The organism is Hamadaea flava (genome assembly GCF_024172085.1).
GTDB lineage: Bacteria > Actinomycetota > Actinomycetes > Mycobacteriales > Micromonosporaceae > Hamadaea > Hamadaea flava.
In genome coordinates, this window is sequence record NZ_JAMZDZ010000001.1 from 3483897 (window position 1) to 4398137 (window position 914241).

A 914241-nucleotide genomic window follows, 5' to 3' on the forward strand; every position below is an offset into this window, starting at 1 on the left:
CGGCGGGGTTTTCGCATGTCCGGCCGGACCGCCGATAGCATTCCCCGGTGGACTCCAGTGAAGCCCTGCTCATCGCCGATCTGGCCGGTGTGACGGTCTTCGCGGTCTCCGGCGCCTCCGCGGGCGTCTACAAGCACCTCGACGCGTTCGGCGTGGTCTTCGTGGGGTTCGTCGCCGCCCTCGGCGGTGGGATCTTCCGGGACCTGGTGATCGACACCGTCCCGCCGCTGGCCTTCTCCGACTGGCGCTACTCCGCCACCGCCGTCGTGGCGGCGCTCGCGACCTTCTGGCTGCATCCGCACCTGGGCAAGATCGTGCGGACGATCCTGACGCTCGACGCCGCGGGGCTCGCCCTGTTCACCGTCACGGGCACGTTGAAGGCGCTGAACGATCCCACCCCCGTCCCGGCGGTCGGCGCGTGCTTCATCGGGATGCTCACCGGCATCGGCGGCGGCTTGGCCCGCGACCTGCTCACCGGCGAGATCCCCCTGGTTCTCCGGCGTGAGATCTACGCCGTCGCGTCGCTCGCCGGCGCGGCCGTCGTCGCGACGCTCAACTGGTTCCACGAGGACAAGATCCTCCCGCTGTTCCTGGCCGGGCTGCTGATCTTCGTGATCCGGATGATCTCGGTCAAGCGCCAGTGGTCCGCGCCCACCGCCCGCCCGGTCGTGGCCGGTCCCACCGGCTGGCCGAGTACGCCGCTGCGCCGGCCCCGCGTCGGCTCCAGGCCGGCCGGCAAGAATCGGTCCTGGTCTGCCGACGCGGAGCAGTCGTGGTCGGCCGGCGTCGACCAGTCCTGGCCGTCCGGCGAGGGGCAGTCCGGCGCGACGGGATCGGGCTGGCCCGCCGACACCCGCCGGCCCGGCGACACGCGGGGCGGACCGGAGCCGGGCCGGTCGGGCCGGGGCTCCGAAAAGGACAGCGAGCCAGGCCAGGGACCTGACGCACCCACCCGGTAAAGTTTGGCGGTGCCACTCGACATCGCTCGCCTGAACCCTGATCCGGACACCTTTCCCGCCCTACGGGCCTGGCAGCGCAAAGCTCTCGTCGAGTACCTCCGGCGGCGGTCGGCCGACTTCCTCGCGGTCGCGACGCCAGGTGCGGGAAAGACCACATTCGCGCTACGCATCGCGGCCGAACTCCTCGCCGACGGCACCGTCGAGCGGGTCACCGTGGTCGCCCCCACCGAGCACCTCAAGACCCAGTGGTCGCAGGCGGCCGCGCGGGTCGGCATCCAGCTCGACTCGGCGTTCCGCAACGCCGACGGGCACGCCTCCCGCGACTTCCATGGTGTGGTCGTGACCTACGCGCAGGTCGGCATGGCCCCGATGGTCCACCGCCGGATGACCATGACGAAGCAGACGCTGGTGATCCTCGACGAGATCCACCACGCCGGTGACTCCCGCAGCTGGGGCGACGGCGTACTGCAGGCCTTCGAGCCGGCCGAGCGGCGGCTGATGCTGACGGGCACCCCGTTCCGGTCCGACGACAATCCGATCCCGTTCGTGGAATACGTCCGCGACGGCGCGGACGGGTTGCCTCGCAGCCGGGCCGACTCCACCTACGGGTACGCCGACGCGCTGACCGACGGCGTCGTCCGCCCCGTCATCTTCCTGGCGTACTCGGGGGAGACTCGCTGGCGGACGAGTGCCGGCGACGAGCTCGCCGTCCGTCTCGGCGAACCGATGACACAGGACGTGATCGCGCAGGCCTGGCGGACCGCGCTGGACCCCGGCGGCGACTGGATGCCGCAGGTGCTGCGCGCCGCGGACGCCCGTCTTCAGGTCAAGCGGGCCGGTGGCATGCCCGACGCCGGCGGCCTCGTCATCGCCTCCGACCAGCAGACCGCTCGGGCGTACGCGAAACTGCTGGAACGGATCACCGGCGAGAAGGCCGTCGTCGTGCTTTCCGACGACGCCGGCTCCTCGAAGCGGATCGCGGACTTCGCCGCCGGTCAGGAGCGGTGGCTCGTCGCCGTCCGGATGGTCTCCGAGGGCGTCGACATCCCCCGGCTCGCCGTCGGGGTGTACGCCACCAGCGCCTCCACGCCGTTGTACTTCGCCCAGGCGATCGGCCGGTTCGTCCGGGCCCGGCAGCAGGGCGAGACCGCCAGCGTCTTCCTCCCCAGCGTCCCGCATCTGCTCGGACTGGCCTCCGAGATGGAGATGCAGCGCGACCACGTGCTCGGGGCCAAGAACAAGCGTGAGGGGTTCGACGACGAGCTGCTCGAACGGGCGCAGCAGAGCGAGGACGCCAGCGGTGAGCTGACGAAGAAGATCGAGGCGTTGTCCGCCACCGCCGAGCTGGATCAGGTGATCTTCGACGGGGCGACGTTCGGCCTCCCGGCCCAGGCCGGTACGCCGGAGGAGGAGGAGTTCTTGGGGCTCCCCGGTCTCCTCACGCCGGACCAGGTCGCTGCGCTGTTGCACAAGCGGCAGGCGGAGCAGGTGGCGGCCGCGCGACGGCGGTCGAACGCGGCGGCCACGGCCGCGGTGGCGGGCGGCGTACCGGCGCAGCCCCGGGACATGTCTGCCGCCGAGCGCCGCCTGCACCTGCGGCGGCAGCTGAACGCGTTGGTGGCGGCGCATCACCACCGGACGAACCTGCCGCACGGCAAGATCCACGCCGAGTTGCGGCGGCTCTGCGGCGGGCCGCCCAGTGCGCAGGCGACGATCGAACAGCTTGAGGAACGGATCGCCACTATCCAGACGATGGCCTGAGAACCGGACCTGAAACGAGGAAGCCCCGCTCACGCGGGGCTTTCACAGGAAAGGTCTGTCACTCCTCAAGCGACTCGTAGATCTCCTTGCACTCCGGGCAGACCGGGAAGCGGCTCGGGTCCCGAGACGGAACCCACACCTTCCCGCACAGGGCTCTGATCGGGGTGCCCTCGATCAGGGCAGCCATGATCTTGTCCTTCGGCGCATAGTGCGAGAAGCGCTCGTGGTCGCCCTCTTCGACGAGGCGATGATCAGTGTCGGTGCGCTCTTCGATGAGCGTGCCGGTCTCAGGGGTCGTACTCACCCGTCAAGTCTCTCAGAGTCTGGGCCAGTCGGCGAGTGGGATAGCCGGGAGCTGCGGCGGAGTGTCCGACCGGCCCGCTAGGTTGGTGTCGTGAGCATCAGGTTGAGTGAGGAAGTGGCGGCCGCCGTCGAGGACGGTTCGCCGGTGGTGGCGCTGGAAAGCACGATCGTCTCGCACGGGTTGCCCCGACCGGACAATCTTCGCATCGCCCGCGAAATCGAAGAAACCGTCCGAAAGAATGGCGCTATCCCGGCGACCATCGGCATGGTCGAGGGCGACCTGGTCGTCGGCCTGTCCGACGACGAGCTGACCCGCCTCGCGACCCGCGACGACGTGGTCAAACTCTCCGTCCGCGACCTCGCCACCGCAGCGGCCAAGAAGGCCGACGGGGCGACCACCGTGGCCAGTACCTCCGCCATCGCCGCAGCGGTCGGCATCGGCGTCTTCGCCACCGGCGGGCTGGGCGGCGTCCACCGGGAGGCCAACCAGACCTTCGACGAGTCCGCCGACCTGATCACGCTGGCCCAGACGCCGATCGCGGTGGTCTGCGCGGGCGTGAAGTCGATCCTCGACGTCGGCGCCACCCTGGAGCGCCTGGAGACGCTCGGCGTCGGCGTCCTCGGCTACCGCACCAGCCGCTTCCCCGGCTTCTTCATCACCGACTCGGGCTTCGACCTGGGCTGGTCGGTCGAGAGCCCGGAAGAGATCGCCTCGGTGATGAAGGCGCAGAACGACCAGGGCCTACACGAGGCCGGCCTGATCGTGGCCAACCCGCTGCCGGTGGACGAGCAGCTCGACCCGGACCTGCACGACCGGACGCTGGCCGACGGGCTGCGCCTGGTCGCCGAGCGCAAGATCACCGGCAAGGACGTGACGCCCGCCCTGCTCGCCCACTTCCACTCCGCCACCGAGGGCAAGAGCCTGGAGGTCAACGTGCGGATCATCCTGCACAACGCGGCCCTCGCGGCACAGATCGCGGCTGCCGCCAGCCGGATGTGACGCACGTGACCACCATCTGCTGCGTCGGCGACATCATCACCGACGTGCTCGCCGCCCTCCTGGCTCCGCTCGCCCCGGACTCGGACACCCCCGCGCACATCCAGGTCGCCGGGGGCGGCCAGGCAGCGAACACCGCGTCCTGGCTGGCGGCGTCCGGGGCCGACGTCGTCCTCGTCGGCGCGGTCGGCGACGACCAGGCCGGTCGCGAGCGCGTCGCCGAACTCACCGAGGCCGGCGTCCGCGTGGCCGCCCAGGTCTGCCACGGGTCGGCCACCGGCGCCATCGTCGTCCTCTCGACGCTGCACGGCCGGAGCATGATCACCGACCGGGGGGCCAATCTGCTGCTCACGCCGGAATCGGTGGACGTCGGGCTGAGCGACGCCGGCCGACTGCACCTCTCGGCGTACACGTTGCTTGATCCAGGCTCACGACGCGCGGGGCGGCACGCCCTCGAGCAGGCCATGGCCCGCGGCATTCCGGTGAGCGTCGACGCGGCCTCCGCGCACCCGCTCGAGCAAGTGGGCGCGGAGCTTTTCTTCTCATGGGTACGCGGGACGCAGGTCCTGCTCGCGAACAGTGATGAAGCACTTGTCCTGGCTGGTGAAGGTACCCCCGAAGAGCAGGCGCGTCGGCTCGCCGACGCCGTCGGCGGATCCGCGGTCGTCAAGCTTGGCGCGGGCGGCGCGGTCTGGGCGCTGCCGGACGGCGAGCTGCTCACGGCGCCCGCGACGGCAGTGCCCGCCCTAGACACCACCGGAGCCGGCGACGCCTTCGCCGCCGGCCTCATCGGGGCGCTGGCCGCCGGCGCATCGCCCGACAAGGCGCTCAGCGCGGCCACCGCGCTCGGCTCCCAAGCGGTCACGACGCTGGGCGCCAGGCCACCCGTGCCCGTTCACTCAGAAGTGGGACGATGAGGGTATGGCGCGCAACGCCCCCATCCTGATCACCGACGCTGAGCCGAGCCTCGAAAAGCAGCGGCACAGTCGGGAGATCCGCTATCTGCTCATGATGTCGCTGCGGGCGGTCTGCCTGATCCTGGGCTCCGTCCTGGCCGTCATGCAGGTTCCGCTGCTGTGGCTGTGGCTGCTGCTCTGCGGCCTGGGCATGGTCGTCCTGCCGTGGATGGCCGTCCTCATCGCCAACGACCGCCCGGTCAAGGCGGAGCACCGGTGGCGGCACAAGCCCGCCGCCGCACCGGGCACGTCCACCCACGAACTACCCACCCAGCCGACCGGAAAGACCATCGACGTAGACCCATGAGCGATCTGATCATCGGGGCCGACGGCCTCGCCCGGTGCCCCTGGGGTGCGAGCACACCCGACTACGCGGTCTACCACGACACCGAATGGGGCCGGCGGATCGAAGGCGACGACGCCCTGTTCGAACGGCTCACCCTGGAAGGGTTCCAGTCCGGCCTGTCCTGGCTGACCATCCTGCGCAAGCGGGAAAACTTCCGGACCGCGTTCGCCGGCTTCTCGATCCCGGCGGTCGCCGCCTTCGGACCCGACGACGTCGACCGGCTGATGGCCGACACAGGGATCGTCCGCAACCGGGCGAAGATCGAAGCCGCCCTGAACAACGCCCGAGTCGCCGACACGCTGGACCTCTCCGAGCTGCTGTGGTCGTACGCTCCCCCGCGACGGCCCCGCCCGGCGGCACTGGGCGAGGTCCCAGCGGTCACCCCGGAATCCACGGCGATGGCCAAGGCGCTCCGCAAACGCGGATTCCGGTTCTTCGGGCCGACCACGGCGTACGCCCTCATGCAAGCGACCGGGATGGTCGACGACCACCTCCACGGCTGCCACGTCCCCCAGTTGTCCGCGCGATCATGAACTTACGGTCGTGATCAACCGGCGTGTCGTGTCCGTAGCGCCCTGATCAACTCCTCAGCGCCCTGATCAACACGAGACGGCGCGCCGGCTGGGTGAGCCGGCGCGCCGTTGGGGTCGATATGGGGGCGGTGGGGGTCAGGCGGCGTACACGGCCAGGCGGCCGGCGCGCTCGGGCTGCCGCAGCTTCGACAGCGTGGTCTTCTCGATCTGACGGATGCGCTCGCGGGACAGGCCGAACTCCTTGCCGACCTCGTCCAGGGTGCGCTGACGGCCGTCGTCCAGGCCGAACCGCAGCCGGATCACCGCCTGCTCACGCTGGCTGAGGGTGGCGAGGACGAAGGCGACCTCGCCCCGGAGCTGGCCCAGCGCGACACTGTCCTCAGTGGCCGGAGCGGCGCAGGAGACGAAATCGCCCAGCGCGCTCTCCCCGTCGTCACCGACGGCCTGGTCCAGGCTGACCGGCTCGCGGTCGTAGGACATCAGCTCGATGACCTGGTACTCCGGGACCTCCAGCGTGGCTGCGAGCTGCGCGATCGAAGGCTCCCGGCCCAGCTGGACCGCCAGGTCGCGGCGTACGCGGACCATGCGGTTCACCTGCTCCACCATGTGCACCGGGATACGGATCGTGCGGGCCTGGTCGGCCATCGCCCGCGTGATCGCCTGCCGGATCCACCAGGTGGCGTACGTCGAGAACTTGTAACCCTTGGTGTAGTCGAACTTCTCCACCGCCCGGATCAGACCCAGGTTGCCCTCCTGGATCAGATCCAGGAACGCCATCCCCCGGCCCGTATAGCGCTTCGCGACGCTGACCACGAGCCGAAGGTTCGCCTCCAGCAGATGGTCCTTCGCGGCACGTCCCTCGGAGACCACGACGGCCAGGTCGTTCGCGACCTCGCAGGGGTGGCCCGCTTCGTGGGCCGCCTCCAGGAGGTGCTCGGCCATCAGCCCGGCTTCCACCCGGCGCGCCAACTCGACCTCCTGCTCCGCGGTGAGGAGCTTGGTCTTGCCGATCGCGTTCAGGTACGCCCGGACCAGGTCCGAGGAGACGCCGCGCTCGTCGACGGCGTCGAGGTCGTTCGTCATGACCGTTGCGGCGGTGTCGTCCATCGTCGTCTCTCCCCGTTCGCTGAACATGAGAAGAGCTTGCACTCGGGCGCGTGAAGTGACGGTGAGGTGACTCAACCCGGGGTGTGGCGTGGCTTACGCTTGCCCGCGAACGTGAAGTTCATGGGGAGGAACAAAACGTGTTGAACCGGCTGCGCCAGCTCTTCGGCGCCGGTGGACCGAGCGTCGCGACGACGTTGCAGGCCAAGCGAACCCAGCCCGGCGGCGACGTCAGCGGCGTCGTCCAAGTCGTCGGCGGTTCGCGGCCGGTCACCGTCTCGAAGGTCGTCCTCGGACTGTCTACAAAGGTATGCGTCGACGGCGACGACACCCACTTCGACGACGTCTTCTTCGCGCGCCAGGCGTTGACCGGATCGTTCGGGCTCGCCCCCGGCGAGGAGCGCGAATTCCCCTTCGAGTACCTCGTGCCCTACGAGGCTCCGCTCACGATGATCGCCGGGCAGCGGCTCGGCACGGTCGAGCTGGGACTGCGTACGGAGTTGGAGGTCGCCCGCGCGTTCGACGGCAGCGACCTCGACCCGATCGAGACGACGCCGCTGCCGGCGCAGGAGACGGTCGTCAAGGCGTTGCTGGATCTCGGCTTCCGGATCCTCCGCTCTGATGTGGAGCACGGCACCCTACGCGGCGTGGATCAGACGCTCCCGTTCTTCCAGGAGATCGAGTTCCACCCCGCCGCCAAGTACGCCACCATGCTCAACCAGCTCGAAGTCACCTTCGTCGCCGGACCGGTCTCGACCCAGGTGGTCCTCGAACTCGACCGCCGGGGCGGGCTCATCCCGAACCGCGAGGTCTTCGGCCGCTTCGTCGTCGACCACTCGGCGCTCGGCGACACCGACTGGAAGGGCACGCTGGACGACTGGATCATGGAGTCGTGCCGACGCGGCGGCCTCTTCTGACCGAAGTCGATCAGGCTCTTACGGAGTTGATCAGGGAGCTACGGACACGACACGCCGATTGATCACGACCGTTAGTTCATGATCGCGCGGACAGCCCCGCGGGAGCGGAGCGAGCGGGAGCGGAGCGAGCGGGAGCGGTCACGGGAGGAGGAGGCCGCGGGTGATCAGGTGGCGGACGATGCCCGCCAGCGACAGCGCCAGCAGGTCGAAGGGCGCTTCGTGGGCGGCGGCCAGCAACGTCACCAGTTCTCGCAGCGTGGTGTTGCCGTCGCAGCCGCCCACGAGGGAGACGATCAGCGGGTCGATCTCCTCGGCCCAGTGCATCCCGTCGGTCAGTTCGAGGATCTGCCGGTCGACTGCCCAGCCGTCTGGGCTCATCGTGGCGTCCTGCCGTAGCAGCAGCCCGGGCGCCGTACGCAGTCGCAGGTCCAGCAGCCCGTCGAGGTCCACTCCGGACAGGTGGTCCTGACGGTCGAACCAGTTGGCGACCTGCACGCCGACTGGCTGGTCGAGGCGTTGGAAGGCGTCTTCGCAGACCACGATCGGCTCGTCGGAGCCGCTGTACCGGGCGCTGATCAGCCCGAAGCCGATGGCTTCGATCTTGTTGCGGTCGAACCAGTCCAGCCAGGCGGCGGCCCGCTGCGGATCGTGGCCCTCGGCCGCGTCGTAGAGCCAGAGGCGTACGTAGTCGAGGGGTTCGGTCACTTCGCGCTGGATGACCCACAGGTCGCAGCCGGTCCCCGCGAACCAGCCGGCGACGCGCTCGGTCCAGTCCTCGCCCGCCACGTGCACCCAGTTCGCCAGGTACTGCATCGTGCCGCCGGGGTTCAGCAGCCGGGGCGCGGCCGCCGCCAGCTCCGCGCAGACGCCGTCGCCGGGCCGCCCCGAGTCACGGTAGGTGTGGGTGGTCACGCCCGGCCCCACCACGAACGGCGGGTTGCTCACCACCTGGTCGAACCGCCGTCCCGCGACCGGTGCCAGCAGGTCGCCCGCCAGCAGCTCCCAGGACAGCCCGTTGAGGTGCGCGGTCGTCGCGGCGAACCGCAACGCCCGCTCCGAGAGATCGGTCGCGGTGATCGTCGCAGCGTGCTCGGACAGATGCAGAGCTTGTACGCCGCAGCCCGTGCCCAGGTCCAGTGCGCTGCCGACGGGGCGACGGATGGTGGCGTCGGCGAGCGTCATCGAGGCCATGCCGACGCCGAGCACGTGATCGGCGGGTAGTGGACGGCCTGGCCGGGCCGCGGCCGGCAGGTCGGCGACGACCCACCAGTCCCCGTAGATGTCCAGGTCGATTCCGGCGCGCAGGCCGTCCTCGGCCCGTTCGACCAACCCGGAGGCCAGTGCCTGCGGCAGCGGCAGCCCGCCGAGCGCGGCGGCCACGGTCTCCTCGGCTTCGGTCTGCCCGGCGAGGAACACCCGCACCAGTACGCCCAAAGCGTCGTCCGCGCCGTCGGTGGCGGCCAGGGTGGCCCGGAAGTCCTCGCGCCCGGCGGCGGCCCAGGCCTCCGGCCCGATCCGGGCGGCCACGCCTGCCTGGGTGAACTCGGCGTCGACGAGCGCGTCGCGCAGTTGATCGAGGCCGCTGCGATCCAGGATGCCCTGCTGTTCGGTCACTGCCCTATCCTGCCAGCACCATGCCTTCGGACCTGATAGCGGCACTGATCCAGCGCTGGGGACTCGTTCTGGTCTCCACCGCTGGGGTCGCTGCGGTGTGCGTACTCATCGTGTGGGCGGGAGCGAGACGGGGCCGGGACTGGCGCGCGTACGCGCTGCTCGCGGGGGTGTTCGTCGGGACCTTGCCGTGGACGTGGATGGCGCTGACCCCGCTGCACGGACCCGAGCGGATCAGTCTGCGCCCCTTGGTGGACCTGGTGGCCCAGGTACGCGGGGACGGCGCGGAGGCGTTCGTGCAGATCTTCGCGAACCTGGTCTTCCTGCTGCCGCTGGGCGCGTTGGCGCCGATCCGCTGGCGGTGGCTGAGCCTGTCGCGGGTAGTCCTGCTGGCGGCCGGCTACTCCGCCGCGATCGAGACCGCCCAGTACGCCTTCCACCTGGGCCGGATCTCCAGCCTCGACGACGTCCTTCAGAACACCGCCGGGGCGGCCCTGGGCGCGTTGCTGACCCTTCGCTGGAGCCGGCGGTCAGTGGCGCCGGCGCCGCTTGGCGACCACCCGGGTCCGGCAGTAGACGGGGTCGACGCCGGCTCCCTCGACGCGGGCCTCGTGCCCGCTCAGCAGGGCTTGTTCGAGCGGGCTGCCCTCGGTGGGGGTGGTGCGGGTGACGGGGTTGGGCAGCGTCCGGGCCCGCCGCTGGACGATCTTGGTACGCCGCAGCATCGACTCGGCCCGGCGCAGCGCCCGGGTGAGGTCGGCCGGACCGGACACATCGGATACTCCGACCGTCGCGGTGATCCGGATGACCTGACCGCCGACCCAGATCGGGGTGGCGAGCAGTTCCTCTAGCCGGTCGGGGTCGGGGTCCGCACCCGATCCGCGGACGAGCGCGACGAACTCGTCTCCGCCGAGCCGCGCCACGAGCTGGCCGCCCACGTAGTCCGCGAATCGGCGGCCGAGCGCGACGAGCACCTCATCGCCGACGATCTGCCCGTACCCGTGATTGATCCGCTGAAATCCGTCGATGTCGACCAGCACCGCGGTCATCGGGAGCCGGGCCGGGTCGGCGAGCAACGCGGTGCCCAATTCGTAGAACGCGCGCCGATTGAGCAGGCCGGTCAGCGAATCCTGCCGGGCGGCGATGCGCTCGACGAGCACCTTCCGGCGCAGCTCGACGGCGGCCGCCTCGGCCTGGCGAACCCGCCGGCCCAGCCAGACCGCCACCCCCACGCCAGCCAAGCCGGTCAGGACGATCGCGACGACGGCTGGATTCACGGCTGCGCTCCCCTTTCGCGCGGGCCGACGGTATCGGCCGCCCGATTTCGCAATATGGCCGTTCGACGGAATATGTGGACTCCGGACCGCTTATCGAGGTTTTCGGCGGGCTTCGCCGTCATCCACTGAAGACAATCAGTACCAGGTCACTGGGGTTATGATGCGCTCTGCACGGTGCGGATGCAAGAGCGGATGCACGTGCAGACGACAGATGAACCGCGGGGAGGGAATCAAGTTCGTGACTGACTGGATCCAGGGCCAGCATCTGACCTGGCGCAAGAGCGGACGGAGCAACGCGAGCGGGAACTGCGTAGAGGTCGCCCGATTGCCGGAGGGCTCGGGCGTGGCGATCCGCAACTCCCGGAACCCGGACGGGCCGGCGCTCGTGTTCACGGCCGAGGAGATCGCCGCCTTCGTCGCGGGCGTACGCGACGGCGAGTTCGACGATCTGGTGGTCCCCGGCGGGCCGTGACAGCGCGGCGCCGACACGCATACCACCGGATCGGTGAACCGCCGATCAGTCCACATAAGGCATGCTTCAGATCACGATCAGGAAACTGGGAGGTGAGCGCCCGTGGTCGCCCCGTTCGAGGCCGGCAGCGGCGGCGGGCCCACCGCCTTGCGGATCATGCTTGGAGCGCACCTCCGCCGGCTGCGGGAAGCCCAAGGGATCTCCCGGGAAGACGCCGGCTGGCAGATCCGGGCGTCCGAGTCCAAGATCAGCCGGATGGAGCTGGGCCGCGTCGGGTTCAAGGAACGCGACGTGGCCGACCTGCTCACCCACTACGGGCTGGCCGAGGGCGACGAGCGCGAACGCCTGCTCACCCTGGCCCGGGAGGCGAACGCGCCCGGCTGGTGGCATCGATACAGCGACATCCTGCCCGCGTGGTTCCAGCCCTACATCGGACTGGAGTCGGCGGCGTCGCTGATCCGTAACTACGAGGTCCAGTTCGTCCCCGGCCTCCTCCAGACCGCCGACTACGCCCGGGCCGTCGTGAGCCTCGGGCACGCGCGTACGGGGGCCGAGGGGATCGACCGTCGCGTCGAACTGCGGATGACCCGCCAGCAGGTGCTGCGTAGACCGGACGCACCCCAGTTCTGGGCCGTCGTCGACGAAGGCGCGCTGCGGCGCCCGGTCGGCGGCCGAAAGGTCATGATCGCCCAGCTCGAGGCGCTCATCGAGGCGAGCGAGCTGCCCAACGTACGCATCCAGGTCGTGCCGTTCCTCATCGGCGGGCACGCGGCGCACGGCGGTGCCTTCAGCATCATGCGGTTCGCCGAGCCGGACCTGCCCGACGTCGTCTACGTGGAGCAGCTGACGAGCGCGATCTACCTCGACAAGCGCGAAGACGTCGACCAGTACCAGATCGTCATGGAGACGCTCTGCATCGAGGCCGCGCCGCCGGAACAGACGCCCGACATCCTCCGCAAAATCGCGGCAGACCTGGCTCAGTGACCTAATCTATGGATCCCCGACCCTTCATGCGAGGTGCATTGCTGTGAACGACGCACCGCAAAACTCAGAGCTGCTGTCCCGGCTGGACACTTCGGTGGCCCACTCCGCGCGGCTCTGGAACTACCTGCTCGGCGGCAAGGACAACTTCGCCGCCGACCGTGAGGCGGCCGAGCAGGTCCTGGCATTCATGCCGGAGCTGGTGCAGTCCGCCCGCTACAACCGCGAATTCCTCGGCCGCGTGGTCCGCCACCTCGCCGGACCTGCCGGAATCGACCAGTTCCTCGACATCGGCACCGGCCTGCCGACCGCGAACAACACGCACGAGGTCGCCCAGAAGACCAACCCCGCCGCGCGGATCGTCTATGTGGACAACGACCCCATGGTCCTCGTCCACGCGCGTGCTCTCCTGACGAGTACGCCCGAAGGCGCGACCGACTACATCGACGCCGATATCCGCGATCCGGAGACGATCCTGCAGAACGCCGCGCGTACGCTCGACTTCGAGCGGCCGATGGCGATCATGCTGCTCGGCATCCTGAACTTCGTCGTCGACGACGCCGAGGCCGCCGCGATCGTCGCCAAGCTGCTCGACGCCGTACCCGAAGGCAGCTACCTCGTCATGTCGCATCCCACGGCCGAGGTCCACCGGGAGGCGGTCGAGCGCGCCATGCAGATGTGGAACTCCAGCGGCTCGGCCCCCATCTGCGCGCGTACGCCCGCCGCCATCTCCGAGTACTTCGAAGGGCTGGACGTCCTCGACCCCGGCTTCGTGACCGTTTCGCACTGGCGGCCGGACGGCAACGACGAGGCCGTCGTCACCGAGTGGTGCGGCGTCGGCCACAAGCGCTGACGCTCCCCCTTTCCCGCTGGCGCTCTTGAGCGGCAGATCACGGATATGCATGCGATCTTGGACCTCGGAAGCATGCATATCCGTGATCTGCCCACTACAGGCACACCGCGGTCTGGCAAGCTGGGGCCATGTCGAAGCTCTTCCTCGCTCAGGAGCCGGCCGCCGACGAGATGCTCGCGACCGACCCGCTGGCACTGCTCATCGGGATGCTCCTCGACCAGCAGCAGCCCCTGGAGAAGGCGTTCGCGGGGCCGTTCCGGCTGGCCGAGCGGCTCGGCGTACAGCATCTCGACGCGGCGGCCATCGCCGGGCACGATCCGGAGGACTTCGCCCGGATCTACGCCGTCCCCCCGGCCATCCATCGCTATCACGGCTCGATGGCGCAGCGTACGCAGCAACTCTGCCAAGCCGTCACCGACGAGTACGACGGCGACGCCGGCCGGATCTGGGGCGAGGCGGCCGACGGCAAGGACCTCTTCAACCGGCTGACGGCACTGCCCGGCTACGGCAAGCAGAAGGCGCACATCCTCATCGCCCTGCTCGGCAAGCAGCTCGGCGTGCAGCCGGCGGGGTGGCGCGAGGCGGCCGGGGCGTACGGCGAGGAGGGGTCGTTCCGTTCGGCGGCCGACATCGTCGACGCGGCCTCCCTGACGAAGGTACGCGAGTACAAGAAGGCCGCGAAGGTTGCGGCGAAGGGTTAGGGCAGGCCGCGTAACCGGGCGAGCGCGGTCGTCAGGCTGTCCGGGGTGACCGCGAACGCCCGGCTGAGCGGGTACTCCACCTGGTAGAGGACGAAGAGCAGCAGCGCGATCATCGCACCGACGACGGCCATCATGAGCCCGTTCGGGAAGGTGCGCTCCAGCCCGAACAGGTAGAGGAACACCACGCTGACCAGCCCACCGGCGATCAGCACCGGCCAGAGCAGGCCGGGCATTCCTTCCCCGGCGGCTTGCAGGCGGCCGCTCCGAGCCCCGGCCGCCGCGCTGATCTGGGCGCTGAGCTGGGCGTACGCGTTCTGCTCCGGATCGGTCTGGGGGTGTACGGCGTCGACTCGCCGGCGCAGCTCCGTGAAGAGCAGTTCGGCCCCGTCGTCCGGTTCGTGGCGTACGCGTAACCGCGTCCACTCCGGACCGGTCGCCTCCCCGAGGTACGCCACGATCAGGTCGCGTACCTCGGTTCGGTCGGCCGGGGCGAGTTGGTCGGCCGACCAGTACGCCTCGACGAGGCTGCCGGCTTCGAGGTCGGTGCTCGACGCGGCGGCCGACCGGGGTTCCCAGATGGCGATCGCGGCGATGGCGATGAGGATGGCGTACGCCATCCCGATGGTGGCGTAGAGCGTGCTGGCGGCGTCCGTGTCGGCGACCAGCCATCGGCGCGGGACGACCTTGGAGATCAGGAGGAAGCCACCGACCGACGCGGCGGCGGCCCCGACTGTGACGAGTGTTCCGGTGAGCATGACATCCATCGGGAGCCCCCCAAGGTCATCGGCGTACGCGAGCCGCCAGGGTGATCGCGGGGACGAGCAGGCCCGCGAAGAAGGTCAGCGTGAGCGGCAGCTTCCTTTTCGGCGCGGGTGGCGCGGGCGGCCGGCGCACCGCGGCCAGCGCCACCGGAGACGAAGACTGCGAAGGCGACGGCGGTAGCGACGAAGCCACAGTGGACGGCGACGGCTGAACCGGCGGCGACGGCGGATCATGGGGAATCGGCTGGGGCCAGCGGATGCTCACGGCGTACTCCTCGACCTCGCCGCCGGAGGCCGATCCGGTCGGCTGCACGACGGCTGGGCTTCCGGCGTACAACCGCAGGAGCAGGCGCAGACTGCGGGCCGTGCGCGGCACGCTGACCCGTGGCCAGGACAGGACGGCGGATTCCGCCCCGGACGGCACCTCGGCGGTGGCGCGGGCGTCGCCGAGCCAGCCCGCGAGCAGGGCAGGTTCCGGCGTGGTGTTCCGCACCGCAACCGTCACCCGCCACGACGTCGCGTCGGCGGCGATCGTCGGGGCCGGCAGGCCGTCGTCGGCGCCCACCGAGCCGCCGAGGCTCAACACCCCCATGGTCGTGACGGTGTTGCGCGGCGCTTCGCCGTTCTCGGACGAGCCGTAGTCCCAGAGGATCGGGCACGCGGTGGCATCCGCGTGGTACGCCTGCACCCCCGCCTCGATGAAGCTCGCCTGCGACGGGTCGGTCAACGGAATCCGGTAGATCCGGCCCGACGAGTTCTCCAACGCCATCAGTACGCCGAACGCACTGATCGACACCGCCCCGAACGCGACTCCGTCCACAGTGGGAAGGGCCGCAGCGGAGACCGCGCCGGTAGCGGGATCGACGCGGACGAGCCGACTCGGCCCGGCGGCCAACCCGTAGAGCGCGCCGTCGAGCGGGTTCACCGCCCAGTCCCCCAGGTCGATCTGGTCCGACAGCTGAACCCGGCGCGCCACCGTGAGCGCCGGGAGCCGCACGTCCACCAGGGTGGACCCGTCCAGCAGCAGCCAGTCCGAACCGGCCACCGCGCCGGCATACGCACCTGGGACGACCGCCGGTCCCACCGAGTTCACGTGGCCCGATCCATCGATGGTGACCGTCTGGCCGCCGGAGATCGCGTACCCGAGATCGGCGAAGTAACCGAGCGCGTTGACCGGCTTCGGCAGCTCGGCGAGCTTCGCGTACCCGTGGGCGTTCTCGTCGAAGCGCAGCAGCGCCTTGTCTTGGGTGAGCAGAAAACCGTTGCGGCACAACGGCTCCGCCGCCGGGGTGGTCGGTCCGGCGACCACCCCGGCGGTCAGGGCCAGCGCGAGCGTCCACGCGCCGGGCACGACCCGCTACCGATCCCGCTGCGTGAGCAGCCGCGCCAGCGCGGTCAGCTCCAGCGTCCGGGCCAACGGCGGGTCGTCGTGCAACCGGTCCAGCGCCCGGCTGATCAGCTCGCTCGCCTGCGCCACGCACCACTGCCGTCCGCCGGCCGCGTCCACGGCCGCCGCGACCTCTGCCAGGTCCGCCTCCTTCAGCTCCTCCTCCGACGCGTACGCCGCAAGCAGCGGCCGGGCAGCGGGAACGCCCGAGCGCAGCGCGACGACGACGGGCAGGCTCTTCTTCCGGCTGCGCAGGTCGGAGTAGACGGGCTTGCCGGTGACCGCGGGATCGCCCCAGATGCCGAGCAGGTCGTCGGTGATCTGGAAGGCGAGCCCGAGGTCCGCCCCGAAGCCGCGAAGCCGGGCGACCTGCTCGGCGGTGCCGCCGCCGAGCAGTGCCCCGAGACCGGTGGCGCATTCGATCAGCGCCCCGGTCTTGCGCCGGGCCATGGCCAGGCACTCCGCCGTGGTGACGTCGTCGCGCGACTCGAAGGCCAGGTCTTCGCCCTGGCCGTGGAGCAGGTCGCCGACCGCCCCCGACAGCATCTTCTGGGCCAGCCGCGCCCGGGTGGGACCGGCCACCCGGGAGTCGGACGGCCCGCTGAGCGTGCCGAGGGTCTCGACGGCGAGCGTGAGCAGGGCGTCGCCGACCAGGATGGCCTGCGCGACGCCGAACTCCTTCCACACCGTCGGCCGATGTCGCCGGGTCTCGTCGCCGTCCATGACGTCGTCGTGGACCAGCGAGAAGTTGTGCACCAGCTCGACCGCGACGGCGGCGGGCAGCGCCGGGGCGGGTGCACCGCCCACGGCCTGAGCCGCCAGCAACACCAGCGCCGGGCGCAACGCCTTGCCGGTCGGGCCGTGCGCGGCCGGAATGCCGTGCCGGTCCCACCAGCCGAAGTGGTACCCCGACGCGTGTCGCAGCACGGCCGGCAACGTGTCGACGGCGGCCCGCAGCGCCGGTTCGGCCAGCGCCCGGGCCGAGTCGACGGCCTGTCTGGCGACCTGGGCAGCCGGCGTGGGCTGCGCCGGTGCCACACGTCCGGCGTTCGCGTCCACCTCAGGCGTACGCGAACGAGCCGGGGCGTCGACGGGACCCTCAGTCATGGAAGTGCCCGATCTGGACGTTCTCGAGGACACCGACCGCATCGGGGACCATGATCGCGACCGAGTAGTACGCGCTGACCAGGTAGGACATGATCGCCTGGTCGTTGATCCCCATGAAGCGGACCGACAGGCTCGGCTCGTACTCGTCCGGGAGCCCGGTCTGGTGGAGCCCGACGACGCCCTGCTCCTGTTCCCCGAGCCGCATGGCGATGACCGACGTGGTGTGGGTGTCCGTCACCGGGATCTTCGAGCACGGCAGCAGCGGCACCCCACGCCACGACGGCATGTGGTGGCCCTGGAAGTCGATCATGGCCGGATAGATGCCGCGGCGGGTGCACTCCCGCCCGAACGCGGCGATCGCCCGTGGATGCGCCAGCAACACGTGGGTGCTACGGCGGCGGCTGAGCAGTTCGTCGAAGTCGTCCGGGGTGGGCGGCCCGGTCCGCGTGTGGATGCGTTGCTTGAGATCGGCGTTGTGCAACAGACCGATCTCGCGGTTGTTGACCATCTCGAACTCCTGTCGTTCTTTAAGAGCCTCAACGGTCAATCGCAACTGCTGCTCGGTCTGATTCATCGGATGGTTGTAAAGATCGGCGACACGGCTGTGGATGCGCAGCACGGTCTGCGCGACGCTGAGTTCGTACTCCCGGGGCGACAGGTCGTAGTCGACGAAAGTGCTCGGCAGCATCGGCTCGCCGTCGTGCCCGGCGGACAGCTCGATCTCCGCCTCGCCGTGCCGGTTCTGCCGCGGCACCCGGCTGCTGCGCAATCGGCCGAGGTGCTCGGCGAGCGCCGGGGACTGCTCGGCGACCTCCTCGAAGGACCGGCGCGGGAGACTCAGCACGATGCAGGAGGTCGCTGCGCGTACCGAGTAATCCCAGGTCAGGTCAGATTCGACGAGCACCTGATCGCCGAAGTACTCGCCGTCGGCCAGCACGCCGAGCACCGCCTTGGCGCCGTACTCGCCGACGCCGACCTTGTCGGCCTTGCCGTGCGCCAGCAGGTAGAGCTGATCGGCCGCCGCGCCCGCCTCGACGATCGAGTCGCCGGCGGCGTACTCACGCTGGGCGAAGCGCCGGGACAGCGCGTCCAGCGTCGCGATGTCGTCGAAGTCCCGGAGCTGTGGGAGCTCCCGCAGCTCCGGCGGGACCACCCGGACCTGGTCGCCGATGTTGGTGAAGGTCAGCCGGCCGTCGCCGACGGCATAGGTGAGCCGCCGGTTCACCCGGTACGCCCCACCGGTGACCTGGAGCCAGGGCAGCACCCGGAGCAGCCAGCGGGAGGTGATCTCCTGCATCTGGGGGACGGACTTGGTGGTCGTCGCCAGGTTCCGCGCCGCTGCGGTACTGAGGCTCGACCGGCCGTTCGGGGAGTCGGTCCCCGCTTCGACGGGCTCGCTCGGAGCATCGAGGATCGTCATTTCGCCACCGTCCGATCTGCTTCGGGGGCACCGCCGGCGGTCCCCGGCGATGGTGGAGCTGACGCCGGGCACTCGATCCGAATGCCTTCGGCGGGCGGCGGTACGGGCCGCTTGGCGCAATGAGATCAGCGGCCTTGGCAGGACTGTCAAGCTAAATCACCATTGGAGGTGAAATCACGTGCTATGGGCGATTCGATGGGGTGGGATCAGGAGAGCACACCGGCGCCGGTCCTGCCGGCGCCGGTTCTTCCAGAAGGGTCGCTGCCCATGTCACAACCATTCCGGCTGCCCGAGTTCTACGTCCCGCACCCGGCCCGGCTGAGTCCCCACCTCGAGTACGTCCGCGTCCACAGCAAGGCCTGGGCGCGCGAGATGGAGATGATCGAGGGTTCCGGGATCTGGGACGAGCAGACGTACGACTCCCATGATTACCCGCTGCTCTGTGCGTATACGCACCCCGACGCCTCGGCGGACCGCCTGGCGCTGGTGACGGACTGGTACGTCTGGGTCTTCTTCTTCGACGACCACTTCCTGGACGTCTACAAGCGTACGCAGGACCGCGACGGAGCCAAGTCCTATCTGGACCGCCTACCCGCGTTCATGCCGATCGGCGGCGAATCGATGCCGACTCCGGCGAACGCGGTCGAGCGAGGGCTGGCCGACCTGTGGACACGAACCGTTCCGGCGATGTCGGCCGCCTGGCGGGAACGGTTCGCCGAGGCCACCCTGCATCTGCTCCAGGAATCGCTGTGGGAGCTGGGCAACATCAGCGAGAAGCGCATCCCGAACCCGGTCGAGTACGTCGAGATGCGCCGCAAGGTGGGCGGCGCGCCCTGGTCCGCCGGGCTCGTCGAGTTCGCCGTGGCGGCGGAGATCCCGGCGGCCGTCGCCCGCACCCGGCCGTTACGCGTCCTCCGGGACACCTTCTCCGACGGCGTACACCTGCGCAACGACATCTTCTCCTATCAGCGGGAGACCGAGCAGGAGGGCGAGGTCAACAACGGCGTACTGGTGGTCGAGCACTTCCTGGGCTGTTCGCCGCAGGAGGCCGCCGACACCGTCAACGACCTGCTCACCTCGCGGCTGCATCAGTTCGAGAACACCGCGCTGACCGAACTGCCCGGCCTGTTCGCCGAGCACCACCTGGACCCGGCCCGGCAGGCGGACACCCTCCGCTACATCCAGGGGCTGCAGGACTGGCAGAGCGGCGGCCACGAATGGCACCTGCGGTCGTCGCGGTACATGAACAAGCTCGCCACTGCGGCCCTCCCGGTTCCGCCGAGCGCGTTCGCCGGGCTCACCCGCAGCTTCAGTCACGTGCCGCACCAGGCGGTCGGGCACCTCCCGCTCCCGGCGATCCCCATGCCGTACGCGACCAAGCAGAGCCCGCATCTGCACGCCGCTCGGCGCAACACGATCGACTGGGCGGCCCGCATGGGCATGCTCGGTCCCACTCCCGGACTGTTCGGGAGCGGCCTGTGGACGGCGCCGCTGGTGGCCGGGTTCGACTTCGCGTACTGCGCCGCCATGGTGCACTGGCGGGCGTCGGGGCCGGAGCTGGACCTGTCCTCGCAATGGCTCGCCTGGGGCACCTACGGCGACGACTACTTCCCGCACGTCTTCGGGCGTACGCGGGACTTCGCCGGCGCGAAGGCGTTCACCCAGCGGATGCGGCTGTTCATGCCGCTGTCCGGGCCGGCCTCCGGCGTGATCCCGGCCAACCCGGTCGAGCTGGGGCTGGCCGATCTCTGGGCCCGGACCGCGATCACGATGGACGACCGCGCCCGGCACGAGTTCCGGGACGCCGTGCTGGGCATGGTCGACAGCTGGCGGTGGGAGCTGCTCCAGCAGAGCCAGAACCGGGTCGCCGACCCGGTGGACTACCTGGAGATGCGCCGGTTCACCTTCGGCTCGCAGCTCACCATGAGCCTGTGCCGGATCACCCGGTCGGACGTCGTCCCGGCCGAGGTGTATCAAAGTCGTCCACTGCGGGCACTGGACGACTCGGCGGCCGACTACGCCTGTCTCACCAACGACCTGTTCTCCTACCAGAAGGAGATCCAGTACGAAGGTGAGCTGGCCAACGGCGTACTGGTGATCCAGCGGTTCCTGAACTGCGACGCGCTCACCGCCTCGGCGATCACCGCCGACCTCATGGAGGCCCGGCTCCGGCAGTTCGAACACCTCGTCGCCGACGACCTGCCCCGGCTCTTCGCCGATCAGCGGCTGTCCACCGAGGTACGCACGGCGCTGCTGAGCTACGCCGACGAGCTACGGGACTGGATGGCCGGCATCCTGCGGTGGCATCAGGGGACCACGCGCTACGACGAGGCGTCCTTACGGGACCGGTACGCCTCGCCGAAGCCGTCGGTGCCGATGCCGACCGGGCTGGGCACTTCGGCCGCCCGGCTCCCCTCGCTCAGCTCGCCGGCCGGACCAGGCTGAGCGCGGTCTCGAACGCGGCGTCGGCGTCGACCTCGACATCGGGGGCGACGCCGACGCCTTCCCAGTTCGTGCCGGTCAACGGGTGCACCGCCCGCGCGGTGGGGATGGACGCCTCCAGGTGCGGAGTCAGGCGTACGCCGACGCGCGGATGCGCCCCTCCCCGCGTCGCCTGGCCGACCAGGGTCGCCCGGCCGGTCACCTTCAGGTCGTACGCCACCTGCTCGCCGCCCGAGAACGTCTTCGGTCCGATGAGGACGTAGACCGGCTTGCTGCCGCCGTAACGGCGACCGGGCACGGTGGCGAACGTCCACCACTGGCGCGTCGAGTCGCTGGCCCGGTCGTAGATCCCGGTCAGCGGCGTCTCCTCGTCGTCGAAGAGGTAGCTGAGCAGCAGGGCCACGATCGACGGCTCACCACCGAGGCAGCCGCGCACGTCGACGATGAGCGCGTCGGCGTCCGCCACCAGCGTCATGGCGGCCGAGATCGCCTCCGCGGTGATCACGGCAGGCAGCAGCCGCGGCTGGATGTCGAGGTAGGCGACGTTGCCGTCGAGCCGCTCGACCCGGTGCATGCCCGACGCCGTCCGCCCGGCGAAGGTGACCATCTCGGCGAGGAACGCCGCTTCCTGAGCCTCCATGCTCTCGTCGGCCGGCTCGGGCAGCTCCTCCGCGTGGTACAGCAGACGCAGGTGCTTGTCCCCGTTGATCCGCTGAGCGTCGGCGGTCACCAGCGCGGCCAGCTCGGCTTCGTCGGCCACGGCGTAGCGCCCGGAGGCGACGCCCTCGGCCAGAATCTCGTCGATCTTTTCGGCCATCTCCGGGAAGACGTAGTGCTGGCGCAGCAGGTCCCGGAACTTCTCCACGGTTGTCATGCCGGAAGTGAAGCATGGTCTTGACGAAAGCGTCAAGAGTCCTTGACACTTAACTCATGACGGAACCGGAAGAGGTTCTGGAGGTCTCCTCGGCCGCCCAGTACGCCGCCCTCGGCCACCCGACGCGCCTGCGCCTGCTGTTCGCGCTCGGCCGTCGGCAAGCCACGATCAGCCAGCTCGCCGTGGACCTCGGTACGCGCAAAGGCAACGTCGCGCACCATCTCGGCGTACTGCGCGAGGCGGGGATGGTGAAGATCGCGTACACCCGGCCCGTGCGCGGCGGCACCGAGCAGTACTACGAACGCACGGCGAAACGGCTGAACTTCACCGGCGAGCAGGCGTCCGCCCAGAAAGCTCTCACGTTGCGCGTCCTGTCCGAGGAGATCGAGGCGGCCGAACCCGATCCGTTCCTGCTCCTGCGGTACGTCCACCTCACCCGCGCCCAGGCGGCCCAGCTCGTCGCGACCCTGTCCGACCTGGTCGACGGTCTCGAAGAGGCGGACGAGGCGGAGCCTCGCTACCGGCTGCTCACCGGCCTCTTCACCCCCGCCCCCACCCCGCCTTCGCCTTAGCGGTACGCGCCGACGATCTCCTCCGGCCCGACGAGGCTTACGCCGTCGACGCTGGATCCGCTACGGGAAACCACCAGCAGCGGTGTCATGGCGTCCGCGCCCGGAAGTTTCGCCCGGTGGACCACGAGTTCGGCGAAGTCGTGCGAGTCGAAGGCTCGCCGTTCCAGCCACTTGATCGATCCGGCCATGGTGATCTTCTTCGCGATCGGACCCCGATCCGCGCCCACGAGATCGATCTGCGGATCGTTGGTACGCGTCCAGTAGCCGCCGACGACGCCGGTCTCCGCCGGTAGGACGTCGCCCGGCATGCGACCGAGCGCGTCGCGGATCACCGGTTCGACCGCCGTGCCTCGCCAATCAGTCCAGGATCGCCGGATCCGGGCCAGCGTGAGGTCGCCGCGCCCTCGGTCGATCTCGGTCAGATACGGCCCGAGAAAGGCCAGCCAGAAACGCAGATGGGGGTCGGCGATCAGATATCGGGTCTCCTTGGACGGCTGCGTCGACAGCGGCGTGACCGCCTGCACGGCCCGCTTCGCGGTGAGCAGCGTCAGGGCACGGGTCAACGACGCGTGCGGCATGCCTCCGGCCGCTCGGGCGATCAGGCTGTAGGCGCGTTCACCGCTGCCCAGGGCGGTCAGCACCAGCCGGGCTTGGGATTCCGGCGGGAACTCGGCGGCAAGCGCGCGTTCACCGCTGACCAGCAGCGCCGACGTGGGATCCGGCACCGCCTCCGCGAGGTACTCGTCCACCGACGCTCCGTGCGGCCATTCGTCGAGCACCAGCGGCAGTCCACCGGAGACCAGGTAGGCGTCGATCGCCTCCGCGGCGGGCAGATCGAGCATGCTGCCGACGTCGGCCGGACTGAGCGGTGGCACCACCATCTCCGTGGCACGCTGATGGAACGGCCGGCCGTACTCGTTGAGCGCCTCCATCATCGCCAAGTCGGATCCGATGCAGATCAGCAGCACCGGCTTGGCCGAGAGGTCGCGGTCGAAGATCTTCTGCAGCGTGCCCTCGAAGCCAGGATCCGTCGCGATGACGTAGGGCATCTCATCCAGCACGACGACACTCGGCTGATCGTCCGGAATCGCTGCGACCAGCAGGCGCAACGCCGCATCCCACGTGCTCGGTTCCTGACCGTCGAACATCGTGGCCCGCGGCAGGTCCGACTCCGCGCCGGCCTGGATGAACAGGCGCAACTCCGCTTCCGCCGACGGCTGGGCGGAAGCGGTGTAGAAGACATGCGGCACTGCGGCACGCCGGACGAACTCCTCGACCAGGCGGGATTTGCCGACCCGGCGGCGCCCACGCATGAGCACCGCACGACCAGGGCGACCCGTCCGGCCGCCGGAGCGCACGCGATCAAGAAGCTTGGTGAGCTGGGCCAACTCCGTCCGCCGGCCGACGAATCCATCCATGCTGCTCACCGCCTTCACATAATACGCTCACGCATGAGTCTTTCACGGATGATTGACTCACATCTGAGCGTATCAGGATCAGCGGGCCGGGGGGAGCAGGCGCGGGCCGGTATCCGGCCGCGGTTGCGGCTCCTCGATCACGCCCCAGGCCTGGAGCACGGCGTACCCGTCGGGGCGGGCGAGCACGGGGTTGAGGGTGAGCCGCCGGACGTGGGGCACCTCGTCGGCGAGGTGGCCGACGCGGAGCAGCAGATCCTCCAGGTCGGCGACGCGTACGGGGGCGCCGCCGGCCGCTCCGGTGAGGAGGTCGGCAGCGCGCGGTGTGCGTACCAGGTCGAAGGCGTCGCGATCGGTCAACGGCGCGGCTCGCCAGGCTCGGTCGCCGACCAGGTCGGCCACCACTCCGCCGAGGCCGAAGCCGACGACCGGCCCGAACGCGGGATCGTCGACCAGTTCGACGATGCAGGCGACGCCCGGCGCGACCATCGGCTGGACGAAGATCTCCACGCCGGCTCCGAAGAGCCCCTCCAGGTCCTGGTACGCCCGGCGCAGCTGAGCCTCGTCGTCGACGTCCAGGCGGACCGCCCCGAGGTCGATGCGGTGCGGGCGTTCCACCACCTTGAGCGCGACCGGCACCCCGCCCAGCTTGGTGAAGGCGGCGAGGACGTCGTCGATCCCCTGTGCCCGAAGGTTCGGCACCACCTCGATCCCGTACGCCGCCAGCGCCTCCTCCACAGTGGAAACGACGAGCGGTGGGGCCGGGACCGGGGACGGCGGGAGGACGCCTTCGGATTCGCGGAGCCACATGGCGCGGCGGCTCACCCGGGCGAGCGCCCGGACGGCTTCCTCAATGGACGGATAGCTCGGCACAGAGTCGGGCGCGCTTCCGTAGAGGAACGTCGTCACGAGCGGTTTCTCGCTCCCCGCCGCCGCGTCGGCGATGGCCTGCGCGTACGGCGTCGCGCCGGAGTCGGACAGCGTCATCGCCCCGGTCGGCAACGGCGGGGAGACCACGACCAGCAGGGAATCCGTCTCCTCCGCGGTGAGCGCGCGGCCGAGCGCGGCGGTGAACTCGTCCTCGCCCGCCGACGGGCCGACGGTGGCGACTGGCCCGACCGCGAGTCCGGCCGAGACGACGGCGGAGCCGGCCAGCGAGGCGAGTGGGGCGGCGTTGCCGACGATCCCGACCCGGCGGCCGGACGGCATCGGTGCGCCGGTCAGCAGCAGGCCGACGTCGACGAGTTCGGCAACCGTGTCGACCTGGATCACCCCGGAGTGCTCCCTGAGCGCCTGCATGGCCGAGGGGTCCAAGGTGGACCCCAGCCCGGTACGCCCCGACAGCACGACGATCGGCTTCTGCCGCCCCACCTCCCGGGCGATCCGGGCGAACTTGCGGGGATTGCCGAAGGTCTCCAGATACATCAGGATCACGTCGGTGTCGGGATCGCCGGCCCAGTACTGCAACAGGTCGTTGCCGGAGACGTCGCCGCGCTGGCCGACGCTGACGAAGCTCGACACGCCCAGCCCTCGGCGGTCCGCCTCCGCCATGAGCAGCAACCCGAGCGTGCCCGACTGGCAGAACAGGGCGGCCCGGCCCGGCGGTGGCAACTGCGGCGACAGGGTCGCGTTGAGTCCGTGGGCGGCCACTCCGAGGCTGCCCGGCCCGATCACCCGCATGCCGGTGGCGCGTGCCGTCCGGACGAGTTCCCGACGCTGGGTCTGATCGAGATCTGTCACCACGAGCAGTCCGGCCACCCGGCCGGCGCAGTCCTGAACGACGGCGGGAACGGCGGACGGCGGCACGGCCACCACCGCCAGGTCGACGTCTTCGTCCACAGCGGACAGTGATGCACCGGGCCGGATCAGGTGCGGGCGTTGTGCGTACGACTCGGAAATGTGCCGGACGAGCGCGGAACCGACGCCGGACCCGGAGCGGGAGGCCCCATAGACCGCGATCCCCCGTGGCCGGAGCAGCCGCGCCACAGACCTGGCCTCGGTACGCCGCTCGCGATCGGCCTGGACCTGCCGCGAGCGGTCGGTGGGCGCGATCGGGAAGGTCAGGTGGACGACGCCGTCCGCGTATTCGCGGTTGACCTGGTAGCCCGCGTCGGCGAAGACGCGCAGCATCGCGCCGTTCTCGGGGAGGACCTCGGCGACGAACCGCGTGATCCCGGCCGGCTCGGCGCTGGCAGCGAGGTGTTCGAGCAGCACGGAGCCGATGCCGCGGCCTTGGAAGGCGTCGGCGACCACGAACGCCACCTCGGCGTCGGGCGCCTGCGGGCCGAGGCGCTCGTAGCGGCCGACCGCGATGATCTCGGCGCTGCCGTCGGGCCGGCCGTGCAGCACCACGATCGCCTCGCGGTCACGATGGTCGACGTTGACGAACCGGTCGAGGTCGCGCGCCGGAATCCGCGGGTACGGCGAGAAGTAGCGCATGTATCGGGTGCGCTCGGAGAACCGGCCGTGCATCGCCACGATGGCCTCGGCATCCGACGGCTCGATCGGCCGGATCCGCACCGTCGAGCCGTCGGAGAGCAGCACATCCACCGGATCCCGCATGGCTAGTCCCGAGGGTCGTACGGGTCGAGGCCGTGCAGCGGGAAGACCGCCTTGCGCGTCGCGAGGATCGCGCGGTCGAGCGGCGTCGGCTCGGCCTCCGGCACCCACGGCACGTAACGGACGTCTCCGTCGTCGGTCATCCGCTGCGGGGCCACACGCTCCGGGCACAGGCTCTCTGCGAGGTCGATCCACTCCCGGGGGATCAGGGTCGCCGGGTCGAGCTGGTCGCCGGTGATCGTCGCGAGGAGATGGGTCCACGCCCTCGGCACCGCTTCGACCAGGGCGTACCCGCCGCCGCCGGTGGCGATCCAGCGCCCGCCGCACAGTTCCTCGGCCAGGTCCCGCAGGGCGTGGTAGGCCGCCCGCTGCCCGTCGACCGACAGCCGGAGGTCCGCCAACGGGTCGAGGCGATGCGGGTCGGCCCCACACTGTGTGAAGAGCACCTGCGGCTGGAAGGCCCGCAGCAGACCGGGGACCACCGCGTGGAACGCCCGCAGCCAGTCACGGTCGTTCGTACCGGGCGGCAGGGCCACGTTCACCGCGCTGCCCTCGGCGTTCGGGCCGCCGGTCTCCTCCGGGAACCCCGTGCCGGGGAACAGCGCGATCGGTGTCTCGTGCAGGCTGATCGTGAGCACCCGGGGATCGTCGTAAAACGCCGTCTGCACCCCGTCGCCGTGGTGCACGTCGATGTCCACATAGGCGATCCGCTCCGCGCCCTTCGCGAGCAGATCGGCGATGGCGATCGCCGGGTCGTTGTAGACACAGAATCCGGAGGCCCGCGCCGGCATCGCGTGATGCAGCCCGCCCGCGATGTTGACCGCCCGGTCCTGCTCCCCCGCCCACACCGCGCGGGCGGCGGTCAACGTCGCCCCGGCGATCAGCGCCGACGCCTCGTGCATCCCGTCGAACACCGGGTTGTCCGAGGTGTTCAGGCCGAAACCCTGGAAGAAGAAGTCGTCGGGCGCGGCCTTCACGGCCGCGATGTAGTCGGCCCGGTGAACCAGGCCCAGCTCCTCGTCGGTCGCCGCGGCCGGCTTGCGGACCGTGACACCCGGCCTTTCCAGCAAGTGGTACGCGTTGGCGAGGGCCATCGTGAGGCGTACCCGGACCGGGTCGAGCGGATGCTCGCCGAGGTCATAGGCGAGCAGCGACTCGTCCCAGACGACCAGGCTGCGCGTCATGCGCCCGGCTCTTCCCCAGTGGCGATCGGTCGACTCGGGTCGGTGATCCAGTGGCTCCACGAGCCGAGGTAGATCGCCGCGTCCGGCCGGCCCTTCGCGTGCAGCTGGAGAACCGCGCGGGCGGCGGTGATGCCGCTGCCGCAGTAAGCCCCGACCGGCTTGTCGGCCGGCAGCTCGGGAAGCTCGCCGGGAGCGTTGACGGCGCCCGGGATGTGCCCGGCGACGGCGTCGATCGGCTCCACCTCGCCGCGGAAGCGCTCTGCTGCGCGTACGTCGAGCAGCACGCCCGTCCGGGCGAAGTCGATCGCCTCGTCGGCCTCGATCGTCGGCAGGTGACCGGGCTCGACGGCGAAGTCGCCCGGCTTCGGCTCCGGTGTCTTGGTCGTGAGCTCGCCCGTCCAGGCGGGCAGCCCGCCGTCGAGCACCCGCACGTCCGAATGACCAGCCCAGCGCAACGTCCACCACGTACGCGCGGCGGCCAGCAGGTCACCGCCGTCGTAGACCACCACCGGCCGGGCAGCGCTCACCCCAGCGGCCCGCAGCTTCTCCGCCAGCTCCTCCCGATCCGGCAACGGATGCCGGCCGCCGTCGCCGGGCGGGCCGCACAGATCCTCGTCGACGTCGAGGAAGACCGCGCCAGGCAGATGGCCTTCGGCGTACGCCCCCCGCCCGGAAGGTCCGCCGAGCCGCCAGCGGACGTCGAGCAGGGTCACCTCGGGCAGCTGGGCCGCCAGCTCTTCGGAACTGATGAACGGGGTCACGCTCGCCATTCTGTCAGGCGGCCCCGGTGCCTGCCGGAGTGATCAGCGGGTCGAGACGAACACCCGCGAGGCGACCTCGCGCGGCAGGCGCACCTGCTCGCCGGAGCGGTCGATGGTGACCCCGTCGCGCTCCTGCGCCACCGTGACGGTCGCGCCCGGGTCCACCCCGGCCGCGTGCAGCTGGCGCAGCACCTCGACGTCGGTCTGCACGCTCTCGCAGATCCGCCGCACGATGACCGAGCCGGACAGCCCGGGGAACGCCAGGTTCCGCTCGGCCTCGACCTCCGTCTTGGGCTGGACGCCGTCGAAGGCGTCGAGACCCGGGATCGGGTTGCCGTAGGGCGAGCGCGTGGGCCGGTTGAGCAGCTCGTAGACCCGCTGCTCGACGGTGTCGCTCATCACGTGCTCCCAGCGGCACGCCTCGTCGTGGGCGTCCTCGTAAGGCATCCCGATGACATTGACGAGCAGCAGCTCAGCGAGCCGGTGCTTGCGCATGACGGCGACCGCGTGCGAGCGGCCGGTGTCGGTCAGCTCCAGGTGACGGTCGCTCTCGACGACCTTCAGCAGTCCGTCGCGCTCCATCCGGGCGACCGTCTGGCTGACCGTCGGACCGCTCTGGTGCAGCCGCTCGGCGATCCGCGCACGCAGCGGCGGCACACCCTCCTCCTCGAGTTCGAGGATGGTGCGCAGGTACATCTCGGTGGTGTCTACGAGGTCGTTCACGGTCTTCGGTCCTCCGGCAGCTCACGCCGTGGGAGCTTCCTACGCAGGGGCGCAAAGGCTGGCTCTGTGGCTGCCTGCGATTCTATTGGGTGATTCCAGTTAGCGGCGAATACGGCACGTCCAAGATCGCCAGGTGGACATCGCTGATCAGCCCACGGCGGCGGCGAAGGTGACCAGAACCACGAGCAGCAGCAGCCCGGCGAACAGGTAGCCGGCCGGGCTGGGCCCTTCGCCGGGTCCGTCGACGATTTCGATGACGGTCGGTTTGCCCGCTCTATACCTGATCAGCACCGGTGCCCGTCTGGGGTACGCCGAACGGCGGCGTACCGGGCCGAGAGCCAGAATCCGCTGACCGCCCTGAGTCCGGAAGGAGACCACCGGCCGATACCAGACCCGCCCGGCGAACCCGGACCGGAACTGACTCTCGACGATCGTGCCCGCGGCCTCGATCCCACTCCGGCGCAGCCGCTCCGACCACACTATCCGGCGTACGCCCGCGAGCAGGCAGAGCAGCGCGATCACCGCCCAGGCGACCGCGACCACCGCGGCGAACACGCCCATCTCAGGTCACATTCCAGTTCCAGCCCACGAGGACGAAGAACAGACCGGCGACGGCGGCCAGCAGACCACCCGCGATCATGCCCCAGGCGCCGGAGCCGCTGCCCTCGCCGGTGACGATCTCGATCTCCGTCGGCCGCTCGAGGTGATACCGCAGCGGCACCGTCGAATCCTTGACGAACGAGCGACGGCTCGCCCCCGGGCCCACCGCAGTGATCTCCCGGCCCTCCTGCGTACGGAACCGGACCACCGGGCGGAACACCATGAACCGGTTGTCCCCGGCCCCGCGGCTCTCCATCTGGCTGTCCACCACGGTTCCGGTCGTCTCCCGCCCGTCCTCCTTCAGCGAAGCCGAGCCACGCAGCCGCGCGATGCCCTTGACGAGCCCCACGATCCCGCCGACGCCGATCACCGCCGCCACGATCATGAACATCACGGGGAACGCGCCGAAGACACTCGCCATGACCGGGCAGCGTAATGCCGACCCGCAATCCCCGTAACCCCTCCCGCTAAGCGGGGAGATGCTGCGCGACGTGAGCGGGCGTACGCTCGTCGTGACTGTCCAGACCCGCGCTGAGCTGCGGATTGTCGGACAGATGACAATGCGGTATCCGGCTCTGATCGCGAAGCGGAAGGTTCTCATGACATCGCCCGAGAACGAGGAGCAGCCCATGACTGCCGTCGCGGATACCCGGCCGAGCTATCTCGACCGGACCGAGTGGACTGTGGACGACCTCCAGGACCTGCCGGAGAACCTGAACTATGAACTCGTCAACGGACGGTTGATCTTGCCGTCCCCGACCTTCACCCATCAGGAAATCGCCATCCGGGTCAAGCTCGCGCTCGACGAGCACTGCCCGCAGACGCACGTCGTCAGCACTGATCAGTCGATCGCAATCGACAACGAGAACGAACCGCGCCCCGACGTGGTTGTCATACCGGTCGAACACATCGACGTGTCACCCGTGCCGGTCGCGGGCTCGTTGCTCGCGGTCGAGATCGTCTCCGCGTCGCAGTCCTTCCGTGAGATGGCGGACAAGGCGACTGCCTACGCCATCGCGAACATTCCGCATTACTGGATCATCGATTCGCAGGAAGAACAGCTGTATCTCGCCGAGATGGCTCTCGACTCGCAGACCGGCGAATATCGGCGCATCGGTGCGACGACAGGCGTGTTCAAGACAGAGCAGCCTTACCCGGTGACGATCGACCTGCCCGCGCTGTCCACCCGGTACGCGAAGCTGCGGGCGCGGGCTGGGCGTTAGTTGCTGGACTTGTCGATCTCCTTGGCCAGCTTCACCAGCCCGGCCGTGGACGCCGCCGGATCCGCGCCCGCCGCGAGGGAGAGCCGGAGGAAGAGCAGTCTCGCGTCGCCGGTCAGCCAGCCGATCTCCACGACTGGTCCGGCTTGCCCCTTGGCCGGTGTGACCAGCTGATACGCCGCCTTGCCGACGCCGGGGACGTCGGCGGCGCCCTTCGGCTTCACGACGTCTTTGAAGACGGAGGCGTCCGCCTTGGTCTGGGTCACGGAGAGCACCACTTCCGGAAGCGGGCTCTGCTCTGTGCGTACGACACAGGTGAAGGTCTTGTCCTTCGTCGCCGCGGCCGCGATCGTGAACGACTGGCCCAGCGACCCACTGACCTTCGAGAAGTCGATGAGCTGGCACGCGCCGCCTTCGAGCGCGGCCGGGCGTTGTTGCGCGGTGGGCGCGGGTTTCGGGGTGGGCGGGGAGGCGGTGCACCCGGACAGGAGGAGCGCCGCGGTCACCGCACCGGCAAGCGCGGCACGCACGGCGGAGAAGGTAGCACTACTCCCTCCCCGGTGAGAAGGCGTCGAGGACCTCTTCCGCGATCCGCATCGAGACCTGCGGGTCGGCGTCGGGCGAGCCGATCCGGGGGTCGAAGTTGAGGTCCAGGAACAGTTCGGTCATTCCCTGCTCGGCCAGGCGTTCCAGATCGCCGCGGATCTCGGCGAGACTGCCGGTGAGCGGCGGCCGGTCGGCCTGGCCGGCCTCGCGTACGCGGATGGCGCAGCGGCAGATGAACCGCAGCGTCTCGGGATCGCGCCCCTCCTGTTCGGCCGCTTCGCGGATCAGCTGGATCATCGGCCGGACGTCCTGTCGGGTGGCGGAACTGCTGCTGATCCAGCCGTCGGCGATCCGGCCCGCTCGGCGCAACGCGGCGGGCGCGGTTCCGCCCAGCAGGACCGGGATGCGCGGCTGGACCGGCTTGGGGGCGAACTCGGCCCGGGGCACCTGATAGAACCGCCCGGCGTGCTCGGGCCACTTCTCCGTCCACAAGGTACGCACAACGGACACGTACTCGGCGACGCGGGCGCCCCGATCGTGCAGCGAAGCGCCGGTGGCGGTGAACTCCTCGGCCTGCCAGCCGGTGCCGAGCCCGGCGTCCACCCGGCCGCTGGAGAGCACGTCGAGCGTCGCGAGCTGTTTGGCGACCACGACCGGGGAGATGAACGGCAGGTTGACGACGGCGACGCCGAGCCGGATCCGCCAGGTCTGCGCGGCGACGAAGGCCAGCGGCAGCAGCGGATCGAGGACGCTGCGGTACTGGTCGGCCAGGCCCGCCGGGGCGAGCAGGCGCTGAAAGGTCCACAGGCTGTCGTAGCCGAGTTCCTCGGCCCGCGCCGCGATCGGCAGGATGCGGTCGGGCGTCGCCCACGAACCGGAGACCGGCAGTCCCACGCCAAGCTTCATAGCCCCAGCGTAGGACGGTAGCCGGGCGACCGCCTCCGAAGCGGACCCGTCAGGCGGCGGCCATCTCCCGCACGATGTGGCGGGCGATCGCGAGCGAACTCGTCGCCGCCGGTGAGGGCGCGTTGAGCACGTGCACCTGCCGGTGCGTACGCACGATGAGGAAATCGTCGACGAGGCTGCCGTCCGGGTTGATCGCCTGGGCGCGTACGCCCGAACCGGCGGGTTCGAGGTCGGCCCGGGTCAGCTCCGGCACAAGCTGTGCCACGCTCGCGGCGAACCGCCGCCGGGACAGCGACCGGGTCACCTCGCCCAGGCCGTACTTCCAGTGCCGGCGCGCCAGCCGCTGGAAGCCGCCGTAGGTCAGCGTGGCGGCCAGCTCGCCGGGCCGGATCTTGCTCCAGCGATATCCCTCGCGGGCCAGGGCGAGCACGGCGTTCGGTCCGGCGTGGACGGTCCCGTCGATCATCCTGGTCAGGTGTACGCCGAGGAACGGGAACCGCGGATCCGGCACCGGATAGATCAAGCCGCGGACGAGGTCGGTGCGGTGGGCTTTGAGCTGCGCGTACTCGCCTCGGAAGGGGATGATCCGGGCGGGCGGGGCGACTCCGGCGAGGGCGGCGATCCGGTCCGAGTAGAGGCCCGCGCAGTTGATCAAAGTGTCGTAGCGCAGCTCCCGGGCGGTCGTCACGACCGTGTCGCTCCGGATGTCGGTGACCTGTTCGCCCAACCGGACCTGGCCGCCGAGCTTCTCGATCTGCCCGGCCAGGGCCAGCGCCACCCGGCCGTAGTCGACGATGCCCGTCGACGGCACGTGCAACGCCCCCACGCAGGCCACATGCGGTTCCAGCTCGCGCGCCTCGTGCGCCGTCACCATGCGTACGGTGATGCCGTTGCCGCGCGCCCGCTCCTCCAGCGCCCGGAGCCGGCCGAGCTGACCGGCCGCGGTCGCCACGATGAGCTTGCCCGTGATCGCGTACGGGACGTCGTGCTCCTCGCAGAAGTCGATCATCTGCGCGACCCCGGCTCGGCACAGCCGGGCCTTCAGGCTGCCGGGCGGATAGTAGACGCCCGCGTGCAGAACGCCGGAGTTGTGGCCGGTCTGGTGCGCGCCGGGGCGCTCCTCCTTCTCCACCACCGTGACCTCGGCGTCCGGCTGATCCAGGAGAAGTTGACGGGCCACGGCCAGGCCGACGATGCCACCACCGATGACGACGTAGCGGGTCACCGGAGCAGCGTACGCCGATCTTCCCTGCGTACAGCCCTCGCGAAGTGTCATGAAGTTGTCAGGCTTCGTTCTACGCTGAAGGACATGACCGGACGAGTCGTCCATTTCGAAGTGCCCGCCGAGGACATGAAGCGGGCCCAGAGTTTCTACACCCAGGCGTTCGGGTGGGATCTCACGCCGATCCCGGCGATGGGGTACACGATGGTCTCGACCACGCCGAGCGGCGATCGCGGCCCGCTGACCCCGGGCGCGATCAACGGCGGTCTGCTCGACCGCAAAGCGCCGTTCGACGGCCCGGTGATCACCATCGAGGTCGCCGACATCGACGACGCCCTCGCCATGGTCGTCCGCCTCGGCGGTGAGGCGGTCATCGGCCGCCAGGCCGTCGGCGACATGGGCTTCACCGGCTACTTCCGCGACACGGAGGGCAACCTGATCGGCCTCTGGCAGAACGCGTGACGATCTTGGGCACCCGTTCGGCGGCAGATCACGGATATGCAGGCGATCATGGGCACCGCCCGGCTGCACATCCCTGATCTGCCGCTATAGGACGTAGGGGCAGTGGCGGCAGCCGCGTCCACAGCACATGCCGCGATCCGCGAGGAACTTCGCGGTGAGGACGAACAGGCCGGTCTCGGGATCGAGATAGCCGGCCTGTCCGCCCGCCATCGCGTCAGCGTGCCGACGCAGGATCTCCGCTCGCCTCGGATGCTCCGGCGACAGCCGGCTCGGGTGCGGCTCGGTCAAAGCCCGCGGCGCCAGCGGCAACTGCTGCACGGCTCCCCCTCCGCACCGGAACACTCATGGCCGCGACCGCGGCCAGCAGCATCACGGTACCGGCGACGGCCGGCAGGCCGAGCCGCTCCCCCAGCACCGCCACCGCCACCGCCAGCGCGCTGACCGGCTCGATCAGCACCAGCATCGCGGCGGTGGTCGCGGGCACGGTCTTCAAACCATTGAAGAACAACGTGTACGCCATCGCAGTGGGCACGATTCCGAGAAAGACCAGCCACCCGAACGCGACGGTCGCGTTCGACGCGGGCAGCAGCCCTTCCGCCGCGGCCAACGGCAGGAGGCACAGCGTCGCCACCACGAACGAGGCGAGCGTCTTGCCTACGTCATCCGATCCGATGCGGTCGGCGTACCGCCGGGTGAGCAGCGTGACCACCGCGTAGCCGGCTGCGGAGACGAGTGCCCAGAAGATGCCGAGCACCGGGTGTGGGCCGACCTCGCCGGGGCCGCCCACGATCATGACGAGACCCGCGATCGCGACCCCGACGGCCAGGACCGCGCGGCCGGTGAGCGGCTCACCGAGAAAGAGCCGTGCGCCGATCGCGACCAGGATCGGGCACGCGCCGAGCGTGGCCACGGTGCCGACCGCGACTCCGGCCTGGGCGATCGACAGGTAGTACGCGGACTGGTAGACGGCCAGGCCGAGCCCGATCACGATCATGACCCAGCCGCGTGGGAAGAGCGCCCGCGGTCCGACCGGCCGACGCCGGACCAGTTGCACGAGCACGAGCACGAGTACGCCGAACCCGGCCCGCCAGAACGACACCGCCAACGGCCCCATGCCGCTGATCCGATAGAGGACCGACGCGACCACACCGCCCATGCCCCAGGCGACGGCGGCGGCCGCGACGAAAAAGACGCCAGACTTCATTATCGATTTCTCCACTGAGAGTCGTCCGAACCATGACTGGCTTCTGCGGACGACGACTCATCGTCCGGGCTTCACACAGCCCGGAACAGGTGGAGATGGGCGCCGACCGCGGTCAGACGACCGGTGGCGAAATGATGGTGCGTCCCATGGCGGTCACCATATACGGCAACGGGGGAGCCGGTGGCTCCCCTCTCGTACCTCGGGACGATCAGCTGCTAGGCCCCGTCAGGCTTCTTCGGTCCAATACTCGTTGAGCCGGGCTACCGCTTCGTCCTTGGTCATCTTCGCGATGACTGCCTCATCCAGGCCGACTCGATTGATGAGCAGGTACACAAGCTCGGCGGGAAGGGCCTCCGCGGGGACCTCGGGTCGGCCCCGATCGGGCAGGACTCCCTCTTGTACGCAGCGCCAGAATTCGACATCCGTCACGACGAGTTGGTCACGCAGAATGTGACTCCAGATGCCTGGGCCGTAGGTGGTTCGATCGGCGGGATGAGAAATTCTGGTCCTCAGAACTCGACCGTCGTGCAAGCCGAGTTCATAGGTCACATGGTGAGTCCCCGTCCGTCCACGTGCGTCCCGCACCGGAACCCAGTCCTCCACCTGGCAGAACTTCTCGTGAAGCTGCCGAGTGGGCTGCGGCCAGGTCATCGGCCAGTCCCGACAAGCCATTCTCGCAACTGATCGTCACTACTGAGGCTCACCAACTGCACCAAACCCCAGTTGCCTGCATGGTTAGGTGCATCCAGCAAGCGTTCCTGCCAGTCCTCGGCGTACTCGCGGAGGACAAGAACCATCTCGTCCAGCGCTTCGTCGAACGACGCTCCGTCGGCGGCGAGAGGCAGCCCAGGAATGAAGACCGACCAGCCGCCGTCCTCGGCGACGACCTGAGCACGAGACGGGCTGACGACCGTCAAGAAGTGACGCAAGCGCTCTCGATCGACGAATGCCGTCGTCCGTGCATCACGGCGAACCGTAGCGACACGCCCTCTGTCAGCAGCGTCCAGCAGATCCTTCAAGTGCGTACGCGCGTCCGTGTAACTGTCGAAGTGAACGGCCGACATGGCACCTCCTCATCGTCCGCACCAAGCTTGCCGCCGTACGGCAAGTACGTCAAGTACTTGGCGTACTTGATCAGGTATCGGTGCCGCTGCGCGGACATCTGCCGTGACAGCAACAGAGGCTGTCTGTCGCATCCCGCGCAACAGACAGCCTCTGATGACTAGTTTCAGCTGCAACCGCTGGTGGAGCCGCAGCCCTCACAGACGTAGCAGCTCCCGGCCGGACGCATCTTCGTGCCGCAGGTGAAGCAGAGCGGCGCGTCGGCGGCCTTGCCCAGCACCGCTTCCAGCAGCTCGGTCGACGAGCCGACGGCCTTGGCCGGCGACGGCGCCTGGGAGATCTGCAGGACCGGCTTCTCCGGGGCGGCCGGCGGCACGTACTCCGTGCCCTCCTCCTCGGCGCGCAGCTGCGCGGTCCGCTCGGCGGCGGTGAAGATGCCCAGCTCGGCCCGCCGATCGTAGGACAGGAAGTCCAGCGCCAGGCGGCGGAAGATGTAGTCCATCACCGAGTTGGCGATCCGGATGTCCGGGTCGTCGGTCATGCCCGCCGGCTCGAACCGCATGTTGGTGAACTTGCCGACGTAGGTCTCCAGCGGCACGCCGTACTGCAGGCCGATGGAGATCGCGACGGAGAAGGCATCCATCACGCCCGCCAGGGTCGAGCCCTGCTTGGACATCTTCAGGAAGACCTCGCCGAGGCCGTCGTCCGGGTAGGACGAGGCGGTCAGGTAGCCCTCGGCGTCGCCGACCGTGAAGGAGACCGTCTGCGACGGGCGCTTCTTCGGCAGCCGCTTGCGGACCGGCCGGTACTCGACGACCTTCTCGACCTCGGCCGCCGCGACCGGGGCGACCTCGGTGGCCTTCTCCGCCGCCTTGGCCTTCTTGCCGCCGACCGACAGCGGCTGGCCGACCTTGCAGTTGTCGCGATAGATGGCCAGCGCCTTCAGGCCCAGCCGCCAGCCGTCGAAGTACATCCGCTCGACGTCCTCGACGGTCGCCGACTCCGGCATGTTGACGGTCTTGCTGATCGCGCCGGAGATGAACGGCTGGATCGCCGCCATCATCAGCACGTGGCCCATCGGGGAGATGGCCCGCTCGCCCATGGCGCAGTCGAAGACCGACAGGTGCTCGGACTTCAGGCCGGGGGCGTCCACGACGTGGCCGTGCTGGGCGATGTACTCGACGATCGCCTCGACCTGCTCCTCCTGGTAGCCCAGGGCGCGCAGCGCGCGCGGCACGGTCTGGTTGACGATCTGCATCGAGCCGCCGCCGACCAGCTTCTTGAACTTGACCAACGCCAGGTCCGGCTCCACGCCGGTGGTGTCGCAGTCCATCATGAAGCCGATGGTGCCGGTCGGCGCCAGGACGCTCGCCTGCGAGTTGCGCCAGCCCTGCTTCTCACCGATCTTGTTGCCGAGCTGCCACTGCTTGGCCGCCTCCTTGGTGATCGCCTTGGCGACGTCACCGATCGGCTTGATCTCGTCGGCCGCGGCCGCGTGCTTACGCATCACGCGCTGGTGCGGCGTGGCGTTGCGGGCGTAGCCGTCGTAAGGGCCGACGACGCCGGCCAGCTCGGCCGACCGCCGGTACGCCGTCCCGGTCATCAGGGCAGTGATCGCGGCGGCGACCGCCCGGCCGCCCTCCGAGTCGTAGGGCAGGCCGCTGGCCATCAGCAGGGCGCCGAGGTTGGCGTAGCCGATGCCGAGCTGCCGGTAGGCCCGGGTGTTCTCGGTGATCTTCTTCGTCGGGAAGTCGGCGAAGCAGATCGAGATGTCCATAGCGGTGATCACGAACTCGACCGACTTGACGAACTTCTCGATGCCGAAGGAGCCGTCCTCGTTCAGGAACTTCATCAGGTTGAGCGAGGCCAGGTTGCACGAGGTGTCGTCCAGGTGCATGTATTCCGAGCACGGGTTGCTGGCCGTGATCCGGCCGGTCTCGGAACAGGTGTGCCAGTCGTTGATCGTCCCGTCGTACTGGATACCGGGGTCGGCGCACTCCCACGCGGCCTGCGCCAGCTTGCGGAACAGCGACTTCGCGTCGATCGTGTCGATCACTTGGCCGTCGAGCCGCCCGATCAGGTCGAAGCCCTTGCCCTCCTCGACCGCGTGCATGAACTCGTCGGTGACGCGGACCGAGTTGTTGGCATTCTGGTACTGGACGCTGATGATGTCCTTGCCGCCGAGGTCCATGTCGAAGCCGGCGTCGCGCAGGGCCCGGATCTTGTCCTCTTCGCGCGCCTTGGTCTCGATGAACTCCTCGACGTCCGGGTGGTCGACGTCCAGGATGACCATCTTCGCCGCGCGCCGGGTGGCGCCGCCGCTCTTGATGGTCCCGGCGGACGCGTCGGCGCCGCGCATGAAGCTGACCGGGCCGGACGCCGTGCCGCCGGAGGAGAGCAGCTCCCGGCTGGCCCGGATGCGGGACAGGTTGATGCCGGAGCCGGAGCCGCCCTTGAAGATCAGCCCCTCCTCCTTGTACCAGTCCATGATCGAGTCGACCGAGTCGTCGACCGAGAGGATGAAACAGGCGCTGACCTGCTGCGGGCTGGGGGTGCCGACGTTGAACCAGACCGGCGAGTTGAAGCTGAACACCTGGTGCAGCAGCATCCAGGTCAGCTCGTGCTCGAACACCTCGGCGTCGGTGTCGGACGCGAAGTAGCCGAACTCGTCGCCGGCCTTGCGGTAGGTCTGCACGACGCGGTCGATCAGCTGGCGCAGGCTCCACTCGCGCTCAGGGGTGCCGACCGCGCCGCGGAAGTATTTCGTGGTCACGATGTTGGTGGCGTTGACGCTCCAGAGCTCGGGGAACTCGACCCCCCGCTGCTCGAAGTTGATCGAGCCGTCCCGCCAGTTGGTCATGACGACGTCGCGGCGCTCCCACGCCACCTCGTCGTAAGGGTGGACCCCTTCCGTGGTCCAGACCCGTTCGATCTTCAGGCCTGCCGCCGCTCGCGTGCGTCCCGCCATCGTGAGCCCCCTCCAGCTTTCACATCTGTATAACGCGTGCCTGTGACAATTCAGTTCGTGATGTAACGCGCCCTACCAGGGCGTTCAGACAGCTGCGGTGCTGCCGTTGCGCGTACGCAGTGCGGCGATCTCGCGCTCGAAGTCCTCCAGCGACTCGAAGTCGCGGTAGACGCTCGCGAATCGCAGGTACGCCACCTCGTCCAGCTCGCGGAGCGGCTGCAGGATGGCCAGGCCGACCTCGTGCGAGGGGACTTCGGCCGCCCCACGCGCCCGGATGGTCTCCTCGACCCGCTGCGCCAGCAGCGCGATCTTGTCCTCGTCCACCGGCCGGCCCTGGCAGGCCTTGCGTACGCCGCCGACGATCTTGCCGCGGCTGAACGGCTCGGTGACCCCGCTCCGCTTCACTACGGCGAGAACGGCCTCTTCGACCGTGGTGAACCGTTTGCCGCATTCCGGGCAGTGACGCCGCCGCCGGATGATCTGTCCGTCCTCGGCTTCCCGGGAATCGACCACCCGGGAATCGGCGTGCCGGCAGTACGGGCAGCGCATCAGGTCCCCCTCCTCCCACCCGGCCGGGTGCCACGTCCGGCGGACATGGCTGATCACGGGCCGTCCTCGAAAGGCCGACGCCGATGAGATGACGCAGATCACTGTGGCCGGTCACTCGACGCTATCTATAGATGTCGAGCGCCTCGGTCACCACAAGATGTTGGGGTTGAACTTATTCCTCGGAGGGTCGTCGCGCAAGTTCGACACGGCGTCGGATACACGTGTCGCGAATCTCAACACGCCGCGCCGCCTCGCGGTTACTGCCCGCCATGAACCTGCCCGAAAGGCAGGACTTGAAAGCGGTACCAGAACAACCGTACGATGTCGAGACCGACACGCGTCGTACAGCTGTTTGAAGGTGTCGGCGAAACACGATACGGTCATCTCAGCGAATCCGGACACAACGCCGCCAGCGGTGCCCGGACTTTCGTCGAATGATCAGCTTCCCCGGGTCAGTTCAGCAGGAGGGCAGCCAGATGGCGTCCGAGAAGAAGCCCAAGACCGCGATGCGTAGCGTGGCCTCGCTCTCCGCCACGCCGTTCGACCTGTCCGGCGGTCCCGAGCTCACCGCCCGTCAGCGGCGCATCCTGGACACCATCCGCGCCTGGATGGACCAGAAGGGCTACCCGCCCACCGTCCGCGAGATCGGCGACGCCGTGGGCCTGGTCAGCCCGTCGAGCGTCGCGTACCAGCTCAAGGAGCTGGAGCGGAAGGGCTACCTCCGCCGCGACCCGCACCGCCCGCGCGCCGTCGACGTCCGGCCCCCGGCCGACACCGACCCGGAACTGCTCGGCATGCTGCGGCCCACCCCGGCGTACGTGCCGGTCGTCGGGCGCATCGCCGCCGGCGGTCCCATCCTCGCCGAGGAATCCGTCGAGGACGTCTTCCCGCTCCCCCGTGAACTCGTCGGCGAGGGAACCCTCTTCCTGCTCCAGGTCAAGGGCGACTCGATGATCGAGGCGGCCATCTGCGACGGAGACTGGGTCGCCGTACGCCAGCAGCCGACCGCCGACTCCGGCGACATCGTCGCCGCGATGATCGAGGGGGAGGCGACGGTGAAGACCTATCGGAAGCGGAACGGGCATGTGCTTCTGATGCCCCGGAACCCCGCCTACGAGCCGATTCCTGGTGACGAGGCGACCATCCTGGGGAAGGTCGTCGCGGTGATGCGGCGCGTATAGCGTCAACGGACCCCATTTCGTCAACGGCCCCATTTCGTCTCTAGGACGAATGGGGCCGTTTCAGCAATCGGAATCCGCCACCGCCGACAACGGAATCAGTACCGGTTCGGATCCCAGGGATCCTGATTGGGACGGGGCGGGTTGCCGTACTGCGGCTGCGGGGGTCCATATCCCGGCTGCGGCCTTCCCTGCGGCGCCCCGTACACCCCGCCGCCCTGGTCTGGATATCCGCCGCGACCTCGGTCGTCGTATCCGGGCACCGGGGCCAGCACGGTCGTCTGGGCGTTGTCGGTCGGCAGGGCGAAGTCGGCGTCGCCGAATCCATCGAGTGCTTCTCGTTCGCGCTTGGCTTTCTTCTTCGCCGCCGCGGCTGCCTTCTGGCGCTTCTTCTTGCCGTTGATCATTCCGAAGACGCCCAGGCCGACGAGGATCAGGCCGGCGAAGCCCACTCCGGCGAGCAGCATGTAGACCTGGTCCAGTGAGAGGTCCTTGGCCCACTTCACGATCCAGGAGTCGCCTTCGGCCGCCTTGACGGTCGGCGGGGCGACATAGCGCTTGGTCGTCGGGGTGTAGCTGAGAAGTGCGGTGCTCTCCTTGTCCGCCGCCTTGTCGAGGCGCGGCGCGGTGATGAGCTGCGTGCCGTCGGCGGAGTAGGTGATCGCGCCGCTGTATTGCTCGGCTGGGGCGGGCAGCCCGGTCACGCGGGGTTCGGTCTTCAGTGCGGCGAGCACGTCGCCACCGGTGACATCCCACTCGTAGGCGTCGGCCTGCGTACGCAGTGCGACCCGGGTTCCGTCAGGCGACACGGCGCCACCGGTGAAGCCCTTGCGGCCGGCGCCGCCGAGGATGTTCTCCGTGACCGTGGTCAGGATCTCGATCTTGCCGGCCTGCTTCAGCGGCACGGCCCCGGTGGCGGACAACGCGGTGGTGGGCGTGTAGAGGAACGCGGTCTTGTCGTTCTCGTGCGTCACGAGGATCGGCGTGCCGTCGCCGTTGATGAGGAGCGCCTGGACCTCGTGCTTGTCCCCCTCGGGGAAGGTCAGCCGGAAGATCTGCGGCGTCGTCAGGGCGGCGGGCAGCTTCCACAACGCCACGCTCGGGCGGTCCTTCGCGTTGCCGGTGTCGGCGATCCACATCGTGCCGTCCTTGGCTCGCACGATGTCGTTCGGCGAGTTGGAGCCTCCGCCGCCGAAGGAGATCCCCTTGCCGGTCACCTTGCAGGCCGAGGTCAGCTGCCAGATCTTCTGGTGGCTCTCGGCGGCGTTGTCGACGTTGTCGGTGGTGTTGACCGCGAGGAAGCCCGATTCGGTCGCGACGATGCCGGAAAGCTCACCGACTTTCGCATCGGTGAGCTTGCAGATCTTCTTGCCCTGAGCCGCCGTGGTGGCTGCCGAAGTCGACGGGGAAGGGTCGACCGCCCAGGCTGGGGACCCGAGGAGAAGAGCGGCCCCCACCGCCATGACCGAGAACGTCACACGCCGCATTCGGCAAGTCTCGCATGCTCAGCCGAGGCGGTGGGGAATCCGGTGCTGTCGTTACCCGACAGCGCTCTAGCTCTTACTTTCCGTCACCAGATACGGGGCCAGTTCGGCGGCCAACTCCGCGTTGACGCGTACCCGCAGGAACGTGCCTTCTTCCTGATGGTCCGTTTCCTGGACCTCTCCACGCAGATGGAGCCGAGTGACCAGATCGCCCCGGTCGTAGGGCACCAGAACGGCGACCTCGACCGCGGGACGCGGCAGCCGTGCCTCGATCGCGGCCTTGAGTTCCGCGATCCCCGCGCCCGACTGGGCGGAGACGAACAGGGCGCCGGGCCATTCACGCTTCAGGCGCAGCAGCGTCTCCTCGTCGGCCGCGTCGACCTTGTTCACGACCAGCAACTCCGGCAGCTTGTCCGCGCCGACCTCGGCGAGCACCTCGCGCACCGCGCGGACCTGCTCGTCGGGGTCGGGATGCGCGCCGTCGACGACGTGCACCACGAGGTCGGAGTCGGCCACCTCCTCCAGGGTCGAGCGGAACGCCTCGACCAGGTGGTGCGGCAGATGCCGGACGAAACCGACGGTGTCCGACAGCGTGTAGACCCGGCCGTCCCCGGCGGTAGCCCGCCGGGTGGTCGTGTCCAGGGTCGCGAAGAGCGCGTCCTCGACCAGTACGCCCGCCCCGGTGATCCGGTTGAGCAGGCTGGACTTGCCCGCGTTGGTGTAACCGGCGATCGCGACCGCCGGCACCTCGTTCCGCCGCCGGGTCGCCCGCTTGGTGTCCCGGATGGTACGCATCGACGCCAGTTCCCGGCGCAGCTTGGCGATGCGGTGGTTGATCCGCCGGCGATCCGTCTCCAGCTTGGTCTCACCGGGACCACGCAGGCCGACGCCGCCGCCCGCGCCGCCGCCGCGACCGGATCCACCGGTCTGCCGGGACAGCGCCTCACCCCAACCACGGAGCCGGGGCAGCAGGTACTGCAGCTGGGCCAGCTCGACTTGGGCCTTGCCCTCCTTGCTCTTCGCGTGCTGGGCGAAGATGTCCAGGATGAGCGCGGTCCGGTCGATGACCTTGACCTTGATCTGCTGCTCCAGGGCGCGCAACTGGCCCGGCGACAGCTCGCCGTCGCAGATGACGGTGTCGGCCCCGGTCGACTCGACCACGGAGCGGACCTCGTCGACCTTGCCCCGGCCGATGAAGGTGGCCGGATCGGGCTGGCTGCGCCGCTGGATCAAGCCCTCGAGGACCTGCGAACCCGCGGTCTCGGCGAGGGCGGCCAGCTCGGTCAGGGAGTTCTCGGCGTCGACCACGGTGCCGGCGGTCCAGACCCCGACCAACACGACTCGTTCGAGCCGCAGCTGACGGTATTCAACTTCGGTGATATCGGTGAGCTCGGTGGACAGACCTGCGACGCGTCGCAGCGCGTGCCTCTCCGCGAGTTCAAGATCGCCCAGCGTCTCAGCGTCACCGGTCTCGACAAGCGGTTCAGCATGATAGTTCGTCAAAACTTGTCCTCCTCACCGTCAAGCGTGGCACGCCGGGACCCTCCCGCGCACCCCCATTTGTCCGTGTCCGTAGGTCACAAGCGGTGGCTGCGGTTCGCTGCCGTTCCGACAACGGTGAGAGAATGGCTGGGCCACGACGGAGTGTGATGAAAGGGACGAAAGTGTCGACAATGCGCCTGCCGAGTGCCGGATTCTCGATCACCATCCGGGTGGCGGTGACCGCGGACTCGTCGGCGATCGGCCGTCTCACCACCGCCGTCGGCGAAGCCGGGGCGATCGTCACGGCGCTGGACGTCGTGGACTCCGACCACGTACGCGTAGTGGCCGACCTGACGTGTGACACGGCCGACACGGCCCACGCCGATCAGGTGGTCGACGCCCTCGGAGCGCTCGACGGAGTCGAGGTACGCAAAGTCTCCGACCGGACCTTCCTGCTCCACCTCGGCGGCAAGATCGAGGTCAGCCCCAAGGTGACCCTGCGCAACCGGGACGAGCTGTCGCGGGCGTACACGCCGGGGGTGGCGCGCGTCTGCATGGCGATCGCGGAGAACCCGGCCGACGCCCGGCGGCTGACCATCAAGCGCAACACCGTCGCCGTGGTCAGCGACGGGTCGGCCGTCCTCGGGCTGGGCAACATCGGCCCGGCCGCGTCGCTGCCGGTCATGGAGGGCAAGGCGGCCCTGTTCAAGCGATTCGCCAATGTGGACGCCTGGCCGATCGTGCTCGACACCCAGGACACCGACGAGATCGTCCAGATCGTGCGCGCCATCGCGCCGGCGTACGGCGGGATCAACCTGGAGGACATCGCCGCACCGCGCTGCTTCGAGATCGAGGCCCGGCTGCGGGAACTCCTGGACATCCCGGTCTTCCACGACGACCAGCACGGCACGGCGATCTGCGTACTGGCGGCGCTGACGAACGCGCTGCGGGTGGTCGGCAAGCAGATCGAGGACGTCCGCGTCGTCGTGTCCGGCGCGGGCGCGGCCGGGACGGCCATCATGAAGCTGCTGCTGAAGCAGGGCGTCGGGGACGTGATCGCGTACGACCGGGCCGGTGCGCTGCACCGCGGCATGAACGGGCTGAACCCGACGCACCAGTGGCTGGTCGAGCACACCAACAAGACCAACTACTCCGGCGACCTGCCCGGGGCGATCAAGGGCGCCGACGTCTTCATCGGCGTCAGCGCGCCGAACCTGCTCACCGGCGAGGACATCGCGCAGATGGCCGACAAGGCGATCGTGTTCGCCCTGGCCAACCCGGATCCCGAGGTCGACCCGCGCGAGGCCCGCAAGTACGCCGCCGTCGTGGCGACCGGCCGTTCGGACCAGCCGAACCAGATCAACAACGTGCTCGCCTTCCCCGGCATCTTCCGGGGCATGCTCGACGCGCAGGCCTCCGAATACACCGAGGACATGGCGCTCGCGGCGGCCCAGGCCATCGCCGACGTCGTCGGTGAGGAGAAGGTCAACGCCAGCTACATCGTGCCGAGCGTCTTCGACCCGAAGGTCGCTCCGGCGGTGGCCGCCGCCGTCACGGCCGTCTGCCGGGCCGCCGCACTTCCCCCAGAGCCCATCGCCTGACCGCTTCGCACCCATTGGGCAGCATGCCCGTAGGCGGCAGATCAGGGATCTAGGTCGAATCTTGGCCCAAGATACGGCTCAGATCCCTGATCCAGCGCCAAAAGGCAGCCCTGGGAGCGGGCGGCGGGAGCGGGTTAGTAGCGGAGGGCGTCGGTGTCGACGAAGCCGTGCGCGAGGATCACGGCGGGCCCGGCCAGCCAGCACGTCTGATCGTCGACCGTGACGACCAGACGGCCGCCGGGAACGTCGACGGTCACGGTCCCCGTCGTACGGCCACCCGCGTGCAGGTACGCGACCGCGACCGCGCAAGTACCGGTGCCGCACGAGAGGGTTTCGCCGCTGCCGCGCTCGTACACCCGCATCCGCAGGTGATCGGGCTCCAGCTCGGTGTAGAACTCGACGTTGACGCCTTCGGGATAGAAGTCGGTGTCGAACGCGGGCGACTCCCACAGGTGGAGCGGTTCGACCGTCGGCACCGGGCACACGAGATGCGGGTTGCCCATCGAGACGCCGACGCCGTCGAACTTGGCGTCGCCGATCTGCGCCCACGAGGTCCCCAGCAGGACGGGCGCGCCCATGTCGACGCGGAACCCCGGGCCCTCGGGCAGTGCCGTACGCAGTCCGGCCCGGGTCGCGATCGGAATCGGGGCGTCCTCGGCCACCCGGCCGCTCTCCACGAGGTGCCGGGCGAAGACGCGTACGCCGTTCCCGCACATCTCCGACAGCGAGCCGTCGGAGTTCCAGTAGTCCATGAACCAGGCGGCACCCGGCGACGTGTTCGGCAACACCCGCAGTACGCCGTCCGCCCCGATGCCGAAATGCCGGTCGCACAACGCCGCCACCAGTTCCGGGGTGAGCGGGACGTCGGCGTCGAGGATCACGAAGTCGTTGCCGGTCCCGTGACCCTTCGCGTACGGAAGTCTCACGACGCCACCCCCTCGACCGCGCTGACCACTTGCAGCGCCTGTTCCACCAGATCCTCCCGCGCGCCGTCGAGCCAGGTGATCGCGGGGTCGCGCCGGAACCACGTGCGCTGCCGCCGGACGAAGCGTCGGGTGCCGGTGACGGTCGCCGCGAACGCCTCCTCCTCGGTGCAGTCGCCGTCGAGGTAGGCGAGAACCTGTTGGTAGCCCAGCGCCCGGGAGGCCGTCTTCCCGTCGCGCAGTCCTTGGGGGATCAGCCCCCGCACCTCGTCGACGAGCCCGTCCTGCCACATCTTGCGTACCCGTAGTTCGATCCGTTCGGGCAGGTCGTCGCGATCGACCGCGAGTTGCAGGCTTTCGTAGCGCGGAGTCGGCGCGGGCAGCGCGGCGGTGAACGGAAGCCCGGTGATCTCGATCACCTCGAGCGCGCGGACGATGCGCCGGCCGTTGCTCGGCAGGATCTTCGCGGCGGCCGCGGGGTCGCGGTCGGCCAGCCGCCGATGCAGCGGCAACGGACCGGTCACCGCCAGTTCGGCCTCGAGCCGCGCGCGCACGTCCGGGTCCGTGCCCGGAAACTCGAACTCCTCCAGCACCGCGCGCAGATACAGGCCCGTGCCGCCGACGAGCATAGGGGTACGCCCACGCGCGGCGACCTGCGCTATCGCGTCGCGTGCGAGGTCCTGGAAGACGGCCACGCTGGCCGTCTCGGTGACCGGCCAGATGTCCAGCAGATGATGCGGTACGCCTTCCCGCTCGTCGGGAGACAGTTTCGCGGTGCCGATGTCCATGCCACGGTAGAACTGCATGGAGTCGCAGTTGATCACCTCGGCGTCCAGGACATGGGCGAGCGCGATCGACAGAGCCGATTTTCCGGCCGCTGTCGGACCCACGATGGCGATCACCCGCATCGGACAACCGTAACCTTTTCGTGCCCCGCGACTTGCGGGTGAGAGGCTGTCAGAATCATCAAGGACACCGTATGGTCACGGTCGGCCGCAGGCGGTGGACGCACACCGGGTAAGACCTGTGACAATGCGGGAGCAACTTCTTACGCGCGCTGGCGGGCGGCTCCGGAGGACCGGACCGGCCCGGGAAGACTGAGGATGGGCACAATGAGCGACTGGACGACCTTCGGCCGGATCGACGAGGACGGCACGGTCTACGTGCGGACCGGCGAGGGAGAACGAGTCGTCGGATCCTGGCAGGCGGGCACCCCGGAAGAGGGCCTGGCCCACTTCGCCCGGCGCTACGCCGACCTGCTCACCGAGGTGGAGCTGCTGGAGACCCGGCTGGGCAACGGCTCGGCCGACCCCGGGCACACCCTGACGGCGGTGCGCAAGCTGCTCGCCGGGATGCCAGAGGCACACGTCGTCGGCGACATCCCCACGCTCACCGCTCGTCTGGAGCGCCTGGCCACCGCGGCCGAGGAGAAGGCCGGCGCGGCCAAGGCCGCCCGTGACGCCGCCCGGGTCGAGGCGGTGGCCCGCAAGACCGCCCTCGTCGAGGAGGCCGAGAAGCTGGCCGCCGAGGCGACCGGCTGGAAGGCCGCCGGCGACCGGCTCAAGGAGATCCTCGACGAGTGGAAGTTGATCCGCGGGATCGACAAGAAGACCGACGGCGAGCTGTGGAAGCGGTTCGCGGCCGCCCGCGACGGCTTCACCCGCCGCCGCGGCGCCCACTTCGCCAGCCTCGACGCCCAGCGCAAGCAGGCGCAGGGCGGCAAGGAGGAGCTCGTCGCCGAGGCCGAGAAGCTGTCGGACTCCACCGAGTGGAACGCGACGGCGGCCCGCCTCAAGGAGCTGATGAACGAGTGGAAGGCCGCTCCCCGCGCCGCCAAGGAAGCTGAGCAGAAGCTCTGGGAGAGGTTCCGCGCCGCGCAGGACGCGTTCTTCACCCGCCGCAGCGAGGTCTTCTCGGCTCGCGACGCCGAGCAGAAGGTGGCCCTGGGCAAGCGCCAGGAGCTGCTGTCGCAGGCGGAGGGGCTGGACGTGGACGCCGACCCGAAGGCCGCTCAGGCGGCGCTGCGGGACATCCAAGGCCAGTGGCACGACTCCGGCCGGGTCAGCCGGGAGGCCGCCGCCGGGCTGGAGCGCCGGCTGCGCGCGGTCGAGGACAAGGTGCGGTCGGCGATGGACTCGGCGTGGCGCCGGGTCGAGCCGTCGGCCAACCCGATGCTCGACCAGATGCGCAAGCAGGTCGCCGAGGCCGAGCAGAAGCTGGCCAAGGCGCAGGCCGCCGGCGACGCCAAGCGGATCAAGGAGGCCCAGGCCGCCCTGGACTCCAAGAAGGCGTTCCTCGCGCTCGCCGAGCAGGCGTAACCACCGACACGGCAACGGCCGCCTCCCTGCTGGGGGGCGGCCGTTCGCTTGTCTGGCTTGTCTGGCTTTGTCAGCAGGCGCAGGCGTCGACGGTCGGCGCAGCCTGCTGGGGCGCGCCGATCGTCGGCAGGCCCAGCATCACGCCCGGCGTCCGAGCCACCCGGCCGGCCTCGAAGGCGTCGCCGGCCCGCGTACGCCGATGGCTGAGCACCGCGCCGTCCGCGTTGAGGTGGTGCGGGGCGGCGTACGTGATCTCGGTGGTGATGACGTCGCCGGGGCGGATGGTCGCGGCCTCCGCCGGCGCGACGGCGAAGTGGACGAGGCGGCCGTCGCGGGCCCGCCCGGACATGCGACCGGTGACGGCGTCCTTACGGCCCTCCCCCACGGCCACGAGCACCTCGGGACGGCTGCCGATCAGCTTCTTGTTCTCGTCCCAGGTGACCTCTTCGACCACCGCGATCAGGCGCTCGTAGCGTTCCTGGACGACCTGCTTCGGCAACTGGTCCGGCATCGTCGCGGCCGGGGTGCCGGGCCGGATCGAGTACTGGAAGGTGAACGCGGAGGCGAATCGGGCCTGCCGCACCACGTCCAGGGTGGCCTGGAAGTCCTCCTCGGTCTCGCCGGGGAAGCCCACGATGATGTCGGTGGTGATCGCGGCGTCCGGCATCGACTCGCGTACCTTGTCGAGGATGCCGAGGTAGCGCTCCGACCGGTAGCTGCGCTTCATCGCCTTCAGTACGCGGTCCGACCCGGACTGAAGCGGCATGTGCAGCTGGTGGCAGACGTTCGAGGTCTCCGCCATGGCGGCGATGACGTCGTCGGTGAACGCGGCCGGATGCGGGCTGGTGAAGCGAACCCGCTCCAGCCCCTCGATCCCGCCGGTCGCCCGCAGAAGCTTGCCGAACGCGAGCCGATCGCCGAACTCGACTCCGTAGGTGTTGACGTTCTGGCCGAGCAGGGTCACCTCGAGGACGCCCTCGTCGACGAGCGCCTGCACCTCGGCGAGCACGTCGCCGGGGCGGCGGTCCTTCTCCTTGCCCCGCAGGCTCGGGACGATGCAGAAGGTGCAGGTGTTGTTGCAGCCCACCGAGATGGAGACCCAACCGGCGTAGGTGGACTCACGCCGGGTCGGCAGCGTCGACGGGAAGACTTCGAGGGACTCGAGGATCTCGACCTCGGCCTCCTCGTTGTGCCGCGCCCGCTCCAGCAGCACCGGCAGCGAGCCGATGTTGTGCGTACCGAAGACGACGTCGACCCAGGGCGCCTTCTTGACGATCTCGCCCTGGTCCTTCTGGGCCAGGCAACCGCCGACGGCGATCTGCATGCCGGGGTTCTTCACCTTCTGCGGCCGCAGATGCCCAAGGTTCCCGTAAAGCCGATTGTCGGCGTTCTCACGGACGGCGCAGGTGTTGAAGACCACGACGTCGGCGTCATCGTCCTCGGCTCGCACATAGCCGGCCGCATCCAGCAACCCGGAGATGCGTTCCGAGTCGTGCATGTTCATCTGGCAGCCGTACGTGACGACCTTGTAGCTCCGAGACACCGTAATCCTCCCTACCCGCTCCCCCAGCGTACCGACCCGGGCCGGATGGCCCGGGTCGGCCTTGCGCGGAGCCTTCAGCGTCGCGGGAGGGACGGGCCGGACCACCGCGAGGGTCCGAAATGATGGTTTCAGCGATCCTCGGCCGGAACGTAGTCGCGGCTCGAGTAGCCGACGTAGAGCTGGCGGGGGCGGCCGATCTTCGTCTCCGGGTCGTTGATCATCTCGCGCCACTGGGCGATCCAGCCGGGCATCCGGCCGAGCGCGAACAGCACCGTGAACATCTTGGGCGGGAAGCCCATCGCCTTGTAGATCAAGCCGGTGTAGAAGTCGACGTTCGGGTAGAGCTTGCGCGAGACGAAGTAGTCGTCGGCAAGCGCGATCTCCTCCAGCCGCATGGCGATGTCCAGCAGCGGGTCCGGCTTGTGCAGGCGGGCCAGGACGTCCCGGGCGGCCTTCTTCACGATGGCGGCGCGCGGGTCGTAGTTCTTGTAGACCCGGTGGCCGAAGCCCATCAGCCGGACGCCGTCCTCCTTGTTCTTGACCCGGCGGACGAACGCCTCGACGTCGCCGCCGTCGGCCTGGATGTCGCCGAGCATCTCCAGGACCGCCTCGTTGGCCCCGCCGTGCAGCGGGCCGGACAGCGCGTTCACGCCGGCCGAGATCGAGGTGAACAGGTTGGCCTGAGCCGAGCCCGCGATGCGGACCGTCGACGTGGAGCAGTTCTGCTCGTGGTCGGCGTGCAGGATGAACAGCATGTCCAGGGTCCGGGCGAGCACCGGGTCGACGTCGTACGCCGCCGCCGGCACCCCGAAGGTCATGCGGAGGAAGTTCTCGACGTATCCGAGGGAGTTGTCCGGATAGAGAAGCGGCTGTCCGATCGACTTCTTGAAGGCGTAGGACGCGATCGTCGGCACCTTGGCGAGCAGGCGGATCGTGGAGATCTCGACGTGCTCCTGGTCGAACGGGTCGAGGCTGTCCTGGTAGAAGGTCGACAGCGCGGTGACCGCCGAGGAGAGCACCGGCATCGGGTGCGCGTCGCGGGGGAAGCCGTCGAAGAAGCGCCGCAGGTCCTCGTGCAGGAGCGTGTGCAGGCGGATCTTGTCCGTGAACTCGGTGAGCTCCGCCGCGGTCGGCAGCTCGCCGTAGATCAGCAGGTACGAGACCTCCAGGAAGGAGGACTTCTCGGCCAGCTGCTCGATCGGGTAGCCGCGGTACCGCAGGATGCCGGCGTCTCCGTCGATGTAGGTGATCTTGGAGGAGCACGTGGCGGTGTTGACGAATCCGGGGTCGTAGGTCACATAGCCGGTCTGGCTGAGCAACTTGCTGACGTCCGCGCCCGCCGGCCCCTCGACCGCCTCGTGTACCGGGAGGAGGATCTGCCCGCCCGGGTGCTCAAGCTTTACGTCCGACATGGTGGTCCCTCGCACGCTTGGTGATAGTCACGGATCTCTAAGGTTTCTGGTGAATCCCTTCAGGTTTACGGTAACGGCTTGGCCACGAGGTGCGGCGAGGTCCAGCGGTGTTGTCTACGTCACGCGATCGGCGGGCCCCGCGCTAGTCCGGACGGACAGGCCGTCGTCACCAGGGTGTTATGACCCCGTGACCAAACGGGTTGCTTCCTGTCACTCAGGTCGCTCTAGACTGCCTTCGCATCAAAGCCCCTTCACGCCGGCGCCGGGCTCATGGATGCGCCTCGCCGGTCACCTCTCGGAGGACATCTGCATGACCACTGCGTCACCGGCCACGCCGCAGACCCTGATCGAGTTGGACGGTGTCAACAAGTGGTTCGGGAAGCTGCACGTCCTACGGGACGTCAACCTCTCGGTGAACCGCGGTGAGGTGGTCGTCGTCATCGGCCCCTCAGGCTCCGGAAAGTCGACTCTGTGCCGGGCGATCAACCGCCTCGAGACCATCGACTCCGGCTCGATCACCTTCGACGGCAAGCCGCTCGCGGCCGAGGGCAAGCCCTTGGCGCGCCTGCGCAGCGACGTCGGCATGGTCTTCCAGTCCTTCAATCTGTTCGCCCACAAGACGATCCTGGACAACGTCATGCTCGGGCCGGTGAAGGTGCGCAAGGAGGCCAAGGCTGCCGCACGCGAGCACGCGATGCAGCTGCTGGACCGCGTCGGCATCGCCGATCAGGCCGGCAAGCACCCGGCTCAGCTGTCCGGCGGTCAGCAGCAGCGGGCGGCCATCGCCCGCGCGCTGGCGATGCGCCCCAAGGCGATGCTCTTCGACGAGCCGACGAGCGCCCTCGACCCGGAGATGGTCGGCGAGGTGCTGGACGTCATGACCTCGCTGGCTCGTGAGGGCATGACGATGATCGTGGTCACCCACGAGATGGGCTTCGCCCGGCACGCCGCCGACCGGGTCATCTTCATGGCCGACGGCCAGATCGTCGAGCAGGCGCCGCCGGCCGAGTTCTTCGCCAACCCGCAGACGGAGCGCGCCCGGGACTTCCTGGGCAAGGTTCTGACCCACTGACCGTGCGGGGTCGCGCGACGACCAGAGTTCTCCGCTGCCGGTCCGATGCCGGTTTGCGGTGTTGAGGGAGGAGACACCATGCGTTTGACGCGCATCGCCGCGGTGGCATTGACCGCCGCGCTCGCGCTCGGCGCGGCCGCCTGTGGCGGCAGCGATGATGACACTTCGAGCAAGTTCGCCGCTGGTTCGACGATGGAGAAGCTGGCGAAGGCCGGCAAGATCAAGATCGGCACGAAGTTCGACCAGCCGCTGTTCGGCCTGAAGGGCCTGGACGGCAAGCCGGCCGGCTTCGACGTCGAGATCGGCAAGATCCTGGCCAAGGAGCTGGGGATCGACGCCGACAAGATCGAGTGGGTCGAGTCGCAGTCGAAGGTCCGCGAGGACTACATCGTGCAGGACAAGGTGGACCTGGTCGTGGCGACGTACACGATCAACGACACCCGCAAGGAGAAGGTCTCCTTCGCCGGCCCGTACTTCATCGCCGGCCAGGACATCCTCGTCCGCAAGGACGACACCTCGATCACCGGCCCGGAGTCCTTCCAGGCCGGCGACAAGAAGGTCTGCTCCGTGACCGGCTCCACCCCGGCCAAGAACATCGAGCAGTACCTCAAGGACAAGAACACCCAGCTGGTGCTGTTCGACGTCTACTCGAAGTGCCTGGACGCCCTGGCCAACAAGCAGGTCGACGCCCTGACCACGGACAACGTGATCCTGTCGGGCTACGCCAGCAAGGAGCCGGACAAGTACAAGGTGCTCGGCCAGCCGTTCACCCGCGAGCCCTACGGCATCGGCGTGAAGAAGGACGACAAGGTCTTCCGCGACTGGATCAACGACGTCCTCGAGACGGCGTTCAAGGACGGCCGTTACAAGACCGCCTGGGACGCCTCGCTCAAGGACCTCATCAAGATCCCGGACGCGCTGTCCATCCAGCGTTACTGAGTCAACCCCGTGTGGCCCGGGCTGCCTAGCCCGGGCCACACCTTGCAGAGAAGGGGCACGCCGTGGAGGTCTTCTCCGAGAAGCTCGGCGTCTTCTGGCACGGCTATCTCGGCACGCTGGAGATGTCGCTGCTCGCCGCGATCGGCGCGCTGATCCTGGGCAGCCTCGTCGCGGTGTTGCGCATCGCGCCGCTGCCCCCGTTGCGTGGTGTCGGAACCGCGTACGTGACGGTCTTCCGCAACATCCCGCTGACCGTGGTCATGTTCTTCACCGCGTTCGCCTTGCCGCTGCTCGGCAGTGACGCGGGCTTCCTGAAGGTGCCGGGGTTGAAGGAGCTGATCACCCCGCTCGGCACGGACCTGCCCTACTTCCGGTTCGCCACCATCGCGTTGACGGTCTACACCGCGGCCTTCATCTGCGAGGCGCTGCGCGCCGGCATCGGCGCCGTCCCGACCGGCCAGGCCGAGGCGGCCCGGTCGCTGGGCCTGACCTTCGGGCAGAACCTGAGCTACGTGGTGCTGCCGCAGGCGTGGAAGTACGCGGTGGTGCCGCTCGGCAGCGTCATCATCGCGATGATCAAGAACTCGGCACTGGCGGCGGCCTTCGGTGTCATCGCGACGCTGATGGGCGTCGTCGACGAACTCGTCTCCCAGGAGTACTACGACACCATCCCGGTGTTCCTCGGCGTCGTGGTCGGCTACCTCACCATGACGATTCCGCTCGGGCTGGCGCTGGACGCCGTCGAGCGCTCGCAGAAGAAGGCGGTCCGCCGATGAGCAGCGTCCTCTACGACTCGCCCGGCCCGCGTACCAAGGCGATGACGGTCATCGGCAGCATCGTCGCGGTGCCGCTCATCGCCGCCGCCGTCTACTTCTGGATCTACCGCCCGCTCGCTGACGCCGGCCAGTTCGAGGGCAAGCTGTGGGGCCCGATCGTCGACCCGAACAACCAGTACTTCTCGCTCGTCTGGGAGCGCTGGGGGGACGGCTGGCTCAACACGCTCAAGGCTGCGGTCCTGTCCATCGTCGCCTCGCTCGTGCTCGGGTCGTTGATCGCCCTGGTACGCCGGGAGCTGCGTGAACTGCGTGACCGCCGGTTCCCCGGCCTCACGCTGGCTCCAGTCCTGCGGGGCGGTGTCCTGGCGGGGCGCGGCCTGACCCGGGGCTGGGTCGAGATCGCCCGGGGTACGCCGGTCGTGACGACGTTGTTCTTCGTCTTCATGGTGCTGCCGATCTGGGGCATCGACTTCGACGACCGGATGTGGTTCCTGGTCATCGGCCTGACGATCTACAACAGCGTGGTCATCGGCGAGATCCTGCGGTCCGGCATGGACGGTCTGCCGCAGGGGCAGGACGAGGCGGCCCGCGCGGTCGGCCTCAACTCCTGGCAGTCCTCGTGGATCGTCATGTTCCCGCAGGCGTTCCGGGTCATGCTGCCGGCCCTGATCAGCCAGGTCGTCGTGATCCTCAAGGACACCTCGCTCGGTGGCGTCATCATCTCCTACGAGGAGGCGCTCGGTGTCACCAAGCAGATGGTGGAGGCGTTCCGGGGCGAGAACCTCGCGATCGGCATCCCGATGTATTTCTCCGTCGGTGTCATGTACATCGTCGTGAACTACGCGCTGTCGAAGCTCGCGGGGTACCTGCAGAAGCGGCTGTCGCGCCGGGGCTACAAGCCGGTCGACAAGCCGAGTGTGGCGATCGTGGCCGAAGCGTCTGCCGGAGCGGGCGGGGGCGCGGGCATGTCCGCCTGATTTCCCGTTACGGCGCCCGTTCGGAAGAACGGGCGCCGTTCGCATCTCTGCCGTCAGCCGAGCCCGAAGTGGGCGACAAGCTTGCCTATCTGCCCGTCGATCCCGTCGAGGCGTCCGTCGATCCCGTCGAGGCGTCCGTCGATCCCGTCGAGGCGTCCGTCGATCCCGTCGAGGCGACCCTTCATCTCTACGAGCTCATCCCGCACTTCGACAAGCTCACCCTGGATCTTGTCGACACAACGATCGAGCCCACTGATCCGGAGGGTGATCGACCCCAGACTCGACCTGGTCTCGCTCCGGAGGATGGCGAGCTTTTCCCCGACGGTCGAGACGCCCTTGTGCGTGCCTTGGATCATCCGGTAGAGGACGTCGTCCTGTTCGTCGAGTCGCTCAGCTGTCTTGATCACGTGATGGTTCTCCCGTCTGCTCGTGCTTACCGAGTTTCGGGATCGGCGCCGTCCCGCCGATGAGCCTATACCGGCGCTGAGCTGGGAATCTACGCCCATTTCTCGCGCTGAAATGCCCTACCGAAGCGCTTCTCTGTGGATCATTTGGACACTCAACAGTAGAGAGTCAGCGGGCGATCTCGGTGGTACGCGACTCGCGGACGACGGTGACGCGGATCTGACCGGGATAGGTCAGCTCCTCCTCGATCTGCTTCGCGACATCCCGGGCGAGCACGGCCGCACCGATCTCGTCGACGTCCTCCGGGCGTACCATCACTCGGATCTCCCGCCCGGCCTGCATCGCGAACACCTTGTCGACGCCGGTCTTGGAGCCCGCGATCTCCTCGATGCGCTCCAATCGCTTCACGTACGCCTCCAGGCTCTCCCGCCGTGCCCCCGGTCGTCCGCCGGAGCACGCGTCGGAGGCCTGGGTCAGGACCGCCTCGATGGTCTGCGGCGCGACCTCGTTGTGGTGCGCCTCGATGGCGTGCACGACCTCCTCGGACTCGCCGCACCGGCGGGCCAGGTCGGCGCCGATGAGGGCGTGCGAACCCTCCACCTCGTGGGTGAGCGCCTTACCGATGTCGTGCAGGAAGGCCGACCGCTTGATGAGGGCCGGATCGAGACGCAGCTCGGCGGCCATGATCCCGGCGATGTGGGCGGTCTCGACCAGATGCTTCAGGACGTTCTGCCCGTACGACGTGCGGTAGCGCAGCCGGCCCAGCATCGTCACCAGCTCCGGGTGGATCTCGGTGATGCCGACCTCGACCAGCGCGTCCTCGGCCGCCCGCAGGCACAGCCGCTCGACCTCGTCCCGCGCGGTCTCGTAGACCTCCTCGATCCGGTGCGGGTGGATCCGGCCGTCGAGGACCAGCTTCTCCAGCGTGACCCGGCCGATCTCCCGGCGTACCGGGTCGAAGCAGGACAACAGCACCGCCTCGGGCGTGTCGTCGATGATCAGGTTGACCCCGGTGACCTGTTCGAACGCCCGGATGTTCCGGCCTTCGCGGCCGATGATGCGACCCTTCATCTCGTCCGAGGGCAGATGCAGGACGCTGACGACGCTCTCGGCCGTCTGCTCGCTCGCCACGCGCTGGATGGCGTCGACGACGATGTGCCGCGCCCGGTTTTCGGCCGTGGTCCGAGCGTCGTTCTCGATGTCCCGGACCAGGAGGGCGGCCTCCCGCTTGGCCTGGCCCTCGACCGCCTCCACCAGCTCGGACTTGGCGGCGTCGGCGGTGAGTCCGGCGACCCGCTCCAGCTCCCGGCGGCGGCCCTCCTCGGCGCGGTCGAGATCCTCTGACCGCTTGTTCAGCTCCGTCTCCCAGCGGACGAGGTCGAGTTCGGCGGCGGCGATCCGCCGGTCGCGCTCGGCCAGCCGCTCGGCCTCCTCGCCGTGGAGCCGCTCCCGCTCGGCCAGCCGATCTGCCTCCTCGGCGTGTCGCCGCTCCCGCTCGTCGAGCCGCTGAGCCCGTCGTTCGGCGTCCTCAGCCTGCTCCTTCGCGGTCGCGGTGAGCAGCCCGATCTCGCGTTCGGCGCTCCGGCGGGCGGCCTGCCGGGTCTGCTCGGCGTCGATCTCAGCCTGCTTGTTTGCCCGCTCCAGGATCTGCTCGGACTCGGCGTGGGCGACGTCGATGATGCGCTGCGCCTCGGCACGGGCCGCCGTGGACTCCGCCTTCGCCGCCGCCGCGTCGGCCTTGGCCGTCGTCGCGTCCCCCCGGGCCGAGCTGGCCTCCCGCTGAGCGGTCACGGTCAAGGCCCGGGCCTGTTCCAAGGCGGCGGCCGCCTCGATGGCGGCCGCGTGAACCTGGCGGGACTCCGTGTCGTCCTGGGCGATGGGTCGCTGCCAGAACGAGTGGTCGTCCAGCGGAGCCGCCTTGGGCTTGCCGACGCCGAGGTGCTTGACGACGCGTACGCCGAGGAACAGCAGGGCGACGACACCGAGGGCGAGCAGAACGACCGCGCCTGTCAGCACTCCTTCGAGCGGACTCATGGGTCGCTCCCTTCGCCGTCACACGCAGTTGTTTCGCGATGCCCGACCACGGCGAGGGTGCACGACACCTACTCGCGCCCGGATCAACGTTCGCCCAGGTAGGCGAGCGCTGAGCCGATGCCGAGAGGCAGATCGACACTGAAACTGTTGCTCTACTGTTACGCGATCTATGTTGTGTGTGTTAACCCAAGGTGGTCGGAGGTCGCCCTCGTACCACGAGGCTAGGTTGTACGGGTCGCCCGGTCAAGAACTCATGATCAGACACGATCCGGGCGTTCCCCCTCCGAGTCCATCGCTTCGAGGGCCAACCCTTCGGCCCACTCCTGCTTAGCCTCCCAGCCCATTTCCCAGACCTTATGGCCCTCTGTGTAGTCCTCCGCCTCGTCACTGACCCGGGCGAGGACGTCCTTCACGGCGCGGAACGCGATACCGGGGGGATAGCCCTTGCGGGCGAGCATGCTGACCAGCTTGCGGAAGACCTGATCAGGTTCGCCGCGAACCGTCCGCAGCTTCCGCTCGACCAGCTCCCGGGCGGTGACCTCCTCGGTCTCCACCTCCAGGTCGGCCAGCGCCTCCTTGATGACCTCCTGATCGACGCCACGCCGGCGCAGCTCCTGGCCGAGCGCGCGGCGGGCCAGCCCCTTGCCGTGATGCCGGGAGTCGACCCACGCGCGGGCGAAAGCGGCGTCGTCGATGATGCCGACCTCGTCGTAGCGGTCGAGCACCTCCTCGACGATCTCGGCGGTGATGCCGCGCTTGGTCATCGCCGCGGCCAGCTCGGACCGGGTCCTGGGGCGTACGGAGAGCTGGTTGAGGCAGATCTCCCGGGCACGCTCCCGCTCGTCCTTGGGCGGCTCCGGCTTCTTCTCCCGGAGGCCGTCTCGCAGGCTCTGCGGCGGCGTCTCCGGGGCGACCGCGGCGGCCTCTGGATCGGGGCCCCACAGGTCCGGATCGTTCTCCGGCTCCACGTGCTTGGCGCGGGACCGGCGCGGCCGCCTCGCCGGGGCGGCGTCCCACCCCCGGCCGGAGCGTCCTCGTATCGTCATTCGGCTACCCCTTACGTCGGCTTGGCCGGCCTCCGCCGGCTGGCCAGCCTGGCCGGCCTCCGCCGGCTCTCGTCGGCTTGGCCGGCTCTCGTCGGCTTGGCCGGCTCTCGTCGGCTTGGCCGGCTCTCGTCGGCTTGGTTGGCCTTCGCCGGTCGGTTGGCCTTCGCCGGTCGGCTGGCCCAACAGTTGATCTTGGCGAGTTCGGGTCGCTATAGCGACACTTTCTCGCCTAGATCAACTGACCTCGGCGGCGGCCCGAAGCGGCCGCGTCCCGCAAAGCGAACGCGCCCCGAGCGCGAACGCGGCCCCCGAGCGCGAACGCGCCCCGGAAGAAAGCGCGCCCGAAAGCGAAAGGGCGTGGTCGCCGATGAGCAGCGTCCACGCCCTGAAGTGCGAAGAGATCAGAAGTCGACGGGCGGCAGCGCCGGGCCACCGGCCTCGTCGTTGCCCGCGTTCACGCCCACACCGAGCTTCTCGAGGATCTTCTTCTCGATCTCGGCGGCGACGTCGGGGTTCTCCTTGAGGAACTCCCGCGCCTTCTCCTTGCCCTGGCCGAGCTGGTCGCCCTCGTAGGTGTACCAGGCGCCGGCCTTACGGATGATGCTCTGCTCGACGCCGACGTCGATCAGCGAGCCCTCGCGGGAGATGCCCTTGCCGTACATGATGTCGAACTCGGCCTGCCGGAACGGGCTGGACACCTTGTTCTTGACGACCTTGACCCGGGTCCGGTTGCCGACGACCTCGGTGCCGTCCTTCAGGCTCTCGATCCGGCGGACGTCCAGGCGGACCGACGCGTAGAACTTCAGCGCCTTACCACCGGTGGTGGTCTCGGGCGAGCCGAACATGACGCCGATCTTCTCGCGCAGCTGGTTGATGAAGATCGCGGTGGTGTTCGTGTTGTTGAGCGCACCGGTCATCTTCCGCAGCGCCTGGCTCATCAGCCGGGCCTGCAGGCCGACGTGGCTGTCGCCCATCTCGCCCTCGATCTCGGCGCGCGGCACGAGCGCGGCCACCGAGTCGATCACGATGAGGTCGAGCGCGCCGGAGCGGACCAGCATGTCCGCGATCTCCAGCGCCTGCTCGCCGGTGTCGGGCTGGGAGACCAGCAGCGCGTCGGTGTCGACCCCGAGGGCACGGGCGTATTCCGGGTCGAGCGCGTGCTCGGCGTCGACGATCGCGGCGATGCCGCCGCTGCGCTGCGCGTTGGCGATCGCGTGCAGGGCCAGCGACGTCTTACCCGAGGCCTCCGGGCCGTAGATCTCCACGATCCGGCCTCGCGGCAGGCCGCCGACGCCCAGCGCCACGTCGAGGGCGATGGAGCCGGTCGGAATCACAGCCATCTGCACCTGCGGGCGCTCGCCCAGGCGCATCACGGAACCCTTGCCGTGGGCTTTTTCGATCTGGGCCAGCGCTAGATCGAGCGCCTTTGACTTGTCAGGACTTGCCACTGCCATGCCTGCCACCCCTTGTTGGCCCGCCTTCGCGGGGGCCTTCGCCGTCGAGCTCTTCGTCACGCCGGACACGTTATGCGCCGGGTCTGACAAAACCGCGCCACCCCACTGTCATCCCGACCGAGGACGATACCCGTACACCTGTACTATGCGCTACCTTGACACGCTAGCGCAGCCGAGACGGCACTCGGTCGGGGTAATTCGCCACGACAGCCCGCCAGACGACGATCGCGTCGACCCCGGAGCGCAGCGCGTCGTCGATCGTCTGACCGAGCTGCGGCAACACTTGATCGGCGGCCACCGACCGCGCGTACGCGGGGCCGAAGGACTCCCCCATCCGCCGCCAGAAGTCGCTCAGCTTCATGCTCACCGTCCGCTCATCCGTGGTGTCTCCGGTCCAGCCTGCCCGGTTCGCAGCGTCAGCGCCAGCAGCGGCACCACCGCCAGCGCGGCCAGCAGTGTGAGCATCGGGTAGGAGCCGAACTGCACGATCACTCCGGAGAGCAGGCCGGCGGCCGCGCCCGCCACCCCGGTGGCCAGGTCGGACAGGCCCTGAGCGGCCGCCTTCACCGGCAACGGGACGCTCGCGGCGAACAGCGTCGAACCGGCCACCATGGTGCACGACCACCCCTGACCCAGCAGAATCAGGCCGAGCGCCAGGCGTACCACATCATGGCCGGAGGTGCCCGCGACCGCGCACGCCGCGGTCAGCAGGACCACCCCGGCGAGGATGACCCGCCGCGGCCCGAGCCGGTCGGTGGCCCAGCCGACCAGCGGCGACAGGCCGTACATGCCCGCGATGTGCAGGCCGATCACGAACCCGACGATGGTCAGCGAGGCGCTGCCGTGATGTGTATCTCCGATGTGGATGGGCGTCATGGACATCACGCCCACCATCACCAGGTGGCCCAGGGCCGTCGCGACCAGGCCGAGCCGCGCGCCGGTGATCGACCAGACCACCGTCGCGGCCTGGCGGAAGGTGGTCGTCGCCGCTGCGGCGGCCGGCGGGGCGACCGTCGCCACCCCGCCTGAGCCGACCGGCGCGACGGGCGGAGACGGCTCCGGCGCGAGCCGTTTGGCCAGCTTGAGCGGGTCGGGCCGGAGCACGGCCATGATCCAGGCAGCGCAGGCCAGGAACGTCGCGGCCGAGGCGAGATACGGCGCGGCCAGCACCGGGATGCCCGTGCCCGCCACGAGCCGGCCGACCGGGGCGGCGAGGTTCGGCCCGGCCACCGCGCCGATGGTGGACGCCCAGATCACCCAGGAGAGCTGCCGCCCACGCTGCGCCGGCTCGGCGAGGTCGGCCGCCGCGTAGCGAGACTGGTACTTACCGGTGTTGCCCGCCCCGAACAGGAACATCCCGACGATGAGCAGCGCGACGTGCCGCCAGGCCGCGGCGGCCACCACCGTGACCGCGCCGGCCGCGCCGACCAGATAGGACAGCGCCAGGCCGGGCCGGCGGCCGTACCGGTTCATGATGCGGCTGGCGGGCAGCGCACTCAGCGCTCCGCCGACCACCGCGACGCTCTGCGCCGCGCCGGACAGCGCGGTGCCGACCATCTCCTTCGTGAGCAGCGCGCCGACCGAGATGCCGATCGCCACACCGAGGCCGCTGACGATCTCGTTCGCGACCAGGACGCGCACCGTGCGGCGCTGGACGCGCGCGACATCGACCGATGACACTTCGGATGCTCCGAGGGGTAAGGAGTGAGGGTGGATCTGTCACCCTACCCTTAACGATCATCCAGTCGTGATGCCAACTCGTTCCGGCGCAGGTCAGACGGTCCAGCGGCGACCGCTCGCGGCCGCCGCGAAGGCGTCCGCGAAGGGCTCGATGTCCGCTTGGGTCACGTTCGCGATGGTTACTCGTACGCCGGGCGGACTGGCCACTCGGTGCAAGCTGCCCGGGGCGACCGCGTAACCGGAATCGCGAAGCGCGGTGAGGACCCGGGTCTCGTCATCGACGGGAATCCAGACGTTGATGCCGGTCCGGCCGTGCGCGGTGAAGCCTCTGGCCCGCAACGCGGCGACGAGCGCGTCCCGGCGGGCGTCGTACTCCCGGGCGGCGGCCGAGGTGTCGGCGGTCTCCCACAGCCGGACGAGCGTCCGCTGCAGGACGGTGGAGACCCAGCCGGCGCTCAGCCGACGGCGTCCCTCGACGCGAGCGACCGTCGCGGGGTCGCCCGCGAGAACGGCGATCCGCAGATCCGGTCCGTACGGCTTGGAGGCGCTGCGCAGGAAGACCCAGCGCGGCGTCACCCCGGCCAGCGACGCGAGCGGGACGGCCGCCAGCTCGGCCGCGTGATCGTCCTCGATCAGCAGGACATCCCGGTCTTTCAGTTCCACGGCCAGTTGGCGGGCGCGTTGTGCCGTCACCGCCGCACCGGTCGGGTTCTGCGCCCTGGTCGTGACGATGACCGCCTTGACGCCCTTCTGGAGGGCCGCTCGGAGTCCTTGGGGAGTCGGGCCGTCGTCGTCGACCGGAATCGGCACGACCGACAACCCGTGCGCCGCCACGAGATCCAGTGAGGCGGCCCAGCCCGGGTCCTCCACGCCGACCGGGTCGCCGGGCCGCAGCATGGTGCTGAACAGCAGGTCGAGGCCGTCCAACGCGCCGCCGACGACGGTGAGCGCGGCGTCGGCGGGCAGGTCCGGCAGCCGCTCGCGGGCCCGCTCGGCCAGCTCGGGCAGCACGCCGGCGTCCCGGTAGTTCGCGGTCACCCCCTGCGCGGCGACGTGGGCCAGGACGGGCCCGAGATCGGGCAGCAGACTCGGTTCGCCGAGCGCCAGATCCAGTACGCCGTCCGGCACGACCGGCCCGCCGGTGCTGCGATCGGCCGAGATCGGCGGCTCGGGGCGTACGCGGGTGCCGTGGCGACCCTGCGTCTCGACGATGCCGCGCTGCCGGAGTTGCTGGTACGCCGCCGCCGCGGTGTTCGCCGCCACGCTCAGCTCGGCCGCGAGCGCCCGAACCGTCGGAAGCAGGTCGCCTGCTCGCAGCGCACCCGTACGCACGCCGTCCTCGACGCTGCGCACGATCTCGGCTGCGGTCTTCCCGGAGATCTGATACTGTACCGCCACAGTTTCGAGACTGTACCAGAACAAAGGGCGGACCATGTACACCAAGACCCCTCGGACCACCAGTCTCCGCGAGAAGGACCGGATGAGCTACTCCCGCGAGGAGGCGCACACCATTCTCGACGAGGCCTGGTTCTGCACGCTCTCGTTCGTCCACGACGGCGAGCCGCGCGCCCTGCCCACCCTGTTCGTACGCGTGGACGACGTGGTCTACGTGCACTTCTCGACCGGCGGCCGGGTGGCCTTGGGCGGCCGCGCCGACGACCTCCGCGTCTGCCTGAGCGTCACCCACCTCGACGGCCTGGTGCTCGCCCGGTCGCAGTTCCACCACAGCGCCAACTACCGGTCGCTGGTCGCGCACGGCGTCGCCGTCACGGTCACCGACCCGGCCGAACGCGACCTGGCGTTCACCGCGCTCACGGAGAAGGTCGGCGCCGGCCGGGCCGCCGCGACCCGCCCGCCGAACGCGAAGGAGGCCGCGCAGACCGCCGTCCTGCGACTGGCACTGGACGAGGTGAGCGTGCGGGCGCGTACCGGTGGGGTCAACGAGGAAGAGGACGACCTCGAGCTGCCGCACTGGGCCGGGGTGCTGCCGATGCGTACGGTGGTCGGCCCGGCGCGCCGGGATCAGGGTGTCACCGCTCCCCTGCCCGACTATCTGCGTACGGTCCCGAGCGCGTGGCACGAGGCGCCGACGCTCAAGGGCGAGCACGTGATCCTCGAACGCCTGGACCTGTCCCACGCGCCCGGCCTGTTCGCCGCCGTCGGCGGGGACGACGAGGTGTGGCGCTACCTGCTCAACGACACCCCGCACACGGTCGAGGAGATGGCCCAGCTCGTCGCCGACGCCGAAGACCAGCACGTACGCGGTGCTCGGGTGCCCTGGGTGCAGCGGGACGCGGCCACCGGCGAGATCGTCGGCACCACCTCGTTCTACGGAGTCGACCCGCACAACCGCTCCGTCATCATCGGCATCACCACATTGGGGCGACGGTGGTGGCGTACCGGGATCAACACGGAGTCGAAGCTGCTCCTGCTCCAGCACGCGTTCGACACCCTGGGCTGCGTACGCGTCCAGTGGGAGGCCAACTCGCTCAACACCCGGTCGCACACCGCGATCGAGCGCCTGGGCGCGACCCGGGAAGGCGTCCTGCGGCGGCACAAGAAGCTGTCCGACGGCACGTGGCGGGACACCTTCGTCTTCGGCCTGACGGCCGAGGAGTGGCCGGCGGCACAGTCTTCTTTGCGGGCGCGGCTCCGCCCTAGGCTTACCTGATGCTCGGCGTGACAGATCTGGGGACGTATGTCCTCGGCACGGTGGCGATCATCCTGCTGCCCGGCCCCAACTCGATGTACGTCCTGTCGACGGCGGCCTCGAACGGCGTACGCCGGGGGTATCAGGCCGCCTGCGGCGTGTTCCTCGGCGACACCATCCTCATGATCGCCTCGGCCGCCGGGGTCGCCTCGCTGCTGCGCGCCTTCCCGCCCGTGTTCCTGGCCCTCAAGTACGCCGGCGCGGCGTACTTGGCGTATCTCGGTCTGAAGATGTTGTTCGCTCGGCCGGCTGCCGCCCCCGCCGAGGAAGCTGAGCCTGCGGTAGATCGGCCGTTCCGGCGGGCGTTCACGATCAGCCTGATGAACCCGAAGGCGATCCTCTTCTTCATCTCCTTCTTCATCCAGTTCGTCGACCCCGCGTACGCCCACCCGGCGGTGACCTTCACCGTGCTGGGCGCGATCGTGCAGCTGTTCAGCTTCCTCTACCTGACCGCGCTCATCTTCACCGGCGACCGGCTCGCCGCGGTGTTCCGCCGTCGGCGACGGTTGGCTCGCGCGGGTGCGAGCGCTATCGGGGTGCTGTTCCTGGGCTTCAGCCTGCGCCTCGCCACCGCTTCCCTCTAACCCCTCCCCGTTGATCATGGAGTTGACTGTGGTCTCGACGGCGTGTCGACACCGGAAACTCCATGATCAACGCAGTGGGCGGATGCCACGGTCAGGTGAGGGCGAGGTCGCCTCGGCCGAGGGCGGTGACGATCTCGTTCAGCACCGGCACGTCCGCGCTGACCGGTCGCCGGGCGAAGCGCTGGTGACTGCGATGCCGCCTGACGACGACGAAGTGCACCGCTGCGCGTACCAGTGCTCGATCCGCGGCGCTGGAGCGAGTCGTCTCCGCGACCAGTCGGCGGAGGGTGACCGCGATGCGTTCGGCGAGCGGGAGGTCGTGCGGGGCGCGGACCTGGACCCAGGCCAGGTGACCGTCGAGCTGGCGGAGCAGCACGTCTGATTCGTGGGCGGCGGTGCGGCGCGGGCGGATTCGACGGTCGTCCATTGCTGGGACCCCCAGGCTGATTCGATGGACTACTCAACGTCTCTACGACGGTAACCGAGAGTCACGAAACGGGCAAGACTTGCATGGTGGACGATTTGCGCACGCCGCCGTTTGTCAGGGGTTCGGGGCAGGATGGATGACGTGACCGACGTGCTGGAGCTGTTCGGCCCGGCGACCCGGGAATGGTTCTCGACCGCCTTCGCCGCCCCCACCGCCGCCCAGGCGGGCGCGTGGCAGGCCGTGGCGGCGGGGCGGCATGCCCTGGTCGTGGCACCGACCGGGTCCGGCAAGACGCTCGCGGCGTTCCTGTGGGCGCTGGACCGGCTGGCCCACGAGCCCGTGCCGGCCGAACCCGAGAAGCGCTGCCGGGTCCTCTATGTGAGCCCGCTCAAGGCGCTCGCGGTCGACGTCGAGCGCAACCTGCGGACGCCGCTGACCGGCATCCGGCACGCCGCCGACCGGCTCGGCCTCACCGAGCCCGCGGTGACCGTGGCGATGCGGACCGGCGACACCCCCGCCGACGAGCGGCGAGTGTTCGCCAAGCGCCCGGCCGACATCCTGATCACCACGCCGGAGTCGCTGTTCCTGCTGCTCACCTCGCAGGCACGGGAGGCGCTGCGGGGCATCGAGACGGTGATCCTCGACGAGGTCCACGCGGTCGCGGGGACCAAGCGCGGCGCACACCTGGCGCTGTCGCTGGAGCGGCTGGACGCGCTGCTGGCCAAGCCCGCGCAACGGATCGGGCTGTCGGCCACCGTGCAGCCGACCGAGGTGGCCGCCCGGTTCCTCGGCGGGGCCGCGCCGGTAGAGGTCGTCCAACCGCCGACGGCCAAGACGATCGAGGTCTCGGTCGAGGTGCCGGTCGAGGACATGACCGCGCTCGACGAGGGCCGGGCCGACGACGAGGGGCCCCGGCGCGCCTCCATCTGGCCCGCCGTCGAGGAACGGGTCTACGAGCTGATCAAGGGGCACCGGTCGACGATCGTCTTCACCAACTCCCGGCGAGGCTCGGAGCGGCTGTGCGCCCGGCTGAACGAGCTGGCGGTGGAGGACCTCGATCGCGCGATCCCGATGCCGGCGCAGATCATGGCGCAGGCGGGCGCGGGTTACGGAGCGCCGGGCGTGATCGCCCGCGCCCACCACGGTTCGGTGTCCAAAGAGGAACGAAAGCACATCGAGGAGCAGCTGAAATCGGGGCAGCTGCCCGCCGTCGTCGCCACCTCCAGCCTCGAACTCGGCATCGATATGGGCTCGGTCGACCTCGTGGTGCAGGTCGGCGCGCCGCCCAGCGTCTCGGCCGGCCTCCAGCGGGTCGGCCGCGCCGGGCACCAGGTGGGCGCGATCTCCCGTGGCGTGGTCTTCCCGATGCACCGTGGCGACCTGCTCACCTCGGCCGTGGTCTCGCGGCGGATGGTCGGCGGCACCCTGGAATCGCTCGACTACCTGCACAGCCCGCTCGACGTGCTGGCCCAGCACATCGTGGCGATGACGGCGCTCGACGAGTGGACCGTCGCCGACGCCGCGACCCTCGTCCGGCGGGCCGCACCCTTCGCGGAGCTGCCCGACTCGGCCCTGCACTCGGTGCTCGACATGCTTTCCGGCCGCTACCCGTCGACCGCGTTCGCCGAGCTGCGGCCGCGCATCGTGTGGGATCGGGCCACCGACCGGATCACCGGCCGGCCCGGCAACCAGCGCCTCGCGGTCACCAGCGGCGGCACCATCCCCGATCGAGGGCTGTTCGGCGTCTTCCTCGCCGGCGCCGCGAAACCCGCCCGCGTCGGGGAACTCGACGAGGAGATGGTCTACGAGTCCCGGGTCGGCGACGTCTTCGCCCTCGGCACCAGTTCATGGCGGATCGAGGAGATCACGCCGGATCGCGTACTGGTGTCGCCGGCGCCCGGCCAACCGGCGCGGCTGCCGTTCTGGAAGGGCGATCAGGCCGGGCGACCGGTCGAGCTCGGCAAGGCCATCGGCTCCTACCTGCGTACGCCGTCTGATGTGGAGGGATTGGATCCGGCGGCCCGGGAGAACCTGTCGGCGTACCTGGCGGAGCAGCGTGAGGCCACCCGGCACCTGCCCGACGACCGGACCGTCCTCGTCGAGCGGTTCCGGGACGAACTCGGCGACTGGCGGATCGTGCTGCACTGCGTACTGGGAGCGCCGGTCAACGCGCCGTGGGCGTTGGCCATCGGGCAGCGGCTGTCCGAACGCCTCGGCGTCGACGCCCAGGTCCACGCGGCCGACGACGGCATCGTCATCCGGCTGCCTGAGGGCGCGGAGGAACCGCCGAGCGCGGCCGACCTAGTCTTCGACCCCGACGAGATCTCGATGATCGTGGCCGACGGCGTCGGCGGCTCGGCCCTGTTCGCGTCGCGGTTCCGCGAGTGCGCCGCGCGGTCGCTCCTGCTTCCCCGGCGCGACCCGGGCAAGCGGCAACCGTTGTGGCAGCAGCGTCAGCGGGCCGCCCAGTTGCTCGACGTCGCCCGGGACTTCCCCGACTTCCCGGTCACGCTGGAGGCGGCGCGCGAATGCCTGCGCGACGTCTTCGACCTGCCCGCCCTGACCGACTTGATGCGCTCGGTCGCGGCTCGACGCGTACGCCTCATCGACGTGAGCACGGCCAAGCCGTCACCGTTCGCCCGCTCGCTGCTGTTCGGCTACGTCGGCGCCTTCCTCTACGGCGAGGACGTCCCGCTGGCCGAACGCCGGGCGGCGGCGCTGTCGCTGGACCCGACCCTGCTGGCCGAGCTGCTCGGCCGGGTCGAGCTGCGGGAACTGCTCGACCCCGCCGTCATCGAGGCGGTCGCCCAGCGTCTGCGGTGGGCCGAACGGCCGCTCCGCGACGGCGAGGACGTCGTCGAAGCACTGCGTCAGCTGGGCGAACTGACTCTCGACGAGCTGACCGCGCTCGGGGCGTCGTTCGAGTGGCTGGCCCCGCTCGAACGGACCAACCGGATCGTCCGCGTCCGCGTGGCCGCCCAGGACTGCTACATCCTGGCGGAGGACGCCGGGCGCTATCGCGACGCGCTCGGGGTGGCGCTCCCGCCGGGTCTTCCGGCTGCGTTCACGGCTCCAGTGCCCGATCCGCTCGCCGACCTGATCAGCCGATACGCGCGTACGCACGGGCCGTTCCGAGCCGATGAGTGCGCGGCGCGCTTCGGGCTCGGCGTGGCCGTGGTCGACCACACGCTCCGGCGGCTCGCCGCGACCGGCCGGGTCGTGTCGGGCGAGTTCACCGCCGCGTCGGACGGCGGGCACGTCGAATGGTGCGACGCCGAAGTCCTCCGGATGCTGCGGCGACGGTCGCTGGCCGCACTGCGGAAGGAGATCGAGCCGGTGCCGCCGCGGGTGCTGGGCCGATTCCTCTCCCGCTGGCAGGGCATCGGGCGAAGCCGGAAAGGGCTGGACGGGGTCGCCGACGTCGTCGCGCAGTTGCAAGGCGTACCGGTGCCGGCGTCGGCGCTGGAGCGCCTGATCCTGCCGGCCCGGGTCGATGGCTATCGTCCGTCCGATCTGGACGAGTTGTGCGCCACCGGCGAGGTCGTCTGGTGTGGGGCGGGACCGATTCAAGGCGCCGACGGCTGGATCTCGTTGGCCTTCGCGGATTCCGCTCCTCTGCTGCTGCCACCGGCGCTCGACCAGGAGTGGCCGGCGCTCCACCAGTCCATTCTCGACGCTCTCGGCGGCGGCGCGTTGTTCTTCCGCCAGCTCCCCACGGCCGCCGACGAAAGCGAGGTCGTCGAGGCGCTGTGGGACCTCGTCTGGGGCGGGCTGGTCGGCAACGACACGCTGGCCCCAGTGCGAGCGTTGCTCTCGGGCGGCTCCGGCGCGCACAAGTCCCGGCCCGCCCCCGGACGTTCGCGCTATCAGCGCAGTGGGCGCGTCTCGCTGAGCACACTGCGGCAAGGCCCGCCGACCGTGGCTGGGCGCTGGCACCTGGTCGTCGACCGCGACCTCGACCCCACCCGGCGGGCAGCCGCGCTGGCCGACTCGCTGCTGGAGCGGCACGGCGTCGTCACCCGCGGAGCGGTAGCGGCCGAGGGTCAGCCCGGTGGCTTCGCGGCCGTCTACCCCGTCCTGTCCGGGCTGGAAGAACGCGGTGCGGCCCGCCGGGGCTACTTCGTCGAAGGGTTGGGTGCGGCGCAGTTCGCCCTGCCCGGCGCGGTTGACCGGCTCCGGTCGTACGCCGACCGCACCTTCCCAGCCGAAGTGCTCGCGGCGACCGACCCGGCCAACCCGTACGGCGCGGCGCTGGACTGGCCCCCGGCCGACGGCGGGCACCGACCCGGTCGTAAGGCGGGCGCACTCGTCGTCCTCGCCGACGGCGAACTCGCCCTCTACGTCGAGCGCGGCGGGCGTACGCTGCTCACCTTCTCGGCGGAGCGACCCGTGCTCACGGCGGCGACGAAGGCGCTGGCCGAAGCCGTCCGAGGTGGGGCACTCGGCAGCCTCAGCGTCGAACGGGCCGACGGCGAGGCGGTGCACGACAGCGTACTGGGCGAGGCGTTGGCCGCGGCCGGATTCACCGTGACGCCACGGGGACTGCGGCTTCGCGCCTGACCCCGTCCCCGATGGGCCGGAGCTGGGCCTCCGTCGGCGGACTCGGCTTCCCGGTCGGCGAGGGCCTCCGTCGGCGGGTGAGGCGCAGTGATCTTGGCGAGTTTCGGCTGCTATGGCGACATTTTCTCGCCTAGATCAACTTATCCTCATGGTGTCCGCTACCCCCTACGGGCGAGCAGCCGGACCGTCGGGCAGCAGACCGTGCGAGGCAGCCTTCTCTGGCATAGTCCTCGGGCATGAGCGCCCCCACGGCAGTCACCGAGACGACCCCGAAGGCCGGGCCGCGCGACAACTACGTGGACTTCCTCCGGGCGGCCAGCCTGATCGTCGTGGTGCTGTGGCATTGGGCCTTCACCATTCTGACCTGGGAGTCGAACGGTCCTCAGGCCGGCCCGCACGCGACCAGCCCACTCGGGTTCACGCACGGTTTCTGGCTGGCCACCTGGCTGTTCCAGGTCATGCCGTTGTTCTTCTACGTCGGCGGGTACGTCCATCTCCGTTCCTGGGAACGGGCGCGGCTCAGTGGCGTACAAATTGGAGATTTTGTTCTCCGGCGCATCCGCAAGCTGGCCGTGCCGGCCGTGGTGGTGATGCTGGTCTGGATCGCGGTGGGCTCGGCCATCGGCGGGTATTTCAAGCTGGAGGGGATCGGCCGCGCGGTCCGGCTCATCATCAGTCCGCTGTGGTTTCTCGCGATCTACCTGATGCTGATCGTGCTGCTGCCGGTGTCGCTCTGGCTGCACCGCCGCTATGGCAGCCTCGTGCTGGTCTGGCTGGGCGGCGCGGCGATGATGATTGACGTCGTCCGATTCAACTATCACCTCGAGGCGGCGGGCTGGGCCAACATGATGCTCGTCTGGGGCCTCGCCCACCAGGCGGGATTCTTCTACCAGAAGGTGGTCGACGCGCCGCGGCGCGCGGACTGGACGCTGCTCTGGGCCGGCCTGTTCGGGCTGGTCGGACTCGTCGGCTCCGGCCTCTACCCGGGCTCGATGGTCGGCGTGCCGGGCGAGCGCTTCTCCAACATGGCCCCGCCGACCTTCGTCATCGTCGCCCTGCTGCTGTTCCAGATCGGCGTGGTGGAGCTGCTCCGGCCCACCATGCAGCGCGTCCTGCTCCGGCCACGATGGGGCAAGGCGAACGACCTCATCAACCGCTTCTCACTGCCGCTCTATCTGGTCCACACCACCGGGCTCGCGATATTCCTTTTCCTCGCTTGGTTGCTGTTCGGTTACGAGTTCACGGACCGCACCGACGACCTCACCATCGATCTCCAATGGTGGCTGACCAGGCCACTCGCCGTCGTGGGCCCGCTGATCTGCACGCTTCCGGTGATCGTCCTCTTCAGCAGGATAGGGGTACGCCGAGAGCAGGGCGAGTGACGGAACGCGGTCGCACGGTAACTTCGAGACATGCCCGGTTATGACTGGATCTCGCTGACGACCGACTACGGCCTTTCCGACGGTTTCGTCGCCGCCTGCCACGGTGTCCTCGCCCGGACCTCCCCGGCCGCCCGCGTCATCGACATCTCCCACCTCGTACCGCCGGGTGACGTGGCCCGGGGCGCCGCCGTCCTCGCCCAGACGGTCACGCACCTGCCCCGCGCCGTCCACGTCGCCGTCGTCGATCCCGGCGTCGGCACCGAACGCCGGCCCATCGCCCTCATCACGCCCGGCGGGATCCTCGTCGGACCGGACAACGGACTGCTGCTCTGGGCCGCGCGCGAACTCGGCGGGATCGTCGGCGGCGTACACCTGACGAACGAGAAGTGGTTCGCCGGACGAGTCTCGCGTACGTTCCACGGCCGAGACGTCTTCGCCCCGGTCGCCGGGCGGATCGCCGCAGGCGCCTCACTGATGGACGCCGGACCCGAAATCGACCCGGCGAGCCTCACCATCCTCCCCGACCCGGTGGTCGCGATCGGCGACGGCTGGCTGGAATCCGAAGTACTCACGATCGACCGATTCGGCAACGTACAGCTCGCCGCCGACGGGTCGCTGCTGGCCGGGCTGCCCGGCCAGATCGTGGTCGGCGGCTGCCGGGCGATCAACGGCGCGACCTTCGCCGACGCGCCCCAAGGCGGAATGGTCGTGTTCCCCGACTCCGCCGAACGACTCGCGGTCGCGGTGAACGGCGGCCGGGCGGCAGTGGTCCTAGGAGTCACGGCCGGCGACGTCCTCCGCATCACCACCGACTAGCTCTCGCTCGCCCCTTGCCGCCGCTCGCCCGCTCGCCCGCCCGCTCCGCCGCCCTGACCCCGCGATCATGAACTTTCGGTCTTGATCAACCGGCGTGTCGTGTCCGGCCGACCTTGATCGTTCCCTCAAGTCAATGATCATTTCGCGTTGGCGTCGACCACGGGCGCGCGAAGTTGATCAGGGGACTGGGGAGTTGATCAGGGAGCCTGGGACGCGACACGCCGACCGATCAAGACCGAAAGTTCATGATCGCGCGGAAAGGCAGGGGGCCAGCGAGGTGGCCGAGGAAGGGGCGGAGTAGCGAAACGGCGCGCCGGCCACGAGGGGCGGGCGCGCCGTTCGGCGTGCGAAAACGCAGATCAGCCGGCGGTGCGCTCGAGCGTACGCCCGGGGCGCCGGTTGCGGGTCGCCATAAGAGTCGTCCGCAGCGGCGAATCGTGGCGTACGGTCACCGAAACCTGGCCGTCCGTGATCTTGGTATCCGGCGTCGTGACCTTGCGCGTACCCGGGATGACCTTGCGAGCCGAGCCCGCCGCGGCAGCCGCGGCCACCGGGGTCTCGACAGCACGGCCGGTCTCCAGGCCTTCGAGCTGTTCGGCGAGGGCGAGCGTGTCGCTCACCTCGCGAAGTACCTCGGACAGCTGTGCGCCCAGGGCATCGCAGATCGACGAGAGTAACTCCGACGACGCTTCCTTCTGGCCACGCTCAATCTCCGAGAGATAGCCGAGGCTGACGTTGGCGGCGGTGGAGACCTCTCGTAGGGTCCTGTGCTGGCGCTGGCGGCGCCCGCGCAGTGCATCGCCGATGACGCGTCGCAACAGCACCATGACACACCCCCTAGCGGATCTATCCGGCAGATAGTGCTTGCCGCCGGTTGTCACCGACGGCTGATAACGACCCTACCCCTTGTCGAGACCCTCAGCCAGCAGCGCGAGCGCCGCTGAGACAGCCTGTGCCCGGATCGTGGCACGATCGCCGTCGAACCGCAGTCCCCGAACCTCGCGGTGGCCCTCCGGGCCGGCCACGCCGACGAAGACTGTTCCGACGCTCACACCGTCCTGCGGATCGGGACCGGCCACCCCCGTGGTACCCACTCCCCAGTCGGCGCCGCAGGTCACGGCGGCTCCACGGGCGAGCTGGGCGGCCACCTCGGGGTCCACCGGCCCGTTCGCGGCCAGCAGATCGGCGTCGACGCCGGCCAGCTTGGCCTTGAGGTCCGTCGCATACACGACGAGACCGCCACGGAACGTGCGAGAGACTCCAGGAACCTCGACCAAGGTCGCGGCGAGCAGGCCGCCTGTCAGCGACTCGGCCACTGCGATCGTCTGGCCGCGCTTGATCAAAACGTCGACCACCTCGCGCACATTCCCCGGTTCGGCGCTCATGGAACCTCCGACGTCTGACTCGCCAACCAGGCCTCGTGATCAGCGAGAACTTTCGCCCACAGCGTATTCGGGTTGATTGCGTCCAAACGAATGCCAAACCGGGCAACTTCCGCGAGCCACTCGGCCTGTCCAGACACCTCGCGTACGCTCTTGCCCCCGGCCGCGTGCCGGATCACCTGACACCCGCGCAGAATGTCCACGCCCTCGGCATCGCGTCGCTGGATCGTCAGAACCCGGGTGAAGCCCGATTCCGGCGACGTCGACAGGTACGCGTGATTGGCGGCGAACGTCTGCACGCCGTCGGCGACGGGGCCGAAGTCCATCCCGGCGAACGAAGCGTCTGCGGCATGGGCGAAGTGCCAGCCGCCTTCGACGACCTTCGACGGTTCCAGGGCGTACTCGAACGGGCCCTGGCGGTAGATCCCGGGACGCACCGGCAACGGTTCGTAGAGGGCGTCGCCGAGCCCGGCGTCGACGAACCACACGCCGTCAGGGCACTCCGGCGAGGGGAGCCCGGAGACGGTCAGCGCCAGATGGTTGCCCGTCGCCCCGACCGGCTCCGGGGCAGTGTGCACTCCGCCGACATGCCAGGTCACGGCGTACCCGAGCTGGGTGAGCAGGGTCGCGAAGGCACCGTTGAGCTGGTAGCAGTAGCCGCCACGGCCACGGGTCATCCAGCCGAGCGACTCGGCCGGATCGATCCCCGGCGGCTGCCCGCGATAGATCTCGATGTTCTCGTACGGAACCCGCTCCACATGGGCGCGATGCAAGGCGAACAGGTCGGCGACGCTCGGCTCGGTCGGGCGTACGCCCAGCCGGTCCAGATAGGCCTCGAACATCGGATCTCCCCTCGCGGGGTCAGACCCGTTTCGCCGCCCGCATCCGCAACGCGGTCACGGCGTAATCGACCCCCGTGACGACGGTAACGATCAAGGCCGCTCCCATCAACCACGGTCCCACCCCGCTCAACGGTGCGGGGAACGGCCACAGGTACCAGGTGATGGCGGCGATCTGCAGAACCGTCTTCAGCTTGCCGCCCCGGCTGGCGGCGATGACGCCGTAGCGGATGACCCAGAACCGCAGCGCGGTCACGCCCCATTCGCGTACCAGGATGAGCAACGTGACCCACCACGGGAGCACGCCGTAGGCCGAGAGCAGGACCAGCGCGGATCCGGTCAGGGCCTTGTCCGCGATCGGATCGGCGACCTTGCCGAACGAGGTGATCAGGCCGAACCGGCGGGCGATCCAGCCATCGACGAAATCGGTGAGCGACGCGACGCCGAAGGTGATCGCGGCCGCGATCCGCCAGCTGGAGTCGGTCATCTCCGACACGATCGTCAGGGCGACGAAGACCGGGACCAGCACGATGCGCAGCGCGGTCAGCACGTTGGCCGCGTTGAGGACCGGAACCTTCCGCACTCGCTCCTGCACAGCCGACACGTTAGTGGCCCCGAGAGCTCGGCGTCCGGCGCGCGTCGATCATCGCCACCGGCGTGGCGACCAGGTCGACGCCGTCAGCGGAGACCACACGGGCCTGGACCAGGTCGCCGGGCTGAAGCGCGGCCAGATCGACGCCGTCGTCGCCGCTGACCAGGGTGGTCGAACCGTCGACCTCGGGAGCCTGATGCTCGGCGCGGCCCTCGATCTCGTCGTCGCCGACCGAGTCGATCAGCACCTCGACGAGAGTGCCGACGCGCTCCTCGGCCCGCTGGGCGCACAGTTCCTCGGCCAGCGAGAGGATCTTGTCGTAACGCCGCTGGACGGTCCGCGGCGTGACCTTGCGGTCGAATCCGGCCGCCTCGGTGCCGTCCTCGTCGGAGTAGTCGAAGACACCGATCGCGTCCAGCCGCGCCTCGGTCAGGAAGCGCTCCAGTTCACGTACGTCAGCCGGGGTCTCCCCCGGGAAGCCCACGATGAAGTTGGAGCGCGCGCCCGCGTGCGGAGCCAGTGCGCGAGCCGACGCGAGCAGCTCCAGGAACCGGTCGGTCGAGCCGAACCGCCGCATCCGCCGCAGCACCGGCTCCGAGGAGTGCTGGAACGACAGATCGAAGTACGCCGCCACGCCCGGCGTCGTCGCGATCGTCTCCACCAGGCCCGGCCGAGTCTCGGCGGGTTGCAGGTAGCTGGCCCGGACCCGGACGATCCCGTCGATCGCGGCCAGCTGCGGCAGCAGCTTCTCCAGCGCGCGGGGATCGCCGAGATCCTTGCCGTAGGACGTCGAGTTCTCGCTGACCAGGACCAGTTCGCGGACGCCCGTCCCGGCCAGCCACTCCGCCTCGGCGAGCAGCTCGTCCGGCGTACGCGAGACGAACGCCCCGCGGAAGGCCGGGATGGCGCAGAAGGAGCACCGGCGGTCGCAGCCGCTGGCGAGTTTGAGGGAGGCGACCGGCATGCTGTCGAGCCGGTGGCGCAACACCGGCCGCAGGTGGGCCGGAGTCGCCGCGTCGACGGTGGTCGCCGCGTGGCCAGGGATGATCACGTCGGCCGACCGTCGCTTCACCGGCGTCACCGGCAGCAGTTCGCGCCGGTCGCGCGGGGTATGCGCGGTGAGCTGCTCGCCGTGCCGGACTTTGTCCAGGACGGCGGCGATGCTCGGGTAGTCGTCGAAGCCGAGCACGGCGTCGGCCTCGGGCAGGCTCTCGGCCAGCTCCTTGCCGTAGCGCTCGGCCATGCAGCCGGCCGCGACGACCTTGGCGCCGGTCTGCGCCGCGGCGAGCAGGGTGTCGATCGAGTCTCGCTTCGCCTTCTCCACGAAGCCGCAGGTGTTGACGAGCACCACGTCGGCACCCTCACCGTCGGTCGTCACCTGCCAGCCGTCGTTGGCCAGCCGGGCGGCGAGCTCCTCGGAGTCGACCTCGTTACGGGCGCAGCCCAACGTGAGCAGGGCCACACGGGGCTGGGAAGTGGTGGAAGGCGGCACCCGACAAGACTACCGGGGACCTGCGACACACCCCGTTCTCGTGTCCGCATAGTTGCAGATCACGGTTACGCAGGCGATCTTGGGCACGTTTGGCATGCGTAACCGTGATCTGCCGGCTATCGGGACTGGGCGGCCCGTCGCTCGGCCAGGAGCAGCGCCGCGACCACCACGACGAGCGCGGCCAGCTGGGCGACGGCGTTCAGCCACAGTCCCAGCGGCACGGTCAGGAGCGCACCGATTCCGGCGAAGAACCGGAACCAGGGCGTACCGATCCGCAGGATGCGCCGGAAGAGCGCGTCACCCAGCAGGAAGACGGCCACGCCCCCGCTCAGCACGAGCGCCTGCGCCACCGAGATGTGGTCGGTGGCGTGCCCGATCGCTTTCTTCACCCCGGCCGCCAGCCCGATGACGCCCAGCAGCAGCGGCACGTGCGCCCAGCCGAAGGCGTGCAGCGCGGCCCGGCCGCGCCGGGCGACCGGCGTACGGTCCAGCGCCTCCTCCGCCGCGGAGTCGTCCCCGCCGAAGTAGACCCACCACAACAGGAACGACAACACCAGTCCGAGGAACGCGACGAAGATCAGGGTCGCCGTCAGCTCCAGGCCGCCGGCGCCGACGCCGATGGCGACGATCGACTCGCCCAGCGCGATGATCACGATGAGCCCGTGCCGCTCGACGAAATGCGCCGAACTGATGTTCCACTCCGTCAGCCGGTGCAGGTACGGAGACGCGGTCATCACCAGCGCGGCCGCGATCCAGAGCACAGCCCGCCACGGGTCGGGCACGAACCCGCCCACCAGCACGAGCGAGGCGCTGACCAGGTTCAGCGGGGCGAGCAGGCGCATCGCCGCCGGGGCGACCCGCAACAGCAGTCCGCTGTGGATCGCGTTGACGAGGAAGTAGCCGACGCCGAAGGCCCAGCCGGCCGCGCCGAACGCGTCCGGCAGCGCCAGCGCGATCAGCAGGAAACCCGCCATCCCGAGCAGGAGGAGCCCCCGGCGTACCGGGTCGGTGGGGGCGGCGGTGTTCGTCATCCAGGCGAACCCGTCGTACATCCACCAAATGATCAACAGCAGCAGGAGCACCTGGAGGGTGGTGCCGACGGTGAGATCGTGTGCCAGCACGGCGGTGAGCTGGGTGATGGTGAAGACGAAGACGAGGTCGAAGAAGAGTTCCAGGGTGGAGACGCGGACGACCGATTCACGGCCGGCCGGTACCTCAGGTGCTGTCACGGCGTCACGGTAACCGGTCGGTGACACGGGGGCGATCAGGTTTGCGCCGGCCGCCAAGTCGATCATTGACTCCGGGAGTTGATCAGCCCGCTCGGGACACGACACGCCGGTTGATCACGACCGTTAGTTCATGATCGCGCAGATAACCCCCGGGAATGATCGCGCAGATAACCCCCGGGAATGATCGCGCAGATAACCCCGGGAGGGGGGCGTCAAGCGTCGGCGCCGAGGGATTCGAGGACCTCGGGGAGTTCGTCGGGCTTGATGAGCACCTCGCGCGCCTTGGATCCCTCGGACGGCCCGACGATGCCGCGGGTCTCCATGAGGTCCATCAGCCGGCCGGCCTTGGCGAACCCGACGCGCAGTTTGCGCTGGAGCATGCTGGTCGAGCCGAGCTGGGAGGCGACGACCAGTTCGATCGCCTGCAACAGCAGTTGCAGGTCTTCGCCGATCTCCTCTTCCGCCTTCTTCTTGTTGTCGACCGGCGGCGGCGCGGTGACGTCCGAGCGGAACTGCGGTTCACGCTGCCGCTTGCAGAACTCGACGACATCGACGATCTCCTTCTCGTCGACCCACGCGCCCTGGATCCGGATCGGCTTCGAGGCGCCCATCGGCAGGAAGAGTCCGTCGCCCCGGCCGATCAGCTTCTCCGCGCCGGGCTGGTCCAGGATGACCCGGGAGTCGGCGAGCGAGCTGGTGGCGAAGGCGAGCCGGGACGGGACGTTGGCCTTGATCAGGCCGGTGACCACGTCGACGCTCGGGCGCTGGGTCGCCAGCACCAGGTGGATGCCGGCCGCGCGGGCCAGCTGCGTGATGCGTACGACGGAGTCTTCGACGTCGCGCGGGGCCACCATCATCAGGTCGGCCAGCTCGTCCACGATCACCAGCAGGTACGGGTAGGGCTCGATGACCCGTTCCGACCCCGGCGGGGGCTTGACCTGACCGGCCCGCACCTTGCGGTTGTACTCGTCGATGTGGCGTACGCCAGCCGCGGCGAGGTCGTCGTAGCGCATGTCCATCTCGCGAACGACCCAGTCGAGGGCGTCGGCGGCCTTCTTCGGATTGGTCACGATCGGCGTCACGAGGTGCGGAATCCCCTCGTACGCCGTCAGCTCCACCCGCTTCGGGTCGACCAGCAACAGCCGCACCTGGTCCGGAGTGGACCGGGCGAGGATCGAGACCAGCAGCGAGTTGAGGCAGCTGGACTTGCCGGCACCGGTCGCGCCCGCGATGAGGATGTGCGGCATCTTGGCCAGGTTGGCCACGACGTAGCCGCCTTCGATGTCCTTGCCGAGGCCGACGACCATCGGGTGGGTCTCCTGCTCGGCGACCCGGGACCGCAGCACGTCCCCGAGGGCCACGTCCTCCCGGTCGCTGTTGGGGACCTCGATGCCGATGGCGCTCTTGCCCGGGATCGGGCTGATGATCCGCACGTCCTGCGACTTCACGGCGTACGCGATGTTGCGGGACAGCTGGGTGACCCGTTCGACCTTGACCCCCCGGCCGAGTTCGACCTCGTAGCGGGTGACCGTCGGACCCCGGTTGAATCCGGTGACCGCGGCGTCCACGTCGAACTGCTCGAAGACGTGCCGCAGGGCCTCGATGACGTCGTCGTTGGCCTTCGACCGGGCGCGCGGCGCGGCTCCGTGGCCGAGCAAGGTCATCGGCGGCAGCACGTAGTCGCCGCCCAGTCCGGGCATCGCGAGCTGCTCCAGCTTGACCGCCTTCGGCGGCGGCGCGGTGTGCGCCGGGGGCTCCAGCTGCTTGCGCTCCTTCTTCCGCGAACGCGGAAGGACGATGGTCTCCTGCAGGTCCTCGATGACCTCGCCGTCGATGTCGCCCGGCCCGAACGGGTCCGGCAGCGGCTTGCGGCGGCGCGGCGGCAGCGTCGGGCGCTCGTCGAGGTCGGGCCCGAACTCGTCCTCGTCCTCGGTGGATCCCCGGCCGCCGAACAGCCGGTCGCTCAGCGCGGCGAGTCGTTCCGGCACCTTGTTGAGCGGCGTCGCGGTGACCACCAGGATGCCGAAGACCAAGAGCACCAGCAGTCCGGGCACCGCGACCCAGCCGCTGACCGCGTCCCGGAGCAGGCCGCCGGTGACCGCGCCGATGATGCCGCCGGCGGAGTCTCGCCCGATCTGGTCGGCCGGCGACTGGCTGATGTCGAACAGGCCGGTCAGCGCCAGCAGCAGGCTGCCCCAGCCCACGAGCCCGCTGCCCTGCCGATCCTCCGCCGACGCGTGCCGCATCATCCGGATCGAGGTGAAGCCCAGCAGCAACGGCAGTCCATTGGCGACGGAACCGAAGAAGAACCGCACCTTGTCCGCGATCCACGCGCCGACCGGCCCGCCCGCGTCGAACCACAACGCCACCACGAGCAGCAGCGCGGTCACCAGGCCGAGCAGGCCCAGACCGTCGCGCCGATGCTCCGTCTCCAGCTCACGCGCCGTCGCCGCCTGCCGCCCCACCGCCCGCGCGGCCCAGCCGGTGGCGCCCGCCAGGCCGAAGAACAGCCCGCCGGACACCTTGCCCAGCACATCCAGCGGCCCCGGGAAACTCCGGTTCCGCCGGCGTGCGGTCGTTCTAGCAGGGGTACGCCGAGAGGTGCGGGACGCGGGGGTACGTGCCACCGCAGTGGACGCCTTCGGCGGGTTCACGCGGCGGCTCGGAGTCGGGGTGGTACGGCGCGCCATGCTTGACAGCGTAGAGGAGATCATCAACGAGGTACGGCATTCGCGAAAGCGTGTCACGCCGGGGGTCTCGTTGTGGCACTACGCCTCCGGCGCTAGACCTCCAGCACTGACGGCACGATCATCGGCCGCCGCCGGTACGCCTCGTTCACCCACTTGCCCACCACTCGGCGTACGAGCTGCTGGAGCTGGTGGGGGTCGGTGATGTTGTCGGCGGCGGCCCGGTCGAGCGCCTGCGTGATGAGCGGCAGGACCGGGTCGAACGCAGTGGGGTCCTCGGAGAAGCCCTTCTGCGAGATCGTCGGGCCGCCGACCACCTTGCCGGTGACCGAGTCGACCACCACGGTGACCGCGATGAATCCGCCGTCGCCCAGGATGCGGCGCTCGGTGAGCAGGCTCTCACCGACATCGCCGATGGCCAGACCGTCCACGTAGACGTAGCGGCTCTTGACGTGGCCGACCAGCTCGGCCCGGCCGTCGACCAGGTCCACGACGTCGCCGTCCTCGCAGAGGACGATGCGGTCGGGCGCGACGCCGCTCTCGACGCCGAGCCGGGCGTGCGCGCGCAGGTGGCGCCACTCGCCGTGGACCGGCATGAGGTTGCTGGGCTTGACCACGTTCAGCAGGTAGAGCAGCTCGCCGGCCGGCGAGTGGCCGGAGACGTGCACTTTGGCGACGTCCTTGTGGACGACGGTGGCGCCCTGCCGGGCGAGCTGGTTGATCACCCGGTAGACGCTGGTCTCGTTGCCCGGCACCAGCGAGCTGGCGAGCACCACCGTGTCGCCCGAGGCGATGGTGATGTGCCGGTGGTCGCCGGTGGCCATGCGGCCCAGGGCGCTCATCGGCTCGCCCTGGGAGCCGGTGGACATGAGCACGATCTGCTCGGGCGGCAGCGTGGTCGCCTCGTCGATGCCGATCATCAGGCCCGGCGAGAGGTGCAGCAGGCCCAGGTCGCGGGCGATGCCCATGTTGCGGACCATCGAGCGGCCGATGAAGGCGACCTTGCGGCCGTGCTCCTCGGCGGCGTCGAGGACCTGCTGGACGCGGTGCACGTGGGAGGCGAACGACGCCACGATGATGCGGCCGGTGGCCTTGGCGAAGATCGAGCTGATCACCGGCCCGATCTGCCGCTCCGAGGTCACGAAGCCGGGGATCTCGGCGTTGGTGGAGTCCGAGAGCAGCAGGTCGACGCCCTCCGAGCCGAGCCGGGCGAACCCGGCCAGGTCGGTGATCCGGCCGTCGAGCGGCAGCTGGTCCATCTTGAAGTCGCCGGTGTGCAGCACCAGGCCGGCCGGCGTCCGGATGGCGACCGCCATGGCGTCCGGGATGGAGTGGTTGACCGCGAAGAACTCCGCCTCGAACGGGCCGAGCTGCTCCCGCTGTCCCTCCACGACGGTGAGCGAGTACGGCGTGATCCGGCGCTCGGCGAGCTTCGCCTCGACCAGGGCGAGGGTGAAACGGGAGCCCACGAGGGGGATGTCGGGCTTGTGCGCCAGCAGATAGGGCACCGCTCCGATGTGGTCCTCGTGGCCGTGCGTGAGGACGATCGCCTGCACGTCGTCCAGCCGGTCCAGGATGGGCTCGAAGTCGGGCAGGATCAGGTCGACGCCGGGCTGCTCGGTGTCCGGGAAGAGCACCCCGCAGTCGACGACGAGCAGCTTGCCGTCGAACTCGAAGACGGTCATGTTGCGCCCGATCGCGCCGAGCCCACCCAACGGGATGACACGGAGGCCGCCTTCCGGCAGCGGTGGTGGTGCGGGCAACTCCACGTGCGCTTCGGTCACTTCACAACTCCTGTGGTCCATGGGCGGCCGCGTGCTGCGCAGCCGCGTTTCGCGAGTCAGAGAGGCAGGCCGGCCGCGTCGCAGTCGGCCCGCAGCTGGGCGAGCTCAGCCTCGGTGGCGTCGACCAGCGGCGGGCGCATCGGCCCGGCGGGCAGGCCCTTCGCGTTCATCGCGGCCTTGACGAGGATCGCGCCCTGGGTCCGGAAGATCCCGGTGAACAGCGGCAGCAGCTGCCGGTGCAGCCGCACCGCCTCCGCCGTGTCCCCATCGTGGTACGCCGAGATGAGGCGGGTCGCCACCGCCCCGGTGAGATGCGTGGACGTGCCGACGAGACCGGTCGCGCCGATCGACAACAGCGGCAGCGTCAACGCGTCGTCGCCGCTGTAGTACGCGAGGTCGGTGTCCCGCAGCACCCAGGAGCTGGCGGTCAGGTCGCCCTTGGCGTCCTTGACCGCGACGATCCGGTCGTGCTCGGCGAGTCGCAGGAACGTGTCGGTCGCGATCGGGACACCGCTGCGGCCGGGGATGTCGTAGAGCATCATCGGCAGCCCGGTGGCGTCGGCGACCGTGCGGAAATGGGCGAGCAGCCCGGCCTGCGGCGGCTTGTTGTAGTACGGCGTGACGACGAGCAGGCCGTGCGCGCCCGCCTTCTCGGCGGACCGGGCCAGCTCGACGGTGTGGTGGGTGTTGAACGTGCCGACTCCGGCGACGACCTGGGCCCGATCGCCGACCGCCTCGACGACGGCGCGCAGGATCGTCTCCTTCTCCGCGTCGGAGGTGGTCGGGCTCTCCCCGGTGGTCCCGTTGATCACGAGCGCGTCGTTGTGCTGCTCGTCCACCAGGTACGCGGCCAGCCGGGCGGCGCCGTCCACGTCGAGCGAGCCGTCCGCCCGGAACGGGGTCACCATGGCGGTGAGCAGGCGGCCGAACGGCCGCCGTGAGTCGCGCGTCATACTTGCCAACTTATCGTCAACTGCGGTCCGGGGTGAACTGGCTGAGCAGGCTGGTCAGCCCTGCCAGAGGTACTCGCTCGCGGCGATCTCGCTGCCGTCGCTCAACGTCGTGATCTTGAAGTCGTTGAACACGTTCGGCGCGACCCGCTGCAGCTGGCGAAGGCACTCGACGGCCAGCTCACGAATCTCGACGTCAGCGTGCTCGGTGGCCCGCATGGCGACGAAGTGACGCCAGGCCCGGTAGTTGCCGGTGACCACGATGCGAGTCTCGGTCGCGTTCGGCAGGATGGCGCGGGCCGCCTGCCGGGCCTGCTTGCGCCGCAGGGTGGCGTTCGGGACGTCGGCGAACTTGGCTTCCAAGCCCTCCAGCAGCTCGTTGTACGCCCGGACGGCGGCCTCGCTCGCCTCGACGAACTTCTTGTTCAGCTCGGGGTCGGAGGCGATGGCCTCCGGGGCCACCATGGCCGCCTCGCGCTCGGGGACGTAGCGCTGGGAGAGCTGCGAGTACGAGAAGTGACGGTGGCGGATCAGCTCGTGGGTGAACGAGCGCGACACGCCGGTGAAGTAGAAGCTCACCGTGCCGTGCTCGAGCACCGAGAGGTGACCGACCTCCAGGATGTGGCGGAGATAGCCCTCGTTCGTGGCGGTGGCGGGGTTCGGCTTGCTCCAGGATTGGTAGCAGGCGCGGCCGGCGAACTCCGCGAGCGCCTGCCCGCCGTCGGCGTCGGTCGACCACGGAACGTCGTCCGGGGCCTCGAATTGCGTCCATGCGATCAACTTGACCTGGGGCTGCACGATCTCCGTCACACCCGACACTCTAGACCCACCCCCTGAGGCCGCCTTCTCTGACATCACGAAGACACTTGCGTGACGTCACGCGTGATGTCATAGTGAAGTCATGGAGCTGTCGCCGTACCTCGAAAACCTTCAGCGGGATCTGACCGCCGCCGCCGCGCCCGGTGGCGACGACATCACCCGCGCCGCCGGACTGCTCGCCGGTTCCCTGGAAGCGTCCGCCCGGCTCTGCCTCATGGAGGCGCTGTCCGACGCCGCGGCCGAGATCACCAGCAAGCTGAGCAACGCCAGCGTCGAGGTACGCCTGCGCGGACGCGACGCCGACCTGGTGGTCACCGAGGCCCTCCCCGAACCGGAGGCGCAGCCAGCCGCCGCCGCGGCCCCGCCGCCGACCGAGGGCGAGCAGGCCCGGATCACGCTCCGGCTGCCCGAGCAGCTCAAGGAGACGATCGAACGCGCCGCCGCCGCCGAGGGTGTCTCAGTGAACGCCTGGCTGGTCCGGGCGCTCTGGGGAGCCACCCAGCCGGCTCCGCCCGGACCGGGATTCCGCCCCGGCCCCGGCTTCCCGCCCGGCCCCGGCCCGGGTTTCCAGCCCGGACGCCGCATCACCGGCTACGCCCAGTCCTGATCTTCGCTCACGCCACCCCTCGCTTCACCCTTGAAGGGATTGATCATCATGTACGAGTTCCCGATCACCGGCCCGCTGTCCGCCGACGTACGCGTCAGCGCCGGACGGGTCGAGATCACCGCTCAGCCCGGCCTGACCACCGCCACCGTCGCCGTCGAGCCGCTCGACGGGTCGGACCTCTCCCGGGAGGCCGCCGCGCAGACGACGGTCGAAATGCACGGCACGAACCTGATCGTGAAGGCCCCGGAGCACAAAGGCTGGCTGAAGATGCGCAACCCGCGCCTGGCCGTCTCGATCCGGATCCCGGCCGACAGCACGCTCGACCTGCGTACGGCGTCGGCCGACGCGACCTGCTCCGGGGCGTACCGGCAGGTCTCGGTGCACAGCGCTTCCGGTGACGTCTTCGTCGAGGACGTGACCGGCGACTTCGCCATCACCACGGCCAGCGGCGACGTCCGCGCCATGCACGTCGGCGGCGAGTTCAAGGCGAACTCCGCCAGCGGCGACATCAGCGCCGACACCGTCGACGGCTCCGCCGACCTGCACTCGGCCTCCGGCGACGTCGAACTCGGCACGCTCAGCGGCGGCGTTCGCGCCACGACTGCGTCCGGCGACTTCGCACTGCGTACGCTGCGCAACGGCGTCGCCAAGGTCAACTCGGCCAGCGGCGACATCGCCATCGGCGTCGTCCCGGGCATCGGCGTCTGGATGGAGCTGACCTCGATGTCCGGCCGCGCCCGCAGCGACCTCCAGCCGTCCGGCGCCCCGGCGAGCGGGCAGCCCGACGTCGCCCTGCACCTGCGCTCGATGAGCGGCGACATCGTGGTCAGCCGCGCGGCCGGCTGACCTGGTCGGCTCCCGGTCAGCCGCTCGTCAGCCCCGGAGAAACGCTTCAGCCCTCACCGCGTACGGCGGGTGAGGGCTGGTGGCGTCAGAGTGTCAGCGGTACTGCGAGGTCAGACGTAGAGCCAGGTGAACGGGGCCCACGGCAGATTGCGCAGGATCGTGAAGACGGCCCAGATCCCGAGGAACCACGCGACCGTCTTCGGCCCGACCCGCAACTGCGGCAGCTGCTTGTTGAACACCTTCTTGCCCGCCCAAGCCACGTACGCATAGAGCAGGAACGGCACGGCGAAGACGAACAGCAGGTGGTGGCGGGCAGCGGCGGAGAGGTCGCCGTGCATGAGATACCAGGCGGCCCGCGTGCCACCGCATCCCGGGCAGTCGAACCCGGTGGTCAGCTTGAGCAGGCAGGATGGCGGATCACCGGCGGCCGCGTCGGTCGGGTTGGTGAGCTGGGTGTAGCCGAGCGCACCGGCGATGCAGACCAACGCGGCGGCAGGACCGGCCCAGACCGGCAACGCGGCGCTGCGCCGCATGAACCAGGCGGTGACCCGGTCGGGCGTGGCAACCCCGATGTGGCTGGGGGGTACGGACTCCACCTGCGTCATGTGGTTGACGGTACACCGTTGAGGAAAGGCGCGAGATCCCCTCGCCCGGCCCGATCCACGCCGCTCAGACCAAGCCAACCGGCCAGTCGTTCGAGTTCGGCGCGCAGGGCGCGGGCGGTCGGCTCCGGGTCGGCTCCGGGCTCCAGCCACACCGCCGGAATCCGCAGCACGCCGGCCTTGCGATCGGCCTTCAGGTCGACCCGAGCGGTGAACCGCTCCCCCTGCAGGAAGGGCAGGACGTAGTAGCCGTGCACGCGCTGCGGCTCGGGGACGTAGATCTCGATCCGGTAGCGCAGGCCGAACAGCCGCTCGGTCCGCCCCCGCTCCCAGATCAGCGGGTCGAACGGACTGATCAGGGAACCACCGGTGAACCGGCGGGCCGACGGCGCGTCGCGATGCAGGTACGCCTGTGGCTTCCAGCCCTTGACCTGGACCGGGACCAGGACGTCCGCCTCGACGAGGTCGGCGATCGCCCGGCGGGCACCCTCCACCGGCAGCCGGAAGTAGTCCTTCAACTCGGCCTCGGCCGCGACGCCGAGCGCCCGGGCGGCCCGCTCGACGAGCTGGCGATGGGCGTCTTCGACGGCCGGGGTCGGCGTCGCCACCACGTCGGCGGGCAGCACCCGGGAGGTCAGGTCGTAGCGGCGGGCGAACGAGGTGTTACGCCCGGCGCTGGTGACCGAGCCCTCGTAGAAGAGGAACTCCAGCGCCTTCTTCACGTCAGACCAGTTCCAGCCCCAGTTGCCGCCCTTCGGCTTGGGCACGTCGGCCTCGATCTCGGCGGCGGTCACCGGGCCCCGGTCGGCTACCTCGGCCAGCACCCACTCCACGAGTTGGGGCTGTTCCCGGGCGATGCTGCGCGGGCCGCCCCACGCCTTCTCCCGGGCGGTCGCCATCCGCCAGCGCAGCAGCGGCTGCAGCTCGACCGGGACGAGCGACGCCTCGTGCGCCCAGTATTCGAACAGCCAGCGGGGACGCCGGGAGCTGCCGCGATCGAGCAGCGCCGTGTCATAGGGGCCGATCCGGCTGTAGGCCGGCAGATAGTGCGCCCGCTGCAGGACGTTGACGGAGTCGATCTGCAGCAGGCCGGTGTTGTCCAGGACGCGGCGCAGGTGGCGGCCGGCCGCCGGCCCGACCAGGCTCCGGCCGCCGAAACCAGAGGCCGCCAGGGCGATCCGGCGGGCCTGAGTCAGGGTCAAGGTCTCCATCGCGAGCAAGGTTAACCACTGGCTACGACAGAACCGCCCGCGCTACGTTCCGACCATGGCCACCGTGCGACCGCTGCGAGACGAGGACGTGCCTGCCGTCGTGGCCAGCCACATCAACGGCTGGCGCACGGCGTACCAGGGGATCATCGCGGACGAGGTGCTCACGGGCCTGGACCAGGGCGCGTGGGCCGAGCGACGGCGCACGGAGCTGGCCAAGCGCGCGGCGGGCGAGTCGCCGTGGCAGACGCTGGTCGTGCTGGACGGCGACGGGCCGGACGGCGAGGTGGTCGGGCACGTGAGCTTCGGGCCGTACCGGACCGACGACGGCATCGACCCGGAGGTCGGCGAGATCCTCGCGATCTATGTCGATCCGCCGCTATTTGGTCGGGGCTTCGGCCGGGCGCTGCTGACCGCCGCGCTCGCCGAACTGCCGCAGCCCGAGGTCCGGCTGTGGGTGCTGGAGGAGAACCACCGGGCCAGACGGTTCTACGAGAAGGCCGGGCTACGGCCGGACGGGGTTCGCGAGTTCTGGACTCCCGCCGGGACCACGTTCCGCTACCCCGAGCTGCGCTACCACCTCGTGCGGTGACCGGATCGGGGTCGCGAACAGCAGGACCAGAGTGACGAACACGTAGGCGTTGCTCCCGAGGTAGCCCCAGAAGCTGCTGAAGTGGTTGTCGAACGGCCAGACCAGCTTGCTGCACAGGATGAGATAGCTCACCCCGGCGATGCCCCAGTGCCGCCAGCGCTGGGCGCGATCGGCGAGCCCGGCGTTCACCAGCAGGATGAGCGACGGGATCAGCCAGACCAGGTGGTGGATCCAGGTCACAGGGCTCACCAGGCCGGTGACGACACCGGTGACGGCCAGCCCGGCCGCTTCGTCGCCCGCCTGGAAGGCGCGCCGGCTGCGCAGCACCCACACCACGAGTACGCCGAGTGCCAGCACCAGCCAGGCGAGCTTCGACGGATCCTCGGGGTTCAGCCGGGCCACGAGTCCCTGGAGCGACTGGTTCGAGATGAAGGCCAGCGAGCCGATCCGGTCGGTGTCCCACAGGGCGTTCGTGAAGAATTCGCGGGCCATGTCCGGGGCGATCGCCGCGGTCGCCAATGTGGCTCCAGCAGCGGTGCCCATCGCCACGAACGCGGCGCGCCACCGCTTGGTGAGCAGCAGATAGAGGATGAACAGGCCGGGCGTCAGCTTCACCGCGGTGGCCAGGCCGATCCCGAGCCCGGCCCACTTACGGTTCTTGCCGACGCCGAAGAACAGATCCCCGGCGACCAGCGCCACGAGCAGCATGTTGACCTGCCCGAACAGGAACGTCTCCCGCATCGGCTCGTACGCGATCAGCAGCGCCATGATCAGGGCGGTCTTGTACCGCCGATCCGGTTCGGCCACGAGCCACCAGACCACCAGCCCGGTGGCGGCGATCGTCATCAGCGACGCGAGGGCGATGGCCACCCCCCACGGCACGAACGCCATAGGCAGCATCGCCACCGCCGCGAACGGCGGATAGGTGAACCCGTACGTGCTCCGAGGCTTGATGAAGTCGTACAGCTCGCCGTCGCCGTGCACCCACCAGTTGACCGCGCCGTAGTAGACCTTGAGGTCGAAGAACCCGTGCCGGGTGGCGAAAGCGGCGTCGAAGGCGAGGGCGGCCACGGCCAGCAAGGCCACGATCGCGATCCGGTGTCTCACCCGTTCCCTCTCCCCGATCCGGCACTTCGTTACGCTCTGACGTCGTGGCTCAAGGACATGTCCGCCCCGGGCGGCCCGGTGACGCCGGAGAGATCGCACGCATCCAGGTGGCGACCTGGCGTACCGCCTATCGCCGGCTCTTCCCGCGGCACGTCCTCGCCGACCTCGACGAGACGGAGTTCGCCGCGACCTGGCGCGATTCGATCATGGCCCCGCCGACCGGGCGGCACCGGGTCCTCGTGGCCGTCGAACAGTCCTCGACCTCATCGTACGTGGTGGGGTTCATCGCCTTCGGACCCAGTGATGATCTCTCCACCGCGGCCGAGATCGGCGAACTGCTGGTCGAGCCGCGCTGGGGCCGGCGCGGGCACGGCAGCCGCCTGCTCGCCGCGGCCGCCGATCACTGGCGCGACGACGGCTTCACCAGTGCCCTGGCGTGGGTCTTCGACCAGGCCCCGGCGACGCCGAAGTTCCTGGCGTCGGCCGGCTGGGCGCCGGATGGGGCGCGGCGGTCGCTCGACGTCGAGGACATGCTCGTCCCGCAGTCCCGGTACGCCACCCTGCTCTGACCGCTTTTGACCTGCAGATCACGGATATGCGGGCCAAAGGCGGGCTCGATGGCCTGCGTGACCGTGATCCGCACCAAACGCAGGCGCGCAGGAGCGGGGCTAGAGGAGGGGGTTGATGCCTACGGTCAGGCCGGGGCGGGATCCCACCGACCGGACGGCCAGCACCACGCCCGGCATGAACGACGCCCGGTCGAACGAGTCGTGCCGGATCGTCAGCGTCTCGCCGGGCGTACCGAAGAGGATCTCCTGGTGCGCGACGAGTCCACGGGAGCGCACGCTGTGCACGCGTACGCCGTCGACGGTCGCGCCGCGAGCGCCGTCGATCTCGTCCTTCGTCGCGTCCGGCATCTCGCCCAGTCCCGCCGACGCTCGGGCGGCCGCGATGAGCTGCGCCGTACGCAGCGCGGTCCCGCTCGGGGCGTCCACCTTCTGCGGATGGTGCAGCTCGATGATCTCGGCCGAGTCGAAGTACTTGGCCGCCCGCTCGGCGAACTCCATCATCAGGACCGCGCCGATCGCGAAGTTCGGCGCGACGAGCACCCCGACCTCGGGCTTGCCCGCCAGGAGCGAGCGCACCTGGGCGAGCCGCTCCTCGGTGAACCCGCTCGTCCCCACCACCACGTGGATGCCCTGGTCAACGCACCACTGCACGTTGTCCAGGACCACGTCGGGGTTGGTGAAGTCGACGACGACCTGCGCACCGGCCTCGGTCAGCGCGGTGAGCGGATCACCCTGATCGATCTGCGCGACCAGGTCCAGCCCGTCCGCGGCCGAGACCGCCCGGCAGACCTCCTGACCCATGCGCCCACGGGCGCCCAGCACTCCGACCCGAATCGTCACAGCGTCAACCTAACAGTCGAATGTCCTTGTGCCAGTTCAGGCCGTCATCCCGGCGTGCACCGCCCGCCGGATCGAGCGACCGGAACAGTCGAATGCCCTTGTGCCAGTTCCAGCCGTCCTCCCGGCTTGCACCGCCGCCGGATCGAGCGACCGGAACAGTCAGTGGGGGCCGATCATCGCCAAGTACTCCGGGCCGGTCAGCACGGCGTGGGCGACCTCCGTGACATCGGCGATCGTGACCGCCTCGATCCGCCGCAGCAGATCGTCCACATCGAGCAGATCCCCATAGAGCAGCTCGCCCTTGGCCAGCCGGGTCATCCGCGACCCGGTGTCCTCCAGGCCCAGGACCAGGGCGCCCTTGAGCATCCCCTTGCCCCGGCGCAACTCCTCCTCGGTGATCTCCTCACCGGCCGCCCGGGCCAGCTGATCCCGGACGATCTCCAGCACCTCGTCCACCTTGCCCGGCGCGCATCCGGCGTACACGCCGAAGGTGCCGGTCTCGGCGTACTGCGAGGTGTAGGAGTAGACCGAGTACGCCAGTCCGCGCTTCTCCCGGATCTCCTGGAACAGCCGACTCGACATGCCGCCGCCGAGCACGTTGTTCAACACGCCCACCGCAAAGCGCCGATCGTCCCGCCGGCCGATCCCCGGCCCGCCCAGGACGAGGTGCGCCTGTTCGGTGTCCTTCCGGCGGGTGACCGCCTTCGGCTCGGCGTACAAGACGGGCGTCTCCATGGGCCGCGGACCGACGGGCGACGCGGAACCGGTGTCCAGCGGCGTGCCCGCGAGCGCCGCGACGACCTGCTCCACGACCTGATCGTGATCGAGCCGACCGGCCGCCGCGACCACCATGACGGGGGCGGAGTACCGCGAGCGGTAGAACTCGTGGATGCCGTCCCGGCTCATCGGCGTGATCGACGCGACCGTCCCCGAGATGAGCTTGGCCAGCGGATGCTCACCGTAGATCAGTTCCGCGTGCAGGTCGTGCACCTCATCCGAGGGCTCGTCCTCGGTCATGGCGATCTCTTCGAGGATGACCCCGCGTTCGGTCTCCACATCGGGCTCGGCGAGCACCGAACTGGCGACCGCGTCGCACATGACGTCGATGGCCAGCGGCAGATCGGCGTCGAGCACCCGCGCGTAGTAGCAGGTGTATTCCTTCGTGGTGAAGGCATTGGTCTCGCCGCCGACCGCCTCGATGGCGGCCGAGATGTCCAGCGCGGTACGCCGCGCCGTGCCCTTGAAGAGCAGGTGCTCGAGGAAGTGCGAGGCGCCGCCTTCGCCCTCGGCCTCGTCCCGGGAGCCGACGTTGACCCAGATCCCGAACGACACGCTGCGCATGGCGGGCACGTCTTCGGTGAGGATGCGCAGCCCACTGGGCAGAACCGTCCTACGGACCGTGCCGTCCAGAAAAGCGCTGGACGGCACGGTTACCGGTTGCCTATTGCGGCGACTAGTGGCCGTGCCGCCCAGCAGGACGCTGGACGGCACGGTCTGACGAGATTGCGACACGGTCAGTCGCGCCGCTGCCGACGACGACGCTCGCCGTCGTCGCCGTCACGACGGGGGCCGCGGTCGCCGCGGTCCCGGTCACGCGGGCCGCGGTCCTCGCGATCCCGGCTCGCCGGACGCTCGGCCGGAGCCGGCTTCTCGACGCCCTCGGGGTAGACCTTGTCGAGGTAGATCTTGCCGCGGGAATCGACCTCGGCGATCTCGACCTCGACCTTGTCTCCGACGTTGAGGAAGTCCTCGACCTTCTCGACCCGCTTGCCGTCGCCCACCTTGGAGATGTGCAGCAGCCCGTCGCGGCCCGGCAGGAGGGAGATGAAGGCGCCGAACGCGGCCGTCTTCACCACCGTGCCGAGGAACTTGTCCCCGACCTTCGGCAGCGTCGGGTTGGCGATCTGGTTGATGCGATCCACCGCCGCCTGGGCCGACGGCCCGTTGGTCGCGCCGACGTAGATCGTGCCGTCGTCCTCGATGGAGATCTCGGCGCCGGTCTCGTCCTGGATCGCGTTGATGGTCTGCCCCTTCGGGCCGATCACCATGCCGATCTTGTCGACCGGGATCTTCACCGAGGTCACCCGCGGGGCGTACTCGCTCATCTCGCCGGGCGACTCGATGGCCTCCTGCATGACGTCGAGGATCGTCTGGCGGGCGTCGTGGGCCTGCCGCAGCGCGGCGGCGAGGACGTCCGACGGGATGCCGTCGAGCTTGGTGTCCAGCTGCAGCGCGGTGACGAAGTCCCGCGTACCGGCGACCTTGAAGTCCATGTCGCCGAAGGCGTCCTCGGCGCCGAGGATGTCGGTCAGCGTGACGTACTCCGTCTTGCCGTCGACTTCACCGGAGATGAGGCCCATGGCGATGCCGGCCACCGGCGCCTTCAGCGGCACACCCGCGGTCAGCAGCGACATCGTGGAGGCGCAGACCGACCCCATCGAGGTCGAGCCGTTCGAGCCGAGCGCCTCGGACACCTGCCGGATCGCGTACGGGAATTCCTCCCGCGCCGGCAGGACCGGGATCAGCGCCCGCTCGGCCAGCGCACCGTGGCCGATCTCGCGGCGCTTCGGGGCGCCCACGCGGCCCGTCTCACCGGTCGAGTACGGCGGGAAGTTGTAGTTGTGCATGTAGCGCTTGGTCTTCTGCGGCGACAGGGTGTCCAGCGCCTGCTCCATGCGGAGCATGTTCAGCGTGGTGACACCCAGGATCTGGGTCTCGCCCCGCTCGAACAGCGCCGAACCGTGCACCCGCGGGAGCACCTGAACCTCGGCGGTCAGCGGCCGGATGTCGGCCAGACCGCGGCCGTCGATGCGGATCTTGTCGCGGAGGACCCGGCTGCGCACCTCGGACTTGGTCACCGACCGGAAGGCGGCGGAGACCTCCTTCTCGCGCCCCTCGAACTGCGGGGCGACGGCGGCGATCACCTTCTCCTTGACCAGGTCGAGGGCTTCCTCGCGGTCGGCCTTGCCGGCGATCTTGAGCGCCTCGGCGACCTCGGCCGCACCGGCGGACTTGACGGCCTCGTAGACGTCGTCCTGGTAGTCCAGGAACACCGGGAACTCGGTGACCGGCTTGGCGGCCACCTCGGCCAGCGCGTCCTGGGCCCGGCACAGCTCGCGCAGCACCGGCTTGGCGGCCTCCAGACCGGCGGCGACGATCTCCTCCGTCGGGGCCTTGGCGCCCGCGCCGACCAGCTTCACCGTGTTCTCGGTGGCCTCGGCCTCGACCATCATGATGGCGACGTCGTCACCGACCACGCGACCGGCGACGACCATGTCGAAGACGGCCCGCTCCAGCTCCTCGAAGGTGGGGAAGGCCACCCACTGGCCGTCGATCAGGGCCACCCGGGTCGCCCCGATCGGGCCGGAGAACGGCAGGCCGGACAGCTTGGTCGACATGCTCGCGGCGTTGATCGCGACCACGTCGTAGGGGTGCGCCGGGTCGAGCGCGAGGACCGTCTCGACGACCTGGACCTCGTTGCGCAGGCCCTTGACGAACGACGGGCGCAGCGGCCGGTCGATCAGGCGGCAGGTCAGGATGGCGTCCTCGGTCGGACGACCCTCCCGCCGGAAGAACGAGCCGGGGATCCGGCCCGCCGAGTACATCCGCTCCTCGACGTCGACGGTGAGCGGGAAGAAGTCGAACTGGTCCTTCGGCGTCTTGCTGGCGGTGGTCGCGGAGAGGACCACGGTGTCGCCGAGCTGGGCGAGGACCGAACCGGCCGCCTGCCGGGCGAGCCGCCCGGTGGAGAAGGTGATCTCCCGCGTGCCGAACGCGCCGTTGTCGATCACGGCGGTGCTGTGCTGGGTGCCGAGAGTGGTCTCGGTCATGGATGAATACTCCTCTTCGATCGTCTGGCACGCGCGCGGCTGGCTGGCGGCGGACGGCCGGTCTTCGATCGAAGCTCTCGGGCTCCGCTCCCGCATTGGCGAGGCGGCTCCGGGAGCCACTACCGAGGACCGAGCGTCAACCCGCGGCCGGGTACGCGCCTCGTCTTTCTTGCATTGTCGGTCCGGCTGGACCGGCTGTCTTGCCAACAGGGGAGCGACCCGCAGGTCACTCCCCTGTCTCTAGCGTCAGCGCCGGATGCCGAGGCGCTCGATGAGCGCGCGGTATCGGGCGATGTCCGTCTTCTGGAGGTACGCCAGCAGCCGCTTGCGGCGGCCGACCAGCAGCAGCAGCCCACGGCGGCTGTGGTGGTCGTGCTTGTGCACCTTCAGGTGCTCGGTCAGGTCTTTGATCCGCTTCGTGAGGACGGCGACCTGGACCTCCGGCGAGCCGGTGTCACCCTCGGTCGTCGCGTACTCCTGCATGATCTGAGTCTTGACTGCAGCGTCGAGCGCCATTTTCTCCCATTTCACGTTGGGCCGAAGGTTCAGCCGAGGATTCGGCGAGCCGACGGCTCATGGATACTCCGGCTCCGTGCCCACGGCGTCGGGTAGGCGTACGCGGAGCCTCGTCAAGGTTACCTTACGGAGTCGATCATGCCGCCGAGTTACCGAGGCCGAGCGCGACCCGCGTCCGCGACACGTCGTCGGTGATCGCCGCGACCAGGCCCTCCAGCGTGTCGAACCGGACAGTCGGGCGCAGGTGCGCCACGAAGTCGAGCGCGACCCGCTCACCGTAGAGGTCGCCGGTGAAGTCCAGGACGAACGCCTCGACCCGGCGCTCGGTCCCGGCGAAGGTCGGGTTGGTGCCGATCGAGACGGCGGCGGGCAGCTGCTTGCCGCCGCGCAGGAGCCAAGCCGCGTACACCCCGTCGGCGGGGATGGCCGCGTGCGGGCCGCACAGCAGATTGGCGGTCGGAAAGCCGAGCTGGCGGCCGCGCTGGTCGCCCCGGACCACGACGCCCTCCAGCCGGTGCGGGCGGCCGAGCGCGGCCGTGGCCGCGGCCATGTCCCCGGCGGCGACGCAGGACCGGACATAGGTCGACGAGAACACGGTCGACTCATCCGTCAGCAGCGGCGCGGCCGTCGTGGTGAAGCCGAACCGGCGGCCGAGCTGGGTCAGCAGCGCCACGTCACCGGCCGCCTTGTGGCCGAACCGGAAGTTCTCCCCCACCACGACCTCGGCCGCGTGCAGGTGCTCCACCAGCACGTCGTGCACGAACTCCTCGGGCGGCAGCTTGGAGAACTCGCGAGTGAAGGGCTCCACGCAGAGCGCGTCGACGCCCAGCTCCTCGATCAGCTCGGCCTTACGCTCCTGGGTGGTCAGCACCGCCGGGTGCGAACCCGGTCGGACGACCTCGGACGGGTGCGGGTCGAAGGTCACGACCACGCTCGCCTCTCCCAGCTCGCGGGCCCGCTTCACCGCGTAGCCGATGGTGGCCTGATGGCCCCGGTGCACTCCGTCGAACACACCGATGGTGACGACCGAGCGCCCCCACCCTCGCGGCGCCTGCGCCGCGCCCCTCCACCGCTGCATAGGGCCAAAGCTATCAACCTTCACAGTGGTGTTCGCACGTGATCAGGCGCGCACCCCGGGCGTCCTCCTGCAGGATCGCGAGGTGCCCGTCCGGCATCGACACCGGCCACGCGCGCAGGTCACCGCCGTCGTCGGCGATCTCGTTCCAGGCCCGAGTGGTACGCCGAAGGCAGCGCTCGTCGCCGCAGGTGATGCTGATCACCCGGGCGCGGGGCGTACGCCCGACGCGGATGCGCAGTCCGGCGGGCGGCGGCGGGGTCTTCCCTGCCAGCACGGCGACCACGTGCGCGTCCCCGTCGAACCCGAGCCCGACCAGTCCCGGCCACGCGCCGTCGACGTCGACCGCGACGTCGCTGGGATCCATCGTGGTGCTCCCACACGCCTGATCAGCGCAGCGGACCAAGAACACGGTGGCCGAACCGACCGACCCGTACGCGATCACAGGCGCGCCCTCGGGACCGACGGTGACCGCGAGCGGGAAGTCCTGAGGCGGGTCGTAGTTCACGTCGGCCAGTTCGATCCGCCGCGACGACTGGCAGGAGCGGTCGGGGCAGATCCAGGCGACGAGCTTGGCGGTCCCCGACAGGGTCCCGCGTTCGACGACCGGGGCGACGACGATGAGGCCGCCGCCGGGCAGCGACCGGGCGACCCAATGCTCCCAGTAGAACCCGGGGCGGTCCAGCCTCGCCTCCGCCGGTACGCAGTCGTCTGCCTGGCAGATCGTCAGCTCGACCGGCCCGTTGCCCGGGTACGCGATGCCGACCATCGCCGTCCCACCGTCGAACAGGGCCCGGCGGGTGTCCCAGGCCAGCGGCCGACTGGATCCGCCGACCCCGATCTTGGGCTCGCCGTCGGCGGTGACGGCGTACTCGCCGAGGTTCTGGCTGGTCTTCACGGTTCCCGAGGTGGTCAGCACCGGTACGCCCAACGGGTTCACGATGACGATCCCGGTCGCCACGACGACGACCACGGTGAGTCCGCCGCACGCCACCAGCCAGTGCCCCGGGCACGGCGCGGGGGCGCTCTGCGACCGGGCGTCGTTCAGCCTGACGCGCCACCGAGCCAGCAGCGCCCCCTGTACGCCGATGGCCGCAACGGTGAGCGCGGCCACCGCCAACCGGCCGACCGCCGCGGTCACCGGTCCCGCTGTCACGTCGGGCAGCGACGCGGACAGCCACCCGGCCGGGACAGCAGCGGCGGCGAGCCCCATCAGCAGCAGGAACAGCTGACGCCGCCGGGTCCGGCCGACCTCGACGGCCCGCCCGACCGAGTCCCACGCGGGGCGTTCGTCGAGGACGGAGTAAGCCGCCGCTGCGACGATCGGCGCGCCGAAATAGCCGGCGACCGCGATGCATGCCCAGGCCAACGGGCCGAGGAAGCCGCCGATGACGACCCCGACCGCGATGCAGGCGCCCAAGCCGGTGACGGCCAACAGCAGGGTCGTCAGCAGGCCGGGAAGTCGTCGAGCCGCCTGACGCAACGCGTCGAACGCGCTCGGCGGCTCGCCGGACAGGGTTCCCCGGACGGCGATCATGACGGCGCCGACCGACCACGCCCAGGCGACCAACCAGACCAGTGCCTCGACGACATCCAGCCAGCCCGGCGTACGCAGCGTCAGCCCGTCCACGACGACGGAGGTCCCACTGGAGCCGAGGAGTTCGAGGACGGACTGCACCAAGGTCGCGACCGCGACGACCGGCGCGACGACGGCGACGAGCAGCCGCCAGTGTCGTAGAACGCTGTCGTCGGGCGTTCCGGCGGCGCCGATCGGCGTGTCCGTCATGCGCCGCAGCGTAATTCAGCCTCGCCAATCGCGCGGGGCACCACAAGATCGTGTCCCGCTCTAGGCTGACCCCCGATGCCGTTCACGCCGAGTCACATCGCCGCTGTCCTGCCAGTGCTCCGCCGACCGGTGACCGGGGTGGCGTACGTTCCGGCCGCGCTCGCGATCGGATCGATGATCCCCGACGTTCCGCTCTTCACCGATCATTGGGTTCCGTACGCGGACACCCACGCGTTCCGGGGGATCGTCACGGTGGACGTCATCGCCACCTGCGTCGCGGTCGCGGCGTACCACCTGATCTTCCGGGCGGCGCTGATCCAGCTCCTGCCGCGGGCGGTCGGCGACCGCATTCCCGCTTCCCCGGGGCTCCGGCACCCGGCGTACCTGCTGGGGGTGCCGGTCGCGGCCGCATTCGGTGCGACCACGCATGCCTTCTGGGACAGCTTCACGCACATCCGCAGCGTCGGCATCTGGGGCGCCTGGCTGGCCCATCCGATTCTGGGGCTGCCGCTCTACCAGGTGCTTCAATACACCTCGACGGTGCTCGGGCTGCTGGTGCTGGCGGGGTGGGCCGGGTGGCGGCTACGGCGTCCGGTTCCGCAGCCTGCCTCCGGCCTGCGGCTCGGACCGCGTACCCGGGTCGTGACGGGGCTGCTCCTCGTCCTGGCGATCGGCGCCGGCGCGGCCCTCCAACTGGCCACCACCCCGCACGTCGCACGGCTTGAATCTCACCTCTACTGGGCGGCGATCGGCGGGGTCACCGCCGCCGCGACGGCGGTGACGATCTATGCGTTGGTCTTCACGGCGGCTCAGGCGGCGGCGAGGACGATCTCGGGACGCGCCTTGCCGCCCCGCTCCGAGACCACCGCCAGCGGGGTCCCGTCCGGACCCAGCACGCCGTAAGAACCGTCGAGGCCGATCGCCTCCAACGGCCCGCCGTGCGAGAGGATCTTCGCGCCCGCCTCGTCGACCTCGCGGATCGGCATCGCCCGGCGCAAGGCCGCGGCCAGCGGCAACGTCACCGGATCGCCGCCGGCCTCCGCCAGCTCCGCGAGTTTCTCCAGCGTGTACGCCTCGTCGAGGGTGAATCCGCCGACCGCCGAGCGGCGAAGCGCCGTGAGATGGCCGCCGACGCCCAAGGCGACGCCGAGGTCACGCGCGATGGCGCGGATGTACGTCCCGGCCGAGCAGGCGACCTCTACGTCGACGTCGACGAAGTCCCCGTCCCGCCGCACCTCGAAGACGTCGATCCGCTCGATGGTCACCTTCCGGGCGGCCAACTCGGGCGCCTCGCCCTCCCGGACCATCTTGTACGCGCGTACGCCGTTGACCTTGATCGCGGAGACGGCGCTCGGCACCTGATCCACTTCGCCGGTCATCGTGGACAGCTCTGTGCGTACCAGTTGATCGGAAAGATGCGCGGCCGGAACCGAAGCGGTGACCTCGCCCTCCGCGTCGTCGGTGACCGTGGTCTGACCGAGCCGGATGGTGGCGCGGTAGACCTTGACCGTGCCGACCACGTAGGTGAGCAGGCGCGTGGCCTTGCCGACGCCGATCACCAGGACCCCCGTCGCCATCGGGTCGAGGGTGCCACCGTGGCCGACCTTGCGCGTGCGCGCGATCCGGCGGCAGCGGGCGACGACGTCGTGCGAGGTCATGCCCGGCGCTTTGTCGACGACGATCAGCCCGTCGGTGACCTGGTGTTCAGCCATGCCGAACAGCGTAGTTTCACGGATCGGCCAGCGGCTTGGCAGGGCAGCCGTGCTGCTTCTGCCAGGCCTGGATGGCGGCGACCGGCGACTTGGCGACGCCCTTGCGCCATGCATCCAAATAGGACCAGGGGTAGATCACGCCGCGCCGGACCCACCAGTCGCCGGTCTTCTTACATGCGGGCGAGATGCCGAAATGCAGATGGCAGGCGGTCGTGTCGCCGGTCTTGCCGACCTTGCCGATGTGCTGACCCGCCACCACGCGCGCACCCGGCTTGGTGGTCTTGTCGACCTCCGACAAGTGCGAACCGTAGTAGCGGATGCCGTCGTCGCCGAGCAGCGACCAGGACAACCCGCCGCGAGTCGCCCCCGAATTGACCTCGGAGTCCCAGGTGTCCTCCAGGCTCACCTCGAGGATCACCCCGCCGATCGGAGCCAGTACGCCACTGCCGCACTTCGCCATGATGTCGCTGGCCGGATAGTCGTGATGCGTGTGCGCGTACGACGCCGTGCCCTGCACCGGGAACTTGTAGACCAGCGGCTTCGGCGACGTCACCGCCGGGCTGGCACTCGCCGACGGACTCGGCGCCGACTTCGCCTGCGCGCGATCGTCCAAGAACGTCGGAGTGTCCTTACCGGACGCACCACCGCCCAGCACCGCGACCGCGCCGATCAGGCCAAGCCCGAGCACCACCGCCACAATCGCCAGAATCAGGGGAATCCGCCGCACCGCGCGAGTCTAGACCTTTCGCCCGTTCCCCGCAGTTCACCCCGCCCTCCCGCGGCTTCAGGCGCGGGCGGCGCCCGGAACCGCCCACGAGCCGTCGCGCAGCCGAAGCAGCAGAGCACCCAGCCGCAGCACGATGAACAGGGTTAGCCCGGCCCATACTCCGCCGATCCCGAGGTCCAGCCACAGCGCGAGCCAGATGGCGGGCAGGAAGCCGCCGAGCGCCGCGACGATCGTGAGATTACGCAGGTAGCGGGCATCACCGGCGCCGACGAGGACGCCGTCGAGGGCGAAGACCACCCCGTTGAGCGGGAGCATCCCGATGAACCAGGGCCAGACGATCGCGAGCTGGCCGAGGACGTCGGTGTCGTCGCTGAACAGGTGCGGCAGGACGGGGGCCAGGGCGAGCACGAAGATCCCGAAGATCACGCCGCAGCCGAGGCCGATCTGGCCGATCCGGATCGCCGTACGCCGAGCGGTGAGCACGTCACCGGCCCCGAGCGCGGCGCCGATCAGGGACTGCGCCGCGATGGCGATCGCGTCGAGGGCGTACGCGCAGAACATCCAGAGCTGGAGCCCGACCTGGTGGGCGGCGACCGCGGCGGCGCCGAACCGGGCGGCGACGGCGGCTGCGGAGAGGAAGCAGAGCTGGAAGGCGAGCCCCCGGACGAGCAGGTCGCGGCCGAGGACGAGCTGCTGCCGAAGCATGACGAGGCGCGGCGCGAGCGGTACGCGTTCCGCGACGAGCGCCCGGATGAACAGGGCTCCTCCGACGACCTGGGCCGCGACGTTGGCCAGGGCGGATCCGACGAGCCCGAGGCCGGCCGGATAGACCAGCAGCGGGCAGAGGATGGCGGAGAGGACGTTCGCCCCGAGCACGTAGCGCAGCGGTCGCCGGGTGTCCTGGACGCCTCGCATCCACCCGTTGCCCGCGAAGACCAGCAGGACGAACGGGATCCCCAGGGAGGCGATGCGCAGCCAGAGTTCGGCGTGCTCGGCGATCTCAGGGTCACCGCTGAGGGCACGCGTGACCGGCCCAGCGAACAGCTGGGCGCACACGACGAAGACGAGGCCGGCCGCCAGCGCGAGCCAGGAGGCCTGAACGCCTTCCTCCACCGCCGTACGCCGAGAGCCCGCGCCGAAGCTACGCGCGGCTCGACCAGTCGTGCCGTACGCGAGGACGTTGCCGAGCCAGGCGGTCACGGCGAGGATCGTCCCGCCGATCGCGAGCGCGGCCAGTGGCACGCGGCCCAGATGGCCGACCACTGCGGTGTCGACCAGAAGATAGAGGGGCTCAGCGGCGAGGACTACGAGCGCGGGTAGCGCGAGCGCCGCTATACGCCGAAGGCTGGGGGTCACCCGCCTATGGTGCCGGTCTCCTTGTAAGGAGTCAACTCGGCAGTGGTGATTACTGGCGGGTGTCCATCGAGGTTTGCAGGGCGCGGCGCATCTGCTCACGCTGCTCGTCGGCGCTGGGCTTGGGTTTGGCAGGAGCTGACTTAACGTTAGTTTGCATAGTTCGCAAAACTATCGTTCAGGTCCACATGCAGGAACACCTTTCCCAAACTCTGGACGTCCGCTGCGCGACAAAACGCCGGCCGCCAGATGCAGATCAGGGATATGCATGTGATCTTGGGTCAAGATCGCAGGCATATCCCTGATCTGCTGGGAACCAGCGGGCCGGCGGGTAGCGGGAACCAGCGGGCCAGCGGGAACCGGCGGGTTAGCGGGAACCAGCGAGTCAGCGGGAACCGGCGGGTCAGCGGGCGAGGAAGTGCCACCCCACCCACCACCAGAACCCGAAGACGGCGATCCGCCCGACCGGAATCCGCCCGACCTCGTGGGTCATCACGACGGCGGCCAGGTCGCCGAGCGTCGGGATGCGGCGCGTACGCCGGGCGGCCCATTCGACGGCGAGGACGAGTAGTCCGGCGAGGATGAAGCCGGAGATGGCGAGCAGTCTCATCGTCGTACCAGCCCCCAGAATCCGGTGAGCCATCCGAAGTAGAAGATCGCGCGGGGCAGGTAGTCGTCGAGGAGCGGGTCGGCGAGCAGTGACAGAGTCGGGTAGTTCTTGTCGTCGCCGACCGCGAAGGTGCTCAGTTCGAAGAACACGAACACCCCGACGGGCAGCAGCCACCAGGCGAGGCCGCGGGAGAGCCGGCGCGGGGTGGGTTTGCGGGGGACGCGCTGACTCAGCCCGAGGTACATCATCACGGCGCCGAGGGTGAAGACGTAGATGTTGGCTTCGAGGGAGAAGGACGGGAGCAGGCCGCCCAGGAGCGACAGGAACGCGAAGATCGGCAGCATCACTGCCGGGCGCGTCCAGGCCGGCGCGCTCGGAACGGCGAGTTCCGGGTGATCCATGACTCGATTGTGGCTGCTTCACCCGGAGCCGGGGAGGGTTTTATTCCCCTAATGCGTCCCTTATCCGACCCATGATCTCCTCGGGCGTACCGTGGCCGGTGAAGCCCGCCGCCGCCCGGTGGCCACCGCCGCCGAGCGCCACGGCGACCCGGCTGACATCGGTGCCGCCCCGAGTCCGCATCGACACCGACCACTCCGCCGGGCCGACCTGCTTGAGCAGGCAGGCCACGTCGGCCTCGGCCGCGCAGCGGATCCCGTCGATGAGCCCTTCCAGCACGTAGGGCGCCAGGTGATGCCGTTCGAGGTCGGCCAGCGAGGCGGTGCTCCACACCAGTGCGTTCTCCGGTTCGAGAACGGCCCGGCCGAGCACCTCTCCGTAGAGCTTGACCGCGCCGAACGGGCGGGTGTCGAAGACCCTGCGGGAGATCTCGCCCGGGTTGAGCCCGGTCTCCAGCAGGTCGGCCGCCAGCCGGTGCACCGCCGGCGTGGTCAGGGCGTACTTGAACGAGCCGGTGTCGGTGATGACGCCGATGTAGAGGCATTCGGCGATCCCCTGGTCCAGGGGCACGCCCAGCCGGGCGATCAGCTCGGCCGCCACCACGGCGGTGGCCGCCGCGCCGCTGTCGACCAGGTCGATGTCCCCGAAACCGGTGTAGCTGGCGTGATGGTCCAGCACGATCACCGGGACCTTCCCGAGCAGCTCGGCGTACGCGCCCAGCCGAGACTCGGCCGCCGCGTCCAAGGTCACCACGAGCGCGGGCGGCTCCGGCGCGGTGACCAGCAGGTCGAGCCCGGGCAACGCGACGAACGGCTCCGGCAGATCCTGCGGTCCCGGGAAGGTCGCCTGGAGCCGGGTCGCACCCAGCTTCCGCAACGCCTGCCCGACCGCCAGCATGCTGCCCAGCGCGTCGCCGTCCGGGTTGACGTGGCAGACGAGCAGGATCGGGTCACCGGCCGCGACGGCCGTACGCAGAGCGCCGGTCGCCGCGGCCCACTGGTCCTCGGTGATCTCCCCCATCAGCGGCGCGCCGCCGCGTCCTCAGCCTCGTCGAGGTCGACATCGAGATCGTCGGACTCCTCGTCCTCCTCGACCTTGTACGGCTGCGGCTCACCCGCGTACTCGGCGCCTTCGGCGAGCTTGTGGACCTCCTGGTCGCGCACACGCGCCTCGGCCAGCAGGTCGTCGATGTGCTTGACGTGCTGCTGGACGTCGTCGAGGACGAAGGTCAGCGACGGCGAGTGGCGCAGGCCCAGCGCGCGGCCGACGGAGCCCCGCAGCATGCCCTTGGCGCTGTCCAGGGCGGCGGCGGTGCCGGCCTTGGCCTCCGCGTCGCCGAGCACGGTGTAGAAGATCGTGGCCTCGCGCAGGTCGGCGGTCAGCCGGGCGTCGGTGATCGTGATCATGCCCAGCCGCGGGTCCTTGATCTGCGTCCGCACCGCTGACGCCACCAGTTCCCGGACTCGCTCGGCGTGCCGGCGCACCTTGGCAGGATCGGACATCTCGCCACCTCCACACGTATCGGACAGCGGAGATCGAACGAAACGGGCTTTCGCCGGATCGTCCGGAACTCCGGCCCCCAGATTACCCGGCGGGCCTGTACCCACCGGCCGCCGAGATCCACCCGGTCGCCCGGGCGCCGGCGGTCAGAAGTCGTCGTCGCCGATGACCCGCCGCTTGACCGACAGCAGCTCGATCTCAGGCCGCCCGGCGACCGCCCGCTCGCAGTGGTCCAGGACTTCGCGGACGTGCGCGGCGTCGGCCGCGACGATCGCCACCCCGAGCTGAGCGCGCCCGTGCCGGTCCTGGTCACCGACCTCGGCCGCGCTCACCTCGTACTTGCGGAGCAGGGCCAGGATCGGGCGCAGGTAGCCCCGCTTGTCCTTCAGCGAGCGCGAGTCGCCCGGCAGCAACAGGTCGAAGAGCGCAGTTCCGGTGAACACGAAGATCCATGTTACGAGCGCCGCGCCACCAACACGTCCCGAGTTATCCCCTGATCCACCCAGTGCTCCAGGCCGATCGGCGCCAGCACCGCCAGTCCGTGCCGCTCCAGCAGCTCCACGGCCTGCTCGCGCGGCGCCACGTGGGTGTTCCAGGACAGGCCCACCGCTCCCCCGGGCCGGATCAGCTCGATCCACCCGGGCAACGCGGCCGACAACAGCTCCGCGGGTCCCCGCTCCAATCCCTTGCTGGTACGCGAGCCGTGGACCACGCCGTACGGAAGATCTGCCACCAGCAGATCGGCGACCTGCCGCTTCATCAGCGCCCGGGCCTGGGTCGTGTCCGCCTCGAAGAACGTCAGGCGCCGGTCGTCCGAGGTGAACTCGACGTCGAACCGGCGGCCGAGCTTGCGCCCCTCTCGGCGTACGGGGGTGATGTCGGCGCTGTGCTTGATCCGTTTGCGCCGCAGCCAGGTCTTCAGGAACGCGGCGTACGCGTCGAGGTCCTTCCCGTCGATCTCGATGCCGATCGGGTTCCAGCCGTACATGAGGGCCTGGTTGAGCGTCGTCCCCCGCCCGGCGACCGGGTCCAGCACGGTGAAGGTCCGGGAACCGAAGTCGCCGGCCCAGGCGCTCGCCAGCGCGGTCACGTTCAGCAGGAGCTTCGTGAAGTTCTCGTTGGTCTTGCCGGAGTACTTCGGGATGGTGATCAGGTCGTCGTCGAACTTGTCCAGCGCTGAGGTGCGGATCGGCCGGAGCAGGTCGCCGGGTACCAGCTCGTAGAGGGCCAGCCCACTGCTGAGGTTGCCGAGGACGGCCAGGTCTTCCGAGGTCAGCGGATCCTCGGTGGCGAAGACGAGATAGGTCTGGCCGCCGAGATCCCGCGGCGTGGCCGGGCCGAGCCGCCCCTCCAGCGCTCCGGCGGAGAACGCGGCCAGCTCGGCCCTCGTCAGGTCGGGCGCGGACTGCGTGTAGACCCGGTTGGCGGATGGCGCGACGAGCAGCGCGTATTCAGTTCCCACGGGGTAGAGATCCTACCGGGGTGCGGACCACGGCGTGTCGTCGCCGCAGCAGCCCGGATCGAACTCACCGCTGCACGTGGTCGGTCCAGCGCCGGCCGTCCCACCAGCGCGCACGTGCCTGCCGCCACGGGTCGGGATACCAGCCCGGCAGACGCTGCTGCGGAACCGGCTGTGGGCGCGGCGGTGGCGGCGGCACCGGTGCTCGCTGCGGCGGCGGAGGCAGTGGCGGCTGCGGCGGAGACGGCGGCTGCGGCGGAGGCGGCTGTGGCGGCGGAGGCGGCTGCGGCGGAGGCGGGGACACCGGCATGGCCGGCGGCTCCCAGGGCAGCCCGGACAACTCGCACACGAGCCGATGCAGTCCTGGCGCGGTGAAGTCGCAGACGCGGTCGCCCAGATTCACCCCGCTCCCCTTGAACCGGTTGAAGACCAGCGGCGGCTCATCGCGTACCAATAGGGCCAAGACCTGCTGGCCCACGGGGCCGGACAGATGGACGGCCGTGACCTGCGACCAGCGGACTGTGCCACCCACAGCCTTGGACGTCATCACCTCGTGGGACCAGCCGAGACCACCGGTGGTGAGCAGAAGCGCAACGCCACGCATGGTGTCGGCCGGGCGTCCACAGCGGACCAAGCCGATCAGCTCGTCCTCGGCGGCGAGCCCGGCGATCAGCTGCTCCTTCTGCCCCGTATAGAGCGAGTTCTCCAGGTGCCCGGCGGCGACCGCCAACCGTTCCGACGCGTACGCCAGCCGCCCCGCCCCGACGGCCTGAGCCAACGGTGTCCACAGTGTCCGGGCGTCCCGCGCGACCGGGAAGTCCTGGCCGCAGTCGGGGCAGTTGACCAGCACGGATTCCTCACGCATGGCCCGGCAGTAGGGACAGAACGTGACCGCGTGCGAATCGAACTCGATCCCGTCACACCGTACGCACACCGGCAGGTCGGCCTGCACGTCCGCGCGGATCTGGCCCATCCCGCCGACGAAGCGGACCACGGCGAGCACCGGGTTGGCCGCGAGCATGCCGACGCTCTCGATGATCGTCTCGGCGACCTCGCCGGACTTGCTCGCCGCCTTCGTCGGCCGGGCCGGGTTCACCAGCTTCTCGCCGGCCAGCCCACAGGCCACGCAGACGGGCCGGATGCGCAGCGGCAGCGCCGCCCGGACGACGGTCTGGTTGCGTAGCAGGTCGAGGCAGTCCGCCTCGGCTTCGGTCAGCTGGATGTCCGCCTCGCCGGTGAGCGACGCGGCGAGCCGTTCGAGCGCCTCGACGTCGAGCGGCGGACCGGCGATCGTGGGCCGTCGCCGGACCAGGGTCGCCAGTTCCTGATAGGCGGCGACCTCCTCGGCCCGCAGAAACAGGGCGCGGTCGGCGCCCGCGCTGATCACGACGCCCGGCCGCTGATCCACGGCGCGATGGTAGTGCCCTGGACGCGCCGCGCCAGTCGGCTCGCTGACACCGGTGCCCCGAGTACGACGAAGGGGCGGCCACCCGAAGGTGACCGCCCCTGCCGAGCCGAGCGTCAGACGCGCGGCTTCTCGCGCATCTCGTAGCTCTCGATGATGTCGCCGATCTGCGGGCTGCCGAAGCCGCCCAGCGTCAGACCACACTCGAAGCCCTCGCGGACCTCGGTCGCGTCGTCCTTGAACCGCTTGAGCGACGTGATCGTGACGTTCTCGGCCACGACCGTGCCCTCGCGGATGACGCGCGCCTTGGCGTTGCGCCGAAGGAGCCCGTCGCGGACGATACAACCCGCGATGAGACCGATCTTGGACGAGCGGAAGACCTCGCGGATCTCCGCCGAGCCCAGCGCGGCCTCCTCGTAGACCGGCTTGAGCATGCCCTTGAGGGCCGCCTCGATCTCCTCGATGGCCTGGTAGATGACCGTGTAGTACCGGATCTCCACACCATTGCGGTCGGCCATCTCGCGCGCCGACTGCATGGGCCGGACGTTGAAGCCGATGATGATCGCCGTCGAGTCCGCCGAGGCCGACGCCAGGTTGACGTCGCTCTCGGTGATCGCGCCGACGCCCCGGTGAATGATCCGCAGCTGGATCTCGTCCGGAATCGGCAGCTTGACCAGCGCGTCTTCCAGAGCTTCCACCGAACCGGCGACATCGCCCTTGATGATGAGGTCGAGCGTGGTCCGCTCGCCTTCCTTGATCTTCTCGAGCAGCGTCTCCAGCGTCGCCCGGCCGGCCAGCCGTGCCTGCTCGGCAGCGCGCTTCCGCGCCTGCCGCTGCTCGGCGATCTGGCGTACCGTCCGGTCGTCGTCGGCGGCGAGGAACGTGTCGCCGGCGCCCGGAACCGCGGTCAGACCGAGGACCAGGACCGGGCGAGCCGGACCCGCCTCCGGCAGCGCCGTGCCGTTCTCGTCGAGCATCGCCCGAACCCGGCCGTACGCGTTGCCGGCGACGATCGAGTCACCGACCCGGAGCGTGCCCCGGTTGACCAGCACCGTGGCCACCGGGCCACGACCCTTGTCGAGGTGCGCCTCGATCGCGATGCCCTGCGCGTTGCCGTCGACCGGAGCCCGCAGGTCGAGCGAGGCGTCCGCCGTCAGCAGCACCGCTTCCAGCAGGCCGTCGATGTTGAGCCGGGCCTTGGCGGAGATGTCGACGAACATCGTGTCGCCGCCGTACTCCTCGGCCACCAGCCCGTACTCGGTGAGCTGCTGGCGCACCTTGCCCGGGTTGGCCTCCGGCTTGTCGACCTTGTTCACCGCCACCACGATCGGCACGTCGGCCGCCTTGGCGTGGTTCAACGCCTCGATGGTCTGCGGCATCACGCCGTCGTCCGCCGCGACGACCAGGACCACGATGTCGGTGGCCTGGGCGCCACGGGCACGCATGGCGGTGAACGCCTCGTGACCCGGGGTGTCGATGAAGGTGATCGCCCGGTCTTCCTCGCCGTGCTCGACGTGCACCTGGTACGCGCCGATGTGCTGGGTGATGCCGCCGGCCTCGCCCTCGACGACGTTCGCCGACCGGATCGCGTCCAGCAGCTTCGTCTTACCGTGGTCGACGTGACCCATGACGGTCACGACCGGCGGACGGACGACCAGGCGCTCCTCGTCGACCTCGGCGTCGAGGTCGATGTTGAACTGCGCGAGCAGCTGGCGGTCTTCCTCCTCCGGGCTGACGATCTGCAGGTCGAAGCCCAGGTGCTCACCGAGCAGCAGCAGCGTGTCGTCGCTGCAGGACTGCGTGGCGGTCACCATCTCGCCCAGGTTGAACATCTCCTGGACCAGCGAGCCCGGGTTCGCGTTGATGCGGTCGGCGAAGTCCGACAGCGACGCGCCCCGCGGCAGGCGGACCACCTGGCCGTTGCCCCGCGGGGCACCCGAGCTCATCGTCGGGGCGGACAGGTTGTCGAACTCTTGACGCCGCTGCTTCTTGCTCTTGCGACCACGAGACGGCCGGCCACCGGGACGCCCGAAGGCACCCGCGGCACCGCCGCCACGGCCACGGCCACCGCCGCCACCGGGACGGCCTCCGCCGCCGACCGGGGCACCGCCGCCGCCACCAGGGCCGCCACGGTATCCGGTGCCCGCACCGGCGCCGCCGGCACCGCCGCCGCCACCAGGGCCACCGCGGAAGCCACCGCCACCGCCGCCACCGGGACCGCCGCGGAAGCCACCGCCGCCGGCACCGCCGCCGCCACCAGGGCCACCGCGGAAGCCACCGCCACCGCCGCCGCCACCAGGACCGCCGCGGAAGCCACCGCCACCGCCACCGCCGCCAGGACGACCCGCGCCGCCACCGGGGCGGGTCGGGCGCTGCGACGGCATCTGGCCGGGGCTCGGCCGCGGCGGCATGGAAGCCGGGCTGGGCCGAGGCGGCATCGAGGCCGGGTTCGGACGCGGCATCGCGTTACCGGGCGTGGGACGAGCCCCACCGCCACCCGGCGTGATGCCGTAAGGGTTGTTGCCGCCGCTGCGGGCCGGCGGACGCGGAGTCCCCGGCGCGCCCGGAGCTCCCGGCGTACGCGGAGCGCGGTCGCCGGCCGGACGCTCGCCCTGGCCCGGGCCACGCTCGGGACGGCCGGCCGGCGTCGCCGGACGGGCCGCCGGCGTACCCGGCTTGGGCGGCATGAACGTGGGCTTGGGACCGTCGCCGGACGGACGGCGGGTGTCCCGCTGTTGGGCCGCCTGCTGAGCCGCCTTCACGGCGGCCTCCTGCTCGGCCTTGAGAGCCGTGGCGCGGGCTTCCGCCGCCGCGACCTCGATGTCGTGTGCGCTCTTCCCCATCGGGGTGGCCGCCGGGGTAGCCGGGGCCTTCGGCTTCGACGGAACCGCCTTCTTCATCGGCGGAGCCGGCCTCGCCGACACCCGGGAATCGCTCGCGGTCGCCGCGGCCGGTGCGCTCGGTGCGGACGGGGCGCCACTGGGCGCCGCCGAACCGGGACCGAAGACCTCCTTCAGCCGACGGGCGACGGGAGCTTCCACGGTGCTCGACGCGGACTTCACGAACTCGCCCATCTCCTTGAGCTTGGCGAGCACGATCTTGCTTTCGACGCCGAGCTCCTTGGCGAGCTCGTGTACGCGGGCCTTGCCTGCCACTGCACTCCTCACTCCGAGGCCGTGCGGGCGGCAGCCCGCAGCGACCTCACTTGTGCACTTGAAGCCTGGTCATTTCAGGGACTTCATCGTGTGCTCATGTCGGTCGTCCTACCTTGCTCTACATCCATCCGCAGGCGCGGTGCCCCGGAGGGTGCCTCATGATCCGGTCAGGCGGGCCTTCCCGCCGTGGATCGCCTCGCTGAGCGGGGTGATGTCGCAGACACCCGCGACTCTCAACGCGCGCCCGAAGGCGCGACGCTTCTCCGCCAGAGCGAGACATGCCGGGATGGGGTGCAGATGAGCTCCCCTACCCGGCGCCCTGCGAGTCGGATCGGGCACGACCCGGACCGCGCGCGATCCCCCGATGTCGGGGGATCTTGGCAAGTCAGAGTCGATCGCGATCGCGACGAACCGCAGCAACTCGGAGGCCGCCGCTCGTTGCCGACAGCCGACGCAGGTCCGCACCGGACGCGATGTACCGCGCCCTGCTCCACGTGCTGTATCACGCGCTGAACCCGCGTCGCCCGACACCGTGCGACGTTCCACCGAGAAAGTCTACCCCTAGGCCCGGCCGAAGGCTCAGGCCGGTTCGGCTTCGTGATCCAGACCGCGCGGCGGGCGCGCCGTACCCGTCTCCGGAGTGTCCGAGCGGATGTCGATCCGCCAGCCGGTGAGCCGGGCGGCCAGCCGGGCGTTCTGCCCTTCCCGCCCGATCGCCAGCGACAGCACCTCGCCAGGCACCGTCACCCGCGCAGCCCGCGCCGCGAGGTCCACGACCTCGACCTTCACCACCCGGGCCGGCGAGAGCGCGTTCCCCACGAACTCGGCCGGGTCGTCCGACCAGTCGATGATGTCGATCTTCTCGCCGTGCAGCTCGCTCATCACCGCGCGGACCCGCTGGCCCATCGGGCCGATGCAGGCGCCCTTGGCGTTGACCCCGGGGACGGTCGAGCGTACGGCGATCTTGGTGCGATGACCCGCCTCGCGGGCGATGGCGGAGATCTCCACCGTCCCGTCGGCGATCTCCGGCACCTCCAGCGCGAACAGCTTCTTGACCAGCGCCGGGTGCGACCGGGACAGGGTGACCTGCGGACCGCGCGGACCCTTGACCACGTGCACGACCACGCAGCGGATCCGCTCGCCGTGCCGGTACACCTCGCCGGGCACCTGCTCGGACTGCGGCAGCACCGCCTCCAGCTTGCCCAGGTCGACGGTGACGATGCCCTTCTCGGACCGGGTCTCGTGAGCCTGGATCACGCCGGTGACCAGGTCGCCGTCGCGGTTCACGTACTCGCCGAAGTGCACCTCGTCGGTGGCTTCGCGCAACCGCTGCAGGATGACCTGCTTGGCGGTCATGGTCGCGATGCGCCCGAAGTCGTGCGGGGTGTCGTCCCACTCCCGCAGGATCGCGCCCTCCTCGTCGACCTCCTGGGCCAGCACGGTGGCGGCCCCGGTCTTGCGGTCGATCTCCACCCGGGCGTGCGCCTCCGCGCCCTCGGTGTGCCGGTAGGCGGTGAGCAGCGCCGACTCGATCGCGGCCAGAATCGTCTCGAACGGGATCTCCCGCTCTCGCTCCAGCGCGCGAAGCGCGGCCAAATCGATGTTCACTGCTCCTCCACGTCTTCTTCGTCTACTTCTTCGTCAACCCCGTCGTCACTGTCAGCGATCTCTTCCAAGTCGTCGTCGGAGATCTCGTCAAGCCGGTTGAACTCGATCTGCACCCGCCCCGGCCCGAGCCGGTCGAGTGCGTACGCCTGGGTGGTCACCGACTTCTTCTCGGCGAGCTCCAGCGTGACGCTCGTCTCGTCCGCCGCCAAGACCCGGCCGGTCACCTGCTTATCAGTCTTATGCGCGGAATCCTTCGCCGTGGGATCGCCGTGGATCTTCACCGCCACGAGCCGGCCCACCGCCCGGCGCCAGTGCCTCGGCAGGGTCAGCGGCCGGTCGACGCCGGGCGAACTGACCTCCAGCTGGTACTCGCCGGGGACGATCTCCTCGCCGGACTCCTCCGCGGCGTCCAGCGCGTCGGCCACCGCCCGCGACAGATCCGCGATGGTGTCCAAATTCACTCCGCCGTCGCCGTCCACCGTGACCCGGAGCTGATGACGCCGGCCCACCTGGCGTACGCCCAGATCTTCGAGGTCGTAGCCGGCCTTGTTCAGCACCGGCTCGATCAGATCGCGTACGCGGTCACGAACCTCGGCCAACTGAGCCGGCGAACGACGCGGGGCAGCCGGGACGCTCGGGGGCGCGCTCCGGCGGCTACGCTGTGCCATGAGCGGACCCCTCTCCTGAAGATCTGGTGCCGACTGATCGATGATCGTCAGTCGGCCGGTACGGCGCGCGCGGAACACGGCTGCGCAGAGCGTAACGCGCTCCGACTACCGAGCGTGAATCGGCGCGCCCAGCCTGCCGGTCGCGCTTGGCGTGCTCGATCTGATCGTGTTCACTTGTCCAGATGCGCACACCGGACGGGGCTAGCGGGACGAGCCGTCGTGACCTGCTCAGAGCCCTGGCGGCGGTCGGCGCGGCCGGTGCGCTGGCGGGGTGCGACCTGCTGGCCGGGCCAGAACCCGACCCTGACCCCCTGCTCGGGCTGCTCGCCGAGACCCAGGCCTTGCTGACCGCGTACGACCAGGTGATCGCGGCGGGTTCGGCGAACGCGGCGAAGCTTCAAACGATCCGGGCGACGCACGAGGCTCATCTCACCGCGTTGACCGCGATGATCAGTCCGCCCAGCCCGACCGCGACGCCCTCGGCGGCGACCGCCGCCGACTCGGTAGCCGACCTGAAGAAGGCGGAGGCCACGGCGGCGAAGACCGCGTACGACGCCTGCGTGGCCACCATTCCAGCGCGCGCGACGTTGCTCGGCGAGATCGCGGCCGCCCGCGCGACCCACTTGGCGGTGCTCTCATGACGAGTCCTTCGGCTGCGCCGTCGGCGTCCGAGGCGCCGCTCAGCGCCGACGGGACGGCCCGCCTGGCCACCGCGCTCGACCTGGAACACCAGGCCGTGTACGCGTACGGCGTGCTCGGGCCATATCTGAGCGGCAGTCTCCGGACCTCTGCCCGGACCGCCGAGGAGACGCACCGTACTCGGCGGGACAAGATCGAAGCCCTGCTCGGGGACGCCGCGCCCACCGGCGCCGCCGGGTACGCCCTGCCGCAGCCGGTCAAGGACAAGGCGAGCGCCCTGGCGTTGGCCGCACTCGTCGAGGACGGCGTGACGACGGCGTACCGGGCGGCGTTGGCCGCGACCTCGGGCGGCAATCGGAAGATCGTGCTCGACGCCATGATCGACGCCGCGAATCGGGCGGCCGCCTGGCGACGGGCGGCCGGGACGACACCCGGCACGGTGTCGTTCCCCGGACGCCCAGCCTGATCCGCTTCGCCCGCGTGACCGCCTCGTCCGGCCCGACCCGCCGCGTCCGGCGTCAAACCGGCGGTCAGCGGCGGGTCGGTAGCCGATCAGCGATGCTCAGCGGTGGTCAGCGGCGTTCGATCGGCAGTCGCGACCGGGTGAGCAGTCCCGCCCCGACCATCGCGACCACCGGAACCAGCACGGCGATCCCGAGTTGCACCCAGGGCACCACCATCGGCAGGTCCAGCGGAATCGGCCAGACCCGCAGGCTCTGACTGCGGTTGACCCCGGCGATCAGCGCCAACGCCCCGCCGATGCCCACGGCCAGCCCGAGAACCGTGCCGACGCCGGCGATCACCCCCGACTGGCTGAGCGACATGAACCGGCGTACGCGCGGCGACGCTCCGATCGCACCGAGCGTGGCCAGGTCGGCTCGCCCGTCGGCGGCCGCCAGTCCGGTGGCGATGGCCGCCGCGGCCAGCGTCACCAGAGCCGAGGCCAGGGCGAGCACGATGAGGAGGATGTCGAGCCGGTCGTGCCCGGTCCGCTGCACCGTCGCGTACGCGAGCTGGCTGAACTCCAGCAGCGCGGAGTTGAGCTTCTCCTCCTCGGCCGAGGTCGGCATCCGGGTCGTCGCGGCGACCAGGTAGGCGGGCTGCGTACCGAGTCCCAGCTTCGCCAGGGAGTCCACGCCGATCACGAGGTCGAACCCGTGCACTCCCGACCGCAGCACGTACGCGGGCACCTCGACCGGCGTACCGCGTTGGTCGCCCTTGCTGTCCGAGATGACCGGGGCGACCTGGACCTTGCCGTCGACGACGTAGCGCGGGTCGGTCACCACGACCGCCCCGGAGCGCAGCGCCGCCGTCGCCTGGGCCAGGTCGTCCGCGGTCGCGCCGGTGACCAGCGGCAGGTGGGACCCGTCGTCGACGACCACGCCGAAGGCGGAGCCCAACATCAGGTCTTCGTGACAGCGCTGGTCGGCTCGCGCCTGCGCCTGTTCCTTCGGATTGGTGGGCGCGTTCTCGAACGGGCACTTCTCCCGGTCGGGCAGGACAAGATCCAGCGCGCAGTACTTGTCGGCGTCGGCCACCGCGCAGGACAGCCCGTTCACCACGGCCGTCTCGCGTACCGGCAGGATCTCGCGGATCCGCCCGTCGAGCCGGGCCGTCGTAGCCGCGTCCATCGACTTGGTCCCGCCGGTCGGATTCAGGTCCATGAGCCGGATGGTGGCGTACCCGTCGGGCAGCATCGGCCGCGCGTACGCCTCGCTGCGCACGGTTTCGGCGTTCATGTAGATGCCCAGCATCACGCTGCCGGTCACCACCGCCATGACCGCGGAGATGGCTGGGGCGGCCGCGGCCCGGTTGCGAGACGCGTCCCGCATCGCGATCCGCGGCGCCAGCGGCAACGCCCGGCCGAGCCGGCCGAGCAACCCGACCAGGGCCGGGGTGACCACCACGAAGCCGAGCTGGGCGAGTACGAGACCGGCCAGCAGCAGCTGCGAGTCGGCGAGCAGGGTCGCGCCGCCGCTCGCCGCGACCCCGGCCGCCATCATCGCCAGACCGACGATGATCCAGCGGCGCCGGGACCGGGTGATACCCCGCCGCCCGGACAGCGCGGTGACGACGTCCTGGCGAGCGGTCGTAACGGCGGGCACCAGTGCCGCGAGCAGCCCGGTGACCACGGCTAGGACGAGTCCCACAGCCAAGGCCGACGGGAATACGCGGAAAGCTCCGCCGCGCGCCCCGAGATACTCCTCCAGGAACGGCCGGCCCAACGCCGCCAGCAGTACGCCGAGCAGCAGGCCGGGGACGGCTCCGACGACGCCGAGCACGACTCCGTCGGCCAGCATGATCCGGCGCAGCTGTTTCGGCGTACCGCCGTTGGCGGCGACGAGGGCGAGTTCCCGGCGTCGGCGTCGGGCGCCGACGGCGAAGGCCGGAGCACACAGGAGGATGACCTCGAAGACGATCAACCCCACGACGACGGTGCCCAGCGCCAGTTCCTCGGTTCCGCCGCCCGGGGCCTGTTCCATCGGCGTACCGGACAGCTCGACGCGCGGGTCCACCCAGACGCCGACCTGGTTGAGCTGCTTCACGAGGTCTGTCGTCACCCCGCCGGGGATCTCGATCAGCCACGTTCCGCCGCGTTCGTCGTTGCGGGTGAGCGCGCTCGGGTGGAACAGGATCATCTCGCGCAGGTCGTCCGGGAACTCGACGAGGCCGACGACGCTGAGCGTGCGATCACCGTCGAGCGTACGCACACTGCCGCCGACGCTCGCGCCCAACCGGTCGGCCGCCTGCGGCGACAACGCCACCTCGCCGTCCTTGGCCGGACCGCGTCCGGAGAGGAGGGTCACCATCCCCTCGCTCAGCGGATCGGCGAGGTCGACATACCGCGCCTGCAGGCCCGCGATGCCACTCGGCGTACGCATCCGCAGCTGCGAACCGCTGTTGTCGAGGAACGAGACCTTGCTCCCCGACGGCAGCATCGACAGCAGGGTCTGGTCGTTCTTCGGTTTGGCCGGCCCGCTCGGCGGTTGCTGCGATACGGCGTTGGCGTCGCCGAACTGTTGAATCGGGGCGTCACTGGACCAGTTCACGACGGCGTCGGCGCGGCCCATCTGCCGGGTCGCCTGCTCGTCGGGGGTCAGGTCGAACGTCTTGTAGGTGACGGCGACGAAGGCCAGCGCCACCACCGGCGCGCCGATCAGGGCCGCCACCATCGCCGAGCGTCCCTTGTGCCGCCGGGCTTCCCGCCGGGCGAGCCGCAGGGAGACCCGCCACGACTTCCACCAAGTCGTCATCCGGCCGTCTCCAGCAGCGCGGCCGCGTCGGCGGCGCCCACGGAGGTGTCCACGACGACCCCGTCCCGGAGGAACACCACCCGGTCGGCCCAGGCCGCGTGGCGGGCCTCGTGGGTCACCAGCACCGCCGCCGCCCCAGAATCCACCTTGGACCGCAGCAGGCGCAGCACCGCCTCACCGGTCTGCGAGTCCAGCGCGCCGGTCGGCTCGTCGGCCAGCATCAGCCGCCGCTGCCCCACCAGGGCGCGAGCGATCGCCACGCGCTGCTGCTGACCACCCGACATCTCGTCGGGGAAGCGTTCGGCGTACCCCTCCAGACCGACCTCGGTCAGCGCGGCCTCAGCCAGCGGACGGGCCTTGCGTGGCGCGACGCCGTCGAGTTCGAGCGGGAGCGCGATGTTCTCCGCGGCCGTGAGGCTCGCGAGCAGGTTGAGATCCTGAAAGACGTAACCGAGGCGACGCCGTCGCAGCCCGGCGAGCCCGGACCGGTTGAGCGTGCCGAGATCGACGCCCTCGATGACGACCGAGCCCGTGGTGGGCGAGTCGAGCCCGCCGGCCAGGTTGAGCAGGGTCGACTTCCCGGAGCCGGACGGGCCCATGACGGCCACGAGCTCCCCCGGTGCGACCGCGAGGCTGACCCCGCGCAGGGCGTGTACCTCGGTCGCGCCCTGGCCGTGCATCCGATGCACGTCCCGCAGCTCAAGCACGCTCATGGACGGTCTCCCCCGTAGCCTGCTCGGCGGCGACCGGCGTCGCCGTGGGGACGAACCGGACCAGCGACGACTCACAATGGTCGAGCCACCGCAGCTCCGCCTCGGCCTGGAAGATCAGTGAATCGAGCACCAGCCGCCACGGCAGCTCGCCGTCGCTCTGCTTGAGCCGGGTGTACTGCTGCAACGTCCGCATGGTGGCGCTGCGCTGGGTCTGCACGACCGTCTGGACATCGACCCCCGGCGTGGTCAACGCCAGCGCCAGCTTGATCGCCAGCTCGTCCCGTGGCCGGTCGGCGTGCGCGATCGGCGTGGCGAACCACAGCGCCAACTCGGTCCGGCCCTCCGGGGTGATCTCGTACGGCCGCTGCCCCCCGTCGTGCTCCGGCAGCGCCCGCACCAGACCGTCCCGCTCCAGGCGGGTCAACGTGGTGTAGACCTGCCCGATGTTCAGCGGCCAGGTCGCGCCGGTCTCCGCCTCGAAGGCGGACCGGAGCTGGTAGCCATACATCTGCCCGCGTTCCAGTAACGCGAGCAACCCGTGTCTGATGGACATGACTACTGAGTATGCATACCGAGTATGCGACGGTCAACCTAAGCCGCCTGACCTGCTGATCAACGGTCGAGCAAGCGCTCGCACAAGGTGGCTCGCGCGGTCATCCGCTCGGCGAGCCGACCGGGCAGGCCGCTTGCCAACCCTGCGATCTCGTGCCCCTTCGCGATCCGGCTGATGACATCCGGCAACTCCTGGGCATACGCCCTCGCACGGTCGACCGTGCCGGCCGGGTCCAGACCGGCCTCAACTGCCAGACGTCGCCATCGTGTACCGGTGATTCCGTCGAGCCGGTAGTCGCCCCCGATCCGCATCGCCATGCGAAGGCGGGGCATGTACATGTCGTCATAGGGCAACGCGCTGGCCACGTCATAGAGGGGAGCCAATCGCGCGCCGGCCCCGCCTAGCAGGATCGAGTAGTTCTTGGCATGTGCGTCGGTTCCCCCGATGAGCCAGTTGAAGACAAGCGCGTCGACGAAGCGCTGAACGTCCGCATCCGCGCCCCGCGGCGTCAGTACCGCCCGACGCAACAGCCCGATCACATCCTCCGGGCCGGGGCCGCCCTCGTTCTGATACTTGGCGGTCGGCGGTCGACCCAAGGCCTGACAGACATCCTCCTGGTGGACTCGCAACCAGGCGCCGACCGCGGACCTCTGGCGGTCGTAACGCTCGACGACGATGACGCGCTCTGCCCCGAACGCCACCACCCGCGAACGGGCCGCGACGATGCCGAGCCCTCGGGCCGCCTCCAGACAGAGATGTTCGTTGAGGTCATGCTCGTCGAACCCGGAGATCGCGGGCTTCACGATGTGCGTGGTCGGCACGACACCCCAGGGATCGCCCCAACGATCGGCCGCCTCGTCGTAGTGCAGGGCGGTCTTCGCCTGGGCGCCGGCGAGACTGAACTGTCCCGACCGCGAGAGATTCCAGGCGGCGGGATCACTTCTGAGCGTACGGACACGGGCGGCGATCTCCTGAACGTCGATCCACTCGACACCGCCGTCCCCGGCCATGATCGCCTCGATTCGCTCCGGCGTGACGAACTGCGCAGCTCCGGCACAGTCCTCGCCGACATGCCGGAGCAGGGCGAACGGGTTCCGAGCGGAAACCTGGTATACCTGTGCCCACCGCTCCAGGACCGCCTCGTTGTCCGGTAGCAATCCCCAAAGGAACGCCCGCACCACCTGATCTTCGTGCTCGGCCTCCGACAGTGGCATCGACAGCGATAACGGAGTCGAGTCCTCCGCCGCACGCCATTCGCTGTCGTAGCGCAGCGCGAGCCGGCCGCGGTCGTCCTGCTTGAGCTCGCCCACTCGCCGGCCGCGCATCACGACTACGAGTTCGCTGACCACGACTACTCCTTCAAAGAATCGAGAAGAGCGTCCAGATCGACCTCATCTGGAGCAGGCTTCACCGGGCGGACTGCCATCGCCAGTCCGAGCGCATGCAGTGTCCGCATGATCATGCCGATTTCGGCGCTCGCCTTGCCCGCCTCCAGGTTCGCCAGCCAGCGCAGACTGACGTTCGCCTCGTCGGCGAGTTGGCGCTGAGTCTTGTGCAGCTCATGCCGACGCTCACGGACATAGCGGCCCAGGTCGCCGGTGGTTGTCACGCGCACTTCGACCTCCCTCGCCAGTGTGCACGTTCATGCATATCATAGCCGATACGCACGTTCGTGCATCTTCCTTTGAGCATGCATGAACGTGCACACTCCACCCCGGGCGGGAACCGCGGGCAGGGCACCAGCGTGTACAGCCGTGAGAAGCATCGCCGTCCGAACGGAGTACCGCGTGGCCGAGGCCCTCGACGCAGTCTCCTTCGAGAACTTCTACCGAGCCCAGGCCGACCGGGTCTACCGGTCGCTGGCAGTCGCCCTGGCCGACCCCCAGCTGGCCCGCGAGGCCGCCGACGAGGGCATGACCAGGGCGTACGCACGCTGGAGGAAGGTGGGCGCGCTGGACAACCCGGGCGGATGGGTCTTCCGCGTCGGGCTGAACTGGGCCACCTCCAGGTGGCGGAAACTCCGCCGCGAACGGTTCATCCCAGCGGAAGCGGTCGCCGACGCCGGGCCGTCCGCAGCCGGGGTCATCGCCGCCCAGGTCGCGCTGGCGCGGCTGTCGTTGGCGTACCGGACCGTGATCGTCTGCCGCGTTCTGCTGGATCTGTCGACCGCGGAGACCGCCGCCGTCCTCGGCCTGCCCGAGGGCACCGTGAAGAGCCGGCTCGCCCGGGGCCTGGCCGCCCTGCGGGCCGAACTGACCGAAGAGGTGCACCCGTGAACGCCATTCCCGAAGACCTCGACGGGGCCGTCCGCGCCGTCGCCGAGCACGCCCCCGGCGGGTACGCGACATTGGCCGAGATCACCGCTCGCGGTCGGCAGGCGCGCCGTCGCCGGACCGTCGCGGTCAGCTCCCTCGCGGCTTTCGCTGTCCTGGGCAGTGCGTTGGGCGTACCCCTGGTGGTGAAGAGAGCGGACGGGCGGACCGGGCCGCAGCCCGAGACGTCTGCCACCACTGCCGCGCCAACACCCACGAGCAGTCCGTCCCCGCGGATCTGGACCAGCGCGGCGCAGCGGTTGCTCCTCAACGGCAGCGGCGGCAGCGTGACGCACAGTGATGGCAGCCAGGCCGGGATCGACGGGCCGACCGGGCCGACCGAGCTGTTGCCGACCGGGAAGGTGCGCGCGTTGAGGACACCCACGTTCAACGCCGGTGTCGTGGATCTTCTCGCCAAGCCCGACGGCGGTTTGGTCATGCTGGGCATCCAGAATCTGCAGCCGGGCGTCGCCCGCACCGACGGGCCAAACGTGAGCGGTTTGGAGATCCGGCTCGTCGTGGTACGCCCGGACGGGACCACCTCGAGCAAGCGGAACATCCGCGTCCAGGGTGAGTACGTCAGCCTGCTGGCGGCCGACGAGGACACCGCGATCCTGTGGCGCAAGCATGGGGTGTTCCGGCGGACCATCGCGACCGGGCAAGAGGAGCGACTGGTCTCGGCGAGTGCGATCGCGGGTGGGAACGTCGACGACGCGCAGACCCGGATCGGCGCGGTTTCCCTGGTGGGACAGGCGATCGCAGTCGTACGCCCGATGGGACCGTGCCCGACGATTCAGATCGGATCCCTGACATCGGGCACGCATCGTCAGCTCACGTTGCGAGGGAACCCTCGGGATTGCGGGGTCGGTGACATGCGGTTCAGTCCGGATGGGACCTCGTTGGCTGTCGCCTATGGACAGCGTAGCGCCAAGGACGTACGCCTAGCCGTATTCGACACCGCCACGGGCGCGTTGGTCAGTGATTCGGCGTTGTACTCCACACCGGATCCAGTCGGACTGATGGAACCGGGGACAGCGGAGCTGCGAGGGCTCGCCTGGTTGGACGACCGCACAGTACGGGCCGCGGTCACCGCGCTGCCGCATGGCGCCACGCGGACTTACCGCTACACGGAGCTGTTGCGGATCGTCGACCTCCAGGTGCGCTGACCTCTACCCGCAGATCAGGGATACGCATGCGTCCGGGGCGACCGGAAGGATGCGTATCCCTGATCTGCAGGGAGAGTCAGTGGGTGTTCTCGTTGTTGAGCCGATGGAAGATCGCCTCGGGGTCGACCTTGGCCTGCGCGGAGAGTCCGATCAGGATCTCCTGCTCGCCGCTTTCGAGACCCGCGACTGCCTGGCGGACCAACTCCGGCACCGGCATGCCGCCTTGTGTCGAGTTCGGATCGTCGCGCAGCTCCGCCCCGATCGTGGTGTCCACCTTGGGTGGCAACACCTCGATGACGTCGATGCCCCGATCCCGCAGCTGGTAACGCATCGAGATGGACAGCGAGTGCAGCGCGGCCTTGGTCGCGCTGTAGACGCCGATCTCGACGAGCGGCGTGAACGCCAGCGCCGACGTCGTGTTCACGATCGCCGGCTTCGGGCGGGTGGCGAGGTGGTCGACGAGCAGCGAAGCCAGGTGCAGCGGCGCGAGGAGGTTGATCTCCAGCTGCTGCTGCGCCTTGACCAGGTCGATCGGCTGCGTGACGTCGAAGCGGTATTGCACCGCCGCGTTGTTGAAGATCACGTCGAGGTCGGGGTGCTCCTTCACGACCCACTCCGCGAGCTCCACCCGCTGCGCGGCGTCCTCCAGATCGCACTGTCGCGCGTGGATGCGCGGAGAGAGCGCGCTGACCTCGGCCAGCCGGGTCTCGTCCCGCCCGAGGGCGATGACGGTGTTTCCCAGCTCGGCGAAGCGCAGCGCCAGCGCGCGCCCGATGCCGTTGGACCCGCCGGTGAGCAGGATGGTCCGGTCGTTCAGAATCATCGAAGCCTCACCGTACGGGCATGCTGAGCTGGGGGTTCTCGTCCTGGATCATCTGGATCGCGTGTTCGACCGACTTGATGAGCACCTGCTTGGTGGACTCACGGTGCCGGGCGTCGCATTCCAGGATCGGCACCCGGGCGGGCACCGCCAGCGCCTCCGCGATCTCGTCGACGCCGTACCGGCGGGTGCCGTCGAAGATGTTGAGCGCGACGATGTAAGGCAGCCCGCGACTCTCGAAGAAGTCGATGGGCGCGAAGGAGTCGGCCAGCCGGCGGGTGTCCACCAGGACCACCGCGACCAGCGCACCCCGCATGAGTTCGTCCCACATGAACCAGAACCGGGTCTGCCCCGGCGTACCGAAGAGGTAGAGGATCAGGTCCGACGCGATGGTGATCCGGCCGAAGTCCATGGCCACCGTGGTGGACTCCTTGCCGGGCACCTTCGAGGCGTCGTCGATCCCGACTCCGGCGGAGGTCATGATGGCCTCGGTCGTCAGCGGGGTGATCTCGGAGACGGTGCCGACCAAAGTGGTCTTCCCTACGCCGAAACCACCCGCGATGACGATCTTCGCGGACGTGATCTGCTGCGAGGGCCCCGTGGTGTCAAAGCCTGCGTAGTCCACTTAAGACCCTTTCCAAGACGTGCAAACGATCGTTGACGCTCTGTTCCCGAGCGATCTGGTGCAGGTCGAGCAAGCCCTCGGCGACCATGTCGGCGACGAGCACCCGGGCCACACCGAACGGCATCTGAAGCAACGCGGCCACCTCGGCCAGCGAGCGGGGAGCGCCGTCACACAAGCTCGAAATCCGGTTCTTGTGCTGGCCGGCGAACCGGCCCTCTTGCCGCCCCGCGGGAGTGGTGACGAGCACCGACTCGATCGCGATGTCCTGCCGCGGTTCCGTCCGGCCGCGCGTGACGGCGTACGGACGCACCAGGGCGCCCCGCGGATCTCGGCGGAAGCCTTCCTCGTCAGGCTGAGCCACGACTCGCCACCCCCACTCTCACGACCCTCGCCAAGCCCTACGACTGCCGGGCGAACTCGCGGGTGCCCGGAGTGAGCGCGCCGCCCACCCGGTCCACCAGCAACGCCATCTCATAGCCGACCTGGCCGACGTCGGAGCTTCGCGCCGCGAGCACCGCCAGGGCCGAACCGTCGCTCACCGACATGAGGAACAGGAAACCTGCGTCCATCTCGATGATGGTCTGCCGGATCGGCCCACCGTCGAACGCGCGGGACGCGCCGTCGGTCAGGCTGATCACCCCGGCCGTGATCGCGGCGAGCTGGTCAGCCCGCTCCTCGGGCAAATCCTGCGTCGCGGCGAGCAGCAGTCCGTCGGCGGAGACCGCCACGACGTGCGCCACGCCAGGCACCTGGTAACTGAAGTTGTTCAGCAGCCAGCTGATGTTCTGCATCTTCGGGCCGGTCATCGACGTTCCTCATTCTGTGCTCTGCTTTGCTGCGGACTGGACAGGTCGTCCCGCCCGCGCTGCACCCCACGGGTGTACGCCGACAGCAGGCCCTGCACCTGTTCGGGCGTGCGCTTGACCCGGGCGGGCGCCGGTTGATCGACGCTGCCGGGGACGAGGTTCGCCTGCGGCGTACGGATCGGCAGTCCCGACTTCGTCGTGGTGGAGGTGTCTGGTGCCGCAGCCGCGGCCGCAGCGCGCCAGCCGGTGTCGGCCGTCGTCTGCCAGCTCTCCGTCGGCGGGGACTGCCAACTGTCCTGGCTGGACCCGTTCTGCCAGCTGTCCTGGCCGGACGGTTCCGGCCGGGTCGCCGACGTCCGCGGCAGGTCGTCGTGCGTGGCCCGGAACTGCGCGGGCGGCGCGCCGGCGCTGGGCCAGTCGGATCGAGCCGTCTCCTGCCGTACTGCCGCCCGGGCGGTGACCCGGGCCGGTTCCGGCCGCTGCGGCGACTGCTGCTGCGACCAGGGTTCCGACACAGTCGGCGACGTGGTGGTGGAACCGAACCAGGTCGCCTGCATCTGGCGGAAGATCGGCAGCTCGGCGGTGTCGTCCGAAGCTCGCATCGGCGGCGCGATCGGCGCCATCGGCGCGATCGGCGGGCTCTGCGTCGCCGTCGCGGTCGGAGCGGACACCGGGACCGCCGACACCGAGATCGGCATCGTGGTGTTCGGGTCGCCGGAGATCCGCTGTCCCGGTACGCGAGTCGGCAGCTCCGGCTCCCGGAAACCGACTGGCTCACGCGGCGCTTCCCGGGGGGCGGGCGGCGCCTCACGCGGCGGCGACGGCAGGGCTGCGTGCCGGCCGCTCTCCTCGATGGCCAGGTGACGCCGCTGACGCAGCGCGTTGTCCGCCGATCGCGGCAGCACCAGGATGCTGCGGGGCAGCACCAGACCGGCGGTGATCCCGCTGTCGGCGTTGCGGCGCAGCTCGGCCTTGATGCCGTAGCGGTGGGCCAGCCGGCTGACGACGCCCAGACCCATCATCCGGAACGACGAGACGTCGACCGATCCGGGCTGGTCGAGCCGCTCGTTCACCGACTGCAGCTGCTCGTCGGTCATGCCGAGACCGCGGTCCTCGACCTGGATCAGGACGTAGTCGCCGATGCGGCGGGCGTCGGCGACCACGACCGTCCCCGGCGGAGAGAATCGCGTGCCGTTGTCCATCAGCTCGGCCGTCATCCGGACGACGTCGTTGACCGCGTGCGCGGCGATCGCCGTGTCGGCGTCGACCGTGCTGAACTCCACCCGGTCGTACAGCTCGACCTCGGACTGGGCGGCGCGGAGCACGTCTTCCAGGCCGGCGTCCTCCCGGCGGGCCGGGCTCGCGTCGGCGCCCGCGAGGACCAGCAGGTTCTCGTCGTTGCGGCGCATTCGGGTCGCGAGGTGGTCCAGCCGGAACATGCGGGCCAGCCGCTTGGGGTCCTGCTCGTGCTGCTCGATCGAGTCCAGTTCGGCGATCATCCGGTCGACCAGGGTCTGCGACCGGCGGGCCAGGCTCAGGAACATCGCCGACACCGTGCCGCGCAGGACGGCCTGGTCGGCCGCGATGCGGACGGCTTCCCGGTGGACGACGTTGAACGCCTGCGCCACCTGCCCGATCTCGTCCTTGCCGCGAACCTGGATCTCGTCGCGCACTTCGGAAGCGAGTTGATCGGCGCTGCGTTCGTCGAGGCCGCGGGCGTCCCGCAGCCGCTCGACCGTCTCGGGGAGGCTGCGGTGCGCCACCACGAGCGCGCCGCCACGCAGCCGTTCCAGCGACCGCACCATCATCCGGGCCACGTACGCCGCCATCAGGATGGCGAGCAGCAGGGCCGCGATGAGCAGTGACGACTCGATGATCGCCTGCCGGGTCACTTCGGCGGACAGCGCGTTGATCGCGTCACCGAGCTGCCACTCGAGTCGCTGCTGCGCGTAGCGCATCAGGTCGACCTCAGCCCCGATGGCCCGGGACGCCTCCATCGCGGCGTCCATCCCGCGGTTGCTGCCGCCACGCGAGCGGCTCACGTCGTCGGCCGCCGCATCGGCGAGCACGATGGCGTCACCGCTGACGAACGTCCGCGCGGTGGCCCATTGCTCCGCGCTGGCCTGCCGGAGGAAGTCCTGGAAGGCCTGCTGTTGGGTGGTCAGCGTGGCGAGGAAGGTCGACTGTTGTTCCTCGCTGATCGCACTGCTCTGGGTCAGCGTCACGAACGCGACCGCCTGCTGTTCGGCCGCGGCGCCTTGGGCGGCGGCGAACGCGGCGACGGCGCGGGCGCTCCCGGTCAGGTCACTGCCGACGCCGATCTCCTCGGCGGCGTCAGTGATGTAGCCGGTCATGTCGGCGAGGATGGCGGAATACCGCAGCACGACCTGGGCCACCGTGGTGTCCTTGCGGGCCTGGGCTTCCTTGCGGATGTCGGCCAGACCGTCCAGGTGGGTGTCGATGCGGTGCAGCGGCGCCTGGAGGGAGCTCGGCGGGTCGTCGAGCGCCTTCAGCGCCTCCCGATAGGAGCCGACTTCCGCGTCGGTCTCCGCCATCGGAGCGCTCAGGCTGTTCGCGTCGGCCGTGCTGTCCGCGACGAATCGCGCGAACGCCATCCGTTCGTGGTGCAGGGCGTAGCTCAACGCGGTGACCCGCGAAGACAGTGTCGTTAGATGATTGGACAGTCGAGCGTCCGCCGCACGCTGGCCGCTGTCGACCAGTCGCGCCGCGGCCAGGCCCACGGTACTGAGTACCGGGACCAACAGCACGACCGCCAGCTTCGTCCGGATCCGCGCGTCGCGCAGGCTCACACGTGGCACGGCGCCGATTCCACCATGTCGGGTCCGATCGCGACAAGCCGAGCGGAGCAGATTCCCAGTATCATGGACCGATTTCCTCCGTCGCCCCGCGAAGATCATAAAGTGGACTGTCTGAAGTCGACAGACTAGGGCACCCCGACTTGACCCGCTATGGCAGGGCTGGCAAGGTGTGCTCGGTTGACCGAGAGGGAGTCCGATGGCACGCGTACGCGCCCGTCTATCCACAGTGATTTCGCTGGCGACGCTGCTGGCCGCGACGGCATGCAGTTCACCCCTCACACCGAGTAAGCCCGATGAATTGGTCATCGGAGCGGACCTCGAGCTGTCCGGGGCGTACGCCGAAATGGGGACCGCCTTCGAGCGTGCCCTCCGGCTGCGAGTGGAGCAGTTGAACGCGACCGGCGATCGGCCGATCCGCGTCGTCTACCGCGACAACCGCAGCGACAAGAGCCTGTCCCAGTCGAACATCGCGGCGTTGGCCGCCGACTCGGAGATCAGCGCCATCATCACCGGCGCCTGCGGCGAGTGCGCGCTGGCGTCGTCGGCGGCGGTGACGCAGAAGGGCATCCCGCTGCTGTCGCTGGCCGGCGCGAGCGAGCTGGCCGACACCGACAAGGCGGGCAAGTTCGTCTTCAAGGTCGGACCGAACGCCAAGGACGGCGCGGCCGCCCTGGTCGCGCAGCTCAGCTCGACCCGGGTCAAGAAGGTCTCGCTGATCACGACGAACGACCAGTACGGCGACGACGGCGAGGAAGCCCTCACCGACGCGCTGAAGAATGCGGGCATCGACCTGCTGACCTCCCGCGAGGTCTCGGTCACCGCCACCGAGTTCAGCCAGACGGTCTCGACGGCGCTGGACGAGCACCCGGACGCGCTGATCGCCTGGACGGGCGCCTCGGTCGCCGGGGAGATCGCGGTCGACGCGCGCGCCACCGGCTTCAAGGGCAAGCTGCTGTTCGACACCGGGGCAGGCGGCGACCTGTTCTTCAACAAGGCCACCGCGCACGCCGCCGAAGGCGCGCTGATGGCCTTCCCGCAGACGATGGTCATCGACGAGGTCATCGCGACCAACCCGGCGAAGTCCTTCCGGCAGCAGTGGTTCCGGGACTACACCGCCAGCTACGGCGGCTACAGCGGGTACGCCTCCTACGCGGCCGACGCGCTGGAGCTGCTCGTCGAGGCGGCCAACCGGTCCGGCAGCACCAGCCGGGCGAGCCTGCGGGACACGCTGGACTTCCTGCAGATCGACGGGTTCACCGGACCGTTGAGCTTCCGGCCCGACGACCACTCCGCCGTGATGCCGCAGACGCTCACGCTGCTGGTCGTCCGGGGCGGACGGTGGCGGCTCGCCTCCTGAGCCCTTCTCAGCAGCAGATCAGGGATATGCAGGCTTCCGAGGTGCTCGGAAAGATGCATATCCCTGATCTGTATGTAGGGGCGGGGTGGGTCAGGCGGTGACGCTCCGGACCCAGGGCAGCAGCAGCCACTCGATCGCCTCGACGAGCAGGTACAGCGCGACGCTCACGAGAGCGAGCATGATCAGCGCGGCGAACATCAACTCCATGTCCGTCTGTCCGCTGGCGGCGGTAATGACGTACCCCAGGCCGCTGTCACCGCCGATCAACTCGCCGATCGTCGAACCGACCGCGGCCAGCGGCATAGCCACCTTCAGGCCGGTGAACAACTGAGGCAGTGCTCCCGGCAGCCGGATCTTCACAAAAGTCTGCCAACGGGAGGCCCGGATCGCCCGGGCCAACTCGGCCAGTTCGGCGGGTGTGCTGCGCAGGCCGGCGGTCATGCCGAGCACGATCGGGAAGAAGCACAGCAGCACCACCATGGCCAGCCGGGCTTGGTAGGTCAGCCCGAGCCAGACCATCATCACCGGCGCCAGCGCGATCTTCGGAACCGCGTTGACGGCGACGAGCAGCGGCGAAAACGTCTGGTCCACCATGCGCGAGCTGAACAACACCAAGCCGATCACCATGCCACCGACGGTGGCGATGGCGAAGCCGAGCAGGATCTCCCAGGTGCTCACCCAGGCCATCTGCCAGAGATACCCGGTCTTCTGGCCGTACGCGTCAAGGACGCCACCGGGCGGCGGCAGCACGATCTTCGGCGGGTGGAACACTCGCACGCCGGCCCACCACGCGAGTACGAGCAACGCCGATCCGAGCAGCGGATAGACGACCAGCGCCAGCGAGCGGATCCTCGTCATGGGCTCTCCTTGCCATCATGCGGGGTCTCCGGCGCCCGATCGGCAGCCGGAGACCCCGTTTGCGTCAACGCCGGGCTTTCGCGGCCCCGGCGCGCTTAACCGGCCGGTCAGGCCTTCGGCGTCATGTCGAAGGACACGATCTGCTCGGGCTTGAGCGAAGTGGGAATGGTGCCCGAGCCGGAGAGGATCGCGAGCGCGCGGGCGACGCGGTCCTGCTCCAGCGCGCCGATGACCGAGGACGAACCCCGGACGAAGGACGCCATGATCTTCAGCTCGGCCGAGGCGGTCGCCGCCTTCGCCGTCGGGACCTCGCCCGCCAGGATCTGGCCGGCCTCGTCCGGGTTGTCGACCGCGTACTTGAGGCCCTTCATCAGCGCGCCGTTGAAGCGCTTGACGAGGTCGGGCTTCTCCTTGGTCATCTTCTCCGTCGCGAGGACGGTGTTGCCGTACAGGTCGGTGAGGAAGTCGCTGTACGACAGCGAGACCGCGGTCTTGCCGCCCGAGGCCGCCTCGATGGTCGGCTTACCCACGATGAACTGGCCGATCGCGTCGACGCTCTTGCTGGCGAGCGCGGCGGGCAGGTTCGGCGCGGGCAGGTTCACGAACTGCACCTTGCTCGCGTCGATCCCGGCGAGCTTGGCGTACGTCGGGAACAGCGTGCCGATGATCGAACCCGAGGGGTCGCCGATCTTCTTGCCCTCGAGGTCCTTGGGCGCGCTGATGCCGTAGCCGTCCAGCGTCATGACGCCCGCGAGCGAGCGCTGGAGGACCGCGGAGATGCCGACCAGGCCCGACGCCTGGCCCTTGCCGACCGCGATCGCGACCGCGGCGAAGTCGACGACGACGAAGTCCGCCTGGCCACCGGCCAGGAGCTTGATGTTGTCGCCACTGCCGTTGCCGGGCTTGATCGAGACGTCCAGACCGGCTTCGGTGAAGAAGCCCTTCTTCTTGGCCACATAGGCGTACGCCTCGCGACCGAACGTCCCGAACGATGTTACGTAGTTAACTTTGTCGGTGCTGCCGTTGCCGGAGGACTGAGGAGCTGGATCGTCGGAGGAAGAGTCCGAGCAAGCGGCAGTCGCCGCGGCGATACCCGCGCCGAGGGCCGCCACCAGCGCAGACCGTCGAGTCAGCGTCGTCATGAGGGGGTTCCTTCCGGTGCTTTCGGATCTTGATAGATCCCGTCCAACCGCACAGCCTAGAACTCACCATCCTCGGTGGACAGCTTTGCCCACGTCTCGGAACGGCCACGAATAATCCCAGAAATGGTGGGAGCGCTAAACTCTGCCAGTCCGTCCAGCCTCGACCGGAAGGCGTACGCCGTGATCACAGTAGAAGGAGTGTCGCAGACATTCCGTAGCGGCAAGGGCGTCGTCGAGGCGCTCGCCGACCTCAATCTCAACATCCACGATGGAGAGTGCGTCGCCGTCATCGGCCGCTCGGGCTGCGGAAAGTCCACTTTGCTGCGCCTCATCGCCGGACTCCTGCCGCCGACGACCGGCACGGTGGCCGTGGACGGGGCAGCCGTGACGAAGCCGCGAAGCGACGTCGCCATGATGTTCCAGCGCCCGGCTCTGCTGCCGTGGCGGAACGTGCTGAACAACGTCATGCTCCCCCTGGAGATCAGCAAGGAGCGCAACGACGAGGGCCGCCGTCGCGCCCGGGACCTCCTGGAGCTGGCCGGACTGGGCGGCTTCGAGAACCGGCTGCCGCACGAGCTGTCGGGCGGGATGCAGCAGCGGGTCGCGCTGTGCCGCGCCCTGGTCACCGAGCCTCGCGTACTGCTCATGGATGAACCGTTCTCGGCGCTCGACTCGCTGACCCGCATCGAACTCGGCGAAGAGCTGCAACGAGTGCACATGAGCCGCAAGACCACCATCGTCCTCGTGACGCACTCGATCGAGGAGGCCGTGCTGCTCGCCGACCGCGTCGTCGTGCTCAGCTCCCGGCCCGGCCGCGTACGCGACGTGGTCGAGGTGAAGATCCCCCGCCCGCGCGAGCTCGGCCCCAGCGCGCACCTCACCGAGGTCGCCGAGGCCAGCGCACAGCTACACGGCCTGCTCATGGCCCCCACCCCCGCAAGGAGCGCATCGTGACCGACGTCCGCGAGATCCAGCTCGGCCCGGTCGGCCAACAGGTCGTCTTCGAGAACGAGCACGTACGCGTCTGGGAGATCACCCTGGCGCCGGGCGAGTCGCAGATGTGGCACCGACACGAGAACCCCTACCTCGTCATGGCCTTGGCCGGTGCGAGCAACCGGATCGACCCGATCGACGGCGGCGAGCCCCGGCGGGTGTCGGAAGAGGCCGGCAACGTGATCTTCCGGCCGGCCGGCGAGGTGCACATGCTCACCAACGAAGGCGACACGACCTACCGCAGCCGCCTCGTGGAGCTGTTGACTACCAGCCGGTAGTCCCCGGCATACTGTCGCGATGCTCGTCAAGCTCGCGCAGCGCCTAGGCCGTCACCAGTGGTTCGCCCGGACGATGCGGGTCATCCTGCCACCCCTGGACATCCGGGTGGCCCGCCTCACCAAGGGCAAGGTCGTCGCCCTCGGCATCCTGCCGTCGCTCGTGCTCACCACGACCGGCCGCAAATCCGGCGAGCCCCGGCGCCAGCCGCTCATCTACGTCCCGGACGGCGACGGCTACGTGGTCATCGGCTCCAACTGGGGACAGCCGAACCATCCGGCCTGGTCAGGCAACCTCCTGGCCGCCCCAGCCGCGAGCGTGCTGTTGAAGGGGCAGGAGATCCCGGTACGCGCCGAGCTGGCCGAAGGCCCCGAACGGGAGCGCCTCTGGGAGCTGCTCCTGCTGACCTGGCCCGCATATTCGGCGTACGCCGAGCGCTCCGGTCGACGGCTGCGGATCTTCAAGCTGAACCCCACCCGCTGACCCCGTTACCTGGCGTCCGCCGGGCCCTCCCGTTTGGCGTTGATCATGCCCGCGGGGAGTTGATCAGGCTGCTGCGGACGCGACACGCCGGTTGATCACGACCTTTAGTTCATGATCACGCCAAAAAGGCCCGCGGAGGGTGGGGCGGCGGGAGCGTTAGAGGGCGGTGGTGGAGCCGTCGATCAGCTTGCCGATCGCGTACGTGGCCCCGGCCGCCAGCAGCCCCAGCACCAGCTGCCGTGTCCCCGACGTCCACCAGCTGCGGTGGGTGAATCGGGAGGTCAGCGCGCCTGCCACGAACAGGCCGACGCCGCCGATGGCCAGGGCCATCCAGAGCGAATCGCTGCCGAGCAGGAACGAGATCAGTGGGATCAGCGCGCCGACGGAGAAGCAGAGGAACGAGCTGATCGCGGCGGTCCACGGGCTCGGCTGCGCATCGGGGACGACGCCGAGTTCTTCCTGGGCGTGGACCCGCAGGGCTTCCTCCGGGTTGTCCTTCAGGAAGTGCGCCACCTGCCGGGCCAGATCCTCCGGCAGCCCGCGCTCCATCCAGTTCAGCGCGAGTTCTTCGGCTTCGGCGTGCGGGTTGCGTTCGAGTTCCCGCCGTTCCTTGGCGAGTTCGGCCTCCAGCTGGTCGTTGGCGGTCGTGACGCTGGTGTACTCCCCCAGCGCCATCGAGATCGCGCCGGCGACCAGGCCGGCCATGCCGGTGAGGATGATCGCGTCGCGGGACAGCCCGCCGCCGCCGACGCCGGCGATGAGGCCGATGTTGGTGACGAGCCCGTCCATCGCGCCGAAGACGGCCGCGCGCAGCCAGCCGCCGGTCACGTCCGCGTGGTGGTGCTCGTTCAGCGCCGCCGGAACCGCGTCGGCGTCCCCCCGTGAAGAGCCGCCCCCACGCGAAGAGCCGTCACGATACGGAGAGCCGCCCCCACGCGAAGAGCCGTCACGATACGGAGAGCCGCCCCCACGCGAAGAGCCGTCACCGGCCGGTGAAACGGCCGGAGGAACGTCCCCGCCAGGAGAGTCGGTCACGGCAGTGTCAGGATCTCGTGCCCGTCCTCGGTGACGAGGATGGTGTGCTCGAACTGCGCCGTCCAGCGCCGGTCCTTGGTGGTCGCGGTCCAGCCGTCCGGCCACATGTCGAAGTCGGTCGTCCCGAGCGTGATCATCGGCTCGATGGTGAAAGTCATCCCCGGCACCATCTCCTCCGTCGCGCCCGGCGAGTCGAAGTGGGGCACGAACAGCCCACTGTGGAAGGCGCGGCCGATGCCGTGGCCCCCGAAATGGCGTACCACGCCGTAGCCGAACCGCTTCGCGTACGACTCGATGACCCGGCCGATGACGTTGATCTGCCGGCCGGGCGCCACGGCCTTGACGGCCCGCATGGTCGCCTCGTGCGTGCGCTCGACGAGCAGCCGGTGCTCCTCGGAGACCTCGCCGACGCAGAACGTGGCGTCGGTGTCGCCGTGGACCCCGTGGATGAACGCGGTCACGTCGACGTTGATGATGTCGCCGTCCTCGATGACCGTGGTGTCCGGGATGCCGTGGCAGATGACCTCGTTGAGGCTGGTGCAGCAGCTCTTCGGGTAGCCCCGGTAGCCGAGGGTGGACGGGTAGGCGCCATGGTCGCAGAGGAACTCGTGGACGACCCGGTCGATCTCCTCGGTGGTGACCCCGGGCTTGCAGTGCTCCCCGGCCAGGACGGTGGCCTGCGCCGCGAGGCGGCCGGCGATGCGCATCTTCTCGATCGTCTCGGCGTCCTGAACCTCGGTGCCGAGCCGCTTCGGCTCCTTGCGGCCGACATACTCCGGCCGCGGAATTTTCGCAGGCACCTGCCGCATCGGGGACTGTTTCCCGGGCTTCAGCGGAGCGCGTACCGTCACGATCTCGACCCTACCAGCGGAGCGGCACCCCATCGATGCTGGTGGCGTTCTTGCGGGCCCGGTATTCGGCCTGCTCCTCGGGGCTGCGGCGGTCCCAGTAGCGGCTCAGCAGATCGCGGTCGCCCTGGTACTCCATCAGCGGAACCGCGAAGCCGCACGAGTCGCTCACCCGCGTGACCTCGACCACGTTGATGTTGCGCAGGCCGGGTGCCGGCTCCGGAAAATTCTCGAGCATCTGCTCGAATCCCGGGTCCTGCGGCAACAGCACTCGGCCATGGCCGTGCAGTCGGTAGATCTTCGGCGGTCCGCTGAACGCGCAGAACATCAAGGTGATGCGGCCACCGCCCGCCGGGGAGGGCTTGCCCGAGCCGCCAGAAGTGCGGTCAGTCTCGCGGTCGTCGCGCAGGTGCGAGACCGTCTCATTCCCGCTTCCGCCATATTCCAGATACGCACAACGCAGCGGCCCGAGCACGGCGAAGCTGCCGCTCATCCCCTTCGGGGACAGGTTGAGGTGGCCGGACGGATCGGCCGGGGCGGTCGCGACGAAGAACATAGGCTGCGCCAGCAGGAAGTCGCGAATGCTGTCGTCGATGTGCGGATAGACCTGGCCCATGACTGGATCATGGCAGCGCGTCACAGATTTTGGGACGCGCTTACCAAACTCTGGAACAGCGGGGTCTCCGGATCGGTCTCCGGATGCCACTGGACGGCGACGGCGTACCGGTGGATCGGGGACTCCATGGCCTCGATGACGCCGTCCTCGACGCACCAGCCGACGGGGGTGAACGCCCCTGGATCGGCGACCGCCTGGTGGTGCAGCGTACTGGTCTTCGCCACGGCGCCCATGATCCCGTGCAACCGGGACTGCGGGTCCACCTGCACCGCGTGCTCCCCGTACGCCACCTGGTCGAACGGCGGCGGCCGGTGCAGGTTGGTGCTGACGAGATCGGGCAGATGCTGGTGCAGCGAGCCGCCGGTGACCACCGCGAGCAGCTGCATCCCCCGGCACACGCCCAGCACCGGGAGGTCCCGGTCCAGGGCGCCCCGCGCCAGCAGCGACTCCGCGGAGTCCCGGTACGCCTTGGGCCGCGTCGCCGGATGCCGCTCCTGCCCGTACCGGGCGGGGTCGATGTCCGCCCCACCGGTCAGGACGAGCCCGTCGAGGACGTCGAGCACATCGGCGTCCACGTCGTCCGGCGGCAGCAGGACGGGGCGCCCGCCGGCGGCCTGGATGGCCTGGACATAGGTCACGTGCAGGAGCGCGGCCGGGGTGTCCCGGTACAGCGCCCAGCTGGCGGGCTCCTGATAGGTGGTCAGCCCGATGATCGGTCGTCTCACAGCGCCTTCAAGTGCGTCGATTCGGTTCTTCTCACAGCGGCGTCACGTACGCGCCGGTGATGCCCCCATCCACGATGAACTGCGAAGCGGTGATGAAGGATGCGTCATCGCTGGCGAGGAAGGCGACCGAGGCCGCGATCTCCTCCGGTTGGGCGAACCTGCCCATCGGGACGTGCACCAGGCGCCGGGCCGCCCGTTCGGGGTCCTTGGCGAACAGCTCCAGGAGCAGTGGGGTCGCCACCGGACCGGGACACAGGGCGTTCACACGGACGCCCTGCCGGGCGAACTGTACGCCCAGCTCCCGGGTCATCGCCAGGACGCCGCCCTTGCTCGCCGTGTACGCGATCTGGCTGGTCGCCGCGCCCATCAGCGCCACGAAGCTGGCGGTGTTGACGATCGATCCCCGGCCCTGTTCCAGCATGATCGGCAGCACATACTTGCAGCCGAGATAGACGCTGGTCGTGTTGATCCGCAGTACGCGTTCCCACGCGTCCAGCCCGGTGTCCAGAATCGAGTCGTCGTCCGGCGGGGAGATCCCGGCGTTGTGGAAGGCGACGTCCACTCGGCCATGGCGCTCCTTGACCCCGGCGTACAGGGCTTGGACGGCTGCCTCGTCGGCGATGTCGGCCATGACCGGGTCGCCGCCGATCTCGGCGGCCAGCTCGGCCGTGTCGGCGAGGTCGACGGTGACGACCGTGGCGCCCTCCGCCGCCAGGCGACGGGAGGTGGCCAGGCCGATGCCGCTGGCCGCCCCGGTGACGACCGCGACGCGGCCCTCGAACCTGTTCACACGTGCTCCATGGGGTCAGTGGGCGATGAAGACGGTTTTGGTCTCGGTGAAGGCGAGCGGGGCGTCGGGTCCGAGTTCGCGGCCGAGTCCCGACTGCTTCATTCCACCGAACGGGGTCCAGTAGCGCACGCTGGAGTGGGAGTTGACGCTCAGGTTGCCCGTCTGCACCGCGCGCGACACCCGCAGGGCCCGCCCGAGGTCCCGGGTCCAGACCGAGCCGGACAACCCGTAGTCGGTGTCGTTGGCCAGCCGGATCGCCTCCGCCTCGTCGTCGAACGGGAGCACGCTCAGCACCGGGCCGAAGACCTCTTCGCGCCAGCCGCGCGCATCGGGGCTGCCCGCGGCCAGCACGGCCGGGGCGTACCAGAAGCCGTCGCCGGCGGGGGCAGAACCCCGGAACAGCACCTCAGCTTCATCCACATAGGAGCCAACTCGGGCGCGGTGGGCCGCCGAGATCAGCGGTCCCATCTGGGTGTCCTCGCGGTTCGGGTCGCCGACCCGCCAGGCGGCGACGGCCGGTTCGAGCAACGCCAGGAAATCGTCGTAGACCTCACGCTGAACCAGCAGCCGCGACCGGGCGCAGCAGTCCTGCCCGGAGTTGTCGAAGACCGATTCGGGCGCGGTCGCGGCCGCCCGTTCGAGGTCGGCGTCGGCGAACACGATGTTGGCGGACTTCCCGCCCAGCTCCAGCGTGACGCGTTTGACCTGCTGAGCGCAGGTCGCCATGATCTGCTTGCCGACCGCCGTCGATCCGGTGAAGCCGATCTTCGCGACCTCCGGATGCTCGACCAGCCGGGCGCCGGCGACCGGACCCTCGCCGGGCAGCACCGTGAAGACGCCCTCGGGCAGCCCGGCGCGGACGGCCAGCTCGGCCAGGCGTAGCGCGGTCAGCGGGGTGGCTTCGGCCGGCTTGAGCAGCACCGCGTTGCCCGCCGCGAGCGCGGGCGCGAAACTCCACGCGGCGATCGGCATCGGATAGTTCCACGGGACGATCACGCCGACCACGCCCAGCGGCTCGTGGAACGTCACCGTGACGCCGCCCGCCACGGGGATCTGCGCGCCCAGCAACCGCTCCGGAGCGCCCGCGAAGTAGTTCAGCACGTCGCGGACGTGCTCGGCCTCCCAGCGGGCCAGCGAGATCGGGTGCCCGGCCTCGGCCACGCTCAGCTCGGCCAGCTCCGCCCGGTGCTCGTCGACCACGGTGGCGAAGCGACGCAGGAGCTTCGCGCGATCCCCCGGCGACACCGCGGCCCACCCTGGAAACACCGTCCGGGCTGCGGCGACGGCGTCGTCCACGCCCTCGACCGGCGTCGGGGTCACCTCGGCCACCGGCAGCCCGGTCGCCGGATTCAGAATCTTCACAGTCGTTCGTACCCCCGTCGCAGCTCCCAGTCGGTCACGGCCGCGTCGAACGCCTCGATCTCGACCTCCGCCGCCCGCGCGTAGTGATCAGCCACCGCCGAACCGAAGAAGCCGGGCACGAGCGCCGACTCCCGCCACGCCGACAGCGCTTCGCGCAGGGTAGCGGGGACACGCGGCGCGCTGCTGTCCGCGTACGCGTTGGTCGTGTATTCGGGCTCGAGCTCGAGTTTCGCGGACAGCCCGTGCCGCGCGGCCGCGACCAGCGCGGCGATCCCGAGATAGGGGTTCACGTCCGCGCCCGGGACGCGGTGCTCGACCCGCAGCGACGGACCGTGCCCCACCAGCCGCAACGCGCAGGTGCGGTTGTCTCGGCCCCAGCGCAGCGCGGTCGGCGCGAACGACCCGGGCTGGAATCGCTTGTAGGAGTTCACGTTCGGCGCGAGGAACAGCGACAGGTCCCGGGTCGCCGCCAGCATGCCCGCGAGCACGTGGGTTCCCAGCTGCGACAACGCGCCGTCGGATCCGCTCATCACCGGCTCTCCCCGACTTGTACGCAGAGAGAAGTGCACGTGGCATGAATTGCCCTCGCGCGCGTTCGGTTTGGCCATGAACGTGATCGAGCAGCCCTCCTGGGCGGCGATCTCCTTGGCCCCGTTCTTGTAGACGGAGTGGTTGTCCGCCGTGGTGAGCGCCTGGTCGTAGCGGAACGCGATCTCGTGCTGGCCCAGGTTGCACTCGCCCTTGGCGCTCTCGGGATAGAGCCCGGCGCCCGCCATCTCCTGACGGATGCGGCGCAGCAACGGCTCGACCCGGGCGGTGCCGAGCACGGAGTAGTCGACGTTGTAGCCGTTGACCGGGGTCAGCGTCCGGTAGTCCCGGCGCTGGGCGTCCTCATAGGACTCCTTGTGCGCCACGAATTCCAGCTCGGTCCCCACGTACGCGGTCAGCCCGTGCTCGGACTCCAGCAGGTCGAGCTGGCGGCGCAGGATCTGCCTCGGCGACTCGGCGACCGGCGTACGGTCGAGCCAGGCGAGATCGGCGAGGACGAGAGCGGTGCCCGGCTGCCACGGCAGGCGGCGCAGCGTACTCATGTCGGGGATCATCGCGAAGTCGCCGTAGCCCTGCTCCCAGCCGGAGACGGCGTACCCGGAGACGGTGTTCATCTCCACGTCGACGGCGAGCAGGTAGTTGCAGGCTTCGCTGCCGTGGGCGAGCACCTCGTCGAGGAAGAACGGCGCGTACAGCCGTTTGCCCTGCAAGCGACCCTGCATGTCGGTCAGCGCGAGGAGCACCGTATCGACCGTCTCAGCGGCGATCGCGACCCGTAACGCCTCGATGCTCATCGGTGCCTCGTTCACACGTCAGATCTACCGGTCAGCTGATCGATCGTCAACAGTCGCACCACTCGACGTCTGGCGTGTCGGCGTACGCTTTGATAGATCTCTCTGGGTGACGATCGAGACCCGTGCCGTAGTGATCGGGGGCGGCATCGTCGGCTGCTCCGTCGCGTACCACCTGGCGAGTCTGGGGTGGACGGAGATCACGCTGCTCGAACAGCACCAGCTCACCGACGGGACGACCTGGCACTCCGCCGGTTTCGTCACCCCACTTCGCGGCTCGCCCGCCACCCGCGCCCTGGTCGGATACCTGCCCGCGCTCGCCGATCGGCTGCGCGCGGAGACGGGACTCGATCCGGGTTGGCGGCCGGTCGGCGGTCTCCGGCTCGCCGGCACACCTGAGCGCGTCGAGCAGTTGCGGGCCGCCGGACTGGAGATCCGCTCGCCGGAATCGCTGCCGGCACTGCTGAACGACAAGGGCGTGCTGGCGGTCGGCTGGACTCCGGACGACGGCTTCGTCCGGCCGAAAGACCTCCCCGCCGCGCTCGCCGCCGCCGCGACCGCGCTCGGCGTGACCGTCCGCACCGGCGTACGCGTGACCGGGCTGACCGTCTCGAACAAACGCGTCTCCGGCGTACGGACGTCCGAGGGCGACCTCAAGACGGGCACGGTAGTGCTGGCCGCCGGAGCCGCGTCGGCGCATCTGGGCCATTTCGTCGGGGCGACCGTGCCCGTCGCGCCGGTCAACCACCAGTACGCCGTCACCGCCCCGTTCGATCCGCCGCTCGACCCGGACACCCTGCCGACCGTGCGGGACCCCGACCGCAACCTCTACCTGCGCGGCGCCGGCGGCGGGCTGATCCTGGGGGCGTACCCGTCGGCCCCGGTTCCGGCCTGGCCGCTCAACGGGGCTCCGCCGCTGGCCGAGTCGCGTACGCAGGCGACACCCGCGCCGATCGACGAACTGATCGCCGCCGCGTCGGGCCGGATCCGGGACCTGCCCGAGATCATCAAGGTGATCTGCGGGCCGGAGGCGTTCACGCCGGACGGCGAACCGCTCGTCGGCCAGACCGACGTGCCCGGCCTCTGGGCCGCCGCCGGGATGAGCCTGCACGGCATGGCGCTCGCGGGCGGCGTCGGCAAGGCGGTCGCCGAGCTGATCACGTCCGGTTCCGCCGAAGTGGACGTACGCTCCCTCAGCCCGCAGCGGTTCGGCCCGTTCGCGCACAACCGCCACTGGACCACCACCCGTGCCGTAGACGCCTTCGCCCGCCTCCGCTCCTGACCCCTGCTCTCCCCTGAGCTGCAGATCACGGTTACGCATGCGACCTCGCCCGCTTTGGCATGCACAACCGTGATCCGCGGCCTTCTAATGCCCGGCGCTTTCGTAGCGGCGTAATCCGCGGTTGAAGAGGTAGACGGCGAAGATCCACCAGGCCACGGCCACCACGGGGGTGAGGATGCCGAGCCAGGCGTACCCGCCGCGGTCGAGCAGCCAGGCCGCCGGGAAGAACCCGGCGAAGGCGAACGGGGCCGCCGCTCCGAGCAGGAACCGCAGGCCGAAGCCGTAGATACCGAGCGGATAGCGAGCCAGCTCGCCGACCTGCCACGCGGTCATCGCGAACATCGGCATCGGCATCCGCAGCCAGAACGAGACCGTGTTCGCCACGACGCACAGCGCCAGCCGCAACGCGATCCCGCTGAGCATCAGCACCAGCATGATCAGGATGTTCAGCGGGGTCCAGTGCACGTCGACCCGGAGCAGCGCCCAGGTCAGCATCGCCAGCGATGCGACGAGGTCGCCCACCCCGTTGAACCCCACCCAGGCGCTCATGACCTGCAGGAGCGGCGGGTACGGCCGGGTCAGCGCGTAGTCGAGCTGGCCGTTGTGGATGAAGCTGGCGAGCTGCCAGATCCCGTCCGACACGACCGGCACGATCCCGGAGCTGACCCCGGCGAGCGCGTAGATGAGCACCATCTCCGGGTAGGACCAGCCGTTGAGGTGGGGCACCCGGGCCATGACGACGCTGAGGAAGACGAGTCCCAGGGACTGGGTCACGATCCCGGCGGCGATGAGGATCCAGAAGTCGGAGACGTACTCCAGGACCGCCCGGACTACCGCGCCCAGGCTTCGGCGATAAAGCCGGGTGTTCCGGCGCAGCGATACCAGAGATTCAGCCACCATGGACGGTCACCTGCCGGGAGGCCGCGCGGAACGCCACGCGGGCGAGGAACCAGAGGGCCACCACCCAGAACGCCTGCACCCCGATCAACAGGTACGCCGTCGAGGTGGAGACCTTGCCGAGGTAGATCAGCGCCGGCGTCGAGGTGAGGCTGGCGAACGGCAGCACCCCCGCGGCCACCTGGAGCCAGCCGGGCATGAGCGACAGCGGGACGAGCGAGCCGGAGAGCACCGCTCCGATCGCGTTCCGCGCCCAGGCGACACCGTGGAAGTTCTGCGTCCAGAAGACGAGCTGCGTCGTGAGGAACCCGATGCAGAAGCGGATCGGCATCACGAACAGCAGGCTCAGCAGGAGCAGGGGGACATCGCTGGGACCCGGCATCGGCCCGGCCACCAGGACGAAGCCGGCGCCGACCGTGACAATCATGATCAGTTCCATCGGCAGCCCGCCGAGGACCTGGGCGAACATCATCTTCTGGGTCTCGATCGGCTTCACCAGGTCCAGCGCCACCTGACCGTCGCGGATGCGGTTGGCCAGCGTCCACTCCCCGATCGCGTTGCCCAGCCAGCCGGTGACATACCCGACGAGCAGGTACGCCTTCATCTCCGGCAGGGTGAAGCCGCCGATGCTGCCGCCGTTGGACAGCAGGGCGCTCCACAACGCGACGGTCGCGACGAGCTGGAAACACGCCGCCACGGCCGCCATCAGGAACGCCGTCCGGAAGGCGAAGGTGCTGCGCATCGAGTTGCGCGCCATCGTCAGGTACGCCCTCACGGCGTACTCCGGTCGGCGAGGAGCAGCTCACCGGCGTAGACCTTGCGGACCACGTCTTCGATCGCGGGTTCGTCGATCTTCACCTCGAGCACCTCGGCGATCTGAGCGACCCCGGCGAGCACCGCTCCGGCGGTCAGCTCCGCCTTGTCGAAGGCGACGGTGAACTCCCGGCGTCCCTCGGCTCCGGCGGTGACGGTCGCCTGGGGGAACCGATCGGCCAGGTCGGCGACGGTCAGCTCCGAGCCCAGTTGCAGATGAACCCGGCGCTCGCGGGCGTACTGGTCCTTCACCTCGGCCAGCGAGCCGTCGTAGATGATCCGGCCGTCGTCGATGATGACGATGCGCTCGCAGGTGTCCTCGATGTCACCGAGGTCGTGGGTGGTCAGCATGATGGTCGTGCCGTCCGCTTTGAGCTGCCGCAGGAACTCCCTGACCCGGTCCTTGACCGAGATGTCGAGGCCGATCGTCGGCTCGTCGAGGAAGACGATCCTCGGGGAGTGCAGCAGGGCGCAGGCCAGGTCGGCCCGCATCCGCTGGCCGAGCGACAGTTTGCGGGCCACCACCGGCAGCAGCTCGTCCAGGCCGAGCACTTCGTCGAAGCGCTTCAACTGAGCGCGAAAACGATCCGGCTTCATGTCGTACATGTCGCGGAGGAGCGCCAGGGATTCCCGGACGGGCAGGTCCCACCACAACTGCGTACGCTGGCCGAACAGCACGCCGATCTGGCGGGAGTTGGCCACCCGGTTGCGGTGCGGGACGAGGCCGCCGATGCGCACCTCGCCGGTGGTCGGTTCGACGATGCCGGTGAGAAGTTTGATGGTGGTGGACTTGCCGGCCCCGTTCGGGCCGACGTACGCGACAGCCTCGCCGGCCTCAATGGACAGATTGACTCCGCCCACGGCCGTTTTGGTGCTGTATCTGCGTTGGAATAAGTGCTTGACCGAACCGCGCAGACCCGGATCCTTCTCGGGCCGGCGGAAGGTCTTCGTCAGGTCATGAGCTTCGAGCAGCGCCACCCGAGGATGTTCTCACCGGGTTCCCGACCGGCCCAACCGGTTTTATGGGAGCGCTTCATCACAGCTAACCGTCGCTGGGCACGGCCTTCGGCGGCGGGGCTTTCGCGGGTTCGGCCTTCGCTGGTTCGGCGGCGGGGCCTTTGGTCGACACCGTGGTGCCGAGCTTCTCCCAGACCAGACCGATCTGCCGCGCGATGGCGCACACCACGGCCGGGACGACGGGCAGCAGCCAGTCGTAGAGCCAGCCCTCCGGGCTCAGGTTGATGACGAGGACGGCGGCCGCGGCGCTGCCGACGCCCATCACGAGACCGCGCCAGGCGGCCCGGCCGGTGTGGCCGATCGCAGCCCGGCGCGCTGCCTTGTCCGCCATGCCCAGGAAACCGGCCAACGCTTTCGAGTCACGCCGCCCGAAGTTGAAGCCGGCCATCGCCAGGGTCGCCGAGGTTCCGACCACCACGGCCGCCACGCTGTTGTGGGTCATCAGCATCAGCAGGGCTGCGACGGCGGCGCCGACCCCGACCGCTACTGCGGCGCGGATCCATTCCTGCTTCTCTCCGGGATACCAGTAGTACTTAGTGGTGCTGTCGGAGAGCTTCTTCTCGATCCGCCCCATCGGGCCCACACACCTCTGCGCCAGTAACCTGCTTGCCCCTCTATCGTTGCGCAACGTAGTCGCTCATACGCGAAAAGTAGCGAAATGCGCGAGGATCGGCGTGGCGCGATTCGATCCGGCCGTCCTCAGAAGAGGACCGTGGCCAGCTCCGCGACCTGCTGGAACCCACACGTCTGGTACGCCCGCCGGGCCGGCACGTTGTAGTCGTTGACGTAGAGGCTCACCGTCGGGGCGACCCGCCGCAGCGCGTCGTCGACCACCGCCGCCATCCCCGCCGTCGCGATGCCCTGCCCCCGCCATTGCGGGTCGACCCAGACGCCCTGCACCTGTGCCGTATGTGGAGTGATCACCGCCAGGTCGGCCTTGAACACCACCCGCCCGTCCACGACCTTCGCGTAGGCCCGGCCGGACTTGACCAGCTCGGCGACCCGGTGACGGTAGCCCCGGCCACCGTCCAACGGAGAGACCCCGACCTCCTCGGTGTACATCGCGACCGCCGCTGGAAAGAGGACGTCGATCTCGTCCGGCTGCATGAGGCGTACCCCTGGATCGGCCGGAACCGGCGCGGGACGGGAAGCGACCAGCAGTGGCTGCACCGCGCGGACGTCGCGAGCCCGCCCCCAGCGGGGCGTGAGCCGGTCCCAGAGATCGATCACCTGATCGCGCTGGCCGACGATGCTCGTGCAGGTACGCCCTAGGCGCCCGAGCACGTCGGCGAAGGCGACGATCGCGTCGCCCGTGGCTGCGACCGGCGTGAGCTGGGTACCCAGCCAGCAGATCGATTCGAGGCGACCCTGCGGACCGTAGCCGTAGATCCGGCCGTCGGAACGCCACCAGCCGAGCCCGCGCGCGGCGATCCGCTCCCATACCTGAGCGGTGACGTAGGGATCCGTGGTGAGCAGCCGCTCAATCTCCGGCCTCTCGGCTTCGCCGAGCTGCCGGACCGCCGACTTCGTGAGCACGTCTCCAGCCTGCCAGAACGTGAAGGTTCGCGCGACCACTTGCGGCCGATCAGTTTCCGATATATCGTTAACGCATCGGCGATAGAACTACGATAGGAGAACCGAGATGAGGAACCGTATCCCTCACGAGCTGCGCGACCGTCTACGCCAAGCGCACCACGACCATGAGCATCGACAGTTCGCGTTCGGCGGACGGCCGGGCTTCCCACCCATGCCGGGCTTCGGCCCCGGATTCGGGCCGGGACCACACGGACGCCGCGGCGGTGGCCGAGGCCGGGGCCGACGCGGCAACGTCCGCGCCGCGATCCTGGGCCTGCTGGCCGAGCGGCCGATGCACGGCTACGAGATGATCTCCGAGCTGGAGAGCCGCACCGGCGGCGTCTGGCGGCCGTCCCCCGGGTCGGTCTACCCGACATTGCAGCTGCTGGAGGACGAGGGCCTGATCGAGGCGACCGAGTCCACCGGCCGCAAGAGCTACGCGCTCACCGAGGCGGGCCGCACGGCGGCCGAAGCCGAGCCCAACCGCGCCCCGTGGCAGGAGTTCACGGCGGACGAGGTCAACGAGGCCCAGGACTTCCGCCAGGCCGGCTTCGGCATCATGCAGGCGCTCCACCAGGTCGGCGCGACCGGTACGCCGGAACAGCGCGCCCGCGCCCTGGAGATCCTCAACGACACGCGTCGCAAGCTCTACGCAATCCTCGCCGAGGAGTAAGCCCTGACGCAGAACGGCCCCGCTCCTGTGAGCGGGGCCGTTCTTTCATGATCAGCGGAGTTTTCGCGGCGCTATGACCCCACGATCACTCCGTTGATCATGGGACACTCAATGGACCGTTACCAGCGGGCCGGCGAGTTCGCGGAGTTCTTCGGGGAGTTCTACGCCCATTTGGACGGAGAGCTTGAGCGCCTCCTCGACCAGGGTCTCGACGATCTGCGACTCCGGCACGGTCTTGATGACCTCGCCCTTGACGAAGATCTGGCCCTTGCCGTTGCCGGACGCGACGCCGAGGTCGGCCTCCCGGGCCTCGCCCGGACCGTTCACGACGCAGCCCATGACGGCGACGCGCAGCGGCGCGGGGAAGCCTTCGAGCGCGGCGGTGACCTGCTCGGCCAACGTGTAGACGTCGACCTGAGCCCGGCCGCAGGACGGACAGGAGACGATCTCCAGGCCGCGCTCCTTCAGGCCGAGCGACTCCAGGATGGCGTGGCCGACCTTGACCTCCTCGACCGGCGGAGCCGACAGGGAGACCCGGATCGTGTCGCCGACGCCCTCGGCGAGCAGGGCGCCGAAGGCGACCGCGGACTTGATCGTGCCCTGGAACGCCGGGCCGGCTTCGGTCACGCCGAGGTGCAGCGGATAGTCGCACTGCTCGGCCAGCTGCCGGTACGCCCGGATCATGACGACCGGGTCGTTGTGCTTGACGCTGATCTTGATGTCGCGGAAGCCGTGCTCCTCGAACAGCGAGCACTCCCAGAGCGCGCTCTCCACCAGCGCCTCAGCGGTGGCCTTGCCGTATTTCTCCAGCAGCCGCTTGTCGAGGGATCCGGCGTTCACGCCGATCCGGATCGGCACGCCCGCGTCGGAGGCCGCCTTGGCGATCTCCTTCACCTTGTCGTCGAACTGCCGGATGTTGCCCGGGTTCACGCGTACGGCGGCGCAGCCCGCGTCGATCGCGGCGAACACGTATTTCGGCTGGAAGTGGATGTCGGCGATGACCGGGATCTGCGACTTCTTGGCGATCGCGGGGAGCGCCTCGACGTCGTCCTGGCTGGGCACCGCGACCCGGACGATCTGGCAGCCGCTCGCCGTCAGCTGGGCGATCTGCTGCAGGGTGGCGTTGACGTCGGCGGTCAGCGTCGTCGTCATGGACTGGACGCTGACCGGCGCGCCGCCGCCGACCGGCACCGAACCGACCATGATCTGACGGCTCTGGCGACGGGGAGCTAGGGCGGGCGGAGGAGTTGCCGGCATACCGAGGTTGATCGCGGTCACAGCTCTCTCACTTGAAGATCGTGATGGGATTGACGACGTCAGCGGTGACGGTCAGCAGGGTGAACGCACCGAACACCAAGATTACGGCGTACGTCAGGGGCATGAGCTTGTAGTAGTCCACGCGACCTGGGTCACGCTTGCCGAGCCGGGCGTAGATCCACGACCGCGCACGCTCGAACCACGCGATCGCGATGTGACCGCCGTCCAGCGGCAACAGCGGCAACAGGTTGAAGACGCCGACGAAGAAGTTCAGCCCGGCGATGATCAGCAGGGCGATCTCCCAGAAGCCCCGCTCGATCGCCTCACCGGTGAGCCGGCTGGCGCCGACCACGCTGACCGGGCTGTCGGCGTCGCGCTGACCGCCGCCGATCGCGTCGATCAGGCCGGGGATCTTGTTCGGCAGGTTCTTGATCGAGGTGACGACGCCGGTGGCGGCCGCGCCCATCTGGTCGCCGGCCACCGGCAACGCCTCGATCGCGTTGTATTCCACGGTCTTCGGCTTGCTGGGGTCGTAGCCCAGTCCGACGCCGATCGCCGCGACCTTCTTGACCTCGCCGTCGGTGTTGTCGATCGGCGGCCGCTGGGCCTCGACCGGCGTCACCGTCGCCGTGCTGGTCTGTCCGTCGCGGACGTAGGTGATGGGGGTGGACGTACCCGGGGTCAGCGCGCGGATGGCGGTGACCAGGTCGGCGTAGTTCGCCACCTGCGTCGTGCCGACCGCTGTGATGAGGTCGCCGTCCTTCAGACCCGCCGCGAGGGCCGGTCCGTCGGTGGTGGTGCAGTCGCCGGAGGTGAGGTCCTTCGGCACGCAGCTCGCGACCGTCAGGTACGCCGGAGCCTTGGAGACGTCGGTCGCGGCCGGACCCGGATTGTCCGGATTGGTGAGGGAGAAGTTGGCGGCGACGAGCCAGAAGATCAGGAAGGCCAGGATGAAGTGCACGACCGAGCCGGCGACCATGACGATGGTCCGCTTCCAGACCGGGTAGCGCCACATCGCGCGCGGGTCGTCGGCGTCCTCCTCCTGCGGAGTCATGCCGGTGATCTTGACGAATCCGCCGAGCGGGATGCCCTTGATCCCATACTCGGTCTCGCCCCTCCGGAACGACCACAGCGTCGGGCCGAAACCGATGAAGTAGCGGGTGACCTTCATCCCGAACATCTTGGCCGTCAGCATGTGCCCGGCCTCGTGCAACGAGACCGAGACCAGGATGGCCAAGGCGCCGAGGGCGATCCCCAGAATCAGCATCAAGAAACCTTCCCGACGATCAGCTCGGTCGCCCGAGACCGCGCCCACTCTTCGGCGGCGAGCACGTCCTCGACGGTACCCGGTTCGTCGAGTTCCGGGGCGTCGCTGAGGACCTGGGCGACCGTGTCCACGATCGCCAAGAATGGCAGTCGTCCCTGTGAGAAGGCTGCGACGCACTCCTCGTTGGCGGCGTTGAAGATCGCCGGCCGGCAGCGGCCGGTCCGGCCGGCCTGCTTGGCCAGCTCGATCGCGGGGAAGGCCTCGGTGTCCAGGGGCCGGAACTCCCAGTTGTGCGCCATCGTCCAGTCCACCGGGGCGGCCGCGCCGGGCACCCGGTGCGGCCAGTCGAGGGCCAGCGCGATGGGCAGGTGCATGTCGGGCGGGCTCGCCTGGGCGATCGTCGAGCCGTCGGCGTACTCGACGAGGGAGTGGATCACCGACTGCGGATGCACCGTGACGTCGATGTCGTCGTAGCTCACGTCGAACAGCTCGTGCGCCTCGATCACCTCCAGCGCCTTGTTGACCAGGGTGGCGGAGTTGATCGTGACGACCGGACCCATGTCCCAGGTCGGGTGCTTGAGCGCCTCTTCGTAAGTGACGTCCACCAGCTCGGCCCGGCGGCGGTCGCGGAAGGCTCCCCCGCTCGCGGTCAGGATCAGCTTCCGGACCTCGCCCCGGTCACCGGCCAGCAGACACTGCGCCAGCGCGGAATGCTCACTGTCCACCGGCACGATCTGCCCGGCCCGCGCGACCTTGCGCACCAGGGGCCCGCCGGCCACGAGCGACTCCTTGTTGGCCAACGCGAGTACGCGACCAGACCGCAGCGCGGCCAGCGTCGGAGCGAGTCCCAGCGAGCCGACGACTCCGTTGAGCACCACGTCGCAGGGCCATTCGGCCAGCTCGGCCATGGCCTGCGGACCGGCGAGGATCTTCGGGATCTTGAACTCGCCGGTGGCGTAGCCCCGCCGGGCCGCCTCGGCGTAGAAGGCGAGCTGCAGGTCCTGGACGGCGCTCGCGCGGGCGACCCCGACGACCTCGACCTCCAGCGACAACGCCTGCGCGGCCAGCAACTCGACGTTGCCGCCGCCGGCCCCGATCCCGGCCACCCGGAAGCGATCCGGGTTCGCCCGGACGATGTCGATCGCCTGCGTACCGATCGATCCGGTCGAGCCGAGCAGCACGATGGCGCGGGGTTCGCTCACGCGCCCAAGTCTACCTGTTCAAGATCAATTCGATCCGGCCCGCTGCCTCGGCAGAGTGACGTAACACTGCGCTTCACGGCCATACCAGCGAGTAGTCAATCCCCGGGGTGACATGCCCAGCCGGCGCATCACGGCGATCGATCGCTCGTTCGTGGGGTACGCCACCGCGTACACCTCCGCGACGCGGTACTGGTTCAGCGCCAGGTCCACTGCGCCGGTCGCCGCCTCGGTCGCGTACCCGTGGCCCCAGGAGTCCGGGTGCAGATGCCAGCCGACCTCGATCTCGCCCCGGCCCTCGGTCCCGTCGGACGGTTCGGGCAGCGGCCCGAGCAGCACCGTCCCGGCGACGACCCCGGACGCCTTGACCTCCATCGCCCAGGGGCCGTATTTGTGCTCGTTCTTCTCGTAGCGGGCCTGCCACCGAGCCATGACCGTCCGCGCCTCGTCAGGGCCCTGCAACGGCTGGTCCATCCCGATCCAGCGGGTGACCTCGGAGTGCCGGTAGATCTGGAAGACCCGGTCGAGATCGGCGGGGGTGTCGCGCCATTCCCGGACGATCAGGCGCTCGGTCTCGAAAATCACCCGGCAACGGTAACCGTCTTCGCCCGCCCCCGAGTTTGCTGCAGATCACGGTTACGCATGCCATCCCGAGCGGTTGTGGCATGCGTAACCGTGATCTGCACCTCTTTAGGCGGGGATGGTTTCCCGCGAGGGTGAGGGGTGGGGAGCTGCGGGGGCGTCGTGTTTGATGCCGAATCGGCGGTAGATCGCGCCGAGCGGACCGGGCGCCCACCAGTTCCACCGGCCGAGCAGTCGCATCGTCGCCGGAACCAGGATCATCCGGACGAGCGTCGCGTCCACGAGGATCGCGACCAGCATGCCGACGCCCATCATCTTCACGAACGCCATCTCGCCGGTGGCGAACCCGCCGACCACGATCGCCAGCAGCAACGCGGCGGCGGTGATGATCCCGCCCGTGTGCTGTACGCCCCGAGCCACGGCCCTTGTGTTGTCGCCGGTGGCGTCCCACTCCTCCCGGATGCGGGAGAGCAGGAAGACCTCGTAGTCGGTGGCCAGGCCGAACAGGATCACCAAGATGAGCACCAGGTTGGTGGGATCGAGGAAGCCGGTGCTGGTGAAGCCCATCGCTCCGGCCAGGTGCCCCTCCTGGAAGCCCCACACGATCACACCGAAGCTGGCCCCGATCGAGATCAGGTTCATCACGACCGCCTTGATCGGCAGCAGCACCGAGCCGAAGGCCAGGAACAGCAGCAGGAACGTCGCGCCGGCCATGATCAGAGCCGCCCAAGGCAGCCGTTCACCGAGGCTGTCCAGCAGGTCGAGATCCATCGCGGCCCGGCCGGCGACCTGCGTCTGCGTACCCGCGGGGGGCGGCAGGTCGCGGAGGTCGCGGACGATGGCCCGGGTGGCGGCCTCGGACGGGTCGCCGTCGTAGTCGACGCTCAGGAGAGTCACGCCGTCCTTGGTCGCGACCACGTCCGCGCCGGTCACTCCGTGGACCGCCCGAATCTGGTCCACGTAGGACGCCGGGGCGTCCCCCTTTACCAGCAGCTGGATCGGGTAGTCCGAGGTCGCCCCGGTGAAACCCGTGTCCAGCCGGTCGTTCACCGTGCGTACGGTGGAATCCGGGGGCAGCAGCCGCTCGTCGAACCCGCCGAAGCTGATCCGCAGCGCCGGCAACGCGATCGTGATCAGCACCGCGGCCACCGCGACGGCGTAGACCACCGGCCGCTTCATGACGCTGTGCGCCAGCCGGCCCCAGGTTCCCCGCTCCTCACTCGCGGATCCGGTCGCTGCTTTGCGCGTACCAAATGGGAGGCGAATGCGCCCCGCGTTGATCCGGGGACCGAGCAGGGCGAGGAACGCGGGAAGGACGGTCAGCGACGCGAGCATCGCGACGCCCACGGCCGCCATCCCGCCGAAGCCCATGGACCGCAGGAAGACCTGGGGGAACACGAGCAGCGACGAGAGTGCGAGCACGATCGTCAGGCCCGAGACCAGGACCGTGCGCCCGGCGGTCTGGAGGGTACGCGTGATCGCGGCCTGGGTGTCGAGTCCGGCCGCGAGTTCTTCGCGGAACCGGCTGACGATGAACAACGCGTAGTCGATCGCCATGCCGAGACCGAGGATGGTGATGATGTTGATCGCGAAGACCGAGACGTCGGTCGCGTAGGTGATGAGCCGTACGGCGGCGAACGCGCCGAGCGTGGCGATCACCCCGACGATCAGCGGCGTGACCGCGGCGACCAGCCCGCGGAAGATGAACAGCAGCAACAGCAACAGAATCGGCATCGAGATGGTCTCGGCGAACGCGATGTCCTCACTGGTCTGCGAGTTGACCGACTTGAGGAACGCGATCGCCCCACCGACCTCGGTCGTCACGCCGGCCACGTCGAGCGACGGGCGCAGATCGTCGTAGACCTCGCGCTTGACGTCCTGGTCGTCGCCGTGCAGGCGGATCGCGGCGTAGGTGGAGCGGCCGTCGGTCGAGGTCATCCGGTTCGGATCCCAGAGGACCTCGGACACCTCGGGGTTCGACTTCAGACTCGTCAGAGTGCTCGTGACCGCGGCGGAGTAGTCGGCGATCTGCTTGCCGTCCGGCGCGGTGTAGAGCGCGATCAGATCGATGCTCTGGTCACCGAAGACTTCCTTGATCTTCACGGTGGCCTGGTAGGACTCGCTCGCGCGGTTCTCGAAGCCGCCGCCGGTCAGCTTGCCGAAGACCCCGGTGCCCCAGACCGCGCTGACGACGACCACGCCCAACGCCACGAGCAGGACAGGCCAGCGAAACCGCTGAATCAGCCTTCCCCACATCGCGTACCTCCCCCTTCGCTCCAGCTTGCGTTAAGCTGTGAGCGCTGCTTAGTAGAGTTAACGCCGTTTACATTGCCAACGCCGTTAACTCGTGTCAAGGGGATCGGGTGTTACATGGCGACGAACCGCCGGGAACGACAACGGGAAGCCACGAAGCAGGAGATCCGCGACGCGGCGCGGGCCCAGCTCACCGAGGGTGGCCCGGGTGCGATCTCGCTGCGGGCCATCGCCCGTGACATGGGTCTCACAGCCGCCGCGCTCTACCGCTACTACGACAGCCTCGACGCGCTCGTCGAAGACCTCTGCGCGGACCGCTACGACGCGCTCACCACCGAAGTGCTGGCTGCCCGCGACAACGGGGCCACTCCCCTCGACCAGCTACGCGAGGCCTGCCGCGCCTATCGCCGCTGGGCGCTGCGCAATCCCCACGAGTACGCACTGATCTGCGGCGAGCCCGTCATCGACACGATGCACACCCACGTCGAGCCGACGCCGAAAGGCGACGCCGCGATGCGGTTCACCCTGGCCTTCCTCGAACCGTTCACCGCCATCTGGCACGCCCGGACGACGCCGCCGCAGCCCCTCGTCCCCGGCGTCGCCGAGGCGCTCAGCGGACCGAACGTCGAAGCACTGCGGCAGGCGCTGCCGATCGAAGGCGTGGCCTTCTTCCTCATCGGCTGGACCCGGCTGGCCGGTGCGATCACCATGGAGATCTTCGGCCACCTGCGCTGGGCCACCGACGACGTCGAGCCGCTCTTCGAGCAGAACCTCGAAGACATGCTCCGCCAGCTCACCATGTGAACCCGCGCCGCTCCCGGCCGGCGCTTTCGCGCTGGATCCTTTCGCGCTGGATCAGTCCGCCGGGGTGGACGCCTGGGTGGGTGCTTTGGTGGAGCGGATCTCATGCCCCACGCTGGTGAGGCATTTGCCGCTCGCGAGGTTGAACTTCCAGCCGTGGAGCTGGCACGTGAGAACCTCGCCCTCGACGATGCCGAACCGGGTGAGGTCGGCCTTGAGGTGCGGGCAGCGGCGCTGGAACTGCCAGCCGTTCATCACGATGTCCTCGGCGTCCGGCCGCTGCGACTCGTACCAGCCTTCGGCGTACTGCAGGCGCTCCTCGGAGAGGCACTTGAAGAACGCGTAGACGAACTCGTTGTACTGCCCGATCCGGGCCGCGGAGAAGCGGCAAGAGAGGAACAGCGAGTTCACCCAGTCGCCTTCGTCGAGGTACAGCAGGTGCTCGATCAGCCGCCGCTCGGTCTTGAACCGGTAGCGCACCTTCTCGTCGGCGGCCGGGCGTACCTCCTTGCCCGGGAAGTCGACGACGATCGACTCGATGACCTCGCCCATCGGATCGGTCAGGTCGAACCGCACCGGTCCGCCGACGCCCTTGGCCAGATAGACCGACTCGTCCAGGAGCGGCTCGATGCGGTCCTTCATCCCGGCGAGGACGTCGATCTCGGGGTGCGACCAGCTCGCCTTCTCCCGCTCGATGACCACCCGCTGCCGGTCCCGGTACGCCTTGAGATGCGACTCCTTCTGCTCGAAGAACTCGCCGAGGTCGTCGACGGGGTGCGTCGTCGCGCACGACTCCGTCGTGAGTTCGGAGACGGAGCCGGGGAGGAGGACGACGCCATTGGTTCCGCCCACCGCAGCGTATTCACGCATGAAGACGGACTGGTCGGGGAAGATGTTGCCCTCATCCCCGGCTGTGCTGCCTGTCCCGCCTGCGGCGGGCAAGTCGTTGAACTGCCACAGCTCGTCGTCGAGGAAGCACGGCGGGCCGGCGATCGGGAAGACCCAGTCGGCCTTGAGATCGGCGATGTAGCGCCAGGTGCGGTCGAACTGGCGGTCGCGCTTCTGCTTGCCGAACGCGGTCTTCGCCGACTGGGGCAGCTCGTAGACCATCGGGTACCAGATGGCGCCGGAGAACTGGAGCATGTGCGCGTGCACGTGGCCCAGTTCGGCGAACCGGGTGAGGTCGGTCGGGCGGGCGTCGTTCTGGTTCAGCAGCCGCACGCCGTCGTGCTCCACCCACAGCGAGGAGTCCCCGATCGGGCCGTCGGTCGGCGAGATCAGGGCCTGGATCATCACCTTGATCCCGCCGTCGAGTTCGTGCACCTCGTCGGACTTGGTCTTCAGGAAGCTGGTGAAGCCGAGGTCGCGCAGCTCGTCCTCGAGCTGGCTGGTCGGGTACTCCGGCAGCAGCACCGTCGCGGTCTTGTTCACGAACCGCTTGAGGTGCGCCGCGTCGAAGTGGTCGCGGTGCAGGTGGGAGACGTAGAGGTAGTCGCAGTCGCCCAGGGTTTCCCAGTCGAGCTGCGAGTTGTCGGGGAACGGGAACCACGACGCGAAGTACGCCGGGTTCACCCACGGATCGCACAGGATGCTGCCCGCAGGCGTGTCGATCCGCATACTCGCGTGCCCCGTGCCCGTGATCCGCACCGGTCCCGTCTCCCTCAGCTCGCATCGTCCGCGTCCCAGCCGACTGCCGGGCGTAATCCCCCGCCCCGAGGCTACCGGACGCGTGGAGCATGCCAGACTAAGCACGTCAGCTTCGCTTGGAAGGACCGAACAGTGGCTGGAACCGAACCGGTGACCTCCCCCGATCAGCACAAGCCCACGCCGGTCAAGGCCGCGCGGATCGCGGGCGTGTTCTCGATCATCGCCCTGCTGCTGATGACGCTCGGCAACCACGAAGGCCGTGTCGAGGACGTCTTCCTCGTCACGGTGGCCGGCATCATCGCGGCGCTGATCATCATCGACGCCGTGCTGCGGCGCAACGGGCTGCGCTGAGCGCTCGGCCAGCTCAAACGAAGATCGCCGCGCCCCTCCCGGGCGCGGCGATCTTGTGTGTTCCGGTCAGTGGCGGCGGACGATGTCGCGTACCTCACGCAACGCGGCGTCCACCTCGGCCTCGTAGTAGCCGCCTGGCACCAGGCTGAACTGGGCGGGATCGAGCTCGTTGTCCCCGATGGGCGCGCCCGGCTGACCCGCGAGCGCGCCGATGACGCCCTCGAAGAGCCGGTCGACCTGAGTGGGGTCGTAGCCGCTGCCGAACCGGCGCAGCTGGAAGGTCCGCCGCATCTGGTCGACCCGCTGGACGTCGGCCGCACCCGGGCCGGTCATCGCCGCCGCGGCCGGGCTGGTGAAGCCACCCTGCGGCGCGCCACCGTACGCCGGAGGCGGCGTGACCGGGCTGCCATAGGTGTTCCCGGGGGGCGGCGGGGCCGGCCGCTCGAACTCCGGACCCGGGCCGTAGCTGTCCCGCGACGGCGGCGGCGGAGCCTGGAAGCCCTGCGGCGCCTGCGGCGGCCGGTCGAACCCGCCGGGCGGGGCGGACGGCGGACGCTCGAACGCACCCGGCGGCGGGGGCGGCGGCATGCGCATCTCGGTGGTCATGTCGGCCTTGCCGTGGCGGCCAGGATCGAAGCCAGGACCCCCGCCGACGCCGACCGGACCGCCGTCGTAGCCGCCGAACGTGGGCTCGGGCTCGAAACGCTGCGGCTGCGGGACCGGACGCGACGGCAGCGGCGGCTGCTGCGGGCCGCCCACCGGGGGAACCGGGCCGGGACGCTCGGTCGCCCGCAGCGCCTCACCCCGGCCGGGGCCCTTGGAACGCTCCTCCAGCTCGGCCAGCTGCCGCTCCACCCGGTCCAGGTGCAAGTCGACCTGCCACTCGTCGTAGCCGCCGAAGCGTACGCGGAACACGACGTCGTGGACCTCCTGCGAGCTGACATGCGCGCCCGGGACACCGTTCAGCGTGGCCTCCACCCGGTCGAGGAAGGTATCCACCTCATCAACCTTGTAGCCACGGCGTACGGCCCGCCGCCTGAAACGCTGGCCACCTTGCCCGCTCATGCCGACTCCTCGCTAGCCGCCAACTGTCCACACGCTCCGTCGATCTCGCGCCCCCGCGTATCACGCACAGTAGTCGGGACTCCGGCCGCGCGCAGCCGCCGGACGAACTCCCGTTCCACGGGCTTGGGGCTCGCGTCCCATTTGCTACCCGGCGTGGGGTTGAGAGGGATCAAATTCACATGGGCCAGCCGCCCCGCCAGCAGCTTGCCCAGCAGGTCCGCGCGCCAAGGATGATCGTTGACGTCCCGGATCATCGCGTACTCGATGGAGACCCGGCGACCCGTTCGCGCTGCGTACGCCCACGCCGCATCGAGCACTTCGGCTACCTTCCAGCGCTGGTTCACCGGCACGAGTTCATCGCGAAGCTCATCATCGGGGGCGTGCAGCGACAACGCAAGAGTGACCGAGAGGTCCTCCTCGGCCAACTTCCGCATCGCGGGAACGAGGCCGACGGTCGAGACGGTGATGTGCCGCTGGGACAGGCCGAGGCCCTCCGGCGCCGGGCTCGTCAGACGGCGGACCGCCTCGATGACCCGGGGATAGTTGGCGAGCGGCTCACCCATGCCCATGAACACGACGTGACTGAGCCGGTTGGGGCTGCCGGGCACCCCGCCTGAGGCGGCGACACCGGCGAGGTAGACCACCTGATCGACGATCTCGGCGACGGACAGGTTGCGGGTGAGCCCGGCCTGGCCGGTGGCACAGAACGGGCAGGCCATGCCGCAGCCTGCCTGGCTGGAGATGCACACCGTCACCCGGTCTGGATAGCCCATCAGGACGCTCTCGACCAGGGATCCGTCGTGCAACCGCCACAGCGCTTTACGGGTGGCGCCGTCGTCGCACTGCAATTCGCGTACGGGGGTGAGCAGGGGTGGCAGCAGATCGCCCGCGAGCCGGTCGCGGGCGGTGAGCGGGATGTCGGTCATCCGGGCCGGGTCCCGCTCGAGTCTGGCGAAGTAGTGCGTCGACAGCTGGGCGGCCCGGAACTCCTTCTCGCCGAGCGCGGCGACGGCCGCCCGGCGGGCGGCCAGATCAAGGTCGGCGAGGTGGCGCGGCGGCAGCTTGGCGCGATGCCGCGCCGGGGCCGCCGGTTCGCTCGCGCCTCGCTCCAGCACGATCGGCTTGCGGTCGACGGAGAGCAGCGGCAGTTCAGTCATGGTCGTTCCAGTGTCCCACGCCGGAACCAGCGTCCGCGGCCTCGGTGGCGTCACTCACCGCAGACTCTCAGGAGGTGGGAGCGAGGATGGCGAACATCAGGTAGGCCGCCGGCAGCGCGAACAGAATCGAGTCCAGGCGGTCCATCAGGCCGCCGTGGCCCGGCAGCAGGTTGCTCATGTCCTTGATCCCGAGATCCCGCTTGAGCAGCGACTCCGCCAGGTCCCCGAGCACGCAGGCCACCGCGACGACCGCACCGAACAGCGCACCCCACCAGGGCGCCACGTCCAGGGTCAGCCAGACCAGCACCGCCGAGCCGACGGCGGCCCAGACGATCGACCCGCCGAACCCCTCCCAGCTCTTCTTCGGGCTGATGGTGGGGGCCATCGGATGCTTGCCGAACAAGACGCCACTCACGAAACCGCCCGTATCCGACAGAATCACGGCGGCGAGCGTGCACAGGATGCGCCACTGTCCGTCGTCGGCGGTGGTCATCGGGACGGCGAAGCCCAGCAGGAACGGGACGTACACCATGATCAGGGCGGAGGCCCCGATGTCGCGCTGATAGTTCGCCGGCCCGTCGGCCAGCCGCCACACGAAGACGGCGAGCACCGTGATCAGCAGGCCGAGACTCAGCGCCTCCAGCCCGCGGAACCAGGTCAGGCTCAGCATGACCGCGCCGCCCACGATCAGCGGGATCAGCGGCGGGTTCGCGCCGGTCGGGCGGATCGCCCGGACCAGCTCCCAGATCCCGATCGAGCTGGCAGCGATCAGGATCAGCAGGAACCAGGGCTGCCGGGCGTAGAAGAGCACGCCCAGCACCGTCCCGGCCAGGCCGATCCCCACCGCGATCGACACCGGCACGTTCCGGCCAGCGGACCTGCGACGGCGTCCGCGCCGGCCCGGCTTCGACTCGGGCTCGGCCTCCGCGGCGGCTACGGTCTCCGACTCACTGGTACGCACAACGTCCGGCTCGGGCGCGCGCGCCGGTTCGGCCCGGCGCGCCGCCTCGGGCGTACGCGGAGAGTCGTTCCGCGGGGATTCGTTCCGCGGGGATTCGTTCCGCGGGGATTCGTTCCGCGGGGATTCGTTCCGCGGGGATTCGTTCGTACGCGGAGACTCGTTCGTACGCATGGAGCGGCGCTCCCGCGGCGGCGGTTCGGCGGCCGCGGCCGGAGTGTCGTCGGAGCGGTCGAAGAAACCGCCCGCCGAGTCGTCCTCGCCGAGGCCACGCAGCCGGGCGTACGCGTTGGCGCCGGCGCCCCAGCCGGGGTCCGTCCCGTCCTCGCTCATACCTCGAGCAGCTCGGCTTCCTTGTGCTTGAGCAGCTCGTCGACGACCGCGGTGTACTTGTGCGTGAGGTCGTCCAGCTCCTTCTCCGCGCGTCGGCCCTCGTCCTCGCCCGCCTCGCCGTCCTTGACGATCCGGTCGAGCTCCTCCTTGGCCTTGCGGCGGATGTTGCGGACCGCGACCTTCGAGTCCTCGCCCTTGCCCCGGGCGATCTTGATCATGTCGCGGCGGCGCTCCTCGGTCATCTGGGGGACGACGATCCGCAGAAGCGTGCCCTCGTTCGAGGGGTTGACCCCGAGGTCCGAGTCGCGGATGGCCTTCTCCATCGCGGCGAGCTGCGACGAGTCGTAGGGCTTGATGATGACCATGCGCGGCTCGGGCACCGAGACCGACGCCATCTGGGGCAGCGGCGTGGGCGTGCCGTAGTAGTCGATCGAGATCTTGGAGAACATCGAGGCATTGGCGCGTCCGGTCCGGATCGCCGCGAACTCCTCCTTGGCGTGCTCGACCGCCCGGTCCATTCTCTCCTCGGCATCGAGGAGTGTGTCGTCGATCACGGGCTTCGTCGCCTCCTTAGGCTGCTGTGCTTCGCTGTCGCGCCGCGTGGCGCGGTGGCTCACGTCTGGTCGGTTCCATCATCCGCTACTCGGCGGTGATGAGCGTGCCGATCTTCTCGCCGCTGACGGCCTTCACGATGGTGTCGTCGCCTTCGGCGGCGAAGACCAGCATCGGCAGGCCGTTGTCCATGCAGAGCGAGAACGCCGCCTGGTCGGCGACCCGCAGGCCGCGCCGCAGCGCCTCGGCGAAGGTCAAGGTGTCCAGCTTGACGGCGTCCGGCTCGGTACGCGGGTCGGCGGTGTAGACGCCGTCGACGCCGTTCTTGCTCATCAGGACGATGTCGGCGTGGATCTCCAGCGCCCGCTGGGCGGAGACGGTGTCGGTCGAGAAGTACGGCATCCCCGCGCCGGCGCCGAAGATCACGACCCGGCCCTTCTCCAGATGCCGGATGGCGCGCAGCGGGATGTACTGCTCGGCGACCTGAGCCATGCTGATCGCCGTCTGCACCCGGGTCTCGATGCCTTCCTTCTCCAGGAAGTCCTGCAGGGCCAGGCAGTTCATGACCGTGCCGAGCATGCCCATATAGTCCGCGCGAGCCCGGTCCATGCCGCGCTTCTGCAGCTCGGCGCCCCGGAAGAAGTTCCCACCGCCGACGACCACGGCCACCTGGACGCCCTTGCGGACGACCGTGGCGATCTGCCGGGCGACCCCGGCCACCACGTCGGGGTCCACGCCGACGGCGCCACCGCCGAAGACTTCGCCGGACAGCTTCAGAACCACCCGGCGCGCCCGGGTCATCACCTGCTCGGTCACTGCACCACCCCTTCGTAGCTGACCCCGCCCGCCCGCGGTGAGTCCGTCAGGCGGTCCGGGAAGACGATATGCCACGGGGAGGCCGTGGCTCACACCAACGACCTCCCCGTGCGTGCCCGTCAGGCCTGGCCGACCTCGAACCGCGTGAACGCGGTCACGGTCACCCCGGCCTCGGTGAGGACCTGAGCCACCGTCTTCTTCGGGTCGGTCACCGAAGCCTGCTCGACCAGGACGAAGTCCTTGAAGAAGGAGTTCACCCGGCCCTCGATGATCTTCTGCAGGGCCGCCTCCGGCTTGCCTTCCTCGCGAGCGGTCTGCTCGGCGATGCGGCGCTCGGACTCGACGATCTCGGCCGGGACCTCGTCCCGCGAGACGTACTTGGGGCGCATCGCGGCGATCTGCATCGCCACGCCCCGGGCGTCGTCCGCGCCGGCCTCGTCGTCCTTGCCGGCGTACTGGACGGCCACGCCGACCTGCGGCGGCAGGTCCGCGCTCTTGCGGTGCATGTAGACCGCGATGTTCCCGCCGAGCACGGCGAACCGGTTCACGACCAGCTTCTCGCCGATCGCGGCCGAGGACTCCTGCAGCACGTCGGCGACGCTCTTGCCGTCGAGCTGCGAGGCGAGCAGGGCGTCGACGTCGGCCGGCTTGACCGCGTCCACGTGCTCGACCAGCTTCTGGGCCAGCGCGATGAAGTCCGCGTTCTTGGCGACGAAGTCGGTCTCGCAGTTCAGCTCGAGCAGCGCGGATCCGGCGTGGGCGACCAGGCCGTTGGCCGTGGTCCGGCCGGCCCGCTTGCCGACGTCCTTGGCGCCCTTGACGCGCAGGATCTCGACAGCCTTGTCGAAGTCGCCCTCGGACTCCTCCAGCGCCTTCTTGCAGTCCAACATGCCGGCGCCGGTGAGATCACGCAGGCGCTTGACATCCGCAGCGGTGAAAGACATCTGACTCTTCCTCAGTTCTCGGTCGGTCTTGCGACGGTCACTCGGCTGCGGGGGCGGCCGGAGCGGTCTCGCCGGCCTCGGCGGCCTTGCCCTCGGCCTCAGCGGCCTTGGCCGCGTTGCCCTCCAGCAGCTCGCGCTCCCACTCGGCCAGCGGCTCGTCGGCCGCGACGGCGCCCGCGTCCGGCTTGGCCTCGGCGCCTCGCGTCGACTTGCCCGAACGGGCGATCAGACCGTCGGCGACGGCGGCCGCGACGACCCTGGTCAGCAGCTCAGCCGAGCGGATCGCGTCGTCGTTGCCCGGGATCGGGTAGTCGACCTCGTCGGGGTCGCAGTTGGTGTCCAGCACCGCGATGACCGGGATGCCCAGCTTGCGGGCCTCGTCGACGGCGATGTGCTCCTTCTTGGTGTCGACGACCCAGATCGCCGCCGGGAGCTTCTGCATGTCCCGCAGACCGCCCAGGGTCTTGCTCAGCTTGTCCTTCTCACGCTGGAGCTGCAGGGTCTCCTTCTTGGTGTACCCCTTCTCGGCGCCGAGCTGGTCGATCGCCTCGAGCTCCTTCATGCGCTGCAGACGCTTGTAGACCGTCTGGAAGTTGGTGAGCATGCCGCCCAGCCAGCGGTGGTTCACGTAGGGCATGCCGACCCGGCTGGCCTGCTCGGCCACGGCCTCCTGGGCCTGCTTCTTGGTGCCGACGAAGAGCACCGAGCCGCCCTCGGCGACGGTGTTCTTGACGAAGTCGTACGCCTTCTCGATGTAGTCGAGCGTCTGGCGCAGGTCGATGATGTAGATGCCGTTGCGCTCGGTGAAGATGAAGCGCTTCATCTTCGGGTTCCAGCGACGCGTCTGGTGCCCGAAGTGAACGCCGCTCTCCAGCAGCTGACGCATGGTTACGACGGCCATGTGGATGGCTCCTTGCCTGTTCCCTGGTTGTCGCGCAGACCGGTCGGCCTGCGCCCTGGCGCCCACACCACGACCCGGCGGGCCCACCACGAGGGCGGGACCAGGGGGGCCGCGCGTGCCCGATTCAGCGCAGCGGAATCAGGAGTTGGGCGCGCGAAGTTGACCGCACGGGGCGGTCACCGGTTGACAAGTCTACGCCGTCGGGTTGCGGCCGCCCCAGCCAGGGTGGCGCGCGCCTCGCTGACGGCTCAGGCGGCGGCGCCGGCCGCGATCATCAGGATCAGCCCGATCGGCAGGTACGCCAACGGCGTCTTCAGGAACGCCTTCGGCCCGCCGTGGGCCGCCCCGGTGATCAGGGCGTAGAAGCCGAGGCCGAACAGCGGCAGGGCCATCATCATGAGCCCGCCGGCCACGATCCGGCCGACGTCGAACTGGAAGACGCCCCGGACGAAGACCAGGAACATGATCAGCTCGAAGACGCCCAGCGACAGCCCGATCAGCACGGCGTGCATGGGTTTACGGCTGCGGTAGACCCCGGAGTCGGCGTCCCGCTCGGCCGAGCGGGAGCGCTGCTCGGGCGCCGGGCGTACCTCGGGCGCCAGCTGCGTCGGCGGCGCGATCTGGGTCGGCGGCGCGTCCATCATCGGCGCGCGCTCCGGCGGCCGGGGGCCGAACGCCGGGCCGGGTCCGCTGACCGGCGAGCCGGGACCGGGGCCGTAGCCAGGTTCGAAGGACTGCGGCTGCGGTGATGCGGGCGGGCCGTAGCCGGGTTCGAAGGACTGCGGCTGCGGCGGTGCGGGCGGCCCGTAGCGGTTCGGTTCGCCGTAGCCCGCGTTCACGTCCGCCGTCGGGTAGCCACCGCGACCGCGATCGTCGTCGCGGTAACCGCCACGCCGCTCACGCCAGTCGCCGCCGCCGTCGTGCCCGCGGTCCTCGCCGGGCCACCGCTCCTCCGCGTATCCGCGGTCACCGTCGTATCCGCCCACGGCGCTAGACCGTAGGCGCTTTCCCGCCGGAATGCCAATCCGCACTGCCTGGCCGGTGACAAGGCATCGGCCGTACGGAGGATGTCTGGGGCAGTTTTCCCCACGGTGTCGCAATCCACAGTCGGGCGTACGCCGAGGTGGCGCCGACCCCTCCCGAGTGGGGAGGCTCCCGGCTCATGACACGAACGCGGCGCGCCTTCGGGGCGTGGGGCGAGCAGGTCGCCGAGGCGTACCTGCGGCAGCTCGGGCTGGCGGTGGTCGACCGCAACTGGCGGTGCCCCGACGGCGAACTGGACCTGGTCGCGCTGGACGGCGACGTGATCGTCTTCTGCGAGGTGAAGACCCGGCGAAGTCTGCTGTTCGGCTCCGGCGTCGAGGCGGTGCTGGGCCGCAAGGCGCACCGCGTACGCAGATTGGCCGCGATCTGGCTGGCCGAGCACGACGCCGACGGCCGGGAGCTGCGGTTCGACGTGATCGCCGTCCGTCCCGGCGAAGGGCGTACGCCCCGGATCGACCACGTGACGGGTGCGTTCTAGGTGAGCTACGCGAAGGTGCACGCGGCCGGGATCAGCGGCGTCGCCGGCGTCCTCGTCGAGGTCGAGGCGGACGTCGCGCTGGGCATGCCCCAGCTGGTCGTCTCGGGGCTGCCGGACGCCGCGCTGAACGAGGCCCGGGACCGCGTACGCGCGGCGGTGGTCAATGCCGGGGAGGAGTGGCCGCAGCGCCGGATGACGGTCAACCTGCGCCCGGCCACCGTACGCAAGCAGGGGTCCAGCTTCGACCTGGGCATCGCGGTGGCGATCCTCGGCGGAGCCGGGCGACTTCCGCTGGCCGCCCTGGATGGGGTGGCGCTGATCGGGGAGCTGGGTCTGGACGGCATGGTCAGGCCGGTACGCGGAGTGCTGCCGATGGTGATGGCCGCCGCCCGCGCCGGGCTGACCCGGGCGATCGTCCCGGAGGCGAACGCCGCCGAGGCCGCCCTGGTGCCAGGCGTACGCGTCAAGGCGGCCGCCTCACTCAACGCCGTCATGAACTACGTCCGGGACGGGGTGGAGCTGCCCGCCGCCCGCCCGGTCACCACGCTTGATCCACGACCCCGGCTCGACCTCGCGGACGTCGTGGGGCAGGAGCACGCCAAGGTCGCCTTGGAGGTCGCCGCCGCGGGCGGTCATCACCTGAGCCTGCTGGGTCCGCCCGGCGCGGGAAAGACAATGCTCGCCGCACGGCTGCCCGGACTGCTACCGACGCTGGACGACGCGGCTGCGCTGGAAGTCACCTCGCTCTACTCCATCGCCGGCCGGCTCGCCCCCGGAGCCGGGCTGCTCCGCTTTCCGCCGTTCCAGGCGCCGCACCACACGACGAGCACCGCCGCGCTGCTCGGCGGCGGGACCGGGCTGGCCCGGCCCGGGGCGATCTCGCTGGCCCATCGCGGGGTGCTGTTCCTCGACGAGCTGCCCGAGTTCAGCCGGACCTCCTTGGAGGCGATGCGCCAGCCGCTGGAGGAGGGCTCGGTTCGGATCGGCCGGTCCAAGGATCTGGTCAGCTACCCGGCCCGGGTGCAATTGGTCACTGCCGCCAACCCCTGCCCGTGCGCGAAGCCCGGCGGCGACGCCTTCTGCGAATGCTCGCCGACCGTCCGCCGCCGGTATCTGGGCCGGTTGTCCGGACCGCTGATGGACCGGATCGACCTGCATGTCCAGCTGTTCCCGGTGACCTCGGCCGGGCTGTTCGCGGTGGACGAGCCGATCGAGACCACCGACACCGTCGCGCGGCGGGTCGTCGAGGCCCGGGCCGCCGCCGCCGAGCGCTGGCGGGCGTACGGGTGGCGGATGAACGCCGAGGCGACCCGGTCCGCCCTCCGGCTGCCGCCGGTCGCGACGGCCGACCTGCGCCACCGCATCGACACCGGGCTGTTGTCGGCCCGGGGCTACCTCCGTGTGCTGCGAGTCGCCAGAACGCAAGGCTAACATATGTGGCATGAGAGACGCGCCCCTACCTGCAGTTTTGTACCTCCGAATGAGCCAGGACCGTGCCGGTGACGAGTTGGGCATCACTCGCCAGCGCGACGATGCGCGCAAGCTGGCCCAGGTACGCGGCCTGACCGTGGTCGGTGAGCACGTCGACAACGACGTGTCAGCCGCTGGCAAGGTCAAGCGGCCCGGGTTCGACGCGCTGATCAAGGATCTGGAGGCTGGGCGCGTTTCGGTCGTCATCGCCTGGGACCTGACCCGGCTTACACGCAACGCCCGCGACACCCTGCGCCTCCTGGAGGCCGGGGAGAAGGCGGGGGCCATGATCTCCTGCGTAAAGGGATCGGACCTGAACCTTGCGACGGCGGACGGGCAGATGACCGCAGGCGTTCTGGCCGCGATCGCCCAGGGGGAGATCAAGAAGAAGAGCGAAAGGCAGCGGGCTGCCAACATCCAGGCCGCCACCGATGGCAGGCGCGTGGGCGGTCGACGACCGTTCGGGTACGAACAGAACGGCGTCACCGTCCGCCGCGACGAGGCCGACGCCCTACGCCATATATATGGTGACGTCGCCCGAGGGCTCACCCTGGCCGGGGCTGCCCGCATCCTGAACGAGAGGGGGCTGCTCAGTCCCCAGCTGCGCCGCCGACCGCGTACGCCGGATGGACAGGTCGCCGAAGGCCCCCAGCAGGCCAGTCCGTGGATCGCCCAGAGCCTGCGGACAACGCTGCTCAATCCCAGGTACGCGGGCATGCGAGCGACCAAGCTGCCGGGGAAGCGTGACAAGTGGACGATCCACGGCAAGGCCGCCTGGGACGGACTGGTGCCGGAGGAGACATGGCGGGCCGTGAACGAAATCCTCCGCGACCCCGACCGGGCCACCGCCCAAGGCCATCAAGCCCTGCTGACCGGCATAGCTCGATGCGGTGCTCCCGGGTGCGGCATGACCGTACGTGCGGGCCGGAACCTCCTCGGTCAGCCGATCTACCGCTGTCCGGCCGCCAGCGCCGGGCACGTGACAAGGCGTCGTGATCCTGTGGACGACTGGATCGGCTCGCTTGTCGTCGCCCGACTGTCCCGTGAGGACGCCCGCGAGTTACTGGTCGATGACCGGCGGCCGGACGTGGCGGCACTCCGCGAGCAGGCCCGCGCCCTTGATCTGAAGCTCAAGCGGCTGGCAGTCCAGTTCGCCGATGACCTCATCACGGCACACCAGTTGGAGGCTGCGACGGCGCGAGCCCGCAAGCGGCGCGACGAGATCGAGGCGCAGATCGCCGACGCCGGGAAGCAGAGTCTCCTGGGACCGCTGATCAACGCGCGTAACCCCAAGGCCGTCTATGAGGCGCTACACGACGACCAGAAGCGGGCCGTGATCGACGCACTGATGACGGTGGAGTTGCTCCCCGTTGGCCGGGGTACTCGCACGTTCCGCACCGAAACCGTCATCGCTACACCAAGGGGGCGGCTATGACCTACCGCATCCGGCTCGTGTGCACCCATGGCCGACAGCCGGTACGGGGCGAGCCTGATAAGCGGAATCTAGGTTGGGTGCGGCTGTCCGGCACTGGCTGGGTGCACGTGACGCCAGCGGTGATCTGGTGTCCGCGCTGCGGGCGTAACCCGCAGATGAGCCAGGAGCGTTGGCAGGCCGCCATGCCCCAGCTCCGCGACACGGGCGCGACTGAGATCGACATCAGCGCGCTTCCGTTCTAAGCGGCTACGCGGCTATAGTCATAAGTCGCCGGGTTCTCCCGGTCGCCCTATGTCTGAGGCTTGGTAATCGGGCAGGTAAGGCCCGCTGGTTGGGTGGGCGTACTTCAGCACGTCTGGAGACGCCCCAATGTCCAGCACGGACTCCGTCAAGCCCTGGACCCACCATCGTGCGCGCATTGCCCGCAACGTCCAGGGCGGCAACCTCGAAGCCGCCGAACAGGCACGGCGCGACCTACGCGCCGCCAAGCTCGAAGAGCAGGCCCGCGCCATCGTGGCATCTTGGCCTGAACTCAGCCCCGCTACGAAGAACACGCTGCGCGCCATCTTCGCTCCGCCGTCCACGCAGGACGGGGGTGCGGCAACGCCATGAGCGCAAACGAAAGCCGCCCCATCACCGGGGCGACTCCCGAACTCACAGCGAGCATAACAAGACCCGCCGACGATCTGACCAGCGAAGTCCGGGCCGCTGATCGTCGACGCTGGCGCATCCGCCGTCACGCTAGCCGCCAACTCGACGCGCTGCTCGGGCGCGAAGAACGCCATGGCGACGGCGACGGCGACGGCGACCACTATCGCGAGACGTGGCTTGACCGGGGCGTGCGCGAACGTGAGGCCCGTGGTCGCGACCTAGCGGCTTCGGGGTGGCTGCCATGACTGAGGATTGGCCCGCCGTCGCGACCCCCGGCACCGTTCCCAAGGCCCGTCACGCTGACCTAGCCGAGGGCGGGGCCGGGTCACTAGATGACGAGCTGTGGACGGCCAGACCGGCGCTGACCGTCATCCGTGACTACGCCCGAGCCCGACGCGCCGCACCGTGGGCTGTGCTGGGCGTGGCACTGGCCCGACTTGGATGCGCGGTCCCGCCATTCGTGGTACTTCCCAAGCTGGTCGGCGGCCACGGCTCCTTGAACCTGTTCGTCGGCTTGATCGGCCCGCCCGGTGCGGGGAAGGGTGCCGCTCAGCGAGCCGGGGCGGACGTGCTCGACGTCGGCCACGTCGAGGCGGCTGGTGTCGGCTCAGGGGAGGGTCTCGCGCATCTGTACGCCCGGCGGACAAAGGAGGGCCTCGACCGGCACGCTACCGCGATGCTTCTCGACGTCGCCGAGGTCGACACGTTGGCGGCGGTCGCCGACCGGCGCGGCGCAACCCTGTTACCTGAGCTACGACGCGCGTGGTCCGGTGAGGCGCTCGGCTTCTCGTACGCCGACCCCAACAAGCGGCTGCCAATCGCCGCGCACTCCTACAGGCTCACCATGATCGTCGGCATCCAACCGGCCCGCGCCACGGGCCTGTTCAACGACGCGGACGGCGGCACACCGCAGCGGTTCCTATGGGTGCCAGCCACCGACCCCGACGCCCCAGAGCAGCCGCCGCCGGAGCCGAAGAGCCTGACGTGGAAGGCGCCGACGTGGCCCATGGCCGACATGGAGGGCCGCGTCGTGCTGGACGTGTGCGACGAGGCACGCCAGGCGATCGACGCCGCCCGGCTGGCCACGCTGCGCGGCAAGGGGGCGGCCTTGGACGCGCACGCCCCGCTGGCTCGGCTGAAGGTCGCCGCGGTGCTCGGCCTGCTCGACGAGCGGACCGGCGTGTCGGCCGAGGACTGGCGACTCGCCGGGATCATCGCCGCGAAGTCTGACCAGACCCGCGAGGGTGTGGTTGCCGCGATGAACCGGCAGGCCCGTGAACAGAACCGACGGCGCGGCGAACTGGACGGCGAGCGGCAGGTCGTCGCCAACGCCCGCATCGAAGAGGACGCGATCCGACGGGTCTGCCGCTTCATCAAGCGCAAGCTCACCGAGGCGGGCGGGGAGATGGAACACACGCCGCTGCGCAAAGCCTTGCCGAGCCGGGACCGGCACTACTTCGACCTGTCCGTCGTGCGGCTCTGCGACGCCGGGCAGGTCAAGGTCGACGACATCGACGGGTGTGCTCGCCGGTACCGGCTGACGGAGGTACGACCGTGACGCAAGACATCGACGAGCGAAGGGTGGACAGGTGGACGCATGTCCACCCTCGCCCCGGAAAAGTCGCCCCAAGAATGCGGAGAAGACGGACATGTATGCCCTATATAGGGGCTCGTCGGTCGGTGAGGGGTGGACATGTCCACCTGTCCACCCCTCGGAGCGCATCGGACGCAAGGAGTGATCGATAATGGTCGAGCCTGTGGATGAGCCCGTGACCGACGCCGAGCTACGCCAGCGGCAAGCCGAGGCGTTGGAACGCGTCTGCCGCCAACGTGAACAACGCGCCGAACAACGACGCCAACTCGACGACGCTCGCGAGCACGGACTGCGCGCCCGGCACGCACAACGACTCGACCACTTGCAACGTCGGCACGGAGGTCGCCGATGACAAGGGCCAGCGCCCGGCGCGTGGCACGCCGAACGGGTGCGGAATGCGCCACCACCGGGATAACCCACGTACACACCCCCACCCCACATACCCGCCCCCAGGCACCTACCCCCACGCGCCTACCCCCACCCCACAAACCGCCCCCTCGACTACCCCCACCCACCCACGCCCGCTACCACCTACACGCATAGCGCATATACCCATGCCCACCACCCGCCCCACTACCTATAAGTAAATACGTATAGGCACATAGCTATAGCCCTACACACATACGCGCTACACACCACATACTCCTACTCACCCGTACGCACCCATAGGTACACACCTATGTGCAGCACATGGCGCATGGGCCAATGCGCATAGCATCAAGGCAAAGGCAAGACAAAGAAGATGAAGACATCAATCAATGATTGATGATGATGATCGACGAATGGTCAAGTCAAGACTCGAAGACCTTGCAAGAGCAGCATGAGGAGCAAGAGCGCAAGCGCAACATCAACGACGCACACCAGCAGGCACACCAGCAAACCAACCGACACCGACACCGACACCAGCAACCGGGGTACCCGAACAACTCACCCGACCACGTCGAAGCGGAGATCGGACCGCGTACTCGACCTCGTCGAGAATCAACGCGCTCGTCGCCGCACTTCGAGCGCGAACCGCGACCGAGACCCGGCGGGACCTCCGTACTTTTGGGACTCGAAGCGCCGGGAAGGCACCGCTGTCCCAGGATTATTTTCTCCCGACGATCTTTGGTTGTAGATCTTGGCCGCAACACACAGAAAACTGGCAGTCTTCCTGGTAATTGCTCGGTTCTCGCCCGGCAAACCTGCCGAATCAGCCTCGCCAGCTCATACGTCGGCCCGCTGAGCGCCACTCTCCGCCAAGATCAGGCCCTTCCTGGGGTAGCTCTGCTACCAGATCCGGCTGTGGGGCGAGAACATCGGCTTCACGCCGCGCTTCTCGTTGCACCGCCGGTGTGCGGGCAGGCAGTTGGCCGGGTTGAGGGCCAGGCCGCCTTGGCTGATCGGCACCACGTGTTCGATCGTGAAGCTGAGCGGGTGTGGGGAGCGCAGCGCCGGGTCGATGGGTTGGCGGCAGTGCACACAGGACGCGCCCATGGCGCGCATGGTCGCGATGAGCCGCCGGTACGGGCGGCCGTTGCGGGGGTCGCCGCGCCGGTCACTCATCGTCGTGCCCGTGGTCGTTGCGGTCGGCGGCGACGTGCTCCAGCAGATGGGCCTGGAGCTGCTCGTCGGTGGCCTTGACGGTCGCGGCCAAGGCTCGCGCGTACTCCCAAGCGACGAAGTAGACGGCCTGTTTCGTCATGCCGTCCAGCATCAGCCCGAATGCTTCACCGTCCTCGCGTCGGGCGTGGACCAGTCCGGCGATGTAGGCGGTGGTGATGTCGCGGTCGTCGGGGATGTCGTCGTCCATCGTTCCAGCGTACGGGGCATTTCGTACTGGCCGGTCTGAATATTTCCGGGTACCGTTTATGCACCAGCCGCAGAGTTCGATCCATATGAACTGGAGGCTGGTATGGGAAAGTCACGCGCCGGGCGGCGTATCGAGATGGACGCCGCGCCGCAGCCGCAATCTCAGCAGGAGATCGTCGATGTCAACGCGGCGGCCGAGCGTGTGCGCCGGGAGTTCGACACCGCGATCAACGGCGTAAGCCGCAACGGGGAACGCGGGCATGTTCAGCTCCCGAGCGGCGCGGAGCCGATCCGATGACCGCCTGTGCGCATTGCGGCACCCCGCTGCCACCCCAGCTCGGCCCTGGGCGGCCGAAGGTCTACTGCAGCCCGGTGTGTCTGGAGCGAGCGCGTGCGCGCCGCGATGAGGCCCTGAAGGCTGCGGGGCGGGCCGCCGTCGAGGCATACCGCGAGGCGATCACAGACCAGGGCGGAGCGGTCCCATGGTGAATGCCCTGCACGTCACGGCACCCGTTCGCTGGGATCTGTCCAAGGCCGATGATGGGACCGGTTCGCTGACCGGCTGGGCGAGCGTCTACGGGGTCATCGACCAGCAGTCCGACGTCATCGCCGCCGGTGCCTTCGGCGAGTTCGTCAAGTCGTGGAAGGCATCGGGCAGGCCGACGATCCCGCTCGCCGTCGACCACGACCACAGCTCCGACGGCATCATCGGCTCGATTACCGACCTCACCGATTCGCCGTACGGCTTGTCATTTACGGCCGCGTTCTCGTCCGACCCCAGAGCCCAGTCGTACCGGCTCAAGGCCGCTGAGGGACATCTCACCGGGGTCTCCGTGTTCGCCGACATCCAGGCGAAGTCCATGGAGATGGTCGGCGCACGGGCGGTGCGGGTCATCACGAAGGCCGGGCCGTTGCGGGAGGTGTCGCTGACCGGTTACCCGGTCAACACGTCCGCGCGGGTCACCGTCGCCAAGGCGGCAACCATGAAGGGGACCACGATGTACACGAACATGTCAGCGGCGGAGCTGTCGGCGGTGCTCGACCGGATGGACGCCGAACTGTTCGCCTCGATGCAGGCCAGCGCGGTGAAGTCGATGACCATCGACGAGATCTTCGCCGAGGAGCGGCGTCGCGGCTACACCGGGCCGGGGCCGGGCCGCCTTCCCGGCGGCACCTACGACCGCTCCGGGCAGCTCGTGTGCGGGGAGTGCACCCCGTGCCGGGAGGGCCGGCGAGGCGATTGCATCCACAAGGGAACTCAGGCGGCGGTGAACGCGGCGATCCGGCACCGCCGGGTGCGGGAGAACCAGCAGGCTAGTGATCTGCTCGCTGAGGTGGGCCGAGCGTCCGGCTTCGCGGCGGTCGCCGACCTAAGCGAGCACACGGTCCGGGAGGCCGCGAAGGCGAACCTCCACGCGCGGATCGACGAGATGTAGGGCGGGCGTTAACGTCGCCCGGCGGCGGAGTTCTTGTCTGACTCATGGCCGCCGCCGGAACGAAGGCCGCCACCGTGGGTTCTTTCCCGACGGCCTGCGCCAAGCCACCGCCCCCCGGGCTCTGACAACGGCAGGCCGGGGGGCGGTGGCGTGTCAACGGCCTCAGCCCGCGCCATCGCCCCTGCGCTGGGCAGGGGTTGGAGGAGGCGCCTGCGTCCGGCTTTCGATCCGGAATGCGCCGTTGCCACCGGACTTCGTGGTGACCTCGGCGAAGGTAGTGGCGATCTCCTTCAAGGCGACGGCCACGTCGTTCAGGGTGCGGTGGCCGATCAGAACCCCCTCCAGCGCCTTGATGTCGATGCCGTAGACGCTGGGATCTACAGGTCCACGCGGCCCGTCTGCCTCGATCGTGATCTGTATCGGCTTGGGGTTGCGATCCAGGATCTCGTTGCCTACGCCGATTCCGCGAACGAGATGGGCTCCCGGCGGGATCGCGCCGATCTCCCAGGTCTCGATGTTCTCCGGCGCGTTGTGTAGCGCGGACACGAGCGGCGGCGACAGCGTGACCCTTACGTTCTTCGCCACGGTCGGCCCCTGGTTCCTGACCAGCAGCACGGTCAGCGCCGGTTGGTGCTCGTCAGGTCGAATGTCGACGTATACGTACGGCTGCTTCTGGTTGCGCGCGAGCTTCGCCTGAACTACGGCACTGCGGGCGATGAACCCTGAGACGATGAGAGCAGCCCAGGGGGCCAACTGCGTCATGACCTGGCCAATTGTTCCCATGCGGCGTTTCCTTCCGATGCTGCGGCGAACCAAGCCCGCGCCATCTTTCGGAAGGCGCGGGCTGGGCTGCGATGGGTGATCGTCTTAGTCGGAGTCGGAGTCCGTGTCCGTGTCCGTGTCCGTCTTCCGGTGGAGTTCGTCGCGCGTGTCCTGGTCGGCTCGCAGCTTCGACGCGGACTCCTGCCGCCGCGCGTCGATGATCATCGGCCGCACCTCGACGTCGGGATGCTTTCGCGCCACGATTTCGGCCGCCCGCGTGATCTTCTCCGTGGTCTTCGGGTCGAGGTCCTTGTCCTCGAACGCGACGGCGACGAAGTAGGCCACCCGGATTTCCTCGGCGATGAGGTACTCCTTCGTCTGCTCGAGGATGCCGTCCCAGAAGTGCGAGTTACTCATCAGCTTCATCTCGACCAGGGCGCGAGCGCTCCACGACTTCGAGAACTTGAAGTCGACCGGGCCACGTCCGGCGTTCGCCTCACCAGTCAAGTCCACATCGTTGGCCCGACAGTAGTTGATCGCCGCGCCGTGGAACATGCGCTGCACCTTGCGCTCGGTGACCGGGCGACCGCTGCTTTCCCACAGCATCTCCCACCCGTTCTGGTGCTCGATGTAGTGCGTGAACGCGTCCAGCACCGCCTTGACGAACTGGGGGAACTCCTCGGGGGATGCGGGCAGGAACGCGAGCGGAGAACGCGCCGCAATCTCGGCCCCCACGTCGTACCACCGCACCAGAAACTTCGGGTCACGGTCGACCGGGTACGGCTTGTGATCCGTCGCTTCCATCTTGCTCAGGTAATCCGCCACGATGTCGGGGTTCTGGCGGGCCAGACGCGCCATGGTCCACCGGTCGACGTTCTTGGCGATGTCGTAGTTGAAGTCACCCCGCAACGCCTCGCTGTGGTTGGCCCAGGCGTACCTCCAGAACGCCTCCGGCGTGACGATCGGCATCTCCTTCAAGAACTCCTTCGGCACCAGCAGCACGGGCCGGTTCTTGAAGTACGGGTTGGCGGGCAGCTCCACGTCCGCGTCAGCCCACCGGGCGTGCTCGGTGCTCCAGCGGGCGTTGCGGACTCGGAACTCCTGCATCGGGATGTCGTGGCGACGGCAGACGTCCTGCGTGTACTCGATGAAGCGCGACTTCAGGATGTTGCAGACTGCGTCGCTGATGCGGTCGACGCCCATGCCGCCCTGGAACAAGACCAGAGTCTCAATGTGGTCCACGTTCTCGATCCCGAGACCGAGCGCCGTCTTGACGCCGCTCAGCATGCCCTGCTGCAGCCCCGAGCCGGAGCCGGAGCCGTTCGGCGACGCCTCGGCCATGCCCAGGCAGAACTCGGCCGGTTCGGGGAACATGAGAAGCCGGGATGCCTTCTTCCAGGCCAGAGACCGCTCGTCCCCCTTGGACTCGGCCACGAGTCCGAAGACGATCTCGAAGAAGCCGAGGATCTGATCGTGGGCTCCCGACCAGAACGGGCTGACGTTGTCGTAGATCAGGAAGGGGTCGACGAAGAGCTTGGAATCCACCCGAAGGTAGACGTCGAACCAGTCGTCTTCCTGACGTCGCTCGACGTCGTAGTGCTCACTGAACTTCACTCGCGATGCTCCTCACCTGGGCAGAATTTGCCCACGGCAAAATGGAGTCGCATGCGCCCGACACTTTGCGAAATTTCACAAAGCCTTCCCGATGAAGATCGGGGCGGGGTAGGGTCTCGGCTGCGGTGTCCAATCGCTTTAGAGACCCGGCTCGGGTGCCGACCTCGGCATCTGGCCGGGTCTTTCTTGCGTCTCCGTGACTCCCTGTAACTTTAGCGGCCGGGGCGGACAAGAAGCGGTCACTCGTTGTAGGGGCCACTGAGGACAAATCTGCCCATCTGCAATTTTGCGCGCGGAAGCGAGTCGATTCACGCAGGATCTGTCACCGCATGACATCGACGATGCTGGGTTTATCCGATGTGTAGGGATAGATCAGCATTCACGTTTGTGGCGCGCATCACCCGATCTCGGGAAAAAACAAATCTGCAGCCGTCCGCTTCGGCGTGTCGCGCCGCCGAACGTTTCGCCTGGCCCATCCCCCACCAACGTCAGTCGGAAACACACCGCAGACCCGCGACGGTCCAGGGCCAGATCAGCTCCCCGTGCTTCACTGGCGCTCGTGAGGCTCCACACGCGTCTTGATCATCCGTTTCCGCTGCCCGTTGACCCTGTTCGGGACGGCTGGGATTGGCTCAGCCTGTGGGTGGGCCTCGGTTCGGCGGTCATCGGCCTATTCGTGGGCATCACCGCCATCGTCCTCGCCCGGAAGGCGAACAGGCACGCGAAGGAGGCGATGGAGATGGCCGCTGAGGCGGAGCGGCGGGCGATCGAACGGGCGACCGACGAGCGACGGCGGCTCTTTGAGCTGGAGATCCTTCGCGACATGTTGGAGCAGTGCAATCCGCATGACAACAAGATGAGGAGTCTCGCCAGGGAGTTCGGTCGCGAGTGGATGGACGTTGAATTCGGGGCGCAGCTCATGATGCTGCCCGACGACGAGCTGCCATTTTGGCGGGCATATCCGACGTTCAGCAGGGAGGCCCGATACCGGATGATGCCTCACGAAAGTGCCGAGCAGGCAATCGAACAGGCTCGATACGCCGGAACCGGGGGACAGCTCCTTTGGCAGGCTGACGCAGAATTCACCGAGGTCATGACTCGTGAGTTCCGGCAGGATCTCAAGGCGGCGATTACGCGGAGGATGCGGTAGGCCCGCTCAGCGCCAATCTCCGCCACGATCGCGTCATGCCCCGGACCCGGTATAGGCCGACGCGCCCCGGACCCGTGGGATGACCGGAGCGCGTCGCTATCCGTCCTTACTCCGCGAGCCGTCGGCCGATGATGTCCGCCAGCACGAACAGCGCGAGCCGCAGACGGCGTAGGTCGCCCGCATCGAGGTAACCGAGATCCTTTACCTCGAAGAGTTCCGTCGCGACGTCACGCAGGTCCAAGGCGATGGTTCCGGCCACGATGCGCTCGGCCTCGTCGAACTGGTCGACGTCCACCGTGATGCTGTGTTCCATGATCGCTACCCCCCGATGCGATCTTCGTTCGGCCTGATGGCCGCTCCTATGTGAGGCGCTTCACACCTCAGCTCGGTCGGCAACCGGTTCTGCGGGTCGCCTGGACCCTCAGCGATCTGGCCGGTCGCGACCGGCCGGGTCGTGAGGACGTCGCGACCGCGCTGACCTTGCGATTGGGAGACCTGAGATGAGCACCGAAGACCGCGTACGCCTGGCTCGCATCGCCCTCGGCTGTCTGGTCGAGCCCGGTCGGAAGGACGTGTTCGAGCTGGTCGCGATGGACGGGCCGGAGGCGGCGCTCAACCGCCTCTGCGCGGGCGACGCGGCCGCGTCCGAGGCGGTCCAGAGCCGCCTGGCCGGAGAGGATCCCTGGAATCTCGCCCGGCGACAGCTGGCCATCACCGAACGCGTCGGCGCTCGCGTCCTGACTCCGGAGGACGACGAGTGGCCCGGAGTCCGGCTCGACGACCTGGCCCGCATCTCCCGCCCGACGCTGTCCGGCGGGACGGCGATCGATCGCGACACCTTCCCGCCCCACTGCCTCTGGGTACGCGGAGCGCTGCCCCTCGGCACGACGGTGGCCCGGTCGGTCGCCGTCGTCGGAGCCCGTGCCAGTACGCCGTACGGCGATCACGTCGCCGCCGAGCTGAGCTACGGCCTCGCCCGCAAGGGGTACGCCGTGGTGTCCGGCGGCGCCTTCGGCATCGACGCCGCCGCGCATCGGGGCGCCCTGGCCGCGGGCGGCCCGACGATCGCCGTCTTGGCCTGCGGCGTCGACCGGGCGTACCCGTTGGGACATGCCGGGCTGCTGGAGCAGATCGCGGAAACCGGGCTGGTCCTCAGCGAGTGGCCGGCGGGCAGCGAGCCGCTGCGTTTCCGGTTCCTCATCCGCAACCGCGTGATCGCCGCGCTCACCCAAGGCACGGTGATGGTCGAGGCCGCGGCTCGCAGCGGCAGCCGCCAGACCCTGCACCGGGCGTTGCAGCTCGGCCGGGCCGCGATGGCGGTGCCCGGCCAGGTGACCTCGGCGACCTCCGTCGGCTGCCATGAGGAGCTGCGGAAACCCGAGGTGCTGCCGGTGGCGAACATCGCTCACGTGCTGGAGGAGGTGGGCCGGATCGGGGCCGACCTCGCCCCGCCGGTGCTCGGGCCGGAACGCCCGGAGGACCAGCTGGACGAGGTGGAACAGCGGTTGATGGACGCGGTGCCGGCACACCGGCCGATGCTGTGCGGCGACATCGCGCGGATCGCGGGCATCCCGGTACGGGTCGCGCTGGCGAAGCTGCCCGCGCTGGTCACGAGGGGCCTGCTCGAAGAACGAGGCGGCGCGTATCGCCTGCCCGCCGCACGGGCGGGCCGGCGATGACGATCAGATGTCGCTGGGCAGCGAGAGGTCGGGCTTCTCCAGCTCTTCGACGTTGACGTCCTTGAACGTCATGACCCGGACGTTCTTCACGAACCGGGCCGGACGGTACATGTCCCACACCCAGGCGTCGTGCATCTCGACCTCGAAGAAGACCTCGCCGTCGGAGTTGCGCACGTGCAGGTCGACCTGATTGGCGAGGTAGAACCGCCGCTCCGTCTCCACGACGTAGGAGAACTGACGGACGATGTCGCGGTACTCCTTGTAGAGCTGAAGCTCCATCTCGGTCTCGTACTTCTCGAGATCCTCAGCGCTCATCGCACGCCCTCCATGCTGACATCTTCCCCCACCCGGCGCCGGCGGCGAGCCGGGTCACCGGACGCCACGCCGACCGTACCCCGACCGTGCTCCTCGCGCCCATCGAGCGCTCGTTCCGACTCGGCCACGTTCTGATAAGAGAACCGATGCTCAGTGCAGGGCCCGTGCGCACGCAGCGCGGCCGAGTGCTCTGGGGTGGTATATCCCTTATGTAGCTCGAAGCCGTATTCAGGATACTTTTCCGCCAACTGCACCATGATCCGGTCCCGGGTGACCTTGGCCAGGACGCTCGCCGCCGCAACGCACGCCGCCACCTGGTCGCCCTTCCAGACCGCCAGGCCGGGCACACCCGCGCCGTCCACCGGGAAACCGTCGGTCAGCACGTAGTCGGGGCGCACCGTCAGGGCAGCCAGCGAGCGCCGCAGCGCCGACAGGTTGCAGAACTGCAACCCCAGCCGGTCCACCTCGGCCGCCTCGATCACCACCACGTGGTAGGCCAGCGCACGCTTGACGACCTGGTCGTAGATCCGGTCGCGCGCCAGCGCCGTGAGCAGCTTCGAATCGGTCAGTCCCGGAATCTCGCCCGCCTTGCCGTCGGGCAGCACCGCGGCCGCAGCGACCAGCGGACCCGCGCAGGCGCCGCGGCCCGCCTCGTCCGCCCCCGCGACGAACGCGAAGCCGCGCCGGCGCAGCGAACGCTCCAGCGCGTAGATCCCGCCTTCCCGGCGGGTGACCGTCTTCGGCGGCATCAGCATGCGGCCAGCGCCCTCCCCTGTGATCTGGATCTTCTTCGCACCGTTCTCCAGACTCCGACGTTACGTCACCCGGGTGACACCCGGGACGCGGGACCCGCCCGGTTGTCCACATCCGCCCGTCGTGCACAGAATCGACAAGCACCACTTCCGCGTACGCCGGACGGCGGGCCGACGATGCCGGGATGCGACTTCTCCTGACCGTCCTGCTGATCTTGTCGACGGCCGCGCCGCCCGCCGCACCAGCGCGGTTCGGCTGGCCGCTGGCCGGTACGCCGACCGTCGTACGCCGCTTCGACCCGCCGCCTGAGCCGTGGCTTCCCGGACATCGCGGGGTCGATCTGGCCGGGTCGAGCGGGGAGATCGTCCGCGCCGCCGGGGACGGTCAGGTCGTTTTCGCCGGTCCGCTCGCCGGGCGTGGCGTGATCAGCGTCGCCCACGCCGACGGCGTACGCACGACCTATGAGCCGGTGACGCCGACGACCACGGCCGGGCAGACGATCCGCCGGGGCGAGCCCATCGGCCGCCTCGGCCCGGGCCACCCCGGCTGCTCGGCCGACGAAGCGTGCCTGCATTGGGGCGCCCGCCGGGGCGAGACCTACCTCGATCCGCTGTCGCTGCTCGGGCTCGGCCGCGTCCGGCTCAAGCCGCTGCGCTCCGCAGCAGCCCCGGCAGCCCGTCCGCCAGCCGCTGCGCATCCACGCCGGTCACATAGACGTAGCCGGAGACGCGCAGCAGCCCACCGTTCTCCCACGGATTGACGTTCACCTCGACGCCCAGTTCCTCGGCGATGCGCGTACGCAGAGCCGCGCCGGACTGCTCGTCGGACACCACCGATCCGGGCAACCGCACCACCCGCATGCTCACCCCGTCGCCGGGATGCGGCCGGTCGACCCCGAGCGCCTCGGCGAGCACCGACTGGGCGTACTCCGCGACACCGACGGCGTACGCGCGGACGCGGTCCCGGCCGAGCGAGTCGAGCAGGTCCAGCCCTGCGGGAGCGGCGAGCCAGGCGGTCACATCCCTGGTGCCCTGGTGCTCGATCGACCGAGGGAATCCGTCCGGATCAGCGTGCGAGACGACCAAGGGCTCGATCCGGTCCACCCATTGCGGCGCAACGGTAAGCAGCGCGGTTCCCCGCGGCGCGAACCCCCACTTGTGGAAGTTGCCGGTCCAGAAGTCCGCCCCGATGGCTTCGACGTCGGTGTCCAGCATGCCGGGCACGTGCGCCGCATCCACCAGCAGCGGTACGCCCGCCGCCCGCATCTCGGCGGCGATCCGGGTGACCGGGAACAGTTTGGCGGTCGCGGCGGCCACATGGTCCACAATGGCCAGTTGGGTGACGCCGGGCCGGACCCCTTCCATGATCCGCTCCACGACCTCGTCGTCACCGGCGGTCAAGGGGATGTGCACCACCCGCACCCGGACGCCGGTCCGCGCCCGGAGTCGATCCAGCGCCGTCAGCACGGCGTTGTACGCGTGATCGGTCGTGAGGATCTCGTGCTCTGGGCGTACCACTGAGGAAAGCGTGTGCAGCACGGTCGCCGTCGCCGTGGTCGCGTTGACGACCAGCGCGGATCTCGCGGGGTCGGCGCCGACGTAGCGCGCCAGCCGGGCGCGGACCTCGTCCACCCGGCCGGGCAGCAGCCGCGCGAACCGCATGGGATTGCGGTCGACCTCATCGAGAAAGCCCCGGTGCGCTTCGCGCACCGGGGCCGGTACCGCGCCGAACGAGCCGTGGTTGAGATAACTCACCGACTGCTCGAAGGAGAAGAGTTCGCGGCCACCCTCGAAAATCATGGAGCAACCTTAGCCAGTGGGCGCGGGCACGCTCTCGTAGCTGTCGGGCACGCTCAGCCAACGCATCCGGTCGAAGGGCCAGAAGAGCACGAAGGCTCGCCCGACGACCGAGTCGATGGGGATCGTCGCCTGGTTGATGTCGCTGTTGTTGTGCGCCCGCCAGTTCTGGAGCGAGTCGCCGGAGGAGTACCGGTTGTCGCCCATCACCCACAGCCGGCCCTCGGGCACGACGATGTCGAAGTCCTGCGGCGCCGCGTTCTGCCCGGTGTGATCGGTGTTGGGCAGGATGTAGGGCTCGTCCAGCGGGTGCCCGTTGATCTGGATCCGACCCTGCGGATCGCAGCACGTGATGTGATCGCCCGGTACACCGATCACCCGCTTGATGAAGTCCTTCTCGTTCGGATCCGACCGCCATGACTCCGGCGAGACGAAAACGATGACCTCGCCACGGTGCGGGTCCCGGAAGTCGTAGACCAGCTTGTTGACGAGCACCCGGTCGTCGATGTTGAGCGTGTGCTCCATCGACTGCGACGGGATGAAGAACGTCTGGACCACGAACGCCCGCACCAGGAACGCGACCACGAGGGCCACGACGAGAAGAATGGGCAGTTCGCGCCAGAACGATCCGCTGCTACCGCTGCTCTTACTCTTGGTCTGCTCGTCAATCACGCACGGAGCCTACGCGACCGCGCTGTGTTCCGGCGGGCGAGCCACACCGGCGCGACGATCGCGAGCCCGGCGGGATCGACCGGCAGCACCGGCCCCACCCCGAGCCCTTGGGTCTGACCAGTGGGAACGCTCTGGAACGGGTCCGACTCGGAGATCGAATCCCACCGACTGATCGGCCACACGACAGTGCCCGCGCGCCCGATCACGTTCTCGATCGGAACGAGACCACGACAGCGCGAATCCTGAGAGACGAAACGGTTGTCCCCCATGACGAACAGCATCCCGGGCTCGACGACGACCTCGTCGAACTGGCGCGGGCCGCACTGCCCCGGCGTCTTGGGGCTGTCCTTGTTCGCGTTCTTCGTGACGTAGGGCTCGTCGATCGGCGTCCCGTTGACGAAGATCCGGCCCTTGACGTCACAGCAGGAGACCCGATCCCCCGGTACGCCGATCACCCGCTTGATGAAGTCCTTCTCCCCGGGCGTACCCAGGCCGACGAGGTCGCTGAGGCCGCTGCCGACCTTGGAGAAGAAGCTCGCGTTGGGGTCGGCGGAGAACTCCGGAGTCCAGTTCGACGGGCCCTTGAAGACCACCACGTCGCCGCGTTCCGGATCGCCGAAGTGGTAGACGACCTTGTTCACCAGTACGCGATCGCCCCGGACGAGGGTGTCCTCCATCGAGCTGGAGGGGATGTAGTACGCGCGGAACAGGAAGGTCTGCACCAGGAAGGCGACGCCGAGCGCGATCACCAGCAGGAGCGGGATCTCCTGCCACAGCTTGAGTTTGCGCCGCTGACGGCGCTGTGACCCGCCCGGCGCCGGACGGTTCGCCGGCTCCAGCGATCGCGACGCCGGGACCGCCGGCACGCCGGAACCCCACCGCTGGTCGTAACCCGACCGGTCCTCCTGCCGCGACTCGTCCCGCCGGAGGTCGTCATATCTAGGGTCGTCATAACGGGGGTCGTCATAACGGGGTTCGTCATAACGGGGTTCGTCATAACGGGGTTCGTCGTAGCGGGGCTCGTCGTAGCGGGGCTCGCCGGAACGCGGCTCGTCATAACGGGGCTCGCCGGAACGCGGCTCGCTGTAGCGGGAGTCGCTGTAACGCGGATCCTGAGAGCGGGAGTCGGACTCCCAGCGCGGATCCTGCGGGTCCGCCCACGACCGTTGCGGAGGGTATTGCTCGGCGGACTCCTCCGCCGGCCAGCGATCACGCGAGGCGTCCCTGCCGGGCTCGCGATCCTCCCACCGAGGCTGCTCCGGCCATCGGTCGTATGTGCGGTCGGTCACCGGAGGCACTCTAGATGGTGCCGGACTGTTTGGGGAGGGCCGATTATGTCCGAACGGTTAAGATCCCGGACATCGGTGCTGTCCGGAGCCTTGTCTGCCGGATAACGCGACAAGACCCCGTCCTTCCGGACGAGGTCTTGTCGTACGTTCGACCGATAGAACGGCGCTCAGACCGCCTTGGCCTCGCGCAGCTCCTTGATCTTGGCCTTCTTGCCCCGCAGATCGCGGAGGTAGTAGAGCTTGGCCCGGCGGACGTCACCGCGGGTCAAGACCTCCAGGCGGTCGACGGCCGGGCTGTGGATCGGGTAGGTGCGCTCGACGCCGACGCCGTAGCTCTCCTTGCGGACCGTGAAGGTCTCGCGCAGGCCAGAGCCCTGGCGGCGGATGACGACGCCCTGGAAGACCTGGACCCGGGACCGGTTGCCCTCGACGACTCGGGCGTGGACCTTGACGGTGTCACCCGCGCGGAAGTTCGGAGTGTCGGTACGGATGGACGCTTCGTCCAGCATGTCCAGCGTGTTCATCGCTGTTCCTCAGTGTCGCGCGCGCCGCTCCCGGCGCGCGTGCGGACATTTCTGACCCCGCTCGCAGCTGTCTCCAGCTCCTCCGACCCGCTCACGCGGGTGCGAGATCCTCGTTTCACGGGCGTACTTCAGCCCCGCGAGAACGGCAACCTCTCTACTCTGCCACATCGGGTACGCCGGGCGGAAACCGCCCCGGCCACATCACACCGGCGGCGTCGAGCGTGGCGCGGTCCTTCTTGTCCAGCGTCGCCGGATCGAGCGCGGCGACCAGGTCGGGGCGACGCGCGGCCGTACGCAGCAGAGCCTGGTCCCGACGCCAGCGGGCGATCTTGCCGTGATCCCCGGACCGCAGGATCTCCGGCACCTCCAGCTCCCGCCAGACCGCCGGTTTGGTGTACATCGGGGCTTCGAGCAGCCCGTTCGCGTGGGATTCCTCATCCAGCGAGGCCGAGTTGCCGAGGACGCCGGGCAGCAGCCTCGTGATGGCCTCCAGCATCACCAGGACGGCCACCTCCCCGCCGAACAGCACATAGTCGCCCAACGACACCTCGGTCACCGGCATCCGCCCAGCCGCATGATCGAGTACGCGTTGATCGATGCCCTCGTAGCGGCCGCACGCGAACAGCAGGTGCTCCTCGGCGGCCAGCTCGTGCGCGAGGTCCTGGGTGAACAGCCGCCCGGTCGGGGCCGGGACGACCAATCGCGTACGCCCATCGGCGAGCGCGTCCAACGCCTCGCCCCACGGCTCGGGGCGCATGACCATGCCCGCGCCGCCGCCGTAGGGCGTGTCGTCGACCGTACGGTGCACGTCGTGCGTCCACGTCCGCAGATCGTGCACGGCCAGCTCCAGCCGACTCTCCGCCCGGGCCTTGCCGAGCAGGGAGAGGCCGAGCGGGGCGAAGTATTCGGGAAAGATCGAGACGACGTCGACACGCATGCCGAGGCCCTACAGGTCCAGCAGCCCGTCGGGCGGGTCGATGACGACTCGGCCCCCGGCGACGTCGACCGTCGGGACGATGGCCCGCACGAACGGGACCAACGCCATGGTGCGGTCCTCTTTGCGGACGACCAGCATGTCGGAGGCCGGCGCGTGATCGATGCGCGCGACCACCCCGATCTTGTCCCCCGCGACCGTGATCACGTCGAGCCCGACCAGCTGGTGGTCGTGGAACTCATCCGGGTCGACCGGAGCGGCGATGTCGCCGGAGTCGACCCAGAGCAGCAGGCCGCGCAGTTCCTCGGCCACGTTGCGGTCCGGGACCTCGGCGAAGAAGATCAGCGGCCGACCTTGATGCCAGCGCACCGTCTCGATGGTGAGTTTCGCCCCCACGGGGCTGCCGAGCTTCTCCTCGGTGGGGCCGACGTCGAACGTCGACCCCACCACGAAGCGCTCCTCAGGCTCGTCCGTGCGGACCTCCACGACGAGTTCGCCGCGGATTCCGTGCGGACGGAGGATCTTGCCGACGACCAGCAGCATGACGGCCTAGTAGGCGTCGACGATGTCGACGCGCATCCCCTTGCCGCCCACCGAGCCGATCACCTGGCGCAGCGCCCGGGCCGTACGCCCGCCGCGGCCGATCACCGTACCCAGATCGTCGGGGTGCACGCGTACTTCGAGCCGCGCGCCGCGGCGCGCGTCGACGAACCGCACCCGGACCTCGTCCGGGTGCTCCACGATGCCCTTGACCAGGTGTTCGAGTGCCGGACGCAGGGTGCTGTCGGTCCGGCCCGACGAGCTGCTGCCGCGCAAGGTCAGGCCCCCTCGGCCGGAGCCTCAGCCGGCTCAGCCGGCGTCTCGGCCTTCGCTTCGGCCTTCTTCTCGGCCTTCTTCGGCTCCGCCTTCTTGGTCTCCGCGACGCCGGCGGCGGCCTGCGCCTCGGCCTCGTAGATCGCCTTGCGGTCGACCTTGGCGGCGGCGACCTTCAGCGGCTCCGTCGGGGCCGGCAGGCCCTTGAACTTCTGCCAGTCGCCGGTCTTGCTCAGGATGGCGATGACCGGCTCGCTCGGCTGCGCGCCGACCGACAGCCAGTACTGCACCCGGTCGGACTTGACCTCGATCAGCGAGGGCTCCTCCTTCGGGTGGTAAACGCCGATGAACTCGATCGCCTTGCCGTCGCGCTTGGTACGCGAGTCGGCGACGACGATGCGGTACTGCGGGTTGCGGATCTTGCCCATCCGCAGAAGCCGGATCTTGACGGCCACGTGTGTTCGCTCCTGTTGCGATAGGTTTCGAACGCTCGCCATCCCACGTGGGGTTGTGAGCGGTGCGAGCGGTCATGGACACGACCGGCGTCGGAAGTTAGAGGGCTGCCGTGCGCGAGTCGAATACCAGTCGTCAATTGTGCCAGACGCCGGTACGCACTCGGACCCACCCCGCCGGGCATACGGGACACAGATCACACGGCCCGAGGATTTCAGGGGCGACGCGGGGCGTCCCAGCCGGGCAGCGGCGTCGTCGAGACGATCGGACCCCAGTCCGGATCAGGCCGGAAACCGGTCCAGGTGCCGTCGAAGGGGAAGTCGCCCGCCTCGACCAGCTTGATCACCTCCAGTCCGGCCTGGCGTACGCGCTGCTCGTCGTCGACCCAGTAGTAGTCGGGCAGACGCAGCCGCTCGGCGAACTCCTCCTCGTCCTTCCACCGCCAGCTCCGGTCGGGCTCGATCCAGACGTCGAGATCCCAGTCGACGGTGTCCAGCCCGGCCAACTCGGCGGAGCGCCAGGGCACGGCTGGGACTTCGAGGTTGGCGTACCAGTTGAGGAAGTCGCCGGCCGGACTGAAGAAGAACCGGATGGAGTAGTCGGCGCCGGTCGGATGCCAAGACAGGACGGAGTGCCCCGCCTCGGCGTCGATCAGACGCTTGGGCCCGTCCACCCACTCGGGCAGAGGTGTCTGGCGCATCATGCGGCCGTCGGTCATGACGGTGTAGAAGTGCCGCCCGCCCGCCTGGCCCCACAGCAGCACGCCCTGATCGTCATGCTGCACGGCGCGCAGGGGGAACAGGCCGGAGACCGCGCTGTGCTGGAAGTGCCGCAAGTAGACGATCTCGCCCCGTTCGAAGACCATGACCCAAAAGTAGTCGAGGCCGCACCGGATCGTGATCCTCCGACGGGTGATGCCGACGTCGGGTCAGTACGCCCGCGGACGATCCCAGCCGGCCGCGACCGTCGACGCGCCGGTCCACATCGGATCACCAGTGAGCCCCAGCAGCGAGGTGTCGAACGGGAACTCCCCCGCCTCGATGCGCTTCACCACACGCAGGCCGACCTCGCGCACCGCGTCCCCGTCCGCCACCCAATAGTCCGACGGGTACGCCAGGCGCTCGGCGAACTCCTCCTCGTCCTTCCACGACCACGAGCGATCGGGCTCGACCCAGATGTCGAGGTCTTGATCCACGATGTCGACCCCGGCCACGGCGCCGTCGTCCCACCGGACCCCGGCCTCTTCGAGGTTGACGTACCAACCGCGAAAGCGGCCGTCCTCGGCCCGGAAAAGCCACACGGAGTAGTCCTCGCCGGGCGGCAGCACCTTGAGAATGGCCGGACCACGCCAGGTCATCTCCCAGAGCTTGGTCTCGGTGACGAGCCACTCGGCGAACGGCATCGCCCGCAGACCCCGGCCGTCGACCGCCTTCCGGTCCAGCATCGGGGCGCCCCGGGGAACCCAGAGAAGCAGACCGCGATCGTCGTCGGCCAAGACGACGGCGGTCTTCAGTAGACCCAGCCGGGAACCCTGGAAATGACGGTGCAGGACCACCCGGCCGGGTTCGAAGCGCATCACGCGGATATCACGCGGATCAGTAGGAGCGGCCGAGGATCGCCGTCAGGTTCGGCTCGTCCTGCGCCGCCGGAGCCGACCCGTCCTCGCGGAACAGGCAGCGTACGGTGATCGCGCTCTCGTTCGCCTTGGCCTCGCCGTCGACGCCGACCGCCGACCACGGCAGCTTGGCCCAGCCGGACTGCGACGCCTCGATCGCCTCGTCCAGCGTCTTGACCTCGACGGTGCTCGCCTCGCGCCGGGCGAGCGCCTCGTCGTAGAGACCCTGCTGGTCGGCGACAAGCGCCTCGGTCACCGCGGCGACCACGCCGCCGATCGGCAGCGGCGTCTTCGAGCCGTCGATCCGTCGCGCCAACGTCACGTTGCCCGCGGCCAGATCGCGCGGGCCGACCTCGATCCGCAGCGGTACGCCCTTCAGCTCGGCGTCGACCGCCCGGCGGCCGAACGGCGTGTCCACCCGGTCGTCGAGCTTGACGCGTACGCCCGCGGCGGCGAGATCGTCGACCAATCCCTTCGCGGCGGCGGTGATGGAACCGTCGGTCTCCTTCACCACCATGACCAGGGCCTGCGTCGGAGCCACCAGCGGCGGCAGGCGCAACCCGTTGTCGTCACCGTGGCACATGATCAGACCGCCCAGCATCCGCGTCGACGAACCCCACGAGGTCGTCCAGGCGTACTCGCGGACACCGGCCGCGCTGGAGTACTGGATGTCGAAGGCACGGGCGAAGTTCTGGCCCAGCTCGTGCGAGGTGCCCATCTGCAGCGCCTTGCCGTCGCCCATCATGCCCTCCAGCGTGTACGTGCTGGTGGCGCCGGCGAACCGCTCCCGGTCGGTCTTGCGACCCGGGATCACCGGGATGGCCAGGAGGTCGCGCATGTGCTTCTCGTAGACCTGGTGGTGGATGCGCAAGGTGTAATCCTTCGCGTCCTGCTCGGTGGCGTGCGCGGTGTGCCCCTCCTGCCAGAGGAACTCGCTGGTACGCAGGAAGATCCGCGGGCGCATCTCCCACCGGACCACATTGGCCCACTGGTTGAGCAGCAGCGGCAGATCCCGGTAGGAGTCCACCCACTTGGCCATGAACTCGCCGATGACCGTCTCACTGGTCGGCCGGACCACGACCGGCTCGGCAAGCTGCTTGCCACCGCCGTGGGTGACGACGGCCAGTTCCGGGGAGAACCCCTCGACGTGCTGTGCCTCCCGGTGCAGGTAGCTCTCCGGGATGAACAGCGGGAAGTACGCGTTCTCCGCCCCGGTCGCCTTGATCCGGGCGTCCATGTCGGCCTGCATGCGCTCCCAGATCGCGTACGCCGTCGGCCGGATCACCATGGTGCCCCGGACCGGGCCGTTGTCGGCCAGTTCAGCCTTCGCGATCACGTCTTGGTACCAGCGGGGGAAGTCTTCCGCCCGGGGAGTCAGCACACGCGCCATGGGCACCAATCCTACTGACCGCCCTCGCCCGGCTTCCGCTGGCACCCATCGGCGCATCCCCGCCCTCCATCGCCTTCGCTCGCCGCTCGTCGCTCGCCGCTCGTCGCACGGCGCTCGCCGCTCGTCGCACGGCGCACGGCGCTTGTTAGCACCAGATCAGGGATATGCATGCGATCTTGGGCACGGGAAGCATGCGTATCCGTGATCTTCTTGCTTCCCGTGCGGGAGCGCGAGCCAGCGAGCGAGCGGGCGCGTCGCGGCCGGCGCGGGAGCGCGAGCAGGCGCGTCGCGGCCCGGCGTGGGGGCGCGAGCGGGCGCGTCGCGGCCGGCGTGGGCGCGAGCGGGCGCGTCGCGGCCGGTGGGGGCGCGAGCGGGCGCGCGACGCGGCCACCGCAGGCGTGCAGCGTGCGTCGGGCGCGGCGTGGCGAGAGCCGCGGTCAGTGGGGCGAGACGATCCGGCCGCGCAGCACGATCAGGCTCGGCTCACGCAGCACGGTCAGGTCGTGTCGCGGATCACGCGGATAGACCACGAGGTCGGCCCAGCCGCCGTCGTCCAGCCCCCGGAAGCCGAGCCATTCGCGGGCACGCCACGATCCGGCTGCCAGCACCGCCTCGGCGGACATCCCAGCCGCGTTCAGGAGCAGCATCTCCTCTGCGGCCAGCCCGTGTGCGATCCCACCGCCGGCGTCGGAGCCGACATAGATCGGTACGCCCGCCTCGTGCGCGGCGGCGACGACGGCTGGGAAGCCGTCCCGGAGTGCGAGCATGTGCTTGGCGTACCGGGGGAACTTGGCTTCGGCGCGTTGGGCGATCGTCCCGAACGTCTCGATGTTGATCATCGTGGGCACCAGGGCGGTCCCTCGTCGGCCCATCTCGGCGACGATCTCCGTCGACAGCCCTGTGCCGTGCTCGATGCAGTCGATCCCGGCCGTGACCAGGGTCGCGACGCTCTGCTCCTCGAAGCAGTGCGCGGTGATGCGCGCGCCGGCCGCGTGGGCTGCCTCGACTGCGGCGACCAGCGTCGCATCGTCCCAGGCCGGGGCGAGGTCGCCGCGATCCCGGTCGATCCAGTCGCCGACCAGCTTCACCCAGCCTGTCCCCGCAGCGGCCTGCCGGGTGACCTCCGCGGCCACCAGCTCCGCCGGAACCTCGACCCCGATCTCGGGCAGATACCGGCGTGGGGGTGCGACATGTCGTCCCGCGCGGGCGAGCCGAGGGATGTCCGGGTCCTCGTCCAACTCGGGATACGGATAAGGCGAACCCGCGTCACGAATGGCCAGTACGCCCGCACCACGGTCGACGAGGGCGAGCTGCTTGGCCTGATCGAGGCTTCCGATCGGACGGCCACCGGGGGCGATCCCGAGGTGGCAGTGGGCGTCTACCAGTCCCGGCAGGACGAACCCACCGTCGCAGATGGTAGTGGCGCCGGGTATCGGCTCTCGCGACACCCGGTCGCCGTCAAGCCACAGATCGCCGGTCTCTTCGTCGGGAAGGAGCACACCGCGTACGTGCAACGCCATGCGCTCCACTAGACCACAAGGATGTCGAGCTTCTTCCCGAGGGCGGCGGCGATCTTTCGGAGGTCGTCCGGATCGCTGGAGACCACGGCGGCTCCCTTGGCGAGCGCGGTGACGACCACGATCGCGTCCACTACGTCGGATGTAGCCGCTCTAGCGCAGGCGACGCCGGCCTCACGGCCGATGAGTTCGTCGTCCGGAACGATCTCGCAGTCCTTGAGCACTTCGGCGATTCCGTGCTGCCCGCGACCGCGCCAGGCCTGCGCGAGGACGACCACCGGCACGGTCGGCGTCCCCCTGCGACCAGTGATGATCCCGTTGTGCAGAGTCTTGAAACGACGGTCCCGCCGCTCGGCCGCGAGAAGTGCTCCGGTGTCGTAGACGATCGGCATCATCGGCGACGGTCCTTCGGATCCATCAGACCCAAGCGGATCAGCTCGTCGTCGACCTCGCGGACGATGTCCGGGTCGTCCGGGCCGAAGAACTCGTCCAGCTCGCGCAAGCGCTGCTGGATCTTGAGGTCCGCTTCCAGGTCGGCCTGGAGCCGCTCCAGCCGCTCCTCGATGGCCTGGGAGACCCAGGCCGACATGGTGACACCCGATTCGGCTACGGCATCGCGTAGGCGTGTGTCCAACTGACTGTCCAGGGATAGCGACAACCTGACCACCTTTCCGCTGCCGGGCTTGGCGCCTGGCTCGTTCGGCTTCGTGTTGCGCGACTTCTCGCTCCCCGGCTCAGTCACAAGCCAATGTTATTACGCAGTAATACGAAGGGGCAAGGACGATTCACGATCGCCCTTGCCCCTTCGTACGGGCCCAGCGGATCAGACCTCGGCCAGGTACGCGTTCGCGAGGACGGCGTACCCGGTGACGTTGGCGTGGATGTCGGACTTCGTGCACATCCACGTCCACGCGCAGATCCGGGCGACGGCGAGCGGCACCGTGCCGACGCCGGGCAGCGGAACCTGCGTGGTCAGGTCGGTCGAGGCGAACGCGCCCGCGACGTCGGCGACGCGTACGCCGGCCGCCCGGTACAGCGTCGTGAGCAGCCCGTTGAAGGCCCCGCTGACCTGAATGGACTGCTGCGCCAGCGCCCGCCCGGCCGGGCCGGCCAGCCAGGCCGCCAGGTACGGGTTGTAGTAGGTCATCCCGACCATCGGCGTACGCGGAGCGATCGCCCGCAGCCGCGCCAGGATCTGACCGAGGTTGACGGCCAACGCGGCCAACGCGTTCTGTACGCACGCCGGGTCGATGGTGCCGCCCCGGGCACACCGGTTGAGGTCGTTGCCGCCGATGTCGATCGTGACGAGCGAGACCTTGTCCTTGTGCGCGTGCAGGAAGCGTTCGGCCGCTTCGAGCTGGGAATCGCGACCGGGGTACTCGCAGGTCCCGCCGGCCAGCAGCGAACCAGAGGTCTCGCCGTCGCAGCCCAGGTTCTCCAGGCGCAGCTTCGGCTCGGTGGCCTGCAGCTCACGGTGCAGCTGCCCGACGTAGCCCTCGGCGCGGTCCAGCGGCGTCGCCGGCTGATAGCCGGCTGCCAGCGAATCGCCAAGCGCCAGATAGTACGTGGTTGATCTGTCCGGCGAGGCCGACGCGGGGGTGCCCACGAATCCGAGGGCGAGCGCGGCCACGGCGGCGACGGAGGTGATGCGTCGCAACATGCCCGCAACGTACTCGCGAGTAGCGTCGCGCGCAGCCCCGCCGACGGCAGCGGTTGAACAGACGTGCCGGTTAGTTGTCGCGCTTGAAAAGCTTGTTGAAGTCGAGCTTCGGCGCCTTGAAGTCGTCTCCGCCGAGCTGCGACGGGTCGAGACCGGGCGGCAACTGCGGCATGCCGCCGCCGGGCAGACCGGCCGGGAAGCCGCCGCCGGACCGGCCGCCGCCCTTGGTGCCCTTGCGCTTGTTCTTCGGGCTCTTGGTCGCCTTGCGCCGGCCGCCGCCGGGCAGGCCCATCATGCCGCCCATCTGCTTCATCATCTTCTGCGCGTCGGTGAAGCGGTTGAGCAGCTGGTTCACGTCCATGACGGTGACGCCGGAGCCGGTGGCGATGCGCGCGCGGCGCGAACCGTTGATGATCTTCGGGTTGGCCCGCTCGGCCGGGGTCATCGAGCGGATGATCGCCGTCACCCGGTCGAAGTGCTTGTCGTCCAGGTCGTCGAGCTGACCCTTCATCTGGTTCATGCCCGGCATCATCTTGAGCATGTTCGCGATCGGGCCCATCCGGCGGATCGCGATCAGCTGATCGAGGAAGTCTTCGAGGGTGAACTGCTCGCCACCGAGCAGCTTCGACGTCATCTTCTCCTTCTGATCGGCGTCGAAGGCCGCCTCGGCCTGCTCGATCAGCGTGAGGACGTCGCCCATGCCGAGGATGCGGCTTGCCATCCGGTCGGGGTGGAAGACGTCGAAGTCCTCCAGCTTCTCGCCGGTGGACGCGAAGAGGATGGGCTGGCCCGTCACGTGGCGTACGCTCAGCGCCGCACCACCCCGGGCGTCACCGTCCAGCTTGGACAGCACGACGCCGGTGATGCCGACGCCGTCACGGAACGCCTCAGCGGTGGCGACCGCGTCCTGACCGACCATCGCGTCGATGACGAAGATGACCTCGTCGGGGGTGACCGCGTCGCGGATCGACGCCGCCTGCGCCATCATCTCCTGGTCGATGCCCAGCCGGCCGGCGGTGTCGACGATGACGATGTCGCGCATGTGGCGGCGGGCGTACTCGATCGACTCCTTGGCGACCGCGACCGGGTCGCCGACGCCGTTGCCGGGCTCGGGCGCGAAGACCTCGACGCCGGCCCGCCCACCGAGCACCTGGAGCTGGTTGACCGCGTTCGGGCGCTGGAGGTCGGCCGCGACCAGCATCGGCTGGTGACCCTGGCCCTTGAGCCACTTGGCCAGCTTCCCGGCCAGCGTGGTCTTACCGGAACCCTGGAGACCGGCGAGCATGATCACGGTCGGCGGCTGCTTGGCGAACTGGAGCCGCCGCGCCTCGCCGCCGAGGACGTTGATCAGCTCCTCGTGGACGATCTTGATGATCTGCTGCGCGGGGTTGAGCGCCTGGGACACCTCGGCGCCGCGCGCCCGCTCCTTGAGCGCCGCGACGAACGAGCGCACGACAGGCAGCGCGACGTCCGCCTCGAGCAGGGCGAGCCGGATCTCGCGCGCGGTGGCGTCGATGTCGGCCTCGGTGAGCCGCCCCTTGCCGCGCAGCTTCGTGAAGATCCCCGAAAGCCGGTCGCTCAGTGTGTCAAACACAGCGCAATCATCCTGTTGGTGAGGTTTGTCCGATCAAGGGCGGCTCGTCGCCGCCCCCGAAAGACTACCCGCCTCGCAAATCGAGTGCGGATCACGGATCTGCATGCCATCTCAACCCAAGATCGCATGCATATCCATGATCTGCCGCAAACAAGCGAGCCGCAAACAAGCGGGCCGCGAGCGGGGGAAGCGGGTCAGTGCAGGAGGGCGAGCAGGGCGGCCTCGATGGCGGCCCGGTCGACCGGGCCGATCAGGTAGAACGTGTCCACCACGTCCGCGCCCAGCGTCGAGACCCGGGCGGCCCGGAGGTTCACGCCCAGCTCGGCGAGCGTCGAGGCGATCCGGTACAGCAGGGCCGGCTCGTCGGTCGCGCGTACTTCGAGCAGGTCGTCGCCGGGCCAGAGCAGGCGCGGGCGCGGGCGGGCGCCGTTGGGCGTACGCGATCGGCGAGCCAGCCGAGCGGGGAGGACGAGCTGATCGAGGGCGGCTCGCCGGAGATCCGCGGCCAGCAGGTCCCGGTCCGGGGAAGCGCCGTACCGGGGTTGCACGGCGCACTGCAGGACGGCCCGGTCCTCCACCGTGATCGAGTTGACCGCCACCACTTCGAGCTGATGCATGGCCAGACATCCCGCGACCGTGGCCAGCAGGCCCCGGCGGTCCTTGGCGGCCAGCGCGACCCAGTCCGGCGCCACCTGAACGACCGGGAGATCCGCCCCGAGCAGGGTCGGGTCGGGCGCCATCGGCGCGGGCAGCGGCGCTCCGGCCAGGCTCGCCCGGACCGCCGCGACGAGCTGGTCGATCAGCCGCGACTTCCAGGTGGTCCAGGCCGCGGGCCCGGTCGCGACCGCGTCCGACCGCGCCAGCATGTGCAGCAGCTCCAGCGTCTCGGTGTCGCCCACGATCTCGGCCACCGCGGTCACCGTCACGGGGTCGCCGATGTCCCGCCGGGTGGCGATCTCCGGCAGCACCAGGTGATGCCGCACCAGACGCTCGATCATCACGACGTCCGCGTCCGCCAGCCCGATGCGACGCGCGATGTCGGCCGCGAGGGGCGCGCCGACCACGCTGTGGTCGCCGGGCAGCCCCTTGCCCACGTCGTGCACGAGCGCGCCGACCAGCAACAGGTCCGGCCGCGCGACCTCGCGTGCGTACCCGGCCGCCTCGGCCGCCGCCGACACCAGGTGACGGTCCAAAGTAAACAGATGCACCGGGTTGTGCTGCGGCGCGCCGCGCAACCTGGCCCACTCCGGCAGCCAGGCCGCGATCAGCCCGAACCGGTCGCACGCGGTCCAGGTCGGGATCAACGCCTGCCCGGACCCCAACAGACTCATCAGGGCGGTACGCGCAGCGGCGGGCCACGGATTGGGCAACGGCGGCACGTAGCGGCTCAACCACTCCAGCGTCGACCGGGCGATGGGGAGCTTCGCCGTCGCGGCCGCCGCGGCGACGCGGAGCGACAGGCTCGGGTCGGGATGCGGGGTGACCGCCGACCGGGCGAGCACCACCTCGCCGTCGCTCTCGACGACGTCGGTCGCCAACGGCAGGCGTCGCGGCCGATGCGGTACGCCGCCCCGTCGCAACGAGGCCCGCCATCGGTGGACGGAGCGCCAGGCGTCGTCCAGCGCCCATTCGACGGTGGCCGCGTCGTTGGCGACCCGGCGCAGCAGGGCGTCCCCGTCCGGCAGATCCAGTGTCTCGGCGACGGCGGCCCGCTCGTGCGCCACGAGCCGATCCAGGTTGCGTCCCGCCGACCGGTGCAGTGCGTCACGAACGTCCAGAAGGCGGGTCTGCGCTGCGCGTATCGCCGGAGGAGTGGCGTCGGCGATGCCGGCGCGACCGATCCCGCGGAGGATGCCCACGTCGCGCAAGCCGCCCGCGGACTCCTTGAGGTCGCCTTCGAGGAGGTGGGTCAGCGTGCCGTGCGTGGCGTGCCGAGCCTCGGTGAGTTCGCGGAGCCGGCTGAGCTGGCTCGGTGCCGTACGCCGCCAGAGGTCTGCCGCGCTCCGCGCGAGCCGCGCGGTGAGGTCGGGGTCGCCGGTGACGTGGCGTGCGTCGAGCAGGCCGAGGGCGACCTTGGCGTCCGCCTCGGCCGCGGCGAGCGACTCGTCCACGGTCCGGACCGAGTGGTCGAGCCCGACCCGGCTGTCCCAGATCGGATACCAGATGCGCGCCGCGAGTTCCTCGACGCCGCTGACCCCGGTGTGCAGCAGGACCAGGTCGAGGTCGCCGCGAGGGGCGCATTCGCGGCGGCCGAGCCCGCCGACCGCGACGAGGCTGACGCCCGGCGGCATCGCCGAATCGGCGGCGAGCTTCGTCAGCCAGACGTCGAACGCCGCCGCACGCTCGAAGCGTGCGGCGGCGCCGATGTTCGTACTCGGAGTCACAGTGAAATCACAGTGCGTCGAGGCCGCGTTCGCCGGTACGCACCCGGATCACCTCGGAGACCTCCGTGACCCAGACCTTCCCGTCGCCGATCTTCCCGGTCCGTGCGGCGGTGACGATGTTGTCGACCACCTTGTCCACGTCCAGTTCGTCGGTGAGCACCTCGATACGGATCTTCGGCAGGAACTCCACCGTGTACTCGGCTCCCCGGTACACCTCGGTGTGTCCCTTCTGCCGGCCGTACCCCTGGACCTCGCTGACCGTCATCCCCGCCACGCCGAGCGTCTGCAACGCCGCCTTCACGGCGTCCAGCTGGTATGGCTTGATGACCGCGGTGACCAGCTTCATGCTCAATCCCTCCATCGTTGGACCTTAACCGGCCACCTTCTCGGTGGACGGGGCCGACTCTTCGGCCTCCGCGGGCTTGCTCGCCGCCGGCGCGATGCCGGCCAGAGCGAACGCACCGGCAGCACCGCCGGTGGGAGCGAAGTCGTACGCCGACTCGGCGTGCTCAGCGACGTCGATGCCCTCGACCTCGGTCTCCGGCGACGTCCGCAGACCGATCGTCACCTTGATGGCGAGGGCGAGCAAAGCGGCCACGCCGAACGAGTAGATCGAGACGATGCCGCTGGCCAGCGCCTGCCGCCCGAGCTGGGTGACGCCGCCCCCGTAGAAGAGCCCGTTGCTGGCCCCGAGGCCGTCGGTGATCAGCGAGTTCACGTAGTCGTTGGCGAACAGGCCCAGCGACAGCGAGCCGATCCAGCCGCCGACGAAGTGGACGCCGACCACGTCGAGCGAGTCGTCGAAGCCAAGCTTGTACTTCAGGCTGACCGCGAGGGCGCAGACCGCGCCGGCCACGATGCCGAGGACGATCGCCGCCCACGGGGAGACGAAACCACAGGCCGGGGTGATGGCGACCAGACCGGCGACCGCGCCCGAGGACGCCCCGACCAGGGTCGGCTTGCCCGACTTGAGCCACTCGACGGCGATCCAGCCGAGCACCGCAGCCGCCGTGGCGACCTGGGTGTTGAGGAATGCGACCGCGGCGGTGGCGTCAGCCGTCAGCTCGGACCCGGCGTTGAAGCCGAACCAGCCGAACCACAGCAGGCCGGCGCCGAGCGCGACGAACGGGACGTTGTGCGGCTTGAATGCCTCCTTGGGCCAGCCGATCCGCTTGCCGAGCACCAGGACGACGCCCAGGGCGGCCGCACCGGCGTTGATGTGGACCGCGGTACCGCCGGCGAAGTCCAACGCGTGGATCTTCGTGGCGATGAAGCCGCCGCCCCAGATCCAGTGCGCGACCGGCACATAGACCAGGGTCATCCAGCCGAAGGCGAACACCAGCCAGCCCGCGAACTTCGTGCGGTCCGACAGCGAACCGCTGATCAGCGCGACGGTGATGACGGCGAACATCATCTGGAACGCCATGAAGACGAAGACCGGGATCCCGGTGGTGCCCCAGAGCGCGCTGAACGTGTCGCCGGTGTTGCCACCCAGGTACGCCGTGAAGCTACCGAGGTAGTCGTTCACCGTGGTGTTGTCGTTGGCGCCGAAGGCCAACGAGAACCCGTAGACGACCCACAGCACCGAGACGAGCCCGATCGTCACGAAGCTCATCATCATCATGTTCAGTACGCTCTTGGCCCGGTTCAGGCCGCCGTAGAAGAAGGCGAGACCCGGCGTCATGAGCAACACAAGTGCGCTGGAGACGAGCAACCAGGTCGTGTTCCCGGTGTCGATCGTCGGCGCGTCCTCCAGGAGCAGCACGTGCCCTCCTCAGTGAGTGGAATTCTCCCTCCCGGCTGGGGCCGCATCGCCGCTGCGCCGGTTGTTGGGGGAGCTTTCCGGGCGCGTGTTTCACGCATTCACGTTGCGCGGTTTCGTGTGTGTCACGAAGTGTTTCCGGCGTGTGAAGAAATCCTCACCGGCCCTTCGAAGCCGGGCGTTTTGCGCTGGATCAGGGTTCTCTGTCGAATCTTGCCCAAGATTCGACACGAAACCCTGATCCAGCGCAGGGGGCTGTGCTCGATCTAGCGGAGGGCGTGCTCGAGGGTGTAGCGCTCGTAGTCGAGCAGGCGCAGGTCACGCATCGGGCGGCGCAGGTGGCCCTTGTTGACGATCCGGACGAACGCGGGATCGCCCGCGGCCGCCATCCGGCGAATGCCCTCGACATGGTCCACGATGCGCTTGCGGATAGTGCGGACCAGACGGTGGCGGTCGCGTGGGATCAACCCGTAGGCGTCGGCGAACAGCCGCAGCCGGCGGGGCCGGTCGGGCCGGTGCCAGCCGAGCGTCACCGAGTCCCGGTCGCTGAACAGCGGCACCCAGGTCCAGGCCGCGTACGCGACGTCGTAGATGCGCGCGCCCGGCGAGGCCAGGTCGAAGTCGATCATCGCCAGGGTGCCGTCCGGACGCCAGATGACGTTGTGTGGCGCGGCGTCGTGGTGGCAGATCACCTCGGCGTCCGGCGGCGGCGGGCCGAACGAGCGCCACACCGCCCCCGGCGGCGGCCGGAAACCGGCCTGCGCGTCGTGGAACATGCGCAGCATGGTGGCGACCGTGACGAGCGCCTCGTCGGTCACCCAGTACGGCTTGAGCGGGTATTCGCCGCACTCGCCGGTCAGGTAGGAGAGGACCTCGCGGCCCTGCGTGTCCATGCCGAGCGCCCGGGGCGAGCCGGTGAACCCGGCGTGCTCCAGATGGCGCAGCAGAGCATGGACTGACGGGGTCCAGGGCCCGGCGTTCCGGCGTACGGTGTCTCCCACCCGCACCACGGTCGAGACGTTGCCTCCGCGCAGCGGGATCTCATAGTCCACAGTCACACGGCGTCCGGGTGCTCGGTGCCCAGCAGAGCGCTGACGAAGGCGGCGGGCTCGAACGGGGCCAGGTCGTCCGGGCCCTCGCCGAGTCCGACCAGTTTGACCGGGATCCCGAGCTTGCGCTGCACAGCGATGACGATACCGCCCTTGGCGGTTCCGTCCAGCTTCGTGAGCACGACACCCGTGACGTCGCAGACCTCCATGAAGACGCGGGCCTGCTCCAGGCCGTTCTGTCCGGTTGTGGCGTCCAGGATGAGCAGGGTCTCGTCGACCGGTCCGTGCTTCTCCACGACCCGCTTGACCTTGCCCAGCTCGTCCATGAGGCCGATCTTGTTCTGCAGTCGGCCCGCGGTGTCGATCAACACCGTGTCGACGCCCGTGTCGATGCCCTGCTTGACCGCGTCGTACGCCACGGCGGCCGGGTCGCCGCCCTCCGGTCCCCGCACGATGTCGGCGCCCACCCGGCTACCCCAGGTGGCCAGCTGGTCGGCGGCGGCGGCCCGGAACGTGTCGGCCGCGCCGAGGACGACGCTGTGGCCGTCGGCGACCAGCACTCGGGCGATCTTTCCGCAGGTCGTGGTCTTGCCCGCGCCGTTCACGCCGACGACCAGGATCACCGCCGGGCGGCCGTCCTGCGGGCTCGCCCTCAGCGACCGGTCGAGCTGAGGATCGAGCGCCTCGGTCAGCTCCTCGGCGAGCAGCATCTTGACGTCGGCGACCGAACGCGTCCCGAGCACCCGGGTACGCTCGCGCAACTTGGCGACGATCTGGCCGGTGGACTCGACGCCGACGTCCGCCGTGATCAGGCTTTCCTCGATCTCCTCCCAGGCGTCCTCGTCCAGCCGGTCCCGGGACAGCACGGCGAGCAGACCCCGGCCCAGGGCGTTCTGGCTGCGCGCCAGGCGGCTGCGCAGGCGGACGAGCCGGCCTGCGGTGGGCTCGGGAACCTCGACCTGCGGCTTCTCCGCCGGCTTCGGCGCAGGTTTCGCCTCCGGCGCCGCCTCTGGTGCCGCCTCGGGTTCCGCCGTGGGTTTCGGTTCGACGATCACGCCGGTCGGAGCCCCAGCCGGCGGTGTGACCTCGTCAGGAGTCGTGACCTCGGTAGGCGGCGCGGACGGCTGCGGCGGAACGCTGCGGCGGGAACGGCGAACCGCGAAGACGACTAGCGCGGCGCCGATCAGAACGATCAACACCACCAGAGGGATGACGAGGTTTTCCATCCGTTCATCCTCTCAGACTCACGCCGCCCGGCGTCGGCACGGCGGCGCTCGCCGCCACCCGAAATCCGTTGATCGATGCGGGGCCCTGGACCGATCATGGTCAGGTGTCTTTCCCGCACACCTTTTACCTGGATGACGCCGACTCTCCCGTCGACGTGATCGACGCCATGGCGCTCGCCGAGTTCGCGACGGGCGCTCAGCCCTTCGCGCGTACGCAGCGCCTGGAACGGGTGCGGGCGGACGCGTTGCTGCTGCCGGCCGGGGCCGAGATCCGGCGCGCCGCCCGGGACGACGGGACCAGCTCCCACCTCGCCACCGGCGACGGCTGGACACTGCGCGCCGTACGCTGGCGCGGCGGTTCGGCTGTGGTGACCGTCACGGCCGCCTCCGCCGAGCTGGCCCGGACCGTCCTGGAGGAAAGCGTCAAGGACGTCCAAGAGCCGGAGACCGCCGACGTCGAGACGGTCGAGGTCGGCTTCGCCCACTTCACCGGCCACGGCCCCCGGCGCGCCGTACGCAAGATCGCCACGACTCCGTGGACCGAGCTGCGGTCGAACTACGCGACCGCGGTCGCGGCGCAGTTCGACCGGCTGATGACGCTCACGCCGGACACGATCGACGGACGGCTGCTGCTCCTGCACGGTCCGCCCGGCACCGGCAAGACCACCGCTTTGCGTAGCCTCGCCCGCGAATGGCGTTCATGGTGCCGGATCGACGCGGTCATCGACCCCGAGACGCTCTTCGGTACGCCGTCCTACCTGATGAGCATGGCGGTCGGCGTGGACGACGACGAAGAGGGCCCGCGCTGGCGGATGCTGCTGCTGGAGGACTGCGACGAGCTGATCCGGGGCGAGGCCAAGCAGTCGACCGGGCAGGCGCTGTCCCGGCTGCTCAACCTGACCGACGGGCTGCTCGGGCAGGGACGCAACGTGCTGGTCGCGATCACGACGAACGAGGATCTCGCCCGGCTGCACCCGGCGGTCCTGCGCCCGGGACGCTGCCTGGCGCGGATCGAGGTGACCCCGCTCCCCCACGCCGAAGCCACCACCTGGCTGGGGACGCCGACGGGCATCCCGGCGACCGGCGCGACCCTGGCCGAGCTGTACGCCCTCCGCTCCGGCACACTGACCGCCCCGGTCGAAGACGAGCGCGTCGGCCAATACCTCTGACCCTCACTGCCGCCCACTTGGGCACGCCGTCCGTAGGCACACCGGCCCGCTTGGGCACGCCGCCGACGTTGGCACTAGATCATGGATATGCCTGCTAAAAGTGCCCAAGATCGCAGGCATATCCATGATCTGGTGCCAACGTCGGGTCCGAAAGCGGGCCCGAAGGCGAGCCCGGAGCGCGCCAAAAAGCGGGCCGAAGCGGGCCCGAGGGCTCAGAGGCCCAGTGCGGCCTTCAGGTAGGGAAGGTCGGAGTGCCCGCTCCACCGGAAGGCGGCAATCCCGACCCGCCGTGCGCCTTCGACGTTGCGCTGTGAGTCGTCCACGAACAGGCAGTAGCGCTGCACTGTGCGTACGGCGACACAGGCGGCTTGGAAGTATTCGGGCTGGGGTTTGGCGTACCCGAGGTCGGAGGAGTTGACGACGGCGTCGAAGTCTTCCGCGATGCCCAGTTGGACGAGGTCGTCCGCGAGGTCACGGGGTGCGTTGCTGCACAACGCGACGGGTATGCCGGCCGCGCGTACTTCCCGGACGAACTCCAGCACCTCGCGGTCGAGGTAGCCCCGGTATCGGGCCAGTTCGTCCACATCAGACTCCGTCAGGCCGAGCGCGGCGCCGACGTCGGCGAGCCATTCGGCCCGGGTCCACCCGCCGGTGACGAGGGTCCGATACCGGTCCGGCTCCATCGCCGCCTGGAAGATCGCCCCGGGTTCGAGGAAGTGCCGATCCTCGATCGCCGCGTCGATCGCGCCGTCGAAGTGGCGCACCACTCCGTCCAGGTCAATGAGCAGGGCTTTCGCAGGTTCGCGTACGCCGGTCATCAATCGTCCTCACGCGACAGTCGCTGGCTGATCACTTCGGTCACACCAGCGCGCATGGTGACGCCGTACAACGCGTCGGCGACCTCCATCGTGCGCTTCTGGTGGGTGATGATGATCAGCTGGCTCTTCTCGCGAAGCTGCTCGAAGAGGGTGATCAGGCGGCCGAGGTTGACGTCGTCGAGCGCCGCCTCCACCTCGTCCATGATGTAGAACGGACTGGGACGGGCGCGGAAGATCGCGCAGAGCAGTGCGACCGCGGTCAGCGAGCGCTCGCCGCCGGACAGCAGCGACAGCCGCTTGATCTTCTTGCCCGGGGGGCGTGCCTCGACCTCGACGCCCGTGGTCAGCATGTCCTCGGGGTCGGTGAGGATCAGCCGGCCCTCGCCACCGGGGAAGAGCACCTTGAAGACCTGCTCGAACTCCCGCGCGGTGTCGTGGAACGCGTCGGCGAAGACCTGCAGGATGCGGTCGTCGACGTCCTTGACGACGGTCAACAGGTCCTTGCGGGTCGCCTTGAGGTCTTCGAGCTGGTCGGACAGGAACTTGTAGCGCTCCTCCAGCGCTGCGAACTCCTCCAGCGCGAGCGGGTTGACCTTGCCCAGCAAGGCCAGCTCCCGTTCCGCCTTGGCCGCGCGCTTCTCCTGGATCGCCCGGTCGTAGGGAATGGTCGGCGTCTCGGCGGCCGGCTCGCCCTCGGCGGGCTCCGCGGGCGCCGACTTCGCCCCTTCCTCGGTGAGGATCGGCACCGGAACGTGCGGGCCGTACTCGCCGAGCAGGGTGTCGACGTCGATCGAGTACTCCTCGGCGGCCTTCGCCTCCAATTGCTCGATACGCAGTCGCTGCTCGGCCCGGGCCACCTCGTCGCGGTGCACCTCGCTGGTGAGCCGGTCCAGGTCGCCGCCGAGCCGCTTGGCGTCCGCGCGTACCTCGGCCAGCTCAGCCTCTCGCGCGGTCCGCGCCTCAGCCAGCTCGTCGCGGCGGCTCGCGGCCATCGTCAGGGCGCCCGACAGCTGTCCGAGGGCCAGTCGCGCGCCGCTCTCCACGGCTCGCGCGATGCCCGCGCCACGTTCCCGGGCCGCACGCCGCGCGGCGGCCCGTTCTCTCGCGGCCCGTTCGGCCTGCGCCTGGCGCAACAAGGAGTCCGCGCGGCCCGCGATGCTCGAGACGCGTTCCTCACTTGTACGCACAGCGAGGCGGACTTCCATCTCATTCTGCCGAGCCTGTGGCACCGACGCGGCGAGCTGATCACGTTCCGCCGACGAGGGATCCTCCTCGATCGGGCTGTCCTGCGCCAGTTCGAGGCGCTCCTCCAGCTCGGCGAGGCGTTCGAGGTCTTCCTCGCGGCTGGCGACCGCCTTGTCCCGGGCGACGGCGAGCCGATCCGCCTCGGCTCGGGCCGACCGGGCAGCCGCGCCGAGTTCGGCGAGCTGCCGGGCGACGGCGTTGCGCTCGCCTTCGGCCGCGCGCTTGGCCGCTGCCGCCTCGTCGACGGTCTTCTTGCGTACGGCGATGACTTCGCGGGACGCGGCGATCTCGTGGCGCAGCCGGGACAACTCCGCCTCAGCGGCGGCCCGCTTCTGGTCGGCCTCGTCGACTGCGGCCTGGGTCTCGATGTGGCTGGGTTCCTTGGCCGACCCGCCCGCGGCGGCGTACGCCCCGATGACGTCGCCCTCCGGGGTGACCGCGCGGAGCTGCGGGTACGCCGACACCAGCTCGGTCGCCCGGCGCAGATCGGGAACGACCGCGACCTCGGCGAGTGCCTTGTCCACGGCCGGGCGCAGCTCCTCGGAGCACCGCACGAGGTCGCTCGCCCACCGGGCGCCGTCGGGCAGCGCGACCGCTGGCGGCCGGCTGACTCCACGCCCGCCGACCAGCATCGATGCCCGCCCGGCGTCGGAGATCTTGAGCAGGCGCATCGCCTCGGCGGCCTCGTCGACCCCGGCGACCACGACCGCGTCCGCCAATCCACCGAGGGCCGCGGCGATCGCACCCTGATAGCCCGACTCGACGGTGAGCAGGGACGCGACGCTTCCCATCAGACCCGGTACGTCGCCGGACCGGGCGAGCAGCGCGCCCGCGCCGTCCTTGCGACGCAGTCCGAGCGACAGGGCCTCGGCCCGCGCCCGCCAGCTCGCCGCGTCCTTCTCCGTCGTGCGTTCCGCGTCGGAGAGCAGTTTCAGCTGTTCGTTGGCCTCGGTGAGGGCGGCGGTCGCCACGGCGAGCGCTTCGTCGAGGGCGACGTTGTCCCGATCGGCCTCGGTGGACTCCGCGTTGGCGACGTCCACCTCCTCCTGCGCCTGTCCGGCCCGGGCGGCGGCGTCGGCGTGCGCGGCACTGAGCCGGGAGATCTCCTCGGCTGCCGTCGTCGTCCGCGTACGCGCGCTGGCGACCTGCCCGGCGAGCTTGGCCAGCCCTTCGCGGCGGTCGGCGATCGCCTTGACCGCGGCGACGAGCGCCTTCTCGGCGGCGGCCAGTTCGTGCTCCAGCCGCTGCCGGGCGGCGACCGCCTCGCCCAGTCGGTCCTTGTCGATCTCCAGCGCCTCGCGGAGCGCGATCTCCTCGTCGCGGACCGCCTCGGCCTCCTCGACGAGCTGGTCGGGGTCGCGCCCGCGCTGCTCGTCCTCGGTCGGGGCGGACAGGTGCCGCAGACGTTCCGCCGCGAGCTGCGCGGTCGACCGGAAGCGCTCCTGCAGAGTGGACATCTGGTACCAGGTGTCCTGAGCGGCTTGCAAGGCCGGCGCATCAGCGGCGTGCGCCGTCTCCAGCTCGTGCAGCAGCCGCTGAGCCTCGGCGTGATCCGACTCGACCGTACGCCGCCGGTCCCGCAGGGCGGCCTCGTCGGCGATCTCCCGATCCAAGGTGCTGCGCAACGTGTGCAGGTCGTCGGCGAGCAGCCGGAGCCGGGCGTCCCGCAGGTCGGCCTGGATGCCGGCGGCCCGGCGGGCGATCTCTGCCTGCCGGCCGAGCGGCTTGAGCTGGCGGCGGAGTTCTGTCGTCAAGTCGTTGAGCCGGTTGAGGTTGGCCTGCATCGCGTCGAGCTTCCGCAGCGCCTTCTCCTTGCGCTTGCGGTGCTTCAGTACGCCGGCCGCCTCCTCGATGAACGCGCGGCGGTCCTCGGGCTTGGCGTGCAGGACCGCGTCGAGCTGGCCCTGGCCCACGATGACGTGCATCTCCCGGCCGATGCCGGAGTCGGAGAGCAGCTCCTGGATGTCGATCAGCCGGCACCGGTCGCCGTTGATCTCGTACTCGCTCTCGCCGGAGCGGAACATCCGCCGCGTGATCGACACTTCGGAGTAGTCGATCGGCAGCGCGCCGTCACCATTGTCGATGGTCAGCGTGACTTCGGCCCGACCCAGCGGCGGGCGGCCGGCGGTTCCGGCGAAGATGACGTCTTCCATCTTGCCGCCGCGCAGTGCCTTGGCGCCCTGCTCGCCGAGCACCCAGGAGATGGCGTCGACCACGTTCGACTTGCCGGAGCCGTTGGGCCCCACCACGCAGGTGATTCCCGGTTCCAGCTGCAGCTTGGTCGTGGAGGCGAAGGACTTGAACCCCTTCGCCGTCAGGGTCTTGAGGTGCACGGGTCTCCGCTGTCTCGTGAAGGTGCAGAGGTGGAGCCTACCCGCTGGGGGTCCGGCGTCGGCGGCGGCGCGGCGGGACGAGGTGCCGCTGCCATCTACCCACTATCCGACAGCCCCACACAAGCGCAGCTCAGCCCCGAGGTGATCACGGTCCCGCGGACACGACACACCGGTGGATCACGACGATAAGTTCATGATCGCGCAGAAGGGGGGGTTGGGGGGAGCAGCCGGTAGGCGGCGAGGCCGGGGGGTGGGGGAGCAGCCGGTAGGCGGCGAGGCCGGGGGCGGGGGGTGGGGGAGGTACAGAGATACAACAGCGCGCCGCCACGGAGGTGGCAGGCGCGCTATCAGGTTCTTCGGCCCGGGCCGATCAGGCCATAGCCGTCTCGGCGAGACGGAGGAACTCGTCGTTCTCGCTCCCGGCGACCGCAGCGGCCAGCCGATCGTTCTCCGCCCGCAGGCGAGTGTTGTCGAACTCCAGCGAGTTCACCCGGGCACGCAACTTGGTGACCTCGTCCAGAAGGCGCCGGTCTGGTGCCATCGTGACGTGGCCAAAGAGGGCCTTCGCCATTTCATCTCCTTGTTCTGCGCCACCGGTATGCCGGGACACGCGCCCATTTGTCTCGCGGCAGCCGGCCCACGGCGCATGTGGGTGGACACGGTTAGGGCGCGATACGGCGTCGGATTCCATACTCCGCCGATCGGGAGTCGGAGTCAAGCTGCGCCACCCCGTGAGACCCGTTACGCCCTCATCCCGATCTGTCGTGATCTGACACATCGTCTGGGTTGCCCCTGTCCAGCCGTCCGGATAGCTTCGGCGGGTGCACCCCTCCCCCAACAGGCCGATGCACCGGGCTCCGAGCAGGTCACCGCTGCCTTTGGTGCTCGCCTTACTGCTCGCCGCGGCCCTGATCGTCGGGCTTTTCGCCGCCGTCGCGCACTTCGCCCCCAACTTCTCGCCCTCATCGGCATCGGGCGATCCCGGCGTCAATGTCTCATCCTCCGCCTCCGGGTCCCCGGCGGCAGTCGCGACGGCCTCGGGTTCCCCCAGCCCAGTGACCCCCTCGGGGAGTACGCCCCCGGCCTCCCCCTCGCCGAAGCCGTCGCCCACCAAGGCTTCGCCGACCGCGCTGGACAAGATCACGTCGGTCGAGAACAAGGTCTTCGACCTGGTGAACGCCGAACGGGTGAAGGCGGGCTGCGGCAAGCTGCGCAACGACTCCCGCCTGCACAAAGCGGCCCGCTCCTACAGCGCGCTGATGGCGGAGAAGAACTTCTTCAGCCATACCGGCCCGGACGGATCGTCCTTCGTCGACCGGATCGCGGCGACGGGCTACCCGCGCAACGCGGCCGGCGCCGAGAATATCGCGTACGGGTATGCGGACGCGGCGGCCGTGATGAAGGGCTGGATGAACAGCGAGGGGCACCGGGCCAACATCCTCAACTGCGATCTCGAGGCGATCGGCGTCGGATTGGCATACCGGAAGTCGACACCCTACTGGACGCAGGACTTCGGACGGCAGTAGCACCGCCGGGGCCGCCGTCAACCGGCCTGTCAATTCAGCGACAGTCTCGACTCAAACGGGCAAATCGTTGACGACGGTGTGGGCAGACACCTGACGATCTACGCGCATCCGGTCGCCGGACCCGTCAACGCCGGCGTCCCGCTGGGGTACCTCGACCTCGCCTTCGGCGCGCGTCCGGTCGAGTCGGTCAAGGCCGAACTCGACGAGTGGGGCGCGCAGGCCGTCGGCGGCCTCTTCTTCGACCAAGTCCCGACCAGCCCGTTCTCGATCGGCCCGGTCGCGATGGCCGTACGCGCGGCGCGCCGGTTGGGCTTCGACACGATCCTGCTCAATCCGGGCCGCCCGACGGACAACCTCTATCGCGGGCTCGGCGCCATCATCTGCACCTTCGAAGGCGACTGGATCGATTACCAGTTGGGCACCGAGGACGGCGTACGCCCCGGTGACGGGCATGTCGTCCACGGCATCCCGGGCGAGAACATGGAGCAGTGCCTGGAGCTGATGCGGGGGCGGGGCGCGGCCTGGGGCGTCGCGACCTCGGCCGGCTGCCTCGTTCCGGCGCTGGCCACCGCGTGAGGCAGCGCAGCGGTGAAGAAGATCGTCAAGGTCCTGGCGCTGGGCTCGGCCATCGTCGTCATCTTCATGGTGATCGGCCGCGCCCGGCCTGACCTGCGCGAGTTCAACCCCGACGAGTACGCCCCGGACGAGGTCGCCGTCTTCGACGCGTTCGGGGCCAGTCCCGAAGTGGTGAAAGACGTGCTCGCCGCTGGGCGTACCCCTGTCTGTTATGTGCAGGGACCGGACATGGACCGCGCGAAGAAAGCCTGCCGGGACAAGGGTTTCGAGCTGTACGTCACCGCACAGTGACCCGCGGTTTGGGTTGGCAGCGCGGGCAGCTGAACGAGCTCCGGTTCATGAACGACTCCCGCCGGATCGCGGAGCCGCAGCGCGAGCACGGCTCCCCTTCCCGGCCGTACGCGTTGAGCGACCGGTCGAAGTAGCCGCTCTCGCCGTTGACGTTGACATAGAGGGCGTCGAAGCTCGTGCCGCCCGCGATCATGGCCTCGGCCATGACGTCCCGGCAGTGGCCGAGGAGGGTGAGCGCGACGGCCTGGCTGAGCCGGTCGGTGGGCCGCGCGCCGTGGAGCTTGGCCCGCCAGAGCGCCTCGTCGGCGTAGATGTTGCCGACGCCGGAGATCAGTGTCTGGTCGAGCAGCGCGCGCTTGACCTCGGTCTTGCGAGCCCGCAGCGCGGCGGCGACCACCGAGTCGCGGTACGTGGCGTCGAACGGGTCGAGGGCGATGTGCGCGATCTCGTCCGGCAGCTCGGCGCCGCCCCGGGACAGGGCTAGCCCGCCGAACGTCCGCTGGTCGACGAACCGCAGCTCGGACTCGCCGTCCTCGAAGCGGAACCGGATGCGCAGGTGCTTCTCGTCCTCGGCGTCCGGCGGCTGCACGAGGAGCTGGCCGGACATGCCGAGGTGGCCGACGACGGCGTCCCCGCTGTCGAGCGGCAGCCACAGATACTTGCCACGCCGCCGGGCACCGAGGATCTTGACGCCGCGCAGGGCCGCCGTGAAGTCGTCCGCGCCGGCGATGTGCCGCCGGATCGCGCGTGGATGAAGCACCTCGGCCGCGGCGACCGTCCGGCCGGTGACCCAGCGCTCGACGCCCTGGCGGACGGTCTCGACCTCAGGCAGCTCCGGCATCGGACCCCTCCGCCTCGGGATGGCTCTGGTCCACCGCGCGATTGCTCAGCACGAGGAACGCCTCCTCGGCCGAGCGCTGCTCGGCCTCCTTCTTCGTCCGGCCCCGGGAGCCGCCGAACCGCTCGCCGCCGACGACCGCCCAGGCGGTGAACGCCTTCGCGTGGTCCGGGCCCTCCTCGGTGACCTCGTACTCCGGCACGCCCCAGCCGTTCATCGCGGTCAGCTCCTGCAGGCTGGTCTTCCAGTCCAGGCCGACACCCTTGCGGGCGGACTCGCTCATCAGCGGGTCGAAGAGCTTGAGGATGACCGAGGTGGCGGTCTCGATGCCGTGCTCGATATAGATCGCGCCCAGCACTGCCTCCAGCGCGTCGGCGAGGATCGAGTCCTTGTCCCGGCCGCCGGTGCCCTCTTCGCCCTTGCCCAGCAACAGGTACGCGCCCAGGCCGTACGGGCTGAGCGTCCGGGAGACGCTGGCCAGCGCCCGCGAGTTCACGACACTGGCCCGCAGTTTGGCCAGTCGCCCTTCGGCCAGCTCCGGATGGTCGCGGAAGAGGGCGTCGGTGACGACCACGCCCAGGACGGCGTCGCCGAGGAACTCCAGCCGCTCGTTGGTGGGAATGCCGCCGTTCTCGTACGCGTACGACCGGTGGGTGAGCGCTAGCTCCAGAAGCTGTTCCTCGAGCGTGATGCCGAGGGCTTCCTCCAGATGCGACAGTGCTGGACGCTTCTTCACCGGTTGCCCTCCTGCTCCTGCTCGGCCCGGACGTCTCGCTCGGCCCGGATGCGCTGCCCCGCGCGGGTGTGCTCGGCCCGACCGGTCCGCCGGCTCCGCGCCAGACGAGCCGCCTCGGCGAGCCCGGAAGCCAGATCGCCTTCGTCCGCCGCGCCGTGGCAGACCACGACCACGCCGGGCACCCCCAGCATCACCGCCGCGCGGGCCATCCCGTGCGACGCTCCGTCCACTCCCACTGTCGCCAGACGGTACGCGCCTTCGATCCCTTTGAGCAGCACATTACCGGTGAAGCCATCGGTGACCACGACATCGGCCCGGTCGCCGAGGAGAACGTCGTCGCCTTCGACCAGGCCGACGAAGCCGTCCGTCGCCGCGAACGCCTTCTCGGCGGCGCGGCGTACGCGGTCGCCCTTGCCCGGCTCACGGCCGACGGAGAGCAGCCCGATCCGGGGATGGGCCTGTCCAGTGTGCTGCGACCAGTACGCCGTCCCGAGGCCCGCATGGGACTGGAGCACCGCGACGGTGCAGTCCATCGAGCCGCCGACGTCGAGGAGCAGTGTCTCCTGACCTGGCCGGACGGTCGGCAACCACGCCGCCAGCGGCGGTTTGCGTACGCCGGAGGACCGGCCCAGGGCCAGCACGGCGGCGGTGACCGTGGCGCCGGAGGAGCCCGCGGAGACCATGGCGTCGGCGGCTCCGACGGCCACGGCGTGCGCGGCGGCACGGATGCTCGTCTCGCGGGAAGCCGCGCGTACCGGGGGATCGGCCATGGTGACGGCACCCGAGACGGCGTGAAGTTCGACCCGCTCGCGATCGGCGGGAGACAGGGCGCGGATCACCGCGTCGGCCGCATCGGGCGGGCCGACCAGGATCAGGCGCAGACCCGGATCGACGGCCAGTGCCTGAAGAGCGCCGCCCACCACGACGGCGGGAGCATCGTCCCCGCCGAGGAGGTCGACGGCGATCTTGACAGGCCCTGACGACGCGTCACCGGCCGGCCCGTTGTCCACGGACCGACCGGCGCGAAGATCGTCTTTCCGGGTGACCTTGAGCGTCACCGGAAAGGCTGTCAGACCGAGAGGACCTGACGGCCGTTGTAGGTGCCGCAGACGGTGCAGGCACCGTGCGGGAGCTTCGGCGACTTGCACTGCGGGCAGGCGACGGTCGCGACAGCGGAGACCTTCCACTGCGCCCGGCGGTGACGGGTGTTGCTGCGCGACATCTTCCGCTTCGGGACAGCCACGGTAGTTACTCCTCAGTGCTCACGGTCAGGTTGCTCAGGGCCGCCCAGCGCGGGTCGACCTGCTCGTGGGTATGACCCTCGGGCAGTTCGTCCCAGTGCACCCCGCAGTCGGGGCACAATCCCGGGCAGTCTTGCTCGCAGAGCGGGTTGACCGGCAGTGCGAGCACCACCGCATCCCGCAGCGCCGGTTCCAGGTCGAACAGGTCGTCCTGAAGCCGGCCGATCTCGTCCTCGTCCGTCGTCTCGTCCGTCGCGGAGTCCGGGTACGCGTAAAGCTCCTGGATCCGCACGGTGATCTCGTCGGTGATCGGGCGCAGGCACCGGCCGCACTCGCCCTCCAGGGCACCGTGGGCGGTGCCGGAGACGAGCACGCCTTCGGAGACGGACTCCATCCTCAGATCGAGGGTGAGGTCGCCGCCTTCCGGCACGCCGATCAGTTCCAAGCCGAGGTCCGCCGGTGCGGGAACGACCAGTTTCAGGGCACGCATCGCCCCCGGGCGGCGCGGCAGCTCCCTCGCATCGAGGACAAGCGGCGCCCGGGCATCGAGGTGCTTCGGCTGATGATCACGCATAGTTAAGACTCCGGCCTAGGTGAGGCCGACGTAGAAGGTTACCTGGGCGGCCGGGTCGACGTCCAACTGGGGGTTGGACCTCACAGGGGTCAGAGGGACGGAAGCGGACGTTCGTCCTCACCGGGGACGAACTGCCCGATCTCGCGCAGCGCGTGCATCTTGTCCCGCCCGCGCTCGATCGACGCCAGCGCCCGGGTCAGGAACTGCTCGAAGTTGGCCAGGGCGGTGTCGACGTAGTCGTCGACCTCTTCCCGCAGGCGCTGCGCCTCGGCGCGGGCCTCGGAGATGATCCGGTTGCCCTCGTGCTCGGCCGAGACGGTGATCTCGTGCATCGCGACGAGCCGGTGATGCTCCCGCTCGCCCTCGTTGATGATCCGGTCCGCCTCGCGCTGGCCGGCGTCCAGGATGTTGTCGCGTTCCTCCAGGAGCGCCGCTGCCTTACGCAGCTCGGCGGGAAGATCCGCGCGCAGCTCGTCGAGCACGCCGATCATCTCTCCGCGGTCGACCATGCAGTTGCGCGACATGGGCACCGACCGAGCGCTCTCCACCATGGCGATGATCTCATCGATGCGGTCGAGCGGGTCCACCGAACACTCCTCGTTAGTTGCAGTCGTAGCTGATCCATCATGCGTCGTCTCCGCCATGGATGGGCCGACCGGACGTCCGGCCGCGTGTCGCACGAACGGCCGGGGCGTGTCGCGTCCCGTTTCGTCCGTGATGCACGGTTCAGCTGCTGAACCGGCCGCTACCGGGCCGGTGTTGGCCGAGGCGACCCGTCAAACCGGTCGCTGTCAAGCCGGTCGCTATTGGGCCGGTCGCAGTTTGGCGACGAGACGCTCCTCGACCGCCTTCGGGACGTATTGAGAGACGTCCCCGCCGAGCTTGCAGACCTGCTTCACCAAGCTCGACGCGATGAACGAGTAGAGCGGGTTGGTCGGCATGAACAAGGTCTCGACGCCCGAGAGCCCGATGTTCATCTGCGCCATCTGCAACTCGTAGTCGAAGTCGCTGACCGCCCGCAGTCCCTTGACCACGACCTGCGCGCCCTGCTCGTGGCAGAAGTCCACCAGCAGCCCGTGGAAGCCCACGATCCGCAGGTTGGGCGTACTCGCGGTCGCCTCCCGCAGCATCTCGATCCGCTCGTCCACGGTGAACACCGCCGACTTCGACGCGTTGATCAGCACTCCGACGATGACCTCGTCGAAGAGCCGGGCCGACCGGACGATGATGTCCAGATGGCCTTTCGTCATCGGGTCGAACGAACCGGGACAGACTGCACGCCTCATTGCGCTATTCCTTCTGCTGCCGCGTTTACCCCTCGGTCGGCGCGACCGTACCAAAGAGTCGTCTCACCGTAACGGCGTGACCGCTCTCCGGTGATGTGATGCACCCACGGCGGCTCCGGCGACCGCCGGGCGCGCTCGATGACGATCAGGGCGTCGTCGGCCAGCCAGCCCTGCCCGGCCAGCCCGTCGAGGACCGTCTTCAGCTCGTCCTCCCCGATCGCGTACGGGGGATCGGCGAAGACGACGTCGAAGGGACCGCCCGGCGGCGGCGCCGCGACGGCCGCGCTCACCTTCACCGTGAGCAGCTCGGCCGCCGACCCGACAGTCAGGGCGGTGAGGTTCGCCCGGATCACCCGGGCCGCCTTCGGATCCGACTCGACCAGCAACGCGTACGCGGCTCCGCGGGACAACGCCTCCAGGCCGATCGCGCCGGATCCGGCGTACAGGTCGGCGAACCGCAGTCCTTCCAGGTCACCGCCGTGCTCACTGGTCAGGGAGGAGAACAGCGCCTCGCGTACGCGGTCGGCGGTCGGCCGGGTGTTCGGTCCGGCCAGAGTGGTCAGCCGCCGTCCGCCATAGATCCCCGCCACGATTCTGGTCACCCTCTGACGCTACGCGATGGCCGAAAGTAGGAGATGACGTAACGGCGTGATGTCGATATTGTTGGCCGACTTTTGTCGTGGATCTCCGGCGCTGGCACCCATTCGGGGAGGCCGTGCCCAACCCCTGGAGAACGAATGACCCCCCACACCTCCGTCCGGCGTGCCCTCGTGGCCGTGGCGGGCGTGGCCTTCGCGCTGCTCGGCGCGGGCCAGGCGCTCGCCTCTGGCCCGGTGCAGACCGGCGACGACCACCACAAGAACCAATTCGTCCTCGAAGGATCCGCCGCGCAGTGCGACACCGGCACGGGCAAATGGCGGGTCACCTGGACCCTCACGAACAAGTGGAACCGGGACGCGACCATCACCGAGGTCCAGTCGGAGCCGACCGGCGACGTGACGGCCGGCGACCCCGCTGTGCCGCTCGCGGGCGCGGTCGTCCCGCAGAAGGACCGCAACGCCAACGGCCGGCTGACCGCGACGCAGCTCGTCGCCGGCGACGCGAAGTCGGCGAAGCTCTCCTTCACCGTGGTCTGGTCCAAGGAGCACGGCAAGCCGAACGACGGTGTGACTGACAAGATCGGCGAGACCGTCCGGCTGAAGGGCGAGTGCAAGCCGACCGAGCAGTGCGTCAAGGCGGACGCCGCCAAGTACACGCACACCTTCGAAGTCACCGGCTCCACCGCGAGCTCGACCATCAAGCTCGCCGGCGAGCTGCCGCTGTGCGCCGGCCAGTCGCAGTCCTTCCTGCTGGTCTCGTACTACGCCCCGTCCTCCTCGGCGACCTGGCCGCAGTACAAGTACGACTCGGTCGTGGGCGTCATCGACGCCGAGCACCCGACCGCCGACCTGAAGGTCAACGTTCCGGCCTGTTACACGCAGGTCGACCTGGTCTGGGGCGACAAGCTCATCAACCCGATGGTGGCTGACGGCGAGCGGTACAACAACCGCAAGCTCGGCTCGTCCGGCGCGCCCGGCAACCGGTCGAAGGGCCCGCAGGCCTGGTTCAACGGCGGTTCGAGGGCCTGTGTCACCCCCGAGGCGACCATGGTCTCGGCCTGTGACGGCACGGTGACCGTCCACCTCGCCAACTCCGGCAAGGACGCCAAGTACGACGCGCCGTTCAAGGTCGTCGCCGGCCTCGACGGCTCGTTCGTCAAGGAGGTCACGGTCCAGCCGGGCAAGTCCGTCGACGTCGTCGTGCCCGCGGACAAGTCCGGGAAGATCTCCGTCAGCTCCGGCAAGGACTTCGTCGCCGAGGGCATGTGGCAGCCCGGCCACTGCACCCCGCCGACCGTGTCCAGCGAGTCCACCTGCGACAAGTTCACCGTTTCGGTGAGCAACCCGGAGGGCGACCTCGCCGCCGACGCCGTCGTCACCTACGGCTCGGAGAGCAAGAAGCTCACGGTCGAGCCCGGCAAGACGGAGACGGTCACGTTCACCCCCGGTGACGCGACCGAGGCCACGGTGAGCTTCCCCGACTTCGACAAGGAAGTCACCGTCACCTACGTGAAGCCGACCGAGTGCGCCGGCGGTACGCCGTCGCCGTCCCCGTCGGCCAGCTCGCCGGGCGTACCGGGGTCGACGACCCCGTCGCCGAGCACCTCGACCTCGACCCCGGGCCTGCCGGTCACGGGTGTCCAGGTCGGCCTGATCGCCGGAGTCGCGGCGCTGCTGCTGGGCGGCGGCGCGGTGCTCCTGATGATGGCGCGCCGGCGGAAGCTGACCGAGATCGAGTAACCCGCTCTACGACTGAAGGCGCCGCGATCCCGAGGGGACGCGGCGCCTTCGGCGTATCCGAGGCTCGGCGGCTCACCCTTTTTCGAGGTACTCCGCCCGGTCGTCCGAGACAAGAGCGGCGATCGAGGCCGCCAGCTGGGGATGCTTGGCCAGCTCGGGATCGCCCGTCAGTAACTGCTCGGCCGTCGCCCGAGCGTCGCCGATCATGTCGGCGTCCCGCAACAACGACAGGACCTTCAGATGCGAACGGCGACCGGACTGGGCCGCACCCAGCACGTCGCCCTCACGCCGCTGCTCCAGGTCGATCTCGGCCAGCCGGAAACCGTCGGTGGTGGACGCCACGGCGTCGAGCCGTTCCCGCGCCGGGCTGCCCTCGATCGCCTCGGTCACCAGCAGGCACAGGCCGGGCGCCGACCCCCGGCCGACCCGGCCGCGCAGCTGATGCAGCTGGGAGACGCCGAACCGGTCGGCGTCGAGGATCACCATCATGGTGGCGTTGGGCACGTCGACGCCGACCTCGATGACGGTGGTCGCGATCAGCACGTCGAGGTCGCCCGCCGAGAACGCGCGCATCACCGCGTCCTTCTCGTCCGAGGCCAGCCGCCCGTGCAGCACACCGATCCGCAGGCCCTTCAGCGGTCCCTCGGCCAGCAGCGGAGCCACCTCGGTGACGGCGATCGGGGGGCGGCGGCCGTCGTCCTCCGCGCCCGTCGGCTCGGCGTCCTCCTCTGCGGCCGACTCCCCGATCCGCGGGCACACCACGTACGCCTGATGCCCCTTGCCGACCTCTTCGACCATCCGCCGCCAAGCCCGATCGAGGTACGCGGGCTTCTCCGCGGCGGGCACCACATGCGACGCGATCGGCGACCGGCCGCCCGGCAGCTGGGCCAGCGTCGAGACCTCCAGATCGCCGAAGACCGTCATCGCGACCGTCCGCGGAATCGGAGTGGCCGTCATGACGAGCACATGCGGCGGCTGCCCGGCCTTGGCGCGCAACGCGTCCCGCTGCTCGACGCCGAACCGGTGCTGTTCGTCGACCACGACCAGACCGAGGTCGGCGAAGTCGATGCCGTCGTAGAGCAACGCGTGCGTCCCCACGACCAGACTGGCCCGGCCGTCGGCGATCTCGGCCAGCGCCTGCCGCCGGGCGGCGGCGGGCAGCGAGCCGGTCACCAGGACGATCCGGGTCCCGTCCAGGTCGCCGTCGAGTTCCCCGGCCCGGCCCAGCGGACCGAGCAGCTTGTGCATCGACCGGTGATGCTGCGAGGCCAGCACTTCGGTCGGGGCGAGCAGGACGGCTTGGCCGCCCGCGTCGACGACCTGCAACATGGCCCGCAACGCCACCATCGTCTTGCCCGCGCCGACCTCGCCCTGCAACAGGCGGTGCATCGGATGGGCCGCCGAGATCCCTTCCGACAGCTCCTCGCCGACCGTCTGCTGCCCTTCGGTCAGGGTGAACGGCAACTGGGCGTCGAACCGCTCCAGGAGACCGCCTGACCGGGGCGGACGGGGCACTGCGGGCGACTGCTCGGCGCGTACGCGTCGTTGCACCAGCGTCAGCTGGACGGCGAACGCCTCGTCCCAAGCCAGTCGCTTCTTCGCCGTCGCCAGCGAACCCTGCGACTCGGGGCGGTGGATCTGCCGGAGCGCGGTCGGCAGGTCGACGAGTCTGCGCTCGGCCCGGATCTCGCTCGGCATCGGATCCTCGGTCAGCCGCACCGTGTCCAGCACGACGCGTACGCACTTGGCGATGACCCAGGTCGGCAACGCCTTCGCCGCCGGGTAGATCGGGATGAACGCCCCGGCGAACTCCTCCACCTCGGCCTCGGCCGCCAACGCGACCTCACCGGGATCGGCCCCGTCGTCACCGAGCAGCACGTATTCGGGATGGGCGAGCTGGCGCTCCCCCCGGAACTCACCGACCTTGCCGGCGAACAAACCCCACCGGCCTGGACGCAGATCCTTCTCCCGCCAGGCCTGGTTGAAGAAGGCCAGCTTGATCCGGCCGCCCGCGTCGTCGCCGACCACCACATCGAGGATGTTGCCCCGGCGGTCGCGCATCCGGCGCTGGTTGGTCGTCAGCACCTGGCCGAGGATGGTCACCTCCTCGCCGACCTCCAGCGATCGGATCGCGGTGTGCTCGCCGCGCTGGTCGTATCGCCGGGGCAGGTGGTAGAGCAGGTCGCCCGCGGTCTCCAGCCCGAGATGGCTGGACAGGGCCTTGGCCGTCTTCTCCCCCACCAGCTTCTTCAGGGGCGTCGCCAGCTCGGGCGCGGTCACCGTGGTCATGCGATCACCATCCTTCGGCGGGCGCACAGGTGCGGCGGGTCATTCGACGCCCACGATCAGCGGGTAGTGCGGCTGCCCGCCGGACAGGCATTGGACCTCGGCGAACGGCCAGGCCGTCGCGAGGTGGCCGACGAGCGCCGCCGCCAGCTCGTCGGGCGCGTCCGCTCCGATCAGGAGCGTGACCAGTTCGCCGCCGCCGCCCAGCAACCGGTCCAGCAGATCCCGGCAAACCTGCCCGAGATCGGTGCCGATCAGGTGCACCTCACCCTCGACGAGCGCGATCACGTCACCCGGGCGGCATGGCCCGGCCACTGTCAACGCTTCCCGCGCGGCCCGGGTGACCTGGGCGTAGCGACACTTGCCGGCGGCCTCCGCCATGGCGATGACGTCGTCCTCGAACCGGCGGCCGGAGTCGCGCACGGCCAGCGCCGCGATCGCCTGCACCGGCGACTTCGTCGGCACCACCCGGACCTTGATGCCCTCGTGGTACGCCTCCCCGGCGGCCACCGTCGCGACGGCCTGCGTATCGGGGTCGTTGGGCAGCACCACCACCCGGCCGGCCGCCGCCCGGCGGATCGCCGCCAGCAGCTCGGCCGGGGACGGCTTGGCGCCCACCGTCACCGTCTGCTCGGCCTGGAAGAGGTCCTCGAGCCCGTCGCCGGCCGCTACCACGACGACTCCGCGCGCCTCCGGGTCCAGACACTGCCGCCCGGCGACCTGCTTCGTGAGGTCGGTCACGCCGATCTGATAGGGCCGGCCCGCCCGGACGCCCGCCTCGATGGCCGCGCCGACGTCGGCCACATGCACGTGCACCCGCCAGGTGTCCGGACCGCCGACCACGACGAGGGAGTCGCCGAGCCGGTCGAGTGTGCCCCGCAACCGCTCCACCGCCGGCTCCGGCGCGTCGAGCAGGTATTGCACCTCGTAACCGAACTGGCCGACCGCTTCCTCGGTCGCGGCCGTCGCCGAGTTGATCGCCGCCGCGCCGGTGACCTCGGGCAGGTGGCTCTCCTCGCCGGTGACCTCGCCCCGCAAGGCGTCCAGGATCACGACCAGGCCGCGACCGCCCGCGTCGACCACGCCCGCCGCGGCGAGCGCGGGAAGTTGCTCGGTCGTCTGCGCCAACGCCCGGACCGCCTTGCCGAGCGCCGCGCCGACGACGTCGGCGAGCGACCCGGCCCGCAGCGCGACGTCGCGCGCCGCCTGAGCCGCCGCGTCGGCGACGCTGAGGATGGTGCCCTCCACCGGGCGGGCGACCGCGGCCCGCGCCGCCTTCGCGCCCTCACCGAGCCCGGCCGCGACCGCGCCCGGCGAACCGTCGGCGATCAGGTCGGCGATCCCTCGCAGAAGCTGCGCCAAGATGACTCCGGAGTTGCCCCGGGCTCCCATCAGCGCGCCGCGCGCCAGCAGCCCGGCGGCCTCCGACGTCGGGGCCGAAGCCGTCTCGTCGGAGTGCACCGCCAGCTCGTCCCGGGCGGCGACCATCGTCAGGTGCATGTTCGTCCCGGTGTCGCCGTCCGGCACCGGATAGACGTTGAGCTGGTCGATCTCCGCCCGATGACGGCCGAGCGCGGTCACCGCCCGCTCGGCGAAGCGCCGCACCGCCGCCGCGTCCAAAACCTCCAGCACGACGCCCAGCCTAGTCGTGACTCCCGACACCCACCCGGCTGCGCGCCCGGCGCACTACGCTAAGCTCTCCCGGTTGCCGGGCGGCCCGATTGGGTGTGTCCGGGTCCGGTCAGGTATCCTGGCCAGGTTGCCCGCTGACGCGGGTCCAGATCCGTCCCCGCTCACTGCGGGGTTTATCCACCTCAGGAGTATCCCGTGGCAAGCGTGTGCGACGTCTGTGGCAAGGGGCCGGGCTTCGGCCACAACGTGTCCCACTCGCACCGGCGGACCAACCGTCGTTGGAACCCCAACATCCAGACGGTTCGCACCCCGGCCGGTGGCGGGACGACCCGCAAGGTCAACGCGTGCACCTCGTGCATCAAGGCCGGCAAGGTCGTCCGGGGCTGATTCCAGCCTGAGCTTCGGCAAAGGCCGCTCGTCGTCGACGGGCGGCCTTTCCGCGTACCCGGGAACCGGTGGTGGTCAGAGGTCGCGGGCCATGCTGACCACGCCGGACTCGTCCTTGTAGAAGCCGTAGTGCTCGGTGTCGGCGTACCCGAGCTTGGCGTAGAGCGCGATCGCCTCGGGCTGCCGGTCGCCCGTCTCCAGGATCATCCGCTTCCGGCCATGCTCGCGGGCGTTCTCCTCGACCGCCGCCACCAGCGCGCTCGCCACGCCCCGGTTCCGCGCCGCGGGCGCGCAGTAGAGCCGCTTCAGCTCGGCGATCTCCTCGCTCTCGCCGTGACTGCGCCAGCCCGCGCACCCGACGGCCTCCCCCGACAGGTACGCGACCAGGAAACCGCCGTCGGGCGGATCGAACTCCATAGCCTCCACCGGCGCGCCGTCGCTGGAGCCGTAACGCTCCTCCTGATCGGCGTAGATCGCCTGGACGAGACGCTGGGCGACGGGCGAGCCGTAGCGAACGGGACGAATCTGAAGATCACTCACGAGCGTGAGAGTAGATCAAGAGCCGCTGCGGGTGAAGTGGTCCCAGCCCCGTGGCCCGACCCAATCCCGGCCGTCGACGCTGACCCCCTCGCCCCGGCTCACCTTGCCGACGATCAGCCAGCCCGGCGGCAGCGACGCGTGCGACGGGAACGTCGCGGCCAGGGCGTGATCCTCCCCGCCGGCCAGAATCCATTGGTACGGGTCGACGCCCAGTGCCCGGGCGGCGTCCCGCAACTGCTGAGGCAGCCCGAACGCGTCCTTCGTCACGTCGATGTGCACCTCGCTGGCCTTCGCGATGTGCCCGAGATCGGCCAGCAGCCCGTCGGAGACGTCGATCATGCTCGTCGCGCCCGCGATCGCGGCGGCCGGACCGGCCCGATAGTCGACCTCCGGTCGCCGGTACGCGTCAACGAGGATCTTCGGCGTCCGGAACCCCCGCGACAGGACCGTGTACCCGGCAGCGGCGCAGCCGACCCGCCCCGCCAAGGCCACGACGTCACCCGGGCTCGCCCCACTGCGTACCACTGGATCTCGTCCTTGGAGATCGCCGAGTGCCGTGACCACGATCGTGAGCAGCGCGGAGGAGGTCGTGTCCCCACCCACCACGCTGGCGCCGACGAGCCCGGCCTCGTCCGCGACGCCCTCGGCGAACTCCTCGGCCCACTGGACCGGCAGGTCGCCCGGCGCGCAGAGGGCCACCAGCAGTGCGGTCGGCACCGCGCCCATCGCCGCGACGTCGGCGAGATTCGCGGCGGCGGCCCGGTGCCCCACGTCGGCCGCGTCACACCAGTCCCGGCGGAAATGCCGGCCCTCGACGAGCGCGTCCGTGCAGGCCACGACGCGGCCGTCCGGCACCGCCACGATCGCGGCGTCGTCTCCCGGGCCGAGCAGACTGATCTCGCCCTGGGGCAGGCGCGCCGTCATTCGATCGATGAGACCGAACTCTCCTGTGCCGTTTAACCGGACACCGGAAGAAACACGTCTGTCACGTGCGGTAGCTTCAACGTCGTGGTCCACGCCTACATCCTGATTCAGACCGAGGTCGGTCGGGCTCGCGACGTGGCCGCCGAGATCGAGAAGATTTCGGGTGTGGTCCGCGTCGACGCGGTCACCGGTCCGTACGACGTCGTCGTGCTCACCGAAAGCCCCAACGTCGACGAACTCGGCCGGTTGATTATCAGTAAAGTGCAGGCCGTGCCCGGCATCACCCGTACCCTGACCTGCTCGGTGGTCAAGCTTTGAGCCCACGCCTCCTCGCGGCCCTCGTCGCCGTGCCGGCAGCGCTGCTGACCGGCGCGGTCGTGTTCGCCATGGGCATGCCCGGCAACACTTCCGAACAGCCCAACGCGACGGCGACCGGTCCGGTGACCGTCGCCGACCGGCAACTGGGCGAACGAGCCACCGTCGTCTGCCGCGCGCTGGTCGCCAAGCTGCCCGATCGCGTACGCACCGCCGCCCGCCGCCCCGTCACCGCCGGGTCGGAGCAGAACGCGGCGTACGGCGATCCCGCGCTCGTCGTGTCGTGCGGCGTGCCGGCGCCGAGCTTCCCCAGCACCGACGACGTCTGGCTGCTCAACGGAGTCTGCTGGCACGCCACCGAGAACTCCGGTTCGACCGTCTGGCAGACCGTCGATCGGGAGATCCCGGTGCAGGTCAGCGTCCCCGGGGCGAAGGACGGCTCGTCGCAGTGGGTGATCGGGCTGACCACCGCCATCGGGTCCACCGTACCGAGCGCCTCGACCACGCCCAGTGGGTGTACCACCGTGGCTGTGCCGACGGCGTCGATCTCGGCCGCCGCCGGGTCCTGACCGCCCGCCGCTGCTGCGGACCGCGCATTCCCTCGTTTGCGGCAGATCAGGGATATGCCTGGGATCTTGGGCCAAGATTCGCGGCATATCCGTGATCTGCCGCTGATCATGGCGTGCCCGCTGCCCAGAGTCGAGCTGATCATCCAGAGAAGAGCAGGTAGGGTCAGCGGCGTGAGTGAGACGCCCCGGAAGACCCGGGTCGCCGTGATCTTCGGCGGCCGTAGCACCGAGCACGCCATCTCCGCCGTCAGCGCGGGCAGCATCCTGGCCGCACTTGATCCGGCGGAGTACGAGGTGGTGCCGATCGGCATCACCCGCGAAGGGCGCTGGGTCCTCACCTCGGGCGACCCGTCGCAGCTGTCCATCGCGGCGGCGGACGGTCGGGCGCGGCTGCCCGAGATCACCGCCGAATCCGGCGACCAGATCATCCTGCCCGGCGACCCGACCGGCTCCGACCTCGTCATGGCCTCCCGGGGAGAACTGACCACGTTGGAGCCCAGCCACGGCTCGACCGCGCTGGCCGACATCGACGTGGTCTTCCCGGCGCTGCACGGGGCGTACGGGGAGGACGGGACGATCCAGGGCCTGCTGGAGATGGCCGGGATCCCCTACGTGGGCGCGAACGTCTTCGCGTCGGCGGCGGCGATGGACAAGGAGTTCACCAAGAAGCTCGCCCTGGTCGACGGCATCCCGGTCGGCCCGTACGCCGTCCTCCGCGCCGGTCAGTCGCTGACCGAACAGGACAAGGAACGGCTGGGACTGCCCGTCTTCGTCAAGCCGTCGCGAGCCGGGTCCAGCTTCGGCATCACCCGGGTCAACGACTGGGCCGACCTCGACGCCGCGATCGCCACCGCGCGCGCCATCGACCCCAAGGTCCTCGTCGAAGCCGCGATCTTCGGCCGCGAGATCGAATGCGGTGTGCTGGAAGGCGAGTTCGGCGGGGCGCCGGAGGCGTCGACGCTGGCCGAGGTGCACGTCAGCCAGGACCATGTCTTCTACGACTTCGAGGCGAAGTACCTCGAGGACGCGACGACCTTCGACATCCCCGCCGACCTGCCGCCGCACGTGACGGCCCGCATCCAGGACCTCGCGAGGCGCACGTTCAGCGCGCTCGACTGCGCCGGTCTGGCTCGGGTGGACTTCTTCGTGGCGAACGACGGCGAGGTCTACCTCAACGAGATCAACACCATGCCCGGGTTCACGCCGACGAGCATGTTCCCCCGGATGTGGGCGGCCAGCGGAGTGGACTACCCCAAGCTGGTCACGCGGTTGGTGCGTACCGCCCTGCGCCGGGGCACCGGCCTGCACTGAGCGGCTCGTTGATCATCGTCTCGTGGGATCGATCAGGGACTCGTGGACACGACACGCCGGTCGATCATGACCGATAGTTCATGATCACGCGCGAAGACCCCGGTCACACGCGAAGACCCCGGTCACGCGCGAAGACCCCAGTCACGCGCGAAGACCCCGGTCACGCGGACAACGCCGAGGTGAAGTCGGCCAGCAGGTCGTCGGTGTCCTCGATGCCGCAGGACAGCCGGACGAATCCGGGCGCGGTCCGGTCGCCCCACTGTTCCCGCCGGTCGGCGGTCGTGTGGAGGCCGCCGAAGCTGGTCGCGGCGGTCACCAGTGTCGACGCCCGGAGGAAGTCGGCGACGGCGGCGGCTGAGGGCAGGGTGAAGCCGATGATGCCGGGGATTCGGCGCATCTGCCGCGTCGCGACGGCGTACGAGGGGTCGGTGGGCAGGCCGGGCCAGCGCACGCCGGTCACCGCCGGATGTTCGCGGAGGAACGTCGCCAGCGCACGGGCGTTCGCGGTCTGCTGCCGCAACCGCAGGTCGAGTGTGGACAGCGAGCGCCGGGCCAGCCAGGCGTCGAACGGGCTCGGAATCGCGCCGCCGAGCGTACGCCAGGAGGCCATGGCCTCGTAGAGCGCCGCCGAGCGCGTCGAGACATAGCCCAGCAGCAGGTCGGAGTGCCCGCTGAGGGCCTTGGTCCCGGAGGCGACCGAGATGTCCGCGCCCAGGTCCAGTGGGCGCTGGCCCAATGGCGTCGCGGCGGTGTTGTCGACCGCGACGAGCGTGCCGGCCGCGTGCGCCGCCGCGCTGACCTCGGCGATGTCGACGACGTCCAGCGACGGGTTCGCGGGCGATTCCAGCAGCACGAGGCGTACGCCGTCGAAGGACGGATAGGGCCCGGCGGTGGGCGCCTCGACCACGCTGATCCCGGACGATGTGAGGAACGACGACGCGAACGTACGCACGTTGTAGTACCCGTCGGCGGGCAGCATCACGGTGTCGCCGGGACGCAGGACCGTCATGAGCACGGCTGAGACGGCTGCCTGGCCGCTGGGGAAGGCGAGGGTGTCCCCACCTTCCAGATCGGCGATCGCGGCCTCCAGTACGCGTCTGGTCGGGTTGTCGCCCCGCCCGTAGCCGTCGACGCCGGGTTCGTACCCGTCTGGGGGCAGTGCGTACGGGGCGGCGAAGACCGGCCCCGGCTGCAGCGGGTCGCCGGGCGACAGCGCCGGTACGCCGGCGTGGACGCAGCGGGTGGAGTCGCCGAGTGTGCTCATGGCGCGAGACTAACGCCCCTGACCCCGCCTGAGACCCGCCGCCAGGGTGATCTTGAACAGAAAACGTCGCCCCAGCGACGGCGACCATTCAAGGTCCCCAGGACCACGCAGAGCTACTCCGCCTTGACCTCACGAGTCATCAGCGACCGGACGGCCACCCGCGGATCGAGTCCTTCGTGGCAGACCCGCTCGACCTGTTCGGTGATCGGCATCTCGACTCCGTGAGCGCGGGCGAGGTCCCGGATGGACAGGCAGCTCTTCACGCCTTCCACGGTGTACTTGGCCGCCTCTTGGGCCTGTTCCAGGGTCATGCCCCGGCCGAGGTACTCGCCGAAGGTGTGGTTGCGCGACAACGGGGACGAACACGTCGCCACCAGGTCGCCCAGCCCGGCCAGGCCGGAGAAGGTGAGCGGGTCCGCGCCGAGCGCGACGCCGAGGCGGGCGGTCTCGGCCAGTCCCCGGGTGATGAGGGAGGCGCGGGTGTTGTCGCCCATGCCCATCGCCTGCGCCATCCCGTACGCCAATGCGATGACGTTCTTGACGGCCCCGCCGAGTTCGCAGCCGACCACGTCGTCGTTGGTGTAGGGCCGGAAGTAGGGCGTGAAGACGGCCTTCTGCACGCGGGCGGCCCGGTCGATGTCCTCGCAGGCGACGACGGTGGCGGTCGGCTGCTCGGCGGCGATCTCGGGGGCGAGGTTGGGCCCGGTGACGACCGCGACCCGGTCCGGCTTGACCCCGGTGACCTCGACGATGACCTGGCTCATCCGCAGGGTCGTGCCGAGTTCGACGCCCTTCATCAGCGAGACGACCGTCGAATCGGTGTCCAGGTGCGGCCCGACCGAGCCCAGCACCGACCGCAACGTCTGGGACGGCACCGACAGGACCACTAGCTCGGCGTCCCGCAACGCCTCGAAGACGTCGGTGGTGGCCGTTACCCGGGAGCCGATCTGGCCCTCCATGTAGCCCGGATTCATGCCGGTGGCGGCGATCGCCGAGACGACGGAGGACCGGCGGGCCCACAGGACCACGTCGTTCCCGGCGTCGTTCAGGACCTTGGCGAAGGTGGTGCCCCAGGATCCGGCACCGAGGACGGCGGCTCTCACGCCTGCCCCTTTCCAGCGCGAGAAGGGATGTAGATGGGCGGCGGCGTCTCGCCCCGCATCTCGCCGACCAGCTCGCGGATGCGGTTCATGATCTCGTCGGTCATCTCGTCCAGCACCACCCGGGTGGGTTCGGCGTCGGCCCACTCGCTCAGATCGACCGGTGGACCGGCCCAGACCGACACCGGCACGCGGCCCAGCCGGAACTTCTTCGTCCGGGGATCGAAGAGCTGCTGCGCGCCGTCCTGTGCCACCGGGATGACCGGCACGCCGGTGGCCAGCGCCAGCCGGGCCACGCCGGTCTTGCCCTTCATCGGCCAGAGGTCGGGCTCGCGGGTCGTCGTGCCCTCGGGGTAGATCACCACGCAGTCGCCCGCATGCACGGCCGAGATCGCCGCGTCGAGCGCCTTGCCGGCGTCGACCGTGCCGCGGAACACCGGGATCTGGCGGCACCAGTGGAGGATCTTGCCGGCCACCGGGATGCGGAACACGCTCTCCTTGGCGAGGAACTCCGGCCAGCGTCCGCTGTCGTAGACGTAGTGGGCGGCGGTGAACGGGTCGGCGTGCGAGACGTGGTTGAACGCGAGGATGACCCCGCCGGTCGCCGGGATGTGCTCGAACCCGCGCCAGTCTCGCCGGGTCAGCGCCGTCATGAGGGGCTTAACCAAGATCACCGCGAATCGCGGCCAGAATCCCAGTTTGCGCACGCCTCCGCCTTTCCCGCACCCGTCGAGGAGTCATCATGCCTGCCCGACCGGGGCGGCGGCCAGTCAGACTGGCAAGATGCTGCCGGTGGGATGGTCGCTGCTCGTGCCGCTCAAGGCACTGCCGCGGGCGAAGACCAGGCTGCGCGGCGCGCTCGCCGGGGTGGGTCACGAACGACTCGTCGTGGCTCTCGCTCTTTCGACGGTACGCGCAGCGCAGCGCGCTGAAGGCGTAGCGGAGGTCGTCGTGGTGACCGGGGATGAGCGGCTCCGCCGCGAGCTGACGCCGTTGGGCGTACGGTTCGCCGACGACGCCGGGTCGCTCAACGATTCCCTCGTGGCGGCGGCCGAGGCCCGAGCCGGTCTGCCCGTCGCCGCCTTGACCGGGGACGTCCCGGCGCTGCGCCCGGTCGAATTGGCGGAGGCGTTGGCGCTGGCCGAGGTCCGGTCGTTCGTCCCGGACCTGCCCGGCGACGGCACCGTCCTGCTCGCCGCCCCCGCCGGTGCGACGCTGCGCCCCTTGTTCGGCCCCGATTCGGCGGCCGCGCACGCCCGCTCCGGGGCCAACCGGCTCGACGGGCTGTGGCCGACCCTTCGCCGCGACGTGGACACCCCGGCCGATCTGGCAGATGCCGTAGACCTGGGTTGGATCCCCGATCTCTCCTAGGCTTGAGGCATGCCACGCTCGGCCGCTGCGGTCCTGCGACGGGCTGCCGACGGCTGCGCCGACCGGCTGCTCGCCGCGCAACCGGTGATCCGCGCGGACAGCCTGATGCCGGACGGCGACACCCCGGTGCATTACGCACGAGTGGCCTGCCGCCGGCTGCGTTCCGATGTGCGTACCTTCCGGAGACTGCTGGACGAGCCGTGGACCCGGCGCGTGCGGGCGAATCTGAAGTGGCTCGCGGAGCTGCTGGGGGCCGCCCGCGACGCGGAGGTCTTACGGGCTCGGCTTCGCGAGACCGCGTCGCCGGGGAGCCACTGGGGCGAGCTGCCAGGAGGGCGGCCGGCCCTGGCCGTGGGCGCGTTCGACGAGGCGCTCCGGGAGCGGGCGGTGAGCGCCCGCGCGGACCTGTTGGTGGCGTTGGACAGCGCGCGTTTCCCCCTGCTGGTGGCGATGCTGGGCGAGCCCGGGTTCCGGGGCCGCGCCCGGCGACGCGCCGCCGACGTCCTGCCCGCACTGGCGGACGTCCAGGTGCGGAAGTACGAGGACGCCGTGGCCGACCTGACCGACGAGGCGCCGGACGAGCAGTGGCACGAGGTCCGCATCCTGGCCAAGCGCGCCCGGTACGCCGTGGACCTGGCCGGTCGCCGCCGGGAGGCGAAGCAGCTGGCCAAGGTGCAGAGCCTGCTCGGCGAGCACCAGGACGCCGTGGTGGCCGCCGAGGCGTGGCGCGAGCTGAGCCCGGCCGACCCGGTGACCGCCCTGCGCCTGATCGAACGGGAACGCGCCGCCGCCGAACGGGCGCGGGCGGCCTTCCTCGCCACGCCGTCGATCCCCGGTCGGTAGGCTGACCCCATGCAGGGCACCGTTTCGGAGTTCGATCCGCAGACCCGTGCCGGAGCGGTGCTGCTCGACGACGGCACCGAGGTCCGGTTCTCACCGGCCGCGTTCGCCGCGGGCGGGCTGCGGCTGCTGCGCCTCGGGCAGCGGCTCCGGCTGGAGCGCGACGAAGTCGGCGAGGTCGTGCGCGTGACGTTACCCACGCTGCCCTGAGCCGAGTTGTGGGAAGTTCACCTTCGCGTCACCTGGGCCTGGCAAGAATGAGTAGGTGAGCTCCTCCGCACCAGTCGCCACCCCCGCCGCCGACCTGCCCGAGGATCGGTTCCTCAACCGCGAGCTGTCCTGGCTCGATTTCAACGCCCGCGTCCTCGCCCTCGGCGAGGATCCCGCCACTCCGCTGCTGGAACGGGCGAAGTTCCTCGCCATCTTCGCGACCAACCTCGACGAGTTCTTCATGGTCCGCTTCGCCGCGCTGCAACGGCGCTGGCAGACCGGCCTGCCGCTGCGGGGGGCCGACCGCAAGCCGGCCGCGCGGCAGCAGCTCGACCTGGTGACGTCGCGGGCCGCCGAGCTGGTGGCCCGGCACGCCGCGTGCTTCGAGGAACAGGTACGCCCGGAGCTGGAGAACGCCGGGATCGTGGTCGAACGGTGGAGCAAGCTGTCCGAGGAGGAGCAGGCGCGGCTCCACGAGTACTTCCTGGAGCACCTGTTCCCGGTGCTGACCCCGCTCGCGGTCGACCCGGCGCACCCGTTCCCGTACATCTCGGGGCTGTCGCTCAACCTCGCCGTGGTCATTCGCGACCCCGACGGCGGCCCCGACCTGTTCGCCCGGGTGAAGGTCCCGGCGAACGTCCCCCGCTTCACCGGGCTCGGCCACGGGCGGTACATCGCGGTCGAGGAGCTGATCGCGGTCCACCTCGACCGGCTGTTCCCGGGCATGTCCATCGTGGAGCATCACCTGTTCCGGGTGACCCGCAACGCCGAGGTCGAGATCGAGGAGGACCGGGACGAGGACCTGCTGCAGGCGCTGGAACGGGAACTGGCCCGGCGGCGCTTCGGTCCCCCGGTACGCCTGGAGGTCGCCGAGGGGATCAGCCCGGACGTCCTGGAGACCCTCGTCCGGGAACTCGACATGGACGAGCGCGACGTGTATCGCGTACCGGGGTTGCCGGATCTGTCGGCGCTGTGGCAGATCTACGAGGAAGCGGATCGACCGGAGTTGAAGGAGCCGAGCTTCGTCCCGCCGACGCATCCCCGCCTGCGCGACGGCGAACGCAGCATCTTCTCGGTCATCCGGGACGGCGACATCCTGGTGCACCACCCGTACCACTCGTTCTCGACGAGCGTGCAGCGGTTCATCGAGCAGGCCGCGGCCGACCCCCACGTGCTGGCCATCAAGCAGACCCTCTACCGGACCAGCGGCGACTCCCCCATCGTGGACGCGCTCGTGGACGCGGCCGAGGCCGGCAAGCAGGTCGTCGTGGTGGTCGAGGTGAAGGCCCGGTTCGACGAGTGGGCCAACATCGGCTGGGCCCGGACCCTGGAGCGCGCCGGCTGCCACGTGGTCTACGGGCTGGTCGGATTGAAGACACACGCGAAGATCGCCCTCGTCGTCCGGGAGGAGGGCGCGATCCTGCGCCGCTACTGCCACGTCGGGACCGGCAACTACCACCCGAAGACGGCTCGGCTCTACGAGGACTTCGGCCTCTTGACGGCCGCCCCCGAGGTGGGCGAGGACGTCACGGAGCTGTTCAACCGCCTCACCGGTTACGGGCGGCCGCCGTCGTACCGGCGGCTCCTGGTGGCGCCGGAAGGCGTCCGATCCGGTCTCCTGGAGCTGATCGAGGGCCAGGCTCGGCGTGGTCGCCGGGGACTGGTGCAGATGAAGGTGAACTCACTCGTCGACGAGGACGTCGTGGACGCCCTGTACGCCGCCTCCCGGGCCGGAACGCAGGTGGATCTGGTCGTCCGCGGCATGTGCACCTTGCGGCCCGGCGTACGCGGCCTGTCGGATCGCATCCGCGTGCGCTCGGTGCTGGGCCGGTTCCTGGAGCATTCCCGGGTCTTCCGATTCGGCCAGGGCGCGGCGGCCCAGTGGTGGCTGGGCTCCGCCGACGTCATGCGCCGCAACCTCGACCAACGGGTGGAGGCGCTCGTCCGGGTCACCGATCCGGTCTCGGTCCAGCAGCTCAGCTCGATGATGGAGCTGTACCTCACCGACGAATCCGGCGGGTTCGACCTGGCCCCGGACGGGGTGTGGCATCGGCGTACCGGGCGGGATCCGCAGCAGTTGCTGCTCACCGGGGCGACCGCGCAGAACACCTGACGGGTATGGGAACAGGCGCCCGTGGTTGCACGGGCGCCTGTCAGGTAGGGACTTGCTCAGCGTCGAGCAGCCTTCTTAGCCGGGGCCTTCTTGGCGGGCGCCTTCTTCGCCGTCGCCTTGGCAGCCGACTTCGCGGGGGCCTTCTTCGCCACAGTCGCCTTGGTCGCGGCCTTCTTGGCCGGAGCCTTCTTCGCCGCCACCGACTTCTTGGCGGGCGCCGACTTGGTCGCGGCCTTCTTCGCCGGAGCCGTCTTCTTGGCGGCGGCGGCCTTGGTCGCGGTCGCCTTCTTGGCGGGCGCCGCCTTCTTCGTAGCGGCCTTGACAGCAGTGGTCTTCTTGGCCGCCGCCGTCGCCGTGGTCTTCTTGGCGGCCGCGGTCTTCTTGGCCGCGGTGGTCGCCGTCTTCTTCGCGGCGGCGGGCTGCTTGCCGCTCGCCACCGCCTCCTTGAAGCCGGCGCCGGCGCGGAACGCCGGAACGGCCGTCTTCGGCACCTTCACCGCTTCGCCGGTGCGCGGGTTACGCGCCGTCCGGGCGGCCCGCTGCCGCTTCTCGAAGACACCGAATCCGGTCAGCGACACCTTGTCGCCCTTGGTGACAGCGGTTTCGATTTCGGCCAGAACGGCGTCCAGCGCGGCGGTTGCGGTCTTCTTATCCCCCAACCGGGCGGCCAGTGCCTCGATGAGCTCGGCCTTGTTCACGGTTCCCTCCCGAGTGTTTCCTTACTGGACTTTCAACCAGTCATTCTTCGCGCACGCTAAGCCCTGCCATACACATTTCCAAACACGTGACGGGTAAACGGCATTTGTGTCGCGCGTATGTCTCTAACTGGCAGTGTGCAACAAAAGTGAGGCCCGCGCTCGTTGAGCGCGGGCCTCAGGCATTCGTGGAGTCAGGCGACAACCGGTTGGTACACCGGGCGTGTGGCCTCGAAAGCGGTGATCGAATCGGCGTGCAGAAGGGTCAGGCCGATGTCGTCCAAGCCCTCCAGCAACCGCCAACGACTGAAGTCATCCAGCTCGAAAGCCCAGGTAGAAGCCCCGGCGCGGACTTCCCGCGCGGCGAGGTCCACAGTCACCTCCGCCGTCGGGTCGGATTCCGAACGGGCCCAAAGACTTTCGACTGCGTCGATGGGAAGCTCGACCGTCAACAGCCCTTGCTTCAACGAATTCCCCCGGAAGATGTCACCGAATCGGGGGGCGATGACGACCCGGAAGCCCCAGTCACGCAGGGCCCAGACGGCGTGTTCCCGGGAGGAGCCCGTGCCGAATTCGGGGCCGGCGACCAGAATCGTGGCGGCGGCGTACGCCGGGTCGTTGAGCACGAAGGCGGGATCCTCACGCCAGGCGCTGAACAGTCCGTCCTCGAACCCGGTGCGGGTGACCCGCTTCAGGTACACCGCCGGGATGATCTGATCCGTGTCCACGTTAGAGCGGCGCAGTGGAACCGCCGCACCGGTGTGGCTGGTGAACTTGTCCATGTCTCGTGTTCCTCGGTTCCCTCGGTCAGACCAGGTCGGCGGGCGCGGCCAGGCGGCCCGTGACGGCGGTGGCGGCGGCGACGGGCGGCGAGACGAGATGCGTACGCCCACCCTTGCCCTGCCGGCCCTCGAAGTTGCGGTTCGAGGTGGAGGCCGAGCGCTGCCCCGGCTTCAGCGTGTCCGGGTTCATCCCCAGGCACATCGAGCACCCCGCGAACCGCCATTCGGCGCCCGCCTCGGTGAACACCTGGTCCAGTCCTTCGGCCTCGGCGGCCGCCCGAACCGCGGCGGAACCGGGGACGACCAGCATGCGTACGCCCTCGGCCACCTTGCGGCCCTTCAGCACGCCCGCAGCGGCCCGCAGATCCTCCAGTCGCCCGTTCGTGCAGGAGCCGACGAAGACCACGTCGACCTCGACATCCCGCAGCTTCTGCCCCGGGGTGAGCCCCATGTACGCCAGCGCCCGCTCGGCGGCGGCCTTCTCGCCTTCGTCCACGAACGACTCGGGGTCCGGCACGGCGGCGTCCAGCGGCGCGCCCTGGCCCGGGTTGGTGCCCCAGGTGACGAACGGGGTGACCTGGCTGACGTCCAGGGTCACCTCCCGGTCGAAGACCGCCCCGTCGTCGGTGCGCAAGGTACGCCAGTGCTCCACGGCCGCGTCCCAGGCGTCGCCCTGCGGCGCGAACCGGCGGCCCTTGAGCCAGGCGAAGGTGGTCTCGTCCGGCGCGATGAGGCCCGCCTTGGCGCCCCACTCGATGGACATGTTCGAGATGGTCATCCGGCCCTCCATGGAGAGCTGCTCGATGACCGGGCCGCGGTACTCCACCACGTAGCCGCGTCCGCCGCCGGTGCCGACCTGCGTGATCAGCGCCAGGATCAGGTCCTTGGCGGTCACGCCGGGCCGCAGTTCGCCGACGAAGTTCACGGCCATCTGCTTCGGCCGCGCCTGCGGCAGCGTCTGCGTGGCGAGGACGTGCTCGACCTCACTGGTGCCGATGCCGAAGGCCAGCGCGCCGAACGCGCCGTGCGTCGAGGTGTGCGAGTCGCCGCAGACGATCGTCGTGCCGGGCTGCGTCAGGCCCTGCTGCGGCCCCATGACGTGGACCACGCCCTGCTCGGGGTCGCCCAGTGGGTGCAGCTTGACGCCGAACTCCGCGCAGTTGCGGCGCAGCGTCTCGATCTGGGTCCGGCTGACCGGATCGGCGATCGTGAGGAGGTTGTCCGTGGGGGTGTTGTGATCCTCGGTCGCGATCGTGAGATCGGGCCGCCGCACCGGGCGGCCGGCCATCCGCAGGCCGTCGAAGGCTTGCGGGCTGGTCACCTCATGGAGCAGATGCAGGTCGATGTAAAGCAGATCGGGTTCGCCGGCTGCGGATCGGACTACGTGCGCGTCCCAGACCTTCTGGGCCAACGTCTTGGGCTGGCCGAACTCCTGGCTCTTCACTCGAGAGCTCATCACTGTTACTCCCACCATATGGACATCCCAGCTTTTGGGAGGTATGTTTCGGTGTGTGGGACACAGTATGTCTGGCGTGGGCGTCCTTGACAAGGCGGTAGTGATTCTGGCCGCCTGCGTCGACGGCGCGAGCCTCGCTGAACTCGTCGATCGCACCAAGCTGCCGCGGGCAACGGCGCACCGGCTGGCGCAGGCCCTGGAGATCCATCGCATGCTGGTACGCGACACGCAGGGCCGCTGGCGCCCGGGCCCCCGGCTCGGGGAGCTCGCCAACGCCGCGCCCGACGTCCTGCTGACCGCCGCCGAGCCGCTCCTGGCCGCCTTGCGCGACAACACCGGCGAAAGCGCCCAGCTCTACCTCCGCCGAGCGGACGAGCGCATCTGCGTGGCCGCCGCCGAGCGGGCTTCGGGCTTGCGCGACACCGTGCCGGTCGGCTCGATACTGCCGATGACGGCTGGTTCGGCAGCACAGGTGCTGCTGGCCTGGGAGCCGCCCGAGGCGGTCATGCCGCTGCTGCCCCGCTGCAAGTTCACCGGAAAGACCCTCGCCGAGGTACGCCGTCGTGGCTGGGCGCAGTCGGTCGCCGAACGGGAAGCCGGTGTGGCGAGCGTCTCCGCCCCGATCCGGGACCGCACCGGGCGGGTGATCGCCGCGATCAGCGTTTCCGGCCCGATCGAGCGCCTCGGCCGCCGGCCCGGCGATCGGCACGCGATGGCGGTCGTCCGCGCCGGCCAGCGCCTGTCCGGCCTCTGACCTGCTAGCTGCAGATCACGGTTACGCATGCCAAAACCCCGTTGGGAGGCATGCGTAACCGTGATCTGCAGCTAATGGGGAGAGCAACGAAAAGCGCCGCACTCCGAAGAGTGCGGCGCTCGTCTGTAGCCCCGACCGGATTCGAACCGGCGCTACCGCCTTGAGAGGGCGGCGTCCTAGGCCGCTAGACGACGGGGCCAGAACTTTCCGTATTCACACTTTTGCCGCCTTCCGGCGGCAGCTGAACCTTACCAGATCCAGCTCCCTCGCGTGAAATCGCCTTCCACGCTTGGTTGCTGGGGTACCAGGACTCGAACCTAGACTAACTGAACCAGAATCAGTTGGGCTGCCAATTACCCCATACCCCATCGGCACCGCTAGCCCTGAGGTTTGCTGTGCCGAGGAGGAACTTTACCCGACCGGCGCGGGGCGCGCCAAACCGGTATCCCCCTGTGTTTCGTGAGGCGCACTACGCTGCGGGTGTGGTCGATGTCCTTCCCGCCTGGCTGCGCCCCACCCGGGGCGAACACCGTACGCCGGCCGCGGTCGCCGTGCTGGTGATGATCGGCTTGCAGCTCAAGGTCTCGCACGCGCTCCACATCCAACCGGGCTGGTTGGTCCCGGCGGTCGAGGGCGTACTGCTGTTGGTGTTGCTCTCGACGAACCCGGGCCGGGTGAACCGGGAGACCCGCTGGCTGCGCCTGAGCGGGCTGACTCTCGTCGCGGCGGCCAGCGTCCTCAACGCGTACGCCGCCGCCCGGCTCGTCGTCGACATCGCCACCAAGCACGCCGAGGTCAACGGGCTCACGCCGGCTGTGCTGCTGCTGACCGGGGCGGCGGTGTGGCTGAGCAACGTCATCGTCTTCGCGCTCTGGTACTGGGAACTGGACTCGGGCGGCCCCGCCGCGCGTGCGAACGCGCGCAAGGACCGCCCCGACTTCCTCTTCCCGCAGATGACCGCGCGGGATCTCGCGAAGCCGGACTGGGAGCCCGGCTTCGTCGACTACCTCTACGTCTCGTTCACCAACGCGACCGCGTTCAGCCCGACCGACACCATGCCCATGACCAAGTGGGCCAAGCTGACCATGATGTTCGAGTCGGCCGTCTCGGTCGTGGTGGTGGGGCTGGTCGTGGCCCGCGCGATCAACATCCTCTGAGGGACTGTCAGAGGTTCAGCACTGGATTCGAGAGCGTGCCGACACCCTCGATGCTCACCGAGACGACATCACCTTCGGTCAGCACGCCGACGCCGGCCGGCGTACCGGTGAGGACCACATCCCCGGGCAGCAGCGTCATCACATGCGACACATACGAGATGAGGGTCGCCACGTCGAAGACGAACTGGCTGGTACGCCCGAGCTGGCGTACGTCCGGCTCCTCGCCGGCGCGCCCCACCTCGCAGCGCACCTCCAGGTCCGAGGCGTCGATCCCGGTGGTGATCCACGGGCCGAGCGGGCAGAACGAGTCGAAGCCCTTGGCCCGGGTGAACTGGACGTCCGCCTTCTGCAGGTCGCGGGCGGTCACGTCGTTGGCGCAGGTGTAGCCGAACACGGTCTTGAGCGCGTCGGCCCGGTCGACCCGGCGGGCCCCGGTGGCGCCGATCACGACGGCCAGCTCGGCCTCGTGCTCGACCTGATGCGACTGCGGGGGCAGCCGGATCGGGTCGTTCGGGCCGATGACCGAGGTCGTCGGCTTGAGGAACAGCAGCGGCTCCTTCGGCACGGCGTTGCCGAGTTCGGCGGCGTGCTCGGCGTAGTTACGCCCGACGCAGACGACCTTGCTCGGCAGAATCGGCGAGAGCAACCGGACGTCGGCCAGCGCCCACCGGTCGCCGGTCAGCTCGATCTCGCCGAACGGGTGCCCGTTGATCGCCGCGACCGTCAGGCCTTCGGTCCCAGCTCCGGCCGCCTCGCCTTCGACGACGCCGAAGGACATCCCACCGGAATGAACAAAGCGTGCGATCCGCACCACAACCCCCAGTACCTCGCGATCTCCCGCGATCTCCAAGGCCCAATCTATCGCCGTACCCTGGGACGGTGAGCGAGAAGGTCCAGCACGCCGTCCTACCGGCCCGGCAATGGCACGAACGCCAGGCCGCGCACGAGGCCCGGGTGGACCACTGGCTGGGCCGTCACCTCGCCCGCCGTCGCGACGGCGTCAAGCATCCCGTCGAGGACTTCCTGTTCACGTACTACTCGCATCGCCCGGCTCAACTCCGCCGGTGGCACCCCGGTTTCGGCGTGGTCCTGGCCGACGGTCCGGCCCAGCCGCCGTACGTTTCGGCGCCGGGTGGCACGACCGTCGACCCGGACCTGCCGCACCGCCGCTTGGACTCGATCCGCTGGATCCGCGATCTCCTCGTGGCGACCGCGTCCCGGCCGCCCCAGCTCGGCTGTTTCGGCCTGCACGAGTGGGCCATGGTCTACCGCCAGACCCAGGACCAGGTCCGCCACAACTCCTGGCCACTGCGCCTCTCCCCGGCCGCGACCGCCCAGGTCGTCGAAGAGCGAGGGGTACGCTGCACGCACTTCGACGCGTACCGGTTCTTCACCGAACCGGCCCGTCCGCTGAACATCCTGACGCCCACCCGCGACCGGCAGGCGGAGTTGGAGCAGCCGGGCTGCCTGCACGCCACCATGGATCTCTACAAGTGGGCGTACAAGCTGTCCCCGCTCGTGCCGAGCGAACTGGTGGCGGACTGCTTCGAACTGTCCCGGGCCGTCCGCGAACTCGACATGCGGGCCAGCCCCTACGACCTCGCCGACCTCGGCTACGCACCGGTCCGGATCGAGACGCCGGAGGGGCGGGCGGCGTACGCCTTGAGCCAGAAGGACTTCGCCGAGCGCGCCGCTCCGCTGCGCGCCCGGCTCATCGAAGCCTGCGACGACCTCCTGATCGTCAGCGGGTCGGCGACGGGGACGCCGTCGCGGTAGCGGACGGGGTAGCCGTGGTCGTGGTGGCCGACGGTGTGGCGGAGGTCGTGGCGGTGGGGGCGTCGGTCGGCGATTCGCTCGGGTAGAGGCCCTGGTGGCGGCACAGCCGGGCCAGCACCGGCCAGCGCTCGTACTCCCAAGCCAGGATGGCCTCGCAGTTGTGGATCTTCGCGTCCACGTAGGACTCGGAGTCCAGGTTGATGATGGAGACCTGGGTGAGCACCTGGCCCTTCGAGTCCACCACCACGAGGTTGCCGCCACCCTGCCAGGAGGCGTCGACCCACTGGCCGGGGTACTCCTGGTAGCTGCTGTAGTCCCGGGTCGCCGCGTCGTCCACGGTGACGAGCAGGCCGATTCCGAACAGCACGAGGGCCGCCGACACCAGGCCGGCCCCGACCCGCTGCCAGCGCTTGACCCGGGTGCTCGCGGTGCGGCCCAGCCAGACGGACGCGACGATCAAGGCGGCCGTCACGATCAGTCCACCCACGACGCTGTCACCGATGCGGGGCAGCGCGCCTTGCGGACCGTTCCCGGCGGAGACGACCGAGCAGAGGATCCAGGCCGCCAGGTAGCCGCGGACGACCCACCAGGCCGGGCGCAGCAACTGGCCGAACTCGCTGAGGCTCGCGTACCCGATGATTCTGCCGATCTGGCGGTCGGTGGTCCGCAGCCGCCCTTTGGCCTCGGTCACGAGCGCGGACAGCCGGGCCCCGCGGGCGGGCGGGGCCGACGGGCCGAGAGTCGCACGCAGCTCGGCGGCGTAGGCGGCCGGTGGGCCGAGCCGATCCTCGAGCGTGCCGCCCTCCGCCTCGACTTCGGCCGCGACCTCGGAAAGGTGCGCGGGCAGGTCTTCCAGCAGCTCGGCACGGATGTCGTCGGGCAGGTCGGCGAGTGCCGCACCGACGGCGGCCGCGTAGTGCGCAATGTCGAGATTCATCGGCTCTCCAGCAGGGCGTCCATCGTGGCGGCGAACCCGCGCCAGGTCTCGCCGCCGTTTTTCAGCTGGCTGCGACCGGACGGGTTCAGCGAGTAGTACTTCCGGTGCGGTCCTTCTTCGGAGGGCACCACATAGGTCGTCAGGTAGCCGGCCGCGAAGAGGCGGCGCAGCGTGCCGTAGACCGAGGCGTCGCCGATCTCGTCCAGCCCGGCGCTCCGCAGGCGGCGCAGGATGTCGTAACCGTAGCCGTCCTCCTCCCGGAGAACCGCGAGCACGGCGAGATCGAGTACGCCCTTGAGGAGCTGGGTCGTATCCACGCACAGCACACTACTGCGCTAACCGAAGTACCGTCAACAAAAGAGAACCCCGACGGAGTGTCGGGGTTCTCGTTGTCAGAGTGCGCCGAGGTAGCGACGCCGCTCGTACGGCGTGACCTCGCGGCGGTACTCCTCCCACTCGGCTCGTTTGTTCCGCAGGAAGAAGTCGAACACGTGCTCGCCCAGGATCTCGGCGACCAGTTCGGACCCGGCCATCACGTCGATCGCCTCGGAGAGGTTCTCCGGCAGCGATTCGTAGCCCATCGCCTTGCGCTCGGAGTTCGACAGCGACCAGACGTCGTCCTCCGCGCCCGGCGGCAGTTCGTATCCGGCCTCGATGCCCTTCATCCCCGCGCCCAGGAGCACGGCGTACGCCAGATAGGGGTTGCAGGCGCTGTCGAGCGACCGCACCTCGACGCGGGCCGAGTTGGGCTTGCCGTACGCCGGCACCCGCACGAGCGCCGACCGGTTGCGGTGCCCCCAGCACACGTACGCCGGAGCCTCCGTGATGCGGTCGGGCAGTTGCTGCGGGAAGAGCCGCTTGTAGGAGTTGACCCACTGGTTCGTGACCGCCGTGAACTCCCGGGCGTGGGTGAGGATGCCGGCGATGAACGCCCGGCCCACCTCGGAGAGCTTGTACGGGTCGGCCGGGTCGTGGAAGGCGTTGCGCTCCCCCTCGAACAGCGACAGGTGCGTATGCATGCCGCTGCCGGGCTGGTCGGTGAACGGCTTCGGCATGAAGGTCGCCTGCACCCCGTGCGACAGCGCCACCTCCCGCATCACGTGCCGGAACGTCATGATGTTGTCCGCCGTGGTCAGCGCGTCGGCGTACCGGAGGTCGATCTCCTGCTGGCCGGGCGCGACCTCGTGGTGGCTGAACTCCACCGAGATGCCGATCCGTTCCAGGGCCAGCACCGCCTGACGGCGGAAGTCGCGCGCGACGGCGTGCGTGGTGTGGTCGAAGTAGCCGCCCGAGTCGACCGGCGTGGGCACGCCGCCGTCGTTCGGGCCGCCCTCCAGCAGGAAGAACTCGATCTCGGGGTGGGTGTAGAAGGTGAAGCCCTTCTCGGCCGCCCGCGACAGCGACCGGCGCAGCACGTGCCGCGGGTCCGCCCAGCTCGCGTTGCCGTCGGGCAGCAGGATGTCGCAGAACATCCGGGCGCTCTCGCCAGACGAGCCGCCCTCGAACGGGAAGACCTGGAAGGTCGTCGGGTCGGGCATGGCGACCATGTCGGACTCGTAGACCCGGGCGAAGCCCTCGATCGCCGAGCCGTCGAAGCCGATGCCCTCGTCGAAGGCGGCCTCCAGCTCGGCCGGCGCGACGCTGACCGACTTCAGGGTGCCTAGCACGTCGGTGAACCACAACCGGACAAATCGGATGTCGCGCTCTTCCAACGTCCGGAGCACGAACTCCTGCTGACGGTCCACGGCGTTACGACCCCTCTTGGCATGACTTTTTTCTGCTTTGTGCTGGCTTCGCTTGCGCTGGCGTGAGGAGGCCGCTGGCGGCCCCATCAGCGCGCGCGAGGCTGACGGTCAGTCAACACCGATCACGTTACGCGGGTGTTACCGGGGCTGCTCACGTCACGCCGGGAAAGCCCAGGCGTTGATCAGCACGTGGCCAAGCTGTACCTCTCGCCCGCTCGCCGGAACGCCGTGCTCACCGGCATCGCGGTCGGCGGCGCCGCCGTCGTCGCGCTGAGCGTGCTGGCCGTGATCGGGTTGCGGCCGCGCACACCGGTCGCGGACCCGGCCGGTCCCACGTCGGCGGCGCCCAGTCTCCAGACGGCGCTGCTGGAGGCCGGCGACCTGCCCGCCTCGTTCGAGGTGCGGCCGACGCTCACCCCGAAGGCACATCCGCCGAAGCGTACGGAGCGGTGCCAGAGTCTCGTCGCCGATCCGGCCGCGCTGCTGCGTTCCCTGCTGCCGATGCCGGGTTCCTCGCCGACGCCGGTGACGGCCCGGCACGTCGGGGCCGACTCGGGCGTACTGGATCAGGCGGTGCAGGTCTTCGGCCGGGGTCAGGGAACCGAGGCAGTGGACCTGATCCGCACGACCGCCAAGTCCTGCGGCGCCTTCACGGCTCGCCTCGACGACGGCACCAAGGCGCGCGTCAAGCTCACTTCGACCAGTGTGGAGAGTCTGCTCATCGGCGACGCCTACACGGTCAGCATGACCCTCACGACCAAGTCCGGGCAGCAGACCGGGTATCTCGCGATCAGCCGGGTCGGCGACACGGTCTCGGTGCTGCGGCGTACTGGGCCGGCCGGTGGACCGGTGCTGGACCGCCAGATCCAGGACCTCGTCGGCCGGGCGCTCGACAAGCTCGTGGTGCTGGGCGATCCCAGCTTGCTGGGGACCGCCCCGGCGCATCGCTGATCTACTATGCCGGGGGTGCCCCTCACCCCCTCCTGGACCCGCAAGCTCGCCGCCATTCTGGTCGGTTCGCTCGTCGTCCCGATCGCCGTCGAGTTCCTGCTCGCGCTGATCAAGGGCGAGTCCTACAACCTCAGCCGCGCCGCCACCGTCGTCGGCGTCGTCGGCCTGATCTCCCTGGTGCTCTACCTCAGCCGGCCGTCGGCGGTCACCTTCCGGCTCAGCATGGCGGTCTTCCTCCTGGCCGCGGGGATCATGCTCGCGCTCTACGGCTTCCTCATCGCCTCGGTCGACGGCATGTTCAACGGCCGCGTCGCCCACGCCGCGGTGGGTGCGGTCTCGGTCTGCTTCGGGCTGATCGTCGGTTCCATCGGCGTGTACGCCTTCAGCGACGCGTGGCGGCAGCAGCCCGTGACGATCCCGGGGCAGCTGGACCTGGCCCGGTCGGTCAACGTCAAGCGGTTCGCGAGCTACCGCCCGGAGGCGCATCAGAATCTGGCCGAGCTGTGCCGGAGCCGGTTGTCCGCGGGCGACCTGCACTACGTCGCGTACTACGCCGGGCACGACTGCGTCTTCCGGGTCGACATGCTCGACGACCCCGCGCTCGGTTCGTTCCACGGGCTCGTGGAGCCGCAGGCCCGGCGGGAGGCGTACGACGCGCAGGGTCCGACCGTCGAGGCGGCCCTGGAGAGCTTCAACCGCACCTTCAGCGGCCTGGACGTGGGCGTCATGATCCGGCTCGTCCTCGACGTGGAACGGGGCGCGGTCTACTACTTCGCGGTCGACCGGGACACCGGCCGGTACCTCCTGGCGGTCACGCTGGATCAGGAACAGGTCCATCGCACGGACACCAAGGTCGCCCGGCTCGTCGACGATCTCCGGCACGCACTCGGCTTCCCGCGGATGACCGAGCTGGAGCGGCACAAGTGAAACGGGCGGCGCTGCTCCTGGCCACTGCGGCGGCCGGGCTGGCGGTCGCCTGGCTCACCGGAACGCAGCCGACCGAGATCATCGCGTACGCCGCCTATCCGTACGTCACGGCGACGCTGCTGGCGGTCGGCCTCTACGGCAGCGCGTACGGGATCGACCTGACCGAGGCACGCCGGGATCGGCGGCTCATCCTGCTCGCCGTCACGGTGGGCGTACTGGTGAAGGCGACGCTGATCGGGGTCGTGCTCGCCCTCACCTGGCGAGACCCGCTCTTCCTGCTGCTCGGCATCGTCGTGGCGCAGATCGACCCCTTGTCGGTCGCGGCGGCCCTCGGCGACGGGCGGATGTCCGGCCGCGCCCGGTCGCTGCTGGCCGCGTGGGCGTCGTTCGACGATCCGCTGACCGTCGTGCTCGCCGTCTCCGCCGCGAGCGTGGTCGGCGAGCTGCGCGGGCACCCCGGCGACAGCCTGCTCGCCGGGCTCACGGCGTACGCCGTCGAACTCGGGGGCAACCTCGCCCTCGCCGCCGGCGCCTTCATCGCGTACCAGTGGGGGCCGAAGCGGAACTGGTGGCGCGTGGGCCTGCTGATCCTCGCGGCGGCCGTGGCGGTGTGGCAGTTGTGGCTCCTGGCGATCGCATTGGTCGGGTTGTTCCTGCGGCCGCGCCGGCTGGCCGCGGCCCTGCCCGCGCTGGTGAACGCCGCGCTCGCGGGCGCGGTGCTGCTGCTCGGGGCGTTGCTGATCGGCGGGGTGGACCCGCTGCGCGGGCTGACCTTGGGACTGGCCGCGTTCGCCGCGCAGTGGGTGGTGGCGGCCTGGCTGACCCGGGGGATGCCCGCGGTCGACCAGGCGCATCTCCGGCTGGCCCAGCAGAACGGGATCACCGCGATCGTGCTGGCCCTGAAGCTGGAACCGACGTTCCGAGGCGTGGTCGCGGTCGTCGCGCCGGCCATCGTGGTGACGAACGTGACGCACCTCATCGCCAACCAACGGCGGGCGGTAAAGGCACAATGAGGGCATGCCGACACTGCGCATCGCTCTGGCCCAGGTCAATTCCACCGTCGGCGACCTGACCGGCAACGCCGCCACCGTGCGCGCCTTCGCGGCGCGGGCCCACGAGGCCGGCGCCCACCTGGTCGCCTTTCCCGAGATGATGCTGACCGGCTACCCCATCGAGGACCTGACCTTCCGCGAGTCGTTCGTGCAGGCCTCGAAGGCGGCGCTGGCCAAGCTGGCCGAGGAACTGGCCGCCGACGGGCTCGGCGAGCTGGCCGTGGTGGTCGGCTATCTGGACGCCGACGGGCCGGCCCGGCTGGGCGCCGACTCGACCGTCCGGCGCGGCCCCCGCGACTCGCTCGCGCTCCTGCACCGGGGTTCCGTCGCGGCCACCTATGACAAGCACCACCTGCCCAACTACGGCGTCTTCGACGAAGACCGCTACTTCGTCCCCGGCGACACCCTCACGGTCGTGCGGGCGGTCTGGGCCGACGGAACAGCGGCCGACATCGCGCTCAGCGTCTGCGAGGACATCTGGCAGCCGGGCGGCCCGTTCACCGCCGCCGGCGCGGCCCACGCGGCCCTGGTCGTCAACATCAACGCCTCGCCCTATGAGCGCAACAAGGACGACGTACGCCTCCCGCTGGTGGCGCGGCGAGCCGTCGAGGCGGGCGCGGCGGTGGCCTACGTGAACCTGATCGGCGGGCAGGACGAGCTGACCTTCGACGGCGACTCGATCATCGTCGGCCCGGCCGGTGAGCTGGTCACCCGCTCGGGCCAGTTCACCGAGGAACTCCTCGTGCACGACCTGGACCTGCCCGCGGCCGACCCGGCGTGGACTCCGCCCGGCGCGGCAGCCGGGCTGTCGCTGCGGCTTCAGACGCTGGCGACCTCGTGGACGGAACCGGCCGGCGACCGAGCCGTGGGCGGCGTCGCCGAGCGGCTGCCGGACGAGGCCGAAGTCTGGAGCGCGCTCGTCCTCGGCCTGCGGGACTACGTCGAGAAGAACCGCTTCAAGTCGGTCGTCGTGGCGGTGTCCGGCGGCATCGACTCCGCGGTCGTCGCGGCCATCGCCGTCGACGCGCTCGGGCCGAAGCGGGTCGTCGGGGTCAGCATGCCGAGCTCGTACTCGTCGGAGCACTCGAAGAGCGACGCGGCGGACCTGGCCGAGCGCACCGGACTGGACTACCGCGTGCAGCCCATCGCGCCCATGGTGGACGCCTTCCTCGGCAGCCTGACCCTGACCGGGCTGGCGGAGGAGAACCTGCAGGCCCGCGTACGCGGAGTGGTGCTGATGGCGCTGTCCAATCAGGAGGGCCACCTCGTGCTGACCACCGGCAACAAGAGCGAGCTGGCGGTCGGCTACTCGACGCTCTACGGCGACTCCGTCGGCGGGTTCAATCCGCTCAAGGACGTGCCGAAGACGCTGGTCTGGCAGCTCGCCCGGTGGCGCAACACGGTCGAGCTGGGTGGGATCGCCGCTCCGATCCCCGAGAACTCGATCAGCAAGCCGCCGAGCGCGGAGTTGCGGCCGGGTCAGCTCGACTCGGACAGCCTGCCGGACTACGAATTGCTGGACGCCATCCTGGCCGGGTACGTCGACGGCGACCTGGGCCGGGACCAGCTGATCGCGGCCGGGCACGACGTGGCGTTGGTCGACCGGGTCATCCGGATGACGGACGGGGCCGAATACAAGCGCCGCCAGTCCGCTCCGGGAACGAAAATCAGCTTCAAGGCCTTCGGACGTGACCGTCGCCTGCCGATTACCAATCGGTGGCGCGAAGGGTCCTGAGCTGCGGGTTTACCCAGACATGCGTGGGTACAAACGTCGCGTCCGGGAGAAATAGCGCAAGATCGCCACGATAGGATGCAGGTCATGACGGGACGTAGCTCGTTCGTGGTGGTCGCCAACCGACTTCCGGTCGACGAAGTGCCCGACGAGGAACGGGCCGGCGGGCGGCGCTGGCGCCGTAGCCCCGGCGGGCTCGTGACGGCGTTGCACCCGGTCCTCGTCCAACGGGACGGCACGTGGATCGGCTGGGCCGGCTCGGCCGGGCCGGCGCCCGCGCCGTTCATGGTCGACGGCATCCGCCTGCATCCAGTGCCGCTCGACGCCGACGAGATCGCCCGCTACTACGAGGGCATGTCGAACTCGACGATCTGGCCGCTCTACCACGACGCGGTGGAGCCGCCGATCTTCCGGCGTCGCTGGGCCGCCTCCTACCGGGAGGTCAACGCCCGGTTCGCCGAGGCGGCCGCCCAGGTCGCCGCGCCGAACGCGACCGTCTGGGTCCAGGACTATCAGCTCCAACTGGTCCCGGCGATGCTCCGGCAGCAGCGGCCCGACCTGCGGATCGGGTTCTTCCTGCACATCCCGTTCCCGCCGATCGAGTTGTTCATGCAGCTCCCGCAGCGGGCCGAGATCATGCGCGGGCTGCTCGGCGCCGACCTCGTCGGCTTCCAGCAGCGGCTGGCCGCCCAGAACTTCGTCCGGCTGGCCCATCACGTGCTGGGCTGCCCGGTGTCCGGCAGCGTGATCGAGTACGAGGACCGCCGCGTCAAGGCGGCGGCGTTCCCCATCTCGATCGACGTGGGCGAGATCGACCGGCTGGCCGACAACCCGTTGATCCGTACGCGCGCCGAACAGATCCGCACCGAGCTGGGCGAACCGAAGACGATGATCCTCGGCGTGGACCGGCTCGACTACACCAAGGGCATCGAGCACCGGTTGAAGGCGTTCCGGGAGTTGCTCGCCGAGGGACGGCTGACCGTCCCCGAGACGGTGATGGTCCAGGTGGCCACGCCCAGCCGCGAAAGAGTCGAGCATTACCAAGCCCTGCGGGTGAAAGTCGAGCGTGAGGTCGGTCGGATCAACGGCGATTACGGGCGTGTCGGCGTGCCTGCTGTGCATTATCTGCACCAGTCGTACAGTCGCAGTGAACTCGCCGCGCTCTACCGCGCGGCGGACGTCATGATGGTCACTCCACTACGGGACGGCATGAACTTGGTCGCCAAGGAGTACGTCGCCGCCCGCGCGGACGCGGGCGGCGCGCTCGTCTTGAGCGAATTCGCCGGTGCCGCCTCGGAGCTTCGCCAGGCTTTCCTGTGCAACCCACATGACCTGGACGCCGTCAAGGACTCGTTGTTGCGAGCCGTACACGTTGACCCGGACGAAGCCCGCAAACGTATGTCCATCATGCAACGCCACCTACGCCGAAACGACGTGGCGCACTGGGCACGATCGTTCCTCACCGAGCTGGGCAGCCTCTAATGAACACAGCACTTTCCATCGCCGCCGCGGAGAACGTGGTCTCCGCGGACGGCTTCGCCCCCGACCTCCGCCTGGCGGTCACCCGGATCGCCCGGGTGCCGCAGCTGCTTGTCGCCTGCGACTACGACGGCACCCTCGCGCCGATCGTGGAAGACCCGACCGCGGCCAAACCCCTCCCCGAGGCGGTAGCGGCCATCCGATCCCTCGCCGCCCTCCCGCAGACCACCGTCGCGGTCGTCTCCGGCCGCGCATTGCGTGACCTCGCCGCCTTGTCGCGGCTGCCCAGTGAGGTCCATCTGGTCGGATCACACGGCTCGGAGTTCGACGTGGGCTTCGTCCAACGTCTCGCTCCCGAGCTGGTCGCATTGCGTACGCGACTCCAGGCGGAACTCGCCGCCATCTGCGCGCAGTTCCCCGGCGTACGCCTGGAGGCCAAGCCGGCGTCCATCGCCTTCCACACCCGCGGTGTCGAACCGGCGATCGCGACGGCTGCCGCCGACGCGGTCCGCAGCGGCCCGGCCTCCTGGCCGGATGTGCATGTGACGCACGGCAAGGAGGTCATCGAGCTGTCGGTGATCTCGACGCACAAGGGCACCGCGATCGACGCTCTGCGTACGCAGTTGTCGGCGAGCGCAGTGCTCTTCGTGGGCGACGACGTCACCGACGAGAACGCCTTCAAGCAGTTGCACGGGCCCGACGTCGGCATCAAGGTCGGCCCCGGTGAGACGGCGGCGCCGTATCGCGTCGCCGACCCGTTCCAGGCGGCTCGCGTACTCGGGTTGCTGCTGGAGACGCGGCGGCATTGGCTGTTCGGCGAACGGGCCGTCCCGATCGAGCGGCATTCGATGCTGGCCGACGGCAACACGGTCGCGCTCGTCACGCCGGACGCCCGGGTCTCCTGGCTCTGCCACCCGCGACCCGACTCCTCCGCGATGTTCGCCGACCTCGTCGGCGGTTCGCCCGCCGGGCACTTCACGGTCCGGCCGGAACGCGGCGGCACGCCGCTCGGGCAGCGCTACCGGCCCGGCACCATGACTGTCGAGACTCGATGGTCGGGGTTGACGGTCACGGATTGGCTGGCCGGGGACTCGCTCGTCCGGCGGATCACCGGAAACGTTCCCGCGATGCTGGAGTTCGCGCCCCGCCCCGGATTCGGCCAAGTGGCGGTGAGCCTGCAGCCCATCGGCGACGGCGGTGTCCTGGTGCTGGGCTCGAACGAGCCGGCCGCGCTCTGCAGCGCCGGCGTGGACTGGGAGATCGACACCGACCGCGGGTCCGCCCGGGCCCGCGTCGACCTCGCCGCCCTCGGCGGGGAGCTGACCCTGGACCTCAAGTTCGGCTCGCACGACGCGACACCGCACCCGATCCCGTCCATCGAACGGCTGGAGTCCGCCGAACGGCCGTGGCGGGACTGGGCGGGCACGCTGAAACTGCCGGCCAAGCACCGCGAACTGACCCTCCGCAGCGCATTGACCCTGCGCGGGCTGTGCCACCAGCCCACCGGCGGCATCCTCGCGGCGGCCACCACGTCGCTCCCCGAGGAGTTGGGCGGCGTACGCAACTGGGACTACCGCTACTGCTGGCTCCGTGACGCGGCGATGACGGCTCGCGCATTGGTGGACCTGGGTTCGCTGGACGAAGCCGAGGCCTTCCTGCGCTGGGTCGACGGCTGCGTCGAGCGTACGGGCGGGCACCCGGAACGGCTGCACCCGCTCTACGGGATCGACGGCTACCCGCTCGGCCCTGAGGCGGTCATCGACACCCTCCCCGGGTACGCCGGCTCCCGGCCGGTCCGGGTGGGCAACGCCGCCGACGCCCAGCTCCAGCTCGACGTCTTCGGCCCGATCGCCGACCTCCTCGCGGCGGTCGTCGAAAAGCGCGGCAAGGTACGCGACGAGGAATGGCGGGTCCTCGAGGCGATGGTGCAGGCGGTCGAACGCCGTTGGCACGAACCCGACCACGGCCTCTGGGAAGCCCGCATCGCGCCCCGGCACCACGTGTACTCCAAGGTCATGTGCTGGATGACGGTCGACCGGGCCATCTCGGTCGCCCGCCACCACAGCACCGCCGACCACAGCGCGTGGATCGCCCTGCGGGACAAGATCGCGGAGAACGTCCTCACCTACGGCTGGAACGAGGAAGTCCAGGCGTACTCGGTGGCGTACGGCCACCCGGAGATGGACGCGTCGTCGCTCTGGATCGGACTGTCCGGTCTGCTCGCCGACGACGATCCCCGCTTCCTGTCCACCGTGCTCGCCATCGAAGCCGACCTGCGCAGCGGCCCGGTCGTCTACCGCTACCGGTGGGACGACGGCCTGCCCGGTCGCGAAGGCGGCTTCCACATCTGCACCGCCTGGCTCATCGAGGCGTACCTGCGGACGGGACGGCGGGCCGACGCCGAGGAACTCTTCGAGCTGATGATCGACACGGCCGGGCCGACCGGGCTGCTGCCCGAACAGTACGAGCCCGACTCCGAGCGCGGGTTGGGCAACCACCCGCAGGCATACAGCCACCTCGGCCTGATCCGCTGCGCCACCCTGCTCGACTCATAAACCGCACCGCGGCGTTTGCATGCAGATCACGGTTTTGCAGGCTTCTCCGGCCGGGGAAGCCTGCAAAACCGTGATCTGCATGGTTGTGCTCGGCGGAAACCCGGTGCCACGCCAGCGAATTGCCACCCCGTAGCCACAAATCGCACATATCGTCACCAGAGTGCGTCGATACACCACTCTCCTGCTGACCTGTGCCCTAGCGCTCCCCGCGGCCTGCGCGGAGAGCCCGAGCAAGGGCACCGCCGACAACGCGGCACCGCCGGCCAGTGCCGCGAGTCCGAGCGCGAGCCCCACCAGCGGCAAACTCAACGTGTACGCCGACGCAGCGGCCAATCATCTGCGCGCGGATGTCAAGGCGGACAAGTCCTTGGTCTACGTGCCGAACACGCAGAGCGACGATGTGGACGTCATCGATCCGGTCACCTACAAAGTGGTCGACCACTTCTACGGTGGTGCGGAACCGCAGCATGTCGTGCCGTCCTACGACATGCGTACGCTCTATGTGACGTCGAGCCGGGTGCCGGGCGGGTCGGTGCTGCCGATCGATCCCCGAACGGGCAAGCCCGGGAAGATCATCCCGGTGCAGGACGTCTACAACCTCTATTTCACCCCAGGTGGCCAATACGCCTGGGTGGTGGCCGAGGCGTACCAACGGATCGACTTCTACGACCCGAAGTCGTGGAAGCTGGTGAAGTCGGCGAGTTTCCCCCAGTGCGAGGGGATCAACCACATGGACTTCACCGTGGACGGGAAGCTGGCCCTCGCGAGTTGCGAGTTCGCCAACCGCATGGTGGTCATCGACGTCGCGACCGGCAAACTGGTCCGGGACCTGCCGCTGGATGTGGTGCCAGAGGGCATGCCGCAGGACACTCGGCTGCTGCCGGACGGGTCGGCGTTCTTCACCGCCGACATGCACGCCAACGGGGTCTACGTCTTCGACGCTCAGGCGAATCGACGTACCGGTTTCATCCCCACCGGACAGGGCGCACACGGGATCTACTTCAGCCGGGACGGCAAGCGTGCCTTCGTCTCCAATCGCGACGAGGGCAGCATCTCGGTGCTCGACGTGGCGACCCGCAAGCCGATCACGAAGTGGCACATCCCCGGCGGCGGCAGCCCTGACATGGGCGGGGTCTCGGCCGACGGGAAGACGTTGTGGCTGGCCGGGCGGTACCACAGCGAGGTGTACGCGATCGACGTGAACACCGGTAAGCTCCGCGCGCGCATCCCGGTGGGATCAGGTCCGCACGGGCTGCTCATCTGGCCGCAGCCAGGTCAGTACTCCCTGGGCCACACGGGCAACATCCGCTGAGCTAGACCTGCCCCGCGTGCAGCGGCTGGCTGACGCCGTACAGCTTCGGCGGGTCGACGCCGGGCGGCAGCGCCTCCAGATGGAAGCGGGTCACCAGGTTCGGCAGCACCGAGTGCAGGGCGGTGACGGTGTTCTGCCGATTGCCACCACCGTCGTGCATCAACACGATCGAGCCCGGCCCGGTCTGGGTGATCACCGTCATCGCGATGCTGCGCGACGGTGGCTTCGCCCAGTCTCGCGGGTCCACCTGCCAGTGCAGCGGGCTCATCCCCAGGCGCGTCGCCGCCGCGACGACCGCCGGGGTCCAGGCTCCGCCCGGTTGGCGGAAGTAGGAGACCTTGGCCGCCGGGACCGCGCGGTGGATCGCCTCGTTGGTCCGCCTCAGGTCCGCGGTGATCGCGGCCTCGCTCCGCAGGCCCAGGCCCACGTCGTGCTGCCAGCTGTGATTGCACAACGTGTGGCCTTCGGCCACGATCTCCCGGACCAATTGCGGGAACTCGGCCGCCATCAGGCCGATCACACAGAAGGTCGCCTTGATGTGGTACGCGCGGAGCAGCGACAGCACCTGTGGCGTCCATTGGGGGTCGGGCCCGTCGTCGAAGGTCAACGCGATGTCGGGATAGCCGGTGGTGACCCGGCTGCCGAACGGCCCCCGGGCTTCGCGGGGCAGCGGTGGCCGGCCCGGCCCGGTGATCGGCACCCGCCGGGGTGCGGGCACCGCCGCGAGTGCCGGCCCTTGGGCGACGCCGGCTTCCGTGCCTTCTTTGCTCAGCTGCTCAGCGGGTGCTGCACTGGAGCTGGGGGCGGCGTGCGGTTTGCTGCCGGTCATCCGGCCGAGGATGTGCCCGGTGCCGAGGAGGACGACGACTATGCCCGCCAGGCCGACCCACTTGATCGCCCCAAGTTTGCCTGTAGCACTCACCCACTAGTTATATCGGCTAAATATCACCAAATGGTGTAGTTCCGGACATAGGCACGGAAACGACCTCACCGATGACGGTGATGACGGGCGTACGCAGATCGGCCGCCGCAGTGGCGATCTCGGCCAGCGGAGCGCGCACGACGACCTGCTGCGAGGTCGTGCCCTCCTGGATCGCCGCCGCCGGCGTAGCCGGATCACGCCCGGCCGCGATCAGGGTCGACGCGATCTCGGCCAGATGCCGGAGTCCCATCAGCACGACGATCGTGCCGCGCGACCGGCCCAGCTCGGTCCAGTCGACGAGCGACTGCGCCGACGACGGGGCCAGGTGTCCGGAGACGACGGTGAACTCGTGCGTGACCCCGCGATGGGTGACCGGGATCCCGGCGACGGCGGGCACCGAGATCGCGCTGCTGACCCCGGGTACGACGACGACCGGTACGCCCGCCGCCGCGCAGGCCAGCGCCTCTTCCCCACCCCGGCCGAACACGAACGGGTCGCCGCCCTTGAGGCGTACGACGAATTTGCCGGCGAGCGCGCGATCGACGAGCAGTTCGTTGATGTGCTCCTGCGCCGCCGCCGCGCCGTAGGGCAGTTTGGCGACGTCGATCACCTCGACCTCAGGGCGCAGCTCGTCCAGCAGTACGCCGGGCGCGAGCCGGTCGGCGACCACCACGTCGGCCGCGTTGAGCAGCCGCCGTCCCTTGACCGTGATCAGCTCGGCGTCGCCTGGCCCGCCGCCGACGAGGGCCACCGTCCCGGGCAGCCGATCGGTGTCCGTCGAGGACGCGAGCAGGGCCGCGATCCGGTCGCGCACGCTCATCGACAGCCGGGGCGAGCCCCCGCCGAGCACCGCCACGGTCACCGGCCCGTGCCGGGTCACCGCCGGCGTCCACGCGGTCGCCGCGTGCCGGTCGTCGGCGCGTACGCAGAACACCCGCAAGTCCTCGGCGGCCGAACTCACCTGGGCGGCGGCCACCGGATCGTCCACGGCGACGTGCACCAGCCAAGCACCGTCCAAATCGGACGGCTCGAAGGCCCGGCCGCGCCACTCGAACCGGCCCGCGTCCCGCAACCCTTGCAGGGCAGGCGTCAGCTCAGGCGCGACGACGAGCAGATCGGCGCCCGCTTCCAGCAATGCCGGGATGCGACGGGTCGCGATGGCGCCACCGCCGACGACCACTACCCGGCGGCCGTCCAGCCGCAGGCCGAGGGGATACAACGAGCTCATTTCTCCGTGACACCAGCCGAGTCGAAGGTGGCCACCTCGTGCAGTACGCGTACCGCCGAGGCGACGATGGGCAGCGCGAGCAGGGCGCCGGTCCCCTCGCCGAGCCGCAGGCCGAGATCGAGCAGCGGATCGAGATCGAGGTGCGCGAGGGCGACCGCCGCCCCCGGCTCGACCGAGAGGTGGCCGGCGATCAGCGCGCTCGCGGCGTCCGGCGCTAGCTCGACCGCCGCGACAGCCGCCGAGCAGGCGATGACACCGTCCAGAATCACCGGTACGCGACGCGCCGCCCCGCCGAGGATGAGCCCGGCGAGCGCGGCGTGTTCGAGGCCGCCCACCGCCGCCAGTACGCCGATCGGGTCGGCCGGATCCGGCCGGTGCAGGTCCAGCGCCTTGCGGATCACGGCGACCTTCTTGGTGTGGGTGTCGCTGTCGATGCCCGTCCCGAGGCCGGTCACACGGCCGGGGTCGGCGCCCGTGAACGCCGAGATCAGCGCGGCGGCCGGCGTGGTGTTCGCGATGCCCATGTCGCCGGTGACGAGCACCCGCGTCCCGCCGTCGACCAGCTGATGCGCGACGGTGATGCCGACCTCGATCGCCCGCTCGGTCTCCTCGCGGGTGAGCGCGGGCTCGACGGTGAAGTCCCGGGTGCCGGGGCGTACCTTGGCCGCCACGAGCTTGGCCTCGTCCGGCAGCGTCGCCGCGACACCGACGTCCACCACGGTGACCTGCGCGCCGGTCTGCCGGGCGAACGCGTTGACCACCGCGCCACCGGCGACGAAGTTGGCGACCATCTGGGCCGTGACCTCCTGCGGCCACGGCGTGACGCCCTGAGCGTGGACGCCGTGGTCGCCCGCGAAGATCGCGACCGTCGCGGGATCCAGCAACGGTGGCGGGCAGACCCCGGCCAGGCCGCTGAGCCGGATCGACAGCTCCTCCAGGGTGCCCAGCGACCCGGTCGGCTTGGTCAGGCGACCGTGGCGGGCCCGGGCGGCGTCCATCGCGGACACGTCGAGCGGTCCGATCGCACCGACCGTCCGAGCCAGCAACTCACCCATAGTCATTCTCCTCGATCGACTGACAGGACCGTGCGCAGTTCCTCGACGAACGCGTCGGTGGTCGCCGTGTCGCGGACGGCGACGCGTAACCAGTCCGGACCCAGCCCGGGGAAAGTATCGCCCCGCCGGACCGCCCAGCCCCGCAGGCGCAGCTGCTCGCGTACGCTCGCGGCTCCGGCGAGCCGGACGAGCACGAACGAGGCGGCCGGGTCGCCGACCACGGCTACGCCGGGCAGCGTACGCAGGGCGCTCACCAGATGGGCGCGCTCTTCCACCAAGTGGACAGCGATCTCGTCGGCCGTCTGCCGCGCCTCGTCGCTCGAACAGGCGATCGCGGCGGCCAGCGCCGGTGTGCTCACCGGCCAGAGTGGTGCGACCGCGCGCAGCGGGGCAAGCAGCTCGGGCGCGCCGAGCAGGTAGCCGATCCGCAGCCCGGCGAGCCCCCAGGTCTTCGTCAAGCTCCGCAACACGAGCAATCCGGGCAGGTCGCGCCGGTGGGCCAGGCTCTCCGGCTCGCCCGGCACGGTGTCCGCGAACGCCTCGTCGACCAGCAGCACCCGGCCCGGCCGGGCCAGTCGCTCCAGGGTTCGGGCGGGATGCAGCACGGACGTGGGATTCGTCGGGTTGCCCACCACCACCAGGTCCGCGTCGTCCGGCACGTCCGCCGGGTCCAGCACGAACGGCGGCGGCAGCACGAGCCGGCGAACCTCGTGGCCCGCGGCGCGCAGCGCCGCCTCCGGCTCGGTGAACTGTGGATGCACGACCAGCGGTGTGCGTACCCCTAGGCCATGAGCGACCAGAGTGAAAGCCTGCGCGGCGCCCGCGGTCAGGAGCACCTCGGCGCTCGCGCGGTCGTGCCGGGCCGCGACCGCCTCGCGGGCCGAGCGATCGTCCGGATACGCCGAGAGGTGCGCCAGGGATTCGGCGAGCGGCGTCGCGAGCCACCCGGGCATGGGCGCGAGCCGGACGTTGACGGCGAGGTCGATGAGGTCGCCGGAGTCCGGGCCGACCTCCACATCGCCGTGATGAAGCAGATCGGGCTCGGGCGTGTTCTCGGGGTGCGGCACGTCGTTAGGAGATCACAGGGTGTTGTCGCGAAGGCGACGGAGGGCTGCTTTTCCTCGTGCCGTTTGTCGCTTTCAATCATCTCTAAGCGGGACATGTCCTACCTTGGACTGGTGATAAAGCGCACCCTCGCCGCGACCGGCCGCATGACACCGATTCTGCGAGCCGGGCTCATCTCCGGCGTCATCGTGGCCGCGGTGACGTATCCTCTGGCCGCCGTCGGCGGGCTGGGGGTGAAGTCCGGATTCGACTGGTATCAGGCATTGCCCGCGGAGTTGACGGTGCAACCGCCCGCCCAGACCACCTACGTCTACGCCAACGATGGCAAGACGCTACTGACCACGTTCTACGAGGAACATCGCAAGTACACGCCGATCAGCGAGATGTCGGAGAACATCCAGCACGCCATCGTGGCGAGCGAGGACGCCCGCTTCTACGAGCACAACGGCGTGGACGTCAAAGGCATCGCCCGGGCGTTCGTGGCGAACCACAACTCGGGCCAGGTGACCCAGGGCGCGTCGACGCTGACCATGCAGTACGTCCGGGCGACCCTGCGCGACGGCGCGCAGACCCCGGCCGAGGTGCAGCAGGCGACCGAGCAGACCAGCGGCCGTAAGATCCGCGAGATCCGGCTGGCGATCGCGCTCGAGAAGAAGATGTCCAAGCAGGAGATCCTGGAGCGCTACCTGAACGTGGCCTACTTCGGGCACCGGGCGTACGGCGTCTTCGCGGCGTCGCAGATCTTCTTCTCGAAGACGCCGAAGACGCTGACCCCGACCGAGGCGGCGACGCTGGCCGGCCTGGTGCAGGCGCCCTCGCTCTACGATCCGGCGGCCTCCAACCAGCGGGCCGCGACCGAACGCCGCAACTACGTGCTGCAGCGGATGTCCGATCTCGGCTATCTGTCCGCGGACGAGGCGAAACAGGCGGCCAGTCAGCCGATCAAGCTGAAGATCACCAACCCGCCGAACGACTGCATCTCGATCGCGCCGAAGCTGAACAGCATGGGGTACTTCTGCGACTTCTTCAAGTCGTGGTGGATGTCGCAGCCGGCGTTCGGCAACAACCCGGCCGAACGCGAGGCCAAACTGCGTCGCGGCGGCTACCGCGTGGTGACCTCCATCGATCCCAAGGTGCAGGCGGCGGCACAGAAGAACGTGCTCGCCAACGTCAGCAAGAGCAACCCGTACGCCCACGGCGTCGTGCTCGTGCAACCGCGTACCGGCATGGTCAAGGCGATGGGCCTGAACCGCACGTACTCCTTGGACCAGAAGAACAACGGCACCAACACCGACTGGAACAAGGCGGGCAAGATCCCGGGCACCTACCCGAACACGGTGAACCCGCTCAACGGCGGCGGTTTCAACGGCGCGGGCTACCAGGCGGGTTCGACGTTCAAGATGTTCACCCTGCTGGCGGCGTTGCAGGCCGGCTTCAAGATGAACCAGTCGTACTACTCACCGCAGCGCCTGGTCTCGAAGTACTGGGCGGGCTGGGGCGAACGCGGCTCGTGCGCGGGCGGCCGGTGGTGCCCGACGAACGCCAGCGGCTCGATGACCGGTACGCAGAACATGTGGACCGGCTTCGGGAAGTCCGTGAACACGTACTTCGTGCAACTGGAGCAGGCAGTCGGCTCCGACGCGGTCGTACGCATGGCGGAAAGCCTCGGACTGTCCTGGCACAACGACATCGACGACATGATGGCGACCTACCCGCGGAGCAAGACGTGGGGCGCGTTCACCCTGGGCGTCGCCGACACCACGCCGCTGGAGATGGCCACGGCGTACGCCGCGGTCGCCGGGGACGGCCTCTATTGCGAGGCGCTTCCGGTGCAGTCGATCACCAACCCGGACGGGACAGCGACGACCTGGACCAACGAACAGGGCCAGACCGTCGAGGTCGCCGCACCGCGCTGCAAGCAGGTCGTACGCCCGGAGGTCGCCCACGCGGCCACCGACGCCGCCCGCTGCGTCACCGGATATGGGGCCTCGAAGGGCGGCTGCGGAAGCTGGAACACCACGGGCGGCAGCGTCTACAACATGATCGGCCGTCCGATCGCGGGCAAGACCGGTACCACCGACGACACCCGCGCGGCCTGGTTCGTGGGCTTCACGCCCGAGTACGCCGCGGCGAGCTTCATGGCCGACCCGGACAATCCGTTCCACGCCGTCGGCGACTGGAACTACAACATTCCACTTCAGGCGGTGGCCTGGACGCTGCGGGACGCGTTGAAGGGCCAGCCGATCCGGTACTTCACGCCGCCGCCGACATCGATCCTGGGCAAGGGGACGTACGTGGCCGCGCCACAGGACTCCGCGCCCAAGAAGAAGAACCGCCGCCGCTAGGTTTTCGACGCCTTTGGGCACTGGATCAGGGTTCTGGGTCGAATCTTGCACAAAGATTCGACCCAGAACCCTGATCTGCTCGGGAAGCCTGACTTCTCGGTACGCCTTACTTGAGGTCGGCGGCGACGAGCGACCAGACCTCGAGGTCGACCCGGCCGCTGTGCACGAACCCGGCGTTGCGCATGAGGCCCTCGTAGGTGAAGCCGGCCTTCTCCGCCACCCGGCGGGAGGCCAGGTTGCCCGGGGCTACCCGCAGCTCGACCCGCTGGAAGCCGTGTTCGAGCAGGAGCGCCAGGCTGAGCGCGTCGACGGCCTCGGGGGCGAAGCCGAATCCGCGCATGTCGGAGGCGACGGCGTAGGAGACTTCGGTCACCCGGGACGCCCAGTCGGTGCGCTTGGTCCACAGCGAGCCGACCAGTGCGCCGTCTTCGCGCCGGACGATCCCGTAGTGATCGCCCGCACCGCTGTCACGGCGTTCGGTGGCCAACTCGGTACACCAGGCCCGCCCCTCGATCTGCCCGAACTCCTTCGGGAACGGCAGCCACCGCTGAACCAGCTTGTCGGCGAAGATCTCGCCGACCGGCTTGGCGTCGTCCGCCTCGAGGGGGCGTACGTCGAGCCGGGGGGTGGCTACCGTCAGGGTGGGGAAGCGCCGCACCGCAACTTCCGACATGCTGACTCCGATCGCTCGGCGAGCCCGGGTTGCCCAGGGCCAAAGGGCACCTTACCCAATGTTCTGTCGCGATGCCGCTCTTCGTGCTGGACGCCCGCTGACAAGATGCTCCCAATCGGTGATCGCCCGCACATGGGTACGCTCACCTGGTGCGTACTGTGCTGACCGCCCGTTGGCTGGGGCTCTTCGTCGTGGCGTTGGCCCTGGCCGCGATCATGGTGTTCCTCGGCCGTTGGCAGCTCGACCGCTATGAGCTGCGGTCGGCGGTGAACGATCGCATCGCCGCGGGTGAATCCGGCGAGCCGGTCCCGGCGACCTCGATCCTGCCGCGTCCCGAAGGCGGCGCCGGCACCGTCGGCGCGCGTACGCCGGACGACGTCACCTGGCGCCGAGTGTCCGTGACGGGCGTCTACGACAGCTCCCGTGAGCTGCTGGTACGCAACCGCACCGGGCAGGGTCAGGCCGGGTTCGAGGTGGTCACGCCGCTCGTCCAGGCGGACGGGACGGCCGTGCTGATCGACCGTGGCTGGATTCCGGCCAACCCCAAGGGCCCGACCCTCGCGCCGGACATCCCCGCCGCGCCCACCGGCACCGTCACGGTGGTCGGCCGGGTGCATCCCTCCGAGAGTGGCGGGACCGACACGGTCACGGTGGACGGCAAGACGGAGATCCGCCGGATCGCCACCGGGCCGATCGCGCGCTACCTCAACCAGTACGCCGTCTACGACGCGTACGTGCTGGCGATTGACGGCACGCCCGGCGTGACGGCCGCCCCGGTCGGGGTGCCGACACAGAACGCCTGGCAGAACGCGGCGTACGTGGTGCAGTGGTGGCTGTTCGCCGGGCTGACCCTCGTCGGCTTCGTCTACCTGCTGCGCAAGGAGATCAGCCAGCCGGCGTCCGGGCCGAGCGATCGGGTGGCGGGCTCCCCGGAGGCTGCACCCGTCCCCTAACCTGGTGGCCATGACCGTCTCGGAGCCGGATCCCACCCCGGTCGACCCCTTCATGACGACGCACGCCATGCCTCCAGCGCTTCCGGCGGAACCCGCGTATCCGGCGTATCCACCTGCGGAGCCGGCGTATCACTACGCCGAGCCGGTGTCTCCGGTCGCTCCGCCGCCGATGGAAGCCGCGCCGCCGGCTGTCCCAGCGCCGCCGCTGCCGATCGTGGCCCGGGTCGGCGAGATCTCGGTCAGCTCCACGACGATCTACACGCCGACGGGCGAGATGCCGCTCCGCGGTTCGCAGTGGGTCGTGACCGACCAGTGGCAGGCGCACTCGAAGATCCCGGTCTGGGCCATCGTGCTGTGCATCCTGACGTTCTTCTGCATCCCGATCTTCAACTTCCTGTTCCTGCTGGCCAAGGAGACCTACTACACCGGCATGGTGGTGGTCAGCGTGACGAGCGCGGGGCGGCACTACGTGGCCCGCATCCCCGTGAACAGCCAGGTGCAGGTCGCCAACCTGCAGAGCCAGGTGAACTACATCCGGTCCCTGGCGGCACTCTGAGCGAGTGCGGGCGGGCCCGAAGGCCCGCCCGCGTGGCTCCAGCTCAGTAGCTCACAGCGCGGCGACGTTGCGCAGCAGCAGCGCCTCGGCCAGGCAGACCTTGGCGAACTCGCCCAGGTGGAGGCTCTCGTTCGGGCCATGCGCCTTGGCGTACGGGTCCTCGACGCCGGTGACCAGCACGGACGCTCCCGGGAACGCCTCGGTGAAGGTGGCGATGAACGGGATCGAGCCGCCGACGCCGATGTCCACCGGCTCGGTGCCGTCCCAGGCCTCCCGGAACGCGGCGCGGGCGGCGTCGTAGGCCGGGCCCGTCGCGTCGATGACGATCGGGTCGCCGTCGTGCTCGAAGGTCACGTCGACGTGGGCGCCCCACGACACGTGCTTCTCCAGGTGCGCCTTCATGATCTCGTACGCCCGTTTGCGGTCGTCGCCCGGCGCGAGCCGAATGCTGATCTTGGCCTTGGCCGTCGGGACGATGGCGTTGGGCGCCTCGCCGGTCCGTGGCGCGTCGACACCGAGGATCGCGATGGACGGCTTGGTCCACAGCCGCTCGACGATGCGCCCCGTGCCGATGAACTCGACGCCGTCGAGCAGCCCGGTCTCCTCGCGGAACCGGTCCTCCGGGTAGTCCAGCGGCGCGGCGGCGGTCGAGACGAGTCCTTCGACGGCCACGTCACCGTTGTCGTCGTGGAGCGTGGTGAGCAGCCGCGACAGCGTCATCAGCGCGTCCGGCACGGCACCGCCGGCCATGCCGGAGTGCACGGCCTGCTTCAGCACCTTGACCTCGACGAACATGTTCACGATGCCGCGCAGCGAGGTGGTCAGCGCCGGGACGCCGATGTCCCAGTTGCCCGAGTCGGCGATCACGATGACGTCGCTGCGCAACGTCTCCTTGTACGCCTCCAGCAGCGCCGGCAGCGAGGCGGAGCCGAACTCCTCCTCACCCTCGACGAAGACGACGACGCCCACCGGCAGCCGGTCGTCGGCCGTGCCGGAGCCGAACGCCCGCAGCGCCGCGACGTGGGCCAGCACACCCGCCTTGTCGTCGGCGCAGCCGCGGCCATAGAGCCGCCCGTCCCGCTCCACCGGCTCGAACGGGTCGCTCTCCCAGAGCGACAGGTCGCCGACGGGCTGGACATCGTGGTGGGCGTAGAGCAGGACGGTCGGCGCGCCGGGCGGGGCCGGCTTGACGCCGATCACGGCCGGGTGCCCGTCGCCGATCCGGGCGATCTGGGTGTCCAGGCCGCAGCCGCGCAGCAGCTCCGCAACCGCCTCGGCGGAGCGCTCGAGCGGGGTGAAGTCGAATCCGTCGAAGGCGATGCCCGGGATGCGGGCCAGCCGCTCCAGGTCCGCGCGAACACCGGGGAGCTCGCGCTCCACCGCCGCGCGCAGCTCCTCGACGCTGAGGGTGGGTGTGGTCATGGCCTTGATCCTAACGACCCGTCAGATCGTGATCAGGACATCCACCAGGTCGGCCGTCCGGTCCGCGGCGAAGTGACCGGCCTCGCGCGCCTTCCACACGCGCAGGAACGGCATCGCCTCCGCCGGATCCCGGGCTCGCAATCGCTCCCAGGCCAAATCATCTGGTACGCCGAGGAAAACCGTCAGGTCGGCGAGCTGCCGCATGGCAGCGCGCCCGGTCGAGACGCCTTCGACGAGGACGACGTCGACCGGATGCACCACGGTGACCTCGTCGACGAAGCGTTCGTCGATCCAGTCGTACCGGTGATAGCGTCCGGCCTCACCCCGACCCAGCGGCCGGAGCACCTCCCGCTCCAGCCGTTCCCAGAAGGTGAACTGGTCGTCCCACCCGTCGAGCAGGTCGTCGGTATGCACGAGGTCGACCGAGGCGCCCCGTTCGAGCAGGGCGGTACCCAGTTCCCCGGCGAACGTCGTCTTGCCCGCGCCGCTCTGCCCGTCGATCGCGACGATCCTCGTCCGCCCCGAGCGGGGTTCCTTGGCCAGGATCTCGTCGGCGACCTCAGCGGCGGTACGCCGATCGAGGCGGCGTACGTCGCTCATGGGGTGGCTCCTGATGCCGCGCCGGGGGCAATGGCCGGAAGGCCGGCGGGCGGCCCCTGCTCGATCAACTGCCAGAGCGCGTCGGTGTCGAGATGCGCCTCGACCAGGTCGCCGAGACGGTCCACAGTGGCCTGCCGGACCGCGGCGAAGTCGGTGTCCGGGGCGGGTTCGAAGCCGTCCCGGCCGGCCAGCCCGGCCGCCAGCCGCAGGAAGCGCCGGCGGAACTCGTCCGACTCGAACGCGCCGTGCCAATGCGTACCGAAGACCGGCCCGTCGCTGACCCCGTCGTCGCCGACGAACGGCGAAAGCCGCCCCATCCGGCTGATCCGGCCGTGGTGGATCTCGTAGCCGCGTACCTCGGTGTCGAGCGCCGTCCCGACCGGCCGGCCCAGCACCTTGCGGGGAGCGAACTCCACGTCGACGTCGAGCAGCCCCAGCCCGGCGACCTCCCCCGCCCGGCTCTCGACGTCGTCGCGGATGGTCCGGGCGAGCATCTGGTAGCCGCCGCAGATGCCGAGCACCGGCCGCCCGGCCGCGGCGTGTGCCAGCACCGCGTCGGCCAGCCCGGTCTCGCGAAGCCAGGCGAGATCGGCGACCGTGGACTTCGAGCCTGGCAGCACGACGAGATCAGCCGCCGCGACCTCGGCCGGTTCGGCGGTGAACCGGACGGCGACGCCCGGCTCGACGGCCAGCGCCTCGGCGTCGGTGGCGTTGGAGACCCGGGGCAGCCGCACGACCGCCACCCGCAGCCACTGCTCCCCGCGCGGCGCGGCCGGACGCCCCAGCACCCGCCCGTACGCGAGCGAGTCTTCGGCGTCCAGCCACAGGTCCAGGTCGAACGGCAGGGTGCCGAGCACCGGCCGGCCGGTGAGCTGCTCCAGCGTGCGGAGCCCCGGTGCCAGCAGATCGAGTGAGCCCCGGAACTTGTTCACGATGAAACCCGAGAGCAGCGCCTGGTCGGCCGCGTCCAACAGGGCGAGGGTGCCGTAGAACGACGCGAAGACGCCGCCGCGATCGATGTCGCCGACGACCACGACCGGCAGCCCGGCTTGCCGGGCCAGACCCATGTTCACGAAATCCGCGTCCCGCAGGTTGATCTCGGCCGGGCTGCCCGCACCTTCGCAGACCACGACCTCGTACTCCGCTCGGAGTTCGGCCAGCGTGGCGAAGGCGGTCTCGGCCAGTCTCGGCTTGAGGGACCGGAAGTTCTCAGCGGTGATGTGATCGACCGCGTCCCCGAGCAGGACCACCTGACTGGACAGGTCGCTGCCCGGCTTCAGCAGGACCGGATTGAACCGGACATCGGGTTCGAGCCCGCACGCGGCGGCCTGCAACGCCTGCGCCCGGCCGATCTCGCCGCCCGTCCCGTCGGCCCGGATGGCGATCGCCGAGTTGTTCGACATGTTCTGCGCCTTGAACGGGGCGACCTTCACGCCACGCCGGGCCAGCCAGCGGCAGATCCCGGCGGTGACCACGCTCTTGCCCGCGTCCGACGTCGTGCCGGCGACGAGCAGTCCGTAGCTCATCGCGCCCGCCGCGCGAGGCGGGTCACGACCGCCACGCCGAGCGCGGCCAGCCCCACCACCCCGCTCAGCTTCGCCGCCCGTCGCGCGTCGGCCGCCGCGGGCTTGCCACCGTCGCCGAGCGAGGGGCGTACCTCGGTCCGTCCGAAGTAGACGTTCTCACCGCCGAGTGTCACGTCGAGGGCGCCCGCGAATGCCGCTTCGCACTGGCCGGAGTTCGGCGACGGGTGCTTCCCGCCGTCCCGCTGCCAGACCTCCCACGTACGCCGGGTTCCCCCGCCGACGACGGGCGCGGCGATCGAGGTCAGCAGGGCGGTCAAGCGGGACGGAATCAGGTTCGCGGCGTCGTCGAGTTTCGCGGCGGCGGTCCCGAAGTCGGCGTACCGCTGAGATTTGTGACCCACCATGGCATCGAGCGTGTTGACGGCGCGATAGCCGACGAGGCCGGGAAGACCCGCGACCGCACCCCACACGAGTGGGGCGACCACGGCGTCGGAGGTGTTCTCGGCTACCGACTCGACGGTGGCCCGCGCCAGGTCGCTCTCGTCCAACGCGGCCGGATCGCGACCGCACAGATGGGTGATGCGATCGCGCGAGGCTCCGAGGTCGCCGGCTTCGAGCGAGTCCGCCATCGCCGCCGCCTCCCGGCGCAGCGACCGCCCGCCGAGCACCGCCCAGGTGGTCGCCGTGACGAGAGCGAACCGAGCCAGCGGCCGCTTCCGGGTCATCCGGTTCGCCACGATCGCCGCCACCACCGGTACGCCCACCGCCGCCGCCGTGAAGATCGCCCCGTCGGCGCGGCTGGGCGCGTAGAGCAGGCGCTCCAGGGTCCCGGCGGCCTTGCCGTACCCGGCCACTGGATGGAACCGGCGTGGATCGCCCACCAGAGCGTCCAACGCGTATCCGGCCGCCATCCCCGCGGCGTCCACCTCGCGCACCCGAACCTCCTGACCATGGTTTGCCACTCGTGATCAGCCTAAAGCCGCCTCCAATACGCCCAGCGCCCAGTACGCCCAGCGCTGGTTCGTCCTGGGCACTCGGCGCTCAGTAACCCGGCGCGCTCAGTACCCCAGCGCTCAGTACCCCAGCGCTCAGTCCCCCAGCGCTCAGTACCCGGCCCTAAGTAACCCCCGGCGCCCAGCGCTCAGCCTCAGCGCTCAGCCTCAGCGCTCAGCGCTCAGCGCTCAGCGCGCCCGAGCGTCCTGATCGTGAACCACGGGGTCGGCCGCGGTGCCACGACGGTCCCCCGCCGCACCCAGTCGGAGAGCATGCCCATGGTCGTCTCCGGGGCCACCGCCGAAGCCAACGGCCGCTGCCGCCTATGCCACCAGCGCGTGGGCCGCAGCGTCAGGAAGACGAAGCCGGACGGGCGCCGCAGCGCCACCAGCACCGGTGGCGTCGTGGTGGTGATGAGCCGGGACAACGCCGCCTCCGCCGGCTCCTGGCTCACCGTGACGATCACGTCGCCGCCACGCCAGCCACCCTTCCGGAGGAACCGGCGGAAGTCCTCGTCGCCGAGTCGCCGGCCGAGTTCGAGTGCCGCGTCGCGGACGGATGCGGCGATCGCCGCCTCATGCCGGGTCACCCTTCCACCTCCTCACATCGAGCTGCCACAAGCGGTTAGGCCCTACCGACGGCACGAGCCCTCGGTCGCCTCCCACGTGCGGTTGGCCTGCTGGCACGAGCCCTCGGCCGCTTCCGACGTGCGGTTGGCCGCCGGCACGGGCCCTCGGCCGCTTCGGTGTGCGGTTCGGCCTACGGGCGGCGCGTGCCCCTCAACCGCGCCGCCCGTAGGTGCGGGCCGGCTTCGACGAACCGTGTCTGGACTGCGCTCCGCCAAACGCAGCGATCCGTCGAAGCCGGCCCGGTCCCGTTCGTCGCGTCGGGGAGCCGCGCCGAACGGGGGCTCGGTCAGACGGCGGCCAGCGCCGAGCGACGGTCCGCGACGTCGCCGTCGGCCTCGTCATGGTCGGCGTCGTGGTCGGCGTCGTGATCGGCGTCGTCATCGTCGTCGGCGTCGTCTCCGTCCGCCGTGGTGGCAGGCGTGCCGAAGTCGGCGATGTCGAATGCCGGCACGGGATCGTCGTAGCCGAACCCGTACGGGCCGAAGCCGGGTTCGTCCACGGCGTTGAGCGGATCGTCGGCGGACAGGCCGACGGGCTGTTCCGGGGCGGGTTCGGTCGGCTCGCCGCCGAGGCGGACGGGCTCGGTCGGATCGGGCTCGATCTCGCTGGCGGAGACCGGCTTGTTCCGCGCGAACCGGGCTCGGCCGCGGGCGAGATTGTGGCCGACGGCCAGCGCCTCCATCTCGTAGAGGGTCCGCTTGGTGCCCTCGGTGTCCACCCAGTCCCGGGTGTAGATCTGGCCGTAGACGATGACGGGATCGCCGACCATGAGGCTGGACGCGACGCCGCTCGCCAGCTCGCGCCAGCAGGTGACCCGGACGCGCAGGCCGTTGCCGTCGACCCATTGACCGGTCGAGCGCTCCAGCCGCCGAGTGCCCGCCGCGACCTTGAAACTCGTCACCAACCGGCCCGAGTTCGAGGTACGCCGCCACTCCGGAGCGGTGAGCAGGTTTCCAACTACCGTGATATGCGTTTCGAACATGCTGAATATCGTGTGGCCTCGCCGAGCCGAATCGGCAAGTCACGATCATCAATATTGTGGACAGTGTTCGTGTGTGGATAACTCGCTAGGACCAACTCACGAGTAACTTGTAATCGTGGAGATTGACATCCTGGGTGCGCCGTACGAGCGGCACATCATCGACCTGCCGTCCGACGACGAGGGCCCGGTCGTCGCGACGCTGGTCCGGCGGCGGGCCGAGCAGCCCACCAAGCGCGCCGTCCTCTATCTGCACGGGTTCTGCGACTACTTCTTCCAGACCCACCTCGCCGACTTCTTCGCCGACCGGGGCTGGGACTTCTACGCCCTCGACCTGCGCAAGTACGGCCGTTCGCTGCTCGGCCACCAGACCCCCAACTTCGTCCGCAGCCTCACCGAGTACTTCCCGGAGATCGACGAGGCGATCCGGATCATCCGGGCCGAGGACGGTCACGACACGGTCCTGATCAACGGCCATTCCACCGGCGGCCTGATCGGCTCGCTGTGGGCGGACTCGCGCCGCAAGGCGAAGTACGTCGACGGCCTGTTCCTCAACAGCCCGTTCCTCGACTTCAACGCGCCGTGGCTGATCCGGCGTCCCCTCGCCCCCATCGTCTCCGGTCTGGCCTCGCTCGGGCACTACCGGAAAATCACCATGAACGTGTCGGGCACTTACGGCCGCAGCATCCACGCCGACCACAACGGCGAGTGGACCTATGACCTGGCCTGGAAGCCGGTCGAGAGCTTCCCCGTCCGCCTCGGCTGGCTGCGCGCGATCCGCGAAGGCCATCTACGCGTACGCCGTGGGCTGGCGGTCGACGTTCCGATCCTGGTGACGGCGTCCGACGCGTCGTTCAAGAAGCCCAGCTGGGACGAGGTCGCCCACGACATGGACGCGGTCCTCGACGTGGACCACATCGTCCGCTGGGCGCCCAACCTCGGCGACCAGGTGACGGTGGTCCGAATCCCCGGCGGCAAGCACGATCTCACCCTGTCCCGGCCGCCCGCACGCGAGCGACTGTTCACCGAGGTCGACAGTTGGCTGACGGCGAACCTCAATGCGGATGCGGCGGATAGTGCCGCCAAATCTCCCAACCGCGCCGCCACACCAGCAGATCCCGGCTGAGCAGCCCCCGGCTGCCCGCGAAGAACATCCGGTCGACCGCCCGGCGTACCTTCTCGACGCCGAGCGGCGACCCGGACCCGGTCACCATGACGACATCCCGCGCCGGTACGCCGATCACCAACTCGCCCGGCACCTGGGCCGCCATTCGCTCCCAGAACTCGTCGAGCAGCACGGCTGACGACTCCCACCCGCCGAATGACACCATCAACACCGGTGGCCGCCCGTCCACCTGAACCTCAGCCGTCCATTTGGTCAGCGATTCAAAGGCGTATCGGCGAAGATCGTGCGGATGCAGCCGGATCTGGCGCAGATCTCGCCACGTCACGAGCCCCTGATACGGCGGCCCTGAGGCATAGCCGACCGCGAGTCCGCCCAGGAACTCGTCGAGGACTATGTCCTCCTCGTCCTGGGGATCCAGCTCGTCGAGCGAGACCAGCACCGGCAGAAATGTGGTGCTCATCACGTCCACGAGCGTTAACCTACTCCCGCGTACGCACACCTCCAATAGGCCGTCCAGCGGGTGGGTTTCAACATCGCTTTAGGTACCCTGTGATCTGCACGCGCCCGTAGCTCAGCGGATAGAGCAGCTGCCTTCTAAGCAGTTGGCCGCAGGTTCGAATCCTGCCGGGCGCACCTATACGAATGCCCACGCCGGGAACTCCCACAGCCTTATCTACTGGAGAATGTTGACCGCCCGGGCGACTACCAGGCCGAGGATTGCCAGCGACGTGATCGCCTGCACCGTCATTGCGAGCTTGGCCCACAGCGCGAGCGGCATCACATCCGTGGGACTGAACGCGGTCGCGTTCGTGAACCCGAGATAGAGGTAGTCGAGGAATTTCGGCCGCCAGCCCGGCCCGGACACCTGGGAGTTCAGGTGCTGAGGAAAGGCCAGGTCCCGAAGCCGGGCGGGCGAGACCGCGCGAGCGGACGCGCCACCACCGTCGAGCACCCAGTACAGGAACGCGAACACGATCACGGTATAGATCCACACCCCGAAGCCCACGCCCAGCAGAACCCCGGGCGAGTTCGTCTCCGGGCCGCCGCTGATCAAATCGTCGATGAGGCGGAAGGTCACACCTGCCCCGTTGGCCACGAGTATGGTCGCGATCCCGATCGTCAGAATGCGCCCGAGGAGTGCGCGACGCCCGAACCGTACGTGGTCGACGATGACGTGCGCACCGGCAAGAGCCACGAGAATCGCCGGTACGATCCAATCCGGCCCGAGGCTGAATCGCGAGGGCAGGGCGAACTGCACGCCGATCGCCACGGCCAGCGTCAACATCATCGGCCACGGACTTTCCGGCCGCGCGTTCGACCACCACACCCGGATGCTGGTCTCGGCCGGCGAGCCGATTGGGCTCCCATCGGCCGGGTCGGTCCTTGCGACAAGATCGCGCGCGGCGTTCAGGGTGTCGGAGACCTGCTCCGGACGGCTTATCGCGGGCAGCCGTGCCTCGATCCACGCGCGTTCGTCATCGGTGTGCACGTCCGCCGGTACCGCTGCCGCGCGGGCCAACCTCTCGTATTGACGAGCCCACACGCCCGTGACTGGCTGGAGTAGCGGTAGCTCGACGGTCACCCACTCGCCGGTCGTATGAAGGCTGATCTCGGCGCGCGGATCGAGTGCGGCCATACCAAGATCCCCTCCGTGCACTTGGAACGCCGTCGACGACAAGAAGGCTATGGGCTGAGGTACTCGGGATTGTCCGCGAGGAAAGTGCCCAACGTGTCGTCGCGAGCGGCCTCGAACATCCGCATCGTCCCGGCCGACAACGCCTCTCCCCCGGCGGGGTCTTCGTTGAAGCTGCCGGCGTTGGTCTTCAGCGTGACGAGGTCCGCCGCGGCGAGCACCTTGAGGTTGAAGAGGAAGTCGGCCGGGTCGTAGCCGCCGGTGTCGAGCTTGAGCGAGGCGCCCGCCGCCTTGAGCAGCTCGGCGAGTTTGGCCGGGTTGGTGAGCACGCCGGCGCTGGTCGCCTTGGCTCCCATGGCCTTGATGAGTTCGCGTTGGTGCTTCTGGCGGTCGTAGTCGCCGTTCGGCAGGCCGTAGCGCTGCCGGGAGTAGTCCAGCGCCTCCCAGGCCGCCATGGTCCGGCAGCCCTTCTTGTGGATCCAGCTGTTCGGGAGTTGTTCCTGCCCGTCGTAGCTGTAGTAGACCGGTTTGCCGTTCTGCTCGATGTAGTGGCTCGACCAGGTGTCGTGCTCGACGCACAGGTAGACGCCGCCGAGTGCGGCGATGACGTTCTTGAAGCCGTTGAAGTCGATGACGGCGAGGCCGTTGAAGCTGATCCCGGTCAGCTGTTCCACGGTCTGTTTCATCAGCCCGGCTCCACCCGGCCAGCCTTGGCCTTGCTGGGATCCGAAGAAGTACGCGGCGTTGATCTTGTCGCGGCCGCCGGCGTACCCCGAGTTGGCCCAGGCAGGTATGTCCACTTTGGTGTCTCGCGGGATCGACATCAGGTACGCCTCGTCGTGGGAGGCGGACACGTGCAGCAGCATGATCGTGTCGGCGCGGGACGTGTTCTCCGCCCAGCCTTCCCGAGTGTCCAGGCCCAGCAACAGGAGGTTGATCGCCCCCGACATCGGCCGGCCGTTGGCCCCACCATGCCCGTCGACGTCGGCGACCTCGATGGAGCTGGTGAGGTCGTTCAGGAAGGACTTGGCCGCCACTATGCCGCCGAACCCCGCGAGGGCCAGCAGAACACCGAGGACGGCGACGATTCTCGCGCCTAGCGGGCTGCGCACCTTACGAGCGGCCACGTCCTCACGATAGGCCCATTGAGCTGGTCACGCACACGGTGTGGCGTTGATTGCGCAGCTCAACGGCTGTTGGCTGCCGCGGGCCTGGAAGCCGGCGACGATCTGCGTACCGGCGGCGAGGGTGCGGTTCCAGCTCTTCGGGGAGAGGGTGACCGTACGCCCGTTCTGCCGGTAGTCGGCTTCCCAGGCGGTCGAGACGTTCACGCCGTCGGGCATCGTGAGCACGATGGTCCAGTCCGCCGTCGCCCGGATCGCGGTGATCACGATCTCCGCGGAGTATCCACCCGACCAGCTCTCCTTCACCCCGTACCGGGCGGCGACGCCGGCCGTGTCCGATTCGGCGGACGGGGACGCCGACCGCGAGCGCGACGGCGTACGCAGCGCCGAAGGCGATAGGGAGACCATCGGGAAGGACAGCGAATAGGAGGAGGGCGACGGCGACGCCGGCGGAGTGCCGCCCGCGACGGCGTCGGGGTCGGGCGACAGGGGCGCGACCACCGCCAGTACGCCGAACCCGGCGGCCAGGCCTACGATCACGGCGATCACGGTGTTGCGCAGCCAACCGGGCTGCCGCGGCGTCCACCAGCGAACCGGACCCGGGACATTCACGGAAGGAACTATATGCGGAAGGTCCGCCGATAGGCACTCGGTGCGACGCCGATGGTCGCGTGCAGCCGCTGCCGGAGGGAGACCGCGGTGCCGAAGCCGGCCTGCCGGGCGACCGCGTCGATCGGCAGATCGGTCGTCTCCAAGAGCTTGCGCGCGTGCTCGACCCGTTGGCGGGCAAGCCATTCGGCCGGGCTGACCCCGGTCTCCTCCCGGAATCGGCGGGTGAACGTGCGTACGCTCATCTTCGCGTGGCGGGCCAGCGTCCGCAGGTCCAGCGGCTCGTGCAGGCTCGCCATCGCCCACGCCCGCGTGGTCGCGGTGCTCGTGTCGGTCGGCGACGGCACCGGCCGCTCGATGAACTGCGACTGGCCGCCGTCGCGCCACGGCGGGACCACACAGCGCCGGGCGGTGCGGTTGGCGACGTCGCTGCCGAAGTCCTGGCGTACCGCGTGCAGGCAGAGGTCGATGCCCGCGCCCACGCCCGCCGAGGTCAGGATGTCGCCGTCGTCGACGAACAGCACGTCCGGGCGCAGCGCGACGCTCGGGAACAACTCGCGGAACGTGTCCGCCCAGAACCAGTGGGTGGTCGCCGGGCGGCCGTCCAGCAGACCGGCGGCGGCCAGCACGAACGCTCCGGTGCAGATCGACATCAGGCGCGCTCCCGGGCGACGTGCGGCGAGCGCGGCGGTCACGGCCGCGTCGTTCACGCCCGCTGACAACGCTGCGGTTCCGTGCACCCCCGCCACCACCAAGGTGTCGGCCGTCGGGATCACTTCCGGCCCGTGGTCGGGGACGATCGCGAAGCCTAATTCGGTACGCACAGCGCCGCCGTCGGGCGTACACACCGTGACCTGGTAGAGCCGGTTTCCAGCGGAGTCCCGGGCGGCCAGGAAGATCTGCGTCGCCGTGCCGAGGTCGAACGGGACGACCCCGTCGAGGGCCAGGATGACGACGTGATGCCGATCGGTCATGGCCTGATTCTTTCACACAGTGGCTCTCGGGCCACTCCTCTCGTGTCGGCGTACGCCGGATCATGGTCACGTGACGACTTCGACCCGCTTCCACCGCGCCTGGTCCGTGGCCGCGATCGCGTTCGTGGCGATCATCGGCGCGGCCGGCTTCCGCGCCACCCCCGGCGTGATGATCACTCCGTTGCAGGAGGAGTTCGGCTGGGGCCGGGGCTTGATCTCGGCCGCCGTCTCGGTGAACCTCCTGCTGTTCGGGCTCACGGCGCCGTTCGCGGCAGCCCTCATGGAGCGGTTCGGCATCCGGCGCGTCGTCTCGGTCGCCCTGGCCGTTGTCAGCCTCGGCAGCGGACTGACCGTGTTCATGACCGCCAGCTGGCAGCTCGTCCTCTGCTGGGGCGTGCTGGTCGGGGTCGGCACCGGCTCGATGGCGCTGGCCTTCGTCGCGACGATCACCGGCCGCTGGTTCGTCAAGCATCGCGGCATCGTGACCGGGGTGCTCACCGCCGCCGGGGCGACCGGCCAGCTGATCTTCCTGCCGCTGCTGGCGAACCTCACGGCGACGCACGGTTGGCGGACCGCCGCGCTGACCGTCGCCGGGACCGCGCTCGCCGTCGTGCCGCTCGTGGTCTGGCTGCTGCGCGACCACCCGGCCGACGTCGGCACCACGGCGTACGGGGCCGATCCGGCGGAGCCGGTCGCCGCTCCCGCGAAGACGGCGAACGCCGCCGCCCGCGCGCTCGGCAGTCTGCGTACGGCAGGCAAGTCGGGCGCGTTCTGGGCGCTCGTGGTGGGCTTCGCCATCTGCGGTGCGAGCACCAACGGCCTCATCGGTACGCATTTCATCCCGGCGGCGCACGACCACGGGATGCCTGAGACGACCGCCGCCGGGCTGCTGGCCCTGATCGGGATCTTCGACATCGCCGGGACCGTCGCCTCTGGCTGGCTCACCGACCGGGTGGATCCCCGACTGCTGCTGGCGGCGTACTACGCGTTGCGCGGCTTCTCGTTGCTGCTGCTGTCGCACCTGCTGGACGCGCAGGCGCATCCGCCGATGCTGTTCTTCATCGTGTTCTACGGCCTCGACTGGGTGGCCACGGTCCCGCCGACGATCGCGTTGTGCCGTACGCACTTCGGCGCGGACGGCCCGATCGTCTTCGGCTGGGTCTTCGCCTCGCATCAGATTGGCGCCGCTGTCGCGGCGACCGGTGCCGGCGTGGTGCGGGACGCACTGGGTTCCTATTCGCTGGCCTGGTACGCCGCCGGTGCCCTGTGCTTCATCGCGGCGGCGGTCTCGGCCCGCATCGGCGTACGCCGTCTCGCCCCGGCGCCCGTCTGACGCCTACTGGTACTTCGAGGAGGCATGCTCCTGGGCGATGCGCCGCAGCGCGACCAGGATCGCCTCGCCCAGGACCGTGCCGGTGATCACCGCTTCGACGGTGCCGGCGCGGTCCGGGCGTTGCATCACGACGCCTACCTCCGCCTCGGCGAGCTGTTCCGCGGACTCGGCGTACCTGTCGAGGAGGGTGAGCAGGTCGTCCTGGCCCAGCGCGCGGATGGCGTGCACGGCGTCGGCGACCTGATCCACCTCCGGCCGATCGGGATAGACGTGCCAGCCGCGGCGGCGGATCAGATCGAGCACCTCGGCTCGGGCCTGCTCCCATTCCGGGGCGGAGCGGTCCGCCCGGGTCGGTCGGGTGAGCAGATAGTGGGCCGTGCCGCGGACTTCGTGGCCGAACTGGCGTGGGTCGTCGACCGAGCGCAGCACCTCTTTCACCGCCGTGATGCCGAGCCCGCCGACGTCGATCAGCGCCCGGATCAGCCGCAGGCGGCGCAGGTGCTCCGGCCCGTAGTCGGCCTGATTGCGCCCGGTCGGCGTACCCGCCGGAAGCAGTCCCTCACGGAGGTAGTACTTGATCGTGGGCAGCGGTACGCCACTGCGCTCCACCAGTTCGCCGACCTTCACCTGTTCCGCCTTGACTCCGCGACCGAGCTAATGGATAGTGAGGATATCCGCTATCCGAAAGGACGTCTCCATCATGGCACACGTGTTTCCGGGCCGCATGACCGCGGACATCCAGGGAGACTTCGTGGTCTTCCTCATCGGCATGCGGTTCAACAAGCCGTGGAAGATCCACAAGTGGTGGCACGCGTTCACGGCCATGCCTCGCATGCTGCGGGAACTGGCCAAGGACCCCGACGCCGGTCTGCTCGGCTACCTGCAGACCATCGGCCCGCGCGGCCCGGTGCTCATCCAGTACTGGCGGTCGGTGGAACAACTGGAGCGGTTCGCCCGCGACCCGCGATACGCCCACCGCCCAGCCTGGAAGAAGTACAACCGGCTCGTCGGCGGCAGCGGCGACGTCGGCGTCTGGCACGAGACCTACCAGGTCCAGAACCAGCGATTCGAGAGCGTGTACGCGAACATGCCCCGGTTCGGCCTCGCCAAGGCTCGCGAGGCCGAACACCTTCCGGTGGTCCGTCGCGGCAACACCGCGGCCGAGCGGCGCGGCGCGACGGCCCCGGAGGATCTGCCCGTCTCCTACTGAGCCCGGCGAGCGGCCTTCCGGCGGGCCAGCGTGATGCCGAGCGCGAGCGCGACGACGGCCAGCACCGCCAGCAGGATCCAGGCGCCGGCGCCCATCGGGGCCGAGGCCGGCGCCGCTGCCGTCGTCGCCGTGGCAGTCGCTGCGTCCTGCGTACCAGTCGATGGTGAGGCCGGGTCCGACGGCGAGGGCGAGACCAGCGCAGCCTCGGTGGGCGTCGCACCGGGAGCCGCAGCCGCGAGCTTCAGCATGGGCGCCGGGTGCTCGGGGTTGGGGTCGCTCGCGGTGGGAATCTCGATCCAGCGGTCGACATTTCCGTTGCTGTAGGTGACGAGAGTCTTGAAGGCCACGCTCTTGGCGTTGGGGAGCTGCTTGACCTTGATCTTGTACGCGGCGTCGGTCTTGACCTTCAGCGCGGTCCCGGCGACCGTGTAGCCGTCGGCGGTGGGGGTGAACTTCCAGCCGGCCGGGGCGGAGACGAGGCTGACGTCGGCGGGGGCGATGCCCTGCGGGAGCACGACGCGAACCGACGAGATCCCGGCGGAGCCGCTCTCGGCCTCGGCCGAGAAGCTGATCATCGCGTCGGTCGCGAGCGCCTGCGCGGGCTTGGCGCTGACCTCGACGTGCGCGAACGCCTGACCGGCGAGCGCGAGCGCGCCCAGCGCGACACCGGCGGCGACCGCCGCGAGCCTGCGTGTGAACACCTGATTCCCCCTCGTTGACAAGCCGTGCCGACCCTGACGTCCGGCTGACCATGACAGTGGGCTGACCCTGACGTTGGTATGTCGGCGGCTCGGCAAGATTAGTTCCCGGGTTCTCCGATCACACCGTGACCAGGCTCCAGAGCGTGATGGACACCTCACGGGCGGACGGCCGGTGGGACGGGTTCTTGTCCATGCAGGCCCGGACCAGATCGGTGATCCCGCCCGGCAGGCCGGGCACGGCGAGCACCGGCGCGGGCGCCAACGCCTTCGGCCGTACGCCCCGGCGCGGCCGCCCGATGCTGCGAGTCTGATACGGCGAACTCCCGGTGAGCATGCGATAGACCAGTACGCCCAGCGAGTAGACGTCCTCAGCCCGGCTGAGCCCGTCCTCGGTCGCCTCGGCGAGCCCGTAGTCGATGATCTTCACACCGACCGGGGTCAGCATGACGTTGTCCGGGTTGAGGTCGCGATGCGTGACACCGCGCCGATGGGCGACCGCCAGCACGTCGGCGACACTTCCGCCGATCCGGGCCACCTCCGGCCACGGCAGCAGCGTCCGGCGGTCCATCCGGGTGGACAGCGACTCGCCCTGGAGCAGCTCCAGGACCATGAAGCCGATCGTCGACCCGTCCGCGAGCGCGGCGTCGCCATAGTCGTAGAGGCGCGGGACGTTCGGATGACGCAGCCGCGTAGTGATCATGGCCTCGTTCCGGAGCAGCTCACTCGTCACGGAGTATGCCCGGCCCCGTCCGGACAGACACTTCACCGCCCGGGCTTTGCCTTCGAAGCTGTCGACGGCCCGGTAGACGTGCGAGACGCCACCCATCGCGAGGCGGCCGGTGAGGACATATCGTCCACCGAGCGCGGTGCCAACGGGGAGCCACACGAGAGAGAAGTTTTCCTCACCGTGCGTACGCGGAACAACAGTCGGCGTGTTACGAGAAACGAAACTGGCACGCGAGCGACGCTGCGGGAGATCGCCGAGGCCGCGCAGGCGACCGCCGTCGGGCTCCCGCAGACCTGATCAGCCGTCGATCACTCGGCCCGGGCCGACCGCTCGTCGAAGTCGCCGGCCGCGACTCCGGCCCGGAAGACCCGCCACTCCTCGTCGGTCAACCGGACCATCTGGGCCGGAGCCAATGAACTGCGAATCAGGACGTCGTCGCCGTCCCGTCGAACCTCCGCACAGGACGTGGACTCACAGCCGGCCGCCCGACGCCACTGTTCCCGATCGGACATCGACACCCGCCTTTCGCCGTATCCGTCGATGCCTTGAGTGTGCCACGCGTACGCGAGCCGATTTCCGGTCTGACCTGAACCTGAATCGCGAATGAATTCAGTGGAATCGCTGGGCGCCTTCAGCAATGCGCCGATACGACTCCGCCGAGCTCAGCGACACCGATTCGAGCCACCGGTACGCCTTCCAGTAGGCGCTCGCGTCGGCGCTGTCCACGATGGTGGGGAGGGTGAGCGCGCTTTCGGCGTAGACGAGATCCGCGTCGGAGGACGAGGGGAACTCCATGATGATGAACGAGCTGGTGATGGCATGAACACCGGCCGAGAACGGCAGGACCCGGATCTGGATCTTGGCGTCGCCCTCGAACCCGGCGAGGTATTCCAGCTGTTCGCGCATCACCTCCGGCGAGCCGGCGACGCGGAGCAGCACGGCCTCGTCCAGCACGATGCTGATCTGCGGCCGGGCCTGGGCTTCGACGAGGTGTTGACGGCGCAACTGACGGACCGTGGCCCGGCGCTCCTGATCCTCGCCGGACAGACCCTCCAGAGTCGCGGTACGCAGGATCGCGCGGGCGTACTCGGGGGTCTGGAGCAACCCAGGCACGGCCAACGGCTGGAAGAACGAGAGGCTGGAAGCGTCAGACTCCAGTGCCACGTACTCGGCGTACCCGGCGGGCAGCTGGTCGCGGTACTCCGCCCACCACGAGCGCTGACGCGTGGCCCGCGCGAGATCCACGAACTCCGCGATCTCCGTAGCTTCGGTGACCCCGTAGAGCTGCAACAGTGCCTTGACGTCGGTGACCGTCGGCTTGGTCTTGCCGTTCTCGATCCGAATCATCTTCGAGATCGACCAGTCGAGTGCGTCGGCCGCCTGCTCCTGAGTCCGGCCGGTATCGTCGCGCGCCGCTCGAAGCGCTTGAGACAGCCTTCGGCGCGCGATGGTCGGGCCGTGCAGGCGGCTGGTCGCGGGCTCCATGCCCTCCTCCGTGCTCGTCCGCTCCCCCGGGCTGGCAATCCGTCAGCGAGCGCTCCGCCACCTGGCTTACCGCCCACCTGGCTGACTGCCAGTAAGGACAAAGGGTATATCGTCCCTTCCGTCATTGTCACTGCGTGGATCTCCATGATGGACGGCACACCCGCAGTGACCAGCCCTGGCAATCGGGAGTGTCAGATGGTGGAACTGCGCGCCGCAGTGTGGCGGCGTAGCACCAAGTGCGAGTCCGGAAGCTGCGTCGAGGTCGCCGACCTGGACGAGAACGTCGGCCTGCGCAACTCGACTCGTCCGGAGATCGCGATCGCCTTCTCCGTCGAGACCTGGCGCGACTTCATCGCGGGAGTACGCGCTGGGGAGTTCGATCAGCCGTCCGCATGAGCAGACGGCACCCGGGCTGTCTCCCGAGTGCCGTAAGACCGACCGAGCCCGCACAGGCACCGCCCGAGTCCACAGTGAACATACCGGCGTCTCCCGCGCCGCCCGCATCAGGGCCACCAGCCGTCACCCGTTAGCGTGACAGCCGGTCGTGCCTCTTGACATGAGCCGAGTGGCCAGATCCGGGCACCGCTCAAGATCATTCAGGTTAGCCGTCTCGGCGTCCGGGTACTTCTTTCGCGCCACACCATGATCAAACGACAACCGATCATGCCCCTGAAGCGTCTCTATATCGCAAGGAGGGGGCGAAAGATGAGCGTCGGTGACCGGGATCGCAGCGTCATAGTGACCTGGATCGCTGCTCACCGGCGGTGGATCCGGTGGAATGAATAGGGCAAACGCGGCGTTGAGCTGAAGCGCGACGAGGGGGTCGCCGAAAACCGCAGCTTATCGCGCTGATCAGCGAAGTCGCATGTGCCTTTCAGGGGTTTCACAGTTAGCTGTGACACTTTCAGACCGGCGAGAAGGAATCAGCTCCGTTGGTCATCTGTTAAGCAGATGTCAGCACCGCACACCGTAGCGGTAATTACGGGGGAGGGACCCGAACGTGGAGAACATGACGATCCTGCGCACCGACCAGGTGGCCGAGGAGCGTGACCTCGTCGGCGTCTACCTGCACGAGATCTCCCGCACGCCGCTGCTCGACGCGGCCCAGGAGGTCGAACTCTCCAAGGCTATCGAAGCCGGCCTGCTCTCCGAGCACTGGCTGGACGAAGACCAGATCCCCGAGGGGGTCAGCCGGGAAGAGCTCGAGCTACTGATCTCGGAGGGCAATCGCGCCAAAGACCTGTTCATCCGGGCCAACCTGCGGCTGGTCGTGTCGATCGCCCGCCGGTACGTCCGGTCCGGCATGCCGATGCTCGACCTGATCCAGGAGGGCAACACCGGCCTGGTTCGGGCAGTCGAGAAGTTCGACTACGTCAAGGGCTACAAGTTCTCGACCTACGCCACCTGGTGGATCCGGCAGGCGATCAGCCGCGCGATCGCGCAGCAGGAGCGTACGGTCCGGCTTCCGGTGCACCTCGTCGAGGACGTCAACCGGATGCGGAACGTCGCCCGGCAGCTCACTCGCGAGCTGGGCTCCGAGCCCGAGCCGGAGCAGATCGCGGCCGCGCTCCAGGTGCCCGTCGAGCGGGTCAACGAGCTGATCCGCTGGTCGCAGGACACCGTGTCGCTCGACACCCCGGTCGGCGACGACGGCGACACCAACCTGGGTGACCTGGTGGCCGACTCCGACGCCCCGTCGCCGGAGGAGATCGTCCTCTCGGCCCTGGAGCGTCAGCGGATCGAGGGCCTGCTCAACCACCTCGACGACCGCTCGGCCGGCATCATGCGGGCGCGCTACGGCCTGGAAGACGGCCGCGAGCACTCGCTCACCGAGGTCGCGTCGCGCTTCTCGCTCTCCCGCGAGCGCATCCGGCAGCTGGAGATCCAGGCGCTGGGCCGGCTCCGCGAGCTGGCTCGGGCCGAGGGCCTGCAGACCGCCTAAGCCCCAGTTGTACGCAGAAAGCCCCGCCCGACATCGGGCGGGGCTTTCTGCTGTTACTGACTAGGACTTGACTCGGCCGTAGCCGTACGGCGTCATCATGTCGATGCTGGCGAGTTTGACCGATTCGCCGAAGGTCGGGGCGTGGATGACCTTGCCGCTGCCGACGTAGATCGCCACGTGCCCGAGATCGGAGTAGAAGACCAGATCCCCTGGTGCCAGCTGGGACCGGCTGATCCGGGCGGTCTCGTCGTACTGGGTGGCGGCGTGGTGATAGAGGCTCACCCCGGCCGCCTTCCAGGCCGCCATGGTCAGGCCGGAGCAGTCGTAGCTGCTCGGTCCGTCGGCGCCCCAGGCGTACGGCTTGCCGATCGCGTTGTACGCGTACGTCACGGCGACTCCGGCCTTTCCGGAGACCGCCGGGATCTTCCCGGTGTATCGCCCGGAGGTCTGACTGCTCGTGCCGTACAGCTGCTTCTTCTGGGCTTCCAGTTTCTTCAGATCACCCTCGATCTGCTTCTTCTGGGCGGCCAGCTTCGCCACGTCCTCCTGGGCCTTGGCCAGGGCCGTCTGCAGCGCCGACTTCTGCTCGTCGTACTTGTCCCCGGCGTCGCGGGCCGACTCGATCATCGTCGTCTGCGTGTCGGCGAGCTGCTGCAACGTGCCGAGGCGTTCGACCACGTCCGTCGGTGACGAGGTACCGAGCAAGGCGTTCCAGGTCGCCAGCTGACCGCTTCCGGCGTACGCCGACGCGGCCAGCTTCGCGACCCGCTGGCGAGCGTCGTCCCGCTGGTGCGCCAGCGGGCCGAGCGACGTCTCCAGTTGCTGGATCTGCGCCTGCACCGACTTGGCCTGCTCGGTGCTCTTGTTGAACTGCTCGACGAGCTTCTCCAGTTTGGTCGACGCCTCGGTGATCTGTTTGGAGAGCTCGGACTCGGAGGGAGCCGCGTGGGCTGCGCCGGGCGCCAGGAGCACCGCCAGCGCAGCCACGAGAGGCATGGCGAATCGCCAACCCCGTGGGAGTAGTCGCAAGGGGGTGTGAACCTTTCTTCCGCGGCCCGACCTTCTCCGCAGGTCAGGGCCGGCCGCCTACCGGGTTAGCTGCGACGTTTGGCGTCACGGGCTCGCGCTGGAAGATTCGCGCTACCACGACCGGGGGAACGGCCGCGGATTCGCCCCACTTACCTGGGTCCCCGGTTCACAATCAATCGCTGGTGACTCGACGGCACCGGCCAGGTGTCGGCCTTTTCTGGACGATCGGGGGCCTGACCAGCTCAGACACCGTAACCCGGGATTCGCGTCGTGCAAAGGGCAAGATGCACCCATCTGCCCATGATGGCCCCGGTTGGGCCGGGAAAGTTCATCAGCTCAGTCTGCGATCAGCTGGCATAAGAGGTGCCAAGGTGACAGGTGGCAGATTGAAGCACTTCCCAACGATGCCGGTCACTCCGACAATGAGCATACAAGCGTGTCACACGAGGAGGAGGCCATGCAGCCTACCCGGCGCGCACAGGAGCTGAGCCTGCCCGGCATCCGGGTCACCGACCGGTGGTTCGTGGTGGGTCAGCGCAAGTTCGACGTCACCGAACTGCAGAACCTGCGGACGGTGCGCGGATCGCATCACCCCCTGGCGGTCCGCGCCGGGATCTGCGCGCTGCTGGCCGTGGCCGGCATCGGCGTCTTCTTCGACCGGCTGGAGCCCGTCGGCTTCGTCGGCCTGACAGTCGCCGCCCTTCTGCTCGCCGCGACCGCGGTCGCCGTCGCCTGGCGCAATCCCCGTAGCTACGAGATGTGGGCCGAGTATCGCGGTCTCAGCGTTCAGCTCTACTACTGCGACAACGAACGCCGCTACAACGCCGTCTCCCGTGCGGTCATCCGCGCCCGCGAGCGCGCGTACCTGGCGGATTCTCCCGTCGCCGACCAGTATCCGGCAGCGGCCGCGCAGGCCGCATGGTTCACGCAAGCTGCCTGACTCGCACCAAGTGTGCGACATGCGACCCGGACATCTGCCGATAGTGGCAGGACAGTCATCCATCCGATGCTGTGCGGTCAAGGTCCGGGAGCACCCCCAATGCCGGAGATCCACCATTTCGCGTACGGCTGGTTCAACCCCGCGCTGGCGTACCTGCTGGCTTTCAGCGGTTGTCTGACCGGCCTGGTCTGCACCACTCGCGCCCGTGCCGCCGGCACGCCGGCCCGCCGAGCCCGCTGGCTCATCCTCGGTTCGGTCTCCATCGGCGGCGCAGGCATCTGGCTCATGCACTTCATGGCGATGATCGGCTTCGACATCCCCGCCAGCCCCATCCGCTACAACCTGACCGCGACCGTGGCCAGCCTGCTGTTCGCGGTCGTGACGGTCGGCCTGGGCCTGTTCTTCGTCGGCACCGGCCGGCGCGGGATGGGCAAGTTGCTCGTCGGCGGCGTCTTCACCGGCTCCGGCGTGGTCGCGATGCACTACACCGGCATGTACGCCATGCGCGTGTCCGGCCAGATCAGCTACGACGAGGGACTCGTCCTCGCCTCGGTGGTGATCGCGATCGTCGCGGCGACCGTCGCCCTGTGGTTCACCATCTCCGTCCAAGGTGGATGGAAATCGCTGCTGACCGCGGCCGCCGTCATGGCCTTCGCCGTCTGCGGCATGCACTACACCGCGATGGCGGCGTTGCGCGTACACCTGGAATCGACGGCGGCTCCAGCGACCGGGATCGCGCCGACGCTGCTCATCGTGCCCATCTTCGTCATCGCGGCGGCGACTCTGCTCGGCGCGTTCGTGAGCGCGTTGCAGGCCATGACGCAGGAGGAATTCGGCAGCGGGCCGATCACCCCGCCGTCCCAGGCCATCGTCCGCGTACCCCGGCCGCGCACCACCTCCGGAGTCCACAGTGCACCCGGCCGGGATTGACGGAATCTGCTAGAAACGGCGCATGCTCCGAGACTTCCGGCCGACGTTGGCGATGATGCCCCTGCACGCGATCACCGAGGTCTACGGGGAGGAGGGGCTGCGAGAGCGGTTCCTCCACGAGATCTCCCGCTTCGGCGAGGCCGACCGCGTACGCCTGGAGCAGGCCCTCGATCTGGCCGCGGACCTGCACGGCGGGCAACGTCGCGTACGCGAGCCGTATCTGAATCACCTGTTGCGCGTGACGATCCGGATCCTCCACTACTACCGGGTCGACGACGTGGACGTCCTCGTCGCCGCTCTGCTGCACGACGCGGCCGAGGATCAGGCGGACAAGCTGGTGGGAAGCGCGGACACGACGGCCGCGCTGGACCGCTTGGGTGAGTTGTTCGGGCCCCGGGTCCGCCGGCTGATCGCGGCCGTGACCAACCCGGAGTACACCCCGGACCGGCACGAACACGAGCAGTACCGCGAGCATCTCGCCGAGTCGCTGGACGCGGAGCCGTGGGCGCGGGTGATCAAGATCTCCGACTTCACCGACAACGGCGTGGGCGTCATCCACACCACCGGGCCGAAGGTCAGCAGTTCGGCGCGCAAGTACCGGCCCCTCGTGCCGCTGTTCCGGGAGTTGATCCCCCGGGCCGACACGCCGCTGAGCGACGCCGCCAAAGCGCACATCCTGGACCAGCTCGATCTCGCTGAAGAGCGTTTCGCGGCGATTCTCGACGGCAGAGTTTGACGGCCGTCAGCGCGACACGCCCGACATATGTTGGGGTTCTTTCTCGCGGCCACCACAACATGTAGGGTGATTTCACCGGCTCGCCGCTAACGGCGGGCACGGGTCCGTCCACCGCGCCCACGCGCTGCCACTGGCTTCGCGTGCGCTGCGCTGTGCCCGCGAACCGTGCCGCGCGGGCGCCCGGCCGGCTGTGGAGGCTTGCGTTCTGGAGGGGGAACTGCCCATGTCTACCGCGACATTGGGGATCGCACCGCACGAACTCGGTGAGACCCGGCACGCGCTGTTCGGCGAGGTCGAGGCGGCTGCGGCCGGGCTCGCCGAGGTGGAGCCGAATCGGGTGGCCGAGCCGGTGGTGGCCGGGGTGTGGCCCGGCGCTACCCAGGCTGACCTGCGACTTCGTGCGATCGAGACGGCGGCCGCGCTCGTCGCGCAGGAGCCGGCGTACTCGCGGCTCGCGGCGCGCCTGCTCGCCCGGCACATCCGCGAGGAGGTCGCCGGCCAGGGCGTACACCGATTCAGCGAATCGGTCGAGACGGGGCACCGCCTGGGGCTGATCGCCGACGACGTGGCCGAGTTCGTCGCGGCGCACGCCGGTGAGCTCGACGCCCTGGTCGATGACGGCGCCGACGACCGCTTCGAGTACTTCGGCCTGCGGACGGTCTACGACCGGTACGTCTACCGGCACCCGACCAACCGGCAGGTCATCGAGACCGCCCAGCACTTCCTGCTCCGGGTCGCCTGTGGACTCATGGGGCCGGTCGGGGCGGCGGGCACCATCGGCCGGGCGGTGGCCGGCGGCGTGACGGGGGTCGCCGAGTTGTACCGGCTCATGAGCCGGCTGGCGTACCTGCCCAGCTCGCCGACCCTGTTCAACGCCGGAGCGCGGCGTCCCCAGCTGTCCAGCTGCTTCCTCCTCGACTCCCCCAAGGACGAGCTGGACTCGATCTACGAGCGCTACACGCAGGCCGCCCGCCTCTCCAAGTACGCCGGCGGCATCGGCATCTCGTGGAGCCGCATCCGCTCCCGGGGTTCGCTGATCCGGGGCACGAACGGGCTGTCCAACGGCATCGTGCCGTGGCTGCGTACCTTCGACTCCAGTGTGGCCGCGGTGAACCAGGGCGGCCGCCGCAAGGGCGCCGCCTGCGTCTACCTGGAGCCGTGGCACGCCGACGTCGAGGACTTCCTCCAGCTGCGTGACTCGACCGGCGACGAGAACCGGCGTACGCACAACCTCCACCTCGCCAACTGGATCCCGGACGAGTTCATGCGCCGGGTCGAGGCCGACCAGCCGTGGTCGCTGTTCGACCCGAAGGTGGTGCCGCACCTGGTCGACCTGTGGGGCGGGGACTTCGACGTCGCGTACCGGAAGGCGGAGGCCGAGGGGCTGGCGACCAAGCAGGTCAGCGCCCGCGAGTTGTACGGCCGCATGATGCGTACCCTCGCCCAGACCGGCAACGGCTGGATGACCTTCAAGGACCAGGCCAACCGGACCAGCAACCAGACGGCCGTCCCGGAGAACGTCGTCCACCTGTCGAACCTGTGCACCGAGATCCTCGAGGTGACCTCGGACGGCGAGACGGCGGTGTGCAACCTCGGCTCGCTCAACCTGGCGGCGCACGTGCGGTTCGACGAAGCCGGCGGGGAGTTCGACTTCGCCGCCCTCAGCGAGTCGGTACGGATCGCGGTGACCGTGCTCGACCGCACGATCGACCTCTCCTACTACCCGACCGCCGAGGCGGCCAAGGCGAACCTGCGCTGGCGGCCCACCGGCCTCGGGGTGATGGGGCTCGCCGACGTCTTCTTCCAGCTGCGGCTGGACTTCGACGCGCCGGAGGCGCTCGCGCTGTCCACCCGGATCGCGGAGGAGATCGCGCTGTCGGCGTACGAGACGAGCGCGGAACTGGCCGCGACGCTCGGCCGGCACGAGACCTACGACCAGACACGGGCGGCGCAGGGCGTACTGCACGTCGACCACTTCCCCGACGCCGCGATCACCCAGGCCGCCCGGTGGGCCGCGCTGCGTACGCGGGTGGCCGAGGTCGGGCTGCGCAACTCGCTGCTGATCGCGATCGCGCCGACCGCCACGATCGCCTCGATCGCGGGCGCGGCCGAGTGCATCGAGCCGGTCGTCTCCAACCTCTTCAAGCGCGAGACGCTCTCCGGCGAGTTCCTCCAGGTCAATCGGCACCTGATCCAGGAACTCAAGGAGCACGGGCTGTGGACGGACACGCTCCGCGAGAAGATCGTCGCGACCGAGGGCTCGATCGCCGGGATCGACGAGATCCCGGCCGAGATCCGGTCCCGCTTCCGCACGGCGTGGGAGCTGCCGCAGCGGGCGCTGATCGACCTGGCCGCCGCGCGTACGCCGTTCATCGACCAGTCGCAGTCGCTGAACCTGTTCATGGCCGCGCCCAACATCGGCAAGCTCTCCTCGATGTACGCGTACGCCTGGCGCAAGGGTCTGAAGACCACCTATTACCTGCGCTCCCGGCCGGCGACCGCGATCGCCAAGACGACCCTGGCCGCCCAGCCCGGGTCGATCCGCCCGGTGTCGGCGCAGCCCGCACCGCAGCCGCGCGCGGCGATGTCCCTGATCAACCTGAACCTGGAGAACCCGGAAGTCTGCGAGGCCTGCCAGTGACGACCACCGCCCAGAAGATGCTGCTCGACCCGGGTCTCGACCTGACCCTGCGGCCGATGCGGTACCCGGACTTCTACGAGCGGTACCGGGCGGCCATCCGCAACACCTGGACGGTGGAGGAGGTCGACCTCGGCTCGGACCTGCCCGATCTGGAGACCTTCACGCCGGAGGAGCGGCACCTGATCAACCGCCTCGTGGCGTTCTTCGCCACCGGGGACACGATCGTGGCCAACAACCTGGTGCTCAACCTCTACCAGCACATCAACGCGCCGGAGGCCCGGCTCTACCTGTCCCGCCAGCTGTTCGAGGAGGCCGTGCACGTCCAGTTCTACCTGACGCTGCTCGACACGTACCTCCCGGACGAGGCCGAGCGGGCCAAGGCGTTCGCCGCGGTGGAGAACATCCCGTCGATCGCCCGCAAGGCCCAGTTCTGCTTCACCTGGATCGACTCGGTCTTCGACGTGCAGCGCCTGGAGACCGTCGAGGACCGGCGCAAGTTCCTGCTCAACCTGATCTGCTTCGCCGCCTGCATCGAGGGCCTGTTCTTCTACGGCGCCTTCGCGTACGTCTACTGGCTGCGGTCGCGCGGGTTGCTGGACGGGCTGGCCGCCGGGACGAACTGGGTGTTCCGCGACGAGTCCATGCACATGGACTTCGCGTTCGCCGTCGTCGACACGGTTCGCGCGGAGGAGCCCGGCCTCTTCGACGAGGAGCTGGGCAAGACGGTCACCCGGATGCTGGAGGACGCGGTCGACGCCGAGCTCCAGTTCGCCGACGACCTCTGCGGCGCCGGGCTGCCCGGCATGACCACCGCGGACATGCGCGAGTACCTCCAGTACGTCGCGGACCAGCGGCTGGCCCGGCTCGGCCTGCCGGCCCGGTTCGGCTCGCGCAACCCGTTCCCGTTCATGGCCCTGCAGGACGTCCAGGAACTCGCCAACTTCTTCGAGCGGCGGGTCACGGCGTACCAGGTCGCGGTGGAGGGGACCGTCTCGCTCGACGAGGACTTCTAGTCCTCGCAGACGAATGGGCGCGGGCCGGGGGTCCTCATCCCGGTCCGCGCCCTGTCTTCAGCAGCGTCAGTGGAACGCCGTCAGCCGCAGTGCTCGAAGCCGCTGGTGTAGCTCGAGCCGCCGGTGCTGCCGCCCCACTTCACGCATCCCGGGGCGGTCCGCTTCACCGGCCCGGCGTAGTAGCTGAAGTTGCCGGAGTCCGTGGTTCTCGTCGAACCCTGCGGCTCCAGGAAGGCGCTCGTCGCCGTGGCCGACCCGACGTTGGCGAACTTGAGCGTGACCACGCAGTTCTGCCCGGCCGAGCTGCTCCACAGCAGGTTGGTGGTGCCCGCGCTGCCGAGCTTCACCGAGTCGATGTTGTTGTAGCCCGCGCCGCAGACCTCGCGCGGGTCGTACGGGGTGGCGCAGTTGTTCGAGGTGACCGAGCCCCGGGTGTACGGGAAGGTCACGCCGTTGAACACGGACTTGATGATGTGCGACTGCGACCGGTCCGGGTACCGGACCTCGTAGTGCAGGTGCGGCGAGATGCCGTTGCCCGGCTTGGACGTGTTGCCGACGCCGCCGATGACCTGGCCGCGCAACACCGACTGTCCGATCACGACCGCCATCGTCGTCAGGTGGGCGTAGTACGAGTAGTAGCCGCCGCCGTGGTCGATGACGATCAGGTTGCCGTATCCGTTGATACTGCCCTGATTCGTCGCGACGTCGACGGTGCCGGCCGCCGAGGCGAGCACGGTGTCGTTCTCGTCCGCGTACGCGGTCGAGCCGCGGTTGAAGTCGATCTCCCAGGAGACGTGGGCGGAGCTGTCGTTCGAGTCGCCGGTCCAGGTCTGGCCGCAGGGGAACGGCAGCTGGAAGGACGGCGCGGCGGCGGCGGGCGACTGGATCGCCAGCACTCCGGCGGCCACGATCGCCAAGGCGACCGCGCCGCGCGCGAGCCTTGAGATTCTCACTGTGCTCAGCGTCCTTTCGGGGGTTGGGGGTAGTCCGGCCCTCCGGTTGCTGCGCGGGGGTGGCGTCAGCGTCACCCGAAGGGCTACAGGAGTTCTCCAGTTCGGCTACAGACATCACTGGAAGGTGGATCTATGTCGGCGTACAGTCAGCCGGGTCAGTTCGACGAACGGCGGTGGCCATGGGTCTCGAGTTCCGTCTTCTGGGCCCGTTCGAGGTGCGCGACGACGACCGGCCGGTGCCGATCAACGGCGTGAAACCCCGGCAGTTGCTGGCGAGCCTGCTCCTGCACCCCGACCGGCCGGTCTCGGTGGACCGCCTGATCGAGGTGCTCTGGCCGATCGACCCGCCGCGCTCGGCCGCGGCCAACATCCAGACCTACATCAGCGGGCTGCGGACCTGTCTCGGCGACGACCACGTCGTGCGCTACCCGCCCGGGTACGCCGTCGTCATCGGACCGGCCGACCTGGACGTGGCGAGCTTCCTCCGGGAGACCGATGAGGCGATCCGGTTGCGCCGCCTGGGTTATCTGGCCGACGCGCAGCGTACGCTCGAATCCGCGCTCGCCCGCTGGCGTGGTTCCCCGCTGGCCGACCTGCCGCCGAGTCCACTGTGGCAAGTCGAGCTGGACCAGCTGACCGAGCGCCGTCTCGCCGCTCTCTCCGAGCTGCTGGATCTGCGCATCCGCCTCGGCGACCCGGATCGGGCCGTCGCCGAGTTGCGGGGTCTGACCGCCGAACACCCGCTGCGGGAAGGTCTGTGGGCGCTACTCATCCGCGCGCTGGTCGCGGCCGGTCGGCGAGCCGACGCCCTCACCGTGTACGCCGAAGTCCGCCACACCCTCGCCGAGGAGCTGGGCGTCGGCCCGGGTCCGGAGTTGCAGCGCCTGCACAACGATCTGCTCGCCGCGGACGCCACTCCGATCGCGTCCCACCCGGTCGGCCAGCAGCTGCCCGCTGACGCCGCGATCGTGTTGCGCGGGCTGGCCGCGTTCGGCGACGCGACGGTTCCGGCCTGGTTCGCCGGGGCGCTGCTGGAGGACGGCGAGGAGCAGATGGACCGCCTCGTCTCTGCCCGGCTGGCGGTGGACGCCGGCGTCGACGCGCTCGGGCAACGGCGGTATCGCGTACCGGTGCTGGTCCGGATGCTCGCCGACGCCCAGTCCGGCGACTGGCCGCAGCCGGACGAGGCCGGGCTGGTCCGCGTCCTGGGCGGCCTGCTCAGCCTCGCCGAGGACGCCGGGCACGCGTTGCCGCACAGCCCGTTCGGTCCCGGCCAATCGGTCGCGCCCCGCTGGAAGCCGCCGATGACCGAAGTGGACGATCCGGTCGCGTGGTTCGTCACCGAGCAGGACATCCTGCTCACCGCCATCGAGGTCGCCGGTCGGCTCAACCGCCCGGACTTCGCCTGGGAACTGGCCCTGGCCACCGTCCCGTGGTGTGACCTGGCCGGGCATCCGGAGGTCTGGGAGACCGGGCACCAGACCGCGCTGGCCATCTGCCGTCGCCTCGACGATCAGCTCGGCGTCGCCGTCACCCTGCGCGGCCTCGGCCAGCTGCATCTCTACCGGGACGAGTACGCCCAGGCCGACGCCGCCTTCGGCCGGGCGAGACTGCTGTTCGCCCAGCTCGGGCAGCCCGCCGGGGTGGCCGCCGCGCTCTCCGGGCTCGGCGCGGTGCATCGCGTACGCGGGGAGCTGGATCTCGCGGTGGATTACTACAGCCGTGCGCTGGAGGCGTTCGTGGAATGCGCCGAACCCTCCGGCGAGGCGTACGCCCGCGGCGCGATCGGGCAGGTGTGGCTCGCCCGGGGCAACCTCGACCGGGCGCAGGAATGGCTGGAGAGCGCGCTGAACCTCGCCGAGGTGATCGGCGACCGGCATCGCACCGCGCATCTTCGCCAGGCGCTCGGTTCGGTGGCCCGCCGGGAGGGCCGCGAACAGGATGCCCGGGGACTGCTCGACCAGGCCCTCGCCGGGTTCACGACGATCGGCGACATCCACGGCGAGGCGTACGCCCTGGTGGAACTGGGCCGATTGGAGCAGACTCCGGCCGAGGCGGCCGACCGGCTGACCCGGGCGCTGCACATCTACCAGCGGCTCGGCGATCGGCGGGCGGAGGCGGACACGGCCGAACGGCTCGGTCAGCTGCACGGCGCCGCCGGTCAGCGGGAGCTGGCCGCCGCGTACCTCGACGAGGCGCGGCGGCTCCGCGCCCAGCTCTGACCCCGCTGATCTCTGCGGATCACGGTTACGCAGGGCTAAAACCGCCTCGGAAAGCATGCGTAACCGTGATCCGCCGGGAAGACGCGGCGGAAGAATCAGACTTGGGTGATGCGGATGGCGTCGGCGATCACGTAGCCCGTGCCCGAGGTCCACCGGCTCACCGCGACGACGTCCTGTGCTCCCGCCGCGAAGGCGAAGGTGCCCACGGTGTTCCACTTGCCGCCGTTGGCCTGCTGGTTCACGGTGACCGTCTGGTTGCCCGACGAGCTGAAGACGACGTACGGCGTGGTGGCGTTGTAGCCCGTGTTCGCCGGGTAGTAGGTCTCGATCTTGTAGTTGCCCGCGCTCGGCAGGGTGGCGCTGTAGTACGCCGCGTCGCTGGCCGCCACCGGGTCGGCGTACCGATAGTCGGTGCCGTACCGCTGGGTCGAGTAGGTGGAGGTGCCCCAGTTCGCCGAGGCCCGGAACGAGCTGGAGGTGTTGTCGACGGTCACGGTGAACGCCGGGGTGCTGCCGAGCGCGGCCGCGACGTCGGTCCGCAGCTGCGGGAGCATCGCGTAGAAGGCGTCACCCGGGCATTCGGTCGCGTAGTAGTCGCGGTGACCGTAGATCTTCGTCGGCGCGATGCCGTACTTGCTGCAGATGTACGCGCACAGCTGCACCAGGTTGGAGTAGAGCGCGGTGGTCGGCGTGACGCTGGTGTAGGTGCCCTCGTTCTCGATGCCGATCGCCTTGTCGTTCTGCCCCGGGCAGTGCGCGCCGACGACCATGCCGCTGCCGGAGGTCAGGTGGGACAGGCTGTAGTGCCGGCCCTCCATGATGTAGCCACCCCGGGAGACGGTGAAGTGCTGCCCGGTGTCGGACCAGCCGTTGCTGTCCATGTGGTAGTTCTGGATCGTCTTCGCCAGCGAGTACGCGTGCGCCTGCGTGTAGTCGGTCGAGTTCGCCGTCGCCGTGTGGTGGATCAGGATCTTGTCCGGGTTGGTGCTGATCTGGGTCAGCGTCGACGAGGCGGCACGGGCGCCCCAGGTGGCGCAGCTGGCGATGGTGGGCGTGGTGACGGCCAACGCCGGGGTGGCGGAGAGCAGCTCGACTCCGCCGAGAGCCGCACCGGCTCCGAGCAGGACCGCGCCGCGCATCATCGCGCGCCGGGAGACGGCCGAATCGAAGGGATTCGGTGAGGTGGGGACCGACATCGTGTTCCTCCGGGGAGGGAGATGGGATGAGGGGTCCCGCGCAGCGATGATTACTAAACACCCGGCCGGCTAGATCGTCAATCCATCCATCCCGGCCGGACCAGTCCCGCCTCGTACGCCGTCACCACGAGCTGGGCGCGATCCCGGGCGCCGAGTTTCACCATCGCCCGGCTGACGTGCGTCTTCGCGGTCAACGGGCTCACCACCAGCCGGTTCGCTATCTCCTCGTTGGACATGCCCAGCCCGACGAGGGCGACGACCTCCTTCTCCCGCTCGGTGAGCTGGTCCAGCTGCCCGGTCGGCGGGGACGGCGCGCGGGAGCGGGTGGCGTACTCGGCGATGAGCCGGCGGGTGACGCCCGGCGACAGCAGGGCCTCACCCGCGGCGACCACTCGCACCGCGCGTACGAGGTCGGCCGGTTCGGTGTCTTTCACCAGGAATCCGGCCGCCCCGTCGCGCAACGCCGTGAAGACGTACTCGTCCAGCTCGAACGTCGTCAGGATGATGACCTTCACGTCGGCCAGCACCGGGTCGCCGGCGATCCGGCGCGTCGCCGCCAGGCCGTCCAGCTCCGGCATCCGGATGTCCATCAGGACCACGTCCGGCCGCAGCTCACGGACGACGCGTACGGCCTCGGCTCCGTCGTTGGCCTCCCCCACCACCTCGACGTCCGGCTGCACGTCGAGCAGGGCGCGGAAACCCGCGCGTACCAGGGCCTGGTCGTCGGCCAGCACCACGCGAATCACCGGGGAAACACCGCCATCACCTCGAAGCCGCCCTGCCCGTCCGGCCGTGCGGTCGCCACGCCGCCCACCGAGGCGGCTCGTTCCTGGATGCCGACCAGCCCGTGCCCGCCCTCATGCCCCGCGGGCTTCGGGCTCGCCGGTCCGGGATCGGCCACGCCCACCGTCACCGCGCGAGCCGCGTACTGGATGACCAGGGTCGCGGTCCGCGCGCTGCTGTGGCGCATCACGTTGGTCAGGGCCTCTTGAATGATGCGGTACGCCGAAAGCTCCACCGTCGCGGGCAGGTCGGGCCGACGCCCGAGCGTCTCGGTCTCGACCTTCAAGCCGGCCGCTTCGGCCTGCCGAATCAGGTCGTCCACTCGCGACAGATCCGGGGTGGGTGACCGCGGCGCCCCATCGGGATGAAGGCCGGCCAGCACCGACCGCACCTCGGCCAGTCCGTCCCGGCTCGCCTGCTTGATCGCTTGCAGCGCTGGGCGTATCTCCTGGGGCTGAACCTCCATGACCTCCAGCGCGACCGACGCGCGGACGTTGATGAGCGACAAGCTGTGGGCGAGCACGTCGTGGAGTTCGCGCGCGATGCGGACGCGTTCGTCCGCGGCCTCGCGCTTCTCCTCCTCGCTGCGGCGACGCTGCTCCTCGGCCTGATACCGCCGGTACGCCTCGCGCCGCGCCCGCGCGAACGGGCTGGCGATCGCCGTGAACGTGCTCGGGATGATCGCCGGGAACGGGAAGCCCAGCAACAGGTACGCGACGTTGATCAAGCCGGTGGCCGTGCTGGCCACGACGGCCCACCGGCGCAGCAGCAGGAGCGCCAACGGCCCGGCGACCAGCAGTCCGAGCTGGACGGTCGTCACCGGGACCTGCCGGACGCCGCTGACCGCGAGGGCGATGAAGGTCTGGAGCAGGGCGAGCCCGATCGGCCAGCCTCGTGGCCGCCCGCGCCACCGCTCCGGATGCTCCATCGCCCTCATCCTGCCACTGGTCACGAAGTACGCGGCGCGTCCAGGACGGACATGCGCTCCCGATACTCCTGCTCGTTGATCTCACCCCGGGCGTAGCGCTGGGCGAGGATGACGCGCGGGTCGCTGTCGCCGCCGTAGCGCCAGTGGCCCGGGTAGCCGTGACCGTTGCGCCAGTGCCGCCGCCAGAACAGACCGCGGATGACGAAGAAGAGCAGAATCCAGAACGGGATCCAGAGCCACGGCCCGAAGAACCACCAGCCGCCCCAGTAACCGGCGTGTGCGAGAACCATTTTTCCCTCCTCATCTCGTCCTTCGAGGGTGGTTCTTCCGCGCCGGGATTACGTCGTACGCGCAGCGACACTTGCGCCTACTCCCCCGGGAGTACGCACGGCACGGCGTCTCGCGCGAGCGGCTTAGGACGCGACGGTCTGGTCGGTGGAGCGGCGCGGGCGTGGGACGGCCTTCTTCCGGCCCACCGCGCGCGGCTGCTGCAACAGCGGGGCCAGCCCGGTGATCAGCATGTCGACGACCTCGCGGGCGTACGAGCCCTCCGGGTCGTGATCGGGATCGAAGACCGTCAGCTCCATGCCGAGGCACTCGGGCGTGCCGACCAGCCCGGCGATCAGCATCTCCAGCTCCGCGAAGGCGATGCCGCCCGGGTCGGGCGCGTCGACCGCCGGCATGACCGCCGGATCGAGCACGTCCACGTCGACGTGCAGCCAGAAGCCGGCGCAGTGGGTGAGCTGCTCACGGGCCCACTGTGCGCTGCGGGCGGCGCCCGCGGAGCGCAGCGCGGTCACCGGGCGGACCGAGAAGCCCCCGGCGGCCAGGTCGAGGCGGTACTCGTCGTGCTCCCGGATACCGAGGACGACCACGTCCGTGTCCCGCACGTAGGGGCGGCGCGCCTCGATCCCGGCCAGCTCGATCTGGCCCCGGCCGGTCACCAGGGCGAGATCCTCGCCGGCGGCCGCGCCGACGTACGGCGCGTTACCGGGGTGCCGGAAGTCGGAGTGCCCGTCGACGAAGACGAGCCCGACTCGGCCGTCCACTTCGTCGCCGAGCCGGTGCATGGCCACCATCGAGCCGAGCAGCACCGAGCAGTCTCCGCCGAGGACGAGCGGAAACTCCCCGGCGTCGACGATCCCGCCGATCCGGTCGGCCAGCCGCTGGGAGTACGCCGAGATCTGCGCCGCCTGGGCCACCCCGTCACCGGGACGCCAGTCGCCTGGGTCGTACCGCGGCGGCGTGATGCAGCCCGCGTCCCGGGCGCCGAGGCGGTCGACGAGCCCGTGGTCGCGCAGCGCGCCAGGCGCCTTTCCGCAGCCCGGGACCGAGGTGGCCGTGGGCGGGCGCAGGCCGAGATTGGTCGGTGCGTCCAGCACCGCGATCCGTCTCATCCTCGCCCTCCCCCCTCGCGTCCGGCGCGTGAACCCCCTGGTTATGCGACCGATGCCTGCAGGCCGAGGATAGCGATCTATGCCAACCTAATAAAGAGCGCTGGCCAGAGCCCGCCGAGCGGTGACAACAGCCGGATCGTCCGGTCCGGCGATGGTGAACAAAGAGACGAGGTGCTGACGTACCTTCTCCCGATCGTCGCCGAACACCCGTCGGACGAGTCCGATGAGCCGGGCGTACGCGTCCTCGGCCTGGCCGCTCAACGCCTCCAGGTCGGCCGCCAGCAGTTGGGCTTCGAGGTCGTCCGGGGCGGCCTGGGCGGCGGCCAGCACCGCCTGCGGGTCGTGGCCCTGAATGCGCTTGGCCGCGCCGACCTGGGCGAGCCCGGCCTCGGCGGCGGCGTCGCGGGGCGTCTCGGACAGGATCTTCTGGTACGCCCGCTCGGCCGCGTCGAGGTCGCCCATCATGAGCATCCCGTCGGCCTCTTCGAGCCGGGGGTCCTCCGGGATCTCGACCTCGGCCCCGCTTGCCCGGAGCACGGCGTCGAGCCACTGCCGCAGCTGCGCCTCGGGAAGCTGACCGGGCAGGCCGTCGATCGGCTGCCCGTCCACGAAGGCGAAGATCGTCGGCAGCGCCTGGATGCGCAGCGCCTGAGCGAGCTGCGGATCGGTACGCACGTCGTTCCGGGCCAGCACGAAGCTGCCGTCGGCGGCGAACTGCTCCAGCGCGGGGTCGCCGGCGTACTGTCCGCCGGCCACGAACTCCAGGATGACCGGGATCGTCCGGGACTTCTCCACGACGTCCCGCTGGAACGTCTGGACGGTCACGTCGATCGGCGCGTTCGCCCCGGCGAATCGCGGAACCCCGGTATCGCCGCCATCGGGTGCGGCTCCGGCGGGCGGCGCCGTGGCGTCGGGCTGCGGGGCGGTGGACCGCAGCGCGCTGAGGTCCACCGCACCCCGGGTGAAGATCGACTGCCCGCGGCTCGGGTCTCGGGGATCCGTCATGCCCTTAGTCTAGGCAGGCTCACGACGACCCGACGACGAGCGTCACGCTGCCGTCCTCCGCGTGGTCGATCGTGAACAGCGTGCCGGGCGGGAACTCCTCCAGTACCTCCGGCGGGAGCTGGACGGTGCCGTCCCCCGCCACCACGGCGAAGTCCTGACCGTTGCGGCCCTCGGCGCCCACTCGGCCGTCCCGGATGGTGACCACCCGGCCCAGCCGTGTGCCGACCTCGGCGTCGTGTGTGACGACCACCACGGTGGTCCCCCGCTCGGCGTTGATGGTCTCCAGGGCGGAGATCACCTCGTCGCGACCGGCCGTGTCCAGCTGGCTCGTCGGCTCGTCGACCAGCAGCAGGCCGGGGGACGCGGCGATGCCGACCGCGAGCGCCGCTCGCTGCCGGGCGCCGGGCGCCAGCTCGTGCAGCCGCGTCTTGCCCTGGCCGGGCAGCCCGACCAGGTCCAGCACGCGCTCGGGGTCCTCCAAGGCGATGCCGGACGTCGCGGCGGCGCGCCGTTGCGCCAGCCACACGTTGCGGTAGAGCGAGGCGTACGGCAGCAGGTTGCGGGCCGCCCCCTGCAGAACGATGCCGACACGCGTACCGCGCAACCGGGAGATCTCCCGGTCGGTCAGCCGTCCCATGTCGTAGGTCCCGACGGTGACCCGGCCGGCCGACGGCCGCAACAGTCCGCCGAGCAGCGCGATCAGGGTCGACTTGCCGGAGCCCGAGGGACCGACGAGGGCCACCATCTCACCCGGCGAGATGGTCAGGTCCACGCCGGAGAGAGCGACAACGTCACCGCCCTCGCCCCGGTAGATCTGCACGACTCGCCGGCAGGCGACGGCTAGACCAACGTGCTCACTCACTCCAGGCTCCTCCCTCTCTCCGATCTCCCACGAATATCAGGTGTGTCCCCGCGATCAGCAAGACCGCGATCCCCACCACGGCCGCGACCAACGGCACGGGGCCGGGCCACGACGGCGGCGGCAGCCAAGGATTGCCGTCCACGATGGGCAGCACCGTCCGGGCGGCGGCCCAGGCGACGGCGGCGGCCACGACGCCGATCAGCACACCCAGCACGCTGATCATGACGTACGTGGCCCGTTTCGCGCGGCGCAGCGTCGTCGCGCGTACGCCGGCCTGGCGCAACCCGGCCAGTTCGGTGGTCCGCCGATCGCCGGACGACACCACCAGCAGTACGCCGAGGAGCAGCAGCACCCCGGCGGCAGCCGCCCAGAGCTGCATCCGCAGGGTCAGGGCGGACGGTGTCCGGTCGGCCCGCTCGACGGCGTCGGCCCGGCTCTCCGAACCCACGATCGACAGGCCCGCGTCGGTCAGCTTCTGCTCGACGTCGGCGGGGGCGTCGGCCGTCAGCCAGACCTCGATGTCGCCCGGCGTACTGGAGCCGAGCGTCGCCCGGAGCAGGGCGGGCATGTCGACCAGCATCGCCTTGTGCCCGACGCGGGGCACGATGTCGGTCGCCACGGTCGCCGCGAGCGGTGCACGCTGGCTGCCGCGCAGGCTGAAGGCGGCCGCGGTCGGTCCGCCGTCGCCCAGATCCCGGGTGTACGCCATGGGCAGGCGCGGCGCGACGTCCGGCGGCAGGAGGTACGAGGGCTGCCCCATCGACATCGCCGGGTCGACCGACCACTGACCGGCGTCGGTGCCGGGCGTGTGCCAGCCGCTCCCGTCCGAGACGGGCTTGCCGTCGACGGCGATCTGCCGGATGGCGAGGTTGCCGCGTTCGGCCCCGAAGGTCACCAGGCTCAACCCGGCCATCCGGCAGCCCTCGGCGCACGACGGTGGCAGCGAGACGGCGTACACCTGCGCCCCGGCACGGACGCCCTTGTCGAGGTCCAGCTCCTGGAATTCGCCACCCGGCAGCTCGACGACGGCGAACAGCCGCGACGCCGGCACGTACGTCCCAGGTGGCAGCGGTCCGTTGTCCACCGGGGTCACGGCAGAGTCGACGGTGACCTCCAGCTTCCCTGCGCCGACCTCGATCGGGGCGGGTCCGCCGGGCCGAAGCGACGTCGCCAGCTCGGGCGCCTGCGACCAGCGCATCACCGAGGCCCGGCTCAGGTCGACGGCCAGCACGGAGGCTCCGGAGACGCTCAGCCGGCCGGCGACGGTCGCGAAGCGGCCGTCGGGGTCGACCTGGCGTACCGCCGTCAATGCCTGGGCCGGGCTGCTCTCGATCTGAAGCACCCGATCCGCGCCGACCGTCAGGTCGATCTGGGTGTGCCGGGCCGTGCTCGACACGTCCATCGCCCCCACGACCAGCGTGAAGAGGGCGGCGGCGGCCGAGGTGAGCGCGAGCAGGTGCCGGCCGCTGGGCCGCCGGGTCAGCAGGGCGAGGGCGACGCCTCGCGCGAGCCGGCCACGCTGGATCACCCGCCGGGCGGCCGGGCGCAACAGCGTGGGCAGCAGTCGCGCGGCGACGACGGCGACCGCCACGGCGAGCAGGCTCGCGGTGAAGATGCCGAGCCCGGTGCGGTCGCCCGACTGCATCTGCGCGAAGCTCGCCCCGGCCACGGTCAGCACCGCGATCTCGGTCAGCGGAACCTTGCCGCTGGTCGGCAGCACCCGCCGGAGCAGGTCCAGCGGCCGCAGCCGCAGTACGCCGAGCGCGGTCACCCCGATGACCAGCAGTTCCACCCCGAGCACCTGGAATCCGGCGGTCATCGAGGAGCCGTCCGCGCCGGGGGTCAGCAGAGTCACGAGCAGCGCGCCGAGCGGCGTCGCGACGATCGCCAGCAGTCCGGTCGCCCCCGAGGCCAGCAGCCACCGGTACGCCAACGGCAGCCCCCGCAGTCCTTGGATGCCGACCTCGGGCCGGTCCCGCTGGAGGCGGCCGGAGATCAGCAGGAACAGGCCCCAGCAGCCGAGGACCAGCACGGGCAACACGACGGCGGGCGTCATCGTCTCGACGAACTTCCGCTTGGCGGCGATCCGGTCCATCATCCGCTGCACGTCCGGGCTGCTCTTGATGATGTTGGGGTCCAGTTTGGACCGGAGGATGGCGCCGTAGTCGCCGCTCATCAACAGGCTCCGGTTCGGGATCGCCGTCACCGTGAGGACTTCGAGGTTGTGCGGCACCGAGTTCAGCGTCTCCGGCCGGGTGAGCACCACCGACACTCCGGCGGCGTCCTCGGCCGTCCGTACGCCCCAGTAGTCCTCGCCTGGGTCGATCTGCTGGTAGACGCCGACGACGTCGACGGGAGCCTTGCCCCGGTTGGACGCCTCCCACGGCTTCTTCGGATCCGGCTTGATCGCCTCGACCAGGAGCAGCCGGCTACCCACGTCGATCTTGCGGATCTGCTGCACCGGACCGGCGGGCACGATGACCTCGCCGGCCCCCAGCGGACACCGGCCGGACAGGAGGCGTACGTGGGCGCAGGCGTTCTCGCGGTAGACCAGCGCACTGCGCTCGGGGCCGAAGCCCATGACCGAGACGCTGGCGGCGTAGACCGCTGTGTAGTCGGGCAGCCGCCGGGTCGACTCGGTCACCGCCTGCACCGTCGACGCCGCGTCGTTCCCGCCGGCCAGCGAGAACAGCCGCTCACTCGCGGGCGCCGCCCGGATCTCGTCCTCGGCGATGCTGTCGGCCACCGACCGGGGGTACGCCGCCCCCAGCGCGGCGAGCACGCCGATCGCCAGACACAGCAGCGCTATCGCGGCGTACGCGCGGCGGCGTTCCCGCAGAGCCAGCATCAGCAGCGCGATCACCGGGCGCCTCCATCGATCAGGGCCTGGCGGGCCAGGCGGCGAGCCGCGTACACGAGGACGGCGGCCAGCAGGGCGGCGGCGGCCAACGCGGTGAGGGCGAACGGGATGGTGGACAAGCCGTCCGGCGGGGCGAGCACCTTCCACCCGTCGGAGAACACTTCCGGTTTCGGCACCGGCAGCCACGCCGTCGCGGCGGCGGCGGCCAGCCCGGCCAGGACGGCGACCGCGGTGGGGACCGCGTACCCGAGCAGGCTGATCCGCCGCACCAGCCGGGCGTTCAACCCCTGGCGGCGCAACGCGGCGAGCTCGGCCGACCGCGTACGCCGTTCGACACTGGCCAGCAGCAGCAAGGCGACGGCCGAGATCAGCACGCCGAGCCCGAAGACGCCGAGCTGGAAGCGGCGTACGCCGGCCGGCCCCTGCCGGTTCAGCGCGCCCCGTTCGGCGTCCACCGTCGAGCCGCTCTGGACGTTCACGCCGCGCTGCTTCAGCGCGGCGACGAAGGCGTCGTCCCCGGCGTCGGCCAGCCAGACCTCGAGCTGCTCGTTGGCGACGGACACCCCGACGACCCGGTCGAAGTCGGCCAGGTCGACGATCGCGCCGTCCTCCGGGAAGCGCGGCAGTTTCGCCGTCGAGCCGACGATGTCGACGTCCGCCGGATCGGTCCCGGACAGTTCCAGCTGGGCCCGGTTGTTGCGCCCGTTGCGGCCGACGAGTCCGGTGGTCAACGCGGCGAGCGTCGGCTGAGCCGGGTACGCCCGCATCTCGCAGGTGCCGCGGAGGTGGTTGGGGTCGTCGCAGCCGGGCGGCGCGGTCAGCGTCAGGCCCTCGGCCGACCCGTCCAGGATCGGGCCGAGCACGCGGGTGTTGGAGCTGCCCGTCCAGTGCTGCCGGTCGCCCAGCTTCGCCGCGTCCAGCAGCTCACGACCGTCCTGCCGGACCCCGTGGAGGCTGACTCGCGTACCCCAGAGGACGGCCGCCTGAGGGGAACCTTCCCGGGCAGCGGACAGGCCGAGCCACATCAGGCGGCAGCCACCGGCGCACTCACTGACGTCGACCCGATAGTCGTGCCGCCCCTCCTGCAACGGGCCGAACCGCGCGACGACCCGGCCGCCGGTGGCGGAGACCAGCGCCGCCTGGGCATAGACGTCCCCGGTGATCTCGGTCGGCGGCGGGACCGGCAGATCGGCCGGCGGGAAGTCCGGGTTCTCCGACTTCACCGACTGCGTCCGGTCGCCGAGGGCGTACACCTTGCGGTCGAAGGACGCGGTGAGCTGGAGGGCGCCGTCGGCGACCTGAACCGCATCGTCCACAGCGGACGGTGTACGCGGCAGCGCGCCGTACTCCGGCCGCCAGTCGGCGACCTCGGCCAGCCGGGCGGTGTCCACCGCCAGCAGTTGCGGCGAGAAGCCGACCGTGCCGGGGAAGTAGCTGACGGCCATCCCGCGGGTGCCGGCCGGATCGATCTCGCGTACGGCGTCGAGCAGGTTCTTCCGGCTGACCCCGTCGACGCGCAGCACCCGGTCCGCGCCGAGCTCCTGTTCGGCTCGGGCGGTGACGGCCTGCTCACCCCGGACCATGTCGCCCATCGCGGTGGTGAGCCCGGCGACCGCGACCACGAGCAGGGTGACCACCCAGCGCAGGGTCGGCCGCCGCCGCGCGGACAGCCCGGCGACCGCAACGGTCAGCCGACCCGAACGCATCGCGGCCGAACCGGCCCGGCCGGAAAGCCACAGGACGAACCGGGCGGCCACCAGACCGACCGCGATCGCCAGCAGCGCGGGGACCATGGTCGCGGTGACCGACCCGCTCCGCAGCGACTCGACCGTGGTGAGCTGCCAGACGCCGACCGCGAACAACGTGACGATGACGAGTTCGGCCGCGTCGACCGCCCGGCCGCGTACGCGCGGCGGCACGTTGCGCAGCAACTCGACGACCGGCGACCGCAGTGACCGGAGTTCGGAGAGCCAGGCCAACGCGAGAGCGGCCAGCAGCACCCCGCCGAACAGCTCGGCGCTCTGGGTGAGCGCCAGGTCGAGGTCGTCCGGCCAGACGACCGGCCCGATGACGGCCCGCACCCAGGCGTACCCGGCGGCCGCGCCCAGCACCGCCCCGCCGAGCATCACGCCGACGGTCTGCCCCATCGTCGCGGTCCACACCCGCCAGCGGCGTACGCCCCGGAGCTTCACCAAAGCGAGGTCGGTACGCCGGGCGGCGACTGTCTGGCGTACCACGACGAGCAGGGCGAACCAGGCCAGCAGCACGAATCGGCCGGTGGCGGCGACGATGCCCGCGCTCATCTCGTTCTGCACCGTGTTGATGACGGCCGGCACCTCACCGGCCGAGGAGATCCACGAAAGCGTCCAGCTCGACTCGCCGGCGTCCAGCGCGCCCAGGCGACCGCCCAGCCCCGGGGTGTACGCCCCCAGCCCCAGTTCGATGTCGACGGTGGTCGTCGGCCGGGCGGTCGGCAGGTGGTCGAAGGTCGCCGGCGCGACCAGGAACGGGTCGATGGTCCGGGAGTCGTGGTCCCAGACGCCGGACCAGTAGCGGTCGTCGGCGCGGACGGGCCGGTAGAGGCCGACGACGGTCAGCTCGGCGACCTCGCTGGAGTCGTCGATCTTCATGGCGAACTTGTCGCCGACGGCCAGGCCCAGCGAACGGGCGACGCCGTCGCTGATGAGGATCTGGCCCGCCTCGGTCGGGCAGGCGCCCTCGACGACGGCGTGCTCGCAGGCGCCCTGTCGCGTGACGAGCGCGCCCTTGGCTCCCGCGCCCGACCGCAGGATCGGCCCGGTCAGCCGCAGGCCGGTGATGGGCGCCGTGTGATCGGTGCCGGTCGCCTTCTCGACGACCTTCATCACCTTGTCCACCGGCACCCGCCCGTTCGGCAGGTCGGAGCTACGCGGGCTCCCGCTGAGGTGCACCATGCGCTGTTCGGTCGAGGCTCCCGCGACGATGCGCGCGGCGAGCTGCTCAGCGGAGGCGAAGACGTACCACGGCGCGGCCGCGGCTGTCCCCACGGCCAACGCGGTCAGGACGCCAACGGTGAGCGCCTGCGCGCGGCGGCCCCACACCGCGTCCCAGAGGAGTCGGATCACGCGGGAAGGACAGCCTTGCCGCGCCGATCCTTTGTCAGCGCGAGGTGATCGTTACCTTTTCGTGATCCACGTTGGGTGGCCCCGTTACCTGCGGATCATGGATACGCAGGTGAAACCGTCCCACGATCGCCGGCAGATCCATGATCCGCACCCTGAACAACACCGATCAAGGCGGGTTACCGGCCAGTTCGGGACGACTTAGCGATCGTTCAGGAATGTCGCATACCATCGGGCCATGGACGCAGACGAGATCCGGGCGGGCCGCGACCGCTGGCAGGCCCGGTACGACGCCGCCAAGACCCGGCACGCCGACTTCACGACCCTCTCGGGGACCGAGGTCGAGCCGGTCTACGGCCCGCCGGCGGGCGCCACCGTGCCCGGTTTCGAGCGCATCGGCTGGCCCGGCGAGTACCCGTTCACCCGCGGCCTCTACCCCACCGGGTACCGCGGGCGGACCTGGACCATCCGCCAGTTCGCCGGGTTCGGCAACGCGGCGCAGACCAACGCGCGCTACCACCAGATCCTCAACGCGGGCGGCGGCGGCCTCTCGGTCGCGTTCGACATGCCGACCCTGATGGGCCGCGACTCCGACGACTCCCGCTCGCTGGGCGAGGTCGGCCACTGCGGCGTCGCGATCGACTCGGTCGCCGACATGGAGGTGCTCTTCTCGGGCATCGACCTGGCGGCGGTCACCACCTCGATGACCATCAGCGGACCGGCTGTCCCGATCTTCTGCATGTACCTGGTCGCGGCCGAGCGGCAGGGCATCGCCGACACCTCGGTCCTCGACGGCACGCTGCAGACCGACATCTTCAAGGAGTACATCGCCCAGAAGGAGTGGCTGTTCGCCCCCGAACCGCACCTCCGGCTCATCGGCGATCTCATGGAGTACTGCGCGCAGCGCATCCCCCGCTACAAGCCGCTGTCGGTCTCGGGCTACCACATCCGCGAGGCCGGGGCCACGGCCGCGCAGGAGCTGGCGTACACCCTCGCCGACGGCTTCGGCTACGTCGAGCTGGGCTTGGACCGCGGCCTCGACGTCAACACGTTCGCGCCCGGCCTCAGCTTCTTCTTCGACGCCCACGTCGACTTCTTCGAGGAGATCGCCAAGTTCCGGGCCGCGCGCCGGATCTGGGCCCGCTACCTCCGCGACGTCTACGGCGCCACCAGCGAGAAAGCGCAATGGCTCCGCTTCCATACCCAGACCGCGGGCGTCTCGCTCGCCGCGCAACAGCCGGTCAACAATGTGGTACGCACAGCGCTGGAAGCGTTGTCCGCCGTCCTCGGTGGGACGAACTCCTTGCACACCAACGCCCTGGACGAGACCTTGGCGTTGCCGACCGACGAGTCCGCCGAGATCGCCCTGCGGACGCAGCAGGTGATCATGCACGAGACCGGCGTCGTGAACGTGGCCGACCCGCTCGGCGGTTCGTGGTACGTCGAGGCGTTGACCGACAAGATCGAGGCCGAGGCGGAGGAGATCTTCACCCGGATCAAGGCGCTCGGAACGGACGGCACGTTCACCGCAGGCATCCTGCGCGGCATCGAGAACGGCTGGTTCACCTCGGCCATCGCCGATTCGGCGTACGCCTATCAGCGCGCGCTGGAGGGCGACGTCAAGCACATCGTCGGCGTCACCCGGAACACCGACACCCTCGCCAAGCCGCTGGAGATCCTGCGGGTCTCCCACGAGGTGGAGACCGAGCAGGTCAAGCTGCTCCAGGAACGGCGGGCCGCACGGGACCAGGCCGCGGTCGACACCGCGCTCGCGGCCCTGTCCACTGCCGCCCAGAGCACCGACAACCTGGTTCCGGTGCTGCTGGACGCCTGCCGGGCCGAGGCGACGCTCGGCGAGATCTGCGACGCCCTCCGCGACGTCTGGGGGGTCTACCGGGAGCCGGCCCGCTTCTGACGGCTGTCGGCGAAAGGGGGCGGTCCGGTCGGACCGCCCCCTTTCGCAGCAGAATCAGGCGACGTAGTCGGCCGCGCGGGCTTCGTCGTTGCCCACCGGGCCGTCGTCGTCCACGTGCACGTCGTCGACGATGACGTCGACTCCGGTGACCTCCAGGCCGAGCAGGTTCTCCACCGAGTTGATGACCTTGACCCGGACGGTGTCGGTCACCGAGTGCACCACGTAGCCGAACTCGATGACGATCGTGACGTCGATCTGCGCGTTCCGGCCTTCCAGGGTCACCTTGACGCCCTGGTCGGCGTCGGCGTCGCCGAGACCGATCCGCTCCTTCACCGCGCTGAACATGCGCGCCACGTCGCCACCGAGGTCGTAGACCCCGGGCACCTCGCGGGCGGCGATACCGGCGATCTTCTCGACGACCTCGTGGCGGATGTGCGTCTTGCCGCGGTCGGCGGCCAGCTCGGCGTTGTTCCGGATCCGACGGGCGGCGTTGTCGAAGGCGTTGCGGGTGGCGTCGACGGCCCGGTCGGCGGCGTCGCTGACCGCGTCGGCAGCCACGGCGAACTTGGTCTCGGCCTGCTCGGCGAGGTCGCTCGCGCCGGCCCGAAAGTTATCCATAGTGGACGACGGCTGGACCGGCGCGGTGGCCACCACCGGCGCCGGCGCCTCGATATTCTCGCTCATGTCCTGGTGCTCCCCTGGTCACGTCCTGCTCAACGGTCAGACGCGGGCAGCATAACCTCAGCGAACCACCGTGGCCACGCCGTCGACCAGGTGCACTTCGGCATCACAAGCCGCCGCGGCCTGCGGGTCGTGGGTCGCGAAGACGACGGCCGCGCCCCGGCGGGCCTCGGCCTGCAACAGATCGAGCACCTTCTGCCGATTGGCCGCGTCGAGCTCGCTCGTCACCTCGTCGGCGAGCAGCACGGTCCCGCGCAACGCCAGGCCCCGCGCGATCGCCGTACGCTGCTGCTGGCCACCCGACAGCTCCTCGACCAACTGGTCGGCCTGACTGGTCAAGCCCACCTGGTCGAGCGCCTCCGCAGTCCGGCGGCGCGCCTCGGCCGGAGCCGTCCCGTTGGCGATCAACGCCACCTGCACGTTCTCGCTCGCGGTCAGGATCGCGGCTAGCCCGTTCTCCTGCGGCACCAGCACGACGCCCCCGGCGACGGCCTGATCCCGGTCGCCGACCTGGCGGCCGTCCACGGTCACCGCGCCGTGCTGCGGCCGCACCAGCCCCGCCATCGCCCAGAGCAACGTGGTCTTGCCGGCGCCGGACGGACCGGTCACCGCGAGCACCCGCCCTGGCACGGCCATCGCCGACACGTCGCGCAGCGCCGGACGATCCTTGCCGTACGCCACCGTGATCCGGTCGACCTGCACCGTCGAGCCCATCAGCGATCCTCTCCGTAATAGTCCCCGGGCCTACGACCGAGGTGCACCCCGTCTCCGACGATCGGAACCGACGAGCCCACCGACCGGGTCGCCCCGTTCCACTGCGATGGAACGCTCGAGACCGGCACAGTGGTTGCCCCGTTCGACGAGTTCGCCGGAGAGACCGCCGGCACCAGCAGCGCGCTGCCGTCCGGTTGCAGCTCAACCCGCAGGTACGTGCCCGGTGGCAGGGCCTCCAGCACGTCCGGCGGCAGATGCACCGAACCGTCGCGGCCGACCACCGCGAACTCCTCGCCGGAGTGGCCCTCGCCGCCGACCCGGCCGTCGCGGATCGTCACGGTACGCGCCATCCGCGAGCCGACGTCGGGATCGTGGGTGACCACCACGACGGTCGTGCCGAAGCGGCGTACGGCTTCGAGGGCGGCCAGCACCTCGTCCCGGGCGCCCGTGTCGAGCTGGCTCGTCGGCTCGTCGGCGAGGAGCAGTCCGGGCCGGTTCGCCAGGGCGACCGCCAACGCCAGCCGTTGCCGCTCGCCCGGCGTCAACGCGCCCGGCTTCAGCCGCATCCGGCCGCGTACGGCTAGGCCGACCAGCGACAGGATCTCGCGCGGGGCGGTCGGCTTGAGCCCGTCCGGGCTGCGCCCGGCGCGCTGGGCGAACCGCACGTTCTGCTCAGCCGACAAGTACGGCAACAGGTTGCGGCGTGCGCCTTGCAGCGCCACGCCGACATCGCTTGCCCGCATCCGGGCCAGGTCCGCCTCCGACGCCTTGGCCAGGTCGACGTCGCCCACATACGCCCGACCGGCGGCCGGGCGCATGAGCCCGGCGAGCACGGACAGCAAGGTGGACTTGCCCGAACCGGACGGGCCGAGCAGCGCCACCGACTCGCCCGGCGCGATGTCGAGGTCGACGCCGGCCAGGGCGACGACGTCGTAGCCCTCCAGCCGGTAGATGGAGACCAGTCCGCGGCAGGACACCCCGATCGCGGCCATCACACATCACCTCGCAGCAGCTCGGGAGCGGCCCGGCGGACCAGCCGCACCGCGACGAAGACGGCCAGCAGCAGGGACAGCAGCCCCGCCGCGGCCGCGAAGACCAACGCGCCCACCTGCGGAGTCCAGCTCACCGAGGTGGTCTGCCCGACCGTCACCAGGGGCATGCCCGGCAGCATCAGCCAGGCGCTGAGCAAACCGACGGCGAACCCGGTCACCACGGGCAGGCCCAGCAGGGCCAGATGCTCACGGCGTACGCCCCGGCGCAGGACACGGGCCGGGACGCCGGTGACCCGCAACGCCGCCAGCTCATGACGTCGGACCGTCGCGTTCAGCCGTGCCACCAGCAGCACCAGCCCGAGGGCGAGCGCGGCGGCGACGACGCCGGCGAGCAGGTAGAGCCGCCAGGCGAGCGCCGGTGCACGGCGGCCCAACTGGTCCACCGTCGCCTCGACGGTCCGCGTCTGCAACACCGTCACTCCAGCGGCGGCCAGCCGCTTCGGCAGGTCGGCGGGCGCGCTCGCGTTCGCCCAGATCTCAGCGCTGAACCGGCTCGCGTCGGGCATGCCGGTCGTCGCCTCCGCCCGGGAGACCGCGTAGTCCAGGTCCATCAGGAAACCGCGCTCACCCACGCTCGGCAGCGCGTCGGCGCGTTCGACCACCGTGAAGGGCTGCGGCTCCTCGGCGTACGCGAGGAAGCTGAACTGGTCGCCCGACCGGTTGTCGTCCGGCGTTTCTCCCGACAACGCCACCGGCAGCGCCGCCGGCGTGTCCACATAGGTCACCAGGAGGTCGGAGTTGCCTTCCGCCTGGACGTCCACCTTCAGCGTGTCCCCGGTCGTGACGGTTACCCCGGTGACACCGCCGCGCTGCGCCCCGCTCCAGGTCTTCTCGTCGGAGAACGAGACGACCGGCGAACCGCCCGCCTTGACGTCCAGGACTTCCAGCTTGGCGGTGATGGCGCTGCTGTCGGCGGCCGGGCGGATCAGGGCCAGCCCGACGAACCGCCCGGTTGGCACCGCCGCCGAGTAGGTGCGCAACCCGGACTTGAGCGTCCCCAGCGTCACGTACCTGGGTTCGGCGCCAGCCACGGCGACCATCGCGGCCAGCTTCACTCCGGCCTTGCCGAGCTGGGTGACGTTCACCCGGACGCTCAGCTCCCCGGTGACCGGAGCCTGTGGTGCGGCCTGCGGACGCAGCTCGCCGGCCAGCCTGGTCAGGTCGGCCGTCGAGTGGCCGGGCCAGCTCGCCACCTTCGCCAGCTGCGCCGCGGGCAGTGCCACGATGTCGAGCGGCTGGCCGGCGTACCGCTCGCCGTTGCGCCGCAACACCGGCATGGCCGACCCGTCCGGCGCCGCTGTGCGTACCGCTGAGATCAAAAGCTGAGGATCCACGGAGCCGACGGAGTAGACGCGGGCCGCGCCCAGTTCGAGCTCGGCCTGGGTTTGCCGGGCCTGAGCCGCGACGTCCCAGGCGGCGGCCGAGAAGCCGAGCAGCGCGAGGGCGACCGTGACCACCGCGACCACCCGGTGGCGGCCGGGCCGCCGGGCGAGCTGCGCCGCGGCGAACATGCTCGCCACGTTCCCGGTACGCCGCGCGAGCGCGAGTCGCGCACCGGCGCCCAGGCTCAGCAGCCGGGCGACGCCGATCCCGGCGACCAGCGCGAGCAGCGGCGCGGCCAGCAGCGCGAGCGACGATGTGCGGTCCTGCCAGGCAGCCACGACGGCGGCGGCAGCGAGCGCGACGATGACGCCTTCGCCCACGCCGGCTCGCCAACCGGTGCGGTGCGGCACCCGGCGGAGCAGGCTGAGCACGCCCGACCGCACGGTACGCCGAGAGCCGACCCACGCCGCCACGAACGCCACCACCAGCGCGGCGACGGCCGCGGCGAACGGTTCCCAGCGCACCTCGACGTGTACGCCCGCAGCCAGCACGGCCCGAGCGGCGAACTCGGCGACCGCCAGCCCACCCACGAGACCGACCGGGGTGGCCAGGACGATCAGGAAGAGCACCTCGCCGAGACCGAACCGCGCGGCCTTGCCCGCCGGGTAGCCGCGCAGCTTCGCCAGGGCGATCTCCGGGCCGCGCTCCTCGGTCAGCGACGCGACCAGCAGCATCAGTACGCCGACCACGAGCAGCAGCAATGGAACGGCGACGACCGGGATGGTCTGGGCGATCGCGGTGGCGTCGTCGTGGGCGTCGGTCAGCAGGCCCGGCAGCGCCGACGACAGCGTCAGCTCCTGTTGCAGCAGACCGAGGGAGGCGCCTTCGAGGTCCTTGGCGAGCGCGTCGGCGTCGTCGAGCTTGATGTCGTCGATCCGCACCGGGTAGACCAGTTCGAGGGCGACCTGCGCGGTCGCGACGTACTTGAGGTCCTCTTCGCTGCCCGCGAAGACCGCGTCGATCGGCGTCCGGCCCTGCTCGTCCGGCGAGGCGCCTTCCCGGAAGTAGCCGTGCGCTCCCCAGGCCGGGGCGTTGGCGTCACGGGGCGTGTAGACCCCGACGATCTCGCGCTGCTGGGTCTTGCCACCGATCGTCAGGGTGATCCGGTCACCGGCATCGAGCCCGTGCGCCTTGGCCGTCCGGTCGCTGACGATGACCTGGTCGTTGTCGGTCGGGCAGTCCCCGGTGACGCTGACGAGCTTGCACAGGTCGCTGCGGAAGACGTAGCGGGCCTTCAGCTCACCGGACGGGAGGATCGCCTCGGTCTCCACGGTGGTCACCGGGCGGCCGACCAGATCGTGCAGCAGCGGCCGCGCCTTGATCGCGGCGTCCGCCTTCTGGCTGGACTCCAGGGCCGGTTCGAACGCCGCGGTGTCGCCGGTGCCGTTCACCTTGACCGTCACCGAGCTGGCGTACGCCGGAGCCTCGCGCAAGGTGTCGGTGAGCACCGATTGCTGCGCCGCCCGCGCGTACGCCGGGGTCAGCACGGCGGCGGTCACGGCGACGGCGGCGAGCAACAGCACTACCAGGGATCGCCCGGTCCGGTGCCTCACGCCGCGCAGCAGCACGGTCCAACCCGTCACGGTCTCGTCCCCTCGGTAGTTCCGCGGCCGTTGTGACGACCGCGGAACACCTTAACCAGAGCGATCGACCGGGAGAAGCCCGGCGGATCAGCCGAGACCAGACAGCAACTCTTCGGCCGCGCGGTAAGGATCGACGACCCCCTCCGCCACCTTCGCGGCCAACTCCGCGAGGCTGTGGCCGCCGCGCAACGACCCGATCCGGGCCCGCATCCGGCCGAGGACCAGCGCCTCGATCTCGGCCGCCGCCCGCTCTTCCCGGCGCTTACGCAGCTCGCCGGACTTCTCGAGGTACTCCCGGTGCTCCTCGATGGCCTTGAGGACGTCCTCGATGCCCTCGCCCCGGGCGGCGACCGCCTTGACGACGCGCGGCCGCCACTGGCCCGGACCCCGCTCGCCGAGCGCGATCATGCCGTTGATGTCGCGTACGGTGGCGTCCGCGCCGTCCCGGTCGGCCTTGTTCACCACGAAGACGTCGGCGATCTCCAGGATGCCCGCCTTGACGGCCTGGATCGCGTCGCCCATCCCCGGTGCGAGCAGCACGAGCGTGGTGTCGGCCAGGCTCGCGATCTCGACCTCGGCCTGCCCCACGCCGACCGTCTCGACCAGGACGACGTCGCAGCCCACCCCGGCCAGTACGCGTACCGCCGCGGACGTCGCGGCCGACAGTCCGCCGAGGTGGCCCCGGCTGGACATCGACCTGATGTAGACGCCGGGATCGGTGGCGTGGTCCTGCATGCGTACGCGGTCGCCGAGGATCGCGCCGCCGGTGAACGGGCTGGACGGATCGACCGCCAGGACGCCGACGCGCTTGCCGTCCCGCCGGTACGCCGCCACGAGTTCGTTCGTGGTCGTGGACTTGCCGACGCCTGGCGACCCGGTCAAGCCGACGACATGCGCCCGCTGGGCGTCCGCGCCGAAGACCGCGGCGATCTCCGCCAGCTCGGCGGCGTTGCGTTCGACCATGCTGATCAGCCGGGCGACGCTGCGCGGATCTCCGTCTCGCGCGGCGTCGACCAGCTTTCCTACGTCCTGAGTCACTGCTGGGCTGGGACCGTCTGCGCTGGGACCGTCAGGATCAGGGCGTCGCCCTGGCCGCCGCCGCCGCACAGCGCGGCCGCTCCGGTCCCGCCGCCGCGCCGCTTCAGCTCCAGGGCCAGCGTCAGGGCGAGGCGAGCGCCGGACATGCCGATCGGGTGGCCCAAGGCGATGGCCCCGCCGTTGACGTTCACGATCGACGGGTCAGCGCCCAGCTCCCGGGTCGAGGCGATGCCGACCGCGGCGAACGCCTCGTTGATCTCGATCAGGTCCAGGTCGGCGACGGTCAGCCCGGCCTTACCCAGCGCGTGCTTGATGGCGTTCGACGGCTGCGCGTGCAGCGAGCTGTCCGGCCCGGCGACGTTGCCGTGCGCGCCGATCTCGGCGAGCCAGGTCAACCCCAGCTCCTCGGCCTTCTCCTTGCTCATCACGACGACAGCGGCCGCGCCGTCGGAGATCGGCGAGCTGGACCCGGCCGTGATCGAGCCGTCCTTGGTGAACGAGGGCTTGAGCTTGGCCAGCACCTCGACCGTCGTGTCGGGGCGTACGCCCTCGTCCTCGGCCAGCACGATCGGGTCGCCCTTGCGCTGCGGGATGGTCAACGGCGCGATCTCCTCGGCGAAGACGCCGTTCTTCTGCGCCGCCGCGGCCCGCTGGTGCGACGCGGCGGAGAAGGCGTCCTGCTCCTCGCGGGAGATGCCCCACTTCCGGCCGTCGTACTCGGTGGCCTCGCCCATCGGGATGCCCTGCCAGGCGTCGGTCAGCCCGTCGAGCGCCATGTGGTCCTTCACCACGACGTCGCCGTACTTGTACCCGGCCCGCTGGCCGAGCAGCAGGTGCGGCGCGTTGGTCATCGACTCCATCCCGCCGGCCACCACGATGTCCACCTCGCCGGCCCGGATGAGCTGGTCGGCCAGGGCGATGGCGTCCAGTCCGGACAGACACACCTTGTTGATGGTCAGGGCGGGGACGGTCATCGGCACGCCCGCCTCGACGGCCGCCTGCCGAGCCGGGATCTGGCCCGCGCCGGCCTGGAGGACCTGCCCCATGATCACGTACTGCACCTGGTCCGGGGCGACTCCGGCGCGCTCCAGCGCTGCCTTGATCGCCGCACCGCCCAGCTGGGTCGCCGAGAACGACTTGAGGTTGCCGAGCAACCGTCCCATAGGCGTACGCGCACCGGCGACGATCACCGAACTCTTCATTGAGAGGCCCTCCGACTCGGCTTAGCTATCGTTCAGTCAGACTAACCGTATGTCTGAGCATCCGGAGCAGTCGGGTTTGTCACACGGTATCGGCCTCCTGCGCATCGACCACGTTGGCGTGGCCGTTGCCGACCTGGACGAGGCGATCGACTTCTACACGCGGGTATTCGGCATGACGTGCGCGCACGTCGAGACGAACGAAGAGCAGGGCGTACGCGAGGCGATGATGTCCGTCGGCCCGACTCCCGCCGGCGGCTTCGTGCAGTTGTTGGCACCCCTGTCGCCGGGCTCGACAATCGGTAAGTTTTTGGCGAAAAACGGACCTGGCGTGCAACAGGTGGCGTATACGGTCGAATCGATCGACGACGCCTGCTCAGCCCTCCGCTCGCGCGGGGTGCGACTGCTCTACGACCAGCCTCGCCGGGGCACGTCGAACTCCCGGGTGAACTTCGTCCACCCCAAGGATGCCGGCGGCGTCCTGGTCGAACTGGTCGAACCCGCCGCCTGACCCCCTCCCGCAGTCGGGGGCGATCTCCGGAACGTCACGCACCTATCCCCTCCAAGATCAGGTGCGTACGCCTCCGGAGATCACGAGGATCGGCTCACCGAAGGCCGGCACGCCGAAGACGGCTCGCCAAAGGCGGGCTCACCGAAGGCCGAGCACCGGAGCGCCCGCGCGCCGGAGGACCGCCCGGATCTTGGCGGCGGTCTGATCCGGCCGGCGCAGGACGTCGTCGGCGTGGAAGCGCAGCACGGTCCAGCCCAGGACGTGCAATTCGTTCTGCCGCTCCATGTCGAACCGGTGGGTCGTGCGATCCCGATGATGGTCGCCGTCGTACTCGATCGCGATCCGATACTCCGGATAGGCGAGGTCCACCCGGGCCACGAACCGCCCGCCATTCATGATCTTGAACTGCGCCACCGGGCGGGGCAGGCCGGCGTCCACGATGAGCAGGCGAAGCCGGGTCTCCATCGGTGACTCCGCCAGCGGCTCGGCGTACGCCAGCAGCGCCTCGGCCTGGCGACCGCCCGGCCACCGCCGCCGAGTCGGGACGTCGCCCGTAAGCCGTGACAGGGACACCTTGCGCTGATGGAGAAGCGCGTCGAGACAGACGACCGCGTCCACGCGAGGTAAGTACCGCAGCAGATCGAACGCGGTCCGCTCCGGTGTCGTCACCGGCAGGCCGAGGATCCGGGTGACATCACGGCCTGGAACTGAGCCACGCCGGACGTCGAGATGCGGCTGCGGCACGATCCGGTCGTCCTCGCCGATCAGGACGGCCACTCGCTCCGGCGGGTGGAGCGCCCGGACGCCCCAGAGGTGCAGGGCACTGAGCCCGCCGATGGCACCCCCCTTCGGCAGCAGCAACGCGGCGGCCTCACACCAGACCCGGTGGTCGAGCGGCACGTCGGCATGGACATAGACGTCCCGGTAGAGACGCGTCCACGCACGACCGGCGAGCTGACGGCGGGTCAGCGACCCGGCGGCGACCGCATCCGCACCCCGGAACGGAGCAACGGCGAGCGACGGCGGGACCTTGGCGACGGGTGGCATCCGATCACGATGCGCCGCCATGCGCTGCCGCACGAGGGGGTGTGGATAACCCACTTCCGGAAGGCGGACGACCTAACCGCACCAAGATCAGGTACCTGGGCTTCCGGAGATCACAAGCCCGCGCGAGCGAGCACCCCGCCCGGCGACGGCGCAAGCGCGAAAGAGCACACGGGAGCGTGCCACCGAGCAGGGATGAACACCGAGTGCCAAAAGCCGGTGGACTATTTCACAGAAGCGTTCCCGCCCGAAGCTACTGGGCAGTAACCTCCGCACAACACCGCCTCAACGGTCGTTCAGGGGGTGACCCACATAGATCCGGCACGGCCCACCCGGGAGCATCCCCGGTAGTCAGGCGAAGGAGCGGAATATGGACCACATCCTTGAGGCGATCGGCGCGGCCGAGGGCGCGGGCCGGATCGAGGGGTTCGGCGAGCTGCCGGTACCGGAGAGCTACCGAGGCGTGGTCGTCCGCGCCGACGAGACGGCCATGTTCGATGGGATGGCCACGAAGGACAAGGATCCGCGCAAGTCCCTGCACGTGCAGGAGGTCGCGACCCCCGACCTGGGTCCGGGCGAGGCGCTGATCGCCGTGATGGCGAGTGCGATCAACTACAACACGGTGTGGACGTCCATCTTCGAGCCGATGTCGACGTTCGGCTTCCTGCAGCGGTACGGCAAGCTGTCGCCGCTGACCAAACGGCATGATCTGCCGTATCACGTGGTCGGGTCGGACGCGGCCGGCGTGGTCCTGCGGACCGGCCCCGGAGTGACGAAGTGGCAGCCGGGCGATCAGGTCGTGGCGCACTGCCTCAGCGTCGAGCTGGAGGACGCCGCCGGGCACGACGACACCATGCTCGATCCGCAGCAGCGGATCTGGGGGTTCGAGACCAACTTCGGCGGGCTCGCCGAGCTGGCCGTGGTGAAGGCCAACCAGCTGATGCCGAAGCCGGCCCACTTGAGCTGGGAGGAGGCGGCGTCTCCGGGGCTGGTGAACTCGACGGCGTACCGGCAGCTCGTGTCGCATCACGGCGCCGACATGAAGCAGGGTGACGTGGTGCTGATCTGGGGCGCCAGCGGCGGTCTCGGCAGTTACGCCACCCAGATGGCGGTCAACGGCGGCGCCATCCCGGTCTGTGTCGTGTCCAGTCCGCAGAAGGCCGAGCTGTGCCGCCGGATGGGCGCCGAGCTGGTCATCGACCGCAGCGCCGAGGGGTACCGGTTCTGGCGGGACGAGCAGACGCCCGATCCGAACGAGTGGAAGCGATTCGGCGCGCGCATCCGGGAGCTGACCGGCGGCGACGATCCCGACATCGTCTTCGAGCACCCGGGCCGGGAGACCTTCGGCGCGAGCGTCTTCGTCGCCAAGCGCGGCGGCATGATCGTCACCTGCGCGTCGACGAGCGGCTTCGATCACCACTACGACAATCGATATCTCTGGATGCACCTCAAGCGGATCGTCGGCAGCCACTTCGCGAACTACCGCGAGGCCTGGGAGGCGAACAGGTTGATCGACCGTGGTCTCGTGCACCCGACACTGTCCAAGGTGTTCTCCCTGGAGCAGACCGGGCAGGCGACCTACGAGGTACATCGGAACGCGCACCAGGGCAAGGTGGGCGTCCTTGCCCTCGCTCCCCAAGAGGGACTCGGAATCTACGACTCGGAGAAGCGCGCCCGCCACGAGGAAGCCATCAACCGCTTCCGTGGCGTGTGAGTCACCAGCTACACCTCCTCCGAGCGGGTGACCCGGCGCAGGCGCAACGGCGCGTCTGCGCCGCCTTTCCGTCCCCTGCAAGTCACAACAAATCACAACAAAAACCGCTAGTTGGGCAAGCCCCGCAAGTTGACCATGCCTTTGTCGGCGAAACAGCCCCCATGCTCTTGCGAAACACCGGGGTACGTCTGTCAGGATGTCCCAATGCCCCAGCCGCAATCTGACGTCGCCTTCTTCGACGGCGCGAATACTCAAGCAGACTTCACGGTCGTGCTCCGCGGTTTCGACCGTGAGCAGGTCACGGCCCATCTCGGCCGCATCAATGCGCAGCTGATCCAGTCCGAGCAGGCGCGCCAAGAGGCCGAGCAGCGGATGAACGACGCGCAGCGCCGGCTCCGCCAGGCCGAGCAGCGCCTCAACTCGGTGGAGCAGAAGCTCACCGACACGAACAAGCAGCTCGAGGAGAACAGCCGGCCGACCCTGTCGGGCCTGGGCACTCGCGTCGAGCAGATCCTGCGCCTCGCCGAAGAGCAGGCCAACGACCACCGTGGCGAAGCCAAGCGGGAGTCCGAGGGCATCCTCTCCGCTGCCCGGCTCGAGGCCCGCGAGATCACCGACAAGGCTCGCGCCGAGGCCGCCGCGATGAAGGCGACCGCCGAGCGCGAGGCGGGCAACCTGCGTACCGCCGCCGAGCGGGAGGCCGCCGAGGTTCGGGTGCAGGCCCGTCGCGAGGCCGACACGCTGCGTGCCGACGCCGAGCGCGAGACCAAGGCGCTGCGTACCGCCACCGCGCACGAGGTCGCCGAGCTGAAGGCCACTGTCGAGCGCGAGGTCGCCACCCTGCGGGCCACCGCCGAGCGGGAGATCACCCAGCTGCGGGCCAAGGCTTCGCGCGAGGCCGAGGAGAAGCGCGCCGAGGCGTCCAAGATGCTGGCCGACGCGCGCGACAAGCGCGACAAGGACCTCCAGGCGCTCCAGCTCGAGCTGGCCGAGCGTCGCGAGAAGACCGAGCGCGAAGAGTCCGCGCGGCACGCCGCTCAGGTCGCCGCGACGCAGAAGATGGTCAACGAGGCCGAGGAGCGCGCTCGCGCCGCCGAGGACCGGGCCAAGGAGATCGAGCAGCGTGCGGAGACCCGCCGCATCGAGTCCGAGCGCTCCGCGACCGAGACCGTCGAGAAGGCCAAGGCGTCGGCGGAGAAGTCCGTCAGCGAGGCCAAGGCCGAGGCGCACCGCCTGGTCACCGAGGCCCGCAACGAGGCCGAGCTGACCACCACGGCGGCTCGCCGCGAGGTCGACGAGCTGACCCGCCAGAAGGATGCGGTCACCTCTCAGCTGGGCCAGATGCTCTCCGGCCTGGCGGGCATCGTGCCGGTGCAGGCGCCGGCCGACAAGGGCAAGAAGTCCGAGGAGGAGAAGGCTTCGGCCTGATCCCCTCGATCGGGGCAGATCGGGTCCGCCGGGCGACTCTCGCTCGGCGGGCCCGATGAAACATATCCACTGTGGCCCAAGGGTTTCCTGCAGATCTGCTGTGACTGCGGTGGGGCGTGGTGCGAGAGCGGACGAGACATGTGAGGATGGGGCACATGTCGCAAGGCGGAGATGTTTTCGCGCTCGGTGAGGGCGTAGCCAGCCAACCCAGCTTCGACGCGGCCCTCAGGGGGTACGACAAGAAGCAGGTCGACAACTACGTCGTGTCAGCCGAGAGCGAGATCGCGACGCTGGCTGCCGAGCGGGAGCAGGCGTACCAGCAGGTTCAGGCACTGGCCGGACAGGTTCAGCTGCTGCAGGACGACCTCGCCGACCTCCGTCGCAAGTCGCAACTTCCGACGACCGTCTCCTTCAAGCATCTCGGCGTCCGGGTGGGGCAGATCCTGGAACTCGCCGAGGAACAGGCTGAGGAGATCACCAGGTCGGCCCATCGCCAGATCTCGGACACTCAGGGCGAGGCGGAACGCGTACTGGCCGACGCCCGCGAGCGGGCCGCCGCCGCGATCCGGGACTTCGAGACCGCGTTGTCCGCGCGGCGAGCCGACGAGCAGCGCTCCGACGAGGAGCGGCGGGCCGCGTCCGCGCGGGCGCTCGCGACCGCCCAGCAGGAGGCCACCAACCTCCGGGATCGCGCCGCCAAGGAGACGTCGGAGCAGCGTACGACGGTGGAGCAGGAGCTCGCCGCGCTGCGGGCCCAGGCCGCGCAGGAGATCGCCACGCTGCGGGCTCAGGCCGCGCAGGAGATCACCGCGCTCAAGGATGCCGCCACACAGGACGTCCAGGCCGCGCGCGCCGCCGGCGAGCGCGAGGTCGCGGAGGCGAAGTCGCGCGCCGTGGCTGCCGAGCAGGAGAGGGTACGCGCAGCGCAGCTTGCCGAGGCGGAACGTCAGGCCGCCACTGCCGCGCAGGCCACGCTGGTCGAGTTGGAGCGGCAGATCGCCGCCAACCGGGCTGAGTCCGAGCACGTGACGAGCCAGCTCAGAGAGACCCAGGCCGAGCTGGACGGCGCTCGCAAGCAGCTGCACGACGCGTACCAGAACGCCAAGGCGGCCAAGCAGAACGCCGAGAACGCCGAACGGGCCACCGCCGACGCGGAGGCTCGCCTGGCCGAGGCGCAGGCCGAGGCCACCCGGGTGCACGAGACGACCGTGCAGGTCCAGGAGGCCGTCAAAGCCCAGGAGACCGTGCAGGCGCAGGAGACCGTGCAGGCGCAGGAGACCGTGCAGGTCCAGGAAGCCGCGAAGGTCCAGGAGACCGTGAAGATCGCGATGCCGGCCGCCGGGTCGGACCCGGACACCACGACCGTGCTGACCTTGCCGGCGCCGTCGGCCCCGAAGGCGGCTGGGCCGGCGGACGATTCCGAGACGACCACTGTGATCAAGCCTGCCACCACGGAAGCCGCGGCTGAGACTGAGAAGACCGTGGATCTCCGGAAGACGACGGGGAAGAAGAAGTCGACGCCGCCGCGGGCCGCCGCCGACGAGCCGGACGCGAACCAGGAGGCCGACGCGGAAGCGGAGGCCGCGGCCCCGGCACAGCGCTAGTGAACGGCAGGCTCGCCCGGCGCTCCGCGATCGTCGGGGCAGCCTGCGTCGCCGCGCTGGTCGCGGTCTATCTGATTGCACTGTGGACGCATGCCGGGCAGTCCCTGGAGGACGCCGTGCTGTCCGCGGCGGCGGCGAAGATGCCCGGCACGGATCAAGCCGCGCTGGCCATCCGGCTGCTGAGCACGGTCGGCATCAAGACGCTGGTGGCGGCCCTGGTCGGGGTGGTCGTCCTCGGCGTGGTCCGGGGGCGTACGCGGCTGGGCTGGCTGGCGGCCGCGGTGATCGCCGCGTCGGCGCTGACGACCGAGGTGCTCCAGAAAGTCGTGTCCCGGCCGGTCTTGCTGGCCGGGGGCGTACGCCGGGAGGACCAGAGCTTCCCCAGCGGGCACACCGCCACGGCGATGGCGATCCTTGCCGGGGTGGTGCTCGTCGTGCCCGCCCGACATCGGCTGCTCGCGGCGGTCGTGCTGGCGCCGTGGTCGCTCGGGATGGGCGTCGCGACCGTCACCGCCGGATGGCATCGGCCGAGCGACACCCTCGGCAGCGACCTGATCGTGCTCGCGTACGCGTGTACGGCCGTGTTCCTGCTGGCCAGGCTCGGCCGTGTACGCCAGACGGCCCGGCCGCGTGGCATACGCCTGGTGGCGATGGCCGGTGGCGTCCTGGTCGCGGCCGTCCTCGCCGGTCTGCTGATCACGGGGCTCTCGGGGTTCAGCGTCAGCCGGGCGCTCGTCTTCGCCGCCGCCGTCGGCACGGTCGCGACGCTGCTCGCCCTTATCGACGGAGTCGACCTCGACCCGAGTACGCCGTCTTCAGCGCCTGCCAGCCGCGGTAGCGCTGGAACGGGATCTCGAACACCGACGCGAAGATCCAAGCGCTCAGCACCGACAATGGAGCCGCTACCACCAGCGTGACCAGGAAGAACGGTACGCCGTCGGCGATGCGCGGGGCGACCACCTGATCGGCGACGGCCACCACGATCGGGGCGTGGATCAGGTAGAGGCTGTAGGAGAACGAGCCCAGGCCGCGTACCGGGGCGGTGTCGAGGAACCACACCAACGGTTTCGGCCGCCGGATCGCCACCGCCGCGAGCAGCATCGCGACCGCCGGGCCGAACGAGACGTCCACCCAGAAGAAGTGCTCGACAGTCCACTCCGAACCCTGCACGGCGATCATCGCGATGACAGGTAGTGCGGCCACACCGGCGAGCCAGTGCCACGGCATTCTGCGTACCTTCTCCTTGGCGGCGAGGATTCCCGCAGCCGTGACGCCGGCCGCGAACAGGATGGCGAACTGGGGTGTGAAGCGGGTGAGTTTGTCGACGAGCGGGACGCTCGGCGCGAAGATCCCCACGAGCAGGACCGGGACCGCGACCGCCGCGAGCATGGTGGCGGCCCCCGCCTTCCGGATGATCACGAGCAGGATCGGGAGCACCAGGTAGAGCTGGGCTTCGACGGCGATGGACCAGAACGCGCCGTTGGGGCTGGGCGAGCCCACGACGTCCTGGAGGAGCAGGCCGAAGACCGCGACCGACTTGCCTGTGGGCTCGCCCTCCCCCGGCTGCGGCACGATCGTCCACGCCACGATCAGGCTGAACGCGAGCGCGGCCCAGTACGGTGGCAGGATGCGCCAGGCCCGACGGAAGGCGAACCGGGCCTTGCCGCCGAGCTGCCACTCATGCCGGGCCGGGGACACTGCCAGCGAGAACCCGGACAGCACGATGAACACGACCACGGCGAAGTGGCCGTAGATGAGCCAGCCGGCCCAAGCCGGTCCGGTGATCCGGGGATAGCCGCCGAAGCTGACCAGATAACAGTGGTGCAGCACGACGAACAGCGCCGCGAGACCGCGGATGCCGTCGAGACCGGACAGCCGGTCCCGACGCGGGCGGGCGGCGGCCTCGGGCTCGGTCCCGGCGGCGGGCGCCGATCGCACGGTCTGCGCGGTCATCTCGCGATCTCCTCTGTCGACTACTGACGAGCCGGCTTGCCGAGCGGCGCCGGATCCTGACGGGCGGCTTACTGACGGGTTGCCGACGGTTTCGAGCGGCGCGGCTCGCCGGGCGCGGCCCCTATCCTCGGTGCGTGAGCGAAGCGGTTGTCAGCATCGTGATCCCGGCCCACAACGAGGCGGCCGTGATCGAGGAGAACCTGCGCGTCCTCCTCGGCGACTCGGCCCCCGGCGAGTTCGACGTCGTCGTGGTGCCGAACGCCTGCACCGACGGGACCGGCACGGCGGCCGCGCGGGTGGGCGTACGCGTCGTCGAGACGCCGGTGCCGGGGAAGGTGCACGCCCTCGCGCTCGGCGACGCCGAATGCCGGGCGTTCCCGCGGATCTACCTCGACGCCGACGTACGCCTGACCGCCGACTCCGTCCGCGCGCTGGTCGTGGCCTGCGCCGGCGACGACGTTCTCGCCTGTGCTCCGGAGCCGCAGTTCGACCTGGCCGGGACGACGTTCGTGATGCGCCGCGTGCACCGCGTGCACGACCGGCTGATGGCGCCGACCCGAGCGCTCGCCGGGGCGGGCTGCTATGTGCTGACCAAGGCGGGTCACGCCCGGGTCTTCCCGATGCCGGAGGTGCTCTCCGACGACGGCTACGTCCATAACAGCTTCACTCCCGGCGAACGCGTCGTGGTGCGGCAGGCCCGGTCATTCGTGCGCCCGGCCCGGACCGTCTCCGCGTACCTGCGCCGACGGGTCCGCGTCCGGGCCGGCAACCGGCAGCTCGCCGAGCTGGGCCGGGTCTCCGCCGAGGGACGGCTCGGTCCGCGTGCGCTGCTCTCGCTGGTCGCGCGACGCGAAGTAAGCCCGCTGGATGCCGGCTGCTACCTGGCCGTCCTGCTCCTCGACCGGGGCTGGACGGTCCTGCGCGGCCGGCGGGGCCGGACGTCGTGGGGTCTCGATGTCAGCAGTCGGGTGCCAACGGGGCCGGGGAACGGTTAGCCCCTCCACCGCCGCCTCATACGCGGCCAGCAGCGAGATCTTCGACTGGTCCCACGACAGCGGGCCGGCGACCCGGGCCCGGCCGATCTCGCCCATCCGCTGCCGGTCCTCCGGCGAGTCCAGCAGGTACGCCGTGAGCTTGGCGAACTCCGACTCGTCGTTGGCCGGGGCGTAGACAGCGGCGTCGCCGGCCGACACCCGGGCCTCGCGCAGGTCGAACGAGACGATCGGGCGGGACATCGCCATGTACTCCATGATCTTGTTCATCGTGGAGACGTCGTTCAGCGGGTTGAGCGGGTCAGGAGACAGGCACACGTCCGCGGTGGACAGATAGCGGAGCAGGTCTTCGTCGCTGATCCGGCCGGTGAACGTCACGTGGTCGGCCAGGCCCAGCTCGACGGCCAGGTCCTTCATCGCGTCGAAGGTGTCGCCCGCGCCGACGAAGGCGGCGTGCCAGTCGGTGCGGCCCTGCTCGTCCCGCAGCTTCGCCAGCGCGCGCAGCGCGTAGTCCACGCCGTCCTGCGGGCCCATCACGCCGAGGTAGCAGAGCAGATACGGCTTGCCCTTGCGCAGCTCCGGTTCGGCCGGCACCTGCCGGAAACGCTCGACCTTGGGCGCGCTGCGGACGACGAACACCTGGTCCTCGCGCTTGCCGCCGCGGGTGAGCGCCGCCTCGCGGTAGCTCTCGTTCGTGGCGATCACGATGTCGGCGGCCTGATACGTCTTGCGTTCGAGCCAGCAGACCACCCGGTAGAGGAAGTCCCGGCCCCGGCCGAACCGGGACTCGTACAGCTCCGGCACCAGGTCGTGCTGGTCGAAGACGAACCGGGCGCCCCGCCGCCGGAACCGCTTGGCGAACAGGAAGAACAGGTCCGGCGGGTTGCAGGCGTGCACCACGTCGACCGGGCCGACCTTGCGCGCCAGCCGGTAGGTGTGCCACAGCGCCGAGCCGTACTCGCGCAGGTAGCCCTGCGGCCCGCCGGTCGCCGCCTTCAACGGGTACCGGTAGATGTGGACGCCGTCCAGCTCCACGTAGGGCTCGGTGTCCCGGCCGGTGCCCATCGGGCAGATGACGTTCACGGTCCAGCCCGCGTCGCGCAGCGCGCAGGACTCCTGCCAGACGCGCCGGTCGAACGGCACGGACAGGTTCTCGACGAGGATGAGCGCTTTACCAGCCAAGGCCCACATATCCCGGGTGCGCCCGGCGCGTCTCCGCGTCGGGAAGGCGGACGAGGTCGATGATCGGGCGGTCGCCGGCCCGGTCGAGGACCGGGCTCAGCGCCGGATCGGCGAAGCCGACGACACAGACCTCGGCGAAGTCGAGGACGTCGTCGGCGGAGTCGCACAGCAACTCCCCGAGGTGCGGCAGGTGGCGGTCGATGTACTCCCGGTTGGCCCCCATCAGCCGGGACAGCGCCACGTTCGCGTCGTAGATCCGCAGCTCGTAGCCCTTGCCCACGAGCCGTTCGGCCAGCTCGACGAGCGGGCTCTCACGCAGGTCGTCGGTGCCCGGCTTGAAGGAGAGCCCGAACAGGCCGACCTTGCGCTTCCCGGTGCCGATGACCAGGTCGAGCGCGCGCTTGAGGTGCTCCTCGTTCGAGGGGAGCACGTGCGAGAGCAGCGGCACCGCGATGTCGGCGCGGCGGGCGGCGTACACCAGGCCCCGGAGGTCCTTCGGCAGGCAGGAACCGCCGAACGCGAACCCCGGGCGCAGGTAGGCCGGGCTGATGTTGAGCTTGCGGTCGGCCAGGAAGACGTCCATCATCCGGTGCGAGTCCACGCCCAGCGCGCGGCAGATCGCGCCCATCTCGTTGGCGAAGGCGATCTTCAGACCGTGGAACGAATTGTCGGCGTACTTGGCCATCTCGGCCACCGGCACCGGCACCCGGAACACCTCGCCTGGCAGACCCTCGTAGAGCGCCGCCACGACGTCCCCGCTGACCTTGTCGTACTCCCCGATCACGGTCTTCGGCGGGTCCAGGAAGTCCTTGACGCTCGAGCCCTCACGCAGGAACTCCGGGTTGTACGCGACACCGAAGTCGACCCCGGCGGAGCGGCCGGAAGCCTTCTCCAGCAACGGAACGAGCAGTGATTCGCAGGTGCCCGGCAGCATCGTGCTGCGGAACACGACAGTGTGCCACCGGTCCAACCCGGCCAGCGCCTCGCCGATCTCCGCCGACACCCGTTCGAGGTACTCCGTCGACAGGCTGCCGCTGGGCGCGGACGGCGTACCGACGCAGACCAGCGACACATCGGTCGCCCGGATCGCCGACGCGAGGTCGACCGTCGCCCGCAGCGCGCCGGACGCGACCACCTCGGCGGTCAGCTCGCCGATCCGCTCCTCGACGACGGGCGCCTGGCCGCGGCCGATGAGTTCCACCTTGACCGGGCTGACGTCGACGCCCACCACCTCGTGGCCGCGTGCGGCCAGGCAGGCGGCGGAGACGCTGCCCACGTAGCCCAGGCCGATGACGCTGATCCTCATATCACTTGCCTTCCTTGGAGACGGTCGTTCATGGCAGTTCCCGCTCCCGGCGCGTGTCCGGGGAGCCACCCTCGCCAAGGGATCGGGAACCGCCACCACGCATCGCTCGGACGGCGCGGCGCAGGCCGGGGCCGAGCGGGGACGACTTGGCGGCACCGACGACGGTTCCGTGCAGGCGGCGCAGGGCCCGACGAGCCGAACTACGAGTGACCAGACCCTGGGCGACCGACATCTCGCCGGTCTTGGCCCGGCGCTTGTACTCGTCCTCGCCCCGGCCGAGGTCGATGCGAGTGACGCCGAGGCCGGGCGCGGCCGCCACCAGTTCGCGGAGCAACATCCAGCCCGGGGCGAGCTTGGCGAACTCGGGGTCGTAGACCGGGAACCACCAGTGCAGTACGCCGCCCGACCGCAGTCCGAAGTGCGCGGCGACCAGGCGAGGCCCGGCGTGCAGAGTGGACAGGATGCCCGCGAACTCCGGATCCCGCGTACGCAGCAACGACCGCAGCAGGTGCACCCGACGCGGATCGGCGAAATAGTCGGCGGCGCCGGTGGCGGCGTACTGCCCCCGTTTCAGCTCGATGAGCTGGTCGAGGGCGGCGTCGTCGACGACGTCCACGGCGAACCGCACCGTCCCGTACGCCTTCTCCGTCTTCGCTGTGTGCCGGCGCGCCTGCCCGATGTTGCTTTTTCCGCTGCTGGACGCCCGGCCCAGGTAGCCGTCGAGGCCGCCGGTGACGTCGAGATAGGGCGACGGCCGCCGGGACTCGATCCACGGCGTGAACTCCGCTCCCGTCCCGTCTTCGTCGTCGACGAGCAGGTGGTCGAACGCGTATCCGCGTACCCCTCCGGAGAGCAGGTCCAGGGGCGCGAACCGGGAGCCGGGCGCGCGGATCGGGCCTTGGAAGTCGGCCCCGGGCCACCCGACCGGCCGCAGTTCGCCGCCGTCCTGATGGGTCGGCAGCAGGGCCTGGATCTCGCCTGCGGCGTCCGTCGCGACGGCGACCCGCACCGGTACGCCCGCCGCGTGCACCGCCGCCGCGAAGCCCGGATGGAAGTACGGGCTGTCCAACCGGGTGTTGGCCGCCCGTAGGGCATGCCAGGCGTCGAGCTGCCGGTTGGTCAGCTCGGTGAGGTCGTGATTCGTGATCGGCATTCCATCCCCCCAGATCGACAATGGCCGTCAGCTCATGTCGCGAGCGCTCGAAGTCGCCGCGACGGCCGCAGCAGCGCGACCACCGCGGCGCGCGCCCGTTGTCGGCCGAGGGCGGCGCGCAGGGTTTCGCCCGCGAGCACGATCAGGAAGTACGCCCCACCGGCGAGCGCCGAGTTGCGGCGGCGGTAGAGGGTCACCTTGTTGACCACGCTGAGCGCGTTGAGGGTCGGATTGATCTGCTGTTCGCCGCCGATGTGGGTGATCTCGGCGGCCGGCTCGTACCAGAGGGTCCAGCCGCGGTCGCCCGCGCGCAGCGCGAAGTCGGTCTCCTCGCTGTAGAGCAGGAAGCTCTCGTCCCAGGGGCCCACGTCGCGTAGGGCAGCCGCTGAGATCAGCATGGCCGCCCCGGTGGCCCACGAGTAGGCGCCGGGCAGGTCCCGCTCCCGGGGATCGGTGATCAGCTCGCCGAACCCCGGCAGCCGCCCGGCGACCCGGCCGAGGAACGCCTCGCCGAACGCGCGCCGCAACGTGGGGGCGTACCGCAGGGAGGGCTGGAACGAGCCGTCCTCGTTCAGCAGCTTCGGCACGGCGATGCCGCACGTGCTGCGCTGGAGCGTCGCGGCGAGCCGGGCGAGGGTGTCGGGACGCAGCCGGCAGTCCGGGTTCAGCACCATGACGGCGTCGTACTCGCCCGGCACGGCGGCCACGCCTGCGTTGATCCCGGCGGCGAAGCCGGCGTTGCGGCCCACCGCCAGCGGGATGACCGGCAGGTCGAATCCCTTCGCAACGGTCAGTGAGTCGTCGCGGGAGGCGTTGTCGGCGACCACGACGGCGGTCAGGCGTACGCCCCGCTGTCCTTCGAGCGACCGCAGGCAGCCCGCGAGGACGTCGGCGCTGTTGTAGGTGACGATGACGACCGCGATACGCGGTTCGGGCGTGGTCACGGCTTCCCCCGGAGTCGTTTCGCGGTTCGGGCCGCCAGGCGGCGGGCGCGCTGAGCCGGCCCGGGCCGGCCGTCCACGACGGCGGTCAGCCAGGCGGCGTCCATGTCGTGACGCAGACTGTTGCGCGGTTGCAGCCAGGCCGACGGCTTGGCCGGTCCCCCGTCGCTGCTCAACACCCGCCGTACGCCCACATGGCGCAGGCGCTTGAGCACCCGCCGGTCGTAGGAGCCGAACGGGATCGCGACGCTGTCGACCGGCCCGCCGACGAGGTCGCCCAGTACGCGATGCGCCTCCTGGAACTCCTCGCGCGCCTCGCTCTCGTCGACGCGACGCCAGTCCCGGTGCGCCCAGCCGTGTGAGCCGACCGGCATCCCCGCCTTGACCAGCTCGCGTACGCCGTCGGCGTCGAGCCGCCCGGGTTCGCCCAGCAGCCCGGCGAGCACGAAGAACTCGGCGGTCAGCCCGCGGTCGAGCAGCCGGGGCAGGGCGATCTCCAGATCGGACGCGTTCCCGTCGTCGAACGTGATGCGGACATGGTCACGCCGCGCCGCCAGATCGAGCATCTGCTCGAACTGCCCGACGCTCACCCAGGTTCGGTCCTCACCCGGCGCGAGATCGCGGTCGGTCGGCCCGATCCCGTGCACGTTTATCATGATGATCGATGCACCGAGGGCATCTGAGCTGCGCAATGAATCGCCTATCGTTCTTCGGTCAGGTCGAGCCGCGGCCGACCGGGACCGTTAGATCGTGAGGTTTCGTCGACTCAACGGGCCATCGGCGAATCGGGCGGACCGAATGTCCGCAAGCCGACACGGTCATGATTGCTTCCCCCCTGGTCGGGCCATGCCATCATGGGGCCCGCTCATCTACGATCGAGCTGCTGAAGACGTGCTCACCTCGGTCGCGACCAACATCGACAGACGCTCGCGACGACACGGCAGATATCTATGCCGACCTATGGAAGGACGACGGTGGACTTCTGGGACCTCGCCAAGGTGCTCTTCCGGAACTGGGTGGTCGCCGTCCCGATGCTGCTGCTCACCACCGGTCTGACGGTGCTGACCTTCAGCGCGATCAAGCCCGACTACGTCGCCACCGCCTTCGTCCAACTCGTACCGCCGGCGACGCCGGTGCCGGCCAAGGTCGGCGAGCCGGCGCGCGTACAGGTGAATCCCTGGCTCGGCCAGGGTTTGCAGACGCTCGGCAACGCCGCGATCGTCACCGTGCAGGAGCAGTCGGTCGTGGACGCGATGAAGGCCGCGGGCTACACCGACTCGTTCACCTTCGAGATGGGCGGCGACAGCCCGCTGGTGAAGATCGAGGCGGTCGGCAAGTCCAAGGAGCAGGCCTCGGGCACCGCCGACGAACTGGTCGCCCGATACAGCGAGAGCGTCACGACGCTGCAGAAGAACGAGCGCGTGATCGACGCCGACCTGATCGCGCCGCGCCGGCTCGACCGGGGCACCAACGTCGAGAAGTCGAACTCCAACGTCAAGCGCGCGCTGGTCGCGGTGTTCGTCGCCGGCCTGATGCTCACCGTCGCGGCGACCGTCGGCTTCGACGCGCTTCTGCGCTCCCGCGCCAAGCGCCGGGCCGGCGCGATGTCGGCCGCGGAGCTGGCGGCGGCCCGGGAACGCGCCGTCGGCATGGCTTCCGGCGTACGCCTGAGCAGCGTCGGCACGCTGTATCGCCCGCGCGCCATCACCACGGCGACCGGGGGACCGTCCGGCGGCACGCCCCCGGACGAGGCCACGGCCTGGTCCGCCGGCGACCAGACGGTCGTCTACCGGACGGTCGACGACGTGATCGAGCCGACCGACATCGCCGACCCCGACGACGAGGACAAGCCCGAGGTCGAGGACGCGACCCTGGTGCTGCCCTCGTTCACGCCCATGAACGGCGTAGAGATTCCGCGCCCGTCGGCCTGGCCGAGCAAAGAGTGACCGACGGCCTGGCCGAACGGCAGGTGGCCGACGTCGAGCGGCAGGTAGCCGACGTCGCCGGCCGCCGGGCGGATCTGGAGCCGTCGCTGGTCTCGGGCCGGACCTACGCCACCCGCCGGCGGATCGGCCGGGTGGACGCGCCGCTCGTGCTGTGCCTGATGATCGTCATGATCGGGCTCATCCCGTTCAACCTGATCGTCCCGGGCATGACCGACCTCGCCCGGCCCGGCATCATCCTGGCGCTCGGGTTGTTCGGCTGGTGGTTCATCACGCGCTTCACCACCCACCTGTCGATGCGCGGGCCGCAGCCGCTGCGCTGGGCCCTGCTGTTCTTCATGATGAGCATCCTGCTGTCGTACGCCGTCGGCTTCATCCGTGGACTGACCACGATGGAGGCCAACGGGGCGGACCGGTCGCTGCTCTTCTTCTGCGCGCTCGCCGGGATCATCCTCATGACCGCCGACGGCCTGCCGAACTGGCAGCGGCTGCGCACGGTGGTCAACGTCCTCGTCGTGGTGGCCGCGCTGATGGCCGTCATCGGCCTCATGCAGTACATGTTCTCGGTCGACCTGACGCAGTACCTGGTGATCCCGGGCTTGCAGTCCAAGTACGACGCGCTCGGCTTCATGATGCGCGGCAGCAGCTACCGGGTCGCCGGCACGACCGCGCACTACATCGAGCTGGCCACCGTGCTCGCCCTCGCCCTCCCGTACGCCGTGCACGTGGCGCGATTCGGCGAGAAGCGCTGGCAGAAGCAGCTGGCGCTGGTGTCGGCGGCGCTGATCGCGGCCGGCGTCGGCGCCACGATCTCGCGTACGGGGATTCTGGCGATCGGCGTCATGTTCGTGTGCCTGTTCCCGGTGTGGAACTGGCGGATGCGCTTCAACATCGGGGTGCTCAGCGTCCTGCTGTTGGGCGTGCTCGCCGGGGTGAGCCCGGGGCTCTACCGGACGTTGTTCTCCATCTTCTCCAACGCCTCCGACGACACCTCCGTCTCGGCCCGCTACGAGCGCTACCCCATGGTCTTCTCGTATGTCGCGCAACATCCGTGGCTCGGGCGCGGCACCGGCACCTGGATTCCGCCGCAGTACCAGATCCTCGACAACCAGTGGCTGGTCACGCTGCTCACCAACGGCGCTCTCGGGGTAATCGCCCTGGCGGCCCTGCACATCACCGGCATCGTGCTGGCGTACCGGGCGCTCAAGCGCTCGGCCAACGACGACGAGAAGCACCTCTGCGCGGTGGTCCTGTCCACTCAGGTCATGGCGCTGCTCGTAGCCGGGACGTTCGACTCGCTCAGCTTCACCACCTACGCCGTGGTCATGGCCCTCTCGCTGGGCCTCTGCGGCGCCGTCTGGCGGCTCACCCACCCGGAGCCGCAGATCAGGACCTCGACGACCCGCTGGTTCCTCGGCGGCGTCTACCGGCCGGAGGTGACGCGGTGACCCGCCCCTTCCGCTTCATCGCCCCGATGCCCCGCCTCACCGTGCCGCCACCGCGGTGGCGTGCCGAGCTGCGCCGTCTGGAGGATCTCGGCTTCCACACGGTCGCCGTCTCCGACCATTTCACCCAGGGCTGGATGATGGAGCCGATCGTCGCGATGACCGCGGCCGCCGAGGCCACGACCACGCTGCGCGTGCTCAGCCTCGTGCTCGGCAACGACTACCGGCATCCCGTCCTGCTCCACAAGGCCATGGCCACGCTCGACGTCCTGTCCGGCGGGCGGGTGGAGATCGGACTCGGCGCGGGCTGGCTGCCGGGCGACTACCACGCCGCTGGTCTCCAGCTCGATTCCCCAGGGGTACGCATAGCGCGGCTGGCCGAGTCCGTTCAGGTGGTGAAGGGGCTGTTCGCGTCCGATCCGCTGACCTTCGCAGGGCGGCATTACCGCATCACCGAGCTGGACGGGCTGCCGAAGCCGGTGCAACGGCCGCATCCGCCGATCCTCGTCGGCGGCGGAAGCCGGAAGGTGCTGGGGTTGGCCGGGCAGCTGGCCGACATCGTCGGGGTGAACCCGAGCCTGAAACCCGACGCCGCCGCCGGTTCGGCCGTGCTCGACCTGACCGAGGACCGGGTCGCCGAGAAGATCGCGTGGGCGAAGGCCGGCGCGACGGCGGCCGGCCGCGACCCGTCGGTGCTGGACTTCCAGATCAGCGTGCTGTCCCTCGACGTCACCGACGTTCCGGGCGCCCAGCGCTGGACCTCCAGCCTGGCTCAGGGCGTCGACCGGCAGGTGCTGGCGGCCAGCCCGGCGGTCCTGCACGGGCCGGCCGCGTACTGCGCGGAGCAGTTGCACAAATGGCGTGAGGTGCTGGGGCTGAACCAGTTCCACCTCGGCGGCGACCCCGTCGCGGCGGCCGCCGTCCTCGCCAAGCTCTAAGCCTTGGACAGCTTCGCGATCCGGGCGAGTCGCTTGCCGCGGTTGCCCCAGTCGCGGCGCTGCCGACCGGCGTACCAGCGGTAGACCAATGCGCGGGCCTGCCGGCGCTGCTCGGGCTCCAAGTAGTCGACGCCGTTGACCCAGCGCATCAGCTCGACGCCCTGCAACGTGGTCGCGGCATGCGCCGTCCACGCCGGTACGCCCAACCGCCGTCCCAGCACCTTGCGGCTCTCGTCGCGCCAGCCGCGCCGGCCGAGCGCCTCGGGGACGTGCCCCCAGGGTCCGGCCAGCGCCATCTTCGCGGCGAAGATCTGATCCTCCCGGAGCATGTTGCGCCGGGGAATCGGGATGATCGTCTCGCGGCGCATCAGCCCGTACAGCGGGTCGATCAACGCGTAGCTGGTGTTCAGCAGGCGCAGCATCTCGCTCAGCCGCTCGATCGGATCGTCCGAAGCCAGCGCGGTGCCATGGTAGGGCGCGGTCTCGGTGACACCGTTCTCCAGCTCGAACTGGACGCCCATCGTCACCAGGATCAGCCGCTCGTCGCGCTCGAACTCGGCCAGCGCCCGCGACAGGCAGTGCGGGGACAGCCAGTCGTCGTCGCCGACCCAGCGGAAGAAGGTCCCCCGGGCCTGTCGTCCGGCGAAGACGAAGTTGTTGAGCAGCCCCACGTTCTCCGGTTGCCGGAAGTACCGGATGCGGTCGTCGGCGGCGGCCAGCTCCCGGCACACGCCCTCGGTGTCGTCGGTCGAGGCGTTGTCGGAGATGATCAATTCCAGCTCGGCGTGTTCCTGAGCCTGGATCGACTTCACCACCGAGGTGATGCGCTCCGCGCCGTTGCGTACCGGGAGGCAGACCGAGATGAGCACGTCACTCGACGGCATGAGCTTCCTTTCGGCGTACTGATCCGAGCAGGCGACGCCGGTGTTCCGGGGCGACCCCGAGGACGGCGTACGCGGCGAGGCCGGCGACTCCGCCGACGAGGAGCACCGCGACGGCCGGGCTGCCGATGGCGTACCCGGCCAGCCAGGCGAGCACGGCGGCGACGAGGCCGCCGAGCACCGGGCGGAGCAGCTTCGGCCCGACCGGCTTCAGGCGTACGCCGATCCGGTGCAGCGCGACGACCGTCACCGGCAGCGCGACGAGCAGTCCCACCGCGGCGTGCGCGATGGCCGCCCCGGTGATGCCGCCTTGGGTGGTCGCGAGGATGAGCACCGGGATCAGCACGATCGCCCAGATCAGGTACAGCCGCAGGGCTGCTTTGGTGGCGCCGGCGCCGATCAGGATGTCCAACGCGAATCCGGTCAGTACGCGTACCACTGTGAGAAGCATGAGGTAGGGCAGCACCGGCGCGGCCGCGGACCATTTGGCCCCGTAGAGGACCGCGATGAGCGGGGTCGCAAGCGCGGCCATGAGCACCGCGATCGGCATCAGCACGGTGACGAGCGTGGGCAGCGAGGCTTGCACCCCAGCGGACAGGGTCTCGGAGTCCACTTCAGACAGACGGGAGAACCCGGCGACCGAGACGTACCGGACCGCGGTGGACAGGATGCTCAGCGCCCACGTCGAGATGTTGAAGGCCAGCAGGTAGAAGCCGAGCTGGGTGGCGCCCGCGAGGTGCCCCACGATGATGTACGCCGCGTTGATCAGGACGGCCTCGACGCCGAGGCTGGCCGCGAGCGGGATACCGAAGGCCATGAGCCGCCGGGCGACCGCCCGGTCGAAGCCGGCCCGCAGCGGGACCGCCGCCCAGAAGAAGACGAGGAGGCCGGTGACCGCCGTGCCCACGACGAGCCCGCCGGCGAAGCTGTACGCCCCCGCGCCGCCGAGCGCGAGCGGAACGGCGACCGCGGCGTTGACCGCCATGCCGATGAGGTTGGCCTGGATGAGCTTGTCCTGCCGGAAGGTACGCATCAGCGCCGCGCTGCGGACGGCCGTGGCGCCGTCGATCAGGATGACCACGGTGAGCAGCCGGATCACCCCGGTTGCCTGCGGCACCGCCGAGACCTCCGCGATGATCGGCGCGGCGATCCAGAAGCCCAGGTAGATGAGGATGCTGAAGGCCATCGCGAGCACCGTGGCGGTGGCCGAGATCTCCTCCAGAGCGCCACGCCATTGCACCGTGGCGGCGATCAGGCCGACGTCGTTGACGACCATGACGAGCTGCATCGTGGCGAACGCGACGGCGAAGACGCCGAAGTCCGCCGGCGCGAGCAGACGGGCGAGCACGAGGCCGAGCGCGAACGAGCCGGCCTTGTTCACCAGCGTCCCCGCGACGCTCCACTTCAGCCCGCGCGTCGCCTGCCGCCCGATCGACTCGGTGGCGTTGGCTTCCGGGGCGGTCTCTGCGATGGTCATAGCGAGGCAATTCTCTCGGGCCGTCCCCGGGGCCAGGCCCGACTGACGGAATTGCGACTAGTTCTCCGGCGGAACGGTCGACCCGTCATCCCACTTGTTGTTCGACCACTGGTTTCCGGTTCCGTTCTTGTTGAATCCGGTCACCGGTCCGTACGCCCCGCACTTGCGGTTGGAGCCACGCTGGAACACGTTGTTGACGACGATGACGTGGTTGGCGTGCGGGAAAGGTTTACTCGACGCGTCCCCGCCGTAGAGGCAGTAGGACATGCCGGTGCCGGCGGCCAGGAAGTTGCTGTCGATCACGACGTCCGAGATGGTCGCGAAGTCGCCGAGCAGGTTCAGGTCACCCGTGCAACCCTCCCCGACCGAGTTGGCCGGCGGGCTGCAGAAGATGTAGTTGTGGCGGATGCGGATGTTCTTCCCGCCGTTGGAGAGGAACCCGCCCAGGTGCCAGTTGGCGTCGTCCGGGATGCGCTGCCCGTGCAGGTAGGAGTCCTCGATGGTGCAGCTGATCGCGTGCTCCCCACACTGGACGCTGGTCGCGCCGCCGGTCACGTCGGTCCGGATCACCTTCATGTTGCCGTAGCTGACCGCTGGTAGCTGAACGAGCCCGGCGTTGACCTCGGAGTCCACGAGCGTGTACGACCACTTGCTCGACCCGCTGATGTCGGTGTCGAGGACCACGCGACCGTTGATCTTGCTGCGTTTGATCGTGACGTTGGCCGCCCGCACCTCCAGCGTGCAGTTGACGGTCTTCGCGTCGATGACCGTCCCCGCCGTCTTGATCTGGCACGGCCCGCTGTACGCGGACAGCTTGGTGCCGGCCGGTACGCCGGTGTTCGACGCGTTGGGCCAAGGGCCGCCGGCGGCGGACGGGAGCTTCGCCGAGGAGCTGGGTTTCGGTGTCGCGGTCGGGGAGGCCGACTTCGTGGGCGACGCTGACGGTGACCCGGCGGCGGAGGCGCTGTCCGTGACGTGAGCCGAGGCGGATGCGGAGGCTCCGGCGTCCACCCCGTCGGCGCCGTCGGTGCGTTGGACGGCGTACGCCACCCCGATGGCTCCGACGATCACCAGGACCGTGGCTCCGGCGAGCAGGGCGCGGCGATACCGGTCGTACCAGGGCATCCGGCGACGTGGTGGCGGTTGAGGCGGGCGCACGGCGGCACGGTATCCCTTCGCTCACTCGATGGCGCCGGACTGGTTGTCCGAACGACTTAGGAAACTACATCGCATGCTCCGGGGTACCCATCCAGCCGAAATCTGACAGGAAACAGCGATCATGATTGATTGCTGGTACGTTCGGCGGCGTCATGGTGACCCCTAGACCGCACTTCCCGGTGACCCCCCAGCCGCGTCGAGGCACCCGCCCCGTCCGGTGGGCCGTCGCCGCTGCGGTCGTGGGCGTACTGCTGCTCGGTGCGGGCGCGTACGCGCTGGCCAGACCGCAGTTCGGCGGGTCGGACCCCACCGACTTCCGCGGTGGCGCCACGCCGGGGTTCACCGATTCCTCGGTCCTCGGGTCGGGCTCGGCATCCGCGAGCGCCGGCCCGTCCGTCAGCCCCTCATCCGCCAAGTCGCCTACGCCGACCAAGCCGCCCGGCGTCTCCGGTCCGCCGGTCAAGGCCGCCGCCGGCAAGAGCTGGAAGCTGACCTTCGCCGAGGAGTTCTCCGGCTCGGACTACGACCACAGCAAGCTCACCCCGTGCTTCGACTGGAACAGCGGCGACTGCACGTCGACCTTCAACCAGGGCCGGGAGCACTATCAGCCCTCTCAGGTGACGGTCTCGGGCGGCACCGCCAAGCTGACGGCCGCGCCGCTGTCCCCCGCGCGTACCGACTCCGCCTGCCAGAACGGCAAATGCACCTACAAGGCGGGGCTGTTGTCCACCGCGCGACCCAAGGCGACCAGTGGCTCCAGATACCTGTACGCCTTCACCTACGGCTACGTCGAGGCGCGCATCAAGTTCCCGGCGACCCAGGGGTTCTTCACGGCGTTCTGGATGCTGCCGACGAACCCGGACTACGAGTACCAGACCGAGATCGACATCCTGGAGCTGCTCGGCGACGACCCGTCGACCATGTTCATGACCTATCACTACGCGGGCCGCGACCAGTCGTACACGCCGAACACCGGCAAGCACGACAACGGTGCCTGCGCGGTGAAGGACTACTCGAAGAACTTCGTCCGGATGGGCCTCGACTGGCAGCCCGACCACATCGCCTGGTATATCGACGGCAAGAAATGCGGGCAGTTCACGAACAAGGCGCAGATCGCCAAGGAACCGATGCAGCTGATCCTGCACATGATGGTCGACAACAACTGGCAGCGGCGGTGGAACGTCGGACTGACCGACCCCACGCTGACCCGCCGCCTGGAAGTCGACTACATCCGGGTCTTCCAGCAGAAGTGAGTCACTTCGCCGAGGCCGGTTGCGGCAAGGCCAGCAGGTTGACCAGGTACGCCACCGTCGTCGCCTCGGCGGAATGCGTACCCGCGAGCAGGCCGTCGAGCCAGTCCCGGCGCAGGACCGGCTGGTCGTAGAGGGCCGCGCAGGCCGACGGATCGGTACGCCAGTGGCTCAGCACCAGGTCGGCGAAGGAAGCCGCGCCGAACTGGGCCCGGCGCCCGTGCGCCAGCCGTTGGCGCACCTTGCGGGCGACCTGCCGGGCCGTCACCGTGGCGATCGCGACGCGCGTCGACAGATCGCGTACGCCCAGCCGGGCCGGGGTGAGCCCGGTGTCGAGCGGAATCCGGGCCAGCTCCGGGTCGAGCCGGTTCATCAATCGGCCCAGCAGCAACGACTCCCGCTTGTCGCCGGGGGCCACGGCCAGCGCCAGCTCGATGAACCGGTGGTCGAACATCGGGTTGACCGCGTCGCGCCGCACCGCGGCGACCGTGCCGTGCGCGCCGGACCACCGATGCATCCGGTGATACAGGTAGAACGCGTCCGTGGCGCGGAGCCAGTCGCCGGGCTCGAAGATCTCGGTCAGCGTGCCGAGCGTCTCGGTCAGCGCCTCGGCCCGGAAGTCCGGGTCCAGCGCAGCCTCCTCGACCGCCTCGTTGGCGAAGATCCGCCAGTGGGCGAGCCGGTCGACCAGCTTCGCCGACGTCTCCGCGCCGACGGGCTGGCCGGCGTAGTAGAAGCCGCGAGCCACCTCACCGCCGAGGCCGGACAGCCGATGTCCCTGCGCCAGCCGGGCCTCGACGCCGAGCAGCGGGCCGAGGGCCATCGGGCTGGCCTGGCATTCCAGCGCCCGGGCCGCGCGCAGCGCGAGCCGGTGCGCCTCCTCGGGCGTCGGGTCGGCGACGTCGTCCAGGTGCAGCACCTGATGCCGCAGCCCGTAGCGCTCCGACAACTTGGCCGCGATCATCACGTCGGGGCTGGTGTCCTCGCCGAGGGTGAGCGCCCGCAGGCCACGTCGCTGCTTCTCCGGGACCGCGCCGAGCAGGATGCGCGAGTCGTGTCCCCCGGTCAGCTGCAGCACCGCTTCGGGATGGGCCTCCAGGTAGACCGACAACGAGGTGCTCAGGATCGCGGCCATCTCGTCCACCGCGGCGTCCAGGCTGGGCACCGGGCGCGTCTGGTCGAACGGGTCGGCGTACCAGTCGATGCGGATCGCGCCGTCTTGGAGGGTCGCGATGGACGCGGGTGGCATCGCGCGTACGCCCGCGAACGGGGTCCGGTCGCCGATCTGCCAGCCGATCATCGCCTGCGCGCCGAGCCCGGCCCGGTCCAGGCCCGCTCCCGACAGCACGGCCAGCGCCCGCGCGCTCGTCGAGACCGCGACCACGCCGTGGCCCTGCCACCAGTAGAGCTGCCGGTAGCCCAGCCAGTCCGTGGCCACCCGGAGCACGCCGTCCTCGCTCCGGTGCGCGGCCGCGAAGGGCGGCAACAACTGCACCAGGGAACTCGGGCGGAGCATCATCGCCGCGAGATCCGATGTGGACAAGTCGGCTTCACGCGTACGCAGTAAGCGGCTGAGCCGCACGGTGAACCCGGATTCCCCGAACCGGTCGAACTCCTCGGTGCCGGCGAACGCCGTCCAGCCGGTGGCGGTCACCTCGGTCCGGTCGATCGCGACGTCCACTCCGTCGAAGCCCACGTCGAAGGTGTCCGTGAGGCAGGCCAACGCCGCCGGGGACGGCTGCCGGAATCGGTCGTTCGCGTGCGGCGCCAGCGCCACGGCGAGGAAGGCTCTCATGCGGGCCGCCGTTCAGGGTCAGGTGAGCGCATCGGCCGTCTTCTGAGTCAGGCGACCGACCCACCGCCGCAGCGTGCTGGGGCCGATCGCGACGGCGACGTACAGGATGGCCCCGGCCGCCCCGGCGGCGACCAGGTCGAAGGCGGGATGCAGGCCGGTCAGGGTGACGACGAAGTGCGCGGCGAACCCGGCGAGGATCCCGGCCAGCAGCGGCCGACCGGCCGAGCGGATCACCGGCCAGAGGTGTACGCCGGCCCTGCGCAGGGCGATCCCACACAACGGCAGGGCGACCAGGAGACTGACCACGCCGTGCGCGATCGCGGTGCCCCGCGTGCCGCCGATCTGCGTCGCGATGATCAGCGTCGGCACGAGGGCGACGGTCCAGCCCAGGTTGACCCACAGGGCCGACCGGCTGATGCCCGCCCCGGCCAGCGAGTCCAGCGCGAACGAGGTCACCAGGCGTACGCCGGTGAGGACCGTGAGGAATTGCAGCACGATGACGGCGGGCAGCCACTTCGGCCCGTACAGGACGTGCACGAGCTGCGGAGCGAGCACCGCCATCAGCACGCAGATCGGGATGACCCCGAGGATGAGCAGCTTCAACGACTTCTGTACGCCGCGCGCGAACGAGTCGTCGCCGCGCCCGGCGAGCCGGGAGAACGCCGCGATGGAGACGTAGCGGATCGCCGAGCCGACGATGCCCTGCGCCCAGCCGGAGATGTTGAAGGCCAGCAGGTAGTAGCCGAGCGCGACGCCGCCGAGGTACCGGCCGACGATGATGTAGTCGGCGTTGGTGACGACGGCTTCCACGCCCATGCTGGCGGTCAGCGGCAGACCGAACTTCATCAGGGCGCCGACGATCTTCCGGTCGAACCCGATGCTGTAGGTCACCTTCGCGTACGCCATGACCATCAGGCCCGTGACGGCCGCCCCGACGACCTGCCCGACGGCGAAGGCGTACGCCCCCGCTCCGGCCAGCGCCAGCGCGATCGACAGCACCGCGGAGGCGACGAACCCGGCGAAGTTGGCCTTGGTCAGCTTGTCCTGCTGGAATCGGCGCATCAGCGCGGCGGCCCGGACGGCGGTCAGGCCGTCGATCAGCACGGCCAGGCTGAGCAGCCGGATGAGGTTGGCGGCGTCGACGTCGCCCCCGGCCAGCGAGCCGAGGGCGGGCGCGCCGATCCATACCGCGCCGTAGATCGCGACGCTGAACAACAGCGCCAGGCTGGTCGCCGTGGGCGCGACCTGAAGCAGTTGAGAGCGCTCGTCCCGGGTGGGATCACCCTTGAGGCCCCGCCACTGAACGACACCGGCGATGATGCCCATGTCGCTGATGTGCGTGGCGAAGAACGCCACCGCCGACGCTACCGCGAACCCCCCGAAGTCGGCCGGGGTCAGCAGCCGGGCCAGGATCAGCCCCACCCCGAACGACGCGATCTTGGTGCCGACGGTGCCGAGAAGACTCCAGCTCAGCCCTCTGCCAGCCAGGCGACGCAAGCCGCCTGGCTGCTCTTCCTCGGTCACCGTGGTCGTCATGCTCGCGCAGGCTCCACTCGCTCAAGCCAGATCTCCCGCCAGTAGGCGGTGATGGCGCGGGGACAGTTGGCACTGAAGGCGCCCTCGCAGACCACGCCCTCCAGGACGATGCAAGGGCTCTTCATCCGCAGCATCTTGCCGGTGTTCTCGTCGACGATCGTGTCGATCCGGCGCAGCACCCGGGCGGTCTGGCCGCAGAACCGGGCCATCTCCGCGTCGAAGCCGAGGCCACGGTTGAGGAGATCGGCGTTCAGCGTCTTCATGATCTCCTCCTTCGACTTGACCCGGACGAGTTCACCGGGCTGCAGGTCGGTCCGGCCGGTCGGGGTCGGCCCGGCGGACCCGCGAAGGAAACCCCACGTCAGCCCGCCCCGGATGCGCAGCCATTTCGGCAGGGCGCGGGCGCTGTATTGCTGGTAACGGTTGAAGAAACCGACCAGGAACGCCCGGCTGACTGCCAAAATTCCGACATTTCCGGTACGCACGTCGTCCACGTACTGCCCGAGATCCAGCAGCGGCAGCACCTCAGGCGCGGCCCGGAGGATCTCCGTCGCTTGACAACGATAGATGTCGCTGCCGTCGGGGGCGATCGCCTGAGCGCGCTCAGTCAGTTGCACGAAGACCTTGTGATCGCTCTCGATCGGCTCGACCGGCAGTGCCGAGTCGGCTGACCCGTCCTCGACCGGTTTGATCCAATCGGTCTTCCAATAGATGAGGCAGGACGCCTGACAGCCACCGTGCACGGACCCGTCGCACCGTACGCCGAGCAGGTGGACCGCGTTGTCCATGCGACGCATCCCGCTGCGGGTCATCGTGTCGCAGACCTTGTTCGCGACCTTGCCCACCCGGAGCCGTCGGCCGCAGTACTGGAGCATCTCCGGCATGAACGGCAGGGCGTCCACATCGCCCTTGTCGTCCAGGGTAGCCATGATCTCGTCGGCGCTGAGCACCTCGACCCACTGGCCGACCCGATACTGCGCGGACTTGCCGGAGATGGTTGAGCTTGCCTGCATGGCGGCGCTCCTTGGTTGGGAAGGTCGTGACAGCGCAGGACGGCGACGGCCTACGCGGTGAGGATCTGGGCGTCCAGGCCCAGCTCGGTCAGCGATCGCGCGATCTCGTCGGTGTACGCCGGGTTGGTGATGACGACCGCACCCGGTTGGATCTCCCGCAAGGTCTCCGGCGAGTCGACCCGATGCCCGGTGACCGGCAGGAAGCGCCCCCATTTGCGCGGGTTGACGTCGACGACCGCCGACAGCTCCACCTTCGGATCGACCTGGGTCAGGAACTGCACCCCCCGCGAACCGGCGCCCCAGAGCACCGGGCGCTGCCCGGAGTCCCGCAGCGCCGCCAGGGTCGTGTGCCAGCGGTCCAGCTCCCGGCGATGCCGCTCGGCGAAACCGCGCACCGCGTTCAGCTGCCGGTCGCGCGCCGCAGTGTGGTCGGGCCAGAACAGACGGCCTGCGTCCTGCGGCCGGCCCACGTCCTCTCTGCCGGTTCGAGCGGGGCCGGACGGACGGGTCGAGAACTCGATGTAGCGGAACATGCCGCTGAACCAGGTGCCCTCGGCGATCACGTGCCAGCCCGCACGCTCGACGATCGCGGCGAGCGCGACCGAGTCGAAGTAGGACACGTGCGGGTAGATCACCTCCCAGCCCGCGGTGGCCAGGTCGTAGCCCGCGTCCGGGACCTCGATGTAGCCGCGTACCTCCCGGTCGCCGGCCCGCTCCCGCAGGGCGGTGAGGAAGGCGTACGGGTCGTCCTCGTGCTCGAACCAGTGGCGCGAGGTGACGAAGTCGAAGTCCGGGAGCTGCGCGGGCTCGGCCAGCGGCGCCCGACCGGAGACGAAGAACGCCCCCGACGAGTCCGGTCCGGGCGTCCCGGCGTACATCGGGTCGAAGCCGAACCCGGTCGCGCCGGTGTGCTCGCACAGTTCGCGGAGGAACTCCCCCTGCCCACAGCCGATGTCGAGGATGCGCCGGCCGGCCAGCTCGTGCCGCTCGGCGAGCCCTTCGACCAGGTCGGTCGAGAAGCCGCGGAACGCGGCCGAGTGGTGCAGGTTCGTGTCCATGGTCGTGTCGTAGACCATGATCTGCGGGTCGAAGCCGAGATTGCGCACGTACGCGCAGTTCTCGCAGTAGCCCAGCAGCATCCGGCCGAGCGGGGAGGCGACCGCCTCGTCCCGGGTCGCGTAGTGCACGCCGCACAGGACGGGAATCCCGCCCAGGTCGGCGAACTCGACCAGGGTGCCCGCGCCGCACGCGACGCAGTCGGTCATCAGGCGCTCCAGCGCAGTTCGCCGTCGATCCGGCCGTCGCCGGTCAACTGCTGGATGCGGCGGATGCGCTGGAACCGGCCGCGGAACGCCTCCTCGGTCAGACCGTGCCGCTGGTACGCCTCCAGCAGCTGCTCTGCGCCGGTGCGTACCGTCCACTGGGGCTTGAAGCCGGGCACCTCGGCAGCGACGAGATCGCCGCTGACCCGGTAGTCGCGCAGATCCGTCGCGGCGTTGTCGGCGAAGGTGACCCGGCTGCCCGGCACCACCTCGGCGACGAGTTCAGCGACGTCGCGGATCAGATAGTTCTCGCTGGTCTGCGCGATGTTGTACGCCTTGCCGTGCACCACCTCACGCGGCGCCTCCAGCAACGCGATGAACGCCGCGGCGATGTCCTCGACGTGGATGAGCGGACGCCAGGCGCGGCCGTCGGAGAGCAGCCGGACCTCGCCGGTCAGCAAAGCCGAGGCGGTCAGATCGTTGACGACGATGTCGCCGCGCAGCCGGGGCGAGAACCCGTACGCCGTCGCGTTGCGCAGGAACGTCGGCGAGAAGTCGTCGTCGGCGAGCGCCGTGATGTCCTGCTCGGAGAGGATCTTCGACTCGCCGTACGGCGTGACCGGGGCGAAGCCCGCGTTCTCGTCGAGGAACGGTCGGTCGGTCGGATCGTCGCCACCGAGACCGGCGCCGTACAGGGAGCACGACGACGAGAACAGGAAGCGGGTGACTCCGGCGGTCCGCGCCGCGTCGGCCAGCCGCACCGAGGCCCGGTGATTGATCTCATAGGTGAGCTGCGGGTTGAGGTTGCCGATGGGGTCGTTGCACAAGGCCGCCAGGTGCATCACCGCGTCGAAGCCGGCCAGCGGCTCCGGAGTGACGTCGCGCAGGTCGAGCCGCAGCGCCGGAATGTCCGCCGGGGCCGGGCCGAGGACGCAGTCCGCGAAGTAACCGGTGTCGAGGCCGACGACGTCGTGTCCCGCCTCGCGCAGCCGCACCGCCAGAACGGTGCCGATATAGCCCTCGTGCCCAGTGAGAAGTACGCGCATGAGTCCCTGAAGTCCCCTCGGAGTCTCGACCGACCGACATTGTTGATAACCGCTCCGACCAGGGTCCAGGCGCTTGTCAGCTTGCCGACTCCCTATCTGGGCAGTCGGTCGGCGGTGGTCGGTAGACCGGACATCGAGGGCTGACCGGACCGGTCGGCAGTACGCCGCGAACGTGGACCCAGCCACCGCATTCCGGGTAGTTCGACGCTCCGGTGGAGCAGCCGGCTGGCCACCACGGCGAGCGCCAGGCAGACCAGCACGACGAGCGCCTCCTGCCAGAGTGGACGCTCGAATCCGGTGGCCTTCAGGACGATCCGCAGCACGATCAGGTGCACGAGGTAGAACGCGAAGGAGATCTCGCCCAGCCAGACCGCCCACCGGGAGCCCCAGACGCCGGTCCGGCCCTCGGCGTCCGCCGCGCCCGCGGTCGCGATCACCGCCGCGAAGAAGATCGCCGGCCACGCCACATGCTGGAGTTCCATCGGCAGCAGGTTCGACGCGAGATACCCGAGTCCGGCGACCGCCATCACCGGGCCGACCGCGGTTGTGGGCCAGAGCTTTTCGCGTACGACGCGGGCGAGGAGCATGCCCGTGACGAACTCGGGCGTCCGCGCGACGGGGAAGAGCCAGATCACCCAGTACCTGTCGGATTCAGGCAGCAGCAACGTGATGAGGGGAACCAGCCAGACCAGGCCCAGCGACCCGGCGGCCGCCCAGCGCAGCCACCGCGCCGGTATCGCCCGGATTCCCCGGTAGAACACCGGGAACAGCAGGTAGAAGAACGCCTCGCAGGCGAGCGACCAGCTGACGGTGTTCAGCCCGAAGTAGACGTCGGGGTTCTGGAACCAGGGCTGGATCAGCAGGACGTTGGCGGCCAGTTGCAGCACGGTCACCGCTTTGCCGCTGATCATCAGCAGCGCCACGGCGACGGCCAGCATGACCACGTGGCTCGGATAGATCCGGGCGAAGCGCCGCTGCCAGAAGCGGGGCGCGGTATCGGATTCCCGCGCCGACCAGCTCAGGACGAATCCACTCAGGATGAAGAAGAAGGTGACGCCCGCCGAGCCGGGCCCGAAGACCCAGCCGAGAAGCCGGCCCGCCGATCCGGTGTCCACCAGATGCACCACATAGGCGTGAAAGCCGAAGACCAATGCCGCGGCGACGAAGCGGAGGCCGGTCAGCGACGGAAGTCGCGTCTGGCCGGGCTGGACCCGCACCCTTCCGGGTCCGGCGGCGATGTCGGCAACGGCCACGAAAGCACCGTACGGACCCCTTCTGAGCAGGGTCTAGGCGCGTGTCAGCTTGCCGACTCACGCCCCCAATGCGCCGCACCGTTGGATACAAAGTCGGGGAATTCCCAGGCACCACCACCCTTGGGGGGACGTTGAACGCGCTGAACGCGGTGGAATGTCGGCTTTGTGGGGCCGACGTCACTGAGACCTTTGTCGACCTGGGGATGTCCCCTCTGTGCGAGAGCTATGTCCCGGCGGACCGGCTCGACTCGGCGGAGACGTTCTATCCCCTGCACGTCCGGATCTGCGGGCAGTGCCTTCTGGTACAGCTTCCCGCCCATGTGGCCGGAGAGAACATCTTCTCGGACTACCTTTACTTCTCTTCGTATTCCACCTCTTGGGTGGCGCACGCGAAGCGGTACGCCGACGAGATGATCGACCGGCTGAAGCTGGGCGCGGACAGCCTCGTCACCGAGGTCGCCAGCAACGACGGCTACCTGCTCCAGCACTTCGTCGCGGCGGGGATCCCGGTGCTCGGCGTCGAGCCCGCGGCCAACATCGCCGAAGTCGCCCGCACCAAGGGCGTACGCACCGAGGTGCAGTTCCTCGGGGCCGAGACGGGCGCCGAGATCGCCGAACGCATCGGCCGGGCCGATCTGGTCGCCGGAAACAACGTGTACGCCCACGTCCCCGACATCGTCGGCTTCTCGGCCGGGCTGGCCGCGCTCGTGAAGCCGGACGGCCTGGTGACCCTGGAATTCCCGCATCTGCTGCGACTGATCGAACAGCGGCAGTACGACACGATCTACCACGAGCACTACCAGTACCTGTCGCTGCTGACCGCCGGCCGCGCCCTGGCCACCGCCGGGCTGACCGTGGTCGACGTCGAGGAGCTGAGCACGCACGGCGGTTCGCTGCGCGTACACGCGAAGCATGCCGACGCGGCCGGTGAGCCGACCGCGCGGGTCAAGGCGCTGCTGGATGTCGAGGAGGCCGCTGGGCTGCACACCCTCGAGGGCCACCGGGGGTTCGAGAGGAGCGTCTTCACGATCAAGCGCGACCTGCTCGGCTTCCTGCTCGCGGCGCGGGCCGAGGGCAAGCGGGTGGTCGGCTACGGCGCCCCCGGCAAGGGCAACACGCTGCTCAACCACTGCGGCATCCGGTCCGACCTGATCGAGTACACCGTGGACCGGTCGCCGCACAAGCAGGGCTGGTTCCTGCCCGGTACGCACATCCCCATCTTCGAGCCGGAGCGCATCGAGCGCGACCGGCCGGACTTCGTCGTGGTCCTGCCCTGGAACCTGCGGGCCGAGATCACCGCCCAGCTTTCCTACGTCCGTGACTGGGGCGGCCGCCTGGTCTTCCCCATCCCCGACCTCGAGGTGGTGTAGGGCCGTGAAGGTCGTCCTCTTCTGCGGCGGGCTCGGCATGCGCATGCGCGAAGGCGGCAGCGCGGTGCCTAAGCCGATGGCGCTGCTCGGCGAGCGCCCGCTGCTCTGGCACGTGATGCGTTACTACGCCCACTTCGGGCATACCGACTTCGTGCTGTGCCTGGGCTACGGCGCGAACGTCGTCAAGGACTACTTCCTGCACTACGACGAGACGCTGTCCAACGACTTCACGCTGTCCGGCGGGGCCGGCGACGTGCGGCTGTTCTCTTCGGACATCACCGACTGGAACATCACCTTCATCAACACCGGTCACCAGTCGACGATCGGCGAGCGGCTGATGCGCGTACGCGCACATGTCGAGAACGAGCCGATGTTCCTCTGCAACTACGCCGACACCCTGACCGACGCGCCGCTGCCGGACCTGATCGACAAGTTCGCCGAATCCGACCGAACGGTCAGCATGCTCGCGGTGCCGCCCTTCTCGACGCACCACTACTTGGACATCGACGACGACGGCCAGGTCACGGGCATCCGGGGCTTCAACGAGCTGACCCAGTGGGAGAACGGCGGCTACTTCGTCATGCGGCCGGACATCTTCGACGAGCTGCGGGAAGGCGAGGACATCGTCCCGCACGCGCTGGACCGCCTGCACCCGAAGGGCCGCCTGATGGCCCAGCGGTACAAGGGTTTCTGGCGCGCGGTGGACACGTTCAAGGACCGGGCCGAGATGGAGGAACTGGTCAACCGCGGGCTGGCGCCCTGGATGCTGTGGACCAACCCGGCGCTGGTGGGCTGATGCTCTCCCTCGCGACCAGCCAAGTACGCACCGTCGTCGCGATCGGCGCGCACCCGGACGACATCGAGATCGCCGCCGGTGGGCTGCTGCTGACCCTGGCGGCGGCCGTCCCCGGCGTACGCGTCCACTATGTGCTCTGCACGGGCTCGGCGAACCGGCAGGCGGAGGCGCGGGCCGCCGCGACCGCCTGCCTGCCGGGCGCCGAACTCAGCTTCGACCTGCACGACCTACCGGACGGCCGGCTCCCCGGGCATTGGGCGCAGACCAAGCAGATCCTGCAATCGGCGGCGGCGACCGTGACCGCCGACCTGGTCCTCGTCCCGTCGCCCGGCGACGCCCATCAGGATCACCGGCTGATCGGGGAACTCGCCCTGTCGGCGTTCCGCGACCAGCTGGTGCTGCACTACGAGATCCCCAAGTGGGACGGCGACCTCGGCCGGCCCAACCTCTACGTCCCGCTGGCCGACGAGGTGGCGCGCCGGAAGGTCGAGGTGCTGAACGACGCGTTCCCGTCGCAGAAGGCCCACGACTGGTGGGACGACGAGGTGTTCTTCGGGCTCATGCGGTTGCGCGGGATGGAGAGCCGGGCCCGGTACGCCGAGGCGTACTCGTGCTCGAAGGCGACCCTGACGTTCTAACGTTCCGCTAGATCACGGTTATGCAGGCTTCCTACGGCGTTGGAAGCCTGCATAACCGTGATCTGCACCGAGAAGTCAGGAGCGGGGGACGTCGGAGAACGCGGCGACCGTCCGATCGGCGTACGCCGAAGCGTCCCCGGACGTCATCGGCCCGTCGAACTGGTCGGGCAGCGGCACGGGCGTCTCCGGCGACACGAGCTGGACGATCTCGTCGAGGATCCGTTCGGCGTACCCGACCCAGAGGTGCTTGGCCCCGTTGACGCCGGTCACGGAGGCTTGGGGCACCACAGCGAAGCGGTCCCGTGCCTCGGCCGGGCGCAGGTAGTCGTCGAACTCCGGCACCAGGACGGTCATCGGCCGGCCGAACTCCGCCCAGCGCGCCAGGTCTTCGTCGGTGGAGAAGCGCAGCGGTGGCGAGAGCAGGATCGCCCCGGTGATCCCCGGCTCGGCACCGTATTTGAGCACGAGATCGGTGCCGAAGGACCACCCGACCACCCAGATGTTCGGCAGGTCGGCGAATTCGGCGTACTCGATGGCGGCCGCGACGTCGAACCGCTCCCCCACGCCGCCGTCGAACGCGCCCTCGCTCTTGCCGTGGACGCTCTCCGTGCCCCGGGTGTTGAACCGGAGCACCGCCATCCCGGCCAGTTCCGGCAGCCGCCAGGCCGCCTTGCGGTAGATGTGGCTGTCCATCATCCCGCCGTGGGTGGGCAGCGGGTGGAAGCAGACGATCGTGCCGACCGGATCACGCTCCAGCGGCAGCGATAGTTCGCCGATCAGCCGCAGGCCGTCGGCGGTGTGCAGCTCGATCGCCTCGCGGCGGGCCGGGAGGATGGAGTTGGCGCGAATAAGGCTCATCACATGTGCTTTCGAGTCGGCGAGCGACGGTGGCGGGCACGCCAGCACGCGGTGTGCCAGTGCCGCCGATCAGACGAGTCTCCCCGCCCGTCGGCGGGCCAGGCTACGACGTGCGCCACACCCGGCTGGATTTCGTGGTCGCAGCCGGGGCACCGGTAGGCCTTCGTCGCGGCGCCCGCCGTGACGTGGCGCACGTTCCAGTCGCCGTCGGTGCCGTTCGCGCCGTACTCCAGTTCGACGCCGCCGCGCGCGGCCGACTCGTTGACGTCTCGATGGCCCGCCTTGGCGCTCTTGCGAGGCAGGTTGCGGCGCGGGCTCATGCGTCAAGGGTAGATCAGAAGAACGCGCGTCCGGTCAGCCGGACCTGGGCGCCCGCCGGAAACGTGAGCTGCGGCTCAGGGTAGCCCCGCGGGTTCCAGACGGCGTACACGACGGGCTCGGAGATCGGGCTCGGCGAGCCGGCCTCCACGAGGCGCTGGAGGTACACCTGGTCGCCGCGGAAGCCCGCGACCAGCCAGCCCGGTTCGCTCGGCGGAACGACCTCGGCCAGCACCGAGCCGTCCTCGGCCGACGCCGCGAAGGTCTGCTCCAGCATCGAGATCAACACCTGGCGACCGTCGGCGCTCACGTCCTGGAACCACATCGGCTGGCCGCGCTCCTTGAGCCGGTCACGCAGGTCGACGTGGAACTCGCGGCGAACCTGGCCGTCGAGGGTCTCGACCCGGAAATCGGCCACTCCCGCCACGCGCGGCACGAACCGGTCCTCCATGTTCCCGCGGGGCGGCACACATAACACCAGGCCGTCGGCCAGCACCGCGCCCAGCTCCAGCCCCGCGCAAGCGGTCAGAGTGGTACGCCCACCGGTGCGGATCTCCACCGCGACGTAGTGCTCCTTGAACCCGCCGTCGGCCACGCGCACGATGAGCCGGCTGCCGTCGGCCGACCAGGCTTGTGGCAGCTCACCGGTGGCCAGCCGGAGCACGGCGGTGCCCCGGAGATCTCGGATCTCGGTCAGTCGCGGATAGACCGGGCGGGCGAGGTAGCGCCCGTCCGGCGACAGGCTCACCCCGAACATGGGATCGACCTCGTACGCGTCCGGCGGCAGCGGCTCGGCGGCGGACGCGCCCGGACTGGGGACCGGGCTCGGTGGCGCGGTGTCGCCCAAGACGGGCAGTGCGTACTGCGTACCAGTCGAAGTGAGCAGATAGACCGGGCCTTTGGTGCGCCCGGGGCGATAGACGGCGATCCCGTCGCCGGCCGCCCGATCGGACGGCAACGGGATCGCCGAGGCTGGGGGCCGGATGTCGCCGAGCCGAGGCGCGGCCGTGACGGCCATCGTGGTCTGCTCCCGCGGCGCACCCCCGCACGCCGCGGAAGCGAGTACGCCGAGCAGTCCGGCGTAGACCAGAACCGCTCTCCGAACGGCGGGCTTCCCCATGCCTACGCTGACGCGCGGGAGAGCCCTTCGGTTGCCTGCCGAACCGGCGGAGACGACCAGATCTCAGCGGTTCGTGTGGTCCCGGAATCCCCGGCCGGCCTTGCGCCCGAGGTAGCCCGCGGTGACCAGGTGCTCCATAAGCGGCGCCGGGGAGAAGCCGGGCTCCCGCAGCTCCAGGTACAGCTCCCGCTGGATGGCCAGGGCGACGTCCAGCCCGACCACGTCGAGCAGCTCGAACGGGCCCATCGGGTAGCCGCAGCCCAGCTTCATCGCGTAGTCGATGTCGTCGGCGGTGGCGTACGACGCCTCGAGCATCTTGACCGCGTCGTTCAAGTACGGGAACAGCAGCGCGTTGACGATGAAGCCGGACCGGTCCTCACAGCGTACGGCGTGCTTGCCGAGCTTGTCGCAGACCGCGAGGGCGGTCGCCTCGGTCGCCGACGAGGTCCGGATGGTGCGAACCACCTCGACGAGCTTCATCGCCGGCGCCGGGTTGAAGAAGTGCAGGCCCACCACGTCGGCCGGCCGCTGGGTGGCCATCGCGCACTCGACGACCGGCAGGCTGGAGGTCGTCGTGGCCAGGACGACGCCCGGCTTGCAGATCTCGTCGAGGCTGGCGAACAGCGCCTTCTTGACGGTCAGTTCCTCGACGACCGCCTCGACCACCATGTCCACGTCGGACAGATGCTCCAGGTTCGTGGACCAGGTGACCCGATTGAGGATGGTGTCGCGCTCCTCCTCGGTGAGCCGGCCGCGGACCACCGACTTGTTGAGGCTGACCTTGAGCGCCTCGCACAGCTTCGCCGACTTCTCCCCGCCCCGGGTCACGCTGGTGACCTCGAAACCGGCCTTCGCGAAGACCTCGATGATGCCGGTCGCCATGGTCCCGGAGCCGACGACGCCGACGGACCCCACGGCCCGCGCGCCTTCGACGGTCGTGCCCTCGGCCGGCGTCAGCTCGTCCGGCACCACGACCGGGGAACCGGCCTTCTCGTAGGTGTAGAAGCCCCGCCCGGACTTGCGGCCCAGCAGGCCCGCGGTCACCATCTGCTTGAGCAGGGGCGCGGGCGCGTGCCGGCGGTCCCGGCCGCCGCGCCGATACATCGTGTCGAGGATCTCGTACGCCGTGTCGAGGCCGATCAGGTCCATCAGCGCGAGCGGCCCCATCGGAAGCCCGCAGCCGAGCCGCATGGCCGCGTCGATGTCCTCCCGGGTCGCGTACCGGGCCTCCACCATGGCGACGGCGTGATTGAGGTAGCCGAACAGCAGGGCGTTGGCGATGAACCCGGCGCGGTCGGCGATCGTCACGTCGACCTTGCCCAGCCGGGCGCACAACGCCTCCACGTCGGTGACGACCTCGTCCGCGGTGACCACGGTCTTGATCACCTCGACCAGCTTCATCACCGGCGCGGGGTTGAAGAAGTGCACGCCGATGACCCGGTTGGGCCGATGGGTGGCGACCGAGATCTCGGTGACGCTCAACGAGCTGGTGTTGGTCGCGAGGATGGCCTCGGCCTTGCAGACCCGGTCCAGCTCGGCGAAGATCTTCTGCTTCAGGTCGAGGTGCTCGGGGACGGCCTCGATGACGAAGTCGACGTCGGCGAGCGCGCCCAGTCCGACCTGGAAGTCGACCCGGGCCAGCAGGGCGTCGCGGTCCTCCAGGGCGAGCTTGCCCTTGGCCACCGCGCGATCGGTCGAGCCGGTCAGGTTGGCCCGGCCCCGGTCGAGGGCGGCGTCGGAGATCTCCACCGCGACGACGTCCAGCCCGTTGCGGGCGAAGACCTCGACGATGCCGGCGCCCATCGTGCCCAGCCCGACCACGCCGACCGTGTTGATCCCCACCGTGACCTCCTCAACGAGCGTTCAGTGCCCTGAGTCTGCCACGGCTCGCCGGACGCCTGGAAGCGGCGTCTCGCCGGGGAGGCTCTTGGGCGAGCCGCCAGGAGTGCGGTCAGGGAGAAACATCGATCCTCAGGAGATCGGGGCGAACGTGATGCCTCGTCCGGAGGTGAGCACCGCCTCGTTGTGGCAGTACTCCAGGGCGCTCGTTCCGCTGCTGTTCTCCACGCCGACCGTGGCCGTCTGGCCGCGTTCCGCCGGGCTGGCCGGGTCGAGGTCGGCGTACGCGACGGTCAGGGTCCCGTTCGAGTTCAGGATGACCTCGAAGGTGACTCGGGCCGCGGCGTTCGAGAACAGCCGCATGTTCCGCCACTCCACGACGTACTGGGTCGAGCTGCTCTTGACCAGGATCGACGACTCGGCGTCAGCCATCAGGTCGTCCCAGAACGGATAGACGGCGTTGTTGGGCGTATTCGCGGCGGCGGCCGACGGGATGGTCCCGTGGTTCCAGGACGCGCCCTGCGGCTGCGCGCCGAAGCTCAGCACGCCGTTGGTGTCGATCCACGCCGTCGTGTACGACGATCCGTAGAACGGCATCGTGAACGGCAACGTCACCGACTGGTACGCGTCGTCACCGGTCAGCGCGAGCGCGGTCGTCCCGGGCACGAAGGTGAACGGCCCCTCGGCGCACGAGTAGCCGGCCCCGGCCGAAGTCGCCAGGGTGATGTCGGTGGTGGTGGTCTTCCCGGTGAAGATCGCCGCCGTCGCGCTGCCGGTCAGCCCGGTGCAGCGGACGTCGGCGGCGACCGCGCGGAGCGGGTAGGAGCCGGGCGCGGCCACGATGGTGTACTGGCCGGTCGCGTCGGTCGTCGCGCTGTACGCCGTGTTGGTCAGCGTCACCAGGGCGCCGGCGACCGGGTTGCCGTTGTGGCGGACGATGCCGGTGATGGTGCCCGTCGACGTCTGCGGCGGCGCGCCGGGCGGCGTGAAGGTGAGCGTACGCCCGTTGACCAGCTTCGGATTGTTCAGCGAGTACTGCAGCGCCGCCGTCCCGGCGGCGTTCTCGATGCCGATCGTCGCGGTCGAACCCTTCTCGACCGCCGCCGAGCCGATGTCGGTGTACGCGAAGGTGATCGTCCCGCTCTCCTGCAGCACCACCTTGAAGCTCACCCGGTTGGCGGCGTCGGAGTAGAACCGGACGTCGCGCCATTCCACCGTGTACTGCCGGTGCGGTGCGCTTCCGCTGGTCGAGGTGTAGACGCCGGACGACGAGTCGACGATGAGGTCGTCCCAGAGCGGATAGACCGCGGCGTTGGGAGTGTTCCAGGCCGCCGCCGACGGGATGGCTCCATGGTTCCAGGACGCGCCTTGCGGCTGCGTTCCGAAGCTCAGCACGCCGTTGGTGTCGATCCACGCCGTCGTGTAGGTCGCCCCGTAGAACGGCATCGCGAATGGCAACGTCACCGACTGGTACGCGTCGTCACCGGACAGCGGGAGTCGCCCGGAGGCGCCGCTCCAGGCGGCTGTGCCCTCGGTGCAGAAGTAGCCGAAACTGTCGGAGCAGGCGACCGGCACGCCCGTGTAGGTCGCCGTGTACGTGGTCGGCGTGCTGGGGGCCGTGATCACATGCGTCTGACTCTTGCCGTCGGACCAACTGCCGAAGGAGTAGGTGTAGCCGGCGTTGGACTGCGGCGTCGGCGCGCTGACCGTCACCGTCGACCCCTTGATCACCGTACGCGTGAACGGCGTGATCTGCGTAGCCGCGCCGACGCTGAGGTTCAGTCCGGGCGGGGAACTGGTGAACGTCAGGTCGACCGTCTGCGGGTCGAGCCGCCGTACCACGGTGTTCTTGAGGCCCTGACTGTCCGTGGCGGTGAGTTCGAGTTCCAGATAGGACGGATATTCGTGGTCGGGGGCGATGAACGAGCCGCCGGCTCCCGTCCCCGTCTGCAACGGATGGGTGTGGCAGCTGTCGATCGTCGCGCAGTGCTCCATGCGCAGCGCCCAGGTCAGCGAACTGCCGGTGAGCGTGCCGTCCTGCGGATCGGTGCCGTGTCCGGAGAAGGTGATCTGCTGTCCGGCGACCCACGTCGTTCCGGCGGCGGGAGTGTCGATGACCGCCGTCGGGGCGTCGTTGCCGACTTGGACGGTCACCGTCGTGGCGTCTGTCGCCCCGAGGGTGTCGGTCACCGTCAGCTTCGCCGTGTAGGTGCCGTTGGCGGTGTAGGTGAACGACGGCGCGGCGGCGGTCGAGTCGGTGCTGCCGTCGTTGGTGAAGTCCCACGCGTAGGTCAGCCGACCCTGGTCGGCCGGGTCGTTGTCGGTCGAGTTCGCCCCGTTGAAGGCCACCGTCAGCGGCGACTTGCCGCTGGTCGGCGTGGCCTCGACGACGGCCGCCGGCGGCTGGTTGCCCGCGTAGTACCGGATTCGGCGGACCGTGCCGGTGAGGTCGGCGTAGTACAGGTCGCCGCCCGGACCGACGGCCAGGTCGACCACGCTCGACGCGCCCTTGGCGAACAACTCGATGTTGCCGGTCGCCGGCAGTCCGCCGGTCGTGGTCGGCTTCATGGCCCAGATGCAGCCACGCGAGTTGTCGGCGAAGAACAACGCCCCGCCGTACGCCGCCGGGTAACTGCCACCGCTGGCCGGGTAGAAGGCTAGACCGGAGATCGCGTCGCCACCGGCCTTGCAGCCCTCACCCGGAACGACGTCGGCGGCATGGTTGTACGTGTAGTACGGCCCGATCTGGTTGGTCATCGCGTTGCAGACGGGCAGATTCGCGCTCACGTAGGTAGAGGTCGTCGCGCCCTCGTAACAGGGCCAGCCGAAGTTGTTCGAGGCCGCCGTGGGATTGACGATCCGATCGATCTCCTCCCAGGTCAGCCAGCCCACGTCGCCGACCCAGATCTCGTTCGTGCCCGGCCGGAAGGTGAAGCGGTACGGGTTGCGCAGCCCGCTCGCGATGATGCGCCGCAGGTTGAGGTCGGCCGAGCCGATGTTCGGGTTGCCCGCGGCGGCGGCGCCGGTGGCCGGGTCGAGCCGGAGGATCGTGCCGTCCAGCCCGGTCGGGTCGCCGGGCGTCTGGACGTCCTGTACGCGCATGGCCCCGCCCTCCAGGGCCGGGTCGCCACACGGGTTCGGGTTGGCCGTGGGCAGCTGACCGTAGTCGGCGGCGCTGAAGCTCGCGCCGTCACCGGCCGAGACGTACAGCTTGCCGTCCGGACCGAAGCGCAGGTCGCCGATGGAGTGGCTGGGGAACTGCTGGCACCAGTCGTTGATGAGCACCTGCTCCGAGCCGGTCATCACGTCGCCGCTGGCCTGCAGCCGGGAGAGCCGGGCGGAGACCACGCAGTAGCCGCCGTTCGCGCCGTTGGTCGCGCCGGTGCACAGGTCGTCCCAGGTCGTGCTGCTGCCGACCGCCTTGCCGTAGGTGTAGAGCACGTAGACGTAGGGGTTGGCCGGAAAGTCCGGCGGCAGGGCCAGGCCGAGACTTCCCCGGTCCCACTGACTGTGAACCACGCCGGACAGGTCGGCGAAGACGGTCGGGGTCGTGTCGGAGAGGTCGTCGAAGACCTTGATGACGCCCGCCTTCTCCATCACGAAGATGCGGCCGTCCGGGGCGAACTCGATGTTCGTGGGCTGATTCAGCCCGCTGAACACGATCTGCTCCTGGAAGCCGGCGGGCAACGTCGCCGCCTCCGCGGCGGACGGCCCACGCAACGGCGCGAACGCCGCCGCCACCAGCGCGGTTGCCACGACGGCACGAACGAGCCGCCGGACACGCGAAACCCGACCCATCGTCAAGACACACCCCTCCCCTGTGGAGGGACACGCTATGGATCCACCCGTCCGATGCGGCCGCACAGTCCGCTAGCTGACAGCGGTTCTGTCCAGTCGGTCACCCTGGAACTCCCCGATACCTCACCGATCAGAGCGAATCGCCTCGGCCACGACATCCGCCGGCGTCGGGCTGAGCGTGATCGTGTAGTGGTTCGAAGCCTCGACCGTCGAGGCGGTGATGCCCGGTAGCCACCTTTCGGCGTATCCCTCGGGATAGAGCGGGACCGGCCCGCCGAGCATGCCGCGTTCCGCGCGGAGGAAGACCGCGGGGACCGGCAACGCGGCCGATCGCGCGGAGCTGGTGGCGTAGATGTCCTGGGCGTCGCGGACCGCGGCCGCGAGCCGGCACTTGGCGACCAGCCCCTCGGCGGTCTCGACCGCGTCGTAGTCCGCATAGGCGGTCATGACCGGATTCCAGTCGGTCAGCGCGGGATGCGCGCGCCAGAGGTCCACGACGGCCGCGCGGTCCGGGAAGGTCTGGGTGAGGCGGGCGAAGGACGCGCCCACGGTCTGCTCGATCGCCGCCTTCAGATCCGCTTCACCCGCATCAGCTGGTACGCCGGGCGGAAGCGGCAACGGCGCGCCCCCGTCGACGAGGACGAGCCGGCTGACGAGGTCGGGATGACGGCGAGCGGTCGCCGCCGCGACGAACGCGCCCATCGAGTGCCCGGCCACCACGGCCGAACCCCCGTACGCCCGAATCACCGCGGCGATGTCGTCGGCGTGCCGGTCCATCCCGTACGGGCCGGGCAGGTCCCGACTGTCCCCGCGACCGCGCAGATCGACCGCGACGAACCGGTGATCCGCCCCGAGCCGCTCGCCGATCAGCGTCCACGCGACGTGGGACGAGGTGATCCCATGCGCCGCCACGACGAGTGGACCTTCCTCGCCCCAGCTCCCCAGGGCCAGTTCGCCGCCCTCGACCGCCACCGTCGCCCGCCGGTACGCCACCATGCGCGGGATGCTGCCACACCTGCCGCGTCCTGGCCATGTGCCGGAACCACACCGGTTTACGCTGACGCCATGCGCCATGTGGTGATCACCGGTACCAATCGGGGCCTCGGACAGGCATTCGTCGATCAGCTCGCGGCCGAGCCGGGCGTCCGGCTGCTGGCCCTCGCCCGATCGTTTCCCGCCGAGCATCTCGAACACCCGCAGATCACCACCCGGACCTGCGACCTGGCCGACCCGGCGAGCCTGCCCGACGCGGCCGAACTCGCGAAGTTCTTCGTGGGCGCGACCGAGGCCGTGCTCCTGCACAACGCGGCCGTCATCGAGCCCATCGGCGAGGTCGGCGCGCTCGACCCGGACGCGCTGATCCGGTCGGTCGCCGTCAACCTGACCGCGCCGATGCTGCTCACCAACGCGGCCGTCGCGGCCCGGCCGCACGGCGTACCGCTGCGGATCCTGTTCGTCTCCAGCGGTGCGGCGCACCACGTCATCAGCGGCTGGTCCGCGTACTCGGCGACTAAGCGGGGCGGCGAGGAGTTCTTCGCCCATGTGACGGCGGAGGGCCGGGACGACCTGGTCAGCGCGGTGAGCGTGAACCCGGGCGTGATCGACACCGGCATGCAGGCCGAGATCCGGTCCGCCGAGTTCGCCGAACGACAGCGCTTCGTCGATCGCCATCAGCGTGGCGAGCTGCGCCCGGCCGCCGTCGTCGCCGCCGAGATCCTCGCCGCCCACCTCCCTCCCACCCACTCCCGTTGATCATGGAGTAACCGTGGTCTCGACGGCGTGGCGAGGCGGTAAAGCCCATGATCAACACGCCTAGCTCACTACGAGTGAGTATCTTTCGCGTTACCGACGAGTAGGACTAGAATTCGCGCCGTGACGGCTACCAGTGAAGGCTCCGCGCTCACGCAGGTCCCCGGCGCGAGCGGCATCGTCCCCGGCGCCAGCGGGATCGTCGACGGGCACCTCGTCTCGACGAGCCCAGCGACCGGCGAGGAGGTCGCCCGGTTCCCGGTCGCCGCACCGGCGGACGTGGCGGCGGCGGTCGAGCGTGCCCGCGCGGCCGGCCTCTGGTGGGAGCAGCTCGGGTACGCCGAACGCAAACGCCGTCTGCTGCGCTTCCGGAGCCTGATGACCCAGCGCATCGGGGACTTGGCCGCCCTGATGGTGGCCGAAGGCGGCAAACCACGCATCGACGCCACGATGGAGATCTTCGTGACGGTCGAGCACATCGCGTGGGCGGCCAAGCACGCCCGCAAGGTGCTCGGCCCGCGCCGCGTCGGCGGTTCGCTGTTGCAGCCGGAGTACGCCGGTCGCCTGGAGTACCGGCCGTACGGCGTGGTCGGCGTCATCGGCCCGTGGAACTACCCGCTGTTCACCCCGATGGGCTCGATCGCGTACGCCCTCGCAGCGGGCAACGCCGTGGTGTTCAAGCCCAGCGAGTACACCCCGGCCGTCGGCCAGTGGTACGTCGACCTCTTCCAGGAGGTCGTTCCCGAGCACCCGGTCCTGCAGATCGTGCACGGACTCGGCGACGTCGGCGCGACTCTGTGCCGGTCCGGCGTCGACAAGCTGGCCTTCACCGGCTCGACCGGGACCGGCAAGAAGGTCATGGCGGCCTGTGCCGAGTCGCTGACTCCCGTCCTGGTGGAGTGCGGCGGCAAGGACGCCCTCCTGGTGGACGCCGACGCCGACGTGCGAGCCGCCGCCGACGCCGCGCTGTGGGGCGCGATGACCAACGCCGGGCAGTCCTGTGTCGGCATCGAACGCGTCTACGTGCACGAGAAGGTCTACGACCAGTTCCTCCAGATGCTCGTGGCCGACGCGGAGAAGCTGAGTTACGGCGAGGATCCGACGCAGGACATCGGCCCGATCACCATGCCGGGGCAGCGCGAGACGATTCGCCGCCACATCGACGCCGCGCTGGCCGACGGCGGCCGGGCGCTGCTCGGCGGCCCCGACTCGGTACGCGGTCCGGTGGCCCGCCCGACGATCCTCGTCGACGTGCCCGAGTCGAACCCGGCGGTGTGCGAGGAGACGTTCGGCCCGACGATGACGGTCGCGAAGGTCAAGTCCATGGACGAGGCGGTCGCCAAGGCCAACGCCGTCCCATACGGGCTCGGCGGCGCGGTCTTCGCCAAGCGGCACGGCGTGGCCCTGGCCCGTCAGCTGCGGGCCGGCATGGTCGCGGTCAACTCCACCTTCGCCTTCGCGGTGCTGCCCGCCCTGCCGTTCGGCGGCGTGGGACAGTCCGGGTTCGGCCGCATCCACGGCCAGGACGGCCTGCGCGAGTTCGCCCGCGCCTCCTCCATCGCCAAGCGCCGGCTGCCCAGCGTCATACCGCTGCTCACCTACCGGCACACGGAGAAGAGCGTGGCGCTGGCCGAGCGGATCGTGCGGCTGATGCACGGCCGCTCCCGCTGACCGCTCAGCCGCCCGGCCGTCCACTCAGGAGCGCTGGCAGAAGGCTCCGCTCACGGGCGCTGCCAGACGGTTCCGCTCAGGAGCGCTGCCAGACGGTTCCGCTCACGGGCGCCGCCAGACGGTTCTGCTCAGGAGCGCTGCCAGACGGTGTAGTGGAAGACCAGGTCGGGCGTGACGCTGTCGGGGGCCCGGAGCACCGTGAGCAGCACGGTCCGGCCCGCATCGGTGGCCACGCAGATCGACGCGCCCGGCATCAGCGCGTTCACCGGCCCGGCCTGGCTGTCCCATTGGTCCGGCGGGGACTGCGTACAGCGTTCGGCAGTCTCGGGACCGGTGCCGCCGAGGATGGACACCCCCTTCGGCGCGCTGATCTTCAGGCCCCGCTCACTCAGTCGCGCGTCCCAGCCCGGTACCTCCGGTCCGACGGTCATCGTCTCGAAGTCCATGCTCTGCTCGTCGGGCAGCGTCGCGTCGCCGGTTCGGAGCACCGTCCAGCCGCCGCCCCCACGTGTCGTCAGCGTCGTCAGCCCAGTGCCTTCGCCACTCGGCAGGTCGGTCGGCGGCCCGGTCGGCACGCCCGTCGGTTCCGGTGAGGTCGCCGACGACGCCGCCAGGTCTCGAATCGTCGTGGTGATCGCGCCCGCGACGACCAGCCCGACGATCACGACCAGCACGACCGCCAGCGCCCGCAGCGGCCAGCTCCCGGACAGGATCGCGGGCGGCACCAACGCTGCCAGCCCGCCCCTCGGTTCCGCCCGCCCCGGCGCAGCGGCGGCCGAGCCAGGCCCAGGCCGGTCAGCGGCAGGCCGGTGCGTATCGGGTGACTCGGCAGCAAGCGGTTCGGCGCCTGACGGTTCAGCCGGCAATCGCCGGTCGGCTGACGGCTTAACCGCTGAAGGCTCGACTACCGAGGGCTCAGCAACTGGGGGCCTGGTCGCTTGGCGCGCGAGCGCTGAGCGTTCGGTTGCGGCAGACACCGGCAGTTCGGCCTCGGTGGCGATCCGCCGCCACGCTGCCCGCCACCGGTCGACCTCGTCCTCCGGCAGCCCGCACGCCCGCGCCAGCGCCTCGACCACCTCCGACCGCGGCAACGTCTCCCGCGCGAGGATCGCGGTGAGCGTACTGCGGGGCAACGCGCCACCCGCGGCCTTCTCCAGTGCGCGGTAGCCCAGTCCCGACGCCCGCTTCAGACCGCGCATCGCGGCCACGAACTCCCCAGTGGTACGCGCAACGGCCGGATCCGGCCAACCGGCGTTGTCCATGCCGAGACTCTATCGACTACGGCAAATCGGTGTAGACCCGTCCAGGGAGCCTCAGAAGAGGGTCAGCTCGTCCTTGACGAAGCCCCGTAGCCGGTCGTAGTCCACGACGACGCAACGGATGCCCCGGTCCTCGGCGAGCACCCGGGCCTGGGGCTTGATCTCCTGCGCCGCGAAGATCCCGGCGACCGGGGCCAACAGCGGGTCGCGGTTCATCAGCTCGAGGTAGCGGGTGAGCTGCTCCACCCCGTCGATCTCGCCACGCCGCTTGATCTCGACTGCGACGTGCGCCCCGCCGCCGTCCCGGCAGAGCAGGTCGACCGGGCCGATCGCGGTCATGTGCTCCCGGCGGACGAGCGAGTAGCCGATCCCGAAGGTCTCGGGCTGAGCGGCGAGCAGCTGCTGGAGATGCGCCTCTACGCCGTCCTTCTGGAGACCCGGGTCGATGCCCAGCTCGTGCGAGCTGTCGCTGAAGACCTCCTCCAGGGTGATCCGCAGCTCCTCGCCCGCCTTGTTGACCACGCGCCAGACGCCGTCGTTCTCGGCGAGCTTGCAGGGCGGGCTCATCCAGTTCAGCGGCTTGTACGCGCGATCGTCGGCGTGGATGGAGACCGACCCGTCCGCCTTCACCATGATCAACCGGGTGGCACTCGGCAGATGCGCCGCGAGTCGTCCGACATAGTCCACTGAACACCGAGCAATCACCAATCGCACGATGCGAGCCTATCGTCTGTCCTGCGGGACTGGATTCGGCCTGGCATCCTGAAGTCGTGCTTGAAGCCCTCACCGGGACGGGCCTGGCCGGGGCGGCCGGGCTCAACGCCTACATCCCGCTCCTGGCGATCGGCCTGCTCGACCGGTACACCAACCTGATCACCCTGCCCGACAGCTGGAAGTGGCTGAGCAACGGCTGGGTCCTGATCATCCTGGCGGTCCTGCTCGCGGTCGAGCTGGTGGCCGACAAGGTGCCGCTGGTCGATCACGCCAACGACGTCATCCAGACGGTCGTCCGCCCCACCGCCGGCGGCCTGGCGTTCACCGCCGGCTCGACGTCGGAGACGGTGACCGTCACCGACCCGGGGAGCTTCTTCGAGTCCAAGCAATGGGTTCCGATGCTGATCGGGATCATCCTGGCCGGGACGGTGCACCTGACCAAGGCAGCAGCCCGCCCGGTGGTCAACACGCTGACCCTCGGCTTCGGGACGCCGGTCGTGTCGACCGCCGAGGACGCCACCAGCGTCACTCTCTCCGTGGTCGCGATCATCATCCCGGTCCTGGTGCTGTTGTTCATCGGCCTGTTCATCTGGCTCATGTGGTGGGTGGTCACCCGGCGACGGCGGCGGGCCCGGGCTCGAGCGGCGGCGGGGGCCACGCAGTACACGCAGTAACCGCTGTTCACGGCGGGCGTTGATCTCGATGTGCGTACCCGTTTTGCCGCGATCGTGACGATTGCCGTGGCTGTGCTGGCTCTGCCGGAAGCGGCGTACGCCGCCGCCAACGGCAGCTACGCCGAGTGGTCGCGGTCCGGCAGCAGCGGAGCCTGGCAGGCCACCGGTACGCCGGCCGCCGGCTTCCCGGTCGCCCAGGTCGCCTCGAACGCCTCCACGGTGGCCGTTCCGTCCGGCGCGAACACCTTCCTCGGCCCGCAGACGCCGCCGGGGCAGGCGTACGGCAGCTCGCAGGGACGCACGTATCTGAACGTCAGCACCGCGACGGGCTTCGACACCTCGACGACGACGGTCACCTTCGACTCGGCGACTCCAGCGAAGAACTGGGCGTTCGTGATCGGCGACCTCGACGCCGACACCCTGACGATCTCGGCCACCGACGGCGACGGCGACCCGGTCTCCCCCGCCGATCTCGGGTTCCAGGGCGCGTTCAACTATTGCGCGTACGCGCCGAAGCCGGCCGGGTGCACCGGGCCGGGACCGTTCACCGACCTGCCGACGTGGTCGGCCGACACCAGCACGCTCGTCGGCAACACCCTGGACACCTTCGGGGCGGCGGCCTGGTTCCAGCCGACGACCGCGATCAAGACGCTGACCCTCCGCTTCTCCCGGCTGATCGGGGCGCCCGTCTACCAGCTCTGGCTCGCCGCCAAGGCCGTGCCGGTCGTCGTCCCCGTCGCCGGCGTGACCGAGACGTGTCCGGCCGCCGTCAACCTGCATACGGCCGATGGCACGCCGATCGTCGGCGGCGACGGTAAGCCGATCACGACCACGACGGGCCCGGACGGGACAGCCACCTTCGACGCCGTCGCCGACGGCACCTACCAGCTGCACATGCCGAAACCGACCTGCGGCAAGACGGTCAAGGACCCGTACTACACGATCGTCGTGGACACCAGCAAGGGCCCGGTCAAGGTGCCGGCCGGAACCTTCGTGCTCGACGTGCCGGAGCTGGCGAACACCGGTCAGCACACCGCCCGGCTGCTCGTCGCCGGGGCGATCATCCTGGTCTCGGGCGCCGTGCTCGTCGTCGCCGGGCGGCGGCGTACACGCTGACGGTTCAGGCGAGTCCGTTGACGCGCAGCAGCTCGTTGCCGACCGAGCTGGCCTCGTAGTAGACCTCGCGGCCGTGGCGGGCGCGGCGGGCCAGACCGGCTTCGCGGAGCGCCGTCAGGTGCTGGGAGACCGCACCCACCGACAGCCCGGTACGCCGAGCCAGATCCGTCGTCGTGGCCGGCCCGATCAGCAGCGTGAACACTTCGGCACGGGCCGGGCCGAGCACCCGGCCGAGGGCGGCCCCGCCGACGCCGGACGCGGCCGACCACAGCGTCCCGACCGCGCGTACCGGGTAGACGCCGGCCGGCTGGGACTCGTCCCGGACGGTGCAGAGCAGCCGTCGGTCGGCGAACACGCTGGGCATCAGCGGCAGGCCCCGCCCGGCGACGGTCAGCCGCAGGTCCCACGGGTCTTCGCAGATGAGCCGATCGCCTTCCCAGCGGGTGTTCGGCGCGAGCGTCTCGAAGAGCAGCCGCAGCCCGCCCCGGGACAACTGCCGCGTGCGGTACGCGATGTCGCCGTCGAGCAGCGCCTGCATCCGGGGCCAGTGGGGGGCGATGGCGATCCGGTGCCACGCCTCGATCGCGGTGCCCAGCTTGGGCAGCACGTCCTCGGGGCGGTCCGCGGCGGCTCGGGCGGTCCCGCTGATCGGCGTCCACTTGGCGCAGGACAGGATGTCGGCTCGCACGGTCGCCGGCGACGTGGCGAGGACGCCGGCCAGCTCCTCGCGGATGTCGCCATGACGGCCGGGCGGCGGTGGCGTGAGGAAGTCGGGCATCCACGAACCGGGCCGGACGAACTCGGCCAGGTACGCCCAGTGCTCCGCCCCGGCGGCGTCCGCCGCCAGCGCTTCGCGTACCGCCCGGAACCAGGGGCTCAGCGCCGGAAACCGGCCGGGGTCGGCGTACGCCCGGACGGAGAAGACCGTCTCCCACAGCGGCGAGGTGCAGAAGCGGACGTCGGTCAGGTCGCCGACCTCGAACCGCACCTCACTCACAGCGACCACCTTTTAGCTCGGACGAAAAGGATATGCCCAGAGTAGTCGCCAGTGTTGGCTGGTGAGCATGCAGATCGTCCCCCCGCCCGGCGTCACCCGCGCCCTCACCATCCGCTCGATCGTGTACGCCACCGGCTCCGGCGTCTTCCAGGCCGGCAGCGCCGTCTTCTTCACCCGGTTCCTCGGGCTCTCCGCCACCCAGGTCGGCATCGGGCTGTCCGTCGCGGGCGCGCTGACCGTCCTCGGCTCGGTGCCGCTGGGCGCGCTCGTCGACCGGTACGGCGCCCGGCGTACCTGGATCGTGGCGGGCGTCGCCGAAGCGCTGCTCTTCCTGGCATACCCGCTGGCGGGGTCGTTCGCGGCGTTCCTCGGGGTCGCCTGCCTGCTCGCCGTGACCGATCTGCTGACCGGGACGGCCAAGCACGTCTACACCCTGCAGGCGTTGCCGCCAGAGGAGCGGGTACGCGCCCTGGCGTACCAGCGCAGCGCGCTCAACGTCGGGTTCACCGCGGGGGCCGCCCTGTCCGGGCTCGCCCTCGCCGTCGGCACCCGGTCGGCGTACCTCACCCTCGTCCTGGTCAACGGCGCGGTCCTGATGGTGACCGCGCTGCTGATCGCCCGCCTGCCGCGGGTGACCGCGATCGGGAGCGCGCCGCGGACGTCGGCCTTCGCGGTGCTGAAGGATCGGCCGTTCCTCGCGCTGAGCGGTGTGAACGGGGTGCTCCAGGCGCACCAGACGCTGTTCGGCGTCGTGCTTCCGCTGTGGACGCTGAGCCGTACGGACGCGCCGGCGGTGGTGGTGCCCGCGCTGTTCATGGTGAACACCGTGCTCGCCGTGGCCTTCCAGGTACGCGCCAGCCGAGGCAGCGAGACCCCAGCCGGTGCGGCGAAGGCCCTGCGCCGCAGCGGATTCAGCGTGGCCGCCGCGGCGCTGCTGCTCGGCACGGCCGCCCTGACCGCCGGCCCGCTGACCATCGCCGTGCTCGCGCTGGGGACGGTGATGCTCACGGTGGGCGAATTGACGCAGTCGGCCGGCGCCTGGGGCATCACGGCGAGCGTGCCGCCGGAGAACCGGCGCGGCGAGTACACCGGATTGTTCCGGCTCGGCGGCCAGGCGCAGCAGTCGCTCGCCCCCGCCGGGCTCACCGTGCTGGCGGTGAACACCGGCGGCTGGGGCTGGCTCGTCGTCGCGGCGCTGATGCTGGTCGCGGGCCACTACGCGCCGGCCGCCGTGCGGTGGGTGCTACGGACGCCAAGGCTGGGTGGTGTGACGGAAGACGACCCGGTACCAACCCTCGCCACGGTTCGTTGAGCTTCGTGAATCGGCGTGTCGCCGTTACGCAACGCTGGAGTCGCGCGGAATACTAACGGACAAATTGGTGTAAAACTGCACGTATCCACCCCCGGGAGGTGCCGTGGCGAGCGTCGCGGAGGTCAAGGCGGCCATTGACGCCGCCATGCTGCACGTGCAGGAGAGCCAAGATGCCGTTCGCGCGGCCAACGATCGGCTGGGCGAGGCACAGCTGAGCCTGGCGGTGGCGGTCGAGGGCTCCGGCCACGACAACGTCACCGCCGCTCAGGCCGCCCTGGCCCAGGCGACGAACGAGCTCGAGGAATGCCTTACCGCCACCTTGACCGCGGTCGACCAGGCCCAGACATACGTAGCGGGGTTGTGATGAGTCTCGTTCAGGATCTCGGCGACCAGCTCCGGATCGTCCGAGAAGACCTGCCCATCGCCGAGGTACGCGCGGCGGCCGAACGACTGCGGATGGCCGGCGGGCTGCTCGCCTGGGTCATGCACGCCACCGGCGACCCGCAGCGCGTACCGCAGTTGGGCGGGGCGGCCGACCGCCTCGAATCCGCCGCCGGCCTGATGCGTTCGGCGCACGACGCGCTCGACGCGTACGCGTTGGCGCTGGGTCTGGCCGCGGACTCGGTGGGGACCGCGCAGCCATGGGGCGCCGGCGCACCCTTGGTGCCGACCCAGGGCCGCTCGGCCGACGTGCCGCTGAGCGACTGGTGGGCCGAGCGCGTCCGCACGCTGGCCGCCCGGGACACGCTCGACGACCTGATCACCTCGGGCAGCACGGAGGACCGGACCGTGCCGGCGGTGCCGGATCGAGGCACCTCACTTCGTTCCGCTGACGATCCGGCGGCGACGAGCGTAGACCTCTTGCGCCGCTGCGTCTCCGCGACGCTCGACGAACGCCCGGCCAAGCTGCACCGCGAGCTGGGCTCGGCCGGCCCGGCCGTGGGTCTCGGCCTCGCCGCGGTCGCCCCGCCCCTGCTGCGGCACCTCGCGGCGGAGCTGGTCGGGCACCCGCCGCGGCTCGAAGATCTGGCGAGGGTACGCCGAGCGGCCCTGGTCCACACCGGACTGCTGCCGGAGCTGCCCGCGGAGGCGGGCGAGGAGATCGTCGCCCGGATCTGTCACGCGACCCCGCAGCGGCGGACCGAAGGCTCACCCACGCATCCGGTCGACGCCGCGGCCGCCGTGGTGCTGATCACCGCCGGATTGCTGGCCGCCACCGGCCGGGGCGCGAGCGAACTGCACGCCGTCGTCGAGGAGGAGCAGCGTCGCCGTAACGCCGCTGCCGACTCGACGATGCGCCGGGCCCTGCGCGTGGGCGACCCGACGCGTCGCCGCAGCGCGGTCGACGCGCTCGCCGACGAGACGCCGGTGGGCGGTGCCTCCTGATTTCCCGCGGGGACCACTGGTCTCCGCAGTACGCCGGGAGCTCGCCGCCGCGCGGGCTGCCGCCCGCGCGGCGCTCATGGCGGCGACCGTCGCGCACGCCGAGGCGCAGGCGCAACGGGATGCGGTAGCCGGGCGGAGCCCGGAGCGCCATCGAGCACTGGAAGGCGAACGGGACGCCCTGATCCAGGCGGCGCAGGAGAAACTGCGCCGGGAGGCGGCCACCGTCACCGAAGCACTGTCGGCACTCGCGGGCACTGCGGCACCGGGTGCGGCCGGACAGACCTGGCCTGCCTGGACGGCCACGCCCGGCGTACCGGGGCCTGGGCTGCTGCGCGCCGGCGTGATCGACCACGATCCGCCGTTGCCTGCGCTCCTGCCCGTCCTGGACGCGGCACACCTGGCCCTGGACGGACCCGATCCGTCCACCCTGGACGGCGTCATCGCCGGGCTGCTGCTTCGCATGCTCGGCTCCGTCCCGGCCGGCGGCGTACGCCTCTGGATCTACGACCCGGGTCACCTGGGCGGCGCGCTGGCCGGCTTCGCACCCCTGGCCGCCGCCGAGATCACCACCTACGTCGGTCCCGGCGGGCTGTCGGCCACCCTCGACGAACTGGCCGCCCAGATCCAGCGCATCAACGAGACGGTCCTCGCCGGGGAACACGCCAACGTGGCGGCGGCGGCTCGCGTACTGGGGCGGCGGCCGGAACCCTGGCGGGTGCTGGTGCTGCTCGCCGACTCCACCGACCTGTCGAGCGCCCAGCAGGCGCAGCTGGATCGCGTCGTCCGGGCGGGCGTCGCCGCCGGCGTCCACGTGATCAGCCGCGGGCTTCCGCTGCCCACTCGGGACGACGTCCAGACCGTCTCGGTCGTCGACGGGTGGGCCGCGCGGACCAGCCTGACCGGCGATCTGACCGTCCTGCTCGATCCGCCGCCACCGGCCGAACTGGTCACCGGCTTCGCCAAGGAGCTGGCCGCCGGGCCGCCGCCGGCCACGGTGGACGCCCTGCTCCCGGCCGAGTTCTGGACCGAGTCGTCGGCTCGGCGCCTGTGCGCGCCCATCGGCGAGGGCACCGAAGGCGACCTGGTCGAGCTGACCCTCGGCGACGATCCCCCGCACGCCCTGATCGGCGGCCCGTCCGGCTCCGGCAAGACCAACCTGCTCTACTGCTGGCTCGCCGGGCTCACCAGCCGATACTCCCCCGAGGAACTCGAACTCCATCTGCTCGACTTCAAGGAAGGCGTCTCGTTCGCGCGGTTCGCTCCCTCGCCGCGCGATCCGAGCTGGCTTCCCCAGGTACGCCTCGTCGGCGTGAACATCAACTCGGACCGTGAGTTCGGCCTGGCCCTGCTGCGTCATCTGGCCGCCGAGCTGAAGCGGCGGGCGTCGGCGGCCAAGAAGCACGAGGCCACCAAGCTGGCCGAGCTGCGCGCCGAGGACCCCGAGGGACACTGGCCCCGGATCGTGGCCGTCATCGACGAGTTCCAGGTCCTGCTGGGCGAACGGGACGCGGTCACCACCGAGGCGGTCGCCCTGCTGGAAGACCTCGCCCGCCGAGGCCGGTCCCAGGGCATCCACCTCGTCCTGGCCAGCCAGGACGTGACCGGCATCGAGGCGCTGTGGGGCCGGTCGGCGCTGGTCGCCCAGTTCACGCTGCGGATCGCGTTGCCGAAGGCCCGCCGAATCCTGGCCGAGACCAACCTCGCCGCCGAACTCATCCCGCGTCATCACGCCGTCGTGAACGCCGACTCCGGCGCGGTCGGGGCGAACCAGATCGTCAAACTGCCCGACGCCGGAGACCGTACGCGCTGGCAGGAGATCCAGACGCAGTTCTGGACGCTGACCGACGCGCTGCTCGACCCGCCCCGGCTGTTCGACGGCGAAGCCGTGCCCGCCTTCCCGGTGCTGCCCGGTACGCCGCCCGACTTCGCCAAGGACGGCGCGGTCGCCCTGCTCGGCGAGACCATCGACGTCGCCCGACGACCGGCGACGTTGCGCCTGACCCGCAGCCCTGGGCGCAATCTGGCCGTCCTCGGCACGCGTACGCCGGAAGCCTGCGCGATCCTCACCTCGGCCGGGCTGACGCTGGCCCGCCAGCACGAGCCGGGAACGGCGGACTTCGTCGTCGCCTGCCTCGACCCGGACGCCCAGCCGGCCGCGAAGGCGCTCGCGGTCGAACTGCCCGGATGCGTCTGGCACGACGAGGACAGTCTGCTGCCGATGCTGACCCAGCTGGCCCAGCTGGACACCGACCGGCCCCGCTACGTCTTCGTCTTCGCCCTCGACGCGGCCGCTCCGCAGCTCGCGGCGAAACGAGGGGTCGGCGAGCCGACCGGTCACGACCTGCTGCGCACCGTGCTGAACCGGGGCCCCGAGCGGCGTACGCACCTGCTCGGCTGGTGGCGGTCGGTGCCCCGGCTCCGCGACGACCTCGGCGGCATCGCCGCCCGGCTCGACTCCATCGGCGCGTGGATCGCGTTGGACGTGCACGGTCAGGAGCTGGCCCCGCTGTCGGCGCAGCCCGGCGGCCCCGCCTGGTATCCCCGGCCGCACCGGGGGCTGTTCTTCGACCGGGCGACCCATCGCGCGCCGGAAATCCTCATCCCTTACGAGGTCGACCTGTGAGCGCCACGGAATATCGTGCCCTGGTGGCCGAACTGGTCGCCGCGACCCGCCGCCGCGACGTCGCCGTCACGGCCGCCACACAGTCCTACCTGGACGGTGTAGCCGTCGTCGACCAGGACCTGGCCGCCGCCGGCCGGATCCACCTGGCCTGCGCCGAAGTCGTGGCGACCCGGGAGGCCACCGTCGCCGACCTCGACGGCCAAGCCGACCGGATCTGGACCGAACTACTGGTGGGCCATCGTTGGCGCGCGCGACGGGCAGGCCCGCTGCCGGCCCCCGCCGCCGGAGCGGGCACCGGCGACCCGGTCGCCCTCATCGCCTCCGCCGCCGCCCGCGTCGCCCGCGCTCGCCGTGGAGCCGAAGCACTTCCGTTGCCGCTGCTGCTCTCGCTCGCCCTCATCGGCGGCATCGGCGCGGTCGCCGTCGGCCTCCTGGCGGGCGGAGTCTCCGGTACGCCCTGGCTCAGCTGGCCGCTGTTCATGCTCGCCCCGTTCGCCGGTATCCCGTTCGCCGCCCGATGGGTGGACTACTGGGCGGCCACGCGCCTCGACACCGGCGCGATCGGGCTCACCGTGCTCGGCGGCATGCTCGCCACCTGCCTCGTCGCCGTCTTCCGCTGACGCGCTGCGTTGGCTGCGGCGTTGTGGGTGGGCGCTGCCGAAAAGCGCACCGAAGCGGAGGGGTGGCCGGCTCCGCGAGTCGACTTCAGTCGATTTCCATGATCAGCGGAAGAATCGCGGTGCCATGACACCACAATTACTCCGTTGATCACGGAAGCGGTTAAGCGGAAGCGGTTAAGCGGAAGCGGAGCGAATCACGGTGACGAGATCCGCCATGATGTCGGAGAGCGCGAAGTCCTTCGGCGTGAACACGCGAGCCGCGCCAGCGGCGAGCAGCACCGAAGCGTCCCCCGGCGGAATGATGCCGCCGACGACGACGGGCACCGACGACCCCGCCTCCCGCAGCCCTTGCAGGACAAGCGGTACGACGGAGAGGTGTGACCCCGACAGCACGGACAGCCCGACGAGGTCGACGTCTTCGGCGACGGCGGCTGCCACGATCTGCGCCGGCGTGAGCCGGATGCCTTGGTAGACCACTTCGAATCCGGCGTCGCGGGCGCGTACGGCGATCTGCTCGGCACCGTTGGAGTGGCCGTCGAGGCCCGGTTTGCCGACGAGGAACCGGGGCGGGTGGCCGAGTTCGGCGGTCAGTTCCTGGACTTGCGCCCGGACCGAGGTCGCCGAACTCGACGGGGAGACTCCGGCCAGCCCGGTCGGTGCCCGGTACTCGCCGAACACGTCGCGCAGCGCTGCGGCCCACTCTCCCGTGGTCACCCCTGTGCGTACACACTGAAGCGTCGCGGGCATGAGGTTCGCGGAGGTCGCCGCGTCCGCGCGGAGCTGGTCCAGGGCTTCGCGGACCGCGGTGGGCGAGCGCATGGCGCGCCATTCCGCGATGGCCGAGGTGGCGCGTTCCTCGACGCCGGCGTCGATCTGCTCGACGGCCTGCGCGCCGGCGGCCGTGAGCGGCGACGGCTCGGTCTCGGCGAAGCGGTTGACGCCGATCACGACGTCCTCACCGGACTCCATCCGGGCACGTTTGGCGGCGAGCGAGGCGACGAGGGCGCTCTTGAGGTAGCCGGATTCGACCGCCGCGACGACTCCGCCGAGGTCGAGGATCTGCTCCAGTTCGGCCCGCGCGCCGGTGACGATGCCGTCCACCAGCGCCTCGACCACGTGCGACCCCTCGAACAGGTCGGGGTACTCCAGCAGGTCGGACTCGAACGCCAGGACCTGCTGCATGCGCAGGCTCCACTGCTGGTCCCACGGGCGGGGCAGGCCGAGCGCCTCGTTCCACGCGGGCAGCTGCACGGCTCGCGCGCGGGCGTCGCGCGAGAGGGTCACGCCCAGCATCTCCAGCACGATGCGCTGCACGTTGTTCTCGGGCTGCGCCTCGGTCAAGCCCAGTGAATTCACTTGTACGCCGTACCGGAACCGTCGTTGGCGCGCATCGGTGACGCCGTAGCGCTCCCGGGTGATCTCGTCCCAGAGGCGGCCGAACGCCCGCATCTTCGCCATCTCCTCGACGAACCGGACGCCGGCGTTGACGAAGAACGAGATGCGCTGGACGACGTCGCCCATCCGCTCGGGCGAGACCTGGCCGCTGTCGCGGACGGCGTCGAGCACGGCGACCGCCGTGGCCATCGCGAAGCCGACCTCCTGGACGGGCGTCGCGCCCGCCTCTTGGAGGTGGTAGCTGCAGATGTTGACCGGATTCCACTGCGGGGTGTTCTGCACCGTCCACGCGATCATGTCGGTGGTCAGCCGCAGCGACGGGCCGGGCGGGAAGATGTAGGTGCCTCGGGAGAGGTACTCCTTGATGAGATCGTTCTGCGTGGTGCCGGCCAGTTTCTCGACCGGCGCCCCCTGCTCCTGTGCCACCGCGACGTACAGGGCGAGCAGCCACATCGCCGTCGCGTTGATGGTCATCGAGGTGTTCGCGCGCGCCAGGTCGATCCCGTCGAACAGCGCGCGGGCGTCGCCGAGGTGGGAGATCGGTACGCCGACCCGGCCCACCTCCCCGGCGGCCAGCTCGTGATCCGGGTCGTACCCGGTCTGGGTGGGCAGGTCGAACGCGACGCTCAGCCCGGTCTGCCCCTTGGCCAGGTTCCGCCGGAACAGCGCGTTCGTCGCCGCCGCGCTGGAGTGGCCGGCGTACGTGCGCATCACCCAGGGCCGATCCCGCTCGGGCAGCTTGCCCTCCACGCTCTCCATTCTCGGAGTCTAAGTGACCGTTAAGTAACTTGCGCCGGTGAGAAACTTCACCGGTGGCCTGTGCCGTGGCCCACTTCGCGCCGAGTTCTAGAGTGACCCCGTGACTTCCGATCTGGCGATCTCCGTCTCGGGGCTCCGCAAGTCCTACCAGGACAAGGCGGCCGTCGATGGGCTGGACCTGTCGGTCGCCCGCGGCGAGATCTTCGCGCTCCTCGGCCCGAACGGCGCGGGCAAGACGACCACGGTGGAGATCCTCGAAGGCTTCCGCAAGCGGGACGCCGGCTCGGTCGACGTGCTCGGCGTCGATCCGGGCCACGCTCCGCTGTCCTGGCGTACGCGGGTGGGCGTGGTGCTGCAAGGCACCGGCGAGTTCGACGAGCTCAAGGTCAGCGAGGTCGTCCGGCACTTCGCCCGGTTCTACCCGGACCCGACCGACCCGGACGAGGTGATCGAGCAGGTCGGGCTGGCCGAGAAGGCCGACGCGCGCACGCACACGCTGTCGGGCGGGCAGATGCGTCGCCTCGACGTCGCCCTCGGCATCGTCAACAAGCCGGAGCTGCTCTTCCTCGACGAGCCGACGACCGGCTTCGACCCGGTCGCCCGCCGGGAGTTCTGGGAGCTGATCCGGGGTCTCCGGGCCGGCGGGACGACCATCCTGCTCACCACGCACTACCTGGAAGAGGCCGAGGAACTCGCCGACCGGGTCGGGGTGATCGCCGGCGGTCGCATGCTCGAAGTCGCCACTCCGGCCTCGCTCGGTGGCCGGAACACGGGCCGGACGACGGTCAGCTGGCGTGCCTCCGACGGCTCGCTGCGCTCGGAGGAGACGGACGCGCCGACCGCGGTCGTCCAGCGGCTGTCCGCGGAGTTCGGCGGTGAGGTGCCGGAGCTGGTGGTGCACCGGCCGACCCTCGAGGACATCTACCTCAAGATGATCGGAGAGCAGTCATGACCGGGTTGGCCTTGGCTCAGGGGCGGATCGAGGTCAAGCAGTTCGCGCGTACGCGGGAATCGCTGGTCTTCACCCTCGTGTTCCCCGCGATCATCCTGCTGATCTTCGGCGCGATCTTCTCCGGCGACATCGACGGCATCTCGTTCAAGCAGTACTTCGCGGCCGGCATGATCGCCTCGGGGTTGATGTCGTCCGGCTTCCAGAACCTGGCCATCACCATCCCGATCGAGCGCGATCGCGGGGTGCTCAAGCGCTACCGCAGTACGCCCATGCCGAAGTGGGTGTTCTTCGCCGGGAAGATCATCCAGGTGGGCGTCATCGGCTTCTTCGCCACCGTGATCCTGCTCGTGATCGGCATGTTCTACGGCCTCGATCTGCCGTCCAGCCCGGAGAAGTGGTTCACCCTGCTCTGGGTGTGGCTGCTCGGGCTCACCGCCTGCACGCTGCTCGGCATCGCCTTCTCGGCGGCAGCGCGTACGGGGCGGAGCGGGCCGGCCGTGGTCACGCCGATCGCGCTGATCCTGCAGTTCATCTCCGGGGTGTTCTTCCCCTTCACCCAGCTGCCCCACTGGATGCAGCAGATCGCGGCGTTCTTCCCGCTGAAGTGGATCTGCCAGGGGATGCGCGCGGCGTTCCTGCCCGACTCGTTCGCGGCGTCGGAGCCGGCCGGCTCGTTCGAACTCGGCAAGGTCGCCTTGATCCTGGGCGCATGGTGCATCGTCGGGCTGGTGGCCAGCCTGCTGTTCTTCCGGTGGACCACCAAGCGCGACGGCTGAGTGCCGTGCCGGGCGCCCGGGGGTGAGTTCAGCCAACGAGGCGCCTGGCTCGGTCCAACGCGTCCGCGAACACCAGTACGCGTATCCGCCCGTCGACCCCGGTGGTCAGCGTCGACCGGATCCCCGCCGTGGCGAGGTGTTCCCGGACGAGGTCGGCGTCGACCTGGTCTCGGCAACTCGCGACCGGGACGAGGAGTCCGTAGTCGCCGGGGCGGGACGGCGTCGCTGGGCGCGCCGCCGCGGCCTCCTGCCGCCGTAAGGCCCGGTGCAGCAACAGGGCCAGTAACCCGGTGACCATCAGGGCGACCACCGGACCGATCACATAAGGGCCGTCCAGCGCGAGCATGGCCACAGTCTGCCACTGTCTGATAGCTCTCCGCATCAGATCGCGAGAACGGCTCTCATTAGCGGGTTTTGTCCGGTTCGCCCAGGGCACACGCCGCCCAGCCACCCCGCATTCCGAGGTACGCGGGCACCACCGTCACCCGCCGCCCGGCACCGGGCGGAAGCGCTGCTGAAGGCTCGTTAAGGTGAGGGTCATGACGAAGAAGCTGACGGTCATCGGCGCCGGGCTGATGGGCTCCGGTATCGCGCAGGTGGCAGCCCAGGCCGGCTGGGACGTGACCCTGCGAGACCTGGACACCGCCGCCACCACACGTGGCCTGGACACCATCAAGAAGTCCCTGGAGAAGTTCGCCGCCAAGGGCACGATCTCCACCGCCGACGCGGAGGCGGCGCTGGCCCGGATCACCCCGGTGACCGAGCTGGAGGCGGCGGCCGACGCCGACATCGTCGTGGAGGCCGTCTTCGAGTCGATCGAGGTCAAGCAGGAGGTGTTCCGGGCGCTCGACGGGATCTGCAAGGACACCACCGTGCTGGCGACCAACACGAGCGCCATCCCGATCACGCAGATCGCCGCGGTGACCTCGCGTCCCGAGTCCGTCGTCGGGACGCACTTCTTCTCCCCGGTCCCGATGATGAAACTCTGCGAACTCGTACGCGGCCTGAAGACCACCGACGAGACGCTGGCAGCTGCCCGGAGCTTCGCCGAAGAGGTCGGCAAGACCTGCATCGTGGTCAACCGGGACGTCGCCGGATTCGTCACCACCCGCCTCATCGCGGCGCTCGTAGTCGAGGCGGTCAAGCTCGTCGAGAACGGCGTCGTCTCCCCCGAGGACCTCGACATCGCCTGCAAGCTGGGCTTCGGCCACGCGATGGGCCCGCTGGCGACCACCGACCTGACCGGCGTCGACATCCTCGCCCACGCCGCCCGCAACATCTACACCGAGACGGCCGACCCGAAGTTCTTCCCGCCCGAGCTGTTGCAGCGCATGGTGGCCGCCGGGGACCTCGGCCGCAAGACCGGCAAGGGCTTCTACACCTACTAAGGGCTTCTACACCCACTAGTCGATCATTGGCTTACGGGCGTGATCAGGGCGGCGCGGACACGACACGCCGGTTGATCACGCCCGTTAGTTCATGATCACGCGGATGGTCACGCGGACAGACGCGCGGACAGACGCGCGGACGGACGCGCGGATGGTCACGCGGATAAGGAGGCGGGGTTGACGGTGAGGAGGCCGCCGTCCACCCGGTATTCGGAGCCGGTGACGAACGACGATCGCGGCCCAGCCAGGAACGCCACCACTTCGGCGACTTCGGCGGGTTGGGCGACACGGCCCAGCGGGTGCCGGGCGCCCCAGCCGTCGATCGTCTCTTCGACGGTGGACGTGCCTTTGTACAGGTCGGCTGCCCAGCGCAGCATCGGGGTGTCGACCGAGCCGGGGCAGACGACGTTCGCGCGTACGCCGTAGGGCGCGTAGTCCAGCGCGATCGATTTGATCAGTGCGTTGACGCCTGCTTTCGAGGTCGCGTACGCCGCGACGCGTTGCTGTGAGGCGAAGGCCTGTACGGATGAGACGGCGACGATCGCGCCGGCCCGCTTGCGCAGTTCGGGCAGAGCGGCTTGGCAGGCGTTGAACACTCCGGTCAGGTTGACCGCGAGCACCTCGTCCCACAGCTCGGCCGTGGTCTCCTCGACGGTTCCGTACCGCTGGATGCCCGCGCTCGTGACGAGGATGTCGACGCCGCCGAACCGGGACACCGCCAGCTCGACCAACGCCTGCATGTCGGCCGGCGACCGCACGTCCAGGTCACGGCCCACCACGGAGCCTGTGTCCACAGTGGCGCCGACGCCGCAGTAGACGACGGACGCACCTTCAGCGGACAGGTGCGAGACGACGGCCTCGCCGATCCCCATGGATCCCCCGGTCACGACTGCGGTCTTTCCCGCGAGTTCAGACATCAGCGCCTCCCGACGCGGCCAGCAGCTGGGCGGACCATCTCAGGTCCCGCTTGTCGAAGGGGGCCAACCGCAGCGCTGTGCCGTTGCGTACCGCCTCGGCCAGCCCGTCGGTCGGATAGCTGGAGAACGGTTCGAGCCCCAGCACGTAGGCGCGGCCCCACCAGGGATAGTCGGTCGTCGCGCCCAGTTCTTGCCACAGCCACAGGTACGGCAGCACCGCCGCGTCCCAGTCGACGCGCAGGCCGTGGCCGTCCGGCGCGGTGATCTCGTACCAGGAAGCGCCGTGCAGGTAGACGATGTCGCTCGGCCCGCCGCGCTCGGGGACGATGGACAGATCCGTCGTCCCTTCGGGAAACGCCGCTACGACCGGCCACGCGCCGCGGTCCGGACGAACCATCCGCCCCGCCGGATGGATCGCGGTCTCGTGCGGAATCACCGTCACGCCCTCGGGCAGGCGGATGCGGTGCCCCGGCGCGAGGAACGGCTCGCCGAACGTGATGTGCTGCCCCCACATCGTCTCCATCTCGACCGGCGCGAGGTTCTCCAGCTCCTCGGCGAACTCCAGCCCCGCGCCCCGCAAGCGGATCGTCTTGGTCAGCCGGAGCGGGAAACGCGCGGTCTCGACGGTGAAGATCACCCCCTCGTCAACCAACTGATACGCCCATGGCACGCCACTGACCTCACCGTGCTGGGACAGTGCCGCGCCCCGGTAGTGGCAGGGGGCGCCCCCGTTCGGGAGCACCTCCTGCCAACCCCCCGGATACGTGTCGAGGAAGGCGGCGACCGGGTCGGGCGCGCCGCCCGGCACGGCCGAGCGGCGTCCCATCGGCGACCGCCAGGCGAGGTCGATCCCGCGCGCCTTGTCGAGCAGCTCGACGAGGTCCGTCCCCTTGTCGGGCAGGAACGTCGCCCGCAGGTGCTCGTTCTCCAGCACGACGGTTCTCACGACTGCACCAGCGTTCTCACGACGGGTCGGCCCAGCGGTCGTTGGGGATCAGCGGGTACCAGTCGGGCCGCCCCGGATCGCGGTCGTACGGATACCCGCCCAGCTCTTTGTACAGCTCGGCGTACTCGGCGACCTTGGCGCGGTCCAGGGTCACGCCCAGCCCGGGGCCGTTCGGCACCGCGATGGTTCCGTCCTGGTAGGACATCAGACCGCCGGTGATGACGTCGTCGCGCAGGTGGTGATAGTGCGCGTCGGCGGCGTACGCCAGATTCGGCAGCACCGCGCCGAGATGCAGCATGGTCGCGAGCTGGATGCCCAGTTCGCCCGACGAGTGCACGGCCACCCCGAGCTGGAAGGTCTCGCACACCCCGGCCGCCTTGACGCAGGGCCGGATGCCGCCCCAGAACGTCGTGTCCAGCAGGATCACGTCGACTGCGGGGTCCCGGACGTTGGTGGCCAGCTGTTCGAGGTTGACCACGACCGTGTTCGTCGCCAGCGGGATGCCGAGGTCGCGCAACTGCCGCATCCCGTTGAGGCCCCAGGTCGGGTCCTCGAGGTAGTCGTTGGGCAGGTCGGCGATCGCCTGGCCGAAGCGCCGGGCCTGGCCGACGGAGAGCGCGGCGTTCGGGTCGTATCGGAGCCGGTCGCCGGGAACGGCGTCGGCCAGCGCCCGATAGCACTCCAGCTCGTAGTCGGGGTGGAACACCCCGCCCTTGAGTTTGTGCACGCTGAACCCGTACTGCCGCTTCAGCTCGGCCGCCTCGGCGGCCAACTGCTCCGGCGTACGCACCTCGCCCTCGCCGTCGTCGTTGGCGTACCGGAAGAAGAGATAGGAGGCGAACGGCACCTGGTCGCGCAGCTTCCCGCCGAGCAGGTCGTAGACCGGTACGCCCAAGTGCTGCCCGATCACGTCCAGGCAGGCGAACTCGATGGCGGCGTGCAGTTGGGTGCGGTTGTTGTAGAGGCTGGCCGTCGGGTTGGTGATGGCGAATCGCAGCGCCTCCAACTGGAACGGATCATGCCCCTTCAGGTACGCGTTCAGCCCACGGATGGCGGCTTCGGCGCTCTCCCCGCCGCCGCCCAGCTCGCCGAGGCCGATGAGCCCGGTGTCGGTCTCGACCTCGACGATGGTGCGGACGAACCGGCCCCAGTGGGCGCCGTTGGAATGCCGCAACGGCGCCTGGAGCGGCACCGTCACGGTGGTGGCCCGGATGTCGGCGATCCTCACAGCGCATCCTCCGTAGTGGCCGGTCCGACGGAGGTGGCCAGGTCGACGGAGAGGGCGACGAACGCGCCCGCCGGGACGGTCACCCGGATCGCCCCGTCCACCACCGGCGCTTCGACCTGATCGCGTTCGAGCGACGTGCCGAGGTAAGCCCGTTCGACGGCTTGCGGTAGGCGTACCAGTGTGGCGACGGAATCAGCCGAGACGGACCGCAGGTAGACCACGAGCGTGTGGCCGCGCAGCGAGCGGCCGAGCGACGACACGTGGAGATCGGGATGCTCGATCTCCACGAAGGACATCACGGCGGCGGTGCGGGCGTGGCCCGTGAGCGGCACGGCCAGGAACGGGTCGACGAGACCGGCGGCCGCGCGGACCCCGGCGTTCGAGTCGCTCGGGCCCGAGGTGATCGCGTAGCGGAAGGTCGTCTCGCCCTGCTGCTGCGCCGGGAAGTTGGTGTCCCAGATGTTGTTGAGCGCCCAGGAGTAGACGGTGCCGGGCTCCGCCGGATCGGGCCGGACGGTCGGCGGGAAGGGTGCGTAAGGCAGGTACAGCTCGCCGAACATGACGAGCGGCGCCTCCAGCGTGGCCCACCCGACGCTCAGCTCGCCGTCGTCGAACTCGACCCAGTGCCGGATCGGCTGCATGTGGTCGGCCGCGCCGGGGACGGTCGGCGCGGCCGGGCCGCCGAGGCCGCCGGTCAGTTCCCACGCCTTCGGCGCGCCTGTCGCGAACGGGTACGCGAAGAAGACGCTCTCCTTAGCCGGAGCGCCCCGTTTGTAGAGCGTGTTGGTGATGTCGACGCGCGGCACGCCCGCCGGGAGCGTGATCGTGGTACGCAGCCAGTCGATCCCGTCGCCGTCGAGCAGGATCTCCAGCGTCTCCCCCGCCGCGGTGCGTTCGGCGCGGCTGATCGACGGCCGGCGGCCCAGCGTACGCCCGGCCAGCAGCGCGTCGTGCTCGTGCGCCTCGATGTGCCCGCTGAGGTGGTTGATGTGCGGCGCGGTCGAGTACTTGTCGTAGACGTATTGGTTGAGCCCGGCGTACGCGTCCTTGTTGACCAGCTCGCGACCTGCTCGCTTGTCGAACACGCTGGCGATGACGCCCGCCTTGAGGTCGTACTCCACCCGGAAGTACTCGTTCTCGACGATCGAACCGATCTCGGCGACGGCGACCGGGCCGGAACCCGGGACGACATCGAACCGGACCGCCCCGAACGCCGGGACGTCGGACGCGGGGAAGATCAGGCGGCGGCCGTAGGGCCGGGTCGGCCATTCCTCGGGGCGTACCACCTCTTCGTGATGCGGGACGGCCTCGCCGGTCCGTCCATCCACAACGGACACCGCAACGTCGAGTGGGACGGTGCTGGCCGGGAGGAACGCCGTCGCGACATCGGTCCGCGCCGCCGGTCCGGGATTGTGGATGAGGAACCCGGCCTCGGCGCCCGCCGCGGTTCCGTAGCGCGCTCCGAGGCGACGAAGACCGGCGTGCCGCAGATCCTCCGCGTCGTCCGCCCCCGAGTACGCCAGCTCGCACTTGCGCGCCCACTGGAGTCCACCGGAGTCGAACCCGTCCTCGTGGTCGTGCCACGGATTGGCCGCACCCCAGGTGTGCTCGTCGAACAGGCCGAGCTTGTCGTAGACCGCGTCCACCGCCGGGCCGGCGTCTGCGCCGGCACCGGTGTCGGCCGGGTCAGCCCAGCCTGCCAGTGTGTGCAGGGTTTCCGCGTGGCGGACGGCGTGCTGGGCGCGGCGGGCGTACCCGAGCGGGCGGGCGCCCGAGCCGAGCCCGTCGGCCCACCAGTCGGTCCAGTCCCCGGTGTGCTCCGGTACGCGATCGCCGAACGACTCCTCGGCGGCGGCGAAGAACTCCGTGTTCGTGGCCATCCGCAGCCGGGGGTACTCGTAGACGGCGTTCCACTCGCGGATGATCGACGGCGGCAGGATCGACGGCCCGGCGTTGTCGGCGTTGCCGCCCTGCACCCGCAGATGCAGCAGGTCATGCGGGTACGGCTGACGCGTGATCTGCGCCTCCGGCAGCCCCGACCAGCCGAACGCCTCGGGACCGTACGGGAACGGCCGCCCGGCCAACGCGTCCAGGTAGCCGGGCAGCAGGTCGACGGCGGCGGGGAAGCTCTCGGCCAGCCCGACGACGTTGCCCTCCATGTACGCCATCCCGTGCGGGGTGTCGGTGAACCACACGAGTACCCGGTTCCCGGCGGGCGACCGCCACCAGAACGGGCGGCCCAGCTCCTGCCCGCCGCGCAGGAAGGGCACCGACCGCCCGGCCCAGTTGTGCGCGGCGCTCAGGTAGCGGACCCCCGAGGCGGCCAGCGCGTCCACGAACCCGACGACCGCGCCCGGCACGTCCGTGTGCATGGCGGAGGTGATCGGGATGCCGTGCTCCTCCCGCAACGCGTCGGTGAAACGCAGCAACCGGTGCAGTTCCTCGGTCGAGCAGGCCTCGGTGTGCAGCTGGAACGGCATCGCGGTCACCTCGACACGACCCGTCCGCGCGAGATCGACGAATCTGTCCACTGCCGACTTGGCGCGCGCTTGGAGCCAGCGGCGTACCGGGAGCGCGGACTCCACGGTCCATCGGAACCGCGCGTCGTCCGGCCAGTCGTCGGTCTGACCGGCCAGCTCGACCGCCTCGTCGAGATACTCCAGGTGGTTGCGCAGCACCACGCCCTGCCGATCGGTGTACCCGATGTCCAGGTGCGAGTGATGCACGACGTAGACCGTCCACTTGCGCTGCGCGGTCACGGTCACGCTCGTCTCGCCCAGGTCCTTTTCCTGGAGCTGGTACGCCGTGGGCCGGTCCACCTCGGGCACCCAGAAGTCGTGGCTGGCTCCGTCGGCGATGCGCTCGGTCCGCGCCGCCATCGTCGCGGTCACCGACGCGCCCCGCGCCGCCACTCGGACGGCTTGGACCAGGCCGTCGGGAGTCTTCTTGAACAGCGGCAGCGGCTGGGCGTACACCTCGACGCCCCGCCCATCGACGCCCCGTCCGGAGAGGACGGGCCGGGTGTGGGTGGCGCGGAGGGTGGCCCGCATGTCGTCGTAGGTCGGCGAACCGAGGCTCGCGCGCAACAGTCGCGTGGTCATGCTTGCCTTTCTCTCTTGTCCCGCCTCCCTCGTTGATCATGGAATTGACCGTGGTCTCGACGGTGTGTCGGGACCGGAAACTCCATGATCAACGGGGAGGCGTCAGTACTGGCCGAGCGCCAAGCCGCGGGCGAACAGCCGCTGGGTCAGCAGGAACAGCAGGATCGTGGGGAGCGAGATGAACAGGCCGGCGGCGAGCACCACCGGGATGGACTTGCCGCCGTACGCGCTCGACAGCGAGCTGACCGCGGTCATGATCGGCCGGACCGATTCGCTCTGCGACAGGGTGAGGCCGAAGAGCAGGTCGTTCCAGATGAAGGTGAACTCGAGGATGAAGACCGCCCCGAGCGCGGGCAGCGCCATCGGCAGGTAGATCCGCCAGAAGATGCGCCAGCTGGACGCCCCGTCCGTCCGCGCCGCCTCATAGATCGTGTACGCGATCCCCGTGAAGAAGTTGCGCAGCACGAACGCCGCCAGCGGTACGCACACCGCCGTGTAGATGAGGATCAGCCCGGATCGGGTGTCGTAGAGCAGATTGGTGCTGTAGCCGAGGAACAGCGGGATGACCAGCATCTGGGTCGGGAAGATCGTCCCGCCGAAGATGAGCATGAACCACCAGAACCCGGCTCGCAGCCGCAGGACGACGATGGCGTACCCGGCGAGGGCTCCGATCAGCACCCCGGCGGCGGGCGAGACGATCGCGTAGAGAGCGGTGCTCCCGATGCTCTCGCCGAGCTGCGCCGCCTCCCAGGCGATCTTGACGTTCTCGACGAAGCCGAACCCGGACGGCGTCCAGATCTTGTCCGCGTCGTACTCCGTGGCCGGTCGAGTGGCGTTGACGAGCAGCAGGTACGTCGGCAGCAGCCAGATCAGGCCGAGCACCACGAGCACTGCTCTCCGCAGAAAGCCGCTCACGCTCATGCGAGACCCTCCTTCGACGTGGACATCTGGCGGCGGAGGTAGACGAACGACACCAGGCCGGTGACGAGGCTGAGCGCGAAGGCGACCGCCGCGCCGTAGCCGTACTCGGCCGAGACGAAGGCGTCGCGATACATGGTCACGGCCAAGGTCTCGGAGTTGCGGCCCGGACCGCCCTGCGTGGTGACCCAGACGATGTCGAACGTCTTCAGACTCGCCACCAGCGACAGCCCGACCACGACCGTGGTCAGGGGCGCGAGCAGCGGCCAGGTGATGCTGCGGAACAGCCGCCAGCCGGACGCCCCGTCCAGCCGGGCCGCCTCCTGCGGCTCCTTCGGGATCGACTGCAGACCGACCAGGAACAGCAGCGCGTTCACCCCGGCCTGTTGCCAGGTCAGCGCGACGATCATGGCGATGGTGTTGGCCGGTTCCTCGACCAGGAACCGGGTGTCCGCCCCCGGCAGCCCGAGCGCGCCGAGGAAGTCGTTGGCCGCGCCGCCGGTCTGGAGGATGAAGCCCCAGATCACCGCCAATCCCGCGCCCGACAAGGCGTACGGGAGGAGGAAGGGCAGCCGGAACCAGGTGCCGCCCTTGATCCCGTAGGACAGGACCGCGATGAGCAGACCGAGCGCGACCGGCAGGACGGTCGCCCCGACCGCCCACATCAGGGTGTTGCGGACCGAGGTGGTCAGCGCCGGATCGTCGAGGAACCGGCGGAAGTTGTCCAGGCCCACGAACGACGCCGGGGTCAACCCGTCGTAGTCGGTGAAGCCCAGATAGACCGTGTAAAGGAAGGGCAGGTAGAGCAGACCGGCGACGATGAGCACGGCCGGCGACACGAAGCCGTAGCCGCCGAGGCGGCCGGTCCTGCTGGACCGGCGGCCGCTCGATCCGACGGAGGTCACCCGAACGTCGGCGTGGACCGGGGCATCGGCTACCTGGCCGCCCCGGCGGCTACGGATCGTCATCTCACTTACCGGCCTTCGCCCAGTAGTCGTCGGCCGCCTTCTGGAGCGTGGCCAGCTGCTTCTGGTAGTCCGCGGGCTTGACCGTGAACGCCCCGAAGGCGTCCAGCGCGGCGGTCAGCACCGGAGCCGGCACCAGTTCGAAGAACCGGCTGGCCAGGGCGACGTCCGAACCGCCCGCCGATTGGTTGATCGCGTTCAGCGCGGGATCCGGGATGGTGACCTTGGGGTTGGCCGACACGTCGCCGCGCGAGGTCGCCCACTTCTCCTGAGCCGCCGGCTCCAGCCACCACTGCGCGAACTTCAGGCTCGCCGCCTTGTCCGGAGCCTTGTCCAGCACGCAGAGCGGGCCGCTCTCGAACAGCAGCGTGTTCTTCGTGTTGGCCGGGTTCAGGTTCGGGATGGTGAACATGCCGTAATCGGTTCCGGGCTTGAGCCCGACCTGGGTCATGCTCGTGTTGAACCAGGTCCCGAACGGTGCCATCGCGACCTTGCCCGACTTCAGCAGCTCCTGCGGCTCCGTCTTGTCGCCCGGGTCCGACATGTACCCGGAGTCGATCAGCGACTTCCACTGCTCCATGACCTTGACGACGCCCGGGTCGGTGAACTTCGCCTTGCCGGTGCCGAGGTCGTTGTAGAGCTGCGGGTCCTGCCCGATCAGCAGCTGCTGGAACCAGACGAAGCTGAACAGCTGCGAGGTCCCGTAGAACGGGGTGACCCCCTTGGCCTTGAGCTTGACCGCCGCGTCCATCATGTCGGCCCAGGTCTTGGGCGGCTGCAGACCGGCGTCGTCGAAGACCTTCTTGTTGTAGAACATCACCCAGTACGCGACGTTCAACGGTACGCAGTACTGCTTGCCGTCGAAGGTGTAGTACTGCTTCAGCGACTCGGGCAGGTAGCCCTTGCCGACGGCATCGCTCCAGAGCGACGAGGTGTCGGCGACCTGGCCCGCCTTGACGATCTCCGCAAGCTGCGCGCCGGTGTGCCAGGTGAACAGGTCCGGCTTGACGTTGGTGCGGAAGGACGCCTTGATGAACGCGTCGTAGGTGTTCGCGTCGGTGTATCCGACCGGCTCCATCCCCAGCCCGATCTGCTGCTGGGACAGGGTGCCGATCTCCTTGAAGTAGGGCGACCAGGCGCCCTTGTCGTTGTAGAGCTTCAGCTGGGTCTTGCCTTCGGTCTTGGTGTCGCCGCCGGAACCGCAGGCCGACAAGGCCAGGGCCGCGGTGACGACGACCGCCGTGAGCAGTCGCGTACGCCGCACGGTTATCGCCTTTCTAAGGGGACGGTTCGCTCTCCCGCCGGGCATGCTTGGCTGTAACGTCGGCGCGCTCTGTGGGGACGACTTCGTCGTCTCCTCGAGCCAGCGCTACCACCGTCTTCACGTCGTCGAGATGACGGCGCATGAGATCACCGGCGAGCTGCGTGTCGCCGGCCTCGATGGCCGCCAGGACGGCGCAGTGCTCGTCGTAGTCGCGTACCCGGTCGTCGAAGAGCTGGAGGATCTCGCGTTGTTCGCCGGCATGGACGAACAGGAGGGAGTCGACGACCTCGCGCAGCACACCGTGACCGCTGGCGGCGGCCACCGCCCGGTGGAAGGCCATGTTGGCCTCGTGCAACGCTGCGTCGTCGCCGGGCGCGCCGGCCAGGTGACGTTGCGCCGTGGCGAGCAGCTCACGCAGATCGGCCAGGCGTTGGGGGTCGCGGCGGGCGGCCGCGAGTCCGGCGAGATAGGGCTCCATCAACGCCCGCGCGTCGAGCAGTTGGATCAACTGCTCGCCACGAGGCTCCGGGACGTTCGGGTTCGGCAGGACGAGGCGGTCGACCGCCTCGCTGACGTAGACGCCGGAGCCGTGCCTGATCTCGATCGCCCCGGTGGTCTGCAGGCGGCGCAGGGACTCCCGCACCGTCGGCATCGCCACCGCGAACCGTTCGGCGAGCGCCCGCGTCGAGGGCAGCCGGTTGCCCGGCTGGAGTCCCTGGTCGCGGATCAGCTCCATGATCCGTTCGGTCAGCGAGTCGGACAGGCTCTGGCGTACCAGCTCCCCCATCTCGGTCTCCTTCGTAGCTCGGTCCGCCCTAGGGCGCGAGCTGGACTTCGACGAACCGTGGTCGGTACTTGGTCACGTCTTCCAGCACATCGGTGAAGGTCAGGCTGTTGACGTTATAGGTGATGACCACTTTGTCGTCACGCCGGAGTTCGGGATGCTCGTGCGCGTTGTAGGTGATCACGTCCGGATCGCCGTAACTGCCGAACAGACCGCTCTCCGGCATCGTGTGGAGCAGCCGGCGGTCGCCGAAGGGACCGGTCGGCGTCGGGGCGGTGTAGCCCACGATCTCGTTGCTGAACAAGGTGTTCGTGTCCTGCGTGACCAGCAGCCACCGGTCCCGCCAGGGGGTCACGCTGTACTCGTTTCCGACGCCGGCCATGACGCGCGCCGAGTCCTGTTCGGAGGTCGACCACCCGTCGCCGGTGAAGTACTGCCACGGCCGCCGCAGGTCGTCGCCGGCGACCCGGGCGACGTGCATGTGCTTCGTCAGGCCGAGGTCTTCGACGCCGTGCACATAGGTGTGTCCGCCGATGCGCTGCAACCAGCTCGCCCACTGCACGTTCGCACCGGACGGCATCGGATGGAGACTCTTGACGGTCAGCGTCGCGACGTCGAACCGGGCGAGGACGTTCTCCTTCCAGGCCCAGTCCCACATCCCCGGTCCGAACCGCTCGAACCGCAGGAACATCACGTTGAGCGCGCCCGCGCCCAGGTACGCCCCGCCGAGCCAGTACCAGGAGTCGGCCTGGTCCGGCGACAGGATCGCGGCCGGTTCGGCCGCCGTTCCCCCGTGGATCGTGGTCATCGTGCGGCCACGCTGCACGACGAAGGTGTTGTTGACGATCGGGCTGTCCGCCGGCCGGGATCCGTCGGGGTCGACGGTGCCGAGGAACGTGTCGGAGAAGAGCCAGAGCTGACGGTCGCCGGGGAGCCGGACCGAATAGGTCGAGTCCGCTCCGGTCCAGCCGCGCCCGCTGTTCCCGTATGCCGTGAACGCCTCGGTGAGCCGCTCGGCTGTGCTGGTGGCGCCGGTCGCGTTTGCCTGCCCGGGGATCGCCAACGCGGCGACCGGGGCGGCGGCCAGCCCGGCGAGCAGAGTACGCCGGGCGACGGGGTGGTCCATGTGCCGCACCTCCACGTTGAGGGGGTCAAGTGACTAAGTGATCAGATCACTTGTTCACTGCGGCGACAAGAGCCCGCAACAGAGCCGTTATAGAAAGAGCGGCGCCGTTGCCGGCGCCGCTCAGTATTCGCAGGTGATCGCAGGGATGTCGCTATTCGAAGGTGTACTCCGGGTCGGGCAGCGCCTCCAGCCGCTCCGCCGTCACTCCGAGCGCACGCAGGTCGGCGACGAAATCCGGGTAGCCCCGGTCGATGTGATGCGCGTGGCGTACCGTCGTGGGCCCGTCGGTGCAGAGGCCCGCGATGGCCAGGCCCGCACCCGCGCGGATGTCGGTCGCGCGGACCTCGGCCGAGGAGAGCAGCGGCCGCCCGCGGACCACGGCGTGGTGGCCGTCGGTCTTGATCTCCGCGCCGAGCCGGACCATCTCCTGGACGAACATGAAGCGCCCGTCGAAGATGTTCTCCGTGATCATCGAGACGCCGTCGGAGACGACGGCGAGCCCGATGGCCATCGGGAGCAGGTCGGTCGCGAAGCCGGGGTACGGCAGTGTGACCACATCGACCGCACGCGGTCGCTGATCCATCTGTACGCGCAGCGCGTCGGGCCGCGTCTCGATGAGCCCGCCGGCCTGGGCGATCTTGTCGAGCGCGATGTCCAGGAAGTGCGGGTCGATGCCGGTGACGGTGACGTCCCCCTGAGTCATCGCCGCGCCGAACGCCCAGGTGCCGGCCACGATGCGGTCGCCGACGGTGGCGTGCCGGACCGGCTGAAGCGCGTCGACGCCCTCGATGGTGAGTTTGGACGTGCCCGCGCCGTCGATGCGCGCGCCCATCTCGGTGAGCATGCGGCAGATGTCGACGATCTCCGGCTCCCGGGCGGCGTTGTCGATCTCCGTGACGCCCTTGGCCAGCACCGCCGCCATCAGGAGGTTCTCGGTCGCGCCGACGCTCGGGAAGTCGAGCCAGATCTCCGCACCGCGCAGGCCGAAGGGTGCCTCGGCCAGCACGAAGCCGTGCTCGCTGCCGATCTCGGCGCCCATCCGGGCCAGCCCGCCGACGTGCATGTCCAGCCCGCGCGAGCCGATCGCGTCGCCGCCCGGATGCGCCACCCGCGCCTTGCCGGTGCGGGCCAGCAGGGGCCCGAGGACGCAGATCGACGCCCGGAGCCGCCGGACGAGGTCGTAGTCGGCCTCGTGGTGCAACGTGGCGGGTACGCCGATCTCGACCGTGCCGCTGCCGTCCAGGGCGGTGTCGAACCGCACGTCGGCCCCGAGCCGCCGGAGCACCTCGCCCATCAGGGCGATGTCGGTGATCCGGGGAACGTTGGTGACGGCGCTGCCGCCCTCCGCGAGGAGTGCGGCGGCCATGAGTTTGAGGGCCGAGTTCTTCGCGCCTACGACGCCGACCGTGCCGTTCAGGCGGGCCGGGCCGGCCACTCTGATCACGTCCACATCCGCCATCGTAGGCAGAGTGCCGCCGTTACCCCAGCCGTCGTCGGCAGGCCGCGTGAGTACGCTGCTGTGCATGGCCGTTCACCTCACCCGCATCTACACCAAGACCGGCGACGCCGGAACCACCGCGCTCGGCAATGGCGAGCGGGTGGCGAAGACCGACCCACGGATCGGCGCGTACGCCGATGTGGATGAGTGCAACGCCGCACTGGGCGTGGCGCTTGCTCTGGGCGAACTGCCTGACGACGTTCGCGCCGTGCTCACCTTAGTCCAGAACGATCTGTTCGATGTGGGCGCAGACCTGTGCAACCCGATCACCCCCGATCCGAAATACCCACCGCTTCGCGTCACCGCCGACTACGTCACCCGCCTGGAAGGCTGGTGCGACGAGTTCAACGCGCGGCTGGCGAAACTGGATTCGTTCGTCCTGCCGGGTGGTACCCCGGGCGCGTCGTTCTTGCACGTCGCGCGCACGGTCGCTCGCCGTGCGGAGCGGTCGACGTTCGCCCTGCTGGAAGCGGATTCGGAGCGGACCTCCACGCTCCCGGCCCAGTATCTCAACCGGCTCTCCGATCTGTTGTTCATCCTGTCCCGGGTGGCGAACTCGGACGGCACTGGCGATGTGAAGTGGGTCCCGGGCGGGTCCCGCTGATCGGCCGCCCTCCGCAGGGCAGCTTGATCAACTCGGCGATCCGGCCCGACGGACCATGATCGTCGCTAGGTTGAGGAAATGGCGGATGCGATCCTCGCCGAAGGCCTCGTCAAGCAGTATGGCAGCGTGACGGCCCTCAACGGGCTGGACTTGCGTGTACCCGAGGGAACCGTCCTCGGACTGCTCGGGCCGAACGGCGCCGGAAAGACCACGTCGGTGCGGATCATCACCACGTTGCTGCGGCCCGACCAGGGTCGCTGCCTCGTGAACGGCATCGACGTGTTCGAGCGCCCGCACGAGGTCCGCAAGATCATCGGGGTCAGCGGCCAGTACGCCGCGGTCGACGAGTACCTGACCGGCCGCGAGAACCTGGAGATGATCGGCCGGCTCTACCACCTGGGCAAACGGACCGCCCGGTCCCGGGCCGAGGCGCTGCTGGAGCGGTTCAACCTGACCGACGCCGCCAACCGGCCGGTCAAGACCTACTCCGGTGGGATGCGCCGCCGCCTGGACCTGGCCGGGGCGCTGGTGATCTCGCCGCCGATCATCGTCCTCGACGAGCCGACGACCGGCCTCGATCCCCGAGGGCGGATGGGCATGTGGGACGTCATCAGCGAACGCGTACGGGCGGGCTCGACCCTGCTGCTGACCACGCAGTACCTCGAAGAGGCCGACCAGCTCGCCGACGACATCGTGGTGATCGACCGGGGGCAGGCCATCGCCCACGGCACACCGGACGACCTGAAGAAGGAGGTCGGCGGGGAACGCCTCCAGGTGACCGTCGGGAACCGGGCCGAGACCCAGATCGCCAAGGACATCCTCAGCCAGGTCTGCTCCGGCCCGGCGACCGTCGTCGACCACCAGGTCACGGCGCCGATCACCAAGGGCGCGTGGACCCTGATCGAGGCCGTACGCCGCCTCGACGCGGCCGGCATCGAGCCGGTCGACATCGGCATCACCCGGGCCAGCCTCGACGACGTCTTCCTGAAGCTGACCGGCACCACAGCCGAAGCCGAGGCGGAGGAGGCGGAGCAGCGATGAGCGCCGTGGGCGGAGCGCTGGCCGACGGCTGGGTCGTCGCCAAGCGGAACCTGATCAAGATCAAGCGCATCCCCGACCTGCTGATCTTCTCGACCATCCAGCCGATCATGTTCGTGCTGCTGTTCGCGTACGTGTTCGGCGGGTCGATCATCATCCCCGGGGTCTCCTACCGGGAGTACCTCATGCCCGGCATCTTCGTGCAGACCGTGGCGTTCGGGGCCGGCATCACCGCCATCGGCCTCGCCGACGACCTGCAGAAGGGCATCGTCGACCGATTCCGCTCGCTGCCCATGTCGAGGGCGGCGGTGCTGGTCGGCCGGACGACCTCCGACCTGATCAACAACATCTTCGTCGTGGTGGTCATGTCGGTCACCGGCCTGCTCGTCGGCTGGCGCATCCACACCGGCCTGCTCGACGGGATCTACGGCTACCTGCTGCTGTTCGCCTTCGGGTACGCCATGAGCTGGATCAGCGCCGTCATCGGCCTGTCGGTGAAGTCGGTCGAGGTGGCCCAGAGCGCCGGGTTCATCTGGATGTTCCCGCTGACGTTCCTGTCCAACGCCTTCGTCTCCACAGCGACCCTGCCGGGCTGGCTGCAGCCGATCGCGGAATGGAACCCGATCTCGTCGATGGTGCTGTCCCTACGCAAGCTGTGGGGCAACCTGTCGAGCGATCCCGCGTACAACGGAAGCGGGTTCCCGGCCGAACACGCGATCCCCCTCGCGATCGGCTGGATCGCGCTCATCTTGATCATCTTCGTGCCGCTGGCGATCTCGCGCTATCGCAAGGCCGCCTCTCGCTGAGGAGCTGGCTCTCGCTGAGGAGCTACGGCTGCTCAGGTGAGGTGCGACGGGCCGGGCGGGGCCGACTCGTACCAGGAGAGGAACCCGGTCACCACGGTCGGCGACATGGCGATCTCGACGAGCTTGTCGTCCGGGGGTGGATCCGGCTGCACCGTACGCGTCGGCCGCAGCAGTCGCACGACGACCCACTCGGCCGGCACAAGGACCTGCTCGGCCGTGCTCGGCGTACGCCGTCCCACCATCGACAGATCCCGCCGGTGCAGTATCCGGCGCGGCCGCGGCGAGAAGCTGAACATGCGGTACCAGCGAAGTTCGTCGCCCGCATAACGAGCGAAGCCCGGCGCCCAGCCCCGCCCCTCGACCATCATGCCCAACCGCATGTAGATCTCGACGGTGCCGCCACGCCGGGCGAACCACTCACGACGCAGGAACAGCGTCGCCAGCAGTGCGAAAACAACTATCAGGCCGACTGCGATCGCCTTGAGGATCCCCATCGGCCGCTGCGCTCGGTTCTCAGTGCCGGTCTGCGGCCGAGGCCGGAGAGCATTCCTCGGCGAGGACTGTGACGCCTTCGCCGGTCACGGAGATGAACCCGCCCGTGACGTTCCAGACCTGCGTGTCGCCGCCCGCCAGCTTGAGGCGTACCTGACCGGGCTCGGCGAGCTGGCCGAGCATCGGGGCGTGACCGGGCAGCACACCCAGCTCGCCCTCGGTCGTGCGAGCGGTCACCAGCTCGGCGGTGCCGGTGAAGATGCGCTCCTCGACGGCGACCAGCTCGACGCGGAGTTCCTTCGCCACGTCCCCACCTTTCCTGACTGACTAGAGGCGCGGGCGACGTCGCCGTCGCCCGCGCCCTGAAGAACTACTTCGTGAGCTCGCGGTAGTTGCGCTCGAGGTCGTCGAGGCCACCGCACATGAAGAAGGCCTGCTCCGGGACGTGGTCGTAGTCGCCCTGAGCGATCTTCTTGAACGCCTCGACGGTCTCCTTGACCGGCACGTCCGAGCCGTCCACACCGGTGAACTGCTTGGCCGCGTGGGTGTTCTGCGAGAGGAACCGCTCGATCCGCCGCGCGCGGCCGACCGTGACCTTGTCCTCTTCGGAGAGCTCGTCCATACCGAGGATGGCGATGATGTCCTGCAGGTCGTTGTACTTCTGCAGAATTCGCTTCACCTCGGAGGCGACCGCGTAGTGCTCGGCGCCGACATACTCCGGTGCCAGGATTCGCGAGGACGAGGCCAGCGGGTCCACGGCGGGGTAGATGCCCTTGTCGGACACCTTCCGCTCGAGGTTGGTCGTGGCGTCGAGGTGCGCGAACGTGGTCGCCGGGGCCGGGTCGGTGTAGTCGTCGGCGGGGACGTAGATCGCCTGCAGCGAGGTGATCGCGCGACCCCGGACCGAGGTGATCCGCTCCTGCAGCTCACCCATCTCGTCGGCCAGGTTGGGCTGGTAACCCACGGCGCTCGGCATCCGGCCCAGCAGGGTGGACACCTCCGAACCGGCCTGGGTGAACCGGAAGATGTTGTCGATGAAGAGCAGCACCTCCTGGTTCGCGACGTCACGGAAGTACTCCGCCATGGTCAGCGCCGAGAGGGCCACCCGCAGACGCGTGCCCGGGGGCTCGTCCATCTGGCCGTAGACCAGCGCGGTGTCCTTGAGCACGCCCGCGTCGGTCATCTCGTGGATGAGGTCGTTGCCCTCACGCGTACGCTCGCCGACACCCGCGAAGACCGAGGTGCCACCGAAGTTACGCGCAACCCGGATGATCATCTCCTGGATGAGCACCGTCTTGCCGACGCCGGCACCGCCGAACAGACCGATCTTGCCGCCCTTGACGTACGGGGCGAGCAGGTCGATGACCTTGATGCCGGTCTCCAGCATCTCGGTCTTCGGCTCCAGCTCGGCGAAGGCCGGGGGCTTGCGGTGGATCTCCCAGCGCTCGCCGACCTCGTACTTCTCGCCGTCCTTGAGGTTCAGGACGTCGCCGATCACGTTGTAGACGTGACCCTTGGTGATGTCGCCGACCGGGACGGAGATCGCCGTACCGGTGTCGGCGACCTCCTGGCCGCGGATCAGGCCGTCGGTGGGCTGCATCGAGATGGCCCGCACGACGTTGTCGCCGAGGTGCTGCGCGACCTCCAGCGTCAGCGTCTTGGCGCCCTCAGCCAGGGTCACCTCGACCTTGAGCGCGTTGTAGATCTCGGGCATCGCGTCGCGCGGGAACTCTACGTCGACGACCGGGCCGATGACCCGGACGACCCGACCGACGCCCGTCTTGAGGTCAGTAGTCATCATTCACTCCCCGCCGCCGCGAGCGCGTTCGCGCCGCCGACGATCTCACTGATTTCCTGGGTAATCGCGGCCTGCCGCGCCGAGTTCATCTCGCGCGTCAGCACCTTGATCATTTCTTCCGCGTTGTCGGTCGCACTCTTCATCGCCCGCCGCCGCGAGGCCGACTCACTGGCCGCCGAGTCCAGCAACGCCGCGTAGATCCGCGTGTTGATGTACTTCGGCAGCAGCGCGTCGAGCAACGCGTCCGCGTCCGGCTCGAACTCGTACGCCGGCAGCAGCACGCCCGCCTCTTCGGCGGTGCGCTCCTCGACCTGCATCGGAGCCAGCTCGGTCGCGGTCGGCGTCTGCGACATCAGCGACTTGAACTGCGTGTAGACCACGTGCAACTCGTCGACTCCGCGTACGCCGTCGGCGCCGTGGTCGTCGTCGGTGTCGTCCGCGCCCGCCACGAACGCCCTGATCAGCGTCTCGCCGACCTCCCGGGCGTTCTCGAAGCGCGGCTGCTCGGAGAAGCCCGACCAGCTCGCCTCGATCTCCCGTCCCCGGAACCGGTAGTACGAGATCGCCTTGCGGCCCACCACGTAGAGGAGGACTTCCTTGCCCTCTTCCTTGAGCTTCGCGATGAGCTGCTCGGCGGTCTTGATCGCGTTGGCGTTGTAGCCACCGCACAGACCCCGGTCACTGGTCACCAGCAGCACCCCCGCCCGGCGCACGACCGGACGCGGGGTGAGCAGCGGGTGATCGATGTTGGCGTTGCTCGCGAGCGCGGTCAGGACATGGGTGATCGCCCGGGCGTACGGCAACGAAGCGGCGACCCGCTCCTGCGCCTTGGCGATGCGGCTGGTCGCGACCAGCTCCATCGCCTTGGTGATCTTCTTCATCGAGCGGGTCGTGCGGATCCGCCGACGAAGAGTCCGTACCTGTCCAGCCATGGGATTACTTCTTCTTCGGGGTGGGCACGACCCGCGTCACGGTCTCCGCGCCCTCACCCTCGAGAGCCTCGGCCGGGGCGTCGTGCACCACGACCTTGTCATCGGTGGCGAGGAACATGCCCTTGAACTTGACGACCGCGTCGTCCAGGGCGGCGACCACGTCGTCGTCCCAGGTGCCGGCGGCGATGGTGTCCAGCGTCGAGGCGTGCGAGTGCCGCAGGTACTGCAGGAACTCGGACTCGAAGCGGCGGACCTCGCCGACCGGGACGTCGTCGATCTTGCCCTCGGTGCCGGTCCAGATCGACACGGTCTGCTCGGCCGCCGGGTACGGCGAGAAGGCGGGCTGCTTGAGCAGCTCGACCAGTCGCGAACCCTTGTCCAGCTGCGCGCGGGAGGCCTTGTCCAGGTCGGAGGCGAAGGCGGCGAACGCCTCCAGCTCACGGAACTGGGCCAGGTCCAGCCGCAGGCGGCCGGCGACCTTGCGCATCGGCTTCTCCTGCGCGGCGCCACCGACTCGGGAGACCGAGGTACCGACGTTGATCGCCGGCCGGACACCCGAGTTGAACAGGCCCTCCTCGAGGAAGATCTGGCCGTCGGTGATGGAGATGACGTTGGTCGGGATGAACGCCGAGATGTCACCGGCCTTCGTCTCGATGATCGGCAGACCGGTCATCGAGCCGCCGCCCAGCTCGTCGGACAGCTTCGCGCAGCGCTCCAGCAACCGGGAGTGCAGGTAGAAGACGTCACCCGGGTACGCCTCACGGCCCGGCGGGCGACGCAGCAGCAGCGACACGGCGCGGTACGCCTCGGCCTGCTTGCTCAGGTCGTCGAAGATGATCAGGACGTGCTTGCCGGCGTACATCCAGTGCTGGCCGATGGCCGAACCGGCGTAGGGGGCCAGGTACTTGAAGCCGGCCGGGTCGGACGCGGGCGACGCGACGATGGTGGTGTACTCCATCGCGCCGTGCTGCTCGAGGGTGCCCTTGACCGACGCGATGGTGGAGGCCTTCTGGCCGATCGCGACGTAGATGCAGCGGACCTGCTTCTTCGGGTCGCCCGACTCCCAGTTCGCCCGCTGGTTGATGATCGTGTCCAGGGCGATGGTGGTCTTGCCGGTCTTGCGGTCACCGATGATCAGCTGACGCTGACCACGGCCGATGGGGGTCATCGAGTCGATGGCCTTGATGCCGGTCGCGAGCGACTCGTGCACGCTCTTGCGGACCATGACGTTGGGGGCCTGTACCTCGAGTTCGCGGCTGCCCTCGTTCTCGATCTCGCCGAGGCCGTCGATCGGCTCGCCCAGCGGGTTGACGACCCGGCCGAGGAACTTGTCGCCGACCGGGACGGAGAGCACCCGGCCGGTCCGCTTGACGGTCTGGCCTTCCTCGATGCCCTCGAACGGGCCGAGGACGACGACACCGATCTCCCGGACGTCGAGGTTCTGCGCGACACCCAGGGTGCCGTCGGCGAACTCCAGCAGCTCGTTGGCCATGGTCGAGGGCAGGCCCTCAACCTTGGCGATACCGTCACCGGCCTCGGTGACGATACCGACCTCCTCACGGGAGATCTCCGGTGTGTACGAGGAGACGAAGCGCTCCAGCGCTCCCCGGATCTCCTCGGACGAGATGGTCAGCTCGGCCATCCTCAGCTTCCTATCGGTGTCGTGGTGCTCGAAAAATCCGTCTGTGTGTCTGTGCCGATCGCAGCAGCTCAGGCTCGCGCCTCCAGCGTGCCCGGTCCGGCGCTACTTGGCCGCCAGCGCGTTGCGCACGTCACTCAGCCGACGCGACACGGTGCCGTCGTAGAGGTCGGAACCGACCAGGACGCGCGCCCCGCCCAGGACCTTCGGGTCGACGGTGACCTTGAGGGCCACCTCCCGACCGTACCGCCGGGCCAGCGCCTCGCCGAGTTTCGCCTCGTCGGCGTCGCTCATCGGCTGCGCGACGGTGACGTACGCGACGCTACGGTCCCGCTGCTCCGCCGCCAGCTCGACGAGACGGGTCAGCGCACCGGCGAACGACCGTCCACCGAAGCCCTTGACCGCCTCCTTCGCCAGCAGCACGGTCGCCGGCTTGGCTTTGCCGGTCAGCAACTGGTCGACCAGCTCGAACCGGCGCTGCACCGGAGCGGTCGAGTCACCGATCGCAGCCGCCAGCGCGGAGTCGCCGCCGGCGATCTGGCCGAACCGGAACAGTTCGTCCTCGACCTCGGCGAGTTCCCCGGCCCGGTCGGCGCCGACGACGAGCGTCTCGACGCCCAGTCGCTCAGCCCCGTCGAGCAGGTCGACCGGGCTGGACCAACGGCCCGCCACCAGCGAACCGAGCAGGTTCTGCGCGGTCGCCCCGATCTGCCCGCCGACCAGCCCGACGAGCAGCTGCGACCGCTGCTCACCCGTACGCGCCGGGTCGGAGACGGCCCGCCGCAAGCGCGGCTCGGCCCGCAGTAGCCCGGCCACGGCGAGGATCTCCTCCGCCGCCGTCGCCAACGCCGCCGCGTCGGTCAGCTGCTCCAGCTCGGCCCGGGTGGCCGCGTAGGACTCCCGGCTGGCTCCCTGCATCAGCGCGCCCCCGCCAGATCCGAGAGGAACCGGTCGACGGTGCCCTTACGGCGGGCCTCGTCCTCCAGCGACTCACCGACGATCTTGCCGGCCAGGTCGACCGCCAGGGTGCCGATCTCGCCCCGCAGCTCGTTGATGATGGACTGCCGCTCCGCGGCCAGGGCTTCCCGGCCGGTCGCGATGATCCGGTCGCGCTCCTGCTGGGCCTGTGCCTGGATGTCGGCACGGATGCCCTCGGCGTCCGCGCGCGCCTCGTCGCGGATGCGAGCAGCCTCGGTCCGCGCCTCGGCGAGCTGGGTCTTGTACTGCTCCAGCAGCGCGTTGGCCTCGGCCTGGGCCCGCTCGGCCCGCTCGATGCCGCCCTCGATCGCGTCGACTCGTGCCTTGAAGGTCTTCTCCATCTGCGGGAAGACATACTTCATCAGCACGAAGCAGAGCACGCCGAAGGCGATGGTGCCGACGACCAGTTCCTGCCAGATCGGCAGAACGGGGCTCGGCGTGTGGTCACCCTCAGCAAGAAACATGATGTACCTCCGGTCTCAGGCCGGGTCCGGGGTCAGGCGGCCGGGTTGGAGAAGACGAAGGCGAGGACCAGGCCGAACAGCGCCAGCGCCTCGGAGAGCGCGAAGCCCATGAAGAGGTACGGACGGGTCAGACCGGCCGACTCCGGCTGGCGCGCCGTCGCCTGGATGTAGGCGGCGAAGACGATACCCACACCGATGCCGGGGCCGATCGCGGCGAGGCCGTAGCCGATCGAGCTGATGTCGCCGGTGATCTCGGCAAGAGCCATTGTTCTTTCCTCCTGATATGCGCGTGACTCTCACGCGGCGCTTGTGGTGCGAACTTAAGGTGGATCTAGAAGATCAGTGCTCGTCCGCGAGCGAGGTCTGCACGTAGCTGGCGGTCAGCAGGACGAAGACGTACGCCTGCAGCAGCGCCACACCTGCCTCGAAGAGCGTCATGACGATCGACATGCCCCACGAGATCACGCCGACGGCGGCCAGACCGATGTTGCCGGTGCCCATCAGCACGAACCCGCCGAGCGTGAAGACCAGCAGGATCAGGTGGCCGGCGAAGAGGTTGGCGAAGAGTCGGACGGCCAGCGTGACCGGGCGGATGAGCAGGATCTGCGCGAGTTCGATCGGCAGCAGGATCGGCTGCACCCACCACGGCGCCGGGAGCAGGATGCTGGTCTTGACGTAGTGCCCGAAGCCGTGCTTCTTGATGCCCTGGTACCAGTAGAGGCCGAAGCTGATCAGCGCGAGGACCGCCGGGAAGGCGATGTGCGAGCTCGGCGAAATCTGGAAGCCGGGGATGACGGCGAAGATGTTGATGAAGCAGATGAAGACGAAGAGGGTCGTCAGGTACGGCGCGAAACGCGGCCCCTCGTGCCCGATGACCTCTTTGCTGATCCCGTTACGCACAAAGCTGTAGATCGACTCGCCGAGCCACTGCGCCTTGGTCGGAACGATCTTCGGGTTCCGCTGCGTGACCAGGAAGAAGACGATGATGATCGCGACTGCGATCCAGACCATGATCGAGAACTTGGTGACCCAGTTTCCGACCAGTCCCGGCGGGAAGAATTCTTCGACGCTCGGAGGCCACGGCACGCTGCTGTCTGCCAGTGGCGCAAGCTGAAGGCTCACCCGTCCATCCTTTCGATCACGTGCCCATGTTCTTGACGATCAGGTAGACCGCCCCGGCCATGCCGACCAACATGCCGATCAGGGTGCCGAAGTGCATGGGCACGTCCAGCCATTTGTCGACAAGCCACCCGATGCCGCCCCAAACGCCGATCCCGGCGATCAGGTAACCGACGGCAGTCCAGCCTGCATTAGCACCCGCTTGAGGAGTGGGGCGCTTCTGAGGGGACTGGTCACCGGCCATGACGCGCGAACCTTATCAGTCGTTACGGCGGTGTGTCGTAGCGACCCCCCTGCGCACGGTTCGCAGTGTGAGCGGGGCGGCACGTTCTGTCAGATTCATCGTTGCGCGGCAACCCTCGGACGCTGTCTCATAGACAGCAACCCCTACCCCTCCCAAGGTTGGTGCCCCGAGATGCCGAGGACCACTGTACCTGTTGTCTTGCTGGTGCTTGCCGCGCTGCTCACGGGGTGCGAGCCCACCCATGCCGGCGAGGGACCGAAGCCGGTGGACTGCACCGTCGTCGTGGACGGTCCGGAGAAGGCCGACACCACCCAGCGCATCGAAGGACGCGTACGCTTCCGGTGCGGCAAGCCGGGTGCCGAGAAGCTCACGGTGAAGATCCGGATGGAGCAGAAGTCCGGCACCAAGTGGAAGGTCGTGACCAGCAAATCCTTCACTGTGAAGGGGAAGCAGACGATCGCGGCCGAGCTGAAGTACCAGAACCGCACGGTCAGCATCGGCTGCAAGGACGGCACATTCCGTACCGTCGTCGACTGGAGCCGGACGTCGCGCGGGAACACCGAGAGCGACAACCTGATCAGCGGCTCGATGTCGAACCCGTGCAAGTCGCTGTTCGGCGACCGCTGACGAGCCGGCTGAAGACGGTCAGACCTCGAGGGTGAACTTGGCCCGCGAGGTCCACCAGATCTGGGTGCCGGTCCAGGCGAGCACGGCGACCAGCACCCCCGCGGCCAGCCACAGGGTCCCCGACCAGTCGCGCGAGGCGACCCAGCCGACGAACGCGAAGAGCACTGTGAACTTGATCGCATAGGTGCCCAGTGCCGCGACCAGCAACATGCTGCGCTTGACCTTGTCGACCCACGCGACGACACCGGTGGAGATCAGGTAGCTGAGCACGACCAGCGCCGTTCCCGCCAAGAAGCCCAGCAGGCCGGATCCCCCGTGCACCACCAGCCCCACGACGGCGCCGAGGACTCCGGCCGCCCCGGTCACGAGGAGGGCCGGGCGCAGGTATCCCGTCGCAGAGCTGGTCACGGGAGAAGGCTACCGGTTGAGCAGGGCGGCTGCGAGCGGGCGTACGGTGGCTTCGATCTCGTCGGCGACCCGGGAGAACGTCTGGTCGCCCCGGCCCCAGGGATCGTCGAGATCGTCGTCGTGCAGCGGCGCCGCCGTCCCGCGTACGCGGTTGACCGCCGCGACGAGCGCCTCGCCGCGTACCTGGATGTCCTCGGGAGTCTCGCCGACCGGCGGCAGCTCGCCGAGATCCACGCGCCCGATCAGCCGGCCGAACTCGCCCAGCACGAAGGTGCGGCTCTCCGCGTCCGGCCGCAACGCGGTCACGTACTCCGCCTGGTCGGCCGTCGCGGTCAGGATGAGATCCGCCGCGTCGATGTGGTCCGCCCGCAGTTTCCGGGCCGCGAAGTCGGCCGGGTCCGCCCCGCGCGCCTTCACCTGACGGGCCGCGGGCGGGTTCATCTCCTCGCCCTCGTGCCAGCCGCCGGTGCCCGCGCTGTGCGAGTGCACGACGTCGTCCGAGCCGCCCGCCTCGCGTACCTCGTGGGCGAGCAGCCGTTCCGCCATCGGCGACCGGCAGATGTTGCCCATGCAGACGTGCAGCACGACGAACGGGGGCAGGTGATGGGTGGACATCACGCCGCCGCCGGCTGGATGTCGGGCACGACCGAACGCAGCTGGTCGAACTCGATCGCGCCCTGGCGCAGCACGACCGGGCGCTCCTGGGTGAGGTCGACGATCGTCGACGGCACCGGAGCCGGGCAGGGCCCGGCCTCCAGGTAGACGCTCACCTTGTAGCCGAGCTGCTCACGCGCCTCGTCCGCGGTGTTCGCGGTCGGCTCGCCGGTCAGGTTGGCCGAGGACACCGCCATCGGCCCGGTCTCCCGCAGGATTTCCAGCGCCACCGGGTGCAGCGGCATCCGGACCGCCACCGTCCCGTTCGTCTCGCCGAGATCCCATTGCAGGCTGGCCGCCTGCTCGACGACGATCGTGAGCGCGCCGGGCCAGAAGGCCTCGACCAGGTCGCGGGCCCGGGACGGCATCCGGGCGACCAGCCCGTCCAGGGTGTTACGGGAGCCGACGAGGACCGGCGGCGGCATGTGCCGGCCGCGCCCCTTGGCGTTCAGCAGCGCCGTCACCGACCACGACTTGAACGCGTCCGCGCCGACACCGTAGACCGTGTCGGTGGGCAGGACGACGAGGTCGCCGCTCTTCACGGCCGAGACGGCGGCCTCGATCCCCAGGTCGCGCTCGGCGACGTTACGGCAGTCATAGAGCCTCACGAGGTGCAATCCTGCCACTTCGGCCCGGCGGTCCGCCGCACCCTCCCGCCCCCCGGAACGCGCGGGTCATTTCACGCCGGTCGTGAAGCGTGGGCGGCCCGCCAGGTCGGGCAGGCCGCGGACGTCGCGGAAGTGCCGCCCGAGGATCCGCGCGACCTCCTCCGGGTGCGACTCGTCGTGCTCGATTCCCGCCCGGCCGCCGTCGCGGAGCAGATCCGCGGCCAGCTCGGCCACCACCGGGATCAGATCCAGGCCGTCCACCCCGGCGAACACGGCCAGCGGCGGATCCGCGCGCACTTCCACGGGTACGCGTTGGGCAGCGGGCACATAAGGCGGGTTGCAGAGGACCAGATCGGCTTGGCCGCGTACCTCGGCGAGCAGGTCGGGATCGCGGACGTCACCCGGCACCACTCGCACCCGCGTCCCGAAAGCGTTGCGGCCCAGCCATTCCAGCGCTTCCGGCGACACCTCGACGGCGTACGCCTCGGCGTCCGGGCGCGCTCTGGCGACCGCCAGTGCCAAGGCGCCGCTGCCGCTGCACAGGTCGACGACGGTCGGCCGTTCCAGCCCGGCGATGTGGTCGATCCCCCACTGGGCGAGCGTCTCGGTCTCCGGACGGGGGACGAACACGCCGGGTCCCACCTGAAGATCGAGGTCGAGGAACCAAGCGCTGCCGGTGATGTGCTGGAGCGGTTCCCGGGCCGCCCGGCGCTCGACGACGGCCCGATAGCGCTCGGCCTGGACGGTGTCGATCACGTCGAGCAGGTAGAGCCGGCCGCGCTCGCACTCCAGGACATGAGCCAGCAGCAGCTCCGAGTCGGTTCGCGGGCTGCCCACCCCGGCTGCGCCCAACCGGCTGGCCGCCTCCCGAAGAAGGGACCTGACCTGCGCAGATTCACCGGCCTGCACGTCTGTCAGTTTACTGCCGGGACAGCTCGGTCTCACCCGCGAGGCGGGCGGCCCGGTCGGCGGCGGTCAGCGCGTCGAGCACGCCGTCCAGGTCTCCGGCCAGAGCCAGATCGAGGTTGTACGCCGTATAGCCGATCCGGTGGTCGGTGATCCGGTTCTGGGGGAAGTTGTAGGTCCGGATGCGCTCCGAACGGTCGACCGTCCGCACCTGCGCCTTGCGGGCGTCGGACGCGGCGGCGGCCGCCTCCTCCTCGGCGGCCTGCGCGAGCTTGGCCCGCAGCATGCGCATCGCCCGGTCCTTGTTCTGCAGCTGCGACCGCTCGTTCTGGCAGGTCACCACGATCCCGGTGGGCAGGTGCGTGATGCGTACGGCGGAGTCGGTGGTGTTGACCGACTGCCCGCCCGCGCCCTGCGACCGGTAGACGTCGATCCGCAGGTCGCTGGGATCGATGACGACCTCGGTCTCCTCGGCCTCCGGCGTCACCAGTACGCCCGCCGCCGAGGTGTGGATGCGGCCCTGCGACTCGGTCACCGGCACCCGCTGGACCCGATGTACGCCGCCCTCCCACTTCAGCCGCGACCACACGCCGTGACCGCCGTCCGGTACGCCCTTGGTCTTGATCGCGACCGCCACGTCCTTGTATCCGCCGAGGTCGGAGTCCTGCGCGTCGAGGACTTCCGTGACCCAACCGCGCCTTTCGGCGTATCGCAGGAACATCCGGAGCAGGTCACCCGCGAAAAGCGCGGATTCCTCGCCGCCTTCGCCCGCCTTGATCTCCAGGATCACGTCCTTGGCATCGTTGGGGTCGCGGGGCATGAGCAGTTCCGCGAGGCGTTCCTCCAGCTCGGGCAGGCGGGCCTCGAGCGCCTCCGCCTCCGCGGCGAAGTCGGCGTCGAGCGCGGCCAGTTCCCTGGCCGCGGCGAGGTCGGCGCGAGCCTGCGCCAGCTCACCCGCGGTCTTGTGGATCGGGGTGAGTTCGGCGAACCGGCGGCCGACCTTGCGGGCGGCGGCCTGGTCGGCGTGGATGGCCGGGTCCGCGAGCGTCTTCTCCAGCTGGTCGTACTCGGCCAGCAGTTCGGTCAGCCGATCGGTGCTCATCCGCGCCATCCCCTCCTGTCGAAACCCCGGTGTACACGCGAAGAGGGCGGCGCGCCGCGTCCTTCATGAACGCGGCGCGCCGCCCTCTGCGGCAGCTACTTGGCGGCCTTGCCGACCTTGGCGTACTTCGCCTGGAACTTGGCCACGCGGCCGGCGGTGTCCAGGACACGCTGCTTGCCGGTGTAGAACGGGTGGCACTCGTTGCACGACTCCGCGTGGATCTGACCGTTCTTCGCGGTGCTGCGGGTCGTGAAGGAGTTGCCGCAGGAGCACGTGACGGTGGTCACGTTGTACTCCGGGTGGATACCAGACTTCATGTCGCCTCAGGTCCTCTCATGGCTGTGCGCTGGGTCGCCGTCAACACATGTCGCCTGTGGCGACATGCTCGGGCGTGAACCAGCGCCCCGGGCAGTTGCCGGGCCACTCTGCTAACTACTCGGCCTACGGCCGACGGTCCATCCTGCCACGCGTCCCAATTGAGGTGCGCAGCAGGTGACGAGATCCGTAACGTGACACCCCCCTTCGCTATTCCGCCACCCCTCGAAAGGGACCGATTGTGGTCACGCTCACCGACCTCTTCCCGGCGGGCGCGCTCCAGGCTGCGCTCGACGCCGGTCATCTGCGTACGCAGACTCATCCTGAGCTGCCCTTGGTGATCTACAACTACACCGAGAAATGCGCATACGACGGCGCTTGGCGCGAAACCACGCTTATCTGCCGAGGGTTGATCGCGCATGCCCAAACCGGTGAGATCCTCGCGCGGCCCTACCGGAAGTTCTTCAACCACGGCCAGACCGGCGCGCCTACGTTCGCGCTGGACGAGGCGGTGGAGGTGACCGACAAGGCCGACGGCTCGCTGGGGATCGTCTACCCCGTCACGGGCGGCCACGCCATCGCGACGCGCGGGTCGTTCACCTCCGACCAGGCGGTCCGGGCGACCGCGCTGCTGCGTAAGCGGTACCCGGACTGGTCGCCGCCGGCCGGTCAGACGGTTCTCTTCGAGATCATCTACCCGGAGAACCGGATCGTGGTCGACTATGGGGGCATGGAGGATCTCGTCCTGCTCGGCGCGGTCGACACGATCTCCGGCCGGTCGCTCGGTCCGGCGCAGGTCGCCTGGCCCGGCCCGCGCGTCGAGACGTTCGCGTACGCCACCTTCGGCGCGGCGCTGGCCGCCCCGGCCCGGCCGAATCGGGAGGGCCTGGTCGTCCACGCCTTCGCCACCGGTGAGCGCGTGAAGATCAAGTACGAGGACTACCTGCGGCTGCACCGGATCGTGACCGGTCTCACCTCCCGGACGATCTGGGAGGCGCTGGTAGCCGGGTCGACCGTGGCCGCGATCTGCGAGCCGCTGCCCGACGAGTTCCACGTCTGGGCCCGGGAGGTGGCCGACCGGCTGCGTACCGAGGTCGACGCCGGGGTCGAGGAGGTCGAGCGGGTCTTCCGGGAGATCGTGGCCGGCCTGCCCGACGGTTACAGCCGCAAGGACTTCGCGCTCATCGCAAGCCGGCACGAGCTGCGGGGTCTGCTGTTCGCCCGGCTCGACGAGCGGGATCTTCGCCCCGCGCTCTGGCAGGCGGCCAAGCCCGAGGCCGGCGAGACGCCCCATGGACGGACCTTCGATGACGAATGACCCTGCTCCGACCCCTCCGACCGAACCGACGGGCGGCACCGGGCCGCTTCCAGCCGGCAGCACCGTACTGCTGGAGGGCGTCGTCGGGTCGACGGCGTACGGCCTGGCCGGTCCGCACTCTGATGTGGACCGGCTGGGCGTCTTCGCCGCCCCGACCGAGTCCTTCCACGGACTGCGCCCGCCCCGCGAGTCCATCGTGGAAAACGAGCCGGACCGGACGCTGCACGAAGCCGGGAAGTACTGCCGCCTCGCGCTGTCCGGCAATCCCACCGCCATCGAACTGCTGTGGCTGCCTGATGAGCTCTACGAGGTGCGTACGCCGCTGGGCGACGAACTGATCGGCCTCCGGTCGGCGTTCCTCTCGGCGCCCCGAGTGCGCGACGCCTTCCTCGGGTACGCCGCCCAGCAGTTGTCCCGGCTCGGCAGCAAACGCCGCAGCGGGAACTGGATCGACCGGCGGGCCGCCAAGCACGCCCGGCACATGCTGCGCCTGATCGACCAGGGGCTGGCCCTCTACGAGACCGGGGTGCTGCCGATCCGGCTCGCCGACCCCGAGCGATACCTCGACTTCGGCACCCATGTGGACGCCGACCCCGGCCTCGCCGGGCCGGTGCTCGAAGACGCCCGGGAGCGGTTCGCCGCCGCGCGTACCGTACTGCCGGAGCAGCCGGACGAGGCCGCGGTCGAACACTGGCTGCTACGCGTACGCGCGCACCACTTGAACGGAGACTGATGCGTACCCCCACCCTGACCATCACCCGTGGCCTGCCCGGCTCGGGCAAGACCACCTGGGCCAAGACTCAGCAGCCGAAGGCGGTCCGGGTCAATCGCGACGATCTGCGCCTGATGCTGCACGGCGGCCGGCTCGGCGAATCGTGGGCGGAGAACCAGGTGTCGATCGCCCACCGGTCCTCGATCGAAGCTCTGCTGCGCGCCGGCGTCGACGTGATCAGCGACAACACCAACCTGCGTGCGCGATACGTCCGGGAACTCGCCGAACTCGGGATGGCCTGCGGAGCCGCCGTCGTCATCGAGGACTTCACCGGCGTACCGCTGGAAGTCTGCATCGAACGGGACGCCGCGCGACCGGACCCGGTCGGTGCGGAGGTCATCCGCTCGATGCACGCCCGCTACCTGGCGGGCAAGCGCGCGCCGCTGGACCTGCCGGTCGCCCCGCCCACGGCGGTCTACGAGCCGCCCGCGGACCGGCCGAGCGCGATCCTGGTCGACCTGGACGGCACGGTGGCCCTCATGGGCGACCGGTCGCCCTACGACGTCACCCGGGTCCACCTGGACCGGCCCAACGAGCCCGTCATCGCGGCGGTACGCGCGATGCACGCCGCCGGGCACACCATCGTCTACTGCTCCGGCCGCACCGACGACGGGCGGGCGCTGACCGAGACCTGGCTGGCCGAGCACGTCGGCGTCCCACACGCCGGTCTCTACATGCGCGCCTTCGGCGACGCCCGCAAGGACTCGGTGGTGAAGCGGGAACTGTTCGAGCGGCACATCCGCACCGAGTTCCGGGTCATCGCCGTCTTCGACGACCGCAACCAGGTCGTACGCATGTGGCGAGAGGTGGGCCTGACCGTCTTCCAGGTCGCCGAAGGCAACTTCTGACCCCCCCCCCCCCCGGATTTTCCCCACGATCATGAACTAGCGGTCGTGATCGACCGGCGTGTCGTGTCCGCAGCGCCCTGATCATTCCCGCGCGGGCATGATCACCGAGTCGGCCCGCGCACGAAGAAGGGGGCTGGGTTCGCACCCAGCCCCCTTCTCTATGAAGTGCTCTTACTCGCCAGGAGTCGTCTTGGCGATCTGCATGAGGAACTCGATGTTCGTCCGCGTCTGCTTGAGCTTGTCGAGCAGCAGATCCAGCGCGGCCTGCGAGTCCAGCGAGTGCAGAACCTTGCGGAGCTTGTGGACGATCGCCAGCTCCTCCGGCGCCATAAGGATCTCTTCCTTCCGCGTACCGGACGGGTCGATGTCGATCGCCGGGAAGATGCGCTTGTCGGCGATCTTCCGGTCGAGCTTCAGCTCCGCGTTGCCGGTGCCCTTGAACTCCTCGAAGATGACCGTGTCCATCATGGAGCCCGTCTCCACCAGCGCCGTGGCGATGATGGTGAGCGAGCCGCCGTTCTCGATGTTGCGGGCGGCGCCGAGGAAGCGCTTGGGCGGGTAGAGCGCGGTCGAGTCGATACCGCCGGACAGGATGCGGCCCGACGCCGGCGCGGCCAGGTTGTACGCCCGGCCGAGGCGGGTGATCGAGTCCAGCAGGACGACCACGTCGTGACCGAGTTCCACCAGGCGCTTCGCGCGCTCGATGGCCAGCTCGGCGACGGTGGTGTGGTCCGTCGGCGGACGGTCGAAGGTGGAGGCGATGACCTCACCCTTGACCGAGCGCTGCATGTCGGTGACCTCTTCCGGCCGCTCGTCGACGAGCACGACCATCAGGTGGGTCTCCGGGTTGTTGTGGGTGATCGCGTTGGCGATCGCCTGCAGCACCATGGTCTTGCCCGCCTTCGGCGGGGACACGATCAGCGCACGCTGGCCCTTGCCGATCGGCATCACCAGGTCGATGACCCGGGTGGTGAGCACGTTCGGCTCCGTCTCCAGCCGCAGGCGGTCCTGCGGGTAGAGCGGGGTCAGCTTGTAGAACTCGGGGCGGCGCTTGGCCTCCTCGGCCTCCATGCCGTTGATCGTGTCGAGCCGGACCAGCGGGTTGTACTTGTCCCGACGGCCTTCGCCCTCACGGGCGGAGCGCACCGCTCCGGTGATCGCGTCACCGCGGCGCAGGCCGTACTTCTTGACCTGCGACATCGCGACGTAGACGTCGTTCGGTCCGGACAGGTATCCGCTGGTACGGACGAATGCGTAGTTCTCGAGCACGTCGACGATGCCGGCCACCGGGATGAGGACGTCGTCCTCGGCGACCTGCGGCTCCCGAGCGGAGGAGGACTCCCCGTCACGCTCGTTGCGGCCCCGACGGCGGTCGCGGAAGCGGCTGCGCCGTCCGCGACGGCCACCGTCCTCGTCGTCGTCGTAGTTGCGGTCGCGGTCGTTGCCACGGTCGCCACGCGGCTTGTCGTCACCGCTGTCGCCCTCGTCGGAGGGCTGATTGCGGTTGCCCCGCTCGCTGCGCTCGGCACGCTCGTTCCCGCCCCGCTCGCTGTTGCGCTCGCGGCGGTCCCGGCGCTCACGCTGGGGACGCTCGGTGCCCTCGGACCGGCTCTCCTCCTGGGAGGCCGGGGCGGCAGCGGACTCGGTCGGCTGCGCGGTCTCCCGCGACCGCTCAGCCGGCGGGCCGGCGGGACGGCTGGCCCGGCGGGAACGCTCCCGCTCGGCCGGACGCTCCGCGGGTGCTTCGGTGCTCGGCGCGGCGGCCGCGTCGCGTACCTCAGCTCGCACCTCATCGCGGGTGTTGCCGGCGGTGGCGGCCACCTCGGCGCGGGGCCGGGGCGTCCCGGCTTGACGCTCCTGAATCGCGGAGATGAGTTCGCCCTTGCGCATCCGGGCGGTGCCCGAGATGCCCAGCGAGGCGGCCATGCTCTGCAGTTCCGGGAGCAGCATCGCTGTCAGGCCGCTGCCCGACCGGCGGCGCCGGGCGGTGCCGGCGGAGGCGTCGTCAGCGACGGTGGAGACATCCGACGTGGTGTCGGTAGTGTCGCTCAATGGATTCCTTCCCTCGATGGGCCGAGCTGCCCGGATTTGCGTCTGGCGCTGAAGGCTTCAGCGCTCGGCGCGAAGAGTGGCCGGGCGGCCTGGCGATACACCCGCCCCATCAGAACCTGAGGCAGGGGTTTGTCGCGCAACCGAGCAAATCTTTGCGCAGCGCGGCTTGCGGACGGGGGTGGGCGGAGACCCGCCATTAACCGTTGGGGAAAGCCGAACCGCCGAAGAACGCTGTCTCGCGGCTGTGCTAGGTCAAAGCCTAGCTAACTCGTGAGACCTGCGGCAATAGGGTCCCGCTCGGCGTGTCCAGCTTAGCTCATGAGATGGGCTCCCCGCGAATCGAACCCCAGGTTGTGGCGGATCCAACCGATTCCCAGGTCGAAACCGGACGGTACCTCGGAAAGCGCCAGGACGGTGGGTCCCGCGCCGGAGACCACAGCCGCCACTCCAGCCTCACGAAGCCGCCGGACCACATCCGCGGTTCCGGGCATCCCACCCGCCCGGTACGCCTGGTGCAGCCGGTCCTCGGTGGCCGCGTACAGCAGGGCCGGGTCGGCGGTCAGCGCGTGCACGAGAAGGGCGGAGCGCCCCGCGTTGAAGGCGGCGTCGGCGTGCGGCACGGTGGCGGGCAGCGCCGCTCGGGCGACCGCCGTCAGCCCTTGGACGTCCGGCACGAAGACGACCGGCTGGACACTCTGGACGGGCGTCATCCTTGCGGCCCGGGCGCGGTGCTCGTCGTCGAGCCAGGCGATCGTGAACCCACCCAGTACGCACGGCGCGACGTTGTCGGGGTGTCCCTCGATGGCTCCCGCGATCTCCAACGCCAGTTCTTGGTCGGTCTTTCCGGCGAGCGCCTGCGCAAGCGTCACTCCAGCCACAATGGCCGCACTGGACGATCCGAGCCCCCGTGCCTGCGGAATCCGGTTCACGCAGCGCAACTCGACCTCCGGCGCAGTCGCCCCGAGCGCCTCGAACGCCGTACGCATCGAGCGCACGACCAGATGCGACTCGTCGGCGGGCAACTCCCCCGCGCCCTCGCCGGTGATCTCGACCCGGGTCGGCCCGTCCACGACGGTCGCCGTGACCTCGTCGTAGAGGGTCAGGGCGACGCCCAGGGCGTCGAAGCCGGGGCCGAGGTTGGCGCTGGTGGCGGGGACCCGGACGGTGACCGGGCCAGGCTGCGGGGAGATCGACACAGCGGTCATCGTAGGTGCGGAACGCCGGTACGATCCTCGCGAACCCACCCCTCGGGAGGAAACGTGTCGGATTACTTTCCGCTGAACACCTCGTTCCTGATCTCGATGATCCCGGTCCTGCTGACGCTCGTCACCTTCCTCGCCGGGTTCATAGCGGTGATGGCCAATCGGCGGAAGCTGGGCAAGGCGACCGGCCTGGCCGCGGCGGGCACCGGCGTGTTGACGTTCGGCGCGCTGCTCAACGTCGGCTGGTACATCGTCTCGTTCAACATGCCCGTGATCATGCGCGACCTCGAGGTCTCCTACAGCACGATCAGCGTCTGGTACAGCATCGCCGGCCTCTGCCTCGGCGCGGTGCACCTGCTGGGTTTCATCCTTCTGCTCCTCTCGGTGTTCGCGGGGCGCGCCGCGACTCCGGCGACTCCGGCCGGGACTCCGCCCATCGCTCCGGGCGCGCCCTACAGCCAGTACGCCCCGCCCGCCGCTCCCGGCTCACCGATCCAAGGCTGACCCAGCCCCGGGCTTTCCTGCGGATCACGGTTACGCATGCGATCTTGAGCGGTTTTGCGATGCGTAACCGTGATCCGCACGCCATGGAGCTAGGCGGTCGCGAACGAGCTAGGCGGTGGCGAGGTCGCCGCGGGCGATCCGTCGAGTGGCGAACCGCCAGCCGGCGGCGTACGCGAGAGTCGTGAGCGCGCATCCGGCGACGAGCATCCTGGTGTCCACCGAGTCGACGAGCAGCCCGGCGACGAACTGCGACGCCGTCACCGCGATCATGGCGATCATCGTGTCGGTCGCGCCGATCCGGCCGCGCAGCTCGTCCGGCACCGACCGCTGGATGGCGTACGCGCTCATGACCCAGTTGCCCCCACCGGCGGCGTGCGCCACGAAGATGCCGAGCAGCGCGAGCGGGAACCAGTCGACCGCCGCCACCCCCAGGTACGCCACTCCGTAGCAGGCCATCGAGATGGAAAGTCCTGGTAGGAGCCACTCGGTCCGGTTCAGCACCCGCCGCAGGACGAACGGGCCGAGAAGCGAGCCGAGGCCGCGGACGGCGTACATCAGGCCGACGCCCATCGCCCCGACGCCGTAGTGCAGGGCGAGCAGCGGGAAGGCCACCAGGAGCCCGTTGCCGACGCCGACCGCTGCCTTCACGGTCACGAGCGAGACGAGGCGCGGTCGGCGGCGCAGGTAGGCCATCGCCTCCCGGATCGCCGGCCAGGCGTCGGACCGGTCGGCGGTCGCCACGGCGACCTGGGTCGGCTGATGGATCCCCCAGCTCAGTGCGGCCGAGGTCGCCAACAGGATCGCGACTGCGCCGAAGCACACGTACGGCGAGACGAGGCTCGCGAGCACACCGCCCAGAGAGGACCCGACGACCGTCATCGTGCCCCAGGTCGACCCGGCGACGGCCATGGCGGCGGACAGCTCGTTCGGCTGGACCAGATTGGGCAGCGCCGAGTTCGCGGCCGGGCCGAAGAACGCCTTCGCGCTCGCGAGGACGGCGATCGCCACCGCCGCGAGCGGCCCCGCCCAGTGGCCGCGTACGAAGAACATGCCGCACACAGCGACACAGGCCGCCAGGTTGGCGACGATCATCATGCGCTTGCGGTCCACCCGGTCCGCCACGGTCCCCGCGTACGGCAGCAGCAACGCGACGACGCCGGTGTCCACGGCGAGCACGACCCCGCCCCAGAAGCCGCCGCCGGTGAGGTCGGTGAGAAGCGCCAGGACCGGGACCATGAGGAACCAGTCGGCGCCGTTGGTGATCAGCTGAGCGAGGAAAAGCCGGCGGAAGTCACGGTTTTGCGTTAGGAGCGCACGCACTCCAGCACCTTACAAGGACAGGTGCCTCAGGCAAGATCCAGGGCCTTGGCCGCCGTGAGCCCGTCCAGCGCGATCGTGGTCGGCGCGGGCGCGGTGGAGATCGCCCACTCCGGGTCCTTCAGACCGTGGCCGGTCACGGTGCACACGATGGTCGAGCCCGCGGGCAGCAGCCCCTTGTCCGCCGACTGCATCAGGCCCGCGACGCTCGCGGCGCTGCCCAGCTCGACGAACACGCCCACCTCACGCGCCAGCAGGCGGTACGCCGAAAGGATCTCCCGGTCGGTGACGCTCGAGATCAGTCCACCGGACTCGTCTCGCGCCTCGACGGCCTTGGTCCACGAGGCGGGATTGCCGATCCGGATCGCCGTCGCGATCGTCGACGGGTGCTCGACGACGTTGCCGGTGACGAGCGGGGCCGCGCCGGCGGCCTGGAAGCCGAACATCTTCGGACGGCGGGTCGTGTTGCCGGCCGCGAAGTCCTCCGAATACCCCATCCAGTACGCGCTGATGTTGCCGGCGTTGCCGACCGGCAGGCAGTGGATGTCGGGGGCATCGCCGAGCGCCTCGACGATCTCGAAGGCGGCCGTCTTCTGGCCGTGCAGGCGGTCGATGTTCACCGAGTTCACCAGCGCGACCGGGTAGTCGACGGCGAGCTTGCTGGCCAGCGCCAGGCAGTCGTCGAAGTTTCCGGTCACCTGCAGCAGCTTGGCGCCGTGCACGAGCGCCTGGGCGAGCTTGCCCAGGGCGATCTTGCCCTGCGGCACCAGGACGGCACACGTGATGCCCGCCCGAGCCGCGTACGCCGCCGCGCTGGCGCTGGTGTTGCCGGTGGAGGCGCAGATGATGGCCTTCGCGCCCTGCTCGACGGCCTTGGAGACGGCGACGGTCATGCCGCGGTCCTTGAACGAGCCGGTCGGGTTCGCGCCCTCGACCTTCAGGTAGACGTCGCATCCGGTGCGGCCGGACAACACCGGCGCGGGGACCAGCGGCGTGTTCCCCTCATGCAGAGTGATCACGGGCGTGGCCGCCGAGACAGGCAGCCGGTCCCGATAGCGATCGATCAATCCACGCCACATGCTGGTCTCCTCACACAGAGTCACAGGCTAGCCTGCCTGCTCAACGCTCGGATCACCAGTCGGTTCCACCCTCCGGGAAGAGCCCGCGCCCTTCCCGGAAGGTGCTGGTCACGCCCCGAGCGAAGTGATCTCGGCCGGATCGAACCCGGTCTGCTCGCAGAAGTCCGCGACGGTCCGGGCCGGATCGCCGGGATCACGCTGGTAGAGGGTAACGGAGTGGACCTTCGGGTCGGCCGACCCGAGGAAGGCCAGCGTCTGACCGGTACCGATCTGGAAGACCAGCACCGGCAGAGCCACGTCGCCCGTCTTCACGGTGTCGAACAGCGCCCGGAGGAAGTCGCCCAGCCGGACCGTCGACCAGTCGATCCTGGCGATCGCTCGCGCCTGGCCGAAGGTCTCCCACTGCTTGACGTCGAGCATCCGGAAGCGCGGCGCGGGCCACGGCTCCCGGGCGTCGAGCTGGCCCGCGATCTTGCCGAGGAACTCCCGTACGCGCGACTCGTCGTGCCGGGTGTCGACGGCGTCCTCGCCCAGCAGCACAGACGATCCGAGGGCCTGGCCGATCGCCTCGCGGTAGACGGCCGGGCCGCTGCGGAAGAAGTCGTATTCGATCATCCGCCCGACGATCTCGGCCGCGTCCTCGTCGGACAGGTCCGGGTAGTAGTTCGTCAGGTAGAGGATCTGGTTCAGCGTTCCACGCCAGACCTCATCGGTCATCGAGCTCACCGCCACAGGTCTTCCTTCAGGTTTTCAGGTTTGAGGCCCTGGGCGAGCAACTCGTCGCGGGCCTGGGCATGGTGGGCGACGGTCGGCTGGTAGTGCCCGCTGCTGTTGTTCATGCCGGTGACCACACCATTCTTCACGGTCAGCTCACCGGCGCTCGCCACGGGCTGGCCGCCCAGGAAGCTGGAGTGGTGGAAGTCACCGACTCCGTGGTAGTTACTCGCGAAGAGGTTGCCGTTCTCGTCCATGACGAAGACCGCCCGGCCCGCACCGTTGTGGGCCGATCCGCCGGAGGTCGAGTCGAACAGGCTGCCGTCGCTGGCCCGGCGCAGTTTGCCTTCGCTGTCGACGACGAGCCGGAACTGCTCACGCCCCGCCTCGTCGAAGTACCGCACGCCGTTGCTCGGAATCCCGAAGAGCCGCGAGGCCTCGGCGGCGTCGGTCTCGTTCGCGTACTTGCCGAGCAGGTTGCGCGGGTAGAGCGGACCGTTCGCCGGGCCGGTTCGCGGCCCTGGTATCTCGCCGGGCTTCAGCGGCGGCGGGCCGTCGGCGTTGCGGGTCAGCGGGTTGCTGCGGCCGAGCTTCTTCAACAACTCCTTGAGCTGTTCCAGGATCTCGCCGAGCTTCTTGACCATCGGGGTGAGCTTCTTGAGGCTCGACAGCAGGGCCCGGACAAACTTCTGAATCTTGTTCACCCAGGTCGTCACCAGGCTGACCACCTGGCCGATGACGACCGGTGTGGCCAGACCCAGCGTCAGGCCCGCCTCAGCCAGCCACTGCGGCAGCCGGGCGGCGAGCGTCCCGATGAACTGCGCGATCAGGTCCCGGACGATGCCCCGGACCAGGCCGACGATCAGGCCCGCGCCCATCACCGCGTAGTGAATGCCGTGGGCGGCCTTGCTGATGCCCTCCATGACGTTCAGGTGGCCGCTCGCGTGACCCCGGTACGCGTCCCCGGAGTCCCCCAGCCACTCGGCCGTCTCGATCCGCAGCGCGTCGGCGTAGTACTTCTGCGCGTCGAGGGTGTACTTGGCGACGTTCTCCCAGGTCTGGGCGTGGGCGGAGATCTCGTCGGGGTTGCCGGCGAGCCAGTCGAGCGCCTCCTTGAGCGGCTTGACGTGCTCCATCAACCAGGACACGCCCCACGCGACCAGCGACCCCAGCGGGTCGATGACCATGCCGAGGACGTCGAGCGCGCCGCCGACGGTGCCGAGCGTGCCGTCGACCCAGCTGTCGTTCTTGATGCCGTTGGAGATCTGTGCGGCGTCCTCGATCAAGCCGAGGCCGGTGTACCAGGTGGTAGACGATTGAGTCTGAGCTACGAGCGGATTTCCCGTCACAGGGCCAGCTCGATTCCGGGATGACGCGCGGTGATCGCGGTCGTCGCCTGCTCCCGGGCCAGATCGGTGGTCTGCGTGCTGGTCGCAGCGGTACGCAGCTTCTCCGCCGTCTCCTCCAGCGAGGAGACCGACTCGGCCAGCGCCGAGTTGGCGATCATGAAGATCGGGCTCAGGATGGCCGGCAGGAACTGGCAGAGCTGCCCATAAGCCTCGGTGCTCATGGTGACCTCTTGAATGGCGCCCTTCGCCGTCTCCATGGCCGAGGCGATGTTCTGCACCGTGCCGGCGTGCTGTTGGACGACGGCGATCGGGAACTGCACGACCTGTCCGTCACCGGCCATGGCGGCCACCGCCGTCCTGGCCGTCCTCGGCCGGCTGCGGGAACCTTGTGTCGAACGAGTGGATGACCGCGCGGCCGGTCTCGGTGTCCGCGCCCACGGTGGCCTGGACCTCCTCGGCGACCTGCTGCGACAGCTTCGCCTGCGCCTTGCGCATCACGCCCAGGATCTCGGCGGCCAGGTCGGCGCCGCGCAACCGCTGGACCCGATCGTCGAGTTCGAGCTTCTCCACCTGGCCCGATGCGCCTACGGTCACGCGGATCGAGCCGTCGTTGCTCTCCGCCTTGCCGGTCAGCGAAGCGACCCGCGACGAAAGCTGCGCCGCTCTCGCCGCCTGTTCGCTCACTCCCGCGGACCAGCTCTCGAGCCACTCCTCGGCTGCGTCGATGTTCTGGAACATCGCCCCAACCCCTCCCCTCGGTCGAACCAACGTCGAGAACCCTAGGCAGGCCCGATGAAGATCCGCAAACCTCATTCACCAAGCCTGTGGATAACCGGCCGAGCGGGGGATGAGTCGTTACCGAGCGTCTATTCGCCCTCGACTCTCAGGACGCTCGCGATCGACCGGACGATGTCCAGCGACCGCAGTTCCTCGACCGTCGCGGCCAGCGCCGCGTCCGGCGCGGAGTGGGTGACGATGACGAGGATCGCGTCGTTGCCCCGGCCGCTCTGGTTGACCGTGGCGATGGAGACGTCGTGCTTGGCGAACACCCCGGCGACGGCGGCGAGCACGCCTGCGCGGTCGGCCACGTCGAGGGAGATGTGGTAGCGGGTACGCACCTCGCCCATCGAGCGCACCGGCAGGTCGGCGTACGCCGATTCGCTGGCCGCCCGGGTCTTCGCGAGCCGGTTGCGCGCGACGGCCACGAGGTCGCCGAGGACCGCGCTGGCGGTCGGCGCGCCACCGGCGCCCCGGCCGTAGAACATGAGCTGACCGGCCGCCTCCGCCTCGACGAAGACGGCGTTGAACGCGTCGCCGACCCCGGCCAGCGGATGCGTCCTCGGGATCATCGCCGGATGCACCCGTACGCTCACCCCGCCGTCGCCGGTCCGGGTCGCGATGCACAGCAGCTTGATGGTGCAGCCCATCGCCTTGGCGCTCGCCACGTCGGCCGCGCTCACCTCGGTGATGCCCTCGCGATAGACGTCCGCGGCGCCGACCCGGGTGTGGAAGGCCAGCGAGGCGAGGATCGCCGCCTTGGCGGCCGCGTCGAAGCCCTCCACGTCGGCCGTCGGATCCGCTTCGGCGTACCCGAGGGTGGTGGCCTCCTCCAGCGCCTCGCCGAAGCCGGCCCCCGTGGCGTCCATGCTGGACAGGATGAAGTTGGTGGTGCCGTTGACGATGCCCGTGACCCGCGTGATGCGGTCGCCGTGCAGCGACTCGCGCAGCGGGCGGAGCAGCGGGATGGCCCCGGCGACCGCGGCCTCGTAGTAGAGGTCGGCGCTGCCGCGGGCGGCGGCGTCGTGCAGCGTGCCGCCGTCCTCCGCGAGCAGCGCCTTGTTGGCGGTGACCACGCTCTTGCCGGCGCTCAGCGCCTCGACGAGCCAGGTCCGGGCCGGCTCGATGCCGCCCACCACCTCGACGACGACGTCGACATCATCGCGCTTGACCAGGCCGAGGGCGTCTGTCGTGAAGATCGAGGAGTCGACGGGGAGCCCGCCGCGATCCCGGCCGAGACGGCGGACCGCCACGCCCACGATTTCGATCGGCGCGCCGATCCGCGCGGTGAGGTCGTCGGCCTGCTCGTGGAGCAGGCGCACCACTTCCGCGCCGACGTTGCCGCACCCCAGGAGGGCTACCTTGACAGGCTCCTTCACGACAGACCCCTTGTCGATAAAACTTGGGTTGACAGCGGCCGTCCTCCCGGCTCCTTTCGGTCGCCGGATCGAGCGATCGCTGCCAACGGTGTCAGCCGACGTCCAGCGCGAGCAGGTCGTCCTCGGTCTCCCGGCGCACGATCACCCGCGACTGCCCGTCCCGGACGGCCACCACCGGCGGTCGCGGCACGTGGTTGTAGTTGCTCGCCATGCTCCGGCAATAGGCGCCGGTGCCCGGCACGGCGAGAAGATCTCCGGGCCGGATGTCAGCGGGCAGGAATTCATCCTTCACCACCACGTCCCCGGACTCACAATGTTTTCCCACCACGCGGGCAAGCATCGGCCCGGCGTGTGACGTACGCGACGCCAGGGTGGCCGAGTAGGAGGCGTCGTAGAGGGCGGTCCGGATGTTGTCGCTCATCCCGCCGTCCACACTGACGTAGGTCCGCAGACCCTCCATCGGCTTGACCGTGCCCACCTCGTACAGCGTGAACACGGCCGGCCCGACGATCGCCCGGCCCGGCTCCACGCTCAGGTGCGGCCGGTCCAGGCCGAGGGCGGCGCACTCGTCGTCGACGATCTTGTTCATCCGGTCGGCCAGGTCGCCGGCGGGCTGCGGATCGTCCTGGCTCGTGTACGCGATGCCGAAGCCGCCGCCGAGGTCGAGTTCGGGCAGGGTGACCCCGAGTTCGTCGACGATCCGCTTGTGCAGCGAGAGGATGCGCCGCGCGCTGACCTCGAAGCCGGACGCGTCGAAGATCTGCGAGCCGATGTGCGAGTGCAGCCCGCGCAGCTCCAGTACGCCCGCGCCAAGGATCGTCCCGGCGGCGCGGAACGCCTCGCCGCCCGACAGCGAGAAGCCGAACTTCTGGTCCTCGTGCGCGGTGGCGATGAACTCATGGGTGTGCGCCTCGACACCGACCGTCACACGGATCATGACCTGCGGACGCACTCCGCGCTCGACGGCCAGCGCCGAGAGCCGCTCGATCTCGTCGAACGAGTCGACGATGATCCGGCCGACGCCGGCGTCCAGCGCCCGGCCCAGTTCGCCGACCGACTTGTTGTTCCCGTGGAACCCGATCTTGGCCGGATCCATCCCGGCCGCCAAGGCGGTGGCCAGCTCGCCGCCGGAGCAGACGTCGAGGTGCAGGCCCTCTTCGTGGACCATCCGCACGATCGCCTTGGAGAGGAACGCCTTACCGGCGTAGTAGACGTCGGCCCCGGCGAACGCGGTGCGAAAGGTCCGGCAGCGGGCCCGGAAGTCCTCCTCGTCCAGCAGGTACGCCGGGGTGCCGTGCTCGGCGGCCAGCTCGGTCACCGGCTTGCCGCCGACCCGCAGTACGCCGCCGTCGTCCTTCGTGGCCGTCTGCGGCCACAGCTCGGTCATGAGCTTGTTGACATCGGCCGGGGGCCGCAGCCACGTGGGGTGCTGACCGAAGTCCCCGTGCAGGGCTCCGGCTTCGTGTGCGCGCATTTCCTCTTACATCCGTTCCGGGGCGGAGACGCCGAGCAGGGTCAGGCCGTTGACGATGACCTGCCGCGTCGCGTCGTTCAGCCAGAGCCGCGCGACGTGCAGGGCGTTGATCGACTCGTCGGCCTGGGGCAACACCCGGCAGTTGTCGTAGAAGCGGTGGTACGCCCCGGCGAGTTCCTCGAGGTAGCGGGCCACTCGGTGGGGTTCGCGCAGTTCGGCGGCGGACTGCACGACGGCCGGGAAGTCGCCGAGCGTCTTGAGCAGCTCCAGCTCCTTCTCATGGGTCAGCAGCGCCGGGTCGAACGGCGCGGTGTCCCGGGTCAGGCCGAGCTCGGCCGCGTTCCGGCCCACGCTCGCGGTCCGGGCGGCGACGTACTGGACGTAGTACACGGGGTTGTCCCGCGTCGCCCGGGTCCAGAGCTCGATGTCGATGTCGATCGGCGAGTCCGACGAGTAGCGCGCCAGGGCGTACCGGCTCGCGTCGACGCCGATGGCGTCCACGAGGTCCTCCAGCGTCACCACCGTGCCGGCGCGCTTGCTCATCCGGACCGGCTGCCCGTCGCGTACCAGATTGACCATCTGGCCGATGAGGATCTCCAGATTGCGGTCGGGGTCGTCGCCGAAGCACGCGGACATGGCCCGCATCCGCCCGATGTAGCCGTGGTGGTCGGCACCGAGCATGATCACCACACGCTCCGCGCCCCGCTCGCGCTTGTCGAGGTAGTACGCGCAGTCGGCGGCGAAGTAGGTCCATTCGCCGTTGGACTTGCGCAGGACGCGGTCCTTGTCGTCGCCGAAGTCGGTGGTACGCAGCCACATCGCGCCGTCGGCCTCGAAGGTGTGACCCTGCGCCCGCAGCCGCTCCAGCGCGTGGTCGAGCTCGCCGCGGTCGTGCAGGTCCTTCTCGTTGAAGTAGACGTCGAAGTGCGTGCCGAACTGGGCGAGAGACTCCTTGATCTGCTCGAACATCAGCTGTACGCCCTCGACCCGGAAGATCTCCTGCGGGTCCTCGGCGTCGAGGACGTCCGGGCGCTTGGCGACCACGGTCTGCGCGATCTCGGTGATGTACGCCCCGACGTAGCCGTCCTCGGGCGCCTGCTCACCACGGGCGCTGGCCAGCAGCGACTTGGCGAACCGGTCGATCTGCGAGCCGGCGTCGTTGAAGTAGTACTCGGTCGCGACCCGCGCTCCGGCGGCCTTCAGCATCCGGGCCAGCGCGTCGCCGACCGCCGCCCAGCGCACCGCGCCGAGGTGGATCGGGCCGGTCGGATTGGCCGAGACGAATTCGAGGATCAGCGCCTCACCGCCCAGCGCCGTGCCGTCGCCGTACGCCGCACCCGCCTCCACGACCGTCCGCGCGAGCGCGCCGGCCGCGCCGGCGTCGAGCCGGATGTTGAGAAACCCCGGCCCGGCGATTTCGACGGTCTTGATTCCGTTCGTCTTCGCCAGCTCGGCGGCGATGCCCCCGGCGAGCTCCCGCGGGTTGGCCCCGGCCCGCTTGGCGACCTGCATCGCCAGGTTGGAGGCGTAGTCTCCGTGCTCCGGATTGCGCGGTCGCTCGACGGCAGTCGTGCTCGGCAGCACCGAGTGATCCAGGCCACGCTCGGTGAAGACGGCGTGAGCGGCGGTCAAGACTGCGTCGGCGAGCTTCTCAGGAGTCACTGATCCATGGTATCCGCGCTAGACTCTGGGCCTTGACGGGCGGTCACACCCCGTCAGCTTGTTGTGATCCGATCCTGGCCAGCCACGATCCCACCCCTTAGAGGCATGTGATGAGCGTCAGCACCCCCGGTGAGAACCGGCAAGTGAACGTCGTCAAGAGCGGCAAGTCGACCGCGACCGGTGGCAAGCCCCCGGCCGACGACGACAAGCCGTCCGGCTCGAAGTCGACGACCGGAACGAAGACGACGACCAGCTCCAAGCCCGGCGGCGCGGCGAAGCCCGGACAGCGGCCGGCGGGCGCCGGCGGCAAGGGCCGCCGTCCCGTGACCCCGGTCAAGGTCACCCAGCAGCGTTCGTGGGGGCCGATCGGGCTGCTCACCGCGGTGATCCTGGTGGCCGTCGCGATCGTCGGCTTCGGGGCGTACTTCATCATCAAGGACATGCGGGCCACCTCCGCCGCCGAGGCCAAGCAGAAGTCCGAGGCCGAACTGGAGAAGAAGGAGGCCTCGACGCCGTGGACGCAGCGGGCCGCCGCCATCCAGGGCATCGTGAACTACCGCGATCAGAAGCCGGCCTGGCTGACGAACAACCACAAGCAGGGCAAGCTGACCTACGCCGTGACCCCGTCGGTCGGCGGTGACCACAACCCGGTCTGGCAGAACTGCATGGGTGACGTCTACAAGGCCCCGATCGCGACCGAGCACGCCACGCACAGCCTCGAGCACGGCGCCATCTGGATCACCTACGACAGCAAGCTCGACGCCGCGCAGGTCGCGAAGCTCGCCGAGCGGGTGACCGGCAAGGAGTACATGCTCATGAGCCCGGTCGACAACCTCGGCTCGCCGATCACCCTCCAGGCCTGGGGCTACCAGCTGAAGGTCGACAACGCCGACGACTCGCGCATCGACGCGTTCGTCCGCGCGCTGCGCAAGAACGCCTCCATGGAGTCGGGCGCGTCCTGCTCCGGTGGCGTGACCCGGACCGGCACGACCCCCTACGACCTGGGTTCCTGATGCCGGCTCGCAGGTGGTTGATCGCCGGGGGCATCGCCTTCGCCATCGTCGTCGCGCTCATGGGCGGGTACGCCGTGGGCCGCGTCGTCACGCCGACGACCCCGTCGGCGACCGCGGCGACGAAGCAGACCCCGGCGGACGACTCATCTGAGGCGGGCTTCGCCCGGGACATGTCGACGCACCACGCCCAGGCGGTCGAGATGAGCATGATCGCGGCCGCCCGGGCGACCGACCCCGAGGTACGCCAGCTCGGCTACGACATCGCGCTGACCCAGGAGAACCAGATCGGCCAGATGCAGACCTGGCTCACCTTCTGGGGGCTCAACCCGACCTCGGACCAGCCCGCGATGGCCTGGATGCCGGACGGCGTGGCCTCGCTGAAGAACGGCCTGATGCCGGGCATGGCGTCGCAGGACGAGATCCAGCAGCTCCGGGACGCCAAGGGCAAGCAGGTCGACGTCCTGTTCCTGAAGCTGATCCTGACCCACCACCTCGGCGGCATCCACATGGTCGACGGCCTGCTCGCGCAGTCGAAGAACCCTGAGGTCGTCGCGCTCGCCGAGAACATGAAGGCGGGTCAGCAGAACGAGCTGACGGTCATCCAGAACCTGCAGAAGAAGATCGGCTCCTAGTCGGTTCACAACGCGAAAGAGGGGTGTCCCACCGGGACACCCCTCTTTCGTTCTCTGGACTTACTCGGCGCCTTCGTGATCAGGGTCAATTCCATGTAGCTATGCGACGCGAAAGTGACCCTGATCATGGAGCTGCCGCTCTCAGCTCGCCTCGTCGGTCAACTCCCGGCGACGGCGTACGGCCACCAGGGCGATGCCGGCCGCGATCAGGCCGACCGCCGTCAGCACCGTCGCACCCCACGCGACACCGGTCACCGGCAGCCCACCGGTCGACGAGGTGGACGGCGACGGGGTCTGTTCGCCTCCTCCGGGCTGGGTCGACTCCGACGTTCCCGGGGTCGGCGTACCGGACTCGCCCGGCTTCGGCGACTCGGAGCTCCCCGGCGTCGGCGTACCCGTCGTCGGCGTACCGGCGCAGACGTGGCTCAGGTTGAACATGTCCTGGGCGTAGGTCTTGCCGTCGGCCCGCTGGATCACCGCCGTGCCGCCCTTGAGGGTCCACCCGGAGAACGTCAGCAGGTACGCGTGCTTGTTGCTCTTGCCGCCGGCCGCGCCCAGCACACCCCAGTACGGGTCGTCATCCTCGCCACCGCCCGGGATCGCCGCGGTGACCGGGCCGTCCGGCGTCGCGAAGGTCAGGCTCAGCGAGACGAAGGCGTCCCCAGCCGAATCCGGCAGCACGAAATGCCAGCCGTCGATCGGGGAACCGGGCACGTCGATGATGCCCTTGGTCACCTTGTTGAACCGGGGGTCCTCGGGGCCGGTCACGTCGAAGAAGAAGTCGAAGATGTCATCGCAGTCATGCGACTGGAAATCCGCTGCGGTGACCCCATTGGCTCCGACGTTGCCAGGGTTGATCGGGACGGTCGCAGTGGCCGCGTGAGCAGGCGAGGCGAACGCCAGACCGGCGATAGCGGCCGTCACCGCCGCGAGAGCGACCCGCGCAAGGCGCTGGCGCATATATTCCTCCGTGAGAACGAGGGGCAGAGTGAACGACACATGGTCACCCAGCCACCGGCCCTCCCGGATCGGACGAAAAGTCGCGGCATCGATAGCCGTTCGCGACACGCATGGGCCAGATGACCGACCCAGGTCCCGATTTCGGTGTCGCCGAGGACGCCTGGTACTCTTTGTCGGTCACTGAGCCCCCGTAGCTCAGGGGATAGAGCACCGCCCTCCGGAGGCGGGGGCGCAGGTTCGAATCCTGCCGGGGGCACGTAGAACATGGGAACGGATTTGACCGGCAGGGGCGGACGCCAACGCGTCCGCCCCTGCCGCTGCGCGTTCCGGCTGCCGCTGCCTCGGAACGGTAGGGGCCTTGGCCGTGGCTTCGGCAGCAGCCCGGCTGATGACGTCGACCATCTCGGCGCGTACGGCGACGCGCAGGGTGATTCGCTGGAGGTGGCGGTCGTACCGGATCTCCAGCTGGAAGGCGTCGAACAGCTGCCTTTGCTTCTCATCGGGCAGGTCGAGCACGTTCAGGTCAACGTGTGGTAGTTGGTCCACAAGTTCGCGTGTTCCTGCCCCCTTGGGCTGTGCGGCCTTGGCCAGCTCCTGGAGTTCCGCGGCCAGTACCTGCTTCCGTTTGGCGTTGTCGGCGAACTGCTGCTGAATGCCGGTGCGCCATTGCGCGTCGATCTCGGGGTCGCCTGAACTCGTCATCTGCTGGAGTGACAAGATCAGATTTTTGTTGGCTGCGTCGAGGTCGCTGATCTGTCGGGCGTATGTGGCGGCCATGGCCTCCGTCCCGGACCGGATGGGCTCGTCTGCTGGTCCCTCCAGGTAGTCCAGCCGGTGGGCACCGAACACCCGCTCGTTGAAGAACCGTGCGACGAAGGTGTCAACGACGTCTTCGTTCACCGTGAGAGCAGGTGGATGGATCTCGTACCACATTTCGTTCTTGTGATGCTCGCGCTTGGTGACGCAGGCGTAGTACGTGTCGTCGGCGCGAGTCTTCCTCTGACGCGTCTTTCCGAACATGCGTCGCGAACAGATGTCGCACTTGATGTAGGACCTGTACCGATAGCTGCGCTTGGTCTTGGGGTGGGCGTTGTTGCTGGCCTTCGACCGCGACCCTTGCCGGTACCGCCCGACTGGACTGCCCGCATCGAAGTAGGCGCGGGTCGTCAGGGGCTCATGGGTGACGCTCGGCGACCATACCCATTCGCTGGGCGGGTTGACACGGCCCTTCACGCCTCGGTCCGGCCGCGAGCGCTTACGCCGGTTCCAGACCATGTACCCGGTGTACTTGGGGTTGTTGAGGATGTCTCGTACGGCGGTCGAGGTCCATGCACCGATGGCGGTGTTGTAGGACTCCCGCTTGACCGGTACGGGTGGCGGGTACCTGTCGAGGTCGGTGTTCAGCCGGTCGGCGATGTGCTGGTACGACAGCCGCTCCAGCGCTCGCCACGCGAAGATCTGCGTCACCACAGGCCCGCAAGCGGGGTCTCTCACCAGCCGGTGCTTCGTGATGCCCTCCTCGCGTTTAGCCTTGACCGGGTGCGGATGACGTTCCCCGATATATCCGTACGGCGGCTTGCCGATGTTCCAGCCCTGTGCCGTGTGCTGCATGAACCCTTTCCACGAGAGTTCCAACATTTGCAGGACGTACCACTCGGCAATGGCCTGCTTGACCCGCCGGGTCAGAACAGAGGTGGCGTTCTTCGGGCCACCAGTTCCGCTCGGGCGAACCGCATCGCGGTCGATGCCTTCGTCCGCAGCAAGGAGGGCGACGCCGGCCTGTTCGAGTTCGTGCTCGATCTTCGTGCCGTAGTAGGTCGTGCGAGCGATCCGCTCAATGGACTCGCAGACGACCGCGACGAACCGCCGGTCAGGCCGCTGGGCCTCCGCGAGAAGGTCAGCGATGCTGCCGTCGCGCGGCACCGGGATGTCGAAGGCTTGGTAGGCGTCGCTCTGACCGCGCAGGTCCAGGAGCGTCCGGCCAGATTCGATGTCGTAGAAGTGAGCCACGATCACGAAGCCGGGCGGCAGCTTGACGTTCACGCTGTCCAGCTGACGCGGGATCGCGAGCGTGGGATCTTGCCTGTCCTCGGTCGAAGTACGGGCAAGGAAGGCGACTGGCACGATCGTGGGGACGTCGTCGTTCGGCCGGTGTTGGTCGGCCATCTGCATGAGCCAGTCAAGGATGCCGACGTCCATGTCATCGGCTTCATCTGCGACTGCTGTCATTTTCCCTCCCCAGGGTTGTCGTCGCGGGCCTGCTGCTCGATGGCCCACAGCAGGGCGTCGCGAATGGCGCGAGCTTGTATCGCCTGTAGCTTCTCTCCTTCACGTCCCGAAATAGCGACTATTTCGAGGCGGAACGAGATGCCGCCGTTGGCTGAATTGCTGCCGTCCCGGTCGTCAATTGCATTGATTGGCGATCGTTCCGCTGCCTGTTCATCGTACATTCCATTGGATTCGTGGGCAGTGGCGTCAACCACGCTATTCCCCCTGTTTTCGCAGCGCACAGCGGTGCGCTGAATCGCGAATCAGCCATGGGGAACCCCCTTTCAATGACGAGGTAAGCGCTTCTCGTGAAGCTCGACAAAACTGCTCCAAGTCCGAGCAATGAGAAAGCCCGCAGAGCGCGTGCTCTGCGGGCTTTCTGTAAATTGGTTATTGGCGGATAAATAAAGGCCCCTGAACCGAGAACGGGGGATCTCGGCTCAGGGGCCTGTCTGCGGTCGAACGTGGTTCCGGTTAGAGGACTACCACGGCTCGTTGTTCGGTGACGGTGATGCTGACCGTCGTGGTGGTGGTGATGGCGGGTTCAGTCCCCGACAGGCCGCCGCCGCTCCACGACACGTCCCAGGTGGCCACGGCCCGGAGAGTGAACTTGCCGCCGGGGCTGCTCGCGGATGTCTTGCTGTATGTATGCCCGCACGTCGGCGACGCTGCCAGCGGGTTGGCCGAGACGGTCCACGGCGTACCCGGTCCCGTGCACACCGTGCTGGTGCCATCGCCCGCGTACCAGGTGATCTTTCGTGGTACAGCCTTGGCCTCAATGGTGAGACCACCGGCCGAGGCGCGTGCAGTCTGGGTCTGCCACCAGCCGGGCTGCACCCACCACCACACGGGCACGTGGACGAACTGTGTTGTGGTCAATGAGGGGTTGGCCGCGATGACCGGCCGAGGCATGGTCAGGTTGTCCACGGCTCGCTGCGTGATCACGCCAAGCGCGGCTGGCGGCTGGAACAGCGTGACGATGGTTAGTCCAGGGATAGGGTCGCCGGTGGCAGGATCGAGGCAGGTCTTGATCCACTGGTTGGCTGGTAGGAAGTTGCCGTCATCCTTGCCGTAGTAGCAGCCGTCCTTGCCGAGCCAGCCGTAGGCGTTGTGGCAGTCGACGACGTTGTCGCCGACCTTGCACACGACATTCCCGCCGCCTCCCCCGCCGCCGTTCCCGCCGCCGGTGTAGGTGACCGTGACCGTGCATCGTGCGTCATTGGGGGTCGCCTGGCAGTCAAGATCGCCCCATTGGTCTGCTCGTGCTGGTGCCGCGACTGCGATTGCCATCGTCAACGCTGTGGTGACGATCGCGAGTAGGCGCGGCGCTAGAGAGTGCATGACCCCACCTCCCTGATGGCTACGGATGTCACCATCCAGTTCCCGTTGATGCGCTCGACGTCGGCGAGTGTCAGGCGCAGACCGCCGGGCGTGTCCTTGTAGGGGCTGCCGTCGGCCTTGTAGCGCGATGTCCTGCTGGTGTCCATGCAGTCCTGCACAGACGCCTTGGTCGGCGCGGCCGGAGGTGACAATGACGCGATCTTTGGGTGGAAGACGGTCTGCCCTCGCCCGAGGAGGCCCTGACTCTTGGCCGACTTGAGGCCGTTGGTGTAGAGGGTCAAGGCGGCGCCGGTGCCGTACTTTGCGAGGTCTGGGTAGTTGGGGTCACCGGCGGCGCTGGCCTTCTCGAACGCGTTCTGGAAGGCCAGATAGGCGTCGATCGCGTGTTGCTTGGCCTGATCCGGCGTCTCGGCCGCCGCGGACGTCGGCGCCCAAGGGCTCGCTGACGCTGACGCCGGCGGGGCCGAGGTCGGAGTGGTGGTCGGTGTCTTGTCTTCATGTGTGCATCCGGCAAGCAGCATTCCGAATGCCACTGCCGCCGTAAGTCCTGTGTGGGTAACGGTGCGTTTCACTTGCCCTCCAACGCGAGAGGCCCCGTAAATCAGTCGTACCGCAGGGTCGGCGGGGCGCGCTACCGACAGTTGTGTACGTACATGCTGTCAGTAGCGCGTCATGCCGCGTACTTTGCACACGGTCCATCATGGACAGGACAGGTGCCGTCGCACTCGTCGCGGGCCATGTCCAGGTGCGCCAGGACGCAGGCGAGGGCCTCGTAGGTTGTGAGGTAGCTCTCGCCCTTGTCTGCCAGGGAGTAGGTCTTGATGACGCGGCTGCCGAAGTGCTTGCTGTCGGCGCGGATCGCGCCGATCTTCGTGAGGCGGTGGAGGCTGCGCGACACTGCGTTGTCGTCCACGTGCTCACCGAGGTGCGTTTCAAGCCGTGTGTGGAGCGCCCGGTACCTGTAGGGCCGTTCGGCCAACACCGCGACGACCGCTGGGTCCAAGCGGTGGCGGAACAGGTCGGCAATCCGGACTAGTGCATCGATGTCAATCTTTGTCCCCCATGCATGCAAGTTGCACGAGCTATCCAAGGTGCCACGGGAGATCAAGGGCGGCAAATGATATTGACCCGTATGCCTTGGGGGATAACGCATTCGCTCTCTTTGGCCTGGTAACGATGGGCTCTTTGAGCGATACCGAGTCCTGACATGTCACGACCTGCGCACTAGCGCCGCGCTAGTGCGCTGTCGCATACGAGTCGAACGTACACCGTGTACGTACGCGGTCTACGTACACGCATGTCCGTGGCGGCGATCCTTCGCGCTCAGGTACGACAAAGGTTCGTACTTCGCAACGGGGGTGAGTCACCATGACCGCGGTCGCCGAACGCGCCAAGGCACCGGCACGGCCGAGCATCAGCACGGCGCAGCCGAAGCGGCGCTGGTCGCTACTGGTCGGCGGTTTGCTGCTTGTTCTGTTGTCCGCAGGCGTCTTCGCCGTGATCCAGCTGGGCGGTGATGCCCGGGTCCAGGTGCTCGCGGTCGCGCGGCCGGTGGCCGCTGGGCAACCTATCAGCGCTGCTGATCTTCGTACTGTCGGGGTGGTTCCCGACCCGACCATCAAGCTCGTCCCGGCGGGGCAGGCGCAGCAGATCATCGGCCGCACGGCCGCCGTCCCGCTGGCTGAAGGTGTTCTGCTGACTGAGTCGCAGCTCGGCCCGGCCAGCTGGCCCGAGGCCGGTCAGGCGGTGGTGGCCACGGCGCTCAAGCCCGGCCAGGTCCCGGCGGGCATCGCGCCGGGAAGCCGCGTCCTTGTGGTCATGGTCGCCAAGGACACCGGCCCCGCCGACCCGGCCCTGCCGTCCGCGCCGGTGTCAGTCCCGGCCACAGTGGTCGAGGTCGTGCCGAGCGCGGATGGCGCGGACACCACCGTGGTATCGCTGCTGCTGGGCCGTGACGATGCGACCAAGGTCGCCGGGTCAGGCTCGGCGGTTTCCCTGGTCGTGGTGGGCAGCTGACGTGTTGATCGCTGTCACCTCGCTCAAGTCCGGCGGAGCCACCACCGTCGCCGCCGCGCTCGCGGCCGTCTGGCCCGAGCCCGCCTGCCTCATTGAGGCCGACCCAGCGGGTGGTGACCTCGGCGGCTGGCACCGTTTGCCGGACGCTCCCGGGCTGGCGTCGCTGGCCAATGCGTGCCGCACCGGGCAGGCCGACCTCACTGAGCACGCCACGCGGCTGCCGTTCGGCGTCGATGTGGTTCTCGCTGCTGCTGGTCGCCCTCAGGCCAGCGCCGCGATCGGGTTGCTGGCCGATACCGAGCCCGCCCGGTGGGCCAAGGAGCGCCCCATCGTCCTCGATGTCGGCCGTCTGGAGCCCGGTTCCCCGGCGCTGCCGCTGCTGGAGCTGGCCGACATGGTCCTCGTCGTGGCCGGCGGCGACGTGCTGTCCCTTCTGCGGGTCTCCCTCGCCGACATCCCGGTCCAGCGAGCTGGCCTGGTCACCGTCGGGCCGCTCGCGCACCCGCGCGAAGACCTGGCCCGGGTGCTGCCGCTGCCGCTGCTGGCCGAGATGCCGTGGGACCGCCACAGCGCCGAGGTCATCGCCGGGACCCGCAAACCCCGCCGGGCGTGGACTCGCGTCGGCCTGCCCGCCACTGCCCGCGCCCTAGCCGTATCCCTTGCCGCGCCAGCGATCCCCGCAGGAGGTGACCACCGATGACCACGCCGTCGAACCCCGCTGACACGGAAGCCGTGCTCGTCGCCGACCTGCGCGCCCAGGTCACCCAGGCCCTGGCCGGACACGCCGGGGGCGGGCCGCTGGCCGCCGCCGAGCGCCGCCGCCTGGCCGAGCAGTACACCGCCGAAGCCCTCGACGCCCACGCCCGGCAGGCTTTGGGGGCCGGGCGGGCGCCGCTGGCGGCCAACGTCGAGGCCCGCGTCGCTCGCGCCGTGATCGACCATCTGGTCGGCGCGGGCGGACTGCAGCACCTGCTCGACAACCCCGACATCGAAAACGTGCACGCCAACGGCTGCGATGAGGTGTTCATCCGCTACGCCGGGGGCAAGTCGGAGATCGGGCCGCCGATCGCTGAATCCGATGAGGCGCTGATCGAGATGATCCGGGCGCTGGCCACTGAGGCCGCGTTCGGCGACGACTTCTCCGGCCACGGCGAGGAGCGCACCTTCGACCGCACCAACCCGGTCCTGGACCTGCGGCTTCGCGACGGGTCCCGGCTCTGTGCGGTGATGTCGGTGGCTCGCCGCCCGTCGCTGTCGATCCGCCGCCCGACGATGATCAACGCCGATCTCGAAGACCTGGTGGCCAAGGGCACCCTCGACGAGGCGTTGTGCCGGGTGATCCAGGCTGCCATGCGCGCGAAGCTCAACATCATCTTCTCCGGCGGCACCAACACCGGCAAGACGACCCTGGCCAGGGCCGCCGCGCGGGCGATCGGCCCGCACGAGCGGCTGATCACCATCGAGGACAGCTACGAGCTGGAGCTGCACGACGCGGTCGCGCACCCCAACGTCACCGCGCTGCAGGCCCGCCGCCCGAACCTGGAGGGCGTCGGGGCGGTGTCGATGTCGGCGTTGGTGCGTACGGCTCTGAGGATGGACCCCGATCGCGTCATCGTCGGTGAGGCGCGGGGCGATGAGGTGATCGATCTGCTCAAGGCCATGAGCCAGGGCAACGACGGCAGCTTCGCCACCGTGCACGCGAGCTCATCGGCGCAGGCGTTCTCCCGCCTCATGATGTACGCGGTCCAGGCGCCCGAACGGCTCAGCTTCGAGGCATCAGCAATGCTGATCGCCGAGAGCCTGAACCTGGTGGTCCAGCTGTCCTGGTCACCGGACAAGACCCGCGTCGTGTCCAGCATGCGCGAGGTCGTCGGGTTCGACGGCCGCGACGTCATCAGCAACGAGGTGTGGAAGCCCGGCCCCGGGCAGCGGGCGGTACCCAACACCCCGCTGCGGGCCGACACCCTCGACCGCCTCGAAGCCGCCGGGCTCGACCCGGCCGTCATCGACCGGGTCGGGTGGTAGCCGTGACCGCACTGTCCGCCCTGCTCGGCGCGGGCTTCGGCCTCGGCCTGATCGCCATGCTCGCCGGACTACGCCGCCCCGCCGCCACCGACCGGCCGCGTACGCCCGGCGTGCGGATGACCCGCGAGCAGGTCATCCGCCTGGCTATCGCGTTGGTCGTCGCCGTCCTTGCCGGGCTGCTCACGGGCTGGCCGGTCGGAGCGATCCTGGCCGGGATCGGCGCGTACGCGCTGCCGATCGCCCTCGGTACGGACAAGCACGCCGCCCGCGCCCTGGCACGGACGGAGGCGATTGCGATGTGGGCGGAGATGCTGCGCGACAACCTGTCCGCCGCCGCCGGTCTGGAGCAGGCCATCCTCGTGACGGCTCCGTACGCGCCGGCCGCCATCCGCGACGAGATCAGCGAGCTGGCCGCCGCGGTGCGGCTCGGCCAGCGCCTTCCGGTCGCGCTGGGCGAACTGCGTACGCGTCTGGACGACCCGACCGGCCGTCTGGTGGTGCGGGCGCTGATCCAGGCGTCGACCCGCCAGTCCCGGCAGCTCGCCGAGCTGCTGTCGGAGCTGGCCAGCCGGGCACGCGCCCGAGCCACGCTGCGGTTGAAGATCGCACCGGGGCACGCGAAGATCCGCACGAACGCCAGGGTGATCACAGGTTTCACCATCACGATGGCGGTCGGCCTGATCGTGCTCAACCCGGCCTTCCTCAAGCCCTACGACAGTGTCACCGGGCAGCTGGTCCTCATCGTCGTCGGCGTCGTGTTCGCCGCCGGGTTCCTCGGCATCGCGCGGTTGGCCAAGGTCGGCGTCACAGAGGGAGGTCCCCGATGACCACCGCGATCATCCTCGGGCTCGGGACCGGCCTCGGGCTGGCGCTGCTGGCCGCATACGCCTTCCCGCCCCGCCTCACCCTGGCACAGGCGTTCGCCGCGCTGCACCCGCCCACGTCAGTCATGGCCGCGCCTACGCGCCCGGCCATCGCCGTGCAGGCGGGCGGACGGCTGGCCGGAGTGGGCAAGCCCTTCGTCCCGCTGCTGGCCCGCCTCGGCCTGCCCCGGGCCAGTGTGCGCGCCGACCTCGGCATCTGCGGCCGTGACCCATCGCGGCACCTAGCCGAGCAGGCGTCCATGGCCCTGTTCGGGTTCCTCATCCCGCCCGCGTTCGCGGCCGTGGTGACCCTGGGCGGCACGCCGATCGGCTGGCAGCTGCCGGTTTGGGCGTCGCTGATACTGGCCGGGCTCGGCGCGTTCGTACCCGATCTCGCCCTCGCGTCGGAGGCCGTCAAACGCCGCGCCGAGCTACGCAACGCCGTGTCGGCCATGTTGGACCTGGTCGTCATCTCCCTCGCGGGCGGCGCCGGGGTCGAGCAGGCGCTGCGTGACGCGACCGACGACGCCGAAGGCTGGGCTCAGGCTGCTCTGCGCCAGGCGGTGGAGGCGGCGCACCTGCGGCGCCGGCCGCCGTGGCAGACCCTCGGTGAACTCGGTGAGACCGCGGGCATGACCGCGCTGGCCGAGCTGTCGGCGGCATTGTCGATGGCAGGCAGCGAGGGCGCGCGGATCAAGGCCACCTTGTCGGCCCGGTCGGCGGCGCTGATGACCCACCAACTCGCCGAGGCCGAGGCCGCCGCCGCATCCGCCACCGAGCGCATGGTGCTGCCCCTGGTCCTGCTCTTGGGCGGCTTCATGATCTTCCTCATTTTCCCTGCCTTCGCGTCGATCCTCGGCGCGTTCTAGACCCTTGCGCCGGAACGGAAAGGCCGGTCCGGCACTACCTCACGGGAGGAAAGAAATGATCCACCAGCTGTATGCGTACGCCACGGTCGTCGGCATGGAGCTGCGCGACCGGGCGCGGCGGCGTACCCCGGACGGCGGCTACTCCACCGAGGCCATCGCCGTGACCGCGTTCCTGGTCGCGCTCGCCCTGGCGGCGCTGGCGATCCTGGGGCCGAAGGTGATGGCGAAGGTGCGGGGCATCAACCCGTGACCCGCCACCGGCGGCGTCGCCGCAGGGACAGAGGGGCGGCCAGCGTCGAGCTGGTGCTGGCCACCCCGCTCCTCCTCCTGCTGATCATGGCAGGGGTCCAGTTCGCGCTGTGGGCGCACGCCCGCCACATGGCCCAGGCTGCCGCCAACGAGGGCGTGCAGTCCGCGCGGGCCTACCGCAGCAGCGCCGCTGCCGGGAAAGCCGACACCGAGGCGCTGCTACGCGACCTGTCCGGCGGGTCGCTGACCGGGACCGCCGTGACCGCCAGCCGCAGCGCCACGGCGGCCACGATCACCGTCACCGGCGGTGCGTCGTCGGTCATCCCCGGCCTGACGTTCCCCGTCCGGGTCACCGTCACCGCGCCCGTCGAGCGAGTGCCCGGCACATAGCCATTCCCCTACAGCGCACACATCGGCCCGCATTGGCGCGGGCCGCGAGGAGGTGTCCATGTCGAGCATCAACCGTGACGGCCGCCTGCCCCGCGCAGGCGGCCTGCGCCGCCTCCGCGCGGCCAGCGACCGCGGCTCGGTCACCACCGAGATGGCGGTCCTCGTCGTGCCGTTCCTGATCGTGCTGGCCATGTTCATCGTCGTGGCCGCCCGAGTCGCCTCCGTCTCCATCGACGCGCGGGCCGTGGCCGCAGCAGCGGCTCGAGCCGCCGCCGACGCACCGACCCCCGCCGCCGCCCGCACCGCCGCCACCAACGCCGCCAACGCGATGGCCTCGGGCAGTCAGTTCCGCTGCACCGCCACCACCAACACCGGCCAGTTCCGCCGGGGCGGCGCGGTCACCGTGAACGTGGCCTGCGTGATGCGCCTGGACGACCTCGGACTGCCTGGCGTCGGCACCACAAAGACCGCACACGCCTCGGCCACCGAGCCAATCGACACGTATCGAGCTGGGACATGAAGGCCAACCGCCGCAACACTTTCCGCCGCCTTCTGCACCGCGATCAGGGCACGGTCACCGCGTTCACGATCGTCTGGGTCGCCGCCGCGCTGCTGCTGGCCGGGCTCGTCCTGGACGCCGGGCTCGCCGTGTCCACCAAGGTCAGCGCCCGGTCGACGGCCCAAGCCGCCGCCCGCGCCGGAGCCCGCGAACTCGACGTGGCAACCCTGCGCCGCACCGGCGTAGCGCGGCTGGACCCGGTCAAGGCCCGCGACGCCGCCACCGGCTGGATCGCCCGTGCCGGGCTGCGCGGCACGGTCACCGTCACCGCGACGACCGTCACCGTCGAGATCACCACTGCGCAGCCCACGCAGCTGCTCAACCTCGCGGGGATCGACAGCATCCCCGTCCACGCCACCGCGACCGCCGAAGCGGTCATCCCCACCTAGGAGGTTCGTGATGCTGTCCTGGCTGGGCCGCTGGCTGGTGCGCGCCAGCGCAGGCAGCGCCCTACTCGCTGTGCTGGGCGGAATCCCGGCCTTCCTGACCATGGCCATCGGCTGGCCGCTGCCGCACTCCGTCCCCGACCGCGAAGCGCTGACCGGATTCCTCACCGGCGGGGTCACCGACCGCATGGTCCTGAACCTGCTCGCCATCGCGATCTGGCTCGTCTGGGCGCTGTTCGCCCAAGCGGTGCTCGCCGAGCTGCGCGACATCGGTCGCGGAGTCAAAGACCTGCACCCGCGCCGCCACCGCAACCCCATGCGCACCGCCGCGTCGCTGCTGATCAGCTCCATGCTGCTCGGCAGCGTCCTGGCCGCGACCGCCGCCACCGCCACCCCGCAGCCCGCCCGCGCCGTCCCCGCGCCTCCGATCGCCGCCACCGCCCAGGCCGCCCCCATGCTCAGCCAGGCCGCCGAAGGCCCGACGATCGTGCACGTCGGCAACGAGCGCTACGTCTACACCGTCAAACGAGGCGACTACCTCTCCAAGATCGCCAAAGCGTGGCTCGGTGACGCGAACCGGTGGCCGGAGATCTGCGACATGAACTGGCACCGCCACTTCCCGAAGGTGGGCGGGACGCTGCGGGACTGCAACCTGATCTACCCCGGCTGGGACCTGCGGCTGCCCGCCGACGCCCGCCCACCGCACGGAGCCAGGCCGGTCAAGCCACCTGTCACCCAGAACCCACCGCCGGTCGTCACCACGCCGACCCCGTCGACGTCGCCGAGCAGCCCAGCCGTCACCCCGAGCCCAAGCGTCACGGCGAGTCCGGGCATCACGGCCAGCCCCGGCGTGGACAGCCCGGTCGTCGTGCCCAGCGGGGTGCCTTCCACAGTGCCCGCGTCGCCTTCGCCGAGCACATCGGCGTCCGGGTCGCCGACGCCGTCCGTGTCTTCGAGTTCGTCGGCTCCGGTGTCGCCGGCCGCCAGCGACACCGAAAGCCCGGACTCGGCCGACGAGCACGGAATTCAGGTGTCGCCGTCAAGTTGGCTGCCCTGGGGGCTCGCCCTGGCGATCAGCGCCGCCGTGGTGCTGGTGTGGATGCAGCGCCGACGCCGCTTCACCGGTCAGCCCGACGACGACCCGCCGACTATGCTGCCCGAGCCGGTTGTGCGGGTGCGCCGCGCGATAGCCCGCAACCCGGAACTGGCCCGGCCCGAAGTCACTGAGGCCGACCAGCCTGCGCTCGTGCCCGACCTCGCGCCGCTGCCACCGGGCGGGACGGGCCTTACCGGCGAGGGCGCGCACGCTGCCGCGCGGGCCATGCTCGTCGCGGTGCTCGCCTCGGGCGGCCCGCACCACCCCGACACACGCGGCGAGGTCATCATCGACGCCGCCACGTTGGCCACCCTGCTCGGCCCCGACGTCGTCACGCTCGGCACCTGGCCGCGCCTGCACGTGGCCGACAGCGTCGACGACGCCCTCACCGTCGTCGAAGGATGGCTGCTGCACCGCAGCCGCATCCTGGACGAGCACGCCCTGACCGACCTGGACGAGCTGCGTCAGCAGGTCCCCGACGAGGAGGCGCTGCCGCCGGTCATGCTCATCACCGAGACACCGCCTGCCGGCGCGCGGATGCGGGCGAAGGTCGCCCTCGGTCTCGGCGGCGGCCTGCAGGTGACTGGGTTGCTGCTGGGCGAGTGGGCGCACGGCCCGACCATCGAGACGGCTGCCGATGGGCACACCAAGCTCGTGGCCGGGCAGTCCGCCGACCCGATCCCGGCCCGCCTTCCGGTGCTCGACCCGGCCGCCGCGATCCAGATCCTGACCACCCTGCGCGAGGCCCAGACCGGCGAACCCCCGGCGATCGTGTCCCCGGCCGTGCCCGTCACCGTCGTGCCCCTGCACTCCAGCCGTGCCGTGGCGGCCGAGGACCAGCCGCAGCGGCCCGCCGAACAGCAGACGCGCATGCCCGCCGACGCCCCGGCCGCGCCGGTCGCGACGGCCGGGCCGGTGAAGGCGAAGCTGCGGGTCATCGGCCCGCCGCGTATCGACGGCATCGTCCACGACGGCCGGGCACTGCGCGCCAAAGCCAAGGAGCTGGCGGTGTTCCTCGCGGTGCACCCAGACGGCGTGGAGACCCGGACCATCGGCGACAACATCGAACTCGACGCCCGCATCAGCCAGGCCGCCCAGCGCGTCCACACCAACGCGAGCAACCTGCGGCATGTGCTCGGCCGGGCCGCGGTCCCCGACGCGCCCAACGCGTACGTCGTCAAAGGCGGCGGCGGGTACAAGCTCGACCCGGCGACCGTGGATGTGGACGTGTGGACGCTGCGCGACCTGATGCGCAAAGCCGCCATCGCCTCCGGCCCGGCTCGCCGCGAACTGCTTACCGCGGCCTGCGACCTCTACACGGCGCCCCTCGCGGAGGGTGAGGACTACGAGTGGCTGGCCCCGCACCGCGAGACAGTGCGCCGCTGGGGCACCGAAGCCCACCTGCTGCTGGCCGACGACCTGCTCGCCGACCACCACTCGCAGGAGGCATCCGACCTGCTCGACAAGGCGATCGGGTTGGACCGCTACAACGAGGCCCTGTACGTGCGGGCGATGCACGCCCGCCACGGACTCGGCGACGCCGACGGCATCCGGACCCTGCTGCGCGCCCTGACCAAGGCATTGGCCGACCTGGACGCCGAGCCGCAGGACGACACCCGAACCCTGGCGGCCAAGCTGCGCACCAGCCTGGAACAGCGATGACCACCACGATCGCGCCCCGCCGCATCGGCGTACGCACGGCGCTGCCCGCGCTGGCCGTCGTCCCGCTGCTGCGCTACGCCATCGCCGTGCACGCCGTGGCCGACGACCAGCCGTGGCGTGCCGCGTGCCCGTGCGGGAAACCGCTGTGGCCCAACGCCATCGGGCCGTCCGGCTGCTGTGCCGGATGCGGCGTGCGGGTCGGTGCACCGCCCTACGCGGTAGAAGCCGCCGCGCTTCTCGGCGCGGCCGGGCTGGCGGTCTCCGGGCTCGGCGGCTTCGCGCTGGCGGCGTACGCGTGGTGGACCGCCGCGATGATCGTGCTCGCCTTCGTGGACGCGGCGGTGATGCGGCTGCCGCACCGGATCACCGCCGCCGCCACGGCCGGGTTCCTCGGCCTGCTCGCCCTCGGCGGCCCGGCAGCGGCGTGGTGGCGGGCTGTCGCGGCTGGGCTCGTTTTGGCCGCCTTCTTCGGCGTGCTGGCCGCCGCCTCGCGCGGGCAGCTCGGCTGGGGTGACGTCAGCCTGGCCGTGCCGGTAGCCGCCGCGCTCGGTTGGCAGAACTGGACCGCTGTGTACGCGGGCGTACTGCTGGGCCTGGGGACGGCCGCGATCACCGCGATCACTCTGCGCCGCCTGGGCCGCCTGACGCCCGGGACCTCGCTACCGCTCGGCCCATTCCTGATCACGGCCGCATACACCGTCGCCGTCTGGTCGTAGCCGCACACCGCAATGAACCACGGGGAAGGGAAATCGGTCGTGAGCTTCGACGACCTCACCACGTACTACCAGGCCAACGAGACCGTAGTGACCGGCCTGGCACTGCTCACCCTTGTCGGCCTGATGCTGCTGACCGCCAACCGCATGCGCAAGATGAGCGCCCACCGCGCCACCCTGCTCGTCGCCAACCTGCTCACCGTCGTAGCGGCGGGCCTGGCCACCGCCGTCAGCGCCTCGGGCATGTGGAAGTTCTTCACCGACATCCTCGGCGACAGCCCGCTGCGGTACGCATTCTTCTGGTTCATCGAAGTCGCCCTGTTCGCATCAGCCCTGCTGGCCCGCGCCCGGCTGCTGCGCGACCCAGCCAACGCCAGCACCGGCGTAGACGGCATCGCGGTCTGGGTCTTCGCCGCCCTCACCGCCTCCCTGTCCGCCACCGACGCCGACAGCGTCCGCGAGGTCTGCCTACGCCTGGCCGCACCCCTCGTAGCTGCGTGGATGTGGGAACGCGCCCTCGCGGCCGAACGCAACGCCCGCACCGGCACCACCAACCGGCGCATCCACTGGACCCTCACCGTGGAACGGGTCTTCGTCTGGCTCCACCTGGCCGAGGCTCAGGGCCGCGACGTGACCGAGGTCGACCGCATCCGCCGGCGCGCCCGCCTCGGACGAGCCCGCCTCAACCTGTACCTGTTGCAGAACAAGAAGAACACCAGCGCGTGGCGGCTACGCCGCGCCCACACCAAAGTGGTCCGCCGCGCCATGCAGGCCGCCGAGCACACCGGCCTGGCCGCCATCCCCGACGCCGCCACCGAACGCGAAGCGATCCAGATGTATATGGCCACCATCTACGGCATCGTGGACGCCACCAGCCCGCAAGCCGTCGCACACCTCAACGCGTGGCACACCAGCCCGGCCCCAGCTGTCGCCGACGACGTCGACCTGTCGCGCGACAACGCCCCCGCGCCTGCGGCGGTGCTCGCGATCCCCGCAACCATGCTCCCGGCGAGGGTCAACGGCCACGACCTGCCGACCAGTGACGCCATCGGCTTCGAGCTCGCCGCCGACGACCCCGAAGCCGCCCAGCTCGCCGCCGAACGCGACCGCGTTCCCGCCGACGCCACGCTGCAGGGCCGCGACGATGACCCAGAAGCGCAGGCCGACGACGACACAACCGACGACGACGAAGACGAGGACGACGACGAGACCATCCTGGCTGACGACGCGAACACCTCGGCGGTCGCAGCCATGCGCCGGTTCTGGGACGCCGAAGTCAGCCAAGGCCGCGTGCCTACTGGAGCTAAACTCTCGCGAGCTGCCAGTGTGCCGCCCGCCACCGGGCTCGGACGGCGTATGCGGCGCAGGTGGATCAAGGAGTTACCTGAGCAGGCGCGCAGACCCCTCGCCCAGGCCGGTGACCACCGGTAGGCGTTCCCGGCGGGCCGCCGTCGTCTACGCATAGGTACTCCCGTGCGAGTGACTATCCAGCGGCGGTGGCACAGAAATGCCCCGCGTCGGTCCACGGGGGAAGACCGGCGCGAGGCGTGACGACAACGATAACGGGTAGCCCGGCGGCCGGTATCACCCGCGAGGAGGACCGGCCACCATCCGCGGCTACCAGAAATACGAGCGGAGTTGCTTCCGATGCAACTGCTTCGCATGGCGGGTGACGACTGGGATCAGCCGCTCGAGTGACCATGGCGCGCCGCTAGCCTGGCTCGAATGGGTCATACCGTCACTAACGACGCAATGTTGTGTTTAATGCAACCATGAAGGAGCTGGCCGCCTCGACCGTCGCCCCCAATCTGTTGCCGTCATCGGGAGTTGTCTTTCTCGATCCGACGCCGGCGGTGCTGGGGGCCATGCTGGAGGGCTGGTCACGGCAGCAGCGGGTGCGGTTTTTGAAGGCGGAGACCATCCGGCGACGCGTGGACCTGGTGAGGCGGCTGTCGCGTTTTGCCAATCAGTACCCGTGGGAGTGGAGCGCAGCAGAGGTCGAGGCGTTCGTCGATCACCTGCGGGGTGGCCCGAAGCCAATCGTGTACTCGACGGCCAGGGCGTACCTCAACGGCATCCAGTTGTTCTTGGAATACGTCACCGATCCGCGCTACGAGTGGCAGCAGCTGTGCGAGGAGCGGTTCGGGCGTGCTCCGCGGCAGGTTCTGGGCGAGTGGAACACCATCGCGCACGTCTCAGAGTACGAGGGCCGGCCGGGTCGGCGCCCGCTGACCTATGACGAGGTCCAGGCGTTGTTCGATGCCGCAGATGGGCGGGTCGAGGTGATCAGGTCCCGGGGCCGCAAAGGTGGCCTGGCTGCGCAGCGGGACTCGGCGATGCTCAAGACGGTGTATGCGTTCGGTCTTCGGCGCCGCGAGGCGTGGGGTCTGGATCTGGCCGATCTTCGTCGCAATCCGCGGGTGCCGGACTTCGGCCAGTTCGGCGCTGCGCTGGTGCGCTGGGGCAAGTCGTCGCGGGGCAGTCCGCCCAAGCGCCGCACGGTGTTGCTGGTGCCGGAGATGGACTGGATCGTCGCGGTGCTGCAGCAGTGGCTGGACGAGGTGCGGCCCAGGTTCCAGCCTGCCGGCCACGCCGCGTTGTGGGTCAACGAGCGCCATGAGCGGGTGTCGTGGCGCAGCCTCAACGACGCGTTCGTCGCCGCCCGGGAGGCGGCCGGCCTGGACCCGGCACTGGACCTGCACTGCCTGCGGCACTCCTACGTCACGCACTTGATCGAGTTCGGGTATCCCGAGCGGTTCGTGCAGGAGCAGGCCGGCCACGCCTACGCCTCCACCACCGCGTTGTACACCGGGGTGTCCGACGAGTACCGCAACCGGCTGTTGACCCGTGCTCTGCAGACACGCGGACCGAATCTGTGGGAGGCGTTGTGACCAGCGGACTTGCCATCGCATGGCATCTGCGGCTGCGGATGGCGGAGAAGGGCATGTACGCCACGACGGAGCTGGTGCCGCTGCTGGCCGAGCGCGGCGTTGACTTGTCCCGTGAGCAGGTGTTCCGGCTGGTGACCCAGCCTCCGCAGCGGCTCAGCATGGACACCCTGGCGGCGTTGTGCGACATCCTCGGCTGCACGCCCAACGACCTGATCGAAGTGCAGCCGGTGCAGGCTGCGGTGCGTAAGGCGGTGGACGAGGTCGACCGGTCCGGTCCGCCGCCAGTGCGGCGGACCGCCATTCGTCGACCGGCAGCCGAATGACCAAGGAGGCACTCGTTGGCGCGATGCGCCAGCGGGTGCTCGACCGGCTCAGTGCCTGCCTGCCCGGCCTGGCCCAGGTTGACGCCGTCCGGCTGGTCGCGGCGGCCAACGCGGACAAGCGCCGCGGTCTACGAGAGCTCGACGCGTTTCTGCAGCGCGGGCTCGACGTCCTGGTGTCGGCATCGTCGGACACGCCACCGGGCGCGTTTCGGCTTCTGGTGCTGCTGGAGGGCGAGGGCCATCCAGTACGGGTGCCGGTGTGCGCCGAGTGCGGCCTGCGGCGGACGCATCTGCCTGGGCGCGGCGGTCGTGGTCGCGTGTGCCAGAGCTGCGCGGCCAAGGCACGGGCCCGCCCGTGCGCGCGGTGCGGGCAGACCCGACCCGTAGCCGTGATCGAGCCGGAAGGTCCGCTGTGCCATCCATGCCGTGACCGGGATCCGCGTCGGCACGAGCCGTGTTCGCGATGCGGTCGAGCCCGGCGGGTCAACGGTCGACTTCCGGATGGGTCGCCGCTGTGCAGCACGTGCCATGGCAAGCCGGTCCACATCTGTGCTGAGTGTGGGCGGGTCGATAAGGTCGCACGTCGCGGGCCGGACGGGCCGTTGTGCCCGCCCTGCTACGAGCGCGGCGGGCGGCAGCCGCGCCGTTGCGGCCGCTGCGGCCGGACGGGGCGGATTTCCGTGCGCGGTCGCGACGGCGGCCCGGACCTGTGCCGGCGCTGCAACCGGCAACCCGTGGTGGAGTGTGCTGGTTGCAAGCGGCTTCGACCCTGTGCCTTCGTGGCCACGGCGCGGCCGCTATGCGTGTCGTGCCGGCCGAGACGAGCCACGCCATGTGCCCGGTGCGGCACAAGCTGCCAGCCCGCCGCCCGTTGGCCCATAGGTGGGGTCTGCCGCCACTGTTACCGCCACGCCCGCGCCAACCCGTCGCCTTGCCCTTCCTGCGGCAAAGTACGCGTGCTCGTCGCGGCCGACTTCCGAGGCCGCGACGTGTGCGGGCCGTGCGCCGGTACCACGATCGACTACACATGCCGTACCTGCGGGCAAGCCGAGGAACGATACCGGCACGGCGAATGCGTCCGGTGCGTCGCGCGATCAAAGCTGGAAGACCAGTTCCGCAGGCCCGACGGATCTGTTCCGGCGGAGCTCACGCCGCTGCTGGCGGCGCTTGCCGCAGCGCATCGGCCGCGTTCGGTGCTGGCATGGGTCGAGCGTGGTGACGGCAGTGCGGCACTGCTACGTGACCTCGTGCGATCCGGTTGCGCTATCACGCATGAGGCCCTCGATGCCGCAACGCGGCAGCAAGCCGCTGCCGCACTACGTGAGATGCTCGTCCACGCCGGTGTCCTGCCCCGCCGCGACGAGCAACTCGAGCGGCTGGCTCCCTGGCTGAGCCGGACGCTGGCCACCGCACCCGCGCATCACCGGCAGGTGTTGCGCGCCTACGGCAACTGGTCGGTACTGAGGCGTGCCAGGCTGCGCGCGGACAGGACCCGGTTCACCGCCGCCAGCGCCCGCAACGCCCGCCTCAAAGTCTCCACAGCTCTGACGTTCCTGCGTTGGCTCGACACGACCGACCTCACCCTCGAGCGGGCTCGCCAGGCACACGTCGACACATGGATAGAGGACGGCGGCCTCAATCGGCGGCTTCTCGGCGACTTCCTCACATGGGCCAGCCGGAGAGGACTGGCCCAGAAGCTGTCCGTCGCCGCGATCACCCCGTCTGGGCCCGACCTGTCCATGACCGAAGACCAGAGGTGGGCGCTGCTCGACCGCCTCCTGCACGACACGGCGATCTCCGTCGACGTCCGGACGGCCGCGTCGCTGCTGCTGATCTACGGCTTGCCGGTCACGTTCATCGCGACCCTGACCACCGACAATGTCACCACCAGCGGCGGCAAGCACTTCCTGCAGGTCAAGGAACATCGTACGCAGCTGCCGCCCGCCGTCGCCGCCCTGATCACGCAAGCCGCGTCCGCAGCGCGCACCTCGTCGCTGGTCGGGCGCGCTGTGCCCGGCACCCCGTGGCTGTTTCCCGGTCGCCTGGCGGGTCGGCCCATCTCGGCAGCCGCCCTGTGCCAAAGACTCCGCCAGCACGGAATCCGAATTCGCCGTGCGCGCAACTCCGCACTGATCAGCTTGGCTGAGGACCTGCCCGCGCCGGTATTGAGCAAGATCCTCGGGATCAGCATCACGGCTGCGATCAGATGGACCCGCTACGCCAGGCGGGACTGGCTCCCCTTCGTCGGCGAACGCGCTGCGTCGGCCGCGAGCCGGTCACAGCGATGACCACCTCCCACACAACCGGCTCGAGCCGTGGTGTGTTGACCGCTGACGACCCGCACCGGGCCGCACGGGCGTCTGCTGCAGGCCGAGGACCAGTGACCAGAGGAACGGGACAGGCGGCAGGGCGGGGCGAGCGCCCCACCCTGCCGTTGAACTTAGCCGACCTGCAGGGTCACGTCGTCCAGCACGAAGCTGGTCTGCAGGTAGGCGTCCTCGGTGCCGGTGAAGGTCAGCGTGACCGTCTGGCCGGCGTACGCGCCGAGGTTGATGGTGCGCTGGGTGTAGCCCGCCGCCGCGTTCACGTTGGACAGCGTCACCAGGGTGGTGGCGCGGGCTTTGATGGTGAACGTGTCGTAGGCGACCGCCCCGTACTCGTCGGTGTCGATGTGCAGCCAGTAGGTCAGTACCGCACTGGTGCAGCCCGACGGGATGGTGACGGTCTGGCTGATGGCCTCGGTCGCGGTGTAGCCGTATCCGCCGAGCCACGCGTACCGGGTGCCGCTGCGCGGCACCTGCCCGATAGAGGTGCCGATCGCGCCGGTGGAGCCGGTCCACGGCGAGGTGCCGCTCTCGAACCCGCCGTTGAGGATCAGCTGGGCGGCGGTGCAGCCGCCCGGCCCGCCGGGCACGGTCAGCGTGTACGTGGTGCTGTGCGACACCGCACCGGTACCCGTGATCGTGATCGTGTAGGTGCCGGCGGTCACCGACGAGCCGACCGAGATGGTGGCGGTCGAGGAGCTGCCGGAGGTCACCGACGACGGGCTGAACGAGACCGTCACGCCCGTGGGGGCGCCGGTGGCGGTCAGGTTCACCGTCTGGGCGCTGCCCGAGGTGGTGGCGGTGGCGACGGTGGTCGTGGTGCTGGACCCCGCGTTCACGGTGCCCGATGCGGGGCTGGCCGAGATCGAGAAGTCGTTGGTCGGTGTCGAGGTGCCGACCGTCTGGTTCCACAGGGTGTAGGCGATGCCGTCGGCGGCCCGGTCCAGGGCGGTGGCGTTGATGTTGCTGGTGGTGTCGCAGGAGGAGTGGTAGCAGGAGTCGTACGGCTGACCGGCGGTGCCGCCCCACTTGGACGCCTGGGCCGAGGTCTTGGTGGCGCTGGCGCCCATGGCGTAGCCGGAGGTCGGGATGCCCGCGTTCTGGAACGACGCGTCGTCGGAGCGGCCCTGGCCCTCGACGTTCTCCTCCGGCTGCAGGCTCAGGGAGTCCCAGTACGCCTTCATCGGCTGCGACGCGGTCGAGCTGATGTTGTTGATGAAGTAGCCGCCGTTCTTCGACCCGATCATGTCGAAGTTGTAGTACGCCTTGATCGCCGTCCGCTGGGCGCTGGTGAGGGAGTTGACGTAGAACTTCGAGCCGAGCAGGCCCTGCTCCTCGTCGGTCCACCAGCCGAAGCGGACCTTGTTCAGCATGGTCGGGTTCTGCGCGGCCAGCGCGAGAGCGACCTCGAGCAGCGCCGCCGAGCCGGAGCCGTTGTCGTTGATGCCGGGACCGGCCGAGACGCTGTCCAGGTGCGCGCCGAACATGTAGACATTGGCGGCGTTGCCGCCGGGCCACTCGGCGATCAGGTTCGGGCCGGCACCGCTGGTACAGCCGGAGGTGCAGGGCTGCTCGGTGACGGTGAAGCCGGCGGTCTGCAGCTTGCCCTTGACGTAGGCCACCGACTGCAGGTAGCCCTGGCCGGTCGAGCGGCGGTTGCCGCCGTTGTTGGTGGCGATGGTGTTGAGCTGGGTCAGGTGCGCCTGCACGTTGGACACGCTGATGTCCGGGGCGGTGCCGCCGGGGGTGCCGCCGTTGACCGTCAGCGTGTACTGGGCCGTGTGGGTGACCGACCCGGTGCCGGTCACGGTGATGGTGTACGTGCCCGCGGCCGCGCCGGACGTGGTCGCCACCGTCATCGTGGAGCTGCCGCCCGAGGTGACCGACGACGGGCTGAACGATACGGTGACCCCGGACGGGGCGCCGGAGGAGGTCAGCGACACGGTCTGCGCGCTGCCGGAGACGGTGGCGGTGTTGACCGTCGCGGTCACCGAGGAGCCCGCGTTGACGCCGCCCGAGGTGGGGCTGATCGACATCGAGAAGTCGGTGCTGGTCGCGGTGCAGGTCGGGTCGCCGGTCTGGGCCGGGACCGTGACCGCGTTCCACGCGTCCTTGGTCCGGTTGAACAGGACGCACGAGGAGTCCAGGTTCTTCGCGGCGGTCAGGGTCGCGGTGCGGTACTTCTTGTAGGTCATGCCGGAGGTCTTGAGCAGCATGCCGCCGTAGAAGATCTTCCCGGCGGACTGGATGCCGACGCCGGTGACCGACGACGGGCCGCCCGAGCAGATGGGGCTGTCCGGCTTGCCGCCGCCGGGCGCGCTGCCCTCGGCGAGCAGGTAGAACCAGTGGTTGAGCGGGCCCGCGGCCGCGTGCACCTCGGTGTTCGGGATCGACGAGGAGTAGCAGTTGGGGTCGCCGTTGACCAGCGACGGGTTGTACATGTTGCGGATCGGGCCGTTGCCGACGAGGTCGATCTCCTCGCCGACGAGGTAGTCCGGGTCGTCGTAGGCGCTGGACTGGTTGGCGTAGGCCTCGGTCAGCGCGCCGAAGATGTCGCCGGTGCCCTCGCCGAGTCCGGACTCGGAGCTGGTGCCGCCGGGGGTGTTCTGGTCGAGGCCGTGGCCGAACTCGTGGCCGACCACGTCCATCGACGAGATCCAGTTGCCGGCGGTGCTCTTACCGATCGTGATCGTGGAGCCGTCCCAGTAGGCGTTCTGCTCGTTCAGGCCCACCTTGATCGGCCAGCTGCCGCCGTTTCCGTTGTGGCCGTTGCGGCCCAGCCAGCTCGACAGCATGTCCCATTCCTTCTGCGCCCCGTACAGTGCGTCGACGCAGCCGGTTTCGGTGTTGGTGCCCACTCCGTTGCCCCAGCTGTCGTCCGGGCCGGAGAAGACGGTGTTGGTGCTGTAGTCCTGGCAGTTCAGGCCGGAGCGGGTGGTGTCGCGCAGGTAGTAGGTGCTGCCCGACTGCGACGTGGTGATCGGCAGCGGACTGGGCCCGTTCCACTTGCCGGTGCCGGAGCCCGCCGCGGCGTCCTCCTGCTTGGCCAGCACCTGGCCGGTGCGCGCGTCCACGAAGACGTGCAGGTGGCTGGGCGCCGAGGCGGTGCGTCCGGCGACGACGACCTCCCATGCGAGGCGGGCGGTGCTGTCCTTGACGTGCACCACCAGGGTGCGCGACTCGACCCGGTCGACCTTCGCGAGCAGGCTCTTGGCGGTCTGCTCGGCACGGTCGACGGCGACGGTCGGCACCACCGACACGTTGATCTTCGTCTTGGTGGCGGCGGAGATCGCCCGGATCGCACCCTTGCCGTCGGCGAGCACGGCGGCGTCGCCGCCGACCACCGGCAGGCCCCGGTAGGTGCGTGTGTAGGCGATGGAGAACAGCCCGTCGACCCACGGGATCACCATGCGCCGGTCGTACTGCTCGAAGGGGCCTTTGGCCAGCGCGTCGTGACCGCCGTCGGCGGCCCGGTCGGCCGCGGAGATCGCCAGCGACAACGGGCTCTGCGCCACCGCGGGCGCAGGCGGCGGGGTGGCCGCGGTCGACGGGGCGGCCACCCCGGTCACGGCGCCCATTGCAAACAGAACCACGGCAGCGGCCGCCGCAGCATTATTTCGATACATCGCAATCCTTCCGCCGGGCTGGGGTTAAGGGGGTGGCCGCAGGACCCGGGTTAGCGGGGTGTCCGGCAGCCGGTGACAGCTCGGCTTTGGCGACGACCTTAGGAAAGGCGGAGGCTGGCCGAAATCAGGGCAACCCCTTGTCCTGGCGCACAATGCACCTTGGGTGCATCATGATCCGATGGCAGACTTCCCGACGGTGACGAGTGCGTTCCAGGAGCCGCCTGGCAACCTGCTGCCAGTGATACCGGCCGAGGTGTACCGCACCCGACGGGTCGTGCTGTTCGGGCCACCCGGGATCGGCAAGACCACCGCAGCCGGTGTCCTCGGGCAGCAACTGAAGCTGCCCGTCGTGCGTCTGGCCCCAGGCCCGCAAGACAGCCGGATCCCCCACGCCGCACTGCTCGAACTCGCGCTCGCCCTGCAGCCCCAGCCTGGCGCCCAGAAGCTGGCGGCAGGGCTCGACGACGCCGCAGAGCCCGGCTCGGTCGATCACACGAAGACCGCCCTGCGGCTGCGCCGGCTGACCGCCGCACTGCTGCGCGACACACCGCCCCTGACGCTGCTGGTGGACAACGCCCAGTGGCTGGACCCGGCCAGCGCGGCCATCTTGCGCTGGGCCCTGCGCATGGCCCCGAACCTTCCCGTCATCGCGGCCGAACGCACGTGGCATCCCGGGGCCGCAGGCCACTGGTGCGGGGAGGACCCATGCACCGTGCGCATCCCCGCGATGACGGCCGAGCAGATCGCGGCCCTGCTGTCGCCGTACCGGCTGTCCGCCAACCAGGTCACCGAGGCCCACACCCGCAGCGGCGGAAACCCGGCCCTGGCCCTGGCCCTGGCCGGGGCCCACGACCGTACCGCGAACATGTCGGCCACTCGGGGTCCCGAAGGCGACCCGTTGCTCCCCTCGGCGGCCCGAAGACTGGTGGGCGAATGGCTGGGAACCGTGTCGGCCGACGTCCAGCACCTGTTGACATTCGCCGCGCTCGACGATCAGCCCGACCTCGTACTGCTGAGCCGCCTCGCCGGTCCGGCCGCCGAGAGCCTCCTGGCCGAGGCCGAGGCAGCCGGACTGATCGACATCGGGCAGCCCGACGGGAAGATCCGGTTCACCGCCGCCGCGATCGGCGCAGAACTCGCGGCCCGGCCGCCAGCGGCCGCACGCAGGCTCCTGCACACCCGCCTGGCCGAAGCCAGCCACGACAGCGTCCGCCGGGACCGTCACACCACGCTGGCAGCCGACATCACCGACCCGCAGTCGGCCTACCACGCCGCCCGCGCCGCCGCCCGCGCCAGGCTGCGCGGACAACACGCACTAGCGGCCGAACTGTCGCTGCTCGCCGCCGAACGCACCCCGCACGCCGACACCGATCTGCTCACCGAACGGGCGCTGACCGCCGTCCGCGACGCCGCGCACTGCGGCGACCTGCTCCGCGGCCAGATCGCGGTCCGCCTCGTCCTGCACCACGACAGCAGCCCCGCCCAACGCGTCAACGCCCTCATCACCCTGATCGACTCAGGCGGACAGCACCTGCACAGCGCCGACGAACTGTTCGCCGACGCACTCCACGAGGCGGCCGACCAGCCGGACCTGACCGCGCAGATCCTCATCCGCCAGGCGATCTGGGCCAACGTCAACGAAGGCAACCCCGGCCGGGCATGCGCCCTGGCCGCCCAGGCCGCCAGCCTGGCCCGGACCGCCGGCGACACCGCCACCACCGCCATGGCCCTCACCATGCAGGCCCGCGTCCAACGCATCCTCGGCCACCCCGAAGCCGAGACAACGCTCCGCCACGCCCTGTCCCTGCCACGCAGCACACACATCCCCGTCAACGCCACACCCGAACAGCTCAGTGCCCGCCACGCCCTCTTCGACGACCACCTGGACGAAGCCCGCAACGCCCTGCTGCCACTGCTTGTCGAAGCGGAGCGGTCGGGAGACGCCGAGGGCACCGTCGACATCCTGCGCAGCCTCGCCGAAGTCGAGATCCGCGCCGGACGATGCGCACGTGCCCTGAACTACGCCGACCGAGCCCAGTCGCTGACAGGCGGGGCTGGCCTGGACCCCGGACCGGCGTGCTACACCTCCGCACTCGTCGAAGGCATCGCCTCGCACACCGACTCCGCCCTCGCGCACGCACGCCGCGGGGCCGACACCGCCCGCCGGGAGGACAACAAGGTCTTCCTCTCCCGGAACCTCTTCGCCCTCGGACACCTTCTGCTGGTCACCGGCCATCCGAAAGAAGCCCTGCAAGCGCTGGAGGAGGTCCGGACACTTGAGACCCGGCAGCAGGTCCGCGACCCATCCGTCCTGCCCTGGCACGCCGACCTCGCCGAAGCCCTCATCTGCCTCGGCCACCTCGACCAAGCCCGAGACCTGCTGACCGAAACCCGGCGCACCGCTACCGACCTGGGGAGAAGCTCCGTCCTGCCCGCGCTCGAACGCTCCCAGGCACTCCTGGACGCCACCCTGGGCGACTATAACGCAGCCGCCCAGCGCCTCACCGACGCAGCCGACCACCTCCACCACCTGCCCATCGAACGCGGCCGGACCCTGCTGGCACTCAGCCACACCGAACGACGCGGGCGCCGCCGCGCCAGCGCCCGCACCGCCGCGCAGAGCGCCGCCGAGCTTTTCAACACCCACCAGGCACACCCCTGGAACGAAGCCGCCATCCGAACCCTCCACCGGCTGGACCCCGCCCGCACGCACCGCGACACGCTCCCGCGCCTCACCACCGCCGAACAGCGCTGCGCGGAGCTCGCCGCCAGCGGAGCGAGCAACCGCGACATCGCCACAGCCCTCACCATCAGCGTCAAAACAGTCGAAGCGAACCTCACCCGCGTCTACCGGAAACTCGGCCTCCACTCGCGCATCCAACTCGCACACGCTGTCATCCCCGGCACATAAATAACGACCTATCGCAACGGCTCCCAGAGGAACCCGCGTCCGATCCGGGACACGCACACCCCGCCACGTTCACCGCGGCGCTGGTCGGCACCGCGGCGGCAGCCCGGCAGGGCAACCGCGCGACGCCGCGTGCAGGCCGACACTGTGCGCAAGGGCGGCCGCCACCGGTGCTGGACAGTGGTCGTCGACGGCCTGGCTGCCGGGATGGACTGGTCGACGCTGCGCGACATGGTGTCGACGCCACGCAAGCGGCGTGGGCCGAGTTCGGCAGCCTCGTCGAGGGCCGGCTCACCCCCGCCCAGCAGCACCCCGACCATGCGATGGTCCTGACGGCGGGCCTGGCCGGGATGCACGACCTGGAACGGCCTACGGCATCGACGCCGACGACCTGGGCGACAGTTCCAGCATCGGCGCCGAGCCGAAAATCCGCGCGCCATCCGGAAACCGTGCAGCTGCTCGGCGAAGACGTGTGGATCGCGGTCGCCTTGCCCGGCCAGGCGCAGGGTTGCCCCACCGAGGGCGTCGACGTCATCGCCCAGTGGATGTCGGCGGCCGACGACACCGCGACCCGGACTGGGTACGCGAAGCCATCGCGTCCAACATCGGCAACGGTTTACCACCACCCGGGCGACGACCTCGAGGCGCTGCACTGATCGGCGGAACCGCCGCCCGCCCGCCCCGATGGACCGAAACCTAGACCGGCTCGGCCACCGAATGCGCCACCGGCGCGCCGAGCCGACCGCTCGGGTGCCTCCAATGCAGGTAGCCAGGGCAAAGGCTATCGCGCCACCGCCGGGCGCGCCCGTCCGGCAGGCGTGCCGCGACAGTTACGGCCGCGGCGGCGGCGTGCTTCCGTGGAAGCACCCGATCGGAGTGCCAGCTCCGCCGACAGCCAGGAGCCCGGCAACTGGGTGGGCCCGGACATGACCACCCTGTCCGCTCTCGCACCGGCAGCGACCTTGGCTCCGTGGTGATGATCGTCCCGCTCGCGGCGATGTCAGCGCCTCCAGGCTGCTCAACCATACTGACCCGGCCGCATTCTCGGATGCATACACGTTGGCCGCTGCCCGACAGAGGCGTTCAGGACGGCAGCGTGTTGGCTCTTGAACAAAGCTTCGCCTTCCTCGCCCGAGACCGACACAAGTTCGACACGATATGCAACCGGGTGAAGTCGTCCTCGGACGAGGACCGACCGCTGCTCGTCGGCGGACGCCACGGCCTGCGCTCTGGCGACGGCAAGCCTTACCCGCCGGCCACCGCAACCGCAATTCCCAGCATCCGGAGACGCCCGGTGCTCACGGGTTTTATCGTCGGCAGCGCGGGTCTCGCAGACGCCAGCACGGTCCGCTCATGTGGATGGCGAAAGGGCGCGTTGTGTCCAGTCTTCAGGAGGTCATAGCGGCGCTGATCCCGGGCCGCCGTAGCAGGGCACTCCTCACGATCTCGCGACCGGGCATCAAGCAGGTGAGCCTTACGCCGGAGGTCGGGACGGGACCTGGAATACCAGCGGCAGATATCCCATCTAGTGAACGCCGCGCTGAGCCTCTGCGCCAGCCTGTTCGCGCCGGTGCCGTAGGCGGCGTGAGTGAGCCAGGCGAGGGCGACCTGTGCGCGCAGGCCGAGGGAATACCGCAGATTCCGAATATATACGCTCCGCCAGCTGTACTGCGTGGCCTGGCGAGGGTCAGGGTCGGGTGGCATCCAGACCTCCTGCCACCAGCGAACAGCCCGAGCACGTAGCGCCGCCCAGCCCATCCACCATCCGCGCTCGGCGGGCTGGGTCACGACTCTGCGCTGCGCGGACCGGGCGGTGACCTGCCGCAGCGAGATCACCGCGTCGGCGATGGCCTTCGCTCCGGCCATGAGGTGCAGTCCCGTGACGATGTAGCCCCGGCTGTCGGCCGCGAGGTCCGCCGCCCGTTCCAAGGCGTTTTCGGTTCCGGGTTCCGTCTCGTCGGCCAGTGGGGCGACCATGCGCAAGATCGTCGCCGTGAGATCACTCGCCGCTGACGCGGTAGCCAGTAGGTCCGCCACCCGGTGCCGATCGGTGTCGGCCAGCACCGCATGGCACTGGTCTACGGCGTCGCGTACGGCCGCTAGGGCGTCGGCTACAGGCTGCGAATCGCGGTCATGGGTCATGGCGGCCCCCCGGGGTCGGATGGTGCGATCAGGTAGACAGCGCCGATTCCCGCTCAATACGCCCGGACCGTCAAGCCGAGCACCCATCCACCCCGCGACAGCCGTGCTGACCAGTGCAAACACGCCCTATCCGGGGTGTAGCCGGGGAGGGAGGGCCTGACTCGAAGCCTCGTTATAGCCGGCAGTGGGCGCCGTACGAGCCGCCGCGGGGTCGGACTCGTGCGCACATCCACTGATCGGGCCACCGAGGCGAACGGCGTGGACCTCTCCACAGGGTGGACGGTGGACTCGGGCCGGTCTGACGGCGGCTGCCGCCGACCGTGCCAAGCCCACACCAGGGAGGTAGCTGCGGGTAGCGCAGCCCTCACCGCCCGGAGGACTCCATGGCAGCCAACGCGGTCGACGAGTTCGCCAACGAATACCCCGAGCAGTGGCGACGGGCAGGCATGATCCCCGGCCTGCGGCAGCTCATCACCGACCAGCTACCGACCGGCCGGGGCGCGGACAGCGCCGCCGTACGCCGCTCGCTGGGCTGCCTGCTCGGTCACGGCCGGGACATGAGCGACGAGCAGTGGCGACAATGGGCACTCGCCGCGTTCGCACTCAGCACAAGGCCCACCGCCTAGGCTGCCCGACAGCCCTCGGCGAGGGGTACGCGGGGCCGGGCGACGCGCGTGAAGCAGGACCGGAACCGCGTCAGCGGGCCTGCGTAGAATCGGGGCCATGACGTTGTGCCTCGTGTGCGGCGACGCCGACGCACCTCGGCCGACCGGAACCGCGACCTACACCTATAACGGCATCACCCATAAGACCCGGGAATGCGCCGCCATGTCGTCTCTGGGCGAGACAGTCGTACGCACGAAAAGCGGGTACCGCGCCGCCTCTGGCAGAAGCGTCTGCCTGGAGTGCTTTGCCTACGGCAGGCAACACATGTACTCGGGCACAGACCCCCACAACCCGCCGCCGCCCGGCTGGCCTTATCGGTGAGTACCGGACCGACCTGTGCCAACGCAGGACGGCGAACATCTCAGGAAGACGGCGGACCCGCCAGAGTAGTCCGGCAAGTCCGTGAGACGACGCCAGATCATTGAGACCTACACGGCCTCACCAGGTGACGATCCTTCTGATCGCTGCCACCTGATCAATCCATGATGACAGCCGGGAGATCTTCACGACGTCGCCTGTTTTCGGGGCTTGGATGATCAAGCCTTGGCCGAGGTACATGCCGACGTGCCGCGGGTTGGACATGGTGCCTTCGCTGCCTGGGATGAGGATGAGGTCGCCGGGCAGCAACTGCGCCGGGTCGCTGATCTTCGTTCCGGCGTTGACCTGGTCGGTGGTGACGCGGGGGATGGAGACTCCGGCGGCGCGGTAGGCGGCCTGCATCAGCGAGGAGCAGTCACATTGCTTGTCGGGGTCGCCGGAGTGCGGGTCGGAGCAGCTGCCGCCGAAGTGGTACGGGGTGCCCAGCTGGCCGACCGCCCAGAAGATCGCGGTCATCACCTGTGGCGGAGTGTCGATCGGCAGGGTGAACCCGTCCGGCAGGGCGGCGAGGGCGTCGGTGGCGCAATCGGCCAGGGTGCTGGTCAGCTGCTGGACGAGCTGGATGGCGTCGTCGGTCCACTTGGCGTATGCGTCCGGGAACGCCGAGACCTGCACGGCTTGGGCGGCCTGCGTGAGTGGCATGGTCTGCCAGCCCGGGATGGTCAGCAGCTTGTCGAAGAACTTTCCGGCCTGGTAGGCGGGTTTGGCCAGCTGCTCGACGGTGCCCCAGCCCTGACTGGGCCGCTGCTGGAACACTCCGATCGAGTCGTGGTCGTTGCGGTCACCGAGGAACGGCAGGTTGCGCAGGTTGGACTCCTGCATGGCGGTGGCCAGCGCGACGGTCCAGCCCCACTGGGGTACGCCTTTGGAGACGCCGACGTCGATGATGGTCGCGGCGATCTCCAGCTGTTCGGCGTCCCAGCTGCCGACGCCGGGCGGCTGCCCGGAGGCCAGTACCGAGAGGCCGGTGGTGGTGCCGCAGCCGCCGGGGCCGCCCATGACGGCCGACAGCAGGAGCATCGGCAGGCCGAAGCAGCCGATGATGACGACGGTGACGATGCCGATGATGGCTTTGGTCATGATGCTTTGCCTTTCGGTGAAAACAAAAAAGGCCGGGCTCCGCGCGGGTGCGCGGCCGGCGGGAACGAGAAATGGCTCGGGTTACATGCGGTAGATCAGCGGCAGCAGAGCCTCATGGGCCTCGTAGAGAAGGTCGGAGAGATGGTCTGCGGCCTTGCCGAGGGGGTGCGTGGAGCCGACTGGGACGGCGCATCGCCAGTCCCAGTGCCCGGGTTCCAGGCCGGGCACGAACCACAAGGTCAGCCCGTAGTCGAGGAACAGAATCCCGCCGACCTCGGGCACGACCAGCGTTGCGGGCTGGCTGGCGCAGGTGATCAAGCAGTGGCAGTCGGGCTCGTCGTAGGCCGTTCGGCGACTGCCCTGGTGGATCGGGCATCGGCAGTCGCAGGGCCGGTCGAAGGGGTTGCGGTAGGTGCGGTACACAGCTGTCTCCTCAAGAAGGTGGTGAAACGCAAAAAGGGCCGTGGGCCGCCCACGCGGGCGGCCCACCTTGAACTCGTTCGGGGTAGGGGTTCAGCGGATCTGGCGTCGCAGAACGCGGGCGGCTTCTCGGAGCAGGCGCTCGATGTGCACGCTGTCGTCGTAGGTGTCGGCGCGGCCGTCGATCTCGCCGCCGTGCTCCCAATCCCATTGGCCGTTGGCCAGGGCGTTGACGTGCCACAGATCGCCGTTGCTGTCGAGGAACAGGGCGCAGCCCCACTGCTCGGCCAGCAGGGTCATGGGCTGGGTGTCGCAGGTGATGGTGCAGGCGCAGCCGGGCTGGAAGTAGTCGGTGCGCGGGAAGCCGTGGTGCAGCGGGCAACGGCAGTTGCACAGCTTGCGCCACGGGGCGGTGTGGGACATACGCGTTCTCCCAAGCGTGAGTTGGGTACGCCTCGGTGGCCGCCGGCTGGGGCGGCTCGCCGAGGCGTACGAGGGGTGGAGGGTCAGCGCGGGCCGACGCGCCAGGTGCGACCGGGGCCAAGCCGCCGGTCTTCTTGCACCAGGCGGCTCTCGGCGACGGTGAGCAGGTACGCGGGCAGCTGCGGGACGCCTTCGCGCCAGGCCCGGTACAGCCGGTGGGTGCCGTCGATCAGCAGCGGCGAGGGTTCCGCGCCGTCGATGAGCAGGTGGGTGACGATGACCGGCTTGGTCAGGTCGGTGCTCATGGCGTAGGCCCGGTCGAAGTGCTCCGGGTCCGGGCCTTGCAGGCTGATCGTGTGCGGGCTGGGGTTGTCGATGCGGGTCAGGCCGAACGCCTGCGCCCACGTCGGCACATCGAGGGGCCGGGTGGGCCGAGGCCAGGCGTCGATCAGGTCCATCGCGGTGTGCACCGCGAAGACCCAGACGTGGTAGTGGAACCACTGCTGGCGGTGCGGCGTGGTCATCGGCGGTGCCCCTCGTCGGTGAGGCGGCTGTAGATCGCGACGCACCGCAGGATCAGCTGGTAGGCGGGCAGGGAGAGGAGCTGTTCCCGCTTGTCCTGGTTGAGCTGGTCCCAGATCAGGATGGTGACGCTGGCCGACCACAGGTCCACCAGCACACCGTTGATCTTGGCGTGCTGATGCTCGGCAACGACCGTGCGCAGCGAGTCGATGAGGGTCGCGTCGCGGATCGGGTGGGTGTAGTCGTCGGGGCGGGCCGCGTCCTCCAGGAGCGTCAGGCAGTCCTCGCAGGCGTGGCCTGGCCGCGGCGGGTCCTCGGTCTCCCACCGGGTCACGTCGGTGGCGGGTACGCCGCAGACGGCTTGGCGCTCGTCGCGGGGATGGCGGATGTGCGGGACCGTGGGCCACTGCGGTGGCGTAAGGGTCTCGGTCATGGGTGGTCCGTTCGTGACGGGCCGGGACGGCAGGTGACCGCCGCCCCGGCACGGGGCGGGAGTTGGTCAGACCTTCAGCAGGTCGAAGGCGACGAGCTTGAGCTCGCCGGTCTTGCCGGTGATCACACGATTGGCGCGCGTCGTGGGGTCCTTGGCCGCCTGGTAGTGGTCCAGGTACTCGGTGATGGCCTGGTATCCAGCCCACCGGCTGCCCGTGATCGCCTTCTGCGTGTCGGCCTCGGTGATCAGGTACTTGAGCGTGCCCAGCCGCTCCTTCGCGTTGGCCACGGTCTTGTCGGGAGCGTTGTCGGCGATCGGCCAGACCTGCGCGACGATCTTCTCGAACTCGCGGGTGGTCATCGCGGTGTTCAGCATCCGCTCGGCGGCCTTCTCGAAGGCGCCCATGTACTTCCACATCAGGCCCAGCGCTTCGCGGGCCTGGGCGATCTGCTGACCGACGTTGCTGGTGTGGCGGAACGTGTAGTGCCCCACGGCGTGGGCGAACGCCGCCCGCTGGGTGTTGGCGCACACGACACGGATGGGGCTGGCGTCCACCCTCAGCGCGGCGGTGCCGTCGTGTGAGGTCGTGCCGATCAGATACAGGTCCATCCGGTCGACCCCGGCGATCTCCATCGCGGTCGGCAGCTTCATCGTGACGAACACGCTCTTGCCTCGCCGCAGGCTGCCCGCCGTCTCGAAGTGGGCGCCCCCGGCCTGGTCCACGAGCTGGTCGAGCATGTCGGCGCACTGCTCGTTCTGGATGACCTCGTAGTCGTTGCCGACGATCCCCAGATACTCGGTCTGGCCGGTGACCGGGTTGCGGCGCACGGTCATACGCCGGTCGTCGGCCAGGATCGGGACCTCGATCCCGTCCACGACGTCGATGCCCCTGACGGGGATGGTGCGAACGCCCCAGTTGCCGAGCAGGGCGGCGCCCATGATCTCGGTGGCGCTCATCGTGGCCTGGGTAACGGTGCCCAGCTGGTGCCAGGCCGACAATCGGGCGGTGGCGAAGGCGGTCTGCCCGTTGGCGAACGTCTCCAGTTCGTGTGCCACGGGATTCTCCTCTCAGGAATGGAAGAGGCCGAGCCCGTACGGCTCGGCCCCAGCGATGGGTGAATTGGTGCGCGGCCGGGGTCGGGCACTGCCCGACCCCGGCGCTGTCATCAGGACTGCTCGTTGCCCGAGCCGTTCCCGGCCATGGCGTCGGCCTGAGCAGTGGCGTTCGTGGTCGCGGCCTCAGCCGCCTCGTCGTCGCCGGCCGGGGCCGCGTAGGCGAAGGCGAGCGGAGTGTCCGAGACCATCTCGATGCGGCCCGCGGCGGCGGCCTTCGTGCAGTTGTTGCGCACCGCCCCGGAGCTGACGTTGCGCCCGCCGAGCTGGGCGCTGATCGTGGTCGCGATCTCCTGCGGCGTCATCGAGCGGCCGGGGTTGGCCGCCAGCACCGCCAGGGTCAGCTTCTCCAGCTCGCCCTTGGCGAACGGCTGGTTGCCGTCGCCGTTGACCGTCAGGTCGGTGCGGCGGACAGCCCCGGTCGTCGCGGTGCTCGCCGTGCGGGGCGGCAGCCGCTTGGGCAGCTTCACGACGTGCGCGGTGCCGTCCTCGGCGACGATGTGGATCGTGCCGTCGGGGCGGATCAGCGACTGCACCAGGGCGACCGCCTCCGGCGACTCGGTGACGCCCTTGACCACCTGAAAGCAGACCGGGCAGCGGGGCGGCTCCGGGTTCGGGTCGACCTCGCTGGCCTTCGTGGGTCCGGCGATCCACCGGCCCGGAGTACCGGGCAGACGGCGCGCGGCGTCGGCCTGCTCCATCGCGGCCAGCAGCCGGGAGGCGGTCGGGTGCCCGATGCCGCTCTCGCTGACGATCTCGTCCAGGGTCGCGCCGTCGTCGCCGTACTCGGCGAGGACCGCCTTGATCGTCATGATCTTGCGGTCGCCGGGGCGGCTCTGCGCCACCACCGCGACGGCGGGCCGAGCGGGCTGCTCGTCCTCCTCGTCGTCCTCGTCCTCGTCGTCCTCGTCCTCGTCCTCGTCGTCCGAGTCCTCGTCGTCCGTGTCGTCGGTGTCCTCCTCGGACTCCGTGTCGGAGTCGTCGTCCTCGTCCTGGTCGTCGGTGCCCAACTCGGTCTGGTCGTTGAGGTCGTCGGCGTTGGCGGTACCGTCCTGGTCGCCCAGGTCGGCGGGGTCGGTGTCGTCCGGGGTGCCGGGCTGCGGCTCGTCGGCCCGGAGCTGGCCCGTCTCGTCTTTGACGAGGTCCGGCTTGGTGGGGCCGGCGGTGTCGGTGTCGTCGAGGTTGTCCTCGGCGGTGACGCTGTCGGCGACGGCCTCGGCCATGGTCCAGCGGGTGGGCACGCCCTCGGCCGGGTCGGCGTCGGTGTCGACCGCGACGATCAGCCCCAGGTCGGCGAGGGTCTTGATCGCCTTGTCGACGGTGGAGCGGGCCTTGCCCGACTGCTCCATCAGCTCGATGGCGTTGCCCTGGCCGAGGAAGTGCACGGCCTCGAAGACCTCCCGCTGAGCGGGGGTCAGGGTGGACAGGTCGTACTGCATTGCGATGCCCCTTTCTGGGACTTGTGGGTTGGCCAGCCGGGCACCTGGTGTGCCGGGCTGGGTGGTGCGCCGGGCCGCGCGGGCAGCACGCATCGCGGCAGGCGCGTAGAGCTATGCGCTGCCGTGATCGGGTGTGCTGGAGGGCGGCCCGGTGGCCTAGAGAGGGCGGCCGGTGGCCGCCGGGGATCAGTCGCCGGAGGCGGCCTCGGTGGCTGCGGGCTCCAAGACGTAGAAGCCGTTGACGGGGTCGTGGTAGATCCCGGCGTCGGCGTGGTGGAGGCGCAGCTGGCCGGGGCCGACCATCAGGTCCAGCTCGGCGTCGGCACGGCCGACCCGCACGCGGGTGCGCCGCCCGGCGAGCTGCCGCTTGAGGCATGCGTCGGTGTGCGGCAGGACAACGAGGATCGTGTCGCCCGGGTTGACGTAGCGCCGCCGCAGCGCCAGTCCGGCGTTCTCGGCCGCGTACGCGGTGCGCTCGGCGTCTGCGATCAGGGCCTCGGCCCAGTTGCGGGCGTACCGGTAGTCGCGGCCCAGCTGCACGATGGCGTCCAGCGGCCCGGTCAGCGCGGCGATCGACGTGGACAGGTCGTCCTCGTTGATCAGCGCGGTGCGCAGCCGATCGACGGTGAGCAGCAGCTCCAGCCGGGCGTTGCGCATCGTGTCGGCGGCCTTGGGCAGGTCGGCGGCGGCCGGGATCGGGTCGGCGGCGTGCTGGTCGAGGGTGCGGCCGGTGCGCCGGGTGATCCAGCGGCCCACCGAGTCGATGTTGAGCATGACGGGCCTCCTATTCGGCGAGCTGGTCTAGCTCGGTCGGGGTGAGCTGGTCGGGGGTGCGGCTGCGCCAGGCGGCCGAGTGCCGTAGCGCCCACCAGCGCAGCAGCGACCGGCAGGCGGTGGCGAGGTCGTCGCGGACCGGCAGCAGGTGGGCCGTGCCGGAGGCGATCTGGGCCGCGTCGGTGCACGCGATCGGCTGCCAGATCCCGTCCTCGGTCTCGACGAGAACGCCGACCATCCGGTTCGGGTACGGCACGCCAAACGCCTGCGCGGCCTCGGCGTCGGCGATCACCCGCCACTGGTGGTGGGTGAACCGCTGCATGGTGGCCACGCCGTGGCCCGGGTCGCCCGAGCACAACAGCAGGTGGCGCTGGTCGCCGTCGTTGAGCGTGCGGTAGCGCCGCCAGGCCCGGTACAGGTCGAGCAGGCTGCCGGTGATGACGGTGTGCCGCTCCATGGCGGCGTGCCGGTCGATCGTGGCGAGCATGTCCTGCATCGCCTCGCCGGTGCCGGCGGGTCGAAGGCCGAAGGACGGCCGCGGGGCCGGGCGGTCGAGGTCGGCGCTGCTGGTGTTGTAGGCGATGGCGGTCTTGTGCAGGATCCGGGCAAGGTCGCCAAAGGCGTTCTCGGCGGCGGTGTCGTAGCGCCACAGCTGCTCGGGCAGCACGTCGTTGGTGGAGGCGGCGATCAGCCGCAGAGCGGGGTCGGTGAGGAACATGGTCGTCTCCTTGTGGACTGTGGGTGGGCATGGCGAAGGCCGGTCGCAGCTGGGCTGCGACCGGTCCTGGAGTTGGTGGGTTGTTAGGCGATGGTGACCGCGCACAGGCGGGCGCTGGACTTCAGCGACCGCAGGTACTTGATGGCCTCGTTGAAGAACCGCATCCGGTCGGCGATGCTGTCGGTCGCGGGCTTGAGGATCGTGCCCTCGGCGGTGATCAGCAGGTCGCCGACGATGGCGATGCGCCAGTGCAGACCGGCGTAGGCGTGCTCTCCGGCCTGGTAGGCGGCCAGCTCGTACGGGTCGAACTCGTGCGCGCCCGAGTAGGCCAGCATCGCGACGATGCGCGGCTGCTGCTCGAAGCGGCGGCGGGCCTCGGCGAGGCTGAGCTTGCCAGGGTCCGCCTTGTGCAGCGCCTGGAAGTCCTCCCAGGTGCGGGCCTCACGGCGGGTTGCGGTGTTGCTGTTCATGTACTGGTTCCAGGCGTGCCAGCGAAGCCGGGCCTCGGTGGCGGCCTTAGCGGCGCCCCCGTTGAGGTCGAGGCGACCCTTGCGGCCTCCGGCGGCCTTGGTGATCGCGCCGAACCGGCGCGCGGTGTCGACCAGGTAGTAGTCGAGGAACCGGGTGATCCACCCGATGAACTTGCGGTGGCGGACGTGGAACCGCCGGGCCGGGGTTCCGTTGGCGTTGAGCAGGTCGTTGACCTTCTCGCTGGCGGAGAACCAGTCGGCGTCCTCGCCGGGGTTGAAGACCACGGTGACGACCTGGTTGGTGAGCGGGGTGTTGGTGGGCATGGCGGGGTGCTCCCTTCGCGAAGGAGTGGTTGGGGTTGGGTGCTGGTGGTGCCACCGGATCGCGGCGTCCGGCCGTGGACTGCTGCCGCGAACGGCGCGGGCGGGGACCGGAGCCGACCAGAAGGTGGGCTATGTGATCCGCGCGGGCGCGGGCAGGTCCAGGAAGGACAGACGGGCGGCGGTGCGAGCAAAAGAGAAGAGAAGAAGCTGCACCGTAGCGGCCCGATCTGTCAGCACAACCCCTGTCAGGAAACTCGACCATGCCTCTGAACTGCGCTGACAGGTTTGCCTGTCAGCTGGTCAGGTTCTGTCAGGTCTTTCATTGGCCCAGATGGAGCACACCCTCGACGAAGTTGGGGTTGGAGGGCGTGTTGTGGCCGTGGAAGCTGGGCAGCTGCTCCAGCGCGACCCGCGTGGTGGCGTCGGCGGGCAGCCATACCGCCTCGGCGGGGTTGGTGTCCTGGGTCGCGGTGAGCGTGGCGACGCCGGGGGGCTTCTGGCTGAGCAGCCGGTGCAGGTGTTCCTCGCGGGTGGGGCTGGCCAGCCAGAACAGCACCGGGTAGCGAGGTCCGCTGTCGGTGCTGAATCGGCGGTAGCCGTCGAGCTTGGCCACGACGCGGGTCAGCGGTTCGGTGCCGGTGTCGGCCTCCAGCCAGAACCCGGCCATCTGGCCGTCTCGGCTCCACAGCCCGTGGCCATCCGGGTTGATCATTGCCTTGGTGCTCTTGAACTGCTGAGCCTGCTGCTCTGACCACCACCGCACGAGGTCTGCTCCGTCGTGCCGGCGGGCGTACTCGCTCAGGCGGACGAAGAACTCGTTGACGATGAGCAGGTGGTGCAGGCGCGGGTTGGCCGACAGGCGTGAGATGCGCTGGCTGGCCGCTCGTGCGCTGGGTTCGGGCTCGCCGCGTGATGCGGCCTGGAATCGTTGCCCGGCATGGCCTAGCACCCAGTGGTACGGGTCGGTGCCTCCGCCGGTACGGGCGAACCGGAATCGGTCCACCAGTTCCAGGGCCAGCAGTTCGGCCAGCCGGTGCCGGGCGGTACGCGGGGCGAGGAAGAACAGGCGGGTGATGTGGTCGGTGGTGAGGACCTGGTGGTGGTCGAGCAGGGTCATCAGCTGACGGTCGCGGGAGGTGATGTGCGAGTAGATCGCGAGGAGGCCGTGATTTGACCGCGTATGCGGCATGGATGTCACCCCTGTGTGGAGAAGAGGAGTCCCTATAGGGAGTCTGGACGAGTTGATCTTTCTTGCGGCCCTGTCAGATCCGGCGTTTGCCCTGGCCAGGCACCTGACAGGGCACCTGCGGAGGGGTCCGTTGGGGGCTCCGATCGGAGACATCCCCAACGGAGCCCCCCACGCAGCCGCCCTGGGCAGCCCCAACGGCCCGAGCTAGATCGGGTCAGTCGGTGCCGCTCATGCGTTTGCGCATCGCCTCGCGGGCCACCCGCTGCATCGGCGGCTCGTCGCCGTTGACGGCGTGCGCGGCGGCGATCTCCTGCCGCAAGGCGGTGGCTTCGCCGACGATCGGCGCGGGCGGGTTGGTGGTGAACGTGAACGCCGCCATCTCCCGGTTGCCGACCAGCAGCCGGGCGGCGGCGGTGAACACGTCCAGGTGCCCGAGGTCGTGATCGTCGAGTTCCGGCTTGGTGTGCCGGGCCATCTCCCGGGCGTCGCCCGGGTCGATGTTGAACACGATCTTGGAGCGGGCGTTGGCCGACATCGCGGCGGCCGTCTCCTTGGGCAGCTGGGCCAGATCCTGGTGAGCGAGGACCATGCCCAGCCGGTAGCCCCGCGCCTCGGCCAACATGTCATCGACGCTGCCAGGCAGCGTGAGGAAGTTGTGGGCCTCGTCAACGTAGAGACAGGCGTCTTTGCGCTGGTCTTCGGGGATCGCGGCGCGGGCGATGGCGGCCTGCCACACCCGGGCGACGATCAGCGAGCCCAGGATGCGGCTGGTCTCCTCACCCAACTGGCCTTTCGGTAGCCGGCACAACAGAGCCCCGCCGTTGAGGATGTCGCCCATCTTGAACGAGCTGGTCGCGTTCCCGATCACGCTCTTGACGAAGTCGCGCAACAGGAACTGCCGCAACCTCGCGAGAACGGGGGCGATGACCTGGCCCCTAAAGTTCTCGTTGATCGAGTCGTACCAGGTCCAGAACCCGGCCAGGCCGTCCGGGTCGTCCAGGCCCACCGTGTAGCGGCCCCGGAAGGTCCGGTCCGACAGCAGCGGCGGCACCAGGCTCAGCGTCGAGCCCGCGTGCCGCATCAGGGTCAGGCACGCCACCCGCAGGGTGTCGTCCATACGCGGACCCCACTGCTTGGCGAATATCTTCGCGAAGATCCCGACCAGGTTGTCGACCGCCAGATGCGGATCGTTGGTGTCCTCCAGCGGGTTGAAGTGGCCCGGGTTGGGCTGGTCCGGATCGATGAGCACGATCTTCTTCGCCAGCGACGCCGGGAGCCGGTCCAGGATGTCTGTGACCAGGTCACCGCGCGGGTCGATGACCACCGTCCCGCGCCCGGCCTTGATGTCCCCGACGATCATGTTCAGCAGCAGCGTGCTCTTGCCGACGCCGGTCTTGCCGATGACGTGCACGTGCTGGCGGGCGTCGACCACGTTCAACCCGACCGAGTTGCCGCCGATCTGCGACCTGCCCAGGACCTTGACGCCTCGGCCGCCGGAGGGGATCTGCACCGGCGCCGGCATCGCCTTGGCCCGAGCCCGGTCCAGGCCCGGCACCGCCAAATCCTGCGGCAGGGCGGCCATGGCCGCGAGCTCCGGCACGGTGGCCAGGAACCCGCGCCGTAGCCTCCGCCCGGCGATCGTGGCCACCGGCTGCGGCATCTTCATCCTGCGCAGCCGGTTCGGGCCGGTGTACGCCGCGGCGGCCGAGGCGATCGTGTGCCCGAGCCCGACGAGGCGCTCGCGGATCTGTCGTGCCTTCTGCTTGTCCGGCGCGGTCTTGCCCGCGTCGGCGGCCACGGCGAACCGCACCGCGATCTCGAAGTGCGGCACCCGGATCGCCTTGTCGACGATCGTGCGGGCGTCGGCGGTGGCGACCGGATCACGGTCACCGCCCCGCACCGCAGTGCGCGCCGGGGTTCGGCGGGACGGTCCGGGCGTGATCGCGTCCAGGACCCAGATCAGCGGTTCGGTGAGTAGCTTCGCGACCCCGGAAACGGCGCGGGCGGCCACATCGGGCCGCCCGTGGGGGTGTGTTCCGGTTGCCGCCGCCGTGCGTCTGGCGGCGCGCACGCGGCGGGGTGGTGCCGGTCGAGCGAGGATCTGCACGCACGCGTGTTCGCGGTCGCGGACCTCGGCCCCGGCCGACAGCAGCGCCCGCAGCGGATCGGCGTCGTGCTCGGTACGCAACGGCAGCGCGTCGGCCGACTGCGGCCAGTGCGCCCCGCCGACCTGCTCCACCACCGTCGAGGGGATGGGCGCGGCGGCGTCGGCGACGGTGAGAGTCGCGGCGGGCCAGGCCGCCCGGATCGCGGCCTCGACCGCACCGGGCGGCACCGTGCCGGGCACCCACACCCGGATCGTCAGCGTGCGCCCGGTCCAGGTGTACTCCCAGCCGATATGCGGCATGCCGTAGATCCGCCGCCGCCACACCGAGGGCGTCAGCACGCCCATGACGGTGGTCCAGAACGCCGCCGCCGACTCCGGTGTGACCTCCGGTGGCGCGGCCACGGTCAGCCACCGCGCCCCGGTCACGTATCGGGTGTGCCGCCAGGCGAGCACCTTGTCTCGCGCGGCGACGCCACCGATGACGGCCACCGGCACGAAGATCGCCAGCCACGGCCGGACGGCGATCCACGACCAGACCTCGCCCAGCCGGGTAAGAATGTCGGGATTCATGACGCCTCACCGATCCCCGTCACGGCGATCTTGTGTTCGGCAGCCGACCCGACACTCCTAAATGGAATTCGCGAACGGCCAGCGATCAGGAGCCCTTCGCCCCTGGGTGCCGCGAGCAGGAGCCGGGCCTCCCCGGCGGTCAGCGAGAAGGCTTCCTTCACCTTGTCGATGGCCTGGGTGGACTGGTGCATCAGGATCTGGGTCGCGGCGTTGGAGACCACGGCCATGCCGAGGTCGGTGGACAGCACGTCGGCCGCGTCCTGGGTGACGACGCACAATCCGGCCGACCGCTTGCGCGCTGCTTTGGCCATGCGGAACAAGAACCTGGCGCCCTCGCCATCCCTCATCAAGAGCCAGGCTTCGTCCACTACGACGAGGTGCCGCCGCCGGCGTATGCCGGTCGTCGGAGTGTCGATTCCCGACCAGATGGAGTCCAGGGCCAGCAGTGTGCCGACGGTGCGTAGCTCGTCGGGCAGGTGCCGCAGCGACCAGACGACCAGGTGGCCCTCCGGAGCGGTGGTCGTCGGCCCGTCGAACAGGCTGGAGAAGTTGCCCGTGGTCCACGGGGCGAGCCGCGCGGCCAGCTGCTCGGCGGCCGGGTCCTCATCGGCGGCCAGCACGTCGGCCAGGTCCCGCAGCAGCGGAGCCGGACGCGACCAGGTGGCCGGGTCGCCGTTGATCCCGGCCGCCGCGTACGTTGCCGTGATCGCCCGGTCGAGGGCAGCGCGTTCGGTCGGTGGCGGTGGTGCGCCGAGCATGACCGCGATCAGCGTGTGCAGGTACAGGCCGCGCCGGGTCAGCGTGTCGGCGCGGTTGTCGGCGGGCAGGTCGAGGGGGTTGATGCGTACGCCGGGCAGGCCGAGCTGCACGACCGTGCCGCCGACGTGGTCCGCGAGGGGCGCGTACTCGTCCTCCGGGTCGATGATCGAAACCCTCGTGCCCTGGTACAGGTTCCGCAGCACTTCGAGCTTGACGAAGTACGACTTGCCCGCGCCCGATTGAGCCAGGACCACGGAGTTGTGGTTGTCCTGCCGCCACCGGTCCCAGATCAGAACGCCGTTGGACGTGGTGTTGACGCCGTAGAGGATCCCGTCCGGCGGGGCGATCTCCCCGGGTGCCGGTGCGGCCAGGTCCGCCGAGGCGAGAGGGAACGCGGCGGCCAGGGCGTTGGTGTCGAGGATGCGGCGCATCCGCAGCGGGTCCACGCCGATCGGCAGCGTGGAGACCCAGCCCTGCTGGTGGCGGAACGTGGTCGGCTGCAGGTCCAGAAGGACCGACGCGGCGGCCGACTTGACGCCCGCGGTGACCGCTCGCAGCTCGTCGAGGTCGCGGGCGTGGATGGTGATGTAGATACCGACGTCGAACAGCTTCGCCGCGCCCCGGGCGACGCGTTCGGCGAGGTCGGCGGCGTCGGCCGCCGCCGCCTCGGTCATCGGGTCCCCGAGCTTGCCCTGGTCGGCGTCCAGCCGCCGTGACGACTCCAGCCGTGCCCGCTGCCGCTTCAACATGGGCGCGGCCAGCTGCGCGGCGACGGGCTCGATGTGCACGGCCACGTCCACGCGGCCGGGGTAGGACAGCAGTGGGTCCAGCCACGCCGGGCCGACCTCGGCCGGGTACCCGGTGACGGCGAAGGTCGCGGCGTAGCCGTCACCGACCTGCACGTGCCAGGGGGTGACCGACAAAGCGTCCGGGGAGGGCATGCCCTCCCCGGACGCGACGAGCTTCTTCTTGTTCTTCAACAGGCTCATTCGTTGCTCCGTAAGGTGATGGGGGCGCCGGGTACGGCTCGCGGGCCGGGCACCGGTGGGTTGAAAGGATCTGCGGCGTTGGCCAGCGCCGCCGAGACAGCTGGGCCGTCCAGGGCTGCGGCTTCGACGCCGAGCCCGGTCAGGGCGCGTACGGCGGTGTCGGCGACCTGCTCGCCGGTGATGACCGCCAACACCTGGCGCCGCAATGGATCGCGCTCCTCATCGAGGTCGAGGAGGAACTCGGCGTAGTCGTCGGCCGCCGCCGCCAGAGCCGGATGCGGCAGGCGCGGCGCGTGGTCGACGGTGGCCTGCGCGTGCGCGGTCAGGTCGTGGCGCTGAGCGGCTACGACGATCTGTGCCGGGCCGGTCAGGCTGTTGAGGAACCGGCCGAAACCGTCCAGCAGCGCGCCCTGCTCGCCGCCGGTACGCAGGTGGATGTTGGTCGTGCCGCAGGCGATCAGCACCCGCGACTTGCCCTCCGAGGTGACGACACCGCTCGCGCTGACCGCCGTGACCGGCGAGCGCAGCGGCGCCGGGACGCTCGTCTTGCCGGCCACCGCGGCGACCGAAGTCGCCCGAGCGTTGCCCGGGGCGAGCTGGCGCGGGCTTCGCGACAGCATGAACCCGTGTCGCAGCCAGACGTCCAGTGGCAGGCCGTCCCGCCGCCCGAGGGCGACGACGATCGCGATGGAGAACACGATGATCCCGGCCGTGATCCAGACCGGGGTGGGCAGCATCGGACCGAAGCTGCGGTATGCACCGAACCCGAGCAGGCCACTGCCGCCGACGATGGCCAGCTGCCGGAACGTGAGCCCGAACGCGATCCTGTCGGGCTCGTTCACGTTGGCCGGGACCACGGCGCGCGGGGTGGTGTCGTCGTCGTGGGTCATCGCCCACCTCGCACGACGCGTGCGGCCCGGCGGCCCGGCAACCTGTTGGTGATGCTCTGGATCAGCACTGCCCGCACCAGCACGCCGCCCATGCTCGGGCCGCCCTTGCGGGTCACGTACCGGCGCATCATCCCGGGAATCTTGATGGTGACCCAGAGCAGGACCGCGACCAGCAGCAGATTCAGGATGTCGGAGCCAGGCAGGCCGATCAGTACCGGCAGGGAGCTGTTCGGGTGAATCATCAGCTGAACGCCGGTGCTGAAGGCGATGGCCTGCAGGGTGGGTGTGGCCAGGCAGCCCAGCAGGGTTCGCCACCACAGCTGTGCCGCCTCCTGGGTCCATGGGGTGGCGTAGCAGGCCATCGCGACCGGGGCGATCCCGGCCAGGATCACCAGCACACCGACGCGCACGACCCAGCTGCCGAACAGCGTGAACATCAGCCCGACGATGAGCAGGCCGATGATCAGGGCCATGAGGGCAGTGCCGGGGTCGGTCAGCGCAGCGGTCACATGCAGGCGGGTCATGTTGACCGCCTCGGTCGTCGGGGCGGCCGTGCCGACCATCGACACCGTCAGGGCGTTGGCGATCTCGATCAGCGCCGCTGTCAGCCCGACGGCGAAGTTGCTCGCGACCCACCCGACGATGAGGCGGGGCACCAGTTCCTTGATGCCGTAACGCATCTCGACCGAGCCGCCGACCATCGTGGCGATGCCCACGGCGATGATCGCCAGCACGAAGCAGGCGTTCACGACCAGGGCGCTCTTGCCCGCGAGCGACTGCACCTGCGGTAGTACGGTGACGTCCGGCGACAGGAACATGCCGGAGGTGAGGTAGGCGAGAAGCCCGCCGAGCAGGTCTTTCAACCTGTCGGCGAGCCACTCCACCAGGCCGTTCATCAGCCAGGAGACCATCAGCTCGGTCCGCCCACGATGCCGGCCAGGATCTTCAGGACCACGGGGGCGAGGACCGCGAGCGCGTACCCGATCAGGGCGGACTTGAAGTTGCCCTTGGCCTGCTCGACCTGCGACGGGTCGCCTCCGGCGGCCATGTAGCGCAGGCCGCCGACGACCAGGAACATGGTCGCGATGGCCGCGATGATGCCCATGATCCAGCCCTGGATGCCGTTGATGACGTCAGGCAGGGTCTTGGGTCCGCCGCCGCCGGGGTCGGGCGCGGCCAGGACGAGGTCGTTAAGGTTGTTGAAAAGGTGCAGAGTTGTCTGCATTGCGGCGCTCCACAGGAACGTGGGGCCGCCGCGGCGGGGACGAGGCGAAGCTCAACGAAGGTCCGGTGGGGGCGCTCCTCCCTTGCAAGGGAAGGGATTGCGGTGTCAGTACGCCGCGCCAGCCATGCCGGACCTGTAGGGCCTCGCCCGTGGGTTGTCCCCACCGGGCGGGCATGCCGTGGATGACATGCACCGCCCAGATCCGGGCTGTCAGACCGATCGAACCGGCCTCGGACCTGTCACGACCTGTCCGGACCTGACCGCGCTCGCCGCTCACCCGACCTGACAGCGCTGCCGCGCAACCGATGCGGGCCTGGATACGCGAAAGGCCGCCCCGGGCAGTGCCCGGGGCGGCCTTGGTGATGGGTGGTGGTGTGAGTGCCGTCAGGCGGCCAGCGCGGGTGCGTTCGCCTGCGTACGCACCGGGCCGGAAAGGTCGCCGCGCTTGACCGCCGCGCCGACGACGCGTTCAGCGCGGCGGCGCCGCATCCGCAACGCGGAGGCGGTCACGCCCTGCTCGGCGGCCAGCTGCTCGATGAGGGTGTCGCCGAACCGCGTCGCGCTGATGAGTTCAGCGGCCTCCGAAGTGATCAGGCCGGCGGCGGCGGCCCGGCCGAGCAGCAGGTCCGGGTGGCCGTAAGGCATCTTCGGCGTACGCGAGCCGCTGGACAGATCCAGGGGCAGCTCCTCGGTATCGTGCGGCTTGATGACCGCGACCCCGGCTCGCCACGCCGCCCAGCACAGCCGCAGCCACAGCCGGGGCATGTCCAGGTCAGCGGTCCGCAGCGCGGCCAGGAACCCGGCCAGCACCTCGGAGTCGACGTCTTCGGCGTGGCGGGCGTGCCCGCGGCTGATCTTCGCCGCGAGGTGCGTCAGAGCGGGAAGGGCCACTCCGATCGCGCCGACGACCCAGGCCGGACCCCATTCGCGGGCGTGCAGGGCCAGCTGCCGCCACAGGGCGTCGACGGTGGCGGAGTCGTAGCGCTCGAACAGCACCAGCTTGCGCAGCTGGTCCAGCGGCATGGTCTTGTCCGGCAGGCCCGGCACGGGGCGGGCGTCGAAGCTCAGCGGGGCGGGCTCGCAGGTCAGCAGCTCGAACGCCTTCTCGGCCTGGCCCAGCGCGCCGCCGGTACGGAAAGAGGTGGTGGTTGGCATGTCGTGTCCCCTCGTGGTCGAGCCGTTCCGCCGGCTGCGGCGGCTCATGACCTCGATTGGAGTGCGGCGACCTGACAGCAGAAGCCTCTGTTAGATCGGGACAGGTTTGGACAGGTCGTGTCAGGTTCTCGCCTGTCAGACGGCCCGCCCGCCCGGCGCGCTGACTGGTCCTGTCAGGTCGGGGGCGGGTTCGATCGGCCCAACAGCCCCGTTCTAGGCACTGTCAGTACGCCCGCCGGTCCGGGGGCCACCGTGCCCATGACCGACAACACCAACCACCACAGTGCACCGGTCCCGGTCGGGGACGTCGTGCCGGGCCAGGTGCCCGTGCCGATCACCGTCTGGCCGGTGCCTGCCCCGCGCAAGGGCGACACCATGTCCAACGCCATGGGCGTGCGGCTCGTGCACAACCTCACCCACCCCGGCGAGCTGATCATCGATCTGGCTGACGGGCCGCAGCTGGCCCGCGCGGTCATCGCGGCCAGTCGCCGCAGCCACCTGCAGTCGGCTCGGCAGACCGGCTGGGGCAAGGAGGCTGCGCGGCTCATCGTCACCGGCTGGCCGGTCGACGGCCTGACGGCGCAGGAGTTCTTCACCCGCAGCCGCGACAAGCTGCTGCCGGGCGGCTGCGTGGCCGTCCTTCTCACCCACGACGTGACCGCACCGGTCGACGTCATCATCGCCGCCAAGCAGGCGGGCCTTTCCTACCTGCAGCACATCGTGGCGGCCGACCAGCCGCCCCGGCGGCGGCAGGAGACGCTGCTCGACATCCACACCGACGTGCTGATCCTGCGCAACAGCACTCCGGCAACCGGCGGTGCACGATGACCGAGGACTTCCCGGTCACGTCGGTGTGGCTGACCTGCCAGCAGCCCTCCCGCGACCAGCGGCGAGGCCGCTACGTGCCGGAGAGCAGCAGCCACCCGGGCAAGATGCTGCCCAACCTGGCTGCGCACGCGATCCGCACCTACACCGCGCCGGGAGACCTGGTGTTCGACCCGATGTGCGGGTCGGGCACCACCCTCGTGGAGGCCATGCACCTGGGGCGCGACGGGATCGGGATCGACATCGAGCCCCGCTTCACCGCCCTGGCCGAGGCGAACGTGGCGTTGGCTGCGTCGCAGGGCGCGGCCGGCAGCGGACGAGTCATCACCGGCGACGCCACCAAGTTGCTCGATCTGGTCCCGGCGTCCGCGGTCGGCAAAGCGGGACTCGTGCTCACCTCCCCGCCCTACGGCAGGGGGACACACGGTCTGGTGCGGGCGACCAGTACCGGGGTACGCAAGCGGGACCACCTCTATGGGGACCGCGAGTCGGGCAACCTCGCCTATGCGGGATGGTCCCGCCTCCTCGACGGATTCGCCGAAATCCTGGCCGCCAGCTACCAACTGCTGCGTCCCGGCGGGACCGTGGTCATCACCTGCCGACCGGTACGCCGCCAGCGGGACGACTTCGTCGACCTGCCCGGCGAGCTGCTCGCCGTCGCCCAGTCGGTCGGGCTGGTCCCGGTAGAGCGGTGCGCGGCGATGCTCGCCGCCGTCCGTGACGGGCAGATCGTGCACCGGGCCAGCATGTTTGGCCTGATGGCGGTACGTCGCGCCCGCGCCGAAGGCGTCCCCGTGCACCTCGTAGCACACGAGGACGTGTGGGTGCTCCGCCGCCCGTGACGGGCGGATAAGAGCAGGTCAGACGGGGTGAAGCCGCCTATGGCGGCAGCCTACATCCCGCGTGGCCGATGACGAGGCGGCGGGATACGGGCAGCTCAGCCCCGTCCCGCCGCCTCCGGCGTCAGCCGTCCCGCTCGCGGACAGGGTCGCCGCCCGTGGTCCCGCCGACTGGCAGCTGTGTCCCGCTCGGGCAGGCAACCCGGCACCCGGTGGTCCCGCTCGGCGGGCGCGCAGCGGGACCACCATCCAGACCGAGCGGGACCTGCGTCCGGCGACAGCGGGACCAGTCCCGCTCGAGGTCCCGCTCCACGCGGCCGGCACCGGGACACGTCCCGCACCCCGGCCGCGCCAAGTCCCGCTCGGCGGTACCCGCCGATCCAGTCCCGGGCCGCAGTCCCGCTGCGGTGTCGGCCTACGCCTACTAGCCCCTTCTATCGCGAAGTCCCCGGGCGCCGCGCACCGCGGCCCGCCCGGTTCATCTCAACCCCTTGGAGGCAAACATGCTGAACTTCCTGACCCGCGCAGAGCGCCACACCTATGCCAGCGCGAGCGCGCTGTCGCTGCTGACCGCCGTCATCGTCGTCAACGGGCTCGCGGTGACCGGCGGGAACCTCGCCGTCATCGTGGTCCTGGCCGTCGTCGCCGGGTTCTGCCTGGCCGGATGGTCGCGCCTGCTCTACCACCTCATCGACACCGGCAACCGGTGGATCGGCCCGCTGGTCGGGCTGGCCACCGTGGGCGTGCTCCTGGCGGCCTGGGCCGCCGGATGGCCGCGACTGCTCGGCGTCGCGCTGCTGCTGTTCGTCGGCTGGCTGCCGTTCATGGCCGCCGAGTCGGCCGGGCAGGCACTGCGCTCACACGCGTACTGGTCCAACTCGCCGCGCCTGTGGCAGGTGGCGAAGTCGGCTCAGGTCGTCATCGACACGGTCGTGCTCGGCGCGATCGCCGTGCTCCTGACCGTGCCCTGGGACGGTCCAAGGCCGCTGGCGCGGCTCGCGACCGTGCTGCTGATGCTCGTGCCGCTGCTGATATCGCGGGCCGCAGACCGGTCCGGGCCGCTGCCCCGTGTCCTGTTCTGGCCCACCCCCAGCGAGCGGGAACCGCAGGTCGCGCGGCCTGCCGACGAGCCGCGCCAGCAGTGACCTGACAGCGGACGAGCTGTCAGGTTCGCGGGCTGTCAGGTCGTGACAGGTCTTGACAGGTCAGCGAGCCTGACAGGTCGCCCCGACCGCCGTCCGGGTGGCTTAGCCTGGAGGTTCTCCTTATTCCTATGTGCCCCTTGATCTGACGTCGCCCGCGACGGCACCGTGCCCACCGCATCCCGGTCGGCCGCCGCCGCCTGACCCAGATCAGGCACCCACAAAGCCCACGTCCCTCGCGTACGCGACCGGGGCGCGGTATCCCCATCCCTGCGGGCGGTCACCGATCGGTGGCCGCCTTTCTTCGTGCCCCGTGGAGGACGACATGCTCCAGCCCGCCTGGTACCTGACAGCCCACGACTGGTTCGCCCAGCTGGCCGACGCACCCCGTCTGAACTCTGACGGTCAGACCGTCCTCGGCCAGGTCGCCGATCTGTTCAGCGACGAGTCCTACTTCAACCCGGCCAAGACCGTGGCCACCGTGCACGTGATGCTGCTGGCCGCCGAGCACCTCGGCGACAACCTGACCTGGGCCGTCAACCAGCACGACGCGGCCGACCTGACCCGGCTGACCGCCGGGCTCAGCCTGGTGCAGTCCCACCTGACCCAGATCGTGCAGCGCCTCGCCGAGCAGACCCACGATCGGGCCTTCCGAGGCTCCAACACCGTGCCCGCCCCGGCGACCAAGGACCTGATCGACAGCCTCAGCGCTGCCGGCGCCAGCGCCGAGGTCTGCGCTGGACACCTCAAGGAGGCCCACCTCACCCTGCACAACTCGACGCGATAACCCCACCTGCCCGAGGCGCGCGTACCGGCGACGGACGCGCGCCTTCGCCATACCCGGAGGTTCCGATGTCCGACCTGGGCGGGTTGACCCGCCACACCTTCAACGCCACCGGCCGCACCAGCCGCAGCCTCGACGCGCTCATGGCCGCATCCGGCGACAACAAGACCGACGCCATCAACGGCGCGCTACGCCTGGCCGCGACGCTGCTGGCCTACGCCCGCGAGGACAGCACCGTGCATGTCCTGGCACCTGACGGCACGACCCACGTCGTGCACCTTCCCTAACCCACCCATCGAAAGGCATCCCCATGTCCAAAATCTGGTGGCGGCTGACCGAGATCAGCCCCCTGGCCGAACACGCCATGCACACCCCGACCACTGACGCCCCGCTGCCCCTGATCGGCAGCACCACCGCCGCACCGGGGCTGATCTGGGACCAGAACGACACAGGAGTGGAGACCTTGCGCTCCAACGGCTCGCCGGTCTGGTGCGATGAGACGGGGCGGCCCCACACCGCGCAGGCGCTCGCCTGGACCCACACCGCCAACCAGCGCAGCAACACCTACTACCACGCCCACATCGACGGCGACCTCGTCCTGCTCGAAGGCCGCCACGAGGGCGCGGCCCGTTCGGTGATCGACACCATCCGCCTCGGCGTCGCCAGCGGCCATCACTGGCTGTGGATCGATCCGATCGGCTGGCCGTTTCCCGTAGGGACCGCCGACCACCGCGACGAGATCGTCCCAGCCGACGCCAGCTGGATCCCGGCCGAGGTCGAAGCCTCGGCCCTGGAGGGCCTGTCCTACCGGGCGGTGATCGCCGAAGGCTACGAAGGCGCTGACGGTGTCCTGCCCCGATTCACCCGGCAGACCGTCGCCGAGATCATCGCCGACCTCGACGACCTGAACAGCCACCCGGCCACCATGCCTGGCGAGTTCCCCATCGTGGCGTTCGACGGCGAGGTCGCGGTCATCTCCTGGCAGCAGCACACGCTCTCCGACGAGCGCGTACTGGAAATCGACCGCTGCTACCCCGACGCCGAAGGGCTCTACGCCATCGGCGCATACCAGTGGACCTGGATCGTCACCCGGCGGCGCTAACACCCCCGCCGCCTGCTGGCCCGCCAGCAGGCACCTGACCTGACCCACCCCGCACCACCCGGCCGTCGCCCGGCCGACCGCGCGAACCCGCGCACCCCGGGCACGGCCGCACGGCCGTGCCCGGATTCCACCAACCCAACAGGGAGAATCCGTTGCACCCCAACGACCACAGCCCCGGCATCCCGCCCCGGCTCCTGACCCGCCCCACCATGGGCGGACTCGTCGTCCCCTACACCACCCTGCGCCTGCCCGATGGGCGGTGGCGCTTCGGCGCGGTCGACAGCGACCGCCAGGCCGACGCGCTCATCAACCGGCTGTGCCAGACCTGCGGCGACCCGCTGGAGCGCCGGATCGTGTTCGCGATGCGCGACATGGACCTGGACGCGATGTCGGCCGACGAGCCCGGCATGCACCCCGAGTGCGCCGCGTACACCGCCCTGGCGTGCCCGATGCTGGCCGGACGGATGAGCCACCACCAGACCACCTCGATCGAGGCGCAGCTGTCCGCGCTCGGCATCGCCTTCGACGGCGACCCCACCACCCAGGTACGGCTCGGTCGGCCGGCATCGCCGTGGAGTCTGGCCTGGACGAGCGGGTACAGCGTCTACACGCACCCGACGACCCAGCGGCTGGCCGCTCGCATGACCCCCGCGCAGTTGCTGCGGGTCCGGCCGATCGTCTCCGCGACGCCGGAGGGCCGGTCATGAGCCTGCACGTCGTCGCGATCTACCACAACACCGAGTCGCGGTTCTTCGAGTACGAGGACGGGCACCAGCTCCGCCAGGTGATCTCACACTGGCGGCAGTGGCCGACCGGCATCGACCCGCTCCAGATCGCCGACTGGGCCTGGCGAGTGTTCAACGTCGACCTCGACGTGCTGGAGGCCCACCGCGGCACGCCGGAGGGCGAGGCCGACTTCCTCATCGGCAGCGCGTACCGGCTGATGCGCCGCCGCTCGCTGTCGACCGGTGACGTCGTCTCGATCACGACCGAAGGTATCGTCACGTGGCTGGCGTGCGAGTTCATCGGCTGGCGGGAGATCACGGCCCCGGCAAATCTCATCGGCCTGCCGCTGAGCGCCGAGGCCGTCTACCGCCATGCCCGGGGCGGCGACGATGACCAGTAGGCATCGCTGCCTGGGCCACCGGCCCGGCCGCCACGACGACGCGTGCATGCACGGACCGTGTGGCTACTGCGGCACCGACCTGCAGACCACCGCCTCCGGCGAATGCCGATCGTGCCTGAAGATCGTCTGCGAGCAGTGCGACGCCGGATACGACCCCGACCACGGGCCGATCTGCCGCCCGTGCGCACAACCCGGCAAGGGGTCTGGCCCGGCCGAGCCGCCGCCGGACAGCTGGCAGCTGCACCGCCTCGTGGTGTTCCTGCTGCCGCTGTCCTGCGGGCATCAGGTCAGCCTGTTCGTCAATGGCTGGTACCCGGTCCGGGTCGCGTGCTGCGACCGGCTCGGCGGCACCATCCGGGGCGGTGTCTACGTCGCGTACGCATCCGACGTGGACTACGTGCAGGTGATCAGCGAGCGGTACGAGTACCGGCCGCCCGGCACCCCGCCCGAGCCCTCCGAGGTACGCGGCCGGTGGCCTCGCACCGACGACCCCTACCGCTCGCCGCACCCCGGCGGCGGGTCCAGCACGGGACGCTACCCCGCTCGCGTCGGCGCCACTTGGAGCTTCGACGGCTCCATCGCGCCGGCCACGCCGAGCTGACCTTCCCGCACCGCACCACCGGAAACGCTGCCCGACCGAGGGCGGCAGATGCACGAAAGACGGCCCGCCAGAAGGCGGGCCGTCTTCACATCCAGGACCCGGGACGCACCGCCTAGACAACGTTCGCGTCCCGGGCTCCAACTCTCATTGGAGGAGTCCAGTGTTCACCACGCTCTTGGTGATCGCCAGCATCTACACGGCGGTCACCTTCCTCGCCGGAGCCATCATCGGCTCCGCGCTCGCGTCACTCGGTGCCTGGCGCATCGTCGGCCGGATGCGCGCCGAGTTGGCTGACGCCGCCTGGCAGCTGGCCCACGACCCGCTGACCGGCCTCTACAACCGGAACGGCCTGCGTACCGCCCACGCCGCCTTCGCCGCCGCCCACCCCGGGCAGCCGGTCGTGGCCGTCCTGATCGACCTGGACAGGTTCAAGGAGATCAACGACGATCACGGGCACAGCACCGGCGACGAGGTGCTGATCGAGGTCGCCGACCGGCTCACGCCCATCGCCGCCTTCTACGGCGGCGACATCGCCCGGCACGCGGGCGACGAGTACGCCGCCCTGTTCCCCGTCCGCCAGCACGGCATCTCCCAGCTCGCCGACGACCTGCTGTCGGCCATAGCCGCGCCGATCGAAGTCCAGGCCGACACCGGCCCCGTCGTCGTCGCCCTCACCGCCAGCATCGGCATCGCCGTGGTCGACAGCACGGACCCGTTCGAGGAGGTCGCGCTGCACCGCGCCGACACCGCCATGTACCACGCCAAGCGCGGCGGCCGGAACCAGCACGTGCTCTACACCCCGGGCATGACCATGCCGCCTAGCGAGGCCCGTCGCGGGCTGCGACTGCGCGACCTCCACCAGCAGCGGGGGGTGACCGCGTGACCGGCCCTCGTGAGGAAATGGCATGCGCCACCTGCCTGACCCCGCTCAACGTTCTCGATGACCAGTACATCCACCCCCTGTACCGCGACAACGACGGACACCCTCCGGTACCCGTCCCAACCAGCCAGCTCGACACGGTCAACCGGACCTGTGACTTCTGCGGCGACCAGTACCCGATGTGGACACTACTCGGTGGCAACGTCAGAGTGCTGGCGACCAGCAGCCAAACCGGCCTGGTACAGGACATGGGCGAGACTTGGGCTGCCTGCGTACCGTGCATGGCAGACCTCGACGCCGGTCGGGCGATGAAGGTGGCCGACCGCGCGGTACGACGCATGCGCGTGCACGACATTCCCCTCGCCCATGCCGAGACCGCTAAGCTCCACCAGGCGTTCCTGCGCCAGCGGCTACCCGGCCGCGTCCTGCTCACCACCACCGCCTGGCCAGAGCTCGACGTCAGCCCCCGTGACCTGCCGAAAGTCCGCGACCGGCTGGCGTCGTTCTACCGCGGCCCCGATGAGCTGCCGACAACTCTTCGCATCAGCAACGTGCGAAGGCAGCTTGCAGACAGTCTCGACCGTGCCCGGCTGTACTGGATCGATGACAACTTCACCGAGCTGGCCGAACACGCCGCCTCGCAGATGCCGGCGGTCACCGCCAGCAAAGACCTCGCACCCTGCGACGATGGACTACTCGTCTGGACCCGTCCGGCGACAGCCCACATGATCACGGCCGCCTCCTGGTCAACACACGACAACGCGATTGAGGCTGTCATCTACCGCGCTATCGGCAGCGGCCTCGAGGACCAACCATTACAACACCTGCGCGAACAGGTGGGCTGGCTCGCACCCACGCGCACCTTCCGACTGCGTCACGATCAGCTCATCGACGGCTCGCCCGACGATCGGTCTGCGATCCTGCTGGTCACCTGGCTACTCATCGCCCAGAAGGCCGCAGAGGACGTACCAGCGGAGATCGACAAGACGATACGCAAGAAGTACGCCCGCGCCCAGCGGGCCCTGCCCGAAGTACGGATCGTGCGCATCCGCGCCCACACCCAACCAGACGACTCGGCGAAGGTCCCCGGGACCGGCGGCAGCCGGACCTACACCAGCCGGTTCTGGGTCACCGGCCACTGGCGCAACCAGGCACACGGGCCAGGCCGAACCCTACGCCGCCCCGTCTACATCCATCCGTTTCTACGCGGCCCGGAGGACGCGCCGATCAAGCTGAGTACCACAGTGCGCATCCTGGATCAGCGCCACGGCGATAAGGCACCAGGCAACTAAGGATGTCCATGCGTGTGGTGGCGGCAGAAAGCCGCCACCACACGCATGTGATCGCATTTTCGTGTTTGACCAGACCTCTGAGTCCCCGTGGCGGACGAATCGACGAAGTTGCTGTGAGCACTGGTGCCGCCCGCCTGCGGCGGCGAAGATACCGATCATGCGGTTGCTAGTTCTGGGCGGCACCCTCTTCCTGGGCCGCGCCGTGGTTGAAGCGGCGCTCGGGCGTGGCTGGTCGGTTACAACGTTCAATCGTGGCCAGTCCGGCGAGGATGTCCCCGGCGTGAGAGTGCTGCGCGGGAATCGCCTGGAGCCCTCCGACCTGCACCGTGCCGTCGAAGCCGGACCCTGGGATGCGGTCATTGACATGGCGGCCTACGTACCGAAGCAGGTTCTTGCCCTCTCGCGATCCCTGGCTACGGTGAGCCGACGCTACGCCTTGATCTCCACCGTAAGCGTGTACGAGGGTTGGCCGGCGGAACCCTTGAGCGAAGCTTCGCCAGTGCTCGACTGCCCACCGGACGCGGATGAGGACTTCGGTCCACCCGATGTCGAGGATGGTCCAACCCGCTACGGCCGCCTCAAGGCAGGCTGCGAGCGTGCCGTCCTTGCCTCGTTCGGCCGTGACCGAACCCTGATCATTCGTCCTGGGGTGGTACTGGGGCCGCACGAATACGTGGGACGGCTCCCCTGGTGGTTGCGCCGCGTGGCGGCGGGCGGCCGAGTCGTCGCACCGGGAGCGCCCGACCGCACGATCCAACCCGTTGACGTACGCGACACCGCCGAGTTCGTTCTGAACACGCTCGCCGACGACCGCATGGGCATGTTCAACGTAGCCGGACCGACGAATCGGGACACCTTCGCGGACCTCCTGGACGCTTGTAAGCGCGCCACCGCCTCGGATGCGGAGTTCGTCTGGTTCCCCGACGACGTTCTTCTCCGTCGAGGCGTCCGTCAATGGTCTGAATTACCTCTATGGCGGACTCATCCCGGAGTTTGGTGCGTGGATGCCAGCGCAGCCTTTGCAGTCGGCCTGCGAAGTCGACCTCTCGCCGAAACCGTCGCGGCAACGTGGGCGTGGATGCAGACCGCGCCCACGTTGCTGAACGAGCGATCAGCGGAGATCGGCCTCACACGGCAGCATGAAGCCGAGATCCTCGCCTCAGTCGATTACCACTGAGCGCCAATCGAGCGTTGATCAAACTCCATCGACCAACTCTCGATCCGCGATCCGAGTTGACGGGCATGGCGATCGGTCGTGTAACCCGTGCGCAGTTGCCTGACAGTCGAATCAACACGTCCGGTGATCGTCGAGATGCGCCGCCCGTTCTCCAACCCGAACACTGGCTCAAAGGCCGCTTCCGCAGCCTCCAGGTCGCGCGACATTACACAGGCGGTCGCTAGATCGACCTGGGCACCCGTGAGCGGTGCCCATGGCCGCAACACCTGCGGGAGGGCCTCATACCCGGCAATCGCGGCTTCGAGATGAGGGCGCGCCGCGGCACCGTCTTCGAGGTGCAGCCAGGCGGCGCCAGCACATGCCGAAGCTCTCGCGGAGTCAAAGCCGAACTCGCCTGCGATCTGGTCGTGCAGCAAGCTGCCGAAGTCTGCGCCCGCTAGACAGCGTTGCGCCTCGTCCAGCGCGGCCTCGGTCCCACCGCGGTCGCCCAGAAGAGCACACGAACGCGCTTTGATGTGCAAAATGCGAAATAGTTCCTTCTTGCTGGAGGTCAGCCGACGCGCCCTTTCGATCTCAACAAGGGCCTGCTTCGGGCGATTCTGCCAATTGAACAACGTGGCAACGAGGCCGAAAGACCAAGCCTCGGCTTCGGTATGCCCTGAAAGGCCAGCGAGTGTCCGGGCGCCCTGGGCAAGGCGCAGCGCACCGCTTGGACGACCGAGGTCAAACGCTGCGGAGGCCATCAACAGGCCGTTCAGAGCCGAAAGCAGGTATAGGTCGGCCAGGTTGTCTGGACGCTTCGTGCGGGTGGCCTGCTCGAACGCGACATCCCGGAGGTTTCTGGCGCGGTTAAACGTCCGCCATCGGTCCTGGCTCGCGTACTCCTGTGCAATGTCCGACGCTCTGCTGAACAGGTCATCCGTGGACTGCGCATCCAAGCCCGCCGCAGCCGCTGACGCGAAGATCAACGCCTGATCGGCGGATTGGTCGATGGACCACTCAAGCTCATCCTGTCCGAACGGGAAGCCCCGATCGTATTCATCGGGGCGTCCGGCGAGAGGCCCAACGCCTTGGCGTTGCGAGGAATCCGGCTCCTCGCCAAGCGTTTGTTGATCCGCCTTGGGGGCGGAGGCTGACCGGTCGATGTATAGACCGAGCGACGGTTCATCCGACTTGAGGACCGCGCACAGCGCGCGACGGTAGTCCTCGTTAGGCCATCGAATCTCGCCCCGTTCGAGCGTACCGATGGTCTTCTCGGTCATGCCGGCCCAACGGGGCCGTCGTCCCTGTGCTTCGTATCGTCTTTCGAGTTCGGCGTTGCAGGCGTCAGCCAGTTCCTGGCGCGACATCGGGCGTCGTGACCCCGAAGGTGAGAGCGTTGCCTTGCGGGCGGATCTCAGCTGGTCGTTCGGCGTCGCCGTGGAGTCGGTCATGGGTTCCGTACCTCAGTGCCGTTGGCGTGTGTTGCTGCGACGTCGAATGCCAGTTGCCACGGGAACTGCTGCTGGCGCTTGCTGCCTGTCCCTGGTTCGTGTGGCTCCCATTGATCGTTTGCGCCGAGAACGTAAACGCCCTCAGCCTCGAGCGCTCGTAGCGCATTTCGGTACGGCGCGCGTCGCGCCAGAGCCGTGTTGACGAATGGGACGAGGACGGTCGGCAGGCCCAAGCCCACAAGTTCGGCGACGACCGTCAAGGCATAGTTGTCAGCGACTCCGGCAGCCAGCTTGTTCACCGTGTTGTACGTAGCCGGAGCAATGATGATCGCGTCTGCCTTACGCACCGTCCGCGTCTTGCCGGGATCGGCGGCCTGTTCGAAGCCACTCCTCGGCGCGGCGCCGGTCAGTTCCTCGACCTTGCTGACGTCTAGGAACGGAACGGCGCTGGGCGTCGCCGTTACTGAGGCAGACCAGCCCGCCCCCTGTGCGATGCTGATGAGCACGCCGATGTCGGCAGCAGGTGCAGCGCCGCAAGGGACCAAGAGCAGATGGTGGCTGGTCATAGCGCGAGCCCCGCTGCCGTGGCGAACCGCATCGCATCGGATCGGTCCGAACCACGCGAGAGTGTCGCCAGATCGCTCACGACTCGCCGAGCTGCGGGGCGGGTGCGGACCTCTTGGGGGGCCAAGCTGTACGCGGCCCGCAACGCGGAGAGGGCCTGCGGATGCCGTCCCCATTGCGTGTATGCCTGGGCGACGTCCAGGTGAAGTGAGACTTTTCGTTCGGTGAGCGGAACGCGGTCGAGACTCACCTTGCGAGCGATGGCGATCGCCGTGCCGGCGTCGCCGAGCGTGAGAGCGATGTTTACCCGGTGCAGGAGGACGTTCTGAGGACCGAAGCCGGTCCATTGGTGATTGCCGTCGTCGCCGAGACGCCGGGCGGCTCGCTGGCCTTCGTCGAGAAGGGTTGAGGCGGTTTCACGATCGTTGAGTCGCGCTGCGGCGACCGCGGCCCGCAGAACGAGGGCTCCGTAGACAGACGTAGCGTCCGGTGAGGTTAGGCCGTCATCGCTGTCGAGCTGCTGGGCAGCTTGCTGGGCGACGCTGACGGCGTGGCTAGTGTGGCCGTTGCTGGCCAGCGAGTGGGCCATTATCCGCGCGCTTGCAGCGATGGTAATGGGGTTGCTGCTGGCACGTGCGCTTTGGGCGCTGCGTTCGGCCGCCAGGAGCGCGAGCGGGTGCTCGCCGTGTTTCAGTAGAAGGCTCGCCACTACGTGATAGGTGGCCGCGCCAATCTCATGAATCTTCGCCAGCTGACTCTTGTCTACCTCCTGCTGGGCTGTTGCCAAGTCGGAGAGTAGGGGCGCCAGAAAGGCTGCGAGTTGGGTGTAGTCACATGCTTGGTACAACCGCTTCGCCTTGCTCGCCTGGCGCAGGAGACGCTCCGCAGACGGCGGGTGGGCAGACTGAGGCTCTACGAGGTTGCCGAGCAGCACGCCAGCAAGTTCGGTCAGCAGTGATGCGCCGACTGTGGCGGCGGCAATGGGCAGGAATTCTCTACGCCGCACGTCGTGCTCCAGATCGGGGCTTGAGGCGGAGAAGAACGTGTCCGCGCCCGCGTCGACTGGTCGGTCGATATATAAACCCAGGGTGCGTTCGTCTGCCTTGAGGACCGCGCACAACACCTGGCGGTAGTCCTTGTTCGGCCAGCGGATTTCGCCTCGTTCCATTGCGCCGATGGTCTTCTCAGTCAAGCCCGCCCATCGCGGTCCGCTTCCGACCTTGACGCGCGTCTTCGCAAGCTCGGCGTTGCAGGCGTCGGCCAACTCCTGGCGCGACATCGGACGTCCTGAGCCAGATGGGGACAGCAGCGACTTGCGTGCCGCCGTTAGGCGGGTGTTGGGAACGATCTCCCTTCCCACTACTGGCCCCCAAGATCGATTATTGTCCTTGCGCCCGGCGTCCGACATGGCCCCTGAACTGATGTGCCTATATGGTCCCAGCGCACCTCAGCCGGTTCAAGCACGGGATCAACGCCCGTACCTGCGTGCCGTCGATGGATGCGTCAGCGTTGGCGGATGTCGAGTTGACGACGGGCCGCCAGACCCATGTGCGGGCCTGGCGGCCAACGGTGGCTTACAGGTCGAATTCGCCGTCCCGTACCCCTTCCACGAACGCCGACCATTCACCTGGAGTGAAGACCAGGATGCCGCCGTCGGGGTTCTTCGAGTCGCGGACACCGATCTGCCGATCAGTGCTGGTAGCGACTTCGACGCAGTTGTCGGCGCCACCGCTGCGGGTGGACTTGCGCCAGGGACCGAACTGCCGTTCATCCATTGTGAATCGTTCTCCTGATCTCCTCGGCCGTTGCGGCGAGGTAGTCGAGGCTGTCGCCGGGCGACATGGCTGCCTCCTGCAACCGGGCGTACAGGTCGAGGTAGCGGTTGACGTCCGTCTCGTCGGTCAGTACGAGGTCATCGGTCACCGTGTCCACGGCGGCTACCACAGGGTCTTGCGGGTCCGGGTACCGGTAGGTGAAGAACGCCGATCGCGGTACGGCGTGTTGACGGATCTCGACAGCGAGCGGCAGGACCCTGATGGTGATGGTCGGGCGCTCGTGTCCGACCATCACCAGGTGGTCGAGCTGTTGGGCGATCACCGGTGCGGGGGCTGCGTACCGGCGTACCGCAAGTTCGTCAATGATGACCTCGTAGGTGGGGCCATCGGGTCGCTCCAGCACGAGTTGGCGGCCGGCGCGGGCTTCGAGTGCTCGGGCGAGGCTGTAGGTCGCCCCGTCCGGGCGGTCCGTCAGAATGCGCGCCTCGGTGTACGGCTGTATTTGGAGCAGGCCCGGTAGGTACACCATCTGGTACTCGTGGATCTCGCTCGCGCCAGCTTCGAGGTCGGCGTAGAGCGCTTGGCGGGTTCCCATTTCGGCCGCGAAGGTGGCCCACCATCCGCGTTCCTGAGCGTCGCGGGCGATCGTCATGAGCTGCTCTGCCCGGTGCTCGCCCACCATGAACAGTCGAAGGACCTTCGCGACCAGTTCGAGGTTGGGAACGACGCGGCCGTTTTCGAGCTCCGAGATGCGCTGACGCGAGACGCCTATCTCGGTGGCGACGCGAGCGGATGAGTATCCGCGTTCGTCGCGTAGCCGGATCAGCTCGGCGGCGAGCCTTCGGCGGCGCACGAGCGGGCTGATCACGACGCACCTCCGGGTACAAGCCATCGCCGCTCGGCTATCGCTGTCCGGCGGCGCGGTCAGCGTAACCCCGGATTTTGGTGATCAAGCCCGATGCGTCGTGACGGTCCGTATCGAGGACCTGGTCAGAGGCCATCCGGGTATCAGAACGAGTATCAGACCGGGTGGTAGTTCGGGATTCCCGTCTATGTGGACTGTCCGTGAAGGTGGACCTACCACAAGCGATGTATCGATCCCTGGGTCACCGCCGAGCGTCCAGCCCGGTCGGGTCACGGCCCTGCGGAGGCGCAGAAGGACCGGCGGTAGGGCGCGCACGTGATGCGTGCGGCTTGACCATACCGGCTTCTCGCCGCCGCTCCTAGCGCCCGCCCGCCGTCGTAGCTATGCATAGCGGGGCGGCGGGCTGGGTCAGATGTCCATGATCGCCACCGAGGGAGGCCGGTCCGATGATGCTCGGCGATGACTTCTTCCGGCTTGCCCACGACGACGGGACCGGCAGGCCCCGCCTACATGCCAAAGCCCTCAATGTCGGCTGCGCTGCCGCGCTGCTCGCCGAGCTGATCAGCACGCGCCACATCGAGGTCGACGACACCGGCGTGCTGATCAAGAATCGGCAGCCGCCCGAGGACTCGCTGATGCATGTCGTCCTCGACCACCTCGTCAAAGAGGAAGGGCGCCGGCACAGCGTCAGCACGTGGTTGACCTTCTTCAGCAAGGACGCCGTCACCCAGATCGCCGAAAGGCTCCTGCGGGGTGGCCACGTCGAGATGACTCCGGTCCGCAAGCTGGGCCGCCAGACCGGGCTGCTCTACATACCGGTGGACCGCAACGAGGCCGCGCGCCCGTGGGCGGTGCTGTCGCAGCTGCTGCGACGCCACGAACCGCTGGCCTACCACGAACTCGCGCTCGCCGGGCTGACCGTCGCGACGGGCCTGGAGCGCTGGCTGCTGATGGACGCCCCCTTGAAGACGTTCGAGTTCCTGCATAGCCAGGTTGCGAACCTCTGGCCACCGATGACCTGCCTGCTGCGGTACACGCACGAGGTCATCGGGGAGGCGGTGCTCGCGCACCGCCACAAGTAACCCACCCCCACGATTCAGGAGTTCCCCATGCCCTTCGCTAGAACCCCGGCCACGGCGAGCAACGTGGCCAACGCCCTGGCCCGCAGCCGACTGGGCACCCCCGCTGTCGTGGTGTTCGTGATGGCCGCCGCCGCGCCGCTGACGGTGACCGCCGGAGGTGCGACCAGCGGATTCGCGATCACGGGCAGCAAGGGCATCCCGGTGGCGTACCTGGCCGTCGCGGTCATCCTGGCCCTGTTCGCGGTCGGCTACGTCGCGATGTCGCGCCACGTCGTCAACGCCGGAAGTTTCTACAGCTACGTCAGCCGGGGCCTGGGCAAACCGGCAGGCGTCGGCGCGGCGTTCGTCGCCGTGCTGGCGTACAACGCGATGCAGATCGGCTTGTACGGCGGCTTCGGTGCGGTGCTGTCCGGGTGGCTGCACGACCGGTTCGGCATCTCGATCGCCTGGTGGCTGTGCGCGCTCATCGGCTGGGCGGTCGTGGCCGTCCTGGGAGTCCTGCGCATCGACCTCAACGGACACGTCCTGGCCGTCATGCTCGCAGCCGAGGTCGTCGTCGCGGGCCTGTTCGCGATCGTCATGGTCTGGCATCCGGCCGGGGGCAACGTCAGCTTCTCCACCCTGTCGCCCAGCTACCTCATCGCCCCGGGCATCGGCGCGGCCTTGGTGACCGCGGTGACCGGCTTCGTCGGTTTCGAGGCCACCACGGTCTTCTCCGAAGAGACCCGCGACCCCCGGCGCACGGTGGCCCGCGCGACCTACATCGCGGTCGCCATCACCGGCCTGCTCTACGCAGGTTCGGCGTGGGCGCTGACGGTCGCCTCCGGACCGGACAAGATCGTGCCGGACGCCCAGCAGTACAGCACGGAGCTGATCTTCAAGCTGGTGCAGCCGCACCTCGGGCAGTTCTTCGTCGACCTGGGCCACATGCTGTTCGTGACCTCCCTGTTCGCCGCGCTGCTGAGCTTCCACCACACGGTCGGCCGGTACCTGTACAGCCTGGGCCGCGAGAAGGTCCTGCCGAGCTTCCTGGGCCGGACCAGCCGCAGAACCGGCGCACCGTGGTGGGGCTCGGCCACCCAGAGTCTCCTGGCGCTGGCGGTGCTGATCGGCTACGCCATCGCGGGCGCGGACCCGATCGTGCACCTGTTCTTCTGGGTCACGGTGTCGGGCGGGCTCGGCGTCCTGATCCTGATGACCCTGACCTCGGCCGCCGTGATCGGGTTCTTCGGCCGCGACCGGCTCGGCGAGAACGCATGGCGCAGGATCGTCGCCCCCGTCCTGGCGACCATCGCCCTGGGCTGGGTCCTCTACCTCACCATCGACCAGTTCGACGTGCTCCTCGGCGTCACGCCCGACTCGCCGCTGCGCTGGCTGTTCCCGGCCTCGTTCGCGGTCGCCGCCCTCGCGGGCCTGGTCTGGGCCGGGCTGCTCAAGGCGTGGAGCCCGGCCGTGTACGAGGCGATCGGCATGGGAGTGAAAGCCAGCTCGGCAAACCCGTTCGCGCCGGCCGCGCCTCTGGCCGAGGCGAGGCGGTCATGACCGGTACGCGCAACCTCACCATCCGCCGCGCCGAGCCTGCCGACGCGCAACGTCTGACCGGGCTGCTCGCCGACGCGTTCCTGATCTCCCCGGTCGGCGACTGGCTCATCCCGGATATCGACGTACGCCGCCGCGTCTACCTGCGCTACTTCGACATCTTCGTTCAGCACGGCCTGACGCACGGCCTCGTGGACGTAACCACGGACCTCAGCGGCGTGGCCATCTGGCTTCCTCGCGACCACGCAACCGCTGGCCCGGACAACTATGACGAGCAGCTCGCCGAGGCCACCGGATGGTGGGTCGAGCAGTTCCGCGTGCTGGACGAGACCTTCGACAAGCAGCACCCGCACGAGGTGTTCCACCACCACCTGCTGTTCCTGGGCGTCCTGCCCAGCGAGCAGTCACGCGGCATCGGGTCGGCGCTGCTGGCCCACCACCACGCCCACCTCGACGCCGAAGGCATCCCGGCGTACCTGGAAGCCAGCATGCCCCGCAACCGCGACCTGTACCTGCGCCACGCCTACACGGCGAGGAACCCCTTCTACCTGCCCGATGACGGCCCGCCCCTATGGCCGATGTGGCGCGAACCGCAGGTCACCGAGCCATCGCCGCGAGAGGACGACGTCCAGTCATGACCGACGCACCTGAACGCCCCACCCGACGCCGGTGGCTCGTCCCTGCCGCTGTGGCCGTCGCCGTCCTGGTGGCGGCATCGGCCGGGGCCGTGGCGCTCACGCCGAGCGGACTCGCCTCACTGACGCCAACGCCAGCCAGCGTCGCGCTCACCGTGATGCCGGAAGCCGCCTCACCGACGCCACCAGCCGACGCCTCCGGGCCGCTGATCGCCGTGGCTGATCTCCTGGTCGCCGCACCCAGCGACGCCACGCACGGGCGGTACTACTACCTCCAGGTTGAGGAGTGGTCGCGGGCCGACGCCGAGATCATCGGATTCCGCCGCGAAGACTGGCGCACCGATGACGGCGGCCTGATCCGCTCGCAGCAGCGCCTACCGGGCCAGCCAGCAGCATCGTTCGACATGGCGCGCATCGGGGTGCCCGGCACCTTCGACGGGGTGAAGCCGAAGCGCGACACCGGCGACCCCGCCGAGATGGAGTCGTTCATCGAGCGGCACGGGCGCCCGCCGGGCAACCCGACCGAGCTGGCGAAGATCATCGACAACGACAACGGTGGCCAGCCGCTGACCGACCCGTGCCCGCCCGCGTGCGGCCTCACGATCCGGCCCATCGTGTTCTTCGACGCGGTCACCGGCCTGTACCGCGAGACGTACCTCGACCTGCCCGCGCGTACGGCGCTGCTGCGGCTGGTGGCTGTCCAGCCCGGTATCACGTTGCTCGGTGAAGTCAACGACCGCGCCGGACGCAAGGCCATCGGCGTGGCCGTCACCGAAGGCGGCGTCCGGTTCTGCCTGCTGTTCGACCGCAAGACCGGCGTCCTGCTGGCCTCGGAGCGAGGCGTCCCCGGCTACGTACTGGACGACTACACCCTCTACCTGACCCTCGACCGCCGCGACAGTACGACCCCGACCAATAGCACGGCGGCCTAGCTCAACACCTCAGCCGGGCCGGTACCGCCAATCTCTGAACGTCCCTGGAGGAAGACGATGACCACTCACGTCACGCCCATGACGTCGCCCCCGGCGGCACCGGCCCGGCCCGCGACCACCTTCGCACGGCCCCTTCTCGACCTGATCCACAAGATCATTCACCGGCGAGCGAGTACGCCAGCGCACTACGGCCCGCCCGCCCAACCGCCGCACGACCGCGATCCTGCCACCATCGACAGCATCGACCAGTACGCCCCCGGCGCACCGGTCTGGGCGTACATCGGCGGCACCTGGCTCGGCGCTGGCATCGCCGACACCACCGGCAGTTCCGCCCTGGTGATCTACCCCGCGCCCGGTTCGGCTGACGTCATGGTCGAGACGGTGCACATCAGCCATCTCCAGCGGCGCGACCGGCCGGCACGAGAAGGCGACTCGAGGACATCGCCAGCTGCCTCCGGGGACCTTCCGACCGCCGGCCAAGCCCTAGTGATCCTTCGTCTGCACTACCCGGACGAGCTCGGACTGTGCACCGGCTGCGCGGAGCGCACCCGGTTCCGGTGGGCGCCCTGCCCCGAGGCGAAACAAGCCATGGCGGTGCTCGGCACCGACCCCGCCACACAGGTCGGAGCACCGTGATGGCCGCCGTCCTTCAGCTGCCTACAGCGGCCCGACGCCGGATCTACCAGACGCTGGTGAGCCAGCCCGGCAGGCACTGGACCGTCCGCACATTGACCGAGGCACTTGCCGCGCACGCCACCGTCAAGGAGACAGCCGTGCGGGACACAGTCAACTTCCTGTTGAGCCTGAACGTGGTCGCCCTGGTCCCGTACCAGCGGGCCATGACCGTCAGCCTGACCGGCCCCGGCGAGCGCGCTCTGATCGTCGCTCTCCGCCGCGCCCGGTCGCAGACGGGAGCATGACGATGCGGATCGGGCACGCCGACAGCATCGGCAAGCGGCGCGGGACACCGGCGGCACACGCGAAGTACGGAAGACTGGCCCCGGTGGGTTCCCCGCTGTGGCACGCCGCCGACATCGTCGCCCTCGACCTGGAGGGCAGCGGCGCACAGGACCATGCCGCCGAGGCGATCTTGGAAGTCGCCGCAGTCCCGCTGCTCAACGGCCAGCCCGACCTCGATCGCGCGTTCACCTCGCTGGTCAACCCCGGACGGCCGATACCGCCGCGATCATGGCTGGCACCCGGCCTGACGGACGGAGTCCTCGCGACCGCCCCGGCGTTCGACAGCATCGCGCCCACCCTTGCTGAATTGATCGACGGGAAATGGGTGCTGGGGCACAACGTGCAGGTGGACTGGCGACTGCTGAGCGGGCACCTTCCCGGGCTCCGCCCGGCTGGCCTGCTCGACACGCTGCAGCTTGCGCGGACCATGGCGTTCCCCGACCGCAAGCTGTCGACCCTGGTGGACAGCTTGCGCCTGCGGGAGGCGATGCACGCCGCCGCCGGAAGCAGCCAACCGCATCGCGCGTACTGGGACAGCGTCGCCGCCGCCTACCTGCTGCCGAAGCTGATCTACCGGCTGTGGCCGAAGAGACCGCCGACTTTCGAGAGCCTTCGGCTGATGGCCGGCGTGCCGCTTCCGGCCGAGCCAGTCGATCAGCCGGGCTTGTTCGACTGATCCGCCCCGAACCGCCCCCGCTAGTCAGCCTGCAACGACGCCGCGATGACCGGCTCGGTGCAGGCGGTGTCCAACCGATGTGAGCGAAGGAGTGCCGAGTGGTCGAGATGATCGACACCGACCGTGCCGCCGGGGCGCGTCATGCGCTGGTCGCCGAACTACGCGACCGGGGAAAGATCCTGTCCGGGGCGGTCGAGCGGGCCTTCCGGCGCGTTCCCCGCGAACGGTTCATGCCCGGTGACACCGAGTTCGCGATGGCGTACGGCTACGACAACTCCGTGGTGATCAAGCGGGACGGGCAGGGCCGAGCGCTGTCCTCGGTGTCCGCGGCGTACATCCAGGCCGTGATGCTGGAGATGGCGCAGCTGCGCCCCGGCATGACGGTGCTGGAGATCGGCTCGGGTGGGCTGAACGCCGCCTACATCGCCGAGGTCGTCGGCCCCGAAGGGCGCGTCGTCAGCATCGACATCGACCCGGAGGTCATCGACCGGGCCGCTGTCGCCCTGGACGCCACGGGCTACAGCAGCCGTGTTCACGTGCTCGTGGCCGACGCTCAGCACGGCGTACCGGACGAGGGGCCGTTCGACGCGATCATCGTGACGGTAGGCGCGTGGGACATCGCCCCGGTCTGGCTGACGCAGCTGCGGCCCGAGGGCATGCTCGTCGTCCCGCTGGTCATGAACAACGTGACCCGCGTGATCGCCTTCCGCCGCGACGGCGATCACCTGGCCAGCACAGCGACCGAGGTCGCGGGCTTCGTCGCGATGCAAGGCGACGGCGCTCGTGCGGACGACCTGGTCGAGCTGCCCGACCCGACGGGCGGCACGGTCAGGCTCTCATTCGACTCCGGCGCGCCCAGCGACCTCGGGCAGCTGTCCGGAGTGCTGGCGGCCGGCGCGACCGAGTCATGGTCGCAGGTCGCGATCGCCAACGGAGTCTCCTTCGCCGACCTGCACTTGTGGTTCGCGTGGTTCCTCGGCGGGTTCTGCCGCCTGTCCGCCGACGACGGCACCGACGTGGCCGCGTCGAAGCGGTGGCTGCCGTTCGCGACGGTACGCGGAGCCGGGCTGGCCTACCTGATCCTTCGCGATGCGCCGGGCGGGGCGGAGTTCGGTGCCCGCGCCTACGGCCGCGACGGGCAGCTGGCCGCCGACGCGCTGAACGAGCAGGTTCAGGCGTGGCACAGATCCGGACGACACACCACGCCCACGTTCGCCTACCGGCCCAACGGCCGCGACGCCTCACCCATCCCCGCCGACGCTGCGGTCATGAGCAAGACCCACGGCGTCCTCACGATCACCTGGCCCACGAGCAGCTGACTCTCCCCAAGCCAGTCCGCTGGGCCAGGCCCGACAACCCGACCGCCACAACCACCGGGCGACAGGACACGGCTCCGGCCGCCCACGAGCAGAAGGAATCCGATGACATTGCAGGTCGATGACGCAGCCGCCTTGCGCCAGGCCATGGTGACGCAACTGCGCGACGAAGGTCTCATCACCACCGAAGGCGTCGCCGCGGCGATGAACACCGTGCCCCGACACGACTTCGCGCCCGGAGAACCGCTGGAGAAGGTCTACCAGACCAACACCACGCTCGTTCCGAAGATCGACGCCCAGGGGCGGCAGACCAGCGTCGTCTCGGCCTCGCACATCCAGGCCATCCAGCTCGAACAGGCCGACGTACATCCCGGCATGAGCGTGCTGGAGATCGGCTCGGGCGGCTACAACGCCGCCCTCATCGCGGAGATGGTCGGGCCGACCGGCTCGGTCACGACGGTGGACATCGACGCCGACGTCATCGGCCGCGCCCGCGCGGGCCTGCAGCGGGCGGGCTACGACCAGGTCCACGTCGTGCACGCCGACGCCGAACACGGCGTGGCCCACCACGCGCCCTACGACCGGATCATCGTCACGGTCGGGGCATGGGACATCCCGCCCGCCTGGCTGGACCAGCTCACCCCGGACGGGCGCATCGTGGTCCCGTTGCGCTTCGCCGGGATCACCCGGCTTATCGCCTTCGACCGCACCCTGGACAGCCCGATGCTGACCGCCAGCAACTACCGGCTCGGCTCGTTCGTGCCGATGCAGGGCGACGGCGCCGCCAACGAGCAGCTCATCGCGGTCACCCCCGACGTCGGTCTGCGCCTGGACCAGAACAGCGAGCTGACCTTCGACGTGCCGGCGCTGCGCAAGGCCCTCAACACCAAGCCCGTGGAGGGCTGGTCGGGTACGCCGTTCGACATGCCCGACGAGCTGGAGCTGTACCTGCTGACCGCCGGGCCGCAGATGCCGATGCTGCACGCGGCGCAGGCCGCCATCGAGCAAGGCGTGCTCAACCGCACGGTCCGCACGGGCACCCCGGCGCTGGTGCGCGGCGACACGTTCGCCTACCGGATCAAGCGGGAGAACCCGGAGGCCGTCAGCGGCTTCGAGACCGGCGTCATCGCCCACGGACCGCAGGCCGAGCAGGTCGGCGCCGAGCTGCTCAACATGGTCCGCGCCTGGGCGGGCCGCTACTACCGGCGCGGCGCGGCCCGCATCACCTACCACCCGAACCCCGCCGACACCAGCGGAGTCATCGGGTGGCACACGACCAAGCGACACGGCGTCCTGGCCGTCGACTGGTCCTAACAGGCTTCGGTGCTCACCTGGGCGACCCACGCCCAGGTGAGCACCGGGGAACCATATCCACCCTCACCAAGGAGGTTGTCATGACCACCCAGCTCGCCCCGGCCCCGACCGACGTCGACGGCCGCGCGCTCGACGACTTCGACCTCGACATCTCGTTCATCGAGGCCGGGGGCACCGTCGAGCACATCATCAAGATGACCGAGGACAACTGCGGCAGCACCTGCGAGTCGGCCTGCACCAGCTGCTGACCGCTGCATCGACCGTCGGCGGCCACGGACTCTAGCCCGGCCTCGGTGATCTAGCCGACGAGCCGCCATCGCACTCGGTCACGGGATGCCCGGCCCTGGAACACGCTCCAGCGCCGGGCATCCCCATCCACCAACAAGACGATCACAGACCTGGGGAGGTCGGTGTGTACCGCAGCGTGAACAACGCTCTGATGCTGCGCGCGTCAGTGCTCCACCCGGGCTACCTCGCAAGCTGGCCCGACCTGACCACCAGCAACGGACCCGGCACCTGGCGGCCGTGGCTCGAGGAAGCCCTGTCGATTCCATGGTTCGCCGCCGCGCTGGCGCACGCCTCGCCCGACCTCGCCGAGCGCACCACCGCGGCCGTCAAAGGCGACCTGCCACCAGCCGCTGTCCGGCGGGTGGTGCTCGGGGTCATGCGCTATCTGCTGCGCGCGACCAGCCGCGCCACTCCCTTCGGGCTGTTCGCCGGTGTCGCTCCCGCCACTGCGAACGGCACAGCCACCCTCCGTTGGGGTGCCGACCACCGGCCCTTCGCCCGCCTGCAGGCGGCGTGGCTGGCCGGTGTCCTGGACGGCCTGGAGTCAGACCCGCTGCTACGCCCGCACCTGATCGTCCGGGCGAACAACCTGCTCGTAGAGCGGTCGGGCAAGGTCGTGCTGGAGTACCGTGCCGCCACCAGCGACCCTCGTGGCGCGCCGGCCCATCTGCGCATCAAAGCCAACGACTCGATCCGCGCCGCGCTGAGCCTGGCGGCTGAGCCGATCAGCTGGGCCGACCTCAGCGGCAAGCTCGCGGCCGAACACGGAGCCCCCTCCGAAGGGGCCGATCGGCTGATCGGCCAGATGGTGGCCCAGCGGCTACTGCTCACCAGCCTGCGCCCACCATCGATCCAGACCGATCCGCTCACGCACGCCGTCAACGAGCTGGAAGCCCTCGCCACCGGCTCGGACATCGTTCTGAGCCAACTGCGTACCCTGCGCCATCTACGGGCACGGCACGACAACGCCCCCGACCAGACGAGCGCCGACGAGCGCCGCCGGGACCTCAGCCGGGCCGCCGCCGCGATCCGCCTCGGACCAGCTGTCGGCATCGACCTACGGCTGGACTGCGACCTCGTCCTACCCAGGGCGGTGACGGCCGAGGCAGGTCGTGCCGCAGCCGCGCTGACCCACCTGGCCCGCCCGTCCGCGCGCCGGTGGCGCGACTGGCACGCCCGGTTCCTGAACCGGTACGGCCTGCGCGCCCTCGTCCCGATCCTGGACGCGGTCGATGGGCAGGTGGGCCTCGGCTACCCGGACGGCTTCACCGGCGAGCCCGCCGAGGACGCGACCGAGCTGCACGACCGGGACCGGCGCCTGCTCGCCTTGGCGCAGCGGGCCGCTCTGCGGGGCGAACACGAGGTGGTCCTCGACGATGCTTCGCTGGAGCGGGTGGCCGGCGCAGCCCCGACCGAGGTGTACCCGACCGCTGAACTCACCGTCCGCGTCCACGCCGAGTCACTGCAAGCCATCGACAGAGGAGACTTCCAGCTGTCGATCGTGCGCGCCTCCGGGCAAGCCTTCTCCACCGCGGGGCGGTTCCTCGACCTGTTCGGTGAAGCAGCCCAACAGCGTATGGCTGCCGAGGCAGTCGCCAGCCCGACCGCCAGCGAGGGAGCCCTGCTGGCGCAGCTGACGGCCGTGACTCGATACACGATCAGCCTGGACGTCAATCGCGCCGGACAACTGCTGCCCCACCTGATCCCGGTCGGCGAGCACCACCGCCCGTCGCAGGCCACGATCGCCTTGGACGACATCGCCGTCACCGCCGACGTCCACCGCCTCTATCTGATCTCCATCTCCCGTCAGCGCGCGCTGCAGCCGGTCGCGGTCAACGCCGTCGAACCGGTCCGCCACGCCCACCCGCTAGCGCGGTTCCTCGCCGAAGCACCCGTGGCGCTGGCCACCGCCTGCACTCCGCTGGAGTGGGGACCAGCAGCCAAGGGCCTGCCGTTCCTGCCCGCCCTGCGCTATGGCCGCACACTGCTGAGTCCCGCCCGCTGGCACCTGGCGGCAGAGGAGCTGCCCAACCGCCACGCACCCTGGCCCGACTGGGATACGGCACTTGGGGACTGGCAGGAGGCCACCGGCTGCCCCCGCCTGGTCGCGCTCGGCGTCGGCGACCAAACGATCAGACTCGACCTGGGCGAACCCGCCCACCGGGCTCTGTTACGCGACCACCTGACCCGCGAACCCACCGCACTGCTCCGCGCCACCGCCGACGGCAACGAGTGGATCGGCGGCCACGCCCACGAGATCGTCATCCCCCTGTTCGCCACCGCCACAAGGCCACCAGCCCCCCGCATCAGCCAGACGACGGTCGACGGTCGCAACCACGGCATCCTGCCCGGCGGTGACCACCACTACCTCAAGATCTACGCCCGGCCCGACGAACAGGACACCATCCTCAGCAGCCATCTGCCCCGGCTGTTGTCCCGCTACCCCGAGGCAGGACCCTGGTGGTACCTGCGCTACGCCGACCCCGAACCGCACCTGCGGCTGCGCCTACCCGGCGTGCCCCGCGAGGCCGTCTACAGCTGGACGCGACAGCTGCACGCCGACGACCTGACCCGCCGAGTCCAGTGGGACACCGACTTTCCCGAACCGGGCCGTTTCGGCGGCCCAGGCGCGTACGTGGTGACTACGGCAGTGTTCGGCGTCGACTCGGAGGCCGCGCTCGCCGAGCTGGCGACATCCCTGAGCCATCCTGCCATCCATCGGCAGGCGTTGACCGCCGCCAGCATGGTCGATCTCGTCCACGCCGTCATCGGGGACCCGGCCGAGGCCATGCGCTGGCTGATCTCCCACGCCCGCACCCACCGGCCCGCGCCCGCACGAACCGTGTACGACGACGCAGTGCGCCTGGCCAACCCCTACAACCACTTCGCGTTGCGTGCCCAGCCAGGCGGTGTCGCCATCGCCGAAAGGTGGGCAGCACGCCGCCGGGTCATTACCGCCTGGCGTAGTGACCTCCCCGGCGTCAGCATCACCAGCCGGGCCGACCTGCTGCCCGACCTGCTGCACCTGCATCACGTTCGCGTCATAGGACTCGACCTGGAAAGCGAACGCGCCTGCCTGCACCTCGCCCGCGCCGCCGCCCTCAGCTGGACGACAAGGAGCACCCCGTGACCGCCCCCGCCACCACTACCCACCGCGCGGACCCGCTCGCCGCCGTCTGCACCCGCCTCGCCGACCCTTCGATCGTCGGCCCGTCGCCAGATGGACGGACCCGGCCGCAGTCGTTGGCCGGTGGCGCGGTCGGTATCGCGCTGCTACACATCGAGCGCGCCGTGTCCGGCCTCGGCGACGAAGCCACCGCCCACACCTGGATACGCGCCGCGGCCAGCGAGCCGGTCAGCATCGGCCGCAACTCCGACCCGTTCCACGGAGCCCCCGCACTGGCGTTCATGTTCCACATTGCGAGCCCGCTCGGTGGCTACCGCCGCGCCGCCAACAGCCTCGACGAGGCCACCAGCGTCCTCACCCGGCAACGGTTGGCCGCCGCGCACGCCCGCATCGACCGCCGCGAGCCGCTTCCCATGTTCGAGTTCGACCTCGTGCACGGTCTGACCGGCCTGGGCCTGTACCACCTGCACGCCCACCCCGACCACCCGATCAGCGGCGATCTGGTGGCCTACCTTACCCGCCTCACCGAACCCCTCGGCGACAACACCGACCGGCCGCCGTGGTGGCTGCCCTCCGGCCTCGGCGGCGTACCCCACGACGAGTTCCCCCACGGCCACGGCAACATCGGAACCGCCCACGGCATCAGCGCCGTCATCGCCCTGCTCGCCTACGCTATCCTGCACGGCCATGACACGCCCGCCGCCCGCGACGCGCTCAACCACCTATGCGACTGGACCGACCACTACCGCCAAGACGACCCCGCCGGAACCTGGTGGCCCGGCTACGTAGCACCCGGCACCGCCCTCAAACGCCACCGGCCGTCCTGGTGCTACGGAACCCCCGGCACCGCCCGCGCCCAGCAACTCGCCGGGCAGGCCCAACGCGACACCACCCGCCAGCAGCGCGCCGAGGAGGCGATGCTCACGGTGCTCGCCGATGAGGCCCAGCGCCAGCGGCTCTCGGAGATCGGTCTATGCCATGGCAAAGCCGGGCTGCTGCAATCCGGCTGCCGCATGGCGGCCGACAGTACCGACCCGGGCCGATCGGCCCAGCTCGCCGCCCATCTTCCCAGCCTGGCCGCCGAGCTTGCCACCCAACTCACCAGCGAAGTCTCAGCCGATCCGGAACTGATGAACGGCACCGCCGGAGCCGCGCTCGCCCTGCACACCGCCACCACCGGCAACCCGGCCACCGGCTGGGACGCCTTCCTCGCCCTGTCCTGACCGGCGAAACGCCATGACCACACCCGGATGGCGGCAGACCACCATCACCTTCGCCGACCCCGACACCGCCGAGCAGACCGCCGTCGACCACCTCGCGCCGATCCTGGCCGACGCCGAAGCCCGCAGCCTCATCACCGCCTGGTTCTACGTACGCAAAGGCGAATGGCGGCTGCGATACCTGCCCAGCACCAGCAACGGTCCTGCCGAGGACCATGTCAGCAGCGAGCTGCAACGGCTCATTCGGCTCGGCATCGTTCTCGGCGCCGTCGCCGGCATCTACGAGCCCGAGGTCTACGCCTTCGGCGGCCCCGACGCCATGGACATCGCCCACCAACTCTGGCACCACGACAGCCGCCACCTCCTCGCAGGCAGCATGGCGCACCAGCGCGAGCAGTCGATCATGCTGGTCGCGGCGATGATGCGGGCGGCAGGGCTGGACTGGTATGAGCAAGGCGATGTGTGGGCACGTGTCGCCGAGCACAGGGACCCGCCGGACCCCGGCCACGTCGCGTCTCTGCAGCACGCCACGCAGCGGCTCCTCACGGTCGACATCGTCAGCCTCACCGTCCCAGGAGCCACGATGGCGACCTGTTCGGCCCTGGTCGAGGCGTACATCGCCGCTGGTGACAGCCTGCGGCGACTCAACCAGGCCGGACGGCTCCAGCACCGCGGACTACGAGACATCCTCACCCATCACGTGATCTTCGCCTGGAACCGGCGCAGCATCCCCGGCCTGCACCAAGCAGCCATCGCTGCAGCCGCGAAGATCCTCATCTTCGGCCCCGGCCCCAACGTCGACCCTCTCACCACAGGCGGTGAAGCATGAATCCAGACGTCGCCCGTCGCTTTCCTCTAATCGCCCGCCCTCGCCCCGCCTGCACGCCCCTGGTCCAGCGCGTCGCCGACCTCGAACACCGTGCCGGTCTCGCCCGAGAGCAACACGACGTGGCCTCCGCGACCGCAGTCTTCAACCTCGCCGCCCTGCTCGCGTCCGACTGCGGCCTACCCGATCTCGCCCGCACCTGGTGCCACCGGCTCGCTGCCGTCGCGCTGGCCAACCGCACCGAGCCCCGACATGCCCTCGAACCCATCGTCAACCTCGCACGTCTGCGCATCCGCGCAGGCGACGGCCCCACCGCGTGGACTCTGTTGGAGACCCTCTACCAGGCAATCGCCACCCGCACCGACACCGTGATCGACGGCATCCTGATCCCGGCCGCAAACCTCACCGAAGCACCCGCCAGCCACGCCAACGCATGTACCTGGCTATGGAGCGTCCTACTCGGCACTGGCGCCCACGCCCTCGCCACCGCCGGCCGCTGGGACGATGCAAGCCAACGCCTCGCCCAACATAACGGCGTCGGCGTGCGCATGCTCGACGGCCGACAGGTCGCCGTCATCGCCCACGCCACAGCGGGCCGTCACCGGGAGGCGCACGCCGTGCTGAGCGCAACCCGCCCCGGCGAGGCATGGGAAAATGCTGTCACCGCGGCCATGTGGATGCATATACCGAATGACGGTCCAGACGAGGCGGCTATCGCGGCGCTAACCGCCTACCACGCGCTTGGACCTGCACAGCCAGGGCTCGCCGTCTTCCAAACCAGGCTGGGCCTCACCATCGTCGACGCCCTCGACGCCAACCATCCCGCACGCGAACCCATTGCCGCTGGCCTGATCAGGCAGGGCGTCAACGACGGCTACGCCGCCCGCGAACTACTGGGCCACCCGGGATGCCTCAGTGCCGCCAGCAGACAGCAGGCCGATGATCTCGCCAGCCTCGCCTCCCGATGCGGCCTCGGCCAAGGAGGTGTACCCGGGACGCTGCTCGCATGCCTTTACAACGCACTCGACGTTGCCGAAGCCACAATCAAACGCTCAGGTCGGGGGCACGCCCATGGACCTGCCTAGCCAGTCCTGCTCCCATGCCCGCCGCACCAGGGCCGGATTCGGGCAGCGCATATGTCACTGACGCGCCCACTACGCGATGTCAAGCCAGCCCTGCGTCGTTACAGCCGACATCAGCTGCCGCACCTCGGGCATGGCTTGAAGTTGGGGGTACTCATCGGCAAGCTGCGTTACTGCTTCGGAGGCATCATCGCCAAACTGATATTGCAATACAGCCACGGCCTTTACGGCTAGGAACTCATCGTGAGTCCTAATTGCCTCCTGCAAGACTTCATCGAACAGGCGGACCACATCTGGACCCCACCCCGAAGAGAGAAGTAAATAGACGTCCTCACCGACGCTTCCGCGTCGAAACATGTTTTCGCGGTCGACCAACTTCAAGAGCAGGATTGCGTCTGTAACGGTCCATCGGAATCGGCTCACAACGGCGGCCTTTGTTTTACCCGCGACAGTACGCGTCGGACTCGGCCATATGTCAGGATGGAATTGTACGCAATGGGCAAGCGCGTAAGCGGCGTCCGGAAGGACCTCAGGATGCAACTGACCTAAGGCGTACCTAAGCATCACGAGCGCTCTGTAGTCGACTTGGCCGACTGCGAAGCAATCCCATACCGCCGCGCCTTGTTTGTCGGGTGCATCTGAATACAAGCCCAACACGGAGCCTAATGGCGTTGACGCCCGACGTGCTGCCAACAGAAACGACTGCCAGCTTTCGCCATTCAGGACGAGGCTCGCGTATATCCGCCCAGATTGGTTATCGGGAAGAGTTCTAAGCTCCTCTGTGAGGTTAATCCAGTACAGCACATCAGCAGTAGGATCGTGGACTATGCCGAATACGGGCAGCGTCGATTCCGTCCAGAAGGCATAGTCCGCAGGGCTGTATGGTACGAACCATCCCTTAGATGACGAGTAGGAATTTCCTCCCTTAATCTGTAAAGCTATCACCTGGCCCGTTACTTCCCGCTCATCGGAGATGTCGACGTACGCATCTTTGCCATAGTCGTTGCTCTGGCTCACTTCGAGGAACACTTGGCCACGTGATTCAAAAAGCTCACGCACGCGATTAACCGCAGCCCGCTCGACGATGCGTTGATCGGTAATCTGCTTACGACCCGAGGACACGTTACACCCACTCTGAGACAGTCAAATCGCCAGACGACGAACGCGATTGCCTGGCGTCTCCTCATTCGCGCTAGGGCGACTCGCCAGAGCTAACACTGCGTTCCGTGAGCATTCGCAGCACCTTCTCTGCGTTGGCCAATGGATACGCCGCCCAATGGTGTGCCAGCGCCACAGGTATGAGGGCGTCATCATAAAGCCTTGTGCCGATGCCATCGAGGACATCTAGCGCTCTACTCAATGCTGGAAACCGAACGAAGTCACTGTAATCGGCCTCGCCGTAACCATATGCCAACTCGGTTTCTGGAACGACCGTGCTGACCAATAGTTGCCCGTCCGCCGAGTGGTAGAACAACTTCCGACCAAAGTAGGTTTCAGCCAGGCTGCGCACCCTGAGTCTCTTGGTCATATACACGTCATCGAGGCGCATCAGATGGCGTCGCTTCACAAATCGTCGTATGCCGTGGAAGTGCTCGACCGGGTACCCGCTCTTTGCGACTCCGATCACGACGGGCGGCTGATGACCACGAAGCCTTGCACGTCGCATGATCTCCTGCCAACAGCCTCGGAGCCCGTGCTGAAAACGTGCTGGTTCACCGAAGAGAGCGAGGTCGCCGTCACAGATAAACGCGGTCTGTTGGAGCATGCGGGGCGACATGGCCTCAATGCCCAACGCAACGCCAATCAAAACGAGATGTTCGATGACCTGACTGGTCCGGCTTAACACTTGCTTATTGCTGTCGTCTGAATTGAATTGTTCCCAAATGCGCAAGGCGTCTGTCGGCCATACATTGGCACCGCACTCGGCACACTTACTCATAGACAGCGCCGGAATCGGGGCACCCTTATAGCCGCGAGGCGGCTCGTTCAGTGAACACTTCTTGTTGGGGCACTTCGTCAGAAGCAAATTGCCGCGCGCGGCGGCGGACGCCTCGTGTGGTCGAGCATAGCGCTGCGTTTCCAGCAGAAGTTGGAGGAGCGTTCGCTGCTGGATGACGGTGTCCGCGAATAGATCGAAGAATTCCGCACGAAAGGCTTCGTCGGGATCTTCAAAACTTTCGTGCTCCAAGAAGGAGCCCGGTAGGAATCCGGATACGACGGAGGACTCCGTGGCATCTGCTAGCCGGGCTGGGTCGACGAACGGACCAGTCCGCTCGAGCATCTGTCGGAGGTCGATGAACACGCCGGCTATCTGCATATAAAGCACGCGGGTCGAAGGATACCTGTCATAAGCTTCCTGGTCCTCGTGTCCGGAACCGTCTACGCAAACCACGTACTTGATCTCAGGACTATGCACCTGCCCGAGTGTGTCTGCATCAACAATCCGCTCAAGGATCATAGACTCGTCGAAGGCGTCCTCGGGCTTGTGATAACGCGCCAGCCGTTCTGCGATGATCGGATTGGCGGACGTTGGAAGGTGACCTAGACGGGATGCCATTTCATAACGAATCGCGCCAAGTGCCGAACGAGAAGTGTACGACATGTTCAGCCTTCGAGCTCGAACATCGGTTCGGTCTGGGGCGGGAACTTGTTCGAGTAGATCTCGTCGGGATCTGGGCAATCTTCAAAGGAGTCGACCTTTGCCACATCCGGGGCGAAGTCATTACTCCGCACGGTGGGCGGAAGTCCGCACTCCTGCCGGATGCGATTGACCATCGACAGGTCGAATTTGGCAACCTGTATGGGGAGGGTATAGGGCGACGAGTCTGTGCGGAGGCGCACGAATCCTCGGTCGTCAGCCGTTAGGATTTGATCAGTGAAGTCTGCGAAGTCATAGAATTTTGCTAGCTTGGCGACCTCAGCAGAATTGTTCATATATGCGCACACCCAATTGGCAGTGTTCGAGAGGATCGACTGGTCGACCGTCGATACTTCCTGAGTGGCGTAGATTAGCCCGATCTTGTACTTGGCCGCCTCTCGCGCCAGCCGAACGTACGGATCGTTAGCCGTGGTTGTCTTCGCGAACTTGTCCCGGTCAAGCAGACGATGCGCTTCCTCCAGGAAGATCTGCATGGGTCGCGGCGACATTCCTTCGCGAAATCTCTTCGAGGCGTTACCCAGGATCACTGTGATGACACGCTCAGCGCAGACCTGCAATACCTGCTCTGACCCGCGCGAGAGGTCGACGATGACCAGTCGCCCCCGAGCGAGGTCGGCGTAGATCGACGGAGCAAAGTCCGTGGTCGCATCGCCTGAGTGGTATTCGTTCAGAAATCGGAGGATCTTCCACCCGCTTGCCGAACCGGTGGGCGAGAGCATGTTCACCATGCCATCGATGGCCGGGTCTCCGTGGCCGCCGGAGGCTCGGTCCGCGACCCATAGACTGACGGCCTCTACGCTGGTTTCCTCTGCCTCTTCATCCGTCTTGGCTTTCCGCCCGCCGCGGGCCCGGCCAGCCGACTTCGCAGCGCGAGAAGCTTCCGTGGCGATGCGCACACAAGCCTCTTCCAGTTGCGCACCGGTGAGATACAGGTACTGCCCTTGAGCGCTAACGTCGAGACCCCGTACATCCTTCAGGAGGTCACGCGTCCCCTGGTTCACCGGTAACTGGAAGCGCCATTTGGACGGTGGGCGCAGACCAGCCTTGTGAAGGATGGCGAAGTACATCGCCCGTACTGCCAGCAGGCGCTTTTTGTCGCCCGTGTCATCGACATCGTCAGGGCTTCGAGTTGGGTCGCAGGCCAGGAAGTTGTTGATATAGACCTTGTTCTCGCCGGCAAGGAACGAGTTGACCAGGCTCCAACACCCGTTGATCTGCTTGTCGTCAAAAAAGTTCAGGGACAAAGGGCGAATGTTGGCGGCACGTTCCTGATGTGTTGCGCCAAGCCGGTAGATCCTCACGTTGTCGCCGAGCTGCGAGAGCGCTGTTCCGTCCTGGCGATTGGCGTAAGCGTATTCACCGGCAGGGTCGAAGATCAGCTGTCCGACCCGTGTGCCCGTTCTGTGCGCATATAGATGGACTGCGGACGCCAGAACTTTCATGGTGTTCGACTTGCCAGCGCGGGTCATGCCGAAGACTGCGGTCTTATGGGCGACGAAGTCCTTAGGGCGAACCTTCACGTCTACTTCGGTGCCTTGACCGTCGGTCTTGGCAACCCGCTCGCGCCTGCGAGCTGATGAGTACCGCAACGTGCCGATGACCATAGTTGCGTCGGTGTCCGGCATGTCAGCGTTCGGAGCATCATCCCCTTGTTGATCTCCAGGGCGCTCACCCATAGGAAGCTCGACATGATCGATAATGATCTGAAGGCTTTCTCCGTGGGGCTTGGACACAAGGTAACCGGCGGCAGCGTAAACCGCGTCCACATCCTTGCCGAATACCAGGTCACCTGACTCGTTCTCGACGAACGTACCAAGCACGCGGCAGCGGAAGGCAGCCTGCTGCATCATGGCCTGGGTCAGGTTGTCGGTAGGCGGTGCTGGGTCCTGGTTCTGCCGGTAGTGGTTAGTGATAGCACGGTCAGTGTCAGCCGCACGAAGGTGGATCAAGTCTGCCTGATTGGGCAGCGATGTTTCGCAGATCACGCGAAGAAGGATGACGCTGCGGTCGGCCGGCGCGATCTCAGCGGACGCCTTCGGGTCGTCAAATCCCCTCGGGTACGCCAGGAGCAGGCAGTGCTGCGGCACGCCGTGAGCACGCATCATCCACGAGTCGTTGGTCAGCACACTGGCTTCGTGATAACCCAGGTTGAAGACGCCGCCGATCTTTACTGACTGCCGCACAAGGCGGAACAGCGGCGACTCTTCGGCTGCTGCGTGTTCTCCCAGACTGAGCGACGACATGGCGGAACCGATACCTCCGAGGGGCGGGGCTTAGGAGCTTCGATGAAGCGCAACCATGATGCAGCACGCGTAGGACACTTTGCACGCCGTCAGGAAGACGTCCAGGTTGCCTGGCGCGTCGCTAACGAACGGACGATCCCGCGACTACACGGTAGGACGAGGAGTCCGGAACGTCGAGGAAGTTGGTAACGAGCAGCTCGTCCCGCACTACGCGCGCCTGTTTGCGTTGGTTTTCGGCAGGCTGGCCAGCAGCGGTGTAGCGGTTCTTCACATAGATGAGGGTTCGCGTAGGGTTCGCCGGATAGAGTGAACGCGTCGTCGCGGTGTCGTCGTAGGACAAGATCCAGCGGAACGGAAGCTCCGTGGCCAACGTCTCGGCAAGTTGCTTGTGATGATCATCCTCGAAGGACCACACATATAGAGAGGGCGCCTTCTCGACATACGGCGGATCAAGGTAGACGAGGATCTCATCCTTGTCTACTAACTTGCCAAATGCGCTTTTGAGGCGTGCGAGACTTGTGGTCCAGTCCCCGTGCCAGACGTCAAGTAACCGGCCAGTATCGGCTAGCTCGCCGATGGCTCGGAGCCGCGTCGCGATTGCATCCTTGTTAAAACGGCAGTCGATCTTGTATGGGGAGGACTGAGCGCGACCTCCGATCGGACCAGCCCATCCATGGAGGATGCCCGAGAAGGTCGTCCTATTCATAAACAAGCATTTGAGGCCGCGCTCTTTGACGCCGCGGGGGTTCGACATTCGCCACCAGTCCCAGCGGTCGACCGTCACCTCCTCCTCCATCATCCTGTTGATGAGCCAACTGGTGTGGAAGGCAGCTGTGTACCAAAACGAAGAGACGAGCTCGTCTGCGTCCGCTAGGACGGCGTGTTGAACGGCCCCAGTTCCGAGCAACCGCAAAGCTGTCGATGCGCCGCCGCAGAAGGGCTCAAGCAAGAGCCGAGGCGGCGGAACATTCGCGCGCACCAACGACTCGATAATGGGTACGAGCTGCCGTTTTGCACCGGGATACCGGAGCGGGCTCAACACAGCCTGCCTGAACAACTTCTCATCCGTTACGGCGGCTGGCTTGTTCAGGACCTCATCGGCTGGCCACGGCCGAACCCTTTTAGGGACAGCTTGACTGCGCTCGCCTCGGACGACGTGCGCGGCCACCCTATGTTCCCTCCATGTTGAGATCGACTGGGCTACCGTATCTGCCGCTCCTTACCGAGGTCGGGAACGACACAGATTACGGCACCCAAACAGTACGGGCGTACTTCGGCACGATCAAGACCGTGGCGGCTACTAGTCACATAGCCGCTGCTAACAGCCATGATCGCCATCGCGGCCATGACCGCCACCACCGCATGGGGCTGTCTGCCGATTCACCGACCCGATTCGGTGGGCTCGGTTGAGCCGACGGCCGACGGCTGTGCGAAGACCTGACGGACAAAGTTCCGGAACTCTGCGTCCAGGCCAGCGACCGTCACAAGGAATCCACAGACGTCGGCAAGCAGCTTGGCTGCCAGAGGATCGAACGCGTCACCGAATGCCTGCGCGGCGGTTGAGGGCTCCTTGGCGAGCTGAGCCTCGGCTGCCCACTCGGCATACCTCAGCTCGTCGCTGATGGAGTTCGGGCGACGCAAGTGCCGCGTGAGAAGTTCGAGCAACTGTGGGTACCACGGAGGTAGCACCCCATCGGTTCCGCCGATAACCGTCTGTTTGGGCGCAAGGCGCTGCAGCATCTCTGCCAGCCGCCGTTTCTCTTGCAAGGCCATCTGGCCCCCGAAGAGATACTGCTGGAGAGCGGTGTCAATGTCAGTCACATGCACGGCCCGCACGTTTCGGGCTGCATGAGCGAGGGACAGTGTGTACAGCCAAGAGCAATCCAGAAACAACGCTCGATGTACCGGATGCTTCGGGTCGAGGACCTTCGCAACCTGCTCCAAGTGCGCAACCACCTGGAGCAGGTTGCGATGTTCCTCGTACACCCAGTAGTCGAATTGCCGGTATTCGGTGAGCTTGTCAAGCTTCTTGTCTAGATTGGTGAATGCTTTAAGGGACGCCTCGACCAGTTTTTGGTCGAAAAGAATCGAAACTGGACCAGTAGCCAGTTCCAGGACCGACGGATGAAACTCCTCAAGCCGAGCCAAATCGCCTGGCTCCAGGACAGAGATCCCAAGCCGCGCTGCGAGCTGGCGCGAAGCGGCAGTCACGCCGCCAGCCCGAACCATCCATGCATCGTCGGCGGCGAAGAAGTCCGACACGCCCCGCACCCAAAACATCCGCTCGGTCGAACCCCGCTGAGAGGTCTTGCAGTCCGAAATCACGGTGCGCAGTGCGAAGCCAGGACTGACAACGACTCCCAGAACGTCAAGGTCGGTAAAGGACTCGAAGCGCGGGGTCGCGCGGCCGGCGGCAGAGGGAATGTAGGCGCGCAGCGGCACATCGACGCGGGTAGAAAAGCCCATGCGCCACAGAAGGCGTCGAGAAGCGATCTTGAGTCCGAGGTCGTGCTCCGTCATAGTGCTGCCCTTCCCATGGCCGTAGCGATCAACGCGCTGTACTCCTTGTCGGTCAGCGTCTTTTTCTCCCGGCGACGGCTTACTGTCTGCAGTGGTGCTTGATAGGGCGAGTTAAGTGAGAGCAGACCTCGTGCCGCGTCGTCGCCGGCACGGTCCTCGATCGGCTCGCCGTAAGTCATGAGATCACGGGCAAGGCGGACCGCCTCCACGTTGTCGTCCGTGACGATCAGCTGGGGCATCACCCAGTTTCCAGACGGCACGAAGTCGACGATCTGCATGCGGAACAACAGCTGGTACTGCCGCTGGTGCGAGCCGTGCGGTCGAAGCCTGTGTCCCCGGTCCGGGTCCAGCAGCGCAGTGAGCACACGGGCGGGATCACGGGCACTAGTCGCGCCTCCGAAATGCTCACCGCACCGAACGCAGGCGATTACGGCCAACGCTTTCTCCAACACGGCCTTACGGGCAGTGAGAAGGCTCGGGTCCGGCAGGTATGGAAGCGTGGCGAAGGGCTGGTCGAATCCCTCCGGCCGGGTTACCGACGGCGCCAAGATGAAACCGCGGCTGATGGCGTCTGCCAAAGCTGGGAAGCCCTTGTCGTCCACGGGCAAGCCCTGGTGTGACCTCACAGCAGCGAGCTCCTCGGCGATGCGACCGCTCCCGTGTTGCTCCAGGAGGGACCCGAGCAGCGCCGGGTTCTCGAAGCCGAAGAACGGCGAATAGAGGACTTCACCATCGATCAACGCAACGCCGTTGATCAGCGATGCGGCCTTGCCGATCTCGATAAGGCGAGGAACATCGCGATGATCAAGACCGAGTTCGTTCTCCAGCTCCTCGCTCGGGACCGGCGAATGTGCAAGCCTGTCCACAACTGCCAGCATCTCCTGCTCAAGCTGGCTAGGCTGATCACTTCGCCAGGCGCCACCCAGACGTTCGTAGAGGTCCTCGTGGTACGGCACGTTCTCAGTGAAACCGAGGATCTTCTGGCCACGTCGCTGGACGTCATCAACGAGCCCCGCACGCTCTAGCGTGTCGACGACTGCACCGAAGGCGTACGGACTGATGTCGAGCTGCTCCGCCACGATGGTCTTGAGCGCCTCGGCATCTGATACAACGTCCTGTCCCCTGACCAGTGACGCGAGGCTGGCGGCCATACCCACGGTTCGAGTGTCCGCCAGAGGCGTCAGCGTGGCACTGTTCGGATCGACGTTGCGAAGACCGTTATGAATGTCATGGCACCTGAGGCCAGCCTTGAAGTCCCCGAGAGGCCCCGTCATCACCCATCCCCTTGCTGAGCGCTTATTCCGCACTAAACAGACAGGGCCCGGGTCAACGAGCCCAAGGGCTCGGTGAGGGGTGGTCGACCACGCGAACTGTCCTGCCGAAATCTACCGGACGCGTCCCGTTGATCCGAAATCGTTTCTGGCCCGCGTTGGCCCGCCTGCCCAGGCCGCGACGTACGCATAGTGCGAGACCGACGGACTAGCTCGACCCGGGGGGCAGGCTCTCGACTAAATCGACTATGTGCCGCGCTAAGCGACACTCGATGGTTAGATCAGCCGCTACCCGCCGAGTACCACCACGCCAGGATCAACCAGACCGCCCCGAGGCCGTACCGGCGAGGTTAAGGCACCCTCAGTCGCTTGATCGGCGCGGCGTCGGCCGAGAGCCGACGCCGCGCTCCGTATTCGATCAGCCGGTAGGTAGCCGCCATGTGCCGCTGATGATCGCGACGTCGCTGGTCGCGTCAGGCCGTTCCCATGTTCGACGGGACCCGCCGGGGGCACCACGCATGAGCAGCTAAAACAAGGCCCCGACCAGGGATTTCCCCGGCGGGGCCTTCGTACATCTGTCCGACTGTGTCCGGTGATTTCCGGGCGGCTGCGACTGTTCTTGCCGAATGCGTGCCCAAGTTTTTAGGCTGCTGGACCGTGCCCCAGCGCGTGCTGGATTCGCTGCCTCAGCAGGTGTTTTCCGCCGTCCAAGCACTTGGCGTAGATCTTATAGAGGACCTCGATGGAGCGCCCGGCCCACGCGGCGACGTCGGCCGGTGGAACGCCACCGTTGAGCCACGTCGAAACGGCGGCATGACGCAGGTCATAGGGAGTCCCTGCGAGGGGCGACGCCTGGACCTCCGGCGTGAACACCTCGGCGCGAGCGCGACGCCACGCCTTGTTGATCGTATTGCGTGGAAGTTCCTCGCCGTTGCGTTCCCCCCGGAAGAGCAGACCGTCTGACCCGACACCGAATCGCTCAACGTGCTCGAGGAGTAGTGCGGTCAGTTCCGGAGGACAGGGCACGGTGCGACTCTCCCCCACTGCGCGCTGCTTCAACCGCCGGTTGTCGCGATTCGTCCCGGTCGGGCTGCGTCGGATCTTCGGCCAGGCAGGCATGGTGGCGGGCGACGGTCTTCTCCAGGTGGTCGCCGAGGTTGCGCCACAGATGCCAGCGGTCAGCGACTTCGATCGCGGTCGGAGCGGCGGCGTGCACTGCTTCGGCGTAAACGCCGGCCCGGTCGCGGCAGACGACCTGGACCTCGGGATGCTCGGCCAGCCATGCTGCGAGGGTGGCCGCTTGCCGGTCGGGTAGTAGGTCGATCGGCCGGTGGGTGGCCATGTCGATCAGGATCGTGCCGTAGACACGGCCGCGGCGTAGCGCGAAGTCGTCGACGCCCAGCGTCGTGACGGCAACCGCTGCCGGGTCGGGCAGGGCGCGGACCAGGCGCAGCATGCTGCTACGGCTGACGTGCAGGTTCAGCTGCCGACACAGGCGGGCGGCTGCCCGCCCTGCCAGAGCCAGACCGATCTGTTCCAGCACATCACGCAGCGGTGGACAGCGTCGCGCGCATCGGTCGGTGAGGCCGCTGATCTGCTCGGCGAACCGGCGCACGGGACAATCGGCCTGCTGGCAGACGAACAACCGGACCGTCAGTTGCACCACGACCTGCCGTCCGCCCGTGGTCAGTTCGGCAACGTCACGCCGATACCGGCCATGCCCCCGCCTCGACGAATATCCACATCCCGGGCAGGCAGCAGTCGGCGTCCACGCTCGGGCACGGATCCGCACCTCGCAGCCAGTCTGGCTGACGACGTCCACAGCCAGCCCGGCCAGGTGAGGAGCAATACGTCGACGACGATCATCAGCGCACCGGCAGCCCTGTACATATTGGACCGACGGAGAGCCAGGGGCCAGCTTTGATCAATGAATTTGGACCAGATCCATTTTTTCAACCGGCGCCGACAGCGGGATGACAGGTGTCAATTGCGTCGTTGACGGATGGGGTCAGGGTCAGCGTGGACGTGTATCGCGGCGTGTGCCGCCGAACCCGGACTGGCGTTTGGTGGCGGGTCAGAGCTGGTGGGGATCACCGCCCACGGAACACCTGGTGCAGTACGAGTATCAGGCGCGATGCCCAACGAGCGACGAGATAGCAGCCTGCGGGCACTGGGCTGCCGAGCACGACTCAGTCCAGAGACGACAACGGGCATAGGGCAGGATCTCTTGCACTCGACCCCACGCCACGAAAGGGCCACAGTGACTATCCCTGTTGGGCGCTCGTCACAGCCTCATGATCTCGCTGCTGCGATCTTCACCGCACTGGCTGAAGAATTCCTGTACGCCACCCAAGCGCCACGGCCATTTTACCTTCGGGACAAGCAAAACACCCAGTCGGACCCCTTCGATGAACTGGTGAGCGACGTGCTGAGCCGCAGACTCCCCCAAGGGATCTTGGTGATTACGTCAGGCAAGCCCCTGGTAAGTCCCGACCTAGTTGTGGCTCGTCCGGAAGAGACTCGCCTCCTCATTGCGGGTGGCACCGACCTTGACGCTCGCCGCATCGTGGCGGTCGAGGTGAAGAAGGTCAACTCCGACGCCTCGGGACGAGCAGCGCGGAGTACTGGAATCGACTACAACTCGACTCCGCCCGCCGCCACGGTGAAAGTCGAATCTGCGGCCGGAAACCTGCTGCGCGTACCGGCCTTCTACCTGTTCGTTGTGCTTTTGCCTCATGGCGAGGACCAGGTCGTACAGACCTTGGCGCTCGTAACTGGATCCGCGCTGAACCAGGACATTCAGCTGTACGACGATGCGACAGGCGTCCGCCAGAAGAGCATTGGCTTGGGAACCTTTGGGGACGGGCTGGACAGGCAACGCCCAATGTTCGTCTTCGCAAACCCCCTCGGCTGGCCGTGGCTGACGGGGGAGGCCACGCTGCTGCATGACCGTTCTGACCTTGCAGAGGAGCAGAACCTCGTGCGCGTTCGAGAGGTCGAACGGACGGCGAAGGATGGCACTGTGCACACGTTCTGGTGCTACAGGCTACGCCGCGGCGTCCCGGATATCACGGGGCCCAAGGTCAGCGAGCCCTTCCCCACCCCGGCAAACCGGAAGACAGAGACAACGCCTCGGGGGCGGTTCCAGGTCAAGCTTTGAGCTTTTGAGAAGATACGGCGAACTCAGCGCACACACGGTCTGCCGCCACCCCAGCCTCGGCAAGGAGGTCGTCAAGAGAACGGTCGCAGGTCGGATCAGTGTAGGAGGCGACAACTGCCCCGCGCACAACCGATTGAATGTCGCTCCAGCCAACCGCTACACCGGCGTCCCGGCACTCGCGTAACTCCGTGACGACCCGATCGACGCTTGGACGCACGCCACCCGAGGTCTTGCGGCAGACGATCACGGCATCGAGGTTGGATGGATCGCTAGCGCCGGATTTGGGGGTTGCCACGCTCAATTCGCCCTTAACTGGTTGAACGGCGGTGATCACGAATCCGGCATTACGCAGTGCGGTTACTAACGCGGACCATCCGGCCGCACGGGCCTGATGGAAGGTGAAGGCGAGGATTCCGTCTTCCTTCAGGACACGAGCACACTCTTGCCATACATCCTCGATCGCCTTGGCGAATTCGTCCGAATCGGCCGACTGCACCTCGCCCTCTGCTCGGGTAGTGCTCAGCTCAGTTGGGTAGCCCTCGAAGGGCCGCACGCCGCGCAGCCACGCATGGAAGGAGTCAGCAAGTTCCGAGTAGTGCACGTTGTCAAGGTACGGAGGGTCATTCACCACCAGGTCGATAGCGGCGTCGGGCAGATCGAGGTGCGCCGATGACTTGCCCACGACCAAGGACGAGTTCGGCTGCCGGGTGAACTCTGACCACTGCTGCACGACAGGTGCATTCAGCGTCATGGAAATGCCGAACACACGCTCGGCGCCGACCAGGTCGTGTGGTGATTCCTTGTACTCAAGCACTCGCAGCAGGCGGCTCTTGAAAAGTGTCGAAAACGAGCCAGAGGAGGCGATGGTTCCCCAGGGATGCGCCTCCAAAGGCGTCCTTTCAGGCTTCAATATATGGTGAGAGAACACGTGCCGCACCGCTCCAGTTCCCTCGCCCTTGTATGATCAGAAGAGGTTGTTGAACTCCAGAACACCGGAGAATAGAGCGGCAAGCGCTTCACGCTCTGGGCTGATGGGCAGGTCCCGAACTGCAGCACCAAGCAGGCCGAGGCTATACAGCTGCCGCGCGTTAAAAAACTGTCGCCACTCCCGATAGCCCCATGACAATGCCTGGCGCGTGTTGTATCCGGAGTCAAGGCGGCCACAGGGCATGACGATCTTGTCCGCATTCTCGGTCAGAAGCTGCTCGGCTCGGCTATACAACTGCTCGTCGAATTCGCCAATGGGATCGTAACGGCGTCCGCCGTCGAGAGTGAGGACAAGCTTTGCGTACATGCGTTGCCTTGGCGGCTGCCCGCCGAGCGCATCGATGATTTTGGTCCGATGCCCTGCGGAGCAGGTCATGGTTGCTCCTGCGACTGGCCCATCGAATGACCCCGACCATCGACAATCGTGGCAGGTGAAGCGTGTGTCCGCGGAAAGGTCGACGGCGACTACCGCGTGACACTGAGGGCACGTTGCCTGCGCCGCCGGATAACGCTTCGGATATGCATGCTGAGCGAATATGTAACGAGAAAAGAGCTCGATTGGTGGCGCGCCTCCTGGACACAACGGGCAAGCCACGGTCGATACCCAGAGGTAGTAAAGGACGTGCTCCCCGTCCTTCGTCATATGAAGCGAGTCAATCTCTGCCTTGACGCGACTTTCGACGTCTTTAAAAGCTTCGGCGAGTGCTTCGTGATCCCACTCTGCCAATGCCTGACGCTGAACGAGAGTTGCCACCGGATTGATATCGTAGCCGATAACTCGGCAACCCATTTTCGCAGCCTCGACCAAGGTGGCCCCGGATCCTGCAAATGGGTCCAATACGACCACATCCGGCCGATGATTGAGCGACCCGTAGGCAGCCACCGCATCGTCGCGCGAGTCAGCGAGGGCGGAAGCGAGGATGCCTCGAAAGACACTACCCAGACGCTATGCCCACCTATTGTGCGTGTGGCTCGCCGGCCGATGCACCTCCTTGCGCCACGACTCTCGTTCTGCGGCGGCAGAGACAAACCCGGCCGGGAACCCTACCTCAAGTGCCGTCGCCTTCACCCCGCTAGTTTGGCAGGCGGGACCGACGATCCAACACGGGGGCGCACCGATAGTGTTTGGTTGACCAAGGCCCCAGTGACCGGGACCCTGTGAACGGTGTCTCCGGCCTAAGGGCCTGAAACACCGAGGCTGCGCGACGGCTCCGACCCGAGTGACAGGCATCAAGATGAAGCGCCGAGCCCGGCTGCTCTCCTGACATTTGCTTTCTAAGGGGTTCCGTGCGACAACCGTCGCGTGACAACCGGTCCCGGTAGAGACGACGCATATTCAGCGCCTTCCAAACCCGACACAGTCGCCGTAGGCTCAGGCATCGGGCGCCCGCCTACGAGGTCGACCGCGACTATGCGGAGGGTTCAACATGTCGACATACGATCTTTCCACCCTGGTGGAAGGCGAGCACATACCGTCGCACCAGCTCAGAAGAGCAAGCACACTGGGCGACGTCTCTGACGAGCATCTGAACGAGAAGTACATCCGCGGCGATGTCCGGATAGTCGTTGAACAAGCTCGCTACCCGCTGAAGCAAGTGTCCGATCTAGTAAAATCGGCCGACTACGATCTACAGCCCGACTTCCAACGGCGTCCACGCTGGAGCAGAGAAAGGCAATCGCGGCTAATCGAGTCCTTCATAATGAATGTCCCTGTTCCGCCGGTCTTCCTGTACGAGACTGAATATTCGCGTTACGAGGTCATGGATGGTCGGCAGCGCCTCACCGCAATTTCCGACTTCTACGAAGGTCGCTTCGAGCTTGAGGGTCTTGAGCATTGGGCCGAATTGAATGGCAGGCGCTACAACACTCTGCCTGAGCAGGTGAGGCGGGGTATTGACCGGCGATATCTGTCTTCCATAGTCCTTCTTCACGAAACCGCAAAATCTCCTGAACAGGCGGCGCGACTAAAGCAGCTGGTGTTCGAGCGTATCAACACAGGCGGAGAGGACCTGTCCTCGCAGGAGAAGAGAAATGCCTTATCTCCTGGTGAACTCAATAAACTATGCATCCGCCTGGCTCGGTTGCCGTCACTTTGCCAGATGTGGGGCATTCCGACGCCAACGGAGGATGAGCGTTTAGGTGACCCCAACTGGCAACCGCCTCCGGAGCTTGCCGAGAATCCTCTCTTCAAAAGGATGGAGGATGCTGAACTTATACTTCGATTCTTTGCTCATCGCCAGCGTCGTGAGCTTTGGCGTAGCGGAACGCGGCTCGAAGAGTACCTGAGCACGTACCTGCGAATCGGCAATGAGTTCAAGCAGCCGACTCTCGCCGCCCTCGAAGAAGTATTTGTCGCCACCAGCGACCTGGCCTTCCAGGTCCTCGGGGTCTCAGCATTCTGGCTCTACAGGGAACGAAAGGGTGCATGGAGTTGGGTAGCGCGTCCCACGCTTGTATCGTATGACTCATTCATGTGGGCGTTTAGTAGATTGCTCAAAAAGAAAGATATCCTTTTGCGTCGCGCAAAAGAAATTGACGGGGAATTGGCGAACTTTTACGTGAGTAATTACGCTAAATTCGACGGACGGCGAGTCAACACGAGCGACATTGAGGCAAGAGACATGGCCGCGCTCGCCTTCCTGCAGTCCTTTTGCGAGGTCTAGGTGGACCTCGCGACCCCAGTCTTGCAGGCCGACGAGGGATTCCGCGAGACACGGCAGCTGATCGAAATGTCAGCGCTGCTGTTAGATCTTCGCAGGAAGACAAGTGTGGCCGCGACAACCGATGAGGCTCGGTCGATATTCAAAATAGCAGCCGGCAACGGCTGGCGGCGGCAGGTGTACTCTGCCGTGATTGTACAAGCCTACGCAACGCACGAGAGGTTCGTTCGGGACCTTGCGAAGGCCGTGGGAGACTTTCTCACGGAAACCTACGCGACTTATGACGATCTCCCCAGGCGGACCAAAGACGAGCACATGAAACTAGCCGTGCGTCGGTTACAGGATGTTACTGAGCGTGGCCATTCTCAAGAAGTGGTGGACCCCCAAAGGATTTTGAGTCGTCTTACCGCCTGCTTGGACGGAGGACTGCAACTGAATTTAGACGTGCTTGTACGTCACCCGGCGAACTATCGAAGCGGGGTTGTCGAGGAGGTCTTTTCACGCTTCGGTTTGGATGTGCGCACCACCTCTTCTAGGGAAGATCTATCAGTCCTCGTTGGAGGCGTGCTCAATGGCGTATACGCGTCGGCCGCGAGCGTGGTGGACGACCTGGCCGATCGGCGCAACCAGGTAGCGCATGGAGGACTGGTCGAAGAGATCCTTGGAGCCGAGGACCTTGCAGGCATTGTCGATGCGGTCGCTGGCTACGACCTCTGGCTCGCCCGGCATGTTGCAGATTGCCTCTTATCGGACCTGATACGCCGCAACGGCACTCCGATTGCAACCGTTGATCGCACTTGGAGAAACCCTAACACAGGGATTAGCTCAATAGCCCGATTGGTTGATGTTGCTTCTAGCCTAATTCGAGGCGATGTTGTCTATGTCGTTATACCCCAAACGGCAAAAGCATCTACATGCTCGATTGTGAGTATCCAAGTGCACAATGAGCCTGCTGACGCAGCAAAGCCCGGCGGGGGACCATTTGGCGTCGACTTGGGACATGGTGTCACGAAAGGAGTCAGAATCTATGTCCTGAATGATCGATGGAAGTCAATCGCCAACGCTCTACGACGCGTGGCGGATCTGGCGCCGATAGGCCAGCAAGATCGCGCAATTGCCTCGCTGGTTCCTAGCCAGCACGAGCCTGAAGCGGCGGAGATGGTTGTTCTGGGCGGCATGACAGCGCCAGCGACAGAGCCAGCGACAGAATAGTCTAAATCGACGCAATTGAGCGATTCGCTCATGATCCGAGCCTTAGGCCGAAATTGTTGCGGTCCCGGCGAGGAGGAGGAAGCGCTATCTCAGGCCCAACGAGCCGCCATCGTTGGTGCACTGATGTGTACAGCCTCTCAACCGACAAGCGTGAGCCCCGCGTCTGCGTCACCGACTGGGTGCTCGGCCAGGACCTTCGCCAGACGATCCTCATACGATGAACCTTCTACACGACCCTTCTCCGGACCGACAAATTGCCTCCAGCGCGATGGATGACGAGGTCCGCCAGCCACCTGCCAGAATCGAGTGAAACGTCCTGCTAGTTGCGCCATGAGCCAATCGGCTTGCTGTCGTAGCAGCCTTCCAGTCGGGCCGGGCGAGGCACTACAGCCCCAGCCGAATAGCACTTCCTGGGCATCCCCCAGCGCCGCAGCGAGCAGGTGCCGGGAGCGCTCGAGATCGTGCGCGGTGATGCTGGTTTCGAGTAGCTGCGGTTTGTCCTTGGTGGGCACGTCCAGCAGGTTCGTGATAGTCAAGCCACCGCATGACGTCACGGGTAGTGCCGCGCTTAGGTTGCGAAACGAGGTCGTCTGAGCTGTTGCTTTAAGCGCTGGATTCAGCAGCACTGCGCAGAGCGTTCGTGTGGGGAGCTCGACGGACACCGAGGAATGGTCACACAGACTCCGAGCTGACGCACGTAGGACGGGCCATCGGCTTGTCGTCTATGGCCCGGTGTAGCAGGAGCCGCTTCTCCGGTCCAAGTCCGATCACACGGCCGGTGCTTTGCCGCAGCCTGTGGCGTTACGCGCAGCGACGACCGTGCTGCCGATACGCTGTCATCCGCGATGAGTGGGTTGCGAGGCCCGAAGCGCGGCTTCGGCAGCCGGGCGCCGGCGCGCGTCCGCACCGCAGGGTAGGTAGGGTTTGAAGTATGTCACGGAGCCGAGTAGAGGGCACTTAGTTGAGTACTGTCGAGCAGGTCTTGAGTACTGTCGAGCAGGTCTTCCTTGAGTGCGCGAGTGCTCGTGCAACCGGTGCCTTGATCCGCAAGGTGAGCGCGAGCGACAAAGAGTTTCATTTTCAGAACTGGGTTCAGGCCCGGCTTGATGCTTGCGACCTTCAATATGACCAGCCGGGCCGTAACTTATACCCAGACTTTCGGCTCGTGCATCACGCTGAAGGCTACGAGGTCAAGGGCCTGGGGTGGCCTGGCCGTGAAGCCAACTACGACTCCAACTCACAGGTGCCATCCGGAAAACACCGGGGACGCGATGTCTTCTATATTTTTGGCCGGTACCCGAATGACACGAACGGAATGGACGAGTACCCAGTCACAGATCTCGTCATCTGCCATGGCGACTTTCTCAACGCGGATTCCAGCTACGTCCATCTGAACAAGTCTTTTCGAGGCTTCGGATCATACGGTGACATCCTGGTACGGGACCGGAAGATGTATGTAGTTCCCACACCCTTTGCGCTAGCGGCCGGCACAGTAGGCTTGGCCACTCTGATCGTTCCTGCCAATTTTGTTCCAGAGAGTAAACAGCTCATTCGGGTCGGAGAACTTGCGCGAGTCGAAGTCGAGAAAATAGTCGTTTCGTACGAGTTCGATCTCCGGACCAATGAGATGCTTCGGCACATGGCACCTAACCCCAGTGCTGGCGTCGAGCACCGATTCCACGCTTACCGACCCAAGGGCCAAGGTGAGCAGAACCAGGTGACGCTCACTTCGGCGAGGGTAGAGGCACTCTCCTATGAATAGCCGCCGCGCGAACGTCCCCGTACGGTCAGCGCTTGAAACATGTTTCCCCAGCGCTATGCTGAGTACAGTCGGCACCCACGAGTCATGGCGCAAGGAAGTGCACCGGCCCGCGACGAGCACACATAAGTGGTGGGCTAAGCGACTCGGGTCAGTTTTCAGAGGAATCATTGTTGCCGCGACTACGGAGCAAGGCGGCGACGCTGCCGCGGCCTACTCGTGTGCCACCCGACTGACGGGCACAGTAGTCCTCGATCCGTTTGCCGGTTCAGGCGTCACTGGCGTCGAGGCTATCAAGTTGGGCGCGACGGCGATCTGCATGGATATCAATCCTGTCGCGACGCTTGTGCAGCGGCAAGCGCTCCAACCGTGGGATCTTGCCGCTCTTTACGACGCCTATGCACGCGTAGAACGCGCATCCCACGCCGAGGTCGACCGGGTGCACCGGACGGAAGACGGCCGAACGGTGCTTTACTACTTTTGGGTAGCGACTGCTGTGTGTCCGCAATGCGCTGTGAAGGTCAACCTGTTCGACTCGACAGTCTACTCCAAGGATGCTTATCCAAAGCGCAAGCCTAGAGCTCAGCTCGTGTGTCCCGAGTGTCTAGATATTCAGGAAGGCCGCTTCGACTTCAAGGCGGCTATTTGTGCCGCAGGTCACGAGTTCTCTCAAGCCGGACCGGTAGAGAGGTCGAAGGCAACGTGCAGGAACGGGCACTCGTTCAAAATTGTCAGTGCCCTTGGCGACCGTCCGCCTGAGTACGAGATGTATTCAAAGATGGTGGCGAACGCTAGAGGAGAAAAGTCGTACGAACCGATTACGCAATGGGATCGAGCGCTTTACATGGAGTGCGAGAACCTTCTGGAGCAGCTTCCGGACTCGGCGGTACTTCCCAGGGGTAGCCTGACCTCGGGTAACAACACGAATCAAGCGCTGAAGTGGAACTTCCGGGAATGGCGACAGTTCTTCAACGCACGGCAACTCTATTCCTTGTCCATCATCGCGACTGCCATTCGTGACCTGGACGGCCTGAGCGCTGAACGAGAGGCCCTATGCGCACTGTTTTCCGGAGCCTTAGAATTCAATAATCTCTTCGCCTCGTTCAAAGGCGAAGGAACCGGCGCGGTGCGGCACATGTTCTCCAATCACGTCCTCAAGCCGGAGCGAACGCCCCTCGAAGCACACCCGTGGGGCACCCCCCAGTCCTCAGGCGCCTTCTCGACGCTTCTGAAAAGCCGTATAGAGCGGGCGCACAACTACAAGGAAGCGCCGATTGATCTGACGGTTCGACATGGCAACGTCGCGCGTACAGCGGAGCTATCGACTTCCATTACCGCGCCGCTGCGTGAGGATTGGATGAATCTCGGTACCGGTGGCGCGTACGTGGTTACGCGCAGCGCTGCCGATACTGGTTTGGCTGATGCTTGTGTCGACCTTGTGATTACCGACCCTCCGTTCATGGACAATGTCCACTATGCGGAGCTAGCTGACTTCTTCCATTCCTGGCTGCGCGAAATGCGCCCACACGCGGACTACCCCTCGGACGACACAACTCGTAGAGCCGGCGAAGTCCAGAATGCGGATCCGGCGGAGTTCGGCAAGGCGATCGAGGCCGTCTGGGTTGAATGCGAGCGCCTGCTCAAGCATGGTGGGCTGTTGGCCTTCACGTACCACCAAGCCCGGATCAGCGGATGGGCTCGACTCATCGAGGCACTCCACCGGGCGGGCTTCGTCGTCACCGCCATACAACCAGTCAAGGGAGAGATGACGACTAGCGTGGTGAAGGCTGGTGCGTCCGAACCATCGAATCTCGACAGCATCGTTGTTTGCCGCCGCGCCGCTGACGGAGCGACCAGCCCGCATTCATCGCTGGATCAAGCGTTCGAGTATGCCTGTGCGCAGTTGGGCGCGCTTCGCGATGCTGGCGTTGATGTAGGCAAAGGTGATGTCCGCTCTGTTGTAAGAGGAACTCTGCTGGCGCACCTCGCGGCAGAAGGCGTTACCCTAGATGACGCGTGCCAGGAGGTCGTGGACCGGCTCGCCAGCCAAGCGGTTGAGGCGCTCGCCGAAGGTCAGCGGCCCAGGGCGGTGGAACACACCTCAACCCGCGTTGACGGCGCAGCCGACGATCGACAGCTCGCCCTTTTCGGTGGCTGAAGTCCTTCAGAGGTCCGACCCGACGGTTGTCCAGGCCGGGGCATTGGCCTAGCAAACAGCGTTGGTCTGTCAGCGTCGCTCGACACCGACAGCCCAACGAAGGCGGTGATTTTATCCCCTCAGGACAATGTCAGCCATCACGTTCCGCTGATGATCGCGATGTCCCCGATGTGTCCAGACGTTCCCATGTTCGACGGGACTCTCCGGGGGCACCACGCGAAATTGCAGAGGGTCACAGTCCACGCGGACTGTGGCCCTTACTTTTTGGCGGCGAGGCTCTGGATCTGCCCCTCGTGCACGTCGGCTACCCACTCCCAGCCTGGCTTGGCCGAGTGCCCGATCCGCAGGTCGCTCGGAACTCGGCCCTCCCGCAGTGCGATCACGTACGCCCGGTCCTGCTCGATCCGTTCGCGTAGCTGTTCGGCTCCGCCGACTGATCCGTGGCCCGGGATGACGAAGTCGACGTCGCCCGCCACGCTTTCGAGCAGCCGCAGTGCGGCGAGGTAGTCCTCGATCGGGTCCGCTGCGCCGTGCACGTCGAGCATCGGAATCAGGACGTCGGAGAGCATGTCGCCGGCGACGAGGACGCCGCGTTCTTCGATGAATAGGGCCGCGTGGCCGGGCGCGTGCGCCTGATGTTCGATGATCCGGATTTTCGGGCCGTCCCAGGGAAGCTGCGTCGTCTCGGCCGGCAGGGCTGTGATCAGGCCCAGCAGGTCCAACGGGACACGCTCGGCGATGCCCGTCGGTTCCAGGTGGGCGGTGATCTCGGCCTTCGCGCCTGGGTCGGCCAGCTGTTTTCGGACGGAGTCCGCGCAGCGCGCCGTCCCATATCGAGGCACCGTGCCGAACGGGGCGAGCCAGAGCAGGTGATCCCAATCCGGATGCGTCGAGAAGCCGGCGGCGACGGTCTGCCCCAGGTCGGACAGGTCGTCGGCGAGGCAGGCCATTTCGTGGTCCTGCACGCCCGGATCGATCAGCAGCACGCCGTCTCGGCCCAGGACGACGATGGAGTTGGTCTGGACGAATTCGCTCTCGTGGACCAGTACACCTTCCGTGACCAGTCTCAGCATGATGGCTCCTTCCGTCGGCGGGTTCGCCCCCGATCGTCCGGTCAGGTGTTGATTGTCGCCCATCTGCGACGTCGCCACTCGCGCGACGCATCCAGGTCGCCCGAGGGGTGAGCGACGCATCCAGGTCGCCCGAGGGGTGAGCGACGGATCCAGGTCGCCCGAGGGGTGAGCGACGCATCCAGGTCGTCCGAGGGGTGAGCTAGGTCATGGTTGAGGTTGACCTCGGGTCACGGTGCAGGCTCAGCGCAACGGCATACGCCGACCAGGCAAAACCCGATGTGAGGAGCGATCACCATGTCCGTCGACCTGTCCCAGTCGACCACCGGAGCCCGTCAGGAGCGACCGGAACTGCAGCAGGCGATCGAGGAGATCGTCGAGTCCGGCTTCGTCGGAGTGTCGCTCCGCGTACGCGATGAGCGGGGTGAGTGGCTCGGCGCCGCCGGGGCGGCCGAGCTGGGCGGGACCACGAAACCGCCGGTGAACGGGTATGTGCGGATCGGCAGCAATACCAAGACCTTCATCGCGGCCGTGGTGCTGCGGCTGGTGGCTGAGGGCCGGATCGGGTTGGACGACCCGGCGGCGGATCATCTGCCCGAGTTCGAGCTGGACGAGCGGATCACGGTGCGGATGCTGTTGCAGCACACCAGCGGTGTGTTCAATTTCAGCGGCGAGGTCGACGGCGACGGGACCATCGTGCCGGGAATCCTCATTCCGTACGGGCCTACGGGCGATCGGTGGCCGGATCACCGGTTCAGCGTTCATCGGCCGCAGGACTTGGTGCGGTTGGCGTTATCCAAGCCGGCGCGGTTCGAGCCGGGGACGAGATGGAGCTACTCCAACACCAACTACGTGCTCGCCAGGTTGCTGATCGAGCAGGTCACCGGGCGTACGGTCGCCGAGGAGACACAGCGGTCGATCCTGGGGCCGCTCGGGCTGTCGGACACGGTGCTCCCGGACGCGTCGCCGGAGATCCCGGAGCCGTACGCCCACGCCTACTTCCGGTACGCCGACGGTAACGCGCAACGGACGATCGACATCACCCGGCAGAATCCGTCGTGGATCTCCAGCGGCGGCGACATGATCTCCACCGTTCGGGATCTGGGCACGTTCATCTCCGCGCTGCTGGGCGGCGAGCTTCTGCCAGCCCCGTTGCTGGCCGAGATGTGTACGCCCCACCCGACGGGCATCCCGAACATGGACTACGGGTTGGGTGTGTTCGTGCTGGCCACGGCCGGCGGCCGCACGGTGATCTCTCATAACGGCGCCGCCGTGGGCCACGCGGCGCTGATGTACAGCACACCGGACGGTCGCACGACGCTGACTGCCGCGCTGAATTGCGTCGACGACCCGAACCTGTCCATCGCGCCGGCCTTCCAGATCGCGCAGCATAGGCTGCTCGGTGAGGTGTTCGGCTGATGAGAAGCGGCGTCACGATCGGGCGGGCGGCGGCCTTCGTCGGCGTCACGGTGAAGACGGTGCGGCACTACCACCGTCTCGGTCTGGTCCAGGAACCGGATCGTGACAGCTCCGGCTATCGGCGGTACGGGTCGGCGGAGCTGCTGCGGCTGGTGCAGGTCCGGACGCTGGCCGCTGCCGGGGTCCCGCTGGCCGAGGTCGGGTCGCTGCTCGACGCTGACGCGGTCCTGTTCGCGGCTGCGGTCTCCGAGGTCGACCGGCAGCTCACCGACCGGATCGACGAACTGGTCGCGCGGCGGGACATGCTGCGCCGCCTCGCCGACGGCGACCGGGCGTTGTTGCCGGACCGGGCGGTGGCGTTGCTGGATCGGATGCCGGATCTCGGATTCGCGGCGGACGAGGTGGCGGCGACCAGGGAAGGCTGGGTGCTGGCCCGGGCGCTGGTCCCGGAGGGCTTCGACGATTATCTCGCCCATTTCGCGAACGCCCTCGAAGATCCCCAGCTCGTCGCGTTGACCAAGCTGGCCGCGGAAGCCGCGACCTGGGAGCCTGACGACCCGCGGATCGCCGAGGTGGCTGCCGTCGCAGCCGAGCATTATCTCGCCAACCCGGCACTGCTGGAGACGGTGACGAGTTTGCAGGCCCGTACGGATTTGGCGGCCCGCTACACCTTGATCGCCCGCTCCGGCGCCAAGCAGACCCCGGCGGCAATGCACCTGACCTCGCTGTTCGAGGCCCGACTCCGGGAGGCCGGCGTACGCGTTCCGCGGCCCGAATCGTCCTGATCCACCGCGTTCGGCAGCGGTCGATCAGCGGCTGCAAGCAACTGAGCAGCAGTTGAACAGGTGCCGCCCTTGATCGACTTTGCTAGCGTGCGGAGCGGCGAGGGGTTACGCGACCTTCGTCGGCAAATGTTCTCGATCCGAGGAGACTCATGTCTTCAGTGCAACCTCTCCGCCGTCTGTTCCGCCGTGCCGCCGCTCCCGCCCTCGGCGTGCTGCTGGCCCTCGGCGTCACCGTGGCCATGGCCTCGCCGGCCTCGGCCAACGGTTCCTACAGCGGCCGGGCCTATGTCTACGGCGCAGGCGTCGTGAGCGACGACTTCAACGATGAAGGCGTCGTCAACGTCTCGACGAATCGGCTCACCAATGCCACGTGCCTGTGGCAGACCATTCTCTACGCCAGCGGATACCTTCCGGCCTCCGGCATCGACGGCGCCTTCGGCGATCAGACGGATGCCGCGACGCGCAACTTCCAGCGCGACCGGGGCCTGGTGGTGGACGGCTCTGCCGGGAAGGCCAGCTGGGCGAAGGCCGGCGACCGGATCTCGCAACGCGACAACCAGAACGGCTGGCTGTACATCATCTTCGATGGTGTGGCGGGTTCTCGCAGCTCCTACAGCTCGCACGACTTCGTCCTGCAGCGCTCGCCGGACGGGAACTACCGGTTCTACCCGCCGAACGGCGGCCCCTACTGGGCGGGCTACAACTCCCGTACCTGCTCCTGATCCTCTTTTGTGCAGTGGGCCCTCGGCGTACTCCGCCGGGGGCCCACTTTCGTGGATATCCGGTGAGTGGATATCCGGCAATCCGGCCGGACAGCCTCCGTGCCAGGGCTACCGTGGAGCTGACCTGCCCGGCGAGGACGGTAGGTGGCAGCATGCTCGATCTCGATCCGCCGTTCCGCCGGCCGGTCCGGCTCGACGGATACCCGCGACTGGAAGACCTCGGCCTCATCGGTGACGGCTCGACCGCCGCGCTGGTGGGGCTGGACGGCACGATCCACTGGATGTGCGTACCGGGGTTCGATTCGCCGCCGCTGTTCGGCTCACTGCTGGACCGCGTACGCGGCGGCTCGTTCACCTTGACGGCACAGGGCCTGGTGGACGCCCGGCAGCGGTACGAACCCGACTCGGGCGTCCTGATCACCGAGCTGCGTACCGACAGCGGCCTGCTGCGCATCAGCGATGCGCTGGTGTTGCGGGCGGGCGCCGACTTGAGCGACGACGTGTCGAGCGATCGGGCCGAACTGGTTCGCTCCGCCCTCGTCGTCGAGGGCCAGGTGACGGTCGAGCTGGATCTGCTTCCCCGCGGCGAGGTGGAGGCCCGTCCGGCGGTGGACGGGCTGGAGGTGCAGATCGCCGGCCGTCCGGATCTGCGGCTGCACCTTCGCGCCGATCGGCCGCTCGCCGGACTGCGCAGCCAGTTCGACCTGCGCCAGGGCGAGCACCTCGACGTCGTGCTGAGCTGGGGGCGTTCCCGTCGGCATCACCGCTTCGACGCGGCGGCGATGTTGCGTGCCACGACCCAGTCGTGGCGGCAGTGGATGGCCGACTTCCAGTACGCCGGACCGCAGGAGCGAATGGTGCGGCGGGCGGCGATCACGTTGAAGATGTGCGATCACTGGACGCACGGGTCGCTCATCGCCGCACCCACGTCGTCGTTGCCGGCCCCGATCGGCGGACCGCGGAACTGGGACTACCGGTACGTCTGGATCCGGGATGCCGCGTTCAGCGTGTTCGCGTTGCGGCGTATCGGTTTCGCGAGTGAGGCGGACGCGTTCCTCGGCTGGGTGCTGGACGCGTTCGAACGCGGTCGCCGCCCGCGCATCATGTACGCGATCGACGGCGGACTGGTGCCTGACGAGGTGGAGGACGCCGACTTCGAGGGCTACCGTCGATCCCCTCCGGTGCGGTGGGGCAACGGCGCCGCCGATCAGCGGCAACACGACGTCTACGGCGAAGTGCTCGATTGCGCGTACCAGTGGGTCAGAGGCGGTGGGCGCCTCGAACCCGCGCTGTGGTCGAGTCTGGCCGGTCTCGCGGACATCGCGGAGACCGCCTGGCGGCAGCCGGACCAGGGCATCTGGGAGGTACGCAGCGAGGGCCGGGTGTTCACCTATTCGGCCGCGTTGTGCCAGGTGGCGCTGGACCGCGCGGCGGTCCTGGCCGAGCGGCACGCGTTGCCGGGGCCGGTGGCGCGCTGGCGGGCGGCGGCCGACGATCTGCGGGCGACGATTCTCGACCGGGCTTGGAACGACGAGGCCAAGACTTTGAGCGAGCACCTCGACGGCAGCGACAGCCTCGACGCGAGCCTGCTGGCTTTGCCGTTGCGGCGGGTCGTCCCGGTCGACCATCCCAAGATGGTCGCGACGGCCGACGCGGTGGCGCAGCGCCTGTCGGCCGGGAACGGTCTGCTCTACCGCTACCTGCACGAACATTCGCCGGACGGGATCACCGGCGACGAGGGCGCGTTCCTGCTGTGCAGCTTCTGGCTGGTGGAGAACCTCGCCGGGCAGGGCCGGCTGGACGAGGCCGAGGAACTGTTCGCGTCGCTCTGCGATCGGGCCAGTCCGCTGGGCCTGCTGCCGGAACAGATCGACCCCGCGACGAACGGCTTCATCGGCAACTTCCCACAGGCGTTCAGCCACATCGGAGTGATCGCCGGCGCGGTCACGCTCGCCCGCGCCCGCTCCTGACGCCCGCTCCGACGCCCGGGTGGCAGCTCTACGGCACCGCACCGGATCACCGTTCTGGGTCGAATCTTGCGCCAAGATTCGACCCAGAACCGTGATCCAGCGCCCTAAGGCGGGGCGCGTCAGGCGGTGTGGCGGCGCACCATGCCCGCGGCCAGCGGCGCGGCGTCGAGATCCCCGGCGGCGATGCGCTCGCGGATGGTCTTGCGGACCATCGCCGCCGCCACCGCCGGGAAGTGCCGCGCCACCGCCATCTCGAAGCGTCCGCGCCGGGTCGTGGCCACGTTACGCAATGGCTTCGCCGAGGTCGCGCTGCGGACGATCGCGTCGATCACGCCGGACGCCGGCTCGTAGCGGGACACTCCGTCGAGCGACAGCCCGGCTTGGGCCGACGCGTCGTGGATCGGCGAGGCGACCATGCTCGGATAGACCACCGTCACGCCGATGTGCGTACCCACCTCTAGGCGGAGCGCGTCGGCGTAGGCGACGAGGGCGCGCTTGCTGACGCCGTAGGCGGCGGCCAGCGGCAGCGGCAGGACTGCCATCCGGCTGGACACGAAGATCACCCGGCCTCGGCTCGCCTCCAGCGCCGGGATCGCGGCGGCCGTGGTGTTCCAGGCCGCGATCAGGTTCACTTCGAGCTGCTGCCGCGCCGCCGTGCTGGGCGCGTATTCGGCCGGCGCCGGGCCGCCGACCCCAGCGTTGTTGATCAACAGATCCAGGCCGCCGAGGTCCGCGACGGCTCGGTCGACGGCCGCGGCCGCGGCATCGCCGCCGGTCAGATCACATCCATGAATTTGTACGCCGTCAGCCGTGCCCGAGGCCAGATCGAGGCCGACGACCCGAGCGCCGGCCGCGGTGAACCGCGCGCAGAGCAGTCGGCCGAAGGTGCCGGCCGCGCCGGTGATGAGCACACGGCGTCCGGAGAGCGTGGTCATGCGGATTCCTTCCAGGTGACACCGCGTCCGGCGGCGGCGCGGCGGGTGCCTTCGGCCAGTTCCTTGGCCGCCAACGCCAGGTACGCGTCGAAGTCGATGCGCATGGCCGGACGCCGCTCGCCCCAGCGGTCGCGGGCGGCGGCAAGTTGCGCAGCGCAATCGGCGCGCTGCTCGTCCGCGGCCGGCAGCGCGTACCGGCCCGCGAGGTGGGCGGCGACCAGGCGAGCCTGCGCCTCCACGATGGGCAGCGCCGCCCCGGTCGACTGCATCAGGCCGACGAACGTCAGGCCCGGTGCGTCGAGGTGGAACACACGACGGTAGAGCGGCAGCCGGTCGGCGCCGTCGCCCAGCAGCGCCGGGTCGAGGAACGGCAGGTCGACGCGGTATCCGGTGCACCAGACGATCAGGTCGACGTCGTCCTGCCGCCCGTCGGTCATGGTCACGGTCGTGCCGTCGACGCGCTCGATGCCGGGGCGTACGCCGATCTCCCCGTGCGTGATCCGGGACAGCAGCCCGTCGGACAACGTCGGGTGATCCTGGAGGAAGCCGTGAGTCGGATCGGGCAGCCCGTACTTGCTCGGCTTGCCGACGGTCAGCTTCAGCATCGTCTCGCTGATGCGTTGCCGCGTACGCCACGGCAGCCGTTTGGCCAGCGCGCCGTTGAGCGTGTCGGACGGCCGTCCGAGCAGGTGCTTGGGCACGATCCAGACGCCCCGCCGCAGCGACAGCAGGGTCGACGTGGCGACGTGGGAGGCGTCGACCACGATGTCCATCGCCGAGTTCCCGCCGCCGACGACCAGCACCCGCCTTCCGGCGAGCTGGGCGGGGTCGCGGTAGTCGTGGCTGTGCAGTTGCTCCAGCGTCGGCGTACCCGGATAGGCGGGCACGTGCGGGGTGCTGTTGTGACCGTTGGCGACCACGACGGCTGCGTACCGCTGGGTCGTCGTGCCGAGTGGCCCACGGACCGTGACGTCCCAGCCGGTCCCCGCGCGGACCACGCGCTCGACCGTGTGCCGCAGGCTGACGCGGTCGGCGAGCCCGAAGGTCTCGGCGTAGTCGCCGAGGTAGCCCGCGATGCGGGTGTGGTCGGGGTAGTCCGGCCAGTCGGCGGGCATCGGATAGTCGGCGAACTCCGTACGCGTGCGGCTGGTGTTGAGATGCAGCGTCCGGTACGCCGACGAGTGCGGCCCGCCGAGCACCCAGAGTCCGCCGACCCGGTCACCGGGGTCGAAACACCGCGCCGGTACGCCTTGATCGGTGAGTGCCTTGAGCGTCGCCAACCCGGATGGGCCGGCCCCGATCACCGCGACCTGCATGGCCGACCTCCTTTATCCAACGATGGTTGGATAATGCCCGGGCTGGTGGCCGAGCGTCAACCCGCCCGGTACATCCGATCCAGCCAGCGGTGCACGAAGGCCCGGAACTCGATGCGCTCGTCGCCACGCGCGGACGGGCTCACCACGTGCGCGTGCACCGACCAGACGAGGCTGCGGACGGCGATGCGCGGCGACGGCTCGGCGAGCAGCCCGAGGTCGGTGGCCGCGATCAGGACCTCCTCGACCGCCCGATACAGCGGCAAGGAGTACGCGTCGTCCAGCTCGGCGTGCAGCTCCGGTTCCGACCAGCGGCGCAGCCAGAGGGCGGTGGTCTCCGGCACCCGCTCCAGGAAGTCGACGAACACGTCGAGCAGTGCGTGCAGGCGGGCGAACGCCTCTTCCGGGCCGGACCGCAGCCCTTCGTGCGCGGACGCGACCGCACCGGCCAGCGCGTCGGACTCGGCGGCGAAGACGCGGGCGAAACAGGCCTGGTAGAGATCCGCCTTCGTGCCGGCGTGGTGGTGCACGGTCGCCACGTCGACGCCGGCCGCCGCGGCCACCTCCCGCAGACTCACCGAGTCGTACGCGCGCCGGGCGAACAGGCCGGTCGCGGCCGCCATGATCGCCGCGTGGGTGTCCCGCTGCTCGGCCCGTCGGGGGCGGCCCGGCCCGCGTCTGCGCTCCATGGTCATGCCCGCCATTGTGCCCTACAATCCGTCAATCGTTGGATACTGGAGCCCACTATGCCCGAGCCCGCCATGACCCAGCCCGCCGTCCACCAGTTGTCCCGCCCGAGCCTGGCCGGCTTCGCCACCGGCTCCCTCGGCATGGGCATCTGGGTCACCGTGCCCGGCCTGCTCCTGCTCTTCTTCCTGACCGACGTGCTCGCGGTCAGCCCGACGGTGGCGGGTCTCGCCCTGCTGCTGCCGAAGATCCTCGACGTGCTCCTGCACCCCTGGGTCGGCCGGCTGTCCGACGCCGACCGGCGTCGCCACGGGCATCGCCGCCGGCTCATGCTGTTCGGATGCGCGCTGCCGGTCGCGTTCGCCCTGCTCTTCGCGGTTCCCGGCGGCCTCACGGGCGGGTCGGCCGCGCTCTGGGTGACGGCCGCGTTCGTCCTCGGCAACTTCGCGTTCGCGCTCTACCAGGTGCCCTACCTGTCGACCCCCGCCGACCTCACGATCGGCTACGACGAGCGGACCCGCCTGATGGGCTTCCGCATGGTCGTGCTCACCCTCGGCATCCTGCTCAGCGGCGTACTCGCGCCGATCATCCAGAACACCTTCGGGTACGCCGCCATGGGCGCCACGCTCGGCGTCGGCATGCTGGCGACGATGTTCATCGGCGTACGCGGAGTGCGGCAGCTGACCGAGCAGGCCCCGTCACCGGTGACCGGCGCCGGTCATGCACCCGGTCTTCGGGCGCTGCTGGATGCGTTGCGGGACAAGCAGTACCGCTGGCTGGTCGCGAGCTACCTCTTGATGTCGACCACCAGCCACCTCGTGCTCGCAGCCGTCCCTTATTACGCCGCCTACGAGCTGGGCCGCCCGAAGCTGACGACCGTGCTGGTCGCGGCGTTCGTCGCCCCGGCCCTGATCGCCACCCCGTTCTGGGTCCGCCTGGTACGCCGCATCGGCAAGCAGTCCGGGCTCCTCATCGCGCAGGGGACCTTCGTCGGCGGCTGCGTCGTGCTGGCGTTCGGGCGTACCGCGGGGCTCGCCGTGCTGATCGCCGCCGTGGCCGTGCTCGGCATCGCCTTCGCCGCGATGCAACTGCTGCCGTTCTCGATGGTCCCCGACGTCGTCCGCGCGGCCGACCCGGACAAGGCGGGCTCCTACCTCGGCGTCTGGACCGCCGCCGAGGCGACCGGCGGGGCGCTGGGGCCCTACGTCTACTCGGCCTGCCTCGCGATCGGCGGCTTCGTCGGCTCCACGGCGGATGAGGAAGTCGTGCAGTCCGCGTTCGCCCACGACATGATCCGGCTGGGCTTCGGGCTGGTGCCCGCCGTCCTCATGGTCGGCAGCATCCTCCTCCAGCGGCGCTACGTCCTGGACCGCCAGCTCCGCAGCGCCGCCGCCTAGGGTTCGTTCCCCTGCTCGGCGGGTACGGGACTAATCATGACAAGTGGAGCGCTCGACAACAGCTATCAGCTCTCGGACGCCGACGCGGAGGAACTGGTCGCCCGCCGGGCCGCCCGGGAGGAAATGTCCCGGTACGTCGACCTCGACACCCTGCCGATGACCGCCCGGATGATCCGCGCGGGGGCCGAGGCCAACGGCGCACCCGACGAGTCGCTGCGTCGCCTCGGCGAACTCGATCCCGAGCTGGAGATCCTGAACGCGGACGCGCTCTGGGAGGCGCTCGGCTACAACGCCGAACCGAGCGCCTAGCCCGGGGATCGATCATGAACGGGGGGACGCGACACGCCGGTCGATCACGACCGCTAGTTCATGATCGCGCGGAAAGTCGGGGGGAGGTCGGAGCGGGCGGTGACGCCTAGCTTCGGGTACGCCTTGTACAGGTGGTAGGCGACCGTCTTCGGGCTCAGGAAGAGCTGGGCCGCGATGTCCTTGTTGGACAGACCTTGCGCCGCCAGCCGGGCGATCTGGAGTTCCTGCGGGGTCAAGGACGCGACCGCCGAGGCCACGGGCTCCGACGTCGGCAGCCCGGTCGCCGCGAGTTCGGTACGCGTACGGGCGGCCCAGGGGTGGGCGTCGAGGCGGTCGAAGACTTCGAGCGCCCGTTGCAGGACGGTACGCGCTTCGGCCTTGCGGCGGGCCCGGCGGAGCCACTCGCCGTAGAGCAGCTCGGTGCGGGCCTGCTCGAACGGCCGGGCCGGGAGGGCCAGCGAGTGCTGGAACAGCTGCTCGTCGCCGCCGAGCAGGGCCTGGCAGCGCAGCAAGAGGGCCGTGGCCCACGGCTGCTGCACCCGCTCGACGAACTCCGTGAACCGATCCAGTGAAACGGCCGGGGAACCAGCGCGGACCGCCGCCTCGACCAGATCCGGAACGCACCGGTACGCCGCCACCTGATGGGCGTACGGGTCGTCCTGAAGGGACAGCAGTCGGGGAACGGCGGCCTCGGGCCGGCCCTCGCCCAGGTCGAGCAGCGCCAACGCCCACTGTGCCCAGGTGTGCCCGGCCGGTTCGCAGCTCGGCGCGGCGGCCGCCAACGCTTCCGCCGCCAGGGAACGGCAGTCCTCGGACGCACCCGCGACGGCGGCGAGGACGGCCCGCAGGGCGGAGAGCTGACTGATCCAGAGCGGCTGACCGCCGTCGCGCGCGACGTCGAGTCCTTCGGCCGCACTGATGTCGGCGTCGCGGTGGCGGCCGTGGAAGAACTCGGCTTCGGCCTGGAAGAACAGCAGGGTCGGCAGCAGCCCGACCAGGCCCTCGGCCCGGCAGCGCCCGACCAACGCCGAAGTCAGCTCGTACGCCTCGGCGTCCTGGCCGGAGACGAAGCCGAGCCCGCAGATCTGCACGAGGTCCCGGGGCGCCGCGTCGGGCATGCCGCCGACGAAGGCGGGCCGGCCGCGTACCGAGGCGACCTGGAACCGCGCGAGCGGATCGTCAAGCTTCGCCAGTTGGTCGAGGCACTCCGAGAGGACAGGTTCACCGAGGTACCAGGCGGGGTGGACGGCCTGCAGGAGGATCGGACCGGGGTCGTCGGAGAACCCGGCCGCCGCCGTGAGCAGGTCGTACGCCGTCTGGTAGTTGCCCTGCCAGAACCAGGCGCGTCCTTCGACCCAGCCGACCTGGGCGAGGAAGTCCGGCTCCGGCACCAGCGCGGCGGCCCGTTCGGCCAGGGTGACCGCGTTGGCCGGGGTGCCCGCCTGCATGCCGTTCTCGGCCGCCAGCAGCAGCCGTCGCGCCTGGTCGGCCGGGGTCTGACTCAACTGCGCCGCCCGCTCGTACGCCGCTGCGGCGGCCCCGTAACCGTTGCGGTCCCGCGCCTGCCGGGCGGTGTCTTCGAGCGCCGCCGCGACCTCGTCGTCCGGGCCGGTCGCGGCGGCGGCGAGATGCCAGGCACGCCGGTCAGCCGAGTCCGATGTGGTCAGAACTGCGGCGAGCGCTCGATGGGCGGCCAGCCGATCGGAGTACGCCGCCCCGTGATACACCGCTGTGCGTACCAGTGGGTGCTTGAACTGGAGCCGCGTGCCCACGACCTCCAGGAGACCCGCGGCCTCGGCCGGGCGGAGGTCGTCGGCCGTGCCGCGACTCGCCGGCAGGACCACCGCGAGATCTCCGGTGTCCTCGGCCGCCGCGACCAGCAGCACCGCGCGGGTGGTCGCGGGGAGTCCCGCGACCTGGCCGGAGAAGGCGGCCTGGAGGCGTTCAGGCAGCGGGCGACCCGCCGCCTGATCTCCCACCTTCGGCAGCTCCAAAAGCGCGAGCGGATTGCCCTCGGCCTCGGCGAGCACGCGGTACCGGACCACGGGGTCCAGCTCGGGGTCGAGCAGTCGCGCGGCGTCGACCGGACCGAGACCGGAGAGCCGAAGCTCGGGCAGACCGGGCGCGGCGAAACCACCGTCCCGGGTGGCGAACAGCAAGGCCACACCCTCGCCGCTCAACCGGCGGGCCGCGAAGAGCAGCGCGTCGGCCGAGACCGCGTCCAGCCAGTGGGCATCGTCGATGAGGCAGAGGAGTGGCCCGTCGTCGGCCGCCTCCGCGAGCAGCGACAACACACCGAATCCCACCAGCAGACGGTCCGCGCTCTCCCCCTGCGCCAGGCCGAACGCAGCGGCGAGCGCGGCCCGTTGCGCGCCAGGCAGGCGATCCAGCCGGTCCAGCACCGGACGCAACAGCTGGCTCAGACCGGCGAACGGCAGCTCGGCCTCGAACTCGACGCCGCTGCCGCGCAGAACCCGCCCGACCGGCAGCTCCGCGGCCCACTCCAGCAGCGCGGTCTTGCCGATACCCGGCCCACCGCGCAGCACGAGGGCGCCGCCCGCGCCGTCACGGGCCGCCGCGATCAATCGCTCCACCTGGTCTTGCTCGCGATTCCGGCCGTGCAACACGGGTTCGAATCTACACACTGGTACGCCCAGCGCCGGATTACCTAAGCGATACCGATTCCGGGGCGACCCGATCTCCGTAGGTTTCTTCTCACCAGCAGATATGCGAAAGGAACCCCTCCCATGGAGATCATCCAGAAGTACCTCGCCGCGTGGAACGCCACCGACGCCGTCGCTCGCCAGGAGCTGATCGCGGAGGTCTTCACCGCCGACGTCCGCTACACCGACCCGCTGGCCGACGTCACCGGGCACGAGCAGCTCGACGGGCTGCTGGCCGCGGTGCAGGGCCAGTTCGCCGGGCTGGAGTTCCGGCTCGGCGGCGCGGTCGACGCCCACCACGACATCGCCCGGTTCACCTGGCACCTCGGGCCGCGCGATGTCGGCCCGAACGCCCGAGCCGAGCGTGAGGACGGCGGGTCGGCTCACAACAGCGGCGGCGAGCCGATCGTCGTCGGGTTCGACGTCGTCGAGCTGATCGACGGCCGGATCGCGAAGGTCTACGGCTTCCTCGACAAGGTTCCGGGAGGTGCGGCATGACCGCGACCCTGACGTCGCCGGAGGTCACTTCGCGCGGGGGTAGCACCCCGCGCGGGGTGATGCCCGTCCTCCTCACCGCGACCTTCATGACGGCGTTGGACTTCTTCATCGTCAACGTCGCCCTACCCGCCGTACAACTCGACCTCCGGGCCGGACCCGCTGCGCTGCAATGGGTGGTCGCCGGGTACGGGCTGGCCCTGGCGGCCGGGCTCATCACCGGCGGCCGGCTGGGCGACCTCTACGGCCGCCGCCGGATCTTCGGCCTCGGACTCGCCCTGTTCACTGTGGCCTCGATGCTCTGCGGACTGGCCCTCAGCTCCGGGTTCCTCGTCGGCGCCCGGGTGCTGCAAGGGCTGGGGGCGGCGCTGATGATGCCGCAGACGCTGGCCATTCTGCGTACGGCGGTGCCGTTGTGGGCGCAGCCGAAGGCGTTCGCCCGGTACGGCCTCACGCTGGGGCTGGGCGCGGTGTTCGGCCAGGTCATCGGCGGACTGCTGATCAAGGCCGGCCTGTTCGGGCTGGACTGGCGGATGTGCTTCCTGATCAACCTGCCGATCGGCGTCGCCGCCCTGGTCAAACTGCGTACGCTGCCTGAGTCGCGGGCCGTCGGCGGCCGGCTCGACCTCGTCGGGGTCCTGCTCGTCACGGCCGCCCTGGTCACCCTGGTCCTACCGCTCATCCAGGGGCCGGAGCAGGACTGGCCGCTGTGGACCTGGCTCAGCCTGGCCGGTTCGGCCGTCCTGTTCGGGGCGTTCGGCGTACACCAGAGTCGCCAGGCGCACCCGCTGGTGAACCCGCGGCTGTTCCGCCAGCCGGCCTTCGGCAAAGGACTGCTCGCCGTGCAGCTGTTCTGGATGGGCCAGGCCTCGTTCTTCCTGATCCTGGCTCTGTACCTCCAGTTCGGCCGCGGACTGTCCGCATTGGAGTCCGGCACGGTGTTCATGGCGATCGGCGCGGGCTACCTGCTCACCTCGACCAACGCCCACCGGTTCGCGGCCCGCCTGGGCCGGCACGTGCTGACCGTCGGCGCACTGATCATGGTGGCCGGGCTGGCCTCGATGGCGGTCGCCGCCGGGCACGGGATCGGCTGGCTGCTGCCCGGCCTCGCGATCGACGGCATCGGGATGGGCCTGGCGTTGGCCCCGCTGACCACGACCGTCCTGGCGAAGGTCGCACCGGAGCACGCCGGGTCGGCGTCCGGCGTCCTGTCCACCGTCAACCAGACCGGCAACGCCGTCGGGGTGGCGCTGATCGGAATCGTGTTCTACCAGGCCGCCGACTACACCGGCGGATTCCAGGCCGGGCTGATCGCCCTGTGCGTCCTGGAGTTGGCCCTGGCCGGCCTGGTCCAACTCCTCCCCCGCCGCTGACCTCCTGTGTTCCCGCTTCGCTGTGGCTTTTGGGCGCTGGATCAGGGATCCAGCGCCGCACGCTACCGTGGACGGGTGATCGTTCAGTTCGACGCCGAGTTGTGGCTGTGGGACGCGCGGAAGCTGGACAGCTGGACGTTCGTGAGCCTGCCCGCCGACGCCTCTCAGGAGATCCGGGAACTCACCGAGGGGCCTCGGCGGGGTTTCGGCGCGGTACGCGTACGGGTGACCATCGGGTCGAGCACCTGGGCGACGTCGATCTTCCCGGACAGCAAGAGCGGCTGCTACGTGCTGCCGGTCAAGAAGGCGGTACGCCGGGCCGAGGAACTGCACCCGGGCGAGGTCGCCGAGGTTTCCGTGGAAGTCCTGTAAGAACGGACTCCGCCAGGGCATTGCTGGCCGACGGCAACCCTTCCCCAAGGAGTTCGGGCCAGTGACACATCCCTCGGCGCGCGAACACTTCGCCGCGCTCTTCCACCGGCATCACCGGCAGGTCTACGCGTACGCCGTGAGCCGGGCCGGGCGTGGCGTCGCGGACGACATCGTCAACGACACCTTCCTCGTGGCCTGGCGGCGGTTGGACGCCGTACCCCTCGATCCCCTGCCCTGGCTGTTGGGCGTGGCCCGCAACGTGGTCTACGAAAAGCACCGGGACCAGGTACGCCAACTGAGCCTGATGTCGCAGGCCAAGGCGGCGGTCGAGGGAGATGTCGCCGACCTGGTCGCCGAGCGGTCGGCGACCTTGGCGGCGCTGGACGCCCTGACCCCCGCCGATCGGGAACTGCTGACCCTGGTGGCCTGGCACGGTCTGGCCGCCCGGGACGCCGCGAAGGTGCTGGGCGTCAGCACCGCCACCTTCTTCGTCCGGCTGCACCGCGCGCGTAGACGGTTCGAGAAGGCGCTCGCCGAGCAGTCCGCCGTCGAATCCGCCCTTCCCCTTCCCGCAGAGGAGATCCGCAGATGAATCGCCACCGTCGCGCGTTGCAGCAGATCGCTGACGCGCGCCCAGCGGTGCTCGACGGCGCACCTGACCGCCCGGCTCCGCACTTCCCTGACGCGCCCGCGCATTTCCGGCGTACGCCGCGGCAGCGGCTCGTGCTCGCAGGACTGGTTCCGACGATCGCCGTCGCCGCGATCGTCATCGCCGTCGCCGTGTCCACAACGGGCCAGGGAGTCACCCCGCAACCACCGCAGACGCAGGCCGAGTCCCCGAACGCACGGGGCATCCTGCTCGCCGCCGCCGCGCAGGCCGCCACCGGTACGCAGCCGACCGGAAGCTACTGGGTGACCAAGCTGGAAATGCAGATCCGGTACGACGTAGGTGGTTACACCGTCCTCGCCCGGGTCGAGAACGAGACCTGGCACGCTTTGCGTACCGGGGTCGACGACGTCTCCGTGATCACCTGGCTCGGCGCGGCGCCGGCGACGGAGGCCGACAAGACAGCCTGGGCGAAGGCGGGTTCGCCGACGTCCTGGCAGGCGCTCGCGCCGGACGGGAAGCCCGGCCGCAAGGTCGACGCCGCCCCGCGGGCCCGCAAGGTCGAGATCGTGCCGCCGTTCGGGTTCGCCCTGCTCAGCAAGGACCTCACGTACGCAGACGTCCAGGCGCTGCCCGCCGATCCGGCGCGACTCAAGGCGTACCTGACGGCGCTGGACGCCCAGAGCATGGACACGGAGCTGCTGTTCTCCCTGGGCGGGGAGATCCTGACCCAGCTACCGGCCACCCCCCAGGTACGCGCGGCGGTCTACCGGATGCTGGCCGAGCTGCCCGACCTGACGATCACCCAGGGTGAGCAGGATGCGAAGGGCCGGCCCGGGGTGGGCGTGCAGCACACGTTCCGCAACGCGGACGGCTCGACCTTCGACTCCAAGCTGATCATCGATCCACAGTCGGGCGACCTGCTCGCCACGGTCGACCGGCAGGGCAGCACGCTCCGGCTGGACGACCGGTTCACGGACGAGGCCCCACCGACGGCCTGACCGCTTGAAACGCATCGGCCGCCGCCCAGGCACGGGAGGCGGCCGATGCGCGATGGCGATCAGAGGACCGAGTCGCGTTCGAGATCGGTGATGTCGACCTCGTTCTCCTCGAACAGCGCCTCCAGGGCGTCTGCCCCGTTCTCCAGCGCGTACTCCGCCTCGGCTTCGCTCACCGGGATGGCGAGCAGCCAGGCGACGGTCTTCTCGCCGATGACCCGGGAGGCGAACTCCTGGTCCCAGTAGACCGAGGGATCGGCGAAGTAGATGTGCGGCAGCTCGGTGTCGGGGATCTGCATCTTGACGATGTCTCGGAAGCAGGCCCCGGGCTCGGGCTCCCACCCGTCGTTCAGCACGAAGAACGCGGCGGTGGAGACGATCTCGGCGAACGGGTAGTCAGACTCGGCCACCCCGAGGAACTCGACGCCGAGCGGCGGGTCCAGGTCTCGGTCGAGCGACATGTCCGACAGCCCGACCGTCGCGTACGCCGTCAGGCCCTTCTCCGGGCGATCCGCCGAGTGCAGTACGCCGATCCGGCTGGTCTCGTCGGCGTTGAGGTATTCGATGACCCGGGGACTGCCACCGAAGATCCCCGCCGTCGTCTTGGCGATCGCTTTGTTGTCCGCGCTCACTGCCATGTCACGGCCCCAAGTAGTCGTCGGTGTGGTCTTCGCCGGCGTGGCTCTGGTTGGACGAGGGGAGCTCCGGCCGGTAGTGGGACGGGTCGTTGTGCTCGTCCAGGAACTTCTTCCGCGTGATCTTACGCTGCCGGGCACTGTCTCGATGCTTACGGAACTCGTAGCCCGGCTTGTGGCCCATGTCCCACGACTTCTTCTTGTCCATCACCTTACCGGTGAGCGGGTCGCGAACCTTGCCGTCGGGACCTTTCGCGGACTTCCAGACCTTGTCGCGGACCCCCTTGCGGAAACCCTTCGGCCGCCGGTAGGTGTCCTTGGTCTTCTTCGCGGCCTTCTTCGCCGCCTTGGTGACGCCTGGCAGGACGTCACCCTTCTTCACGACCTTGGCCAGGGGCTTCATCAGGCCCTCGGCCGCCTCACCGGCCAGCTTGCCGACGGCGCGCTTGCCCGCCCTAGCCACCGAGCACCTTCGATACTGCTTGGTCGAGCAACCAGTTGAGCAGTCGCTTGAGCGCCTCCCGCAGCAGGGCGATGATCGCCGTCGACGCGCCGAACGTCACGAAGGCCGCCGCGATGGCGGAGGCGATCGCGATGAGGGTCAGCGTCGCCTGGACGATGACGTTGATCTTCAGCGCCAGGACGATGCCGGCGCAGACCATCATGCCGACCCCGACGATGTCGGCGCCGGTGCCGCCCTGGTTCAGCCGCTGCACCGGGCTGCCGTCGCCGGAGAACCGGGACTGGAAGGCGCTGATCATCTCGCCCTTGTTCTGGTTCCACACCTGCATCGCGGTGTTCTGTGCGTCGCCGACGTGGCCGTCGAGCAGACCGGACAGCTTCGACCAGGACTGGCCGAGGTCCAGCAGCGCGGTCTCGTCGCCCTTCGGCCAGGTGAACCCGATGATCGACAGGATGGTCTGCACCTCGCCGGGAACTGTCATACCCATTACAGACCTCCTAGAGGGACAGGCTCGGGCCGCCGGACGCCAGCTTGGTCATCCGCTCCACTGCGGACATGTCGGCGTCGTCGTAGTTGTCGGCGGCGACCCCGAGCCGTTCGGCATAGTCGTCCAACGTGTCCAGATTGGACGTGATCGCGTTGACCACCAGGGCCAGGGCCGCCTTGTAGATGGCGCCCATCGCACTGCCCAGGTCGTCGTCGCCCCAGCACTCGCCGAGCGACTCGATCTCGCCGATGAACTGCTGGATCATCTGGTCGGCCCGCTCAGTGACGTCGTTGAGCTGCGTCGAGGCCAGGCGGAGGCCGGTGGAGACGACCTCGATCGGGACGCTCATGACAGCCGCCGATCGATCTTCGCCATCTGGTCGGCGAGCGTGTCGGTGATCCGGGACATCGTCCGCACGCCCTCCTCCCGGATCTGCTTCATCGTCTCGGCCAGCGCGGCCGGGTCGACCGCGGCCGCGGCGGCGGCCGCCGGGTCGGACGACCGGGACGCCGCCCAGGCCTGGTTGAAGGCGGACATGATCTCGACGGCGAGCTCTCGTGGCGTCAGTGCCATGACGTGGTCGTCGAGGACGAGTTCGCTCATCCGGCCGTCGGCGGCGAGCTTGAGGCTCACCTTTCCGTCGAGGGCACTCCCCGACGCTTCGAGGCTGGGATCGCGGGACTGATCGCGGGCCTTCTCGGCCTCGCGTTGGGCCATTTCCATCAGACGGTCGAGGTCACCGACGATGCTCGACAAGTCGGACATGCCTACCTCCCCATGTGCCGGGCGACCCCGGAACCACTGCTGGGCACCCCGAGGTTCGGTCCCGAAAGTAGTCAGCACATAGGCGGCACGCAATGCGTAATCCGTCGCCTGTGGACAACTTCAGCGACTAAGAATGCGCGCCAATCGCCTGACGTGCAGTGATTGTCTGCGTACGCGTTGTCAAGTCACCAACCCGCCGGTTCAATCGACCGAATCGATCAAGATCAGCCGGTTTTCGTGTGAGCGTCGGCGGCTGGCGGGGATAATGGCACGATACCTACCGATTTATGAGGGATCGTGTGCGACGGTTGATCATCCCCGCGTACGCGGCGTGGCTTCTAGTGCTGGCGACGGCCTACTTCGTGATGCCGCCGACGAACGCTGCCGCCCTCGTCTGGCTCGCGATCGGGCTCAGCAGCGGTGCGGCGGTGGTCGTCGGCATACGCCTGAACCGGCCGAGCCGGCCGCGTCCCTGGTACTTCCTGGCCGGCGCGGTCTTCGCGTACGCCGCCGCCGACGCGGTGTACTACCTCGTCGAGGGCGTCACCCCGCTGGTCGACGATTACCTCGCCGACGATCTGCTGTACACCGTCATGTTCGTCCTGTTGATGGCGGGTCTGCTCCAATTCGGGCGGCCCGCCGCCCGGGGCGCGCTCCTCGACGCGTTGATCGTGATGTGCGGTGTGGGACTGCTGACCTGGATCGTCCTGGTCCAGCCGAGCGCCCGGGTGGCCACGTCGGACGACCTCGCCCATCTCACCTCGATGATCTATCCCATCGCCGACGTCGTCATCCTGGCCGGCGTCACCCGGCTCATCCGGGCGCTCAACGTCACGACCTCGATCGTGTTGCTGGTCGTGGGCGCCGCCGGCCTGCTCGTCTCGGACGCGTTCTATCGGGCGACGCATGCCGGTTTCGCCCTCGGCGACCTGGTCGGGCTGGGCTGGTTCGTCTTCTACGGCTGCTTCGGCCTGGCCGCGCTCGTCCCGTCCATGCGTACGCTCACCGAGCCGCCGAGACTGCGCGTACGGGACACCACGCCGCTCAGCATCGCGCTTCTCGCGGTGTCCGCCCTGATCCCGCCGGCGGTGCTGTTCTTCGAGGCGGTGACCAATCCGCCCGCCCGGCATGGCGTCATCATCGCCATCGCCTGCGCCGCCATGGGCGTCCTCGTGCTGACCCGGCTGGCCGGAGTGGGCCGGAAACTCCAGTCCCAGATCAGCCGGGAACGGGGGCTGCGCCAGGTCACGACCTCCCTGGTCTCGGCGGCGGACCCGAAGGCCGTGGGCGCGGCGCTCAAGGACGGCGTCGCCGAACTGATCCCGGCCGATCTTGCGCATCGCGCGATCCTGCTCGAGTCATCCCAGGCCTCAGTCTCGCTGCAAGCGCTGCGGAGCGAGCAGATCCTGGCCACCACCTCGCTGCCCGAGTGGCTCGCGCAGCGGGTGTTGCCCCATCCGACGACCATGGCGGCCCCGCTCGTGCTGCCCGACCGGCCGGCCGGCGATTCGCAGGTGGGCGTACTGCTGATCGGGGCGCCCGACCGGGTCCTGCGCGCGATCCGGGCCTCCGTGCAGGCGCTCACCGCCCAGGCCGCGCTGGCCATGGACCGCATCCAGCTCGGGCAGGAACTAGTGCGGCGCAACAACGAGGAGTACTTCCGCGCGCTCGTCCACAACACCGCGGACGTCATCCTGATCCTGGACGCCGACGACCACGTCCGGTACGCCAGCCCGGCGGCGACGGCGATGTTCGGCACCTCCAGCGTCCTCAAGATGCCGCTGCTGGACCTGGTCGACCCCAGCAGCAAGGTCCAGGCCGCCGCCGAGCTGCAAGCGGTGTGCCGCACCGGCGACCGGGCCGTCCGGGGCTCCGACTGGACCGTACGCGGCCCGAACGGCCCCGCGTTGCAGGCCGAGGTGGCCTGGCGGGATCTGCGCGCCGACCCGGCCGTCCAGGGCATCGTCGTGACGCTGCGGGACGTGACCGATCGCCGCCGGCTGGAGCGGGAGCTGACCCATCGGGCGTACCACGACGCGCTGACCGGCCTGCCCAACCGGGCGCTGTTCGCCGAACGCCTGCAACAGGCGCTCGCGCACGCCGACCAGAACCTGACCGTCGTCGGCGTGCTGATCCTCGACCTCGACGACTTCAAGATCGTCAACGACACGCTGGGCCACAACCTCGGCGACGAGCTGCTCATCGGGGTCAGCCACCGGCTCAGCGAGCTGCTGCGGCACCGGGACATGGCGGCCCGGCTGGGCGGGGACGAGTTCGCCGTCATCATCGAGGACGCGGCCGACCTCGCCGCGGTCGAAGATGTGGCCGCCCGGATCGTGACCGCCTTCCGGGAGCCGCTGCTGGTGCAGGGTCAGCTGGTCAACGGCTCGGTCAGCGTGGGTGTGGCGACCAACTCCGAAGCCGTCGACAGCGCCGAACTGTTGCGCCACGCCGACCTGGCCCTCTACGTCGCCAAGGGCGAGGGGAAGGGACAGTGGCGGCGTTACCAGCCCGATCTGCATACCGCGATCACCGAGCGGCTCACCCTGCGGACCGAGTTGGACGCCGCGCTCGCCGGCGACCAGCTCGACGTCGAGTACCAGCCGATCGTCGCGCTGAGCAGCGGCCACACCGTCGGCTTCGAGGCGCTCGTCCGCTGGAACCACCCGACGCGGGGCCGCCTGGGGCCGCAGGCCTTCATCGACCTGGCCGAGGAGTCGGGGCTCATCGAGCCGATCGGCGAATGGGTGCTCCGGCACGCGATCGAGGCCGCCCAGTCATGGCAGGGCAACGGCCGCGCGAACCGGCCCTACGTCAGCGTCAACGTCTCGGCCTGGCAATTCCGCAACTCCACGTTCGCCGACAAGGTCCTGGCCGAACTCACCGACCACGGCGTCGCCCCCGGTCTGCTGATGCTCGAGATCACCGAGAGCCTGCTGGTACGCGACGACGACCGGCTCTGGCGTGACCTGGCCCGGCTCCGGCAGGCGGGCGTACGCATCGCGATCGACGACTTCGGCACCGGTTACTCCTCCCTGAGCTACCTGCGCGCGGTCCCGCTGGACGTGCTGAAGATCGACCGCCAGTTCACCTCCACGATCGCCGCGTCGGCCAAACAGCGGGCCCTGGTCGACGGCATCGTGCGGCTGGCGCACACGCTGGGCCTGGAGGTGATCGCCGAGGGCATCGAGACGTCGGCCGAGTCGACGCTGCTGACCGTGCTGGGCTGCCCCTACGGTCAGGGTTACCTGTTCGCCAAGCCGTTGCCGCTCCCCGCGACTTACGCGTGGCTGGCCCGTCACTAGGACCTAGGCTGGGCGGATGAAGATCGCAGTCGTCGGCGGCACCGGGCTCACCGGCCGCGAGGTAGTCCGGGCCGTGGAAGCCCAAGGTCATCAGCCAGTCGTGATCGCGCGCTCGCAGGGCGTCGACATCATCACGGGTGACGGCCTCGATGCCGCGCTCAGAGGGGTCAGCGCGATCATCGACGTCTCGAACGCCCCGGCGGAGGATGCCGAGGCGGCCCGCCAGTTCTTCGGCACGGCCACCGGCACGCTGCTCGCCGCGGCCACGCGGGCCGGCGTCGGCCATCACGTGGTGCTGTCCATCGTGGGCATCGACCGCGTCGCGGGAAACCCGCACTACGCGGGCAAACGGCGCCAGGAGGAGGTCGCGCTCGCCGGTCCCGTTCCGACCACGGTGGTACGCGCGACGCAGTTCCACGATTTCGCCGCGATGGTGGTCAGCTGGTCGGCAAGCGACGGCGTCGCTCCGATCGCGCCGTTGCTCGTGCAGCCGATCGCGGTCGCGGACGTGGCCGATGCCCTGGTGGCGGTCGCGCTGGACACCCCGGTCGGCGGCATCGTCGAGGTGGCCGGGCCGAAGCCGGAGGATCTCGTCGACATGGCCCGGCGGACCCTCGGCGTACGCGGGCAGACCGTCGAGCTGGCGCCGAGCTGGCAGGGCCGGTTCACCGTCGAGATGGCCGGCGAGGTGCTGCTTCCCGGGCCGAACGCGCGGATCGCGCCCACGACCTTCGAGCAGTGGCTGGCGAACGATCCCGCGAACCGGCCGGGAGCCGCATAAACGCCCTGGAGGCGGGTATCGCCCCTGCCGGAGGGAAGGGGGATGCGCCCATGGCGACCACCAAGAAGGCCGCGAAGGCCGCGACCAAGGCGACGGCGAAGAAGGCCGGCAGGAGCAGTCAGCCGCGGCTGGGCCAGGTCAGTTCGGAGATCCAGAAGTTCGGGAGCGTCGTGGAGCTGCCGATCGGCCTGTCCTACGACGCCCGGATGTACTCGTGCGAGCGGCTGAACAGGATTCTGGCGGACACCCAAGTCCTGTACGCGCTGTACAAGAAGTACCACTGGCTCATGCGCGGGCCGACCTTCTACCAGCTGCATCTGTTGCTGGACAAGCATGCGGGCGAGCAGCTGGCCCTGGTCGACCTCGTGGCCGAGCGGGTGCAGACGCTAGGTGGGGTGGCCGTCGGCGATCCGCGGCACGCGGCCGAGCTGACTCGGATCCCCCGGCCGCCGGACGGCGTCGAGGAGGTCCCGGCGATGCTCTCCCGGCTGCTCCAGGCGCACGAGACCATCCTGGAGGACGCGCACGACGCCGCGTCCCGGGTCGAGGAGGAAGGCGACGACGGCAGCAACGACCTGCTCGTCTCCGACGTCGTCCGGACCGGCGAACTCCAGGTCTGGTTCCTGTCCGCGCATCTGGTGGACACGCCGACCACCGTGGCGCGCTGAGTCAGGCGTACGCGGCGGGCAGGGTCACTGTGACGACCAGCCCGCCGCCGGACCGGGGCCGGGCGACGACCTCGCCGCCGTGCGCCCGGGCCACCGACCGCACGATGGAGAGACCGAGCCCGGCGCCCTTCGAGGTGACCAGTCGCTCGTCGTCGAGCCGCCGGAACGGCTCGAAGAGCCCCGGGATGTCGTAGGGCGGGATGGTCAGCCCGCTGTTGGCGACTTCCAGCTCGACCCCGCCGTCCGGGCGTACGCGGCTCGTGACGCGCGCGAAGCCACCCGCGTGGTTGTGCCGGATCGCGTTCTCGACAAGGTTCTGCGCCAGCCGTTCCAGCAGGATCGGATCGCCGATGGTGACCGCCTCGGCGGGATTCTCCGTGAGCGTGACCTCGGCCGCCCGCGCTTCGTCGGCGGCCTGCGCGACGACGTGGCTGACGACGTCGGCGAGGTCGATCTCGGCGCGCTCCAGCACCTCGTTCTCGGAGCGGGCCAGCAGCAGCAGTCCGTTGATCAGCCGTTCGTGCCGGCTGTTGATCTCCAGCAGGGTCTCCCCCAACTGCTTCACGTCCGCCGACGCCGTCTTGCGGTTCATCGCGACCTCGACGAGCGCCCGGTTCAGCGTCAACGGCGTACGCAGCTCGTGGGAGGCGTTGGCGACGAACCGCCGCTGGCCCTCGAACGACCGGTCGAGCCGCTCGACCATGGTGTCGAAGGTGTCGGCCAGTTCTTTGACGTCGTCGTCGCCGCCCTCCAACGCGATGCGCTCGTGCAGGCTCAAATCCGCGCCCCGCGCGTTGGCGATCCGACGGGCCGTCTCGGTGACCCGATGCAGCGGTGCGAGCACCCGCCCGGCGATCAGCCAGCCCAGGGCGATCGAGGCGACGCCGACGATGCCGAGCGCGATGCCGCCCTGGGTGAGCAATGAGGTGAGCGCATCCGTACGCAGCTTCCGCTGCTGTTGCTCCAGATACTTCGGCACGTCGCTCGCGTTAATCTGCTGCCCGCTGCCCGAGACCAGGAACGGCTCGTCGGCCAGGCCGTCCGGCAGGGCGTCCGGGCCGGGCGTGCTCTTCGGACTGCCCTTGATCTGGCCAGACATCTTGATCTGCACCATGTTCCCGGCCCCCGGCAGCTGTTGCTGGACCAGCAGGAAGGTCACGCCGAGCAGGACCATGCCGGCCATCAGGAACAGGCCGCCGTAGACCAGGGTCAGCCGCATGCGCAGGGTGGGCCGGAATCGGCGACGGCTCATGGGATCCGATACCCCTCTCCAGGAAGCGTCTCGATGACGGCGGGCTCGCCGAGCTTGCGACGCAACTTCAACACGGTGAGCCGGACGGCCGAGGTGAACGGGTCGGCGTTCTCGTCCCAGACCTTCTCCAGCAGGTGCTCGGCGCTGACCACCGCGCCGTCCGCCCGCAGCAGCTCGGTCAGCAGCCCGAACTCCTTCTTGGAGAGCAGGACGTACCTGTCGCCTCGGAAGACCTGCCGGCGGGCGGGGTCCAGGACGATGCCGGCCCGGCGCAGCACCGGGGGGACGGCCGGGCGGGCCCGGCGGCCCAGCGCCTGGACGCGGGCGGCCAGCTCGGCGAAGGCGAACGGCTTCGGCAGATAGTCGTCGGCGCCGAGGGACAACCCGTTCACCCGGTCGCCGATCTCCGCCGCGGCGGTCAGCATCAGCACCCGGGCCGCCGACTCCGAGGCGACCACCTCCCGGCATACCTCGTCGCCGTGCACCTTCGGCAGGTCACGATCGAGCACGACCACGTCGTAGTCGTTGACGCCCAGCCGGTCCAGCGCGGCCTCGCCGTCGAGCGCCACGTCGACCGCGTGAGCATCGTCACGCAGCCACTCCGCGATCGCCTCGGCCAGGAGGCGTTCGTCCTCCACCACGAGAATGCGCATCAGCCCGCAAACCCCTTCAAAGTCCCCGTGACCTGCGCGGTCACCGCTCCATGGTGACGCGCCGTGATGTTTCTCCGGCGTTAGCGCTTTCGGAAGCGCCCCCGAAACAGCTCGACGCGTTGACTCGGCGCCCTAAGCGGCCGCACTCCGCGGGCCGCCCGGCAAGGAGACGAAATCATGAGCAGAAGGCTCCTCGTCGCGACGGCCAGTGTGCCGATCGCGTTGCTGTTCGCGCTGTCCGGCTGTGGCAAGTCCGGTAACACGGACAACGGGGTCGCCTCGGTCGGCGGCACCGCCAGCGCCAGCCCGAGCGCGTCCAAGACCCGTTCCGCCGCCGAGGAGCAGGAGCGGGCGCTCAAGTTCGCCCAGTGCATGCGTGAACACGGCGTGGACATGCCGGACCCGGAGATCAAGGACGGCAAGATCCAGATGCGGATCAACGCCCAGCCGGGAACCGACGTCGACGCAGCCCAGAAGGCGTGCAAGGACTACGCGCCCGACGGCGGCCCCGGCGGCGGCAAGGCCGACGCGGAGATGCAGAAGAAGGCCCTCGAGTACGCCAAGTGCATGCGGGAGAACGGCGTCGAGAAGTTCCAGGACCCCGATCCCAACCAGGGCGGCATCCGCATCGACGGCAGCATCGCGGATGACCCTGACTTCCCGAAGGCGCAGCAGGCCTGCGACAAGATCATGGGCCCGTCGATCAAGGAGACCCAGAGCTCATGACGGTCTCCACGGAGGACACGGCGACGGGCGTACGCCCCAAGCGCCGGAAGAAGGGACGCGGCGGAAAGCTGATCGGAGCTGGTGTCGCCGTCCTCGCGGTCGGCGCGGCGACCGCGGCCACCCTCGGTTTCGGGTTCGCGCCGGAGAAGGCCGAGGACAACCAGTCGCAGCTGCCGCCGACGACCGCGAAGGTCACCAAGCAGACCCTCAACGACACCCAATCCGTGTCCGGCGATCTCGGGTACGGCGACTCGACGGCCCTCGCCGCACGGATCCAGGGAACCGTGACGTCACTCCCGTACGCCAGCTCGATCTTCCAACGCGGGAACGCCGTCTACAAGGTGAACAACACCCCGATCGTGCTCATGTACGGCACTGTTCCGGCGTACCGGGAGTTGAAGGTGGGCGACGAGGGCGCCGACGTCAAGCAGCTGGAGCAGAACCTGAAGGCGCTGGGCTATTCCGGTTTCACCGTCGACAGCAAGTACACCTCGGACACTGCTGACGCGGTCGAGGACTGGCAGGAAGATCTCGGTCTCGACGAGACCGGCCGGGTCGAGCTGGGCCGGGTGCTGTTCGCTCCAGGTGCGATCCGGGTCGACAGCGTCAAGGCATCGCTGGGCGGCGAGATCGGCCCGGGACAAGAGGTCTTGTCCTACACCGGGACCAGCCGCGTGGTCAGCATCCAGTTGGGCATCGGCGACCAGCGGCTGGCCAAGAAGGGCACGGCCGTCTCGATCCAGCTGCCCGACGGCAAGAAGGTCGACGGGACCGTTCAGCGGGTCTACACCGTGATCGAGGCCAGCGACGACCCCAACGGCGACGCGGAGACGAAGATCGAGGCGCAGCTGACCCTGAAGGACGCCAAGGCGGCGGCCGGCCTCGACGTCGCCTCCGTCGAGGTGGTCTTCACGGCGGCCGAGCACAAGGACGTGCTCACCGTCCCGGTCGCCGCGCTGGTCGCACTGGCCGAGGGCGGCTACGGCGTCGAGATCGTCGACGGCTCCAGCACGCACTACGTGAAGGTCGAGACCGGCCTGTTCGGGGGCGGCCGGGTCGAGATCACCGGCGACGGCATCGCCGAGGGCGTCACCGTCGGGATGCCGAAATGATCGAGCTGACCGGCGTCTCGAAGGTCTACCCGGGTGGCGTGCACGCGCTGCGCGACGTGAGCTTGACGATCGGCGAGCAGGAGCTGATGGCGATCGTCGGACCGTCCGGGTCGGGCAAGTCGACCATGCTGCACGTACTGGGCACGCTCGATCGGCCCAGCTCCGGCCGGGTGACGATCGACGGGTACGACGTCTCCCGGCTCTCCGACCGGCAGCTGTCGGCGTTACGGGCGACCCGGATCGGCTTCGTGTTCCAGCAGTTCCACCTCGCGCCCGGGGTCAGTGCGCTGGACAACGTCGCCGACGGGCTCCTCTACAGCGGCATCGGCCTCGGCGAACGCCGTCGGCGCGCGAACGTGGCCCTGGAGCGTGTCGGGCTCGGACACCGGATCGACCACGAGCCCCACGAGTTGTCCGGCGGCGAACGGCAGCGGGTCGCCATCGCCCGCGCCGTCGTCGGCGAGCCGCCCGTGCTGCTGGCCGACGAGCCGACCGGCAACCTCGACTCCTCGTCGGGGGCAGGCGTGATGAAGCTGCTCCGGGAGCTGCACTCGGCGGGCACCACCGTCGTGATCATCACGCACGACCGGGAGATCGCTGCCACGCTGCCGCGCCAGGTGCACATGCGCGACGGCGAGATCGTCGGCGACGACCTGCCGGACGAGGCCGCTGCGCTGGGCGTACCACTGGAAGGAGCGCGACCGTGACCGCGAGTCTGGACCACCGGCCGCGGTTGACCCCGGCCCGGATGGGACCGCGCGACATCGTGCGGGTCGGGGCCGCGGGCCTGCGCACGCGGCCGACCCGCGCGCTGCTGTCGGCGCTGGGCATCGCGATCGGCATCGCCGCGATGATCGCGGTGGTCGGCATCTCGTCGTCCTCGCAGGCGGACCTGGACCGCAAGCTGGCCGCGCTGGGGACGAACCTGCTGACGGTCTCCCCGGGGCAGACGATGTTCGGCAAGGACGCCAGCCTGCCCGAGGAGGCCGAGTCGATGATCGAGCGGATCGGCCCGGTGCAGGCCGTGTCGGCGGTCGGCACGGTCAGCGGCGCGAGCGTCTACCGGTCCGACAAGATCCCGAAGGCGCAGACCAACGGGCTCGCCACCTTCGCGGCCCGGCTGGACCTGCTGGAGACGGTCGGCGCGAAGCTCCGAAGTGGAGTGTGGCTGAACGAGGCGACGGCCCGGTACCCGGCGGTCGTGCTCGGCGACGCGGCCGCGCGGCGGCTGGGCATCAGCCACGCCGGACCCGATGTCGAGATCATCGTCGGCGGCGACAGGTTCATCGTGGTCGGCATCCTCGAACCGGTGGCCCTCGCGGACGAACTGGACCCCGGCGTGATCATGGGCTGGCCGGTGGCGGCGGACAAGTTCGACTTCGACGGCCACGCGACGACGGTCTACACGCGGTCGGACGAGAGCCAGGTCGAGGCGGTCCGCGCCGTGCTCGGCGCGACGGCCAACCCGGAGAACCCGAGCGAGGTCAACGTGTCCCGCCCGTCCGAGGCGCTGACCGCGCAACGGGCGGCCGGCGCGGCCTTCACCGGCCTACTGCTCGGCCTGGGCGCGGTAGCCCTGCTGGTCGGCGGGGTCGGCGTGGCCAACACGATGGTGATCTCGGTCCTCGAACGCCGGGCCGAGATCGGTCTCCGGCGCTCGCTCGGCGCCACCCGCGGGCAGATCCGGGTGCAGTTCCTCGCGGAATCACTCCTGCTGTCCGCCCTCGGCGGCGTCGGCGGCCTGCTCCTGGGCATCGGCGTGACCACCGGGTACGCGTACTACCAGAGTTGGCCGACCACCGTGCCCGCCTGGGCGACCGTCGGCGGCGTGGCCGCCACCGTCGTGATCGGCGGGATCGCCGGGCTCTACCCGGCCATCCGGGCCGCCCGGCTCTCCCCGACGGAGGCGCTCGCCGCCCCCTGACCCTTCTCACGACGCAGATCAGGGATGTGCGGACCTCCTCACCTGGGGAAGGCTGCACATCCCTGATCTCGCTATCCAGCCTGCGCAGCACGCAGGGATGGGTGGGCCGCCGCCCCGGGGGAGGTGGCGCAGCGGCCCACCCCCGTTCGCAGTCGCCTGCGTGTGGACCGACGCGTCATCGCCTGCGACCGAGCCTAAGCAGGCCCGCTGTCTGGGCACTTTCTTCGGCGGACTCGGAAAACTTCCGGTCAGCCGGCGGGGCTGATCACCTGATCGCCGGTCGTCGAGGCCGAATACTCTTGGCCACCGGCAGTTTCCGGCGGCAGAATGTCGCCAGCCGCAGATCAGCGGTCGGACGACAGGAACGCATATGGCAAACCCCTCCGTCGGGAGGATTCGCGCGGCTCGCGTCGCCGCCAAGCTCACCCAGGCAGAGCTCGCGGCACGGGCCGGCATCAGCGTCCGCGCCCTGCGCGACATCGAGCAGGGGCGGGTCGACAAACCACACTCCTCGTCGATGGAGCGACTGTCCGCAGCGCTCGGTCTGGACCCGGCCCCGGCACCCACGCAGGCGATCACGGTCAGCGTCCTCGGCCCACTGGTTCTCACCCGCCAAGGCAGACCGGTTGCGATCATGGCGGCCGCGCAGCGGCGGCTGATCACCCTCCTGGCGCTCGAGTCCGACCGATTCGTCCGGATAGATGAGATCGCAGAGGCGCTCTGGGACTCACGGCCACCTGAGGGCTGGCGAAATCGGCTGCACGTGCTGATCGGCCAGCTTCGCGACCTGCTCGAACCGCGGCGAGGGCGACGCGCGGCGAGCCGATACCTGCCGTCCGGAACGGGAGCGTACCGGCTGCAACTGCCGGTGGACGCCGTCGACGTCACCAGGTTCACCCAGTCCGTAGCGGCGGCGCGGGCGACCGCCCAGGACGGCGACCCGAATCGAGCGATGCACGCCTATGAGGCGGCGCTGCTGTGCTGGCGAGGCCCCGTAGACCGGGCGTACGCCGACCGGCCGGCTGCGCTCGCCCTCCGGCGTACCTGTCTGTCGGCGGTGTTGGAGCTGGCCGAGCAGGCCGCCGCCGCCGGGCAGGACGCGCGTACGCTCGCGCCGTTGGAAGCGACCGCCACCGCCGAACCGCTGCACGAAGGTCTGCAGGCCGCGCTGATGCGGGCGTACGCCCGGACCGGCCAGCAGGATCGAGCGATGCACCTCTATGCCGATCTCCGCAAGCGCCTGAGCGAAGAGCTGGGCGTGGACCCCGCACAAGAGACACAGGCGGCGTATCGAGAGATCCTGCGGCCGGGTGAGGCCGACGGCGCGAATCGCGTTCCGCAGCCGAGACCAGCCCAACTGCCCGTGACCACGCCCTATTTCGGAGGCCGCGACGACGCCGTCGCGGCTGTCGCCGGTCATCTCTGCGGTCCGCCCCGGCCCGGCGAGATTCCGTCCGCCCGCATCCTGGTCTTGCACGGGATGCCCGGGATCGGCAAGACGACCTTGACCGTGCACGTCGCCCATCAGGTGAAGCAGCGCTATCCGGACGGACAGCTCTACGCCGACCTGCGCGGCGAGTCCATCGACCCAGCACACCCGGGTCAGCTGCTCAGCGGCTTTCTTCGATCGCTGGGGGTGACGGCCGGCGACATCCCCGAGAACCTGGCTGAACGCTCCGCGCTGCTGCGGTCCTATCTCACCGGCCGGCGCATCCTGATGGTTCTGGACGACGCTCGCAGCGCCGAACAGGTGCTGCCTTTCCTGCCGTCAGGCGATGGCAACGACGTCCTGATCACGAGCCGCAATCCGCTCATCGAGCTCCCAGTCACCCGGTACCGGCTCGATCCACTGGACGCGGCGTCGTCGCTCTCACTGCTCCGGCGCCTGGTACCCGAGGACGAGCTCGAGGGGGATCCGCTGGCGGCGGCCCGCATCGTGCAGATCTGCAGCGGCCTGCCGCTCGCCCTCAGCATCGCCGCCGCCCGTACACACTCCGGCGACACCCTGGACGGCATCGCGCACACGCTGGAACCCGCCGACAGCCGGATCACCGGTCTGCACAGCGGCGAGCTGGCACTGCGGAACACCCTGGACTCCGCGTACGCCAACCTGGGGCACGCGGCCCGAGCCATGCTGCGGCGGTTGGCCGCAGTCGGTACGCGTACCTTCCCGGCCTGGCTCAGCGCCGTCCTCCGAGTGGAGCCGGAGAAGTCCGTCGACGCCCTCGCCGAACTCTCCGCGGCACACCTCGTGAGCAGGGCCGGCGGGTCGGCCGCACACGCTCATTACCGCATCCACGACCTCGTCCGCCTCTACGCGATGAACTTGACCGACGACGAGGACCACGCGGCCGCCCGATACGCGGTCGCGCAGTGGGCACATGTGGCCCGCCGGACCTCCGGCCAGTACGCCGGTGGGCGCAGCCTGTCCCTGGATCCGCTGTCCCTGCCCGACCCGGACGAGCCGGGACTCCCCGAGGTCGTGGACGTCAACGGCTGGTTCGACACCGAACGCGACAACCTGCTCGACGCGCTGGCCGGCCGGGCCGCCACCGGCGATCTCCGGCTCGCGGTGAGCCTGCTCGTGGCGCTCAGCCCCTTCCTGCGGGCGCGGTATCAGCTCGACCAGTGGCGAGTGTGCCTCCAGCGGATCAGGGCGGTTCCCGGTTTCGCCGACGATCTCGTCGCGAGCGCGTACGCCGACGAGTCCGAGACCAACCTGCTGATGGCCGAAGGCCAGGACGTCGCCGCCATCGCGGTGGCCGAGCACGGTCTGGCCACGTTCCTGCGGATCGGCCAGGCGCAGGGCGCTCACCTGATGCGCTACCACCTGGCTTACTTCCACCGGCGGGCGAAACGAATAGAACAGGCGACCGCGCTGCTCACCGAGATCCTCGACGCGCCACCGGAACAGGAGCCGAGCCCGTCCATCCGGGCCGCGGCACACCAGGGAATCGGCCTCATCCACCGTGAGCATTTGGACGATCTGCCGACCGCGGTGCATCACTTCGAACGTGCCCTCGCCCTGCTACCCGATCCCACCAATCGCGAATACACGCAGGTGGTCTACAGCCTGTGCCTCGGTCTGCACATCCTGAACCGGCTCGCCGAGATGGAGCCACTGGTGGCCGCGGGACTTCGGGTATCCCGATCGCTCGGCGATCGAGTGGGCATGTTCAGCTTCCTCAGTCTGCAGTCCTCCGTCCTGCCGATCGAGCAGGCACGCGACGCCTTGGAGGAGGCTCAGATCCTTGCCCAGACGATCGGCAGAGCCGAGTACCAGGCGCATGTCCACGAGGCCAGGGGCCGGCTCGCCGAGCGCATGGACGACTACACGGAGGCAGCCCGGCAGTTCGCGGCCGCCGTCGCGATCTACGAACGAGCCAGCGCGGGCCGCTCGGCCGACCGGGCGGCCAAAACCCTGGCCCGGTTGCGGACGCAGGCGGACGCCAGCTGAACTCGTTCGCGCTGGGTCGCTCGTTACGCGCTGGATCAGGGTTCCAGGTCGGATCTTGCCTCAAGATTCGACCGAGATTCCTGATCCAGCGCCCAAAGACGGCGCCGAAAGAAGGCGCCGAGAGACAGCGGAACCCCTTCAGGGGACGACGGCCACCGGCCACTTCCCCGTGCGGACCAAGCGGGCCGCGACCGATCCGACCAACCGGTGCCCAGGCTGGGCCGACGCGCCCACGATGACCGCGTCGGCCTTCAGGTCGTCGGCCGCGGCCCGCAGCTCGCCGAACGGGTCGCCCCGCCGGGTCAGGAAGGTCACCGGTACGCGCATCTCCTCGGCGAGTTGGCGTACCTCGTGACGCAGTTCCGTCTCCAGTTCGTCGAAGGTCCGCTGCTGTGCCGCCGCGGCCCCCGTGATCATCGACGTCCAGGCGTGCGGCTCGGCGACGTACACCACGGCGAGCTGGCTGTTCTGCCGTCGTGCCATGCCGCAGGCGTACGCCGTCGCCCGCATGGACGTCTCCGAGCCGTCGATGCCGACCATGATCAGCCGGGGGCCGTCCGTTCCCCGCTCCCACGGCGAGACCGCGCAAGCAGGCCCGTATCGCACTACGGAGAGGGGTTCGGCGGTCATGACCTCGTCGCCGCCTTAGCACCGGCAGCCGAGCCCGTGGCCGACGCCGAACCCTCAGCCGAGGCGGCATCCCCGGCGGCCGCCGACGGCTTGGCGCCCAGGTCGATCGTCGTACGCAGGGTGATCGGCTTGAAGGCGATGGCCGCGATGAGGCCGACGACCGCGATGGCCGCCGAGATCAGGAAGATGTGCCCGGTCGCGTCCCCGTACGCCGCCCGCACGATGTGCTGGAAGGCCTCGGGCAGCGCGTTGATGTTGAGGGCGCTGGTCTTGCCGGTGCCGCTCGCCTGGATGCCGGCCTGGGCCAGGCTCTCCGTGATGTTGGCGGTGACCCGATTGGCCAGCACCGCGCCGAGGACCGAGACCCCGACCGTGCCGCCCAGCGACCGGAAGAAGGTGACCGAGGCGCTCGCCGCGCCCATCTCCTGGAGCGGGACGTCGTTCTGCACCGCCAGGACGAGGTTCTGCATCGTCATGCCGACGCCGATGCCGACCAGGGCCATGCCGAGGCCGACGAGGCCCAGCGGGGTCTCGTGGTCGATCGTCGACAGCACCAGGAAGCCGCCGATCAGCACGACCGTGCCGGCCACGATGAAGCGCTTGACGGTGCCGCTGCGCGAGATGAGCCGTCCGGTGATCGTCGAGGAGACCAGGACGCCGGCCATCATCGGGATGGTGAGCAGGCCCGCCTCGGTGGGCGTGTAGCCGCGGCCGATCTGGAAGTACTGGCCGAGGAAGACCGCGCCGCCGAACATCGCCATGCCGACCGCGAGGCTCGCGATGATCGACAGGGCCGGCGTACGCCGCCGGATGATCTTCAATGGGACGACGGGCTGCGCCGCCCGGGATTCGACCCAGACCGCGATCGCCAGGATCACCACGCCCGCGCCGACGAAGGCGGCGGACTTCCCGGAGATCCAGTCGAACGAGTTGCCGACGAAGGAGACCCAGATCAGCAGGATCGAGACGCCGGCCGCGATGAGGCCCGCGCCCCAGTAGTCGATCTTCACGTTCGCCTGGCGGACGGTCGGCAGGTGCAGCGTCTTCTGCAGGACCAGGAAGGCCAGCGCCGCGATCGGTACGCCGACGAAGAAGCACCAGCGCCAGCCCAGCCAGGAGTCGACGATGACGCCGCCGAGCAGCGGGCCGCCGACGGTGGCGAAGGCCATCACCCCACCGAGGTAGCCGTTGTACCGGCCACGCTCGCGCGGCGGGATCATCGCCGCGATCACGACCTGCACCAGTGCCTGGAGTCCGCCGACGCCGATGCCCTGGAAGGCGCGGGCGCCGATCAGCTGACCGGCGTTCTGCGCGAGCCCGGCGAGGATCGACCCGGCGACGAAGATCACGATCGCGATTTGGACCAGGAGCTTCTTGTTGAACAGGTCGGCGAGCCGCCCCCAGATCGGGGTGCTGGCGGTGGCGGTCAGCAGGGTCGCCGTGACCACCCAGGTGTACTGCGTCTGCGTACCGTTCAGCGCACCGAGGATCTTGGGCAGCGCGGTCGAGACGACCGTGCTGCTGATCATGGCGACGAACAGGACCAGCAGCAGACCGCTCAGCGATTCCATCACCTCGCGGTGATTCATCGGTGCGGCGGCGTCCGAGCGGGCTGCGGCTTCCGCCGAAGCGGGGGGAGCGGTGCTCATGATGGTGCCTCCAAGAGATCAACCACCAGAATCCCACAAACTTGCCGGGTGGGCAAAGTTTCTCAAAGTGCAATTATGCACAGCGGTAGAATCCGGGTGTGACCACGGAGACGATCGCGTCCGCCCCCGAGGGGCTGAGGGAGCGGAAGAAGGCCGCCACCCGCCAGGCGCTGCACCAGGCGGCGCTGCGCCTCGCCGTCGAGAAGGGGTACGCCGAGGTCACCGTCGATGCCATCGCCGACGCCGCACTGGTCTCCCGCCGCACGTTCTCGAACTACTTCGGGAGCAAGGAGGACGCCCTTCTCTACGGCGATCGCAATCGGGGTGAGCAGCTCGTCGAACAGTTGCGCGCGCAGCCCGCCGACCGGACCGCCTGGCAGGCGTTGCGAGGGAGCGCCGTCCAGCTATACACCGGGCTGGAGAACCTCGACCCGCAGTGGGTCGCCCAGCTCCGGCTGATCCGGCGGCATCCGGCGATCCTGGCCCAGCAGGTGGCCAACCACGGCCGGCTCGAACAGGGCCTCGCCGAGGAGCTGACGACCCGGCCGGGCGGGCTCGATTCGCTGGCGGCGCGCGTACTGGCGGCCGCGTTCCTCGCCGCGCTCCGGGCGGCCATCACGGTCTGGCTCGACGAAGGCGGACGGCGACGAGGGCTGCCGGAGATGGTCGACCGCGCCCTCGACGAGCTGGCGAAGCAGTACGCCTGAGATGCCCGAGGGCGACACCGTCTGGAACACGGCCCGGTCGCTGGACCGGCTCGTCGGGCAGACCTTGACCGGCTCGGACTTTCGCGTACCGCAGTTGGCGACGGCCGACCTGACCGGGCGCACCGTCCAGTCCTCGGCCAGTCGAGGCAAACATCTGCTCCTGCGGCTCAGCGGCGGGGTGACCCTCCACTCCCATCTGCGGATGGACGGCTCCTGGCGCGTCTTCGCCGCCGGTGAGCGGTGGAGTGGCAAGCCCGCCCACCTGATCAGGGTCGTCCTGAAGACGGACGGCGCGGCGGCGGTCGGCTATCACCTGCACGAGCTGAAACTCGTACGCACCACCGGCGAGCAGGCACTGCTGGAGCATCTTGGCCCCGACCTGCTCGGCGACGACTGGGATCCCGCCGAAGCCGTACGCCGTCTCGCAGCCGATCCGACCCGGGAGATCGCCGAAGCGCTGCTCGACCAACGGAACCTGGCCGGTATCGGCAACCTCTACAAGGCGGAAATCCTTTTCCTGCAAGGGATCTGGCCCTGGACTCCGGTCGGTGAGGTGGCCGGCCTGCCGAAGCTCGCCGATCTCGCCCACCGGCTGCTCACCGCCAACAAGGGCCGCTGGACGCAGAGCACCACCGGTTCACTACGCCGAGGCGAGACGACGTACGTCTACGGCCGCCGGTCGATGCCCTGCCGACGCTGCGGCACCTTGATTCGCAAGCAGGACCAGGGCGAGCGAATCACCTATTGGTGTCCGACGTGTCAACCCGGGCCTGTGGGTAGATGATGGGTCATGGACCAGTGGGTGGTATTGACCCAGATCGCCCTCGCTGCCGTACTCGGCGCGTCGATCGGGCTGGAGCGGGAGCTCAACGCGCAACCGGCCGGCCTGCGTACGCACATGCTGGTCAGCCTGGGCGCGGGCCTGTTCACCCTGTCCGGGGCCTACCTGCCGGGCGATGACCCGACTCGCATCGCCGCCCAGGTCGTGACCGGCATCGGCTTCCTCGGCGGCGGCGCGATCCTCCGCGAGGGTGCCAACATCCGGGGTCTCACCACGGCCGCCTCCCTCTGGGTGACCGCCGCGATCGGCACCGCGGTCGGGCTGCGCTGGTGGTTCCCAGCCGTCGCCACGACCGTACTGGCCCTCCTCGTCCTCTCCCTGGTGAAGTACGTCGAACGGGAGGCGCTGCCCCGCCGGCGGCTGCTGGAGATCACCCTGACCCTGGAACCGGACGCTCGGCTCGACCGCGTCGAGCAGGAGGTCATGGAGGCGCTGCCCCGCTCCCGGATACTCAAGGTCTCGTACTCCCTCACCGGCCAGGCCCTGGTGCTGACGTCGCAACCGCAGAACGGCACCAGCCTCAGCGTCATCGGCGAACGGCTGCGCGGGCTGGCCGGCGTACACGGGGTCGAAATCAGCCGCTGAGGCTCGCATAATGGCCGCATGTCTGGAAGCGCTCCCACAGACGACCTCCGACGATCGAGGATCGCTACCTCAGCCCTCTTCCTGCTCTTCGGCACGGCGCTCGGCGCCTGGACCGCCCGCATCCCGGCGATCAAGAGCCACCTCGGGCTCACCGACGGCACGCTCAGCCTCGGCCTGCTCGCCTTCGCCCTGGGCGCGATCATCGGCATGCAGGTCGCCGGTCGGCTGGTCGATCGGCTCGGCAGCTCGCGCGTACTGATCCCGGTCGCGTTCGCCGAGGGAGCCGCCCTGATCACCCCGGCCTTCGCCCCCAACCTGGCCGCGCTGATCGTCTGCCTGCTCGTCTTCGGCACCGTGCACGGCCTGCTCAACATCTCGATGAACGCCAACGCCGTCGAGATCCAGCGGGCCTGGGGCAAGCCCATCATCACGTCGTTCCACGCCGTCTACAGCGTCGGCGGCTTTCTCGGCGCCGCGTACGGCGGGCTCTTCGCTTGGGCCGACCTCAGCCCGCAGGTCACCTTCCTCAGCCTTGCCGCGCTGCTCACGGTCCTCGCCGCGGCCTGCTCCCGGTTCGTCCTACGCGCCGCGCCAGTTCCGTCCACGCCCGACACTCCACAACGGACAACGGGAGTGTTCCTGCTCGGTGTCCTCGCCTTCTGCTGCCTCGTCGGCGAAGGCGCCGCGGCCGACTGGAGCTCCGTCTACCTCCGCGACGGCCTGCGCAGCACCGCCGGATTCGCGGCGGCGGCCTACGCGGCGTTCGCGATAGCCATGACCGGCGGCCGTCTCGTCGGCGACCGCCTGGCCGCGCGGCTCGGTCAAACTCACCTGGTACGCGCAAGCGCAGCGCTCGCCGCCGTCGGCCTCGCCGCCGCCCTCGCGATCAGCCACCCCATCGCGGCCGTGGTCGGCTTCGGCTGCCTCGGCGCCGGGCTGGCCTGCATCGCCCCGCAGGTCTTCGCCGCCGCCGGTAACCGGAACCCGGCCCGAGCCGGGCAGGCCATCGCCCGCGTCGCCGCCATGGGGTACGCCGGATTCCTGGTCGGCCCGGTCGTCATCGGGGCGTTCGCCCAACTCACCAGCCTGCGCTGGGCGTTGAGCGTACCCGTGGTGTTGACGATCTTCGTGGCCTTGACCGCCGCGGCGCTTCAGCCCCAGTCGGGCAGATTGTGGCCGATCAGCTGGCACCGCGCGTAAAGGTGGGTCTGGTGCGGGGCCGGACTGCCCTCCGGCGGCGCCCAGTCCTCCGCGATCAGCTCCAGCACGGCGAAACCGTGCCGGGTGAGCAGATCGCGCAACTCCTCCCGCGGGTACGCGGTCAGCGGCACCTTCTCCCCGAGGAAATCCCGGAGCAGGTAGTCGGTGTCGCCCTCGACCATGCCCAAAGCGAAGAACGCGCCGTGCTTGAGTTCCCGCCGGACGTCCTCGAGAACATCCTCGATCTCCGTACGCGGCAGCACGAGCAGGGAGAAGAACGCCACCGCGGCGTCGAACCGGTCCTCGACCGGATGCAGACCGCTGAGATCGTGCAGATCCCGCTCGACGAAGATCGCGTCGGGAACCTCGTGCCGGGCGATGTCCAGCATCACCGGCGACGCGTCGACGCCGACCACCTCACAGCCGCCGTCGACAAGCTGCCGAGCCGTGGGTACGCCCGTCCCGCAGCCGACGTCGAGCACGATCGGCGGCCGATGCCGCGTCTCCCGCAACCGTTCCAGCAGCCAATCACCCGTCGCGTACTGGCCGGGCCGGTCAGAGAACGCCTCGCCGTAATGCGCGCCGATCGAGTCGAAGACCCGGGCGAGGTCGGGCCGAACCTCCTGCGCCACTTCTTGCGCCACGCCCTCATCCTCCCAGCTCACACCCCTCCCCACCCCCTCTTTCCTCCTTCCACTCCCCCGCCGCTTTCCGCGCGCCCCCCCCCCCCCCCCCCCCCCGCCGCTTTCCGCGCGCCCCTTGCCGCTTTCCGCGCGCCCCCCGCCGCTTTCCGCGCGCCCCCCGCCGCTTTCCGCGCGCCCCCCGCCGCTTTCCGCGCGCCCCCCGCCGCTTTCCGCGCGATCATGAACTAACGGTCGTGATCGACCGGCGTGTCGTGCCCCCAGCGCCCTGATCAACTCCCGAGCGGCATGATCAATCGGCGTGCTCCGTTCCCGCGCCGGACGAACGTCGCTACGCTCACGCCCATGAGCGGGTCGCACGAGCACGACCACAACTCCCCGTTGCGGGAGCATGACCGCGCGCACGATGGCGACCACGACCACCCGGGGGAGCACGACCACAACTCCCCGTTGCGGGAGCATGACCACGCGCACGACGGCGACCATGAGCACGGCGAACACGGCCATGGGCAGGGGCACGGGCACGACCACGGGCACGACGACCACGAGTACGGCGAGCACGGGCACGGGCACGACGAGCACGGGCACGGGCACGACGAGCACGAACACGGGCACGACGAGCACGAACACGGGCACGACGAGCACGGGCACGGGCACGACGAGCACGAACACGGGCACGACGAGCACGGGCACGGGCACGGGCACGGCGAGCACGGACACGGGCACGGCGAACACGAACACGGGGGCGGCGGGCTGTGGCACCGGCTCACCCACTTCTTGACGCCGCACTCGCACGACACGGCCGCCAAGGTCGACTCGGCGATGGAGACCTCTCGCGAGGGCCTTCGCGCTTCGTGGATTTCGTTGGGCGTACTGGGGGTGACGGCGATTCTTCAGGCGATCGTGGTCGTCCTGTCCGGCTCGGTCGCGCTCCTCGGCGACACGCTGCACAACGTGGCCGACGCGCTGACCGCCGTACCGCTCGGGATCGCGTTCGTCCTGGGCCGGCGACGTCCTACTCGCCGCTACACCTACGGCTACGGGCGCGCCGAAGACCTCGCCGGAATCGTGATCGTCGTGTTCATCGCGGCGTCCGCGGTCGTCGCCGGTTATGAAGCCGTACGCCGACTGCTCAACCCGGCCGAGGTCAGCCATCTTTGGGTGGTCGCCGTCGCGGCGCTCATCGGATTCGCCGGCAACGAACTCGTGGCCCGATACCGGATAAGTGTCGGACGCCGGATCGGCTCGGCTGCTCTCGTCGCCGACGGGCTTCATGCGCGTACCGATGGCTTCACGTCTTTGGCGGTGTTGCTCGGAGCCGGCGGCGTGGCGATCGGCTGGTCATGGGCGGACCCGGTCGTGGGTTTGCTGATCACGGTAGCGATTCTGTTCGTGCTGAAGGACGCGGCGCGCGAGGTGTACCGGCGGCTGATGGACGCCGTGGACCCCGACCTCGTCGACAAGGTCTCCGCCGTGCTCGTCGAGACGCCCGGGGTGACCGGCGTCGGCGACGTCCACCTGCGGTGGATCGGCCACCAGCTGCGCGCCGAATGCGAGATCAGCGTCGACCCCTCGCTCACGATCGCGCGGGCGCACGCCATCGCGGTGGACGCCGAGCATCGGCTGATCCATGCCGTACCGCGATTGACCAGGGCTTTTGTGCACGCCGACCCGGATGGCGACGAGCACCAGCACGACGAACTCGCCCATCACCGGGAAAACGGCCACGGACGCCGCACCGCGAAGACACACTGATTCGCCCCTGCCACCACTTCACCCGGCGAACCCCGGCGGACGCGGCGGCCCGGCCCCGGCGGCCGGACCCCGCCGCTTGGACCCGCCGCTTGGACCCGGCGGCCCGGCCCGCGGACTCGGTCGACCCGGCCCGCAGACTCGGTCGACCCGGCCCGCAGACTCGGTCGACCCGGCCCGCAGACTCGGTCGACCCCGCCCGCAGACTCGGTCGACCCGGCGCGCGAACCCGCCGTCCGGACCCCCGCCGCTTGGACCCGCCGCCCGGCCTGCGGACCCGGTGGACCCGGCGCGGACCCGATGGACCGGCGCGGACCCCGTGGACCCGGCGCGGACCCCGTGGACCCGGCGCGGACCCCGTGGACCCGGTGGACCCGGCGCGGACCCCGTGGACCCGGCGTGCGCCGGCGGGCCCAGCGCGCGGAGTTGATCATGCACTTGGGGAGTTGATCAGGGGCGCCGGTACACGACACGCCGGTTGATCACGACCATAAGTTCATGATCGCGCGGAAAGCCCCGCAGGGGCGAGCGGGCCGAGCGGGCCGAGCGCGGAGCGCGACGGCCCGGCGAGGGGCGAGCGAGGTCAGGAGCGTTTGGCCGCGACAAAGGCCCGAAGCCGCGAGAGCGGCCAAGCGTTGATGACGTCGTCCACGGTGAGCCAGCCCCGTTGGGCGGTCCCGATGCCGAATCGGATGTTGCGCATGTGCCGGGTGGAGTGCGCGTCGGTGTCGATGGCGAACTTCACGCCACGCCGTTTGGCGCGCAGGATGAGGTCGTCGGAGAGGTCCATCCGGTCGGGGAAGCTGTTGACTTCCAACGCCGTGCCCGTGGCGGCGGCCGCTTCGAAGACGGCGTCCCAGTCGGCGTCGATGGGCGGGCGTTTGCCGATCATCCGCGCCCGGGGGTGCCCGATGATGTTCACGTACGCGTTTTCGCAGGCCCGGATCAGTCGCTGGGTCTGCTCCGGGCTGGACAGGGTGAAGTGCGAGTGCACGGACGCCACGGTGATGTCGAACCCCGCGAGGAAGTCGCCGTCCCAGTCCACTTGGCCGAGGGGGTCGATGTTCAGTTCGGTGCCGTGCAGCAGTGTCATCGAGCCGGCGTCCAGCGATCGCAGTTCAGCGCGCTGGGCGAGCATCTTCTCGGTGGTCATCCGCTGCATGACGAGGTTCGGGGCATGGTCGGTGACGGCGTAGTACTCCAGGCCGCGGTCGATCGCGGCGGCCACCATCTTGTCCAGCGGTGACACGCCGTCGGTCAGGTCGGTGTGCGTATGCAGGTCGCCGCGCAGGTCAGCCTCGGTGATCAGGGCCGGCAGCTCCCGGCGGAGCGCCGCTTCGATCTCGCCCCGGTCTTCGCGCAGGGTGGGCGGGATCCATGGCAGGCCGAGCCGCTCGTAGACCTCCTCCTCGGTCTGGGAGACGAGGAGGTCGCCGGTCTCGGCGTCGAAGAGGCCGTATTCGGAGAGCTTGAGTTTGGCGTGGACGGCGATTTCGCGTACGCGGATGTTGTGCGCCTTGGAGCCGGTGAAGTATTGCAGCGCCGCACCCCAGGCGGCGGGCGGGACGACACGCAGGTCGACTTGGAGCCCTCGCCGGGTCCGGATGGACGTCTTGGTCGGGCCGCTGCCGATGACTTCGCTGGCGGCAGGCAGCGCCTTGAACGCCTCCATCAACGGTGCCGAGTCCTCGGCGGCGGCCAGGATGTCGACGTCGCCGATGCTGTCCCGGAACCGCCGCAGCGAGCCGGCGATGCTGATCGAGACACAGCCGGGCACCTGGGACAGCGCGCTGACGATCTCCTCGGCGACCGCGGTGGCGGTGTCGATGAGGACCCGGCCTTCGTTGCGGCGCAACAGTTCGATGCCGTGCAGGATGTTGTCGGCGGTCTTCGCTCCGAAGCCGGGCAGCCCGTCGAGCTTGCCCGCCTCGATCGCCGCCGCCAGTTCCTCGACCGTGGCGACGTCCAGTTCCTTCGTCAGCGTCACGGCCTTCTTCGGCCCGAGTCCTGGGATCTCCATCAGCTGCAGCGCGCCCGGCGGAATCCGCGTACGCAGTTCCTCGAGCGCACCGATGGCCCCGGTCTCCAGGTATTCCACGACCTTCGCCGTCATGGACTTGCCGACGTTGGGAATCTGCCCGATCCCGGCTGCATCCAATGTGGAGATGTCCTCGTGGTACGCGGCGACGGCCCGAGCGGCCTTGTCATAAGCCCGGATCTTGAAGGAGTCGGCGCCACCGGTGACGGCCAGCAGATCGGCCAGCTCCTCCAGCAGCGCGGCGACGGTGTCGTTGGCCCGCGGCATGTGACCAGTCTAGGCGGGGTCACCGACGAAAAGACCGCCGAGAACCGCTTGACGAACTTCCGTCCGGCCGGAGATATTGGCGGATATAAACATCCGATCAATGGCCCACCGCGCCGGGCAGCCCGACGAAAGGACCCCCGCCGTGGAACGCCGCACCCTCCTGAAAGCGACCGCCTTCGCCCCGCTGGCATCGACCAGCCGGCTCCAGCCGACCGGCCAGGGGACGGGGGAGAGCCAAGAAAGCGCAGTTCAGGCGCAGGGCCTGCCGTCGAGGCAGGCGATCCTCGACCAGGTACGCCTCGTCCAGACCTATTGGATCGGCACTCATCGAAACCCGGGTGACAACAAGTGGGCGAGAGCCACCTACTTCAGTGGGCACCAGGCTGCGTACCGGGCGACCGGTGAGAATCTGCGCTACGCCCAGAAGTGGTCTCAGCAGAACGCGTACGCCCTCAACGGCGGGACCACCACGCGCAATGCCGACAACCAGTGCGCCGGCCAGGCGTACTACGACCTGTTCGACATCGACCACGACGCGAGCCACTTGACGGCGATCAACGAGTCGATCCGGCTGATGGTGTTCGGGTCGAATCAGTCGAACAGCGACTGGTGGTGGTGCGACGCGCTGCACATGGCGATGCCAGTGTTCGCCCGCGTACGCACACACACCGGCGACCCGGCATACGGAGACAAGCTGTGGACGTTGTTCAGCTACACCAAGAACCTGCTGTGGGACGCCGGTGACCACCTCTGGTACCGCGACGCGAACTACGTCTATCCGACGGGCGGCCAGTGCCTGTCCCCCAACGGGAAGAAGGTCTTCTGGTCGCGCGGCAACGGTTGGGTGCTCGCCGGGCTGGCCAAGACGCACGCGCTCCTGCCGGTGTCGGATCCGCGCCGGGCCGACTACGCCGCCCTGTTCCAGCAGCACGCCGCCGGGCTGCTCCCGGTTCAAAGATCGGATGGCTTCTGGAACGTCAATCTCGCCGACCCGCTGCACCGGCCGGGGCCGGAGACTTCCGGAACCGCCTTCTTCACCTTCGGGCTGGCGTACGGGATCCGGGCCGGGTTGCTCGATCCGACGATTTATCTGCCCGCCGCCACGAACGCGTGGAACGGGATGACCGCGGTCGCCGTACGCTCCGACGGCCTGCTCGGCTACGTCCAGGGCACCGGCGCGAACCCGGACTCGAGTCAACCGGTCACCTCGACCAGCACAGCCGACTTCGGCGTCGGCGCCTTCCTGCTGGCCGGAACGGAGTTGGCGAAGCTAACGAGTTAGCGGGACCAGGGCCGAGATCTTCTTCGGCACGCACATCCGCCACGCCTCGATGATCAGCTCGGTCATCTCGTCCTCGTCGAGCGCGGCCAGCCGGGCGCGTACCCAGTTGAACCGCATGTCCGAGGGAATCGGCAGGAGAAACTTGTCCGGTTCTGCGGCCACCAGGGCTTCCCGCTCCTCCTTCGGGAAGCCGAAGCCGAGCAGGGTCTCGTCCGGCGTGATCGCGGCGTACACGATCTGGCCGACCCGGAACTTCACCTGGTCGCGGATCAGGTGCTCGCTGGTCCGCGGCAGCTCGCGGGCGACCGCGCGGATCTGGTCGACGGTGACCGGCACGGCTCAGCCCAGCAGCCGCCGCGCGGCGAACAGGTGACCGTGCCGGACCTCCGAGATCGGTCCGTCCAATGTGTCCCAGTCGGTCTGCGAGCAGTGCAGCATCGACGGCCAGCCGTCCACGACGCCGGCACAGATACCCACGTGGTAGACGAAACCGGTGTCCGGCTTGCGGAAGAACATCAGGTCGCCGGCGGCGAGGTCGGCCAGCTCGACCGGCTCGCCGACCGCGTACTGGTCGGTCGCGTCGCGCGGGATCAGCTGCCCGAACCGCCGGTACAGCCCATAGGTCAACCCGGAACAGTCCAGACCGTGGGCGGTCACCCCGCCCGCGAGATACATCAGCCCGAGGAACTGCCGCCCTGTGCTCAACAACTGCTCCGCGCTGGGCAGGTCGCTTTCCGACGGGTACGCGCAAAGGTGCGCCCGGGGCAGGTAACCCGCACCGCCGCCGGGCAGATTCACCCGGGCCCAGTCCTCGTCGCCGCCCTGGACGGGCAGGATCGTCGCGAACGAGACGCCGTCGATCAGCGGCTCGCCGCCGGGCTCCGCGCGTACGCACGTCGTGGGAACGACGACGACGGCCTGTTCGCCGGTCTCCTCTGCTGGTGTGGCGAGCTGACTCAGCGGCAGCCAGCCCGGGTAGCCGCGCGGATCCTTCCGGCACGACTGCGACGGGACGACGACCTGCGCCCACCCCTCCTTGACGTCGTCCACGAGGACGGTGTCGCCGAGCAGGGCCTGGGTGTCGAGGCGGCCCCAGAGTTCGCGGCGCTCGTCGGGACCTTGCGCCGCCACCCAGGCGGCGACGTCGGCCGGCGCGGCCAGCGCGGGCGCGTCGAGTTCGCGGACGGCGTCTGGTGCCGTCCACAGTCCGGCGGCCGCGACGGCGACCTGCATCGTCTCCACTGTCGTCCTCCCCGTCAGCGAGCCCAGTCGTGTGAGCGTAGCCAGCCGACGACCGCCGCCGCCACGGCCGAAGGGTCCTTCCGCAGATCGTGCCGTTCGCCGGGGAGCACCACGAGGTCGACCTCGGCCCGGGCGTCCGGTACACCGAACGGGTCCCGATCGCCGTTGACCACCAGTGTCGGCACCCCGGTGGCGAGTTCGTCGTCGCGGGTCTTCTCCGGCTTGCCGGGCGGATGCAGCGGGAAGGCGAGGGCGACCACGCCGGCCGCGCCGCTGTCCAAAGCGGTCCGGCAGGCGACCCGGGCTCCGCTGGACCGGCCGCCGACGAGCAGCGGAACCTTGATCCGAGCCGTACGCCGTAGGTGCGCCACCACGGCCAGCCAAGCCTCGTCGAGCTGCGGCGCCGGGGCGGGCGCCTTGCGTCCGGCGACCCGATAGGGCTGGGTGACGAGGGCGACCGCGACCCCGGCGGCGACCGCCGCCTCGGTCACGGCGGCGAGATCGGCCGAGCCGACGTCGCCGCCCGCACCGTGCCCCAGCAGGAGCCAGCTGCTGATCTTGCCTTTCGGCTTGACCGTCTCGGCGCGGGCCGGCCCGCGCGGCGTCTCGATCTCCACCGCCCCTGTCCCCCTCAGCTGCAGATCACGGTTATGCCTGCCATTCTGAGTCAGGTTCAGCTGCATATCCGTGATCTGCGGGGAAAGAGCGTCAGCGCTCGTTCGGCATGATGATCCACAGCGCCAGGTAGATCAGCACCTGCGGGCCCGGCAGCAGGCACGACAGGACGAAGATGAGGCGCATCACGTTCGGCGAGATGCCGAACCGGCGGCCCAGCCCGGAGCAGACTCCGGCGATCCAGCGGTTGTCGCGCGGTCGGTAGAGGCGGCGAGGTGAGGTCGTCGTTGTCATGCCTCAACGGTAGGTACGCCGATCTCCTCAGCCCTCCGCCGTCGGACGGATCTTGTGATTCGAATCCCGTAGGGGCGTCCCGGAGCGTCCGGCGCGCTATATTTTCTTGCGTATGCATCTAAGACGGGAGTCCTGCCGATGAGTGCGCGCCGCTTCCTCTTCCTCCTCGCCAGCACCCGGGAGAACGGAAACACCGAGGTCATGGCGCGGCACGCGGCGGCGTACCTGCCGGTCGGCGTCGAGCAGCAATGGCTGCGGCTGATCGACCATCCGCTGCCCGACTTCACCGACGTACGCCATGAGGGCGCCGGGGTCTACCCCGAGCCGGAGGGTCACGCCCGGACGCTGATGGACGCGACGCTCGCCGCGACCGACGTCGTGATCGCCTCGCCGCTCTACTGGTACAGCATCTCCACGCCGGCCAAGCGGTACATGGATCACTGGTCGGGCTGGATGCGCGTACCGGGCGTCGGCTTCAAGGACCGCATGCGGAGCAAGACGTTCTGGGGTGTGACGGCGGTCAGCCACGAGGACTTCAGCCGGGCCGAACCGCTGATCGGGACCCTGCGGCTGTCGGCCGAGTACTTCGGGGCGCGCTTCGGCGGCGTCCTGCTCGGCTACGGCAACCGCCCCGGCGACGCGCTTGACGACGCCCCGGGTCTGGAACGGGCCCGCACGTTCTTCGCCGGAGAGCCGGCGATCGCCACGACCCGGCTCGCCTCACCGAAGCGTACGCAGGTCATCCACGCGTAAGACTCAGAGCCGGGTGAGCCAGGGCCGGATCTCGTCGGCGACCTGCTCGGGCACCTCGATCTGCGGGGTGTGCCCGGCGTTCAGCTCGACGTAGTGCCATTGTGGATGGGCGGCCGAGGTCGCCCGCGCCGACTCGATGGGCACCAGCCGGTCGTGTACGCCGTGGATGAGCAGCACCGGCTGGGTCAGCCCGGCCATCCGGCGGCGATGCTCGGACCGGCCGACACCCCGCAGGATCGACCGAGCAGCCTCCAAATAGGACTCCGCCCGGCGTGGCTGCGTCGCACGGCGCTCCTCCAACGCGATTCCGGCCGTGACGATCTCCGGCGGAATCCGGGACAGGTCGGAGAAGCACAGCGCCAGCACGTGGCCGACCCGATCCTTGACCGGCACCCGGGCCAGCCGACGGCGTAAGGACCATTCGCCGAGACCCGGGATAGCGTGGACGGCGAACTGCTTGCGTACCACAGGATCGACGCGCGCGCCTTCGGCCAGCGGCAGCGTCGGGTCGACCAGCGCGAGTGCGCGTACCTTGGCCGGGTCTCGGGCCGCGGCGAGGATGCTCACCATGCCGCCCATCGAGTTGCCGACGAGCACCACCGGCTCCCGGACGACCTCGTCGAGGAAGCGCACCAGCAGCTCCGCGTTGGCCCCCACACTCGTACGCCGTCCATGCGGTTCGGTCAGCCCGAAGCCGGCCAGGTCGAGGGCGTACCCGCGTACCTGGTCGCCGAGCAGCGGCGCGAGCCGGGTCCAGTTGAGGTGCGAGCCGCCGAGGCCGTGCACGTAGACGACGGCCGGCCCGTCGGCGGGACCGCCGAAGTCGACGTAGTGCACCGCGCCCGCGAGGTCGACCGTGTGGCTGTTCATCGCGGTGCTCCGTGCTTGCGGAGTTCCCGCTTGGCCAGCGAAGCCTTGTGCACCTCGTCCGGGCCGTCGGCCAGGCGCAGCGTACGCGCGGCCGCCCACATCTGGGCCAGCGGGAAGTCCTGGCTGACGCCTCCGCCGCCGTGCACCTGGATCGCCTTGTCCAGCACCCATTCCGTCATCTGCGGCACCGCGATCTTGATCGCCTGGATCTCGGTGTGTGCGCCCTTGTTGCCGACGGTGTCCATCAGCCACGCGGTCTTGAGGACCAGCAGCCGGGCCTGCTCGATGCGTACGCGAGCCTCGGCGATCCACTCGCCGACCACGCCTTGGGCCGCCAGCGGCTTGCCGAAGGCGACCCGGTCGACGGCGCGGCGGCACATCTCCTCCAGGGCCCGTTCGGCCATGCCGATCAGGCGCATGCAGTGATGAATCCGCCCCGGGCCCAGGCGCGCCTGCGCGATGGCGAATCCGTCGCCCTCACCGGCGATCAAGTTCTCCGCTGGTACGCGTACCCCTTGGAACCGGATCTCGGCGTGACCACCGTGCCAGCCGTCGTCGTAGCCGAAGACTCGCATGCCCCGCTTGATCTCGACCCCGGGCGTGGCCCGGGGGACGAGGATCATGCTCTGCTGGCGATGCCGTTCGGCGGACGGGTCGGTCTTGCCCATCACGATGAAGATCTCGCAGTTCGGGTTCATCGCGCCGGACGACCACCATTTGTGCCCGGTGATGACGTACTCGTCGCCGTCGCGCTCGATCCGCGTGGCGATGTTGGTCGCGTCGGAGGACGCGACCTCGGGCTCGGTCATGCAGAACGCCGAGCGGATCTCGCCGTCGAGCAGCGGCCGCAGCCAGCGTTCCTGCTGGACCGGCGTGCCGAACATGCTGAGGACTTCCATGTTGCCGGTGTCGGGGGCGTTGCAGTTGCACGCCTCCGGGGCCAGGTGCGGGCTGCGCCCCATGATCTCGGCGAGCGGCGCGTATTGCAGGTTCGTCAGCCCCGCGCCGAACTTGTCGTCCGGCAGCCTGTGATTCCATGCCAGAGGCATTAGGTTCCACAGACCGCGCCGCCGGGCCTCGGCCTTCAGCGCCGCCATCACCGGCGGTGCCGACCAGCCGTCCTCTTCGGACACAGCGGCCTCGGCCGGATAGACGTACGCCGCCATGAAGTCGAGCAGTTCGGCGCGCAGCCGCTCGGTCGTCTCGTCGTAACCGAACTCCATGTCAGGCCTCTCTCAGCTGCCGGAGCCCGGCGTCCACCAGCTGCGGAACCATCGCGCCCACCTGGTCGAACCCGGTGCCGACGGTCTGCCCGGCGAGGTGCCGGTAGTGGATGCCCTCCAGGATCACGGCGATCTTGAAGTACGCGAACGCGAGGTACCAGCCGAGACCCTCGGCGAAGGGGCGGCGCTCGGCGTACCGCCGAGTGAGGTCCGCACTGGTCGGCAGGGCGCCCGCCGGAGCCGCCTCGCCGAAGAGGCCGGTCGGCCGCAGCCAGAGATCCCAGTACACAAGGGACAGCCCAAGGTCGGCGAGCGGATCGCCGAGGGTTGCCATCTCCCAGTCCAGCACGGCCACGATCTGGTCCTGGCCGTTCACGATGACGTTGTCGAGCCGGAAGTCGCCGTGGACGATCCCCGCCCCGCTCTCGGCCGGAATCCCGGCGGTCAGCAGTTCGAAGAGCTCGTCGACGCCGGGCAGCTCCCGGCTGCGCGAGGCGTCCAGCTGCTGCTTCCAGCGGCGTACCTGGCGCTGGAGGTAGCCGTCGGGCCGGCCGAAGTCGCCGAGTCCGACCGCGGCGGGGTCGACGGTGTGCAGGTCGGCGAGCACGTCCACCAGCGAGAAGGCGAGCGCATGCGCCCGGTCCCGGCCGAGGGCGGCGGCCTGCGCGGCGGTCCGGTAGATCGTCCCGGGGACGTCCTGCATGACGTAGAACGGAGCCTCGTCCGCGGTCTCCGCCTCACAGAAGGCGATCGCCGCCGGCACCGGTACGCGAGTCGCACCGAGCGCGCTGATCACCCGGTACTCCCGGCTCATGTCGTGGGCGGTCCGCAGCACGTGGCCCAGCGGCGGCCGGCGGACGACCCAGGTGGTGACGCCGTCGCCGACCCGATAGGTCAGGTTGGACTTGCCGCCCTGGATCAGCTCACCGCTCAACGGGCCGTGGACGAGGCCGGGGCGTACGCGGTCGAGGCACGCCTGGAGCCGATCGAGGTCCAGACCTGTGGGCTCGGTCATGGGGTGATCACCACCCGGCCCACGGTGTCGCCCGCGCCCAACCGGGTCAAGCCGTCGACGGCGGCCGCCAGCGGCAGGACCTCGCTGACGAGCGGCCGGATCGCTCCCGTCGCCGCCAGGTCCAGCAACGCCCGGTGCGCCTGGCTGACCACGGCCGGGTCGAGCTGCCGATACAGCCCCCAGTGGACGCCGACGATCGAGTAGTTCTTGATCAGGGCGTGGTTCAGCGGCGGGGCGGGAACAGTGCCGCCCGCGAAGCCGATCACCAGAATCCGGCCCTCGAACGCGACACAGCGCGCCGAGCCGGCGTACGCGTCGCCGCCGACCGGGTCGTAGACGACATCCGCGCCCCGGCCGCCGGTCGCCTCCTTCACCACCGCGACGAAGTCCTGCTCACGGCGGTCGATCACGAGGTCGGCCCCGAGTTTCGTGGCGACCTCGGCCTTCGCGGGTCCGCCGACGACGGCGATGACCCGCGCCCCGGCCGCCTTGCCCAGTTGCACCGCGGCGCTGCCGACCCCACCGGCGGCGGCGTGCACGAGCAGCGTCTCTCCCGTTTGGAGCTGAGCACGCCGGTGCAGCGCCACGAACCCCGTCTGGTACGCGATGTGCAGCGCGGCGGCCTCGGCGTCGGTCAGCGACTCCGGGGCGGGGAAGGCGTCGACGGCGTCGAGGATCGCCACCTCGGCCAGCCCACCAGTGGGCAGCGCCGGCGTACCGATGATCCGCTCGCCGACCTGCCGATCGACGCCCTCGCCGACGGCGATCACCTCGCCGCACAGTTCGACGCCCGGGGTGAACGGCAGCGGCGGGCGTACCTGGTAGTGGCCCCGACACAGCAGCACGTCCGGGAAGTTCAGGGCGCTCGCGCGTACGCGGACGGCCAGCTGGCCGGGACCGGGCTGCGGCTCCGGCACGTCGACGAGATCGAGGGCGTCGGCCGGCTCACCGAGCCGCGTTACCTGCCAGGCCCTCACAGGTACACCCGCGTCACGGTCTCGGCGACGCAGACCGGCTTGTCGCCGCCCTCCCGTTCGACGGTGACGACGCTGACGAGCTGCGCCCCACCGGCCACGTCGGTCACCTCGACGAGCTTGACCTCCGCCCGTACCCGTGAGTTCACCGGCAGCGGAGCGGGGAACCGCACCTTGTTCAAGCCGTAGTTGACCGCCATGCGTACGCCGTCGACCCGGACCAGCGGCCCGACCAGCACGGGCAGCAGCGACAAGGTGAGATAGCCGTGCGCGATGGTGGTGCCGAACGGACCGGCCGCCGCCCGCTCCGGGTCCACGTGGATCCACTGGCTGTCCCCGGTCGCCTCGGCGAACCGGTCGATGCGCTCCTGATCGACGGTCAGCCAGTCGCTGTGGCCCAGGACGGAGCCGGCCGCCTTCCGCAGATCGTCCAGAGTAGCCATGCGTTCCTCCCGATGTGCCGTTTGCAGGGCGCTGGATCAGGGTTCCCGGTCGAATCTTGGGCCAAGATTCGACCCAGAACCCTGATCCAGCGGGGAAAGCTGATCCAGCGGGGAAAGCGAGAACGTGGGTCAGGCAGTGAGGGTGGGGCGCACGAGGGCGCCGCCGTCGACCACGATCGTCTGTCCGGTCAGCCACGAGGACGCGTCCCCGGCGAGGAAGACCGCGGTCTTCGCGATGTCCTCGGGTTCGCCGATCCGGCCGAGCGGGATGTGCTTGTTGAGCGTCTCCTCGTGGTCTTCCCACAACGCCCGGGCCAGCTGCGTACGCACGATGCCCGGCGCGATCGCGTTGACGCGGACGCGCGGGGCGAGTTCGGCGGAGAACTGGCGGGTGAGGTGGATGACCGCGGCCTTCGTCGCGTTGTAGTACCCGATGCCCAGTTCGGTCACCAGACCGCCGACCGAGGCGATGTTCACGATCGAACCGCCGTGCCGGGCCATCGACCCGTGCCAGACGGCTTGCGTCCACAGCACGATGGAGAGCTGGTTGACCTGCACGGTCTTCTCCGCGCGGGCCACGTCGATGTCGACCATCGGCCCGTAGTACGGGTTCGTCCCGGCGTTGTTGAGGAGCACGTCGACCTGACCGAACCGGTCCACCGCCGCCGCCACCGCGGCCTGCGCCTGGTCCGGGTCGCCGACGTGCGCGGCGAACGGCAGGAAGCCGACGGACGGGTACGCCGCCGACAGTTCGGCCGCCACCGCGTCCAGGGATTCCTGCCGGCGAGACACCAGCACGACATTGCATCCTTCGGCCGCCAGCGCCGCCGCGGTGGCTAGACCGATTCCTCGGGAAGCCCCGGTGACCAGGGCGGTACGCCCATCGAGCCCGATCTGCATGGGGTCACCATAGCGGCCGGAGCCGCCCTTGCATACCGACCGGTCGGTATTGACAGCGCGAACCTCGAACCGGTGTGATGTCGGGCATGAGCCACTACCGCAGCAACCTCCGCGACCTGCGATTCATGCTGTTCGAGGTGCTCGACCAGCGATTGGGCCGGGGGCGCTTCGCCGACCTGGACCGCGACACGGTCGAGCAGATGCTGGCGGAGGTGGAGCGACTGGCCACCGGCCCGATCGCCGCCTCGTACGCCGAGGTCGACCGCGATCCCCCGGTCTACGACCCGGCGACCTGCTCGGTGACCATGCCGGCGGCGTTCAAGCAGTCGTTCCAGTCCTACATGGACGCCGAGTGGTGGCGGCTGGACATCCCGGTCGAGGCGGGCGGCGTCGCCGCGCCCCGGTCCCTGTGGTGGGCGCTCGTCGAGCTGATCCAGGGCGCACAGGCGCCGGTGTTCATGTTCGGCGGCGGCCCGCCGTTCGCCGGCCTGCTCCACCGCATCGGCACCCCGGAGCAGCAGCGGATCGCCGAGATCATGATCGAGCGCCGGTGGGCCGCGACGATGGTCCTCACCGAGCCGGACGCCGGATCGGACGTCGGCGCCGGGCGTACGCGGGCGGTCCCGCAACCGGACGGCTCATGGCACATCGAGGGCGTCAAACGCTTCATCACCTCGGGCGAGCACGACCTGAGCGACAACATCGTGCACTTCGTGCTGGCCCGGCCGGTCGGCACGGAGGGCGCGGGCGGCCCGGGGACCAAGGGGCTGTCGATGTTCGTCGTCCCGAAGTTCCACTTCGACGCGGCCACCGGCGAGCTGGGCGAGCGCAACGGCGTCTACGCCACGAACGTCGAGAAGAAGATGGGGATCAAGGTCTCCACCACCTGTGAACTGCGATTCGGTGAGCAGCAGCCGGCCGTCGGCTGGCTGGTCGGCGAGGTGCACGACGGGATCGCGCAGATGTTCAAGGTGATCGAGTCGGCCCGGATGCAGGTCGGGGTCAAGGCGATCGCGACGCTCTCCACCGGCTACCTCAACGCGTTGGCGTACGCGAAGGAGCGGGTGCAGGGCGCCGACCTGACGCGGATGCTCGACAAGACCGCGCCCCGGGTCACCATCGACCATCACCCGGACGTGCGCCGCATGCTGATGCTGCAGAAGGCGTACGCCGAAGGACTCCGGGCGACCTACCTGTACGCGGCGGATTGGCTCGACCGCGACCATCCCCAGGCCACGAACGTCAACGACCTGCTGCTCCCGATCGTCAAGGGGGTCGGCTCCGAGCGCAGTTACGAGATGCTCGCGTTGTCGCTGCAGACCCTCGGCGGCTCCGGCTTCCTCCAGGACTACCCGTTCGAGCAGTACCTGCGCGACACCAAGATCGACACGTTGTACGAGGGCACCACCGGCATCCAGGGGCAGGACTTCTTCTTCCGCAAGATCGTCCGGGACCGCCGGGTCGCCCTCGACCTCCTGCTCGCGGAGATGACCGACGACCTGGCGGCCATCGAGTCCACCGAAGCGCTCAAGGCCGCCGCCGAGGCGCTCCGCGACGCGATCGAGCAGGTACGCGCGATGGTCGACACGATGCTGGGCTGGCAGGCGGCGGCCAAGGACGACGTGACCGAGGTCTACAAGATCGGGCAGAACACCACCCGGCTGCTGATGACGGTCGGCGACCTGATCGTGGGCTGGCTGCTGGCCAAGCAGGCGGCGGTCGCCGCGACGGCGCTGCCGGACGCGGCGGGGGCCGACGCCGACTTCTACACCGGCAAGATCGCCGCCGCCGGGTTCTTCGCCGCGACGGTGTTTCCCGAGTTCACCGCACGGCGGCGCGTACTGGAGCAGACCGGCAACGCCCTCATGGAGATCCCCACGACGGCCTTCTGACCAGGTGCTGAAATCGGTGCTTTGCTCTACCGTGTTGGGCGTGAAGCCTCGCCCAGCTTTCGCCCTGTCCTTGGCCGCGCCCTTGCTCGCCGCCACCCTTCTGACCGGCTGCACGGGCAACGCCGCCCAGCCGTCCTCGTCCGCCTCGGCGGCGGTCGGCGTGACTCCCAGCCTCGACACCGAAGCCGCCGCCGCGCTGGTGGCCGCCGGAGTGAAGTCCGGTTCGAGCAGCTCCAAGCTGCACGCCGACATCACGTACGCCGGAGCCCAAGGCGTCCAGCTGGACATCCAGTCCGACCCGGCCACCAAGAAGATGAAGATGACCGTGGTGAACGGGACCTCGACGATCGAGGCTCGCGTCCTCGGCAGCGACTTCTATCTGACCGGCCTGCCGCAGCTCGGCAAGAAGTGGATGAAGGTCGACGGCACGCAGGTCGAAGGCTTCGGCGACATGTTCGCGATGAGCGAGCAGAACCTGGCGATGCTCGCCGGCGTCGTGGAGCTGAACGCCGGACCCAACGGCGTCTTCCAGGGGTGGATCGATCCGCAGAAGGCCATGGACAAGGCCGGCTCGACGCAGATCCGGGACGCGCTCGCCAAGGTGGTCAAGGCCGCCGGTGCGAACGCCCGCATCCCGTTCACCTCGAAGATCGCCGACGGCTACCTCGTCGGGCTGACCACCGAGTACCCGGCCGAAGTGAACAACGCGGTCACCCACATGAAGGTCGTGATGACGCTGAGCGACTTCGGCAAGCCGGTGGCGGTCGCCGCGCCGCCCGCCAAGGACCTCGTCCAGCAATAGACGCATCTGCCGGTCGCCTTGATCAGCGGAAGCTTCGTGGGGCTATGACACCGCGAAACTTCCGCTGATCAAGGAAGTCCTGATCGACTACAGGGCGGAGGCGGCCGAGACCTTCCATGAGTCGTCCACTTTCATCAGGGTGAGCACCACCCGGTTCTGGTCGACCTTCTCCCCCGAGATGTTGACGTTGCGCCGGTACTGGTTGACGAACAGCAGCACCTGCACCCGGTCCGGCGCGACGTCGATCACCCCTGACGCACTGACCTGCGCCGTCACCACCGCTTGCTCCTTGACGACCGAGTCCTTCAGGGCGGTGGTCGTCTTGGCGTACTCGCTGGCGAAGGTGCCGGTGGCGAAGTTCTTGCCGTTGGCGACCGCGGCGTCGAATGTGCGGTAGTCGTAGGAGAAGATCGCCGCGGCGGCGGCCGGGGCGACCGCGAGCGCCTCCCGGGTCGCGTCCGCCCGCTGCCGGTTCTGCCAACTGTCCCACCAGGCGTACCCGGCGAGACCGGCCACCACCAGGATGGCCGTCGCCAGCACGATGACCTGCTTGCGCACGATGCGTCCCCTCATCCGACGAACTGGAGCTTGCTGACGAGCCATCTGCCGCTCGCGTCGTCCTTGGCCAGGTCGAGCTGCATCCGGTAGTGCGACACCCGGCCGTCCGGCGCCTTCACGTTGGACACCGTCGCGTCGATGGCCACCAGCACGATCGCCGAGTCGTCGTCACCGCTGACCAGCCCCGCGCGCAGCACCGTGCCGACCGACTGGACCTTGTTCGTCAGGACGGCCTCGCGTACGCCGGGCATGCCCCAGCCGAACTCGTCGCCGAACTCGCCGGTGGCCCCGGCCGCGATCCGGGCCAGGTCCGCGTCGACCGTGCCCGCGCTGATCGACACGAAATTCACCGCGAGCTGCCGCGCCGCGGTCACCGCCTCGGTGTGCGCGGTCTCGAGCTGCCGCTGCTTCCACCAGCCGTGCCCGGCATAGGCGGTCGCGGCGAGCGCCACCGCCAGCACCATGATCAGCACTCGGGCCAACGGCCATTTAGGTGATACGCCGGAAGCAGCGCTCTTCTTCGGTCGCCGAGCGGGCGTCTTCTTCTCGGTCGAGCGCTCGGGACCATCCTCGATCGCGAGGTCGACCGCGGAGTCGACTGCGGGGTCGTCTGTGGGGTCGACCGCGGGGTCGACCGCGGGGTCGACCGGGGCAGCGGCCCGCGGCCGCGGCCGGGGCGGACGTTCCGCCGTCAGTTCGGTGGTTTCCACGTCGCGTTCCTTCCGTGGGACGTCGAGGTCGTCGGGGTCGTCGGTGGTCACGGCGCGAGCCCGGACAGGAGGAGCAGCTTCCAGGACTGCTCGCCGGCGGTGGCCGCCTGGCCGCCGGTGCCCCCGAAGAGCAACGGCAGACCGTCTGGGCCGATAACGAGCCCGGTGACCGGGTCGTAACCGGCAACGGGCGCGACCGCGGAAACTCCCGCAGCCGGGGACCCCGCCGTCCAGCCGCCCGACCCGAGCGGCGCGGGCGAGGGATCGCCGCTGGTCCGCGGCGCGTTCGTGGAGCCGCGTACGCCGGATCCGCCCGCGACCTCGGTCCGGGTGCACCGGCGCTGCCCCGATTTCACGTAGTTGCACGACGGCGGATCGCTGACGTTGAGCACCAGTCCGAGGTGAGCCGTCTTGTCGCCGGGCGCCACCGTGAAGCCGCCCGTGACCACCATCGGGTAGACGACCAGCAGCTGTTCGATGCCGCTCAACCGGCGTACGGCGATCCCGTTGACGGTGATCAGGTTGCCCAGCAGCGGCCCGATCGAGGGATCGAGGTCGCGCAACAGCCCTTGCAGTTCGGTCGCGGCCGGCGGGCCGGTGGCCAGCAGCGTACGCAGATCCGCGTCGCTGTTCCGGACGGTCTGACTGAGCTGGGCGAGGGCGCCGGCGAACCGCTTGATCTCGGCGGCCGCCTCCGCCTGCGTCTTCAGCACGGTGGCGGAGTCGTCGATGAGCTGGGTGGTCTGCGGCAGATAGCGGACGGCGTCGGCCAGCAGAGCACTGTTCGCGTCGAGCAGCGTACGCAGCGCGGCCTCGTTCCCCTCGAACGCCGTGCCCAGTTCGTCGACGAGGATCGAGAGCTTGGCCGGGTCGACCGAGGTGACGACCGCGTCCAGGTTCGTCAGCAGCGTCTCGACCGGCAGCGGTACGCCCGTCCGGGCGATCGGGATGACGTCGCCGTCGCCGAGGTAGGGCCCGCTGTCGGTGTCCGGCCGCAGGTCGACGTACTGCTCGCCGACGGCCGAGCGGTGCGCCACGACGGCGTGGAGATCCCTGGGCACTCGGCTGTCGCCGGTCATCCGCATGCGTACGCGGACCACGCCGTCGTGCAGGTCGACGCCCTGCACCCGCCCGACGGGCACGCCCCGATAGGTGACCGAGGCGTTGGCGAAGATGCCGCCGCTGGTCGTGAAGTCCGCGAACACCGTGTACGCCCCGGTGAACCGTTCGCCGAGCCCGACGAACCGGACGGCGACGTACCCGATGCCCAGCACGCTGACGAGGACGAAGGCGAGGAGCTGGAACCGGGCCAGCCTCGTGATCCTCATGTCGACCTCCCGGAAAGAATCTCCTGGAGTCCGCCGGTGACTCCGGCGATCTCCCCCGTCTCGGGGTCGTACTCCCAGGTCACGGCGGGTGCCGAGAGCGGCAGTCCGGGGAGCAGCCCGCTCGGGAGCAAGCCGCTCGGCAGCAGGCCCGACGGCAGGATCGAGGGCAACGCGGTCGGCAGGATGGGCGGCAGGGACGGCAGGATCGGCGGCAGCGAGGGCAGGATCGGCGGTAGTCCCGGGACGGTCGGCGTACCGGGCGTCGTGCCCTTGGCGACCAGGTTGGCCAGGATCGACGCCGCGTCCAGGTCCAGGGTGAGGTGCAGTCGGACGTAGTCGCCCGAGATCGCCTTCTGCACGTTCGGCGGGAACGGGTAGGACAGCATCAGGTCCAGCCCCTTCGGCAACGCGTCGCCCGCGCGTACCAGTTGAGTGAGCGTGGGTTGCAGGGCCTTGAGCGAGGCGAGGGTGTCGGCCTTGCTCTGGTCGATCACCCGCTTGCCCACGGACCCGAGGTCGCGCAGGGCGACCAGCGCGGCCGTGAGCTGCGCGCGCTGCCCTGCCAGCACGGTGAGGCCGGGTTCGAGCGCGTCGACGGCGCGGCCGATGGTGTCGGTCTGCTCCGCGAGCTGCTTCGTGAGCCGGTCGAGCGCGTCCAGCGCGCGGACGATGTCGTCCTTCTGCGCGTCGAGCGCCGCGACGAACTTGTCCAGCTCGTGCAGCGTGCTCTTGGCGTCGGCCTCGTGGCCGCCCAGCGCCTTGCCGACCTCGGCGTTGATCGTCTTGAGCTGGGCCAGGCCGCCGCCGTTGAGCAGCAGGCCGAGCGCCGCCAGCACCTCCTCGACCTCGGCACCCCGCTTGGTGCGCTCCAGCGGGATCACGTCGCCGTCACCCAGCTTCCCTTGTGGACTGTCGGTCGGCGCCGCCAGCGCGACGAACTTCTCGCCGAGCAGGCTGGATTGGCGGATCGCGGCGACCGTGTTGTCCGGCAGCTGGACCGTGTCGGCCACTCGCATCCGGACCACGGCGGTCCAGCCGTGCAGCTCGACGCCGGTGACGCTGCCGACCGTGACGTCGTTGACCTTGACCGCCGCCTGCGGCACGAGATCGAGGACGTCGGTGAACTCCGCGCTGACGGCGAACCCGCCCGACGACGGTTCGCCACCGGGCAATTGGCAACCGGAGACGCACAGCGCCAGCGCGATCGCGACCATCGCCCGCCTCATTTCGCACCGCCCAGCAGCGACCGGAGCTGGTCGGTCAGCGGAAGCCTGCGCTCGGCCAGCGCCTTGGCCAGCGTCAGGCAGTCCACCGGCACCTGCGCGGCGGGAAGGCTGTCGACCAGGAGAGAGCACACGAAACTCGCGGGGTCATATGGCCCCATCGCGTTGTCCCGGGTGTCGGTGGTACCGGACCGAGGGTTGTAGGCAAGGTTGAGATTGGACAGGGCCAGCGGCGCGACATCGAGCACCTCCCGCAACGCCTGTTGCTGCCGCACGAGTACGCCGGTCAGATCGGCGAGCGCGGCGACGTTCGCCTTCAACTCCGCCCGGTTGGCCCGCACGAACGTGGTGATCTGCGCGAGCGCGGAGGCGAGGTCGCGGATGGCCGCCGCCAGTTCGTCCTTCTCGGCCGCCAGTTCCTCGCCGACCTGCGCCATCCGGGCGGTGAACTCGCGTACGCTCGCGTCGCTCTTCGCCAGGGTGTCGGTGAACTTCTGCAGGTTGACCACGGTGCCGAAGAGGTCTTGCCGACCGGTCGACAAGGTGTCGAGCGCCTGGCTCAGGCCGGACAGTGTCTCGTGCAGGTTCTGCCCGTTGCCGGCGAGGTTGGCCGCACCGACGTCGACGAGCCGCGACAACGCCCCGTCTTTGTTCGCGCCTTCCGGGCCGAGCGCGCGGTTCAGATCGTCCAGCGACCGGTAGATCTCGTCGAGTTCGATCGGCACGACCGTCCGCTCGACCGGCAGTTCCGCGCCGTCGGCCAGGGCCGGGCCACCCGCGTACGCCGGAGCCAGCTGGACGTAGCGGTCGGCGACGACGCTCGGCGGCACGACGAGCGCCTGAGCGTCGGCCGGCACCTTCACCTGGGGGTCGTAGGCGAGTTCGACGCGGACGGTCCGGCCTTCCGGGCGTACCGAGGTGACCTCACCGACCTTGACGCCGAGGACACGCACATCCGAACCCTCGTGTACGCCCACCGCCGCGGCGAAGTGCGCGACCACCCGGTTCATCGGCTTGTCCCGCAGCATGACCGCGAGGGCCACGACCGCGACCGGCACGAGCGCTGCGGCGATCACCGTCCGCGCCTTCACTTCGTCCCTCTGACTGAACTTCTGGCGGCTCGCCCAAGAGGCTCCCCGGCGGGCAGATAACCCTGGACCAGACCGGCCACATAGGAGTCGAACCATCGGCCGTTGCCGACGACGTTGGCGAACGCGTTCACGAACGGAGCCAGGCTGGTCAGCGTGTTCTCCAGCTTGGTGCGGTTGCGTTGCAGCACCCCGACGAAGGTCCGCAGCTTCTGCAACGCCGGTTGCAGCGTCTTCTTGGTGTCGGTGATGAACCCGGAGATCTGATCCGCCAGCTCGGACGTGGCGACCAGCAGCGTGTGGATCGCGTCGCGGCGGGTGTGCACCTCGGCGAGCAGCAGATCGGCGTCCGCGATCAGGCGCTGGAACTCCCCGTCCCGCTCGGCCAGGACGGCGGTCACGCCCCGCGCCCGGGCGAGCAGTTCGCGAAGCTGGTCGTCGCGGGACGCGACGGTCTGCGAGAGCCGCGACAGCCCGGTCAGCGACGCCTTCACGCTGGCCGGCGTATCCGCGAAGGTCTCCGAGAGCACGGTGAACGCCTGCGCCAGCTGCTGGGTGTCGATCTCGGTGAGCGTTCCGGCCAGCCCGGTGACCGCCTGCATCACGTCGAACGGCGAGGCCGTCCGATCCAACGGGATCTCGCCCTTCAGCTCACCGCCGCCCTGCGGGTCGAGGGCGAGGAACTTCTGGCCCAGCACCGTTTTGATCCGGATGGTGGCGCCGGTCTTCTCCCCAAGAACGACGCCACGCACCCGGAACCCCACCCGGACGAAGGCACCATTCCCATCCTGGGCGAGCTGAATCCCCGTTACCTTGCCGACTTTGACGCCGGCGACGCGTACCTCGTTGCCGGGTGCGAGACCGCTGGCGTCTCGGAAAGCCGCGCTGTAACTGGTGCCACCGCCGATGAGCGGCAGATCCTCGAGCTGGAACGCCGCCAGGATCAGTGCGAACAGGACGACGACGCCCACGCCGCCGACCACTGCCGGGTTGCGCGCCTTCATGGTGTGCTCCCGCATTTGGCCGCGGTGCCGCTGAACGTCGCCGGATTCAGCGTCGTGCTGCCCAGCGTCACCCGGCCGTCGAAGTCGCAGAGATAGAAGTTGAACCAGGACCCGTACGAGGCGGTCCGGGTCAACGCGTCCAATCGGGCCGGTGCCCGGGTCAACGTCGACTCGATCACCGACGAGTTCTCGACCAACGTTCCGGCCAGCGTGTTCAACGCGGAGATGTCCGCGGCCAGGCTCGGTCGCGCGTCGCGCAACAACGAGCTGGTCGCGTCGGCCAGGCCGCTGATGTTGGTCAACGCGCCGCCGATCGCCTTCCGGTCCGCGGCCAGCCCCGACACCAGCAGCTGGAGCTGCTTGATCGTCTCCGACAGCTTCGCGTCCCGCTGGTCCAGCGTGCCGAGAACGGCGTTCAGGTTCGTGATCACCCGGCCGATCGCCGCGTCGCGGTCCGCGAGGGTGTTGGTCACCGAGGCGGTACGCCGTAAGAGGTCGGACAGCGTACCGCCCTCGCCCTGCAGCACCTGGATGATCTCGAAGGCGAACTTGTTCACGTCGGCCGGGCTCAGCCCCGTGAAGAGGGGACGGAACCCGTTGAACACGACGGTCAGGTCCAGCGCCGGAGTCGTCTGCGCCACCGGGATCAGGCCGTCCGGCTTGAGCCGCTCGCCGCCGCCGGGTCCCTCGCTCAGCGCCAGATACCGCTGGCCGATCAAGTTCCGGTAGCGGACCTTGGCCAGGGCCGTCGTCGCCAGCGGAACGTCCTCGGCGGTGAAGCTCACCTCGGCCGTCGGCGCGCCGTCGGCGGACTGCCGGAGCCGGATGCCGGTGACCCGGCCGACCTTGACGCCCGCCACGCGTACGTCGTCGCCGACGAGCAGACCGGTCACGTCGGTGAAGCTCGCCCGGTACTCCGGCCCGCCGCCGAACGCGAACGCGCCCAGCGACCGCGCCAGCAGACCGGTGAGCAGCAGCGTCACGGCGGCGAAGGCGAGCAGCTTGAGCAGCGGCCGGGTCACTGGCTCACCCCGAGATTCACCGTCTGTCCATTGAGGAGCGGTCCCCACAGCAGCAGTGAGAGGTCGCTGACCTGGTCGGGCTGCGTACCGGTGAGGGCGGCGACGATCGGCCGCAGCAGCGGCTGCCGCGCCGGTGCTCCCGCGCCGTAGTCGTAGCCGTCGGCGATGGGCGTACTCGGGGCGGGCACCTTCGGGTTGGGCAGACCATGGCACTGCGGCCCGTTGCGCGCGCCGTAGACCGGCTCGTCCCGACCCTTCACGTACTTGCCGTTGTCCCGGGTGACCTCCAGCGTGATGTGCATCCGGCTGCCCGCGAAGACCTCCTCCAACTGCGGCTGCAACGCCGTCAGCCCCTGGAAGAAGCACGGATACTCCGGGGCGTACGCCGCCAGCAGCTCCAGCACCGGGCGGCTGACCCGGCCCAGCTGGATGATCCGGTCGTCGTAGCGGTCGAGGAAGATCCGGGTGTTGTCGGCGAGGTCGGTGGCGTCCGCCAGGAACTCGGCGAGCTGCTCCTTCTGGTCGGCCACAGTGGTCGCCGTGACCGTGACGTTCCGCAGGATGGTCAGCAGATCGGGCAGGGCGGCGTTGTACCCGTCGACCGCTTGGGCGAGCCGGCGTACGTCGGTGGCGATGGTCGGCATCTGCTTGTTCAAGCCGGCCAGCACCTCGTCGGCGTTCGCCAGGTCCTGCCCGAGCCGCTGCCCGCGCCCGTCCAGCGCGTACGCCAGCGCGCCGAGCGTCGCCGCCAGCTTGTCCGGCTTGATCGCCTGCAACACCGGCAGTGCCCGGTCGAGCACCTGCTCCAGTTCGACCGCGCTGGACGTGCGGTCTTGGGCGATGACGGCCCCGGCCCGGAGAGCGGGACCCCCTTCGCGGGCCGGGACCGTCATGCCGGAGGTCGGCGCGGGCCGACCTCCGGCCCCCTCCGACTGGCCGACCGAACGGCCGGTGCCGGCGGGGACCAACTCCACATAGCGCTCACCGAAGAGGGTCTTCGGGAGCAGCCGTGCGGAGACGTCGGCCGGAATCCTGGCGATCTGATCGGGATCGATCGCCAGTCGCAGTTCCGCCGACGAGCCGTTGGCGGTGATCTCGCGTACCTCGCCGACCTGGACGCCGAGCAGCTTGACCTCGGCTCCGGTCGCGAGCTGCATCCCGGTGTGGTCGGTACGCAGGGTCACCCAGTCCACCGGGGTGAACGCCTTGCGATAGGCCAGCACCGACAGCGTGAGCGAGCCGACGAGCAGGACGACGAAGCCGAGGCCGAGCAGGCGCAGCCGCATGACGGTCACCCCGCGATCCGGACGGTCGTCGTCGCGCCCCACACCGCGAGCGAGAAGAAGAAGTCCACGACGTTGACGGCCACGATCGCCGTACGCACAGCGCGCCCCACGGCGACGCCGACGCCGGCCGGCCCGCCACTCGCGGTGTATCCGTAGTAGCAGTGGATCAGCACCACGATCACGCTGAAGACGAGCACCTTGCCGAACGACCAGAGCACGTCCTCAGGCGGCAGGAACAGCCCGAAGTAGTAGTCGTAGGTGCCCGGCGACTGTCCGAAGTAGCCAGTCGCGATGGTCCGCGTCGCGAAGTAGCTGGCCAGCAGGCCCAGCACGTACAAGGGGATGACGGCGATGAAGCCCGCGATCATCCGCGTCGTGACGAGGAACGGCACCGACGGCACCGCCATGACCTCGAGCGCGTCGACCTCCTCGGAGATCCGCATCGCGCCGAGCTGGGCGGTGAAGCCACAGCCCACGGTCGCCGAGAGGGCGAGCGCCGCGACCAGCGGAGAGATCTCCCGCGTGTTGAAGTACGCCGAGATGAACCCGGTGAACGCGCTGCTGCCGATCTGGTCGAGCGCCTGATATCCCTGCAGGCCGACCTCGGTGCCGGTGAAGAAGGTCAGGAACGCGATGACGCCGACGGTGCCGCCGACGACGGCGAGCCCGCCGGTACCGAAGCTGACCTCGGCGAGCAGCCGCAGCACCTCGCGCCGATAGCGCCGCAGCGTACGCGGAGTCCACGCGGCCGCCCGCAGGTAGAAGGCGAGTTGACCGCCCAGCATGTCCAGCCAGCCGAACACCGGATCACGCCCCCTTCTGCGGGACGACCTGGAAGTAGATCGCCGTCATGACGAAGTTCAGGGCGAACAGGAGCATGAAGCTGATCACGACGGATTTGTTCACCGCGTCGCCGACCCCCTTCGGGCCGCCCTTGGCCTCCATCCCCAGGTAGCTCGCGACCAGCGCCGACACCGCCCCGAAGACGAGCGCCTTGAGCTCGCCGGAGACGAGGTCGGGCAGCTGGCCCAGGGCTTGGAAGCTCGCGAGGTACGCCCCCGGCGTACCGCCTTGCAGGACGACGTTGAAGAAGTAGCCGCCGGCCACCCCGACCACGCTGACCACCCCGTTGAGCAGGACGGCGACGAGCGCGCCGGCCAGCACCCGCGGGACGACCAGCCGCTGCACGGGGTCGATCCCGAGGACCCGCATGGCGTCCAGCTCCTCGCGGATCTTCCGCGCGCCCAGATCGGCGCAGATCGCCGAGCCGCCCGCCCCGGCGATCACCAGCGCGGTCACGATCGGCCCGGCCTCCCGGACGACGGCCAGCACCGACGCCGCTCCCGTGAACGACTGCGCGCCCAGTTGGCGTACCAGTGAGCCCAACTGGAGCGCGATCACCGCACCGAACGGAATGGCCACGAGCGCCGCGGGGGCGATCGACACGGAGCTGAGGAACCACGCCTGCTGGACGAACTCGCGGATCTGGAGCGGGCGGCGGAAGCAGCCGCGCAGCGCGCGCCCGCAGAAGATCAGGAACTCCCCGATGGTTCTCATCGAACCTCCACAAAGGAGCCAAGTGGCGGCACCACGCTGTGTGCGTGGCACCATTCGCCGGGTGGGCGTTCGGCTCGCCGGGGTCCGCCGTCGGAGGGGCGCAGCTGCAACGGGATGGGCGGCAGCGGAGGCAGCTGCGCCCCGGCGGCGGCCTCAGCGGCCAGCTCGTCGGCGTCCTTCTCCTCGGCCATGCCGATCGGACCGACGCGCTGGGCGTTGAGGAACTGGCGGACCACGGGCTCGTGGCTCGACAACAACATCTCGCGCGGGCCGAACATCGCCAGATGCCCGTGGTAGATCAGGCCGATGTTGTCCGGCACGGTCCGCGCGGTGTTGATGTCGTGGGTGACGATCAGGAACGTCGCGTCGATCTGCTGATTCAGATCGATGATCAATTGATTCAGGTACGCCGTCCGCACCGGGTCGAGGCCCGAGTCGGGTTCGTCGAACAGCACGATCTGGGGGTCGAGGACCAGCGCGCGGGCGAGACCGGCCCGTTTGCGCATCCCGCCCGAGATCTCGCCGGGCAGCTTCTTCTCGGCCCCGGTCAGGCCCATGAGGTCGAGTTTCTCGGTGACGATGTCCCGGATGCGGCCCTCGCTGAGCTTCGTGTGCTCGCGCAGCGGGAACGCGACGTTGTCGTAGATGTTCATCGACCCGAACAGCGCGCCGTCCTGGAACAGCACGCCGAACAGCTTGCGTACCTCGTAGAGGTCGCGCTCAGGCAGCTGCGGCAGGTCCTGGTCGCCGATCCAGATCGAGCCGCGATCCGGGCGCAGCAGGCCCACCAAGGTCTTGAGGAAGACCGACTTGCCGGTGCCGGACGGTCCCAGCAGGACGGAGATCTCGCCGGCGGGCAGCGTCAACGTGACGTCCGACCACACCGGCGTACGCCCGAAGGACTTCGTCAGCCCCTCGACTCGGACCTCAACGCCCACCCGTTCCTCCCCGGCTGCCACCAGTTGGTGAAGGGTTATCGCCGGGGAGGGCCGCGGTGTTACAGCCCCCTGCTCACCGGGTCTCGACGGCGTGGCGAGGCTGCGAACTCCATGATCAACGCTGCGGGGGGGTCAGCGGGCGGCGGGGGGTCAGGCGGGGGCGGGCGAGGGGCGCGCGGTCAGCGGGCCTGCAGGGCGTCGAGCGCGACGGCCATCGCGATGACAGCGCGGCGGTCCAGCTCCGGGTCGTTGATGGTGATGAGGTACTTGTCGCGCAGCGAGAACTTGCGGTTCACCGAGAACGCGACCTGCCCGTTGCGGACGAAGTCGAAGTGGTACGGCAGCCAGCTCGCGACGAACCGGCGGAGCAGCGCGATCGGGAGGCTGCGCTCCGTGCCGGTGATCGTGCCGAGACCCGGCTGCTCGAAGTGGTACGTCGACTGCAGGAGCGACTTGGCGAAGTCCTTGCGGAAGGTGCCGATCGGCGTACCCGCGCTGTCCGTGATGTCGTAGGTCGCCCCGAGGTCGATGACCTGGCGCGCCTTGAATCCGGCGACCACCGCCTGCTTCGTGCTGTCGGTGTAGAGCGTGACCTGCTCCTTCAGCGCCATCCGCTTCTGCTGGGCGAAGGCGATGAGGGTGCCCGGGTTGCCACTTGCATCCGAATCGTGGATTTCGTACTGGTTCACCATCAGGGTGATGCGCTGCTTCATGTGCAGGGTCTGTTGGCGCTGCAAAGTTGCGGTGTCCACGGGGGCCTCTCACGTCATGAGGGATGAGTGGCGGTCAGCGTACGGCAGTCCGCACCACTTTTACCTCCTTGGAACGTTGGTTATCCTGCGGACCGTGGGGTGGTCGGAATCGGAGCTGGTCGAACGGGCCGTACGCGGCGAGCCCGCGGCGACCGAAGCCCTGCTCACCGACGTGCGGCCGGGGGTGGTCCGCTACTGCCGCGCCCGGCTCGGCCAGATCGGCGGGGCGTACACCACCGCCGACGACATCTCCCAGGAGGTCTGCGTGGCGATTCTGCGGGCGCTGCCGCGCTATCGCCAGCAGGGCGCGCCGTTCTCCGCCTTCGTCTACGGCATCGCCGCGCGGAAGGTCGCCGACGCCCAGCGCAGCGCGATCCGGCGGCTGACCGTCTCGGTCGACTCGGTGCCGGAGCGCCCCGACAGCACCCCCGGCCCCGAACAGCAGGCCGTCTCGGCCGACCAGGCTCGGCGGCTGGCGCTGCTGCTGAACCAGCTCAACGACACCCAACGGGAGATCATCGTGCTCCGGGTCGCGGTCGGACTCAGCGCGGACGAGGTCGGCTCGGTGCTGTCCATGTCCGCGGTCGCCGTCCGGGTCGCCCAGTCCCGCGCCCTGGCCAAACTGCGTACGCTGGCCGGCGACGTCTTCAATGAGGTGCCGGCGGCATGAAGATCCGGAACCAGGGGCACTTCCCCGACGCCGACCCGGGTGGTACGCCGATCGACGCCGACCAGCTCGCCCGCGACGACGCCCTGCTGGACCTGCTGGGTGCGGGGTCGCCCGCGCCGGCCGACGACTCGCTCGCGGTCATGCTCTCCTCCTGGCAGTCGTCCGTCGCCGCCGATGAGCCGGAGCCGGTAGCCGTGGCCGCCCACGGACCAGCCACCACAACGCAGCCACCCCGGTCGGCTCGGCGGCCGTTCTCGGCTCGACTGATCGCCGCGATCGCCGGAGCGGTCGTCGTCCTCGGCGGCGGGCTCACCGCCGGCGCCGCCACCGCGGGACCAGGCAGTCCACTGTGGCCCATCACGAAGATCGTGTACGCCGACCGAGCCGCGGTTCAGCAGGCCACCGCATACCTCGACGAAGCCGCGACAGCGTACGCCGACCGCCGGTTCGCCGACGCGCGCAGCCTGACCGACAAGGCCGCGGCACTGCTGCCGAAGGTGACCGACGCCGCCGACCGGCAACGCCTGGCGGCCAGGATCGAGCAGCTGCGAGCAGCACTCGCCGCCGTCGTCATCCCGGATCCGGGCGCCTCGCCGACCGCACCTTCGGGGGTCGCGCACAGCGCCACCCCCCGGCCCTCCGGCGTGGGCCCGTCGACGACCCCGGCTCCTTCGTCGCCGTCCCCGTCGCCGTCGCCCAGCCAGGGCGGGCTGCTCCCGCTTCCGCCGCTGCCCTCGCTCCTCCCCTCCCTCCCCTCCCTCCCCATCCTCGGCTGAATCCCCCCCGTTAGCTGCTTTCCGCGCGATCATGAACTAACGGTCGTGATCGACCGGTGTGTCGTGTGCGCCAGATCCTGATCAACTCCGTAGAGCCCTGATCGACTTCTGGGCCGGACGCCCGAGATTGATCACGGTCTTGGGGGATTGATCAGGGCGCTACGGACACGACACGCCGGTCGATCACGCACATAGGTTCATGATCGCGCGGAAAGCGACCGCGGAAAGCGACCGCGGAAAGCGACCGCGGAAAGCGACCGCGGAAAGCGACCGCGGAAAGCGACGGCGGGGGGCGACGGCGGGGGGCGGAGGCGCGCGCGAGGGTCAGGAGAAGAGGGCTAGGCCGGCCCAGCCGGCGAGGAGTCCGGCGATGATGCTCAGGATCACGTTGAGCAGCGCGTACAGGGAGGATCCGGTGCGCGCCAGCCGAACGGTCTCGTACCCGAAGGTGGAGTATGTGGTGAGCGCACCACAGAACCCCGTCCCCAGCAACGCGAAGTACTGCGTCGACAGGCCGGCGAACGATCCGAGCAGGAACGAGCCGATTACGTTGACGGCGAAGGTGCCCCAGGGGAAGACGGAGTCGTGCCGGGCCTGGACGAAACGGTCGAGGAGGTAGCGCGAGGGAGCGCCGAAGGCCGCGCCGAGCGCCACGAGGAGAACCGTCATGCCGGGCGTACGACCTCGACCGGGTCGAGCATGGCCAGCCCGATCGGCAGGTCATCCAGAGTGGACACGAAGGCTCGGACGGCGTCCTCGGTGTCCACGATGACGACCGAGCATGGCAGGTTCTCGGCGAGCGAGAGCAGCCGCGCCGTGTGGATACGCGAGGACGCCCCGAATCCCTCCAGCCCCCGGAACACGCTCGCGCCGGCCAGCCCGGCCTGATGGGCCCGGTGCACGATCTCGGTGTAGAGCGGCCGATGGTGCCACTGGTCGTCCTCGCCGACCAGGACGGTCAACCGCAGCAGCGTCGTCATGCCCTCAGCCTCCCATTGGCGACGCGGTCCGCGGCCACCCCACCGAGATATGCGGCCAGCAGGGCGGATATCACGGTCGCCCCGAGATAACCCACGGCCGTCGGGAGCTGCTCTGCGCGTACGAGTCGATGAATCTCGAGGATGTAGGTGGAGAACGTGGTGAAGCCACCGAGGATGCCCGTGCCTAGGAACGGCCGCACGAGACCCGCGGTGAGCGGGGCGATGAAGCCGAGCAGCAGGCAGCCGACGACGTTGATGGCGAACGTCGTCCAGGGGAAGGCGTGCGGCGCGATCGGGAACGCGAGGCCGAGCCCGAACCGCGCCAGCGCGCCGAGCATCCCACCCAGCGCGATGACCCCGACGGTCTTGATCATCGGGCGGCGACCGCGAGCAGGCCGGAGAGCATGACGTCGAGCTTGAACTCGAAGCGCTCGTTGCCGCTGCCGGTGACCATGTTGGCGGCCAGTGAGCGCAGGGTCGGGAAGCGGTCCGCGGGCAGCGACAGCAGGTAGTCGCGATATTGCCCGACCCGCTCGGCCATCGACTGCTCGGTGATCCCGGCCTGCCGGAAGAAACTCTGCTCCAGGGCGATCGCGGGGATGAAGTCGCCCAGCAGATCCCCGGCCCACGCGACCACCTGGTCCGGCAGGCCGGCCAGCCGCAGCAGGGTGAGCAGGTACTCCATCATCCGCAGCGCGTTCGCCCCGCTCGGCAGGCCCGACATCGCGATCTGCGCCACCCCCGGATGCGCGGCCATCACCCGCACCGAGTTCCGCACGAATTCCTTGACCTGCTCCAGCGGCCGGGTGGGATCGGGCTCAGCGAGTGGAATGTCCGCTATCACGCGGTCCAACAGCAGGTGGTGGAGTTCCTCCTTGTTCTCCACATGGACATAAAGCGACGCGGCTCCCGTGTGCAACTCCTGCCCGACGCGACGCATGGTCACCGCGTCCAGGCCTTCCTTATCGAGTACGCGCAACGCAGCGTCCACGATCGCATCGCGGCTGAGCTGCCGACGAACCGGTTTCGCGGCCTTCGCCGCCCGTTTCCACGGGGGTGCCGGGATGTCGTCGGCCTCTGCTCGGGTCACGCCGCCTGATGTCATGCCGAACACTGTACTTGACACGAACGCCGTTCGTCACGTAGAACTCTGTTCATGACTACCGAACAGCGTTCCGCAGAAACGAACACCGTTCCTTCCGTGACCTCTGGTCCTTCTGTGGGCTCCGGCGCCGCGCCGCCTTATCGCTGGCGCTGGCTGGTGCTCTGGCTGGTGCTCGGCGCGGAGGTCGTCGACCTGCTCGACGCCACCGTCGTCAACGTCGCCGCCCCGAGCATCCACCGGGTGCTCGGCGGATCGAACAGCATGATCCAGTGGATCGGCGCGGGCTACACCCTCGCCTTCGCGGTCATGCTGGTCACCGGCGGCCGGCTCGGCGACATCTTCGGCCGCAAGCGGATGTTCCTGATCGGCGCGGTCGGCTTCGGGCTCGCCTCCATCCTCTGCGCCACCGCTCAAGATCCCGCGATGCTCATCACGGCTCGCGTACTGCAGGGCGGCCTGGGCGCGATGATGATCCCGCAGGGCTTCGGCATCCTGAAGGCCGTGTTCCCACCCGAGGAGATCGGCAAGGCGTTCGGCGCGTTCGGCCCGGTCATGGGCCTGTCGGCAGTCGGCGGCCCGATCCTGGCCGGCGCACTCATCGACGCCGACTGGTTCGGCACCGGCTGGCGGATGATCTTCCTGATCAACGTCCCGATCGTGCTCTTCGCCGTGCTCGGCTCGCTGCGGTTCATGCCCTCGGTCAGCCCTGCCTCACCCCGTCCCCGGCTGGACCTGGGCGGCATGGTGCTGCTCTCCCTCGCCTCCGCGCTGCTGATCTACCCGCTCATCCAGGGACGCGAGCAGGGCTGGCCGGCCTGGATCTTCGGCCTGCTGGCCGGATCGATCGTGCTCTTCGGCCTCTTCGTGGCGTACGAGCGGCGGCGGACGGACTCCCCGCTCATCGAGGCCGGGCTCTTCGCCCGCCGGGCGTTCACCGGTGGACTCGCCGTGTTCCTGGGCTTCTTCGGCGCGCTGACCGGCTTCATGCTGGCGTACGGCTTGTTCACGCAGCTCGGCCTGGGCTTCGGCCCACTGAAGGCGGGCCTGTCCAGCGCGCCCATGGCACTCGGCATCGCCGGCGGCGCCATCGCCGGCCACGGACTGGTCGCCAAACTGGGCCGCCGGCTCATCCACATCGGACTGGGCGTCATGCTGGCCGCGTTCGGCGCGTTCACCCTCACAGTTTGGGCCGGTGGCGACACCGTCTCGATCTGGGCGCTGCTCCCGTCGACCTTCGTCGCCGGCATCGGCATGGGACTCGGCCTCGGCCCCATCTTCGGCACCGTGCTCAACGGCGTCGACGACCACCAGGTCGGGTCGGCCTCCGGCGTACTGAACGCCGTCCAGCAGTTCGCGGGCGCGCTCGGCATCGCCGTCCTCGGCACCGTCTTCTTCAACCGGGTGCACGACGGATTCGCCGGCGCCATGACGACGACCACCACGATCTCCCTCGGGCTGCTCGTGGTCGCCTTCGGCCTGGTGTTCCTGCTCCCCCGGACCGCCCGGCCCGAAGAGGAGTGAGATTGTGGAGACCGGCCGGACGTGTACCCCCAGCGACCGGCCGGTCTCGTTCTAGCCCCCGTTCGGCACGGTTATGTTGCGCTGCAACACATCGAGGAGAGCCGCCGTCTTCGGCCACTTGTCCTCGAAGCACCCGAAATACGTCGACGTACGCCCACCGGCGACGACGGTCACGACCGGCGCGTCAGCGCACATCATGTCCTTCGTCGGCTGCACCATCTCCTCGGCGAACTCGTCACTCGTGACCAAGTCGTACGCCGCGGACAACTGATCCGCCGGAAGCGTCCCGCTGAACCGCCGCCCAGCCGTGTTCGTGAAACTCCACGAGCCGTCCGGCTTCACTTCCAACCGGTCGTCGACATGCGGCGCGCCGCCCACCCGGGACACCTGGATGGTGGCGTCCCGGCTGACCGGCTCAGCGCTCGAACACCCCGTGAGCAGCAGCATCGCCGCCAACGCCCCCGCTGTGGCGACCCCCAGGACTCGTCTCATGCGCACTCCGACGCTCCCACCCCCTCCCCGGTTCCCACCCCTCCCCGCCTTTTCCCGCCCCCTCCACCCCCCGGCTCTTTCCGCGCGATCATGAACTAACAGTCGTGATCAACCGGCGTGTCGAGTCCGCCCGACCCTGATCAACTCCCTAGCTCCCTGATCAACCTCAGACCTCGCCGCCGTTCCCGGCCAGCGAGTCGATCATGAACCTGTCGGAACGATCAGGGCCGAACTAGATCGGCGACCTGCGAAAACGTAGTCGATCACGCCCGTTAGTTCATGATCGCGCGGAAAGGGGCCGGGGGGCGGGGAGCGAGCCGGGGGGCGGGGAGCGAGCCGGGGGGCGGGGAGCGAGCCGGGGGGCGGGGAGCGAGCCGGGGGGCGGAGCGCGGGGTGGGGGGTGGGGGTGGGGGGTTATTTGAGGGAGCCGGTGGTGAGGCCGGCGATCAGGTGGCGTTGGAGGACTACGGCCAGCAACACCGGCGGCAGCGCGGCGAGTACGCCGCCGGCGGCGATCAGCCCGAAGTCGACCGCGTTGCGGCCGGTGAACTCGGCGATCGCGACCGGGATGGTTTTCGCGTCCGATGTGGAGGTGAAGATGAGGGCGTACAGGAATTCGTCCCAGCACAGCAGGAAGACGAACAGTGTCGTGGCCACGACGCCGGGGCGGGCGAGCGGCAGGATGACGCGGACGAGCGCGCCGAGACGCGTACAGCCGTCGACCCGGGCCGCCTCTTCCAGTTCGACCGGCAGGGAGCCGAAGAACGTGCTCATGGTCCACAACGCGAACGGGGTCGCGAGCGAGCAGTAGACGATGATCAGGCCCAGCTTCGTGTCGAGCAGCCCGAACCGGGCCATCAGCAGGTACAGCGGGATGATCAGCACGATCGGCGGCAACATGTAGGTCACGAGGAACGACAGCAAGGTGGTACGCCGTAACGGAAACGTCAGCCGCGCCAAGGCGTACCCGCCGAGAGTGCCGACGGAGACGGAGATGACGACGGTGCCCGCGCCGACGATGAGGCTGTTGAGCATCGCGGACCGGAACTGGGCCGCGACACCCTCGTGGCCGGTGAAGATCTCCCGGTAGCGGGACAGCGTGACGTGCTCGGGCCACCAGTGCAGCGGGCGTTCCAGCAGATCGGTCTGGCCCGCGATCGAGGAGACGATCAGCCACAGGAACGGTGCCAGGATCAGCGTGGACGCGGTCAGCGCGCCCAGGGTACGCCTCATGACGCCCTCATCTCCTGTTGCCGCAGCAGTCGCAGATAGATCAGGGCGAGCATCAGGACGGCGACCACCGTGAGGTAGGCGAGCGCGGCGCCGGAGCTGAACCGCTGCGCCGAGAATGCCTGCAGGTAGGTCAGGAACGTGATGGTCTGGGTGCCGCTGGCCGGGCCGCCGCCCGTCATGACGTAGACGATGTCGAAGACCTTGAACGCCTCGATCACCCGCAGCACGAGTACGGCGGCCAGCGTCGGGCGGAGCAACGGCAGGGTGATCCGCCAGAAGACCCGGAAGGAGCCGGCGCCGTCGATGCGCGCCGCCTCACCGAGTTCGGCCGGGATCGCGGACAACCCTGCGAGCAGGAAGAAGGCCACCAGCGAGGTGTTCTTCCAGACGTCGGCGACCACGACCATGTTGAGCGCGAGGAACGGATCGGAGCCGAGCCACGACCGGTAGTCGCCCATGAGGTGCAGTTGGGTGAGCAGCGCGTTGAGCGCGCCATACTCCGCGTTGAGGATCCAGCGCCACATCGCGCCGTTGACGATGGTCGGCAGTGCCCAGGGCAGGATCACGATCGCCCGGAACAGCCAGCGGAACCGCATCGGCGCGGCGAGGAGGTGGGCCAGGCCGAGGCCCAGCACCACCTCCAGAGTGGTCGACGCGACGGTGAAGTACAGCGTGTGCTGCGCCGCCGCCCAGAACCGCGGGTTGCCCAGGATGTCGGTATAGTTCCGCAGCCCGACGAACGGGTACGCCCCCGGGAACGGGCTGTCGACGTCGAGGAATGAGATGACCAGCGCCCGGCCGGCGGGCCAGAGCACCACCCCGAAGACGACCAGCGCCGCCGGCAGCAGCAACACCGCCGCGAGGGGAGCCTGCCGCCTCACAGCAGCGACTTGGCTTGCGCCGCCGCGTCGGACAGGGCCTTCTCCGGCGCTTTCTTCCCGAGCAGGGCCTGCTGGAGTTCGGCTTGGAGGATCTGGCTGATCTCGTTGTAGCGGGGCACCTCCGGTCGGGAGATGAGGCTGGCCAGCTCTTTCTTCGCGGCGGCCACCATCTTCGGGGACACCGAGACCACGGCCGGATCGTCGTAGGACTTGCCCCAACAGGGCAGGCTGCTCTTGGCGTACTTGTTCTGGACTTCGGCACTGGTCAGATAGCTGATGTAGGTCCAGGCCGCCTTCTGGTTCTTGCTGCCGCCGCTCACGCAGAGCGCCATCGAACCGTTGACGCCCGGGCTGCCGCCGCCACCCGACGGGGTCGGCAGCACCTCGACCTTCCCGGCGACCTTCGACTGAGCCGGATCGTTCGCGGCGTTGAACATGTACGTCCAGTTCAGCGCCATCGCGGCCGAGCCCTCGGAGAAGATCTTGCGGACGTCCTCCTCGAGGGACTCCATCGAGTTCGGGTTGGTAAGCCCGTCGTCGATGGTCTTCTTCATCCACTTGAGCGCTTCGAGGCCGCCGCCGCTGTCGAAGGCGATCGACTTGAAGTCGTCGGCGAGGAACTTGCCGCCGAACGCCCCGAGGAGCTGGGTGTAGTCGCAGATCAGCGCCTCGGCCTGCTTCCAGCTCCAGACGAGCGGATGCTTGACCAGGTTCGCCGCCTTGATCTTGGCGGCGGCCGCCAGTACGCCGTCCCAGGTGGACAGGGTAGCGACGTCGACGCCGGCCTTCCCGAGGATCTCGGTGTTGTAGAAGAGGTACTTGGAGTCCAGGATCCACGGCACGCCGTAGTACTTGCCCTGGTACTCCGCGGTCTTCAGGGCGCCGCCGAGCATGTCGGTCTTCCACGCCGCCGGGAACTGGCTCGTCACGTCGGTGACGATCTTCTTGCTGCCGAACTCGGCCGGCCAGATGACGTCGATGAGCACGACGTCGTAGGTGCCCGCCGGGGCGGCCGCCACGATCTTGTCGTGCAGCGCCTCGTACGCCACGAAGGTGGGCTCGACCGTGATCTTCGGATACTTCGCCTGGAAGTCGGCGGTCATCGCGCGGATGTCCGCCTCGGAGTACCCGGCTTGCTGCATGAACAGGGCGGTGATCTTGCCTTCGCCGGTGCCCTCGCCGCCGGTGTCGGAGGAGTTCGACCCGCCGACGTCGCAGGCGGCCGTGAGGGGCAGGAGCGCGGCGGCGGCGAGGAGCGTACGCCGTGGGTAGTGCATTTCGGGCATGGTTCCCCCTCGTCTAGCAGTTAGTTAGACAAGTTGCTTAACAGATGAAGTACCAGTCACGCGTACGCTCGTCAATACCTCAGGGAACCGAAGGGGACCGATGAAGCCGAGTTGTAACGGAATCTCCTCCGTGGACCGTTCCTATCCGGCAATATCGGACATATGGGATTCTTGATCCGGGTGCTCGTCACCGCCGGCGCCCTCTGGGTCGCCGCGGCGATCGTCGACGGCATCGACGTCACAGCCACCACCACCTGGGGCAAGATCGGCACCTACCTGCTGGTGGCGCTGATCTTCGGCTTCGTCAACGCGATCATCAAGCCGATCGTGAAGCTGGTCGGCTGCGTCTTCTACATCCTGACGCTCGGCCTCATCTCGTTCGTCGTCAACGCCCTGCTCTTCCTGCTGGTCGGCTGGCTCGCCGGGGTCCTGAACATCCCGTTCGAGGTCAACGGCTTCTGGGCCGGCTTCTGGGGCGCGATCATCGTCGGCGTGGTCAGCTGGGTCGTGAACCTCGCCTTCGGCTCGAACAAGAACGACTGACGACTCGCTTCTCTTGCGCTGGATCAGGGTTCCAGGTCGAACACGCCCCAAGATTCGACCTGGAACCCTGATCCAGCGCATAACGCGTAAACAGCGGGAGCGCGGAGCAGCGGGAGCGCGGAGCAGCGGGCCGGGGTCCAGGGGGTAACGCGAGGGTTAGGCTGCGAGCATGGCGAAGAAGCCCCCGATCTCGGACCCGGACGAGCGGCATCCTCGGGTCGGCGCGCCGATGTCAGCGGCCGCCGGGGTCGGCGGCGTCACGCATGGGCTGACCGCCGGGCTGGCGGAGATGGGCGTACGCCGGACGGCGTTGACGCTGCTCAAGGTGAACCAGACGGACGGCTTCGACTGCCCCGGGTGTGCCTGGCCCGAGCCGAGGAAGCGGGCGCACGCCGAGTTCTGCGAGAACGGCGCGAAGGCGGTCGCCGAGGAGGCCACGCTCCGCCGCGTCACGCCGGAGTTCTTCGCCGAGCACTCGATCGCCGACCTGGCCGGCCGGACCGACTATTGGCTCGGTCAGCAGGGCCGGCTCACGACTCCCATGGTCCGCCGCCCCGGCGGCACCCACTATGAGCCGATCTCGTGGGCGGACGCGTTCGCCCTGACCGCGAGCAAGCTCCGCGAGCGGTCGCCGGACGAGGCGCTGTTCTACACCTCGGGCCGGACGTCGAACGAGGCCGCTTTCCTCTATCAGCTCTTCGCGCGGGCGTACGGGACGAACAATCTGCCCGACTGCTCGAACATGTGCCACGAGTCGTCCGGCACCGCGCTCACCACCACGATCGGCATCGGCAAGGGCTCGGTCACCCTCGACGACATCCACGCGGCCAAGCTCCTGGTCATCGTGGGCCAGAACCCGGGCACCAACCATCCGCGCATGCTCACGGCCCTGGAGAAGGCCAAGAAGTCCGGGGCCAAGATCATCGCGGTCAACCCGCTTCCCGAGGCGGGCCTGCTCCGCTTCAAGAATCCCCAACGTGTACGCGGACTGCTCGGTTCGGGTACGCCGTTGGCCGACCGTTTCCTGCAGATCCGGCTCGGCGGCGATCTCGCGTTGTTCCAGGCGATCGGCTCGCTCCTGCTGAAGGAGGCGGCGATCGACCAGCCCTTCGTCGACGCGTACACGGCGGGGTTCGAGGCGTACGAGCAGGCTCGGCGGCACGTCGACTGGCGGGCGACGGAACAGGCCACCGGCCTGGCCCGGGCCGAGATCGAGGCGGCCGCCCGGGACTTCGCCGAGTCCGACGCGACGATCGTCTGCTGGGCGATGGGGCTGACGCAGGGGCGGGACGCGGTCGCCACGATTCGCGAGATCGTCAACGTGCAGTTGGTGCGCGGCATGATCGGGCGGCCGGGTGCCGGCCTCTGCCCGGTACGCGGTCACTCGAACGTGCAAGGCGACCGGACGATGGGGATCTGGCACGAGCCCCCGGCCTGGGTGCCGGCGCTGGGCGACGCGTTGGGTCTGGCCATGCCGGCCGAGCGTGGGTTCGACACCGTCGAGGCGATCAGGGCGATGCGCGACGGCGCGGCCAAGGTGTTCTTCGCGCTCGGCGGCAACTTCGCCGCGGCCAGCCCGGACACCGCCGTCACGGAGGCCGCGTTGGCCTCGTGCGAGCTGACCGTGCACGTGTCGACCAAGCTCAACCGGTCGCACACCGTTCCCGGGACGACGTCGCTGATCCTGCCGTGCCTCGGGCGTACCGAGCGGGACGAGCAGGCCGGTGGCGATCAGTTCGTCACCGTCGAGGACTCCATGTCCTGCGTGCACTCGTCCCAGGGCCGGCTCGAACCGGCCGGACCCGAGTTGCGGTCGGAGGTCGCGATCATCTGCGATCTGGCGGCCGAGGTCTTGGGTGACGCACTGCCCTGGCCGGAGTGGAAGGCCGACTACCGGCAGATCCGGACGCTCATCGAACGGCACATCCCCGGCTTCGACGACTTCGAGGCCCGGGTCGCTGAGCCGGGCGGGTTCACCCTGCCGCATCCGCCGCGCGACGAGCGCCGGTTCGCCACGGCGTCCGGCAAGGCTCAGTTCACCGTCTCCGAGCTGACCTCGATCGACGTCCCCGAGGGGCGGCTGCTGCTGCAGAGCGTACGCAGCCATGATCAGTACAACACCACGATCTACGGGCTCGACGACCGTTATCGCGGGATCAAGCAGGGTCGCCGGGTCGTCTTCGTGCACCCCGAAGATCTCGCCGCGCTCGGGATCGCCGATGCCTCCTATGTGGACATCGTTTCCGAGTGGCCGGACGGGGAGCGGCTGGCTCCGCAGTTCCGCGTGGTGGCGTACCCGACGGCTCGGGGCTGCGCCGCGACCTACTTCCCGGAGGCGAACGTCCTCGTGCCGCTCGACGCGACGGCCAAGGAGTCGAACACGCCGACCTCCAAGCAGATCGTCGTTCGCCTCCAACCGTGTGAGCAGCCATGAAGCGCCGTCCGATCACGCACATCACGGTCGGCGGTACGCCCGTGACCCGGCTCGACAGCCTGGCTGGGGAGGAGCCGCTGGAGATCCGGGTCGGCCCGGCCGGACAGCCGCGCAAACCGCTCGCCGTGACGATGCGTACGCCGGGTGACGAGCTGGATCTCGCGCTCGGGTTCCTGTTCACCGAGGGCGTCATCCGCACGGCCGAAGACGTCGTCACCGCCCAGCTCTGCGCGGGCGCCGAGACGCCGAACACCTACAACGTCGTCGACGTCGTGCTCGCCCCGGAGGTCCCGCTCCCGGACGTCGGCGCCGAACGGAACTTCTACACCACCTCCTCCTGCGGCGTATGCGGAAAGGCGAGCATCGACGCCATCCGCACCCGGTCGGCGTACGACCTGACCGGGGACGCCGTCACGGTCAGTCCAGCCACGCTGGCCGCTTTGCCGGAACGGCTCGCGCTAGCTCAACGCGGCTTCACGCGTACCGGTGGATCTCATGCCGCGGCCTTGTTCACCGCGGACGGCGAGTTGATCGCGGCGCGCGAGGACGTGGGCCGGCACAACGCGGTCGACAAGCTGATCGGGCGCGAGCTGCGCGAGGGCCGGGTGCCGGTGGCCGGGCGCGTGCTGCTGCTGTCCGGGCGGGCCGGCTTCGAGCTGGTGCAGAAGGCCTGGATGGCGGGGGTGAGCGTGGTGGCGGCAGTGGGCGCACCGAGCACGCTCGCCGCGGACCTGGCGGCGGAGGCCGGGATGACGCTCGTCGGATTCCTCCGGCCGCCATCGATGAACGTCTACACCGGCGGACATCGGATCACGGCGGCCTGACGTGCGCCGCGTTCTTGCCCTTCTCGTCCTGCTGCTGGCCGGATGCTCGGCGGTGACGCCGGTGGAGGCGCCGGTGGCCGTGTCACCGGCAGCACCGACGGCCATCGCACCGTCGCCGGCCGCCGCCGGGCACGCGCCCGCGAAGTCGTTCGCCGTCGCGACCCGCACCCTCCGATTCCAGCGTGGCGACCGGAAACTGCCGACGACGGTGTACTACCCGAAGTCGTCCGGGCACTTCCCGGTGGTGGTATTCGGGCACGGCCTGACCGGCAGCCCCACCGGGTACGCCGAACTGCTGCGACGCTGGGCGGCAGCCGGATTCGTGATCGCCGCTCCGGCGTTCCCGCATACGTCGGCGGGCGCGGCGAAGGTCGACGTGATGGATGTGCTGAACCAGCCGGCCGACGTCTCAGCCGTGCTGGACGGGCTGACCGCGCTGCCCGGCTCGGATCCACTACGGAAGATCCTCGACCTGAAGGCGGTCGCGGCGGCCGGGCACTCGGCGGGCGGGATCACCACGGTCGGCGTGTTCAGCGCCCAGCCCCGTGACCCCCGGTTCACCGCTGGGATCGTGCTCGCCGGGAACTCGCTCGGCGTCGGCCAGACCTTCACCGGTACGCCCGCGCCGATCCTGTTCGTGCACGCCGACAAGGACCCGGTCGTTCCGGCGTACACGGATCGCGCGGTGTTCGACGCGCTCCCGTGGCCCCGGGCGTTCCTCCGGCTGAGCGGGGACGGGCACAGTTCGCCGTACGTGTCGCGGCGGGATTCGCAGTTCGGCGTGGTCGCCTCGACCACTGTGGACTTCCTGCGGTGGGCGCTGTATCGGGACTCCTCCGCTCGCGCTCGGCTGCTTCGCGTACGCGGTCTCGACGCTCACCTCTGATTTTTGGGTGCAGATCACGGTTGTGCATGCCTCCAGCGGCGTTTGAAGCATGCGTAACCGTGATCCGCAGGGATCGGTAGAGATTGCTACTCGTCGGTATTGTGATCCGGACCACTCCTAAGTTACCGTCCGGTAATGCGGACGCAATCCCCCCTTCGCGCAGCCGTTGTAGCCCTCACGCTCCTCGTCACCACCGGAGTCACCGCCGTCGCCGCCCCCGCGTACGCCGGCACCACCTCGATGACCTTTGTGGACATCACCGCCTCGGACGGCGTCGTCCTGAAGGCGAACGTCATCGAGTCCACGACTGCCGGCAAGCACCCTGCCGTCGTCTTCCCGTCCAGCTGGGGTCTGAACGACCTGGAGTACCTCGCCCAGGCCAAGGCCATGGCGTCGGCCGGGTACACGGTCCTGTCCTACACGCCCCGAGGATGGTGGAGTTCGGGCGGTCAGATCGACACCGCCGGCCCGAGGGACATCCGGGACGTGTCCACAGTCATCGACTGGCTGCTGGCGCACACCAGCGCCGACCCCGCGCACATCGGGATGGGCGGGGTCTCCTACGGCGCGGGCATCAGCCTGATCGCGTCGGGCAACGACGCCCGAATCCGCGCGGTGGCCGCCCTGTCCGGCTGGTCCGACCTGGCCGCCAGCCTGTACGGCGACCAGACCCGGCGGCAGCAGGCCCCGGCGCTGCTCCAGGGCACGGCCCTGCTGCTCGGCCGGACCAGCCCGGAGTTCGACACGGTCATCGGCGACTTCTGGAACTACCGGAACGTGCCCGGTGTCCTGGCGTTCGCCGGGGTCCGGTCGGCGAAGACCTACCTCGCCGGGATCAACGCGAACCAGCCCGCGATCCTGATGGCGAACGCGTTCGGCGACAGCGTCTTCCCACCGAACCAGCTCGTCGACTTCTACGGATCGCTCGGTACGCCGAAGCGCCTGGAATTCTCCCCCGGCGACCACGCCATCCCGGAGCTGACCGGGATCGCCGGTCTGGACAACGCGGTCTGGACCTCGGCCCGGCGCTGGTTCGACCACTACCTCGCGGGCGCCGCGAACGGCGTCGACACCGAGGCGCCGATCGTCCTGCGGCCCAACGGCGGCGGCGCGGCCGAGTCGTACGCGACGTGGTCGGCGGTGTCGACCAGCACGACCCGCTACGGGCTCGGCGAGGTGCACTGGTGGGACGGCACCGGTGACCTCGGCGGCACACCGTCGACCGGCTGGTCGCGGTTCACCTGGACCGACCTCGGCACGACCGCCGACGGCGGCGTGGTGCTGATCAGCAACGGGCTCACCGCGCTGACCGGGCAACCGCCGACCGCCTGGCTCCCCGGTGTGGACCGTACGCACGCCGGAGTCTGGATCTCCCCCAGCCTCGGCTCCACCCTGAAGATCCGGGGCATCCCCACGGTCCACCTCCGGGTCACTCCGTCGGCGACGAACGGGACCTTGATCGCGTACGTGTATGACGTCGACGGTCTGGGGACCGGATCGCTGCTCACGCACGCCCCGATCAGCTGGCGAGGTGCGAGTGCCGGCTCGCCGCTGACGCTGGACCTCCGGCTGCCGGGCACCGCCTGGAACGTTCCGGCGGGGCACAAGCTCGCCCTGGTCGTCGACGGTCACGACCCGCTCTACCTGGACGACAACGGGGCTCTCGCCAACGTCACCTTCAGCGGCTCCGCCTGGCTCGACCTCCCCCGCCGCTGACCCATCGCCCGCCCCGCCCTGCTTTCCCGAGGACGGGGCGGCCCGCTTTCCCGAGGGCGGGCGGCCCGCTCTCCCGAGGGCGGGGCGGCATCTTGATCAGGGTCGCGCGGAGTCGATCAGGGTCGAGCGGACACGCCACGCCGGTCGATCACGACCATAGGTTCATGATCGCGCGGAAAGGGCGGTGGGCGCGGGGCGGGGGCAGGGTGGGGTTAGGGGAGGTGGCGGCTCCAGTAGAGGACCAGCCACGCGGCGTGCTCGGCGTCGTCGCACGGGTACACATGACCGCATGCCGCGCAGATGCCACCACCGATCTGCATCTGGTGGGTCAGCCACAGGTCGCGGCCCTGCTCCACCTGTTCGGCGGCGAACTGCGTCAGCTCGCTTTCGGTCTCAATCGCTGCTCGAGTAGCTTCGATGCTCATATCGCGCTCCCCGGCGTCGGTTGCTCCGGTTGATACCGCAAATAGTGGACGCTCAAACCTCAGTGTTCCGCGTCCGCGCGGAAGCCGCGTGGGATCAACGCAAGCGCCGCGACGGTGGCGATCGCGATCAGCGCCGCCGAGATCGCGCTGGTCACCGCCATCGCGTGCAGGTACGCCGACTGCGCCACGTCGAGGATGTACGTGCTGACCTGGGCACCCTGCGTACGGGCGACGTGCACGGCGCCGCCGATGGACTCCGCGACCGCCGTCCGGCCGGGCTCACTCAACGGCAGTTCGTGCACGCCGGCGGCGTACACGACGGTGGCGATCGTGCCGAGCAGGGCGACGCCGAAGCCCATTCCCAGCTCGTAGCAGGTCTCCTCGACGGCTGCGGCGCTGCCCGCCCGTTCCGGGGGCGCGGCCGAGATCATGACGGCCGTCGTCGTGGTGATCGCGAGCCCGTCGCCCAGTCCGAAGGCGACCAGCGCCGACGCTGCCACCGCGTAGGTCAGCGGCAGGACCGCGAGCGCGACGAACGCCAGGACGAGCGCGCCGAGCCCGAGCCCGAGCATGGCGTGTACGCCGACCCGGCGGACGAGCCAGGGCGCGCTGAGCGCACCGACCAGGGTGGCGATCGCCCCCGGCAGCATGCGTACGCCGGCCTCGACCGGGCTGTATCCGTGCACATACTGGAGCCACAAGGAGAGCAGGAAGTACGCCGCCCCGACGGCCATCATCGCCATGAGCGTCGCGATGGCCCCGGCGAGGAACGGGCGATTGGCGAACAGTCGCACGTCGAGCAGCGGATCGGTCTGCTTCAGCTGCCGCCGGGCGAACCACGCGAGCAGGCCAAGCCCGACCAGCAGCGCGACCGGGGCCGACGAGGCCAGCCCGTCGGCGGCCAGGTGCTTGATCCCCCAGACGAGGCTGATCATGCCGAACACCGACTGGGCCGCCCCGAACCAGTCCAGCCGCGTACGCCCCGGCGACCGGGACTCCGGCAGCAGCAGGATTCCGGCCACGACGGTGACGAGGACGATGGGGACGTTCACCCAGAAGGCGGCCGACCAGCCGTAATGCTCGACGAGGAGGCCGCCGAGGACCGGGCCGATCGCCGCGCCCGCCCCGGCGACCGAGGCCCAGATCCCGATCGCCGTGCCGCGTTCCCGGGGATCGGTGAAGACGTTCCGGATGAGCGACAGCGTGGACGGCATGACCATCGCGCCGCCGACGGCCAGCAGTACGCGTCCCGCGATCAGCCGGCCGGGGCTGTCGGCGGTGGCGGAGACGATCGAGGCCACGCCGAACAGGACGAAGCCGATCAGGAAGAACGTCTTGCGGCCCCAGCGGTCGCCCGCCGCGCCCGCCGTGATGAGCAGGCCGCCGAGCACGAGTCCGTAGATGTCGATGATCCAGAGCTGCTCGTACGCGTCAGGGTCGAGATCGTCGATCAACGAGGGCAGGGCGACGTTGAGGATGGTGGCGTCCATCGCGACCAGGAGCAGGCTGGCGCACAGGACGGCCAGGACGGCCCACCGGTTCGCCGGTCGCGACCTCATGACGCGATCCGCCAGACGAGGACGTCGCCGGCCCGTTCACCCGGGCGGCCGACCAGGCGCTGGATCGTCGCCGCGAGCACGGCCCCGTTGGGTGTGCCGTCGGGCAGGAAGATCGCCCCGACCTTCCAGTAGTCGAGGTCGTTCGCCGCTCCCGACACGTCGAGCGAGTGGATTCGGGGCACCCGGCCGGTCTTGGCCGCCGTCATGATGCGGATCGACGTCGTGGTGTGCGGCGTGCTGAAGATCGCCTCCCGGTCGGCCGAACGCGGGTCGGGGCCGAGGAAATAGCCCCGGGCCAGGGTGAAGTCCAGTCCGGCCGTGGCCGCCCAGCGCATCGCGATCACGTCGCCCCGGGAGGTCGCGTCGGCGTACATGAGACTTGTTCCCGGTGGGGCGTACGCCCGCCAGGTTCCGTCGGCGAGGAATCGTGGCATCGGCGTCGCCGGGCTGACCGCGACGGGCCGGGGGGCCAGCGGGACCAGCGAGAAGAGCACGGCCGCGGCAGCGGCCGCGCGGACCGGCCACCACCGTCGGCGGCCACCCCGGCGCAGCAGCCGATCCAGGCTCACCGCGATGATCACCCCCAACGCCGGGATCACCGCCAGCCCCATCCGGGCCGGCACGACCGAGTCGAACAACGGCACCTTGATCAGTTCGTGCCAAGGCCCCGGCGGGCCGATCCGGTGACCGTCCAGCTTCGGGTACGCGCCGAAGGACAGCACGGCGAACCACACCGCGGTCGCCGCCGCGACGCGTACGGCCAGGACGCGTACCTGCCAGACGGCGAGCAGACCGAGCATGATCAGCAGTGGCCAGCCGAAGAACGAGTTGGCCTCGACGGGGTTGATCGCGAGCTTCGCCACCCCCGGGTGCTGTCCGTACGCCGTCACCGGCGGGAACGACACATAGGAGAGCACGTCGAGGCCGAACGTTCGGCCGACGATCGGCGGTACGCCGCGATAGCTCTGCGGCCCGGCGAACTGCACATACAACGGGTACGCGAGCAGCGCGAAGGCGACCGCCCCGGCGACGGCGAGCCCGGCGAGGTACCGCCGGCCGGGCTGGAAGATCCGCCGGGGCGTCCCGGCCAGCGTCACCAGCACCGTGATCGCCACCGCCTGCGCCAGCAGGAAGAGCACCTCTTCGTTGACGAAGAACTGGTACGCCACCAGCAGACCCAGGATCAGCCCACGGCGTACCGGCTGGAGATGAAGGCGCACGACGCACCAGAAGATGACCGGGACGAGGGCCTGGGCGACGAGATTGGGGTGGCCCTGGGCCTGGGCTGCCAGGCCCGGCGCGTAGCCGCAGAAGGCCGCGGCGGCCAGCGCGGCCCAGCGGTTGGCGACCACGTGCCGGGAGAGCACGTAGTACCAGGCGATCGGGGTGGTGATCAGCGCGAGCGTCAGGATCAGGGTGAACGTGAGCCCGGGTCCGCCGAGGAGGGTGACCGGCGCGAGGGGCACCGCGAAGCCGAGGATCGACGTGTTCGCCATCAGGTTGACCCCGGCCGGCGTGTTCATCTCACTCGCGAAGAACACGCTCTGGCCGTGCGTCAAGGCGTGCGCGGCGTGCGCGAGCACCCATTCGAAGAATGCCTGGTCGTCCCGATTGACCGTCACCGTGGCAGCGGCGGGATCGCGCCAGAGCCCAGCGGTGAGCCAGCTGCCCGCCGCGGCGAAAAGCGCTATCGCGACCAGGTCGACAGGCTCGGACCAAGGACGGCGACGTGGCGGCGACGGCGCTTCGACCTGGGGATCGGCATGAGCCGTAGCCGTGATTACCATGCTTCCCCCGAATTCCCGATTTAGCCGCATTGTGTCGCGGAATTGCACTAGTCCGATATGTCAGAATACGCCGGACGGAACGGTCTACATCGGGGGGTACGAATGACCGCAGTCCTGGAAGGCGACCACGCGACGCAGACGGAAGTCCTCGAAGGGCTGGCCACCGCGGTGAACCACCGCCAGTGGTTCGTCGAGCTGGCCCTGCCCTACCTCGGCGAGGACCCGATCGAGATCGGCAGTGGACTCGGCGACTACGCCGAAGCCTGGGCCGCGCACGTTCCCCGGTTCACCGCCGCCGAAGCCAGCCACGAGCGCCTGATCGCGCTCAAGGAGCGGTTCGGCGGCGAATCCACCGTCGACGTCGTCGAGATGTTCCTGCCCTCGGCCGACGCGTACGCCGAACACTCGGCCGCCGTCTCGTACAACGTGCTGGAGCACATCGAGGATCACGTGGGCGCACTCCGGACGATGGGCCGGCTGGTACGGCCGGGCGGCGCGGTGATCATCATCGTTCCGGCGTTCGAGTTCGCGATGAGCCCGGTCGACATCGCCACCGGGCACGTCCGCCGCTACACCAAGGCCACCATGGCCGCCGCGATGACCGAGGCCGGACTGCACGTCGAGCGACTCCAGTACGCCAACGCGCTCGGCCTGATCGGCTACTACGTCACCACCAGCCTGCTCCGGATGGCGCCCAAGGAAGGCAGGCTGGTCAGCTTCTACGACAGGCTCGTGCTGCCCCTGACGAAGGCCGCCGAACAGCGCGTACGCCCGCCCTTCGGGCAGTCGGTGTTCGCCGTCGCGCGTACGCCCCGCTGACCCGGTGGGTGCAGATCAGGTTTATGCAGGCTGCCGAGGGCCTCGGAAGCCTCCATAAACCTGATCTGCACGGAACTAGGAGCGGGAGCGGTGACGAGCGCCCGCGATCGGCATCCCGGCGTACTCGGGATTGCCGGTGTTCGAGGCGAGCGCCCCGAGCTGAGCCCCGGACAGCCGGCACGCCGTCGTGTCGGTGAACGCCAGCCACGGCATGTCGAGCGCACCGCCCGCGTCGACCTTCACCGACCAGCGGGTGGTGGTCGGATGGGTCGCCACGACCGATACGCCGACCCGCCCGTACTCGGCCAGTTGCGCGTCCAGCTCCTCGATCGCGGTGGTGTGCTGACCCCAAGGGTCGGCGACGAACAGGATGTGGGTCGTCCACAGTGAACCGCTGGTGCTGTTGATCCGGGCCGACATCGTGTCGGCGATGCCGCTCTCGCGCAACACCGACCGGTTGACGACGGCTCGCCGGGCTACCCGGGACAGCGCGTCCTCGACCGACGGGATCGACCGCACCCGGGATTCGTTGAGCGCGCCGAGCGACCGGGTGTCGCCGCTGTTGAATCCGGTGACGAGCACGGCCGCCGTGTCCGCCCACGCCGCCGTCGCGGCCTCGGCCGCGAGGTGGCGCAGCAGGTCGTCGCAGTTCTCGGGATCGCCGACCAAGGTCAGCAACCCCGTACGCTCGCTGTCGACCAGCAGCTCCCCGCCTTCGGGCCAGGTGCCCAGGGTCAGCAGTCCGGGCAAGGGCGCCGGGGCGTCGTCGGGGGCCTCCAACTCGGCGCCACTCGGGAGCGCCCAGGTGTCGGCCGAGCGGGCGGCGTACGGCTCGGGCGGGTCGCCGCACGGTGCTGCGAGCACCACGCCCAGCTCACCGGCGTACTGCCAGGCGGCGAAGATGTCCGGCATGGCCCAGGCCGGCCGCGATCGCAGCCCGAAGGCGAGCCGCCGGAGGCTGGCGTCCAACCGGTCGGCCGTCGCCGCCGGCCGGCGCAGCTTCGGCTCGTAAATCACGCCGGGGAGGCTCTCGGCCGAGCCGCCAGGAGTCCGGTCAGTCTGCGCCACGATCGGGGGTGCCTGCGCCGGGATCGTCACCGCCGCCGACTCGACCGGCCACTCGACGCCGACCGGTTCCACGCGCGTGCGTACGCGGTGCTTGCTGACCTGATAGCGATGGATGCGCACGAGCCGGCGTCGCCACAGCACCGCGTGTCCGGCCAGCACACCGGCTGCGGCCAGCCCGGCCAGCACGGCCAGCAGCGGACTCACTCCGCCGTCCTCGGCTCGGGCCTTCTGCGTACCACTTGGTGTGCTGGGAGCCGGGGTGACGGCCGGTGACTCCGCTGCGGAGACCGAGGTCGGCGGGGGCGTGGCGGCCGGTGGTTTCGGCGGCGCGGGCTGGACCAGGCGGCCGGTCGCGTGCCGCATGGGCCCACGGTCGTGCGCGTCGACCGGGAGCGTGAGCTTCCACCCTGGACGGATCAGGTTCGGGTTGCGGACGAGCTTGGGGTTCAACGCCGCGATCTGGTGGTAGCGGTCGAAGTCGCCGGTGAAGCGCTGGGCGATCTTGCCCAGGTAGTCGCCGCGCTTGACGGTGTAGACCGGCCGTTGGATGACGACCGCCTGCTGCCGCGCCACCGTCTGCTGCACCACCGTCTGCTGCACCACCGTCTGTTGCATTGCCGGCTGGGCGACGGTCGCGATCGGCGGCGCGGGGGCTTGCGGCAGCGTCATCACGACCGCGGGTGGCGCGACGGGCGCGGCCGAGGCCAGCGCTCCCCCGGTGAAGACCGCCAGGATCGCGCCCACCAACGCGGCCGCGACGCGTTGCTGCATCCGCAGGCCGCGCACGCGGATCGCCCGGCCGCGCAGCCGCGCCGGGATCTCCAGCAGCACGCCCGCGGCGAAGCTCACCCAGGCCAGCCAGCCCACGATTGTCAAGATCCGCGGAACCAGCGAGCCGTCGTCCGGCGCGGCCAACGCGTTGCCGATCTCCGCCCAGGAGGGTACGCGATCAGGCAGCGACCCGACCCGGAGAAGCAGCAGCGGTGCCCCCACTACCAAGGCCAGCAGCCCCAGCAGGGCGGCGACGGCGGTGACCAGCCGGCGCATGGCTCCTCCTCTCCCCGAAGACTCAGCCGACCAGCAGAACGGCGGTGGCCGCCCCGGTCGCGTACCAGGTCCGGCCGCCCAGGAAGGGGAAGCCGGACGGATTGTCGTAGCCGACGGTCGCGGTGACCTCGACGCTCTGCCCGTCACCGGCGACGGTCACGGTGCCGGACGCGCCCGCGTCCCGCAGGTACGCCTCCGCGACGAGCCGCGCCCGGGCCGGATCGATCCGTTTCTCGTCGCCCTCGACGGCGGGCGGCAGTTCGATGGCCTGCCCGGCGGCGCGGGCGGCCTCGGCGGCGATGTTGTCCGCCCGCTGGTACGCCCGCACCCGCCCGCCGCCGACGACGATCAGCAGGAGAATGGTGACCCAGCCCAGCGCCATGATCGAGAAGAACACCGAGACGCTGCCCCGACTCCGATTCATGAGCGGGTCCGGTAGGTGTCGAGGGGACTCACGAAACTCGAGCTGAGCCGGATCACCCCGGGCAGGTCCAGAATCGCGACGTCGCGGAGCTCGGCGTCGCAGGTGACCGTCACCCGCACGGAAGCGGGCTGCCCCACCGGTACGCCGAACCCGCTCACGTCGACGTCCACGACGACCGGCGTACGGCAGGTGATGCCCTGCGCGTCGAACGAATCCCGCGCGGCGGTCTGCGCCCGGACGGTCGCGTCGCGGGCGTTGCGGGCCAGGCTGGCCGTCCGGGCCGCGTCGAAGGCCGCCGCGTCCGCGGCCTGCTTCGCGATGGCGTACCGGCCGGCGATGAGCGCGCTGGCGAAGAAGGCGAGCACCGCCGGGGTGAGGATCGCCAGCTCCACCGCGATCGCCCCAGCCGCCCGATCCCCGCGCCGGATCATGGGATCCACCGCTCGATGGGGCCGGACGCCGACTGGCGTACGTGGAAGGTCATCCACGGCAGCACCGACTGCGCCTCCCCGGTGACGACGACCTCGACGCGGTCGCCGGTGATCCGGGTGGTCACGGTCGTGTCGGTCAGGGCCGGCCCGATCTGGTCGAGAAACCGCTGGGCCTCGGCGTCACCGGTCGCCGGGGACGCGCCGTAGAGCCGGGTCGCGTTGGCGCCCTGGGTCGCCGCTCCGAGCGCGACCGAGTGGGCGTACCAGACGAGCGAGGTCTGCACGATCATGAAGGTCAAGGTGAGGATGGGACCGGTGAGGATGGCGAACTCCACCGGCCCCTCCCCGCGGAGTGGACGGCGCCAGAACCGGCTGCCGATCACGGCGTCGTCGGGACCTTGTCGAGCCAGCCCTGCGCGATCCCGCGAACACCCCAGTAGACGAGGACCGCGACCGCGCCGATCAGGGCCACCAGGATGACGTAGGGGACGGGTCCTTCGCCCCGGTCCCGCTTCGCCGGATGCATCAGCTCGCCGAGGCGGGCGTACAGCTTGTATCGCATCGCTTTTCCTCTCCGTGCCTCAGGTGGTGGCGAACAGGTTGGCCATGATGGGGAACAGGGCCAACGCCAGCAGGACCATGACCAGCATCGTGGCCGGGATGTCCAATTTGGAGGAGCGTTTCTTCGCCTCCTCCAGGGCGCGTACGCGGGCCTGGTCGCGCAACGACTCGGCCTGGGCCCGCAAGGTGCGATAGACCTGCGCGCCGTCCGATCCGGCGCTGCGCATGATGTCGGCGTACGCCGAGAGTTCGTCCACCCCGATGGCCAGGGCCAGCGCCCGCAGTTCGTCCCAGGGCGGTGTCATCTGGAGTTGCGCGGTGAGCAGCGCCGACCGGAGCCGGGCGTACGGCCAGCCCTGGCAGATCTTGGCCGCCCGTTCCATCGCCTCGACCGCGCCGTGGCCCGCCCGGACCTGGTGCGCGGCCAGCGTGACGTAGGTGCACAGGGCCCGGACGAATTCCGACCGCGCCGACGCCGCCGCAACCCGCATCGACCGATGCGCGAGCCAGCCCGCCCCGGTGGCCAGCGCCAGCGAGATGAGCAGCGGAACCGCGGGCGAGAACGGCGCTCGCAGGATCACCGCGCCGACCGCGATCAGGCCGGGCAGCAGCATGGCGGCGAAGCCCACCGAGACGACGGTGGTCGCGTGCGCCTGCGGCGTCCGGTTGAGGATCTCCAGATCCTGCTTGGGCAGGTCGACCCAACTCCACCACTCCCGGTCGGCCGGGGCATGCGACGGCGCGGCGAGGCCCGGCAAGCCGGGCGCGGCCGGCGTGTGCAGCCGGCGCAGCGCCGGGCCGAGCGCCGGTTCCGGCGTACGCCACGCGGTGAGCGCCAGGAAGACGCCGAAGCCGACGAGCCCACCGGCGAGCGCGGCGGCGACCACCCAGAGATCGACGATCACGCCGCACCTCCCTCGATCGGCGGCCCGCTCAGCAGCCGGGGACGGCGCTCGGGCAACGACAGCGACCGGATCCAGAGCATCAGCGCGATGTAGATTCCGGCGAGCACGGCCAGCAGAAGCTGACCGAGGACCGTCCCGTACGCCAGCGCCGCGCCCGCGTTGAACGCGCCGAACAGCGCCACGATCCCGGTCGCGACGGTGAGGAACTTGACGGTGAACCGGGCCCGCGCCCGTTCGCTGTCGACCGTGGAGCGAGTGGTGATCTCCTCCTGGATCGCGTGCGCGATGTCGACCAGCGCGTTGTGGAGGCCGTCACCGGCGTCGGCGAGCTGCAGGATCAGCGGGGCCACCACTTCGTCGCAGCTGTAATCGTCGAGTTCGTCGGCGAACGCCCGCAACGCCGCCACCGGATCGACCCCGGCCTGCAGGCGTACGGCGAGATTGCGTACCTCGGGTCCGATGAGGGGCACCGTCGTCGTGCGGGCGGACGCCACGATCGCGGCCTGCAAACCGAGTCCGTTGTGGACGTAGTCGCCGACCCGGCGGGTCCACGCCTCCAGCGCGCCGAGGCGGGCGATCGCCCGTTTCTCCGCACCGGCCGCCGAGAGCAGCCAGGGCAGCCCCGGTACGGCGAGCAGCGCGATCGCCGCGCCGACCGGCCAGCCGGTGAGGAACCAGGTCGCCGCGCCGGCCCCGACCCCGCCGAGCACGAGCGCGGCCCGGAGCCGGGCGTGCGCCGGGTCGTCGATCCGGTCGCCGGTGACCATCCGGCGTAGCCACAACGCCGTCGGCGACGGCGGCCCGGCCGGCTTCCGCGTCCCCACACCGAAGGCCACTGCCAGCGCCATACCGCCGCCGAGCAGGAGGAGGGCGAAGATCGCCAGCAGCTCGATCATCGGCGTACCCGCCGAGTGTGCAGCTCACGCGACCACGCGCCCCGGTTGTGCGGCCCGGCCTCGATGTACGCCGTCAGCTCCCGCAGGTCGTACCCGACGTCGAGCAGGTCCTCCCGGATGCGTTCGGGCAGATGCCGGGGCACCGCCCGGCCGTCCGGGCCGGGTCCGAAGACGGTCGTGGTGACCACCTGACCGTCCCGCATGCCGCCGACCTCGACGACGTGGGAGACGAACCGGTGCTCGGCCCCGCCGATCGCCCGCTCGTCGACCACTGCGGTGTAGACGATCAGGTCGATGCCCTGGGCCGCCATCCGCAGCGCCTGCTCGGCTCCGATGTCGGTGCCGTAGGAGCAGGCGAGCTGGACGATCGAGTCCATCACCTCGCGGGCCTGCCGGGCGTGGATGGTGCACATCGCTCCCCGGCTGACCGTCATCGCCCGCAGCATCGGAACGATCTCCCGGCCTCGGGTCTCCCCGACGATCACCCGGCGTACGCCGAGCCGTTGGGTGATCGGCATCATGTCGTGCAGGTTCTTCTCGCCGCGGCGACGGCCGCCGGTGTCGTACTCCCCGTGGCCCTGCAACGCCTCCAGGCTGATCACCCAGTTGGACCCGGCCGGCTCGTGCAGGCCCAGCTCGCGCGACTCCTCCAGGGTGATGTACGGCTCGCCCGCCGGAATCGTGCGGGCCAGCGCCCGCAGCAGCGTCGTCTTCCCCGACCCGGCCAGCCCGGCGATCATGATGTTCGCCCCGGACTCCAGCGCCTTGGTCAGGAACCGGTAGAGCAGCAGGTCGATCATGCCCCAGTGGTCCCGGAGCTGCTCCAGCGAGGCGTCGAAGAGGCTGTGCTTGCGGAGGTAGACGATCGGGCGGGGCGAGACCTTGTAGAGCACCGTCATCCGGGAGCCGTCCGGCAGCTGCATGTCCAGCTCCGGATTGGACTCCGAGAGCTGCCGCTCGGTCGCCGCGACCCGCATCGCCAGCACCTGCAGCATGCTGATCAGCTCGTCGTCGGTGTCCGCGACCGGTTCGCCGCGGCTGCGCGTACCGTCCGCGTGGTGCAGCAGGACCTGGTCGCAGCCCAGGATGTGCACGTTGGTGATGGTCGGGTCGTCGAGCAGCCGTTGCAGCCGACCGGCTCCGAACATCCCGGCGACCAGTGCCTCCAGCAGCGCCCGCTCCTCCTGCGGACTCACCGGGCGGCCGGCGTGTGCCATCCCGGCGGCGTAGTCCCGGATCACCTCCCGGCCCAGGCGCTCGGCCATCTCCCGCCGGTACGCCGCGGTCACATTGGCGGAATCGGTCAGCAGCTGACTCAACTTGTCGGTGACCCGGGAATGCAGTTGGCGTACCACCGTGTAGTCGAGCTCGACCCCCTTCGCGGCGAACGGCGCGGCCGACACCGGCACCACCGCGGAGGTCGCGTGCCCGTTCAACCGCGCGGGCTGCGTCATGCGATCACCCCGCTCGGGAGGGCCGGGAGCTGGAGGCGCGCGGCGCGGTCGGAGACGATCAGCGCCTGCGTGGCCTGGACCGCGCGCGCCGCCGTACGCATCAGCGCGCCCCGGCGGCGACCACGGCCTTTGCCGCCGAGCGCCGCCGCGGTCCGGGTGTCCCAGGCGACCTCGGCCGCGACGGGGGCCATGAGGTGCCGGCTGAGTTCCCGCGCGGAGATGCCGCCGCCGATGGGCAGGAGGGCCAGGGTGCCGTCAGCCACTGGCAGTTCCCGGCGCAGCTGCGCGAGCGCGGGCACCGCCGGGGAGATCGTCGCGAGCGACGTCGGCCGTACGCCCAGCAGAACCGCGTCGGCCTGCCGCAGCAACGGCCAGGGCGGGAAGCCGCTGGCCAATCGTCCGCAGTCGGCGATGACGGTCCACCCGGCCCGGCTGAGCGCGGCGAGGAACTCGCCGATCGCGGCCCACGCCGGGGCGAGCGAGGCACCCTGAGCGGGGTCGGTCAGGCCAGGCAGCGCGAGCCGTTCGCCTTTGTGATTGTCGAGATCGATGAGCAGGCCCGGCAGTTCCTGAACGGCCGACCCGCGCAGCGCCGCGCTCGCGAGCGGCAGGACGCCCCGGTCGGTCGGCAGGTCGTAGCGGCTGAGGTAACCGGCGAGGAGCGAACCACCGGCGGGGTCGCATTCGGCCAGCAGCACCGGACCACGCGGCCCCTCCGCGTTCGTGCCGCCGGTCGCGGCCGCGGCCGAGGGCACGGACAGCGTGGCGGCGAGGGCGAAGGTGGACACCCCCGGCGAGCCCTTGGCCGAGACGATCGCGAGGAAGCTCATCGGAACCCCCTAGGCCCCGGTCAGGGCGAGCGCGATCCGGTCGTCGGCGGCCATGGCCGCGACGGTCGGCGCGTCCGCGGTGGCGACCTCGACGTTGACCAGCGTCTCCCCTTCGGTGTGGCCGGGTTTGACGTCGGTCACCCGGGCGGCGATGGTCCGTGGCGGCACCAGTTCAGGAGTGTTCTGCGCCGACAGCGCCGTCTTGTCGGGGATCACGACGAGCACGGCCGACGCACCGATGCGTACGCGGGTCGCCGGCATCCGGTCCTCCTTGAGCAGCAGCCCGACCAGCTGCTTGCCCGGTCCGGGGATCGCGTCGTCGGTGAGCTGGTCCAGGGTGAGCAGCGTCCCGGGGACCAGGGCCATCACCGCGTGCTTGCCGACCACGTCCCTGGCCTGCCCGGCCGGGATCGGACGCAACCCGAGCGCCGAGTTGACTCGGACGATGACCAGGTCGGGGGCGGTGATCTCGGCGCCCGCTCCGACCGGGCGGGCCACCGCCAGGTAGTCATGGGTGGCGCCGATGCGCTGCACGACGTAGCCGGCGGTCAGCGCGCCCGCGATGATCAGGAGCAGGGCGAGCGCGCCCTGGAGGAGGGACCGGCGGCGGGGGGCCAGCCGGGGCACGGCCAGCGGCGGCGCGGGCGGCTTACCGGTCGCAACGGTACTCATCGGGTGACCACCTGCATTTCGTCGATCCGGATGTACGTCGTCGAGGACCGGGTCACCTCCAGCTCACCGGTCTCGCCGGTGGTGGCGACCCAGGTCACGTGCCAGGTCGTGGTTCCTTCCACGCGGTACTGGCCGGGATGGCCGGGGATGCGCTTGTCGCGGGACGGTTCGGTGTACCGGTAGCCGCAGGTCGGCGAGGAGCCCCCGCCGGACGCCGCGGTGTAGGGGGTGCCGTGGTCGGGGCAGACCTTTGTGGACCCGTCACCCATGTCCCAGCTGATCCGCCGCGATTCAGCCCTCGCGGTCACCGACAGACCCGGCACCGAGGCGGTCGCCGACTGCGTACCCCAGGTCTCCGGGGTGATCCGGGTCCACATCCAGACGGGCAGCCCGACCAGCCCGCTGCCGCCCGGCCGGGGGGCCAGCCCGATGGCCGGGCCGGAGATCGGCAACGCGTTGATCGCGCGCAGGGCTATCTCCAGCACCGACGGCAGCCCGCCATAGCCGGCCGGCGGATCGCTGAGGAACTCGACGCCCGAATTGACATAGCCGGCGGCCCCGCCGTCGTAGCACCACTTCTGGTAGAGCGACCCGTCGCTCGGGTCGTGCCCGCCCCACGCGGGATCGCTAGGCGGCAGGGTCAGGCGGTCGTAGTAACAGCCGTCCGTCGGGTTGTACCAGCCCAAGCTGTCGCGGTAGCACGGGATCTCGCCCTGCTGCGGATCGAGGCAGACGTCCCGGCCGCCACCGCCTCCACCACCTCCGCCGCCGCCTCCCCCACCGCCGCCACCTCCGGTGACGACGATGTAGCACGGCCCGTTGTCCGGCGGGCAGTAGATGTAATCGGCCTGCGCGGGACTCGCTCCCGCCACCACGGTCACGGCCGCGAGCACGACCAAGATCAAGGGGTACGCCCAAAGGCGTGGCCGGTTCGCGTACGTCAGCATGACGCCGCCCGGTCCGCCCGCGACTCCACCCAGCGCCACTTGGCGTCGGGGTAGAGCCCGGCCCGCATCGTCACCGGGTATCGCTGGTTCTGCCCGGACTTCACCACGGACTTTCCGGTCTTGCGGCTGACGGTGTCGGTTCCCGAGTCGTCCACGCAGACCTCCACGACGATCGAGGTGGGGCTGACGCTCACCACACGGCGCAACGTCACCCGCGGCGAGCCCTTCCGGAGGAAGCCCTGCTCCCGCATGATGTCCAGATCGCGTTCCAACGCCGACATGTAGGTGCCGGCGGCGTACGGGTAGAGCGGCCGCTTCGTCTTGTCGGTGTTCCACTCGTAGGTCCCCGACTGCGCCGCCTTCAGATAGATTGCGTTGAGCTGCTGGTACGCCGACCATGCCTGGTCGACGGCCTGCTGATCGGTGGGCGAGAGGCTTGCCTGCGTCACCGGTCTGCTCGGCGGATCGGCGGGCGGTGGGACCTCCACGGTCCGGGCTGCGCAGCCGGATGCCAACAACAGCAACAGAATCGACCCTGTCGCCAGTGTCTGTCCTTTACGGAACCCGGATGGCATGCATCCCCCCTTGTCATCGGCCGTTCCCTACCCCCCGTGACCAACCGATTGCGCTCTCGCGGGCGATCGTACGATGATCGACGCCTATGTAACAAGGGGTGATCAATGTCCATACGTACAGTGCTGGATGACAGATCTATCTATTCCCACGTCGCCGCCCTTTTGGCAGCCCTCTGGTGGATCACCCATGCGGTGCTGCTGTCGATCACCGACGTACGCACCCACTGCCTGCCGCTCCGCCTCATCGCCACGATGTCGGCCGGCACCCTGCTCCTGCTCGCCGGAGCCGCCCCCGTACGCCTTCTCCCCGCCGTCCTGTGCGGATCACTCCTGGCGGGCGTGCTCTTCCTGCTGGCCCTGCCCCGGCACGGCGTCGGCCTCGGCGACGCCGCCCTCGCCTTCCCCATCGGCGTCGTCCTCGGCTGGACCGGCTGGACCACCGTGCCCGTCTGGGCCCTGGCCGCCGGCCTGCTGATGTCGCTGACCGCACTCACCCTGCTGGCCCTGCGCCGGGTCGAATGGCGCTCGACACTGCCGCTCGGCCCCTTCCTCCTCGCCGCCGTCCTCCCCGCCCTCCTCCTCCCCTAGCCCCCGCGCTCGCCCCCCTCGCCCCGCTCACCCCGCTCGCCCCCCTCGCCCCGCTCGCCCCGCTCGCCGCACTTTCCGCGCGATCATGAACTATCGGTCGTGATCAACCGGCGTGTCGTGTCCCCGGGATCCTGATCAACTCCCCGACTCCCTGATCAACTCGCTAGCACGACGGCACCCGATGCGGAGAGCAAGGCGATGCGTGCGGCGGCGCGCGGAACACGGCGATGGGCGCGGCGGCGCATGGCAGGCGGCACGGGTGCAGGCAACCAGCGGCACCGCACGGCAGCGGCACGACACGACACGGTGGGCCGCGCGTCGCAGCGGCACGGCACACGGCACGACACGACACGGTGGGCCGCGCGTCGCAGCGGCACGGCACACGGCACGACACGACACGGTGCGCCGCGCGTCGCAGCGGCACGGCACACGGCACGACACGACACGGTGGGCCGCGCGTCGCAGCGGCACGGCACACGGCACGACACGACAAGGTGCGCCGCGCGTCGCAGCGGCACGGCACACGACACGACAGGTGCGCCGCGCGTCGCAGTGGCACGACACGACACGGTGCGCCGCGCGTCGCAGCGGCACGGCACGGCACGGCACGACACGGTGTGCCGCGCGTCGCAGCGGCACGACACGACACGACACGGTGGTCCGCGCGTCGCAGCGGCACGACACGGCACGACACGGTGGGCCGCGCGTCGCAGCGGCACGGCACGACAGCACGGCGGACGGCGGACGGCGGACGGCGCGGCGGTACAGATGGCGTGACGCGGGTGGAACAGGTGGGCTAGGGGTAGGGCAGGGAGCGGGGGCCGACGACGGTCGCGCCGACGGCTTCCACGCGTTGGCGGAGCCCCCGATCGGCGGTCACCACCACGACACCGCCGTCCCGGTCGCGCTCGGCGGCGGCGAGCGCTGCGATCGTGTCGTCGCCTGATCCGGGCGAGTGCTCTATGCGTACCCCTGGGATTGGAGAAATGCCGCGGGCCTTGCCCTCGACCACGAGAATGATGTCGAGCGGGCCTTCGTGGCCCGCGAATCCGGTGGTCGCCAGCGGGGCGAGGGCGTCCCGGAGCCGGCGCGCCGCCCCCGCGCGATCACGCCACCAGCCGTCCGGAACCGACCCGACGACATTGGCGGCGTCGACGATCAACAACATGCGATGAGTTTCCCCCGACGCGGCCGTCTAACCGGGCATGACCCCTCGGACACTTCTTTCGCTCGGCGCGCTGGCCGGCCCGATCTATGTCATCGCTGGGTTGGCGCAGGCCGTCACCCGCGACGGCTTCGACCTCACGAAGCACGCCTGGAGCCTGCTCAGCAACGGCGACCTCGGCTGGATCCAGATCGCCAACTTCCTCATCGCGGGCGTGCTCACCGTGCTCGGCGCGATCGGCCTCCGCAGCGTCCTCATCGGAATCTACGGGGCCAGCCTGATGGGCGCCGGAATATTCCGCGCCGACCCCGCAGAGGGCTTCCCGGCCGGTACGGCGACCGGCGTCATGAGCTGGCACGGCACGCTGCACTTCGTCGTCGGCGGGATCGGTTTTCTGTGCCTGATCGCGGCGTGCGTCGTCCTCGGACGGCGGTACCTGGCGGCCGGTCGGCGGGGATTCGCGTGGTTCTCGTGGATCACCGGCGTCGTGTTCCTCGCCGGGTTCGCGGGCATCGCCAGCGGCTCGCACGGGCCGACCACGATCGGCTTCGTGATCGCAGTCGTCCTCGCCTGGACCTGGTTGACCTCGGTGTTCTGGACGTCCCGCTCCTGAGACGCCGCCTTCCCCCGGCGGCGCTCGTCAGGCGGGCTTCTTCGTCAGGCGGGCTTCTTCGTCAGGCGGGCTTCTTGGTGAGCGCGACGATCCCGCCGGCTCCGGTGACGACGAGCGAGACCAGCGCCATCGGCACCGCCATGAAGTACACCCAGCGCCAGCTGACCGCGGTCGTCATGAACCAGCCGAAGACCAGCCCGAACAGCAGGCCGACGAAGGCGACCGCGGCTACGGCGATCAGCATCGCCGTACGCCGTGCGCCCGCCTGACCGGCCAGCGCGAGCGCGGTGCCGAGCACCGCACCGCTGCCGAAGCCGATGAACAGTGACGCCGCCATGACCATGACCGCGTTCGCGGCGAGCGCCAGGACGAGTACGCCGAGCAGCATCAGTCCGATCGCCGGGGCGGCGACGGCGTTGGGCGCCCGCCGGCCGAGCAGCAGCGCGGGCACGATCCCCGTAGCCAGGGTCAGGAAGTGAATCGCCAGCACGATGAGGTTCACCATCGTGCTGTAGCCCATGTCTCGTTCTAGCGTTTCGCGCAACGGCCCGATCAACGCTCCGAGGAGATACGCCGCCAGCATGGTCCCGAGGGCCGGACCAGAGATCATCCACAGTGGACGGGGGGCGGCGGGGCTCTGCTCGATCATCACCCGGCCATCTAAGCACGGACGCGGGTGCCCGTCCGGTCCGGTCAGGCACCCGCCCGCTCAGTCTCGTCGAGTCGGTCAGCGGGCTGAGGCGGGTTCATAGTCGGTCGCGGTCGATCAAGGTGATCCTCAGCGGCGGGCCAGACTTCCGACTGCGGCGCCGATCACGCCGAACGGGAGCGCCACCAGTGGCACGGCGAACAGAATCCACACGATCGCGTCGCGTACGTGCCCGCCCCCGGCGGCACCATCCAACAGGGACGTCCCATGAGCCGCAGACCAGCGCATCGCTTCGAACACCCAGATGGCGAACCCGAGCAACCCGGCGATCGTCACCGTCCAGACCATCGACTGCAGCCCCGCCGCGAAGGATCGTTCGAGTCGGGCGACCACGAGAGCGGCGACCAGTACGACGCCGATCGAAACGACGAGGGGGACGAAGAGGATGCCCCCGCCGTCGTTCGTGCGCGCGGCGACGAAGACCGTTGCGGCGAGGGTGACTCCGGCGCCCAGACCCGTCCAGCGAGCGAGCCGACTAGTGGTCAGCGACCGTGGCGGAGCCACGGAGAGCCACAATCCCATGCCCAGCAACAGCGCGAGCCAGACGGCCGGGCCAGTCCCCAAGGACGCGGCCGGGTCCCGGCTGAGGTCGTATCCCGTCACTCCGACTCCGGCGGCGACGGCGCCTCCGCCGACGACCATCAGCGCCTTCGCATGACCCGGGCGGCGTACGCGCCACGACCGGGCGACGCCCACCGTCGCGAGGAGCCCGACGATCCCGACGAACACCACGGCGAACAGCCGCATCCCCGGTAGGGCTCGGTGAACCACCAGGGCGGTCACCACGGCGAGCACGACCGTCCCGCCGGCCACGACGAGGGCCGGAGCCCGGTTGCCTCGCGGCGGGAACAGGGCGGTACGCGTACAGCCGAGGGCGAAACGCCATCGATCCGTCGTGACCTGCTCCAGTTCGGCCGTCATCGCGGCGCCCCAGTCGCGGCGCTCCGTCGGAAGCGTGGCGACCGCGAGGGCCAGTACCCGCGCCGGGCCATCCACACCAGACATGCGTACGCCCACCCAGCGGCTTGCGGCGTACCAGAGGATGGCGGCGGCGACCATCCACGGCCCGGAGACGGCCGCGAGCCCCAGGAGATAACCGGCCGGGGCCTCGTCGTCGCCGCGCGGGCTGGACCAGGCGAGCAGGAGCACGAGCGCCGCGCCGGCGGCGAGCGCCGCGGGCACCGCGCCCCAGAGACCGAGCCTTTTCATACGCCCTCCCAACGCACGCGCAATCCCTTGCGCTCAGTCGCCGCCGGCGCCGCGTCAGTCGCGGTCGCGGAAGCCGTCTCCGCGGTGGCGATGCCCTCGCGGGTGAGCCGATAGAGATGGCGCGCAGGCCGACCCGGCGGCGGTTCGGCCTCCCACGCGGTCTCCAACAGCCCGCGGTCGGCCAGCCGGATCAGGATCGGATACATCGACCCGGCCTTGACGTCGAGCATCTGGCAGAGTTCGTAGCCGTATCGCCAGGTGGTGGGCTCTTCCGCCAGCGCTTGCAAGACGGCGATGGTCTGGGGCGACGGACGCCGCAACCGGGTCATGCGATAACTCTATATAGATAGAGTTATCGGCGATAGAGACGCAGTGTGCCATTCGCTGCTTCCTCAGCTCGGCCATGGCCTCAGCCGGCCGACGCGATCAACAGGTCACCCGAGCGGGTCCTCCGGTAGAGCACCGATCGCCCCACCCGCGACCGGACGACCAAGCCGCTGCCAAGCAGTACTGACAGATGCTGACTGACCCCACCGGGAGTGATCGCGAGACGACGGGCGAGCACCGTGGTGGAGGTCGGCTCCGCCAAGGCCACCAGCATCGCAGCTCTGGTCCGCCCGAGCAGCGCGTCGATCGCCGCCGGCACTGGGGGCCGCCCGCTTTCCCAGAGCGTGGCGATCCCGCGGACCGGATACATGATCGTCGACTGGTACGGCCCGATCATCTTTCGCACGTCCGGCCAGCACATCGTGCTCGGCACGAGCAGCAAGCCCTCACCCGACACCGGGCCGGTGAAGTCACCCGCGCCCGCCGCGAATAGCCGGTCGCCTTGCCAGGTGACACTCTCATGAAGGTCGTCGAACAACGCCCGGGCTCCGCCGATGGCCAGCCGGTTGGCACGCCAAAGCACGTCGGCTTCGAGCAACGTCCGGATGCGCGGCCAGTGCTCGGCGAAGGCAAGGTCCCAATAGGACTGCATGGTGTCCGCGAGGCGGCCGGCCGCGGCGGCCGGGTCATCGGTGATGCGCCGCACGACCGGCGCCGGGATGCCGCGAACCTCGGCCGGGTCCGCGACAAGTCGCTGCGGAGGAGTACGCCGAAGCAGGTCGAGTTCATCGGCGAAGTCCGCTGGATTCGGCACCGGCGTTGCCCTCACCATCGCCACCGACGCCATGCTCGAACAGTTCGGCGTCCTGCCGCGCGGGCCGCACACGATCTTCGTCCTGCACCTCACCGAGGTCGCCTACCGCAGCTTCTACGCCGTGATCGGCGGCTATGTCGCCGCACGCCTCGCACCGTCTCATCCGCTCCGCCACGCGACCGCGCTCGGCATCATCAGCCTCATCGTGAACATCGCCGGCGCCCTGGCCACTTGGCAGCTGAACCTCGCCCCGGCCTGGTTCACCCTGGCCCTGGTCGTCCTCGCGCTGCCGTTGGCGTGGACCGGTGGCAATCTCCGGAGCACCGGCAGACCGGCATGAAAATGGCGGAACCCCAGACACGGTGTGCCTGGGGTTCCGCCATTTCACCAAACAATCGTAGCGGGGACAGGATTTGAACCTGCGACCTCTGGGTTATGAGCCCAGCGAGCTACCGAGTTGCTCCACCCCGCGTCGAAGACACCACCTTACCCCGCTGAACGCCCAGCCCGCCAACTCGGTGGTCACGGCTCCGCGAGCGCCGCCAGGATCTGGTCGCCATACTTGGCGAGCTTGTTCTCCCCCACCCCGGTCACGGTGCCCAGGGCCGCCAACGAAACGGGCGCCTCGGTGGCGATCTGCCGCAGCGTCGCGTCGTGGAAGATCACGTACGCCGGGACGCCCTGTTCCTTCGCGGTCGCCGCCCGCCACGCGCGCAGCCGCTCGAAGACCGGCACGGCCGCTGGGCTGAGGTCGGCGGAGGCAGCCGCCTTCTTCGCCGATCCGGCCGCGGCTCGACGCGTACGCTCAGGTTCCTTGCGGAGCAGGACCTCGCGTTGCCGGCTGAGCACCGCGGCGCTGCCGTCGGTGAGCGAGATGGTGCCGTAGCCGCCTTCCACGGCGAGCAGGCCCTGGGCGAGCAGTTGGCGAACCACCGCACGCCATTCGGATTCCTGGAGTTCGGTGCCGATGCCGAAGACGGACAGCTCGTCGTGCCGATGCTGCACCACCTTGTCGGTCTTGCGGCCCAGGAGGATGTCGATCGACTGACCGGCGCCGAACCGCTGGTTGCGTTCGCGTTGCAGCCGGAGCACCGTCGACAGCAGTTTCTGCGCGGGGATCGTGCCGTCCCAGGACTGCGGCGGCTCCAGGCAGGTGTCACAGTTCGCGCAGCTCGCGCTCGCTTCCCCGAAGTACGCCAGCAGTTGCGCCCGGCGGCATTCGGTCGTCTCGCAGAGAGCGAGCATGGCGTCCAGATGCGCGGCGAGCCCCCGCCGGTACGCGTTGTCGCCCTCGGACGAGTCGATCATCTTCCGTTGCTGGACGACGTCTTGTAGCCCGTACGCCAGCCAGGCGGTGGCCGGCAGCCCGTCCCGGCCGGCTCGACCGGTCTCCTGGTAGTAGCCCTCGACCGATTTCGGCAGGTCGAGATGGGCCACGAAGCGTACGTCGGGCTTGTCGATGCCCATGCCGAACGCGATCGTCGCCACCATGATCAGGCCGTCTTCGCGCAGGAAGCGGGCCTGGTGCGCGGCACGCGTCGCGGCGTCCAGCCCGGCGTGGTACGCGAGCGCCTCGACACCGTTGGCCCTGAGAAACTCGGCGGTCTTGTCGACGGACGCGCGCGACAGGCAGTAGACGATGCCCGCGTCACCAGGGTGTTCGGTCCGCAGCAGGTCGAGGAGCTGTTTCCGCGGGTCGACCTTGGGCACGATGCGATAGCGGATGTTGGGACGGTCGAAGCTGGACACGAATCGCCGCGCCTCGGTCAGCTTCAGCCGGGTGGCTATCTCGTTCCGGGTCGCGGTAGTCGCGGTGGCCGTCAAGGCGATCCGCGGCACCTCCGGCCAGCGCTCATGCAGCACCGACAGCGCCAGATAGTCGGGCCGGAAGTCGTGGCCCCACTGCGAGACACAATGAGCCTCGTCGATAGCAAAGAGCGATATCCGGCCACGCTCCAGCAATCGCATCGCGGAACCGCCGCTCAGCGCCTCAGGCGCGAGATAGAGCAGGTCAAGATCACCGCCGAGGAACGCCGTCTCGACCTCGCGACGCGTCTCAAGATCCTGGGTCGAATTCAGGAAACCAGCTCGTACGCCGAGCGCGGTCAACGCGTCGACCTGGTCCTGCATCAGCGCGATCAACGGCGACACGACCACGGCGACACCGTCTCGAACCAGCGCCGGGATCTGGTAGCACAACGATTTGCCACCGCCGGTCGGCATCAGCACGAGGGCGTCGCCGCCGCCGATGACGTGGTCGATGATCTCCTGCTGCTCGCCGCGGAAGGAGTCGTAGCCGAAGATCTTGCGGAGTACTTCCCGGGGCTCCTGCACCCGTCGATCCTACGGACCGGCTCCGACACCTTCGCAGAAGACGGTCAAGGGCGCTTATCCACTGGATAAGCGCCCTTGACTACTGAGTAGCGGGGACAGGATTTGAACCTGCGACCTCTGGGTTATGAGCCCAGCGAGCTACCGAGCTGCTCCACCCCGCGTCGGCTTCTAAAGATTACCCCAGGGCGAACAGGCTGCCAAATCCATACTCGCCGTCATCTGGATCACCCCCACGAACCGCCGCCCCGACGGCGGGTGATCATGCCGTCGCGGAGTTGATCAGGGAGCTGCGGACACGACACACCGGTCGATCACGACCACAAGTTCATGATCGGCGGGACAGGGGGTGGGGGTGGGTTAGCCGGAGGGGGGAGGGGTCGCCGTGGGCGACGGCGACGCCCCCGCTGGGGGAGCCGAGGTGGCGGCCGAGAACGCCTGGACGGCGGCTTCCAAGTCGGCCAAGGCCTTCCCCTGGGCCACGAAGTCACCCGTACGCTGAGCGGCTTTCAGATCCGCGAGCGCCTTCTGGATCTTGGCGACCGCCGCCTGCACTGTGGACGGGGATGACGGTGCGGCGCCGGCGAGCTGGGCGAGCGCCTCTTCCAGCGTGTCGGCGTACCCGATCTTCGTGCCGTAGAGCGCCAGGATCTTCCGGAGCTGCGGATACTTCGGGTCCGTGGTGTTGTTCACATAGAGCGGCTGGATGTAGAGCATGCCGTCGGCGTACGGGAGCGACAGCAGGTTGCCGCGCTGGACGTTCTTGCCCCAGATGTTGATGTCCGTACGCACCGCCTCCTGCCCCTCCATGAGCTGGGCGGCCTGGTTCGGCCCGGCGGTCTGGGTGTCCTTGGGCAGTTCCAGCACCCGGAGCCGGGGTTTCCCACCGGCGTATGACGCGGTGACGAGCGCCGCCAGGTTGTGCCGGTTGCCGCCCGGGGTCATCGCGGCGACCAGTTGGAACTGCGGTTGCTTGTCGCCGGGGAACTGGGCGTAGAGGTAATAGGGCGGCTGTTTGGCGGTCTTGTCGGGCTGGGCCGGGTCGCTCGGCACCTTCCACTGGTCGCTGGCCGCGGCGAAGCTGGTCGCGTCGGCCACGTGATAGCGGGTGAGCAGGTCCCGCTGGACCTTGAACAGGTCTTCGGGGTACCGGAAGTGCGCAGCCAGTGCGGTCGGGATCGAGGCGTTCGGGGTGATGATCCCGCCGAACGCCTGGTTCCAGGCTTTCAGCACCGGGTCGTCCGGGTCGAATTCGTAGAGCGTGACCGTGCCGTCGTACGCGTCGACCGTCGCCTTGACGGAGTTGCGCAGGTAGGTGATCTCCTGCCCGGCCTGGGCTGTCGTGCCGGTGCCGGTCAACGCGTCGTTCGTGGCGTCGCGCAGGTTGACGCGCTGGGCGTACGGGTAGTGCGCGGAGGTCGTGTAGCCGTCCACGATCCACAGGACGCGTCCGTCGACGACGGCTGGGTAGGGGTCGCCGTCCAGGGTCAGGAACGGCGCGATCTTCTGTACGCGATCCCGCGGATCCCGCACGTAGAGGATCTTGGAGTCGTCGGTGACCCGGTCGTTCAGGAGGAACCGGGTCTCCATGTACGCCAACGAGTACAGGGTCTTCCGCCAGGCCGAGTCCAGGCGTACGCCGCCCGAGCCGGCGTAGGTGTAGTACGCCGCTTCGTCGGACGGCCGGTCGTACTCGATCGGCGCGTCGGTCGAGCCGCCGACGACGGCGTACTCGTCGAACCCTTCGCCGTAGTAGATCCGGGGTTCGGTGATGTCGAGCTGGTCGACCGCGGCCGAACAGTTCGACCCGGCCGCCGAGGTGCCGAGGAATCCGGAGACGAAGTACGGGCCGCCGCCGCAGCCCACCCGGTCGGCCGGCGCGGCGACCAGGCCGTACCCGTGGGTGTAGACCATGTGCTTGTTCTGCCAGTTGGCCTGCGGCCCGGTGAGCTTCGCGTAGTCGATCCCGCGCAGCCCGATCACGTAGTCGCCGGTCTGGCCCTTGACCGTGTAGCGGTCGACGTCCAGCTTGTCGCCGAAGTCGTACCAGGGCCGGACCTGCTGGAGCTGGGTGAACGACTCGTCGACGATCGCCGGGTCGAGCAGCCGCATGTTGCCGGCGATCGTCTGGTCGGCGAGCAACGTCGCGGGCGCCTCGGTGTTCGCCGAGTCGTAGCGTTCCACCGACATGTCGCCGAGCCCGTACGCGGCCCGCGTCGCCCGCAGCGCGTCCTGCACGTAGGGCTGTTCCAGCGTCGGGGTCTGGTTCACCTTGAACGTCTGCACCCACCACGGCACCACGCCGCCGATCGCGAACGCCGAGATGAGCAGCAGCCCGAGCGCGACGCCGGGCCAGACGAGGTTGCGGAGCACCGCGTTGGAGACGACGAGGATCGCGATCGCGACGACGATCGCCAGGTACGACAGGATCTCCTTGGCGGAGACGACCGCGTGGACGTCGGTGTAGCCCGCGCCGTTGAAGTCGTAGGTCGAGTTCCCGTCGAGGACCAGTGCGCTCTTGTCCAGCTCGTACGCCATCGCTTTCAACCCCACGTACGCCGCGATCAGGGCGGTCAGATGCGTACGCGCGCCGGGCGTGATCCGGTCGCCGCGCCCGCGAAGGCGTACGCCGCCGTAGACGACGTGCATCGCGGTCGAGCCCAGCAGCGCCAGGGTGATCAGGGTGAACCCGATGCCCAGCAGGAACTGCCAGAACGGCAGCTCGAAGACGTAGTACCCGATGTCGCGGTGGAACAGCGGATCGGTCTGCCCGAACGGCTGCGCGTTGCGGAACAGCAGCCAGGTCTGCCAGTGCCCTTGGGCGGCGAGCCCGAACAAGGTCGCCACGATCGCGGCCGGCAGCACGAGCCAGCGGCCGAGCCGACCGGCCAGGGCGAACCGCATCCGGTCGAGCGTCTCCTCGGCCGGCGTACCGCCCGCGCCGGGCGGCATGAACGGGCGCAGGCGAACCGCCAGCGCGAGGTTGCCGATCAGGAAGAGGCCGGTCGCCAGGGTCGCCACGACGAAGAGCCCGACGCGAGTGCCGAGTTCCTTGGTGAGGACCGCGCGGAAGCCGACCTCGTCGAACCACAGCCAGTCGGTCCACAGTGCGACGACCCAGCCGAGGACGAGCAGGAAGGCCAGCGAGCTGACGACCACCACGAGGGCGGTGCGTCCGCGACGGCCCAGCGGGGGATGCTCAGCCAGAGTCACCCTGTCAGCTTAGGCATCAGGGGCCGTCGCGCACGCCTCTCAGCAGCTCGGCTCTCAGCAGCTCGGCGTCGCCTTGCCCGCGCGGATGTCGGACAGCGCCTGCAACGCGCCGTCCAACGTCTCGACCTTGACCAGCTTCAGTCCCTTCACCGCGTTGGCCTGGGCCTCCTCGCAGTTGCCGCCCGGGGTCAGGAAGAAGGTCGCGCCGTCGTCCTTGGCTCCGACCAGCTTCTGCGCGATGCCGCCGATCACGCCGACATTGCCCTCGTCGTCGATGGTCCCGGTGCCGGCGATGACCTTGCCGCCGGTCAGATCCTCGGTGTTGAGGGTGTCGATGGTGCCCAGGGCGAACATCAGGCCGGCGCTCGGACCGCCGACGTTCTCCAGGTGGTAGGTGATCTCGAACGGGTGCGGCTGCTTGTTCTCGGCTGAGACGCCGATCCGGGGCGTGCCGTCGTCACCGGCCTTCGTGGTGATCTTCACCGTCTCGCTCGCGTCGCCCCGCTTACGGACGACGGTCAGTTCGGTGCCGACCGGCTTCGCGCGTACCAGTTCTTGAAGCTTCTGGGTGGAGGTGACCTGCTGGCCGTCCACGGTCTGGACCACGTCGCCCGCGGCGAGCTTGCCGGCCGACGCGCCGTCCGAGGCGACCTCCTTGACCGTGACCTGGACCGGGTAGCCGAGTTCCCGCAGCGCGGCCGTCTCCGCGCTGGACTGCGACTCCTGGAAGGCCTCCTTGTTCTCCTGCTCGACCTGCTCGTTGCTCTGGTCGGGCGGGTAGACCAGCTCGCGCGGGACGACCTTCTCCTGCGGGTCGAACCAGGCCTTGATCGCCGAGAGCAGGTCGATGTCGTCGGTGACGTTCACCGTCACCATCCGCAGCTGACCGGTGCTCGTGCTGGTGGACGTGCCGGTGACCTGAATCACCTGCTTCTTGTCGTAGCTGCCGAGGGTGTTGAAGGTCGGTCCCGGTCCGAGGATCACGTACTTGACCGGCGCCTGACCGATCAGGAACACCAGCAGCGCGGCCAGCACGGCCCCCGCGACAACGGTCCACCCGCGACGTCTCATGGCGACAACACTAGATCAGCGCTCCACGGTTCCTGTCCGCGTGCCCATAGGTCCGCACGAGCTTCAGCTTGTACGCCGGAGGCAGCTGAGCTGCCCGGGTTCGCCGGGGCGTCCGGCCGACGGCGAACGCACAGGGAACGTACAGCCAGGATCGGGGGCCTCCCTGAGTCAGTCGGACTCAACTTCGCGTACCGTGGAGTACGTGCCTGACACTCCTTTCGGCTTCAGCCTGCCGGGCGGGCAGCCCGACCCGAACGATCCGCAGCAGATGCAGCAGTTCCTCGCCGGTCTGCAGCACATGCTCGCGCAGAGCGCCGCCACCGACGGCCCGGTCAACTGGGACCTCGCCCGGCAGGTGGCGACCAGCCAGCTCAATTCGGCGGGCGGCGACCCCGGCGTCTCCCCGGCGGACCGCGCGGCGGTCACCGAGGCGTTGCGCCTGGCCGATCTGTGGCTGGAACCGCTGACGGCGTGGCCGACCGGCCTGACGACGACGGCCGCGTGGAACCGCAACGAATGGCTCTTCCACACCCTCCCCGCGTGGAAGAAACTCTGTGACCCGGTCGCGTCCCGCATGGTCGGGGCGATGAGCGACCTCGTCCCCGAGGAGGCGCGGGCACAGCTGGGCATGATGCAGGGCATGTTGACCGCCTTGGGCAGCGCCGTCTTCGGCGGCCAGCTCGGGCAGGCGCTGGCCTCGCTCGCCGCCGAGGTGCTCTCCGCCGGTGACATCGGTCTCCCGTTGGGCCCGGCCGGCACCGGTGCGCTCGTTCCCGCCAACGTCCACGCGTACGGGGCAGGGCTGGAGATCGACCCGTCCGAGGTGCGCCTCTACGCCGCCCTCCGGGAAGCCGCTCACCAGCGCCTGTTCAGCCACGTCCCGTGGCTGCGCGGCCACGTCTTCGCCGCCGTCGAGGCGTACGCGGGCGGCATCCGCGTCGACCGCGACGCGATCGAGGAGGCGATGGGCCGCATCGACCCGAGCGACCCGAGCTCGATGCAGGAACTCCAGATGGCCGGCATCTTCACGCCGGAGGACAGTCCGGCGCAGCAGGCCGCGCTGCGGCGGCTGGAGACCGTCCTGGCGCTCATCGAGGGCTGGGTGAGCCACGTCGTGGACACCGCGGCCGAGGGACGCCTGCCGAACGCGGCCAAGCTGGGCGAGGCGTTCCGCCGTCGCCGGGCCGCCGGTGGACCGGCCGAGCAGACCTTCGCCGCCCTGGTCGGGCTGGAGCTGCGGCCGCGCCGGCTGCGGGAGGCCGCCCGGCTCTGGGCCGCCCTGACCGAGCACCGGGGAGTCGCCGGCCGGGACGCCCTGTGGGGCCACCCCGACCTGCTGCCCACCGACGACGACTTCGCCGACCCCGAGGCGTACGCCGAGGGGCAGCTGTCGTTGGGCGATCTCGGCGACTTCGAGTCCGACCTGCGCAAGATGATGGAAGGCGAGTCGGGCTCGAACGACAAGCCCGACGACCCCGACAACAAGAAGTAGCCCTCGACCCCTCGACCCCGCCGCCCGCCTACCGGTTGATCATGGAGTTGACTGCGGCCTCGACGGTGTGTCGGGGGTGCCGACTCCATGATCAACCGGCGGTTGGACGGTGGTGGCGGGGGTCAGTCTTCGATGTAGGCGTTGCCGGCGACGGCTGCGACGCCTTCGAGGAAGCCCCGCGCCCGTTCGGTCTTCGGATAGCGGGCCACCAGCCGCCAGAAGGCCGCGCCGTGATTGGGCTCGATCAGGTGCGCCAGTTCATGGATGAGCACGTAGTCGCTGACCCAGAGAGGCATGTCACGCAGTCGATCGGAGAGCCGGATGGTCCGGTCGTCGGGTGAGCACGAGCCCCAGCGGCCGCGCTGATTGGAGACCCAGCGGACGCCGATCGGGAGCGCCTTGGCGTCGTAGTCGGCGAAGTATCGGGCGACGAGCTGGTTCGCCCGGGCCATCAGCGCATCGTCCGAGCGGGCGCCCTTTTTGTCCTTGGCTTCCAGCCTGGCCAGCATTTTGTCGACCCAGGCGGTTTCCTCGGCCCGGGAGAACTGGCTGGGTATGAGAACGACGACCGTCTCACCCTCGCGGTAGGCGGCAACCGTCCGGCGTCGGCGCTCACTGCGCCGCACCTCGACGACGGGCGTCCGGCTGTCCGCCATTCGATGGCAGGTTCAGCTCACGCCGGCGGTGACGTTCAGCCGGTTCATGCGTTGGACGGTAGCGGGCGGAGTGCAGGGGTGCGCAAGACCTGTCCCACGCCTTTTTTCTTCGCAAAACTCGGGTACTGGACAAAAGCGCCGAAGATCATCTCGGGCTCGCCCGGCGTGTCCCGGCGTACCTGACATATCCGAAGACGTGGGGAAGGCACACTTCCGGGCGAGCCTGTCGCATATGGGCGGGCGAAAGGGCAACAGGAGGACATCGTGGCTGAGATGTACAACGGGTACTGCGTGAAGTGCAAGGAGAAGCGCGACTTCCAGGGCACCGTTACTGTCTCGAAGACCGGAATGAGGATGGCGAAGGGCCCCTGCCCCGTCTGCGGGACCACGGTGAACCGCATTCTGGGCAAGGCCTGACAAGTCCGACTTCCGGGCCTCGGCTGTCGGTGACCAGACAGCCGAGGCCCGAACCCTGTGGATAACCGGCCATTTTCTGTGGATAACCCGCGTCGGGTTGTGCATAACCTGTGGATCGGCCGGTGACGGGCGGCCGCGTACCGCCCAGAATCGCGATCATGAGCCATCGCCGACAGTCCCGGCCGCTGCTGTTGCCGGGCGTACGCCCGCTCTGGCGGGATCGTCGGCGGGTGCAGCTCGGGCTGGATCAACGCCGGGCGGTCGTCCTCGAATTGGCGCACCCGTCGGCCGGTCGGCTGCTCGACCTGCTGGACGGCTCGCGTACCGAACGAATGCTGCTGGACCAGGCCGCGTCGCTGGGCATGGGCGAGGACGCCACGCGTACCCTGCTGCGCGATCTGATGGACCGCGGTCTGGTGATCACCGCGGACACCCTGCTCCCGGCGGGGCTGCCGGCCGCGGACCGCGAGCGGCTGAGCCCTGAGGCGGGCGCGCTGGCGCTGGAGCAGCCACCGCGGACGCCGGCGGAGGTGCTGCGGCGGCGAGCCCGGTCGCGGGTCGTGATCGGCGGTGGCGGACGGCTGGCCGGGACGGTGGCCGACGGGCTCCGCGAAGCTGGAGTACGCCGAGTCGCGGAAGCGATCGAGCCCCAAGCCCTGCTTCCCGATCGCGTCGGCGGCCCCCGAGTACGCGCGGGCGGCGCTGCCCTGCGGATCGAGATCTCCGGCGGGCGGCTGCCGGCGATTCGATCTCTGCCCCTCTTGTTGGTGACGGTACGCGAAGCCGCCGTCACCGTCGGTCCGATGGTGGTCGCAGCTCACGGCCCCTGTCTGCGGTGCCTGGGCCTGCACCGGATCGACCGCGACCCGAGATGGCCGCACCTGGAGACCCAGCTGCCCGCGTCGATCGAGACGGAGCCGCCGTGTTCGGCGGTGACCGTGCTCGCGGGAGCTGCGCGGACGGTCGCCGAAGCGCTCACCCTGCTCGATGGGGGGCCATCCGCGCTGATCGGGGCTAGTGTGGAGATCTCCGGCGCCGACGAGATCCGCCGACGGCGATGGGAGAGGCATCCGGCTTGCGCATGCCCGCCGTGAGGATGTCGGACCGATGATGGACGATCGGATGAGGGAGAATGGCCCGGTGACCGACATTCCACGCCGAGCCGTAGCCCGCACTGCCAAGCTCGCGTCGCTGCCCCTCGGCTTCGCCGGGCGTACCGTTCTCGGGTTCGGCAAGCGGGTCACCGGGATGGCGGCCGACGTGGTGGCAGCCGGGATTCAAGAGCGGACGGCCGAGCAGCTGTTCAGCGTGTTGGGGCAGCTCAAGGGCGGTGCGATGAAGCTCGGCCAGGCGCTGAGCGTCTTCGAGGCCGCGTTGCCCGAGGAGTTGGCCGGGCCTTATCGGCAGGCCCTGACGAAGCTGCAGGAGGCGGCTCCGCCGCTGCCGGCCGCCAGTGTCCACAAGGTCCTCGCCGACCAGCTCGGCCCGGACTGGCGCAGTCTCTTCAAGGAGTTCGACGACCATCCGGCCGCCGCGGCCAGCATCGGCCAGGTCCACCGGGCCGAGTGGAAGCTGCCGCGCAGGCGTACCGGGCTGCCCGTCGCGGTGAAGGTGCAATATCCCGGCGCGGGCGACGCCCTGATCGCCGATCTCGCTCAGCTGGCCCGGTTCTCCGCGCTCTTCGGCGTCATCCAGCCCGGCCTCGACGTGAAGCCGTTGGTCACCGAGTTGAAGGCGCGAGTCGTCGAGGAACTCGACTACGACCTCGAAGCCGCCTCGCAGACCACCTTCGCCGAGGCGTACGCCGACGACGAGCAGTTCCACATCCCTCGGGTGCTCATGAGCGCGCCCCGGGTGCTGGTCACCGAGTGGATCGAGGGCACTCCCCTGTCGGCGGTCATCAACTCCGGCACGGTCGGCGAACGGGACCAGGCCGGCCAGCTGCTGGCGACCTTGGCGTTCTCGGCGCCCAGCCGGGCCGGGATGCTGCACGCCGACCCGCATCCGGGCAACTTCCGGCTGATGCCCGACGGCCGGCTCGGCGTCATCGACTTCGGCGCGGTCGCCCGGCTCCCCGGCGGGCTGCCGGAGCCGATCGGGCGGCTCACCCGGCTCGCGCTCGAAGGCGATTCCGACGGCGTACTGAAGGGACTGCGCGAGGAAGGCTTCGTCAAGCCCGACGTCGACATCGACGCGCCCGCCATCCTGGAGTGGATCGACCCGATGCTCGAACCGCTGCGCGCCGAGGAATTCCGGTTCACCCGGTCCTGGCTGCGGGGCGAGGCGGCCCGGATCGCCAGCCCGAAGAGCCCGGCGTACGCGATGGGCCGGCAGCTCAACCTGCCACCGGCGTATCTGATGATCCAGCGCGTCACCATGGGCACCATCGGGGTGCTGTGCCAGCTGGAGGCCAAGGCCTCCTATCGCGACGTGATCGCGGAGTACCTGCCGGGCTTCGAGTCCGAACCCGTCTAGCACCGGAATGTGGCGCTGGATCAGGGTTCCCGATCGAATCTTGACCCAAGATTCGACCCAGAACCCTGATCCAGCCCTGTTTTGGGGAGACAAGAAAGCGCCCGGGCCGCGTACTCGCGGACCGGGCGCTGGTGTTTGGTCGTCGATCTACCGATCAGAAGGAGCCCGACTGGCGGGCCTGCTTACGCAGCGCCTTCATGGCGATGCGCTTCGCGGTGCGGGGTGCCTCGGTCTGAGGCTCAGGCATTCGCGCCCGCGTCAGCGCTTCGCTCAGTAGATACATATCGCCCATTCCACTGGTGGGATTCATTTCCTTCTCGCTCTCTCAATCATCTATTTCGGATGTAGCCGGTAAGACCCGGCTGGGTTGGTGCTTCGCTGCTGTGCTGTTCGGTTCAGGCGGCCAGTCGTACCGACTCGCGGCCGGTGACCGTCGCCACCCGGGCGACCGTCTCGGCCCGCAGGTCAGCGTCACGGGCGAGGTCCTCCTTGCGCGGACGGCCACGAGGACGCTTGCGCGCCACGATCGCACCGCGGTCGAAGATCTCACCACCCCAGACGCCCCAGGGCTCGGCCCGCTCCAACGCGCCCGCCAGGCACTCGGCCCGCAGCGGGCAGTCGCCGCAGAGGGCTCGGGCCAGCTCCAGCTCGGCCGGAGCGTCGGCGAACCACAGGTCGGGGTCGAACTTCCGGCAGGGCAGCTCCGCACCCAGCTCGACGGGGACGTCGAGAGCTGGGGCCAACGCCAGACTCATAGTCCTACTCACCTCTTCTTCCTTCTTGGGGGTTCTTCCCCAGGGGTGGCCGTAGTGGCAAATAAATGAGGCCGCGGATCCCGGTGTACGGGTTCCGCGGCCTCGAGGTGAGCCGGTGGTCTGTTTTCTAGACCGGCCTACCTCGAGGCGGAACACCGCGGAGTCCATCGACCTTGATCGACATGAACTCCGGCTTCTTCGCGTAGCCGCCGCGCGGGTCCTGGACCTGGATCTGCTCCGGGCTCAGGACGGTCTGCGGCTGCTGCGCGGCCAGCGGAGACACTGCTCCGATGACGTGACCCGGCTTACGGGCCATCAACACATCGCCACCCAGGCTCAGCTGGGCGATAGTGGGCAGACTGGTGCCACCGTTCGACGCGCAGGCAGAAGCGAGCATCGGCAGTCTCTGCGGCGTCATCGTCCACGTCTTCAGGCCCACCTGGCTCACCTCCTCACTGCTCTCCGCGTCCGGCTCTCGCCGGTGTCGCGCTCGGGTCTAGCTCCCGGGCAGGATTGCTCCCGCCGCTCGAACTGGTGTGACCGAAGGTTATTCCGCCTGCTTGAGCAGGCGCAAATGATTTTACGGTTCCGTTGCCAAGTTTTTTTCGCCGACAAGATCGTCGACGTCCGCGCCGTTGAGAAGCGCCAATGTCGCGGGCCCGTACAACTCGATCTTCCGAGGCCCGATGCCGGCGATGCTCATCAGGTCATCGGTGCTGGTGGGACGGCGTTCGGCGAGGGCCGTGAGGGTGGCGTCGGTGAACACCACGTACGCCGGGACGCCCTGCTCGGCGGCGACCCGCGACCGCCACTCCCGGAGTCGTTCGAAAAGTTCCTCGTCCAGGTCGGCGGGGCAGGTCTGGCACCGGCCGAGCTTGCGTTCCGAGCCGCCGAGCAGGGTCGCGCCGCACACCCGGCAGGACACCGCGATGGCCCGCCGACGGTCGACCTTCGACGGACCCTTCCGCTGGGCCGGGGCGTCCGAGCCACCGAGGCTCGGCAAGAACCGGCACGGCTTGCGAGCCCGGCCGCCCGGCGACCGGGACTGCCCGTAGCTCAGCCACAGCCAGTGCCGGGCCCGGGTCACGCCGACGTAGAGCAGCCGACGTTCCTCCTCCACCGCCTGCGGCGTCTTCGCGTACGCCGTGGGCAGGGTGCCCTCGACGAGGCCGACGAGGAAGACGGCGTCCCATTCAAGCCCCTTGGCGGAATGCAGGCTGGCCAGCGTCACCCCCTCGACGGTCGGGGCGTGCTGGGCGTCCGCCCGGCGGCCCAGCTCCGCGGTGAACTCCGTGAGCGTCGGCGAGCCGATCTCCTGGGCGAGCCGGTGCAGCGCCGCCAGCGCCTCCCAGCGTTCCCGGGCGGCCCCACCGGATGGCGGTTGCGCCGGTTCCCAGCCCAGACCGCGGAGGACCGCGGCGACCGCGTCCGGGACGGTGCCCTCCAGCTCGCCGCGGGAAGCCGACCGCAACGCGATCATCGCCTGGCGTACCTCGGCGCGTTCGAAGAACCGCTCCCCACCGCGTACGACATAGGGAACGCCCGCCTCGGCGAGCGCCTCTTCATATGCCTCCGACTGGGCGTTGGCCCGGAAGAGCACGGCGATCTCCGCGGCCGGGACGCCCGAGGCGATCAGCTCGGAGCAGCGGGCCGCGACCGCGGCCGCCTCGGTCGGCTCGTCGGCGAACTGCCGGATGTCCGGCGCGGGGCCGTCAGGCCGTTGGCCGACCAGGTCCAGGCGCAGCTTGGCCTCGACTCCTCCGGCCTGCCGGATCACCGCGTTGGCCAGACCTACCACTTGCGGGGTCGACCGATAGTCGCGGACCAACCGGACGACCGTGGCCTCGCGGAACTGGCGCGGGAAGTCGATGAGATAGCCGGAGGTCGCGCCGGTGAACGAGTAGATGGTCTGGGCGGCGTCCCCGACGACCGTCAGATCCCGGCGACCGCCGAGCCACGCGTCGAGCAGCCGCTGCTGCAACGGGTTGACGTCCTGGTACTCGTCGACGACGAAATGCCGGTACTGCGACCGGATCTGCTCGGCGACGTCGGAGTGCTCCTCGATCCCCCACACGATCGCGCGCAGCAGATCTTCGAAGTCCATCATGCCGGCCGCCCGCTTGACCTGCTCGTACGCCGTGAACACCTTGGCGATCTCGGCGGCCGGCAACGGCGTCTCGCGTTGGGCCTTGGCCGCCGCGACCTCGTATTCGCTCGGCTCGATGAGGCTGGACTTCGCCCACTCGATCTCGGAGGAGAGGTCGCGTGCGGTGGTGCGGTCGGCCCGTACGCCGGCCCGCGAGCCCGCCAGCGTGACCAGCCGCGCCTTGCTGTCGACCAGTTCCGGCATCTCGCGGCCGCGCAACAGGCGGGGGGCGAAGTAGCGCAGCTGACGAAGCGCGGCGGCGTGGAAGGTACGGGCCGATACGCCGGTCGCGCTCAAGGCGGCCAGCCGTTCGCGGAGCTGGGCCGCGGCGCGGGCGGTGAATGTGACGGCGAGCACATGCCGGGCCTGGACCTGGTCGTCGACCACCCGATGGGCGATGCGATGGGTGATCGCCCGGGTCTTGCCGGTGCCCGCCCCGGCGAGGATGCAGACCGGACCGGCCGGCGCGGTCACCGCCGCCAGCTGCTCCGGATCGAGTCCACGGAGTGGATCATGCCGTCCTGAGTCACCTGCCACAGCGTGCAATCATTCCAGGCGGCTCTGACGTTGCACTCGCCAGACACCCCTGCGTAGAAAGGTCCGTCGATGTTGACGATGTACTCCACCTCTTGGTGCGGTTACTGCCACCGGCTCAAGTCGCAGCTGGACCGGGAGGGCATCGGCTACACCGTGGTCGACATCGAGCAGGACCCCACTGCGGCCGAGTTCGTGATGAGCGTCAACGGCGGCAACCAGACCGTGCCGACAGTGCGGTTCGCCGACGGGACGACGATGACGAACCCGAGCATCGCCCAGGTGAAGCTGGCGCTCGCCGGCTGACTCACGTGACGGACAGGACGACCGAGGACGACGCGGACCGCGAGGCACTGGCCGGCGGCCTGGCGAACGCGGGGGCGGTCTTCCGTCGCGGTGCGGTGGTGGAGCGCCCGGCGCCGCCCAGCGCGCCGGCGCTCCATGCCCACCTCCTCGCACTGAAGGACCACGGCTTCGACGCTGCTCCGACTCCCGTGAGGCTCACTGCTGACGGGCGTGAGCAGCTGACCTTCGTCCCCGGCGAGGTGGCTCTGCCACCCTTTCCGGCCTGGGCACTGACGACGACCGCGCTCGAATCGGTGGGGAACCTGCTGCGCCGCCTGCATGAGGCCAGCGCGACCATCGCCGTCGACGCGGACGCCGAGTGGCCCCGGGATCTCGCCGACCCGGAGGGCGGAACGATGCTGTGCCACAACGACGTGTGCCCGGAGAACGTCGTCTTCCGCGACGGTCGCGCCGCCGCCTTGATCGACTTCGACCTCGCGGCTCCGGGCCGTCCACTCTGGGACGTCGCCATGGCCGCGCGCTACTGGGTGCCCACGCTCGATCCGGTGTCCGCGGCCGAACAGTTTCCCACCCGACTGGACACACCGGCACGGCTGCGGATCCTCGCCGACGGCTACGGCCTCTCGCCGGGCGAACGCGCCGAGCTGCCCGGCGTGATCGAACAGGCCACGGAGGTCTGCCGGGCGTTCGTCGCCCGCCGCGTGGCGGACGGTGACCCCGTCTTCCGCCGAGCGCTGGCCGACCGGGGCGGATGGGGACGCTGGGACCGCGTACAGAACTGGCTGAGCGGTCATCGCGAGATGTTCACTGCCGCGCTGCTGGACTGACCTGCTCGGGCGCTGACCCCGCCGCACTCGGCGATGCGGTTCGTCGACGGACGACGATGACGGACCCGAGCATCGCTCAAGTCAAGGACCGCCTCGGCGTGTAGTGCCATCACCTGCTGTCGGCTTCCCGGCCCGGCTCGGCACGCGCGGCGTACCGAGCGGTAACCGCATATGGGGCCTATGCTCTGTCCTCGGTCACTGTGCGTGCCCGGACCGTCGCAATCCCAGCGAAGCCCGCGTCGAGGCCGAACCGGGAAGCTCGCGTCGACCCAGGGCCAGTGCGGCGCACGCGAGGAGGTCCGCCCCGATGCAGCGAACGCCCAGTCCGGTCATGCGCCGGCGCCGCCTCGGTCTCGAGTTGCGGCGCCTGCGCATCGCCGCTGGTCTCACCGGCGATCAGGTGGTCGAACAGGTCGGCTGGGCGGCGAAGTCGAAGCTGTCCCGGCTGGAGAACGGCAAGAGCCGGCCCGACCTGGCCGACATCCTCGATCTCCTCGACCTCTACCAGGTACGCGGAGAGGGCCGCGACGAACTGGTCGCCATCGCCCGGGAGGCGGGCAACACCCGCTGGATCCGGGCGTACGCCGTGATGACGGCCCGCCAGCGGGGGTACGCCGAGCTGGAGGGCGGCGCCACCCAGATCCGGGAGTACGCCGCCGCCACGATCCCCGGCCTCCTCCAGACCCCGGAGTACGCCCGCATCCGGATCATGTCCTCGCGGCCGCTCCAGACCTTGCCGAGTCAGCGGAACGAGGACGACGAACGGCATGATCCGCAGGCCGAGGTGGAAGCGCGGATGGCCCGGCAGTCCATCCTCACGCGGGAGGCCGATCCGCCCGCGTACGAGGCCGTGCTGGACGAGGCGGCGCTGGCCGGGCGCAGTGCCCCAGCCGATGTCCTTTCCGGACAGATTCACCACCTTCGTGCGGTGGCATCGTTACCGAACGTAACTTTGCGGGTGCTGCCTCGCGAGGCCCGAGTGGGCGAATTCTTCCAACCGCAGCACGGTTTCTCGATCTATACCTTCGCCGATCCCGGTGACCTTCCGACCGTCGCGGTGGAGGCGCTAGCGAGTGATCTGACCCTCACCGACAGGACTGCGGCCAGCAGATATGCCAAGGTTTACGAGTGGCTGCGGTCGGCCGCGCTGGACCCTGTGGCGACAGTGGACTGGCTCAGCCGGCATGTCAACGCGACGCGCTGACATCCGCTGAACGAACCCGAGAGATCACCCGAACGGGCGGGCCTGAACCCCGATCGGGGTGAAGTCCTTGTTAACGCTCCGTGGTTTACCGCACCATAGTCCTCACCACTCGTGGAAGTTCCACCAATGGATCTCCCTCGAGCACCCTCCGCCGCCCTGGGCAGACACACGGAGAGACGTCACATGCGGTACCTCATAATCCGGACCGAGGTCAGGCCGGTTGACCTGACCGACCTCAACGCGCTCTGGTCTGAGGACGCACCGCTTCGCGACGAGACCGAATCGCCCGAGCCACGTCGGCAGACCGCCGAGGCGGATTCACTCGAAGCCGCTCTGCGCCTCGCCCGCGCCTTGGCCTCCGTAGGCGCCGTACGCGCCGGCCGTCAGCGAGTGAAGGTACTGAAACTCGGCCAGCCCCGCCTGATCTGACAGTCCACCGGCGCGACGCCCCTCCCCGGACGGAGGGGCTTTTTAAACACCCCTTTTGAAAGAACCCTTTAATCGCGTACGCTGAAGGTATGGCCGAGTTCCGAATGCGCGAACACACCGATCCGCAGGCGCTGCGGGCGCTGGCCCATCCGCTGCGCATGAAGCTGCTCCAGGAGCTGGCGCTGCGGGGCCCGGCGACCGCCACCGAGCTGGCCGAGCGCCTCGGCGACACCGCGCCGAACTGCTCCTGGCACCTGCGTCAACTGGCGAAGTACGGCTACGTCGAGGACGCCCCCGGCGGTCAGGGCCGACAGCGACCGTGGCGGTTCGTGCCCGCCGGCAACCGCTGGGGCACCCCGGGCGAGGCGCCCGAGATCACCGCCGCCGGCGACGCGGTCTCCGAGGTCATGCTCCAGTACGAGCTGGCCGAGCTCCAGTCGTGGCAGGAGCGCCGCAGCAAGCACGACGCGAACTGGCGAGCCGCGGCATTCCTCAACCAGAGCATCACCTGGCTGACTCCCGAGGAGCTCGACGAGATCGGTGCGCAGATCCAGGACCTCCTGCTGCGTCATCTCGACCGGCTCGCCGATCCGGAACTGCGCCCCGAGAACGCCCGACCGGTCCGGATGCTCGCCTGGGGCATCCCCGCCGAGCACTGAGCATCACCACGAGGACGAGAGGAGCGACGCCCACATGCGCACGGTGCTGCGCCGACCCGCCTTCCGGCTGCTGTTCGCCGGCTTGTTCTTCAGCATGACGGCCGAGTCCGTGCTGCTGTTGGCGCTGGGTATCTGGGTCAAGGACATGACCGGCTCGGACAGCCTCGCCGGCGCCACCTTCTTCGCCCTGGTCGCCCCGATCGTGCTCGCGCCGTTCATCGGCTTCGTCGCCGACCGCTACCAGCGCCGGCCCTTCCTCATCGCGACGAACATCTTCTCCGCGGTGATCCTGGCTCCGCTGTATCTCGTCCACGATCGAGGGACGCTCTGGATCATCTACGCCGTCGCGGCCGCGTACGGGCTGTCGTTCATCGCCGTGGGCGCGGCGCTCAACGGCCTCATCAAAGAGGTCATCCCGGTCGAGCTGCTCGCCGAGGCCAACGGCGCGCTCCAGACCGTCAAACAGGGCCTCCGGCTGTTCGCTCCGCTGCTGGGCGCCGGGCTCTACACCGCCTTCGGCGGCTGGGCCCTGGCCAGCCTCGGCATCGTCGGCTTCCTCATCGCGGCGGGCGTCATCACCGCGCTGCGCGTTCATGAGGATCAACCGGTACGCACAGAGCAGCGCTGGATGTCCGAAGTAACCGCCGGGGTGCGCCAACTGTTCGGACAGCCGGGCCTTCGGCTGGCGGTGCTCGGCACCACCCTGGCCATCCTGGTCTTCGGCCTCGGCGAATCGGTCTTCTTCGCCTTCAACGACCAGGGTCTGCACAAGCCGGCGGCGTTCCTGGGCGTGCTGATCAGCGTCCAAGGCGTCGGCGGGCTGCTCGGCGGGCTGACCGCCGCCGCGGTGATGCGTCGCGTCGGCGAGGTCGGCACGGTCGCCGCCGGGCTCATGTTGTTCGTCCCGATGTACTTCGTCGGCGCGGTCTACCAGAACGTCTGGGCGGCCTTCCCGGCGATGGTGCTCTGCGGCTTCGGCCTGCCCTACCTGATCGTGGGCCTGCAGACGCTGTTGCAGCGCACGACGCCCGCCGAGCTGATGGGGCGTACGTCGGCGGCGATGGACGCCCTGATCAGTGGGCCGCAGGCGCTCTCGATCGGGGCCGGGGCGATCCTCGTCGGGATCGTCGACTACCGCATCCTGCTCGGCGTCATGGCGCTGGTCGTCTCGATCGCCGGCATCTGGGTCTGGGCGGGGCGGCGGCTCACCCCACCGGCCGCCGCCACGCCCACCCAGTCCACGGATGAGCCCGCGCTGGTCACCGAAGGTCGAGCCAGCGCTGGATGAGGAAGGTCGAGATCGCCGCTTTCATCGGCAGTGCGATCTCGGCCCCCTCCGGATCGGCCATCGCGGCCTCGATCTCGGCCCGCGTGAACCACCGCGCATGGACGATCTCGCTCGGGTCGGTGGTGATCCTGGCCGCCGGATCGGCCTGCGCGAGGTAGCCCAGCATCAGCGACCGCGGGAACGGCCACGGCTGGCTGCAGATGTACGTGATGTCGAAGATCTCGACGCCGACCTCTTCGCGTACCTCCCGGGCGATGGCGGCCTCGCCGGACTCGCCCGGTTCGACGAACCCCGCCAGCGTCGAGTAGCGCTTGCGAGCCGCCTTCGCCCACATCGCGTTGCTGCCGAGCAGCGCCCGGCCCTCAGGACCCGGCAGTCCATCGTGGACGAGCACGATCGACGCGACGTCCGTACGCGGAAAGTGCTGCGTTCCGTCCGCCTGCCGGCGGACCCACCCGCCGTCCGATACCTCGGTCTTCTCCCCGGTCGCCGGCGAGTAGAGATGGTCGCGGTGCCACTTGATCAGGGCGACCGCCTCGGTGAACAGCCCGGCGTCGAAGTCTGGCAGGGTGTCGCCGATCTGCCACAGGTGCTGCGGTTCGCCCAGCAGCTCCGGGGCCTCGCCGGTGACCGCCTCGGGCACGAGGTCCCCGTCTATGGCGAAGTACGGCTGGTCCTCGGCCATGCCGAGGAAGAGCCGCTCGCCCTGGGGCGCCTGGGCGGGCGGCAGGAGAACCAGCCGCCCGTCGCGGACCAGCGCCTTGTCGTCCGGGCCGACGACCAGCACGAGCCCGCGTTCCCACGCCTCGGCCAGCGCCTGCGGATCGCGCCGGAGGTGCGCCGCCCGGTCGATCGCCGACCGGGACAGCGGCGGCAGGTCGGGCAGCGCGGGCATCGGGCTCATTCCTGCGTAGCGGCCTGAACCGTCACCGGCGCGACCGCCGACAACGACTCCTGCACGACCTTCGCGTCACCGAGCACGACCACCACGCCCTTGGCCGGGCCGAGATACTTCTCGGCGGCCGCGGCGACGTCGGCGATGGACGCCGCGGCCAGCCGCGCGGAGTGCTCCGCCAGGAAGTCGAGCCGCAGACCGTAGCCGGCGTACGTGCTGGCCAGTCCGGCGAGCCCGCTCTGGGTGGACATGCCCAGCTGCAGGGTGCCCAGCGCGTACTGCCGGGCCTGCTCCAGCTCGGCCGCCTCGACCGGGGTGGTGGCGATGCGGCCCAGCTCGTAGAGCGTCTCCACCAACGCGGGCGCGGTCACCTCGGTGGCCACCTCGGCGCTCACCAGCAGGGCGGACCCGGCGATCGAGTGGTCGATCAGCGAGTGCGGGCCGTAGGTGTAGCCCTTGTCCTCCCGGATGTTCTCCACCCAGCGGCTGGAGAAGTACCCGCCGAAGACCAGGTTGGCCAGCTGCAACGCGGCGTGGTCGGGGTGCATGCGCGGCACCGCCGGCAGCGCGATGCGCAGCGACGACTGCACCGAGTCCGGCCGGTCGGCAAGCAGCAGCGGACCCGGCACGAGCGCCGGCGTGGCCGGCAGCTCGACCGGAGCGCCGTTGCCGGACCAGTCGCCGAGCCTGCGCTCGGCCACCTCGATGACCTTCTCCGGGTCCAGGTCGCCGACGAGGATCAGGTGGGCGCCGAACGGGTGCAGCCGGGCGCCGTGCAGACCGAGCAACTGGTCGCGGTCGACCGCCTGGGCCTGCGCGACGGACGGCGTCTGCACGGCGTACGGGTGATCGCCGTACATGCGCTTCAGGAGTGCGACCCGAGCCAGGTGCGACGGCTGAGAGTGGGCGATCTGGATCCGGTCGACCAGGCGGGCCCGCTCGGTCTCTACTTCGGACTCCGGATAGGTCGCCCCGGTCAGCACCTGGGCGAGGATCTCCATGAGCCGGTCGAGCCCGGAAGCGAGCGAGTTGCCCGAGATCATCGCCCGGTCGGGGTCGACCCCCGCGCCGAGCGCACCGCCGACCGCCTGCAGCTCGGCCGCGATCTGAACGGTCGTCAGCTCCGCGGTGCCGGAGAAGAGCGTGTTGGCCAGCAGCGCGGACCGGGCCAGGTCGGCCCCGGCGAACGGGATCCGCAGGCGGACCTCCACGAGCGGGACGGCCGCACGCCGGATCGCGATCACGGTCAGCCCGTTGGCCAGCGTCTTCTCCGCCTGCGGCGGGAGCGTCAGCGGCCGGTTGGGGCCGAGGTCGGGAAGCGTGTGGGTCACTGCTCGTCTCCTTGGGCTGCGCCGTTGGCGCCGTTTCCGGCACCGGGGATGACCTCGACGGAAGCGCGCCGGTTCGGGCGCAGCGCCGCCGCGGCGGTGACGATCTGCTCGTCGGTCACCGAGGCGATCAGGTGCGGCAGCTCGTTGAGCAGGTTCGCGTCGCCGCGCTGCTGCTCCAGGACGGCCATCCGCAGGGCACGGTTGAGCGCGGCGTCGTTGTCCCGCAGCAGATGCGTCGCCATCCGGGCCTGCGTCCGGGCCAGTTCTCCGGCGACCAGGCCGTCGGTGGCGAGGCGGTCCAGCTCCTCGTCGACGGTCGCGAGTACGCGGTCGATGTTCCCGCCCGGGGGCAGGTGCGACTGGAGCAGCAACGCGGTGGGGTCGCGGACCTCGAAGGGCTCGCCCATGAAGCCGATGTAGCCGCCGACGCTGGTGACCGTACGGTCCTTGAGGACCAGCCGCTCGACCAGGCGGGAGGCGTCGCCGTCGGTCAGCACCTCGGCGAGGACCACGTACGCCAGGTAACCCTGCAGATCCGTGGCCGGGTCCGGCACGCGCCAGGCCGAGGCGACCGCCGGCAACGGGGCCAGCCGGTCGGTGTAGGACTCCCGGCGCTCGCTGGTGAGATCGGGCTCGCTGAAGTCCGGGCGTACCGGGGCGGGGCGGGCCTCGACATCGCCGAAGTGCTTCTCGACGAGCTTGCGGGTCTCGTCGACGTCGAGGTCGCCGGCGACCGACAACACCGCGTTGCCGCAGGCGTAGAAGCGCTGGAAGAAGTCGGCCGCGTCCGCGACGGTCGCCGACTCCAGGTCGACGAAGGACCCGTAGCCGTCGTGCGCGTTGGGGAACGAGTCGAACATGACCGGCGGCAGCTTCAGCCAGGGGAAACCGCCATAGGGCCGGTTGAGCACGTTGACCCGGATCTCCTCCTTGACCACGTCGACCTGATTCCGCAGGTTCTCCTCGGTCAGGCGCGGCCCGCGCATGCGGTCGGCCTCCAGGAAGAGCGCCCGCTCGAGCGCGTTGCTCGGCAACGTCTCGAAGTAGTCGGTGTAGTCCAGGTGGGTCGAGCCGTTGAAGGTGCCGCCCGCGCCCTGCACGTGCCGGAAGTGCGCCAGCTTCTCCAGGTTGGCGCTGCCCTGGAACATCAGATGCTCGAAGAGGTGCGCGAAGCCGGTGCGGCCCTCGGGCTCGGAGCGGATGCCGACGTCGTAGACGACGGCCACCCCGATCACCGGGGCGCTGGCGTCCGGGGCGAGCACCACCCGCAGGCCGTTGGGAAGAGTGAACTGTTCGACGGGATAGCGGGTGCGCGGGATCTCGATCGCCAAAGCCACCCCCCGACCCTAGCGCAGAGTCGGGCCCGTCAAGCCTTGCGGCGGAAGGCGTACGCGCCGAGCCCCGCGAGGAAGATCACCAGTGGCACGACGACGAGCCATCTGCGCCAATCGCGGCTCTCCGTCAGGGCGACCCCGACCGGGCGCTGCTCCGGCGTGACCACGGCGTGCGAGGCGCTCGGCGACCCGCTCGGCGCGGCGGTCGCCCCCGCCAACGCCGCCTTCAGGTTCAGCACGCCCGCACCGTATTGGCTGTCGGGGCCGACCGTGCCCTTGTCGGTCGCCGTCTCCCGCAGCCGGTCGGCGACCTGCTCGGCCGACATCTGCGGGTACGCCGACCGCACGAGCGCGGCCGCGCCGCAGAGGAGGCCGGTGCCGGTGGCCCCCGTTTGCAGCCGGTAGCCGCCGCCGGAGGTGGCGGAGATGAGGTCCGTCCCCGGTACGCCGACACCGCTGGTCTGGCGGCTGGCCGGCGGCACGGCGACGTTGCCCGCGCGGTCGAGCGGGATGGCGGTCAGCACGCCCAGGATGGACGACGGCCACGGCGAGAACACCCCGTTGGGCACGTCGCCGTCGGCCGCCACCACGAGGACGTCGGCGTCGAGGGCGTCCTCGACGGCCTCTCGCAGCCGCGGGTTCGGCGCGACGCCACGGCCTACGCAGACCACTTTGGCGCCCTTGGAGACGGCCAGGTCGATGCCGGCGGCCAGGGCTGCCGGGTCGCCCGCCTCGCCTGCCTTGGGGGCGAAGGCGACCGGCAGGATCTGGGCGCCCGGCGCGACCCCGAGTACGCCGTCAGCCCCGCCCGCGCCATGGCCGTGCCCGGCCACCAGCGAGGCGAGCGCGGTCCCCCGCCCGTCGGCGTCCTTCGTCCCGGCGGTCTCCGTCCCGGACAGGACCGAGCCCTGCAGATCGGGATGAGTGACGTCCACTCCGGAGTCGACCACGGCCACGACCACGCCGGTCCCCTTCGTGACGGCGTGCGCCGCCGGAAGGTCCAGCGAGGACAGGTACCACTGCTGGGAACGGACCCCGTCGGCGTACGCCGGGGCGCTGGTGACCAGCCCGATCAGGCCGGCGGCGACCAGGACGAGGGTGCCACGCTTGGCAGACATCAACGACCGCCCTCCCGGCGGGACCAAGGGGTGAAGCGAGGGTTGTGGAGAGAGGACAGGCTACCTCGCCCAAGTGATCAACGGTGGGGCGCGTACACCTCGACGACCGCGTTCGTGGCGGGCAGATGCGGGTGCCACGGAATGAGGACGATCGCGCCCGCGATGGTGACGCCGGCCGTCGCCACCGCCAGCACCATCAGGAGTTCCCTGGTCGCCCCCTTCACAAGATCAATGATGCCGGGCGGTTGTGACAGGATCAGTCAGGAACCGGACGCCGTCGGTTATCCGGCTTCCGGCAACCCGGCGATCAGCTCGATCAGCCCGGCCTCGTCCAGCAGGTCGACCGGGCGCACGGTCACCTTGTCCGCGACGTAGTAGAACGCCGCCCGCACCTTCGCCACCGGCACCCCAGCGAGCGAGGCCCAGGCCAGCCGATACGCGGCCAGCTGCACCGACGCGGCGGTGGCGGCCAGGCCGGCCGGGCGTCCCCCGGTCTTCCAGTCGACCACGTCGTAGGTGCCGTCCGGCTCGGCGAACACGGCGTCCATGCGGCCCCGGACCACCACTCCACCCAGGACCGTCGCGAACGGCACCTCGACCTCGGCCGGCGTACGCTCGGCCCATTCGCCGGCGAGGAATGCCTCCTGCAGGGCGGCCAGCCGTTCGTCGTCGGCCGCGTCGGCGTCGGCCGACCCGGGCAGCTCGTCGACGTCGAGCAGCCGATCGGCCCCGAACCGTTGTTCCAGCCAGAGGTGGAAGGCGGTGCCGCGGCGGGCGTACGGGTTGGGCCGGTGCGGCAGCGGACGCCGGAGCGACCGGGCCAGGTCCCGCGGATCCCGGCGCAGCATGACGAGCTGCGACACCGACAGCTGCCGGGGCACGGGCACCTCGATGACGTTGCCCGTACGCCGTTGCAGCGCCCGCTCGGCGAGCAGCAGCTCGACCTCGTGTCCCCAGCGTTGCGCCTGTTCGTCGGCGAACCCGGACACCTTCCGCTCGGCCTGCCGCCCGATCCGGGACAGCCCGTCCCCGGTGACGTCGAGGTAGGACCGGACGAGTTCGCCCGCCGCCGCGACCACCGGCCGACGTCGGCCCAGGGGATCCTGCGGCCATTCGATCTCAGCCGTCGCGCCCAGCGCCGGGTTGGTCTCGTCGGGGCCGGGCGGCGGCGCCCAGACCTCCACGATCCCGTCACCTTGGCGGCACAGCTCGGCGACCTCCGCCAGGAACGGCGACGGTCCCCGAGGGCGTACGCCGTCGCCCCACCACGCGCCGCTGGCCAGCAACCAGCGCCGGGGGCGGGTCACCGCCACGTACGCCAGCCGCCGTTCCTCTCGTTCGTCGTGCTCGCCCCATTCCGCCCGGAACTTCTCGACCGCGTCCCGGAGCGCCTTCTGGTCGGCGTCCGCGCCGGTCGGAACCGCGAGCGCGGGCAGACCGTCATGGTCGCCACGCAACGGGAACGGCAGTACGCCGAGCCCGTCGAGGTAGTGGTCGCTGTTCTTGGTCTTGCCCGGCCACACCCCCTGGGTCAGCCCGGCCACCGCGACGAGGTCCCATTCGAGCCCCTTGGCGGCGTGCGCGGTGAGGAGCTGGACGGCGCCCTCGACGACCTCGACCTCGCCCGGGGCGAGCCCGCGTTCCTCCTCCTCGGCGGCGCGCAGGTAGGCCAGGAACGCCGACAGCGTCGCGCCCTCGGTCTCGGCGGCGAACCGGGCCGCGACGTCGCCGAAGGCGTCCAGATGCGCCCGGCTCAGCGCCGACTCGCCCCCGCGCAGGAGGACTTCGACCTCCAGTCCGCTGGCCCGTTCGATCTCCGAGATCAGGTCCGGCAGCGGCTGGTCGAGGTGCTGCCGCAGCTCGGCCAGCTCCTTGGCGTACCGGCGGAAACGGATGTAGCCGTGCGTCGAGTAGGCCGCCGGATCGCCGAGATCGTCGAGCGCCTCACTCAGCGCCGCCTCGTCGAGCCGGTCGGTCACGACGGGTTCGGGATCTCCCCGACGGTCGGCCGCGATCTTCCGGGAACGCCGGTGCAGCGCCACGAGATCCCGGGGACCGATCCGCCAGCGGGGTCCGGTCAGCATCCGCAGCAGCGACGCGCCGTCGGCCGGATCGGCCAGTACGCGCAAAGTGCAGACCACATCGCGTACCTCGGGAGTGTCGAGCAGGCCGCCGAGGCCGACCACCTCGACGGGCAGTCCCCGGGCCCGCAGCGCCTGCTCGATCGGCTCGATCTGAGCGCGTACGCGGACGAGGACGGCCGTGGTCGGCGGCGGAGCCGTCACATTTGCCCGCTCCGCTTCGTCGGCCACCTCCTGCCAGATCTCGTCGATCCGGCGCGCGATCCACTCCGCCTCGTCCTGGGTGGTCTGCGTGAGTGCACAGTGGACGAATCCGGTGCGCCCGTCGCCGCGCAGCGCGGTCACCCGGGCGCCCCGCTGCCGCAGGGGCTCGGAGACCGCGTTGGCGACGTGCAGGATCTGCTGCCGGTTACGGAACGAGCGGCTGAGCGCCATCGCGGTCGCCGGACCGCCCCCGGCCTGACGGAAATCGTCGGGGAACCGGTCCAGGGTGCCCGCGCTCGCCCCGCGCCAACCGTAAATGGATTGGCCGGGATCGCCGACCGCGGTCACGGGGTGGCCGCCGCCGAACAGCGAGCGCAGCAGCACCACCTGCGCGTGACTCGTGTCCTGGTACTCGTCCAGGAGCACCACGGTGAACCGCTGCCGCTCGATCGCGCCGACCTCGGGATGGTCCCGTGCCACTCGCGCCGCCCTCGACAGCTGATCGCCGAAGTCCATCGCCTCCAACGCCGCTTTGCGTTGTGCGTACAAGCGGATCATGGGCATGAGCGCGAGGCGCGCCCGCTGGGTCGCGAGCAGAGCTTGGACCGGGGCGTAGACGCGGCCGGGCAGGCCGGTCAGCTCGGCCGAGAAACGGCCGGTCCACGCGGAAAGCTCGTCGGGGCCGACCAGATGTTCGGCCATCTCCGCGGCCAGGTCGAGGACGGCCTTGGTGACCGTCGACTTGGCCTTGTCCACCGCGGACATGTCGCCGTCGTACGCCGCGACCACCTCGTCCGCGAGCTGCCACGCGGCGGCCTGGGACAGCAGCCGCGCACTGGGCTCGAATCCGGCGCGCAGCCCGTGCTCGGCGACGATGCGCGCCGCGAACGAGTGGTAGGTCGAGATCGTGGGCTCCCCGGCGCCCCGGTGCGGACCGGGTTCGGGCATGCGCCGGCGCAGCTGCCCCAGCCGCAGCCGGACCCGATGGGCCAGCTCACCGGCGGCCTTGCGGGTGAAGGTGAGGCCGAGGATCTGCTCCGGCCGCACGTGCGAGTTGGCGACCAGCCACAGCACGCGCGCAGCCATGGTCTCGGTCTTGCCCGAGCCCGCGCCCGCCACCACGAGCAGTGGTGCGACCGGGGCCGAGATGACCCGGGCCTGCTCGTCGGTGGGCCGGGTGAGGCCGAGCCGGGTCGCCAGCTCGTGCGGGGTGAACCGGGGACCGGAGTCGAACAGGCTCACGGCTCCACCACCTGCCGCCCCTTGCCGGAGACCGGGCAGCTCGGCCGGACCGGGCAGACCCGGCACTTGTCGTTGGCCTTCGCCACGAAGGTCGACGCGGCCATGGTCGCGCCCGTCTTGCGGACCATCTCGGCGGCCCACTCCGGGTTCTCGACCACGCCGATCGCCTCCTGGATCTGCTCCCGGGCGTCGCGGCGCTCACCGCCGAGCTGCACCAGGGCCGCGCCGCCGGACTCGGCGCCCTCCTCGAACGCGCCCGCCTCCACCGCGACCTGGTACGCCCCCAGCTGCGGATGCTCCGGCAGCTCCTGCGCGGTGGCGACCGTGCTGGCCCCAGTCTTGAGGTCGATGACGACGAGCCGGCCCTGGTCGTCGACCTCCAGCCGGTCCACCCGGCCCTTGAGGTCGATCGGGCGGGCCTCGTCGTCGGTGACCCGGACGAGGAAGTCCCGTTCGATGGAGAGCAGCCGTCGCGGGTTGACCGCGATCCAGCGAACCAGTTTGTCGATCATCTGCTCGGCCTTGTGCTGCTCCCGGGGGGCGAGCCACTTGGCGGCCAGCTCGATGACGTCGAACCGCTCGTTGACGTACTCCATCAGGGCGGCGCGGTCGACGCTCACGTCGTCGGCCAGCATCGCCGCCGCGTGCACGAGGTTGCCGACGCCCTGGGCGAAGCTGTCCGGCGCCTTGCCGCCGTGCCGTTCGAGCAGCCAACGCAGGCTGCATCGCAACGCGGACTCCATCGTGGACGGTGTGACCACGACGGGATCGCCGTCGTCGGCCAGCGGCCGGTCGTCCGACAACGGCGGCAGCCCCCACCACTGGTCGGGATCGGCCCCCGGTACGCCCGCCGCCGCCAGCCGGGCCAGCTGCACGGCGGCCGCCTCCCGCTTCCGAGGCGGCGTACGCGGACTGGTGATGGCGATCCGCAACTCGGCGACCAGGGCGGGCAACGTGAGCGCCCGTGGCGGCTTCTGGACGGGGAGGTCCTCGGCCTCCTCCGGCTCCCGGTCATCGGCCGCGGCGACGTCCTCGCCGGCCAGCTCATAGAGGAATCGGCTCGGGCGCTCCTCACCGCTGTCCCCGCCGACCGCTCCGGTGTCGACCGCAGTCACCAGCAGCCGCCGCCGCGCCCGCGTAATCGCGACGTGGAACAACCGCCGTTCCTCGTCGAGCAGCGCCGCCGACTGGGCGGTCACCACCTCCCGCTGGGTCTCTCCAGCCCGTTCGGCGAGGACGTCCACCAGTTGCTCGGAGCCGAGCAGACTGCCGCGTAGCCGCAGGTCCGGCCAGATGCCTTCCTGCACCCCGGCGACCACGACGACATCCCACTCGAGCCCTTTCGCGGCGTGCGCGGTGAGGAGGCGTACCGCCTCGCCCCGGTCGGCGTTGGGCGCGAGGCTGTCCGCCGGAAGCTGCTGACTCAGCACGTGTTCGAGGAACGTGTCGAGCTTCGCGCCCGGCAGCCGGTCGGTGAACCGGGCGGCCGCGTCGAACAGCACCACGACGGCGTCGAGATCCCGGTCGGCGCCCTCAGCCCGCCGTCGCTGATCCGGCCCACTCGCCGGGGTAGTGGCCAGCGCGGCCCAGCGCTCGGCCAAACCACTGGCCCGCCACACGTTCCAGAGCACGTCCTCGGCGGTCGCACCGGGGCGGGCCGCGGTCTCCCGGCCGGTCGCCAGCAGCTGCGCGATCCGGCTGGCCGGGGCGGCCCATCTCTTGTCGATCACGGCCAACTCGGTCGGATCACGAAGGGCGTCGACCAGCAGTTCCCCGCTCGGCCGGGGGTCGCCGGCGGCATGGGCCAAGGCGCGCAAACCTTGGCGCAGCTTGCGCTCCCCGAACGGGTCGGCCCCGCCCAACGGCGAATGCAGCAGCGCGACCGCCGTCTCCTCAGTCAAGTCCTCCGGCTTGAGCGCGCAGCGGAGCAAGGTGAGGAACGGGCGTACGGCAGGCTGCTCGTGCAGGGGCAGATCCTCGGCGAGCACCACCGTCGGCACCCCGGCCTGACGCAGCCCACGCTGGAGACTGACCAGCTGCACCGCGGTGGACCGCTGGATCACCGCCATCTTCGACCAGCTCACACCGTCGACCAGATGGGCCTCGCGGAGCCGATGCGCGATGTACGCCGCCTCGCTCGCCACGCTGCGAAGGCTCACCACCTCCACCGCCCTCTCCTGCAGATCACGGTTACGCAGGGGTCGGTGGCCGTTTTTAGGCTGCGGATCCGTGATCTGCCGCTCAACGACAGCGGCGGTAGGCGGGGAGACGGCAGGTATGACGCGGCGGTGGGACACGCCGACGCCGGCCGAGGCGCGAAGGCGTACGGAGATCCGGGCGGCTGCGCCGAGGAGCGCCTCCGGCGCCCGGTGATTCACCCCGAGCAGTTGCACCGGCGCGTCCGATCCGTCCACCCGGGGGAAGCTCGCTGGGAACCTGCCGACGAGGGCCGGATCGGATCCCCGGAAGGCGAAGGTCGACGAGTCGGGGTCGGCCAGGGCGACGACGGTCGCCCCGCCCCCGGCCACGAGTTCGAGCAGCTCGACCTGGGCGGGGTCGGTGTCGGCGTACTCGTCGACGTAGACCGCCCGCAGCCGGCGTCGTTCAGCCGCCAACCGAGCGGGGTCATCACGCAACATCGCCGCCGCCGCCCGCACCAACTCGGCCGGGTCGTACGCCGCCGAACTCCGGGTCGTCGTCTCCCGCAGTGCCAAGACCTGCTCGTACTCGCCGAGGAATTCGGCCGCCGCCAGCCAGTCGGCCCGGCCGTGGCGTACGCCGCGCTCGTGCAGCCCGTTCGGGCCGAGCCCGCGTTCCGCCGCCCGTTGCAGCAGGTCCCGAAGCTGTTCGGCGAAGGCCCGCGTACGCAGCGCGGGGCGTACGTCGTCGGGCCAGGCGACCTCGCCGTCCTCCAGCAGTTCCCGGATGACGAGGTCTTGTTCAGGCCCGGTGAGCAGCCGGGGTGCGGGCTCGCCTCGCGTCGCGGCCGCGGCCCGCAGCAGGCCGAAGGCGTAACCGTGGAAGGTCCGGACCATCGGTTCGCGGATGACGCGGCGCTCGGCGACGGCGCTGACCCGGGCTTCGATCCGCCGGCGCAGCGACATGGCGGCCCGCCGCCCGAACGTCAGAATCAGTACGCCTTCCGGATCGTCGCCGTCGGCGATGCGCGTGGCGACCGATTCGACGAGCACGGTGGTCTTCCCCGTCCCCGGACCGCCCAGGACGAGCAGCGGACCCTCCCGATGGGCGACCACGCGAGCCTGCGCCTCATCGAGCACGGGCGCGCCGGCGGTGGCGGCCGCGGGCCGCACCAGCCGAAACGTGCTCATGGCTCGCCGGGTCACGGCTATATGCAACCACGGCGGTGCGACGCGCCGACGGACCCCGGCCCGCCGTCGCCGCCGCGCCCGGCATTCGGGGTCCTCATGCAGATCACGGTCACGCATGCCTCAGCCAGCCAAGATCGCCTGCGTAACCCTGATCCGCAGCGAAAAGGCCGCCCCGACAAGGCGGGCGAAAGGGGCAAAGGAGGAATCGCGCAAAAGCCCGATCGGCCCAGGCATGGCGGAGACCGGGCCGATCGGACCTATGACATCCAATAGCACTCCGGAATCGGTTACAAGACCTTCAGGCCAACTGATTCCGTCGTCGCAGGAAGAATCCGTTGAACCCGCCCGTGTCGTCAGCGCGACTGCGGGTACGGCCAGGCGTTCGGGACGCACCCGTCCAGGCCGTAGTACTGCGGCATCATCGCTGGCGCCGGTCGGCCCCGGCCGGGACAGCCCGCGTGCCCGAACCCGAGAAAGTGGCCGACCTCATGGTTGACCACGAGGTGCTGATAGTCCCGGAGACGGCCGGCGTACGGGGGGATCGCAAGCAACCAGCGGCGCAGGTTGATCACCACATTGCCGCCGGCTCGGCAGGAGACCTCGCCGCTCGTCTGGATGCCGGCCGCGCCGCAGATCTTGTCGACCGTCGCGGGCGTCGCCAGCTTCACCACGAAATGGTGCGGCTCGCCCGGCCCGACCCGCCGGAAACCCCAGCGGCCGCGGGCGGTCCAGCTCCGCGGATCGGCTAACGTCGCCTCGACCGCGGTCGCGAAATCGGCGGCGGCCAGCCCCGCACCGGTCTCGACCGCGACCTGGTAGGCGTGCACGAGGCCACGGCCCACCACCGGACCGTCGCCCGGCGCGATCACGAACTTCCCGGTCCCGCTCTTCGGCCCACCCGAGGTCTGGCGGGCCGCCACGGTCACCACCGGCGCCGCGGCAGACCGGCTCTTCTCCACCACGGGTACGCCAGACGCACTTTCCGGATTCCGGGCGCGGCCGGCGGCGTACCCGAGGAATGCGAGAAGGACCAGCGCGAACAGGGCGAGAGCCAGCGCGCGGGACTTGTCAGTCACGCGGCTCGGGCTCGGCGGGGGTTTCGACCGGCACGGCCGGGATGCGACGCTGCGCGACGACGACGCGGATGCGCTGCCGCATGGCCGCGCGCCGCTTCAGCATTTCGGTCCGGCTCAGCACTCTCGTCCCCTCCACCGCCAGGCTGTACCCATTTAAAGCGGTCGGCAACCGCTTTTGGTTGCCCGACGCGCCGGATGCGGTTAGCTGACACTTAGCGGGATAAGTTCTTGAGATGAGCAACCGAGAACGCCACTCCGGAGCAGTGACCCTCCGCGGCTCGGTGACCCGGTCGAGCACCGCTGACCAGGCGTTGCTCGACTCGCGCGGCCGGCCCGACTGGAAGACCAAGGACGCGTGGCGGACGCTGCGCATCCTCAGCGAATTCGTCGAAGGCTTCGAGACGATGGCGGACCTGCCCCCGTCGGTCAGCGTCTTCGGATCCGCGCGCAGCGCAGAGAACAGCGCCGAATGCCGACTGGGCTACGAACTGGGCGGCGCACTCGCCCGCGCCGGTTATGCAGTCATCACCGGGGGCGGGCCCGGCGTGATGGAAGCGGCGAACAAAGGCGTCGCCGAAGCCGGCGGCCTGTCCGTCGGCCTCGGCATCGAGCTGCCGTTCGAGCAGGGCCTCAACGACTGGGTCGAACTGGGCATCGACTTCCGCTACTTCTTCGTGCGCAAGACCATGTTCGTGAAGTACGCCCAAGGCTTCGTCGTCCTCCCCGGCGGATACGGCACGATGGACGAACTGTTCGAGGCGCTCACCCTGGTCCAGACCCGGAAGGTGACACAGTTCCCGGTCGTGCTGATGGGGACGTCGTACTGGGGCGGTCTGATCGACTGGCTGCGTACGACGATGCTCGGCGAGGGGAAGATCAGCAAGGAGGACCTCGACCTCATGATGCTGACGGACGACGTCGACGAGGCCGTCAACCACATCGTGAACACCAGCGAAACCGCCCCCTAGCCCGACTCCCTCTCCCCCACGCCCCCCGTTGTTTTCCGCGTGATCATGAACTAACGGTCGTGATCGACCGGTGTGTCGTGTCCCTGCGACCCTGATCGTTCCCACGCCGCCCTGATCAACGGCGGGTGCCGTCGAGGCGGTCGGCGGCTGCGCTCAGCCGGTCGCCGAGGAATGCCTTGTGCTCCAGCACTTCGAGGTCGATCTCGGCTCGGCGTTTGCGCAGCACGGCGGCCCGTTCGTCCATCTCGTGGGCCAGATCGTGCTCGAAGGTGGCTTCGGCGTACCGGAGTCGCTGGTCGACGAGGCGGTCGTAGGTCGTGGTGCCGCCGACGTACTTCACGAGGATCGGCATGCAGTCCACCAAGATGAAGAACAGGCGTACCGCCCAGATCCCCAAGGCCAGCGTGATGTTCAGCCCCGCCAGCTCGTGCAGCGCACCCAGCCGTTCCAGCAGACCGATCGGACCCTGGTGGCTGCGGGCCTGCTCCACTCGCGCCGCGATCTGCCGACCGCGCTCCTGCTCGAACGCCGCCTGATTCTGCTGGGCCGCACCTTCTAATGTGGAGATCTGCTGGCCGAGTACGCCGAGCCGGGCGGTGTTCGCCGCGATGCGGTGCGTCTTGGCGTACTCGTCGGCTTCGCCGCGCAGCCGGTGGCAGTTCGGCCCCTCGCCGACCCGGCCGGTGAGCCCGGCGCCCCTCGTCCCGTTGCACTCCCGGCGGGCCAGCTCGTTCAGCTCGGCGTACCGCTTGGCGTCGGCGGTCACCTGCGCCTTGAGCTCGGCCGCGTCCGCGCGTACGGCCGCGAGCTGCTGGGTCGTGGCGACCGGGGTCTGGCCGAACGAGAGCACGTCGGTCGAAGTGCATCCGGCGGGCGGCGGAGCGTCCGGCGCGGTGGGCGCCGGGTTGCACTTCTTGAGCCGCCCGGCGAGGTCGGCGAGTTGTGCGGCTCGCTCGTCCCGGATGTGCTGTTCGACGGCCGTCTGGAAGACCCGCAGCACCAGCGGCTCGGCGATGATGATGCCGAACAGGACCGCCATGCCGATCCGCATGAACAGCACCGGCAGACGTTTGCGGCCCTCGCCGCCGATCCGGCTGGAGACCAGCCAGCGGTCGACGCTGAGGATGAAGAAGAACCACACCAGGACCGGGATGACGGCCCAGCCGCTGGTGACCCCGACCGCCTGGGTGATCGCGAACCACATCGAGAACGCGGCGATCGTCGCCGTCCCCAGCACGACGCCGCCGAGCGAGGTGTACCAGGCTCGCTCCTGCGGGGCGTACGCCAGCAGCTTCTCGTCCACTCCGGCCAGTGCACGCAGGCGCCGGCCCAGGTTGAGCGGCGGCGGCACCGGTACGCGACGCTTCGGCCGCTCCCGGGTCTCCGCGCGTTCCGGCTTCGCCTGCTGCCCTTGGGTCTCTGAGGCCGCCGACTTCTGGGTCTCTGAGGCTTCCGGCTTCTGGGTCTCTGAGGCTTCCGGCTTCTGGGTCTCTGAGGCTTCCGGCTTCTGGGTCTCTGAGGCCGCCGACTTCTGGGTCTCTGAGGCTTCCGGCTTCGCCGGGACCTCCACAGTTTCCGGTTCCTCGCCGCGTTCCGCGTTCTCCCCCATCGTTCCCCCTCGTCCGGCGGCCGCAGCGGGCCGCACCGGAGAAGACGCTCAACGACGGTCGATTGGTTGGCGCGACCGTTGTCGATCATCGACCTGCGGGAGTGATCAGGGCCGGGGGGACACGACACACCGGTCGATCACGACCGTTAGTTCATGATCACGCGGAAAACACGGGGCTGGGGGTTAGCGGGAGAGCCAGGTGCGGAGGGTGGTGGCGGATTCGACGATCTTCACGATCTCGACGTGTTCGTCCACCTTGTGGGCGAGGTTCGGGTCGCCCGGCCCGAAGTTCAGCGCCGGTACGCCCAGCGCGGAGAACCGGGCCACGTCGGTCCAGCCGAGTTTGGCGGCGGGTGTGGTGCCGGTCGCGGCGATGAACGCGGCCGCGGGCGGCAGGGTGAGGCCGGGCAGGGCGCCGGGGGCGGAGTCGGTCAGCTTCACGTCGAAGCCGTGGAAGACGTCGACCAGGTGTTCCAGGGCCTCGTTGACTGACCGCGACGGGGCGAACCGGTAGTTGACCTCGATCTCACAGCGGTCGGGGACGACGTTGCCGGCCACGCCGCCGGTGATGGCGACCGCGTTGAGGCCCTCCCGATAGAGGCACCCGTCGATTTCGACTTCCCGCGCCCGGTACGCGGACAGCCGCGCGAGGATCTCCCCGGCGGCGTGGATGGCGTTGACGCCGAGCCACGACCGGGCCGAGTGCGCGCGCTTGCCTTCGGAGCTGACGATCACACGCATGGTGCCCTGGCAGCCTGCCTCGACGACGCCGTAGGTGGGTTCCAGCAGGATCGCGAAGTCGGCGGCCAGCAGCTCCGGGCGTTGCTGCGAGAGGATGAACAGGCCGTTCCGGACGGCTTCGACCTCTTCGGCCTCGTAGAAGAGGTAGGTGACGTCGAACTTCGGCTCGGTGACGGTGATCGCCAGATGCAGGGCGATGGCTGTGCCGCTCTTCATGTCCGAGGTCCCGCAGCCCCACATCAGCTCGACGCCCTCGGCGGTCATGGACGGGTGCGACGGGAAGTTGCCCGCGATCGGCACGGTGTCGAGGTGTCCGGCCAGCACCACCCGCGACGACCGGCCCAGCTGCGTACGCGCGACGACGGTGTGGCCGACCCGCTCCACGGTCAGGTGGGCGCACGTACGGAGGGCTGCCTCGACCGCGTCGGCGATCTCCTTCTCGTTCCCCGAGACGGACTCGATGTCGACCAGCGCGCGGGTCAACGCCACGGGGTCGGCGAGCACCTCTGAAGTAAGAACGTCAGCCATGACCGGTAGCCTAGGTGACCGTGAGCAGACTCGATGACGCAGCTTGGGGTCATGGCCTGGCCACCGTCACCGCCGACGGGCAGGTTCTCGACGTGTGGTACCCGGCCGGGCAGTTGGGCCTCGGCGCGCCCGGCCCGAAGCCGGCCTACGCCACCGACGTCCAGAAGCCGCTGGATCTGAAGGTCGTGCAGGTGGAGACGGTCGTCGGCAGCCTGGCCGAGTCGCCGGCCGACACCGCCGACGCGTACTTGCGGCTGCACCTGCTCTCGCATCGGATCGTCAAGCCGCACCAGGCCAACCTCGACGGGATCTTCGGCGCGCTGGCCAACATCGCCTGGACGAGCCTCGGCCCGTGCCCGGTGGACCGGGTCGACGAGCTGCGCTTCGAGGTCCGGGCGGCCGGCGGGCACCTGGCGGTCTACGGGGTCGACAAGTTCCCCCGGATGACCGACTACGTGGTGCCGAGCGGGGTCCGCATCGCCGACGCCGACCGTGTCCGCCTCGGCGCCCACCTGGCCGAGGGCACCACGGTGATGCACGAGGGATTCGTGAACTTCAACGCCGGGACGCTCGGGACCAGCATGGTCGAGGGCCGGATCGTCGCCGGCGTGGTCGTGGGCGACGGTTCCGACATCGGCGCGGGCTCGTCGATCATGGGCACGCTGTCCGGGGGCGGTAAGGAGATCATCTCCATCGGCAAGCGCTGCCTGCTCGGCGCGAACGGCGGCATCGGCATCTCGCTCGGCGACGACTGCGTGGTCGAGGCCGGCTGCTACATCACCGCCGGCTCGAAGATCACCCTGCCGGACGGCCGGGTCGTCAAGGCCCGCGACCTGTCCGGCTCCAGCGGCATCCGCTACTGGCGCAACTCGGTCACCGGCGCGCTGGAGGCCACGCCGCGCGAAGGCCACGGCATCACCCTCAACTCGGCGCTCCACAGCAATTAGGTGGTCGACTCCCTCACCCCACGAGGGGTGGCCGGCTTGCTGGCCACCCCCGGGTGTGAGCGCCGCTCACGGCTCGTCGCCACCGGCGTCGACCTCGACTCGCTCGCCGTCTCGCTCGGCGGCGAGGAGGTCGGTCAATCGCCGTTCGCCCTCGCCCGGTCCGCGCAATTCGAGGCCCGTCTCAAGAGCCAGGGATACGCCGAACTCCGCGACCTGATTCAGCGACATCTCGGCATCGAGGTGGCCGGCGCAGTGGCCTCCGATCTGGCGAGCTGTCTCGCCGACCGGACGCCCCGGCTGCACATCCTGGGGCCGCAGCGACTCGGCTGGCCCGGTGGCGGCCTGGAGACCGACGGCCTGCTCGTGGTCTCCGGGGAGACGCTGCACCTCGTCGGCGTACGCACCTATGCGATGGTCGGCGAGGTCGCCGATCCGGCCAAGGTCGCCGCCACGTCGCGGGAGCTGGCGGTCGAGATCGTGGCGCTGCGTTCCCAACTCCCAGAAGTGGGGCGCTGCTCTACGCGTACCCTCCTGGTGCTGCCGAAGAACTTCGGGCTGAGCCCGACCGCCGCCGTGCTCGACGTGGCGCCCCAGGTGGCCCGCGTGCGGGCGTTGTCGACGGGTCTGGAGTGGGGCGGCGAAGCGCCGGAGTGGAGCGAGCTGCGCCCGAAGTTCGGCGACGGCTGCCCGCAGTGCCCGATGATGGGGGCGTGCGCCGGGGAACTGGTCGAGCAACGGCGAGTGGCGCGTCTCGGCAGCGCGGTGGCGAACGTCGTCGGCGGCACGGTGGACGAGGCGCTGCTCGACCCGCCGCCGGATCTCGGTGTGCGGCAACGGTTGCAGGCCATGCGCGACGGCCGCTCGGTACGCCGCACCACCCGCCGCCACGTCCATCTGCACGACAGACCGCTGGTCGTGGTGGGCTATCACCTGGCCGGCGAGCCCGCTGCGGTGCTGGCGCTCCACTATGGGACATCACCCGAGGACGGCAAGCTCCTCGTCGCCGCCGAGCCCCGGGACCGTGAGCAGCGGCTGGCCCTCCTGCGGGAGTTCGCCGCCGATCTGAGTTCCTATGTGGAGGAATTTGCGGCGGTCGAGCCGATCGTCCGGCGGGACATGACGGTCGTGGAGTGCGCAGTCGACGCGCCGCAGCTGATCACGCCCAACAGCGCGACCGCGCAGTGGCTGACCGACCTGCTCGCCCGCTACCTGCGCGGCTCCGAGGACCTCGCGGCCCAGCATCTGAGCTGGTTCGGGTCGCGGCGCGTACTGCCCGGGTCGTCGGTGACGACCGCCATGACGGATGTGCTGACGACGCACTGGGCGACCGGCCAGCTGCCCGCCGAGGATGTTCACCTGCCGTCGCTGCTGTCCTGGCTCGGGGAGACGGTCGACGATGTGCCGATGGGGCCGATCCCCGACCCGCACTGGGACTCGGGCGTACTCGCGCCGGCGCTCGGCGCGCCCGGCCTGGTCACCGCGGCCGTCTCCGGCCCGTTGGCGACGGCGTGGTCCGCGACGTGGCGTTCGCTGGGACTCGTCCGGGCGGAGCTGCCCGAGATCGGCGCGCACGTCGGTGACCGGTGGGAACGCGATCGCTGGTCCTTCACCCGGCACCGGGAGCGCGTCGCCGAGGGGACGGCTTCGGTCGCCGCCCGGCTGTCCGGCGTACCGGCGTTCCGGTTCCTGCATGAGCTGGAGACCCGCACGGTCGCCCTCGAACGGCAGATGGCGCTCGACGATCCGCTGGTCATGACGGGCTACCTGATCAGCGGGGACGCCCTGAGCGGCACGGTGTCCAAGGTGGACCGGGAGCACACGCTCGCCTCGCCGACCGGGCGCGAGCTGCTGCGTCCGCGCATCTGGCTGCACAGCGACGCGGAGTTCGGCCGCCCGCTCGGGACGCAACTCTGGCTCGCCACCGATCCCCGCGTGATGGTGACGGTGACCGCTGTCGAACCGGGCGGCGTCGAGCTGCTCGTCCAGAAGGGCGCGGTGCAGCGCAACGCCCTCGGGCGGCTGCCCCAGATCGGCGAGGAGGTCGTGTTCGCGCCGTTCGGCGGAGAGGACGCGTTTCCGAGCCGGCTGCCCGAACAGCTCCCCTGGCAGTTCGGCACCGCCTCCCCCGACCCCGCCGACGCTCCCGCCGACCCCGCCGCCGATGAGCAGCAGATCACGGATGTGCAGGCTACGACGGCCCAGGTTCGCATGCGTAACCGTGATCTGCCGCCTACGCCCGGGACGGCGGAAGGCGGTGGCGCGAGTGAGTGAGGCGCGGGCGGCGCACGAGGGGGCGGTCGACGAGATCTGGCGGCTGCTCACCTCCGGCGAGCGGACGGTCGTCGTGGACTCCCCGCCCGGCGCGGGGAAGTCCACCCTGGTCCGGGAACTGACCCGGCGGCTTCTGGCGGACGGCGTACGTGTGCCGGTGGTGGTGCAGACCAACGACCAGGCGGACGACCTCGTCGGCGGGCTGGTCCGCGAGCTGGCCGAGGCCGGGCTGCCCGCCGAGGTGGGCCGGTTGCATGCCAGCGGCTGGGAACCGCCGACCGGATTCCCCCGCCGGGGCGTACGCACCAGCGCCAAGCTCGCCGAGCTGGCCGGCTGCCCGATCGTCGTCGCGACCGCCGCGAAATGGGCGTTCAGCCCGGGTGAGACGTTCGAGCTGGGGATCATCGACGAGGCGTACCAGATGTCGGCGGCAGCGCTGGTCCGCGTGGGCGACCTGTTCGACCGCCTGCTGCTGGTCGGCGACCCCGGTCAGCTCTCCCCGTTCACCGTCGCCGACGAGCACACCGTGCGGTCGCTGTCGGCCTGGCCGCTGTCCACCGCCGCCGGGGTCGTGCTCCGCCATCACCCCGGTACGCCGATCGTCCCGTTGCCGGTGAGCTGGCGGTTGGCTCCGCACACCGCGCCGGTGGTGTCCGACGCCTTCTACGTCCGGCCGTTCCGCGCCGGGGTGGATCCGGGCGTACGCCGTCTCGAAGTCCCGGCCTCGGCGCATCCTGCCGTGCGGAGCGCTGCCGAACACGGCTGGGGACTGCTGGAACTGCCTTCGGCGTACCAGCCGAGAACTGATCCGGAGATGGTGGCCCACCTGGTCGAGCTGGCCCGCGGTCTGTGCGCCGGGGCGGCCGTGACCGCCGACGAGCGGCGCACACGGGGGCTGAAATCGCGCGACATCGCGATCGGGGTGGCGCACACCGACCAGCGCGACCATGTCCGCGCGGCCTTGGACCGGGCGGCGTTGCCGCAGGTCACCGTGGACACCGCCAATCGGCTGCAGGGCCGCCAGTTCGAGATCACGCTGGTCTGGCATCCGCTGTCCGGCCGCCGCGACGCGACCGCCTTCCATCTGGAGACCGGGCGGCTGTGTGTGCTCGCCTCCCGGCATCGCCAGGCCTGCATCGTGGTGACGCGCGCCGGGATCGCGTCCCAGCTGCACGAGTTTCCCGCCGCCGAGCCGGTTTGGCTGGGGTCGGACCCGCCGCCGATCGACGGCTGGGCGGCCAATCTGTCGTTCCTCGACCATCTGGAGAAGTTCCGAGCTTGACCTTGAGCGCGCTCTAGCTCGTAGCGTCGCCCTCATGCAGACAACGACACTCGGAAACACCGGTACGCAGGTCAGCAAGCTCGCCCTAGGGTGCATGTTGATGGGGACGGCGACCTCCGAGGCGGACTCCGTCGAGATGCTGCACCGCTACGTCGACGGCGCGGGCGGCAGCTTCCTCGACACGGCCGACTGTTACGCCTGGTGGAGCCGTCCCGAGTCGCAGGGCGGCGAGAGCGAGGAGTTGCTCGGCCGATGGTTCGCCCAGACCGGGCGGCGCGACGAGATCTTCCTCGCGACCAAGGGCACGGCGCTGCCCCGGGACCTGCCCGGGCTGTGGTCGAACCCGCAGGAGCCCGACTGGGCCAAGGCCCGGCAGCAGTTCGCCGGCGCCTCCCGAGCGGCGCTGACCTCGGCGCTGGAGGCGAGCCTGCGACGCCTGGGCACAGACTATGTGGACCTGTACTACGTGCATGTCGACGATTTGGCCACGCCGCTGGAGGAGACGCTCGAAACGCTGGCGGGCTTCGTGACCGCCGGCAAGGTGAAGCACCTCGGCTGGTCCAACGTACGCACCTGGCGGCTGGAGAGCATCCGGCAGCTCTGCGACCGTTACGGCTGGCCGGCCCCGGTCGCCGTCCAGCAGCAGCACTCGTACCTGCGCCCACGGCCCGGCTCCGAGTCGGCGTCCATCGTCGGCTACGACCAGCTCGACTACCTTCAGCGGCACGCGCAGACTCTGGTGGCGTACTCGCCGATTTTGAAGGGCGTCTACGACGTCCCGGAGAAGCGGACCACCTCGCACGTCATGACGGAGTACGCCGGACCGGACACCGACGCTCGGTTCGCCGCTGTGGAGAAGATCGCCGCCGAGGTCGGGGCGACCCCGAACCAGGTCGTGCTGGCCTGGTTGCTCCGGCAAGACCTCGTGACCCTGATCGGCCCGCGGACGCTGCCGCAGTACGACTCCGCGGTGCCGGCGGTCGGGCCGTCGCTGACGGACGCGCAGGTCGCGTACCTCGACGCCGCCTGAGTTCCCGCTCGGAGCGGCCGCTGGGCGAGCGGCCGCTCCGGAGTGGCCCTTCACAGGGCGCAGACCCTGGTCTAGCGGCATATAGACGGTTGCGATACCGTACAGCCTCACCGTCCAGATCGGCCGGAACACGGGGAGGCCGTCCCAGTGACCTTGCGCATCGCGTACCTCGGGCCGCCGGGCACGTTCACCTATCTGGCCGCGGCGCAGCTCTGGGAACGGACCGACGAGTTGCTGCCCAGCACCACTGTGCCCGAAGTCATCGACCGCGTCCGCTGGGGCGACTGCGACTTCGGCGTCGTCCCGGTGGAGAACACGGTCGAGGGGATCGTCACGGCCAGCCTCGACCAGCTGGTCTTCGGCAGCGGAGACGTCGTCGTCCTGCGCGAGATCTCGGTGCCCACCACGTTCCACGTGTACCGCGCCACCGGGGCGTCCGGGCCGCCGACCGGCATCGCCAGCCACCCGCACGGGCTCGCGCAGTGCACCCGATACGTCAACGCCGCCGGGCTGCCGACGAGGGTCTTCCAGTCCACGGCCGCCGCAGTCGAGGCTGCCGCCGCCGACCCGGGGCTGCTGGCGATCGCCGCCCCCGACCTGGCCGGCCGATACGCGGTCAGCCTCGTCGACAGCGGGATCGAGGACCACCCCGGCGTCGTCACCCGGTTCGCGTGTCTGGGTTCCCGGCGTCGGCAGGCCGACCTGCCCGCCCCGGACGAGGGGCTGAGCTGGAAGACGCTGCTGGCACTCACCCCGGCCACCCGGCCCGGCACCCTGGCCGACGTCTGCGTCCAGTTCTCCGACCAAGGCGTGAACATCCTGTCGTTGACGTCGCGTCCGCTGCCGGGCTTCGCCGGGGCGTACGTCTTCGTGCTGGCGCTGGCCGACACGCGTACCTCGGCGGGGTTGGCCCGCGCGGTCAACGGACTCCTCTACACCGGCGTACGCGTCAAGTTCCTGGGCAGCTTCCTCTCGGACCACCTGCTGCGGCCGTCCCGGCCGGATCGGCCGTTGTCGGCGCCGGCGGGCAGCTTCGGGCTCCGGGATCTGCACGAGGTCAGTGCGGTGTTCCCGGGCCGCCCCTAAGCTCGGCACGAGACCGACCGCCGCGCTGGCATACTCGTGACGAACTGGTGGAAGACTCCTGTGCAGGACTTCATGACGAGTGACAGACGGGACAAGGGAGCACGATGGCACGTGACGGGCTGCCGACGCTCCGGATCGCCGTCGTCGGAACCGGTCTGATCGGCGGATCCGTCCTCCGGCGCCTGGCCCAGACCGAGCACGAGGTCGTCGGCTGGGATCTCGACCCCGGTACGCGCACCACCGGGACCGATCTGGGGCTGGCGTTCGCCGATCGGCTCGACGACGCCCTCGCCGGGCGGGACGTCGTCTTTCTCTGCGGACCGCTGTCGTCGCTGCCCACCGGGTTGGCCGAAGTGGTCGCCGCGGCTCCGAAGCACTGCGTGATCACGGACGTCGGCAGCACCAAGATGGCCGTCGCGGTGGCGGCGGAGCGGGCCGGGCTGGCCGGTCGCTTCGTCGGCGGTCACCCGATGGCGGGTTCGGAACGGGCGGGGCTCGCCGCCGCCACGCCCGATCTCTACGTCGGGGCGCCGTGGGTGCTGACGCCGCTCGGCGTACCGGGGCTGCCCGCGTTCCGGCTGCTGGCCCGGCTCGTCCTGGAGTCGTTCGACGCGCGGGTGGTGCCGCTGGACGCGACCGTTCACGACGACATCGTGGCGCTCGCGTCGCACATCCCGCACATCCTGGCCGGTGCGCTGGCGACGGCCACCGATCGGTCCGACGTTCGCGCGGCGGTGCTGAGTCTCGCCGCGGGCAGCTTCTCCGACGGCACCCGAGTCGCCGGTACGCCCAGCGCCCGCACCACGGACATGCTGATCAACAACCGGGCCGCGATCGCGCGCCGGATCGGGCTGGTCCGATCGGCCCTCGACGATCTCGTGGACGCCGTCGTCGCTGGGGACGCCGAGCGCCTGCTGAGCTGCCTGAGCGAGGGGCGGCACGCCCGGCTGGACCTGCTGGCCCGGCATACCGAACCCGCGTCCCGGACGTTCACCGCCGGCGAAAGCTACAACGAGGAGCTCACTTACCTCTTGGAGTTGGGCGCGTCCGGTGGCTGCGTCACCGGTTGCCAGATCGACGGCGATCGCGTCACGTATGCCGTGCTGAAGCCGGCGACTCCATGATCATGGTCAATTTCCGGTTGCTATGACACCACGGAAATGACCATGATCATGAAAAGCACGAATCGCGAGCCGATTAGGGAAGCGCGAGGATGCGGTCGGCCGCCGCCGCGATGCGTTCGTCGGACGCGGTGAGCGCGAGCCGCACGAAAGGCTCTCCGGCCGGGCCGTAGAACTCGCCCGGTACGCCCAGGACGCCCCGATCGGCCAGCCAGCCGACCGTTCGCAGACCGGGTTCGTCGCGGGTGGCCCACAGGTACAGGCCGGCCGTCGAGTGCTCGATGCGGAAGCCGGCCTTCTCCAGTGCCGGCCGCAGCACCCCGCGACGGGCTCGGTAGATCTCCCGCTGCCGGTCGGCGTGCGCCTCGTCGCCCAGTGCGGCGACCATGGCGGCCTGGACCGGAGCCGGCACGATCATCCCGGCGTGCTTGCGCAGCAGGAGGAGGTCCGCGACCAACTCCGGGTCGCCCGCGACCAGGCCCGCCCGATAGCCGGCCAGGTTCGACCGCTTCGACAGCGAGTGGATGGCGAGCAGGCCGGCTGCCGACCCGTCACAGACCTCGGGATCGAGGATCGAGACCGGCGTCTGTTCCCACGGCAGGCTGAGGTAGCACTCGTCGGAGGCGATGACCGCGCCGCAGTCCCGGGCCCAGGCCACCCACGCGCGCATCTGGGCGACGGTGGCGACCCGGCCGTGCGGGTTGCCCGGCGAGTTCAGCCAGACCAACGCCGCGGGCTCGGCAGGCGGCGTGTCGGCCCGGACGACGGTCGTCCCGGCCAGCAGCGCGCCGACCTCGTAGGTGGGGTAACAGACCTCGGGGATGACGACGGTGTCCCCCGGGCCCAACCCCAGAAAGCGTGGCAACCAGGCGACCAGCTCCTTGGAGCCGATCGTCGGCAGGACCCCCAGCTCGCCGCCGGCCCGGCAGTAACGCCGGACGTAGGCGAGCATCGCGTCCCGCAGCGCCACGCTGCCTGCGGTGAGCGGATAGCCGGGCGAGTCGGCCGCGCCGCTGAGCGCCGCCTGGAGCAGCGGGTCCACCGAGTCCACCGGGGTGCCCATCGACAAGTCGACGAGCCCGTCCGGATGCGCGGCGGCAACCGCCTTGAGCGGCTCCAGGCGGTCCCAGGGCACGTCGGGCAGCCCGGCGGCCGGTGAACGGCGGCCGGCGCTCGCCCGGCTCATGCTCAGTGTCCCTCGCCTCGCGGCGGCAGGCCGGCGATGAATGCGGCGTCAGCGTTGATCTTGCCGATCTTCGAGGCACCGCCGGGCGAACCGAGGTCGTTGAAGAACTCGTAGTTCGCCGGGGTGTAGTCGCGCCACTGCTCGGGAACGTCGTCCTCGTAGAAGATGGCTTCGACGGGGCAGACCGGCTCGCAGGCACCGCAGTCGACACACTCATCGGGGTGGATGTACAGCATCCGGTTGCCCTCGTAGATGCAGTCCACCGGGCACTCCTCGATGCACGCCTTGTCGAGGACGTCGACGCAGGGCTCGGCGATGATGTAGGTCACGGGTCGTCCTTCCAGCTGGCGATGGCGGGCAGCCACCGACAGCTTAGTATCGCGCCCGGGAGGTGGTCGATGGTGCTGGCCCTCAGTGCGCGCGACATCGGATCTCGGGTAGTCGTCCGGAGACGGGTCCAGACGGGTGAACGCCCCCTTTATACCGATTTGTTGGGCGAGCTAACCGAAATCACGCCCGCCGAAGTCGTGATTCTCACCTCCGCCGGTGCGGTGCGCGTACCAGTGGATGAGATCCATCGTGCGAAGCCGGTGCCCGCGCGCCGGGGCCCGACCGCCCGCGAGATCGCGGAGGTCGAGCGAGCCGCCACGCGCGCCTGGCCCCCTGCGGAGCTGGCGTGGCTGGGCGACTGGCGGTTGCGCGCCGCCGGCGGCTACACCGGCCGGGCCAACTCCGCGCTGCCCGTCGGCGACCCGGGCGTGCCGCTCAGCGCGGCGATCGAGCAGGTGGTGGCGTTCTACACCGAGCGTGACCTGCCGCCGCAGGTAGACGTGCCACTGCCGCTCGCGGCTACCGTCCAGCGCGAGCTGCTGAAGGCGGGCTGGCACGAGGAATGCGCCGTGCACGTCCAGACCATCGACCTCGACCAGCTCATCGCGGCCACCGACGCCGTCGGCTCGCTGTCCGCGCGGCCGTCACCCGCCGCGCTCGCCTTGATCGAAGGACGGCGCGGACCGTTGCCCGAGGCCGCGCATCACGTCCTGACCGCGGTCCCCACGCTTGCCTTCTGCGAGTACGCGGACGCCGGGGAGCCTCTTGGGCGAGCCGCCAGGAGTGCAGTCAGCGGCGACCTGCTCGCGATGGGTCGTGGCACCGTCACCGCCGCCGGTCACGCCGACGACGAAGGGGCACGCTGGCTCGGGCTGTTCGCGATCGAGACCGTGCCCGCGGCCCGTCGCCGCGGGCTGGCCCAACAGGTCGTCGGGCAGCTGGCGCGGTGGGGTCGCGAGCACGGCGCGAGCCACGCGTTCCTGCAGGTGGAGTCGACGAACGAAGCCGCGCAGGCACTGTACGCGAAGCTCGGCTTCACGACGCACCACAGCTACCTGCGCTATCGCCTCCGGCAGCGGCGTTAGACGCGCTTGGGCTTCGCCTTCGCGGTACGCGCGAACTGGCGGAGCTGCTTGGTCCGGATGTCCTGACCGGTGGCGACGAGGAGCAGCCCACCGAGCAGCGAGGCGCCGACCGCGATCGCGGCGTATTGCCAGATCTGCTCGAAGAAGTCGCCCGCGCCCATCTTGAACGGGCCCTCGCCGATGATGAGCGGTCCGGCCAGCACGATGAGGGCGCAGGACACGACCGCCGCCATCGCGAGGTCGAAGGCGACCGCGCCCATCGGCCGGCTGCGTCCCCAGAGGAAGGCGAGGACCGCGAACGCCAACGCGATCGCGCTCAGCCCGACGATGGGGACGAGATCCTGCTTGCTGGAGTTCTCCTCCAGCACGAACTTCGAGACGAGCCGTCCCGCCAAGTTGATCGCGAAGAGCGCTCCGGCCAAGATGCCGATCCGCTTCCACCTCTGCGCCATTCCGCCTCCCGCGCGCACATTCCGACGTGATCCTTATACGCCGTCGCCGGAAGATACACCAGGGGTCTCAAGGGCAGCTGGACGCCGACTTTCCGCTCTCAGACCACCCGACGTGGCTTGACCAGGCGCAGGAACGGAGTGGCGAAGCCGGCCATGCCCGCGACGACCGCCAGCGCACCCGCCCAATTGTCGGGCAGGATCAGCCAGTCGCCCTCGGGCCGCTCGGTCACCGCGGCGACCATCACGACGCACCACGGCACGATGGCGAAGACCGGCGCCCAGGTTTTGTCCACGGTGTACCAGGCGAACCACGTCAGCCCGAAGTTGGCCGCGAACGCGACGAGCATCGTGGCGGGCACCAGCACCGAGCCGACCCGCAGGTTGCTGTAGAAGACCTCGAAGATCGCGGTCAGCGCGCCGAGGAGGAAGGCGACGACCGCCCCGTAGATCCGGGTGAGCCACTCGATCATGCGTCCAAGCCCGAGAACAAGTCCGCTTCCCAGCCGTGCGCGCCGTCGCCCGGACCGCGCTCGCCGTACGCCAGCGTGTAGTACTCCACACCCATGAATTCGTCGCCGAAGTTGCCGGCGATCGAATAGAGCCAGGAGGTATCGGGAATCTGGGTGGCGTGCGCGTGCAGCGAAGCGACCTTCTTCTCGTGCTGGTCGGTGCCGTCGACGCAGGCGGCGATCTCGTCGTCTGGGGTGCCGAACGGGATGTCGTCGACGCTCGTGGCCTCGCCGAAGGGGTTGTCCGAGGAGTCCTTGAAGGCGTCCAGTCCCGCCTCCAGGACGCTCTTCGGCATCGCGCCCCAGTAGATCTTGGCCGGGCCGAAGCCCTCCGCCCGCGCCAGTTCGGCGGCGCGCATGGCGACCCGATGCGACTGAATGTGGTCGGGGTGGCCGTAGAAGCCGTTGGCGTCGTAGGTGACCAGCACCTGCGGCCGGGTCTCCCGCATGATCTCGACCAGGTGACCGGCGGCCTCGTCGAGGTCGGCCCGCCAGAAGCAGCGCGGGTGCTCGTTCGCGGGCGTGCCCATCATCCCGGAGTCCCGGTAGCGCCCGGCGCCGCCGAGGAAGCGGTGGTCGGCCACGCCCAGCGCGGCGCACGCCCGGTCCAGCTCGATCAGCCGGTAGCCGCCGAGCTGGTCGGCCTGGCTCGCCTCCAACTGGGCGAGGGCGGGCACGTGGATCTCGCCCTCCTCCCCGAGGGTGCAGGTCACGAGGGTCACCCGAGCGCCCTGGGCGGCGTAGTGGGCCATGGTCGCCCCGGTGCCGATCGACTCGTCGTCCGGGTGAGCGTGCACGAACAGAATGCTGCGATCCACCGGGCAACTCTAACGCCCGGCCGCGTCCGCCCCGCTGGTGCCGAGGCGTGGTGCATTCTGTCTAGGCAAACCGCCAAACCACCACGAATCGAACAGTCAGATGAATACGCTTCATGGTGTGACGGACCTTCAACCCCGGCGCATCGTCGTCGGGCGGGACGGCGAGCGGGTGGCGTACCTGCTCGGCGAGCGCCTCTGCGTCCTCGACACGGCCACCGGCGCGCTTCGCCCGGTCGCCGACGAGGTCGGGGCGTACGCCTGCGATCTGCACGCCACCGTCGCCGTCTTCGCCCGCCACGGACGCCTGCACCGCGTACGCCTGACCGGCGAGCCCGAGGTCGTCGACCTCGGCGTCGAGGGCGAGCAGCCACAGCCCGACCCGACCGGGCGGCACATCGCGTACCGGCGCGGGCAGGCGCTGCACGTGCTCATGGAGGGCGCGCACAGCGACGCCCCGTCCCCGGTGCTGCTGGCCGGCGAGGAGAGCCCGACGGTGCGGTGGGGCGAAGTCGACGACGACGCCATCGGCTTCGGCCGGAACCGCGGCTGGTGGTGGGCGCCCGACGGATCGGCGATCCTCGCCACGCGTACGGACGGCCCGCGCAGCACCTCGCTGCATCTGCTGGAACTCGACGGCGGCTGGGTCGACGTGCACTGGGACCGCTGGGTCTACCCCTACGTCGCCGGAGCCGGCTGGTTCGACGGGCCACCCCTGGTGACCGTGCTGCGCCGAGGCCAGAACCACGGGCTCGTGCTCGCGGTCGATCCGCGTACCGGGGAGACCCAGGTGCACGCGGAACTCTCCGATCCCCGGTTCGTCCGCACGGTCGACGGCACGCCGTTACACCTGCCGGACGGCCGCGTACTGGTCGGCAGCGAGATCGCCCACGAGAGCTACGACTCACGGTGCCTGTTCGCCGACGGCACCCTGCTCACCCCGCCCAACCTCTACGTACGCCGAGTCGTCGGCCGGATCGGGCCGATGTGCCTCGGTCCCGGGCTGCCGGCCTTCTCCGGGATGCCGCCGACCGAACCCCGACGTGGCGCCGGGGAGCGCTCGCGCGAGACGCCAGGAGCGCAGTCAGCTCTGGACAACGAACTCGGCGACCTGCTGATCGAGGCGAGCACCGACCCCGCCGAACAGCACCTCTACCGCGTACGCGGAGCGCTGGGCCGGGGCGGCGGGATGGCCGCCCAGCGGCTGACCCACGAGCCCGGCTGGCACACCGGCGAATGCGGCGGCGAGACGATGGTGATCGGCTCGGCCGGCCTGGACCACCCCGGTACGCACTGGCTGGTGTTGCGGCGGGGACATCAGGTCGGTGTCCTCGGCGACCCCGCCGCCGGCCGAAAGGACACAGCTCAGCCGGCGGATCTCCCCCGCCCGGTCCTCGACCGCGTCACCGATCGGCGACTGCCGGTCGGCGTGCTCTATCCGGGACGTCACCTGGTCGGACGGCGGCTGCCGGTGCTGCTCGACCTGGCGACCGGACTCGGCGGGCAGAGCGTGCTGGCCAGATCCGACGCGTGGGCGCTGCGGCAGCGCTGGGCCGAAGCGGGGTACGCCGTGGTCGCGGTCGACACTCGCGGCAGCGCCGGCATCGCGCCGAGCTTCGAGAAGGTGGTGCACCGGCGGCTGGTCGACCTCGTCGTGGCCGACCTGGCCGAGACCGTGCACGAACTGGGCGCGAAGGATCCCGACCTGGACCTGGAATACGTGCTGCTCCGGGGCACCGGCGTCGGCGGCTGGCTGGCCGCCCGGGCGGTGGCGGACCGGCCGGAGACCTTCCACGGCGCGGTCGTCCGCGACCCCGTACGCGCCTGGACGACTCTGCCGTCGGTGCTGGCCGAACGGTACCTGGGCAACCCCGACGACAACTCCGAGGTCTGGCTGCATCACGAACTGCGTGACCTGCCGGTGCGCGTACGCGAAATCGCCGCCGACGCTCCGATCGACGTCGAACTATCCGCATTGGACGCCCTGCTGCACTCCTGAACAGGAGCGGAAAGGAGCCCCGGAGAAGGGGCGAGGGCGGGCCCCCTGGGGTGCCCGCCCTCCATCTATTTGGTGGTGCTTCAGTGCTCGTCTGCGCCGGTGGCGACCTCGTCGGAGTAGTCTTCCTGCTCGATCAGGATGCCCTCCTCGGGGAAGTGGCAGGCCCCCAGCGAACCGCTCGACTTGATGGTCAGCGGCGGCTCCTGCTGGGCGCAGATGTCCTGGGCCTTCCAGCAGCGCGTCCGGAATCGGCAGCCGGACGGCGGGTTGATCGGGGTGGGCACGTCGCCCACCAGGCGGATCCGGCCCGCCGACTCGCCGATGTGCGCCGGGTCGGGCACCGCCGAGAGCAGCGCCTTCGTGTACGGGTGCGCCGGCCGCTCGTAGATCTGCTCACGCGAGCCGATCTCGACCAGCTTGCCCAGGTACATCACGCCGACGCGCTGGCAGAAGTGCCGGACGACGGACAGGTCGTGGGCGATGAAGACGAAGGCCAGGCCCATGTCCCGCTGAAGATCGCGCAGCAGGTTGATGACCTGCGCCTGGATCGACACATCGAGCGCCGACACCGGCTCGTCCGCCACGATGATCTTCGGGTTGAGCGCCAGCGACCGGGCGATGCCGATGCGCTGCCGCTGACCGCCGGAGAACTCGTGCGGGAAGCGGTTGTAGTGCTCGGGGTTGAGACCGACCAGCTCCAGCAGCTCCTGGACGCGCTTCTTCACGCCGCCGGGCGGGTTGATCCCGTTGACCTGCAACGGCATCGCCACGATCTTGCCGACCGTGTGACGCGGGTTCAGCGACGAGTACGGGTCCTGGAAGATGATCTGCATGTCCTGGCGGAGCCGTTGCAGCTTCGAACCCCGGGCCCGGGTGATGTCCTGACCCTCGAAGGTGATCTTGCCTTCGGTCGAGTCCAACAGCCGGACCAGCATGCGTCCTGTGGTGGTCTTGCCACAGCCGGACTCGCCGACCAGGCCGAGCGTCTCACCCGGACGGACCTCGAACGAGACCCCGTCGACCGCGCGGACGACCTGCTTGGCGCCGATCAGTCCACTGCCCCGCACCGGGAAGTGCTTGGTCAGGTTCTCCACCTTCAGCAGCGGCTCGGCGGAACTCTGGCCCTGCGGGCCACGCTGCTCGATCACCTGGGTGCTCACTGGGCGACTCCCACCGACGCGATTTCTTCCTGGTACGTCCGGTTGCGCTCCCGCTCGGGCAGGTGGCACGCGACCGTGTGGCCCGGCTCGTCGGCCAGCGCCAACGGCAGCAGCCGCGGCACGTCGACGTCGCACGGACCGCCGTTCAACATCGCGTACGCGCACCGCGGGTGGAACACGCAGCCGGACGGGATGTTGAGCAGGCTCGGCGGGTTGCCCTTGATGGGCAGCAGATCCGCGTCGGGGTCGCCGTGCAGCGACGGCATGCTGGCCAGCAGGCCCCAGGTGTAGGGGTGCTGGGCCGACCGCATGATCTGCTCGACCGTGCCGAACTCGGCCACCCGGCCGCCGTACATCACGAGGACGTCGTCGGCGACCTGGCTCACGACACCGAGGTCGTGCGTGATCAGGATGACCGCGGAGTTGAACTCACGCTGGAGGTCTTCCAGCAGGTCCAGGATCTGCGCCTGCACCGTCACGTCGAGAGCCGTGGTGGGCTCGTCCGCGATGAGCAGGTTGGGGTCGTTGACCAGGGACATCGCGATCATCGCGCGCTGTCGCATACCGCCGGAGAATTCGTGCGGGTACTGCTTGAACCGGCGGTCCGGCTGCGGGATGCCGACCCGGTCGAGCATCTCGATCGCGCGCTTCTTGGCGACCGCCTTCGACGCGTCCGGATGGTGGATCCGGTACGCCTCAACGATCTGCCGCCCGATCGTGTAGAAGGGGTGCAGCGCGGTCAGCGGGTCCTGGAAGATCATGGCGACGTCGCGGCCACGGAGCTTGCGCAGCTGGTCCTGGTTGAGCCCGATCAGCTCCTGCCCGCCCAGCTTGATGCTGCCCTTCATGGTGGTCGACTTGGGGTTGTGCAGACCCATGATGGACAGGCTCGTGACGCTCTTGCCGGAGCCGGACTCGCCCACGATGCCGAGGGTCTTGCCGCGTTCCACCGAGAAGCTCACGCCGTTGACCGCCTGGACCTGGCCGTCCTCGGTGCGGAAACGGACCTGCAGGTCTTCGACCTCGAGGTAGGGGGACTCGTTCGCAGTCATTGTCATCTCCCGGAAGAGCCGAGCTTGACCCGCGGGTCGATAACGGCGTACAGCATGTCGACGATCACGTTGGACAGCACGATGAAGACCGCACCGAAGAGCACCGTCGCCATGACCACCGGCAGGTTCTGTGCGAAGACCGCGCCGACGGCGGTCTTGCCCATGCCGGGAAGGCTGAAGGTGGTCTCGGTGATCGCCACGCCGCCGAGCTGGCCACCGATGTCGATGCCGGCGATCGTCACGATCGGAGTGATCGCGGCCCGCAAAGCATGCCGGAGATACACCGCCTTCATCCTCAGGCCCTTGGCCCGGGCGGTGCGGATGTAGTCCTCGCTCAAGGTCTCGATCATCTGCGCCCGCGAGAATCGCGAGTAGCTCGCCGAGTTGATCAGGCCGAGCGCGATCCACGGCGTGATCATGCCGCCGATCCAGCCGAGCGGATCTTCGAACGGGCTGATGTACTGCGCTCTGGGCAGCCAGCCGAGGTTGTAGACGAAGATCGCCAAGATGAGCGAGCCGAGGAAGAAGATCTGGGTCGACGCGAAGGTCAGGGCGGTGCCGGCGGCGATGCGGTCCAGCAGGGAGCCGCGTTTGATCGCGGAGGTCATCCCGAGCGCTGTACCGAACAGCACGTAGATGACGGCCGCGCCGAGCACGACGCTGAACGTGACCGGCAGCGTACGCCCGATGATGTCGGAGACTTTCTCATACGTCCGGAAGTTGATGCCCAGGCAGGGCGCGGGGCACTCGATCTTGTCCGGCCCGCTGCCGATGTCCCGGCCGACGAACACGCCTTTCATGTAGTTGGCGTATTGCGTCACCGGGCTTTTGTCGAGCTCGAGCGACTGCTCGATCTTGTCGTGCTGCGCCTGGGTGCATGCCTTGGTGCCGCACATCGTCGCCGCCGGGTCGGCGGGGCCGAGGAAGAACAGGCCGAAGACCGTCACTGAGATCGCGAAGAGCGTAAGGACGGCCAGGAGTGCCCGTTTGACGAAGAAGCGAAACATGGGGATGGGCCTTCCGGAGGAGTCACCGTGCAGCCGGATCGCGGCTGGACCGTGGCGGGCGGCCGTCGACCGCCCGCCACGGGTGGTGCGTGGTGATTCTCGGTCCCCGGTGACGAGCCGTTCAGCTCGTCACCGGAGCGCCTGGATCAAACCTGACCGAGGTCAGGACTTGACGTAGGCGCCGAGGACGTCGAACTGGCTGAACTGGTTGACGAAGGTGCCGCCGACCTTCGGGCCGTAGATCGAGAAGTTACGGCCGTAGCGCAGCGGGATCACCGGGGCGTAGTCCTTCATGATCTGCTCGTCCAGCGGGCCGTACTGCTCGGAAGCGGCACCGCGGTCGGTCATCTCACGAAGCTCCTTGAGCTTGGCCACGATGGTCGGCTCGTTGAAGTAGGAGTAGTTGTTGTTGCCCTCGGGAACGATCTTCGAACCGTCCATCAGAACACCCAGGGTCGACTCAGCGTCGGACCAGTCCTGGCCCCACGCCGAGGTCATCAGGTCGCAGTCCACGCCCTTGACACCGATGGTGGTGTAGTAGTTCGCCCGCTCGATGAACTTGGTGGTGATGTCGAAACCAGCCCGCTTGAGGCCCTCGACGATGACCGCGGCAACCGTCTGGTTCACCGTGGTGTTCGAGGTGCAGAAGGTCAGCTTCGGCACGGTCTTGCCCTCGAGGAGCTTCTTCGCCTTCTCGACGTCGCCGTGGTTGTCCGGCAGCGACGGGTAGACGTCGAACTTCTTGTAACCGGGCACCACCGGCGACAGGATCGTCGAGGCGGGGTCGGCGATGTCGTAACCACCGACGGCCTTGAGGTAGGCGTCCCGGTCGAAGGCGTAGTTCAGCGCACGCCGCACGTCAACGTCGGTCACCCGAGTGGTGTTGATGTTGATGTAGTAGACGTACTGGTTCGGGCCGGTCGCCACGCGCTTCATCAGCTCGGCGTTGCCCTTGACCTGCGGGATGGTGTCCGGCGGAACGTTGTCGATCATCACGGAGGCGGCGTCGTCGCCGGCGGCGGCGGTGAGCCGGTCGGTCTGCGCCTTCGCGTCACCGGTCATGTCGATCACGAACTGGTCGACGTACTGGTGACGGATCGGGTCCGACTTCGGGTCCCAGTTCGGGTTCTTCTCGAGAACCAGCTTGGTGCCCGGGACGTACTCCTTGGTCTTGTACGGACCCGACGAAACGAACTGGGTCTCGTACTTCTCCTTGGTGTCCTTCGCGGCCGGAACCGGCGTGGAGGTCGGGAACGCCAGGAGGAAGGGCAGCTCGGTGTGCGGCGCGTCGAACGTGAAGATGATGGTCTTGTCGTCCGGCGTGCTGACGCCCGGGGCGTACGGCTTGTCCGCGGTCGGGCCGGCGTAGCCGCCGTCCTTGCCGTAGCTCTTGTCCAGGGCGGCCTGGAGGTACTGCGGGCCCTGCGCACCACGCGGTCCGAAGGAACGCGAGATCGAGTACGCGATGTCCTTGGAGGTGATGGCGGTGCCGTCGTCGAACTTGACGCCGTCACGCAGGGTGTACTTCCAGGTCTTACCGTTGTCGGTGGTCTCACCGGCGTTGGTCGCCAGGTCGCCGACCAGCTTCAGCGGCTCGCCCTCCTTGGGCGACTCGATGTAACCGGTCAGCGTGCGGTGGAACAGCTGGCTGTAAGAGAGCGCGTTCGACACGTAGATCATCTGCGGGTCGAGGTGCTCGAAATCGCCGTCCTGAATGACGGTGATCTTGCCACCCGTGGTGTGGCCCTCGACGTCCGCGGCCGGCGTGACGGCCTCACCCTTGAAGTCGACGACGAAGGCTTGCTTCTTCGCCGTCTCGTTCTGGGTGCCGCCCCCGGTGTTCTTCGTGCAGGCTGCGCTCAACGCCACGCCCATGGCGAGCGCGCCAATGGCGACTGCCTTGAGGGTGTTTCGCACTAGGGTTTCTCCTTCCCATTTTACGCCCGGACACGTGGAGGGGTATCCGTCGGTGGCCGGGACGACTGTGGACCGAAGTTCTCCGCCGAGAACTCAGCGTTGCGATCAGCGAATCGATCAGCGGTTGGACTTCGGGTCGAGGGCGTCTCGCATGGAGTCGCCGAAGAGGTTGAACGCGAGCACCAGGGCCCAGATCGAGACACCCGGGATGATCAGGTAGGCGAGGTCGCCGGACTGCATGTAACCGATGCTGTGGTTGATCATCCGGCCCCAGTCCGGTGTCGGCTGCTCCACGCCGATGCCAAGGAAGGACAGAGCCGCCTCGGCCGTGACCGTCGCCGGCAGGGCCAGCGAGAACGTCACCAGGATCGGCGCCCAGAGGTTCGGCAGGATCTGCTTGAACATGATGTGCCCACGACCGGCGCCGGCCGCGCGGGCGGCCTCGACGTACTCCCGCTCGCGCAGCGAGATCACCTGACCGCGGACCAGCCGGGCGGTGCTCATCCAGCCGAAGACCGAGAAGACGACGATGATCGTGAGCATGCGCTCGGGCGCCGAGACGTAGCCGCTCGAGTCGGCGAGGTGGGTGTTGACGATCGGGATGATCGCGATCGCCATCAGCACGAACGGGAAGGCCAGCATGTAGTCGAAGAACCAGTTGAGGACCTGGTCGACCCAGCCGCCGAGGTAGCCGGCGACGATGCCGAGGACGACGCCGATCGCGACCGAGAGGATCGCGGCGAGGGACGCGACGATCAGCGACGTACGCGCGCCGTAGACGAACTGCATGAACAGGTCCCAGCCGGTCTGCGGCATGACGCCCAGGATGTGGATGTGGCCCGACGGGTTGTTGGTCGAGAAGTCGATGCCGCCGAAGTAGCCCAGCGGTAGGCCGTTGTTGTCCAGCAGGTCGGGGCTGTTGACCGTGGGACCGAGGCCGTAGATCTTCTCGATCAGCGGGGCCAGGATGGCGATGAGGATGAAGAAGCCCAGCACCCAGATGCTGCCCCGGGCGGTCCGGTCGCGACGCAGTCGCGACCAGGCGAGCTGGCCGGGTGACCGGCCGATGATCGCCTTCGGGGTCTTCGCACTCTCTTCCGTGGCCGCGACGTCGAGCACGCCCACGGCGCTGGAGTCGGCCGCGGGGGCCGCGGGCTCGGTGCCACGCGGGTTCGGCTCGCTCATGCGCCCATCTCCTCATACGTAGGTTGCAGCGCACCCGGGGATGTGCTGCCCCAAGTGTCTGAGGGGACGGTAGTAGCAAGAAACGCCGTCGTGAAGGCTGCTCAACATCAGTTCGATAACAACCCCGTCACGGATGGGCTGACCGCCGCAACCTTCTGACGTGCTGTAAGCTGCCCTGCCAGGCCGCCCTGTGACGGTTGTTTCTCCTGTTACCTCTGTGAAACACAGGAAGACTTCCGTCCAAGATCAGGGAGTACGCAAAAGCGGGGAAACGGGCTTGTAGGGTCGGCACATGTCGCATTTCGACGTCGCCACCGTGGCAGTACAAGCCGCCCTCGACGCCGGTGCCCGATACGCGGACGCCCGTGTGATGCACCGACGCACGGAATCCATGAACGCGCGCAACGGCGAGATAGAGGATCTCACGCAGCAAGAAGACGCAGGCATCGGGGTACGCGCTCTGGTAGGGAGCGGTTGGGGCTTCTACGCGGTGCCCGACCTGAGCACCGCCGGGGCCCGCCTCGCCGGGCAGACCGCCGCCCGGATCGCGGCCGCCAGCACACAGGTCCCCGGGCCGCCGCTGGACCTCGTCCGGTCGCCGGCCACCACCGCCTCGTGGGCGTCCGCCTGCGAAGTCGACCCGTTGGGCGTACCCCTGGGGGAGAAGGGCGAGTTGCTGACCACGGCGACCCGCCTGATGGTCGAGCACGGCGCGGACCTGGCGGAGGGCCTGTACCAGGCTTGGGACACGCGCAAGTGGTTCGTGTCCAGCGAGGGCCACCGGATCGACCAGCACATCCGCGAGTGCGGCGGCGGCATCTCCGCCACCGTCGTGGGCGAGCACGAGACCCAGCGCCGGTCCTACCCCTCCTACCGCGGCCAGTACGGGACCCGCGGCTGGGAACTGGTCCGGGAGCTGGACCTGACCGCGCACGCGGCCCGGATCGCGGAGGAGGCGCGAGCACTGCTCACCGCCCCGGTCTGCCCGGCCGGCGAGACCACGCTGATCCTCGGCGGCGAGCAGATGTGCCTGCAGATCCACGAGTCGGTCGGGCACGCCATCGAGCTGGACCGGATCCTGGGCTGGGAGGCGGCCTTCGCCGGCACGTCCTGGCTGGACCTGAGCAAGCTCGGCTCGCTGCGGTACGGCTCCGAGCTGATGAACATCACGATCGACCCGACGATCCCGGGTGCGCTGGGCTCGTTCGGCTTCGACGACGAGGGCACCCCGGCGCAGGCGCGCGATGCCGTCCGGGACGGCCGGTGGGTCGGCGTCCTGGCCGGCCGGGACTCCGCGGCTGTCGCCGGGCTGGACTATGGCGGCAGCGTCCGGTCCGACGGCTGGGCGCGGCTGCCCATGGTCCGGATGACCAACGTCGGCCTCGAACCCGGCCCGCACACGCTGGAGGAGATCATCGCCGCCACCGACGACGGCATCCTCATGGACTTCAACCGGTCGTGGTCGATCGACGACAGGCGGCTCAACTTCCAGTTCGGCTGCGAGATCGGCTACGAGGTGAAGAACGGCAAGCTCGGCCGGATGCTGCGCAACCCGACCTACACCGGCATCGGCCCGCGGTTCTGGCAGTCGATGGACATGCTCTCCAACGAGACCGTCGCCTGGGGCACGCCCAACTGCGGCAAGGGACAACCCGGCCAGATCGGCCACACCGGGCACCCGGCGGCGCCGGCCCGATTCCAGAACGTCCGCGTGGGGGTCAAGGCATGAGCTCCTCTCTCGCTGATCTCGCCCACCAGGTTCTCGATCTGGTACGCACAGCGGCGCCGACCGCCGAGGCAGCCGTCTCGGCCGACCGCACCGAACAGTGGCTGACCCGGTTCGCGACCTCCTTCATCCACCAGAACGTCGCCGATGAGACGACCTCGGTGACGCTGACCGTCCACGTCGACGGGCGTACCACCGTCGCGTCGACGACGCTGACCGACGACGCCGGACTCCGGGCGCTGGTCGAGCGGACGGTCGGCGCGACCCGGCTCGCCCCGCTCGACGCCGCCTGGCCCGGTCTCGTGCCGCCGGCGTCGCTCGCCGGGACGGGCACCGTCGACCAGTCCGTCCTGGCCGCCACACCCGACGACCGCGCCGGGGTCGTGCAGGCGTTCGTCCGGGCCGCCGGTGGCCTGGAGACCGCCGGCTACTGCCGCACCAAACACTGGACCGGGGCGTACGCGAACTCGGCCGGGCACTTCGTCGAAGGCGAGGCGACCTCGGCCGACTTCGACGGGATCGCCCGGAACGACGGCGCCGACTCGGCCGCCCGGATCTCGTCGACGCGCATGTCCGACCTGGACGGAGCGGCGCTCGGCGACCGGGTCGGCCGCAACGCGCGCACGCTCGCTTCGGCGATCGAACTCCCGGCCGGCGAGTACGAGGTCGTGCTGATGCCGGAGGCGGTCGCTGACATCCTGACGAACTTCGCGTTCTACGGATTCAACGGAAAGCAGCACAACGAGGGCCGGTCCTTCGCCCGGCTCGGCGAGGCGCAGTTCGACCCGGCGATCACGCTCACCGACGACCCCGTCACGCCCGGCAACATCGGCCAGCCCTACGACGCCGAAGGCACGCCGCGGGGCGTATTGAGTCTGGTGGACGCCGGTGTCACGGCGGCGGTCGCCCACGATCGGCGTACGGCGGCGAAGGCTGAAGCGGCCAGCACCGGGCACTTCAGCGAAGGCGGCTGGGGCCCGATGACGGAGAACCTGGTCCTCTCCCCCGGCTCGACGCCGCTGCCGGACCTGATCCGGGGCGTACGCCGAGGGCTGCTGGTCACCGACTTCTGGTACACCCGGGTCTTGGACCCGCGCCAGATGACGCTGACCGGGCTCACCCGCAACGGGGTGTGGCTGATCGAGGACGGCGAGATCGGTACGCCGGTGCAGAACTTCCGGTTCACCCAGGCCTATCCGCAGGCGCTCGCCCCGGGCCGGGTGCTGGGCGTCGGGGACACCGCGGTCGCCCAGCCCTCGCGGTGGGGGCTCGGGTCGTGGACCGGCCCGGCGCTGCGGCTCGCTTCCTGGAACTTCACCGGCACCGCCTCCGGCTGACCCACCCGCCTCATCCCATCTTGAGCAGCAGATCAGGGATATGCATCCCTTCCGTACTCCCGGAAGGCTGCATATCCCTGATCTGCTTCTCATGGAGCGGGCTCAGCAGAGGACCGGCTTGAGCCAGGAACACTCGAGGTCGGCCGGGGTGTCGTCGGCGGAGGAGTCGGACGACGTTGCGGGCGCGAGCCGGGCGGCGGCGGCCGAGGTGCTGTTCCAGGACGCCAGGGCGATCGCGATCGAGTCCTCGATCGGCTTCACCGTCGAGGCGAGGTAGTTGTTCTCGATCACGGAGAACACCAGCTGGCGACCGTCGGCCGTGGTCACGTAGCCGGAGAGCGCGCTGACGCCGGTAAGGCTGCCCGTCTTGGCGTGCACGTTGTTCGCCGCCGGCGTGTTGCGCATGCGGCTGCGGAGGGTGCCGCCGGTGAAGCGGTCGGCGTTCCCGGCGATCGGCAACGCGTTGTACCAGGTCGCGTACCAGGGCTTCGACCGGACCGCGACGAGCAGATCGGTCAGCTCGTACGCCGGGATCATGTCCCACCGGGTCAGGCCGGAGCCGTCGGACTGCCGGAACGTCGCGCCGTCCATGCCCTGCGAGACCACAAAGGACTTGATCGCGGCGAGTCCGGCCGACCAGGTGCCCTTGCCCGACACCTTCTGCCCGATCGCCTTGGTCAGCGCCTCGGCGTGGCCGTTGTTCGACAGCTTCAGGAACGGCACCATCAGCTCGGCGAGCGTCATCGACTGGTGCGCAGCGAGCACGGAAGCCGACGACGGGGTCGCGACGCCCAACCGCGTACGCCCGAGGACGTTGATCCCGTGCGCCTTCAACGCGGCCCGGAAGACCGACGCGGCGAGCCCGGTCGGCTCCCAGACGGCGATCCACTCGACGGTGTCCGAGCCGCCGACCGGGATGTTGCCGTCGATGACGATGTTGTTGTTGCCGTGCTCGCGGGACACGCCGAGGGTGTCGGTGCCGCCGCCGGCCACGGTGGAGCCGTTGTTCACGATCGTCACGTAGTCGGTCGGCGGCGTCACCGTCACGACCGGCTTGTCACCGGCCTTGGCGCCCGGCGAGACCGTGATGACCACGTTGCCGTTGTCGTAGTCGGTGTCGGGCGCGATCGTCAGCGCCGACGCCTGCTGGGAGTAATAGGAGTACTCGTCGTCGGCGGCCCAGCCGGTGCCGAGGCGTACGTCGTCGAAGTAGGTGTCGTCGGCGACCAGGTCGCCGGCGACCACTTTGACGCCGCTGGCGGCGATGTCGGCCGCGAGCTTGTCGTAGTCGGCCGCCAGCGACGTCGGGTCGCCGTTGCCGCGCAGGTAGACGTCGCCGAGCAGGACCGCGCCCGCACGCTTGCCGGGCGAGAGGACGTCGGTGGTGAACCGGTAGTCCGCGCCGAGGATGTCCATCGCGGCGGTCGACGTCAGGAACTTGGTGTTCGAAGCGGGCAGCAGCCGCTTGTCGCCCATCCGGTTGTACAAGGTTTCCCCGGTCTGCGCGTCGCGCACGACGGTGGCGGCGAAGCTGCCGTTGAGACGTGCGTCGGCGAGGATCGAGTCGAGCCGCTGCACCAATTGCGACAGTGCCGGATCGGTGGTGGGCTCGGCGGTTGCGGCTCCACCGGCGAGCACGCCCGCCAGCAGCACCACAGCGAGGGGGGTGGCAATGTGACGTCGTAACATGCGGCTCATGCTGACGTGAAACTTCTTTTCACACAAGAGGTTCAGAAGGCGTGCGATCTGGACCCGTGCCTCTCCCACCAATATCCACTTCTCGGGCGTAACCTAAGCCACGTTCACTAGAGCTGCGCCCGCCGGGGAGCCTCTCGGCCGAGCCGCCAGAAGTTCAGTCAGTACATCCGGGAAAGACTGCTGGAGCGACAAATGACAACGACGGCAACGAGGCCGATCGGTGCGCGCCCGCGCGCGGCGATCGACGCCAAGACGTTGCGCACGGACAAGTGGTGGATCGCACCGCTGCTGACCGTGATCGGCCTGACCGCGTGGGTGGCGTACGCGACCGTGCGCGTCTTCATGCACAAGTACTTCTGGGTGGAGAACTATCACTACCTCACCCCGTTCTACTCACCCTGCGTCACCGACCGGTGTGCCGACGCCGGGGCCGCCGAATTCGGCGCGATCCTGCCGAACTGGTGGATCATCCCCGACGCCGCGTTCAGCCTGCCGTTCCTGCTGCTGTTCCGGCTGACGTGCTACTACTACCGCAAGGCGTACTACCGGAGCTTCTGGATGTCGCCGCCGGCGTGCGCCGTCCCGGACGGTCACAAGACCTACTCCGGCGAGACGCGCTTCCCGCTGATCTTCCAGAACCTCCACCGGTACGCCTTCTACGCCGCCGGACTGATCTCGCTCATCAACACCTGGGACGCGATCAAGGCGATGCACTCGCCGGGCGGTTTCGGCCTGGGCCTGGGCAACATCATCCTGTGGATCAACGTGCTGTGCCTGTGGGCGTACACGCTGTCGTGCCACTCGTGCCGGCACATCGTCGGCGGGCGGCTCAAGCACTTCTCGCAGCATCCGCTCCGGTATCGCTTCTGGACCTTCGTCTCGAAGCTGAACACCCGCCACATGGGCCTGGCCTGGACGACCCTCGCCACGCTGGCGATCACCGACTTCTACGTCATGGCCGTCTCCGCCGGCTGGTTCAACGACCTGCGATTCATTGGGTGACATCGTGGAAAACATCGAGAAGCACCAGTACGACGTCGTCGTGATCGGCGCCGGTGGCGCCGGTCTGCGCGCCGCGATCGAGGCCCGCCTGGCGGGCAAGAAGACCGCGATCATCTCCAAGTCGCTGTTCGGCAAGGCGCACACGGTCATGGCCGAGGGCGGCGCCGCCGCGGCCATGGGCAACGTCAACAGCAACGACAACTGGATGGTCCACTTCCGCGACACGATGCGGGGCGGCAAGTTCCTCAACAACTTCCGGATGGCCGAGCTGCACGCCAAGGAGGCGCCGGAGCGGATCTGGGAGCTGGAGACCTACGGCGCGCTGTTCGACCGCACCAAGGACGGCAAGATCAGCCAGCGCAACTTCGGCGGTCACGAGTACCCGCGGCTGGCCCACGTCGGCGACCGCACCGGCCTCGAGCTGATCCGGACGCTGCAGCAGAAGATCGTGTCGCTCCAGCAGGAGGACAAGAAGGAGTTCGGCGACTACGACGCCCGTATCCGGGTCTTCGCCGAGACCACCGTCACCGAGCTGCTGCTCGACGACTCCGACGGCACCGCCCGGGTGGCCGGCGCGTTCGGCTACTACCGCGAGACCGGCGGCTTCGTCCTCTTCGAGGCGCCCGCGATCGTGCTGGCGACCGGTGGTGTCGGCAAGTCCTACAAGGTCACCAGCAACTCCTGGGAGTACACCGGCGACGGGCACGCCCTGGCGCTGCGGACCGGCGCGACGCTGATCAACATGGAGTTCCTCCAGTTCCACCCGACCGGCATGGTGTGGCCGCCGTCCGTCAAGGGCATCCTGGTCACCGAGTCGGTCCGCGGTGACGGCGGCATCCTGAAGAACAACGACGGCAAGCGGTTCATGTTCGACTACGTCCCCGACGTCTTCCGCAAGCAGTACGCGGAGACGCCCGAGGAGGCCGACCGCTGGTACACCGACCCGGACAACAACCGGCGCCCGCCGGAGCTGCTGCCCCGCGACGAGGTGGCCCGGGCGATCAACTCCGAGGTGAAGGCCGGCCGTGGCACTAAGGCGGGCGGCGTCTACCTGGACATCGCCTCCCGGCTCCCGGCGGCGTCGATCCTGAAGAAGCTCCCGTCGATGTACCACCAGTTCAAGGAGCTGGCCGATGTCGACATCACCAAGGAGCCGATGGAGGTCGGCCCGACCTGCCATTACGTGATGGGCGGCGTCGAGGTCGACCCGGACACCCAGGCCACCAGGGTCGCCGGCCTGTACGCCGCGGGCGAGGTGTCCGGCGGTATGCACGGCTCGAACCGTCTCGGCGGCAACTCCCTGTCCGACCTCCTCGTCTTCGGCAAACGAGCCGGGGAGTACGCGGCCGCGTACACGGGTGACTTGAGCAAGCGCCCCGCGGTCAAGCCGGCCGATCTCGAAGCCGCGGTAGACGCGGCCTTGGCGCCCTTGCAGCGCGAGGGCGGCGAGAACCCCTACTCCCTGCACCACGAGCTGCAGCAGGTGATGGGCGACCTGGTCGGCATCATCCGGCGGCAGGGCGAGCTGCAGGAGTCGCTGGGCCGGCTCGCCGAGCTGCGCGAGCGGGTGGCCAAGGTGGGCGCGACCGGCGGCCGCAAGTACAACCCCGGCTGGCACCTCGCCCTCGACCTGCGCAACATGCTGCTCGTCTCGGAGTGCACCGCCAAGGCGGCGCTGGAGCGGGAGGAGTCGCGCGGCGGGCACACCCGGGAGGACTTCCCGAAGATGGACCCGAAGTGGCGGCAGATCAACCTGGTCTGCTCCGTGGCCGCGTCCGGCGACGTCGACCTGGTCCACCAGCCGGTCCCGACGATGCGCCCGGAGCTGCTCGCCCTCTTCGAGCAGTCCGAGCTGTCCAAGTACATGACGGAGGAAGAGCTCGCATGACTGTCAGGCAGTTCAAGGTGTGGCGTGGCGACTCGGCCGGCGGCCAGCTCGTCAACTACGACGTCGACGTGAACGAGGGCGAGGTCGTCCTCGACGTCATCCACCGGCTGCAGGCCACCCAGGAACCGGACCTGGCCTGCCGGTGGAACTGCAAGGCGGGCAAGTGCGGCTCCTGCTCGATGGAGATCGACGGTATGCCGCGGCTCGCGTGCATGACGCGGATGTCGACGTTCGAGGAGGACGAGACCGTCACGATCACGCCGCTGCGGACCTTCCCGGTCATTCGCGACCTGGTCACCGACGTCACCTTCAACTACATCAAGGCGCGGGAGACCCCGGCGTTCGCCCCGCCCAAGGACGTGGCCCCAGGCGACTACCGGATGCAGCAGGTCGACGTCGACCGCTCGCAGGAGTTCCGCAAGTGCATCGAATGCTTCCTTTGCCAGAACACCTGCCACGTCGTGCGGGACCATGAGGATAACAAGGCCGCGTTCAGCGGGCCGCGGTTCTTCATCCGGGCGGCCGAGCTGGACATGCACCCGCTCGACGCGCGTACCGACCGCAAGGAGTACGCCCAGAAGGAACAGGGTCTGGGCTACTGCAACATCACCAAGTGCTGCACCGAGGTCTGCCCGGAGCACATCAAGATCACTGACAACGCGATCATCCCCATGAAGGAGCGCGTCGTCGACCGGCGGTACGATCCGCTGGTCCGACTGGGTCGCAAGATCCTTCGGAGAGATCAGCTAGAGCAGGAGGCAGTAGCGGTGACAACCTTGCACCCGGCGCACCCCACGCCGCAGCCCGACGGGACCGCCCCGATCAACTGGCACCGGGAGCTGACCCCGCCGATGGGCGCGGATGTGGACGAGAAGGGCCACCTGCCCCTCAACGAGCTGCTGTCGGACCGGGTCGGCGCCAATTCGCCGTTCGGTGACGACGTGGAGTTCCCGGTCGACCCGACCAAGCTCAACTACTACCACCCCGAGCAGAAGCACTGATCTGGCTCAGGTCTCGCGTTGACCCATCGCTGGGACGGTTGTCACAACCGTCCCAGCGATTTGCGAGGTAAGGCTTGCCTTAGTTAGGCTCCCCACTCGTGATGGGGAGGCGAATCGGGCTACTGCTCGGCGCGGCGGCACTGCTGGTGCTCGCCGTCGCGGCCAGCCTGGCGATCGGGGCCCGCCCCATCCCGCTCGGCGACGTCCTCAGCGCACTGTTCCATCCCGACGGTTCCGAGACCGCCGTCATCGTCCACGACCTGCGCATTCCGCGTACCGTCGTCGGGCTCGCGGTCGGACCGGCGCTCGCCGTAGCCGGGCTCGTCATGCAGGCGCTCACCCGCAACCCGCTCGCCGAGCCGCGCATCCTCGGCATCTCGGCCGGCGCGTCCACCGGCGTCGTGCTCGCCATCGCGGTCTTCGGCATCGGCACTCTCGCCGGCTGGATCTGGTTCGCGCTGCTCGGCGCGCTCGCCGCCGGCGCGATCGTCTTCACCCTCGGACTCCGGCTCGGCACCGGCGCCAGCAGCCCGATCACCCTCGCGCTCACCGGCGCGGCCGTCGACGCCTGCCTCGGCGCGGTCATCTACACGCTGCTCAGCACGTCCACGCGTACCTTCGACCAGTTCCGCTTCTGGGCGGTCGGCTCGCTGTCCGGCCGCGGCCTCGACCTGGTGGTCCAGGCCGCGCCGATCCTCCTGCTCGGGCTGGTCAGCGCCATCGCGGCGGCCCGCGGGCTCGACGGTCTCGCGCTCGGCGACGAGGTCGCGGTGGGTCTCGGTCATCGAATCGCACTTGTACGCACATCGGCCGCGATCGCCGCGGTGACCCTCACCGGGGCCGCGGTGGCACTGGCGGGGCCGATCGCGTTCGTCGGGTTGGCGGTGCCCCACGCCGCTCGTGCGCTCTCGGCTCGGCTCAAGACGGGCACCTCGCACGCGTTGCTACTGCCGCTGTCGGCGCTCATGGGCGGCGTACTGGTGCTGGTGGCAGACACGGTCGGCCGGGTCATCGCGCCGCCCGGCGAGGTCCCGGCGGGCGTCCTGACGGCATTGGTCGGCGCTCCCCTACTCATCGCGTTGACGCGGCGGAACCGGCTGGTCGCGGCATGAGACGACTCCGGTACGCGGGCTGGCTGGCCGTCGCGGCGGTCGTCCTCGCGGGCGCGATGGCGCTCAGCGTCTCCGTCGGGGAGGCGGACCTGCCCTGGTCGCTCGCGCTGGACCTGCGGCTGCCGCGGACCGCGTTGGCAGCGGTCTCCGGCGCGCTCTTCGGCGTCGGCGGCGCCCTCATCCAGTCGGTCACCCGGAACGCCCTGGCCAGCCCGGACGTCATCGGCGTGACACAGGGCGCCGGGCTCGCCGCGGTGATCGCCGTGACCGCGGGCCTCCCGTACGCCTTCGTCGCGCCGACCGCCCTCGCGGGCGGCCTCCTCGCCGCCGCGGTCGCGTTCCTGCTCGGCGCCCGCAGCGGGTTCACCGCGAACCGCTTCGTCCTCGGCGGCGTCGCGATCGCCTTCGCGCTCCGGGCCGGCATCGAGGTCACCCTCACCACGGCGGACGCGATCGACGCCCAGCGGGCGCAGATCTGGCTGCTCGGCTCGGTGAACGGGCTCGGCTGGGCCGAGGCGACGCCGCTGGCGATCACCCTGGTCGTGGCGCTGCCCCTGCTCGCGATGGCAGCCTGGGCTCTGCGTACCTCGGCGCTCGACGACGACACCGCGCGTGGGCTGGGCGCCCGTCCGGTCGGCGTACGCGCCGGCGTGGGTGCGCTCGGCGTAGTCATGGCGGCGCTCGCGACGGCCACCGTCGGCGCGGTCGACTTCGTGGCCCTGGTCGCCCCGCAGACGGCTCAGCGGATCGCGCGTACCGAGCGGCCGCCGATCGCGCTCGCGGCGGTGATCGGGGCGGCCCTGGTGGTCGTGGCCGACCTCGTCGCCCGCCGGGTCCTGGCGCCGACTCAGCTGCCCGTCGGCGTGGTCACGGCGGCCATCGGCGGCCCGTTCCTGATCTTCCTGCTCCTGCGAGCCCGCCGTGCCTAGGCTCACCCGTTCCACGACCCGAAGGAGGAGGCATGCTCTCCGCTGACGGCCTGACCGTCGGGTACGAGGCCCGCGACGTGCTCGCCGGCCTCGACGTCACCGTCCCCGAGGGCCGGTTCACGGTGATCATCGGGCCGAACGCCTGCGGCAAGTCCACCCTGCTGCGGTCGCTGGCGCGCCTGCTCAAACCGCGCGGTGGGACGGTCCGGCTGGACGGCGTACCCGTTGATGAACAGTCACCGCGGCATGTCGCGACCCGGATGGCCGTGCTCCCGCAGACTCCGTTGGTGCCCGAGGGCGTGACCGTGGCCGAGCTGGTCGGCCGCGGCCGGTCGCCGTACCAGCGCTGGTATCGCCAGTGGACGGTCGACGACACCGAGGCCGTCGCGACCGCCATGCGCAGCGCGGACGTCGCGGAGCTGGCCGACCGGCCGGTGGCCGCGCTGTCGGGCGGGCAGCGGCAGCGCGTCTGGATCGCGATGACGCTGGCCCAGCAGACCCCGATCCTGCTGCTCGACGAGCCCACCACCTACCTGGACCCGGCCCACCAGCTGGAGATCCTCACGCTGCTCGGCCGCCTGCGCGACGAGGGGAAGACGGTGGTCGCCGTCCTCCACGACCTCAACCAGGCCGCCCGGTACGCCGACCATGTCATCGCGATGCGGGACGGTCAGATCGTCGAAGCCGGTACGCCGCGCGACGTGATCGACGCCGACCTGGTCGCCCGCGTCTTCGGCATGGACTGTGTGGTCGTGCCCTGCCCGGTCAGCGGGGCTCCGCTGGTCGTCCCTCTGTAGTTTCGTTCGTCAGAAAGGCAGTCTTGTCATGCATCGCCGTTTGGTCACGTTGGCGCTCGTAGCCGGGCTCGCCGTCGCCGGTTGCTCGTCCTCGCCGTCCGCCCCGGGCGACGCCACGCGTGAGATCACCCACGCGATGGGTACCACGAAGATCCCGATCACGCCGAAGCGCGTGGTGGTCCTCGACACCGACAAGATCGACACGGCGCTCACCCTCGGCGTGACCCCGGTCGGCGCGGCCGTCGCCGGCGAGGCGAAGTCCTGGCCGACCTACTTCGGCGAGGACAAGCTCAGCGGCATCACCGAGGTCGGCACGCTGCAGGAGCCGAACCTCGAGAAGATCGCGTCGCTGAAGCCCGACCTGATCCTGGGCTCGAAGTTCCGCCAGGAGAAGTACTACGACGAGCTGACCGCGATCGCCCCGACCGTGTTCACCGCCCAGGTCGGCTCGACCTGGAAGGAGAACTTCCTCCTCGACGGCGACGCCCTCGGACACAAGGCCGAGGCGACCACCGCGCTCGAGGCGTACGAGAAGCGGGCCAAGGAGGTCGGCACCAAGCTCGGCGACCCGTCGAAGATCAAGGTGTCGATCGCGCGCTTCCTGCCCGACGCCCTGCGCGCGTACGGCCCGACCTCGTTCTCCGGCATCGTCGTCGGCGACACCGGCCTGGGCCGCCCCGAGTTCCAGCTGCTCGCCGACAAGGAAGACAAGCGCTTCGTCGCCGTCAGCGCGGAGAAGCTGAACCTCCTCGACGGGGACGTCATCTTCGTCGCGGCGTACGGCGAGAAGGCCGCTCAGCAGCAGGCGACGGTCAGCGCCGGACCCCTGTGGCAGGGGCTGTCGGCGGTGAAGGCCGGCAAGGCGTACGTGGTCAAGGACGAGGTCTGGATGACGGGCATCGGGGTGACCGCCGCGAACAAGATCCTCGACGACCTCGCCACCCACCTCTCCGCCTAACCCTCCCCCACCCCTTTCCCCGTTGATCATGGAGTTGACTGCTGTCTCGACGGAGTGTCGAGGGTGAAAACTCCATGATCAACGGGGCGTTTCGGTTGGGGCCGCAGGGGAGGGGGAGGGTTAGGTGAGGAAGGTCGGGAGGGCGGCGACGATCGGCGCGTCGGCGGGCAGCCAGGGCACCTCGCCCAGCTCGTCGACGGCCAGCCAACGCAACTGCGCGTGCTCCAGCGCCTGCGGCCGGTCGCCGTCCAGCAGCACCGCGGTGTAGACGCGCAACACCGACCGGCCGTTGGCCATCGGAACGTCCCCGCCGACCCGCTCACCGACCCGGACGCGTACGCCGAGCTCCTCCTCGCACTCCCGGACCAGCGCGTCGATCTCGGCCTCGCCCGGCTCGACCTTGCCGCCCGGAAACTCCCATCGGCCGGCCGTCTCCGGCGGGTCCGAACGCTCGCACGCGAGCACGCGCCCGTCCTCGATGATCGCGGCGCCGACGATGATCCTCATGGGGTGATCCACTGCCACGGCGGACAGAGTGCCAGAAGAAATGGCCGTTCGGGGTACTCATCTTGTCCCTTAGCAGGCCGGAAGTCGGAAATGTGGCCGTGGACACAGCGACGCGTTTCTGGGAAGACTGTGGGTGACCATTCATTACAACGGGGCGACGAGATGGCCACAAGCCGGCAACGACGCCTGGAGGTGGGGGCCCATGGGAGCAGTCTGGCGGCGGGACCAGACCGACTACCTGACCGATGCCTTGTCACAGCTCACGGGCTGGACACGAGACCTGCGCGGGTTGCGTCGCACGCTCACCCTCGACGACTCGCAACACCGTGAACTCGCCGAGCACATCACGGTATACGCGGACGCGGCCGAAGTTCGCGCACAGGTCAGGCGTCTCGACGGGCACACCCAGATCCAGCTCTGTACGCCCGACGGCGGCCCGCTCACCCCGAACGAAGTCTCGTTGGCCGCCCGGATCGAGGCGGCGTACGGCGAGATCACGAACCGCTAGCCTCGCGCTGGTCCGCCCAGACGGCGGCCAGCAGCGCGGCCACTTCGGCAGCCTCCGTCGCGGACTCCGTCAGCAGCGCCTTCTCCGCAGGCCACTCGTAAGGATGACCCCACCAGGTCAAGTACTGCGGCGGCCCGCCTACGCAGCCGATCGAGACGGGCACGATCTCGCCGCCGGGAATCGGCTCGGTCGAGAAGCACAGCCGCAGCATGCTCCAGAACGGGTGAAAGCGAGCGAACGCAGTCGCGTACGCGGCGTGCACCGCACCCTCGCAGCTAGGCCAGCGCCCCTCCGCGTATGCGTCACTTTCCCTCGCTCGTTCCAGGGCCTCCGCCCACGAGCCCGTCATGCGGTCAGTGTGGCCCACTCGGACGTTGCCGGGGAACTGTACCGGACACGCGAGTTCGCCCCCGCCGAAGAAGGCGTCGATGTTGCTCGGTCCGCTAAGCGCCACACTGACGAACGCGATCAGCGAGGCCGTGCGCGCCGCGCCACCCGCCATTGTCGGATCTGCCACCACCGAATCGGTTGTGGGTCCTCGATGGAGACCCGAAGCAGAGGCAACGCCGAGTTCCGGACCTCGGTCGTCGCTCGGCGAAGCCGGCCGAGGTACTTCAAAGCCTCTGTCACGGCGTCGGGATCGGACTTGCGATTCCTATCTGTGACAGGACCCATCATCTGGTCGGGCACGCTGAGCCATAGATCATGGAAGACTGTGACGGCCTGCTGGAGGTGCTGGTCGCCAACGAGCCCAACCAGATGCTTCAGCTCCTTGGTGACCCCGAACCGGAGTTCCCCCGCTCGCCTGGCGGTCTCGCTGTTGCTCAGCTCGACAATGTCCCGGTCGGTGGCCTTCCACATGACGACGATGGTGATTTCCATGTGGGAAGCCCACTCATCGGCGTTGGTCAGGAACTCAACGATGTGGGTTCTCAGCTCTGCTCGGCGCTTCTCGGCGCGCTCCAACCGCACCATCTGGCGTTGGTGCCGCTGCGTCAGCGCAACGCCTCCGAGTGAGCCAGTGAGCGCGCCTAGGGCAGTGATGATCTGGGGCATGTAGTCAGCCACGGGAGTGCCTTCGGACCACTCAGACGTTGAACCTGAACTCCACGACGTCTCCGTCCGCCATGACGTACTCCTTGCCCTCGATGCGTACCTTGCCGGCTGCCTTCGCCGCGGCCATCGAGCCCGCCGCGTCGAGGTCGGTGAAGGAGACGACCTCGGCCTTGATGAAGCCGCGCTGGAAGTCGGTGTGGATCACGCCGGCCGCCTCGGGTGCCGTCGCCCCGATCGGGACGGTCCAGGCGCGGGATTCCTTCGGGCCGGCGGTCAGGTAGGTCTGCAGGCCGAGGGTCCGGAAGCCGACCCGGATGAGCTGGTTGAGGCCGGGCTCGTCCTGGCCGATCGCGGAGAGCAGCTCGCGCTTCTCCGCGTCGTCGAGGCCGATCAGCTCGGATTCGATCTTGGCGTCCATGAAGACCGCCTCGGCGGGGGCGACCAGTGCCCGCAGCTCGTCGAGGAACGCCTCGTTGGCCAGTTCGGCTTCGTCGACGTTGAAGACGTAGAGGAACGGCTTGGCCGTGAGCAGGTGCAGGTCCTGCAGCTCGTCGACGTCGATCCCGGCCTTGGCCGCGCCTTCGAAGATCGTGGTGCCGCCGTTGAGCAGTTCGTGGGCGGCCTTGGCGGCGGCGTACGCCCCGGCCCGCTCCTTGCGCGTCTTGGCTTCCTTCTCCAGCCGCGGCAACGCCTTCTCGACGGTCCCGAGGTCAGCGAGGATCAGCTCGGTGTTGATCGTCTCGATGTCGTCGCGCGGCGAGACCTTGCCGTCGACGTGGACGACATTCGGGTCGCTGAAGGCGCGGACGACCTGGCAGATCGCGCTCGCGTCGCGGATGTTGGCGAGGAACGCGTTGCCACGGCCTTGTCCCTTGGACGCACCCCGGACGAGGCCGGCGATGTCGACGAAGGAGACCGGGGCGGGGACGATGCGCTGTGAGTCGAAGATCTCCGACAGCCGGTCCAGCCGGGCGTCGGGCAGGCCGACCACGCCGACGTTGGGCTCGATGGTCGCGAACGGATAGTTCGCGGCGAGCACGTCGTTGCTGGTGAGCGCGTTGAAAAGGGTGCTCTTGCCGACGTTGGGCAGGCCGACGATGCCGATGGTGAGACTCACCCGGCAAGTGTACGGGCACCCCGACCAGCAGAAGTCGATCATGCCGCCACGGAGTCGATCAGGGTGCCGCGGACACGCCACGCCGGTCGATCACGACCGCTAGTTCATGATCGCGCGGACAGGAGCCGGCGCGCAGGGAGGGGACAGAGTGAGGGAACGTTGAGGTTGGGGCGGTAGCAGTAACGCTCGCAGCGCCGCCAGCGCTGGTGCGATGTGCAGCACTGTGCCGAGGAGCGTTCCGTGGACGACCCAGTCGGGTACGACGACGTCCTGCGCTCGGCGCGCGAGGGCGACGAGGCGGCGTTCCGGTTGGTCTATCGGGCATTGCAGCCGGATCTGCTCCGTTATCTGACCACTTTGGTGGGTGCGGAGGCCGAGGACGTCTCGGCCGAGGCGTGGCTGCAGATCGTCAGGGATCTCGACCGGTTTCGGGGCGGCTGGTCCGATTTCCGCGGCTGGGCGGTCACCATCGCCCGGAATCGGGCGCTTGACCTGCTGCGACGGCAGCAGCGAAGGCCGGCGGTGCCGTTGCCGGTGACGGAGTTCGTCGGGGTGGCTGACCCGGCCGACACGGCGGTGAGCGCGGTGGACCGGATCACGACGTATCAGGCGATCGAGTTGATCGCGACGCTGCCGCGGGAGCAGGCGGAGGCGATCATTCTGCGTGTCCTGTTCGGCTTCGACGCCGCCGCGACCGGGAACATCATGCGCAAACGCCCAGGCGCTGTGCGTACTGCCACACATCGGGGATTGCGCACCCTGCGGGAGCGACTGGACGACGGGGATGTAACGGCTCTGGCCCCGGTGACGCTGGATGAGGTGAGATGAGCACTCCCACCGAGCGTCTGGCCGCAGTCCTGGCGGCCGCCCACGCGCCCGCGCATGACGGCGAGCGGGCCGGCGAGGAGGCCGCGGTCGAGGCCTTCCGCGAGCGTCGCCGTACCCATGCGCGCCGCCGCGCGGTCCGTCGCGTCGGCGTGATCTGCGCGGCCGTTCTCGCGACGAGCGGCGTCGCGGTGGCCGCCACGGCCGGCGCGCTGCCGCAGCGGTTCGGCTTCAACATCGCCGCGCACGCCGAGCACCCTACGGGCGGCACGGCGCCCAACCGCCGCACCTTCGATCTTCCGACGCAATGCCGTCGCTGGCTGGGCCTGTCGCGCGAGGCCCGCCACGATGCCCTCGACCGGCCCGAGTTCCGCCAGCTCGTGGACCAGGCCGGCGCCGACCGGGTCGAGACTTTCTGCCAGCGATACGCCGAAAGCCCCACCGGCTCGCCCCGCCCCCAGGCGACGGGCTGGCCGACGCCGCATCCGACGCCCTCACGGTCGCCGTGGGGCGGGCCGGAGCGGTCGATGTGGCCGTCGTCGCCGTCGGACCGGCCGAGCGGTCAGCAGGCGCCGCCGCCGTCGCAGACGCCCGGCGTGCCCACCCAGTCCAGTGCGCCGGACGGCCCGGGCGGGCAGTGGATGCCGCCCGGCGGAGACCGAGGGAGATGAGCCCCTCCTGAACGCAGCCGGGCCGCGTCCGCGATGTCCCACCGCCGCACCCCCGAACGGCGTGTGATCCCACCGCTGATGTCGCGGACGCGTCCCGACTGCCCCCTCCCACGCCGCCGAAGGGGGTCCGAGTCCCGGGCTGCGAACGGCGTCCGAATCCCGCCAGCCGAGTGTCGTACGCCTGGGGCAGACTCGACGCGTGGACCTTTATCGCGTCATCGCCGGGCGGGATCGCCGGTTCGACGGGGACTTCTGGTTCGGGGTGACTTCGACCGGCATCTTCTGCCGTCCGAGCTGCCCCGCGCGTACGCCGAAACCCCAGAACGTGCGTTTCTTCCCCAGCCCGGCCGCGGCGACGAAGGCCGGGTTCCGGGCCTGCCGCCGGTGCCTGCCCGACGCCGTGCCGGGTTCGGCCCGCTGGGACCTCCGGGCGGACGTCACCGCCCGCAGCATCCGGCTGATCGCCGACGGCGTGGTGGACCGGGAGGGCGTACCGGGGTTGGCGTCCAGGCTCGGCTATTCGGAGCGGCAGTTGCACCGGCTGCTGACCGGTGAACTCGGCGCGGGGCCGCTCGCGCTGGCTCGCACGCAGCGGGCGCAGACGGCGCGGACGCTCATCGAGTCGACCGCGCTCGGGCTCGCCGAGATCGCGTTCGCCGCCGGGTTCGGCAGTGTGCGCCAGTTCAACGAGACGATGCACGAGGTCTACGGCTGCCCGCCGTCGCAGTTGCGCCGCCCGACCCGGATGCTGTCCGGGGAGATCCGGCTGAAGCTGGCGTATCGGCCGCCGATGGACGTCGCCGGGCTGCTGCGCTTCCTCGGCGACCGTGCGGTGACCGGGGTCGAGACCTATGACGGAACCGTCTACCGGCGCAATCTCCGGCTGCCGCACGGTCGCGCCGAGGTCGCGGTCCAGCCGGCCGAGGGGCACGTCGCGGCCATGCTCCGCCTTGCGGACGCTCGCGACCTGGCCCCCGCCGTGGCCCGGCTACGCCGCCTGCTCGACCTCGACGCCGACCCGGACGCCATCGACACCGCGCTCGCCGCCGACCCCGCCTTCGCCGCGCAGATCCAGGCTTTCCCAGGGGTTCGCGTACCGCGGGCGGTCGACGGCTTCGAAGCGGCCGTCCGGGCCGTCGTCGGGCAGCAGATCAGCGTCGCCGGGGCCCGGACGGTGCTCGCCAAGCTCTGCCGGGACGGGCTGTTCCCCAGTCCGGCGGAGCTGGCCGAGCTGCCGGACGAGGCGTTCGCGATGCCCGTCCGTCGCCGGGAGACGTTGCGGGCGCTGGCCCGGGCGGAGATCGACCTGTCCCTCGGCGCCGATCGGGACGAGGCCCGGGCGGCGTTGCTGGCACTACCCGGGATCGGCCCGTGGACCGCCGACTACGTCCTGATGCGGGCGCTCGGCGACCCCGATGTGCTGCTCTCGACGGATCTCGGCACCCGGCACGGCGCCGCCGCGCTCGGCCTGCCGACCGCGCCCGACGAGCTGACGGCGTACGCCGAACGCTGGCGGCCGTGGCGCTCCTATGCCCAGCTGCGCCTGTGGCGGGCCGCTCTCTAGGAAGGTTCTGCAAGTGCTCACAATGGACACTCCGCTCGGCCCGTTCTCGGTGCTCGCCGACGGCCCGGTCGTGCTGGCGTCGGGCTTCACCACCGACGAAGGCACCCTGCGCCGCAACGTGCATCCGTCGCTGCATGGGATGTACCGGCCGGATCCCGACCCGATCCGGGCGGCGGTCGACGCGTACTTCGCCGGGGATGTCGCCGCGATCGACGAGATCCAGGTACGCCAGATCGGTTCGCCGTTCCGCAGCCAAGCCTGGAAAGTCCTCCGGGAAGTGCACGACCCGATCACGTACACGCGGTTCGCTGAGCTGTCCGGCAACCCCCGGGCGATCCGGGCGGCGGCGAGCGCCTGCGCGACCAATGCGGCCGCGCTCTTCGTGCCGTGTCACCGCATCCTGCGGACCGACGGCAGCCTCGGCGGCTACCTCTGGGGGCTGGATGTGAAGCGGGAACTACTGCAGCACGAACAGAAGTAAGCGAGATGTCCTACTAGACAGGTAGGAATAATAGGGTTAGGCTGAGCCGCATGAGCACACTCGTCGCCCCTCCGGAGGCCACCGCCGCCATCACGACCGAACTCGAGCTCAACGTCGACGCTCGCACCGCGACCCTGCTGGGCGTGCCGATCCGGTTCACCCGCCGCGAGTTCGACCTGCTGCTCTTCCTGACCGAGCACGCCGGGATCTGCTTCACCCGCCTGCAACTGCTCCGGTCGGTCTGGGGCCACGAGTTCAGCGGCGAGCGCACGGTCGACGTGCACGTCCGGCGCGTCCGCGTGAAGCTGGCCGGGTTCGGCCCGACGATCGCCACCGTCCACGGGTTCGGGTACCGGCTCGACGACACGGACCGGGTGCGCATCACCCACGTCCGGTAGCGCGGCTTGCCGCGGCTCGCTTTGCTTTCGGCAGATCGCCGACCGACTGCGGCCGGCGAGGGCTGACGCCTCGCTCGCGGACACCCCTGAATGAATCGCGCGGCCCGCCACAATTGCGCGGGCCGCGCGCATGCCGGAGCTATCCTGCCGATCGTGGAGACCGTCGCGCTCGCCCTGATCTGTCTGCTGGCTGGTGGCGCCCTGGGGTGGCTGGCGGCGAAGGGCCGGGCGGTGACCGAGATCGCGACTCTGCGCGCCACCCTCGACGCGACCCAGGCCGGCGAAGCGCGACTGGAACAGTCGTTGAAAGCGCTGACCTACGAGGCGACCTTGCAGTCCCACGAGGCGGTCTCGCGCGCGGTCGCGCCGTTGCATGAGACGTTGCGCCGCTACGAGGAGCAGGTCGCGCTGCTGGAGAAGGACCGGGTCGACGCGTACGCCTCCCTGCGGACCGAGTTGCAGCTGGTCTCCGACGTCTCGACCAAGCTGCGGTCGGAGACGTCGCAGCTGGTCGCAGCCCTGCGGGCGCCCCAGGTACGCGGCCGGTGGGGCGAGCATCAGCTGCGCCGGATCGTCGAGGCGGCCGGGATGCTGGAGCACTGCGACTTCGCCGAGCAGGTCACCAGCACCACCGATGACGGCGTGGTACGGCCCGACCTGGTCGTCAGCCTCCATGGTGGACGATCAGTGGTGGTCGACAGCAAGGCTCCGTTCGACTCGTACCTGACGGCGATGGAGGCGCGCGACGCCCGCCAGCGCGACACCTACCTCGACGCCCACGCCCGTGCGCTTCGGTCTCATGTGGACGCGCTGTCGGCCAAGGGGTACTGGAAGGCGTTCGTGCAGACCCCGGAGTTCGTCGTGCTGTTCGTCCCGGCCGACCCGTTCCTCGACGCCGCCCTGCAACGCGATCCGACCCTGCTGGAGTACGCATTCAGCCGCGACATCGTGCTCGCCACCCCGGCGACCCTCGTCGCGATGCTGCGGACGATCGCGTACTCGTGGCGGTCGGAGGCGCTGGCCCGGGACGCCGTGAAGGTGCAGGAACTCGCCAAGCGCCTCTACAACCGGCTCGGTACGCTCGGCAATCACCTGACCCGGCTGGGCAACTCGCTCAAGGGGTCGGTGGACGCGTTCAACGCGACCGTCGGCTCGCTGGAGCGGCAGACACTCGTGACCGCGCGGCAGCTCGCCGAGCTGGGCGTCGCGGACACGCCGCTGCCGGAGATCGCCGTCGTCGAACTCGCGCCCCGGCAGCTCCAAGCGCCCGAGTTGGTCACCCTCCCCGACGACGCCCCCGGGCGCACGGAGTGATCAGGGTCGCCTGGGAACGATCAGGGCCGGGTGGACACGACACGCCGGTCGATCACGGCCGACAGTTCATGATCGCGCGGAGCAGGATCGTCAGCGCTGGGCGGCGGCGGCCTTCATGTCGCGCTTGAGCTCCTGCGGCAGCGAGAAGACCAGCCGCTCCTCGGCGGCGAGGATCTCCTCGAGCTGATCGAACCCGCGGGCGGCCAGGTGCGAGATGACGTCGGTGACGAGGTCCTCCGGGACGCTGGCCCCGGACGAGAGGCCGACCGTGGTCGCGCCCTCCAGCCACTCGTCCTGGATCTCGTGCGCGAAGTCGACCAGGTACCCGGCGCGGGCGCCGGCGTCCACGGCCACCTCGACGAGGCGGACGGAGTTGGAGGAGTTGCGCGAGCCGACGACGATCACGACGTCGCACTCGGCCGCGATCTGCTTCACGACCTGCTGCCGGTTCTGCGTGGCGTAGCAGATGTCGTCACTGGGCGGCGACTGGAGCAGCGGGAGCTTCTGCTTGAGCCGGGCGACCGTCTCCAGGGTCTCGTCGACGCTGAGGGTGGTCTGCGACAGCCAGACGACCTTGCTCGGGTCCCGGACGGTCACCTTGTCGACGCCGTCGGGGCCGTCCACCAGCTGGATGTGCTGGGGGGCCTCGCCCGAGGTGCCGATGACCTCCTCGTGCCCCTCGTGGCCGATGAGCAGGATGTCGTAGTCGTCGGCGGCGAACCGGCGGGCCTCGTGGTGCACCTTGGTGACCAGCGGGCAGGTCGCGTCGATCGCGCGGAGGTTGCGCTCCTTGGCCTCCTCGTAGACGACCGGGGCGACGCCGTGAGCCGAGAAGATCACGGTGGCCCCCTCGGGGACCTCCTCGTTCTCCTCGACGAAGATCGCGCCGCGCTTCTCCAACTCGCTGACGACGTGCTTGTTGTGCACGATCTGCTTGCGGACGTAGATGGGCGCCCCGTAGGTCTCGAGCGCGCGCTCGACGGTCTGGACCGCGCGGTCGACCCCCGCGCAGTAGCCGCGGGGCTTGGCCAGAAGGACGCGCTTGCGAGGAGTTGTCACCCGACCATCTTAGGCTGTGCCCGTGACGAGCAGCCCTGAGGAACCGTGGCCGGTACGTAAGGTGAGCCACAACATCGGCCAGTGGATCGGACGCCTCGGCTGGCTCTGGATAGACGGACAAATCGCCCAGATCGGGCGGCGTCCGGGAATGAGCACCGTCTTTCTCACCCTGCGCGATTCGTCCGCGGATATCAGCCTTACGGTGACAGCCCCGCGGGATGTGGTCGCCCCGGCGCTCACCGACGGCGCCCGGGTGGTCGTCCACGCCAAGCCTGAGTGGTACGCGACGCGCGGCACCCTGTCCCTGCGTGCCGACGAGATCCGCCAGGTCGGCGAGGGCGAGTTGAAGGCGCGGATCGAGCAGCTGCGCAAACTGCTGGAGGCCGAGGGGCTGTTCGATCCCCGGCGCAAACGCCGCCCGCCGTTCCTCCCGCAGCGGGTCGGCCTGATCACCGGCCGGGGCAGCGCGGCCGAGCGAGACGTGCTGACCAACGCCCAGCGCCGCTGGCCGGCGATCGACTTCCGCGTGGTCAGCGTGGCGGTGCAGGGCGTCAACGCGGTCACCGACATCGTGGGCGCGCTACAGGCGCTGGACCGGGACGACTCGGTGGACGTGATCATCCTGGCCCGGGGCGGCGGCTCGTTCGAGGACCTGCTGCCCTTCTCCGACGAGGCGTTGTGCCGGGCGGTGTTCGCCTGCCGGACGCCGGTGATCTCGGCGATCGGCCACGAGCCCGACACTCCGCTGGTGGACTACGTCGCGGACGTCCGGGCGTCGACGCCGACCGACGCGGCCAAGCGAGTCGTGCCGGACCTGTCCGAGGAGCAGCGCGGGCTCAACGTGACGCTGGGCCGGCTCGACCGGGCCGTCCGCAACCGGATCGACCGGGAGCAGCATCGGCTCGACGCCGTGCGGTCACGGCCCAGCCTGGCCCGGCCGACCGCGCTGATCGACCGGCTCGCCGACGAGGTCACCACCGCCGTCGAACGCGCGCGGCGTACCGTCGATCATCGGCTGACCAGGGCCGATGCCGAGTTGGGTCACACGTTGGCGCGGCTGCGCGCGCTGTCCCCGTCAGCCACCCTGGCCCGGGGCTACGCGATCCTGCAGACACCCGAGGGGCACGTCATCCGCGCTGCTCAGGAGGCATCGCCGGGCGACCCGCTCCGGGTGCGGCTCGCCGACGGGACGCTGGACGTTACGGTGAGCGGATGACTGAGGAGTCCCTCTCCTACGAGCAGGCCCGCGCCGAACTGGCCACCGTGGTGGAGAAGCTGGAGACCGGCGGTAACACGCTGGAGGAGTCGCTGTCGCTCTGGGAGCGCGGCGAGCAGCTCGCGGCGGTCTGCCAGAAGTGGCTGGACGGCGCTCGGGCCCGCCTCGACGCCGCTCGCGCCGCCGCCGAGTAGGCGGGGCTGCCCGGCGAGGCGGAGCGCTACGGACCGCTAGGCGCGGGCGGCTGTGACGAGCTTCACGAGATCCGCTTCGCCGACCGGGCCGACGACGATCACCGTGACCGCCCCGGTCGACCGGACCAGCGCCGACTCCCCCGGTCGCCCGGTCCAGCGCTGCCAGTCGGCCCCGGCGATCTCCATCGCGCCCTCCTGCTTGGCCGACGCGGACAACTCGGTCCGGACGAAGGCGGCCGCGTCGCCGCTGCCCTGCACGAGCTGTACGCCCTTGTCCGCCTCGGTCAGATAGCCGAGCCGCAGGACGCCGTCCCGATAGGCCGCGCTGACCACCTTCCAGCCGTCCGGGACCTGACCCTGCGGAATCGGCGACATGCTGGCCCGGGCCGCACTGGACAGGGCGACCGCCGGGTCGACCGTCGCGGTCGTGGAATCTCCGTAGAGGAAGCGCCCGACCCCGAGAACCAGCAGGATCGGGACGAACAGCACAGCCAGCGACAGAGCCATGTCCCGGGGACGGCGTACGCGCTTGCCGGCGTCGGCGGCCGTCTGGGTGACCTCGTCTTGCGCACTGTCGGTGGCGGGGCTGCTAGTCACGCTGGCCAGTATGACAGCGCCCGCGAACGCTGCTCACACATGGGCAAAGTGCGGCCCGAACGAGCGTTCACGCCGCCGACATGTGAGGATGGCAGCATTCCCAAGAACCCCGCAGCGCCGCGAGGAAGGGCGAATCATGGCTGGTACGCGTACTCCCCAAGATCTTGACCGGAACCTCGCGCTGGATCTCGTGCGCGTCACCGAGGCGGCCGCCATGTCGGCCGGCCGCTGGGTGGGCCGCGGCGACAAGGAGGGCGGCGACGGCGCCGCCGTGGATGCCATGCGGAAGCTGATCAACTCGCTCCCGATGCGGGGCGTGGTCGTGATCGGCGAGGGCGAGAAGGACAACGCCCCGATGTTGTTCAACGGCGAGCAGGTCGGCGACGGCACCGGGCCCGAGGTGGACGTGGCGGTCGACCCGATCGACGGCACCACGCTGATGAGCAAGGGCATGCCGAACGCGCTGGCCGTGCTGGCGGTGGCCGAGCGCGGCGCGATGTTCGACCCGAGCGCCGTCTTCTACATGGAGAAGCTCGCCGTCGGCCCGGACTGCGCCGACGTCATCGACATCAACGCCGGCGTGTCGGAGAACCTGCGGCGGATCGCCCGGGTCAAGAAGGCCGGGCTGTCCGACGTCACCGTCTGCATCCTCGACCGGCCGCGGCACGCCCAGCTCGTCGAGGAGGTACGCCAGACCGGCGCCCGGATCCGGTTCATCAGCGACGGCGACATCGCCGGCGCGATCAGTGCCGCCCGGGATCAGTCCGATGTGGATGTGCTGATGGGCATCGGCGGTACGCCGGAGGGCATCACCGCCGCGTGCGCGCTCAAGTGCATGGGCGGGGCCATCCAGGCCAAGCTGTGGCCCCGGGACGAGGCCGAGCGGGAGAAGGCGCTGGCCGCCGGGCACGACCTGGATCGGGTGCTGACCACCGACGACCTCGTCCGGGGCGAGAACATCTTCTTCGTGGCGACCGGCGTCACCTCGGGCGACCTGGTCCGGGGCGTACGCTACCGCGCCGGGACGGCGTACACGCAGTCCCTGGTCATGCGGTCGAAGTCGGGCACCATCCGGGTCATCGACTCGTACCACCGGCTGGAGAAGATCAGCCTCTACTCCGTGGTGGACTTCGACGGACGCCCGTTGGGCGACGCGGAGCCCGGTGCGCTATGACTTTCCTGTGATCAACAAGTACGCGCGACTCGGCGGAGTCGCTCTCGCCGTCCTCGGCGGGGCCGGCGTCGCCGCTCAGTCCCGGGTCAACGGCGCGCTCGCCGGTCGCCTCCACAGTGGAGTGGCCGCTGCGGTCGTGTCGTTCGGCACGGGGCTGATCATCCTGACGGTCGCGCTGCTGTTCTTCAAGCCGGCCCGGACCGGGCTCGCCCGCGTACGCACCCTGCTGCGCAAGGGTGATCTGCGCTGGTGGGAGTGCGCCGGCGGGGCCTGCGGGGCGTTCCTCGTGGCCTCCCAGGGATTGACCGTCGGCTCCCTGGGCGTCGCCCTGTTCACCGTCGCGATCGTCGCCGGGCAGTCAGTGAGCAGCCTGCTCGTCGACCGGGCCGGGCTGGCGCCGGGCGGGCCGCGCCCGATCACGCTCACCCGCGCGGTCGGCACCGCGTTGACGGTGGCGGCCGTCGTCCTCGCCGTCTCCGGCCGCCTCAGTACGCCCGGCGCCCTCGGCCTGGCGATCCTGCCGGTGCTCGCCGGTGCGGGGTCGGCTTGGCAGCAGGCGATGAACGGCCGCGTACGCCAGGTCTCCGAGGGCGTCGTGGCGACCACCTTCATCAACTTCCTGGTCGGGTCGGCCGCGTTGCTGATCACCTTCGGCGTGTGGTCCGCCGTTCAGGGTCCGCCGACCGGGTCGTTGCCCGGCGAACCCTGGTACTACGTGGGCGGCACGCTCGGCATCATCTTCATCGCGATCGCCGCCGCGTTGGTCCGGCACATCGGCGTCCTGTTGCTCGGTTTGGGCATGATCGCCGGGCAGGTCGGCGGCGCGGTCCTGCTCGACGTGGTCGCTCCCGCCGGCGGCGAGCACCTCGACGCCGCGACGCTCGCGGGTGCCGCATTGACGCTGGTCGCAGTGGGAGTCGCGGCGATTCCACGGGTTCCCCGACATGCCTGAGAGCAGTGCTCTGCTAGGTTGTGGACCATGACAGCCGCATCACCCCGTACTCGCGGGCGCGCCGAGACGATCGCCGAGATCAAGGCGATCGCCAAACGCCATCTCGCGTCGGACGGCACGAACCTCTCGCTCCGGGCGGTCACCCGGGAGCTGGGCATGGTCTCCTCGGCGGTCTACCGGTACTTCGCCAGCCGCGACGAACTTCTGACGGCGCTCCAGATCGACGCGTACAACGAGCTGGGCGACGCGATCGACGCCGCCGACGGCTCGGTGCCCACGAACGAGCACAGAGGACGCTGGATCGCCGTCGGCCGCGAGCTGCGTACCTGGGCCGACGCCCACCAGCCCGAATGGGCGCTGCTCTATGGCCCGCCCGCGCCCGGCTACAAGGCTCCCGACGAGACGGTCGAGCCGTCGATGCGCCCGATCCGGGTGGCCGGGCAGATCCTGGCCGACGCCGTCGCGGCGGGTGTACTGCGGCCGGCCCCCGGCGAGCGGCTTTCCCGCACGACCCGCGAGGAGGTGGCCCGGCTTCGCGAGACCTTCTTCCCGGTACTGCCTGAGCCGGTCGTGTTCCGCCTGCTCACGGCGTGGGCGACGGTGTTCGGCTCGATCGGCTTCGAGCTGTTCGGCCGCTCCGGCCCGCCGCTGCTCGACCCGGCCGCCATCCTGGAGCACCAGCTCACCGAGATGGCCGACTACATGGGCCTCCGCTAGTCGGCGGAGCCGCCGGACGAGTGGCCGGGGAACAGGTGCGCCTCCGGGTTGACGGCCACCGCGGCGTTGTTGACCGCGGTCGCGGCCTCGCCGAACCCGGTCGCGATCAGCCGGACCTTCCCGGGGTACTCCACGATGTCGCCCGCCGCGAAGACCCGTGGCAGGTTCGTCGCCATCGTGGAATCGACCGTGATGTGCCGCTTGTCCAGGGTCAATCCCCAGGTGCCGATCGGGCCCAGGTCGGCGGTGAAGCCCAGCGCCGCGACGATCACCGTCGCCTTATGGGTACGCGTGCCGTCGGGCCCGCTGATCTCGACCGCTTCGACGACTCCGTTGCCGACGATCTTCGTCACCTGCGAGTTGACCAGGATGCTCACCGGCGTCTCGCGTACGCGGTCCACGGTGGCGGCGTGCGCACGGAACTTGTCCCGGCGGTGCACCAGGGTGACGCTGGCCGCGATGTCGTGCAACGCGAGCGCCCAGTCGAACGCGGAGTCGCCGCCGCCGACGATGACGACGTCGTGCCCGGCCAGGTCGGCCAGGTGCGGGACGAAGTAGACGATGCCCTCGCCGGTGAACACGTCGGCGGCGGGCAACGGGCGCGGCTTGAACGACCCGAGCCCACCGGTGATGATCACCGCACCGCAGGTGTAGGACTCGCCGTCGCTGAGGCTGAGGACCGGCCGCTCCCCCGCGTACGTCAGGGCGCCGGCCTGCGCGCCGAGCCGATAGATCGGCGAGTACTGCGCCGCCTGCTCGACGAGGTTGGCGACCAGCTCCCGGCCCCGGATGGCGGGGAAGCCGGCGACATCGAAGATGAGCTTCTCGGGGTACATCGCGGTGATCTGACCGCCGGGCTCGGGCAGGGCGTCGACCACGACCGTCGACAGACCGCGGAAGCCCGCGTAGTACGCGGCGAAGAGCCCGGTCGGGCCGGCCCCGATGATCGCCACATCGATGTCGCTCATACCCCAGACGCTAGGGCACTCGATCGAGGTCGTCCATGGTCTTCCGGATGGCATCGGCGAAATGTGAGACCTCGGTGTAGACCCCCGGGTACGCCTTGCGAGCGCAGCCGACGCCGAAGCTGACGATGCCGATCTCGACGAACTGCCCGTCATGGGCACGTTTCACCATCGGGCCGCCGGAGTCGCCCTGACAGGTGTCCACGCCGCCGCGGCGGACGTCGCCCGCGCAGATCATCTCGTCCGGGCGGAACTCGTACCCGGCCTTGGCGTACGCGGCGGCGCAGGTGGCGTCGGCGACCAGCGGCACTTTCGCCGTCCGCAGCCGCCGCTGGGCGGCGAACGAGTTCTCGCTGGTCGTCCCCCAGCCCATGATGGTGAAGGTGCCGAAGTCGTCGCCGCCTCCGCTGAGCCGGAGCGTCGGCAGGTTCAGCGGGTCGCGCAGCTTGATCACGGCCCAGTCCCGCCCCTCGGTGACGCCGCTGAAACCGGGCGCCCGATGCACGTAGACGCTGTTCACCACGGTGGCGTGCGGGTCCTTGAGGTCGTGCGACCCAGCCGTCACCCGGATCTTGGTGTTCTTCCCGGTCGCCCCGGCGCAGTGCGCGGCCGTGAGCACGAACTGCGGCCGGATCAACGCCCCGGCACAGGACACCGACAGGTGGACGACCCAGGGAAAGTCCTCGCCCCGGGCCAGGACTCCGCCGACGACCTCCGCCCGGTGCCGTCGATCGGCGGTGGCGTACGCCGGGACGGGAGTGAGCAGCCCGAGCAGAGCCGCGGCCAGGATCCAGCTGGTCAACCGTCGCATCGCAACCCCCGTACGCAAGATCGGCCTCACTCGGCTTAACGCCGCCGGGCCGCCGGGGTCACCGCTGCTAGGCCCAGTCCTTGCGGGCGGCGTGGAAGCCGAGCTGGACTCGGGTGGTCACCCCGGCCAGATCCATGAGGTGCCGGATGCGCCGCTGCACCGTCCGGGCCGACAGCGCCAGGCTCCCGGCGATGGCGTGATCGGTGAGCCCGGCCAGCAGCAGCATGAGGATCTGGCGGTCGACGTCCTCCAGGTCGTCGCCGGCCTCGATGCCGACCGTGGCGTCGGGGCGTACGCGCACCGGCCGGGCGCGCTGCCAGACCTCTTCATAGAGCGCGATCATGGCGTCGAGTACGCCGCTGGCCTGCACGAGCACGGAGGCGGGCGCGGTGTTCTGATCCTGCAGGAGGGGCAGCATGCCCAGTTCGCGGTCGGCGATGATCATCTTGATCGGCACCTTGTCGACGAACCGGACCTCTTCGCCTTCCTCCAGCGCCTCGGCGATGATCTGGTGGCCGCCGGCCATCTCCAGGAAGGCCCGGTCGACGATGACGCGATAGCGCACGCCCCGGGCCATCGACACCGGTTCGGCCGAGTTCTCGCCCGGCGGCACGACGGTCAAGTTGGGCACCACCATGGACCGGACCTCGATCCGGGCGGCGTGCTGCACCTGGGCGAACCGCTGGCGGACGGCGTCGGTTCCGGTGATCACCTCGATCACGTCACCCGCCGTACGCCCGATCGTGGCGAGCCGATGGGCCTCGGCCAGCGCCACGAGTTCGGTCTCGGCGGAGCGGAGGTCGTCCCGCTGCTGGCGCAGCAACGCACCCAACGCGACGGCGGGCGGTGCGACGGCGTACCCGTTGTCCTCGAAGAGCACGAGCCCACGGGCGGTGAGTGAGCCGAGGAGACCGGCCACGACGGCGGCCGGGAGACCGGCACCGGCTTCGAGGTCCGCGGCGGCGACCGGGCCGGGGAGGGTGACCAGCGTGCGGTAGAGCCGCTCCTCGTCCTCGGCGAGGCCCAGCGCGGTGAGCATGGACCGCACGATACGAACCCCGAGCGGCACGCGGAACCCCCTGGGCGAGCTGTGATGATGCTGTGATCACGGGCGGGGTGGGACCTCGCGGCCCCACCCCGCCGTCGAACAGGGTCAGCGGATCCCGTAGGCCCGGATGACTTCCTGCTTGATGGTGTAGCCGGCGTCGGTGACCGCCGTCGCGCGGACCGAGGCGAACCCGGTCTGACGCGGCAGCCGCAGTTCGCCGGCCCACTTCCCGGACTCCAGGCGCAGGCTCACCTTCTGCCAGGTCGCACCGTCGTCATAGGAGACCTCCAGGGTGACCGAGGTGACCTTGCCGACCGCGTCACCGCCGCCACCGGCCTGGGGACCGGCGGTGAGAGCGATCGGCTGGCGAGCCCCGGCCGGTAGGTTGCCCCGGAGGTCGGTCTGGGCGAGGTAGTTCAGCTCCAGCAACGCGAGCGGCTCGAAGTACTCGCTGTTCACGGTGTCGGAGAAGAACTCCCACTCGGTGTGCGTGCGGGTGGACAGGGCCGAATCCCGTGAGGCGTCCAGAACCAGCTTGTACGGCTTGTTCCCGGCGGGCACGTCCTCCCACTGCATGTCCGAGCTGTACTTGTTCTCCTTGATGAGGGTGTCGCCCTGGTAGAGCCACATGTGGGTGGGCACCGAACCCCAGTCGAGCGAGCCGCCGTGGTCGATCCCCTCGCCGGAGGCCGTCCAGGCCTGGACGTTCAGCGTCAGGTAGTCCTGCCACCGCGAGTTGCGGACGGAGTAGCCCTCGCCGAAGGACGGGTGCACCACCGGCGCGAACCAGGTCAGCTTGGTCGTGGAGCCCGCACGGTAGGTGTTGAGGTACCCGCGGTCCTCCCAGTCGCCCTGGCTGTGCGTCTCGTGATACGCAATGCCCGGCGTGACCCACTCGGTACGCGTACCGGGGTACCACTCCCGCTCCTGGAACCCGACCGCCGGCGTGAAGGTCATGTTGTACCGGAAGCCGCCGCCCTCCTGGTCGGTGACCGACTGGTAGCGGGCGTCGATCCGGGCCAGCTGAGCCGTCGACGGCCGGTACACGAGGTCGGCGTTCGGGATCTGTCCGGTGTAGACCTTCGCGAGGTCGTAGATGTAGGTGGCGTACGGGACCTGCTTGGCGGTCAGCCGGGCGACGCCCGACTTCGCGAGCGCCGTGAGCACCCGGCCGAGATCCCGGTGCACGGTCGCGACCGGGATGGTCGCGCCGTCGTAGTACTCGTTGAGCCGGCCCACCCCGTCGTTGACCACGACGAGGAGCTTCGCGCCGTCCGCCGCCGCGTTCGCGGCCCGGTCGGCCGGAGCGACGTCGTCGCTGCGCTCCACCACAGCGATCTTGCCGCGCGCGTTCACCTTGGCGAAGTCGTCGGCCGAACCCTTGCCCGCGTAGACCACGCCCAGATTGGCGCTGCCGGCCTTCAACGTGCTACCTGGCTGCACGGTCGTGTCGAAGCGGAGCAGACCGCCCAGCCCGGTCAGGCCGAGCATCGGCTCGCCCTGACGGTAGGAGGTGTCGAGAGTGAACGAACCCTTCGTCACCTTCTCCGTCGGCGACGCGTACGCGTCGTCGTACATGACCGGCAGCTGGACGGCGTCCCGGTAGCCGGTGCCGTCGCCGTACTCCACCTGGAAGTCGAGCAGCCGCTGCCGGTCCTCGACCCGCTGCGGCGCGTCGATGTCGACCTTGCGAGCCTTGGTCGCGTCGAGCACGACCTCCTTCGGCGAGGTCAGGTCGACCTGCGGCGCGACCAGGAGGGCGATGCCCTGCTCGTCGGCGTGGTCCCCGGCGACGTCGATCGCCGTCTCCAGGGTGTACGTCCCGGGCTGCATCCGGTAGGTGGCGTCCCCGTCGACGTACGCGACACCCGGCCAGAAGTCGCCGGCCTTGTTGATCACGACGTACCCGGCGGCCGGGTTGCCCGACCGGTCGCGCAGCCGGACCGTGAGGTCGTACCGCTCGTCCTCCTTGACCATGCCCAACGCCGTACGCGTGACGACGGTCCCCGTCGCGGCGTCGGCCCCGAGCAGCAGGCCGGAGAAGGTGCCCGTCGCGTCGACCGTCGGGCCGGTGACGTTCACCGTCGCCTCGCCGCCGGCCGGCACGGTGACGCTGCTCTGCGACACCGTGAAGGGTCCGCCGCCGGTCACGCTCAACGCGAGGGTGACCGCGGACGTGCCGCTGTTTCGGAAGGTCACCGGCTTGGCGGTGGGCTGCTGCGACGAGTCGTGCGGCCAGGCGTACATGCCGTAGGACAGTGAACCGGTCGCGTCCACCGTGGTGGTGATCGCGTTCGCGACGTCGACCCGGCCGGTGCCCACCTCGAACGGCGTGTACCAGTCGGCGAGGCCCTTCGCGCTGCTCATCAGCGCGTCCTTCAGGCGCGGGCCGGACCAGTCCGGGTGCCGCTGCTTGAGGATGGCGGCCGCGCCCGCGACGTGCGGGGTGGCCATCGAGGTGCCCGAGATCGTCCAGTACATCCCGTCGCCCTCGGCCGGCGACTGCTGCTGCGACCGCGCCGCGGTGATGTCCACGCCCGGGCCGGTGATGTCCGGCTTGAGGCCACCCGTCTTCCACAGTGGACCGGTCGAGCTGAAGTACGCCAGCGCGTCGCTCTTGTCCACGGCGCCGACGGTGAGCGCCGACGCGGCCGAGCCGGGCGAGCCGATCGTCTGCGGGCCGTAGTTGCCGGCGGCGATCACGAACAGCGAGCCGTACTGCGCCGACAGCTGGTCGACGGCGACCGCCATCGGGTCGGTGCCGTCGGAGACCTCGGTGCTGCCCAGGCTCATGCTGATGACGGTCGCGCCGGACTGCGCGGCCCACTCCATGCCGGCGATGATCCAGGAGTCGGCGCCCTCGCCGGAGTTGTTGAGCACCTTCCCGACGATCAGGTCGGCGCCGGGCGCCACGCCCTTGTACTTGCCGCTCGACGCCGCGCCGGTGCCCACGATGGTCGACGCGACGTGCGTACCGTGGCCGTGGAGGTCGGAGGTGTCCTCGCCCGGCACGAAGCTGACCTTCTCATCGACCTGCGTCACGAGGTCGGGGTGCGTCGCGTCGATGCCGGTGTCGAGCACGGCCACCTTGACGCCGTGCCCGTCGTAGCCGGCCGCCCACGCCTGCGGCGCACCGATCTGCGGCACGCTCTCGGCCAGCTGCACCTTGACCTTGCCGTCCAGCCACAGCTTCGCGACGCCCGTGGTGAGCTTGCCGGTCGTCGGGGCCACCGACTCCCAGAAGGTCCGCGCCTGCTTCTTCTCCGCGGTCAGCGCGGCTCCGTTCACCGCGGCCAGGCGGCGGGTCAGCTTGCTGCCGCGCGGCGCGGCCGTGGCGGCTCGCCCGTTCGAATAACTTGCGATCACTGGTACGCCGGAGGAATGCGCGTCGTCGTACCCCATCTCGATGAGGTCACTGACGTCGAAGAGGCGCCTGTCCACTTTGTTCGCGGCGATCAACGGCAGGACCTCGTCGGGCAGGACGAAGAGGTCACCGTGGACGGTGATGACGCGTACGCCGCCGGTGGCGGAATCAGGACGGTCGACGGTGGCGGTCTGGGTGCCGTCGACGAGCGTTCGGACGGTGACCACGTCACCGGTCACCAGGGTGACTTTGTTCGTCTTGGCCGCGACCGGCTGGGCGGCGAGGCGGGGCTTGTCGGCCGCCGCCGGACTGCCCGGCCCGGTGAGCCCGGCCGCGACGATCGCGAGGGTGGCGCCCGCGGCGGCGAGTCCGCGCCATCGGCGCGAGGACGAGGGGGATGACATGCGGAAGGTCTACCGGCCGGTCATCCTTCCGGACAACGTATTGACGGTGGCGACAAAGCGTCTTGACGCAAAGTCGCCACCGTCAATGGTCGGTGGTGCGAGCCGATGAAGGCTAGTACCAGCCCTCGTCCTCGGAGTGCTGCCAAGCGCCGCACGGCGTCTTGTACCGGTTCTTGATGTACCCGAGTCCCCAGATGATCTGCGTGGCGGGATTGGTCTTCCAGTCGGCGGCGACAGTGCCCATCTTGCTGCCGGGCACGGCCTGCGGGATGCCGTACGCGCCGGACGAGGAGTTGTAGGACTTGTAGTTCCAGTGGCTTTCGCGGGTCCACAACTTGTCCAGACACGGCATCTGGTCGAGACCGAAGCCCGCCTTGAGCAACTCGGCGCAGCCGATCGCCTTGGCTCCGGTGTACGCCTTGCAGGAGCTGGGAATCGGCCCGTAGTCCGGGGGGCGGTTGGCAGTGCGGCGGCTCGCCTCGGCCTCGGCGGCCTTGGCCCGATCGGCCGCGGCCTTCGCCTCGGCGGCGGCCTTCGCGGCCGCCTCGGCCTGCTTGGCCTTCTGCTCAGCGGTGAGGCTGGCCCACTCGGCGAGGTCCTGCTTGAGGATGTCGTTCTCGGCGGCGTTCGCGCTGACCTCCGAGCCACCGTTCCCGGTCCGGCTGTCCGAATCGGAGTTCAGGTAGATGCCACCGGTGACACCGACGGCGAGGAGGGCTAGGGCTGCGACGCGGACACCGATGCGACTGACCGTCACTGGGCAGTCCCTTTCGTGGGGCGACAGGACCACCACGGCGGGATTGCTTCAGCGGGGGGTTTCAATGGGGGTTCCGCCGTGGCTCGACCTCCCACCCTGGCGAAGTCAGCCCGCGTACGCGAGCCGCGGGCCACCGAGTGTGGCCCGCGTCACGCCGCAAATATGGACCTAGTTGGGCAGATCCTCCAATAGATCGGTGACCATCTCCGCGATCGGGGACCGTTCGGATCTCGTCAGAGTGACGTGGGCGAAGAGCGGATGCCCCTTCATCGCCTCGATCACCGCGGTCACCCCGTCATGCCGGCCGACCCGGAGATTGTCACGCTGAGCTACGTCATGTGTCAGAACGACTCGGGAGCCCTGCCCGATGCGGGACAGGACGGTCAGCAGCACTCCCCGCTCCAGCGACTGCGCCTCGTCGACGATGACGAACGCGTCGTGCAGGCTGCGCCCGCGGATGTGGGTCAACGGCAGGACCTCCACGAGCCCGCGCGTCTCGACTTCCTCCATCACGTTCTCGTGGACGACCGCGCCGAGCGTGTCGAAGACGGCCTGCGCCCAGGGCGACATCTTCTCCGACTCGCTGCCCGGCAGGTAGCCCAATTCCTGGCCGCCGACGGCGTACAGCGGACGGAAGACGATCACCTTCTTGTGCTTGCGGCGCTCCATCGCCTGCTCCAGTCCGGCGCACAAGGCCAGGGCCGACTTGCCGGTGCCGGCCCGGCCGCCCAGCGAGACGATCCCGATCGAGTCGTCCAGCAGCAGGTCGATCGCGATCCGCTGCTCGGCCGACCGACCGCGTACGCCGAAGACCTCCCGATCGCCGCGCACGAGCCGCACCGTCTTGTCCGCGTGCATCCGGCCGAGGGCGCTGCCGTTCGAGCTGTGCAGCACCAGTCCGGTGTGGACCGGCAGCTCGATGTCGACGTCGATCGGGTGCCCGTCGTACAGGCGGGCCACCGCCTCCGACGAGACGTCCAGCTCCACCAGACCGGACCAGGTGGGGTCGGCGGCCTGGCCATGCCGGTACTCGTCGGCGGGCAGGCCGACCGCGGCCGCCTTCACCCGCAGCGGCATGTCCTTGCTGACCAGCGTCACCGGCCGGCCTTCGGCGGCCAGGCCGAGCGCCACGGACAGGATCCGCGCGTCGTTCGTCCCGGTCCGGAAACCCGAGGGCAACAGCATGGGATCGGCGTGATTCAGCTCGACCCGCAGAGTCCCGCCCACGTCGGTGATGGGCAGGGGCTGGTCGAGGCGGCCGTGCCGGACCCGGAGCTCGTCGAGGCGCCGCAACGCCTCGCGGGCGAACCAGCCGAGTTCGGGGTGATGGCGCTTCGCCTCCAGTTCGCTGATGACGACGAGCGGAAGCACGACGTCATGCTCTGCGAATCGGAAGACGGCCGCGGGATCGGCGAGGAGGACGGAGGTGTCCAGCACATATGTGTGCCTGGTTCCCTCACTGGTGATGCCGTGTGATGGGGCGACCATGACTCACGTTAGCGGCATCTCCGCCACCTCCGCCAGACCCCACGCCGTAACAGTTAGTACCAGCCAGTGGACTGTGAGTGAGCCCAGGCCGCCGACGGCGAGCCATAGACCGACCTGATGTAACCGAGACCCCACTTGATCTGCGTGGCCGGATTGGTCCGCCAGTCCGAACCGGCCGTGGCCATCTTGTTCCCGGGCAACGCCTGCGGAATGCCGTACGCCCCGGAGGAGGGGTTCTCGGCGGTCGCGTCCCAGCCGCTCTCGCGGTTCCACAGCTTCACCAGCGGACTCATCTGACTGTAGGAGAAGCCGTACGAGGGCAGCAGTTTGCAGGCGATCAGCTTGTTGCCGCTATACGCCGTGCAGGACGCCGGAATCGTGGCGGTCTTCTTCGGCGTCGCGACCTTCGTAGCCGTCTTGGCCGGACTCGGCTTCACCGAAGGGCTGGGACTCGAACTGACGGAGGCGCTGGGGCTGACGCTCGGGCTCTCGGTCGGCCGGTCGTAACTCCGATCGGCGGCCTCACTCGCGGCGCGGTCCGCTTGAAGCGACGAGACGGTCTGCTCATCGGCCGAATCCTGGGTCAACGCGAGGCCGAGTCCACCGGCGGCGAACAACGCCGCACCGAGCAGTCCGACCATGATCTTGCGGGGGTAAGGCATGGGGGATGCCTTCCTTTCGTCGTGCAGGGGTCCGCACGACGTTCTCCGCTGAGCAGCTCAGGGGCAAGGAAACATCGAAGAATTGTGGAATTGGCCACGGCCGGACGCGGGCGTACCTCGCCAATCGGACCCAGGCCGCCTTGACCTGGCCTTCAGGCTCGCTCAGGCGCTCTCCGGCAGCCTGGGGCTCGCTCAGGCGCCGAACCGGCGCTGGCGGTGGGCGTACGCCCGAAGTGCCCGGAGGAAGTCGATGTGCCGGAAGTCTGGCCAGTTCATGTCGCAGAAGTAGAACTCGGAGTGCGCGGACTGCCAGAGCAGGAAGCCGGACAGCCGCTGCTCGCCGCTCGTCCGGATGATCAGGTCGGGGTCGGGCTGCCCCTTGGTGTAGAGGTGCTCGGCGATGTGCTCGACGTCGAGGACCTCGGCCAGCTCCTCAAGGGTGCCACCGGCCTTCGCGTGCTCCTGCAGCAGCGATCGCACGGCGTCGGCGATCTCGCGGCGTCCGCCGTAGCCGACCGCCATGTTCACGACCGCGCCGCCGACCCGGTCAGCCGTCTTCTCCTCGGCCGCCTTGAGCGTCAGCGCGTTTCGGGCGGGCAGCAGGTCCATCGCGCCGGCCATCTTCAGCCGCCAGGGGTTGCCCTCCTCGGCCAGCTCGGTCGCCAGGTCGGAGATGATCTGCAGCAGCGGATCCAGCTCGGCCGGCGGACGGCGCAGATTGTCGGTGGCCAGCAGGTAGAGGGTCACGTGCGGGATGCCGGCCTCGTCGCACCAGCGCAGCAGATCGATGATCCGGCGCGCGCCGACCCGGTGGCCGTCGTTGGGGTCGACGTAGCCCATCTCCTTGGCCCAGCGGCGGTTGCCGTCGCACATCACGCCGACGTGCCGGGGCCGGATCTTGTTGATCAGCTTGCCCTCGAGCCGGCGCTCGTACAACGAGTACACCAGGTCACGAACGGGCTTCACGCCTGGCAGCCTATCCCTCATCGCGGCCGCCCGCTCACCGTGACTGCCAAGCGTCGGGCGCCTTGGTGAGCGCCACGACGGGATCGGGCAACTGGCCGCTGACGATGTCGCTGAGGCTCACCTCATCGACCACGTTGCGGACGGCCGCGCGTACGGCGACCCAGAGGGTCGGCAGATGCTCGGCGGTCCCGGAATAGCTGGTCTGCTCGGGCCGGTGACCGCGTACGCCGGCCAGGGGTCCGTCGACGGCGCGGAGGACGGCGCCGACCGTCGTCTCGCCCGGGGTCCGGGTGAGGCTGTATCCGCCCTCGGCACCGCGGATCGAGATCACGATGCCGCCGCGGCGCAGGTCAGCGAGGATCGCTTCCAGGAACTTCCGAGGCAGTGCCTGGGCATCCGCCAGCGCCTGGGCGGAAATAGTCGCGGGGTACGCGGCGGCCAGCTCCAGAGCGGCCCGGACCGCGTACTCGCCGCGTGCGGAAATCTGCACGGTTACACCCTATGTGAACGGCCGCCTCGCGGTGGACGAGGCGGCCGTGGGACTGTGATGCCTCGCCGACGGCAAGCCGCCGACGATCACGCCCGGCGCACGTACCTGTGGCCGGGCAGGGTCGCCGTCACTCGACGCCGAGGCGGGCCTTGAGCGCGTCGAGCTCGGCCCAGAGTACGCCCGGCAGCTTGTCGCCGAACTTGGTGAACCATTCGGTGATCTGCGGAATCTCCGCCTTCCACTCCTCGGGGTCCACCTTCAGGGCGGCGATCACGTCAGCGGGGTCCAGATCCAGGCCCGAGACGTCGAGCGCCGCCGGCGTCGGGACGAATCCGACCGCCGTGTCCACGGCGTCGGCACGGCCCTCCAGCCGCTCGACGACCCACTTCAGCACTCGCGAGTTCTCGCCGTATCCGGGCCACAGGAACTGGCCCTCGTCGCCGCGGCGGAACCAGTTCACGTAGAAGATCTTCGGGAGCTTGGCCGCGTCCGGCGTCTCGCCGCCGCCCTTGCCCATCGCGATCCAGTGGCCGAAGTAGTCGCCGGCGTTGTAGCCGATGAACGGCAGCATCGCCATCGGGTCACGACGGACGACGCCGACCTGGCCGACCGCGGCGGCGGTGGTCTCCGACGACAGCGTCGCGCCCTGGAAAACCCCGTGGACCCAGTCGCGCGCCTCGCTGACCAGCGGGATCGTCGTCTTCCGGCGACCACCGAACAGGATGGCGTCGATCGGCACCCCGGCCGGGTCCTCATAGGACTCCGCCAGGATCGGGCACTGCTTGATCGGCGTGCAGAAGCGCGAGTTCGGGTGGCTCGACAGTTCGCCGGAGTCCGGCGTCCAGTCGTGGCCGTGCCAGTCGATCAGGTGCGCCGGCGGCTCACCCATCCCCTCCCACCAGATGTCGCCCTCGTCGGTCAACGCGACGTTGGTGAACAGGGAGTTGCCCTTGGCGATGGTCCGCATCGCGTTCGGGTTGGTCTTGTAGTCGGTGCCCGGCGCGACGCCGAACAGGCCGTACTCGGGGTTCACGGCGTACAGGCGGCCGTCGGCACCGAACCGCATCCAGGCGATGTCGTCGCCCAGCGTCTCGACCTTCCACCCCGGGATGGTCGGCTCCAGCATCGCGAGGTTGGTCTTGCCGCACGCGCTCGGGAACGCCCCGGTGACGTGGTAGACCTTCCCCTCCGGGCTGGTCAGCCGCAGGATCAGCATGTGCTCGGCGAGCCAGCCCTCGTCCCGGCCCATGACCGAGCCGATCCGCAGCGAGTAGCACTTCTTGCCCAGCAACGAATTGCCGCCGTAGCCGGAGCCGTAGCTCCAGATCAGCCGCTCCTCGGGGAAGTGGGTGATGTACTTCGTCTGATTGCACGGCCACTCGACGTCGGCCTGGCCGGGCTCCAGCGGCGCACCGACCGAGTGGAGAGCGTGGACGAAGTCGGCGTCGTCCCCCATGGCCTCCAGCACGTGCGCGCCCATCCGGGTCATCACCCGCATCGAGGCGACGACGTACGCCGAATCGGTGATCTCGACGCCGAACATCGGCCTCTCGGCGGTCAGCGGGCCCATGCAGAACGGGATGACGTACAACGTGCGACCGGTCATGCAACCCCGGTAGAGGTCGGTCATGAGCCGCTTCATCTCGGCCGGCGCCATCCAGTTGTTGGTGGGGCCGGCGTCCGCCTCGTCGGCGGAGCAGATGAACGTGCGCTCCTCGACCCGGGCGACGTCCGTCGGGTCGGTCCGCGCCCAGAACGAGTTGGGCTTGATCTCGGGGTTGAGCCGGACCAGGGTGCCCGCCTCGACGAGTTCGTCGGTGAGCCGCGTCCACTCCGCGTCCGAGCCGTCGCACCAGACGATCCGGTCGGGGGTGGTCAGCTCGGCGACCTCGCGTACCCAGGCGAGCAGCTTCGGATGGGTGGTCGGGGCGTTTTCCAGCCCCAAGCTGACGGTCGCAGCGGTCATGGCTCTCTCCTATGTGGTCGACATTGACCGGGAAGGAAGTCGTAGGGCGGCGCCAGAACCCGGCGGGTGCGACGGGATGGCGCGTTCACCTGAACGTGCCCTCAGCGTAAGCCCTGCTACGCCTCCTGAGCCCTTGCCGTCTTGTGAAGAACTGCACAAGCTGCGGCGTTTGTGCGCACGGACGTTCATTTCTCCGTCCCCGCGCGCGTCCGTGCGCAAACCTTGCCGTCGGGCCGTTGTTGATCATGGGGTTTCCGGTCGTGACTCACCGGCGAGACGACAGTTGACTCCATGATCAACGGGGAGGGGGCAGGGGTGGGGGCGCCGGGGGTTACGGGGGGATTGGGGGGTTCCCCTGGATGGGGGACGAAGGTTAGGGTTTTGGGGCATATCGGACAGCCTGCACATAGCTCCCCCCGGAGGCAGCGGTGACCGTTCAAATCGACTTTGCCCTCACCTCGGACGCGGAGTTGCTGACCCGCGTTCGCGGTGGCGACACCGACGCGTACGGCGAGTTGTATCGCCGCCACGCGGACGCGGCGAAGCGCCTCGCCGTCGTGCTGGCCCGCGATCGAGGTGAGGCCGAAGACCTGGCCGCCGACGCGTTCGCGCGCGTACTGGGCACGCTCCGGGCGGGCGGTGGGCCGCAGACAGCGTTCCGGCCCTACCTGCTGACCTCGGTACGCAATGCGTTCTACGACCGCGTACGCCGCAATCAGAAGGTCGAGCCGACCGACGTGATCGAGGAGTACGAGCGGCCCGAGCCGTACGAGGATCCGTCGATCGCCGCGCTGGAGCGGTCGTACGCCGCCCGCGCGTTCGCCCGGCTGCCCGAGCGATGGCGTGCGGTGCTGTGGCATACGGAGGTCGAGGGCGAGACGCCGACGCAGATCGCGCCGCTGTTCGGGCTGACGGCCAACGCCGTGGCCGTGCTCGCCTTCCGGGCTCGGGAACGGCTGCGCCAGGGATACCTCGCCGAGCACATCACGCTCACCGGGTCGCCTCGGTGCCACTGGACCGGCGAGCACCTGCCCGGCTACGTACGCGCCGGGCTCGCGGGGCGAGAACGCACCAAAGTCGAGGACCACCTCGCCGAGTGCGCTGAGTGCCGTCGCCTCCACCGCGAGCTGACCGAGGCGAACGTGAGCTTACGGGTGGTGCTCGCACCGTTGCTCCTGGGCGCGGCGGGGCCGGGGTATCTCGTCTCCACCGTGGCGAAGACCGGATTGGCCGGGCTGTGGGCGTCGCTGACGGCCGCGGTCGCCGCCTGGTGGCACGGGCTCACCGGCGGCCTCGTCCGCCTGGCGGGTGACGCCTGGTGGTGGCTGACCACGCTGCCGAAACGGCTGGCCCGGCGCTACGGCGGGCCCAACGTCGCCGCCGCGGGCGGGCTGATCCTCGCGGCCGTGCTCGGCGTGGCCGTGTTCGTCGTCAGCGTCGTCGCGCATCCGGGCCTGCCCCAGTCGTCGCGCGGTTCGACCGCCGCGGAACTGCCGGTTCCGGCCCCGGCGGAGCCGCCGTTACCGGCGACCACCGCACCGCAGCCGACGTCGGACACGAGTCCGACACCGCTGCCGACCGTCTCCGAACTGACCAGCCCCACGCCGAAGGCGCATGCCTCGCCGGCCGGCGCGCCCGAGGCCGTCTCCATCACCCCGGATCCGTCCGGCTCCTCGTATATGGCAGGCGGCAGAACCACACTGCCACTCGTGTTCAGCCGTACCGAATCCGGTAAACGCGCGGAGAGCTTGACGCTGGCCGACCGCTCCACCGTGCGTATCCCTAAAAGAAGCTGGACCTTCACCCTGGCCTTGCCCACCGGGGTGACGCTCGCGGGCCGTGCCGCGGGCGACGGCTGGACGTGCCGCGGCGCCTCCGCCGTGACCTGTACGCGAGCCGAGCCGGGCAGGCGGACGGTGGCCAGGGTGCCGATCGCCATCGGGCCGCAGGTGACCGGATTCCAGTCGGTCGGGCTGCGCTTCGCTGGACGATCTATGCAGTTCCGGCTGCCTATCGCGCCGATGGGGACGGTGACCGCCTTCGCGGGCACCGGACGGCTGCGCACGGCGGTCGGCGGCAGCGCGCTGCTCAGCTGCCTGCCCCGACCAGCCTGCCTGACTTCGGACAACAACGCGCTGACCATGGTGCCGCTGCTGCCCACGGAGACCGAGCCGGGTCCGCCCTACGGTCTGTTCGCACCCGGCGGTCCGACAACTCCGGAAGGGCAGCTCGCCGAGCTGGCCGGGGAGAAGGTCGCGAGCGGTGCCCTGGTGGAGATTCCCCGAGGCGCCCGCGTGCGCTGGGCCGGACTGGTCGTGGGCGGCTCGAAAGCCGTTCCTGGCCTGGTCGCGCTGCATGGGCCGGGCTCCGGCTGGCACCCGGTGAAACTGGTGCGCTCGGCGGGCCAGGCGTACGCGGACGTGACCCGGCTGCTCCAGGTCGACGGCGGCGGCGCGTGGTGGGTGGCCGCGCCCGCCGCTGCGGTGCCCGGCGGGCCCGGGGCATACGCGGGCTGGAGCATCGCCGTGGTCTACGAACAGGCGGCTGCGCCGCTGGCGGAGGTGGCCGTCCACCTCGGCCCCACCGAGCTCAACCGGCCGGACTCCCGCCTGACCGTACGCGTTCTCGACGGGGCCGAGGTCGAGATCGGCCTGGCGCTGTGGGAGGGCGACCGGGGACTGACCGGGGACTCGTTGCTGATCGGCCGCCGGGCGGTCGGCGATGCCGGCAACCTGGCCCGGGGCGAAAGCGCCAGCGCCCGGGCCGTCGCCTGCGCCAAGGGCGGATCGTGCGGCTGGCGTACGCCGGGAGTGGACGTGCTGCGGTTCGAAGGCCGCGCCGACGGCGGCACGATCACGCTGCGGTCCGGCAAAGATCCGCTCGTCCTCGGACTCCTCGCGTACGCCCAGCAGATCGACTCCCGGTAGTCTGAGCCCCGTGTTCCGATCGCTCTACAACCGCTTCCGCCACCTGATCCACGAACTCGGCAAGTTCGGGGTGGTCGGCGGTACGGCGTTCGTCATCGACACGGCGGTCTACAGCGCACTGCTGGCCGCCGACTTCGAGACGACCTTCGCGAAGATCATCGCGACCGTGATCTCGGCGACCTGCGCCTTCATCGGCAACCGGTTCTGGACCTGGCGGGACCGCCCACGTTCGGCCCTGCACCGCGAATACGTCCTCTATTTCACGTTCAACCTCATCGGACTGGGCATCACGCTGGCGGTGCTGGGCTTCAGCCACTACGTGCTGGGCTCCATCTGGCCGGTCTTCCAGACCGACCTGGCCGACCTGATCTCCGCGCAGATCGTCGGCAACGCGCTGGCCACGATCTTCCGGTTCTGGACATATCGGCGGTTCGTCTTCGCCGCGGCCGACAATCCGTCGGCCTGACGGGTACTTCTGAGCAACCCGGCGCTTCCCGGCGGGTCCGCTCGCTGCTTCCGTGCTTCTGGGATCGCTCGCCGGAACCCGTGCGGACCGTGCGGGCCGGGTAACAGATCGATGATGTTAGCTGTATTTCCGCTGTGTGTTGTGTAACGATCCCGGTGATTTGCCCCGCATACCCGGCCGATCGGTCGTCGGTTCGAGCAGCAATCCCCTAAGGTGGTACGGGTGCGTCTTGTCCGCTTCCTGCCCGAGCGATTCCAGCAGCTCGCCCATGAGGCCCTGAAATTCGGCCTGGTCGGCATCCTCAACACGCTGATCAACCTGGCCGTGTTCAACGCCCTCCTGATCGGCCTGCACGACGTCGGGCGGGTCAAGGCCAACTTCGTGGCGACCGCCGTCGCGACGGTCTTCGCGTACCTGATGAGCCGGTACTGGACCTTCCGTAACCGGCCCAGCGACCACTCCACTTCACGCGAGTTCGTCCTCTTCGTGATCTTCAACGTGATCGGCCTGGGCATCGAGTCCGCGCTGATCGGTGGCACCGTCTACATCCTGGGCACCAACAGCATCCTCGCGGTCAACATCGCCAAGGTGCTGGGCCTGGGCATCGGAACGGTGTTCCGGTTCTGGGCGTACCGGACGTTCGTCTTCCGGGGAGCGAAGCCGGCTCCTGCCGACGCTGTCGCCCTCGCCGAAGCCGACGACCTCGCCGAGAGCGAGGCGCTGGCCGCCGCCGTGGCCACCACGGGGACGCTCGGCGTCGAGGCCACGCTGGAGGAGATCGAGGCGGCGTACTCCGACGGGCTGCTCACCGAGGAGCAGTTCACCGAGCTGACCGCTTCGCAGCGCTAGCCGCGTTCTGCTTGCGACAAAGATCAGCGGAGTTTTCGTGGGGTTATGACACCACGAAAACTCCGCTGATCTTGTTGAGCGCTGGTTACTTCGCCGGGGCGGCGGGCCGCTCGTCGTCGTCGAAGCTGTGGGAGTCCCGGTCCGCCTCGACGATCTCGTAGAGGGCCGTCTGGACTCGCTCCACGTGCGGGATGTCGGAGAGGACCGACTGACCGCGCTCGCCGGCCGACTCGATGGTGAGGGTGCCACAGCCGAGCAGCCGCTCGATGAAGGTCTGCCCCATGGAGTGGTCGTTGATCCGGTTGACCGGGATGTCGCGCCGGTTGCGCGAGAAGACGCCGGTCTGGAGCAGCACGCGCTCGTTGGTGAAGACGTAATGCGTCGTCTTCCAGACGAGGTACGGCCACAGGGCCAGCCAGACGATGGCGACCAGCGCCAGCGCGCCGACCACGATGAGCCCGACCTGGTTGATGAAGACTCCGGCCAGGATGGTCGCGGCGATGGCGACGACGGTCACGAGGACCGGCCGGATCAGTGCCTTCCAGTGCGGGTGCAGATGCATGACGACGCGCTCGTCTCCGCTGAGCACGTCCTCGGGGAATGCCACGACTAACCTCCTGATGGTGCTGCTCTCGCAGTCGACGCGCTGAGGTTAGTCCCCGTCGTCCAGTCGCGCTATCGGTCGGTTCGCGGCATTGCCTGGGCATCCGTCCGAAGATGGACGATGTCGCCGGCCGCGATCGCCCGCCCGTCGACGACCAATCGGCCTTCGTTGTCCACAGTGGTGGCCCGGCCTCGGAGCTCCGCGCCGCCGGGCAGGATCGCGCGTACGTCGAGGCCGATGGTCGCGCAGACGCCCAGGTAGGCGGAACGCAGCCCGGATTCCTCGGGGTCGCCGCCGGCCGCCCGCCAGTCGGCGTACGCCGAAGCCAGCCGGTCGAGCAGCGCGGTCAGCAGCGCGTTGTTGTCCACGTCGGACGCACCGGCGAGTGCCAGCGACGTGGGCGGCAGCCCGGACGGCGGCGGGGGCGGCAACTGCTCCTCGGTCAGCCTGGTGTTGAGCCCGATGCCGAGTGCGACGGCTCCCGTGCCGGTGGCCTCGGCCAGGATGCCGGCGCATTTCCTCCCCTGGACGAGGAGGTCGTTCGGCCATTTGAGGACGGCGTCCACCCCGGCGAGGTCGCGTACGCCGTGGGCCAAGGTCACTCCCGCGAGCAGCGGCAGCCAGCCGAGCCGAGCCGGTGGAACGTCCGGGCGCAGGAGAACGCTGAACCAGAGCCCGCCGCCGGGCGGCGACTGCCACGTACGCCCCAGCCGACCACGACCGGCGGTCTGCGTACCGGCCGACACGACCAGCCCTTCGGGCTCACCGGCCAGGGCCGCCGTCAGGACGTCGGCATTGGTCGACCCGGTTTCCTGCACCTCGCGTACGCGGAAGTTCACCTGATCAGGGTCTCAGACGAATGGTTGATCAGGTTATCCACAGGCGCCTTGGAGGTGTCTTGCGGTGATGTCCCACGGTTCCGTAGCGTCGTCGGCGCACCGGAGTCCTGGGGAGGCGCTACCGGTGCACACGGGGAGGTTTCGCGAGTGGGCAATCCGCTGGTGGCCCAGACTCAGTCGTCCACGACGTGGTACACGGGTCTGGGCCTGGTCGAGGATGTCGCCCAGGTCTCCGAGGGCATCAAGAACGACAGTTGGGTCGACGGCACGCTCGGCACGGTCGGCGGCGCGCTCGATCTGGTCGGGCTGGCGCTGGATCCGCTCGGGTCACTCGTGGCCTGGGGCGTCTCGTGGCTGATGGAGCACGTCAAGCCGCTCAAGGAGGCGCTCGACTGGCTGGCCGGCAATCCGGACGAGATCGCGGCGCACGCGCAGACCTGGGAGAACGTGTCCAAGTACACGTTGGACGCCCAGAAGTACTACGCGGACGCGATCAAGGTGGAGACGGCATCCTGGATCGGCCCGTCGGGGGACGCGTACCGCCAGCACGCGGGCACCCAGCTGACCGTTCTGGAAGGCATCAGCAAGGCGACCCACGGCATTCACTACGCGGTGATGGGCGCCGGGCTGATCGTCGGCCTGGTCCGGGGCATCGTCCGGGACCTGATCGCCCAGTTCGTCGGGACGCTCGCCGCCCGGCTGCCACAGTGGCTGGCCGAGGCCGGTCTGACGCTGGGCCTGGCCACACCGGTCGTGATCGGCCAGGTGGTGTCGCTGGTGACGACCTGGGTCAACAAGATCCAGAAGTTCGTCCGGGCGCTGCTGTCGAGCCTCAAGAAGCTCATCCCGATGGTCAAGAAGCTCGGCGACCTGCTCGAGCAGCTGAAGGGCATCCTGCGCAAGCTCACCGGGAAGGCCGATGATCTGCCCGGCGGCAATCGGCCCGCCCGACTGGCCAACGAGGACTTCGACCCCGCCACCTGGGAGCCGACCGTCCAGCACCGGCCCGGCGCGACGGCGATCGGCAACGACCCCAACACGTTGAAGGCGTACTCCTATATCAAGACCGAGGACGGCGTGCATCAGGTCGTGATCCACGGCCGTCCGTCGGGCTTCCCGCACGACATGTCCCCGGCTGAGGTCGCCGCGATCATCAAAGCCAATCCGGACTACGTCCCCGGCACCCCCGTACGCCTCGTGACCTGCTACGGGGGCAACATGAACATGGCGGTGGCACGCGAGTTGAAGGCCACCGTGCACGGCTACAATCAGACGCTCATCGTCAACCCCGACGGCAGTTTCGTCTCGGGCGGTCAATGGCAGACCTTCGACTGGGAGCAGGACGGGTGGATGCTCGACTGAAGTTCTTCGGCTTCTTCGCAGACCTGGGTTACGTCGCCGGAACCGGCGTCACGGCCGCGGATCTGCTCGCCGAGTCGCGAGTGTCCCCAGACAAGTCGCGTGTGGTGGCGTACCTCCAGGGTGGCGAGCCGCTCACGATCGTGCCGGGGTTCCAGCGCGATCCGGGCGGTGACCTGGAACTGCCCGGCGGTGCCAGCGTCTACACCGACGGCGTGTGGGCCTGGCCGCACATCACGTACTACCTGGTCGAGCGCTACGACCTGGCGGTGCCCGACGAGTTCGCGGCGCACATGCGCGCCCGTGATTTCGAGCCCGCCTCGCCCGACCGGGAGCAGCTGAGCCGGCTGTTCCACGAACACGAGGGAATGCTGTCGCCCCGGCCGGAGCCGCCACTGCCGGACGGAGCCGTCCGCGTATCCGTCCTGCTGGTCAAGGAGGTCCAGGGCGCGGGCGAGGAGATGGTGGCGACCGTGGCCGCCGACGTGCTCGCCGGGGCGCTGCCGGTGGGCGCCCGCGTCACCGTGCCCGGCTCGCCGGAGCCGCTGGCCGTCGACGGCATCCGGGTCAAGGACGGCCCGGCTGAGACGCTCGCCGCCGGGCAGAAGGGCCTGGTGCAGTTGCGGGGCGCCGCCGCGATCGCCCTCCATGGCGGAGTCGTCCTCACCGGCTGACTTCTTTCCAAGGTGCGACCGCGTCGATGGCCCGCATCACAGCGACCAGCGGCCGAACGATCGTTAGGATCTCGGCATGACCGAGGCTCCGGATCCGCACACCACCGCCGGCAAGCTGGCCGAGCTGACCGCGCGTATCGACGAGGCGGTGCACGCCGGGTCGGCCCGCGCGGTGGAGAAACAGCATTCGCGCGGCAAGAAGACGGCGCGGGAGCGGATCGCCATGCTCCTCGACGAGGGTTCCTTCGTCGAGCTGGACGAACTGGCCCGGCATCGGTCGACGAGCTTCGGGCTGGAGAAGACCCGGCCCTACGGCGACGGCGTGGTGACCGGCTACGGCACCGTGGACGGTCGCCAGGTCTGTGTGTTCGCCCAGGACTTCACGGTCTTCGGCGGTTCTCTCGGCGAGGTCTTCGGCGAGAAGATCGTCAAGGTCATGGATCTGGCGATGAAGATCGGCTGCCCGGTGGTCGGGATCAACGACTCCGGCGGCGCGCGGATCCAGGAAGGCGTCGTCTCGCTGGGGCTCTACGGCGAGATCTTCTTCCGCAACGTCCGGGCGTCCGGCGTGATCCCGCAGATCTCCCTGGTCATGGGCCCGTGCGCCGGCGGGGCGGTCTACTCCCCCGCGGTCACCGATTTCACCGTGATGGTCGACCAGACCTCCCACATGTTCATCACCGGCCCGGACGTCATCAAGACGGTGACCGGTGAGGACGTCGGGTTCGAGGAGCTGGGCGGCGCGCGTACGCACAACACCAAGTCGGGCAACGCGCACTATCTGGCGGCCGACGAGGACGACGCGATCGAATACGTCAAGGCGCTGCTGGCGTACCTGCCGGCCAACAACATGGACGAGCCGCCGTCGGTGCCGGCCGAGCCGTCGCTGGAGGTGAGCCCGGACGACCAGGCGCTGGACGTCCTCATCCCCGACTCGGCCAACCAGCCCTACGACATGCACAAGGTCATCGAGACGATCCTCGACGACGGCGAGTTCCTCGAAGTCCAGCCGTTGTACGCGCAGAACATCGTGGTCGGCTTCGGCCGGGTCGAGGGCCGGCCGGTCGGCGTGGTCGCCAACCAGCCCATGCACTTCGCGGGTTGCCTCGACATCGCCGCGAGCGAGAAGGCCGCCCGGTTCGTGCGTACCTGCGACGCCTTCAACATCCCCGTGCTCACCTTCGTCGACGTCCCCGGCTTCCTGCCCGGCACCGGCCAGGAGTGGGAGGGGATCATCCGGCGCGGCGCCAAGCTGATCTACGCGTACGCGGAGGCGACGGTGCCGAAGATCACCGTGATCACGCGTAAGGCGTACGGCGGCGCGTACGACGTCATGGGGTCCAAGCACCTCGGCGCGGACTTGAACTTCGCCTGGCCGACCGCGCAGATCGCGGTGATGGGCGCCCAGGGCGCGGTCAACATCCTCTACCGGCAGGAGCTGGCGCAGGCCGCCGATCCGGTGACCGAACGCGCCAAGCTGATCGCGGAGTACGAGGACGCTCTGGCCAATCCGTACGTCGCCGCCGAGCGCGGTTACGTCGACGCCGTCATCCAGCCGTCGTCGACCCGGGCGCACATCACCCGGGCGCTGCGCACGTTGCGGACCAAGCGGGAGACGTTGCCGCCGAAGAAGCACGGCAACATCCCGCTCTGACGGCCACGATCCGGTAACGGTTTGCGGCGCACGCCAGGCGATCGGTCAGAGCCGGTCGACCTGGGCGAGCGCGATGCGGCGTACCTCGGACTCGGTGAGCTGCGTACCGGTGACGGTGGCGACGGTGGATCCCCGGCGGACCACCGCCGTCCACCACTCCTTGGCCGGTTCCGCGCCTTTGACGTGGTCGCTGCGCACCATCAGGGAATCGTCGCCGGCGAACCCCTCCGCCTCGATCGTGTGGCTCGCCAGGACTTCGCCGTCGTCGTATCGCGGGCAGGCCGCGATCACCTTGCGTACGTCGGTCATGGCCTGATCGGCCCAGCTGTCCGCGTACCCCTCCAGGATCAATCGCACCTCGCGGCCGTGCCCCTGGCTGAAGGCCGCGGCGCGGGCCGCGGCCCGGTGGCGTTGTGCGGGATAGTCGGCGGCGGCGTAGACCGGGCACCCGCTCACCGCGAAGGACCAGCCCAAGTCAGCTGGTACGCCGACCGGCCGCCAACCGGCGCCGGGTATGTCGCGTCGAGTGAGCAGATCCGCCGCGTGAGCGGAGCCGGCACTGACGGCCGGCGCGGACGTCCCCGTCGTACGCGGTTGGCATCCCGCGGTCGCGGCGAGCACGAGAACGGCGATGACCAGGGTGCGTGATGCCACGGTAGGGGTAACGCGCCCAGCCGGGTACGGGCAACGCGCGAACCCCGGCGATCACCTTTATCCCCAAGTTATCCACAAGTAGCGGATCGGGTAGCACGTCGTTGCCTTGGCAAAGTACTCTCAGCATCGATCGCTCGAACATTGGGGAGGGTCTGGCGATGCTTGACGCGGGCGGCGGCGGCGGTGGCGGCACCAGCTGGTATGACAAGGACACGCCCACCATGTGGGCATATATCAGCGAAATCAACACCGAGCCGATGTGGAAGCAGGCCGGCGGCTGGCAGAAGGCCATCGACCTGGCATCCACCAATTTGTACCGATTGAAGGACTTCCGGGAGCAGCTCGTGACGGCGTGGCCGCCGGACAAGAGCACAGCCTCCAAGGCTTATGTCGACAAGCTCGACGAGCTCATCAAGAGCGTGCAGGACGTTTACGACGGTGCGGTCACCAACAAGACCAGCGCGACCAACCTCGCCTCGGCGATCGGCGAGGCGCAGTACAAGGTCAAGCCGTTGTACGACCAGTGGCTCGAGAACCTCGGCAAGCAGTCGACCTACGACCAGAACCTCGCGGCGAAGAAGACCGAGCTGGCCGACAAGTACGGCGCGAACAGCCGGTCCTACTCGACGTCGCTCGGCTCGTGGATGCGGTCGAATCCGGACCCGAACGTGGCGGCCAAGCAGGAGGCGCTGGACAGCCAAGCTCGGACGACGATGTCGACCCTGAGCACCGATCTGGTGGTCAGCAAGGGCAACATGGTCGAGCCGCAGCCCTACACGCCGCCGAAGCTCGCCGGAAAGTCGCGTGACGACAGCGGCGGCGACAGCGGCAGCACCGGATCGACTGGATCCACCGGATCGTCGAGCTCCTACAGCGGCAGTTCGAGTTCGGTCCCGCCGGTGGTTCCGATGCCGGCCTACATTCCGCCGTCGCAGCCGTCGCTGACGGGTAGCACCTACGTGCCCAACCCGACGGTGCCGACGCCGACGCCGATGCCGATCGCGCCGACGTTGCCGGGAGCGCCGCCGACCGGCCCGATCGGTCTGACGCCCCCGGTTCCGCCAGTCGGTCCGCAGGGCATCATCAAGCCGAATGTGCCGCCGGGCCCGACCGGGCCCACGGTTCGCCCCGGCCCGATCGGTCCCAACAACCTTCTCGGCGGCAAGAACCCGCTGGGCGGCCCGCCCGGTTCGCGTCCGCTCGTCAACCCGCAGGGCATCATCGGCCAGCAGGGTGGCCGCCCCACGACCGGCGGCATGCCCGGCCGGGGCGGCGTCAACCCGGCCGGTGGCGTGGTCGGCGGTCGCGGCGCGGGCGGAGTCGGCGGCCCAGGCGCGGCCGGTGGCCGCGGCGGCGTCGGTGGCGCAGGTGCTGCCGGTGGCCGAGGCGCGGGCATGGTCGGCGCCGGAGCCGGCGGTCGCGGCAAGCGCGGCGAGGACGAGCACGGCAACGAGTGGGATCCGGACAACCCGTGGGAGGTCGCGGAGGGCGTCACGCCCGTCGTCGACGCCCCCGGCGACTTCGGTCCCATCGACCCCGGACCCGCGATCGGCGGCCGGTGGTGAGGTTGCTTCGCCGGTCGGCGCTGGCGGCGCTGGCGGCTTCGGCCGTCCTCGCGTCCGCCACGCCGGCCGCGGCGCACGGCGATGCCATCCGCGCCAAGCAATGGCACCTCGGCTACCTGAACATCGCCCAGGCTCACCAGATCGCCCAGGGCCAAGGCATCACGGTCGCCGTGATCGACACTGGAGTGGCCGATCACCCGGATCTGACCGGTAACGTTCTCACCGGCGTCGACGTGATCAAGGGCGGCACCGGCAACGGCCGCGCTGACGACACCGGGCACGGCACCGGCATGGCGGGGATCATCGCCGCGCACGGTCACGGCACCAACAACCGCGACGGCGCGTTGGGAATCGCGCCCAAGGCGAAGATCCTGCCGATCCGGATGAGCGTCGGCACGGGTTCGAAGGCCGTCGAGGGCGGCGACAAGCCGGTCGCCGAGGGCATCCGCTGGGCGATCCAGCACGGCGCGAAGATCATCAACATCTCGCAGTCCGTCGGCGACCTCGAGACCTTGCGAGCGGTCAACGAGGCGCAGGCAGCCGGGGTGCTGATCTTCGCCGCGGCCGGCAACACCGACGCGCGCGACGACGCTGTCCAGGTGCCCGCGCGGTATCCCTGGGCGGTCGCCGTGGCCGGTCTGGACGAGAAGGGCAACCATCTCTCGACGTCACTCACCGGCGACGAGGTCGAGTTGGCCGCGCCGGCGAAGGACATCTACAGCGACAGCCGGGGCGGCATCTGGCGCTTCGGTACGGGGACGAGCGACGCGACCGCCATCGTGTCCGGCGTGGCGGCCCTGGTCTGGTCGAAGTTCCCCCAGCTGACCGCGGCCGAGGTGCTGCACCGGCTGGAGGCCACCGCGACCGACAAGGGCACGCCCGGCCGCGACCCGGTCTACGGCTTCGGAGCGATCGACCCGATCAAGGCACTGACCGCCGACGTGGCCCCGTCGGCGAGCCCGACCAAGTCGGCGAGCCCGTTGCCGACGTACAGCCCTCGGCCGCCGGAGGCCGCGCCGTCGACCAGCAACACCGGCCTGATCGTCGGGCTGGCGGCCGGCGGTCTCGTCCTGTTGGCGATCATCGCGCTGGTGCTGTTCCTGGCCCTGCGCCCGCGGCGGTCGACCGGCCCGCCGGCCGGTCCCCCGCCACCCACGTGGCCGAACGGCCCGCGACCATGACTGCTATTCGAGCGACGGAGGTGTGACCATGACGGATCCGAACGACAAGCTGCTGTACGACCCGAAGCTCTACCACAACCTGCCCCCGGAGGACCGCCCGTCGCAGTTCATCAGCGACTACAAGGACATCCAGATCAACGTCAAGGATCTGGACTCGTTCGCCAAGTCGCTGCAGGCTGAACTGGAGCAGAACTACCTGCCCCACCGCGACCAGGTGGCCACCGAACTGGCGGCCGGCGACGTGTACACCAACCAGGGCTTCACCGAGTTCATCGACGCCCTGCAACGGCACGCCGAGATTCGCCAGGTGACCCTCAACCGGCTGTTCGATCATGGCACCGGGACGGGCACACTGTCCGAGGCGGCCACGATCATCAGCTCGAACTACGGTTCGGCGGACGCGTATTCGGCGGCCACGGCGAAGAACGTCGACACCGTGATGACCCAGGCGCCGACCACTCAGGAAACGCCGGTCGATACGAACACGCAGGTCCGGACGGACCCGCAGGTCTATGTTCCCGGCACGAACACCACCGTCACCGTGCCGCAGGACACGACGACGACCACGCCGGGCGGTTCGCAGGACGACGGTACCGACGTGTCCGGCTGACCGCGTACGCCTTGAAGGGCGCGCTTCCCCTCGGGGAGCGCGCCCTTTCGCTGTGATCGGGATCGCAGTCCCCCGGCCGGGCCCGGCCGGGCAGAATGAGGAGCATGACGAGCGCGTACGCCGAACCGCTGGTGATCACCGTGGTCCGCGGCAATCCCACGGCCGAACAGGTCGCGGCGCTCGTCGGCGCCCTGCTGAGCACCACTGTCACCCCGGCGCCGGAGCCCGCGCAGCAGCGCAGCGCGTGGTGGGCCAGCGGCCTGCCCGGCCGTCCCCGGGGTTGGCGCGAGTCCGGCCTGCCCCGCTGAACGGCGGTCGCCCGGCGGATAACCTGAGCCCATGAACCTCGTCCTCGCTTCGGCCAGCCCGGCCCGCCTGACTCTGCTCACCGCCGCCGGAATGGACCCGTACGTCGTGGTCAGCGGCGTGGACGAGGAAGCGGTGGAGGCGACCAGCGCGGAGGCACTGTGCGCGACGCTGGCCCGGCTGAAGGCCAACGCCGTCGCGGCCCGGATCCGGTCCGGTGAACTCGGCGACGGGCTGCCCGCCGGGAACACGCTGATTCTAGGCTGCGACTCGCTGCTCGCCTTCGAAGGCGAGATCCTGGGCAAGCCGGACGGTCCCGAGGAGGCGCGTAAGCGCTGGCAGGCGATGCGCGGGCGGAGCGGCGTACTGCACACCGGGCACTGCCTGATCGATCTGGAGGGCGACCGCGCGGTCGAACAGGTCGCCTCGACCGTGGTGCATTTCGCCGACATCAGCGACGCCGAGCTGGACGCGTACGTGGACAGCGGCGAGCCGCTCGGGGTGGCCGGAGCGTTCAAGATGGACGGTCTCGGCGGCCCCTTCGTGGAGCGGATCGACGGCGACCCCAGCACGATCATCGGACTGTCTCTGCCGGTGCTGCGGCATCTGCTGGCCCGGCTGGATCTGACGGTCATGTCCCTGTGGAGGCGTTCATGAGCAAGCGATCCCTGTCGGTCGACGCCGAACTGCACCAGTATCTCGTCGCCCACGGAACCCCGCCCGACGATCTGATCGCCGAGCTGATCGAGGAGACGCAGGCCGCGCTCGGCTCGCTCTCCGGCATGCAGATCGCGCCGGAACAGGCGTCGTTCTTCACTCTCCTGGCCCGGCTGCTCGGCGTGCGTACGGGGGTCGAGGTCGGCACCTTCACCGGTCTGTCGAGCCTCGCCGTGGCCCGGGGTATGCCGCCGGGCTCCAGCCTGATCTGCTTCGACATCTCCGCCGAGTACACCGCGATCGCCCAGCGCTATTGGGAGCGGGCCGGCGTAGACGACCGGATCGAGCTGCGGCTCGGCCCGGCGCAGGAGGGCTTGAACCGGCTACCCACCGAGCCGCACCTGGACTGGGCGTTCATCGACGCCGACAAGGAGGGCTACCCCGGCTACTGGGAGGCGCTCGTGCCCCGGATGCGGCCGGGCGGCCTGATCGTGGTCGACAACGTGCTGCGCGGCGGCACGGTCATCGACCCGCCCGCCGAGCAGAACTCGTCGACCGCCGCCATCGTCGCCTTCAACGACATGGTCGCCGCGGACAAGCGGGTCGAGCCGGTCATGCTCCCGGTCGGGGACGGTCTGACCCTCGCCCGCAAGCGCTGACGGCCTTCCTGCCCCAGCTTCCGTCCTCGCTGGATCAGGGTTTCAGGTCGAAACTTGCACCAAGATTCGACCGAGAACCGTGATCCAGCGCTGAGGGTTAAGCGGGCTGTGGTTCGAGCGCGGGGACGGCGGCGGGCTGGACCATCGCCCGGCCCAGCCGCCAGGCCAACGCACCCGCGGCGATCAGCAACAGCGGGACGATCAGGAACGCCAGGCGGACGCCGATCAGGTCGGCCGCCGCGCCGAGCACGAGCGGACCCGCGCCGAAGCTGATCCCCATCGAGTAGGAGGCCACCGCCGCCGCCCGGTCCGGCTGGTCGGGCGCGACCCTCAAGGCCAGCGCGATGGCGATCGGGTAGTGCATCGCGTTACCCAGTCCGAGCAGCAGCAGTCCGGCAACGGCGACGGCCGGCGTCATCGTCGTCCAGAACACGGCGAAGCCGGCCGCACTGGTGATCAGGGCGGCGAGGTAGAGCCGCAGCGGCGCGATCCGCAGCGACAGCCGCGCGCCGACGAACCGGCCGAGGAACATCCCGGCGACGATCGCCGAGATCGCCTGGGCGGCCGCCCCCGCGCTCATCCCGTCCCGGTCGCGCAGCAGGTCGGCGGCCCACAACGACAGCCCAGCCTCGATCGATCCGGTGACCGCCATCATGATCCAGGCCAGCTGGTACGCCCGCCCGAGCGGCCGTCGCCGGCGCGGGCCCGGTCCGGCGACCACTTCGCCCGCCGGAAGGCGTACCCGGAAGGCGAAGGCGACCAGCGCGAGCACCCCGATCACCGCGACCAGGGAAAGCAGGCCGGGCCGCCACCCCGCACCCGCGCTGACGGTGAGTCCGATGACGAACGGTGCGATCAGCCCCGCGCCGGTGGCGGCCGCGTTGGCCTCGGTGATCGCGGCCGGAGCGGCCGCGCCGTGCCGTTCGTTGAGCGCGGCGACCACGCCCGTGATCAGCACGATGCCGAAGATCGTGATGATGCCCGCCAGGGGCAGGGTGTACTCGAGTCCGTGCAGCGCGGCGAAGGCCACCACGCAGGCGACGACCCCGCCGAGCGAGGCCCAGATGGCGTGCCCGCGGCCGAAGCGGCGCAACAGATAGGGCGCGATCGCGCCGCCGATCATCGACCCGGCGGCCATGGCGGTGCTGTGCAGCCCCGCGACCGCGCTCGAGACCTGATTCTCGTCGCGCAGCAGCGGAACGATCGGCCCGAATCCGTAGAGGAAATAGCCCCACGCCCCGAGTTGGGCGTAGATGAGCCAGGTGACACGGTCGCGGAGCAGGTGGGGCACGAATCAACGCTACGCAGCGACGATCCAAACCTCAGTGGGTCGAACGGCCAGGCCGGTTATGACCTTGCCCACCTCAGCGGGGCTCGTCTCGCTTCTCCACCTTCGGGAAGTACGCCGTGTCGTAGATGCTCGGCTGACTCTCGTCCGCCGTGTCGCCAGGGAACGCGAATCGCGGCCGCTGTACCGTGACGGTGGGCTGGTTGAGCGCCTCCGCGTCGACCGCCGGCCGATGCTGGGCGGGTTGCGGCTGAGCGGGCTGCGGCTGGCGGGGCTCCGGCTGGGCGGGCTGCTGCTGGACGGGTCGCTGCCAAGCCTGCGTTGCCTCCTGGGCCTGCGGTGGTTGCTGGGCCTGCGGTGGTTGCTGGGCCTGCGGCGTCCGCGGGGCTTGCGGCTGGGTGTACTGCGGCTGGGCTTGCTGCGGTTGCGCGGGCTGTCCGGGGCGCTGCTGCGTCTGGTCGGCCGCCCGCTGCATCGGCTGGGGCGTCGGCTGAGCGGCTGGCGGCTGGTACGCCTGGGGCTGCGGATAGCCCGGCTGGGCGGCCTGTGGATACGCCGGGGTGGGCTGAGCGCCCGGCTGGTACGCCTGAGTCTGTGCGTAGCTCTGCTGCGGTGTCTGCTCGTACCCCACCGGCGACGGCAGCTGGACCTGTTGCGCCGCCCACGGCGACGAAGGCGGGGTCGGGCCGCCCGCACCAGCCAGTGCCGGGGACGAGCCGCCGCCTTGACCGCGCTTGAGCAGCAGCACGACGCCGGCGGCGAGGATCAGGAGGAAGACGAGTCCACCACCGATGCCCAGCACCGGCATCATCGAACCGCCGGTGTCCTTGGTGTCCGCGACCGGCTCGGCGGCGGCCGTCTCGGTCGGCGAAACCTCCTCGGACGGGCTTTCGCTCGGGCTCGCCGACGGGCTGGCCGACGGCGACGGCGACGCGATCACCTGCGCGGCCGTCAGCGCGTTCGCGGCGTTCACCACGCCGTACCCGTATTGGCTGTCCTTGCCTTTCGCGCCCTTGTCGGTCGCACCCTTCTGCATCGCCTGCAACACCTCGGCGAGCTTCATCTTCGGGTACTTCGCCCAGACGAGCGCCGCGACCCCGACGGTGGCCGCGCTGGCCAGCGCCGTCGACGCCGGCGTGACGTACTTGCCCGCCACCTTGTCGACGGTGATCATCCCGCTGCCCGGGGCGGCGAAGTCCACCTTGGTGCCGGCGACGTAGAGCGGATCGAACTTGCCGCTCTTGTCGACCCCGGTGACCGCCACGACGCCGGGCCAGGACGCGGGCGGCATGATCTGCTTGTTGTACGTCGTGTTCCCGGTCGCCGCGACCACCATCACCCCGGCCGCGACGGCCTTCGCCACCGCGTCCATCGTGGCCTGATCGCCCTCGTACGCCGGGAGGTGGATGATCTTCGCGCCCTTCTTCCGGGCGTACGCGATGGCCTTGGCCACGGTGTCGTCGGTCGGCCAGTGCGAACGGTCGACGGCGACCCGCAGCGGCAGGATGCGCGCGCTCGGCGAGATCCCGAGGAGGCCGAGGCCGGTGCCGTGACCCCGGCCGGAGATGATCCCGGCGATGAGGGTGCCGTGGCCGTCGGTGTCGACCTGACCGTTGCCGCCCGCCGCCGTGGTGTAGTCCATCCCCGTCAGCACGCGGTCTTTCAAGTCCTCATGGACGAAGACGCCGGTGTCGATGACGGCGACGGTGACACCGCGACCCTGGGTGATCTTGTGGGCGGTGGCCACTTTGAGGGTGCTCAGCCACCACTGCGCCGACCTCGTCGCGTCGGCGGCGCCGGCCGGTGCCGCAGGCAGCACCAAGGCGGCCACGATCGCCGTGACCAGCACAGTTTTGGCATGCCACCGCATCATGACCCTCCCCAGAGCGGCCCTGTCGAGCCCGTCGTCGGTGGACGCAGAAGCGCCGCAGGGCAGATTACCCCGCGGCGCAAAATGTGGTATCGCTCCCGGCCTCAGCAAATCGTCACCACCAGATCAGGGATGTGCCTGGAATCTTGGGCAAAGATCGCCGTCACATCCCTGATCTGGTGGCTGAGCCGCCTCGCCAGCGACGATTCGGACTAACGGACAGACTTCGCGAACTCTCGGGCAGCCCAGACCACGGCGAGCACGGTGAGCAGGCCGACGATGGTCAGGCCCTGCCAGACGTGATCGGTCCCCGGGTGGCCGTTGAACAGGTCGCGTACGCCGTCGACCGCCCACGAGAACGGGTTCCACTTGGCGACGTTCTTCAGCCACTGCGGCGCGAACGCCAGCGGCAGCAGGATGCCGGCGGTCAGCAGGATCGGCTGGCTGACCGTCTGGAGCAGCGGGGCGAGCGCGTCCTCACTGCGTACCTTGAGCGCGACGGCCGCCGAGACGGCCGAGCACAGCATCGCGATGAGCCCCAGCATCAGGTACGCGACCAGCACGTTCTGCAGCTCGACCGAGAGCCCGAAGGGCAACGCGATCAGGGTGATCATGACGCCCTGGACCAGCAGCGTGACGACGTCGCGCATGGATCGGCCGAGCATCAGCGCGAGCCGGCTGACGGGGGTGACCCGGCTGCGTTCGATGACCCCGGCCCGCATCTCGGCGATGAGGCCGAAGCCGGAGAAGAGCGCCCCGAAGATGGCCAGCATGACCAGCAGACCGGGCACGAAGACCTGGTACGCCTCGGCGTTCGTCCGGACGCCCAGCGCCGGCTTGAGCAGCGGCGCGAACAGCAGCAGGTAGAGCAGCGGCTGCAGGACGCCGACGACCACCCAGACCGGGTTGCGCAGCAGGAGCAGGATCTGGCGGCTGAAGACCAGCCACGTGTCGCGGAGGATCTTCATCGTCAGCTCTCCCGGAGAGTTCGGCCGGTCTTGGTGAGGAACACGTCGTCGAGGCTGGGACGGTGCAGCTCGATCGTCCCGATCGCCACTCCGCCGCTGTCGAGCGCCCGCAGGACCAGCGGGATGGCGCTGCCCGCCTCGTCGACGTAGAGCCGCAGCGCGTCGTCGGTGGTCTCCAGCTTGCGGACGAACTCGGCGCTGCCGAGCAGCTCCGCGCCCCGGGTGACGTCGGTCAGCCCGATGTTCACCACGTCGCCGGAGATCTCCTGCTTGAGCGCGTCCGGGGTGCCCTCCGCGACGACCTGGCCGTTGTCCATGATCGCGATGCGGTCACAGAGCGCGTCGGCTTCTTCGAGGTAGTGCGTCGTGAGGAAGACCGTCATGCCCTCGTCGCGGAGGCGGCGTACCTCGTCCCACATGTGCGCGCGGCTCTGCGGGTCGAGGCCGGTCGTCGGCTCGTCGAGGAAGACGATCTTCGGCTGGTGGATGATGCCGAGCGCGATGTCCACGCGCCGGCGCTGGCCGCCCGAGTAGGTCTTGCACTTGCGGTCGGCGTATTCGGAGAGCTGGAAGGCGTCGAGGACGGCGGCGGCCCGGCGCTTCGCGTCGGCCTTGCTCACCCCGTACATCCGGGCGTGCAGGATGAGTTCCTCGCGCCCGCTCGATTCGTCCCACGTGCTGCCGCCCTGGGCCACGTAGCCGATGCGGCGGCGCACCTCGCCGGGATCGCGCCGCAGGTCGGCGCCGGCGATGACCGCCGAGCCGCCGTCCGGCGTGATGAGGGTGGCGAGCATGCGCAGGGTGGTGGTCTTGCCCGCGCCGTTGGGACCGAGGAAGCCGAAGATCTCGCCCGGCGCGACCGCGAGGTCGACTCCCCGGACGGCGTCGACCGTCTTCGTCTCCCGACCTTGGCGCGACCGGAAGGACTTCTTCAGCCCATGGGTCTCGATCATCATGGCGCGCACACTATCGCGTTATGACGCGATCGGTCAACTTTGAATAATGTCCACAACGCGACAGTCGCGTTTCGCGACGGTCCTGACGGGTCAGGCTTCGGCTTCGGCGATCTTGTCCCGGTACGCCTTCCACCCCGCTTCCTCGTCGAGCTCAGGGGTGGTTCCCGGCATATAGGAGGCCCCGGATTCGATGAGGTCGGCGACCCGTTCGCACCAGGCGACCTCGCCTTCGGCGCGCGCGATCCACAGTTCGAACATCCATTGGACGTGCACCGGCTTCGTGATGTCCGTCCGCCCGGTCGAGATCATGTCGCGTAATCCCTGCGTGGTGACGCTGAGCATGCGGCCGCGATGCCGCAGCGCGGCGACCGCCTCCTTGCGCGGCAGCGCGGGGAGGAAGGCGAACGCGGCGGTGAACGGATCACTGCCGGTTTGGACCTCCCACCACTGCTCACGCAGCATGTTCTCGAAGGCGTCCTTGCCGCGGGCGGTGATCTTGTAGGTGGTCCGCTCGGGGCGCGCCCCGACCTGTTCGGTGGTGACCTCTTCGAGCAGCCCTTCCTCGGTCATCTTCTTCAGCGCGTGGTAGATCGATCCCGGCTGGATCTTCGCCCACTTGTCGGCGTTCCAGCTCAGCAGCTCGCGGCGTACGTCGTAGCCGTGGACCGGTTCCATCCAGTTGACCAGTCCGAGGATCATGAGCCGTGTCGTCGACATGCCCCAAGCGTAATACTCAAACTTTTCCAACTGGCCAGTAGGACTGCTCAGTAGCATCGGTGAGCGATTGCACAGACCGCGGAAGTGAACGGCCGTTTAGACTGCGGCGCATGAGGACAGTGCTGATCGCCAATCGGGGCGAGATCGCCGTACGCGTCATCCGCGCCTGCCGGGACGCGGGCCTGCGCAGCGTGGCGGTCTACGCGGACTCCGACCGCGACGCGCTGCACGCCAAGCTCGCCGACGAGGCGTACGCCCTGGGCGGCGAGACGGCAGCTGATACTTATCTGCGAATCGACAAGCTGATCGAGGTCGCCGCGAAGGCGGGCGCGGACGCCGTCCACCCCGGCTACGGGTTCCTGTCGGAGAACGCCGACTTCGCCCAGGCCGTCCTCGACGCCGGGTTGATCTGGATCGGGCCGACCCCGCAGGCGATCCGCGACCTGGGCGACAAGGTGACCGCGCGGCACATCGCCCAGCGCGCCGGCGCGCCCCTCGTCCCCGGTACGCCCGAGCCGGTCAAGGACGCGGCCGAGATCATCACCTTCGCCGAGCAGTACGGGCTGCCGGTCGCGATCAAGGCGGCCTTCGGCGGTGGCGGACGTGGCTTGAAGGTGGCCCGGACGCTGGAGGAGATCCCGCACCTCTTCGAGTCGGCCACCCGGGAGGCGGTCGCGGCGTTCGGCCGGGGCGAATGCTTCGTCGAGCGGTACCTCGACCGGCCGCGGCACGTCGAGGCGCAGGTCCTCGCCGACCAGCACGGCACCGTGATCGTCGTGGGCACCCGCGACTGCTCGCTCCAGCGTCGCCACCAGAAGCTGGTCGAGGAGGCGCCGGCCCCGTTCCTCACCGACGAGCAGCGCCGGGCGATCCACGAGTCGGCCAAGGCCATCTGCCGTGAGGCGAACTATCACGGTGCGGGCACCGTCGAGTATCTCGTCGGGCAGGACGGCACCATCTCGTTCCTCGAGGTCAACACGCGTTTGCAGGTCGAGCACCCGGTCAGCGAGGAGACCGCCGGTCTCGACCTCGTCCGCGAGCAGTTCCGCATCGCCGACGGCGAGCCGCTGCGGTTCACCGAGGACCCCCGGCCGCGGGGGCACAGCATCGAGTTCCGGATCAACGGCGAGGACCCGGGACGCGGCTTCCTCCCGGCCCCCGGCACGGTCACCACGCTGCACCTGCCGACCGGGCCGGGCGTACGGGTGGACACCGGGATCGAAGCCGGCAGCGTCATCGGCGGCAACTTCGACTCATTGCTCGCCAAGGTGATCGTGACCGGCGAAAGCCGGGCCGAGGCGCTGGAGCGGGCGCGTCGCGTACTGGACGAGATGGTCGTCGAGGGCATGGCCACCGTGCTGCCCTTCCACCGGCGCATCGTCCGCGACCCCGCCTTCACCGGCGAGCCGTTCACCGTCCACACGCGCTGGATCGAGACGGAGTGGGCCAACACCGTCGAGCCGTTCACCGCCGCGGCGGGCGTCGAGACCTCCGCGGACGAGCGCACGACCGTGGTGGTCGAGGTCGACGGCAAACGCCTGGAGGTACGCCTGCCGGCTGGACTGGGCTCGGTGGCTCCCGCCTCGGGTGGGGCCAAGGCAGCGCGCAAGCGCGGTGGTGCGAAGCAGGGGCAGACGGCGGCGGCCGGCGGCGACTCGCTGCTGGCGCCCATGCAGGGCACCATCGTGAAGATCGTCGTGGCCGACGGGGACGAGGTCGCCGAGGGCGATCCCGTCGTCGTGCTCGAAGCCATGAAGATGGAGCAGCCGCTGACCGCGCACAAGGCGGGCAAGATCTCCGGGCTGACCGCGACGGTCGGCGAAGTCGTCCAGGCCGGCACCCCCATCTGCACCATCTCCTGACCCGTCGGCCCGCCGGCGTTGATCATGGGGTCTGCCCCCTCGACACGCCGTCGAGGCCACGGTTAACCCCATGGTCAACGAGGTCTGGGCGGGGTTATCCACAGGGGGTGTCGGCGGGGGTTCCAGCTCGGCTAGCCTGCGGATGTGACGGAACCCATCGCTGTCGATACGGGGCGGCTACGGCTGATCGGCCGCGAGCTGAGCGACCAGACGCGGGCCGTCCTGCTGCCGGTCTGGGACCAGTTGAACCAGCTGGAGATCCCAGACGATCCGAACGCGGCCACGGCCGAGGGGTCCGACGTCGCGGCCGGGATGGCCGCCTGCCTTACGGCGGTCACCGAGGAGGTCCGCCGGTCGGCGGTCGAGCTGCAGGAACTCGGCGATTCGCTGGTGCGCTCGGCGCAGGGTTACGAGGAGTCGGATCGGGAGGCCCATCGGCTGACCCGCGAGATCGTGACCGAGCGGGCGGACGTGCCCGTGCCGCACACCGACCCGTCGAGGTGGAAGCTGTGATCATTCCCCGTGAGACGGTGAAACGGCTCTACGGCGTGGGCGCCGACCTCAGCCGGCTGCGGGTCGAGCCGGACTCGATCGATCGGCTGGGCACGTTGGTCACGGCGGCGGCCACGCTCACCACCCGAGTCTCGGTCGCCGAACTCGACGAGGCATACGCGGCGCTGCTGGAGAGCCCGGACAGCGCCGACGAGGCGGACCGGGTCGTCGCCGCCACCGAGCGGGAGCTGGCCGGGCTCTGGGCCGGGACGGCCGGGGGCACCGCCGGAGTGGATCTGACGGGCGCTCGCGCACGGCTGGCCCGGATTCGGGCGGCGGCGCTGGCCGCGACGGAGGCGCTCGAACGGCTCGACCGGCAGGTCGCCGAGGTCGACGGGGTCATCCGGCAGGGCGGCAAGCATCTCGTCGACGCGCACAAGCAGCTGCCCGCGGTCGCGGCGGCGGCCGGCCAGTTCGGCGACCAGATGCAGTTCGAGGCGATCTTCGAGCAGACCCGGACCTCGGCGGTCACCGGAGCCGGGCTCGTCTACCAGGCGTACCTGCGGTTCGACAAGGTGTGCGCCGAGGCACGGAACACACTGGAGCGGATCGGGCGCGAGGTGGGAAACCCGGACGCGGTGAGCGCCTCTCCCTAGCATGAGGGCATGCGGTTCCTCAGCGGCGCGACGCCCGCGAACGACCTGACCTACAACGACGTCTTCATGGCCCCGAGCCGGTCCGATGTGGGCTCGCGGCTGGAGGTCGACCTGTCCACCAGCGACGGCACCGGCTGCACCATCCCGATCGTCGTGGCGAACATGACGGCGGTGGCCGGTCGGCGCATGGCCGAGACGGTCTCGCGGCGCGGCGGGCTGGTCGTCATCCCGCAGGACATCCCGATCGACGTCGTGACCGAGGTGATCGGCTGGGTCAAGGACCGTCACCTCGTGCACGACACGGCCATCACGCTCGGCCCGTCCGACACCGTCGGCGATGCGATCCACCTGCTCCCGAAGCGAGCGCACGGCGCGGTCGTCGTCGTGGACGCCGAACGCCGCCCGGTCGGCGTGGTCACGGAGACCGACACGATCGGTGTCGACCGGTTCGCCCAGCTGCGCCACGTGATGTCCGTCGACCCCTTGACCGTCGACGTCCGCGCCGATCCGCGTACCGCCTTCGACACATTGTCGAACGCGCGCCGCAAGCTGGGCCCGGTGGTCGACCACGACGGACGCCTGGTCGGGATCGTGACCAGGCAGGGCGCGTTGCGCGCGACGCTCTACCGGCCCGCGTTGGACGAGAAGGGGCGGTTGCGGATCGCGGCGGCGATCGGCATCAACGGCGACGTGGCGGGCAAGGCCCGCGCGTTGCTCGACGCGGGCGTGGACACCCTGGTGGTGGACACGGCGCACGGCCATCAGGAACGCATGATCAACGCGTTGCGCGCGGTACGCGCGCTCGACCCGGACGTTCCGGTCGTGGCGGGCAACGTCGTGACCGCCGAAGGGGTACGCGACCTGGTGGAAGCCGGCGCGGACATCCTCAAGGTCGGGGTCGGGCCGGGCGCGATGTGCACCACCCGGATGATGACCGGTGTGGGGCGACCGCAGTTCTCGGCCGTGCTCGACTGCGCCGCTGCCGCCCGTGACCTGGGCAAGACCGTCTGGGCCGACGGCGGCGTACGCCATCCGCGCGACGTGGCGCTCGCGCTGGCGGCCGGCGCGGCGAACGTGATGATCGGCTCCTGGTTCGCCGGGACCTACGAGTCGCCGGGCGATCTGTACACCGACGCCGAGGGGCGGCGCTACAAGGAGAGCTTCGGGATGGCGTCGGCCCGTGCGGTCAGCGCCCGGACGGCCGAGGACTCCGCGTTCGACCGCGCCCGCAAGGCGGTCTTCGAGGAGGGCATCTCCACGGCGAAGATGTACCTCGATCCCGAGCGACCCGGCGTCGAGGATCTGCTGGACGAGATCGTCGCGGGCATACGCAGTGCCTGCACCTACGCCGGGGCCCGCACGCTCGACGAATTGCACGCCCGCGCGATCGTCGGAGTGCAATCGGCCGCCGGGTACGCCGAGGGAATGCCGTTGCCGACGAGTTGGTAGTCGCGTTGTAGCCAGTGCCGCCTCTATACGACATCGACAACTTCACATCGTGCGGGCGGCGTCCTGCAGGATATGAAGGCAAGGGCATGGTAGCCACCGTGATCGCAACCGGCATGGTCACCCGTAACGACGTCGAGGCGGCGGCTGCGCGTACCCGCAACGTCGTCCGGCACACGCCGCTGACGTTGGTGGAATCGGGGATCTTCCCCGCCACCGTGATGCTGAAACTGGAGCAGCTGCAACACGCCGGCGGCTACCCGGTCCGGGGCGTCTTCAACCAGGTCGTCGCAGGGCTGGAACGACGGGCGTTCGACCCCGACGCCGGGCTGGTGACGGCGTACACCCCGGCGGTGGCCGCCGCCGTGGTCCACGTCGCGCGACGGCTCGACCTGCCCGTCACGGTGTTCGCCCCGGCGTCGGCTGACCGCACTCCTGGCGGCTCGGGCAAGCCCTCCCCGGCGGCGAACGCGTCCACGACGATCACTGTGGACGGCACGCTCGCCGACGCCCAGTTGGAGGCGGAGCGGCACGCCGTGGCGACCGGCGCGATGCACTGCCCCGGCTTGACGCCGGAGTGCTGGGCGCAGATGGTGGCCGGGGCGGGCACGGTCGGGCTGGAACTGTGGACCCAGACGCTCGGGCAGCTCGACACCGTCGTGGTCCCCGAGCGCGCGATCGCTCTGGCCGCCGGGATCTCCGCCGCCCTCGCCGGCCATGTACGCGTCGTCGAGGCGACGAGTACGCCAGAGCGGTGCGCGGTCGCCCGCCACGATCTGTGGCACGAGCGGCGGATCGCCGTCGACGACGTGGCCGCATGCGCGTACGCGTTTCTCGTCGACGGCTATCACCCGGCCGACGGCGAACGGGTGGCGGTGGTGCTGAGCAGTGCCGATACCGCCCCGGCGACGATTCCAGCCCCACTTTCACCATCATTGTCCGCATTGTCCGCATAGGATGGCGCCATGACCCAGGCCGACTCGTATCCCACGATCGACTACGACGCCAACGGCTACGACTACCAGCAGTACTGGGAAGGCCGGGATTACGAGCTGTGGGCGGAGGACCGGGCGCTTCGGCGGCTCGTGCCCCGGCTGGGGGCGTACCGATGGTTCGTCGACCTCGGCGGCGCGTACGGGCGGAACGCGGGCTACTACCTGCCGCAGGCCGACCGGGCGGTGATCCTCGACTACTCCGCGACGAACCTCACCAACGCGGCTCGCCGCCACCCGGAGGCGGTCGCGTCCGGCAGGCTCGGACTCGTCCGCTGCGACCTCAACGCCATCCCGTTCGGCGACCTCGCCTTCGACTGCGCGATGGTGGTACGCGTCCTGCACCATCTGCCCGATGTCGAGCACGCGCTCGGCGAGATGGGCCGCATCATCCGCGGCGCCTGGCTGGTCGACGTGCCGATCAAGCATCACCTGCTCGGGCTGGTCCGGGGCGCCGCGACCGGCCGCCTTCGCCAGATCCGGTCGGCCGAACCGCTGGTGACCGGCGCGACCGACGAGAAGTACTTCAACTTCCAGCTCACCGCCGTCCGGGTGCGGCTGACCGGGCTCGGCTTCCAGACTCGCCTCGGCGCGAGCGCCAACAACTTCCGCCGCTGGGAGAGCCGGGTGCCGGACCAGGTCGCCCGGTACGCCCGCCCGCTCGTCCAAGGCATGGAGGCGGCGACCCAGGGCCTCGGCAAGGGCTGGCTCGGGCCGTCGCAGTTCGTCCTCGCCACCCGGGACCCCGCGCCGGAATCCCCGTACGCCGACCCCGACGAGCCGTTCACCGCACGCATGAGCTGCCCGGACTGCCGGTCCCCGCTCATGTTCGACCCGGAGTCCGCGGCCTGCGTCGGCTGCTCCCGGGCGTTTCCGAAGTCCGGCCCCTTCTGGGACTTCGTCTGACTCTGTGGCACCAGATCAGGGATGTGCAGGCTTCGGAGCGCTTCGGAAGCCCGCGCATCCCTGATCTGCATGGGAGGGACTTGGAGGCGCGGTCAGGAGAGAATGCGGTAGCCGGTCTCGGCGCAGATCTCCGCCTGCAACCGGCGATACTCGGCGGCCGCCGGATCTCCGAGATCGGCGTGGATCCGGGCGAGCACCTCTGCGGCGTCCGCCTCCACCACGCGCAACTGGTGCCGGCGAGTGTCGGCGAGCGCCTCTTCCGCCCGGGACCGCGCTTCGGCGTACCGCCCGAGTCCCCGGTACGCCTCGGCGAGCCCCACCACCGCGAGCAGGCGTACGCGGATCGAGTGCGGTCCGTCGAGGAGGGCCAGGACGCGCTCATGCTCTTCCGCCGCGGCGGCGTACTCCCCACGCAGGGCCAGAATCGTGCCGAGGGTCACGCGCGACTCCGCCCCCGTACGCCCGAATCCGTGATCGGCCGCGATGGTGACCGCCTGGCGCGCCAGTTCCAGCGCCGTGGCGAGGTCGCCGAGATCCCGATGAATGCAGGCCAGTACTTCCAGGACGGTCGGAATGGTCCAGTTGTTGCCGCCCGCGTACGCGCGATCGAGCGCCTCCCGCGCCTCCGCCAGCGCGAGGTCGTACTCGCCCAGCATCCGATGGCTGCTCGCCATGTTCGAGAGGGCGTTGGACGTCTGCCCGGTCTTCGACTCCACTGCCAGCTCGCGCCGGGCCAGCTCGATGGACTCCCGCAGCCGCCCGAGATCCTGGTAAGGACCACCGAGGTTGCCCAGCGCCAGCCCTTCGCCGGCGACGTCGCCGAGCCGCCGGAACAGCTCCGCCGCCGCCCGCAGGGCCGCCGAGGACTCCTGCGGCTCGGTCAGCTCCAGATGCACGACGCCGAGATTGTTGTACGCCGCCGCCTGGCAGTCCAGCCACCCGATCTCGGCGGCCAGATCGATCGTCCGGTGGAGGAACTCGACGGCTTCCGCGTACCGGGTCTGGCGGCGCGCGACGCCGGCGAGGCTGAGACAGGCCGACGTCTGACCCCAGCGGTCGGCCGCCCGTCCCGCGGCGGCGAGGGAGGCAAGCGCGACCGCCCGCCATTCGAGCATCGGCGTACGCGGCAGGAAGTGGCAGCGCAACACGTCACCCAGTCGCCAGGCGAGCGACCGCGACCCACGCTCGGCCGCGTCGAGCACCAGCGCCACGAGGTTCTGCAGCTCCGCGTCCAGCCAGGCCTGCGCCGCCGGCCGGTCCGCGAAGCCGCGCGGTGAACGGTCCGCCAGCTCGGCCGCGTCGGGCAGGCGTTGGGTGTTCGGGTACGCCGTCCGCACCGCCGCCGCTGCGACGGTCAGATACCAGCCGGCCAGGCGCTCATGGGCGGAAGCCGACTCGGCGTCGTCGTCGGAGAGTTCCCGGGCGTACTCCTGGACCAGGTCGTGCATCGAATACCGGTGTGGCGACGGCTCCTGGAGCAGATTGGCGGCGCAGAGCCGATCGAGCAGTGTGCGTACGCCCGCGGACCCGGCGAGCACGGCCGCCGCATCCGCACTGACGTCCGGCCCCACGAGCGCCCCGAGCAGCCGGAACAACCGTCCGGCAGCCGGATCGAGGCGGGTGTAGGACAGGTGGAGAGTCGCTCGGACGCCGGCGTCGCCGTCGACGGTCAACGCGGCGAGGCTCCCCTCGCGCAGCAGTCCGAGGTAGTACTCGACACTCCAGGTCGGATGCAGGGCCAGGTTGGCCGCCGCCACCCGGAGCGCCAGCGGGAGATGCCCGCACAGCCGGGCCAACTCGGCCGCACCCGGTCGATCGGCGGTGATCCGGTCGGCTCCGGCGATCTCGGTCAGCAGGGTCTCCGCGTCCGCCGGGGCCAGCTCGGCGAGCGGCAGGCGTACGCCCCCGTGCCGGGCGATCACCGAACCGAGCCGATCGCGGCTGGTCACCAGGGCGGCGCTGCCGGGGCACCCCGGCAACAGCGGGACGACCTGATCCACCGACCCGGCGTTGTCGAGCACGAGCAGCACCCGCCGGCCACTCAACCGCGTACGCAGCAGCCCGGTCGCCTCGGCGTCGTCGTCCGGGATCTGATCGCTGTTGACGCCCAGCGCCCGCAACAGCCGGGTCAACGCCTCGATCGGACGCATCGGTGCCGCGTCCGAGTAGCCGTGCAGGTCGAGATACAGCTGGCCGTCCGGGAAGTGACTCGCGAGCCGATGGGCGGCGTGCACGGCGAGGGAGGTCTTCCCGACGCCGCCGAGCCCGTCGATCACGACGACCGGCGAGCCCGGCCGGCTCAGCTCGGCGAGCACCCGGTCGGCCTCGGCCCGCCGGCCGGTGAACGCGGTCGCCTCCCGGGGCAGCTGACGGGGCACGGGCGTACCGGCGGACGGGACCGGATCGGGAGCCCCGGACAACCCGGGATCGGCCTGGAGGATGCGCTGATGCAGCTCCCGCAACCCGGCCCCGGGCAGTACCCCCAGCTCCTCGTCCAGCAGCGCCCGTGCCTCCTCGAACGCGGCGAGCGCGTCGGCCTGGCGGCCGTCCCGGAAGCGCGCCAGCATCAGCAGCTCCCACAGCCGTTCCCGCAGCGGCTGCTTGCCGATCAGCGGCACCAGCTCGGCCGCCACCTCCCGGGCCTGGCCGAGGTCGAGCCGGGCGGCCAGGCACTCCGCCTGCGCGGAGAGCCGCAGCTCGGTCAGCCGGTTCACCTCGGGCTGCAGGTCGACGGGCAGTCCGAGGCCCTCGGCGACCGCCTCGCCCCGCCAGAGACCGAGTGCCTCGTCGAACAGCCGAGCCGCCGTCGCCGGGTCGTCCGCCGCCGACGCCTGGAATCCCTGGGCGACCAGCCCTTCGAAGGCGGTGTGGTCGATCTCGCCGGGGTCGGCCCGCAACCGGTAGGACCGTTCCCCGGTCTCGATCCCGCAGCGGTTGTCGCCGATCGCTCGGCGGCAATGGGCCACATAGGTCTGGAGGTTGGCCTGTGCCGAGGCCGGTACGCGCTCGCCGTCCCACAGCAGCTGGAGCAGCTCGTCGACGCCGACGAAGCGGTTCGCCCGCAGCAGCAGGATCGCCGACAGCTGCCGTTCTTTGCGACGCGCCAGCTGGATCGGCAGCCCGTCCGGCGTACGCAGCGACAGCGGTCCCAACAGTCCGAATCGCACGCCGTGCCTCCCCTTGCCGATCGCGCTCCCCATACCGTAGCGATCCCATGCAAGGTCCCGTATAGCCGACGTATGGCACGGATCCCTACGTTGTCCTCGTACCGCAACCGACCAGGGGGAGGACTCAATGAAAGAACACGCGAGACGGCTGTTCACGTTGTCAGCGGCGATCGGCGTATTGGTGACAGGTTCGGCGACCGCCGCCGCGGCCGACCTGCCGAGTGAGCCGTCGACCTGCGTCACCACGACGGGGACCCAGGTCTGCTACTACCCGAAGTCGCAGCACCTGAGGGTGTGGGACATCGTCGCGGACGGCCACCACGCCACCGGCAAGCTGATGGACTACAACGCCGACTGGGAGACGCCGTACTGCGCGAACTACCAGGGCAACAACACGATGCGTGAATGTGACTACAGCTCGATCATCCCGGCCGGGGACCGGGCGGTGCTGCGCGCGATCACGATGGAGGGCGACGACTGGATCTCCACCAACTGGAAGATCGTCGAGCGCACCTGATCGGCGTACGGGGGGAAGGGCGGCCGGGGCATCTCGCCCCGGCCGCCCTTTGTGCTGTCTACCGCCCCTGTGCTGGCTACTGTTCCAGGTCGTCCAGGCCCGCCCGGTACGCCTGCCGCGCCTGGTCCTGCCAGCGCCAGCGCTCATCGTCGCCGAGCGTGTCGAACCACTCCGCCCGGCGTTCGAGCCGATCGTGCAGCGCCTCCTGGTACGCCGGGTAGGCGACCGCCTCGGCCGGCGACCCGATGCTGCCGTCGAGCAACCCGGCGGCCATCTCGCGGACCAGCGGGTCCGGGTCGGACTCGGCCATGCGGCGCAGGTGCGGACGCATCATCCGGGGCAGGTCGACGACGACCCGCGGATCGAACGGCTCGGTCATCAGTTGGTCCCTCCGGATCGGCCGAGGCGCAGCGTGCGCAGCGTGCCCGTCTGCTCCCGCACCGCCTCTGCCAACGAGGTCAGCGAGTTGGCGCAGGTCGTGGCGGCGTCGTGGCAGTGACCGTGGCTCACCTTCACCGAGTTGTGCCAGATGTGCAGCGCCTCGCCCAGGCAGTAGTCGAACGCGGCGAGGTCGTAGAGCTTGCTGATCGCGATGCCCTTGCCGCCGCCGGTGACGCCGTCCTTGGCGTTGCCGTAGTCGGAGCTGTCGGTCGCCGCCATCGCCCAGGACCCGAGGTACATGGTCGCCTGGATCCAGCAGGCCATCGTCGGAACCCGGTCGGCGATCGCGGCGAAGGCGTCGTCGATCGCCTGAGCCGAGCTGGTGAGCGCCTCGACCGGTTGCAGCGCTCGGGCCGACAGCTCCGAGAAGTACGCCTCGGCCTGGTCGGCCGCCTCCCCGGACCAGGTGACCCGCAGATCCGCCATGCCCTGCGTGACGTTCCGGCTGATCGACGCCAGCCCGATCGCGACCCGGCGCAGCCCGCTGGAGCAGACCCGCAGATCATGCCAGTCCCCCGTGAACTTCTCGGTCATCCCGTCGACGCCGATGCCGTAGCCGCTGAGGAAGTCCTTGACCGGTCCGGCCGCCTCCTCGTTCACGAAGTCGAACTCCCAGTTCCAGCTGGTCACCCGGTCCAGGAGCGACGGACCGCCGGTGAGCGAGCGGACGCCGTCGCTCGCGGCCTTGATCTCGGCGTACGGGTCGAGGTCGCCGTAGAGGGTGTTGTCGAGCCGGAGATAGTCGTCCTCCGGCACGGCGTACTCGAACGCGTGCGCGCTCTGCCCCTCGTAGTACGGCTCGGCGAGGATCACCGCATCCGGATCGGCCTCCGCGACCGCGTCCGCACTGTCCTGGTCAGCCCGCACGTACGCGGCGGCGACCCGGTTCAGCGTCGGCCCCGCCTCGGCCAGCACCCCGTGCAGGACGCCGAGGAAGTCACCGAGCGCCGAGGTAAGCCCGTCCGAGGCCACCTTGATGGTCGCGAGCAGGTGCCCGCTCTCCGGCGTACACGAGACGAAGGTGGAGTCGCCTTTGTGCATGATGCGCTTGCCGGTGTAGTTCTCCAGCGGCTGCGGTTGCTGGACGACACAACTCGCCGCCGACTTCCGGTTGCCTTCGTTCTCGTCGTCGGCGGCGTCGAACATCTTCGCGTACGCCTCGATGTCGGCCGGATCGACCTTGACGGTCTCCGGCTCCGGCGTACCCCCTGGTGGATCTTCGAGCATCTCGTCCCCCTCGATCGGCTTTGCGACGAGGGTGGACCGCGGGGCCACACATCCGGTTCACAGCGGCTGGACATCCCAGCTCGACGGGCGACGGATCAATGCGGGCGAGGGATCAGTCGGTCTGGTGCTGCATCAGCTGACGCGCGGCCTCGGCGATGGAGCCCGACAGCGACGGGTAGATCGTGATCGTGTGCGCGACCTGGTCCACGGTGAGCTGATTCTCCACCGCCAACGCGATCGGCATGATCAGCTCGCTGGCCTTGGGCGACACGACGACGCCCCCGACCACCTGCCCGGAGGCCGGACGGCAGAAGAGCTTGATGAAGCCGTCCTCGATGCCCGCCATCTTCGCCCGCGCGTTGCCGCTCAGCGGCAGCATCACCTCGCGGGCCGGCACCTTGCCGCTGATCACGGCTTCCTGGCTCACCCCGACGGTAGCCAGCTCGGGGTCGGTGAAGACGTTCGCCGCGACCGTCTTGAGCCGGAGCGGAGCCACCGCCTCGCCGAGCGCGTGCCACATCGCGATCCGGCCCTGCATCGCCGCGACGCTGGCGAGCGGCAGTACGCCGGTGCAGTCGCCGGCGGCGTAGATGCCCGGCACGTTCGTCCGCGACACCCGGTCGGTCGTGACGTAGCCGCCCGGTGCGACGGCGACGCCGTACTCGACGAGGCCCAGGTCGGCGGTGTTCGGGATCGACCCGACCGCCATCAGGCAGTGCGACCCGGTCACGCTGCGGCCGTCGGCCAGCGTCACCTCGACGGTGTCGCCGATCCGGCGGACGGCCGACGCCCGGGAGTTGTTCATGATCTGCATGCCGCGAGCCCGGAAGACGCGCTCGATCGCCGTCGCCGCGTCGGCGTCCTCGTGCGGCATCACCCGATCGCGGCTGGAAACCAGCGTGACCTGCACACCCATCGCCAGGTACGCCGAGGCGAACTCCGCGCCGGTGACGCCGGAGCCCACCACGATCAGATGCTCGGGCAGGTCGGGGAGGTCGTAGACCTGACGCCAGGTCAGGATGCGCTCGCCGTCGGGTTCGGCGTCGGCGAGGATGCGCGGCGTCGCGCCGGTCGCGATCAAGACCGTCCCGGCATCGACCGAATACTCTGGGTGATCGCCGGACGGCTGGATCTTGACCTTGTGATGGTGACCGAGCGAGTCCTCGCCGAGCCGGGCCCGTCCGTGAACGACGGTTACGCCCGCCTTTATCAACTTGGTATGAATGTCCGTCGACTGCGCGGCGGCGAGCCGCCTCACCCGTTCGTGCACGGCCGACGCATCGACCGTGATGGCTTCCAAGCCATCCGAGTGGATGCCGAACTCCTCGGTGCCGCGATACCCGGTGACCACGTCCGAGCTGGCGATGAACGTCTTCGACGGAACACAGTCGTGCAGTACGCACGCCCCACCGGCACCGTCCGCCTCGACCACGGTCACGTCGGCGTCGAGTTGCGCGGCGACGAGCGCCGCCTCATAGCCGGCCGGTCCCCCACCGATGATCACAATCCGGTTCACGGCGATTTTCCCCTATTTGTTCAACCGGTCGTCTGAGCGTCTTTCGAGCCCGCGCGACATGCGACACGCCACGCCATATTCTCTCGTACGCCTCAGGCGGACTATCGTCATCGCCGTGCGTCATTACGCTGCGTACGGCTCTAACCTCGACCCTGCCCGAATGCGAGCCTACTGCCCGCACTCGCCGATGGTCGGCGTGGGCTGGCTGGAAGGCTGGCGAATCACGTTCGCCGGCGAAGAGGTCATCGGGTGGGAAGGCGCCGTCACGACGATCGTCGAGTCGCCGGGCGACCGTGTCTTCGTGTCGCTCTACGACGTGCACCCCTGGGACGAGTCGCAGCTCGACGAGGTCGAGGGCGTCGTCGCGGGCACCTACCGGAAACTGCACGTCCGGGTGCATACGCTCGACGGAGACGTCACGGCCTGGGTCTACGTCTTCAACGGGTACGAGGGCGGCCTGCCGACGGTCTGGTACCTGAACGAGATCGCGAACGCGGCCGGCAAGGCGGGTGCGCCCGACGACTACGTCTCGGATCTGCGCTCCCGACCGACCCGCAACAACTCCCTCTAACGCGCGCCGACCCCGACGGCCGCGCCGCGGCCCATAAGGTCAGAAGCGGGCGGAGAGGGAGACAGGGGCCGGGTGGATGACTTCGGCCAGTCCGGTGACCAGCTCCAGCCATTCGTCGCGCTCCAGGCCGGTGAGGGCGGCCAACGCCCCGGCCACGATCCGGTCGGCGACCGAGTCGGCCCAGCCGCGCCGCCGGGCCAGGTGACCCACGGCCGGAAAGGGCGGCTGCCACCCGTACGCAACCGCGCCGGCTTCGCCTTCGGGGCCGGACAGCAGCGCCTGCACCGGCGAGAGCCCCGCCGCCGTCTGCGCCACCAGGGCGGCCCCGGCACGCAGTTCGGTGAGCAGGTAGAGGCATACCCCGGCGAGTTCGGCCGGGGCTTCGTCGGGCACGGGCATCCGCCGCCAGGCGGCGTACAGGGGCATCGCCGTCGCGTCGGCCGCCCGCAGGACCCGGCGGGTCAGCACCACGAAGCGGGGCAGTCCGGGCAGCCCGGTCAGCTCGTCGCGCCCCCAGCGGCAGCACTGCGCCATCCGTTCGGCGGCGATCGCCGGGACCGCCATGACCGGCTGCGCCGACTCGTACGCCTCGCGTACGGCGTCGGGGTGGATCAGTCCCATGGCGGCCGCCGCGACGTGCGGCTCGACGTCGCCGAGGGCGCCCGCCCGGCCGGCGACGGTGAAGACCCAGGCGGACAGCCCCAGTTCCCGGGCATGCCGCAGGGTACGCGGGCACCGCGTCCACGCGCTCCCCAACGCCTCGATGCTCGGACGGCTTGCGGCCGCGGTCTGCTCCGGCGTCACGCCAGAGAAGATTACGCGGTAACCGTTGTGCCCGGCTCCAGGCGGGCGTACTCGCATCGCGCGAGCTTGGTCAGGTTGCCGTCGACGACCATGTGCCCGAACTCGTTGTGCAGTCCATCGTGGAGGGCGAACACTCGGCGCGGGGAAATGGCCCGGATGAAGTCGACGGATTCCGACAGCTTCAGCCACGGGCCGCTGACCGGCACGAACAGCGTCTCGACGGTCGCGTCCGCCGGTACGTCGAACGAGTCGCCGGGGTGGTAGACGGAGTCCTCCACCAGGAAACCGAGATTGGGCACCGGCGTCATCTCCGGATGCACCAAGGCGTGCAGGCCACCGTAGGCCCGCACGCCGAATCCGGCGGCCTCGAACGCGTCTCCGGAGGCCACCGTCTGGGTGACCCCGTCCAGCTCGGCGAGCTTGGCGACAACTGCCGCATGGGCGTGCAAAGTGACCGAAGGCCGCTTCGCCAGCGTGTCGGCCAGCTTTCCCACGTCCAGGTGATCGAAGTGCTCGTGGGTGATCAGGACCGCGTCCACGCCGTCCAGCGCCGCCGGGTCCGCCCAGGGTCCGGGGTCGATCACCAGGACCGCGCCGTCGCGCTCCAGGCGTACACAGGAATGCTCGAACTTGGTCACTCTCACGAGACTCAGCTTAGGAACCCGGGGGTCCAGGCGCGCGTCATAGGCCCATGTTGGTACGCCGAAAGACCGTAGCGCTCGCGTTGGCGGGCCTGGCGCTGGTGTTCGTCGCAGGTTGTGGCGCCAGCGATAAGAACTCGACCGACAGCGGTGGGGCCGCCCCGGCGGCGGTCGCCCCGGAAGGCGCCGGCGACCTCGGGTCGAAGACCGGCGCGGATCAGAACACCACGAGTGAGCAGGGCGGGGGCCAGCCGCCGGAGATCGGCCGGGCGATCGTCTACAACGGCCAGCTCACCGTGCGCGTCGACGACGTCGAGGTCGCGGCGCAGCGGGTCCGGTCGGCCGCCATCGGAGTGGGCGGCTTCGTCGGGTCGGAGAAGAGCACCAGCGGCGGCTCGCGGGCGCAGTCGTCGATCACCATCCGCGTACCGGCGGACAAGTTCGACTCCGTCCTCGCCGACGCGGCCAAGCTCGGCGAGGAACTGGACCGCTCGGTCAACGCCGAGGACGTCACCGCCACCGTCGTCGACCTCGACGCCCGGATCAAGGCGCAACAGGCCAGTGTGGACAGCGTACGGCGGATGTTCGCGCAGGCGAAGCAGCTCTCCGAGGTCGTGCAACTGGAGCAGGAGCTGTCCCGGCGGCAGGCCGACCTGGATGCCTTGCTGGCCAAGCAGCGTCGCCTCGACGACCTGGTCAAGCTTTCCACCATCACGGTGACCCTCGTCGGCCCGGACACGCCCTACGTGGAGCCGAAGAACGAGGACCCGTCGTTCCTCGGCGGCCTGCGGGCGGGCTGGAACACCTTCGTCGTCATCCTGAAGGTGGCCGCCGCGGTCCTCGGCTTCCTGCTGCCGTTCCTCGTCGTGGCGGCCGTGGTGCTGGCGCCACTGTGGTGGTGGCTGCGCCGCCGCCGGCCGACGCCGCCGACTGCTCCGGCGGCTACGGCTACTCCAGCGGCTCCGGCAACCCCGGTGGCCCCGGCGAGCACGCCGGCCGTGGCGCCGAAGTCGACCGAGGATTAGCCCGGAAAGGGGCTCCCGACGCCGGGAGCCCCTTTCCGCGTACGACTAGAAGAAGCTGGACAGAGCCGCGAGAGCCGTGTGGACCATGGTCCGGACGCCGTAGCCGATGCAGCGCTCGTCGACGTCGAAGCCGGACTGGTGGATGTCCATCTTGACTTCGCTGCCGGGGGTGCTGGTGCCGAGGCGGATCATCGCGCCCGGCACCTGTTCCAGGTAGAAGGCGAAGTCCTCACCCCCCATGCTGATCTCGGCCTCGACCACGCGATCGGCGCCGAGCGCGGCGCCGGCGGCGGCCGCGATGACGGCGGTGGCCATGCGGTCGTTGATGACCGGCGGCACGCCGCGGGTGTAGCGGACGTCGACGCCCGCACCCGTGGCCGAGACGACGTCCTTGATCAGGTTGGTGATCAGCTCCGGTGCGGCCTGCCAGGCTTCCTTGTTGAGGATGCGCACGGTGGCCTTGGCCTGTCCCTCGATCGGGATGGCGTTGGCGACCTCGCCGGCGTGCACCGCGCCGAAGACCATCGACACCCCGGCCCGCGGGTCGACCCGGCGGTCCAGCAGGGCCGGCGCGTCCACGATCACCCGGGCGAGCGCGTGCACCAGGTCCGCGGTGAGGTGCGGCCGGGCGGTGTGCCCGCCCTTGCCGGTCAGTCGCACCTCGACGGTGTCGGCGGCGGCGGTGAACGGGCCCGAGCGGACGCCGATGAGGCCGACGGGCAGTTGGGGCGCGCAGTGCAGCGCGTAGATCGCGGCGACGTCCTTCAAGGCGCCTGCCGAGATCATCTCCGGCGCGCCGGACGGGAACTTCTCCTCAGACGGCTGGAACACCAGCCGGACCCGGCCGGGCAGCTCGCCGCGCTGGTCGAGCTGGGCCAGCGCGAGGCCGACGCCGAGCAGCACCGTGGTGTGCACGTCGTGGCCGCAGGCGTGCGCGGCACCGGGCACCTGGCTGCGGTAGGGCACGTCCTTGGTGTCCGGCAGCGGCAGCGCGTCGAGGTCGGCGCGCAACGCGACGACTCGATCACCGGTGCCGATGTCGCACAGCACGCCGTTGCCACGCGGCAGGAACTTCGGTTGCAGTCCCGCGACGGCCAGCTCCCGGGCGACCAGGGCGGCGGTCTCGAACTCGTGACCGGACAGTTCCGGGTGCGCGTGAATGTGACGGCGTACGGCGACGAGCTCCGCGCCTCGTGAGGCAAGCCAGCGGTCGAGTTGACCGGGTAGCGGATCGGCCCCAGGCAAAGTCTCGGGCCAGGTCGACGTCAGCGTGCTGCTCTCGGGCAGCGTTAGCGCACTCGTCACGGCAAGATCTCGATCTCGATTGACAGTGGGACAAACCTCGACAAGCCTAGCCCCAGACCCGTAACTCTGCGCAACGTCATTGCGGTAGCGATTGCGTTGCTGAGTGTCACGTCCTCCCAGGTAGAGAGTCTCCGTGGCGGATTTCGTCGTCGGCATGGGCCCTTACACCTCTCACAACGCGTGACGGCTGTGGATGTGACGCACACCCCGTCCACCGGTTACGCGATTCCCCCGCTATGTCCCCTGACGTGCAGGTTCCGTCGGGGTCCCCAGGCACGATCACTCTTTCCCCGGTACGCGCGTCGCACACCTGGTGCGAGTAGTCAACTGAGTGGAGGTTCGGCTGAGGCGTTCGGGTGACGGGCGACGACGATTCGTCCGACCGGATGTCTCGATCAGAACCGATCGGCCGGGCGGTATGTCCCCCACACGTCGCGGAGAGCGTGACAGACCTCGCCCACGGTCGCCCGTGCGGCCAGGGCCTCCTTCATCGGGTGCAGCACGTTCTCCGTACCCTCGGCGGCCTTCTTGAGCTGCGCCAACGCTCCCGTGACCGCGCTGTTGTCCCGGTCCCGTCGCAACTGGGCGAGCCGGTCGGCCTGCGCCTGCTCGATCGACGGGTCCACCCGGAGCGGCTCGTAGGGCTCCTCCTCGTCGAGCGTGAACCGGTTGACGCCGACGACCGTCCGCGCGCCGGAGTCGATCTCCTGGGCCACCTGGTACGCCGAGGTCTCGATCTCTCGCTTCTGGAAGCCCGCCTCGATGGCGTCGACGGACGAGCCGTACTCGAAGACGCGCTGGATCAGCTCGTCGGCGGCCTGGGCGATCTCGTCGGTGAGCGCTTCGACCACGTAGGACCCGGCGAACGGGTCGACCGTGGCGGTCAGATCCGTCTCGTACGCCAGGATCTGCTGCGTACGCAGGGCGAGGCGGGCCGCCTTCGCGGTGGGCAGCGCGATCGCCTCGTCGTACGAGTTGGTGTGCAGCGACTGCGTACCGCCGAGGACGGCGCCCAATCCCTGTACCGCCACCCGAACGAGGTTGACCTCGGGTTGCTGCGCGGTCAGCTGCACTCCCGCGGTCTGGGTGTGGAACCGCAGCATCCACGACTTCGGGTCCTTCGCCCCGAACTCCTCGCGCATGATCCGCGCCCAGAGCCGGCGGGCGGCCCGGAACTTGGCGACCTCCTCCAGCAGGGTCGTCCGTGCGACGAAGAAGAACGACAACCGGGGCGCGAAGTCGTCGACGGCGAGCCCGGCCGCGATCGCCGCGCGCACGTACTCGATGCCGTTGGCCAGCGTGAACGCGATCTCCTGCACGGGCGTCGCGCCCGCCTCGGCCATGTGATAGCCGCTGATGGAGATCGTGTTCCACTTCGGGACCTCGGCCCGGCAGTACGCGAACGTGTCGGCGACCAGCCGCAGCGACGGCTTCGGCGGGAAGATGTACGTGCCGCGGGCGATGTACTCCTTCAGGATGTCGTTCTGGATCGTCCCGCTGAGCGCCTTGCCCGGTACGCCCGACTTCTCCGCCACGAGCTGGTACAGCAGGAGGAGGACGCTGCCGGGGGCGTTGATCGTCATGCTCGTCGAGACCTTGTCGAGCGGTATGCCGTCGAACAGCACGCCCATGTCGTCGACCGAGTCGATCGCCACGCCGACCTTGCCGACCTCGCCGTGCGCGATCGGCTCGTCCGAGTCGTAGCCCATCTGAGTGGGCAGGTCGAAGGCGACCGAGAGGCCCATCGTCCCGGCCTCGAGGAGGTGGTGATAGCGCGCGTTCGACTCCGCGGCGGTGCCGAATCCGGCGTACTGCCGCATCGTCCAGGGCCGCGTCGTGTACATCGTCGGATAGACCCCCCGGGTGAACGGGTACTCACCCGGCTGCTCGGAGTCGCGTTCGGGCACGTCAGCCGGTCCGTAGACGGGCTTGAGCGGGAAGCCGGACTCGCTTAACCGACGTTCAGTCATACCGCTGATCGTAGGATGAACGGCGCAGACGGCGGATGAGGTCTTTCCCACATACCCTCGCCGATCTCCTGATGACAGAGAGTGGTCACTCGGCTCGGCTTTCATTTGCCACATTTCTCACGCAGAATGGGGCGGTTGGCCAATCCCCACCCCGGGTAACCAGGCCCGTCCGACGGCCACTGCACACAGTTTCCCCACGAGACGGCGGCAAAGTGACTACCCCCATGCCCACCACCTGGAACAGCTCCCCCGGCGACGGACGAGCGGCGCCGGGCACCGTCATCGGCGGGCGCTACTCCCTGCGTACCGCGATCGGCACCGGCGGCATGGGCACGGTCTGGCGTGCCTCGGACAACCTGCTTCGCCGCGATGTGGCCGTGAAGGAGGTCGTCTGCCCGCCCGGGATGGCGGCATCCGACCGGGACGCGATGTACGAGCGGACGATGCGTGAGGCTCGGGCGGCGGCCGCGTTGGCGCACCCCTCCGTCGTTCAGGTCTACGACGTCGTCACCGAGGGCGGCCGGCCGTGGATCGTCATGGAACTGCTCGACGCCCGCAGCTTGGCGGACATGGTCATCGAAGGCGGCCCGCTGGCCCCGCGTACCGTGGCCAAGATCGGCGTCGCCCTGCTCGGCGCGCTTGAGGTCGCCCACGCGGCCGGGGTGCTGCACCGCGACGTGAAGCCCGCCAACGTGCTGATCTGCCAGGACGGCCGCTGCGTCCTCACCGACTTCGGCGTGGCCCGGATGCCCAGCGACGTGCAGCTCACGACGCCGGGCATGGTGCTGGGCTCGCCGCACTTCATCTCGCCGGAACGCGCGATGGGGCACGCCTTCGGGCCGCCCAGCGACCTGTTCTCGCTCGGCGTCACGCTGTTCACCGCGGTCGAGGGGCGTCCGCCGTTCGACAAGGGCGACCCGCTGGCCACCATGCACGCGGTGGTCGAGGAGCCGCCGGCGCCGATGCAGCTGGCCGGGCCGCTCGTCGACGTGCTCGGCGGTCTGCTGATCAAGGACCCGTCCCGCCGCTGGGACGTGCCCCGAGCCCGCGTGACGCTGCGTGACCTGCTCGCCGGGGACCTGGCGCAGCAGCCCAGCGCGCCGAGCTACACCGACCCGTGGTCGGTCATGCCGACGCCGCAGGGGCAGTGGACCGACCCGACCGCGGTCGCGCCGACCAGCCCGCCCGTGGCGGGCAAGCCACCCAAGCAGGTCGGCGGCCGGGCGCTGCTGGCCACCGGCGACATGCCCCAGTTCGGCGCCGGCAATCTGCCGTCCGGCCCGCCGATGAGCGGGAACATGGCCGGGGCGATGCAGGCCACGGGCGCGATGCCACAGTTGCCGACTGGGGCGATGCCGCCGGTCAAGCGCAGCTCGGGCTCACTGGTCGACAAGTTCCGCGGGCTGCCCAAGGGTGCCCGGATCGGCCTGGCCGCCGGGCTCGCCGCGGTGGTGCTCATCGGCACGGTGGCCGCCGCGAGCAGCCTGTTCGGCGGTTCCGGGACGCCCGAGGCCGGGTCCACCAGCCCCGGCCCGAAGACCAGCGCCAGCGCGCCCGCCAGTCCGCAGGCCCAGCCGGTGGTCTACACCGGCAAGGGCTACAAGATCACCTTCCCGATCGGCTGGAAGAAGGGCAGCGGGATCGCCAACGGCATCGAGTACCGCGATCCCAAGGTCACCAACCGCTACGTCCGGGTCCAGGTCTACAGCGGCAAGAACGTGGACAGCGCGGTCGACTCGAAGGTCAAGGACCTCCAGCGAACCAGCACCTGCGAGACCTACGAGCAGCTGGGCATCACGCCCACCACGCTCGCCGCCCAGGACGGCAGCCAGCTCGAGTACCTGTGCACCCCGAAGGGCCAGGACCAGCGCCACGGGACATATACGGTGATCACCGCGGACGGCAAGACCTACCGCATCCAGACCTCGACCGAGGCCAGCGACTGGGATGAGGCCAAGCCGGTCTTCGAGGAGATCGCACAGACTTTCGCCCTGGTGTAGCGCACGGCTCTCCCGATCCCGGGACATCGCGCGGAGCACTGTGCTAAAAATCGCCCATGACCGACCACACCGCGCCAGACCCCGCGCTCACCGAGTCGCTCTTGGCCAGCGTCCGCGCCTGGATCGACGACGATCCCGATCCGGCCGATCGCGACGAACTGACCGCGCTGCTCGACGCTGGCGACACCGCCGAGCTGGCGGACCGGTTCTCCGGGCCGCTGACCTTCGGGACGGCCGGTCTGCGCGGGCCGCTGCGGGCCGGTCCCAACGGCATGAATCTGGCAGTTGTACGCCAGGCGGCGGCGGGCTTGATCAGTTGGTTGCTTGCCAACGAGACGACGGCGGCGGAGCCGATCGTCATCGGATACGACGCCCGGCGGGGCTCGAAGCAGTTCGCGGAGGAGACCGCGCGGGTGGCGACCGGTGCCGGGCTGCGTGCGCTCGTGATGCCCCGGAACCTGCCGACGCCGCTGCTCGCCTTCGCCGTACGCCACCTCGGCGGCAGCGCCGGCGTGATGGTCACCGCGTCGCACAACCCGCCGCAGGACAACGGATACAAGGTCTACCTCGGTGCCCGCCTCGGCGGCGCGCTCGGCGCGGGCGCGCAGATCGTCCCGCCCGTCGACGGTGAGATCTCGGACCGGATCGCCACCGTGACGAAGCTCGCCGACCTGCCCCTCGGCGATGCCGGTGAGCTGCTCGACGAGTCCATCGTGACGGCGTACCTGGACCGGGCGGCGTCGACTGTGGACGCCGACGGACCGCGTGACCTCGTGGTGGCGTACACGCCGATGCACGGAGTCGGCGGCCAGGTGGCGGCCGACGCGTTCGTCCGCGCCGGGTTCGCCGAGCCGCACCACGTCGACGCACAGTGGACTCCGGACGGGACGTTCCCGACGGTCAGCTTCCCCAACCCGGAGGAGCCCGGCGCGATGGACCGGGTGATCGCGCTGGCCAAGCAGGTGAACGCCGACATCGCGATCGCCAGCGACCCGGACGCCGACCGGTGCGCCGTCGCGATCCCCGCGCCCGCCTCCCCGGGCGGCTGGCGGATGCTCCGGGGCGACGAAGTGGGCGTCCTGCTCGCCGACCACCTGATGCGACGGGGCCGCCGTGGCACGTACGCCACCACGATCGTCTCGTCCTCGCTGCTCAAAACGCTGACCGCGGAACGCGGCCTCGGGTACGCCGAAACGCTGACCGGGTTCAAGTGGATCTCCCGATCCGCCGCCGACCTGTGCTTCGGATACGAGGAAGCCCTGGGCTACTGCGTCGACCCCGACGGCGTACGCGACAAGGACGGGATCACCGCCGCCCTGATGGTGGCAGAGCTGGCCGCCGGGTTGAAGGCCGAACGGCGTACGCTCGCCGACCGGCTGGACGAGATCGCCGCCCAGCATGGCGTCTACGCCACCGACCAGCTCTCCGTACGCGTCGACGACCTCACCGAGATCTCCGACGCCATGGCCCGGCTGCGGTCGAAGACCCCGACGACACTGCTCGACGAACCGGTCAGCTCGGCCGAGGACCTGCTGCCCGACGCCGACGTCGTGATCCTGCGTACGGGCGAATGCCGGGTCGTCGTCCGGCCCTCCGGCACCGAGCCGAAGCTCAAGGCGTACCTGGAGGTGCGGGAGGCGGTCGTGGACGGCGACCTGGCCGCCGCACGGGAACGGGCGAGCGCCGCCCTCACCGCTCTGCGTACGGAAACCGCCGCCGCGCTGGGCATCTGGTCGGTCGCGCCCTAACAGTTACCGGTAGGTTGTGAATCCGTGGACGTACTCGTCGTTGATCACCCGCTCGCCCAGTCCCGGCTGACCGCCATGCGCGACGCCCGCACGGACTCCGCGACGTTCCGGGCCGCCCTGCACGAGCTGAGCACCATGCTCGCGTACGAAGCCGCGCGGTCCTTCGCGGCCGAGAAGTACCCGGTGCAGACCCCGGTCGCCACCGCGCAGGGCACCAAACTGGCCAACCCGCCGCTGATCGTGCCGGTGCTGCGCGCCGGACTCGGCATGGCCGACGCCGTCCTGGCCCTGCTCCCGGAGTCGTCCATGGGCTTCGTCGGGCTGGCCCGCGACGAGCACACCTTCGAGCCGCGGGCGTACATGGAGTCGCTGCCGGCCGACCTGCGCGGCCTGCCGGTGCTCGTCCTCGACCCGATGCTGGCCACCGGCGGCTCGCTGGAGCACTGCTGCCGGCTGCTGGTCGACCGGGGCTGCACCGACATCACCGTGCTCAGCGTCATCTGCGCGCCCGAGGGCATCGCCCGCCTGGAGGGATCCGGGCTGCCGATCCGGCTCGTCACCGCCAGCGTCGACGAGCGCCTGAACGAGCAGATGTTCATCGTCCCCGGCCTGGGCGACGCCGGCGACCGCCAATTCGGCGGCATGCCCCGCTTCTGACCCCCTCTTCCCACCCGCCTTTTCTGCGCGATCATGAACTAAAGGTCGTGATCAACCGGCGTGTCGCGTACCGAGTACCCTGATCAACTCCTTGCGGCCATGATCATCGACGCACGGGCAATGGCTCACCGCCGCCGGGTCAGCTCCCTGTTGATCAGGGCGGCGGGGAGTTGATCAGGGCACGGCGGACACGACACGCCGGTCGATCATGGCGATAAGTTCATGATCGCGCGGAAAGCAGCCGAGCGGGGCGGGAGCCGAGCGGGCGGGAGCCGAGCGGGCGGGAGCCGAGCGGGCGAGGGTGGAGCGGCGGCGGGGCGACGGCGGGCGGAGATAGGCTTTCGGGCATGACAGTCACCGCACCTGCGCTTACCGAGGTGACCGGGTCGAATGCCGCCTTGCGGGCGTTCTTGCACGGGTTGCCCGGCGTGGACAAGGTGGGGGCCGACGCCCGTGCGGCCGCGCTCGGCACCCGGTCGATCAAGACGTCGTCGAAGGTGTTCGCGATCGATCTCGCGATCAGCATGGTCGACCTGACGACGCTGGAGGGCGCCGACACCCCTGGCAAGGTCCGGGCGCTGGCGACCAAGGCGCTGCGGCCCGATCCGCTCGACCCGAGTTGTCCCTCGACCGCCGCCGTCTGCGTCTACCCGTCGATGGTCGCCGACGTCCGGGAGATCGTGGCGGGTTCGACGGTCAAGATCGCCAGCGTGGCGACCGCGTTCCCGTCCGGTCAGGCGTCGCTCAAGGTCAAGATCGACGACGTACGCGACGCCGTGGCGGCGGGCGCGGACGAGATCGACATGGTGATCAACCGGGGCGCGTTCCTGGCCGGCCGCTATCTCGAGGTGTTCGACGAGATCGTGGCGGTCAAGGGCGCCTGCGGCGACGCCCGGCTCAAGGTGATCATGGAGACCGGCGAGCTGGTGACCTACGACAACGTCCGCCGAGCGTCGTGGCTGTCGATGCTGGCTGGGGCGGACTTCATCAAGACGTCGACGGGCAAGATCTCGCCCGCCGCGACCCCGCCCGTGACGCTGATCATGCTGGAGGCGGTCCGGGACTTCCTCGCGACCACCGGCCGGCAGGTCGGGGTGAAGCCGGCCGGGGGCATCCGGACGTCCAAGGACGCCATCAAGTACCTGGTGCTCGTGAACGAGACCGCCGGGGACGGCTGGCTGGACCCGCACTGGTTCCGGTTCGGCGCCTCGTCGCTGCTCAACGACCTGTTGCTGCAGCGCAACAAGATGAAGACCGGGCATTACTCCGGTCCCGACTACGTCACTCTGGACTGAGCGCCATGGCTGTTTTCGAGTACGCGCCCGCGCCCGAGTCGCGCGCGATCGTCAACCTCAAGCCCTCGTACGGGCTGTTCATCGACGGCGACTTCGTCGAGGGGACGGAGACGTTCAAGTCGATCTCCCCCGCCTCGGAGGAGGTCCTCGCCGAGGTCACGGACGCGACCGAGGCCGACGTCGACCGCGCGGTCGCGGCGGCGCGGCGGGCGTACGAGAAGGTCTGGGGCCCGATGCCCGGGGCGGAACGGGCGAAGTATCTGTTCCGGATCGCCCGGCTGATCCAGGAGCGCAGCCGCGAGCTGGCCGTCCTGGAGTCGCTGGACAACGGCAAGCCGATCCGGGAGTCCCGGGACGTCGACCTGCCGCTCGTCGCCGCGCACTTCTTCTACTACGCGGGCTGGGCCGACAAGCTCGACCATGCCGGCTACGGTCCGAACCCCAAGCCGCACGGCGTCGCCGGGCAGATCATTCCGTGGAACTTCCCGCTGCTGATGCTGGCCTGGAAGATCGCGCCCGCGCTCGCGGCCGGTAACACCGTGGTGCTCAAGCCCGCCGAGACGACCCCGTTGACGGCGCTGCTGTTCGCCGAGATCTGCCAGCAGGCCGACCTGCCGCCGGGCGTGGTCAACATCCTCACCGGCGCGGGCGCGACCGGGGCTGCGCTGGTCAACCACCCGGACGTCGACAAGGTCGCGTTCACCGGGTCGACCGAGGTCGGCCGGATCATCGCCCGCGCCGTGGCCGGGACCAAGAAGAAGGTCACCCTGGAGCTGGGCGGCAAGGCCGCCAACATCGTCTTCGAGGACGCGGCGATCGACCAGGCGGTCGAGGGCATCGTCAACGGCATCTTCTTCAACCAGGGGCACGTCTGCTGCGCCGGGTCGCGACTGCTGGTCCAGGAGTCGGTGGCCGACGAGGTGCTCGAATCGCTCAAGCGCCGGATGGCGACGCTGCGGCTCGGCGATCCGCTGGACAAGAACACCGACATCGGCGCGATCAACTCGGCCGAGCAGCTGGCCCGGATCAAGGAGCTGACGGCGGCCGGGTCGCAGGAGGGCGCCGAGGTCTGGTCGCCGCCGTGCGAGCTGCCTGCCCGCGGTTTCTGGTTCGCGCCGACCCTGTTCACCGGGGTCTCGCAGGCCCATCGGATCGCCCGCGAGGAGATCTTCGGCCCGGTCCTGTCGGTGCTCACCTTCCGCACGCCGGCCGAGGCGATCGAGAAGGCCAACAACACGCCGTACGGGCTGTCGGCCGGGATCTGGACCGAGAAGGGCTCCCGCATCCTCGCCGTCGCGGATCAGCTGCGCGCCGGGGTCGTGTGGGCCAACACGTTCAACAAGTTCGACCCGACGTCGCCGTTCGGCGGCTACAAGGAGTCCGGTTACGGTCGCGAAGGCGGCCGGCACGGCCTGGAGGCGTACCTTGCCCACTAGAGACAGCGCCACCAAGGACAGCGCGAGGCTGGCGGTCCGAAAGACCTACAAGCTGTTCATCGGGGGCGCGTTCCCGCGCAGCGAGTCAGGCCGCAGCTACGTCGTCACCGACGCGAAGGGGCAGTTCGTGGCCAACGCCTCCCAGGCGTCCCGCAAGGACGCGCGCGACGCCGTACTGGCCGCTCGGGGCGCTGTCGCTAAGTGGTCCGGCGCGACGGCGTACAACCGGGGTCAGATCCTGTATCGCGTGGCCGAGATGCTGGAGGGGCGCCGCGATCAGTTCGTGGCGGAGCTGCGAACTTTCGGCCTCGCCGCGAGCGCGGCCACCGCGGAGGTCGAGTCCGCGATCGATCGCTGGGTCTGGTACGCGGGCTGGAGCGACAAGGTCGCGCAGGTCGTGGGCGGGGCGAACCCGGTGGCCGGGCCGTTCTTCAACATCTCCGCCCCGGAGCCGACGGGCGTGGTCGCGATCGTGGCGCCACGCGAGCCCGCCCTGCTGGGGCTGGTCAGCGTGGTGGCGCCGGCGATCGTGACGGGCAACACGGTGGTGGTGGTCGCGAGCGAGCCGCGGCCGACGCCCGCGATCACGCTGGCCGAGGTACTGGCCACATCGGACTTGCCGGGCGGCGTGGTGAACATCCTCACCGGCTCGCCGGCCGAGATCGCGCCGTGGCTGGCGTCGCACTCCGACGTCAACGGCCTGGACCTGGCCGGGATCGAGGACGCGGAGCTGGCCAAGGATCTGGAGATCGCGGCGGCCGACACGCTCAAACGCCTGGTACGCCCGGCCGCGGTGGACTGGTCGGCCGATCCGGGCCTGAGCCGCATGACGCCGTTCCTGGAGACCAAGACGGTCTGGCATCCCAAGAGCTTCGAGGGCGCGAAGGGTACCGCCTACTAGCGCGAGAAGACCACCTAGGGGATGTGATTTGGGGGACGCCTCGGGGGGATTCCCGATCCGTGGGAGAAACCTCGGAAGTAGCTTGATCCCGTGACTGTCCTGGAGATCGCGCGGTTGCAGTTCGCGACCACCACCATCATCCATTTCCTGTTCGTCCTGCTGACGCTGGGACTGGTGACGCTGTTGGTCGTCCTGCAGACGACCTGGGCGATCACGAAGAAGCCGATGTACGAGCGGCAGACCCGCTTCTGGGGCCGGCTCTACGTGATCAACTACTTCCTCGGGATCGCCACCGGCGTGGTCCTGGAGTTGCAGTTCGGGACGAGCTGGAGCGGGCTGTCGCACTACCTCGGCAACGTGTTCGGCGCGCCGCTCGCGATGGAGACGATCATCGCGTTCTTCCTGGAGTCCACCTTCCTCGGGTTGTGGATCTTCGGCTGGGGGCGGCTGAACCGCTGGGTGCACACCGCGTTGATCTGGCTGGTCGCGCTGACGGCGTACGCCAGCGTCTTCTGGGTCATGGTCGCCAACTCGTTCCTCCAGCACCCGGTCGGCTACGACAAGGGCGCCGACGGCGTCATCCGGCTGACCGACATCGGGGCGCTGTTGTCGAACAAGTCGCTGGTGATGGCACTCCCGCACGTCGTGTTCGCGGCCATCTCGGTCGGCGGCTTCGTGATGGCCGGAATCAGCGCGTGGCACTTCATCCGGCGTACGCAGGAAGTGGAGTTCTTCCGCAAGTCCCTGCGGCTCGGCGTGGTGACCGCGGCCATCGGCGGCTTCTTCGTGGTCGGCTTCGGCTACGCCCAGTACGGCTTCGTCGCCGACCTCCAGCCGACCAAGTTCGGTGACGACGCGGCGAAGGCGGCGGCCGTGGCCGACTTCACCGCCCGGTTCGGCCCCGGCGACTACAACCTGCCCGCGTACGCGAGCACGGCCCTCGGCTTCATGATCCTCATCGGCAATCTGCTGCCCATGGTGATGTTCGCAATCCCGCTGTTCTTCCGGGACTGGATCATCCGCTGGCGGTTCCCGCTCTATCTGCTGCTCCTGGCCATTCCGCTGCCGTTCCTGGCGGCCAGCCTCGGCTGGCTGTTCCGGGAGGGCGGCCGGCAGCCGTTCGCGGCGTACGGGCTGCTCCCGTTGCAGGACGCGGTCACGCCGGGCGGCTCGGCCGGCGCGATGCTCACGGCGTACGCGGTCTTCACGACCGTCCTCGTCGCGTTGGCGGTCACCGACTGGGTGCTGATCGCCCGGGCCGCCAACCGAGGCCCGGTGGACCCCGCTCCCGACGCCCTGACCCCGCTGGCCTAAGGACTTGTGATGACTTTCCTGCTCGCACTGCTCTTCGGCGGCTACTTCGTCCTAGGTGGACTGGATTACGGCGTCGCCCTGGTCTCGCGGGGGCGCGCCGACCTCGACCGGGTCGCCCCGGTGTTCCTCGGCAACGAGGTCTGGCTCGTGGGCGCGGTCGGCCTGCTCTTCGGGGCGTACCCGCTGAACGAGGGTGAGCTGCTGTCGCAGCAACGCGTACCGGTCGGGGTGGCGCTGCTCGGCGTGGTCCTGGTGACCGCGGCCTACGGCCTCCGGCTGTTCCGGCGTACGCCCGGCGGCGTGGGCGTCCTGGACGGGGTGGCCCGCATCGGCGGGGCGCTGGCCCTGATCGGCTGGGGCGCGACGCTCGGCGGCCTCTGGCAGGGCGGCGACTTCCAGGTCACCGCGGTGACCGGCGGATGCGCGCTCGGTCTGCTCGCCTTGGGTGGTCTGCACGGTTGGGCGTTCGTCTCCCGCCGCTGGCCGATCTTGGGTGGGACGAGCGTCGCCATCCTCGCGCTCACCTTCGCGGCGGGCAGTGCCGTGGATTGGCACGTTGCCGACTCGGCCACCCTCGACCTGGTCCGACCGGCCGCGTACGCCCTGCTCCCGCTCGTGCTCCTGGCTCAGGCGGCAACCTGGTGGATGTTCCGTACGCGACACCCGCGCCAGGCTCCCGTCGCGAGCTGACCCGGATCTGCTTCACTGCCAGCATGCGGCCTTTCGATCCTCGGCTGCTCCGGGCGGCGCCGGCCGCCCGGGGTGACGCGGCGCTGCTCGCGGCGGCGGGCGCCGGTGTCGCCCTGGCCGCCGTCGGATCGGCGTACGCCCTGGCGCGGACGCTCGTGGCGGCCGCGGACGGCAGACTCGACGCGGTCGCCCTGGCCGGCTTCGTCGTGGCGCTCGGCCTGCGAGCACTGCTCGCCGCGGCGAGCGGCCTGGCCGCGGCCCGCATGTCGGCGACGGTCAAGGCGCAGCTCCGCGACGACCTGGTCAAGGCGGTCGGCGATCGGGGACCGGCCTGGTTGACCGGGCAACGCGCGGGCGAGCTGGCCACCCTCACCGGACGCGGGCTCGACGCCCTCGACGGCTACTTCACCGGGTACCTGCCGCAGCTGATCCTCAGCGTCACGGTGCCCGCCGCGGTCCTGATCACGCTCGCGGCCAGCGACCTGACCAGCGCGATCATCGTGCTCGTGACACTGCCGCTGCTGCCGATCTTCGGCATCCTCATCGGCTGGCAGACCCAGGCCACCACCGAGCGGCAGTGGCGACGGCTGCAAATGCTCGGCGGGCACTTCCTCGACATGGTGGCGGGCCTGCCGACGCTGCGGGCCTTCGGCCGCGCCCAGGCCCAGGTCTCCGCCGTACGCAAGATGGCCGACCAGCATCGGGTCGCCACCATGCAGACGCTGCGGGTCGCCTTCCTCTCCGCGCTCGTGCTCGAACTCGTCGGCACCATCTCCGTGGCACTGGTCGCCGTCCCGGTCGGGCTACGGCTGCTCAGCGGCAGCCTGACCCTCTCGACCGCGCTGCTGGTGCTGCTGCTCACGCCGGAGGCGTACGCGCCGCTTCGCGCGGCGGGCAGCCGGTTCCACGCCAGCATGGAAGGGCTGACCGCGCTCGATCAAGCCTTCACCCTCATCGCCGCCGCCGAGTCCCCCGCCGCCGCTGACTCGGTGCAGATCATGCATACGCAGGCTACGGCTGCCCAAGATCGCATGGATAACCGTGATCTGCAGCAAACGGTGCTCGTGCGGATCGACGGGGTGACCGTCGAGTACGAGCGGGGGCCGGCCCTCAAGGACGCCGTCCTGGAGGTGCGGCGCGGCGACCGGATCGCCCTCGTCGGGCCGAGCGGCGGTGGCAAGAGCACCCTGGTCGGGCTCATGCTCGGCTTCGTCACGCCGACGACCGGCGCGGTGCTGCGTGGGGAAGACGACCTCGACGCCTGGCGGCGGCGCCTCGCGTGGGTACCGCAGAAGGCGCATCTCTTCGCGGCCACCCTCGCCGAGAACATCGCTCTCGGGGCGCCGGAGGCGACTCGGGCCGAGATCGAGGCGGCGGCTCGGGCGGCGTACCTCGACGAGGTCGTGGCGAGTCTCCCGGACGGCCTCGACACGCCGCTGGGCGAGCGCGGTCACGGCCTGTCCAGCGGGGAACGCCAGCGACTCGCCCTCGCCCGCGCCTTTCTGCGTAATGACAGTGAATTGATCTTGTTAGACGAGCCCACCTCGCGGCTGGACGCGAAGAGCGAGCAGGCGGTGATCGAGGCGACCGAGCGGCTCATGACGGATCGGACCGCGGTGTTCGTGGCGCACCGGCCCGCGATGCTGCGGCTGGCCACGCGGGTCGTGCGGGTCGAGGACGGGCGTCTCATCGAACGAGCCGAGGTGCCGGCATGACGTGGGACCTGATCCGGCCGATGCTGTGGCGCTTGGGCGGCGCGGGCCTGCTCGCGACCGTCACGGAGCTGTCCGGCCTCGGGCTCATGGCCACCGCGACGTGGCTGCTCATGACCGCGGCGGGCCAGCCCCCGATCACCGCGCTCACCGTCGCCATCGTCGCGGTCCGCGCCCTGGCGATCTCTCGGGGAGCTTTCCGGTACGCCGAACGGCTGGCCGGGCACGACGCCGTGCTTCGCATCGTGACCGAGGTACGCGCGCGGGTATTCGCCTCACTCGCGCGGCAGCCCGCGTTGGTGGCGCGCCGGGGTGACGCGCTGTCCCGCATGGTCTCCGATGTGGACGCCGTGCAGGACCTGGTCGTACGCGTCGCGCTGCCGGCCTTCGCGGCCGCTCTGGCCGGCGCCGTGGCCGTGGTGGCGGCCGTCGCCATCGACCCGCTCGCCGGGCTCGTGCTGGCCGTCGGCCTCCTGATCTGCGGTCTGCTGCTCCCCGCGATGGCAGCCCGGATGACTTCGTCGGCCAGTGCCGAACTCGCTCCCCTGCGCGCCGCGTACGCCGTCTCGACGATCGACCTGGTGCACGGCGCTGCTGACCTGGCGGCGTACGGCGCCCGGGAAGCGTTCGAGCAGTCCGCGGCCGGTACGGCCGCACAGCTGGCGACGGTGGAGAAGCGCCTGGCCCGGCGGGCGCTCGGCGTGGACCTACTCGGTTCGCTGGTGATCGCCGCGACCGCGGCCGGGGTGGTGCTCGCCGCACTCGCCCAGGACGTCCCCGGCGTCTGGATCGGTGTCCTCGCGGTCGGCACGCTCGCCGCGGGCGAGATCGCGCTTTCGCTGGTCGCCGCTGCTCGCAAGCGCGCCGAGATCTCTGGGGCGCTCGCTCGCCTGCGGCCGCTGCTCGCTCCCGCCGCCGCTGTCGCTTCCGCCGCCGCTCCCGCCGCTGACCGTTCCGTCGCCGCCGCTGGAAGGCGGCAGATCACGGATGCGCATGCTTCCGAGCCCCAAGATCGCATGCATAACCGTGATCTGCACGAAACCGCCGAGCACGAAGCGGCACAGCCCGGGGAGCTGCGGCTGGACGAGGTCACGGTCCGGTACCGCGAGGGCGGCGTACCAGCGCTGGAGGGCTTCTCGCTGACGTTGCCGCCGGGTTCGAAGACCGCCCTGGTCGGGCCGAGTGGCGCGGGCAAATCCACGGTGCTGGGTCTGCTGTCCGGCGCGATCGCCCCCAGCGACGGCTCAGTCACGTACGCCGGTCGGCCGCTGCCGGAGGAGGCGTACGACTTGGTGGGCGGACTGTTCGCGGACGCCGCCGTGTTCCACGCGAGTGTCCTGGACAACGTGACGCTGGGTCGTTCGTCCACCCTGGAGGAACGGAACGCCGCCGCCGAGGCGGCCGGGTTGCTCGACTGGATCGAGGCGCAGCCGGACGGCTGGGACACCCTGGTCGGCGAGGAAGGCGCCGCGATGTCCGGCGGTCAGCGGCAGCGGCTGACACTGGCGCGAGCGCTGCTCCACGCGCCGCCGGTGTTGCTGCTGGACGAGCCGACCGAGGGCCTGGACCCACAGCACGCGGACGAGGTTCTGCGCCGGGTGCTGGCGTACGCCGGCCACCGGACAGTTGTCCTCGTAACGCACCGAACCTCCGAAACAAGCGCTTTCGACGCCGCCGTGCAGCTCGCCTGATCCTTGCGCCAGCAAGTGGTTTCGGCTGGCGATTTGTCCGCTGAAACAGCGTGACTGGCGCGATGATCATCCATAGAAGGACCGCGCGACCGATGCGAGCAGTGATCTGAAGGTCACATACTGAAGCATGGTCGCGGAGGACACCCCGCTCGTCCGGCGGGTACGGGATTCGGTGATCGGCGACGACCAGGTCATGTGGGGTCCATACGGCCCCCGCCGGGTCACGTACGCCGACTACACCGCGTCGGGCCGGGCGCTGAGCTTTCTCGAGGACTTCGTCCGGGACGAGGTGCTGCCGAGGTACGCGAACACGCACACCGAGTCCTCCGGCACCGGACGGCAGACGACGCGTCTGCGGGAGGACGCGCGGCGGATCATCCACGACGCCGTCGGCGGCGACGAGAACACTGTCGTGATCTTCACCGGGTCGGGGTCGACCGGCGCGATCGACAAGATGGTCGGCATTCTCGGCATCCGGCTGCCGGCCGAACTCGACGACCGTTATCGACTGCGCGAGCAGATCCCGGCCGCCGAGCGACCGGTGGTGTTCATCGGCCCGTTCGAGCATCATTCCAACGAGTTGCCGTGGCGGGAGTCCATCGCCGACGTCGTGGTCATCCCCGAGGATCACGACGGCCACATCGACGTCGAGGCGCTGGAACGGGAACTCGTCCGGTACGCCGACCGCCCCCTCAAGATCGGCTCGTTCTCGGCGGCGTCCAACGTCACCGGCATCGTGAGCGACACCCACGGCATCTCCGACCTGCTGCACCGGCACGGCGCGCTGTCGTTCTGGGACTTCGCGGCCGCCGCGCCCTACGTCGAGATCGAGATGTCCGGGCGATGTACGCGGCACCCGCTGGCGTACAAGGACGCGATCTTCCTGTCCCCGCACAAGTTCGTCGGCGGACCGGGCAGTTCGGGCGTCCTGATCGTCCGGCGCGAGCTGCTGCGCAATCGGGTGCCGACGGTGCCCGGCGGCGGCACGGTGGACTACGTCAACGCCGTCGAGCACCACTACCTGTCCGACCCCGCGCACCGCGAGGAGGGCGGCACCCCGGCGATCGTCGGCGACATCCGCGCCGGACTGGTCTTCCAGCTCAAGGAGGCCGTCGGGGCCGGAGTCATCCGGGCCCAGGAGGAGGACTTCCTGCGCCGGGCCATCGCCTCCTGGCGGCAGGACCCCCACCTCGACGTGCTCGGCAATCTCGAGGCCGAGCGCCTCTCCATCGTCTCCTTCGTGGTACGCGCGCCGACGCGCCGCTATCTGCACCACAACTACGTGGTGGCACTGCTCAGCGACCTGTTCGGCATCCAGTCCCGGGGCGGCTGCTCATGCGCCGGACCCTATGGGCACCGGCTGCTCGGCATCGACCTCGATCGGTCGCACCGGTTCGAGCAGGAGATCCTCGCCGGCTGTGAGGGGATCAAGCCGGGCTGGGTCCGGGTCAGCTTCAACTACTTCATCTCCGAGGCCGTGTACCAGTACATCGTCGAGGCGGTGCACCTCGTGGCGGCGTACGGCTGGCGGCTGCTGCCCGACTACCGGTTCGACGCGCGTACGGGGTTGTGGCGGCACTCGGACGGCATCGTCGAGCCGCCGTTGCGGCTGGATCGGCTGCGCTACGACGCGACCGGCCGGCTCCGGCATCCGACCCAGCACGAGCGCGCCCCCGAGAGCGCGTTGCCCGACTACCTCGCGTACGCCCGCGACGTCTTCGACAAGCACGCCGATCGCGCGTACGCCGACGGCACCGCCGGCGCGGGGGTGTCCCCCCGTTTCGAGGAGCTGCGCTGGTTCGAGTTGCCGGACGAATGCCTGGTCACGCCGCGGTGACCCGGCCCGGCGTGCACCCTGTGGACAAGTCGCCGATCCGGGCGCACGGACCGTGCGTCCAACGACTAGGGTTGTGCGTTGAGTCACCGACAGGACAGTCCAGGAGGACGCAGTGGCGGAGGAACCCACCGAGTTCTGGGGCGAATTGGCCATCGACCCGGTCGAGATCGCCTTGCCGCGCGGGAGCGGCTTCACCCTGCGGGCGTACCGATCGTCGACCACTTTCGCGCCGACAGACGTCTCCGAGCGGCCCGAGGACGACGATCCCTTCGCGCGTAAGCCGGATGCAGCTCTCGAGGACGACGAGGAAGAGCTGCCCGACTTCGACGAGGAGGAGCTGACCCGGCAGGCGCTGGCCCAGGCCGACGAAGACGAGGCCGCCGGCAAGCCCCGCAAGGCCTCCGACACCAGCGTCGACCTCGAGCCGATCGACGACGAGGAGGCGGCCGAGGCCGCCGAGTCCGAGGACGAGGACGAGGACGAGGACGAGGAAGCCGAGGACGAGGAAGAGGACGTCGAAGAGGTCCCGCTCTTCCTCACGCACAAGGGCAGGCTGCTGCTTTTCAAGAGCGCGGAGGGCCTGGTCGAGTTCGTGAAGTCGGGCGCGCCGAACGACATGTCCCAGTTGCCGGAATGGGAGCGCCTGACCGACGAGATCGACGTCGAGCAGCTCACGCCGGCCGATGACGACACCTACGAGCTCGACCTCGTCGTGGAGAATCTGCGCGGCGGGCACGACGCGTGGGATCCGAACCTCATCCTCAGCGCGGGCGAGGTCTCCCGGGACATCGCCTACTCGCTGCGCCTCAACGACGTGCTGGGCATGCTGTCCCCCGGGTCACCCCTGGACGACCTCGACGAGGCGCTCCGGTCGGCCGGCTCGGGCGGCGTCGGCGGGTTCCTCGCCAAGCGGCGGGTCCGCAAAATCGGGGCACAACAGGCAAGTCTCGGCTGGCGAACGGTGATCGGCAAGATCTCCGGCATCGTGGACTGGCGCGACTGACAGTTCCAAGGCAGCATCAAACCTTGGCACACGACAGTCCCGGGAGGAGGACGACGCCGTGGCGCTCGTTCGGGTGTATTGCGGTTTGGCTTCGGCCGACACAGGGGTGGCCGGCGACGAAGGCTGGCTGACCGCCGCGGTCGTCGACGATTCAGGCCGTCTGCTTGAGGTCTGCGAGATCGGCGACGACGCGAACGGGTACGCGACGCTCAGCAGCCTGCTCGCCGAGCGCTCCAGCGCGCCGTCGGGCGTGGCGGTCGCCGCCGACAGCGACGACCACCTCGTCACCATGCTGCTGACGACGGCGGGCCGGCCGTTGTCTGTCGTCGACGACGACGCTGCAGACGATTACGCCGAGCGCTTCGCCGACGACGAGTCCCAGGAGGAGATCGAGTCGGAGCCGGCCGAGCGCCGGGCCGTCGGTCTCGCCCGGGCGCTCCAGGCGGGTGCGCTGTCGGCCCAGGCTGGTCCGGCTCCTCGGGACCTGGCCGGGCTCAAGCCCGTGCTCTCCGCCCACTCGGCGCTGACGCACGGCCGCCACGGCGCGGCCGGCGCCCTGCGCGAGGTGCTTCGCGAGCTGTATCCGGCGGCGCTCCGGGCGTACCCGGACCCGGCGGAGCCGGTGGCGCTGACCATTCTGGACCTCCTCCCCGAACCCGGTCTGCTCGCCGCCCCGGCCACCGGCCGCAACCGTGACACCGCCCTCGCCGTCGACTCGGTCGCCGCTCAGGTCGCCGCGTCCGGCGTAACCGACCACGCCAGCGCGCTGGAAGCGGTGACCGCGTTGCGCGTCGCGATCGCGGAGACTCCCCGCCGCGGCGGGGTCACCAAGCATCTGACCAGCGCCATCGCCGAAACCGTCCGGCAAGCGGTGGCCGCCGTCCGAGCCTGCGACGCGGCCTGCGCCGCCCTCATCGACTCGGTCGCGGCCCGGGTCGCGACCCCGGCTCCGGCCAAGGGCCGCCGGGCCGCCACCCCGATCACGCCCCTGCGGGCCGTTCGTGAGGCGCCCGAGCCGCCGGTCACTCGCGTTCCGGCCGCACGCCGCAACCGAGCGCCGCTGGCTCCGGTCTCGGCCAGCCCGGTCTCGGCCAGCCCGGTCTCGGCCAGCCCGGTCTCGGCCGAGCCGGTTTCGGCCGCTCCGGCCGCCGTGACACCTGTTTCGGCGACGCCCGTCTCCGCGACGCCCGTCTCCGCGACGCCGGTCTCCCCAGCGGCCCCGCTGCCGCCCGGCTTCGAGCCGACCCCGGCTGTAGGCGTGCCGATGGTGCAGCCGACCGCCGCCCAGCCCGTCATTCAGCCGGCCGCGCCGCAGCCGATGGCGCAGCCGGCCCACCAGCCGCAGCCCGTCGCAGCTCAGCCCGTCGCAGCTCAGCCCGTCGCAGCTCAGCCCGTCGCGGCTCAGCCCGTCGCAGCTCAGCCGGTCGCAGCTCAGCCGGTCGCGGCTCAGCCGGTCGCGGCTCAGCCGGTCGCGGCTCAGCCGGTCGCGGCTCCGCAACCGGTAGCGCAGCCGGCCCACCAGCCGCAGCCCGTCGCCGTCGCGCAGACCACCGTGCCGCAGCCGGTGTCGGCCCAGCCGATGCCCACCCGGCAGCCGCTGGCCATGCCGATGGCGCAGCCCGCCGCCAACCCGGTACCCGCGCAGCGCGTACCGGCCGAGCCCGAACCGCTGCCGTCCCGGATCACGCCGGCGGAGACTGGTGCGCCGTTCGTCCCGAAGCTCAGCCAGGCCGCGATCAACAACGCGCGGGCCGAGCGACTCACCACGCCGCCGGCCGAACCCCTGCTCGCCGCGTTGGACGAGCAGGGCGCCGGTGCCGCCGCAGCCGAGATCGTGTTCCCGCTGAGCCGCCCGGCCGCCCCGGCCAACGGCGGCGAGGTGCCGGGCGCCCGGTCGTCCTGGCCGCTGCTCGGCGACCGGGACGAGCCCGAGGCGTACGTGCCGGAGCCGGAGGTCCGCGACTTCGGGACCGGCGGCTACGACAAGGTCACGCCGCCGTGGCTCGCCGACGACCTGAAGCTGCCGGAGCCGCCCGCGTTGCGCCTGGTCGACGCGGCCGCGCTCGACGAGCCGCTGCCGGCGCGGGCCCGCCGTAGTGGTCCCGACCCGTTGGACGCCAACGTGTCGTTGCCCGACGACGCCGACGGCGACCTGCTGATCTTCTCCACCGTCCGGTCCGCCTGGTTCACCGGGCAGGCCGAGGAGGCCGTCGAGGACGAGCCGACCTGGAACTCCGAGATGGACCTCGGCTGGCGGGCGGCGCAGCACGCCTCGGACCCGGACATCGCCGAGCAGACCCGGGCCGGGCTGCCCAAGCGCGTACCGCAGGCCAACCTGGTGCCGGGATCGCCGATCGCGGCGCCCGAACGCCCGCTGCGCATCGTGCGCGACCCGCAGCGGCTGGCGCAGCACACCTCGGGCTACTTCCGGGGCTGGCGTCGTGGCCAGGAAGTCAACGGTTACGCCGTCGGCGGCCGGCCGGGCCGGGAGTCGGCGGGCGGCTGGGACTTCAGCCGGGACAACGATCGCGACGATCGCGACGACTACGGCTACCGAACCGCTGGATACGGCAGGTAGCATTCGAACCTCTTTGGCTAGCTCCACCCGTGAAGTAAGCCACACGGACGGGGCTTGACCTTACCTGCGGTGGGGCGAGAGCATACGCCAGCAGCAGTATCAGGTTCGGAGGCGGTTCATGAGTGTCACCCGGCGCGGTTTCCTGTCCCTGGGAGCCGCGGTGGCAGCGGGGTCGGCGCTCACCGGTTGTGGCGTCCTCAACGGTTCGCCGGCGACGGCCACCGAGAACAAGGTGCTGAGCACGGACCCGATCCGGGTCGGCGCGACGCTGGAACTCTCGGGCAGCGGCACGGTCTCCGGTCGGCTGCAAGAACGCGCCATCGCGATCGCCCTGGCCGAACTCAACGTCGACGGCGTACGCGTCGGCGACAGCTATCGCAAGCTCGACGTGGTCATCCGCGACAACCAGAGCGACGGCGCGACCGCGACCGACGTCGCCGAGGAGTTCGCCGCGATGGGCGTAGCCGCCATCATCGGCGGCCTGAGCACCGAAGCCGCGTTCGCCACCCTCAAGGTGGCCGAGGCGAAACACGTGCCGTACCTGTCGTTCTGCGCCGCCGACGCCATCTCCATTCCGTTGAGCACGCGGAAGTTCACCTACAAGCTGGCGCCGAACGCCTCGGATGTCGCGACTCGGCTGGCCCGCCGCATGCGCGCCGTCGGGCAACGGGAGGTCGTCATCCTCTCCACCGACGACACGCTCGGTTCTGACGGCGTACGCGCGACCAAGGCGGCCTTGACGGCGGCCGGACGCAAGTTGGTGGACACCGTCGAGTTGGCCGCCTCGGGCAAGGACTTCGCTGGGGCAGCGGCCCGGGCCGTGGAGGAGAAGCCGGACGCGGTCGTCGTCTGGACGTCGCCCGCCAACGCCGTACGCGCTGTGCAGGCGCTCAAGGACACCGACGAGAACCCGGCGATCTACCTGCCGCCGACCGCGATCGACGACGACACCTTGAAGGGGGACAACGCCTCCGTCATGGAAGGCGTGTACGTCCTCTACTCGCCGGTGCTGGCCGGGGCGCCGTTCATCGTGAACACCGCCAGCGGCCGGGAGATCCGGCTGTTCGTCAACCGCTACAACCAGGAATACGGCGCGTTCAGCGGCTGCATGCCGTACGCCGTCGACGCCCTGGCGCTGGTGGCCGCGGCCGCCCGGCGCGTCTCCACCGTGGAGGGGCGCCGGTTGCGGGGTGCGCTGGAGTCCACCCCCTACGACGGTGTCGCCGGGGCGTACGGCTTCAGCCCGATCGACCACGGCGGTATGGCCCCCGAGGTGCTGGCCCTGTTCCAGGCCAAGGGCGGGGCCTGGCAGCGCCTCTGAGGCCCGCTCAGCCCGCGGAACACGCATACGAAAGAGCGGCCTCCCGCGAAGGGGGCCGCTCTTCTCGTTGTGACCGGCGTCAGGCCGGAATGCCGGTACGCGTCCGCCGCATGCTCAGCACGTATTCCACCAGGCCGATGAGTACCTGCTTGGTGGACTCGCGGCCACGGGCGTCACACGGCAGCACCGGGACCTCCGGAGAGATCGCGAGCGCGTCGCGAACGTCCTGCTCGGAGTGGAACTGCGTGCCGTCGAAGCAGTTGATCGCCACGACGTACGGCAGCTTGCGGTGCTCGAAGAAGTCGATCGCCGCGAAGCAGTCGGCCAGCCGCCGGGTGTCGACGAGGACGACCGCGCCGATCGCGCCGCGAACCAGCTCGTCCCACATGAACCAGAACCGCGTCTGGCCCGGCGTACCGAACAGGTACAGGATCAGGTCGCGGTCGATCGAGATCCGGCCGAAGTCCATCGCGACCGTGGTCGTCGTCTTGCCCGGCACCTGCCGGGTGTCGTCGACCCCGACGCCCGCGGACGTCATGATCGCTTCGGTGGTCAGCGGGGTGATCTCCGATACCGACCCGACCAGCGTGGTCTTGCCCACGCCGAAGCCACCGGCGATGACGATCTTCGCCGAGGTCACCCGTCCCACGTTAGGACGGTGCGACATTTCAGAGCCTCCGAAGTCCACTCAGCACCCTCTCCAGCAACTCAGTGCCTACTGCGTCATTGGTCTCGAACGAGGTCGGCTCATAGACCGCGACGAGACCATCTGCGGCCATATCAGCGATGAGAACCCGCGCCACGCCGAGCGGCAGCTGCATCCGCGCCGCGATCTCGGCCAGCGACTGCAGGCGGCCGTCGCACAGTGAGGCGATGTGCTGGTGTTCCCGGCCCGCGCCTTTGGTCGACTGTGTCGACCGGCCACGCATGGTCGTCTCCACCAGCGCTTCGATCGCGATCTCCAGCCTGGGCCGGGTGCGACCTCGGGTAACGGCGTACGGCCGAACCAGCGCACCGGTCGGTTCTTCGCGTTCAACCATCTAGCCGTTCACCCCCTTCCAAACCCGCCGTGGACCCTCCACCGCGGGTTCGTACCGCGCGCGTCCTCAGTTGAGCATGCCCGCCGCCGCCCGCGGGGCCGGCGTGAGCGCGTCGCCCACCCGGTCCACCAGCAGCGCCATCTCGTAGCCGACCTGACCGACGTCGCAGCTGCGCGCGGCGAGAACGGCGAACGAGGAACCGTCCGAAATGGACATCAGGAACAGGAACCCGTTGTCCATCTCCACGACGGTCTGCAGGACAGCCCCGCCCTCGAAGCACCGCGCGGCGCCCTGGGTCAGGCTGACCAGGCCGGAGGAGATCGCCGCCAACTGGTCGGCGCGGTCCCGCGGCAGGTCACGTGACGACGCCAGGAGCAGGCCGTCGGCGGAGACTGCGACCGCGTGGGCGACTCCCGGGACGCGATCCGCGAAGTTGGCGAGGAGCCAACCCAGATCCTGCGTTGATGTCATGCCTCATGCTCCTTGCCACCTTGCCGCCCGTTCGGGTTCGAACCAGCGGTCGAGTCATCGTCTTTCTGCTGCGTACGGCCTCGCTGCACACCGCGGTGGTATGCGGAGAGCAGGCCGCGAACACCTTCGGGCGTACGCCGGTCCAGCGTCGTGCCGCCCTTGTCCACACCGCCCGGGACCAGCTGCGCCATCGGAACACGCTTGGGCAGGCCGGAGCCGGTCACTTCGGTCGAATCCTCGTTCGAGGCGGACGCGGCCGCCGTGGCCGCCTTCCAGCCGTCGTCGGCGATCGTCTGCCAGCTCGGCGCGTACGGCGCCGGAACCGTGTACCCCGTAGGGCGGTCGTTGCTCCCCATGCCTGCACTACCCGCCATCGTGCTCGAACGCTGTTGCTCTCCGTCCCGAGCGCCCCCACCGGCGATCGTCGGATACTGTCCCGTGGCCTGCTCGGTCGCGGGAACGGTGGCGTACGGCCCGGCGGCCGTCTCCGCGGTGATCCGCGGGATCTGCGCTGTGGCCGAGGCGTCGGCCGCGTCGGCCAGTTCGCCGGCGGCCGGCTTCCGCGTCCGGAACCAGGCCGATTCCAGCTCCCGGAAGATCGGCAGCTCCATCGTCTCGTCCGCGGGCGGCACCTGCCGATCCGGCATGGCGGGCGCGGGCGGCACGTACGCGAGAGTCGGCCGCGGCTCCGCCCCGGCTGTCGGAACGGCCGGGTAGTCAGACGTCCGCTCGGTCGGGCGCTGCGGCAGCGGCTCGCCGACCGACGGCGTCGTCGGAACGTTGGGCGTCGTCGGCATGGTGACCGGCGGCCAGACCGGCAGCGACGGCGCGGTCGGCGAAGCGCTCGCCGGGCCGCTGACCGGGGTCGAGCTGACCGGAGTGGAACTGACGGGAGCCGAGCTGACCGGTACGCCGCTGACGGGGTATCCGCTGACCGGAGCGCCGCTCACCGGGTACCCGCTGACCGGGACGCTGCTGATCGGCGGGGTGCCCGTCGTGGGCATCGCCTCCGGCGAGGTCGGCATCTGACGCGGGATGCCCACGCCGTCCGACATCAGTTCGCCGTCGACCGTCCAGCTCTCCTGCGGCCGGCGAGTCGGCAGCGGGTTGTGGTCGGCCGGGCCGGATCCGTTGACCGGGCCGGCCGGGGCGGCCGGGCGGCCGTTGGCTCCGGTGAGGTCGGACCACGCCGGCATCGAGCGGCCGTTGACCGGCTCGGGCATCGGCGGGACGTTCGGGGCGGCCGGCGCTTCGAAGATGCGAGGCGGCTGCTGCTCGTACGCCGGACGCTGGGCCTGGCCCGGACGCTGGCCCGGCGCCTGGCGCTGCACCGGCCCGCTCTCCAGCGCCAGCGGCTGTGCGAACGGGGAGCGCGGCGGCGTCTGGGCCGGCGGCGTCTGCGGGGTGACAGGCCGGCTCGGGGCCTGACCGCGCCCGGACAGCGCCCGCGGCACGAGCACGGACTGCGGCAGCGTGACGTCGGCGATGGTGCCCCGGTCGGTGGCGGGCCGCAGCTCGGTCTTGACGCCATGCCGGGCGGCGAGCCGCGCGACCACGACCAGGCCCATCATCCGGGAGACCGCCACGTCCACCATGGGTGGCGTGGCGAGCCGCTCGTTGATGTCGGCGAGCATCTCGTTGGAGATGCCGATGCCCTGGTCCTCGACGTAGAGGACGGCTCGGTCGCCGACCCGCCGCGCCTCGACCATGACGATCGAGTCCGGCGGCGAGAACGCGGTCGCGTTGTCGAACAGCTCGGCAACGAGGTGGACGAGGTCGTTGACGGCGTGCGAGGCGACCTCGATGTCCCGGTCGACCGTGCCGAACTCGATGCGCGTGTAGTGCTCGACCTCGGACTGCGCGGCGCGGAGCACGTCCACCAGGGACGCCGGGTCGCGCTGGACGCGGGTCGAGTCGGCGCCCGCCAGCACCAGGAGGTTTTCGTCGTTGCGGCGCATCCGGGTGGCGAGGTGGTCGAGCTGGAACAGCTCGGCCAGCCGGTCCGGGTCCTCCTCGCCGCGTTCGAGCCGGTCGAGGTGGCCGATGAGCCGGTCGACCAGGATCTGCGAACGGCGGGCCAGGTTGACGAACATCGTCGCGACCGAGGACCGCAGGGCGGCCTGCTCGGCCGCGGTACGCACGGCTTCCAGGTGGACGGCGTTGAACGCCTCGGTCACCTGGCCGAACTCGTCCTTGCTGCGGACCGGCAGCGGGTCGGCGATCTGCGTCGCGACCTGGGCCGGGGACAGCTGCGCGGAGATCGACGGATCACGCAGCCGGGCGACCGCCTGGGGCAGCCCGTACTGGGCGACGTTGAGCGCGCCGTGCCGCAGTTCGCGCAGCGACCGGGCCATCGACCGGGCCACGAGCCAGGCGAACAGGATCGCCAGGATCAGCGCGCCGAGCAGCAGACCGGTCTGCACCAGGACCTGCCGGGTGACGTTGTCCCGGACGCGGGTCGCCTCGCTGGCCGCGTCGGCGTCGACCTTCTCTTCCACCTTGCGGACGAGGTCGGCCGCCTCGGAGTGCGACTGGTCCCAGTTCTGCGCGGTGAACGTCAAGGTGGACATCTGCGGCGAGCTCATCGACTCGATCAGCCCCTGGTCGAGGCTGACCTCTCGGAATGCCCGGCCGCTGGTGCGGGTGGTCCAGATCTCGAACTCGTCCGCCGTCGCGAGCAGCTTGAACGCGTTGAATGCCTGCTCGGAACCCATCAGGGTGGCGATGTAGTCGTCCTTCATCTGCGTCGTCATGGTGCCGCTGGCGAACGCGTTCAGGACGATGATCCGCTTCTGCGCCTGATATTCCTTGTACTTGGCGAGCTGCGCGCCGGCCTGCATCCGCTCGGACAGCGAGGTGTCGCCGGCCAACCGCGCGGTGTAGTCCCTCAGCTGGTTCAGGTCGCCGATGATCGAGCTGTAGGTCGAGGCGACGTCGCTCGCCTGGGACTTGGCGTTCTTCGTGCCGTCCCGGACCGGGCCGAGCGCCTGCAGACCCTGGGTGACGTTCTCCAGCGTCGCGGTGAACTTGGCGGGCAGGTCGGTCGTCGAGAGCGACTGCACCTGCTGGAGGTAGTCGTCCTTGGCCTTGTCCGTCGCGGTGATGACCTGGTCGAGCGCGCTCAGCGCGGTCTGCCGGGCCGCCTTGTCGGTGCCGGCGCCCAGCGCCATGACCGCCTTGGCCCGTTCTTCCTGCAGCTCATGGGCGAGCTCGCCGGCCTCGGTGTTGACGTTCGCGAAGGTACGCGCACGGTCCGCCAGCTCGACCGTATCCATCTGGCCGACCAGACCGTTGACACCGACGACGATGGTGGCCAGCGTCGGCACCACCATGATGAGGCCAAGTTTGGCCCAGATGGGCATGTCCCGGAGTCGACCCGCCGGCCGACGGAGACGCGAAAGGACCGAACTATCCGATCCTGGCCGCTTGCTCACGTCACCGTCCTTCCCACAACGGGCCGCCCTCGGCCCGCAGCGCTCGCTGGCCCCGCACACGCTACCCACAGTCGTGGGCGATCCGCCACGCCGTTGCTCAGCAATCAACTGCCGACCGTGTTAGGCCGGACCCCCGAGATTCCATCACGTTGGGCGATAAAGCAAAAGGCCAGCCTGCCCCAGTTCCCACAACTGGGGAGAAACATCAGGACACTTGGGTAATACCGCGCCTGCGACATCCCACCAAGAGTGACCGACGGTGACTACGCGGTTCCGATCAGCTTCGCGTACGCGGGTTTGATGGTGTCGTTGATGATGGCCAGTCGCTCGTCGAACGGGATGAACGCGCTCTTCATCGCGTTGATGGTGAACCACTGCAGCTCGGCCCAGCCGTAGCCGAACGCCTCCACCAGCAGCGCCATCTCCCGGCTCATGGACGTCCCGCTCATCAACCGGTTGTCCGTGTTGACGGTGGCCCGGAAGCGCAGATCCCGCAGGAGGCCGATCGGGTGCTCCGCGATCGACGGGGCGGCTCCGGTCTGGACGTTCGACGAAGGACAGAGTTCGAGCGGGATCCGCTTATCCCGGACATATGCCGCCAACCGTCCGAGCCGCCGACCGCCACCAAGCCCACCGGCCGACTCCGCCGGGCCGATGTCGTCCACGATCCGCACCCCGTGGCCGAGCCGGTCGGCGCCGCACCACTGAATGGCCTGCCAGATCGAGGGCAGGCCGAAGGCTTCGCCGGCGTGGATGGTGAAGTGAAAATTCTCACGTTGTAGATATTCGAAAGCATCGAGGTGTCGGGTGGGCGGGTAACCCGCCTCGGCTCCGGCGATGTCGAAGCCGACCACCCCGGCGTCCCGGTAGGCCACGGCCAGCTCGGCGATCTCCATCGACCGGGCGGCGTGCCGCATCGCCGTGAGCAGGCAGCCGATCCGGATCGTCCGGCCCAGCGCGGCGGCCTGGGCGGTGCCCTCGGCGAACCCGGCCAGCACCGCCTCGACCACCTCGGCCAGCGTCAACCCGTTCTCCAGGTGCTGCTCCGGGGCGTACCGGACCTCGGCGTAGACCACGCCGTCCAGGGCCAGGTCGAGCGCGCACTCGGCGGCCACCCGGCGCAGCGCCGCCGCGGTCTGCATGACCGCCACGGTGTGCCCGAAAGTCTCCAGGTAGCGCTCCAGCGAACCGGAGTCGGCGGCGGCGGAGAACCAGCGCCCGAGCGCGTCGGGATCGGTCTCCGGCAGCTCATGGCCGATCTCGGCGGCCAGCTCGACGATGGTCGCGGGTCGCAGGCCGCCGTCGAGGTGGTCGTGGAGCAGGGCCTTCGGGGCGTTGACGATCTCGGCGTAGCTGGGTGCGACCATGTGATGACGATATCGGAGTGCCGACGAGCACTCGTGTGAGTCGCCGGAGGATGAGCTGATCCACACCGTACTGGCCGCCTTGCGCTGCCCGGTCTGCCGCGAGGCGCTCCACCAGTCCGACGGCTCGCTGCGCTGCCCGCGCGGCCACAGCTTCGATCGCGCCCGGCAGGGCTACGTGCACCTCGGCACGGGTCGCAAGCTCCCCGAGGGCGACACGACTGACATGGTCGCCGCCCGTTCCGCGTTCCTGCAGGCCGGTCACTACCAAGGAGTACGCACGACGGTGGCGGGCTTCGTCCCCCCGTCGGCGGCACTGATCGCGGACATCGGCGCGGGGACCGGCTATTACCTGGCCGGCGCGCTGGACGCCGCCCCTGAGGCCGCCGGGATCGCCCTCGACGTGGCCAAGCCCGCGCTGCGCCGGGCGGCTCGCGCACACCCCCGGGCCGAGGCCGTCCTCGCCGACGTGTGGGCTGGACTGCCGCTGGCCGACGGATGTCTCGACGTCCTGCTGAACGTCTTCGCACCCCGTAACGGGGCGGAGTTCCGCCGTGTCCTGCGCCCGGACGGCCGCCTGGTGGTCGTCACGCCGCTGCCGCGGCACCTCGCCGAGCTGCGGGAGCGCTACGGACTACTCGACGTCGACCCGGACAAGGCCGAGCGGTTGGCCGCCACGTTGCGTGAGTTCGACCTGGTCGGGGCGGAGGAGCTGGAGTTCCCGCTCCGGCTGACCCCAGACGAGGTACGCGCCCTGGTCGGGATGGGTCCCAACGCCTTCCACTCGGCGGCGCCGGACGCCGACGCCGTCACCACGGTCACCGCCGCCGTCCGTGTCGCCGCGTACGCCCCCGCCGACCGTCAGCTAGCCGGCCGGTAGCTAGGTGGAGAGGTCGATCTCTTCCCAGCCGCCGGGCGGATCCTGATAGGGCCCGGAGAACACGACCGCCCATTCCAGTCCCCACCGGCGTTGACCGATCGCCGCCGACCCCAGTACGCCCGGCCGGTCGCCGCCCGCGGCCTCCACCGCGAGGAACGCCCAGTCGAGGCAGTAGTAGAGGTCGAGGACGGCCGCCACCAGTTCCGTCTCCCGGGGGGCCGGCAGCATCCGGGCCCGCCAGTGGGCGAAGGACTCCCCGGCGGCGAAGTCGGGCAGCAGCGGACCGTGCGGGTCGGGCGGGTTGGTCGGGTCGAGCCGCCGGCTCAGCCCGAGAACCCAGGTCAGTGCGGCCAGCGCGTCCAGGTGCAGGGCGAAGGCGTGGTGATCGCCGACGCCGCCCTTGATGAAGTCGAACTCGAAGTCGGTGACCTCGTCGTTGAGCCGGTTCTCGTCCAGCCAGGCGAGCGCGATCTCGGGCGGCATGCCGAAGCAGCGTTCCAGGATGACGGCGAGGACCGCGGCGCGGGCCTCGATCTCCCGGGTGGGGCGCAGCGACACCAGGTCGCCGGGCTCCCAGACGAACGGGAAGGTCTCCGGCGGCAGCGGCAGGCCCAGTCGTTGCAGTTCCGCTAGGTTGGCGAGGCGCGTGGCGACCGGGTCAGGGGCGAGGACTTCGGCCACAGCCCTACGCTACCCGGTCGATCACGAGCGGCTGAGCGGCGACGGCGGCGTCCGAGAAGGTGAACGCGCCGGTCGCGTCGGCGAGCGCGGCCGGAATCCGGGCCGGGTCGTCGGCGTGCAGTTCGCAGAGGACGTCCCCGGTGTTCACCGGGTCGCCCGGCTTGACCTTGAGCAGTACGCCGGCCCCCTCGGTCACCGGGTCCTCCTTGCGGGCCCGGCCCGCGCCGAGCCGCCACGCCGCCAGGCCGACGCCCATCGCGTCCACGCCCGCCACGTAACCGGCCTGCGGTGCGCGTACCACTTCGATCTCCTTGGCCCGCGCGAGTGGTGCGCCGGAGTCGCCGCCCTGGGCCGCGATCATCTCCCGCCATTTGTCCATGGCGCGGCCGTCGCGCAGCGCGGCGGCCGGGTCGGTCTCGATGCCCACCGTCGCGAGCATCTCGCGGGCCAGCGCGAGGGTGAGTTCCACGACGTCGGCGGGGCCGCCGCCGGCGAGCACCTCGAGCGACTCCTCGACCTCGAGCGCGTTGCCGACGGCCAAGCCGAGCGGGGTGCTCATGTCGGTCAGCAGGGCGACCGTGGTGACGCCGTGGGCCTTGCCGAGCTGGACCATGGTCTGGGCCAGTTCGCGGGCGCCGTCGACCGACTTCATGAACGCGCCTGAGCCGACCTTCACGTCGAGGACCAGGGCCGAGGTGCCCTCCGCGATCTTCTTGCTCATGATCGAGCTGGCGATCAGCGGGATGGCCTCGACCGTGCCGGTGACGTCGCGGAGCGCGTAGAGCTTGCGGTCGGCCGGTGCGAGCCCTTCGCCGGCCTGGCAGATCACCGCGCCGACCCGGGCGAGCTGGGCGATGAACTCGTCGTTGGACAGCGCCGCCCGCCAGCCTGAGATCGATTCCAGCTTGTCGAGCGTGCCGCCGGTGTGGCCGAGTCCGCGCCCGGACAACTGCGGCACGGCCGCGCCCAGCGAGGCGACCAGCGGCGTCAACGGCAGCGTGATCTTGTCGCCGACCCCACCAGTGGAGTGCTTGTCCACGGTCGGCCGGGGCACGCTCGACAGGTCGAGTCGCTCACCCGACGCGATCATCGCGGCCGTCCACCGGGCGATCTCCCCGGGCGTCATGCCTCGCAGCAGGATCGCCATGGCCAGCGCGGACATCTGCTCGTCCGCGACCGACCCTTTCGTGTACGCGTCGACGACCCAGTCGATCTGCTCATCGCTGAGTACGCCGCCGTCCCGCTTGGCGCGGATCACGTCGACTGCGGCGAATCCCATGGTGGTGCCTCTCTTACTGAGCTCTCCCGTTGATCATGGAGTCGACCGTGGCCTCGACGGCGTGTCACGACTGGAAACTCCATGATCAACGGGACTTGCCAAGTGGTCGCGAACTACAGGTATTCCGGGCCGAATGCGCCCGGGAGAAGCGTGCCGACGGTGGTGTGCCCGTCGGCCGTCTCGACCTGGCAGTCCGGTCCGCCGTGCTCGTAGAGCAACTGCCGGCAGCGCCCGCAGGGCGTCAGCGGTTCCCCGTCGCGGTCGACGCAGGAGACCGCCACCAGCCGCCCGCCGCCGGTGCGGATCAAGTCGCTGACCATGCCGCACTCCGCGCACAGGGTCAGCCCGTAGGAGGCGTTCTCCACGTTGCAGCCGCTGACGACCCGGCCATCCTCCACCAGCCCCGCCACGCCCACCGGAAACTTCGAATACGGGGCGTACGCCCGATGCATCGCCTCGACGGCGACCTTCCGGAGCGTGCCCCAGTCGATTCCGCTCATCAATGACCCTTCTCGTACGGCTTGCCGTCGGCGGCCGGCGCGCGTACCCGGCCGACCAGTCCGGCGACCGCGAAGATGGTCGCGATGTAGGGCAGCATGTTCAGGAAGTCGCTCGGGATCGGGGTCGCGATGGAGCCCAGCGTGGTCGCGAGCGCTCCGGCGAAGCCGAAGAAGAGCGAGGCGAACAGCGCGCCGATCGGCTGCCACCGGCCGAAGATCATGGCCGCCAGCGCGATGAAGCCCGCGCCGCCGGTCAGGTTCTTCGTGAAGCTCGTCGCGGACACCATGGAGAAGTACGCCCCACCGAACCCGGCGACCGCCCCGGCGATCAGCACGTTCGTGTAGCGCAACCCCAGGACGCGTACGCCCAGCGTGTCGGCGGCCTTCGGGTGCTCGCCGACGGCTCGCGTCCGCAGCCCCCACCGGGTGCGGTAGAGGGCGATCGTGACCACGGCGACCAGCACCATCGCGGCGTACGTGAGGATCGTGCCCTGGAACAGGGCCGGTCCGATGATCGGGATCTTGGACAGCAGCGGGATGTCCCACTCCGGCAGCCGCGGCGGCGAGTTGTACGCCTGGGTGTCCGACCGCATGATCTGCTCGTACAGGTAGCCGGTGATGCCGAGGGCGAACGTGTTGAGCACGATGCCGATGACGACCTGATCCACCAGGTACCGGATGGCGAACACCGCCAGCAGCGCCGAGATGATCACGCCACCGACCGCCGCGGCCAGCAGGCCGACCCAGTAGCTGCCCGCGACCGAGCCGAGGAAGGCGCCGAGGAACGCACCGGTGAGCAGCTGACCCTCGATCGCGACGTTGACGACGCCGGTCCGCTCGCACAGGACGCCGCCGATCGAACCGAAGATCAGCGGCAGCGCCGCGAGCACGGTCAGCTGGGCCAGCGAGCCCAGCGGGATGGTGTCGCCGTTGGCGGCCTGGGAGACCTGCCAGCACAGGGACGAGATCACGAACGCGCCGAGGGAGACGCCGACCCAGAGTCCGAACCGTTTCTGGGTGATCATCAGGGCCAGCCCGGCACCCAGCGCGATGAGCCCGAAGACGATCGCGCCGAGCTTGCCCGGGATCGGGATGGCCGCCCCGGAGGTGGTCGTGCCGAGTGCGTAGTGGGTGGTCTTGGTGCTGGCCAGCAGGCCGAACACGACGGTCGCGATCAGGCCGAGCCCGGCCAGGACCGCACCGGTCTTGCGCGCGCGGTTCCAGGTCGCCTCGGGTGCGACCAGCACGACGTCCGCAGTAGACGCGGTCATGCTCACCCCTTCGCCAGTCCGACGGTGGCCGCCGCGGAGGGCGAACGGCGCAGCTTGAAGATCGCCCGCACGAGCAGCGGCGCCGCCACGAAGATGACGATCAGCGCCTGGATGACGCCGACGATCTCGTTGGAGATGCCGGGGATGTTGACCGTGGTGCCGTCGGCGTGGGTGGCCACCCCACCTGTCTGCATCTTGCTGCCGCCCGCGGTCAGCGCACCGTAGAGCAGACCGGCCGCCACGACGCCCCAGGGTTTCACCCGGCCTAACAGTGCGACCAGAATGCCGTTGAAGCCGACTTGGCCCATCATGTCGACGGTCAGCGCGCCGGCCGTGCCGACCGCGATCGAGGTGCCGCCGAGCCCGGCGAGCGCGCCCGAGATCGCCATGGTCAGCGCGAGGGTGGCGCCCACCTTCATGCCCGCCGTCTTGGCGGCGTCGGGGTTGTAGCCGACCGCCCGCAGCTCGAAGCCGAACGTGCCCCGGCGCAGCAGCCAGGAGATCGCCCAGGCGGCCAGGACGGCCAGCACGATCGCCAGGTTGGCCCGCAGGCCGGTGTCCGACGCCGTCGTGCCGAAGATCTTCGGATACAACGAGTCGGGCGGGATCGGCTTGCTGATCGCGTCGCTCCGCTCCGGGTTCTTGACCCACGGCTGGATGATGTACCAGCTCATGAAGTACAGCGCGACGTAGTTGAGCATGATCGTCAGGATGACCTCGTGCGCGCCCGTACGCGCCTTGAGCAGGCCGACGAGTCCGCCGTAGAGGAAACCGGCCAGCGCACCGGCGATGGTCGCGGCGATCCAGCCGAAAGGCGACGACCAGCCGAGGGCGAACCCAGCGGTGCCACCGGCCAGCGCACCCATGATCGCCTGGCCCTGACCACCGATGTTGAACAGACCGGCCCGGAACGGGAGCGCGACCGCCAGACCGGTGAAGATCAGCGGCGCCGCCGCGGTGAGCGTCTCGGAGATCGGGTAGAGCACCCGCTGCCAGGTCACCCCGTCCATGCCGTAGACCCAGCGGCTGAACGTGTCGGGGTCGACGATGGAACCCTTGAAAAGGTTGCCGAACGAGACGCTCAGCAGGTCCCAGGTCGCCTGCAGGGTGGTGCCCGGCTGATAGAAGAAGTACGCCCACTGCTGCCGGGTGTTCTCGTCGCCCAGCACCATGAGGACCGCCGCGACGACGCCGGCGAGCACGATGGCGAGCAGCGTCACCGTGAAGCTGTTGTCGGCCCACAGCTCCTTGAGGAAGGCTTGACCGAGGCTGGGTTTGCCGCCGTTCCTGGTCGGCGCGACCGGCTGGCCGGCCAGGGCCTCCGCCTGCGCCGCGCTCGGCACGGGCGTCGGGTTGACCGGGAAGGCCTGACCGCCGCCGGTCTCCGACCCGCTGTCAGCGTCGCCACCCGGCTCCACGGGAGGATCTTGCTCGCTCATGCGATCACCGTCCTGCGGCCGGCGACCGCATGAGTAGGACTGTGTTTACCGATGATCAGCCTGCGGCCGTTCATTCCCCTGCCTCCGGGGTCTCGGTCTGGGTGACGCCGGCCATCAGCAGGCCGATCTGGTCGCGGGGGATGTCCGGGGAGACCACGGCGAGCACCTGGCCCCGGTACATCACGGCGACGCGGTCGGCCAGCGACAGCACCTCGTCCAGTTCGCTGGAGACGACGAGGACGGCGGTGCCGCCGTCGCGCTCGGCGATGATCTGCTTGTGGATGAACTCGATCGAGCCCACGTCCACGCCTCGGGTCGGCTGCGACGCCACCAGCAGCTTCAGGTCGCGGGAGATCTCCCGGGCGACGATCACCTTCTGCTGGTTGCCGCCGGACAGCGTGCCCACCGAATAACCGGCCGAGCGCGTACGGATGTCGAAGTGCTCGATCCGCTCCTTGGCGCCCTCGTCGATCTTGCCGGGGTTGAGGGCGAGCTTCGTGCCGAACGGCTTCTGGTTGTAGGTGTCCAGGACGAGGTTCTCGGCCACCGAGAACTCCCGGACCAGGCCGTCGACCCCGCGGTCCTCGGGGATGTAACCGACCCCGGCGTCCAGCGTCTGCCGGGTCCGCCAGGAGTTGATGGGCTCCCCGTTGAGTGAGATCTTGCCGGAGGCCACCGGGCGCAGGCCCATGATCGCCTCGACCAGCTCGGTCTGCCCGTTGCCCTGCACTCCGGCCACGCCGAGCACTTCGCCGGCGCGTACCTCCAGGGAGACGCCGGCGACCGCCTGCAGACCGCGGTCATCGGCGACGACCAGGTCTTCCACGGTCAGCACGGGCTCACCCGGCTTCGCGACGTCCTTGTGGACCCGCAGGAGCACGTCGCGGCCGACCATCAGCTCGGCCAGCTCCGACTCGGGCGCCGACGGCGGCGCGGTACCCACGGTCTTGCCGCGGCGGATGACGGTGATGCGGTCGGCGACCGCCTTCACCTCGCGCAGCTTGTGGGTGATGAAGACGATGGACTTGCCGGCCCGCTTCAGCCCGCGCATGACCTCGAGCAGGTCGTCGGTCTCCTGCGGGGTGAGCACAGCGGTCGGCTCGTCGAGAATGAGCAGGTCGACGTCGCGGGTCAGCGCCTTGACGATCTCCACCCGCTGCTGTACGCCGATCGGCAGGTCCTCGACGACGGCGTCGGGATCGACCGGCAGCCCATATTCCTTGGACACGTCGACGACGAGCTTGCGGGCCTTCTCATGATCGAGGAAGCCGCCCTTGACGAGTTCCGCGCCGAGCATGACGTTGTCGGCCACGGTGAACACCGGGACGAGCATGAAGTGCTGGTGCACCATGCCGATGCCGGCCGCGATGGCGTCGCTCGGGCCCTTGATCTTGATGGGCTTGTCGTCGACCAGGATCTCGCCCTCGTCCGGCTGGAGCAGCCCGTAGAGGACGTTCATCAAGGTCGACTTGCCGGCGCCGTTCTCGCCGAGCAAGGCATGGATCTCGCCTGGCTCCACGGTGAGGCTGATCTGGTCGTTCGCGACGAGGTCACCGAAGCGCTTGGTGATGCCGCGCAGTTCGAGTCTCAGCGGGACCTCCTCAGGCCGTGCGTGGAGTGACCTTTTTCTCCGGTGACCCCCTGTGCGCGAAGATTCTTCAGCACACGGGCGGTCTTTTGTAGCAGACGTTCGTCTACGAAAGCCCACCGGCCGCCACACCTGTCGCGCGCAGTACGCGGAGGCGGGCGGCCGGCGAGGACCGGCCGTTCGCGGGTTATCTACCCCTAGCGGGATGATCTCACCCGCGAACGTCCTTAGTTGGAAGAACTGGTCACTTCGGCTGAGCCGGCGAGGTGACCGTGATCTTGCCGGCGATGATGTCCGCCTTCAGCTGGTCGATCTCGGCCTTCAGAGTGGCGTCGATCTTGGAGTCGAAGTCGTGGTACGGAGCCAGCGAGACGCCGTTGTTCTCCAGCGTGCCCTTCGAGCCCGTGTTCGGCAGCAGCGCACCGTTCGAGGTCGCGGACTTGCCGACGGCCTCGGACACCAGGTCGGTCATGTTCTTGACGACCGTGCTGAGCATGACGGAGCAGTACTGCGTGGTGTTGCAGCCGTCCGAGTCCACCCAGATGACGGTGTACTTGTTGCCCGCGTTCGCGGCGGTGCCCAGACCGGCGCCACCGGCGACCGGCATGATCACGTCGGCGCCCTGCGCGGCGAGCGCGTCGGACTTGGCCTTGCCGGCGTCCTGCTTGACGAAGTCGTTGGTGAACAGGCCGTCCTGCTTGGCCTTGTCCCAGCCGAGGACCTGGACGTTCTTGCCCTTGACCTCGTTGTACTTCTTCACGCCGTCGGCGAAGCCGTCCATGAAGATCGTCACCGGCGGGATCTTCATGCCGCCGTAGGTGCCGACCTTGCCCGACTTCGAGTAGCCCGCGGCCAGGTAGCCCGCCAGGAACGCGGCCTGCTGGGTCTCGAACTGGACCGGGTAGATGTTGGCCTGGCCGCCGTTGCCCGAGTCCACGATGGAGAACTGGATCTTCGGGTTCGCCTTCGCCGCGGCGGTGGTCGCGTCGGCCATCAGGCCGCCGACGGCCTGGATGTACTGGCAGCCCGCGCTGGCCTGGTTCGTCAGGTTCGGCGCGTAGTCCGACTGCGCCGAGGACGCGACGTAGCTGGTCTTGATGGCGGAGTTGGCGCCCTTGGCCTTCTCCATGCCCGCCCAGGTGCCGGCGTTGAAGGAGTGGTCGTCGATGCCACCCGTGTCAGTGACCATGCACGCCTTGAATGCGGCACCGGCGGCGCTGGTCGAGCCGCCACTCGGCGTCTCGGCCGGCTTGCTACACGCGGCGGCGAACAGCGCCAGGCCGCTGGCCGCGACGAACGCGGCAATCTTCATCCCACGCACAGGGCGCAAGACGGTCTCCTCTCCCATGTGACGTCGCAAGTCCAGGTCTGCTGTTGCAAACAACTTGCGACGAATCTACGGACGGGAGATTACGCCTCTCCCTGCCCAACAGCGGATCATCGTGCCCGGTTGTTGAGCACCCGTTATGGCCGCGTGACTAAGAGGTGCACTGGGTCACCACGGCCGTCCGTCATGATCCCCGTCTTTGAGGAATCTATCGCTTTTGTCGGTTTCGCGGGCCTGAACGAGGTACCTTCTCAGTGCCAGAACACGGCGACGCCGGCGGTCACGAGAACCATGCCGATGATGCCGTAGAAATGGCCCTTCGAAACTTCCTCGCGCTTGCGGACCGGGAAGACCGCGCCGAAGATCAGCAGCGCCAGGACGAGCTTCACGATCAGCTTCGCCGTCGGCGGCTCATGACCCTCGCCCCGCAGCGGCGCCGACAGGGCGATCCCCGTGATCAGCTGGGTCCAGACGCCGATCAGCATCGCCTGGTTGATCCGGAACTTCCCGGCCAGCCACTGGGTGACCGCCCCGCCGAGCAACAGCGCGAAGCCGATGAGGTGGGCGTAGAGCAGGATGTACCGAACGAGATCCTTCACGCCGCGCAGCTTACGCCAGTCGCCACACCTGCACGTCCGGCCCGGTCGCCGCGGGAACGACGCCCGCCACGAGGTCCGCGCCGCCGTAGAGATTCACACTGACTGCACTTCTGGCGGCTCGGCCGAGAGCCTCCCCAGCTCCGCCGACGCCCAAGTCGAGTGCCTCGCCGGCTGCACGCCGGGCCACGACCAGCAGCGTCTCCTCCGGCGACTCGCGCAGGAAGGCAAGCGTGTCGGCGGCGGCGTACACCCAGCGCAGGCCGCCGCGGCGCAGCGCAGGCTGCTCGGTGCGCAGTCTCACCAGCGACTTGTACGCCGAAAGCGTCTCCTGATCCTGATCGCTTGCCCGGTTCCACGGCATCGGCGTCCGCGAGTTCTCCCCGTTCCAGCCGGTCAGGCCGAACTCGTCACCGGCGAAGACCATCGGCGTACCCGGCATGGTCATCTGGAGCGCGACGGCCACCAGGTGCCGCTCACGGGTTCCGGCGACCGTCCGCATCCGGGCCGAGTCGTGCGAGTCCAGCGGGTTCCACGAGTGCACCAGGGTGCGCCAGGACATCCGGCCGCCGAAGGAGTGCACGGTGTCCAGCACCGATTCCGCCGTACGCCGCGGAACCCCGCCCGGGGTGCCGAAGAAGTAGTCGTTGGGGGTGTCGGGTTCGCAGAGCCAGGTCCAGATCGGCCGGGTGAACCCGCCGTAGTTCATGGTGCCCTGCCAGCCGTCCCGGTCGACGTCGCCGGTCGAGTCGTGCATGTGCTCGGCGACCAGCATCGCGTCCGGGCGCACGGCGACGATCTCCCGGCGCAGCAATGCCGCGACCTCGTGCGTACGGTTCTCGTCGGCGCGGCGGCCGGTCATGTTCGCCACGTCCACCCGCCAGCCGTCGAGCAGCGGCGACCCGTCCGGGGCGTGCAGCCACTTCCGCAGTACGCCGATCATCCGCTCCCGGGTCAGCGTGCTGCCCCAGTTGAGCTTGGGCAGGCTCTTGACCCCGTTCCACGACTCGTAGTCCCCGTCGGCCAGGCCGTAGTCCGGGCCGAAGTAGAACATCTCGCGCTCAGGCGAGTTCGGATCCTCGGCGGCGGCCCGGAACCACTCGTGCGCGTCTCCGCAGTGGTTGGTCGTGATGTCGCCGATCAGCCGCATGCCCCGGGCGTGCACCGCCTCGGCCAGCCGGCGCAGCGCGTCGTCCCCGCCGAGCAGCGGATCCACCACGTCGAAGGTGGAAGCGTCATACCGGTGGTTGGACCGGGCCGGGAAGATCGGCGTCAGGTACACCGTGTTCACGCCGAGCGCCTGGATGTGGTCCAGGTGCTCGACGACGCCGTCCAGGTCGCCGCCGAAGAACTGCTCGGCGGTGCCCGGCCCACGGCCGATCACCTCGTCGAGGTCCCATTCCCGGGGCAGCGCCCAGTCCGGCAGGTCGTCCTTGTCCAGCGTCCCGGCGCTGGTTGACCGGGCGTAGCGGTCCGGGAAGATCTGGTAGACGATCGCGTCGGTCATCCACTCCGCCGGAGCGTCGTAGGCGACCAGCCGGAAGTCGGTGGCGTCGGTGAGGTCCCCGGCCACGATCCCGGCGGCGGTCAGCCACACCGGCTCGCCCTCCTCGCGGAGGAAGTAGAACCGGTAGTTCGTGACCGGGTTCCGCACCTCGTAATGGATGACCCACCACTCGCCCTCGTGATGGCGTACGGGGAGGAAGCGCGGTTCGCCGTCCGGGGTGCCCCGCAACCAGACCTCTCGGACCCGTGACGCTGCGGGTACGCGTACCCGCAGCGTCACGGTCTCGCCCAGCGCGGGGCGGGCGGTGGAGACGTAGAGCGGCGAACCGTCGTGATGGGGTTGATCGATCAGACGCATGTCGCGTCCCCTTCTGGTGAGAAGTCGACGTTTCGTCCCACGCGAGGGTGGGGTCGCGACATGGGTGATGGCTAGCCCTTCACCGCACCCGCGGTGAGGCCGTTGACGATGTACTTCTGGAGATAGAGGAAGACACCGACAGTCGGCACCGCGGTGAGCAGCGTGCCCGCCGCGAACATGCCGAAGTTGGTGTTCCGCTCGCCCGCGACCAGGCCGTAGAGGCCGACCGCGAGGGTCTTGGACTCGGGATCCCGGAGGAAGATGTTGGCCATCAGGACCTCGCTCATCGTGCCGATGAAGGCGAGCATCGCGGTGACCGCGAGGATCGGCGCGACCAGCGGCAGCAGGATCCGGAAGAAGACCTGCACGTGGGACGCGCCGTCAACGGTCGCCGACTCGTCCAACTCCTTGGGCACCGTGTCGAGGAAGCCCTTCATCAGCCAGGTGTTCACGCCCAGCGCCGTGCCCATGTAGAGCAGCAGCAGGCCGGCCGGGGTGTCGAAGCCGATGTAGCGCCAGTTCTCGGTGATGTCGGTGAACAGGATGAAAATCGCCACGATCGCCAGGAACTGCGGGAACATCTGCACGAGCAGGAGCGCCATCAGGCCGACCCGGCGGCCGCGGAAGCGCATCCGGCTGAAGGCGTACGCCGCGCTGAAGCTCAGGAAGACGCTGGCGAACGACGACGCGAGCGCGATCACCAGGGAGTTCAGGAACCAGTGCGAGAACGCCGTGTTGCTGAACAGGTGCGAGAAGTTCTCCCCGCTCGCCCCGGTCGGCCACAGCTTGGAGGACGCCAGCGTGCCCAGCGGGTTGAACGCCGCCGAGATCACGAAGACGATCGGGAAGAGCGAGAAGATCGCCACGACGACGGCGACCAGATGCCGCCAGCCCGTGCGCTTGAACCAGGTCACGAGTAGACCTCCTCGAGCGACCGGCTACGCCGGAACCCGATGATCGACATGACGGCGACCAGCGTGAAGATGATCACCGAGACGGCCGCCGCGAAGCCGAGCTGCGCGATGCCGCCGAAGGCCAACCGATAGGTATAGCTGATCAACAGGTCGGTCGCGCCGACCGTGGCGTTGTCGATGGCGTACGGACCACCGTCGGTGACCAGCTTGATCGCGTTGAAGTTGTTGAAGTTGTACGCGAACGAGGAGATCAGCAGCGGGGTCAACGCGACCAACAGCAGCGGCAGCGTCACCCGCTTGAAGCCCTGCCATGCCGTCGCGCCGTCGATGCTCGACGCCTCGGTCAGCTCCTTCGGGATGGCCTGCAGAGCGCCGGTGGCCACCAGGAACATGTAGGGGAAGCCCAGCCACAGGTTCACCAGGATCAACGACAGCCGGGCCGTCGTCGGCTGACCGAGCCAGTCGATGTGCCAGCCGAACAGGTTGTTGATCAGGCCGAAGTCCTTGTTGAACATGTCCCGCCAGACCAACAGCATCGCGAACGACGGCATGGCGTACGGGAGGATCAGGATCGTCCGGTAGATCTTGGTGCCGCGCATCCGCGGCGAGTGCAGCGCGAGCGCGCACACCAGGCCCAGCGCGAACGTCGTCAGGACCGACAGCAGGGCGAAGACGACGTTCCAGACGAAGACCGAGAAGAAGTTCCCCGAGACCGTCTTGTCGGTGAAGATCCGGGTGAAGTTCGCCCAGCCGACGCCGACCTTCCAGCCCTGGCCGCCCGACAGCACGGTCCCGTCGGCGCTCACGAAGTAGCCCTTGGCCTCGTCGGCCGGGTAGACCGTGCCGGTCTTGGTGTCCGTGACGCAGTCGCACGCCGCGTCGTAGGCCCGGACCGCCTTCAGCTCGACCGCCTTGCTCAGCCCGCTGGACTTGATCGCCCCCTGCTCGGTCGGCACCGCGAAGTTCGCGATCTCGTCGCCGCGCGCGCTCGCGTCCGGTTTGCTAAGGATGTCGTACCCGGGCACCTCGGAGAGCTGCTTGGTCAGTGACAGGTTGGCGTCGGTGAGGCCGGGCAGCTCGCTCAGGCCGTCCGCCGTGCCGACCTTCGCCTGGTCCAGCACCGGGTCACCCTTGTCGTCGACCGGCAACAGCAGGAAGACGAGCTTGCCGTCCTTGAGCGCGGGCGACAGGTTGTACGACGCCGCCCCGGTGACCTGCTCCAGCGAGCCGGTCTGGATCGCCGTGATCGCCTCTTCCTTGGTCCCCCGGTGGCCGTCGCCGAAGTTCGTGAACGCGGTGCTCACCGTGAGGATCACCGGGACGAGCTGGAAGACGATCAGGAAGACCGTGCCGGGCAGCAGGTACTTGAGCGGCACGTGCCGCCGGGTCAGATAGAGGTACGCGATCCCCGCGCCCGCCGCGACCAGTACGCCGACCCCGATCCAGTTGTCGGTGCGGATCAGCGGCGGCAGCCCGAAGAGCAGCAGGGCGGCGACGAGGCCGAGCGCGATCAGCCGGCCCACGAGGAAACCGACGGTGATCTCTCGGGGACGATGTTCGGACGGAGGGGCGGACTTCCCGGTCCCACGCTTCGGTGCGTCGGAACCGCGCTGGCCGGGCAGGCCGGAGCGCGGGGAGCCGGAGCCCCCCGCGCCCGTCACGCCACCCGACCCGGATGAGGTCGTGCTCGGCGTCGTCATCGGCGTACGCTGCCTACTTCTTCTTCGCGATCGCGTCGTTGATGGCCTTCGCGGCGGCGTCCGCCGCGGTCTTCGGGTCGCCGCCCTTGATCACGGCCACCTCGGCGTTGCCGAACGGGCCCCAGATCTCGTTCATGGCGGGGATGGCCGGCATCGGCAGGCCGTCCTTGCCCGCGTCCAGCCACTTCGCCACGTCCGGGTCGGCGGTCTTCGCGTCGTCCTGCGCGGCCAGCAGCGCCGGCGGACGCGGGTCGGCGGCGTACAGGGCGTTGGCGACCTCCTTGTTCGTGACGTAGTTCGCCACGAACTCCTGGGCCATCGCCTTGCTCTTGCCCTTGCTCGCCACGAAGAAGGCCTGGACGCCGAGGAACGGCTGGGCCGGCTTGCCACCGGCGAAGCCCGGGATCGGGGTGATGTCGTACTTGATGCCGGCCTTCTTGATGTCGGCGATGTTCCACGAGCCGGTGATGAAGAAGGCGGCCTTCTTCGCGGTGAAGGTGGCCACGACGTTCTCGGCGGCGATCGAGGTCTTCAGCGCGCCCGAGCCCTTCTCGCCCAGCTCCTTGAGCTTGGTGAAGGCGGCGATCGAGTCGGCGCTGTTGACCGTGACGTTGTTCGGGTCCGGGTCGCCGGCCGAGGTCAGGCCGAACAGCGAGCCGCCGCCCGAGGAGTAGATCGGGTAGATGTGGTACGCGTCGCCCGAAGCGCCGCACTGGTCGAGCAGGATCTCGCTGACCTTGCCCGACTTCTTCAGGTCCTGCCCGGCCTTGACCAGGTCCTCGATGCTCGCCGGGGCGGTCGGCACCAGGTCGGTGTTACGCACGAGAGCGATGTTCTCCAGCGCGTACGGGGCGCCGTAGATCTGGCCGTTGAACGTCACGGCCTTGACCGCGGCCGCGGCGAACAGCGACTTCTGCTGCGCCGAGAGCTGCACCGGGTCGATGGCGCCGTTCTGGACCAGGTTGCCGATCCAGTCGTGCGCGCCGACCACGACGTCCGGGCCGCTGCCCTGCTGCGAGGCGGTCACGAAGACCTGCTGCAGGTTCTCGCTGATCTCCTTGACCTCGACGGTGACGCCGTTGTCCTTGCCGAACTGGTCGGCGTACTTCTTGAGCACGGCCGTGCGCTTGGTGTCGGCCCAGATGACCAGCTTGCCGTTGCCCTTGTCCTTCGACGGGGTCGCCGTGGGCTCGTCCTTGTCCGATCCGCATGCCGCCAGCGCCGAGGCGGACGCCGCCGCGCCCAGAGCCGCAAAGACGGTACGTCTACGCATCAAGGTCTCCTGTTCAGATGGGCCACGCCTTCAGGGGCCCAGAGGGGGGTCAACCAGGGGTATGCAGTTGTGTGTTGCGCGCACGTTAGCAAGACTTTGCAAGGAGTGGAAGTCCTTGCAGTCCCACGGCCGCAAGATCTTGTCTGTTCAGTTAGCATTCCGCCATGCGTGCACGTCTGGCCGACATCGCTCGGCAGGCCGAAGTGAGCGAGGCCACGGTCTCGCGGGTCCTCAACGACCGTCCTGGGGTGTCGACGGAGACCCGCCAGGCGGTGCTGACGGCGCTCGATGTACTGGGCTACGAGCGCCCCACCAAGCTGCGCAAACGTAGCGCGGGCCTGGTCGGGCTGGTAGTTCCCGAGCTGGACAACCCCATCTTTCCGGCGTTCGCTCAGATCATCGAGTCGGCGCTCGCCCAACAGGGCTACACCCCGGTTCTCTGCACGCAGACCGCCGGCGGCGTGACCGAGGACGAGTACATCGAGATGCTGCTCGACCGGCAGGTGGCCGGCATCGTCTTCGTGTCCGGCCTGCATGCCGACACGACGTCGGATCCCGACCGCTACCGCAAGCTGCTGACGCGGCCGTTGCCGATCGTGCTGGTCAACGGGTTCGTCGACGGGCTGGAGGCGCCGTTCGTCTCGGTCGACGAGCGGGCCGCGGCCGACGCAGCGGTGTCCCATCTCGCCGCGCTCGGCCACAAGCGGATCGGCCTGATCTCCGGGCCGGACCGCTTCCAGCCGGTGCAGCGCAAGATCGCCGGCTACCGGGACGCGATGCGCCGGTTGCTGCACCTCAGCGACCGCGAGATGGACTCGATGATCTCGCTGTCCCCGCTGTTCGGCGTCGAGGGCGGGTACGCCGCCACGACCCGGCTGCTGGACCGCGGTGTGACCGCCGTCGTCTGCGGTTCCGACCTGATGGCGCTGGGCGCGATCGGGGCGGCGCGGCAGAAGGGCCTCGGCGTGCCGGACGACTTCAGCGTGGTCGGCTTCGACGACTCCCCGCTGATGGCCTTCACCGACCCGCCGCTGACCACGTTGCGGCAGCCCATCCGGGCCATGGCGGTGGCCGCCGCCCGGGCGCTCATCGACGAGATCCTGGGCCATCCCGCACCGCATTCCGAATACGTCTTCCGCCCCGAACTGGTCGTACGCGGTTCCACCGCCCAGGCACGCTGACCCCGCCGTTCCGCCGATTGCGGGACCTGCCGGGATGGCTTGTCCGGCGGTGGCCGATGAAACTTGCTGAAAGCTTCTGCTTGACGTTTGCAAGGTTTGCGGCGCATTCTTCATCCCGTCACCAGTCAGGTGGCGGGTGGAGAGGAGCAGCAGCGTGCGCGGGTGGCGAATGCGGGCCGGATGCGCGCTGCTGCTCGCCGTCTCCGGCTGCTCGGCCGCGCCGCTTGCAACCGCCCAGCCCACGACCCAGCCCACACCGTCGGCTGCGGCGTCCGCTGGGAGCGCTCCAACCGGTGTCGTCGTCCACCTCTTCGAGTGGCCCTGGAAGTCGGTCGCGACCGAGTGCCGCGACCAGCTGGGCCCGGCCGGAGTGGCGGCGGTCCAGATCTCCCCGCCGCAGGAACACGTGGTCCTGGCCGACCAGGGCTTCCCGTGGTGGCAGGACTACCAGCCGGTCTCCTACGCGATCGGCAGCCGGCGGGGCGACCGTGCGGCGTTCGCGGCGATGGTCACCGCCTGCCACGCGGCGGGCGTCAAGATCTACGCCGACGCCGTCGTCAACCATATGACCGCCCAGCTCTACGGGGTCGGCTCGGCCGGGACGAAGTTCACCCAGACCGGCTATCCCGGCTACGACGGCGCCGCCGATTTCCACCACTGCGGCAAGTCGATCTCCGACTACAGCAACCGCGACGAGGTGCAGAACTGCGACCTCGTCGGGCTCGCCGACCTGGCGACCGAACGCGAACCGGTCCGTCAGCGGCTGGCGGCGTACCTGAACGATCTGCTGTCGCTGGGCGTCGACGGGTTCCGGATCGACGCCGCCAAGCACGTTCCGGCGACCGACCTGGCCGCGATCTACGCCAAGCTGGCCAAGACGGCCGGCGGGACCGCGCCCGTGCTGTACCAGGAAGTCCTCTTCAGCGTCAGCGAACCGATCCAGGCCGACGAGTACCTTCCCTCCGGCGCGGTTCTCGAACCCCGGTACGGCCCGGACCTCGCGCGGGCCCTGCGTACCGGCGGCAGCCTGGCCAATCTCGAAGGACTCGGCGACGGATCGGGCACCCCGTTGGTCGACTACAAGCCGTCGGCCTCCGCCGTGGTCTATGTGGACAGTCACGACAGCCAGCGCGGTGGCACCACGCTGACCTACCAGGACGGCGCGCTGCATACGCTCGCCGGGCAGTTCATGCTGGCGTACCCGTATGGGACGCCGCTGGTGATGTCTAGCTTCACCTTCGACTCCTACGACGCCGGGCCGCCGGCCGACGCCAAGGGCGTCACGCTGCCGGTCTCCTGCGGCCACGGCTGGGAGTGCGAGCACCGCACACTGCTGAACCTGGTCGCCTTCCGGACGGCGGTCGGCGACGCGCCGGTCTCGCAATGGTGGACCACCGACGACCAACTCGGCTTCGCGCGTACGGGCAAGGGATACTTCGCCTTGAACCGCGCAGCCGCCGCCGTGACCCGGACCGTCGAGACCGGACTTCCGGCCGGGATCTACCGCGACCGAATCCATGGCACCGCCGTCACCGTCGACGCCTCGGGCCAGGCATCCCTCACCATTCCAGCGCAGAGCGCGCTGGCCTTCGACCTGACTTCACGCTGAGTTGCACGGACCCACCCCCGCCGAAAGGAACCATCCTGTGAGTACGACCGCCGCCCCGGCCGAGACGATCCTGGGCAACGACGACTGGTGGCGCGACGCGGTCGTCTATCAGATCTACCCGCGCAGCTTCGCCGACGGCGACGGCGACGGCACCGGTGACCTGCGAGGCGTACGCCAGAAGCTGCCCTATCTCAAGGATCTGGGCATCGACGCGATCTGGCTCAGCCCGTTCTACACCTCGCCCCTGGCCGACGGCGGCTACGACGTGGCCGACTACCGCGACGTCGATCCCCGCTTCGGCACCCTCGCCGACTTCGACGAGATGACCGCCGAGGCCCATGCGCTGGGCATCCGGATCATCGTCGACCTGGTCCCCAACCACTGCTCCGACGAGCACGAATGGTTCCAGGCGGCGCTGGCCGCCGGCCCCGGTTCGGCCGAGCGTGCCCTGTTCGTCTTCCGCGACGGCCAGGGCGAGCAGGGTGAGCTGCCGCCGAACGACTGGGAGTCCATCTTCGGCGGACCGGCCTGGACCCGAGTTCCCGACGGGCAGTGGTACCTGCACCTGTTCGACCCCGGTCAGCCCGACTTCAACTGGGAGCACCCGGCGGTCCGGGCCGAGTTCCGCGACATCCTGCGGTTCTGGCTGGACCGGGGCGTCGACGGCTTCCGAATCGACGTGGCCCACGGGATGATCAAGGCCGACGGCCTGCCGAACGTCGGCCGCACGAGCGCCGACGGCGAACGTCAGGTCGTCATGATCGGCAACGACACGCTGCCCTACTTCGACCAGGACGGCGTCCACGAGATCTACCGCGAATGGCGGCCGATCCTCGACTCGTACGCCGGTGGCCGGATGGCCGTCGCCGAGGCGTGGGTGCCCGACGCCCAGCGGCTGGCCCGCTACATCGGCTCCGACGAGCTGCACCAGGCCTTCAACTTCGACTTCATGATGGCCTCGTGGGACGCCGAGTCGTTCCGGACCATCATCGACAAATCCCTGGCCGAAGCCGACCTCGTCGGCGCGCCGACCACCTGGGTCCTGTCGAACCACGACAAGCACCGCCACGTGACCCGGTACGGCGACGGCGACCTCGGGCTCGCCCGTGCCCGCGCCGGAACGCTGCTCATGCTCGCGCTGCCCGGCTCGGCGTACCTCTACAACGGCGAGGAACTCGGCCTCAACGAGGTCCTCGACCTGCCCGACGAGCTGCGGGAGGACCCCGCGTTCCGGCGTACGGGCGAGAGCCGGGACGGCTGCCGGGTGCCGCTGCCCTGGTCGGGCGGAGCCGAGACCGGATTCGGCTTCGGCCCGGCCGGTTCGGCCCAGCCGTGGCTGCCGCAGCCGGCGTCGTGGGCGGCGTTGACCGCGGAGGCGCAGGAGAACGATCCGGCGTCGACGCTCAACCTCTACCGCTCGGCGCTGCGCGTACGCAAGGAGCAGCCCGGGCTCGGCGGCGGCACGCTGACCTGGCTGGACAGCCCGACCGGCGTACTGGCGCTGCGGCGGGAGCCCGGCCTCGTGGTCGTCGCGAACGTCTCCGGCGAGCCGGTCGACCTGGCCTCCTACGGCTCGGCGGTGCTGCTGGCGAGCGGTCCGCTCGACGGCGACGGCCGCCTCCCGGCCGACACCACCGCCTACCTCACCGCCTGATCAGCGGCCGCTCCCCGCTAAGTAGCGTCCGCTACTTAGCGGGGATGAAGCCGACGTGGTCGTAGACAGCGGCGAGCGTCTGGGACGCCACCGCCCGCGCCTTCTCCGCGCCGATCGCCAGCATCTTGTCCAGCTGCGCCGGGTCGTCGAGGTACTCCCGGGTGGCCGCCTGGATCGGCGTCACGAAGTCGACGAAGACCTCGGCGAGGTCCTTCTTCAGGTCGCCGTAGCCCTTGCCCGCGTACGCCGTGACCAGGTCCTCGATCGTCCGGCCGGACAGCGCCGAGTAGATCGTCAGCAGGTTGCTCACCCCGGGCTTGTCCTCGGGGTCGAAGAGGATCTCGCGACCTGTGTCGGTCACCGCCGACTTGATCTTCTTCGCCGAGCGCGCCTTGTCCTCCATGATCTCCAGCAGGCCGGTCGGCGAAGACGACGACTTCGACATCTTCGCCGTCGGGTCCTGCAGGTCGAGGATCTTCGCGGTCGCCTTCGGGATGTACGCCTCCGGCAGGGTGAACGTCTTGCCGAAGAGGTGGTTGAACCGCTGGGCCAGGTCGCGGGTCAGCTCCAGGTGCTGGCGCTGGTCCTCGCCGACCGGCACGGCGTCGGCCTGGTAGAGCAGGATGTCGGCGGCCTGCAGGATCGGGTAGGTGAACAGCCCGACGCTGGACCGCTCGGCGCCCTGCTTGGCCGACTTGTCCTTGAACTGGGTCATCCGGGACGCCTCGCCGAAGCCCGTGATGCAGCTGAGCACCCAGCCCAGCTGCGCGTGCTCGGGGACGTGCGACTGGATGAACAGGGTGCTGCGCGTCGGGTCGATGCCGAACGCCAGCAACTGGGCCAGGCTCACCCGGGTCCGGTCGCGGAGCACCTTCGCGTCGTGGCCTGCGGTGATCGCGTGCAGGTCGACGACCATGTAGTACGCGTCGCAGGTGTCCTGCATGGTCACCCAGTTGCGGACCGCGCCGAGATAGTTGCCCAGGTGGAACGAGTCCGCGGTGGGCTGGATCCCGGACAGCACCCGGGGACGGCGATCGGTCGGCGCAACAGACATGGGCCTATTGTTCCAGTCCGCGCGCCACCGCATCGACCGCCCCGCGCCACCTCCGTTGATCATGGAGTTTCCGGTGTCGACACACCGTCGAGACCACGGTCAAGTCCATGATCAACGGGCCGAGGCGGGGGCGGAGGCGGCGGAGGCGGAGATGGCGGGGACGGCCGGCGCAGGGCTGCCGGCTTCGATCGCGGCCGGGGGCGTACCCGCCGGCAGGGCGAGTGGGACCGGCGCGGCCGGAAGCTGGTGCGGGACCTCGGCCACCCGGGCGAGGACGACCCGCGCGATCCGGCGGCCGTCGAGCGCGAGGACGCGCAGCGTGACCGCACCGCCCGGGACCTCGACCTGGTCGCCGACCCGCGCGAGCCGGCCGAGCGCGGCCATGAGGTAGCCGCCGAGCGTCTCGTACGGCCCCTGGGCCAGCTCCACCCCGGTACGCCGGGCGAAGTCGGTCAGGCTGAGGCGACCCTCGACCTCGGCCGGGAGCAGGCCGGTGAACGGCTCGTCGTCCTCGTCGTACTCGTCGTGGATCTCCCCGACGAGCTGCTCGATCAAGTCTTCCAAGGTGACGATGCCTGCGGTGCCGCCGTATTCGTCGACGACCAGGGCCAGCTGGTGACGTTCCCGCCGCAGCTCGGACAAAGCGGGCAGAATCCGAATGGCGGCCGGCAGGCGCATGATCTCCCGCACCAGTACGCGCAACGGAGTCGCCGGGTCGCCCGCGAGCAGATCCCGCAGGTGGACGAAGCCGATCACGTTGTCGGCGTCACCGTCGACCACCGGAAACCGGGAGTGGTTGTGCGCACGGGCCACCGCCTCGGCCTGTGGCCGCGCCCAGCGGGCGTCGAGGAAGACGACGTCCGGCCGGGGCACCATGACCTCGCGGATCAGGGAGTTCCCGCTCGCCCAGACCTCGTCGATGATGCGGCGCTCATCGCCGCCGAGATGCGTGTTGGTGGTCACGAGAGCGCGCAGCTGATCCTCGCTGAGTCGCTCCCGCAGGACCCTCATGATCCACGGGGACAGAGTTCGAGCCAAGAGTCCGGGTCTATGACCGTCGGGCATCCTTGCATCGTACGGCTCCCGCCGGGCCTCCTCCCACCAGCACGTAGTGTTGCCAGGGAACTGTTAGGGAGGTCAGATGAAGCTGCTCGTCACCGGGGGCGCCGGATTCGTCGGCGCAACGGTCACCCGCCTGCTACTCGACGCCGGCCACGAGGTAGTGGTCCTGGACGACCTGTCGCGCAACGACGCCGCACAGGTCCCCGCCGACGCCACCTTCGTCCAGGCGCGAGTCCAGGAGGTCGGCGACGTCCTCACGCCGGACGCGGGCTTCGACGGCGTATTGCACTTCGCCGGGCTCATCTCGGCGGGCGAGTCGATGACCCACCCGGAGCTGCACTGGGAGGCCAACACCCGGGCCGGGCTCAACCTGCTGGACGCGATGCGTACGGCGGGGGTGAAGCGGCTCATCTTCTCCTCGACCGCCGCCTGCTACGGCGAGCCGTCCGAACTGCCGCTCACGGAGCGCGCGATCACCATGCCGATCAACACCTACGGCGCGACCAAACTCGCCGTCGACCTGGCCATCGCGTCCGAGGCCCGCGCGCACAAGCTCGCCGCGGTCAGCTTGCGCTACTTCAACGTCGCAGGCGCATTGGTACGCGAGGACGGCGGCATGATCGGCGAGCGCCACGACCCGGAGACGCACCTGATCCCGATCGCCCTCGAAGTGGCGGCCGGGAAGCGGGAGAAGCTGCCGATGTTCGGCGACGACTACCCGACCCCCGACGGCACCTGCATCCGCGACTACATCCATGTCGCCGACCTGGCCGAAGCGCACCTGCTCGCCCTGACGGCAGCGGTGCCCGGGGAGCACAAGATCTACAACCTCGGCAGCGGGACCGGATTCTCGAACGCCCAGGTCATCGACGCCGTACGCACCGTCACCGGGCACCCGGTTCCGGTCGAATGGCTGCCCCGACGGCCCGGCGACCCCGCCTCCCTGTACGCCTCCTCCGCGCTCGCCCAGGCCGACCTCGGCTGGACGCCTACGCGTACCTCGCTGGAGGCGATCGTCGCGGATGCTTGGGCCTTCTACCAGGGCCGCTGACGCTCCAACCGCCAGTCGCGCGGGACGCGCTGCCGCGCGACTGGCGGTGATCTTGAAGAGTTTCCGCAGCCCTGGCGACGTTTTCTGTTCAAGATCACCCCGTCGGACAGATCTAGGCGAGAAATGGTCGCCAGAGCAGCCATTTCCCGCCTAGATCACCCCCCGGCCGGTCAACCCAGCCGCGAGCAGTGGCGGCCGGTCGAACCGGTCAGCGCAGGATGGGGGCGAGCGCCCCGATCAGCGCCCCGTCGTCGGAGTCCTGGGAGATCTCCCAGGCCATCGCTCCCCGCAGGCCGAGGGCCTTGACGAGCGCCGTCCGCTCCCCGATCGAGCGCGGGTCCGAGTAGCAGATCGTCGTGGCGACCGTGACCGTGCCGGAGGCGAGGGCGTGCGTACCAGCGGGGTTGACCAGGTAGGGCTCGCCGGCCAGGGCGTTCCACTTGCGGGTGTACCCGTTCGCGCCGGCCCCGGTCGGCGACACGACGCCCGCCACGTCCACCAGGTCGTGGTAGGACGGCTGCGGTTTCTGGTCCCATTGCAGCGATTCCCCGTCGAGCCCGGTGTTGTCGAAGGGCCCGTAGAGTCCCGCGTCGGAGCGGATGTACTGGTTGGCGTAGAACGGCACGCCGACGACGATCTTCTTCGCCGGTACGCCTTGAGCCAGGTAGTACGCGACGGTGCCGACGGTGTTCCACGTCCAGTCGGACGCGTTCGGATCCCGGGGGTCCCGCGTGAACAGCGTGTCGTGCGCGGCGACGGCACCACCCATGACGTTGAAGTCGTACGTCATGATGTTGACCCAGTCGAGCTGCTTCACGAAGTCGCGCAGCTCGTAGTACTTGGTGGAGTTCTTCGCCGCCGGGAGCGCCGCGGTGAGCAGGTAGTGCTGCCCGGTCTCGCGGCTCAGGGCGTCGAGCTGACGGCGGAACTCCTGGGCCAGCAGGGTGGCGTTGTGCCGGTCCTCCGGGCCGTAGTCGATGTTGCCGTCGGCCTTGGCCGTGGGGTACTCCCAGTCCAGGTCGATGCCGTCGAAGACGCCCGCGGCGGCCCCGATGCCCCCGGCGTTCTCCGGCCAGCCGCCGGTGGGCAGGTTGCCCTTGATGAAGGTGTCGATGCAGGACGCGACGAACGCCTGACGGCGCGCGGCGGTCTTGGCGACCTGGGCGAAGTGGGTGGACTTGGTCCAGCCGCCGAGGGAGATCTCGACCTTCAGCCCCGGGTTGGCCGCCTTCAGCTTCCTCAGCTGGTTGAAGTTGCCGTAGAGGCGCTGGTCGGGATAGTTGTCGGCGACGCCGTCGACGGTGTTCTCGCCGGACCAGTAGACCTGCTGGAAGTCCGCCCAGGGGTCGAGGACGGAGCAACCGGGGGTCTCGGTCGCCGCGTCGAAGGTGGGTACGCCAAAGGCGTACTGGATGACGTTGAGCTTGTCGACGGGGATGTCCTTGACGTAGTAGCCCCGCCCGTAGACGTTCCAGTCGGCGAAGTAGGCCGAGACGACCTTCTTCGGCGCCTGCCCGCCGAGCGGGGCGCCGGCGCTGGCGGCCTGTGCGGGCAGGAGCGCGACGCCGGCGGCGAGCGCCGCCGCGAGGGCGACGCCCGGCCTGACGAGTGAACGAATCATGTGACGACCCTCACTTCTCGTCGAGCATCTGTCAAGAGTCCTAACAGATAGGGTCGCTGGGCTGCTCCGATGTACGCCGACTACCATCCAGCCCATGACAGCAGCCGCCCGCGCTCATGGCCTTTTCCAGCACCTCTACGGGATTGAGCCGGTCGGCATCTGGGCCGCGCCCGGCCGCGTGAACCTCATCGGCGAGCACACCGACTACAACGACGGCTTCGTCCTCCCCTTCGCGCTGCCGCACCGCACCTCCGTCGCCGCCGACGTGCTGCCCGAGCAGCGCTGGGCGGTCACCTCGGAGCTGACCGGCGAGACCGTCGAGTTCACCCTGGACGCCAAGGTCGACGGCTGGGCGGCGTACGTGGCGGGCGTGGTCTGGGTGCTGGCCGAGCAGGGCCATCGCGTCCCCGGCGCCCGGCTCACCGTCGCCTCCGACGTCCCGATCGGCTCCGGGCTGTCCTCGTCGGCCTCGCTCGAATGCGCTGTGCTGACCGCCCTCGTCGACCTGGCCGGGCTGGACATCCCGATCGCCGACCGGCCTCGGCTCGCCCAGCGGGTCGAGAACGACTACGTCGGCGTACCGACCGGCATCCTGGACCAGTCCGCCTCGATCCTCTGCACCGCCGGCAACGCCCTCTTCATGGACTGCCGCTCGCTGCGTACCGAGCAGATCCCGTTCGATCTGGCCGCGGACGGCCTGGCCATCCTGGTGATCGACACCCGCGCGCCGCACCAGCACGCGGGCGGCGAATACGCCGCGCGCCGGGCGGCCTGCGAGCAGGCGGCGGCGGAACTCGGGGTGGCCGCCCTCCGCGACGCGGTCCCGGCCGATCTGGACCGGCTCTCCGACGACCTGCTGGTACGCCGTGCGCGCCACGCGATCACCGAGAATCAGCGGGTGCTGGACACCATCGAGCTGCTGCGCTCGGGCCGGCACCGGGAGATCGGGCCGCTGATGACCGCGTCGCACGCGTCGCTGCGCGACGATTTCGAGGTGACCGTGCCGGAGCTGGACGTCGCGGTGACCGCAGCGCTGACCGCAGGGGCCTACGGTGCCCGGATGACCGGCGGCGGCTTCGGCGGCTGCGTCATCGCCCTGGTCGACGCCGACCGGGTGGACAACGTCGCCGACGCGGTCGCCAAGGCGTTCGCCGAGCACGGTTTCGCCGAGCCGGCCGCGTTCAAGGCCGTCCCGAGCGCCGGCGCCGGCCCCGTCTGAGTCTCCTGCCGAGCGGCAGATCACGGATATCCGTGCAATCCGGCCCCAAGATCACATGGATATCCCTGATCTGCATGCGAGACAGGCGGCCGCATCCGCGAAGATGAACGTGTGGTGGCGATCTTCCGACGGATCCAGCGGGTTGGCAGCGCGATGCTGGAGCGCTATGAAGATTCCGTGGCCGCCGCACGGAAGCGCTCCAGTGCCTTCGACAACGTCTGGGCCGCGAAGGAACGCTACTCGGAGGTGCTCGGCGGGCGGCTCGCCGCCGCGATCGCCTACTACGCCTTCTTCGCGCTCTTCGCGCTGTCCCTCGTCGCGTTCTCGGTCTTCGGCATCGTGTTCAGCTCGAACGACACCGTCAAGGGAGCCGTCACCGACTGGCTCGCGCAGACGCTGCCGACCTTCCAGCCGGAGCAGCTGCAGGCCAATTCCACCGCGATCGGGATCTTCGGTCTGGTCGGCCTGGTGTTCACCGGGCTCGGCTGGGTCGACGCCTTCCGCACCTCGCAGCGGGCGATCTGGCGGCTGGAGCAGCACCCGGGCAACCTCTTCGTCCGCCGGGTGGTCGATCTGGGGATGCTGCTGGCGCTGACGCTGGTTCTAGGACTGTCGCTGGCCGTGATCGACTTGTCGGCCGCCTTGTTCGGCTGGATCTCCGGCGACACGTCCTCGGTCTGGCTGACGGTGGCGACCGTGGCCGTGACGCTCCTGGTCAACAGCTTCATCGGGGCGGCGCTGCTGACGGTGCTGCCGCGGTTGCACGTCCAGCCGCGGCGGCTGATCCCCCCGGCGATCACGGTCGGCATCGGGGTGTCGCTGCTCAACTGGGGCGGCCGGGCGTACTTCACCCATTCGCTGCGGTTCTATCCGACCGCCACGGTGATCGCGACGACCGGCGTACTGCTGCTCTACCTGTACTTCTTCAACCAGATCGTGCTGTGGGGCGCGGCGCTGGCCGCCAGTTCGACCCGTGGCCGGTTCATCGACCTCGCCGCGGGGCCGCGCCCGGCCGATTCCCCCGAGGGCCGATCGGAGCCGACGGACCCGCCAGCCGATAGTCCCGCTGGGGGTGCCAGCGGTTCTCCGGCGACTTGATGTCGCCCGTGTGCGTGAACAGCGTGAACTCGCTGACGTCGAACCGGGCCTCGAACCCGGCCAGTTTCTCGAAGACGTCGTCGAGGGCCGGCTCGGGCACGTCCTGAGCGATCGTCACGTGTGGGTGGTAGGGGTAGTGCCGCGGCCGCTGGAGTTCCGGTGTGGCGGTGATCGCGGCGGCCAGCTGCTCGCATTCGCTGATCCCGGCCGCGACGGCCACGAACACGACCTCGGTGATCGGCCGGAAGGTGCCGGTGCCACGGAGGAGCAGCTCGAACTCGCCGTGTTCCGCGGCCACCGTGGCGAGGTGCCGCTCGATCGCGGCCAGCTCGGTCGCGTCGATCTCGGTCGGCCCGAGCAGGGTGACGTGCGCGGGGATGGCCGCGCCGAGTGGATCACCCGCCTCGATGCGATGGCGGGTGAGCTGTGGTCCCCACGGGGGCGGGACGTCGACCGCCACGCCGATGCGGACGGTCTGCGTCATGGCCGCCCCCTTTCGGCTGGGACTGTAGCCATCGGAGTCCCGGCGAGGATCGTCCGTTCCTCCAGCGATCATCACCCGTTCGCCGGGATCACGCGAGCTGAACCCGCCCTCATTCACGAAAGCGCTCCGCCGGAAAGCCGGGCGTGCGCGTTCCGCCGGGAAGGCCGGGGTCAGGACGCGGCGACGATCATCCCCGCCCCGACGGTCCGGTTCGTCACCTCGTCGATGATGATGAACCCGCCTGTCGTCCGGTTCCGCCGATACTCGTCGACCAGCAGCGGCTGGGTCGTACGCAGCCGGATCCGCCCGATCTCGTTGAGCCCCAACGAGGAGGCCGCCTCGTCGCGGTGCAGCGTGTTGATGTCCAGCCGGTAGTGCAGAGCCTTGACGATGCCGCGCACCGAACGGGTCGTGTGCTTGATGGCGTACTTGCCGCCGACGGACAGCGGTGCGCTCTCGTCCATCCAGCAGACCATCGCCTCGATGTCCTGGGCCACCGCCGGCGCGTTGTGCGGGCGGCAGATGAGGTCGCCCCGGGCGATGTCGATCTCGTCTTCCAGCCGGACCGTGACCGACATCGGGGGGAACGCCTCGTCGACCGGGCCGTCGGCGGTGTCGATCCCGGCGATGCGTGTGGTCAGGCCGCTGGGCAGGACGAGCACCTCGTCCCCGGGCTTCAGTACGCCCGAGGCGACCTGTCCGGCGTACCCGCGGTAGTCGAGGACGGCCGAGGACTGCGGCCGGATCACGTACTGCACCGGGAAGCGCACGTCGACGAGGTTGCGGTCGGACGCGATGTGCACGTGCTCCAGGTGGTGCAGCAACGACGGGCCCTCGTACCACGGCATCTTGTCGCTGCGGCCGACGATGTTGTCGCCGTTGAGCGCCGAGACGGGGATCGCGGTGAGGTCGGGCGCGTCGAGCTTGGCGGCGAACGACGCGAACTCGTCGGCGATGGCGTCGAAGACCTCCTGCGAGTAGTCCACCAGGTCCATCTTGTTGACGCAGAGCACCAGGTGTGGCACGCGCAGGAGGGAGCAGAGGAAGGCGTGCCGCCGGGACTGCTCGACCAGGCCCTTGCGGGCGTCCACCAGGATGATCGCGAGGTCCGCCGTGGACGCCCCGGTGACCATGTTCCGGGTGTACTGGATGTGCCCGGGGGTGTCGCCGATGATGAACTTGCGCCGGGGCGTGGCGAAATACCGGTACGCGACGTCGATGGTGATGCCCTGCTCGCGTTCCGCTCGCAGGCCGTCGGTCAGCAGCGCGAGATTGGTGTACTCGTCGCCCCGGGCGGCGCTGACCGCCTCGACCGCTTCGAGCTGGTCGGTGAACAGCGACTTGGTGTCGTAGAGCAGCCGCCCGATGAGGGTCGACTTGCCGTCGTCGACCGATCCGGCGGTGGCGAACCGGAGCATGTCGACTTTGTCGACCGGAGATACAGTCATGCGGGCCGACGGGCTCGTCAGCGTCGGCACCGCCGACTCAGCGGGTTTGATCTGTGACAAGGCCATTAGAAATACCCCTCCCGCTTGCGGTCTTCCATCGCCGCCTCGCTGACCTTGTCGTCGCCTCGGGTCGCGCCGCGTTCGGTGATCCGGGTCGAGGCGACCTCGTCGATCACCTTCTCCACGGTGTCGGCCTCGGAGGGCACCGCCGCCGTCATGCTCGCGTCGCCGACCGTGCGGTAGCGGACGCGCCGCTTGGTGACGGTCTCGCCGGCCCGGGGGCGGATGAACTCGTTGACGCCGTAGAGCATGCCGCCGCGGTCGACGACCTCGCGGTCGTGCGCGAAGTAGATCGAGGGCAGGTCGATGCGCTCCCGGGCGATGTAGTGCCAGATGTCCAGTTCGGTCCAGTTGGACAGTGGGAACACCCGGATCGACTCGCCAGGGCTGATCTTGGAGTTGTACAGCGACCACAGCTCAGGGCGCTGGTTGCGCGGGTCCCATTGGCCGAATTCGTCGCGGAAGCTGAAGACCCGTTCCTTGGCCCGAGCTTTCTCCTCGTCGCGCCGGGCCCCGCCGAACAGGGCGTCGAAGCGGTACTTCTCCACGGCGTCGAGCAGCACCGGGGTCTGGATGCGATTGCGCGTGCCGTCGGCGGGCTCGCGGACCAGGCCGCGCTCCAGCGCCTCGGGGACGCTGGCGATCACCAGCTGGACGCCGAGTTCGGCCACTCGCCGGTCGCGGTACTCCAGCACCTCGGGGAAGTTGTGCCCGGTGTCGACGTGCATCACCGGGAACGGGATGCGACCCGGGTGGAATGCCTTCTCCGCCAGCCGGAGCATGACGATCGAGTCCTTGCCGCCGGAGAACAGCAGCACCGGGCGCTCGAACTCGGCAGCGACCTCGCGCATGACGAAGACGCTCTCCGCTTCGAGAGCATCCAGGTGCGATATGCGATAGGCGGCATTCGTCTGGCCCATATTTCCAGACCTTTCCTAGTGCTTTGCTGGGGAATTAAGCTACCCGGCAATCGAGGCTGGTTCAACCAGCCTGTGACGTGCTCAACAGTTCGCGTTCGACGGCCGCCAGTAGTGGCCGCGCCAGCCGCGACCGGCAGACCAGCAGGTCCGGCAGCCGCGGGTCGGCCTGGTTGTAGATCAACGGCGAACCGTCCAGCCGGGAGGCGTGCAGACCCTGGGCCAGCGCGACCGCGACCGGCGCGGCGGAGTCCCACTCGTACTGCCCGCCCGCGTGCAGATAGGCGTCGACCTCGCCGGAGATCACCGCGGCGATCTTCGCGCCCGCCGACCCCATCGGCACCGGCACCGCGCCCAGCTCCTCGGCCACGCGCGCCACGAACTCCGGCGGCCGGCTGCGGCTCACCGCGATGCGTACCTGGGCGCCGTGCGCGGTCTGCTCCGGCGGCGACTGCGGCGCGCTGTCCGTGGCCAGCACGCTGCCCTGGGCGGGCAACGCGATTGCTCCGGCGGCGAGCCGTCCCTGGTCGCTCTTCGACGACCCACTGGTACGCCGACGGCGGCGCGCTGTGCTGGCGGCCGCGGTGGTCCACAACGCGACGTGCACCGCCCAATCGGTACGGCCGGGTTCGGCGTACTCGCGGGTGCCGTCGAGCGGATCGACGATCCAGATCCGTTCGGCGCCCAGGCGTTCGGCGGCCTCGTCGGCGTCCCGGGCGCCCAGCGCCTCCTCGGAGAGGACCGAGTCGTCGGGCCGCCACGCGGCCAGCTGCGCCATGAGGTACTCGTGCGAACGCCGGTCCCCCTCGTCGCGCAGCCGGCCCGGGTCGGTGAAGCCCAGCTCCGTACGCAGGCCGAGCAACAGCTCTCCGGCCCGGGTGGCGAGGTGGCGGGCGAGTTCGGCGTCCAGCATGTCGGTCATCAGTAGGCCCCAGATGTGCGTATCACGGCGGTGAGCGTGCGCAACAGGATCACCAGGTCCAACGAGAGCGACCAGTTCTCGACGTACCGCAGGTCGAGCCGGACGGCTTCCTCCCACGGCAGATCCGATCGGCCGGACACCTGCCAGAGGCCGGTCATCCCCGGCTTGACCGCGAGGCGGCGCAGCACGTCGTCGTGGTACATGGCCACCTCCTGCGGCAGCGGCGGGCGGGGACCCACGAGCGACATCTGCCCGGCGAGGACGTTGAACAGCTGCGGCAGCTCGTCGAGGGAGAGCCGGCGCAGCCAGCGCCCCACATCGGTCACCCGCGGATCGTCACGGATCTTGAAGAGAACCCGATCATTCTCATTGAGGTGTCGGAGTTCGCTCAGACGCGCCTCTGCGTCGACGTGCATGGTACGGAATTTGTAAATGCGGAACTCCCGCCCGTCCCGGCCGACTCTCACCTGACGGAACAGCACCGGGCCGGGTGAGTCCCGGCGGATACGCCACGCGATGAGCCCGAACAGCGGCGAGAGGAGCCCGATGAGCAGGGCCGCGCCGGCCCGGTCGACCAGCTCCTTGACGACCCGACCACCCCCGGACAACCGGGGGTGGTCGACGTGCAGCATCGGCAGGCCGTCGACGGGGCGCAGCGTCGTCCGATCGCCCGCCACATCCATCAGCGCACTGGCCACGATGAGGTCGACGTCGTCGCCCTCCAGCCGCCAAGCCATCCGCCGCAGCCGATGCCCGTCCAGTTCGGGGCAGCTCAGCACGATCACGGTGTCCGCACCCGCCCGGCGTACCGCCTCGGCCACCTCGTCGAAGTTGCCGAAGACCGGCAGTCCCACTTGTCCGTCGCCGTCGGCCGGCACGCACGCGCCGACGACGTCGAGGCCGTGAAACCGTTCCCGCCGCAGCTGGTGCGTCATGGCGACGACCGCCAGCTCGTGGCCGACGACGATCACGCGGCGCAGGCATTCACCCCGCGACCGTCGGCGGTGCAGCCGTTTGCGCAGACAGAACCGCACCACGATCGCGGTCGCGGTGGCCGCCGGCAGCGCGACGAGCACATAGCTCCGCGCTGTGGGCAGCTCGAAGGCGTACGAGAAGATCGCGATCCCTGCCGTCAGCGCCAGACCGCCCCGTATCACCCGGTCGTACTCGTCGGTGCCGACGTAGAGGAACCGGGTGTCGTACGCCCGCGCGAGCGCAAGCACCGACACCAGCACGATCGGCAGCAACGCCGACAGCACCAGATAGATCCGGGTATACGAGGTGAGCTGACTGAATCGCAGATGGAAGGCGAGCCAGCCGGCGCCGAGCCCGACGAGGAAGTCGGCGAGCATCAGTGTGAGCTGATACCGCGTCTCCCAGCGGCGAGCCCGCCGCACGAGGGCCGGATGCACATACTGGTACGCCCCCGGCAGCAGCCGCGGCAGCACGACGGTGTCGATCTCCGTCAGCGGCCGCGTATCCAGGATCGGCGGTACAGGCGGCGTGGCCACACGTGGATGCGGCCGGGGCCCAGTTCGACGCTGTTCCTCCGCCATCACGCACCCCCCGCTCGCTGACGCGCGGGCGCTGCGGACGCCCGTTATGTCGGCATGTTCAACGGGTGAGCAGCGGCAACGTCACGCCGCGTGGTACGCGTTCTGGGTGGGCTCCAAGCCCTTGACGATCAGCGACTCCACCGCGTCGGCGGCCCGATCGACGAGGAACTCGAGTTCTTTGCGCTCAGACCCCGAGAAGTCGGAGAGCACGAAATCGGCCGGATCCTGGCGGCCAGGCGGCCGGCCGATACCGAACCGGACCCGCAAATAGTCCTTTGTCGACAGTGACTTGCTCATCGAGCGCAGACCGTTATGGCCGCCCTCGCCGCCGCCCAGCTTCATCCGGATCTGGCCGTAGGGGATGTCCAGTTCGTCGTGCACCGCGACGACCTGCGCCGGCGGCACCTTGTAGAACTGCGCGAGCGCGGCGACCGGGCCGCCCGACAGGTTCATGTACGTCAGCGGCTTGGCCAGCACCAGTTTCGGGGCATCCACGCCGTATCCCAGGCGACCCTCGGCCACCTCGACGACACCGCCCCGGGTCTTCCGCGCGAACGATCCCCCGACCCGCTTCGCCAGCAGGTCGGCGACCATGAAGCCGACGTTGTGCCGGTTCTGCGCGTACTGCGGACCCGGGTTGCCCAGACCGACCACCAGCCACGTGCTCACACGCACCTCCCGCGTACACGATGCCAGAAAGAAGAAGGCCGCCACATGGTGGCGGCCGTCTTCGAAGGAGAACTCAGCTCTCGGCGGGAGCCTCGGCCTCGGCGGCCTCGCCCTCCTCGGCCTCCACGGCAGCCTCGGCGGTCTCGCCCTCGAGCTGCTCGGCGGTCGGCGCGACGCTGACGACGGCGATGGTGGTCTCCGCGTCGGTCGCGAGCTCGACGCCCCGCGGCAGCTTGATGTCGCCGGCGGTGACGTGCGCACCGGCGTCGAGGCCGTCGATCGAGGCCTCCAGCGAATCGGGCAGGTGCAGCGCCTCGGCGACGATCGAAACGCGGTCGTGCTCGGTCACCACCAGGGTGCCGGCCGCCGCGGTGCCGACCAGCTGCACCGGAACGTCCACGGTGACCTTCTCGCCGCGCTTGACGATGACGAGGTCGACGTGCTCGAAGGTGTCCCGAATCGGGTCACGCTGAATCGCCTTGGGCAGCGCGAGGGTCTTCGTGCCGTCCTCCGCGTGCAGCTCGAAGACGGTGGTCATGCCGCCGTGGCGGATCGCCGCGGCGAACTCCCGGGCGGGCAGGGCGATGTGCTTGGGCGCCTCGCCATGCCCGTAAACGACTGCGGGCACCTTACCGGCGCGGCGGGTGCGACGCGCGCCGCCCTTGCCGAACTCCGTACGCGGCTCGGCGCTGATCTTTACCTCAGACACGGTTCATACTCCTGGCTCAACGGGCTGGCTGGCTGTCGTGGGCCGACGCGAGGGCGCACGGGCACAGACCCGGAGCACCATGTCGATCACGGTGCTTCAACGCAGACCGCGAAGCCCGCAGAGCACCCTCGCCGTGGCAACCGGACCAGCCTACCCGACCACCGACGGTGACCCCAGCCGACCCCCGCTTTGTGAGCGGCGTCTTAGCTGAGTCCACCGAAGAGGGTCGTCACCGAGCCGTCGTCGAATACCTCGCGGATGGCACGGGCCAACAGCGGGGCGATCGAGAGCACGGTGAGCTTGTCGAACTGCTTCTCCGGCGTGATCGGGAGCGTGTTGGTCACGATCACCTCGGCGATGCGGCTGTTCTTGAGGCGCTCGGTCGCCGGGTCCGAGTTGATCGCGTGCGTCGTCGCGACGATCACGTCGCCGGCACCGGAGTCGAACAGGATGTCGGCGGCCTTGCAGATGGTGCCGGCCGTGTCGATCATGTCGTCGACGATGATGCAGGTTCGTCCCTCAACCTCACCGATCACCCGGTTCGCCACCACCTGGTTGGGCTTGAGCGGATCGCGGGTCTTGTGGATGAAGGCCAGCGGACAACCGCCCAGCCGGTCGGTCCAGCGCTCGCCGACCCGGACCCGGCCCGAGTCGGGCGCGACCACGGTGAGCGCGCGATCGCCGTACTTCGCCTCGACGTAGCCCGCGAGCGTGTCCATCGCGAACAGGTGGTCCACCGGGCCGTCGAAGAACCCCTGGATCTGCGCGGTATGCAGATCCACGGTGAGGATCCGGTTGGCACCCGCCGTCTTGAGCAGGTCGGCGATGAGGCGGGCCGAGATCGGCTCCCGACCGCGGTGCTTCTTGTCCTGGCGGGCGTACGGGTAGAAGGGGAGCACCACGGTGATCCGCTTGGCCGAGCCCCGCTTCAGGGCGTCGATCATGATCAGGGTCTCCATGACCCAGGTGTTCACCGGGCTCGTGATCGACTGGACCACGAACGCGTCCGATCCTCGGACCGACTCCTTGTACCGGACGAAGATCTCACCGTTGGCGAAATCGTAGGCGGCGGTCGGGGTCGGTGCGACACCCAAGGCCTGCCCGATCTCCTCGGCGAGCTCGGGGTACGCCCGCCCCGAGAAGAGCATCAGATTCTTTCGGTTCTCCGCGACGATGCTGCCCATCGGCCCTGTCTGCCCCTCCGCGCGCCACTGCGACCAAGTATGACCCTCGCGGGTCATCCTCTCCTGGTACTTGACCAAGCTCGTAGCCGGTTCACGATCAGGTGCGAAAGATCACCGCGCCGAAGGTCACCGCTGGTCAGCGGGGTCCTCGTCGGCCGTCCCCGCCGCGTCGAGCGCGGCTTGCGCCGCCTGCGCGGCGGCGCTGTCGGGCCGGCGCTTGAAGATCCAGCCCTCCTTGTTGACCTGCCGCTCCCGCGCCACGGCCAGCGCACCCGGCGGGACGTCGGCGTCGACGACCGAGCCGGCCGCGGTGGACGAGCCGTCCCCGAGCGTCACCGGGGCCACCAGCACCGAGTCGGAACCGGTGTTCACGTGGGAGCCGATGATCGTCCGGCTCTTCGACCGCCAGTTGTAGTTGGCCACGACGTTCGCCGCGCCGATGTTGGTGAAGTCGCCGACGGTCGCGTCGCCCACGTAGGACAGGTGCGGGACCTTCGTCCCCTCGCCCAGGGACGAGTTCTTCACCTCGACGAACGTGCCGACCTTGGACTTCACGCCGAGGGTCGTCCCCGGCCGCAGGTACGCGTAGGGCCCCACCTTGGCCTGCGGGCCGATCTCGGCCAGCACGGCGTGCGCCTTCACGACCTCCGCCCGCTCGCCGACGACGGTGTCGACCAGCGTCACCTCGGGACCGACGACCGCTCCGGCCGCCACCGAGGTCGCTCCCTTGAGCTGCGTGTTGGGCTCGATCACCGCGTCCGGCTCGATGGTGACCGCGGGCTCGATCCAGGTCGAGGCCGGGTCCACGATCGTCACGCCGGCCCGCATGTGGCCGTCGTTGATCCGGTCTCGGAGCAGGGCGCCCAGCCGGGCCAGCTCGGCCCGGTCGTTGCAGCCCAGCGTCTCCTCCACCGCGGGAGCGGTGTGCACCGCGAGCCGGCGACCGGCCGCGAGCAGCAGCCCGAACACGTCGGTCAGATATTCCTCGCCCTGGGCGTTGTGCGTGGTCAGCTTGCCGAGCGCGTCGCGCAGGGCGTCGGCCTCGAAGGCGTACACCCCGGCGTTGATCTCCCGGATGGCCAGCTGCTCGGCGTCGGCGTCGCGGGCCTCCACGATCGCGGCCAGCCCGCCCTCGGCGTCCCGCACGATCCGGCCCAGGTTGCCCGGCTCGGCCATCACCGCGGTCAGCACGGTCGCCGCGGCGGCGTCCTCCTCGTGCCGCTCGATCAGGGCGGTGAGCGTCGCCGTCCGCAGCAGCGGGACGTCGGCGTTGACGACGAGGACCGTGCCGGTGACGTCTTCGAGCGCGTCGAGCGCCACCCGCACCGCGTGCCCGGTCCCCAGCTGCTCGGCCTGCAGGACCGGCCGCGCCTGCGGCGCGATCTCGGCCAGATGCTCGGTTACCTGCTCGGCCTTGTGCCCCACGACGACCGCCGTACGCTCGGCGCTCAGCGGTTCGGCGGCGGCCAGGACGTGCCCGACGAGACTGCGACCCAACAGCGGATGGAGGACCTTGGGCAGCTGGGACTTCATCCGCTTGCCCTCGCCGGCCGCGAGGATGATCACAGTACGCGCCACGCGGGTTACCGCCTCTTGATCCGCAGGTACTTCCGGGTCTGCTAGATGGACAGCTCGGCCGCCAGGGTTCGAACCTGAAACTTCAGAGCCAAAATCTGAGGTGATGCCAATTTCACCACGGCCGAAGGTGTGCGCGGAAAGCCTAACGCGCCTCGCCGTCCGGCACATCCGCAGGCCCGGCGAGCGCGTCGAGCACGCTCTCGATGGTGCGATAGAGATCGCGGCTGTGGCAAACCCGTATTCGGAGCCGGCCGTGGTGTTCCTGGGGGTGATCGGGCCGCTCCGCCGCCAGGAACAGGCGCTTGGGGTCGGGGGCGCGGAAGTCCTCCACCCGCGCGCCTAGGTGTTCCGCCCACCAGACGACCGCCGCCACCGGGTCGACGGCGTCCTGGAGCAGCACTCGCAGCGACAGATCCGTCCGCGCCACCCCGACGGCGTCGAGGAAGCGAAGGAAGAGGAACCCGAGCCGGGCGTCCGCGGTGACCAGCTCGACGCGCTCGTTCGGCCGGGCGGGCGTGGCCTTGGCGCCGGCACACCAGTAGACGACCGAGCCCAGCAGGAGCAGGTCGCGGTCGTCGAGCGGACCGATCCGGGCGGCGCTCTCGGCGGCCAGCCGGTGGCGCTGCGCCGCCCGCTCGGCCCGGTGCCGCGTCCAGCGGGCGTCGGTCATCCGCCGGGCGTTGGCCCTGCGGCGCTCGGCGTCCACCGGGTCGCCGGTCAGGGGGATGTGTTTGGTCCACTGCCAGGCCGTGGACCGGGCGACGCCCAGCTCCTCGGCGATGACCGGGACGGTACGCCCGGAGCGGCGCAGGTCGACCGCGCGGGCGCGCAGTTCGTCCTTGGCGTTCGGGCGTTTGGTCCACTCCGGCACGGGTACGCCCCGAAGCCAGTCGTCGATCTGAGCGCGGCTGACGCCGAGCAGTTCACGGATTTGGGCTATCGACAGCTGATCGTCGGCCCGCAGACGGCGGGCCACCTCCCCCATGTCCATGCATAAGGGTTAGCACGGGTGTACGAGGAAGGGGAGTCTTGCGTTTGCTTCGAGCTTGTGCAGGTGGACCAAGGAAATTCACAGGTGCCGACCCTGTGAAACTACGGGACCGTAAGTTACGGTGACGTAGGCGTAAGAGAGCCGCCCCCCCCCCGCCCAGCACAGTGAGGTGCCATCGCCCATGAGCACAGACGTCCACCCGGCCACGGAGTCAGCGTTGACGGCCGACCTCGAGACCAACGCGACCGGCGCCGCCGAGGTCGAGCAGACCATTCGGGGGCCGAAGCCGCTCACCGAGGGCGCTCAGCCGACCGGCGTACTGATCGGTTTGTGGGCGTTCGTCGTCATCCCGTTCATCGCGCTGATCGCCGCGATCCCGGTCGCGTGGGGCGGCTGGCTGTCCTGGGTCGACATCGCCATCTTCGCCGTGTGGTACTGCGTCGCCGGGCTGGGCATCACCATCGGCTTCCACCGTTACCTCACGCACGGCTCGTTCAAGGCCACCCGGTGGCTGCGCGTGACGCTCGCGGTCGCCGGCTCCTTCGCCGTCGAGGGCTCGCCCACCCAGTGGGTCGCCGACCACCGCCGTCACCACGCGTTCTCCGACAACGAGGGCGACCCGCACTCGCCGTGGCGCTTCGGCACCTCGTTCTGGGCGCTGACCAAGGGCCTGTTCTACGCGCACATGGGCTGGCTGTTCGCGCGGGAGCTGACCAACCGCGCCCGGTTCGCCCCGGACCTGGTCGCCGACAAGGACATCCAGAAGGTCGACAAGCTCTTCCCGACGCTGATCGCCGTCTCGCTGATCGCCCCGGCGGCCGTCGGCGGCCTGGTCACCTGGTCCTGGCAGGGCGCACTGACCGCGTTCTTCTGGGCCGGGCTGGTCCGCGTCGGCCTGCTGCACCACGTCACGTGGTCCATCAACTCGATCTGCCACGTCTACGGCGAGCGCCCGTTCGAGACCCGGGACGGCGACAAGGCCTCCAACTTCTGGCCGCTGGCCATCCTGTCGTTCGGCGAGAGCTGGCACAACCTGCACCACTCGGACCCGACCTGCGCCCGCCACGGGGTCATGAAGGGCCAGATCGACATCTCCGCGCGTACCATCTGGCTCTTCGAAAAGGCCGGCTGGGCGACCAATGTTCGCTGGCCCAAGCGTGACCGGCTGGCCTCGAAGCTGGTGGAGGGCGCTCAGGCGAGCGCCGGCCGCCTCGGCCGGTGACCTCCACCGCCGCCTTGCCGGAGCGACCCGCGGGGGCATCGGCCTGGCAGGATGGCGGCGTGGAAGAAGCGCGAGTACGCGACCAGGCAGCGCGACCGGCGGAGCGCACCCAGGCCAAGGGCCGGGTACGCATGTCGGCGGCGCAGCGCCGCGAGCAGCTGATCGCGATCGGCCGTCAGCTGTTCGCGGAGCGGGGGTTCGACGCGACCTCGATCGAGGAGGTCGCGGCCCGGGCCAAGGTCTCCAAGCCGGTGGTCTACGAGCACTTCGGCGGCAAGGAAGGCCTGTACGCGGTCGTCGTGGACCGCGAGGTGCGCTCGCTGCTCGACCGCATCGCCGGCGCGCTGACCGCCGGGCACCCCCGTGAACTGCTGGAGCAGGCGGCCCTGGCGCTGCTGGACTACATCGAGGAAGAGACCAACGGCTTCCGGGTGCTCGTCCGCGAGTCGCCGGTGATGTCGGCGTCGGGCAACTTCTCCTCGGTCCTCAACGACGTCGCGCACCAGGTCGAGCACATCCTCGGCGCCGAGTTCAAGACGCGGGGCTACGACCCGAAGCTGGCCGAGCTGTACTCGCAGGCGCTCGTCGGCATGGTGTCGCTGGTCGGCCGCTGGTGGCTGGAGGTACGCAAGCCGCGCAAGGAGACGGTGGCCGCGCACATGGTCAACCTGGCCTGGAACGGGCTGGCCCAGTTGGAGCAGAAGCCCGGTCTGCTGACCCGCCGGGGCAAGTAGCCCCGGCGGCGGGCCTCAAACGGCGGCGTGTCCCGGATGCTTACCGCCCGGTACGCGGATCGCCTCCTCCTGCCGGGCCTGCTCGGGCGGGCCGGTGCGGTTGTAGAGGCCGATCGTGAGCAGCGCGGTGCCGATCAGGCTGGACACCACACAGGTCGCGACCGAGAAGTTCAGCTTGTTCAGGTCGGATCGGATGATGATCAGCCCGAAGACGCCGACGAACATGAACAGGCCGCCGGCCCCCAGGTCGACGAAGTGGTCGATGTTGCGGCCGTAGAGGTTGGCCAGCACCACGATCACCCCCATGACGATGGAGAGCACGGAGAAGGCCATATTCGTCTTGAGGCCGAGCACGACCGTGTCGCCGCGCGAGAAGAACGACTCGTCTGCGGTCTGGATCGCCCCGATGATCCCGAAGATCAGCAGATAGAGCCCGATAAGGACGGCCAGCGCCCGGTAGAGCGGCCGCAGCCGATGGTTGACCGGTATGTGCGACATGATCGGATTCTCCCATCCGCGCAGCCGCTCCACCCCGCGATTCAGGCCATTCCCGTTAGAGGGCGCGCTGCCACTCCATACCTCCCCAGGCGGGGCGGAAACCCATCGCCTCGTTGATGGAGATCATGTAGCCGTTGCTGGCCGCGTTCCACGTCGTGATCCGGGCGATGGCCGGGTCCTCCTGACGGGCCCGGCGCAGGTTCTCGACCTTCGCGATGGTGCCCAGCCGGTGGCCCCGATGATCGGGATCGACGAGGGTGATGAACTGCAACGCCTGCCCGTTGGTCAACTCGGGATCGAGACAGATCGTCGTCCAGGCCACCAGCTTGCCCGACGCCTCGTGCACCAGGCCCGTGTGGACGGTCTGGCGGCCGCGTACGGTCAGCGACGCCTCCCGTTCCCGGACGCGGTCGGCGGTGACCTTCTCCGGCTCGAGCTCGAGGTCGCCGGTCGGGGCGTCGGAGAACAGCCGCCCGTCGAGGTACGCGACGTCGTCGATCAGGTCGTCGGGCGGCACGCCCAGCCACTGCACGACGCGGTAGCCCTCGGCTTTGGCCCAGGCCTCGGCGAGCATCCGGTCGAGGGCCGCCTCGTCGACCTCGGCGACCGCCAACTGACGGGCGATCTCGGGCAGGGCCGGCTCGAAGCCCAGCGACCGGGCGAAGGCCGCGGGCGCGGCCGGCGCGGGCGGGCACCCCTCGACGTCGTACATCGTGGCGCAGTGCAGCTTCGTCCGGCCCAGCTCCTGAGCCCGGCGGACGGCGTACGCGAACAGTTGGCGGCCGAGCCCCCGGCGCCGGAACTCGGGCGCCACGATGACGTCGACATTGGCCATGTCGGTGTTCTCGAGCACCGGGGCCTCGATGCGGACCAGCCCGACGGCGGTGCCGTCCAGCCGGGCCAGATAGCGCTCGCCGATCTGACCAGGGAACGGATCGGTGACGAAGCAGTCGAAAGCCCGCCGGGAGAAGACCGGGCCGAGTGGGTTGTCCACGGTGATGGCCGCTCGATACACGGGGTACGCGTCATCGTGGTCGGCCAGGGTGGCGAGGGCGATGTCGAGACTCATCCGCCCAGCATGTCCGACGGGTGCGACAGCCGCAGCCGGGTTTTACGCACCCGCCGGACAGCGGTGGTCAGTGGGCAGCGGCGGCGGCCCGGCCGGACTTGAGGTACAGGCCGGCGGCCATCAGCAGCGAGCCGATGACGTACGCGACGATCACGTTCGACATGCGGTAGCTCAGGAAGTTCGCGTCCGTCCGCATGATCAGCAGGCCGACCGTGCCGACGGCCATCAGCGCGCACCCGAGGAGGAAGCTGATCGTGCTGTCGACGTTGCGGCCGATCAGCAACGCCAGCAGCATGACGACGCCACTGCCGACCATCAGCAGGGCGTGCCCCGGGTTCATGCCCAGCAGGCCGAGCACCTTGCTGTCGTTGGCGGCGAAGTACTCCTGCGACGAGGTGCTGAAGTAGCCGATCGCTCCGATCAGGACAGTCACCGCCGAGGCGACGGCCGCGATCGTCCGATAGACCGGACGCAGGGGGTGGTTGACCGGCGCGTGCTTGAACATCTCGCACTCCCGAGTGAGGGTGAGGGGTGTAGCCGGCCGCGCGAACCGGGTTCGCCCGGGCCGTACGACAGACGCCGAGCAGGGTACAACGGGACGGTTCAGCCCTCGGAGACGGTCTCCGCCAGGGTGAGCCACTCCTCCTCCAGTGCCTCGCGCTCGGCGAGCAGCGTCCGCAGCTCGGCATCGAGGCTGGCCACTTTCTCGTAATCCGTCGCGTTGTCGGCGAGCTGCTTGTGCAGCTTGCCCTCGCGCTCGCTGAGCTTGCTCAGCGCCCGCTCTACGCGTACCAGTTCCTTCTTGGCGGCCCGCAGGTCCCCCGCGGCGGAACCAGTCCGATCGGATTTGACCGGCGCGAGCGCCGCCGGTTGCGCGAGGCCCGGGGACCGGGCGAGATACTCGTCGATTCCGCCCGGCAGGTGGGTGATCCGGCCGTCGCCGAGCAGCGCGTACGCCGTCTCGGTGACCCGCTCGACGAGGTAGCGGTCGTGGCTGGCCACGATGAGCGTGCCGGGCCAGCCGTCGAGCAGGTCTTCGAGCGCGGCCAACGTGTCCGTGTCGAGGTCGTTGGTGGGCTCGTCGAGGATGAGCACGTTGGGCTCGGCCGCCAGCAGCCGCAGGAGTTGCAGCCGGCGCCGCTCGCCGCCGGACAGGTCCTTGACGTAAGTCCACACTCGACGGTCGGTGAACCCGAACACCTCGGCGAGCTGCGTGGCGGACAACTCCTTGTCACCGACCTGCACCCGCTTGGCGACCTCCTCGACGGCCTCCAGCAGCCGCAGGTCCCCGGGCAGCTCGGCCAGCTCCTGCGACAGGTACGCGATTTTCACCGTCTGTCCGGTGAGCACCTGGCCGGAGGCCGGCTGGAGCTGCCCGGTCAACGCCCGGAGCAGGGTCGTCTTGCCCGCGCCGTTCGGGCCGAGCAACGCGATGCGATCGCCGGGGCCGACCCGCCAGGTGACGTCGTCGAGGATCTTCTTCGGGCCGGCGTACAGGGTGACGTTCTCCAGGTCGAAGACCTGCTTGCCGAGGCGCGCGGTGGCCATCCGGGCCAGCGACACCGAGTCGCGGACCGGCGGCACGTCCGCGATCAGCGCGTTCGCGGCATCGATGCGGAACCGCGGCTTACTCGTCCGCGCCGGCGCGCCCCGGCGCAGCCAGGCGATCTCCTTACGCAGCAGGTTCTGCCGCCGCTCCTCGGACACCTGCTCGCGGCGTGCGCGTTCCACCCGGGCGAGGGTCCAGGCCGCGAAGCCGCCGTCGTACGCGCGGACGGTCTGGTCGGCGACCTCCCAGATCCGGGTGCAGACGGCGTCGAGGAACCAGCGGTCGTGCGTCACGAGCACGAGCGCGGACTTCAGCTTGGTGGTGATCCAGTCGGCCAGCCAGCCGATCCCGGTGATGTCGAGGTGGTTGGTCGGCTCGTCCAGGATCAGCACGTCGCAGTGCCGGATGAGCAGCGCGGCCAGGGCGATCCGGCGGCGCTCGCCACCGGACTTCGGGCCGATCGGATCGTCGAGCCCGATGCCCGGCATGCCCAACCCGTCCAGCACCGTACGCACACCGGCGTCGCCGGCCCATTCGTGCTCGGCGGCGAACCCCTCGTCGAGCCAGGCGGTGCCCAGGACGACGTCGCGTACGGTGATCTCGCCCGGCAGGTCCAGCCGCTGGGGCAGGGTTGCCACCCGCAGATCACGGCGGTGCGCGACCCGGCCGGTGTCCGGCTCCTCAGTCTTCGCCAGAAGTTTGAGCAGGGTGCTCTTGCCTGCGCCGTTGAGCCCGACGACGCCGATCCGGTCGGATTCGTCCAGCCCGAGCGACACGTCCGTCAACAGCTGCCCGGCGGTGCCGTAGCCCTTGCCGACCCGGTCGAGATTGATGATGTTCGCCATTACGTCCCGCTCTCCCCGTTGATCATGGAGTTAACTGTGGTCTCGCCGGTGTGTCAGGGGTGCGTACTCCATGATCAAAAAAGATGGTGGGGTGGGGCCCGGCCGGTGGGTTAGATGGCGCGGGCGCCGATGACGGGGCCTTGCGCAACGCGGACGGCCCGGCAGACGCCGGCCTTCTCCAGCCCGGCCGCCACCTCGCCCGCGTGATCGGCGCTAGATGCGAGGAAGACACAAGTGGGGCCCGAACCGGAGACCAGGCCCGTGAGCGCACCCACTTCGGTGCCCGCCCGCAGCACCTCGCCCAACGCCGGGCGCAAGGAGATTGCGGCTGCCTGGAGGTCGTTGCCGAGCGCGGCGGCCAGCACGGCCGGGTCCCGCTGCCGCAGCGCCGCCATCAGGTCATCGGTGTCGCCCAGCGGCTCGGGCGCCTCGCCCGCCAGCCGCAGCCGGTCCAGCTCCCGATAGACGTCCGGAGTGGACAGACCGCCCTCGGCGAGACCGAGCACCCAGTGCCAGGTATGCGCCCGCGCCAGCACCGGGCTCACCGCCTCACCCCGGCCGGTGCCGAGCGCGGTGCCACCGTGGATGAGGAAGGGCACGTCGGAGCCGAGCGACGCGGCGAGCCGGGCCAGTTCGTCGCGCGGCACACCGGTCCCCCACAACGCGTCACAGGCGACCAGCGTCGCGGCGGCGTCGGCCGAACCCCCGGCCAGCCCGCCCGCGAGCGGGATCTGCTTGCGCAGGTGCAGCCGCGCGTGCGCGTTGACCTTGGCGAACTCGGCCAGCGCGTGGGCCGCCCGGATGATCAGGTTGCTGTCGTCGAGGGCGAGCGAGCCGGCGCCCTCGCCCTCCATGGTGAGCGTGAGCGTGTCGCCCCGGCGTGCGGTCACCTCGTCGTGAAGGGAGATCGCGTGATAGACCGTGCGCAGCTCGTGGAACCCGTCGCGGCGCAGCGGGCCGACACCCAGATGCAAGTTGATCTTCGCCGGAACGCGCACCTTCACGGTGCTGGGCAACGGCCGGTCCTGCTCGTCGTCATCCGGCCACCACGCTTCGGTCACCGGGCAACCCTACCGTCTGACTCCGCTTCCGGCGGTTCGCTCACCGCGGTCCGCCGGGCGGCCGCGATCGCGGCGAATTCCATGACCGTCAACGATTCCCCGCGCGCCTGCGGGTCGACACCCGCCGCTCGCAGGATTCGCTCGGCCACCGCCGAACCACCGGCCCAGCCGGCGAGCGCCGCCCGCAACGTCTTACGCCGCTGGGCGAACGCCGCGTCCACGACCGCGAAGACATCCTCCCGGGGAACAGCCGCCGGCGGCGCGTCGCGCAGGGTGAACGCCACCAATCCGGAGTCGACGTTCGGAACCGGCCAGAACACTGCGGGCGGCACCTTTCCCGCCATCCGTGAGTCGGCGTACCAGGCGAGTTTGACCGAGGGGATGCCGTAGACCTTGGACCCCGGCCCGGCGGTCAGCCGGTCGGCCACCTCCAGCTGCACCATCACCAGCCCGTGCCGCAGGCTCGGCAGGGTCGCGAGCAGGTGCAGCACGACCGGCACGGCGACGTTGTAGGGCAGATTGGCCACCAACGCGGTGGGCGCCGGTGTGAAGTCGGCCACCGTGGTCTTCAATGCGTCCCCGGCCAGCACGGTCAGCCGGTCCTTGGCTTCCGGGGCCTGCACGGCGACAGTCTCCGGCAGCGCGGCGGCGAGCACGGGATCGAGTTCCACCGCGTGCACCCGAGCGGCGGTCTCCAACAGCCCCAGCGTCAGCGAGCCCAGCCCGGGGCCGACCTCGAGCACCACGTCGTCCTCGGTCAACCCGGCCGCCGCCACGATGCGCCGGACCGTGTTGGGGTCGTGCACGAAGTTCTGCCCCAGCTTCTTCGTCGGGCGTACGCCCAGCTTGGCGGCGAGGGCGCGGATCTGCGCCGGCCCCAGCAGTCCGGTCATAGTCGATCAGCCTACGGCCTCACCAGGGCCTGTTCACCAGGGGCCGAACACGCGCTCCCCGGTCGCCGAGATGCCCTGGCAGACCTCCTCGACCGGCAGCCCCTTCGCCTCCGCCAGCCCGCGTACGGTCAGCGGGATCAGGTAGGAGGCGTTCGGCGCACCCCGATGCGGCATCGGCGTCAGGTAGGGCGCGTCGGTCTCGACGAGCAGCTGCGACGGCGGCGTCAACGCGGCCGCCTCCCGCAGGTGCGGCGCGTTCTTGAAGGTCACCGTGCCGGCGAAGGACAGCACATACCCCCGGCGTACGCACTCGGCGGCGAAGAAGACGTCCCCGGAGAAGCAGTGCAACACCACGGTGTCGGGCGCGCCCGCGTCGTCGAGCACCCGCAGGACGTCGGCGTGCGCGTCGCGATCATGGATCACCAGCGCCTTTCCGGTGCGCTTGGCGATCTCGATGTGCCCCCGGAAACTGTGCTCCTGCGCCTTGAGGCCGTCTTCGCCGGTCCGGAAGAAGTCCAACCCGGTCTCGCCGATCCCGCGTACGCGCGGCTGCCCCGCGAGCGAGTCGATCACGGCGAGCGCGGCGTCCAGATCGGCCAGCCGCGGAGCCTCGTTGGGATGCAGGGCGACGGTCGCCAGCACGGCCGGTACGCGTTCGGCGAGCGCGGCGCTCCACTGGGACGAGGTCACGTCCACCCCGACCTGGACCAGCCGGTCGACGCCGACCGCGCGGGCCGCCGCGACCTGATCCTCGACCGACCATCCCGACCCGTCGGACCCGACGATCTCACTCCTGTCGCCGACAGCCGTCCTCCCAGCGTCAGCACCGGCCTCGGTCGAGCGGCTGCCGGCGACGATCTCGCTCCTGTCGCCGGCAGCCGTCCTCCCAGCGTCGGCACCGGCCTCGGTCGAGCGGCTGCCGGCGACGATCTCACTCCTGTCGCCGACAGCCGTCCTCCCGGCGTCAGCACCGGCCTCGGTCGAGCGGCTGCCGGCGACGATGTCCAAGTGAACATGGCTGTCGAGGACGGGAAGCGGCAGCGCGGACGGCGCTTCTGGAGCGGGACGTTCGCGGCGGTCGGCGGCGCGGCGGCTGCGATCACTCACGCTGCGATCCTAACCTTCCGACCGCCGTTGCCATGATCGGCGGCGGCCGACGATCAGCCCGCCGAAAGCGCCATGATCGGCGGCAGCCGACGATCATGGCAACGACAACCCGCAAGATCGGCGGCGGCCGACGATCAGCCGCCGGAAGAGCCACGAACGGCGGCAGCCGACGATCATGGCAACGACAACCCGCAAGATCGGCGGCGGCCGACGATCAGCCCGCTGCCAGCACCACGAACGGCGGCAGCCGACAGGATGGCGAGCGTCAGATCTCGTAGTAGAGGTCCATGTCGTGCACTTCGGTGAGTTCGGCGACCGGCGCCCACACCTCGTAGACGCCGCGCTCCTGGCATTGGGCTCCGGTCGCGGCCACGGTCACCGCATCGGGGTCGGAGATCCGCAGGCGCGCCCAGTCGCCCTCGGCTCCGACGCCGGTGCAGAGGACGCCGCGCCAGCGGGCGTACCGGGTGCGACGGGCGAGCGAGTCGACCGGGAACCGGGCCGCCCGCGACATCGCCAGTACGCGGAACGTCTCCGGCGGGTCGGCGACCGCGTCGTGTTCGGCCTCTTGGAACCGGCCCACGAGGCGGCTGAACGCGCGCTCGCCGTGCAACGGGTGGTATTCCTGCTCGGGTGCGACGCCGGGCAGGCCGTAGAGCAGCGGCCGCCACTGCGGACCGGCCAGGCGCAGCCAGCCGCGCTGCTCCGGTTGATAGGTGTAGAGGATCGCCTCGGACCCGTCCGGCGTGTACGCGATCAGCGAGGCGTTCGCGGTGAGCGGCAGGTCGGCGAAGTCCGCCGTGTGGAACTCCGGGATGAGTTCGGTGCTGCTCGGGGCGAACCCCGTCCCCAGCACGGGCGGGCCGACCCGTTCGTGGGCGGGGATGGCGCTCAGACCGCCACCGGCTTTCGGGTACGCGTAATCAACCGGGTCGACCGCGCGCCATCGCAGGACGAAGGTGACCGGGGCACTCGGATCGGCGCCGAGCACCGACCAGTCGCCCGGGCTACGCAGGGACGCGGTGTCGTAGCCGCGATAGCAGAATCCGGACACGACGGCGCCCCGCAGCACTCCGGCGACGGCGCGGGCGGGCAACGGTTTGACCATCCGGGTGCCCCGCCGGACGACAGCGGTGGCGCGGACTGTCTCGATCAGCTCGGCGTCGACGCCGCGCGCATGCTGCTGGCTGAGCCGCTGGATCCTTTCCCAGCTCACCTCCCGGCTGAGCGGAACGAGCATCGGCCCGTCCAGCTCACCCGGGGAGATCACGGAGTGATCGACAATCGTCACAATCAGCGACCGTAGCCCCCGAAGGTGAACGGAGCGTGACCGTCGCCGGAAGGGTCAGCCGGCCAGCCGGGCCAGCTCCTCCTCCACGATCGACGGGTCCAGCTTCTTGAAGACCGGGGTCGGCGGCTTGAGCGGCGTACCGGCGACGATCGGGACCGTCTCCCACTTCGCCCCGTCCGTGTAGTCCCCGGTCAGGATCGGGTACGCCGGCCCGCCGTCCAGGTCGTCGACCTCGACGATCTGCGGCATCGGGGCGTGGACCCCGGTCCCGCCGAGCAGCTCGTGGATCTGCTGGGCGGCGTGCGGCAGGAACGGCGTGAGCAGGGTGTTGCAGTCGCGAATGACCTGCAACGCGACGTGCAGAACCGTGCCGAGCCGCGCGCGCTCGTCCTCGCCCTTCAGCTTCCACGGCGCCTGGTCGGAGAAGTAGCGGTTGGCCTCGGCGACGACCTTCATCGCCTCGGAGATGGCCTGCTTCTGCCGATGGTGCTCGATGAGGTCGCCGACCGTCTGGAAAGCGTTTCGCGACAGCGCCAGCAGCGCCTCGTCCTCCGGGGTCAGCGGACCGGCCGCCGGGATCTCCCCGAAGTTCTTCGCCGCCATCGAGATCGCTCGGTTCACCAGGTTGCCCCAGCTCGCCACCAGCTCGTCGTTGTTCCGCCGGAGGAACTCCGACCAGGTGAAGTCGGTGTCGGTGGTCTCCGGTCCGGCCACCGCGATGAAATACCGCAGCGCGTCGGCGTCGTAGCGCGACAGGAAGTCCCGGACGTAGATGACGACCCGGCGCGACGAGGAGAACTTGCGGCCCTCCATGGTCAGGTACTCGCTGGACACGACCTCGGTCGGCAGCGACAGCTCGCCGAACTCGCCGGGCTTGCCGCCCTTGGTGCCCTGCCCGTTGTACGCCAACAGCTCACCGGGCCAGATCTGCGAGTGGAAGGTGATGTTGTCCTTGCCCATGAAGTAGTAGGACCGCGGGTTCTCCACCGCCGCCCACCACTTCTTCCACGACTCCGGGGTGTCGCCGAAGCGGCGGGCCCACTCGACCGAGGCCGAGAAGTAGCCGATGACGGCGTCGAACCACACGTACAGCCGTTTGGCGGGGTTGTCCTCCCAGCCGGGCAGCGGCACCGGGATGCCCCAGTCGATGTCGCGCGTCATCGCCCGGGGGCGGACGTCGTCGAGCAGATTCAGGGAGAACTTCAAGACGTTCGGGCGCCAGCCCTGCCGCGTACGCAGCCAGTCGCCGAGCGCGGGGGCCAGGGCGGGCAGGTCGAGGAAGAAGTGCTGGGTCTCGATGAACTGCGGCACCTCGCCGTTGATCCGGGAGTGCGGGTTGATCAGGTCCTCGGGGTCGAGCTGGTTGCCGCAGTTGTCGCACTGGTCGCCGCGCGCGCTCTCGTATCCGCAGATCGGGCAGGTGCCCTCGATGTAGCGGTCGGGCAGCGTACGCCCCGTCGACGGGGAGATCGCCCCATGCGTGGTCTGCTCGAGCATGTAGCCGTTGTCGTTGACCGTCTTGAACAGCTCCTGCGCCACCTTGTAGTGGTTGCGCGTGGTCGTCCGGGTGAACAGGTCGTAGGACAGGCCCAACGCGGCGAGGTCTTCGACGATCACCCGGTTGTAGCGGTCGGCCAGCTCGCGTGGGGTCACGCCCTCCTTCTCCGCCTCGACCAGGATCGGCGTGCCGTGTTCGTCGGTGCCGCTGATCATGAGCACGTCGTGGCCGGCCATCCGCATGTAGCGGCTGAAGACGTCGGAGGGCACCCCGAACCCGGAGACATGGCCGATGTGGCGCGGGCCGTTGGCATAGGGCCAGGCGACCGCCGCGAGAACGTGACTCATGGAATAGAGCCTAGTAACCGAAGTGAGGGGGCACCTAACTGGATATCACTCTGTGCGACACGCGGGAGAATGTCCAGCTAGATATGGTTTTTTCGGGAAGATGATGTAGTGACCGGATCAACGGAGTTCGACGGCAACGCCGGTTCGCCGCCCCCGCGCCCGGAGGGCGAGTCGAATCCCTGGGCCGCGCACTGGTCCCGCCCCGAATCCGACACCGAGGCCGAGATCGAACCGGCCGGCCTGCCCGTCGTCGAGGTACCGGCCCAGTCGGTGGTCACGGTCACCGCCCCGGCCGCGCTTCGCGCCGTGCCGGTCGAGGCCGAGGCCTGGCCCACGCGCGAGATGATGGCCGGCCGCCAGGTCCGCGGTCACCGCCCGTCCGCGTCCCGTCCCGCCAAGCCAGACCAAGGGGTACGCACAGCGTCCGCCGTCGGCCTGGCGGGCCTCGTTCTCTTCGCGCTCCTGGCCGCGTTCTTCGCCTGGGTCACCGCCGAACCACTGTGGCTCGCGTTGGGCCACGGGCACGACGGGAAGGCCACCGCCATCCAGTGCGTCGGCAGCGGGGTCAGCCAGCGCTGCGTCGGCGACTTCACGGCCGACTCCGGTCTCACGGTCGAGCGGGTGGCCCTGCTCGGCGTCGACCAGCAGACCCTGCCCCGAGGCGAGCAGGCCCAACTCCTCGCGCGCATGGTCGGCTCGCACAGCGATCAGGCGTACGTCGGGGACGCGTTGCGCGGGCTGCACCTGCGCTGGGTCGTCAGCTTCTGCCTCGCCATGCTTTGCGGTCTCGGGATCGCCGTGAGCACCGGCGCGATCCGGTTCGGCGACCCGAAGGCCCGGCGGGCGGCCATCGCCACCAGCCTCGCCGCCCCGCTGCTGCTGATCATCGGCTTCCTCGCCGCGTCCTACTAGCGGGTGACCGCGGCGGCGTACACCTCTCGTTTGGGAACGGCGTGGACGGCGGCCACCGCTTCGATCGCGTCCCGGCGGGTGAGCCCGGCCGCGACCTGCTCGGCCACCAGCTCGCGGAGTTCGTCGTCGCTCGGCCTCGGCGTCTGCTGGGGTGCCGCCCCCGCGACGACGAGCGTGATCTCACCCTTGAACTGCGTCGCCGCTTGACTCAATTCGCCCAGCGGCGCTCGGCGTATCTCCTCATATGTCTTGGTCAGCTCGCGGCAGAGAGCGGCCGCGCGGTCGGGACCGAACGCGGCGGCCAGGTCGCGGAGCGCGGCCTCGATGCGATGGGTGGACTCGAAGAAGACAAGCGTGCGGGGCTCGGCCGCGAGTTCCGCGAGCCGGGCGCGCCGCGCGGAGCCGGTACGCGGCAGAAAGCCCTCGAAGCAGAACCGGTCGACGGGCAGGCCGGAGAGCGCGAGGGCGGTGGTGACCGCGCTCGGGCCGGGCGCACACGTGATCGGTACGCCCGCCGCCAGCGCCGCCGTGACCAGGCGGTAGCCGGGATCGCTGACGCTGGGCATGCCGCCGTCGGTGATCAGCGCGACGGTCGTGCCCGCCCGCAGCAGCTCGACCAGTTCAGGAGTACGCCGTTCCTCGTTGCCCTCGAAGTACGAGATCAGCTTTCCGGACATCTCGATCGAAAGGTCGCGGGCGAGCCGCACCAGCCGCCGGGTGTCCTCGGCCGCCACGACCTCGGCGGTGGCGAGCGTCTCGCGCAGACGTGTCGATGCGTCGGCCGGGTTTCCGAGCGGCGCGCCGCAGAGGATCAGCATGCTGACAGTATGGGCGAGCAGCTCACTGTCTGCCGGAACGGGCTTGCCAGGGCCGTCGATGGCGGAGCCACCGCCGGGCTAGATTTCAGCGCTACTATGCGCCCATGACGATTGCCCCCGAAGCGACCGCCAGCGCGCCGCAGCCGGCGACGCCGGACGCCCCGGCCGTCTCCGACATCCGGCAGCGCCTGCTGCCGATCGAGGTCAAGTTCGACCCGTGGGCCTGGCTCGCCATGGGCGTCGTCACCCTGATCGCCGGCATCCTGCGCTTCGTCGGGCTGGGCTCGCCGAAGGGCAAGATCTTCGACGAGATCTACTACGCCACCGACGCGCACAACATCTGGCGCCTGGGCTACGAGTGGGACGAGAAGGCGAACAGCGCCGGATATGTGGTGCACCCGCCCTTCGGCAAGTGGCTCATCGGCATCGGCGAGCAGATCTTCGGCTACAACGAGGTCGGCTGGCGCTTCTCCGCCGCCCTGTTCGGCACCGCCAGCGTCCTGATGCTGATGTTCGTCGCGCGGCGCCTGTTCGGCTCGATCGCCCTCGCCTGCGCGGCCGGGCTGCTCATGGCGTTCGACGGCATGCACTTCGTGCTGTCGCGGTCGGCGCTGCTCGACATGTTCCTCATGTTCTTCGTGCTCGCCGCGTTCACCTGCCTCGTCCTCGACCGGCAGCAGCGCCGGCGGCGCTGGGTGAAGTTCATCGAAGCCGGCGGCGACCCGGCCGGACGCGGCCGGGCGAGCCGCCCGTCGTTCGCCGTGCCGTGGTGGCGGATCGCCGCCTTCGCCATGATCACCCTCGCCTTCAGCGTCAAGTGGAGCGCGATGGCGTTCGTCCCGATCATGGTGATCCTCGTCTACTGGTGGGAGATCGGCGCTCGCCGCGTCGCCGGCGTACGCCGCCCGATCGTGGACACCCTGCTCGACGAGACCGGCTGGTTCCTGGTCATGCTGGTCTTCGCATTCTTCCTCTACCTGTCCACGTGGAGCGGCTGGCTGCTCACCGACGGCGGCTACAACCGGCACTGGCTGCGTGACACCGGTGGCACCGAACTCCCCGTCCTGGGCGCGCTGCAGAACCTGTGGCACTACCACCAGATGGCGTACGACTTCCACATCCACCTCGACGACGCGCACACCTATCAGTCGTGGCCGTGGCAGTGGCTGCTGCTGGCCCGCCCGGTCGCGTTCTACTGGTCGAGCAACGACCCCTGCGGCAGCGGTAACTGCGCCGCCGAAGTCGTCCTCAACGGCACCCCGGCGCTGTGGTGGGCCTTCCTGCCCGCCCTGGCCGCGCTCGTCTGGCTGGCCATCTCCCGCCGCGACTGGCGGGCCGGCGCAATCCTCGGCTTCATCGCGATGGGCTGGCTCCCCTGGTTCTACTACGAGCTCGACAACCGCACGATGTTCTTCTTCTACGCGCTGCCGATCGAGCCGTTCCTCATCCTCGCCGTCGTCTACGTCCTCGGCGCGATCATGGGCCCAGGCAAGGACGGACTGCCCGACGAACGAAGGCGGATGACCGGAGCAGTGATCACCGGGGCGTTCGTGCTGCTGGTGGCGCTGAACTTCGCGTACTTCTATCCGATCTTCACCGGGCAGTCGATCCCCTACGAGTCCTGGCTCCACCGCATGTGGCTAGGCAACCGCTGGATCTAGCCGGCTCTCCCCCCGCTTGTTCCTGCCCCGCTTGTTCCTGCCGATCATGAACTAACGGTCGTGATCGACCGGCGTGTCGTGTCCCCGCGACCCTGATCAACCCCCGTACGCCCTGATCGACTTCGGTTGGGGCGTACGGCGCGTTATCCGGGATAACGCGGCCTCACGACGCGGCGAGACCGCGTTATCCCGGGATCCTGCCGGCGTACCGGGTCGGGCTGTCGGTCCTGGTTCCTAGCGTCTTCTCCATGAGCGCATACATCCATCCGGCGCAGGCGATCGTCCGCGAAGTGACCGGCCCCGATCGCACCGGCCAGATCTCCGCCTCACCCTCCGCCGACGGGCGCTGGGACTTCAGCCTGATCATCTGCGACACCGACGGGCAGGTCATGACCGACCTCACCGGCGTGATCGCGCCCTCCGACGTCTCGCTCGTGCTGACCGTGCTGCCGCTGGAGGTCGCCACCATGAGCGCGTGGGGCGGCGTACCTCCGATGGCGGAGCGGCGGCGGAAGCATCCCAACCTCTATACGAAGTGGACGGAGGCCGACGAGGCCGCGCTCGTCGAGCGGTTCGAGGCCGGCGAGGCGTACGACGACATCGCGGGCGCGCTCGGCCGGACGGCCGGCGGGGTGAAGGCCCGGCTGGTGCGACTCGGTCACCTCACGGCGAAGGAGGCGGGCTGGCCGATGGGCAGTCTGCGGGCGGCGGCCGATGCCTGAGGCACTGATCCGGGTGGCAGGATGGTCGGATGTCCTCGCTGATCATTCGCCCCGGAACCCTGGACGACGTCTTCACCGTGCTCCGCTTCATGGACGGGGCGACCGAGTGGCTGGTCTCCATCGGGCGTACCGATCAGTGGGGGTCGGAGCCGCATTCGACGAATCCGAAACGGATCGCCCAGATCGAGGGGTTCGCCCGCGACGGCGGGCTCTGGATCGCCGAGGCCGACGGCCGTCCGGTCGGCGCGCTCTCGGTCGGCGACGCTCTCCCGTACGCACCGCCGGCCGAGGAGCCGGAACTCTACGTCCAGCTGCTCATCTCCGACCGCACCGTCAAGGGCAGTGGCGTCGGTTCGGCATTGCTCGACCACGCCCGGGAGCTGGCGCGACAGCGCGGCGTCGGGTTGCTGCGCCTGGACTGCTTCGCCGGGGGCGAAGGGGCGCTGGTCCGCTACTACGAGGGGCAAGGCTTCACCCGGGCGCAGACGTTCTCGGTGGCCCAGGGCGACCGGGACTGGCCCGGACAGATCCTGACCCAGCGCCTCTGACCCAGAGAAGCCGCAGACCCGGCGGCTCAGAACCACAGGAACCGAGGACGCCGCGCGAACCGCGGACGTGGCAGGAACCGAGGCCACCGCGCGAACCGCGGACGTGGCAGGAACCGAGGACGCCGCGCGAATCGCGGACGCCGCGCGAACCAAGGACGCCACGCGAACCAAGGACGCCGCGCGAATCTAGGACGCCACGCGAATCTAGGACGCCACGCGAATCTAGGACTCCGCGCGAATCGGGGACGTGGCAGGAGCTAAGAGACCCAGCGCCGTCGGCCCGCCGCAGCCGTGGACCCGGCGGCGCTGAGCCACGGAGCGAGGGCTCAACCGGCAGCCGAGCGCTCCGCGACACTGGGGATCCCACGCGCGTCAGCCGGAGCCACAGACGTGGGTGACATCGCGAAGCTCCTGGACGCATTCGGCGCACTCCCAGTGACGGCAGTAGACCCCGCAGTCCAGGCACATAGACCAGGCGGGCCGCATCATCCCGTGCCCGGCGGGGCACGCCTGCACCCGGCCTCGCTGGCGAGGCGGATGACCGTACGGGAGCCAGATCTTCGCGCGTCCCACGGACGGAAACTATCGAACGGATGTTCGTCAGAGTCAAGGTGCGACACGCCCGCATCGAAGCGCCGGATCGCCTGGTGACGGTGGGTTTTGCGGACGTCACGGTGCGCCGCCGATTACCTAAGCCTTGACTTATATAACCTCCCCCTGAAATAGTCGGGAGGTGCACGCGTTCGACGTACTCGGCGACCCGGTACGCCGTCGGATCCTGGAGCTGCTCGCAACGGGCGAACAGGCCGCCGGCGCGGTGAGCACGACCATCCAGGCGGAGTTCGGCATCTCTCAACCCGCCGTTTCCCAACATCTCAAAGTGTTGCGGGACAACGGATTCACCACCGTCCGCGCCGAGGGGACGCGTCGCCTCTACGCGCTCGATGCGGCCGCCTTCGAGGAGGCCGACGAGTGGCTCAGTCGGTTCCGGGCGTTCTGGAACCAGCGGCTGGACGCGCTGGCCACCGAACTGGCTCGCGGCCAACGGGAAACCCGGCAACAGGAAGCGCCGCAACAGGAAGACCGGCAACGGGAGACCCGGCAACAGGAAGACCGCTGGGGCGAACCTGGTCAGCCAGAGAGCCGCCACCAGGAAGGTGAACGGCAAAGCGAACGGGAAGCCCTCCGACAAGGAGAACAGGAGCAAGCCAATGATGGACATCATCGCGGAACTCGCCGCCGTGCAGCGTGAGACGGGACGCCGGGCACTGCCCAACGGCGATGCCCGCACCGTCCGGCTGCGTCGGGCGTACAACGCGAAGATCGATGACGTCTGGGACGCGCTGACCCGCGCCGAACGGATCGTCCGATGGTTCCTGCCGGTGAGCGGCGATCTGCGCCTCGGCGGCCGGTACCAGTTCGAGGGCAACGCGGGCGGCGAGGTGCTGGAGTGCGAGGCGCCCGAGCGGCTGCGGGTGACCTGGTTCTTCGGTGAGCCCGCAGCGGGCGACGTCTCCGAGGTCGAGGTACGCCTGACGGAGGACGGCGACCGGACCATGCTGGATCTGGAGCACGTGGCCACCGTCGACCCCGAGCGGTGGGCGACATACGGGCCGGGTGCCGTCGGGGTCGGCTGGGAGCTGGGCCTGCTCGGTCTGAGCTGGGAGCTGACCGGCGTCGAGGCGTCGTTCGAGGAGCGGATGGCTTGGGGCGCCTCAGCCGAGGGCCGCGAACTCACCACCGGCAGCAGCGAAGCCTGGGGCCAGGCGTTGCTGGCGTCGGGCGCCACGCCCGAGGAGGCGGCCACGGCCACGCGCAACACGACGGAGTTCTACGTTCCACCGGAGAACGCCGAATAGAAAGATATCGTCGCGGTATGTTCCGCGATCCGTTCCCCATCTTCCTGACCGACGACATGGCGGCGATCACGGCGTTCTATCGCGACCTTCTCGGGTTCTCGGAGGCGTACCGGTTTCCTTCGTCCCCATTGGACGATCCCGAGTTCATCGTGCTGAGCCTCGGCCCGGCCCAGTTCGGCTTCGGCCGGGCCGGCTCAGTACCCCTGCACGGACGCATGCGCAGCCTCGAAACCGGAAACCGCGTCGAGGTCTGCGTGTACGCCGACAACGTCGACCTCGCCGTCGAGTTCCTGCGCGGAGCCGGCGTCTCGGTCCTCTCCGAACCGGCCGACCAGCCGTGGGGCGAGCGGGCAGCGTACGTGTCGGATCCGGACGGCAACCCGGTCCTCATCGTCGCCCGCATCTAAGCGCCGTCCGACCCGCCGCCCCGCCGCCCCGCCGCCCCGCCCCGGCCCGCCGCGGCCCGCCGCGCCCCCGGCCGGCCCGAACCCCGTTGATCATGGAGTTAACTGTGCTCTCGACGGTGTGTCGACGCCGGAAACTCCATGATCAACGCATCAGTGCCGTTGGTACAGTGGCGGAACGATGCCCGAATACGACCGTCTGCTCGCCCTCAGCCACCAGCTCGCCGACATCCACGACCGCCTCCGCGAACAGCTCGCCGACCTCGACACCGCGGCCGATCTGACGGCCCACTGCCTCGCCTTCTGCGACGCGCTCACCCGCCATCACTCGGCCGAGGAAGCCGGCGCTTTTCCGCGTATCGAGGCTGATCATCCCGAACTTCGCACGGTCGTGGCCGAGTTGCGCCGCGATCATGAGCTGATCGTCGAGTCTCTGCGCAAACTCGCGGCCGCGCCGACCAAGCTCGAACGCGACACGCTCGCCGCGCTGCTCGAAACTCATTTCACCTACGAGGAGCGCAAGCTCGCGGCGGCGCTCGACCACCTCGATCCCGGCCTCGGGCCCACCCTGCTGGGGTCCTGATGCCGACGCCCGAATTCATCCTCGCGCTCCGCGAGAAAATCGGTCACGACCTGCTGGTACGCCGAGAGGACAACGGTCGCTGGACACTCGTGACGGGTGCCTCGATCCCGGCGAGACGGCCTGCGTCGCCGACGCGTACGCCGATCGCCCCGAAGCCTGGTTCGCGACTAGCCGCTGATGACCGCCGGTCGGTAGTTCTGCGCCGCCGCCTGGAGGCCCCGGAGGTCGGCGGCATTCCGCTCAGCCTCCTCCAGCGAGGACGAACCCACCTCCGGAGCCTTCAGCCGGCCGATGCCGTCGACTTGCAGAACGGGCGCATAGAACGGCCTTCCGCCGCGAAGGAAGAGCTTCTCGCTGCCGATCGACTGAACAGCCGTCCACGCCACCAACCGGTTCGGTGCGGCGAAGCTGCGAACCAGCAGGCCGCTCTGATCGATGATCACGCCCAGCCGGAGCGTACGCCAGACGCCCAGCGCGCCGATCAGCGTCAGCGCGCATCCGAGGCCGACGCCGGGCCAGTTGCGGTCGGCGACGACATGGCCGTTCGCGAGGTAGGAAAGACCCGCCAGCGCGAAGACATCGGAGATGATCATGAACAGGGCCATCCGAATGCGCGGCCGCACCACAACGCGAGTCATCCGCACACCGTAACGGGTGCGTACCCGGCTAACGGCTAGTCGTGCCAGCCCTCTCGATAGGCGGCCCAGTCCTCGGCTGTGGCCGCGAAATCCACGTAAGCGGCGACTCCGAACTCACGAGTCAGCGCCTTGTCGCCCATCGTCAGACGAACTCCGCGTACTGCGGCAGCGACCGTCTCCGCCTGCCTGTGATGAAACGGATGCTCATCGTGGTACGCCGGAATGCCGATGAACAACGCGACCTCCTCCGGCACCGCCTGCAAGGCCGCCTCTGTCACCCGCCGCACATAACCGGCGTACGCCGCCTCCGAAGGCAGTGAGGTGTCGTAAGCCATCAAGGCCACCTGATCCACCTCCAGCGCGACCTCACGCAGATAGCCGGCCGACCACAGGGCGAGCGACGTCGGCAGCATGGCCAGACCGACCGTCATGCCTCGCCAGGGCTCGGTATGGACCGCCGAAACCGAAAGCACCGCTTCCCGGGCTCGGGTGACCTCATGCGCCTGGCGGAGCACCGTCAGCAGATCGGGATCATCGTCGACGACGGGCTCGAAGTCGTAGTGGACGCCGTCGAAACCGTCGTCGAGCACTTGTGCGGCCGAGGTCGACAGGTTCGCCTGCGTACTCGCCAGCGCGAAGTCCAGCTCGCCCGGCACCGGATGGGCGCCCAGCCACGCCTGAACGCGTACGCCAGGGAGCGCCGCATGAATGGCACCGACGAACCAACGCCCACGCGGCCGGAGGGCGGGATCCAGTGTCCCGTCGTCGTTGAACGGCCCGCTGTGCACGAAGAGGTCACGGATTCCCGTTGTACGCAGCAACGCCACGAGATCGTCCACATCAGACTGACTTTTGCGCCCGTCGACCCAGGCGTGGCCGAGCCACTCTGCGTCATGACCGGTGCCCCGCGCGGACGCGCTAGGCGTACCCGAGGATTCGATCGAGAGCGCCACCAGTGCTGTCGCGACCAGGAGAGCAACGCTGCCGAGCAACGCGAGCAACGCCCTCGCCGTACGCCTGACCCAGCGCTTGCCTCCATCGGTCACCATCCCGGCGATCATGCCATCGCCGAAACCTGGTCGTCATCGGGCGGCCGGCTCATGGTGGCCATAGCTGTCACCACGGTGACCGGAGACACAAAATCGCCAGCGCGATCAGCGCTGGCGAATTGGGTGGAGACGAGGGGATTCGAACCCCTGACCCCCTCGATGCGAACGAGGTGCGCTACCGGGCTGCGCCACGTCCCCCGGTTTGATCCGAATCCTCGGACCGGCGATAAGGCTAGCAGGTCTACCCTGCCGAGCGCGAATCACCCCCGCCGACGGCTGGCCCGGCGTGGTACGGCTTTCCGCGTACCCGTGGGCGTGGCTGGATGGCCGGGCCTCGCGTCGCGGGACGGTAGGAGATGACCGGACCGCCGACGGCGCGGGGCAGGTCTTGCTGGCCCGCTTGCGCGGCTTCGAGGGCCGCGCGCTGACGGATGAGTTCTTCTTGGAGGAGGCGCGCGGCCTCGCGCCGGGCGGCGGCGCGGCGGCGCTGGGCGCGACGGACCTCGGCCTGCTGGTCGGCGAGCCAGCGGGCTTCGGCTTCCTCGGCGCGGCGGCGGCGCTGGGTCTGGAGCGCGCGGCTGCGGAGGTGCCCGACGTACGCGACGAGCAGCGTGACGCTGGCGGCGACGCCGATCCAGAAGCCGGGGCCGACGGCGAAGACGCCGACGAGTTCGACGGCGTTGAAGAGGGTGAGCGCGGCCAGGACCCGGCGGCGGCGGTAGACGGCGGGCTTGAGGCGGCTGCGACCGCCGGTCGCGTCACGCAGTGTGTACGGGACGGCCGAGCGCGGTACCACGGTCAGGGTCGGGCGACGGGACGACGCCCGGGGGCCGGAGCGAGCCGGGGCCGACACGGGGATGCCGCTGACCACGGGGACGGCGGACACCGGGAGATAGTCGATCGGGACCGATGGGATGAAGGTCCGCGGCGGGTTGACCGGGCGGCGTCCTGGCACAGTGCGCTGGCGCCGGTTCCTCGACAGGACCCGCGCCGTCGACAGCGCCCGCTCCGCCACCAGCCGCTCGGTGGCGTCGTACCGGCGCACGAGCGCCGGCGCCAGGGCGAGCAGCCCGGCCGCGGTGAGGACGGCGAGGAGCACCGAGGTCGGCACCCTCACCCCTCCCGTCACTCTCGGTACGAGGCCTGGCGGCGGCCCCGCGATCAGATAGATCGTTTACCGAGGGTAAGCGCGAGATGCCGGTGTGGGCGGCAGGCTCGCCGACACGCGCGAGATCACCCGACGCGCGGCACGTCGATCAAGGGCATGAGGGATTGATCATGATGGTACGCACACGACGCGCCGGTCGATCATGGCGTTAAGTCCATGATCAACGCGACAGCACGGGTTACTGGGGTGGGGTGGAGCGGAGGCGGTGCCACCGCCGCAGCAGGCCCCCGTCGCTCACGATGTCTTCGACGGTCACGGCGTACCCGATGTGGTCGCGCCAAGCGCCGTCGATGAACATGTAGTGCGGGTGGTACGCCTCTTCGCGGATCTCCAGTTTCTCGACGACCCGGCGGCTGGCCTTGTTCTCCGGCCGGATGTTGATCTCCACTCGGTGCAGCCCGGCGGCGTTGAAGGCGTGGTCGACGACGAGGGCGAGCGCGGTCGGCATGATGCCCTGCCCGGCTGCCCGGGAGTCGATCCAGTAGCCGCAGTACGCCGACGCGAACGCCCGTCGCACGATGTTGCCGAGGTTGATGTGGCCGACGAACCGCTCGGGTCCGCCTTCGGGCGGGCGCAGGCAGATGGCGAAGGGCATCGCCTCGCCCTCTTTGGCCGCCGCGCGCAGCCCCTTGTAGACCTGCTTGAACGCCGCCGTCGAGTTCATCTGCGCCCACGGCCCGATCGGCGTGGCCTCCCAGGGTGCCAGCCAACGCTGGTTGAGCTGGCGTACCTCGGACCAGACCTGCGCGTCGGAACGCAGGTATGGGCGCAGCAACACCGGCCCGTCGCTGAGCACGGCCGGGTACCCGAAGGCTCTGTTCATCGTCGCCTGTCCAGCAGCAGCACATCCACGGTGGACCCGGCGGGGGCGGTCGTCACCCGCTCGCCGAGGACCAGCAGGCCGTTCGCCTCGGCCAACCCCGCCAGCGTACGCGTTCCGCCCGCCAAAGGCTGCACTGTGTATCCGCCTCCTCGACGCTCCGCGACGAGCGCAGGCCGGAACTCCCGGAGTCCGGTCGGGGAGGTCACGGTCTCGAGGAGGTGCGCGCGCACGGACGGGCGGAACACCGGTTCGGCCCCGGCGAGCAGCTGGATCGCCGGGCGGGCGAGGACTTCGAAGCCGATCAGCGCCGATCCGGGATCGCCCGGGAGGCAGATGATCGGGACCTCCTCGGCCGACCCGTAGGTGCCGAAGCCGAGAATCGAACTGGGATAGAGGGAGACCTCCGTGAAGGTGACGCTGCCGGCGCGGCCGCCGTCCCGGCGGGACAGGATGCGCCGGACCATGTCACCCGGTCCGGTCCCGGTGCCACCGGTGGTGATGATGAGGTCCGCCCGCAGGGTCTGGTCCTCCAGGAGGCCACGCAACCCTTCCGGGTCGTCGTCGCAGATCCCCACCCGGTACGCGTGCGCGCCCGCCTCGGCGGCGGCTGCCGTCAGGGCGTGCGAGTTGACGTCGACGACCTGACCGGGCTGGCTGACCCGGCCCGCTTCGACGAGTTCGTCGCCGGTCGCCACGATGACGACTCGGGGCGTCGGGCGTACGACGACGTGGCCGATGCCGCTGGCGGCCAGGACGGCCACCAATGCCGGGGTGACGACGGCGCCCGACCGGGCGAGGAGGTCTCCTGCCCCGATCTCCTCGCCCGCTCGGCGTACGCCGAAACCGCGCTTGGGCAGCCGCTGGATCTCGACGGCGGCCATCCCCTGATCGGTCCAGTCGACCGGGACGACGACGTCCGCCCCGATCGGCATCGGCGCGCCGGCCGCCACCGAGAAACAGCTCTGCGGGGTGAGCCGCACCGGCCGCCAACTCGATGCGGAGAGGTCGCCGATGACGTTGAGCCGCACCGGACGACCCGGTCCCGGCGGCAGGAGATCCTCCGCGCGGGCGGCGTACCCGTCGATCCCGGCCGAGTCGAAGGCCGGGTACGGATGCGGCGCCAGGACGTTCTCGGCCAGCACGTTGCCGTGGGCCTGGGTCAGGTCGAGGTCGAGCGCCGGCAGCGCCCTGAGCCTGCGCAGCACGCTGCCCAGGTAGTCGGCGAGCGGCGTCAGCTCTGAAGCCGACGCCGACTCGAACTCGGCCGTTGCGGTCATCTCCGTGTCATCCAGTCGATCTCCGCCGGTCAGGCTCCCCCGGCCGAAGTGCCCGCCGCGGGAGTGGAGCCGGCGAGGTAGTCCACGAGCCACTCCCGGAATGCCGGCCCGAGGTCCTCCCGCTCGCACGCGAGCTGCACCGTCGCCTGGAGGTACCCCAGCGGAATGCCGGTGTCGTAACGATGTCCCCGATAGACGATCCCGTGGACCGGGGTGCCCTCGTCGAGCAGGATCGCCATCGCGTCGGTCAGCTGGATCTCGCCGCCGCTGCCGGGCTTGGTCCGGCGGATCGCGTCGAAGATGGTGAACGGCAGCACGTAGCGGCCGACGACGGCCAGATTGCTGGGCGCGTCCTCGACCTTCGGCTTCTCGACCAGCCCGGTCACCTTCACCACAGGTCCAGCGTCGCTGATCGCGTCGAGTTCGGCTGTCACCTGCTCGACGGATGCGATGCCGTATCGGTCGACCTGATCGTCGGGCACCTCGATGAAGGCCAGCACGATGCCGCCGGTCTTGGCCTGGAGTTCCAGCATGGACGGCAGCAGCGGCCGCTCCTCCTCGCAGAACTCGTCGGCGAGCAGGACGGCGAAGGGTTCCCCGCCGACGTGCAGTTCGGCGTACGAGACGGCGTGGCCCAGCCCCAGCGGCTCACCCTGCCGGCAGGTGTAGATCTCGGCGAGCTCCGACGTACGCCGCACCGCGTTCAGTCGTCGGGTGTCACCCTTGGCTTCCAGCCGCTGTTCCAGGTAGGGGTTCCGGTCGAAGTGGTCGACCATGCTCGTCTTGCCCCGCCCGGTGACCAGCAGGATGTCTTTGATCTCGGCGTGCGCCGCCTCCTCCACGATGTATTGCAGAACCGGCCGGTCCACCACCGGCAGCAATTCCTTCGGTACGGCCTTCGTCGCGGGCAGAAATCGGGTTGCCAGCCCAGCGGCGGGGATGACAGCCTTGGTGGCACGCCGGGTGCCACCCTCGGCGACGCCTGCCGCCGTCGGCGCGGTCACCACGTCGCCTGCTGGGTTGGGGGTGTGTCCGAGCATGTGGCGAGACTATCGGCCGTTGACCTGTCGAGGGGGATGCGGACCGCTCGACGCGCCGCGTGTGGTCAATTCCGTCACTGTCGCGCTCTCGCCCTGATCGCCTGCGACACCGCTGCCTGCGGCCGCTCCGCCCGAGCCCGCACCACCGCCGCCCGCAGCGGCGGGGGACGGCTGGGTGGGCGGGTCGAGCAGCGAAGACGGCGGCACCGACGCGACTCCCGGGGAGAACGCGGTCCGATGTCGATCCCGCCCGGCTGCTTTGGCGGCGTACAGGGCGTCGTCGGCCGCCTGCAGCACCGCTGATCCGGTCGCGCCGTGCTCCGGGAAGACGGCGATGCCGATGGAGACGGTGACATCCACCCGTCCGCGTGGCAACAACACCGGCTGCGTACGCATCGAGGCGCACAACCGGTCCGCGACGGCCACTCCGCCGGCGAGGTCGGTCTCGGGCAGCAGGACGACGAATTCCTCGCCTCCGTGCCGGAACGCCAGGTCGACCTCACGGATCTCGGCGCGTACGCGACGGGCGAACTCGGCGAGCACGACGTCCCCGGCGGCGTGCCCGTAGGAGTCGTTGATCTCCTTGAACCGGTCGAGGTCCAGCGCCAGTACGCAGAGCCGCCGGCCGAATCGGTGCGCGCGGTCGGCCTCACGGCGTAGGCAGTCCAGCATGGATCGGTAGTTGAGCAGCCCGGTCAGGGAGTCGGTGACCGACAGGCGCTGGGCCTCCTCGTGCACCCGGACGTTGTCGACGGCGACCGAGGCCTGCCCGGCGAACGTCCGAAGGGTGTCGAGGTCGCCGTCGTCGAACTCGTCCCGGCCGACCCGGTCGTAGACGGCCAGAACGCCCTGCGCGGCGGGCAGCCCGGCCGGCCACAAGCCGACCGGCCCGGCCTCGACCTGAGGCAGGTCAGCCGCGCCGGCCGAACCACCCGGGCCGGCGGCGGGTCCGGAAGCGGGATCGGCGGCGACGGTGGCCACGGAGGCGGCGGACGGAAGCGGCCCGCCCAGGGTGAACGGCACGACGACATAGGACTTGCAGCGCGGTTCCGCCGCGAGCAGCACCGGGCCGTCGCGGTCGGTCCGCCCCCGGACCGGTACGCCGGTCGCCGCGACCGAGCCGAGCAGTCCCTCGCCGATCGGGACCCGGATCGGGATCGCCGGGTCGAGTCCTTCGGCGCATTGGCCGGTCAGCAGTCCGGTCGCCGGGTCGATGAGGAGCACCACTCCGGCGCGGGCTCCGGCGGCGTGCCGGGCGGTCTGGAGGATCACCTGCAGAATGCGGTGGAGGTCGTGCGTACTGGAGAGGGTGTCGCCGAGCACGCCCAGCTGGCCCCGCAGCTGGTCCCGGCTGGCGGTCAGAGCATCTACATAGGACTCAAGTTCGCCGGTCATCCGGTTGAACGCCGAGGCGACCTGGCCGATCTCGTCGTTGCCCCGCACCGGTACGCGAGCCTGCAGGTCGCCGTCGGCGACCCGGTCGACGGCGGTCACCAGGTTGGCCAGCGGGGCCGTCGTCGTCCGGGCCAGCCACCACGCCACCAGGACGGCGGCGGCCGCGGTGATGAGCACGATCGCGGCGAGCATCGCATAGCGGGCGTACGCGTCCGGCTCGGGAACCGACAGCGTCAACGGCAGCGGCAGCCCGTCCCCGGCGCCGAGGACCCGGTTGAACGGGCCGGACGCGACCGGCGCCGTCGTCGTCTGCGACCGCGGCAGCGCCTCGAAGTCGTCGGCCGGATCGGTCACCTCGGGCGAATCCCCGAACGCGTGGAAGAAGGAACCCGGCCGCAGCTCGACGTCCACCCCGATGGCGTCGCTGAGCCGGTTCAGGAACGCCCGGTCGACGGTCTGCGCGGCGTACACGGAGCCGATGGTCTGCCCGCCGGACACCAGGTCCACCCGGGCAGCCAGACCCTCATAGCTGGCCGGGCCGATGTCGCTCGCCGACCCCGGCGGGCAGTCGGCCCACGGCGGCGGAGGCGCGCCCGGCGTCGTGATCCCGGCGAAGTCCGCCTCGCCGCCCGTCTCGATGTGCACCCCGGTCGCCAGGCCACGGACCACATATCCCTGGGCCACGGCCGCGCGATCGGGCGCGGGGGCCGCCGCTACCGCTTGCGCCACCGCGCCGAGCTGCCCGCACAACGCGGTCACGCTGGTGCGTACGGCGGTCGCCGCCACCGACAGCCGCTGGGCGGCCTGGTCACGCGCGACGGAGGTCAGCACGCCGCCCGCGACCAGCGCGCCGACCACCACCGGTGCCAGCACCGTGGCGAGGAAGGCGCTGGTCAGCCGGGTACGCAGGGTCACCGCTCACTCCGTTGTCCGTAGAATTGCTGCATCGCGGGTGCGATGCTTGCACGGTTCGCCCCCTACGTTCGGGTTGTTACGGAAGTGTCGCGTGTCGGATTTTTCGGATCCTCCGCCGGTGGTGCCTGTCGATCTTCCGGCGGATCTCGCCGCGAGTAAGGCGGCGGCCAGGTCCGCGCTGCTCACGGCCCGTCGCGAGCGCACGATCGACCAATTGGCCGACGCGTCACGCCGCATCGTGGTCCATCTGTCAGATCTTGTACGCACAACGCGGCCGGCCGTGATCGCCGCCTACGAACCGTTCGGCACGGAACCGGGAGTGCACCTCGACGGGTCTCTGCCGGGGCGGCTCGCCGCGGTGCCAGGTGCGCCACGCGTATTGCTGCCTGTGCTGATGAGCGACAACGATCTGGACTGGCGCGACTGGAACGACCCCGGCGACCGGCTCGGGCCGATGGCGATCGCGGAGGCCGAGCTGATCGTGGTGCCCGCGGTGGCGGTCGACCGGACCGGCGTGCGGCTGGGCCGGGGCGGTGGCAGTTACGACCGCGCGCTGGCCCGAGTTCCCGCCGGTACGCCCGTGATCGCGCTGCTCCACGACGGTGAGCTTGTTCACAGGCTGGCCGCTCAGCCGCACGACCGACGTGTGACGGCCGTCGTCACACCGCTGGGCGGAATGATCCCGTTACCTCGCTGAGTTGAGACTGGCGAGGTTCGCGTGCCACTATCGGCACTCGAAGAAGGAGGAAACGTGCCCACGTACCAGTACGCGTGCACGGCTTGTGGTCACCAACTCGAGGCCGTGCAGTCGTTCACCGACGCGCCGTTGACGGAGTGCCCGGAGTGCGACGGCACGCTGCGCAAGCTCTTCTCCGGCGTGGGCGTCGTCTTCAAGGGCTCGGGCTTCTACCGCACCGACTCCCGGAAGGCGTCGGGCGGATCGTCGTCCAGCTCATCCGGGTCGTCAGGCTCGTCCAGTTCATCCTCTTCGTCCAGCTCGTCCAGCGCGTCTTCCTGAGCCCAGCGCCCTGACGGGCGAGAATGAACCGCGTGTTCAAGGGGTTCAGGGAGTTCATCGCACGCGGCAACGTCGTCGATCTAGCCGTGGGCATCGTGATCGGCGCGGCCTTCGGCGCGATGATCACGCAGTTCACGAAGTCGTTCCTGGAGCCGCTGATCTCCGTGATCACCGGCGGCCATGGCACCGGCGGCACCTTCAAGGTCCGCGGCGTGACCTTCGACTACGGCGCCTTCATCGGCGCGGTGATCACGTTCGTGCTGACGGCGGCGGCGGTCTACTACTTGGTCGTCGTGCCGATGAACGCCTGGGCGAAGCGGCGCGGCAAGCTCGCCGAGGAAGAGATGTCCGACGAGGTACGCCTACTCACCCAGATCAGGGATAAACTCGGCAAATAGGACTCGACTGCGGGCTCACCAGTGCGGCGGGCGGTCCTCGATCAGCCGCGCGTCGTTGGAGTCCCGATCGTCGTTCCAGCCCGTCGACGTCTCGTCCACCGTCCGGTCCGGCAGGATCGGCGGCTCCTCGGGTTCGAGCTGCACCTCCCGGTCGTCATCCGGGGAGTGCGACTCGAAGGTCAGGTCGTCACGGGCCACGCATCCAGCTTAGGAGGTGCACGGGTGACCGAGTACGCGGGTCCGCCGGTCACTCCGCACGACCCGGACTATCAGCCGGAGATCATCGAAGGCGACTCGCCGCCGCGCGTACTGCCGCCGCAGGATCATGCCGCGCTCGATCGGGACGACGCCGCCGCCCGGCAGTTCACCTTCTTCATCGGCGGGATCGCCGCGCTGACCCTGTGCGCACTCGCCCTCATCCTCTGGCTCTTCTGACCCGCCTCTTCCCAGCAGATCACGGTTACGCAGGCATCCTCGGGCAGCCGATGCAGGCGTAACCGTGATCTGCAGCCAACAGCGCGCTAGCTGCGGGCGTACTTGCGGACGCGGTCGTAGGCGGCCTGGTAGGTGCGGTGCCGGGCGGCGTCCACGCCGGTGTCGCCCACCGCCGTCGTCAAGTTCACGATGCGAATGCTCGGGCTGAGATCCACCCAGGTCGGCAGCGGTTCGACCGTCTTGACTGCCCAGCGCGTACCGGTCTGGGCGAAGGTCACCCGGACCATCAGCCCTTCCCGGTTCGCGTCCTCGGGAGTCGCGTGCCGGGCCAGCTCGTTGCCCATCCCGAAGACCACCGTCGTGCCCTTGATCCGCCGGATCGGCTGCACGACGTGCGCGTGATGGCCCAGGATCAGGTCGATGTCCGGCGACCCCGCCAGCCGGTTCGCCCAGGCCAGCTGGTCGGCGTTCGGGTCGTGCCGGTATTCGGTTCCCCAGTGCAGGCTGACGATGACGATCGCGGCTCCGGCCTGCTTCGCGCGATGCGCCTCGGCCAGGATCCGGTCCGGGTCGATCCGCTCGGCGAGCCAGGTCTTGCCGTCCGGCGCGGCCAGTCCGTTGAAGCCGAACGTCGAGGCCAGGTGCGCGATGCGTACGCCGTGGACGGTGTAGACGGCGGCGTGCCCGGCGTCCGCCGGCCGGCTCGCCGTCCCCGCGTGCCCCAGCCCGGCCGCGTCCAGCGCCGCGATCGTCCGCTCGACGCCGTCCTGCCCCTGGTCGAAGGTGTGGTTGGAGACCGTCGAGCAGCCGTCGAACCCCGTTGCCTTGATCCCGGCGACGACCGCGGGCGGCGCGTTGAACCGCGGATACCCCTGGAACGGCTCGCCCACCGGGGTCTCCAGGTGACAGAGCGCCAGGTCGGCACCCGCGATCACGTCGCGCACGCCGGCGAACATCGCCGCGAAATTCCCATCCCGCTGCGCCTGAGCCCAGACCTGCGGGTGGACCAAGATGTCGCCGGCCCCCACGACCGTGATCTCACTGGTACGCGGAGAGCTGCGCACCGGCTGGGGAGAGTCGGTCGCTGCTTTCGGCGTATCAGCAGATGTGCACGCCGAGAGCAGTCCGACAGCGAGCGCGAGAGCCGTGAGCCCAGCCAGCTTGGGGGATCTGGGAGATCCGGGGAGGAATGCTGCCATTCCTCCCCTTCTACCCCTTCGTCACTTCTGCGCGAAGTCGACCCACCGCAGATGGGCGCCGGTGTCTCCGGTCTTGAAGATGTAGTAGCCGGTGAACCCGGCCAGGACCAGGACGACCAGGCCGAGCCCGACGTTCGCGATGAGCGAGCCGCGGCGACTGTCGCCCTCGGCGGCCGGGCGCTTGCCGATCGCGGTCGAGACGAAGATGAGCAGCAGAGTCGCCGCGCCGAGACCCAGGCTGAAGTACCAGGTGCGGTCGCCGTAGGTGACGTGCTGGTTGATCTTCGCGAGGAATTCCTGCGGGTACCCCTGGGCGACGACCAGCTTCTCCAGCTGCTCGCCGGACTCCGTGCCGACCCACGCGGCGATCGGACCAGCCACCGCGAGCAGGCCGACCGCCCACCCGGTACGCCGCCGCACGGGCGGGACCAGCGCGTAGACGGCCGAGCCGGCGACGAGCAGGACGACGAAGACGATCGCGAAGTGCACGATCAACGGATGGGCCGGAATGCCCAGAATGTACTGGAACACGCGCTTCTCCTCGATGCCTCACCGGACCGGCCCCCGTGGGTCGTGCGACCCTTCCGCGGCACAGCGTAGTCGGTGATCCATGCGACCTCATCGACCGTTTTCTTGGACCGTTCCAGAGAGCGTGCTTTGATATGACCATGTCGGGTGAGGAACAGCTGCGCTCGGCCGGGTTGCGCGTCACCCGGCCGCGGCTGGCCGTGCTCGACGTCCTCGACGCCGGCGGCCACCTCGAAGTCGACGAGATCACCCGCCGCGTCCGCGAACGCATCGACTCCGTCTCCACCCAGGCCGTCTACGACGTCCTCGGTGCGCTGTCCCGGGCCGGGCTCGCCCGCCGGATCGAACCGGCCGGATCTCCTGCTCGCTACGAGGCGCGTACGGGAGACAACCACCATCACGTCGTGTGCCGGGGCTGCGGACTCGTCGCCGACGTCGACTGCGCGGTCGGCTCCGCACCCTGCCTCGACCCGAACACGGCACACGGTTTCGAAGTCGACGAGGCCGAGGTGACTTTCTGGGGCCTATGCCCCGACTGCCAATCCCGCCGCACCCTCGACTAGGGGCCTTTCCGCGGGCCTTTCCGCGCGATCATGAACTTATGTGCGTGATCGACCGGCGTGTCGTGTCCGCAGCTCCCTGATCGTTCCCCCAAGTCACTGTTCGCCCGCCGTGAACGGGGCGGGCAGAGCGGGCGACAGCGGCTTAGCGTGAGCGCATGCCCGTTGCCGCGTACGACGAAATCGCCGACTGGTACGCCGACTGGGTCGGCGGCCTCCACAACTCCTATTCGGAGCGCGTCGCCGACGTCCTCCGCCGGCTGATCCCGCCGGGCGACGGGCGTACGAGCCTGGACATCGGCTGCGGCACCGGCGCTCGCGCCGGCGTGCTGCGCGACCTGGGCTGGCAGCCGGTCGGCGTCGACCTGTCGACGGGCCAACTCCGGCACGCCCGGCGCATCCTGCCGGTCGCGGCCGCCGACGCCACCGCGCTACCGATCGCGACGGGCTCGGTCGACCTAGCGGTGAGCATCCTGACCCACACCGACCTGCCCGACTATCCGGGCGTCATCGCCGAGGCGGCCCGCGTCGTCCGACCCGGCGGCAGGTTCGTCCACGTCGGAATCCACCCCTGCTTCACCGGCGCCTTCGCCGACCGCAGCGACCCGGCTCGGATCGTCGTCGACAGCGGCTACCACCGGCGCGAACGCCGCTGGGACTCGTTCACCACTCAGGGCGTACGCAATCGAGTGGGCGCCTGGCATCTGCCGCTGGCCGATCTCCTGAACGCCTTCCAGGCCGCCGGACTGGAGATCGTCGACACCGTCGAGTCCGGCCCGGAAGCCGGAGTGCCGGACGTCTTCGCGGTCGCAGCGGTCAGCTCACCTCGCCAGTCGGCAGCGTGACCGACGTCCACGGCTCGCGTATGGGAGCGGTGGCGCCGGCCGGGCAGGTCTTGCGGTAGTCGCACCACGAACACAGGGCGCCCGGCTGCGGCGGGAACACGTCGTCGGCGTCGCGCCCCTGCGCCACCTGCTTCTCCGCCGCGATGATGTCCTTGGCCGTCCCCTCGGCCCGGTTCACCTGCCGCTGGAGGGACTCCTCGGTGTGCTCGTGCGCCGCGATCGTGCCGCTCGGCAGGTGATGCAGCTCGACCCGGGTGCACCGGCGGCGGAACTGCCGCGACGCCGCGTACGCGTAAAGGGCGAGCGCCAGCGAGCCACGCGCGTCATCCGGCGTACTCGTCGAGCGGCCGGTCTTGTAGTCCACGATGACCAGCTCGTCACCGCGACGGTCGATCCGGTCGGCCCGCCCCGACAGGGCCAGCACCGACGTCTTCGCCGCGACGACGCGCTCGACGCCGACCGGCTCGTCGGCCGGGTCGAGCGTCGCGATGTAGCTCTCCAGCCAGGCCAGCGCCCGCGCGAAGACCTCGCGCTGCTGATCGGCGTCCCGGTAGCCCTCGGTCACCCAGGTCGCCCGGAGGAGGGGTGCCAACGCGACCGACCGACGACGGTCGGGGTCTACGGCGTACCAGTTCTTGAGCGCGGTGTGGACGCTCGCGCCGAGCGAGTTGTGCGCCCAGGGCGGGCCCTTGGGCGGCGCGGGCCGGTCTATGTACGCGTAGCGGTAGCGCCGCGGGCAGTCGAGATAGGAGGCCAGCTTGCTGGGCGTGCAGGTGAACAGCCGGTCCGGCAGGTCACCGAGGTCGAAGCCCAACTGCTCGGGGATGCCGCCGGTACGTTTCGGCGCTGACCCGCCCGTGGAAACCATGCAGCGATCCTCCCCCATGGGTCTGACACCGTCACACCGACCGCGCCGGTCCCAACCCGGCGACACCCGAAAAGCAGCCGACCTGTCACATCCCCCGGCGACACCCGAAAAGCAGCCGGCCTGTCACATCCCCCGGCGACACCCGAAGGCAGCCGACCCATCACATCCCCGGCGACACCCGAAGGCAGCCGGCCTGTCACATCCCCCGCGACGACCGGTACGCGTCGACGAACTGCCCGATCGCGCCGGCCATGAGCTGCACCGCGATCGCCGCCAGCAGCAGTCCGGCGATCCGGGTGAGCACCTCGATCCCGCCTGGCCGCAGGATGCGCACGAGCGTCCCGGAGAAGCGCAGCACCAGCCAGACGGCGACCATCACGGCGATGATCGCCAGCGAGATCGCGACGTAGTCGACCGTCTCGTTGGCCTTGCGCACTTCGAGCATGGTCGCGACGATCGCGCCCGGCCCGGCGAGCAACGGCGTGCCCAGCGGAACGAGGGCGATGTTGGAGGTGGACTGCTGGTGCGGGTCGTCGGTCTTGCCCGTGAGCAGCTCCAACGCGACCAGGATGAGCAGCAGGCCGCCCGCGCCCTGGAGGGCGGGCAGGTCGATCTGGAGGTAGTCCAGGATCTTCTGGCCGGCGACCGCGAAGATCACGATCACCACGAAGGCGAGGGCGACCGCCTGCCAGGCGGCCCGATTACGCTCCCGAGCCGGCAGTGCGCCGGTGAGCGCCAGGAAGATCGGGACCATGCCCGGCGGGTCCGTGATGACGAGCAGGGTTACGAACATCTCGCCGAACAGTTGCATGTTCACACTCGTCACGATAGGGCGTGACCGGCGTCAACCCGTTGGACACTCCCCCGGGCCAGGCCGGTCACGGCTGCTAACGCTTGATCGTCACGAGCCCGCCGCCGGACGGTACGCCCGCGGGCATCTGCACGGTTCGCTGTACCCCGTCCACTCCACACGCGACGAGGTCGCCGCGGAAGGCGGTGACCACGGTCGCGTCGTCCTGCCAGACCGGAACGGCGTCGGCGTCGGAGGCGCAGGCCGCGATCCACACCGGGGCGGCGGCTCCGTTGGCCGCGGCAGCGGTCACCGACCGGTCCAGGTTGATCACCCACAGCCCGCCGTCGAACGGGGTGGCCAGGTTCTGCCCGTTCGGCGAGACGACCGCATGGGTGGCGCCTCGCTCCAGGAACTCGTGACAGCCGGCGGCGTCCTCGCGTTCGAGGCGACCGCTGCTCACCGAGACACGGACGAGGCACGGCCGGCCGACCGACCCGGGCACCACGGCGAAGGTGTCGGACTGGAAGCTCGGGTAGACCTCGCTCAGGCCCACGGCCCGGTCGAACGTGCCGTCGCGCCGCCAGATCCCGAACTGGTCGCGGTTGGTGGTCGCCAGCAGGACCGCGGTGGCGAGGAAGCCGATCGGCCGCCAGCCCGCCGGGATGGAGCCGCTCGCGAGATTCTGCAGGCCGCTGCTGCTCAGCCGGTTCAGCTGCAGCGTCTGGCCGCGGACCACGGCCAACTCCGAGCCGTCGGCGCTCACCGCCCACCCGTCGATCGCGTCGGCCAGCGGGACCTGGGTCCCGTCGGTCCGCAGCAGCCGCACGGTGGTCGCGCCGCCGACGAGCCAGCCGACATTGGTACGCACAACGCCCGAGCCGGCGTCGCCCTTGAGATCGCGCCATGACCCGCTCGTGGCGTCGTAGAGCCGGTTCCCGACGGTGAGGTCCACCATGAGCGGCGCGGTGCCGGTGCCGAGCGGGACCTGCTGCTGGGCGTCCGCCTCGAACTCCACCCGGCCCGTCGACCCGGCGACGTCGGACTGCTCGACCGGGGTGGTCCACTGCCGCCAGACGCCGATGCCGGCGACGGTCAGCACGAACGCCACGGTGACCGCCAGACCGCCAGCGGTGAACCGGCGCCGGGCGAGTTTGCGAGCCCGCCGCACGGTCACGCCGGGCAGGTCCTGGACGACGGGGACCTCGCGGGCCTCGGCCGCGAACATCTCGCGCAGGGCTTGGGTGGCCTCGGTCTCGGAGGGCGCGCGGCTCATCGCCCCTCCACCGTGGCGGGGATGGCCGAGCGGGCCGGCGTGTTCCTCGGCGCTGGTACGCGTTGCGGCGCGGGCCGGCGTACCGGCGCGGGGCGCTTCTCCGCTGCTGGGGCCGGCTTGGGCGCGGGCTTCGGCAGGGTCAGCCCCGGAATCTGGACGCCCTCAGCCGCGAGCCGCTGCCGGAGGGTGCCGAGTGCCCGGGATGTCTGGCTCTTGACGGTTCCCGGGGAGATGTCGAGGAGTTCGGCGGTCTGCGCTTCGGACATGTCCTCGTAGAAACGCAGAACTAGCACGGCGCGTTGTCGTGCTGGGAGTGCCTTCACATGTTTCCAGAGCAGATCCCGGTCGAGCTGCTCCTCGGTCGCGTCGGCGACGGCCCGCTCCGGCAGGAACTCCGTCGGCCGCTCGCCGTGCCACCGCCGCCGCCACCAGGACGTCGCCGTGTTGACCAGTACGCGCCGAGCGTACGGTTCGACTGCTTCGATCTCACCGAGCCGCCGCCAGGCGAGATAGGTCTTGGTGAGTGCCGTCTGAAGCAGGTCCTCAGCGGTCGCCCAGTCCCCTGCCAACAGGTACGCGCTGCGCAGGAGCGCACCCGAGCGAGCCGCGACGAACTCGCGGAACTCGTCCTCGATCGCGGACCTTCCAGCCAACGCGCGCCACCGCCTCCCCGCCCGGCACCCTGTGTCGTGTCCCACAGAGTGGCATACCGGACGGGAGGAGGACCAGGGTCCGAATGGTCAGCCCTCGTCTTCGGCCTCTCGGCCGAGGCGTGCCTCGACGGCGGCCGGCTCGTACATCTCCTCGACGACGCGCAGGTAGAGCTCGTTCGGGTTGGGCAGATGCTTGACCTCGCGCAGCGCCTGATCTTGACCGGCCGACTCCAGGACGAACGTGCCGTAGTTGAGCATGCGGCCCAACGGGGACTGCTCGTACTTCATGTCGGTGACCCGCAGGAGCGGCATCATGGCGACGTTGCGGGTGATCAACCCACGGACCACCATGACTCGCTTGTTGGTCAGGATGAACCGGTCGTAGTACCAGTCGGCCACACTCCAGGCGACCCAGCCCATGACCAGGGCATAGACCACCACGGCGATGACGCTGAGGCTCGGCATGTCCTGCTTGGCCAGGAACCCGGTGAGGTAGCCCAGGGCCAATGTGGCCACCGCGCCCACCAGGATGTGGTTGATCAAGTGGATCCAGTGCTTGCGCCACTCGCCGCGATAGCGCTCGGTCGGGAAGAGGTAGCGCGCCACCAGCGCGCTCGGCTCGTCCTCGAGCGGCAGTACCCGCCGCGGGCTGACCGGGACGCCCCCGCCGCCGCCCAGACCCGAGACCTCTTCCTCACTGATGTCGGGGAAGTCGTCGGGACCGCCCGCGTATGGCGGTGGCGGCGCGCCTCCGGCGGAAGCGGCACCGGCCGCGGCACCCACGTGCGCGCGGCCGATGAAATGAGTGTCGTCATCGGAATGAGGAGCGGATTCCCCACGGGCCTGGGGAATCGATTCGCCGTCGCGGTCGCGCCGCGGCTCGTCGTCGTCGGAGCCGTCGGGCTCAAAAGGTCCGGTCGTCATCGGGGGTGAACCGGCCGATCAGGCTACGAGGCTGGAGACGAAGTCACCGACGCCTTGCGCGATGTCCATCACCGTGCCGCCCATCGACTTCACGACGTTGGCCGCCGAGTCAGGTCGGAACGCCACGAAGAAGATCAGAAAGGCAAGCCCGCCCCAGACGAGGATCTTCTTGACCATGCGGTCCACTCCCCCTCCACGCGGCGCCCATTCGCCGCATTCGGGCATAAGCCTAGCAGTCCCGGGGGTCCTCAGTGAATCAATCGCGCACTTCGGGGTGACCGTGCCGTACGCGTGAATGGCCTGCTCAGGACCGTCGTGATAGGTAAGGCGATGCCGCGCCGAAGACGATTCCACCTGGGATCCACTCGGCGAGGTCGTGGAGCGACAGATCCTCGGCGAGCAGGTATCCAGCCGGAGCCGGCCAGGCCACCGTCCACAACCACCGGCCCCGGGCCTCCCCGACATACGCGCTTCGATCCTCGGGCGCGTCGAGTGCCCACATCGGAGCTGGATGACCGCCCACTTTGACCTTGGCGTGGGCGAGCGTCGTGACCGCCAGCTCGGCGATGGTGGGACCCGGGTCCGGACCGGGCAGGCCGGCGAAGCGTACGCCGAGCCCGACGCCGGGGTCCTCGGCGATGAACAGCATGTCGGCCGGGCCGTCGATGAGCGACGCCGGCCCACTGCACGCGACCACGGTCGCCGACACTCCCGTACGCTCGTCGCCCGCCCAGCCGTAGCCGGTCACCAGCCATCCGGTCGGCAGCGGCCAGGGGCACCAGAACGGGAACTCCGTCTTCGCCGCGAGCGTGGCGGCGGTGCCGAGCGTCTCGATGGCGGCGTGCTCAGCGATATGCAACGGAGGAACCGGACCGCAGCGGTCACACCGCCAGCCCGAGTGCATCAAGTCTGGCGGCCGCACCGGGCCGCCGCAGCGCGGGCACGTGATGACCATCCCCACGCCCTTCACCCTGCTCCCGACAGCCCGCCGCGTCAAGCGGGCCGGGCGGCCGTCCAGTGGAAGAGCGCCATCGCCACACTCGTGGCGAGATTGAAGCTGGACACCCCGGTACGCATCGGGATGGCGACCAGCTGAGCCGCCACCGACCGCAGCTGGTCGGAGACGCCGTGCCGTTCGGTGCCGAACGCGAGCACCGCGTCGTCCGGGAAGCGCAGGTCACGAATGTCCGTGCCGTCCGGATCGAGCACGTAGACCGGACCGGCGGGGCGGCTGTCGAGGTCGACGCGGCCGACCGCGGTGGCGAAGTGCAGCCCAGCGCTGCCCCGGATGGCGGCCGGGTGCCACGGATCGGTCACCCCGGTCGTCACCACGCCGGTGACCCCGAATCCGGCGGCGAGGCGTACCACGGCTCCGATGTTGCCCAGGTGGCGGGGGTCCTCCAGGAGGACGACGGGACTGGTCCGGCCGGCTAGCGCGGCGAAGTCCAGCGACGGGCGCAGGGCGAGCGCGGCCACCCCGGTGGGATGCGGCCGCGACACCAGCTCGGCGAGCACGGCCGGGGTCACCGGCTCGGCCAGGATCTCGAACGCCCCGGCCAGGTCAGGCGCCAGCTCGTGCGCCAGCGCCATCGCGGCGGGCTTGTCGGTCGCGAGCACCACCAGCACGTCGGCGCCGAATCGGAGCGCGTGCTTGACCGCGTGGAAGCCGTCGACCAGCACGACGTCCGGCCGGTCGCGGTGGGCGTACCACTTCTCGAGCTCCGACGGCATGGGCCTGAGCGTAACGGCCGAGCCCGCCGTGACCGGCGGGCTCGGCCCGGTCAGGGTTGCAGCGCGCGGTTGAGTTCCGCGAGGAACGCATTCTCGGCGTCGCTCACCCGGTGTCCGAAGACCCCGGTACGCGCGGCGCCGCAGACCCGCGCGGCGATGTGTTGTAGCCACTGCCGGTAGGCGGCGGCGTCGGCGGGATCGGCCCGCCGGGCCAGCACGAGGCTGGCGGCCCGGCAGTTCACCAGGACCTCGGTGATGCCGGCGTGTCGATCGCGGAACTGCTCGGCGCTGGGCGGATCCGGATCGGCTTCGGCGTAGATCGCCGCGACCGCCGCTCGGACCAGATCGGAGTCGGACACCGTTCCGGCGGCGATGGCGTCGATGCCGGCCAGGCCCTCGGCGACCGTACGGCGGTCGCTGTCGGGTTCGGCCGACGTCGCGGCGATCATGACTCGAGCGGGCAGCCGGGTGAGCAGGTCCCACTCATCCGGTGTGAAGGCGATCGGCGGCGCGGATCGGGCCCACGGGCCTGCCGTTGGTTGGCTCGGCATGACACGACCTCCTCCAGGTCAGCATATGCCCGCGACGGCGGCTCGCACGCCGATGTAAACGAAAGGCACTCTGGTTACCCTCAGTGACGGTCAATTATCCGTCAGCGATGTGATCTGGCTAACGTGAACGAACCTCTATACAGCTCAGGCCCTATTCGGGCAAGATGTTTTTCAAGAGCGTGGGCGGCGGGTGCGTTAGGGCCCCGCCGCTCATTGCGTTCTGGAGACGTCTGGAGCGACCGTCAGGCGGCACGCCGGGTCCGGACGTGGACATCGTCGTCCAGCACCCGAAGGATGGTCCCATGCAGTTCGGTCGTTACTTCGAGGAATTCGAGGTCGGCGCGGTCTACAAGCACTGGCCGGGAAAGACGGTCACGGAGTACGACGACCACCTGTTCTGCCTGCTGACGATGAACCACCACCCGCTGCACATCGACGCGCACTACGCCGAGACGCAGACCGACTTCAAGCGCAACGTCGTGGTCGGCAATTACATCTACTCCCTGCTGCTGGGCATGTCGGTCGCCGACGTCAGCGGCAAGGCGATCGCCAATCTCGAGGTCGAGTCGCTGCGGCACGTCGCGCCGACCTTCCACGGCGACACCATCTACGGCGAGACCACCGTGCTGGACAAGCGCGAGTCCGAGTCCAAGCCCGATCGCGGCGTGATCACCGTCGAGACGCGCGGCTACAAGCAGGACGGCACCATGGTGTGCATCTTCAAGCGGAGGGTCATGGTGCCGAAGGCACCGGCCGCCGCGGAGTAGTCTCGGCTCGTGCGACCCCTGCTCACGCCCCGCTGGTTGGCCGGCCACACGCTCGCGGTGGTCATGGTCATCGCTTCCGCCGGGCTCACCTGGTGGCAGATCACGCGGGCCATGGGGGGCAACGTCCTCAGCTACGGATACGCCTTCTTCTGGCCGGCGTTCGCGGGCTTCGTCGTGATGATCTGGGTACGCGAGATGCGCATGGCGCTCGGGCGGGCCCCGGCGAAGCCGGTCGAGAAGGTCCCCACCAGCGGATTCGGCCGTCCCGTGATTACGTTCCGATCGAGCCCGGTCCTCCCGGCTCCGGAGGGCGCCGCATCGAGCCAGACCGATCGGGCAGTGACTACCCGGCCGGTGACCGACACCACCGCCGAGGTCCCGGCCGACGAGGACCCTGAGCTGGCCGAGTACAACCGACTTCTGGCCTGGTTGGCGGAGCACCCCGGCGCCCGCCCGGCCGACTATCCCGGCGAGTACGCCGATCAGCCCGGTGAGCGCCCGCAGAGCGCCCAGCAGATGCAGGAGACGTCATGAAAGCCGCGCACACCCGCTATCGCGTCGCCGCGTACGTCGTCGGAGTGATGCTGCTGGTGCTCGTGCTGATCGCGATGCCGATCAAGTACATCGGGCACGACTCGGCGCCGGTGCAGATCATCGGCCCGATCCACGGCTGGCTGTTCGCGATCTACCTCGTGATCACCTTCGACCTCGCACGGCGGACCGACTGGCCGCTGAAGCGGACGCTCTCGGTCATGATCGCCGGGACGATCCCGTTCCTGAGCTTCGTCGTGGAGCGCAAGGTGGGTGGCTGGCTGGCTGTGCCGTCGGAAGGTGCACAGCCGACGGCGCAGCCGGCGACGTCCGAGGACGAAGCCGACCGCGCCGCGGTCTGAGCGATCTACGAGCCGGCCGTCAGGCCTGGGCGGCGAGCTGCTTGCGCACCTCGTCCATGTCCAGCTCCCGAACCTTGCCGATGAGTTCCTCCAGTGCGGCGCCCGGAAGCGCGCCCGGCTGAGCGAAGACGATGACGCCGTCCTTGATCGCCCAGATCGTCGGGATCGACCGGATGTCGAACTTCATCGCGATGTCCGGGTTCGCCTCGGTGTCGACCTTCGCGAAGGTGATGTCCTCGTGCTTCTGCGAGGAGGTGTCGTAGACCGGCGCGAATCGCATACACGGGCCGCACCAGCTCGCCCAGAAGTCCACCAGGACGATTCCGTCCTTGTTGGTGATCTCGTCGAAGTTGGCGGCGGTCAACTCCACGGTCGCCATGTCACGCTCCGATCTATGCCAATGGTTGCGTCTATCGCAACGAGCGGGAGTGGTGGGGCATTCCCACCCGTGCGGTGGCGCAGCTCACCCTACCCGTCGGCGGCAGGGATACCCGGCATCACAAGCGGTAATCCCGCAACAGCCCGCGCGAGATGATGGTCTTCTGAATCTCGCTCGTACCCTCGCCGATCAGCAGGAACGGGGCCTCCCGCATCAGGCGCTCGATCTCGTACTCCTTGGAGTAGCCGTAGCCGCCGTGGATCCGGAACGCCTCCTGGACGACCTCGGCGCAGTACTCGCTGGCGAGCAGCTTGGCCATGCCGGCCTCGACGTCGTTGCGCTGGCCGGAATCCTTCAGCCGGGCCGCGTTCACCATGAGGGCGTGCGCCGCCTCGATCTTGGTGCCCATCTCGGCGAGCTTGAACGCCACCGCCTGGTGTTCGGCGATCGGCTTGCCGAACGTACGCCGCTGCTGGGCGTACGCGACTGCGAGTTCGAAGGCGCGCAACGAGATGCCGCAGGCGCGGGCGGCGACGTTGACGCGGCCGACCTCGATGCCGTCCATCATCTGGTAGAAGCCCTTGCCGGGTTCGCCGCCGAGGATCGCCGACGCCGGTACGCGGTGGTCGGCGAGCACCATCTCGGTGGTCTCGACGCCCTTGTAGCCCATCTTCTCGATCTTCCCGGGGATGGTCAGGCCGGGTGCCGTCTCACCGAAGCCGGGCGTCTTCTCCAGCAGGAAGGTCGTCATGTCGCCGTAGACGCTGGGCGCGCCCAGCTCCGTCTTGACCAGCGTGGCCACCACGCTGGCGTAGCCGCCGTTGGTCAGCCACATCTTCTGTCCGTTGAGGACGTAGCCGTCGCCGTCGGGCACCGCACGGGTCTTGATCGCCGAGACGTCCGAACCGGTCTCGGGTTCCGACATGGAGAACGCGCCCCGGACCTCGCCGGTCGCCATCCGCGGCAGCAGCCTCGCCTTCTGCTCGGCCGTGCCGTGCTGCGACACCAGGTACGCGACGATGAAGTGGGTGTTGACGATGCCGCTGACGGACATCCAGCCACGCGAGAGTTCCTCGACGATGAGGGCGTACGTGAGCAGCGATTCGCCGAGCCCGCCGAACTCCTCCGGAATGGTCAGTCCGAACAGGCCCATCTCGCGCATGCCGTCGACGATCTCTGTCGGATAGGCGTCATCGTGCTCCAGCCGCTGCGCCCGCGGGATGATCTCCTTGTCGACGAACTCGTGGACGGTGGCCAGGATGGATTCCTGAATGTCGGTGAGTCCGTGCGTACGGGCGAGGCGGGGCATGGCGAACCCTCCAGGTGAACGAAGTTACTAAACGGTAACTCAGGTCCGATGAGTATCTCGCGACGATCGATCCCGCGAGAAGGTGGGAAGCGACCAGAACCTCTGTGAAAAGCTTCACCCCGTCTAGTACCCTGCGCCAGTACGCCACCCCGGGAGCAAGGCCGAGCATCTTACGCGGTTTGTTCCGATGAGGAAATCAGGAGCCGAACGATGACCTACCCCCCAGCGGGTAACCCTGACCCGTACGGTCAGCAGCCCCAGCAGCCTGACCCCTACGGTCAGCCGCAGCAGCCGCAGCCGGACCCGTACAACCCGTACGCGGCGGCTCCGGGCTCGCCGGCCGCTCCCCAGTACGGTCAGCAGCCGCAGCAGCCGTACGCCGCGCAGCCTTACAGCGCGCAGCCGTACGCCGCTCCGCCCGCGGCGACCAACACCATGGCGATCCTGTCGCTGGTCTTCGCCTTCGTCTTCGCGCCGCTCGCGATCGTCTTCGGCCACATGGCCAAGAAGCAGATCAAGCAGTCCGGCGAAGGCGGCGACGGCCTGGCCACCGCCGGTCTCGTGATGGGCTACATCTTCACCGGTCTGGGTGTGCTGCTGTGCTGCATCTACGGCATCATCTTCGTCGTCGCCATCAATGAGGCAGGCTCCAGCACCTACTGACCGGGCGTCTTCGGTCCTGAGCGGGCGCGGCCGGGCCGCGCCCGCTGACACGCGTTCGTACGATGGTGATCGACCGCACGACGATCATGTCCGGCGCACCCCGCACGACGTGCACACCTGGAAGGAACTCGCGTGACCTACCCGCCGCCCGGCAACTCCGATCCCTACGGCCAGCCGCAGCAGCCGCCGTCGCAGGATCCCTTCGCCTCGCCGCCGCCCGCGTACGGGCAGCCGGCCTCCGGCCAGCCCGCATACGGCGAGCAGCCGACCCCGCCGCCGGCCGCGAACCCGTACGACCCGTACGGGCAGCAGCCGCCGGCCGTCGCTCCGCAGTCGCCGGCCTACGGCCAGCAGCCTCCGGCAGCGCCGCAGAACCCCTATGACCCGTACGCGCAACAGCAGTCGCCCGCTCCGCAGTACGGGCAGCCCTACGCCGCGCCGCAGTACCCGGCGTCGGCGTACGGCGCACCGGCCGGCGGCCCGGCCAAGAAGAACGGCATGGCGATCGGCGCCATGGCGACCGGTATCGCGAGCATCCCGCTGGCCTGCTGCGCGATCCTGGGCATCATCGCCGGCATCGTGGCCATCGTGCTCGGCATCGTGGCCAACAAGCAGATCGCCCAGCGTGGGGAGGACGGCAAGGGCTTCGCCCTCACGGGCCTCATCTGCGGTGGCGTGGGCCTTGTGCTCGGCATCGCGAACGCGGCCTTCGGCGTGTTCCTGAACCTCAACAACTGACGACCGGCGCAGACGAAGAAAGGGCGACCCCGTGGCGGGTCGCCCTTTCCTCTGCGTCAGGAGTCCTCGTACGCGTCAGAAGGCGGCTTGCCGGACGCTGTTGCCGCCGTCGATCACCAGCAGCTGGCCGGTGATGTAGGAGGCCGCCGGGGAGACCAGGAACGCGATCGCGCTGGCCACCTCGTCAGGCGTACCGGGGCGGCCCATCGGCGATCCGTAGCCCTGCTTCAGCTCGACCAGCGTGGACGCCGAGGTGTGGATGAGCCCGGGGGCGACCGCGTTGACGGTGACGCCGTCCGCGATGAGTTCCATGGCCAGCGCCCGGGTCAGCCCGAGCACACCGGCCTTCGCAGCCGCGTACGCCGCCTCGGCGGGCAGCGCGTTGACCGGCCCGGCGGTGGCCGAGAGGTTCACGATGCGACCCCAGCCACGCTCGGACATCGGATCGCCGAAGGCGCGGCTGCACAGGAACGCCGTGGTCAGGTTCCGGTCGATCTCCGTACGCCACTCGTCCGCGGTGAGCTGCGCGACCGGCCGGATGATCTCGGGCGAGGCCCGGCTCGCCAGGCCGGCGTTGTTGACGAGGATGTCCACGTCGCCGAGCTGGTCGCCCACGGCGTCGGCGAGCGCGGCGACCTCGGCTTCGTCGGTGAGGTCGGCGACGAACCCGGTGACACCCAGCTCGACGGCCCGGTCGTGGATGCGCTTGGTGGTAGAGACGATCGCCACCCGGGCGCCCTGGGCCTTGAGCAGACGCGCGGTGGCGTAGCCGATGCCGTAGGGACTGCCCGCGCCGGTGATCAGCGCGACCTTCCCGGCGAGGGTGAACGGACTGTCGACGGTTTCCATGCCCCGATCCTTGCGGATCGTCGCAAGCCGGGGCAACCGGGTCGCCCTCTTCCGGCGGGGGATCCCCCGACGTGCGACGACGCATTACCCTGCGTCCATGACCGAGCCGTCCGTGCCGACCGAGCCCACCCCGTCGCCGGCCCAGCCGCCCGCGACCGGCTACGTCGTCCCACCGGGCTACGCCATGCCGCCCCCGCCGATGGCGTACGCGCCGGCTCGGAAGACGAACGGCCTGGCCATCGCCGCGCTGGTCACCTCGATCGTGACGTTCAACCTCTGTTTTCCGCTCACGTTCGTGGGGGCGATCATGGGCCACGTCGCCCGGCGCCGCATCCGGGAGACCGGCGAGGACGGCGACGGCCTGGCGCTGGGCGGCATCGTCGTGGGCTGGATCGGCGCGGCCATCACCCTCGCGGGTGCCGCGCTCCTCGCCTACGGGATCGCGAACGGCTTCTTCGACGAGCCCACCCCGGTCGTCTACTGAGCCGGATCAGGGGGTGAAGGTCATCGTGCGGGTCATCGCGGCTGCGCGGCCCTTGGCTGCGATGACCAGAGCCATCTTCCGGGACGCCTCGTCGATCATCTCGTCGCCGAGCATCACCGCGCCGAGCTTGCCGCCCGCTTCCGACGTGTAGTAGTCGTAGGCGTCGAGGATCAGCTCGGCGTGGTCGTAGTCCTCCTGGGACGGCGAGTAGACCTCGTTGGCGGCGTCGATCTGGCCGGGGTGCAGCACCCATTTGCCGTCGAAGCCGAGCGCCGCCGACCGCTTCGCGACCTCGCGGAACGCGTCGACGTCGCGGATCTGCAGGAACGGGCCGTCGATCGCCTGCTTGTCGTGCATCCGCGCGGCCATCAGGATGCGCATGAGGATGTAGTGGTAGGGGTCGCCCGGGTAGTCCGGGTGCAGCGCGCCGACCACGAGGGACTTCATGTTGATGCTGGCCATGAAGTCGGCCGGGCCGAAGATGATCGTCTCGACCCGGGGCGAGGCGGCCGCGATCTTGTCGACGTTCACCAGGCCGGCCGCGTTCTCGATCTGGGCCTCGATGCCGATCCCGCCGACCGGCAGCCCGACCGTCTTCTCGATCTGCGTCAGCAGCAGGTCCAGCCAGTGGATCTGGGCCTCGTCCTGCACCTTCGGAAGCATGATGCAGTCGAGGTTGGCCCCGGCGCCCTCGACGATCTCGATGACGTCCCGATAGGTCCACGGCGTCGTCAGGTCGTTGACGCGTACCACCCGGGCCTTGTCACCCCAGCCGCCCTCGTTGAGCGCGGCGACGATGTTCTTGCGGGCCTCCGGCTTGGCCAGCGGCGCCACCGCGTCCTCCAGGTCGAGGAAGACCTGGTCCGCGGGCAGGCCCTTGGCCTTGTCCAGCATCTTGACGCTGGAACCCGGCACGGCCAGGCAGGATCGACGGGGACGGCCGATGGCACCCATGCGCGCTCCTTAGCAACCGTTCAGTAACTTCGACAAGGTAACCTTCCGCCGTGGGTCAGGAGAACGCTTCTGTGGAAGATCTCACCGCCTCGACCGTCGTCGTCACCGGAGCCAGCTCCGGGGTCGGCCGCGCGGCCGCGGTCGACTTCGCGCGGCGTGGCTGGCGGGTCGCGCTGGTCGGGCGGGATCACGACCGTCTGGATTCGGCATTCTCCCTGGTACGCGATCAGGCGACGGGGCCGGAGCCGATCCAGGTGCGGGCCGACTTCGCCTCGTTCGACTCCGTCCGGGAGGCCGCCCTGGAGCTGGCCAAGCTGGACCGGATCGACGTGCTCGCCAACAACGCGGGCGTGGTGACCAGCCGCCGTCAAACCACTGTGGACGGCCACGAGCTGACCATCCAGACCAACCATCTCTCCCCGTTCCTGCTCACCAGTCTGCTGAAGGATCAGTTCCCGGCGGGCGGCCGGATCATTTCGACGGCGTCGATGGCGCACTCGTGGGGCATGCTGCGCCCGGACGACCTCGACCGGACGCGCGGGCCGTGGAGCGCCTGGCTGACCTATGGCGCGTCGAAAGCCGCCAACATCCTGTTCGCGGCGGAGGCCGCCCGGCGTTGGCCCGACCTGCTGTCCTTCTCGTTCCACCCGGGCGTGATCCGCAGCAATTTCGGCACCCCGCTCGCGAAGCTGTTCTTCCAGATCGCCCCGGGCCTGTCCACGCCGGAGCAAGGTGCCGACACCCTGATCCACCTGGCCACCGCGCCCGGTGAGTCATTGGTGAACGGGGCGTACTACGCCGAGCGGAAAGTGTTGCGGCCCAAGGCGTACCTGGCGGACGAGGAGTTCGCCGCGCGGTTCTGGGCGGCGTCCGAACGCGCCGTCGAAGACTAGAGCTCCAGGTTCACCGGGACCGGCCGGCGCTTGGCCGAGCCGAGGATGACGAACGCGACTCCGCTGACGAGCAACGCGATCCCGGCCCAGGCGAGCGGCGCGGGCCGCTGATCCAGCCACAGCCAGCTGATCAGGGCGGCGCCCGGCACTTCCAGCATCACCAGGACGCTGACCGCCGTCGCCGGCAGCTCGTGCAACGCGTAGTTGAACATCGAGTGCCCGAGCAACTGGGTGCCGACGGTCAAGCCGAGGATGGCCAGCCAGGTGCTCCAGGCGTACCCGTTGAGGGGAACCCGGAACAGCACGCAACCGCAGAGGAGCACGGCCGCGCAGACCGCGTAGCAGATGGTGGTGTAGCTCGTGGTGCTGGCTTGCGCGCGGGCGCGTTGGCCGAGGACGGTGTAGACCGCGGCCGCGAGCCCGCCGATCAGGGCGAGCACGTCGCCGAGGAGCGCCCGACCGGAGCCGCCGACGTCCGCGCCGGTGGCCAGGGTGACGCCGAGGACGGCGGCGAGGATGCCGAGCCACATGGCGCGGGTCGGCCGATCGCCCTGCCAGTACGCGATCAGCCCGGCCCACACGGGTTGGGTCGCCGCCAGCGCGGTGGCCGTCGCGACGGCCGTGAGCTGCGCGCCGGCCATCCACGTGGCGAAGTGGACGGCGAGCGCGAGGCCGGCCAGGACGCTCCACCGGAATTCCTTGCCGCGCCACAGCCGGGCGAGTTCGGCGCGCCGAGTCACCAACGCGGCCGGCGTCAGTACGGCGGTGGCCAAAGCGTTGCGCCAGAAGGCGAGCGCCAGCGCCGGGGCCGCCGCGTACGCGATCAGCGGGCCCGACGTCGAGATCGCGACGACGGCCAGCGTCAACGCGAGCAGGGTCGGCAAGCTGATCTTCACGTCGTGACGGTAACAGTCAGGTGACCCTCGGTTCCCCGCCGCTTGGCGGATGCACAGCCGGTGAAGGAGTCGCTACGCTCGGGCAGTCGCTTGCAATATGCAACTTTCACTTTGGGACTCGTCTGCTGTGTTGGCATCGCCCGGATCGCCTCGAGCCGTCCTCTTCGACTTCTTCGGCACCCTCACCCAGGCCGCCCCGCGCGGCGACGGGCACGCCGCGGTGGCGCGCCTGCTGGGCTGTTCGCCGGCGGAGCTCAACGCCGTCCTCGACACCTCGTTCTACCGACGCAGCCGGGGTGATTACGGGGACGGGCCGACGACGCTGCGCTGGGTCGCGGCCGAACTCGGGCTGCGCCCGGACGCCGAGACGTTGCGTGCCGCCTATCGTGCCCGGGTCGCCGCGCTGCGGGCCGACATCCGGCTTCGCGCCGACGCGTACGCCGTCCTGAGCCACCTGCGTCAGCAGGGTGTCCGGATCGCCGTCGTCAGCGACTGCACGCACGAGCTGACCGAGATCCTGCCGACGCTGCCGATCGCGCCACTGCTGGACAAGATGATCTTCTCCGTCCATATCGGAGCGGTTAAGCCGGATCCGATGATCTATCTCGCGGCCTGTGCCGCCCTCCGGGTGGAACCGCGACACTGCCTCTACGTCGGCGACGGTGGTTCCCGCGAACTCACCGGCGCGAACGCGATCGGCATGTACGCCATCCGCCTGGCCGCCCCCGACCTCGGCGACCACCTGGTGTTCCGGCCCGACGAGGAGTTCTGCGGGCCCTCGGCCCGATCGCTCACCGAGATCTTCTCCCCCTCCCTCGTCGCCGCCTGACCCTCCCACCTGCGCGCCCTTTCCCTGCGGATCACGGTTACGCAGGCATCCCCGGCCGGATTTGGCATGCACAACCGTGATCCGCAGGGAAAGCCGGCGGGAGGCAGCGGGGTGGCCGCATAGGATGAGCGCATGAATCCGCTCGTGGAGGAGGCGTCGAAGAAGGCCGCGATCGCCTGGGTGGCGTTCGGCGGCCCGGCCTACGCCGTCTGGTGCCTCCCGTTGGAGGGCAAGCTCTACGTCATCTCCGGCCCCGGCGAGCAGGATCTGCCCGGTCTCGCCGACGCCTTGAGCGCGGAGTCGCGTGCCACCGTCAGCCTGCGGGGTGACCACGGCGGCCGGATCGTGTCGTTCGACGCGGCGATCACGGAGATCCATTCGAACGGCACCGAGTTCGAGACGGTCGCGCCGCAGCTGGCGCAGAAGCGGCTCAACGCCTCAGGGACGACCGAGGAGGTCGTGGCCCGGTGGGCGAGAGATTGCGTCCTCATCTCGCTGGAGGCGCAGGAGACCGTCCAGACGCCCGACGACAGCGAATCCGAGGCCCCTCGGCCGGCGACCGTGCTCCGGGCGACCCGCAAGCCGTTCCGGCTGCACCGCGTCAAGAAGAGATAGGCCGCACCAGGTCAAGAAGAGATAGGCCGCACCGACCGCTTCTGGACGACTGTCCCGAGCAGGTGCATCTCGATGACGTCGTAGAGGATCTGCTGGGCGTACGGGTCGCCGTCGGCGAAGTCCTTGCCGTCCGCCCGCGCGATCACGCAGTAGACGAGGAAATGTCCGCGGTAGTCCCAGCCGAGGTGCGTCGACGCCAGCGCCAGCGGCTTCGCCGCGTTTGTCGGCACGTATCCCTTGAACCGGCCCTGCCGGTTGTCGACGATCTGTTTGATCCGGTCGTACGCCGTCTTCGCCGCGTCGGTCGTGGCCAGGTTGAACACGCCCCCGGTGACGAGGTAGTCCCGCGTCGGTGAGCGCAGGGTCGCCCGGACGACCTGGGAGCAGCCCAGCCCGGCCACGAGGGCGGCGATCCCGCCGTCGGCCGCGTTCTTGCAGTTGACCTGGTTCTGCGCGCCGATCAGCTGGTAAGCGGGTTGCGCCGGGTCGATCGAGAGCTGCCGACCGGGGAACACCTCGGCGGAGGTGAGCGGCCGCGGGTCGGCTTCGCGCGTACCGATGTCGCGCGGGAGCGCGGTGGGCTTCGGCTCGTTCGCCGTGGCGCGCGTACCGGCCTGCTCGTCGCGCAGGATCTGCCAGCTGCCGAAGCCGCACACCATCAGCAGCACGAGCGCGGCCAGCCCGGCCAGGCTCGCCTTGAACCACGCCGTCGGGAACGCGTCCCAGAAGCCGAAGGCCGGCGCCCGGTGGGATCGGGGGGCGGGTCGCCGGGCGGCGCGGCGCGTTTCGACTCTCGCCCGAGGGGATGTTTCGGACGAGTGCACCATTCCCATAGAAAGGGAGGATAGAGGATAATACCGATCTTCAGCCCCCGACAAGCCCGCCCATCGGCGTGATGGTGAAATGTGTCGTGACAGGCGAGCACTACTTCACGCCCGCGCCCGGCTCGGTGGCGCGCCCGCGTGAGGTCTCCTTCAGCATCGGCGGGCACGACTACACGCTCGCCGCGTCGACCGGCGTCTTCTCCTCGGACCGGCTCGACCCCGGCACCGCGGTCCTGCTCCGCAAGGCGGACCTGCCCGGCCCCGACACCCGCGGCACCCTGCTCGACCTCGGGTGCGGCTACGGTCCCATCACCGCCGTGCTCGCGACCGTCGCGCCGCTCGCGCAGGTGGTCGCGGTGGACGTCAACGAGCGGGCCCGGGAACTGGCCCGGCGCAATGCCGAGACGCTCGAGCTTGCCCAACGGGTACGCGTAGAGGCGCCGGACGAGGTCGGTGACGAGGTCGAGTTCCAGCAGATCTGGTCCAACCCTCCGATTCACGTCGGAAAGTCGGAGCTGCACGGGTTGCTGCTGCGCTGGCTGCCCCGGCTGGCTCCCGACGGAGTGGCCTGGCTCGTCGTCGGGAAGAACCTCGGCGGGGACTCGCTGCAGAAGTGGTTGCAGGACCAAGGCTGGATCGTCGAGCGGCACGCCTCCCAGAAGGGGTTCCGCGTCCTGCGCGTCAGCCGGGACTAACGCGTACGCATTCGCCGGGTCGCGTCGGCCCGTTCGGCCAGCGCGGACGCGTCCTCGGGATAGCCGACCTCGACCAGGGCCAGCCCATGCGGGGGCACCACCGGCACGTCGTCGGCTCGCTGCGTACGCGTGAGCAGGGTGGCCGGCCATGTCGTAGGCCGCCGCCCGTCCCCGGTCGTGAGCAGGCCGCCCATCAGGCTGCGGACCATGTTCTGGCAGAACGCGTCGGCCTGCACGGTGGCCACCAGGATGCCGTCGGGATCCCGCCGCCAATCCAGCCGGGTGATCCGCCGGATCGTCGTGGCGTTCTCCTTGCGCCGGCAGTACGCCGCGAAGTCGTGCTCACCGAGGAGCCCCTCGGCCGCCTCGTTCAGCCGGTCGAGATCGAGCCGCCGCGGCCAGGCCAGCGTGTCGCGGCGGCGCAGCGGCTCGGCGCCGAACGGGGCGTCGGTAACGCGGTACTCGTATCGGCGGTACAGCGCCGAGAACCGGGCGTCGAACTCCGGCGGCGTCTCCTGCGCTGTGCGTACCCGTAGATCGAGCGGGAGAAGCCCGGACAGCCGCCGGACCAGGGTCTCGCGCACCGCGGACCAGGTGTCACCCGGGAGGTCGACGTGCGCGACCTGGCCGGTGGCGTGGACTCCGGCATCGGTGCGACCGGCGACCGTGAGCCCGGTCGCGGTGCCCGCGCCGAGGATCCGATCAAGCTCGGCCATGAGCACGCCCGCGACGGTACGCCGCTCCGGCTGGACGGCCCAGCCGGAGAAGTCGGTGCCGTCATAGGAGAGGTCGAGCCGGATCCGCGTCATCTTTCCCCCTCCGAGACCGTCCGCCGGGACACGCAGCGAGCCGGCACCTTCGACAGATGCCGGCTCGCTGACGGGATGTGCTTACTTCTTGTCGTCGGCCTCGGCCTCGATCGCCTCGACCTCGGCGGCGGTGTCCTCGTCGGACACGTTCGCGGTGTCGTCGGCGTCGTCGGCCTTGCTCGCGACGGCCGGGGTCTCCTCGTCGGTGTCACCCGCGAGCGCCGCGACCACATCGGCCTTGGCGGCCTTCCGCTTCTCGGTCTTCGCGTTCGCGGTGGTGGCCACCTCGAGTTCCTCGACCAGTTCGATGATCGCCATCGGCGCGGCGTCGCCGCGGCGCGGGCCGATCTTCACGATGCGGGTGTAGCCGCCCGGCCGGTTCACGTAGCGCGGCGCGATCTGCTCGAAGAGCTCCACGAAGGTGTCCTTCTCGCGGATGACGCGACGGACGCGACGGCGGGCCGCCAGGTCGTCACGCTTGGCGAAGGTCACCAGACGCTCGGCGATCGGCCGGAGCCGCTTCGCCTTGGTCTCCGTGGTGGTGATCCGGCCGTGCTTGAACAGCGAAGTCGCCAGGTTGGCGAGCATCAGCCGCTCGTGCGCGGGGCTGCCGCCGAGGCGGGGGCCCTTGGTGGGCGTGGGCATGGTTCTGCTCCCTGTGTGGTGGCGGCAGCGGGTTACAGCTGCTCGGTCTCGCGGTAGTCGTCGACGTCGGTGTCCGAGTCGGCGTCGTCATAGTCGGCGTCGCCGTAGGAGTCGACGACGTTCGCCGGGTCGAAGCTGGGCGCCGAGTCCTTCAGGCCCAGGCCCATTCCGGCCAGCTTCATCTTGACCTCGTCGATCGACTTCTGCCCGAAATTCCTTATATCGAGGAGGTCGGCCTCGGTACGCCCGATCAGCTCACCGACGGTGTTGATCCCCTCGCGCTTGAGGCAGTTGTACGAGCGAACGGTGAGGTCCAGCTCCTCGATCGGCAGCGCCAGGTCGGCAGCGAGCTGCGCGTCCTGCGGCGACGGGCCGATGTCGATGCCCTCGGCGGTCTCGTCCAGCTCCCGGCACAGCCCGAACAGCTCGACCAGGGTCGAGCCGGCCGACGCCAGCGCGGTACGCGGGGAGATCGAGGCCTTGGTCTCGACGTCGATGATCAGGCGGTCGAAGTCCGTGCGCTGCTCGACACGGGTGGCTTCGACACGGTAGGTCACCTTGAGCACGGGCGAGTAGATCGAGTCGACCGGAATCCGGCCGATCTCGGCGCCGCCCTGCTTGTTCTGCGCCGCGGTGACGTAGCCCCGGCCGCGCTCGACCGTCAGCTCCATGTCCAGCCGGCCCTTGCTGTTGAGCGTCGCCAGCTTCAGGTCGGGGTTGTGCACCGAGACACCGGCCGGGGGCTGGATGTCACCGGCGGTCACGTCGCCCGGGCCCTGCTTGCGCAGGTACATGCTGACCGGCTCGTCGTGCTCGGAGCTGACCGACAGCTCCTTGACGTTCATGACGAGCTCGACCACGTCCTCCTTGACCCCGGGGATCGTGGTGAACTCGTGCAGGACGCCGTCGACCTTGATGCTCGTCACGGCAGCGCCGGGGATCGAGCTGAGCAGGGTACGACGGAGCGAGTTGCCGAGCGTGTAGCCGAAGCCCGGCTCCAGCGGCTCGATGGTGAACCGGGAGCGAACCTCGCTGATCGACTCTTCGGTAAGAGTCGGCCGCTGCGTGATGAGCACTTCGTATCTCTTCTCTTTCAGGAGCGCCCGCTATATGACGCTCGCCTATGAGGATCTCTGCCCTTCGCCTATCTACAACGAAGGCAGTGGCGCCCCGGGGCGGTTCCTGGCCGGGCGCACGCCGCCGACGTGTGCTCGGGCACAGGGGCGGCGAGCAACGCCGCCAGGGACCGCATCCGGGGATGCCAATGCCTACTTGGAGTAGAGCTCGACGATGAGCTGCTCCTGGACCTGGGTGTCGATGGCACCCCGGGCCGGAAGCGAGTGAACCAGGATCTTGAGCTGGCTGGGGATCGCTTCGAGCCACGCCGGAACGGTGCGGCTGCCCGCCTCGCCCTGCGCGACCTGGAACGGGGTCAGCTCCTTCGACTTCGTCCGGACCTCGACGATGTCGTGGTCGGAGACGCGGTACGACGGGATGTCGACCTTCTTGCCGTTCACCGTGAAGTGACCGTGCTTGACCAGCTGACGGGCGTGGTCGCGGGACTTGGCGTAGCCAGCCCGGTAGACCACGTTGTCCAGCCGCGACTCGAGAATCTGCAGCAGCACCTCACCGGTCTTGCCAGCCTTGCGGTTGGCCTCCTCGTAGTAGGTGCGGAACTGCTTCTCCAGCACGCCGTAGATCCGGCGGGCCTTCTGCTTCTCACGCAGCTGGAGCAGGTATTCGGTGTCCTTGGTGCGGCCGCGACCGTGCTGCCCGGGCGGGAACGGCCGGGACTCGAACGGGCACTTCGGCCCGTCGCACTTGCTGCCCTTCAGGAACAGCTTGGTCTTCTCGCGACGGCAGCGGCGGCAGTCGGCGCCGGTGTAACGAGCCATCTTCCTCTATCTCCCCTTAGACCCGACGACGCTTCGGCGGACGGCATCCGTTGTGCGGCTGCGGCGTGACGTCGGAGATGACCCCGACCTCAAGACCGGCGGCGGTCAGCGAACGGATGGCGGTCTCGCGGCCCGAACCCGGGCCCTTGACGAACACGTCGACCTTGCGCATGCCGTGCTCCATGGCGCGGCGGGCAGCGGCCTCGGCGGCCAGCTGCGCGGCGAACGGCGTCGACTTCCGGGAGCCCTTGAATCCGACCTGGCCGGCGGAGGCCCAGGAGATCACAGCACCGGTCGGGTCCGTGATGGACACGATGGTGTTGTTGAAGGTGCTCTTGATGTGCGCCTGCCCGTGGGAGACGTTCTTGCGTTCCTTACGCCGGACCTTCTTGACGGGTGTCCCGGCGCGTGCCTTCGGCGGCATAGTTCTATGCGCTCCTTCTCGATCCAGCTACTACTTCTTGCCGGGCTTCTTCTTGCCCGCGACAGTCCGCTTCGGACCCTTGCGCGTACGCGCGTTGGTCCGCGTGCGCTGACCACGGACGGGCAGGCCCTTGCGGTGCCGGATGCCCGCGTAGCAGCCGATCTCCACCTTGCGGCGGATGTCAGCGGCGACCTCGCGGCGCAGGTCGCCCTCTACCTTGAAATTGGCTTCGATGTGATCACGAAGCTGAACGACCTCTTCGTCGGTGAGGTCCCTCGCCCGCTTGTTGGGGTCGATACCGGTGGCCGCGAGCGTCTCAGCCGCTCGCGTACGGCCAACGCCGAAGATGTAGGTCAGCGCGATCTCCATGCGCTTCTCGCGCGGGAGGTCGACGCCCAGAAGACGTGCCATGTGTGGGCTAGCTCCTCGTGGATGTGGCGGAGGTCTGTACCCGGCCCCTTCCCCACCTGCCCGGATGGGGCCCCGGCCTCCGACCGGGGGTCAGCCACGAGAGTTTCCCCGATGGGGACGTCCCCGCGGCCGGGACGAGCTATTCGGACGTGCGTGATCTGCGGACGCGTTCAGCGCCGGGGCTCAGCCCTGGCGCTGCTTGTGGCGCGGGTCGTCACAGATGACCATGACCCGGCCGTGCCGGCGGATGACGCGGCACTTGTTGCAGATCTTCTTAACGCTCGGCTTGACCTTCACGGTTCGCCTTTACTCCGGTTTTGGACACGGACATGCGTCCGATGTCGGTGTGCTGTTGCTACTTGTAGCGGTAGACGATCCGGCCCCGCGTGAGGTCATAGGGCGACAGCTCTACGACCACCCGGTCTTCGGGCAGGATGCGGATGTAGTGCTGGCGCATCTTTCCGCTGATGTGGGCCAAGACTTTGTGACCATTGGCCAGTTCCACCCGGAACATTGCGTTCGGGAGTGGCTCGATGACCCGGCCCTCGATCTCGATGGCCCCGTCCTTCTTCGGCATGTCCTCCGCTACCTGACATCGGCTGCATTGATTGGCTCACGTTGTCCTCGCGCAGGTGGCCCGGAACCCGGGTCGCCGGCACGCCAGCCGCGGCACTGTCATCCGCCGGAGCATTGGCAGGCATGACAGAGGGGACGCGGTGCGCCGTTGAGCCAGTCTACGCGGCCATATGCATCGACGCCAAATCAGGGTCCGCCGCACCCGCGGTCGGGCGCGTCACAGCCGGCGCGTCGTGATCTCCGTTACCCCACGGAGTTACGCAGCGGAGTCACGCGGCGCTCGCGGTGACCAGATCGCCGAGGCGGTCGCGACCGCCGTCCTCCGCGGTGAACACCCACACGCCGTCCTCGTAGAGGCCGATCGAGTGCTCGACATGGGCGGCGTACGAGCCGTCGACGCTCACCACCGTCCAGCCGTCGCCCAGTTCGAGCGTACGCGGAGAGCCCATCGTGATCATCGGCTCGATGGCCAGCGCCATCCCCGGCACGAGGAACGGACCCTTACCGGGCCGCCCGTGGTTGAGGATGTGCGGATCCTGGTGCATCTCGGTGCCGATACCGTGGCCGCCGTACCCGTCGACGATGCCGTACCGCCGCCGCGTGCCGGTCACCCGGCCGACGAGGGCCGACTTCTCGCCCCGGATCGACGCCTGGATCGCGTACGAGATGTCGGTGAGCCTGCCGCGGCCGGACCGCACACCGCGGGCGGCGGCGGCGATCCCCGCCCACATCGCGTCCTCCGCGACCGCGGCCATCCGCGTCAGCTCCGGTGCGGCCGCGCCGACCCCGACGGTGATCGCCGAGTCGCCGTGCCAGCCGTCCAGGATCGCGCCGCAGTCGATGGAGATCAGATCGCCGTCGGCGAGCACCTGCCCACCGGACGGGATGCCGTGCACGATCTGCTCGTTGACCGAGGCGCAGATCGAGGCAGGGAAACCCTGGTAGCCCTTGAACGACGGGATCGCGCCGGCGTCCCGGATGACCTTCTCGGCGAGCGCGTCGAGATCGGCGGTGGAGATCCCCGGCCGCACGGCCTCGCGCATCGCGGCCAGGGCCGCGGCCACGACCAGACCGGCCTGCCGCATCTTCGCGAGCTGGGCCGGCGTTTTGACCTGAATGTCGAGCTGGTGACGCATTAGACCAGACTAAGTCAGTCCCGGAGGGCGCTTCCTCGGGGCGGGCGGATAGCGGCGTCAGCCACCGTAGGAGCGCAGGGCGTCGATCGCGCGCGCGGTGACGTCCTCCACCGGGCCGGTGGCGTCGATGCCCACCAGCTTGTTCTGGGCGCCGTAGTAGTCCGCCAGCGGCGCGGTGTCACGCTCGTAGACGCGCAGCCGCTCCGCGATCGTCTCCGGCTTGTCGTCGTCGCGCTGGTACAACGATCCGTTGCACCGGTCGCAGACGCCCTCCTTGGTGGGCGGGTCGAACTCGACGTGCCAGATCTTGCCGCAGTTGTGGCAGGTACGCCGCCCGGACAGCCGCCGGATCACCTCGTCGTTGTCGACGACGAGTTCCAGCACCAGGTCGAGCGCCGTACCGGCATCGGCGAGCATCTTGTCGAGCGCGGTCGCCTGCGGCACCGTACGCGGAAAACCGTCGAGCAGGAAACCGTCGGCGGCGTCGGGCTCGGCCAACCGGTCCCGCACCATGTTGATGGTGACCTCGTCCGGGACGAGACCGCCGGAATCCATGTACCGCTTGGCTTCCAGCCCCAGCGGCGTGCCCTGGGACACGTTCGCCCGGAAGATGTCGCCGGTGGAGATCTTGGGCACGGAGAGGGTCGAGGCGATGAACTCCGCCTGCGTACCCTTCCCCGCGCCCGGCGGGCCGACGAGAACCAGCCTCATCGCAGGAAGCCTTCGTAGTTCCGCTGCATGAGCTGGCTTTCGATCTGCTTGACCGTCTCCAGGCCGACGCCGACCATGATCAGTACCGCGGTGCCACCGAACGGGAAGTTCTGGTAACTGCTGCCGCCGAGCCACATGAAGAAGAAGTTCGGCAGGACCGCGATGATGCCCAGGTAGAGGGCACCCGGCAGGGTGATCCGGGTCAGGATGAAGTCCAGGTAGTCGGCGGTGGGCTTGCCGGGCCGGATGCCCTGCACGAACCCGCCGTACTTCTTCATGTTGTCGGCCACCTCAGTCGGGTTGAAGGTGATCGACACGTAGAAGTAGGTGAAGAAGATGATCAGCAGGAAGTAGGTCAGGATGTAGACCCAGTCGCTCGGGTTGGCCAGGTGCCGGTCGACCCACGTCCAGACCTTGCCCGGGTCGTCGCTCTTGGTGAACTGGAGCGCCAACTGCGGCAGGTAGAGCAGGGACGAGCCGAAGATGACCGGGATGACGCCGGCCTGGTTGACCTTGAGCGGGATGTAGGTCGAGGTGCCGCCGTACATGCGCCGGCCGACCATGCGCTTGGCGTACTGCACGGGGATCCGGCGTTGCGCCTGCTCGATGTAGACCACGGCAGCGATGATCGCGACGACCAGAACCAGTACGCCGACGAACCAGTACGCGCCCTTGGACTTGTAGATCTGCCAGCCCTCGGCGGGAAGCCGGGCGGCGATCGAGGTGAAGATCAGGACGGACATGCCGTTGCCGATACCGCGGTCGGTGATCAGCTCGCCCAGCCACATGATGACGCCGGTGCCGGCGGTCATCGTGATCACGAGCGAAGCCAGGGTCAGCCACTGCGGGATCGCGGTCTGCGGGATGATCTCGACGCCGGCCGGGCAGGCGTTGCCGAACAGCTGGCCCGACTTGCCGAGCGCGACGAACGCGGACGACTGCAGGACGGCCAGACCCAGGGTCAGGTACCGGGTGTACTGCGTGATCTTCGCCTGGCCGGACTGGCCCTCCTTGCGCAGCTGCTCGAGCCGCGGGATCACGACGGTCAGCAGCTGCAGGATGATCGACGCGGTGATGTAGGGCATGATGCCCAGCGCGAACACCGACAGCGAGAGCAGCGCTCCGCCGGAGAAGAGGTTCAGCAGGCTGAAGATCCCGTTGGTGTCCCCCGCCTGTGCGTTCTTGATGCACTCCTGGACGTTGCCGTAGGAGACGCCGGGGCTGGGAATGGTGGCACCGAGCCGGTAAAGCGCGATGATGGCCGCCGTGAACAGCAGCTTCTTGCGCAGGTCAGGCGTCTTGAACGCACTGAGAAACGCGGAGAGCAACTCTATCCTCCTGCGCGAGGCGACCTTTTCGGGGTCGGTGGCGGGGGCGTGACGGGATGGCTACGGGACGAATCCCATAGCTGGGTTTGGACTGTAACAGTCCAAGGGTGGTTCTGCTCAGGGGTGTCGACACATTATTTGCCTCGGTGCCCCTGGACCTGTGCTAAAAGCAAGGCGCCGACTGCCGACTCCACAGAAGGAAGCAGCAGCCGGCGCCCTGATTGCCCGTGCTTAACAGCTCGGTAGCTTGCCACCGAGCCTGCCTGGCTTACAGCTCGGTGGCGGTGCCACCGGCGGCGGCGATCTTCTCCTTGGCGGACGCGCTGAACGCGTGCGCCGAGATCTGGAGAGCGATGCCGCCGAGGTCGCCGGTGCCGAGCACCTTGACCGGCTGGCCCTTGCGGACCGCGCCGGCCTCGGCCAGCTCCTGCGGGCCGACCTGGCCGCCGTTCGGGAACAGCTCGGCCAGCCGGTCCAGGTTCACGACCTGGAACACGACCTTGAACTTGTTCTTGAAGCCCTTCAGCTTCGGCAGGCGCATGTGGATGGGCATCTGCCCGCCCTCGAACGCCGCCGAGACCTGGTAACGGGCCTTCGTACCCTTCGTACCGCGACCGGCGGTCTTACCCTTGGAGCCCTCACCGCGACCGACACGGGTCTTCGCGGTCTTGGCGCCGGCTGCCGGACGGAGGTGGTGGACCTTGATCGTCATCAGTCGACCTCCTCAACCTTGACCAGGTGGTTCACCGTGAAGATCATCCCGCGAATCTCGGGACGGTCCTCCTTGACGACCACATCGTTGATCCGCTTCAGGCCGAGCGAACGCAGCGACTCGCGCTGGTTGAACTTGGCACCGATCTCGGACCGGACCTGCGTAACCTTCAGCCGCGCCATCACGCACCCGCTCCCGCGCGCAGTGCCAGCATGCGGGCCGGGGCCACGTCCTCGACCGGCAGACCGCGGCGAGCGGCGACAGCCTCGGGCGACTCCAGCATCCGCAGCGCCTTCACGGCGGCGTGGACGATGTTGATCGGGTTGGACGAGCCGAGGCTCTTGGAGAGCACGTCGTGGATGCCGGCGCACTCCAGCACGGCACGCACCGGGCCACCGGCGATGACACCGGTACCAGCGCTCGCCGGCTTCAGCAGGACGACGCCCGCGGCGTCCTCGCCCAGCACCGGGTGCGGGATGGACGAACCGATCCGCGGCACCTTGAAGAAGTGCTTCTTGGCCTCCTCGACACCCTTGGCGATCGCCGCGGGCACCTCCTTGGCCTTGCCGTAGCCGACGCCGACCGTGCCGTCGCCGTCGCCCACCACGACCAGCGCGGTGAAGCTGAACCGACGACCGCCCTTGACGACCTTCGCGACGCGGTTGATCGTGACGACCCGCTCGATGTGCGGGGTCTTCTCGACCGGCGCGCGGTCCCGGCCGCCGTCGCGACGGTCGCCGCGACCGCGACGCTGACCGTCGCCGGACTCGTTGCTGTTACCGGACCCGGAGCCCCGGCGCTGTGGACCTGCCATTATTCGATCCACTCCTTCCTAGAACTCGAGCCCGCCGCTGCGGGCCGCGTCCGCCAGAGCCGCAATACGGCCGGCGTAGCGGTTGCCGCCACGGTCGAACACAACCTTGCTGATGCCCGCGGCCTTGGCGCGCTCGGCCACCAGAGCGCCCACCTTCGTGGCGAGGTCGCTCTTGGTGCCCTCGGCGCCCCGGATCGAGGCGTCCATGGAAGAGGCCGACACGAGGGTGTGACCCTTGATGTCGTCCACGATCTGCACGGTGATCTGCCGCAGGCTGCGGGTGACCACCAGACGCGGCCGCTCCGCCGTTCCGCTGAGGTTCTTGCGGATCCGGAAGTGCCGGCGCGCCTTGCCGACGGCGCGCTGAGCCGCGACGCCGCTGCGGCGCTTGAGGAGCTGGGCGCTCACTTCTTACCTGCCTTTCCAGCCTTGCGGCGGATGACCTCGTCCGTGTACTTGACACCCTTGCCCTTGTAGGGCTCCGGCGGACGGATCTTCCTGATCTTCGCGGAGACCTCGCCGACCAGCTGCTTGTCGATACCCGACACGTGGAACAGCGTCGGCCGCTCCACCGTGAAGGTGATGCCCGCGGGGGCGGTCACCAGCACCGGGTGCGAGAAGCCCAGGGCGAACTCGAGGTCCGAGCCCTTGGCGGTGACGCGGTAACCCGTGCCGTTGATCTCCAGGCTCTTGCGGTAGCCCTCGGTGACGCCGACGATCATGTTGGCGACCAGGGTACGCGAGAGACCGTGCAGCTCCTTGGCGCGGCGCTCGTCGTTCGGGCGGCTGATGAGCAGCTCGCCGCTCTCACTGCGCTCGGCAGTGATCGGCTCGGCGAGGGTGTGCTCGAGAGCGCCCTTGGGGCCCTTGACCTTGACGGTCGGGCCATCGATGGTGATGTCGACCCCGGTCGGGACCGGGATCGCCTTACGTCCGATTCGCGACATTGCAGACCTTCCTCACCAGACGTAGGCGAGGACTTCCCCGCCCACCCCTCGCTTGCGGGCCTGCCGATCGGTGAGCAGTCCCTGGGACGTCGAGATGATCGCCACGCCCAGGCCGCCGAGCACCTTGGGGAGCTCCTGCGAACGGGCGTAGACCCGAAGGCCGGGCTTGGAGACCCGGCGGATGCCGGCGAGGCTGCGCTCACGGCTCGGGCCGTACTTGAGGTCGACCGTCAGCGTCTTGCCGACAGCCCCCTCCTCGGGCTCCTCAACCGCCCAGGCGGAGATGTAGCCCTCGGCCTTGAGGACCTCGGCGATGTTCGCCTTGATCTTCGAGTAGGGCATCTGCACCCGGTCGTGATACGCCTGGTTGGCGTTACGCAGACGCGTCAGCATGTCTGCGATTGGGTCGGTCATCGTCATGGTTTGTCTTAACCTCTCTCGCCGCGGTTCCGCCGGCTGCCGGACGATCCCGGCCGGGGCCTACGGCGAAGCAAGTATTCGGTCGCCAACGGCCCCTTGAGGCCGCTGGAGATGTGATCGTTTACCACGAAGCCTTCGACACGCCGGGCAGCTCGCCACGGTGCGCCATCTCCCGGATGCAGACCCGGCAGAGACCGAACTTCCGGTAGACGGACTTCGGCCGACCACACCGCTGGCAGCGGGTGTAGGCACGCACGGCGAACTTCGGCTTCGCGGCCGCCTTGATGATCAGCGCCTTCTTGGCCATATCAGTTCTCCTTGAACGGGAAGCCCAGCAGCTTCAGCAGCGCCCGGCCCTCATCGTCGGTCGTGGCGCTGGTCACCAGGGTGATGTCCATGCCCCGAACCGAGTCGATCCGGTCCTGGTCGATCTCGTGGAAGACCGACTGCTCGGTCAGACCGAACGTGTAGTTGCCGTGCCCGTCGAGCTTGCGCCCGTCCAGACCGCGGAAGTCACGGATACGCGGCAGGGCGATCGCCAGCAGCCGGTCCAGGAACTCCCACATGCGGTCGCCGCGCAGGGTCACCTTCGCGCCGATCGGCATACCCTCGCGCAGCTTGAACTGCGCGATGGACTTGGTCGCCTTCCGGATCTGCGGCTTCTGGCCGGTGATGGCCGTCAGGTCGCGAACCGCACCGTCGATCTTCTTGGCGTCGCGGGCGGCCTCGCCCACACCCATGTTCACGACGATCTTGGTCAGCCCCGGAACCTGCATCGGGTTGGCGTACTGGAACTGCTCACGCAGCGCCGGCACGATCTGCTCCCGGTACTTGGTCTTCAAGCGGGGAAGGGTCTTCTCAACAGTCGCCGTCGACATCACAGCTCCTTGCCGCTGCGGCGGGAGATACGGACCTTGCTGCCGTTCTCGTCGATCTTGTAACCCACCCGGGTCGGCTTCCCGTCCTCCAGGTACGCGACCTTCGAGACGTGGATCGGCGCTTCCTGAGTGACGATGCCGCCGCTCTTCGCGCCCCGCTGGGTGGTGCGGATCTTGGTGTGCTTCTTGATCCGGTTGACGCCCTCGACCAGGACCTTCTCGATCCTCGGGTAGGCCGCGATGACCTTGCCCTCGATGCCCTTGTCCTTGCCGGAGATCACCACTACGGTGTCGCCCTTCTTGATCTTCATGATCAGAGCACCTCCGGGGCGAGCGAAATAATCTTCATGAACCGCTTGTCCCGCAGCTCCCGGCCGACCGGGCCGAAGATGCGGGTACCGCGCGGGTCGCCACCGTCCTTGATGATGACAGCGGCGTTCTCGTCGAACTTGATGTACGAGCCGTCGGGCCGGCGCTTCTCCTTGGCCGTCCGGACGATGACCGCCTTGACGACATCGCCCTTCTTCACGCCGGCGCCCGGGATGGCGTCCTTGACGGTGGCCACGATGACGTCGCCGATGCTCGCGTAGCGCCGACCCGAACCACCGAGAACGCGGATGCACAGAATCTCCCGGGCACCCGTGTTGTCGGCGACTCGCAGTCGCGACTCCTGCTGGATCACGTCAACTCCTGTATGTCTGCCAGTTCTCCGGAACACCGAAGCTTGGCGGAACTCGTCCCCACCCCGCGGAACCGGGCGAACCGGCCCCGCGGAGCGTGGGCTGTCTTATTTGCCGGGGGAAGCCCAGCCGTCACTTGGCCTTCTCGAGGATCTCCACGACCCGCCACCGCTTGGTGGCGGACAGCGGACGAGTCTCCATCAGGAGCACCCGGTCACCGATGCCGCACGCGTTCTGCTCGTCGTGCGCCTTCAGCTTGCTGGCACGGCGCAGAACCTTGCCGTACAGCGGGTGCTTGACCCGGTCCTCGACCTCGACGACCACGGTCTTGTCCATCTTGTCGCTGACCACCAGGCCCTCGCGCACCTTACGCGAGGTCCGCTCGGCGGCCTTCTCGTTGGTCTCACTCATGTTGATTACGCCACCTCAGTCGGCGCGGCTGAGAGCCCCAGCTCGCGCTCACGCATGATCGTGTAGATCCGGGCGATGTCCTTGCGGATGACCTGCAGCCGCCGGTTGTTGTCCAGCTGCCCGGTCGCACCCTGCACGCGGAGGTTGAACAGCTCCGCCTTGGCCTCCCGCAGCTTCGTGACCAACTCCTCGCCGGAGAGTTCACGCAGCTCGGCCGACTTCGTGCCCGCCGCCATCACATTTCACCCACTTCACGCGTCACGATGCGGCACTTCATCGGGAGCTTGTGGATCGCGCGACGCATCGCCTCACGCGCGATCGCCTCGTTCGGGAACTGCATCTCGAAGAGAATGCGGCCCGGCTTGACGTTCGCGACCCACCACTCCGGCGAGCCCTTACCGGAACCCATCCGGGTCTCGGCGGGCTTCTTGGTCAGAGCCTGGTCCGGGTAGACCGTGATCCAGACCTTGCCACCACGACGAATGTGACGGGTCATCGCGATACGCGCCGACTCGATCTGGCGGTTCGTGACGTACGCCGACTCGAGCGCCTGGATGCCGAACTCGCCGAACACCACCCGGTTGCCGCCCTTCGACGCGCCACTGCGGTCGGGGTGGTGCGGCTTGCGGAAGCCCTTTGGGGGCTTGCGCGGCATCAGCATTGATCAGCCCTCCTGCGTCTGCACCGGCGCGGCCTCGGGAGCCGCCTCGGTGGTGTTCTCGGTACCGGCGGCAGCCGCGGCGGCCGCCCGGCCGGCCTCGGTGCCACCCGCGGTGGTGCCGGACGAGCCCGACCGGGTGCGGCGCGGCCGCTCCGGACGATCGGCCCGCTCACGACGCGGGCGCTGCGCGCCGGCGTCGGCCAGGGCCTCACGGCCCGGGACGGCGTCACCCTTGTAGATCCAAACCTTCACGCCGATGCGGCCGAAGGTCGTACGCGCCTCGAAGAAGCCGTACTCGATGTTGGCCCGCAGCGTGTGCAGCGGAACCCGGCCCTCGCGGTAGAACTCCGTGCGGCTCATCTCGGCGCCGCCCAGGCGGCCCGAGACCTGCACCCGGATGCCCCGCACGAGCGGGTTCTTCATCGCCGACTGCATCGACTTGCGCATCGCACGACGGAAGCTGACCCGGCTGGACAGCTGCTCGGCGACGCCCTGCGCCACGAGCTGCGCGTCCGACTCGGGGTTCTTCACCTCGAGGATGTTCAGCTGGACCTGCTTGCCGGTGAGCTTCTCCAGCTCACCGCGCAGGCGCTCGGCCTCCGCACCCTTCCGGCCGATGACGATGCCCGGCCGGGCGGTGTGGATGTCGACGCGCACCTTGTCGCGGGTCCGCTCGATGTCGACCTTGGAGATGCCGGCGCGCTCGAGGCCCTTCGACATCATCTTCCGGATCTTGACATCCTCGCCGATGTAGTCCTTGTACAGCTTGTCGGCGTACCAGCGGGACTTCCAGTCGGTCGAGATGCCGAGCCGGAAGCCGGTCGGGTGAACTTTCTGACCCATTACTCGGTCTCCTCCTGCTCGGCGGTCTCGGCCTGGGCGGGCGCGGCCTTCGCCGGCGTCGCCTTCGCGGCCGCTGCCTTCTTCGCGGCCCGAGCCGGCGTACGCGGAGCGACGGCCTCCACCTCGATGGTGATGTGGCACGTGCGCTTGCGGATGCGGTACGCCCGGCCCTGCGCCCGCGGCCGGAACCGCTTCAGCGTCGGACCCTCGTCCACGTACGCGGCGCTGACCAGGAGCGCGTCCGGGTCCAGCCGCTCGTTGTTCTCCGCGTTCGCGATGGCACTGGCGAGCACCTTGTACACGGGCTCACTGGCCGCCTGCGGCGCGAACTGCAGCACCGTGAGAGCCTCCTTCGCGGGCAGACCGCGGACGAGGTTCACCACACGGCGCGCCTTGGTGGCGGACAGGCCCACGTGGCGGGCTACAGCCCGGGCACCGGGCGCCTGCGCGTCCTGGGTAGGCATTTCGTGTTTCCCCTTGATCCTCAACGGTCCACCGTCAGCGACGGCGGCTCTTCCGGTCGTCCTTCTCGTGACCCTTGAACGTGCGGGTCAGCGCGAACTCGCCGAGCTTGTGCCCGACCATCGCTTCGCTCACGAAGACCGGGACGTGCTTGCGTCCGTCGTGCACCGCGATCGTGTGCCCGAGCATCTCGGGGATGATCGTGGAACGCCGCGACCAGGTCTTGATGACGTTCTTGGAGCCCTTCTCGTTCTGAACTTCCACCTTCTTGAGCAGGTGGCCGTCGATGAACGGGCCCTTCTTCAGGCTGCGAGGCATCTTCTATCTCCCTCAGCCGCGCTTGCGGTTCGCGTAGCGGCGGCGAACGATCAGCCGGTCACTCGGCTGGCCCTTACGACGGGTGCGGCCCTCGGGCTTACCCTGCGGGTTCACCGGGTGGCGACCACCGGAGGTCTTGCCCTCACCACCACCGTGCGGGTGGTCGACCGGGTTCATGGCGACACCACGGACGGTCGGGCGCTTGCCCTTCCAGCGCATGCGGCCGGCCTTGCCCCAGTTGATGTTGGACTGCTCGGCGTTGCCGATCTCGCCAACCGTGGCGCGGCAGCGGACGTCCACCTTGCGGATTTCGCCGGACGGCATACGCAGCGTGGCGTAGTCCTCCTCGCGACCCAGCAGCTGGATGCCGGTGCCCGCGGAACGGGCCAGCTTCGAGCCACCGCCCGGGCGCAGCTCCACGTTGTGCACCGTGGTGCCGACCGGGATGTTGCGCAACGGCAGGTTGTTGCCCGGCTTGATGTCCGCGCCGGTGCCCGACTCGACCGCGTCGCCCTGCTTCAGGTCCTTCGGCGCCAGGATGTAGCGCTTCTCGCCGTCGGCGTAGTGCAGCAGCGCGATCCGCGCGGTGCGGTTCGGGTCGTACTCGATGTGCGCGACCTTGGCGGGGATGCCGTCCTTGTCCGCCCGCTTGAAGTCGATCAGACGGTACTGACGCTTGTGACCGCCGCCCTGGTGCCGGGTGGTGATCCGGCCGTGGACGTTGCGGCCGCCCTTCTTGGGCAGCGGCACGACGAGCGACTTCTCCGGGGTAGACCGGGTGATCTCCGCGAAGTCGGCGACACTGGAGCCACGGCGGCCCGGCGTCGTCGGCTTGTACTTACGAATAGCCATTGTCTTATACCCCTCAGCTCACCGGTCCGCCGAAGACCTCGATGCGGTCTCCATCGGCCAGCTTCACCATGGCGCGCTTGGTGTCCTTGCGCTTGCCCCAACCGTTGCGGGTCCGCTTGCGCTTGCCCTCGCGGTTGAGCGTGTTCACCGTGAGCACGCGTACGTTGAAGATCTGCTCGATCGCGATCTTGATCGCGGTCTTGTTGGCATCCGGGTGCACGAGGAACGTGTACCAGTTGCGCGTGAGCTCGCTGTAGCTCTTCTCGGAGACGACCGGGGCGACGATGATGTCCCGCGGGTCGGCGATGGTGGTCACTTGTCACCCTCCTCGGTGCCCGTACGAACGCCGAGGAACTCCTCCAGCGCCTCCTTCGTGAAGATCACGTGGTCGGCGACGAGGACGTCGTACGTGTTGAGCTGGCCGGCCTCGAGGAGGTGCACCAGCGGCAGGTTGCGCAGGCTGACCCAGTTCAGCTCGTCCTCCGCGCCCAGCACGACCAGCGACTTCGCCTCGTCGACGCCGATCGCCTTCAGAGTGGCCAGAGCCGCCTTCGTCGACGGCTGCTCGCCGTCCACGAACGCCTCGACCACGTGCACCCGGCTCTCGCGCGCCCGGTCCGAGAGGGCGCCACGCAGCGCGGCGGCCTTCATCTTCTTCGGGGTGCGCTGGCTGTAGTCACGCGGCACGGGGCCGTGGACGACGCCACCACCGGCGAACTGCGGCGCCCGGGTCGAACCCTGGCGAGCGCGACCGGTGCCCTTCTGCTTGTACGGCTTCCTGCCACCACCGGACACCTCGCCGCGGGACTTCGCCTTGTGCGTACCCTGACGGGCCGCGGCGAGCTGCGCCGTGACGACCTGGTGCATCAGCGGGATGTTGGCCTGGACGTCGAAGATGTCGCTGGGCAGCTCGACCGAACCGGCCTTGGCACCGTCGACGCCGATAACGTCAACCGCGGTCACTTCTTCGCACCACCCTTCTTGTCCTTCGCCGCCGAGCGAACCAGCACCAGGGCGCCCTTGGGGCCCGGGATGGCGCCGCGCACCAGCAGCAGGTTGTTCTCCGCGTCCACCGCCTGAACCGTCAGGCCCTGCGCGGTGTACCGCACGCCACCCATCCGGCCGGCCATGCGTACGCCCTTGAAGACGCGACCGGGGGTCGCGCAGGCGCCGATGGAGCCCGGCGAGCGGTGCTTGCGCTCGACACCGTGCGAGGACTTCAGGCCGTGGAAGCCGTGACGCTTCATCACACCCGCGAAGCCCTTGCCCTTGGTCTTACCGGTCACGTCGATGGCCTGGCCGGCCGCGAACGTGTCGACGGTGAGTTCCTGGCCGAGCGTGTACTCGCCGGCGTCAGCCGTGCGCAGCTCGACGATGTGCCGACGGGGCGCGACGCCGGCCTTGGCGAAGTGACCACCGCGCGGCTTGTTGACCTTCCGCGGGTTGATCGCGCCATAGGCGAGCTGAACGGCCGAGTAACCGTCGACGTCGGCGGTGCGGACCTGGGTCACCACATTCGGGCTGACCTCGACGACCGTCACCGGCACGACCTTGTTGTTGTCCCACAGCTGGGTCATGCCCAGCTTGGCGCCCAGGAGGCCCTTGACTTGCCTGTCCATGAGTGTCCGGTCCCTACAGCTTGATCTCGATGTCGACGCCTGCCGGCAGGTCGAGACGCATAAGCGAGTCGACCGTCTTGGGGGTCGGGTCGATGATGTCGATCAGACGCTTGTGCGTACGCATCTCGAAGTGCTCGCGCGAGTCCTTGTACTTGTGCGGCGAGCGGATCACGCAGAAGCGGTTGATCTCCGTGGGCAGCGGCACCGGGCCCGCGACCTGAGCGCCCGTACGAGTCACCGTCTCGACGATCTTGCGTGCCGACGAGTCGACGACCTCGTGGTCGTAGGCCTTGAGCCGGATGCGGATCTTCTGTCCCGCCATGGTGGCTTCTGTTTCCTTCTCTCGTTGTGACCCTCGCCGGAGTGTGTCCGCCGGCGGTTTCAGGCCGTCCGCTCTCTTCTTGTCAACCCGTCTGAGCTGCTCAATCAGAGCTCGTCCGGCTGGTCCTTCCGACCCCCGCGGTCGGGCGTGTCGCGCGTCGGGCCAGTCTGCATCCCCACAAGGGTTGGGATTGACCCGGCGAGCGTCACGCCCGCACAAGGGGCTGGGCGACGCCTGCGATCGCCGTCTTCAGACGGATCGCCGGCCCCGCGGTGGCCGGCGCACCGACGCCCACATCAGTGGGCAGGCACGAACCAGCCGCAACGCAACCTGTTCATTATGCCGTACTGGGTGCGGCAATGTGAAATCGGGGTGCCGACCTTCACGCCGGGCGAGCCTGGCATGTGGCCCAGATCATGCAGCGGGCGCCCCGACGGATCGGGGCGCCCGCTGATGGATCACTTGAGGATCTTGGTGACCCGGCCGGCGCCGACGGTGCGGCCACCTTCCCGGATCGCGAACCGCAGGCTCTCCTCCATGGCGATGGGCTGGATCAGCTTCACCGTCATGTTGGTGGTGTCGCCCGGCATGACCATCTCGGTGCCCTCGGGCAGCGTGACGACGCCGGTGACGTCCGTGGTACGGAAGTAGAACTGCGGACGGTAGTTCTGGAAGAACGGGGTGTGGCGGCCACCCTCCTCCTTGGAGAGGATGTAGACCGTCGCCTCGAACTCGGTGTGCGGGGTGGTCGTGCCCGGCTTGATGACGACCATGCCGCGCTCGACCTCCTCACGCTTGATACCGCGCAGGAGCAGACCGACGTTCTCTCCGGCACGCGCGTCATCGAGGGTCTTGCGGAACATCTCGATCGCGGTGACCTTGGTCTTGAGCGCCTTGTCCTTGATGCCGATGATCTCGACATCCTCGTTCGGGAGCAGGACGCCACGCTCGACACGACCGGTGACGACGGTGCCACGACCGGTGATCGTGAACACGTCCTCAACGGGCATGAGGAACGGCTTCTCGGTCTCACGCTCGGGCTGCGGGATCGCGGTGTCGACCGCGTCCATCAGACCGAGGAGAGCCTGGGTCCACTCCGCGTCGCCCTCGAGCGCCTTGAGCGCCGACACCCGCACGACCGGGACGTCGTCGCCCGGGAACTCGTAGGTGCTCAGCAGCTCGCGGACCTCGAGCTCGACGAGGTCGAGCAGCTCGGCGTCGTCGACCATGTCGGCCTTGTTGAGCGCCACGACGATGTACGGAACGCCGACCTGGCGGGCCAGGAGCACGTGCTCCTTGGTCTGCGGCATCGGGCCGTCGGTCGCCGCGACCACCAGGATCGCGCCGTCCATCTGCGCGGCACCGGTGATCATGTTCTTGATGTAGTCGGCGTGACCGGGGCAGTCGACGTGCGCGTAGTGCCGCGACTCGGTCTGGTACTCGACGTGAGCGATCGAGATGGTGATGCCGCGGGCCTTCTCCTCCGGCGCCTTGTCGATCTCGTCGAACGGCGTGTACGGGTTGAGGTCCGGGTACTTGTCGTGCAGGACCTTCGTGATGGCCGCCGTCAGCGTCGTCTTACCGTGGTCGATGTGACCAATGGTGCCGATGTTGACGTGCGGCTTAGTCCGCTCGAACTTCGCCTTCGCCACTGGTGTCCTCCTGTGGACTGTCTGGTTCGTACGCCCGACGGCGCCACACGGCGCTTTGGACTTCTCCTAGTCGCCTGACCGGCCACGATGACCGGTCAGGCGTTCCCCAACGCTAACGGCGAATTACTCGCCGGTCGCCTTCGAGATGATCTCCTTCGCGACGTTCGTGGGAACCTCGGCGTAGGAGTCGAACTGCATGCTGTAGCTCGCCCGGCCCTGCGTCTTCGACCGGAGGTCGCCGACGTAGCCGAACATCTCCGACAGCGGCACCAGGGCACGGACGACGCGGGCGCCGCCACGCTCCTCCATCGCCTGGATGATGCCGCGGCGGGAGTTCAGGTCGCCGATGACGTCACCCATGTTCTCCTCAGGAGTGGTGACCTCAACGGCCATCATCGGCTCGAGCAGTGCCGGGTCAGCCCTGCGGGCCGCCTCCTTCAGCACCATCGAGCCGGCGATCTTGAACGCCATCTCGGACGAGTCGACCTCGTGGTACTTGCCGTCCACCAGGGTCAGCTTGACGCCGACCAGCGGGTAGCCGGCGAGTACGCCGTACTGCATGGCGTCCTGCGCACCGGCGTCGACCGACGGGATGTACTCCTTCGGGATACGACCACCGGTGACGCCGTTGACGAACTCGTAAGTCGCCTCGCCGTCGAGCGGCAGCGGCTCGAGGGAGATGATCACCGACGCGTACTGGCCGGAACCACCGGTCTGCTTCTTGTGCGTGTACTCGACCTTGTCCACCGCGCGGCGGATGGTCTCGCGGTACGCGACCTGCGGCTTGCCGACGTTCGCCTCGACGTTGAACTCGCGCTTCATCCGGTCGACGAGGATTTCCAGGTGGAGCTCGCCCATGCCGGAGATGACCGTCTGGCCCGTCTCCTCGTCGTTCTTGACGCGGAAGGTCGGGTCCTCTTCGGCCAGCTTCTGGATGGCGGTGGAGAGCTTCTCCTGGTCGGCCTTGGTCTTCGGCTCGATCGCGACGTCGATGACGGGCTCCGGGAAGGTCATCGACTCCAGAATCACCGCGTTGGCCGGGTCGCACAGCGTGTCACCCGTGGTGGTCTGCTTCAGACCCTGGACGGCGATGATGTCACCAGCCTGCGCGGACGTACGCTCTTCGCGCTTGTTCGCGTGCATCTGGTAGATCTTGCCGATCCGCTCCTTGCGGTCCTTCGTGGAGTTGATGACCTGGGTGCCGGACTCGACCGTGCCCGAGTAGACCCGCACGTAGGTGAGCTTGCCCAGGTGCTTGTCGGTCTGGACCTTGAAGGCCAGGCCGGAGAAGGGCTCGCTGACGTCGGCGTGCCGCTCGACGACGGTCTCGCCGTCCATGAGCGTGCCGTCGATCGCCGGGATGTCCAGCGGAGACGGCAGGTAGTCGACGACGGCGTCCAGCATCGGCTGCACGCCCTTGTTCTTGAACGCGGAGCCGGTGACGACCGGGTTGACCTTACCGGCGATGGTGGCGCGACGGATCGCGGCCTTCAGCTCCTCCAGGGTGAACTCCCCACCCTCGAGGTACTTCTCCATGATGTCGTCGTCGGCCTCGGCGAGCGTCTCGAGCAGCTTGGTACGCCACTCCTCCGCCTGCGCCTGAAGGTCGGCCGGGACCTCCTCGACCGCGTAGTCCTCGCCCTTCTGGGTCTCGCCGCGCCAGGTGAGGGCGCGCATGCCCAGCAGGTCGACGACGCCGATGTGGTCGCCTTCGAGCCCGATCGGGATCTGCAGCACGAGCGGGGTCGCGTTGAGCCGGTCGATCATCATCTGCACGCAGCGGAAGAAGTCGGCGCCGGTCCGGTCCAGCTTGTTGACGAAGCACATACGCGGAACGTTGTACTTGTCAGCCTGACGCCAGACGTTCTCGGTCTGCGGCTCTACGCCGGCGACGCCGTCGTAGACCGCCACCGCACCGTCGAGTACGCGCAGCGACCGCTCGACCTCGACCGTGAAGTCGACGTGGCCGGGCGTGTCGATGATGTTGATCGGATGGCCCTTCCACTCGCACTTGGTGGCGGCAGAAGTGATCGTGATACCACGCTCCTGCTCCTGCTCCATCCAGTCCATCACGGCGGCGCCCTCGTGGACCTCGCCGATCTTGTGGGTGATGCCGGTGTAGAACAGGATGCGCTCGGTCGTGGTCGTCTTACCGGCGTCGATGTGCGCCATGATGCCGATGTTGCGGAGCTTGGCGAGCGCGGCGTTTGCGGCGGCCACTTTCGAGTTCCCTTCAGAAGGTGGGTTTACCTAGGTTCTGGGTGTCGGTGGGCCGGGCGTCCGGACGGGCCTGCGGCCCGGTCACCACCGACTGTGCTGTTGCTACCGCCGGATGAAATTCCGTCGACTGCGTCGAAGGAATTTCACCAACGGTAGTGAGCGAAGGCCTTGTTCGACTCCGCCATCTTGTGCGTGTCCTCGCGCCGCTTGACGGCGGCGCCGAGGCCGTTGCTGGCGTCCAGCAGCTCGTTCATGAGCCGCTCGACCATGGTCTTCTCCCGGCGAGCCTTGGAGTAGGTCACCAGCCAGCGCAGACCCAGCGTGGTCGCGCGGGCCGGGCGAACCTCGACCGGCACCTGGTAGGTCGCGCCACCGACACGGCGGCTGCGGACCTCGAGGGTCGGCTTGACGTTGTCCATCGCGCGCTTGAGCGTGACGACCGGGTCGGTGCCGGTCTTCTCGCGGCAGCCTTCGAGGGCGCCGTACACGATCCGCTCGGCGAGCTGACGCTTGCCTTCCTGCAGGATCTTGTTGACGAGCTGGGTGACCAGCGGCGAGCTGTACACCGGGTCGGCGATGAGCGGGCGACGCGGAGCAGGTCCCTTACGCGGCATCGTTACTTCTTCCCTTCCTTGACAAGCTTCGCGCCGTAACGGCTGCGCGCCTGCTTGCGGTTGCGGACGCCCTGGGTGTCCAGCGAACCACGAATGATCTTGTAACGAACGCCGGGGAGGTCCTTAACGCGGCCGCCACGAACGAGGACGATCGAGTGCTCCTGCAGGTTGTGACCCACGCCCGGGATGTAGGCGGTCACCTCGATCTGGCTGCTGAGCTTGACGCGAGCGACCTTCCGGAGAGCCGAGTTCGGCTTCTTGGGAGTGGTGGTGTACACGCGCGTGCACACGCCACGACGCTGCGGGCTGCCCTTGAGCGCCGGCGTCTTGGTCTTGCTCGTCTTGGCCTGGCGGCCCTTGCGGACCAACTGCTGAATAGTGGGCACCGGGTGTCTCCGCTCCCGTTCTCTCCTGTACAAGGTCGCTGGGTGCGACCAGGGTCTTCACACTGGATCGGCCGATGGACGTCTCCGCGACGCTCACCGGTCGGCCGAACCTGTATTCGACCGGCTCCGCCCGCGTCGCCGACCAGGGGATTCCCTGGGGCATCGCGGTCGTTGCCGACCCCCGCGGTCGGGCGTGTCGTCCGGTCCACGGGCCAGGCGCGCGATCACTCGCCCGCCGGGGTTTGCCGTTGTCGCGGTGCGCTGCCGACGCCTTGCGGCCGCCGTCCATCGCGCACGCACGATGAGCCCAGGCATGCCTGGGCACGAGGGGAAAGAGTACCCATCGCGAGCGCGCAGGTCAAAACGGGGGCTCCCGACCGATTTTCACCAGTCCGATTTCTCGTTGGGACACCCGTACCGTTTTCGCGGCACGCCTCACTCCAGGCCGCTCCACGAACAGTCTACCCGCTCGGTTCGTCCGCGTCGCACGGGATCGGCGGCTGTGAGCGGGCCCACCGGGCTGCGATGGCGCGTACGCAGGTCAGGCTCGCGTCGCCACCAGCAGGATGGCCGAGATCACAGCGATGACCGTCACGACGACGCCGACCCCGCCGCAGATCAGCCCGCTGATGGCCAAACCCTTGCCGGTCAACGCCGACGATCGCCGGATCTGGCGCAGCCCGAGCGCGCCGAGCACCACCGCGCCGCCGCTCAACACCAGGGCCAGCACCGCGAACGCACCGGCGGCGAGCGCACCCCAGTCGGCGCTCGTGGCGGCCAACGCGAAGAGCGCCACGATCCCGCTGACGAGCAGTCCGGCGATCCCGGCGGCCAGGCTGCCCGAGGCCAGCCCGGTCAGGATCGGGCGGATCGGCAGGATGGCCAGGCCGTAGGGCGTACCGGGGACGGGTTCGATCCGGGCCGGCGGCGGGAACCGCACGGGCGGGATCGGGGCCGGCATACCGGTCGACTGGGTCACGTCTGCGATCCTCGCACACTCCCCTGATCGGCGTCTCGGCTCGCGCTGCTGAGGAGGCTCTCGACCGAGCCGCCAGAAGTGCAGTCAGAAGTTGCGGTCAGTTCACGCCCGGCGGAAAGTCATGGTTCGGATTCGCCGACCGCAACAGCACGCCGATGGTCACGGCCGCACAGACAGCGAGCACCGCGAGCCCCAGCGCGATCCAGGCGAGCAGCTGTCCGCGTACCGCCAGCCGATCGCCGGTGCGCCAGCCCTGCCCGTCCGCTATCTCGCCGCGAGCCTGCCGGGCCAGGGCCAACGCCACGACGGCCGGGACCACGCCGCCCACGAGCAGGCCCGTGGCCACGGCAATCCATCCCAAGATGTACGCGGTCAGGGCCTTGCTGTCGCGGATCGGCTCCGGATCGTCCGGGTGTCGCATTCGCGTAGATTATCAACGCGACGCGGCCCGCGATCGGAAGTGATCGCGGGCCGCGTCTTGCGTTTGTTCAGCAGATCTCGAAGATCAGCGGTACGCACCGAAGTCGAAGTCGTCCAGCGGGACGGCCAGACCGCTCGCCGGGCCGAACCCGTAGTCGGTCTCGCCGTAGGCGGCGGTCATCGAGTAGACCTTCGCCTTCGCCTCCTCGGTCGGCTCCACCCGGATGTTGCGGTACTTGCTGATGCCGGTACCGGCCGGGATGAGCTTACCGATGATGACGTTCTCCTTGAGGCCGATGAGCGAGTCGCTCCGGCTGTTGATCGCCGCTTCGGTGAGCACCCGGGTCGTCTCCTGGAAGGAGGCGGCCGAGAGCCACGACTCGGTGGCGAGCGACGCCTTCGTGATACCCATCAGCACCGGACGTCCGGCCGCGGGCTCGCCGCCCTCGGACACGACGCGCCGGTTCTCCGACTCGAACTGAGCCCGGTCGACCAGCACACCCGGCAGGAACTCGGTCGCGCCGGAGTCGATGACCGTGACGCGCTTGAGCATCTGCCGAATGATGATCTCGATGTGCTTGTCGTGGATCATCACGCCCTGCGACCGGTAGACCTCCTGGACCTCCTGGGTCAGGTGGACCTGCACCGCCCGCGGGCCGAGCACCCGGAGGAGCTCGTGCGGGTCGATGGTGCCCTCGGTCAGCTTCTCGCCGACCTCCACGTGCGCGCCGTCGTGCACCCGAAGGCGTACGCGCTTGGAGATCTTGTCGTGGACGATCTCGTCGCTGCCGTCGTCCGGCACGATGATGATCTTCCGCGACCGGTCGCCGTCCTCGATCCGGATCCGGCCCGGGGTCTCCGCGATCGGCGCCTTGCCCTTGGGCACTCGCGCCTCGAAGATCTCCTGGACACGGGGCAGACCCTGGGTGATGTCCTCACCCGCGACACCACCGGTGTGGAAGGTACGCATCGTCAGCTGCGTACCGGGCTCACCGATGGACTGGGCCGCGATGATGCCGACCGCCTCGCCGACGTCGACCGTCTTACCGGTCGGCAGCGACCGCCCGTAGCAGGCGGCGCAGACGCCGAGCTTCGACTCACAGGTCAGCACACTCCGCACTCGAACCGTCTCGACACCGGCCTTGACCAGCGCGTCGATGATGATCGAGTTGAGGTCGACACCCCGGGACGCGACGAGCTTGCCCGCGTCGTCGGTGACGTCGTCGGCGAGCGTACGCGCGTGGCCGCCGGTCTCCGCGAACTCGTGCACGACCACCGTGCCGTCGGCGCGCTCGCCGACGTGGATCGGGATGGCCCGGTCGGTGCCGCAGTCCTCTTCGCGGATGATGACGTCCTGCGAGACGTCCACCAGACGACGGGTCAGGTAACCCGAGTCGGCGGTACGCAGCGCGGTGTCGGCCAGACCCTTACGAGCACCGTGGGTCGAGATGAAGTACTCCAGCACCGAAAGACCCTCGCGGAACGAGGACTTGATCGGACGCGGGATGATCTCGCCCTTCGGGTTGGCCACCAGACCACGGATCGCGGCGATCTGGCGCAGCTGGAGCAGGTTACCGCGGGCGCCCGAGTGGATCATCTTCCACAGCGAGCCCTCCTGCGGCAGGGCCGTCTCCATCTCCTTGGCGACCTCGTTGGTCGCCTTGGTCCAGATCTGGATCAGCTCGCCCCGGCGCTCCTCAGAGGTCATGAGGCCGCGCTGGTACTGCTTGTCGATCCGCTCGGCCTCCTTCTCGTAGCGCTCGAGGATGCCCTTCTTGGCCGGCGGCTGGACGACGTCCTCGATGCCGATGGTCACGCCGGACCAGGTGGCCCAGTGGAACCCGGCTTCCTTGAGCGCGTCGAGCGTCGCCGCCAGGGCGACCTTCGGGAAGCGCTCGGCGAGGTCGTTGACGATCGCCGAGAGCTGGCCCTTGCGGATCTCGTAGTTCACGAAGCGGTAGCCGACCGGCAGCGTCTCGTTGAACAGGACCCGGCCGAGGGTGGTGTCCACGATCAGCGGCTGACCGGGCTCCCAGTCCTCCGGGGCCTCCCACTCGGGCTTGCCCACTCCGTTGTCCACGCCGATCAGGCCGTCGAGGCGGATCTTGACCGGCGCCTGCAGGTGCAGCTCGCCCTGGTCGTACGCCATCCGCGCCTCGGCGTCCGTGCTGAACGCCCGGCCCTCGCCGATCAGACCGTTCCGCAGGTGCGTCAGGTGGTAGAGCCCGATGACCATGTCCTGGGTGGGCATGGTGACCGGCTTGCCGTCGGCCGGCTTGAGGATGTTGTTCGAGGACAGCATCAGGATGCGGGCCTCGGCCTGCGCCTCAGCCGACAGCGGCACGTGCACCGCCATCTGGTCGCCGTCGAAGTCCGCGTTGAACGCGGTGCAGACGAGCGGGTGGATCTGGATCGCCTTGCCCTCGACCAGCTGCGGCTCGAAGGCCTGGATGCCCAGACGGTGCAGGGTCGGCGCGCGGTTCAGCAGAACCGGGTGCTCGGTGATGACCTCTTCGAGGACGTCCCACACGACCGGCCGCTGACGCTCGACCATCCGCTTGGCGGACTTGATGTTCTGCGCGTGGTTCAGGTCGACCAGACGCTTCATCACGAACGGCTTGAACAGCTCCAGCGCCATCTGCTTGGGCAGACCGCACTGGTGCAGCTTCAGCCGCGGGCCGACGACGATGACCGACCGGCCGGAGTAGTCCACGCGCTTGCCGAGCAGGTTCTGCCGGAACCGGCCCTGCTTGCCCTTGAGCATGTCGGACAGCGACTTCAGCGGGCGGTTGCCCGGCCCGGTGACCGGACGGCCGCGCCGGCCGTTGTCGAACAGCGCGTCGACGGCCTCCTGCAGCATCCGCTTCTCGTTGTTCACGATGATCTCGGGCGCGCCGAGGTCGATCAGACGCTTGAGGCGGTTGTTGCGGTTGATCACGCGACGGTAGAGGTCGTTCAGGTCGCTCGTGGCGAAGCGGCCACCGTCGAGCTGCACCATCGGGCGCAGGTCCGGCGGGATGACCGGTACGCAGTCCAGGACCATGCCGAGCGGCGAGTTGTTGGTGTTCAGGAACGCCGCCACGACCTTCAGCCGCTTGAGCGCCCGGATCTTCCGCTGGCCCTTGCCGGTGCGGATGGTCTCCCGGAGCGAGTCGGCCTCGTCGCTGAGGTCCATGTTCTCCAGCAGCGCCTTGATCGCCTCGGCGCCCATGCCGCCCGTGAAGTACTCGCCGAACCGGTCGCGCAGCTCCCGGTAGAGCAGCTCGTCGGTGACCAGCTGCTTCGAGTCCAGCTTCCGGAAGGTGTCGAGTACCTCGTCGAGCCGGTCGATCTCGCGCTGCGCCTTGTCCCGGATCTGGCGCATCTCGCGCTCGCCGGACTCCTTGACCTTGCGGCGCACGTCGGCCTTGGCGCCTTCGGCCTCCAGCTCGGCCAGGTCGGCCTCGAGCTTGGCGGCGCGCTTCTCGATCTCGGCGTCGCGGGCGTTCTCGGCCTGGCGCTTCTCCGCGAAGATCTCGTTCTCGATGGTCGAGAGATCGCGGTGACGCGCCTCGGTGTCAACGCTCGTGATGACGTAGGAAGCGAAGTAGATGATCTTCTCAAGGTCCTTCGGAGCCAGGTCGAGCAGGTAGCCCAGCCGGCTCGGGACGCCCTTGAAGTACCAGATGTGCGTCACCGGAGCGGCGAGCTCGATGTGGCCCATCCGCTCACGACGCACCTTGGACCGGGTCACCTCGACGCCACACCGCTCACAGACGATGCCCTTGAAGCGGACCCGCTTGTACTTACCGCAGTAGCACTCCCAGTCCCGCTGCGGACCGAAGATCTTCTCGCAGAAGAGTCCGTCCTTCTCGGGCTTCAGGGTGCGGTAGTTGATGGTCTCGGGCTTCTTGACCTCGCCGTGCGACCAGCGTCGAATGTCTTCCGCGCTCGCCAAGGCGATTCGCAGCTCATCGAAGAAGTTAACGTCGAGCACTTAATTTCCTTCTGGCTCGTTCTTGCCTAGGTCGTCTTCGTGGGGTGAGCCGGGGGCCTCGCGGCCCCCGGCAAGCACCTTGATCAGACTTCGTCGACGCTGATCACGCCTTCATTGGGCCGGCGGGACAAGTCGATGCCCAGCTCCTCGGCCGCCCGGAACACCTCGTCGTCGGTCTCCCGCATCTCCAGGGCGACGCCGTCGCTGGAGAGGACCTCCACGTTCAGGCAGAGCGACTGGAGTTCCTTGAGGAGGACCTTGAACGATTCCGGGATACCCGGCTCGGGGATGTTCTCGCCCTTGACGATCGCCTCGTAGACCTTCACCCGGCCGAGGACGTCGTCGGACTTGATGGTGAGCAGCTCCTGCAACGCGTACGCCGCGCCGTAGGCCTGCATCGCCCAGCACTCCATCTCACCGAAACGCTGACCACCGAACTGCGCCTTACCACCCAGCGGCTGCTGCGTGATCATCGAGTACGGACCGGTCGACCGAGCGTGGATCTTGTCGTCGACCAGGTGGTTCAGCTTCAGGATGTAGATGTAGCCCACCGCGATCGGGTCCGGCAGCGGCTCACCGCTGCGGCCGTCGAACAGCTGGGCCTTGCCGGACGCCCCCACGAGCTGCTTGCCGTCACGGTTCGGCAGCGTCGAGGCGAGCAGACCGGTGATCTCCTCCTCCTTGGCGCCGTCGAAGACCGGCGTGGCGACGTTCGTGTCGGGCACCGACTCGTGAGCGTCGATCGACCGGAGAGCCTTCTTCCAGTCCGCGTCCTCGCCCTCGATCTTCCAGCCGGTCTTGGCCACCCACCCGAGGTGGGTCTCCAGGACCTGCCCGATGTTCATTCGCGAGGGGACACCCAGCGGGTTGAGCACGATGTCGACCGGCGTGCCGTCCTCGAGGAACGGCATGTCCTCGACCGGAAGGATCTTGGAGATGACGCCCTTGTTGCCGTGGCGGCCCGCGAGCTTGTCACCGTCCTGGATCTTCCGCTTCTGGGCCACGTAGACCCGGACCAGCTCGTTCACACCCGGAGGCAGCTCGTCGCCGTCCTCACGGGAGAAGGTGCGTACGCCGATGACCGTGCCGGTCTCGCCGTGCGGAACCTTCAGCGAGGTGTCCCGGACCTCACGCGCCTTCTCGCCGAAGATCGCGCGGAGCAGCCGCTCCTCCGGGGTCAGCTCGGTCTCGCCCTTGGGCGTCACCTTGCCGACCAGGATGTCGCCGGGGACGACCTCGGCGCCGATCCGGATGATGCCGCGCTCGTCGAGGTCCGCGAGCATCTCCTCGCTGACGTTCGGGATGTCGCGGGTGATCTCCTCCGGGCCGAGCTTGGTGTCCCGGGCGTCGACCTCGTGCTCCTCGATGTGGATCGAGGTGAGCACGTCCTCCTGCACGAGGCGCTGCGACAGGATGATCGCGTCCTCGTAGTTGTGGCCCTCCCACGGCATGAACGCGACCAGCAGGTTGCGTCCGAGCGCCATCTCGCCCTCGTCGGTGCAGGGACCGTCGGCGATGACCTGGCCGGCCTCGACGCGGTCGCCCTCGAAGACGACGGGCTTCTGGTTGACGCAGGAGCCCGAGTTGGAGCGGCGGAACTTGTGCAGCAGGTACGTGCGGCGGTGACCGTCGTCCTGGTGAACCGTCACGTAGTCGGCGCAGAGGTCCTCGACCACACCGCCGACCTCGGCCACGACCACGTCGCCGGCGTCGACCGCGGCCCGGTACTCCATGCCGGTGCCGACCAGCGGAGACTCCGCCTTGACCAGCGGCACGGCCTGACGCTGCATGTTCGCGCCCATCAGGGCCCGGTTGGCGTCGTCGTGCTCGAGGAACGGGATCATGGCGGTCGCGACCGACACCATCTGGCGCGGCGAGACGTCCATGTAGTCGACCTGCGTCGGCGCGACGAAGTCGACCTCGCCGCCCTTCCGGCGGACGAGCACCCGGTCGCCGACGAAGTGACCGTCGGCCATCAGCGGCTCGTTGGCCTGCGCGATGACGTGCCGGTCCTCTTCGTCCGCGGTCAGGTAGTCGATCTGGTCGCTCACACGACCCTCGACGACCTTCCGGTACGGCGTCTCGATGAAGCCGAACGGGTTGACCCGGGCGAAGGTGGACAGCGCGCCGATGAGGCCGATGTTCGGGCCTTCCGGCGTCTCGATCGGGCACATGCGGCCGTAGTGCGACGGGTGGACGTCACGAACCTCGAAGCCGGCGCGCTCCCGGGACAGACCACCCGGGCCGAGCGCCGACAGCCGGCGCCGGTGGGTCAGACCCGCGAGCGGGTTGGTCTGGTCCATGAACTGGGAGAGCTGCGACGTGCCGAAGAACTCCTTGATCGCGGCCACCACGGGGCGGATGTTGATCAGGGTCTGCGGCGTGATCGCCTCGACGTCCTGGGTCGTCATACGCTCGCGGACGACGCGCTCCATCCGGGACAGGCCGACACGGACCTGGTTCTGGATGAGTTCGCCCACGGTACGCAGCCGCCGGTTGCCGAAGTGGTCGATGTCGTCGGCCTCGTAGCCCTCTTCGCCCACGTGCAGGCGCGCGAGGTACTCGACGGTCGAGACGATGTCCTCTTCGGTCAGGACGCCCGTGGTGATCGGGACGTCGACCTCGAGCTTCTTGTTGAACTTGTAGCGACCGACCTTCGCGACGTCGTACCGCTTCGGGTTGAAGAAGAGGTTGTCGAGAAGGGTCTGCGCGTTCTCCCGCGTCGGCGGCTCGCCCGGACGCAGCTTGCGGTAGATGTCGAGCAGCGCCTCGTCCTGGCTGGCGATGTGGTCCTTCTCCAGCGTGGTCATGAGCAGCTCAGACCAGCCGAAGCGCTCCCGGATCTGGTCCGCGGACCAGCCGATCGCCTTCAGCAGGACGGTGACGGCCTGCCGGCGCTTGCGGTCGATCCGCACGCCGACGGTGTCGCGCTTGTCGATGTCGAATTCGAGCCAGGCGCCCCGGCTCGGGATGACCTTGACACTCGTCAGGTCACGGTCGGAGGTCTTGTCCGGCTCCTTGGTGAAGTAGACACCCGGAGAACGGACAAGCTGGGAGACGACGATCCGCTCCGTGCCGTTGATGATGAAAGTGCCCTTGGGCGTCATCATCGGGAAGTCACCCATGAACACCGTCTGGCTCTTGATCTCGCCGGTGGTGTTGTTGGTGAACTCTGCGGTAACGAAGAGCGGCGCGCAGTAGGTGAGGTCCTTCTCCTTGCATTCCTCGATCGAGGCCTTGACCTCTTCGAAGCGCGGGTTGGAGAAGGAAAGCGACATGGTGCCGGAGAAGTCCTCGATGGGACTGATCTCTTCGAGGATTTCTGCGAGGCCCGAGCGGGCGTGCTGATCAGCTGCCGAGCGGGTCTGCCAAGCCTCGTTGCCGACCAGCCAGTCGAAGGACTCGGTCTGGATGGCGAGAAGGTTGGGGACCTCTAGATGTTCGGTGATCCTGCCGAAGGAGATCCGGCGGGGAGCGAAAGCGCTCGACGTACGACTGGTCTTCGCAGGGCGGGAAGTTGCCAAGATACGTCCTTCCGAGGACCGGTGGTGCAACGGCCGTTACGCGTGCACTCCAACAACCCCTGATCCGGAACTACCGCGCGGAAGGTCCGCGGGAAGTCATCCCAGGCAGGGGCAGATAGAAGGGCAGCGCAAACTAGCAGTGTAGCCGGAAGGCACGCCGCTGTAAAGTCGCCACGGCAAGACCGGGCCAGACGTGTCGCACACCACCCTAACCCAGAGGGGCGACAGTTTCCCTCGAACAGATCGGGGACCGTCTCGGGTACTTCGGTGGCGACTGTCCTTTCTTCGGCAACCAGCGTTGTGTACTGACATCAGCGTGCCCTCCGCCGCCTGCCACGTCAAGACCATGCCGCATAACAGTGTGGGCGTGGCATCATGAGCCGTCGGCGAAGCCTGGCAAATCCGCCCGAGACCCCCCGCTGACCGGCCGAAAGACCCGTCGAGGAGCCATGACTTCGAACGTGCTGACCGCGCCCGCGACACGCCGGGCGCCCGCCCGCCAGACTCTCCGGCGTTACCTTCCGGCCCTGGTCGCGTGGGGTGTCGGGGCCCTGATCTTCCTCATCACGACGGCGTACCACTATCGCGTGCTGGGCACCGAGCCGCGTCCGGCCAAGCTGATCTTCGAGGACTGGCTCATCTGGGACTCAGGCCACTATCTCGACATCGCCGAACGTGGATACGACACCTTCGAACGGCACGCCTTCTTTCCCGCGTACCCACTGCTCCTGCACGCCAGCGACTATCTGCCCGGCGGGCAACGGGTGGCCGGCCCGATCGTCACGATGCTCGTCGCACTCGCGGCGCTGATCCTGATCCAGCGGCTCGCCGAGCATGAGTTCGACGGCCCGGTCGCGCGGCGTACGGTCTTCTATGTCGTGGCGTTCCCGACCGCGTTCTTCCTCTATGCCCCGTACAACGAAGGCTTGTTCATCGTCTTCGCGGTCGGCGCGCTCTATGCGGCGCGACGGGGGAACTGGTGGATCGCGGGACTCCTGGGCGGTCTCGCCGGCACTGTCCGGCTCTTCGGACTGCTTCTCCTGCTGCCCTTGGCGTACGAATATCTGCGGGTGCATCGCCGCCCCCGGTGGTCTGCGCTCGCGCTTCTCCTGGTCCCGGCCGGGCTTTTGGCGTACTCGTGGTATTGCTGGACGACCACCGGCGATGCCCTGGCCTTCGCGCATGCCCAGGACCACTGGCATCGGGCTTATCAATGGCCCGGCGTGCCGCAGTGGCACGCGTTGCGGCTGATCGGCGAGCAGCCGCTGCTCAGCGCACGGAGCCTGCTCTACGCGCAGCAGCTCGCGCTGTTCGGGCTCGGGCTGATCACCCTCGTGCTCGCGCTGGTGGGGCCGTTCCGGTTCCGCGCTGATCAGCGCTATCTCATCATGTACGCCGCGGCGCTGTTCCTGCCGCTGTTGATCACCGAGGTGGGGCCCGACGACCCGCTGGGTTCCCTCCCCCGGTTCCTTTTGGAGATCGTCCCGATCTTCTTCGTGCTCGGCCGGATCGGGGCGAGAGAGCTGCTGGACCGGACGCTCCTGCTGACCCTGATGTCGCTGAACGTGATCAACATCCTCACGTTCCTGCGTCGCGACACCTTCGTCTCCTGAGTACGCGAAAGGGGGCCGTGGATGTCCACGGCCCCCTTTCGGCAGAGGTCACTTGAGCGTGACGCCCGCGCCCTCAGCCTCGAGCTTGCCCTTGGCCTTGTCGGCGGTCTCCTTGTTGACCTTCTCGAGGATCGCCTTGGGGGCGGCCTCGACGAGGTCCTTGGCCTCCTTCAGACCCAGGCCGGTCAGCTCACGCACGACCTTGATGACCTGGATCTTCTTGCCACCGTCGTTCTCCAGGACGACGTCGAACTCGTCCTGCTCCTCGACGGCCGGAGCCTCCGCGCCGCCACCGGCGGCGGCAACGCCCGCGACGGCGACCGGCGCGGCGGCGGTGACCTCGAAGGTGCTCTCGAACTGCTTCACGAACTCGGAGAGCTCGATCAGGGTCATCTCCTTGAACGCGTCAAGGAGCTCCTCGGTGCTCAGCTTCGCCATGATTGTGGCGTCCTTTCTCAAACTACGAAAACGTTGATCGGTGGTGCCGGAGCCCGCAGGGCTACTCGGCGCCTTCCTTCGCGCGCTTGTCCTGCAGTGCGGCGACCGTGCGAACGGTCTTCGAAAGCGGGGCCTGGAGCACGGCCGCGGCCTTGCTCAGGTTCGCCTTCATGGCGCCGGCCAGCTTGGCCAGCAGCACATCGCGGGACTCCAGATCGGCGATCTTGGTGACCTCGGCCGCCGTGATCGCCTTGCCCTCGAAAACGCCACCCTTGATGACGAGGAGCGGGTTGGCCTTCGCGAAATCACGAAGGCTCTTCGCCGCCTCGACGGGGTCGCCGGAGACGAAGGCGAGCGCGGTAGGACCGGTGAACAGCGCATCGAGGCCTTCGATGCCCGCCTCGGTCGCGGCCCGCTTCGCGAGCGTGTTCTTCGCGACCGTGTAGCTGGTCGTACGGCCCAGCGAGCGCCGCAGCTCGGTCAGCTGCGCCACGGTCAGTCCGCGGTACTCGGTGAGCACGGTGGCCGGCGAGTTACGGAAGTTCTCGGTGAGCTCCGCAACGGCGCCCGCCTTGTCGGCCCGAATCGGCTTGTCCGCCATGTCCCTCCTCTCTCCTGCTTCGAGCTGGTCAGGTCGCGCCCGGTGGAACCCGGGCGGGGAGGAACCGAGAAAAGCAAAACGCCCCGGCGCAGGCGCACGGGGCTTCTTCGGCGCTGAGCGCCGGGAGCAAATCCGTCATCCTGCGCGGGTCGCCCGCTGTCGCGGGACCTTCGACCACGCCCTTGCGGGCGCGATGACCAGCGGTCTTTGGGTGAAACTCCAGTAACGATAGCGGACATCCGGTGACACGTCCAAATCCGTGCCGCACGTCACCCATGGAACTGTCAGACGTCTGCGGTAGAAAAAGCGACAGAGGCTTGAGCGCCACGGGGGAGCTCAAGCCTCTGTCTACGTCCGACGGACGGGTGGGGGTCAGCCCTCCGCGCCCTCGTGGAAGTTCCGCGTCACGTTCGGGTCGACCGGGACGCCGGGGCCCATGGTCGTGGTGACGGTGATCTTCTTGACGTACTTGCCCTTGGCCGCGGACGGCTTGGCCCGCTGCACCTCGTCGACGACGGCGGCGTAGTTGTCGATCAGCTGCTCGGCCGAGAACGACGCCTTGCCGATGATCAGGTGGAGGTTGGAGTGCTTGTCCACCCGGAAGGTGATCTTGCCACCCTTGATCTCGTTGACGGCCTTGGTGACGTCCATGGTGACCGTGCCGGTCTTCGGGTTCGGCATGAGGCCGCGCGGGCCCAGGATCCGCGCGATCCGGCCGATCTTGGCCATCTGGTCCGGCGTGGCGATCGCCGCGTCGAACTCCAGCCAGCCCTCCTGAATCCGGGCGACCAGCTCGTCGGTGCCGACGACGTCGGCGCCGGCGGCTTCCGCCTCGGCCGCCTTCTCACCGGCAGCGAACACGATCACTCGCGCGGTCTTACCGGTGCCGTGCGGCAGGTTGACGGTGCCCCGGACCATCTGGTCCGCCTTACGCGGGTCGACACCGAGGCGCATCGCGACCTCGACCGTGGCGTCGAACTTGGTGGGGCTCGTCTCCTTCGCCAGCTTGATGGCGTCGGCGGGGGCGTAGAGCTTGGCGCGGTCGATCTTCTCGGCCGCCTGCTTGTAAGCCTTGCTGTGCTGCATCTCTGCTTAATCTCCTGTGGTCTGCAACGAGCCGCGTGGGGCGGCTCTCCCACGGCACCCGGCGAGCGGGCGCCTCAAGGTCACTCGTTGACGGTGATGCCCATCGACCGGGCGGTGCCGGCGATGATCTTCATGGCCTGCTCGACGTCGTTGGCGTTGAGGTCGGCCATCTTCTTCTCGGCGATCTCCCGCACCTGGGCGCTGGTGACCTTGCCGACCTTCTCCTTGTGCGGGACACCCGAGCCCTTGGGCACGCCGGCCGCCTTGATCAGCAGCTGGGCGGCGGGCGGGGTCTTCAGCACGAAGGTGAAGGACCGGTCCTCGTAAACGGTGATCTGCGCCGGAACGACGTCACCGCGCATCGAGTCGGTCGCGGCGTTGTACGCCTTGACGAACTCCATGATGTTCACACCGTGCTGACCGAGCGCGGGACCAACCGGCGGAGCCGGAGTCGCCGACGCAGCCTTCAGCTGAAGCGTGAACGTCTTGACGATCTTCTTCTTCTTCGGAGGCATGTCTCTTCCTGGGCTGTATGGGCAGGGTGCGGCCGCATCCCGCCCGGGGTGGTTTTCACCGGACCGGCCTGCTCAGCGCGCACGGTCAGCGCACCTGTTCACAGGCCAGACGTTCCATGATAACGCCGGTAAATTCGATCTTCGAACCTGGCCCTGAGACTGAGATGCGGATCCATATTCTTCCCGTCGAGGTCTTCTCGCGAGGCGCATGACCCCGTCGTGTGCTCGCGGCACACGACGGGCAGCGCCGTCAGGAAAGCAACGGGCCGTATCTCAGATCTTCGAGACCTGGTTGAAGTTGAGCTCCACCGGGGTCTCGCGGCCGAAGATCGAGACCAGAACCTTCAGCTTCTGCTGGTCCGCGTTGATCTCGTTGATGGTGGCCTGCAGCGAGGCGAAGGCGCCGTCGGTCACCGTGACCGAGTCGCCGACCTCGAAGTCCAGCACCTTGACCTCGACCTTGGCCTTCTTGCCCGGCTCAGCCACAGCTGCCGGGGCGAGCCACTTGAGGACCTCGTCGAGGCTCAACGGCGCGGGACGGTCAGCCCGGTCGGTCGCACCGACGAAGCCCGTCACCCCGGGGGTGTTGCGGACGCAGGAGTAGGACTCCGGCGTCAGGTCCATCCGGACGAGGATGTAACCCGGGAACACCTTGTTCGTGACGACCTGCCGCTTGCCGTTCTTGATCTCGGCCTCTTCGCGGGTCGGGACCTCCACCTGGAAGATGAAGTCCTCCATGTCGAGGCTGGTGATCCGGGTCTCGAGGTTCGTCTTGACCTTGTTCTCGTAACCGGCGTACGAGTGCACCACGTACCAGTCGCCGGGGGCGAAGCGAAGCTTCTGCCGCAGCTCGGCGACCGGGTCGAAGGGAGCGTCGTCGTCCGCCGGCTCGACCACTGCCGTCTCTTCGGCCTGGTCGGTGACCTCGTCGGTCACGGCGGTCTCGTCGTACTCAGCCACGCTCGCTCACTTCCGTCACATCTGTCACTTAGGGTTGCCGAAGATGTACAGCACACCCTTGGCATAACCGAGATCGAGGAGGCCGACGAGCGTCATCATGATCGCAACGAATACCACCACGACAGCGGTGTAGGTCAACAGATCATTGCGCGTCGGCCAGATGACCTTGCGCAGCTCGCCGATGACCTCACGGAAGAACAGCCAGATCCGGCGCAGGCCGAACAGGCCCCGGCCCTCCGAACGCTTCGCCGCCTTGGCATCCTTCGCGTCCTTGTTCGACGCCGCCTTGGTCGACTTCTTGTCGGTCGGGCTTTCCTCGGTCAGCTCGGCGTCGTCGTCGACAGCGTCGTCGAACACGTCTTCGACGTGCTCGGCCGCGGCGCCCTCGCCACGTCGATTGCTCTCGGCCACTTCGCCCTACTTCCGTGTCGCGGGGGTGGGAGTGCTTGTTTCCGCACTCAGTCACACGCTAGCCCAACGCCCGCCGAAACGCGCCTGCGTTGACTGGAGGCCAGGCCCCGCTCCGGAAGGCATCAAGCCGCAGGGGCGACAGGACTCGAACCTGCAACCTGCGGTTTTGGAGACCGCTGCGCTACCAATTGCGCCACACCCCTGTGCGGTCAGCACACCTCAGCCGGCGGCGTGCACCACTGGCTGGGGTCACTCACCCCACGGCGGACCAGTGTACGGGTAGGCGTCCCCGTTGCCAACTCAGGTAGGCCACTCGACGTGATTTCGCGTTCACACAGCAGAAAGACCGGCAGCCCAATCGGGCGCCGGTCTTTCTGGAAAGCTGCTGGCGGAGCCGCCGGATCAGCGGGTCTCGCGGTGCGCGGTGTGCTTGCCGCAACGCGGGCAGAACTTCTTCAGCTCGATCCGGTCCGGGTCGTTACGCCGGTTCTTCTTGGTGATGTAGTTACGCTCTTTACAGTCCACGCACGCCATGGTGATCTTTGGACGTACGTCAGTCGCCTTAGCCACAGCAGTGCCTTCCTGAATGAGCTGTGCATATCGAGGTCCCAGCGTAGGAGAACACTGCGCTGAAACGCAAAAGAGCGAGCCACAAATGTGACGACGCTCAAGTAGCGGTGGCCGGACTTGAACCGGCGACACAGCGATTATGAGCCGCTTGCTCTACCAACTGAGCTACACCGCTGGGCGCGGGTTGTCCTGAGACACCCGGGTCGAGCCCCCTTACGGAATCGAACCGTAGACCTTCTCCTTACCATGGAGACGCTCTGCCGACTGAGCTAAGGGGGCGTGCGCCACGCTTACCGCGTCGCGCGCCTTGGTAAGAGTACACGGCGGCCCCCATTCCACGAAATCGGGTTACCCCTTCGACTCGCGCCGTGTTTCGCGGCCGGTCAGCCGACCGCGCGCAGCCGCCTGACTTCGCCGCCAGGCGTCGGTTCGCCGTCCGTCCGGGCCCCCAGCCAAGCCTCCAGCCGCTCGTACGGCAGCGGCCGGCTGAAGAGGAAGCCCTGCCCGATGTCGCAGCCGATCTCGGCCAGCAGATCGAGCGTGAGTTCACTCTCGACTCCCTCGGCCACCACCGCCAGACCGAAGTGCCGCGAGATGTCGACCACCGCCCGCACGATCGCCAGATCGCCGGCGTCGGTCGCCATGCCCTGCACGAACGACCGGTCGATCTTCACCTCGTGCACCGGCAGCCGGCGCAGATACGACAGCGACGAATAGCCCGTCCCGAAGTCGTCCACCGAGAGGCGTACGCCCAGCTCGTAAAGCCGGCGCAGAGTCGGCAACGGCCGATCCTCCTCACCGACGAAACCGTCCTCGGTGATCTCCAGGGTGAGCCGGTCCGGCGAGACCGCGTACTCCCGGAGGATCTCGTCGACCCGGTTCGGGAACTCGGTGTCGAGCAGGGTACGCGCGGAGAGGTTGACCGCCACGCCGAGCGGCCGCCCAGCGTCGATCCATTCCCGCGCCCGCCGCAGTCCCTCGCGCAGCACGGCCTCGGTAAGCCGGCTGAGTTGCCCCGTGTGCTCGGCGACCGCCACGAAGTCCTCCGGCGCCACCGAACCGTGCGTCGGATGCTCCCAGCGGGCCAGACACTCCACACCGACCAGATGCCGGTCCCGCAGGTCCACCTTGGGCTGGAAGTAGACCTCCAGCTCGTTGTTGTCCAGCGCCCGGCGCAGATCCCCCGCCAGCCCCAGCCGCCGCACCGACCGCGACTCCATGCCCAGACTGAACAGCTGTACGCCGTTCGCACTGGACTTCGCGGCATGCGTGGCCAACTCGGCTCGCTGCAACAAGGTGGCGGGATCGGTCCCGTGATCGGGATGCACCACGATGCCGACCGCCGTGTCCACGTCCAGCGTCAGCGTCCCGAAGCTCAACGGCTGCTGCAACTGCTTACGCAGACTCGTCGCCAAACTGGTCGCCGCCTCGGCGCTCGGAATCCGCAACGTCACGACGAACTCGTCACCGCCCACCCGGCCGACCAACGCCCCCGCCGCGGCCGCGCTACGCAATCGCGTCGCCACCTCGCCGATCAGCCGGTCGCCGGCCGCGTACCCGAGCGAGTCGTTCACGTCCCGCAACGAGTCCACATCGAAGAACAGGACCGCGACCACCTCACCCGGCGCGCGAACCTTCACCGACTCCTCCAGCGCCGTGGTCACACGGCGGCGGTTCGGCAGCCCGGTCAACGCATCGTGGTACGCGTCGTAGCGCAACCGGTCGACGAGACGTGAGTTCTCCACAGCGACCGCGGCATGCGCAGCGATCGCCTCCAGGAGTTTGACCTCAGTCGGACCGAACTTGCCGAGATCGCCGATCCGGCCCGCGACTTCGAGCGTTCCGATGACCGCGGAGCCCGCCCGTAGCGGCACGACGATGGCGTCCTTGACCCCGGTCGCACGGAGTTCGGCCAAGTGCTCGCTGTCGCCGAAAGCCTCCCCGACAGCGATCGTCTCGCCCGACTCCATCACCTGCTGACGCAGGATGTCCGGCGTCCCCACGAGATCGATCAGGCCGAGCGCGTCCTCTTTCGCGCTGAGCAGCAACTCCGGGTATCGCCCCTGAGCCGGCACCCAGAGCGTCGCGTACTCGGCTTTGAGGAGGGCCCGCACTTTGCCGAGCAGAACATCGGTGAGAGTCCCGTCGTGCGGGGTGTCCGCGACTGCCCGAGTGACGTCGTAGATCTCGGCCAGACTGCTGTGCTGACGCATGAAGTTCGCATAGGACCGGTACGCGAGGACGAATCCGAAGGCGAGCGCCAGCACCAGCAGAATCGCCCAGGGGTTCTGTTGCATCAGGATCAGCACGACGATGCCGATCACTACGTTGATCGAGGCGACGCCGAACCCGGCGATGGCGGTGTTGGCCAGTTGCTTGGTCCAAACCCGTCCCTGCACCAGAGCGATGACTCCGGTGACCGCAGCCAGCGAGACCAGCACGCTGAGGAACACGGCACCGGCGAGGAGCAGCCACGTCGTCGGCTGAACGAGCCACACGCTCCGCGCGACCGGATCGTCGGGGATGACCGGTGTGACGACGAGTTCGGCCGCCGTGACGTTCGCGGCGACCGATGCGACGTTGAACGCCGCCTTCACTGGCGGCACCCGCCGGTGAGCCTGAATCAGCGCCTTCGCGAGTACGCGAACGACGATCAGCGTCACCGGGGGCAGGAACGCCAGCCCGAGCACCAAGGGGATCTCGGAGAGCGAGGCGACTATGGCGTTCCGATGAACCTGGAAGACGAGCGTGGCCACATCAGCGGCGATGAACAGGGCCAGAAAGACGAGGCCCAGGCCCCAGCTACCGATGGGAGTCTCGACCCTGGCCGCGATGACCGAGGTCAGTACGATCGAGATGAGCGCTAGGGGGCCGGTGACGAGCCAGCTCAGCTCCGAGCTGCGCCGCGCGACCGCTGCCGAGCGCGCCAATTGGGCCCCCTATGGTTTAGCCCTCAGATCACTCCGACAGTCAGTTCCAGTCGAAGTCGGTCGCGGTGAGGATGACGTCCTGTTGCGGCACGCTGTGCGTCTCGGTGTCGACAGCAGCGGCGGGCGAGTTCCAGTCGAAATCCGCGAGAACCGAGGGAGCCGCGCTCAGGCCTGCTGCACCGCCACCGATTACGGCGGCCAGCATGCCGAGCACCAGCCCTCGACGAAGCTTGCTAGCGCTCATCGGCGACTCCTGACAATCTCAATGCGGCATAGGCATGGGGGTTCAACGGATAGTGTCACATTAGCGCGTGGCAGGGAAAGCCCCAACGCGGAGCCAGCGCTAGGACTTGCGCGGTTTCGTCCCATAGCGCTGAGAATGTCGACACTCGGCGGACCCCGGCCGGGTCCGACTGTTCCGTTGAGTCCGACCTGTCCGACTCTGAGTATTGCTCACAGTAAGGAACCGATTCCGAGAAGTCAACGATAGTTCGTGAACTGAAGCGCCACTCCGAAGTCCCCGGCTTTCAGCAGAGTGATGACTTCCTGCAGGTCATCCTTCTTCTTGCCGGTCACTCGAAGTTGATCGCCCTGGATCTGCGCCTGAACGCCCTTGGGACCTTCGTCACGAATCTTCTTGCTGATCGCCTTGGCCTTCTCCTGATCGATGCCCTGAATGATCTTGCAATCGATCTTGTAACCCTTGCCCGATGTCTTCGGCTCACCGGCGTCGAGCGACTTCAAGGAGATGTTCCGCTTGATCAGCTTCTCCTTGAAGACCTCCAGCGCCGCCTTGACCCGATCCTCGGTCTCCGCCGACAGCGCCACGGCTTCCTCGCCGGCCCAGGAGATCGAGGCGCCGGTGCCGCGGAAGTCGAACCGCGTACCCAGCTCCTTCTCCGTCTGGTGCAGCGCGTTGTCGACCTCCTGGCGGTCGACCTTGCTGACGATGTCGAACGACGGGTTGGCAGCCATCTTCCCTGCTCCTCGTGGACTGGCCGCCGCATGACGGCCGATCTTCATGGACTGGAGATATGTACGGTTCATCAGCCTATCGGGCCGCGACACCGGGTTGCGAAGTGAGCCAGGCAACCCGGTTGCACGAACGCCCTCCGGTACCGCTATCCTTTCTCAAGTCAACGCGCCCGACGCTCCGGCCGAAGGCGTGGCGACGGCTTTGGCGGGTTGCCCGAGTGGTCAATGGGAGCGGACTGTAAATCCGTCGCGAAAGCTACGAAGGTTCGAACCCTTCACCCGCCACAAGCAGCAAAAAGAGCCCCTGACCTGCGGAAACGTGGTCAGGGGCTCTTTCGTGTCGGTCCCACTCGGTCCCACGGAGTCCGGCCGTGGCTCACTCGTCCCGGCAAATACGCGGCAAAGTTCTAGCGCAAGATCAGCTCTGCCGGTCCTGCTCCCGCAACGCTGCCTCGATCCTTCGGCGCGCCGCATCCTCTTGGCCATAGACGCACTTGGCATAGACGCGCATGAGCACTTGGACGCTGTGCCCCGCCCACTCCGCGACTTGGGTAGGCGCTACGCCCGCGTTCAGCCAGATCGACACGGCAGCATGCCGAAGGTCGTACGGCCGGGCCGCGAGCGGCGACGCTGCCTGATCGGCCGTGAGCGCTCGCTCCCGCGCCTTCTTCCATACGGTTGGATAGGTGTTGTTGGGGATGGTGCTTCCTGGCCAGGTTGGGAAGTAGGTTCCGCCAGGTCCACGGCGGCTCACGAAGAGGCGACCGTCGCGTCCCGGCGGGTACTTCCCCCGATGTGCGCGAAGGATCTTCACCAGCGGGGGCGGAATGGGCACGTCGCGCGTCGCCTTGGCTGACCGATGCTTGAGCCCGCGATCTTCGTGCGACGTGCCGTCGTCGCTCCATGCTCGGCCCACGTTGACGGTCGCGCCGGTGAGGTGATAGGTCCCCCACTCTTCGTCGTCCGCTGGCAATTCGCAGTCCGCATCGCGCACCTGTAGCGCTTCCTCCGGTCGGAGAGCGGAGTAGAACATGCTGGCGAAGAACGCGCCCAGTTCCGGGTAGATCTCCTCCACCGCGCGGAAGAGAGCCTTCGCCTGCGCGTGGTTGGCGACGACCCTGCGGTCTACCTCCTCGTTGGTCTTGGTTGGCTTCCAGCCAACGGCGGCCATCGGGTGCGACGGTAGGGCGCGCAGCTCGACGGCGTACAGCAGGGCATTCGAGAAGACAGCTCGCTTGCGCGCCATGGTGCTAGCCGCCGCTAGCCTCCCGTCCAGGGTGATCGACAGAGCGTCCAGCACCTTGCGAACCAGAGCAGGCTCTGCCAGATCGATGAGCCGAACCGTGTTGGTCTCCAGCCACCGGATCGCGCTCGCGTGCTTGTCGGGAGGCGGTCCCTCCTTGCGGCGTCCAGCGTTGTAGGCCCAGCCGTAGAGCGCGGCCCGGAGTTGCTCGTCAGGCGGCGCGCCGCGCTCTGTCGTCAGCAGCGCCATCGTCGCCGTTGTCAGTGACTCCGCAATGCCCGTGCGGTGCTTGCCCGATGCCCGAGGCCACTTCATATCCACGTAGGCGCAGGCGTGCTCGTACCAGGTCTTGGAGTTGAGCGCGCGTGCCATCGGCTCGGGCAGGCCGCATGCCTCATCGAACGGCACGCCCTCACGCGTCGCCGTACGCAATTTCGCAAGGAAGGACTCGGCGAGCGGTCGCGTGGAGAACGTCTCGCCGAACTCCTGACCGGCGACGGTCCACCTCACTCTGTAGGTTGACTTGCGCTTGCCCTTGTACTCCTTGATCTCCCAAAGACGGACGTTGTAACTGCTCACGCTGTCTCCTCGCGCGCGGACAGCCAGGCATCCAAGTCGCGTCGGCGGATGCGCAAACTGCCATTCGGGTACTTGATCGTCCTGGGCGCAGCGCCCAGCGCCTTCCAGCGGAAGAAGGTGGATTTGGGCACGTCCAGCTCCTCAAGCACTTCGGCGAGCTTGAGGAGGTCGGCACGCTTTGGCTCGGTCGAGCGATTTCGTGCGGGGGCGGCGGTTGCCATGATGAGGTCACTCCTTGCCCTGGTGAGAGGTTGGGAGTGGCCTCGGCGCGCCCATCGGTGGCACGCGCCGAGGCCGTGTCGTTCGGGGTGCTGCGCGTCGTAGCGGGGTGCGTCGTGCGGTTGTGCTGCGTTAGCCCTCTGAGAGCCACGCTGAGCCAAGATCTCGACCTGTCTGGTATCTAGGCATGCGCATAGTTGGCTGTGTGGCTCTCAGGAGTCCGGCGGGGCGGGGTCTACGCGGTGCCGGTCGCTTCGTCTGGCGGGGGTACGGCGCGCAAGTGGCGACCGTCCCGGGGCGAGTTGTGTCCCGCAGGGGCGGGGGTAGCCGTCCCAGCCGTCCCACCCGTCCCATTGCTGGTCAAGCCTGGGACGAGATCTTGACTGGGACGGGTTGAGCCGTCCCACGTTTTTACCCGTCCCGGGGCTGAGCTGGGCTGGGACGGCTGGGACGGCTGGGACGGCTCCCCCGGGGTGTCCGGGCATTCGGGGGCGCAATACCGGTCCCACGCATCAATGAATGCCGCTCGGTGGTAGCCCTTGGCTTGACCGGTCGTGAACCGGATGTTGGTCGACTTCACCTCGAACTCCCGCAGCAGCGCGCCGAGCTTCACGGCGGTCAGATCGGCCCACGGTGCCTCATCCATCGCCCGGAGTTGGGAGAGCAGGTGCCCGGTCGGCAGCGCCTCGGCGTCAGCCCCGGCGGCGGTGAAGACCGTGCGGCAGTCGGTGAGCAGCCGGACGCGGTCGGAGTTGGCGGCGGTCTCTTCCCGAGCGCCGGTGAGGGTGACGGCGGCGGTACGCGCCCGGATCGGCCAGTCCCCGCCCGCCAGGTCGGCTACCGCGATCAGCGGCTCCCACGTGTCGGCGTCACGGTCCTCTACAGGCATGACCGGCTCGGCGGTACGCAGCTCGTCGAGGTGGGCGGTGATCCAGTCACGCACCTCGTTGCCGATGGTGGCCAGGATGGGCCGGTCCCGCATGACCCGCCACGGCGACACCTTCTCCCGCGTCGCCCGGCGGCGCATGTGGATGACCACAGCCCGGTCTTCGATGGTGTCGGGTGCGGCGCCAATTCCGGCCATGGCCGCCATGGCGAACGTGGGGATGCGCTCAACGCGCTGGCTGTTGGCGTCGTAGCGCAGCGCGGGCCGGTTGCGCTGGTGACCGGCGTTGAGCAGCCCGCGCAGGTCCTCGTTCGATCCGGCGACCGCCGGGCCAAAGATCGTGTCGTACTCGTCGATGAGCAGCGTCGGCGGGTCCTCGGTGCCGATCGCCCGGTACACGGCGGCGGGGCTGGCGTTGACGGTGATCAGCGGGTTGTGGCAGGCAGCCTCCACCAGGTCTAGCAAGCGGGACTTGCCGCAGCGCTTCTCGGGTGCACGGATGACCAGGCGGGCGGCACACGCCCACGCGGCCAGACCGTAGGTCGCTGCGACCCACAAGACCACGGCGTCCAAGGATTCGTTGTCGGGCAGGATCACGTACTGCCGGATGGCCGCACGGAGCCGGTCGAGTAGCTCGGCCCCGTTGACGTGCTTCGGCTTGTCGGGTCGGGTCACAGGTGTACTCCTTCGACGGCGAACCCGTCACGGATCGCGTTGGGTGTGGATTTGGCCGGCGGCCAGCCCGCCCGGTCGCACGCCGCGACGAGCAGGTCAAAGGCGGCTGTGCCGGTGAGGTGTCCGGCGGCGACGATGCGGGCCGCACCGCGTGCGCAGCCGTAGAGGGTCACCCTCCGGCGACCGTCTGGGGCTTCGCTGATGCGGGCTAGCAGGGTGTCCATGAGCCGGTCGGGATAGGAGATGGCCCCGCCCCCAGTGGTGATGTGTGTCGGGCGGGAGGCCGGGCGTTGCGCTGGTCGCGGGTCGGGCGTGAGGCACCACGTCAGCAGGGGCGGGGCCACCTCGGTTATCGGAGCCTGGTCGTCGGCCCACGCGTACGGTCGCCGGGTGTCCGGGTGCACGCTGGGCGGTGCCGCGAGGTAGCCGCCGTCGGCTTTGATGTCGATCCCCGGGGCCAACTTCCCGTTCGTGCTGGGGACCTTCACGTGCGGGCCGGGATGCCGGTAGTACAGGTGCAGCCCACCGGAGCCGGTGACGACGTAGCGGGTCGGCGGGGTCATCCCACGGGCGATGAGCTGGGTGAGGCTGGCCATGCCGCCCTTGGCCGGATCGACGTCGACACCGACCAGACCGGACGCGGCCCCCGTGCGGATGGCGAGCATGCCGCGCGGCTCGAAGTTGAGCATGCGCCGGATGGTGAGCGGATCGCGGCTGGCGGCGTAGAACCCGTGACAGGTCAGGCAGCGGCAGGCTTGCGGGTCATGTGCGCCCGGGGCGTTGTCCTTAGGGCAGTTGGCGCAGTTACCTAAGGGGCGTTTGGTGCGTCCGAGCATGAAGACGGGCCATCCGTTGGCGGCGTAGCGCAGCGCAGCCGCCAACCAGGGGTGAGACACCGTAGGTGTCCTCCTTCCATGACGGACGCGGCCGACATGCGTTGTCGGCCGCGTCGTGTGGTCTGTCGGCTAGACGTGGAACAGCACGCGGAGGCGGTCGGCTACCAGGTGGTTGTCGAACCGCTCCCACGCCTCGGCGGTGTTGGCGCGCTGTGCCTCGGCGTAGGCGATGGCGGTCTTCGGTGTCATCGAGCACAGTTCGCGGTCGGTCAGTTCGGCCAGTTCGGGGTATCGGGTGGCGATGGTGGGGCCGAACTCAGCCACCGCGCTGCGGCCGGTGGTCCACGGCGTGCCGGTCACCAGCTCGTAGATTCGGGTGATCATCGGGTGCCTTCCTTGGCGCGGTTGATGGTGCGGGTGAGCGTGGTTTCGCTGCGTACGGCGGCGAGCCGCGTTCGGCGCAGGTGGTTGAACAGGCGTCGGCCGAGGCGCAGTCGCCAGCCGTCGCCGCCGCACAGGCGGCAGGTCTTGGGGCGGCGCAGGATGCGGGTGGACTTCCAGCCCTGGCCTTTGCACATCGGGCAGGGGCGGAACGGGCGCAGCCAGCACAGCCAGGCGTAACCGAGCGTGACGACAGCGGCGACGATGAACGGCAAGGCGGTGATCATGGTCGTGGGGGTAGCGGTAGCGGCGTCGGATGCCACGGAATGCCTCCACAGGCAGGTTTTCGGGGTGTTGGAGGGCAGCCCGCTACCCGCTACCAGGGGTTTTCTTGCCTGGTAGCGGTGGTAGCGGGGTGGGTAGCGCGAGCGCTACCGGTAGCGCGGGTGCCGCTACCGATCGCGGCGAGTCGCGGCGGCCTGAATCTCCACAAGTCGGGCACCCTTGGGCGAGCGTCCGTCTTCCTTGATGTTCACGCTGGGTACATGAAGCGCCCGGAGTTGTGCGGAGATCGTCTCGGCGGTGATGTCGGCGTAGTGCTCGGGGATGCGCTCGGCCAGCCGTTCGGCGAGGCGCTGCCAGGAGAGGCCGTTCTCGCCGGGGTGGAACATGGCGACCGCGTCGGCGAGCACGTCTCGCACGTCGCGGGTGATCTGCTCCCCGGCGGCGTAGCCGGACAGCGTCCCGGCCGCCACGCGATGCTTGCGGGCGGCGGTGAGGATCTTCTCGGCGTCGGTGTGGTCGGCGAGGTAGGTCCGCACGACCGGGGTGTCGTCGGACGCCCCGTAGAGGATGCCGACGCCGCGATAGTTGTCGCCGGTCGGCAGAGTGGAGGCGTCGAACCCTTCGGCGTAGGCGTCGCCGCCGAGGATGGCCTCCGACACGATCCGGTTTCCGCACTTGAGCGCGAACCGAACATCGTGGTTGTCCCGGAACCGGTTGAACAACCGCGACACGTCACCCGCGCCGACACCGGACGGCTTCTGGCTGGCCGAGATCATCACCACCCCGGCCGAGGGACCCACGGCTTTGATGAACGACAGCAGGGCCGCGATCTCCCGGTTGACCTCCTGGTCGTCGGTCTCGAAGTAGTTCTGAAACTCCTCCATGACAAGAACCCACACGCGCAGCTGCTCGTACTTGCGCGACAGTTCCCGGGTGATCTTGCCTTCGGGGCATTCGGTGACCGGCAGTTTGGCCAGGAAGTCGTTGACGGTCTCAATGTGCTTCTTGACCTCGCGGAGCATGTCGAGCACGTGCGTGATGGGGTCGTTGTCGCGGCTGTTGGGCACGACGCCGCACACCCACCGGTGCGCGACCAGGCGGAACTTGTCCCAGTCGGCCGACATCTTCCCGTCCACGATCAGCAGCTTCACGTACGGGTCCATGGCCGCGTACAGCGCCAACGCCCGAGCCGAGAACGTCTTGCCCTTACGTGGCTGTGCGCCGATCAGCACGCTGATCCACATCAGCAGCAGCCCGACCTTCCGGCCACGCTCATCCAGCCCGAACGGTGCCGGGGACCAGATGTCGCGCACCTTGCCGTCCAGCAGTGGCGTACGCCCTGCGGGAATGGCCAGTGGGTCACGGTCGGCGACGAACAGCACATGCCGCCGATGACTGGTCACGTCACGGCTGATGAACACCTGATTCGGGGACACATCCAGACCCGAGGCGATAGCTCCCTTGGCCTTGATCGCGTCGTCGAACGTCTTGCCGTAGGGCAGGTCAATGAGCACCTGGGAACCGGTGCCGGACGGGTCACGGGCCATCGTCGACCCGAACGCGATCTGCTGACCGGGCCGGTCAGGATGCCCGAGACCGGCGGCGTAGTAGGCACGCACGACGATGTCGGGGTTGAGCTTGCGGAACCGGCCACCGACCACCGCCGGGGACACGATCGCCGTCCCGGCCGGTTGGCCGAAGTGGCGCAGCACCCCGATACCGGCGGCGACCGCCCCCGCGGTTGCCCACCACGGCGCGGTGCCGAGCATGTTGATGCCGAACGCCAGCCCGGCCGCTTCCGCCGCGAGCACCAGGAACCGGAAGAACCTGGTGTTCTTGCCCTCGCGGTGGACCGTGGCCCACATCTTGCCGTCGTCGGCGTTCGCGGCGGCCTGCTCCAAGGTGCGGGCCTCGTTGACCCACCACCACCGCAGTTGCCGCCCGATCACGACCGGGATACCGCGCAGGGCGTAGCCGGTAGCGCGCACCCCGTACCAGGGGCTACGGACCAGGTGGAACGCCACAATGTGACCGCAGCGGCCCAACGCTCGCACCGCCTCGGCGCGCAGCGCGGTCAGCGACCGGAACACGTTCGGGATGACCTGGCGACGCTTTCCGCCGGGGGCCAGGTCGGGCAGCGCGACGGGCATGCCGCCGGGCTGTGGTTCCTCGTCGAGCGCGACATCGAAATGGGATCCGGCGTTGCCGGTCTGCTGCTCGCCGTTGAGCAGCTCGGCAAGTCCGGCATCCCAGTCGCGCGGAGCGTCTTCGTTGATTGCCATGATGAGCAGGCACCTTCCGTCAGATGGCTGGAGGGGGTGTGCGGGGCGTGACCTGCGGTTTGCGAGGCCAGGAGGTCACGCCCCGGCGCGTCATCGGTGCTGGTTGCTGTTGATCACACCGGCCTGAATGCCGACGCGGGCGTTGCCGGACACGACGTTCACGGTGTTCACGCCCGGCGTCGGCGACGCGGTGAGGGTGCGCAGGGCGGCCAGGGTCACGTACTCGACCTCGGCGCGGATGTTGAGCCGGTGCAGCTCGTTGACGTGCGCCCACACGATCGAGCCG

Annotated in this window: 876 protein-coding genes, 12 tRNA genes and 12 pseudogenes (1 of these 900 cut by a window edge); 335 read left to right on the plus strand and 565 right to left on the minus strand. The window is 69.5% G+C overall.

Going from position 1 to position 914241, the window contains the following annotated elements:
* Positions 1–47: 47 nt before the first annotated feature.
* Positions 48–686, plus strand: a pseudogene (locus tag HDA40_RS16255) (trimeric intracellular cation channel family protein); the annotation flags it as partial.
* A gap of 294 nt (positions 687–980) precedes the next feature.
* On the plus strand, positions 981–2720 hold the full coding sequence (locus HDA40_RS16260; protein WP_253763644.1) for a DEAD/DEAH box helicase: 1740 nt from the start codon (positions 981–983) through the stop codon (positions 2718–2720).
* Positions 2721–2778: 58 nt separating this feature from the next.
* On the opposite strand, the gene HDA40_RS16265 is transcribed toward HDA40_RS16260, so the two are convergent.
* On the minus strand, positions 2779–3024 hold the full coding sequence (locus HDA40_RS16265) for a DUF3039 domain-containing protein (protein WP_253756639.1): 246 nt from the start codon (positions 3022–3024) through the stop codon (positions 2779–2781).
* A gap of 90 nt (positions 3025–3114) precedes the next feature.
* Here HDA40_RS16265 and HDA40_RS16270 point away from each other — a divergent pair, with 90 nt between their 5' ends.
* From HDA40_RS16270 to HDA40_RS16285, 4 genes are read left to right on the plus strand one after another with little or no spacing between them, the layout of a single operon-like run.
* Positions 3115–4023, plus strand: a complete 909-nt coding sequence (locus HDA40_RS16270; protein ID WP_253756641.1) for a pseudouridine-5'-phosphate glycosidase — start codon at positions 3115–3117, stop codon at positions 4021–4023.
* 14 nt (positions 4024–4037) lie between these two features.
* A complete protein-coding gene (locus HDA40_RS16275; RefSeq protein WP_253763645.1) occupies positions 4038–4937 on the plus strand; it encodes a carbohydrate kinase family protein in 900 nt (299 codons plus the stop codon).
* A gap of 4 nt (positions 4938–4941) precedes the next feature.
* Positions 4942–5283 carry a DUF3099 domain-containing protein gene (locus tag HDA40_RS16280; RefSeq protein WP_253756643.1) on the plus strand — a complete coding sequence of 114 codons (342 nt, stop codon included), beginning with the start codon at positions 4942–4944 and terminating at the stop codon, positions 5281–5283.
* Positions 5280–5855, plus strand: coding sequence for a DNA-3-methyladenine glycosylase I (locus HDA40_RS16285; protein WP_253756645.1), 576 nt, complete (start codon positions 5280–5282; stop codon positions 5853–5855). Before HDA40_RS16280 ends, HDA40_RS16285 begins: the two co-directional genes overlap by 4 nt.
* Before the next feature lie 135 nt (positions 5856–5990).
* On the opposite strand, the gene sigB is transcribed toward HDA40_RS16285, so the two are convergent.
* Positions 5991–6989 (minus strand): RNA polymerase sigma factor SigB, encoded by a 999-nt coding sequence (gene sigB, locus HDA40_RS16290; protein ID WP_275978251.1) that lies wholly within the window; start codon positions 6987–6989, stop codon positions 5991–5993.
* A 110-nt stretch (positions 6990–7099) separates the two neighbouring features.
* On the opposite strand from sigB, the gene HDA40_RS16295 reads away from it, so the two are divergent.
* On the plus strand, positions 7100–7876 hold the full coding sequence (locus HDA40_RS16295; protein ID WP_253756647.1) for a sporulation protein: 777 nt from the start codon (positions 7100–7102) through the stop codon (positions 7874–7876).
* Positions 7877–8014: 138 nt separating this feature from the next.
* Here the strand turns inward: HDA40_RS16295 and HDA40_RS16300 are convergent, their stop codons facing one another.
* A complete protein-coding gene (locus HDA40_RS16300; protein ID WP_253756650.1) occupies positions 8015–9490 on the minus strand; it encodes a DUF7782 domain-containing protein in 1476 nt (491 codons plus the stop codon).
* Positions 9491–9687: 197 nt separating this feature from the next.
* On the opposite strand from HDA40_RS16300, the pseudogene HDA40_RS42550 reads away from it, so the two are divergent.
* Positions 9688–9990, plus strand: a pseudogene (locus HDA40_RS42550) (VanZ family protein); the annotation flags it as partial.
* Positions 9991–10017: 27 nt separating this feature from the next.
* Here HDA40_RS42550 and HDA40_RS16305 read toward each other — a convergent pair.
* Positions 10018–10764, minus strand: coding sequence for a GGDEF domain-containing protein (locus HDA40_RS16305; protein ID WP_253756653.1), 747 nt, complete (start codon positions 10762–10764; stop codon positions 10018–10020).
* Positions 10765–10975: 211 nt separating this feature from the next.
* Here HDA40_RS16305 and HDA40_RS16310 point away from each other — a divergent pair, with 211 nt between their 5' ends.
* The 4 genes from HDA40_RS16310 (at position 10976) to HDA40_RS16325 (ending at position 13771) form a co-directional block, all read left to right on the plus strand.
* Positions 10976–11236 (plus strand): DUF397 domain-containing protein, encoded by a 261-nt coding sequence (locus HDA40_RS16310; RefSeq protein ID WP_372502875.1) that lies wholly within the window; start codon positions 10976–10978, stop codon positions 11234–11236.
* A gap of 102 nt (positions 11237–11338) precedes the next feature.
* Positions 11339–12220 (plus strand): Sco1979 family transcriptional regulator, encoded by an 882-nt coding sequence (locus HDA40_RS16315; protein WP_504928320.1) that lies wholly within the window; start codon positions 11339–11341, stop codon positions 12218–12220.
* 43 nt (positions 12221–12263) lie between these two features.
* Positions 12264–13070, plus strand: a complete 807-nt coding sequence (locus HDA40_RS16320) for an SAM-dependent methyltransferase (RefSeq protein ID WP_253756658.1) — start codon at positions 12264–12266, stop codon at positions 13068–13070.
* Positions 13071–13198: 128 nt separating this feature from the next.
* Entirely contained in the window at positions 13199–13771 is a 573-nt protein-coding gene (locus tag HDA40_RS16325) for an HhH-GPD-type base excision DNA repair protein (protein ID WP_253756661.1), read from the plus strand.
* Here the strand turns inward: HDA40_RS16325 and HDA40_RS16330 are convergent.
* From HDA40_RS16330 to HDA40_RS16345, 4 genes are read right to left on the minus strand one after another with little or no spacing between them, the layout of a single operon-like run.
* Positions 13768–14535 (minus strand): bestrophin-like domain, encoded by a 768-nt coding sequence (locus HDA40_RS16330; RefSeq protein ID WP_253756665.1) that lies wholly within the window; start codon positions 14533–14535, stop codon positions 13768–13770. The genes HDA40_RS16325 and HDA40_RS16330 overlap by 4 nt on opposite strands.
* Positions 14536–14551: 16 nt before the next feature.
* Entirely contained in the window at positions 14552–15883 is a 1332-nt protein-coding gene (locus HDA40_RS16335) for a DUF6923 family protein (RefSeq protein WP_253756668.1), read from the minus strand.
* Between the two features lie 6 nt (positions 15884–15889).
* On the minus strand, positions 15890–17026 hold the full coding sequence (locus HDA40_RS16340) for a polyprenyl synthetase family protein (RefSeq protein WP_253756672.1): 1137 nt from the start codon (positions 17024–17026) through the stop codon (positions 15890–15892).
* Positions 17019–18446 (minus strand): family 2B encapsulin nanocompartment shell protein, encoded by a 1428-nt coding sequence (locus HDA40_RS16345; RefSeq protein WP_253756675.1) that lies wholly within the window; start codon positions 18444–18446, stop codon positions 17019–17021. Before HDA40_RS16345 ends, HDA40_RS16340 begins: the two co-directional genes overlap by 8 nt.
* A 267-nt stretch (positions 18447–18713) precedes the next feature.
* Here HDA40_RS16345 and HDA40_RS16350 point away from each other — a divergent pair, with 267 nt between their 5' ends.
* A complete protein-coding gene (locus tag HDA40_RS16350) occupies positions 18714–20891 on the plus strand; it encodes a terpene synthase family protein (protein WP_253756678.1) in 2178 nt (725 codons plus the stop codon).
* Here HDA40_RS16350 and HDA40_RS16355 read toward each other — a convergent pair.
* Entirely contained in the window at positions 20866–21762 is an 897-nt protein-coding gene (locus HDA40_RS16355; RefSeq protein ID WP_253756681.1) for a S41 family peptidase, read from the minus strand. The two genes, HDA40_RS16350 and HDA40_RS16355, sit on opposite strands and share 26 nt — an antisense overlap.
* 56 nt (positions 21763–21818) lie before the next feature.
* On the opposite strand from HDA40_RS16355, the gene HDA40_RS16360 reads away from it, so the two are divergent.
* Positions 21819–22334, plus strand: a complete 516-nt coding sequence (locus tag HDA40_RS16360; protein ID WP_253756685.1) for an ArsR/SmtB family transcription factor — start codon at positions 21819–21821, stop codon at positions 22332–22334.
* On the opposite strand, the gene HDA40_RS16365 is transcribed toward HDA40_RS16360, so the two are convergent.
* The 7 genes from HDA40_RS16365 to HDA40_RS16395 form a co-directional block, all read right to left on the minus strand.
* A complete protein-coding gene (locus HDA40_RS16365; protein WP_253763648.1) occupies positions 22331–23752 on the minus strand; it encodes an ATP-binding protein in 1422 nt (473 codons plus the stop codon). The genes HDA40_RS16360 and HDA40_RS16365 overlap by 4 nt on opposite strands.
* 78 nt (positions 23753–23830) lie before the next feature.
* Positions 23831–26311, minus strand: coding sequence for a GNAT family N-acetyltransferase (locus HDA40_RS16370; protein ID WP_253756687.1), 2481 nt, complete (start codon positions 26309–26311; stop codon positions 23831–23833).
* 2 nt (positions 26312–26313) lie between these two features.
* The gene (locus tag HDA40_RS16375) at positions 26314–27492 is read right to left on the minus strand and encodes an acetoin utilization protein AcuC (RefSeq protein WP_253756688.1); all 1179 of its coding nucleotides are present in this window, start codon (positions 27490–27492) and stop codon (positions 26314–26316) included.
* Positions 27489–28262: a sulfurtransferase gene (locus HDA40_RS16380; RefSeq protein ID WP_253756690.1), complete on the minus strand. Its 774-nt coding sequence runs from the start codon at positions 28260–28262 to the stop codon at positions 27489–27491. The genes HDA40_RS16375 and HDA40_RS16380 overlap by 4 nt, the downstream gene beginning before the upstream one ends.
* A gap of 33 nt (positions 28263–28295) precedes the next feature.
* Entirely contained in the window at positions 28296–28976 is a 681-nt protein-coding gene (locus tag HDA40_RS16385) for an iron-dependent transcriptional repressor DtxR (RefSeq protein WP_253756692.1), read from the minus strand.
* A 147-nt stretch (positions 28977–29123) separates the two neighbouring features.
* Entirely contained in the window at positions 29124–29537 is a 414-nt protein-coding gene (locus HDA40_RS16390; protein WP_253756694.1) for a DUF3592 domain-containing protein, read from the minus strand.
* Position 29538: 1 nt separating this feature from the next.
* Entirely contained in the window at positions 29539–29997 is a 459-nt protein-coding gene (locus tag HDA40_RS16395; RefSeq protein ID WP_253756696.1) for a DUF3592 domain-containing protein, read from the minus strand.
* 58 nt (positions 29998–30055) lie between these two features.
* On the opposite strand from HDA40_RS16395, the gene HDA40_RS16400 reads away from it, so the two are divergent.
* Positions 30056–30799, plus strand: a complete 744-nt coding sequence (locus tag HDA40_RS16400; RefSeq protein WP_253756699.1) for a Uma2 family endonuclease — start codon at positions 30056–30058, stop codon at positions 30797–30799.
* Here the strand turns inward: HDA40_RS16400 and HDA40_RS16405 are convergent.
* Genes HDA40_RS16405 through lhgD form a run of 3 tightly spaced genes read right to left on the minus strand, consistent with a single transcriptional unit; the run spans position 30796 to position 33473 of the window.
* The gene (locus HDA40_RS16405; RefSeq protein WP_253756702.1) at positions 30796–31326 is read right to left on the minus strand and encodes a hypothetical protein; all 531 of its coding nucleotides are present in this window, start codon (positions 31324–31326) and stop codon (positions 30796–30798) included. The two genes, HDA40_RS16400 and HDA40_RS16405, sit on opposite strands and share 4 nt — an antisense overlap.
* A 16-nt stretch (positions 31327–31342) precedes the next feature.
* Entirely contained in the window at positions 31343–32248 is a 906-nt protein-coding gene (locus HDA40_RS16410; protein ID WP_253756705.1) for an LLM class flavin-dependent oxidoreductase, read from the minus strand.
* Between the two features lie 49 nt (positions 32249–32297).
* On the minus strand, positions 32298–33473 hold the full coding sequence (lhgD, locus tag HDA40_RS16415; protein WP_253756708.1) for an L-2-hydroxyglutarate dehydrogenase: 1176 nt from the start codon (positions 33471–33473) through the stop codon (positions 32298–32300).
* An 84-nt stretch (positions 33474–33557) separates the two neighbouring features.
* On the opposite strand from lhgD, the gene HDA40_RS16420 reads away from it, so the two are divergent.
* Positions 33558–33932 (plus strand): VOC family protein, encoded by a 375-nt coding sequence (locus HDA40_RS16420; protein ID WP_253756711.1) that lies wholly within the window; start codon positions 33558–33560, stop codon positions 33930–33932.
* Between the two features lie 84 nt (positions 33933–34016).
* Here the strand turns inward: HDA40_RS16420 and HDA40_RS16425 are convergent, their stop codons facing one another.
* The 6 genes from HDA40_RS16425 to nrdR all read right to left on the minus strand — a co-directional run bounded on the left by HDA40_RS16425 (position 34017) and on the right by nrdR (position 39715).
* A complete protein-coding gene (locus HDA40_RS16425) occupies positions 34017–34250 on the minus strand; it encodes a C1orf53 family protein (protein WP_253756713.1) in 234 nt (77 codons plus the stop codon).
* Entirely contained in the window at positions 34147–35136 is a 990-nt protein-coding gene (locus tag HDA40_RS16430; RefSeq protein WP_253756715.1) for a DMT family transporter, read from the minus strand. The genes HDA40_RS16425 and HDA40_RS16430 overlap by 104 nt, the downstream gene beginning before the upstream one ends.
* Before the next feature lie 225 nt (positions 35137–35361).
* The gene (locus tag HDA40_RS16435) at positions 35362–35565 is read right to left on the minus strand and encodes a hypothetical protein (protein WP_253756717.1); all 204 of its coding nucleotides are present in this window, start codon (positions 35563–35565) and stop codon (positions 35362–35364) included.
* Positions 35566–35783: 218 nt separating this feature from the next.
* Entirely contained in the window at positions 35784–36200 is a 417-nt protein-coding gene (locus HDA40_RS16440; protein WP_253756719.1) for a hypothetical protein, read from the minus strand.
* A gap of 164 nt (positions 36201–36364) precedes the next feature.
* Positions 36365–39166, minus strand: a complete 2802-nt coding sequence (locus HDA40_RS16445) for a vitamin B12-dependent ribonucleotide reductase (RefSeq protein ID WP_253756721.1) — start codon at positions 39164–39166, stop codon at positions 36365–36367.
* An 84-nt stretch (positions 39167–39250) separates the two neighbouring features.
* Entirely contained in the window at positions 39251–39715 is a 465-nt protein-coding gene (gene nrdR, locus HDA40_RS16450; protein ID WP_253763649.1) for a transcriptional regulator NrdR, read from the minus strand.
* A gap of 506 nt (positions 39716–40221) precedes the next feature.
* On the opposite strand from nrdR, the gene lexA reads away from it, so the two are divergent.
* On the plus strand, positions 40222–40896 hold the full coding sequence (gene lexA, locus HDA40_RS16455; RefSeq protein ID WP_308197828.1) for a transcriptional repressor LexA: 675 nt from the start codon (positions 40222–40224) through the stop codon (positions 40894–40896).
* 95 nt (positions 40897–40991) lie between these two features.
* Here the strand turns inward: lexA and HDA40_RS16460 are convergent, their stop codons facing one another.
* Entirely contained in the window at positions 40992–42380 is a 1389-nt protein-coding gene (locus HDA40_RS16460; RefSeq protein WP_253756724.1) for a hypothetical protein, read from the minus strand.
* A 66-nt stretch (positions 42381–42446) separates the two neighbouring features.
* Positions 42447–43880: a GTPase HflX gene (gene hflX / locus HDA40_RS16465; RefSeq protein WP_253756726.1), complete on the minus strand. Its 1434-nt coding sequence runs from the start codon at positions 43878–43880 to the stop codon at positions 42447–42449.
* 122 nt (positions 43881–44002) lie between these two features.
* Between hflX and HDA40_RS16470 the strand changes: the two genes are divergently transcribed.
* Positions 44003–45460, plus strand: coding sequence for an NAD-dependent malic enzyme (locus tag HDA40_RS16470; protein ID WP_253756728.1), 1458 nt, complete (start codon positions 44003–44005; stop codon positions 45458–45460).
* A 134-nt stretch (positions 45461–45594) separates the two neighbouring features.
* On the opposite strand, the gene dapF is transcribed toward HDA40_RS16470, so the two are convergent.
* Entirely contained in the window at positions 45595–46386 is a 792-nt protein-coding gene (gene dapF / locus HDA40_RS16475; RefSeq protein WP_253756730.1) for a diaminopimelate epimerase, read from the minus strand.
* The gene (gene miaA, locus HDA40_RS16480; RefSeq protein WP_253756732.1) at positions 46383–47291 is read right to left on the minus strand and encodes a tRNA (adenosine(37)-N6)-dimethylallyltransferase MiaA; all 909 of its coding nucleotides are present in this window, start codon (positions 47289–47291) and stop codon (positions 46383–46385) included. The genes dapF and miaA overlap by 4 nt, the downstream gene beginning before the upstream one ends.
* Before the next feature lie 204 nt (positions 47292–47495).
* Here miaA and HDA40_RS16485 point away from each other — a divergent pair, with 204 nt between their 5' ends.
* Positions 47496–48701, plus strand: coding sequence for a DUF349 domain-containing protein (locus tag HDA40_RS16485; protein WP_253756734.1), 1206 nt, complete (start codon positions 47496–47498; stop codon positions 48699–48701).
* A 70-nt stretch (positions 48702–48771) separates the two neighbouring features.
* Here HDA40_RS16485 and miaB read toward each other — a convergent pair whose 3' ends face one another.
* Together miaB and HDA40_RS16495 are read right to left on the minus strand one after the other, a co-directional pair.
* Positions 48772–50244 (minus strand): tRNA (N6-isopentenyl adenosine(37)-C2)-methylthiotransferase MiaB, encoded by a 1473-nt coding sequence (miaB, locus tag HDA40_RS16490; protein WP_372502876.1) that lies wholly within the window; start codon positions 50242–50244, stop codon positions 48772–48774.
* A 128-nt stretch (positions 50245–50372) separates the two neighbouring features.
* Positions 50373–51656, minus strand: a complete 1284-nt coding sequence (locus HDA40_RS16495; protein ID WP_253756736.1) for a citrate synthase — start codon at positions 51654–51656, stop codon at positions 50373–50375.
* A gap of 310 nt (positions 51657–51966) precedes the next feature.
* Here HDA40_RS16495 and HDA40_RS16500 point away from each other — a divergent pair, with 310 nt between their 5' ends.
* The 4 genes from HDA40_RS16500 to HDA40_RS16515 all read left to right on the plus strand — a co-directional run bounded on the left by HDA40_RS16500 (position 51967) and on the right by HDA40_RS16515 (position 55420).
* Complete coding sequence (locus HDA40_RS16500) at positions 51967–52728, plus strand: amino acid ABC transporter ATP-binding protein (protein WP_275978253.1); 762 nt, start codon at positions 51967–51969, stop codon at positions 52726–52728.
* Between the two features lie 78 nt (positions 52729–52806).
* Complete coding sequence (locus HDA40_RS16505) at positions 52807–53667, plus strand: glutamate ABC transporter substrate-binding protein (protein ID WP_253756738.1); 861 nt, start codon at positions 52807–52809, stop codon at positions 53665–53667.
* 62 nt (positions 53668–53729) lie between these two features.
* The gene (locus HDA40_RS16510) at positions 53730–54443 is read left to right on the plus strand and encodes an amino acid ABC transporter permease (protein WP_253756740.1); all 714 of its coding nucleotides are present in this window, start codon (positions 53730–53732) and stop codon (positions 54441–54443) included.
* Complete coding sequence (locus HDA40_RS16515) at positions 54440–55420, plus strand: amino acid ABC transporter permease (protein ID WP_253756742.1); 981 nt, start codon at positions 54440–54442, stop codon at positions 55418–55420. The genes HDA40_RS16510 and HDA40_RS16515 overlap by 4 nt, the downstream gene beginning before the upstream one ends.
* Positions 55421–55473: 53 nt before the next feature.
* On the opposite strand, the gene HDA40_RS16520 is transcribed toward HDA40_RS16515, so the two are convergent.
* The 7 genes from HDA40_RS16520 to HDA40_RS16550 all read right to left on the minus strand — a co-directional run bounded on the left by HDA40_RS16520 (position 55474) and on the right by HDA40_RS16550 (position 63437).
* Positions 55474–55827, minus strand: a complete 354-nt coding sequence (locus HDA40_RS16520) for a hypothetical protein (RefSeq protein ID WP_253756744.1) — start codon at positions 55825–55827, stop codon at positions 55474–55476.
* A gap of 166 nt (positions 55828–55993) precedes the next feature.
* Positions 55994–57859, minus strand: a complete 1866-nt coding sequence (rny, locus tag HDA40_RS16525; RefSeq protein ID WP_253756746.1) for a ribonuclease Y — start codon at positions 57857–57859, stop codon at positions 55994–55996.
* Between the two features lie 257 nt (positions 57860–58116).
* Positions 58117–58905 carry a regulatory protein RecX gene (locus tag HDA40_RS16530; RefSeq protein ID WP_253756748.1) on the minus strand — a complete coding sequence of 263 codons (789 nt, stop codon included), beginning with the start codon at positions 58903–58905 and terminating at the stop codon, positions 58117–58119.
* 401 nt (positions 58906–59306) lie between these two features.
* The gene (recA, locus tag HDA40_RS16535; RefSeq protein ID WP_253756750.1) at positions 59307–60359 is read right to left on the minus strand and encodes a recombinase RecA; all 1053 of its coding nucleotides are present in this window, start codon (positions 60357–60359) and stop codon (positions 59307–59309) included.
* Between the two features lie 163 nt (positions 60360–60522).
* Positions 60523–60720, minus strand: a complete 198-nt coding sequence (locus HDA40_RS16540; RefSeq protein ID WP_253763652.1) for a DUF3046 domain-containing protein — start codon at positions 60718–60720, stop codon at positions 60523–60525.
* Between the two features lie 2 nt (positions 60721–60722).
* Positions 60723–62039, minus strand: coding sequence for an MFS transporter (locus HDA40_RS16545; protein ID WP_253756752.1), 1317 nt, complete (start codon positions 62037–62039; stop codon positions 60723–60725).
* A gap of 93 nt (positions 62040–62132) precedes the next feature.
* Complete coding sequence (locus HDA40_RS16550; RefSeq protein ID WP_253756754.1) at positions 62133–63437, minus strand: aminotransferase class I/II-fold pyridoxal phosphate-dependent enzyme; 1305 nt, start codon at positions 63435–63437, stop codon at positions 62133–62135.
* A gap of 34 nt (positions 63438–63471) precedes the next feature.
* Between HDA40_RS16550 and HDA40_RS16555 the strand changes: the two genes are divergently transcribed.
* Positions 63472–64710, plus strand: coding sequence for a bifunctional pyridoxamine 5'-phosphate oxidase family protein/GNAT family N-acetyltransferase (locus HDA40_RS16555; RefSeq protein WP_253756756.1), 1239 nt, complete (start codon positions 63472–63474; stop codon positions 64708–64710).
* The gene (gene leuE, locus HDA40_RS16560; RefSeq protein ID WP_253756758.1) at positions 64710–65333 is read left to right on the plus strand and encodes a leucine efflux protein LeuE; all 624 of its coding nucleotides are present in this window, start codon (positions 64710–64712) and stop codon (positions 65331–65333) included. Before HDA40_RS16555 ends, leuE begins: the two co-directional genes overlap by 1 nt.
* A 91-nt stretch (positions 65334–65424) precedes the next feature.
* Here the strand turns inward: leuE and HDA40_RS16565 are convergent, their stop codons facing one another.
* Positions 65425–65760, minus strand: coding sequence for a hypothetical protein (locus tag HDA40_RS16565; RefSeq protein WP_253756760.1), 336 nt, complete (start codon positions 65758–65760; stop codon positions 65425–65427).
* Positions 65761–65892: 132 nt separating this feature from the next.
* Here HDA40_RS16565 and HDA40_RS16570 point away from each other — a divergent pair, with 132 nt between their 5' ends.
* From HDA40_RS16570 to HDA40_RS16580, 3 genes are all read left to right on the plus strand, one after another.
* Complete coding sequence (locus HDA40_RS16570) at positions 65893–70320, plus strand: ATP-dependent helicase (RefSeq protein WP_253756762.1); 4428 nt, start codon at positions 65893–65895, stop codon at positions 70318–70320.
* A 236-nt stretch (positions 70321–70556) separates the two neighbouring features.
* Entirely contained in the window at positions 70557–71702 is a 1146-nt protein-coding gene (locus tag HDA40_RS16575) for an acyltransferase family protein (protein ID WP_253756764.1), read from the plus strand.
* 30 nt (positions 71703–71732) lie between these two features.
* Positions 71733–72518 (plus strand): SAM hydrolase/SAM-dependent halogenase family protein, encoded by a 786-nt coding sequence (locus HDA40_RS16580; protein WP_253756766.1) that lies wholly within the window; start codon positions 71733–71735, stop codon positions 72516–72518.
* Positions 72519–72877: 359 nt separating this feature from the next.
* Here HDA40_RS16580 and HDA40_RS16585 read toward each other — a convergent pair whose 3' ends face one another.
* The 10 genes from HDA40_RS16585 to thyX form a co-directional block, all read right to left on the minus strand.
* The gene (locus HDA40_RS16585; RefSeq protein ID WP_253756769.1) at positions 72878–73345 is read right to left on the minus strand and encodes a helix-turn-helix domain-containing protein; all 468 of its coding nucleotides are present in this window, start codon (positions 73343–73345) and stop codon (positions 72878–72880) included.
* Between the two features lie 72 nt (positions 73346–73417).
* Positions 73418–73903: a CinA family protein gene (locus tag HDA40_RS16590; protein WP_253756772.1), complete on the minus strand. Its 486-nt coding sequence runs from the start codon at positions 73901–73903 to the stop codon at positions 73418–73420.
* Positions 73900–74742: an arylamine N-acetyltransferase family protein gene (locus HDA40_RS16595; RefSeq protein WP_253756774.1), complete on the minus strand. Its 843-nt coding sequence runs from the start codon at positions 74740–74742 to the stop codon at positions 73900–73902. The genes HDA40_RS16590 and HDA40_RS16595 overlap by 4 nt, the downstream gene beginning before the upstream one ends.
* Positions 74743–74761: 19 nt before the next feature.
* Entirely contained in the window at positions 74762–75343 is a 582-nt protein-coding gene (gene pgsA, locus HDA40_RS16600) for a CDP-diacylglycerol--glycerol-3-phosphate 3-phosphatidyltransferase (RefSeq protein ID WP_372502878.1), read from the minus strand.
* Position 75344: 1 nt separating this feature from the next.
* The gene (gene rimO / locus HDA40_RS16605; RefSeq protein ID WP_253756779.1) at positions 75345–76823 is read right to left on the minus strand and encodes a 30S ribosomal protein S12 methylthiotransferase RimO; all 1479 of its coding nucleotides are present in this window, start codon (positions 76821–76823) and stop codon (positions 75345–75347) included.
* 116 nt (positions 76824–76939) lie between these two features.
* Positions 76940–78052 (minus strand): low temperature requirement protein A, encoded by a 1113-nt coding sequence (locus tag HDA40_RS16610; protein ID WP_253756782.1) that lies wholly within the window; start codon positions 78050–78052, stop codon positions 76940–76942.
* Positions 78053–78264: 212 nt separating this feature from the next.
* Positions 78265–80742 (minus strand): FtsK/SpoIIIE family DNA translocase, encoded by a 2478-nt coding sequence (locus tag HDA40_RS16615; protein WP_253756785.1) that lies wholly within the window; start codon positions 80740–80742, stop codon positions 78265–78267.
* Positions 80743–80834: 92 nt separating this feature from the next.
* Complete coding sequence (locus HDA40_RS16620; protein ID WP_253756788.1) at positions 80835–82523, minus strand: ribonuclease J; 1689 nt, start codon at positions 82521–82523, stop codon at positions 80835–80837.
* 56 nt (positions 82524–82579) lie between these two features.
* Entirely contained in the window at positions 82580–83476 is an 897-nt protein-coding gene (gene dapA / locus HDA40_RS16625) for a 4-hydroxy-tetrahydrodipicolinate synthase (protein WP_253756790.1), read from the minus strand.
* A 54-nt stretch (positions 83477–83530) separates the two neighbouring features.
* Entirely contained in the window at positions 83531–84274 is a 744-nt protein-coding gene (gene thyX, locus HDA40_RS16630; RefSeq protein ID WP_253763653.1) for an FAD-dependent thymidylate synthase, read from the minus strand.
* Between the two features lie 100 nt (positions 84275–84374).
* Between thyX and HDA40_RS16635 the strand changes: the two genes are divergently transcribed.
* Positions 84375–84899 carry a toxin-antitoxin system HicB family antitoxin gene (locus HDA40_RS16635; RefSeq protein WP_253756792.1) on the plus strand — a complete coding sequence of 175 codons (525 nt, stop codon included), beginning with the start codon at positions 84375–84377 and terminating at the stop codon, positions 84897–84899.
* Positions 84900–84947: 48 nt separating this feature from the next.
* A complete protein-coding gene (locus HDA40_RS16640) occupies positions 84948–85745 on the plus strand; it encodes a DUF4097 family beta strand repeat-containing protein (protein ID WP_253756794.1) in 798 nt (265 codons plus the stop codon).
* 110 nt (positions 85746–85855) lie between these two features.
* Here the strand turns inward: HDA40_RS16640 and HDA40_RS16645 are convergent, their stop codons facing one another.
* A complete protein-coding gene (locus tag HDA40_RS16645; protein WP_253756797.1) occupies positions 85856–86350 on the minus strand; it encodes a DUF2752 domain-containing protein in 495 nt (164 codons plus the stop codon).
* Positions 86347–87558 carry a winged helix-turn-helix domain-containing protein gene (locus tag HDA40_RS16650; RefSeq protein ID WP_372502879.1) on the minus strand — a complete coding sequence of 404 codons (1212 nt, stop codon included), beginning with the start codon at positions 87556–87558 and terminating at the stop codon, positions 86347–86349. Before HDA40_RS16650 ends, HDA40_RS16645 begins: the two co-directional genes overlap by 4 nt.
* 55 nt (positions 87559–87613) lie before the next feature.
* On the opposite strand from HDA40_RS16650, the gene HDA40_RS16655 reads away from it, so the two are divergent.
* Positions 87614–88147, plus strand: a complete 534-nt coding sequence (locus tag HDA40_RS16655) for a GNAT family N-acetyltransferase (RefSeq protein WP_253756802.1) — start codon at positions 87614–87616, stop codon at positions 88145–88147.
* Here the strand turns inward: HDA40_RS16655 and HDA40_RS16660 are convergent.
* Positions 88061–89254 carry a glycosyltransferase 87 family protein gene (locus HDA40_RS16660; protein WP_253756804.1) on the minus strand — a complete coding sequence of 398 codons (1194 nt, stop codon included), beginning with the start codon at positions 89252–89254 and terminating at the stop codon, positions 88061–88063. The two genes, HDA40_RS16655 and HDA40_RS16660, sit on opposite strands and share 87 nt — an antisense overlap.
* A 44-nt stretch (positions 89255–89298) precedes the next feature.
* Between HDA40_RS16660 and HDA40_RS16665 the strand changes: the two genes are divergently transcribed.
* Positions 89299–89823: a GNAT family N-acetyltransferase gene (locus HDA40_RS16665; RefSeq protein WP_253756806.1), complete on the plus strand. Its 525-nt coding sequence runs from the start codon at positions 89299–89301 to the stop codon at positions 89821–89823.
* A 99-nt stretch (positions 89824–89922) separates the two neighbouring features.
* Here HDA40_RS16665 and dapB read toward each other — a convergent pair whose 3' ends face one another.
* The 6 genes from dapB to HDA40_RS16695 all read right to left on the minus strand — a co-directional run bounded on the left by dapB (position 89923) and on the right by HDA40_RS16695 (position 97870).
* Positions 89923–90663, minus strand: a complete 741-nt coding sequence (gene dapB, locus HDA40_RS16670; RefSeq protein ID WP_308197715.1) for a 4-hydroxy-tetrahydrodipicolinate reductase — start codon at positions 90661–90663, stop codon at positions 89923–89925.
* A gap of 159 nt (positions 90664–90822) precedes the next feature.
* A complete protein-coding gene (locus tag HDA40_RS16675) occupies positions 90823–92154 on the minus strand; it encodes a M16 family metallopeptidase (protein ID WP_372502880.1) in 1332 nt (443 codons plus the stop codon).
* A 23-nt stretch (positions 92155–92177) separates the two neighbouring features.
* Entirely contained in the window at positions 92178–94493 is a 2316-nt protein-coding gene (locus tag HDA40_RS16680; RefSeq protein WP_253756809.1) for a polyribonucleotide nucleotidyltransferase, read from the minus strand.
* Between the two features lie 246 nt (positions 94494–94739).
* Entirely contained in the window at positions 94740–95009 is a 270-nt protein-coding gene (gene rpsO / locus HDA40_RS16685; protein WP_253756812.1) for a 30S ribosomal protein S15, read from the minus strand.
* Positions 95010–95145: 136 nt separating this feature from the next.
* The gene (locus tag HDA40_RS16690; protein ID WP_253756814.1) at positions 95146–96087 is read right to left on the minus strand and encodes a bifunctional riboflavin kinase/FAD synthetase; all 942 of its coding nucleotides are present in this window, start codon (positions 96085–96087) and stop codon (positions 95146–95148) included.
* Between the two features lie 13 nt (positions 96088–96100).
* Positions 96101–97870: a hypothetical protein gene (locus HDA40_RS16695; RefSeq protein ID WP_253756817.1), complete on the minus strand. Its 1770-nt coding sequence runs from the start codon at positions 97868–97870 to the stop codon at positions 96101–96103.
* A 75-nt stretch (positions 97871–97945) separates the two neighbouring features.
* Between HDA40_RS16695 and HDA40_RS16700 the strand changes: the two genes are divergently transcribed.
* Entirely contained in the window at positions 97946–98773 is an 828-nt protein-coding gene (locus tag HDA40_RS16700; protein WP_253756820.1) for a DUF4184 family protein, read from the plus strand.
* Here the strand turns inward: HDA40_RS16700 and truB are convergent.
* The 14 genes from truB to rimP all read right to left on the minus strand — a co-directional run bounded on the left by truB (position 98680) and on the right by rimP (position 112466).
* A complete protein-coding gene (gene truB / locus HDA40_RS16705; protein ID WP_253756822.1) occupies positions 98680–99582 on the minus strand; it encodes a tRNA pseudouridine(55) synthase TruB in 903 nt (300 codons plus the stop codon). The two genes, HDA40_RS16700 and truB, sit on opposite strands and share 94 nt — an antisense overlap.
* A gap of 16 nt (positions 99583–99598) precedes the next feature.
* Positions 99599–100309, minus strand: coding sequence for a M23 family metallopeptidase (locus HDA40_RS16710; protein ID WP_253756824.1), 711 nt, complete (start codon positions 100307–100309; stop codon positions 99599–99601).
* Positions 100310–100366: 57 nt separating this feature from the next.
* Positions 100367–101665, minus strand: coding sequence for an MATE family efflux transporter (locus HDA40_RS16715; protein ID WP_253756826.1), 1299 nt, complete (start codon positions 101663–101665; stop codon positions 100367–100369).
* A gap of 400 nt (positions 101666–102065) precedes the next feature.
* On the minus strand, positions 102066–102272 hold the full coding sequence (locus HDA40_RS16720) for a DUF6186 family protein (RefSeq protein ID WP_253756830.1): 207 nt from the start codon (positions 102270–102272) through the stop codon (positions 102066–102068).
* A complete protein-coding gene (locus HDA40_RS16725) occupies positions 102269–102673 on the minus strand; it encodes a hypothetical protein (RefSeq protein ID WP_253756832.1) in 405 nt (134 codons plus the stop codon). The genes HDA40_RS16720 and HDA40_RS16725 overlap by 4 nt, the downstream gene beginning before the upstream one ends.
* 40 nt (positions 102674–102713) lie before the next feature.
* On the minus strand, positions 102714–103691 hold the full coding sequence (locus HDA40_RS16730) for a DHH family phosphoesterase (RefSeq protein ID WP_253756835.1): 978 nt from the start codon (positions 103689–103691) through the stop codon (positions 102714–102716).
* Positions 103691–104173, minus strand: a complete 483-nt coding sequence (gene rbfA / locus HDA40_RS16735) for a 30S ribosome-binding factor RbfA (protein WP_253756837.1) — start codon at positions 104171–104173, stop codon at positions 103691–103693. The genes HDA40_RS16730 and rbfA overlap by 1 nt, the downstream gene beginning before the upstream one ends.
* 144 nt (positions 104174–104317) lie before the next feature.
* The gene (locus HDA40_RS16740) at positions 104318–104614 is read right to left on the minus strand and encodes a DUF503 domain-containing protein (RefSeq protein ID WP_253756839.1); all 297 of its coding nucleotides are present in this window, start codon (positions 104612–104614) and stop codon (positions 104318–104320) included.
* 11 nt (positions 104615–104625) lie between these two features.
* Positions 104626–105633, minus strand: a complete 1008-nt coding sequence (locus HDA40_RS16745; protein WP_253756840.1) for a TRM11 family SAM-dependent methyltransferase — start codon at positions 105631–105633, stop codon at positions 104626–104628.
* A 64-nt stretch (positions 105634–105697) separates the two neighbouring features.
* The gene (locus HDA40_RS42130) at positions 105698–107038 is read right to left on the minus strand and encodes a DUF2510 domain-containing protein (protein ID WP_253756842.1); all 1341 of its coding nucleotides are present in this window, start codon (positions 107036–107038) and stop codon (positions 105698–105700) included.
* A gap of 113 nt (positions 107039–107151) precedes the next feature.
* Complete coding sequence (gene infB / locus HDA40_RS16755) at positions 107152–110190, minus strand: translation initiation factor IF-2 (RefSeq protein ID WP_253756844.1); 3039 nt, start codon at positions 110188–110190, stop codon at positions 107152–107154.
* A 156-nt stretch (positions 110191–110346) separates the two neighbouring features.
* Positions 110347–110736 (minus strand): YlxR family protein, encoded by a 390-nt coding sequence (locus HDA40_RS16760; RefSeq protein ID WP_372502881.1) that lies wholly within the window; start codon positions 110734–110736, stop codon positions 110347–110349.
* A gap of 33 nt (positions 110737–110769) precedes the next feature.
* The gene (nusA, locus tag HDA40_RS16765) at positions 110770–111798 is read right to left on the minus strand and encodes a transcription termination factor NusA (protein ID WP_253756848.1); all 1029 of its coding nucleotides are present in this window, start codon (positions 111796–111798) and stop codon (positions 110770–110772) included.
* Positions 111795–112466: a ribosome maturation factor RimP gene (gene rimP, locus HDA40_RS16770; RefSeq protein WP_253756850.1), complete on the minus strand. Its 672-nt coding sequence runs from the start codon at positions 112464–112466 to the stop codon at positions 111795–111797. Before rimP ends, nusA begins: the two co-directional genes overlap by 4 nt.
* Before the next feature lie 182 nt (positions 112467–112648).
* On the opposite strand from rimP, the gene HDA40_RS16775 reads away from it, so the two are divergent.
* Together HDA40_RS16775 and HDA40_RS16780 are read left to right on the plus strand one after the other, a co-directional pair.
* Positions 112649–113107 (plus strand): twin-arginine translocation signal domain-containing protein, encoded by a 459-nt coding sequence (locus tag HDA40_RS16775; protein ID WP_253756853.1) that lies wholly within the window; start codon positions 112649–112651, stop codon positions 113105–113107.
* Positions 113104–113571 (plus strand): ferritin-like domain-containing protein, encoded by a 468-nt coding sequence (locus HDA40_RS16780; protein WP_253756855.1) that lies wholly within the window; start codon positions 113104–113106, stop codon positions 113569–113571. The genes HDA40_RS16775 and HDA40_RS16780 overlap by 4 nt, the downstream gene beginning before the upstream one ends.
* A gap of 106 nt (positions 113572–113677) precedes the next feature.
* Here HDA40_RS16780 and HDA40_RS16785 read toward each other — a convergent pair whose 3' ends face one another.
* The 5 genes from HDA40_RS16785 to HDA40_RS16805 are packed head-to-tail and all read right to left on the minus strand — an operon-like array spanning position 113678 to position 119240.
* Complete coding sequence (locus HDA40_RS16785) at positions 113678–116359, minus strand: FtsX-like permease family protein (RefSeq protein WP_253756857.1); 2682 nt, start codon at positions 116357–116359, stop codon at positions 113678–113680.
* Positions 116356–117072 carry an ABC transporter ATP-binding protein gene (locus HDA40_RS16790; RefSeq protein ID WP_253756860.1) on the minus strand — a complete coding sequence of 239 codons (717 nt, stop codon included), beginning with the start codon at positions 117070–117072 and terminating at the stop codon, positions 116356–116358. The genes HDA40_RS16785 and HDA40_RS16790 overlap by 4 nt, the downstream gene beginning before the upstream one ends.
* Positions 117059–117625, minus strand: coding sequence for a PadR family transcriptional regulator (locus tag HDA40_RS16795; protein WP_253756862.1), 567 nt, complete (start codon positions 117623–117625; stop codon positions 117059–117061). The genes HDA40_RS16790 and HDA40_RS16795 overlap by 14 nt, the downstream gene beginning before the upstream one ends.
* A 59-nt stretch (positions 117626–117684) precedes the next feature.
* Positions 117685–118974 (minus strand): type II toxin-antitoxin system HipA family toxin, encoded by a 1290-nt coding sequence (locus HDA40_RS16800; protein ID WP_253756864.1) that lies wholly within the window; start codon positions 118972–118974, stop codon positions 117685–117687.
* A gap of 2 nt (positions 118975–118976) precedes the next feature.
* Positions 118977–119240, minus strand: a complete 264-nt coding sequence (locus HDA40_RS16805; protein ID WP_253756865.1) for a helix-turn-helix domain-containing protein — start codon at positions 119238–119240, stop codon at positions 118977–118979.
* Between the two features lie 139 nt (positions 119241–119379).
* Between HDA40_RS16805 and HDA40_RS16810 the strand changes: the two genes are divergently transcribed.
* Both HDA40_RS16810 and HDA40_RS16815 read left to right on the plus strand, forming a co-directional pair.
* Positions 119380–119901, plus strand: coding sequence for an RNA polymerase sigma factor (locus HDA40_RS16810; protein ID WP_253756868.1), 522 nt, complete (start codon positions 119380–119382; stop codon positions 119899–119901).
* The gene (locus HDA40_RS16815) at positions 119898–121103 is read left to right on the plus strand and encodes a hypothetical protein (RefSeq protein ID WP_253756871.1); all 1206 of its coding nucleotides are present in this window, start codon (positions 119898–119900) and stop codon (positions 121101–121103) included. The genes HDA40_RS16810 and HDA40_RS16815 overlap by 4 nt, the downstream gene beginning before the upstream one ends.
* Before the next feature lie 76 nt (positions 121104–121179).
* Here the strand turns inward: HDA40_RS16815 and HDA40_RS16820 are convergent, their stop codons facing one another.
* Genes HDA40_RS16820 through HDA40_RS42135 form a run of 5 tightly spaced genes read right to left on the minus strand, consistent with a single transcriptional unit; the run spans position 121180 to position 126173 of the window.
* The gene (locus tag HDA40_RS16820) at positions 121180–121926 is read right to left on the minus strand and encodes an SDR family oxidoreductase (RefSeq protein ID WP_253756873.1); all 747 of its coding nucleotides are present in this window, start codon (positions 121924–121926) and stop codon (positions 121180–121182) included.
* A gap of 7 nt (positions 121927–121933) precedes the next feature.
* Positions 121934–122548, minus strand: coding sequence for a GTP-binding protein (locus HDA40_RS16825; RefSeq protein ID WP_253756875.1), 615 nt, complete (start codon positions 122546–122548; stop codon positions 121934–121936).
* Entirely contained in the window at positions 122529–122909 is a 381-nt protein-coding gene (locus HDA40_RS16830; protein ID WP_253756877.1) for a DUF742 domain-containing protein, read from the minus strand. The genes HDA40_RS16825 and HDA40_RS16830 overlap by 20 nt, the downstream gene beginning before the upstream one ends.
* Before the next feature lie 37 nt (positions 122910–122946).
* The gene (locus HDA40_RS16835; protein ID WP_253763656.1) at positions 122947–123339 is read right to left on the minus strand and encodes a roadblock/LC7 domain-containing protein; all 393 of its coding nucleotides are present in this window, start codon (positions 123337–123339) and stop codon (positions 122947–122949) included.
* Between the two features lie 11 nt (positions 123340–123350).
* Positions 123351–126173: a sensor histidine kinase gene (locus tag HDA40_RS42135; RefSeq protein WP_253756880.1), complete on the minus strand. Its 2823-nt coding sequence runs from the start codon at positions 126171–126173 to the stop codon at positions 123351–123353.
* 196 nt (positions 126174–126369) lie between these two features.
* On the opposite strand from HDA40_RS42135, the gene HDA40_RS16845 reads away from it, so the two are divergent.
* Entirely contained in the window at positions 126370–127530 is a 1161-nt protein-coding gene (locus HDA40_RS16845) for an ABC transporter substrate-binding protein (protein WP_253756883.1), read from the plus strand.
* A gap of 90 nt (positions 127531–127620) precedes the next feature.
* Here the strand turns inward: HDA40_RS16845 and HDA40_RS16850 are convergent, their stop codons facing one another.
* Both HDA40_RS16850 and HDA40_RS16855 read right to left on the minus strand, forming a co-directional pair.
* Complete coding sequence (locus HDA40_RS16850) at positions 127621–128388, minus strand: ABC transporter permease (RefSeq protein ID WP_253756886.1); 768 nt, start codon at positions 128386–128388, stop codon at positions 127621–127623.
* A 107-nt stretch (positions 128389–128495) separates the two neighbouring features.
* Positions 128496–129530 carry an ABC transporter substrate-binding protein gene (locus HDA40_RS16855; protein ID WP_253756889.1) on the minus strand — a complete coding sequence of 345 codons (1035 nt, stop codon included), beginning with the start codon at positions 129528–129530 and terminating at the stop codon, positions 128496–128498.
* Between the two features lie 180 nt (positions 129531–129710).
* Between HDA40_RS16855 and HDA40_RS16860 the strand changes: the two genes are divergently transcribed.
* From HDA40_RS16860 to HDA40_RS16870, 3 genes are read left to right on the plus strand one after another with little or no spacing between them, the layout of a single operon-like run.
* Complete coding sequence (locus HDA40_RS16860) at positions 129711–130484, plus strand: ABC transporter ATP-binding protein (RefSeq protein ID WP_253756891.1); 774 nt, start codon at positions 129711–129713, stop codon at positions 130482–130484.
* Positions 130481–130801, plus strand: coding sequence for a cupin domain-containing protein (locus HDA40_RS16865; protein ID WP_253756893.1), 321 nt, complete (start codon positions 130481–130483; stop codon positions 130799–130801). The genes HDA40_RS16860 and HDA40_RS16865 overlap by 4 nt, the downstream gene beginning before the upstream one ends.
* 19 nt (positions 130802–130820) lie before the next feature.
* Positions 130821–131282, plus strand: coding sequence for a nitroreductase/quinone reductase family protein (locus HDA40_RS16870; RefSeq protein WP_253756895.1), 462 nt, complete (start codon positions 130821–130823; stop codon positions 131280–131282).
* Between the two features lie 156 nt (positions 131283–131438).
* Here the strand turns inward: HDA40_RS16870 and HDA40_RS16875 are convergent, their stop codons facing one another.
* The 7 genes from HDA40_RS16875 to HDA40_RS16905 all read right to left on the minus strand — a co-directional run bounded on the left by HDA40_RS16875 (position 131439) and on the right by HDA40_RS16905 (position 138001).
* Positions 131439–132110, minus strand: coding sequence for a VIT1/CCC1 transporter family protein (locus tag HDA40_RS16875; protein WP_253756898.1), 672 nt, complete (start codon positions 132108–132110; stop codon positions 131439–131441).
* A 203-nt stretch (positions 132111–132313) separates the two neighbouring features.
* Positions 132314–133168 carry a type I methionyl aminopeptidase gene (gene map / locus HDA40_RS16880; protein ID WP_253756901.1) on the minus strand — a complete coding sequence of 285 codons (855 nt, stop codon included), beginning with the start codon at positions 133166–133168 and terminating at the stop codon, positions 132314–132316.
* A gap of 10 nt (positions 133169–133178) precedes the next feature.
* Entirely contained in the window at positions 133179–133781 is a 603-nt protein-coding gene (locus tag HDA40_RS16885; protein ID WP_253756903.1) for a pyridoxamine 5'-phosphate oxidase family protein, read from the minus strand.
* 20 nt (positions 133782–133801) lie between these two features.
* Entirely contained in the window at positions 133802–134506 is a 705-nt protein-coding gene (locus HDA40_RS16890; RefSeq protein WP_253756906.1) for a gamma-glutamyl-gamma-aminobutyrate hydrolase family protein, read from the minus strand.
* Positions 134507–134537: 31 nt separating this feature from the next.
* Complete coding sequence (locus HDA40_RS16895) at positions 134538–135296, minus strand: 3-oxoacyl-ACP reductase (RefSeq protein ID WP_253756909.1); 759 nt, start codon at positions 135294–135296, stop codon at positions 134538–134540.
* 15 nt (positions 135297–135311) lie between these two features.
* Positions 135312–136658 carry an aldehyde dehydrogenase family protein gene (locus HDA40_RS16900; protein ID WP_253756911.1) on the minus strand — a complete coding sequence of 449 codons (1347 nt, stop codon included), beginning with the start codon at positions 136656–136658 and terminating at the stop codon, positions 135312–135314.
* Positions 136655–138001, minus strand: a complete 1347-nt coding sequence (locus HDA40_RS16905) for a glutamine synthetase family protein (RefSeq protein WP_253756914.1) — start codon at positions 137999–138001, stop codon at positions 136655–136657. Before HDA40_RS16905 ends, HDA40_RS16900 begins: the two co-directional genes overlap by 4 nt.
* A gap of 106 nt (positions 138002–138107) precedes the next feature.
* On the opposite strand from HDA40_RS16905, the gene HDA40_RS16910 reads away from it, so the two are divergent.
* Positions 138108–139280 (plus strand): NAD(P)/FAD-dependent oxidoreductase, encoded by a 1173-nt coding sequence (locus tag HDA40_RS16910; protein WP_253756917.1) that lies wholly within the window; start codon positions 138108–138110, stop codon positions 139278–139280.
* 84 nt (positions 139281–139364) lie between these two features.
* Here HDA40_RS16910 and HDA40_RS16915 read toward each other — a convergent pair whose 3' ends face one another.
* The 5 genes from HDA40_RS16915 to HDA40_RS16935 form a co-directional block, all read right to left on the minus strand.
* Positions 139365–140180, minus strand: a complete 816-nt coding sequence (locus tag HDA40_RS16915; RefSeq protein WP_253756919.1) for an ABC transporter permease — start codon at positions 140178–140180, stop codon at positions 139365–139367.
* Complete coding sequence (locus HDA40_RS16920; protein ID WP_253756922.1) at positions 140170–140952, minus strand: ABC transporter permease; 783 nt, start codon at positions 140950–140952, stop codon at positions 140170–140172. The genes HDA40_RS16915 and HDA40_RS16920 overlap by 11 nt, the downstream gene beginning before the upstream one ends.
* Positions 140949–141968: an ABC transporter ATP-binding protein gene (locus HDA40_RS16925; RefSeq protein WP_253756924.1), complete on the minus strand. Its 1020-nt coding sequence runs from the start codon at positions 141966–141968 to the stop codon at positions 140949–140951. Before HDA40_RS16925 ends, HDA40_RS16920 begins: the two co-directional genes overlap by 4 nt.
* 64 nt (positions 141969–142032) lie before the next feature.
* Positions 142033–142581: a hypothetical protein gene (locus HDA40_RS16930; RefSeq protein WP_253756926.1), complete on the minus strand. Its 549-nt coding sequence runs from the start codon at positions 142579–142581 to the stop codon at positions 142033–142035.
* A gap of 125 nt (positions 142582–142706) precedes the next feature.
* A complete protein-coding gene (locus tag HDA40_RS16935) occupies positions 142707–143543 on the minus strand; it encodes a GNAT family N-acetyltransferase (protein WP_253756928.1) in 837 nt (278 codons plus the stop codon).
* A gap of 106 nt (positions 143544–143649) precedes the next feature.
* Between HDA40_RS16935 and HDA40_RS16940 the strand changes: the two genes are divergently transcribed.
* Complete coding sequence (locus HDA40_RS16940) at positions 143650–144255, plus strand: PadR family transcriptional regulator (RefSeq protein ID WP_372502882.1); 606 nt, start codon at positions 143650–143652, stop codon at positions 144253–144255.
* A 108-nt stretch (positions 144256–144363) separates the two neighbouring features.
* Here the strand turns inward: HDA40_RS16940 and ispG are convergent, their stop codons facing one another.
* The 5 genes from ispG to HDA40_RS16965 form a co-directional block, all read right to left on the minus strand.
* On the minus strand, positions 144364–145533 hold the full coding sequence (gene ispG / locus HDA40_RS16945) for a flavodoxin-dependent (E)-4-hydroxy-3-methylbut-2-enyl-diphosphate synthase (protein ID WP_253756931.1): 1170 nt from the start codon (positions 145531–145533) through the stop codon (positions 144364–144366).
* Between the two features lie 7 nt (positions 145534–145540).
* A complete protein-coding gene (locus HDA40_RS16950; protein ID WP_253756933.1) occupies positions 145541–146782 on the minus strand; it encodes a M50 family metallopeptidase in 1242 nt (413 codons plus the stop codon).
* Positions 146779–147960: a 1-deoxy-D-xylulose-5-phosphate reductoisomerase gene (gene dxr, locus HDA40_RS16955; RefSeq protein WP_253763659.1), complete on the minus strand. Its 1182-nt coding sequence runs from the start codon at positions 147958–147960 to the stop codon at positions 146779–146781. Before dxr ends, HDA40_RS16950 begins: the two co-directional genes overlap by 4 nt.
* 45 nt (positions 147961–148005) lie before the next feature.
* A complete protein-coding gene (locus HDA40_RS16960) occupies positions 148006–148563 on the minus strand; it encodes a GNAT family N-acetyltransferase (protein WP_253756935.1) in 558 nt (185 codons plus the stop codon).
* Positions 148564–148668: 105 nt separating this feature from the next.
* Positions 148669–150816: an MMPL family transporter gene (locus HDA40_RS16965; protein WP_253756938.1), complete on the minus strand. Its 2148-nt coding sequence runs from the start codon at positions 150814–150816 to the stop codon at positions 148669–148671.
* 114 nt (positions 150817–150930) lie between these two features.
* Between HDA40_RS16965 and HDA40_RS16970 the strand changes: the two genes are divergently transcribed.
* Complete coding sequence (locus HDA40_RS16970) at positions 150931–151617, plus strand: TetR/AcrR family transcriptional regulator (protein ID WP_253756942.1); 687 nt, start codon at positions 150931–150933, stop codon at positions 151615–151617.
* A gap of 51 nt (positions 151618–151668) precedes the next feature.
* Here the strand turns inward: HDA40_RS16970 and HDA40_RS16975 are convergent, their stop codons facing one another.
* A complete protein-coding gene (locus HDA40_RS16975; protein ID WP_253756944.1) occupies positions 151669–153261 on the minus strand; it encodes a Rieske 2Fe-2S domain-containing protein in 1593 nt (530 codons plus the stop codon).
* Positions 153262–153393: 132 nt separating this feature from the next.
* On the opposite strand from HDA40_RS16975, the gene HDA40_RS16980 reads away from it, so the two are divergent.
* The gene (locus HDA40_RS16980; RefSeq protein WP_253756947.1) at positions 153394–153612 is read left to right on the plus strand and encodes a DUF2631 domain-containing protein; all 219 of its coding nucleotides are present in this window, start codon (positions 153394–153396) and stop codon (positions 153610–153612) included.
* A gap of 66 nt (positions 153613–153678) precedes the next feature.
* On the opposite strand, the gene HDA40_RS16985 is transcribed toward HDA40_RS16980, so the two are convergent.
* From HDA40_RS16985 to HDA40_RS17020, 8 genes are all read right to left on the minus strand, one after another.
* On the minus strand, positions 153679–154677 hold the full coding sequence (locus HDA40_RS16985) for a DivIVA domain-containing protein (RefSeq protein WP_253756950.1): 999 nt from the start codon (positions 154675–154677) through the stop codon (positions 153679–153681).
* Entirely contained in the window at positions 154674–155834 is a 1161-nt protein-coding gene (gene rlmN / locus HDA40_RS16990) for a dual-specificity RNA methyltransferase RlmN (protein WP_372502883.1), read from the minus strand. Before rlmN ends, HDA40_RS16985 begins: the two co-directional genes overlap by 4 nt.
* Positions 155835–155901: 67 nt before the next feature.
* Positions 155902–157125 (minus strand): phosphatidate cytidylyltransferase, encoded by a 1224-nt coding sequence (locus tag HDA40_RS16995; protein WP_253756953.1) that lies wholly within the window; start codon positions 157123–157125, stop codon positions 155902–155904.
* Entirely contained in the window at positions 157122–157679 is a 558-nt protein-coding gene (frr, locus tag HDA40_RS17000; RefSeq protein WP_253756956.1) for a ribosome recycling factor, read from the minus strand. Before frr ends, HDA40_RS16995 begins: the two co-directional genes overlap by 4 nt.
* 85 nt (positions 157680–157764) lie before the next feature.
* Positions 157765–158478, minus strand: a complete 714-nt coding sequence (pyrH, locus tag HDA40_RS17005; protein ID WP_253763662.1) for a UMP kinase — start codon at positions 158476–158478, stop codon at positions 157765–157767.
* Positions 158479–158612: 134 nt separating this feature from the next.
* Positions 158613–159437, minus strand: coding sequence for a translation elongation factor Ts (gene tsf, locus HDA40_RS17010; protein WP_253756958.1), 825 nt, complete (start codon positions 159435–159437; stop codon positions 158613–158615).
* Positions 159438–159474: 37 nt separating this feature from the next.
* Positions 159475–160338, minus strand: coding sequence for a 30S ribosomal protein S2 (rpsB, locus tag HDA40_RS17015; RefSeq protein ID WP_253756960.1), 864 nt, complete (start codon positions 160336–160338; stop codon positions 159475–159477).
* 248 nt (positions 160339–160586) lie between these two features.
* Complete coding sequence (locus HDA40_RS17020) at positions 160587–161324, minus strand: hypothetical protein (protein ID WP_253756963.1); 738 nt, start codon at positions 161322–161324, stop codon at positions 160587–160589.
* Between the two features lie 176 nt (positions 161325–161500).
* Here HDA40_RS17020 and HDA40_RS17025 point away from each other — a divergent pair, with 176 nt between their 5' ends.
* The 7 genes and pseudogenes from HDA40_RS17025 (at position 161501) to HDA40_RS17055 (ending at position 166974) form a co-directional block, all read left to right on the plus strand.
* A complete protein-coding gene (locus tag HDA40_RS17025) occupies positions 161501–161860 on the plus strand; it encodes a YraN family protein (protein WP_253756965.1) in 360 nt (119 codons plus the stop codon).
* Positions 161861–163282: pseudogene (locus HDA40_RS17030) on the plus strand (YifB family Mg chelatase-like AAA ATPase); the annotation flags it as partial.
* A gap of 19 nt (positions 163283–163301) precedes the next feature.
* Positions 163302–164765, plus strand: coding sequence for a recombinase family protein (locus HDA40_RS17035; RefSeq protein WP_275979054.1), 1464 nt, complete (start codon positions 163302–163304; stop codon positions 164763–164765).
* Positions 164762–165007, plus strand: coding sequence for a hypothetical protein (locus HDA40_RS17040; protein WP_253756970.1), 246 nt, complete (start codon positions 164762–164764; stop codon positions 165005–165007). Before HDA40_RS17035 ends, HDA40_RS17040 begins: the two co-directional genes overlap by 4 nt.
* A 127-nt stretch (positions 165008–165134) precedes the next feature.
* Positions 165135–165377, plus strand: coding sequence for a hypothetical protein (locus HDA40_RS17045; protein ID WP_253756973.1), 243 nt, complete (start codon positions 165135–165137; stop codon positions 165375–165377).
* Positions 165374–165661: a hypothetical protein gene (locus HDA40_RS17050; protein WP_253756975.1), complete on the plus strand. Its 288-nt coding sequence runs from the start codon at positions 165374–165376 to the stop codon at positions 165659–165661. Before HDA40_RS17045 ends, HDA40_RS17050 begins: the two co-directional genes overlap by 4 nt.
* On the plus strand, positions 165658–166974 hold the full coding sequence (locus HDA40_RS17055; protein ID WP_253756977.1) for a YfjI family protein: 1317 nt from the start codon (positions 165658–165660) through the stop codon (positions 166972–166974). The genes HDA40_RS17050 and HDA40_RS17055 overlap by 4 nt, the downstream gene beginning before the upstream one ends.
* A gap of 226 nt (positions 166975–167200) precedes the next feature.
* Here the strand turns inward: HDA40_RS17055 and HDA40_RS17060 are convergent, their stop codons facing one another.
* The 3 genes from HDA40_RS17060 to HDA40_RS17070 all read right to left on the minus strand — a co-directional run bounded on the left by HDA40_RS17060 (position 167201) and on the right by HDA40_RS17070 (position 168802).
* Positions 167201–167347, minus strand: a complete 147-nt coding sequence (locus HDA40_RS17060) for a hypothetical protein (protein ID WP_253756979.1) — start codon at positions 167345–167347, stop codon at positions 167201–167203.
* A gap of 932 nt (positions 167348–168279) precedes the next feature.
* A complete protein-coding gene (locus HDA40_RS17065; protein ID WP_253756981.1) occupies positions 168280–168555 on the minus strand; it encodes an HNH endonuclease in 276 nt (91 codons plus the stop codon).
* Positions 168548–168802 (minus strand): hypothetical protein, encoded by a 255-nt coding sequence (locus HDA40_RS17070; protein ID WP_253756984.1) that lies wholly within the window; start codon positions 168800–168802, stop codon positions 168548–168550. Before HDA40_RS17070 ends, HDA40_RS17065 begins: the two co-directional genes overlap by 8 nt.
* A gap of 102 nt (positions 168803–168904) precedes the next feature.
* Here HDA40_RS17070 and HDA40_RS17075 point away from each other — a divergent pair, with 102 nt between their 5' ends.
* Together HDA40_RS17075 and HDA40_RS17080 are read left to right on the plus strand one after the other, a co-directional pair.
* Positions 168905–169099, plus strand: a complete 195-nt coding sequence (locus tag HDA40_RS17075; protein ID WP_253756987.1) for a hypothetical protein — start codon at positions 168905–168907, stop codon at positions 169097–169099.
* A 184-nt stretch (positions 169100–169283) separates the two neighbouring features.
* A complete protein-coding gene (locus HDA40_RS17080; protein WP_253756989.1) occupies positions 169284–170237 on the plus strand; it encodes an HK97 family phage prohead protease in 954 nt (317 codons plus the stop codon).
* Between the two features lie 162 nt (positions 170238–170399).
* Here the strand turns inward: HDA40_RS17080 and HDA40_RS17085 are convergent, their stop codons facing one another.
* Both HDA40_RS17085 and HDA40_RS17090 read right to left on the minus strand, forming a co-directional pair.
* On the minus strand, positions 170400–171020 hold the full coding sequence (locus HDA40_RS17085; RefSeq protein ID WP_253756991.1) for a DUF8453 domain-containing protein: 621 nt from the start codon (positions 171018–171020) through the stop codon (positions 170400–170402).
* A gap of 84 nt (positions 171021–171104) precedes the next feature.
* On the minus strand, positions 171105–172613 hold the full coding sequence (locus tag HDA40_RS17090) for a DUF8370 family protein (protein ID WP_253756993.1): 1509 nt from the start codon (positions 172611–172613) through the stop codon (positions 171105–171107).
* Positions 172614–173172: 559 nt separating this feature from the next.
* Here HDA40_RS17090 and HDA40_RS17095 point away from each other — a divergent pair.
* Complete coding sequence (locus tag HDA40_RS17095) at positions 173173–173763, plus strand: hypothetical protein (RefSeq protein WP_253756995.1); 591 nt, start codon at positions 173173–173175, stop codon at positions 173761–173763.
* Between the two features lie 106 nt (positions 173764–173869).
* Here the strand turns inward: HDA40_RS17095 and HDA40_RS17100 are convergent, their stop codons facing one another.
* Complete coding sequence (locus HDA40_RS17100; RefSeq protein WP_253756997.1) at positions 173870–174076, minus strand: hypothetical protein; 207 nt, start codon at positions 174074–174076, stop codon at positions 173870–173872.
* A gap of 50 nt (positions 174077–174126) precedes the next feature.
* Between HDA40_RS17100 and HDA40_RS17105 the strand changes: the two genes are divergently transcribed.
* Both HDA40_RS17105 and HDA40_RS17110 read left to right on the plus strand, forming a co-directional pair.
* Positions 174127–174267, plus strand: coding sequence for a magnesium chelatase subunit ChlI family protein (locus HDA40_RS17105; protein ID WP_253756999.1), 141 nt, complete (start codon positions 174127–174129; stop codon positions 174265–174267).
* The gene (locus tag HDA40_RS17110; protein ID WP_253757002.1) at positions 174264–175442 is read left to right on the plus strand and encodes a DNA-processing protein DprA; all 1179 of its coding nucleotides are present in this window, start codon (positions 174264–174266) and stop codon (positions 175440–175442) included. Before HDA40_RS17105 ends, HDA40_RS17110 begins: the two co-directional genes overlap by 4 nt.
* Before the next feature lie 3 nt (positions 175443–175445).
* Here HDA40_RS17110 and HDA40_RS17115 read toward each other — a convergent pair whose 3' ends face one another.
* Positions 175446–175757 (minus strand): DUF2469 domain-containing protein, encoded by a 312-nt coding sequence (locus HDA40_RS17115; protein ID WP_253757005.1) that lies wholly within the window; start codon positions 175755–175757, stop codon positions 175446–175448.
* Positions 175754–176512, minus strand: coding sequence for a ribonuclease HII (locus HDA40_RS17120; protein ID WP_253757007.1), 759 nt, complete (start codon positions 176510–176512; stop codon positions 175754–175756). Before HDA40_RS17120 ends, HDA40_RS17115 begins: the two co-directional genes overlap by 4 nt.
* Positions 176513–176694: 182 nt before the next feature.
* Between HDA40_RS17120 and HDA40_RS17125 the strand changes: the two genes are divergently transcribed.
* Complete coding sequence (locus HDA40_RS17125; RefSeq protein WP_253757009.1) at positions 176695–177270, plus strand: murein hydrolase activator EnvC family protein; 576 nt, start codon at positions 176695–176697, stop codon at positions 177268–177270.
* Here HDA40_RS17125 and HDA40_RS17130 read toward each other — a convergent pair.
* The 21 genes from HDA40_RS17130 to ftsY form a co-directional block, all read right to left on the minus strand.
* Positions 177152–178309: an aminotransferase class V-fold PLP-dependent enzyme gene (locus tag HDA40_RS17130; protein WP_253757011.1), complete on the minus strand. Its 1158-nt coding sequence runs from the start codon at positions 178307–178309 to the stop codon at positions 177152–177154. The genes HDA40_RS17125 and HDA40_RS17130 overlap by 119 nt on opposite strands.
* Positions 178310–178318: 9 nt before the next feature.
* Positions 178319–178978: a signal peptidase I gene (lepB, locus tag HDA40_RS17135; protein ID WP_253757014.1), complete on the minus strand. Its 660-nt coding sequence runs from the start codon at positions 178976–178978 to the stop codon at positions 178319–178321.
* The gene (gene lepB, locus HDA40_RS42140; protein WP_372503163.1) at positions 178975–179817 is read right to left on the minus strand and encodes a signal peptidase I; all 843 of its coding nucleotides are present in this window, start codon (positions 179815–179817) and stop codon (positions 178975–178977) included. Before lepB (HDA40_RS42140) ends, lepB (HDA40_RS17135) begins: the two co-directional genes overlap by 4 nt.
* A gap of 617 nt (positions 179818–180434) precedes the next feature.
* On the minus strand, positions 180435–180791 hold the full coding sequence (rplS, locus tag HDA40_RS17145; protein WP_253757019.1) for a 50S ribosomal protein L19: 357 nt from the start codon (positions 180789–180791) through the stop codon (positions 180435–180437).
* Between the two features lie 154 nt (positions 180792–180945).
* Entirely contained in the window at positions 180946–181728 is a 783-nt protein-coding gene (gene trmD / locus HDA40_RS17150) for a tRNA (guanosine(37)-N1)-methyltransferase TrmD (RefSeq protein WP_253757021.1), read from the minus strand.
* Between the two features lie 9 nt (positions 181729–181737).
* Entirely contained in the window at positions 181738–182265 is a 528-nt protein-coding gene (gene rimM, locus HDA40_RS17155) for a ribosome maturation factor RimM (RefSeq protein ID WP_253763663.1), read from the minus strand.
* A 9-nt stretch (positions 182266–182274) separates the two neighbouring features.
* Positions 182275–182541, minus strand: a complete 267-nt coding sequence (locus HDA40_RS17160) for an RNA-binding protein (RefSeq protein WP_253757023.1) — start codon at positions 182539–182541, stop codon at positions 182275–182277.
* Between the two features lie 2 nt (positions 182542–182543).
* The gene (rpsP, locus tag HDA40_RS17165) at positions 182544–182993 is read right to left on the minus strand and encodes a 30S ribosomal protein S16 (protein ID WP_253757025.1); all 450 of its coding nucleotides are present in this window, start codon (positions 182991–182993) and stop codon (positions 182544–182546) included.
* Positions 182994–183205: 212 nt separating this feature from the next.
* On the minus strand, positions 183206–183856 hold the full coding sequence (locus HDA40_RS17170; protein ID WP_253757028.1) for a ribonuclease FAU-1 family protein: 651 nt from the start codon (positions 183854–183856) through the stop codon (positions 183206–183208).
* A 63-nt stretch (positions 183857–183919) separates the two neighbouring features.
* Positions 183920–184567, minus strand: a complete 648-nt coding sequence (locus tag HDA40_RS17175; protein WP_253757030.1) for a ribonuclease FAU-1 family protein — start codon at positions 184565–184567, stop codon at positions 183920–183922.
* A 19-nt stretch (positions 184568–184586) separates the two neighbouring features.
* Positions 184587–185996 carry a proline--tRNA ligase gene (proS, locus tag HDA40_RS17180; RefSeq protein ID WP_253757032.1) on the minus strand — a complete coding sequence of 470 codons (1410 nt, stop codon included), beginning with the start codon at positions 185994–185996 and terminating at the stop codon, positions 184587–184589.
* 437 nt (positions 185997–186433) lie between these two features.
* Positions 186434–187516: an amidohydrolase family protein gene (locus tag HDA40_RS17185; RefSeq protein WP_253757035.1), complete on the minus strand. Its 1083-nt coding sequence runs from the start codon at positions 187514–187516 to the stop codon at positions 186434–186436.
* Positions 187517–187524: 8 nt separating this feature from the next.
* Positions 187525–187908: a PIN domain-containing protein gene (locus HDA40_RS17190; protein ID WP_253757037.1), complete on the minus strand. Its 384-nt coding sequence runs from the start codon at positions 187906–187908 to the stop codon at positions 187525–187527.
* Positions 187905–188255 carry a hypothetical protein gene (locus HDA40_RS17195; RefSeq protein ID WP_253757040.1) on the minus strand — a complete coding sequence of 117 codons (351 nt, stop codon included), beginning with the start codon at positions 188253–188255 and terminating at the stop codon, positions 187905–187907. The genes HDA40_RS17190 and HDA40_RS17195 overlap by 4 nt, the downstream gene beginning before the upstream one ends.
* A gap of 81 nt (positions 188256–188336) precedes the next feature.
* A complete protein-coding gene (locus HDA40_RS17200; RefSeq protein WP_253757043.1) occupies positions 188337–189173 on the minus strand; it encodes an SGNH/GDSL hydrolase family protein in 837 nt (278 codons plus the stop codon).
* 70 nt (positions 189174–189243) lie between these two features.
* Positions 189244–190767 (minus strand): signal recognition particle protein, encoded by a 1524-nt coding sequence (ffh, locus tag HDA40_RS17205; RefSeq protein WP_253757046.1) that lies wholly within the window; start codon positions 190765–190767, stop codon positions 189244–189246.
* Positions 190768–190961: 194 nt separating this feature from the next.
* Positions 190962–193151 carry a [protein-PII] uridylyltransferase gene (locus HDA40_RS17210; protein WP_253757048.1) on the minus strand — a complete coding sequence of 730 codons (2190 nt, stop codon included), beginning with the start codon at positions 193149–193151 and terminating at the stop codon, positions 190962–190964.
* 7 nt (positions 193152–193158) lie between these two features.
* Positions 193159–193497 (minus strand): P-II family nitrogen regulator, encoded by a 339-nt coding sequence (locus tag HDA40_RS17215; protein WP_253757051.1) that lies wholly within the window; start codon positions 193495–193497, stop codon positions 193159–193161.
* 24 nt (positions 193498–193521) lie between these two features.
* Positions 193522–194907 (minus strand): ammonium transporter, encoded by a 1386-nt coding sequence (locus HDA40_RS17220; protein WP_253763664.1) that lies wholly within the window; start codon positions 194905–194907, stop codon positions 193522–193524.
* A gap of 272 nt (positions 194908–195179) precedes the next feature.
* Positions 195180–195971, minus strand: coding sequence for a phosphotransferase (locus HDA40_RS17225; RefSeq protein WP_253757053.1), 792 nt, complete (start codon positions 195969–195971; stop codon positions 195180–195182).
* A complete protein-coding gene (ftsY, locus tag HDA40_RS17230; protein ID WP_253757057.1) occupies positions 195968–197188 on the minus strand; it encodes a signal recognition particle-docking protein FtsY in 1221 nt (406 codons plus the stop codon). The genes HDA40_RS17225 and ftsY overlap by 4 nt, the downstream gene beginning before the upstream one ends.
* Before the next feature lie 104 nt (positions 197189–197292).
* Here ftsY and HDA40_RS17235 point away from each other — a divergent pair, with 104 nt between their 5' ends.
* Positions 197293–198357, plus strand: coding sequence for a DUF5925 domain-containing protein (locus tag HDA40_RS17235; RefSeq protein ID WP_253757060.1), 1065 nt, complete (start codon positions 197293–197295; stop codon positions 198355–198357).
* A 212-nt stretch (positions 198358–198569) separates the two neighbouring features.
* Here the strand turns inward: HDA40_RS17235 and HDA40_RS17240 are convergent, their stop codons facing one another.
* The 3 genes from HDA40_RS17240 to HDA40_RS17250 all read right to left on the minus strand — a co-directional run bounded on the left by HDA40_RS17240 (position 198570) and on the right by HDA40_RS17250 (position 203324).
* On the minus strand, positions 198570–199175 hold the full coding sequence (locus tag HDA40_RS17240; protein ID WP_253757062.1) for an HAD family hydrolase: 606 nt from the start codon (positions 199173–199175) through the stop codon (positions 198570–198572).
* Positions 199175–202753: a chromosome segregation protein SMC gene (gene smc / locus HDA40_RS17245; RefSeq protein ID WP_253757064.1), complete on the minus strand. Its 3579-nt coding sequence runs from the start codon at positions 202751–202753 to the stop codon at positions 199175–199177. Before smc ends, HDA40_RS17240 begins: the two co-directional genes overlap by 1 nt.
* A 370-nt stretch (positions 202754–203123) precedes the next feature.
* Positions 203124–203324 carry a hypothetical protein gene (locus tag HDA40_RS17250; RefSeq protein WP_253757066.1) on the minus strand — a complete coding sequence of 67 codons (201 nt, stop codon included), beginning with the start codon at positions 203322–203324 and terminating at the stop codon, positions 203124–203126.
* Between the two features lie 250 nt (positions 203325–203574).
* Here HDA40_RS17250 and HDA40_RS17255 point away from each other — a divergent pair, with 250 nt between their 5' ends.
* The 3 genes from HDA40_RS17255 (at position 203575) to HDA40_RS17265 (ending at position 205146) form a co-directional block, all read left to right on the plus strand.
* Positions 203575–204279, plus strand: coding sequence for a CAP domain-containing protein (locus HDA40_RS17255; protein ID WP_253757068.1), 705 nt, complete (start codon positions 203575–203577; stop codon positions 204277–204279).
* A 78-nt stretch (positions 204280–204357) separates the two neighbouring features.
* Positions 204358–204855: a spherulation-specific family 4 protein gene (locus tag HDA40_RS17260; protein ID WP_253757070.1), complete on the plus strand. Its 498-nt coding sequence runs from the start codon at positions 204358–204360 to the stop codon at positions 204853–204855.
* Between the two features lie 12 nt (positions 204856–204867).
* Positions 204868–205146: a hypothetical protein gene (locus HDA40_RS17265; protein WP_253757073.1), complete on the plus strand. Its 279-nt coding sequence runs from the start codon at positions 204868–204870 to the stop codon at positions 205144–205146.
* Here the strand turns inward: HDA40_RS17265 and mutM are convergent.
* From mutM to rsmD, 8 genes are all read right to left on the minus strand, one after another.
* Positions 205133–205987 (minus strand): bifunctional DNA-formamidopyrimidine glycosylase/DNA-(apurinic or apyrimidinic site) lyase, encoded by an 855-nt coding sequence (gene mutM, locus HDA40_RS17270; RefSeq protein WP_253757075.1) that lies wholly within the window; start codon positions 205985–205987, stop codon positions 205133–205135. The genes HDA40_RS17265 and mutM overlap by 14 nt on opposite strands.
* Positions 205971–206720: a ribonuclease III gene (gene rnc / locus HDA40_RS17275; RefSeq protein ID WP_253757078.1), complete on the minus strand. Its 750-nt coding sequence runs from the start codon at positions 206718–206720 to the stop codon at positions 205971–205973. Before rnc ends, mutM begins: the two co-directional genes overlap by 17 nt.
* Entirely contained in the window at positions 206717–207778 is a 1062-nt protein-coding gene (locus HDA40_RS17280) for a phosphate acyltransferase PlsX (RefSeq protein WP_253757080.1), read from the minus strand. The genes rnc and HDA40_RS17280 overlap by 4 nt, the downstream gene beginning before the upstream one ends.
* Positions 207779–207789: 11 nt before the next feature.
* Entirely contained in the window at positions 207790–207963 is a 174-nt protein-coding gene (gene rpmF, locus HDA40_RS17285) for a 50S ribosomal protein L32 (protein WP_253757082.1), read from the minus strand.
* A 5-nt stretch (positions 207964–207968) separates the two neighbouring features.
* Positions 207969–208535, minus strand: coding sequence for a YceD family protein (locus HDA40_RS17290; protein ID WP_253757084.1), 567 nt, complete (start codon positions 208533–208535; stop codon positions 207969–207971).
* A gap of 89 nt (positions 208536–208624) precedes the next feature.
* Positions 208625–209122, minus strand: a complete 498-nt coding sequence (locus HDA40_RS17295) for an ATP synthase subunit B family protein (RefSeq protein WP_253757086.1) — start codon at positions 209120–209122, stop codon at positions 208625–208627.
* Between the two features lie 216 nt (positions 209123–209338).
* Positions 209339–209821, minus strand: a complete 483-nt coding sequence (coaD, locus tag HDA40_RS17300; protein ID WP_253757088.1) for a pantetheine-phosphate adenylyltransferase — start codon at positions 209819–209821, stop codon at positions 209339–209341.
* Positions 209818–210423, minus strand: a complete 606-nt coding sequence (rsmD, locus tag HDA40_RS17305; protein ID WP_253757090.1) for a 16S rRNA (guanine(966)-N(2))-methyltransferase RsmD — start codon at positions 210421–210423, stop codon at positions 209818–209820. Before rsmD ends, coaD begins: the two co-directional genes overlap by 4 nt.
* 135 nt (positions 210424–210558) lie before the next feature.
* Between rsmD and HDA40_RS17310 the strand changes: the two genes are divergently transcribed.
* Positions 210559–212160 (plus strand): cell wall anchor protein, encoded by a 1602-nt coding sequence (locus tag HDA40_RS17310; protein WP_253757092.1) that lies wholly within the window; start codon positions 210559–210561, stop codon positions 212158–212160.
* A 72-nt stretch (positions 212161–212232) separates the two neighbouring features.
* Here the strand turns inward: HDA40_RS17310 and recG are convergent, their stop codons facing one another.
* On the minus strand, positions 212233–214449 hold the full coding sequence (gene recG, locus HDA40_RS17315) for an ATP-dependent DNA helicase RecG (RefSeq protein ID WP_253757094.1): 2217 nt from the start codon (positions 214447–214449) through the stop codon (positions 212233–212235).
* Between the two features lie 39 nt (positions 214450–214488).
* Positions 214489–216078 (minus strand): DAK2 domain-containing protein, encoded by a 1590-nt coding sequence (locus HDA40_RS17320; protein WP_253757096.1) that lies wholly within the window; start codon positions 216076–216078, stop codon positions 214489–214491.
* A 195-nt stretch (positions 216079–216273) separates the two neighbouring features.
* Between HDA40_RS17320 and rpmB the strand changes: the two genes are divergently transcribed.
* Entirely contained in the window at positions 216274–216465 is a 192-nt protein-coding gene (gene rpmB, locus HDA40_RS17325) for a 50S ribosomal protein L28 (protein ID WP_253757098.1), read from the plus strand.
* A 75-nt stretch (positions 216466–216540) separates the two neighbouring features.
* Here the strand turns inward: rpmB and HDA40_RS17330 are convergent, their stop codons facing one another.
* Both HDA40_RS17330 and HDA40_RS17335 read right to left on the minus strand, forming a co-directional pair.
* Positions 216541–217005, minus strand: coding sequence for a GNAT family N-acetyltransferase (locus tag HDA40_RS17330; protein WP_253757100.1), 465 nt, complete (start codon positions 217003–217005; stop codon positions 216541–216543).
* Between the two features lie 15 nt (positions 217006–217020).
* Positions 217021–218022: a thiamine-phosphate kinase gene (locus HDA40_RS17335; RefSeq protein ID WP_308197718.1), complete on the minus strand. Its 1002-nt coding sequence runs from the start codon at positions 218020–218022 to the stop codon at positions 217021–217023.
* On the opposite strand from HDA40_RS17335, the gene HDA40_RS17340 reads away from it, so the two are divergent.
* The 3 genes from HDA40_RS17340 (at position 218014) to HDA40_RS17350 (ending at position 220124) form a co-directional block, all read left to right on the plus strand.
* Positions 218014–218247, plus strand: a complete 234-nt coding sequence (locus HDA40_RS17340) for an Lrp/AsnC family transcriptional regulator (RefSeq protein ID WP_253757105.1) — start codon at positions 218014–218016, stop codon at positions 218245–218247. The genes HDA40_RS17335 and HDA40_RS17340 overlap by 9 nt on opposite strands.
* Entirely contained in the window at positions 218244–218813 is a 570-nt protein-coding gene (locus tag HDA40_RS17345) for a DUF3515 family protein (protein WP_253757107.1), read from the plus strand. The genes HDA40_RS17340 and HDA40_RS17345 overlap by 4 nt, the downstream gene beginning before the upstream one ends.
* Before the next feature lie 171 nt (positions 218814–218984).
* Positions 218985–220124, plus strand: coding sequence for a D-alanine--D-alanine ligase family protein (locus HDA40_RS17350; protein WP_253757109.1), 1140 nt, complete (start codon positions 218985–218987; stop codon positions 220122–220124).
* 160 nt (positions 220125–220284) lie between these two features.
* Here the strand turns inward: HDA40_RS17350 and HDA40_RS17355 are convergent, their stop codons facing one another.
* The 3 genes from HDA40_RS17355 to HDA40_RS17365 form a co-directional block, all read right to left on the minus strand.
* On the minus strand, positions 220285–221388 hold the full coding sequence (locus tag HDA40_RS17355) for a cystathionine gamma-lyase (protein ID WP_253757111.1): 1104 nt from the start codon (positions 221386–221388) through the stop codon (positions 220285–220287).
* Positions 221389–221501: 113 nt separating this feature from the next.
* Positions 221502–222491, minus strand: a complete 990-nt coding sequence (locus HDA40_RS17360; RefSeq protein ID WP_253757113.1) for an NAD(P)H-dependent glycerol-3-phosphate dehydrogenase — start codon at positions 222489–222491, stop codon at positions 221502–221504.
* Positions 222488–223141, minus strand: a complete 654-nt coding sequence (locus tag HDA40_RS17365; protein ID WP_253757115.1) for a lysophospholipid acyltransferase family protein — start codon at positions 223139–223141, stop codon at positions 222488–222490. Before HDA40_RS17365 ends, HDA40_RS17360 begins: the two co-directional genes overlap by 4 nt.
* 130 nt (positions 223142–223271) lie before the next feature.
* Between HDA40_RS17365 and cofC the strand changes: the two genes are divergently transcribed.
* From cofC to HDA40_RS17385, 4 genes are read left to right on the plus strand one after another with little or no spacing between them, the layout of a single operon-like run.
* Entirely contained in the window at positions 223272–223859 is a 588-nt protein-coding gene (gene cofC, locus HDA40_RS17370; RefSeq protein WP_253757117.1) for a 2-phospho-L-lactate guanylyltransferase, read from the plus strand.
* Positions 223860–223868: 9 nt separating this feature from the next.
* A complete protein-coding gene (locus tag HDA40_RS17375) occupies positions 223869–224702 on the plus strand; it encodes a CHAD domain-containing protein (protein WP_253757119.1) in 834 nt (277 codons plus the stop codon).
* 9 nt (positions 224703–224711) lie between these two features.
* Entirely contained in the window at positions 224712–224909 is a 198-nt protein-coding gene (locus HDA40_RS17380; protein WP_253757121.1) for a cold-shock protein, read from the plus strand.
* A 55-nt stretch (positions 224910–224964) separates the two neighbouring features.
* Positions 224965–227022 carry an RNA degradosome polyphosphate kinase gene (locus HDA40_RS17385; RefSeq protein WP_253757123.1) on the plus strand — a complete coding sequence of 686 codons (2058 nt, stop codon included), beginning with the start codon at positions 224965–224967 and terminating at the stop codon, positions 227020–227022.
* A 56-nt stretch (positions 227023–227078) separates the two neighbouring features.
* Here the strand turns inward: HDA40_RS17385 and HDA40_RS17390 are convergent, their stop codons facing one another.
* From HDA40_RS17390 to leuC, 3 genes are all read right to left on the minus strand, one after another.
* Positions 227079–227720, minus strand: coding sequence for an HU family DNA-binding protein (locus HDA40_RS17390; protein ID WP_253757125.1), 642 nt, complete (start codon positions 227718–227720; stop codon positions 227079–227081).
* A gap of 191 nt (positions 227721–227911) precedes the next feature.
* On the minus strand, positions 227912–228499 hold the full coding sequence (gene leuD, locus HDA40_RS17395) for a 3-isopropylmalate dehydratase small subunit (RefSeq protein WP_253757127.1): 588 nt from the start codon (positions 228497–228499) through the stop codon (positions 227912–227914).
* 25 nt (positions 228500–228524) lie between these two features.
* Positions 228525–229955 carry a 3-isopropylmalate dehydratase large subunit gene (gene leuC / locus HDA40_RS17400; protein ID WP_253757129.1) on the minus strand — a complete coding sequence of 477 codons (1431 nt, stop codon included), beginning with the start codon at positions 229953–229955 and terminating at the stop codon, positions 228525–228527.
* A 67-nt stretch (positions 229956–230022) separates the two neighbouring features.
* Between leuC and HDA40_RS17405 the strand changes: the two genes are divergently transcribed.
* Positions 230023–230709, plus strand: coding sequence for an IclR family transcriptional regulator (locus HDA40_RS17405; RefSeq protein WP_253763665.1), 687 nt, complete (start codon positions 230023–230025; stop codon positions 230707–230709).
* Positions 230710–230835: 126 nt separating this feature from the next.
* Here HDA40_RS17405 and HDA40_RS17410 read toward each other — a convergent pair.
* Both HDA40_RS17410 and HDA40_RS17415 read right to left on the minus strand, forming a co-directional pair.
* Positions 230836–230908, minus strand: a tRNA-Glu gene (locus HDA40_RS17410).
* 97 nt (positions 230909–231005) lie between these two features.
* Positions 231006–231077 (minus strand) — tRNA-Gln (locus tag HDA40_RS17415).
* Positions 231078–231191: 114 nt separating this feature from the next.
* Between HDA40_RS17415 and HDA40_RS17420 the strand changes: the two genes are divergently transcribed.
* Positions 231192–231866, plus strand: coding sequence for a DUF1345 domain-containing protein (locus HDA40_RS17420; RefSeq protein WP_253757131.1), 675 nt, complete (start codon positions 231192–231194; stop codon positions 231864–231866).
* A gap of 7 nt (positions 231867–231873) precedes the next feature.
* Here the strand turns inward: HDA40_RS17420 and HDA40_RS17425 are convergent, their stop codons facing one another.
* A complete protein-coding gene (locus tag HDA40_RS17425) occupies positions 231874–232677 on the minus strand; it encodes a fumarylacetoacetate hydrolase family protein (RefSeq protein WP_253757133.1) in 804 nt (267 codons plus the stop codon).
* 68 nt (positions 232678–232745) lie between these two features.
* On the opposite strand from HDA40_RS17425, the gene HDA40_RS17430 reads away from it, so the two are divergent.
* A complete protein-coding gene (locus HDA40_RS17430) occupies positions 232746–233642 on the plus strand; it encodes a 3-methyladenine DNA glycosylase (protein ID WP_253757135.1) in 897 nt (298 codons plus the stop codon).
* Here HDA40_RS17430 and HDA40_RS17435 read toward each other — a convergent pair.
* The 3 genes from HDA40_RS17435 to glnA all read right to left on the minus strand — a co-directional run bounded on the left by HDA40_RS17435 (position 233608) and on the right by glnA (position 236324).
* On the minus strand, positions 233608–234579 hold the full coding sequence (locus tag HDA40_RS17435) for a hypothetical protein (protein WP_253757137.1): 972 nt from the start codon (positions 234577–234579) through the stop codon (positions 233608–233610). The two genes, HDA40_RS17430 and HDA40_RS17435, sit on opposite strands and share 35 nt — an antisense overlap.
* On the minus strand, positions 234576–234896 hold the full coding sequence (locus HDA40_RS17440; RefSeq protein ID WP_253757139.1) for a PadR family transcriptional regulator: 321 nt from the start codon (positions 234894–234896) through the stop codon (positions 234576–234578). The genes HDA40_RS17435 and HDA40_RS17440 overlap by 4 nt, the downstream gene beginning before the upstream one ends.
* A gap of 75 nt (positions 234897–234971) precedes the next feature.
* Complete coding sequence (gene glnA, locus HDA40_RS17445; protein ID WP_253757141.1) at positions 234972–236324, minus strand: type I glutamate--ammonia ligase; 1353 nt, start codon at positions 236322–236324, stop codon at positions 234972–234974.
* Positions 236325–236513: 189 nt separating this feature from the next.
* Between glnA and HDA40_RS17450 the strand changes: the two genes are divergently transcribed.
* From HDA40_RS17450 to HDA40_RS17480, 7 genes are all read left to right on the plus strand, one after another.
* Positions 236514–237275, plus strand: a complete 762-nt coding sequence (locus HDA40_RS17450) for a hypothetical protein (RefSeq protein ID WP_253757143.1) — start codon at positions 236514–236516, stop codon at positions 237273–237275.
* A gap of 15 nt (positions 237276–237290) precedes the next feature.
* Positions 237291–238202, plus strand: a complete 912-nt coding sequence (locus HDA40_RS17455) for a hypothetical protein (RefSeq protein WP_253757145.1) — start codon at positions 237291–237293, stop codon at positions 238200–238202.
* Positions 238199–239215, plus strand: a complete 1017-nt coding sequence (locus HDA40_RS17460; RefSeq protein ID WP_253757147.1) for a cation:proton antiporter family protein — start codon at positions 238199–238201, stop codon at positions 239213–239215. The genes HDA40_RS17455 and HDA40_RS17460 overlap by 4 nt, the downstream gene beginning before the upstream one ends.
* 4 nt (positions 239216–239219) lie before the next feature.
* Positions 239220–240989 (plus strand): NAD+ synthase, encoded by a 1770-nt coding sequence (locus HDA40_RS17465; RefSeq protein ID WP_253757149.1) that lies wholly within the window; start codon positions 239220–239222, stop codon positions 240987–240989.
* An 84-nt stretch (positions 240990–241073) separates the two neighbouring features.
* Complete coding sequence (locus HDA40_RS17470) at positions 241074–242468, plus strand: alpha,alpha-trehalose-phosphate synthase (UDP-forming) (protein WP_253757151.1); 1395 nt, start codon at positions 241074–241076, stop codon at positions 242466–242468.
* Positions 242468–245020 (plus strand): trehalose-phosphatase, encoded by a 2553-nt coding sequence (otsB, locus tag HDA40_RS17475; RefSeq protein WP_253757153.1) that lies wholly within the window; start codon positions 242468–242470, stop codon positions 245018–245020. The genes HDA40_RS17470 and otsB overlap by 1 nt, the downstream gene beginning before the upstream one ends.
* 160 nt (positions 245021–245180) lie before the next feature.
* Positions 245181–246332 (plus strand): YncE family protein, encoded by a 1152-nt coding sequence (locus tag HDA40_RS17480; RefSeq protein WP_253757155.1) that lies wholly within the window; start codon positions 245181–245183, stop codon positions 246330–246332.
* A 1-nt stretch (position 246333) separates the two neighbouring features.
* Here HDA40_RS17480 and HDA40_RS17485 read toward each other — a convergent pair whose 3' ends face one another.
* Genes HDA40_RS17485 through cobC form a run of 4 tightly spaced genes read right to left on the minus strand, consistent with a single transcriptional unit; the run spans position 246334 to position 250604 of the window.
* Positions 246334–247254 carry a polysaccharide deacetylase family protein gene (locus HDA40_RS17485; RefSeq protein WP_253757157.1) on the minus strand — a complete coding sequence of 307 codons (921 nt, stop codon included), beginning with the start codon at positions 247252–247254 and terminating at the stop codon, positions 246334–246336.
* 16 nt (positions 247255–247270) lie between these two features.
* Positions 247271–248482 carry a uroporphyrinogen-III C-methyltransferase gene (cobA, locus tag HDA40_RS17490; RefSeq protein ID WP_253757159.1) on the minus strand — a complete coding sequence of 404 codons (1212 nt, stop codon included), beginning with the start codon at positions 248480–248482 and terminating at the stop codon, positions 247271–247273.
* On the minus strand, positions 248479–249528 hold the full coding sequence (cobT, locus tag HDA40_RS17495) for a nicotinate-nucleotide--dimethylbenzimidazole phosphoribosyltransferase (protein WP_253763666.1): 1050 nt from the start codon (positions 249526–249528) through the stop codon (positions 248479–248481). Before cobT ends, cobA begins: the two co-directional genes overlap by 4 nt.
* A gap of 11 nt (positions 249529–249539) precedes the next feature.
* Positions 249540–250604: an Rv2231c family histidinol phosphate aminotransferase CobC gene (gene cobC / locus HDA40_RS17500; protein ID WP_253757161.1), complete on the minus strand. Its 1065-nt coding sequence runs from the start codon at positions 250602–250604 to the stop codon at positions 249540–249542.
* A 111-nt stretch (positions 250605–250715) separates the two neighbouring features.
* On the opposite strand from cobC, the gene HDA40_RS17505 reads away from it, so the two are divergent.
* Positions 250716–252947, plus strand: a complete 2232-nt coding sequence (locus tag HDA40_RS17505) for a transglycosylase domain-containing protein (protein ID WP_253757163.1) — start codon at positions 250716–250718, stop codon at positions 252945–252947.
* Between the two features lie 106 nt (positions 252948–253053).
* Here HDA40_RS17505 and HDA40_RS17510 read toward each other — a convergent pair whose 3' ends face one another.
* The gene (locus HDA40_RS17510) at positions 253054–253620 is read right to left on the minus strand and encodes a GNAT family N-acetyltransferase (protein ID WP_253757165.1); all 567 of its coding nucleotides are present in this window, start codon (positions 253618–253620) and stop codon (positions 253054–253056) included.
* Between the two features lie 149 nt (positions 253621–253769).
* Here HDA40_RS17510 and HDA40_RS17515 point away from each other — a divergent pair, with 149 nt between their 5' ends.
* Complete coding sequence (locus HDA40_RS17515) at positions 253770–254573, plus strand: SURF1 family cytochrome oxidase biogenesis protein (RefSeq protein WP_253757167.1); 804 nt, start codon at positions 253770–253772, stop codon at positions 254571–254573.
* A 10-nt stretch (positions 254574–254583) separates the two neighbouring features.
* Positions 254584–255129: a hypothetical protein gene (locus HDA40_RS17520; RefSeq protein WP_253757169.1), complete on the plus strand. Its 546-nt coding sequence runs from the start codon at positions 254584–254586 to the stop codon at positions 255127–255129.
* Between the two features lie 51 nt (positions 255130–255180).
* Here HDA40_RS17520 and HDA40_RS17525 read toward each other — a convergent pair whose 3' ends face one another.
* From HDA40_RS17525 to HDA40_RS17550, 6 genes are all read right to left on the minus strand, one after another.
* Complete coding sequence (locus HDA40_RS17525; protein ID WP_253757171.1) at positions 255181–256551, minus strand: dipeptidase; 1371 nt, start codon at positions 256549–256551, stop codon at positions 255181–255183.
* 21 nt (positions 256552–256572) lie between these two features.
* Positions 256573–257151 (minus strand): uridine kinase family protein, encoded by a 579-nt coding sequence (locus HDA40_RS17530; protein WP_253757173.1) that lies wholly within the window; start codon positions 257149–257151, stop codon positions 256573–256575.
* Positions 257148–258677, minus strand: coding sequence for a cobyric acid synthase (locus HDA40_RS17535; RefSeq protein WP_253757175.1), 1530 nt, complete (start codon positions 258675–258677; stop codon positions 257148–257150). Before HDA40_RS17535 ends, HDA40_RS17530 begins: the two co-directional genes overlap by 4 nt.
* Complete coding sequence (locus tag HDA40_RS17540) at positions 258674–259612, minus strand: cobalamin biosynthesis protein (protein WP_253757177.1); 939 nt, start codon at positions 259610–259612, stop codon at positions 258674–258676. The genes HDA40_RS17535 and HDA40_RS17540 overlap by 4 nt, the downstream gene beginning before the upstream one ends.
* A gap of 239 nt (positions 259613–259851) precedes the next feature.
* Positions 259852–260259 (minus strand): hypothetical protein, encoded by a 408-nt coding sequence (locus tag HDA40_RS17545; protein WP_253757179.1) that lies wholly within the window; start codon positions 260257–260259, stop codon positions 259852–259854.
* A gap of 326 nt (positions 260260–260585) precedes the next feature.
* The gene (locus HDA40_RS17550) at positions 260586–261281 is read right to left on the minus strand and encodes a single-stranded DNA-binding protein (protein WP_253757181.1); all 696 of its coding nucleotides are present in this window, start codon (positions 261279–261281) and stop codon (positions 260586–260588) included.
* Between the two features lie 115 nt (positions 261282–261396).
* Between HDA40_RS17550 and HDA40_RS17555 the strand changes: the two genes are divergently transcribed.
* On the plus strand, positions 261397–262404 hold the full coding sequence (locus HDA40_RS17555) for an alpha/beta hydrolase (protein ID WP_253757183.1): 1008 nt from the start codon (positions 261397–261399) through the stop codon (positions 262402–262404).
* Here HDA40_RS17555 and HDA40_RS17560 read toward each other — a convergent pair.
* The gene (locus HDA40_RS17560) at positions 262334–262873 is read right to left on the minus strand and encodes a DUF1444 domain-containing protein (RefSeq protein ID WP_372502884.1); all 540 of its coding nucleotides are present in this window, start codon (positions 262871–262873) and stop codon (positions 262334–262336) included. The genes HDA40_RS17555 and HDA40_RS17560 overlap by 71 nt on opposite strands.
* 91 nt (positions 262874–262964) lie before the next feature.
* Here HDA40_RS17560 and HDA40_RS17565 point away from each other — a divergent pair.
* Positions 262965–263037 (plus strand) — tRNA-Arg (locus HDA40_RS17565).
* A 40-nt stretch (positions 263038–263077) separates the two neighbouring features.
* On the opposite strand, the gene HDA40_RS17570 is transcribed toward HDA40_RS17565, so the two are convergent.
* Genes HDA40_RS17570 through HDA40_RS17585 form a run of 4 tightly spaced genes read right to left on the minus strand, consistent with a single transcriptional unit; the run spans position 263078 to position 266744 of the window.
* Entirely contained in the window at positions 263078–264040 is a 963-nt protein-coding gene (locus HDA40_RS17570) for a hypothetical protein (protein ID WP_253757185.1), read from the minus strand.
* Between the two features lie 47 nt (positions 264041–264087).
* A complete protein-coding gene (locus HDA40_RS17575; protein WP_253757187.1) occupies positions 264088–265164 on the minus strand; it encodes an LCP family protein in 1077 nt (358 codons plus the stop codon).
* 27 nt (positions 265165–265191) lie between these two features.
* Entirely contained in the window at positions 265192–265773 is a 582-nt protein-coding gene (locus HDA40_RS42145) for a cellulose binding domain-containing protein (protein ID WP_253757189.1), read from the minus strand.
* A gap of 8 nt (positions 265774–265781) precedes the next feature.
* Positions 265782–266744, minus strand: a complete 963-nt coding sequence (locus HDA40_RS17585; protein WP_253757191.1) for a GlxA family transcriptional regulator — start codon at positions 266742–266744, stop codon at positions 265782–265784.
* 19 nt (positions 266745–266763) lie between these two features.
* Here HDA40_RS17585 and HDA40_RS17590 point away from each other — a divergent pair, with 19 nt between their 5' ends.
* Positions 266764–268077 (plus strand): MFS transporter, encoded by a 1314-nt coding sequence (locus tag HDA40_RS17590; protein ID WP_372502885.1) that lies wholly within the window; start codon positions 266764–266766, stop codon positions 268075–268077.
* A gap of 3 nt (positions 268078–268080) precedes the next feature.
* Here HDA40_RS17590 and HDA40_RS17595 read toward each other — a convergent pair whose 3' ends face one another.
* The gene (locus HDA40_RS17595; protein ID WP_253757195.1) at positions 268081–268704 is read right to left on the minus strand and encodes a MerR family transcriptional regulator; all 624 of its coding nucleotides are present in this window, start codon (positions 268702–268704) and stop codon (positions 268081–268083) included.
* A gap of 97 nt (positions 268705–268801) precedes the next feature.
* Between HDA40_RS17595 and HDA40_RS17600 the strand changes: the two genes are divergently transcribed.
* Positions 268802–269287, plus strand: coding sequence for a DUF4188 domain-containing protein (locus HDA40_RS17600; protein ID WP_253757197.1), 486 nt, complete (start codon positions 268802–268804; stop codon positions 269285–269287).
* Here the strand turns inward: HDA40_RS17600 and HDA40_RS17605 are convergent.
* From HDA40_RS17605 to HDA40_RS17620, 4 genes are all read right to left on the minus strand, one after another.
* On the minus strand, positions 269281–269988 hold the full coding sequence (locus HDA40_RS17605; protein ID WP_253757199.1) for a DUF1775 domain-containing protein: 708 nt from the start codon (positions 269986–269988) through the stop codon (positions 269281–269283). The two genes, HDA40_RS17600 and HDA40_RS17605, sit on opposite strands and share 7 nt — an antisense overlap.
* A gap of 118 nt (positions 269989–270106) precedes the next feature.
* Entirely contained in the window at positions 270107–270874 is a 768-nt protein-coding gene (locus HDA40_RS17610; protein ID WP_253757201.1) for a serine/threonine-protein kinase, read from the minus strand.
* 149 nt (positions 270875–271023) lie between these two features.
* Complete coding sequence (locus HDA40_RS17615; protein WP_253757203.1) at positions 271024–271227, minus strand: DUF397 domain-containing protein; 204 nt, start codon at positions 271225–271227, stop codon at positions 271024–271026.
* A 97-nt stretch (positions 271228–271324) separates the two neighbouring features.
* Positions 271325–272200 (minus strand): helix-turn-helix domain-containing protein, encoded by an 876-nt coding sequence (locus HDA40_RS17620; protein ID WP_253757205.1) that lies wholly within the window; start codon positions 272198–272200, stop codon positions 271325–271327.
* A gap of 195 nt (positions 272201–272395) precedes the next feature.
* On the opposite strand from HDA40_RS17620, the gene HDA40_RS17625 reads away from it, so the two are divergent.
* Both HDA40_RS17625 and HDA40_RS17630 read left to right on the plus strand, forming a co-directional pair.
* Positions 272396–272596, plus strand: a complete 201-nt coding sequence (locus tag HDA40_RS17625) for a DUF397 domain-containing protein (protein ID WP_253757206.1) — start codon at positions 272396–272398, stop codon at positions 272594–272596.
* A 613-nt stretch (positions 272597–273209) separates the two neighbouring features.
* Positions 273210–274142 (plus strand): sigma-70 family RNA polymerase sigma factor, encoded by a 933-nt coding sequence (locus HDA40_RS17630; RefSeq protein ID WP_253757208.1) that lies wholly within the window; start codon positions 273210–273212, stop codon positions 274140–274142.
* A gap of 60 nt (positions 274143–274202) precedes the next feature.
* Here HDA40_RS17630 and HDA40_RS17635 read toward each other — a convergent pair whose 3' ends face one another.
* Positions 274203–275138 carry a C40 family peptidase gene (locus HDA40_RS17635; protein WP_253757210.1) on the minus strand — a complete coding sequence of 312 codons (936 nt, stop codon included), beginning with the start codon at positions 275136–275138 and terminating at the stop codon, positions 274203–274205.
* A 490-nt stretch (positions 275139–275628) separates the two neighbouring features.
* Between HDA40_RS17635 and HDA40_RS17640 the strand changes: the two genes are divergently transcribed.
* From HDA40_RS17640 to HDA40_RS17660, 5 genes are all read left to right on the plus strand, one after another.
* Positions 275629–276111 (plus strand): DUF6232 family protein, encoded by a 483-nt coding sequence (locus tag HDA40_RS17640; RefSeq protein WP_253757212.1) that lies wholly within the window; start codon positions 275629–275631, stop codon positions 276109–276111.
* A 99-nt stretch (positions 276112–276210) separates the two neighbouring features.
* The gene (locus HDA40_RS17645; RefSeq protein ID WP_253757214.1) at positions 276211–277041 is read left to right on the plus strand and encodes an MHYT domain-containing protein; all 831 of its coding nucleotides are present in this window, start codon (positions 276211–276213) and stop codon (positions 277039–277041) included.
* A 22-nt stretch (positions 277042–277063) separates the two neighbouring features.
* Complete coding sequence (locus tag HDA40_RS17650) at positions 277064–277777, plus strand: HD domain-containing protein (protein WP_253757216.1); 714 nt, start codon at positions 277064–277066, stop codon at positions 277775–277777.
* Positions 277778–278000: 223 nt separating this feature from the next.
* On the plus strand, positions 278001–280418 hold the full coding sequence (locus tag HDA40_RS17655; protein ID WP_253757218.1) for a ribonucleoside-diphosphate reductase subunit alpha: 2418 nt from the start codon (positions 278001–278003) through the stop codon (positions 280416–280418).
* Between the two features lie 17 nt (positions 280419–280435).
* A complete protein-coding gene (locus HDA40_RS17660; protein ID WP_253763669.1) occupies positions 280436–281431 on the plus strand; it encodes a ribonucleotide-diphosphate reductase subunit beta in 996 nt (331 codons plus the stop codon).
* Between the two features lie 80 nt (positions 281432–281511).
* Here the strand turns inward: HDA40_RS17660 and HDA40_RS17665 are convergent, their stop codons facing one another.
* Positions 281512–282384, minus strand: a complete 873-nt coding sequence (locus tag HDA40_RS17665) for a M23 family metallopeptidase (protein ID WP_253757220.1) — start codon at positions 282382–282384, stop codon at positions 281512–281514.
* Positions 282385–282563: 179 nt separating this feature from the next.
* Here HDA40_RS17665 and HDA40_RS17670 point away from each other — a divergent pair, with 179 nt between their 5' ends.
* Positions 282564–284606 (plus strand): AfsR/SARP family transcriptional regulator, encoded by a 2043-nt coding sequence (locus HDA40_RS17670; RefSeq protein WP_253757222.1) that lies wholly within the window; start codon positions 282564–282566, stop codon positions 284604–284606.
* Between the two features lie 95 nt (positions 284607–284701).
* Here the strand turns inward: HDA40_RS17670 and HDA40_RS17675 are convergent, their stop codons facing one another.
* The 9 genes and pseudogenes from HDA40_RS17675 to HDA40_RS17715 form a co-directional block, all read right to left on the minus strand.
* Positions 284702–285802: a golvesin C-terminal-like domain-containing protein gene (locus HDA40_RS17675; RefSeq protein WP_253757224.1), complete on the minus strand. Its 1101-nt coding sequence runs from the start codon at positions 285800–285802 to the stop codon at positions 284702–284704.
* A gap of 77 nt (positions 285803–285879) precedes the next feature.
* Complete coding sequence (locus HDA40_RS17680; RefSeq protein ID WP_253757226.1) at positions 285880–286548, minus strand: response regulator transcription factor; 669 nt, start codon at positions 286546–286548, stop codon at positions 285880–285882.
* Positions 286545–287513 (minus strand): sensor histidine kinase, encoded by a 969-nt coding sequence (locus HDA40_RS17685; protein WP_253757228.1) that lies wholly within the window; start codon positions 287511–287513, stop codon positions 286545–286547. Before HDA40_RS17685 ends, HDA40_RS17680 begins: the two co-directional genes overlap by 4 nt.
* A gap of 20 nt (positions 287514–287533) precedes the next feature.
* A complete protein-coding gene (locus tag HDA40_RS17690) occupies positions 287534–287803 on the minus strand; it encodes an SHOCT domain-containing protein (RefSeq protein WP_253757230.1) in 270 nt (89 codons plus the stop codon).
* A gap of 206 nt (positions 287804–288009) precedes the next feature.
* Positions 288010–288910, minus strand: a pseudogene (locus HDA40_RS17695) (arginase family protein); the annotation flags it as partial.
* Positions 288911–288997: 87 nt separating this feature from the next.
* Complete coding sequence (locus HDA40_RS17700; protein WP_253757232.1) at positions 288998–289915, minus strand: tetratricopeptide repeat protein; 918 nt, start codon at positions 289913–289915, stop codon at positions 288998–289000.
* 19 nt (positions 289916–289934) lie between these two features.
* Positions 289935–290777 (minus strand): ABC transporter ATP-binding protein, encoded by an 843-nt coding sequence (locus HDA40_RS17705; RefSeq protein ID WP_253757234.1) that lies wholly within the window; start codon positions 290775–290777, stop codon positions 289935–289937.
* Positions 290770–293640: a hypothetical protein gene (locus HDA40_RS17710; protein WP_253757236.1), complete on the minus strand. Its 2871-nt coding sequence runs from the start codon at positions 293638–293640 to the stop codon at positions 290770–290772. Before HDA40_RS17710 ends, HDA40_RS17705 begins: the two co-directional genes overlap by 8 nt.
* On the minus strand, positions 293637–296741 hold the full coding sequence (locus HDA40_RS17715) for an FtsX-like permease family protein (RefSeq protein WP_253757238.1): 3105 nt from the start codon (positions 296739–296741) through the stop codon (positions 293637–293639). Before HDA40_RS17715 ends, HDA40_RS17710 begins: the two co-directional genes overlap by 4 nt.
* 235 nt (positions 296742–296976) lie before the next feature.
* On the opposite strand from HDA40_RS17715, the gene icmA reads away from it, so the two are divergent.
* A complete protein-coding gene (icmA, locus tag HDA40_RS17720) occupies positions 296977–298653 on the plus strand; it encodes a coenzyme B12-dependent isobutyryl-CoA mutase large subunit (RefSeq protein ID WP_253757240.1) in 1677 nt (558 codons plus the stop codon).
* Positions 298654–298707: 54 nt separating this feature from the next.
* Here the strand turns inward: icmA and HDA40_RS17725 are convergent, their stop codons facing one another.
* The 6 genes from HDA40_RS17725 to HDA40_RS17750 all read right to left on the minus strand — a co-directional run bounded on the left by HDA40_RS17725 (position 298708) and on the right by HDA40_RS17750 (position 306306).
* Complete coding sequence (locus HDA40_RS17725; protein WP_253757242.1) at positions 298708–299337, minus strand: Asp23/Gls24 family envelope stress response protein; 630 nt, start codon at positions 299335–299337, stop codon at positions 298708–298710.
* 57 nt (positions 299338–299394) lie between these two features.
* A complete protein-coding gene (locus tag HDA40_RS17730; protein WP_253757244.1) occupies positions 299395–300048 on the minus strand; it encodes an ABC transporter ATP-binding protein in 654 nt (217 codons plus the stop codon).
* On the minus strand, positions 300048–301040 hold the full coding sequence (locus tag HDA40_RS17735; RefSeq protein ID WP_308197720.1) for an ABC transporter ATP-binding protein: 993 nt from the start codon (positions 301038–301040) through the stop codon (positions 300048–300050). The genes HDA40_RS17730 and HDA40_RS17735 overlap by 1 nt, the downstream gene beginning before the upstream one ends.
* Positions 301040–304066: an FtsX-like permease family protein gene (locus HDA40_RS17740; protein ID WP_253757246.1), complete on the minus strand. Its 3027-nt coding sequence runs from the start codon at positions 304064–304066 to the stop codon at positions 301040–301042. The genes HDA40_RS17735 and HDA40_RS17740 overlap by 1 nt, the downstream gene beginning before the upstream one ends.
* Positions 304067–304153: 87 nt before the next feature.
* A complete protein-coding gene (meaB, locus tag HDA40_RS17745) occupies positions 304154–305104 on the minus strand; it encodes a methylmalonyl Co-A mutase-associated GTPase MeaB (protein ID WP_253757248.1) in 951 nt (316 codons plus the stop codon).
* Positions 305101–306306, minus strand: coding sequence for an acetyl-CoA C-acetyltransferase (locus tag HDA40_RS17750; protein ID WP_253757250.1), 1206 nt, complete (start codon positions 306304–306306; stop codon positions 305101–305103). The genes meaB and HDA40_RS17750 overlap by 4 nt, the downstream gene beginning before the upstream one ends.
* A 49-nt stretch (positions 306307–306355) precedes the next feature.
* Between HDA40_RS17750 and mce the strand changes: the two genes are divergently transcribed.
* Positions 306356–306814, plus strand: coding sequence for a methylmalonyl-CoA epimerase (gene mce, locus HDA40_RS17755; protein ID WP_253757252.1), 459 nt, complete (start codon positions 306356–306358; stop codon positions 306812–306814).
* A 138-nt stretch (positions 306815–306952) separates the two neighbouring features.
* Here the strand turns inward: mce and HDA40_RS17760 are convergent, their stop codons facing one another.
* Positions 306953–307861 carry a DUF559 domain-containing protein gene (locus HDA40_RS17760; RefSeq protein WP_253757254.1) on the minus strand — a complete coding sequence of 303 codons (909 nt, stop codon included), beginning with the start codon at positions 307859–307861 and terminating at the stop codon, positions 306953–306955.
* A 367-nt stretch (positions 307862–308228) separates the two neighbouring features.
* Here HDA40_RS17760 and ccrA point away from each other — a divergent pair, with 367 nt between their 5' ends.
* The 4 genes and pseudogenes from ccrA to HDA40_RS17780 form a co-directional block, all read left to right on the plus strand.
* On the plus strand, positions 308229–309572 hold the full coding sequence (gene ccrA / locus HDA40_RS17765; protein WP_253757256.1) for a crotonyl-CoA carboxylase/reductase: 1344 nt from the start codon (positions 308229–308231) through the stop codon (positions 309570–309572).
* Positions 309573–309776: 204 nt separating this feature from the next.
* The gene (locus HDA40_RS17770) at positions 309777–311000 is read left to right on the plus strand and encodes a coiled-coil domain-containing protein (RefSeq protein WP_253757258.1); all 1224 of its coding nucleotides are present in this window, start codon (positions 309777–309779) and stop codon (positions 310998–311000) included.
* A gap of 155 nt (positions 311001–311155) precedes the next feature.
* Positions 311156–312604 (plus strand): coiled-coil domain-containing protein, encoded by a 1449-nt coding sequence (locus HDA40_RS17775; RefSeq protein ID WP_253757260.1) that lies wholly within the window; start codon positions 311156–311158, stop codon positions 312602–312604.
* Positions 312605–312744: 140 nt separating this feature from the next.
* Positions 312745–313185, plus strand: a pseudogene (locus tag HDA40_RS17780) (phosphatase PAP2 family protein); the annotation flags it as partial.
* A 196-nt stretch (positions 313186–313381) separates the two neighbouring features.
* Here HDA40_RS17780 and HDA40_RS17785 read toward each other — a convergent pair.
* Positions 313382–314557 (minus strand): acyltransferase family protein, encoded by a 1176-nt coding sequence (locus tag HDA40_RS17785; protein ID WP_253757262.1) that lies wholly within the window; start codon positions 314555–314557, stop codon positions 313382–313384.
* Between the two features lie 158 nt (positions 314558–314715).
* Here HDA40_RS17785 and HDA40_RS41550 point away from each other — a divergent pair.
* Positions 314716–314997: pseudogene (locus HDA40_RS41550) on the plus strand (glycosyltransferase family 2 protein); the annotation flags it as partial.
* A 261-nt stretch (positions 314998–315258) separates the two neighbouring features.
* Here HDA40_RS41550 and HDA40_RS17795 read toward each other — a convergent pair.
* From HDA40_RS17795 to HDA40_RS17815, 5 genes are read right to left on the minus strand one after another with little or no spacing between them, the layout of a single operon-like run.
* Complete coding sequence (locus HDA40_RS17795; RefSeq protein ID WP_253757264.1) at positions 315259–316731, minus strand: glycosyltransferase family 4 protein; 1473 nt, start codon at positions 316729–316731, stop codon at positions 315259–315261.
* Complete coding sequence (locus HDA40_RS17800) at positions 316721–318037, minus strand: nucleotide sugar dehydrogenase (RefSeq protein ID WP_253757267.1); 1317 nt, start codon at positions 318035–318037, stop codon at positions 316721–316723. The genes HDA40_RS17795 and HDA40_RS17800 overlap by 11 nt, the downstream gene beginning before the upstream one ends.
* A 28-nt stretch (positions 318038–318065) precedes the next feature.
* The gene (locus tag HDA40_RS17805) at positions 318066–319190 is read right to left on the minus strand and encodes a GNAT family N-acetyltransferase (protein WP_253757269.1); all 1125 of its coding nucleotides are present in this window, start codon (positions 319188–319190) and stop codon (positions 318066–318068) included.
* Between the two features lie 32 nt (positions 319191–319222).
* Positions 319223–320134 (minus strand): glycosyltransferase family 2 protein, encoded by a 912-nt coding sequence (locus tag HDA40_RS17810; protein WP_253757271.1) that lies wholly within the window; start codon positions 320132–320134, stop codon positions 319223–319225.
* Positions 320131–320787: a polysaccharide deacetylase family protein gene (locus HDA40_RS17815; RefSeq protein WP_253757273.1), complete on the minus strand. Its 657-nt coding sequence runs from the start codon at positions 320785–320787 to the stop codon at positions 320131–320133. Before HDA40_RS17815 ends, HDA40_RS17810 begins: the two co-directional genes overlap by 4 nt.
* Positions 320788–321105: 318 nt before the next feature.
* Between HDA40_RS17815 and HDA40_RS17820 the strand changes: the two genes are divergently transcribed.
* The 3 genes from HDA40_RS17820 to HDA40_RS17830 are packed head-to-tail and all read left to right on the plus strand — an operon-like array spanning position 321106 to position 324457.
* Positions 321106–322077, plus strand: coding sequence for a hypothetical protein (locus HDA40_RS17820; RefSeq protein ID WP_253757275.1), 972 nt, complete (start codon positions 321106–321108; stop codon positions 322075–322077).
* The gene (locus tag HDA40_RS42150; protein ID WP_253757277.1) at positions 322074–323522 is read left to right on the plus strand and encodes an O-antigen ligase family protein; all 1449 of its coding nucleotides are present in this window, start codon (positions 322074–322076) and stop codon (positions 323520–323522) included. The genes HDA40_RS17820 and HDA40_RS42150 overlap by 4 nt, the downstream gene beginning before the upstream one ends.
* The gene (locus HDA40_RS17830) at positions 323519–324457 is read left to right on the plus strand and encodes a TIGR03621 family F420-dependent LLM class oxidoreductase (protein ID WP_253757279.1); all 939 of its coding nucleotides are present in this window, start codon (positions 323519–323521) and stop codon (positions 324455–324457) included. The genes HDA40_RS42150 and HDA40_RS17830 overlap by 4 nt, the downstream gene beginning before the upstream one ends.
* Here the strand turns inward: HDA40_RS17830 and HDA40_RS17835 are convergent.
* The 3 genes from HDA40_RS17835 to HDA40_RS17845 are packed head-to-tail and all read right to left on the minus strand — an operon-like array spanning position 324454 to position 327973.
* Positions 324454–325341 carry a glycosyltransferase family 2 protein gene (locus HDA40_RS17835; RefSeq protein ID WP_253757281.1) on the minus strand — a complete coding sequence of 296 codons (888 nt, stop codon included), beginning with the start codon at positions 325339–325341 and terminating at the stop codon, positions 324454–324456. The two genes, HDA40_RS17830 and HDA40_RS17835, sit on opposite strands and share 4 nt — an antisense overlap.
* The gene (locus HDA40_RS17840) at positions 325328–326815 is read right to left on the minus strand and encodes an oligosaccharide flippase family protein (protein WP_253757283.1); all 1488 of its coding nucleotides are present in this window, start codon (positions 326813–326815) and stop codon (positions 325328–325330) included. Before HDA40_RS17840 ends, HDA40_RS17835 begins: the two co-directional genes overlap by 14 nt.
* Positions 326816–326872: 57 nt before the next feature.
* Entirely contained in the window at positions 326873–327973 is a 1101-nt protein-coding gene (locus HDA40_RS17845) for a hypothetical protein (RefSeq protein ID WP_253757286.1), read from the minus strand.
* Positions 327974–328125: 152 nt separating this feature from the next.
* On the opposite strand from HDA40_RS17845, the gene HDA40_RS17850 reads away from it, so the two are divergent.
* Complete coding sequence (locus HDA40_RS17850; RefSeq protein ID WP_253757288.1) at positions 328126–329226, plus strand: glycoside hydrolase family 16 protein; 1101 nt, start codon at positions 328126–328128, stop codon at positions 329224–329226.
* Between the two features lies 1 nt (position 329227).
* On the opposite strand, the gene HDA40_RS17855 is transcribed toward HDA40_RS17850, so the two are convergent.
* From HDA40_RS17855 to HDA40_RS17880, 6 genes are all read right to left on the minus strand, one after another.
* Positions 329228–331018, minus strand: coding sequence for an asparagine synthetase B family protein (locus HDA40_RS17855; RefSeq protein ID WP_253757290.1), 1791 nt, complete (start codon positions 331016–331018; stop codon positions 329228–329230).
* Positions 331019–331036: 18 nt separating this feature from the next.
* Positions 331037–332554 carry an oligosaccharide flippase family protein gene (locus tag HDA40_RS17860; protein ID WP_253757292.1) on the minus strand — a complete coding sequence of 506 codons (1518 nt, stop codon included), beginning with the start codon at positions 332552–332554 and terminating at the stop codon, positions 331037–331039.
* Entirely contained in the window at positions 332551–333567 is a 1017-nt protein-coding gene (locus HDA40_RS17865) for a hypothetical protein (RefSeq protein ID WP_253757294.1), read from the minus strand. The genes HDA40_RS17860 and HDA40_RS17865 overlap by 4 nt, the downstream gene beginning before the upstream one ends.
* A gap of 50 nt (positions 333568–333617) precedes the next feature.
* Positions 333618–334832: a class I SAM-dependent methyltransferase gene (locus tag HDA40_RS17870; RefSeq protein WP_253757296.1), complete on the minus strand. Its 1215-nt coding sequence runs from the start codon at positions 334830–334832 to the stop codon at positions 333618–333620.
* Positions 334832–335875 (minus strand): NAD-dependent epimerase/dehydratase family protein, encoded by a 1044-nt coding sequence (locus tag HDA40_RS17875; RefSeq protein WP_253757298.1) that lies wholly within the window; start codon positions 335873–335875, stop codon positions 334832–334834. The genes HDA40_RS17870 and HDA40_RS17875 overlap by 1 nt, the downstream gene beginning before the upstream one ends.
* A 92-nt stretch (positions 335876–335967) precedes the next feature.
* Entirely contained in the window at positions 335968–337128 is a 1161-nt protein-coding gene (locus HDA40_RS17880) for an acyltransferase family protein (protein ID WP_253757300.1), read from the minus strand.
* A gap of 149 nt (positions 337129–337277) precedes the next feature.
* Between HDA40_RS17880 and HDA40_RS17885 the strand changes: the two genes are divergently transcribed.
* From HDA40_RS17885 to HDA40_RS17895, 3 genes are read left to right on the plus strand one after another with little or no spacing between them, the layout of a single operon-like run.
* Positions 337278–338498 carry a methyltransferase domain-containing protein gene (locus HDA40_RS17885; protein ID WP_308197830.1) on the plus strand — a complete coding sequence of 407 codons (1221 nt, stop codon included), beginning with the start codon at positions 337278–337280 and terminating at the stop codon, positions 338496–338498.
* A 4-nt stretch (positions 338499–338502) separates the two neighbouring features.
* A complete protein-coding gene (locus HDA40_RS17890; protein WP_253757304.1) occupies positions 338503–339294 on the plus strand; it encodes a glycosyltransferase family protein in 792 nt (263 codons plus the stop codon).
* Positions 339294–339932 carry a PIG-L deacetylase family protein gene (locus HDA40_RS17895; protein WP_253757306.1) on the plus strand — a complete coding sequence of 213 codons (639 nt, stop codon included), beginning with the start codon at positions 339294–339296 and terminating at the stop codon, positions 339930–339932. The genes HDA40_RS17890 and HDA40_RS17895 overlap by 1 nt, the downstream gene beginning before the upstream one ends.
* A gap of 75 nt (positions 339933–340007) precedes the next feature.
* Here HDA40_RS17895 and HDA40_RS17900 read toward each other — a convergent pair whose 3' ends face one another.
* The 6 genes from HDA40_RS17900 to HDA40_RS17925 form a co-directional block, all read right to left on the minus strand.
* The gene (locus HDA40_RS17900) at positions 340008–340793 is read right to left on the minus strand and encodes an alpha/beta hydrolase (protein ID WP_253757308.1); all 786 of its coding nucleotides are present in this window, start codon (positions 340791–340793) and stop codon (positions 340008–340010) included.
* Entirely contained in the window at positions 340790–341110 is a 321-nt protein-coding gene (locus HDA40_RS17905) for an Rv1322 family protein (protein WP_253757310.1), read from the minus strand. Before HDA40_RS17905 ends, HDA40_RS17900 begins: the two co-directional genes overlap by 4 nt.
* 14 nt (positions 341111–341124) lie before the next feature.
* Entirely contained in the window at positions 341125–342228 is a 1104-nt protein-coding gene (locus HDA40_RS17910; RefSeq protein WP_253757312.1) for a TolB-like translocation protein, read from the minus strand.
* Between the two features lie 63 nt (positions 342229–342291).
* Complete coding sequence (locus tag HDA40_RS17915) at positions 342292–344070, minus strand: 3-hydroxyacyl-CoA dehydrogenase family protein (RefSeq protein ID WP_308197721.1); 1779 nt, start codon at positions 344068–344070, stop codon at positions 342292–342294.
* Between the two features lie 129 nt (positions 344071–344199).
* Positions 344200–347823, minus strand: a complete 3624-nt coding sequence (locus HDA40_RS17920) for an NIDO-like domain-containing protein (RefSeq protein WP_253757313.1) — start codon at positions 347821–347823, stop codon at positions 344200–344202.
* 165 nt (positions 347824–347988) lie between these two features.
* A complete protein-coding gene (locus HDA40_RS17925) occupies positions 347989–348861 on the minus strand; it encodes an alpha/beta hydrolase (RefSeq protein WP_253757315.1) in 873 nt (290 codons plus the stop codon).
* 69 nt (positions 348862–348930) lie between these two features.
* Between HDA40_RS17925 and HDA40_RS17930 the strand changes: the two genes are divergently transcribed.
* Both HDA40_RS17930 and HDA40_RS17935 read left to right on the plus strand, forming a co-directional pair.
* Positions 348931–349617, plus strand: coding sequence for an SDR family NAD(P)-dependent oxidoreductase (locus HDA40_RS17930; RefSeq protein WP_253757317.1), 687 nt, complete (start codon positions 348931–348933; stop codon positions 349615–349617).
* Between the two features lie 120 nt (positions 349618–349737).
* On the plus strand, positions 349738–351285 hold the full coding sequence (locus HDA40_RS17935; RefSeq protein ID WP_372502886.1) for an aldehyde dehydrogenase family protein: 1548 nt from the start codon (positions 349738–349740) through the stop codon (positions 351283–351285).
* 128 nt (positions 351286–351413) lie between these two features.
* Here HDA40_RS17935 and HDA40_RS17940 read toward each other — a convergent pair whose 3' ends face one another.
* Both HDA40_RS17940 and nucS read right to left on the minus strand, forming a co-directional pair.
* Positions 351414–352547, minus strand: coding sequence for a helix-turn-helix domain-containing protein (locus HDA40_RS17940; RefSeq protein WP_253757319.1), 1134 nt, complete (start codon positions 352545–352547; stop codon positions 351414–351416).
* A 51-nt stretch (positions 352548–352598) separates the two neighbouring features.
* A complete protein-coding gene (gene nucS, locus HDA40_RS17945; RefSeq protein WP_253757321.1) occupies positions 352599–353258 on the minus strand; it encodes an endonuclease NucS in 660 nt (219 codons plus the stop codon).
* 56 nt (positions 353259–353314) lie between these two features.
* Between nucS and HDA40_RS17950 the strand changes: the two genes are divergently transcribed.
* Positions 353315–353932 (plus strand): DUF4126 domain-containing protein, encoded by a 618-nt coding sequence (locus HDA40_RS17950; protein WP_253757323.1) that lies wholly within the window; start codon positions 353315–353317, stop codon positions 353930–353932.
* A 54-nt stretch (positions 353933–353986) separates the two neighbouring features.
* Positions 353987–355048, plus strand: a complete 1062-nt coding sequence (locus tag HDA40_RS17955; RefSeq protein WP_253757324.1) for a hypothetical protein — start codon at positions 353987–353989, stop codon at positions 355046–355048.
* Positions 355049–355052: 4 nt separating this feature from the next.
* Here HDA40_RS17955 and HDA40_RS42155 read toward each other — a convergent pair whose 3' ends face one another.
* Positions 355053–356045 (minus strand): ArsR/SmtB family transcription factor, encoded by a 993-nt coding sequence (locus HDA40_RS42155; RefSeq protein ID WP_253757327.1) that lies wholly within the window; start codon positions 356043–356045, stop codon positions 355053–355055.
* 67 nt (positions 356046–356112) lie between these two features.
* Between HDA40_RS42155 and HDA40_RS17965 the strand changes: the two genes are divergently transcribed.
* The 5 genes from HDA40_RS17965 to HDA40_RS17985 all read left to right on the plus strand — a co-directional run bounded on the left by HDA40_RS17965 (position 356113) and on the right by HDA40_RS17985 (position 361986).
* Positions 356113–357357 carry an MFS transporter gene (locus tag HDA40_RS17965; protein WP_253757329.1) on the plus strand — a complete coding sequence of 415 codons (1245 nt, stop codon included), beginning with the start codon at positions 356113–356115 and terminating at the stop codon, positions 357355–357357.
* Between the two features lie 103 nt (positions 357358–357460).
* Positions 357461–357721: a hypothetical protein gene (locus HDA40_RS17970; RefSeq protein WP_253757331.1), complete on the plus strand. Its 261-nt coding sequence runs from the start codon at positions 357461–357463 to the stop codon at positions 357719–357721.
* Positions 357721–358743, plus strand: coding sequence for a hypothetical protein (locus HDA40_RS17975; RefSeq protein ID WP_253757342.1), 1023 nt, complete (start codon positions 357721–357723; stop codon positions 358741–358743). Before HDA40_RS17970 ends, HDA40_RS17975 begins: the two co-directional genes overlap by 1 nt.
* On the plus strand, positions 358733–361366 hold the full coding sequence (locus HDA40_RS17980) for an FtsK/SpoIIIE domain-containing protein (RefSeq protein WP_253757344.1): 2634 nt from the start codon (positions 358733–358735) through the stop codon (positions 361364–361366). Before HDA40_RS17975 ends, HDA40_RS17980 begins: the two co-directional genes overlap by 11 nt.
* Entirely contained in the window at positions 361363–361986 is a 624-nt protein-coding gene (locus tag HDA40_RS17985; RefSeq protein ID WP_253757346.1) for a hypothetical protein, read from the plus strand. Before HDA40_RS17980 ends, HDA40_RS17985 begins: the two co-directional genes overlap by 4 nt.
* A gap of 174 nt (positions 361987–362160) precedes the next feature.
* On the opposite strand, the pseudogene HDA40_RS42555 reads toward HDA40_RS17985, so the two are convergent.
* A pseudogene (locus HDA40_RS42555) lies at positions 362161–362550 on the minus strand (cobalamin-dependent protein); the annotation flags it as partial.
* A 71-nt stretch (positions 362551–362621) separates the two neighbouring features.
* Positions 362622–364140: pseudogene (locus tag HDA40_RS17990) on the minus strand (methylmalonyl-CoA mutase family protein); the annotation flags it as partial.
* Positions 364141–364240: 100 nt separating this feature from the next.
* Between HDA40_RS17990 and HDA40_RS17995 the strand changes: the two are divergent.
* Together HDA40_RS17995 and HDA40_RS18000 are read left to right on the plus strand one after the other, a co-directional pair.
* Complete coding sequence (locus tag HDA40_RS17995) at positions 364241–365092, plus strand: ABC transporter ATP-binding protein (RefSeq protein WP_253757350.1); 852 nt, start codon at positions 364241–364243, stop codon at positions 365090–365092.
* The gene (locus tag HDA40_RS18000) at positions 365089–365868 is read left to right on the plus strand and encodes an ABC transporter permease (protein WP_253757352.1); all 780 of its coding nucleotides are present in this window, start codon (positions 365089–365091) and stop codon (positions 365866–365868) included. The genes HDA40_RS17995 and HDA40_RS18000 overlap by 4 nt, the downstream gene beginning before the upstream one ends.
* 28 nt (positions 365869–365896) lie before the next feature.
* Here the strand turns inward: HDA40_RS18000 and HDA40_RS18005 are convergent, their stop codons facing one another.
* A complete protein-coding gene (locus tag HDA40_RS18005) occupies positions 365897–366214 on the minus strand; it encodes a hypothetical protein (protein WP_253757354.1) in 318 nt (105 codons plus the stop codon).
* Between the two features lie 193 nt (positions 366215–366407).
* Between HDA40_RS18005 and HDA40_RS18010 the strand changes: the two genes are divergently transcribed.
* The gene (locus HDA40_RS18010; protein WP_253757356.1) at positions 366408–367256 is read left to right on the plus strand and encodes a 3-hydroxyacyl-CoA dehydrogenase family protein; all 849 of its coding nucleotides are present in this window, start codon (positions 366408–366410) and stop codon (positions 367254–367256) included.
* Between the two features lie 155 nt (positions 367257–367411).
* Here HDA40_RS18010 and HDA40_RS18015 read toward each other — a convergent pair whose 3' ends face one another.
* From HDA40_RS18015 to murA, 10 genes are all read right to left on the minus strand, one after another.
* Positions 367412–368173, minus strand: a complete 762-nt coding sequence (locus tag HDA40_RS18015) for an SDR family NAD(P)-dependent oxidoreductase (RefSeq protein WP_253757358.1) — start codon at positions 368171–368173, stop codon at positions 367412–367414.
* Positions 368166–369119 carry a DUF4432 family protein gene (locus tag HDA40_RS18020; RefSeq protein WP_253757360.1) on the minus strand — a complete coding sequence of 318 codons (954 nt, stop codon included), beginning with the start codon at positions 369117–369119 and terminating at the stop codon, positions 368166–368168. The genes HDA40_RS18015 and HDA40_RS18020 overlap by 8 nt, the downstream gene beginning before the upstream one ends.
* A 16-nt stretch (positions 369120–369135) precedes the next feature.
* Positions 369136–370347 carry an enolase C-terminal domain-like protein gene (locus tag HDA40_RS42160; RefSeq protein ID WP_253757362.1) on the minus strand — a complete coding sequence of 404 codons (1212 nt, stop codon included), beginning with the start codon at positions 370345–370347 and terminating at the stop codon, positions 369136–369138.
* A complete protein-coding gene (locus HDA40_RS18030) occupies positions 370344–373448 on the minus strand; it encodes a glycoside hydrolase family 38 N-terminal domain-containing protein (RefSeq protein ID WP_253757364.1) in 3105 nt (1034 codons plus the stop codon). The genes HDA40_RS42160 and HDA40_RS18030 overlap by 4 nt, the downstream gene beginning before the upstream one ends.
* Positions 373449–373550: 102 nt before the next feature.
* The gene (locus tag HDA40_RS18035; protein WP_253757366.1) at positions 373551–374369 is read right to left on the minus strand and encodes a carbohydrate ABC transporter permease; all 819 of its coding nucleotides are present in this window, start codon (positions 374367–374369) and stop codon (positions 373551–373553) included.
* Positions 374366–375334, minus strand: coding sequence for a carbohydrate ABC transporter permease (locus HDA40_RS18040; protein ID WP_253757368.1), 969 nt, complete (start codon positions 375332–375334; stop codon positions 374366–374368). The genes HDA40_RS18035 and HDA40_RS18040 overlap by 4 nt, the downstream gene beginning before the upstream one ends.
* A gap of 1 nt (position 375335) precedes the next feature.
* Entirely contained in the window at positions 375336–376595 is a 1260-nt protein-coding gene (locus HDA40_RS18045; protein ID WP_253757370.1) for an ABC transporter substrate-binding protein, read from the minus strand.
* Between the two features lie 13 nt (positions 376596–376608).
* Positions 376609–377382: a FadR/GntR family transcriptional regulator gene (locus HDA40_RS18050; protein WP_253757372.1), complete on the minus strand. Its 774-nt coding sequence runs from the start codon at positions 377380–377382 to the stop codon at positions 376609–376611.
* A gap of 28 nt (positions 377383–377410) precedes the next feature.
* Positions 377411–378505: a DUF5005 domain-containing protein gene (locus HDA40_RS18055; RefSeq protein ID WP_253757375.1), complete on the minus strand. Its 1095-nt coding sequence runs from the start codon at positions 378503–378505 to the stop codon at positions 377411–377413.
* Positions 378506–378656: 151 nt separating this feature from the next.
* Positions 378657–379964, minus strand: coding sequence for a UDP-N-acetylglucosamine 1-carboxyvinyltransferase (murA, locus tag HDA40_RS18060; RefSeq protein ID WP_253763674.1), 1308 nt, complete (start codon positions 379962–379964; stop codon positions 378657–378659).
* Positions 379965–380028: 64 nt separating this feature from the next.
* Here murA and HDA40_RS18065 point away from each other — a divergent pair, with 64 nt between their 5' ends.
* The 3 genes from HDA40_RS18065 to HDA40_RS18075 all read left to right on the plus strand — a co-directional run bounded on the left by HDA40_RS18065 (position 380029) and on the right by HDA40_RS18075 (position 382451).
* Positions 380029–380607 (plus strand): cob(I)yrinic acid a,c-diamide adenosyltransferase, encoded by a 579-nt coding sequence (locus tag HDA40_RS18065; protein WP_253757377.1) that lies wholly within the window; start codon positions 380029–380031, stop codon positions 380605–380607.
* Positions 380608–380685: 78 nt separating this feature from the next.
* Entirely contained in the window at positions 380686–381648 is a 963-nt protein-coding gene (locus tag HDA40_RS18070; protein ID WP_253757379.1) for an ATP-binding cassette domain-containing protein, read from the plus strand.
* Positions 381645–382451: an ABC transporter permease gene (locus HDA40_RS18075; protein ID WP_253757381.1), complete on the plus strand. Its 807-nt coding sequence runs from the start codon at positions 381645–381647 to the stop codon at positions 382449–382451. Before HDA40_RS18070 ends, HDA40_RS18075 begins: the two co-directional genes overlap by 4 nt.
* Before the next feature lie 32 nt (positions 382452–382483).
* Here HDA40_RS18075 and HDA40_RS18080 read toward each other — a convergent pair whose 3' ends face one another.
* The 10 genes from HDA40_RS18080 to HDA40_RS18125 form a co-directional block, all read right to left on the minus strand.
* Entirely contained in the window at positions 382484–382945 is a 462-nt protein-coding gene (locus tag HDA40_RS18080) for a DUF2550 domain-containing protein (protein ID WP_253757383.1), read from the minus strand.
* A gap of 19 nt (positions 382946–382964) precedes the next feature.
* Entirely contained in the window at positions 382965–383249 is a 285-nt protein-coding gene (locus HDA40_RS18085; RefSeq protein ID WP_253757385.1) for a F0F1 ATP synthase subunit epsilon, read from the minus strand.
* Positions 383250–383313: 64 nt separating this feature from the next.
* A complete protein-coding gene (atpD, locus tag HDA40_RS18090) occupies positions 383314–384741 on the minus strand; it encodes a F0F1 ATP synthase subunit beta (protein WP_372502887.1) in 1428 nt (475 codons plus the stop codon).
* Positions 384741–385673 carry a F0F1 ATP synthase subunit gamma gene (locus HDA40_RS18095; protein WP_253757389.1) on the minus strand — a complete coding sequence of 311 codons (933 nt, stop codon included), beginning with the start codon at positions 385671–385673 and terminating at the stop codon, positions 384741–384743. The genes atpD and HDA40_RS18095 overlap by 1 nt, the downstream gene beginning before the upstream one ends.
* 4 nt (positions 385674–385677) lie before the next feature.
* Positions 385678–387315: a F0F1 ATP synthase subunit alpha gene (gene atpA, locus HDA40_RS18100; RefSeq protein WP_253757391.1), complete on the minus strand. Its 1638-nt coding sequence runs from the start codon at positions 387313–387315 to the stop codon at positions 385678–385680.
* A 102-nt stretch (positions 387316–387417) separates the two neighbouring features.
* Positions 387418–388230 carry a F0F1 ATP synthase subunit delta gene (locus HDA40_RS18105; protein WP_253757393.1) on the minus strand — a complete coding sequence of 271 codons (813 nt, stop codon included), beginning with the start codon at positions 388228–388230 and terminating at the stop codon, positions 387418–387420.
* The gene (locus HDA40_RS18110; protein ID WP_253757395.1) at positions 388230–388754 is read right to left on the minus strand and encodes a F0F1 ATP synthase subunit B; all 525 of its coding nucleotides are present in this window, start codon (positions 388752–388754) and stop codon (positions 388230–388232) included. The genes HDA40_RS18105 and HDA40_RS18110 overlap by 1 nt, the downstream gene beginning before the upstream one ends.
* A 32-nt stretch (positions 388755–388786) precedes the next feature.
* On the minus strand, positions 388787–389020 hold the full coding sequence (gene atpE, locus HDA40_RS18115; protein ID WP_253757397.1) for an ATP synthase F0 subunit C: 234 nt from the start codon (positions 389018–389020) through the stop codon (positions 388787–388789).
* Positions 389021–389093: 73 nt separating this feature from the next.
* Positions 389094–389876: a F0F1 ATP synthase subunit A gene (atpB, locus tag HDA40_RS18120; protein WP_253757399.1), complete on the minus strand. Its 783-nt coding sequence runs from the start codon at positions 389874–389876 to the stop codon at positions 389094–389096.
* Between the two features lie 16 nt (positions 389877–389892).
* Positions 389893–390117, minus strand: coding sequence for an AtpZ/AtpI family protein (locus tag HDA40_RS18125; RefSeq protein ID WP_253757401.1), 225 nt, complete (start codon positions 390115–390117; stop codon positions 389893–389895).
* A 171-nt stretch (positions 390118–390288) separates the two neighbouring features.
* On the opposite strand from HDA40_RS18125, the gene HDA40_RS18130 reads away from it, so the two are divergent.
* Entirely contained in the window at positions 390289–390744 is a 456-nt protein-coding gene (locus tag HDA40_RS18130; RefSeq protein WP_253757403.1) for a hypothetical protein, read from the plus strand.
* A gap of 18 nt (positions 390745–390762) precedes the next feature.
* Here HDA40_RS18130 and HDA40_RS18135 read toward each other — a convergent pair whose 3' ends face one another.
* The 6 genes from HDA40_RS18135 to rpmE form a co-directional block, all read right to left on the minus strand.
* On the minus strand, positions 390763–391152 hold the full coding sequence (locus HDA40_RS18135) for a Cg1360 family ATP-synthase-associated protein (protein WP_253757405.1): 390 nt from the start codon (positions 391150–391152) through the stop codon (positions 390763–390765).
* 9 nt (positions 391153–391161) lie between these two features.
* Positions 391162–391752: an arsenate reductase/protein-tyrosine-phosphatase family protein gene (locus HDA40_RS18140; RefSeq protein WP_253763675.1), complete on the minus strand. Its 591-nt coding sequence runs from the start codon at positions 391750–391752 to the stop codon at positions 391162–391164.
* Positions 391753–391766: 14 nt separating this feature from the next.
* Complete coding sequence (locus tag HDA40_RS18145; protein ID WP_253757407.1) at positions 391767–392423, minus strand: L-threonylcarbamoyladenylate synthase; 657 nt, start codon at positions 392421–392423, stop codon at positions 391767–391769.
* Positions 392424–392480: 57 nt separating this feature from the next.
* The gene (gene prmC / locus HDA40_RS18150) at positions 392481–393323 is read right to left on the minus strand and encodes a peptide chain release factor N(5)-glutamine methyltransferase (protein WP_253757409.1); all 843 of its coding nucleotides are present in this window, start codon (positions 393321–393323) and stop codon (positions 392481–392483) included.
* A gap of 10 nt (positions 393324–393333) precedes the next feature.
* A complete protein-coding gene (prfA, locus tag HDA40_RS18155) occupies positions 393334–394422 on the minus strand; it encodes a peptide chain release factor 1 (RefSeq protein WP_253757411.1) in 1089 nt (362 codons plus the stop codon).
* A gap of 95 nt (positions 394423–394517) precedes the next feature.
* Positions 394518–394739 carry a 50S ribosomal protein L31 gene (gene rpmE / locus HDA40_RS18160; protein ID WP_253757413.1) on the minus strand — a complete coding sequence of 74 codons (222 nt, stop codon included), beginning with the start codon at positions 394737–394739 and terminating at the stop codon, positions 394518–394520.
* Positions 394740–394978: 239 nt separating this feature from the next.
* On the opposite strand from rpmE, the gene HDA40_RS18165 reads away from it, so the two are divergent.
* The 3 genes from HDA40_RS18165 to HDA40_RS18175 are packed head-to-tail and all read left to right on the plus strand — an operon-like array spanning position 394979 to position 397675.
* Positions 394979–396055: an RNA ligase gene (locus tag HDA40_RS18165; protein WP_253757415.1), complete on the plus strand. Its 1077-nt coding sequence runs from the start codon at positions 394979–394981 to the stop codon at positions 396053–396055.
* On the plus strand, positions 396045–396788 hold the full coding sequence (locus HDA40_RS18170; RefSeq protein WP_253757417.1) for a nucleotidyltransferase domain-containing protein: 744 nt from the start codon (positions 396045–396047) through the stop codon (positions 396786–396788). The genes HDA40_RS18165 and HDA40_RS18170 overlap by 11 nt, the downstream gene beginning before the upstream one ends.
* Positions 396788–397675 carry a phosphatase domain-containing protein gene (locus HDA40_RS18175; RefSeq protein WP_253757418.1) on the plus strand — a complete coding sequence of 296 codons (888 nt, stop codon included), beginning with the start codon at positions 396788–396790 and terminating at the stop codon, positions 397673–397675. Before HDA40_RS18170 ends, HDA40_RS18175 begins: the two co-directional genes overlap by 1 nt.
* A 171-nt stretch (positions 397676–397846) precedes the next feature.
* On the opposite strand, the gene rho is transcribed toward HDA40_RS18175, so the two are convergent.
* Complete coding sequence (rho, locus tag HDA40_RS18180; RefSeq protein ID WP_253757420.1) at positions 397847–399727, minus strand: transcription termination factor Rho; 1881 nt, start codon at positions 399725–399727, stop codon at positions 397847–397849.
* Positions 399728–400038: 311 nt separating this feature from the next.
* Positions 400039–400932: a homoserine kinase gene (gene thrB / locus HDA40_RS18185; protein WP_372502889.1), complete on the minus strand. Its 894-nt coding sequence runs from the start codon at positions 400930–400932 to the stop codon at positions 400039–400041.
* Between the two features lie 54 nt (positions 400933–400986).
* Between thrB and HDA40_RS18190 the strand changes: the two genes are divergently transcribed.
* A complete protein-coding gene (locus HDA40_RS18190; RefSeq protein ID WP_253757424.1) occupies positions 400987–401433 on the plus strand; it encodes a hypothetical protein in 447 nt (148 codons plus the stop codon).
* Between the two features lie 108 nt (positions 401434–401541).
* Here HDA40_RS18190 and HDA40_RS18195 read toward each other — a convergent pair whose 3' ends face one another.
* The 9 genes from HDA40_RS18195 to argS all read right to left on the minus strand — a co-directional run bounded on the left by HDA40_RS18195 (position 401542) and on the right by argS (position 411184).
* On the minus strand, positions 401542–402753 hold the full coding sequence (locus HDA40_RS18195; RefSeq protein WP_253757426.1) for an MFS transporter: 1212 nt from the start codon (positions 402751–402753) through the stop codon (positions 401542–401544).
* Between the two features lie 26 nt (positions 402754–402779).
* Positions 402780–403829, minus strand: a complete 1050-nt coding sequence (thrC, locus tag HDA40_RS18200; protein ID WP_253757428.1) for a threonine synthase — start codon at positions 403827–403829, stop codon at positions 402780–402782.
* A gap of 108 nt (positions 403830–403937) precedes the next feature.
* Positions 403938–404546 carry a hypothetical protein gene (locus HDA40_RS18205; RefSeq protein WP_253757430.1) on the minus strand — a complete coding sequence of 203 codons (609 nt, stop codon included), beginning with the start codon at positions 404544–404546 and terminating at the stop codon, positions 403938–403940.
* Between the two features lie 5 nt (positions 404547–404551).
* Complete coding sequence (locus tag HDA40_RS18210; RefSeq protein ID WP_253757432.1) at positions 404552–405829, minus strand: IQM protein middle domain-containing protein; 1278 nt, start codon at positions 405827–405829, stop codon at positions 404552–404554.
* Between the two features lie 59 nt (positions 405830–405888).
* Entirely contained in the window at positions 405889–406233 is a 345-nt protein-coding gene (locus tag HDA40_RS18215) for a type VII secretion target (RefSeq protein ID WP_253757434.1), read from the minus strand.
* Complete coding sequence (locus tag HDA40_RS18220) at positions 406223–406630, minus strand: YbaB/EbfC family nucleoid-associated protein (RefSeq protein WP_253757436.1); 408 nt, start codon at positions 406628–406630, stop codon at positions 406223–406225. The genes HDA40_RS18215 and HDA40_RS18220 overlap by 11 nt, the downstream gene beginning before the upstream one ends.
* A 128-nt stretch (positions 406631–406758) precedes the next feature.
* Positions 406759–408048: a homoserine dehydrogenase gene (locus HDA40_RS18225; protein ID WP_253757438.1), complete on the minus strand. Its 1290-nt coding sequence runs from the start codon at positions 408046–408048 to the stop codon at positions 406759–406761.
* 91 nt (positions 408049–408139) lie between these two features.
* Complete coding sequence (lysA, locus tag HDA40_RS18230; protein WP_253757440.1) at positions 408140–409522, minus strand: diaminopimelate decarboxylase; 1383 nt, start codon at positions 409520–409522, stop codon at positions 408140–408142.
* A 6-nt stretch (positions 409523–409528) separates the two neighbouring features.
* On the minus strand, positions 409529–411184 hold the full coding sequence (gene argS, locus HDA40_RS18235; RefSeq protein WP_253757442.1) for an arginine--tRNA ligase: 1656 nt from the start codon (positions 411182–411184) through the stop codon (positions 409529–409531).
* A gap of 110 nt (positions 411185–411294) precedes the next feature.
* Here argS and HDA40_RS18240 point away from each other — a divergent pair, with 110 nt between their 5' ends.
* The gene (locus HDA40_RS18240; RefSeq protein ID WP_253757444.1) at positions 411295–412197 is read left to right on the plus strand and encodes a thioredoxin-like domain-containing protein; all 903 of its coding nucleotides are present in this window, start codon (positions 411295–411297) and stop codon (positions 412195–412197) included.
* Positions 412197–412829 carry a DUF305 domain-containing protein gene (locus HDA40_RS18245; RefSeq protein WP_253757446.1) on the plus strand — a complete coding sequence of 211 codons (633 nt, stop codon included), beginning with the start codon at positions 412197–412199 and terminating at the stop codon, positions 412827–412829. Before HDA40_RS18240 ends, HDA40_RS18245 begins: the two co-directional genes overlap by 1 nt.
* Positions 412830–412970: 141 nt before the next feature.
* Here HDA40_RS18245 and HDA40_RS18250 read toward each other — a convergent pair whose 3' ends face one another.
* Positions 412971–413789, minus strand: a complete 819-nt coding sequence (locus HDA40_RS18250; RefSeq protein ID WP_253757448.1) for a hypothetical protein — start codon at positions 413787–413789, stop codon at positions 412971–412973.
* Between the two features lie 184 nt (positions 413790–413973).
* On the opposite strand from HDA40_RS18250, the gene HDA40_RS18255 reads away from it, so the two are divergent.
* From HDA40_RS18255 to HDA40_RS18265, 3 genes are all read left to right on the plus strand, one after another.
* A tRNA-Arg gene (locus HDA40_RS18255) sits at positions 413974–414045 on the plus strand.
* Positions 414046–414053: 8 nt separating this feature from the next.
* The gene (locus HDA40_RS18260; protein ID WP_253757451.1) at positions 414054–414326 is read left to right on the plus strand and encodes a hypothetical protein; all 273 of its coding nucleotides are present in this window, start codon (positions 414054–414056) and stop codon (positions 414324–414326) included.
* On the plus strand, positions 414327–414482 hold the full coding sequence (locus HDA40_RS18265) for a hypothetical protein (protein ID WP_253757453.1): 156 nt from the start codon (positions 414327–414329) through the stop codon (positions 414480–414482).
* 462 nt (positions 414483–414944) lie between these two features.
* Here HDA40_RS18265 and HDA40_RS18270 read toward each other — a convergent pair.
* Positions 414945–415427: pseudogene (locus HDA40_RS18270) on the minus strand (recombinase family protein); the annotation flags it as partial.
* Between HDA40_RS18270 and HDA40_RS18275 the strand changes: the two are divergent.
* Positions 415329–416312 (plus strand): hypothetical protein, encoded by a 984-nt coding sequence (locus tag HDA40_RS18275; RefSeq protein WP_253757455.1) that lies wholly within the window; start codon positions 415329–415331, stop codon positions 416310–416312. The pseudogene HDA40_RS18270 and the gene HDA40_RS18275 sit on opposite strands and share 99 nt — an antisense overlap.
* A 219-nt stretch (positions 416313–416531) precedes the next feature.
* Here HDA40_RS18275 and HDA40_RS18280 read toward each other — a convergent pair whose 3' ends face one another.
* The 3 genes from HDA40_RS18280 to HDA40_RS18290 all read right to left on the minus strand — a co-directional run bounded on the left by HDA40_RS18280 (position 416532) and on the right by HDA40_RS18290 (position 418311).
* A complete protein-coding gene (locus HDA40_RS18280; protein ID WP_253757457.1) occupies positions 416532–417398 on the minus strand; it encodes a hypothetical protein in 867 nt (288 codons plus the stop codon).
* Complete coding sequence (locus HDA40_RS18285) at positions 417386–417970, minus strand: hypothetical protein (protein ID WP_253757459.1); 585 nt, start codon at positions 417968–417970, stop codon at positions 417386–417388. Before HDA40_RS18285 ends, HDA40_RS18280 begins: the two co-directional genes overlap by 13 nt.
* Before the next feature lie 98 nt (positions 417971–418068).
* A complete protein-coding gene (locus HDA40_RS18290) occupies positions 418069–418311 on the minus strand; it encodes a hypothetical protein (protein ID WP_253757461.1) in 243 nt (80 codons plus the stop codon).
* A 455-nt stretch (positions 418312–418766) separates the two neighbouring features.
* On the opposite strand from HDA40_RS18290, the gene HDA40_RS18295 reads away from it, so the two are divergent.
* From HDA40_RS18295 to HDA40_RS18365, 15 genes are all read left to right on the plus strand, one after another.
* Entirely contained in the window at positions 418767–419414 is a 648-nt protein-coding gene (locus HDA40_RS18295) for an SAF domain-containing protein (protein ID WP_253757463.1), read from the plus strand.
* 1 nt (position 419415) lies between these two features.
* Positions 419416–420114: a MinD/ParA family ATP-binding protein gene (locus HDA40_RS18300; RefSeq protein WP_253757465.1), complete on the plus strand. Its 699-nt coding sequence runs from the start codon at positions 419416–419418 to the stop codon at positions 420112–420114.
* Positions 420111–421439 (plus strand): TadA family conjugal transfer-associated ATPase, encoded by a 1329-nt coding sequence (locus tag HDA40_RS18305; protein ID WP_253757467.1) that lies wholly within the window; start codon positions 420111–420113, stop codon positions 421437–421439. The genes HDA40_RS18300 and HDA40_RS18305 overlap by 4 nt, the downstream gene beginning before the upstream one ends.
* Before the next feature lie 2 nt (positions 421440–421441).
* A complete protein-coding gene (locus tag HDA40_RS18310) occupies positions 421442–422266 on the plus strand; it encodes a type II secretion system F family protein (protein WP_253757469.1) in 825 nt (274 codons plus the stop codon).
* Positions 422263–423171 carry a type II secretion system F family protein gene (locus HDA40_RS18315; protein ID WP_253757471.1) on the plus strand — a complete coding sequence of 303 codons (909 nt, stop codon included), beginning with the start codon at positions 422263–422265 and terminating at the stop codon, positions 423169–423171. The genes HDA40_RS18310 and HDA40_RS18315 overlap by 4 nt, the downstream gene beginning before the upstream one ends.
* 55 nt (positions 423172–423226) lie before the next feature.
* Positions 423227–423421, plus strand: a complete 195-nt coding sequence (locus HDA40_RS18320; RefSeq protein WP_253757473.1) for a hypothetical protein — start codon at positions 423227–423229, stop codon at positions 423419–423421.
* Positions 423418–423810, plus strand: coding sequence for a TadE/TadG family type IV pilus assembly protein (locus HDA40_RS18325; RefSeq protein ID WP_253757475.1), 393 nt, complete (start codon positions 423418–423420; stop codon positions 423808–423810). Before HDA40_RS18320 ends, HDA40_RS18325 begins: the two co-directional genes overlap by 4 nt.
* Before the next feature lie 58 nt (positions 423811–423868).
* Complete coding sequence (locus HDA40_RS18330; RefSeq protein WP_253757477.1) at positions 423869–424330, plus strand: hypothetical protein; 462 nt, start codon at positions 423869–423871, stop codon at positions 424328–424330.
* On the plus strand, positions 424327–424758 hold the full coding sequence (locus tag HDA40_RS18335) for a pilus assembly protein TadG-related protein (protein WP_253757479.1): 432 nt from the start codon (positions 424327–424329) through the stop codon (positions 424756–424758). The genes HDA40_RS18330 and HDA40_RS18335 overlap by 4 nt, the downstream gene beginning before the upstream one ends.
* Before the next feature lie 10 nt (positions 424759–424768).
* On the plus strand, positions 424769–427513 hold the full coding sequence (locus tag HDA40_RS18340; RefSeq protein ID WP_253757481.1) for an AfsR/SARP family transcriptional regulator: 2745 nt from the start codon (positions 424769–424771) through the stop codon (positions 427511–427513).
* A complete protein-coding gene (locus HDA40_RS18345) occupies positions 427510–428229 on the plus strand; it encodes a prepilin peptidase (protein ID WP_253757483.1) in 720 nt (239 codons plus the stop codon). Before HDA40_RS18340 ends, HDA40_RS18345 begins: the two co-directional genes overlap by 4 nt.
* Before the next feature lie 39 nt (positions 428230–428268).
* The gene (locus HDA40_RS18350) at positions 428269–429657 is read left to right on the plus strand and encodes a hypothetical protein (RefSeq protein ID WP_253757485.1); all 1389 of its coding nucleotides are present in this window, start codon (positions 428269–428271) and stop codon (positions 429655–429657) included.
* Positions 429658–429998: 341 nt separating this feature from the next.
* Positions 429999–431117 (plus strand): tyrosine-type recombinase/integrase, encoded by a 1119-nt coding sequence (locus HDA40_RS18355; RefSeq protein WP_253757487.1) that lies wholly within the window; start codon positions 429999–430001, stop codon positions 431115–431117.
* Positions 431114–431440, plus strand: a complete 327-nt coding sequence (locus tag HDA40_RS18360; protein ID WP_027343943.1) for a helix-turn-helix domain-containing protein — start codon at positions 431114–431116, stop codon at positions 431438–431440. Before HDA40_RS18355 ends, HDA40_RS18360 begins: the two co-directional genes overlap by 4 nt.
* A 956-nt stretch (positions 431441–432396) precedes the next feature.
* Positions 432397–433728, plus strand: coding sequence for a site-specific integrase (locus HDA40_RS18365; RefSeq protein WP_253757490.1), 1332 nt, complete (start codon positions 432397–432399; stop codon positions 433726–433728).
* Between the two features lie 152 nt (positions 433729–433880).
* On the opposite strand, the gene HDA40_RS18370 is transcribed toward HDA40_RS18365, so the two are convergent.
* Entirely contained in the window at positions 433881–437342 is a 3462-nt protein-coding gene (locus HDA40_RS18370; protein ID WP_275978260.1) for a M28 family peptidase, read from the minus strand.
* Between the two features lie 226 nt (positions 437343–437568).
* Here HDA40_RS18370 and HDA40_RS18375 point away from each other — a divergent pair, with 226 nt between their 5' ends.
* Together HDA40_RS18375 and HDA40_RS18380 are read left to right on the plus strand one after the other, a co-directional pair.
* Positions 437569–440301, plus strand: coding sequence for a LuxR family transcriptional regulator (locus HDA40_RS18375; RefSeq protein ID WP_253757494.1), 2733 nt, complete (start codon positions 437569–437571; stop codon positions 440299–440301).
* Positions 440302–440468: 167 nt separating this feature from the next.
* Complete coding sequence (locus HDA40_RS18380) at positions 440469–440954, plus strand: hypothetical protein (protein WP_157545949.1); 486 nt, start codon at positions 440469–440471, stop codon at positions 440952–440954.
* Between the two features lie 589 nt (positions 440955–441543).
* Here HDA40_RS18380 and HDA40_RS18385 read toward each other — a convergent pair.
* On the minus strand, positions 441544–442440 hold the full coding sequence (locus HDA40_RS18385; protein WP_253757496.1) for a hypothetical protein: 897 nt from the start codon (positions 442438–442440) through the stop codon (positions 441544–441546).
* A gap of 383 nt (positions 442441–442823) precedes the next feature.
* On the opposite strand from HDA40_RS18385, the gene HDA40_RS18390 reads away from it, so the two are divergent.
* Positions 442824–443066, plus strand: a complete 243-nt coding sequence (locus tag HDA40_RS18390; RefSeq protein WP_253757498.1) for a hypothetical protein — start codon at positions 442824–442826, stop codon at positions 443064–443066.
* A 478-nt stretch (positions 443067–443544) separates the two neighbouring features.
* Here HDA40_RS18390 and HDA40_RS18395 read toward each other — a convergent pair whose 3' ends face one another.
* The 17 genes from HDA40_RS18395 to HDA40_RS18475 all read right to left on the minus strand — a co-directional run bounded on the left by HDA40_RS18395 (position 443545) and on the right by HDA40_RS18475 (position 460084).
* A complete protein-coding gene (locus HDA40_RS18395) occupies positions 443545–444564 on the minus strand; it encodes a C40 family peptidase (protein ID WP_253757500.1) in 1020 nt (339 codons plus the stop codon).
* 81 nt (positions 444565–444645) lie between these two features.
* Positions 444646–444987: a hypothetical protein gene (locus HDA40_RS18400; RefSeq protein WP_253757502.1), complete on the minus strand. Its 342-nt coding sequence runs from the start codon at positions 444985–444987 to the stop codon at positions 444646–444648.
* A 90-nt stretch (positions 444988–445077) separates the two neighbouring features.
* Positions 445078–445407, minus strand: coding sequence for a hypothetical protein (locus tag HDA40_RS18405; protein WP_253757504.1), 330 nt, complete (start codon positions 445405–445407; stop codon positions 445078–445080).
* Positions 445408–445490: 83 nt separating this feature from the next.
* On the minus strand, positions 445491–445931 hold the full coding sequence (locus tag HDA40_RS18410) for a hypothetical protein (RefSeq protein ID WP_253757506.1): 441 nt from the start codon (positions 445929–445931) through the stop codon (positions 445491–445493).
* The gene (locus HDA40_RS18415; RefSeq protein ID WP_253757508.1) at positions 445928–446362 is read right to left on the minus strand and encodes a hypothetical protein; all 435 of its coding nucleotides are present in this window, start codon (positions 446360–446362) and stop codon (positions 445928–445930) included. The genes HDA40_RS18410 and HDA40_RS18415 overlap by 4 nt, the downstream gene beginning before the upstream one ends.
* Positions 446363–446428: 66 nt before the next feature.
* Entirely contained in the window at positions 446429–447418 is a 990-nt protein-coding gene (locus tag HDA40_RS18420; protein ID WP_253757510.1) for a DUF932 domain-containing protein, read from the minus strand.
* Positions 447419–447528: 110 nt separating this feature from the next.
* On the minus strand, positions 447529–448914 hold the full coding sequence (locus HDA40_RS18425) for an IclR family transcriptional regulator (protein WP_253757512.1): 1386 nt from the start codon (positions 448912–448914) through the stop codon (positions 447529–447531).
* Positions 448915–449100: 186 nt separating this feature from the next.
* Positions 449101–449688 (minus strand): hypothetical protein, encoded by a 588-nt coding sequence (locus tag HDA40_RS18430; RefSeq protein ID WP_253757513.1) that lies wholly within the window; start codon positions 449686–449688, stop codon positions 449101–449103.
* Between the two features lie 10 nt (positions 449689–449698).
* Positions 449699–450406 carry a hypothetical protein gene (locus HDA40_RS18435; RefSeq protein ID WP_253757515.1) on the minus strand — a complete coding sequence of 236 codons (708 nt, stop codon included), beginning with the start codon at positions 450404–450406 and terminating at the stop codon, positions 449699–449701.
* 83 nt (positions 450407–450489) lie between these two features.
* The gene (locus tag HDA40_RS18440) at positions 450490–451200 is read right to left on the minus strand and encodes a hypothetical protein (protein ID WP_253757517.1); all 711 of its coding nucleotides are present in this window, start codon (positions 451198–451200) and stop codon (positions 450490–450492) included.
* Between the two features lie 319 nt (positions 451201–451519).
* Entirely contained in the window at positions 451520–452317 is a 798-nt protein-coding gene (locus tag HDA40_RS18445; RefSeq protein ID WP_253757519.1) for a replication-relaxation family protein, read from the minus strand.
* Between the two features lie 286 nt (positions 452318–452603).
* A complete protein-coding gene (locus HDA40_RS18450; protein WP_253757521.1) occupies positions 452604–455066 on the minus strand; it encodes a type IV secretory system conjugative DNA transfer family protein in 2463 nt (820 codons plus the stop codon).
* Positions 455063–456814 (minus strand): VirB4 family type IV secretion system protein, encoded by a 1752-nt coding sequence (locus HDA40_RS18455; protein WP_253757523.1) that lies wholly within the window; start codon positions 456812–456814, stop codon positions 455063–455065. The genes HDA40_RS18450 and HDA40_RS18455 overlap by 4 nt, the downstream gene beginning before the upstream one ends.
* Positions 456811–457704: a PrgI family protein gene (locus tag HDA40_RS18460; RefSeq protein WP_253757525.1), complete on the minus strand. Its 894-nt coding sequence runs from the start codon at positions 457702–457704 to the stop codon at positions 456811–456813. Before HDA40_RS18460 ends, HDA40_RS18455 begins: the two co-directional genes overlap by 4 nt.
* Positions 457701–458615 (minus strand): type IV secretion system protein, encoded by a 915-nt coding sequence (locus HDA40_RS18465; RefSeq protein WP_253757527.1) that lies wholly within the window; start codon positions 458613–458615, stop codon positions 457701–457703. The genes HDA40_RS18460 and HDA40_RS18465 overlap by 4 nt, the downstream gene beginning before the upstream one ends.
* Positions 458615–458929, minus strand: a complete 315-nt coding sequence (locus HDA40_RS18470; RefSeq protein ID WP_253757529.1) for a pilin — start codon at positions 458927–458929, stop codon at positions 458615–458617. The genes HDA40_RS18465 and HDA40_RS18470 overlap by 1 nt, the downstream gene beginning before the upstream one ends.
* A gap of 384 nt (positions 458930–459313) precedes the next feature.
* Complete coding sequence (locus tag HDA40_RS18475; RefSeq protein WP_253757531.1) at positions 459314–460084, minus strand: hypothetical protein; 771 nt, start codon at positions 460082–460084, stop codon at positions 459314–459316.
* Between the two features lie 258 nt (positions 460085–460342).
* Here HDA40_RS18475 and HDA40_RS18480 point away from each other — a divergent pair, with 258 nt between their 5' ends.
* The 12 genes from HDA40_RS18480 to HDA40_RS18535 all read left to right on the plus strand — a co-directional run bounded on the left by HDA40_RS18480 (position 460343) and on the right by HDA40_RS18535 (position 469852).
* Positions 460343–460912 (plus strand): hypothetical protein, encoded by a 570-nt coding sequence (locus HDA40_RS18480; RefSeq protein WP_253757533.1) that lies wholly within the window; start codon positions 460343–460345, stop codon positions 460910–460912.
* Positions 460909–461751 carry a TRM11 family SAM-dependent methyltransferase gene (locus HDA40_RS18485; RefSeq protein ID WP_253757535.1) on the plus strand — a complete coding sequence of 281 codons (843 nt, stop codon included), beginning with the start codon at positions 460909–460911 and terminating at the stop codon, positions 461749–461751. The genes HDA40_RS18480 and HDA40_RS18485 overlap by 4 nt, the downstream gene beginning before the upstream one ends.
* A 500-nt stretch (positions 461752–462251) precedes the next feature.
* On the plus strand, positions 462252–462893 hold the full coding sequence (locus tag HDA40_RS18490; RefSeq protein ID WP_253757537.1) for a hypothetical protein: 642 nt from the start codon (positions 462252–462254) through the stop codon (positions 462891–462893).
* A gap of 310 nt (positions 462894–463203) precedes the next feature.
* Complete coding sequence (locus tag HDA40_RS18495; RefSeq protein WP_253757539.1) at positions 463204–463677, plus strand: hypothetical protein; 474 nt, start codon at positions 463204–463206, stop codon at positions 463675–463677.
* A gap of 65 nt (positions 463678–463742) precedes the next feature.
* Entirely contained in the window at positions 463743–463961 is a 219-nt protein-coding gene (locus tag HDA40_RS18500) for a hypothetical protein (RefSeq protein ID WP_253757541.1), read from the plus strand.
* A 23-nt stretch (positions 463962–463984) separates the two neighbouring features.
* Positions 463985–464776 (plus strand): hypothetical protein, encoded by a 792-nt coding sequence (locus HDA40_RS18505; protein ID WP_253757543.1) that lies wholly within the window; start codon positions 463985–463987, stop codon positions 464774–464776.
* Positions 464777–464928: 152 nt separating this feature from the next.
* Positions 464929–465483 (plus strand): hypothetical protein, encoded by a 555-nt coding sequence (locus HDA40_RS18510; protein ID WP_253757545.1) that lies wholly within the window; start codon positions 464929–464931, stop codon positions 465481–465483.
* Positions 465480–465902 (plus strand): hypothetical protein, encoded by a 423-nt coding sequence (locus HDA40_RS18515; RefSeq protein WP_253757547.1) that lies wholly within the window; start codon positions 465480–465482, stop codon positions 465900–465902. The genes HDA40_RS18510 and HDA40_RS18515 overlap by 4 nt, the downstream gene beginning before the upstream one ends.
* Positions 465892–466503, plus strand: coding sequence for a hypothetical protein (locus HDA40_RS18520; RefSeq protein WP_253757549.1), 612 nt, complete (start codon positions 465892–465894; stop codon positions 466501–466503). Before HDA40_RS18515 ends, HDA40_RS18520 begins: the two co-directional genes overlap by 11 nt.
* A gap of 160 nt (positions 466504–466663) precedes the next feature.
* Positions 466664–467386, plus strand: a complete 723-nt coding sequence (locus tag HDA40_RS18525; protein ID WP_253757551.1) for a GGDEF domain-containing protein — start codon at positions 466664–466666, stop codon at positions 467384–467386.
* The gene (locus HDA40_RS18530) at positions 467383–468675 is read left to right on the plus strand and encodes an AcrVA2 family anti-CRISPR protein (protein ID WP_253757553.1); all 1293 of its coding nucleotides are present in this window, start codon (positions 467383–467385) and stop codon (positions 468673–468675) included. Before HDA40_RS18525 ends, HDA40_RS18530 begins: the two co-directional genes overlap by 4 nt.
* A gap of 157 nt (positions 468676–468832) precedes the next feature.
* Positions 468833–469852 (plus strand): NAD-dependent epimerase/dehydratase family protein, encoded by a 1020-nt coding sequence (locus tag HDA40_RS18535; protein WP_253757555.1) that lies wholly within the window; start codon positions 468833–468835, stop codon positions 469850–469852.
* On the opposite strand, the gene HDA40_RS18540 is transcribed toward HDA40_RS18535, so the two are convergent.
* From HDA40_RS18540 to HDA40_RS18560, 5 genes are all read right to left on the minus strand, one after another.
* Positions 469843–471285 (minus strand): NsdA family TPR-like regulatory protein, encoded by a 1443-nt coding sequence (locus HDA40_RS18540; RefSeq protein WP_253757557.1) that lies wholly within the window; start codon positions 471283–471285, stop codon positions 469843–469845. The genes HDA40_RS18535 and HDA40_RS18540 overlap by 10 nt on opposite strands.
* Positions 471282–471851: a flavoprotein gene (locus tag HDA40_RS18545; RefSeq protein WP_253757559.1), complete on the minus strand. Its 570-nt coding sequence runs from the start codon at positions 471849–471851 to the stop codon at positions 471282–471284. The genes HDA40_RS18540 and HDA40_RS18545 overlap by 4 nt, the downstream gene beginning before the upstream one ends.
* Positions 471848–473128: a hypothetical protein gene (locus HDA40_RS18550; protein WP_253757561.1), complete on the minus strand. Its 1281-nt coding sequence runs from the start codon at positions 473126–473128 to the stop codon at positions 471848–471850. The genes HDA40_RS18545 and HDA40_RS18550 overlap by 4 nt, the downstream gene beginning before the upstream one ends.
* A 295-nt stretch (positions 473129–473423) precedes the next feature.
* Complete coding sequence (locus tag HDA40_RS18555) at positions 473424–473624, minus strand: DUF397 domain-containing protein (RefSeq protein ID WP_253757563.1); 201 nt, start codon at positions 473622–473624, stop codon at positions 473424–473426.
* Entirely contained in the window at positions 473617–474492 is an 876-nt protein-coding gene (locus HDA40_RS18560; RefSeq protein ID WP_253757565.1) for a helix-turn-helix domain-containing protein, read from the minus strand. Before HDA40_RS18560 ends, HDA40_RS18555 begins: the two co-directional genes overlap by 8 nt.
* A 443-nt stretch (positions 474493–474935) precedes the next feature.
* Between HDA40_RS18560 and HDA40_RS18565 the strand changes: the two genes are divergently transcribed.
* From HDA40_RS18565 to HDA40_RS18630, 14 genes are all read left to right on the plus strand, one after another.
* Positions 474936–475571 (plus strand): GOLPH3/VPS74 family protein, encoded by a 636-nt coding sequence (locus HDA40_RS18565; protein ID WP_253757567.1) that lies wholly within the window; start codon positions 474936–474938, stop codon positions 475569–475571.
* A 27-nt stretch (positions 475572–475598) separates the two neighbouring features.
* Entirely contained in the window at positions 475599–477113 is a 1515-nt protein-coding gene (locus HDA40_RS18570; protein ID WP_253757569.1) for an APC family permease, read from the plus strand.
* Positions 477110–477748 (plus strand): GNAT family N-acetyltransferase, encoded by a 639-nt coding sequence (locus tag HDA40_RS18575; RefSeq protein ID WP_253757571.1) that lies wholly within the window; start codon positions 477110–477112, stop codon positions 477746–477748. The genes HDA40_RS18570 and HDA40_RS18575 overlap by 4 nt, the downstream gene beginning before the upstream one ends.
* Positions 477745–478677, plus strand: a complete 933-nt coding sequence (locus HDA40_RS18580; protein ID WP_253757573.1) for a hypothetical protein — start codon at positions 477745–477747, stop codon at positions 478675–478677. Before HDA40_RS18575 ends, HDA40_RS18580 begins: the two co-directional genes overlap by 4 nt.
* A 57-nt stretch (positions 478678–478734) precedes the next feature.
* Complete coding sequence (locus tag HDA40_RS18585) at positions 478735–479313, plus strand: hypothetical protein (RefSeq protein WP_253757576.1); 579 nt, start codon at positions 478735–478737, stop codon at positions 479311–479313.
* Entirely contained in the window at positions 479313–479597 is a 285-nt protein-coding gene (locus HDA40_RS18590; RefSeq protein ID WP_253757578.1) for a hypothetical protein, read from the plus strand. Before HDA40_RS18585 ends, HDA40_RS18590 begins: the two co-directional genes overlap by 1 nt.
* The gene (locus HDA40_RS18595; RefSeq protein WP_253757580.1) at positions 479594–480313 is read left to right on the plus strand and encodes a 3'-5' exonuclease; all 720 of its coding nucleotides are present in this window, start codon (positions 479594–479596) and stop codon (positions 480311–480313) included. Before HDA40_RS18590 ends, HDA40_RS18595 begins: the two co-directional genes overlap by 4 nt.
* A gap of 107 nt (positions 480314–480420) precedes the next feature.
* Positions 480421–481632 (plus strand): methyltransferase, FxLD system, encoded by a 1212-nt coding sequence (gene fxlM / locus HDA40_RS18600; protein ID WP_253763676.1) that lies wholly within the window; start codon positions 480421–480423, stop codon positions 481630–481632.
* A gap of 102 nt (positions 481633–481734) precedes the next feature.
* On the plus strand, positions 481735–482943 hold the full coding sequence (gene fxlM / locus HDA40_RS18605; protein ID WP_253757582.1) for a methyltransferase, FxLD system: 1209 nt from the start codon (positions 481735–481737) through the stop codon (positions 482941–482943).
* An 80-nt stretch (positions 482944–483023) separates the two neighbouring features.
* Positions 483024–483191 carry an FxLD family lanthipeptide gene (locus HDA40_RS18610; RefSeq protein ID WP_253757584.1) on the plus strand — a complete coding sequence of 56 codons (168 nt, stop codon included), beginning with the start codon at positions 483024–483026 and terminating at the stop codon, positions 483189–483191.
* 164 nt (positions 483192–483355) lie between these two features.
* A complete protein-coding gene (locus HDA40_RS18615; protein ID WP_253757586.1) occupies positions 483356–486361 on the plus strand; it encodes a lantibiotic dehydratase in 3006 nt (1001 codons plus the stop codon).
* Positions 486358–487581: a lanthionine synthetase C family protein gene (locus HDA40_RS18620; RefSeq protein ID WP_253757588.1), complete on the plus strand. Its 1224-nt coding sequence runs from the start codon at positions 486358–486360 to the stop codon at positions 487579–487581. Before HDA40_RS18615 ends, HDA40_RS18620 begins: the two co-directional genes overlap by 4 nt.
* A 13-nt stretch (positions 487582–487594) precedes the next feature.
* Positions 487595–488407, plus strand: coding sequence for a thiopeptide-type bacteriocin biosynthesis protein (locus HDA40_RS18625; protein WP_253757590.1), 813 nt, complete (start codon positions 487595–487597; stop codon positions 488405–488407).
* Positions 488404–489489 (plus strand): hypothetical protein, encoded by a 1086-nt coding sequence (locus HDA40_RS18630; protein WP_253757592.1) that lies wholly within the window; start codon positions 488404–488406, stop codon positions 489487–489489. The genes HDA40_RS18625 and HDA40_RS18630 overlap by 4 nt, the downstream gene beginning before the upstream one ends.
* Before the next feature lie 69 nt (positions 489490–489558).
* Here HDA40_RS18630 and HDA40_RS18635 read toward each other — a convergent pair whose 3' ends face one another.
* From HDA40_RS18635 to HDA40_RS18665, 7 genes are all read right to left on the minus strand, one after another.
* Positions 489559–490608, minus strand: coding sequence for a DUF4365 domain-containing protein (locus HDA40_RS18635; protein WP_253757594.1), 1050 nt, complete (start codon positions 490606–490608; stop codon positions 489559–489561).
* Positions 490609–490678: 70 nt separating this feature from the next.
* Positions 490679–492088 carry a hypothetical protein gene (locus HDA40_RS18640; protein WP_253757596.1) on the minus strand — a complete coding sequence of 470 codons (1410 nt, stop codon included), beginning with the start codon at positions 492086–492088 and terminating at the stop codon, positions 490679–490681.
* Positions 492089–492090: 2 nt separating this feature from the next.
* Positions 492091–494388, minus strand: coding sequence for an ATP-binding protein (locus HDA40_RS18645; protein WP_253757598.1), 2298 nt, complete (start codon positions 494386–494388; stop codon positions 492091–492093).
* Between the two features lie 121 nt (positions 494389–494509).
* Positions 494510–495556 carry a DNA adenine methylase gene (locus HDA40_RS18650; protein WP_253757600.1) on the minus strand — a complete coding sequence of 349 codons (1047 nt, stop codon included), beginning with the start codon at positions 495554–495556 and terminating at the stop codon, positions 494510–494512.
* A gap of 212 nt (positions 495557–495768) precedes the next feature.
* Complete coding sequence (locus HDA40_RS18655; RefSeq protein WP_253757602.1) at positions 495769–496908, minus strand: hypothetical protein; 1140 nt, start codon at positions 496906–496908, stop codon at positions 495769–495771.
* Positions 496905–498065, minus strand: a complete 1161-nt coding sequence (locus tag HDA40_RS18660; RefSeq protein WP_253757604.1) for a hypothetical protein — start codon at positions 498063–498065, stop codon at positions 496905–496907. Before HDA40_RS18660 ends, HDA40_RS18655 begins: the two co-directional genes overlap by 4 nt.
* A gap of 1093 nt (positions 498066–499158) precedes the next feature.
* A complete protein-coding gene (locus HDA40_RS18665; protein ID WP_308197722.1) occupies positions 499159–500001 on the minus strand; it encodes an ISL3 family transposase in 843 nt (280 codons plus the stop codon).
* Positions 500002–500595: 594 nt separating this feature from the next.
* On the opposite strand from HDA40_RS18665, the gene HDA40_RS18670 reads away from it, so the two are divergent.
* Positions 500596–501339, plus strand: a complete 744-nt coding sequence (locus tag HDA40_RS18670) for a hypothetical protein (RefSeq protein WP_253757608.1) — start codon at positions 500596–500598, stop codon at positions 501337–501339.
* On the opposite strand, the gene HDA40_RS18675 is transcribed toward HDA40_RS18670, so the two are convergent.
* A complete protein-coding gene (locus HDA40_RS18675; RefSeq protein WP_253757610.1) occupies positions 501329–502267 on the minus strand; it encodes a hypothetical protein in 939 nt (312 codons plus the stop codon). The genes HDA40_RS18670 and HDA40_RS18675 overlap by 11 nt on opposite strands.
* 36 nt (positions 502268–502303) lie before the next feature.
* Entirely contained in the window at positions 502304–503209 is a 906-nt protein-coding gene (locus tag HDA40_RS18680) for a DNA methyltransferase (protein ID WP_253757612.1), read from the minus strand.
* Positions 503210–503753: 544 nt separating this feature from the next.
* On the opposite strand from HDA40_RS18680, the gene HDA40_RS18685 reads away from it, so the two are divergent.
* Both HDA40_RS18685 and HDA40_RS18690 read left to right on the plus strand, forming a co-directional pair.
* Positions 503754–504989, plus strand: coding sequence for a DUF262 domain-containing protein (locus HDA40_RS18685; protein ID WP_253757614.1), 1236 nt, complete (start codon positions 503754–503756; stop codon positions 504987–504989).
* Positions 504990–506198 (plus strand): MAE_28990/MAE_18760 family HEPN-like nuclease, encoded by a 1209-nt coding sequence (locus tag HDA40_RS18690; protein ID WP_253757616.1) that lies wholly within the window; start codon positions 504990–504992, stop codon positions 506196–506198.
* A gap of 137 nt (positions 506199–506335) precedes the next feature.
* Here HDA40_RS18690 and HDA40_RS18695 read toward each other — a convergent pair whose 3' ends face one another.
* Complete coding sequence (locus tag HDA40_RS18695) at positions 506336–506860, minus strand: DUF1643 domain-containing protein (protein WP_253757618.1); 525 nt, start codon at positions 506858–506860, stop codon at positions 506336–506338.
* Between the two features lie 299 nt (positions 506861–507159).
* Between HDA40_RS18695 and HDA40_RS18700 the strand changes: the two genes are divergently transcribed.
* Together HDA40_RS18700 and HDA40_RS18705 are read left to right on the plus strand one after the other, a co-directional pair.
* Positions 507160–507960, plus strand: coding sequence for a hypothetical protein (locus HDA40_RS18700; RefSeq protein ID WP_253757620.1), 801 nt, complete (start codon positions 507160–507162; stop codon positions 507958–507960).
* A 55-nt stretch (positions 507961–508015) separates the two neighbouring features.
* Positions 508016–510115 (plus strand): DNA methyltransferase, encoded by a 2100-nt coding sequence (locus HDA40_RS18705; RefSeq protein ID WP_253757622.1) that lies wholly within the window; start codon positions 508016–508018, stop codon positions 510113–510115.
* 257 nt (positions 510116–510372) lie between these two features.
* Here HDA40_RS18705 and HDA40_RS18710 read toward each other — a convergent pair whose 3' ends face one another.
* A complete protein-coding gene (locus HDA40_RS18710; RefSeq protein WP_253757624.1) occupies positions 510373–511188 on the minus strand; it encodes an MBL fold metallo-hydrolase in 816 nt (271 codons plus the stop codon).
* A 294-nt stretch (positions 511189–511482) separates the two neighbouring features.
* On the opposite strand from HDA40_RS18710, the gene HDA40_RS18715 reads away from it, so the two are divergent.
* The 4 genes from HDA40_RS18715 to HDA40_RS18730 all read left to right on the plus strand — a co-directional run bounded on the left by HDA40_RS18715 (position 511483) and on the right by HDA40_RS18730 (position 516081).
* The gene (locus HDA40_RS18715; protein ID WP_253757626.1) at positions 511483–512604 is read left to right on the plus strand and encodes a serine hydrolase domain-containing protein; all 1122 of its coding nucleotides are present in this window, start codon (positions 511483–511485) and stop codon (positions 512602–512604) included.
* Complete coding sequence (locus HDA40_RS18720) at positions 512604–513389, plus strand: MerR family transcriptional regulator (RefSeq protein ID WP_253757628.1); 786 nt, start codon at positions 512604–512606, stop codon at positions 513387–513389. The genes HDA40_RS18715 and HDA40_RS18720 overlap by 1 nt, the downstream gene beginning before the upstream one ends.
* A gap of 149 nt (positions 513390–513538) precedes the next feature.
* Positions 513539–514111, plus strand: a complete 573-nt coding sequence (locus HDA40_RS18725; protein ID WP_253757630.1) for a peptidoglycan-binding domain-containing protein — start codon at positions 513539–513541, stop codon at positions 514109–514111.
* A 152-nt stretch (positions 514112–514263) separates the two neighbouring features.
* Positions 514264–516081, plus strand: coding sequence for a glycoside hydrolase family 15 protein (locus HDA40_RS18730; RefSeq protein ID WP_253757632.1), 1818 nt, complete (start codon positions 514264–514266; stop codon positions 516079–516081).
* Positions 516082–516200: 119 nt separating this feature from the next.
* Here HDA40_RS18730 and HDA40_RS18735 read toward each other — a convergent pair whose 3' ends face one another.
* From HDA40_RS18735 to HDA40_RS18745, 3 genes are read right to left on the minus strand one after another with little or no spacing between them, the layout of a single operon-like run.
* The gene (locus tag HDA40_RS18735) at positions 516201–517016 is read right to left on the minus strand and encodes an SDR family NAD(P)-dependent oxidoreductase (RefSeq protein WP_253757634.1); all 816 of its coding nucleotides are present in this window, start codon (positions 517014–517016) and stop codon (positions 516201–516203) included.
* Positions 517013–518332, minus strand: a complete 1320-nt coding sequence (locus HDA40_RS18740) for a flavin-containing monooxygenase (RefSeq protein ID WP_253757636.1) — start codon at positions 518330–518332, stop codon at positions 517013–517015. Before HDA40_RS18740 ends, HDA40_RS18735 begins: the two co-directional genes overlap by 4 nt.
* A 56-nt stretch (positions 518333–518388) precedes the next feature.
* Positions 518389–519024 (minus strand): TetR/AcrR family transcriptional regulator, encoded by a 636-nt coding sequence (locus HDA40_RS18745; protein WP_253757638.1) that lies wholly within the window; start codon positions 519022–519024, stop codon positions 518389–518391.
* Positions 519025–519075: 51 nt separating this feature from the next.
* Here HDA40_RS18745 and HDA40_RS18750 point away from each other — a divergent pair, with 51 nt between their 5' ends.
* Both HDA40_RS18750 and HDA40_RS18755 read left to right on the plus strand, forming a co-directional pair.
* On the plus strand, positions 519076–520413 hold the full coding sequence (locus HDA40_RS18750) for an MFS transporter (protein WP_253757640.1): 1338 nt from the start codon (positions 519076–519078) through the stop codon (positions 520411–520413).
* A 36-nt stretch (positions 520414–520449) separates the two neighbouring features.
* The gene (locus HDA40_RS18755; RefSeq protein WP_253757642.1) at positions 520450–520722 is read left to right on the plus strand and encodes a hypothetical protein; all 273 of its coding nucleotides are present in this window, start codon (positions 520450–520452) and stop codon (positions 520720–520722) included.
* Between the two features lie 53 nt (positions 520723–520775).
* On the opposite strand, the gene HDA40_RS18760 is transcribed toward HDA40_RS18755, so the two are convergent.
* Positions 520776–523367, minus strand: coding sequence for an AAA family ATPase (locus tag HDA40_RS18760; RefSeq protein WP_308197723.1), 2592 nt, complete (start codon positions 523365–523367; stop codon positions 520776–520778).
* A gap of 102 nt (positions 523368–523469) precedes the next feature.
* Here HDA40_RS18760 and HDA40_RS18765 point away from each other — a divergent pair, with 102 nt between their 5' ends.
* From HDA40_RS18765 to HDA40_RS18785, 5 genes are all read left to right on the plus strand, one after another.
* Positions 523470–523883, plus strand: a complete 414-nt coding sequence (locus HDA40_RS18765; protein ID WP_253757646.1) for a nuclear transport factor 2 family protein — start codon at positions 523470–523472, stop codon at positions 523881–523883.
* The gene (locus HDA40_RS18770; protein WP_253757648.1) at positions 523880–525253 is read left to right on the plus strand and encodes an MFS transporter; all 1374 of its coding nucleotides are present in this window, start codon (positions 523880–523882) and stop codon (positions 525251–525253) included. Before HDA40_RS18765 ends, HDA40_RS18770 begins: the two co-directional genes overlap by 4 nt.
* 75 nt (positions 525254–525328) lie before the next feature.
* A complete protein-coding gene (locus HDA40_RS18775; RefSeq protein WP_253757650.1) occupies positions 525329–525625 on the plus strand; it encodes a DUF1905 domain-containing protein in 297 nt (98 codons plus the stop codon).
* Between the two features lie 61 nt (positions 525626–525686).
* Positions 525687–526217 (plus strand): RNA polymerase sigma factor, encoded by a 531-nt coding sequence (locus tag HDA40_RS18780; RefSeq protein ID WP_253757652.1) that lies wholly within the window; start codon positions 525687–525689, stop codon positions 526215–526217.
* A complete protein-coding gene (locus HDA40_RS18785) occupies positions 526214–527233 on the plus strand; it encodes a CU044_5270 family protein (protein WP_253757655.1) in 1020 nt (339 codons plus the stop codon). Before HDA40_RS18780 ends, HDA40_RS18785 begins: the two co-directional genes overlap by 4 nt.
* 59 nt (positions 527234–527292) lie before the next feature.
* On the opposite strand, the gene HDA40_RS18790 is transcribed toward HDA40_RS18785, so the two are convergent.
* Genes HDA40_RS18790 through HDA40_RS18810 form a run of 5 tightly spaced genes read right to left on the minus strand, consistent with a single transcriptional unit; the run spans position 527293 to position 529580 of the window.
* A complete protein-coding gene (locus HDA40_RS18790) occupies positions 527293–527868 on the minus strand; it encodes a suppressor of fused domain protein (protein ID WP_253757657.1) in 576 nt (191 codons plus the stop codon).
* A 1-nt stretch (position 527869) separates the two neighbouring features.
* Positions 527870–528328, minus strand: a complete 459-nt coding sequence (locus HDA40_RS18795; RefSeq protein ID WP_308197724.1) for an HNH/ENDO VII family nuclease — start codon at positions 528326–528328, stop codon at positions 527870–527872.
* Entirely contained in the window at positions 528321–528815 is a 495-nt protein-coding gene (locus HDA40_RS18800; protein ID WP_253757659.1) for a WXG100-like domain-containing protein, read from the minus strand. The genes HDA40_RS18795 and HDA40_RS18800 overlap by 8 nt, the downstream gene beginning before the upstream one ends.
* 10 nt (positions 528816–528825) lie before the next feature.
* On the minus strand, positions 528826–529164 hold the full coding sequence (locus HDA40_RS18805; protein WP_253757661.1) for a type VII secretion target: 339 nt from the start codon (positions 529162–529164) through the stop codon (positions 528826–528828).
* Positions 529161–529580, minus strand: a complete 420-nt coding sequence (locus HDA40_RS18810; protein ID WP_253757662.1) for a YbaB/EbfC family nucleoid-associated protein — start codon at positions 529578–529580, stop codon at positions 529161–529163. Before HDA40_RS18810 ends, HDA40_RS18805 begins: the two co-directional genes overlap by 4 nt.
* A gap of 299 nt (positions 529581–529879) precedes the next feature.
* Here HDA40_RS18810 and HDA40_RS18815 point away from each other — a divergent pair, with 299 nt between their 5' ends.
* The 3 genes from HDA40_RS18815 to HDA40_RS18825 are packed head-to-tail and all read left to right on the plus strand — an operon-like array spanning position 529880 to position 534334.
* Positions 529880–532885, plus strand: coding sequence for a putative bifunctional diguanylate cyclase/phosphodiesterase (locus HDA40_RS18815; protein WP_253757664.1), 3006 nt, complete (start codon positions 529880–529882; stop codon positions 532883–532885).
* A 16-nt stretch (positions 532886–532901) separates the two neighbouring features.
* On the plus strand, positions 532902–533666 hold the full coding sequence (locus HDA40_RS18820; RefSeq protein WP_253757666.1) for an SDR family oxidoreductase: 765 nt from the start codon (positions 532902–532904) through the stop codon (positions 533664–533666).
* A 50-nt stretch (positions 533667–533716) separates the two neighbouring features.
* Positions 533717–534334, plus strand: a complete 618-nt coding sequence (locus HDA40_RS18825; protein WP_253757668.1) for a Dps family protein — start codon at positions 533717–533719, stop codon at positions 534332–534334.
* Position 534335: 1 nt separating this feature from the next.
* Here HDA40_RS18825 and HDA40_RS18830 read toward each other — a convergent pair whose 3' ends face one another.
* Positions 534336–535586 carry a sensor histidine kinase gene (locus HDA40_RS18830; RefSeq protein WP_253757670.1) on the minus strand — a complete coding sequence of 417 codons (1251 nt, stop codon included), beginning with the start codon at positions 535584–535586 and terminating at the stop codon, positions 534336–534338.
* Positions 535583–536239: a response regulator transcription factor gene (locus HDA40_RS18835; protein ID WP_253757672.1), complete on the minus strand. Its 657-nt coding sequence runs from the start codon at positions 536237–536239 to the stop codon at positions 535583–535585. Before HDA40_RS18835 ends, HDA40_RS18830 begins: the two co-directional genes overlap by 4 nt.
* Positions 536240–536416: 177 nt before the next feature.
* Between HDA40_RS18835 and HDA40_RS18840 the strand changes: the two genes are divergently transcribed.
* The 5 genes from HDA40_RS18840 (at position 536417) to HDA40_RS18860 (ending at position 543458) form a co-directional block, all read left to right on the plus strand.
* Complete coding sequence (locus HDA40_RS18840) at positions 536417–536965, plus strand: hypothetical protein (RefSeq protein ID WP_253757674.1); 549 nt, start codon at positions 536417–536419, stop codon at positions 536963–536965.
* Positions 536962–538077, plus strand: coding sequence for a peptidoglycan-binding protein (locus HDA40_RS18845; protein WP_253757676.1), 1116 nt, complete (start codon positions 536962–536964; stop codon positions 538075–538077). Before HDA40_RS18840 ends, HDA40_RS18845 begins: the two co-directional genes overlap by 4 nt.
* Positions 538074–538784, plus strand: a complete 711-nt coding sequence (locus HDA40_RS18850) for an ABC transporter ATP-binding protein (RefSeq protein ID WP_253757678.1) — start codon at positions 538074–538076, stop codon at positions 538782–538784. Before HDA40_RS18845 ends, HDA40_RS18850 begins: the two co-directional genes overlap by 4 nt.
* A 41-nt stretch (positions 538785–538825) precedes the next feature.
* Positions 538826–540001, plus strand: coding sequence for an ABC transporter permease (locus HDA40_RS18855; protein ID WP_253763677.1), 1176 nt, complete (start codon positions 538826–538828; stop codon positions 539999–540001).
* A 370-nt stretch (positions 540002–540371) separates the two neighbouring features.
* A complete protein-coding gene (locus HDA40_RS18860; RefSeq protein ID WP_253757680.1) occupies positions 540372–543458 on the plus strand; it encodes a BTAD domain-containing putative transcriptional regulator in 3087 nt (1028 codons plus the stop codon).
* A 138-nt stretch (positions 543459–543596) separates the two neighbouring features.
* Here HDA40_RS18860 and HDA40_RS18865 read toward each other — a convergent pair whose 3' ends face one another.
* Together HDA40_RS18865 and HDA40_RS18870 are read right to left on the minus strand one after the other, a co-directional pair.
* Positions 543597–544088 (minus strand): universal stress protein, encoded by a 492-nt coding sequence (locus HDA40_RS18865; protein ID WP_253757682.1) that lies wholly within the window; start codon positions 544086–544088, stop codon positions 543597–543599.
* The gene (locus HDA40_RS18870; protein WP_253757684.1) at positions 544085–545737 is read right to left on the minus strand and encodes an MDR family MFS transporter; all 1653 of its coding nucleotides are present in this window, start codon (positions 545735–545737) and stop codon (positions 544085–544087) included. The genes HDA40_RS18865 and HDA40_RS18870 overlap by 4 nt, the downstream gene beginning before the upstream one ends.
* A gap of 98 nt (positions 545738–545835) precedes the next feature.
* Here HDA40_RS18870 and HDA40_RS18875 point away from each other — a divergent pair, with 98 nt between their 5' ends.
* The 4 genes from HDA40_RS18875 to HDA40_RS18890 are packed head-to-tail and all read left to right on the plus strand — an operon-like array spanning position 545836 to position 549070.
* Positions 545836–546444 (plus strand): TetR/AcrR family transcriptional regulator, encoded by a 609-nt coding sequence (locus HDA40_RS18875; protein WP_253757686.1) that lies wholly within the window; start codon positions 545836–545838, stop codon positions 546442–546444.
* Between the two features lies 1 nt (position 546445).
* Positions 546446–547228: a DNA-formamidopyrimidine glycosylase family protein gene (locus HDA40_RS18880; protein ID WP_253757688.1), complete on the plus strand. Its 783-nt coding sequence runs from the start codon at positions 546446–546448 to the stop codon at positions 547226–547228.
* A gap of 6 nt (positions 547229–547234) precedes the next feature.
* Complete coding sequence (locus HDA40_RS18885; RefSeq protein WP_253757689.1) at positions 547235–547870, plus strand: MgtC/SapB family protein; 636 nt, start codon at positions 547235–547237, stop codon at positions 547868–547870.
* An 18-nt stretch (positions 547871–547888) separates the two neighbouring features.
* Positions 547889–549070, plus strand: a complete 1182-nt coding sequence (locus tag HDA40_RS18890) for an MFS transporter (protein ID WP_253757691.1) — start codon at positions 547889–547891, stop codon at positions 549068–549070.
* Here HDA40_RS18890 and HDA40_RS42165 read toward each other — a convergent pair.
* Positions 549022–549714, minus strand: coding sequence for a class I SAM-dependent DNA methyltransferase (locus tag HDA40_RS42165; protein WP_253757693.1), 693 nt, complete (start codon positions 549712–549714; stop codon positions 549022–549024). The genes HDA40_RS18890 and HDA40_RS42165 overlap by 49 nt on opposite strands.
* A 342-nt stretch (positions 549715–550056) precedes the next feature.
* On the opposite strand from HDA40_RS42165, the gene HDA40_RS18905 reads away from it, so the two are divergent.
* Positions 550057–551466: a cation diffusion facilitator family transporter gene (locus HDA40_RS18905; protein WP_275978263.1), complete on the plus strand. Its 1410-nt coding sequence runs from the start codon at positions 550057–550059 to the stop codon at positions 551464–551466.
* Positions 551467–552046: 580 nt separating this feature from the next.
* On the opposite strand, the gene polX is transcribed toward HDA40_RS18905, so the two are convergent.
* Positions 552047–553768: a DNA polymerase/3'-5' exonuclease PolX gene (polX, locus tag HDA40_RS18910; RefSeq protein ID WP_253757695.1), complete on the minus strand. Its 1722-nt coding sequence runs from the start codon at positions 553766–553768 to the stop codon at positions 552047–552049.
* A gap of 142 nt (positions 553769–553910) precedes the next feature.
* Here polX and HDA40_RS18915 point away from each other — a divergent pair, with 142 nt between their 5' ends.
* Positions 553911–555050, plus strand: a complete 1140-nt coding sequence (locus tag HDA40_RS18915; protein WP_253757697.1) for a glycoside hydrolase family 88 protein — start codon at positions 553911–553913, stop codon at positions 555048–555050.
* Here the strand turns inward: HDA40_RS18915 and HDA40_RS18920 are convergent.
* The 4 genes from HDA40_RS18920 to HDA40_RS18935 all read right to left on the minus strand — a co-directional run bounded on the left by HDA40_RS18920 (position 555039) and on the right by HDA40_RS18935 (position 557201).
* Positions 555039–555386 (minus strand): MmcQ/YjbR family DNA-binding protein, encoded by a 348-nt coding sequence (locus HDA40_RS18920; protein ID WP_253757699.1) that lies wholly within the window; start codon positions 555384–555386, stop codon positions 555039–555041. The two genes, HDA40_RS18915 and HDA40_RS18920, sit on opposite strands and share 12 nt — an antisense overlap.
* 3 nt (positions 555387–555389) lie before the next feature.
* Entirely contained in the window at positions 555390–556283 is an 894-nt protein-coding gene (locus HDA40_RS18925) for a C40 family peptidase (protein WP_253763680.1), read from the minus strand.
* A 23-nt stretch (positions 556284–556306) separates the two neighbouring features.
* A complete protein-coding gene (locus HDA40_RS18930; protein WP_253757701.1) occupies positions 556307–556909 on the minus strand; it encodes an alpha/beta hydrolase family protein in 603 nt (200 codons plus the stop codon).
* A gap of 91 nt (positions 556910–557000) precedes the next feature.
* A complete protein-coding gene (locus HDA40_RS18935) occupies positions 557001–557201 on the minus strand; it encodes a PspC domain-containing protein (RefSeq protein WP_253757703.1) in 201 nt (66 codons plus the stop codon).
* A gap of 138 nt (positions 557202–557339) precedes the next feature.
* On the opposite strand from HDA40_RS18935, the gene HDA40_RS18940 reads away from it, so the two are divergent.
* Positions 557340–557954 (plus strand): flavodoxin family protein, encoded by a 615-nt coding sequence (locus HDA40_RS18940; RefSeq protein ID WP_253757705.1) that lies wholly within the window; start codon positions 557340–557342, stop codon positions 557952–557954.
* A gap of 3 nt (positions 557955–557957) precedes the next feature.
* Here the strand turns inward: HDA40_RS18940 and HDA40_RS18945 are convergent, their stop codons facing one another.
* The 6 genes from HDA40_RS18945 to HDA40_RS18970 form a co-directional block, all read right to left on the minus strand.
* Complete coding sequence (locus HDA40_RS18945; protein WP_253757707.1) at positions 557958–558824, minus strand: alpha/beta fold hydrolase; 867 nt, start codon at positions 558822–558824, stop codon at positions 557958–557960.
* On the minus strand, positions 558821–560047 hold the full coding sequence (locus HDA40_RS18950; protein ID WP_253757709.1) for an acyl-CoA dehydrogenase family protein: 1227 nt from the start codon (positions 560045–560047) through the stop codon (positions 558821–558823). Before HDA40_RS18950 ends, HDA40_RS18945 begins: the two co-directional genes overlap by 4 nt.
* Position 560048: 1 nt before the next feature.
* Entirely contained in the window at positions 560049–561062 is a 1014-nt protein-coding gene (locus HDA40_RS18955) for a phosphotransferase family protein (RefSeq protein WP_253757711.1), read from the minus strand.
* Positions 561059–562039, minus strand: a complete 981-nt coding sequence (locus tag HDA40_RS18960) for an NADPH:quinone oxidoreductase family protein (RefSeq protein ID WP_253757713.1) — start codon at positions 562037–562039, stop codon at positions 561059–561061. The genes HDA40_RS18955 and HDA40_RS18960 overlap by 4 nt, the downstream gene beginning before the upstream one ends.
* Positions 562036–562479: a MaoC family dehydratase gene (locus tag HDA40_RS18965; protein ID WP_253757716.1), complete on the minus strand. Its 444-nt coding sequence runs from the start codon at positions 562477–562479 to the stop codon at positions 562036–562038. The genes HDA40_RS18960 and HDA40_RS18965 overlap by 4 nt, the downstream gene beginning before the upstream one ends.
* Positions 562480–562608: 129 nt before the next feature.
* Positions 562609–563379, minus strand: a complete 771-nt coding sequence (locus tag HDA40_RS18970) for an SDR family oxidoreductase (protein ID WP_253757718.1) — start codon at positions 563377–563379, stop codon at positions 562609–562611.
* Positions 563380–563465: 86 nt separating this feature from the next.
* Between HDA40_RS18970 and HDA40_RS18975 the strand changes: the two genes are divergently transcribed.
* Both HDA40_RS18975 and HDA40_RS18980 read left to right on the plus strand, forming a co-directional pair.
* Positions 563466–565271 (plus strand): acyl-CoA dehydrogenase, encoded by a 1806-nt coding sequence (locus HDA40_RS18975; RefSeq protein WP_253757720.1) that lies wholly within the window; start codon positions 563466–563468, stop codon positions 565269–565271.
* A gap of 40 nt (positions 565272–565311) precedes the next feature.
* Positions 565312–566073: a hypothetical protein gene (locus HDA40_RS18980; protein WP_253757722.1), complete on the plus strand. Its 762-nt coding sequence runs from the start codon at positions 565312–565314 to the stop codon at positions 566071–566073.
* An 87-nt stretch (positions 566074–566160) separates the two neighbouring features.
* Here the strand turns inward: HDA40_RS18980 and HDA40_RS18985 are convergent, their stop codons facing one another.
* The 12 genes from HDA40_RS18985 to HDA40_RS19040 all read right to left on the minus strand — a co-directional run bounded on the left by HDA40_RS18985 (position 566161) and on the right by HDA40_RS19040 (position 577539).
* Complete coding sequence (locus HDA40_RS18985) at positions 566161–566631, minus strand: hypothetical protein (protein WP_253757724.1); 471 nt, start codon at positions 566629–566631, stop codon at positions 566161–566163.
* Between the two features lie 11 nt (positions 566632–566642).
* Positions 566643–567392 carry an Rv1363c family protein gene (locus HDA40_RS18990; protein ID WP_253757726.1) on the minus strand — a complete coding sequence of 250 codons (750 nt, stop codon included), beginning with the start codon at positions 567390–567392 and terminating at the stop codon, positions 566643–566645.
* Positions 567389–568669: an MCE family protein gene (locus HDA40_RS18995; protein WP_253757729.1), complete on the minus strand. Its 1281-nt coding sequence runs from the start codon at positions 568667–568669 to the stop codon at positions 567389–567391. The genes HDA40_RS18990 and HDA40_RS18995 overlap by 4 nt, the downstream gene beginning before the upstream one ends.
* Positions 568666–569883, minus strand: coding sequence for an MCE family protein (locus tag HDA40_RS19000; protein WP_253757731.1), 1218 nt, complete (start codon positions 569881–569883; stop codon positions 568666–568668). The genes HDA40_RS18995 and HDA40_RS19000 overlap by 4 nt, the downstream gene beginning before the upstream one ends.
* 8 nt (positions 569884–569891) lie before the next feature.
* On the minus strand, positions 569892–570968 hold the full coding sequence (locus HDA40_RS19005; RefSeq protein ID WP_253757733.1) for an MCE family protein: 1077 nt from the start codon (positions 570966–570968) through the stop codon (positions 569892–569894).
* A gap of 11 nt (positions 570969–570979) precedes the next feature.
* A complete protein-coding gene (locus HDA40_RS19010; RefSeq protein ID WP_253757735.1) occupies positions 570980–571984 on the minus strand; it encodes an MCE family protein in 1005 nt (334 codons plus the stop codon).
* Positions 571981–573006 carry an MCE family protein gene (locus HDA40_RS19015; RefSeq protein WP_253757737.1) on the minus strand — a complete coding sequence of 342 codons (1026 nt, stop codon included), beginning with the start codon at positions 573004–573006 and terminating at the stop codon, positions 571981–571983. The genes HDA40_RS19010 and HDA40_RS19015 overlap by 4 nt, the downstream gene beginning before the upstream one ends.
* Entirely contained in the window at positions 573003–574292 is a 1290-nt protein-coding gene (locus HDA40_RS19020) for an MCE family protein (protein WP_253763681.1), read from the minus strand. The genes HDA40_RS19015 and HDA40_RS19020 overlap by 4 nt, the downstream gene beginning before the upstream one ends.
* 5 nt (positions 574293–574297) lie before the next feature.
* The gene (locus tag HDA40_RS19025) at positions 574298–575095 is read right to left on the minus strand and encodes an MlaE family ABC transporter permease (protein WP_253757739.1); all 798 of its coding nucleotides are present in this window, start codon (positions 575093–575095) and stop codon (positions 574298–574300) included.
* Between the two features lie 4 nt (positions 575096–575099).
* On the minus strand, positions 575100–575849 hold the full coding sequence (locus HDA40_RS19030; protein ID WP_253757741.1) for an MlaE family ABC transporter permease: 750 nt from the start codon (positions 575847–575849) through the stop codon (positions 575100–575102).
* Positions 575846–576787, minus strand: coding sequence for an ABC transporter ATP-binding protein (locus tag HDA40_RS19035; RefSeq protein WP_308197725.1), 942 nt, complete (start codon positions 576785–576787; stop codon positions 575846–575848). The genes HDA40_RS19030 and HDA40_RS19035 overlap by 4 nt, the downstream gene beginning before the upstream one ends.
* 179 nt (positions 576788–576966) lie before the next feature.
* Positions 576967–577539, minus strand: coding sequence for an LURP-one-related/scramblase family protein (locus tag HDA40_RS19040; RefSeq protein WP_372502891.1), 573 nt, complete (start codon positions 577537–577539; stop codon positions 576967–576969).
* A 94-nt stretch (positions 577540–577633) separates the two neighbouring features.
* Here HDA40_RS19040 and shbA point away from each other — a divergent pair, with 94 nt between their 5' ends.
* Both shbA and HDA40_RS19050 read left to right on the plus strand, forming a co-directional pair.
* Positions 577634–578209, plus strand: coding sequence for an RNA polymerase sigma factor ShbA (shbA, locus tag HDA40_RS19045; RefSeq protein WP_253757743.1), 576 nt, complete (start codon positions 577634–577636; stop codon positions 578207–578209).
* Positions 578206–578985: a hypothetical protein gene (locus HDA40_RS19050; protein WP_253757746.1), complete on the plus strand. Its 780-nt coding sequence runs from the start codon at positions 578206–578208 to the stop codon at positions 578983–578985. Before shbA ends, HDA40_RS19050 begins: the two co-directional genes overlap by 4 nt.
* A 324-nt stretch (positions 578986–579309) precedes the next feature.
* Here the strand turns inward: HDA40_RS19050 and crcB are convergent, their stop codons facing one another.
* Genes crcB through HDA40_RS19070 form a run of 4 tightly spaced genes read right to left on the minus strand, consistent with a single transcriptional unit; the run spans position 579310 to position 581070 of the window.
* The gene (gene crcB / locus HDA40_RS19055) at positions 579310–579654 is read right to left on the minus strand and encodes a fluoride efflux transporter CrcB (RefSeq protein WP_253757748.1); all 345 of its coding nucleotides are present in this window, start codon (positions 579652–579654) and stop codon (positions 579310–579312) included.
* A complete protein-coding gene (locus tag HDA40_RS19060) occupies positions 579651–579965 on the minus strand; it encodes a DUF190 domain-containing protein (protein ID WP_253757750.1) in 315 nt (104 codons plus the stop codon). The genes crcB and HDA40_RS19060 overlap by 4 nt, the downstream gene beginning before the upstream one ends.
* Positions 579962–580339 (minus strand): fluoride efflux transporter FluC, encoded by a 378-nt coding sequence (locus tag HDA40_RS19065; protein WP_253757752.1) that lies wholly within the window; start codon positions 580337–580339, stop codon positions 579962–579964. Before HDA40_RS19065 ends, HDA40_RS19060 begins: the two co-directional genes overlap by 4 nt.
* The gene (locus HDA40_RS19070) at positions 580336–581070 is read right to left on the minus strand and encodes a TetR/AcrR family transcriptional regulator (protein WP_253757754.1); all 735 of its coding nucleotides are present in this window, start codon (positions 581068–581070) and stop codon (positions 580336–580338) included. The genes HDA40_RS19065 and HDA40_RS19070 overlap by 4 nt, the downstream gene beginning before the upstream one ends.
* 96 nt (positions 581071–581166) lie before the next feature.
* Here HDA40_RS19070 and HDA40_RS19075 point away from each other — a divergent pair, with 96 nt between their 5' ends.
* Complete coding sequence (locus HDA40_RS19075) at positions 581167–582591, plus strand: MFS transporter (protein WP_253757756.1); 1425 nt, start codon at positions 581167–581169, stop codon at positions 582589–582591.
* 51 nt (positions 582592–582642) lie between these two features.
* On the opposite strand, the gene HDA40_RS19080 is transcribed toward HDA40_RS19075, so the two are convergent.
* From HDA40_RS19080 to HDA40_RS19095, 4 genes are all read right to left on the minus strand, one after another.
* Positions 582643–583083, minus strand: a complete 441-nt coding sequence (locus HDA40_RS19080) for a hypothetical protein (protein ID WP_253757758.1) — start codon at positions 583081–583083, stop codon at positions 582643–582645.
* Positions 583084–583497: 414 nt separating this feature from the next.
* The gene (locus tag HDA40_RS19085) at positions 583498–584316 is read right to left on the minus strand and encodes a carbohydrate ABC transporter permease (protein ID WP_253757760.1); all 819 of its coding nucleotides are present in this window, start codon (positions 584314–584316) and stop codon (positions 583498–583500) included.
* The gene (locus HDA40_RS19090) at positions 584313–585170 is read right to left on the minus strand and encodes a carbohydrate ABC transporter permease (protein WP_253757762.1); all 858 of its coding nucleotides are present in this window, start codon (positions 585168–585170) and stop codon (positions 584313–584315) included. The genes HDA40_RS19085 and HDA40_RS19090 overlap by 4 nt, the downstream gene beginning before the upstream one ends.
* Positions 585171–585193: 23 nt before the next feature.
* Positions 585194–586483 (minus strand): extracellular solute-binding protein, encoded by a 1290-nt coding sequence (locus HDA40_RS19095; RefSeq protein ID WP_253757764.1) that lies wholly within the window; start codon positions 586481–586483, stop codon positions 585194–585196.
* A gap of 162 nt (positions 586484–586645) precedes the next feature.
* Between HDA40_RS19095 and HDA40_RS19100 the strand changes: the two genes are divergently transcribed.
* The 5 genes from HDA40_RS19100 to HDA40_RS19120 all read left to right on the plus strand — a co-directional run bounded on the left by HDA40_RS19100 (position 586646) and on the right by HDA40_RS19120 (position 592886).
* Positions 586646–587026, plus strand: a complete 381-nt coding sequence (locus HDA40_RS19100) for a phage holin family protein (protein ID WP_253757766.1) — start codon at positions 586646–586648, stop codon at positions 587024–587026.
* A 169-nt stretch (positions 587027–587195) separates the two neighbouring features.
* Positions 587196–589460 carry an FdhF/YdeP family oxidoreductase gene (locus tag HDA40_RS19105; RefSeq protein WP_253757768.1) on the plus strand — a complete coding sequence of 755 codons (2265 nt, stop codon included), beginning with the start codon at positions 587196–587198 and terminating at the stop codon, positions 589458–589460.
* The gene (gene fdhD / locus HDA40_RS19110; protein ID WP_253757770.1) at positions 589457–590284 is read left to right on the plus strand and encodes a formate dehydrogenase accessory sulfurtransferase FdhD; all 828 of its coding nucleotides are present in this window, start codon (positions 589457–589459) and stop codon (positions 590282–590284) included. The genes HDA40_RS19105 and fdhD overlap by 4 nt, the downstream gene beginning before the upstream one ends.
* 1 nt (position 590285) lies before the next feature.
* Complete coding sequence (locus HDA40_RS19115; protein ID WP_253757772.1) at positions 590286–591170, plus strand: alpha/beta hydrolase family protein; 885 nt, start codon at positions 590286–590288, stop codon at positions 591168–591170.
* A gap of 135 nt (positions 591171–591305) precedes the next feature.
* Positions 591306–592886, plus strand: a complete 1581-nt coding sequence (locus tag HDA40_RS19120) for a CocE/NonD family hydrolase (protein WP_253757774.1) — start codon at positions 591306–591308, stop codon at positions 592884–592886.
* Between the two features lie 212 nt (positions 592887–593098).
* Here the strand turns inward: HDA40_RS19120 and HDA40_RS19125 are convergent, their stop codons facing one another.
* The 3 genes from HDA40_RS19125 to HDA40_RS19135 are packed head-to-tail and all read right to left on the minus strand — an operon-like array spanning position 593099 to position 596657.
* On the minus strand, positions 593099–593311 hold the full coding sequence (locus tag HDA40_RS19125; RefSeq protein WP_253757776.1) for a hypothetical protein: 213 nt from the start codon (positions 593309–593311) through the stop codon (positions 593099–593101).
* A gap of 59 nt (positions 593312–593370) precedes the next feature.
* Positions 593371–594870 carry an MFS transporter gene (locus HDA40_RS19130; RefSeq protein WP_253757778.1) on the minus strand — a complete coding sequence of 500 codons (1500 nt, stop codon included), beginning with the start codon at positions 594868–594870 and terminating at the stop codon, positions 593371–593373.
* Complete coding sequence (locus HDA40_RS19135) at positions 594867–596657, minus strand: hypothetical protein (RefSeq protein WP_253757780.1); 1791 nt, start codon at positions 596655–596657, stop codon at positions 594867–594869. The genes HDA40_RS19130 and HDA40_RS19135 overlap by 4 nt, the downstream gene beginning before the upstream one ends.
* Positions 596658–596759: 102 nt before the next feature.
* Between HDA40_RS19135 and HDA40_RS19140 the strand changes: the two genes are divergently transcribed.
* Entirely contained in the window at positions 596760–597476 is a 717-nt protein-coding gene (locus HDA40_RS19140; protein ID WP_253757782.1) for a class I SAM-dependent methyltransferase, read from the plus strand.
* Between the two features lie 75 nt (positions 597477–597551).
* Here the strand turns inward: HDA40_RS19140 and HDA40_RS19145 are convergent, their stop codons facing one another.
* The 12 genes from HDA40_RS19145 to HDA40_RS19200 are packed head-to-tail and all read right to left on the minus strand — an operon-like array spanning position 597552 to position 607160.
* A complete protein-coding gene (locus HDA40_RS19145; protein ID WP_253757784.1) occupies positions 597552–599591 on the minus strand; it encodes a LysM peptidoglycan-binding domain-containing protein in 2040 nt (679 codons plus the stop codon).
* Positions 599592–599613: 22 nt separating this feature from the next.
* Positions 599614–600015 (minus strand): hypothetical protein, encoded by a 402-nt coding sequence (locus HDA40_RS19150; protein ID WP_253757786.1) that lies wholly within the window; start codon positions 600013–600015, stop codon positions 599614–599616.
* On the minus strand, positions 600012–600446 hold the full coding sequence (locus HDA40_RS19155; protein WP_253757788.1) for a TadE/TadG family type IV pilus assembly protein: 435 nt from the start codon (positions 600444–600446) through the stop codon (positions 600012–600014). The genes HDA40_RS19150 and HDA40_RS19155 overlap by 4 nt, the downstream gene beginning before the upstream one ends.
* A complete protein-coding gene (locus tag HDA40_RS19160; RefSeq protein ID WP_253757790.1) occupies positions 600443–600781 on the minus strand; it encodes a TadE family protein in 339 nt (112 codons plus the stop codon). The genes HDA40_RS19155 and HDA40_RS19160 overlap by 4 nt, the downstream gene beginning before the upstream one ends.
* Before the next feature lie 44 nt (positions 600782–600825).
* Entirely contained in the window at positions 600826–601008 is a 183-nt protein-coding gene (locus tag HDA40_RS19165) for a hypothetical protein (RefSeq protein WP_253757792.1), read from the minus strand.
* A 19-nt stretch (positions 601009–601027) separates the two neighbouring features.
* Positions 601028–601912, minus strand: a complete 885-nt coding sequence (locus HDA40_RS42170; RefSeq protein WP_253757794.1) for a type II secretion system F family protein — start codon at positions 601910–601912, stop codon at positions 601028–601030.
* Complete coding sequence (locus tag HDA40_RS19175) at positions 601909–602808, minus strand: type II secretion system F family protein (protein ID WP_253757796.1); 900 nt, start codon at positions 602806–602808, stop codon at positions 601909–601911. Before HDA40_RS19175 ends, HDA40_RS42170 begins: the two co-directional genes overlap by 4 nt.
* Positions 602805–604262 (minus strand): TadA family conjugal transfer-associated ATPase, encoded by a 1458-nt coding sequence (locus HDA40_RS19180; RefSeq protein ID WP_253757798.1) that lies wholly within the window; start codon positions 604260–604262, stop codon positions 602805–602807. The genes HDA40_RS19175 and HDA40_RS19180 overlap by 4 nt, the downstream gene beginning before the upstream one ends.
* Positions 604259–605092, minus strand: coding sequence for a CpaE/TadZ family protein (locus HDA40_RS19185; RefSeq protein WP_253757799.1), 834 nt, complete (start codon positions 605090–605092; stop codon positions 604259–604261). Before HDA40_RS19185 ends, HDA40_RS19180 begins: the two co-directional genes overlap by 4 nt.
* Before the next feature lie 9 nt (positions 605093–605101).
* Positions 605102–605764, minus strand: coding sequence for an SAF domain-containing protein (locus HDA40_RS19190; RefSeq protein ID WP_253757801.1), 663 nt, complete (start codon positions 605762–605764; stop codon positions 605102–605104).
* Positions 605761–606750, minus strand: a complete 990-nt coding sequence (locus HDA40_RS19195; RefSeq protein ID WP_253757803.1) for a hypothetical protein — start codon at positions 606748–606750, stop codon at positions 605761–605763. The genes HDA40_RS19190 and HDA40_RS19195 overlap by 4 nt, the downstream gene beginning before the upstream one ends.
* Positions 606705–607160, minus strand: a complete 456-nt coding sequence (locus HDA40_RS19200) for a hypothetical protein (protein WP_253757805.1) — start codon at positions 607158–607160, stop codon at positions 606705–606707. Before HDA40_RS19200 ends, HDA40_RS19195 begins: the two co-directional genes overlap by 46 nt.
* 231 nt (positions 607161–607391) lie before the next feature.
* Between HDA40_RS19200 and HDA40_RS19205 the strand changes: the two genes are divergently transcribed.
* A complete protein-coding gene (locus tag HDA40_RS19205; RefSeq protein WP_253757807.1) occupies positions 607392–607874 on the plus strand; it encodes a prepilin peptidase in 483 nt (160 codons plus the stop codon).
* A 796-nt stretch (positions 607875–608670) separates the two neighbouring features.
* Here the strand turns inward: HDA40_RS19205 and HDA40_RS19210 are convergent.
* Positions 608671–609042, minus strand: coding sequence for an NYN domain-containing protein (locus HDA40_RS19210; RefSeq protein ID WP_253757809.1), 372 nt, complete (start codon positions 609040–609042; stop codon positions 608671–608673).
* 37 nt (positions 609043–609079) lie between these two features.
* Here HDA40_RS19210 and HDA40_RS19215 point away from each other — a divergent pair, with 37 nt between their 5' ends.
* Positions 609080–609652, plus strand: coding sequence for a DUF998 domain-containing protein (locus tag HDA40_RS19215; protein WP_253757811.1), 573 nt, complete (start codon positions 609080–609082; stop codon positions 609650–609652).
* Between the two features lie 61 nt (positions 609653–609713).
* Here the strand turns inward: HDA40_RS19215 and HDA40_RS19220 are convergent, their stop codons facing one another.
* The 4 genes from HDA40_RS19220 to HDA40_RS19235 all read right to left on the minus strand — a co-directional run bounded on the left by HDA40_RS19220 (position 609714) and on the right by HDA40_RS19235 (position 612729).
* Positions 609714–610301: a hypothetical protein gene (locus tag HDA40_RS19220; RefSeq protein ID WP_253757813.1), complete on the minus strand. Its 588-nt coding sequence runs from the start codon at positions 610299–610301 to the stop codon at positions 609714–609716.
* A gap of 129 nt (positions 610302–610430) precedes the next feature.
* Positions 610431–611570, minus strand: a complete 1140-nt coding sequence (locus tag HDA40_RS19225; protein ID WP_253757815.1) for a hypothetical protein — start codon at positions 611568–611570, stop codon at positions 610431–610433.
* Positions 611567–611899 carry a PadR family transcriptional regulator gene (locus HDA40_RS19230; RefSeq protein WP_253757817.1) on the minus strand — a complete coding sequence of 111 codons (333 nt, stop codon included), beginning with the start codon at positions 611897–611899 and terminating at the stop codon, positions 611567–611569. The genes HDA40_RS19225 and HDA40_RS19230 overlap by 4 nt, the downstream gene beginning before the upstream one ends.
* A gap of 80 nt (positions 611900–611979) precedes the next feature.
* Positions 611980–612729, minus strand: coding sequence for a DUF5937 family protein (locus tag HDA40_RS19235; protein ID WP_253763685.1), 750 nt, complete (start codon positions 612727–612729; stop codon positions 611980–611982).
* Positions 612730–612742: 13 nt separating this feature from the next.
* On the opposite strand from HDA40_RS19235, the gene HDA40_RS19240 reads away from it, so the two are divergent.
* Complete coding sequence (locus HDA40_RS19240; RefSeq protein ID WP_253757819.1) at positions 612743–613051, plus strand: hypothetical protein; 309 nt, start codon at positions 612743–612745, stop codon at positions 613049–613051.
* A 58-nt stretch (positions 613052–613109) separates the two neighbouring features.
* Here HDA40_RS19240 and HDA40_RS19245 read toward each other — a convergent pair.
* The 5 genes from HDA40_RS19245 to HDA40_RS19265 all read right to left on the minus strand — a co-directional run bounded on the left by HDA40_RS19245 (position 613110) and on the right by HDA40_RS19265 (position 619326).
* Positions 613110–613183, minus strand: a tRNA-Met gene (locus tag HDA40_RS19245).
* Positions 613184–613233: 50 nt separating this feature from the next.
* Positions 613234–615045 (minus strand): DNA helicase RecQ, encoded by a 1812-nt coding sequence (recQ, locus tag HDA40_RS19250; protein WP_253757821.1) that lies wholly within the window; start codon positions 615043–615045, stop codon positions 613234–613236.
* Positions 615046–615132: 87 nt separating this feature from the next.
* Positions 615133–615206, minus strand: a tRNA-Met gene (locus tag HDA40_RS19255).
* A 196-nt stretch (positions 615207–615402) separates the two neighbouring features.
* Positions 615403–618255: a UPF0182 family membrane protein gene (locus HDA40_RS19260; protein WP_253757823.1), complete on the minus strand. Its 2853-nt coding sequence runs from the start codon at positions 618253–618255 to the stop codon at positions 615403–615405.
* Positions 618256–618309: 54 nt separating this feature from the next.
* Complete coding sequence (locus tag HDA40_RS19265; RefSeq protein WP_253757825.1) at positions 618310–619326, minus strand: YlbL family protein; 1017 nt, start codon at positions 619324–619326, stop codon at positions 618310–618312.
* Between the two features lie 268 nt (positions 619327–619594).
* On the opposite strand from HDA40_RS19265, the gene HDA40_RS19270 reads away from it, so the two are divergent.
* The gene (locus HDA40_RS19270; protein ID WP_275979135.1) at positions 619595–620818 is read left to right on the plus strand and encodes a zinc-dependent metalloprotease; all 1224 of its coding nucleotides are present in this window, start codon (positions 619595–619597) and stop codon (positions 620816–620818) included.
* 122 nt (positions 620819–620940) lie between these two features.
* Here HDA40_RS19270 and HDA40_RS19275 read toward each other — a convergent pair whose 3' ends face one another.
* Positions 620941–621474, minus strand: coding sequence for a M48 metallopeptidase family protein (locus tag HDA40_RS19275; protein WP_253757829.1), 534 nt, complete (start codon positions 621472–621474; stop codon positions 620941–620943).
* Between the two features lie 273 nt (positions 621475–621747).
* Between HDA40_RS19275 and HDA40_RS19280 the strand changes: the two genes are divergently transcribed.
* The 3 genes from HDA40_RS19280 (at position 621748) to HDA40_RS19290 (ending at position 624366) form a co-directional block, all read left to right on the plus strand.
* A complete protein-coding gene (locus HDA40_RS19280; RefSeq protein ID WP_253763686.1) occupies positions 621748–621891 on the plus strand; it encodes a DUF5679 domain-containing protein in 144 nt (47 codons plus the stop codon).
* Between the two features lie 158 nt (positions 621892–622049).
* Positions 622050–622985 (plus strand): hypothetical protein, encoded by a 936-nt coding sequence (locus tag HDA40_RS19285; RefSeq protein ID WP_253757831.1) that lies wholly within the window; start codon positions 622050–622052, stop codon positions 622983–622985.
* A gap of 46 nt (positions 622986–623031) precedes the next feature.
* Entirely contained in the window at positions 623032–624366 is a 1335-nt protein-coding gene (locus HDA40_RS19290) for an ABC1 kinase family protein (protein WP_253757833.1), read from the plus strand.
* A 395-nt stretch (positions 624367–624761) separates the two neighbouring features.
* Here the strand turns inward: HDA40_RS19290 and HDA40_RS19295 are convergent, their stop codons facing one another.
* The 3 genes from HDA40_RS19295 to HDA40_RS19305 form a co-directional block, all read right to left on the minus strand.
* Positions 624762–625121 carry a WhiB family transcriptional regulator gene (locus HDA40_RS19295; protein ID WP_253763687.1) on the minus strand — a complete coding sequence of 120 codons (360 nt, stop codon included), beginning with the start codon at positions 625119–625121 and terminating at the stop codon, positions 624762–624764.
* Between the two features lie 127 nt (positions 625122–625248).
* A complete protein-coding gene (locus HDA40_RS19300; protein WP_253757835.1) occupies positions 625249–625539 on the minus strand; it encodes a hypothetical protein in 291 nt (96 codons plus the stop codon).
* 162 nt (positions 625540–625701) lie between these two features.
* The gene (locus tag HDA40_RS19305; protein WP_253757837.1) at positions 625702–627804 is read right to left on the minus strand and encodes an ATP-dependent DNA helicase UvrD2; all 2103 of its coding nucleotides are present in this window, start codon (positions 627802–627804) and stop codon (positions 625702–625704) included.
* A 69-nt stretch (positions 627805–627873) separates the two neighbouring features.
* On the opposite strand from HDA40_RS19305, the gene HDA40_RS19310 reads away from it, so the two are divergent.
* The 6 genes from HDA40_RS19310 to HDA40_RS19335 all read left to right on the plus strand — a co-directional run bounded on the left by HDA40_RS19310 (position 627874) and on the right by HDA40_RS19335 (position 632514).
* On the plus strand, positions 627874–628107 hold the full coding sequence (locus HDA40_RS19310; RefSeq protein ID WP_253757839.1) for a mycoredoxin: 234 nt from the start codon (positions 627874–627876) through the stop codon (positions 628105–628107).
* A 5-nt stretch (positions 628108–628112) separates the two neighbouring features.
* Positions 628113–628934: a phosphotransferase gene (locus tag HDA40_RS19315; protein ID WP_253757841.1), complete on the plus strand. Its 822-nt coding sequence runs from the start codon at positions 628113–628115 to the stop codon at positions 628932–628934.
* Between the two features lie 307 nt (positions 628935–629241).
* Positions 629242–630138, plus strand: coding sequence for a DUF5753 domain-containing protein (locus HDA40_RS19320; protein ID WP_253757843.1), 897 nt, complete (start codon positions 629242–629244; stop codon positions 630136–630138).
* 183 nt (positions 630139–630321) lie between these two features.
* Positions 630322–630567, plus strand: a complete 246-nt coding sequence (locus HDA40_RS19325; protein WP_253757845.1) for a hypothetical protein — start codon at positions 630322–630324, stop codon at positions 630565–630567.
* A gap of 89 nt (positions 630568–630656) precedes the next feature.
* A complete protein-coding gene (locus HDA40_RS19330) occupies positions 630657–631226 on the plus strand; it encodes a winged helix-turn-helix domain-containing protein (RefSeq protein ID WP_253757847.1) in 570 nt (189 codons plus the stop codon).
* A gap of 34 nt (positions 631227–631260) precedes the next feature.
* On the plus strand, positions 631261–632514 hold the full coding sequence (locus HDA40_RS19335) for an MFS transporter (RefSeq protein ID WP_253757849.1): 1254 nt from the start codon (positions 631261–631263) through the stop codon (positions 632512–632514).
* On the opposite strand, the gene nudC is transcribed toward HDA40_RS19335, so the two are convergent.
* The 9 genes from nudC to HDA40_RS41585 form a co-directional block, all read right to left on the minus strand.
* Positions 632486–633409, minus strand: a complete 924-nt coding sequence (gene nudC, locus HDA40_RS19340) for an NAD(+) diphosphatase (RefSeq protein ID WP_253757851.1) — start codon at positions 633407–633409, stop codon at positions 632486–632488. The genes HDA40_RS19335 and nudC overlap by 29 nt on opposite strands.
* Positions 633410–633414: 5 nt before the next feature.
* A complete protein-coding gene (locus HDA40_RS19345; RefSeq protein ID WP_253757853.1) occupies positions 633415–634740 on the minus strand; it encodes a M16 family metallopeptidase in 1326 nt (441 codons plus the stop codon).
* Positions 634737–636077 (minus strand): M16 family metallopeptidase, encoded by a 1341-nt coding sequence (locus HDA40_RS19350; RefSeq protein ID WP_253757855.1) that lies wholly within the window; start codon positions 636075–636077, stop codon positions 634737–634739. The genes HDA40_RS19345 and HDA40_RS19350 overlap by 4 nt, the downstream gene beginning before the upstream one ends.
* A 29-nt stretch (positions 636078–636106) precedes the next feature.
* Positions 636107–637192, minus strand: coding sequence for a S8 family serine peptidase (locus tag HDA40_RS19355; RefSeq protein WP_253757857.1), 1086 nt, complete (start codon positions 637190–637192; stop codon positions 636107–636109).
* A gap of 77 nt (positions 637193–637269) precedes the next feature.
* Positions 637270–637416 carry a hypothetical protein gene (locus HDA40_RS19360; RefSeq protein ID WP_253757859.1) on the minus strand — a complete coding sequence of 49 codons (147 nt, stop codon included), beginning with the start codon at positions 637414–637416 and terminating at the stop codon, positions 637270–637272.
* A 57-nt stretch (positions 637417–637473) separates the two neighbouring features.
* Positions 637474–640719, minus strand: coding sequence for an ATP-dependent helicase (locus HDA40_RS19365; RefSeq protein ID WP_253757861.1), 3246 nt, complete (start codon positions 640717–640719; stop codon positions 637474–637476).
* A complete protein-coding gene (locus HDA40_RS19370) occupies positions 640716–644048 on the minus strand; it encodes an ATP-dependent helicase (protein WP_253757862.1) in 3333 nt (1110 codons plus the stop codon). Before HDA40_RS19370 ends, HDA40_RS19365 begins: the two co-directional genes overlap by 4 nt.
* Positions 644049–644401: 353 nt before the next feature.
* The gene (locus HDA40_RS19375) at positions 644402–645124 is read right to left on the minus strand and encodes a DUF3152 domain-containing protein (RefSeq protein WP_253757865.1); all 723 of its coding nucleotides are present in this window, start codon (positions 645122–645124) and stop codon (positions 644402–644404) included.
* Entirely contained in the window at positions 645117–645245 is a 129-nt protein-coding gene (locus HDA40_RS41585; RefSeq protein WP_275978266.1) for a hypothetical protein, read from the minus strand. The genes HDA40_RS19375 and HDA40_RS41585 overlap by 8 nt, the downstream gene beginning before the upstream one ends.
* Before the next feature lie 112 nt (positions 645246–645357).
* On the opposite strand from HDA40_RS41585, the gene HDA40_RS19380 reads away from it, so the two are divergent.
* Entirely contained in the window at positions 645358–646092 is a 735-nt protein-coding gene (locus HDA40_RS19380) for an LOG family protein (protein WP_253757867.1), read from the plus strand.
* 115 nt (positions 646093–646207) lie between these two features.
* On the opposite strand, the gene HDA40_RS19385 is transcribed toward HDA40_RS19380, so the two are convergent.
* Together HDA40_RS19385 and dapE are read right to left on the minus strand one after the other, a co-directional pair.
* Positions 646208–647701: a DUF4407 domain-containing protein gene (locus tag HDA40_RS19385; protein WP_253757869.1), complete on the minus strand. Its 1494-nt coding sequence runs from the start codon at positions 647699–647701 to the stop codon at positions 646208–646210.
* A gap of 183 nt (positions 647702–647884) precedes the next feature.
* Positions 647885–648970 (minus strand): succinyl-diaminopimelate desuccinylase, encoded by a 1086-nt coding sequence (dapE, locus tag HDA40_RS19390; RefSeq protein ID WP_253757871.1) that lies wholly within the window; start codon positions 648968–648970, stop codon positions 647885–647887.
* Between the two features lie 20 nt (positions 648971–648990).
* On the opposite strand from dapE, the gene dapD reads away from it, so the two are divergent.
* The 6 genes from dapD to HDA40_RS19420 all read left to right on the plus strand — a co-directional run bounded on the left by dapD (position 648991) and on the right by HDA40_RS19420 (position 656710).
* A complete protein-coding gene (gene dapD, locus HDA40_RS19395) occupies positions 648991–649917 on the plus strand; it encodes a 2,3,4,5-tetrahydropyridine-2,6-dicarboxylate N-succinyltransferase (protein WP_372502892.1) in 927 nt (308 codons plus the stop codon).
* Entirely contained in the window at positions 649918–652188 is a 2271-nt protein-coding gene (locus HDA40_RS19400; protein WP_253757876.1) for a hypothetical protein, read from the plus strand.
* Positions 652181–653470, plus strand: a complete 1290-nt coding sequence (locus HDA40_RS19405; RefSeq protein WP_253757878.1) for an AAA family ATPase — start codon at positions 652181–652183, stop codon at positions 653468–653470. Before HDA40_RS19400 ends, HDA40_RS19405 begins: the two co-directional genes overlap by 8 nt.
* A 34-nt stretch (positions 653471–653504) precedes the next feature.
* The gene (locus HDA40_RS19410; protein WP_253757880.1) at positions 653505–654500 is read left to right on the plus strand and encodes an aldo/keto reductase; all 996 of its coding nucleotides are present in this window, start codon (positions 653505–653507) and stop codon (positions 654498–654500) included.
* A gap of 147 nt (positions 654501–654647) precedes the next feature.
* A complete protein-coding gene (locus HDA40_RS19415; RefSeq protein ID WP_253757882.1) occupies positions 654648–655586 on the plus strand; it encodes a prephenate dehydratase in 939 nt (312 codons plus the stop codon).
* A gap of 104 nt (positions 655587–655690) precedes the next feature.
* Entirely contained in the window at positions 655691–656710 is a 1020-nt protein-coding gene (locus HDA40_RS19420) for a prephenate dehydrogenase (protein ID WP_253757885.1), read from the plus strand.
* 73 nt (positions 656711–656783) lie between these two features.
* On the opposite strand, the gene dapC is transcribed toward HDA40_RS19420, so the two are convergent.
* Together dapC and fdxA are read right to left on the minus strand one after the other, a co-directional pair.
* Positions 656784–657893 (minus strand): succinyldiaminopimelate transaminase, encoded by a 1110-nt coding sequence (gene dapC, locus HDA40_RS19425; RefSeq protein ID WP_253757887.1) that lies wholly within the window; start codon positions 657891–657893, stop codon positions 656784–656786.
* A gap of 2 nt (positions 657894–657895) precedes the next feature.
* On the minus strand, positions 657896–658222 hold the full coding sequence (fdxA, locus tag HDA40_RS19430) for a ferredoxin (protein ID WP_253757889.1): 327 nt from the start codon (positions 658220–658222) through the stop codon (positions 657896–657898).
* Positions 658223–658291: 69 nt separating this feature from the next.
* Here fdxA and HDA40_RS19435 point away from each other — a divergent pair, with 69 nt between their 5' ends.
* Positions 658292–659308, plus strand: a complete 1017-nt coding sequence (locus HDA40_RS19435; protein WP_253757891.1) for a GNAT family N-acetyltransferase — start codon at positions 658292–658294, stop codon at positions 659306–659308.
* Here the strand turns inward: HDA40_RS19435 and HDA40_RS19440 are convergent.
* The 3 genes from HDA40_RS19440 to mshB all read right to left on the minus strand — a co-directional run bounded on the left by HDA40_RS19440 (position 659305) and on the right by mshB (position 661087).
* Positions 659305–659760, minus strand: coding sequence for a hypothetical protein (locus HDA40_RS19440; RefSeq protein ID WP_253757893.1), 456 nt, complete (start codon positions 659758–659760; stop codon positions 659305–659307). The genes HDA40_RS19435 and HDA40_RS19440 overlap by 4 nt on opposite strands.
* 98 nt (positions 659761–659858) lie before the next feature.
* Positions 659859–660230: a hypothetical protein gene (locus HDA40_RS19445; RefSeq protein WP_253757895.1), complete on the minus strand. Its 372-nt coding sequence runs from the start codon at positions 660228–660230 to the stop codon at positions 659859–659861.
* Positions 660227–661087 carry an N-acetyl-1-D-myo-inositol-2-amino-2-deoxy-alpha-D-glucopyranoside deacetylase gene (mshB, locus tag HDA40_RS19450; protein WP_253757897.1) on the minus strand — a complete coding sequence of 287 codons (861 nt, stop codon included), beginning with the start codon at positions 661085–661087 and terminating at the stop codon, positions 660227–660229. Before mshB ends, HDA40_RS19445 begins: the two co-directional genes overlap by 4 nt.
* 118 nt (positions 661088–661205) lie before the next feature.
* Between mshB and HDA40_RS19455 the strand changes: the two genes are divergently transcribed.
* Entirely contained in the window at positions 661206–663083 is a 1878-nt protein-coding gene (locus HDA40_RS19455; protein ID WP_253757899.1) for a prolyl oligopeptidase family serine peptidase, read from the plus strand.
* 80 nt (positions 663084–663163) lie between these two features.
* Here HDA40_RS19455 and HDA40_RS19460 read toward each other — a convergent pair whose 3' ends face one another.
* From HDA40_RS19460 to HDA40_RS19480, 5 genes are all read right to left on the minus strand, one after another.
* Positions 663164–664243: an ABC transporter ATP-binding protein gene (locus HDA40_RS19460; protein WP_253757901.1), complete on the minus strand. Its 1080-nt coding sequence runs from the start codon at positions 664241–664243 to the stop codon at positions 663164–663166.
* Positions 664240–665295 carry an ABC transporter ATP-binding protein gene (locus tag HDA40_RS19465; RefSeq protein WP_253757903.1) on the minus strand — a complete coding sequence of 352 codons (1056 nt, stop codon included), beginning with the start codon at positions 665293–665295 and terminating at the stop codon, positions 664240–664242. The genes HDA40_RS19460 and HDA40_RS19465 overlap by 4 nt, the downstream gene beginning before the upstream one ends.
* Positions 665296–665297: 2 nt before the next feature.
* Positions 665298–666302, minus strand: a complete 1005-nt coding sequence (locus HDA40_RS19470; protein ID WP_253757905.1) for an ABC transporter permease — start codon at positions 666300–666302, stop codon at positions 665298–665300.
* Positions 666303–666464: 162 nt separating this feature from the next.
* Positions 666465–668219, minus strand: a complete 1755-nt coding sequence (locus HDA40_RS19475) for an ABC transporter substrate-binding protein (RefSeq protein WP_253757907.1) — start codon at positions 668217–668219, stop codon at positions 666465–666467.
* A 117-nt stretch (positions 668220–668336) separates the two neighbouring features.
* Positions 668337–669404, minus strand: a complete 1068-nt coding sequence (locus tag HDA40_RS19480) for an ABC transporter permease (RefSeq protein ID WP_253757909.1) — start codon at positions 669402–669404, stop codon at positions 668337–668339.
* Positions 669405–669696: 292 nt separating this feature from the next.
* Here HDA40_RS19480 and HDA40_RS19485 point away from each other — a divergent pair, with 292 nt between their 5' ends.
* Positions 669697–671133 (plus strand): TldD/PmbA family protein, encoded by a 1437-nt coding sequence (locus tag HDA40_RS19485; protein ID WP_253757911.1) that lies wholly within the window; start codon positions 669697–669699, stop codon positions 671131–671133.
* Positions 671130–672467 carry a TldD/PmbA family protein gene (locus tag HDA40_RS19490; protein WP_253757913.1) on the plus strand — a complete coding sequence of 446 codons (1338 nt, stop codon included), beginning with the start codon at positions 671130–671132 and terminating at the stop codon, positions 672465–672467. The genes HDA40_RS19485 and HDA40_RS19490 overlap by 4 nt, the downstream gene beginning before the upstream one ends.
* A 102-nt stretch (positions 672468–672569) precedes the next feature.
* On the opposite strand, the gene dacB is transcribed toward HDA40_RS19490, so the two are convergent.
* A complete protein-coding gene (dacB, locus tag HDA40_RS19495; RefSeq protein WP_253757916.1) occupies positions 672570–674156 on the minus strand; it encodes a D-alanyl-D-alanine carboxypeptidase/D-alanyl-D-alanine endopeptidase in 1587 nt (528 codons plus the stop codon).
* A gap of 201 nt (positions 674157–674357) precedes the next feature.
* On the opposite strand from dacB, the gene sdhC reads away from it, so the two are divergent.
* The 7 genes from sdhC to HDA40_RS19530 all read left to right on the plus strand — a co-directional run bounded on the left by sdhC (position 674358) and on the right by HDA40_RS19530 (position 681852).
* Positions 674358–675167, plus strand: a complete 810-nt coding sequence (gene sdhC, locus HDA40_RS19500; RefSeq protein WP_253757918.1) for a succinate dehydrogenase subunit SdhC — start codon at positions 674358–674360, stop codon at positions 675165–675167.
* A 13-nt stretch (positions 675168–675180) separates the two neighbouring features.
* Positions 675181–677055 (plus strand): fumarate reductase/succinate dehydrogenase flavoprotein subunit, encoded by a 1875-nt coding sequence (locus HDA40_RS19505; protein WP_372503165.1) that lies wholly within the window; start codon positions 675181–675183, stop codon positions 677053–677055.
* Positions 677052–678056: a succinate dehydrogenase/fumarate reductase iron-sulfur subunit gene (locus tag HDA40_RS19510; protein ID WP_253757920.1), complete on the plus strand. Its 1005-nt coding sequence runs from the start codon at positions 677052–677054 to the stop codon at positions 678054–678056. Before HDA40_RS19505 ends, HDA40_RS19510 begins: the two co-directional genes overlap by 4 nt.
* Positions 678057–678157: 101 nt before the next feature.
* On the plus strand, positions 678158–679168 hold the full coding sequence (locus HDA40_RS19515; RefSeq protein ID WP_253763689.1) for a FecCD family ABC transporter permease: 1011 nt from the start codon (positions 678158–678160) through the stop codon (positions 679166–679168).
* Entirely contained in the window at positions 679165–680097 is a 933-nt protein-coding gene (locus HDA40_RS19520; protein ID WP_253757922.1) for a FecCD family ABC transporter permease, read from the plus strand. Before HDA40_RS19515 ends, HDA40_RS19520 begins: the two co-directional genes overlap by 4 nt.
* Positions 680098–680129: 32 nt before the next feature.
* Positions 680130–680894 (plus strand): ABC transporter ATP-binding protein, encoded by a 765-nt coding sequence (locus HDA40_RS19525; RefSeq protein WP_253757924.1) that lies wholly within the window; start codon positions 680130–680132, stop codon positions 680892–680894.
* Between the two features lie 28 nt (positions 680895–680922).
* Positions 680923–681852, plus strand: coding sequence for an ABC transporter substrate-binding protein (locus HDA40_RS19530; RefSeq protein WP_253757926.1), 930 nt, complete (start codon positions 680923–680925; stop codon positions 681850–681852).
* A gap of 120 nt (positions 681853–681972) precedes the next feature.
* Here HDA40_RS19530 and HDA40_RS19535 read toward each other — a convergent pair whose 3' ends face one another.
* Complete coding sequence (locus tag HDA40_RS19535) at positions 681973–682359, minus strand: (deoxy)nucleoside triphosphate pyrophosphohydrolase (RefSeq protein ID WP_253757928.1); 387 nt, start codon at positions 682357–682359, stop codon at positions 681973–681975.
* Positions 682360–682561: 202 nt separating this feature from the next.
* On the opposite strand from HDA40_RS19535, the gene HDA40_RS19540 reads away from it, so the two are divergent.
* On the plus strand, positions 682562–682867 hold the full coding sequence (locus HDA40_RS19540) for a 4a-hydroxytetrahydrobiopterin dehydratase (protein WP_253757930.1): 306 nt from the start codon (positions 682562–682564) through the stop codon (positions 682865–682867).
* On the opposite strand, the gene HDA40_RS19545 is transcribed toward HDA40_RS19540, so the two are convergent.
* From HDA40_RS19545 to ychF, 3 genes are all read right to left on the minus strand, one after another.
* Positions 682854–683216: a hypothetical protein gene (locus tag HDA40_RS19545; RefSeq protein ID WP_253757932.1), complete on the minus strand. Its 363-nt coding sequence runs from the start codon at positions 683214–683216 to the stop codon at positions 682854–682856. The two genes, HDA40_RS19540 and HDA40_RS19545, sit on opposite strands and share 14 nt — an antisense overlap.
* A gap of 119 nt (positions 683217–683335) precedes the next feature.
* Positions 683336–683935, minus strand: a complete 600-nt coding sequence (locus tag HDA40_RS19550) for a hypothetical protein (RefSeq protein ID WP_253757934.1) — start codon at positions 683933–683935, stop codon at positions 683336–683338.
* A 19-nt stretch (positions 683936–683954) separates the two neighbouring features.
* Positions 683955–685040 (minus strand): redox-regulated ATPase YchF, encoded by a 1086-nt coding sequence (ychF, locus tag HDA40_RS19555; RefSeq protein WP_253757936.1) that lies wholly within the window; start codon positions 685038–685040, stop codon positions 683955–683957.
* Between the two features lie 240 nt (positions 685041–685280).
* Between ychF and HDA40_RS19560 the strand changes: the two genes are divergently transcribed.
* The 6 genes from HDA40_RS19560 to HDA40_RS19585 all read left to right on the plus strand — a co-directional run bounded on the left by HDA40_RS19560 (position 685281) and on the right by HDA40_RS19585 (position 690293).
* Positions 685281–685868, plus strand: a complete 588-nt coding sequence (locus tag HDA40_RS19560; protein ID WP_253757938.1) for an RNA polymerase sigma factor — start codon at positions 685281–685283, stop codon at positions 685866–685868.
* Positions 685865–686536 carry a hypothetical protein gene (locus tag HDA40_RS19565; protein ID WP_253757940.1) on the plus strand — a complete coding sequence of 224 codons (672 nt, stop codon included), beginning with the start codon at positions 685865–685867 and terminating at the stop codon, positions 686534–686536. The genes HDA40_RS19560 and HDA40_RS19565 overlap by 4 nt, the downstream gene beginning before the upstream one ends.
* 199 nt (positions 686537–686735) lie before the next feature.
* Positions 686736–688100, plus strand: a complete 1365-nt coding sequence (locus HDA40_RS19570; protein WP_253757942.1) for a DNA-3-methyladenine glycosylase 2 family protein — start codon at positions 686736–686738, stop codon at positions 688098–688100.
* A 22-nt stretch (positions 688101–688122) separates the two neighbouring features.
* On the plus strand, positions 688123–688581 hold the full coding sequence (locus HDA40_RS19575) for a methylated-DNA--[protein]-cysteine S-methyltransferase (RefSeq protein WP_253763690.1): 459 nt from the start codon (positions 688123–688125) through the stop codon (positions 688579–688581).
* Between the two features lie 50 nt (positions 688582–688631).
* On the plus strand, positions 688632–688979 hold the full coding sequence (locus HDA40_RS19580) for a winged helix-turn-helix domain-containing protein (protein ID WP_253757944.1): 348 nt from the start codon (positions 688632–688634) through the stop codon (positions 688977–688979).
* A gap of 153 nt (positions 688980–689132) precedes the next feature.
* Complete coding sequence (locus tag HDA40_RS19585; protein WP_372502893.1) at positions 689133–690293, plus strand: DNA recombination protein RmuC; 1161 nt, start codon at positions 689133–689135, stop codon at positions 690291–690293.
* A 90-nt stretch (positions 690294–690383) separates the two neighbouring features.
* Here the strand turns inward: HDA40_RS19585 and HDA40_RS19590 are convergent, their stop codons facing one another.
* A complete protein-coding gene (locus HDA40_RS19590) occupies positions 690384–691352 on the minus strand; it encodes a 4-hydroxy-3-methylbut-2-enyl diphosphate reductase (protein ID WP_253757947.1) in 969 nt (322 codons plus the stop codon).
* A gap of 22 nt (positions 691353–691374) precedes the next feature.
* Here HDA40_RS19590 and xseA point away from each other — a divergent pair, with 22 nt between their 5' ends.
* Together xseA and HDA40_RS19600 are read left to right on the plus strand one after the other, a co-directional pair.
* A complete protein-coding gene (gene xseA, locus HDA40_RS19595; protein ID WP_253757949.1) occupies positions 691375–692568 on the plus strand; it encodes an exodeoxyribonuclease VII large subunit in 1194 nt (397 codons plus the stop codon).
* Positions 692565–692762: an exodeoxyribonuclease VII small subunit gene (locus HDA40_RS19600; protein WP_253757951.1), complete on the plus strand. Its 198-nt coding sequence runs from the start codon at positions 692565–692567 to the stop codon at positions 692760–692762. The genes xseA and HDA40_RS19600 overlap by 4 nt, the downstream gene beginning before the upstream one ends.
* A 36-nt stretch (positions 692763–692798) precedes the next feature.
* On the opposite strand, the gene HDA40_RS19605 is transcribed toward HDA40_RS19600, so the two are convergent.
* Positions 692799–693359: a DUF4245 domain-containing protein gene (locus HDA40_RS19605; RefSeq protein WP_253757953.1), complete on the minus strand. Its 561-nt coding sequence runs from the start codon at positions 693357–693359 to the stop codon at positions 692799–692801.
* A 136-nt stretch (positions 693360–693495) separates the two neighbouring features.
* On the opposite strand from HDA40_RS19605, the gene glpX reads away from it, so the two are divergent.
* Genes glpX through HDA40_RS19620 form a run of 3 tightly spaced genes read left to right on the plus strand, consistent with a single transcriptional unit; the run spans position 693496 to position 696202 of the window.
* On the plus strand, positions 693496–694533 hold the full coding sequence (gene glpX / locus HDA40_RS19610) for a class II fructose-bisphosphatase (protein ID WP_253757955.1): 1038 nt from the start codon (positions 693496–693498) through the stop codon (positions 694531–694533).
* 7 nt (positions 694534–694540) lie between these two features.
* Positions 694541–695485: a DMT family transporter gene (locus HDA40_RS19615; RefSeq protein WP_253757957.1), complete on the plus strand. Its 945-nt coding sequence runs from the start codon at positions 694541–694543 to the stop codon at positions 695483–695485.
* Between the two features lie 27 nt (positions 695486–695512).
* Positions 695513–696202 (plus strand): TetR/AcrR family transcriptional regulator, encoded by a 690-nt coding sequence (locus HDA40_RS19620; protein ID WP_253757959.1) that lies wholly within the window; start codon positions 695513–695515, stop codon positions 696200–696202.
* Here the strand turns inward: HDA40_RS19620 and HDA40_RS19625 are convergent.
* The 10 genes from HDA40_RS19625 to HDA40_RS19670 form a co-directional block, all read right to left on the minus strand.
* A complete protein-coding gene (locus HDA40_RS19625) occupies positions 696199–697170 on the minus strand; it encodes an NAD(P)/FAD-dependent oxidoreductase (RefSeq protein WP_253757961.1) in 972 nt (323 codons plus the stop codon). The two genes, HDA40_RS19620 and HDA40_RS19625, sit on opposite strands and share 4 nt — an antisense overlap.
* A 10-nt stretch (positions 697171–697180) precedes the next feature.
* Entirely contained in the window at positions 697181–697978 is a 798-nt protein-coding gene (locus HDA40_RS19630) for a S1 family peptidase (protein ID WP_253757963.1), read from the minus strand.
* Between the two features lie 67 nt (positions 697979–698045).
* On the minus strand, positions 698046–699017 hold the full coding sequence (locus tag HDA40_RS41590) for a LuxR C-terminal-related transcriptional regulator (RefSeq protein WP_275978269.1): 972 nt from the start codon (positions 699015–699017) through the stop codon (positions 698046–698048).
* A 114-nt stretch (positions 699018–699131) separates the two neighbouring features.
* Complete coding sequence (locus HDA40_RS19640) at positions 699132–702794, minus strand: S8 family serine peptidase (RefSeq protein ID WP_253757965.1); 3663 nt, start codon at positions 702792–702794, stop codon at positions 699132–699134.
* 112 nt (positions 702795–702906) lie between these two features.
* On the minus strand, positions 702907–703551 hold the full coding sequence (locus HDA40_RS19645) for an aggregation-promoting factor C-terminal-like domain-containing protein (RefSeq protein WP_253757967.1): 645 nt from the start codon (positions 703549–703551) through the stop codon (positions 702907–702909).
* Between the two features lie 168 nt (positions 703552–703719).
* On the minus strand, positions 703720–705039 hold the full coding sequence (phoH2, locus tag HDA40_RS19650; RefSeq protein ID WP_253757969.1) for an RNA 5'-3' helicase PhoH2: 1320 nt from the start codon (positions 705037–705039) through the stop codon (positions 703720–703722).
* A gap of 53 nt (positions 705040–705092) precedes the next feature.
* Positions 705093–705701 (minus strand): aggregation-promoting factor C-terminal-like domain-containing protein, encoded by a 609-nt coding sequence (locus tag HDA40_RS19655; protein WP_253757971.1) that lies wholly within the window; start codon positions 705699–705701, stop codon positions 705093–705095.
* 192 nt (positions 705702–705893) lie between these two features.
* On the minus strand, positions 705894–706667 hold the full coding sequence (locus tag HDA40_RS19660) for an isoprenyl transferase (RefSeq protein WP_308197726.1): 774 nt from the start codon (positions 706665–706667) through the stop codon (positions 705894–705896).
* A gap of 34 nt (positions 706668–706701) precedes the next feature.
* Positions 706702–707157, minus strand: a complete 456-nt coding sequence (locus HDA40_RS19665; protein ID WP_253757975.1) for an RrF2 family transcriptional regulator — start codon at positions 707155–707157, stop codon at positions 706702–706704.
* A 127-nt stretch (positions 707158–707284) separates the two neighbouring features.
* A complete protein-coding gene (locus HDA40_RS19670) occupies positions 707285–709123 on the minus strand; it encodes a phosphoenolpyruvate carboxykinase (GTP) (protein ID WP_253757977.1) in 1839 nt (612 codons plus the stop codon).
* 428 nt (positions 709124–709551) lie between these two features.
* Here HDA40_RS19670 and HDA40_RS19675 point away from each other — a divergent pair, with 428 nt between their 5' ends.
* The 3 genes from HDA40_RS19675 (at position 709552) to HDA40_RS19685 (ending at position 713365) form a co-directional block, all read left to right on the plus strand.
* Entirely contained in the window at positions 709552–712050 is a 2499-nt protein-coding gene (locus HDA40_RS19675; RefSeq protein ID WP_253757979.1) for a sigma-70 family RNA polymerase sigma factor, read from the plus strand.
* 10 nt (positions 712051–712060) lie between these two features.
* A complete protein-coding gene (locus tag HDA40_RS19680) occupies positions 712061–712516 on the plus strand; it encodes a GtrA family protein (protein WP_253757981.1) in 456 nt (151 codons plus the stop codon).
* A gap of 222 nt (positions 712517–712738) precedes the next feature.
* Complete coding sequence (locus HDA40_RS19685) at positions 712739–713365, plus strand: GtrA family protein (protein WP_253757983.1); 627 nt, start codon at positions 712739–712741, stop codon at positions 713363–713365.
* An 85-nt stretch (positions 713366–713450) separates the two neighbouring features.
* Here the strand turns inward: HDA40_RS19685 and HDA40_RS19690 are convergent, their stop codons facing one another.
* Both HDA40_RS19690 and HDA40_RS19695 read right to left on the minus strand, forming a co-directional pair.
* The gene (locus HDA40_RS19690) at positions 713451–713972 is read right to left on the minus strand and encodes a PH domain-containing protein (RefSeq protein WP_253757984.1); all 522 of its coding nucleotides are present in this window, start codon (positions 713970–713972) and stop codon (positions 713451–713453) included.
* Between the two features lie 68 nt (positions 713973–714040).
* Entirely contained in the window at positions 714041–714808 is a 768-nt protein-coding gene (locus HDA40_RS19695; RefSeq protein ID WP_253757986.1) for a biotin--[acetyl-CoA-carboxylase] ligase, read from the minus strand.
* Between the two features lie 147 nt (positions 714809–714955).
* Here HDA40_RS19695 and HDA40_RS19700 point away from each other — a divergent pair, with 147 nt between their 5' ends.
* From HDA40_RS19700 to HDA40_RS19710, 3 genes are all read left to right on the plus strand, one after another.
* Positions 714956–716170, plus strand: coding sequence for a DUF8616 domain-containing protein (locus tag HDA40_RS19700; RefSeq protein WP_253757988.1), 1215 nt, complete (start codon positions 714956–714958; stop codon positions 716168–716170).
* Positions 716155–716841 (plus strand): hypothetical protein, encoded by a 687-nt coding sequence (locus HDA40_RS19705; RefSeq protein WP_253757990.1) that lies wholly within the window; start codon positions 716155–716157, stop codon positions 716839–716841. The genes HDA40_RS19700 and HDA40_RS19705 overlap by 16 nt, the downstream gene beginning before the upstream one ends.
* A gap of 76 nt (positions 716842–716917) precedes the next feature.
* Entirely contained in the window at positions 716918–718495 is a 1578-nt protein-coding gene (locus HDA40_RS19710) for an acyl-CoA carboxylase subunit beta (RefSeq protein ID WP_253757992.1), read from the plus strand.
* A gap of 45 nt (positions 718496–718540) precedes the next feature.
* Here HDA40_RS19710 and HDA40_RS19715 read toward each other — a convergent pair whose 3' ends face one another.
* Entirely contained in the window at positions 718541–719149 is a 609-nt protein-coding gene (locus tag HDA40_RS19715) for a hypothetical protein (protein ID WP_253757994.1), read from the minus strand.
* 158 nt (positions 719150–719307) lie between these two features.
* On the opposite strand from HDA40_RS19715, the gene HDA40_RS19720 reads away from it, so the two are divergent.
* The 6 genes from HDA40_RS19720 to HDA40_RS19745 all read left to right on the plus strand — a co-directional run bounded on the left by HDA40_RS19720 (position 719308) and on the right by HDA40_RS19745 (position 724127).
* A complete protein-coding gene (locus tag HDA40_RS19720) occupies positions 719308–720714 on the plus strand; it encodes a hypothetical protein (protein ID WP_253757996.1) in 1407 nt (468 codons plus the stop codon).
* Positions 720711–721895 (plus strand): type VII secretion-associated serine protease mycosin, encoded by a 1185-nt coding sequence (gene mycP, locus HDA40_RS19725; RefSeq protein WP_253757998.1) that lies wholly within the window; start codon positions 720711–720713, stop codon positions 721893–721895. The genes HDA40_RS19720 and mycP overlap by 4 nt, the downstream gene beginning before the upstream one ends.
* Before the next feature lie 28 nt (positions 721896–721923).
* Positions 721924–722505, plus strand: a complete 582-nt coding sequence (locus tag HDA40_RS19730; RefSeq protein ID WP_253758000.1) for a ferritin family protein — start codon at positions 721924–721926, stop codon at positions 722503–722505.
* 104 nt (positions 722506–722609) lie between these two features.
* The gene (locus HDA40_RS19735) at positions 722610–722813 is read left to right on the plus strand and encodes an acyl-CoA carboxylase subunit epsilon (protein WP_253758002.1); all 204 of its coding nucleotides are present in this window, start codon (positions 722610–722612) and stop codon (positions 722811–722813) included.
* A gap of 31 nt (positions 722814–722844) precedes the next feature.
* The gene (locus tag HDA40_RS19740; RefSeq protein WP_253758004.1) at positions 722845–723468 is read left to right on the plus strand and encodes a Maf family protein; all 624 of its coding nucleotides are present in this window, start codon (positions 722845–722847) and stop codon (positions 723466–723468) included.
* Positions 723465–724127 (plus strand): O-methyltransferase, encoded by a 663-nt coding sequence (locus HDA40_RS19745; protein WP_253758006.1) that lies wholly within the window; start codon positions 723465–723467, stop codon positions 724125–724127. Before HDA40_RS19740 ends, HDA40_RS19745 begins: the two co-directional genes overlap by 4 nt.
* A 97-nt stretch (positions 724128–724224) precedes the next feature.
* Here the strand turns inward: HDA40_RS19745 and HDA40_RS19750 are convergent, their stop codons facing one another.
* The 5 genes from HDA40_RS19750 to HDA40_RS19770 all read right to left on the minus strand — a co-directional run bounded on the left by HDA40_RS19750 (position 724225) and on the right by HDA40_RS19770 (position 729926).
* Complete coding sequence (locus HDA40_RS19750; RefSeq protein WP_253758008.1) at positions 724225–725418, minus strand: MFS transporter; 1194 nt, start codon at positions 725416–725418, stop codon at positions 724225–724227.
* A 73-nt stretch (positions 725419–725491) separates the two neighbouring features.
* On the minus strand, positions 725492–727288 hold the full coding sequence (locus HDA40_RS19755; RefSeq protein WP_253758010.1) for a S8 family serine peptidase: 1797 nt from the start codon (positions 727286–727288) through the stop codon (positions 725492–725494).
* A gap of 209 nt (positions 727289–727497) precedes the next feature.
* Entirely contained in the window at positions 727498–728253 is a 756-nt protein-coding gene (locus tag HDA40_RS19760; protein ID WP_253758012.1) for an ABC transporter permease, read from the minus strand.
* A gap of 2 nt (positions 728254–728255) precedes the next feature.
* Positions 728256–729206, minus strand: coding sequence for an ATP-binding cassette domain-containing protein (locus HDA40_RS19765; protein ID WP_253763693.1), 951 nt, complete (start codon positions 729204–729206; stop codon positions 728256–728258).
* Between the two features lie 93 nt (positions 729207–729299).
* Positions 729300–729926: a PadR family transcriptional regulator gene (locus HDA40_RS19770; protein WP_253758014.1), complete on the minus strand. Its 627-nt coding sequence runs from the start codon at positions 729924–729926 to the stop codon at positions 729300–729302.
* A gap of 110 nt (positions 729927–730036) precedes the next feature.
* Between HDA40_RS19770 and HDA40_RS19775 the strand changes: the two genes are divergently transcribed.
* From HDA40_RS19775 to HDA40_RS19800, 6 genes are all read left to right on the plus strand, one after another.
* Positions 730037–731788, plus strand: coding sequence for an acetyl/propionyl/methylcrotonyl-CoA carboxylase subunit alpha (locus HDA40_RS19775; protein ID WP_253758016.1), 1752 nt, complete (start codon positions 730037–730039; stop codon positions 731786–731788).
* A 144-nt stretch (positions 731789–731932) separates the two neighbouring features.
* Positions 731933–732301, plus strand: a complete 369-nt coding sequence (locus HDA40_RS19780; protein ID WP_253758017.1) for a hypothetical protein — start codon at positions 731933–731935, stop codon at positions 732299–732301.
* Positions 732298–732936 carry a hypothetical protein gene (locus tag HDA40_RS19785; RefSeq protein WP_253758019.1) on the plus strand — a complete coding sequence of 213 codons (639 nt, stop codon included), beginning with the start codon at positions 732298–732300 and terminating at the stop codon, positions 732934–732936. Before HDA40_RS19780 ends, HDA40_RS19785 begins: the two co-directional genes overlap by 4 nt.
* 9 nt (positions 732937–732945) lie before the next feature.
* Positions 732946–734385, plus strand: coding sequence for a GuaB1 family IMP dehydrogenase-related protein (locus tag HDA40_RS19790; RefSeq protein ID WP_253758021.1), 1440 nt, complete (start codon positions 732946–732948; stop codon positions 734383–734385).
* 86 nt (positions 734386–734471) lie between these two features.
* Positions 734472–735338 (plus strand): pyridoxal-phosphate dependent enzyme, encoded by an 867-nt coding sequence (locus HDA40_RS19795; RefSeq protein WP_253758022.1) that lies wholly within the window; start codon positions 734472–734474, stop codon positions 735336–735338.
* 9 nt (positions 735339–735347) lie between these two features.
* Positions 735348–736280: a class I SAM-dependent methyltransferase gene (locus HDA40_RS19800; protein WP_253758025.1), complete on the plus strand. Its 933-nt coding sequence runs from the start codon at positions 735348–735350 to the stop codon at positions 736278–736280.
* Positions 736281–736372: 92 nt separating this feature from the next.
* Here HDA40_RS19800 and HDA40_RS19805 read toward each other — a convergent pair whose 3' ends face one another.
* Entirely contained in the window at positions 736373–739447 is a 3075-nt protein-coding gene (locus HDA40_RS19805) for an AfsR/SARP family transcriptional regulator (RefSeq protein ID WP_253758027.1), read from the minus strand.
* Positions 739448–739574: 127 nt separating this feature from the next.
* On the opposite strand from HDA40_RS19805, the gene HDA40_RS19810 reads away from it, so the two are divergent.
* Positions 739575–739964: a hypothetical protein gene (locus tag HDA40_RS19810; RefSeq protein WP_253758029.1), complete on the plus strand. Its 390-nt coding sequence runs from the start codon at positions 739575–739577 to the stop codon at positions 739962–739964.
* Positions 739965–740040: 76 nt separating this feature from the next.
* Here the strand turns inward: HDA40_RS19810 and HDA40_RS19815 are convergent, their stop codons facing one another.
* From HDA40_RS19815 to HDA40_RS19825, 3 genes are all read right to left on the minus strand, one after another.
* Positions 740041–740343 (minus strand): hypothetical protein, encoded by a 303-nt coding sequence (locus HDA40_RS19815; protein WP_253758031.1) that lies wholly within the window; start codon positions 740341–740343, stop codon positions 740041–740043.
* Entirely contained in the window at positions 740343–741632 is a 1290-nt protein-coding gene (locus tag HDA40_RS19820) for a hypothetical protein (protein WP_253758033.1), read from the minus strand. The genes HDA40_RS19815 and HDA40_RS19820 overlap by 1 nt, the downstream gene beginning before the upstream one ends.
* Positions 741633–741744: 112 nt before the next feature.
* Positions 741745–743148: an NAD(P)H-quinone dehydrogenase gene (locus HDA40_RS19825; RefSeq protein WP_253758035.1), complete on the minus strand. Its 1404-nt coding sequence runs from the start codon at positions 743146–743148 to the stop codon at positions 741745–741747.
* A 115-nt stretch (positions 743149–743263) separates the two neighbouring features.
* On the opposite strand from HDA40_RS19825, the gene HDA40_RS19830 reads away from it, so the two are divergent.
* Positions 743264–743719 carry a gamma-glutamylcyclotransferase gene (locus HDA40_RS19830; RefSeq protein ID WP_253758037.1) on the plus strand — a complete coding sequence of 152 codons (456 nt, stop codon included), beginning with the start codon at positions 743264–743266 and terminating at the stop codon, positions 743717–743719.
* 39 nt (positions 743720–743758) lie between these two features.
* Here HDA40_RS19830 and HDA40_RS19835 read toward each other — a convergent pair whose 3' ends face one another.
* Positions 743759–744523 carry a helix-turn-helix domain-containing protein gene (locus HDA40_RS19835; RefSeq protein WP_253758039.1) on the minus strand — a complete coding sequence of 255 codons (765 nt, stop codon included), beginning with the start codon at positions 744521–744523 and terminating at the stop codon, positions 743759–743761.
* A gap of 11 nt (positions 744524–744534) precedes the next feature.
* Complete coding sequence (locus HDA40_RS19840) at positions 744535–745167, minus strand: MBL fold metallo-hydrolase (RefSeq protein WP_253758041.1); 633 nt, start codon at positions 745165–745167, stop codon at positions 744535–744537.
* 47 nt (positions 745168–745214) lie between these two features.
* On the opposite strand from HDA40_RS19840, the gene HDA40_RS19845 reads away from it, so the two are divergent.
* Positions 745215–746189 (plus strand): DUF4349 domain-containing protein, encoded by a 975-nt coding sequence (locus HDA40_RS19845; RefSeq protein WP_253758043.1) that lies wholly within the window; start codon positions 745215–745217, stop codon positions 746187–746189.
* Positions 746190–746234: 45 nt separating this feature from the next.
* Here the strand turns inward: HDA40_RS19845 and HDA40_RS19850 are convergent, their stop codons facing one another.
* Both HDA40_RS19850 and HDA40_RS19855 read right to left on the minus strand, forming a co-directional pair.
* The gene (locus HDA40_RS19850) at positions 746235–747494 is read right to left on the minus strand and encodes an amidohydrolase (protein ID WP_253758045.1); all 1260 of its coding nucleotides are present in this window, start codon (positions 747492–747494) and stop codon (positions 746235–746237) included.
* Positions 747495–747889: 395 nt separating this feature from the next.
* Positions 747890–749464 carry an acyl-CoA mutase large subunit family protein gene (locus HDA40_RS19855; protein ID WP_253758047.1) on the minus strand — a complete coding sequence of 525 codons (1575 nt, stop codon included), beginning with the start codon at positions 749462–749464 and terminating at the stop codon, positions 747890–747892.
* Positions 749465–749688: 224 nt separating this feature from the next.
* Between HDA40_RS19855 and HDA40_RS19860 the strand changes: the two genes are divergently transcribed.
* The 14 genes from HDA40_RS19860 to HDA40_RS19925 all read left to right on the plus strand — a co-directional run bounded on the left by HDA40_RS19860 (position 749689) and on the right by HDA40_RS19925 (position 769647).
* Positions 749689–751464: a serine/threonine-protein kinase gene (locus tag HDA40_RS19860; RefSeq protein ID WP_253758049.1), complete on the plus strand. Its 1776-nt coding sequence runs from the start codon at positions 749689–749691 to the stop codon at positions 751462–751464.
* A gap of 56 nt (positions 751465–751520) precedes the next feature.
* A complete protein-coding gene (locus tag HDA40_RS19865) occupies positions 751521–753212 on the plus strand; it encodes a phospho-sugar mutase (RefSeq protein WP_253758051.1) in 1692 nt (563 codons plus the stop codon).
* Between the two features lie 24 nt (positions 753213–753236).
* The gene (gene upp, locus HDA40_RS19870; protein WP_253758053.1) at positions 753237–753869 is read left to right on the plus strand and encodes a uracil phosphoribosyltransferase; all 633 of its coding nucleotides are present in this window, start codon (positions 753237–753239) and stop codon (positions 753867–753869) included.
* Positions 753870–754216: 347 nt separating this feature from the next.
* The gene (deoC, locus tag HDA40_RS19875) at positions 754217–755164 is read left to right on the plus strand and encodes a deoxyribose-phosphate aldolase (protein ID WP_253758055.1); all 948 of its coding nucleotides are present in this window, start codon (positions 754217–754219) and stop codon (positions 755162–755164) included.
* 5 nt (positions 755165–755169) lie between these two features.
* Positions 755170–756600 carry an aldehyde dehydrogenase family protein gene (locus HDA40_RS19880; RefSeq protein ID WP_253758057.1) on the plus strand — a complete coding sequence of 477 codons (1431 nt, stop codon included), beginning with the start codon at positions 755170–755172 and terminating at the stop codon, positions 756598–756600.
* Positions 756590–757501 (plus strand): aldehyde dehydrogenase family protein, encoded by a 912-nt coding sequence (locus tag HDA40_RS19885; RefSeq protein ID WP_253758059.1) that lies wholly within the window; start codon positions 756590–756592, stop codon positions 757499–757501. The genes HDA40_RS19880 and HDA40_RS19885 overlap by 11 nt, the downstream gene beginning before the upstream one ends.
* A gap of 90 nt (positions 757502–757591) precedes the next feature.
* A complete protein-coding gene (locus tag HDA40_RS19890; protein WP_253758061.1) occupies positions 757592–758815 on the plus strand; it encodes a cytochrome ubiquinol oxidase subunit I in 1224 nt (407 codons plus the stop codon).
* Between the two features lie 9 nt (positions 758816–758824).
* Positions 758825–759505 carry a cytochrome d ubiquinol oxidase subunit II gene (locus HDA40_RS19895; RefSeq protein ID WP_253758063.1) on the plus strand — a complete coding sequence of 227 codons (681 nt, stop codon included), beginning with the start codon at positions 758825–758827 and terminating at the stop codon, positions 759503–759505.
* Positions 759506–759528: 23 nt separating this feature from the next.
* Positions 759529–761220: a thiol reductant ABC exporter subunit CydD gene (gene cydD, locus HDA40_RS19900; protein ID WP_253758065.1), complete on the plus strand. Its 1692-nt coding sequence runs from the start codon at positions 759529–759531 to the stop codon at positions 761218–761220.
* Positions 761217–762908, plus strand: a complete 1692-nt coding sequence (gene cydC, locus HDA40_RS19905; RefSeq protein WP_253758067.1) for a thiol reductant ABC exporter subunit CydC — start codon at positions 761217–761219, stop codon at positions 762906–762908. The genes cydD and cydC overlap by 4 nt, the downstream gene beginning before the upstream one ends.
* A gap of 127 nt (positions 762909–763035) precedes the next feature.
* Positions 763036–764745: an aminotransferase class V-fold PLP-dependent enzyme gene (locus HDA40_RS19910; protein ID WP_253758069.1), complete on the plus strand. Its 1710-nt coding sequence runs from the start codon at positions 763036–763038 to the stop codon at positions 764743–764745.
* Positions 764746–764857: 112 nt separating this feature from the next.
* A complete protein-coding gene (locus HDA40_RS19915) occupies positions 764858–765748 on the plus strand; it encodes a SatS C-terminal domain-containing protein (RefSeq protein WP_253758070.1) in 891 nt (296 codons plus the stop codon).
* A gap of 58 nt (positions 765749–765806) precedes the next feature.
* Positions 765807–768326, plus strand: coding sequence for a transposase (locus tag HDA40_RS19920; RefSeq protein ID WP_253763967.1), 2520 nt, complete (start codon positions 765807–765809; stop codon positions 768324–768326).
* 118 nt (positions 768327–768444) lie between these two features.
* On the plus strand, positions 768445–769647 hold the full coding sequence (locus HDA40_RS19925; protein ID WP_253758072.1) for an ABC transporter substrate-binding protein: 1203 nt from the start codon (positions 768445–768447) through the stop codon (positions 769645–769647).
* Positions 769648–769726: 79 nt separating this feature from the next.
* Here HDA40_RS19925 and HDA40_RS19930 read toward each other — a convergent pair whose 3' ends face one another.
* The 5 genes from HDA40_RS19930 to HDA40_RS19950 form a co-directional block, all read right to left on the minus strand.
* Positions 769727–770314: a GTP-binding protein gene (locus tag HDA40_RS19930; protein WP_253758074.1), complete on the minus strand. Its 588-nt coding sequence runs from the start codon at positions 770312–770314 to the stop codon at positions 769727–769729.
* Between the two features lies 1 nt (position 770315).
* Entirely contained in the window at positions 770316–770687 is a 372-nt protein-coding gene (locus HDA40_RS19935; RefSeq protein ID WP_253758075.1) for a DUF742 domain-containing protein, read from the minus strand.
* Between the two features lie 66 nt (positions 770688–770753).
* Entirely contained in the window at positions 770754–771158 is a 405-nt protein-coding gene (locus tag HDA40_RS19940; RefSeq protein WP_253758077.1) for a roadblock/LC7 domain-containing protein, read from the minus strand.
* Positions 771155–774520: a sensor histidine kinase gene (locus HDA40_RS19945; protein ID WP_253758079.1), complete on the minus strand. Its 3366-nt coding sequence runs from the start codon at positions 774518–774520 to the stop codon at positions 771155–771157. Before HDA40_RS19945 ends, HDA40_RS19940 begins: the two co-directional genes overlap by 4 nt.
* A gap of 335 nt (positions 774521–774855) precedes the next feature.
* Positions 774856–775959, minus strand: a complete 1104-nt coding sequence (locus tag HDA40_RS19950) for an adenosine deaminase (protein ID WP_253758080.1) — start codon at positions 775957–775959, stop codon at positions 774856–774858.
* Between the two features lie 55 nt (positions 775960–776014).
* Here HDA40_RS19950 and HDA40_RS19955 point away from each other — a divergent pair, with 55 nt between their 5' ends.
* The gene (locus HDA40_RS19955; RefSeq protein ID WP_372503166.1) at positions 776015–776836 is read left to right on the plus strand and encodes a putative RNA methyltransferase; all 822 of its coding nucleotides are present in this window, start codon (positions 776015–776017) and stop codon (positions 776834–776836) included.
* Here HDA40_RS19955 and HDA40_RS19960 read toward each other — a convergent pair whose 3' ends face one another.
* The 12 genes and pseudogenes from HDA40_RS19960 to HDA40_RS20015 all read right to left on the minus strand — a co-directional run bounded on the left by HDA40_RS19960 (position 776837) and on the right by HDA40_RS20015 (position 791268).
* A complete protein-coding gene (locus HDA40_RS19960; protein WP_253758084.1) occupies positions 776837–777517 on the minus strand; it encodes a DUF4272 domain-containing protein in 681 nt (226 codons plus the stop codon).
* Between the two features lie 4 nt (positions 777518–777521).
* On the minus strand, positions 777522–778796 hold the full coding sequence (locus HDA40_RS19965; RefSeq protein ID WP_253758086.1) for a thymidine phosphorylase: 1275 nt from the start codon (positions 778794–778796) through the stop codon (positions 777522–777524).
* Positions 778797–778927: 131 nt separating this feature from the next.
* Positions 778928–779296 (minus strand): annotated as a pseudogene (locus tag HDA40_RS19970) (cytidine deaminase); the annotation flags it as partial.
* The gene (locus HDA40_RS19975; RefSeq protein ID WP_253758088.1) at positions 779296–780567 is read right to left on the minus strand and encodes an ABC transporter permease; all 1272 of its coding nucleotides are present in this window, start codon (positions 780565–780567) and stop codon (positions 779296–779298) included. The pseudogene HDA40_RS19970 and the gene HDA40_RS19975, both read right to left, overlap by 1 nt.
* Before the next feature lie 2 nt (positions 780568–780569).
* Positions 780570–782006, minus strand: a complete 1437-nt coding sequence (locus HDA40_RS19980) for an ABC transporter permease (RefSeq protein ID WP_253758090.1) — start codon at positions 782004–782006, stop codon at positions 780570–780572.
* Between the two features lie 70 nt (positions 782007–782076).
* On the minus strand, positions 782077–783597 hold the full coding sequence (locus tag HDA40_RS19985) for an ABC transporter ATP-binding protein (RefSeq protein ID WP_253763694.1): 1521 nt from the start codon (positions 783595–783597) through the stop codon (positions 782077–782079).
* A 241-nt stretch (positions 783598–783838) separates the two neighbouring features.
* Positions 783839–784906, minus strand: a complete 1068-nt coding sequence (locus tag HDA40_RS19990; RefSeq protein ID WP_253763695.1) for a BMP family lipoprotein — start codon at positions 784904–784906, stop codon at positions 783839–783841.
* Positions 784907–785172: 266 nt separating this feature from the next.
* Positions 785173–785520 (minus strand): hypothetical protein, encoded by a 348-nt coding sequence (locus HDA40_RS19995; protein ID WP_253758092.1) that lies wholly within the window; start codon positions 785518–785520, stop codon positions 785173–785175.
* A gap of 10 nt (positions 785521–785530) precedes the next feature.
* Positions 785531–787381: a glycoside hydrolase family 13 protein gene (locus HDA40_RS20000; RefSeq protein WP_253758094.1), complete on the minus strand. Its 1851-nt coding sequence runs from the start codon at positions 787379–787381 to the stop codon at positions 785531–785533.
* Positions 787382–787452: 71 nt separating this feature from the next.
* Positions 787453–788295 (minus strand): sugar ABC transporter permease, encoded by an 843-nt coding sequence (locus HDA40_RS20005; RefSeq protein ID WP_253758096.1) that lies wholly within the window; start codon positions 788293–788295, stop codon positions 787453–787455.
* Positions 788292–789995, minus strand: a complete 1704-nt coding sequence (locus HDA40_RS20010) for an ABC transporter permease subunit (protein WP_253758098.1) — start codon at positions 789993–789995, stop codon at positions 788292–788294. Before HDA40_RS20010 ends, HDA40_RS20005 begins: the two co-directional genes overlap by 4 nt.
* 13 nt (positions 789996–790008) lie before the next feature.
* Positions 790009–791268 (minus strand): sugar ABC transporter substrate-binding protein, encoded by a 1260-nt coding sequence (locus tag HDA40_RS20015; protein WP_253758100.1) that lies wholly within the window; start codon positions 791266–791268, stop codon positions 790009–790011.
* A 164-nt stretch (positions 791269–791432) separates the two neighbouring features.
* Here HDA40_RS20015 and HDA40_RS20020 point away from each other — a divergent pair, with 164 nt between their 5' ends.
* From HDA40_RS20020 to HDA40_RS20030, 3 genes are all read left to right on the plus strand, one after another.
* The gene (locus HDA40_RS20020) at positions 791433–792449 is read left to right on the plus strand and encodes a LacI family DNA-binding transcriptional regulator (protein WP_253758102.1); all 1017 of its coding nucleotides are present in this window, start codon (positions 791433–791435) and stop codon (positions 792447–792449) included.
* 154 nt (positions 792450–792603) lie between these two features.
* Positions 792604–794058 carry an alpha-amylase gene (locus HDA40_RS20025; protein WP_253758104.1) on the plus strand — a complete coding sequence of 485 codons (1455 nt, stop codon included), beginning with the start codon at positions 792604–792606 and terminating at the stop codon, positions 794056–794058.
* 37 nt (positions 794059–794095) lie between these two features.
* On the plus strand, positions 794096–795712 hold the full coding sequence (locus tag HDA40_RS20030) for a glycoside hydrolase family 13 protein (protein WP_253758106.1): 1617 nt from the start codon (positions 794096–794098) through the stop codon (positions 795710–795712).
* Between the two features lie 31 nt (positions 795713–795743).
* Here the strand turns inward: HDA40_RS20030 and trpS are convergent, their stop codons facing one another.
* Positions 795744–796766, minus strand: coding sequence for a tryptophan--tRNA ligase (gene trpS, locus HDA40_RS20035; RefSeq protein ID WP_253758108.1), 1023 nt, complete (start codon positions 796764–796766; stop codon positions 795744–795746).
* 111 nt (positions 796767–796877) lie between these two features.
* Positions 796878–797777, minus strand: a complete 900-nt coding sequence (locus HDA40_RS20040; RefSeq protein ID WP_253758109.1) for a hemolysin family protein — start codon at positions 797775–797777, stop codon at positions 796878–796880.
* 130 nt (positions 797778–797907) lie between these two features.
* Here HDA40_RS20040 and galE point away from each other — a divergent pair, with 130 nt between their 5' ends.
* Positions 797908–798879 (plus strand): UDP-glucose 4-epimerase GalE, encoded by a 972-nt coding sequence (galE, locus tag HDA40_RS20045; RefSeq protein WP_253758111.1) that lies wholly within the window; start codon positions 797908–797910, stop codon positions 798877–798879.
* A 208-nt stretch (positions 798880–799087) separates the two neighbouring features.
* Here the strand turns inward: galE and HDA40_RS20050 are convergent, their stop codons facing one another.
* Positions 799088–800500, minus strand: coding sequence for a glycoside hydrolase family 18 protein (locus HDA40_RS20050; RefSeq protein ID WP_253758113.1), 1413 nt, complete (start codon positions 800498–800500; stop codon positions 799088–799090).
* 94 nt (positions 800501–800594) lie between these two features.
* On the opposite strand from HDA40_RS20050, the gene galK reads away from it, so the two are divergent.
* On the plus strand, positions 800595–801719 hold the full coding sequence (galK, locus tag HDA40_RS20055) for a galactokinase (RefSeq protein ID WP_253758115.1): 1125 nt from the start codon (positions 800595–800597) through the stop codon (positions 801717–801719).
* A 114-nt stretch (positions 801720–801833) separates the two neighbouring features.
* On the plus strand, positions 801834–802817 hold the full coding sequence (locus HDA40_RS20060) for a YihY/virulence factor BrkB family protein (RefSeq protein ID WP_253758117.1): 984 nt from the start codon (positions 801834–801836) through the stop codon (positions 802815–802817).
* On the opposite strand, the gene HDA40_RS20065 is transcribed toward HDA40_RS20060, so the two are convergent.
* The 11 genes from HDA40_RS20065 to HDA40_RS20115 form a co-directional block, all read right to left on the minus strand.
* Positions 802702–803301, minus strand: a complete 600-nt coding sequence (locus tag HDA40_RS20065; protein WP_253758119.1) for a 2'-5' RNA ligase family protein — start codon at positions 803299–803301, stop codon at positions 802702–802704. The two genes, HDA40_RS20060 and HDA40_RS20065, sit on opposite strands and share 116 nt — an antisense overlap.
* Positions 803302–803471: 170 nt before the next feature.
* On the minus strand, positions 803472–804749 hold the full coding sequence (locus HDA40_RS20070; protein ID WP_253763696.1) for a sulfate adenylyltransferase subunit 1: 1278 nt from the start codon (positions 804747–804749) through the stop codon (positions 803472–803474).
* Positions 804750–804814: 65 nt separating this feature from the next.
* Positions 804815–805729: a sulfate adenylyltransferase subunit CysD gene (cysD, locus tag HDA40_RS20075; RefSeq protein ID WP_253758121.1), complete on the minus strand. Its 915-nt coding sequence runs from the start codon at positions 805727–805729 to the stop codon at positions 804815–804817.
* Positions 805730–805790: 61 nt separating this feature from the next.
* Positions 805791–806639 (minus strand): 3'(2'),5'-bisphosphate nucleotidase CysQ, encoded by an 849-nt coding sequence (locus HDA40_RS20080; RefSeq protein ID WP_253763697.1) that lies wholly within the window; start codon positions 806637–806639, stop codon positions 805791–805793.
* Between the two features lie 8 nt (positions 806640–806647).
* Positions 806648–808000: a sugar transferase gene (locus HDA40_RS20085; protein ID WP_253763698.1), complete on the minus strand. Its 1353-nt coding sequence runs from the start codon at positions 807998–808000 to the stop codon at positions 806648–806650.
* 285 nt (positions 808001–808285) lie between these two features.
* Entirely contained in the window at positions 808286–808873 is a 588-nt protein-coding gene (gene pth / locus HDA40_RS20090) for an aminoacyl-tRNA hydrolase (protein ID WP_253758123.1), read from the minus strand.
* 73 nt (positions 808874–808946) lie between these two features.
* Positions 808947–809582, minus strand: a complete 636-nt coding sequence (locus HDA40_RS20095) for a 50S ribosomal protein L25/general stress protein Ctc (protein ID WP_253758125.1) — start codon at positions 809580–809582, stop codon at positions 808947–808949.
* Positions 809583–809785: 203 nt separating this feature from the next.
* On the minus strand, positions 809786–810766 hold the full coding sequence (locus tag HDA40_RS20100) for a ribose-phosphate diphosphokinase (protein ID WP_253758127.1): 981 nt from the start codon (positions 810764–810766) through the stop codon (positions 809786–809788).
* A 126-nt stretch (positions 810767–810892) separates the two neighbouring features.
* Positions 810893–812344 (minus strand): bifunctional UDP-N-acetylglucosamine diphosphorylase/glucosamine-1-phosphate N-acetyltransferase GlmU, encoded by a 1452-nt coding sequence (glmU, locus tag HDA40_RS20105; RefSeq protein ID WP_308197728.1) that lies wholly within the window; start codon positions 812342–812344, stop codon positions 810893–810895.
* Between the two features lie 53 nt (positions 812345–812397).
* Positions 812398–812469: transfer RNA gene (locus HDA40_RS20110), tRNA-Gln, on the minus strand.
* 17 nt (positions 812470–812486) lie between these two features.
* On the minus strand, positions 812487–813335 hold the full coding sequence (locus HDA40_RS20115) for a helix-turn-helix domain-containing protein (protein ID WP_253758129.1): 849 nt from the start codon (positions 813333–813335) through the stop codon (positions 812487–812489).
* A 181-nt stretch (positions 813336–813516) separates the two neighbouring features.
* Between HDA40_RS20115 and HDA40_RS20120 the strand changes: the two genes are divergently transcribed.
* Both HDA40_RS20120 and HDA40_RS20125 read left to right on the plus strand, forming a co-directional pair.
* Positions 813517–814557: an acyl-CoA desaturase gene (locus HDA40_RS20120; protein ID WP_253758131.1), complete on the plus strand. Its 1041-nt coding sequence runs from the start codon at positions 813517–813519 to the stop codon at positions 814555–814557.
* A 131-nt stretch (positions 814558–814688) separates the two neighbouring features.
* Positions 814689–815291 (plus strand): TetR/AcrR family transcriptional regulator, encoded by a 603-nt coding sequence (locus HDA40_RS20125; protein ID WP_253763700.1) that lies wholly within the window; start codon positions 814689–814691, stop codon positions 815289–815291.
* Positions 815292–815306: 15 nt separating this feature from the next.
* Here the strand turns inward: HDA40_RS20125 and HDA40_RS20130 are convergent, their stop codons facing one another.
* From HDA40_RS20130 to metG, 9 genes are all read right to left on the minus strand, one after another.
* On the minus strand, positions 815307–815789 hold the full coding sequence (locus HDA40_RS20130; protein WP_253758133.1) for a DUF4383 domain-containing protein: 483 nt from the start codon (positions 815787–815789) through the stop codon (positions 815307–815309).
* 55 nt (positions 815790–815844) lie between these two features.
* On the minus strand, positions 815845–816858 hold the full coding sequence (locus tag HDA40_RS20135) for a GNAT family N-acetyltransferase (RefSeq protein ID WP_253758135.1): 1014 nt from the start codon (positions 816856–816858) through the stop codon (positions 815845–815847).
* A 67-nt stretch (positions 816859–816925) separates the two neighbouring features.
* A complete protein-coding gene (locus tag HDA40_RS20140) occupies positions 816926–817363 on the minus strand; it encodes a DUF4383 domain-containing protein (RefSeq protein WP_253758137.1) in 438 nt (145 codons plus the stop codon).
* A 98-nt stretch (positions 817364–817461) separates the two neighbouring features.
* Complete coding sequence (locus HDA40_RS20145) at positions 817462–819252, minus strand: ABC-F family ATP-binding cassette domain-containing protein (RefSeq protein ID WP_253758139.1); 1791 nt, start codon at positions 819250–819252, stop codon at positions 817462–817464.
* 110 nt (positions 819253–819362) lie between these two features.
* Positions 819363–820313 carry a 4-(cytidine 5'-diphospho)-2-C-methyl-D-erythritol kinase gene (locus HDA40_RS20150; protein ID WP_253758141.1) on the minus strand — a complete coding sequence of 317 codons (951 nt, stop codon included), beginning with the start codon at positions 820311–820313 and terminating at the stop codon, positions 819363–819365.
* Positions 820310–821206 (minus strand): 16S rRNA (adenine(1518)-N(6)/adenine(1519)-N(6))-dimethyltransferase RsmA, encoded by an 897-nt coding sequence (gene rsmA, locus HDA40_RS20155; RefSeq protein ID WP_253758143.1) that lies wholly within the window; start codon positions 821204–821206, stop codon positions 820310–820312. Before rsmA ends, HDA40_RS20150 begins: the two co-directional genes overlap by 4 nt.
* A 33-nt stretch (positions 821207–821239) precedes the next feature.
* Complete coding sequence (locus HDA40_RS20160) at positions 821240–822313, minus strand: TatD family hydrolase (RefSeq protein WP_253758145.1); 1074 nt, start codon at positions 822311–822313, stop codon at positions 821240–821242.
* A 265-nt stretch (positions 822314–822578) separates the two neighbouring features.
* On the minus strand, positions 822579–823604 hold the full coding sequence (locus tag HDA40_RS20165; RefSeq protein ID WP_253758147.1) for a hypothetical protein: 1026 nt from the start codon (positions 823602–823604) through the stop codon (positions 822579–822581).
* 54 nt (positions 823605–823658) lie between these two features.
* Entirely contained in the window at positions 823659–825449 is a 1791-nt protein-coding gene (gene metG, locus HDA40_RS20170; RefSeq protein ID WP_253758149.1) for a methionine--tRNA ligase, read from the minus strand.
* Positions 825450–825557: 108 nt separating this feature from the next.
* On the opposite strand from metG, the gene HDA40_RS20175 reads away from it, so the two are divergent.
* The gene (locus tag HDA40_RS20175; RefSeq protein ID WP_253758151.1) at positions 825558–826361 is read left to right on the plus strand and encodes a hypothetical protein; all 804 of its coding nucleotides are present in this window, start codon (positions 825558–825560) and stop codon (positions 826359–826361) included.
* On the opposite strand, the gene rsmI is transcribed toward HDA40_RS20175, so the two are convergent.
* On the minus strand, positions 826358–827179 hold the full coding sequence (gene rsmI / locus HDA40_RS20180) for a 16S rRNA (cytidine(1402)-2'-O)-methyltransferase (protein WP_253758153.1): 822 nt from the start codon (positions 827177–827179) through the stop codon (positions 826358–826360). The two genes, HDA40_RS20175 and rsmI, sit on opposite strands and share 4 nt — an antisense overlap.
* A gap of 104 nt (positions 827180–827283) precedes the next feature.
* On the opposite strand from rsmI, the gene HDA40_RS20185 reads away from it, so the two are divergent.
* From HDA40_RS20185 to HDA40_RS20215, 7 genes and pseudogenes are all read left to right on the plus strand, one after another.
* Positions 827284–828840 (plus strand): dolichyl-phosphate-mannose--protein mannosyltransferase, encoded by a 1557-nt coding sequence (locus HDA40_RS20185; RefSeq protein WP_253758155.1) that lies wholly within the window; start codon positions 827284–827286, stop codon positions 828838–828840.
* Positions 828841–829088: 248 nt separating this feature from the next.
* A complete protein-coding gene (locus HDA40_RS20190) occupies positions 829089–829562 on the plus strand; it encodes a hypothetical protein (protein ID WP_253758157.1) in 474 nt (157 codons plus the stop codon).
* A gap of 29 nt (positions 829563–829591) precedes the next feature.
* Positions 829592–830110, plus strand: coding sequence for a GNAT family N-acetyltransferase (locus HDA40_RS20195; protein ID WP_253758158.1), 519 nt, complete (start codon positions 829592–829594; stop codon positions 830108–830110).
* A gap of 733 nt (positions 830111–830843) precedes the next feature.
* Positions 830844–831212: pseudogene (locus HDA40_RS20200) on the plus strand (ArsR/SmtB family transcription factor); the annotation flags it as partial.
* Positions 831213–831321: 109 nt separating this feature from the next.
* Positions 831322–831969, plus strand: coding sequence for an SRPBCC family protein (locus HDA40_RS20205; RefSeq protein WP_253758160.1), 648 nt, complete (start codon positions 831322–831324; stop codon positions 831967–831969).
* Between the two features lie 17 nt (positions 831970–831986).
* Complete coding sequence (locus HDA40_RS20210; RefSeq protein ID WP_253758162.1) at positions 831987–832376, plus strand: VOC family protein; 390 nt, start codon at positions 831987–831989, stop codon at positions 832374–832376.
* Between the two features lie 178 nt (positions 832377–832554).
* Positions 832555–832956: a hemerythrin domain-containing protein gene (locus tag HDA40_RS20215; RefSeq protein WP_253758164.1), complete on the plus strand. Its 402-nt coding sequence runs from the start codon at positions 832555–832557 to the stop codon at positions 832954–832956.
* Positions 832957–833123: 167 nt separating this feature from the next.
* On the opposite strand, the gene HDA40_RS20220 is transcribed toward HDA40_RS20215, so the two are convergent.
* The 8 genes from HDA40_RS20220 to HDA40_RS20255 all read right to left on the minus strand — a co-directional run bounded on the left by HDA40_RS20220 (position 833124) and on the right by HDA40_RS20255 (position 841261).
* Positions 833124–833594 (minus strand): hypothetical protein, encoded by a 471-nt coding sequence (locus HDA40_RS20220; protein WP_253758166.1) that lies wholly within the window; start codon positions 833592–833594, stop codon positions 833124–833126.
* A gap of 35 nt (positions 833595–833629) precedes the next feature.
* Positions 833630–834643: a glycoside hydrolase family 18 protein gene (locus HDA40_RS20225; protein WP_253758168.1), complete on the minus strand. Its 1014-nt coding sequence runs from the start codon at positions 834641–834643 to the stop codon at positions 833630–833632.
* 124 nt (positions 834644–834767) lie between these two features.
* Positions 834768–834841 (minus strand) — tRNA-Ala (locus tag HDA40_RS20230).
* 43 nt (positions 834842–834884) lie between these two features.
* Complete coding sequence (gene sepX, locus HDA40_RS20235) at positions 834885–835760, minus strand: divisome protein SepX/GlpR (RefSeq protein WP_253758170.1); 876 nt, start codon at positions 835758–835760, stop codon at positions 834885–834887.
* Positions 835761–835989: 229 nt separating this feature from the next.
* Entirely contained in the window at positions 835990–836634 is a 645-nt protein-coding gene (locus tag HDA40_RS20240; RefSeq protein ID WP_253758172.1) for a GNAT family N-acetyltransferase, read from the minus strand.
* Entirely contained in the window at positions 836631–837911 is a 1281-nt protein-coding gene (locus HDA40_RS20245) for a molybdopterin molybdotransferase MoeA (protein ID WP_253758174.1), read from the minus strand. The genes HDA40_RS20240 and HDA40_RS20245 overlap by 4 nt, the downstream gene beginning before the upstream one ends.
* 29 nt (positions 837912–837940) lie before the next feature.
* Entirely contained in the window at positions 837941–838951 is a 1011-nt protein-coding gene (locus tag HDA40_RS20250) for a UTP--glucose-1-phosphate uridylyltransferase (protein WP_253758176.1), read from the minus strand.
* Between the two features lie 9 nt (positions 838952–838960).
* On the minus strand, positions 838961–841261 hold the full coding sequence (locus HDA40_RS20255) for a GGDEF domain-containing protein (protein WP_253758178.1): 2301 nt from the start codon (positions 841259–841261) through the stop codon (positions 838961–838963).
* 118 nt (positions 841262–841379) lie between these two features.
* On the opposite strand from HDA40_RS20255, the gene HDA40_RS20260 reads away from it, so the two are divergent.
* From HDA40_RS20260 to mscL, 3 genes are read left to right on the plus strand one after another with little or no spacing between them, the layout of a single operon-like run.
* A complete protein-coding gene (locus HDA40_RS20260) occupies positions 841380–841958 on the plus strand; it encodes a 5-formyltetrahydrofolate cyclo-ligase (protein ID WP_253758180.1) in 579 nt (192 codons plus the stop codon).
* Between the two features lie 54 nt (positions 841959–842012).
* Positions 842013–842279 (plus strand): FmdB family zinc ribbon protein, encoded by a 267-nt coding sequence (locus HDA40_RS20265; protein ID WP_253758182.1) that lies wholly within the window; start codon positions 842013–842015, stop codon positions 842277–842279.
* Between the two features lie 32 nt (positions 842280–842311).
* A complete protein-coding gene (gene mscL, locus HDA40_RS20270) occupies positions 842312–842677 on the plus strand; it encodes a large conductance mechanosensitive channel protein MscL (protein WP_372502896.1) in 366 nt (121 codons plus the stop codon).
* A 15-nt stretch (positions 842678–842692) separates the two neighbouring features.
* On the opposite strand, the gene HDA40_RS20275 is transcribed toward mscL, so the two are convergent.
* A complete protein-coding gene (locus tag HDA40_RS20275) occupies positions 842693–842875 on the minus strand; it encodes a hypothetical protein (protein WP_253758186.1) in 183 nt (60 codons plus the stop codon).
* Positions 842876–842899: 24 nt separating this feature from the next.
* Between HDA40_RS20275 and HDA40_RS20280 the strand changes: the two genes are divergently transcribed.
* A complete protein-coding gene (locus HDA40_RS20280; RefSeq protein WP_253758188.1) occupies positions 842900–843112 on the plus strand; it encodes a hypothetical protein in 213 nt (70 codons plus the stop codon).
* An 86-nt stretch (positions 843113–843198) separates the two neighbouring features.
* On the opposite strand, the gene HDA40_RS20285 is transcribed toward HDA40_RS20280, so the two are convergent.
* The gene (locus HDA40_RS20285) at positions 843199–844176 is read right to left on the minus strand and encodes a CapA family protein (protein WP_253758190.1); all 978 of its coding nucleotides are present in this window, start codon (positions 844174–844176) and stop codon (positions 843199–843201) included.
* Between the two features lie 156 nt (positions 844177–844332).
* On the minus strand, positions 844333–844842 hold the full coding sequence (locus HDA40_RS20290) for a DUF2231 domain-containing protein (protein WP_253758192.1): 510 nt from the start codon (positions 844840–844842) through the stop codon (positions 844333–844335).
* Between the two features lie 137 nt (positions 844843–844979).
* Here HDA40_RS20290 and HDA40_RS20295 point away from each other — a divergent pair, with 137 nt between their 5' ends.
* Both HDA40_RS20295 and HDA40_RS20300 read left to right on the plus strand, forming a co-directional pair.
* Entirely contained in the window at positions 844980–845402 is a 423-nt protein-coding gene (locus tag HDA40_RS20295) for a Fur family transcriptional regulator (RefSeq protein ID WP_275978274.1), read from the plus strand.
* Between the two features lie 155 nt (positions 845403–845557).
* On the plus strand, positions 845558–846244 hold the full coding sequence (locus HDA40_RS20300; protein WP_253758196.1) for a class I SAM-dependent methyltransferase: 687 nt from the start codon (positions 845558–845560) through the stop codon (positions 846242–846244).
* Here HDA40_RS20300 and HDA40_RS20305 read toward each other — a convergent pair.
* From HDA40_RS20305 to HDA40_RS20345, 9 genes are all read right to left on the minus strand, one after another.
* On the minus strand, positions 846216–847112 hold the full coding sequence (locus tag HDA40_RS20305) for a RecB family exonuclease (RefSeq protein ID WP_253758198.1): 897 nt from the start codon (positions 847110–847112) through the stop codon (positions 846216–846218). The genes HDA40_RS20300 and HDA40_RS20305 overlap by 29 nt on opposite strands.
* A gap of 196 nt (positions 847113–847308) precedes the next feature.
* Positions 847309–847929: a MarC family protein gene (locus HDA40_RS20310; protein ID WP_253758200.1), complete on the minus strand. Its 621-nt coding sequence runs from the start codon at positions 847927–847929 to the stop codon at positions 847309–847311.
* Positions 847930–847999: 70 nt separating this feature from the next.
* Positions 848000–849178 carry a hypothetical protein gene (locus tag HDA40_RS20315; RefSeq protein ID WP_253758202.1) on the minus strand — a complete coding sequence of 393 codons (1179 nt, stop codon included), beginning with the start codon at positions 849176–849178 and terminating at the stop codon, positions 848000–848002.
* Positions 849175–849831 (minus strand): SigE family RNA polymerase sigma factor, encoded by a 657-nt coding sequence (locus HDA40_RS20320; protein ID WP_253758204.1) that lies wholly within the window; start codon positions 849829–849831, stop codon positions 849175–849177. The genes HDA40_RS20315 and HDA40_RS20320 overlap by 4 nt, the downstream gene beginning before the upstream one ends.
* A gap of 87 nt (positions 849832–849918) precedes the next feature.
* A complete protein-coding gene (locus HDA40_RS20325; protein ID WP_253758206.1) occupies positions 849919–850755 on the minus strand; it encodes a PH domain-containing protein in 837 nt (278 codons plus the stop codon).
* Positions 850756–850773: 18 nt separating this feature from the next.
* A complete protein-coding gene (locus tag HDA40_RS20330) occupies positions 850774–850932 on the minus strand; it encodes a hypothetical protein (RefSeq protein ID WP_253758209.1) in 159 nt (52 codons plus the stop codon).
* Positions 850933–851059: 127 nt separating this feature from the next.
* Entirely contained in the window at positions 851060–851710 is a 651-nt protein-coding gene (locus HDA40_RS20335) for a DUF6758 family protein (protein WP_308197832.1), read from the minus strand.
* Between the two features lie 38 nt (positions 851711–851748).
* Positions 851749–852486, minus strand: coding sequence for a TrmH family RNA methyltransferase (locus HDA40_RS20340; protein WP_253758211.1), 738 nt, complete (start codon positions 852484–852486; stop codon positions 851749–851751).
* Between the two features lie 50 nt (positions 852487–852536).
* Entirely contained in the window at positions 852537–853037 is a 501-nt protein-coding gene (locus tag HDA40_RS20345) for a hypothetical protein (RefSeq protein ID WP_253758213.1), read from the minus strand.
* Between the two features lie 302 nt (positions 853038–853339).
* Here HDA40_RS20345 and HDA40_RS20350 point away from each other — a divergent pair, with 302 nt between their 5' ends.
* The 3 genes from HDA40_RS20350 to HDA40_RS20360 are packed head-to-tail and all read left to right on the plus strand — an operon-like array spanning position 853340 to position 854697.
* Complete coding sequence (locus HDA40_RS20350; protein ID WP_253758215.1) at positions 853340–853804, plus strand: MaoC family dehydratase; 465 nt, start codon at positions 853340–853342, stop codon at positions 853802–853804.
* 9 nt (positions 853805–853813) lie between these two features.
* The gene (locus tag HDA40_RS20355) at positions 853814–854338 is read left to right on the plus strand and encodes a hypothetical protein (protein WP_253758217.1); all 525 of its coding nucleotides are present in this window, start codon (positions 853814–853816) and stop codon (positions 854336–854338) included.
* A complete protein-coding gene (locus HDA40_RS20360; protein ID WP_253758219.1) occupies positions 854335–854697 on the plus strand; it encodes a DUF3817 domain-containing protein in 363 nt (120 codons plus the stop codon). Before HDA40_RS20355 ends, HDA40_RS20360 begins: the two co-directional genes overlap by 4 nt.
* A gap of 19 nt (positions 854698–854716) precedes the next feature.
* On the opposite strand, the pseudogene trxA reads toward HDA40_RS20360, so the two are convergent.
* A pseudogene (gene trxA, locus HDA40_RS20365) lies at positions 854717–855091 on the minus strand (thioredoxin); the annotation flags it as partial.
* A 103-nt stretch (positions 855092–855194) separates the two neighbouring features.
* Entirely contained in the window at positions 855195–856385 is a 1191-nt protein-coding gene (locus HDA40_RS20370) for an acyl-CoA dehydrogenase family protein (RefSeq protein ID WP_253758224.1), read from the minus strand.
* 210 nt (positions 856386–856595) lie between these two features.
* Between HDA40_RS20370 and HDA40_RS20375 the strand changes: the two genes are divergently transcribed.
* Positions 856596–857048, plus strand: coding sequence for a DUF4190 domain-containing protein (locus tag HDA40_RS20375; protein WP_253758226.1), 453 nt, complete (start codon positions 856596–856598; stop codon positions 857046–857048).
* A gap of 132 nt (positions 857049–857180) precedes the next feature.
* Positions 857181–857786 (plus strand): DUF4190 domain-containing protein, encoded by a 606-nt coding sequence (locus HDA40_RS42175; RefSeq protein ID WP_253758228.1) that lies wholly within the window; start codon positions 857181–857183, stop codon positions 857784–857786.
* Positions 857787–857861: 75 nt separating this feature from the next.
* On the opposite strand, the gene HDA40_RS20385 is transcribed toward HDA40_RS42175, so the two are convergent.
* Positions 857862–858635, minus strand: coding sequence for an SDR family NAD(P)-dependent oxidoreductase (locus tag HDA40_RS20385; RefSeq protein WP_308197730.1), 774 nt, complete (start codon positions 858633–858635; stop codon positions 857862–857864).
* Positions 858636–858732: 97 nt separating this feature from the next.
* On the opposite strand from HDA40_RS20385, the gene HDA40_RS20390 reads away from it, so the two are divergent.
* Positions 858733–859119, plus strand: a complete 387-nt coding sequence (locus HDA40_RS20390; protein WP_253758251.1) for a DUF4190 domain-containing protein — start codon at positions 858733–858735, stop codon at positions 859117–859119.
* Between the two features lie 6 nt (positions 859120–859125).
* Here HDA40_RS20390 and HDA40_RS20395 read toward each other — a convergent pair whose 3' ends face one another.
* Positions 859126–860073: an HpcH/HpaI aldolase/citrate lyase family protein gene (locus tag HDA40_RS20395; protein WP_253758253.1), complete on the minus strand. Its 948-nt coding sequence runs from the start codon at positions 860071–860073 to the stop codon at positions 859126–859128.
* 71 nt (positions 860074–860144) lie between these two features.
* Between HDA40_RS20395 and HDA40_RS20400 the strand changes: the two genes are divergently transcribed.
* Positions 860145–860966: an SDR family NAD(P)-dependent oxidoreductase gene (locus HDA40_RS20400; protein ID WP_253763703.1), complete on the plus strand. Its 822-nt coding sequence runs from the start codon at positions 860145–860147 to the stop codon at positions 860964–860966.
* On the opposite strand, the gene HDA40_RS20405 is transcribed toward HDA40_RS20400, so the two are convergent.
* The gene (locus tag HDA40_RS20405) at positions 860963–861862 is read right to left on the minus strand and encodes a DMT family transporter (RefSeq protein WP_253758256.1); all 900 of its coding nucleotides are present in this window, start codon (positions 861860–861862) and stop codon (positions 860963–860965) included. The two genes, HDA40_RS20400 and HDA40_RS20405, sit on opposite strands and share 4 nt — an antisense overlap.
* A gap of 130 nt (positions 861863–861992) precedes the next feature.
* Between HDA40_RS20405 and HDA40_RS20410 the strand changes: the two genes are divergently transcribed.
* Together HDA40_RS20410 and HDA40_RS20415 are read left to right on the plus strand one after the other, a co-directional pair.
* Positions 861993–862691 carry an HAD family hydrolase gene (locus HDA40_RS20410; protein WP_253758258.1) on the plus strand — a complete coding sequence of 233 codons (699 nt, stop codon included), beginning with the start codon at positions 861993–861995 and terminating at the stop codon, positions 862689–862691.
* Between the two features lie 132 nt (positions 862692–862823).
* Complete coding sequence (locus tag HDA40_RS20415) at positions 862824–863306, plus strand: hypothetical protein (RefSeq protein ID WP_253758260.1); 483 nt, start codon at positions 862824–862826, stop codon at positions 863304–863306.
* Positions 863307–863317: 11 nt separating this feature from the next.
* Here the strand turns inward: HDA40_RS20415 and HDA40_RS20420 are convergent, their stop codons facing one another.
* The gene (locus HDA40_RS20420; protein ID WP_253758262.1) at positions 863318–864139 is read right to left on the minus strand and encodes a hypothetical protein; all 822 of its coding nucleotides are present in this window, start codon (positions 864137–864139) and stop codon (positions 863318–863320) included.
* Positions 864140–864216: 77 nt separating this feature from the next.
* Between HDA40_RS20420 and HDA40_RS20425 the strand changes: the two genes are divergently transcribed.
* On the plus strand, positions 864217–864825 hold the full coding sequence (locus HDA40_RS20425) for a class I SAM-dependent methyltransferase (protein WP_253758264.1): 609 nt from the start codon (positions 864217–864219) through the stop codon (positions 864823–864825).
* Here HDA40_RS20425 and truA read toward each other — a convergent pair.
* The 40 genes from truA to rpoB form a co-directional block, all read right to left on the minus strand.
* Entirely contained in the window at positions 864822–865634 is an 813-nt protein-coding gene (gene truA / locus HDA40_RS20430) for a tRNA pseudouridine(38-40) synthase TruA (protein ID WP_253758266.1), read from the minus strand. The genes HDA40_RS20425 and truA overlap by 4 nt on opposite strands.
* A gap of 81 nt (positions 865635–865715) precedes the next feature.
* The gene (gene rplQ / locus HDA40_RS20435; protein WP_253758268.1) at positions 865716–866279 is read right to left on the minus strand and encodes a 50S ribosomal protein L17; all 564 of its coding nucleotides are present in this window, start codon (positions 866277–866279) and stop codon (positions 865716–865718) included.
* Between the two features lie 32 nt (positions 866280–866311).
* Positions 866312–867355 carry a DNA-directed RNA polymerase subunit alpha gene (locus HDA40_RS20440; RefSeq protein WP_253758270.1) on the minus strand — a complete coding sequence of 348 codons (1044 nt, stop codon included), beginning with the start codon at positions 867353–867355 and terminating at the stop codon, positions 866312–866314.
* A 192-nt stretch (positions 867356–867547) separates the two neighbouring features.
* A complete protein-coding gene (rpsD, locus tag HDA40_RS20445; RefSeq protein ID WP_253758272.1) occupies positions 867548–868174 on the minus strand; it encodes a 30S ribosomal protein S4 in 627 nt (208 codons plus the stop codon).
* Positions 868175–868190: 16 nt separating this feature from the next.
* Positions 868191–868598 carry a 30S ribosomal protein S11 gene (rpsK, locus tag HDA40_RS20450; RefSeq protein ID WP_253758274.1) on the minus strand — a complete coding sequence of 136 codons (408 nt, stop codon included), beginning with the start codon at positions 868596–868598 and terminating at the stop codon, positions 868191–868193.
* A gap of 30 nt (positions 868599–868628) precedes the next feature.
* On the minus strand, positions 868629–869009 hold the full coding sequence (gene rpsM, locus HDA40_RS20455) for a 30S ribosomal protein S13 (protein WP_253758276.1): 381 nt from the start codon (positions 869007–869009) through the stop codon (positions 868629–868631).
* 183 nt (positions 869010–869192) lie between these two features.
* A complete protein-coding gene (gene rpmJ, locus HDA40_RS20460; protein WP_197006680.1) occupies positions 869193–869306 on the minus strand; it encodes a 50S ribosomal protein L36 in 114 nt (37 codons plus the stop codon).
* 58 nt (positions 869307–869364) lie between these two features.
* Positions 869365–869586 carry a translation initiation factor IF-1 gene (infA, locus tag HDA40_RS20465; RefSeq protein WP_007073013.1) on the minus strand — a complete coding sequence of 74 codons (222 nt, stop codon included), beginning with the start codon at positions 869584–869586 and terminating at the stop codon, positions 869365–869367.
* Between the two features lie 268 nt (positions 869587–869854).
* Positions 869855–870721, minus strand: coding sequence for a type I methionyl aminopeptidase (gene map / locus HDA40_RS20470; RefSeq protein ID WP_253758278.1), 867 nt, complete (start codon positions 870719–870721; stop codon positions 869855–869857).
* A gap of 57 nt (positions 870722–870778) precedes the next feature.
* Positions 870779–871432, minus strand: a complete 654-nt coding sequence (locus tag HDA40_RS20475) for an adenylate kinase (protein WP_253758280.1) — start codon at positions 871430–871432, stop codon at positions 870779–870781.
* The gene (gene secY / locus HDA40_RS20480; RefSeq protein WP_253758282.1) at positions 871429–872760 is read right to left on the minus strand and encodes a preprotein translocase subunit SecY; all 1332 of its coding nucleotides are present in this window, start codon (positions 872758–872760) and stop codon (positions 871429–871431) included. Before secY ends, HDA40_RS20475 begins: the two co-directional genes overlap by 4 nt.
* Positions 872761–873028: 268 nt before the next feature.
* The gene (gene rplO, locus HDA40_RS20485; RefSeq protein WP_253758284.1) at positions 873029–873472 is read right to left on the minus strand and encodes a 50S ribosomal protein L15; all 444 of its coding nucleotides are present in this window, start codon (positions 873470–873472) and stop codon (positions 873029–873031) included.
* Positions 873472–873654 (minus strand): 50S ribosomal protein L30, encoded by a 183-nt coding sequence (rpmD, locus tag HDA40_RS20490; protein WP_253758287.1) that lies wholly within the window; start codon positions 873652–873654, stop codon positions 873472–873474. The genes rplO and rpmD overlap by 1 nt, the downstream gene beginning before the upstream one ends.
* Positions 873654–874286 carry a 30S ribosomal protein S5 gene (gene rpsE / locus HDA40_RS20495; protein ID WP_253758289.1) on the minus strand — a complete coding sequence of 211 codons (633 nt, stop codon included), beginning with the start codon at positions 874284–874286 and terminating at the stop codon, positions 873654–873656. The genes rpmD and rpsE overlap by 1 nt, the downstream gene beginning before the upstream one ends.
* An 18-nt stretch (positions 874287–874304) precedes the next feature.
* Entirely contained in the window at positions 874305–874694 is a 390-nt protein-coding gene (gene rplR, locus HDA40_RS20500; RefSeq protein WP_253758291.1) for a 50S ribosomal protein L18, read from the minus strand.
* Positions 874691–875233, minus strand: a complete 543-nt coding sequence (rplF, locus tag HDA40_RS20505; protein ID WP_253758293.1) for a 50S ribosomal protein L6 — start codon at positions 875231–875233, stop codon at positions 874691–874693. Before rplF ends, rplR begins: the two co-directional genes overlap by 4 nt.
* A gap of 12 nt (positions 875234–875245) precedes the next feature.
* Positions 875246–875653 carry a 30S ribosomal protein S8 gene (rpsH, locus tag HDA40_RS20510; protein WP_253758295.1) on the minus strand — a complete coding sequence of 136 codons (408 nt, stop codon included), beginning with the start codon at positions 875651–875653 and terminating at the stop codon, positions 875246–875248.
* A gap of 121 nt (positions 875654–875774) precedes the next feature.
* On the minus strand, positions 875775–875960 hold the full coding sequence (locus tag HDA40_RS20515) for a type Z 30S ribosomal protein S14 (RefSeq protein WP_253758297.1): 186 nt from the start codon (positions 875958–875960) through the stop codon (positions 875775–875777).
* A 1-nt stretch (position 875961) separates the two neighbouring features.
* Positions 875962–876531, minus strand: a complete 570-nt coding sequence (rplE, locus tag HDA40_RS20520) for a 50S ribosomal protein L5 (RefSeq protein WP_253758299.1) — start codon at positions 876529–876531, stop codon at positions 875962–875964.
* Positions 876531–876848, minus strand: a complete 318-nt coding sequence (gene rplX / locus HDA40_RS20525) for a 50S ribosomal protein L24 (RefSeq protein WP_253763704.1) — start codon at positions 876846–876848, stop codon at positions 876531–876533. Before rplX ends, rplE begins: the two co-directional genes overlap by 1 nt.
* Positions 876845–877213, minus strand: coding sequence for a 50S ribosomal protein L14 (gene rplN, locus HDA40_RS20530; RefSeq protein ID WP_253758301.1), 369 nt, complete (start codon positions 877211–877213; stop codon positions 876845–876847). Before rplN ends, rplX begins: the two co-directional genes overlap by 4 nt.
* Before the next feature lie 130 nt (positions 877214–877343).
* Complete coding sequence (rpsQ, locus tag HDA40_RS20535) at positions 877344–877622, minus strand: 30S ribosomal protein S17 (RefSeq protein ID WP_253758303.1); 279 nt, start codon at positions 877620–877622, stop codon at positions 877344–877346.
* A 5-nt stretch (positions 877623–877627) separates the two neighbouring features.
* Positions 877628–877858, minus strand: coding sequence for a 50S ribosomal protein L29 (gene rpmC, locus HDA40_RS20540; RefSeq protein ID WP_253758305.1), 231 nt, complete (start codon positions 877856–877858; stop codon positions 877628–877630).
* Entirely contained in the window at positions 877858–878283 is a 426-nt protein-coding gene (rplP, locus tag HDA40_RS20545; RefSeq protein ID WP_253758307.1) for a 50S ribosomal protein L16, read from the minus strand. The genes rpmC and rplP overlap by 1 nt, the downstream gene beginning before the upstream one ends.
* 3 nt (positions 878284–878286) lie before the next feature.
* On the minus strand, positions 878287–879126 hold the full coding sequence (gene rpsC / locus HDA40_RS20550) for a 30S ribosomal protein S3 (RefSeq protein ID WP_253758309.1): 840 nt from the start codon (positions 879124–879126) through the stop codon (positions 878287–878289).
* The gene (gene rplV, locus HDA40_RS20555; protein WP_372503167.1) at positions 879126–879608 is read right to left on the minus strand and encodes a 50S ribosomal protein L22; all 483 of its coding nucleotides are present in this window, start codon (positions 879606–879608) and stop codon (positions 879126–879128) included. Before rplV ends, rpsC begins: the two co-directional genes overlap by 1 nt.
* Positions 879609–879624: 16 nt before the next feature.
* Positions 879625–879906, minus strand: coding sequence for a 30S ribosomal protein S19 (rpsS, locus tag HDA40_RS20560; protein ID WP_253758313.1), 282 nt, complete (start codon positions 879904–879906; stop codon positions 879625–879627).
* 12 nt (positions 879907–879918) lie between these two features.
* A complete protein-coding gene (gene rplB, locus HDA40_RS20565; RefSeq protein ID WP_253758315.1) occupies positions 879919–880758 on the minus strand; it encodes a 50S ribosomal protein L2 in 840 nt (279 codons plus the stop codon).
* A gap of 13 nt (positions 880759–880771) precedes the next feature.
* Positions 880772–881074, minus strand: coding sequence for a 50S ribosomal protein L23 (rplW, locus tag HDA40_RS20570; protein ID WP_253758317.1), 303 nt, complete (start codon positions 881072–881074; stop codon positions 880772–880774).
* Positions 881071–881721 (minus strand): 50S ribosomal protein L4, encoded by a 651-nt coding sequence (gene rplD / locus HDA40_RS20575; protein WP_253758319.1) that lies wholly within the window; start codon positions 881719–881721, stop codon positions 881071–881073. The genes rplW and rplD overlap by 4 nt, the downstream gene beginning before the upstream one ends.
* Entirely contained in the window at positions 881718–882377 is a 660-nt protein-coding gene (rplC, locus tag HDA40_RS20580; RefSeq protein ID WP_253758321.1) for a 50S ribosomal protein L3, read from the minus strand. The genes rplD and rplC overlap by 4 nt, the downstream gene beginning before the upstream one ends.
* Before the next feature lie 13 nt (positions 882378–882390).
* Positions 882391–882699: a 30S ribosomal protein S10 gene (gene rpsJ, locus HDA40_RS20585; RefSeq protein WP_007073037.1), complete on the minus strand. Its 309-nt coding sequence runs from the start codon at positions 882697–882699 to the stop codon at positions 882391–882393.
* A 458-nt stretch (positions 882700–883157) separates the two neighbouring features.
* On the minus strand, positions 883158–884351 hold the full coding sequence (gene tuf / locus HDA40_RS20590; protein WP_253758323.1) for an elongation factor Tu: 1194 nt from the start codon (positions 884349–884351) through the stop codon (positions 883158–883160).
* A gap of 123 nt (positions 884352–884474) precedes the next feature.
* Positions 884475–886571, minus strand: a complete 2097-nt coding sequence (fusA, locus tag HDA40_RS20595) for an elongation factor G (RefSeq protein ID WP_308197731.1) — start codon at positions 886569–886571, stop codon at positions 884475–884477.
* Positions 886572–886714: 143 nt separating this feature from the next.
* Positions 886715–887185: a 30S ribosomal protein S7 gene (gene rpsG / locus HDA40_RS20600; RefSeq protein ID WP_253758325.1), complete on the minus strand. Its 471-nt coding sequence runs from the start codon at positions 887183–887185 to the stop codon at positions 886715–886717.
* A gap of 2 nt (positions 887186–887187) precedes the next feature.
* A complete protein-coding gene (rpsL, locus tag HDA40_RS20605) occupies positions 887188–887571 on the minus strand; it encodes a 30S ribosomal protein S12 (RefSeq protein ID WP_120317147.1) in 384 nt (127 codons plus the stop codon).
* Between the two features lie 541 nt (positions 887572–888112).
* Positions 888113–888550: a DUF4190 domain-containing protein gene (locus tag HDA40_RS20610; RefSeq protein ID WP_253758327.1), complete on the minus strand. Its 438-nt coding sequence runs from the start codon at positions 888548–888550 to the stop codon at positions 888113–888115.
* Positions 888551–888647: 97 nt separating this feature from the next.
* Positions 888648–888971: a hypothetical protein gene (locus HDA40_RS20615; protein WP_253758329.1), complete on the minus strand. Its 324-nt coding sequence runs from the start codon at positions 888969–888971 to the stop codon at positions 888648–888650.
* 84 nt (positions 888972–889055) lie between these two features.
* On the minus strand, positions 889056–892946 hold the full coding sequence (locus HDA40_RS20620) for a DNA-directed RNA polymerase subunit beta' (RefSeq protein ID WP_253758331.1): 3891 nt from the start codon (positions 892944–892946) through the stop codon (positions 889056–889058).
* A gap of 83 nt (positions 892947–893029) precedes the next feature.
* Positions 893030–896470, minus strand: coding sequence for a DNA-directed RNA polymerase subunit beta (rpoB, locus tag HDA40_RS20625; protein ID WP_253758333.1), 3441 nt, complete (start codon positions 896468–896470; stop codon positions 893030–893032).
* Positions 896471–896919: 449 nt separating this feature from the next.
* Between rpoB and HDA40_RS20630 the strand changes: the two genes are divergently transcribed.
* A complete protein-coding gene (locus HDA40_RS20630; RefSeq protein WP_253758335.1) occupies positions 896920–898083 on the plus strand; it encodes a mannosyltransferase family protein in 1164 nt (387 codons plus the stop codon).
* Positions 898084–898131: 48 nt separating this feature from the next.
* Here HDA40_RS20630 and rplL read toward each other — a convergent pair whose 3' ends face one another.
* The 13 genes from rplL to HDA40_RS20695 form a co-directional block, all read right to left on the minus strand.
* Positions 898132–898521 carry a 50S ribosomal protein L7/L12 gene (gene rplL / locus HDA40_RS20635; RefSeq protein ID WP_253758337.1) on the minus strand — a complete coding sequence of 130 codons (390 nt, stop codon included), beginning with the start codon at positions 898519–898521 and terminating at the stop codon, positions 898132–898134.
* A gap of 61 nt (positions 898522–898582) precedes the next feature.
* Positions 898583–899122, minus strand: coding sequence for a 50S ribosomal protein L10 (gene rplJ / locus HDA40_RS20640; protein WP_253758339.1), 540 nt, complete (start codon positions 899120–899122; stop codon positions 898583–898585).
* 372 nt (positions 899123–899494) lie between these two features.
* Positions 899495–900208, minus strand: a complete 714-nt coding sequence (gene rplA / locus HDA40_RS20645) for a 50S ribosomal protein L1 (RefSeq protein WP_253758341.1) — start codon at positions 900206–900208, stop codon at positions 899495–899497.
* Between the two features lie 80 nt (positions 900209–900288).
* Positions 900289–900723: a 50S ribosomal protein L11 gene (gene rplK, locus HDA40_RS20650; protein WP_253758343.1), complete on the minus strand. Its 435-nt coding sequence runs from the start codon at positions 900721–900723 to the stop codon at positions 900289–900291.
* A 273-nt stretch (positions 900724–900996) separates the two neighbouring features.
* On the minus strand, positions 900997–901683 hold the full coding sequence (gene nusG, locus HDA40_RS20655; protein WP_372502899.1) for a transcription termination/antitermination protein NusG: 687 nt from the start codon (positions 901681–901683) through the stop codon (positions 900997–900999).
* Between the two features lie 24 nt (positions 901684–901707).
* Entirely contained in the window at positions 901708–902040 is a 333-nt protein-coding gene (gene secE, locus HDA40_RS20660; protein ID WP_253758345.1) for a preprotein translocase subunit SecE, read from the minus strand.
* A 184-nt stretch (positions 902041–902224) separates the two neighbouring features.
* A tRNA-Trp gene (locus HDA40_RS20665) sits at positions 902225–902297 on the minus strand.
* Between the two features lie 199 nt (positions 902298–902496).
* Positions 902497–902664 carry a 50S ribosomal protein L33 gene (rpmG, locus tag HDA40_RS20670; protein WP_018347744.1) on the minus strand — a complete coding sequence of 56 codons (168 nt, stop codon included), beginning with the start codon at positions 902662–902664 and terminating at the stop codon, positions 902497–902499.
* Positions 902665–902766: 102 nt separating this feature from the next.
* Positions 902767–902839 (minus strand) — tRNA-Met (locus tag HDA40_RS20675).
* Positions 902840–902870: 31 nt separating this feature from the next.
* Positions 902871–902943: transfer RNA gene (locus HDA40_RS20680), tRNA-Thr, on the minus strand.
* A gap of 104 nt (positions 902944–903047) precedes the next feature.
* Positions 903048–905594 (minus strand): putative bifunctional diguanylate cyclase/phosphodiesterase, encoded by a 2547-nt coding sequence (locus HDA40_RS20685; RefSeq protein WP_253758347.1) that lies wholly within the window; start codon positions 905592–905594, stop codon positions 903048–903050.
* Between the two features lie 40 nt (positions 905595–905634).
* Positions 905635–905838 carry a hypothetical protein gene (locus HDA40_RS20690; RefSeq protein WP_253758349.1) on the minus strand — a complete coding sequence of 68 codons (204 nt, stop codon included), beginning with the start codon at positions 905836–905838 and terminating at the stop codon, positions 905635–905637.
* 236 nt (positions 905839–906074) lie between these two features.
* Complete coding sequence (locus HDA40_RS20695; RefSeq protein ID WP_253763707.1) at positions 906075–906569, minus strand: YajQ family cyclic di-GMP-binding protein; 495 nt, start codon at positions 906567–906569, stop codon at positions 906075–906077.
* 204 nt (positions 906570–906773) lie between these two features.
* On the opposite strand from HDA40_RS20695, the gene HDA40_RS20700 reads away from it, so the two are divergent.
* Positions 906774–906854: transfer RNA gene (locus HDA40_RS20700), tRNA-Tyr, on the plus strand.
* A 133-nt stretch (positions 906855–906987) separates the two neighbouring features.
* Here HDA40_RS20700 and HDA40_RS20705 read toward each other — a convergent pair.
* From HDA40_RS20705 to HDA40_RS20740, 8 genes are all read right to left on the minus strand, one after another.
* Positions 906988–908391, minus strand: coding sequence for a tyrosine-type recombinase/integrase (locus HDA40_RS20705; protein ID WP_253758351.1), 1404 nt, complete (start codon positions 908389–908391; stop codon positions 906988–906990).
* A complete protein-coding gene (locus HDA40_RS20710; protein WP_253758353.1) occupies positions 908388–908612 on the minus strand; it encodes a helix-turn-helix transcriptional regulator in 225 nt (74 codons plus the stop codon). Before HDA40_RS20710 ends, HDA40_RS20705 begins: the two co-directional genes overlap by 4 nt.
* A 233-nt stretch (positions 908613–908845) precedes the next feature.
* Positions 908846–910171, minus strand: a complete 1326-nt coding sequence (locus HDA40_RS20715) for a DUF3631 domain-containing protein (protein WP_253758355.1) — start codon at positions 910169–910171, stop codon at positions 908846–908848.
* The gene (locus HDA40_RS20720) at positions 910168–911007 is read right to left on the minus strand and encodes a bifunctional DNA primase/polymerase (RefSeq protein ID WP_253763708.1); all 840 of its coding nucleotides are present in this window, start codon (positions 911005–911007) and stop codon (positions 910168–910170) included. The genes HDA40_RS20715 and HDA40_RS20720 overlap by 4 nt, the downstream gene beginning before the upstream one ends.
* Positions 911008–911136: 129 nt before the next feature.
* The gene (locus HDA40_RS20725; protein ID WP_253758357.1) at positions 911137–911391 is read right to left on the minus strand and encodes a hypothetical protein; all 255 of its coding nucleotides are present in this window, start codon (positions 911389–911391) and stop codon (positions 911137–911139) included.
* The gene (locus HDA40_RS20730; RefSeq protein ID WP_253758359.1) at positions 911388–911675 is read right to left on the minus strand and encodes a hypothetical protein; all 288 of its coding nucleotides are present in this window, start codon (positions 911673–911675) and stop codon (positions 911388–911390) included. The genes HDA40_RS20725 and HDA40_RS20730 overlap by 4 nt, the downstream gene beginning before the upstream one ends.
* Before the next feature lie 165 nt (positions 911676–911840).
* A complete protein-coding gene (locus tag HDA40_RS20735) occupies positions 911841–913955 on the minus strand; it encodes a cell division protein FtsK (RefSeq protein WP_253758361.1) in 2115 nt (704 codons plus the stop codon).
* Positions 913956–914045: 90 nt separating this feature from the next.
* Positions 914046–914241 carry the 3' portion of an NUDIX hydrolase gene (locus tag HDA40_RS20740; RefSeq protein WP_253758363.1) on the minus strand. It continues 416 nt past the right edge of the window, so only the last 196 of its 612 coding nucleotides appear in the window; its start codon lies off the right edge, out of view; its stop codon occupies positions 914046–914048.

Bases quoted from the DNA above. Each gene is read 5' to 3' on its own strand.
- HDA40_RS16280 (WP_253756643.1), top strand. From the start codon at position 4,942: ATGGCGCGCAACGCCCCCATCCTGATCACCGACGCTGAGCCGAGCCTC.
- HDA40_RS16285 (WP_253756645.1), top strand. From the start codon at position 5,280: ATGAGCGATCTGATCATCGGGGCCGACGGCCTCGCCCGGTGCCCCTGG.
- sigB (WP_275978251.1), bottom strand. From the start codon at position 6,989: ATGTTCAGCGAACGGGGAGAGACGACGATGGACGACACCGCCGCAACG.
- HDA40_RS16310 (WP_372502875.1), top strand. From the start codon at position 10,976: ATGAACCGCGGGGAGGGAATCAAGTTCGTGACTGACTGGATCCAGGGC.
- HDA40_RS16325 (WP_253756661.1), top strand. From the start codon at position 13,199: ATGTCGAAGCTCTTCCTCGCTCAGGAGCCGGCCGCCGACGAGATGCTC.
- HDA40_RS16330 (WP_253756665.1), bottom strand. From the start codon at position 14,535: ATGGATGTCATGCTCACCGGAACACTCGTCACAGTCGGGGCCGCCGCC.
- HDA40_RS16340 (WP_253756672.1), bottom strand. From the start codon at position 17,026: ATGACTGAGGGTCCCGTCGACGCCCCGGCTCGTTCGCGTACGCCTGAG.
- HDA40_RS16345 (WP_253756675.1), bottom strand. From the start codon at position 18,446: ATGACGATCCTCGATGCTCCGAGCGAGCCCGTCGAAGCGGGGACCGAC.
- HDA40_RS16350 (WP_253756678.1), top strand. From the start codon at position 18,714: ATGTCACAACCATTCCGGCTGCCCGAGTTCTACGTCCCGCACCCGGCC.
- HDA40_RS16355 (WP_253756681.1), bottom strand. From the start codon at position 21,762: ATGACAACCGTGGAGAAGTTCCGGGACCTGCTGCGCCAGCACTACGTC.
- HDA40_RS16360 (WP_253756685.1), top strand. From the start codon at position 21,819: ATGACGGAACCGGAAGAGGTTCTGGAGGTCTCCTCGGCCGCCCAGTAC.
- HDA40_RS16365 (WP_253763648.1), bottom strand. From the start codon at position 23,752: ATGGATGGATTCGTCGGCCGGCGGACGGAGTTGGCCCAGCTCACCAAG.
- HDA40_RS16370 (WP_253756687.1), bottom strand. From the start codon at position 26,311: ATGCGGGATCCGGTGGATGTGCTGCTCTCCGACGGCTCGACGGTGCGG.
- HDA40_RS16375 (WP_253756688.1), bottom strand. From the start codon at position 27,492: ATGACGCGCAGCCTGGTCGTCTGGGACGAGTCGCTGCTCGCCTATGAC.
- HDA40_RS16380 (WP_253756690.1), bottom strand. From the start codon at position 28,262: ATGGCGAGCGTGACCCCGTTCATCAGTTCCGAAGAGCTGGCGGCCCAG.
- HDA40_RS16390 (WP_253756694.1), bottom strand. From the start codon at position 29,537: ATGGGCGTGTTCGCCGCGGTGGTCGCGGTCGCCTGGGCGGTGATCGCG.
- HDA40_RS16395 (WP_253756696.1), bottom strand. From the start codon at position 29,997: ATGGCGAGTGTCTTCGGCGCGTTCCCCGTGATGTTCATGATCGTGGCG.
- HDA40_RS16400 (WP_253756699.1), top strand. From the start codon at position 30,056: ATGCTGCGCGACGTGAGCGGGCGTACGCTCGTCGTGACTGTCCAGACC.
- HDA40_RS16410 (WP_253756705.1), bottom strand. From the start codon at position 32,248: ATGAAGCTTGGCGTGGGACTGCCGGTCTCCGGTTCGTGGGCGACGCCC.
- HDA40_RS16420 (WP_253756711.1), top strand. From the start codon at position 33,558: ATGACCGGACGAGTCGTCCATTTCGAAGTGCCCGCCGAGGACATGAAG.
- HDA40_RS16430 (WP_253756715.1), bottom strand. From the start codon at position 35,136: ATGAAGTCTGGCGTCTTTTTCGTCGCGGCCGCCGCCGTCGCCTGGGGC.
- HDA40_RS16440 (WP_253756719.1), bottom strand. From the start codon at position 36,200: ATGTCGGCCGTTCACTTCGACAGTTACACGGACGCGCGTACGCACTTG.
- HDA40_RS16445 (WP_253756721.1), bottom strand. From the start codon at position 39,166: ATGGCGGGACGCACGCGAGCGGCGGCAGGCCTGAAGATCGAACGGGTC.
- nrdR (WP_253763649.1), bottom strand. From the start codon at position 39,715: ATGCGCTGCCCGTACTGCCGGCACGCCGATTCCCGGGTGGTCGATTCC.
- lexA (WP_308197828.1), top strand. From the start codon at position 40,222: ATGCGTAGCGTGGCCTCGCTCTCCGCCACGCCGTTCGACCTGTCCGGC.
- HDA40_RS16460 (WP_253756724.1), bottom strand. From the start codon at position 42,380: ATGCGGCGTGTGACGTTCTCGGTCATGGCGGTGGGGGCCGCTCTTCTC.
- HDA40_RS16470 (WP_253756728.1), top strand. From the start codon at position 44,003: ATGGCTGGGCCACGACGGAGTGTGATGAAAGGGACGAAAGTGTCGACA.
- miaA (WP_253756732.1), bottom strand. From the start codon at position 47,291: ATGCGGGTGATCGCCATCGTGGGTCCGACAGCGGCCGGAAAATCGGCT.
- HDA40_RS16485 (WP_253756734.1), top strand. From the start codon at position 47,496: ATGAGCGACTGGACGACCTTCGGCCGGATCGACGAGGACGGCACGGTC.
- HDA40_RS16495 (WP_253756736.1), bottom strand. From the start codon at position 51,656: ATGTCGGACGTAAAGCTTGAGCACCCGGGCGGGCAGATCCTCCTCCCG.
- HDA40_RS16500 (WP_275978253.1), top strand. From the start codon at position 51,967: ATGACCACTGCGTCACCGGCCACGCCGCAGACCCTGATCGAGTTGGAC.
- HDA40_RS16505 (WP_253756738.1), top strand. From the start codon at position 52,807: ATGCGTTTGACGCGCATCGCCGCGGTGGCATTGACCGCCGCGCTCGCG.
- HDA40_RS16515 (WP_253756742.1), top strand. From the start codon at position 54,440: ATGAGCAGCGTCCTCTACGACTCGCCCGGCCCGCGTACCAAGGCGATG.
- rny (WP_253756746.1), bottom strand. From the start codon at position 57,859: ATGAGTCCGCTCGAAGGAGTGCTGACAGGCGCGGTCGTTCTGCTCGCC.
- HDA40_RS16530 (WP_253756748.1), bottom strand. From the start codon at position 58,905: ATGACGATACGAGGACGCTCCGGCCGGGGGTGGGACGCCGCCCCGGCG.
- recA (WP_253756750.1), bottom strand. From the start codon at position 60,359: ATGGCAGTGGCAAGTCCTGACAAGTCAAAGGCGCTCGATCTAGCGCTG.
- HDA40_RS16540 (WP_253763652.1), bottom strand. From the start codon at position 60,720: ATGAAGCTGAGCGACTTCTGGCGGCGGATGGGGGAGTCCTTCGGCCCC.
- HDA40_RS16555 (WP_253756756.1), top strand. From the start codon at position 63,472: ATGTACACCAAGACCCCTCGGACCACCAGTCTCCGCGAGAAGGACCGG.
- leuE (WP_253756758.1), top strand. From the start codon at position 64,710: ATGCTCGGCGTGACAGATCTGGGGACGTATGTCCTCGGCACGGTGGCG.
- HDA40_RS16565 (WP_253756760.1), bottom strand. From the start codon at position 65,760: ATGGACGACCGTCGAATCCGCCCGCGCCGCACCGCCGCCCACGAATCA.
- HDA40_RS16570 (WP_253756762.1), top strand. From the start codon at position 65,893: ATGGATGACGTGACCGACGTGCTGGAGCTGTTCGGCCCGGCGACCCGG.
- HDA40_RS16575 (WP_253756764.1), top strand. From the start codon at position 70,557: ATGAGCGCCCCCACGGCAGTCACCGAGACGACCCCGAAGGCCGGGCCG.
- HDA40_RS16580 (WP_253756766.1), top strand. From the start codon at position 71,733: ATGCCCGGTTATGACTGGATCTCGCTGACGACCGACTACGGCCTTTCC.
- HDA40_RS16585 (WP_253756769.1), bottom strand. From the start codon at position 73,345: ATGGTGCTGTTGCGACGCGTCATCGGCGATGCACTGCGCGGGCGCCGC.
- HDA40_RS16590 (WP_253756772.1), bottom strand. From the start codon at position 73,903: ATGAGCGCCGAACCGGGGAATGTGCGCGAGGTGGTCGACGTTTTGATC.
- HDA40_RS16595 (WP_253756774.1), bottom strand. From the start codon at position 74,742: ATGTTCGAGGCCTATCTGGACCGGCTGGGCGTACGCCCGACCGAGCCG.
- HDA40_RS16615 (WP_253756785.1), bottom strand. From the start codon at position 80,742: ATGGCGCGCCGTACCACCCCGACTCCGAGCCGCCGCGTGAACCCGCCG.
- dapA (WP_253756790.1), bottom strand. From the start codon at position 83,476: ATGACGCGCGACTCACGGCGGCCGTTCGGCCGCCTGCTCACCGCCATG.
- HDA40_RS16635 (WP_253756792.1), top strand. From the start codon at position 84,375: ATGGAGCTGTCGCCGTACCTCGAAAACCTTCAGCGGGATCTGACCGCC.
- HDA40_RS16640 (WP_253756794.1), top strand. From the start codon at position 84,948: ATGTACGAGTTCCCGATCACCGGCCCGCTGTCCGCCGACGTACGCGTC.
- HDA40_RS16645 (WP_253756797.1), bottom strand. From the start codon at position 86,350: ATGACGCAGGTGGAGTCCGTACCCCCCAGCCACATCGGGGTTGCCACG.
- HDA40_RS16650 (WP_372502879.1), bottom strand. From the start codon at position 87,558: ATGGAGACCTTGACCCTGACTCAGGCCCGCCGGATCGCCCTGGCGGCC.
- HDA40_RS16655 (WP_253756802.1), top strand. From the start codon at position 87,614: ATGGCCACCGTGCGACCGCTGCGAGACGAGGACGTGCCTGCCGTCGTG.
- HDA40_RS16680 (WP_253756809.1), bottom strand. From the start codon at position 94,493: ATGACCGAGACCACTCTCGGCACCCAGCACAGCACCGCCGTGATCGAC.
- rpsO (WP_253756812.1), bottom strand. From the start codon at position 95,009: ATGGCGCTCGACGCTGCAGTCAAGACTCAGATCATGCAGGAGTACGCG.
- HDA40_RS16690 (WP_253756814.1), bottom strand. From the start codon at position 96,087: ATGCAGCGGTGGAGGGGCGCGGCGCAGGCGCCGCGAGGGTGGGGGCGC.
- HDA40_RS16695 (WP_253756817.1), bottom strand. From the start codon at position 97,870: ATGACGGACACGCCGATCGGCGCCGCCGGAACGCCCGACGACAGCGTT.
- HDA40_RS16700 (WP_253756820.1), top strand. From the start codon at position 97,946: ATGCCGTTCACGCCGAGTCACATCGCCGCTGTCCTGCCAGTGCTCCGC.
- truB (WP_253756822.1), bottom strand. From the start codon at position 99,582: ATGGCTGAACACCAGGTCACCGACGGGCTGATCGTCGTCGACAAAGCG.
- HDA40_RS16720 (WP_253756830.1), bottom strand. From the start codon at position 102,272: ATGAGACTGCTCGCCATCTCCGGCTTCATCCTCGCCGGACTACTCGTC.
- HDA40_RS16725 (WP_253756832.1), bottom strand. From the start codon at position 102,673: ATGGATCACCCGGAACTCGCCGTTCCGAGCGCGCCGGCCTGGACGCGC.
- HDA40_RS16730 (WP_253756835.1), bottom strand. From the start codon at position 103,691: ATGGGGGAGATCACCGAGGACCAGTGGGCCGCGGCGACCGGCGCTCTG.
- rbfA (WP_253756837.1), bottom strand. From the start codon at position 104,173: ATGTCCGATCCTGCCAAGGTGCGCCGGCACGCCGAGCGAGTCCGGGAA.
- rimP (WP_253756850.1), bottom strand. From the start codon at position 112,466: ATGGCACAGCGTAGCCGCCGGAGCGCGCCCCCGAGCGTCCCGGCTGCC.
- HDA40_RS16775 (WP_253756853.1), top strand. From the start codon at position 112,649: ATGCGCACACCGGACGGGGCTAGCGGGACGAGCCGTCGTGACCTGCTC.
- HDA40_RS16780 (WP_253756855.1), top strand. From the start codon at position 113,104: ATGACGAGTCCTTCGGCTGCGCCGTCGGCGTCCGAGGCGCCGCTCAGC.
- HDA40_RS16785 (WP_253756857.1), bottom strand. From the start codon at position 116,359: ATGACGACTTGGTGGAAGTCGTGGCGGGTCTCCCTGCGGCTCGCCCGG.
- HDA40_RS16790 (WP_253756860.1), bottom strand. From the start codon at position 117,072: ATGAGCGTGCTTGAGCTGCGGGACGTGCATCGGATGCACGGCCAGGGC.
- HDA40_RS16795 (WP_253756862.1), bottom strand. From the start codon at position 117,625: ATGTCCATCAGACACGGGTTGCTCGCGTTACTGGAACGCGGGCAGATG.
- HDA40_RS16820 (WP_253756873.1), bottom strand. From the start codon at position 121,926: ATGATTCTGAACGACCGGACCATCCTGCTCACCGGCGGGTCCAACGGC.
- HDA40_RS16835 (WP_253763656.1), bottom strand. From the start codon at position 123,339: ATGCAGAACATCAGCTGGCTGCTGAACAACTTCAGTTACCAGGTGCCT.
- HDA40_RS16845 (WP_253756883.1), top strand. From the start codon at position 126,370: ATGGCACGCGTACGCGCCCGTCTATCCACAGTGATTTCGCTGGCGACG.
- HDA40_RS16850 (WP_253756886.1), bottom strand. From the start codon at position 128,388: ATGACGAGGATCCGCTCGCTGGCGCTGGTCGTCTATCCGCTGCTCGGA.
- HDA40_RS16855 (WP_253756889.1), bottom strand. From the start codon at position 129,530: ATGACGACGCTGACTCGACGGTCTGCGCTGGTGGCGGCCCTCGGCGCG.
- HDA40_RS16870 (WP_253756895.1), top strand. From the start codon at position 130,821: ATGCTCGTCAAGCTCGCGCAGCGCCTAGGCCGTCACCAGTGGTTCGCC.
- HDA40_RS16885 (WP_253756903.1), bottom strand. From the start codon at position 133,781: ATGGGCCAGGTCTATCCGCACATCGACGACAGCATTCGCGACTTCCTG.
- HDA40_RS16905 (WP_253756914.1), bottom strand. From the start codon at position 138,001: ATGAGCATCGAGGCGTTACGGGTCGCGATCGCCGCTGAGACGGTCGAT.
- HDA40_RS16915 (WP_253756919.1), bottom strand. From the start codon at position 140,180: ATGGTGGCTGAATCTCTGGTATCGCTGCGCCGGAACACCCGGCTTTAT.
- HDA40_RS16930 (WP_253756926.1), bottom strand. From the start codon at position 142,581: ATGGGGCGGATCGAGAAGAAGCTCTCCGACAGCACCACTAAGTACTAC.
- HDA40_RS16940 (WP_372502882.1), top strand. From the start codon at position 143,650: ATGAGGAACCGTATCCCTCACGAGCTGCGCGACCGTCTACGCCAAGCG.
- HDA40_RS16965 (WP_253756938.1), bottom strand. From the start codon at position 150,816: ATGTGGGGAAGGCTGATTCAGCGGTTTCGCTGGCCTGTCCTGCTCGTG.
- HDA40_RS16970 (WP_253756942.1), top strand. From the start codon at position 150,931: ATGGCGACGAACCGCCGGGAACGACAACGGGAAGCCACGAAGCAGGAG.
- HDA40_RS16985 (WP_253756950.1), bottom strand. From the start codon at position 154,677: ATGAGCGGGCAAGGTGGCCAGCGTTTCAGGCGGCGGGCCGTACGCCGT.
- rlmN (WP_372502883.1), bottom strand. From the start codon at position 155,834: ATGACTGAACTGCCGCTGCTCTCCGTCGACCGCAAGCCGATCGTGCTG.
- HDA40_RS16995 (WP_253756953.1), bottom strand. From the start codon at position 157,125: ATGAGCGAGGACGGGACGGACCCCGGCTGGGGCGCCGGCGCCAACGCG.
- pyrH (WP_253763662.1), bottom strand. From the start codon at position 158,478: ATGACCCGGGCGCGCCGGGTGGTTCTGAAGCTGTCCGGCGAAGTCTTC.
- tsf (WP_253756958.1), bottom strand. From the start codon at position 159,437: ATGTCTTTCACCGCTGCGGATGTCAAGCGCCTGCGTGATCTCACCGGC.
- rpsB (WP_253756960.1), bottom strand. From the start codon at position 160,338: ATGGCCGTCGTAACCATGCGTCAGCTGCTGGAGAGCGGCGTTCACTTC.
- HDA40_RS17025 (WP_253756965.1), top strand. From the start codon at position 161,501: ATGACACGAACGCGGCGCGCCTTCGGGGCGTGGGGCGAGCAGGTCGCC.
- HDA40_RS17035 (WP_275979054.1), top strand. From the start codon at position 163,302: ATGAGAGACGCGCCCCTACCTGCAGTTTTGTACCTCCGAATGAGCCAG.
- HDA40_RS17040 (WP_253756970.1), top strand. From the start codon at position 164,762: ATGACCTACCGCATCCGGCTCGTGTGCACCCATGGCCGACAGCCGGTA.
- HDA40_RS17045 (WP_253756973.1), top strand. From the start codon at position 165,135: ATGTCCAGCACGGACTCCGTCAAGCCCTGGACCCACCATCGTGCGCGC.
- HDA40_RS17050 (WP_253756975.1), top strand. From the start codon at position 165,374: ATGAGCGCAAACGAAAGCCGCCCCATCACCGGGGCGACTCCCGAACTC.
- HDA40_RS17055 (WP_253756977.1), top strand. From the start codon at position 165,658: ATGACTGAGGATTGGCCCGCCGTCGCGACCCCCGGCACCGTTCCCAAG.
- HDA40_RS17065 (WP_253756981.1), bottom strand. From the start codon at position 168,555: ATGAGTGACCGGCGCGGCGACCCCCGCAACGGCCGCCCGTACCGGCGG.
- HDA40_RS17070 (WP_253756984.1), bottom strand. From the start codon at position 168,802: ATGGACGACGACATCCCCGACGACCGCGACATCACCACCGCCTACATC.
- HDA40_RS17075 (WP_253756987.1), top strand. From the start codon at position 168,905: ATGGGAAAGTCACGCGCCGGGCGGCGTATCGAGATGGACGCCGCGCCG.
- HDA40_RS17080 (WP_253756989.1), top strand. From the start codon at position 169,284: ATGGTGAATGCCCTGCACGTCACGGCACCCGTTCGCTGGGATCTGTCC.
- HDA40_RS17085 (WP_253756991.1), bottom strand. From the start codon at position 171,020: ATGGGAACAATTGGCCAGGTCATGACGCAGTTGGCCCCCTGGGCTGCT.
- HDA40_RS17100 (WP_253756997.1), bottom strand. From the start codon at position 174,076: ATGGAACACAGCATCACGGTGGACGTCGACCAGTTCGACGAGGCCGAG.
- HDA40_RS17110 (WP_253757002.1), top strand. From the start codon at position 174,264: ATGAGCACCGAAGACCGCGTACGCCTGGCTCGCATCGCCCTCGGCTGT.
- HDA40_RS17115 (WP_253757005.1), bottom strand. From the start codon at position 175,757: ATGAGCGCTGAGGATCTCGAGAAGTACGAGACCGAGATGGAGCTTCAG.
- HDA40_RS17120 (WP_253757007.1), bottom strand. From the start codon at position 176,512: ATGCTGATGCCGCCGAAGACGGTCACCCGCCGGGAAGGCGGGATCTAC.
- HDA40_RS17125 (WP_253757009.1), top strand. From the start codon at position 176,695: ATGCGACTTCTCCTGACCGTCCTGCTGATCTTGTCGACGGCCGCGCCG.
- HDA40_RS17130 (WP_253757011.1), bottom strand. From the start codon at position 178,309: ATGATTTTCGAGGGTGGCCGCGAACTCTTCTCCTTCGAGCAGTCGGTG.
- rplS (WP_253757019.1), bottom strand. From the start codon at position 180,791: ATGAACACGCTGGACATGCTGGACGAAGCGTCCATCCGTACCGACACT.
- trmD (WP_253757021.1), bottom strand. From the start codon at position 181,728: ATGCGTGTCGACGTCGTCTCGATCTTTCCCGAATACTTCGCCCCGCTC.
- HDA40_RS17170 (WP_253757028.1), bottom strand. From the start codon at position 183,856: ATGGTCTTCGAACGGGGCGAGATCGTCTACTTGCGGCACTTCCAGCAC.
- HDA40_RS17175 (WP_253757030.1), bottom strand. From the start codon at position 184,567: ATGCGCTTCGAACCCGGCCGGGTGGTCCTGCACCGTCATTTCCAGGGT.
- proS (WP_253757032.1), bottom strand. From the start codon at position 185,996: ATGGCGCGTGTGCTGACTCCCCGGGCGGAAGACTTCCCCCGCTGGTAC.
- HDA40_RS17185 (WP_253757035.1), bottom strand. From the start codon at position 187,516: ATGGCGTTGCACGTACGCGGTGTGCTCCTTCCCGACGAAGAGACCGGC.
- HDA40_RS17190 (WP_253757037.1), bottom strand. From the start codon at position 187,908: ATGATGCCGATCGTCTACGACACCGGAGCACTTCTCGCGGCCGAGCGG.
- HDA40_RS17200 (WP_253757043.1), bottom strand. From the start codon at position 189,173: ATGTTGCGACGCATCACCTCCGTCGCCGCCGTGGCCGCGCTCGCCCTC.
- HDA40_RS17215 (WP_253757051.1), bottom strand. From the start codon at position 193,497: ATGAAGCTGGTCACCGCGGTCATCAAGCCATACCAGCTGGACGCCGTG.
- ftsY (WP_253757057.1), bottom strand. From the start codon at position 197,188: ATGGAAAACCTCGTCATCCCTCTGGTGGTGTTGATCGTTCTGATCGGC.
- HDA40_RS17240 (WP_253757062.1), bottom strand. From the start codon at position 199,175: ATGACCGGCGTACGCGAACCTGCGAAAGCCCTGCTCATTGACCTGGAC.
- HDA40_RS17250 (WP_253757066.1), bottom strand. From the start codon at position 203,324: ATGGCGAAGGCCCTCTTTGGCCACGTCACGATGGCACCAGACCGGCGC.
- mutM (WP_253757075.1), bottom strand. From the start codon at position 205,987: ATGCCGGAGCTGCCTGAGGTCGAGACCGTCCGCCAGGGCGTCGAGCGC.
- HDA40_RS17290 (WP_253757084.1), bottom strand. From the start codon at position 208,535: ATGCGTGATCATCAGCCGAAGCACCTCGATGCCCGGGCGCCGCTTGTC.
- coaD (WP_253757088.1), bottom strand. From the start codon at position 209,821: ATGAGGCGTGCAGTCTGTCCCGGTTCGTTCGACCCGATGACGAAAGGC.
- HDA40_RS17310 (WP_253757092.1), top strand. From the start codon at position 210,559: ATGACCCCCCACACCTCCGTCCGGCGTGCCCTCGTGGCCGTGGCGGGC.
- recG (WP_253757094.1), bottom strand. From the start codon at position 214,449: ATGACCACGGTGACCGCGCCCGAGCTGGCGACGCCCCTGAAGAAGCTG.
- HDA40_RS17355 (WP_253757111.1), bottom strand. From the start codon at position 221,388: ATGAGCACACTCGGCGACTCCACCCGCTGCGTCCACGCCGGCGTACCG.
- HDA40_RS17365 (WP_253757115.1), bottom strand. From the start codon at position 223,141: ATGACGGCGCTGACCCGGCGAGACTGGCGCGGGTTCGAGCACATCCCG.
- cofC (WP_253757117.1), top strand. From the start codon at position 223,272: ATGCTGCCGGTGGGATGGTCGCTGCTCGTGCCGCTCAAGGCACTGCCG.
- HDA40_RS17375 (WP_253757119.1), top strand. From the start codon at position 223,869: ATGCCACGCTCGGCCGCTGCGGTCCTGCGACGGGCTGCCGACGGCTGC.
- HDA40_RS17380 (WP_253757121.1), top strand. From the start codon at position 224,712: ATGCAGGGCACCGTTTCGGAGTTCGATCCGCAGACCCGTGCCGGAGCG.
- leuD (WP_253757127.1), bottom strand. From the start codon at position 228,499: ATGGACAAGTTCACCAGCCACACCGGTGCGGCGGTTCCACTGCGCCGC.
- leuC (WP_253757129.1), bottom strand. From the start codon at position 229,955: ATGAGCTCTCGAGTGAAGAGCCAGGAGTTCGGCCAGCCCAAGACGTTG.
- HDA40_RS17405 (WP_253763665.1), top strand. From the start codon at position 230,023: ATGTCTGGCGTGGGCGTCCTTGACAAGGCGGTAGTGATTCTGGCCGCC.
- HDA40_RS17435 (WP_253757137.1), bottom strand. From the start codon at position 234,579: ATGAATCTCGACATTGCGCACTACGCGGCCGCCGTCGGTGCGGCACTC.
- HDA40_RS17465 (WP_253757149.1), top strand. From the start codon at position 239,220: ATGCCGACACTGCGCATCGCTCTGGCCCAGGTCAATTCCACCGTCGGC.
- HDA40_RS17470 (WP_253757151.1), top strand. From the start codon at position 241,074: ATGACGGGACGTAGCTCGTTCGTGGTGGTCGCCAACCGACTTCCGGTC.
- otsB (WP_253757153.1), top strand. From the start codon at position 242,468: ATGAACACAGCACTTTCCATCGCCGCCGCGGAGAACGTGGTCTCCGCG.
- cobA (WP_253757159.1), bottom strand. From the start codon at position 248,482: ATGAGCTCGTTGTATCCCCTCGGCCTGCGGCTGGACGGCCGCCGGGTA.
- HDA40_RS17510 (WP_253757165.1), bottom strand. From the start codon at position 253,620: ATGTCGGAAGTTGCGGTGCGGCGCTTCCCCACCCTGACGGTAGCCACC.
- HDA40_RS17520 (WP_253757169.1), top strand. From the start codon at position 254,584: ATGACCGTCTCGGAGCCGGATCCCACCCCGGTCGACCCCTTCATGACG.
- HDA40_RS17525 (WP_253757171.1), bottom strand. From the start codon at position 256,551: ATGACCACACCCACCCTCAGCGTCGAGGAGCTGCGCGCGGCGGTGGAG.
- HDA40_RS17530 (WP_253757173.1), bottom strand. From the start codon at position 257,151: ATGAGCGACGTACGCCGCCTCGATCGGCGTACCGCCGCTGAGGTCGCC.
- HDA40_RS17535 (WP_253757175.1), bottom strand. From the start codon at position 258,677: ATGAGCTACGGACTGCTCGTCGCCGGCACGACGTCGGACGCGGGCAAG.
- HDA40_RS17550 (WP_253757181.1), bottom strand. From the start codon at position 261,281: ATGTTCGAAACGCATATCACGGTAGTTGGAAACCTGCTCACCGCTCCG.
- HDA40_RS17570 (WP_253757185.1), bottom strand. From the start codon at position 264,040: ATGGCCGCACTCGATCCGCGCGCCGAGATCAGCCTTCATACGACCGGC.
- HDA40_RS17585 (WP_253757191.1), bottom strand. From the start codon at position 266,744: ATGACCGATCGGCATCACGTCGTCATCCTGGCCCTCGACGGGGTCGTC.
- HDA40_RS17600 (WP_253757197.1), top strand. From the start codon at position 268,802: ATGACCGCGGACATCCAGGGAGACTTCGTGGTCTTCCTCATCGGCATG.
- HDA40_RS17615 (WP_253757203.1), bottom strand. From the start codon at position 271,227: ATGTCCGATCGGGAACAGTGGCGTCGGGCGGCCGGCTGTGAGTCCACG.
- HDA40_RS17620 (WP_253757205.1), bottom strand. From the start codon at position 272,200: ATGGAGCCCGCGACCAGCCGCCTGCACGGCCCGACCATCGCGCGCCGA.
- HDA40_RS17625 (WP_253757206.1), top strand. From the start codon at position 272,396: ATGGTGGAACTGCGCGCCGCAGTGTGGCGGCGTAGCACCAAGTGCGAG.
- HDA40_RS17630 (WP_253757208.1), top strand. From the start codon at position 273,210: ATGACGATCCTGCGCACCGACCAGGTGGCCGAGGAGCGTGACCTCGTC.
- HDA40_RS17635 (WP_253757210.1), bottom strand. From the start codon at position 275,138: ATGCCTCTCGTGGCTGCGCTGGCGGTGCTCCTGGCGCCCGGCGCAGCC.
- HDA40_RS17640 (WP_253757212.1), top strand. From the start codon at position 275,629: ATGCAGCCTACCCGGCGCGCACAGGAGCTGAGCCTGCCCGGCATCCGG.
- HDA40_RS17645 (WP_253757214.1), top strand. From the start codon at position 276,211: ATGCCGGAGATCCACCATTTCGCGTACGGCTGGTTCAACCCCGCGCTG.
- HDA40_RS17650 (WP_253757216.1), top strand. From the start codon at position 277,064: ATGCTCCGAGACTTCCGGCCGACGTTGGCGATGATGCCCCTGCACGCG.
- HDA40_RS17655 (WP_253757218.1), top strand. From the start codon at position 278,001: ATGTCTACCGCGACATTGGGGATCGCACCGCACGAACTCGGTGAGACC.
- HDA40_RS17660 (WP_253763669.1), top strand. From the start codon at position 280,436: ATGCTGCTCGACCCGGGTCTCGACCTGACCCTGCGGCCGATGCGGTAC.
- HDA40_RS17670 (WP_253757222.1), top strand. From the start codon at position 282,564: ATGGGTCTCGAGTTCCGTCTTCTGGGCCCGTTCGAGGTGCGCGACGAC.
- HDA40_RS17675 (WP_253757224.1), bottom strand. From the start codon at position 285,802: ATGTCGGTCCCCACCTCACCGAATCCCTTCGATTCGGCCGTCTCCCGG.
- HDA40_RS17685 (WP_253757228.1), bottom strand. From the start codon at position 287,513: ATGGAGCATCCGGAGCGGTGGCGCGGGCGGCCACGAGGCTGGCCGATC.
- HDA40_RS17690 (WP_253757230.1), bottom strand. From the start codon at position 287,803: ATGGTTCTCGCACACGCCGGTTACTGGGGCGGCTGGTGGTTCTTCGGG.
- HDA40_RS17700 (WP_253757232.1), bottom strand. From the start codon at position 289,915: ATGACGGATCCCCGAGACCCGAGCCGCGGGCAGTCGATCTTCACCCGG.
- icmA (WP_253757240.1), top strand. From the start codon at position 296,977: ATGGACGCAGACGAGATCCGGGCGGGCCGCGACCGCTGGCAGGCCCGG.
- HDA40_RS17725 (WP_253757242.1), bottom strand. From the start codon at position 299,337: ATGAGCGAGAATATCGAGGCGCCGGCGCCGGTGGTGGCCACCGCGCCG.
- HDA40_RS17730 (WP_253757244.1), bottom strand. From the start codon at position 300,048: ATGGGCTCGACGGTGCAGGTCGACCGGATCACGGTGGCGTACGGCAAG.
- HDA40_RS17735 (WP_308197720.1), bottom strand. From the start codon at position 301,040: ATGGCCGCGATCGGGGTGTCCTGCCGCGGACTGGTCTCCATCTACCGG.
- HDA40_RS17750 (WP_253757250.1), bottom strand. From the start codon at position 306,306: ATGAAGAGTTCGGTGATCGTCGCCGGTGCGCGTACGCCTATGGGACGG.
- mce (WP_253757252.1), top strand. From the start codon at position 306,356: ATGTCTGAGCATCCGGAGCAGTCGGGTTTGTCACACGGTATCGGCCTC.
- HDA40_RS17760 (WP_253757254.1), bottom strand. From the start codon at position 307,861: ATGCCACCCGTCGCCAAGGTCCCGCCGTCGCTCGCCGTTGCTCCGTTC.
- ccrA (WP_253757256.1), top strand. From the start codon at position 308,229: ATGGACCACATCCTTGAGGCGATCGGCGCGGCCGAGGGCGCGGGCCGG.
- HDA40_RS17770 (WP_253757258.1), top strand. From the start codon at position 309,777: ATGCCCCAGCCGCAATCTGACGTCGCCTTCTTCGACGGCGCGAATACT.
- HDA40_RS17775 (WP_253757260.1), top strand. From the start codon at position 311,156: ATGTCGCAAGGCGGAGATGTTTTCGCGCTCGGTGAGGGCGTAGCCAGC.
- HDA40_RS17785 (WP_253757262.1), bottom strand. From the start codon at position 314,557: ATGACCGCGCAGACCGTGCGATCGGCGCCCGCCGCCGGGACCGAGCCC.
- HDA40_RS17800 (WP_253757267.1), bottom strand. From the start codon at position 318,037: ATGAGGATCAGCGTCATCGGCCTGGGCTACGTGGGCAGCGTCTCCGCC.
- HDA40_RS17805 (WP_253757269.1), bottom strand. From the start codon at position 319,190: ATGCCGATCACGAATCACGACCTCACCGAGCTGACCAACCGGCAGCTC.
- HDA40_RS17815 (WP_253757273.1), bottom strand. From the start codon at position 320,787: ATGATAAACGTGCACGGGATCGGGCCGACCGACCGCGATCTCGCGCCG.
- HDA40_RS17835 (WP_253757281.1), bottom strand. From the start codon at position 325,341: ATGCCGTCGAGTGACGTGCTCATCTCGGTCTGCCTCCCGGTACGCAAC.
- HDA40_RS17840 (WP_253757283.1), bottom strand. From the start codon at position 326,815: ATGACCATCGCAGAGACCGCCCCGGAAGCCAACGCCACCGAGTCGATC.
- HDA40_RS17850 (WP_253757288.1), top strand. From the start codon at position 328,126: ATGGTGACCCCTAGACCGCACTTCCCGGTGACCCCCCAGCCGCGTCGA.
- HDA40_RS17855 (WP_253757290.1), bottom strand. From the start codon at position 331,018: ATGAGAGCCTTCCTCGCCGTGGCGCTGGCGCCGCACGCGAACGACCGA.
- HDA40_RS17860 (WP_253757292.1), bottom strand. From the start codon at position 332,554: ATGACGACCACGGTGACCGAGGAAGAGCAGCCAGGCGGCTTGCGTCGC.
- HDA40_RS17865 (WP_253757294.1), bottom strand. From the start codon at position 333,567: ATGCAGGCAAGCTCAACCATCTCCGGCAAGTCCGCGCAGTATCGGGTC.
- HDA40_RS17870 (WP_253757296.1), bottom strand. From the start codon at position 334,832: ATGACCGACTGCGTCGCGTGCGGCGCGGGCACCCTGGTCGAGTTCGCC.
- HDA40_RS17875 (WP_253757298.1), bottom strand. From the start codon at position 335,875: ATGCGCGTACTTCTCACTGGGCACGAGGGCTATATCGGCACCGTTCTG.
- HDA40_RS17895 (WP_253757306.1), top strand. From the start codon at position 339,294: ATGCTCTCCCTCGCGACCAGCCAAGTACGCACCGTCGTCGCGATCGGC.
- HDA40_RS17905 (WP_253757310.1), bottom strand. From the start codon at position 341,110: ATGAGCCCGCGCCGCAACCTGCCTCGCAAGAGCGCCAAGGCGGGCCAT.
- HDA40_RS17910 (WP_253757312.1), bottom strand. From the start codon at position 342,228: ATGGGGAAGCCCGCCGTTCGGAGAGCGGTTCTGGTCTACGCCGGACTG.
- HDA40_RS17925 (WP_253757315.1), bottom strand. From the start codon at position 348,861: ATGGTGGCGTACCGGCGGGCGACGGTGGCGGTCGAGGGCGGCGAACTG.
- HDA40_RS17930 (WP_253757317.1), top strand. From the start codon at position 348,931: ATGCGCCATGTGGTGATCACCGGTACCAATCGGGGCCTCGGACAGGCA.
- HDA40_RS17940 (WP_253757319.1), bottom strand. From the start codon at position 352,547: ATGGACAACGCCGGTTGGCCGGATCCGGCCGTTGCGCGTACCACTGGG.
- HDA40_RS17965 (WP_253757329.1), top strand. From the start codon at position 356,113: ATGCAGATCGTCCCCCCGCCCGGCGTCACCCGCGCCCTCACCATCCGC.
- HDA40_RS17975 (WP_253757342.1), top strand. From the start codon at position 357,721: ATGAGTCTCGTTCAGGATCTCGGCGACCAGCTCCGGATCGTCCGAGAA.
- HDA40_RS18000 (WP_253757352.1), top strand. From the start codon at position 365,089: ATGACCGGGTTGGCCTTGGCTCAGGGGCGGATCGAGGTCAAGCAGTTC.
- HDA40_RS18005 (WP_253757354.1), bottom strand. From the start codon at position 366,214: ATGCTCGCGCTGGACGGCCCTTATGTGATCGGTCCGGTGGTCGCCCTG.
- HDA40_RS18010 (WP_253757356.1), top strand. From the start codon at position 366,408: ATGACGAAGAAGCTGACGGTCATCGGCGCCGGGCTGATGGGCTCCGGT.
- HDA40_RS18015 (WP_253757358.1), bottom strand. From the start codon at position 368,173: ATGTCTGAACTCGCGGGAAAGACCGCAGTCGTGACCGGGGGATCCATG.
- HDA40_RS18030 (WP_253757364.1), bottom strand. From the start codon at position 373,448: ATGACCACGCGACTGTTGCGCGCGAGCCTCGGTTCGCCGACCTACGAC.
- HDA40_RS18035 (WP_253757366.1), bottom strand. From the start codon at position 374,369: ATGAGCGTGAGCGGCTTTCTGCGGAGAGCAGTGCTCGTGGTGCTCGGC.
- HDA40_RS18040 (WP_253757368.1), bottom strand. From the start codon at position 375,334: ATGACGATCCGTAGCCGCCGGGGCGGCCAGGTAGCCGATGCCCCGGTC.
- HDA40_RS18050 (WP_253757372.1), bottom strand. From the start codon at position 377,382: ATGGGGGAGCTGGTACGCCAGAGCCTGTCCGACTCGCTGACCGAACGG.
- HDA40_RS18055 (WP_253757375.1), bottom strand. From the start codon at position 378,505: ATGGACCACCCCGTCGCCCGGCGTACTCTGCTCGCCGGGCTGGCCGCC.
- murA (WP_253763674.1), bottom strand. From the start codon at position 379,964: ATGGCGGATGTGGACGTGATCAGAGTGGCCGGCCCGGCCCGCCTGAAC.
- HDA40_RS18065 (WP_253757377.1), top strand. From the start codon at position 380,029: ATGGCCGTTCACCTCACCCGCATCTACACCAAGACCGGCGACGCCGGA.
- HDA40_RS18070 (WP_253757379.1), top strand. From the start codon at position 380,686: ATGGCGGATGCGATCCTCGCCGAAGGCCTCGTCAAGCAGTATGGCAGC.
- HDA40_RS18075 (WP_253757381.1), top strand. From the start codon at position 381,645: ATGAGCGCCGTGGGCGGAGCGCTGGCCGACGGCTGGGTCGTCGCCAAG.
- HDA40_RS18080 (WP_253757383.1), bottom strand. From the start codon at position 382,945: ATGGGGATCCTCAAGGCGATCGCAGTCGGCCTGATAGTTGTTTTCGCA.
- atpD (WP_372502887.1), bottom strand. From the start codon at position 384,741: ATGACTACTGACCTCAAGACGGGCGTCGGTCGGGTCGTCCGGGTCATC.
- HDA40_RS18095 (WP_253757389.1), bottom strand. From the start codon at position 385,673: ATGGCTGGACAGGTACGGACTCTTCGTCGGCGGATCCGCACGACCCGC.
- atpA (WP_253757391.1), bottom strand. From the start codon at position 387,315: ATGGCCGAGCTGACCATCTCGTCCGAGGAGATCCGGGGAGCGCTGGAG.
- HDA40_RS18105 (WP_253757393.1), bottom strand. From the start codon at position 388,230: ATGCAGGGAGCCAGCCGGGAGTCCTACGCGGCCACCCGGGCCGAGCTG.
- HDA40_RS18110 (WP_253757395.1), bottom strand. From the start codon at position 388,754: ATGTTTCTTGCTGAGGGTGACCACACGCCGAGCCCCGTTCTGCCGATC.
- atpE (WP_253757397.1), bottom strand. From the start codon at position 389,020: ATGGCTCTTGCCGAGATCACCGGCGACATCAGCTCGATCGGCTACGGC.
- HDA40_RS18125 (WP_253757401.1), bottom strand. From the start codon at position 390,117: ATGGCCGGTGACCAGTCCCCTCAGAAGCGCCCCACTCCTCAAGCGGGT.
- HDA40_RS18130 (WP_253757403.1), top strand. From the start codon at position 390,289: ATGCCGAGGACCACTGTACCTGTTGTCTTGCTGGTGCTTGCCGCGCTG.
- prfA (WP_253757411.1), bottom strand. From the start codon at position 394,422: ATGAGCACCGATCGGCTGACCGAACTGCTGGCCGAGTACGACCAGCTG.
- rpmE (WP_253757413.1), bottom strand. From the start codon at position 394,739: ATGAAGTCTGGTATCCACCCGGAGTACAACGTGACCACCGTCACGTGC.
- HDA40_RS18170 (WP_253757417.1), top strand. From the start codon at position 396,045: ATGACGAATGACCCTGCTCCGACCCCTCCGACCGAACCGACGGGCGGC.
- HDA40_RS18175 (WP_253757418.1), top strand. From the start codon at position 396,788: ATGCGTACCCCCACCCTGACCATCACCCGTGGCCTGCCCGGCTCGGGC.
- thrB (WP_372502889.1), bottom strand. From the start codon at position 400,932: ATGACCGCTGTGTCGATCTCCCCGCAGCCTGGCCCGGTCACCGTCCGG.
- thrC (WP_253757428.1), bottom strand. From the start codon at position 403,829: ATGTGGCGTGGATTGATCGATCGCTATCGGGACCGGCTGCCTGTCTCG.
- HDA40_RS18205 (WP_253757430.1), bottom strand. From the start codon at position 404,546: ATGACCGATGAGGTCTGGCGTGGAACGCTGAACCAGATCCTCTACCTG.
- HDA40_RS18215 (WP_253757434.1), bottom strand. From the start codon at position 406,233: ATGGCCGGTGACGGACAGGTCGTGCAGTTCCCGATCGCCGTCGTCCAA.
- HDA40_RS18220 (WP_253757436.1), bottom strand. From the start codon at position 406,630: ATGTTCCAGAACATCGACGCAGCCGAGGAGTGGCTCGAGAGCTGGTCC.
- lysA (WP_253757440.1), bottom strand. From the start codon at position 409,522: ATGCGCGCACACGAAGCCGGAGCCCTGCACGGGGACTTCGGTCAGCAC.
- HDA40_RS18240 (WP_253757444.1), top strand. From the start codon at position 411,295: ATGAGCGTCAGCACCCCCGGTGAGAACCGGCAAGTGAACGTCGTCAAG.
- HDA40_RS18245 (WP_253757446.1), top strand. From the start codon at position 412,197: ATGCCGGCTCGCAGGTGGTTGATCGCCGGGGGCATCGCCTTCGCCATC.
- HDA40_RS18250 (WP_253757448.1), bottom strand. From the start codon at position 413,789: ATGCGCCAGCGCCTTGCGCGGGTCGCTCTCGCGGCGGTGACGGCCGCT.
- HDA40_RS18260 (WP_253757451.1), top strand. From the start codon at position 414,054: ATGGGAACGGATTTGACCGGCAGGGGCGGACGCCAACGCGTCCGCCCC.
- HDA40_RS18280 (WP_253757457.1), bottom strand. From the start codon at position 417,398: ATGCACTCTCTAGCGCCGCGCCTACTCGCGATCGTCACCACAGCGTTG.
- HDA40_RS18295 (WP_253757463.1), top strand. From the start codon at position 418,767: ATGACCGCGGTCGCCGAACGCGCCAAGGCACCGGCACGGCCGAGCATC.
- HDA40_RS18305 (WP_253757467.1), top strand. From the start codon at position 420,111: ATGACCACGCCGTCGAACCCCGCTGACACGGAAGCCGTGCTCGTCGCC.
- HDA40_RS18315 (WP_253757471.1), top strand. From the start codon at position 422,263: ATGACCACCGCGATCATCCTCGGGCTCGGGACCGGCCTCGGGCTGGCG.
- HDA40_RS18320 (WP_253757473.1), top strand. From the start codon at position 423,227: ATGATCCACCAGCTGTATGCGTACGCCACGGTCGTCGGCATGGAGCTG.
- HDA40_RS18330 (WP_253757477.1), top strand. From the start codon at position 423,869: ATGTCGAGCATCAACCGTGACGGCCGCCTGCCCCGCGCAGGCGGCCTG.
- HDA40_RS18335 (WP_253757479.1), top strand. From the start codon at position 424,327: ATGAAGGCCAACCGCCGCAACACTTTCCGCCGCCTTCTGCACCGCGAT.
- HDA40_RS18340 (WP_253757481.1), top strand. From the start codon at position 424,769: ATGCTGTCCTGGCTGGGCCGCTGGCTGGTGCGCGCCAGCGCAGGCAGC.
- HDA40_RS18345 (WP_253757483.1), top strand. From the start codon at position 427,510: ATGACCACCACGATCGCGCCCCGCCGCATCGGCGTACGCACGGCGCTG.
- HDA40_RS18355 (WP_253757487.1), top strand. From the start codon at position 429,999: ATGAAGGAGCTGGCCGCCTCGACCGTCGCCCCCAATCTGTTGCCGTCA.
- HDA40_RS18370 (WP_275978260.1), bottom strand. From the start codon at position 437,342: ATGGGCGCCGTGACCGGGGTGGCCGCCCCGTCGACCGCGGCCACCCCG.
- HDA40_RS18375 (WP_253757494.1), top strand. From the start codon at position 437,569: ATGGCAGACTTCCCGACGGTGACGAGTGCGTTCCAGGAGCCGCCTGGC.
- HDA40_RS18385 (WP_253757496.1), bottom strand. From the start codon at position 442,440: ATGACCCATGACCGCGATTCGCAGCCTGTAGCCGACGCCCTAGCGGCC.
- HDA40_RS18390 (WP_253757498.1), top strand. From the start codon at position 442,824: ATGGCAGCCAACGCGGTCGACGAGTTCGCCAACGAATACCCCGAGCAG.
- HDA40_RS18395 (WP_253757500.1), bottom strand. From the start codon at position 444,564: ATGACCAAAGCCATCATCGGCATCGTCACCGTCGTCATCATCGGCTGC.
- HDA40_RS18405 (WP_253757504.1), bottom strand. From the start codon at position 445,407: ATGTCCCACACCGCCCCGTGGCGCAAGCTGTGCAACTGCCGTTGCCCG.
- HDA40_RS18410 (WP_253757506.1), bottom strand. From the start codon at position 445,931: ATGACCACGCCGCACCGCCAGCAGTGGTTCCACTACCACGTCTGGGTC.
- HDA40_RS18415 (WP_253757508.1), bottom strand. From the start codon at position 446,362: ATGACCGAGACCCTTACGCCACCGCAGTGGCCCACGGTCCCGCACATC.
- HDA40_RS18425 (WP_253757512.1), bottom strand. From the start codon at position 448,914: ATGCAGTACGACCTGTCCACCCTGACCCCCGCTCAGCGGGAGGTCTTC.
- HDA40_RS18430 (WP_253757513.1), bottom strand. From the start codon at position 449,688: ATGCTCAACATCGACTCGGTGGGCCGCTGGATCACCCGGCGCACCGGC.
- HDA40_RS18435 (WP_253757515.1), bottom strand. From the start codon at position 450,406: ATGTTCCTCACCGACCCCGCTCTGCGGCTGATCGCCGCCTCCACCAAC.
- HDA40_RS18440 (WP_253757517.1), bottom strand. From the start codon at position 451,200: ATGCCCACCAACACCCCGCTCACCAACCAGGTCGTCACCGTGGTCTTC.
- HDA40_RS18445 (WP_253757519.1), bottom strand. From the start codon at position 452,317: ATGACCCTGCTCGACCACCACCAGGTCCTCACCACCGACCACATCACC.
- HDA40_RS18450 (WP_253757521.1), bottom strand. From the start codon at position 455,066: ATGAATCCCGACATTCTTACCCGGCTGGGCGAGGTCTGGTCGTGGATC.
- HDA40_RS18455 (WP_253757523.1), bottom strand. From the start codon at position 456,814: ATGAGCCTGTTGAAGAACAAGAAGAAGCTCGTCGCGTCCGGGGAGGGC.
- HDA40_RS18460 (WP_253757525.1), bottom strand. From the start codon at position 457,704: ATGACCCACGACGACGACACCACCCCGCGCGCCGTGGTCCCGGCCAAC.
- HDA40_RS18465 (WP_253757527.1), bottom strand. From the start codon at position 458,615: ATGGTCTCCTGGCTGATGAACGGCCTGGTGGAGTGGCTCGCCGACAGG.
- HDA40_RS18470 (WP_253757529.1), bottom strand. From the start codon at position 458,929: ATGCAGACAACTCTGCACCTTTTCAACAACCTTAACGACCTCGTCCTG.
- HDA40_RS18475 (WP_253757531.1), bottom strand. From the start codon at position 460,084: ATGCCAACCACCACCTCTTTCCGTACCGGCGGCGCGCTGGGCCAGGCC.
- HDA40_RS18480 (WP_253757533.1), top strand. From the start codon at position 460,343: ATGACCGACAACACCAACCACCACAGTGCACCGGTCCCGGTCGGGGAC.
- HDA40_RS18485 (WP_253757535.1), top strand. From the start codon at position 460,909: ATGACCGAGGACTTCCCGGTCACGTCGGTGTGGCTGACCTGCCAGCAG.
- HDA40_RS18490 (WP_253757537.1), top strand. From the start codon at position 462,252: ATGCTGAACTTCCTGACCCGCGCAGAGCGCCACACCTATGCCAGCGCG.
- HDA40_RS18500 (WP_253757541.1), top strand. From the start codon at position 463,743: ATGTCCGACCTGGGCGGGTTGACCCGCCACACCTTCAACGCCACCGGC.
- HDA40_RS18505 (WP_253757543.1), top strand. From the start codon at position 463,985: ATGTCCAAAATCTGGTGGCGGCTGACCGAGATCAGCCCCCTGGCCGAA.
- HDA40_RS18515 (WP_253757547.1), top strand. From the start codon at position 465,480: ATGAGCCTGCACGTCGTCGCGATCTACCACAACACCGAGTCGCGGTTC.
- HDA40_RS18520 (WP_253757549.1), top strand. From the start codon at position 465,892: ATGACCAGTAGGCATCGCTGCCTGGGCCACCGGCCCGGCCGCCACGAC.
- HDA40_RS18535 (WP_253757555.1), top strand. From the start codon at position 468,833: ATGCGGTTGCTAGTTCTGGGCGGCACCCTCTTCCTGGGCCGCGCCGTG.
- HDA40_RS18540 (WP_253757557.1), bottom strand. From the start codon at position 471,285: ATGACCGACTCCACGGCGACGCCGAACGACCAGCTGAGATCCGCCCGC.
- HDA40_RS18545 (WP_253757559.1), bottom strand. From the start codon at position 471,851: ATGACCAGCCACCATCTGCTCTTGGTCCCTTGCGGCGCTGCACCTGCT.
- HDA40_RS18550 (WP_253757561.1), bottom strand. From the start codon at position 473,128: ATGTCGCGCCAGGAGTTGGCCGACGCCTGCAACGCCGAGCTTGCGAAG.
- HDA40_RS18555 (WP_253757563.1), bottom strand. From the start codon at position 473,624: ATGGATGAACGGCAGTTCGGTCCCTGGCGCAAGTCCACCCGCAGCGGT.
- HDA40_RS18565 (WP_253757567.1), top strand. From the start codon at position 474,936: ATGATGCTCGGCGATGACTTCTTCCGGCTTGCCCACGACGACGGGACC.
- HDA40_RS18570 (WP_253757569.1), top strand. From the start codon at position 475,599: ATGCCCTTCGCTAGAACCCCGGCCACGGCGAGCAACGTGGCCAACGCC.
- HDA40_RS18575 (WP_253757571.1), top strand. From the start codon at position 477,110: ATGACCGGTACGCGCAACCTCACCATCCGCCGCGCCGAGCCTGCCGAC.
- HDA40_RS18580 (WP_253757573.1), top strand. From the start codon at position 477,745: ATGACCGACGCACCTGAACGCCCCACCCGACGCCGGTGGCTCGTCCCT.
- HDA40_RS18585 (WP_253757576.1), top strand. From the start codon at position 478,735: ATGACCACTCACGTCACGCCCATGACGTCGCCCCCGGCGGCACCGGCC.
- HDA40_RS18590 (WP_253757578.1), top strand. From the start codon at position 479,313: ATGGCCGCCGTCCTTCAGCTGCCTACAGCGGCCCGACGCCGGATCTAC.
- HDA40_RS18595 (WP_253757580.1), top strand. From the start codon at position 479,594: ATGACGATGCGGATCGGGCACGCCGACAGCATCGGCAAGCGGCGCGGG.
- fxlM (WP_253763676.1), top strand. From the start codon at position 480,421: ATGATCGACACCGACCGTGCCGCCGGGGCGCGTCATGCGCTGGTCGCC.
- fxlM (WP_253757582.1), top strand. From the start codon at position 481,735: ATGACATTGCAGGTCGATGACGCAGCCGCCTTGCGCCAGGCCATGGTG.
- HDA40_RS18610 (WP_253757584.1), top strand. From the start codon at position 483,024: ATGACCACCCAGCTCGCCCCGGCCCCGACCGACGTCGACGGCCGCGCG.
- HDA40_RS18625 (WP_253757590.1), top strand. From the start codon at position 487,595: ATGACCACACCCGGATGGCGGCAGACCACCATCACCTTCGCCGACCCC.
- HDA40_RS18630 (WP_253757592.1), top strand. From the start codon at position 488,404: ATGAATCCAGACGTCGCCCGTCGCTTTCCTCTAATCGCCCGCCCTCGC.
- HDA40_RS18640 (WP_253757596.1), bottom strand. From the start codon at position 492,088: ATGTCGTACACTTCTCGTTCGGCACTTGGCGCGATTCGTTATGAAATG.
- HDA40_RS18645 (WP_253757598.1), bottom strand. From the start codon at position 494,388: ATGTCGTCGCTCAGTCTGGGAGAACACGCAGCAGCCGAAGAGTCGCCG.
- HDA40_RS18655 (WP_253757602.1), bottom strand. From the start codon at position 496,908: ATGACGGAGCACGACCTCGGACTCAAGATCGCTTCTCGACGCCTTCTG.
- HDA40_RS18685 (WP_253757614.1), top strand. From the start codon at position 503,754: ATGTCGACATACGATCTTTCCACCCTGGTGGAAGGCGAGCACATACCG.
- HDA40_RS18705 (WP_253757622.1), top strand. From the start codon at position 508,016: ATGCTGAGTACAGTCGGCACCCACGAGTCATGGCGCAAGGAAGTGCAC.
- HDA40_RS18710 (WP_253757624.1), bottom strand. From the start codon at position 511,188: ATGCTGAGACTGGTCACGGAAGGTGTACTGGTCCACGAGAGCGAATTC.
- HDA40_RS18715 (WP_253757626.1), top strand. From the start codon at position 511,483: ATGTCCGTCGACCTGTCCCAGTCGACCACCGGAGCCCGTCAGGAGCGA.
- HDA40_RS18720 (WP_253757628.1), top strand. From the start codon at position 512,604: ATGAGAAGCGGCGTCACGATCGGGCGGGCGGCGGCCTTCGTCGGCGTC.
- HDA40_RS18725 (WP_253757630.1), top strand. From the start codon at position 513,539: ATGTCTTCAGTGCAACCTCTCCGCCGTCTGTTCCGCCGTGCCGCCGCT.
- HDA40_RS18730 (WP_253757632.1), top strand. From the start codon at position 514,264: ATGCTCGATCTCGATCCGCCGTTCCGCCGGCCGGTCCGGCTCGACGGA.
- HDA40_RS18735 (WP_253757634.1), bottom strand. From the start codon at position 517,016: ATGACCACGCTCTCCGGACGCCGTGTGCTCATCACCGGCGCGGCCGGC.
- HDA40_RS18740 (WP_253757636.1), bottom strand. From the start codon at position 518,332: ATGCAGGTCGCGGTGATCGGGGCCGGCCCATCCGGGTTGGCGACGCTC.
- HDA40_RS18745 (WP_253757638.1), bottom strand. From the start codon at position 519,024: ATGACCATGGAGCGCAGACGCGGGCCGGGCCGCCCCCGACGGGCCGAG.
- HDA40_RS18750 (WP_253757640.1), top strand. From the start codon at position 519,076: ATGCCCGAGCCCGCCATGACCCAGCCCGCCGTCCACCAGTTGTCCCGC.
- HDA40_RS18755 (WP_253757642.1), top strand. From the start codon at position 520,450: ATGACAAGTGGAGCGCTCGACAACAGCTATCAGCTCTCGGACGCCGAC.
- HDA40_RS18765 (WP_253757646.1), top strand. From the start codon at position 523,470: ATGGAGATCATCCAGAAGTACCTCGCCGCGTGGAACGCCACCGACGCC.
- HDA40_RS18770 (WP_253757648.1), top strand. From the start codon at position 523,880: ATGACCGCGACCCTGACGTCGCCGGAGGTCACTTCGCGCGGGGGTAGC.
- HDA40_RS18785 (WP_253757655.1), top strand. From the start codon at position 526,214: ATGAATCGCCACCGTCGCGCGTTGCAGCAGATCGCTGACGCGCGCCCA.
- HDA40_RS18790 (WP_253757657.1), bottom strand. From the start codon at position 527,868: ATGGCAGTGAGCGCGGACAACAAAGCGATCGCCAAGACGACGGCGGGG.
- HDA40_RS18800 (WP_253757659.1), bottom strand. From the start codon at position 528,815: ATGGGTATGACAGTTCCCGGCGAGGTGCAGACCATCCTGTCGATCATC.
- HDA40_RS18805 (WP_253757661.1), bottom strand. From the start codon at position 529,164: ATGAGCGTCCCGATCGAGGTCGTCTCCACCGGCCTCCGCCTGGCCTCG.
- HDA40_RS18810 (WP_253757662.1), bottom strand. From the start codon at position 529,580: ATGTCCGACTTGTCGAGCATCGTCGGTGACCTCGACCGTCTGATGGAA.
- HDA40_RS18820 (WP_253757666.1), top strand. From the start codon at position 532,902: ATGAAGATCGCAGTCGTCGGCGGCACCGGGCTCACCGGCCGCGAGGTA.
- HDA40_RS18825 (WP_253757668.1), top strand. From the start codon at position 533,717: ATGGCGACCACCAAGAAGGCCGCGAAGGCCGCGACCAAGGCGACGGCG.
- HDA40_RS18830 (WP_253757670.1), bottom strand. From the start codon at position 535,586: ATGAGCCGTCGCCGATTCCGGCCCACCCTGCGCATGCGGCTGACCCTG.
- HDA40_RS18835 (WP_253757672.1), bottom strand. From the start codon at position 536,239: ATGCGCATTCTCGTGGTGGAGGACGAACGCCTCCTGGCCGAGGCGATC.
- HDA40_RS18840 (WP_253757674.1), top strand. From the start codon at position 536,417: ATGAGCAGAAGGCTCCTCGTCGCGACGGCCAGTGTGCCGATCGCGTTG.
- HDA40_RS18845 (WP_253757676.1), top strand. From the start codon at position 536,962: ATGACGGTCTCCACGGAGGACACGGCGACGGGCGTACGCCCCAAGCGC.
- HDA40_RS18850 (WP_253757678.1), top strand. From the start codon at position 538,074: ATGATCGAGCTGACCGGCGTCTCGAAGGTCTACCCGGGTGGCGTGCAC.
- HDA40_RS18855 (WP_253763677.1), top strand. From the start codon at position 538,826: ATGGGACCGCGCGACATCGTGCGGGTCGGGGCCGCGGGCCTGCGCACG.
- HDA40_RS18860 (WP_253757680.1), top strand. From the start codon at position 540,372: ATGGCAAACCCCTCCGTCGGGAGGATTCGCGCGGCTCGCGTCGCCGCC.
- HDA40_RS18865 (WP_253757682.1), bottom strand. From the start codon at position 544,088: ATGACCGCCGAACCCCTCTCCGTAGTGCGATACGGGCCTGCTTGCGCG.
- HDA40_RS18870 (WP_253757684.1), bottom strand. From the start codon at position 545,737: ATGAGCACCGCTCCCCCCGCTTCGGCGGAAGCCGCAGCCCGCTCGGAC.
- HDA40_RS18880 (WP_253757688.1), top strand. From the start codon at position 546,446: ATGCCCGAGGGCGACACCGTCTGGAACACGGCCCGGTCGCTGGACCGG.
- HDA40_RS18885 (WP_253757689.1), top strand. From the start codon at position 547,235: ATGGACCAGTGGGTGGTATTGACCCAGATCGCCCTCGCTGCCGTACTC.
- HDA40_RS18890 (WP_253757691.1), top strand. From the start codon at position 547,889: ATGTCTGGAAGCGCTCCCACAGACGACCTCCGACGATCGAGGATCGCT.
- HDA40_RS18905 (WP_275978263.1), top strand. From the start codon at position 550,057: ATGAGCGGGTCGCACGAGCACGACCACAACTCCCCGTTGCGGGAGCAT.
- polX (WP_253757695.1), bottom strand. From the start codon at position 553,768: ATGCCGCGGGCCAACGACACCGTCGCCGCGCTGCTGGAGGAGCTGGCC.
- HDA40_RS18925 (WP_253763680.1), bottom strand. From the start codon at position 556,283: ATGCAGGTCGCCGTCGCGGCCGCCGGACTGTGGACGGCACCAGACGCC.
- HDA40_RS18935 (WP_253757703.1), bottom strand. From the start codon at position 557,201: ATGACAACGACGACCTCACCTCGCCGCCTCTACCGACCGCGCGACAAC.
- HDA40_RS18940 (WP_253757705.1), top strand. From the start codon at position 557,340: ATGAGTGCGCGCCGCTTCCTCTTCCTCCTCGCCAGCACCCGGGAGAAC.
- HDA40_RS18945 (WP_253757707.1), bottom strand. From the start codon at position 558,824: ATGAACAGCCACACGGTCGACCTCGCGGGCGCGGTGCACTACGTCGAC.
- HDA40_RS18950 (WP_253757709.1), bottom strand. From the start codon at position 560,047: ATGGAGTTCGGTTACGACGAGACGACCGAGCGGCTGCGCGCCGAACTG.
- HDA40_RS18955 (WP_253757711.1), bottom strand. From the start codon at position 561,062: ATGACCGAGCCCACAGGTCTGGACCTCGATCGGCTCCAGGCGTGCCTC.
- HDA40_RS18965 (WP_253757716.1), bottom strand. From the start codon at position 562,479: ATGGCTACTCTGGACGATCTGCGGAAGGCGGCCGGCTCCGTCCTGGGC.
- HDA40_RS18970 (WP_253757718.1), bottom strand. From the start codon at position 563,379: ATGCAGATCGGGCTCGATGGGCGTACCGCCCTGGTCACCGGGGCTTCC.
- HDA40_RS18975 (WP_253757720.1), top strand. From the start codon at position 563,466: ATGAGCCACTACCGCAGCAACCTCCGCGACCTGCGATTCATGCTGTTC.
- HDA40_RS18995 (WP_253757729.1), bottom strand. From the start codon at position 568,669: ATGAGGATCACGAGGCTGGCCCGGTTCCAGCTCCTCGCCTTCGTCCTC.
- HDA40_RS19000 (WP_253757731.1), bottom strand. From the start codon at position 569,883: ATGGTCGCGATCGCGCTGGCGCTGTGCGTCTCCGGTTGCCAATTGCCC.
- HDA40_RS19010 (WP_253757735.1), bottom strand. From the start codon at position 571,984: ATGAAGGCGCGCAACCCGGCAGTGGTCGGCGGCGTGGGCGTCGTCGTC.
- HDA40_RS19020 (WP_253763681.1), bottom strand. From the start codon at position 574,292: ATGCGGCTGCGCCTGCTCGGCCTCGGCTTCGTCGTCCTGCTCGTCGGC.
- HDA40_RS19030 (WP_253757741.1), bottom strand. From the start codon at position 575,849: ATGAGAACCATCGGGGAGTTCCTGATCTTCTGCGGGCGCGCGCTGCGC.
- HDA40_RS19050 (WP_253757746.1), top strand. From the start codon at position 578,206: ATGAAGATCCGGAACCAGGGGCACTTCCCCGACGCCGACCCGGGTGGT.
- crcB (WP_253757748.1), bottom strand. From the start codon at position 579,654: ATGACGGTTCTCCTCGTGGCGCTCGGCGCGGCCTTCGGCGCTCCCTCG.
- HDA40_RS19060 (WP_253757750.1), bottom strand. From the start codon at position 579,965: ATGACGACGCTGCTGCGGTTGACCGTCCTGGTCGGCGAGGACGACCAG.
- HDA40_RS19065 (WP_253757752.1), bottom strand. From the start codon at position 580,339: ATGATCAAGACCGTCGGGGTCATCGCGCTGGGTGGGATGCTCGGCGCG.
- HDA40_RS19070 (WP_253757754.1), bottom strand. From the start codon at position 581,070: ATGACATCAGGCGGCGTGACCCGAGCAGAGGCCGACGACATCCCGGCA.
- HDA40_RS19080 (WP_253757758.1), bottom strand. From the start codon at position 583,083: ATGAGACGAGTCCTGGGGGTCGCCACAGCGGGGGCGTTGGCGGCGATG.
- HDA40_RS19085 (WP_253757760.1), bottom strand. From the start codon at position 584,316: ATGAGGCGTACCCTGGGCGCGCTGACCGCGTCCACGCTGATCCTGGCA.
- HDA40_RS19095 (WP_253757764.1), bottom strand. From the start codon at position 586,483: ATGCCCGAAATGCACTACCCACGGCGTACGCTCCTCGCCGCCGCCGCG.
- HDA40_RS19100 (WP_253757766.1), top strand. From the start codon at position 586,646: ATGGGATTCTTGATCCGGGTGCTCGTCACCGCCGGCGCCCTCTGGGTC.
- HDA40_RS19105 (WP_253757768.1), top strand. From the start codon at position 587,196: ATGGCGAAGAAGCCCCCGATCTCGGACCCGGACGAGCGGCATCCTCGG.
- fdhD (WP_253757770.1), top strand. From the start codon at position 589,457: ATGAAGCGCCGTCCGATCACGCACATCACGGTCGGCGGTACGCCCGTG.
- HDA40_RS19120 (WP_253757774.1), top strand. From the start codon at position 591,306: ATGCGGACGCAATCCCCCCTTCGCGCAGCCGTTGTAGCCCTCACGCTC.
- HDA40_RS19125 (WP_253757776.1), bottom strand. From the start codon at position 593,311: ATGAGCATCGAAGCTACTCGAGCAGCGATTGAGACCGAAAGCGAGCTG.
- HDA40_RS19130 (WP_253757778.1), bottom strand. From the start codon at position 594,870: ATGAGGTCGCGACCGGCGAACCGGTGGGCCGTCCTGGCCGTCCTGTGC.
- HDA40_RS19135 (WP_253757780.1), bottom strand. From the start codon at position 596,657: ATGGTAATCACGGCTACGGCTCATGCCGATCCCCAGGTCGAAGCGCCG.
- HDA40_RS19140 (WP_253757782.1), top strand. From the start codon at position 596,760: ATGACCGCAGTCCTGGAAGGCGACCACGCGACGCAGACGGAAGTCCTC.
- HDA40_RS19145 (WP_253757784.1), bottom strand. From the start codon at position 599,591: ATGCGCCGGCTGGTCACCGCCGTCGCCGCCCTGCTGGGGCTGCTGGCC.
- HDA40_RS19150 (WP_253757786.1), bottom strand. From the start codon at position 600,015: ATGAATCGGAGTCGGGGCAGCGTCTCGGTGTTCTTCTCGATCATGGCG.
- HDA40_RS19155 (WP_253757788.1), bottom strand. From the start codon at position 600,446: ATGATCCGGCGCGGGGATCGGGCGGCTGGGGCGATCGCGGTGGAGCTG.
- HDA40_RS19165 (WP_253757792.1), bottom strand. From the start codon at position 601,008: ATGCGATACAAGCTGTACGCCCGCCTCGGCGAGCTGATGCATCCGGCG.
- HDA40_RS19175 (WP_253757796.1), bottom strand. From the start codon at position 602,808: ATGATCGAGCTGCTGGCGATCTTCGCCCTCCTCCTGCTCGGCGGCGGT.
- HDA40_RS19180 (WP_253757798.1), bottom strand. From the start codon at position 604,262: ATGACGCAGCCCGCGCGGTTGAACGGGCACGCGACCTCCGCGGTGGTG.
- HDA40_RS19185 (WP_253757799.1), bottom strand. From the start codon at position 605,092: ATGAGCTTCCTCGCGATCGTCTCGGCCAAGGGCTCGCCGGGGGTGTCC.
- HDA40_RS19190 (WP_253757801.1), bottom strand. From the start codon at position 605,764: ATGAGTACCGTTGCGACCGGTAAGCCGCCCGCGCCGCCGCTGGCCGTG.
- HDA40_RS19205 (WP_253757807.1), top strand. From the start codon at position 607,392: ATGTCCATACGTACAGTGCTGGATGACAGATCTATCTATTCCCACGTC.
- HDA40_RS19210 (WP_253757809.1), bottom strand. From the start codon at position 609,042: ATGTTGTTGATCGTCGACGCCGCCAATGTCGTCGGGTCGGTTCCGGAC.
- HDA40_RS19215 (WP_253757811.1), top strand. From the start codon at position 609,080: ATGACCCCTCGGACACTTCTTTCGCTCGGCGCGCTGGCCGGCCCGATC.
- HDA40_RS19220 (WP_253757813.1), bottom strand. From the start codon at position 610,301: ATGATCGAGCAGAGCCCCGCCGCCCCCCGTCCACTGTGGATGATCTCT.
- HDA40_RS19225 (WP_253757815.1), bottom strand. From the start codon at position 611,570: ATGAAAAGGCTCGGTCTCTGGGGCGCGGTGCCCGCGGCGCTCGCCGCC.
- HDA40_RS19230 (WP_253757817.1), bottom strand. From the start codon at position 611,899: ATGACCCGGTTGCGGCGTCCGTCGCCCCAGACCATCGCCGTCTTGCAA.
- HDA40_RS19235 (WP_253763685.1), bottom strand. From the start codon at position 612,729: ATGGTGAGGGCAACGCCGGTGCCGAATCCAGCGGACTTCGCCGATGAA.
- HDA40_RS19240 (WP_253757819.1), top strand. From the start codon at position 612,743: ATGCTCGAACAGTTCGGCGTCCTGCCGCGCGGGCCGCACACGATCTTC.
- HDA40_RS19265 (WP_253757825.1), bottom strand. From the start codon at position 619,326: ATGAGACGTCGCGGGTGGACCGTTGTCGCGGGGGCCGTGCTGGCCGCG.
- HDA40_RS19270 (WP_275979135.1), top strand. From the start codon at position 619,595: ATGCAGCAGTTCCTCGCCGGTCTGCAGCACATGCTCGCGCAGAGCGCC.
- HDA40_RS19275 (WP_253757829.1), bottom strand. From the start codon at position 621,474: ATGGCGGACAGCCGGACGCCCGTCGTCGAGGTGCGGCGCAGTGAGCGC.
- HDA40_RS19280 (WP_253763686.1), top strand. From the start codon at position 621,748: ATGTACAACGGGTACTGCGTGAAGTGCAAGGAGAAGCGCGACTTCCAG.
- HDA40_RS19285 (WP_253757831.1), top strand. From the start codon at position 622,050: ATGAGCCATCGCCGACAGTCCCGGCCGCTGCTGTTGCCGGGCGTACGC.
- HDA40_RS19295 (WP_253763687.1), bottom strand. From the start codon at position 625,121: ATGAGTCTGGCGTTGGCCCCAGCTCTCGACGTCCCCGTCGAGCTGGGT.
- HDA40_RS19300 (WP_253757835.1), bottom strand. From the start codon at position 625,539: ATGACGCCGCAGAGACTGCCGATGCTCGCTTCTGCCTGCGCGTCGAAC.
- HDA40_RS19310 (WP_253757839.1), top strand. From the start codon at position 627,874: ATGTTGACGATGTACTCCACCTCTTGGTGCGGTTACTGCCACCGGCTC.
- HDA40_RS19320 (WP_253757843.1), top strand. From the start codon at position 629,242: ATGCAGCGAACGCCCAGTCCGGTCATGCGCCGGCGCCGCCTCGGTCTC.
- HDA40_RS19325 (WP_253757845.1), top strand. From the start codon at position 630,322: ATGCGGTACCTCATAATCCGGACCGAGGTCAGGCCGGTTGACCTGACC.
- HDA40_RS19330 (WP_253757847.1), top strand. From the start codon at position 630,657: ATGGCCGAGTTCCGAATGCGCGAACACACCGATCCGCAGGCGCTGCGG.
- HDA40_RS19335 (WP_253757849.1), top strand. From the start codon at position 631,261: ATGCGCACGGTGCTGCGCCGACCCGCCTTCCGGCTGCTGTTCGCCGGC.
- nudC (WP_253757851.1), bottom strand. From the start codon at position 633,409: ATGCCCGCGCTGCCCGACCTGCCGCCGCTGTCCCGGTCGGCGATCGAC.
- HDA40_RS19355 (WP_253757857.1), bottom strand. From the start codon at position 637,192: ATGTCTGCCAAGCGTGGCACCCTCGTCCTGGTCGCCGCCGGCCTGATC.
- HDA40_RS19370 (WP_253757862.1), bottom strand. From the start codon at position 644,048: ATGAGCACGTTTCGGCTGGTGCGGCCCGCGGCCGCCACCGCCGGCGCG.
- HDA40_RS19380 (WP_253757867.1), top strand. From the start codon at position 645,358: ATGAGCAACCGAGAACGCCACTCCGGAGCAGTGACCCTCCGCGGCTCG.
- HDA40_RS19385 (WP_253757869.1), bottom strand. From the start codon at position 647,701: ATGGGGGAGAACGCGGAACGCGGCGAGGAACCGGAAACTGTGGAGGTC.
- dapE (WP_253757871.1), bottom strand. From the start codon at position 648,970: ATGGCTGACGTTCTTACTTCAGAGGTGCTCGCCGACCCCGTGGCGTTG.
- HDA40_RS19410 (WP_253757880.1), top strand. From the start codon at position 653,505: ATGCAGACAACGACACTCGGAAACACCGGTACGCAGGTCAGCAAGCTC.
- HDA40_RS19420 (WP_253757885.1), top strand. From the start codon at position 655,691: ATGGCACGTGACGGGCTGCCGACGCTCCGGATCGCCGTCGTCGGAACC.
- dapC (WP_253757887.1), bottom strand. From the start codon at position 657,893: ATGAGCCGGGCGAGCGCCGGCCGCCGTTCACCGGCCGCCGGGCTGCCC.
- HDA40_RS19435 (WP_253757891.1), top strand. From the start codon at position 658,292: ATGGTGCTGGCCCTCAGTGCGCGCGACATCGGATCTCGGGTAGTCGTC.
- HDA40_RS19440 (WP_253757893.1), bottom strand. From the start codon at position 659,760: ATGGCGCAGAGGTGGAAGCGGATCGGCATCTTGGCCGGAGCGCTCTTC.
- HDA40_RS19445 (WP_253757895.1), bottom strand. From the start codon at position 660,230: ATGATCGAGTGGCTCACCCGGATCTACGGGGCGGTCGTCGCCTTCCTC.
- HDA40_RS19465 (WP_253757903.1), bottom strand. From the start codon at position 665,295: ATGACTGCGAACGAGTCCCCCTACCTCGAGGTCGAAGACCTGCAGGTC.
- HDA40_RS19470 (WP_253757905.1), bottom strand. From the start codon at position 666,302: ATGTTTCGCTTCTTCGTCAAACGGGCACTCCTGGCCGTCCTTACGCTC.
- HDA40_RS19480 (WP_253757909.1), bottom strand. From the start codon at position 669,404: ATGAGCGAGCCGAACCCGCGTGGCACCGAGCCCGCGGCCCCCGCGGCC.
- HDA40_RS19485 (WP_253757911.1), top strand. From the start codon at position 669,697: ATGTCGCATTTCGACGTCGCCACCGTGGCAGTACAAGCCGCCCTCGAC.
- HDA40_RS19490 (WP_253757913.1), top strand. From the start codon at position 671,130: ATGAGCTCCTCTCTCGCTGATCTCGCCCACCAGGTTCTCGATCTGGTA.
- dacB (WP_253757916.1), bottom strand. From the start codon at position 674,156: ATGTTACGACGTCACATTGCCACCCCCCTCGCTGTGGTGCTGCTGGCG.
- sdhC (WP_253757918.1), top strand. From the start codon at position 674,358: ATGACAACGACGGCAACGAGGCCGATCGGTGCGCGCCCGCGCGCGGCG.
- HDA40_RS19510 (WP_253757920.1), top strand. From the start codon at position 677,052: ATGACTGTCAGGCAGTTCAAGGTGTGGCGTGGCGACTCGGCCGGCGGC.
- HDA40_RS19515 (WP_253763689.1), top strand. From the start codon at position 678,158: ATGGGGAGGCGAATCGGGCTACTGCTCGGCGCGGCGGCACTGCTGGTG.
- HDA40_RS19520 (WP_253757922.1), top strand. From the start codon at position 679,165: ATGAGACGACTCCGGTACGCGGGCTGGCTGGCCGTCGCGGCGGTCGTC.
- HDA40_RS19525 (WP_253757924.1), top strand. From the start codon at position 680,130: ATGCTCTCCGCTGACGGCCTGACCGTCGGGTACGAGGCCCGCGACGTG.
- HDA40_RS19530 (WP_253757926.1), top strand. From the start codon at position 680,923: ATGCATCGCCGTTTGGTCACGTTGGCGCTCGTAGCCGGGCTCGCCGTC.
- HDA40_RS19535 (WP_253757928.1), bottom strand. From the start codon at position 682,359: ATGAGGATCATCGTCGGCGCCGCGATCATCGAGGACGGGCGCGTGCTC.
- HDA40_RS19540 (WP_253757930.1), top strand. From the start codon at position 682,562: ATGGGAGCAGTCTGGCGGCGGGACCAGACCGACTACCTGACCGATGCC.
- HDA40_RS19545 (WP_253757932.1), bottom strand. From the start codon at position 683,216: ATGACGGGCTCGTGGGCGGAGGCCCTGGAACGAGCGAGGGAAAGTGAC.
- HDA40_RS19565 (WP_253757940.1), top strand. From the start codon at position 685,865: ATGAGCACTCCCACCGAGCGTCTGGCCGCAGTCCTGGCGGCCGCCCAC.
- HDA40_RS19575 (WP_253763690.1), top strand. From the start codon at position 688,123: ATGGACACTCCGCTCGGCCCGTTCTCGGTGCTCGCCGACGGCCCGGTC.
- HDA40_RS19580 (WP_253757944.1), top strand. From the start codon at position 688,632: ATGAGCACACTCGTCGCCCCTCCGGAGGCCACCGCCGCCATCACGACC.
- HDA40_RS19600 (WP_253757951.1), top strand. From the start codon at position 692,565: ATGACTGAGGAGTCCCTCTCCTACGAGCAGGCCCGCGCCGAACTGGCC.
- glpX (WP_253757955.1), top strand. From the start codon at position 693,496: ATGGCTGGTACGCGTACTCCCCAAGATCTTGACCGGAACCTCGCGCTG.
- HDA40_RS19620 (WP_253757959.1), top strand. From the start codon at position 695,513: ATGACAGCCGCATCACCCCGTACTCGCGGGCGCGCCGAGACGATCGCC.
- HDA40_RS19625 (WP_253757961.1), bottom strand. From the start codon at position 697,170: ATGAGCGACATCGATGTGGCGATCATCGGGGCCGGCCCGACCGGGCTC.
- HDA40_RS19630 (WP_253757963.1), bottom strand. From the start codon at position 697,978: ATGCGACGGTTGACCAGCTGGATCCTGGCCGCGGCTCTGCTCGGGCTG.
- HDA40_RS41590 (WP_275978269.1), bottom strand. From the start codon at position 699,017: ATGCTCACCGCGCTGGGCCTCGCCGAGGACGAGGAGCGGCTCTACCGC.
- HDA40_RS19640 (WP_253757965.1), bottom strand. From the start codon at position 702,794: ATGTCATCCCCCTCGTCCTCGCGCCGATGGCGCGGACTCGCCGCCGCG.
- phoH2 (WP_253757969.1), bottom strand. From the start codon at position 705,039: ATGGTCGCCCCATCACACGGCATCACCAGTGAGGGAACCAGGCACACA.
- HDA40_RS19655 (WP_253757971.1), bottom strand. From the start codon at position 705,701: ATGCCTTACCCCCGCAAGATCATGGTCGGACTGCTCGGTGCGGCGTTG.
- HDA40_RS19670 (WP_253757977.1), bottom strand. From the start codon at position 709,123: ATGACCGCTGCGACCGTCAGCTTGGGGCTGGAAAACGCCCCGACCACC.
- HDA40_RS19710 (WP_253757992.1), top strand. From the start codon at position 716,918: ATGACCGAGGCTCCGGATCCGCACACCACCGCCGGCAAGCTGGCCGAG.
- HDA40_RS19720 (WP_253757996.1), top strand. From the start codon at position 719,308: ATGCTTGACGCGGGCGGCGGCGGCGGTGGCGGCACCAGCTGGTATGAC.
- HDA40_RS19730 (WP_253758000.1), top strand. From the start codon at position 721,924: ATGACGGATCCGAACGACAAGCTGCTGTACGACCCGAAGCTCTACCAC.
- HDA40_RS19735 (WP_253758002.1), top strand. From the start codon at position 722,610: ATGACGAGCGCGTACGCCGAACCGCTGGTGATCACCGTGGTCCGCGGC.
- HDA40_RS19740 (WP_253758004.1), top strand. From the start codon at position 722,845: ATGAACCTCGTCCTCGCTTCGGCCAGCCCGGCCCGCCTGACTCTGCTC.
- HDA40_RS19745 (WP_253758006.1), top strand. From the start codon at position 723,465: ATGAGCAAGCGATCCCTGTCGGTCGACGCCGAACTGCACCAGTATCTC.
- HDA40_RS19755 (WP_253758010.1), bottom strand. From the start codon at position 727,288: ATGATGCGGTGGCATGCCAAAACTGTGCTGGTCACGGCGATCGTGGCC.
- HDA40_RS19760 (WP_253758012.1), bottom strand. From the start codon at position 728,253: ATGAAGATCCTCCGCGACACGTGGCTGGTCTTCAGCCGCCAGATCCTG.
- HDA40_RS19765 (WP_253763693.1), bottom strand. From the start codon at position 729,206: ATGATCGAGACCCATGGGCTGAAGAAGTCCTTCCGGTCGCGCCAAGGT.
- HDA40_RS19770 (WP_253758014.1), bottom strand. From the start codon at position 729,926: ATGTCGACGACACGGCTCATGATCCTCGGACTGGTCAACTGGATGGAA.
- HDA40_RS19775 (WP_253758016.1), top strand. From the start codon at position 730,037: ATGAGGACAGTGCTGATCGCCAATCGGGGCGAGATCGCCGTACGCGTC.
- HDA40_RS19790 (WP_253758021.1), top strand. From the start codon at position 732,946: ATGCGGTTCCTCAGCGGCGCGACGCCCGCGAACGACCTGACCTACAAC.
- HDA40_RS19795 (WP_253758022.1), top strand. From the start codon at position 734,472: ATGGTAGCCACCGTGATCGCAACCGGCATGGTCACCCGTAACGACGTC.
- HDA40_RS19800 (WP_253758025.1), top strand. From the start codon at position 735,348: ATGACCCAGGCCGACTCGTATCCCACGATCGACTACGACGCCAACGGC.
- HDA40_RS19810 (WP_253758029.1), top strand. From the start codon at position 739,575: ATGAAAGAACACGCGAGACGGCTGTTCACGTTGTCAGCGGCGATCGGC.
- HDA40_RS19815 (WP_253758031.1), bottom strand. From the start codon at position 740,343: ATGACCGAGCCGTTCGATCCGCGGGTCGTCGTCGACCTGCCCCGGATG.
- HDA40_RS19820 (WP_253758033.1), bottom strand. From the start codon at position 741,632: ATGCTCGAAGATCCACCAGGGGGTACGCCGGAGCCGGAGACCGTCAAG.
- HDA40_RS19845 (WP_253758043.1), top strand. From the start codon at position 745,215: ATGTTGGTACGCCGAAAGACCGTAGCGCTCGCGTTGGCGGGCCTGGCG.
- HDA40_RS19855 (WP_253758047.1), bottom strand. From the start codon at position 749,464: ATGACTGAACGTCGGTTAAGCGAGTCCGGCTTCCCGCTCAAGCCCGTC.
- HDA40_RS19860 (WP_253758049.1), top strand. From the start codon at position 749,689: ATGCCCACCACCTGGAACAGCTCCCCCGGCGACGGACGAGCGGCGCCG.
- HDA40_RS19865 (WP_253758051.1), top strand. From the start codon at position 751,521: ATGACCGACCACACCGCGCCAGACCCCGCGCTCACCGAGTCGCTCTTG.
- deoC (WP_253758055.1), top strand. From the start codon at position 754,217: ATGACAGTCACCGCACCTGCGCTTACCGAGGTGACCGGGTCGAATGCC.
- HDA40_RS19880 (WP_253758057.1), top strand. From the start codon at position 755,170: ATGGCTGTTTTCGAGTACGCGCCCGCGCCCGAGTCGCGCGCGATCGTC.
- HDA40_RS19895 (WP_253758063.1), top strand. From the start codon at position 758,825: ATGACTTTCCTGCTCGCACTGCTCTTCGGCGGCTACTTCGTCCTAGGT.
- cydD (WP_253758065.1), top strand. From the start codon at position 759,529: ATGCGGCCTTTCGATCCTCGGCTGCTCCGGGCGGCGCCGGCCGCCCGG.
- cydC (WP_253758067.1), top strand. From the start codon at position 761,217: ATGACGTGGGACCTGATCCGGCCGATGCTGTGGCGCTTGGGCGGCGCG.
- HDA40_RS19910 (WP_253758069.1), top strand. From the start codon at position 763,036: ATGGTCGCGGAGGACACCCCGCTCGTCCGGCGGGTACGGGATTCGGTG.
- HDA40_RS19925 (WP_253758072.1), top strand. From the start codon at position 768,445: ATGAGTGTCACCCGGCGCGGTTTCCTGTCCCTGGGAGCCGCGGTGGCA.
- HDA40_RS19930 (WP_253758074.1), bottom strand. From the start codon at position 770,314: ATGTCGCACCGTCCTAACGTGGGACGGGTGACCTCGGCGAAGATCGTC.
- HDA40_RS19935 (WP_253758075.1), bottom strand. From the start codon at position 770,687: ATGGTTGAACGCGAAGAACCGACCGGTGCGCTGGTTCGGCCGTACGCC.
- HDA40_RS19940 (WP_253758077.1), bottom strand. From the start codon at position 771,158: ATGACATCAACGCAGGATCTGGGTTGGCTCCTCGCCAACTTCGCGGAT.
- HDA40_RS19945 (WP_253758079.1), bottom strand. From the start codon at position 774,520: ATGCCCATCTGGGCCAAACTTGGCCTCATCATGGTGGTGCCGACGCTG.
- HDA40_RS19950 (WP_253758080.1), bottom strand. From the start codon at position 775,959: ATGGTCGCACCCAGCTACGCCGAGATCGTCAACGCCCCGAAGGCCCTG.
- HDA40_RS19965 (WP_253758086.1), bottom strand. From the start codon at position 778,796: ATGGGATTCGCCGCAGTCGACGTGATCCGCGCCAAGCGGGACGGCGGC.
- HDA40_RS19975 (WP_253758088.1), bottom strand. From the start codon at position 780,567: ATGACCGCGTCTACTGCGGACGTCGTGCTGGTCGCACCCGAGGCGACC.
- HDA40_RS19980 (WP_253758090.1), bottom strand. From the start codon at position 782,006: ATGAGCGAGCAAGATCCTCCCGTGGAGCCGGGTGGCGACGCTGACAGC.
- HDA40_RS19990 (WP_253763695.1), bottom strand. From the start codon at position 784,906: ATGAAGATTGCCGCGTTCGTCGCGGCCAGCGGCCTGGCGCTGTTCGCC.
- HDA40_RS20000 (WP_253758094.1), bottom strand. From the start codon at position 787,381: ATGCGTCTGATCGATCAACCCCATCACGACGGTTCGCCGCTCTACGTC.
- HDA40_RS20010 (WP_253758098.1), bottom strand. From the start codon at position 789,995: ATGACGACGCCGAGCACGACCTCATCCGGGTCGGGTGGCGTGACGGGC.
- HDA40_RS20015 (WP_253758100.1), bottom strand. From the start codon at position 791,268: ATGCGTAGACGTACCGTCTTTGCGGCTCTGGGCGCGGCGGCGTCCGCC.
- HDA40_RS20020 (WP_253758102.1), top strand. From the start codon at position 791,433: ATGCGTGCACGTCTGGCCGACATCGCTCGGCAGGCCGAAGTGAGCGAG.
- trpS (WP_253758108.1), bottom strand. From the start codon at position 796,766: ATGTCTGTTGCGCCGACCGATCGCCGTCCCCGGGTGCTGTCCGGGATC.
- HDA40_RS20040 (WP_253758109.1), bottom strand. From the start codon at position 797,777: ATGAGGGTCCTGCGGGAGCGACTCAGCGAGGATCAGCTGCGCGCTCTC.
- galE (WP_253758111.1), top strand. From the start codon at position 797,908: ATGAAGCTGCTCGTCACCGGGGGCGCCGGATTCGTCGGCGCAACGGTC.
- HDA40_RS20050 (WP_253758113.1), bottom strand. From the start codon at position 800,500: ATGATTCGTTCACTCGTCAGGCCGGGCGTCGCCCTCGCGGCGGCGCTC.
- galK (WP_253758115.1), top strand. From the start codon at position 800,595: ATGACAGCAGCCGCCCGCGCTCATGGCCTTTTCCAGCACCTCTACGGG.
- HDA40_RS20065 (WP_253758119.1), bottom strand. From the start codon at position 803,301: ATGACGCAGACCGTCCGCATCGGCGTGGCGGTCGACGTCCCGCCCCCG.
- HDA40_RS20070 (WP_253763696.1), bottom strand. From the start codon at position 804,749: ATGACTGTATCTCCGGTCGACAAAGTCGACATGCTCCGGTTCGCCACC.
- cysD (WP_253758121.1), bottom strand. From the start codon at position 805,729: ATGGGCCAGACGAATGCCGCCTATCGCATATCGCACCTGGATGCTCTC.
- HDA40_RS20080 (WP_253763697.1), bottom strand. From the start codon at position 806,639: ATGCTGGACGCCGAACTCGCCCGCCACCTCGCCACCCGGGCCGGAGAG.
- HDA40_RS20085 (WP_253763698.1), bottom strand. From the start codon at position 808,000: ATGCTCGCCGACTTCCTCGTCGGGCTCGGCGCCGGCTGGCTCGCCTTC.
- HDA40_RS20100 (WP_253758127.1), bottom strand. From the start codon at position 810,766: ATGGGCAGCATCGTCGCGGAGAACCGAAAGAATCTGATGCTCTTCTCG.
- HDA40_RS20115 (WP_253758129.1), bottom strand. From the start codon at position 813,335: ATGGACATGGGGGAGGTGGCCCGCCGTCTGCGGGCCGACGATCAGCTG.
- HDA40_RS20120 (WP_253758131.1), top strand. From the start codon at position 813,517: ATGAGCACAGACGTCCACCCGGCCACGGAGTCAGCGTTGACGGCCGAC.
- HDA40_RS20125 (WP_253763700.1), top strand. From the start codon at position 814,689: ATGTCGGCGGCGCAGCGCCGCGAGCAGCTGATCGCGATCGGCCGTCAG.
- HDA40_RS20130 (WP_253758133.1), bottom strand. From the start codon at position 815,789: ATGTCGCACATACCGGTCAACCATCGGCTGCGGCCGCTCTACCGGGCG.
- HDA40_RS20135 (WP_253758135.1), bottom strand. From the start codon at position 816,858: ATGAGTCTCGACATCGCCCTCGCCACCCTGGCCGACCACGATGACGCG.
- HDA40_RS20140 (WP_253758137.1), bottom strand. From the start codon at position 817,363: ATGTTCAAGCACGCGCCGGTCAACCACCCCCTGCGTCCGGTCTATCGG.
- HDA40_RS20145 (WP_253758139.1), bottom strand. From the start codon at position 819,252: ATGGCGAACATCATCAATCTCGACCGGGTCGGCAAGGGCTACGGCACC.
- rsmA (WP_253758143.1), bottom strand. From the start codon at position 821,206: ATGACCGGACTGCTGGGGCCGGCGCAGATCCGCGCCCTCGCCGCCAAG.
- metG (WP_253758149.1), bottom strand. From the start codon at position 825,449: ATGAGTCACGTTCTCGCGGCGGTCGCCTGGCCCTATGCCAACGGCCCG.
- rsmI (WP_253758153.1), bottom strand. From the start codon at position 827,179: ATGCTGATCCTCTGCGGCGCGCCGCTCGGAAACCCGGCCGACGCATCG.
- HDA40_RS20185 (WP_253758155.1), top strand. From the start codon at position 827,284: ATGACGATTGCCCCCGAAGCGACCGCCAGCGCGCCGCAGCCGGCGACG.
- HDA40_RS20190 (WP_253758157.1), top strand. From the start codon at position 829,089: ATGAGCGCATACATCCATCCGGCGCAGGCGATCGTCCGCGAAGTGACC.
- HDA40_RS20195 (WP_253758158.1), top strand. From the start codon at position 829,592: ATGTCCTCGCTGATCATTCGCCCCGGAACCCTGGACGACGTCTTCACC.
- HDA40_RS20205 (WP_253758160.1), top strand. From the start codon at position 831,322: ATGATGGACATCATCGCGGAACTCGCCGCCGTGCAGCGTGAGACGGGA.
- HDA40_RS20210 (WP_253758162.1), top strand. From the start codon at position 831,987: ATGTTCCGCGATCCGTTCCCCATCTTCCTGACCGACGACATGGCGGCG.
- HDA40_RS20215 (WP_253758164.1), top strand. From the start codon at position 832,555: ATGCCCGAATACGACCGTCTGCTCGCCCTCAGCCACCAGCTCGCCGAC.
- HDA40_RS20220 (WP_253758166.1), bottom strand. From the start codon at position 833,594: ATGACTCGCGTTGTGGTGCGGCCGCGCATTCGGATGGCCCTGTTCATG.
- HDA40_RS20225 (WP_253758168.1), bottom strand. From the start codon at position 834,643: ATGGTGACCGATGGAGGCAAGCGCTGGGTCAGGCGTACGGCGAGGGCG.
- HDA40_RS20240 (WP_253758172.1), bottom strand. From the start codon at position 836,634: ATGAACAGAGCCTTCGGGTACCCGGCCGTGCTCAGCGACGGGCCGGTG.
- HDA40_RS20245 (WP_253758174.1), bottom strand. From the start codon at position 837,911: ATGACCGCAACGGCCGAGTTCGAGTCGGCGTCGGCTTCAGAGCTGACG.
- HDA40_RS20250 (WP_253758176.1), bottom strand. From the start codon at position 838,951: ATGCTCGGACACACCCCCAACCCAGCAGGCGACGTGGTGACCGCGCCG.
- HDA40_RS20295 (WP_275978274.1), top strand. From the start codon at position 844,980: ATGTCGGGTGAGGAACAGCTGCGCTCGGCCGGGTTGCGCGTCACCCGG.
- HDA40_RS20300 (WP_253758196.1), top strand. From the start codon at position 845,558: ATGCCCGTTGCCGCGTACGACGAAATCGCCGACTGGTACGCCGACTGG.
- HDA40_RS20305 (WP_253758198.1), bottom strand. From the start codon at position 847,112: ATGGTTTCCACGGGCGGGTCAGCGCCGAAACGTACCGGCGGCATCCCC.
- HDA40_RS20315 (WP_253758202.1), bottom strand. From the start codon at position 849,178: ATGAGCCGCGCGCCCTCCGAGACCGAGGCCACCCAAGCCCTGCGCGAG.
- HDA40_RS20325 (WP_253758206.1), bottom strand. From the start codon at position 850,755: ATGACGACCGGACCTTTTGAGCCCGACGGCTCCGACGACGACGAGCCG.
- HDA40_RS20330 (WP_253758209.1), bottom strand. From the start codon at position 850,932: ATGGTCAAGAAGATCCTCGTCTGGGGCGGGCTTGCCTTTCTGATCTTC.
- HDA40_RS20335 (WP_308197832.1), bottom strand. From the start codon at position 851,710: ATGGTCATCACGTGCCCGCGCTGCGGCGGCCCGGTGCGGCCGCCAGAC.
- HDA40_RS20340 (WP_253758211.1), bottom strand. From the start codon at position 852,486: ATGCCGTCGGAGCTCGAGAAGTGGTACGCCCACCGCGACCGGCCGGAC.
- HDA40_RS20345 (WP_253758213.1), bottom strand. From the start codon at position 853,037: ATGCCGAGCCAACCAACGGCAGGCCCGTGGGCCCGATCCGCGCCGCCG.
- HDA40_RS20350 (WP_253758215.1), top strand. From the start codon at position 853,340: ATGCAGTTCGGTCGTTACTTCGAGGAATTCGAGGTCGGCGCGGTCTAC.
- HDA40_RS20360 (WP_253758219.1), top strand. From the start codon at position 854,335: ATGAAAGCCGCGCACACCCGCTATCGCGTCGCCGCGTACGTCGTCGGA.
- HDA40_RS20370 (WP_253758224.1), bottom strand. From the start codon at position 856,385: ATGCCCCGCCTCGCCCGTACGCACGGACTCACCGACATTCAGGAATCC.
- HDA40_RS20375 (WP_253758226.1), top strand. From the start codon at position 856,596: ATGACCTACCCCCCAGCGGGTAACCCTGACCCGTACGGTCAGCAGCCC.
- HDA40_RS20385 (WP_308197730.1), bottom strand. From the start codon at position 858,635: ATGGAAACCGTCGACAGTCCGTTCACCCTCGCCGGGAAGGTCGCGCTG.
- HDA40_RS20390 (WP_253758251.1), top strand. From the start codon at position 858,733: ATGACCGAGCCGTCCGTGCCGACCGAGCCCACCCCGTCGCCGGCCCAG.
- HDA40_RS20395 (WP_253758253.1), bottom strand. From the start codon at position 860,073: ATGGGTGCCATCGGCCGTCCCCGTCGATCCTGCCTGGCCGTGCCGGGT.
- HDA40_RS20415 (WP_253758260.1), top strand. From the start codon at position 862,824: ATGAATCCGCTCGTGGAGGAGGCGTCGAAGAAGGCCGCGATCGCCTGG.
- HDA40_RS20420 (WP_253758262.1), bottom strand. From the start codon at position 864,139: ATGGGAATGGTGCACTCGTCCGAAACATCCCCTCGGGCGAGAGTCGAA.
- truA (WP_253758266.1), bottom strand. From the start codon at position 865,634: ATGACGCGGATCCGGCTCGACCTCTCCTATGACGGCACCGACTTCTCC.
- rplQ (WP_253758268.1), bottom strand. From the start codon at position 866,279: ATGCCCACGCCCACCAAGGGCCCCCGCCTCGGCGGCAGCCCCGCGCAC.
- rpsD (WP_253758272.1), bottom strand. From the start codon at position 868,174: ATGGCTCGTTACACCGGCGCCGACTGCCGCCGCTGCCGTCGCGAGAAG.
- rpsK (WP_253758274.1), bottom strand. From the start codon at position 868,598: ATGCCGCCGAAGGCACGCGCCGGGACACCCGTCAAGAAGGTCCGGCGT.
- rpsM (WP_253758276.1), bottom strand. From the start codon at position 869,009: ATGGCACGTCTTCTGGGCGTCGACCTCCCGCGCGAGAAGCGCATGGAG.
- infA (WP_007073013.1), bottom strand. From the start codon at position 869,586: ATGCCGAAGAAGGACGGGGCCATCGAGATCGAGGGCCGGGTCATCGAG.
- map (WP_253758278.1), bottom strand. From the start codon at position 870,721: ATGCGTCACCAGCTCGACATTCAGGTCAAAACGCCGGCCCAGCTCGCG.
- HDA40_RS20475 (WP_253758280.1), bottom strand. From the start codon at position 871,432: ATGAGGCTGGTTCTCGTCGGCCCGCCGGGCGCGGGGAAGGGTACGCAG.
- rplO (WP_253758284.1), bottom strand. From the start codon at position 873,472: ATGACGATCAAGGTCCACCACCTCCGTCCGGCAGCCGGCGCCAAGACC.
- rpmD (WP_253758287.1), bottom strand. From the start codon at position 873,654: ATGGCGCGGCTGAAGGTTACGCAGGTCCGGTCCGAGATCGGTGCCAAG.
- rpsE (WP_253758289.1), bottom strand. From the start codon at position 874,286: ATGGCAGGTCCACAGCGCCGGGGCTCCGGGTCCGGTAACAGCAACGAG.
- rplF (WP_253758293.1), bottom strand. From the start codon at position 875,233: ATGTCGCGAATCGGACGTAAGGCGATCCCGGTCCCGACCGGGGTCGAC.
- rpsH (WP_253758295.1), bottom strand. From the start codon at position 875,653: ATGACGATGACCGACCCAATCGCAGACATGCTGACGCGTCTGCGTAAC.
- HDA40_RS20515 (WP_253758297.1), bottom strand. From the start codon at position 875,960: ATGGCCAAGAAGGCGCTGATCATCAAGGCGGCCGCGAAGCCGAAGTTC.
- rplE (WP_253758299.1), bottom strand. From the start codon at position 876,531: ATGTCGACGGCGACTGTTGAGAAGACCCTTCCCCGCTTGAAGACCAAG.
- rpsQ (WP_253758303.1), bottom strand. From the start codon at position 877,622: ATGAGTGAGACCAACGAGAAGGCCGCCGAGCGGACCTCGCGTAAGGTG.
- rpmC (WP_253758305.1), bottom strand. From the start codon at position 877,858: ATGGCGGCGGGCACGAAGTCGGCCGAGCTGCGTGAACTCTCCGGCGAG.
- rplP (WP_253758307.1), bottom strand. From the start codon at position 878,283: ATGCTGATGCCGCGCAAGCCCCCAAAGGGCTTCCGCAAGCCGCACCAC.
- rpsC (WP_253758309.1), bottom strand. From the start codon at position 879,126: ATGGGTCAGAAAGTTCACCCGACCGGCTTCCGGCTCGGCATCTCGACC.
- rpsS (WP_253758313.1), bottom strand. From the start codon at position 879,906: ATGCCTCGCAGCCTGAAGAAGGGCCCGTTCATCGACGGCCACCTGCTC.
- rplB (WP_253758315.1), bottom strand. From the start codon at position 880,758: ATGGCTATTCGTAAGTACAAGCCGACGACGCCGGGCCGCCGTGGCTCC.
- rplC (WP_253758321.1), bottom strand. From the start codon at position 882,377: ATGGACAGGCAAGTCAAGGGCCTCCTGGGCGCCAAGCTGGGCATGACC.
- rpsJ (WP_007073037.1), bottom strand. From the start codon at position 882,699: ATGGCGGGACAGAAGATCCGCATCCGGCTCAAGGCCTACGACCACGAG.
- rpsG (WP_253758325.1), bottom strand. From the start codon at position 887,185: ATGCCGCGTAAGGGACCTGCTCCGCGTCGCCCGCTCATCGCCGACCCG.
- HDA40_RS20615 (WP_253758329.1), bottom strand. From the start codon at position 888,971: ATGCGACACCCGGACGATCCGGAGCCGATCCGCGACAGCAAGGCCCTG.
- HDA40_RS20630 (WP_253758335.1), top strand. From the start codon at position 896,920: ATGACTTCGAACGTGCTGACCGCGCCCGCGACACGCCGGGCGCCCGCC.
- rplL (WP_253758337.1), bottom strand. From the start codon at position 898,521: ATGGCGAAGCTGAGCACCGAGGAGCTCCTTGACGCGTTCAAGGAGATG.
- rplJ (WP_253758339.1), bottom strand. From the start codon at position 899,122: ATGGCGGACAAGCCGATTCGGGCCGACAAGGCGGGCGCCGTTGCGGAG.
- rplA (WP_253758341.1), bottom strand. From the start codon at position 900,208: ATGCAGCACAGCAAGGCTTACAAGCAGGCGGCCGAGAAGATCGACCGC.
- rplK (WP_253758343.1), bottom strand. From the start codon at position 900,723: ATGCCTCCGAAGAAGAAGAAGATCGTCAAGACGTTCACGCTTCAGCTG.
- HDA40_RS20690 (WP_253758349.1), bottom strand. From the start codon at position 905,838: ATGAGCGCTAGCAAGCTTCGTCGAGGGCTGGTGCTCGGCATGCTGGCC.
- HDA40_RS20695 (WP_253763707.1), bottom strand. From the start codon at position 906,569: ATGGCTGCCAACCCGTCGTTCGACATCGTCAGCAAGGTCGACCGCCAG.
- HDA40_RS20710 (WP_253758353.1), bottom strand. From the start codon at position 908,612: ATGGCAACCGCCGCCCCCGCACGAAATCGCTCGACCGAGCCAAAGCGT.
- HDA40_RS20720 (WP_253763708.1), bottom strand. From the start codon at position 911,007: ATGCTCGGACGCACCAAACGCCCCTTAGGTAACTGCGCCAACTGCCCT.
- HDA40_RS20725 (WP_253758357.1), bottom strand. From the start codon at position 911,391: ATGATCACCCGAATCTACGAGCTGGTGACCGGCACGCCGTGGACCACC.
- HDA40_RS20730 (WP_253758359.1), bottom strand. From the start codon at position 911,675: ATGATCACCGCCTTGCCGTTCATCGTCGCCGCTGTCGTCACGCTCGGT.
- HDA40_RS20735 (WP_253758361.1), bottom strand. From the start codon at position 913,955: ATGGCAATCAACGAAGACGCTCCGCGCGACTGGGATGCCGGACTTGCC.